903 protein-coding genes, 9 tRNA genes, 2 other RNA genes, 18 pseudogenes and 1 riboswitch (2 of these 933 cut by a window edge) are annotated in these 922,746 nt (G+C 30.9%); of the genes and pseudogenes, 424 read left to right on the top strand and 508 right to left on the bottom strand.

Annotated features, from left to right (window positions below):
- The 6 genes in view from mnmE to rpmH are tightly spaced (each overlapping or abutting the next) and all read right to left on the bottom strand, a layout consistent with a single transcriptional unit that may run on beyond the window.
- Window positions 1-317: the start of a tRNA uridine-5-carboxymethylaminomethyl(34) synthesis GTPase MnmE gene (gene mnmE, locus A0083_RS02935; protein ID WP_197554057.1), read on the bottom strand. It extends 1,012 nt beyond the left edge of the window; 317 of the gene's 1,329 nt are visible here — the first part of the coding sequence; the start codon lies at window positions 315-317; its stop codon lies off the left edge, out of view.
- Window positions 314-1,162 carry a Jag N-terminal domain-containing protein gene (locus tag A0083_RS02940; protein WP_197554060.1) on the bottom strand — a complete coding sequence of 283 codons (849 nt, stop codon included), beginning with the start codon at window positions 1,160-1,162 and terminating at the stop codon, window positions 314-316. The genes mnmE and A0083_RS02940 overlap by 4 nt, the downstream gene beginning before the upstream one ends.
- Window positions 1,146-2,726: a membrane protein insertase YidC gene (yidC, locus tag A0083_RS02945; protein ID WP_197554063.1), complete on the bottom strand. Its 1,581-nt coding sequence runs from the start codon at window positions 2,724-2,726 to the stop codon at window positions 1,146-1,148. Before yidC ends, A0083_RS02940 begins: the two co-directional genes overlap by 17 nt.
- On the bottom strand, window positions 2,690-3,073 hold the full coding sequence (yidD, locus tag A0083_RS02950; protein ID WP_120759509.1) for a membrane protein insertion efficiency factor YidD: 384 nt from the start codon (window positions 3,071-3,073) through the stop codon (window positions 2,690-2,692). The genes yidC and yidD overlap by 37 nt, the downstream gene beginning before the upstream one ends.
- Complete coding sequence (rnpA, locus tag A0083_RS02955; RefSeq protein ID WP_197554515.1) at window positions 3,061-3,387, bottom strand: ribonuclease P protein component; 327 nt, start codon at window positions 3,385-3,387, stop codon at window positions 3,061-3,063. The genes yidD and rnpA overlap by 13 nt, the downstream gene beginning before the upstream one ends.
- Entirely contained in the window at window positions 3,384-3,518 is a 135-nt protein-coding gene (gene rpmH / locus A0083_RS02960) for a 50S ribosomal protein L34 (protein ID WP_012661270.1), read from the bottom strand. Before rpmH ends, rnpA begins: the two co-directional genes overlap by 4 nt.
- 142 nt (window positions 3,519-3,660) lie before the next feature.
- Here rpmH and A0083_RS02965 point away from each other — a divergent pair, with 142 nt between their 5' ends.
- The 3 genes from A0083_RS02965 to A0083_RS02975 are packed head-to-tail and all read left to right on the top strand — an operon-like array spanning window position 3,661 to window position 5,956.
- A complete protein-coding gene (locus A0083_RS02965) occupies window positions 3,661-4,131 on the top strand; it encodes a GNAT family N-acetyltransferase (RefSeq protein WP_120759505.1) in 471 nt (156 codons plus the stop codon).
- Window positions 4,131-4,742, top strand: coding sequence for a uracil-DNA glycosylase family protein (locus tag A0083_RS02970; RefSeq protein WP_197554066.1), 612 nt, complete (start codon window positions 4,131-4,133; stop codon window positions 4,740-4,742). Before A0083_RS02965 ends, A0083_RS02970 begins: the two co-directional genes overlap by 1 nt.
- Window positions 4,739-5,956 carry a hypothetical protein gene (locus tag A0083_RS02975; protein WP_197554069.1) on the top strand — a complete coding sequence of 406 codons (1,218 nt, stop codon included), beginning with the start codon at window positions 4,739-4,741 and terminating at the stop codon, window positions 5,954-5,956. The genes A0083_RS02970 and A0083_RS02975 overlap by 4 nt, the downstream gene beginning before the upstream one ends.
- Here the strand turns inward: A0083_RS02975 and A0083_RS02980 are convergent.
- Together A0083_RS02980 and A0083_RS02985 are read right to left on the bottom strand one after the other, a co-directional pair.
- Window positions 5,934-6,314, bottom strand: coding sequence for a YbgC/FadM family acyl-CoA thioesterase (locus tag A0083_RS02980; RefSeq protein ID WP_197554072.1), 381 nt, complete (start codon window positions 6,312-6,314; stop codon window positions 5,934-5,936). The genes A0083_RS02975 and A0083_RS02980 overlap by 23 nt on opposite strands.
- 10 nt (window positions 6,315-6,324) lie before the next feature.
- Window positions 6,325-7,956, bottom strand: coding sequence for a pentapeptide repeat-containing protein (locus A0083_RS02985; RefSeq protein WP_197554075.1), 1,632 nt, complete (start codon window positions 7,954-7,956; stop codon window positions 6,325-6,327).
- Between the two features lie 134 nt (window positions 7,957-8,090).
- Between A0083_RS02985 and A0083_RS02990 the strand changes: the two genes are divergently transcribed.
- On the top strand, window positions 8,091-8,735 hold the full coding sequence (locus A0083_RS02990) for a thiol:disulfide interchange protein DsbA/DsbL (protein WP_442861589.1): 645 nt from the start codon (window positions 8,091-8,093) through the stop codon (window positions 8,733-8,735).
- A 25-nt stretch (window positions 8,736-8,760) separates the two neighbouring features.
- Entirely contained in the window at window positions 8,761-10,617 is a 1,857-nt protein-coding gene (locus A0083_RS02995) for an aryl-sulfate sulfotransferase (protein WP_197554081.1), read from the top strand.
- Window positions 10,618-10,647: 30 nt separating this feature from the next.
- Here the strand turns inward: A0083_RS02995 and A0083_RS03000 are convergent, their stop codons facing one another.
- Both A0083_RS03000 and A0083_RS03005 read right to left on the bottom strand, forming a co-directional pair.
- Window positions 10,648-12,042: an anaerobic C4-dicarboxylate transporter gene (locus tag A0083_RS03000; protein WP_120759494.1), complete on the bottom strand. Its 1,395-nt coding sequence runs from the start codon at window positions 12,040-12,042 to the stop codon at window positions 10,648-10,650.
- 125 nt (window positions 12,043-12,167) lie between these two features.
- Entirely contained in the window at window positions 12,168-13,436 is a 1,269-nt protein-coding gene (locus A0083_RS03005; RefSeq protein WP_197554084.1) for a M20/M25/M40 family metallo-hydrolase, read from the bottom strand.
- A 51-nt stretch (window positions 13,437-13,487) separates the two neighbouring features.
- Between A0083_RS03005 and A0083_RS03010 the strand changes: the two genes are divergently transcribed.
- Window positions 13,488-14,012, top strand: coding sequence for a thermonuclease family protein (locus tag A0083_RS03010; protein ID WP_232087570.1), 525 nt, complete (start codon window positions 13,488-13,490; stop codon window positions 14,010-14,012).
- 8 nt (window positions 14,013-14,020) lie between these two features.
- Window positions 14,021-14,206, top strand: a complete 186-nt coding sequence (locus tag A0083_RS03015; protein WP_120759490.1) for a hypothetical protein — start codon at window positions 14,021-14,023, stop codon at window positions 14,204-14,206.
- Here the strand turns inward: A0083_RS03015 and A0083_RS03020 are convergent.
- Genes A0083_RS03020 through abc-f form a run of 7 tightly spaced genes read right to left on the bottom strand, consistent with a single transcriptional unit; the run spans window position 14,186 to window position 20,922 of the window.
- Window positions 14,186-14,743 (bottom strand): hypothetical protein, encoded by a 558-nt coding sequence (locus A0083_RS03020; RefSeq protein WP_120759488.1) that lies wholly within the window; start codon window positions 14,741-14,743, stop codon window positions 14,186-14,188. The two genes, A0083_RS03015 and A0083_RS03020, sit on opposite strands and share 21 nt — an antisense overlap.
- A 2-nt stretch (window positions 14,744-14,745) precedes the next feature.
- Window positions 14,746-15,621: a tRNA 5-methoxyuridine(34)/uridine 5-oxyacetic acid(34) synthase CmoB gene (cmoB, locus tag A0083_RS03025; RefSeq protein ID WP_120759487.1), complete on the bottom strand. Its 876-nt coding sequence runs from the start codon at window positions 15,619-15,621 to the stop codon at window positions 14,746-14,748.
- Window positions 15,622-15,658: 37 nt separating this feature from the next.
- On the bottom strand, window positions 15,659-16,408 hold the full coding sequence (locus tag A0083_RS03030; protein ID WP_120759485.1) for a flagellin: 750 nt from the start codon (window positions 16,406-16,408) through the stop codon (window positions 15,659-15,661).
- Window positions 16,409-16,441: 33 nt separating this feature from the next.
- Window positions 16,442-16,909, bottom strand: coding sequence for a DUF4149 domain-containing protein (locus A0083_RS03035; RefSeq protein WP_120759483.1), 468 nt, complete (start codon window positions 16,907-16,909; stop codon window positions 16,442-16,444).
- Window positions 16,910-16,937: 28 nt separating this feature from the next.
- Window positions 16,938-17,738 (bottom strand): HemK/PrmC family methyltransferase, encoded by an 801-nt coding sequence (locus A0083_RS03040; RefSeq protein WP_232087579.1) that lies wholly within the window; start codon window positions 17,736-17,738, stop codon window positions 16,938-16,940.
- On the bottom strand, window positions 17,738-18,925 hold the full coding sequence (locus tag A0083_RS03045) for a M48 family metallopeptidase (RefSeq protein WP_197554090.1): 1,188 nt from the start codon (window positions 18,923-18,925) through the stop codon (window positions 17,738-17,740). Before A0083_RS03045 ends, A0083_RS03040 begins: the two co-directional genes overlap by 1 nt.
- Before the next feature lie 59 nt (window positions 18,926-18,984).
- Window positions 18,985-20,922 carry a ribosomal protection-like ABC-F family protein gene (gene abc-f, locus A0083_RS03050; protein WP_197554093.1) on the bottom strand — a complete coding sequence of 646 codons (1,938 nt, stop codon included), beginning with the start codon at window positions 20,920-20,922 and terminating at the stop codon, window positions 18,985-18,987.
- A 155-nt stretch (window positions 20,923-21,077) separates the two neighbouring features.
- On the opposite strand from abc-f, the gene A0083_RS03055 reads away from it, so the two are divergent.
- Both A0083_RS03055 and A0083_RS03060 read left to right on the top strand, forming a co-directional pair.
- A complete protein-coding gene (locus tag A0083_RS03055; protein WP_197554096.1) occupies window positions 21,078-22,124 on the top strand; it encodes a metallophosphoesterase in 1,047 nt (348 codons plus the stop codon).
- A complete protein-coding gene (locus A0083_RS03060; protein WP_197554099.1) occupies window positions 22,125-22,934 on the top strand; it encodes a phosphatidylserine decarboxylase in 810 nt (269 codons plus the stop codon).
- Here A0083_RS03060 and A0083_RS03065 read toward each other — a convergent pair.
- The 7 genes from A0083_RS03065 to A0083_RS03095 are packed head-to-tail and all read right to left on the bottom strand — an operon-like array spanning window position 22,909 to window position 28,735.
- Window positions 22,909-23,199, bottom strand: a complete 291-nt coding sequence (locus A0083_RS03065; RefSeq protein WP_197554102.1) for a FlhB-like flagellar biosynthesis protein — start codon at window positions 23,197-23,199, stop codon at window positions 22,909-22,911. The two genes, A0083_RS03060 and A0083_RS03065, sit on opposite strands and share 26 nt — an antisense overlap.
- A 2-nt stretch (window positions 23,200-23,201) precedes the next feature.
- Window positions 23,202-25,193, bottom strand: a complete 1,992-nt coding sequence (locus A0083_RS03070) for a flagellar hook-length control protein FliK (RefSeq protein ID WP_197554104.1) — start codon at window positions 25,191-25,193, stop codon at window positions 23,202-23,204.
- Complete coding sequence (locus tag A0083_RS03075) at window positions 25,183-26,379, bottom strand: MFS transporter (RefSeq protein ID WP_197554107.1); 1,197 nt, start codon at window positions 26,377-26,379, stop codon at window positions 25,183-25,185. The genes A0083_RS03070 and A0083_RS03075 overlap by 11 nt, the downstream gene beginning before the upstream one ends.
- Window positions 26,373-26,858: a hypothetical protein gene (locus tag A0083_RS03080; protein ID WP_197554110.1), complete on the bottom strand. Its 486-nt coding sequence runs from the start codon at window positions 26,856-26,858 to the stop codon at window positions 26,373-26,375. The genes A0083_RS03075 and A0083_RS03080 overlap by 7 nt, the downstream gene beginning before the upstream one ends.
- Window positions 26,842-27,120 (bottom strand): AtpZ/AtpI family protein, encoded by a 279-nt coding sequence (locus A0083_RS03085; protein WP_197554113.1) that lies wholly within the window; start codon window positions 27,118-27,120, stop codon window positions 26,842-26,844. The genes A0083_RS03080 and A0083_RS03085 overlap by 17 nt, the downstream gene beginning before the upstream one ends.
- Window positions 27,117-28,394 (bottom strand): glutamate-1-semialdehyde 2,1-aminomutase, encoded by a 1,278-nt coding sequence (gene hemL, locus A0083_RS03090; RefSeq protein ID WP_197554116.1) that lies wholly within the window; start codon window positions 28,392-28,394, stop codon window positions 27,117-27,119. The genes A0083_RS03085 and hemL overlap by 4 nt, the downstream gene beginning before the upstream one ends.
- Window positions 28,391-28,735 carry a c-type cytochrome gene (locus A0083_RS03095; RefSeq protein ID WP_120759460.1) on the bottom strand — a complete coding sequence of 115 codons (345 nt, stop codon included), beginning with the start codon at window positions 28,733-28,735 and terminating at the stop codon, window positions 28,391-28,393. Before A0083_RS03095 ends, hemL begins: the two co-directional genes overlap by 4 nt.
- Before the next feature lie 78 nt (window positions 28,736-28,813).
- On the opposite strand from A0083_RS03095, the gene folD reads away from it, so the two are divergent.
- The 5 genes from folD to A0083_RS03120 all read left to right on the top strand — a co-directional run bounded on the left by folD (window position 28,814) and on the right by A0083_RS03120 (window position 33,805).
- A complete protein-coding gene (folD, locus tag A0083_RS03100; RefSeq protein WP_197554119.1) occupies window positions 28,814-29,662 on the top strand; it encodes a bifunctional methylenetetrahydrofolate dehydrogenase/methenyltetrahydrofolate cyclohydrolase FolD in 849 nt (282 codons plus the stop codon).
- On the top strand, window positions 29,659-30,507 hold the full coding sequence (gene lepB, locus A0083_RS03105) for a signal peptidase I (RefSeq protein ID WP_197554122.1): 849 nt from the start codon (window positions 29,659-29,661) through the stop codon (window positions 30,505-30,507). The genes folD and lepB overlap by 4 nt, the downstream gene beginning before the upstream one ends.
- Before the next feature lie 161 nt (window positions 30,508-30,668).
- The gene (locus A0083_RS03110; protein WP_197554125.1) at window positions 30,669-31,835 is read left to right on the top strand and encodes a pyridoxal phosphate-dependent aminotransferase; all 1,167 of its coding nucleotides are present in this window, start codon (window positions 30,669-30,671) and stop codon (window positions 31,833-31,835) included.
- 90 nt (window positions 31,836-31,925) lie between these two features.
- A complete protein-coding gene (tgt, locus tag A0083_RS03115; RefSeq protein WP_197554128.1) occupies window positions 31,926-33,047 on the top strand; it encodes a tRNA guanosine(34) transglycosylase Tgt in 1,122 nt (373 codons plus the stop codon).
- Window positions 33,041-33,805 carry a magnesium transporter CorA family protein gene (locus tag A0083_RS03120; protein WP_197554131.1) on the top strand — a complete coding sequence of 255 codons (765 nt, stop codon included), beginning with the start codon at window positions 33,041-33,043 and terminating at the stop codon, window positions 33,803-33,805. Before tgt ends, A0083_RS03120 begins: the two co-directional genes overlap by 7 nt.
- A gap of 1 nt (window position 33,806) precedes the next feature.
- On the opposite strand, the gene A0083_RS03125 is transcribed toward A0083_RS03120, so the two are convergent.
- Window positions 33,807-33,883, bottom strand: a tRNA-Arg gene (locus A0083_RS03125).
- Between the two features lie 117 nt (window positions 33,884-34,000).
- Between A0083_RS03125 and A0083_RS03130 the strand changes: the two genes are divergently transcribed.
- From A0083_RS03130 to A0083_RS03155, 6 genes are all read left to right on the top strand, one after another.
- Window positions 34,001-35,440 (top strand): acetyl-CoA carboxylase subunit A, encoded by a 1,440-nt coding sequence (locus tag A0083_RS03130; protein ID WP_197554134.1) that lies wholly within the window; start codon window positions 34,001-34,003, stop codon window positions 35,438-35,440.
- Entirely contained in the window at window positions 35,440-35,700 is a 261-nt protein-coding gene (locus A0083_RS03135; protein ID WP_120759449.1) for a hypothetical protein, read from the top strand. Before A0083_RS03130 ends, A0083_RS03135 begins: the two co-directional genes overlap by 1 nt.
- The gene (locus A0083_RS03140; protein WP_197554137.1) at window positions 35,700-36,416 is read left to right on the top strand and encodes an arginyltransferase; all 717 of its coding nucleotides are present in this window, start codon (window positions 35,700-35,702) and stop codon (window positions 36,414-36,416) included. The genes A0083_RS03135 and A0083_RS03140 overlap by 1 nt, the downstream gene beginning before the upstream one ends.
- An 18-nt stretch (window positions 36,417-36,434) precedes the next feature.
- The gene (locus A0083_RS03145) at window positions 36,435-37,241 is read left to right on the top strand and encodes an adenylosuccinate lyase (RefSeq protein WP_197554140.1); all 807 of its coding nucleotides are present in this window, start codon (window positions 36,435-36,437) and stop codon (window positions 37,239-37,241) included.
- Between the two features lie 70 nt (window positions 37,242-37,311).
- Window positions 37,312-38,475 carry a putative lipid II flippase FtsW gene (gene ftsW / locus A0083_RS03150; RefSeq protein WP_120759445.1) on the top strand — a complete coding sequence of 388 codons (1,164 nt, stop codon included), beginning with the start codon at window positions 37,312-37,314 and terminating at the stop codon, window positions 38,473-38,475.
- 191 nt (window positions 38,476-38,666) lie between these two features.
- Entirely contained in the window at window positions 38,667-39,425 is a 759-nt protein-coding gene (locus A0083_RS03155; protein WP_197554143.1) for a basic amino acid ABC transporter substrate-binding protein, read from the top strand.
- Here A0083_RS03155 and A0083_RS03160 read toward each other — a convergent pair whose 3' ends face one another.
- The gene (locus A0083_RS03160; protein WP_197554146.1) at window positions 39,426-40,691 is read right to left on the bottom strand and encodes an aminotransferase class V-fold PLP-dependent enzyme; all 1,266 of its coding nucleotides are present in this window, start codon (window positions 40,689-40,691) and stop codon (window positions 39,426-39,428) included.
- 158 nt (window positions 40,692-40,849) lie between these two features.
- Between A0083_RS03160 and A0083_RS03165 the strand changes: the two genes are divergently transcribed.
- The 4 genes from A0083_RS03165 (at window position 40,850) to A0083_RS03180 (ending at window position 43,218) form a co-directional block, all read left to right on the top strand.
- Entirely contained in the window at window positions 40,850-41,611 is a 762-nt protein-coding gene (locus A0083_RS03165; RefSeq protein WP_232087571.1) for a DUF234 domain-containing protein, read from the top strand.
- On the top strand, window positions 41,604-42,620 hold the full coding sequence (locus A0083_RS03170) for a fla regulon two-component system sensor histidine kinase FlgS (RefSeq protein WP_197554149.1): 1,017 nt from the start codon (window positions 41,604-41,606) through the stop codon (window positions 42,618-42,620). The genes A0083_RS03165 and A0083_RS03170 overlap by 8 nt, the downstream gene beginning before the upstream one ends.
- Window positions 42,621-42,663: 43 nt before the next feature.
- Window positions 42,664-42,740 (top strand) — tRNA-Arg (locus A0083_RS03175).
- A 10-nt stretch (window positions 42,741-42,750) separates the two neighbouring features.
- Window positions 42,751-43,218 (top strand): tRNA (cytidine(34)-2'-O)-methyltransferase, encoded by a 468-nt coding sequence (locus tag A0083_RS03180; RefSeq protein WP_197554152.1) that lies wholly within the window; start codon window positions 42,751-42,753, stop codon window positions 43,216-43,218.
- Here A0083_RS03180 and A0083_RS03185 read toward each other — a convergent pair.
- Together A0083_RS03185 and A0083_RS03190 are read right to left on the bottom strand one after the other, a co-directional pair.
- On the bottom strand, window positions 43,215-43,943 hold the full coding sequence (locus tag A0083_RS03185; RefSeq protein WP_120759433.1) for an amino acid ABC transporter ATP-binding protein: 729 nt from the start codon (window positions 43,941-43,943) through the stop codon (window positions 43,215-43,217). The genes A0083_RS03180 and A0083_RS03185 overlap by 4 nt on opposite strands.
- On the bottom strand, window positions 43,936-44,688 hold the full coding sequence (locus A0083_RS03190) for an amino acid ABC transporter permease (protein ID WP_442861587.1): 753 nt from the start codon (window positions 44,686-44,688) through the stop codon (window positions 43,936-43,938). The genes A0083_RS03185 and A0083_RS03190 overlap by 8 nt, the downstream gene beginning before the upstream one ends.
- Window positions 44,689-44,909: 221 nt before the next feature.
- Between A0083_RS03190 and A0083_RS03195 the strand changes: the two genes are divergently transcribed.
- From A0083_RS03195 to A0083_RS03215, 5 genes are read left to right on the top strand one after another with little or no spacing between them, the layout of a single operon-like run.
- A complete protein-coding gene (locus A0083_RS03195; protein ID WP_120759430.1) occupies window positions 44,910-46,352 on the top strand; it encodes an alanine/glycine:cation symporter family protein in 1,443 nt (480 codons plus the stop codon).
- Entirely contained in the window at window positions 46,352-46,492 is a 141-nt protein-coding gene (locus A0083_RS03200) for a hypothetical protein (RefSeq protein WP_167333019.1), read from the top strand. The genes A0083_RS03195 and A0083_RS03200 overlap by 1 nt, the downstream gene beginning before the upstream one ends.
- A 33-nt stretch (window positions 46,493-46,525) precedes the next feature.
- Window positions 46,526-48,520 (top strand): glycine--tRNA ligase subunit beta, encoded by a 1,995-nt coding sequence (gene glyS / locus A0083_RS03205; protein WP_197554155.1) that lies wholly within the window; start codon window positions 46,526-46,528, stop codon window positions 48,518-48,520.
- Window positions 48,517-49,323, top strand: coding sequence for a M23 family metallopeptidase (locus A0083_RS03210; RefSeq protein WP_197554158.1), 807 nt, complete (start codon window positions 48,517-48,519; stop codon window positions 49,321-49,323). The genes glyS and A0083_RS03210 overlap by 4 nt, the downstream gene beginning before the upstream one ends.
- A gap of 2 nt (window positions 49,324-49,325) precedes the next feature.
- The gene (locus A0083_RS03215) at window positions 49,326-50,276 is read left to right on the top strand and encodes an SAM-dependent methyltransferase (RefSeq protein ID WP_332089105.1); all 951 of its coding nucleotides are present in this window, start codon (window positions 49,326-49,328) and stop codon (window positions 50,274-50,276) included.
- Here the strand turns inward: A0083_RS03215 and A0083_RS03220 are convergent.
- Window positions 50,266-51,288 (bottom strand): bifunctional 3,4-dihydroxy-2-butanone 4-phosphate synthase/GTP cyclohydrolase II, encoded by a 1,023-nt coding sequence (locus A0083_RS03220; RefSeq protein ID WP_120759423.1) that lies wholly within the window; start codon window positions 51,286-51,288, stop codon window positions 50,266-50,268. The genes A0083_RS03215 and A0083_RS03220 overlap by 11 nt on opposite strands.
- Window positions 51,289-51,400: 112 nt before the next feature.
- Between A0083_RS03220 and A0083_RS03225 the strand changes: the two genes are divergently transcribed.
- Window positions 51,401-51,475, top strand: a tRNA-Gln gene (locus A0083_RS03225).
- Between the two features lie 13 nt (window positions 51,476-51,488).
- A tRNA-Met gene (locus tag A0083_RS03230) sits at window positions 51,489-51,564 on the top strand.
- Between the two features lie 494 nt (window positions 51,565-52,058).
- On the opposite strand, the gene A0083_RS03235 is transcribed toward A0083_RS03230, so the two are convergent.
- The 3 genes and pseudogenes from A0083_RS03235 to A0083_RS08240 form a co-directional block, all read right to left on the bottom strand.
- Window positions 52,059-52,202, bottom strand: a complete 144-nt coding sequence (locus A0083_RS03235) for a hypothetical protein (protein WP_197554164.1) — start codon at window positions 52,200-52,202, stop codon at window positions 52,059-52,061.
- On the bottom strand, window positions 52,189-53,013 hold the full coding sequence (locus tag A0083_RS03240; RefSeq protein ID WP_197554167.1) for a hypothetical protein: 825 nt from the start codon (window positions 53,011-53,013) through the stop codon (window positions 52,189-52,191). Before A0083_RS03240 ends, A0083_RS03235 begins: the two co-directional genes overlap by 14 nt.
- 325 nt (window positions 53,014-53,338) lie before the next feature.
- Window positions 53,339-53,723: pseudogene (locus A0083_RS08240) on the bottom strand (hypothetical protein); the annotation flags it as partial.
- Between the two features lie 298 nt (window positions 53,724-54,021).
- Here A0083_RS08240 and A0083_RS08245 point away from each other — a divergent pair.
- From A0083_RS08245 to A0083_RS03300, 11 genes and pseudogenes are all read left to right on the top strand, one after another.
- Window positions 54,022-54,099, top strand: a pseudogene (locus A0083_RS08245) (tRNA 2-selenouridine synthase); the annotation flags it as partial.
- A complete protein-coding gene (locus tag A0083_RS03250) occupies window positions 54,099-54,452 on the top strand; it encodes a hypothetical protein (RefSeq protein ID WP_197554170.1) in 354 nt (117 codons plus the stop codon). The pseudogene A0083_RS08245 and the gene A0083_RS03250, both read left to right, overlap by 1 nt.
- A gap of 259 nt (window positions 54,453-54,711) precedes the next feature.
- Window positions 54,712-54,918: a hypothetical protein gene (locus tag A0083_RS03255; RefSeq protein ID WP_197554174.1), complete on the top strand. Its 207-nt coding sequence runs from the start codon at window positions 54,712-54,714 to the stop codon at window positions 54,916-54,918.
- Between the two features lie 209 nt (window positions 54,919-55,127).
- Window positions 55,128-55,553 carry a hypothetical protein gene (locus A0083_RS03260; RefSeq protein ID WP_039663824.1) on the top strand — a complete coding sequence of 142 codons (426 nt, stop codon included), beginning with the start codon at window positions 55,128-55,130 and terminating at the stop codon, window positions 55,551-55,553.
- Window positions 55,550-56,848 carry a hypothetical protein gene (locus A0083_RS08100; protein WP_232087573.1) on the top strand — a complete coding sequence of 433 codons (1,299 nt, stop codon included), beginning with the start codon at window positions 55,550-55,552 and terminating at the stop codon, window positions 56,846-56,848. The genes A0083_RS03260 and A0083_RS08100 overlap by 4 nt, the downstream gene beginning before the upstream one ends.
- Before the next feature lie 274 nt (window positions 56,849-57,122).
- On the top strand, window positions 57,123-58,769 hold the full coding sequence (locus tag A0083_RS03275) for a hypothetical protein (protein ID WP_197554527.1): 1,647 nt from the start codon (window positions 57,123-57,125) through the stop codon (window positions 58,767-58,769).
- Window positions 58,759-59,493 (top strand): hypothetical protein, encoded by a 735-nt coding sequence (locus A0083_RS03280; RefSeq protein WP_197554177.1) that lies wholly within the window; start codon window positions 58,759-58,761, stop codon window positions 59,491-59,493. Before A0083_RS03275 ends, A0083_RS03280 begins: the two co-directional genes overlap by 11 nt.
- 19 nt (window positions 59,494-59,512) lie before the next feature.
- A complete protein-coding gene (locus A0083_RS03285; protein ID WP_197554180.1) occupies window positions 59,513-63,241 on the top strand; it encodes a hypothetical protein in 3,729 nt (1,242 codons plus the stop codon).
- Between the two features lie 18 nt (window positions 63,242-63,259).
- Window positions 63,260-64,555: a hypothetical protein gene (locus A0083_RS03290; RefSeq protein ID WP_197554182.1), complete on the top strand. Its 1,296-nt coding sequence runs from the start codon at window positions 63,260-63,262 to the stop codon at window positions 64,553-64,555.
- 86 nt (window positions 64,556-64,641) lie between these two features.
- Window positions 64,642-65,454 (top strand): hypothetical protein, encoded by an 813-nt coding sequence (locus A0083_RS03295; RefSeq protein WP_197554185.1) that lies wholly within the window; start codon window positions 64,642-64,644, stop codon window positions 65,452-65,454.
- A 110-nt stretch (window positions 65,455-65,564) separates the two neighbouring features.
- Window positions 65,565-65,816 (top strand): hypothetical protein, encoded by a 252-nt coding sequence (locus A0083_RS03300; protein ID WP_197554188.1) that lies wholly within the window; start codon window positions 65,565-65,567, stop codon window positions 65,814-65,816.
- 182 nt (window positions 65,817-65,998) lie between these two features.
- Here the strand turns inward: A0083_RS03300 and A0083_RS03305 are convergent.
- Together A0083_RS03305 and A0083_RS03310 are read right to left on the bottom strand one after the other, a co-directional pair.
- A tRNA-Ile gene (locus A0083_RS03305) sits at window positions 65,999-66,075 on the bottom strand.
- Between the two features lie 52 nt (window positions 66,076-66,127).
- Entirely contained in the window at window positions 66,128-67,237 is a 1,110-nt protein-coding gene (locus A0083_RS03310; protein WP_197554191.1) for an FtsW/RodA/SpoVE family cell cycle protein, read from the bottom strand.
- Window positions 67,238-67,307: 70 nt separating this feature from the next.
- Between A0083_RS03310 and A0083_RS03315 the strand changes: the two genes are divergently transcribed.
- From A0083_RS03315 to A0083_RS03380, 14 genes are all read left to right on the top strand, one after another.
- Entirely contained in the window at window positions 67,308-68,270 is a 963-nt protein-coding gene (locus A0083_RS03315) for an RluA family pseudouridine synthase (protein ID WP_197554194.1), read from the top strand.
- Complete coding sequence (locus A0083_RS03320) at window positions 68,224-69,438, top strand: fibronectin type III domain-containing protein (RefSeq protein ID WP_197554197.1); 1,215 nt, start codon at window positions 68,224-68,226, stop codon at window positions 69,436-69,438. Before A0083_RS03315 ends, A0083_RS03320 begins: the two co-directional genes overlap by 47 nt.
- A complete protein-coding gene (trmB, locus tag A0083_RS03325) occupies window positions 69,438-70,628 on the top strand; it encodes a tRNA (guanosine(46)-N7)-methyltransferase TrmB (protein ID WP_197554200.1) in 1,191 nt (396 codons plus the stop codon). Before A0083_RS03320 ends, trmB begins: the two co-directional genes overlap by 1 nt.
- A 48-nt stretch (window positions 70,629-70,676) precedes the next feature.
- Entirely contained in the window at window positions 70,677-71,333 is a 657-nt protein-coding gene (locus A0083_RS03330; RefSeq protein ID WP_197554203.1) for a cell division ATP-binding protein FtsE, read from the top strand.
- On the top strand, window positions 71,320-72,126 hold the full coding sequence (locus tag A0083_RS03335; RefSeq protein WP_120759412.1) for an FtsX-like permease family protein: 807 nt from the start codon (window positions 71,320-71,322) through the stop codon (window positions 72,124-72,126). Before A0083_RS03330 ends, A0083_RS03335 begins: the two co-directional genes overlap by 14 nt.
- Entirely contained in the window at window positions 72,123-73,301 is a 1,179-nt protein-coding gene (locus A0083_RS03340; RefSeq protein ID WP_197554206.1) for a murein hydrolase activator EnvC family protein, read from the top strand. Before A0083_RS03335 ends, A0083_RS03340 begins: the two co-directional genes overlap by 4 nt.
- A 57-nt stretch (window positions 73,302-73,358) precedes the next feature.
- Window positions 73,359-74,084: a UMP kinase gene (gene pyrH, locus A0083_RS03345; RefSeq protein WP_197554209.1), complete on the top strand. Its 726-nt coding sequence runs from the start codon at window positions 73,359-73,361 to the stop codon at window positions 74,082-74,084.
- 9 nt (window positions 74,085-74,093) lie between these two features.
- Entirely contained in the window at window positions 74,094-74,312 is a 219-nt protein-coding gene (locus tag A0083_RS03350; RefSeq protein WP_043019661.1) for a DNA-directed RNA polymerase subunit omega, read from the top strand.
- Window positions 74,296-76,485, top strand: a complete 2,190-nt coding sequence (locus tag A0083_RS03355) for a RelA/SpoT family protein (protein WP_197554212.1) — start codon at window positions 74,296-74,298, stop codon at window positions 76,483-76,485. Before A0083_RS03350 ends, A0083_RS03355 begins: the two co-directional genes overlap by 17 nt.
- Before the next feature lie 11 nt (window positions 76,486-76,496).
- Window positions 76,497-77,699, top strand: a complete 1,203-nt coding sequence (gene tyrS, locus A0083_RS03360) for a tyrosine--tRNA ligase (protein WP_197554215.1) — start codon at window positions 76,497-76,499, stop codon at window positions 77,697-77,699.
- The gene (locus tag A0083_RS03365; protein WP_197554218.1) at window positions 77,699-78,796 is read left to right on the top strand and encodes a nitronate monooxygenase; all 1,098 of its coding nucleotides are present in this window, start codon (window positions 77,699-77,701) and stop codon (window positions 78,794-78,796) included. The genes tyrS and A0083_RS03365 overlap by 1 nt, the downstream gene beginning before the upstream one ends.
- Entirely contained in the window at window positions 78,789-80,819 is a 2,031-nt protein-coding gene (locus A0083_RS03370; protein WP_197554221.1) for an N-acetylmuramoyl-L-alanine amidase, read from the top strand. Before A0083_RS03365 ends, A0083_RS03370 begins: the two co-directional genes overlap by 8 nt.
- Entirely contained in the window at window positions 80,816-82,648 is a 1,833-nt protein-coding gene (gene mnmC / locus A0083_RS03375) for a bifunctional tRNA (5-methylaminomethyl-2-thiouridine)(34)-methyltransferase MnmD/FAD-dependent 5-carboxymethylaminomethyl-2-thiouridine(34) oxidoreductase MnmC (protein WP_197554224.1), read from the top strand. The genes A0083_RS03370 and mnmC overlap by 4 nt, the downstream gene beginning before the upstream one ends.
- 96 nt (window positions 82,649-82,744) lie before the next feature.
- Complete coding sequence (locus tag A0083_RS03380) at window positions 82,745-83,575, top strand: inverse autotransporter beta domain-containing protein (RefSeq protein ID WP_197554227.1); 831 nt, start codon at window positions 82,745-82,747, stop codon at window positions 83,573-83,575.
- Here A0083_RS03380 and rseP read toward each other — a convergent pair.
- Genes rseP through murJ form a run of 9 tightly spaced genes read right to left on the bottom strand, consistent with a single transcriptional unit; the run spans window position 83,569 to window position 93,877 of the window.
- Window positions 83,569-84,678: an RIP metalloprotease RseP gene (gene rseP, locus A0083_RS03385; RefSeq protein WP_197554230.1), complete on the bottom strand. Its 1,110-nt coding sequence runs from the start codon at window positions 84,676-84,678 to the stop codon at window positions 83,569-83,571. The genes A0083_RS03380 and rseP overlap by 7 nt on opposite strands.
- Window position 84,679: 1 nt before the next feature.
- Window positions 84,680-85,210 (bottom strand): CDP-diacylglycerol--glycerol-3-phosphate 3-phosphatidyltransferase, encoded by a 531-nt coding sequence (gene pgsA, locus A0083_RS03390; protein WP_197554233.1) that lies wholly within the window; start codon window positions 85,208-85,210, stop codon window positions 84,680-84,682.
- Window positions 85,211-85,260: 50 nt separating this feature from the next.
- Window positions 85,261-86,040, bottom strand: coding sequence for an enoyl-ACP reductase (locus A0083_RS03395; RefSeq protein ID WP_197554236.1), 780 nt, complete (start codon window positions 86,038-86,040; stop codon window positions 85,261-85,263).
- Window positions 86,040-86,936, bottom strand: coding sequence for a 4-hydroxy-tetrahydrodipicolinate synthase (gene dapA, locus A0083_RS03400; RefSeq protein ID WP_197554239.1), 897 nt, complete (start codon window positions 86,934-86,936; stop codon window positions 86,040-86,042). Before dapA ends, A0083_RS03395 begins: the two co-directional genes overlap by 1 nt.
- A complete protein-coding gene (locus A0083_RS03405) occupies window positions 86,929-88,179 on the bottom strand; it encodes a M16 family metallopeptidase (protein WP_197554242.1) in 1,251 nt (416 codons plus the stop codon). Before A0083_RS03405 ends, dapA begins: the two co-directional genes overlap by 8 nt.
- The gene (locus A0083_RS03410; RefSeq protein ID WP_120759387.1) at window positions 88,176-89,234 is read right to left on the bottom strand and encodes a quinone-dependent dihydroorotate dehydrogenase; all 1,059 of its coding nucleotides are present in this window, start codon (window positions 89,232-89,234) and stop codon (window positions 88,176-88,178) included. The genes A0083_RS03405 and A0083_RS03410 overlap by 4 nt, the downstream gene beginning before the upstream one ends.
- A 50-nt stretch (window positions 89,235-89,284) precedes the next feature.
- On the bottom strand, window positions 89,285-91,048 hold the full coding sequence (locus A0083_RS03415) for an ABC transporter ATP-binding protein (protein ID WP_197554530.1): 1,764 nt from the start codon (window positions 91,046-91,048) through the stop codon (window positions 89,285-89,287).
- Entirely contained in the window at window positions 91,041-92,423 is a 1,383-nt protein-coding gene (cysS, locus tag A0083_RS03420) for a cysteine--tRNA ligase (protein WP_039663372.1), read from the bottom strand. Before cysS ends, A0083_RS03415 begins: the two co-directional genes overlap by 8 nt.
- Window positions 92,423-93,877: a murein biosynthesis integral membrane protein MurJ gene (gene murJ / locus A0083_RS03425; protein ID WP_197554245.1), complete on the bottom strand. Its 1,455-nt coding sequence runs from the start codon at window positions 93,875-93,877 to the stop codon at window positions 92,423-92,425. The genes cysS and murJ overlap by 1 nt, the downstream gene beginning before the upstream one ends.
- A gap of 121 nt (window positions 93,878-93,998) precedes the next feature.
- On the opposite strand from murJ, the gene A0083_RS03430 reads away from it, so the two are divergent.
- From A0083_RS03430 to A0083_RS03455, 6 genes are read left to right on the top strand one after another with little or no spacing between them, the layout of a single operon-like run.
- Window positions 93,999-95,867 carry a flagellar assembly protein A gene (locus A0083_RS03430; RefSeq protein WP_197554248.1) on the top strand — a complete coding sequence of 623 codons (1,869 nt, stop codon included), beginning with the start codon at window positions 93,999-94,001 and terminating at the stop codon, window positions 95,865-95,867.
- Window positions 95,851-96,402: a Holliday junction branch migration protein RuvA gene (gene ruvA / locus A0083_RS03435; RefSeq protein ID WP_039663376.1), complete on the top strand. Its 552-nt coding sequence runs from the start codon at window positions 95,851-95,853 to the stop codon at window positions 96,400-96,402. The genes A0083_RS03430 and ruvA overlap by 17 nt, the downstream gene beginning before the upstream one ends.
- Window positions 96,403-96,417: 15 nt before the next feature.
- A complete protein-coding gene (locus A0083_RS03440) occupies window positions 96,418-97,458 on the top strand; it encodes a D-alanine--D-alanine ligase (RefSeq protein WP_197554252.1) in 1,041 nt (346 codons plus the stop codon).
- A 2-nt stretch (window positions 97,459-97,460) separates the two neighbouring features.
- Window positions 97,461-97,676: a type II toxin-antitoxin system Phd/YefM family antitoxin gene (locus A0083_RS03445; RefSeq protein WP_043019680.1), complete on the top strand. Its 216-nt coding sequence runs from the start codon at window positions 97,461-97,463 to the stop codon at window positions 97,674-97,676.
- A gap of 2 nt (window positions 97,677-97,678) precedes the next feature.
- Complete coding sequence (locus tag A0083_RS03450; protein ID WP_197554255.1) at window positions 97,679-98,419, top strand: alpha/beta fold hydrolase; 741 nt, start codon at window positions 97,679-97,681, stop codon at window positions 98,417-98,419.
- On the top strand, window positions 98,416-99,816 hold the full coding sequence (locus A0083_RS03455; RefSeq protein ID WP_197554258.1) for a Mur ligase family protein: 1,401 nt from the start codon (window positions 98,416-98,418) through the stop codon (window positions 99,814-99,816). The genes A0083_RS03450 and A0083_RS03455 overlap by 4 nt, the downstream gene beginning before the upstream one ends.
- Window positions 99,817-99,827: 11 nt before the next feature.
- On the opposite strand, the gene flgH is transcribed toward A0083_RS03455, so the two are convergent.
- Window positions 99,828-100,529 (bottom strand): flagellar basal body L-ring protein FlgH, encoded by a 702-nt coding sequence (flgH, locus tag A0083_RS03460; RefSeq protein WP_039663388.1) that lies wholly within the window; start codon window positions 100,527-100,529, stop codon window positions 99,828-99,830.
- Window positions 100,530-100,614: 85 nt separating this feature from the next.
- Here flgH and pta point away from each other — a divergent pair, with 85 nt between their 5' ends.
- Entirely contained in the window at window positions 100,615-102,084 is a 1,470-nt protein-coding gene (pta, locus tag A0083_RS03465) for a phosphate acetyltransferase (RefSeq protein ID WP_197554261.1), read from the top strand.
- A gap of 8 nt (window positions 102,085-102,092) precedes the next feature.
- Entirely contained in the window at window positions 102,093-103,277 is a 1,185-nt protein-coding gene (locus A0083_RS03470) for an acetate kinase (RefSeq protein ID WP_197554264.1), read from the top strand.
- A 28-nt stretch (window positions 103,278-103,305) separates the two neighbouring features.
- Here A0083_RS03470 and A0083_RS03475 read toward each other — a convergent pair whose 3' ends face one another.
- From A0083_RS03475 to aspS, 9 genes and pseudogenes are all read right to left on the bottom strand, one after another.
- A complete protein-coding gene (locus A0083_RS03475; RefSeq protein ID WP_197554267.1) occupies window positions 103,306-104,076 on the bottom strand; it encodes a MetQ/NlpA family ABC transporter substrate-binding protein in 771 nt (256 codons plus the stop codon).
- Between the two features lie 71 nt (window positions 104,077-104,147).
- Complete coding sequence (locus A0083_RS03480) at window positions 104,148-105,353, bottom strand: glycosyltransferase (RefSeq protein WP_197554270.1); 1,206 nt, start codon at window positions 105,351-105,353, stop codon at window positions 104,148-104,150.
- Window positions 105,354-105,362: 9 nt separating this feature from the next.
- Window positions 105,363-105,998, bottom strand: a pseudogene (locus tag A0083_RS03485) (methionine ABC transporter permease); the annotation flags it as partial.
- A 23-nt stretch (window positions 105,999-106,021) separates the two neighbouring features.
- Window positions 106,022-106,978, bottom strand: coding sequence for a methionine ABC transporter ATP-binding protein (locus A0083_RS03490; RefSeq protein ID WP_197554273.1), 957 nt, complete (start codon window positions 106,976-106,978; stop codon window positions 106,022-106,024).
- A 4-nt stretch (window positions 106,979-106,982) separates the two neighbouring features.
- Window positions 106,983-109,595, bottom strand: coding sequence for a valine--tRNA ligase (locus A0083_RS03495; protein ID WP_197554275.1), 2,613 nt, complete (start codon window positions 109,593-109,595; stop codon window positions 106,983-106,985).
- Window positions 109,596-109,669: 74 nt separating this feature from the next.
- The gene (locus A0083_RS03500; RefSeq protein ID WP_197554278.1) at window positions 109,670-110,782 is read right to left on the bottom strand and encodes a hypothetical protein; all 1,113 of its coding nucleotides are present in this window, start codon (window positions 110,780-110,782) and stop codon (window positions 109,670-109,672) included.
- Between the two features lie 38 nt (window positions 110,783-110,820).
- Entirely contained in the window at window positions 110,821-111,339 is a 519-nt protein-coding gene (gene ppa / locus A0083_RS03505) for an inorganic diphosphatase (protein WP_039618061.1), read from the bottom strand.
- A gap of 10 nt (window positions 111,340-111,349) precedes the next feature.
- Complete coding sequence (locus A0083_RS03510) at window positions 111,350-111,922, bottom strand: adenylate kinase (protein WP_039663402.1); 573 nt, start codon at window positions 111,920-111,922, stop codon at window positions 111,350-111,352.
- Entirely contained in the window at window positions 111,919-113,670 is a 1,752-nt protein-coding gene (gene aspS, locus A0083_RS03515) for an aspartate--tRNA ligase (protein WP_043019685.1), read from the bottom strand. Before aspS ends, A0083_RS03510 begins: the two co-directional genes overlap by 4 nt.
- A gap of 85 nt (window positions 113,671-113,755) precedes the next feature.
- Here aspS and A0083_RS03520 point away from each other — a divergent pair, with 85 nt between their 5' ends.
- The 12 genes from A0083_RS03520 to mrdA all read left to right on the top strand — a co-directional run bounded on the left by A0083_RS03520 (window position 113,756) and on the right by mrdA (window position 124,459).
- Window positions 113,756-114,586, top strand: coding sequence for an NAD(+)/NADH kinase (locus A0083_RS03520; protein ID WP_039663406.1), 831 nt, complete (start codon window positions 113,756-113,758; stop codon window positions 114,584-114,586).
- Window positions 114,586-116,106 (top strand): AAA family ATPase, encoded by a 1,521-nt coding sequence (locus tag A0083_RS03525; RefSeq protein ID WP_197554281.1) that lies wholly within the window; start codon window positions 114,586-114,588, stop codon window positions 116,104-116,106. Before A0083_RS03520 ends, A0083_RS03525 begins: the two co-directional genes overlap by 1 nt.
- A 60-nt stretch (window positions 116,107-116,166) precedes the next feature.
- Window positions 116,167-117,411 (top strand): bile resistance response regulator CbrR, encoded by a 1,245-nt coding sequence (gene cbrR, locus A0083_RS03530; protein ID WP_197554284.1) that lies wholly within the window; start codon window positions 116,167-116,169, stop codon window positions 117,409-117,411.
- Window positions 117,402-118,199 carry a TatD family hydrolase gene (locus tag A0083_RS03535; RefSeq protein WP_197554287.1) on the top strand — a complete coding sequence of 266 codons (798 nt, stop codon included), beginning with the start codon at window positions 117,402-117,404 and terminating at the stop codon, window positions 118,197-118,199. The genes cbrR and A0083_RS03535 overlap by 10 nt, the downstream gene beginning before the upstream one ends.
- Entirely contained in the window at window positions 118,199-119,350 is a 1,152-nt protein-coding gene (locus A0083_RS03540; protein WP_197554290.1) for a lytic transglycosylase domain-containing protein, read from the top strand. The genes A0083_RS03535 and A0083_RS03540 overlap by 1 nt, the downstream gene beginning before the upstream one ends.
- On the top strand, window positions 119,286-120,125 hold the full coding sequence (locus A0083_RS03545) for a septal ring lytic transglycosylase RlpA family protein (protein WP_120759346.1): 840 nt from the start codon (window positions 119,286-119,288) through the stop codon (window positions 120,123-120,125). Before A0083_RS03540 ends, A0083_RS03545 begins: the two co-directional genes overlap by 65 nt.
- A 4-nt stretch (window positions 120,126-120,129) precedes the next feature.
- On the top strand, window positions 120,130-120,618 hold the full coding sequence (locus tag A0083_RS03550; RefSeq protein WP_039663419.1) for a 3-deoxy-D-manno-octulosonate 8-phosphate phosphatase, YrbI family: 489 nt from the start codon (window positions 120,130-120,132) through the stop codon (window positions 120,616-120,618).
- A complete protein-coding gene (locus A0083_RS03555; protein ID WP_120759345.1) occupies window positions 120,609-121,115 on the top strand; it encodes a hypothetical protein in 507 nt (168 codons plus the stop codon). Before A0083_RS03550 ends, A0083_RS03555 begins: the two co-directional genes overlap by 10 nt.
- A complete protein-coding gene (lptA, locus tag A0083_RS03560; protein ID WP_120759344.1) occupies window positions 121,097-121,555 on the top strand; it encodes a lipopolysaccharide transport periplasmic protein LptA in 459 nt (152 codons plus the stop codon). The genes A0083_RS03555 and lptA overlap by 19 nt, the downstream gene beginning before the upstream one ends.
- Entirely contained in the window at window positions 121,552-122,151 is a 600-nt protein-coding gene (yihA, locus tag A0083_RS03565) for a ribosome biogenesis GTP-binding protein YihA/YsxC (protein ID WP_197554293.1), read from the top strand. Before lptA ends, yihA begins: the two co-directional genes overlap by 4 nt.
- 124 nt (window positions 122,152-122,275) lie before the next feature.
- Window positions 122,276-122,632, top strand: coding sequence for a hypothetical protein (locus A0083_RS03570; RefSeq protein ID WP_232087575.1), 357 nt, complete (start codon window positions 122,276-122,278; stop codon window positions 122,630-122,632).
- Entirely contained in the window at window positions 122,633-124,459 is a 1,827-nt protein-coding gene (mrdA, locus tag A0083_RS03575) for a penicillin-binding protein 2 (protein WP_197554296.1), read from the top strand.
- Here mrdA and queA read toward each other — a convergent pair.
- From queA to tatB, 3 genes are read right to left on the bottom strand one after another with little or no spacing between them, the layout of a single operon-like run.
- Window positions 124,452-125,474 carry a tRNA preQ1(34) S-adenosylmethionine ribosyltransferase-isomerase QueA gene (gene queA, locus A0083_RS03580; RefSeq protein ID WP_197554299.1) on the bottom strand — a complete coding sequence of 341 codons (1,023 nt, stop codon included), beginning with the start codon at window positions 125,472-125,474 and terminating at the stop codon, window positions 124,452-124,454. The genes mrdA and queA overlap by 8 nt on opposite strands.
- Complete coding sequence (gene tatC, locus A0083_RS03585; RefSeq protein ID WP_120759339.1) at window positions 125,467-126,207, bottom strand: twin-arginine translocase subunit TatC; 741 nt, start codon at window positions 126,205-126,207, stop codon at window positions 125,467-125,469. The genes queA and tatC overlap by 8 nt, the downstream gene beginning before the upstream one ends.
- Before the next feature lie 2 nt (window positions 126,208-126,209).
- Window positions 126,210-126,602 carry a Sec-independent protein translocase protein TatB gene (gene tatB / locus A0083_RS03590; RefSeq protein WP_120759557.1) on the bottom strand — a complete coding sequence of 131 codons (393 nt, stop codon included), beginning with the start codon at window positions 126,600-126,602 and terminating at the stop codon, window positions 126,210-126,212.
- Between the two features lie 155 nt (window positions 126,603-126,757).
- Here tatB and A0083_RS03595 point away from each other — a divergent pair, with 155 nt between their 5' ends.
- Window positions 126,758-127,768, top strand: a complete 1,011-nt coding sequence (locus A0083_RS03595; protein WP_232087576.1) for a permease — start codon at window positions 126,758-126,760, stop codon at window positions 127,766-127,768.
- 8 nt (window positions 127,769-127,776) lie between these two features.
- Window positions 127,777-128,100, top strand: a complete 324-nt coding sequence (locus tag A0083_RS03600) for an ArsR/SmtB family transcription factor (protein ID WP_197554302.1) — start codon at window positions 127,777-127,779, stop codon at window positions 128,098-128,100.
- 13 nt (window positions 128,101-128,113) lie between these two features.
- Here the strand turns inward: A0083_RS03600 and A0083_RS03605 are convergent, their stop codons facing one another.
- Window positions 128,114-128,863, bottom strand: a complete 750-nt coding sequence (locus tag A0083_RS03605; RefSeq protein ID WP_120759333.1) for a HugZ family heme oxygenase — start codon at window positions 128,861-128,863, stop codon at window positions 128,114-128,116.
- A 174-nt stretch (window positions 128,864-129,037) separates the two neighbouring features.
- Here A0083_RS03605 and A0083_RS03610 point away from each other — a divergent pair, with 174 nt between their 5' ends.
- Genes A0083_RS03610 through A0083_RS03625 form a run of 4 tightly spaced genes read left to right on the top strand, consistent with a single transcriptional unit; the run spans window position 129,038 to window position 133,710 of the window.
- Complete coding sequence (locus A0083_RS03610; protein ID WP_197554305.1) at window positions 129,038-131,170, top strand: TonB-dependent receptor; 2,133 nt, start codon at window positions 129,038-129,040, stop codon at window positions 131,168-131,170.
- Entirely contained in the window at window positions 131,130-132,134 is a 1,005-nt protein-coding gene (locus A0083_RS03615; RefSeq protein WP_197554308.1) for a FecCD family ABC transporter permease, read from the top strand. Before A0083_RS03610 ends, A0083_RS03615 begins: the two co-directional genes overlap by 41 nt.
- A gap of 3 nt (window positions 132,135-132,137) precedes the next feature.
- Window positions 132,138-132,908, top strand: coding sequence for an ABC transporter ATP-binding protein (locus A0083_RS03620; RefSeq protein ID WP_197554311.1), 771 nt, complete (start codon window positions 132,138-132,140; stop codon window positions 132,906-132,908).
- A gap of 1 nt (window position 132,909) precedes the next feature.
- Complete coding sequence (locus A0083_RS03625) at window positions 132,910-133,710, top strand: ABC transporter substrate-binding protein (protein ID WP_120759325.1); 801 nt, start codon at window positions 132,910-132,912, stop codon at window positions 133,708-133,710.
- Here the strand turns inward: A0083_RS03625 and hemW are convergent.
- Window positions 133,700-134,749, bottom strand: coding sequence for a radical SAM family heme chaperone HemW (gene hemW / locus A0083_RS03630; RefSeq protein WP_197554314.1), 1,050 nt, complete (start codon window positions 134,747-134,749; stop codon window positions 133,700-133,702). The genes A0083_RS03625 and hemW overlap by 11 nt on opposite strands.
- Before the next feature lie 79 nt (window positions 134,750-134,828).
- Here hemW and A0083_RS03635 point away from each other — a divergent pair, with 79 nt between their 5' ends.
- The 12 genes from A0083_RS03635 (at window position 134,829) to A0083_RS03690 (ending at window position 148,563) form a co-directional block, all read left to right on the top strand.
- Entirely contained in the window at window positions 134,829-135,299 is a 471-nt protein-coding gene (locus A0083_RS03635; protein WP_120759321.1) for an RNA pyrophosphohydrolase, read from the top strand.
- A complete protein-coding gene (locus A0083_RS03640) occupies window positions 135,299-136,501 on the top strand; it encodes an aspartate kinase (RefSeq protein ID WP_120759319.1) in 1,203 nt (400 codons plus the stop codon). Before A0083_RS03635 ends, A0083_RS03640 begins: the two co-directional genes overlap by 1 nt.
- On the top strand, window positions 136,502-137,038 hold the full coding sequence (locus tag A0083_RS03645; RefSeq protein ID WP_120759317.1) for a HobA family DNA replication regulator: 537 nt from the start codon (window positions 136,502-136,504) through the stop codon (window positions 137,036-137,038). It abuts the gene before it with no gap.
- A 41-nt stretch (window positions 137,039-137,079) separates the two neighbouring features.
- The gene (locus tag A0083_RS03650; protein ID WP_052243710.1) at window positions 137,080-137,682 is read left to right on the top strand and encodes a DNA polymerase III subunit delta'; all 603 of its coding nucleotides are present in this window, start codon (window positions 137,080-137,082) and stop codon (window positions 137,680-137,682) included.
- Entirely contained in the window at window positions 137,679-138,824 is a 1,146-nt protein-coding gene (gene folP / locus A0083_RS03655; protein WP_197554320.1) for a dihydropteroate synthase, read from the top strand. The genes A0083_RS03650 and folP overlap by 4 nt, the downstream gene beginning before the upstream one ends.
- Entirely contained in the window at window positions 138,824-140,779 is a 1,956-nt protein-coding gene (ligA, locus tag A0083_RS03660; RefSeq protein ID WP_197554323.1) for an NAD-dependent DNA ligase LigA, read from the top strand. Before folP ends, ligA begins: the two co-directional genes overlap by 1 nt.
- A complete protein-coding gene (gene tlyA / locus A0083_RS03665) occupies window positions 140,769-141,491 on the top strand; it encodes a 23S rRNA (cytidine-2'-O)-methyltransferase TlyA (RefSeq protein ID WP_197554326.1) in 723 nt (240 codons plus the stop codon). The genes ligA and tlyA overlap by 11 nt, the downstream gene beginning before the upstream one ends.
- On the top strand, window positions 141,457-142,308 hold the full coding sequence (locus A0083_RS03670) for a bifunctional riboflavin kinase/FAD synthetase (RefSeq protein ID WP_197554329.1): 852 nt from the start codon (window positions 141,457-141,459) through the stop codon (window positions 142,306-142,308). Before tlyA ends, A0083_RS03670 begins: the two co-directional genes overlap by 35 nt.
- Window positions 142,298-143,002, top strand: a complete 705-nt coding sequence (cmoA, locus tag A0083_RS03675) for a carboxy-S-adenosyl-L-methionine synthase CmoA (protein ID WP_197554332.1) — start codon at window positions 142,298-142,300, stop codon at window positions 143,000-143,002. The genes A0083_RS03670 and cmoA overlap by 11 nt, the downstream gene beginning before the upstream one ends.
- A 109-nt stretch (window positions 143,003-143,111) precedes the next feature.
- Window positions 143,112-144,044, top strand: a complete 933-nt coding sequence (locus tag A0083_RS03680; protein ID WP_197554335.1) for a hypothetical protein — start codon at window positions 143,112-143,114, stop codon at window positions 144,042-144,044.
- A gap of 80 nt (window positions 144,045-144,124) precedes the next feature.
- Window positions 144,125-146,518 carry an autotransporter outer membrane beta-barrel domain-containing protein gene (locus tag A0083_RS03685; RefSeq protein ID WP_197554338.1) on the top strand — a complete coding sequence of 798 codons (2,394 nt, stop codon included), beginning with the start codon at window positions 144,125-144,127 and terminating at the stop codon, window positions 146,516-146,518.
- Between the two features lie 281 nt (window positions 146,519-146,799).
- On the top strand, window positions 146,800-148,563 hold the full coding sequence (locus A0083_RS03690; RefSeq protein WP_197554341.1) for a hypothetical protein: 1,764 nt from the start codon (window positions 146,800-146,802) through the stop codon (window positions 148,561-148,563).
- Between the two features lie 5 nt (window positions 148,564-148,568).
- Here the strand turns inward: A0083_RS03690 and ychF are convergent, their stop codons facing one another.
- The 6 genes from ychF to rpiB are packed head-to-tail and all read right to left on the bottom strand — an operon-like array spanning window position 148,569 to window position 153,011.
- Window positions 148,569-149,669 (bottom strand): redox-regulated ATPase YchF, encoded by a 1,101-nt coding sequence (gene ychF, locus A0083_RS03695; RefSeq protein WP_120758911.1) that lies wholly within the window; start codon window positions 149,667-149,669, stop codon window positions 148,569-148,571.
- Window positions 149,666-151,117, bottom strand: a complete 1,452-nt coding sequence (locus A0083_RS03700) for a leucyl aminopeptidase (protein WP_197554344.1) — start codon at window positions 151,115-151,117, stop codon at window positions 149,666-149,668. Before A0083_RS03700 ends, ychF begins: the two co-directional genes overlap by 4 nt.
- Complete coding sequence (locus tag A0083_RS03705; RefSeq protein ID WP_120758914.1) at window positions 151,114-151,707, bottom strand: DedA family protein; 594 nt, start codon at window positions 151,705-151,707, stop codon at window positions 151,114-151,116. The genes A0083_RS03700 and A0083_RS03705 overlap by 4 nt, the downstream gene beginning before the upstream one ends.
- A gap of 1 nt (window position 151,708) precedes the next feature.
- Window positions 151,709-152,248: an adenine phosphoribosyltransferase gene (apt, locus tag A0083_RS03710; RefSeq protein WP_442861588.1), complete on the bottom strand. Its 540-nt coding sequence runs from the start codon at window positions 152,246-152,248 to the stop codon at window positions 151,709-151,711.
- Window positions 152,245-152,577, bottom strand: coding sequence for a hypothetical protein (locus A0083_RS03715; RefSeq protein ID WP_039618138.1), 333 nt, complete (start codon window positions 152,575-152,577; stop codon window positions 152,245-152,247). The genes apt and A0083_RS03715 overlap by 4 nt, the downstream gene beginning before the upstream one ends.
- Entirely contained in the window at window positions 152,574-153,011 is a 438-nt protein-coding gene (gene rpiB, locus A0083_RS03720; RefSeq protein WP_120758918.1) for a ribose 5-phosphate isomerase B, read from the bottom strand. Before rpiB ends, A0083_RS03715 begins: the two co-directional genes overlap by 4 nt.
- Before the next feature lie 144 nt (window positions 153,012-153,155).
- Between rpiB and A0083_RS03725 the strand changes: the two genes are divergently transcribed.
- A complete protein-coding gene (locus A0083_RS03725) occupies window positions 153,156-153,707 on the top strand; it encodes a CheB methylesterase domain-containing protein (protein ID WP_120758920.1) in 552 nt (183 codons plus the stop codon).
- Between the two features lie 9 nt (window positions 153,708-153,716).
- Window positions 153,717-154,499 (top strand): CheR family methyltransferase, encoded by a 783-nt coding sequence (locus A0083_RS03730; protein ID WP_120758921.1) that lies wholly within the window; start codon window positions 153,717-153,719, stop codon window positions 154,497-154,499.
- On the opposite strand, the gene A0083_RS03735 is transcribed toward A0083_RS03730, so the two are convergent.
- The gene (locus tag A0083_RS03735) at window positions 154,496-155,689 is read right to left on the bottom strand and encodes an MFS transporter (RefSeq protein ID WP_120758923.1); all 1,194 of its coding nucleotides are present in this window, start codon (window positions 155,687-155,689) and stop codon (window positions 154,496-154,498) included. The two genes, A0083_RS03730 and A0083_RS03735, sit on opposite strands and share 4 nt — an antisense overlap.
- 105 nt (window positions 155,690-155,794) lie before the next feature.
- On the opposite strand from A0083_RS03735, the gene A0083_RS03740 reads away from it, so the two are divergent.
- The 9 genes from A0083_RS03740 (at window position 155,795) to A0083_RS03780 (ending at window position 164,694) form a co-directional block, all read left to right on the top strand.
- On the top strand, window positions 155,795-156,841 hold the full coding sequence (locus tag A0083_RS03740) for a dehypoxanthine futalosine cyclase (RefSeq protein WP_120758925.1): 1,047 nt from the start codon (window positions 155,795-155,797) through the stop codon (window positions 156,839-156,841).
- The gene (locus tag A0083_RS03745) at window positions 156,841-158,061 is read left to right on the top strand and encodes a M16 family metallopeptidase (RefSeq protein ID WP_197554347.1); all 1,221 of its coding nucleotides are present in this window, start codon (window positions 156,841-156,843) and stop codon (window positions 158,059-158,061) included. Before A0083_RS03740 ends, A0083_RS03745 begins: the two co-directional genes overlap by 1 nt.
- The gene (gene recG / locus A0083_RS03750; protein ID WP_197554350.1) at window positions 158,051-159,874 is read left to right on the top strand and encodes an ATP-dependent DNA helicase RecG; all 1,824 of its coding nucleotides are present in this window, start codon (window positions 158,051-158,053) and stop codon (window positions 159,872-159,874) included. Before A0083_RS03745 ends, recG begins: the two co-directional genes overlap by 11 nt.
- Window positions 159,867-160,469 carry a Crp/Fnr family transcriptional regulator gene (locus A0083_RS03755; RefSeq protein ID WP_120758930.1) on the top strand — a complete coding sequence of 201 codons (603 nt, stop codon included), beginning with the start codon at window positions 159,867-159,869 and terminating at the stop codon, window positions 160,467-160,469. The genes recG and A0083_RS03755 overlap by 8 nt, the downstream gene beginning before the upstream one ends.
- Window positions 160,470-160,512: 43 nt before the next feature.
- Window positions 160,513-161,160, top strand: coding sequence for an amino acid ABC transporter permease (locus A0083_RS03760; protein WP_197554353.1), 648 nt, complete (start codon window positions 160,513-160,515; stop codon window positions 161,158-161,160).
- Entirely contained in the window at window positions 161,153-161,812 is a 660-nt protein-coding gene (locus tag A0083_RS03765; protein ID WP_197554356.1) for an amino acid ABC transporter permease, read from the top strand. Before A0083_RS03760 ends, A0083_RS03765 begins: the two co-directional genes overlap by 8 nt.
- A 1-nt stretch (window position 161,813) precedes the next feature.
- Entirely contained in the window at window positions 161,814-162,551 is a 738-nt protein-coding gene (locus tag A0083_RS03770) for an amino acid ABC transporter ATP-binding protein (RefSeq protein ID WP_120758935.1), read from the top strand.
- Window positions 162,552-162,628: 77 nt separating this feature from the next.
- On the top strand, window positions 162,629-163,456 hold the full coding sequence (locus A0083_RS03775; protein WP_197554359.1) for a cysteine ABC transporter substrate-binding protein: 828 nt from the start codon (window positions 162,629-162,631) through the stop codon (window positions 163,454-163,456).
- Between the two features lie 2 nt (window positions 163,457-163,458).
- Window positions 163,459-164,694: an MFS transporter gene (locus A0083_RS03780; RefSeq protein ID WP_197554362.1), complete on the top strand. Its 1,236-nt coding sequence runs from the start codon at window positions 163,459-163,461 to the stop codon at window positions 164,692-164,694.
- A 12-nt stretch (window positions 164,695-164,706) separates the two neighbouring features.
- Here A0083_RS03780 and A0083_RS03785 read toward each other — a convergent pair whose 3' ends face one another.
- Entirely contained in the window at window positions 164,707-168,660 is a 3,954-nt protein-coding gene (locus A0083_RS03785; protein WP_197554365.1) for a hypothetical protein, read from the bottom strand.
- 169 nt (window positions 168,661-168,829) lie between these two features.
- On the opposite strand from A0083_RS03785, the gene A0083_RS03790 reads away from it, so the two are divergent.
- The 6 genes from A0083_RS03790 to mog are packed head-to-tail and all read left to right on the top strand — an operon-like array spanning window position 168,830 to window position 176,200.
- Entirely contained in the window at window positions 168,830-170,236 is a 1,407-nt protein-coding gene (locus tag A0083_RS03790; protein ID WP_197554368.1) for a COG3400 family protein, read from the top strand.
- 7 nt (window positions 170,237-170,243) lie between these two features.
- On the top strand, window positions 170,244-171,302 hold the full coding sequence (gene aroB / locus A0083_RS03795) for a 3-dehydroquinate synthase (protein ID WP_197554371.1): 1,059 nt from the start codon (window positions 170,244-170,246) through the stop codon (window positions 171,300-171,302).
- A complete protein-coding gene (locus A0083_RS03800; protein ID WP_120758944.1) occupies window positions 171,299-172,828 on the top strand; it encodes a mechanosensitive ion channel domain-containing protein in 1,530 nt (509 codons plus the stop codon). Before aroB ends, A0083_RS03800 begins: the two co-directional genes overlap by 4 nt.
- Complete coding sequence (gene mtaB, locus A0083_RS03805) at window positions 172,825-174,081, top strand: tRNA (N(6)-L-threonylcarbamoyladenosine(37)-C(2))-methylthiotransferase MtaB (RefSeq protein WP_197554374.1); 1,257 nt, start codon at window positions 172,825-172,827, stop codon at window positions 174,079-174,081. Before A0083_RS03800 ends, mtaB begins: the two co-directional genes overlap by 4 nt.
- On the top strand, window positions 174,071-175,669 hold the full coding sequence (locus A0083_RS03810) for an AAA family ATPase (RefSeq protein WP_197554377.1): 1,599 nt from the start codon (window positions 174,071-174,073) through the stop codon (window positions 175,667-175,669). The genes mtaB and A0083_RS03810 overlap by 11 nt, the downstream gene beginning before the upstream one ends.
- A gap of 3 nt (window positions 175,670-175,672) precedes the next feature.
- Complete coding sequence (gene mog, locus A0083_RS03815) at window positions 175,673-176,200, top strand: molybdopterin adenylyltransferase (protein WP_197554380.1); 528 nt, start codon at window positions 175,673-175,675, stop codon at window positions 176,198-176,200.
- 13 nt (window positions 176,201-176,213) lie between these two features.
- Here the strand turns inward: mog and A0083_RS03820 are convergent, their stop codons facing one another.
- From A0083_RS03820 to A0083_RS03865, 10 genes are read right to left on the bottom strand one after another with little or no spacing between them, the layout of a single operon-like run.
- Window positions 176,214-176,588, bottom strand: coding sequence for a rhodanese-like domain-containing protein (locus A0083_RS03820; protein ID WP_197554383.1), 375 nt, complete (start codon window positions 176,586-176,588; stop codon window positions 176,214-176,216).
- Between the two features lies 1 nt (window position 176,589).
- Window positions 176,590-176,925, bottom strand: coding sequence for a rhodanese-like domain-containing protein (locus tag A0083_RS03825; RefSeq protein WP_120758953.1), 336 nt, complete (start codon window positions 176,923-176,925; stop codon window positions 176,590-176,592).
- Window positions 176,922-178,751, bottom strand: a complete 1,830-nt coding sequence (htpG, locus tag A0083_RS03830) for a molecular chaperone HtpG (protein WP_197554386.1) — start codon at window positions 178,749-178,751, stop codon at window positions 176,922-176,924. Before htpG ends, A0083_RS03825 begins: the two co-directional genes overlap by 4 nt.
- A gap of 10 nt (window positions 178,752-178,761) precedes the next feature.
- Entirely contained in the window at window positions 178,762-179,130 is a 369-nt protein-coding gene (crcB, locus tag A0083_RS03835) for a fluoride efflux transporter CrcB (RefSeq protein WP_197554389.1), read from the bottom strand.
- Window positions 179,127-179,816 (bottom strand): lysophospholipid acyltransferase family protein, encoded by a 690-nt coding sequence (locus tag A0083_RS03840; protein ID WP_120758959.1) that lies wholly within the window; start codon window positions 179,814-179,816, stop codon window positions 179,127-179,129. Before A0083_RS03840 ends, crcB begins: the two co-directional genes overlap by 4 nt.
- On the bottom strand, window positions 179,794-180,999 hold the full coding sequence (locus tag A0083_RS03845) for an SH3 domain-containing protein (RefSeq protein WP_197554392.1): 1,206 nt from the start codon (window positions 180,997-180,999) through the stop codon (window positions 179,794-179,796). Before A0083_RS03845 ends, A0083_RS03840 begins: the two co-directional genes overlap by 23 nt.
- Window positions 180,993-181,643 carry a phosphoribosylformylglycinamidine synthase subunit PurQ gene (gene purQ / locus A0083_RS03850; RefSeq protein WP_120758963.1) on the bottom strand — a complete coding sequence of 217 codons (651 nt, stop codon included), beginning with the start codon at window positions 181,641-181,643 and terminating at the stop codon, window positions 180,993-180,995. The genes A0083_RS03845 and purQ overlap by 7 nt, the downstream gene beginning before the upstream one ends.
- The gene (gene purS, locus A0083_RS03855; RefSeq protein ID WP_120758964.1) at window positions 181,640-181,876 is read right to left on the bottom strand and encodes a phosphoribosylformylglycinamidine synthase subunit PurS; all 237 of its coding nucleotides are present in this window, start codon (window positions 181,874-181,876) and stop codon (window positions 181,640-181,642) included. Before purS ends, purQ begins: the two co-directional genes overlap by 4 nt.
- A gap of 8 nt (window positions 181,877-181,884) precedes the next feature.
- Window positions 181,885-182,598: a phosphoribosylaminoimidazolesuccinocarboxamide synthase gene (purC, locus tag A0083_RS03860; RefSeq protein WP_120758966.1), complete on the bottom strand. Its 714-nt coding sequence runs from the start codon at window positions 182,596-182,598 to the stop codon at window positions 181,885-181,887.
- Window position 182,599: 1 nt separating this feature from the next.
- Window positions 182,600-183,916, bottom strand: a complete 1,317-nt coding sequence (locus A0083_RS03865; protein ID WP_197554395.1) for a S41 family peptidase — start codon at window positions 183,914-183,916, stop codon at window positions 182,600-182,602.
- Between the two features lie 210 nt (window positions 183,917-184,126).
- Here A0083_RS03865 and A0083_RS03870 point away from each other — a divergent pair, with 210 nt between their 5' ends.
- From A0083_RS03870 to A0083_RS03890, 5 genes are all read left to right on the top strand, one after another.
- Entirely contained in the window at window positions 184,127-186,700 is a 2,574-nt protein-coding gene (locus tag A0083_RS03870; RefSeq protein WP_197554398.1) for an ATP-dependent Clp protease ATP-binding subunit, read from the top strand.
- A 159-nt stretch (window positions 186,701-186,859) separates the two neighbouring features.
- The gene (locus A0083_RS03875) at window positions 186,860-187,999 is read left to right on the top strand and encodes a hydrogenase small subunit (RefSeq protein WP_197554401.1); all 1,140 of its coding nucleotides are present in this window, start codon (window positions 186,860-186,862) and stop codon (window positions 187,997-187,999) included.
- A 2-nt stretch (window positions 188,000-188,001) separates the two neighbouring features.
- Window positions 188,002-189,717 carry a nickel-dependent hydrogenase large subunit gene (locus A0083_RS03880; protein WP_197554404.1) on the top strand — a complete coding sequence of 572 codons (1,716 nt, stop codon included), beginning with the start codon at window positions 188,002-188,004 and terminating at the stop codon, window positions 189,715-189,717.
- Window positions 189,718-189,732: 15 nt separating this feature from the next.
- The gene (gene cybH / locus A0083_RS03885; protein WP_197554407.1) at window positions 189,733-190,425 is read left to right on the top strand and encodes a Ni/Fe-hydrogenase, b-type cytochrome subunit; all 693 of its coding nucleotides are present in this window, start codon (window positions 189,733-189,735) and stop codon (window positions 190,423-190,425) included.
- Window positions 190,422-190,955, top strand: coding sequence for a HyaD/HybD family hydrogenase maturation endopeptidase (locus A0083_RS03890; RefSeq protein ID WP_197554410.1), 534 nt, complete (start codon window positions 190,422-190,424; stop codon window positions 190,953-190,955). Before cybH ends, A0083_RS03890 begins: the two co-directional genes overlap by 4 nt.
- Before the next feature lie 28 nt (window positions 190,956-190,983).
- Here A0083_RS03890 and A0083_RS03895 read toward each other — a convergent pair whose 3' ends face one another.
- Window positions 190,984-191,406 carry a PepSY-like domain-containing protein gene (locus tag A0083_RS03895; RefSeq protein ID WP_120758979.1) on the bottom strand — a complete coding sequence of 141 codons (423 nt, stop codon included), beginning with the start codon at window positions 191,404-191,406 and terminating at the stop codon, window positions 190,984-190,986.
- A gap of 132 nt (window positions 191,407-191,538) precedes the next feature.
- Between A0083_RS03895 and gltX (A0083_RS03900) the strand changes: the two genes are divergently transcribed.
- From gltX (A0083_RS03900) to A0083_RS03910, 3 genes are read left to right on the top strand one after another with little or no spacing between them, the layout of a single operon-like run.
- Complete coding sequence (gene gltX / locus A0083_RS03900) at window positions 191,539-192,834, top strand: glutamate--tRNA ligase (RefSeq protein ID WP_197554413.1); 1,296 nt, start codon at window positions 191,539-191,541, stop codon at window positions 192,832-192,834.
- A gap of 1 nt (window position 192,835) precedes the next feature.
- On the top strand, window positions 192,836-193,123 hold the full coding sequence (locus tag A0083_RS03905) for a YggT family protein (RefSeq protein ID WP_120758983.1): 288 nt from the start codon (window positions 192,836-192,838) through the stop codon (window positions 193,121-193,123).
- Between the two features lie 57 nt (window positions 193,124-193,180).
- A complete protein-coding gene (locus tag A0083_RS03910) occupies window positions 193,181-194,761 on the top strand; it encodes a lytic transglycosylase domain-containing protein (protein WP_197554539.1) in 1,581 nt (526 codons plus the stop codon).
- Here A0083_RS03910 and A0083_RS03915 read toward each other — a convergent pair.
- Window positions 194,649-195,143, bottom strand: a complete 495-nt coding sequence (locus A0083_RS03915; RefSeq protein ID WP_143297917.1) for a hypothetical protein — start codon at window positions 195,141-195,143, stop codon at window positions 194,649-194,651. The genes A0083_RS03910 and A0083_RS03915 overlap by 113 nt on opposite strands.
- 88 nt (window positions 195,144-195,231) lie before the next feature.
- Between A0083_RS03915 and mobB the strand changes: the two genes are divergently transcribed.
- Genes mobB through A0083_RS03945 form a run of 6 tightly spaced genes read left to right on the top strand, consistent with a single transcriptional unit; the run spans window position 195,232 to window position 200,407 of the window.
- Window positions 195,232-195,711, top strand: a complete 480-nt coding sequence (gene mobB, locus A0083_RS03920; RefSeq protein WP_039663570.1) for a molybdopterin-guanine dinucleotide biosynthesis protein B — start codon at window positions 195,232-195,234, stop codon at window positions 195,709-195,711.
- 8 nt (window positions 195,712-195,719) lie between these two features.
- Complete coding sequence (locus A0083_RS03925; RefSeq protein ID WP_197554416.1) at window positions 195,720-196,568, top strand: class 1 fructose-bisphosphatase; 849 nt, start codon at window positions 195,720-195,722, stop codon at window positions 196,566-196,568.
- The gene (locus tag A0083_RS03930; protein WP_120758988.1) at window positions 196,568-196,762 is read left to right on the top strand and encodes a hypothetical protein; all 195 of its coding nucleotides are present in this window, start codon (window positions 196,568-196,570) and stop codon (window positions 196,760-196,762) included. Before A0083_RS03925 ends, A0083_RS03930 begins: the two co-directional genes overlap by 1 nt.
- 14 nt (window positions 196,763-196,776) lie before the next feature.
- On the top strand, window positions 196,777-198,663 hold the full coding sequence (metG, locus tag A0083_RS03935) for a methionine--tRNA ligase (protein ID WP_197554419.1): 1,887 nt from the start codon (window positions 196,777-196,779) through the stop codon (window positions 198,661-198,663).
- Window positions 198,664-199,605, top strand: coding sequence for a hypothetical protein (locus tag A0083_RS03940; RefSeq protein WP_197554422.1), 942 nt, complete (start codon window positions 198,664-198,666; stop codon window positions 199,603-199,605).
- Between the two features lie 58 nt (window positions 199,606-199,663).
- On the top strand, window positions 199,664-200,407 hold the full coding sequence (locus A0083_RS03945; protein WP_197554425.1) for a substrate-binding domain-containing protein: 744 nt from the start codon (window positions 199,664-199,666) through the stop codon (window positions 200,405-200,407).
- Between the two features lie 40 nt (window positions 200,408-200,447).
- On the opposite strand, the gene A0083_RS03950 is transcribed toward A0083_RS03945, so the two are convergent.
- Both A0083_RS03950 and queC read right to left on the bottom strand, forming a co-directional pair.
- A complete protein-coding gene (locus A0083_RS03950) occupies window positions 200,448-201,020 on the bottom strand; it encodes a YceI family protein (protein ID WP_197554428.1) in 573 nt (190 codons plus the stop codon).
- 62 nt (window positions 201,021-201,082) lie between these two features.
- Window positions 201,083-201,748, bottom strand: coding sequence for a 7-cyano-7-deazaguanine synthase QueC (gene queC, locus A0083_RS03955; protein WP_197554431.1), 666 nt, complete (start codon window positions 201,746-201,748; stop codon window positions 201,083-201,085).
- 52 nt (window positions 201,749-201,800) lie between these two features.
- On the opposite strand from queC, the gene ybeY reads away from it, so the two are divergent.
- Window positions 201,801-202,220, top strand: coding sequence for an rRNA maturation RNase YbeY (gene ybeY / locus A0083_RS03960; protein ID WP_120758999.1), 420 nt, complete (start codon window positions 201,801-201,803; stop codon window positions 202,218-202,220).
- On the top strand, window positions 202,213-203,181 hold the full coding sequence (locus A0083_RS03965) for a DUF3298 and DUF4163 domain-containing protein (RefSeq protein WP_197554434.1): 969 nt from the start codon (window positions 202,213-202,215) through the stop codon (window positions 203,179-203,181). The genes ybeY and A0083_RS03965 overlap by 8 nt, the downstream gene beginning before the upstream one ends.
- Window positions 203,182-203,184: 3 nt before the next feature.
- Here A0083_RS03965 and A0083_RS03970 read toward each other — a convergent pair whose 3' ends face one another.
- Window positions 203,185-203,595 (bottom strand): PepSY-like domain-containing protein, encoded by a 411-nt coding sequence (locus A0083_RS03970; protein WP_039663590.1) that lies wholly within the window; start codon window positions 203,593-203,595, stop codon window positions 203,185-203,187.
- A 116-nt stretch (window positions 203,596-203,711) separates the two neighbouring features.
- Between A0083_RS03970 and A0083_RS03975 the strand changes: the two genes are divergently transcribed.
- Together A0083_RS03975 and A0083_RS03980 are read left to right on the top strand one after the other, a co-directional pair.
- Window positions 203,712-204,242 (top strand): rhomboid family intramembrane serine protease, encoded by a 531-nt coding sequence (locus A0083_RS03975; protein ID WP_120759005.1) that lies wholly within the window; start codon window positions 203,712-203,714, stop codon window positions 204,240-204,242.
- Window positions 204,239-204,730, top strand: coding sequence for a SixA phosphatase family protein (locus tag A0083_RS03980; protein ID WP_197554437.1), 492 nt, complete (start codon window positions 204,239-204,241; stop codon window positions 204,728-204,730). The genes A0083_RS03975 and A0083_RS03980 overlap by 4 nt, the downstream gene beginning before the upstream one ends.
- Before the next feature lie 468 nt (window positions 204,731-205,198).
- On the opposite strand, the gene A0083_RS03985 is transcribed toward A0083_RS03980, so the two are convergent.
- A complete protein-coding gene (locus tag A0083_RS03985) occupies window positions 205,199-205,399 on the bottom strand; it encodes a hypothetical protein (protein WP_039663598.1) in 201 nt (66 codons plus the stop codon).
- Between the two features lie 95 nt (window positions 205,400-205,494).
- Here A0083_RS03985 and A0083_RS03990 point away from each other — a divergent pair, with 95 nt between their 5' ends.
- From A0083_RS03990 to A0083_RS04005, 4 genes are all read left to right on the top strand, one after another.
- Entirely contained in the window at window positions 205,495-206,178 is a 684-nt protein-coding gene (locus A0083_RS03990) for an aspartate/glutamate racemase family protein (RefSeq protein WP_039663601.1), read from the top strand.
- Window positions 206,178-207,245 carry a tyrosine-type recombinase/integrase gene (locus A0083_RS03995; protein ID WP_197554440.1) on the top strand — a complete coding sequence of 356 codons (1,068 nt, stop codon included), beginning with the start codon at window positions 206,178-206,180 and terminating at the stop codon, window positions 207,243-207,245. The genes A0083_RS03990 and A0083_RS03995 overlap by 1 nt, the downstream gene beginning before the upstream one ends.
- Before the next feature lie 127 nt (window positions 207,246-207,372).
- Window positions 207,373-208,629 (top strand): UDP-N-acetylglucosamine 1-carboxyvinyltransferase, encoded by a 1,257-nt coding sequence (gene murA, locus A0083_RS04000; protein WP_197554443.1) that lies wholly within the window; start codon window positions 207,373-207,375, stop codon window positions 208,627-208,629.
- The gene (locus A0083_RS04005) at window positions 208,626-209,786 is read left to right on the top strand and encodes a molybdopterin molybdotransferase MoeA (protein ID WP_197554446.1); all 1,161 of its coding nucleotides are present in this window, start codon (window positions 208,626-208,628) and stop codon (window positions 209,784-209,786) included. Before murA ends, A0083_RS04005 begins: the two co-directional genes overlap by 4 nt.
- Window positions 209,787-209,816: 30 nt before the next feature.
- Here A0083_RS04005 and A0083_RS04010 read toward each other — a convergent pair whose 3' ends face one another.
- Window positions 209,817-210,113, bottom strand: a complete 297-nt coding sequence (locus A0083_RS04010) for a hypothetical protein (protein ID WP_120759013.1) — start codon at window positions 210,111-210,113, stop codon at window positions 209,817-209,819.
- A gap of 297 nt (window positions 210,114-210,410) precedes the next feature.
- Between A0083_RS04010 and A0083_RS04015 the strand changes: the two genes are divergently transcribed.
- Window positions 210,411-210,485 (top strand) — tRNA-Gly (locus tag A0083_RS04015).
- A gap of 4 nt (window positions 210,486-210,489) precedes the next feature.
- On the opposite strand, the pseudogene A0083_RS04020 reads toward A0083_RS04015, so the two are convergent.
- A pseudogene (locus A0083_RS04020) lies at window positions 210,490-211,800 on the bottom strand (Cj0814 family flagellar-dependent secreted protein).
- A 152-nt stretch (window positions 211,801-211,952) separates the two neighbouring features.
- Here A0083_RS04020 and flgA point away from each other — a divergent pair.
- The 8 genes from flgA to A0083_RS04060 are packed head-to-tail and all read left to right on the top strand — an operon-like array spanning window position 211,953 to window position 218,928.
- The gene (gene flgA, locus A0083_RS04025; RefSeq protein ID WP_197554449.1) at window positions 211,953-212,621 is read left to right on the top strand and encodes a flagellar basal body P-ring formation chaperone FlgA; all 669 of its coding nucleotides are present in this window, start codon (window positions 211,953-211,955) and stop codon (window positions 212,619-212,621) included.
- On the top strand, window positions 212,618-213,196 hold the full coding sequence (locus tag A0083_RS04030) for a UbiX family flavin prenyltransferase (RefSeq protein WP_197554452.1): 579 nt from the start codon (window positions 212,618-212,620) through the stop codon (window positions 213,194-213,196). The genes flgA and A0083_RS04030 overlap by 4 nt, the downstream gene beginning before the upstream one ends.
- The gene (gene coaD, locus A0083_RS04035) at window positions 213,196-213,675 is read left to right on the top strand and encodes a pantetheine-phosphate adenylyltransferase (protein ID WP_120759019.1); all 480 of its coding nucleotides are present in this window, start codon (window positions 213,196-213,198) and stop codon (window positions 213,673-213,675) included. The genes A0083_RS04030 and coaD overlap by 1 nt, the downstream gene beginning before the upstream one ends.
- Window positions 213,666-214,250: a dTMP kinase gene (tmk, locus tag A0083_RS04040; RefSeq protein ID WP_197554455.1), complete on the top strand. Its 585-nt coding sequence runs from the start codon at window positions 213,666-213,668 to the stop codon at window positions 214,248-214,250. The genes coaD and tmk overlap by 10 nt, the downstream gene beginning before the upstream one ends.
- Entirely contained in the window at window positions 214,243-215,469 is a 1,227-nt protein-coding gene (gene hisS / locus A0083_RS04045) for a histidine--tRNA ligase (protein ID WP_197554458.1), read from the top strand. The genes tmk and hisS overlap by 8 nt, the downstream gene beginning before the upstream one ends.
- The gene (gene speA, locus A0083_RS04050; protein WP_120759024.1) at window positions 215,466-217,295 is read left to right on the top strand and encodes a biosynthetic arginine decarboxylase; all 1,830 of its coding nucleotides are present in this window, start codon (window positions 215,466-215,468) and stop codon (window positions 217,293-217,295) included. Before hisS ends, speA begins: the two co-directional genes overlap by 4 nt.
- A complete protein-coding gene (gene cysE, locus A0083_RS04055; protein WP_197554461.1) occupies window positions 217,292-217,900 on the top strand; it encodes a serine O-acetyltransferase in 609 nt (202 codons plus the stop codon). The genes speA and cysE overlap by 4 nt, the downstream gene beginning before the upstream one ends.
- Window positions 217,897-218,928 (top strand): UDP-N-acetylglucosamine--N-acetylmuramyl-(pentapeptide) pyrophosphoryl-undecaprenol N-acetylglucosamine transferase, encoded by a 1,032-nt coding sequence (locus A0083_RS04060; RefSeq protein WP_120759027.1) that lies wholly within the window; start codon window positions 217,897-217,899, stop codon window positions 218,926-218,928. Before cysE ends, A0083_RS04060 begins: the two co-directional genes overlap by 4 nt.
- On the opposite strand, the gene A0083_RS04065 is transcribed toward A0083_RS04060, so the two are convergent.
- Genes A0083_RS04065 through A0083_RS04085 form a run of 5 tightly spaced genes read right to left on the bottom strand, consistent with a single transcriptional unit; the run spans window position 218,921 to window position 222,166 of the window.
- The gene (locus A0083_RS04065; protein WP_197554464.1) at window positions 218,921-219,541 is read right to left on the bottom strand and encodes a YggS family pyridoxal phosphate-dependent enzyme; all 621 of its coding nucleotides are present in this window, start codon (window positions 219,539-219,541) and stop codon (window positions 218,921-218,923) included. The two genes, A0083_RS04060 and A0083_RS04065, sit on opposite strands and share 8 nt — an antisense overlap.
- Window positions 219,542-219,548: 7 nt before the next feature.
- Window positions 219,549-220,796, bottom strand: a complete 1,248-nt coding sequence (locus A0083_RS04070; protein ID WP_039663635.1) for an RNA polymerase factor sigma-54 — start codon at window positions 220,794-220,796, stop codon at window positions 219,549-219,551.
- Entirely contained in the window at window positions 220,796-221,521 is a 726-nt protein-coding gene (gene lptB / locus A0083_RS04075) for an LPS export ABC transporter ATP-binding protein (protein WP_039663638.1), read from the bottom strand. Before lptB ends, A0083_RS04070 begins: the two co-directional genes overlap by 1 nt.
- On the bottom strand, window positions 221,514-221,921 hold the full coding sequence (gene tsaE, locus A0083_RS04080) for a tRNA (adenosine(37)-N6)-threonylcarbamoyltransferase complex ATPase subunit type 1 TsaE (RefSeq protein ID WP_039663640.1): 408 nt from the start codon (window positions 221,919-221,921) through the stop codon (window positions 221,514-221,516). The genes lptB and tsaE overlap by 8 nt, the downstream gene beginning before the upstream one ends.
- Window positions 221,918-222,166, bottom strand: a complete 249-nt coding sequence (locus A0083_RS04085) for an RNA-binding S4 domain-containing protein (RefSeq protein WP_039663642.1) — start codon at window positions 222,164-222,166, stop codon at window positions 221,918-221,920. Before A0083_RS04085 ends, tsaE begins: the two co-directional genes overlap by 4 nt.
- 113 nt (window positions 222,167-222,279) lie before the next feature.
- Here A0083_RS04085 and A0083_RS04090 point away from each other — a divergent pair, with 113 nt between their 5' ends.
- The 8 genes from A0083_RS04090 to rnpB all read left to right on the top strand — a co-directional run bounded on the left by A0083_RS04090 (window position 222,280) and on the right by rnpB (window position 228,538).
- Window positions 222,280-223,500, top strand: coding sequence for an argininosuccinate synthase (locus A0083_RS04090; RefSeq protein WP_197554467.1), 1,221 nt, complete (start codon window positions 222,280-222,282; stop codon window positions 223,498-223,500).
- A 12-nt stretch (window positions 223,501-223,512) separates the two neighbouring features.
- Window positions 223,513-223,956: a 50S ribosomal protein L9 gene (gene rplI, locus A0083_RS04095; protein ID WP_197554470.1), complete on the top strand. Its 444-nt coding sequence runs from the start codon at window positions 223,513-223,515 to the stop codon at window positions 223,954-223,956.
- Window positions 223,956-224,498 carry an ATP-dependent protease subunit HslV gene (gene hslV / locus A0083_RS04100; RefSeq protein WP_120759032.1) on the top strand — a complete coding sequence of 181 codons (543 nt, stop codon included), beginning with the start codon at window positions 223,956-223,958 and terminating at the stop codon, window positions 224,496-224,498. The genes rplI and hslV overlap by 1 nt, the downstream gene beginning before the upstream one ends.
- Window positions 224,495-225,814 carry an ATP-dependent protease ATPase subunit HslU gene (gene hslU / locus A0083_RS04105; protein WP_197554473.1) on the top strand — a complete coding sequence of 440 codons (1,320 nt, stop codon included), beginning with the start codon at window positions 224,495-224,497 and terminating at the stop codon, window positions 225,812-225,814. The genes hslV and hslU overlap by 4 nt, the downstream gene beginning before the upstream one ends.
- Entirely contained in the window at window positions 225,811-226,683 is an 873-nt protein-coding gene (gene era / locus A0083_RS04110) for a GTPase Era (RefSeq protein WP_120759035.1), read from the top strand. Before hslU ends, era begins: the two co-directional genes overlap by 4 nt.
- A 22-nt stretch (window positions 226,684-226,705) precedes the next feature.
- Entirely contained in the window at window positions 226,706-227,683 is a 978-nt protein-coding gene (locus A0083_RS04115; protein ID WP_197554476.1) for a hypothetical protein, read from the top strand.
- Window positions 227,646-228,188: a hypothetical protein gene (locus A0083_RS04120; RefSeq protein ID WP_197554479.1), complete on the top strand. Its 543-nt coding sequence runs from the start codon at window positions 227,646-227,648 to the stop codon at window positions 228,186-228,188. The genes A0083_RS04115 and A0083_RS04120 overlap by 38 nt, the downstream gene beginning before the upstream one ends.
- 26 nt (window positions 228,189-228,214) lie before the next feature.
- Window positions 228,215-228,538: RNase P RNA component class A (gene rnpB / locus A0083_RS04125), an RNA gene on the top strand.
- On the opposite strand, the gene A0083_RS04130 is transcribed toward rnpB, so the two are convergent.
- The 17 genes from A0083_RS04130 to A0083_RS04210 all read right to left on the bottom strand — a co-directional run bounded on the left by A0083_RS04130 (window position 228,533) and on the right by A0083_RS04210 (window position 243,529).
- Window positions 228,533-228,748 carry a hypothetical protein gene (locus tag A0083_RS04130; protein WP_120759041.1) on the bottom strand — a complete coding sequence of 72 codons (216 nt, stop codon included), beginning with the start codon at window positions 228,746-228,748 and terminating at the stop codon, window positions 228,533-228,535. The genes rnpB and A0083_RS04130 overlap by 6 nt on opposite strands.
- The gene (fliS, locus tag A0083_RS04135; protein ID WP_120759043.1) at window positions 228,745-229,116 is read right to left on the bottom strand and encodes a flagellar export chaperone FliS; all 372 of its coding nucleotides are present in this window, start codon (window positions 229,114-229,116) and stop codon (window positions 228,745-228,747) included. Before fliS ends, A0083_RS04130 begins: the two co-directional genes overlap by 4 nt.
- A 17-nt stretch (window positions 229,117-229,133) precedes the next feature.
- A complete protein-coding gene (fliD, locus tag A0083_RS04140) occupies window positions 229,134-231,458 on the bottom strand; it encodes a flagellar filament capping protein FliD (protein WP_197554482.1) in 2,325 nt (774 codons plus the stop codon).
- 2 nt (window positions 231,459-231,460) lie between these two features.
- A complete protein-coding gene (locus A0083_RS04145; protein ID WP_197554485.1) occupies window positions 231,461-231,805 on the bottom strand; it encodes a FlaG family protein in 345 nt (114 codons plus the stop codon).
- A 119-nt stretch (window positions 231,806-231,924) separates the two neighbouring features.
- Window positions 231,925-233,718: a menaquinone biosynthesis decarboxylase gene (locus tag A0083_RS04150; protein ID WP_197554488.1), complete on the bottom strand. Its 1,794-nt coding sequence runs from the start codon at window positions 233,716-233,718 to the stop codon at window positions 231,925-231,927.
- Window positions 233,719-234,645, bottom strand: coding sequence for a hydroxymethylbilane synthase (gene hemC, locus A0083_RS04155; protein ID WP_120759049.1), 927 nt, complete (start codon window positions 234,643-234,645; stop codon window positions 233,719-233,721).
- Entirely contained in the window at window positions 234,636-235,034 is a 399-nt protein-coding gene (locus A0083_RS04160; RefSeq protein ID WP_197552335.1) for an FxsA family protein, read from the bottom strand. The genes hemC and A0083_RS04160 overlap by 10 nt, the downstream gene beginning before the upstream one ends.
- Entirely contained in the window at window positions 235,031-236,731 is a 1,701-nt protein-coding gene (locus A0083_RS04165; protein WP_197554542.1) for a proline--tRNA ligase, read from the bottom strand. The genes A0083_RS04160 and A0083_RS04165 overlap by 4 nt, the downstream gene beginning before the upstream one ends.
- On the bottom strand, window positions 236,718-238,025 hold the full coding sequence (gene hemA, locus A0083_RS04170; RefSeq protein ID WP_197552337.1) for a glutamyl-tRNA reductase: 1,308 nt from the start codon (window positions 238,023-238,025) through the stop codon (window positions 236,718-236,720). Before hemA ends, A0083_RS04165 begins: the two co-directional genes overlap by 14 nt.
- Window positions 238,025-238,918, bottom strand: coding sequence for a polyprenyl synthetase family protein (locus A0083_RS04175; protein WP_197552339.1), 894 nt, complete (start codon window positions 238,916-238,918; stop codon window positions 238,025-238,027). Before A0083_RS04175 ends, hemA begins: the two co-directional genes overlap by 1 nt.
- A gap of 46 nt (window positions 238,919-238,964) precedes the next feature.
- Entirely contained in the window at window positions 238,965-239,405 is a 441-nt protein-coding gene (locus tag A0083_RS04180) for an exporting protein (RefSeq protein WP_442861581.1), read from the bottom strand.
- The gene (locus A0083_RS04185; protein ID WP_120759058.1) at window positions 239,402-239,665 is read right to left on the bottom strand and encodes a DUF2018 family protein; all 264 of its coding nucleotides are present in this window, start codon (window positions 239,663-239,665) and stop codon (window positions 239,402-239,404) included. The genes A0083_RS04180 and A0083_RS04185 overlap by 4 nt, the downstream gene beginning before the upstream one ends.
- Window positions 239,666-239,668: 3 nt before the next feature.
- The gene (locus tag A0083_RS04190) at window positions 239,669-240,295 is read right to left on the bottom strand and encodes an HAD family hydrolase (protein ID WP_197552341.1); all 627 of its coding nucleotides are present in this window, start codon (window positions 240,293-240,295) and stop codon (window positions 239,669-239,671) included.
- Complete coding sequence (locus A0083_RS04195) at window positions 240,292-240,624, bottom strand: hypothetical protein (RefSeq protein WP_039663684.1); 333 nt, start codon at window positions 240,622-240,624, stop codon at window positions 240,292-240,294. Before A0083_RS04195 ends, A0083_RS04190 begins: the two co-directional genes overlap by 4 nt.
- Entirely contained in the window at window positions 240,621-242,246 is a 1,626-nt protein-coding gene (locus tag A0083_RS04200) for a cation:proton antiporter domain-containing protein (protein ID WP_197552343.1), read from the bottom strand. Before A0083_RS04200 ends, A0083_RS04195 begins: the two co-directional genes overlap by 4 nt.
- A gap of 26 nt (window positions 242,247-242,272) precedes the next feature.
- Window positions 242,273-242,647, bottom strand: coding sequence for a heat shock protein transcriptional repressor HspR (locus A0083_RS04205; RefSeq protein WP_039668403.1), 375 nt, complete (start codon window positions 242,645-242,647; stop codon window positions 242,273-242,275).
- A gap of 9 nt (window positions 242,648-242,656) precedes the next feature.
- Window positions 242,657-243,529, bottom strand: coding sequence for a DnaJ C-terminal domain-containing protein (locus A0083_RS04210; RefSeq protein WP_197552345.1), 873 nt, complete (start codon window positions 243,527-243,529; stop codon window positions 242,657-242,659).
- Between the two features lie 155 nt (window positions 243,530-243,684).
- Between A0083_RS04210 and A0083_RS04215 the strand changes: the two genes are divergently transcribed.
- From A0083_RS04215 to tpx (A0083_RS04235), 5 genes are read left to right on the top strand one after another with little or no spacing between them, the layout of a single operon-like run.
- Entirely contained in the window at window positions 243,685-245,100 is a 1,416-nt protein-coding gene (locus A0083_RS04215) for a DegQ family serine endoprotease (RefSeq protein WP_120759065.1), read from the top strand.
- A 12-nt stretch (window positions 245,101-245,112) separates the two neighbouring features.
- Window positions 245,113-245,787 carry a response regulator transcription factor gene (locus tag A0083_RS04220; RefSeq protein WP_120759067.1) on the top strand — a complete coding sequence of 225 codons (675 nt, stop codon included), beginning with the start codon at window positions 245,113-245,115 and terminating at the stop codon, window positions 245,785-245,787.
- Entirely contained in the window at window positions 245,784-247,025 is a 1,242-nt protein-coding gene (locus A0083_RS04225; protein WP_197552347.1) for an ArsS family sensor histidine kinase, read from the top strand. The genes A0083_RS04220 and A0083_RS04225 overlap by 4 nt, the downstream gene beginning before the upstream one ends.
- Window positions 247,026-247,032: 7 nt before the next feature.
- Window positions 247,033-249,060 (top strand): ATP-dependent helicase, encoded by a 2,028-nt coding sequence (locus tag A0083_RS04230; protein ID WP_197552349.1) that lies wholly within the window; start codon window positions 247,033-247,035, stop codon window positions 249,058-249,060.
- Between the two features lie 55 nt (window positions 249,061-249,115).
- Window positions 249,116-249,640 carry a thiol peroxidase gene (gene tpx / locus A0083_RS04235; RefSeq protein WP_120759072.1) on the top strand — a complete coding sequence of 175 codons (525 nt, stop codon included), beginning with the start codon at window positions 249,116-249,118 and terminating at the stop codon, window positions 249,638-249,640.
- Between the two features lie 53 nt (window positions 249,641-249,693).
- On the opposite strand, the gene msrA is transcribed toward tpx (A0083_RS04235), so the two are convergent.
- The 16 genes from msrA to A0083_RS04315 form a co-directional block, all read right to left on the bottom strand.
- A complete protein-coding gene (gene msrA / locus A0083_RS04240) occupies window positions 249,694-250,218 on the bottom strand; it encodes a peptide-methionine (S)-S-oxide reductase MsrA (protein WP_197552351.1) in 525 nt (174 codons plus the stop codon).
- Complete coding sequence (locus A0083_RS04245; RefSeq protein ID WP_120759084.1) at window positions 250,208-250,555, bottom strand: hydrogenase maturation nickel metallochaperone HypA/HybF; 348 nt, start codon at window positions 250,553-250,555, stop codon at window positions 250,208-250,210. Before A0083_RS04245 ends, msrA begins: the two co-directional genes overlap by 11 nt.
- Window positions 250,555-251,526: a hydrogenase expression/formation protein HypE gene (gene hypE, locus A0083_RS04250; protein WP_197552353.1), complete on the bottom strand. Its 972-nt coding sequence runs from the start codon at window positions 251,524-251,526 to the stop codon at window positions 250,555-250,557. Before hypE ends, A0083_RS04245 begins: the two co-directional genes overlap by 1 nt.
- A gap of 1 nt (window position 251,527) precedes the next feature.
- Window positions 251,528-252,619: a hydrogenase formation protein HypD gene (gene hypD / locus A0083_RS04255; protein ID WP_197552355.1), complete on the bottom strand. Its 1,092-nt coding sequence runs from the start codon at window positions 252,617-252,619 to the stop codon at window positions 251,528-251,530.
- Complete coding sequence (locus A0083_RS04260; protein WP_120759090.1) at window positions 252,606-252,887, bottom strand: HypC/HybG/HupF family hydrogenase formation chaperone; 282 nt, start codon at window positions 252,885-252,887, stop codon at window positions 252,606-252,608. The genes hypD and A0083_RS04260 overlap by 14 nt, the downstream gene beginning before the upstream one ends.
- Window positions 252,887-253,621, bottom strand: coding sequence for a hydrogenase nickel incorporation protein HypB (gene hypB / locus A0083_RS04265; RefSeq protein ID WP_197552357.1), 735 nt, complete (start codon window positions 253,619-253,621; stop codon window positions 252,887-252,889). The genes A0083_RS04260 and hypB overlap by 1 nt, the downstream gene beginning before the upstream one ends.
- A gap of 65 nt (window positions 253,622-253,686) precedes the next feature.
- The gene (gene hypF / locus A0083_RS04270) at window positions 253,687-255,885 is read right to left on the bottom strand and encodes a carbamoyltransferase HypF (RefSeq protein ID WP_197552359.1); all 2,199 of its coding nucleotides are present in this window, start codon (window positions 255,883-255,885) and stop codon (window positions 253,687-253,689) included.
- Entirely contained in the window at window positions 255,866-257,380 is a 1,515-nt protein-coding gene (locus tag A0083_RS04275) for a Kae1-like domain-containing protein (protein ID WP_197552361.1), read from the bottom strand. Before A0083_RS04275 ends, hypF begins: the two co-directional genes overlap by 20 nt.
- A gap of 100 nt (window positions 257,381-257,480) precedes the next feature.
- Window positions 257,481-258,308, bottom strand: a complete 828-nt coding sequence (gene pepE, locus A0083_RS04280) for a dipeptidase PepE (protein ID WP_197552362.1) — start codon at window positions 258,306-258,308, stop codon at window positions 257,481-257,483.
- Between the two features lie 64 nt (window positions 258,309-258,372).
- Window positions 258,373-259,038 carry a M48 family metallopeptidase gene (locus A0083_RS04285; RefSeq protein ID WP_197552364.1) on the bottom strand — a complete coding sequence of 222 codons (666 nt, stop codon included), beginning with the start codon at window positions 259,036-259,038 and terminating at the stop codon, window positions 258,373-258,375.
- The gene (locus A0083_RS04290; RefSeq protein ID WP_197552366.1) at window positions 259,014-260,330 is read right to left on the bottom strand and encodes an MATE family efflux transporter; all 1,317 of its coding nucleotides are present in this window, start codon (window positions 260,328-260,330) and stop codon (window positions 259,014-259,016) included. The genes A0083_RS04285 and A0083_RS04290 overlap by 25 nt, the downstream gene beginning before the upstream one ends.
- A 72-nt stretch (window positions 260,331-260,402) precedes the next feature.
- Entirely contained in the window at window positions 260,403-261,623 is a 1,221-nt protein-coding gene (locus A0083_RS04295; RefSeq protein WP_197552368.1) for a DUF2920 family protein, read from the bottom strand.
- Window positions 261,624-261,683: 60 nt separating this feature from the next.
- The gene (pstB, locus tag A0083_RS04300) at window positions 261,684-262,424 is read right to left on the bottom strand and encodes a phosphate ABC transporter ATP-binding protein PstB (RefSeq protein WP_197552370.1); all 741 of its coding nucleotides are present in this window, start codon (window positions 262,422-262,424) and stop codon (window positions 261,684-261,686) included.
- The gene (gene pstA / locus A0083_RS04305; protein WP_197552372.1) at window positions 262,421-263,509 is read right to left on the bottom strand and encodes a phosphate ABC transporter permease PstA; all 1,089 of its coding nucleotides are present in this window, start codon (window positions 263,507-263,509) and stop codon (window positions 262,421-262,423) included. Before pstA ends, pstB begins: the two co-directional genes overlap by 4 nt.
- Window positions 263,506-264,420: a phosphate ABC transporter permease subunit PstC gene (gene pstC, locus A0083_RS04310; RefSeq protein WP_120759106.1), complete on the bottom strand. Its 915-nt coding sequence runs from the start codon at window positions 264,418-264,420 to the stop codon at window positions 263,506-263,508. Before pstC ends, pstA begins: the two co-directional genes overlap by 4 nt.
- 14 nt (window positions 264,421-264,434) lie before the next feature.
- A complete protein-coding gene (locus tag A0083_RS04315) occupies window positions 264,435-265,418 on the bottom strand; it encodes a substrate-binding domain-containing protein (RefSeq protein ID WP_197552374.1) in 984 nt (327 codons plus the stop codon).
- An 85-nt stretch (window positions 265,419-265,503) separates the two neighbouring features.
- On the opposite strand from A0083_RS04315, the gene A0083_RS04320 reads away from it, so the two are divergent.
- The 8 genes from A0083_RS04320 to ccsA all read left to right on the top strand — a co-directional run bounded on the left by A0083_RS04320 (window position 265,504) and on the right by ccsA (window position 276,360).
- A complete protein-coding gene (locus A0083_RS04320) occupies window positions 265,504-266,163 on the top strand; it encodes a response regulator transcription factor (RefSeq protein ID WP_197552376.1) in 660 nt (219 codons plus the stop codon).
- A complete protein-coding gene (locus A0083_RS04325; protein WP_197552378.1) occupies window positions 266,157-267,446 on the top strand; it encodes a sensor histidine kinase in 1,290 nt (429 codons plus the stop codon). Before A0083_RS04320 ends, A0083_RS04325 begins: the two co-directional genes overlap by 7 nt.
- A gap of 67 nt (window positions 267,447-267,513) precedes the next feature.
- Complete coding sequence (locus A0083_RS04330) at window positions 267,514-268,008, top strand: ferritin (protein WP_120759113.1); 495 nt, start codon at window positions 267,514-267,516, stop codon at window positions 268,006-268,008.
- Between the two features lie 116 nt (window positions 268,009-268,124).
- Window positions 268,125-268,760, top strand: a complete 636-nt coding sequence (locus A0083_RS04335; protein ID WP_197552380.1) for a S24 family peptidase — start codon at window positions 268,125-268,127, stop codon at window positions 268,758-268,760.
- 181 nt (window positions 268,761-268,941) lie between these two features.
- A complete protein-coding gene (locus A0083_RS04340) occupies window positions 268,942-270,879 on the top strand; it encodes a multiheme c-type cytochrome (RefSeq protein ID WP_197552382.1) in 1,938 nt (645 codons plus the stop codon).
- A gap of 47 nt (window positions 270,880-270,926) precedes the next feature.
- Window positions 270,927-272,993 carry a rhodanese-like domain-containing protein gene (locus A0083_RS04345; protein ID WP_197552384.1) on the top strand — a complete coding sequence of 689 codons (2,067 nt, stop codon included), beginning with the start codon at window positions 270,927-270,929 and terminating at the stop codon, window positions 272,991-272,993.
- Window positions 272,994-273,050: 57 nt separating this feature from the next.
- Window positions 273,051-273,650, top strand: a complete 600-nt coding sequence (locus A0083_RS04350) for a SoxW family protein (protein ID WP_197552386.1) — start codon at window positions 273,051-273,053, stop codon at window positions 273,648-273,650.
- Between the two features lie 10 nt (window positions 273,651-273,660).
- Window positions 273,661-276,360 (top strand): cytochrome c biogenesis protein, encoded by a 2,700-nt coding sequence (gene ccsA, locus A0083_RS04355; protein WP_197552396.1) that lies wholly within the window; start codon window positions 273,661-273,663, stop codon window positions 276,358-276,360.
- 1 nt (window position 276,361) lies between these two features.
- Here ccsA and A0083_RS04360 read toward each other — a convergent pair whose 3' ends face one another.
- The 10 genes from A0083_RS04360 to A0083_RS04405 form a co-directional block, all read right to left on the bottom strand.
- Window positions 276,362-276,586, bottom strand: a complete 225-nt coding sequence (locus tag A0083_RS04360; protein WP_120759123.1) for a hypothetical protein — start codon at window positions 276,584-276,586, stop codon at window positions 276,362-276,364.
- The gene (gene lpxD, locus A0083_RS04365) at window positions 276,579-277,538 is read right to left on the bottom strand and encodes a UDP-3-O-(3-hydroxymyristoyl)glucosamine N-acyltransferase (protein ID WP_120759125.1); all 960 of its coding nucleotides are present in this window, start codon (window positions 277,536-277,538) and stop codon (window positions 276,579-276,581) included. The genes A0083_RS04360 and lpxD overlap by 8 nt, the downstream gene beginning before the upstream one ends.
- Window positions 277,535-278,002, bottom strand: coding sequence for an acetolactate synthase small subunit (gene ilvN / locus A0083_RS04370; protein WP_120759127.1), 468 nt, complete (start codon window positions 278,000-278,002; stop codon window positions 277,535-277,537). Before ilvN ends, lpxD begins: the two co-directional genes overlap by 4 nt.
- Complete coding sequence (locus tag A0083_RS04375) at window positions 277,999-279,708, bottom strand: acetolactate synthase large subunit (RefSeq protein ID WP_197552398.1); 1,710 nt, start codon at window positions 279,706-279,708, stop codon at window positions 277,999-278,001. The genes ilvN and A0083_RS04375 overlap by 4 nt, the downstream gene beginning before the upstream one ends.
- Before the next feature lie 83 nt (window positions 279,709-279,791).
- Complete coding sequence (locus A0083_RS04380; RefSeq protein ID WP_120759131.1) at window positions 279,792-280,349, bottom strand: 2-oxoacid:acceptor oxidoreductase family protein; 558 nt, start codon at window positions 280,347-280,349, stop codon at window positions 279,792-279,794.
- Entirely contained in the window at window positions 280,346-281,191 is an 846-nt protein-coding gene (locus A0083_RS04385) for a 2-oxoglutarate ferredoxin oxidoreductase subunit beta (RefSeq protein WP_120759133.1), read from the bottom strand. The genes A0083_RS04380 and A0083_RS04385 overlap by 4 nt, the downstream gene beginning before the upstream one ends.
- A gap of 1 nt (window position 281,192) precedes the next feature.
- The gene (locus A0083_RS04390) at window positions 281,193-282,317 is read right to left on the bottom strand and encodes a 2-oxoglutarate synthase subunit alpha (RefSeq protein ID WP_197552400.1); all 1,125 of its coding nucleotides are present in this window, start codon (window positions 282,315-282,317) and stop codon (window positions 281,193-281,195) included.
- 8 nt (window positions 282,318-282,325) lie between these two features.
- Window positions 282,326-282,634, bottom strand: coding sequence for a 4Fe-4S binding protein (locus A0083_RS04395; protein WP_120759136.1), 309 nt, complete (start codon window positions 282,632-282,634; stop codon window positions 282,326-282,328).
- A 176-nt stretch (window positions 282,635-282,810) separates the two neighbouring features.
- A complete protein-coding gene (locus A0083_RS04400; RefSeq protein WP_197552402.1) occupies window positions 282,811-283,707 on the bottom strand; it encodes a malate dehydrogenase in 897 nt (298 codons plus the stop codon).
- A gap of 17 nt (window positions 283,708-283,724) precedes the next feature.
- Window positions 283,725-286,295: a YhdP family protein gene (locus tag A0083_RS04405; RefSeq protein WP_197552404.1), complete on the bottom strand. Its 2,571-nt coding sequence runs from the start codon at window positions 286,293-286,295 to the stop codon at window positions 283,725-283,727.
- On the opposite strand from A0083_RS04405, the gene mltG reads away from it, so the two are divergent.
- The gene (gene mltG / locus A0083_RS04410; protein ID WP_332088003.1) at window positions 286,213-287,166 is read left to right on the top strand and encodes an endolytic transglycosylase MltG; all 954 of its coding nucleotides are present in this window, start codon (window positions 286,213-286,215) and stop codon (window positions 287,164-287,166) included. The genes A0083_RS04405 and mltG overlap by 83 nt on opposite strands.
- Here the strand turns inward: mltG and A0083_RS04415 are convergent, their stop codons facing one another.
- Together A0083_RS04415 and flgL are read right to left on the bottom strand one after the other, a co-directional pair.
- A complete protein-coding gene (locus A0083_RS04415; protein ID WP_232087583.1) occupies window positions 287,167-289,914 on the bottom strand; it encodes an FtsK/SpoIIIE family DNA translocase in 2,748 nt (915 codons plus the stop codon).
- A gap of 134 nt (window positions 289,915-290,048) precedes the next feature.
- Window positions 290,049-292,241: a flagellar hook-associated protein FlgL gene (gene flgL / locus A0083_RS04420; RefSeq protein WP_197552408.1), complete on the bottom strand. Its 2,193-nt coding sequence runs from the start codon at window positions 292,239-292,241 to the stop codon at window positions 290,049-290,051.
- 155 nt (window positions 292,242-292,396) lie between these two features.
- Between flgL and A0083_RS04425 the strand changes: the two genes are divergently transcribed.
- A tRNA-Leu gene (locus A0083_RS04425) sits at window positions 292,397-292,483 on the top strand.
- A 506-nt stretch (window positions 292,484-292,989) separates the two neighbouring features.
- On the opposite strand, the gene A0083_RS04430 is transcribed toward A0083_RS04425, so the two are convergent.
- The 16 genes from A0083_RS04430 to tssM form a co-directional block, all read right to left on the bottom strand.
- Window positions 292,990-293,802, bottom strand: coding sequence for a hypothetical protein (locus A0083_RS04430; RefSeq protein WP_197552410.1), 813 nt, complete (start codon window positions 293,800-293,802; stop codon window positions 292,990-292,992).
- Between the two features lie 86 nt (window positions 293,803-293,888).
- On the bottom strand, window positions 293,889-295,190 hold the full coding sequence (locus tag A0083_RS04435; protein ID WP_197552412.1) for a hypothetical protein: 1,302 nt from the start codon (window positions 295,188-295,190) through the stop codon (window positions 293,889-293,891).
- A gap of 70 nt (window positions 295,191-295,260) precedes the next feature.
- Window positions 295,261-296,547: a hypothetical protein gene (locus A0083_RS04440; protein ID WP_197552414.1), complete on the bottom strand. Its 1,287-nt coding sequence runs from the start codon at window positions 296,545-296,547 to the stop codon at window positions 295,261-295,263.
- Window positions 296,548-296,557: 10 nt separating this feature from the next.
- Window positions 296,558-300,040, bottom strand: a complete 3,483-nt coding sequence (locus A0083_RS04445; protein ID WP_197552416.1) for a hypothetical protein — start codon at window positions 300,038-300,040, stop codon at window positions 296,558-296,560.
- On the bottom strand, window positions 300,037-303,486 hold the full coding sequence (locus A0083_RS08105) for a hypothetical protein (protein ID WP_232087540.1): 3,450 nt from the start codon (window positions 303,484-303,486) through the stop codon (window positions 300,037-300,039). Before A0083_RS08105 ends, A0083_RS04445 begins: the two co-directional genes overlap by 4 nt.
- Window positions 303,486-303,932 carry a tRNA 2-selenouridine synthase gene (locus A0083_RS04455; protein WP_197554551.1) on the bottom strand — a complete coding sequence of 149 codons (447 nt, stop codon included), beginning with the start codon at window positions 303,930-303,932 and terminating at the stop codon, window positions 303,486-303,488. Before A0083_RS04455 ends, A0083_RS08105 begins: the two co-directional genes overlap by 1 nt.
- A gap of 501 nt (window positions 303,933-304,433) precedes the next feature.
- Window positions 304,434-305,246, bottom strand: a complete 813-nt coding sequence (locus tag A0083_RS04460; RefSeq protein WP_197552410.1) for a hypothetical protein — start codon at window positions 305,244-305,246, stop codon at window positions 304,434-304,436.
- A gap of 86 nt (window positions 305,247-305,332) precedes the next feature.
- Window positions 305,333-306,646, bottom strand: coding sequence for a hypothetical protein (locus A0083_RS04465; RefSeq protein ID WP_197552418.1), 1,314 nt, complete (start codon window positions 306,644-306,646; stop codon window positions 305,333-305,335).
- Between the two features lie 18 nt (window positions 306,647-306,664).
- Window positions 306,665-310,381, bottom strand: a complete 3,717-nt coding sequence (locus A0083_RS04470) for a hypothetical protein (protein WP_197552420.1) — start codon at window positions 310,379-310,381, stop codon at window positions 306,665-306,667.
- 19 nt (window positions 310,382-310,400) lie between these two features.
- Window positions 310,401-311,141 carry a hypothetical protein gene (locus A0083_RS04475; RefSeq protein ID WP_197552422.1) on the bottom strand — a complete coding sequence of 247 codons (741 nt, stop codon included), beginning with the start codon at window positions 311,139-311,141 and terminating at the stop codon, window positions 310,401-310,403.
- Between the two features lie 8 nt (window positions 311,142-311,149).
- The gene (locus A0083_RS08110) at window positions 311,150-315,163 is read right to left on the bottom strand and encodes a hypothetical protein (protein WP_232087542.1); all 4,014 of its coding nucleotides are present in this window, start codon (window positions 315,161-315,163) and stop codon (window positions 311,150-311,152) included.
- Window positions 315,163-315,609, bottom strand: a complete 447-nt coding sequence (locus A0083_RS04485) for a tRNA 2-selenouridine synthase (protein WP_197554551.1) — start codon at window positions 315,607-315,609, stop codon at window positions 315,163-315,165. Before A0083_RS04485 ends, A0083_RS08110 begins: the two co-directional genes overlap by 1 nt.
- A gap of 379 nt (window positions 315,610-315,988) precedes the next feature.
- Entirely contained in the window at window positions 315,989-316,411 is a 423-nt protein-coding gene (locus A0083_RS04490) for a tRNA 2-selenouridine synthase (RefSeq protein ID WP_332089112.1), read from the bottom strand.
- Between the two features lie 73 nt (window positions 316,412-316,484).
- Complete coding sequence (locus A0083_RS04495) at window positions 316,485-316,646, bottom strand: hypothetical protein (RefSeq protein ID WP_197552424.1); 162 nt, start codon at window positions 316,644-316,646, stop codon at window positions 316,485-316,487.
- Window positions 316,647-316,715: 69 nt separating this feature from the next.
- On the bottom strand, window positions 316,716-317,618 hold the full coding sequence (locus A0083_RS04500; protein WP_197552426.1) for a hypothetical protein: 903 nt from the start codon (window positions 317,616-317,618) through the stop codon (window positions 316,716-316,718).
- Window positions 317,608-321,150: a type VI secretion system membrane subunit TssM gene (gene tssM, locus A0083_RS04505; RefSeq protein ID WP_197552428.1), complete on the bottom strand. Its 3,543-nt coding sequence runs from the start codon at window positions 321,148-321,150 to the stop codon at window positions 317,608-317,610. The genes A0083_RS04500 and tssM overlap by 11 nt, the downstream gene beginning before the upstream one ends.
- 147 nt (window positions 321,151-321,297) lie before the next feature.
- Here tssM and A0083_RS04510 point away from each other — a divergent pair, with 147 nt between their 5' ends.
- The 30 genes from A0083_RS04510 (at window position 321,298) to A0083_RS04640 (ending at window position 350,157) form a co-directional block, all read left to right on the top strand.
- The gene (locus A0083_RS04510) at window positions 321,298-321,813 is read left to right on the top strand and encodes an Hcp family type VI secretion system effector (protein WP_039663843.1); all 516 of its coding nucleotides are present in this window, start codon (window positions 321,298-321,300) and stop codon (window positions 321,811-321,813) included.
- A 115-nt stretch (window positions 321,814-321,928) separates the two neighbouring features.
- The gene (locus A0083_RS08115) at window positions 321,929-324,394 is read left to right on the top strand and encodes a type VI secretion system Vgr family protein (RefSeq protein WP_232087544.1); all 2,466 of its coding nucleotides are present in this window, start codon (window positions 321,929-321,931) and stop codon (window positions 324,392-324,394) included.
- 53 nt (window positions 324,395-324,447) lie between these two features.
- Window positions 324,448-325,407: an ankyrin repeat domain-containing protein gene (locus tag A0083_RS04520; protein WP_197552430.1), complete on the top strand. Its 960-nt coding sequence runs from the start codon at window positions 324,448-324,450 to the stop codon at window positions 325,405-325,407.
- Window positions 325,400-327,103 (top strand): putative toxin, encoded by a 1,704-nt coding sequence (locus A0083_RS04525; protein ID WP_197552432.1) that lies wholly within the window; start codon window positions 325,400-325,402, stop codon window positions 327,101-327,103. Before A0083_RS04520 ends, A0083_RS04525 begins: the two co-directional genes overlap by 8 nt.
- A gap of 11 nt (window positions 327,104-327,114) precedes the next feature.
- Complete coding sequence (locus tag A0083_RS04530) at window positions 327,115-328,038, top strand: ankyrin repeat domain-containing protein (protein ID WP_197552434.1); 924 nt, start codon at window positions 327,115-327,117, stop codon at window positions 328,036-328,038.
- A 46-nt stretch (window positions 328,039-328,084) separates the two neighbouring features.
- The gene (locus A0083_RS04535; RefSeq protein WP_232087545.1) at window positions 328,085-328,546 is read left to right on the top strand and encodes a hypothetical protein; all 462 of its coding nucleotides are present in this window, start codon (window positions 328,085-328,087) and stop codon (window positions 328,544-328,546) included.
- Window positions 328,543-329,793: a hypothetical protein gene (locus A0083_RS04540; RefSeq protein WP_197552436.1), complete on the top strand. Its 1,251-nt coding sequence runs from the start codon at window positions 328,543-328,545 to the stop codon at window positions 329,791-329,793. The genes A0083_RS04535 and A0083_RS04540 overlap by 4 nt, the downstream gene beginning before the upstream one ends.
- Window positions 329,786-330,727, top strand: coding sequence for a hypothetical protein (locus A0083_RS04545; RefSeq protein ID WP_197552438.1), 942 nt, complete (start codon window positions 329,786-329,788; stop codon window positions 330,725-330,727). Before A0083_RS04540 ends, A0083_RS04545 begins: the two co-directional genes overlap by 8 nt.
- The gene (locus A0083_RS04550) at window positions 330,727-331,113 is read left to right on the top strand and encodes a hypothetical protein (RefSeq protein WP_039626251.1); all 387 of its coding nucleotides are present in this window, start codon (window positions 330,727-330,729) and stop codon (window positions 331,111-331,113) included. The genes A0083_RS04545 and A0083_RS04550 overlap by 1 nt, the downstream gene beginning before the upstream one ends.
- Before the next feature lie 56 nt (window positions 331,114-331,169).
- Window positions 331,170-331,301 carry a hypothetical protein gene (locus A0083_RS08200; protein ID WP_269474272.1) on the top strand — a complete coding sequence of 44 codons (132 nt, stop codon included), beginning with the start codon at window positions 331,170-331,172 and terminating at the stop codon, window positions 331,299-331,301.
- Between the two features lie 53 nt (window positions 331,302-331,354).
- On the top strand, window positions 331,355-331,501 hold the full coding sequence (locus tag A0083_RS08120; RefSeq protein ID WP_232087546.1) for a hypothetical protein: 147 nt from the start codon (window positions 331,355-331,357) through the stop codon (window positions 331,499-331,501).
- A 133-nt stretch (window positions 331,502-331,634) separates the two neighbouring features.
- A complete protein-coding gene (locus A0083_RS08125; RefSeq protein WP_232087547.1) occupies window positions 331,635-331,910 on the top strand; it encodes a hypothetical protein in 276 nt (91 codons plus the stop codon).
- Window position 331,911: 1 nt separating this feature from the next.
- Window positions 331,912-332,094 (top strand): AHH domain-containing protein, encoded by a 183-nt coding sequence (locus tag A0083_RS08130; protein WP_232087548.1) that lies wholly within the window; start codon window positions 331,912-331,914, stop codon window positions 332,092-332,094.
- Window positions 332,094-332,660, top strand: a complete 567-nt coding sequence (locus A0083_RS04565; RefSeq protein ID WP_197552440.1) for an imm11 family protein — start codon at window positions 332,094-332,096, stop codon at window positions 332,658-332,660. Before A0083_RS08130 ends, A0083_RS04565 begins: the two co-directional genes overlap by 1 nt.
- 121 nt (window positions 332,661-332,781) lie before the next feature.
- Window positions 332,782-332,913, top strand: a complete 132-nt coding sequence (locus A0083_RS08205; RefSeq protein WP_269474272.1) for a hypothetical protein — start codon at window positions 332,782-332,784, stop codon at window positions 332,911-332,913.
- Window positions 332,914-332,966: 53 nt separating this feature from the next.
- Window positions 332,967-333,113: a hypothetical protein gene (locus A0083_RS08135; RefSeq protein ID WP_232087546.1), complete on the top strand. Its 147-nt coding sequence runs from the start codon at window positions 332,967-332,969 to the stop codon at window positions 333,111-333,113.
- Window positions 333,114-333,246: 133 nt separating this feature from the next.
- Window positions 333,247-333,519 (top strand): hypothetical protein, encoded by a 273-nt coding sequence (locus tag A0083_RS04575; protein ID WP_197552442.1) that lies wholly within the window; start codon window positions 333,247-333,249, stop codon window positions 333,517-333,519.
- Between the two features lie 55 nt (window positions 333,520-333,574).
- Window positions 333,575-333,958 (top strand): hypothetical protein, encoded by a 384-nt coding sequence (locus tag A0083_RS04580; RefSeq protein ID WP_197552444.1) that lies wholly within the window; start codon window positions 333,575-333,577, stop codon window positions 333,956-333,958.
- 3 nt (window positions 333,959-333,961) lie between these two features.
- A complete protein-coding gene (locus A0083_RS04585) occupies window positions 333,962-334,135 on the top strand; it encodes a hypothetical protein (protein WP_197552446.1) in 174 nt (57 codons plus the stop codon).
- Complete coding sequence (locus A0083_RS04590) at window positions 334,107-334,613, top strand: PoNe immunity protein domain-containing protein (protein WP_197552448.1); 507 nt, start codon at window positions 334,107-334,109, stop codon at window positions 334,611-334,613. Before A0083_RS04585 ends, A0083_RS04590 begins: the two co-directional genes overlap by 29 nt.
- 41 nt (window positions 334,614-334,654) lie before the next feature.
- The gene (locus A0083_RS04595) at window positions 334,655-335,005 is read left to right on the top strand and encodes a hypothetical protein (protein ID WP_197552450.1); all 351 of its coding nucleotides are present in this window, start codon (window positions 334,655-334,657) and stop codon (window positions 335,003-335,005) included.
- A gap of 32 nt (window positions 335,006-335,037) precedes the next feature.
- Complete coding sequence (locus tag A0083_RS04600; RefSeq protein ID WP_232087549.1) at window positions 335,038-335,637, top strand: hypothetical protein; 600 nt, start codon at window positions 335,038-335,040, stop codon at window positions 335,635-335,637.
- 29 nt (window positions 335,638-335,666) lie between these two features.
- Window positions 335,667-338,000 (top strand): type VI secretion system Vgr family protein, encoded by a 2,334-nt coding sequence (locus tag A0083_RS04605; protein WP_197552454.1) that lies wholly within the window; start codon window positions 335,667-335,669, stop codon window positions 337,998-338,000.
- A gap of 133 nt (window positions 338,001-338,133) precedes the next feature.
- On the top strand, window positions 338,134-338,973 hold the full coding sequence (locus A0083_RS04610) for a hypothetical protein (protein WP_197552456.1): 840 nt from the start codon (window positions 338,134-338,136) through the stop codon (window positions 338,971-338,973).
- Window positions 338,960-340,480: a hypothetical protein gene (locus A0083_RS04615; RefSeq protein WP_197552458.1), complete on the top strand. Its 1,521-nt coding sequence runs from the start codon at window positions 338,960-338,962 to the stop codon at window positions 340,478-340,480. The genes A0083_RS04610 and A0083_RS04615 overlap by 14 nt, the downstream gene beginning before the upstream one ends.
- A complete protein-coding gene (locus A0083_RS04620) occupies window positions 340,473-341,357 on the top strand; it encodes a hypothetical protein (protein ID WP_197552460.1) in 885 nt (294 codons plus the stop codon). Before A0083_RS04615 ends, A0083_RS04620 begins: the two co-directional genes overlap by 8 nt.
- Window positions 341,338-343,761, top strand: a complete 2,424-nt coding sequence (locus tag A0083_RS04625) for a hypothetical protein (RefSeq protein WP_197552462.1) — start codon at window positions 341,338-341,340, stop codon at window positions 343,759-343,761. The genes A0083_RS04620 and A0083_RS04625 overlap by 20 nt, the downstream gene beginning before the upstream one ends.
- A gap of 75 nt (window positions 343,762-343,836) precedes the next feature.
- Window positions 343,837-344,667, top strand: coding sequence for a hypothetical protein (locus A0083_RS04630; protein WP_197552464.1), 831 nt, complete (start codon window positions 343,837-343,839; stop codon window positions 344,665-344,667).
- Window positions 344,654-348,919: a hypothetical protein gene (locus tag A0083_RS08140; protein ID WP_232087550.1), complete on the top strand. Its 4,266-nt coding sequence runs from the start codon at window positions 344,654-344,656 to the stop codon at window positions 348,917-348,919. Before A0083_RS04630 ends, A0083_RS08140 begins: the two co-directional genes overlap by 14 nt.
- Window positions 348,916-350,157 carry a hypothetical protein gene (locus tag A0083_RS04640; protein ID WP_197552466.1) on the top strand — a complete coding sequence of 414 codons (1,242 nt, stop codon included), beginning with the start codon at window positions 348,916-348,918 and terminating at the stop codon, window positions 350,155-350,157. Before A0083_RS08140 ends, A0083_RS04640 begins: the two co-directional genes overlap by 4 nt.
- A gap of 2 nt (window positions 350,158-350,159) precedes the next feature.
- Here A0083_RS04640 and icmH read toward each other — a convergent pair whose 3' ends face one another.
- From icmH to tssJ, 3 genes are read right to left on the bottom strand one after another with little or no spacing between them, the layout of a single operon-like run.
- Window positions 350,160-350,930, bottom strand: coding sequence for a type IVB secretion system protein IcmH/DotU (gene icmH, locus A0083_RS04645; RefSeq protein WP_197552468.1), 771 nt, complete (start codon window positions 350,928-350,930; stop codon window positions 350,160-350,162).
- Window positions 350,931-350,938: 8 nt separating this feature from the next.
- Window positions 350,939-352,339, bottom strand: coding sequence for a type VI secretion system baseplate subunit TssK (gene tssK / locus A0083_RS04650; RefSeq protein WP_197552470.1), 1,401 nt, complete (start codon window positions 352,337-352,339; stop codon window positions 350,939-350,941).
- A gap of 15 nt (window positions 352,340-352,354) precedes the next feature.
- Complete coding sequence (gene tssJ / locus A0083_RS04655) at window positions 352,355-352,795, bottom strand: type VI secretion system lipoprotein TssJ (protein WP_197552472.1); 441 nt, start codon at window positions 352,793-352,795, stop codon at window positions 352,355-352,357.
- 106 nt (window positions 352,796-352,901) lie between these two features.
- On the opposite strand from tssJ, the gene A0083_RS04660 reads away from it, so the two are divergent.
- From A0083_RS04660 to A0083_RS04685, 6 genes are all read left to right on the top strand, one after another.
- The gene (locus tag A0083_RS04660; RefSeq protein WP_197552474.1) at window positions 352,902-354,182 is read left to right on the top strand and encodes a TssA family type VI secretion system protein; all 1,281 of its coding nucleotides are present in this window, start codon (window positions 352,902-352,904) and stop codon (window positions 354,180-354,182) included.
- Between the two features lie 75 nt (window positions 354,183-354,257).
- The gene (gene tssB, locus A0083_RS04665) at window positions 354,258-354,743 is read left to right on the top strand and encodes a type VI secretion system contractile sheath small subunit (protein ID WP_197552476.1); all 486 of its coding nucleotides are present in this window, start codon (window positions 354,258-354,260) and stop codon (window positions 354,741-354,743) included.
- Between the two features lie 12 nt (window positions 354,744-354,755).
- The gene (gene tssC / locus A0083_RS04670) at window positions 354,756-356,210 is read left to right on the top strand and encodes a type VI secretion system contractile sheath large subunit (protein WP_043019882.1); all 1,455 of its coding nucleotides are present in this window, start codon (window positions 354,756-354,758) and stop codon (window positions 356,208-356,210) included.
- A gap of 2 nt (window positions 356,211-356,212) precedes the next feature.
- Window positions 356,213-356,605: a GPW/gp25 family protein gene (locus A0083_RS04675; RefSeq protein ID WP_197552478.1), complete on the top strand. Its 393-nt coding sequence runs from the start codon at window positions 356,213-356,215 to the stop codon at window positions 356,603-356,605.
- Complete coding sequence (tssF, locus tag A0083_RS04680) at window positions 356,605-358,332, top strand: type VI secretion system baseplate subunit TssF (RefSeq protein ID WP_197552480.1); 1,728 nt, start codon at window positions 356,605-356,607, stop codon at window positions 358,330-358,332. The genes A0083_RS04675 and tssF overlap by 1 nt, the downstream gene beginning before the upstream one ends.
- Window positions 358,329-359,240 (top strand): type VI secretion system baseplate subunit TssG, encoded by a 912-nt coding sequence (locus A0083_RS04685; RefSeq protein WP_197552482.1) that lies wholly within the window; start codon window positions 358,329-358,331, stop codon window positions 359,238-359,240. Before tssF ends, A0083_RS04685 begins: the two co-directional genes overlap by 4 nt.
- A gap of 1,005 nt (window positions 359,241-360,245) precedes the next feature.
- Here A0083_RS04685 and dnaE read toward each other — a convergent pair.
- On the bottom strand, window positions 360,246-363,839 hold the full coding sequence (gene dnaE / locus A0083_RS04690; protein WP_197552484.1) for a DNA polymerase III subunit alpha: 3,594 nt from the start codon (window positions 363,837-363,839) through the stop codon (window positions 360,246-360,248).
- A gap of 103 nt (window positions 363,840-363,942) precedes the next feature.
- Here dnaE and A0083_RS08210 point away from each other — a divergent pair, with 103 nt between their 5' ends.
- Window positions 363,943-364,182 carry a SelT/SelW/SelH family (seleno)protein gene (locus tag A0083_RS08210; RefSeq protein WP_257396702.1) on the top strand — a complete coding sequence of 80 codons (240 nt, stop codon included), beginning with the start codon at window positions 363,943-363,945 and terminating at the stop codon, window positions 364,180-364,182.
- 23 nt (window positions 364,183-364,205) lie between these two features.
- Here the strand turns inward: A0083_RS08210 and A0083_RS04700 are convergent, their stop codons facing one another.
- From A0083_RS04700 to A0083_RS04715, 4 genes are read right to left on the bottom strand one after another with little or no spacing between them, the layout of a single operon-like run.
- Complete coding sequence (locus A0083_RS04700; RefSeq protein WP_120759156.1) at window positions 364,206-364,772, bottom strand: DJ-1 family glyoxalase III; 567 nt, start codon at window positions 364,770-364,772, stop codon at window positions 364,206-364,208.
- A 10-nt stretch (window positions 364,773-364,782) separates the two neighbouring features.
- On the bottom strand, window positions 364,783-365,655 hold the full coding sequence (locus A0083_RS04705) for a carbon-nitrogen hydrolase (RefSeq protein WP_197552486.1): 873 nt from the start codon (window positions 365,653-365,655) through the stop codon (window positions 364,783-364,785).
- Window positions 365,624-366,538, bottom strand: coding sequence for a cation diffusion facilitator family transporter (locus tag A0083_RS04710; protein WP_197552488.1), 915 nt, complete (start codon window positions 366,536-366,538; stop codon window positions 365,624-365,626). Before A0083_RS04710 ends, A0083_RS04705 begins: the two co-directional genes overlap by 32 nt.
- Window positions 366,535-367,512: an agmatine deiminase family protein gene (locus tag A0083_RS04715; protein WP_197552490.1), complete on the bottom strand. Its 978-nt coding sequence runs from the start codon at window positions 367,510-367,512 to the stop codon at window positions 366,535-366,537. The genes A0083_RS04710 and A0083_RS04715 overlap by 4 nt, the downstream gene beginning before the upstream one ends.
- Window positions 367,513-367,706: 194 nt before the next feature.
- On the opposite strand from A0083_RS04715, the gene A0083_RS04720 reads away from it, so the two are divergent.
- Window positions 367,707-368,702, top strand: coding sequence for a c-type cytochrome (locus A0083_RS04720; RefSeq protein WP_197552492.1), 996 nt, complete (start codon window positions 367,707-367,709; stop codon window positions 368,700-368,702).
- A 16-nt stretch (window positions 368,703-368,718) separates the two neighbouring features.
- Here A0083_RS04720 and A0083_RS04725 read toward each other — a convergent pair whose 3' ends face one another.
- Window positions 368,719-369,000 carry a hypothetical protein gene (locus tag A0083_RS04725; protein ID WP_197552494.1) on the bottom strand — a complete coding sequence of 94 codons (282 nt, stop codon included), beginning with the start codon at window positions 368,998-369,000 and terminating at the stop codon, window positions 368,719-368,721.
- Entirely contained in the window at window positions 369,000-369,599 is a 600-nt protein-coding gene (locus A0083_RS04730; RefSeq protein ID WP_197552496.1) for an MBL fold metallo-hydrolase, read from the bottom strand. The genes A0083_RS04725 and A0083_RS04730 overlap by 1 nt, the downstream gene beginning before the upstream one ends.
- Window positions 369,600-369,661: 62 nt before the next feature.
- Between A0083_RS04730 and A0083_RS04735 the strand changes: the two genes are divergently transcribed.
- From A0083_RS04735 to A0083_RS04755, 5 genes are read left to right on the top strand one after another with little or no spacing between them, the layout of a single operon-like run.
- Window positions 369,662-370,393, top strand: a complete 732-nt coding sequence (locus tag A0083_RS04735; RefSeq protein ID WP_197552498.1) for an NAD+ synthase — start codon at window positions 369,662-369,664, stop codon at window positions 370,391-370,393.
- Window positions 370,390-371,328, top strand: coding sequence for a tetraacyldisaccharide 4'-kinase (locus tag A0083_RS04740; protein WP_197552500.1), 939 nt, complete (start codon window positions 370,390-370,392; stop codon window positions 371,326-371,328). The genes A0083_RS04735 and A0083_RS04740 overlap by 4 nt, the downstream gene beginning before the upstream one ends.
- Window positions 371,303-372,712 carry a threonine synthase gene (gene thrC, locus A0083_RS04745; protein WP_039664071.1) on the top strand — a complete coding sequence of 470 codons (1,410 nt, stop codon included), beginning with the start codon at window positions 371,303-371,305 and terminating at the stop codon, window positions 372,710-372,712. The genes A0083_RS04740 and thrC overlap by 26 nt, the downstream gene beginning before the upstream one ends.
- Window positions 372,709-373,434 (top strand): 3-deoxy-manno-octulosonate cytidylyltransferase, encoded by a 726-nt coding sequence (kdsB, locus tag A0083_RS04750; protein ID WP_197552502.1) that lies wholly within the window; start codon window positions 372,709-372,711, stop codon window positions 373,432-373,434. Before thrC ends, kdsB begins: the two co-directional genes overlap by 4 nt.
- Window positions 373,431-374,195 (top strand): transporter substrate-binding domain-containing protein, encoded by a 765-nt coding sequence (locus tag A0083_RS04755; protein WP_197552504.1) that lies wholly within the window; start codon window positions 373,431-373,433, stop codon window positions 374,193-374,195. Before kdsB ends, A0083_RS04755 begins: the two co-directional genes overlap by 4 nt.
- Here A0083_RS04755 and A0083_RS04760 read toward each other — a convergent pair.
- Complete coding sequence (locus A0083_RS04760) at window positions 374,192-374,974, bottom strand: amino acid ABC transporter permease (RefSeq protein WP_197552506.1); 783 nt, start codon at window positions 374,972-374,974, stop codon at window positions 374,192-374,194. The genes A0083_RS04755 and A0083_RS04760 overlap by 4 nt on opposite strands.
- 9 nt (window positions 374,975-374,983) lie before the next feature.
- Window positions 374,984-375,811, bottom strand: coding sequence for a polyphosphate kinase 2 (ppk2, locus tag A0083_RS04765; RefSeq protein ID WP_197552508.1), 828 nt, complete (start codon window positions 375,809-375,811; stop codon window positions 374,984-374,986).
- A gap of 92 nt (window positions 375,812-375,903) precedes the next feature.
- Here ppk2 and dsbD point away from each other — a divergent pair, with 92 nt between their 5' ends.
- Window positions 375,904-377,595, top strand: coding sequence for a protein-disulfide reductase DsbD (gene dsbD / locus A0083_RS04770; protein ID WP_197552510.1), 1,692 nt, complete (start codon window positions 375,904-375,906; stop codon window positions 377,593-377,595).
- Between the two features lie 20 nt (window positions 377,596-377,615).
- Here the strand turns inward: dsbD and A0083_RS04775 are convergent, their stop codons facing one another.
- Window positions 377,616-378,791, bottom strand: a complete 1,176-nt coding sequence (locus A0083_RS04775) for an NAD(P)/FAD-dependent oxidoreductase (RefSeq protein ID WP_197552512.1) — start codon at window positions 378,789-378,791, stop codon at window positions 377,616-377,618.
- A 103-nt stretch (window positions 378,792-378,894) separates the two neighbouring features.
- Between A0083_RS04775 and A0083_RS04780 the strand changes: the two genes are divergently transcribed.
- A complete protein-coding gene (locus A0083_RS04780) occupies window positions 378,895-380,259 on the top strand; it encodes a sodium-dependent transporter (RefSeq protein ID WP_197552514.1) in 1,365 nt (454 codons plus the stop codon).
- Here A0083_RS04780 and A0083_RS04785 read toward each other — a convergent pair.
- The 5 genes from A0083_RS04785 to A0083_RS04805 form a co-directional block, all read right to left on the bottom strand.
- Entirely contained in the window at window positions 380,244-381,122 is an 879-nt protein-coding gene (locus tag A0083_RS04785) for a 1-aminocyclopropane-1-carboxylate deaminase/D-cysteine desulfhydrase (RefSeq protein WP_197552516.1), read from the bottom strand. The genes A0083_RS04780 and A0083_RS04785 overlap by 16 nt on opposite strands.
- Window positions 381,109-382,059, bottom strand: coding sequence for an OmpA family protein (locus tag A0083_RS04790; RefSeq protein WP_120759169.1), 951 nt, complete (start codon window positions 382,057-382,059; stop codon window positions 381,109-381,111). Before A0083_RS04790 ends, A0083_RS04785 begins: the two co-directional genes overlap by 14 nt.
- The gene (locus A0083_RS04795; protein ID WP_120759171.1) at window positions 382,046-383,377 is read right to left on the bottom strand and encodes a MotA/TolQ/ExbB proton channel family protein; all 1,332 of its coding nucleotides are present in this window, start codon (window positions 383,375-383,377) and stop codon (window positions 382,046-382,048) included. The genes A0083_RS04790 and A0083_RS04795 overlap by 14 nt, the downstream gene beginning before the upstream one ends.
- 75 nt (window positions 383,378-383,452) lie before the next feature.
- Complete coding sequence (gene fbaA / locus A0083_RS04800; protein ID WP_120759173.1) at window positions 383,453-384,517, bottom strand: class II fructose-bisphosphate aldolase; 1,065 nt, start codon at window positions 384,515-384,517, stop codon at window positions 383,453-383,455.
- Window positions 384,517-385,332 carry a peptidylprolyl isomerase gene (locus tag A0083_RS04805; protein ID WP_197552518.1) on the bottom strand — a complete coding sequence of 272 codons (816 nt, stop codon included), beginning with the start codon at window positions 385,330-385,332 and terminating at the stop codon, window positions 384,517-384,519. Before A0083_RS04805 ends, fbaA begins: the two co-directional genes overlap by 1 nt.
- A gap of 79 nt (window positions 385,333-385,411) precedes the next feature.
- Between A0083_RS04805 and nth the strand changes: the two genes are divergently transcribed.
- The gene (gene nth, locus A0083_RS04810) at window positions 385,412-386,038 is read left to right on the top strand and encodes an endonuclease III (protein WP_197552520.1); all 627 of its coding nucleotides are present in this window, start codon (window positions 385,412-385,414) and stop codon (window positions 386,036-386,038) included.
- A gap of 23 nt (window positions 386,039-386,061) precedes the next feature.
- Here nth and gltS read toward each other — a convergent pair whose 3' ends face one another.
- From gltS to A0083_RS04830, 4 genes are all read right to left on the bottom strand, one after another.
- Complete coding sequence (gltS, locus tag A0083_RS04815) at window positions 386,062-387,270, bottom strand: sodium/glutamate symporter (RefSeq protein WP_120759178.1); 1,209 nt, start codon at window positions 387,268-387,270, stop codon at window positions 386,062-386,064.
- A gap of 115 nt (window positions 387,271-387,385) precedes the next feature.
- Window positions 387,386-388,726 carry a TolC family protein gene (locus A0083_RS04820; RefSeq protein ID WP_197552522.1) on the bottom strand — a complete coding sequence of 447 codons (1,341 nt, stop codon included), beginning with the start codon at window positions 388,724-388,726 and terminating at the stop codon, window positions 387,386-387,388.
- A gap of 1 nt (window position 388,727) precedes the next feature.
- The gene (locus tag A0083_RS04825) at window positions 388,728-390,656 is read right to left on the bottom strand and encodes an ABC transporter permease (RefSeq protein WP_197552524.1); all 1,929 of its coding nucleotides are present in this window, start codon (window positions 390,654-390,656) and stop codon (window positions 388,728-388,730) included.
- Window positions 390,653-391,786: an efflux RND transporter periplasmic adaptor subunit gene (locus A0083_RS04830; protein ID WP_197552526.1), complete on the bottom strand. Its 1,134-nt coding sequence runs from the start codon at window positions 391,784-391,786 to the stop codon at window positions 390,653-390,655. Before A0083_RS04830 ends, A0083_RS04825 begins: the two co-directional genes overlap by 4 nt.
- 129 nt (window positions 391,787-391,915) lie before the next feature.
- Between A0083_RS04830 and A0083_RS04835 the strand changes: the two genes are divergently transcribed.
- Window positions 391,916-392,524, top strand: a complete 609-nt coding sequence (locus tag A0083_RS04835; protein WP_197552528.1) for a nitroreductase family protein — start codon at window positions 391,916-391,918, stop codon at window positions 392,522-392,524.
- Window positions 392,525-392,590: 66 nt separating this feature from the next.
- Window positions 392,591-396,103: an acyl-[ACP]--phospholipid O-acyltransferase gene (locus A0083_RS04840; protein ID WP_197552530.1), complete on the top strand. Its 3,513-nt coding sequence runs from the start codon at window positions 392,591-392,593 to the stop codon at window positions 396,101-396,103.
- A gap of 28 nt (window positions 396,104-396,131) precedes the next feature.
- Here the strand turns inward: A0083_RS04840 and A0083_RS04845 are convergent, their stop codons facing one another.
- Both A0083_RS04845 and A0083_RS04850 read right to left on the bottom strand, forming a co-directional pair.
- On the bottom strand, window positions 396,132-398,141 hold the full coding sequence (locus tag A0083_RS04845; protein WP_197552532.1) for a CocE/NonD family hydrolase: 2,010 nt from the start codon (window positions 398,139-398,141) through the stop codon (window positions 396,132-396,134).
- A complete protein-coding gene (locus A0083_RS04850) occupies window positions 398,138-399,388 on the bottom strand; it encodes an MFS transporter (RefSeq protein ID WP_197552534.1) in 1,251 nt (416 codons plus the stop codon). The genes A0083_RS04845 and A0083_RS04850 overlap by 4 nt, the downstream gene beginning before the upstream one ends.
- A 251-nt stretch (window positions 399,389-399,639) precedes the next feature.
- Here A0083_RS04850 and A0083_RS04855 point away from each other — a divergent pair, with 251 nt between their 5' ends.
- From A0083_RS04855 to mnmH, 7 genes are read left to right on the top strand one after another with little or no spacing between them, the layout of a single operon-like run.
- Window positions 399,640-400,584: an NAD(P)-binding domain-containing protein gene (locus tag A0083_RS04855; RefSeq protein WP_043019912.1), complete on the top strand. Its 945-nt coding sequence runs from the start codon at window positions 399,640-399,642 to the stop codon at window positions 400,582-400,584.
- Complete coding sequence (locus tag A0083_RS04860; RefSeq protein WP_043019913.1) at window positions 400,578-401,270, top strand: tRNA1(Val) (adenine(37)-N6)-methyltransferase; 693 nt, start codon at window positions 400,578-400,580, stop codon at window positions 401,268-401,270. Before A0083_RS04855 ends, A0083_RS04860 begins: the two co-directional genes overlap by 7 nt.
- Window positions 401,260-401,631: a YkgJ family cysteine cluster protein gene (locus A0083_RS04865; RefSeq protein WP_039664126.1), complete on the top strand. Its 372-nt coding sequence runs from the start codon at window positions 401,260-401,262 to the stop codon at window positions 401,629-401,631. Before A0083_RS04860 ends, A0083_RS04865 begins: the two co-directional genes overlap by 11 nt.
- Window positions 401,607-402,842, top strand: a complete 1,236-nt coding sequence (locus A0083_RS04870; protein ID WP_197552536.1) for a tetratricopeptide repeat protein — start codon at window positions 401,607-401,609, stop codon at window positions 402,840-402,842. Before A0083_RS04865 ends, A0083_RS04870 begins: the two co-directional genes overlap by 25 nt.
- Entirely contained in the window at window positions 402,827-403,429 is a 603-nt protein-coding gene (locus tag A0083_RS04875; RefSeq protein WP_197552538.1) for an indole-3-glycerol-phosphate synthase TrpC, read from the top strand. Before A0083_RS04870 ends, A0083_RS04875 begins: the two co-directional genes overlap by 16 nt.
- The gene (locus A0083_RS04880) at window positions 403,429-403,917 is read left to right on the top strand and encodes an HIT family hydrolase, FHIT branch (protein ID WP_043019915.1); all 489 of its coding nucleotides are present in this window, start codon (window positions 403,429-403,431) and stop codon (window positions 403,915-403,917) included. The genes A0083_RS04875 and A0083_RS04880 overlap by 1 nt, the downstream gene beginning before the upstream one ends.
- Complete coding sequence (gene mnmH, locus A0083_RS04885) at window positions 403,910-404,893, top strand: tRNA 2-selenouridine(34) synthase MnmH (protein WP_197552540.1); 984 nt, start codon at window positions 403,910-403,912, stop codon at window positions 404,891-404,893. Before A0083_RS04880 ends, mnmH begins: the two co-directional genes overlap by 8 nt.
- On the opposite strand, the gene A0083_RS04890 is transcribed toward mnmH, so the two are convergent.
- Genes A0083_RS04890 through A0083_RS04900 form a run of 3 tightly spaced genes read right to left on the bottom strand, consistent with a single transcriptional unit; the run spans window position 404,888 to window position 408,318 of the window.
- The gene (locus A0083_RS04890; protein WP_197552542.1) at window positions 404,888-406,408 is read right to left on the bottom strand and encodes an inorganic phosphate transporter; all 1,521 of its coding nucleotides are present in this window, start codon (window positions 406,406-406,408) and stop codon (window positions 404,888-404,890) included. The genes mnmH and A0083_RS04890 overlap by 6 nt on opposite strands.
- Window positions 406,409-406,453: 45 nt before the next feature.
- Window positions 406,454-407,554 (bottom strand): 4-hydroxythreonine-4-phosphate dehydrogenase, encoded by a 1,101-nt coding sequence (pdxA, locus tag A0083_RS04895; protein ID WP_120759202.1) that lies wholly within the window; start codon window positions 407,552-407,554, stop codon window positions 406,454-406,456.
- Window positions 407,551-408,318 (bottom strand): pyridoxine 5'-phosphate synthase, encoded by a 768-nt coding sequence (locus tag A0083_RS04900; protein ID WP_039664134.1) that lies wholly within the window; start codon window positions 408,316-408,318, stop codon window positions 407,551-407,553. Before A0083_RS04900 ends, pdxA begins: the two co-directional genes overlap by 4 nt.
- 56 nt (window positions 408,319-408,374) lie before the next feature.
- Between A0083_RS04900 and A0083_RS04905 the strand changes: the two genes are divergently transcribed.
- The 3 genes from A0083_RS04905 to A0083_RS04915 are packed head-to-tail and all read left to right on the top strand — an operon-like array spanning window position 408,375 to window position 410,444.
- Window positions 408,375-409,340 carry a Ppx/GppA phosphatase family protein gene (locus A0083_RS04905; RefSeq protein WP_120759206.1) on the top strand — a complete coding sequence of 322 codons (966 nt, stop codon included), beginning with the start codon at window positions 408,375-408,377 and terminating at the stop codon, window positions 409,338-409,340.
- Window positions 409,341-409,350: 10 nt separating this feature from the next.
- Window positions 409,351-409,794 (top strand): GatB/YqeY domain-containing protein, encoded by a 444-nt coding sequence (locus tag A0083_RS04910; protein WP_197552544.1) that lies wholly within the window; start codon window positions 409,351-409,353, stop codon window positions 409,792-409,794.
- Entirely contained in the window at window positions 409,791-410,444 is a 654-nt protein-coding gene (locus A0083_RS04915; protein WP_039664137.1) for a DNA/RNA endonuclease G, read from the top strand. Before A0083_RS04910 ends, A0083_RS04915 begins: the two co-directional genes overlap by 4 nt.
- Before the next feature lie 34 nt (window positions 410,445-410,478).
- Here A0083_RS04915 and dnaK read toward each other — a convergent pair whose 3' ends face one another.
- The 4 genes from dnaK to A0083_RS04935 are packed head-to-tail and all read right to left on the bottom strand — an operon-like array spanning window position 410,479 to window position 413,901.
- Window positions 410,479-412,341 (bottom strand): molecular chaperone DnaK, encoded by a 1,863-nt coding sequence (gene dnaK / locus A0083_RS04920; RefSeq protein WP_120759210.1) that lies wholly within the window; start codon window positions 412,339-412,341, stop codon window positions 410,479-410,481.
- 31 nt (window positions 412,342-412,372) lie between these two features.
- Window positions 412,373-412,594 (bottom strand): hypothetical protein, encoded by a 222-nt coding sequence (locus A0083_RS04925; RefSeq protein WP_039641671.1) that lies wholly within the window; start codon window positions 412,592-412,594, stop codon window positions 412,373-412,375.
- An 18-nt stretch (window positions 412,595-412,612) separates the two neighbouring features.
- Complete coding sequence (gene grpE, locus A0083_RS04930; protein WP_232087584.1) at window positions 412,613-413,095, bottom strand: nucleotide exchange factor GrpE; 483 nt, start codon at window positions 413,093-413,095, stop codon at window positions 412,613-412,615.
- Window positions 413,096-413,118: 23 nt separating this feature from the next.
- Window positions 413,119-413,901 carry an HrcA family transcriptional regulator gene (locus A0083_RS04935; RefSeq protein WP_197552547.1) on the bottom strand — a complete coding sequence of 261 codons (783 nt, stop codon included), beginning with the start codon at window positions 413,899-413,901 and terminating at the stop codon, window positions 413,119-413,121.
- A gap of 235 nt (window positions 413,902-414,136) precedes the next feature.
- Between A0083_RS04935 and A0083_RS08215 the strand changes: the two genes are divergently transcribed.
- On the top strand, window positions 414,137-414,268 hold the full coding sequence (locus A0083_RS08215; RefSeq protein WP_256378632.1) for a hypothetical protein: 132 nt from the start codon (window positions 414,137-414,139) through the stop codon (window positions 414,266-414,268).
- On the opposite strand, the gene A0083_RS04940 is transcribed toward A0083_RS08215, so the two are convergent.
- From A0083_RS04940 to A0083_RS04960, 5 genes are read right to left on the bottom strand one after another with little or no spacing between them, the layout of a single operon-like run.
- Complete coding sequence (locus A0083_RS04940) at window positions 414,257-414,886, bottom strand: hypothetical protein (RefSeq protein WP_197552549.1); 630 nt, start codon at window positions 414,884-414,886, stop codon at window positions 414,257-414,259. The genes A0083_RS08215 and A0083_RS04940 overlap by 12 nt on opposite strands.
- On the bottom strand, window positions 414,883-415,116 hold the full coding sequence (locus tag A0083_RS04945) for a hypothetical protein (protein WP_120759218.1): 234 nt from the start codon (window positions 415,114-415,116) through the stop codon (window positions 414,883-414,885). The genes A0083_RS04940 and A0083_RS04945 overlap by 4 nt, the downstream gene beginning before the upstream one ends.
- Window positions 415,097-416,155, bottom strand: coding sequence for a DHH family phosphoesterase (locus tag A0083_RS04950; RefSeq protein ID WP_197552551.1), 1,059 nt, complete (start codon window positions 416,153-416,155; stop codon window positions 415,097-415,099). Before A0083_RS04950 ends, A0083_RS04945 begins: the two co-directional genes overlap by 20 nt.
- Before the next feature lie 9 nt (window positions 416,156-416,164).
- Window positions 416,165-418,324 carry a flagellar biosynthesis protein FlhA gene (gene flhA / locus A0083_RS04955; RefSeq protein WP_043019925.1) on the bottom strand — a complete coding sequence of 720 codons (2,160 nt, stop codon included), beginning with the start codon at window positions 418,322-418,324 and terminating at the stop codon, window positions 416,165-416,167.
- The gene (locus tag A0083_RS04960) at window positions 418,317-418,721 is read right to left on the bottom strand and encodes an Rrf2 family transcriptional regulator (RefSeq protein ID WP_043019926.1); all 405 of its coding nucleotides are present in this window, start codon (window positions 418,719-418,721) and stop codon (window positions 418,317-418,319) included. Before A0083_RS04960 ends, flhA begins: the two co-directional genes overlap by 8 nt.
- Before the next feature lie 178 nt (window positions 418,722-418,899).
- On the opposite strand from A0083_RS04960, the gene rpsO reads away from it, so the two are divergent.
- Window positions 418,900-419,172, top strand: a complete 273-nt coding sequence (rpsO, locus tag A0083_RS04965; protein WP_039618506.1) for a 30S ribosomal protein S15 — start codon at window positions 418,900-418,902, stop codon at window positions 419,170-419,172.
- Window positions 419,173-419,357: 185 nt separating this feature from the next.
- Here rpsO and A0083_RS04970 read toward each other — a convergent pair whose 3' ends face one another.
- From A0083_RS04970 to ilvC, 5 genes are read right to left on the bottom strand one after another with little or no spacing between them, the layout of a single operon-like run.
- Window positions 419,358-420,251, bottom strand: coding sequence for an RsmB/NOP family class I SAM-dependent RNA methyltransferase (locus A0083_RS04970; RefSeq protein ID WP_197552553.1), 894 nt, complete (start codon window positions 420,249-420,251; stop codon window positions 419,358-419,360).
- Complete coding sequence (gene ruvX, locus A0083_RS04975) at window positions 420,238-420,624, bottom strand: Holliday junction resolvase RuvX (protein ID WP_120759223.1); 387 nt, start codon at window positions 420,622-420,624, stop codon at window positions 420,238-420,240. Before ruvX ends, A0083_RS04970 begins: the two co-directional genes overlap by 14 nt.
- Window positions 420,621-421,388, bottom strand: a complete 768-nt coding sequence (locus A0083_RS04980; RefSeq protein ID WP_197552555.1) for a DNA-processing protein DprA — start codon at window positions 421,386-421,388, stop codon at window positions 420,621-420,623. The genes ruvX and A0083_RS04980 overlap by 4 nt, the downstream gene beginning before the upstream one ends.
- A complete protein-coding gene (locus tag A0083_RS04985; protein WP_197552557.1) occupies window positions 421,375-422,451 on the bottom strand; it encodes a divergent polysaccharide deacetylase family protein in 1,077 nt (358 codons plus the stop codon). The genes A0083_RS04980 and A0083_RS04985 overlap by 14 nt, the downstream gene beginning before the upstream one ends.
- A gap of 1 nt (window position 422,452) precedes the next feature.
- On the bottom strand, window positions 422,453-423,475 hold the full coding sequence (ilvC, locus tag A0083_RS04990; RefSeq protein WP_197552559.1) for a ketol-acid reductoisomerase: 1,023 nt from the start codon (window positions 423,473-423,475) through the stop codon (window positions 422,453-422,455).
- Window positions 423,476-423,584: 109 nt separating this feature from the next.
- Here ilvC and A0083_RS04995 point away from each other — a divergent pair, with 109 nt between their 5' ends.
- The 6 genes and pseudogenes from A0083_RS04995 (at window position 423,585) to A0083_RS05020 (ending at window position 428,434) form a co-directional block, all read left to right on the top strand.
- The gene (locus A0083_RS04995) at window positions 423,585-425,525 is read left to right on the top strand and encodes an RNB domain-containing ribonuclease (protein WP_197552561.1); all 1,941 of its coding nucleotides are present in this window, start codon (window positions 423,585-423,587) and stop codon (window positions 425,523-425,525) included.
- The gene (holA, locus tag A0083_RS05000) at window positions 425,518-426,483 is read left to right on the top strand and encodes a DNA polymerase III subunit delta (protein ID WP_120759233.1); all 966 of its coding nucleotides are present in this window, start codon (window positions 425,518-425,520) and stop codon (window positions 426,481-426,483) included. Before A0083_RS04995 ends, holA begins: the two co-directional genes overlap by 8 nt.
- 90 nt (window positions 426,484-426,573) lie before the next feature.
- Window positions 426,574-426,948: a 30S ribosomal protein S6 gene (gene rpsF, locus A0083_RS05005; RefSeq protein ID WP_120759235.1), complete on the top strand. Its 375-nt coding sequence runs from the start codon at window positions 426,574-426,576 to the stop codon at window positions 426,946-426,948.
- A gap of 3 nt (window positions 426,949-426,951) precedes the next feature.
- A complete protein-coding gene (locus A0083_RS05010; protein WP_120759237.1) occupies window positions 426,952-427,479 on the top strand; it encodes a single-stranded DNA-binding protein in 528 nt (175 codons plus the stop codon).
- Between the two features lie 11 nt (window positions 427,480-427,490).
- Window positions 427,491-427,751, top strand: coding sequence for a 30S ribosomal protein S18 (gene rpsR, locus A0083_RS05015; protein ID WP_039618521.1), 261 nt, complete (start codon window positions 427,491-427,493; stop codon window positions 427,749-427,751).
- Window positions 427,752-427,797: 46 nt separating this feature from the next.
- Window positions 427,798-428,434, top strand: a pseudogene (locus A0083_RS05020) (MarC family protein).
- Here the strand turns inward: A0083_RS05020 and A0083_RS05025 are convergent.
- The 5 genes from A0083_RS05025 to fliW are packed head-to-tail and all read right to left on the bottom strand — an operon-like array spanning window position 428,421 to window position 430,968.
- On the bottom strand, window positions 428,421-428,843 hold the full coding sequence (locus A0083_RS05025) for a hypothetical protein (RefSeq protein ID WP_120759241.1): 423 nt from the start codon (window positions 428,841-428,843) through the stop codon (window positions 428,421-428,423). The pseudogene A0083_RS05020 and the gene A0083_RS05025 sit on opposite strands and share 14 nt — an antisense overlap.
- Complete coding sequence (locus A0083_RS05030; RefSeq protein ID WP_120759243.1) at window positions 428,840-429,568, bottom strand: type II secretion system protein; 729 nt, start codon at window positions 429,566-429,568, stop codon at window positions 428,840-428,842. The genes A0083_RS05025 and A0083_RS05030 overlap by 4 nt, the downstream gene beginning before the upstream one ends.
- Window positions 429,552-429,848: a hypothetical protein gene (locus tag A0083_RS05035; protein ID WP_197552563.1), complete on the bottom strand. Its 297-nt coding sequence runs from the start codon at window positions 429,846-429,848 to the stop codon at window positions 429,552-429,554. The genes A0083_RS05030 and A0083_RS05035 overlap by 17 nt, the downstream gene beginning before the upstream one ends.
- Window positions 429,845-430,573, bottom strand: coding sequence for a pyrroline-5-carboxylate reductase (locus A0083_RS05040; RefSeq protein WP_197552565.1), 729 nt, complete (start codon window positions 430,571-430,573; stop codon window positions 429,845-429,847). Before A0083_RS05040 ends, A0083_RS05035 begins: the two co-directional genes overlap by 4 nt.
- Window positions 430,573-430,968: a flagellar assembly protein FliW gene (fliW, locus tag A0083_RS05045; RefSeq protein ID WP_120759248.1), complete on the bottom strand. Its 396-nt coding sequence runs from the start codon at window positions 430,966-430,968 to the stop codon at window positions 430,573-430,575. Before fliW ends, A0083_RS05040 begins: the two co-directional genes overlap by 1 nt.
- 178 nt (window positions 430,969-431,146) lie before the next feature.
- On the opposite strand from fliW, the gene A0083_RS05050 reads away from it, so the two are divergent.
- Entirely contained in the window at window positions 431,147-431,803 is a 657-nt protein-coding gene (locus tag A0083_RS05050; protein ID WP_197552567.1) for an outer membrane protein assembly factor BamD, read from the top strand.
- Window positions 431,803-434,178 (top strand): endopeptidase La, encoded by a 2,376-nt coding sequence (lon, locus tag A0083_RS05055; protein ID WP_197552569.1) that lies wholly within the window; start codon window positions 431,803-431,805, stop codon window positions 434,176-434,178. The genes A0083_RS05050 and lon overlap by 1 nt, the downstream gene beginning before the upstream one ends.
- 16 nt (window positions 434,179-434,194) lie before the next feature.
- Here the strand turns inward: lon and A0083_RS08295 are convergent.
- The 11 genes and pseudogenes from A0083_RS08295 to A0083_RS05110 all read right to left on the bottom strand — a co-directional run.
- Window positions 434,195-434,866: pseudogene (locus A0083_RS08295) on the bottom strand (methyl-accepting chemotaxis protein); the annotation flags it as partial.
- Between the two features lie 717 nt (window positions 434,867-435,583).
- Window positions 435,584-436,075: a PAS domain-containing protein gene (locus A0083_RS05065; protein ID WP_197552573.1), complete on the bottom strand. Its 492-nt coding sequence runs from the start codon at window positions 436,073-436,075 to the stop codon at window positions 435,584-435,586.
- Between the two features lie 83 nt (window positions 436,076-436,158).
- Window positions 436,159-436,650, bottom strand: a complete 492-nt coding sequence (locus tag A0083_RS05070; protein ID WP_197552575.1) for a PAS domain-containing protein — start codon at window positions 436,648-436,650, stop codon at window positions 436,159-436,161.
- A gap of 48 nt (window positions 436,651-436,698) precedes the next feature.
- Window positions 436,699-437,910 carry a threonine ammonia-lyase gene (gene ilvA, locus A0083_RS05075; RefSeq protein ID WP_197552577.1) on the bottom strand — a complete coding sequence of 404 codons (1,212 nt, stop codon included), beginning with the start codon at window positions 437,908-437,910 and terminating at the stop codon, window positions 436,699-436,701.
- Between the two features lie 5 nt (window positions 437,911-437,915).
- Window positions 437,916-438,275, bottom strand: coding sequence for a CoA-binding protein (locus A0083_RS05080; protein ID WP_120759303.1), 360 nt, complete (start codon window positions 438,273-438,275; stop codon window positions 437,916-437,918).
- Window positions 438,276-438,344: 69 nt separating this feature from the next.
- Window positions 438,345-439,526: an MFS transporter gene (locus A0083_RS05085; RefSeq protein ID WP_197552579.1), complete on the bottom strand. Its 1,182-nt coding sequence runs from the start codon at window positions 439,524-439,526 to the stop codon at window positions 438,345-438,347.
- A gap of 13 nt (window positions 439,527-439,539) precedes the next feature.
- Window positions 439,540-439,959, bottom strand: coding sequence for a MarR family winged helix-turn-helix transcriptional regulator (locus A0083_RS05090; RefSeq protein ID WP_332089118.1), 420 nt, complete (start codon window positions 439,957-439,959; stop codon window positions 439,540-439,542).
- 58 nt (window positions 439,960-440,017) lie between these two features.
- Complete coding sequence (trmA, locus tag A0083_RS05095) at window positions 440,018-441,058, bottom strand: tRNA (uridine(54)-C5)-methyltransferase TrmA (protein ID WP_197552583.1); 1,041 nt, start codon at window positions 441,056-441,058, stop codon at window positions 440,018-440,020.
- A complete protein-coding gene (locus tag A0083_RS05100; protein WP_120759267.1) occupies window positions 441,058-442,770 on the bottom strand; it encodes a Na+/H+ antiporter NhaC family protein in 1,713 nt (570 codons plus the stop codon). Before A0083_RS05100 ends, trmA begins: the two co-directional genes overlap by 1 nt.
- Before the next feature lie 16 nt (window positions 442,771-442,786).
- The gene (locus A0083_RS05105) at window positions 442,787-443,533 is read right to left on the bottom strand and encodes an SDR family NAD(P)-dependent oxidoreductase (RefSeq protein ID WP_197552584.1); all 747 of its coding nucleotides are present in this window, start codon (window positions 443,531-443,533) and stop codon (window positions 442,787-442,789) included.
- Entirely contained in the window at window positions 443,530-444,777 is a 1,248-nt protein-coding gene (locus tag A0083_RS05110; RefSeq protein ID WP_197552586.1) for an ankyrin repeat domain-containing protein, read from the bottom strand. Before A0083_RS05110 ends, A0083_RS05105 begins: the two co-directional genes overlap by 4 nt.
- Before the next feature lie 109 nt (window positions 444,778-444,886).
- Between A0083_RS05110 and A0083_RS05115 the strand changes: the two genes are divergently transcribed.
- Complete coding sequence (locus A0083_RS05115; RefSeq protein ID WP_197552588.1) at window positions 444,887-445,339, top strand: methylated-DNA--[protein]-cysteine S-methyltransferase; 453 nt, start codon at window positions 444,887-444,889, stop codon at window positions 445,337-445,339.
- A complete protein-coding gene (locus tag A0083_RS05120) occupies window positions 445,339-446,217 on the top strand; it encodes an EamA family transporter (protein WP_197552590.1) in 879 nt (292 codons plus the stop codon). The genes A0083_RS05115 and A0083_RS05120 overlap by 1 nt, the downstream gene beginning before the upstream one ends.
- On the opposite strand, the gene truA is transcribed toward A0083_RS05120, so the two are convergent.
- Genes truA through glmU form a run of 7 tightly spaced genes read right to left on the bottom strand, consistent with a single transcriptional unit; the run spans window position 446,171 to window position 452,412 of the window.
- Window positions 446,171-446,905, bottom strand: a complete 735-nt coding sequence (gene truA, locus A0083_RS05125; protein ID WP_197552592.1) for a tRNA pseudouridine(38-40) synthase TruA — start codon at window positions 446,903-446,905, stop codon at window positions 446,171-446,173. The genes A0083_RS05120 and truA overlap by 47 nt on opposite strands.
- The gene (locus A0083_RS05130) at window positions 446,905-447,930 is read right to left on the bottom strand and encodes an LptF/LptG family permease (RefSeq protein ID WP_120759277.1); all 1,026 of its coding nucleotides are present in this window, start codon (window positions 447,928-447,930) and stop codon (window positions 446,905-446,907) included. Before A0083_RS05130 ends, truA begins: the two co-directional genes overlap by 1 nt.
- On the bottom strand, window positions 447,927-448,676 hold the full coding sequence (locus A0083_RS05135; protein ID WP_197552594.1) for a prepilin peptidase: 750 nt from the start codon (window positions 448,674-448,676) through the stop codon (window positions 447,927-447,929). Before A0083_RS05135 ends, A0083_RS05130 begins: the two co-directional genes overlap by 4 nt.
- Window positions 448,673-449,341 (bottom strand): polyprenyl diphosphate synthase, encoded by a 669-nt coding sequence (gene uppS / locus A0083_RS05140; RefSeq protein ID WP_197552596.1) that lies wholly within the window; start codon window positions 449,339-449,341, stop codon window positions 448,673-448,675. Before uppS ends, A0083_RS05135 begins: the two co-directional genes overlap by 4 nt.
- A gap of 1 nt (window position 449,342) precedes the next feature.
- Window positions 449,343-449,963, bottom strand: a complete 621-nt coding sequence (locus A0083_RS05145; protein WP_197552598.1) for a hypothetical protein — start codon at window positions 449,961-449,963, stop codon at window positions 449,343-449,345.
- On the bottom strand, window positions 449,960-451,123 hold the full coding sequence (gene coaBC / locus A0083_RS05150; protein WP_197552600.1) for a bifunctional phosphopantothenoylcysteine decarboxylase/phosphopantothenate--cysteine ligase CoaBC: 1,164 nt from the start codon (window positions 451,121-451,123) through the stop codon (window positions 449,960-449,962). The genes A0083_RS05145 and coaBC overlap by 4 nt, the downstream gene beginning before the upstream one ends.
- Entirely contained in the window at window positions 451,120-452,412 is a 1,293-nt protein-coding gene (glmU, locus tag A0083_RS05155; protein ID WP_197552602.1) for a bifunctional UDP-N-acetylglucosamine diphosphorylase/glucosamine-1-phosphate N-acetyltransferase GlmU, read from the bottom strand. Before glmU ends, coaBC begins: the two co-directional genes overlap by 4 nt.
- 145 nt (window positions 452,413-452,557) lie before the next feature.
- Between glmU and fliP the strand changes: the two genes are divergently transcribed.
- The 4 genes from fliP (at window position 452,558) to A0083_RS05175 (ending at window position 459,221) form a co-directional block, all read left to right on the top strand.
- Window positions 452,558-453,292: a flagellar type III secretion system pore protein FliP gene (gene fliP, locus A0083_RS05160; RefSeq protein WP_120759288.1), complete on the top strand. Its 735-nt coding sequence runs from the start codon at window positions 452,558-452,560 to the stop codon at window positions 453,290-453,292.
- Window positions 453,293-453,343: 51 nt separating this feature from the next.
- On the top strand, window positions 453,344-455,092 hold the full coding sequence (locus tag A0083_RS05165) for a bifunctional anthranilate synthase component I family protein/class IV aminotransferase (protein WP_197552604.1): 1,749 nt from the start codon (window positions 453,344-453,346) through the stop codon (window positions 455,090-455,092).
- Window positions 455,089-455,652, top strand: a complete 564-nt coding sequence (locus A0083_RS05170; RefSeq protein WP_120759292.1) for an anthranilate synthase component II — start codon at window positions 455,089-455,091, stop codon at window positions 455,650-455,652. The genes A0083_RS05165 and A0083_RS05170 overlap by 4 nt, the downstream gene beginning before the upstream one ends.
- 449 nt (window positions 455,653-456,101) lie before the next feature.
- Complete coding sequence (locus A0083_RS05175; RefSeq protein WP_197552606.1) at window positions 456,102-459,221, top strand: autotransporter outer membrane beta-barrel domain-containing protein; 3,120 nt, start codon at window positions 456,102-456,104, stop codon at window positions 459,219-459,221.
- 231 nt (window positions 459,222-459,452) lie between these two features.
- Here the strand turns inward: A0083_RS05175 and A0083_RS05180 are convergent, their stop codons facing one another.
- From A0083_RS05180 to A0083_RS05265, 18 genes are all read right to left on the bottom strand, one after another.
- Window positions 459,453-459,782, bottom strand: a complete 330-nt coding sequence (locus tag A0083_RS05180; protein ID WP_197552608.1) for a Spx/MgsR family RNA polymerase-binding regulatory protein — start codon at window positions 459,780-459,782, stop codon at window positions 459,453-459,455.
- On the bottom strand, window positions 459,776-461,116 hold the full coding sequence (locus tag A0083_RS05185) for a class II 3-deoxy-7-phosphoheptulonate synthase (protein ID WP_197552610.1): 1,341 nt from the start codon (window positions 461,114-461,116) through the stop codon (window positions 459,776-459,778). The genes A0083_RS05180 and A0083_RS05185 overlap by 7 nt, the downstream gene beginning before the upstream one ends.
- Window positions 461,117-461,166: 50 nt before the next feature.
- Entirely contained in the window at window positions 461,167-461,520 is a 354-nt protein-coding gene (locus tag A0083_RS05190) for a cupin domain-containing protein (protein WP_232087551.1), read from the bottom strand.
- 2 nt (window positions 461,521-461,522) lie between these two features.
- Window positions 461,523-461,879: a 50S ribosomal protein L19 gene (gene rplS, locus A0083_RS05195; protein ID WP_012661698.1), complete on the bottom strand. Its 357-nt coding sequence runs from the start codon at window positions 461,877-461,879 to the stop codon at window positions 461,523-461,525.
- Window positions 461,880-461,890: 11 nt separating this feature from the next.
- On the bottom strand, window positions 461,891-462,595 hold the full coding sequence (gene trmD, locus A0083_RS05200; RefSeq protein ID WP_197552612.1) for a tRNA (guanosine(37)-N1)-methyltransferase TrmD: 705 nt from the start codon (window positions 462,593-462,595) through the stop codon (window positions 461,891-461,893).
- On the bottom strand, window positions 462,592-463,116 hold the full coding sequence (rimM, locus tag A0083_RS05205) for a ribosome maturation factor RimM (protein WP_120760364.1): 525 nt from the start codon (window positions 463,114-463,116) through the stop codon (window positions 462,592-462,594). Before rimM ends, trmD begins: the two co-directional genes overlap by 4 nt.
- Window positions 463,106-463,351 carry a KH domain-containing protein gene (locus A0083_RS05210; protein WP_120760365.1) on the bottom strand — a complete coding sequence of 82 codons (246 nt, stop codon included), beginning with the start codon at window positions 463,349-463,351 and terminating at the stop codon, window positions 463,106-463,108. The genes rimM and A0083_RS05210 overlap by 11 nt, the downstream gene beginning before the upstream one ends.
- 1 nt (window position 463,352) lies before the next feature.
- The gene (gene rpsP / locus A0083_RS05215; protein ID WP_012661702.1) at window positions 463,353-463,580 is read right to left on the bottom strand and encodes a 30S ribosomal protein S16; all 228 of its coding nucleotides are present in this window, start codon (window positions 463,578-463,580) and stop codon (window positions 463,353-463,355) included.
- 71 nt (window positions 463,581-463,651) lie between these two features.
- Entirely contained in the window at window positions 463,652-464,989 is a 1,338-nt protein-coding gene (gene ffh, locus A0083_RS05220) for a signal recognition particle protein (RefSeq protein WP_197552614.1), read from the bottom strand.
- A gap of 64 nt (window positions 464,990-465,053) precedes the next feature.
- On the bottom strand, window positions 465,054-465,806 hold the full coding sequence (locus tag A0083_RS05225) for a pseudouridine synthase family protein (RefSeq protein WP_120760369.1): 753 nt from the start codon (window positions 465,804-465,806) through the stop codon (window positions 465,054-465,056).
- Window positions 465,787-466,971 carry a lipid IV(A) 3-deoxy-D-manno-octulosonic acid transferase gene (gene waaA, locus A0083_RS05230; RefSeq protein ID WP_197552616.1) on the bottom strand — a complete coding sequence of 395 codons (1,185 nt, stop codon included), beginning with the start codon at window positions 466,969-466,971 and terminating at the stop codon, window positions 465,787-465,789. Before waaA ends, A0083_RS05225 begins: the two co-directional genes overlap by 20 nt.
- Window positions 466,968-467,687: a zinc ribbon domain-containing protein gene (locus A0083_RS05235; RefSeq protein WP_120760372.1), complete on the bottom strand. Its 720-nt coding sequence runs from the start codon at window positions 467,685-467,687 to the stop codon at window positions 466,968-466,970. Before A0083_RS05235 ends, waaA begins: the two co-directional genes overlap by 4 nt.
- 11 nt (window positions 467,688-467,698) lie before the next feature.
- Window positions 467,699-468,424: a Nif3-like dinuclear metal center hexameric protein gene (locus A0083_RS05240; protein ID WP_197552618.1), complete on the bottom strand. Its 726-nt coding sequence runs from the start codon at window positions 468,422-468,424 to the stop codon at window positions 467,699-467,701.
- Window positions 468,414-469,274: a glycine--tRNA ligase subunit alpha gene (gene glyQ, locus A0083_RS05245; RefSeq protein WP_197552620.1), complete on the bottom strand. Its 861-nt coding sequence runs from the start codon at window positions 469,272-469,274 to the stop codon at window positions 468,414-468,416. The genes A0083_RS05240 and glyQ overlap by 11 nt, the downstream gene beginning before the upstream one ends.
- Window positions 469,271-469,777, bottom strand: a complete 507-nt coding sequence (locus A0083_RS05250) for a DUF3972 domain-containing protein (protein ID WP_120760378.1) — start codon at window positions 469,775-469,777, stop codon at window positions 469,271-469,273. The genes glyQ and A0083_RS05250 overlap by 4 nt, the downstream gene beginning before the upstream one ends.
- 9 nt (window positions 469,778-469,786) lie before the next feature.
- The gene (gene purE, locus A0083_RS05255) at window positions 469,787-470,281 is read right to left on the bottom strand and encodes a 5-(carboxyamino)imidazole ribonucleotide mutase (RefSeq protein WP_120760379.1); all 495 of its coding nucleotides are present in this window, start codon (window positions 470,279-470,281) and stop codon (window positions 469,787-469,789) included.
- The gene (locus tag A0083_RS05260; RefSeq protein WP_197552622.1) at window positions 470,278-471,534 is read right to left on the bottom strand and encodes a peptidase U32 family protein; all 1,257 of its coding nucleotides are present in this window, start codon (window positions 471,532-471,534) and stop codon (window positions 470,278-470,280) included. Before A0083_RS05260 ends, purE begins: the two co-directional genes overlap by 4 nt.
- Window positions 471,531-472,241 carry a chemotaxis protein gene (locus tag A0083_RS05265; RefSeq protein ID WP_120760383.1) on the bottom strand — a complete coding sequence of 237 codons (711 nt, stop codon included), beginning with the start codon at window positions 472,239-472,241 and terminating at the stop codon, window positions 471,531-471,533. The genes A0083_RS05260 and A0083_RS05265 overlap by 4 nt, the downstream gene beginning before the upstream one ends.
- A gap of 215 nt (window positions 472,242-472,456) precedes the next feature.
- Between A0083_RS05265 and glnA the strand changes: the two genes are divergently transcribed.
- Window positions 472,457-473,887, top strand: a complete 1,431-nt coding sequence (gene glnA, locus A0083_RS05270) for a type I glutamate--ammonia ligase (protein ID WP_197552624.1) — start codon at window positions 472,457-472,459, stop codon at window positions 473,885-473,887.
- Between the two features lie 26 nt (window positions 473,888-473,913).
- Here glnA and purU read toward each other — a convergent pair whose 3' ends face one another.
- From purU to A0083_RS05340, 14 genes are all read right to left on the bottom strand, one after another.
- Window positions 473,914-474,741, bottom strand: a complete 828-nt coding sequence (purU, locus tag A0083_RS05275; protein ID WP_120760386.1) for a formyltetrahydrofolate deformylase — start codon at window positions 474,739-474,741, stop codon at window positions 473,914-473,916.
- The gene (locus A0083_RS05280) at window positions 474,738-475,847 is read right to left on the bottom strand and encodes a CCA tRNA nucleotidyltransferase (RefSeq protein ID WP_197552626.1); all 1,110 of its coding nucleotides are present in this window, start codon (window positions 475,845-475,847) and stop codon (window positions 474,738-474,740) included. The genes purU and A0083_RS05280 overlap by 4 nt, the downstream gene beginning before the upstream one ends.
- Window positions 475,816-476,253: an effector protein CiaD gene (gene ciaD, locus A0083_RS05285; protein ID WP_043019966.1), complete on the bottom strand. Its 438-nt coding sequence runs from the start codon at window positions 476,251-476,253 to the stop codon at window positions 475,816-475,818. Before ciaD ends, A0083_RS05280 begins: the two co-directional genes overlap by 32 nt.
- Window positions 476,250-476,498: a hypothetical protein gene (locus A0083_RS05290; protein WP_087691144.1), complete on the bottom strand. Its 249-nt coding sequence runs from the start codon at window positions 476,496-476,498 to the stop codon at window positions 476,250-476,252. Before A0083_RS05290 ends, ciaD begins: the two co-directional genes overlap by 4 nt.
- A 62-nt stretch (window positions 476,499-476,560) precedes the next feature.
- A complete protein-coding gene (locus A0083_RS05295) occupies window positions 476,561-477,733 on the bottom strand; it encodes an MFS transporter (protein ID WP_197552628.1) in 1,173 nt (390 codons plus the stop codon).
- Window positions 477,734-477,735: 2 nt separating this feature from the next.
- Entirely contained in the window at window positions 477,736-477,903 is a 168-nt protein-coding gene (locus A0083_RS05300) for a hypothetical protein (RefSeq protein ID WP_172586670.1), read from the bottom strand.
- A 2-nt stretch (window positions 477,904-477,905) separates the two neighbouring features.
- Window positions 477,906-478,241, bottom strand: coding sequence for a chaperone NapD (locus A0083_RS05305; protein WP_197552630.1), 336 nt, complete (start codon window positions 478,239-478,241; stop codon window positions 477,906-477,908).
- On the bottom strand, window positions 478,228-479,154 hold the full coding sequence (locus tag A0083_RS05310; RefSeq protein WP_197552632.1) for a WD40 repeat domain-containing protein: 927 nt from the start codon (window positions 479,152-479,154) through the stop codon (window positions 478,228-478,230). The genes A0083_RS05305 and A0083_RS05310 overlap by 14 nt, the downstream gene beginning before the upstream one ends.
- A 4-nt stretch (window positions 479,155-479,158) precedes the next feature.
- Window positions 479,159-479,677 (bottom strand): periplasmic nitrate reductase, small subunit, cytochrome c550 protein, encoded by a 519-nt coding sequence (locus A0083_RS05315; protein WP_039664208.1) that lies wholly within the window; start codon window positions 479,675-479,677, stop codon window positions 479,159-479,161.
- Window positions 479,667-480,458 carry a quinol dehydrogenase ferredoxin subunit NapH gene (gene napH / locus A0083_RS05320; protein WP_197552634.1) on the bottom strand — a complete coding sequence of 264 codons (792 nt, stop codon included), beginning with the start codon at window positions 480,456-480,458 and terminating at the stop codon, window positions 479,667-479,669. The genes A0083_RS05315 and napH overlap by 11 nt, the downstream gene beginning before the upstream one ends.
- Window positions 480,455-481,204: a ferredoxin-type protein NapG gene (gene napG / locus A0083_RS05325; RefSeq protein ID WP_197552636.1), complete on the bottom strand. Its 750-nt coding sequence runs from the start codon at window positions 481,202-481,204 to the stop codon at window positions 480,455-480,457. The genes napH and napG overlap by 4 nt, the downstream gene beginning before the upstream one ends.
- 4 nt (window positions 481,205-481,208) lie before the next feature.
- Window positions 481,209-483,983 (bottom strand): periplasmic nitrate reductase subunit alpha, encoded by a 2,775-nt coding sequence (gene napA, locus A0083_RS05330; RefSeq protein ID WP_197552638.1) that lies wholly within the window; start codon window positions 483,981-483,983, stop codon window positions 481,209-481,211.
- A 168-nt stretch (window positions 483,984-484,151) separates the two neighbouring features.
- The gene (gene flgG / locus A0083_RS05335) at window positions 484,152-484,946 is read right to left on the bottom strand and encodes a flagellar basal-body rod protein FlgG (RefSeq protein WP_120760397.1); all 795 of its coding nucleotides are present in this window, start codon (window positions 484,944-484,946) and stop codon (window positions 484,152-484,154) included.
- A 17-nt stretch (window positions 484,947-484,963) separates the two neighbouring features.
- Window positions 484,964-485,776: a flagellar hook-basal body protein gene (locus A0083_RS05340; RefSeq protein WP_039664213.1), complete on the bottom strand. Its 813-nt coding sequence runs from the start codon at window positions 485,774-485,776 to the stop codon at window positions 484,964-484,966.
- A gap of 138 nt (window positions 485,777-485,914) precedes the next feature.
- On the opposite strand from A0083_RS05340, the gene rpoD reads away from it, so the two are divergent.
- Window positions 485,915-487,792 carry an RNA polymerase sigma factor RpoD gene (gene rpoD / locus A0083_RS05345; RefSeq protein WP_120760398.1) on the top strand — a complete coding sequence of 626 codons (1,878 nt, stop codon included), beginning with the start codon at window positions 485,915-485,917 and terminating at the stop codon, window positions 487,790-487,792.
- Between the two features lie 20 nt (window positions 487,793-487,812).
- Here the strand turns inward: rpoD and A0083_RS05350 are convergent, their stop codons facing one another.
- Entirely contained in the window at window positions 487,813-489,903 is a 2,091-nt protein-coding gene (locus A0083_RS05350) for an RNA degradosome polyphosphate kinase (RefSeq protein ID WP_197554569.1), read from the bottom strand.
- A 226-nt stretch (window positions 489,904-490,129) separates the two neighbouring features.
- On the opposite strand from A0083_RS05350, the gene nrfH reads away from it, so the two are divergent.
- Together nrfH and A0083_RS05360 are read left to right on the top strand one after the other, a co-directional pair.
- Window positions 490,130-490,627, top strand: coding sequence for a cytochrome c nitrite reductase small subunit (gene nrfH, locus A0083_RS05355; protein ID WP_120760400.1), 498 nt, complete (start codon window positions 490,130-490,132; stop codon window positions 490,625-490,627).
- A 16-nt stretch (window positions 490,628-490,643) separates the two neighbouring features.
- Window positions 490,644-492,461 (top strand): ammonia-forming cytochrome c nitrite reductase subunit c552, encoded by a 1,818-nt coding sequence (locus A0083_RS05360; RefSeq protein WP_197552640.1) that lies wholly within the window; start codon window positions 490,644-490,646, stop codon window positions 492,459-492,461.
- A 25-nt stretch (window positions 492,462-492,486) separates the two neighbouring features.
- Here the strand turns inward: A0083_RS05360 and thiC are convergent, their stop codons facing one another.
- From thiC to rpe, 3 genes are all read right to left on the bottom strand, one after another.
- Window positions 492,487-493,785 carry a phosphomethylpyrimidine synthase ThiC gene (gene thiC / locus A0083_RS05365; RefSeq protein ID WP_197552642.1) on the bottom strand — a complete coding sequence of 433 codons (1,299 nt, stop codon included), beginning with the start codon at window positions 493,783-493,785 and terminating at the stop codon, window positions 492,487-492,489.
- A 45-nt stretch (window positions 493,786-493,830) separates the two neighbouring features.
- A riboswitch (TPP riboswitch) is annotated at window positions 493,831-493,934 on the bottom strand.
- 33 nt (window positions 493,935-493,967) lie between these two features.
- Window positions 493,968-494,732 carry a 3'-5' exonuclease gene (locus tag A0083_RS05370; RefSeq protein ID WP_197552644.1) on the bottom strand — a complete coding sequence of 255 codons (765 nt, stop codon included), beginning with the start codon at window positions 494,730-494,732 and terminating at the stop codon, window positions 493,968-493,970.
- Window positions 494,729-495,376 (bottom strand): ribulose-phosphate 3-epimerase, encoded by a 648-nt coding sequence (gene rpe / locus A0083_RS05375; RefSeq protein ID WP_197554572.1) that lies wholly within the window; start codon window positions 495,374-495,376, stop codon window positions 494,729-494,731. The genes A0083_RS05370 and rpe overlap by 4 nt, the downstream gene beginning before the upstream one ends.
- A 143-nt stretch (window positions 495,377-495,519) precedes the next feature.
- Between rpe and rpmB the strand changes: the two genes are divergently transcribed.
- The 5 genes and pseudogenes from rpmB to A0083_RS08305 all read left to right on the top strand — a co-directional run bounded on the left by rpmB (window position 495,520) and on the right by A0083_RS08305 (window position 498,295).
- Entirely contained in the window at window positions 495,520-495,714 is a 195-nt protein-coding gene (gene rpmB, locus A0083_RS05380; RefSeq protein ID WP_012661734.1) for a 50S ribosomal protein L28, read from the top strand.
- Between the two features lie 25 nt (window positions 495,715-495,739).
- Window positions 495,740-496,867: a potassium channel family protein gene (locus tag A0083_RS05385; RefSeq protein WP_120760408.1), complete on the top strand. Its 1,128-nt coding sequence runs from the start codon at window positions 495,740-495,742 to the stop codon at window positions 496,865-496,867.
- A gap of 48 nt (window positions 496,868-496,915) precedes the next feature.
- Entirely contained in the window at window positions 496,916-497,131 is a 216-nt protein-coding gene (locus A0083_RS05390) for a YdcH family protein (protein ID WP_120760410.1), read from the top strand.
- A gap of 426 nt (window positions 497,132-497,557) precedes the next feature.
- Window positions 497,558-497,857: pseudogene (locus A0083_RS08300) on the top strand (methyl-accepting chemotaxis protein); the annotation flags it as partial.
- Complete coding sequence (locus tag A0083_RS08305; protein ID WP_442861590.1) at window positions 497,837-498,295, top strand: CZB domain-containing protein; 459 nt, start codon at window positions 497,837-497,839, stop codon at window positions 498,293-498,295. The pseudogene A0083_RS08300 and the gene A0083_RS08305, both read left to right, overlap by 21 nt.
- Window positions 498,296-498,303: 8 nt before the next feature.
- On the opposite strand, the gene A0083_RS05400 is transcribed toward A0083_RS08305, so the two are convergent.
- From A0083_RS05400 to groES, 3 genes are all read right to left on the bottom strand, one after another.
- Complete coding sequence (locus tag A0083_RS05400) at window positions 498,304-498,873, bottom strand: NUDIX domain-containing protein (protein WP_197552646.1); 570 nt, start codon at window positions 498,871-498,873, stop codon at window positions 498,304-498,306.
- Between the two features lie 118 nt (window positions 498,874-498,991).
- Complete coding sequence (groL, locus tag A0083_RS05405) at window positions 498,992-500,629, bottom strand: chaperonin GroEL (RefSeq protein ID WP_197552648.1); 1,638 nt, start codon at window positions 500,627-500,629, stop codon at window positions 498,992-498,994.
- A gap of 14 nt (window positions 500,630-500,643) precedes the next feature.
- A complete protein-coding gene (groES, locus tag A0083_RS05410) occupies window positions 500,644-500,904 on the bottom strand; it encodes a co-chaperone GroES (RefSeq protein WP_120760416.1) in 261 nt (86 codons plus the stop codon).
- Window positions 500,905-501,067: 163 nt separating this feature from the next.
- On the opposite strand from groES, the gene A0083_RS05415 reads away from it, so the two are divergent.
- Window positions 501,068-503,611 carry a hypothetical protein gene (locus A0083_RS05415; RefSeq protein ID WP_197552650.1) on the top strand — a complete coding sequence of 848 codons (2,544 nt, stop codon included), beginning with the start codon at window positions 501,068-501,070 and terminating at the stop codon, window positions 503,609-503,611.
- A 28-nt stretch (window positions 503,612-503,639) separates the two neighbouring features.
- Here A0083_RS05415 and hpf read toward each other — a convergent pair whose 3' ends face one another.
- From hpf to yajC, 13 genes are all read right to left on the bottom strand, one after another.
- The gene (gene hpf / locus A0083_RS05420) at window positions 503,640-504,158 is read right to left on the bottom strand and encodes a ribosome hibernation-promoting factor, HPF/YfiA family (protein WP_197552652.1); all 519 of its coding nucleotides are present in this window, start codon (window positions 504,156-504,158) and stop codon (window positions 503,640-503,642) included.
- 78 nt (window positions 504,159-504,236) lie between these two features.
- Entirely contained in the window at window positions 504,237-504,917 is a 681-nt protein-coding gene (locus A0083_RS05425; protein WP_197552654.1) for an endonuclease III domain-containing protein, read from the bottom strand.
- Complete coding sequence (locus tag A0083_RS05430) at window positions 504,914-507,853, bottom strand: DEAD/DEAH box helicase (protein WP_197552656.1); 2,940 nt, start codon at window positions 507,851-507,853, stop codon at window positions 504,914-504,916. The genes A0083_RS05425 and A0083_RS05430 overlap by 4 nt, the downstream gene beginning before the upstream one ends.
- Window positions 507,843-508,247, bottom strand: a complete 405-nt coding sequence (locus A0083_RS05435) for a bactofilin family protein (protein WP_120760425.1) — start codon at window positions 508,245-508,247, stop codon at window positions 507,843-507,845. The genes A0083_RS05430 and A0083_RS05435 overlap by 11 nt, the downstream gene beginning before the upstream one ends.
- Window positions 508,175-509,086 (bottom strand): M23 family metallopeptidase, encoded by a 912-nt coding sequence (locus A0083_RS05440; protein ID WP_232087586.1) that lies wholly within the window; start codon window positions 509,084-509,086, stop codon window positions 508,175-508,177. The genes A0083_RS05435 and A0083_RS05440 overlap by 73 nt, the downstream gene beginning before the upstream one ends.
- On the bottom strand, window positions 509,073-510,242 hold the full coding sequence (locus tag A0083_RS05445) for a Mur ligase family protein (RefSeq protein ID WP_197552658.1): 1,170 nt from the start codon (window positions 510,240-510,242) through the stop codon (window positions 509,073-509,075). The genes A0083_RS05440 and A0083_RS05445 overlap by 14 nt, the downstream gene beginning before the upstream one ends.
- Before the next feature lies 1 nt (window position 510,243).
- On the bottom strand, window positions 510,244-511,611 hold the full coding sequence (locus A0083_RS05450; protein WP_043019986.1) for a hypothetical protein: 1,368 nt from the start codon (window positions 511,609-511,611) through the stop codon (window positions 510,244-510,246).
- Entirely contained in the window at window positions 511,595-512,104 is a 510-nt protein-coding gene (lptE, locus tag A0083_RS05455) for an LPS assembly lipoprotein LptE (RefSeq protein ID WP_120760432.1), read from the bottom strand. Before lptE ends, A0083_RS05450 begins: the two co-directional genes overlap by 17 nt.
- Window positions 512,101-514,530, bottom strand: a complete 2,430-nt coding sequence (gene leuS, locus A0083_RS05460; protein WP_197552660.1) for a leucine--tRNA ligase — start codon at window positions 514,528-514,530, stop codon at window positions 512,101-512,103. The genes lptE and leuS overlap by 4 nt, the downstream gene beginning before the upstream one ends.
- A gap of 8 nt (window positions 514,531-514,538) precedes the next feature.
- Window positions 514,539-514,880, bottom strand: a complete 342-nt coding sequence (locus A0083_RS05465) for a DUF6394 family protein (RefSeq protein ID WP_039618681.1) — start codon at window positions 514,878-514,880, stop codon at window positions 514,539-514,541.
- Window positions 514,881-514,882: 2 nt separating this feature from the next.
- Window positions 514,883-515,854 (bottom strand): protein translocase subunit SecF, encoded by a 972-nt coding sequence (gene secF, locus A0083_RS05470; protein WP_120760436.1) that lies wholly within the window; start codon window positions 515,852-515,854, stop codon window positions 514,883-514,885.
- Window positions 515,854-517,434: a protein translocase subunit SecD gene (secD, locus tag A0083_RS05475; protein ID WP_197552662.1), complete on the bottom strand. Its 1,581-nt coding sequence runs from the start codon at window positions 517,432-517,434 to the stop codon at window positions 515,854-515,856. The genes secF and secD overlap by 1 nt, the downstream gene beginning before the upstream one ends.
- Complete coding sequence (gene yajC / locus A0083_RS05480; RefSeq protein ID WP_039618686.1) at window positions 517,427-517,702, bottom strand: preprotein translocase subunit YajC; 276 nt, start codon at window positions 517,700-517,702, stop codon at window positions 517,427-517,429. Before yajC ends, secD begins: the two co-directional genes overlap by 8 nt.
- On the opposite strand from yajC, the gene A0083_RS05485 reads away from it, so the two are divergent.
- Window positions 517,672-518,994 (top strand): apolipoprotein N-acyltransferase, encoded by a 1,323-nt coding sequence (locus tag A0083_RS05485; protein WP_197552664.1) that lies wholly within the window; start codon window positions 517,672-517,674, stop codon window positions 518,992-518,994. The genes yajC and A0083_RS05485 overlap by 31 nt on opposite strands.
- Before the next feature lie 10 nt (window positions 518,995-519,004).
- On the opposite strand, the gene metK is transcribed toward A0083_RS05485, so the two are convergent.
- The gene (gene metK, locus A0083_RS05490; protein ID WP_120760442.1) at window positions 519,005-520,198 is read right to left on the bottom strand and encodes a methionine adenosyltransferase; all 1,194 of its coding nucleotides are present in this window, start codon (window positions 520,196-520,198) and stop codon (window positions 519,005-519,007) included.
- A 143-nt stretch (window positions 520,199-520,341) separates the two neighbouring features.
- On the opposite strand from metK, the gene sstT reads away from it, so the two are divergent.
- The 17 genes from sstT (at window position 520,342) to A0083_RS05575 (ending at window position 535,720) form a co-directional block, all read left to right on the top strand.
- Complete coding sequence (sstT, locus tag A0083_RS05495) at window positions 520,342-521,568, top strand: serine/threonine transporter SstT (RefSeq protein WP_197552666.1); 1,227 nt, start codon at window positions 520,342-520,344, stop codon at window positions 521,566-521,568.
- Between the two features lie 8 nt (window positions 521,569-521,576).
- Entirely contained in the window at window positions 521,577-522,455 is an 879-nt protein-coding gene (locus A0083_RS05500; protein WP_197552668.1) for an aspartate carbamoyltransferase catalytic subunit, read from the top strand.
- Between the two features lie 4 nt (window positions 522,456-522,459).
- Window positions 522,460-524,181, top strand: coding sequence for a M3 family oligoendopeptidase (locus A0083_RS05505; RefSeq protein ID WP_197552670.1), 1,722 nt, complete (start codon window positions 522,460-522,462; stop codon window positions 524,179-524,181).
- Window positions 524,174-524,620: a hypothetical protein gene (locus tag A0083_RS05510; protein ID WP_120760449.1), complete on the top strand. Its 447-nt coding sequence runs from the start codon at window positions 524,174-524,176 to the stop codon at window positions 524,618-524,620. The genes A0083_RS05505 and A0083_RS05510 overlap by 8 nt, the downstream gene beginning before the upstream one ends.
- Window positions 524,617-526,680, top strand: a complete 2,064-nt coding sequence (locus tag A0083_RS05515) for an ATP-dependent helicase (RefSeq protein ID WP_120760451.1) — start codon at window positions 524,617-524,619, stop codon at window positions 526,678-526,680. The genes A0083_RS05510 and A0083_RS05515 overlap by 4 nt, the downstream gene beginning before the upstream one ends.
- Window positions 526,677-527,495 (top strand): tRNA pseudouridine(55) synthase TruB, encoded by an 819-nt coding sequence (truB, locus tag A0083_RS05520; RefSeq protein WP_197552672.1) that lies wholly within the window; start codon window positions 526,677-526,679, stop codon window positions 527,493-527,495. Before A0083_RS05515 ends, truB begins: the two co-directional genes overlap by 4 nt.
- Window positions 527,489-527,716: a carbon storage regulator CsrA gene (gene csrA, locus A0083_RS05525; RefSeq protein WP_120760455.1), complete on the top strand. Its 228-nt coding sequence runs from the start codon at window positions 527,489-527,491 to the stop codon at window positions 527,714-527,716. The genes truB and csrA overlap by 7 nt, the downstream gene beginning before the upstream one ends.
- Complete coding sequence (locus A0083_RS05530; RefSeq protein WP_120760457.1) at window positions 527,713-528,468, top strand: 4-(cytidine 5'-diphospho)-2-C-methyl-D-erythritol kinase; 756 nt, start codon at window positions 527,713-527,715, stop codon at window positions 528,466-528,468. The genes csrA and A0083_RS05530 overlap by 4 nt, the downstream gene beginning before the upstream one ends.
- On the top strand, window positions 528,468-528,923 hold the full coding sequence (gene smpB / locus A0083_RS05535) for an SsrA-binding protein SmpB (protein WP_197552674.1): 456 nt from the start codon (window positions 528,468-528,470) through the stop codon (window positions 528,921-528,923). Before A0083_RS05530 ends, smpB begins: the two co-directional genes overlap by 1 nt.
- A 12-nt stretch (window positions 528,924-528,935) precedes the next feature.
- Window positions 528,936-529,553 (top strand): thioredoxin domain-containing protein, encoded by a 618-nt coding sequence (locus A0083_RS05540; RefSeq protein ID WP_197552676.1) that lies wholly within the window; start codon window positions 528,936-528,938, stop codon window positions 529,551-529,553.
- Window positions 529,537-529,830 (top strand): ATP-dependent Clp protease adaptor ClpS, encoded by a 294-nt coding sequence (locus A0083_RS05545; RefSeq protein ID WP_039664252.1) that lies wholly within the window; start codon window positions 529,537-529,539, stop codon window positions 529,828-529,830. The genes A0083_RS05540 and A0083_RS05545 overlap by 17 nt, the downstream gene beginning before the upstream one ends.
- Window positions 529,827-531,956 (top strand): AAA family ATPase, encoded by a 2,130-nt coding sequence (locus A0083_RS05550; protein WP_197552677.1) that lies wholly within the window; start codon window positions 529,827-529,829, stop codon window positions 531,954-531,956. Before A0083_RS05545 ends, A0083_RS05550 begins: the two co-directional genes overlap by 4 nt.
- Window positions 531,931-532,572 (top strand): leucyl/phenylalanyl-tRNA--protein transferase, encoded by a 642-nt coding sequence (gene aat, locus A0083_RS05555; protein WP_197552679.1) that lies wholly within the window; start codon window positions 531,931-531,933, stop codon window positions 532,570-532,572. The genes A0083_RS05550 and aat overlap by 26 nt, the downstream gene beginning before the upstream one ends.
- Window positions 532,573-532,662: 90 nt before the next feature.
- Entirely contained in the window at window positions 532,663-533,094 is a 432-nt protein-coding gene (gene flgB, locus A0083_RS05560) for a flagellar basal body rod protein FlgB (RefSeq protein ID WP_039664255.1), read from the top strand.
- Window positions 533,095-533,104: 10 nt separating this feature from the next.
- On the top strand, window positions 533,105-533,599 hold the full coding sequence (gene flgC / locus A0083_RS05565) for a flagellar basal body rod protein FlgC (RefSeq protein WP_043020000.1): 495 nt from the start codon (window positions 533,105-533,107) through the stop codon (window positions 533,597-533,599).
- Window positions 533,600-533,602: 3 nt separating this feature from the next.
- The gene (gene fliE, locus A0083_RS05570) at window positions 533,603-533,899 is read left to right on the top strand and encodes a flagellar hook-basal body complex protein FliE (RefSeq protein WP_039664257.1); all 297 of its coding nucleotides are present in this window, start codon (window positions 533,603-533,605) and stop codon (window positions 533,897-533,899) included.
- A 3-nt stretch (window positions 533,900-533,902) separates the two neighbouring features.
- The gene (locus A0083_RS05575) at window positions 533,903-535,720 is read left to right on the top strand and encodes a peptidoglycan D,D-transpeptidase FtsI family protein (RefSeq protein WP_197552681.1); all 1,818 of its coding nucleotides are present in this window, start codon (window positions 533,903-533,905) and stop codon (window positions 535,718-535,720) included.
- An 18-nt stretch (window positions 535,721-535,738) separates the two neighbouring features.
- Here A0083_RS05575 and hemH read toward each other — a convergent pair whose 3' ends face one another.
- The 3 genes from hemH to A0083_RS05590 are packed head-to-tail and all read right to left on the bottom strand — an operon-like array spanning window position 535,739 to window position 538,577.
- The gene (gene hemH / locus A0083_RS05580) at window positions 535,739-536,641 is read right to left on the bottom strand and encodes a ferrochelatase (RefSeq protein WP_197552683.1); all 903 of its coding nucleotides are present in this window, start codon (window positions 536,639-536,641) and stop codon (window positions 535,739-535,741) included.
- Window positions 536,638-537,504, bottom strand: coding sequence for a Gfo/Idh/MocA family protein (locus tag A0083_RS05585; protein WP_197552685.1), 867 nt, complete (start codon window positions 537,502-537,504; stop codon window positions 536,638-536,640). Before A0083_RS05585 ends, hemH begins: the two co-directional genes overlap by 4 nt.
- Window positions 537,501-538,577, bottom strand: coding sequence for a DegT/DnrJ/EryC1/StrS family aminotransferase (locus A0083_RS05590; protein WP_232087587.1), 1,077 nt, complete (start codon window positions 538,575-538,577; stop codon window positions 537,501-537,503). Before A0083_RS05590 ends, A0083_RS05585 begins: the two co-directional genes overlap by 4 nt.
- Window positions 538,578-538,685: 108 nt before the next feature.
- Between A0083_RS05590 and alaS the strand changes: the two genes are divergently transcribed.
- The 6 genes from alaS (at window position 538,686) to A0083_RS05620 (ending at window position 547,220) form a co-directional block, all read left to right on the top strand.
- Window positions 538,686-541,223: an alanine--tRNA ligase gene (alaS, locus tag A0083_RS05595; protein ID WP_197552689.1), complete on the top strand. Its 2,538-nt coding sequence runs from the start codon at window positions 538,686-538,688 to the stop codon at window positions 541,221-541,223.
- Window positions 541,223-541,765, top strand: coding sequence for a septum formation inhibitor Maf (maf, locus tag A0083_RS05600; RefSeq protein ID WP_197552691.1), 543 nt, complete (start codon window positions 541,223-541,225; stop codon window positions 541,763-541,765). Before alaS ends, maf begins: the two co-directional genes overlap by 1 nt.
- The gene (locus A0083_RS05605) at window positions 541,765-543,696 is read left to right on the top strand and encodes a penicillin-binding protein 1A (RefSeq protein WP_442861591.1); all 1,932 of its coding nucleotides are present in this window, start codon (window positions 541,765-541,767) and stop codon (window positions 543,694-543,696) included. The genes maf and A0083_RS05605 overlap by 1 nt, the downstream gene beginning before the upstream one ends.
- Window positions 543,697-543,779: 83 nt before the next feature.
- Entirely contained in the window at window positions 543,780-544,673 is an 894-nt protein-coding gene (gene msrP / locus A0083_RS05610) for a protein-methionine-sulfoxide reductase catalytic subunit MsrP (protein ID WP_197552695.1), read from the top strand.
- The gene (locus A0083_RS05615) at window positions 544,673-545,233 is read left to right on the top strand and encodes a sulfite oxidase heme-binding subunit YedZ (protein ID WP_197552697.1); all 561 of its coding nucleotides are present in this window, start codon (window positions 544,673-544,675) and stop codon (window positions 545,231-545,233) included. Before msrP ends, A0083_RS05615 begins: the two co-directional genes overlap by 1 nt.
- Before the next feature lie 91 nt (window positions 545,234-545,324).
- Window positions 545,325-547,220, top strand: a complete 1,896-nt coding sequence (locus tag A0083_RS05620; RefSeq protein ID WP_197552699.1) for an NAD(P)/FAD-dependent oxidoreductase — start codon at window positions 545,325-545,327, stop codon at window positions 547,218-547,220.
- A gap of 358 nt (window positions 547,221-547,578) precedes the next feature.
- Here the strand turns inward: A0083_RS05620 and A0083_RS05625 are convergent, their stop codons facing one another.
- From A0083_RS05625 to A0083_RS05635, 3 genes are read right to left on the bottom strand one after another with little or no spacing between them, the layout of a single operon-like run.
- The gene (locus tag A0083_RS05625; protein WP_197552701.1) at window positions 547,579-549,696 is read right to left on the bottom strand and encodes a heavy metal translocating P-type ATPase; all 2,118 of its coding nucleotides are present in this window, start codon (window positions 549,694-549,696) and stop codon (window positions 547,579-547,581) included.
- Window positions 549,689-549,880: a heavy-metal-associated domain-containing protein gene (locus A0083_RS05630; RefSeq protein ID WP_197552703.1), complete on the bottom strand. Its 192-nt coding sequence runs from the start codon at window positions 549,878-549,880 to the stop codon at window positions 549,689-549,691. The genes A0083_RS05625 and A0083_RS05630 overlap by 8 nt, the downstream gene beginning before the upstream one ends.
- Window positions 549,881-550,426, bottom strand: coding sequence for a GNAT family N-acetyltransferase (locus A0083_RS05635; protein WP_197552705.1), 546 nt, complete (start codon window positions 550,424-550,426; stop codon window positions 549,881-549,883).
- Between the two features lie 81 nt (window positions 550,427-550,507).
- On the opposite strand from A0083_RS05635, the gene A0083_RS05640 reads away from it, so the two are divergent.
- From A0083_RS05640 to A0083_RS05665, 6 genes are all read left to right on the top strand, one after another.
- Window positions 550,508-551,215 (top strand): YebC/PmpR family DNA-binding transcriptional regulator, encoded by a 708-nt coding sequence (locus A0083_RS05640; protein ID WP_043020010.1) that lies wholly within the window; start codon window positions 550,508-550,510, stop codon window positions 551,213-551,215.
- An 8-nt stretch (window positions 551,216-551,223) separates the two neighbouring features.
- Window positions 551,224-551,706 (top strand): peptidylprolyl isomerase, encoded by a 483-nt coding sequence (locus A0083_RS05645; RefSeq protein WP_120760489.1) that lies wholly within the window; start codon window positions 551,224-551,226, stop codon window positions 551,704-551,706.
- A gap of 48 nt (window positions 551,707-551,754) precedes the next feature.
- Entirely contained in the window at window positions 551,755-552,183 is a 429-nt protein-coding gene (locus tag A0083_RS05650) for a hypothetical protein (protein ID WP_039664272.1), read from the top strand.
- 49 nt (window positions 552,184-552,232) lie between these two features.
- A complete protein-coding gene (locus A0083_RS05655) occupies window positions 552,233-552,838 on the top strand; it encodes a DedA family protein (RefSeq protein WP_197552707.1) in 606 nt (201 codons plus the stop codon).
- A gap of 161 nt (window positions 552,839-552,999) precedes the next feature.
- On the top strand, window positions 553,000-553,776 hold the full coding sequence (locus A0083_RS05660) for a threonine/serine ThrE exporter family protein (protein WP_197552709.1): 777 nt from the start codon (window positions 553,000-553,002) through the stop codon (window positions 553,774-553,776).
- The gene (locus tag A0083_RS05665; RefSeq protein WP_197552711.1) at window positions 553,773-554,285 is read left to right on the top strand and encodes a threonine/serine exporter family protein; all 513 of its coding nucleotides are present in this window, start codon (window positions 553,773-553,775) and stop codon (window positions 554,283-554,285) included. Before A0083_RS05660 ends, A0083_RS05665 begins: the two co-directional genes overlap by 4 nt.
- Window positions 554,286-554,287: 2 nt before the next feature.
- Here the strand turns inward: A0083_RS05665 and argS are convergent, their stop codons facing one another.
- The 12 genes and pseudogenes from argS to mnmG form a co-directional block, all read right to left on the bottom strand.
- On the bottom strand, window positions 554,288-555,883 hold the full coding sequence (gene argS, locus A0083_RS05670) for an arginine--tRNA ligase (protein WP_197552712.1): 1,596 nt from the start codon (window positions 555,881-555,883) through the stop codon (window positions 554,288-554,290).
- A 9-nt stretch (window positions 555,884-555,892) separates the two neighbouring features.
- Entirely contained in the window at window positions 555,893-556,132 is a 240-nt protein-coding gene (locus A0083_RS05675) for a twin-arginine translocase TatA/TatE family subunit (RefSeq protein WP_120760500.1), read from the bottom strand.
- 1 nt (window position 556,133) lies between these two features.
- A complete protein-coding gene (gene gmk / locus A0083_RS05680; RefSeq protein WP_120760502.1) occupies window positions 556,134-556,748 on the bottom strand; it encodes a guanylate kinase in 615 nt (204 codons plus the stop codon).
- Window positions 556,745-558,241, bottom strand: coding sequence for a hypothetical protein (locus A0083_RS05685; RefSeq protein WP_197552714.1), 1,497 nt, complete (start codon window positions 558,239-558,241; stop codon window positions 556,745-556,747). Before A0083_RS05685 ends, gmk begins: the two co-directional genes overlap by 4 nt.
- 57 nt (window positions 558,242-558,298) lie before the next feature.
- Window positions 558,299-559,070: pseudogene (gene fliR, locus A0083_RS05690) on the bottom strand (flagellar biosynthetic protein FliR).
- Window positions 559,057-559,692, bottom strand: coding sequence for an ABC transporter ATP-binding protein (locus tag A0083_RS05695; RefSeq protein WP_197552716.1), 636 nt, complete (start codon window positions 559,690-559,692; stop codon window positions 559,057-559,059). Before A0083_RS05695 ends, fliR begins: the two are co-directional and overlap by 14 nt.
- Before the next feature lie 2 nt (window positions 559,693-559,694).
- The gene (tsf, locus tag A0083_RS05700) at window positions 559,695-560,771 is read right to left on the bottom strand and encodes a translation elongation factor Ts (protein WP_120760889.1); all 1,077 of its coding nucleotides are present in this window, start codon (window positions 560,769-560,771) and stop codon (window positions 559,695-559,697) included.
- Window positions 560,771-561,556, bottom strand: a complete 786-nt coding sequence (gene rpsB / locus A0083_RS05705) for a 30S ribosomal protein S2 (protein ID WP_197552718.1) — start codon at window positions 561,554-561,556, stop codon at window positions 560,771-560,773. The genes tsf and rpsB overlap by 1 nt, the downstream gene beginning before the upstream one ends.
- Window positions 561,557-561,730: 174 nt before the next feature.
- Window positions 561,731-562,858: a c-type cytochrome gene (locus A0083_RS05710; RefSeq protein WP_197552720.1), complete on the bottom strand. Its 1,128-nt coding sequence runs from the start codon at window positions 562,856-562,858 to the stop codon at window positions 561,731-561,733.
- Window positions 562,859-562,860: 2 nt separating this feature from the next.
- Entirely contained in the window at window positions 562,861-564,105 is a 1,245-nt protein-coding gene (locus A0083_RS05715) for a cytochrome b (RefSeq protein WP_197552722.1), read from the bottom strand.
- A gap of 1 nt (window position 564,106) precedes the next feature.
- Window positions 564,107-564,610: a ubiquinol-cytochrome c reductase iron-sulfur subunit gene (locus A0083_RS05720; RefSeq protein ID WP_120760893.1), complete on the bottom strand. Its 504-nt coding sequence runs from the start codon at window positions 564,608-564,610 to the stop codon at window positions 564,107-564,109.
- 225 nt (window positions 564,611-564,835) lie between these two features.
- Window positions 564,836-566,695, bottom strand: coding sequence for a tRNA uridine-5-carboxymethylaminomethyl(34) synthesis enzyme MnmG (mnmG, locus tag A0083_RS05725; RefSeq protein WP_197552724.1), 1,860 nt, complete (start codon window positions 566,693-566,695; stop codon window positions 564,836-564,838).
- Window positions 566,696-566,820: 125 nt separating this feature from the next.
- Between mnmG and ribE the strand changes: the two genes are divergently transcribed.
- Genes ribE through A0083_RS05740 form a run of 3 tightly spaced genes read left to right on the top strand, consistent with a single transcriptional unit; the run spans window position 566,821 to window position 568,269 of the window.
- A complete protein-coding gene (ribE, locus tag A0083_RS05730) occupies window positions 566,821-567,429 on the top strand; it encodes a riboflavin synthase (protein ID WP_197552726.1) in 609 nt (202 codons plus the stop codon).
- Window positions 567,393-568,070, top strand: coding sequence for a peptidoglycan editing factor PgeF (gene pgeF / locus A0083_RS05735; protein WP_120760896.1), 678 nt, complete (start codon window positions 567,393-567,395; stop codon window positions 568,068-568,070). The genes ribE and pgeF overlap by 37 nt, the downstream gene beginning before the upstream one ends.
- Window positions 568,063-568,269, top strand: a complete 207-nt coding sequence (locus tag A0083_RS05740) for a hypothetical protein (RefSeq protein WP_120760897.1) — start codon at window positions 568,063-568,065, stop codon at window positions 568,267-568,269. Before pgeF ends, A0083_RS05740 begins: the two co-directional genes overlap by 8 nt.
- Window positions 568,270-568,271: 2 nt before the next feature.
- Here A0083_RS05740 and A0083_RS05745 read toward each other — a convergent pair whose 3' ends face one another.
- Together A0083_RS05745 and dccR are read right to left on the bottom strand one after the other, a co-directional pair.
- On the bottom strand, window positions 568,272-569,495 hold the full coding sequence (locus A0083_RS05745) for a sensor histidine kinase (protein ID WP_197552728.1): 1,224 nt from the start codon (window positions 569,493-569,495) through the stop codon (window positions 568,272-568,274).
- Entirely contained in the window at window positions 569,488-570,153 is a 666-nt protein-coding gene (dccR, locus tag A0083_RS05750; protein ID WP_120760899.1) for a two-component system response regulator DccR, read from the bottom strand. The genes A0083_RS05745 and dccR overlap by 8 nt, the downstream gene beginning before the upstream one ends.
- Window positions 570,154-570,285: 132 nt before the next feature.
- Here dccR and A0083_RS08310 point away from each other — a divergent pair.
- The 4 genes and pseudogenes from A0083_RS08310 (at window position 570,286) to A0083_RS05770 (ending at window position 573,207) form a co-directional block, all read left to right on the top strand.
- Window positions 570,286-570,873 (top strand): annotated as a pseudogene (locus tag A0083_RS08310) (bacteriohemerythrin).
- An 80-nt stretch (window positions 570,874-570,953) separates the two neighbouring features.
- Complete coding sequence (locus tag A0083_RS05760) at window positions 570,954-571,517, top strand: bacteriohemerythrin (protein ID WP_197552730.1); 564 nt, start codon at window positions 570,954-570,956, stop codon at window positions 571,515-571,517.
- Between the two features lie 10 nt (window positions 571,518-571,527).
- Window positions 571,528-571,752 carry a CopG family transcriptional regulator gene (locus tag A0083_RS05765; protein ID WP_197552732.1) on the top strand — a complete coding sequence of 75 codons (225 nt, stop codon included), beginning with the start codon at window positions 571,528-571,530 and terminating at the stop codon, window positions 571,750-571,752.
- Window positions 571,753-571,980: 228 nt separating this feature from the next.
- Window positions 571,981-573,207: a major outer membrane protein gene (locus A0083_RS05770; RefSeq protein WP_197552735.1), complete on the top strand. Its 1,227-nt coding sequence runs from the start codon at window positions 571,981-571,983 to the stop codon at window positions 573,205-573,207.
- A 23-nt stretch (window positions 573,208-573,230) separates the two neighbouring features.
- On the opposite strand, the gene A0083_RS05775 is transcribed toward A0083_RS05770, so the two are convergent.
- Window positions 573,231-573,428, bottom strand: coding sequence for a hypothetical protein (locus A0083_RS05775; RefSeq protein ID WP_197552737.1), 198 nt, complete (start codon window positions 573,426-573,428; stop codon window positions 573,231-573,233).
- Window positions 573,429-573,490: 62 nt separating this feature from the next.
- Here A0083_RS05775 and A0083_RS05780 point away from each other — a divergent pair, with 62 nt between their 5' ends.
- From A0083_RS05780 to lepA, 10 genes are read left to right on the top strand one after another with little or no spacing between them, the layout of a single operon-like run.
- Complete coding sequence (locus A0083_RS05780) at window positions 573,491-573,931, top strand: c-type cytochrome (RefSeq protein ID WP_442861592.1); 441 nt, start codon at window positions 573,491-573,493, stop codon at window positions 573,929-573,931.
- Window positions 573,932-573,946: 15 nt separating this feature from the next.
- Window positions 573,947-575,059: an ABC transporter substrate-binding protein gene (locus tag A0083_RS05785; RefSeq protein WP_197552741.1), complete on the top strand. Its 1,113-nt coding sequence runs from the start codon at window positions 573,947-573,949 to the stop codon at window positions 575,057-575,059.
- Window positions 575,060-575,070: 11 nt separating this feature from the next.
- Entirely contained in the window at window positions 575,071-576,186 is a 1,116-nt protein-coding gene (locus tag A0083_RS05790) for an ABC transporter substrate-binding protein (protein WP_120760873.1), read from the top strand.
- A 21-nt stretch (window positions 576,187-576,207) separates the two neighbouring features.
- The gene (locus A0083_RS05795; protein ID WP_120760874.1) at window positions 576,208-577,104 is read left to right on the top strand and encodes a branched-chain amino acid ABC transporter permease; all 897 of its coding nucleotides are present in this window, start codon (window positions 576,208-576,210) and stop codon (window positions 577,102-577,104) included.
- A gap of 1 nt (window position 577,105) precedes the next feature.
- Window positions 577,106-578,137, top strand: coding sequence for a branched-chain amino acid ABC transporter permease (locus A0083_RS05800; protein WP_120760886.1), 1,032 nt, complete (start codon window positions 577,106-577,108; stop codon window positions 578,135-578,137).
- On the top strand, window positions 578,134-578,904 hold the full coding sequence (locus A0083_RS05805; protein WP_197552743.1) for an ABC transporter ATP-binding protein: 771 nt from the start codon (window positions 578,134-578,136) through the stop codon (window positions 578,902-578,904). Before A0083_RS05800 ends, A0083_RS05805 begins: the two co-directional genes overlap by 4 nt.
- A complete protein-coding gene (locus A0083_RS05810) occupies window positions 578,891-579,586 on the top strand; it encodes an ABC transporter ATP-binding protein (RefSeq protein ID WP_120760887.1) in 696 nt (231 codons plus the stop codon). The genes A0083_RS05805 and A0083_RS05810 overlap by 14 nt, the downstream gene beginning before the upstream one ends.
- Window positions 579,587-579,588: 2 nt before the next feature.
- Window positions 579,589-582,819, top strand: coding sequence for a c-type cytochrome biogenesis protein CcsB (gene ccsB, locus A0083_RS05815; protein WP_197552745.1), 3,231 nt, complete (start codon window positions 579,589-579,591; stop codon window positions 582,817-582,819).
- 11 nt (window positions 582,820-582,830) lie between these two features.
- Window positions 582,831-583,256, top strand: coding sequence for a hypothetical protein (locus tag A0083_RS05820; protein WP_197552747.1), 426 nt, complete (start codon window positions 582,831-582,833; stop codon window positions 583,254-583,256).
- Between the two features lie 3 nt (window positions 583,257-583,259).
- Window positions 583,260-585,056 carry a translation elongation factor 4 gene (gene lepA / locus A0083_RS05825; RefSeq protein ID WP_120760878.1) on the top strand — a complete coding sequence of 599 codons (1,797 nt, stop codon included), beginning with the start codon at window positions 583,260-583,262 and terminating at the stop codon, window positions 585,054-585,056.
- A gap of 27 nt (window positions 585,057-585,083) precedes the next feature.
- Here the strand turns inward: lepA and A0083_RS05830 are convergent, their stop codons facing one another.
- Entirely contained in the window at window positions 585,084-585,704 is a 621-nt protein-coding gene (locus A0083_RS05830) for a hypothetical protein (protein WP_120760879.1), read from the bottom strand.
- 267 nt (window positions 585,705-585,971) lie between these two features.
- On the opposite strand from A0083_RS05830, the gene A0083_RS05835 reads away from it, so the two are divergent.
- Window positions 585,972-587,306, top strand: coding sequence for an MATE family efflux transporter (locus A0083_RS05835; RefSeq protein WP_197552749.1), 1,335 nt, complete (start codon window positions 585,972-585,974; stop codon window positions 587,304-587,306).
- Here the strand turns inward: A0083_RS05835 and A0083_RS05840 are convergent.
- Genes A0083_RS05840 through thiD form a run of 4 tightly spaced genes read right to left on the bottom strand, consistent with a single transcriptional unit; the run spans window position 587,287 to window position 590,132 of the window.
- Entirely contained in the window at window positions 587,287-587,925 is a 639-nt protein-coding gene (locus A0083_RS05840; protein ID WP_120760881.1) for a uroporphyrinogen-III synthase, read from the bottom strand. The two genes, A0083_RS05835 and A0083_RS05840, sit on opposite strands and share 20 nt — an antisense overlap.
- Window positions 587,922-588,551, bottom strand: coding sequence for a thiamine phosphate synthase (thiE, locus tag A0083_RS05845; RefSeq protein WP_197552751.1), 630 nt, complete (start codon window positions 588,549-588,551; stop codon window positions 587,922-587,924). Before thiE ends, A0083_RS05840 begins: the two co-directional genes overlap by 4 nt.
- Window positions 588,538-589,320, bottom strand: coding sequence for a hydroxyethylthiazole kinase (gene thiM / locus A0083_RS05850; protein ID WP_197552753.1), 783 nt, complete (start codon window positions 589,318-589,320; stop codon window positions 588,538-588,540). The genes thiE and thiM overlap by 14 nt, the downstream gene beginning before the upstream one ends.
- 2 nt (window positions 589,321-589,322) lie before the next feature.
- A complete protein-coding gene (gene thiD, locus A0083_RS05855; protein ID WP_197554575.1) occupies window positions 589,323-590,132 on the bottom strand; it encodes a bifunctional hydroxymethylpyrimidine kinase/phosphomethylpyrimidine kinase in 810 nt (269 codons plus the stop codon).
- Between the two features lie 209 nt (window positions 590,133-590,341).
- Here thiD and A0083_RS05860 point away from each other — a divergent pair, with 209 nt between their 5' ends.
- From A0083_RS05860 to A0083_RS08320, 3 genes and pseudogenes are all read left to right on the top strand, one after another.
- A complete protein-coding gene (locus tag A0083_RS05860) occupies window positions 590,342-590,797 on the top strand; it encodes a low molecular weight protein-tyrosine-phosphatase (RefSeq protein WP_197552755.1) in 456 nt (151 codons plus the stop codon).
- Between the two features lie 349 nt (window positions 590,798-591,146).
- Window positions 591,147-592,088 (top strand): annotated as a pseudogene (locus A0083_RS08315) (cache domain-containing protein); the annotation flags it as partial.
- 192 nt (window positions 592,089-592,280) lie between these two features.
- Window positions 592,281-592,871 (top strand): methyl-accepting chemotaxis protein, encoded by a 591-nt coding sequence (locus A0083_RS08320; protein WP_442861593.1) that lies wholly within the window; start codon window positions 592,281-592,283, stop codon window positions 592,869-592,871.
- Window positions 592,872-592,909: 38 nt separating this feature from the next.
- Here the strand turns inward: A0083_RS08320 and A0083_RS05870 are convergent, their stop codons facing one another.
- Genes A0083_RS05870 through ribA form a run of 3 tightly spaced genes read right to left on the bottom strand, consistent with a single transcriptional unit; the run spans window position 592,910 to window position 594,420 of the window.
- A complete protein-coding gene (locus A0083_RS05870; RefSeq protein WP_197552759.1) occupies window positions 592,910-593,272 on the bottom strand; it encodes a hypothetical protein in 363 nt (120 codons plus the stop codon).
- 9 nt (window positions 593,273-593,281) lie between these two features.
- Window positions 593,282-593,863, bottom strand: coding sequence for a 16S rRNA (guanine(527)-N(7))-methyltransferase RsmG (gene rsmG, locus A0083_RS05875; RefSeq protein WP_120760820.1), 582 nt, complete (start codon window positions 593,861-593,863; stop codon window positions 593,282-593,284).
- A complete protein-coding gene (gene ribA / locus A0083_RS05880; protein ID WP_120760821.1) occupies window positions 593,860-594,420 on the bottom strand; it encodes a GTP cyclohydrolase II in 561 nt (186 codons plus the stop codon). The genes rsmG and ribA overlap by 4 nt, the downstream gene beginning before the upstream one ends.
- 71 nt (window positions 594,421-594,491) lie before the next feature.
- On the opposite strand from ribA, the gene hemB reads away from it, so the two are divergent.
- The 4 genes from hemB to A0083_RS05900 are packed head-to-tail and all read left to right on the top strand — an operon-like array spanning window position 594,492 to window position 598,575.
- Entirely contained in the window at window positions 594,492-595,475 is a 984-nt protein-coding gene (gene hemB / locus A0083_RS05885; protein ID WP_197552760.1) for a porphobilinogen synthase, read from the top strand.
- Window positions 595,476-595,477: 2 nt separating this feature from the next.
- On the top strand, window positions 595,478-595,963 hold the full coding sequence (locus tag A0083_RS05890; protein ID WP_120760823.1) for a DUF2603 domain-containing protein: 486 nt from the start codon (window positions 595,478-595,480) through the stop codon (window positions 595,961-595,963).
- Window positions 595,950-597,305: an oxygen-independent coproporphyrinogen III oxidase gene (hemN, locus tag A0083_RS05895; protein ID WP_197552762.1), complete on the top strand. Its 1,356-nt coding sequence runs from the start codon at window positions 595,950-595,952 to the stop codon at window positions 597,303-597,305. The genes A0083_RS05890 and hemN overlap by 14 nt, the downstream gene beginning before the upstream one ends.
- 1 nt (window position 597,306) lies before the next feature.
- A complete protein-coding gene (locus A0083_RS05900; RefSeq protein WP_197552764.1) occupies window positions 597,307-598,575 on the top strand; it encodes a (Fe-S)-binding protein in 1,269 nt (422 codons plus the stop codon).
- A 2-nt stretch (window positions 598,576-598,577) separates the two neighbouring features.
- On the opposite strand, the gene A0083_RS05905 is transcribed toward A0083_RS05900, so the two are convergent.
- The 3 genes from A0083_RS05905 to A0083_RS05915 are packed head-to-tail and all read right to left on the bottom strand — an operon-like array spanning window position 598,578 to window position 600,775.
- Complete coding sequence (locus tag A0083_RS05905; protein WP_039664317.1) at window positions 598,578-598,787, bottom strand: hypothetical protein; 210 nt, start codon at window positions 598,785-598,787, stop codon at window positions 598,578-598,580.
- Between the two features lie 39 nt (window positions 598,788-598,826).
- Window positions 598,827-599,834 carry an alanine racemase gene (locus A0083_RS05910; protein ID WP_197552766.1) on the bottom strand — a complete coding sequence of 336 codons (1,008 nt, stop codon included), beginning with the start codon at window positions 599,832-599,834 and terminating at the stop codon, window positions 598,827-598,829.
- Window positions 599,834-600,775 carry a L,D-transpeptidase family protein gene (locus A0083_RS05915; protein ID WP_172586682.1) on the bottom strand — a complete coding sequence of 314 codons (942 nt, stop codon included), beginning with the start codon at window positions 600,773-600,775 and terminating at the stop codon, window positions 599,834-599,836. Before A0083_RS05915 ends, A0083_RS05910 begins: the two co-directional genes overlap by 1 nt.
- 158 nt (window positions 600,776-600,933) lie before the next feature.
- Here A0083_RS05915 and A0083_RS05920 point away from each other — a divergent pair, with 158 nt between their 5' ends.
- The 3 genes from A0083_RS05920 to A0083_RS05930 are packed head-to-tail and all read left to right on the top strand — an operon-like array spanning window position 600,934 to window position 602,360.
- Complete coding sequence (locus A0083_RS05920) at window positions 600,934-601,353, top strand: copper chaperone PCu(A)C (protein ID WP_039664320.1); 420 nt, start codon at window positions 600,934-600,936, stop codon at window positions 601,351-601,353.
- Window positions 601,353-601,799: a hypothetical protein gene (locus A0083_RS05925; RefSeq protein WP_197552768.1), complete on the top strand. Its 447-nt coding sequence runs from the start codon at window positions 601,353-601,355 to the stop codon at window positions 601,797-601,799. The genes A0083_RS05920 and A0083_RS05925 overlap by 1 nt, the downstream gene beginning before the upstream one ends.
- A gap of 3 nt (window positions 601,800-601,802) precedes the next feature.
- On the top strand, window positions 601,803-602,360 hold the full coding sequence (locus tag A0083_RS05930; protein ID WP_197552770.1) for an SCO family protein: 558 nt from the start codon (window positions 601,803-601,805) through the stop codon (window positions 602,358-602,360).
- A gap of 9 nt (window positions 602,361-602,369) precedes the next feature.
- On the opposite strand, the gene A0083_RS05935 is transcribed toward A0083_RS05930, so the two are convergent.
- Genes A0083_RS05935 through mapA form a run of 6 tightly spaced genes read right to left on the bottom strand, consistent with a single transcriptional unit; the run spans window position 602,370 to window position 608,455 of the window.
- A complete protein-coding gene (locus tag A0083_RS05935) occupies window positions 602,370-603,572 on the bottom strand; it encodes an ABC transporter permease (RefSeq protein ID WP_197552772.1) in 1,203 nt (400 codons plus the stop codon).
- Between the two features lie 51 nt (window positions 603,573-603,623).
- Window positions 603,624-604,070: a hypothetical protein gene (locus tag A0083_RS05940; protein WP_197552774.1), complete on the bottom strand. Its 447-nt coding sequence runs from the start codon at window positions 604,068-604,070 to the stop codon at window positions 603,624-603,626.
- Window positions 604,046-604,561 carry an LPP20 family lipoprotein gene (locus A0083_RS05945; protein ID WP_197552776.1) on the bottom strand — a complete coding sequence of 172 codons (516 nt, stop codon included), beginning with the start codon at window positions 604,559-604,561 and terminating at the stop codon, window positions 604,046-604,048. The genes A0083_RS05940 and A0083_RS05945 overlap by 25 nt, the downstream gene beginning before the upstream one ends.
- Before the next feature lie 58 nt (window positions 604,562-604,619).
- Window positions 604,620-607,208, bottom strand: coding sequence for a DNA gyrase subunit A (gene gyrA, locus A0083_RS05950; protein WP_197552778.1), 2,589 nt, complete (start codon window positions 607,206-607,208; stop codon window positions 604,620-604,622).
- A gap of 21 nt (window positions 607,209-607,229) precedes the next feature.
- Window positions 607,230-607,811 (bottom strand): ComF family protein, encoded by a 582-nt coding sequence (locus A0083_RS05955; RefSeq protein WP_197552780.1) that lies wholly within the window; start codon window positions 607,809-607,811, stop codon window positions 607,230-607,232.
- A complete protein-coding gene (mapA, locus tag A0083_RS05960; protein WP_197552782.1) occupies window positions 607,808-608,455 on the bottom strand; it encodes an outer membrane lipoprotein MapA in 648 nt (215 codons plus the stop codon). The genes A0083_RS05955 and mapA overlap by 4 nt, the downstream gene beginning before the upstream one ends.
- A 196-nt stretch (window positions 608,456-608,651) precedes the next feature.
- Between mapA and A0083_RS05965 the strand changes: the two genes are divergently transcribed.
- Window positions 608,652-610,013: a DASS family sodium-coupled anion symporter gene (locus A0083_RS05965; protein ID WP_197552784.1), complete on the top strand. Its 1,362-nt coding sequence runs from the start codon at window positions 608,652-608,654 to the stop codon at window positions 610,011-610,013.
- A 4-nt stretch (window positions 610,014-610,017) separates the two neighbouring features.
- Here the strand turns inward: A0083_RS05965 and A0083_RS05970 are convergent, their stop codons facing one another.
- The 8 genes from A0083_RS05970 to A0083_RS06005 are packed head-to-tail and all read right to left on the bottom strand — an operon-like array spanning window position 610,018 to window position 615,900.
- Window positions 610,018-610,632, bottom strand: a complete 615-nt coding sequence (locus A0083_RS05970) for a thiamine phosphate synthase (protein WP_197554578.1) — start codon at window positions 610,630-610,632, stop codon at window positions 610,018-610,020.
- Entirely contained in the window at window positions 610,622-611,755 is a 1,134-nt protein-coding gene (gene thiH / locus A0083_RS05975) for a 2-iminoacetate synthase ThiH (RefSeq protein WP_120760838.1), read from the bottom strand. The genes A0083_RS05970 and thiH overlap by 11 nt, the downstream gene beginning before the upstream one ends.
- Window positions 611,756-612,514 carry a thiazole synthase gene (locus tag A0083_RS05980; protein ID WP_197552786.1) on the bottom strand — a complete coding sequence of 253 codons (759 nt, stop codon included), beginning with the start codon at window positions 612,512-612,514 and terminating at the stop codon, window positions 611,756-611,758. It lies immediately after the preceding gene.
- Window positions 612,514-613,314, bottom strand: a complete 801-nt coding sequence (thiF, locus tag A0083_RS05985; protein ID WP_197552788.1) for a thiamine biosynthesis protein ThiF — start codon at window positions 613,312-613,314, stop codon at window positions 612,514-612,516. The genes A0083_RS05980 and thiF overlap by 1 nt, the downstream gene beginning before the upstream one ends.
- Complete coding sequence (gene thiS, locus A0083_RS05990) at window positions 613,311-613,502, bottom strand: sulfur carrier protein ThiS (RefSeq protein ID WP_039664334.1); 192 nt, start codon at window positions 613,500-613,502, stop codon at window positions 613,311-613,313. The genes thiF and thiS overlap by 4 nt, the downstream gene beginning before the upstream one ends.
- Before the next feature lie 8 nt (window positions 613,503-613,510).
- On the bottom strand, window positions 613,511-614,611 hold the full coding sequence (gene dapE / locus A0083_RS05995) for a succinyl-diaminopimelate desuccinylase (RefSeq protein ID WP_197552790.1): 1,101 nt from the start codon (window positions 614,609-614,611) through the stop codon (window positions 613,511-613,513).
- A gap of 3 nt (window positions 614,612-614,614) precedes the next feature.
- The gene (locus A0083_RS06000; RefSeq protein WP_197552792.1) at window positions 614,615-615,208 is read right to left on the bottom strand and encodes a LysE family transporter; all 594 of its coding nucleotides are present in this window, start codon (window positions 615,206-615,208) and stop codon (window positions 614,615-614,617) included.
- Entirely contained in the window at window positions 615,202-615,900 is a 699-nt protein-coding gene (locus tag A0083_RS06005; protein ID WP_197552794.1) for an SIR2 family NAD-dependent protein deacylase, read from the bottom strand. Before A0083_RS06005 ends, A0083_RS06000 begins: the two co-directional genes overlap by 7 nt.
- A gap of 91 nt (window positions 615,901-615,991) precedes the next feature.
- Between A0083_RS06005 and A0083_RS08145 the strand changes: the two genes are divergently transcribed.
- The 3 genes from A0083_RS08145 to A0083_RS06015 are packed head-to-tail and all read left to right on the top strand — an operon-like array spanning window position 615,992 to window position 617,899.
- Complete coding sequence (locus A0083_RS08145; protein WP_232087552.1) at window positions 615,992-616,357, top strand: hypothetical protein; 366 nt, start codon at window positions 615,992-615,994, stop codon at window positions 616,355-616,357.
- Between the two features lie 29 nt (window positions 616,358-616,386).
- Window positions 616,387-616,920 (top strand): polysaccharide deacetylase family protein, encoded by a 534-nt coding sequence (locus A0083_RS08150; protein ID WP_232087553.1) that lies wholly within the window; start codon window positions 616,387-616,389, stop codon window positions 616,918-616,920.
- Complete coding sequence (locus A0083_RS06015; RefSeq protein ID WP_197552796.1) at window positions 616,913-617,899, top strand: hypothetical protein; 987 nt, start codon at window positions 616,913-616,915, stop codon at window positions 617,897-617,899. The genes A0083_RS08150 and A0083_RS06015 overlap by 8 nt, the downstream gene beginning before the upstream one ends.
- Here A0083_RS06015 and A0083_RS06020 read toward each other — a convergent pair.
- From A0083_RS06020 to ileS, 8 genes are all read right to left on the bottom strand, one after another.
- Window positions 617,894-620,092: an endonuclease MutS2 gene (locus A0083_RS06020; protein ID WP_197552798.1), complete on the bottom strand. Its 2,199-nt coding sequence runs from the start codon at window positions 620,090-620,092 to the stop codon at window positions 617,894-617,896. The two genes, A0083_RS06015 and A0083_RS06020, sit on opposite strands and share 6 nt — an antisense overlap.
- Window positions 620,092-620,271: a hypothetical protein gene (locus A0083_RS06025; RefSeq protein ID WP_197552800.1), complete on the bottom strand. Its 180-nt coding sequence runs from the start codon at window positions 620,269-620,271 to the stop codon at window positions 620,092-620,094. The genes A0083_RS06020 and A0083_RS06025 overlap by 1 nt, the downstream gene beginning before the upstream one ends.
- 160 nt (window positions 620,272-620,431) lie before the next feature.
- Complete coding sequence (gene murC, locus A0083_RS06030) at window positions 620,432-621,724, bottom strand: UDP-N-acetylmuramate--L-alanine ligase (protein ID WP_197552802.1); 1,293 nt, start codon at window positions 621,722-621,724, stop codon at window positions 620,432-620,434.
- A 181-nt stretch (window positions 621,725-621,905) separates the two neighbouring features.
- Window positions 621,906-622,694, bottom strand: a complete 789-nt coding sequence (locus tag A0083_RS06035; RefSeq protein WP_197552804.1) for a carbon-nitrogen hydrolase family protein — start codon at window positions 622,692-622,694, stop codon at window positions 621,906-621,908.
- Entirely contained in the window at window positions 622,687-622,860 is a 174-nt protein-coding gene (gene xseB, locus A0083_RS06040) for an exodeoxyribonuclease VII small subunit (protein ID WP_039626753.1), read from the bottom strand. Before xseB ends, A0083_RS06035 begins: the two co-directional genes overlap by 8 nt.
- The gene (gene guaB / locus A0083_RS06045) at window positions 622,860-624,311 is read right to left on the bottom strand and encodes an IMP dehydrogenase (RefSeq protein WP_120760848.1); all 1,452 of its coding nucleotides are present in this window, start codon (window positions 624,309-624,311) and stop codon (window positions 622,860-622,862) included. Before guaB ends, xseB begins: the two co-directional genes overlap by 1 nt.
- Before the next feature lie 10 nt (window positions 624,312-624,321).
- On the bottom strand, window positions 624,322-625,686 hold the full coding sequence (gatA, locus tag A0083_RS06050; RefSeq protein ID WP_197552806.1) for an Asp-tRNA(Asn)/Glu-tRNA(Gln) amidotransferase subunit GatA: 1,365 nt from the start codon (window positions 625,684-625,686) through the stop codon (window positions 624,322-624,324).
- Between the two features lie 99 nt (window positions 625,687-625,785).
- Window positions 625,786-628,551, bottom strand: a complete 2,766-nt coding sequence (gene ileS, locus A0083_RS06055) for an isoleucine--tRNA ligase (RefSeq protein ID WP_197552808.1) — start codon at window positions 628,549-628,551, stop codon at window positions 625,786-625,788.
- 101 nt (window positions 628,552-628,652) lie between these two features.
- On the opposite strand from ileS, the gene A0083_RS06060 reads away from it, so the two are divergent.
- Both A0083_RS06060 and A0083_RS06065 read left to right on the top strand, forming a co-directional pair.
- Window positions 628,653-629,744 carry a CinA family protein gene (locus A0083_RS06060; RefSeq protein ID WP_197552810.1) on the top strand — a complete coding sequence of 364 codons (1,092 nt, stop codon included), beginning with the start codon at window positions 628,653-628,655 and terminating at the stop codon, window positions 629,742-629,744.
- Window positions 629,745-630,174: 430 nt separating this feature from the next.
- Window positions 630,175-633,270 carry an autotransporter outer membrane beta-barrel domain-containing protein gene (locus A0083_RS06065; protein ID WP_197552812.1) on the top strand — a complete coding sequence of 1,032 codons (3,096 nt, stop codon included), beginning with the start codon at window positions 630,175-630,177 and terminating at the stop codon, window positions 633,268-633,270.
- 230 nt (window positions 633,271-633,500) lie between these two features.
- Here the strand turns inward: A0083_RS06065 and A0083_RS06070 are convergent, their stop codons facing one another.
- The 10 genes from A0083_RS06070 to A0083_RS06115 all read right to left on the bottom strand — a co-directional run bounded on the left by A0083_RS06070 (window position 633,501) and on the right by A0083_RS06115 (window position 643,800).
- Complete coding sequence (locus A0083_RS06070; protein ID WP_197552814.1) at window positions 633,501-633,968, bottom strand: TlpA family protein disulfide reductase; 468 nt, start codon at window positions 633,966-633,968, stop codon at window positions 633,501-633,503.
- The gene (locus tag A0083_RS06075) at window positions 633,959-634,450 is read right to left on the bottom strand and encodes a TlpA family protein disulfide reductase (protein WP_120759794.1); all 492 of its coding nucleotides are present in this window, start codon (window positions 634,448-634,450) and stop codon (window positions 633,959-633,961) included. Before A0083_RS06075 ends, A0083_RS06070 begins: the two co-directional genes overlap by 10 nt.
- Window positions 634,440-635,096 (bottom strand): ABC transporter ATP-binding protein, encoded by a 657-nt coding sequence (locus A0083_RS06080; protein WP_197552816.1) that lies wholly within the window; start codon window positions 635,094-635,096, stop codon window positions 634,440-634,442. The genes A0083_RS06075 and A0083_RS06080 overlap by 11 nt, the downstream gene beginning before the upstream one ends.
- Window positions 635,096-636,211, bottom strand: a complete 1,116-nt coding sequence (locus A0083_RS06085) for an ABC transporter permease (protein ID WP_197552818.1) — start codon at window positions 636,209-636,211, stop codon at window positions 635,096-635,098. The genes A0083_RS06080 and A0083_RS06085 overlap by 1 nt, the downstream gene beginning before the upstream one ends.
- Entirely contained in the window at window positions 636,201-637,493 is a 1,293-nt protein-coding gene (locus A0083_RS06090) for an ABC transporter permease (RefSeq protein WP_197552820.1), read from the bottom strand. Before A0083_RS06090 ends, A0083_RS06085 begins: the two co-directional genes overlap by 11 nt.
- Complete coding sequence (locus A0083_RS06095; RefSeq protein WP_197552822.1) at window positions 637,483-638,904, bottom strand: Fe-S-containing protein; 1,422 nt, start codon at window positions 638,902-638,904, stop codon at window positions 637,483-637,485. The genes A0083_RS06090 and A0083_RS06095 overlap by 11 nt, the downstream gene beginning before the upstream one ends.
- A gap of 76 nt (window positions 638,905-638,980) precedes the next feature.
- A complete protein-coding gene (locus A0083_RS06100; protein WP_039664358.1) occupies window positions 638,981-639,502 on the bottom strand; it encodes a ferrirhodotorulic acid transporter, periplasmic binding protein in 522 nt (173 codons plus the stop codon).
- Window positions 639,499-641,550, bottom strand: coding sequence for an FTR1 family iron permease (locus tag A0083_RS06105; protein WP_120759803.1), 2,052 nt, complete (start codon window positions 641,548-641,550; stop codon window positions 639,499-639,501). Before A0083_RS06105 ends, A0083_RS06100 begins: the two co-directional genes overlap by 4 nt.
- A gap of 400 nt (window positions 641,551-641,950) precedes the next feature.
- On the bottom strand, window positions 641,951-642,811 hold the full coding sequence (locus A0083_RS06110) for a D-amino acid aminotransferase (protein ID WP_120759805.1): 861 nt from the start codon (window positions 642,809-642,811) through the stop codon (window positions 641,951-641,953).
- Between the two features lie 11 nt (window positions 642,812-642,822).
- Complete coding sequence (locus tag A0083_RS06115; RefSeq protein ID WP_197552824.1) at window positions 642,823-643,800, bottom strand: glycosyl transferase family 90; 978 nt, start codon at window positions 643,798-643,800, stop codon at window positions 642,823-642,825.
- A gap of 123 nt (window positions 643,801-643,923) precedes the next feature.
- Here A0083_RS06115 and A0083_RS06120 point away from each other — a divergent pair, with 123 nt between their 5' ends.
- A complete protein-coding gene (locus tag A0083_RS06120) occupies window positions 643,924-644,415 on the top strand; it encodes a hypothetical protein (protein WP_120759808.1) in 492 nt (163 codons plus the stop codon).
- Here A0083_RS06120 and A0083_RS08155 read toward each other — a convergent pair.
- Entirely contained in the window at window positions 644,412-645,344 is a 933-nt protein-coding gene (locus tag A0083_RS08155) for a hypothetical protein (protein WP_232087554.1), read from the bottom strand. The two genes, A0083_RS06120 and A0083_RS08155, sit on opposite strands and share 4 nt — an antisense overlap.
- Before the next feature lie 3 nt (window positions 645,345-645,347).
- Window positions 645,348-646,265 (bottom strand): 16S rRNA (cytosine(1402)-N(4))-methyltransferase RsmH, encoded by a 918-nt coding sequence (gene rsmH / locus A0083_RS06130; protein ID WP_197552826.1) that lies wholly within the window; start codon window positions 646,263-646,265, stop codon window positions 645,348-645,350.
- Window positions 646,266-646,325: 60 nt separating this feature from the next.
- Between rsmH and A0083_RS06135 the strand changes: the two genes are divergently transcribed.
- The 5 genes from A0083_RS06135 (at window position 646,326) to A0083_RS06155 (ending at window position 652,339) form a co-directional block, all read left to right on the top strand.
- Complete coding sequence (locus A0083_RS06135; RefSeq protein WP_197552828.1) at window positions 646,326-646,904, top strand: class II aldolase and adducin N-terminal domain-containing protein; 579 nt, start codon at window positions 646,326-646,328, stop codon at window positions 646,902-646,904.
- A gap of 80 nt (window positions 646,905-646,984) precedes the next feature.
- A complete protein-coding gene (locus A0083_RS06140) occupies window positions 646,985-648,463 on the top strand; it encodes a peptidylprolyl isomerase (protein WP_120759814.1) in 1,479 nt (492 codons plus the stop codon).
- Window positions 648,460-649,836 carry a cell division protein FtsA gene (gene ftsA, locus A0083_RS06145; protein ID WP_120759816.1) on the top strand — a complete coding sequence of 459 codons (1,377 nt, stop codon included), beginning with the start codon at window positions 648,460-648,462 and terminating at the stop codon, window positions 649,834-649,836. The genes A0083_RS06140 and ftsA overlap by 4 nt, the downstream gene beginning before the upstream one ends.
- Window positions 649,837-649,847: 11 nt before the next feature.
- Window positions 649,848-650,954, top strand: coding sequence for a cell division protein FtsZ (gene ftsZ / locus A0083_RS06150; RefSeq protein ID WP_197552830.1), 1,107 nt, complete (start codon window positions 649,848-649,850; stop codon window positions 650,952-650,954).
- A 20-nt stretch (window positions 650,955-650,974) separates the two neighbouring features.
- The gene (locus A0083_RS06155) at window positions 650,975-652,339 is read left to right on the top strand and encodes a nicotinate phosphoribosyltransferase (RefSeq protein ID WP_197552832.1); all 1,365 of its coding nucleotides are present in this window, start codon (window positions 650,975-650,977) and stop codon (window positions 652,337-652,339) included.
- Here A0083_RS06155 and ispG read toward each other — a convergent pair.
- A complete protein-coding gene (ispG, locus tag A0083_RS06160; protein WP_197554642.1) occupies window positions 652,336-653,397 on the bottom strand; it encodes a flavodoxin-dependent (E)-4-hydroxy-3-methylbut-2-enyl-diphosphate synthase in 1,062 nt (353 codons plus the stop codon). The genes A0083_RS06155 and ispG overlap by 4 nt on opposite strands.
- Window positions 653,398-653,481: 84 nt before the next feature.
- Between ispG and A0083_RS06165 the strand changes: the two genes are divergently transcribed.
- Together A0083_RS06165 and A0083_RS06170 are read left to right on the top strand one after the other, a co-directional pair.
- Window positions 653,482-654,261, top strand: a complete 780-nt coding sequence (locus A0083_RS06165) for a hypothetical protein (protein WP_197552834.1) — start codon at window positions 653,482-653,484, stop codon at window positions 654,259-654,261.
- Window positions 654,230-654,775, top strand: a complete 546-nt coding sequence (locus tag A0083_RS06170) for a DUF2972 domain-containing protein (protein ID WP_197552836.1) — start codon at window positions 654,230-654,232, stop codon at window positions 654,773-654,775. Before A0083_RS06165 ends, A0083_RS06170 begins: the two co-directional genes overlap by 32 nt.
- Here A0083_RS06170 and A0083_RS06175 read toward each other — a convergent pair.
- The 4 genes from A0083_RS06175 to A0083_RS06190 are packed head-to-tail and all read right to left on the bottom strand — an operon-like array spanning window position 654,768 to window position 657,539.
- Window positions 654,768-656,612, bottom strand: a complete 1,845-nt coding sequence (locus A0083_RS06175; RefSeq protein WP_197552838.1) for a primosomal protein N' — start codon at window positions 656,610-656,612, stop codon at window positions 654,768-654,770. The two genes, A0083_RS06170 and A0083_RS06175, sit on opposite strands and share 8 nt — an antisense overlap.
- Window positions 656,609-657,079, bottom strand: coding sequence for a type II secretion system protein (locus A0083_RS06180; protein ID WP_197552840.1), 471 nt, complete (start codon window positions 657,077-657,079; stop codon window positions 656,609-656,611). The genes A0083_RS06175 and A0083_RS06180 overlap by 4 nt, the downstream gene beginning before the upstream one ends.
- Entirely contained in the window at window positions 657,080-657,319 is a 240-nt protein-coding gene (locus A0083_RS06185) for a hypothetical protein (RefSeq protein WP_012661889.1), read from the bottom strand.
- Window positions 657,306-657,539: a hypothetical protein gene (locus tag A0083_RS06190; RefSeq protein ID WP_012661890.1), complete on the bottom strand. Its 234-nt coding sequence runs from the start codon at window positions 657,537-657,539 to the stop codon at window positions 657,306-657,308. The genes A0083_RS06185 and A0083_RS06190 overlap by 14 nt, the downstream gene beginning before the upstream one ends.
- A gap of 155 nt (window positions 657,540-657,694) precedes the next feature.
- Here A0083_RS06190 and uvrB point away from each other — a divergent pair, with 155 nt between their 5' ends.
- Window positions 657,695-659,668, top strand: coding sequence for an excinuclease ABC subunit UvrB (gene uvrB, locus A0083_RS06195; protein ID WP_197552842.1), 1,974 nt, complete (start codon window positions 657,695-657,697; stop codon window positions 659,666-659,668).
- Between the two features lie 21 nt (window positions 659,669-659,689).
- Here uvrB and efp read toward each other — a convergent pair whose 3' ends face one another.
- Genes efp through pheS form a run of 8 tightly spaced genes read right to left on the bottom strand, consistent with a single transcriptional unit; the run spans window position 659,690 to window position 669,525 of the window.
- A complete protein-coding gene (gene efp / locus A0083_RS06200; RefSeq protein WP_120759829.1) occupies window positions 659,690-660,259 on the bottom strand; it encodes an elongation factor P in 570 nt (189 codons plus the stop codon).
- 60 nt (window positions 660,260-660,319) lie between these two features.
- Window positions 660,320-661,900, bottom strand: a complete 1,581-nt coding sequence (serA, locus tag A0083_RS06205; protein WP_197552844.1) for a phosphoglycerate dehydrogenase — start codon at window positions 661,898-661,900, stop codon at window positions 660,320-660,322.
- Window positions 661,897-662,376 carry a hypothetical protein gene (locus tag A0083_RS06210; RefSeq protein WP_120759833.1) on the bottom strand — a complete coding sequence of 160 codons (480 nt, stop codon included), beginning with the start codon at window positions 662,374-662,376 and terminating at the stop codon, window positions 661,897-661,899. The genes serA and A0083_RS06210 overlap by 4 nt, the downstream gene beginning before the upstream one ends.
- Before the next feature lie 6 nt (window positions 662,377-662,382).
- Window positions 662,383-664,050, bottom strand: a complete 1,668-nt coding sequence (locus A0083_RS06215; protein WP_197552846.1) for a 30S ribosomal protein S1 — start codon at window positions 664,048-664,050, stop codon at window positions 662,383-662,385.
- A gap of 55 nt (window positions 664,051-664,105) precedes the next feature.
- Window positions 664,106-664,942: a 4-hydroxy-3-methylbut-2-enyl diphosphate reductase gene (locus tag A0083_RS06220; RefSeq protein ID WP_120759836.1), complete on the bottom strand. Its 837-nt coding sequence runs from the start codon at window positions 664,940-664,942 to the stop codon at window positions 664,106-664,108.
- Window positions 664,932-666,218, bottom strand: a complete 1,287-nt coding sequence (gene aroA, locus A0083_RS06225) for a 3-phosphoshikimate 1-carboxyvinyltransferase (RefSeq protein WP_197552848.1) — start codon at window positions 666,216-666,218, stop codon at window positions 664,932-664,934. Before aroA ends, A0083_RS06220 begins: the two co-directional genes overlap by 11 nt.
- On the bottom strand, window positions 666,215-668,545 hold the full coding sequence (gene pheT, locus A0083_RS06230; protein ID WP_197552850.1) for a phenylalanine--tRNA ligase subunit beta: 2,331 nt from the start codon (window positions 668,543-668,545) through the stop codon (window positions 666,215-666,217). The genes aroA and pheT overlap by 4 nt, the downstream gene beginning before the upstream one ends.
- Complete coding sequence (pheS, locus tag A0083_RS06235) at window positions 668,542-669,525, bottom strand: phenylalanine--tRNA ligase subunit alpha (RefSeq protein WP_197554645.1); 984 nt, start codon at window positions 669,523-669,525, stop codon at window positions 668,542-668,544. Before pheS ends, pheT begins: the two co-directional genes overlap by 4 nt.
- A 93-nt stretch (window positions 669,526-669,618) precedes the next feature.
- Between pheS and A0083_RS06240 the strand changes: the two genes are divergently transcribed.
- Window positions 669,619-669,984, top strand: a complete 366-nt coding sequence (locus tag A0083_RS06240) for a histidine triad nucleotide-binding protein (RefSeq protein WP_120759842.1) — start codon at window positions 669,619-669,621, stop codon at window positions 669,982-669,984.
- Window positions 669,985-670,001: 17 nt separating this feature from the next.
- Here the strand turns inward: A0083_RS06240 and pckA are convergent, their stop codons facing one another.
- From pckA to A0083_RS06265, 5 genes are read right to left on the bottom strand one after another with little or no spacing between them, the layout of a single operon-like run.
- A complete protein-coding gene (pckA, locus tag A0083_RS06245) occupies window positions 670,002-671,576 on the bottom strand; it encodes a phosphoenolpyruvate carboxykinase (ATP) (protein WP_197552852.1) in 1,575 nt (524 codons plus the stop codon).
- Window positions 671,577-671,585: 9 nt separating this feature from the next.
- Window positions 671,586-673,370, bottom strand: coding sequence for a biotin/lipoyl-containing protein (locus A0083_RS06250; protein ID WP_120759846.1), 1,785 nt, complete (start codon window positions 673,368-673,370; stop codon window positions 671,586-671,588).
- A 57-nt stretch (window positions 673,371-673,427) separates the two neighbouring features.
- Window positions 673,428-674,762, bottom strand: coding sequence for a sodium-dependent transporter (locus A0083_RS06255; protein WP_120759847.1), 1,335 nt, complete (start codon window positions 674,760-674,762; stop codon window positions 673,428-673,430).
- A 9-nt stretch (window positions 674,763-674,771) separates the two neighbouring features.
- Complete coding sequence (locus tag A0083_RS06260; RefSeq protein WP_120759849.1) at window positions 674,772-676,109, bottom strand: sodium-dependent transporter; 1,338 nt, start codon at window positions 676,107-676,109, stop codon at window positions 674,772-674,774.
- 9 nt (window positions 676,110-676,118) lie between these two features.
- A complete protein-coding gene (locus tag A0083_RS06265) occupies window positions 676,119-677,471 on the bottom strand; it encodes a sodium-dependent transporter (RefSeq protein WP_120759851.1) in 1,353 nt (450 codons plus the stop codon).
- A 195-nt stretch (window positions 677,472-677,666) separates the two neighbouring features.
- Here A0083_RS06265 and A0083_RS06270 point away from each other — a divergent pair, with 195 nt between their 5' ends.
- From A0083_RS06270 to cetZ, 4 genes are all read left to right on the top strand, one after another.
- The gene (locus tag A0083_RS06270; protein ID WP_012661906.1) at window positions 677,667-677,990 is read left to right on the top strand and encodes a F0F1 ATP synthase subunit C; all 324 of its coding nucleotides are present in this window, start codon (window positions 677,667-677,669) and stop codon (window positions 677,988-677,990) included.
- 28 nt (window positions 677,991-678,018) lie between these two features.
- Window positions 678,019-678,104, top strand: a tRNA-Leu gene (locus tag A0083_RS06275).
- Window positions 678,105-678,129: 25 nt separating this feature from the next.
- Window positions 678,130-678,564 carry a hypothetical protein gene (locus tag A0083_RS06280; protein WP_197552854.1) on the top strand — a complete coding sequence of 145 codons (435 nt, stop codon included), beginning with the start codon at window positions 678,130-678,132 and terminating at the stop codon, window positions 678,562-678,564.
- A 76-nt stretch (window positions 678,565-678,640) separates the two neighbouring features.
- Window positions 678,641-679,936: an energy taxis response protein CetZ gene (gene cetZ, locus A0083_RS06285; RefSeq protein ID WP_197552856.1), complete on the top strand. Its 1,296-nt coding sequence runs from the start codon at window positions 678,641-678,643 to the stop codon at window positions 679,934-679,936.
- Window positions 679,937-679,947: 11 nt separating this feature from the next.
- Here the strand turns inward: cetZ and A0083_RS06290 are convergent, their stop codons facing one another.
- The 8 genes from A0083_RS06290 to A0083_RS06325 form a co-directional block, all read right to left on the bottom strand.
- On the bottom strand, window positions 679,948-681,111 hold the full coding sequence (locus A0083_RS06290; RefSeq protein WP_197552858.1) for a metal-dependent hydrolase: 1,164 nt from the start codon (window positions 681,109-681,111) through the stop codon (window positions 679,948-679,950).
- The gene (locus A0083_RS06295) at window positions 681,108-682,010 is read right to left on the bottom strand and encodes an NAD(P)H-dependent glycerol-3-phosphate dehydrogenase (protein ID WP_197552860.1); all 903 of its coding nucleotides are present in this window, start codon (window positions 682,008-682,010) and stop codon (window positions 681,108-681,110) included. The genes A0083_RS06290 and A0083_RS06295 overlap by 4 nt, the downstream gene beginning before the upstream one ends.
- Window position 682,011: 1 nt before the next feature.
- On the bottom strand, window positions 682,012-683,430 hold the full coding sequence (gene gatB, locus A0083_RS06300) for an Asp-tRNA(Asn)/Glu-tRNA(Gln) amidotransferase subunit GatB (RefSeq protein ID WP_197552862.1): 1,419 nt from the start codon (window positions 683,428-683,430) through the stop codon (window positions 682,012-682,014).
- A 119-nt stretch (window positions 683,431-683,549) separates the two neighbouring features.
- The gene (locus A0083_RS06305; protein ID WP_197552864.1) at window positions 683,550-684,230 is read right to left on the bottom strand and encodes a F0F1 ATP synthase subunit A; all 681 of its coding nucleotides are present in this window, start codon (window positions 684,228-684,230) and stop codon (window positions 683,550-683,552) included.
- A gap of 62 nt (window positions 684,231-684,292) precedes the next feature.
- Window positions 684,293-685,801 carry a phytoene desaturase family protein gene (locus A0083_RS06310; RefSeq protein ID WP_197552866.1) on the bottom strand — a complete coding sequence of 503 codons (1,509 nt, stop codon included), beginning with the start codon at window positions 685,799-685,801 and terminating at the stop codon, window positions 684,293-684,295.
- On the bottom strand, window positions 685,792-687,132 hold the full coding sequence (gene radA, locus A0083_RS06315; RefSeq protein ID WP_197552868.1) for a DNA repair protein RadA: 1,341 nt from the start codon (window positions 687,130-687,132) through the stop codon (window positions 685,792-685,794). Before radA ends, A0083_RS06310 begins: the two co-directional genes overlap by 10 nt.
- Window positions 687,133-687,135: 3 nt before the next feature.
- Window positions 687,136-688,002: a signal recognition particle-docking protein FtsY gene (gene ftsY, locus A0083_RS06320; protein ID WP_197552870.1), complete on the bottom strand. Its 867-nt coding sequence runs from the start codon at window positions 688,000-688,002 to the stop codon at window positions 687,136-687,138.
- Window positions 688,002-688,547: a TlpA family protein disulfide reductase gene (locus A0083_RS06325; protein ID WP_120759873.1), complete on the bottom strand. Its 546-nt coding sequence runs from the start codon at window positions 688,545-688,547 to the stop codon at window positions 688,002-688,004. The genes ftsY and A0083_RS06325 overlap by 1 nt, the downstream gene beginning before the upstream one ends.
- 67 nt (window positions 688,548-688,614) lie before the next feature.
- Here A0083_RS06325 and A0083_RS06330 point away from each other — a divergent pair, with 67 nt between their 5' ends.
- Genes A0083_RS06330 through A0083_RS06345 form a run of 4 tightly spaced genes read left to right on the top strand, consistent with a single transcriptional unit; the run spans window position 688,615 to window position 692,546 of the window.
- Complete coding sequence (locus A0083_RS06330; RefSeq protein WP_197552872.1) at window positions 688,615-689,235, top strand: 5-formyltetrahydrofolate cyclo-ligase; 621 nt, start codon at window positions 688,615-688,617, stop codon at window positions 689,233-689,235.
- Window positions 689,168-690,721, top strand: coding sequence for a ribonuclease Y (gene rny, locus A0083_RS06335; protein WP_120759877.1), 1,554 nt, complete (start codon window positions 689,168-689,170; stop codon window positions 690,719-690,721). The genes A0083_RS06330 and rny overlap by 68 nt, the downstream gene beginning before the upstream one ends.
- A gap of 8 nt (window positions 690,722-690,729) precedes the next feature.
- Window positions 690,730-691,293 carry a DedA family protein gene (locus tag A0083_RS06340; RefSeq protein WP_120759878.1) on the top strand — a complete coding sequence of 188 codons (564 nt, stop codon included), beginning with the start codon at window positions 690,730-690,732 and terminating at the stop codon, window positions 691,291-691,293.
- A complete protein-coding gene (locus tag A0083_RS06345; protein WP_197552874.1) occupies window positions 691,290-692,546 on the top strand; it encodes a ComEC/Rec2 family competence protein in 1,257 nt (418 codons plus the stop codon). The genes A0083_RS06340 and A0083_RS06345 overlap by 4 nt, the downstream gene beginning before the upstream one ends.
- Here A0083_RS06345 and A0083_RS06350 read toward each other — a convergent pair.
- The 3 genes from A0083_RS06350 to A0083_RS06360 are packed head-to-tail and all read right to left on the bottom strand — an operon-like array spanning window position 692,493 to window position 695,397.
- On the bottom strand, window positions 692,493-693,305 hold the full coding sequence (locus tag A0083_RS06350) for a YihY/virulence factor BrkB family protein (RefSeq protein ID WP_197552876.1): 813 nt from the start codon (window positions 693,303-693,305) through the stop codon (window positions 692,493-692,495). The two genes, A0083_RS06345 and A0083_RS06350, sit on opposite strands and share 54 nt — an antisense overlap.
- Entirely contained in the window at window positions 693,305-694,687 is a 1,383-nt protein-coding gene (locus A0083_RS06355; RefSeq protein ID WP_197552878.1) for an FAD-linked oxidase C-terminal domain-containing protein, read from the bottom strand. The genes A0083_RS06350 and A0083_RS06355 overlap by 1 nt, the downstream gene beginning before the upstream one ends.
- Window positions 694,687-695,397 (bottom strand): plasminogen-binding N-terminal domain-containing protein, encoded by a 711-nt coding sequence (locus A0083_RS06360; RefSeq protein ID WP_442861594.1) that lies wholly within the window; start codon window positions 695,395-695,397, stop codon window positions 694,687-694,689. The genes A0083_RS06355 and A0083_RS06360 overlap by 1 nt, the downstream gene beginning before the upstream one ends.
- A gap of 126 nt (window positions 695,398-695,523) precedes the next feature.
- On the opposite strand from A0083_RS06360, the gene A0083_RS06365 reads away from it, so the two are divergent.
- Genes A0083_RS06365 through tpx (A0083_RS06375) form a run of 3 tightly spaced genes read left to right on the top strand, consistent with a single transcriptional unit; the run spans window position 695,524 to window position 698,552 of the window.
- Window positions 695,524-696,681: a M23 family metallopeptidase gene (locus tag A0083_RS06365; protein ID WP_120759888.1), complete on the top strand. Its 1,158-nt coding sequence runs from the start codon at window positions 695,524-695,526 to the stop codon at window positions 696,679-696,681.
- A 1-nt stretch (window position 696,682) separates the two neighbouring features.
- Window positions 696,683-698,020 (top strand): magnesium transporter, encoded by a 1,338-nt coding sequence (gene mgtE / locus A0083_RS06370; RefSeq protein WP_197552880.1) that lies wholly within the window; start codon window positions 696,683-696,685, stop codon window positions 698,018-698,020.
- Between the two features lie 13 nt (window positions 698,021-698,033).
- Window positions 698,034-698,552, top strand: coding sequence for a thiol peroxidase (gene tpx / locus A0083_RS06375; protein ID WP_120759891.1), 519 nt, complete (start codon window positions 698,034-698,036; stop codon window positions 698,550-698,552).
- Here tpx (A0083_RS06375) and A0083_RS06380 read toward each other — a convergent pair.
- The 4 genes from A0083_RS06380 to A0083_RS06395 form a co-directional block, all read right to left on the bottom strand.
- Window positions 698,549-699,934, bottom strand: a complete 1,386-nt coding sequence (locus A0083_RS06380; RefSeq protein WP_120759893.1) for a replicative DNA helicase — start codon at window positions 699,932-699,934, stop codon at window positions 698,549-698,551. The genes tpx (A0083_RS06375) and A0083_RS06380 overlap by 4 nt on opposite strands.
- A gap of 12 nt (window positions 699,935-699,946) precedes the next feature.
- On the bottom strand, window positions 699,947-700,849 hold the full coding sequence (gene cysK / locus A0083_RS06385) for a cysteine synthase A (RefSeq protein ID WP_197552882.1): 903 nt from the start codon (window positions 700,847-700,849) through the stop codon (window positions 699,947-699,949).
- 96 nt (window positions 700,850-700,945) lie between these two features.
- The gene (locus A0083_RS06390) at window positions 700,946-701,248 is read right to left on the bottom strand and encodes an HU family DNA-binding protein (RefSeq protein ID WP_039619003.1); all 303 of its coding nucleotides are present in this window, start codon (window positions 701,246-701,248) and stop codon (window positions 700,946-700,948) included.
- Between the two features lie 91 nt (window positions 701,249-701,339).
- Window positions 701,340-702,254 (bottom strand): glycosyltransferase family 9 protein, encoded by a 915-nt coding sequence (locus A0083_RS06395; RefSeq protein WP_197552884.1) that lies wholly within the window; start codon window positions 702,252-702,254, stop codon window positions 701,340-701,342.
- 51 nt (window positions 702,255-702,305) lie between these two features.
- On the opposite strand from A0083_RS06395, the gene A0083_RS06400 reads away from it, so the two are divergent.
- Entirely contained in the window at window positions 702,306-703,112 is an 807-nt protein-coding gene (locus tag A0083_RS06400; protein WP_197552886.1) for a glycosyltransferase family 2 protein, read from the top strand.
- Between the two features lie 4 nt (window positions 703,113-703,116).
- On the opposite strand, the gene A0083_RS06405 is transcribed toward A0083_RS06400, so the two are convergent.
- The 10 genes and pseudogenes from A0083_RS06405 to A0083_RS06445 all read right to left on the bottom strand — a co-directional run bounded on the left by A0083_RS06405 (window position 703,117) and on the right by A0083_RS06445 (window position 713,081).
- Window positions 703,117-704,925: a motility associated factor glycosyltransferase family protein gene (locus A0083_RS06405; RefSeq protein WP_232087555.1), complete on the bottom strand. Its 1,809-nt coding sequence runs from the start codon at window positions 704,923-704,925 to the stop codon at window positions 703,117-703,119.
- Entirely contained in the window at window positions 704,909-705,049 is a 141-nt protein-coding gene (locus A0083_RS08160; protein ID WP_232087556.1) for a hypothetical protein, read from the bottom strand. Before A0083_RS08160 ends, A0083_RS06405 begins: the two co-directional genes overlap by 17 nt.
- A complete protein-coding gene (gene ptmA, locus A0083_RS06410; protein ID WP_197552888.1) occupies window positions 705,049-705,813 on the bottom strand; it encodes a flagellin modification protein PtmA in 765 nt (254 codons plus the stop codon). Before ptmA ends, A0083_RS08160 begins: the two co-directional genes overlap by 1 nt.
- Window positions 705,813-706,520, bottom strand: a complete 708-nt coding sequence (locus A0083_RS06415) for an acylneuraminate cytidylyltransferase family protein (protein WP_197552890.1) — start codon at window positions 706,518-706,520, stop codon at window positions 705,813-705,815. Before A0083_RS06415 ends, ptmA begins: the two co-directional genes overlap by 1 nt.
- Complete coding sequence (locus tag A0083_RS06420; RefSeq protein ID WP_197552892.1) at window positions 706,513-707,415, bottom strand: Gfo/Idh/MocA family protein; 903 nt, start codon at window positions 707,413-707,415, stop codon at window positions 706,513-706,515. Before A0083_RS06420 ends, A0083_RS06415 begins: the two co-directional genes overlap by 8 nt.
- Entirely contained in the window at window positions 707,412-708,440 is a 1,029-nt protein-coding gene (locus tag A0083_RS06425; RefSeq protein WP_197552894.1) for a nucleotidyltransferase family protein, read from the bottom strand. The genes A0083_RS06420 and A0083_RS06425 overlap by 4 nt, the downstream gene beginning before the upstream one ends.
- On the bottom strand, window positions 708,440-709,597 hold the full coding sequence (gene neuC, locus A0083_RS06430; RefSeq protein WP_197552896.1) for a UDP-N-acetylglucosamine 2-epimerase: 1,158 nt from the start codon (window positions 709,595-709,597) through the stop codon (window positions 708,440-708,442). Before neuC (A0083_RS06430) ends, A0083_RS06425 begins: the two co-directional genes overlap by 1 nt.
- Complete coding sequence (gene neuB, locus A0083_RS06435) at window positions 709,587-710,597, bottom strand: N-acetylneuraminate synthase (protein WP_197552898.1); 1,011 nt, start codon at window positions 710,595-710,597, stop codon at window positions 709,587-709,589. Before neuB ends, neuC (A0083_RS06430) begins: the two co-directional genes overlap by 11 nt.
- Window positions 710,584-711,704 (bottom strand): annotated as a pseudogene (locus A0083_RS06440) (N-acetyl sugar amidotransferase). Before A0083_RS06440 ends, neuB begins: the two are co-directional and overlap by 14 nt.
- A 369-nt stretch (window positions 711,705-712,073) precedes the next feature.
- Window positions 712,074-713,081: an NAD-dependent 4,6-dehydratase LegB gene (locus A0083_RS06445; RefSeq protein ID WP_197552900.1), complete on the bottom strand. Its 1,008-nt coding sequence runs from the start codon at window positions 713,079-713,081 to the stop codon at window positions 712,074-712,076.
- Window positions 713,082-713,284: 203 nt separating this feature from the next.
- Here A0083_RS06445 and A0083_RS06450 point away from each other — a divergent pair, with 203 nt between their 5' ends.
- Window positions 713,285-714,013: a glycosyltransferase family 25 protein gene (locus tag A0083_RS06450; protein WP_197554647.1), complete on the top strand. Its 729-nt coding sequence runs from the start codon at window positions 713,285-713,287 to the stop codon at window positions 714,011-714,013.
- Here A0083_RS06450 and A0083_RS06455 read toward each other — a convergent pair.
- Genes A0083_RS06455 through A0083_RS06470 form a run of 4 tightly spaced genes read right to left on the bottom strand, consistent with a single transcriptional unit; the run spans window position 714,010 to window position 717,701 of the window.
- Complete coding sequence (locus A0083_RS06455; protein ID WP_197552902.1) at window positions 714,010-714,681, bottom strand: acylneuraminate cytidylyltransferase family protein; 672 nt, start codon at window positions 714,679-714,681, stop codon at window positions 714,010-714,012. The two genes, A0083_RS06450 and A0083_RS06455, sit on opposite strands and share 4 nt — an antisense overlap.
- Window positions 714,681-715,793 carry a UDP-N-acetylglucosamine 2-epimerase gene (gene neuC / locus A0083_RS06460; protein ID WP_197552904.1) on the bottom strand — a complete coding sequence of 371 codons (1,113 nt, stop codon included), beginning with the start codon at window positions 715,791-715,793 and terminating at the stop codon, window positions 714,681-714,683. The genes A0083_RS06455 and neuC (A0083_RS06460) overlap by 1 nt, the downstream gene beginning before the upstream one ends.
- Window positions 715,790-716,821 (bottom strand): sialic acid synthase, encoded by a 1,032-nt coding sequence (gene neuB1 / locus A0083_RS06465; RefSeq protein WP_197552906.1) that lies wholly within the window; start codon window positions 716,819-716,821, stop codon window positions 715,790-715,792. Before neuB1 ends, neuC (A0083_RS06460) begins: the two co-directional genes overlap by 4 nt.
- On the bottom strand, window positions 716,802-717,701 hold the full coding sequence (locus A0083_RS06470) for an alpha-2,3-sialyltransferase (protein WP_197552908.1): 900 nt from the start codon (window positions 717,699-717,701) through the stop codon (window positions 716,802-716,804). The genes neuB1 and A0083_RS06470 overlap by 20 nt, the downstream gene beginning before the upstream one ends.
- 82 nt (window positions 717,702-717,783) lie before the next feature.
- Between A0083_RS06470 and A0083_RS08325 the strand changes: the two are divergent.
- Together A0083_RS08325 and A0083_RS06480 are read left to right on the top strand one after the other, a co-directional pair.
- Window positions 717,784-718,033 (top strand): annotated as a pseudogene (locus A0083_RS08325) (glycosyltransferase family 2 protein); the annotation flags it as partial.
- Window positions 718,034-718,487: 454 nt separating this feature from the next.
- The gene (locus A0083_RS06480) at window positions 718,488-719,387 is read left to right on the top strand and encodes a glycosyltransferase family 2 protein (protein WP_197552912.1); all 900 of its coding nucleotides are present in this window, start codon (window positions 718,488-718,490) and stop codon (window positions 719,385-719,387) included.
- On the opposite strand, the gene A0083_RS06485 is transcribed toward A0083_RS06480, so the two are convergent.
- Window positions 719,359-720,420 carry a beta-1,4-N-acetylgalactosaminyltransferase gene (locus A0083_RS06485; RefSeq protein ID WP_197554649.1) on the bottom strand — a complete coding sequence of 354 codons (1,062 nt, stop codon included), beginning with the start codon at window positions 720,418-720,420 and terminating at the stop codon, window positions 719,359-719,361. The two genes, A0083_RS06480 and A0083_RS06485, sit on opposite strands and share 29 nt — an antisense overlap.
- A gap of 58 nt (window positions 720,421-720,478) precedes the next feature.
- Between A0083_RS06485 and A0083_RS06490 the strand changes: the two genes are divergently transcribed.
- Window positions 720,479-721,672, top strand: coding sequence for a glycosyltransferase family 2 protein (locus A0083_RS06490; RefSeq protein ID WP_197552914.1), 1,194 nt, complete (start codon window positions 720,479-720,481; stop codon window positions 721,670-721,672).
- The gene (locus tag A0083_RS06495) at window positions 721,660-722,862 is read left to right on the top strand and encodes a glycosyltransferase family 8 protein (protein WP_197552916.1); all 1,203 of its coding nucleotides are present in this window, start codon (window positions 721,660-721,662) and stop codon (window positions 722,860-722,862) included. Before A0083_RS06490 ends, A0083_RS06495 begins: the two co-directional genes overlap by 13 nt.
- A gap of 688 nt (window positions 722,863-723,550) precedes the next feature.
- Here the strand turns inward: A0083_RS06495 and A0083_RS08165 are convergent.
- Entirely contained in the window at window positions 723,551-723,694 is a 144-nt protein-coding gene (locus A0083_RS08165) for a hypothetical protein (protein WP_232087557.1), read from the bottom strand.
- A complete protein-coding gene (locus tag A0083_RS06505; RefSeq protein WP_197554651.1) occupies window positions 723,691-725,238 on the bottom strand; it encodes a glycosyltransferase family 2 protein in 1,548 nt (515 codons plus the stop codon). Before A0083_RS06505 ends, A0083_RS08165 begins: the two co-directional genes overlap by 4 nt.
- Window positions 725,239-725,290: 52 nt before the next feature.
- Between A0083_RS06505 and A0083_RS06510 the strand changes: the two genes are divergently transcribed.
- Entirely contained in the window at window positions 725,291-726,532 is a 1,242-nt protein-coding gene (locus tag A0083_RS06510; protein WP_197552918.1) for a glycosyltransferase family 2 protein, read from the top strand.
- Here A0083_RS06510 and A0083_RS06515 read toward each other — a convergent pair.
- Both A0083_RS06515 and waaC read right to left on the bottom strand, forming a co-directional pair.
- The gene (locus A0083_RS06515; RefSeq protein ID WP_197552920.1) at window positions 726,510-727,373 is read right to left on the bottom strand and encodes a lipid A biosynthesis lauroyl acyltransferase; all 864 of its coding nucleotides are present in this window, start codon (window positions 727,371-727,373) and stop codon (window positions 726,510-726,512) included. The genes A0083_RS06510 and A0083_RS06515 overlap by 23 nt on opposite strands.
- Complete coding sequence (gene waaC, locus A0083_RS06520; protein ID WP_043020117.1) at window positions 727,370-728,389, bottom strand: lipopolysaccharide heptosyltransferase I; 1,020 nt, start codon at window positions 728,387-728,389, stop codon at window positions 727,370-727,372. Before waaC ends, A0083_RS06515 begins: the two co-directional genes overlap by 4 nt.
- Before the next feature lie 66 nt (window positions 728,390-728,455).
- Here waaC and A0083_RS06525 point away from each other — a divergent pair, with 66 nt between their 5' ends.
- The 20 genes from A0083_RS06525 (at window position 728,456) to A0083_RS06620 (ending at window position 748,646) form a co-directional block, all read left to right on the top strand.
- Window positions 728,456-729,241 (top strand): 3'-5' exonuclease, encoded by a 786-nt coding sequence (locus tag A0083_RS06525; protein WP_120759914.1) that lies wholly within the window; start codon window positions 728,456-728,458, stop codon window positions 729,239-729,241.
- A gap of 53 nt (window positions 729,242-729,294) precedes the next feature.
- The gene (galE, locus tag A0083_RS06530; RefSeq protein ID WP_039626879.1) at window positions 729,295-730,281 is read left to right on the top strand and encodes a UDP-glucose 4-epimerase GalE; all 987 of its coding nucleotides are present in this window, start codon (window positions 729,295-729,297) and stop codon (window positions 730,279-730,281) included.
- Window positions 730,275-731,969 (top strand): BC-type lipopolysaccharide transporter PglK, encoded by a 1,695-nt coding sequence (pglK, locus tag A0083_RS06535; RefSeq protein WP_197552922.1) that lies wholly within the window; start codon window positions 730,275-730,277, stop codon window positions 731,967-731,969. Before galE ends, pglK begins: the two co-directional genes overlap by 7 nt.
- On the top strand, window positions 731,966-733,033 hold the full coding sequence (gene pglH, locus A0083_RS06540) for a GalNAc-alpha-(1->4)-GalNAc-alpha-(1->3)-diNAcBac-PP-undecaprenol alpha-1,4-N-acetyl-D-galactosaminyltransferase (RefSeq protein ID WP_120759916.1): 1,068 nt from the start codon (window positions 731,966-731,968) through the stop codon (window positions 733,031-733,033). Before pglK ends, pglH begins: the two co-directional genes overlap by 4 nt.
- Window positions 733,033-734,133: an N-acetylgalactosamine-N,N'-diacetylbacillosaminyl-diphospho-undecaprenol 4-alpha-N-acetylgalactosaminyltransferase gene (gene pglJ / locus A0083_RS06545; RefSeq protein WP_197552924.1), complete on the top strand. Its 1,101-nt coding sequence runs from the start codon at window positions 733,033-733,035 to the stop codon at window positions 734,131-734,133. The genes pglH and pglJ overlap by 1 nt, the downstream gene beginning before the upstream one ends.
- 1 nt (window position 734,134) lies before the next feature.
- Window positions 734,135-736,273: an undecaprenyl-diphosphooligosaccharide--protein glycotransferase gene (gene pglB / locus A0083_RS06550; protein ID WP_197552926.1), complete on the top strand. Its 2,139-nt coding sequence runs from the start codon at window positions 734,135-734,137 to the stop codon at window positions 736,271-736,273.
- Window positions 736,270-737,397: a N,N'-diacetylbacillosaminyl-diphospho-undecaprenol alpha-1,3-N-acetylgalactosaminyltransferase gene (gene pglA, locus A0083_RS06555; RefSeq protein WP_197552928.1), complete on the top strand. Its 1,128-nt coding sequence runs from the start codon at window positions 736,270-736,272 to the stop codon at window positions 737,395-737,397. Before pglB ends, pglA begins: the two co-directional genes overlap by 4 nt.
- Window positions 737,390-737,992, top strand: a complete 603-nt coding sequence (gene pglC, locus A0083_RS06560) for an undecaprenyl phosphate N,N'-diacetylbacillosamine 1-phosphate transferase (protein WP_197552930.1) — start codon at window positions 737,390-737,392, stop codon at window positions 737,990-737,992. The genes pglA and pglC overlap by 8 nt, the downstream gene beginning before the upstream one ends.
- Entirely contained in the window at window positions 737,979-738,575 is a 597-nt protein-coding gene (pglD, locus tag A0083_RS06565) for a UDP-N-acetylbacillosamine N-acetyltransferase (protein ID WP_197552932.1), read from the top strand. The genes pglC and pglD overlap by 14 nt, the downstream gene beginning before the upstream one ends.
- Window positions 738,572-739,732 carry a UDP-N-acetylbacillosamine transaminase gene (gene pglE, locus A0083_RS06570; RefSeq protein ID WP_197552934.1) on the top strand — a complete coding sequence of 387 codons (1,161 nt, stop codon included), beginning with the start codon at window positions 738,572-738,574 and terminating at the stop codon, window positions 739,730-739,732. The genes pglD and pglE overlap by 4 nt, the downstream gene beginning before the upstream one ends.
- Before the next feature lies 1 nt (window position 739,733).
- Window positions 739,734-741,497: a UDP-N-acetylglucosamine 4,6-dehydratase (configuration-retaining) gene (pglF, locus tag A0083_RS06575; RefSeq protein ID WP_120759928.1), complete on the top strand. Its 1,764-nt coding sequence runs from the start codon at window positions 739,734-739,736 to the stop codon at window positions 741,495-741,497.
- A 111-nt stretch (window positions 741,498-741,608) separates the two neighbouring features.
- Window positions 741,609-741,986 carry a chemotaxis response regulator CheY gene (locus tag A0083_RS06580; protein WP_012661962.1) on the top strand — a complete coding sequence of 126 codons (378 nt, stop codon included), beginning with the start codon at window positions 741,609-741,611 and terminating at the stop codon, window positions 741,984-741,986.
- 12 nt (window positions 741,987-741,998) lie between these two features.
- The gene (locus tag A0083_RS06585; RefSeq protein WP_197552936.1) at window positions 741,999-742,835 is read left to right on the top strand and encodes a 50S ribosomal protein L11 methyltransferase; all 837 of its coding nucleotides are present in this window, start codon (window positions 741,999-742,001) and stop codon (window positions 742,833-742,835) included.
- Entirely contained in the window at window positions 742,835-744,757 is a 1,923-nt protein-coding gene (ftsH, locus tag A0083_RS06590) for an ATP-dependent zinc metalloprotease FtsH (RefSeq protein ID WP_197552938.1), read from the top strand. The genes A0083_RS06585 and ftsH overlap by 1 nt, the downstream gene beginning before the upstream one ends.
- A complete protein-coding gene (locus tag A0083_RS06595; RefSeq protein WP_197552940.1) occupies window positions 744,757-745,374 on the top strand; it encodes a phosphatidylserine decarboxylase in 618 nt (205 codons plus the stop codon). Before ftsH ends, A0083_RS06595 begins: the two co-directional genes overlap by 1 nt.
- On the top strand, window positions 745,371-746,081 hold the full coding sequence (gene pssA / locus A0083_RS06600) for a CDP-diacylglycerol--serine O-phosphatidyltransferase (protein ID WP_120759932.1): 711 nt from the start codon (window positions 745,371-745,373) through the stop codon (window positions 746,079-746,081). The genes A0083_RS06595 and pssA overlap by 4 nt, the downstream gene beginning before the upstream one ends.
- Window positions 746,082-746,146: 65 nt before the next feature.
- Window positions 746,147-746,701: a hypothetical protein gene (locus A0083_RS06605; RefSeq protein ID WP_120759933.1), complete on the top strand. Its 555-nt coding sequence runs from the start codon at window positions 746,147-746,149 to the stop codon at window positions 746,699-746,701.
- A 48-nt stretch (window positions 746,702-746,749) separates the two neighbouring features.
- Window positions 746,750-746,839: transfer RNA gene (locus A0083_RS06610), tRNA-Ser, on the top strand.
- A 156-nt stretch (window positions 746,840-746,995) separates the two neighbouring features.
- Window positions 746,996-748,459, top strand: a complete 1,464-nt coding sequence (locus A0083_RS06615; RefSeq protein WP_197552942.1) for a Y-family DNA polymerase — start codon at window positions 746,996-746,998, stop codon at window positions 748,457-748,459.
- Window positions 748,452-748,646: a hypothetical protein gene (locus A0083_RS06620; RefSeq protein WP_197552944.1), complete on the top strand. Its 195-nt coding sequence runs from the start codon at window positions 748,452-748,454 to the stop codon at window positions 748,644-748,646. The genes A0083_RS06615 and A0083_RS06620 overlap by 8 nt, the downstream gene beginning before the upstream one ends.
- A 19-nt stretch (window positions 748,647-748,665) precedes the next feature.
- Here A0083_RS06620 and ciaB read toward each other — a convergent pair whose 3' ends face one another.
- Window positions 748,666-750,501, bottom strand: a complete 1,836-nt coding sequence (ciaB, locus tag A0083_RS06625) for an invasion protein CiaB (protein ID WP_197552946.1) — start codon at window positions 750,499-750,501, stop codon at window positions 748,666-748,668.
- 64 nt (window positions 750,502-750,565) lie between these two features.
- Between ciaB and A0083_RS06630 the strand changes: the two genes are divergently transcribed.
- The 3 genes from A0083_RS06630 (at window position 750,566) to A0083_RS06640 (ending at window position 752,318) form a co-directional block, all read left to right on the top strand.
- A complete protein-coding gene (locus A0083_RS06630; RefSeq protein ID WP_039626910.1) occupies window positions 750,566-750,970 on the top strand; it encodes an acyl-CoA thioesterase in 405 nt (134 codons plus the stop codon).
- 64 nt (window positions 750,971-751,034) lie between these two features.
- A complete protein-coding gene (locus A0083_RS06635) occupies window positions 751,035-751,964 on the top strand; it encodes a ribose-phosphate pyrophosphokinase (RefSeq protein ID WP_197552948.1) in 930 nt (309 codons plus the stop codon).
- A 117-nt stretch (window positions 751,965-752,081) separates the two neighbouring features.
- Window positions 752,082-752,318, top strand: coding sequence for a hypothetical protein (locus A0083_RS06640; protein WP_197552950.1), 237 nt, complete (start codon window positions 752,082-752,084; stop codon window positions 752,316-752,318).
- Between the two features lie 202 nt (window positions 752,319-752,520).
- On the opposite strand, the gene ssrA is transcribed toward A0083_RS06640, so the two are convergent.
- Window positions 752,521-752,879: a transfer-messenger RNA gene (gene ssrA / locus A0083_RS06645) on the bottom strand.
- Between the two features lies 1 nt (window position 752,880).
- Window positions 752,881-753,291, bottom strand: coding sequence for a histidine phosphotransferase (locus A0083_RS06650; protein ID WP_120759948.1), 411 nt, complete (start codon window positions 753,289-753,291; stop codon window positions 752,881-752,883).
- Window positions 753,292-753,378: 87 nt separating this feature from the next.
- Here A0083_RS06650 and ruvB point away from each other — a divergent pair, with 87 nt between their 5' ends.
- Together ruvB and A0083_RS06660 are read left to right on the top strand one after the other, a co-directional pair.
- Complete coding sequence (gene ruvB, locus A0083_RS06655; protein ID WP_120759950.1) at window positions 753,379-754,389, top strand: Holliday junction branch migration DNA helicase RuvB; 1,011 nt, start codon at window positions 753,379-753,381, stop codon at window positions 754,387-754,389.
- Window positions 754,379-755,422: an AI-2E family transporter gene (locus tag A0083_RS06660; RefSeq protein WP_197552952.1), complete on the top strand. Its 1,044-nt coding sequence runs from the start codon at window positions 754,379-754,381 to the stop codon at window positions 755,420-755,422. Before ruvB ends, A0083_RS06660 begins: the two co-directional genes overlap by 11 nt.
- 7 nt (window positions 755,423-755,429) lie before the next feature.
- Here A0083_RS06660 and A0083_RS06665 read toward each other — a convergent pair whose 3' ends face one another.
- Window positions 755,430-756,731, bottom strand: coding sequence for an MFS transporter (locus tag A0083_RS06665; protein WP_197552954.1), 1,302 nt, complete (start codon window positions 756,729-756,731; stop codon window positions 755,430-755,432).
- A 77-nt stretch (window positions 756,732-756,808) separates the two neighbouring features.
- On the opposite strand from A0083_RS06665, the gene A0083_RS06670 reads away from it, so the two are divergent.
- Entirely contained in the window at window positions 756,809-757,426 is a 618-nt protein-coding gene (locus tag A0083_RS06670; protein ID WP_197552956.1) for a non-canonical purine NTP pyrophosphatase, read from the top strand.
- A 35-nt stretch (window positions 757,427-757,461) separates the two neighbouring features.
- Here the strand turns inward: A0083_RS06670 and A0083_RS06675 are convergent, their stop codons facing one another.
- From A0083_RS06675 to A0083_RS06685, 3 genes are read right to left on the bottom strand one after another with little or no spacing between them, the layout of a single operon-like run.
- A complete protein-coding gene (locus A0083_RS06675) occupies window positions 757,462-759,912 on the bottom strand; it encodes an efflux RND transporter permease subunit (RefSeq protein ID WP_197552958.1) in 2,451 nt (816 codons plus the stop codon).
- Window positions 759,912-760,481 carry a Tgt2/MlaC family protein gene (locus tag A0083_RS06680; RefSeq protein WP_197552960.1) on the bottom strand — a complete coding sequence of 190 codons (570 nt, stop codon included), beginning with the start codon at window positions 760,479-760,481 and terminating at the stop codon, window positions 759,912-759,914. The genes A0083_RS06675 and A0083_RS06680 overlap by 1 nt, the downstream gene beginning before the upstream one ends.
- Window positions 760,482-760,490: 9 nt before the next feature.
- Window positions 760,491-761,177 carry an MlaA family lipoprotein gene (locus tag A0083_RS06685; protein ID WP_197552962.1) on the bottom strand — a complete coding sequence of 229 codons (687 nt, stop codon included), beginning with the start codon at window positions 761,175-761,177 and terminating at the stop codon, window positions 760,491-760,493.
- Window positions 761,178-761,400: 223 nt separating this feature from the next.
- Here A0083_RS06685 and modA point away from each other — a divergent pair, with 223 nt between their 5' ends.
- The 4 genes from modA to A0083_RS06705 all read left to right on the top strand — a co-directional run bounded on the left by modA (window position 761,401) and on the right by A0083_RS06705 (window position 763,883).
- Window positions 761,401-762,156 carry a molybdate ABC transporter substrate-binding protein gene (modA, locus tag A0083_RS06690; RefSeq protein WP_120759961.1) on the top strand — a complete coding sequence of 252 codons (756 nt, stop codon included), beginning with the start codon at window positions 761,401-761,403 and terminating at the stop codon, window positions 762,154-762,156.
- Window positions 762,153-762,542: a hypothetical protein gene (locus tag A0083_RS06695; RefSeq protein WP_197552964.1), complete on the top strand. Its 390-nt coding sequence runs from the start codon at window positions 762,153-762,155 to the stop codon at window positions 762,540-762,542. Before modA ends, A0083_RS06695 begins: the two co-directional genes overlap by 4 nt.
- Entirely contained in the window at window positions 762,536-763,384 is an 849-nt protein-coding gene (locus tag A0083_RS06700; RefSeq protein WP_197552966.1) for an ABC transporter ATP-binding protein, read from the top strand. The genes A0083_RS06695 and A0083_RS06700 overlap by 7 nt, the downstream gene beginning before the upstream one ends.
- 184 nt (window positions 763,385-763,568) lie before the next feature.
- A complete protein-coding gene (locus A0083_RS06705; protein WP_197552968.1) occupies window positions 763,569-763,883 on the top strand; it encodes a DMT family transporter in 315 nt (104 codons plus the stop codon).
- Between the two features lie 10 nt (window positions 763,884-763,893).
- Here A0083_RS06705 and A0083_RS06710 read toward each other — a convergent pair whose 3' ends face one another.
- Window positions 763,894-765,546: a 4Fe-4S dicluster domain-containing protein gene (locus A0083_RS06710; RefSeq protein ID WP_197552970.1), complete on the bottom strand. Its 1,653-nt coding sequence runs from the start codon at window positions 765,544-765,546 to the stop codon at window positions 763,894-763,896.
- A gap of 89 nt (window positions 765,547-765,635) precedes the next feature.
- Between A0083_RS06710 and selA the strand changes: the two genes are divergently transcribed.
- Genes selA through A0083_RS06730 form a run of 4 tightly spaced genes read left to right on the top strand, consistent with a single transcriptional unit; the run spans window position 765,636 to window position 770,046 of the window.
- Entirely contained in the window at window positions 765,636-766,967 is a 1,332-nt protein-coding gene (gene selA / locus A0083_RS06715; RefSeq protein WP_197552972.1) for an L-seryl-tRNA(Sec) selenium transferase, read from the top strand.
- Entirely contained in the window at window positions 766,960-768,765 is a 1,806-nt protein-coding gene (selB, locus tag A0083_RS06720) for a selenocysteine-specific translation elongation factor (RefSeq protein ID WP_197552974.1), read from the top strand. The genes selA and selB overlap by 8 nt, the downstream gene beginning before the upstream one ends.
- Before the next feature lie 53 nt (window positions 768,766-768,818).
- On the top strand, window positions 768,819-769,532 hold the full coding sequence (locus tag A0083_RS06725; protein ID WP_197552976.1) for a thioredoxin fold domain-containing protein: 714 nt from the start codon (window positions 768,819-768,821) through the stop codon (window positions 769,530-769,532).
- Entirely contained in the window at window positions 769,519-770,046 is a 528-nt protein-coding gene (locus A0083_RS06730; protein ID WP_197552978.1) for a hypothetical protein, read from the top strand. The genes A0083_RS06725 and A0083_RS06730 overlap by 14 nt, the downstream gene beginning before the upstream one ends.
- Window positions 770,047-770,069: 23 nt before the next feature.
- Here the strand turns inward: A0083_RS06730 and A0083_RS06735 are convergent, their stop codons facing one another.
- The 3 genes from A0083_RS06735 to gltX (A0083_RS06745) form a co-directional block, all read right to left on the bottom strand.
- Window positions 770,070-770,735, bottom strand: a complete 666-nt coding sequence (locus tag A0083_RS06735; protein WP_120759979.1) for an MqnA/MqnD/SBP family protein — start codon at window positions 770,733-770,735, stop codon at window positions 770,070-770,072.
- Between the two features lie 248 nt (window positions 770,736-770,983).
- Complete coding sequence (locus A0083_RS06740) at window positions 770,984-772,219, bottom strand: malic enzyme-like NAD(P)-binding protein (RefSeq protein ID WP_120759981.1); 1,236 nt, start codon at window positions 772,217-772,219, stop codon at window positions 770,984-770,986.
- Window positions 772,219-773,610 (bottom strand): glutamate--tRNA ligase, encoded by a 1,392-nt coding sequence (gene gltX, locus A0083_RS06745; protein WP_197552980.1) that lies wholly within the window; start codon window positions 773,608-773,610, stop codon window positions 772,219-772,221. Before gltX (A0083_RS06745) ends, A0083_RS06740 begins: the two co-directional genes overlap by 1 nt.
- Before the next feature lie 64 nt (window positions 773,611-773,674).
- Here gltX (A0083_RS06745) and A0083_RS06750 point away from each other — a divergent pair, with 64 nt between their 5' ends.
- Window positions 773,675-774,502: a peptidyl-prolyl cis-trans isomerase gene (locus tag A0083_RS06750; protein WP_120759984.1), complete on the top strand. Its 828-nt coding sequence runs from the start codon at window positions 773,675-773,677 to the stop codon at window positions 774,500-774,502.
- 18 nt (window positions 774,503-774,520) lie between these two features.
- On the opposite strand, the gene A0083_RS06755 is transcribed toward A0083_RS06750, so the two are convergent.
- Window positions 774,521-775,852, bottom strand: a complete 1,332-nt coding sequence (locus A0083_RS06755) for an acetyl-CoA carboxylase biotin carboxylase subunit (protein WP_120759986.1) — start codon at window positions 775,850-775,852, stop codon at window positions 774,521-774,523.
- Window position 775,853: 1 nt separating this feature from the next.
- Window positions 775,854-776,303 (bottom strand): acetyl-CoA carboxylase biotin carboxyl carrier protein, encoded by a 450-nt coding sequence (accB, locus tag A0083_RS06760; protein ID WP_120759988.1) that lies wholly within the window; start codon window positions 776,301-776,303, stop codon window positions 775,854-775,856.
- A 133-nt stretch (window positions 776,304-776,436) separates the two neighbouring features.
- On the opposite strand from accB, the gene dcd reads away from it, so the two are divergent.
- Genes dcd through A0083_RS06810 form a run of 10 tightly spaced genes read left to right on the top strand, consistent with a single transcriptional unit; the run spans window position 776,437 to window position 785,139 of the window.
- On the top strand, window positions 776,437-776,997 hold the full coding sequence (gene dcd / locus A0083_RS06765) for a dCTP deaminase (RefSeq protein WP_012661997.1): 561 nt from the start codon (window positions 776,437-776,439) through the stop codon (window positions 776,995-776,997).
- A 48-nt stretch (window positions 776,998-777,045) separates the two neighbouring features.
- The gene (pseB, locus tag A0083_RS06770; RefSeq protein WP_120759990.1) at window positions 777,046-778,050 is read left to right on the top strand and encodes a UDP-N-acetylglucosamine 4,6-dehydratase (inverting); all 1,005 of its coding nucleotides are present in this window, start codon (window positions 777,046-777,048) and stop codon (window positions 778,048-778,050) included.
- Window position 778,051: 1 nt separating this feature from the next.
- Entirely contained in the window at window positions 778,052-779,182 is a 1,131-nt protein-coding gene (pseC, locus tag A0083_RS06775) for a UDP-4-amino-4,6-dideoxy-N-acetyl-beta-L-altrosamine transaminase (RefSeq protein WP_197552982.1), read from the top strand.
- Between the two features lie 4 nt (window positions 779,183-779,186).
- A complete protein-coding gene (locus A0083_RS06780) occupies window positions 779,187-780,449 on the top strand; it encodes a DUF4910 domain-containing protein (protein ID WP_197554653.1) in 1,263 nt (420 codons plus the stop codon).
- Window positions 780,446-781,228, top strand: coding sequence for an AAC(3) family N-acetyltransferase (locus A0083_RS06785; RefSeq protein ID WP_197552984.1), 783 nt, complete (start codon window positions 780,446-780,448; stop codon window positions 781,226-781,228). The genes A0083_RS06780 and A0083_RS06785 overlap by 4 nt, the downstream gene beginning before the upstream one ends.
- A 2-nt stretch (window positions 781,229-781,230) precedes the next feature.
- Window positions 781,231-781,455: an acyl carrier protein gene (locus A0083_RS06790; RefSeq protein WP_197552986.1), complete on the top strand. Its 225-nt coding sequence runs from the start codon at window positions 781,231-781,233 to the stop codon at window positions 781,453-781,455.
- Complete coding sequence (locus A0083_RS06795; RefSeq protein ID WP_197552988.1) at window positions 781,449-782,351, top strand: class I SAM-dependent methyltransferase; 903 nt, start codon at window positions 781,449-781,451, stop codon at window positions 782,349-782,351. Before A0083_RS06790 ends, A0083_RS06795 begins: the two co-directional genes overlap by 7 nt.
- A complete protein-coding gene (locus A0083_RS06800) occupies window positions 782,348-783,871 on the top strand; it encodes an HAD-IIIC family phosphatase (protein WP_197552990.1) in 1,524 nt (507 codons plus the stop codon). Before A0083_RS06795 ends, A0083_RS06800 begins: the two co-directional genes overlap by 4 nt.
- Window positions 783,861-784,928: a beta-ketoacyl-ACP synthase III gene (locus tag A0083_RS06805; RefSeq protein ID WP_197552992.1), complete on the top strand. Its 1,068-nt coding sequence runs from the start codon at window positions 783,861-783,863 to the stop codon at window positions 784,926-784,928. The genes A0083_RS06800 and A0083_RS06805 overlap by 11 nt, the downstream gene beginning before the upstream one ends.
- The gene (locus A0083_RS06810; RefSeq protein WP_197552994.1) at window positions 784,921-785,139 is read left to right on the top strand and encodes an acyl carrier protein; all 219 of its coding nucleotides are present in this window, start codon (window positions 784,921-784,923) and stop codon (window positions 785,137-785,139) included. The genes A0083_RS06805 and A0083_RS06810 overlap by 8 nt, the downstream gene beginning before the upstream one ends.
- 13 nt (window positions 785,140-785,152) lie before the next feature.
- On the opposite strand, the pseudogene A0083_RS06815 reads toward A0083_RS06810, so the two are convergent.
- Window positions 785,153-786,392: pseudogene (locus tag A0083_RS06815) on the bottom strand (DUF2920 family protein).
- Between the two features lie 66 nt (window positions 786,393-786,458).
- Here A0083_RS06815 and A0083_RS06820 point away from each other — a divergent pair.
- From A0083_RS06820 to A0083_RS06830, 3 genes and pseudogenes are all read left to right on the top strand, one after another.
- A pseudogene (locus A0083_RS06820) lies at window positions 786,459-787,240 on the top strand (AAC(3) family N-acetyltransferase).
- Between the two features lies 1 nt (window position 787,241).
- Window positions 787,242-788,753, top strand: a complete 1,512-nt coding sequence (locus A0083_RS06825; protein WP_197552996.1) for an amino acid adenylation domain-containing protein — start codon at window positions 787,242-787,244, stop codon at window positions 788,751-788,753.
- A gap of 39 nt (window positions 788,754-788,792) precedes the next feature.
- Window positions 788,793-789,017: an acyl carrier protein gene (locus tag A0083_RS06830; protein WP_039663731.1), complete on the top strand. Its 225-nt coding sequence runs from the start codon at window positions 788,793-788,795 to the stop codon at window positions 789,015-789,017.
- A 27-nt stretch (window positions 789,018-789,044) separates the two neighbouring features.
- On the opposite strand, the gene A0083_RS06835 is transcribed toward A0083_RS06830, so the two are convergent.
- Both A0083_RS06835 and A0083_RS06840 read right to left on the bottom strand, forming a co-directional pair.
- The gene (locus tag A0083_RS06835) at window positions 789,045-790,088 is read right to left on the bottom strand and encodes an acyl carrier protein (RefSeq protein WP_197552998.1); all 1,044 of its coding nucleotides are present in this window, start codon (window positions 790,086-790,088) and stop codon (window positions 789,045-789,047) included.
- 12 nt (window positions 790,089-790,100) lie between these two features.
- Window positions 790,101-791,311: pseudogene (locus tag A0083_RS06840) on the bottom strand (DUF2920 family protein).
- Window positions 791,312-791,374: 63 nt separating this feature from the next.
- Between A0083_RS06840 and pseF the strand changes: the two are divergent.
- Genes pseF through pseH (A0083_RS06885) form a run of 9 tightly spaced genes read left to right on the top strand, consistent with a single transcriptional unit; the run spans window position 791,375 to window position 797,264 of the window.
- Window positions 791,375-792,076: a pseudaminic acid cytidylyltransferase gene (gene pseF, locus A0083_RS06845; RefSeq protein WP_197553000.1), complete on the top strand. Its 702-nt coding sequence runs from the start codon at window positions 791,375-791,377 to the stop codon at window positions 792,074-792,076.
- Window positions 792,067-792,753: a class I SAM-dependent methyltransferase gene (locus A0083_RS06850; RefSeq protein WP_232087558.1), complete on the top strand. Its 687-nt coding sequence runs from the start codon at window positions 792,067-792,069 to the stop codon at window positions 792,751-792,753. The genes pseF and A0083_RS06850 overlap by 10 nt, the downstream gene beginning before the upstream one ends.
- Window position 792,754: 1 nt before the next feature.
- The gene (locus A0083_RS06855) at window positions 792,755-793,429 is read left to right on the top strand and encodes a class I SAM-dependent methyltransferase (RefSeq protein WP_197553002.1); all 675 of its coding nucleotides are present in this window, start codon (window positions 792,755-792,757) and stop codon (window positions 793,427-793,429) included.
- A complete protein-coding gene (locus tag A0083_RS06860; RefSeq protein WP_197553004.1) occupies window positions 793,426-794,151 on the top strand; it encodes a WbqC family protein in 726 nt (241 codons plus the stop codon). Before A0083_RS06855 ends, A0083_RS06860 begins: the two co-directional genes overlap by 4 nt.
- The gene (gene pseG, locus A0083_RS06865) at window positions 794,135-794,959 is read left to right on the top strand and encodes a UDP-2,4-diacetamido-2,4,6-trideoxy-beta-L-altropyranose hydrolase (protein WP_197553006.1); all 825 of its coding nucleotides are present in this window, start codon (window positions 794,135-794,137) and stop codon (window positions 794,957-794,959) included. The genes A0083_RS06860 and pseG overlap by 17 nt, the downstream gene beginning before the upstream one ends.
- Window positions 794,956-795,459, top strand: coding sequence for a UDP-4-amino-4,6-dideoxy-N-acetyl-beta-L-altrosamine N-acetyltransferase (gene pseH, locus A0083_RS06870; RefSeq protein ID WP_197553008.1), 504 nt, complete (start codon window positions 794,956-794,958; stop codon window positions 795,457-795,459). The genes pseG and pseH (A0083_RS06870) overlap by 4 nt, the downstream gene beginning before the upstream one ends.
- Window positions 795,456-796,145, top strand: coding sequence for a methionyl-tRNA formyltransferase (locus A0083_RS06875; protein ID WP_197553010.1), 690 nt, complete (start codon window positions 795,456-795,458; stop codon window positions 796,143-796,145). The genes pseH (A0083_RS06870) and A0083_RS06875 overlap by 4 nt, the downstream gene beginning before the upstream one ends.
- Entirely contained in the window at window positions 796,132-796,803 is a 672-nt protein-coding gene (locus tag A0083_RS06880) for a PIG-L deacetylase family protein (protein WP_197553012.1), read from the top strand. Before A0083_RS06875 ends, A0083_RS06880 begins: the two co-directional genes overlap by 14 nt.
- Window positions 796,800-797,264, top strand: coding sequence for a UDP-4-amino-4,6-dideoxy-N-acetyl-beta-L-altrosamine N-acetyltransferase (pseH, locus tag A0083_RS06885; protein ID WP_197553014.1), 465 nt, complete (start codon window positions 796,800-796,802; stop codon window positions 797,262-797,264). The genes A0083_RS06880 and pseH (A0083_RS06885) overlap by 4 nt, the downstream gene beginning before the upstream one ends.
- Here pseH (A0083_RS06885) and A0083_RS06890 read toward each other — a convergent pair.
- The 3 genes from A0083_RS06890 to pseA are packed head-to-tail and all read right to left on the bottom strand — an operon-like array spanning window position 797,232 to window position 799,715.
- Window positions 797,232-797,969 carry a HisA/HisF-related TIM barrel protein gene (locus tag A0083_RS06890; protein WP_197553016.1) on the bottom strand — a complete coding sequence of 246 codons (738 nt, stop codon included), beginning with the start codon at window positions 797,967-797,969 and terminating at the stop codon, window positions 797,232-797,234. The genes pseH (A0083_RS06885) and A0083_RS06890 overlap by 33 nt on opposite strands.
- Before the next feature lies 1 nt (window position 797,970).
- Window positions 797,971-798,582 (bottom strand): imidazole glycerol phosphate synthase subunit HisH, encoded by a 612-nt coding sequence (gene hisH / locus A0083_RS06895; RefSeq protein ID WP_120760917.1) that lies wholly within the window; start codon window positions 798,580-798,582, stop codon window positions 797,971-797,973.
- The gene (gene pseA, locus A0083_RS06900) at window positions 798,579-799,715 is read right to left on the bottom strand and encodes a pseudaminic acid biosynthesis protein PseA (protein WP_120760916.1); all 1,137 of its coding nucleotides are present in this window, start codon (window positions 799,713-799,715) and stop codon (window positions 798,579-798,581) included. Before pseA ends, hisH begins: the two co-directional genes overlap by 4 nt.
- 108 nt (window positions 799,716-799,823) lie before the next feature.
- Here pseA and A0083_RS06905 point away from each other — a divergent pair, with 108 nt between their 5' ends.
- Window positions 799,824-800,603: a sulfite exporter TauE/SafE family protein gene (locus A0083_RS06905; protein ID WP_197553018.1), complete on the top strand. Its 780-nt coding sequence runs from the start codon at window positions 799,824-799,826 to the stop codon at window positions 800,601-800,603.
- Here the strand turns inward: A0083_RS06905 and flhB are convergent.
- The 5 genes and pseudogenes from flhB to A0083_RS06925 form a co-directional block, all read right to left on the bottom strand.
- Complete coding sequence (gene flhB / locus A0083_RS06910) at window positions 800,595-801,671, bottom strand: flagellar biosynthesis protein FlhB (RefSeq protein ID WP_120760914.1); 1,077 nt, start codon at window positions 801,669-801,671, stop codon at window positions 800,595-800,597. The two genes, A0083_RS06905 and flhB, sit on opposite strands and share 9 nt — an antisense overlap.
- Before the next feature lie 90 nt (window positions 801,672-801,761).
- Window positions 801,762-803,852 (bottom strand): methyl-accepting chemotaxis protein, encoded by a 2,091-nt coding sequence (locus tag A0083_RS08220; protein ID WP_197553020.1) that lies wholly within the window; start codon window positions 803,850-803,852, stop codon window positions 801,762-801,764.
- Window positions 803,853-803,987: 135 nt separating this feature from the next.
- A pseudogene (locus tag A0083_RS08330) lies at window positions 803,988-804,380 on the bottom strand (methyl-accepting chemotaxis protein); the annotation flags it as partial.
- 390 nt (window positions 804,381-804,770) lie between these two features.
- Window positions 804,771-805,973, bottom strand: a pseudogene (locus A0083_RS08335) (PDC sensor domain-containing protein); the annotation flags it as partial.
- Window positions 805,974-806,217: 244 nt separating this feature from the next.
- Window positions 806,218-806,814, bottom strand: a complete 597-nt coding sequence (locus tag A0083_RS06925; RefSeq protein ID WP_039664504.1) for a peroxiredoxin — start codon at window positions 806,812-806,814, stop codon at window positions 806,218-806,220.
- 184 nt (window positions 806,815-806,998) lie between these two features.
- Between A0083_RS06925 and A0083_RS06930 the strand changes: the two genes are divergently transcribed.
- The 6 genes from A0083_RS06930 to A0083_RS06955 all read left to right on the top strand — a co-directional run bounded on the left by A0083_RS06930 (window position 806,999) and on the right by A0083_RS06955 (window position 810,316).
- Window positions 806,999-807,283, top strand: coding sequence for a ferredoxin, 4Fe-4S (locus tag A0083_RS06930; protein WP_043020167.1), 285 nt, complete (start codon window positions 806,999-807,001; stop codon window positions 807,281-807,283).
- 140 nt (window positions 807,284-807,423) lie between these two features.
- Window positions 807,424-807,837, top strand: coding sequence for a nucleoside-diphosphate kinase (gene ndk, locus A0083_RS06935; protein WP_039664506.1), 414 nt, complete (start codon window positions 807,424-807,426; stop codon window positions 807,835-807,837).
- A complete protein-coding gene (locus A0083_RS06940; protein ID WP_197553024.1) occupies window positions 807,837-808,190 on the top strand; it encodes a hypothetical protein in 354 nt (117 codons plus the stop codon). Before ndk ends, A0083_RS06940 begins: the two co-directional genes overlap by 1 nt.
- Window positions 808,191-808,204: 14 nt before the next feature.
- Window positions 808,205-808,351, top strand: coding sequence for a 50S ribosomal protein L32 (gene rpmF / locus A0083_RS06945; RefSeq protein ID WP_012662034.1), 147 nt, complete (start codon window positions 808,205-808,207; stop codon window positions 808,349-808,351).
- 5 nt (window positions 808,352-808,356) lie between these two features.
- On the top strand, window positions 808,357-809,346 hold the full coding sequence (gene plsX, locus A0083_RS06950; RefSeq protein WP_043020168.1) for a phosphate acyltransferase PlsX: 990 nt from the start codon (window positions 808,357-808,359) through the stop codon (window positions 809,344-809,346).
- On the top strand, window positions 809,333-810,316 hold the full coding sequence (locus tag A0083_RS06955; RefSeq protein ID WP_120760011.1) for a beta-ketoacyl-ACP synthase III: 984 nt from the start codon (window positions 809,333-809,335) through the stop codon (window positions 810,314-810,316). Before plsX ends, A0083_RS06955 begins: the two co-directional genes overlap by 14 nt.
- A gap of 14 nt (window positions 810,317-810,330) precedes the next feature.
- Here the strand turns inward: A0083_RS06955 and motB are convergent, their stop codons facing one another.
- From motB to polA, 3 genes are read right to left on the bottom strand one after another with little or no spacing between them, the layout of a single operon-like run.
- Window positions 810,331-811,065 (bottom strand): flagellar motor protein MotB, encoded by a 735-nt coding sequence (gene motB, locus A0083_RS06960; RefSeq protein ID WP_120760012.1) that lies wholly within the window; start codon window positions 811,063-811,065, stop codon window positions 810,331-810,333.
- A 10-nt stretch (window positions 811,066-811,075) separates the two neighbouring features.
- A complete protein-coding gene (gene motA, locus A0083_RS06965) occupies window positions 811,076-811,849 on the bottom strand; it encodes a flagellar motor stator protein MotA (protein WP_197553026.1) in 774 nt (257 codons plus the stop codon).
- A gap of 12 nt (window positions 811,850-811,861) precedes the next feature.
- Window positions 811,862-814,501 carry a DNA polymerase I gene (polA, locus tag A0083_RS06970; protein ID WP_197553028.1) on the bottom strand — a complete coding sequence of 880 codons (2,640 nt, stop codon included), beginning with the start codon at window positions 814,499-814,501 and terminating at the stop codon, window positions 811,862-811,864.
- Window positions 814,502-814,630: 129 nt separating this feature from the next.
- On the opposite strand from polA, the gene A0083_RS06975 reads away from it, so the two are divergent.
- Entirely contained in the window at window positions 814,631-815,986 is a 1,356-nt protein-coding gene (locus tag A0083_RS06975) for an MFS transporter (RefSeq protein WP_197554657.1), read from the top strand.
- A complete protein-coding gene (locus tag A0083_RS06980) occupies window positions 815,986-816,990 on the top strand; it encodes a nucleoside hydrolase (RefSeq protein WP_197554659.1) in 1,005 nt (334 codons plus the stop codon). The genes A0083_RS06975 and A0083_RS06980 overlap by 1 nt, the downstream gene beginning before the upstream one ends.
- Here A0083_RS06980 and A0083_RS06985 read toward each other — a convergent pair.
- Complete coding sequence (locus A0083_RS06985; RefSeq protein WP_197553030.1) at window positions 816,946-817,389, bottom strand: YqaA family protein; 444 nt, start codon at window positions 817,387-817,389, stop codon at window positions 816,946-816,948. The two genes, A0083_RS06980 and A0083_RS06985, sit on opposite strands and share 45 nt — an antisense overlap.
- A gap of 178 nt (window positions 817,390-817,567) precedes the next feature.
- Here A0083_RS06985 and A0083_RS06990 point away from each other — a divergent pair, with 178 nt between their 5' ends.
- Together A0083_RS06990 and A0083_RS06995 are read left to right on the top strand one after the other, a co-directional pair.
- Window positions 817,568-817,735, top strand: a complete 168-nt coding sequence (locus A0083_RS06990; protein WP_172586665.1) for a hypothetical protein — start codon at window positions 817,568-817,570, stop codon at window positions 817,733-817,735.
- Window positions 817,736-817,745: 10 nt separating this feature from the next.
- On the top strand, window positions 817,746-819,332 hold the full coding sequence (locus A0083_RS06995; RefSeq protein ID WP_197553032.1) for a disulfide bond formation protein B: 1,587 nt from the start codon (window positions 817,746-817,748) through the stop codon (window positions 819,330-819,332).
- A gap of 33 nt (window positions 819,333-819,365) precedes the next feature.
- Here A0083_RS06995 and uvrA read toward each other — a convergent pair whose 3' ends face one another.
- Entirely contained in the window at window positions 819,366-822,182 is a 2,817-nt protein-coding gene (gene uvrA, locus A0083_RS07000) for an excinuclease ABC subunit UvrA (RefSeq protein ID WP_197553034.1), read from the bottom strand.
- 154 nt (window positions 822,183-822,336) lie between these two features.
- Between uvrA and A0083_RS07005 the strand changes: the two genes are divergently transcribed.
- The 3 genes from A0083_RS07005 (at window position 822,337) to kcuS (ending at window position 825,490) form a co-directional block, all read left to right on the top strand.
- Window positions 822,337-823,050 (top strand): DUF4198 domain-containing protein, encoded by a 714-nt coding sequence (locus tag A0083_RS07005; protein ID WP_120760023.1) that lies wholly within the window; start codon window positions 822,337-822,339, stop codon window positions 823,048-823,050.
- A gap of 140 nt (window positions 823,051-823,190) precedes the next feature.
- Window positions 823,191-825,302 carry a carbon starvation CstA family protein gene (locus tag A0083_RS07010; protein WP_197553036.1) on the top strand — a complete coding sequence of 704 codons (2,112 nt, stop codon included), beginning with the start codon at window positions 823,191-823,193 and terminating at the stop codon, window positions 825,300-825,302.
- A complete protein-coding gene (kcuS, locus tag A0083_RS07015) occupies window positions 825,299-825,490 on the top strand; it encodes a KCU-star family selenoprotein (protein ID WP_143297922.1) in 192 nt (63 codons plus the stop codon). The genes A0083_RS07010 and kcuS overlap by 4 nt, the downstream gene beginning before the upstream one ends.
- 65 nt (window positions 825,491-825,555) lie before the next feature.
- Here the strand turns inward: kcuS and serC are convergent, their stop codons facing one another.
- The 28 genes from serC to A0083_RS07155 all read right to left on the bottom strand — a co-directional run bounded on the left by serC (window position 825,556) and on the right by A0083_RS07155 (window position 853,585).
- A complete protein-coding gene (serC, locus tag A0083_RS07020; protein WP_197553038.1) occupies window positions 825,556-826,632 on the bottom strand; it encodes a phosphoserine transaminase in 1,077 nt (358 codons plus the stop codon).
- Window positions 826,633-826,643: 11 nt separating this feature from the next.
- A complete protein-coding gene (gene xseA / locus A0083_RS07025) occupies window positions 826,644-827,807 on the bottom strand; it encodes an exodeoxyribonuclease VII large subunit (protein ID WP_197553040.1) in 1,164 nt (387 codons plus the stop codon).
- The gene (gene ubiE / locus A0083_RS07030; protein ID WP_197553042.1) at window positions 827,804-828,505 is read right to left on the bottom strand and encodes a bifunctional demethylmenaquinone methyltransferase/2-methoxy-6-polyprenyl-1,4-benzoquinol methylase UbiE; all 702 of its coding nucleotides are present in this window, start codon (window positions 828,503-828,505) and stop codon (window positions 827,804-827,806) included. The genes xseA and ubiE overlap by 4 nt, the downstream gene beginning before the upstream one ends.
- A 7-nt stretch (window positions 828,506-828,512) precedes the next feature.
- A complete protein-coding gene (locus A0083_RS07035; RefSeq protein WP_197553044.1) occupies window positions 828,513-829,697 on the bottom strand; it encodes a hypothetical protein in 1,185 nt (394 codons plus the stop codon).
- Window positions 829,697-830,110 carry a peroxide-responsive transcriptional repressor PerR gene (perR, locus tag A0083_RS07040; protein WP_087699633.1) on the bottom strand — a complete coding sequence of 138 codons (414 nt, stop codon included), beginning with the start codon at window positions 830,108-830,110 and terminating at the stop codon, window positions 829,697-829,699. Before perR ends, A0083_RS07035 begins: the two co-directional genes overlap by 1 nt.
- Before the next feature lie 82 nt (window positions 830,111-830,192).
- Complete coding sequence (dxs, locus tag A0083_RS07045) at window positions 830,193-832,022, bottom strand: 1-deoxy-D-xylulose-5-phosphate synthase (protein WP_197553046.1); 1,830 nt, start codon at window positions 832,020-832,022, stop codon at window positions 830,193-830,195.
- A complete protein-coding gene (gene fliH / locus A0083_RS07050) occupies window positions 832,019-832,822 on the bottom strand; it encodes a flagellar assembly protein FliH (RefSeq protein ID WP_120760038.1) in 804 nt (267 codons plus the stop codon). Before fliH ends, dxs begins: the two co-directional genes overlap by 4 nt.
- 4 nt (window positions 832,823-832,826) lie before the next feature.
- On the bottom strand, window positions 832,827-833,855 hold the full coding sequence (fliG, locus tag A0083_RS07055; protein ID WP_043020181.1) for a flagellar motor switch protein FliG: 1,029 nt from the start codon (window positions 833,853-833,855) through the stop codon (window positions 832,827-832,829).
- Window positions 833,855-835,540 carry a flagellar basal-body MS-ring/collar protein FliF gene (fliF, locus tag A0083_RS07060; RefSeq protein ID WP_197553048.1) on the bottom strand — a complete coding sequence of 562 codons (1,686 nt, stop codon included), beginning with the start codon at window positions 835,538-835,540 and terminating at the stop codon, window positions 833,855-833,857. The genes fliG and fliF overlap by 1 nt, the downstream gene beginning before the upstream one ends.
- A gap of 14 nt (window positions 835,541-835,554) precedes the next feature.
- On the bottom strand, window positions 835,555-836,646 hold the full coding sequence (gene hisC, locus A0083_RS07065) for a histidinol-phosphate transaminase (protein WP_197553050.1): 1,092 nt from the start codon (window positions 836,644-836,646) through the stop codon (window positions 835,555-835,557).
- Window positions 836,636-837,709, bottom strand: coding sequence for a prephenate dehydratase (pheA, locus tag A0083_RS07070; RefSeq protein ID WP_197553052.1), 1,074 nt, complete (start codon window positions 837,707-837,709; stop codon window positions 836,636-836,638). The genes hisC and pheA overlap by 11 nt, the downstream gene beginning before the upstream one ends.
- A complete protein-coding gene (locus A0083_RS07075) occupies window positions 837,706-838,467 on the bottom strand; it encodes an HAD-IIA family hydrolase (protein WP_197553054.1) in 762 nt (253 codons plus the stop codon). The genes pheA and A0083_RS07075 overlap by 4 nt, the downstream gene beginning before the upstream one ends.
- 1 nt (window position 838,468) lies before the next feature.
- Complete coding sequence (lysA, locus tag A0083_RS07080) at window positions 838,469-839,674, bottom strand: diaminopimelate decarboxylase (RefSeq protein WP_197553056.1); 1,206 nt, start codon at window positions 839,672-839,674, stop codon at window positions 838,469-838,471.
- 16 nt (window positions 839,675-839,690) lie between these two features.
- Window positions 839,691-840,752 carry an LptF/LptG family permease gene (locus A0083_RS07085; RefSeq protein WP_197553058.1) on the bottom strand — a complete coding sequence of 354 codons (1,062 nt, stop codon included), beginning with the start codon at window positions 840,750-840,752 and terminating at the stop codon, window positions 839,691-839,693.
- A 3-nt stretch (window positions 840,753-840,755) separates the two neighbouring features.
- Entirely contained in the window at window positions 840,756-841,295 is a 540-nt protein-coding gene (pth, locus tag A0083_RS07090; RefSeq protein WP_197553060.1) for an aminoacyl-tRNA hydrolase, read from the bottom strand.
- A gap of 1 nt (window position 841,296) precedes the next feature.
- Window positions 841,297-841,833: a 50S ribosomal protein L25/general stress protein Ctc gene (locus A0083_RS07095; protein WP_197553062.1), complete on the bottom strand. Its 537-nt coding sequence runs from the start codon at window positions 841,831-841,833 to the stop codon at window positions 841,297-841,299.
- 46 nt (window positions 841,834-841,879) lie between these two features.
- A complete protein-coding gene (locus A0083_RS07100) occupies window positions 841,880-842,851 on the bottom strand; it encodes a transaldolase (RefSeq protein ID WP_197553064.1) in 972 nt (323 codons plus the stop codon).
- On the bottom strand, window positions 842,848-843,474 hold the full coding sequence (gene serB, locus A0083_RS07105) for a phosphoserine phosphatase SerB (protein WP_120760055.1): 627 nt from the start codon (window positions 843,472-843,474) through the stop codon (window positions 842,848-842,850). The genes A0083_RS07100 and serB overlap by 4 nt, the downstream gene beginning before the upstream one ends.
- Window positions 843,474-843,992 (bottom strand): chemotaxis protein CheW, encoded by a 519-nt coding sequence (locus A0083_RS07110; RefSeq protein WP_120760057.1) that lies wholly within the window; start codon window positions 843,990-843,992, stop codon window positions 843,474-843,476. The genes serB and A0083_RS07110 overlap by 1 nt, the downstream gene beginning before the upstream one ends.
- Before the next feature lie 4 nt (window positions 843,993-843,996).
- A complete protein-coding gene (locus tag A0083_RS07115) occupies window positions 843,997-846,303 on the bottom strand; it encodes a hybrid sensor histidine kinase/response regulator (RefSeq protein WP_120760058.1) in 2,307 nt (768 codons plus the stop codon).
- A 2-nt stretch (window positions 846,304-846,305) separates the two neighbouring features.
- Window positions 846,306-847,259 carry a chemotaxis protein gene (locus A0083_RS07120; RefSeq protein WP_120760060.1) on the bottom strand — a complete coding sequence of 318 codons (954 nt, stop codon included), beginning with the start codon at window positions 847,257-847,259 and terminating at the stop codon, window positions 846,306-846,308.
- Window positions 847,259-847,981, bottom strand: a complete 723-nt coding sequence (locus A0083_RS07125; RefSeq protein ID WP_197553066.1) for a UDP-2,3-diacylglucosamine diphosphatase — start codon at window positions 847,979-847,981, stop codon at window positions 847,259-847,261. The genes A0083_RS07120 and A0083_RS07125 overlap by 1 nt, the downstream gene beginning before the upstream one ends.
- Window positions 847,978-849,720 (bottom strand): phosphoethanolamine transferase, encoded by a 1,743-nt coding sequence (locus A0083_RS07130; RefSeq protein WP_197553068.1) that lies wholly within the window; start codon window positions 849,718-849,720, stop codon window positions 847,978-847,980. The genes A0083_RS07125 and A0083_RS07130 overlap by 4 nt, the downstream gene beginning before the upstream one ends.
- The gene (gene greA, locus A0083_RS07135) at window positions 849,720-850,205 is read right to left on the bottom strand and encodes a transcription elongation factor GreA (protein ID WP_039664536.1); all 486 of its coding nucleotides are present in this window, start codon (window positions 850,203-850,205) and stop codon (window positions 849,720-849,722) included. Before greA ends, A0083_RS07130 begins: the two co-directional genes overlap by 1 nt.
- Window positions 850,206-850,208: 3 nt before the next feature.
- Complete coding sequence (lpxB, locus tag A0083_RS07140) at window positions 850,209-851,312, bottom strand: lipid-A-disaccharide synthase (RefSeq protein WP_197553070.1); 1,104 nt, start codon at window positions 851,310-851,312, stop codon at window positions 850,209-850,211.
- 78 nt (window positions 851,313-851,390) lie between these two features.
- A complete protein-coding gene (locus A0083_RS07145; RefSeq protein WP_197553072.1) occupies window positions 851,391-851,963 on the bottom strand; it encodes a cytolethal distending toxin subunit A in 573 nt (190 codons plus the stop codon).
- Between the two features lie 9 nt (window positions 851,964-851,972).
- Window positions 851,973-852,776, bottom strand: coding sequence for a cytolethal distending toxin subunit B family protein (locus tag A0083_RS07150; RefSeq protein ID WP_197553074.1), 804 nt, complete (start codon window positions 852,774-852,776; stop codon window positions 851,973-851,975).
- Window positions 852,773-853,585 carry a cytolethal distending toxin subunit A/C gene (locus A0083_RS07155; protein ID WP_197553076.1) on the bottom strand — a complete coding sequence of 271 codons (813 nt, stop codon included), beginning with the start codon at window positions 853,583-853,585 and terminating at the stop codon, window positions 852,773-852,775. The genes A0083_RS07150 and A0083_RS07155 overlap by 4 nt, the downstream gene beginning before the upstream one ends.
- 153 nt (window positions 853,586-853,738) lie before the next feature.
- Between A0083_RS07155 and pepT the strand changes: the two genes are divergently transcribed.
- Window positions 853,739-854,971, top strand: a complete 1,233-nt coding sequence (gene pepT, locus A0083_RS07160) for a peptidase T (protein WP_197553078.1) — start codon at window positions 853,739-853,741, stop codon at window positions 854,969-854,971.
- Between the two features lie 18 nt (window positions 854,972-854,989).
- Here the strand turns inward: pepT and dcuC are convergent, their stop codons facing one another.
- Together dcuC and pepE (A0083_RS07170) are read right to left on the bottom strand one after the other, a co-directional pair.
- Entirely contained in the window at window positions 854,990-856,282 is a 1,293-nt protein-coding gene (gene dcuC, locus A0083_RS07165) for a C4-dicarboxylate transporter DcuC (protein ID WP_197553080.1), read from the bottom strand.
- Between the two features lie 9 nt (window positions 856,283-856,291).
- Complete coding sequence (gene pepE / locus A0083_RS07170) at window positions 856,292-856,996, bottom strand: dipeptidase PepE (RefSeq protein ID WP_197553082.1); 705 nt, start codon at window positions 856,994-856,996, stop codon at window positions 856,292-856,294.
- A 116-nt stretch (window positions 856,997-857,112) separates the two neighbouring features.
- Here pepE (A0083_RS07170) and surE point away from each other — a divergent pair, with 116 nt between their 5' ends.
- Genes surE through A0083_RS07190 form a run of 4 tightly spaced genes read left to right on the top strand, consistent with a single transcriptional unit; the run spans window position 857,113 to window position 860,173 of the window.
- Window positions 857,113-857,886 carry a 5'/3'-nucleotidase SurE gene (surE, locus tag A0083_RS07175; protein ID WP_120760080.1) on the top strand — a complete coding sequence of 258 codons (774 nt, stop codon included), beginning with the start codon at window positions 857,113-857,115 and terminating at the stop codon, window positions 857,884-857,886.
- Window positions 857,879-858,532: a dinucleotide-utilizing enzyme, molybdopterin/thiamine biosynthesis family 1 gene (locus tag A0083_RS07180; RefSeq protein WP_039664548.1), complete on the top strand. Its 654-nt coding sequence runs from the start codon at window positions 857,879-857,881 to the stop codon at window positions 858,530-858,532. The genes surE and A0083_RS07180 overlap by 8 nt, the downstream gene beginning before the upstream one ends.
- Before the next feature lie 60 nt (window positions 858,533-858,592).
- On the top strand, window positions 858,593-859,339 hold the full coding sequence (gene blaOXA / locus A0083_RS07185) for an OXA-493 family class D beta-lactamase (protein ID WP_197553084.1): 747 nt from the start codon (window positions 858,593-858,595) through the stop codon (window positions 859,337-859,339).
- 15 nt (window positions 859,340-859,354) lie between these two features.
- Window positions 859,355-860,173, top strand: coding sequence for a CPBP family intramembrane glutamic endopeptidase (locus A0083_RS07190; RefSeq protein ID WP_197554661.1), 819 nt, complete (start codon window positions 859,355-859,357; stop codon window positions 860,171-860,173).
- Here the strand turns inward: A0083_RS07190 and A0083_RS07195 are convergent.
- The 3 genes from A0083_RS07195 to A0083_RS07205 are packed head-to-tail and all read right to left on the bottom strand — an operon-like array spanning window position 860,170 to window position 862,606.
- Window positions 860,170-860,874, bottom strand: coding sequence for a methyltransferase domain-containing protein (locus tag A0083_RS07195; protein WP_197553086.1), 705 nt, complete (start codon window positions 860,872-860,874; stop codon window positions 860,170-860,172). The two genes, A0083_RS07190 and A0083_RS07195, sit on opposite strands and share 4 nt — an antisense overlap.
- Window positions 860,859-861,485: a pimeloyl-ACP methyl esterase BioG family protein gene (locus A0083_RS07200; protein WP_197553088.1), complete on the bottom strand. Its 627-nt coding sequence runs from the start codon at window positions 861,483-861,485 to the stop codon at window positions 860,859-860,861. Before A0083_RS07200 ends, A0083_RS07195 begins: the two co-directional genes overlap by 16 nt.
- A complete protein-coding gene (locus tag A0083_RS07205) occupies window positions 861,482-862,606 on the bottom strand; it encodes an aminotransferase class I/II-fold pyridoxal phosphate-dependent enzyme (protein ID WP_197553090.1) in 1,125 nt (374 codons plus the stop codon). The genes A0083_RS07200 and A0083_RS07205 overlap by 4 nt, the downstream gene beginning before the upstream one ends.
- Before the next feature lie 127 nt (window positions 862,607-862,733).
- Between A0083_RS07205 and A0083_RS07210 the strand changes: the two genes are divergently transcribed.
- Window positions 862,734-864,002, top strand: a complete 1,269-nt coding sequence (locus tag A0083_RS07210) for an adenosylmethionine--8-amino-7-oxononanoate transaminase (RefSeq protein WP_197553092.1) — start codon at window positions 862,734-862,736, stop codon at window positions 864,000-864,002.
- Here A0083_RS07210 and bioD read toward each other — a convergent pair.
- The 5 genes and pseudogenes from bioD to A0083_RS08345 form a co-directional block, all read right to left on the bottom strand.
- The gene (gene bioD, locus A0083_RS07215; protein ID WP_197553094.1) at window positions 863,976-864,548 is read right to left on the bottom strand and encodes a dethiobiotin synthase; all 573 of its coding nucleotides are present in this window, start codon (window positions 864,546-864,548) and stop codon (window positions 863,976-863,978) included. The two genes, A0083_RS07210 and bioD, sit on opposite strands and share 27 nt — an antisense overlap.
- Window positions 864,549-864,554: 6 nt before the next feature.
- Window positions 864,555-864,869, bottom strand: a complete 315-nt coding sequence (locus A0083_RS07220; protein ID WP_120760094.1) for a DMT family transporter — start codon at window positions 864,867-864,869, stop codon at window positions 864,555-864,557.
- Window positions 864,869-865,216, bottom strand: a complete 348-nt coding sequence (locus A0083_RS07225) for a DMT family transporter (protein WP_120760096.1) — start codon at window positions 865,214-865,216, stop codon at window positions 864,869-864,871. The genes A0083_RS07220 and A0083_RS07225 overlap by 1 nt, the downstream gene beginning before the upstream one ends.
- Window positions 865,217-865,278: 62 nt before the next feature.
- Window positions 865,279-865,659 (bottom strand): annotated as a pseudogene (locus A0083_RS08340) (methyl-accepting chemotaxis protein); the annotation flags it as partial.
- Window positions 865,660-867,270 carry a cache domain-containing protein gene (locus tag A0083_RS08345; protein ID WP_442861582.1) on the bottom strand — a complete coding sequence of 537 codons (1,611 nt, stop codon included), beginning with the start codon at window positions 867,268-867,270 and terminating at the stop codon, window positions 865,660-865,662.
- Between the two features lie 190 nt (window positions 867,271-867,460).
- Between A0083_RS08345 and A0083_RS07235 the strand changes: the two genes are divergently transcribed.
- Window positions 867,461-868,495: an isoaspartyl peptidase/L-asparaginase family protein gene (locus A0083_RS07235; RefSeq protein ID WP_120760099.1), complete on the top strand. Its 1,035-nt coding sequence runs from the start codon at window positions 867,461-867,463 to the stop codon at window positions 868,493-868,495.
- Between the two features lies 1 nt (window position 868,496).
- On the opposite strand, the gene A0083_RS07240 is transcribed toward A0083_RS07235, so the two are convergent.
- From A0083_RS07240 to A0083_RS07290, 11 genes are all read right to left on the bottom strand, one after another.
- Window positions 868,497-868,919 carry a Sua5 YciO YrdC YwlC family protein gene (locus tag A0083_RS07240; RefSeq protein ID WP_197553096.1) on the bottom strand — a complete coding sequence of 141 codons (423 nt, stop codon included), beginning with the start codon at window positions 868,917-868,919 and terminating at the stop codon, window positions 868,497-868,499.
- A complete protein-coding gene (gene carB, locus A0083_RS07245) occupies window positions 868,916-872,179 on the bottom strand; it encodes a carbamoyl-phosphate synthase large subunit (protein ID WP_197553098.1) in 3,264 nt (1,087 codons plus the stop codon). The genes A0083_RS07240 and carB overlap by 4 nt, the downstream gene beginning before the upstream one ends.
- 96 nt (window positions 872,180-872,275) lie before the next feature.
- On the bottom strand, window positions 872,276-873,247 hold the full coding sequence (locus tag A0083_RS07250; RefSeq protein ID WP_197553100.1) for a catalase: 972 nt from the start codon (window positions 873,245-873,247) through the stop codon (window positions 872,276-872,278).
- 85 nt (window positions 873,248-873,332) lie between these two features.
- The gene (mreC, locus tag A0083_RS07255; RefSeq protein WP_197553102.1) at window positions 873,333-874,076 is read right to left on the bottom strand and encodes a rod shape-determining protein MreC; all 744 of its coding nucleotides are present in this window, start codon (window positions 874,074-874,076) and stop codon (window positions 873,333-873,335) included.
- Window positions 874,066-875,103 carry a rod shape-determining protein gene (locus A0083_RS07260; RefSeq protein WP_039664565.1) on the bottom strand — a complete coding sequence of 346 codons (1,038 nt, stop codon included), beginning with the start codon at window positions 875,101-875,103 and terminating at the stop codon, window positions 874,066-874,068. Before A0083_RS07260 ends, mreC begins: the two co-directional genes overlap by 11 nt.
- Before the next feature lie 2 nt (window positions 875,104-875,105).
- On the bottom strand, window positions 875,106-876,335 hold the full coding sequence (clpX, locus tag A0083_RS07265) for an ATP-dependent Clp protease ATP-binding subunit ClpX (RefSeq protein ID WP_039664566.1): 1,230 nt from the start codon (window positions 876,333-876,335) through the stop codon (window positions 875,106-875,108).
- Window positions 876,328-877,119, bottom strand: a complete 792-nt coding sequence (lpxA, locus tag A0083_RS07270; RefSeq protein WP_043020211.1) for an acyl-ACP--UDP-N-acetylglucosamine O-acyltransferase — start codon at window positions 877,117-877,119, stop codon at window positions 876,328-876,330. Before lpxA ends, clpX begins: the two co-directional genes overlap by 8 nt.
- Window positions 877,119-877,559: a 3-hydroxyacyl-ACP dehydratase FabZ gene (gene fabZ, locus A0083_RS07275; protein WP_039664568.1), complete on the bottom strand. Its 441-nt coding sequence runs from the start codon at window positions 877,557-877,559 to the stop codon at window positions 877,119-877,121. Before fabZ ends, lpxA begins: the two co-directional genes overlap by 1 nt.
- A 68-nt stretch (window positions 877,560-877,627) precedes the next feature.
- Complete coding sequence (locus tag A0083_RS07280) at window positions 877,628-878,701, bottom strand: epoxyqueuosine reductase QueH (protein ID WP_197553104.1); 1,074 nt, start codon at window positions 878,699-878,701, stop codon at window positions 877,628-877,630.
- The gene (gene bcp / locus A0083_RS07285; RefSeq protein ID WP_043020213.1) at window positions 878,695-879,156 is read right to left on the bottom strand and encodes a thioredoxin-dependent thiol peroxidase; all 462 of its coding nucleotides are present in this window, start codon (window positions 879,154-879,156) and stop codon (window positions 878,695-878,697) included. The genes A0083_RS07280 and bcp overlap by 7 nt, the downstream gene beginning before the upstream one ends.
- Entirely contained in the window at window positions 879,153-879,359 is a 207-nt protein-coding gene (locus tag A0083_RS07290; protein ID WP_197553106.1) for a tautomerase family protein, read from the bottom strand. Before A0083_RS07290 ends, bcp begins: the two co-directional genes overlap by 4 nt.
- 99 nt (window positions 879,360-879,458) lie before the next feature.
- On the opposite strand from A0083_RS07290, the gene ilvE reads away from it, so the two are divergent.
- Genes ilvE through A0083_RS07310 form a run of 4 tightly spaced genes read left to right on the top strand, consistent with a single transcriptional unit; the run spans window position 879,459 to window position 882,544 of the window.
- Complete coding sequence (gene ilvE, locus A0083_RS07295; protein ID WP_197553108.1) at window positions 879,459-880,373, top strand: branched-chain-amino-acid transaminase; 915 nt, start codon at window positions 879,459-879,461, stop codon at window positions 880,371-880,373.
- Window positions 880,374-880,385: 12 nt separating this feature from the next.
- A complete protein-coding gene (locus A0083_RS07300; protein WP_197553110.1) occupies window positions 880,386-881,456 on the top strand; it encodes a prohibitin family protein in 1,071 nt (356 codons plus the stop codon).
- A gap of 15 nt (window positions 881,457-881,471) precedes the next feature.
- The gene (locus A0083_RS07305) at window positions 881,472-882,014 is read left to right on the top strand and encodes a DUF2393 family protein (protein WP_120760114.1); all 543 of its coding nucleotides are present in this window, start codon (window positions 881,472-881,474) and stop codon (window positions 882,012-882,014) included.
- Complete coding sequence (locus tag A0083_RS07310; protein ID WP_120760115.1) at window positions 882,014-882,544, top strand: DUF2393 family protein; 531 nt, start codon at window positions 882,014-882,016, stop codon at window positions 882,542-882,544. The genes A0083_RS07305 and A0083_RS07310 overlap by 1 nt, the downstream gene beginning before the upstream one ends.
- A gap of 3 nt (window positions 882,545-882,547) precedes the next feature.
- Here A0083_RS07310 and purF read toward each other — a convergent pair whose 3' ends face one another.
- The 22 genes from purF to mqnP form a co-directional block, all read right to left on the bottom strand.
- The gene (gene purF, locus A0083_RS07315; RefSeq protein ID WP_120760117.1) at window positions 882,548-883,888 is read right to left on the bottom strand and encodes an amidophosphoribosyltransferase; all 1,341 of its coding nucleotides are present in this window, start codon (window positions 883,886-883,888) and stop codon (window positions 882,548-882,550) included.
- Window positions 883,889-884,617, bottom strand: coding sequence for a 4-hydroxy-tetrahydrodipicolinate reductase (dapB, locus tag A0083_RS07320; protein ID WP_197553112.1), 729 nt, complete (start codon window positions 884,615-884,617; stop codon window positions 883,889-883,891).
- Window positions 884,618-884,687: 70 nt separating this feature from the next.
- Complete coding sequence (locus A0083_RS07325; RefSeq protein ID WP_392389816.1) at window positions 884,688-884,927, bottom strand: PepSY-like domain-containing protein; 240 nt, start codon at window positions 884,925-884,927, stop codon at window positions 884,688-884,690.
- Between the two features lie 122 nt (window positions 884,928-885,049).
- Entirely contained in the window at window positions 885,050-885,988 is a 939-nt protein-coding gene (gene trxB, locus A0083_RS07330; RefSeq protein WP_197553114.1) for a thioredoxin-disulfide reductase, read from the bottom strand.
- 118 nt (window positions 885,989-886,106) lie between these two features.
- Window positions 886,107-886,421 carry a thioredoxin gene (gene trxA / locus A0083_RS07335; RefSeq protein WP_039664580.1) on the bottom strand — a complete coding sequence of 105 codons (315 nt, stop codon included), beginning with the start codon at window positions 886,419-886,421 and terminating at the stop codon, window positions 886,107-886,109.
- Between the two features lie 50 nt (window positions 886,422-886,471).
- Entirely contained in the window at window positions 886,472-886,810 is a 339-nt protein-coding gene (locus A0083_RS07340) for a YraN family protein (protein ID WP_120760121.1), read from the bottom strand.
- Window positions 886,811-888,064 (bottom strand): homoserine dehydrogenase, encoded by a 1,254-nt coding sequence (locus tag A0083_RS07345; protein WP_197553116.1) that lies wholly within the window; start codon window positions 888,062-888,064, stop codon window positions 886,811-886,813.
- 1 nt (window position 888,065) lies between these two features.
- The gene (locus A0083_RS07350; protein WP_120760125.1) at window positions 888,066-889,268 is read right to left on the bottom strand and encodes an LL-diaminopimelate aminotransferase; all 1,203 of its coding nucleotides are present in this window, start codon (window positions 889,266-889,268) and stop codon (window positions 888,066-888,068) included.
- Between the two features lie 12 nt (window positions 889,269-889,280).
- Window positions 889,281-890,087 (bottom strand): hypothetical protein, encoded by an 807-nt coding sequence (locus A0083_RS07355; RefSeq protein ID WP_197553118.1) that lies wholly within the window; start codon window positions 890,085-890,087, stop codon window positions 889,281-889,283.
- A complete protein-coding gene (locus tag A0083_RS07360) occupies window positions 890,081-890,974 on the bottom strand; it encodes a hypothetical protein (RefSeq protein ID WP_197553120.1) in 894 nt (297 codons plus the stop codon). The genes A0083_RS07355 and A0083_RS07360 overlap by 7 nt, the downstream gene beginning before the upstream one ends.
- Window positions 890,967-891,647, bottom strand: coding sequence for a 23S rRNA (guanosine(2251)-2'-O)-methyltransferase RlmB (gene rlmB / locus A0083_RS07365; protein ID WP_197553122.1), 681 nt, complete (start codon window positions 891,645-891,647; stop codon window positions 890,967-890,969). Before rlmB ends, A0083_RS07360 begins: the two co-directional genes overlap by 8 nt.
- A gap of 19 nt (window positions 891,648-891,666) precedes the next feature.
- The gene (gene rsmI, locus A0083_RS07370) at window positions 891,667-892,485 is read right to left on the bottom strand and encodes a 16S rRNA (cytidine(1402)-2'-O)-methyltransferase (protein ID WP_120760132.1); all 819 of its coding nucleotides are present in this window, start codon (window positions 892,483-892,485) and stop codon (window positions 891,667-891,669) included.
- Complete coding sequence (gene rpmE / locus A0083_RS07375) at window positions 892,485-892,685, bottom strand: 50S ribosomal protein L31 (RefSeq protein WP_039666086.1); 201 nt, start codon at window positions 892,683-892,685, stop codon at window positions 892,485-892,487. The genes rsmI and rpmE overlap by 1 nt, the downstream gene beginning before the upstream one ends.
- Window positions 892,686-892,762: 77 nt before the next feature.
- Window positions 892,763-893,425: a 16S rRNA (uracil(1498)-N(3))-methyltransferase gene (locus tag A0083_RS07380; protein WP_197553124.1), complete on the bottom strand. Its 663-nt coding sequence runs from the start codon at window positions 893,423-893,425 to the stop codon at window positions 892,763-892,765.
- A complete protein-coding gene (locus tag A0083_RS07385; protein ID WP_120760136.1) occupies window positions 893,426-893,836 on the bottom strand; it encodes a hypothetical protein in 411 nt (136 codons plus the stop codon).
- A 2-nt stretch (window positions 893,837-893,838) separates the two neighbouring features.
- Window positions 893,839-894,036, bottom strand: coding sequence for a cytochrome C (locus A0083_RS07390; protein WP_197553126.1), 198 nt, complete (start codon window positions 894,034-894,036; stop codon window positions 893,839-893,841).
- Window positions 894,036-894,620: a 6-pyruvoyl trahydropterin synthase family protein gene (locus A0083_RS07395; protein WP_120760139.1), complete on the bottom strand. Its 585-nt coding sequence runs from the start codon at window positions 894,618-894,620 to the stop codon at window positions 894,036-894,038. Before A0083_RS07395 ends, A0083_RS07390 begins: the two co-directional genes overlap by 1 nt.
- Window positions 894,617-895,366 (bottom strand): 7-carboxy-7-deazaguanine synthase QueE, encoded by a 750-nt coding sequence (locus tag A0083_RS07400; RefSeq protein ID WP_197553128.1) that lies wholly within the window; start codon window positions 895,364-895,366, stop codon window positions 894,617-894,619. Before A0083_RS07400 ends, A0083_RS07395 begins: the two co-directional genes overlap by 4 nt.
- Window positions 895,366-896,334, bottom strand: a complete 969-nt coding sequence (gene moaA / locus A0083_RS07405; protein ID WP_197553130.1) for a GTP 3',8-cyclase MoaA — start codon at window positions 896,332-896,334, stop codon at window positions 895,366-895,368. The genes A0083_RS07400 and moaA overlap by 1 nt, the downstream gene beginning before the upstream one ends.
- A 9-nt stretch (window positions 896,335-896,343) precedes the next feature.
- The gene (locus A0083_RS07410) at window positions 896,344-896,865 is read right to left on the bottom strand and encodes a hypothetical protein (protein ID WP_197553132.1); all 522 of its coding nucleotides are present in this window, start codon (window positions 896,863-896,865) and stop codon (window positions 896,344-896,346) included.
- Window positions 896,858-897,361, bottom strand: a complete 504-nt coding sequence (locus A0083_RS07415) for a hypothetical protein (RefSeq protein WP_120760146.1) — start codon at window positions 897,359-897,361, stop codon at window positions 896,858-896,860. The genes A0083_RS07410 and A0083_RS07415 overlap by 8 nt, the downstream gene beginning before the upstream one ends.
- Window positions 897,352-898,227: a menaquinone biosynthesis prenyltransferase MqnP gene (gene mqnP, locus A0083_RS07420; protein ID WP_197553134.1), complete on the bottom strand. Its 876-nt coding sequence runs from the start codon at window positions 898,225-898,227 to the stop codon at window positions 897,352-897,354. Before mqnP ends, A0083_RS07415 begins: the two co-directional genes overlap by 10 nt.
- 69 nt (window positions 898,228-898,296) lie before the next feature.
- On the opposite strand from mqnP, the gene miaA reads away from it, so the two are divergent.
- Window positions 898,297-899,172: a tRNA (adenosine(37)-N6)-dimethylallyltransferase MiaA gene (gene miaA / locus A0083_RS07425; RefSeq protein WP_197553136.1), complete on the top strand. Its 876-nt coding sequence runs from the start codon at window positions 898,297-898,299 to the stop codon at window positions 899,170-899,172.
- Here the strand turns inward: miaA and A0083_RS07430 are convergent.
- From A0083_RS07430 to A0083_RS07540, 23 genes are all read right to left on the bottom strand, one after another.
- Window positions 899,163-901,526, bottom strand: a complete 2,364-nt coding sequence (locus tag A0083_RS07430; protein WP_197553138.1) for a tetratricopeptide repeat protein — start codon at window positions 901,524-901,526, stop codon at window positions 899,163-899,165. The two genes, miaA and A0083_RS07430, sit on opposite strands and share 10 nt — an antisense overlap.
- 24 nt (window positions 901,527-901,550) lie before the next feature.
- Window positions 901,551-902,948: an NADH-quinone oxidoreductase subunit N gene (locus tag A0083_RS07435; protein ID WP_197553140.1), complete on the bottom strand. Its 1,398-nt coding sequence runs from the start codon at window positions 902,946-902,948 to the stop codon at window positions 901,551-901,553.
- Complete coding sequence (locus A0083_RS07440) at window positions 902,948-904,417, bottom strand: complex I subunit 4 family protein (RefSeq protein ID WP_120760156.1); 1,470 nt, start codon at window positions 904,415-904,417, stop codon at window positions 902,948-902,950. Before A0083_RS07440 ends, A0083_RS07435 begins: the two co-directional genes overlap by 1 nt.
- A 1-nt stretch (window position 904,418) precedes the next feature.
- A complete protein-coding gene (gene nuoL / locus A0083_RS07445) occupies window positions 904,419-906,221 on the bottom strand; it encodes an NADH-quinone oxidoreductase subunit L (protein ID WP_197553142.1) in 1,803 nt (600 codons plus the stop codon).
- Window positions 906,209-906,520, bottom strand: coding sequence for an NADH-quinone oxidoreductase subunit NuoK (nuoK, locus tag A0083_RS07450; protein ID WP_039664868.1), 312 nt, complete (start codon window positions 906,518-906,520; stop codon window positions 906,209-906,211). Before nuoK ends, nuoL begins: the two co-directional genes overlap by 13 nt.
- Window positions 906,520-907,026 carry an NADH-quinone oxidoreductase subunit J gene (locus tag A0083_RS07455; protein WP_120760160.1) on the bottom strand — a complete coding sequence of 169 codons (507 nt, stop codon included), beginning with the start codon at window positions 907,024-907,026 and terminating at the stop codon, window positions 906,520-906,522. The genes nuoK and A0083_RS07455 overlap by 1 nt, the downstream gene beginning before the upstream one ends.
- The gene (gene nuoI, locus A0083_RS07460) at window positions 907,019-907,651 is read right to left on the bottom strand and encodes an NADH-quinone oxidoreductase subunit NuoI (RefSeq protein WP_039664604.1); all 633 of its coding nucleotides are present in this window, start codon (window positions 907,649-907,651) and stop codon (window positions 907,019-907,021) included. The genes A0083_RS07455 and nuoI overlap by 8 nt, the downstream gene beginning before the upstream one ends.
- 9 nt (window positions 907,652-907,660) lie before the next feature.
- Complete coding sequence (nuoH, locus tag A0083_RS07465) at window positions 907,661-908,659, bottom strand: NADH-quinone oxidoreductase subunit NuoH (RefSeq protein WP_120760162.1); 999 nt, start codon at window positions 908,657-908,659, stop codon at window positions 907,661-907,663.
- On the bottom strand, window positions 908,656-911,103 hold the full coding sequence (locus A0083_RS07470) for an NADH-quinone oxidoreductase subunit G (protein WP_197553144.1): 2,448 nt from the start codon (window positions 911,101-911,103) through the stop codon (window positions 908,656-908,658). The genes nuoH and A0083_RS07470 overlap by 4 nt, the downstream gene beginning before the upstream one ends.
- On the bottom strand, window positions 911,100-911,816 hold the full coding sequence (locus A0083_RS07475) for a hypothetical protein (protein ID WP_197553146.1): 717 nt from the start codon (window positions 911,814-911,816) through the stop codon (window positions 911,100-911,102). The genes A0083_RS07470 and A0083_RS07475 overlap by 4 nt, the downstream gene beginning before the upstream one ends.
- The gene (locus A0083_RS07480) at window positions 911,813-912,040 is read right to left on the bottom strand and encodes an NADH-ubiquinone oxidoreductase subunit E family protein (protein ID WP_043020234.1); all 228 of its coding nucleotides are present in this window, start codon (window positions 912,038-912,040) and stop codon (window positions 911,813-911,815) included. The genes A0083_RS07475 and A0083_RS07480 overlap by 4 nt, the downstream gene beginning before the upstream one ends.
- Window positions 912,037-913,263 carry an NADH dehydrogenase (quinone) subunit D gene (gene nuoD, locus A0083_RS07485; protein WP_120760167.1) on the bottom strand — a complete coding sequence of 409 codons (1,227 nt, stop codon included), beginning with the start codon at window positions 913,261-913,263 and terminating at the stop codon, window positions 912,037-912,039. Before nuoD ends, A0083_RS07480 begins: the two co-directional genes overlap by 4 nt.
- A gap of 1 nt (window position 913,264) precedes the next feature.
- Window positions 913,265-914,056, bottom strand: coding sequence for an NADH-quinone oxidoreductase subunit C (locus A0083_RS07490; RefSeq protein WP_197553148.1), 792 nt, complete (start codon window positions 914,054-914,056; stop codon window positions 913,265-913,267).
- Window positions 914,056-914,553, bottom strand: coding sequence for a NuoB/complex I 20 kDa subunit family protein (locus A0083_RS07495; protein ID WP_039619352.1), 498 nt, complete (start codon window positions 914,551-914,553; stop codon window positions 914,056-914,058). Before A0083_RS07495 ends, A0083_RS07490 begins: the two co-directional genes overlap by 1 nt.
- Complete coding sequence (locus A0083_RS07500) at window positions 914,532-914,951, bottom strand: NAD(P)H-quinone oxidoreductase subunit 3 (RefSeq protein WP_120760171.1); 420 nt, start codon at window positions 914,949-914,951, stop codon at window positions 914,532-914,534. The genes A0083_RS07495 and A0083_RS07500 overlap by 22 nt, the downstream gene beginning before the upstream one ends.
- Before the next feature lie 119 nt (window positions 914,952-915,070).
- Window positions 915,071-915,739: an ATP-binding cassette domain-containing protein gene (locus A0083_RS07505; protein ID WP_197553150.1), complete on the bottom strand. Its 669-nt coding sequence runs from the start codon at window positions 915,737-915,739 to the stop codon at window positions 915,071-915,073.
- On the bottom strand, window positions 915,723-916,496 hold the full coding sequence (locus A0083_RS07510; RefSeq protein ID WP_197553152.1) for an ATP-binding cassette domain-containing protein: 774 nt from the start codon (window positions 916,494-916,496) through the stop codon (window positions 915,723-915,725). The genes A0083_RS07505 and A0083_RS07510 overlap by 17 nt, the downstream gene beginning before the upstream one ends.
- Window positions 916,493-917,269, bottom strand: a complete 777-nt coding sequence (locus A0083_RS07515; protein WP_197553154.1) for an ABC transporter permease — start codon at window positions 917,267-917,269, stop codon at window positions 916,493-916,495. Before A0083_RS07515 ends, A0083_RS07510 begins: the two co-directional genes overlap by 4 nt.
- Window positions 917,262-918,200 (bottom strand): ABC transporter permease, encoded by a 939-nt coding sequence (locus A0083_RS07520; protein ID WP_172586668.1) that lies wholly within the window; start codon window positions 918,198-918,200, stop codon window positions 917,262-917,264. The genes A0083_RS07515 and A0083_RS07520 overlap by 8 nt, the downstream gene beginning before the upstream one ends.
- Window positions 918,201-918,211: 11 nt before the next feature.
- A complete protein-coding gene (locus tag A0083_RS07525; RefSeq protein WP_197553156.1) occupies window positions 918,212-919,747 on the bottom strand; it encodes an ABC transporter substrate-binding protein in 1,536 nt (511 codons plus the stop codon).
- Between the two features lie 45 nt (window positions 919,748-919,792).
- Window positions 919,793-921,736, bottom strand: a complete 1,944-nt coding sequence (locus tag A0083_RS07530) for a BCCT family transporter (RefSeq protein WP_120760179.1) — start codon at window positions 921,734-921,736, stop codon at window positions 919,793-919,795.
- Between the two features lie 205 nt (window positions 921,737-921,941).
- A complete protein-coding gene (locus A0083_RS07535; protein WP_197553158.1) occupies window positions 921,942-922,592 on the bottom strand; it encodes a LutC/YkgG family protein in 651 nt (216 codons plus the stop codon).
- Window positions 922,585-922,746, bottom strand: the end of a protein-coding gene (locus A0083_RS07540; protein WP_039664617.1) for a LutB/LldF family L-lactate oxidation iron-sulfur protein. It continues 1,254 nt past the right edge of the window; 162 of the gene's 1,416 nt are visible here — the last part of the coding sequence; its start codon lies beyond the right edge, outside the window — the gene reads right to left on this strand; the stop codon is at window positions 922,585-922,587. The genes A0083_RS07535 and A0083_RS07540 overlap by 8 nt, the downstream gene beginning before the upstream one ends.

The following is a 922,746-nucleotide window of genomic DNA, read 5'->3' on the forward strand; positions in this document are numbered from 1 at the left end:
GGGTTGGCAAGGCGTGCACCTGCTAAAATAAGTTCATCGAGTAAAATTTCACTCAAAGAAAAGCCTCCATGGAGTTGAAATTCTACTATATCTTCTCCCGTAAAAGAAAAAGGTGCTTTGAAATAAATCACTAAAGCTTCATCTAAAAAATCGTTGTTGTTTTTGTATAATTTGCATAAGTGTGCATAGCGAGGTTTTAGTTCTTTTTTACGAGTAATTTTTAGTGCAAGCTCTAAAGCTTTAACTCCACTTACTCTAATAATACTTATAGAGCCCACTCCATGGGCTGTAGCAATAGCAGCTATAGTATCATTCATTCATTTTTCTTCAAAAAATCATTTACAACGATGTATCTTTGATCATCGTTTTGCTTGATGGCGACGTATTTATCTGGAAAGCGTTCTCTTAGTTTTTCTAAGGCAAGTTTTAGCCAAATTCCATCTAATGGTTTTGTTTGAACTCTTCCTGTGCTTTCTACTTTTTCTATAAGAATTTTTAGATAACTTTCAATAGCTTGGGTTTGATTTTCTAAAAATTGCGCGATTTCTAATCTAGGTTGAATTTTATATTTAGCATTAAGCCAATTATAAAGCAAATACGAAAAAGCCTTGTATCTATGTGCTTCTTTTCCTATAAGCAAGGCTGCATCTTCACCATCAAGTTTGATTAAAACACAATTTTCATCCCAAACACTCACTTGTATAACCTTAATATCAAAATCAAAAGTCGCAAGTAGTTTTTCTAATGAATAATGAATTTCATCAATATAAGAAGCGATATTGATCTCTTCTGAAGATTCCTTGTGGAATGAATCAAAAATTGCATCATTTTTGACTTTATAGTGTTCTCTTGATGTATTGTTTTCTAGAGGTTTTTGAAATGAATGATTTTCTTTATATTCTTTTTTTGGTTCGTATTTTTCATAGTTTTTTGTAGTGTGTTTATTTAATTTTTCATTTTGATATTTTTTTGCTTTTTCATAATGAGGTTTTTGAGGTTTTTTATGTCCTTTAATGCAAATGATAGCATTTTTTCTAAACAAACCCAAAAAGCCTGTTTTTGCATGTTGAATGACTTCGTATTCTAAGTCAACCACAGAGCACTCAAGTTGCTTTGAGGCTTCTATGAGTGCAGTTTGTAAGTCTTTAGCTTCTATGTTCATGTTTAGCTACTTCCTCTTTTTTGTGATTTTTGAAAAGTTTATTAACAATCACTTGTTGGATAAGTGAGCATATATTGTTAACACACCAATATAGGGTTAAACCTGCCGGGAAGGTCAAGAAAAAGAATGTGAAAATCAAAGGTAAGAATTTCATGATTTTTTCTTGCATAGGATCTTGTATGGCCATTGGTGTGATAAGTTGTTGGATAAACATAGTTAGGCCCATAAATATAGGTAAGATAAACCAAGGATCCATTACAGATAAGTCTGTGATCCAAAATGCCCAAGGTGCAGCTTTGAGTTCTATTGCATTGAGTAAAACTCTATAGATTGCAAAGAAGATAGGAATTTGAATGAGTATAGGCAAACAACCACTCATAGGATTTGCACCGTGTTTTTTATAAAGCTCCATCATATGAAGATTCATTTTTTGAGGATCGCCTTTATAGCGTTCTCTAATCTCTTTCATTTTAGGTGCTAAGTCTTTAAGTTTGTTCATAGAAATCATTGATTTATAAGTAAGCGGGAAAAGGATAATACGCACAATTAATGTCATAACAACAATAGCCCAACCCCAGTTGCCTAAGTATCCATGTAAGAAATTTAAAAACTCAAACATCGGTTTAGCGATAAAAGTAAACCAACCATATTCTACTACATCATCTAAGTCAGCGTGAATAGATCTTAAAATTTCATGCTCTTTTGATCCTAAATAACCACTTGCTTTGAAGATATTATTAGCGCTAGCAAAAACGATGGAATTTTCATGACTATCTTTTGTAACTACCGCATTAAGTGGATTTTCAAAGTTGTAAAAGAAAGCACTATAGTAGCGATCTGAAGCAGCCATAAGAGTGACATTTGAAAAGCTTTCATCATGTTCTACATCACCATCTTCTAGCATAGTGATTTTATCATCTTTATCTAAGATCAAAACTCCATGTACTGTGTAGCTATCAACTGCTATATTGGGACGATAACCTGGAGTGATAAAGTAAGCTGCATCTTTACTTAAACTAACTTCTAGGTCGTAATTGCCGTATGGATAGAATGTGATTTTTTTGGTCACAACAAGATCGTTTAGATTTTGCGTAAGAATTAGTGTGGTGTTATCATCATTTACCTCAAGGGTTTTTTGACTTGCAGTGTATATTGTATTAAATGCTTCTTGGTTGATTTTTGCATCGCTAAATCTTAATTCTAATGGCATAGGCGATAAAGAAGCATCTACTAAGTTGATGCTTTTGCCATTTTCATCCTTGTATTTTGCATCGCTTAAATAAAATTTAGCAATTCTACCTAAAGAGTCAATATGTGCTTCAAAATGTTCACTTTTAACAACTGCTATTTCTTCTTTTTGGTTAACACTTAGTTCAGTTTTTGGAGCCTGAGTGTTGGTATTTGCAGTGGCTTGTGGAGCTGAATTGTTTTGTTCTATTTGAGTGATGTTTTGCTCAACTTGTGGAGCTTTTGGGATAAAAAAATAATCATAAACTACAAAAAATAAGAATGATAAAACAACGGCAATTAGTATGCGTTTTTGCTGGGATAAATTTTCTGACACGGATTGTCCTTTGGAAATATAATCTTAATTAAAAAAAATTGATTATCGTTGCAAGGGATATAAAGATAGTTGAGTTGTTTTAAAGCATTAAAACTAGGTTTAAAACATATACCTGAGTTTAGATTATTCTTGCGTATTTTAGGATAATCAATACCACCTCTAAAAAACGGATTGCATTTTAAAATTCTTAAAAAAACAGCAACAAATGCTTTAAGAATATTATTTTTTTTAAATTGCCATAAAGCGTATTCGGAGCAACTTGGATAATATCTACAGCATTGTGGCTTAAAAGGGCTGATAAAGAGTTGATAAAATCTGATAAGTTTTAGACAAGCTATTTTATGCATCCTATTTTTTTCAAACCCCATTTCAAGTTTTTTTCTAATTTTAAAAAAGGAATTTCAGTAATACTTGATTTAGCTACAAGTATGTATTTTCCGTTTTCAACTTGATTTTTAACCTGAAAAAAAGCTGATCTTAAGAGCCTTTTGGCTCTATTTCTTATGACAGCTTTTCCAACTTTTTTACTAGCAACGACAGCAAATTTTTTCTCATCACTTAAGGTGTAAAAGATGATCACGCCTTCGCAGTGCCATTTTTTACCTTCTTTGTAAATTGCTGCAAATTCTCCTAAGTCTTTAATACTTAGAAAGTCTTTTATACCGCTAATCTTTTTCTACCTTTAGCACGTCTAGCGTTGATCACTTTGCGACCATTTTTGCTTTTCATACGTACACGAAAACCGTGAGTTCTTTTTTTAGGAGTTTTATGTGGTTGGTATGTTCTTTTCATATTTTTTCCTTAACTTAAAATAAAAAACAAAATAATAAGCGTGTATGTTAACAAATTCTTACTTAAATCTGCTTTTAATTAAGAGTTATTTTAAAAGTTTTTGCTAAATTTTGATTTTACTTTTGAAATCTAAAGGAAAAATATGGGGTTTGAAATTTGCGAAAGCAAAAAAGAAGACTTAGAGATTATTTTGGGTTTGATTAAAGAACTTGCTATCCATGAAGATATGCTTGATGATGTTAAATGTAGCACTAAAGAGCTTGAAGAGTCTTTTTTTACACATCAGTATGCAAAGGCATTGAGTTTAAAAGAAGATGGTGTGATTGTAGGTTATGCTATGTATTATTATACTTTTTCATCTTTTTGGGGTTTAGGTGGGTTGTATTTAGAAGATATTTACATACAGCCACAATATAGAAAAAAAGGTTATGCAAAAGCGGTTTTTAAGTACTTAGCACAAATTTGTAAAGAAAAAAATCTCAAGCGTTTAGAATGGGTTTGCTTAAATGATAATGATTTGGGTATAGAATTTTACACTAAACTTCAAGCAAGACATATGAATGAATGGAGAACTTATCGTTTAGAAGGTGAAAATTTAGAAGCGTTGGTGTGATGAATAAGCGTAGTTTGCACTATTTAAAAGCTTTTGGCTTTGAATATTTTAATGAACAAAGAAAAATTAGACATTTGAATTTAAGCTTTAGTGAGTTAAATGAGAGGGTTAAAAACTGCAGACTTTGTCATTTTTCTAAGTTAAGAAAATACACTTTAATGGAAAAAGAAGTCAAAAATGCTAAAATTTTAATTTATCAAGCATTTATAGATAAAGAAGAAAATGAAAGTGGAAAGTTTTTTGCTTCTAAAAATAAGCAAGAGCTTTTAAAGCTTTGTAAAGAGCTTTTAAATTTAACTGAAAATGAAATATATTTTTCATATATGTTTAAATGTTTTAGTAATTTTAAATTTGATGAGCAGGCTATGAGGCTTTGTTTGCCGTATTTTTACAATGAATTAGATTTTGTAAAAACAAAGATGATTTTATGTCTTGGTAAAGAAGCATTTTTTAGTTTAGGCTTTAAGGATTTTCAAAGGTATAAAGGACAGTGTTTGCATTTTAATCACTGTTTGCTTATGCCAAGTTATGATTTGAATTTTTTAAGCAAAAATCCTAGCTTTTATGCTGAATTTTTAGAAGATATTAAAAAAATAAAAGGTTATTTATGAAAAAAAGTTTAGTTTGTATGATGGTGAGTTTTGTTTTGGTTTTAAACATCTTTGCTAAAGAACAAAAACCATCGCCCATAGAACCAAGTGATGCTTTTTATCCTAACTTAGAGTTTCAAAACTGTGACAATGAGTGTTTGTTTACTTTGTTAGAAACAGGACTTTATTTTAATTTTTTAGCAAGATTTAGTAGTGATAATGCAAATGAACTTTTAGTTAACATCTATACTAAGCTTTTAAATTCCATTGTAGATTTTGAAAAAAGAATTCAAAAAAATGCGAGTATAAAACTAGCTATTATTATACCTGAGCAAACGATTAAAAGTTATTCTAACACCATCATCAATTCAAGCATAGCATATTTACTAAGACAAAGAGCACAGATAAAAGTAAAGGTGTTTTTGATAGGCACTGAAGATGAAAGTAAAATAAGCAAAGCGCTTAAACAAGCAGAAAATGAGAAATTTAACTATATCATTGCAGGTTTTACAGAAAAAGGTGTTAAAAAATTACTCAAGGAAAAACTTGAAGCTAATGTTAAAGTTTTTATTCCTACTGCGCATAAAAGAAATTTTGATACACAAAATGAAAATGTGTATTTTGGGAGTATAGATTATCAAAAACAAATTCAAAAACTTTTAGAGTACTCCAATGGTAAAAACATCATTTTTTCAGATGGAACAGCCTTGGCTAATCGCTTAGATGAAAATGTTTTAAATGTAGGTAATGGTAGTGAGAAAATTTATACCATTAATAGTTCTAAGTTTGATTTTAGAAGCATTTTAAATCAAAACCAAAGTTTTCAAGATTCTAGTATCATTTTAAATACTTCGTTGATTAAAACAGCTTTGATAAGCTCACAAATAAGAGCTTACGATATAGAACCTTTTGTGTTATTATCGACTCAGATTAATTATAATCCTATCTTGCTAAGTTTAACGCAAATTAACGATAGAAAAAAACTTTTACTAGCAAATTCTATCTCTAATGAGGATCAAACTTTAAGCTATCTTAACGAGCTTTTTTCGCAAAATATCAACTATAATTGGATAGCGTATGCAACTAGCGTGGGGCTTGATTATTTTTATACACAATACTTAGACAAAGACTCTCAAAGAATTTTCGATGAGAGTTTAAATGATAATCAATTTGACTATAAGGTTAAAATCATTCGCTCACAAGGCTTAGGTTTTACTCCTTTGCAAGATCAGTAAAAACCTTAACTATAGCCTCATCTATAGGGGCTACTTTTTCATTTTTTAAAAAAGCTAGGGTAAAATCAGCCTCAAAAAGCTTGGTGTTTTCTTTATAAATTTCTTGTTTTATGCAAACCGAAGCTTTTTTAAGCTTTGTGATACATGTTTTTACTTCTATAAGATCCCCAAGTTTAGCGGGTTTTAAAAAGTTGCAATTTGCTTTAGTAAGTAGGAAATGTCCTGTGTTTTTGTCAAAAATTTTTGCGTTTTTTTGAAAAAAAATCTCACTTCTTGCTCTTTCGCAAAATTTTAAGTAGTTGCTATGGTATACCACTCCACCCGCATCGGTATCTTCATAGTAAATTCGCATTTGCATTTAAACTCCTTTAATTTGGTATGATAGTGTTTTTTCTTGCTGTTTTTTGCAAGGAAAAGATGATTAAACCAAAAACTATGATATAAATTGATGTGGTTAAATTTTGCCACCAGTTAAAATCATTACTTAATAAATTTGGTATTGCTAAAATCATTTTGGGTTGATTGCATAATGTTATAAAAATTATTATAGATGATATTATTATAGAAGTATTTTTTGCTTTTAAAAAAACATCAATAATAAAAAAACTTATTAATGCTATGGGATATATATACCAAATTTTTCCTATAAGTAAGATATATAAAGCTATCGTAAAAACTAGCCATTTTGCATTTAAAGCTAAATCTGTATGATGATCGCAAAGCTTGCGATAAAAGAAAAGTTGCCATTGCTCGATTGTATCTTTTAAATTTTTAATTTTTTTGTGTTTTAGTTCTAATTCTCTAGCATAAAGCTCTTGTGCTCTTAATTCTGAAGCATCGATTAGATTGTGATGAGCTATGCGGTTGCTTTTTAATTTTCTAAATAAATCTCTTAAATTTGATGGCTTTTCAAAATCATCATTTTTATTTATATTTTCTAAATTTGGTAGCTTTGTTAAATCATTGCTGTCTTTGCTTATGTCTTTAAAGTCGTATTGTATATGTTCTTGTTTTATATTAAACTGATTGGAAAAAATACAATTTATAAATTTTGGTTTGCTATCCAAAGTAGTATTGTCAAAAACTACGATATTGTTAAATATTACATTTTTAAAATTTAAATCTTTTATGTGTATGTTTTCAAAATTGACAATACCTTTAAATGTAACATTTTGAAAAAGATATGTTTGCTCTACTGTATCATTGATATTAATTGTATCACGTTTTTTACCGGAAATAAATTTAACATTATTAAATTCTACCTCACTAAATATGATTGTATTTTTAAAAAAAGAAGTGTTTATAAACCTAGCTTCACTTTCAAAACGTGCTGTGTTAAAATCAACCTTGGCTTTCAATTCTGCCCTAGTAAAAGAAGTTTTGCCTTTAAAAACTGCTTCTCTAAAATTATTTTCTATGTTCTCGTGATTTGTATACTCAGCTAAGAATTTTGTGTTTATAAATCTAGCTTCGCCTTCAAAACGCGCTATATTAAAACTCACTCTAGCTTTAAATTCTGCCTTAGCAAAAGAAGTTTTATCTTTAAAAACCGCTTCTCTAAAATTATTTTCTATATTTTCTTGATTTGTATAATCAGCTAAGAATTTTGCTTTTATAAACCTAACTTCATCTTCAAATTTTGTTAAATTAAAATCAACTTGGCTATTAAAAATCGCAGTTGTAAAGTCAATTCTTTTTTCAAAAACACATTGTTCAAAACTAACTTTTCTACGAAAGTTAAATCCTCTAGCAATGATTTGATTTTTAAAAACACAGTCTGAAAAAAATAATTCTATACTATTATCATTTGCAAAATAAATATAGTCGATTTCGCAGTTTTTTATAGTGATTTTATTTATTTGTTTTTGCTCTAGAATGTTTAAATCAATTTCACTAATGTTGGAGTTGTGAATAGTTATTGTATTCTTATTTATTTTTACATTTATATCTTTGATATTTTCTTGTATCAATATACCATAAGATTCTAGAAGCTTTTGCATTTATTTTGCCTTGTTTTATGTCTAATAAATATAAATTTTATCTAAAATGCTATAAGAAAAGCATAAAACATTCTTGATTTTATATCTTATGTTAAAATTGTATTTTAAATCATTAAAAAAGGAAAATCATGCAAGTGTTGCAAAAAATGTTTAAATTGTTAGCTATTGTAGCTTTTGTTTTTAGTGTAAATGCCAATGCGTTAAGTGAGGGTAAAGAGTATATCACCTTAAAAACACCCATCCCAAATGCACAAAATTCACTGATAGAAATTTTTTCTTATCGTTGTATTCATTGTTATAACCATCATCAATTTCACACTTTAGCAAAGGTTAAAGAGGCTTTGCCAAATTTAAAATATGATCTTTTTTCGGTAAGTTCTATGTTAGAGTATGGCGGGGCTTTAAATGAAATGTTTGCGTTAGCTTCGTTTAAGCAAAAGGCATTGGGACTAGATGTAACTAGTGAAAAAAGTTTTACTTATAAGCTTGCTGATGTGTATTTTGTAAGTCATTTTGAACAAAAGTTAAATTTGAATAATCTTGATTTGTTTTACAAAATAGGTTTAAATGCTATCGGTGCCAGCAAAGAAGAGTTGCAAAAATTTTTACAAACTAAGGAAGCTAAAGAGCTTTTAGCTGCTTATGATGTAGCTAATGAAATTTCAAGAAATTACGGTACACCTGCTTTTGTAGTAAATGGAAAATATCAAATCAACCCTGAGTATATCACTTCTTTAGAAGACTTAATCCGTATAGTTAAGGAACTTTCTGCTAAATAATTTTTAGGTTTTTAAAAGGAAAATGATGAAAATAAGTAAAATCGTAAGCAGTGTTTTGCTTGCTAGTAGCGTGGTTGTGATAGCGCCTAGTGTTTCTTTGGCTATGGGCGGACCTAGTGGTGCAAAGATCGATTGGGAAATTCAGGGAAAGATAGGAGCTATTAAGATAAATCCTTATGGCTTATCTCCACTTAGTGTGGTGATCATGGATGGTGGATACAAGCTAAGTGATGTTAGTGTGATGATAGTGCCAAAGCCAAACGGGCAGATTATATCTTATAAGGTTAGTCCTAGCAAAGTAAAAACCTATGGAGGAATTCCTATTTTTGGACTTTATCCATCATATTTAAATACAGTAAAAGTTAGTTACACTAAAACGACTTTTGGTAAAAGTGAAAAAGTAGTAGATGAGGTATATAAAATAGCAACCGGTGGAGTAAATATAGAAGCTAGCGGAAGTCTTATGCAAAGAGGTGTGCCTTTTGAAAAGGTAGAAGTGCTTAAAGTAGATAAGGGTTTTGAAGATAGGCTATACTTGGTAAACAATGCACCAGGAAGACAAAGCGGAAAAGGCTCACAAGTTGTATGGAACAATCCTGCTGGAGGTGCAATGGAGTGGGATGAGAATTCAAATGCATTTATCATTGATACTAAGGGTGAAATTCGTTGGTATTTAGATAGTGATAAATTAATGGATTGGAATAACATTTATAACCGCGGGATTATGATGGGTTTTCATCAAAATGATGATGGGGCTTTAACTTGGGGTTTTGGACAAAGATATGTAAAATATGACTTAATGGGTAGAGAAATTTTTAACCGTATTTTACCTTCTTCTTATATTGACTACTCACACTCTATGGATGATATGCAAAATGGAAACTATCTTTTAAGGGTGGCTTCTGCTAATGTAAAACGCCCTGATGGTAAAAATGTACGCTCGGTGCGTGATGTGATAGTGGAGGTTGATAAAAATGGCAATGTAGTAGATGAGTGGAGATTGTTTGAAATTTTAGATCCATACAGATCAAATATTATAAAAGCTTTAGATCAAGGCGCAGTTTGTTTAAATATAGATGCGAGTAAAGCAGGGGTTACTTTGAGTGATGAGGATTTGGCTAAAATGGATGTGAGTGATTCTTTTGGCGATATAGCAGGTACTGGAGTAGGTCGCAACTGGGCGCATGTAAATAGTGTAGATTATGATCCAAGTGATGATAGTATCATCATTTCAAGTCGCCATCAAAGTGCTATTATAAAAATAGGACGTGATAAAAAAGTAAAATGGATACTAGGAGCACACAAAGGATGGATGGAAAAATATAAAAAAGCACTTTTACAACCTATTGATAAAAATGGCAAAAAAATAGTTTGTGAAGACGAGTATAGTAAATGTCCAGGCTATAAAAATGATGAAGGTGGATTTGACTTCACATGGACACAACACACTGCTTTTAGAATAGATGAAAAATCTGATAAAAGATATGTTTACATCACAGCTTTTGATAATGGCGATGCAAGGGGTATAGAACAACCTGTTTTTGCTTCGATGAAATACTCAAGAGCAGTGGTATACAAAATAGACCAAAAAAATAAAACCGTAGAGCAAATTTGGGAGTATGGAAAACAAAGAGGTAATGAATGGTTTTCACCTGTTACTTCTTTAACTGAATATCACAAAGATAAAAATTCCATTGTGGTGTATAGCGCAAATGCAGGAATGACTTTTGATCTTAATAAAGGAATTGCAATAGGCGAGCCTAAACCTGAAATTGATGAGTTTAAATGGGGAGCTAAAGAACCTTCTGTGCAAATTCGTTTTAGTGGAGCAAGTACAGGGTATCAGGCTATGCCTATTGATCTTATAAAAGCATTTTGGTGAAAAAAAGGGCTTTAAGCCCTTTTTTGTTACTTACAGATAACCTGCATTTAAGGCTAAAAAATACCCCACAATACATGAAACAATAACACCAATTAAACCTGGCAAAATAAAACTGTGGTTGATGATGAATTTACCTATTTTTGTTGTGCCTGATCTATCAAATTGTATAGTAGCAAGATCGCTTGGATAAGTTGGTAAAATATAATATCCATAGCAAGCTGCTGCAAAAGCAATGATGATACCTGGTTCAACCCCAATACCTAAAGCAAGTGGCACAAAAGCCGCGATTGCTGCTGCTTGAGAATTGACAAATTTAGAGATTAAAAGCAACATGAGTGCGTAAGTCCAAGGGTGTTCTTTTACGATGTCACCTAAAAATGTTTTCATCATAGGAGTATGTACTGCAAACATAGTATCTGCCATCCAAGAAATTCCAAAAACGGCCACCAAAGCGATCATACCCGATTTAAAAATTTCGTTTTTGGCTATTTTGCTTGTATCAAGTTTGGTAAAGATGATTAACGCAGCACCTGCTAAAAGCATAAAAATTTGTATTGTTGCTACCATATTCATAGGTTTGCTAACACCTTTGGAGGTAAATTGCGGTCTAAGTTCAGGAAAAGCTCCTAGTATAGCTACTATAGCAATAGCACCTAAGAAAATCCACATCGCCACCCATTGTATGGTTGGAAGTGTTTGTCCAAGAAGGGTTTTGCTATCACCATAGATGTATTCTTTTTGCTCTAGATCTTTGATCTTAGTTTGAAAGTCCGCATCTTTATCAAGATCTTTTCCTCTAAACCAAGAAAAAATACCTATAGCTAAAACACCTACCAAAGTAGAAGGTATAGTAATAGCAAGCAAATCAACATAACCATCAAATCCTGCTAAAGGGTGTTTGTTGATTTCTGGGTTAAGAAGTAGTGCGGTTAAGCTTACAACAGCAACTGAAACAGGGCTTGCGATAATGCCAAGTTGAGATGAAACGCTAGAAGCTGCCATAGGTCTTTCAGGGCGAATACCATTTTTGATCGCAATATCATAAATAATAGGCATCATAGTATAAACAACATGACCAGTTCCGCACAACATAGTAAGAATACAGGTGACAAAAGGCGCTAAAATGGTTAAAAATTTAGGATTTTTTCTCAGAATTTTTTCCGCAACTTGTAACATTACATCTAAGCCGCCACTTGCTTGCAAGGTTGCGCTAGCAATAACTACTGCCAAAATGGTTAGCATTACATCAATAGATGGTTTTCCAGGCGCTACGTTAAAACCAAAACTTAAAACCAATAAACCTATACCACCTAGCAAACCTAAGGCTATTCCGCCTTTTTTAGCTCCATAAAAAAGACAAACGAGAACAACAATAAGCTGAATGCTAAATTGAATGCCTTCGCTAAGGTTTGTTAATACCTCCATGATTTTCTCCTTTATAGTCAAATCATGAGAGTATAATCTAAAGCATATTAATAGTAAATAAATTATTTAGTTTTTTAAATAAATGTTTACCAATATTTTAAATAAATTAAAATATTGGTCGAAGTTTATTGGTATTTTTTTAAAATATTAAACAAGATTGTGGAAATTTTTTCAATAGAAGCTATTTCACATTTTTCATCTGTTGAATGTGGGCTATGTATATTTGGACCTATGGAGCAGCATTCTAAAGGTTGCTTTTCGCTGATGATGCCGCATTCTAAACCCGCATGTATAGTGTAAAGTTTAGCATTTGGATTTTCTTTTTTAAAATAACTTAAAATTTCTTCACCAAATTGCGTATCTTTATTCACCCACGGTGGATAAAAATTTGCACTAGAGACAGTGCAATTTTGCATTTTAAAATAGGTTAAAGTTTCAAGTTCAATATGGTGGAGTTCTTGTAAGTCATTAGATCTTGCAAAAAGTTCAAAATGAAATTTTTCATCTTTTTCATAAGCTAGCGAAAGGTTAATGCTTGTTTGAACTAAATTTAACTGATGATTAAAAGTTCTAACGCCTTGTGCAAAAGCATTGATAAGATCTAAAATTTTTTGAGAATTTTTATAGTATTTTCTTTTGATTTTACCTAAATAATTAATCTTAAAATGCTCATTTTCTTTTGGAGGAGTGTCAAAAAAAGCTATGATTTTTGCGTGTTTTGGTATAGAGTTAATCCTTTCTCCTGCTTTAAATTCACAAATAGTTGCTTTGTTTTTAGCTAGAAAATATCCTGCTTCTTTGATGGAAGTTTTGATGTTTTTGATGATGTCAATTCCTGAGTGCCCACCTTTGAAATTAATCGCTTCTAATTCGTAGCACTCTCCTTCTTTTTCATCTATTTCTAAATCAAAACTCGCAAAAATATCAACACCACCTGCACAGCCTATAACTACTTCATTATCGCTTTCATGATCTAAATTTAAAAGTTTGTTTGCGATTAAAGTATGTTTGAGGTTGTTTACACCGCAAAGCCCCACTTCTTCATCGTTGGTAAAAAGGCATTCGATATTATCAAAGTCTTTTAAGGCTTGCATCATTAAAGAAACTCCTATGCCATTATCTGCACCTAGGCTTGAATTTTTAGCTTTTAAATATCCATCATCTTCATACATTTGTATATTAGGTGCTTCTCCCATGCAAACCATATCATAATGGCTTTGTAGGCAAATTTTAGGCTTACCTTTGTATGCATGGATATTACCCGCTTCATCGATACTTACATGGCAGTTATGTTCTTTGGCAAAATCAACAAGAAAATTTTTCAGCGCTTGAGTGTTAAAACTACAATGCGGTATTTGAGTAATTTGTTTAAAATTTTGTATAATTTCTTGCATACTTTCTCCTTTTTGATATATTATGGCATATTTTTATTAGATGAGGTTTAAATGAAAATTTCTAAAAAGCAAATTGACTTACTAATAATGCTTTTAAAAGATCCAAAGAAATTTTTAATAGCACTTTTTTTGATTGCTTTTGCTTATGTTTTAAACTATGATGAGAATGCCTATATTCAAGCCAAAATTACGCGCGTGATAGATGGAGACACACTTGAAGCTACTTATAAAGATGAAAAACTTAAAATCAGACTTTTTGGCATTGATGCGCCTGAGAGCGATCAAGCTTATGGAAAAATGGCAACGCAGTTTTTAAGCGCTATTGTGCTAAAAAAGGAGGTTACTTTAAGCGTGAAAGATGAGGATAAATATGGTAGAATTTTAGCAATTGTATATTTAAACGACAAAGATATTAATCAGGTTATGGTTAAAAATGGCTTTGCTTGGGCTTATGAGTATTATAGCGATTTGTATCTAGATGAGCAAAATTATGCTAAAGAGCATAAAAAAGGTTTATGGGTGGATGAGGATCCTATAGAGCCTTATAAATGGCGAAAACAAATTAGATTAAAATAAGGTGTAAAATGCTAAAAAAAGTATTATTATTAGGTTGTGTGTTTTGGTTTTTAAATGGATGTTTTGTAAATGAAAGAGGGGTGTCTAATCGCTTTTATGATGATTGCAAAGAATACTATGACGCAAGCGGGACCTATCATAAAGAATGCCCAAAGAATTGGGTGGATTTACCCTTAACCCCCGATTCCTTTTAAAACAGCATTTAATTCCTCTTGTGATGCTTCTTGTTTAGCAGGCTCTTGTTGGTTTTGGCTATTTGCTGCTTGAGTTTGTTTGAGTTTAAATATATGATCTTCTGTAGTTACAACTTGAAAAGAAGCATCAAAGATTTTAATTTCATTAACAAAACCTGCTACTTTTACTTCTCTTTTTCTAGAGTCATCGCTAAACAAAGCACTTGCTTCAAGGTTTAAAATATCTCCAACTTTCAAGGGTGCATAAAAAAAGCTTCTTGAGCCTATTAAGACGCTAAATTCTTTATTGATTGCTGCTTGAGCTATATAGTTTGCTGCATTAAAAACAAAACCACTATGCACTAAACCTAGCTCATCTACTGCCATTTCATGTGTTGTGATCAAAATGCCTTTAGCGTAGTTTTTTTCAATGTGTGAAATACTTCCTGCTAGGGTATTGTTAATACCAGGACAAGTGATAAGTTCTGATTTAATACGGTTTAATTCTTCAGGGTCTATTAATTCTTCTATACTAACAGCACTTGCAGTTCTTGCCATTTCTACACCTTTAATTTAACATAAACTCTTTTTGGTGCTTCATAGCCTTCGCAGGTTAAATTTGAATTTTGCTGATCCAAAAATTGATCCAAAGAATAAGAGTCAATCCATTCTGTTTTTCTTTGCTCTAAAAGATCAGTTTGCTTGGTTGCTATTACTTCAAATTCGCTAAACCCGGCTCTATAACACCAATTTCTTAAACCCAATATCGACGGAATGAAAAAAATATTTGGTATTTTTGAATAAGTTTTTTCAGGAATGAGTGCAATTTCTCTCTCATCTTCTATATACATGGTATCTAAAAAAACTACACCACCTTTATTTAAAGACTGTTTGAGTTGCTTTAGCATTGCTATAGGATCGCTACGATGATAAATCACCCCAAGGCAAAAAATTACATCAAATTTTATACTATAATTTGGCACATCAGCCACCCCTAAAAGTTCATATTGTATAGGAGTTTTTGCGATAGAATTAAGTAATAAAAATTGTAAATAATATTTAATCGAAGGATCAAAACCTATTAGTTTTAAAGGGTTAAATTCAAGCATCTTAAACATATAGTAGCCGTTATTGCAGCCAATATCGGCAACAACCTTGTTTTCAATACATGGCATATGTTCTTTTAAAATATTAAATTTAACAAAACTTTGCCATTCTGTATCGATAAATAAATCATTGATTTTAAAAGGACCTTTACGCCAAGGTTTTAAATCTAAAGCGATTTCTTTGATGGTTTTAGTTAAATTTGTGTCACAATATATATCAAAACTATCATTGATTTGGTAGTTTGAAATTTGAATTTTTGTGCTAAGTTTTTGAATTTTTTCATATAAAGGGTGTTTTAAAACTTGCTTTGTCAAAGCATTATCTTGCATATTTTTCCTTGAAAAACTCCCGGTGGGAGTTTTGTTGTTATTGAAGTAAGCTTGCTAGTTTAGTTTGTAGCATGATATTTGAATGTGCATTTGCAAATAAAGCCGCATTTTCTTTAAGATAATTTGCGTTAAAGTCATTGATGTTTTGTGCTAAGTCGTTATTTTGTAAATTAGACTCGGCTTCTTTTGTATTGATACTAGTTTGCAAAGATGAATTAATATTGGCTTGTATCGCATTAATACCCGCACCAATGTCTGCGCGTAAAGAACCTACTTGATCTTGAAAATCACGAATGCTTTCTTGATTTTCAAGACTTAAGTTAGCGGTGCTTGGTTGATTTAAGTTGATATTTTCAACTCCAGCTCCTACAACAAAATCCATACTTTGGAAAACATTTTTTCCATTGTAGGTGGCATTAGAAAATGCATCATTAATTGAGCTAACTAGTCTGCTTGCTTCGGTATTTAGCATGCTTTTTTGTCTATCATTTAATGCCGCATTGTTTGAGCGTACTGAAAGCTCATTTAGTCTATCTGCGCTAGCTGAAATATTATTTAAAGTAGAATCAGCAATTTGCAAAACACCTACTGAATCATAAGCATTTAAAATACCTTGATCAATAGTGCTGTATTGACTTCTTAAGGTGTCGGCTATAGCCATATTAGACCCATCAGTTCCATCAATAGCGCGTATTGCGGCTACATTTTCTAAAGCTTTTTCTTGATTTTTTTGAGCTTGGTTGAGATAGTGATTTTGTTGAGTTGTTCCTACATCGCTTATTTTCATCTTTGACTCCTTTTAAAGACTTAATTTATTATATCACTTTTTTGTTTTAAAATTTAAGAAAAACAAAACTACTTGCGATAACATGATAATTTTCATCACAACTTCACTTGCGCTGTGAATTTTTACAAATTCTTTAGTCTTAGTTGCTTCTTCTCCTAAACTTTGTGCTTCTAAAACATAAGCAGTGAAGTAAAATATGAAAAGCAAACTTAGTGCCAAAATGATCAAAGAAAGCATAAATTTTGAAAAATTTATTTTAAAAGTCAAATTTTTATCTCTAAAAGAGAAAATTTCCATAAGTAAAGACAAAATACTAACACCTAATAAAACATAGCCAAATTGCACAAAAATGTGCGTCATTAAAATTCCGCTTTGAAAATGATTCAAAACTCCATCGCCTATAAATTTGGCAGGGTAAAATATAGTAGGAGCTAGTAAGACACCTATGCTAATTTCAATACCAACTAAACCTGCGAGTAAAAATAAATATATAGATTTCATGATATTCTCCTATGTAAGTGATTATAGTTTAATATTTTAAATTCCACGCTACAAAAGCTCTATCAAAGCCACTATAATCTTTATAAAAAGAAGCTTTAAAGCCATTTTCTTCTAAAAGTTTTTGTAGGATTGTTTTTTGATCATATCCAAATTCACATGCTAACACTTTTGCGTTTTGATTTTTTGCAAAGAGAATGATTTCATGTAGAATTTCCCAGCCATTATCTCCGCCAAATAAAGCATTATGCGGTTCATTTTGCACCCATTTATCTAAAGGATAATCATTTTTAATATAAGGAGGATTGGAAAAAATAAAGTCGAAATTTCCTTGTATATTTTTAAAATCACAAAGTTGAAAATCAATCTTATTTGAAACACCGTGAAAATCTGCATTTTTTTTTGCAAGCTCTAGTGCTTTTTTGTTGATATCACAAGCATGGATATGATTTTTTTTAAGTTTTGCTAAGCATATGCTCAAAATTCCGCTACCAAAACCTATTTCAAGTATGTTTTTAAAAGTATGATGTTCAAGTATTTCTAAACATTTTTCAAGTAATACCTCACTATCAAAACGCGGAATTAACACTCCTTTTTCTACAAAAAAATCTAAACCGTAAAATTGTGTTTTTTGAAATAAATATTCAAAGGGTTCACCATGTAAAAATTTGTCAACATAGTCAAAAAAAATTTTTTCATCAATTTGAAAATCAGGATTTAAAAAAATCCAAGCTTTATCTTTTTGCAAAAGTTCACAAAGAATAAAAAGGATATATTCTTTGTGAGTGGGATCTTTTGTATAAGCTTGTTTTAGAGCTTGATGGATAGAAATCATTGTAAAGCTTTGATCCTATCATAAATGCAAGGGTGGCTTAAGTGAAAAAAAGTATAAATTTTACTTGTTTTAACAAAGGCTTTATTTTCTTTTGCTAAAGCTATCAGTGCATTCTTCATGTCTTCTTTAGAACTTAGTTTGGCCCCGTGCAAGTCTGCATTAAATTCATTTATTTGACTCATTTTATTAAGTAATGGAGAAAAAATAAAAGCAAGGATATTTCCAAAGATTAATAAAAGAGCAAAAACTCCAGCATTTACTCCATCTAAATGACTTTCTTTATAAAAAAAGTTTGGCAAGTGCGCAAAAGCAAAAAATAAAACAAAAAGCATTAAAGCACTAGCTGCTAAGGTTTTTAATAAATCCTTATGTACAAAATGTCCTAGTTCGTGCCCTAAAACCGCGATGAGTTCTTTTTCTTTTAGGGCATTTAAAAGTGTGTCAAAAAGCACCACTCTTTTACTTTTAAATAAACCGCCAAAATAAGCATTTAATCTTTTATCTCTTTTACTCGCATCGATCACATATACACCGTTTGCGCTAAAACCGCATTTTTGCATTAAATTTGTGATTTTTTCTAATAAATTTTCATCTTCAAGTTTTTTCATTTTATTAAACATTGGCGCGATAAGAGTAGGGTAGATGAGGTTTATGATCAGTATGATGATAAAACTTAGCGCAAAAGCAACTATCCACCAATATGTACCAAAAAATTCAAAGCAAAATACTAAAGCATAAATGATTAAAAAACCAAAAATAAGCATCAGTGCAAGAGATTTAATACTGTCTTTGATAAAAAGTGTTAAAGTCATATTGGAAAAGCCATGTTTTTTGTCTTTTATGAAGCTCTCATAGTAACTAAGTGGTAAATTTAAAATGCTAATTATAAGTAAAAAAGCAAGTAAAAATAAAGTATTTTCTAAAGTCGAATTTTCTTTGATGAAAATTTCTTTTAAATATAAAAAACCAAAAGCAATCCAAGAAATATTGATTATCAGATTGTAAAGGCTGGAAAAGATTTTGTATTTTTCATTTTCTATGGCAATATTCGCAGCATTTTTATAATCATGTTCTTCTAAAATAACTGCTTGTTTTTCTCTTTCTTTTTTTAAAAATGCAATTTGCATATAAGAGATGAAAATTAAAAAAGCTGTATATAAACATAAAATAGTTATCAAAGTCATTGTTTTTCCTTAAATAAATTTGAGTAATTTTATCTTATTTAAAATATATAAGGTAAATATCAATCTACACTTTCACTTTTTTCTAAAACTTCAAAATACGCCTCTTCTAAGATACTTAATTCATTTTCTAAAGTATTTAGCTTTTCATATAGGGTGTTTATGCCTAGTTCTTGATAGATTGCAGGATTGCTTAGAGCGTTTTTGAGCTCTTTGATTTCTTCTTCTAGTTTATGAATTTTATCAGGATATGAGTTTAAAATTTCATTTTCTTTATAGCTTAGTTTTTTACTTGATTTTTCTTTTGTTTTTACGCTTGTTGTGGTGTTTGTTTCCAAGTTTTTGGAAAATTCTTCAAAGTCTTTGTATTCTTTTTCATTTTCTAAATATTCACTATAAGAAAGAACTTCTATATTGATATTGGCATTTTCTTCAAAAGCATAAAGTTTAGTTGCGATTTTATCAACAAAATATCTATCGTGTGATACAAGCAAAATCGCACCTTCGAAAGAAAGCAAATATTCTTCTAAGATATTAATCGTAGCTATATCTAAATCATTTGTTGGTTCATCTAAAACTAACACATCATATTCTTTAGTAAAAAGTAAAGCTAGAGCAACTCTGTTTTTCTCTCCCCCGCTTAAAACACTTACGCTTTGTTCTAAAAATTCTTTTGGAAATAAAAATTGTTTTAAATACCCATAAACATGCATATTTTTACCACGCACTTGAATATGATCACCACCATTGGGGCAAAAAATTTCTAAAAGTTTTTTATCGGTATTGAGTAAGCTTCTACTTTGGTCAAAATATCCTATCTTGACTTCACCTCTTTTAATCTCTCCACTATCTAGTGGAATTTGATCAAGTAAAATTTTTAAAAAAGTAGATTTCCCGCATCCGTTTTTCCCTACTATGGCTATGCGTTCGCCTTGTAAAATTCTTGCATTGAAGTCTTTAAATAATACTTTATTTGCTATGGATTTTGAGATATTTTTAAGTTCAAAAAGCATTTTTTTGCGGTTTTGGCTTTGGACTTGGTTAAAGTTTTTACTTGCTCTTTTGATTTCAAGTTGTAAACGTTTTATAGCTCCTGGATTTTTTTTAGCTTCTTCGCGCATTTTAAAAATTCGTTCTTTGCGTCCCTCGTTACGCTTTAATCTAGCTTTAACTCCTCTTCTTAGCCATTCTTCTTCGCTTTTTAATTGTTTAAGCAGGGTTTCATGGCTTTTTGCTAAAGATGCTAAAATAGCTGCTTTTTTTTCTAGATATTGTGTGTATCCGCCTTCAAAAATACTTAGTTTTCCTGCTTCTATTTCAACGCATTTTTGTGCTATTGCATCGATAAAATATCTATCGTGCGAAATAAAAATCACACACATTTTTGAAGCTTTTAGTCTTTCTTCTAAAAAGCTACTCATATAGACATCTAGGTGGTTAGTTGGCTCATCAAGCAATAATATATCAGGATTTTTAAGTAAAAGCGTACAAAGCCCCACACGTCTAATCTCGCCTCCGCTTAGAGAGCAAAGTGCTCGGTCTTTGTATTCTTCTAGTTTAAATTCTTCTAAAATTCTTTGTATTTTTTGATCTAAATTCCAAGCATCTTTTGAATCAATGAGCAGGCTTAATTCATCTACTTTTTTTAGATATTCTTTGTTGTGCGGTTCAAGAGCTAGTTTTTCATTGTAATTTTCAAATTCTTTTAAAGCTTTATAAATTTCTTCTAGTTCTTTTTTAATTGCTTCATTTACGCTTAAAGTGCTTTCAAAGCTTACTTGTTGACTTAGCATGCCTATGCTAATATTATTTTGCCTAATCACTCTGCCGCTGTCAAGTTTCAAACTTCCTATTAGGGCTTTTAAAAAACTTGATTTTCCTTCGCCATTTTTGCCGATTATGGCGATTTTCTCTCCCATGTTTGCACTAAAATTTGCGTTTTCTAAGACAATTTTTGTATTAAATTTTTTACTTGCATCGATTAAATCTATTAAAGCCAAGGTTTTTTCCTGAATGTTTTTTGCGATTTTACTTTAAAAAGTATTAATTTTGCTTAAATATAATTGCCATTATGAAAGTGTTTATATTTTTTGGTTTATTGATTACATTTTTTGCTTTGGCAAATTGGTATATTTATAAAAGATTTTTATCCAGAGTGGATTTTTTAAAACCTTATAAAAAAATGATTTTGGGTTTTATTTTTGTTGTTTTTTTATGTGAGTTGGTTTTTTTTGTAAGTATGCGCGAGGCTATTTTACATGAAAAAGTTTATTATTTTTTAGCTATTTTTCCTGCTATAACTTGCTTTTTCTTGCTTTTTGCTTTAATATATGAGTGCGGTTCTTGGGCTTTTTTTAACAAAAACAAAAAAGAGCAAATTTTTAGTGCACCAAGAAGGAAATTTTTAAAGCTGATATTTGATTCATGGCTTATTATACTTAGTGTGAGTATGGTTTTTAAAGGTTTTGTAAATGCTGTGAGTATCCCTAAGGTTAAAGAAGTGGATATAAATATCAAAAACCTAAAAGAAGACTTAAATATAGCTTTGTTAACAGATGTGCATTTGGGTAAAAATTTAGGTGAAGATTTTTTAAAAGCATTGATTGATAAGGTAAATGCCTTAAATGTTGACATGGTGGTTATTGCTGGAGATTTAATTGATGCAGATATTGCTAGTATACCTTATGTTCACTTGTTGGAAAATTTTAAATCAAAATATGGCACTTATTATGTTTATGGAAATCATGAGTATTATAACCATATTGAAGCTATAGGGCAAAAATTAAAAACACTGAAAAATTTTAAAGTTTTAGAAGATGAAAGTATTGATTTTGGTGAATTTACCTTAAGTGGGACTTTGGATTTAAGTGCTAAGCGTTTGGGTTTTAAAGAAAGTGATATAGAAAAAATCAAAACTCAAATCGATCAAGAAAAAGTTAATATTTTAATCACACATCAGCCAAAATACGTAAAAACCTATGATGTAAGTGGGTTTGATTTAATTTTATCAGGACATACGCATGCAGGGCAAATTTTTCCTTTTTCTTTGCTTGTGTATTTAGAGCAAGGCTTTGTATACGGGCTCTATCAGCTTAGTAAGGATAGTTTGCTTTATGTTAGTAGCGGTGCTGGTTTTTGGGGTCCTGCGGTAAGATTTTTAGCACCTAGTGAAATTGCTTTGATTAGATTAAAAGGAGAATAAATGGGTCTTAGTAATAGCGCTTCAAAAGTATTTGGAGTGATAGCAAAATACAAATTTCCAAAAATAATCCAAAAAAATATTAACAAAGCTTATGTGAATGCTTTTCATATTGATATGAGTGAATTTAAGCCTTTGGAAGAATATGAAAGCTTAAATGCTTTGTTTACAAGAAGCTTGCTTAATGAAAGAGAGTTAGAAGAAGCTTTTATAAGTCCAAGCGATGGTAAAATTTTAGAACTTGGAAGTAGTTTTCAAAACGACTTTAAAGAAAATTTGGCTTTTAGTATTAAGGGTTCAAGCTATAGTATAGAAGAACTTTTGAAAAATTCAGCCAAAAAAGAAGAATTAGAAAACGGCATTGATTATGCAAATATTTATTTATCTCCAAAAGATTACCACCACTACCATGCACCTTGCGATATGCAAATTTTAAGCGCTACTTATGTAAGCGGGGCTTTATTTAGTGTGAGTGAGACAAAGCTTGCAAAAATCATCAATCTTTATACAAGAAATGAAAGAGTGATTTTAAAGTGTTTAATAGAAGGAAAATTTATCCTTTGGATGGTTTTTGTAGGTGCGTTAAATGTAGGCAAAATGCACTTTACATTTGATACTAGCATACAAACTAATGCTGCTAATTTTGATTTTACGCATACTTATGAAGATCTTTTTGTGAAAAAAGGCCAAAGACTTGGAAATTTTGAACTAGGTTCTACGATAGTTTTAATTGCACAAAAGGGCCATTTAAAATGGAGTAAAAATACCTATGAACCGGTTTGGTTTGCTAAGAAGATTGCGGACTTTGTTTAGTCTCATCTTCATTAGCCACCTTGTATAAAAAGGCAAAAATTTCAGCCACAGCCTTGTACATATTAGGTGGAATTTCATCACCTAGATCAAGCTTACTTAAAACTTCCACTAAATCTTTATCTTCTTTTATAGGGATACCATTTTCTTTGGCTAGGGAAATGATTTTGGTGGCATTTTCTCCTTTAGCGTTGGCTAGAATTTTAGGTGCATTTTGGTCTTCTTTATTATAACCTAGCGCAACCGCTTTTTTTGTTTTTTTAGCCATTTTTAAGCCCTTGTGTCAAAACCCATATTAAAGTCATTATATTCTTCTTGGTTTTGGAATTTGCTTTTTGCGATATCGCTGATAAAAAAGTTTGAACTTAAAAGTCCTACTTTAACTAGAGCTTTTTTTAACTCATGCGCTCTTTCATAGAGTTTTTTTCTAAAATCGATATTTTCCACCATCATGTTTATATCAATATATTTGTCATTGCTAAGTGATAAAAAGACATTAATTTTGCCAAGCTTTTCAAATTCAAGGTTAATTTGCGCATAAAATTTGTCTTTTTTCCCACGTTTAAAAACTACATTAGATTTTTCTAAATCATCCCAAAAGAAAGGTAAGAAAGTGTGAATGCTATTATTGGCTAGTGATAAGAGTTGGTTAAACTCTAGTTGAGCTATAAGGCGATTTGTTTGATTGAGTATGGTTTCATTGTCTAGATTTTTTGCTAGATTAGAAACTTGCAAAAGAGTAGATTTGATGTCTTTTTGTAATTCAGAGCTAATTTCTGTACTATCTTTAGGAGTGATTTTTCCAAGATCTTTAATGGATAATTCTAGTTTTTTTTCTATATGTTTGATGTCATCTAGAGAATTTTTTGCTTCATGGTTTTTAGGATCTAGAGCTTTTAGCACTTCATTGAGTTTTCTACTTATTGATCCAAGTTCTTTGTTGAGGCTATTTAAAAGTGCTTCTTGGATGTTTTGAGTAAAATTAAGATTTTTACTGACACTTTGTTTGAAAATATCTTCTAGTAAAATTTTACCTGAAGTACTTTTAAAGATATCTTCTAATTTGGCATTATTATGTTGTGAGTTTTGATTTTTAGCTTCATTTTTAATTAATTCTTCGGTGTTTTTTTGAGATTCTTTTGTTTCTTCCTTTGTGTTTTCAAGAGTGTTTTTGTTGTGCGGTGTATCTTCTTTAGAGGTTTTGATGTTTTTTTCGTTATTTAAAATTTCTTCTTTATTTTTGACTTCTTTTGTTTCGTGGTTGTTTTTTTGAGGTGTTTTTGCCTCTTCTATTTCTTCTTTAGATGTTTTGTCAAGAATTTCTTGTTTAATCTCTTGTGTATTTTTTGGATTTTTAATATCTTTTAAAAGTGTGATAAAATCTTTGATGTTTTGACTGAGATCTTTTAAAATATGCGTATTTTGAATTTTTATATTTTCGGGTTTGGCTAATTCTTTGTTGATAAGGGCTAAATTTTTGTTTAAATCTTTGATGAAGTTGTTGGCGATATTTTGAAGTTTTTCTTGGCTGATCGAATTAGGGTTTTTATTGATATAATTTTTAAAATTTTCAATTTTATCAAACAACTTAAAAAGTGTTTTGTAGTGAGTAGTTTCTAGGGAAGTTTTATTTTCTTTCTTGTGTGCATGCAAAATGTGAATTAGTTCTTTTAATGTACTTGTGGTGTCAAGATTTTTAAGATCTAAATTGCTTATATCTTTTTTTAAATTTTCACTAGATGCGCTTTTGATTGTGCTTAAAAGATTAAAAAAGCTTTGGGGTAAGTTTTGCTCCTTTAAAGAATGGTTGAGTTTTGCTTCTAAAAATACGCCTGAATTTTTTACCAATGATGAAAGGTTTTTATTGTCAATATCTTTAGCAGGCTTTACAAGCTCATCTAGCATTTTTAATAATTTTTCAAATTCAGGAATTTTAGAAAGTTCTATTTGGAGTTTTTTTACTTCATTGGCAAAATTAGGGGCAAAATTGAGATCTTTTTGGTTTTTAAAAATGGCTAGATCAGGGTCTTTGTTTGCGGTTTTAATTTGCTCTAAAAGTTTATTGAGTAGTTGTTGTAATTTTTGATCAACTTGACTTACATAATCTTTAGGAAGCTTAGTCCCGCTTTCTCCTTTAGAGAAAAAAGGGTTTTTTAAAGCTTCATCTAGTGAGGTTTTTTTGTCTGTTTTTTCGCTTTTGTTGTCTTTGCTTGTTTCGTTTTTTGCGAATTGGTTTGGGTTGTTTGAGATATTAGTTATCATCTAACATTACCATATTACCAGGTCTTCTTTTGAATTTAGTAAGCTTTTTGAATTTTGGTTTATCAATAGCAAAAAGAATTAAAATAGCCAATAAGATAATGTAAAAATACATAAAGCCATTTCCTTCAAAATAATACATCAAAGTTCCAAGCACAGCAGGAGCAAATAAAGCACCAAAAGAGTAGGTAAAAAGAACTGCTCTGCCTAGCTCTACTCTTTTACTAGGATCATCAAGCATGTCGTTTGCTCTTGCCAAAGAAAGAGCATATAAGCAGCACATTCCCATGCCTAGCAAAAAGCCAAAAAGATATTTTAAGTAAATATTATAACTTAGCAATAAAATACAAAGCATAGCGCTTAAAGCCGTGAAAGCGCATAAAATAATAGCAAATTTACGACTGATTTTATCAGAAAGGGTTCCAATGAAAAGTTGAGATATAAACCCTCCTAACATAGTACAAAAAATAAAAATCGAAGCTTCTTTTGCACCAAATCCTTGTATGAGTATAAATAAAGAAGCCATAGAGAAAAATCCATTTAAAAGCATACCTGCTATAAAGCTTGTTACTAAAGCCAAAGGCACGATATCAAAAATTTTTGGAATGGAAATTTTGGTCTTTTGAGGTAAAACCGGCTCTTTGATGCGAATTAAAAATAAAGGAATTGAAGCAAACATAATAAAACTTGCACTTAAAATAAACACTGTATCGCTTGGAAAGTCAAACGACATAAGTAAAATTCCAAAACCTGAAGATGAGTAAAATACAACTTCATAAAAGGCTATCACCCTAGATCGAATAGCGTTTTTTGCTTTTTCATTAAGCCACGATTCTATAACCATTAAAAGTGCATAGTAACAAAAACCAAGTAAAAATCTCAAAAACATCCAAAAATAAAGATTGGAATTTAAACTATGGAGCATAGTAGCTATACCAAAAATGATGGCAAAAATTCCAAAAGATCTTATATGGCCAACTTTAGAAACTATTCTATGAGCGCTAATAGTGCTAATCATGGCACCAAGAAAATAGCAACTCCCTATAACTCCAATGTAAAAATTGCTAACTTGGTTGTGCTTTAGGATAATGGCTATAGAATTTACCGTTAAGGCGCTTCCTATGAAAACAAATATCATACCAAGAAATAATGCAGTTAATGATCTAATCGTTCTTTTTGAGCTTAACATTTTCTTATTAAAAAATTATATATTAATACCGCTATGGGTGTGACAAACATTGCACAAAACAAGGCAAAAATACTCATTAAGCCTTGAAACTCCAAATACAAAAATCCCGCAATTAAAAAAACATAGGCAAAAAGCTTAAATAAAGAAAAAAATGCCAGTGTGTTTTTAAAAATACTTTTAAATTTTGGTTTTAAATCGTCATCTACGTGGATAAATTTTACAATCTTTGGAAAAGAATGTGGTTTTTTTGCAAAAATTTGCAAAGGTCTTTGAGTAAAAGTGTAATTTTTAGCAGCCTTATAGATAAAATTTTTGTAATTTAAAAAAGAAAATACAATGATCAAATTTTGAGCTAAAAATCCAAATTCAAAGCTGATGAATAATTCAAAGCTTATTCCTTTATAGAAAAAAACTCCTGCTAGAAAAAGTAGATTAAGTCCTAGCAAGAGTTTGATTAAGATTTTAGGCTTTAGGATCATTTTTTAAATCTTTGTAGCGATTTTCATCTTTAAATTCTTCATAGCTTTGCACTTGTGCCTTATAAGCTTTATAAACATTTAAAATTGCTGCTGCAACCCCTATAAAAACTCCAAGCCAAAAAAGCCAGTTTATGCCGGTTAAATTTTTTAAAAAATATCCTATACCAACCCCGATTAAAACAGCTACCACCATGGATATACCAAGGCTTAGTCCATCTGCAGCTTCTATGCTTTTACGAATGATTTTTTGTCTTTTATTCATAGGGCTTTAAAACTTTCTTGTGCTGCTTGTATAGTTTTATCGATGATTTTTTTATCCATGCATTCGCAAATAAAACCTGTTTCAAATTGAGAAGGTGCTAAATATATGCCCTTGCTAAGCATTTGCGCGTGAAATTTAGCAAATAATTTTGTATCAGATTTTAAGGCATCTTGATAATTATTAACAGGATTTTCACAAAAGAAAAATCCAAACATAGAGCCAACGCAGTTTACTTGTAAAGGGATATTGCATTCATTTGCCGCTTCTTGAAAACCTTGGGTAAGTCTTTTGCCTAGTTTTTCTAATTTTTCGTATAAACCTTCATAGCTTCTTGCTTTTTTTAAGCTAGCATAGCCTGCAGCCATTGCAAGCGGATTGCCACTTAGTGTTCCTGCTTGATATACTCCGCCTAAAGGACTTAGTAAGTCCATGATCTCAGCTCTTGCAGCAAAAGCAGCCGCAGGCATGCCACCGCCTATAACTTTACCAAAAGTTACTATATCAGCTTGTATGTGGTTGATTCCAAAAGAACCTAAATAAGAAGCTCTAAAGCCACTCATAACTTCATCAAAGATTAAAAGAATTTGATGCTCATTGCATAGTTTTCTTAATTCTTGTAAAAATTCTAACTTAGCAGGCACTAGCCCCATGTTTCCTGCTATTGGTTCTATGATGATGCATGCTATGTTGTGATCTTCATTGATTAGGTTTTTAACACTATCAATATCATTATAAATTGCTACTAAGGTGTTTTTAGCCACATCGGTTAAAACACCTAAAGAACTTGGAGTATTAAAGGTAGCTGCACCACTTCCTGCACTTACTAATAAAGAATCAGAGTGTCCATGATAACACCCCTCAAATTTGATGATTTTATCTTTTTTAGTAAATCCTCTTGCTAGGCGAATGGCACTCATAGTAGCTTCAGTGCCGCTGCTTACAAAGCGAATTTTGTCTAAATGAGGCCAATCTTTTAAAATCAATTTAGCTAGTTTGGTTTCTGCTAAAGTTGGTGCACCAAAGCTTGATCCATGCTCTAATGCTTTTTTGCAAGCTTTTTCAATATCTTCATCGCAATGACCAAAAAGCAAAGGTCCCCAGCTTTGTACATAATCTATATAAGTATTTTCTTCTATATCGCTAATATAAGCACCTTTTCCTTGTTTGATAAACAAAGGATTACTGCCTACACTTGCAAAGGCACGCACAGGAGAGTCAACACCACCTGCGATGTACTCACAAGCTTCTTCAAAAGCTTTTTTGTTGTTTTTCATTGTTTACTCCTTTTGTTGTTAGTAATATATCTATAAAGTGATTTGATCTCATCATCTGTGAGAGAGTAAGTTGGCATAATACTTTTAGCCTCTTGAGGTTGGACTAAAATTTCTCTAAAACGCGCATAAGGAGTGTTTTTAATACTAGGAACAATAAAAGGAATTTTTTCTCCATTTTTAATATAATAACCTAATATTTGCTGTCCTCCATCGCCATGGCATTTTGCGCAACTTATGCCTCTTGGGTTTTTGTAAAGGGATTCTTGGTATTCTTTAGGGGAGATAAAATCTTCAGCCCAGACACCATAAACTATAAAAAATAAAAATAAAATAATTTTCATTTACTGCCTTTAACAAAAAAGAAGTTTTATTATGATACAATTTTTTAAGTTAAAGAAAGCTATAAATTAAGGAAAGAAATGACACTTTTAGATGGTAAAAAGCTAAGCGATGAAATTAAAAACAATCTTAAACAAGAAGTTATAGAGCTTAAAGCCCAAAGCATAGAGCCTTGTTTAGCGGTGATTTTGGTGGGTGAAGATCCTGCTAGTGCAACTTATGTGGGCTCAAAAGCTAAAGCTTGTGAGCAGTGTGGGATTAAGTCTTTAGTTTATAGACTTGATGTAAATACAACTCAAAATGAGCTTTTAGCTTTGATTAATACTTTAAACCATGATGATAGTGTAGATGGAATTTTAGTACAACTACCATTGCCAGCGCACATTAATAAAGATATTGTTTTAGAAAGTATTAATTTTAATAAAGATGTAGATGGATTTCATCCTTTTAATGTTGGAAATTTAAACCTTAATTTAAAAGGTGGATTTTTACCATGTACACCTTTGGGTGTTATGAAAATTTTAAAACATTATGATATAAAATTACAAGGTGCTGATGTAGTTGTCATCGGCGCTTCTAACATAGTTGGTCGTCCTATGGCTACGCTTTTGTTAAATGCAAATGCAAGTGTAAGTGTTTGTCATATTTATACAAAAGACTTAAAAGCTTATACAAAAAACGCAGATATTATCATCGTAGCTGCTGGTTGTCCAAATCTTTTAAAAGAAGATATGGTTAAAGAAGGTGTAGTTGTAGTTGATGTAGGGATTAATAGAGTTGATGGTAAAATTGTAGGTGATGTTGATTTTGAAAATGTAAGTAAAAAAGCTAGCTATATCACTCCCGTACCAGGTGGCGTAGGGCCAATGACTATAGCAATGCTTTTAGAAAACACTATTAAATCAGCTAAAAATAGGATTAAAAAATGAATTTTTTGAAAAAAATCTATAAATTCACTCAGTCTTGGACAGGGACTTTAGTAGTTGTTTTATTGATTATATTTTTCTTTATTCAAGCTTTTACTATACCAAGTGGCTCTATGAAAAATACTTTGCTGGTAGGGGATTTTTTGTTTGTTAAAAAATTCTCTTATGGTATTCCAACTCCACATATTCCTTGGGTAGAAGTGCCTGTTTTGCCTGATTTTAACAAAAATGGGCATTTAATCAGTAGCGAAGGTCCAAAAAGAGGGGATATAGTAGTGTTTAGATATCCTCATGAGCCAAAAATTCACTACGTTAAAAGGTGTGTAGCTAAAGGCGGTGATGAAATAGTTTTTGCAAATAAAACCTTGTATGTGCGTATGGTTGAGGGTGATGAATATATGAAAGATTATTACCCTAATAAAACAAAAATCATCGGTGGAAAACTTTATGTCAAAGAACCTTTTATAGAAAAAGGAATTCATTATGATGCTAGAGTGGATATAGAGAGTGTGTTTTTTCGTTATCTAAATCTAGGTCAATTTGCTATGAAGCCTGTATCATTTAACGAACTAGGAGAAAATAATATTTATGGTTTTAATGCATACTACTATAAAGTACCTGAAAATGAATATTTCATGATGGGTGATAATCGCGATCACTCTAGCGATAGTAGATTTTGGGGAAGTGTAGATTATAAATTCATAGTAGGACAACCATGGTTTATTTATTTCTCATGGGATGAAAATAAAAAAGTAAGATGGGAAAGAGTAGGTCGTTTGGTTGAAACTATAGAAAAAGATGAGCGTTTTATCCATCATAATGAAAGCGATATAGAAGCTTTAGAGTAATTACCCAAAGAAACAAAGTTAGTGTATTTTGTGTAGAAAGTGTATAGTTTCTACACAAAATTTTAAAAATATTCAGTCTTAATTTTATTCGTAGATTTTTTTAAGCTCCAAGTTGTAACAATTATCAAAAATAAAACTAGTGTAAAATAAAGGATATGAAAATGCTAAGCCAAAGATCTCAAAATTTAGGAGAATCCTTAACTTTAGTAATGACTGATATTGCAAAAACTTTAAAAGCAAATGGTGAAAAGGTGATCAGTTTTTCTGCAGGTGAGCCTGATTTTGATACCCCAAAGATTATAAAAGATGCTGCGATTGAAGCGATTGAAAATGGTTGCGGTGCTTATACGCCTGTTGTGGGCATAAAAGAAGTGATCGAAGCAATACAATTTAAATTTAAAAACGACAATAAATTAGAGTATAAGCCAAGCGAAATTATCACTAATGTAGGTGCAAAACATTCATTGTTTATGGCGATTGAGTGTTTGGTGGAAGAAGGAGATGAGGTTATTATACCAAGTCCATATTGGGTAAGCTATCCAGAAATGGTAAAATTTGCAGGTGGAACGCCGGTTTTTATCGAAGGTGAGGCTAAAAATGGTTTTAAAATTACTCCAGAGCAGTTGCAACAAGCCATCACTCCAAAAACTAAAGTTTTGATGTTTAATTCTCCTTCCAATCCTACAGGTGCTATTTATTCTAAAGAAGAAATTACTGCTTTAGCTAAGGTTTTAGAGGGCACTAAGATTGTGGTTTTAAGTGATGAGATTTATGAGAAATTAGTTTATGATGGAGAATTTTGTGCTTTTGCACAAGTAAGTGAAGATGCTTTAAACCGAACTGTAAGTATTAACGGACTTAGCAAGTGTGGTGCAATGCCAGGGTGGCGTTTTGGTTATATGGCAAGTAAAATGAGTGAATTTAATAATGCGGTGAAAAAGTTGCAAGGTCAAAGCACTTCAAATATATGTTCTATTATTCAGCATGCTGCTTTACCGGCTTTACTTGGAAAAGCAGATGATGATATTGAGATGATGAGACAAGCCTTTTTAAAACGTAGAGAATTAGCATGCGAAATTTTAAGTCGATGTGATAAATTAAAACTAGAACAAATTCCACAAGGTGCATTTTATTTGTTTATTTCGTGTAAAGAAGTAGATGGTGATTCGATGAGATTTTGCAAAAGATTATTAGAAGAACAAAAAGTAGCTTTAGTACCAGGTATAGGTTTTGGTATGGAGGGGTATTTTAGACTTTCTTATGCAACTAATGAAAAAGATATCATTGAAGGTTGTGAAAAAATCGTTGAATTTGTAAAAAACTACTAATTTCTTAAGCCTGTTAAAAACAGGCTTTCTTTCAAAAAAACTTATAAGCAAGTCTTTGGTATGATTATGCAAAAAATATTAGGAAAATCAATGGAATTTGAAGTTCAATATAAAAGTGCAAATGCTAGAGCTTGTCGTATAAAAACTACACATAGTGAAATTTTAACACCTATTTTTATGCCAGTTGGAACCTTAGCAGCGATTAAAAGTCTAGATGCTGTGGATATGAGTGAAATTTTAAATGCAAAAATTATTTTAGCAAATACCTACCATTTATATTTAAGACCAGGATCTAAAGTGGTTAAACAAATGGGCGGTTTGCACGGTTTTAGTCAATTTGACGGATCTTTTTTGACAGATAGTGGAGGGTTTCAGGCTTTTTCTTTAAGTAAAAACTCAAAGCCTGATGAAAAAGGAATTCAATTTAAAAGCCATATTGATGGAAGTTTGCATTATTTTACTCCGCAAAGTGTTTTAGATGCACAATATGATTTTAATTCAGATATTATGATGATCTTAGATGATTTAGTGGCATTGCCTGCAAGCAAAGAACGAATAGAACTTTCTTTAAAGCGCACTATAAAATGGGCAAAAGAAGCTATTGATTATCACAAGCTAAAGCAAAGTCAAGGTGTGGGAGTAGGGCAGAATATTTTTGGTATTATTCAAGGTGGTACTGATTTTGAAGCTAGAAAAATTTGTTCTCAAGCGCTTTGTGAGATGGATTTTGATGGCTTGGCTATAGGCGGTTTAAGCGTAGGAGAAGAGAATCAGGCTATGTATGATACGGTTGAAGCTATGATGCCTTATGTTGATAGCAACCGCCCTAGATACTTAATGGGAGTTGGTACACCTGAAGATTTGGTTGAAAATGTTGCAAGGGGCGTGGATATGTTTGATTGTGTGATGCCAACAAGAAATGCAAGAAATGGAACTTTATTTACAAGTTTTGGTAAATTTAATATAAAAAAAGCAGAATTTATCACCGATCATGCTCCTATAGACCATAGGTGTTCTTGTTATACATGTAGGAATTTTTCAAGAGCGTATTTAAACCATCTGTTTAAAGCTAAAGAATTAACTTTTTTTAGACTCGCGAGTATTCATAATTTACATTATTATTTGGATTTAGTAAAACAAATGCGTGAAGCCATCATTAAAGATGAATTTGAAAATTTTAGAAAAGAATTTTATAGACTAAGAACATGCTAAGTAGCACTTTAGAGCAAATAACAAACAATATTAATATTTCAAATGCTTACTATGAATTAGATGAATTTGATATATTTATGTTAGATATTGCTAAAATTTCTAGAAATATTTTTGTATTTAAAGACAATCAAATTTTTGAATATAAAAATAAAACACTCAATGATTTTTCTAGTGCTGAATTTGTAGCTATTTTAAAAGAAATCATACGAATTGAAAAAGAAAAAAATAATAGCATTGGCTTATCAATAGAAAAAAGAGAAGAGTTGATCTTAGAAGATAAAAAGGTTAAAAATTTTCTAACTAAATATTTTACTTTAAAAGTCAAGCTTGCTAAAAGCTATAAAACAGTTTCTTCGCTTTTGGAAGCATGTAAAATTTGTCACACAAAGCAGCAGTTCATAAAGAAAAATTTAAAAGCAATTATATTAAATTTATCAAATCTTGAAAGAAATATTAAAGATAATATCACAAGATTAGAGAGTATTTATACTTACATTAATACGATAAGAAGTGAAAAAATCAATCAAAATATTTATTTTTTAAGTATTATGTCTGCGATTTTTTTACCTTTGAATTTAATCGTTGGTTTTTTTGGCATGAATACTAAAAATTTATTTTTATCTGAAAGTGAAAATGGAACTTACTATGTTTTAGCTATGATATTAGCTATATTTTTCATTTTATTTTTATGGTATCAAATGAAAGATAAAAAAGAATTAGATTTAGATGAATTTTCTATTAAAAAGAAAAAGAAGTAGGTGGTACGCCCAAGAGGATTCGAACCTCTGACCTTTTGAACCGCAATCAAATGCTCTATCCAGCTGAGCTATGGGCGCAAAATAAAGAAGTAATTTTATCAAAATATCCTTAAAATTAGCAAAAATAAATAATTTTATAGAATTTTTATATTTTTATGCTAAGCTTCCTTTAATATTTTAGCTTAAGGCAAGGTAATGATACATAAGATTTTAATAGCCAATAGAGGTGAGATCGCAGTCAGAGTAATCCGTGCTTGTAGGGATTTGCACATAAAAAGTGTTGCAGTTTATACCGAACCTGATTATGAGTGTTTGCATGTAAAAGTTGCAGATGAAGCATATAGAATAGGAACGGATGCTATAAGAGGGTATCTAGATGGCAAAAGAATTGTAGAGATCGCAAAAGCTTGTGGAGCTGATGCAATACATCCTGGCTATGGATTTTTGAGCGAAAATTATGAATTTGCTAAAGAATGCGAGGATGCGGGGATCATTTTCATAGGCCCAAAATCAGATGTTATTCGCAAAATGGGAAATAAAAACATTGCAAGATATTTGATGAAAAAAAATGGGATCCCTGTGGTGCCTGGAACTGAAAAATTAAATCATTGTACATTAGAAGAAATCAAACTTCAAGCTTTGAAAATAGGCTATCCTGTGATTTTAAAAGCCAGTGGCGGCGGCGGCGGTAGAGGTATACGTGTTGTGCATAAAGAAGAGGATTTGGAAAAATCTTTTGAAGCTTGTAAGAGAGAAGCGCTTAGCTTTTTTAAAAATGATGAAGTGTTTATGGAAAAATATGTTATCAATCCAAGACATATTGAGTTTCAAATTCTAGCGGATAATTATGGAAATATCATTCACCTTTGTGAAAGAGATTGTTCTATCCAAAGAAGACATCAAAAAATTATCGAAATAGCACCTTGTCCGAGTATTTCAGAAAAACTTAGAAAAACCATAGGAGTAACCGCTGTAGCTGCTGCAAAAGCAGTGGGTTATACGAATGTTGGTACAGTTGAGTTTTTGCTTGATGATTATAATAGATTTTATTTTATGGAAATGAATACAAGAATTCAAGTAGAGCATCCTATCACAGAAGAAATCACAGGAATTGATCTTATCACAAGACAAATTCGTATTGCTAATGGAGAAATTTTAGATTTAGAACAAAGCGATATTAAACCAAGAGGTTTTGCTATAGAAGCTAGAATTACAGCAGAGAATGTGTGGAAAAATTTCATTCCAAGTCCAGGTAAAATCACCGAATATTTTCCGGCTTTAGGTCCATCTGTAAGAGTGGATAGTCATTTGTATAAAGACTATACGGTGCCGCCTTATTATGATTCTTTGCTTGCAAAATTAATCGTCAAAGGTTCAAGTTATGATAGTGCGGTTAATAGGCTTGAGAGGGCTTTGAAGGAATTTGTGATCGATGATATAAGAACTACTGTGCCATTTTTGATCGCAATTACCAAAATAAGGGAATTTAGAAGAGGTTATTTTGATACTTCTTTTATAGAAACACACATGGAGGAGCTTTTAGAAAAAACAGAAGATAGGCATCAAGAAAATAAAGAAGAGGTGATTGCTGCGATTGCTGCTGCTTTACAAAAAATAAAAGAAAGTAGAGAATAATGAGTTTTTTAGATGAATTAAAAGATATTAAAAAAGTACTTCAAAAAGAACAAGGTCAAGTTAAAAAAGAAAAAAACAAGGCAAGTAAAAGTGGAATTAGTATGAAAAATACTGATTTAGAGAATGTAAGAAAAGATTTGGCTAAACAAAATGAGCTAAAAAAACAAGAACAAGAATTTGAAGAAATGTTTGCCAAAGAAGAGCGTTTGGCAAACGAATTTATGGAATTTGTTAAAAATAGTGATATTAAAAAGATCTAATGAATATTATAGGTTTTTGTACTTTAGAAGAAGAATGTCCTTATCTTGAGGATAGGTATTGTAGAAATGAATACAACTATGTCTCTTTTATCACTAAGGCGCAAAACCAAGAATTAGTTTCAAGAGGCTGGCGACGCTTTGGTTCGTATTTTTCAAGACCTATTTGCGATGGTTGTAATGAATGTCAAAATTTACGTATCGTAGTGGATGATTTTCATTTTAGTAAAAGTTATCGTAGGGTTTTGAAAAAAAATACTGCAACTAAGATCATCTTGCAAAAACCTTCTTTGAGTGATGAGCATTTGTTATTATACGAAAAATACCATCATTATCAAAAAGATAAGAGAAATTGGAAAATTTATGATCTCAATTTTAGAAAATACTACAATCTCTACGTAGATAATGCGGGTACCTTTGGTTATGAGCTAGATTTTTATGTTGATAATAAATTAGTCTGTGTTGATTTGATTGATATTTTAGATGATGGAATTTCTAGTATATATTGTTTTTATGATCCTGATTTTTCACACTTAAGCCTCGGAAAATATTCACTTTTAACCGAAATTAAACTAGCACAATTGAAAAAATTAAAATACATTTATTTAGGATATTTTGTAAAAGGGTGTCAATCTTTATCGTATAAAGCCGATTATAGTCCAAATGAAATTTTAAAACACACTAGTGCTTTAAATGAACAAGCATTTTTGTGGAGTTAGTTTTATAGAGAGGATTTTATGCAAGTAGTGCAAACTTTAGAATCGGTTAGTGTTAATACTGATGATTTTTTAATGTTTAAATATTTTCAAGATCTTATCCGTAAAAATTTTTCCAAAGTTGTCGGAAATAAAAACAAAACTTTGTCTTTTTTTGTGGAAAATGAAATTCCTCAAAGAAGATACTTTTTAAAGCTTGTAAATCATAAATATAAAAAAAATACAGGCAATCAAATCGATAATCTTGCTTTTGCGCACTATAAAACCTTCAAATTAAATCTTGCTCAGGCGAATACCTTAAAACCGGTAATCTTTGCTAAAATAGGTTTTGCACAAAAAAATATTTTGATCACGTTAAGTTCGAATGAGAAATTATTTGCGGTGTATTTGGAGCAATACTTTAAAGACCATAAAAGCGTATATGATGAGAAAAATTGTATTTTTTCATTAGAGTATAAAGACGATAACACTTTAAATCTTTTAGAAATTTTAGCAAGTGTTAATGAGCATTTAAAATACTGTGTAGATTTTACAATCAATGAAACTCAGCTTTTGGAATTTAGAAATAAAATGAAAAATAAGGCTAGTACAAATTGGAAATTTAATGCCTTGGCTAAGTTATTTGAGAATTATTTTCAAACATTAGGGTGTAATTCTAGTGATGATTTTTCTACTATTAGGCAAAACTATCTTAATTTGGTAAAAATTTACCACCCTGATCGTCATCAAGGTAAAAGTAAAATCGAACAAGCTTATTGCCGTGAAGAATTTGAAAAAATTCAACTTGCATATGAAAGCCTGAAATCTTTATATAAAAACAATACCTGATGTTAAAATAACATCATTTTAAGTTGCAATTGATTAAAATTAACTTTTTATAAAAATTTAGGGAATAATATTGGTTGCTGATAGAAAGTTATTTTTTTTAAGTTGCATTTTAATTACCATAGGCATACTTTTTTCTTACTCATTAAGCGCTTTTACTGTGCTTTATTTGGAGTATAATGAATTTCATTTTTTTATCAGACAGCTTTTTTTTGGGCTTAGTGGTATAGCTATTATTTATTTTGTATCAAGGTTAAACCCTGATAGCAAAATGGCGCATTATCTCATGATAAGTGTTTTATTAGTCTCGTTTTTATTTATCCTTGTTTTACCTTTTTTACCAACTTTCCTTGCTACGGCAGCAGGGGGTGCTAAAAGATGGATCAGACTTGGGCCTTTGTCTATTTCTCCGGTTGAGTTTTTTAAAATAGGTTTGATTTATTTTCTTGCTTGGTCTTATACTAGAAGAATTGATGATAGTAAAAAAGCAATCAAGCATGAGGTTTTGATTTTAATTCCTTATTTTATTCTAGCAGCTTGTGTGATAGGGTATATTTATATGACACAAAATGACCTAGGGCAAAGTGTGATTTCGTTTTTCTTGGTTTTTGCTTTAGCTTTTTTTGCAGGAGCGAGTAAAAGGCTTTTTGCTTTTGGTGTGGTTATTGTTGGAATGATAGGAGTTTTGGTAATTTTAAGTAACCAAAGAAGAATTCAACGTATATCTGCTTGGTGGGGAAATATCCAAGATGCTTTTTTGCCTTTTTTTCCTGATTGGCTGGCAAGTGCTTTAAGAGTAAGTCATAATTCAGAACCATATCAAATTTCACACAGTTTAAATGCTATAGCTCACGGTGGCTTTTTTGGAGAAGGTTTAGGGCTTGGTACATTCAAGCTAGGCTTTTTAAGTGAAGTACATACAGACTTTGTTTTATCAGGTATAACGGAAGAAATAGGTTTGTTGGGTTTAAGTATTATTTGTTTGATTTATTTATTGGTAATCCTTCGAATTTTTAGAATAGCAGGGCGTTGTGAAAATAAGGTGCACTTTTTATTTTGCTCAGGAGTTGCATTGCTTTTATTATTTTCATTTTTTATGAATGCATTTGGTATTATTTCTTTGACACCGCTAAAAGGAGTTGCCGTTCCGCTTTTAAGCTATGGAGGTAGCTCCATGTGGTCTATTTGCCTTGGAATAGGATATGTACTAATGATTAGTAAAAAGGTAAAAATTTAAACTCATTAATTAAAATATATAAAAATTAACTTAAATTAAAAATATTTATAATCAACTCTTTACAAAAACCTTTTTTTTGCTTATAATTATGCTCACATTTATTATAAGGAGGTAGAGTATGAAGAAATATAGGCGTCAAAACACATTATAATCTTTTATCAATTTTAATTTAATTTTAACAAAGGAAAAAAATGAAAAAAATTTTATATGTTGTTTTAGCGTTGTTTGGTATATTAGTTTTAGGTGCTTGCTCAAGTGATAAAAACCAAACTGGTGCTTCTAGTGAAAAGGTTTACAAAGTAGGTATAGCTGCAAATTATCCTCCTTTTGATTTTATTAAAGATGCAAAAATTACCGGATTTGATGTAGATTTACTAGAAGAAATAGCAAAAAGAGAAAATCTAAAACTTGAATGGGTAAATATGAGCTTTGATGGTTTGATTCCTGCTTTAAAAGCTGGAAAAATTGATATGATCGCTTCTGCTATGAGTTCAACTCCTCAAAGACTAACAAGTATGGATTTTAGCGATACTTATTTTAATACAAAAAATTTATACTTAAAGTTAAAAACAGATGCTAGTATTAGCGACAAACAAAGTTTAGAAGGTAAAAAAATAGGTGTGCAACTTGGTACCATTCAAGAAAGTGCTGCAAAATCTATCCCAAATGCTCAAGTAGTAGCGAGTGAGGAAATGCTAGCGGCGATTTTAGCATTAAAAGCTGGTAAATTAGATGCGGTTTTAACTGATAAAGATATTGGTAAAGGTTATTTAAAAACCAATGAAGAATTAGAGGCGTTTTTGGAAGAAAATGATGGTAGTTCTGGTTTTTGTATAGCATTTGACAAAGGAAAGCAAACTGAACTTATTCAAAAAATCAATGCTGGTTTAGAAAAAGTAAAAGCTGATGGTACTTATCAAAAAATCGTAGAAAAATACGACCTACAATAATTAACTCAAAGCCTTGATACTTGCTTTCAAGGCTTTTAAAAAATACTCTATATCTTCTTTTGTGTGTGTATAGTGAAATCCCACTCTTAGCCAACCCGGTTTAAATTTTAGTTCTTGATTGTCTTTTAAATTGAGCAAGTCATGTCCATAAGGTCCTGCACAAGCACAACCCGCTCTTGTTTCTATTTTATATGTTTTACTTAGTTTGTAGGCTAAATCAAATGGAGAAATTCCTTCTATATTAAAAGCAAAAATAGGCAATCTATGTGTGATATTTTTTGCATATAAAGTCATTTTTGGGAAATTCATACATTGTTTAAAAAAATACTCACAAAGTTCCTTTTCTTTTTTTTCTATAGTATCTAAACCTATTTCATTACGTATTTTAAAAGCTAAGCTTGCTCTAATTAGCTGGATAATTCCAGGTGTGCCACCTTCTTCTAGGTTTTCAACTTCACATAAATATTGTTGAGAAGTTCTTGAGACATAACCCACTGTTCCACCTGCTGCAAAACTAGGAGTATCGCCACATAGATTTTTTTTAATAGCAAGCAAACCACACGATCCTACGCCTCCAAGTAGTTTATGAGAACTAATAAATACCGCATCATAAAATTTGGGATCTAAATTAGCATAAGGGGCTAGAGTTGAAATATCAAAAGCAACGACACCATTGTATTGTTTAATTAGAGTGTAGATTTTTTTATAATCACTTAAAATACCAGTCACATTAGAGGCAGCATTAAAACTTGCGATAATTTCTCTATCTTTGGATTTATGTAGTAAATTTTTTAAAAAATCATAATCTAATTCGCCATTTTTATCTAAAGGCACTCTAATGTATTCACATAATGCCTCTCTAAAAGAAAGCTCATTAGAATGGTGTTCATAAGGTCCTATAATGACTAAAGGTAGCGATTTTTTTTTGACTTCGCGAAAGTATTTTTGCTTAATACGCGGAGGAATGTATAAGCCTAAGATTTCTTGAAATTTCTTAATTGCCGCAGAAGATCCGCTTCCACAAGCTATAAGTGCAAAACTATCATCTAATTCAAGATATTTTTTTAAATTCGCCCTTGCGTTTTCGTAGTATTGTTGTGTGATAAAAGAATTTAAAGAGCTATCAGAATGTGTATTAGCATAGGTTGTAAGTATTTTTTTGATTTCTTTTTCTATGCTTTTTAGTGCCAAAGCGCTAGCAGTAAAGTCAAAATAATGTATTCCTTTTTTTAAAATAATATCTTGTTTTAATGTTTCAATATTCAAAAAAAATCCTCTAAAAATTTGTTAAAATTATATCATACAAAAGATTTAAAATTAAGGAACTAGCTATAAATTTTAGTGATTTTTCAAAACTTTGTAAAGGTTTTGAGCTTGAAAAGATTTTTGATTTTTATAGTGTTTTTGATGAATTTGATTTTGATTTGAAATTAAGCTTGTATGAGAATATTTCAAATGTTTTTATTAATCATGCTTTTGATATTTTAAGTCAATTAAATTTAGATGAAAATAGCTTAAAAGCTTTAAGTGTGTTGAGTAAAAATGATAGAAAACGTTTTTCTATTAATAAATCTATTCCGCATTTTCAAGCATTAGGTATCATCAATAAGCTTTTAGATAAAAATATCTTGGTTTTGGAAAAAAGTCAAGAAAAACCTGCGATAAAAAACAAAAGGCAGAAAGTAAAAAAAGAATTAAGATCATATATTGTTCAAGATAAGGTAGTTTTTAAAAATCATGGTTTGAGGTTTTTCTTTTACTTTATATATCCTAATTTAAGCTTAATCGTAAGCAATAAAACAGAAGAATTGTTGGGAATTATAAAAACAAATTTAGAAAATTATCAAAGTCTTATTTTTGAATTTTTGTGCAAAGATTTTTTAGCTAAAAAGCTTAAAGTGGAGCAGGTTTTTAGTTTTTGGAATTATTATTGTGAGATAGATTTGTATTATTGTGAAAATAATTTTTGCGTTTTAGGTGAGGTTAAATTTAAAGAAAGAAAGATTTGTAAAAATATCTTAAATATTTTAAAAAATAAAGCAAAACAGCTTCAAGTTCAGCCAAATTTATATGTGCTTTTTTCAAAAAGAGGTTTTAGTAAAGAATTGGTGGCTAATAAGGAGCGTAATTTGCTTTTATATACTTTGGAAGATTTTAAATTTTTAATCGAGGATAACAATGGATGAGAATATTTTAAAAAGTTTAGATTCTAGTGAAAAAGAAAATTTACAGCAAGGCTTAAAAGCTTTAATAGAACAAACTTATGTTATAGAAAACGAATATAAACAGCTTAATGAAAACTACACTGCGTTAAGACAAATGGTGAGTGAGATTATAGAAGTTTTACCTATGGCATTGTGGATTTTAGATGCAAACAAAAATATTATTTTACAAAATAATCTTGCCACTCAAAAGCCAAAGCTTTTAGAATGTATTGATCTTGATAAAACACATTATGAGCTTGAATTTGACCATAAATTTTATCTGATTAAAATCACCTCTCATATTGATAAACTTATAGTAAATGCAACAGATATTAGCGATGAAAAAAGAAACGAAAGACTAGCGAGTATGGGTACAGTGGCGGCTCATTTAGCACATGAAATACGCAATCCTATTGGTTCCATTTCACTTTTAAGTTCAACTTTATTTGAAAGAAGTGAGTTGAAAAACAAGCATATTGTTTTAGAAATTCAAAAAGCAATTTCAAGGGTAGAACGTATAGTAAATTCCACTTTGCTTTTTACCAAAGGTGTGCATGTTAATTTTAATGAATTTAATTTACAAGAGTTGCAAGATGAATGCGAGCAAGCTATTGGTGCGTATAATTATTTAGCGAATATTGACTTTAGTTTTGATTTTTTAGATCTAAGATTGAATGCAGATAAATCTTTGCTTGCATTGGTATTGCAAAATTTGCTTTATAACGCCATAGATGCAATCGAAGAAAGCGAAAATGACGAGGGGTGTATCAAAGTCCAATGTGAGCAAAAAGAAGATAAAATTTTTATTAGAGTTTATGATAGCGGAGTAGGTATAAAAGATAAAAAAATGGTATTTGAGGCTTTTAAGACTACTAAATTAAAAGGAAATGGCTTGGGACTTTCTTTATCCAAGCAAATCATTGATGCGCATAATGGGGTATTGGGATTTGATGAAAATCCAAAATGTTTTTTTATAGAGCTAAAAATTTAAGCTCTATAAAATAAATTTTAACTTAAAATAATAAAAGTATTTTGTCCTCATAGCTCAGCTGGATAGAGCGCAGAATTCCTAATTCTGAGGCCGCAAGTTCAAACCTTGCTGGGGACACCAAAGGAAGGTAATGTTTCATATTGTTTTAGTTGAGCCACGTATACCTCAAAACACCGGAAGTATTGGAAGAATGTGTTATAATGCAGGGTTTACTTTGCATATTGTTAACCCACTCTTTAGTATCGATGAAAAAGCAGTTAAAAGAGCGGGGCTTGATTACTGGAAGAAATTAAATCCTTTATTGTGGGATAGCTTGGAGGATTTTTTAAACGAATATGGAAAATTTCAAGATAGATTTTTCTTTGCGACAACTAAAACCAGTCAGACTTATTTTGAAGTAAATTACCAAAAAGGCGATTTTTTGTTTTTTGGTAGTGAAAGTTTTGGTTTACCTATGGATCTTATGCAGAGAAAATGGGAAAATACTATTACTATACCGATGAAAGAATGTGGCAGAAGTTTAAATTTAGCAACAAGTGTGGGTATAGTAAGCTATGAAGCTTTGAGGCAAAATTTTGCCTCGTTTGAAAAGAATTAATGGTTTAATACCTGATTTAAAAATTCTTTTAATCTTTCATTTTGTGGATTTTCAAAGGCTATTTTAGGGCATTCATCTACCGCTATAACCCCTTTATCCATAAAGAAAATTCGGTTTGCAACATTTCTAGCAAAACCCATTTCGTGTGTAACAACAAGCATTGTTAAACCCTCTTTAGCTACTTCTTTCATGATATTTAAAACCTCGCCTATCATTTCAGGATCTAGTGCTGATGTTGGTTCGTCAAATAAAATTACATCAGGATTCATCATCAAAGAACGTGCAATAGCAATGCGTTGCTTTTGTCCACCTGAAAGTTTATGCGGGTAGTAGTTTTCTTTATCGCTTAAGCCAACTTTTTGAAGAAGCTCTTTTGCTTTTTTTACCGCTTCTTCTTTAGTCATGATTTTAGTTTGTACAGGCGCTAAACATAAATTTTCTAAGACATTTTTATTGTTAAAAAGATTAAAATGCTGAAAAACCATGCTAACTTTTTGGCGAATTTTGTTTATATCAGTTTTTTTATCCAATATATTAATATTATTGATGAAAATATTACCACTATCTGGTACTTCAAGTTTGTTTAAACAGCGTAAAAAGGTACTTTTTCCACCACCACTAGGTCCGATAATAGCGATAATATCACCTTTGTTTATTTCAACACTAATGTCTTTTAAAACTTCTAAATCACCGTATTTTTTTATTAAATTTTCAATTTTAATCATGTTTGCTTAATCTCTCTTCTATTAATCTTGCAATCAAGGTTAGAATTTTTACACTCACGTAGTATACTAGCCCTGTAAAAATAATAGGCTTAGGGTTGTAATAAACAGCTTGTAAGCTTTTGCTTTGCATAGTAATATCCATAACACTAATATAACCTACAATCGAAGTTTCCTTAAATAAAGAGATAAACTCATTCATTAAAGAAGGTAAAATGTTTTTAATTGCTTGTGGAAATATGATCAATCTCATAGAAGCAGAGTAATTAAGTCCCATTGCTCTTGCAGCTTCCATTTGTCCTTTATCCACGCTTTGAATCCCACTTCTAACAATCTCTGCAACATAAGCAGAACTGTTAAGACCAAGTGCGATAATAGCCACATAAAAATTATCACTCCAAGTTGCAAAAATAACTACAGAAAAAATTAAAAGTTGTAAAAGAATTGGTGTTCCACGTATAATGTCGATGTATTCATCTATGATAAAGTTTAAGCTTTGAATTTCTAAACATCTTAAAAAAGCGATAAAAAAACCAAGCACAATGCCGATTAAAACCCCACCGACTGTTAGCCCTAAAGTCGTAAAATAGCTATGAACATAAGCTTTTGCTTCTACAGTGTATGCATATTCTCCTGTAGCTAAGCCATTTGAGTCTTTTACTTGTAAAATTTCAACCGGAAAAGAAAAGTAAGCCCAGAAAATAATAATAGTAAAAAATACAAAGATTTTCATTGTATTATGTTTCAATCTTTACACCTTTATATAAAATTTAAAACAATAAGTGTATAAAAATAAAGTTTTTTTTTTACTTAAAAGTTTTTTATATGACTAATTTGCTTGTATTGTGAGTTAAATTTTCACATAGCTTTAAAAAATAAAATAAATTTAACCTAAAATTATATTTTTTTATAGCAAATTCATTTTTTTATGATAAATTTACGCCAATAAATTAAAAAAGGAGATGAGATATGGATTTAATATCCCAGTTTGTCGATCTTATCAATAATCAATATTATTCTATTTTGGTAATTTTGCTTATTGTTACAGGGTTTTATTATAGTTATTTAACAGGTTTTGTGCAATTTCGAATGCTTCCTTATGTCTTTGACATCTTAACAGAAAAACAAGAAAATCACGAAAAACACCATATCACTCCTTTTCAGGCTTTGATGATTTCAACAGCATCAAGAGTGGGTATAGGTAATATTGCAGGTATTGCAGTAGCGGTTGTGCTAGGCGGACCAGGTGCTTTATTTTGGATGTGGGTTATGGCATTTTTTGGTGGCGCTTCAGCTTTTGCAGAAAGTACTCTAGCACAAGTTTATAAAAGTCGCGATGGTAAAAGCTTTAAAGGTGGTCCTGCTTATTATATTAGTAAAGCTTTAAATTTAAAATGGCTTGGTGCTATTTTCGCGGTGATTTTGATCATCACTTATGCTTATGGATTTAATGGTCTTCAAAGCCAAACAATGACTTCAGCATTTGAGTTTTACTACAAAGGTATGGTTGATGCTAGTGAAGTGAGTTTTGCGCAAAGTTGGTGGCCTATTGTGATTGGAGCTATTTTGGCTGTTTTTGCAGCTTATATGTTTTTTGGTGATCACACTAAAATAGGTAAAGTAAGTTCAGTTATTGTTCCTATTATGGCGATGATTTATGTAGGTTTATCAATCATAGCGATGTTTATGAATTTTGATAAAATTCCTGAAGTATTTTCTATGGTTTTTAAAAGTGCTTTTGACTTTGAAGCTATTTTTGGTGGATTTGCAGGTTCTGCTTTGGTTATAGGCATAAAAAGAGGTTTGTTTTCAAATGAAGCAGGTATGGGTTCAGCTCCAAATGCTGCAGCTTCTGCTTTGACAACTCACCCTGCAAAACAAGGGGTTATTCAAGCGTTTTCTGTACTAATTGATGTGATTATTTGTACAAGTTCAGGATTTTTAGTATTATTTTCACTTGCTTATGCCAATAATATCGGTGTTGATGGCAAGCCTATTTTAACAGCATTGCCTTTGGTGCAAGAATCCATGAGAGAATATTATGGAAACTTAGGAGTGCATTTTACTACTGTAAGTATTGTTTTATTTGCTATTACTTCTTTGATCGGAAATTATTACTACGCACAAGCAAATATTAAATACCTTACTCAAAATCCTATCATTATCAATCTTTTCAAAGTAAGTGCAGTGCTTATGATTTTTATCGGTGCTAATATGGATTTAAAATTTGCGTGGGATTTAGCTGATACCACTATGGCCTTTATGGCTACGATTAATATCATTTCTATTTTATTACTTGGTGGTATAGTGAAAAAAGTATTAAAAGATTTTAGTGAGCAAAAAAGACAAGGTAGAGATCCTGTGTTCAGTGCTTCAAAGCTTGGTATTAAAAACGCAGAGTGCTGGGACTGATGTTAGATTATATTATCGTAACTTTGTTTATCGCTTTTATGGTTTTTCTTGTATTTGGTTTTAATCGCCAAATGCAAGAAAAAGCTAAGCAAAGAGAAGAAAAACAAAAAACAAAGAAAGATTTTAAAAAAAATAGGTAAAATACACTAAAAATTTTTAAAAAAGAGTGTAAAATGAAATTGTTAATAGAAATAGGCACAGAAGAACTTCCTGCTATTCCTTTATTGAAAGAACTTCCAAATATTAGTAAAAAATGGGAAAAGATTTTACAAGAGTATCATTTAGAATCAGAATTTAAATTTTTCTATACTCCTAGAAGACTGGTTTTTATGCATGAAAATTTTAAAGAAAAACAAGATGATTCTTTTGTGGAATTTATTGGTGCACCCAAAGCAATAGCTTATAAAGACGGAAAGCTTACTCAGGCAGGACTTAGCTTTTTAGAAAAAAGCGGCTTAAAAGAAGAAGAGCTTGAGTTTAAAGAAATCAAAGGTAAAGAAGTATTATATTGTCAAAAACAAGTACAAGGCTTGCAAAGCAAAGTGGTTTTACCGCAAATGATCGAGGCTTTTTTGAAAAGCTTGAGTTTTGGTAAAACTATGAGATGGGGCGATGGTTGCTTTGAATTTATCAGGGCAATTCGTTCGCTTTGTTGTGTATTAAATGATGAATTGGTTGAATTTGAAAGCTATGGTGTTAAAAGTGCAAAAAGTACTTTTGTGCACAGAAGTGTTAGCTATGATTTGATAGCTTTTGGAAATGTTGATGAATATTTTAAAATTTTAGAACAAAATTATATTATCTTAGACCAGGCAACTAGAAAAGCGATTATTTTGGATCAGCTAAAGGCACTTGAAAATGAAAATGGTATTACAATTGCAGAAGATGATGAGCTTTTGGCTGAAGTTGTAGCTATTACAGAATACCCAAAAGCATTATTAGGACATTTTGAAAAAGAATATTTAGAAATCCCAAGTGAAGTGATTATCACTTCTATGAGAGAAAACCAGCGTTATTTTGCAGTATTTAAAGATAATGCTTTAAGCAATCATTTTGTGGTAGTTTCTAATGCAGTATGTGAGGATTATTCTAAAATCATTAATGGAAACGAAAGAGTTTTAAGAGCAAGATTAAGCGATGCGATGTTTTTTTGGAAAAATGATTTAGCGCAAGGTTTAAATAACGATAAAATAAGTCAAATGGTTTATCTTGAAGGGCTTGGCACTTTAAAAGATAAAATCACTAGGGAGCAAAAAATCGCTACTAAACTTTGCGAGGTTTTTGCTAATACTCAAAAAGATGAAATTTTAAAAGCTTTGGAATATTCCAAAGCCGATCTTAGTACTCAAATGGTGTATGAATTTACCGATCTTCAAGGTATTATGGGATCTTACTATGCTAAGGCTATGGGTATGAGTGATGAGCTTGCCTTGGCGATTAAAGAGCAATATCTTCCAAATGGCGATAATTCAGCAATGCCAAGTAATGAGTTTAGTTCTATTGTAGCTTTAGCTTGTAAACTTGATACACTTATGGGACTTTTTTCTATAGGAAAAATTCCAAGCGGCACAAAAGATCCTTATGCTTTAAGAAGAGCAGCAAATGGCGTTTTAAAAATTCTTCTAGCATTAAATAAAAGTTTTGACCTTAAAATGTTTTTAGAGGCTATATCTAGTGAGTATAAAAGTTTTGATCATAAAATACTGCTAGATTTTATTTTGGAGCGCTTGTATACTTTTTATGAAGTGAATGCTTCTTTTGTTAAAGCTGTGCTTTGTTCTAAGACTTATGATGTGATATATATTGATTCTTGCATAAAAGCTTTAATTCAAAGTGCAAGTAAGACAGATTTTAATCAAAATTTTGCAACTTTTAAGCGTTTGGCAAATATCGCTTTATTAAGCGATGTTCAAGTTGATGAAAGCTTATTTAATACCCAAGAGGAAAAAAACCTATACCAAGCATTTTTACAATGTAAAACTCAAAGACATAGCACCCAAGAGCTTTTAGAAAATCTTTTTGCGTTAAAACCGCAGATTGATGCATTTTTTGATAAAGTGATGATTAATGATAAAGATGAAAAAATCAAAAACAATCGCCAAGCTTTGGTATGTGTAATCTATCGTGAGTTTTTAAAAATAGCTGATATCAAAGAGCTTAGCTTATGAGAAAAATTCTTTACTTTTTGTGTTTTTTGGTTTTTAGCTTAGATGCTAGAGAAATTCAGCTTATTAAAGGACAAGTGGTTTTTTTAGAATTAGATAAAAGTAGTTTTTTACAAGTTAGTTCAAATTCTAAAAAACTACCTTTTTTTGAATATAAAAATAAAATCATTGTTAGTGTAGCTATGCCTTATAAAAATCCTAAAGATAGGGAATTATTAGTTCAATTTAAAGATTATTCTCAAGAAAAAATTACGATAAAATTTAGCGAAGGAGACTATCAAAAAGAATTTTTAAAGGTTAGCGCTTCTAAGGTAAATCCGCCTAAAGAAACACTTAAACGCATTAGTAAAGAGTATCAAGAAGCTATTAAAGTTTATAGTACCTATACTAATACAGCTTTATTTGATGGCGAATTTATATATCCTTTAGAAAGTAAAATTACTAGTGATTTTGGAAAAGCAAGGTTGTTTAACGATACACTTAAAAGCTATCACAGTGGGACTGATTTTAGAGCGGCAAATGGAACTAAAATTTATGCTAGCAATGATGGCATCGTAAGAATTGCTTCAAACCGTTATTACGCAGGTAATTCAGTAGTGATTGATCATGGGTATGGAATTTATTCACAGTATTATCATCTTTCAAAGCTTAATGTAAAAGTAGGGCAAAAGGTTAAAAAAGGTGAGTTTATAGGTTTAAGTGGGGCTAGTGGTAGAGTTACGGGGCCGCATTTGCATTTTGGAATTTTAGTCAATGGTGTACAAGTTGATCCACTTGATTTTATAGCTAAATTTAATGCCTTATAATGATAACATTTAGTGAGTTTTTTCAAAGTTGGATCAATAAATACTATTCACAAGCTGTAAGTGTTGGCAAAAATGGAGATTTTTACACTGTAGTTAGTGTGGGAAATCTTTTTGGTGTATTACTGGCTAATCATTTTTTAAAACTTATCAATGATAAAAAATTAACTTTACCGGTTGAAGTTGTAGAAATAGGAGCAAATGAGGGGCATTTAATGCTTGATTTTATACAAGCACTCTATACACTTAGTCCAGATGTTTTAGAGCAAATTGAATGCTACATTATTGAGCCACATGAAAAGTTAAGGACTGTTCAAAGAAAACTTTTTAATGCATATGATTTAGATGTAAAAATTTGTAATTCTTTAAGTGAATGCCATTTTAAAAATGCTTTTTTTTATGCTAATGAATTGTTTGATTGTTTTGCATGTGAACTCATAAAAGACAAAACAATGGCATATGTCGATGATGAATTTAATATTATTTTTAAGCCTATGAATGATGAGTTTTTAAAAGAGTGTGAAGCATATGCTATCACTCATAGTGAATTTTGCGTCGCTTATAAGCCTTTTTTATATCAACTAAAACAAGCCTGTGAAAAATTAACTTTTGCATGTTTTGATTATGCAAAAAAAGAAGAAAAAATTAGCATTAGAATGTATAAAAATCATCAAGTATATAATCTTTTTGAAGAGAATTTAAAAGATTTTTTTGCTAAAAGTGATATTACTTATAATGTAAATTTTAGCCATCTTATGCAAGTTTTAAAAGAAGAGGGTTTTGATATAGTAGAATACAAAAACCAAAATCAAGCTTTTATTGATTTTGGTTTAGAGGAAATTATCGAGCAAGCTAAAAATACACAGCCAAAAATTTATAAAAATTTTATCAACCAAAGTAAAAATTTGATGTTTAACTTTGGCGATAAGTTTAAATTTTTAGAATTTAAACTTTGAAATCACTACTTGTAATATCAAGCCCAAAGCCTTTTAAGCCTATAAATTCTTTATCGGTATTTTGGCTTAGAAGTTTGATTTTTGAAATTTTCAAATATCTTAAAATTTGCGCTCCTATGCCGTAGTTTTTAAATTGCGTTTTTTCTTGTTTTTCGTTTTTCATGAAAATAATCACTCCACCTTTTTGACTTAAAAATTCAATCTGTTTTAATAGCTCGTTTAGTTTATTAGAGGTTAAAAGCTCAAAGTCACTCCCGCTAAGATAAAATTTAACATTCTCACATTCTCTTAAAACTCCAAAGCTAAAAGCTATATGCTCATTTTCATTGTGATCTTTAAAAGTCATTTTTTTTGCTTTAAAACCCGCTAGAATGCTTTCTTCTTCTTTGATTAAAGAGATCAAACTTTCATTTTTTAAGCGATACTCGATTAAATCTGAAATGGTAATCATATTAATAGCGTGCTTTTTACAAAACTCAAGTAAATCGCTTCTTCTTGCCATATCTCCATTGTCTTTGACAATTTCGCATATCACGCATGCTTCTTTTAACCCTGCTAAGCGACACAAATCTACCGTGCCTTCTGTGTGACCTGTTCGTTCTAAAACCCCACCTTTTTTTGCTATTAAAGGGTTGATGTGGCCAGGACGAACAAAATCACTTGCTTTTGCATTATCATCAGCAAAAATTTGCACAGTCATATTTCTTTCATAAGCGCTTACTCCGGTTGTGGCATTTTTTGCATCGACAGTGATAGTAAAAGCTGTTTCGTGATTTGATGTGTTTTTGGGTACCATTAAAGGCAGTTCAAATTTTTTAGCTAAATTCTCACTTAATGCTACACACACTACACCTCTTGCGTGAGTGATGGTGAAATTGATTTTTTCTTGAGTGCTAAATTGCGCAGGGAAGATCAAATCCCCTTCGTTTTCTCTATCTTCTGCATCTACCATTACCAACATTTTACCATCTTGAAGTTCTTTTATAGCTTGTTCTATACTTATATATCCCATAAAATCAGTCCTTAACAATATTTTTAAAAATATTATAGCATTTTTCTTGACATTGTGTAAAAAATAATATATAATACCATTTTTAATTTAAAAAATATGTTACTTCATTTATTGGGGTATCGCCAAGCGGTAAGGCAACAGGTTTTGGTCCTGTCATTCAGGGGTTCGAATCCCTTTACCCCATCCACTTCATATGATGCCGCGAAGTAGAGCAGTGGTTAGCTCGTCGGGCTCATAACCCGAAGGTCGGGAGTTCAAATCTCCCCTTCGCAACCAATAACATTTTAGCTTTAAAAATATAAAAATGCTCTAAGAATATTTTTTCTTGCCAATCTCTAAAACCTGAAATTCTAGCTAAAAAATCTCCAAAATTATAAAGTTCCATATAATATCTACAATACTATCTTTAATATCCTTAAGATGTTCCATCAATCCTTTATTTGTCATTTTCTAGCCTTTTTAATCTACAAAGAAAAAGTAAAACAATATTTATTAGTTTTCTACTAAAAAGAATGATTATTAATAAATAACATATCATTTCAAATAATCCATATTTTGAAAAATATCTACCTAAATATATGAAATTTAAAAATACAATTGGTGGAAAGAGTAATAAATTTTCACAAAAAATACTATACACCCAATCTATAACTTTATTAGAAACACTATATTTACTTTTGCAATTTTTGCATTTTATTTCTAATTTGCCTGAGAATATATTCCAAATATTTTGTAATTTATTGATTTTTGTTTTACAAACTTCACATTCTTTATAAATAGACATTTATCGTATTCTCTATATCACTTTCTACAATTTCTTGTCTTTCTCTTAGAGCTTCTTTTATACTTTCTTTAATGTTAATAGTGGTATTGTTTTCATTATGAACACTAGTATTAATTTCATTTGCATTCATCTAAGGCCTTTTGGATTTTGTTTAAATAATTACCTATAAAGGTTATCATTGCTTTATGATTACTTTTCCACTTTTTATTTATTTCTTCATCGGAAAATTCCAGTGTATCTAATTTTTTAAGTATACTGTAACTTTCTTTCGCTTGTTTGAATATTGTCAATTTGTCTTCAAAAGAACATAATTGGGTGTTATAAAGTAAAAACATTCCTTGAATTGATACTTTTGAGTAAAGAGCCATAGCTTTATACCAAGAACCCTTATCCAAATAGCCTATACTATCTAAATAATCATAAAATTCTTCATAGTGCTTTATAAATTTAAGTTTTTCTTCAAAAATTTGTTTTTCTAAATCTTTAGTAGAGGCTCTTAAGTTTAGGTATTTTTGTTTTTCATTTGAGTTTAAATTACTTATGAAATTAAGATAATTAAAATAGGTTTGCTCTTTTCTTATCACTGAAAGAAATACTCTAGCGTAATTTTGAAGAGAAGCTTGGTAATACCTATCCTCAAATCTAAATAATTTAGCAACCTTAAAATCAAAAATAGCCTTTTGCATTTTTGCATTTAAATCTTTAAAGTCTTCTAGTTTAGGCTGATAATCATCTACAATTTTAATCATATCTTTAGGACTTGGATTTAAAGTCATTTTTTCAAAATTTCTAAATTCTTGTTCTTTTTTAGGAAAATGATACATTCCCCAATAAATCGTATATAAAGGAGAATAAAGTAATTTTGCAAGCACAGCAAGTATTATGATCAATATAATACAGAGTATATAAAATCTTTTAAGTTTATAAAAAGGTTTTTTCATTTATATTCCTTGATGTTTTAAATAGCTTATAAAAATTTCTATAAAAATCATAATGATATTTTTTATGCTATTTAGTGTATTGCTAATATCTGATATTTTAAAATCTTTAAAATATAGTATTTATTTTCAAGTAAAATTTTATCATATTGTAGTTTTACTTTTATTTCCTTAGCTTTTACAATAAGACTCTTTATAATCTTTCATTATTTTTACCCACCTATTGTATTAATATTTTCCATTCTAGGAAGAGTGATTTTTCTTTTTTTAGCTATAAAAAACCTTGTGGGTTTTTAACTCGCTAAGATTATATTAAATCATAAAACATTTATACGAAGCTAATCCTATTTTGTTTAATCATTCTGGCACGATTGATAAGAACATAAAGGACTATACTTTCATCGTTAAGCATTTCTTTAAAAGTTTCACGGCATCTATCTCCATTAAACCCAATACTTCTGTATTCTATAATTTCTGCTTTAGCATTAGTGATAAAAGAAATATATTTATCTCTTTATTTATCGTGTTTAATACCTGCTCGTATTGGTTTAAGTGCTTCATCGTGCCAAATCACTTCTAGATTTTCTTCTTTGATGATTCTTAGTGCTACTTCTTTTGTTAGATATTCTTTAATATCTTTTCCATTATATTTTTTGTTCATAATTCATCTGTAACATTTTATCAATGGCTTCTTTTTCACTATCAAAAGAATATCTATAAATTCAACATCTCTTCTTCTTTTTCAATATAGCCTGTTATATCATCCCAATTATTTCTTATCAAATCGATAAAATTAGCTTCTAATTGATTAAAATTTTTACAATATGATTTTGAATGCAGCAACTTATAATCATAAAAAATAATTTGCAAATCTTGTATATCTTTTTTCTCTGATTTAAAAAATATTTCTAAAGTTTTTTCATTCATTGTGATAGAATAAACAAAAAAGTCATTTCTTAAGTCTATATATTTAAAGTATTTTTATTTCTATAGCTCTTTGTTTGATGTTTGGGCGGAGGATCTTTTCATTATTTTACTAATAATAAATTTATAAAAAGTGATGAAAAATATACAGGACAAAGTTACTGATGAATCCTAAAGAACTTATTACCCAAATCAAAGACTATGCTGATATAGCAGATGCTAGTTATGCTATGCTTGATTTAATCGATGAGAATGATGAAAAAGGTTTTTTTGATAGTGCTTTTACTCCTCCTTTGTGGCTTTATGCAGATGGGATAAAGTTAGGGTATGAGATAAAAGAAAAAGTCAAGTTTCTAGATAAAAATGGAAAATTTCAAGTAGTTAAAGATAAGGGAGATCCTACAGCTTATGCTACCATTATAGAAGCTAGATTTTCTACTGATCTTGATAAAATAGATGAAACATTAAGACAAGAATATCTTAAAAATAAAGAATGGAATAAGATAGATCAAAAATGATATGAAACCAAAAAAGCTAATGAATTCAATGATGATTTTTGGGGTTTTGGAATTAAAATGAATTCTGCTAATGTTACAAGCAATAAGATGTTAAAAAATAATCAATATATAGTAAGGGAATATCTATGAATGACAAATTTAATTTTGCTAAATTTGTATTAGATTGTTTTATTTGTTGCGGATTGACTATAATATCTTATTTCATATTTTTTTACCAATTATTTATCTTATTAGATTTATTTATTTAATAGGAATAAATATGGATATTTTAAATGGATTTGGCGACTATGCCTTGCTTTTTACATTGTGTCATATTGCATTTTTTACTATTTGGTTTTTATTAGAAAAGAGAAACATTATAAAATATAAAATTCATAAATTAAGTTTTTGGATAGTATTTGCACTTGCAAATAGTTTTTGGTGGTATTTAGCTTATTGGTTAGCAAATAGAGGGTTTTATAAATGAAGTACTACGCAACGATTTATATCCACCCCATGGATTGGAACATTCCCCATGTCTTTTTAGGACTTACCAAAAAATAAAAGTCTTGATGAGTTAGATAAAATAGATGAAACATTAAGATAAGAATATCTTAAAAACAAAGAATTTAAATTAATTAAAAGTATCAAGTAGATTGGTTATAATAAAACAATTTATCTATATTAGGAGTAAATTTGCAAATTCCTATTTATTCTAAACTCAAAGCAAAACTAGAAAGCAAAGGAATAGACAATATATCAAGTGGACAAATTGCTTGGTTTGTATGTAGTGTAGGGATTTTTATCATTCCTATGGTATATTTTTATATCAGTAACAATTATGATCAATTCACTATTTTATTTTTTATGCTATTTATTTTTATATTGAATATGCTTTATATTAAAAATTTTTTTGCATTATTGTTGCTTGTGATATTAATATTTATATATATGAAATATCATGAGTTTATCTATAATTTTAAAATTTTATTTTTTATTTTTGCACCTATAATTTTTATCTTTTTAAGAGCTTGGAGAATTTTAATAACTTTTTTATGTGGATATATTTTTTTAGTGGCTATGGTATATATATTTGAGTTATTAGGAGGATTTTATAAATGAAATATTATGTTACGATTTATATTGATCCATTGGTGGAATGTTTTTTGGATTTTAAAAATCAGTGTTACTGGCAAAGAGAAGATTTCACTCACGCTTTCTTAGGACTTACTAAAGATAAAAGTCCTGATGAGTTAGATAAAATAGATGAAACATTAAGACAAGAATGTCTTAAAAACAAAGAATGGGATATGATAGATCAAAAATGGTATGAAGCTAAAGAACCTAATGAATTCAATGATGATTTTTGGGGTTTTGGAACTGGAATTGCTAATGTTGCAGAATCTCTTATAGGATCTCCTGGTAAAGTATTTAACAATAACCAATATGTATTAGATAACAATATTGATAAAAATTGTTATATTATTAAAAAACTAAGAAGCCCCCAAACTTTCAAACCTTCTAATCGCTGTTCTTTAGAACTTTCTAAAGAACAATATGAAAGTTTACTTGCAAATATTAAAAATGATTTTAATACTACAAAAGAAATCACACCTAATAGTGAAAAGCCAATCAATGAAGAATTTACCTATAAGCTTCTTGAAAATAATTGCGTTACTTGGGTTATTCAAAAACTTTCTGATATAGGAATAGAGCTTATTGATGATAAATATAAAGTGCCTGGAAATTTGATAGATATCTTTGGATTGATCAAATCTCTTCACTCTATCTTTTTGAAATTTCAAAATATTGATGATAATTTACAAAGTGTAAAAGGAGCAAGAGCTTTTATTACTTGGACTAGATCTATGCTAGATAATAATTATATATGCTATGTAAATCAGGAAAATTTAGAAAAGAAAACACAAACTTTTTGTAAAAAAAATATAGAAAATCAAAGATATTACGAAAGTATTAAAAAATTTTATAATGAAATTTCTCAACTTAAAAGTATATATAATAAATTAGATTTTTGTTTGGAATCTATCACTAAAAAATTTAATACAAGCATAAAAGGCGATTTTAAATTGATTTATTTCGATAGAAAAGATAGACAAATTAAACTTTTAAAAGCAGATAATGATTATGAAGCTATTGCGATACAAGATTTAGATTTGAGTCAGAAATATAATAATTTTAGTGTGAGTAAATTTTATCCTTTTATTTTTATACCTAAAGATGAAATGATTTCAAGAATGCTTTATCATAAATATGATTATGGTAATATCTCACAAGAATATCAAAAAGATAGAAATGAATTTTATTTTAATGTTTTAGCAGGAGAAAAAAGCGATAAATATTGGAGTTCTAGCTATCATAAAATAACTAGAAATTTAAGGAAAATTCATGTCTCTTGAAAAAGTAAAAGAAACAATTTTTGCTTATGATAAAGAAGTGATTGATTGCGAAATTTTAAGGGCTAAAAATGTTGATTTAACTTATTCTAAAATTTATTTCAAAGGTGTATTGCTTACAGGCTCTGCTGAACTTCCTAATAATCCCTTTTACTTTGGAGAATTAGATCAAGATAATACTATAAAACAAGATACACCTAGTTATTATTTTTCTCCTAAAGATGAAAATAGTGGCAAAGGAAAACTTAGCATCTTTTATAAAAATGATGAACTTTACTTGCTTAATTATTCTATTATAGAAAATTCTTTAAACATCAAATTAGAATGTTTAAGCAAGCAAAGCTTAGAGTATAAAGATTTAATTTCAAACACTTTAAAAGAACAAAAAACCATACAAATAAATAAAAAACAAGCTATAGCTAAGCTCCATGCCCTTTTAGAAAATCAAAACCTAGAATGTATCCATGGGGGCAAGGTAACGCTTCAATCAAACAAAGGAAAAACTTTTAAAGATGATGGTGTGCCTATTATGCTAGAAAGTGATTTGCTTAATTCTAGCATAAGTGGTTGTCCTAATACCATGGGAAAGGTAAGTTATCCTTGTACTAAGGTGGTAGATGTTAAAGGCTCTTTATCTCAAAAGAAAGTCAATGATGAATATGTAATCTTACAAGAACTCATCTCAGCTTGTGTCACAGATAAAGGATATCCTTTAAAAGTAAGCTTTGTACCTACTAAGTTTAAATTTGATCATAGTTTTAATCCTAAGGAAGGCTTAGCAAAACAAAGCAAAAACCAAACAAAGCTAAAAGAGCCTAAGTTGAGAATGTATTATAAAGAGCATAAATATCAAAAAGATAATCTTTTAATCACTAATTTATATCTAAATGATACTTTATATCAAAACGAACAAGGTTTAGATCGATTAGAACTATCTAAAAACGATTTATTTGATTTAAATGATGTCAATATACTAAATACTCTTAAACAAGACTTTAGTAAAAACTATGACTTTAAAGAGTGTAAAATTACACTTGGTGTGCATTTGTTAAAATTAATCTTTATTATTCCAAAAAACATTGCTAAAGTTTATAAAAGTGCTTATAAAGAATCTGAATGTCAAGATTTAGGAGCAGGGTATTTTAAAGAGCTTTTTGAATATCATCAAGATTATCGAGAAAAAGAAAATATTCTACATTATAGATTTTTTTTAACCCCTGCTAAAATGCAAAAGATTGAGTTTGAAATTGCCAAAGGTTTAGATGAGTGGCTTGATGATGAAGGTGTATGTTCGTTTAATATTTTAACTAAGGATTATTTTAAGGCAAATGATAAAGATATGCTCACAAGTGATAATATAAAAGATGGTATAAATACCACACAAACCCACATTAATGAAAATTATAACAATACTCAAGAACTCATCCCTGATAATGTGATAAGAATACAAACACAAGATGGTAGTGGAGAGTTTATTGAGATAATATTTCCTAGTCAATTAGAACTCAATGATAAACCTTTAGAAGATGTGAGTTATACATTTGTTCCGGCTTTAAGAGGGATAAAGCAATTTTTTAAAGATACTGAGTATTTAAAACCTAGAACATTGACTAAGGATGAAGTGTTGCAGATAGTAGATAAACTGCCAAAAAATGTTCGAGATAAACGTAGAAGAATAGTTGAAAATAAAGAGGAATTAGACAAATTATGGAAAAAGTTAACTAAAAATTCTGAAGAGTTGGAAAATAAAGTAGATAAAAAATACGGACAACCGATTTATATGAGAAAACTAGATGATCAAACTATTATACAATATAAGAAAACTTCTAAAAGCGGGGGTGAGACTATAGAGATTAATTCCAATAAACCAAGGGGAAATCTTAAAACAATACATATAGAAAATGGGATAAAAAATGAAATATAGGTATATAAAATGGGATGAAAACGAAAAGTGTGCTATTTTTTTTCCTGATATGGATTTTGATATATGGAAAAAAACCCAGCTTTTAGAGAATGATTATGCTAATCCAACTTTAATTATATCATCTCATTTAAAAGATAAGGTCGGTATTTTAGAACTATTTGAATATTATATTTTGCTTATTTGTGGAAAAAGCATAGGTGTCTCGAGGTGGGAATGTAATAATTTAATTTTGTTAGATACTTACAATATTGATAATCTTAGTAGCCCATTTTCTTTAAATACACCCAAACCTACCTATATAAGTGAATATATTAATGTTTTAGGGCAGCTTTTTCTAGCAGGATATATAGATTTTGGATCTTATTGTGATGAAGATAGAAATAAAATAGATTATCCCTCAAACTTATCTTATTATAAAGAAGATAAGTATCAAGCTTGGATATATTTTAGAGATAATTTCTTTTATAAAGAAAGATTTATTAGGGAGTTGGATGATCTCGAGATATTAGATGAGGATGGAAGTAGTCTTATTTTAGGCGATGTTTCTTGGGATACACCACAATATTGGTCACAATACAATATCTGGGTAGCAACAACCCCCAAAGGCACAAAATACTTCAAAGAAATCTTAGCTCCTAAATTTTACAACAAATACAAAGATCTAGAAGTAGAAATTGATGATAAAGGTAATATTATAAGGTGGATTGGAGAGATTAATAGATGATTTTATTTAAAGGCAGATAATGAAAAACAAAGAATTTGCTTGCCATTATATTTATCATCAAAACAATCTTAAAAACTTGATAGATAAATATTGCAAACAAGCTAAAAATATAGTTTTATATTGTAATAATTTTTCAAGAAAAAATATACTGAATTTAGCACTAACAGATTATGATATCGCTAAGGATTGTTATTATAGTTTAGATAAATACTTATATGATACTCTTAAAATATCTGCTTATGAAGGAAAAAAAGTTCAAATTTATGATTATTCTTATGAAAAATTTACTGATTCTAATAAGTTTAGTAATAATCTCCCAAATCTTACTATCACTCCTTTATCTTGCGATATGACAAGCATTTTAGATGATTTTGTAAAAGCCTTGGAAAAATCTGAAAATCAAACTATTTCAGAAGCTATGACACAAAAGCTAGAAAAAGAGAGTAAAAATATTAATTCTTTAATCATTTGCATTAATGAGAAATTAAAAATCCCTATACTTCAAAAACTAAAATCATTCGATGAATATCAAAAATTAAACGAGTATAAACTAAATGAACAAATAGAGCTTGTCTTTAATGAATTAATACAAAATATTAAAGATATTCATGCAGAAGGTTATAATCTTGTATATAAGAAAATCATTAATGCTTTTCTTGGTATTGTCAATATCTTTAGATTGAAAAGTTTTTTAACAAAAACACAGCCATTGCTAGTTATTAGTGATAGTGCTTTTGAGTTGATAAAAGCTTATAAAGAAATTTCAAAGTGGAGTGAAGATAAATACTCTTATGCTATTTATAATGCTATTGTGCAACTACTCATAAGTGATATTGGTTATATTTTTACTCTTTTTGAAAACAAAATTGATCATTATACTTTGATTATAGATAATAAAATTCTTTTTGATTTTTCAGGCTTTGGGACAATAAGGAATCAATCACCAGCATATCATAAGCAAGATCTTGCAATTTATCTTCAATCAAACGAAGAAATTTTTAAAGATTTTCACAATAAAAAATTCTTAAAGCTCATTACCCAAAACCCCAAAGAAGAATTAATATTGCATAGTAGATATTCTATTAAAGAGGCACTTAAAAAACAAATGTCCCTAGATCAAAACAGACTAAGCTATATAGAAAGTCCGTATTTTAACTCTATTACACTAGCTCAAATCATAAAAGATTTAAAGAGTGAAAAAAATGAATCTTATTATGCAAAAAATTTTCTTATCATTACAAATGCTCCACAAAAATATAATGCAGGACTTCATCAAAAGCTCACAGAAGAAATTTTTGAAAATACCATCATTTATCCAGATACCATAGAAGATGAAACACAAAATGATATTTTAATCAAAGCTCCAAAAGACTACGATGCAATGATAGATTATAGTAAATATAAAATCGATATTATTGATAATGAAAAAGATGCCTTTGTGCTTTCTTTAAGTCCTTTTATTCGTTTAAATTATCAAACTTATCAAGGCTTTAAAGATACAGTAAAAGAAAAAGAAGAGTTATTTAAAGATATTACAGATGACAATCTAGAAAATATATCTCAATATATGAATTTTATAAAAAATCCTAGCAATATCAATAAAATATATAATTATCATTATTTGCAATCTATTTTTTATCAAGCAAATAATAAAAAAACTTTCTTAGAAAAACAAAAGCAATACTTTCAAGAAGGCATAGAATGCATAAGAACTTATGTAGATAGCATCACCCATATTGCACAGCCTAAAATAGGTACTTACACAGGTGTGGTATACAAAGGAGAGAGTTTTGTAAAGAAAAATGTATTTACTATCACAGATGTGATTTTACTTGCTTTAACTTATTATACGATAAAACATTTTTATTCTTTTATTCAAACTGATTTCCAAGCTTGGTGGAAATTGTTTTCAAATTGTGAAAGTATACAAATAGAAGAGGAAGAAAGTATTGATATACTTCCTACCAATGTCTTTTTAAATATAAATGAAGAAAAAATTCCCCTATGTTTTTCAAAACAACAAAAGGTTAAACTCGCAAAAAATGAAATTTTTTGTATAGAAGAATTTGTGGATTCTTTAGAGCAATTAAAAGATCATGAAATTAGTGATGAGGAAGATAGACAGTTTTTATCTTCCCTAATAGAGCCTCAAAGTGAAAATCATCAAACCCAAGATGAAGCAGTGGAGTATAATCTAAAACAAATAAACGCATTGATTGAAAAAGAGAAAATATCAAACAAGAAAATCGATGATGAACTTGATGAATTGATAAAAGATATAGAAAAAAATAATATAAATAAAATTCCTTATAATCCGCAAAAAACTATAGTGGCTATGATGGATGTTTTTATAGATAAATTCTTTCCTTTTGCAGATTTTTTAAGAGCAGATGAATTTAAATTTGCTAAATTGCTTAGTAAAACCATTCTTAATTTTTTAACCCTTAAAGCACAAAAAGCTTTTTATGAAAGTATAGGTATAAGTTATTTGTTGTTTTTGATGATGAATTCAAGTATTCAAATGAAAAAGGTTAAAATACAAAATCAAGAACAATTTAACAAAAGACTTAAAAGACTAAATAAAATAGCTTTATTAGAACTTTGCTATATGCAAAAAAATAAAAACAAATACGAAGCTATTATGCTAGTAGATGATCCAAGCTTTAAAGAGTTAAAAAATCGTGATGGTTTTAAAGATATAACAAATATCAGCAAAAAACAAATTTTTCAATATAAATTTAATTTTACTTTAAAAAATATTCGTAGTATTGCCAAAGAATCTTTCATATCTTTACCTCAAGCAGTTATTACAGATTTGATTAATCAATTATGGATTACCGCATATGAACAAAGTAAAAAAGAACACGAAAGATTGCAATTTTTAAATTTTGCTCATAAATATAATCCTCCTTATGTTTTAGCAAAAAAACCTACAAATACACAAGAAGGATTTATCTCTTATCCTATGTTTATTAATAATACTTTTATTTCTTTTAATTTTACTTCTATGTTTACAGGGGGGAAGCTACAAACAGGAGGTTTGGGAGAGAAAGAAGCTTTATTTATTTACCATAAAGATGTAGGTGGCACAAAAAGGGTAAGAAATTATCTTTTAAACAAACTTTTTGCGTATTTATGTTTAGATGAATTAAGATCAAAAACTAGTGATTTAAAAACCATAGAAGATATAGACTTTTTTAATACCTATTCTTATTTACATGATTTAGCTATAAAACCAAGGCTTTTAAAACTAAAGCATGAAGAAGATTTTTTAATCTCTGATTGTCTTAGTAAAACTCAAAAAGAAAACATACAAAAATATAACCAAAAACTACAAGCTATTAACAACGATGAAGCAAAAAGGGCTTTGTATGAAGAGTATAAAAGAAGCTGTGATAATGGTTTGAGCGAAAATTCTTTAAATCCTATAGATGCTTATCATCAATGTATGGATTATTTAGAAGATATGGATAATGATGTATTTAACACTAAAGCAACAAACAACACCCCTAATCCTTTAAAACATAGAAATTTCTTAAGGGCTTTAGATACCATAGGGCAAAATAATATTAAGGCTTTATATGCGGGGGTAGCGGAGAATGAAGAAAAATCTAATGATAAAAATATAGAAGAAGATGAGGATGGTGTAAAAAATACAGAGAGTAAAGAAGAAAAAGAAAAACCACCAAAAATGATAGGTAGACTAGCCACTACTATCATTATGAAAAATGGTTTATGTATAGGTTAATTAAAGAAAGGAAAAACAATGAGTGATAATAATAAAGATATTTATATAATATACGCTCCTAATGGAAGAGGGGTAGAGGTGGATAAAAAGACAAATAAAATATATTTTTCAGAAAATATTAAGCCCACGGGCAAATACACCCAAGAATATTCTAAAGCTTTGTTTGAAGCACACAATATCAAACAAAACTCCCCCTACAAAGACTATCAACCCAGATATTTAGATCCTAATCTTTACACAGGACAAAGTTCTACTTTGCTTGAGTTTAAAGATTGGCAAAGTATTTATCTAAAAGATCCTATTAAAGGAAGCATAGCTCCTTGGACTAAAGCAGAAAAAGCTTATTATAAATCTTTAAAAACTAAAAGAGAAAGATATAAGTATTTAGTTATAAGAAGTGGATTAAGAAGTACTGTTATAGATATACCTTATGAAGCTTATACTAATGTAGATGAAAAAGGAAAATTAATCAATGAAGATTATAAAGAACTTTATAAAAAAGTAGAAAGCAATAGAGGCTTAGCTCATTTAAGTAATGGATATTTATTTATGAGTGAATGGGAATTAGCAGCAGGGATACTAGGAGATATAAAAGGCTTTGCAAAAGGTGGAGGAGGATTATGGAAAACAGGATTTACTACTAGAGCTTATCAAGCATTATTTCTAGCAGCACAACTAGGATATCAACCTTCTTTAGAACACCAACTTAGCACTTATTCTTCTTCTGTAGCCTTAGCAGGCGGAGGCCATACTAATGCTTTAAGAGAGAAAATGCTAAAAGATTTTTCTAAAAATCCTCCTTATGATGAATTTGGTATGCTTCCTTTCTTAGATGAACTTATAGGAGTGGATTGGATTATTGATGTGAATAAATACAGAATAACACATGATGAAACAGGTAGAATTATCAGGGCTTTAGATGATGATGTTTTAAAAGGCAAGCTAAAAGATCCAAGGGATATAGATTCTACTCCAGAGAGTAGGTGGGAATTTGATCAAAAAATGTATGCTTATAGAAATGGAATGAAAACTAATTATGATGTAGATATTAGAAATGAAAGAAGTGAAAATTCGGCAAAATTAACCATGAAATCCATGATACTAGAAGCCAAACTAGCAGCTCTAACTCCTCCACAAGGCTATCCTAATGCACCTTATTATTTTAGTCCAGAAAGATTAGAATTTATTTATAAAAGACATAAGCTTGATAAACTCCTTGATCCAAGAATTCCTGCCATATATAGATATAATTTTCCGCAAGAACTTCGAGCTAAAATACAAGCTTATGCTAAAGAACATAATATAAAAGAGTAAAAATAATGAATTTCATAACTATACTAGCTACCACTATCATTATAGAAGATGGTTTATGTATAGGTTAATTAAAGAAAGGAAAAACAATGCAAAAAATACTTCAAATTGATTTAGAAAAAAGAAAAGCTTTAGAGAATTTAAAAAATTTAAGCTTATTAGGTTTTGGTGGAGTTATGTTATTTAATCTAAATAAAGATGATTTGATTAAAGATAATGATATTTTTTCTATGTATAATATGAATCATTTTTTACAACTTAGTTTAGATCAATTTTACATACCTAATGCTTTTTTAAATATTTTAGAATTTTTACATATTAAAAAGCACACTGATATAAAAGAATCTTTTTATATCAATATCTTAATCAATAGTGATACACTTTATAAAAATCCTTTATTACAATATAACATTAATAGAACAATTTCTAAAGATAACAACACCATTTATGCTTTGGAAAATCTTTCTAGTATAAATCAAGCTTTTAAAAACTTAAAACAACTACAAGAAGCATTATTAAAAGAAAATATATTTTTAAATTTTATAGACTTAAATAGCAAAGAAAGCCTTTTAAGTTTTTATAATCAAATATTAAGTAATCATCATCTTAAAACTTATTTTTATATAAAAAATAATCAATTTTTTATTAAAGAAGATATAAAAAATAAAATTGTATTTCATAATATCAATTCTTCTTCTATTATAAGTAATTATCTTAGACTATTAAATGATTTTAATACTTTAAGCAAGATAGAACTTATAAATATATTAGAGGGTTTAAGTTTATACAATCTTTCAACTTTAATACAAACTATACAATCAAAAAATGCATATAACTCAAAAGACTTTAAACAAGATAGTATATTTTTATCTAATGTGATCATGAATGTGAGGTTGAAGTAGGGAAGGTAGAAAGTAGTAAGTGTGTGGTTTGTTAATCATAGTAAAAACTTTGTGATTACTTTGGAAAATAGTGTGTTTTATAAAGGCAATTTTTAAAGAGTTTAGGCGATGTGATTGTTTTGAGTTTGGGTAGATGTATACTTTTAAATCAAGGTTTTACAAACCCAAATTCACAAAATGAAGTTTTTATGATGATGTTAATCAACATCCTAAGAAGCTTTTTCTATAAAGAGTATGTATTTTTAAAAAGATATCTTAAAATCAAAAATTTTACTGTGGTGATAAAACCTGTCGTTTGGATAATAAAACTTAAAAATGAAAACTTAATTATAAAAGCTTTAGAAAATATTAAAGCACGGTGATGCTCATCATAATATAATCAGTTTTGTTTATAAAAAAAAGAAATTATTATAAAGTTAGATATGGAAAAATCAATCATGATTATATGTGTGTAAAAGTAAAAAAATGTTTTATGAAAATAAAAGCTTTTTACAAGACTTTAATATAGTTTGTTAAAAAATCATATCTTGAAAATAAAAACAAATGGTGGATTTAGCAGGACTCGAACCTGCGACCAACCGGTTATGAGCCGGTTGCTCTAACCAACTGAGCTATAAATCCGCCAGAAGTTAAAATAAAAATGTTATTATATCTTCATTTCCTTAATTTAAATTTAGAATTTTATTTTTACTGCTTTTTCTATGGCTAAATATCTAAAGGTAATTAAATTTTGTAAAATTCCAAAGAAAACCATAAAAGTGGCAAAAGAACTCCCTCCGTGGCTAAAAAATGGCATAGGTATACCAACAACAGGTGCAAATCCTATGGTCATTGAGATATTAACCGCAACATATATAAAAATAAACAAAGCAATACAATTAGTAACCACTCTAGTAAAATAATCATCTTTGAGTTTATAGTTTAAACTTAGCAAATGGAAAATGAGTAAGGTATAGAGCAATATAATCGCCACAGCACCTAAAAAACCAAATCTTTCGGTTAGATAAGCAAAAATAAAATCACTTGTAGAAATAGGTAAAAATTTAAAGTGTGTTTGCGTGGCTTCATCTGCTTTTTTTCCGCTTAAACCTCCACTCCCTATAGCGATAATAGATTGTTTTACGTGGTAACTTGGTTCTTCGGCTAAGAAATCATGAATTCTTTGTTTTTGATAGGGTTTGAGAAAGTCGCTGTAAATAATAGGCGAAGCAATAGCTATAGCTAAAAAAATACTAAGCCAAATTTTATAATTTACCCCGATGATGAAAAGTGCTCCAAAGCCTACTATTAAAAGCACTAAAGCTGTTCCTAGATCAGGTTCACCTGCGATGAGTAAAAAAGGTAGGATAATATAAAAACTCAGTTTAAGAAATTGTTTTAAACCGTAGCCATTAGGTGGTGGTGGATTTTGATAAATCAAATAAGCTAGCATCAAGATAAAAGATGGCTTGAAAATTTCAGAAGGCTGTATAGTAAAATGTGTAAAAGGAATTTCAAGCCATCTTCTTGCTCCAAGTTTTTCCACACCAAAAATATCAACACTTGCAAGCAAGATGATATTAATCCAATAAAGCACAGGTATGAGCCACATTAATCTTCTTAAAGGCAAAAAGAAAAAAAATGCAAAGCCCGCAAAACCCACTAAGGTATAAATAAGCTGTTTTTCAGCTAAGCGTATATTGGCTTCATATATTAAAAGAAATGATATGGCAATGATAGGCAATATAAGAAGAGGTTGTACAAAATCAAAATGTGTTAAAATTCTTCTATCAAGCTTTATCAAGGCTATCCTTTTACAAAATATTATGCAATTATATGCTAAAATTGCAAATTTTATCATAAGGAAATATAATATGTTAAAAATTTCATCGCTTTGTGAAGAAAGATTAGATATTTTTTTATCAGAAATACTCAAACAAAGTCGTTCTCAAGTTGCTAGATTGATAAAAGAAGATTGTGTTTATATCAATGAAAAACTAGAAAATAAAAACTCAAAAAAACTTAAAAAAAAAGATGAAATTGGCATAGTTTTTCCTCAGATTAAAGAAGCTAAAGAAATTTATGAACCTGATTTTGATATAGAAATTTTATACGAAGATGATGATATTTTGGTGTTAAATAAAGCGCCTAATATTGTTGTGCATGGTGCAAGCAGTGTTAAGGAAGCAACTTTGGTGGATTGGCTTTTGCGTAAGGGTTATGCTTTGTCTAATTTAAATGGAGAGCATAGAGCAGGACTTGTACATCGGCTAGATAAGGGTACAAGTGGTGCTATTGTCATAGCTAAAAACAACCAAGCACATCAACTTTTAGCTGCTCAACTTTTAGATAAAAGCATGGGAAGGTTTTATTTGGCATTAAGCGATCTTCCTTTAAAAAATGAAAAAATGAGCAATGAAAAAGCTATTATGCGTTGTCCTAGCAATAGGCTTAAAAAAATTACCACAAACCACCCTAATACTTTAGCTAAGAGCGCTAAAACTGACTTTGTAAATTTGCTAAGTGGTGAAAAATGCTCATTGCTAGCTGCTAAGTTATACACAGGAAGAACCCATCAAATCAGAGTGCATTTGGCTGATTTTAATCGTTATATTTTAGGAGATGAATTATACGGATATAAAGGAAAAATAAAGTATAATAGAGTAATGCTTCATGCGTATTTGATTTATTTTATTCATCCTAGGACTAAAGAGTTGATGTTTATAAAAGCTCCTATGTTTGATGATTTTTATCAAATTTTAAAAGAAAACTTTACACAAGGAGAGATAGATGAGAAAACTTCATTGGATTATCTTAAGTTCTGCTTTGGCTTTTAGTGCTTGTAGTACAACGATGAGTTCACCGCAAATTGCTCAAGTGAATGATACTTTGCCAAAAATTTCAAGTATTAAAAGTATAAGTGATATTACTAGTATAGCATTTGAATGGGAACCATTGTATGATCAAAATATAGCAGGATATTACATTTATAGAGCAAATGCAGCTGGTGCACCTATGGAGCTTATAGCAAAAATTAAAAATAAGTTTCAAACACATTATACCGATACAGATTTGGAGCCAAATACAAGATATTATTATTCTATGAAAACTTTTAATGAGCTTGGACAAGTTTCTCAAGATGGTGTGAGTATAGAGGCTTTTACTAATAGAGTGATTGATCCAGTGCCTTTTGTGCAGGCTATTGTAGGTTTGCCAAATCGTGTAAAATTAGTATGGAGACCACATCCTGATGTGAGAGTTAATGCGTATGTTATTGAACGTGCAAATATGAAAGATATGAAATTTAAAGAATTAGCTAAAATCAAAAATCGCTTAAGTGCTGAATATATAGATGATTCATTAAAACCTGATGAGAGTTTTCAGTATAGAATTATAGCTTTAACTTATGATGGTATTAAAAGTGCCCCAAGCAAGATAGTAGAATCTACCACTAAAGCACTTCCTCCTATGGTAAGCAATTTGCAAGCAAGTAAAGATGCTCCAAGAAAGATCATTTTAACTTGGGATAAAATTGATTATGCAGATTTTGCTTATTATAAAATTTATTCTAGTTCAAATACCTTTTTGCCATTTAGTGTAATAGCAAAAACTTCTGAAAATACTTACGAAGATATAGTTAAAGGCGTGGCTGAAAAAAGATATTATAAAGTAAGTATGGTGGATAAAGATGGCTTAGAAAGTCCTATTGCAAATGAACCTATAGAAGGTATCACCCTAGGGGCCCCACTAGCTCCAAGCATTGTTTTGTGTGCAGTCGAAGATGATGGCATTAGAGTAGAATGGGTTGATAATGATGATAGGGCTAAGGAGTATATAGTAAAAAGAAGTGGCGGTGGAAGTAATGCTATATTTAAAGAGATTAAATCTAAACAACTCAAAGATATCACTGCGGCTCCAGGTAAAGTTTATAGCTATGAAGTTATAGCTATTGATGCAAATGGTATAGAATCTAAAGCTTCTGATAAATTTACAGCGGTGAAATAATGCCAAATTTTAAGTGTAAAACTTTAAAAGAAATTCAACTTCCTTTTGAAAAAGAAGGGGTTGAATTTTTATGGATGGCCAAGGGTGAAAATGTAGACTTGCTTTTTACGCGTATTGAGCAAGAAAACTTTTTTTTGCAGATAAAAAAAGATGTGAAAAACCACACATGGCTAATTAAGGGTGAAAAACACACAAAACCATCTCAAATTGGGTATTTGCAAAAAGCTTTGTTGGTATTTAAAGAAAACTTTACTCAAGATGTAGTTTGCGAGGCTGTAGCATTAAAACATACTAGGCTGATCCAAAAAACGCCTTTGATTGCTAATGATCTTAAAGAAATTTTAGAACAGATTCAAGATAAAAAGCAAATTTATATTGAGATTGGATTTGGTAGCGGTAGGCATTTGCTTTATCAAGCTAGACAAAACCCTGGTGTTTTGATTATCGGTATAGAAATTTACACTCCTGCATTAGAGCAAGTAGCTAAGCTTGCTTTGAGTGAAAAATTAAATAATATTTTATTGATAGAAACAGATGCTAGATTGTTATTAAGTGTACTTGAGTCCAACTTGGTAGATAAAATTTTCTTGCATTTTCCTGTACCTTGGGACAAAAAGCCTCATCGTAGGGTAGTTGGGATAAATTTTGCAAATGAATGCGCTAGAGTTTTGAAAGAAAGTGGTCAATTTGAGCTTAGAACGGATAGTTTTTTGTATTTTGATTTTACCTTAGAAACTTTTTTGAATTTTTCTCATTTGAAAGCCTTGATTAAGAAAAATGAAAATTTAGAAATTTCAAGTAAATACGAAGATCGTTGGAAAAGACAAAACAAAGATATTTATGACTTGATCATTAGTGGTTTTGGTTGGAGTGAAGCTTTAAATAAAGATCAAAAATTTGCCATTGAAGAGCTATGTTTTGATTCAAAAGAATTAAAAAGTATTGAAGAGAAATTTAAAAATGAAGTCTTTAAAGGGGAGGATTTTTTCTTGCATTTTGAAAAAATGTATCTTAAAGATGAAAGTCTTCTTATCAAGATTGCTTTTGGTGCTTTTTATAAGCCTGAGCATATGTATATTAACTTAAGTTGCAATGGAGTTAATTTTGTTTTTGATAAGCCTTTTAAGACAAAAGAAAATCTAAAAGCTATAGAAAAATTAAGAGAAATATTGTATTCTTATACTAAATAATACAACATATAATGATTATAAAAATATTTTTATAAGGAAAATGCGGTGATGATAGAAGCTAAAAAGCTTTGTCTTGGTTATGATGAGCTTGTAATTGAAAATGCTAGTTTCTCATTAAAAGATAATGATTTTGTTTTTATTACAGGAAAAAGTGGTAGTGGGAAGTCAACTTTGTTAAAATCTTTTTATGGAGATTTAGAGCCAATTGGTGGAAATTTAAAAGTGTGTGGTAATGATTTAACAGAAGTATCTAATGCTGAACTTTTACAACTTCGACAAAAAATTGGTATTATTTTTCAAGATTATCGTTTGATACAAGAATTTAGCGTTGAAAAAAACGTAATGCTTCCTTTGATGATCAAAGGCTATAGTAAAAATGTATGCAAAGAGCAAGCAGCAAAGCTTTTAAAGCATGTAAATTTAACTTTTAAAGCTGACAAAAAACCAGCTCAACTTTCAGGTGGAGAGCAACAACGTGTTGCTATGGCAAGAGCTTTGGCGCATAATCCTAAGTTGCTTTTGTGTGATGAACCAACGGGAAACTTAGATGAGTACTCCTCAGATATTATTTGGACTTTACTAAAATCAGCAAGAGAGATACTAGGTACTTGTGTGGTAGTTGTTACACATAGAATTCCTACTAATTTAAGATTAGATTATCGTCGTTTTAATATTGAAAATGGGAGAATGAATGAAATCTTTTAAAAATCATCTTTCTTTGATATTTGCTTTAATGGTAATGATGTTTGCTTTTGAGTTTTTAATCATTACCAACAAAACTATAGAGCACTATGAGAAACTTTTAAACAAAGACTATAATATCATTGTGGTAGCTAAAAATCACTTGGATAAAAAAAACATAGAAGATCAAGTTAGTCATTTTCAATCTTTAGAAATTTTAAATCCAAGCGAAATGATAGATAGATTAAAAAATGATATTTCAGCTAAGAATATTGAAGTTTTAAAAGCAACTTTGCCTAAATTTTATACCTTGAAGCTTAATAAACTTTTGTCAGAAGATGAGTTGAATGTTTTAAAAGAAAAATTGTTAAAAAATTCAAACATAGTTAAAGTAGAAACCTTTGCTAAAACACATACAAAAATTTATAAGCTTTTGGTTTTGGTGAAATTTTTATTGTGGTTTGTTTTGTTTATTATTATTTTGCTTAGTTTTGTTTTATTACTTAAACAGATGAAAATATGGCTTTTTGAGCATACGCAAAGAGTTGAGATTATGTGCTTGCTTGGAGCACCATTTTGGTTTAGATCTTTCATGCTTTATAAGATCGTTTTTATTGATTGTTTGGTTGCGTTTTTGCTGCTTGTATTGTTTTTTACCCAAGTATATGATCTTGAAGCTATTAAACTAGCTTTACAAAGTGTGGATATAAGTTTACCTAAGATCAATATTTTCACGCATTTGTTTTTGATCTTTTTAGCTATTCTTTGTGTGTGTTTTGCATGTGTTAATTTTGTAATGTTTAAGGTTAGAAAATGAAAAAATGCTTATGGCTTTTTTTATTTTCTTTTTCTGTTTTATTTGCTAATGAAATCGCACAAAAACAAAAAGATATTAAGGAAAATGAACGCATAGTAAAGCAACTGTCTAAAAAACTAGAAGATTTAGCAAGTGAAATTTTAGATAATGAAAAAAATCTTAAAAAAATTGCTACTGAAATTAGTGTTTTAAATTCAAAAACATCTAAACTTGAAGGTTCTGTAAAAACCCAAATTAAAGCTTTAGAACAGTTAAATATACAAAATAAGGATCTTTTGCATAATAGAAATAAAATCGAAGGTAAGTTGATTGATTTGATAGCAAAAGATTTCGCCTATGATTTGGCGATACCTGAAAAATATATCGAAAGTGAAGATGCGATTATTGCCTTGGAGTTGGTTGGAGCTTTGGATAAAATTTTTAAAGAAAAGTTTTATCAAATTTCAAAAGATTATGAAGATATCAGTAAAAAAATAGAAGAAAAGCAAGGTCAAATTAATACAATTAATGCAAATTTAAAGAATTACAAAGATCAAATTGATGAGTTAAAAAATTTGAGAAAAAAACAAGAAAGAGAGATTGCAAAACAAAAAACTGATAAGGAAATTTATACACGAAAACTTTCTAATCTACAAGCACAGCAACAAGAATTAAGAAAAACTTTAAATAAATTGCAAATCATCAAGGAAAGAGAAGAAGAAAAGCTAGCGCAGAAAAAAGAACAAAGTAAAAAACCCAGTTCAAGTGTAAAGCAGGTTGGTTCGAGTTATCAAACAAGTAGTGTTAAACGTTATAGCGGTGTTAAAACCATCTCTCCATTAGAATCTTATACTGTAAAGCAAAAATTTGGAAATTATGTTGATCCAATTTATAATATCAAAATTTATAATGAAAATGTTGTATTAAAAAGCAATACGCCTAATGCTGCTGTAAGGAATGTGCTTGATGGAAAAGTAGTTTTTGCTAAAGCAACGCCTACTCTAAAACAAGTTGTTATTGTAGAAAATAAAGATGGCATTCATACTATTTATGCACATTTAGATAAGATTGCACCTGGAGTAAAAGTTGGTAGAAATATCAAAAAAGGTTATATTATAGGAAGAGTAGAAAGTGACTTAACATTTGAGGTTACACAAAAGAATTTTCACATCAATCCTTTAGAAATGATAAAATAAATTAGTTTTTTTTAATGCGAAATTTGATATAGTTCTTAGATTATAAGGAGAAATTTAATGAATAATAAAAGAAAAAGAGTATTGGTTAAATTTTCTGGAGAAGCTTTAGCTGGGGAAAATGGCTTTGGTATAGAAAATTCCATTTTAAAGTATATAGCTTCTGAAATTAAAAGCTTAATTAAAGAAAATGTGGAAGTGGGTATTGTGATAGGTGGTGGAAATATCATCAGAGGAGTATCTGCGGCTAGAGATGGTTTGATTAAAAGAACAAGTGGCGATCATATGGGTATGCTTGCTACTGTGATTAATTCTATAGCAATGCAAGAAGCATTAGAAAGTGCTGGGCTTGATGTAAGGGTTCAAAGTGCTATTCAAATGGAAGCATTTTGTGAAACTTACATCATGAGAAGAGCACATAGACATTTAGAAAAAGGACGCATAGTTATTTTTGCCTGTGGTACTGGTAATCCTTATTTTACTACTGATACAGCTGCAACTTTAAGAGCAGTGGAAATTCAAGCAGATATGATCATCAAGGCTACCAAAGTAGATGGCATTTATGATAAAGATCCTAATAGATTTGACGATGCTGTGATGTTAAATGAGTTAGGTTATGAAAGAGCTTTGCATGATAACATTAAAGTGATGGATGATACTGCTATTGCTTTGGCTAAAGACAATGCTTTACCTATTGTAGTTTGCAATATGTTTAAAGAAGGAAATTTATTAAAAATCATTCAAGGCGATATGAGTTTATGCTCTATTGTTAAAAATCAAGATTAAGGATAAATAATGAGAGTAGAACAAGTAGCTGCAAAAGCACTAAAAAAATTAAAAGATGATAGATATAAATTAGCACTTGTGGTGGCTAAGAGAGCCGAAGAACTTGCAAATGGTGCAGAGCCTTTAGTAAATTTAGATAAAAACAAATACAAATATACTGATATTGCTTTACATGAGATAGCAGAAGATAAAATTGTATTAGAGGGATTTATTGAAGCTGATAAATGATGAGTTGTTGTTAGACAAACTTGTTGATGATATAAAAAATTGCAAAGATTTACAAAGAGCAAAAGAAATTCTTTTTATGGTTTTTCCCCAATCTGCTGTTTTGGAAAAAGCAGTAGATTTTTGTATTCAAAAGCATGAAGGACAGTTTAGAAAAAGTGGTGAGCCATATGCTGTGCATCCTATTTTAGTAGCTTCTTTTGTGGCTTTTTTAAGTCCCGTGCAGTCTATGATTATAGCCGCATTATTGCACGATGTATTGGAAGATACTACTTGTAGCGAGGAAGAACTTAATACGGAATTTGGTGAAGAGGTGACAAAATTAGTACAAGGCTTAACTAAAATAGTCAGCATTAGAGAAGATCATCTTACGCATTCTAACTCAAATGAAAAACTCACAAAGTCTGCTTTGACTTTTAGAAATATGCTTTTAGCAGGTATTGAAGATGTGAGTGTGCTTGTGATAAAACTATGTGATAGATTGCACAATATGCTTACATTAAATTTTTTAAGAGAAGATAAGCAAAAAAGAATCAGTGAAGAAACCTTAGTGGTTTATGCGCCAATTGCACATAGGCTTGGTATATCAAGTATTAAAAATTTACTTGAGGATTTGAGTTTTAAATTTTTATTACCTGATGAATATGCGCAAATTGATAATTATATTAACGCAAAAGATCAGCAAATTCAACTTGGATTTAATGAGTTTATTTCGAAAATAGAAATGTTATTTTTACAAAATGGCTTTAGACAAGGCAGCTTTGTCATACATAAAAGAATCAAACATAATTACTCAATTTACTTAAAAATGCAGCGAAAAGGTGTAGGGCTTGATGAAGTTTTAGATCTTTTGGGCGTGAGAATTTTAGTTGAAAAAGTGTATGATTGTTACTTAGCTTTGGGGATTTTACACACACATTTTAATCCTTTGATTTCAAGATTTAAAGACTATATAGCTCTACCAAAGCAAAATGGTTATCAAACTTTACACACTACTTTATTTGATGCGAAAAATATCATAGAGGCGCAAATTCGTACTTTTGACATGCATAAAACCGCAGAATTTGGTGTCGCAGCACACTGGAAATACAAAGAAGGTAATATCGCTACTCCGAATTTAGATTGGCTTGCAGATATTTCCATGCATGGCAAGGAAGAGGGAAATAATATTCAAGATTGTGATGCTATAGAACTTTATGAGTACGCAAAAGATAGTTTATATATAGAAGATATTGCAGTGTATTCACCAAAAGGTGAAATTTTCACCTTGCCACGTGGCGCTACGGCTTTGGATTTTGCATATGAAGTACACACTAAAGTTGGTCTTCATGCAAAAACAGCTTTTGTAAACCGTATAAAAGTTCCACTCTTAACTGTGCTTAAAAACGGGGATATTGTAAGCATTGAAACTTCAGAGGAAGAATTTTTTAGATGTTCTTGGATTGATAGTGTTAAAACAGGAAAAGCTAGAGCTAGTATAAGGGATTTTTGCAAGCAAAAGAAAAAAGAGCTAAATAATAAAATTGCAGTTAATCTTTTATCTACTGTTTTTAATGAAGATTCAAAACTAATCGAAGAATGGCTTGAAAAAGAGAAATTTAACAAAAAGCTTAGACAAATCGCTTTAGATTTTAATTATTTTAAAGAAGTGATCATTAGTCTTAGAAAATACGCAGGGCAAACTCAAGTGGCCAAATTTGAACAAAATGAACAAAAATTTGAAAGTATGGTAGTGGGGTCAAACTATAAAATCACTACAATCAATTTTGATTATTGTTGTAGGCCTAAAAGAGGAGATGAGATTATCGCTTTTAGGCATTCAACTAGTGCAATTGTCCATCATAAGCTTTGTGAACAGGCTATGAAAAAGATAGCTGATAATAAAGAAATGGTTTTTGTTTTTTGGAATGAAAGTTCGATAAAAAGTTACAAAATTATTGTTTCAATAGAAAATAAAAAAGGCTCTTTAGCGGATTTTCTAACTACTTTAGCTAAAATGCAGATTAATGTTTTAAGTATTAACTCGGCTGATTCAGAACCTGTGGTGGCAAATTATTTTGAAGTGCAGGTTGAATTACCTAATAATATGGATGTTGAAAGTGCAAAAGAAAGGCTGAAGGCTAGATATAAAATTCTAGATTTTACATCTTTAAATGATGCATACAATAATCACTAAAAAGGTTTTTTATGGATATTAATGAAATTATTAAAGAAATTAAAAGAGGAATTGCAGAAATCATTGATGAGGAAAGATTAGTTTCTTTGGTAAAAAATTATTATGAAAAAGGTGAAAACTTTTTTGTAAAAGCTGGTTTTGATCCAACAGCAGCTGATTTGCATTTAGGCCATACGGTAGTTTTAAGCAAGATGGCTTTGCTTCAAAAACATGGAGCGATTGTACAGTTTTTAATAGGCGATTTTACTGCACAAATAGGCGATCCTACAGGAAAAAGCGCAACAAGAAAGAAGCTTGATAGAGAAGAAGTGCTAAAAAATGCTAAAACTTACGAAGAGCAAGTTTTTAAAATTCTAGATCCTGATAAAACTCAAATTCATTTCAACTCTAAATGGTTAAATGAATTAGGTGCAAGCGGTATAGTGGAGTTGACTTCGACATTTAGTGTAGCTAGAATGCTTGAAAGAGATGATTTTACTAAGCGTTTTAAAGAACAAAGCCCTATATCAATTTGTGAGTTTTTGTATCCACTTTTGCAAGGTTATGATAGTGTTGCCTTAAAAAGCGATATAGAAATGGGCGGAACTGATCAAAAATTTAATCTTTTGATGGGTAGACAACTTCAAAGAGTGTATGATTGTAAAAAAGAACAAGCGGTTATGATGATGCCATTGCTTGAAGGTCTTGATGGCGTAAATAAAATGAGCAAAAGCTTAGGAAATTATATCGGTGTAACTGAAGATGCAAAAGATATGTATGCTAAGGTTTTAAGTATAAGCGATGAATTGATGTTTAGGTATTATGAGCTTTTAAGTGAAAAAAGTTTAAACGAAATTTCACAAATTAAAGAAGATATTAGCAATGGTTTATTACACCCTAAAAAAGCCAAAGAAAACTTAGCTTTAGAAATCACTACACGTTTTCATTCTAGTGAATGTGCATTAAAAGCTAAGGAAGAATTTGATAAAATTCACAGTGCAAAAGAGCTTCCTAGTGATATGCCAAGTTTTACTTTAGAAGGTAGTATTTGGCTAGCAAAAGCTATAGTAGAATGTAAAATGGAAAGCTCCACTTCAGCTGCAAGAAGATTGATTAATTCAAATGCAGTAAGTGTTAATGGTGAAAAAGTTCAAGATGAACAACTCCAACTAGAAAATGGCGAATATATTTTACAAGTTGGAAAAAGAAAATTTGCAAAATTAAAGGTTGTATGATGAGTTTTAAAGCTTTAAAAATTGGAAAGCACGAGATAAAATATCCTATATTTCAAGGTGGTATGGGTCTTGGTATAAGCTGGGATAGACTTGCTTCTGCAGTTTCTTTAAATGGTGGTTTAGGGATTATTTCTTCAGTTGGTACAGGTTATTATGAAAATAGAACACACATTGATAAAGAATTCAATGCAAAGCCTTATGGTAGTGATAATTTTTACTCTAAAGCGGGCTTGAAAGCTTTGATTGATAATGCTAGAAAAGTTTGTAAAGATGCGCCTTTGGGCTGTAATATTTTATATGCAAGTAACAATTATGCTCAAATTGCCCGTAATGCTTGTGAAGTAGGCTTTAATGTGATAGTTTCGGGTGCAGGACTCCCTACTAATTTACCTGAATTTACGCAAGATTATCCCGATGTTGCTTTAGTACCTATCGTATCATCTGCTAAAGCTTTAAAAATCATTTGCAAAAGATGGCAAAGTAGATATAATCGTTTGCCTGATGCAGTTATCGTTGAGGGTCCAAAAAGTGGAGGGCATCAAGGTTTTACCTATGAGCAATGCTTGATGGAAGAGTATCAATTAGAAAATGTAGTACCACAGGTTGCACAAGAGATTAAAAACTGGGGCGACATACCTCTGATCGCTGCAGGTGGAATTTGGGATAAACAAGATATAGAAAAAATGATTTCTCTAGGTGCAAGTGGAGTTCAAATGGGAACACGCTTTATCGGTACTTTTGAATGTGATGCGAGTGATGAATTTAAACAAGTATTACTCGAATGTAAAAAAGAAGATATTGAGCTTTTAAAATCTCCTGTTGGGTATCCTGCAAGGGGGGTAAGAACAAATCTTTTAAATCTAGTTGATAAAAAAATGGGTCCTAAAATTTCTTGCGTAAGTAATTGTGTTGCTCCGTGTGGAAGGGGTAAAGAGGCTACTAAAGTGGGGTATTGTATCGCGGATAGATTATATGATGCATGGAGCGGTAAAAAAGAAACAGGTTTGTTTTTTACCGGTGCAAATGGATATAGGCTTGAAAAACTTATCAGTGTAGAAGAGCTAATAAATAAACTTGTTAATGGCGAAGATGCTTAAAATATTTTTTGTTTTTTTGATATTTTGCTGTAGTGTTTTTGCAAATGCAGAGGTGAAAAATTTTGATCAAAATTTTTTAACCTCTAATGCAGAAGAAAAACTACAACTACATCAGCAACTAAAATCTCTATATATACAAAGCGTGATTAATGACAATAATGAAGAAAAAAATGAAATTTTAAAAAGATTGATCATTAGTTCCAATTTTTTAGGCTTTGATGATAAAGCTTATGTGCAAGAGCTTAAAGAAAGTGGAGTAGGTGAGGCAGAGATTTCTCGCTTAAAAAATGCTTTGAATGTTATCCAAGATCAAAAAATTAAAAAAGATCAAAATAAAAAAGAAAATAACACTACAGTTGTCAATAAGAAAGAAGATAAGAAAGAAGATAAGAAAGAAGATAAGAAAGAAGATAAGAAAGAAGATAAGAAAGAAGATAAGAAAGAAGATAAGAAAGAAGATAAGAAAGAAGATAAGAAAGAAGATAAGAAAGAAGATAAGAAAGAAGATAAGAAAGAAGATAAGAAAGAAGATAAGAAAGAAGATAAGAAAGAAGATAAGAAAGAAGATAAGAAAGAAGATAAGAAAGACTCGGCCACAGATGAACTTTTTGTGCTTGATGTTAAAAAGCTTGATAGTGGTGTGATGTTGGATTTGAGTAAAAAAATTAGTCAGAAAGAAATTAAAAATTTCACACTAAAAGGCGAGAATAATGTTCGCTATGTGGCTGATTTTGAAGGGGTATTGAAGGGACCTAAGAAAAATTTTGATTTTAAAGAGTTTGACATCATTGTATCGCAGTTTAATCCAACTACAATGCGTTTGGTTTTAACTTCAAAAAAAGAATTGAAAGTTAAAATCGAGTTAAAAGATGAAAATCTTTATATGGGACTTGAAAAAGCTGAAAAAGCTGAAAAAGCCCAGGCACCCAAAGCTATTGTGAAAAAACAGGAAAATGTTAAAAAGACTCCAGCTGGCAAACAAGAGCCATTGTATATTTTAAAATCGAACAAAGAAAAAAATGGTGTGAGCTTAAAATTAAGCAGCGATATTGATATCGAAGATATTAAAATTAGTTCTTTTAAAGATGGTAAAATATATCGTTCAATCGTGAGTTTTGAGGCTATCTTAGAAGGAGATAGAAGAAAAATTGATGTTAGCAAAAATCAATCTATTACTATTGTACAATTTAATAAAACAACCGTTAGAGCGGTATTGAGTTCTAATGTTGATTTTAAAACAAATATTGATTTAGATGATGATTTGTTTATTGGTTTTGAGAAAAAAACTAAAACCACAGTTGCAAAATCCAATACTAAAATTCAAAAACCAAGTATTAGAAAATCAGGCAAGGTGATTGTGATTGATCCAGGTCATGGTGGAAAAGATCCTGGTACTTTAGGCGACAAAGGCGTAAGGGAAAAAGATGTGGTTTTGAGTGTATCGCTTAAACTTGGCAATGAACTAAAAAAACGAGGGTACAAGATCTTTTACACTAGAAGCACAGATAAATTTATAAATCTTAGAGATAGAACTTCCATGGCTAATGAAAAAATGGCAGATTTGTTTATCTCTGTTCATGCAAACGCAGCTCCAAATAAACAAAGAGCTAAAACTTTACAAGGGATTGAAACTTTCTTTTTATCGCCAGCAAGAAGTGAAAGAAGTAAAAAGGCAGCAGAATTGGAAAATCAATCTGACTTTGAAGAAATGAATTATTTTTCTAAGCAAACCTTTTTAAATTTTTTAAATCGTGAAAAAATAGTCGCTTCTAATAAACTTGCTATTGATGTGCAAAAAAAGATTTTAAGTAATGTAAGAAAAAAATACAAAGTTGTTGATGGTGGAGTGAGAGAAGCGCCATTTTGGGTTTTAGTGGGTGCGCAAATGCCTGCGATTTTGATTGAGATAGGTTATATTAGTCATCCTAGCGAAAGAAATCGATTGCTAAATAAAAATTTCCAAGATCTATTGGCTATTGGTATTGCAAATGGAATAGAGAGCTATTTTTATAAAAATCAATGAAAAAAGCAAAGATTATCATCAAGGACAATGCGCCATTTTCTTTAGATTTTGATGATTATTATTTTAATTCTAGCGATGGTTTAAGCGAAAGTCGGTATATTTATACCAATGCCTTTGAATTAAATAAAGAAAAAACAATTGTCGCAGAGCTTGGTTTTGGTATAGGTTTAAATTTCTTTCTTACTTTAAAGCGCTTTTTAAGAGAAAAAAAAGACAAGCAAAAACTTTTTTACGTGAGTTTTGAAAATTTTTATATAGAAAAAGAAAAATTAAGGGAAATTTACCAAACTCTTGGGTTTTATGAAGAATTTAAGGATTGGTTGGAGCCGTTTTTGCAAGCTTATCCTTATTGTAAAGATGGGGTTTATAGATTTTATTTTCAAGATAGTTTTTTGGATTTAGTTTTTGGGGAAGCTAAAGAGAAATTACAGAAATTAGATTTTAAAGCAGATGTTTGGTATTTAGATGGTTTTGCACCGGCAAAAAATCAAGATATGTTTAATGAAGATATTGTAGGCTTGGTTGCTAAAAATTCAAAAAAAGATACCAAGATTCTTACGTTTTCTGCTGCTAGTATTTTGAAAAAATCTTTGCTTGCTCATGGTTTTGAAGTTCAAAAAGTTAAGGGTTTTAAAAAAAGAGAAATGATTCAAGCTATATACAAAGGCTTAGAATTAGAAGATAAATTTGGTTATTTTAAAACCCCTTCTTTGAAAAATCCACCTAAGAAAGTTGCTATTATCGGTGCTGGGATTGCTAGCGCAAGTTTAGCTTATGAATTATCTTTGCGAAATATACAAGCAGATGTTTTTGAAAAAAAAGACAGTCTAGGTAAAGGTGCTTCGGGAAATATCAATGGAATTTTGAGTTCATTGATATTAAAGCCAAATGTTTTACTAGGTGAGTTTTCTCAGTATGCTTATATCGAAGCAAGTAGATTTTATAGACAAGTTTTAAATTTACAACCTCAAGGTGTTTATGAGTTTGCACATAATGAGTTAATGCAAGAACGTTTTGATAGTCAAAAAGATAATGTTTTATTTGATATTGTAAAACATCAAGCTTTTTTACGAGATGGAATGTGTATAAAACCTCAAGAAATAGTTAAAACCTTATTGAAAAAAAGCGGTGCCAATGTGTTTTTTGAATATGAGTTTTTAAACTATACTTATGATGAAAAATTCACCTTATATTTTGACCGCGAAAGAGTATTGAAAGATTATGATGTTTTAATTTATGCTCAAGGAGCTAGCGTTAGAGAATTTTTAAATTATAAATTTATGAGTTTAAGTAGTGTAAGAGGTCAGTGTACGCATTTAAAACCGTTTTTAAAAAACACTCATGCGCTTTCCTCGAAAGGATATGTTTGCCCTATTAACGATGAGATAAATATGCAACTAATTGGTGCAAGTTATGATAGGCTTAATCAAGATGAGCAACTTTTAGAAGAGGATGATAAAAGCAATATTGAAAATATCAAAGAGTTTTTGCATGATGAAAAATTAGAAGTTATTGGTGGTAAAGTTGGATTTAGATCGTACTCAAGTGATAGATTTGCTATAGTAGGTCAAGCGTATGATGAAAATTTTTATTTGCAAAATTATAAAGGACTTTTATGGCATAAAAATAAAGTTCAAAAAAGACCAAATGATTTTTTACCACTGTATTTTTCAATTGCGCATGGCTCTAGGGCTTTTGCGAGTGCTATAGTTTGCGCTAGAGCTATTTGTTCGATGATTTTTGATGAAGTACAAATGGAAAATGATTTTTTATATGCTTTACATCCTGCTCGCTTTTTAATTCGTCAGCTCAAAAAAGGAAAAGTTTAGATTTTTACCTTTAATTCACTTTTTCTAGGTATTTTAAATTTTCAAAAAAACTTAATATAAGTGTAAAATGAATATAAGTATTTAATAAGAGGTTGTGTGAAAAAATATATTTGTTTAACATGTTTATGCTTAAACGGTTTTGCCTTGAGTTTGGAAGAAAGTTTAGGTGAAGGTGATGTGAATATCACTAAAATGCAAAAAACAAGCACGGTTTCTAAGCAAGTATTGTTTCAAAAACCACAAGAGTTTCAACCTCAAAATACTGATCTTGGATCCTTTGCTAGTCAGTCTTTGGCAAAGGTTTTAAATTTAAGCTCCAAAGATAAAACAGAAGCTAGTTTGGATTATAATGCTTTAAATGTAAATATTAAGAATATTAATACTATTGCTGATTATGATAATGCAAGTTTGTTGCTAGAAAAACAAGCAAGAATAGGTCAAATTGAACAAGCTTATTCTTTGGGGTTGATCAATCGTTATGAAATAGATGATTTTTACCTAGGTTTTAATTATTTTAATGATTATTATAAAGAGGCTTGTTCTAAAAATAGCTTTGGCGCTGAATTGCAGTTTAGTGATTATTTTAAAGCGTATGCAAATTATTATGATGTGAAAGAAAATGATACTGATGATAGCACCGAGCTTGGAGTGATGTTTGACTTGCCTTATTTAAGTGTGATTAATATTAATTCAAACATAAAAGAAGCGCAAAATCAATACAATATCACTTATTCGCCTTTGTCAATTTTAGATTTATCGCTTAATTATCAAGATGAAAAAACTAGCGCAAAAGATCAAGCGGCAATGTGGGTAAAATTTAGACTCAATTATGAGCAAAGCTTAAGTAAGCAATTTTATAATAGCCTTTATCATAAAAATGCTATAGGCAAATTCAATCGTTATGATTTTGCCACAAGAACTTATTGATTGCTCATAAAACGAGTAAGATCATTGTAGGTTACAAAAACCATTAAAGCTAAAAGTAAAGCCATGCCAAAGTAGCTTAGGTATTCAAAACACACCTTTGGAACCTCTTTTTTAAAAATGAACTCATAGAGATTAAATAAGATATGTCCCCCATCTAAAGCAGGGACTGGAAGTAGGTTAAGCACTCCAAGATTAATGGAGATTAAAGCAGTGATTAAAAACAAAACAACTATGCTTGTATTTGCAGCTTTAGAGGTAACATCCACCATGGTAATGATACCACCCATGTTTTTAGCATCTAACTCTCCGCTGATAATTTTAGCAAGTCCTTTAAAGATTAGTAAAGAAGCTTCCATGCTTTCTTCATAGGCGTATTTTAAGCTTGTAAAACCTTGATGATAAATAGTCACAAACTCACCCTTAGGAGTAATACCAATAAGAGGCTTTTGTACCTTTTGGTAAAATTCGTTATAACCCTCATCAATTTGCGGTGTTAAAGTGACCTTGATCAAGGTACCATCGCGTTTTATATCAAGTATTGTTGTTTTTGCATGTACTAATTTACTGATTTCTTCAAAGCTTTGAATCGCAACTCCATTGATAGCCATAATCGTATCACCTACTTGTAAATTTGCTTTTTCAGCAGCTGAATTAGGTGCAATGCTTCCGATGATAGGTGCAAGTTTTTGCACTCCTAAAAAACCTATGGCTATGTAGAGTAAAAAAGCCAAAAAGAAGTTAAAGAATGGCCCTGCAAAAAGTATGTAAATTCTAGCTAAAGGGCTTAAGGTGTTATAGCTATTTGGCTCATAATTTTTTTCACCAGGATTTAAATCATCTTGTCCTTTGAGTTTAACATAACCACCTAAAGGTAGAGCAGATAAGCGGTATTCTGTGTTTTTATAAGTTTTTTTAAAAATAGCTTTTCCAAATCCTATGCTAAAAATTTCTACATCGACTTTCATATGTTTTGCAGCTAAGAAGTGTCCTAACTCGTGAAAAAAAATTAAAAAAGATATCACTAAAAGTGTAACTAAAAAACTAAAAGAATAAAATTTAAATCCTATGGCTAAAATAAGTAGTAAAAATAAATATGACTTCAATTTACGCCTTTTTTAAATGTTTTACATAAGCTAGAATGTATTCTAAAGCAGAATATAATGTTAATATTAAAGCAATAAATAACAAGGTATTTGCAAATGGCCATTGCATGGTTAAAAAAATGATGGCTATCATTTGGAAACTTGTTTTGATTTTACCTGCAAAAGAAGCACTCACATCAAATTTTTCACTTACCATCACCACTCTAAATCCAGTGATAAAAAACTCTCTAACTAAGATGATATAAACCATCCATGGATCAGCTCTATGAGTGAGTAATAAACCTAAAAAGGCAGCTAGAACAAGCATTTTATCTGCTAAAGGATCAATGATGGCGCCAAGTTTTGTAGTTTGGTTCCAAGTGCGCGCAATATAACCATCAAAAAAATCAGTCAAAGCTGCTATGCCAAAAACAACACACGCAAAATAATTTACCCAGCTAGGATGGATATTTTCAAAATCATGAATTAATAAATAAAATAAAATAGGAGCTAATAGTATCCTTATAAATGCCAAGGCGTTGGGTAAATTCATGTTTGTTTAATCCTTATGTGATAAAAATACCCCAAAAAAGGGGCAATAAATCATTTAAAAGTGGTACCACCATCAACGATTAGTGTGTGACCTGTGATCCAATTTGCTTTATCAGAGCATAGGAATAAACATGCCCCAGCTAAATCTTGAGGTTCACCGATGCGATTAAGTGGACTAAGATTAATTGTTGCGTTTTTTACTTCTTCATAGTTTGTAAATGCTTTAAGTGCATCAGTGTCAATTGGTCCACCGCTTACCACATTTACGCGGATGTTTTTTGCACCAAGCTCAGTTGCAGCGTATCTTGCCATAGCTTCAACCGCTGCTTTTGCAGTGCCATGTCCAGCATAATTTTCAATATGGACCAAATTTCCTGTAGAAGAAATAGATAATATACTACCTCCACCGATTTTTTCCATTCTTTTGGCTGCTTCTTGAGCACCCACAACAAAAGCATTTACAGTTGCAGTAAAGATATTGTTGATACCTTTTGGTTTTAGTTTCATAAATTTAGTATATCCACCTACTACCGCACGACCTGAAATGATAGCATTAGAGATGAAAAAATCTATTCTATCAAAATCTTGATCAATTTTTTCAAATAATTCTTTATAAGTTTCTGGTTCAAGTATATTAAACTCGTATGCTTTTGCTTTGATTTTATAATTTGACTCTAAATCTTTTACAATTTCTTGAGCTAAGTCAGCATTAGAATTATAAGTAAAAGCTACATTAGCTCCTGCTTTTGCAAATTCATACACAATAGCCTTGCCAATCCCTCTTGTTCCACCGCTAATTACTAAAGTTTTATTTTGAAAAAAAGTCTCCATTAAAATCCTTTTATATTATAGTTTTTCATTACTGTTTCTATTTTTGTTAAATTACAATCACTAGGTTTGCAAAGCGGCAAACGATATTCTAAAGTAGGGGTCAACCCTGCTATATACATTGCGGCTTTAATAGGTATAGGATTGCTTTCACAAAATAAAATTTTATTGATATTATACAACTCATCGTTAATTTTTTTTGCTTCGATGTATTTTTCTTCTAAAGCTAAATGAGTTAATTTTGAAATCATATCAGGAAGTAAATTTGAAGTAACTGAAATCACACCTTTACCACCATTTGAAAGTATAGGATAATTAATTGCATCTTCGCCACTTAAAAGTATCATTCTAGGTTCGTGTGCTAATAAGTCTACGCATTTATCAATACTTCCACTAGCTTCTTTAACTCCGTAAATATTTTCACAATCTCTAAATAATTTTATAATGGTTTCAGTTTGTAGTTCGCATCCTGTTCTACCTGGTACATTATACAATAATACAGGTATATCAATGCTTTTTGCTATTTCTTTATAGTGCAAATACAAACCTTCTTGCGTGGGTTTGTTATAATAAGGTGTAACACTTAAAATACCATCAGCACCATGTTCTTGGGCAAATTTAGCTAAACTTACGGCTTCGTGTGTAGCATTGCTTCCTGCACCCGCTAAAACCTTACAAGAGCTTCCTTTGCATGCATCAAGGGCAATTTCTATACAAATTCTATGCTCTTCATGAGTTAAAGTCGCACTTTCTCCGGTTGTTCCAACAGGTACTACCACATCAATACCATTTGCGATTTGTCTTTTAATAAGCTTGTGATATGTTTGCTCATCTAATTTTCCATTTTTAAATGGAGTAATTAAAGCAGTCATTGCACCTATGATTGTTTTGTTATTCATTTTCGCCCTTTCTTAAGATGATTGTGGTGGATTTATTTGCATTGAAATATTTTTTAGCACAATGAATTAAATCATCTTTGTTTAGACTCTCGATATTTTTTTCATAATCAAGTAAAGGTTTTAAATCTCCTCTTGCAAGATAAGATCCGTAAATGTTTGCCACACTACTTGCATTGCTTAATGAGAAAATAAAATCACTTTTTACAGTGTTTTTGATTTTTTCCATGATAGTATCATCAAATTTAGCATTTTTTACATCATCGAGAATTTTTAAAAGTTCTTTTTCGACATCCTCAGCTTGAACACTCTCATTGCAAACACAGATAAATACAAATAAGTTTTCATCAATATTTTCACTAGCATAAGCATAAAATTCATTGATTAGCTCTAGTTTATCGATTAAAATTTCACTTATAAGAGAGCTTTTTCCATTTCCCAAAAGTTCACTTAAAGCACAAAGTTTTGGCATATCTTCGTGATTAAACGCAGGAATCTTATATGCAAGCGCTAGTAATTGTGTATCGCTTTCTTTGTGCAAAATAATGCGTTTAGCACCATCTTGTTCAGGTTCTTTCTCATGGACTATAGGAATTGCTTTGGTGTTTTTAATATCATGAAAATGTTTTTTGGCTAGGTTAAAAACTTCTTCTTCGTTAATATCACCACTTACAAGCAAGATGGCATTTTTGGGTTGGTAGAAAGTTTGGTGAAATTCTTTTATATCTTCTATACTCCAATTTTGTATATCTTTGAAAAATCCTATTGGAGTCCAATGGTATGGATGGTGTAAAAAGGCATGGTTATATAGCCTAAAGTATAAATAACCCAAAGGGTTATTATCAGTTCTCCATCGTCTTTCTTCTAAAACTACATCTCTTTCAGGTTGAAATTCATCATCTTTGAGATTTAAATTACGCATTAATTCTGCAAAAAGCCATAAAGACTTATCTAAATTTTCACTGGAGCATTTGATGAAATAATGTGTGTAGTCAAAGCCTGTGCTTGCGTTGTCCACTCCGCCAAAACCTTTAACTATCTCATCAAATTCACCTGCTTTTAAATTTTTAGTACTTTTAAAATTTAAGTGTTCTAGCATATGTGCTATGCCACTTTTTCCCATTTTTTCATTTCTTGAGCCAACTTTATAAAAAATATCTACACTAATTACCCCGCTTTTTTTGTTAACAGGTAGGGTATAAATTTCAAGTCCGTTCTCAAGGGTAGTGTTTTTATAATGAATCATTTAAAATTTACTCCTATAGCTTGACTGATATGATTAAAGCCATCTTGTTTTAAAAGTTCGATTAAACCTTGGTTGATATTTTTGACTATACTTGGCCCTTTAAAGATCATAGCAGTATAAATTTGAACTAAACTAGCACCATTTTTGATACGCTCATAAGCGGTTTCAGCACTGTCTATTCCACCACTTGCTATTAAAACAGTATCTTGATAAATTTCTTTTGCTACTTCCTTAAAGAAGGTTGCACTTTTTTGAGTGATTAATTTACCGCTAATTCCACCAAAAGTTCTTGCATTATCAATCAAAGAATAATCAATGCTAGTATTTGCCATAATAATACCATCTGCCTTTGCACTAATAGCGCTTTTGCAAAGTGATATAGCACTATCGATATTCATATCTGGTGCGATTTTTAAAATGACTGGTTTGTTTGTGATTTCTTTTGCTTGGTTAAACAAGGTGCTTACAAATTCTTCACTTTGTAAATCTCTTAGATTTTTAGTATTTGGTGAGGAAATGTTGATTACAAATAAATCACATAAGTCCTTGAATTCTTTTAATAAAATAATATAATCATTGATCGCTTCTTCATTTGGGGTGATTTTATTTTTACCTATATTAGCAACCAAGGGTATACTAAAAGGGTAAACTTTTTTAACTGCTTTAGCAATAGCATCTTTGCCTTTGTTATTAAAGCCCATAGCATTTTGAATGCTTTCTTGTTCAACTAGCCTAAAAAGTCTAGGTTTTTCATTGCCACTTTGTGGTTTTGGAGTAAAAGTGCCATACTCTAAGAATCCAAAACCTAATGCACTTAGTGGTCTTATCATGGTTGCATTTTTGTCAAATCCACCTGCTAAACCTACTGGATTGTAAAAATGTAGATTGAAAATTTCTTGGTTTAGGGCTTCATCGTTTACTATGTAGTCTTTTGCAAAAAAACTAAGTCCTCCGGGAAAAATACAATCTAAAGTACGCATGCTAAATTCAGCTAAAGCATGGGCGTTTTCTGGATCTAGTTTGTATATTAAAGGTTTTAAGCTCTCATAAGTCATTTTTTTCCTTTTGTGCAAAATAGCATATTTTACTAAAAAAATGATAATTTTTAGTTTTCATTTGCTTGAATTTGATCAGTTTTTTGTGCTTTTTGCTTTAGTTTTTGATAAATTTCACAATGTTGCATCAAATATGTATCGTTTCCAATAGAGGCGATTTTGCCTTTGTCTAGTACAGCGATTTTGTCCGCATTTTCTATTGTGCTAAGTCTGTGTGCGATGATGAGTATCAAACGATCTTTTTTTAGATTTTCTATTGTTCTTACAATGGCTTTTTCGCTTTCATTATCAAGTGCTGAAGTGGCTTCATCAAAAATTAAAATTTGAGGATTTTTATATAAAGCTCTTGCTATAGCAATACGCTGTTTTTGTCCACCTGAGAGATTTTTACCATGCTCTTTTAATTCAGTATGTATACCTCCAAGTTCTTGAACAAAATCATACGCATTGGCTTGTTTTAAAACTTCTATCACGCGTGCTTCGTCATACTCTTTAGCATAAGCAATGTTTTGAGCAATAGTATCGTTAAATATGTAAATATTTTGAGTCACCAAAGAAATATTTTCTCTTAAACTTGTAATATCAAAAGAACTAATATCTTTTTGGTTGATTAAAATTTCACCACTATTTTTTTCAAAAAAATACATTAAAAGATTAATGATGGAGGATTTCCCGCCACCACTTGAGCCTACTAGGGCTAAAATTTCTCCTCTATTAAAAGAAAAACTTACATCATTTAAGACCATTTTATTTTCATGGTAACTCAAAGAGACATTTTTAAAGCAAATGTTTTGGATATTTTCTGTAAGTTTTTCATCGCCACCTTTAATTTGTGGTTCTAAATCAGTTAAATAAAAAGTTCTTTCGCTTGCTGCTACTGCATTTTGTAATCTTGTATAAAGTGAAGAAAGTCTTTTAATGGGAGTATAAGCCATAAACAAAGCTGTGGTAAAGCTAAAAAAAGACCCTATACTTAAACTCCCATCAATTACTTCTTTACCACCTACTATAATCACCACTGCAAATCCGATTGAACCTATAGATTCCATTAAAGGGCTACTTAAAGCTTCTATTCTGATGCCTTTTAAGGAAAGCTTGCAAACTTCACTATTGGTTTGGCTGAATTTTTGCATTTCATTTTTGCTTGCATTGGAAGCTTTAATCAGTTCTATATTAGAAAAGATTTCACTTAATCTTGAAGTGAGATCAGAATTTTTTTCTTGAGTATTGCGTCCTATTTTTTTAATCTTTTTTGCAAAAAGAACAAGAGGATAAATCGCTAAAGGTAGGATAACTAAAGCAAAAAAAGCAAGTTTTGGACTTTGGTAAATCACCACACTTAAAAGCCCAATAGCAGTTAAACCTTCTCTTAAAATTTCAGGTATTATGGTAGAAACTATATTTTGCAAAGCACCAATATCAGAAGTACATCTGCTGATTAACTCTCCGCTTCTGTATTTATGGAAAAAACCCATATCTAAACGTAAGAGATTCCCAAGAACTAATTCTCTTAATCTTCTTAAAATATCTGTTCCAACATAAGAAATATAATAAACTTGCATATAGGCACCAAGGTTTTTTAATACATAAATTAAAATCACCAATAAAGGCATATAATAAAGCAATTCCACATTTTTTTCAATAAAAATTTTATTTAAAATCGGCTCTATAATGTAAGCACTAGCAGCTGTACCACCGCTAGTTAAAAGCATGCCTATAATAGCTAAAGCAAAGTAAAACCAATAATCTTTATAGTAAGGCTTAAAGCGGTTAAAAACCTCTTTAAGTTTCATTTCTTTGTAGTTTTTATCCATTTTTCTCCCATATAACCCCATTTGGTGTATCCATTAAAAGAATATTTTCTTTAGCTAGATCATTGCGAATTTGATCTGCTAGAGCATAGTTTTTTTCTTGTTTTGCTTGGTTACGTAAAGTGATTTTTTCTTCTATTTCTTGACATTTTTCTTGACTGATGCCAAATTGAAAATATTTTATAGTATCGACAAAACCTAGACCAAAAATAAATGCAAGTTCTTTGAGAATTTTTTCTAATTGTGTTTTGTAGGTTTTGTCTTTAGGGTTTTGATCTAGATAGATATTGCTTTCATTGATAAACTCATCAAGCAAGGCTAATGCTTTAGAGATGTTTAAATCATCATTTAAAACATCTAAAATATGTTTAGCTATCTCGCTTTCTATGCTGATTATTTCATCTTTAAAAGCATTTAAATTTAAGCGTTTTTTTAAACGATAAAATTTATCTAATCTCTTTTTTGCAGCTTGTAAGTCTTCTAAGGCATAATTAAAATGTGCTCTATAATGTACGCTTAAAAGATAAAACCTCAATACTTCACCACTAAAAAGTTTCAAAGAATCTTTTAGGAAAAAGCTATTTCCTAAGCTTTTGCTCATTTTTTCACCATTAATTTGCACAAAGCCATTGTGTAGCCAAAAGTTAGCTAATTCATAATCATTTTTGCAGCGACATTGACAAGCTTCATTCTCATGATGAGGAAAGAGTAGATCAATACCTCCTGCGTGAATGTCAAGCTTGTCTTTAAAAATACTTTCTATCATTACAACACATTCAGTATGCCAGCCCGGTCTTCCTTTGCCAAAGCTTGCAGGGTAAAAATTCTCATCAAATTTCCATAAAACAAAATCACTATCGTTTTTTTTATTTACACTTTCTTCTAGGCGTGATTGGGTATCTTCTAAATTTCTTTTAGAAAGATGAAAGTATTTTTCATCTTTGCTTGTGTCAAAATAAATTCCATCATCGAGTTGATAGGCTAGGTTTAGTTTTAAAAGCTTTTCTATGTAAGCAATCATTTCTTGAATATAATTTGTTGCTTTTGGTTTAAAATCAGGCTCTAGTATATTAAGCGCTTGCATATCCTCTTCATATCTTTTAATATAAAAGCTAGTGATATCTTCTAAGCTTTGCTTGCTTTCATGCATTTTTTTTAAAATTTTATCATCAATATCAGTGTAATTTCTTGCAAACGTTACCTTGTAGTTATTAGCTAATAAAACTCTTCTTAAAAGATCAAAGCACACACTACTTCTTGCGTGTCCTAAATGCGCATCATCGTATACAGTAGGGCCACAAAGGTAAATATTTGCTTGATTTGCTACATGAGGAGTAAATTTAATTTTTTTCTTTAAAACGCTATCAAATAATACCATTAAAACAAACCTTTAACAAAATGATAAATATGAATTAAAAATTGTATTAAAATATCTTTAATTTCAAATAAGCCTAAGGCAAATAAGCTTAAAAAAACTACACTAATTAGCCAAAATTTAATTCTAATAATACTCCATAGGTTTTTAAAGCCAAATTCTTTAACATTAGCATATAATAAATAAAAAGCACTAATAGATGAAGCTAGCGCAATACCTAGGCTTTTGTAAGCTTCTTCTTCGATAAGTAAGATGATTACTATGCTAAAAAATGCTGAAATAAAAAGTGTTTTAAAAGCGATTATGGCGGCTATTTTTTGTTTAAATTTAGCATAAAGCCACAATGAAAATAATTTTTGTAGACCAAAAGGTAAAAGTCCCAAAAGATAAGCTTGTAATAAAAATGCAGTGATTTTCGTGTCTTCTTGGTTGAAATTTCCTCTTTGGAATAAAAACTCAACAATCTCCTTTGCTAAAACAATCCCTACTATACTAGCTAAAATTAAAAGCGCGCTTAAATATTCAAAGGCTTTTTGCATAAAAGCTAAGGCTTTTTGTTCTTCATTTGCTTTTAAATGTCTTAGTATTTTTGGAAAACTTACTTGACTTAGGGCGATTGCAAAAAGTGCTAGAGGAAGCTGAAAAACCCTATTAGAATAATATAAATAGGAAATACTACCAGCCATTAAAAAGCTCGCGATGGTAGTATCTAGTAAAGAGCTGATTTGATTAGCTGAAGAGCCTAAAAGTCCATGGGTAAATGTGGAGTGAAATTGATCTAATTTTGCCTTAGCTTTTTTTAGTTTGATACTTAAATACATGCTTTTTAAAATTTTAGTATTTTTTAGAGCAAAAATATGCCATATAAGCTGAGCCAAACCACTTAAAACAGTCGCATATGAAAAATAATACAAGGCTTCTAGTGGTTGATCTTGGCTAACAAAAAATCCCGCAATCACAACAAAAAGATTAAAAAAAGAAGCAGAAAAAGATGTAATGAAAAAATTTTGTTTATAATTTAGTAAAGAGCCTAAAAAGGTAACCAAAAAGATAAAAAATAAATACCAAAAATTAATAGAAACCAAAGGAGCGGCTAAAATAATTGTTTCTTTGTTAAAACCAAAAGCAAAAATCTTTGTAAAAAATTCAGCAAAAAAACTTACTAACACACAGGTTAAAAAGACAATTATGCTAAATTGCAATAATACATTTAAACAAAAGGCACCTTTTTTACTTGCTTTAATAAAGCTAGGCAAAAATGCTTGCCCAAAAGCTCCTTCGGCAAAAATTCTTCTAAAAAATGCAGGCATTTTTAAGGCCACAAAGAAAATATCGCTATAAATTCCAGCTCCTAAGTATAAAGCTAAAACAATATCTCTTAAAACTCCCATTATTCTAGAAAATAAAATTCCCAAAGCATTAATGATAAAATTTTTAAAAATAATATTTTTTTTCATGTGATTTCATTCTTTTTATATTAGTTTGAATATTATAAAATTTTTAATAATAATTTTAACGAAATTTTGATTTTATTTTTGCTAAAATCAAAATTTTATATACAATAAGGAAGCTTAGGATATGGAAGAAAAGAAAATTTTATACACTAAAGATCCCTATAAAGAGCTTTTGGTATTTGCTTCTGAAAATCAATGCGAGGTAGAAGAGTTAGATTTTAGATTATTGAGTTTTAACACTTCTTATACCTATGATAATCAAGAATGGATAAAGGCAAATGAAAAGGAATTAAAAATTTTTGAAGAAGATGAGAAGTTTTTAATTCAAAATTTAAATATCAAACAAGAATATAAAATCGAGATTTTTTTTAAAAAAATGGCTCATCTTCAAGAATTTGATATTAGCTTGCAAACAAATGAATTTTGTACTTTATTAAAAGCAAATGTTAAACCTAAAGATAGTATTGCATTTTATGATAAATTAGCTTTGGAGCTTTTAGAAGCCATATATAAAGCGATGATTAAAGAGAAATTTTTACTAGGCTTTAGAAATTTTGATTTTAAAAAACAAATTATAGATTTTAACGCTAAGGTCAAAGAAAAGCAAAAATTTGATTTTGAAGTTGAATTTGAAGTAAGCAAAGGGCTTGACCCTCAAGAACCTACTAATGAAGAGATTAAATTTCATTATTTGGATAAATTAAAAAAACACAATGACGTGATGAATAGAAATTATGTAGCGCCTATAGGAAAAGATGAGGTGGCTATTGAAAAGATAAAACCCAAAGAGGGGAGTGATGGTAAGGATTTAAGATTTAAAATTTTAAAAGCACTTCCACCTAAATCTAACAAAGACAAGGTAATTTGTTCAGACAAATTTGAAATCAAAGAAGATGATGAGAGTGTGAAATACATTGCCAAAAAAGATGGTTTTATTATACAAAGAAAGTCTATTTATGAAATAGAAAATTATTTGGAATTTAATAAGGTTGATTTTAAAAGTACAGGATCTATTTGGGCGGGTTTTGATAAACAAGTAATTATTGTGATAAAAAACACAAATACCTTAGAAGATGCTATAGGACCTAGGATCACTGTTGAAGCACAGGAATTGGAAGTTGTGGGTAATATGGCTCAAGATTCTGTTTTAAGAGGTAAAAAAGTAATCCTTAAAGGTAACATGCATCACAAAAGCACCATTATAGGACAAAAGGTTGATGTAAACATTTTAAGGGGTTATTGCCAAGCACAAGAATTAAACGTTGAAACTTTAGAAAATGGAGTAATTAGAGCTAAAAAAGTAAATATTAAAAAAGCAGTTGGTGGCGAGATTATTGCTGATGAGGTTTATATACAAGAGCTTGTGGGTAATTGTATTTGTAGTGCTAAAAGTTTGATACATATTGAAAAAATTCAAGGTAGTGGAAATAAGCTTATGATCCAAGATCTTAAAGCTTTTGGAGAAGAAAAAAGTGGCGAGGAAATTTTGGTTCATATTGATGAGTTACAAAAAGAACAAGAAAATGTAGCTAAAGAAATAGAAGATGTTAAGCATACTATTCAAGTAAGTAAAGACTCTGTGCGAATTTTGCAACAAAAAGCCAAAGAATTATTAAGTGCAAAAAGAGCTGTGCCGCAAGCTTATAAAGCCACTATTAAAGATTTTAATCAAAAAGTTGAAAGCTTAAGTATTTTAAGTAATAAAATAGAGACATTAAAAGAAGAAGAAAAAGCAAGCGTTGAAAAGTTAAAGCAAATTCAAGAAGAGCTTTTAAAATCAAAAATCATTAATAAAAGTGGAAAATGGTTGGATTTAAATGAGGTTAAATTTCACTTACTCAATCCTAGAAAAGAGTTAAGTTATCACCCAAATAACGAAGAAAGAATTCAATGCTTTACACTTGAAAAAGTTGAAACCGAAGAAGGCGTGAGTGCTTATGAAATTCAGTCTATAAGTAACTATAAGGAAAAGGTAGATGATAGTAGCAATTGAAGGTGTTGTAAGTAAAAAAGAACCTACTTTTATAGTATTAAAAACTGCTAATGGTGTAAGTTATGGTGTTTATGTATCATTATTTTGCTCAAGTGGTATTGAAGTAAATCAAAAGATAGAATTATCTATCACACAAATTATAAAAGAAGATTCGCATAAATTGTATGGTTTTTTAGATATTAATGAACAAAAAATGTTTGAATTGTTGATTAAAATCAGCGGTATAGGGGCAACGACTGCTATGGCACTTTGCTCAAGCTTAGATACCAATACCTTTTACGCAGCTTTGCAAAATGGCGATGAAAGTGTGTTTAAAAAAGTTCCTGGTATTGGTCCAAAAAGCGCAAAGAGAATTATCGCTGAGTTAAGCGATGCTAAAATTCATATAGAAAATTCTAATCAAGATCAAGCGCAAGCTTTAGCAGCGTTGCTTTCGTTAGGGTTTAAACAAGAAAACATATTAAAAGTTTTACGAACTTGTGAAAGTAAAAATACTAGCGAATTAATCAAAGAAGCTTTAAAGAAACTAGGATAATAAAAAGGAAAAATAATGACATATGGTGTGATTTTTGGTGCAAATTCTTATGAGCATGAAATTAGTATTGTAAGTGCGGTGGTGCTAAAAAAAGTACTTAAGGCTCCAAAGCAATTTATATTTTGTGATAAAAATAAGGAATTTTTTCTAATAGATGATGAAAAAATGAATGCAAAAACTTTTAGCAGTGGTGCTTATAAAAAAGAAAAAGCTTTGGTATTAAAGCAAGGTGGGTTTTTTTACAAAACAATGCTAGGTGAAAAAAAAATAGAAATAGATGTGGCGATTAATATCGTACATGGCAAAGATGGCGAAGATGGTAAAATAGCTGCCTTGCTTGATTTTTATGGTGTAAAATACATTGGACCGCGTTTAGAAGCTAGTGTTTTATCGTTTAACAAAATCTTAACTAAACTTTATGCCCAAAGTGTAGGAGTAAAAACACTAGATTATACGGTATTTAATTTGCATCAAGAGCAAGATGTCACTTTAGAATTTCCTTGTATTTTAAAACCTGCAAGATTGGGTAGTAGTATAGGTATTAGTGTTGTAAAAGATGAGGAAGATTTTAAGTATGCTAAAGATGTTGCTTTTGAATTTGATGAGGATATTGTGGTAGAAAAATTTGTGAGTAATATCAAAGAATACAATCTTGCAGGTTGTATGATAGATAATAAAATGGAATTTTCTATCATAGAAGAACCTAGAAAAAATGAAATCTTAGATTTTGAGCAAAAGTACTTAGGTTTTTCAGAAAGTTCTAAAGTAGGCGAGGCTGATATTAGTGAAGAATTAAAACAAAAGCTAAAAGATAATTTTATGAAAATTTACAATCCTTTATTTAAAGGAGCTTTGATACGTTGTGATTTTTTTGTGATAGATGATGAGGTTTATTTAAATGAGATTAATCCAAACCCAGGATCTTTAGCAAATTATTTGTTTGAAGATTTTACTAGCGTGATTAATAATTTGGCTGAAAATATAGAACTAGAAAGACAAATAAAAATTGATTATGCTTTTATTCATAGTATTAATGGGCAAAAAGGTAAGCTATAATCATGGCGACTTTTAGCAAAGATGAAATTTATACTGCTACTGAAGTGGTAAGAAATTTCAGCACTATGCTTGAAAAAACAAAAAAGAGTGAAAATGGTAGACTTGTGATCGTAAAAAACAATAAATTTGAAGCAGTGCTTTTGAGTTTTGAAGAATATGAGCGTTTAAACGAGGCTGTTGCACTTTTAGAGAAGATTTATAAGGATAAAAAAGGCTAGAAATGGCAAAAACTAGAGTATATTCAAATGGATATTTTTATAATTTAAGTTATGAATTAATCAATCCAAAATGTGAAAAAACGATTCTTATTTTACATGGTTGGGGTGCTAATAAAGAGCTTATGAAACAAGCTTTTGAAAAGCCTTTGAAAAATTTTAAGCAAATTTATTTAGACTTACCTGGATTTGGTAATTCAAACATAGAAGCACCGATGGACTCATATGCTTATGCAAAAGTTGTTGAAGATTTTTTAATCACTATTGATCACAAAGTAGATTATTTAATGGGGCATTCTTTTGGGGGTAAAATTGCGACTATTATGTGTCAAAATGTCCAGTATCAAGGTTTAATCTTGCTTTCAAGCGCAGGTGTGGTTTTACCAAAGAGTTTTAAGGTGCGTTTTAAGATAGCACTGTTTAAGATCTTAAAAAATCTTCCTTATGGGGATTTTTGGAGAAAGTTTTTTATAAGCAAAGACGCTCAAGGTATGAGTGAGGTGATGTATGAAACTTTTAAAAAAGTTGTGAATGAAAATTTAGAAAATGAATTTCAAAAAATCAAAAATCCCATTTTGATTTTTTGGGGCAATGAAGACAAAGCTACACCTTTAAAAAGTGGCGCGATTATACACTCTTTAGCACAAAAAGGAAAATTTTTTGCATTAGAGGGAGATCATTTTTTCTTTTTGCAACATGCAAATTTTATAAGTGAAAAAATACACGAGGAATTTCTAAAACAATGATTAACATGCTAGCGTTTTTGTGTTTAAATTTTTTGCTCGGTTTTTATTTGATTTTGGCATTGCAGTGGTATTCTTATAAGTTTTCACGCATTATATTGCACTATGCTAAGCCTTGGTGGCATTTGTATTTTGCGATCATTCCATATTTTGCATTTGTTTATTTTTTGTATAGTGGAAATTTTTATCCTTATTTTGTTGTTTTGGCTTTAGCTTTAGTTTATGGTGGGTTTTTATATAAAAATTTAGATAAAAAACTTGTTTTTACTGCTAGAGTGAAGCGATATTTTATTTTTTTAATATTGTTGACTTTGGCATTTATGCCCTTTTTTTATACAGGTTTAGAAGCTTTAACTGGAGCTTTTTTGCTAAGTTTGATAGTAGAGAAAATAAATCAAAAGTATTTTATAAAACAAGCTGCTAGAAAAATTCAAGATAATTCAAAATTAAAAATTATCCTGATTACTGCAAGTTTTGGGAAAACAAGCATTAAAAATTTCTTATATGATCTTTTAAAAGATGAATTTAAGTGTTATAAAACCCCAAGAAGTGTTAATACATTCATGGGCATAGTTAAAGATATCAATGAAAATTTACAAAATGATACGCAAATTTATATCGTGGAAGCTGGTGCACGTGAAAAAAACGACATCTTGGAGATTACAGAATTTTTAAATCCTCAAATTTGTATAGTGGGTGAAATAGGTTTGGCTCACTTGGAGTATTTTAAAAGCCAGGATAATATCCGAAAGGCAAAATTGCAGGCGTTAAAATCTAAGCGTCTAGAAAAATACTTTTTACATTCAAGTACTTTATATGAAAATGAATTTTATGATATGTGTTTAAGCGATGTTTGTGCAAGCTTGGAGGGTTTAGACTTTAAAGTTAGATTAGATGGCAAAATTTATCCTTTTCATGCTGATTTGTTAGGCGCTTTTAATGCTTATAATATTAGCGTGGGGATATTGCTTGCACATTATTTAAATGTAAATATTGAAAAAATTACTCAAAGCGTGTCTAAATTAAAGGCTGTGGAGCATCGATTACAAGTAATTTCTAGAGAACCAAAATTTATCATTGATGATGGGTTTAATGGGAATTTTAAAGGTATGAGTCAAAGCTATGAGCTTTGTAAAAGCTATAAGGGAAGAAGAGTTTTGGTGACTCCTGGTATTGTTGAAGTAAATGAAGAAGAAAATATAAAACTATGTAAAATCATCAACGAATGCTTTGATTTTGTTATTATTACTTCGCAGGTTAATAGTGCGATCTTGCAAAAATATATCAGTGTGGAAATTTTTGTTTTAAAAGAAAAAGCTCAACTTGTAGAAGCTTTAGCGCGATTGACTCATAATGGAGATTTGATTTTGTTTTCTAATGATGCGCCAAGTTTTATGTAGATCCATTTGGCTTAAAAAGGCCAAATGGTTTCCATGAATTTTGTCCCCCAAGGCTTACGTGTAGACTTATCAATATCGCCTTCTGTTTTATAAAGAATTTTTGCATCTGCTATATATTTACTGTCTATCATATTATCTTGGGAAATATCATAAGGTCTTATTACCCCGCTTAGTTGAATGATTTGTTTTTCACCATTGATCAAAAGTTCTCTACTTCCTTCGATGAAATAATTTCCATTAGATAAAACTTTAATTACTCTAGCAGAAATGGTGGTTTGGAAATTTTCACTTCTAGTTTGAGAACCTGTTCCTTGATACTGTGAAGTACTTGATGAAGTGTAACCTATGTTAGTATAGTCATTTACAAAATCTCTAACTTTGCTAAGTCCAGCACCAGTAGTGATTTGTCCGCCACCTAAATTGACATTATTGTTTTTACTTGTAGCTTTAGATCCTTGCGAGTTTTGTGTGGCGTTTTCTCTAATAACTACTGTCACTAAATCATTTACATTCATAGCTTTTTTATCTGAAAATAAAGGATTATCACCTTTGCCAAACAAAGATCCAGGATTGCTTTGAGTGTTGTTATTTTGTTTAGGAGCTAGTTCTTCTACATAAGTTGGGGGCTTCATATTGATATGTGGGTCAACTGTAGCACTACAACCAAACATTACAAAAGGTAACAAGTAAAAATTAACATTTTTAAATTTCATGGCTTTATAACCTTATATTATTGTGATGAATTTTAAAATTATTATATTACAAAAAAACAATTAATTTGTTAAAAAAGAGGAAAAAATGAAATCCATGTTTTTATTAGATTGTACTGATATGCATTTTTTGCAGCAGTGCTTGGAGAGAGTGCAGGGTCAAATAGTTTTTTACTTTCCTGTTTTTAGTGAAAAAAACAAAGAAAAGATTGCATTATTTAGTGCAGAGAAAAAGCTGAGGGTAGATTTTTCTTATAGCTTTGAAAAAAATGATTATCAAGCCAAAATAACTCAAAATTCTAATGATTTTTTCAAAAAAATTATTGAAGATTTTGAAGCAATAAAAAAAGAAAATGATTTTATTGTAGTGCTTGGTGTTGATGATTTTGGTTTAATGGGAGATTTAAATTTAAATATCAGTTTGGCTAAAGAGCTAAATACTCCAGTGTATGCAAAATGCCAAGATAAAAACTATACTATGTTGAATTTTTTATTAAGCCAAAAACTAAATCAATATGTTTTATTAAAAGAAAATGAGACATTTGATCAAGAATTGTTACAAGAATACAATTATAAAACCCAAGCAAGATTTTCATATGAGCTTTTTGAAAAAGCTAAGGCAGATAAAAAAATAGTGGTTTTGCCTGAAAGTTTTGATGAGAGAGTTTTAAAGGCAAGTGAGTTTTTGATACAAAATGAAATTGTTGATTTGATATTGCTAGGTGATAGCAATGAAATTTGTGCTAAAGCAAATAGTTTAAATATCAACATAGATGGTGTGCGCATTATAAATCCTAAAAATTCTCAGTATAATGAAGAATTTGAAGAACTTTTGTATGAAGCAAGAAAAAACAAGGGAATGAGCAAAGAAGAAGCTAAAAAGCTTGTGCAAGATAAAACCTACTTTGCAACTATGCTTGTACATACGCAAAAAGCACATGCTATGGTAAGTGGTGCAAGTACAACTACTGCTGAAACGATTCGTCCTGCTTTGCAAATTATCAAAACAAAGCCTGATGTGAGTTTGGTTTCTGGTATGTTTTTTATGTCTTTAGAAGATAAGGTATTGGTTTTTGCTGATTGTGCTGTTATGCCAAATCCAACTCCTGCGCAACTTGCTGAGATTGCTTATGTGAGTGCAAATAGTGCAAAGTCTTTTGGACTTGATCCTAAGGTAGCTTTGCTTTCGTATTCTAGCGGAGATAGCGGAAGCGGAGCTAGTGTAGATGCGATCAAAGAAGCTACTAAAATAGCTAGAGAAAAATACCCGCAACTTGAAGTAGAAGGACCTATACAATTTGACGCTGCTTATGATATACTCACAGCAAAAAGTAAAATGCCAAATTCTAAAGTTGCAGGAAGGGCAAATGTATATGTGTTTCCTGATTTGAATGCAGCAAATATTTGCTATAAAGCTGTTCAAAGAACTGCTAATTCTTTGGCGATTGGTCCTATTTTGCAAGGACTTAAAAAACCAATCAACGATTTAAGTAGAGGTTGTTTGGTGGAAGATATTATTAATACTGTGATTTTAAGTGCTATTCAAGCGCAAGAATAAGGAGAAAAATGAAAATATTAGTTTTAAATTCAGGTTCATCATCAATTAAATTTAAGCTTTTTGAAAAAGATGAAGCCCTAGCATCTGGTTTGGTGGAAAAAATAGGCGAGCAAAGCTCTAAAATAGAATTAAAAGATTTAAAAAATGGTCAAAAATATCAAAAAGAATTAGCAATTAAAGATCATGAGCAAGGTATTGAGCTTGTAAATGAGTTGTTTGCGCAAAGTGGAATTTTAAATGATTTAAATGAACTTGATGGGTGTGGTCATAGGATAGTGCATGGGGGGCCAAATTTAACCAAGCACTGTTTGGTAGATGATGAAATTTTAAAAGAAATTGACAGGGTTTCTCATATAGCACCTTTACATAACCCTGCACATTTAATTGGTATAAAAACTATGATCAAAGCAGCTCCAAAGGTTCCAAATGTAACTGTTTTTGACACAGCATTTCATCAAAGCATGCCTGATTATGCTTATATGTATGCTTTGCCATATGAGCTTTATGAAAAACACCAAGTGAGAAAATATGGTTTTCATGGTACTTCTCATTCTTATGTAAGTAAACAAGCAGCACACATACTTGGAAAGGATATTAATGAATTTAACGCAATAAGTGCGCATTTAGGTAATGGAGCAAGTGTTTGTGCTGTAGAAAATGGTAAGTGTGTGGATACTTCTATGGGTTTTACTCCGCTAGAAGGTTTGATTATGGGAACTAGATGTGGAGATATTGATCCTGCTGTGTTGTCGTTTTTAGCTAAAGAATTAAATTTAAATTCTACACAATTAGACACGATGATGAATAAAAAAAGTGGTGTTTATGGAATTTGTGGCTTTAATGATTTTAGAGATATTGAAGCACAAATTGAACAAAATAACGACAAAGCAAGACTTGCTCTTGATATGTTTTGCTATCGCTTGAGCAAATATATTGGTTCTTATTTTGCAATTTTACCAAGGATAGATGCGTTGATTTTTACTGCGGGTATTGGTGAGAATGATTGCATTGTGAGAGAAAAAGTTTGTCAAAGATTGGCACATTTAGGATTTGATATAGATTTAGATAAGAATGCACAACTTAGAAATGGTGAGATCAGTAAAAAAGATTCTAAGATTAAAATTTTAATTGTTCCAACCGAAGAAGAATTAGAAATTGCTAAAATCACTACTGATTTAATTCAAAGCAAATAACCTTGAGTTTTAAAACTCAAGGTTTGTTTTAAAATGCAGGAATTACCGCACCTTGGTATTTTTCATTGATAAAATCTTTTACCTTTTGACTTTGTAAAGCTTTAACCAAGGCTTTGATTTTTGGATTATCTTTATTGTCTTCAGTTGTTACTAGAATATTTGCATAAGGACTATCTTTGCTTTCAATTAAAATAGAATCCTTCACTGGGTTTAAGTTTGCAGATAAAGCATAGTTAGAGTTGATCACTGCAAAATCTACATCATTTAAAGCTCTTGGAAGTTGGGCTGCTTTTAATTCTTTAAATTTGATATTTTTTGGATTATCTTTAATATCAAGCGGGGTTTTTAATGCTACATCTTCAAAGCTTACTAGTTTGGTACTTGCGATAATATCCAAAGCTCTACTTTCATTAGTTGGATCATTTGGAACAGCTATGGTAGCATTTTGTGGAAGCTCTTGAATATTTTTGTATTTTTTTGAGTATAGAGCCATAGGTTCGATATGAATTTTTGCTACGCTTACAAGTTTGGTTCCTTTGTTGGCATTAAATTCATCTAAATAAGGTTGGTGCTGGAAGAAATTTGCATCTAGTTCTTTGCTATCTGTGCTAAGATTTGGTAAAACATAATCACTAAATTCTTTGATTTTTAAAGTATAACCTTCTTTTTTTAATAATTCTTTGGTTTGCTCTAAAATTTCAGCATGCGGAACAGGTGTTGCACCTACTGTGATGACTTCATTGGCAAATAAACTTGCTCCTAAGATGGTACTTGCTGCAAGAATTTTAAACAGCTTCATTTGAAACTCCTTTTGTATGGTTTTAAAATGCTTGATTATATTGTAAAAATATTAATAAGATAAGAAAAGTTTTATTTTATTTTATTTTTATATTCATTTGTAAGATGTTTAAGTTCTTTTATAAAATGTATATAACCACCTTTATGCCAATTTTTTTGCGCATGAATGAGTGCTTGTCCTATCTTATAAGAATAGGTATTTTTAACTTTAACCCCTTCGCTGTGATAATCATCATAGCTTTGCAAAGGTGGGAGTTTTAAATAAGGTTTTGTTTGAAGATCTTTTTGAAACCGTCTTGCTAGTTTTTTGTGTTGTATATAAATTTTTAATAAATTAAAAGGCAGTAAAGGAAGTCTCTTTTTGTTTTTAGCGCATTCTATAAAAGCATAGCCTAGTTTATATGAGAGATGGTATTTTGTGCGTTGTGTTGATTGTTTGTTATCTTTAAAGAAAGAGCCTATATAAGGACTACCACCTAGATTAATCCATTGCTCGTAGTATTCTTGCCATTTAGGCCATGTTTGATTGCAAAATTTGCTATTCCAAAATCGACTATTGGTGCCACAAGCATGGACAATAGAGGCATTTTGCATTAAATTGGTAAGATAATGAGTGCTTCCTGTGTATTTGTCTTTGAAATCTTTAACTTTGAAATGATATTTTAAAACCATAAGAGTAAAAATACCCTGATCTTGCCAGTTTTTTGTGTGTTGTGATAGTTGGTTATAAATGAATTGATAGCATTGTAGAGGATTAGATATATGATCGGTAAAGACTAAAATTCCTGTTTGATAAACTCGTTCCTTAGGGTATTCTTTTTCTAAGGGCAGGGCTGTTTGGAGTAAAGTTTTACCTAATCTTGCGCCAAAGTGGTATTTTTTATTTTGTAATTTTTTTAACTCATGAATACTTTTTAATAATAAAACATCAAAATCAAGATAAATAATGCTTTTGCATTCGTGTAAGAATTTAAAGGCTTCAAATCTAGCAAAAGCCATATGAGTCCATCTTTTTAGAAAAAATAAATTAGCAGCGTCTTTTTGGTTTTTTCCAAGCGAATGTAAAAACTCTTCTTGAGTAAAAGAGATAAAGTGTATGTTTTTGCCTTGAGTTATTTTGCGCATAATGTTTTGATCTTCTAGGCTAAAACCATCATGTAGGATGTAAAATACATCTACATGTTGTTTCATCACATCCATAATGTTAATAAGCAAAGTCCCTATGGTAAAGCTTGAATTTTTAGTCGCTGCTAACAAGATACCTAATTCGTATTTCATGTTTTATCTTTTTGTGATTTTATAAAGCATATTTCCTATAAATTGTATGATTTGCACTAAGACAATTAAAATCACAACAGTTTGAATCATAATATCAGTTCTAAAGCGCTCATAACCATAGCGGATAGCCACATCCCCTAAGCCACCACCACCAACAGTTCCTGCCATAGCAGAAAATCCTATTACGATGATTAAAATTAAAGTGATACCGTTAATAATGCTTGGCAAAGCCTCACTAAACATTACTTTAAAGATAATTTGAGTTTTGCTAGCACCATAAGATCTTGCTGCCTCTATAATACCAGGATCTATTTCTTTAAATGCACTTTCTATCATTTTGGCTAAATAAGGTGCAATTCCTATAGTAAGTGGTACTATCGTAGCAGTTGTGCCTATGCTAATGCCAATGAGGTATTTTGTAAAAGGACTTAAAACCACAATAAGGACTAAAAATGGAAAAGATCTTAAAATATTGATGATAAAATCCAAAACACTATAAATACCTTTGTTTTCACATAAACCACCTTTATCGGTAACAGTAAGCACAATTGCAGGGATTAGTGCGATTAAAAATGCTAAAAAAGTAGCTGTAAAACTCATATAAAGAGTTTCTAATAATGCTGGATATAATATATTTTCAAAATTTCTTATAATTGCCTCTATGTTCATTATGCAAGCTCCCAAATAACACCATTTTCTTGTAGGTAGTTTAAAACTTTTTCTTGATCTTTAGGTTCTATATTAATAACTAAATTTCCTAAAGCGTTATTATTTAATTTTTCTATTTTACCCCAAACGATATTAAAATCAATGTTTAAATTTCTAGCCATATGGGTAATAATGCTTTGGTTTGCCTTTTCCTTGCAAAAATATAAACGTACATTAATCCCACTTTGTGGTAAAAACTCACTTTCTCCCAAGAATTCACGCATTTTTTCACTTGGCTTTAAAAATAAATCTTCTATATTTCCTTGGCCTATGATTTGCCCATGCTCTAGTAAAACTGCTTTTTGTGCGATTTGTTTTACTACTTCCATTTCGTGGGTTACTAATACTACGCTGATGTTAAATTCTTGATTGATTTTAGCAATAAGTTCTAAAATATTATTAGTGGTGTTTGGGTCTAATGCAGAAGTAGCCTCATCACTTAGTAATATTTTAGGATTTAAAGCAAGGGCTCTAGCTATGGCAACTCTTTGTTTTTGTCCACCGCTAAGCTCATTGGGATAAGCCTTGCTTTTAGCTAAAAGCCCCACAAGATCTAAAAGTTCATTAACTCTTCTTTGGATTTTACTTTTATCGTAATTGTGAATTTCTAAAGGCATGGCAACATTTTCAAATACACTTTTTCTACTCATAAGCGCAAAGTGCTGAAAGATCATTCCGATATCTTTTCTAAAAGTTCTAAGCTCTTTTTCTTTTAGAGTAGCTATTTCTTTACCAAAAACTTGTACGCTACCACTTTGATAATTTTCTAAACCATTGATGCATCTTAATAGGGTGGATTTTCCTGCCCCGCTGTGTCCAACAAGGGCGTAAATTTCACCTTCTTTTACTTCTAGTGACACATCATTGATAACTAATTCTTTGCCATAGTATTTTTTTAGATTTTGTATTTTTATCACTGATCTAGCCTTTTAAATTAAAAATTTCATCGTTAATTTTTTCAAGTTGGGCTTTGATGTTTTCAAGTTGAGTTTTATTTTGCTCCACAACCGCAGCAGGTGCATTAGAAACAAATTTTTCATTTTTCATCATAGCATCAAGTTTGTTAAATTCTTTTTCAAGTTTTGTTTTTTGGCTATTAAGTCTATTTAAAACCCCACTTAAGTCAAGATCTTGAGTTGGTATGAATACTTCTAAATTCTCACTTACATCTCTAATGGATTTTTCTAAATTTGTAGTGATAAAATTAATATTTTCGCATTTTGCAAGCGTAGAGATGAAGTTGGTATAATGTTTTAATTCAGCTATTAAACTTTCATCATTTAATTTTATACAAGCTTTTTGAATTTTTGTATTTGCAAGCTCTACTAAGGTTTTTGCACGACGTAAACTAACTATGCTTTCTATAATGATATTGAATAGTTTTTCAATTTTTTCATCTTTGATGTCACATTGAGGATATCTTGAAACCATGATAGATTCGTGAGTATGGATGGAAGTTTTACTTAACTTATGATATAAATACTCACTAATAAATGGCATAAAAGGATTGAGAAGTTTTAAAGCTTCTTTGAAGATACTTCCTAACTCTTTTATGCTCGATTTTTCAGCCTTGCTAAGTTCAATACCCCAATCACAAAATTCATCCCAAAAGAATTTGTATAAAGTATTTGCCGCATCGTTAAAGCGATAGTTGTCTAGATTTTCTCTTGTTTCTTTTACGCATGTTTCAAAACGAGATAGCATGTATTTTGCTAAATTGGATTGAATTTTGTTTTTGTCTAAATCTTCAAATTTTTCCTCATTTAAAAGCAAAAACTTACTTGCGTTATAAAGTTTGTTGGTGAAATTTCTAACTTGTATGAGTTTGTCATTGCTTAGTTTTATATCTCTACCTTGGATAGCTAAAAGCGCAAGAGTAAAGCGCAAGATGTCAGCGCTGTATTCTTCCACGCTTTGCACTGGATCGATGACATTACCTAGAGATTTGCTCATTTTTCTACCTTGTTCATCTTTAACCAAAGCGTGTAAATATATATCTTTAAAAGGAAGTTCACCTAAGGCATTAGTGCTTTGAAACATCATTCTAGCAACCCAGAAAAATAAAATATCAAAACCGGTAATTAATAAAGAATTAGGATAAAAATCTTTTAAATCACTTTCAGACCAAAGTGTATTTTTGCCCCAGCCTTTATTGCCCCAACCTAGGGTGCTCATTGCCCAAAGACCTGAAGAAAACCAAGTATCTAAAACATCAGGATCTTGCTTGAAGTTAGTGCTTTGGCACTTTGGGCATTGACTTGGAGTTTCCTCGCTTGCCCATTCATGGTAGCACTCACAATAATACACAGGAATTTGATGACCCCACCAAAGTTGTCTTGAAATACACCAATCTTTTAAGTCTCTCATCCAAGCATTAAAGCTATTAATCCAATGTGCAGGGTAAAACTGACTTCCGCCAAGATTTACTTTTTCTATGCTTTCTTTTGCAATTTCATTTTTTACAAACCACTGTTTGGAGATGTAAGGTTCTACTACATTTTTACAACGATAGCAGTATCCTACTTGATTGGTATAATCTTCTATTTTTTCAACAAAACCTTTTTTTTGTAATTCTTTGATGATAACATCTCTTGCTTCTAATCTTTCTAAGCCTTTAAAATGCAAGCAATGTTCATTTAAAATACCTTTTTCATCAAAGATAGTGATAAATTCTAGCTGATGTCTTAAACCTACCTCATAGTCGTTGTGATCGTGTGCAGGTGTTACTTTTACAAAGCCTGTTCCAAACTCCATGTCTACATGCTCATCAGCAATAATAGGAATTGTTCTATGTATTAAAGGTAAAATAACATTTTTACCAATTAAATGTTTAAATCTTTCATCATTTGGGTTGACCATCACAGCACTATCACCAAAGTAAGTTTCAGGTCTTGTTGTGGCTACTACGATGTATTCTTGAGAATCTTCTAGAAAATACTTAAGATGATATAATTTTCCTTTATTTTCTTTATGTTCTACTTCTATATCACTTAAAGCTCCATCGTGGGTGCACCAATTTACCATATAGTTGCCGCGTACAATAAGCTTTTTATCATAAAGATCAACAAAAGCTTTTTTAACCGCATTAACCAAACCATCATCCATAGTAAAGCGTAAGCGACTCCAAGCAGGAGTAATGCCTAAAATTCGCATTTGTTTAACTATAGTACCACCGCTTTGTTCTTTCCACTCCCAAACTTTTTTTATAAATTCTTCTCTTCCAAGCTCCTCTTTTTTTATACCTTGAGCTAAAAGTTGTTTTTCTACGACATTTTGTGTAGCAATACCTGCATGATCAAGTCCTGGCTGGTAAAGTGTTTTATAACCATCCATTCTTTTATAGCGTGTGGTGATATCTTGTAGAGTACAAGTAAGCGCATGCCCTATGTGTAAAACACCTGTTACATTAGGTGGTGGCATCATGATACAAAAATTTTTGCCTTTTTCTTGAATTTTCTCATTACCGTTGATTTCAAAATATCCGCGTTCTTCGCAAATTTTATAGTATTCTTTTTCTAGTGATTTATCATACATGATTATTACCTTGAGAATGAAAATAAATTGTTATGTTAGCTTAAAATTGTTAAAGAAGTTTTTAATTTTAGAAATTAGTTATAAAAACTAATTTCTACTTTACGGTTGTTTTGTCTTTGAGAGTCAGATTTATCTTTAGTAGGATAGGTATCCTTTCCCAAAGATTCGATCTCGATTACTTCGGTAAAACTAAAGAAGTGTTTAGCTACGTTCATTGCTCTATTCAATCCTATCATGTAGTTTGCAAAAGCGCTTCCTCTATCATCTGCATAACCTTGAATTTTAACCTTTTTAATGATATCTTCTCTAGCTAGATTTTGATTGATTTTTTCTAATAAATCTTCATTGCTATATTCGCTATAGCCGTTTTTGTCAAATAAAAATTTCAGATTTGAAATTTTTACATCTACGTAGTTATATTTTTTCTTGTTTTTTTCAAATACGATATCTTTATTATATATACTTAGTTTCATATTATCATTAGAAAGCATATCAATAAAAACAGTTAGATTGTAATCTTGAGAGTTGTTTTTGATAGGGTTGATCATCTCTTTTAAAACCCCAATCCTATAATCACTTAAATTTTTACCATCTAAAACATAAACTTTGACAAAATCATTACTAAGTTGTGGTTCATAGCGACTTGTTTTGCCTTTTGCTATGTATTCTTGCATGGTATTTTTATAAGTATTGGTTTTTTTGTGAGTTTGTTTTACATCTTGTGTGTTTTTGTTTTGTATAGTTTGGGTTGTTTTTGTTTGGATTATTTGAGCATGAGATTGAGTTTTTTCTTTCTTTACTTCAGTGGTTGTGTTTTTTTCTTGTGCGCTAGTGTTGTTATCTTGTGTATTAACGCTTTCTTTTTGTGTAGTGGTATTTTCTTTTTGCATATTTACATTAGTGGTGTTTGGCTCTGATGTAATTGTGTTATTAGCTAAAGAGTTAGCCTGACTTTCATAAGGTTTTTCTTCGTTTGTTTGAGTGTGATTTTCATAAGTATTATGACTTAAGTAATTTTCTTCGTGATTATATTGGTTGGTTGATGAACTATAGCTTTGATAAGAATTATTTTTCTTATAATCATATACATAGGTATTTGAAGAATCATCAAAATACCACATATAAAATCCTATGCTAGCACCTAGTAATGCAACAAAAGCTACACTTAAAGCAATAATACTTTTCATTTTTATCCTTTTAAAAGTCCTTTTTTAAAGGACTTTGATTATTTGTAATTTTTAATAGAATTTTCTAAAATTTCACTTGCTTTTTCGATACCTGCAAATTCTTTTACTTTTACCCATTTGTTTGGTTCAAGCATTTTGTATGTTTCAAAGAAATTTTTGATCTTGTCTAAGCTTGCTTTTGGAAGATCATCTAGACTTTTAATGCTATCATACCTTGGGTCGATTTTGCTTACAGGAACAGCTAGTAATTTTTCATCCATACCACTTTCATCTTCCATTAGCAACACACCTATTAAACGACAAGGGATTACAGCACCTGCTTGAATAGGGTATTCATTTAATACTAAAACATCAATAGGATCACCATCATCTGCAAGAGTATTTGGTATAAAACCATAGTTTGCTGGATAAAACATCGCTGAGTACATCACACGATCAACCATAATAGCTCCGCTTTCTTTATCAAGTTCGTATTTGATATTGGATCCATAAGGAATTTCAATAACCGCATTTAACTTGTTTGGTACTTCTCCAACTTTAATTTTGCTAATATCCATTTTTTATCCTTTATTTTAATAAATCATTAATTAAATTTTTCATATCCGCTACGATAGCTTCGATACTTCTTTCACCATTGATTATATGGTGGATATTTTCTTTGGTATAGAAATTTGTTATTTCTTCTAAAGGTTCTAAATAAACTTTCATTCTATTGTTGAAAACTTCTTCATTATCATCAGCACCTCTAGCACGCCCCAAAACTCTTTCTCTGGCAACTTCTTCACTAACTTTTACTTCTATAACACCTTTTAAATTTACTTCATTTTGATTTTTTAATACTTTATCAAACTCGAGCATTTGTTCCACGCTTCTTGGGTAACCATCGATAAGTATCGTGTTAGTTGGAGCGTTTTTTAAAGCCGTGATAATGGTATTTACAACTACATCTAGTGGGACTAAATTCCCTTTAGAAATAAAACTATCAATGGTTTTTCCAAGTTCACTACCACTAGCAACTTCTGCTCTTAATAAATCTCCTGTAGAATAATGAGTAATGTTTGCATCATCTGCTGCAATAATGCTTGCATCAGTTGTTTTACCACTGCCTGGTGCGCCTATGATTAAAAATAATTGTTTCATTTAGTATTCTCCCTTAATCTTATACCTAATTCTCTCATTTGTTCATTGCTTACTTCGCTTGGAGCTTGAGTCATAAGACATTGTGCTCTTTGTGTTTTAGGGAAGGCAATTACTTCTCTAATGCTTGATGATTTAGTTAAAAGCATGATAAGTCTATCTAAGCCTATTGCTATACCGCCATGTGGAGGAGCTCCAAAACTTAACGCATCTAGTAAGAAACCGAATTTCTTTTTTTGCTCTTCTTCGTCGATATTAAGCAGTTTGAAAACTTTTTGCTGGATAGCGCTTTTGTGAATTCTTATACTACCGCCACCTAATTCAACACCATTTAAAACTACATCGTGTGCGATTGAGTTAATCTCTTCTAAATCTTGCTCGTCAATATTTTTTGGCATTGTGAATGGATGGTGCATTGCAGAATAACTACCATCATCGTTTTGTTCAAACATAGGAAAATCAACAACCCATAAGAATTCTAATTTATCCTCATCGATAATTTTCATTTCATCGGCAAGGAATAATCTAAATCTACCCATGTAATCTAGCACAGTTTTCTTAGCTCCTGCACCAAAAAATACCACATCGCCCACTTCTAATTCACATCTTTGGATTAAAGCATTTAAATCCTCTTCGTTAAAGAATTTGCAAAGTGGACCCTTAGGACCATCTTCTTTCATTTGAATAAATGCAAGTCCTGCTGCTCCAAATTTGCGTACAAATTCTTCAAATCTTTGCATTTGACGTTTTGAGAAAATCGTATCTCCTTTTGGAACTCTTAAGGCTTTGATACGATTTTTCTTTGTATCTTTTGCGATATTTGCAAAAATTTCATTGTTTGATTTTGCAAAAATATCGATTACATCGATCAATTTCATATCAAACCTTAAATCAGGTTTATCCGAACCATAACACTCCATCGCTTCTTTATAACTCATTTGTCTAAAAGGAATGCTAATTTCTTTTCCACAAGCTTGAAAGATATCTTTAAGTAGGTTTTCAGCCATGGTTATGATGTCTTTTTGCTCACAAAAGCTCATTTCTATGTCTATTTGAGTAAATTCAGGTTGGCGATCTGCTCTTAAATCTTCATCTCTAAAGCATTTTGCTATTTGAAAGTATCTATCAAAGCCTGAACACATTAAAAGTTGTTTGAAAAGTTGAGGACTTTGAGGTAGGGCATAAAATTCACCTTGGTGTACACGCGATGGGACTAGATAATCTCTTGCACCTTCTGGAGTAGCTTTAGTTAAAATAGGAGTTTCAACCTCTAAAAATCCCATTTTAGCTAAAGAGTTTCTTGTTGCAATACATGCTGTAGATCTGAGTGCGAAATTATCATAAAGTTTTTTACTTCTTAAGTCTAAAAATCTGTATTTTAATCTTAATTCTTCATTAACACTTTCATCGCCTATAGCAAAAGGTATCACTGCGCTTTCATTTTCAATAGTAAGTTTGTTTATAACAACTTCTATTTCTCCGGTTTTAAGTTTTGGATTTGCCAATCCCTCGCCACGTGGACGAATTTTACCTTGCGCGATTAAAACATATTCGTTTCTTACGGTTGAAGCGATATGGTGTGCTTCTTGGTTATCTGTAGGATCACATACTAGTTGTATTAATCCGCTACGATCTCTAAGATCGATGAAAATTACACCTCCATGGTCGCGGTATGAATTTACCCAACCACATAATGTTACTTCTTCGCCAACATTTTGTATGTTAAGCTCTGTATTATAATGTGTTCTCAAAATTTTTCCTTAGATTAATTTTGTTTAATTTTGTAATTATAGTATTTTATTCTTTTGCTTAGCTAAGTTTTGTTATAATTTTTCTATGAAAAAACAGATTAATATAGAAAAAATTCAAAAAGTTGGCTTATTTTGTAGATTAAATACTAACCTAAATGAGCAAATTGCTTTACTAAGAAAGATTTTTGATGTAAAAAATATTGAAGTGGTTTTGTTAAGCCAAGATAAAATTCATTTAAAAGATTTATCAGATTTAGATTTTCTTATTTCTCTTGGTGGAGATGGAACACTTCTATCTTTATGTAGGCAAGCATATCAAGCTAAAAAACCTATCTTAGGGATAAATGCTGGAAATTTAGGTTTTTTGACTGCTTTTTCGTTGAGTGAAGTGGAAGTTTTTTTTGAAGATTTTTTTAGGGGTAATTTTAAAATAGAAACAGCAAAAATGCTTCAGATTACCTTATATAAAAAAAATAAAATCATTAAAAAGTTCGCCTTTAATGACGCGGTTTTTTCTCGCGATAATGCCTTAATGGCAAATGTGGAAGTATTTTTTGAAAATAAGCTTTTTAACGCTTATTATGGAGATGGATTAATCATTGCAAGTTCAAGTGGATCTACCGCGTATAATATCAGCGCAGGCGGTCCTATCGTGCATCCTTGGAGTGAAATTTTTGTTTTAACACCGGTTTGTTCGCATTCTTTAACCCAAAGACCTATTGTTTTGCCTTATGGTTTTGAGCTTGAATTAAAAGTGGAGCAATGTTTGTTATATTTAGATGGACAAGAAGTGATCAATCCTAAAGAATATGATAAAATTCTTATAGGCCTTAGTAAAAAAGAACTTAGTTTTATACACCAAAAAGATAGAGATTATTTCCAAGTTTTAAAAGAAAAGTTAAATTGGGGTAAGTGATGATAGAAAGTATTTTAATAAAAGAAAATTTAGGTTTTAAACAAGCAAAATTAGATCTTGAAAAAGGACTGACAGTTTTTACTGGATTAAGTGGTGCTGGAAAGTCGGTTTTGTTTAAAGCTATCTTGGCTGCCTTTGCACTTAGTGAAAGTGAAGCAAAAATGGTAGAAATTTTACTGAATGATAAACTTGAACTAGATGAGTTTGGTATAGAAAATGAAGAAATAAATATATTTAAACTTTTAAAAGATAAAAGCACACGCTATTTTATTAATAATCAAATGATATCAAAGAAAAATTTAGCCTTATTATCTAAAGGTTTTGTGAAATATCTCTCTGCCAAGGAAAATAACGAATTTAGCAATGAAAGATTTTTAAATATACTTGATTTTATGCAAAGTAAAGAAGATAAAAATTTTCAAGATTTTTTAAGTGAATATAAAAACACTTATAAGGAATACTTAGAAAACAAAAGCAAACTAGAGCAAATTCAAGAAGAAGAAAAAAAAGTAGAAGAGTTAAAAGAATTTACCAGCTTTGAAATACAAAAAATTCAAAGTATTAATCCAAAAATAGGTGAATTTGATGAATTGATGAGTCTTAAAAAAAGACTTTCAAAAAAAGATAAAATTGATGCAGCATGGAATAAAGCGAGTAAAATTTTTGAACTAGAATCAGCGGTAATTGATGCATTGCAAATTAGTGATGTTGATAGTTCATTTTTTTCAGAATGCCTTAATGAGTTAAGAGTAGTTTGGGAAAATCAAAGTTTTGATGATTTTGATTTTGATATTGATATTGAAGAAGTGCTTGATAGGATAGAAAAGCTTTCTTCTTTGATTTCAAAATATGGGAGTATAGAAGAAGCTTTAGAAGCTTTAGAAAAGAAAAAAACAGAATTGGCTCATTATGAAAATTTAAGTTTTGAAAAAAAAGCATTAGAAGAAAAAGTACAAAATACTCAAGGTATTTTAGAGCAAAAATGTCAAAAACTTACTCTTATACGCCAAAAAAAGCTAAAAGAGCTTGAAAAGTTACTAAATTTTTACCTCCAAAAACTGTATATGAAAGAAGTAAAATTAGAGCTTAAAGAGTGTGCTTTAAATCTTTTGGGGAAAGATGAAGTTAGTTTAAATATCAACGAGGCTAGTTTAAAAAATTTAAGTTCAGGCGAGATCAATCGTTTAAGACTTTCATTTATTGCCACTGAATGCAATATAACAAATAAAGCTAGCGGAATAATTTTTCTAGATGAAATTGATGCAAACTTAAGCGGTAAAGAAGCAATGAGTATTGCTGAAGTACTAAAAGAACTTGCGTGTTTTTATCAAATTTTTGCCATTTCACATTTACCACAGCTTTCATCAAAAGCAAGTAATCATTTTTTAGTGGAAAAAATAGGTGATGAAAGTAGAGTGAGAAAAATTGAAAAAGAAGAAAGAGTAAGAGAGCTTGCTAGAATGGTAAGTGGAGAAAATATTACCCAGGAAGCTTTAGAATTTACTAGAACTTTACTTTAAAAACAAAAAGTAAATTTCTATATGTTATAATTATAATTTTAAGTCATAAAGAGGTTAGCTATGGAAGAAAAAATTTTAATTATTGATGATAATAAAATGCTTACAAAACTTTTAGCAAAAAAAGTAGAGAGTACCTTAGGTTTAAAAGTAGATGTTGCTTTTGATATGAATAGCGCTAAAGAATTAGTAAAGAATAATTATTTTATGGCTTTTGTGGATCTTTGTTTGCCAGATGCTCCTAATGGAGAAGTGGTGGATGTGATATTAGAAAAAAATATCCCTGCTATTGTTCTTACAGGAAGTAGCGATGGGCAAACACGTAAAAAATTTATGGAAAAAGACATCATAGGTTATATTCAAAAAGAGAGCGAAAGCTGTATCGATGAGATGTTAAGTTCTATTAGAATGTTGCAAAAAAACAATAAAACTAAAATTATTCTAGCAATTGCTAATGTGACTTTACGTGCAGAAATGAAAAAAAATCTAAATAACCAACTTTTTAACGTTTTAGCAGCAGCACATGGAGAAGAAGCTTTGAGTTATCTTAGTGACAATCCTGATACTAGATTGGTTATTTGTGATGCGACTATGCCAGTAATTAATGGAGAAGATTTGCTTGTTGAAATTCGCTCAAAGTACTCCAAAATAGAACTTGGTGTGATTATGGTTGGAGATAAAGATGATGCTTTAGAAGCAAGAGCTTTTAGAAAAGGTGTAAATGATTATGTTATTAGACCTTTTCAAAAAGAATCACTCAATTGTAGGGTAAATAACTGCTTAGACTATATGCAAAAATGTGTTTTATTAGATGAATATAGTTTGGGTAAGGATTTATTAACCGGACTTGATGATTATGCTAGCTTTGAAAAAAGATTTTTAGACTATTTAGAAGATATGCAAGAGAGTGAAGAATTAGCATTAGCTTTGATAGATATTGATAATTTGGCGACTATTAATTATGAGTTAAGTTATGATTGTGGTGATGGTGTGATTAAATATACTGCCAAAAAAATCAAGGATCAAATTCGCGGTATGGACTTGGCTACAAAAATCGAAGATGGTAAATTTTATGTACTTTTGAAAAATACGGGCAATAAAGAAGCGCTAAAAGCTTTTTCAAATATTAGAGTTAACATTGCTAAAGAAAGCGTATTGGTAGCACTAGATGAAGTAGATTATAGTGTTTCTGTGGGGGTTGCTTTTGGAGGTAAATCTAGTCAAATGCAAGAACTATTAAACAATGCCCAAAAAGCTTTAGATTTAGCAAAGGCAAATGGAAAAAATAGGGTAGAGGTATGTTTTTAGATTGTGATTTTTCTGAAAAAATCATAGACACGCATTGTCATTTAGACAGCCAAGCTTATTTTGGGTGTTTAAATGAAATGCTCAATCATGCTTTTGATAATGGAATAGATAAAATCATCATACCAGGTGCAGATATCAAAGATCTACCAAGAGCAAGAGAGATTGCACATCGTTATGAAAAGGTGTTTTTTTCTTGCGGGGTGCATCCTTATGATATTGATGATTTTGATTTAGATATTTTGAAAGAATTTATTAACGATAAAAAATGTATCGCGGTTGGTGAATGCGGGCTTGATTATTATCGTTTAAATGCTGATGATGATGCGGTAAAGGCAAAACAAAAAGAAGTTTTTATCGCTCAAATACAGCTAGCTATTGAATACAAAAAACCACTGATTGTACATGTGCGTGATGCAAATGAAGATAGTTATAAGATATTAAAAAATTATGCAAAAGATTTACAAGGTGGTGTTTTACACTGCTTTAATGCAAGTGAACTTTTGCTTTCATTGGCAGATGATGGGTTTTATTTTGGTATAGGTGGGGTTTTAACCTTTAAAAACGCCAAAAAACTTGTGGAAATTTTACCTAAGATACCAAAAGAAAAGCTTGTTTTAGAAACAGATGGTCCATATTTGACCCCAGAGCCACATCGTGGTAAAGTTAATGATCCCATTTTAACGCATTTTGTTGCGCAAAAAATAGCTGATCTTTTAAATTTTAGCAAAAGTGAAATTATTAAGTTGACTAATTTAAACGCTAACCGTTTATTTTTTCAAGGTTTGTAATGAAAAAAAAGTTTTTATTCTTTACTTTAGTTTTGTTGTGTTTAAATGCTAAAGCTTTGCAGTTTACACCAGAGCATTACACTCAGCAAGCTCAAATTTTAAGAAATTTAGATATCGAAGCAAACTATTTAAGTGATATGATTTTTCTGGAATTTAAAGAATCTTCTATGGATATGCACTCTAAAACTTTAGTGGATACGATGAGGGAATTTTACAAAATCACTCCAATTATTCGTAAAATTTTAGAAAAAGAAAATATCCCGCAAGAATTCTTATACCTTGCTGTTGTAGAGTCAGGTTTAAAAATTCATAGTGTTTCAAGAACTAAGGCAGTGGGTGTATGGCAGTTTATGAAACCAACAGCGCAAACTTTAGGTTTAAGGATTGATCCTTACGTTGATGAAAGAAGAGATTTGGTGAAATCTACTCATGCTGCGATTGCTTATTTAAAGCAGTTAAAAGAGCAGTTTGGGAAATGGTATTTAGCTATTTTGGCTTATAATTGCGGCGATGGTAAATTGCGTCAAGCTATAAAAAAGGCAAAAAGTGATGATTTAAGAGTTTTACTTGATCCTGATAAAAAATATCTGCCTTTAGAAACACGAATTTTTATTAGAAAAATTTTAACCATGGCGTTTTTGGCTAATAATAATGATTTTTTAATTTCACAAGATAGTGCCTTGCTAAATTATGCTTTATCAAGTGAAGTTAAAAAAATACCTGTACCACCTAGTGTTTCTTTAAGGCAGTTAGCTAAAGTTGCTAAAATGTCTTATGGTGAGTTTAAACGCTATAATCCACACTTTAACCATGATTTTACACCACCTGATAAAAAAGACTATTACATGTATGTGCCTTTAAGTAAAAGTGTAGCAGTAGAAAATGCAATGAAAAAAGTCAAATTAGCCAAGGTGGATACAACTATCCCACATACTAAAATTTATATAGTAAAACAAGGGGATAGTCTTTATACTATTGCTAGAAAACACAAAATCAGTGTAGAAAGCATAAAAGAGTATAATAAAATCAAAGGAAATTTGATCAATATCAATCAAAAACTTGTGTTAAAAATTAAGGAGAATAATAATGCAAAAATCAAAACTACTCAAAAATTACCAAAAGACTCTCATACAAAAGTCGTTAGTCGTTAGTTGTGTTGGTGTTTTATTTAGTGCTTGTAGTATGGTGCCTATTAGTACGCCTACGGTGTATTATCCAGAAAGAGATTTTAAAAGCGTAAAACATAATAACACGAATTTAAAAGGAACTATGAAGCCTTATACTATTAATGGTAAAACATATTATCCTACTGTAGTAGAAGTAGGTGAAACTGCAGATGGTATAGCAAGTTGGTATGGACCTGGTTTTCATGGTAAAAAAACTTCTAATGGTGAAACTTATGATCAGCATGCATACACTGCAGCACATAAAACTTTACCAATGAATACTATTGTAAAAGTAACTAACCTAAAAAATCACCGCCAAACTACAGTTAGAATTAACGATAGAGGTCCTTTTGTTGCAGGAAGGATTATTGACTTATCCAATATGGCTGCAAGAGATATTGATATGATACAAGCAGGGACAGCTCCTGTAAGACTTGAAGTAATTGGTTTTGGTACTAGTGCTAATTCAGGTTCGGTGCATACTAATTCGAATTTAGGAAACAGTGGATCTATTGTTGATAGTGGACATATTTTCCAAGGAGGATCTTTTATGGTACAAATTGGAGCATTTAGAAATAAAAGTGGTGCTGAATTAATCGCAAGTAGATATAAAAACTATAACTCATATACTTCAACTATACAAACAAGTGCAAAAGATGGTTTGCACAGAGTATTTTTAAAAGGCTTTAGAAGTGAACAAGAAGCAAGGGATTTTGCTGATAGTGGATCTTTTCCAGGTGCGTTTATAGTAAGAGAGTAAAATAATGATAGAATTGATTTTTTTAGATGTAGATGGTTGTTTGACAGATGGTAAAATCATCTACACTCAAAATTATGGCGAGATTAAAGAATTTAATGTAAAAGATGGTGCTGCGATTGAAGCTTGGCAAAAGCTTGGCAAAAAAGTTGCTATCATTACAGGTAGGACAAGTGAGTGTGTGTATTTTAGAGCTAGGGATTTAAAGATTGATTTAGTATATCAAGGTATTAGCGACAAACTTGCTTGTGCAAAAGAAATTTTAGAAAAATTAAATTTAGATTTCTCTCAATGTGCAGCTATTGGAGATTACTATAATGATATGAGTTTACTTGAAGCGGTGGAGTATAGTTTTAAACCAAAAGATGCACATAAGGCTTTAAAAACTGATAAGGTTTTAAATAGAAAAGGCGGCAATGGTGCGGTGAGTGAAATGATAGAAATTTTAGTAGAATACAACAATATGCAAGCGCAATGGGATAAGCTTTGGCGATAAAAATTTTTGCAATCTTAATGGGATTGTTTGCTTTTGTGATGGTGATTTTAAGTACGCAAGATCCTTATCTTTTTGCTATAAAACCACAAAAGGTTGATGTGGCAAATATGCAAGCTTTTGATGTGCTTGATTATGAGCTTAATACCACCACTACAAAGGCAAGTTATCAAGCTAGTCGTTGGGTTAAATACCAAGATAAAGATATTTTTGATGATTTTAAAGTGCAAGCACTTGATTATAATTTAAGTTCAAATTTATTAATCAGAAACGATGAAAAATCTATTTTAGAAGGTAATGTTAGTTATTTTGATAAAAATCAAACTTCTATTTTTACCCAAAAAGCAGTTTATAATATGAAAGATAAAATTTTATTTTCTAATGATACCTTTAAAGCTTATATAGGAGTTAATGAGGTATTTGGAAATAGCTTTTTATATAATGTAGATCAAAAAGAATTAAAAATTCAAGGAATAAAAGCATGGTTTTTAGAACAGTAATTTTTTTATGTTTGTTGAATTTATTTGCATTGGGTGCGCAAAAAATAGAAGTATATGCTAAAGATTTTTATTTAGATGAGAAAAATGAAACTAGCACCTTAACAGGTGATGTGGAAGTAAAAAAAGGCGGGGATATTTTAAATTCTCAAAAACTAGTTATTTATATGAAAAATAAACAACCTGTGAAGTATATTGCTACTCGCGATGCTAAGTTTAAAATTAATATGAAAGATAAAACTTATCATGGAAGTGGAGATGAGTTTGTTTATAATGTGGCTAAAGATACCTATGAAATCAATGGTCATGCAAAAATCATCGAAGTGCAAAGTAAAAAAGAACTAACAGGGGATAAAATCATCGTAGATAGAAAAAATATGACTTATAGGGTGCTTAGTAAAGACAAAAAACCTGCAAAATTTGTATTTGAGGTTAAGGAATGATCCTTAATGCTCAGTTTTTAACTTCGGCTTCTAAGGTTAGTGAAGCACCACAGCCTATATATACAGAGATTGCATTTTTGGGTCGTTCTAATGTAGGTAAAAGCTCTTTGATCAATACACTTTGTAAAAATAAAAATCTAGCAAAAAGCTCATCAACTCCGGGTAAAACTCAGTTGATTAATTTTTTTGAAGTAAATTGCAAAAAAAATGAGGATAAATTTAAACTGATGTTTATTGATTTGCCTGGTTTTGGTTATGCAAAGGTAAGTAAAAAAACAAAAGCTATTTGGAATAAAAATTTAGATGAATTTTTAAAAGAACGTAGTTCTATCAAACTCTTTATACATCTTGTTGATTCAAGGCATGAAAATTTAGATATTGATGCAAATTTGGAAGCATATCTAGACTCTTTTATAAGAGCAGATCAAAAAAAAATAACTGTTTTCACAAAATCAGACAAGCTTAATCAAAGTCAAAAAGCTAAAATTTTAAATCTTCACAAAAATGCTATCATGGTTTCAAATTTAAAAAAAACAGGTATTGAAAAACTAGAAGAAAAAATTATTTTAGAAAGTTTGGGTTTGAATGAGGAGTAGGAGATTAGTAAAAAATAGATTTGATTTTTCTTATTTATTTTTCTATCTATCTTTGATTTTTTATCAAGTATTAAGCTCAGTATATTACTGGATGCCACCTTTATTTGGTGTGTTTTTTTGTTATATGATTGTACTTTTAAAAGAAAAAGAAAGAACACTGAATAAGCTTGATTTTAGATGGTACTTTTCTTTGTTTTATCTCATTATTATAGATATCATACACGGTTTTTATCTTTTTAGCTCTTGGATTGCATTTTTTATTTTTTATCATTTTTTTGTGGATTGGTTTAAAAGCAAGCTGAAGTTAGGGCCTTATTTGCTCGTTATATTTACTTTTTGTGCGTATATTTTTATTTATTTTTTTGATGTGTTTTTGGCATATTTAGATAATAGTCAAATTTTAAATTTTGGTTTAGAGTATTTGTGGTTTTTTGCTATTGAAGCATTGATATCATTTGTTATTTTTAGAGGAAAAATTTAAATGCGTATGCGCTTGGTGATGGGCTTTATAGCTTGTTTTTTTATATTATTACTTGCTAGAGTGTATTATATTAGTATCAAATCTAATGTATACTATGAAGAAATAGCCAAGCAAAACGCTATAAAAACTCAGTTTTTAGCACCCGTAAGGGGGCAAATTTTAGATGTTAAAGGCCGACCTTTAGCGGTTAATAAGCTAGGATTTTCCATATCGGTTAAGCCTTATTTGTATATTAAAAAGAAAAATAGACCACTTTTAGATCAAGAATTACAAGCGATTGTAAATGCTTTTCCTGATTTGAATATTACTAGATTAAAAAGAGCTTACGTAAAAGCTGATTCTTACTATAATCAAGATTATATTGAAGTGGTGCCATTTATAGAATATGATGCAATGATTAAGCATTTTACTAAGTTAAATTTACGTGAAAATATGCAGGTAAAATCTACCACACAAAGATTTTATCCTTATAATGCCTTAGCTAGCCATGTTATAGGTTATGTAGGTAAGGCTAATTTAAATGATATGAATGAAAATGAAATTGCAAGATTAACAAGCTATGTGGGTCGTAGTGGTATTGAGCGTTCTTATAATGAAATTTTACAAGGACAAAAAGGCGAAAAGGTTAGTAAGGTAAATGCACTCAATAAAGAAATAGAAGAACTTTCTTATAAAAAACCTACTTCAAGCAATATTACCTTAAGTATTGATCTTGATTTACAAGAATACCTTACCTCGCTTTTTAAAAATTTAGCAGGAGCTGCTATTGTTATGGATGTTAAAACTGGGGCTATTTTAGCAGCAGGTAGTTTTCCTGAATACAATCTCAATCCATTTGTAACAGGTATTACTCAAGAAGAATGGGATAAGTTGTCAAATGATTTAAACCACCCTTTTACAAATAAGCTTATCAATGGACTTTATCCTCCAGGTTCAGTTATTAAAATGGGTACAGCTTTGGCTTTTTTAGATAGTGGTAAAGTACATGAAAATCATAAATATTTATGTGATTCAAATTTTGAACTTGGAGGTAGAAAATTTAGATGCTGGAAAACCATAGGCCATGGTTATGTAGATATGAATGATGCCATTAAGGAAAGTTGTGATGTGTATTTTTACAAAGGTTCTTTGGAAGTAGGTATTGATACAATTAGCTCGGTTTTTGAAAGAATAGGTTTTGGAGCAAAAACAGGAGTGGACTTGCCAAATGAATTTATAGGCACAGTGCCTAGTCGAATTTGGAAAAAAGAAAAATACAACCAACCATGGTATCAAGGTGAAACCTTAAACACAAGCATAGGGCAGGGAAATTTCCTTGCAACACCTATGCAAGTAGCTAAATTTACAGCCATGATAGCTACCTCTAAAAATATCACACCGCATTTTTTACACAGTGTTGATGATAATATAACTAAGATTAGTTTTGAAAACAATGAAAGTGTATTTACGACTTTTGAATTATCAAAACTTCCGCTTTTAAGACGTGCTATGTATGAAGTAGCTAATGTTGATGGGGGAACTACGGCAAGATTTTTAAAGCATTCTCCTATAACCATAGCAGCTAAAACAGGAACAGCGCAAGTGGTAGGAATTTCACAAAGTGAAAAAAAACGCATTAAAGAAGAAGATTTGGAGTATTTTTTAAGATCTCATGCGTGGATTACTTCATATGCACCTTATGAAAAACCACAGTATGTTGTCGTGGTATTGATTGAGCATGGTAAAAGTGGAAGTAGTGCAGGTGGACCTATACTTGCTAAAATTTATGAAAAACTGATAGAATTGGGTTATATTGATAAAAAATATATCAAGAAAAAAACTAGATGATTAGCATTCCATCGCCATAGGAATAAAAGCGATACTGATTCTTTATAGCTTCATGGTAAAGCTCTAAAGTTTTTTCTCTTCCTATAAAAGAAGCTACTAGCATGATGAGGGTTGATTTAGGTAGATGAAAATTAGTCAGCAAGTAATCTAATCTTTGCGGGGTATTTTGTGGATGTAAAAATAAATCACAATAACCTTCTTGAATTTTGTTTTGATAATAATACTCTATACAACGAGTTACAGTAGTACCTACGCCTAGTATTTTTTTAGAGGAGTCAATCAAGGCGCGTGTTGCATCACTGATGCAAAAAAATTCAGAGTGCATTTTATGTTCTCTGATGTCTTCACACTCCACGCCTTTAAAAGTTCCTGCACCAACATGTAGGGTTATGGTATGAATACTATGGCTTTTTTTAAGCTCATTGATCATTGCTTCATCAAAATGTAAGCTAGCAGTGGGTGCGGCAACTGCTCCTTGATTTTTTGCAAAAATACTTTGATAGTTAATATTATCTTGTGCTTCATCAGCTCTTTTGATATAGGGAGGCAAAGGCACATGACCGATATTTTCTAGTATTTTAAAAACTTCATGATGTGTAAGTGTTTTTTGCTTATTATAAAATTCTACTTCCCTAGTGCCATCTTGATGAAGTTTTTTAATCTTAGCTTGTAATTTATTTTCAAAGTATAAAATTTGACCTTCTTTTACCTTGCCGCGAATTTGAACTAAAAAATTGTCTTCCTTTAAAGGGTGGTTGATGAAAAGTTCTATTTTGCTGCCACTTTCTTTGTTTCCATAAATTCTTGCTTTGATGACTTTGGTGTCATTGAAAATGATCTCACAAGGTGGTAAAATTTGAGCAAGATCTTTAAAATGTAAATGTGTTATTTGATCTTTATATCTTTCATATACCAAAAGTTTTGCATTTTCCTTGGGTAAAATAGGAAAATTTGCTATGAGTTCGCTAGGTAAGTTATAGTCATAGCTAGAGAGCAAAAGATCTTTATCATTCATCTGTGTCATCTTCTTTTTTGCTTGGATTGACTTTTTTAGCGATATAAATAGAAATTCCATAAAGTCCACACAAAGGCACCGCCATTAAAAATTGTGAAATCACATCAGGGGGTGTCATCATTGCAGAAAAAACAAAGATCACTAAAACTGAAACCCTAAAATGCTTTTTTAAAAACGCATCGTCAACTAGTCCAAGTTTGGCAAAGAAAAAGGTTATAACCGGCATTTCAAAAGCTAAACCAAAAGCAATCACTAATTTAGTAAAAAATCCTACATATAAACCTATGCTGATCAAAGGCTTAAAGTCTTGTGTTTGCACCCCAAAATCAATCAAAAATTTAAAAGCCAAAGGGATAACAACGTAATAACAAAACAAAGCACCAAGCGCAAACATAATGCTCGCAAAGCTTACAAAAGGTATCACTAGTTTTTTTTCATTGTCGTAAAGTCCTGGTGCTACAAATTTCCAAAATTGCCAAAAAATAACCGGTAAAGAAATTAAAAAAGCGGTAAAAAATGAAACTTTCATCGCTGTAAATAAAGGCTCTTGTAATTCAACGAAAGTCATTTGTCTGGAAATTTCAGGTAAAGCTGCTTCAACAGGTGCTTTAAGTATATCGATAATATAGTTATTAAAACTAAAACATACAAAAAACATTACAACAACACAAGCAACACTGATAAATAATCTTTTTCTTAGTTCTACTAAATGTGGTTTTAATTCTTCAAACATGCTTAGCTTTCCATTTTTTGAGTATTTTTGTCATTTTTTTGAGTATTTTCTTCGAGATTAGAAAGTTCTTGTATATCTTTTCCTAGTTCATTGATTTCGTTTTTTACTTCATTGGTATTATTTAAAATATCTTCTTTGAGTTGATCAAATTCTTCAAAGCTGAGTTTTTTTCTAATGTTTTCATTAGTTTGTGAGAATTCATCTTTGTATTTTTGTGCTTCATCTTTTAATTCTGCTATTTTTAATTCTTTATTGATACTAGCTTTTGCTTCATCGATATTGCTTTTAATAGCTTTTAAGATTTTTGCAATTTCCACTATGGTTGAAGGTAATTTTTCAGGGCCAAGTACCAAAATAGCTACAACCAAAATAACCAAAATTTCGCCAAAACTCATTATTTTATCTTCTTTCATATAAATATAGCTTTTACATTTTACATAAAAATACTTAAAAATATTATTACTTTTATGATATTAATATATCAAGATATCTTGATATATTAATATATTTTTACTACAATCATTAAAAATAAAACTTCGAAAGGAAAGATGTGTGGGATAAAATTTTAATTATTTTGCAAGATTTCTTAGTTCTTTTGGGTGAAATTTCCATTTTATTTATCTTGGTGAGTATGTTTGTTGCTTTTGTGAATGAAAAGTATTCTAAATTTTTTGAGACTCACTTAAAAAGTGATGGATTTGGAAGCTATGTTAAGGCTATACTTTTAGGTGCTTTGACACCTTTTTGTTCGTGTTCAAGTATCCCTCTTTTAAATGCTTTTTTAAGAGCAGGTGTTCCACTTGGTGTGTGTATGGCGTATTTAATCACATCGCCTTTAATCAACCCTATCATTATCGTGATGTTTATAGTGAGTTTTGGGGTTAAGATCACCTTGCTTTATATAGGATTTTTGTTAGGGGTTATTTTATTTCTTGCTTTTGGAATATCAAAAATCAATACAAAAGTATTTTTTAATGATGATTTTTTAAATAATGAACTTCAAGAAGGACAAATCAATTCTTGTTGTTCTAGTGCTAAATCTAGTCAGTTTTTCACTCAAAGTTCATGTTGTTCAAGCTCTAAAATAACCCAATCTACCACAAAAAGTACTTGTTGCTCATCAAATAACCCATCACTTAATTTTACAAAACCTAAAACTCAATTCAAAAAATACTTCACTCAAAGCTTCCAAGAATATAAAAAAATTTTTCCTTATATTTTTGTTGGTATGGCTATAGGGGCTATTATACATGGTGTTTTTCCGCAAAATTTCTTTGAGACCTATCTTATAGATTATGGAGTTTTAGGCGTGTTTGTAGCAGCTTTTATGGGGGTTTTACTTTATATGAATTGTACTGCTATGATTCCTGTGGCGCTTGCTTTAACTACAAGTGGGGTTCCACTTGGTATAATGATGAGTTTTTTAATAGCAGGGGCGGGGTGTTCTTTACCTGAACTTATCTTGCTTAAAAGAATTTTTAAAACAAACTTTTTGGTTTTATTTGCAAGTATGATTGTTATGATCGCTATTAGCTTTGGACTTTTAATGTTTTTTATATAAGGAGTATAATGCAGGATTTTTTAAAAATAACAAGTGCGATTAATGATGAAAGTAGAATTTTAATTCTAGCTTTCTTGCAAAAACACGGAAAGCTTTGTGTGTGTGATCTACAAAGTTCGTTAAATATGAGTCAATCAAGACTTTCAAGACATCTTAAAATTTTAAAAGAAGCTAATTTTTTGGAAGTAGATAGACAAGGTGTTTGGGCGTATTATGGGGTTAGGGATAATTTGGATATTTTTTGTAAGGATATATTAAAAAATATCAACAGTCTTTCTTTGAAACTTCCTGAATTAAAAAGGTTTTCTTGTGAATGCGTTAATGCTAGGTAAATTACCTAGCAAGCTATTTTTTGTGTGAGAATTGATGAGGGTGTTTGCCTTTGATGTGAATAATTTTTCCATCTTGTATATCATAAGCTTTACCAAATCCTTTCACAAAGCGTCCATTATGGAAATCAAGCTTAATTAAATGAAAATCAAGCATAGATCTAATCATCTTCACTGCTTTATCATCTTTTGTTTGTTTTTCAAATTCATCGTATTTTTTGTCAAACTCTGCATCTCTTTCAAGAATAGATGCACTTGCTTTATAGCGCAGTCTTTTTCTTAGAGTGACTGAACTTGCTTTGCATTCATCTTCTAAAAACATTACTTCAATGTTGTTTGGATTTGTTTTGATATTGTGAAAATGCTCACTGATTTGACTAATGTAAATGTAATTTTCAGATTGAAATCTAAAAAATGGAGCATAAGAGCAAGTGGTTTCGCCATTTTCAGTGAGTGTTGCTAAAATGATGGAATTATATTGTGCGATAAATTCATCAATCTCTTGATGAATGTTTTCCAAATCATCGCTTTTTGCATTCATGCAAAGCTCGATAATGATATCTTTAATAGTGTTTACATCAGCTTTTGTTGGAAAATTAATGCGTAGTGTTTGATCATCATTATAGATTATATCTAGTCCTTCAAAGTCTACACTCTGAAGTATAGCTTTTTCGATTTTCTTGGAGTTAGAAAATTTTTTGCATAAGTCTATAAGGTTGGATTGATGATGTGAGTTCATATGCTCTATGATAGTGCTAAAATTCATTGAATAGTATCCTTTTTATAAAATTTTGAAAAACAATATCAATTATCAAATTAAATTTATCTTAAACCGCTTATTATTTTATCTTTTTTTAAATTAAATGAGAGTATATTTCTCTTTTTTTAATAATGATATGAATTATCATTATTATATAGTAATCACTAAGGAGTGTGTATAATGAATTCTACAAGTAGGATTATTTCATTTTCTTTTTATACTGTATTGTTTTTAAATCATGCATGGGCTAATGCACTCAATACAAAAGATGAAAAAGTATTTTTAGATGAACTTGTGGTTTCTGCGAGTGGATTTGAGCAAGATGCGGATAAGAATTTGAGAAATGTTATTGTTGTAGATGGTTCTTCTTTAAAGAAAAAAGGTTTTAGTTCTATAGAGCAAGTGTTAGAGAGTATACCTGAAATCAATTTTGTTAATTTTGGACTAGGTCGTAATGTTGATATGAGAGGACAAGGAAATAAATCTAATATTGCTGTTAAGGTAATGCTAGATGGTCGCCAAATTAATATGCTTGATAATTCTCATGGCGTTACGCCTTTAAATGGGATCAATATAAACAATATCGAACGTATAGAAATCATACCAGGTGGAGGGTCAATTTTATATGGAAATGGCACAAGAGGTGGTGTGATCAACATCATAAGCAAAAAGCAAAAACAAGATCATTTTTCTATTTTTAGTCAAACACAATCTTACCAAAATATTATCGATGGAGGTAATTTTGGTTTTAATTTAAACAAGGTTTTGCATGATGATGTGGTTTTGTCTTTGAGTGCGCAAAAATTTGACAAAAATGGCTTTCAAGAAGGCTACAATGAAAAAGGCTTTCATCTTAATACAGGCATAATGAGCGATCTTAATGAAAATAGTAATATTGCATTAAATTATAATCATTTTAAAAGTACAAATAAAAATAGCGGCTATTTAACTAAAGCACAAATTGAAAGTAACCCTAGGCAAAAAGGTGCTTCAGAGAATATCACACAAACTAATAGATCTGAATTAAGCTTAGATTATAATTACTACCTTGGTGATGCTTGGGAATTTCGCTTAGGTAGTTTTTGGCAAGATCAAAAAATCGTTTATGATAAAGATGTGGTTATGATGAAAGGTATTAAAGCTTATCAAGATGGAAGTGGCTTTAATGACACGACTTTGGGGTTTAATTTTAAAGCAAAATACAATTATGATGAGAATTCTTACTTGGTAAGTGGGTATGATTTTTTAAACCATGATGCTAAGCGAACAAGCTTATTAAAATATAGCGTTTTTCCTATCATACCTTATCATCATATGCAAACTATTATGGATATGAACAAGCAAAGCCATTCGGTTTTTGTTTTAAACTCTCATCAATTGAATGATATTTTTGTTTTATCTAGTGGTATTCGATATGAATGGAACCAATATACCACACATAGAAGCTATAAAAATCAAATGCAAATTAACACCCCAAACCACCCTAATAGTTCTGTAATTATAGATGAGTTAAGTCTTTTTGACACAAAAAAACACAGTGATAATATTGCTTTTGAGCTTACTCCTACTTTTGTGTATTCTGATACGGGTTTGGCGTATTTTAAATACGAAAGGGGTTTTATATCTCCAAGCCCAGCACAATTTGTAAATAAAGACAACAAAAGTAAGAAGTATTATTCTACGGATTTAAATTCTGAAATTTTTCATACCTTTGAATTGGGCATTAATGATGTATTGTGGGATTTTCACGTTTTTAGAGCAAGTGTTTTTTACACCCAAAGTAAAGATGAGATCGCTTATCTTGGCAACCCGCATGCTACATCAGGATCATGGTGGAAATACTACAATATAGATGAGACTAGACGACTTGGTGTTGAAATGAATTTAAGTCAAAAACTACTCGGAGAAACTTTGATCTTAAAACAAGGTGTAGCTTACATTGATGCAAGTATATCTAAAGGAGTTAATGATGGCTTAAGAATTCCTTATGTTTCTAAGGTTAATTTATATGCGGGATTAGATTATTACTGGAGTGCAAATTTTAATACTTTTGTTGACTTAAACTATCATTCTAGATCTAAAGACGGCGGTATGATAGATGAGAAAACGGGAAAAATGTATCAAAATGAATGGATTAAAGACTACACTTTAGTAGATATTGGAGCAAGTTATAATTATAAAAATTTGCAAATTGCTGCAGGGATAAGAAATGTATTTGATAAAAAATACTACACCTATCAAGATAGTATAAATGATCAGTACCTACCAGGAAATGGAAGAAGTTATTATACGGAGTTTAAGTATGTGTTCTAAAAACACTTTAATTTACTCCATGTTTGTTTTGGCTTATTTTGTGGTTATTGTAATGGCGTTATGCTTAGGTGAAGAAAATATCAATCCTTTGCAGTTGTATGAGTATGTTTTTATACAGAATGACACTTTAAATCAAATGATCATAGATACTCGTTTCAGTAGGGCGGTTATGGCTATTTTGATTGGAATGTTATTATCAAGTAGTGGAGTTATTACTCAAAATGTATTTTCAAACCCCATAGCAGATCCTTATATCATAGGTATTGCTTCAGCGGCTACTTTTGGGGCTATTGTTGCTTATTTATTGGGCTTTGAAGATTATTATTATGGAATTTTTGCCTTTATTTGTTCGAGTATTTTTTCTTTTTTTGTTTTTAAAATCGCTTCTAAAACTTCCATTAGTACATTGTTGATTATTGGTATTGCTACATCATCTTTTTTAGGGGCTTTTACTTCATTCTTTACTTATGTTATTGGAGAAGACTCTTTTAAGGTTGTAGCTTGGTTGATGGGAAATATTGGCTTAAGTTCTTGGTATCATGTGCAAATTCTTATCTTGCCTTTGCTTTTGAGTTTATTGTATTTTTATATCAATAAAAATGCCTTAAATATTTTGTTAAGCGGAGATGAAGAGGCTAAAAATTTAGGGGTTGATGCATATAGTTTAAGGATAAAACTTTTGATCGTTTCTTCATTAGCTGTATCTTTTGCTGTGGCTTTTACGGGGATTATAGCTTTTGTTGGTTTGATTATACCGCATGTTGTGAGATTGATTTTTAAAACCTATGATAATGCTATTGTGATCCCATACTCTGTTGTTTTTGGTGGTATTTTTTTGCTCATTAGTGATATTATAGCAAGGACTTTACTTTCTCCTGTTCAAATACCCATAGGTATTATTACTGCTTTGTTTGGTTCGCCTATATTTTTATATTTAGCTTTGAAGTCAAAAAAAGGATTTTGAAAAATGATTAAAATTCATAATTTGTATTTTTCATATGACCATAAAACATTACTTGAAAACATTAACATCAGTCTAAAACATCAAACATTCTTAGGTATTTTAGGTCCAAATGGATCTGGAAAAAGTACTTTGCTAAAGTTACTATTGAAAGATTTAGTGCCAAATCAAGGCGAAATTGTTTTATTAGGCGAAAATGTGAATCATATTAACACAAAAGACATATCACGCCTAATAGGGCTAGTACCACAAAAATCTAAACTCCAAACTCCTTTAAAGGTTGTAGATGTTTTGCTAATGGGAAAATATAATGCACTAAAGCATTCTTTTTCAAGTTATACTCATGAAGATATAAAAGAAGTGAAAAATTACGCAAAAACATTACAATGTGAGCATTTGTTGCATAGAAATATCTTATCTTTAAGTGGGGGAGAATTCCAAAAAATCCTCCTTATAAGGGCTTTATTAAAAAAGCCAAAAATACTTTTCCTAGATGAGCCTACTTCAGCTTTAGATTTAAAATACTCTATAGAAATTTTAAAATTTTGTGAGCAACTTATCCATGAAAAAAATATCTCTATTGTGGCTATTTTACATGATTTAAATTTGGCTTCGATTTTTTGCGATCAATTAGTATTTTTAAAAGATGGAAAAGTTCGGTATTTTGACAGTGCACATAAGCTTTTTACTCCTGAAATTTTATATGAAATTTATGGATTAAAATGCGAAGTGGTTTATAAAAATGCAAGACCATATGTTTTAGCTTTAAAGGAATAAAATGAAAAAAATATTATTGTTTATAAGTATTGTGATTAGCTTTGTGTATTCTAAAGAGCGTTTAGTGGTGTTAGATCCTGCTAGTGTTGAGACTATATTTATGCTTGGTGGGGCAGATGAGATTGTTGGTATTGCTAAGTTGCAATATTCTAGTATTTATCCAGAAGAAAAGACTAAAAATATCCCAAGCGTAGGGACTTTTTCTAACCCTTCAGTGGAAAAAATTGTTTCCTTGCGACCAAGTTTGGTTATTTTGAGTGAATATTCTTTTAGTCTAAAACCCATGTTAGATCAGTTTAAAATCAAAAGTATTGCATTACAATCAAAAAATTTAGAAGATATCAAAGAAAACATTCTCATCTTAGCAAAACTTATTCATAAAGAGGAGCAGGGGCAAAAACTTTTGGAGTATTTTCAAAATGAACTTCAACAACTTCAAGAGCAAACTAAAAATAAAAATGTTATATATTTGTATTCAGCTCAACCTTTGATGGCTTTTAATGATAATTCTTTGATTGCAGATATTTTAAGATTATTAGGTTTTTTTAATGTTAGTCCTAAAAGTAAGGTTTCAAGACCCATTCTTTCTCAAGAATATATCTTAAAGCAAAATCCTGACATGATCATACTTGGAATGGGTGCAAACAAACAAAGCTTATTAGATTATTCTTTATTAAAATCCACCAAGGCTTGGAAGCAAAATTGTATCATTATAAATGATCATACTCATGAATTGTTAAGATTAAGTCCAAAAATACTTGATAGAATTAAAAAATTTAAAACGATACTTTCTAAGTGCTAATATATAAGGCTAATTCATCGCTTAAGAGGTAGTTAGTATTATAAAAAACACCTTTTTTGTAAACTAACTTCCCTTTTTTACTAAGAAACATTGCTTTTTCTCTTTCTAAAGGTTCAAGTTTTGTTTCTTCTATGCCTATAAGACTTCTAAGTCCTAAGAAAATGTGCTCTAAGCGTAAATCATGTAAATTTAAATTTTCAATCTCTCTAAAACAAGGATCATTGATATAATCTTTTAAATTTTTCTTAGTATAAAATCTTTGATTTTTTAAAAATCCTACCGCGCTTAAACCACAGCCTATATAGTCTTTTCCTTGCCAGTAAGCAAGGTTGTGTTTGCAAATTTGTCCAAAATTGCTGATTTCGTATTGTTTATAGCCAAGGCTTTCAATCGCTTTGATAAAATACTTCGCAAGGCGTGGTGCATTTTTTTTATAGTGAAATTTTTTAGCAAATCTCGTTTTTTCTTCTATAGTTAAATTATAAGCACTTACATGGTTAATATCTAGCAAGGCTAATTTTGAAATTTCATAATCAAGCATTTTGGTATCATCTAATTTTGTATCATAGATTAAGTCTAAGTTGATAGTGTCAAATCCTGCTTTTTTGGCATTTTCTATACTCTTAAAGATGGTTTTTTGATCATGAATACGCCCAAGAAATTGTAATTTTTTTTCATGAAAACTTTGCGCGCCAAAAGAAATGCGATTAAAACCTAAATTTTTTATAGCACTTAGCCATGAAAAATTACTAGAATTAGGATTGGCTTCAATGGTGATTTCACATTCTTGCTTTAAATAAGCTTGCAAAAATATAAAAATTTTTTCATAAAAATGTATATTCATTAAACTAGGAGTGCCACCACCTATAAAAACAGTCTTTATGGAGTTTTTGGCAACTTTAAAAAAATCTAGTTGATATTTTATATCTTGCATTAAAGCATTTAGGTAATCTTTTTCAAAGTCCTTTTTTTTAAGCGAGGTAAAAGAACAATAAAAACATTTGCTCTCGCAAAATGGTACATGGATATATAAATGCATAAAACTTCTCTAAAATATAATATAAATTCGTATTTTTTTGTTAGAATTATATTATCTAAAAGTCAAGGATAAGAAAATCATGGAAAAAGAAAAAAAATACAGGCCAAATGTAGCTGCTATAGTGTTATCATCAGCTTATCCTTTTGAGTGTAAAATTTTACTTGCTAAACGCAATGATATGGAAGATATATGGCAGTTTCCTCAAGGTGGCATTGATGAGGGGGAAGATGTTAAAAGCGCATTGTTTAGAGAATTAAAAGAAGAAATAGGCACAGATGAGATTGAAATTTTAGCCGAACATCCTGAGTGGATTAGTTACGATTTTCCGGCTAAAGTCGCACAGAAGATGTATCCTTATGATGGACAAAGCCAAAAATATTTCTTAGTGAAGTTAAAAAACAAAGCCATAATCAATCTTAACACTAAAAATCCAGAATTTGATGCTTATAAGCTTGTTGATTTGGATCAAGTTTATGACATGATAAATCATTTTAAAAAGCCTATATACATCAAAGTATTGAAACATTTTAAAGAAAGGGGGTATATTTAATGCTGATCGTACAAAAATATGGAGGAACAAGCGTAGGAACGCTAGAACGCATTGATGAGGTCGCTAAAAGAGTAGCTAAAAGCAAAAAAACTTGCGATAAATTAGTAGTGGTTGTTTCGGCGATGAGCGGGGTGACAAATGAGCTAATTGATTTTGCACACCATTTTAGTAAAAACCCTTCTGGTCGTGAAATGGATATGCTTTTAAGTAGTGGTGAGCGTGTAACTTCATCTTTGCTTGCTATTGCTTTAAATGAAATGGGTTTAAAAGCGGTTGCATTTTCAGGTCGCAACGCAGGGATCATCACAGATGATGTATATACTAAAGCAAGAATTGAGCATATTGACACTTCAAATCTTACAAAAGCTCTAGATGAGGGTTATATCGTAGTGGTTGCTGGTTTTCAAGGTGTTGATAAAATGGGCAATGTTACTACTTTGGGTCGTGGCGGAAGCGACTTGAGTGCGGTAGCTTTAGCGGGAGCTTTAAAAGCAGATTTATGTGAGATATATACAGATGTAGATGGGGTTTATACGACAGATCCTAGGATAGAACCTAAGGCTAAAAAACTAGATAGAATTTCTTATGAAGAGATGTTAGAACTTGCAAGTTTAGGAGCTAAAGTTTTACAAAATCGTTCAGTAGAATTAGCTAAAAAATTAAATGTTAAACTAGTAACTAGAAGCAGTTTTAATGAAAATGAAGGTACGATTATCACAAAGGAGGAAAATATGGAACAAGCTTTGGTTAGCGGTATAGCATTAGATAAAAACCAAGCAAGAGTAACATTAAGGAATATCGATGATAAACCAGGAATTGCAGCTGCGATTTTTAGTACTTTGGCAGATGAAAACATCAATGTGGATATGATCATTCAAAATGTAGGAGTGGATGGAGCTACTAATCTAGGCTTTACTGTGCCAGAAAATGAATTAGATTTAGCGACCAATGCTATGAGAAAAGTTTTAGGAGCTAATGCCATTATAGAAACAGATAGCGCGGTAGTAAAAGTGTCTGTTGTAGGTGTAGGTATGAAGTCACATTCTGGTGTTGCTTCGGCTGCTTTTCAAGCTTTAGCTAATGAAAACATTAACATACAAATGATCTCTACAAGTGAAATTAAAATTTCAATGATCGTCCATGAAAAATACGGCGAATTAGCCGTAAGAGTGCTACATGAAGTTTATAAGCTAGATGTATAAATGAGCAATAGTTTTTTAAAATTTACCCTAGAACAAATCCGAGAAAACGGCACTTATACGAGTTGGCTTGAAGAAAGGCGTCTTGAGTGGTCGCCTTTAATCGCTTCTAAATTAGCATTGCTTTTGCAAGGTTATACTTTTATTGTAATTACTGATGAGCAAAGAGTATGGTTTGAAGAGTATTTTTTAAGTCAAATCAATGCTAGCAACACAAGACCTTTAGTGCCTTTTGTTTCTCTAAAAGGAATTTATAATAAAGCTTGCAATACTCAAGAAGATATTGACTTGCTTAATGACCTTTTAAGTATTTCTTTTCCTAATGGTTATGCGTTTTTTTATATAGGGACTAATACAGGTTTTAAATTTAAAATCGCTAATTCTAAAGAAGATAGCATGCTTTGGCTTTTTGATGAGCAGTTGCAAAACAGCTTTTATCTTTCCTCGCGCGATAAAGAGTTGGATTATAAACTCATTTCTTTGTATAAAGTATTTGAACAAAGCTTAGAAGCGGTACTTTTTTCTAAGGTAGAAATTTGAACCTAAGAAATAAAATCATTATTCATAATGATTTTGAGTTGATGCAAGAAAAACTCATAGAAGAATATGGACAAAAAAACCTTAGATTTTTCATACCTAAAAATCCCGACTTAGAACTAAGACTAAATGACCTAACTTATGATAAAAATGCTCAAGCAACTGCAAGAGCTATTATGAAAGAAAGCTATATGGCTGAAGCACATGCTAAAATCATTGTCATACTAGCAAAATCTTTTCGTGAAGAAGCACAAAATTTTTTACTAAAACTTTTTGAAGAGCCACCAAAAAATGTGTATTTTATCATTGTAGCGCCATCTAAGAATGTATTTTTACCTACCATACTTTCAAGGTTTATGATAGAAAAGCATAAAATTCAAAGGGAAAAAATAAGCCTAAATTTAGATCTTAAAAAAATGGATCTTGCAAATGTTTTAGCATTTTTAAAAAAATACGAAAATATAGATAAACAAGAGTGTTTAGAGCTTATTAGTGCTTTAAGTTATGAGTGTTTTAAGCAAGATATCAAGCTAAATGATGAAGAGATCGACTTTTTTTATAAAGCTTATGAATTAGCTAAGTTAAATGCCAAGCCATCAGTTTTGCTTAGCACGATAGTTTTATTTTTACATGAGAGAAAACAATGAAAATCATCAAAATCAATCCCAACACCCAATTTGATAAAATTTGTCACTATATCAAACCGCATAAGGCGGGAGAAAAGATTATGAGTGAGAAAACTCAAATTCATTTTTTTCTTATCAAAGACTTAAGAGCACCTGCTGCAAATATACTCAAGCAAGATGCATTAAGAGTGGGAGCTGAGCTTGTGACACATAAAGAGGTTATTTTGGGTAAGGAGCAAACTAGTGCCTTGCTTATGCTAACGCAAGATCAAGCTAAAAAACTCATAGAGAAAGAAAAATTACAAGATTTTAAACTCAAAAATTTAGCATTATTTTTAAAGTCTAAATTTATTAAACCCACTCAACCAAAAATCATGGGTGTGATCAATGTCAATGAAGACAGTTTTAATGCACAAAGCAGGGTTAAAGAAAATGAAGTTTTAGAAAAAATCGAACTCATGATTTCTCAAGGGGCTGATTATATAGATATAGGTGCGGTTTCTTCAAGACCTGGTAGTGTGTATTGTGGGAAGGAAGAAGAATTTAAGCGTTTAAAAAATACCTTAGATTTAATCTATAAAGAAAAACTTTATGAAAAATGTATTTTTAGTTTAGATAGCTTTGATGAGTATTGTTTAGAATATGCTTTAAACAAAGGCTTTAAGCTTATTAATGATATTACCGGTTTTAAAAATGAAAATTTGGCCCAACTAGCTTTAAGTTACAAAGCCACTTATACACTCATGCATATACAAAATACTCCGCAAAATATGCAAGATGACCCTTGTTATGAAGATGTATTAGCCGAGCTTGATGATTTTTTTGCACAAAAGTTGCAAAGACTTAGCGATCTTGGCTTAAAAGATGTGATTTTAGATGTTGGTATTGGTTTTGGTAAGAGTCCTTGGCATAATATGATGTTAATTAAACACTTAGAGCATTTTTTGCGCTTTGAAAAGGAGCTTTTAATCGGAGCTAGTAGAAAAAGCGTGATTAATGCGTATTTTCAATCAAATGTAGAACAAAGACTTGCAGGTACGCTATATTTGCATTTAGAGGCTTTCAAAAATGGTGCAAGTATTATAAGAGTGCATGATGTATACGAGCATAAACAAATGTTTGAGCTTGCAAAAGTGATGAATGAACTTTCTTTGGAGCAATGATGACTTATCAAGAGTATTTAGAAAAAGTAAAACTAGCAAAAGAATGGATGAGGGCTTACTATGAAGATGATGAGCCTTTAGCAAGCGATGAGGAGTATGATAAACTCATTAGAGAGTTAAAAGAATTTGAAGTAAAATACCCTGAAAAAATTGCTAAAGATTCTCCTACGCAAAATATCGCCCCGACAATACAAAGTGAATTCCACAAGCTTGCACATAGTGCAAAAATGTGGTCTATGGAAGATGTTTTTGATGAAGCTGAGCTTAGAGCTTGGGCAAAAAGAGCCAAATGCGAGTTTGATTTTTTCATAGAACCTAAATTTGATGGAGCAAGTTTAAATCTCACTTATGAAAATGGCATTTTAATCAGCGGTGCTACAAGAGGCGATGGAGAAGTAGGCGAAGATATTACTTTAAATGTAAAAGAGATATCTAACATACCTCAAAGCATACCTTATAAAGATAAAATAGAAATTCGTGGCGAAGTGGTGATTTTAAAAGAAGATTTTGAAAAAATCAATGAAAAAAGAGCCAAAGAGGGCTTAAGTTTATTTGCAAATCCACGCAATGCAGCAAGTGGTTCACTAAGACAGCTTGACACAAGCATTACAAAAGAAAGAAATTTAAAATTTTACCCTTGGGGAGTAGGGGAGAATTCTTTGGAGTTTAAGAAGCACTCTGAAGTGATGGAATTTGTAAGAAGTCTTGGTTTTTTAAAAGATGACTTTGTTTTTTGTGTGAAAACTTTAGATGAGGTTTTGGAAAAATATCATGAGCTTTTGGAAAAAAGAGATCAAAAACCTATGATGATGGATGGTATGGTTGTAAGGGTAGATGACTTAACCCATTGTGAATTTTTAGGCTATACTGTGAAATTTCCAAAATTTATGGCAGCATTTAAATTTCCTGCATTGGAGAAAACTACCACCTTGCTTGGAGTGAATTTGCAAGTAGGAAGAAGCGGAGTGATCACTCCTGTGGCAGTGCTAGAGCCTGTAAATTTAGATGGAGTAGTGGTGAAGTCTGCAACCTTGCATAATTTTGATGAGATAGCAAGACTAGGAGTGATGATAGGCGATAGTGTAAGTGTGATAAGAAGTGGCGATGTGATACCAAAAATCACCAAAGTTTTCACCCAAAGACGTGATGGTTTAGAAAGCAAAATCTCCAAACCAACTCTTTGTCCTGAATGTTCTAGCGAGCTTTTAGATGAGGGTGCTTTTTTAAAATGTCAAAACTTAGACTGCAAGGCAAGACTTGTAAATTCCATTATACATTTTGTATCTAAAAAGTGTTTAAATATAGATGGCCTTGGAGAAAACATCGTCGAGCTTTTATTTAAAGAAGGAAAAATCACCAACATAGAAAGTATATTTTTCTTAAAATACAGTGATTTTGAAGGTTTAGAAGGCTTTAAAGAGAAAAAAATCAACAATCTTCTAAGCGCCATAGAAAATGCAAAAAAATGCCCTTTATCAAGATTTATCACTGCATTGGGTATAGAGCATATTGGCGAAGTAGCGGCTAAAAAGCTGGCGCAATCTTTTGGCTTTGAATGGTTTATGCAAAGTTATGAAGCTTATGCGAATTTAGAAGGCTTTGGCGAACAAATGGCTAAAAGTTTAGAAGAATTTACTCATGTCAACGCAAAGCGTATTCAGCATTTTTATGAAATTTTACACTTAGAAGATGAGAAAAAAGAGCTTGTTTTAAATGAAAATATTTCCAATAAAACCTTTGTGATCACAGGTACTTTAAGCAAATCACGCGATCATTTTAAAGAGTTGATCGAAAGTTTTGGTGCAAAAGTAAGCTCAAGTGTGTCTAAAAAAACTGACTTTGTATTATACGGAAGTGAAGCAGGCTCAAAGCTTGAAAAAGCACAAAGCTTAGGGGTTAAGTGTATCAATGAAGCCGAGTTTAATGCCCTTTTAGGTGGTGCTGATGAGGTTTGATGTTTTTGTAAGTACAAAACTAAACATTTCTCGTAATAAAGCTTGTGAGCTTATAGAAAACAAGCAAATTTTACTCAATGGCGAGTTTAAAAAGACTTCTTTTAAACTCACATCTTTAAATCCTTTAGAAGATGAGAGTTTAAAACTCACACTTTTAGAAGAGCTTTTTGTAAGTAGAGCCGCTTTTAAACTCAAGCATTTTTTGCACGAGCATGCATTTACTATAAAAGATAAAATTTGTTTAGATATAGGCTCATCAACCGGAGGTTTTGTACAAATTTTACACCAAAACAAGGCTAAACATATCACTGCTTTAGATGTGGGCTCTAACCAACTTCATGAGAGTTTAAGAAATTTAGAAAATCTTCAAATTTGTGAAAATACCGATTTACGTGAGTTTAAAAGCGAAAATTTATATGATGTTATCACTTGTGATGTGAGTTTTATATCTTTAACGCATTTGATTTATCATATAGATAAATTTGCTAAAGATCTTATCATCTTACTTTTTAAACCTCAATTTGAAGTAGGTAAAAACATTAAGCGCGATAAAAATGGAGTGGTAAAAGATACAAAAGCCATTAAAAATGCCAAAGAAAGCTTTGAAAAAGCCTGTGCAAAACTTGGTTGGATCTTACAAGTAAGTCAAGAGTCGCAGTTAAAAGGAAAAGAAGGCAATGTTGAGTTTTTCTACGCCTATAGAAAAAACTAAAATCACAAACTTAGCTATAGGTCGTTTTGATGGTATGCATTTGGGGCATTTTGAGCTTTTTAAACATTTAGATGAAAATGGAGCTTTGTTTGTCATCACTAAAGAAGAAAACAAAGCCCTAACACCTGGAAATTTTAGAGCAACTTTAGTTGATTTTCCTTTGATTTTTTGTGATTTTGATCAAATCAAAGACTACAAAGGCGAGGAATTTCTAAAACTTTTAAAGCAAGAATTTCCCAAGCTAGAAAAAATCATCGTAGGGTATGATTTTAAATTTGGTAAAGAAAGAAAATGTAGTGCTAAAGATATACAAAGTCTTTGTGGGGTAAATACCATCATCGTAGATGAGTTTAAAATTCAAAACAAAAGCGTTCATGCAAGCATGGTTAAAACTTTACTCAAAGAAGCTAAAGTCAAAGAAGCTAAAAAATTTCTAGGTAGGTTTTATACCATAAAAGCAAACATCATCAAAGGCCAAGGTATAGGCGCTAAAGAGCTTGTTGCGACTTTAAATTTACATGCAAAAGACTTCATTTTGCCTAAAGATGGTGTGTATGCAACTTTTGTAACACTAAAAGATCAATGCTACCAAAGCGTGAGTTTTTTAGGGGTAAGATCTACTGATGAAAATTTTGCCATAGAAACACACATTTTAGATGAGCATTTTACACATACTAATGCAAAGCATTTGCAACTAAGTTTCATTGACTATATAAGAGCTAATGCAAAATTTAACAACCTAGCCTTGCTAAAAGCACAAATTAGTAAAGATATCAAAAAAGCAAAAGAAATTTTAGGAAGATCCCATGAAAGATGAAATTTTTAAAAAACCTTTAGAAAAACAATTCGAATTCGATAAAAGCGTAGCAAGTGTATTTGATGATATGGTTTCAAGATCTGTGCCTTTTTATACACAAAATTTAAAACTCATAGTAGAACTCATCGATCATTTTACATCGCAAAATGCTAAAATTTGTGATCTTGGTTGCTCTACGGCCACTTTGTTGCTAGCATTATATGAAAAAAGAAAAGATTTGCTTTTGAGCGGGGTTGATGATGCAAAAGCTATGCTAGAGATCGCCAAAAGCAAATGCCAAGCTTTTGGAGCTAAGGTGGAGTTTTATCAAAAAAATTTAGATGATTTTGAATTTTTTGCAAATGATGTTTTCATCGCTACTTATACTTTGCAGTTTATCCGTCCACCCAAAAGACAAGAACTAGTTGATAAAATTTACCAAAACCTCAATAAAAATGGCGTATTTATACTCAGTGAGAAAATTCTCTACGATGATGTCAAAATAGCTAAAAAAATGATCCAAATTTATGAGCAGTATAAGCTAGAACAAGGTTATAGTAAGCTAGAAATTTCCACCAAAAGAGAAGCTTTGGAAAATGTCCTCATACCTTATACCCAAAATGAAAATATAACCATGTTGAAAAAAGCTGGTTTTTCTAAAGTAGAAAGTGTATTTAAATGGGTAAATTTTGAAACATTCATTGCTTTTAAGTGAAACTATGTTTATATAAAGTTATATTTTATGGTTTATTAAACTTATTTTAAATAATACTAAACTATAATTACACATTTTATTACGTTTCATTTATATATTAGGAGTAAACATGACTTGTTTCACGGGGGGGGGAATCGATAATTCCCAAATCAAACATTCTTTAAATTCATCAAACCAACTCTCATTTTTTACGAAAAAAACCTTTCTTTCTTTAGCAACTATTTCATTTTTAGCTAGCTATGCTAATGCAAACATCATAAGTGATCATAACCATTCAAGTGGCACTATCCAAATAACTAGCAAAAACCAAAAAAATATCAGTGGTGGTAATTGCAGTGGTACAAACTGTACGATAAGTAATGAACAAAATCAACAAATCACTATTAGTGGATCCAATGGTGGTACTTTAACGGTAGAAAGTAGTGGTGTTATCAATGGTGGTAATGGTGTTTTTGTTGGTAATAAGACAAATAATGTAACTATTGAAAATCAAGGGAATATCAATGGTAATACTAGTGGTATAAAAACCGATGCAGGAAAAATTGACACTATAACCAATAGTGGCACCATACAAGGTGGAAGCCACTATGGAATGTATATTAATGTAGGAGCCACTGTTGATAACATCAATAACACCGGCATGATCACAGGACAAACAGGTATACATGTAGAAAGTAATTCGAAAGTTGGGACAATTAATAACAGTGGAACTATTAATGGGGTAACGAGATATGGTGTTGTAGCTTACAATGGTTCTTATACTGATACCTTAAATAATCAAGGAAAAATATATGGAAAAGATTTTGGTATTTTAGTCCAAAACAATAGTTCTATTAAAACAATTAAAAATCAAGGCAGTATTATAGGAGACTACGGTGTTTATCTTTATGGTAACAGCAGTATTCAAGCTATCAATAACCAAGGGCTTATATTTGGAGATAGAAGAGGAATTTATATGCATGGTGCGGGGACAGCTATAAACCACATCAAAGCAGAGGGGAAAATGCCATCATTGCAGGAGGTACAGGTATTTATAACATAGCCACCATCGGCTCAAATGAAAAATCCCCTAACACCAACGCTATTGATCTAGACAAGGGCGCAGTAATTGCCTCAGCTACTATGGCTAAAAATGGCGATTTGACACTTAACCCAAATGGTACAGCCTTACAAAATGATGGTGCTATTAAGGGCAATATCAATCTTAACAATGAATCTAAAATCATTGGTTCTGTTTTAAACAGAGGATCTATCACAGGTAATATCACTCTTAATGGTAAGTCTTATATCACTTCCATTAACAATGAAAAAACTATCCAAGGTTCTATAGACTTAAAAGGTAATTCTCAAATAGATACTATTTTAAATAAAGGCACCATTGAAAAAGGTATCCATCTAGATCAAAGCTTTATATCTTCTATAGAAAATAAAGGCACTATTAATGGTGATGGTATTACACTAGCAAATGAAAGTCAAGTAGGTTCTATCATTAACCATGAGGGTGCTAAAGCTGACTTAGACTTAAAAGGAGGCTCTTTTGTAGGTTCTATCACTAACAATGGTGATATGACAATCACTAGAGATGATACAAGCAAGATAGGTGCTTTTAATAATGAAGGTAGTATTAAAAACAAATTTGAAAACAAAGACTTTATGCAAACCTTTGAAAACAAACAAGGTGCTACCTTAGAACAAGGCTTAGAAAACACAGGTGCTATAGGAGCTATTGATAATAAAGGTCATATAGCAGGTATTAGCAATTTAGCAAATATAAAAACTAAAGACAATAAAGATAAAGCTCATATTGGAACTATCATCAACTCAGGAACCATTAGCCATGTTAAAATGCCTTTAGCAACACTAGATGATACAGCTAATATGGATCATGCTTATGCTATTTATAATAATGGCACAATAGACTTTTTATATAATCAAGCTAATGCTGTCATTAATGGAGGCATTAACAATGAAGGCTCTATGAATATCATCAATCATGGTAGCATACACAATGGTATTACAAATACAGGTACTATTACACTTAGTTCTAATTTTACTCCAAGCTTTAACAAAGCAAGTGAACATAATAATGGCTTTATTGGTAAAAATAACAATGGCCACCAATTAGAAAACAATAATAAGGGTAAAATTAGCATAGATGGTTGGTATTTTAATGCTTTAGAATATACTAAAGATAACAACCAAAGATTAGAAAATTCTATCATCATAGGTGGAGATAATCTAGGTGGTATTTATGCAGATAATATTTATGTTAATACTAAAGATTTAGTATTAAATCAAATCTATGATAGTAATACTTTCTTTGCAGATAAAAATGGAAATAGCCAAGGAAATGAAACTAACAATGGTGCAGGTGTAGATGCAAGCAATATCCATAGCATTAGTGGAATTTATAACTTTGTGAATGTAGGTAAGGGTCAATATGCAGCCGTAGTAGATACTAAAGAACTTAGTGGTAAAACCTTAGCAAAGTCTATGGTATATGCTTCAAGATTAAGAGCGATTAATATCTCTAATATGTTAAGAGACATCACCTCTCAAAACTTCCAAACAGAATTCTCTCAAGCATTAAATATGCAATTATCTAAACAAGGTGAAGCTTATGGTAATGATGCAGACTTATTAGCAGAATTAGAAGACATCTTCATTCCTAATAAAAACCCACATGCAAAAAACCATACTTTCTTATTGCCTTATTATAATCACTCTAATATCAAGATAGGAAAAACAACAGGTCATTTAAAGGTTAATACTAGTGGTTTAATAGGAGGTTCTCAAAGAGAACTACCTAAAGACTATGGTGTGATAGGTTTTTATCTAGGATATGAAGATAGTAAAAAAGAACAAGCTAGACAAAGACTAAGATTTGATGATAAAACATACTATGGTGGTTTAACTTATTATGGAGTATTAGCAAGAGATGGGATTAATCAATACTATCTTAGTGCTAGAACAATCTTAGATTATACTCAAAGTGATATAGAAAAAAGCTATCAAAGCTTACCTGTTAGTGTAGAAAGTGATACTAAGGTATATGGTTATGGAGCAGAAATTAAACTAGGTGCAAATTATTATAATACTTTAGATATTGCAAGAATTTCTCCTGAGCTTGGTCTTAGTTATTATGGTATGAGTAATAAAAACTTTTCTCTTTATCACTTAGGTGGAACAAAAGAACACTACCTAGCAGAACAGTTTAATTTTATTGATGCAAGTGCTGCTTTAAAATGGTATAAACCATGGAGTGATAAATTAAGAACCAATCTTACTATGGGAGCTATTGTAAACTTATACAATGATGCAAAAGGAAATTTAAAACTAGGTACTAATCATCTTAGTGCAAAAGTAGAAACTTCAAAGTATTATGGGTTTGGACAATTAGGTCTTTCTTATGCTATAGCACATAATGCTGACTTATCACTCAATTATGCAGGTGCATTTACCTTTGATGATACTAGTTCACATACGATGTTTTTAAAACTAGGTTTATGGTGGTAAGTTTTTTCACACTAACTATGATAGTTAGTGTGAAACTAAACTCAATTGCCCAGAGTTTGCTTGAAATAATTATAGACAACAAACAAACAACAACAAACAAAAGCACGTTAATCAAGAATACAAGTGTGTAATGGTATATAAATACCAAACTCCTTATTAGGCAAACTCTCTAATAACATTAAGCTAAAAAGCTTAATGCTTATTAGCAAACTCTGGGGAGTTGGGTGGGGTTTAGAAAAAAGTATGATTTGGGTATAATAATAAAAAAATAAGAGGTAATAATGTTGGATAAAATTTTATATTATTATCACAATGGTAGTTATGCTAAGTGTTTAGAATGCGCTCAAATGTATTTAGAGTATGATCCTAAAAATGCACTAGAATATGCGATGATATCATCGTTTAAACTAGGTGATTTTACAAATGCTTTGCATTATGCAAGGCAAATTTTTAACCTTTACCCTACAAGTTTTTATGGTTTAATGTATGTAAAAGCACTTTTGTCTAATAGATATTTTGAAGATGGTGTGAAATTATTGCAAGAGCTTTTAAAAAGAAAAGATGATTTGTTTGATGAACTTAGTTTAGAGCTTGCGTATGCATACCAAAGCATAGGTAATCTAGTCGAAGCGGAAAAATTATATCAAGTTGCTTTGGAAAAAGACTTGTATAATCTTGACTTATGGAAAAGCTATGCTGAGCTTTATTTTAAAAGTAATTTCACTAAAGCACTACAAGCACATGAGGAGCTTTGTAAATTTGCGCAAGTAATGATAGAAAAACTTCAAAATGGAGAATTAGTAGAAAAAAACCATATTCATAGTGCTAATTTGCAAGATAGACTACAGAAAAAAACACAAGAAAATCTAACGATTGTTAAGATTAATGAGTATCTTAATACACAAATTCTACCGCAAAAGGCTTATTTGCTTTTTAAACTTTTGAGATTAGAAGAATCTTTAAATTTATTTGCTTGCTTATGCGAATTTAATCAAAACAATGCACAATTTTGGCAAAATTATGCAAAGGCGCTCGAGCTTAGTTCTAACTACCAAGGTGCTTACAATGCATACCAAAAAGCCTTGAGTTTACATTCTCACGCGACTTATCAGTTTGATATGGCGTATTTGTTAATGCGTATGGGTGAGAGTGATAACTTTGAAGAAGGTAAAAGGGTGTATGAAAGTAGACTTTTTTACGCACATAATGAAACTTTTTCTCCGTATCATTACAACAAAACTATTCAAGCTTTTAATAAAGAAGGTGTGCAAGCTTTTAAAGATAAAACGATTTTGGTTTTTTGTGAGCAAGGTTTTGGTGATACCATTATGTATGCAAGATGTTTAGAAAAACTTTGTCAAATTGCCTCTAAAGTTTTATTTGCCCCTCAAAGTGCTATGTATGAAATGTTTAAAAATCAAATCAAAGAAATTAACAAAAACAGTAAAGCATTTTTAAATTTAAAAGTTTTAAAAGACTTTCCAAAAGATTTTGACTATGCAATGCCAATTTGCTCTTTGCCTTTGTTATGCGATATCAAGCTAGATGAAATTCCTAGACTAAAAACACCACTTATAAGTCTAGAAAAACCAAGCAATATAAAGAAAAAAATAGGTATTTTTTGGTTTACACCAAATGCAGCTCATTCGGATTTGTTAAGAAATGTAGAATTAGAATTTTTACTTAATGCTTTAAAAGATTTAGATTGTGAAATTGTTTCTTTTCAAGTGGAGAATGTTGGTCATTTTAACTTGCCTGATATAGTAGAAAATAGGGGAGAGGATTTAAAAAACTGGGAAGATACTTTAAATCGCTTAAAAGATATTGATTGTGTTGTGAGTATAGATAGCGCCATAGCTCATTTGGCTTTAGCCTTAGATATACCTACTACTGTGCTTTTAGCTCCTAGGTTTGATTGGCGTTGGGGTAAATTTGAAAACCCAAAGAGTTATTTTTGGCCTAAAGCAAATTTGCTTACTTTTAGCAATGAAGAAAACACTAAAGAAGAATTACAAAAATGGATTAAAAAGCAGATCAATGTTTGATGGTATCAAACATTGAATCTAAAATGCATTACATCACCATCTTGTACGATGTAGTCTTTTCCTTCAAGGCGTAGCTTTCCTGCTTCTTTAGCGCCACTTTCGCCTTTGCAGGCAATATAATCTTCATAAGAAATTACTTCAGCTTTGATAAAACCTTTTTCAAAGTCGTTATGGATCACACTTGCTGCTTTAGGTGCTTTCCAACCTCTTTGTATAGTCCATGATCTGACTTCGATTTGCCCTGCAGTGAAATAACTAATTAAATTCAGTTTAGAAAATGCAGTGCGTATTACGACTTCTAAACCACTACTTTCTATACCTAAGGATTTTAAAAATTCATAGTTTTCTTCATCACTTAGAGCTATCATTTCTTCTTCTATTTTAGAGCAAAGCTTGATCACTTCATGGCCGGATTTAGCGGCAAATTCTTTTAGATCTTTTACGAAGTCATTATCTTCTAAAAGCGAATTCTCATCAACATTAGCTCCATAGATGACTTCTTTGGCTGAAAGTAGTCTTAGTTCTTTTATGAGCGCTTGGTAAACTTCATTTTTATTTGGAAATGAACTCGCGCTATTGTTTTGGTTTAAATGCTCTAAGAGTTCATTTGCCAAGGCCAAACTTTCTTTTGCACCTTTTTCGTTTGCTTTTGCACCTTTGGTGAGTTTTTCTATTTTTTTGCTAAGTTGTTCAATATCTGCTAGTATTAATTCAGTTTCTATGATTTGCACATCACGCACAGGGTCAACACTGCCTGCAACATGAGTGATGTTTTCATCATCAAAACAACGCACAATGTGTAAAATCATTTCTGTTTCGCGGATGTTAGATAAAAATTTATTGCCTAAACCTTCGCCTTTACTTGCTCCTGCAACTAATCCTGCTATGTCTACAAATTCGATATTAGAGCGTATGATTTTTTGTGGATTTACGATCTTTGCTAATTCTTTTAAGCGATGATCAGGCACAGGAACCACAGCTTTATTAGGTTCTATAGTACAAAATGGATAATTCGCACTTTCGGCATTTTGTGCTCTTGTTAGTGCATTAAAAGTGGTTGATTTTCCTACGTTTGGAAGTCCAACTATACCAACTGATAAACTCATTTTTTATTCCTTGAAAGATAAAGTAAATATGCAAGGCACATTCTAACACCTGCACCTGTTGCGCCAAAGCTATGATAACCCCAAGCCTTTTCTAGGTAAGCTGGTCCTGCGATATCTAGATGTAGCCATTTGTCTTTGTATTCTTCTCTAATGAAAGAATTTAAAAATAACCCCGCAGTAATAGCTCCACCATAACGACTTGTAGAAGTATTGCTAACATCTGCGATATTAGATTTAATAAGTTCTTTTAAGTGAGGATTAAAATGTAAAATAGTAGCTAAATCTCCACTTTTTTTGCTTACCTTGTAAAATTCGTTTTGCAAGTCTTCATTGTTGCCCATGATGGCACTAGTATACTCCCCAAGCCCAACAACGCACGCACCTGTTAAAGTAGCTAAATCGATGAGTAAATCAGGCTTAAGATCTTGAGCAAGCGAAAGACAATCTGCTAAAACCAATCTTCCTTCAGCATCAGTATTTCTTACTTCAATACTCACACCTTCTCTAGAAATCAATACATCATCGGGTTTATAAGCATTGCCACCTATCATATTTTCAGTAGCTCCGATGATAGAATGCACTTCAATGTCAAGATCTAATTCACTTGCACCTTTTATGATAGCCATTGCGGCTGCACCACCACTTTTATCTGATTTCATTGTCAGCATATAATCAGCTGGTTTTAGACTAAGCCCGCCACTATCATAAGTTAAACCCTTACCTACAAATACCACTCTCATCTTTGCATTTTTTGGTTTATAAGAAAGATGAATGAGTTTTGGTGGGTGTGCCGAAGCGCGATTTACAGCTAAAAATGCTTGCATTTTTTCTTGCTCTAAAAAGTCACTTTCGTAGATTTTGCAAGTGATTTTATAGTCATTTTGACCTAAGTCAAGTGCATCTTCTGTCATTTTAGCAGGAGTATAAATTTGTGGAATTTCGTTAACGATATTTTTTGCAAAATCACATGCATTAGAAAAAACTTGACCATAATTAACGCCTATGCATGCTTCTTCTAGACTGTAAGATTTTTCATTGATTTCATCTTTAGAGATAATGATGTTTTGTAATTTACTTAAACTTGGTTCTTTTTTGTATTTGTTAAATTCATAAGCACCAAAGGTAAAACCCTGAATAATCGCATTAAAGCTATTAACTACGCATTTGCCAACTACACTGCGTGTTTTAACGCTTTGAATTTCAAGTTTTTTTAAAGCCTTGTAAGCATTAGCAAAGGCAAGTCTTATATCTTCATAGTCTAAACTTTTTAACTCACAATAAAGAATTTTATTTTGCATATCAATGCAAACACCTTCTCCTTTATAATTAGAAAGTTTAAAAAGTTCTTGACTTTGAGTGTATTTTTCTATTTTTTTATCTTGTATTAAAATGATTTCAAAATCAGCATGAATGGATTCGATGCTTTCTTCTTTAAAATTAAAAGTCATTTTCTAGTCCTTTTTTTAAGTATGGATTTTTCTATTTGTTTCATGCCTAAAAACAATGCAAGTAAGAAACAAGCAATAATTGGCACCGCAAAATACCAGTGATTTCCTGCCCATTCAACAGCTAGCCAAATTTCTTTACCGAAAAACCAAGCAAGTAAAATAGTTATCGCAGCCCAAGCCCAAGCGCTAATGAGATTGATAAAAGCGAATTTTCTTGCACTATAGCGTGTAAGTCCTATACTCATAGGGATGATAGTCCTAAAGCCATACATATATCTTTGTATAAAGATGATAGGCCAACCAAAACGCTGTAAAAGTAAATGCGCTATGGCAAATTTACGCCTTTGAGTTCGGAGCTTTTTTTGGATATATTTTTTATTATATCTTCCTATATAAAAGTATATTTGATCTCCCACAAAACCACCTAAACCCGCGATAAAAATGATAAGTCCTAGATTTACATGCCCTTCATGTGCAAAAATACCTGCTAAAATTAATGCAAGTTCTCCCTCAAGTATACACCATAAAAATACAATAATATAAGCCCAATTTTTATAATCATATAAAAGTTGTTTTAGAAATTCTTCCATGTCACACCTCTAAAACGCTATAAACAGAAGTAAGTTTAGCTAGTTCTTTGGCTCCATCAAGATCTTTTAATTCTAGTAAAAAACAAGCCTCTGCACATTTTGCATTGAGTTTTTCTATGAGTTTAACAGCTGCGATTGCTGTCCCACCTGTAGCAATAAGATCGTCTATAAGTAAAACTTTTGCATTTGTATTGTTAAAAGCATCAACATGGATTTCTATGGTATCGTTACCATATTCTAGACTATATGATTCTTGTATGCATTTTGATGGAAGTTTCCCTGGTTTTCTAATAGGCACAAAAGGTAGTTTTAATCTTGCGCTTAATGCAGCTCCAAAAATAAAACCTCTACTTTCTATACCGACAATATAATCAAGATTTGCGTTTTGGTATTTTTCCACCAAATGATCCATTAAAAACGCAAATGCTTCTTTATTGTTTAATAAAGTCGTGATATCTCTAAAAACAATTCCTTCTTTTGGGAAGTCTTTTATAGCTCTAATGCTATTTAATAAATACTGTTTATCTTGTTCGTTCATCATAATAATGCCTCTATCTTCGCTTCTAATTCTTTGATTCTTTGTCTTAGTTTTTCATTTTCGATACGATACTGTGAATTTCTTGTTCTAAGAGAAGTTAAGTCTGCTTTGCTTTTGTTTAACTCTTCGGTTAAGATATCGATATTTCCCAAACTTCTTTGTAATTGCACTTGTAATTTTCTAATAACGATTTCAGTATCATCTAGGTTGTTTTTTATAAATTCTTTTGCTACTTTTTCTTTATGCAGTAAGGTTTTATAATAAAGTAGCATGATTGTCATATAAATACTAACACAAATTAATACAGTTAATACAAGCCAACTGAGTATCATAGATTTTCCTCTATTTTGCTAATTCTTACGCAGTGTCTTCCGCCACTAAATGGAGTGTTAAGAAAATTTGAAATAATCTCAAAAGCCATATCTACACCGCTTAATCTTGCTCCAAGCGCTAAAACATTTGCGTCATTATGTTCTCTTGAAAGTTTAGCGCTTAGTGGCTCATTACATAAAGCACAGCGTATATTTTTATGGCGATTAGCTGCTATACTCATTCCAATCCCTGAGCCACAAACTAAAATACCAAAACTTTTTTCATCGATTTTAGAGCTTAGTAAGTGCGCATAATCAGGATAATCACAACGATCATCACAAAAAGGACCTAAGTCTTCAAAAATGATATTTTTTTCTTGTAAAAATTTTGTGATTTCTTGTTTTAGCGCAAAACCAGCATGATCACTTGCAATGTAAATTTTTTCTCTCAACATTTAACATTCACTTTATCAATTAGAATTTTTAAAGTATTTATTTTATCATATTTAATTAAAATTTTTCTTTCTTGTATATAATTATTTTTGTGACAATTTCAAATATTTATTTGATATAATAACAATAATTATTTAAGGTAGAAAATGAAGCTTATATTGATTGGTTCTTCAACGGGCGGTCCTAGTCAACTCAAGTTTTTACTCAATGATATAGAGCTAAAAGACTGTGCGGTGGTGATTGCTCAACATATGAATCCAGCTTTTATTCCTTCTTTTGTAAATCAGTTTAACAAAGAAGCAGTAAGCGAAGTCATCATACCATCGGATAAGGAAATTCTTAAAAACAAAATTTATATTTGTCAAAGAAATATGGTTTTAAGTGGCAATAATACTTTGGTTTTAAATACTACAGAGCAAATTAGTAGTTTTAATCCTGGTATAGATGTTTTATTTCATTCAGCTGTAAATCTTTGCAAATATCATAAAATTCTAGCTTTAGTGATGACAGGAATGGGTGATGATGGTGCTAAGTCCTTGTTTGAACTTTATAAGGTTGGTGTGAGATGTTTATGTGAAAATGAAGCAGATTCTATAGTGTATGGTATGCCTAAAAAAGCTAGGGATACTAACCCAAATTTAAAGCCGATGAGTTTAATCGAGCTTAAAAAAGAAATAATGAATTTTATAAAATCATAGGATAAAAACATGGTAAAAATTACAGAAAACGAATTGCATGATTTTGTGAAAATTGTAGAACAAATAAGTGGAAATAATTTAAACACTAAAAGAGATATTTTACTCATCAAGCTTCCTAAATTTTTACAAGAATTGGGCTTAAACAGTCTTAGTGAATTAAATGAAAAAGTTCAGTTTCAAAGAAATTTAAAACAAGAAACTATGGATTTTATCACAGTTTGCGAGACTTATTTTTTCAGAGAATTAGAACAGCTAAAAGATGTTATTTTTTACATTAAATCTCTTGATCGTCCAGTTAATGTGCTTTGTGCTCCGTGTTCTAGTGGTGAAGAGGTATATTCTTTGGCGATCTTAGCTAGTGAAAATTTTGTCAAGGGTATGAATATCTTTGGTATAGACATTAATAAAAAAATGATCGATAAGTGCAATGAAATGATTTATTCAGAACGTTCGGTTGCTAGATTAAACGCGGTGCAAAAAACACGCTATTTTGATGTAAAAGATAAAATGTATCATTTAAAAAAGGAAACTTTGGCTTGTAGATGTCGTTTTGAACTTTGTAATGTTTTTGATGATTCTTTGTTTAAGCTTGGAAAATTTGATGTGATTTTTTCAAGAAACATGATGATATATTTCGATCAAGATTTTAAAATAAGACTAATGGAGCGTTTTCATAGGATCTTGAATAAAGAGGGTAGAATTTACCCTGGTAAATCAGATCTTGTGCCTGAAACAGCTTATTTTAATAAAAACTTTTCAGCGGGTGGGGTTTATTACTCTAAGGTGGATTAATTATATTTTTTATTAAACCACCACCAATATCCCGCTGCTAATATAAAGCACACACCTAAGCCAAAAGTAAAATGGCTTAGTTTTACTCCATAAAATTCAAACAAATGTCCAGTTGAAAAAGCAATAATTGCGCTAAAGGTTAAATACACCATGTCATTATAAGCGATCACTCTACCATAGTATCTTTTGTCGCAGTCATTTTGTAAAAGCGTATAAGTGTAACTCCATAAAGATGAAGTACAAAAACCTGCCATAGCTAAACCAATAAATGCAAGGTAAAAATTAAACTGCAAGCAAGCCCAAAACATAATGCCAATACCTTGTGCAAGATATAAATATACCAAAGTATTTTTGTTGATAAATGAACTTAAAATATAAGGACCTATAAGTAAGGATACTGCTCTAATGGCATTTGAAATTCCTATGGCTAAAGGTATGGAGATGATTTTGGCGTATTCGTATTCGGCTAAGAGTGTGATTAAAACATCATAGGCAGTAATACCTACAATACCGTGAAGTAAGATTAAGTGAATGATTTTTTTATGAGTAAAGACATATACCAAACCTTCTTTAATAAGAATAAAAGGGTTGTTTTGTGTGGTATTTTTTTCATCAGGTAAAATTAAAGTTTTAAGTATGAAAATCGCACAACATAACATTAAAGAGTCCGCGATAAATGCGGGTTTTACACCAAAAGTATCTATAAAAAGCCCAGCTGCTCCCATACCCAAAGCATAAGATACAGCCCATATGATACTATGAAGTTCATTGCCAAGTTTTAATTCCTGTGGAGTTAGAATTTTAGGCAAGACTGACATCTCAGTTTGAAAATACATGCTTGCTACTGCCATACGTATAAAGGTAAGTAGATATAAAAGCCAAAGCATTGCTAAAGAATTAACAAAAATCAGCATAAAAATTGAAAGCATTTCGATACTAATCATCGTTAGTAATAGATTTTTAGGTTTAAATCTATCTACGATGATTCCATTAATTGGTGCAAGAATAATTGAGGGTAAAAATACAAAAATCGCCGAAAAACTAATAATGCTTGCAGGTGCTTGTAATTCTTTGGTTAAAAGCGTAAAAACACCAACTTGAGAAAACCACGCACCAAAATAACTTATAAATTGCACCATGGCTAAATATCGAAATGTTTTATTGTTTTTAAATAAGGCTCTATAAGTCATGATAATCCTGTGAATATATGAAATTTAAAGGGTTTGATTATATCGTTTTTAAGATTATTTTACATTTAAATGATATAATAGTTTTTTTATAAAAAAGGTTTGAAAATGAGTAGATTAAGCAAAGAAGAAGCTTTAGATTTGCTTCAAAATGCACCTTTGTATGAACTAGGTGCTATGGCATATGAGAAAAAATTACAATTACACCCTGATAAGATCACTACTTTTGTAGTGGATAGAAATATAAATTATACAAATATTTGTTGTATCGACTGTGATTTTTGTGCTTTTTGTAGAAAAGAAAAAGATGATGATTCTTATATTTTAAAATACGAAGAAATAGGGCAAAAAATCGAAGAACTACAAGCCATAGGCGGTACGCAAATTTTATTTCAAGGTGGAGTACACCCAAAACTTAAAATAGAATGGTATGAAGACTTGCTTTCTTATATAAAAAGTCATTATCCTACAATTACAGTACATGGTTTTTCTGCGGTTGAGATAGCTTATATAGCAAAAGTGTCTAAAATTTCTATCGAAGAAGTATTGAAAAGACTGCAAGCCAAAGGACTTTTTTCTATACCTGGAGCGGGTGCTGAAGTCTTAAGCGATAGAGTAAGGGATATCATCGCACCACATAAATGCGATACTGCAACTTGGCTTAAAGTGCATGAGAGTGCACATAATATAGGCATGAAAAGCACCGCAACGATGATGTTTGGTACGGTGGAAACTGATGAGGAGATTATCGAACATTTTGATCATTTAAGAACCTTGCAAGATAAAACAAATGGATTTAGGGCATTTATTTTATGGTCGTTTCAAAGTGAAAACACCCCTTTAATTAAAAAGCACCCTGAAATCATTAAGCAAAGTTCCAATAGGTATTTGAGGTTGCTAGCTTTAGCAAGACTTTACTTGGATAATTTTAAAAATTTACAAAGTTCTTGGGTGACACAAGGTTCTTTGATAGGTCAACTCGCTTTGCAGTTTGGTGCAAATGATTTAGGTTCTACTATGATGGAGGAAAATGTCGTAGCTGCAGCTGGTGCTAAATACAGAATGAACCAAGAACAAATGATAGAACTTATCAAAGATATAGGAGAAATTCCTGCCAAACGCGACACAGCTTATAATGTTTTAGAAAGGTTTTAATGTTAAAATTAGACTTCAATGATACTAAAATAGACATAATATATGAGTATGAAAACGAACTTCCTGTAGTATTTTTTAAACTTATTTTTAAAAACAGTGGAAAAATAGCAGAAAAGCACCATAGAGGTTGTGCGAGCATGCTTGCTAGACTTTTTAACGAAGGTAGTAATGATGGGTTTTTTAAAAGTTTAGAATACCGTGCCATAGAACTTTACGCTAAGGCTAGTTTTGAGCATTTTCAAATCAGTATTAAATGTTTAAAAGAGCATTTTGAATTTGCAGTAGAGAAATTGCAAGAATTGCTTTTAAATGTACGTTTTGAAGAAAAAATTTTACAAAGACTAAAAACGCTTGCTTTAGGAGAACTTGCGAGTTTAAATACTGATTATGATTATCAAGCCAAAAGGCTTTTGAATAAAAATGTCTTCAAAGATGAGATTTTTGAAAGTGGACTTGATGGAACAAAAGAAAGTATAGAAAAAATCACTTTAGAAGAACTACAAGAATTTATGAGTGAAAATTTAGTACTTGATAATGTTTTATTTGTTTTTGGTGGAGATATCAAAGAAGATGAAGTAAAATCCAAGACTGAAAAGATAGGTCAAATTTTAGCAAGAAACACCCCTAACACCAATAAACAATTTATGCTTAATGAAAATATTATCGAAGTAAGCGAGCAAAAAAGCACAGAACAAGCTTATATATATTTTTGTTCCCCATTTAATATGCAAATTAGCGATGAGAAAATGTATCTAGCAAAACTTGCTTTGTTTATTTTAGGTCAAGGTGGGTTTGGCTCGCGTTTGATGGAGGAAGTGCGGGTAAAGCGAGGTTTGGCGTATTCTGCTTATGCAATGCTTGATGTGAATTTAAACTATAGTAGAATTTTTGGATATTTACAAACTAAAAATGAAAGCGCTGAAGAAGCTAAAGCTTTAGTAAAGGAAATCTTTAAAACCTTTGTGCAAAATGGTGTAGAAGAAAAAGAATTTCAACTAGCAAAGCAGTTTTTAGTAGGTTCTATGCCTTTAAGATATGAAAGTTTGGCAAAAAGATTGGACATCATGCTAAATGAATATCTACATGGTTTAAAGCTTGGAAATTTAAAAGAAGAAGTACAAAAAATCAAAAATACAAGTTTGGAAGAGCTAAATAATTTTATCCAATCACATAGTGAAATTACAAAAGTGAGCTTTGCAAGTATAGAAAATGAAAGTTGAAGAAAAGGACTTAAAACTACTTCATCTTTTGGGTGTTAAAAACTGTATTGACTTGGCTTTGATTTTGCCGAAAAAATTTGATGATTTTAGAATTTCGCAACACCCAAAAGAAAGCTTTTGTACTCAAAATGTTAAAATTATCAGCACGCAAAATCATCACTCTCAACTTTTTATGCTTTGTGAATGTCTAGAATGGGGTATTAAAGCAAATATCGTGATCTTTCATCCTAATCAATGGCATTTTAAAATTTTTAAGCATAATGCTTTGGTTTGTATTCATGCAAAGATGAATTTTTTTAATGGAATTTGGCAGTTCATCAACCCAAAAATAGTAAAAAAAACAGGTCAAATAGTCCCTAAATATCAAATTAGTAATGTAAAAGATGAAAGTGTCAAAAAGCTTATTTTAAAATACGTCAATGAAGCAAATTTAAAAGCATTAAATTTGGAGCAAAAATACATTAATTTGCTTTTAAATTTGCATCATTATGAAGACTTAAAGTGTTATGAAAATTTTGATCTTATTGTTAAAGACTTAAAATATATTGAAATTTTTAACCATTTAAGGCGCTTAAAGGGTAAGAAAATTGATCAAAAAGCATATAAGATAAAACTTTTTGATATTAATTCTTGGCTTGATAGTTTGGAATTTACACCCACCAATGATCAGCTTTTGGCAATAGAAGATATTAAAAAAGACTTACAAAGTGAATTGGCTAAAAGACGTGTGGTGATGGGTGATGTGGGTTGTGGTAAGACTTTGGTTATACTTGCAGCAAGTTTACTAGTGTATCCCAAAAAAGCTATTTTAATGGCTCCAACTAGTATATTAGCTGAGCAAATTTATCATGAGGCAAAAAGACTTTTGCCTGATTTTGTCAATATTTTGCTTTTAAAAGGGGGTAAAAAAGACAAAGATCTTCTAAGACAAAAAGAACAAGCTCATTTTATCATAGGCACACATGCATTAATTCATCAAGAAGAATTAGAAGCGGTGTTGATCATGATAGATGAACAACATCGCTTTGGATCAAATCAAAGACAAAAAATAAGCGAATTGAGTAAAAATTCTTATCATACTCCGCATATTGTACAGTTTTCGGCCACGCCGATACCAAGAACCTTGTCGATGATACAAAGTGAACTTGTTAATTTTAGTTTTATTAAACAGATGCCCTTTAAAAAGGATATTAAAACCTTTTGTATCCAAGATAAGGACTTTAAATATTTATTGAAAAAAATTGATAATGAGTTAGCAAAAAATCATCAAGTGATTATTATTTATCCTTTAGTAAGCGAAAGTGAAAATATTGACTATCTCTCATTAGAACAAGCACAGGGGTACTGGATAAACAAATATAAAAATGTTTATGTTACGCATGGAAAAGATAAAAATAAAGATCAAATTTTGCAAGAATTTAGAGAAAAAGGTACGATTTTACTTTCTACAACTGTCGTGGAGGTGGGAATTTCTTTACCAAGACTAAGTGTGATTGTGATCGTTGGAGCTGAAAGACTAGGGCTTGCAACTTTACATCAACTTAGAGGAAGAGTTGGTAGAGTAGGGCTTGAGAGTTTTTGTTATTTGTATACTAAACAAAAACAAATCCCATCTCGTTTGCTTGAATTTGCTAAAACTTTAGATGGATTTAAAATAGCCGAACTTGACTTACATAATCGTTTAAGCGGGGATTTGCTAGATGGTAGAGTACAACATGGTAATCATTTTAAATTTTTTGATTTTGCAGATGATGAGGAGCTTGTTGTTAAAGCAAAAGAAAGCATAAAAAATATGGAAGTGGAAAATGGATAAGCATTTTGAAATTTTGATTTCAAAAGGAAAGAAAGAGTTTTTAAAAAAAGGAAATATTTTATTTTTTCAAGGTGAAAAAGCAAATAAAATTTATATTTTATTGAGTGGTAAAGTTCGTATATATAAAGTCAATACAAAAGGCTTTGAATTAACCTTGCATACTTTAACCCCGGTAAATTTTATAGCAGAAATGCCTGTATTTGAAGGGATTGACTACCCAGCGAATGCTATTTGTGAGCAAGATTGTGAACTTTGTGTGTTTGATTTTAATGAATTTAAAAAAATGTGTTTAGAAAATGGTGAATTTAGTTTTTTGCTTTTAACTTCATTGATTGGAAAAATTCGCATTCTAGAAAATTTTATCCGACAAAAATCTTTGGATTTGAAAACAAGATTGATTAGTTTTTTACTAGAAAATGAAGAAAAGCTGCAATATCTAAAGCAAAAAGAAATTGCCGTGATGTTAAATTTACCCCCAGAATCTTTATCGAGATTTTTAAAAGAATTAAAACAAAATGAGTTAATTTGTACAAATAAAGGTAAAATATCAATTTTGAATAAAGAAAAAATGCAAAAATTAATTAAGTCTTTTTAAGTCTTATTTGTTATAATAATATATTTAAAATATGGAAGGTTTTATGGATTTTGATTTTTTAATCAAGTTTAGCCCTATGTTTATACAAGCTTCTTGGCTAACTTTAAAACTTGCTATTTATGGGGTGTTTTTCTCATTTTTGGTGGGTTTGTTTTGCGTGGGAGTGAATTATTTTAAATTTTCTTTTTTAAATTATATTTGTAAATTTTATATCGAGTTTTCAAGAAATACGCCTTTATTGATCCAACTTTTCTTTTTATATTATGCCTTGCCTGAATTGGGAATTCAACTTAGTTCTTTTGCGTGTGCTGTTATAGGACTTAGCTTTTTGGGTGGTTCTTATATGGCTGAAAGTTTAAGAGCGGGTATGGAAGCAGTAAAAAAACAACAGTATGAATCAGGACTTTCTTTGGGTTTAAGCCAATGGCAAAATTTTCGCTATGTGATCATGCCACAAGCTTTAGGGGTAGCCATGCCAAGCATTAGTGCAAATATCATTTTTTTACTGAAAGAAACATCGGTTGTAAGTATTATCGCTTTAGCAGATTTGGTGTATGTGGCTAAGGATCTTATAGGGCTTTATTATAAAAGTAATGAGGCTTTGTTTGCTTTAGTGCTTTGTTATTTGATTTTGATTTTGCCTATATCGTTAGTGTTAAACCGCATAGAAAAAAGGTTGAGTTATGTTTGAAATTTTAAACCAAGATACCTTTTTTAGATTAGCACAGGGTTTAAGGGTTACGCTTGAGCTTTCTATTGTAAGTGTTTTGATCTCTTTGTTAGGTGGTTTATTTTTTGGAATTTTAATGCATTTAAAAAATAAATTTCTTTATGCATTTTGTCGCTTTATGCTTGAGTTTGTACGTATTATGCCTTTGATTGTTTGGCTTTTTATCGTACATTTTGGTTTAGCTAAATGGTTTGGTTGGCATTTGAGTGCGGTGGGTTCGAGTATTATTGTTTTTAGTATTTGGGGTGTGTTTGAGATGATGGACTTAGTGAGATCATCATTAGCAAGTATACCAAAACATCAGTATGAATCAGGACTTTCATTGGGTTTTAATAAATTTGAAGTTTATCTTTTTATTGTTATACCTTTGTCACTAAGAAGATTGTTGCCAATGAGTATTAATCTTTTTACAAGAATTATTAAAAGTACTTCAGTGATTTATTTAATCGGTGGTATAGAGCTTATTAAGGTTGGTCAACAAGTAATAGAATTAAATTTATTTCAAAATTCTTATGCAGCTTTTGTGATTTATGGTTTGATTTTATTGATTTATTTTATATTATGTTACCCTTTGTCGGTTTATTCGAAGTATTTAGAGAAAAAATGGAGTTAATATGAGTTTTTTAAAAATACAAAATTTGCAAAAATATTATGAAGATCATCATGTTTTAAAAGATATTAACTTAGAAGTAAAACAAAAAGAAGTAGTAGTGATACTTGGCCCAAGTGGTTGTGGAAAATCCACACTTTTAAGATGTATTAATGGTTTAGAAGAAATGGCAGATGGAGCTATTTTTGTAGATAATGAAAAGATTGATAAAAACTATAAAAAGTGGACGCAAATTCGCCAAAAAATAGGCATGGTATTTCAGTCATATGAACTTTTTGACCATTTAAATGTAGAGCAAAATATACTCTTGGGTCCTTTAAAGGTGCAAAAACGAAAAAAAGAAGAGGTGTTGGAAGAGGCAAAGTATTGGCTTGAAAGAGTAGGGCTTTTGCATAAACTAAAGGCTTATCCTAAAGAGTTGAGTGGTGGACAAAAACAACGTATAGCCATCGTTAGAAGCCTTTGTATGAATCCTGAAATCATGCTTTTTGATGAAGTAACAGCAGCACTTGACCCTGAGATTGTACGTGAAGTCTTAGATGTGATCTTAAATTTAGCAAAAGAAGGTATGACTATGTTGATAGTAACACATGAAATGGGTTTTGCAAAAGCTGTTGCTGATAAGATAGTTTTTATGGATGAGGGAAAGATAGTCGAAATTTCAGATCCGAAGGAATTTTTTGAAAATCCTAAAACAGATCGTGCGAAGAAATTTCTCAATTTGTTTGATTTTCATCGTTGATTTTATTTTTTTAAAAAAAATATTTAGAAAAATAATATAAGGTTTCAAAAATCAAATTTAAATATAAGGATAAAAATATGAAGAAAATTTTTCTCTTATCGTTTTTTATGGCGCTTATATTAAGTGCATGTTCAAAATCTAATTCTAATGAAAACACGATAGAAAAAATCAAAGAACAAGGTGTGATCCGCATAGGTGTATTTGGGGATAAACCTCCTTTTGGTTACTTAGATGCACAAGGTAAAAATCAAGGTTATGATGTGTATTTTGCAAAGCGTATTGCTAAGGAACTTTTAGGAGATGAGTCTAAAGTTCAATTTGTTTTGGTCGAAGCGGCTAATAGAGTAGAGTTTTTAGAGTCTAATAAGGTTGATGTGATTTTAGCAAATTTCACTAAAACCCCAGAAAGAGAAGCGGTGGTGGATTTTGCTTTACCTTATATGAAAGTAGCACTTGGAGTTGTAGCTCCTAAAAATTCAGATATTAAAACCGTAGATGATTTAAAAAACAAAACTTTAATCATCAACAAAGGTACTACAGCAGATGCGTATTTTACAAAAAATATGCCAGAAATTAAAACCATTAAATTTGATCAAAATACAGAAACTTTTGCAGCTTTGATTGGAAAAAGAGGTGATGCATTAAGCCATGATAACGCATTGCTTTTTGCGTGGGCAAAAGAAAATCCAAACTTTGAAGTAGTGATTAAAGAACTTGGAAATCATGATGTAATAGCTCCTGCTGTAAAAAAAGGCGATATGCAAATGCTTAATTTTATTAATGATTTGATTATTAAATTAGAAAGTGAACAATTTTTCCACAAAGCATATGATGAGACTTTAAAACCTTTCTTTGGTGATGATGTTAAAGCTGATGATGTTGTGATCGAAGGTGGCAAAATTTAAGAATGCAAAAATCTTTTAAAAATACCATCTATGCATCTTTAGGTGGTATTTTAGAATTTTATGACTTCGTGCTTTTTGTTTTTTTTGCAAATATTTTTGCAAAAATCTTCTTTCCTCAAAATGATGATTTTTGGCCTTTGGTGAATACTTATATTGCTTTTGGAGCAGGATACTTAGCTAGACCTTTTGGAGCTGTTATAATGGCACATTTTGCAGACACTAAAGGTCGTAAAAATGTTTTTTACATCAGTATGCTTTTGATGGTGATACCTAGTTTTATTTTAGCGTTTTTGCCAACATATGAAAGCATAGGTTTGTTTGCTACTTTTTGTCTTTTTGCGATACGAATTTCTCAGGGATTAGCCATTGGTGCTGAAGTAAGTGGAGCATGGATTTTTGTGAGCGAGTTTGTAAGTAAAAAAAGAATAGGCTTAGCTCTTGGGTTTATTTCAGCGACTTTAACTTTAGGTTTGTTGCTTGGAAATTTAGCCACTTTGATGGTGTATGAATTTTTTACTCAAGAAGAGGTAGAAGCTTATGCTTGGAGAATTCCTTTTATTATTGGAGGATTTTTTGGAATTTTGAGTTTATTTTTAAGAAATAAATTAAGCGAAACTCCAGAATTTCAAAAAATCAAACAGTCTAAAACACTTTTGAAATTCCCACTTAAAAATGCGATAAAAACTCACAAGTTGAGTATGTTAGTTTGTATGCTTGAAACTATTGTATTGACAAGTGGGGTGGCAACTTTAATGATATTGCCTCAGTATTTTGAAGGTTTATTAAATATAAGTAAAAATACTGCATTGTATTATCAAAATTTTGCCATTCTTGCGGTGATTTTTGGTGCTTTGGTGCAAGGTTTTTTAAGTGATATTTTTGGTGCTTTTAAAACTTGTATAGTTTTTAGTATTGCCTTGGGATTGTTTGGATTTTTATTTAGTTTTTACAATGATGATTTTATATATTTTTACTTATTGGCTTGTTTTGCGCAAGGTATTATAAGTTTTGCTCCTATTTTTATGACCCAAATTTTTAATGTAGAAGTAAGATCAAGTGGACTTTCTTTTGCGTATAATATCTCATATGCATTTTTTGGGTTTGTTACACCTTTATTGATCAATGCTATTTATAAAGAATATATGTTTGTTTATATGATTTTTGTGATGCTAGTAAGTTTTGTGAGTATGGTATTGGTTTTTAAAATTTTAAAGAGTAGATCTTATAGTGCTTTGTAGCACTATAAGATTTTACCACCATAAACCTGCTTTTAAATAAACAGCATGTGATCTTGTTCGGGTATTGAAAACGCCACCATAGTTTAGTGATAAGTCGATATTGTTTGCTATTGCATAAGAAAGTCCAACTTGAGTGTAGGCAAACCATTTTGCTGTGGAAATGTCTTCTTCGTTTTTGTAATCTGCTAGTTGTATAGTAGTGCTATCAGCATCATTGTAAAGGTTGATCAATCCACCTACTGAAATGGTTGAGCGTACTTTATCACTCCATGGCTTTTGCCATTTTACTGCCATTGTGGTATCTAAAAAATTAACTTGCGATGCGTAATAATGCTCTTTTAATCCGTTGATATGTCTTATAGAGAAATTTTTAAAACTCATACCTTGATAATTTAAACCAATCTCAGGTGAAAGCATTGAAATGTTTGCTGTATCATAAAGGTTAACACCTATTTTGATATCACCACCATAGCTAAATGATTTAGAGTTTGATTTTGCTGATTCGGGTAGTAGTTTGTATTTTTTATCGATATCAATTTGAGTGTAGTCAAATTTAGTTCCAGCGCTTATAAAAAATTCTTTAATACCATCTCGAGCAAAAATATTATAATAGCTTAAACCACCATAATAAGTTGTATCATCAAAACTAAGTCTTTGCTTGCTTTGAACTCTATCTGCGCCCTCATATCCAAGATATACACCTAGTATACCATCATCGCTTGATAATTTTTTTTGAACCCCTGCTAAAATACCACTAGTGTGGTTTTTGATTTTACCTAGACTTGGGCTTATGTTGATGGTTGAGTAGCTATGATAAGGAATGGCAAAGGTAAAATACTCGCTATCGTAGTTTTTGTGTGTTAGAAAAGTTTGATCAAGTTCGTTGATCAAATCAGCATTATTACCATAACTTTCGTTGTGTTTTGAGTTATTCATATTATCTACTTGGCTAAAATCTGTTCCAAATGTTTTACCATTGATATCTTTTAGCATATTTGAGATATTAATCGCTCTTAATCTTGCAGAGTAGATAGATGATTTTATTAAGGTTTTACCTGATGTTTCATTATTGTTTACCTTGACTTTGTATTGTCCTTTTTCTCCAGTGCGAACAAAATCAAAAAGCCCTGTAATATCTTCGAGGTTATTAATGGTAATACCTTGTCCGTTGTTAACCTGATCGCCTATGGCTTCACCATTTTTGTTAGCAACAAAGGTGTTAGAATTATACACCACATTAACTTTGGTTGTGGAGACAACAACTTTTTCTACATGAATTCCATTAATATCCCCATCAACGATAATGGAGTTTTCTTTTCTTTCTTCGTCTGTAGTATACTCTGTGTTATCAAAAAACCAACCTTTGATATTGGTAGTTGCACCTTCTTTGTTTTGGATATGATAACCGTTAGTTTTACCTAAATTTCCATTAAAACCTTTATGGTTATTTGTTGGGGTCGGGGTAAAGTTGTTGATATTTACTGTGCCTTTGTTATTGATAATACCACCTTCAATATTACCATGGTTGGTAATATTGATACTTCCGCCCTCATTGTTAATGCTTGTTAAAATCGTACCTGTATTTACAAATTCTTGGATGTCCCCTTTGCTTGTGATAGATTTAATACTTCCACTATTTACAAGAGTATTCATATCTCCATTAATACTAAAATCATTTTTAATCGTACCGGTGTTGGTAAAATCTTTAATATTTCCTTTGCTTGTAACAGAGTTTATATTTCCTGCATTTGCAAAAGAAACCATGTTTCCATCAATACTAAAATCACTTTCAATCGTACCTGTATTTACAAATTCTTGGATGTCCCCTTCACTTTTGATATTTTTGATATATCCTGTGTTTGCTAAGTAATCAACCTTGCCTTGTTCTTGTATAGAAATACCTTCTTTAATAGTTCCATTGTTGATAATATTTTGCGTGTGAGAGTTTTTACCTAGATTGATATCTTTTTCGATTATACCATCATTGATGATATTGGTAATTTTTGCATTATTTTGAATGTTTTCTTTGATAGAGCCTATATTATGAATCGTATCTATAAAACCATCGTTTTTGATATGCCCTTTGATGGTTCCTTTATTGTATGCTAGATAGATTGTGCCTTGATTTTCTATAGATTCTAAGGAGGCTTTTTCGTTGTTGTGTATTGCAGAGATCATTGCTTCTTGATTTGAGTTGAAAATACTTCCATTGATAGTAGAGTTGTTATAAATTCCAGATTGCTCTCCTGATATTACACCTTGGTTGGAGATGTTACCATCAATTAGGTTGTTGTTAAAAATACCATATTTTTTACCTAGGATAGATGCATTAGCACCTAAGGAGATGTTGCCATATATTTGACCGTTATTTAATATACCAGAGTGCTTTATGCCTTGTATAGAACCACTTTGTAGATCAATGCTAGTTGTTTTGTTGTTTTTATCACCTATGATTGATTCGTTATTGATACCATTTTGACCACCTTGGATGAGTGAATCACCCTTAAGCATGATACCTTTGATCGCTGTTGGTTTGCTTTCATCTTTACTTTTTTGAAGATAGATACCATTGGCATTTTCGCCTATGATATTTCCACTATTAATGATATTTTCGATATTAAATTGATCAGATCCGTTGCCATTGCTTGCAATGTTGATCCCGTTGTTTTTTCCATAGATAAGATTTTCATTTTGGATAGATTTTATACTAGTTTTAAGATTGTTTGTAGAGTCCTTATTAAACTTTAATTCTATACCATCTTTAGCACCGTGAATATTTCCTTTGTTGTGGATATTATCTATGCTAGCGCCAGTGTTTACGACAATAGCACTGTTTCGTATAGAGCTAATTTCACCTGTATTATCAATGGTATTGATACTTGAATTAGTGTAGTAAAAATCACTATATAAGCCTATACCTGCTTCTGTTGTTCCTTGTATGATTCCATTATTACTAATTTGACTAATACTTCCACCATGGATGTATACGCCTTTAGTTCCTTTTATAATCCCATTTGCTTGATTGATTATGCTATCTATTTTTGCAGAGTGTCCAGAGACTTCAATGCCAGAGTGAGCAAGCCATGGACCTTGATATATGCCTGTTCCTATAATCTGCCCTGAATTAACCAAGCTTCCAAGGTGAGACTCATCAGAAACCTTGATACCATTCGCACCTTGTATTTTTCCTTGATTATGAATGCTATCAACCTTAGCACCTCTTTGTATGCCAATGCCTACATCATTTGCAATAATATTGGAATTTTTATGATTAGTGATAGTGCCTATTTTAGAACCTTTTCCGTCTAGATTGATTCCTTTGATAGCTTGAATATTGCCATAATTATGTATATTATCAATCGTGCCTTTATCATGTACTTCTATACCTGCGTGTTTGCCTTTTATATTGCCATGGTTATAAATAGAACCTACGCTAGAATTGTTAGTAACATCTATACCGTATTTACCACCATGAATTAATCCATGATTATTAATGGTGTCAACTTTTGAATTATGGGTGATATCAATGGCCACTTCTTTATCGCCTTTAATGGTGCCATTGTTGTTGATGTTGTTTACTGTTGAACCATTAGAAATTTCTATACCATCTTCTCTTCCATTGATGAAACCATTGTGTTTGTTGTTGATATTTGCAACATTAGAATTGTTGTTGATACTGATACCATTTTTGTTACTTGAGAGTATTTTAGAGTTATTTTCTATACTAACACCAGTTTTTTTGTCAATGGTAATAGCATCACTGTTGCGTTTATCAACCTCTATGCTTCCATTGATCCCGATGATGATTTTTTGATGATCGTTGGGTTTTATGGTAGAGGTGCATTTTTGATTAATATCAATAATGCCGTTTGCAAAGCAAAGATCAATTGCATAAATATTATTTACCAATACCATACTTAAAACTAGAGCCGATTTACGCTTTGATAAAATGTTGTAATTTTTCATGTAAATATTCCTTAGTTTTTTTGAAAATTGCTAAATTAAACTTTAATGATTCTACAATAAAATTTGTTAAAAGAATATTAGTATTTTTTTGTAGTAAAAACATTTTAATATAAATTTTTATGAGCTTTTTAAATTTGCTATAATTATATTTTAAAAATTAGAGGGTTATATGAATAAGATTTTATTGTTAGCTGATGGACTTTTTGCGAAAGATTTTTTAAGAAAAATTCATAGCAATAAGACCTTTAAAGAGAATTTGTGTGTTGTGTATTATAATGATGAAACAGTAGATTTAGACTTAGAAAATGAACAAATATCTTTTTTTAAGTTTGATCCTACGAGTTTAATTAAGTTGGAGAATTTATTCAAAGAAGATTTTCATCAAGCTATTATTTGTATGCAAGAAGAAGCAGATATGTTGGCTTGTTATAAAAATTTAAGAAAACTACAACCAAGATTAAATATTGTGATTATGGATTTGTGGAATACACAAATTGATGATAATTTTTGCGAAGTGATTAATGTTTATGATACTTTAAGCATAAGACTTGCAGGTTGTTTAGATAACATGCCTTCCATGGCGCAGTTTATAGGACTTGGACAAGGTGAGATTATGGAGGTGAGAATTCCTGCAGGGTCAAGTTTTGCTTATAGACATATTAGTTCGATTAGTCAAAAACGCTTTAAAATTGTAATGGTGTATAGAAATAACGAATTTATACTAGCAAGACCGGGGTTGATTTTGATGCCAAATGATAGCATTTTAATCGTAGGCGATCCTAAGGTTTTGCAAAGTGTTTTTACAAATGTTAAAACAAGTCTTGGGCGTTTTCCATCTCCATTTGGTGATAATATACTTTGTTTTATTGATATGAAAAAAATGAGCGAATTTGCCATAGAGAAGCTTATTTTTACTAGTTTGCTTTTGCATACTAGAATTAATAGTAAAAAACTTTATTTTAAAATCATCAATCCTACTTTAACTCCTATGTATTATAAGCTTAAAGCTTTACATAAAAATAGTATTGAAGTGATATTTGATCATGAAAATACTAATATTAAAAATATTAAAACATTTGTAGAAAATACCAACATAGGTTTACTTGTGATAGAAGATTATCTCTTTGAGAAAGAAAAAAGCTTTCTTTTTGGTTTAAAAATTCCTGTGTTAAAAGCAGGAAAAGGAGATTTTGCAGATCTTAAATCTTCAGTGGTTTTGAGTTCTAATTTTGAAGATGTGGAAGGGATTGTTTCGATTATGCTTGATTTTAATAAGCAAATTCAACTTGGACTTTCTTTATATTATTATGCGTTAAAATTAAACAAAGCAGAAATTTTTGAATATCATCAGTATTTTGAAAGTCTTTCAAAGCTACATGATGAAAAATTGCTTTTAGTGGAAGAAAAAGAACACAACCCTATTAATAAATTTTCCTACAAGCAGAATGTATTGCATTTTGTACCGTTTAATGAAAAAATTTTAGGAAATAATTTTAATAAAATTTTAAAAACAGATTTAAATACGATATATTATAAGATGAATAAAAATTATCAATTATTTATACCATCATTGTGAGAATAGCATGCAAGTTAGAGTAAATTTAGGTGAAAAGATAAGTTATAATGTATATATTAATGAGCTTAAGCAGCTAAAATTTGATACTAAAGTAGTGGTTTTAACCAATGATTTAGTGGCAAAACTTCACCTTGATGTACTTTTAGAGAAAATTCAAGCTAAAGAGCTTTTTGTAATTAAAATTCAAGATGGAGAAGAGTACAAAAACTTACAAACTATCGAGTATATTATAGATCAAATGTGCCATTATCAACTAGATAGAAAAAGCATATTGATAAGTTTTGGTGGCGGTGTAGTTTCTGATATGGGTGGTTTTGTAGCAAGTATTTATCAAAGAGGGATAGAATTTATCAATATCCCTACAACTTTACTAGCATGTGTAGATGCGAGTGTGGGTGGTAAAACAGGTGTGAATAATCTCTTTGGAAAAAATCTTATAGGAAGTTTTTATCAACCAAAAGCGGTTTATTGCGAAAGTGAATTTTTAAAAACTTTACCTTCAAGAGAACTAGCTGCGGGTATGGCTGAATTTATTAAAATGGCGGCGGTATTTGATGATAAGATGTTAGATTTTTTAGAAAATTTAGATAAAAAAAGATTTTTAAACGGAAGCTTAGAAGATGATATTTTAGCTCAGATTATTCAAAAAAGCATCGAATTAAAAGCCAATGTAGTTTCGCAAGATGAGAAAGAAAGTGGGCTAAGAATGCTTTTAAATTATGGTCACACTTTTGCACATGTAATTGAAAACCAAACAGGTTATAAAAAGTATCTACACGGAGAAGCTGTTGCTATGGGAATGCATATGGCAAATATTTTAGCGCTTCGTTTGGGCTTGTTAGATTTACAAGAATGCGAAAGGATTAAAAAGCTGTTGCTTGAGTTTAATTTGCCTGTTGATTATTTAGTGCTTGATGTTGATGAGTTTTATAATGCTTTTTTTATGGATAAAAAAACACATTTTAAAAAAATTAACTTTATCTTGCTTGATGGTCTTGGAAAAGCTTGTATTAAAAATGATATATCTAAAGAAGATGTTTTAGAAACTTTAAAGGTTTTTGCATGAAAAAAATTATTTTGATTTTATTTTTACCCTTTGTGTTGCTTTTGGCACAAGAAGATTTGGATCATTTAAAGCAAAAATTAAATGAAATACACAATAATCTTGCTTATAATACCTGGGTGATTAAATATAATAATTTTAATATTTATAAAAAAACACAAGCAGAAATTTTGGCTTTAGAAAAGGAAAGTTTTAAAGCAAATGAACGCAATAAAAGCATTATTGAAAGACAAATTTTAACTTTAAAAGAAAGACTAGAGCTTTTAAGTGAGTATAAAAGCACTAATTTTTCAAAGATGATACTAGCTCCCGAAGAGATTGAAAAAATGGATAAAATCACCAATCCATTGGCGATTATTTCGGCGTATTCGCATATTAAAAAACTTAAACGTGATAAAGAAGAGTATATTAATCTTTTAAACAGCTTTAAGCAAACCTTAGATGATCTTATCAAGGAAAATGTTTTGGTTGCAGAGGTGGCAAAACTAGAGCCTAATAAAGAAAATAACGAGTATTTAAGAATTTCAAATCAAATGGTTAGAGATTTTTCGCAGACTTTGCGTTTTGGTGAAATTTCTTACTCAGTATATGAAAAGAAAATTCAAGAAGAAATCGAAAAAACAACTGCTTCAATTAAAATTCAAGGTGTGAGAGCTTTTAATATTGTCTTAGCTATCGTGATTGTGGTTGCTATAGCTTTTTTACTTAAATTTATAGCAAGAAAATACATTGGCGATAATGATCGTTTCTACACAGCAAATAAAATTATCAATTTTATTAATATTAATTTGATTATTTTGATTTTGCTTTTTGGTTATATAGAAAACATTAGTTATTTAGTCACTGTGCTTGGTTTTGCTTCTGCTGGTTTGGCTATTGCGATGAAGGATATGTTTATGTCTATGCTTGGTTGGTGTGTGATAGTCTTTGGTGGAAGTTTTAGAGTAGGCGATAGGGTGAGAGTTTTTCAAAACAATACGCATTATATTGGCGATATCATTGATATATCTTTTTTAAGGATTACATTATATGAAGATATCTCTTTGCTTACATATACTGATAACCGAAGAAGTGGAAGGATTATTTTTATCCCAAATAATTTCATTTTTACTAATTTAATATCCAATTACACTCACCATGGAATGAAAACCATATGGGATGGACTAGATATCACTTTAACATTTGATTCAAATCATCAAAAAGCTTTAGAGATTATAGAAGAAATTGTAGTAAAAGCTTCTAAAGGTTATACCAAAATTGCAAAAGAATCTATGAGCAAGCTTAGAAATGAATATAGCATTCGAAACCCTAAAGTTGAACCTAGATTTTTTACATTTTTAGAAGGTTATGGTATGAGAATTTCTGCATGGTATATGACTAATTCTTATGCGGCTTTAGTTTTAAGGAGTAATATAAGTAAAGAAATTATCAATGAATTTAACAAACATGATGATATTAAAATAGCTTATCCATCGCAAAATTTATACATGGCAAAACATGAATTTATAGAAAATAAGGAAAATATTTGAAAAAAAAAGTATATTTTAAAACTTTTGGTTGTAGGACAAATATCTATGATACGCAGTTATTAAAAACCTATATCAAAGATCATGAAATCACACAAAATGAGCAAGAAGCGGATGTGATAGTGGTAAATTCTTGTACAGTTACTAATGGTGCTGATAGTGGGCTTAGAAGTTATATTAATGGTGTAAGAAAAAATGGAGTTAAAGTTATACTTACTGGATGTGGTGCGGTAAGTAAAGGGAAAGATTTTTTCGACAAAAAAGAAATTTTTGGAGTTTTAGGAGCTTCCAATAAAAATAAAATTAATGAGTTGATTTCACAGGATAAGGCCTTTTATGAGCTTGGTAATTTACAATTTATTGATACAAAAATTGTAAGTAATTATGAAAATCATACTAAGGCATTTGTGAAAATTCAAGAAGGTTGCGATTTTGCTTGTAGTTATTGTATTATCCCAAGTGTTAGGGGAAAGTCAAGAAGCGTACCAAGTGAGGAAATCGTAAAACAAATCAAGCTTTTAGCGCAAAATGGATACAGTGAAGTAGTTTTAACAGGTACTAATATAGGAAGTTATGGTTTAAAAGACAAAACAACACTTGGGAAACTACTACAAGATATAGGAAAAATCAACGGCATAAAAAGAGTAAGACTTGGGAGTTTAGAGCCTGCACAAATTGATGCGAGTTTTAAAGAAATTTTAGATGAACCGTGGCTTGAGAAGCATTTGCATATTGCTTTGCAACACACTCACGAAAAAATGCTACGCATTATGCGAAGAAGATCACACACACACAATGATTTAGCATTGTTTAATGAATTAAGTCAAAAAGGCTTTGCTTTAGGAACAGACTTTATTGTAGGACACCCTGGCGAAAGTGAGTTGATATGGCAAGAAGCCTTGAAAAATTTTAAAGAATTTAAATTGACACATATTCATGCTTTTGTTTTTTCACCGCGTGATGGAACGCATTCTGCTTCAATGAATGAGAGAATTAATGGCGATATAGCTAAAGAAAGACTCAATACTTTAAAAGATATTGTTGCAAAAAATAATTATGAGTTTAGAAAACAGCAAAAAAATAGCTTAGAGGTTTTAGTCGAAAGCAAGAAAGATGAATTTTATGAAGGTTATGATCAGTTTTTTAATAAAATCAAAATTGTAAGCAAAGAAGATATTGCTAAACAGTGGGTAAGTGTTGAAAATTACGAATGTAAAGAAGATTGTAATTATACAAGGTTAGGGGATGAAAAATAAAAAAATTATCTTAGCTTCGTTTTTATTACTTTGTGTTTTTGTGGTGGTTGCGTTGATAAAAAATCAACCTGATTACATTAGCAAGGCAGCTTATGAGGAGCTTTTGGGGCAAAATTTAATTGAAAATGTCATCATAGAAAATAACGAAGTACTATTAAAAACCAAAGAAGGGAATTTTTTAATCGCCAAAGAACTTGTAGACTTAAATACTTTGTGGCAAAAAACTCCTATTGAGCATGCTAAAGATTATAATACCAGTGAAATAGTTTTAATTGTTATTTTACTTGTTTTTTTAGTAAGTTATGTATTGTTTTTAAATAAGAGAAATAAAGACAGACAAAATTTACTTTCTTTGGAAAAAAATATTTTAGAAAAAACTGAACAAAATACCACTATACAAGATGTAGTTAGCGAAGTGAAATTTAAAGATGTAGCCGGAGTGGATGAAGCCAAAGTAGAGCTTTTGGAAATTGTTGATTTTTTAAAAAATCCTCAAAAATATAAAGATTTTGGTGTAAAAATGCCAAAAGGCGTTTTGTTGGTAGGGCCTCCTGGTGTGGGCAAAACTCTAATCGCTAAAGCAGTAGCCGGTGAAGCAGGGGTACCGTTTTTTTATCAAAGTGGGGCTAGTTTTGTAGAAATTTATGTAGGTATGGGTGCAAAAAGAGTAAGAGAGCTTTTTTTAAAAGCTAAATCAAAAGCACCTAGTATTATTTTTATAGATGAAATTGATGCAGTTGGTAAAAGTAGGGGAGATTTTTCAAATGTAGAAAGAGATAATACTCTAAATCAGCTTTTGACACAAATGGATGGTTTTGAAGATAATAGTGGCGTGATAGTGATGGCTGCAACTAATAAAATCGACCTTATGGATAGTGCTTTGTTAAGATCAGGACGCTTTGATAGGAGAATTTTCATATCTTTGCCAGATTTTAAAGACAGAATGCATATTTTGCAAAATTATATGAAAGCAAAAAAATCAAGTGTAGAATTAGAAAAAATTGCAAAAGCAAGCGTGGGTTTTAGTGGAGCGGCTTTAGAAACTTTGGTAAATGAAGCAGCGATTAATGCTATAAGGCGAAAATCTGATATGATTGAAGAAAATGATTTTTTTGCAGTACTTAATAAAGTTTTAATGGGTAAAAAAAAGATTTTTTCTTTAAGTGATAAAGAAAGAAAAATTCAAGCTACATATCAAGCAGCTAAAGCCTTGAGTGCTTTTTATTTTGATGTGAAATTTGAAAAGATTACTTTGATTGAAGATAGATTTAAAGAATATGAAAATACGATTAAGTCAAAATCAGAATTGCTAAATAAAATCAAAGTTTTTTTAGCAGGATCTGTTGCGATGGAACTTATTTTTAATGAAAGCTATACTAATGCTCAAAGTGATCTTTTAAAAGCTAAAGAGTTGTTTGGTTATATGGAAAGTTTTGCAATGGCAAATGAAGGTTTATTGCAAGAGCAAAAACAAGAAGTAAAAGAGTTTTTGGAGTTAATGAAAGAAAAAGTAGTGAAATTAGCCAATATGCTTTTAGAAAATGAAAAGATAGAAAAACAAGATATAGAAAAAATTATAATGGAGTAAACAATGGTAAAAATAGGAATTTTAGTACTTTCAGATAGGGCAAGTAGTGGAGTTTATGAAGATAAATCCGGTATAGAGATAGAAAAAATTTTAAACTCATATATTAAGAATGAAAAAGAATTTTTTTATGAATTAATTCCAGATGAATATGAACTTATTATAGAAAAATTAAACTATTTAGCAGACGATGTAAAATGTGATTTGGTATTTACCACCGGGGGCACGGGTCCTGCTTTGCGTGATGTGACACCAGAGGCAACTGAGATAGTGTGCGATAAAATGCTTCCAGGTTTTGGTGAATTAATGCGTGCTAAAAGCTTAGAGTATGTTCCAACAGCTATACTTTCAAGACAAAGTGCAGGGGTTAAAGGAAAAACACTGATAGTAAATTTACCAGGAAATCCAAAAGCTATAAGAGAGTGCTTGGAGCCAGTTTTTCCTGCGATACCTTATTGTGTTGATTTAATAGGTGGGGCTTATATTGAAAATAACGAAGAGGTTATTTCGGTTTTTAGACCAAAGAAAAAGTAAGTCTTTTTGAGACTTACTTTGTAGTTTGATAGCCTTGTGATAAAAGGGCATTCATGCCACCTTGTAGGTTTATCACTTCTATACCGTTTTGACTTAATAACGCTGAGGCTTTAGCGCTTCTTGCTCCACTTTTGCATACCAAAGCAATAGGCTTTGTGCTTTTTAATTTTTTAATTTCTTGTAAGAAATTTTCATTTAAGGTGCCATCTTCTTTATAAAAGCTGATTTTAGCTGCATTTTTAATTATACCTGTATAATCCCATTCTTTTGGTGTTCTAATGTCAACTACTTGGTAATTTTTTAAAATATCAGCATTGATGTTTATGTTTTTAACTTCTGCAAAAGCAATGCTAATACATGCTATGAGAGTAAAAAATATTTTTTTCACTTTAAATATCCTTTTTTACTGCTTCATAGCCTTGCGCTAAAAGCGACACCATGCCACCATCAAGATTGACACATTCTATACCTAAAGCATCTTCAATCATAATAGCGGTGTGTCTACTTCTTGATCCTGTAGCACATACAAAAGCGATGTTTTTATTTTGATAATCTATTCTTGATTGAAATTCTTGTATGAAATTTTCATTCATAAAGCCATTGTCATCACAAAGTGCGATTAATTCTGCTTCTTCTATTACACCGCTTCTCCACTCACTCGGAGTTCTTACATCTATAATGCAATACTCTTTTAAAATATCTTTAGAAATTGCAATATTTTTCATTTTTCTAAAGCCTTAGAAATGATAGTGTTTAACGCATTATTAAATTCGCTAGGATTATCTATACCCATACCTTCGCTTAATTTAGCCATATTTAAAAGAATGTGTGCCATTTCGCTAGCAAGTGAGTCATTGTCTTTTAAGGCTTTTAAAATTGCATGATTAGGATTGATTTCAAGTATAGGTTTTACTTGTTGTTCTTGACCCATTTGTTTAAGAATTTGTTGCATAGCAAAATCTGGTTTATTTTGATCATAAACAATATAACTTGGACTATTAGAAAGTCTTTGACTTAATTTAACTTCTTCCACTTCATCTTTTAAAACTTCTTTAATTTTAATGAGTAAAGGTGCAAATTCAGCCTTTTGCTCCTCGCTTGTTTCTTCACTTGCTAAGTGATTAATAGCACTAAATTTTAAACCTTCAAATTCATTCATCATAGGCATAACTATGGTGTCGATTTCTTCATCAAGCAATAAAACATTGATATTTTTTTGTTTATAGCTTTCAAGTAATGGAGAGTTTCTTAATAATTTTTCATTTTTACCGCTAATGTAAAAAATTTCATTTTGACCTTCAGCTAAATTTTGTTTGTACTCTTCAAGATCGATTAATTCTTCTTTGTTTGAGTTTTTAAAATATAAAAGTTTAGCAATTGCGTCTTTGTTTTCACCAAAACCATATAAACCTTCTTTTAAAACTTTTCCAAAATTTTCATGGAATTTAAGATAATTTTCTTTGTCTTTGTCTTTAAATTTCTTAAGTTCTGCTAGGATTTTTTTAACACTTGCTTCTTGGACGCTTTTCAAAATTCTATTTTCTTGTAAAATTTCACGACTAACATTAAGCGGTAAATCCTCTACATCAATAATACCACGTACAAATCTTAGGTAAGTTGGTAGCAATTCCTTATCATCATCGCTGATAAATACGCGTTTTACATATAGTTTTAAACCGCTTTTATAATCCACTCTATAGAGGTCAAATGGAGCTTGTGCAGGTATAAAAAATAAAGAATTATACTCTATAGAACCTTCAGCTTTTGTATGAATATAAAGCATAGGTTTATTTGAATCATGGAAATTTTGCTCATAAAATCTTTCATAATCTTGTGCTTTTAAATTTGCTTTGTTTTGTCTCCATAAAGCACTTGCGGTATTGATTTGAGTATTTTTTAATTCTTTTTTAGGTTCTTTTTCGCCTTCTTCTAATGGTAAATACTCTTCTTTCTCCATAAAAATAGGAAATTGAATATGGTTAGAGTATTTTTCTACTATACTTTCAATGCGATAAGAATTTAAAAATTCCTCATCTTTTAGATGTAAAGTAATACAAGTACCTTGTTCATCTTTTTTTGCTTCTTCGATTTCATAGCCACTTGCATCAGAAGTCCAAAGATAAGCTTGCTCTTCTAAAGCTTTTTTGCTCAAAACTTCTATTTTAGAAGCTACCATAAAAGCAGAGTAAAAACCTACGCCAAATTGACCTATTAGTTGTGAATCTTTTTTTGCATCACCGCTTAAATTTTCTAAAAAGCTTTTTGTACCACTTTTAGCAATAGTTCCAAGATGATTGATTAAATCTTCCTTGTTCATACCTATACCATTATCACTAATGGTTAGAGTTTTTGCTTCTTGGTTGAAATTGATTTGAATTTTTGGTTCAAATTTTAAATTTTTATATGCATCATCACTGACGCTTAAATAGCTTAGTTTATCAAGCGCATCACTTGCATTTGAAATCAGTTCTCTTAAAAAAATTTCTTTGTTTGAATACAAAGAATGTATCATTAATTGTAAAAGTTGATTAACTTCGGTTTGAAATTGCATTATATCTCCTTTATTTAAAAATTAAAAAGCCAAGCCATACAGCTAAAAGGCAAAGACCTATGTTTAACACAACATTTAATACAAAATGTAAATAATCCCCACTTTGTAAAAAAAGTAAATTTTCATAAGAAAAAGTAGAAAAAGTTGTAAAAGCACCCATAAAACCTGTACTTAAAAAACTTTTAGTGTGGATGTTAATGCCTTTTGAATTAGCATAAGAAAAAAACAATCCTATTAAAAATGAACCTATGATATTAACCATTAAAGTGCCATAGGGAAAGTTGTGTGGAATGATTTTATTGAAGAAATTACTAGTTAGCATTCTTGCAATTGCTCCTAAAAATCCTCCTAAGCCCACTGCTAAGATTGTCGTGATCAATTTTGCAACCTTTCTTTATCTAATACAGCCTGCATGTCTTTTCTAGTTTGTTCAAGCCAATTTTCTTTGCTAGTATCTACAAGGTCAAGAAAAACAACTTTTAAAACCCCACTATTGGCACTAAAACTTTGGGTATCTAGAATTTTAGCTGAATCAACAATCACTACGGGTTGAACTTTTAAATTCAGTTTTTCACTTAAAATTTTAGCTCCAACTTTAAATTTTAAAAGTTGTGGTGTTTTTGATCTTGTACCTTCTGGGAATATAGCTAAAATTCTATCTTCATTAAGTCTTTCTTTAGCTTCTTTTAAAAGCTTTACTAAACCTTTAGGACTTCTATCAATACAAATGATTTTGGGTTTTTTAATTAAAGTTTTAAAGATAGGAAGCTCTCCTAATTCTTTTTTAGCTATCCAAGAAATATTTCTAGGACTTAAATCTTCCAAAGCAACGATATCTAGCATACTTTGGTGGTTAATAAGAAGCAAATTAGCCTGCGGGTGCATTGATCCTTGAGTTTGAATTTGATAGTTTATAATGTATTTTTGTAGCTTCGCCCAAGTTTTTCTAAGTTTCCAAATTTTTTCTTGAGAATGCATTAACAAAAATGCTATACATAAAAAAATGATAGAAAAAATAAATTCTATCCAAAAAATTAAAGCCTTAAATCTTTGATAAATTTTCACTTTTAACCCAGCCTATTTTTCCATTTTTAAATAAAATTTTTCGGTATTCATTTCTTGAGTCGAGTACTTCTACTTCTTGATTGTATTTGCCTGAATAAAAATGCGTTGAATTAAGCGTTGGTAATAGCTGCACCTTGCTTTCTGCTTGTAATACTGCTTTGTAAATGTTATTTTGTGCTAAAAAACTTGCAATTAAAGCTAGTATAGTTAAGCCTAAAGCCACATAGCTTTTTTTGAAAACAAACCATAAAGCAAAAATACCACTTAAACTCCATAAAATTACTTGTTTATAAAAGTTAAAATCATTAGTTTTTGGATTTAAATCACTTTGTGTGCTAATGCTATCTTCTTTTAGTTCTATTTTTAAAGAAAAATCTTTTAGTTCTTTAGAATTTAAATTAAAATAAGAAAAATCAAAACGAGTTTTACTTTTATCTAAGATGGCATAGTAAAAACCACTTTGCTTTTCAAAATCTCCTTTGATAGCTTCTACACCTTGTTTTTGTATGTCTTTGATATTAAAACTTGCTAGATTGGTATTTTCCCCCACAAGCTCTATAAATAAAATCATATTATCATTGTCAAAATTACTTGCTTTAATCTGTTTTACTTCAAGATTGCTTGCAACAATATGAGAATATTTATTTGAAGGAGCATCAATTTTAATAAATTTAATAGGTTTGATAATCAAAGAAGAACTTTGGAAAATATAATCATTCCTACTCAAAGAAACAATGATTTTGTTTAAATTAGCATTGAGGCTTTTAGCTTCAAACCATAATTTTGTATGGTATGAATTTGCTTTTTGCTCCCAAATAGGATTAGGATTAATCCAAAGCATATCTTCATTTTTTTCAAAGCTTACATTCAAATCAAAGCTTGCATTGGTTGTGGTAATTACCTCAAGGTCTATTGCAAAAGCTTGATCAATATAAGCTTCTTCAACATAATCTTTTGCGTTTAATACTAGTGATCCTTGAGGGATAAACTTTTCCTCGCTAACTTTATTTTCATAGTTATTCTCATCACTAGGTGCAATAGTATTATAAATTTGCTTAGCTTGATCATCAAGCATATTATAGTTTTTTTCTAAGGTTTCATAATCTTGAAAAACACTATTTTCTTGAGCATAAAGATGAAGAGTAAGTAAAAATATACAAAAAACTTTGAAGGTTTTTAGCAATTTAAAAATCCTTCAAACATTTTAAGTCCTACTTTTGATCCTAGTATTTCATCGCACATTCTTTCAGGGTGTGGCATTAATCCAAATACTTTTTTATTTTCATCACAAATTCCAGCTATATCGTTCAAAGAGCCATTTGGGTTGTTTACATATCGTAGTAAAATCATATCTTTATCTTCTAGCATTTTGATACCATCTTCGCTATTAAAGTAGTTTCCTTCACCATGTGCAATAGGAAGTTCTATGATATCATTTTTTTGAAAATTCTTTAAAAAAACATTTTGGTTTGAGACTACTTGTAATTTTTGCATTTTAGAAACAAAACTTAAGCTATTGTTGTGCTTCATAGCTCCTTTTAAAAGCCCAAGTTCAAGTAAAATTTGAAAACCATTGCATATCCCTAAGACATATCCGCCTTTTTGCACATGTTCTTTTAGTGTTTTCATAGCAGGAGCAAGTTTTGCAATAGCTGCGCATCTTAAGTAATCTCCGTAAGAAAATCCACCTGGTAAGACAATTAAATCTGCGTTAAAATCCTGTCTTTCATGCCAAATGATTTCAGTTTGAGCACCTAGCTTTTCAAAAGCATAAGCTGTATCAAATTCACAGTTGGTTCCAGGAAAACGAATGATAGCTACTTTCATAGTATTATCTCATAATCTTCTATCACAGTATTTGCAAGTAATTCTTTGCACATTAAGTCTACTTGTTTTAAAACCTCTTCTTTATCTTCGCAAGCAATATCAAAACTAATTTGTTTTGAGGTTTTTACATTTGCAATATTATTAAAATCTAAAGAGTGTAAAGCTTTTTCTATAGCTTTACCTTGAGGATCTAAAACCCCATTTTTCAGTGTAATGTTTACAGTTACTTTCATTATATTTCCTAACTTAAAATTCTTTTTAATACTTCTTCATATGCCATTTTAACATTGCCCAAATCCTGTCTAAAACGGTCTTTATCTAATTTTTCATTGGTTTTGCTATCCCAAAATCTACAACTATCAGGACTGATTTCATCTGCTAAAATCATATTCCCTTCGCTATCGATGCCAAATTCTAATTTAAAATCAATCAGTCTCAATCCTTTTGCTTCAAAGAATTTAACTAAAATAGAATTAATATGTCTTGCGGTGTTTTTGATTAATTCTAGGTCTTTTTCGCTTTTGACTAAATTTAAAATCAAGCAGTGTTCATCATTGATAATAGGATCACCTAAAGCATCATCTTTATAGCAAAACTCAACTAAAGCAAAAGGCAAAACTGTTCCTTCTTTGATACCTAGTCTTTTGGTTAAAGATCCTGTTGCTACATTTCTAGTGATTACTTCAATAGGTATAATATCGCATTTTTTAACGATTTGTTCTTTTTCGCCAATTGTTTCTATTAGATGGGTTTTAATGCCTTCTTTTTCTAAAAGATGAAAAATTTCAGTGCTAATTTTGCAGTTTAATGCACCTTTTCCTGCTTCATTACCTTTTTTTTCTGCATTAAAAGCAGTTAGATCATCTTTAAATTCAGTAATGAGAATATTCTCATTATCTGTTTTAAACATTTTTTTACCTTTACCTTCGTATAAAAGTTCTAGTTTTGTTGCCATATTAGTCTCCTTTTGTGATGTTTAGAATTTTGATCGCATCAATTGCTGTTTTTAATTGTATGTCATTTTGAATTTGCTCTTTGGTAATGATATTTTTATCTTCTTTAGTATTTTTTTTCTTTTCTTGGTGTCCTATTTTATCTAGTTCAGCTTGCAGGTGTTTTTTAAGGTCGCTTTCTTTGATTTCAAAACCTTGATTTTCTTCTTTGCTTACTTTACCTGGAAATACTTCTATATCAGGACTAACCCCAACCGCTTGTATGGTTCTGCCGCTTGGTAAGTAGTATTTTGCAATGGTTAATCTTAATCCTTCTTTGCCTTTTTCATCCATAGGTAAAATAAGTTGAACACTACCTTTACCAAAAGTTTTTTCTCCTATGATGATCGCACGTTTAAAGTCTTGAAGCGCACCGCTTACAATCTCACTAGCGCTAGCACTACCGCCATTTACAAGCACTACTAAAGGTGCGTTGGTGATTTTTTTGCTAGGATTTGCTTTAAATTCTACATTTTCGCTTTCTATTTTGCCTTTTTGAGAAACAATCACGCCCTTATCAACAAAAAGATTAACCAAGCCAACTGCTTGATTTAAAATTCCACCTGGATTAGTTCTAAGATCAAGTATAATTCCTTTTGCATTAGAGTGTTTTTTTATGGCCTTACCTGCTTCATCTACGACATTTTTGTCAAAATTGGTTACTCTTAAATAGAGTAGATTTTCATCTTCGATTAATTTAGCATAAACACTATCAACCTTGATGATATCTCTTTTTAAATTAACATCAAACGGCTTAAGGTCGCCTTTTCTATAAATAGTTAAAGTAACTTTGGTTTTAGGCTCTCCACGCATTTTTGATACAGCTTCATTTAAAGTCATACCTAAAGTAGATTCATGGTTGATTCGCAAGATGATATCATCGGTTTTTATACCCGCTTTATCCGCTGGACTTCCTTCAATAGGAGCTACTACGGTGATTGCACCATCTTTTTGGGTGATAGTAAAACCAAGTCCACCAAATTCCCCGTTAGTTTGTTCTTTAAGTTCTTTATAGCCTTTTTCATCTAAAAAAGATGAGTGAGCATCCAAGTTGGTTAATAGGCCTGCTATAGACTTATCAACCAAATCTGTATAATTTACATCATCAACATAATATTGCTCGATAATAGACATAGTTCTTGTGAGTTTTGATAAAGCTTCTATTTTCTTTTCTGCTTCACTTGGTGCAGGGTTTTTAGCCTGTAGATTGGTAAAAATAAAAGAAGCGGTTAATAGACTACAAAGACTTGCTGCAATAATAAGATTTCTTTTTGTCTTCAAAGGAAAACTCCAAAATTAAATATATGAATTCATAAAAATAAATTATCTAATTTTATTGATTTTTGCTTAAAAAATCGTAAATATACCAAATATTTTTATGATATTAGTGTAATAATATAAAATAATATTTATAAAAATAACTAAATAAACTTGACAATATAAGACTAAAGTTATATAATATTTTTCATATAAAGTAATAAAGGAGTAACAATGGCAAATATACAAGATTTTTTAACAGACTCTATGCTTACTAATGTAGAAAGTGCGATTTCTTTGGCCATTCATTCTAAAAATAGCGAAATTAAACCCTTACATTTGCTATGGGCTTTAAGTGTTGATAGTTCAAGTTTGCTAAATCAAGTTTTTAATAAATTAAATATTTCAAAAGAAGCTTTTGAATTAGAGGTAAAAAGCAAAATCGCTTCTCTTCCTACAAGCTCAAATGTTAATAAAGATAATATTAAATTTTCAAATGATTTTATTAATTCTTTAGAAAAAGCAAAGGGTTTGGCTTTAGAAAACAAAGATAGTTATTTAGCCGTAGATATGTGGCTTATTTCGGAAAGTTTTAATGAACCTATAAAGAGTATTTTGTCTAAGTTTGTGGACTTGAATGAATTTAAAAAAGAATTAGAGTTGATACGATCGGGTGCTAAGATAGATACTAAAACAAGTGATGAGACTTTAGACTCTTTATCTAAATTTGGTATTGATTTAACTTTAAAAGCTTTAGATGGAGAGCTTGATCCAGTAATAGGTCGAGAAGAAGAAATTCAAAGATTAATGCAAATTTTAATAAGAAAAACAAAAAACAATCCCATCTTGCTTGGTGAACCTGGTGTGGGAAAAACTGCGGTGGTAGAGGCTTTAGCACAAAGAATAGTAAAAAAAGATGTTCCGACTTCTTTACAAAATAAAAAAGTTGTTGCACTAGACATGAGTGCTTTAATAGCCGGAGCAAAATATCGTGGCGAATTTGAAGATAGATTAAAGGCTGTGGTTAATGAAGTAACAAAGCATAAAAATATTATTTTATTTATTGATGAAATTCATACTATAGTAGGTGCTGGTGCAAATGAAGGCAGTATGGATGCGGCAAATATTTTAAAGCCTGCATTAGCAAGAGGTGAGCTTCATACCATAGGAGCTACTACCTTAAAAGAATATAGAAAATATTTTGAAAAAGATGCAGCTTTGCAAAGGAGATTTCAGCCTGTAAATGTAGCCGAACCAAATGTAAATGAAGCTTTGGCTATGCTTAGAGGGATAAAAGAAAAACTAGAAATTCATCACAATGTAACCATCAATGATAGTGCTTTAGTGGCTGCTGCAAAATTATCTAAACGCTATATCGCTAATAGATTTTTACCTGATAAAGCGATTGATTTGATCGATGAAGCTGCGGCTGAACTTAAAATGCAAATAGAAAGCGAGCCAAATTCATTAAGAAAAGTTAGAAAGCAAATTGAAAGTTTAGAAGTAGAAAATGAAGCTTTAAAAATGGAAAACAATGAAGCTAATACAAAAAGACTAGAAGAAATTAAAAAAGAATTAGCAAATTTAAAAGAAGAGCAGATTAAGCTAAATACTCAGTTTGAGAATGAAAAGGCTGTTTTTAATGGCATTAGCTTAAAGAAAAAAGAAATTGACAGTTTGAAAAATGAAGCAAATTTTGCAAAAAACAAAGGTGATTTTCAAAAAGCAGCTGAGATAGAGTATGGTAAGATTTTAGAGTGTGAAAAGGAAGTTTTAAATTTAGAAGAAAAATGGAAGCAAATGACACAAGAAGGGGTTTTGCTTAAAAATCAAGTTGATGAGGATTTAGTAGCTGGAATTTTAAGCAAGTGGACAGGTATAAGTGTGCAAAAAATGCTTACTTCTGAAAAACAAAAGTATTTAAATATTCAAGAATATTTGCAAAAAAGTGTTATAGGTCAAGATGAGGCTTTAAGTGCCTTGGCTAGAGCTATTAAGCGCAATAAAGCAGGGTTGAATCAAGCTGGAAAACCTATAGGAAGTTTTTTATTTTTAGGGCCAACTGGAGTGGGTAAGACAGAAAGTGCTAAAGCCTTGGCTCAATTTTTATTTGATGATGAAAAGGCTATGGTGCGTTTTGATATGAGTGAATTTATGGAAAAACATAGCGTATCAAGACTTTTAGGAGCACCTCCTGGATATATAGGACATGAAGAGGGTGGGGAATTAACCGAAGCAGTAAGAAGAAAACCTTATAGTGTGATTTTGTTTGATGAAGTGGAAAAAGCACATAAAGATGTATTTAATATACTTTTGGGAATTTTAGATGATGGTAGAGCTACAGATAGCAAAGGTGTTACGGTTGATTTTACTAATACTATTATTATTTTAACTTCTAATATTGGTGCTAATTTTATTATGGAGCTTAAAGGAGACGAAAGAGATAAGGCGATCAAAGAAGCACTTAGAGGATTTTTTAAGCCTGAATTTTTAAATCGTTTAGATGATATTATTACGTTTAATCCTTTAGGAGAGAGCGAGGCGGTTAAAATAGTTAAACTATTATTTAATACCCTGCAAAAAACTCTTGCAAACAGAGGTATTCAGTCGAATTTGAGTGATGAGGCAGCTAGTTTGATTGCAAAGATTGGTTTTGATGTAGATTTTGGTGCAAGGCCATTAAAAAGAGCTTTATATGATATGGTTGAGGATAAACTAAGCGATATGATTTTATCTGATGAATTAAATGAAAATGAAACCATTTTTATAGACTCAAAAGATGATTCTATTGTAATTACAAAAAAATAAGCAAGTTTATACTTGCTTATTTAGAGTAAATTTCTCCTATTAACATTAAATTGTAAACATTTTGTATTTTTGTTTAATAAATTATTATTTTTTTATCTATTCTTAACAATAAATATTTTAAAATCTTTAATGATATTTTTAAAAATTAAGGAACAACAAATGAGTGATTTGGATATTTTTAATCGCCGTTTAGATGCATTAGAAAAACTTCCTCTTTTGAAAAATGAGATTTCTATCTCTAAAGCCTTAGAACAATCAGGCTTTTCAAGAAGAGATTTTATGAAATGGGCTAGTGCGATGACTGCATTTTTAGCATTGCCTGCTAGCTTTACACCTGTAGTTGCAAGAGCTGCTGAGCTTAGCGATAGACTTCCGGTGATTTGGCTTCATATGGCTGAATGTACAGGCTGTTCTGAGAGTTTGTTAAGAAGTGATGCGCCTACAATCGATAGTTTGATTTTTGATCATATTTCTTTAGAATATCATGAAACTATAATGGGTGCAGCAGGTTGGCAAGCAGAGCATAACCTTGAATCTGCCATGGAAAAATACAAAGGTAGATATATCTTAATGGTAGAAGGTGGTATACCAACAGGTAATACAGAGCACTTTTTAACTATAGGACCGCATGGTAAAACAGGAAAGCAAATAGCACAACAAGCCTGTGATAATGCTTTGGCTATTTTTGCTATAGGAACTTGTTCGGCTTTTGGTGGTATTCAAGCTGCAAGACCTAACCCGAGTAATGCAGTTAGTTTAAGTAAAGTTACAAACAAAACAGTGATCAATGTTCCAGGTTGTCCTCCAAGCGAGAAAAACATCATTGGTAATGTGATTCATTATATACTTTATCAAACATTACCAGCACTTGATGCTTATAATAGACCAAAATGGGCTTACGCTTTAAGAATTCATGATCTTTGTGAAAGAAGAGGGCGTTTTGATGCGGGTGAGTTTGTGCAACAATTTGGTGATGAGGGTGCAAAAAAAGGATATTGTTTATATAAGGTAGGTTGTAAAGGACCTTATACATTTAACAATTGCTCTAAAGAAAGATTTAATCAGCACACTTCTTGGCCGGTGCAAGCTGGGCATGGCTGTATAGGTTGTTCTGAACCTGATTTTTGGGATACTATGGGGCCTTTTGAAGAGGTAATGGCAGGAAGATTATTTGATACTGTTTATGGTTTGGGTGCAGATAGTATTTCAGATAAAATCGGTATAGGTGTGCTTTGTGTAACAGGCGTTGCTGTTGCTGCGCATGCTGTGATTGCTTCATTAGAAAAGAATAAGGATTAAGAATGTCAAAAAGAATTATTATAGATCCACTTACTAGAATAGAAGGACACTTAAGAGTTGAAGTAGTGGTTGATGAAAACAATGTCATCAAGGAAGCATATTCAGGATCAACTCTATGGAGAGGTTTGGAAACAATTGTTAAGGGGCGTGATCCAAGAGATGCGGGCTTTTTAACTCAAAGAATTTGTGGGGTTTGTACTTTTTCACATTATAGAGCAGGGATTATAGCGGTAGAAAATGCTTTAGGTATTACTCCGCCATTAAATGCAGTTTTAACTAGAACTTTAATGAATGCAGCTTTGTATATGCATGATCACCCTGTACATTTTTATCAACTGCATGGGCTTGATTTTGTTGATGTTGTAAGTGCTTTAAGCGCTGATGTAAAAAAAGCAAGTGATGAAGCGTTCAAATACACTGATGTGCCTTATGCAGCAGGTGCAGATAAGCTTTTAGAAGTACAGCAAAGATTAAAAGCTTTTGTAGATAAAGGTAACCTTGGGCCATTTGCAAATGCTTATTATGGACACGCAACTTACCGCTTTACTCCTGAGCAAAATCTTATCGCACTTTCGCATTATTTAGAATGTTTAAGAATTCAAAGAACAATTGCCCAAGCAATGGCAATTTTTGGTGCAAAAAATCCTCACCCTCAAAGCTTAACAGTCGGTGGTGTGACTTGTGTTATGGATCTTTTAAACCCTTCAAGAATGGCTGAGTATATGACTAAATTCCAAGAAGTGGCTGATTTTATTAATCGTGCTTATTATCCGGATTTAATCATGGCAGCAAAAGCTTATTCTAAAGAAGCGAGTGTTTTAAATGATGTGGGCGTTAATAACTTTTACACCGAAAGAGAATTCCAAGTTTCAAGTGATGAATGGTTGTTTGAAGGCGGTATTATTAGAAATGGTGATTTGAGTAAGGTGGAAGAAGTAGATGAAGCTAAAATCACTGAAGAAGCTACAAGAGCTTGGTATGCAGACAATGAAGCCTTACATCCTTATGATGGTAAAACAAATCCAAATTATACTGGCTTAGTTGATGGCGAAAGTATTGATGATAAAGGCAATATGGTTCATAGTAAAGTGTTTGATACTAAGGGCAAATACAGCTGGATTAAAGCTCCAAGATATGAAAACTTGCCTATGCAAGTTGGACCATTGGCTAACATTTTAGTGAATTATGCTAAGGGTAATCAAATTGTTGTAGAAGCAGTTGATTCATTCTTAAAAGCAACTAACTTACCAGTTCAAGCACTCATGAGTACTTTAGGAAGAACGGGTGCTAGAGCGATTGAAGCAAAAATCATTGCAGATCACGGTTTAAAAGCATTTAATTCTTTGGTTGAAAATTTAAAAACAGATGAAAGCACTTGTGCTACTTATGTGATCGATAAAAACAAAGAGTATAAAGGTAGATTTATGGGAAGTGCGCCTCGTGGTGCATTAAGCCATTGGTGTAGAATTAAAAATGGTGTAATTGAAAATTGGCAAGCAGTGGTGCCTTCTACTTGGAATGCAAGTCCAAAAGATGCAAATGGAGTAGGTGGGAGCTATGAGCAATGTCTTATTGGTATGAAACTAGCTGATGTTAAACAACCTTTAGAAGTTATAAGAGCAATCCACTCTTATGATCCTTGTATTGCATGTGCTGTGCATGTGATGGATACTAAAGGTAATAATCTTAGCGAGTATAAAGTAAATGTAAATTTATAAGGAAAGGACTTTAGTATGGATTCTAAACATTCCTTAAAATCAAATAGAAAGGCCGAGTATGAATTTAGCATCGGTCTTCGTTTTACGCATTGGTTAAGAGCGATTGCGATCGTGATTTTAGTGGGAACTGGATATTACATTTCTTATGTGTTTCAAGCTCCTTCTATTTCATCTGAGCCAACTTTATTCATGCAAGCAAAATACCGTATGGTGCACCAAATTTTTGGTTTTATTATGATAGCTTGTGTGCTTTTTAAGACGTATTTGTTCTTTTTTGATCCAAAAAGTGCAAATGAAAGAAGAAGTATTAAAGATATTTTTAATGTAAAATTATGGATAGAGCAAATTAAATTTTATATTTTCTTAGGAAAACATCCTCATTTACAAGGCGTGTATAATCCTTTGCAATTTGCGACTTACTTTTTCTTTTATCTTGTAATGTTTGGGCTGATTTTAACCGGTTTGATTCTTTATATGCATGTGTATCATGAGGGTTTGGGTGGATTTTTATATGACATTTTAAGACCTGTTGAAGTAATGTTGGGTGGTTTAGCTGATGTTAGAACCTATCATAGAATTTTAATGTGGGTTGTGTTGATTTTTGTGCCAGTGCATATTTATATGGCTGTATTTAACTCGGTTAAAGGTAAAGATGGTGCTTTAGATGCTATCTTTAGTGGTTATAAATTTGTAAGAGAAAATCATTGAAACTTTTAGTTTTAGGCATTGGTAATATCATGTTTGCAGATGAGGGCTTAGGCGTTCATCTTTGCAAACTTTTAGAAAAAAACTACAGATTTTATCATGAAAAGGATTCGGTAAGTTTTGTAGATGGTGGAACATTGGCTTTACAACTTAGTTATATCATCGCTGATTATGATGAAATGGTTGTGATTGATTGTATAGCAGCAGATGATGCTAAAATCGGAGATATATTTTTCTTTCCTTATGATGCAATGCCAAAAAAAGTAAATTGGAGTGGTAGTGCGCATGAAGTTGAAATGCTACAAACTTTACAGTATATGGAGCTTATGGGGGACTTGCCTAAAACTCAAATTTTAGCTTGTGTGCCAAAACGTATAGAACCCTTAAGTTTTGAGCTTTCCAAAGAAGTCTTGGCTGCTTTAGAAAAAATGGAGAAAATTTTACTTGATTTTTTAGAGAAAAAAGGCTTCACTTATGAGAGAATTGCAAACCATGATATACAAGAGCTTGCTTTAAGCTCTTATAAAAACTAGACTAAGTTTTGCTTAGTCTTTAGTTTTATTAATCATCAAATTTTTGTCCTAAGAAATTTCCATTCATATCAGTATAAATTTCCATCATATTGTTGAGTTTAAATTTATAACCTTGAATTTCTTTCTCAACTTTGATTACGCTTGCGTTTGGGTGCATTTTTTTAATTGTTGCTAAAACATTTGGACTTAAAAATGATGTGTCAATTGGTCTATATTTTGCATCAATTTCTTTCCAATCACCATTTGTGAAAAACTCAAGTTCTGTGCCATTATCAAGGTATACATCAAAACTATCAATATCTTGTTTTACTAAAGCGATATTAGAGCCTGTAAAGTGTTTTTGTATGAAGTTTTTAGAGTTTGCTGGTAGAGCGTTAACACCTACAACAATATCTTTAGCAAAAACACAACTTGCTAGGGCTAATGTTGTTAAAGCTATTTTTAATTTCATTTTTTATCCTTTAAATTGAATTGTTTGTGAAATCATAATAATATTAAGTGAATTTTGTGTGAACTTTGTTTTTTTAAAAAAAATAGCAAGTATTTAATTGTATAATGATAAAAAAGTTTTAAAGGATAGATAATGTATAGGTTTGCACCATCGCCTACTGGAGATATGCATATTGGAAATTTAAGAGCTGCTTTGTTTAATTACATTAAAGCACGACAAGAAAATACAGATTTTATTTTACGTATTGAAGATACAGATAATGCTAGAAATATTGCCGGAAAAGAAGAAGAAATAAAAGCAATTTTAAAAGAATTTGGCATAGCTTGGCAGCATTATTATGTGCAAAGTGAGAATTTAAAATTTCATCGTCAAATGGCTTTAAAATTAGTGAGTGAAAAAAAAGCGTTCGCGTGTTTTTGTACAGAAGATGAGTTAGCCCATAAAAAAGAACTAGCTAAAAATAAAAATCAAGCTTACAGATACGATGGCACATGCGAAAAACTTGCAGATATTGATGTATTAAATTGTGAAAAACCTTTTGTAATTCGCCTTAAAAAACCACAATCACAAATGCGATTTACTGATTATATTAAAGGTGAGATTAGCTTTAATCCTGAAGATATTGATAGTTTTGTGATTATGAGAGCAGATAAAACCCCAACTTATAATTTTGCTTGTGCGGTTGATGATATGCTTGAAGATGTAAGTTGTATTATAAGAGGGGAAGATCATGTTTCAAATACTCCTAAACAAGAGCATATTAGAGCTAGTTTGGGTTATGATAAAAGCATGACATATGCACATTTGCCTATCATTTTAAATGAAGAGGGCGTTAAAATGAGCAAAAGAGAAGCGCATTCTAGTGTTAAGTGGATGCTTGATCATGGTTATCTTGCAAGTGCTATTGCAAATTATTTGATCCTTTTGGGTAATAAAACTCCAAAAGAAATTTTTACTTTGGAAGAGGCTATAGAATGGTTTGATTTGAAAAAAGTTTCAAAATCTCCAGCAAGATTTGACACAAAGCGTTTAATGCAAATTAACCGTGAGCATATTAAAATGTTAGATAATACACAGTTAAATACTATGCTTAATTTAGACAAAGATGTAGCAGAGCTTGCGAAATTTTATACTCAAGAAGCTAGCACACTAAATGAAATCAAAGAAAAAATTCAAGCTATTTTCGCAAGTAAAAATTACCATGAATTTGAAAACGAATGTGGTTTAATCAAGGAGGTTTTAAAAGATTTGGATTTGCCACAAAGCTATGAAGAGTTTAAAAAGATTTTAATGGAAAAAACAAAACTAAAAGGTAAAAATTTCTTTATGCCCTTGCGTTTAGTGCTAACAGGGGTTACCCATGGGCCTGAAATGAGCGAAATTTATACCTTAATTAAGCCATTTGTTAAAGAAATCATAAAGGAGTAAAATGGGAATTGGAACAAGTTTGATTGTATCTTTGGTGCAAATTTTTTCTTTGGTAATTGAAATTTATGTGTGGGTTATAGTTATTGCAGCATTGATTTCTTGGGTAAGACCTGACCCATATAATCCTATTGTACAAATTTTATATCGTTTGACAGAACCTGCTTATACTTTTGTAAGAAGGTTTATCCCAACTAGAATAGGAAGTATTGATTTAGCACCCTTGATTATTATTTTGGGGTTAAAATTTATTCAAATATTTTTATCAAATTTAATTTTAGGAAGTTTATAAGTGTTTAAAAAAAGTGTGATTTTATTACTAGCTGGAGCGGTTTATGCTAATTGTGCGATGTATTCATATGAAGAATTAGAGCAAAAACCCAACTCTTTGGCTAAGGATTATTATTTATATCGTTTGTTGGAAAAAAATGAATTTAAAAAAGATGAAGTTGAAGGCTTAAAGGAGCATATTTATCGTTATGCTGGGCGTATTAAAAATGCTATTGAAGCTATTGTGCCACCTTTGGGGTATAATAAAGAATACGAAGCTTGTTATAAATTTAACACTCAAAATATCTTAGATGCTAATACAACATGTCAGCTTGTAAGATTAAATAGTCTAACCTTTATACAAGATCTAAATAGCACAATACGCAATGCAATGAAAAAAAATATTCCACAAGATAATCCTAATTTAGCAAAACTTTTAGAGGCTTTTGATGCAAAAGATCCTTTAAACTATGCGATTTTAAACTATGATAGTGCTAATTTTTACAAAATTTATGACTTTACAAAAGATAAAAAAGACTTTTTCTTGGAAAAAGATTTTGTCAATGAATTGGCCAAAGAGAAAGAATTTACAAATTTTGTAAAAGAAATTATCATTAAGAAAAAAAGCCCTTTGATTAGAAAATCTTTAGTTAATGTGGATGCGAATTTAAGTTTTCAGGATAATGCATTTTATCTAGGTGTGAATGCTATTTTAGAAAATGATGATCAAAAAGCATTAGAATTTTTTCAAGTTGCAAGAGATACTTTTAAAAGCAGACCATTGATAGATAATGCGGTTTTTTGGTTGTATTTGATTACTCAAGATAAAAAATACCTTGATGAGCTTGTAAAAAGTGATTCGCTAAATATTTATACTCTTTATGCAAGAGAACTCAAAGGAATGCCTTTACCTAAAATAGAAAAATTAAATCCTAAAAAGCAAAAAAATGACTTTGATATGAAAGATCCTTTTGTTTGGCAAAAACTAGCAAAAGAAGTCGCAAAAGGCACTCCAGAAGAATTAAATAAGCTTGCTAAAGACTTTTATACTAAAGACAATATCGCTATTTATGCGTATATTAAAGAAAGAGCGGAAAATTTTTCAAAGCATTATTTTATCATGCCTTATTTTGAATACTTAAAAGCGTATTCAACCCAAAGACAAGCGATGATTTTGGCTTTAGCTAGACAAGAAAGTCGTTTTATACCAACAGCAATTTCTACTTCTTATGCTTTGGGTATAATGCAGTTTATCCCATTTTTAGCTAACCATATAGGTAATAAAGAATTGCAAATTCCAAATTTTGATCAAGATATGCTTTTTGAACCAAAAACAGCTTATACTTTTGCAAACCATCATTTAGATTATTTAGAATCCAAACTTAATTCTCCGGTTTTTGTAGCATATGCGTATAATGGAGGTATAGGTTTTACCACGAGAATGTTAAAAAGAGATGATATGTTTAGAGCAGGAAAGTACGAGCCATTTTTATCTATGGAACTCGTTCCTTATGCTGAAAGTAGGGCGTATGCTAAAAAAGTTTTAGCTAATTATATTGTGTATTTACATCTTCTGAACGATAATACACCGATTTCGAAATTTTTTGAAACTTTGATTCAAAACACTGATTCTCAAAACACGAATAAACCTGCAAAATAGGTTTTTGAATTAATTCATCAAGGGTGATTTTGTAATAACTTGCATAATCACTTTTGATGATATACTTAAATAATTCATCATTAGGTTTTAAAGCGCTTATTGTGGTTTTTTCTCCATTAATTAAAATAGAAATTTGATCTTGATTGATATGAATGCTTGGTAAAAAGCTTAACACAAAAACTTCTTTTTGACTTTTTTCATCAAGAACAGGGTTTAAATAACTAAGCAAAGCCACTGTTCTGTTGTTTTTATAGTTAAAGTTGATTTTTTGCGCATACATGAGTGTTTGGCTTTTTAAATTCACCGTGCTTTGTTCTTGAGTTTTATTTGCGCATGCATTAAAAACAAAAGCAAGCAATATAATTGTAAAAAGTTTTTTCATAATTTTTCCTAATTTTTTCATAATTATAAGCTTTTAACTTTTAAAAAGATATAATTATACTTATTTTCTTTATATTAAGGAAAACATAGTGAAAAGATTAGCAATGGCCTTTAGTGGTCCTTCCAATTCGGGTAAAACTACTTTGATTACTCAAGTAGCTAAGCATTTGATGGGTCAAAATTATAAAGTTTGTATTATTAAGCATGATCCAAAAGACAAGGCAAGTTTTGATATCGCTAAAAAAGATAGTTTTAAATTTTTTCAAAGTGGCGCAGATGTGATGGTTTTAAGTCCTACAAGAACAACTTTATTTACACATTCTCCAAGCACTTTAGAAGAGGCGATTTCAAAATTAGATGATTTTGATTTTTTGTTAATAGAGGGTTTGAAGACTTTAGATATGCCAAGAATTAGTGTATTTTGTAAAGAGGTTGATGAGTCTTATTTTGCTTATTCTAATGCTATAGCAAGTTATGAAAAGATAGAAAATGAAAATTTAACTTGGCTTTGTTTAGATGATTTAGAAGGTATTTGTGATTTTATATTAAATAATTCAAAAAAAGTATAGGAGTGAAAATGCAAGAGATTATCAATGATATACAAAAGGCTGTGATTGAAATTTCTCATGAGCTTAGATATTTAAAAGATTTTGATTATACAAGTTCTCAAAATGCCACAGGAGATAACCAGCTTAAGCTTGATGTTAAAAGTGATGAGATTATTACTCGTGTTTTAAAACAAAGTAAAGGTATTAAAAGCTTAATTAGTGAAGAAAAACAAGATCAATTACTCATCAATGAAAATGAAAAATACATCATAGCTTATGATCCGTTAGATGGTTCGTCTTTGGTTGATGTAAATTTTGCTATAGGATCAATTTTTGCCATTTATGAGCATGAAGCGAGCGCTAAGAATTTAAAAGCGGCTGTTTATGCGATTTATGGCGTGCGTTTAGAGTTGATAGTTTGCATAGATACTCCTAAACTTTATAGACTTAATGAAAATAATGAATTTGTGTATGTGAAAGAGTTAAAACTCAGCGAAAAGGGCAAGCTAAATGCAAGTGGTGGAACACAAAAAAACTGGTCTAGTACACATAGAGACTTCATCAAAGCTTTGTTTGATGAGGGTTATCGTTTAAGATATTCAGGTGCAATGGTGAGTGATTTACATCAAATTTTACTCAAAGGTGGAGGTTTGTTTTCATATCCTGCAACTACCGATGCACCCAATGGAAAACTAAGAGCTTATTTTGAAGTGTTTCCTTTTGCGTTTATATTTGAAAAAGCAGGGGGATTTTCTACCAATGGTGTAAATGATTCTTTGCTGGAATTAGAATTTGATAAAATTCATGCAAGCACACCATGCTTTTTGGGTTCAAAATATGAAATTGAAAAATTAAAACAAGCTTACAAAGGATTTTGATGTCTGAAGTAAAAGATGAATTTGAACTAGCTTTAGAAGTCAAAAAAAATGAACTTGTAACTTGTCAAAATGCAAAAAATTTAAAATCTTGTTTGCCTTGTTCTATGATTTTTGAATGTGCTTTAAGAAAAGAGTATATTGATGCTGTTTATAAAAGCATGTCTAAAGGCAAAGAAGGTGGATTTGATTTTTAATTTAAAGGTAAAAAATGCGTTATATTACTACTCCTATATATTATGTAAATGATGTAGCACACATAGGCCATGCTTATACTACAATCATAGCTGACACTTTGGCGAGATTTTATCGCTTGCAAGGTCAGAAAACTTTTTTTCTTACAGGAACTGATGAGCATGGCCAAAAGATAGAACAAGCTGCTAGTGCTAGAAATTTCACTCCTAAAGAATATGCAGATGAGATTAGTACTAAATTTAAAAAATTATGGGATGAGTTTGAAATTTCTTATGATTATTTCATTAGAACTACAGATGAAAACCACAAATTAAGTGTGCAAAAAGCATTTAAAAAAATGTTTGATAAAGGTGATATTTATAAAGGTACGTATGAGGGTTTTTATTGCGTTTCTTGTGAGAGTTATTTTACTCAAACTCAGCTTGTAAATGAGTGTCATTGTCCAGATTGTGGCAAAAAAACACAACTACTGAAAGAAGAAAGTTACTTTTTCAAGCTTTCTAAATATCAAGATCAAATTCTTAAATGGTATAAAGAAAAAGAGCCGATTTTACCTAAAAATAAAGCCAATGAATTAATTCACTTTGTTGAAGGAGGATTAAAAGATCTTTCCATCACAAGAACAAGTTTTGAATGGGGGGTAAAACTTCCAAAAGAACTAAATGATGAAAAACATGTGGTGTATGTTTGGCTTGATGCTTTGATGAATTATGTGAGTGCTTTGGGCTATGGACTTGATGAAAAAAATATGGATCTTTGGCCTGCTCATATTCATTTTGTAGGTAAGGATATTTTGCGTTTTCATGCGGTGTATTGGCCAGCATTTTTGATGAGTTTGGAGCTTCCTTTACCTCAATTTATTGCAGCACATGGTTGGTGGACTAAAGATGGTGAAAAAATGAGTAAATCTAAAGGCAATGTGGTAGCACCTAAAGAAGTGGCAGATACTTTTGGTTTAGAAGCTTTTAGGTATTTTTTACTTAGAGAAGTTCCTTTTGGCAATGATGGGGATTTTTCACAAAAAGCATTGATTACTAGAATTAATGCGGAGCTAAGTAATGAACTTGGAAATTTATTAAATAGAATTATCGGTATGAGTGCTAAATATTCTCAAAATGTGATTGATTCTAAAGATGTGGGTTTGTATTTTACTCAGGAGTTACATGAGTGTAAAAAGTATTTAGATCATGCAATTAATGCTTTAGAGGGTATTCAACCAAATCGCTATCTAGAAGAGCTTTTTAAAGCCTTGTCATTAGCAAATTTATGTATTAGCAAGTATGAGCCTTGGAATTTAATTAAAAACAATCAAACGCAAAAAGCTAATGCTTTGGTAGCTCTATGTGCTAATATTTTAGCAAAGGTAGCTATTTTACTTTATGCGGCTATGCCAAAAACAGCGTTAAAAATCGCAAAAGCTTTAAATTTTGAAATTTCAAATGAAAATTATCAAAAATTAATTTTAAACTATCAATTATGCGATCTAAAATCTAGTACATGTGAAGCTTTATTTCCAAAAGTAGAATATACGCAAGAAGAAAAAAAAGAAGAAAAAAAAGAAGCTACACCAAGTTTAGCTCAGATTAAAATTGATGATTTTAAAAAAATCGAAATCAAGGTAGCCTTGGTAAAAGATTGTCAAAATATCGAAGGAAGTGAAAAACTTTTAAAATTTCAACTTGAGCTTGAAAATGGCGAACTAAGACAAGTGCTTTCAGGTATTGCTAAATTTTATAAGGCAAGTGAGTTGATTGGTAAGCAAGTTTGCGTGATCACTAATTTAAAAAAGGCTAAAATTTTTGGACACGAGAGCCAAGGTATGATTTTAAGTGCAGAAAAAGATGGAAAATTGGTTTTAATTAGTCCGCAAAGTTTTATTGAAAATGGAGCTTTAATAGGCTAGATGAATATATCTAATTTTTGCGAGCTTATTAATGCACAGGTTGTCAACTATGGTGCAACCTCTAGTGTGTATGATTTTAGTATAGATTTAAATAAAGTAAAACAAGCAAGTGCTTTTTTTGCTAAAAATCAAGAACAAGCAAGTTATGCTATAAAGCTTGGTGCTTATGTGATAGTAAGTGAAGAAAGATTAAAGCTTGAAGATGAGGATGTGTTTTATCTTCAAGTTGATGATCTTGAAGAAGCTATCTTAAGACTGTTTAGATTTTTATGCGAAGAAAAATCTTGTGAGTTTGTATATTGTGATGATGTGGAGTTGAAATTTGCTAAAGCATTTAATTTTAAAGTCTTAAGCTCTAATGTTTTAGTAGATTTTGAAAATTTAAAAAATGCTAAAGAAAGAACATTTTTTTGCTCTAGCAATGAGCAATTTATCTTAAAACTCAAATCAAATTTTCATGCTCTTAAGACTTGTGATTATGAAATTTTAGGTGCTAAGTCTTTATTTCAAACAAGTATACTTTGTAAAAAATTATATTTTAAAGATTTGAAATTTGCATTTTTTTACGCGGATATTTTTGCTAGTTTCATTGATTTGATAGAAAATCAAAAACTATCTTTTCATTTTAATGAAAAAAAACTAGAGCTTTTTGATGCGTATTTTTTAAATTCTCAAAATCAAATTTGTTCTTTTGGTGGTAGCTCTAGAGTAATTTTACTTGTAGAAAATGAAAAAGACTTTGAGTTTATCGCACAGAAACTCCAAGGTTTTAAGGGGTTTAAAACCGCGCTAAAAAATTCCTTGCTTTGCGATTTTTCTTATACTAATTTAGAAGAATTAAAAAAATTCTTTGATTTTAAATACTGCTTGATTAAGGAAAATAAAGAAGACTTTTTAGAATATTTTCTTTATAAAGAAAAAAATATAAGTCTTTTTGATTAAAAACTATCAAACATTATATGGTATATTTTTGATTTTATTTTATTAATAAGGTCAAAAAATGAAAAAAATTTTATTTGTTAGTTTAGTTGCAGCAGCTGCGTTAAATGCTGAAATTTTAGTTTATGGTCCAGGTGGTCCTGCTCCTGTTTTAAAAGAACTTGCTAAGGAATTTGAAGCAAAAAATGGAGAAAAAGTAATTATTAATGCAGGGCCAACTCCTAAATGGATCAAGCAAGCTAAAAAAGATGCGGATATTATTTACTCAGGTAATACTTCTATGATGGATGGCTTTATTAAAGCAATGCCAAAACAAATTAAAATCGAAGATGTGCAGGTTTTAAATGCTAGAGGTTCTGGTATGATTGTAAGAGCAAATAATCCTAAAAAAATTAAAAAATTTGAAGATCTTTTAAAAGATGGCGTGAATGTTATGGTGGTTGATGGAGCAGGGCAGGTTGGTTTGTATGAAGATATGGCTTTAAAAACAGGAAAAATTGAAAATTTAGAAAAACTAAGAAAAAATATAAAAGTTTATGCAAAAAATTCTAAAGTGGCTGTTGATGAGTGGAAAAATAATAAAAACATCGATGTCTTGATCATTTGGACGCATTGGATTAAAGCAGTGGGAGAAAAAGAAAATCGCTTTATTAAAGCAGATAAAAACTCAATCATATATAGAGCAGCTGAAATAGTTCCAACTCAAAAAGGACTTAAAAATCCAAAAGTAGCTGAATTTATTCAATTTACACAAAGTGAAGAAGCTCAAAAAGTTTGGGAAAAAGAAGGTTGGATAGCAAAATAATCCAAAAAGCATTTTACTTTAGTAAAATGCTTTTTTAGTGTTATTTTTCGTTAATCTCTGCCTCAATATTAATTTGCACTTCATCACCTAACGTTAGACTAGTGGTATCTGGAGCAAAATTAAAATCACTTCTTTTGATTTGACCTTGTAGAGTAAAACCTGCTTTTTCTTTGCCGCTATCTGTTTTTATAACTCCACCAATTTCGGTTTCTAAAACGATATCTTTACTTACACCTGCAATGTTTAATGCACCATACATTTTGCCTTTTTCATTGGAAATTTTTTCATACTTACTCATAGTGAAAGTGATATTTGGGTGAGCTTTTGCTTTGAAAAAATCATCTTGTTGTAAATGTGCATCTCTAGCTTTGTTTTCAGTGTTAATAGAGGCAACTTTTATATTTGCTTGTAATTTTTTAAATTCAAAATTTGCACTGTCAAAATCAATCGTTGCATCGTAATCTTTAAAATTTCCATTTACATTGCTAATTTGTAGATGTTTGATTTTAAAAGCTACACTCGTGTGCGCTTTGTCTAAACTAAAATCTTTTGCAAAAGTAGCGCTTGTTAAAATAGAAACAGCAACTAGTGAACTAAAAAATAATTTTTTCATTTTTTCTCCTTGAATATTTGAAATATTTATTATACTTATGAAAATAAAATGAAAATAAATTCTTATTCATATACGATAGGGTCTTTGGCGTTTGCTTCTTTGAAACCTCTAAGTCTTAATAAACAACTATCGCATTTTCCGCAAGCTTTATCTTCTTTTTCATAACAAGACCAAGTGTGCTCTAAGGCTACATTTTCTTTTAATGCTAATGCAACAATTTGACTTTTATTAAGATGAACTAAAGGGGTTTTAATTTGTACCTTGCAAGAATTTGTAGTACCCTCGTTAATGAATTCGCTTGCTTTTTGTATGAATTTTTCACTACAATCAGGGTAGCCACTGCTATCTTCTTGTACCACGCCTATAAAAATACTCTCACATTTTTCTTTTTCAGCTATTGCGCCTGCAATTGATAAAAAGATACCGTTTCTAAAAGGCACATAAGTATTTGGTACTTCTACTTCGTGTAATTTTTCTTTGGGGATTTCTAAAGCATAATCAGTTAAAGAATTTCCGCCAATACTAGCTATAAAAGAAACATCTAAAATATATTTTGTTTGAATATTTAATTCTTTACAAATTTTATTAAAACATTCTCTTTCTTTATTCATAGTGCGTTGGTTGTAGTCTAAGTGCAAGGCGATGATCTCATACCCTTCTTTTTTAGCTAAATACGCACATAAGGTGCTATCCATACCTCCACTAATAACGCAAAGAGCTTTTTTCATACTTTTCCTTAAATTTGATATAATTTGAAATTATAAAACCAAAAGGATAATAATGATTTTTTGTGAAGAGGAAATGGATATTTCTTTTCTTGAAAAAATTGCACAAAAAATGAGTGATCAAAATATAGAACTTGTTTTGGTAAATGAAAATGCAATGCGTGAGATTAATCTTAGTCAAAGAGGGATTGATAAAAGTACAGATGTGTTGTCTTTTCCGTTGGTGCAAAATTGTGAAAATTTGCTAGGTAGTATAGTGATAAATTTAGACGAAGTTGATAAAAAAGCTCAAGAATATAAACATACTAGCGAAGAAGAAATGGCATTGTTGTTTATCCATGCAATGTTGCATTTGCAAGGCTATGATCATGAGGTGGATCAAGGTCAAATGAGAGAAAAAGAGCAAGAGTGGATTGAGTATTTTAAACTTCCAAAAAGCTTAATTGTAAGAGTGCAAGAGGTTGAAAATGAATAAGATAATCATCACAGCATTAAGTTTATGTGCGAGTTTATATGCATACGATGAAAATATTTTTAAATTAGACATTTTAAAAGGAAAAGAATTTGATATTTATTTATATAGCTCTAAAAAAACTCACACTAGCTATGGTTTAGTACAAAATAAGCAAAAGCAGTATAGTTTTTGGGGTAGTGCTAGAAATGGTGAGTATTATATTGATATAGCAGATTTTGGGACTTGTGCATTAAAAAATACTTTCCAAAATAAATTTAAAGCTTTATGTAAAATAAACGAAGAGAAAAAAGAATTAGATTTTTTATCTTTACAGTCTAAAGCAAAAATTTATCAAGTTTCAGTTAAAAAAGAAAAGAAGCTTCAAAACGATAAAAGCATAGAATTTGATTTTAGTGAAGATATACTGAAATTTTCAAGTGCAGATAAGAAATTAATGCAAATTATAGATGATTTTAATGAAAACTTAGACCAAAACTCACTCAAGCAAAAAGCAAAAGAAAATTTAGAAAAATGGCAAAAAGAAGAAAATATTAGTAATGAATTTTTTTCACAAGCTTTTGTTTTTTACCAAGATGCGCATGTGATTTCTTTGGGGAAAAATATTTATGAGTATAAAGGCGGAGCTCATGGTATGACCCATATTATAAGAAAAACATATAATATCGATGATATGAAACTTCTTAGATTGAAAAAAGAATTAAAACTAGACAATGAAGACTTTCAAGAAATGATGAAACAAAAAATCACAAGCTTATATGATGTAAAAGAATTATTTGATCTTAAAGAATTTAAAATGAGTGAAATTTTTGAATTAAGAGAAGATGGTATTAATTTTATATGGGAACCTTATGAAATAGCTCCTTATTCAACTGGAGTTGTTGAAGTATTTGTGAGTTTTGAAGAGTTAAAGCCATTTTGGAAAAGTAATTCAAAATTAGCTTATTTGAGTCTAATCAAATAAGCTTTAATCATCAAATTTTTGTCTTAAAATAGTTCCGTTGTGATCTATATAAAGTTTCATTTGATTGTTGAGTTTGATTTTATAATAAGAAATTTTTCTTTCTATTTCTATGATTGCGGTATTAGGGTAGATGTTTTTAATGGTATTTTGTATAGCTAAAGGCAAAATCGCATAATTGAGTGACCTAAAATTTTCTGCTTCTTTAAATTCTCCATTTAAAGAAAACTCGATTTCGCTACCATCGCTAAGATAAATTTCATACGAATGACCATCTTGCTCTACTAAGCCTATATCTGCATTAAAATAATCTTTGATGAATTTTTTGATATTAACCGGTAGTGAATCGGGTGCTATAACAATACCAGCATTAAGAGTATTTAAACTAATAAAAAAAGCTAAAGCTAATTTTTTCATTTTTAACCTTATTTTTTGTTTTTTTGCCGATATTGTATCTTATTAGTGTGAATTTTATGTGTAAGCTAGAATTTAAATAGCTTTTTGTTATAATTAATAAAAAACAAAGTAGGGTGATGGTAGCTTCTTTTTTAATCGCTTTAAATGTTGTTGTATTTATTTTTGTAAATTATCTTTATTTTGGATCATTGAAATTAGATCTTATTTTGGGTTTAAATTTATTTTTCTATCAAGGGTTTTATTGGCAAATTTTAAGCACAATGTTTATGCACGGAAACTGGACACATTTGATTTTAAATATGATAGTGCTTTTTCAGTTTGGAATGATGTTGGAGAAATATTTAGGAAGTTTTAAATTTATCTTACTTTATCTAATAGGTGGAGTGTTTTGCTCTCTACTTAGTGTTTTTTATGTGTATTTAAGCTTTGATGGAAGTTTTGTGAATGTAGTGGGCGCAAGTGGTGCGATATGTGTTTTGATGGGTTATTATGCTTATTTGGATAAAACTGCCACTAAAGGATTAATCGTAGCGATATTATTAATGAGTTTTGTGCCTATTTTTATGGGGGTAAATGTGGCTTGGTATGCACATATTTTTGGATTTATATGCGGATATATTTTAGGTAGATTAAGAGTAATAAAATGAAATATATCTATTTTATCCGCCATGCAAAAGCTCAAAAAGAAAACTACGAACAAGATCTACAAAGAGAACTTAGCTCTAATGGAAAAGATGATTTAAAAACGATGATTTATAGAATTAAGGATTTGAATTTTAATGCACAAAGTATTATATCAAGTCCAGCAAAACGCAGTATAAAAACAGCGCAAAAGTTTTGCAAATGTTTCTCACTGAAAGAAAAAGATGTCACCATAGAAAAAAGCTTTTATGAAGGTGATGTGGATTGTATTTTAAATTTTATTAAAGAGCTTAAAGAGAGTAGGGTAGTGCTAATTATGCATAATCCTTTCTTGCAAGAATTATGTGAGTATTTAGCCCATATAGAATTAGAAAGCTTTCCAACTTCTGCTATTTTATGTATGCGTTTTGATATACAAGATTTTAAAGAGTTAAAAGAACATAGTGGGGAAGTAGTATTTTTTGACTATCCTAAAAGTTCAGATCATATTTAATTCAATTATGACTTTTAATTTACTTCGTTTTTATTTCAATTTATTTTAAGTGTAAAAATAAACTAAAATTTACCTGAAATATATTTCATGTTTTATCCTACAAACTTCTTGTGTAAAATTACTTATATTATTTTTCAAAAAATTATACTTATTTTTTTGTGGATAAGTTTTTATCACGCAAAAGTTAAAATACTTTAAAATACTATATTATAGGTATTTTGTAAGATGATATGTGGATAGAAGTGTAGATAAATATAAAAGTTTGAAAATTATAGTTTTCAATACAAAATATATATTATTTCACGATTTTACTATTTATCATATAATTTTACATATATATTAAGTTTAAATTAAAATATTTTTATTTAGATAAAAGTCAAAAAAAGGTTTAGTGTTTAGGTTAAGCTAATAGGCGCGAATGATTAAAATAAAAATGCAATCTAGAATGAGCGGTGAAAAAAATTGTATTTATTTTGATTTTTGAATAAGCCTTGATAATTGCTTTGCTAAAATCATAGCACTATTTTCATTTTGTGAAAGTTTTTTCATATTCTCTTTAAATTCATACAATCTTTTTTCTTGACTAAAGTCATTCTTGTAAATACTTTCTTGCTTAGTTGTCTTGTTTGGTTTGGTAGGTTTTTGTGGAGTTTTTTTCTTAAAAAACATGTCTTGCTCCTAGTTTTGTTTTTTTATAATTATAGCTTGATATTTTTTAAGTTAGATTTTTTTATAATGCTTATATTTATATTAAAGGAAAAAGTTTGAAAACCATAGGTTTAATAGGCGGAATGAGCTATGAAAGCACATTAAGTTATTATGAGGTTATTAATAAAATTACAAACCATCAATTAGGTAAATTACATAGTGCTAAGATTGTTTTAACTAGTGTTGATTTTGAAGAGATTAAAGAGTGCCAAAACCAAAATGATTGGCAAAAAGCAAGTGAAATTTTAACCCATCATGCCCTACTTTTGGAAAAATGTGGCGTTGATTTTATCCTTATTTGTACCAATACAATGCATTGGTGTTATGAAGATATCCAAAGCCGTATTCAAACCCCTATTTTGCATATTACTAAAGCTATGCTTTTAGAACTTCAAGAGCAAAATGTGAGTAAGGTTTTATTGCTTGGTACTAAATACACAATGAAAGAGCGATTTTATAAAGAAATGCTAATCCAATCAGGCATTGAGGTGTTTACCCCTAAAGAAGATGATATGGTTAAAATCAATGATATTATCTTTGATGAGCTTTGCAAGGGTGTGATAAAAGAAAATTCAAAAAAATATTTTCATGATTTAATCGAGCAATTTCCACAAGTACAAGGGGTTATTTTAGGTTGTACTGAACTTGGCTTAATTATAAAAGAAAGCTCTAAGAGCTTGTTTGATAGTGCATATATCCACGCAAAAATTGCCACCTTGAAGGCTTTGGAGAATGAGTGATGAAATATCCGCTAGATTGTGAAGATAGTTTTGAAAAGTCGTTTTTATTTTGGTTGAGTCGCTATGTAAAATTTAAGCTTAATTCTTTGTCAAATAAAGAATTAAAAGATCCGCAGGCTCTAGCTATGGTTAATCTAGCGCTTAGTAAAGGCGTAAAAAACATACAAGAGCTTGATGCTTATGTGAAAAAAGCTAGAAATGCAGGACTTAGCGGGGTAAATACTTATTTTAATCCCTTGAAAAAACTTTATGAATATTTGATGTTTTATAAGCTTTATTCTTTAAAGCAAATTGATGAGGAATTGCTAGTCGAGGTTTTAGCAAGCATTAGTGCTTCTTTATCTGATGCGAGTAAAAAAAATTACCGTATCGCGGTGATTAATTTTTTTGCATTTTTAGATAAACAAAATGAAGAAGATGATAAAGCGCATATTTTTGACATCAATCTTAAAAACTGGGCAGGTATAAGCGGATCTAAAGGAGTGAAGCTACCTGAATATATGAGTGAAGATGAAGTTGGTAAATTTTTAGATGCTATTGATAATACAGATTTTAAAAACAACACCATACGCAATCGCTTGATTATTAAGATTATTATTTTCACAGGAATTCGTGTAAGTGAGGCTATTTATATTAAATTAAAAGATATTAGCGAGGAAAATGATCTTTATATTATACGTATTAGAGGAAAAGGCAATAAATACCGTGTTGTGATGATAAAAAAAGAGTTGATAGAGCATCTTTTAAAAGATGTGAGGGTAAACTACCTTTCTCAAGATGGGCTTTTGTTTGTTAACCGCAACGGCAAAGCCCTTACGCAAGCTTATATTTCACGCATAGTGGAGCAAATTTTATTTAAAGCTGGCATTCGCAAGCAAAAAAATGGCGCACATATGCTAAGACATACTTTTGCCACCCTACTTTATAAAAAGCAAAAAGATCTAGTTTTAGTACAAGAAGCATTAGGACATGCGAGTTTAAATACTTCAAGGATTTACACCCATTTTGATAACGAAAAGCTTAAACTAGCTGCAGAAGTAGCTAAAAAACTTCACGATAGAAACTAAGATCAAAGCATATTCTTTTTATAAGAATATGCCATAAAACTCTATCATAAATTTTCAATTAAAAACTAATATTTATTATGTTTATTGTAAAATAATATCTTTATATGTATATATTTTAAGGAAAAAGATGACTTATTTAGAGATTGATGGTGTTGAAAAACTTAATGGAGAAGTGATAATTAGTGGTGCTAAAAATGCTGCACTTCCTTTGATAGCTTCAAGTATTTTAGCAAAAAATGAAGTACAAATTTCCAATTTACCTAATGTGGCAGATATTTGCACCCTACTTTCTTTGCTTGAAAATTTAGGAGCAAATTATACCTTTAAAGATAATTTTGCAACAATCAATACAAATCATTTAAACAAAACCATAGCAAAATACGACATCGTACGCAAAATGCGTGCTTCTATACTTACTTTAGGGCCTTTGTTAGCTAGATTTGGAAATTGTGAAGTTTCCTTGCCCGGAGGTTGTGCTATAGGTCAACGCCCTATTGATTTACATCTTTTAGCTTTAGAAAAAATGGGAGCAAATATCGAGATCAAACAAGGCTATGTTGTAGCTAATGGTAAATTAAGTGGTGCAGATGTGATGTTTGATAAAATCACCGTTACAGGCAGTGAAAACATCATCATGGCAGCAGCCCTAGCTCATGGTAAAACTAGAATTTTAAATGTAGCTAAAGAACCTGAAGTGGTGCAACTTTGCGAAGTTTTAGCTAGAGCTGGACTTGATATACAAGGCATAGGTTCTTCTGAGCTTGAAATTTATGGTACAAGTGGAGAGCTTTTGGAATTTAAACCTTTTGAAATTATACCAGATCGTATTGAAGCAGGAACTTATCTGTGTGCAGGAGCTATCACTAACTCAAAAATCACTCTTAAAAAAGTCAACGCAGGTCATCTTAGTGCAGTTTTGGCAAAATTAGAGCAAATGGGTTTTAGTTTTGATATTAATGAAGATAGTATTAGCATTAACCCTGCAAAAGAAATCAAACCGGTGGAAATTTTAACAAGCGAATACCCGGGATTTCCAACAGATATGCAAGCACAATTCATGGCATTAGCTTTAAAAGCAAATGGTACAAGTATCATCGATGAAAGGCTTTTTGAAAACCGTTTCATGCATGTAAGTGAGCTTTTAAGAATGGGAGCTGATATAAGATTAAATGGGCATATTGCAACTATTAATGTCACCAAAGAACTTTTAGGGGCTGATGTAATGGCTACTGATTTGCGTGCGTCTTCGGCTTTGATTTTAGCAGCTTTAGCAGCTAAAGGAACTAGTAAAATTCATAGAATTTATCATCTTGATAGAGGGTATGAAAATTTAGAAGATAAATTTAAAAAGCTAGGGGCGAGTATAAGAAGGCTTGAAGAATGAGAGATATTTTTGCAACTTTAGAATTTTTAAAAACACACATTAAAACAAGAAATGAATTTGAAAAAGTAAATTTAACACAAGCTTTAGGGTGTATTTTATATGAAGATATTTTTGTTCAAAAAAATCTACCTGCGTTTGATAACTCTGCTTTAGATGGGTATGCATTAAATTATGCTTTTAAAAACGAAATGTTAAAAATCAAAGGAAGTATTTTAGCGGGTGATAAAAATACTTATATTTTAGGTGAAAATGAATGTTATAAAATCATGACAGGAGCTAAAATTCCTCAAAATGCAAATACTGTTTTGATGTTTGAAGAAGCTTTACTTGAAAATGAAAAACTCAATGCCAAAAATGCTAAAGAAAACAACGCTATCCGTTTTAAAGGTGAAGAAGCAAAGCTTGGGGAGCTTTTGTTTCAAAAAGGAGAAAAAATCACTTCGGGTATGATAGCTATGCTCGCTGCTCAAGGAATTTATGAGTTAAAAGTGGTTAAAAAAATGCGTGTTGGAATTTTTTCAAGTGGAGATGAACTTGTAGAGCCTTGGGAAAAAGCTGATGAATATAGTATATATAATGCAAACGCTTTTGGAATTTATGCTATTTTGCAAGATTATGCTGATGTGGAGTACCTAGGACTTGTAAAAGATGATCTTAATGCTTATAAAAATCTTTTAGATGGTAAACATTTTGATATACTCATAAGTAGTGGTGGGGCTAGTATGGGCGAGGCTGATTTTATCAAGCAGGCTTTATCTGAATGTGACTTTAGTCCTATTTTTGAAAAAGTAAATGCTAAGCTTTGTAAACATGTAAAACTTTATAGTAAAAAAGACATGCTTTTTTTAGCTTTACCAGGAAATCCTTTGGCTTCTTTGGTTTCAACGCATATTTTTGCAAAAAATATACTTCATCTGCTTTATGTGGGTAATCTTTTGGAATTTGATAGAGCAAAATTAACCAAGGAGTTAAATTTTAAAGGTCAAAGAAATGATTTTGCATTTGGTGAGTTAAATCATGGTTATTTTAAGCCAAGTGAAGCTAAATTTGGATCAGGTATGCTAAAACCTTTATGTGAAAATACGCATATTTTAATTACCCAAATTGATGATACAAAACTAACAAAAGATCAAGAAGTTAAAGTTTTAAAAATTTAAACAGGGTATTACCCTACCCTATTTAAATTCTTAAGCTCTTGCTTTATCTAAAGTTTTAAAAAGATTGTTTAAGATATTTTCTTCATTTTTTTGGTATTTGCTTTGGCGAAGTTTTTCCCAAGCATATATACTGTAATCTTTAGAAATCGAACCTATATTTAAATCTGTATTACTAAAAGTATCGGTGTTATCTTTTTTATACTCTTTTTCTTCTTTATCTTTAAGTGCGTTGAGTGTTGCTTGAAATTCATCTGAAGAGGCATTTTTTTCTTTGATTTTTGTCATATTATTTAGGGCTAGTGGACTATTTTTATCATTTATTTGCATGAAAACTCCTTTTGTGATTTATCATCTATAAGCAAAAAATATTCCTATTTGTAAACTTTAGCAAGTATGTAAAAATGTAGTTTATCAATTGAATAAAAACTTATTTTTTGAAAGTAAAGCATTTTTTATCTTTAGGAGCTAAAGTGGGTAAATAGCACCTACTATGATAAATGCATTATGTTTTTATAAGACTTGTGAGCAATACAAGTAAAACAGATAGTGAAAGTCAACTTTTTAGATGTGATCACTTGACTATAAGGTATTTTTTTGATAAAATCACACTTTCTTTTGTATAATGCGGGAATAGCTCAGGGGTAGAGCACAACCTTGCCAAGGTTGGGGTCGCGAGTTCGAATCTCGTTTCCCGCTCCACTTTTTACACCCTAGTTTGATTTAAAATATTATTTAATTTATCCATTACAGAATTTACATAAGAATTAATTGTGTTGCTTTGTGGTTTCCAACCATTAGCAAAATATTTTTTCATGTCGAAGTCTAATTGAGAATTTCCCATTGCTTCATTTTTTGAAATTCCATGTTCATAAAGATAAAGATGTATGTTTTGAAAACTTTCTTCAGCATAATACTTAAACAAAGACTGAAAATCGATTTTTTTTGTCATTATATCATCCAAGTACATACTTGGGCTTCCAAATCTTTCTTTTGCTCTAACTGCATTATGCATTTGTGCTTTTGAAGTTTAAAGTGGTGTTTGGGCTATATAAAATACGCCCTTCTTGAGATTTTAAAAAACTCATAAATAAAGCTTCTTTAGGATAACCCCCATCTTCATTTTTTGGATAAACAGGCATATCAGGTTTGGATTCATGCTCATCGCCTTTATTGATGTTGTTTAAGTCTTTCATAGATAGTCCTAGAGTTTCAGGCTTGATACCTGTTATTAACCCCCAAGAATCATCATAAATATTATTCGCCTCATTAAATTGCTCTGATGTTTTATATACATTTGAAATTTTTACATCAGAATAATCTGCCAAGAATTTAATGCGTATATCGTTATTTCTTACTGTGTCTGAATGTTGAAAGCCTATGCCATATCCATTATAAAATCCATCAATAGCATAACCTTTTGGCATAGAATTAATATCTGCTTCACTAAAGCTTATTTTATCATTTGGAAAACTTTAATCTAAAGCACTAGAAAAAATATTATAATATTGTCTTATAGTATCAGCCATATCTATGTTTATATAGTAATTTGAAACGCCTAGATATTCTTTTTCGCCCGCAATAATAGGATTGTTTTCAGCTACTCTATACAACTCATCTAAAGTAGATTTATGTATCTTAAAATCTTCAGGTAATCCCGCTGCTTTGTTAAAATCACTACCCATATAGCCACACTAGAATCAACACTATAACCATAAGCCATAGAAGCAGGATTATTAGCTTGTCTATATTTTAAAGCATAAATAGAATTTTTAAAATCGCTTGATATATGATAATTAGGAGAATCGCTTTTAATACTATTTTGATTTAATATTGCTTCATTGAGTGCTAATGTTTGAATATTATTACTTTGAATTTCAATTAATTTACTGGTATTTTGTTTAACAAAAGTATTTGCAAAATTTGTTTTTGAACTTGTTTTATTTTCTTTATTTGCTTTTGTTTGTGAAATGATAGAACCATAAGAGGAATTATCATTTATGCTAAATATACTCATTATGCAATTCCTTAGATTTAGATTTTGCCCTCAATCTTCAATCTTGCATTTTTACAAGCAAATTTTATTTTATTTATTTTGGTAATTTTCAACCAAATTCAAACTTTTTTTATGTATGATATGTTAGTTTTTAAAATTATTGCAAAGGTTGTATGTTTGTGAGAAATATTGTATTGTTTTTATTTTTCTATACTTTAAGTTTTGCTTCGAATTTTGATGAAGTAAAACTAGCATTGGTTAAAGAATTTAAAACAAATTATCCACAACTAGAAATCATTTCTTTAGATCTTAACACTCAATCAAGCCTGCCTACTGATTTTAATCAATACATTTTTTTAAAACTAGGTAATCATAATTTTGATAGAGCTGATGGTTTTATAAAAGCTGAATTTAAAACTCCAGAGCAATACAAAAAAAATATATTTTTTAAGTATTTTTTAAAGGCAAAGTTAGAGGTTTTGCAAACCACACGCCCTATTTCGCGTAATGAAAATTTAAGTCCTGCCAGTTTTAAAATTTTAAAAATTCCTTTTGATAAAGCTCCACAAGGCGTGCTAAAAAAAGATGAAATTGCAAATTTAATTGCCAAAAGCAATATAAGGGAAAATGTGATTTTAAAATACAATATGTTTAAAACTAAAACTCTTATACAAAGAAATGATTCTGTTTATGGTATTATCAAAGATGGGGATTTAAGCATGATGATAGAGTTAAAAGCTTTGCAAAGTGGAAACTTAAATCAAAGAATTCGTCTTAAAAATAAAGATGGAAAAGTGGTATATGGTAAAGTTATTAGTAAAAATTACGTGGAGCTAAAATGAGAAAAATTTTAGTAGGTATTAGCGGAGCTAGTTCTTGTGAGCTTGGCTTTTTATTGCTAAAGCACTTAAGGCAAAAGGGGCAAATTTTTGCCATTGTAACCCAAAATGCCAAAATTAGTTTCATAAAAGAAAATTTACTTTTAGAAAACATAAACTTCATGCAATACATAAAAGACAAATTTGAACTTGATCATGTGAATTTTTTAGACAATGAAGATATTAGTCAAAATGTTGCAAGTGGATCTTTTGGTATAGAAACGACTTTTATTGCACCTTGTTCGATTAATACTTTAGCAAAAATTACTTGTGGTATAGGCGATACTTTACTCACAAGAGCTGCGGGGGTAGCTTTGAAGGAGCGAAGAAAGCTTATACTTGGGGTAAGAGAGATGCCCTATTCTACTTTAAATTTAGAACAAATGACAAAGCTTTCTAGTTATGGAGTTATCATCGCTCCTCCTGTAATGGCAAGTTATGCTAAGGTTGATAGTATAGAAAAATTAAATGAATTTATCATAGGAAAATGGCTTGATCTTGCAAATATTGAGCATAATTTATATCAAAGGTGGCAATAATGGCAAGTTGTGTGTATCCTGGTACTTTTGATCCTATTACCAATGGGCATTTAGATGTGATCATCCGTGCTAGTAAAATGTTTGAGGAAGTAGTTGTTGCTGTCGCTAAAAGCGAAAGCAAAAAGCCTATGTTTAGTTTAGAGCATAGAGAAAAAATGGTAAAAATTGCTACAAAAGACTTAAAAAATGTTAAAATTGTGACTTTTGATAACTTACTAGTAGATCTAGCTAAAAATTTGCAAATAAATATTATCATAAGAGGCTTAAGAGCGGTAAGTGATTTTGAGTATGAATTGCAACTTGGCTATGCAAATCACATGCTTTGGGAAGATTTTGAAACCATATATCTTATGCCAAATTTAAAAAATTCTTTTATTTCAAGTTCCATAGTAAGATCTATTTGTATGCATAATGGTGATGTGAGTAAACTTGTGCCAAAAGATGTTATACCTCTATTAAAGGAGAAAGATTGTATATAGCTTTTGAAGGAGTGGATTGTGTGGGTAAAAGCACACAAATAGAACTTTTAAAAAAACATTTTCCTGATGCATTTTTCACTAAAGAACCTGGTGGAAGTGAACTTGGGGTGTATTTGAGAAAAATTTTATTAGAAAGCAAAATACAATTTTCAAAAAAAGCCGAACTTTTGCTTTTTTTAGCCGATAGAGCCAATTTGTGTGATTTGCATTTAACCCAAGAACAAAATAAACTCATTATCTCTGATCGTAGTTTTATTTCCAATATGGCTTATGCAAGATGTGATTTTGATCAAAATATTTTATTTGAGCTGAATGCCTTTGCTACAAGTGGGGTTTTTCCACAAAAGGTTGTATTTTTATACGGTTCAAAAGAACTCATCACTCAAAGGCTTTCTAAAAAAGATTTAGACAGTATTGAGCAAAGAGGGATTGAGTTTTTCTTAAATACACAAAAAGCTTTAGAAGAAACTTTAAATTTTTTGCAAACTAAAATAGATATGAAAATTTTAAAACTAGATGCATCTTTGAGTGTTGAAGATTTGCATGAAAAGATTAAGGAATTTATCGATGATTAATGCTTTAAAAGGAATGAAAGATTTGCACGATGAGCAAGCTAGGCTTTATGAAAAAGTAGTAAAAACTTGCGAGGAAGTAGCTAAAAACTATGGTTTTACTTTTGTTAATTGTCCACATTTAGAGCTTACCAAGCTTTTTAAAAGAAGTGTAGGAGAAAGTTCTGATATAGTCGGCAAGGAAATGTATGAATTTGTTGATAAAGCGGGTAATGAAGTATGTTTGAGGCCTGAAGGTACAGCTGGAGTGGTAAGATCATACATTGAAGCTAAAATGGATAAAGCCCAAAGTATTAAAAGGTGGTTTTATCATGGTTCTATGTTTCGCTATGAAAGGCCGCAAAAAGGAAGATTACGTGAATTTCATCAGTTTGGAGTAGAAAGCTTTGGTGTGGCAAGTGTGTATGAAGATGCGAGTATTATTTTAATGTTAAATGAAATTTTTAGACGCTTAGAAATTCACACAAGTTTGAAAATTAATTCTTTGGGTTGTAAAGAATGCATGGGCATATATAAAGAAAAACTCATAGCTTTTTTAAATTCCAAAGATGGTTTTTGCGAAGACTGTTTAAGAAGAAAAGAATTAAATCCTATCAGAGTGCTTGATTGTAAAAATGATCACTGTCAAAGCTTGATTGAAAATGTGCCAAAACTAAGTGAAAATTTGTGCGAGTGTTGTAAAAAAGACTATGAAAAATTACAAAAACTTTTAAATGAAAACGATGTTGAGTTTGAGTGCGATGAGAAGTTGGTGCGCGGGCTTGATTATTATTCTAAAAGTGCGTTTGAGTTTATCAGCGATGAAATCGGAGCAAAGGCTGCTGTGGCAGGTGGTGGAAGATATGACAGGTTGATTGAGTATTTAGATGGTAAAAGTGGCTATGGTGTAGGTTTTGCTATGGGTATAGAAAGGATCATGGCTATTTTAGAGCAAAAACAAAGCATAAAAACTAGAGAAGGAATTTATCTTTGTGCTATGGATGAAGCTTATATAGATACCATTTTTAAACTAGCAAATACTTTAAGAAAAAAACATAAAGTATATATAAGTTATGAAGCAAAAAAACTTGCAAAACACTTAAATCAAGCAGATACTGCCAATGCTAAAATCTTTTTGTGTATAGGTGAAGATGAAATACAAAAAGAAGAGATTTTTTATAAAAATTTAGATAGTAAAGAAAATAAAAATATAAAATTAGTAAATTTGGAGAATGAATTATGATTGATTATGGTATTAGTATTTGGGGAGCAAATAATTTTATCATTGAAAATGGCAAAGTATGTGTAAATCATGGTAAAAAACCTGCCATTATAGATATAGTCAATACTTTACGTGATGATGGTTATAAGGGGCCATTGTTGCTTCGCTTTCCTCATTTAATCCATAAGCAAATTGAACAAATATATGAAAAATTTGCCAAAGCAAAAAAAGAATTTAACTACAAAGGAACATTCAATGCGGTTTACCCTTTGAAAGTAAACCAATACCCAGGCTTTGTAAAAAATTTAGTCAATCTAGGCAAGGAGTACAACTATGGCCTAGAAGCAGGAAGTAAAGCTGAGCTTTTACTAGCCATGGCTTATAATAATGAAGGCGCGCCTATAACGGTTAATGGCTTTAAAGATAAAGAGTTGATCAATATGGGCTTTATAGCTTGTGAAATGGGACATAATATCACTTTAACTATGGAAGGGTTAAACGAGCTTGAAGCAATGATAGAAATTGCTAAAAATCGTTTCAAACCTAAACCAAATATAGGCTTAAGGGTGCGTTTGCATTCAGCTGGAGTTGGAATTTGGGCAAAAAGTGGTGGTATTAATTCTAAATTTGGTTTAACTTCTACCGAGCTTATTGAAGCGGTAAATCTTTTAAAAGCCAATAAGCTTTTAGATCAATTCACTATGATACATTTTCATTTGGGTTCGCAAATCACTGAAATTCATCCTTTAAAAAAAGCTTTAAATGAAGCAGGAAATATCTACACCGAGCTTAGAAAGATGGGTGCAAAAAATTTAAAAGCCATTAATCTTGGTGGAGGTTTAGCGGTGGAATATTCTCAGTTTAAAAATGAAATGAGTAGAAATTACACCCTAAGTGAGTATGCAAATGATGTGGTGTTTATTTTAAAAAGTATTGCAGAGCAAAAAAAAGATCTTGAACCAGATATTTTTATAGAAAGTGGACGTTTTGTAGCAGCTAATCATGCTGTTTTAGTGGCACCTGTTTTGGAGCTTTTTTCTCAAGAATACACAGAAAGCAAGCTTTTGCTAAAAGATAAAAATCCAAAACTCATTGATGAATTGTATGATTTATATAAAAACATCAAGGCTTCTAATGCGTTAGAGTATTTACATGATAGTATTGACCATATGGAGAGCATTTTAACCTTGTTTGATTTGGGTTATGTGGACTTGCAAGATCGCTCTAATAGTGAAATTTTATTGCATTTGATTATGAGAAAAGCCATTTCTTTGGTTGGCGATCAAGCTGATTTATCGAGTTTGCAAAATGAAGTGCAAGAAAAATACTTAGTAAATTTTTCGGTATTTCAGTCTTTACCTGATTTTTGGGGTTTAGAGCAAAACTTTCCTATTATGCCACTTGATAGGCTTAATAAAAAACCTACAAGAAGCGCAAGTATATGGGATATAACTTGTGATAGCGATGGAGAGATTTCTTACTCTAAAGATAATCCTTTGTTTTTGCATGATATTGATGTAGAAGCTGAAGATTATTTTTTAGGATTTTTCCTAGTAGGAGCTTATCAAGAAGTGCTTGGTATGAAGCATAATCTTTTTACACATCCAACCGAAGCTTGTATTAGTATTAGTGAAAAGGGTTTTGAAGTAGAAAGCGTACTAGAGGCTCAATCTATTTTAGATACCTTAGAAGATCTTGACTATGATATTCATGCAATTATGGATAATATTAATGAAAAAATTTATGCTTCAAAACTTGTAAATGAAAATCAAAAAAAGCATATTTTGGGTGAAATTTATTTATTTTTAAATGATAATGGATATTTAAAAAGTATAGGTTCAAAATGAGTATTTTTAAACTAATTAAAGAAGATTTTTCTATGCCAAAACAAAAAGATCCTGCATATCGGTCTTCTTTTGAATTAGTTTTTAATTACCCTGGTGTTTGGGCTGTGGTGAATTATCGCTTTGCGCATTTTTTTTATCAAAAAGGTTATAAAAAAATTGCGCGGATTATTAGTGGAATTTCGCATTTTTTTACAGGGGTTGATTTGCACCCGGGTGCGAGTTTGGGTAGAAGGATATTTATTGATCATGCAAGTGGAGTTGTGATCGGTGAGACTTCTATCATAGGTGATGATGTTTTGATTTATCAAGGTGTTACTTTAGGTGGAACGAGTTTAGATAAAAATACTAAAAGACACCCTACTATAGAAGATGGCGTAGTAATAGGATCTGGTGCTAAAATTTTAGGTAATATTACCATAGGTAAAAATGCCAAAATAGGCTCTAATGCGGTTGTTTTGAAAGATGTTGGACCTAATTTAACTGCTGTGGGCATACCCGCTTATATCAAAGAACATGGCAAGATTGATTATGAAGAAAAAATCACTAAATTAGAAGCAAGACTTGCTATTTTAGAAGAAAAACTAAACAAAGAGGTTTATAAATGATAGCAATTACAGGTGGAGGTACAGGAGGACATTTAGCGATAGCAAGATGTCTATTACAAAGTGCAAAAAAACAAGGCTTAGATTGTATTTATATAGGGAGTGAAAATGGACAAGATAGGCTTTGGTTTGAAAATGAAAATGGTTTTTATAAAAAGTATTTTTTAAGTTCTCAAGGCGTGGTAAATAAAAAAGGTTTGGCTAAATTTAAGTCTTTTTTACATATTTTAAAACTTGCCAAAACAACAAAAGAAATTATAAAAGAGCATAAAATCAAGGCAGTTTTTAGCGTAGGAGGATACAGTAGCGCTCCGGGTGCCTTTGGTGCTTTAATGTCAAATACACCTCTTTTGATCCATGAGCAAAATTCTAAAATGGGAAGTTTAAATTCACTCTTAAAACCGCTTTCTAAAGCTTTTTTTACTGCTTTTGAAGATCAAATTAACAAGGCAAATACTTTCTTTTGTCCTTACCCTATTAATGAGGTTTTTTCGCAAAAAGCAAGAGTGAGAAAGGAATTAAAAAATATTATTTTTCTTGGTGGTTCACAAGGGGCTAAATTTATTAACGATCTTGCTTTAGAAAATGCTTGGTATTTTAAAGAAAAAGGTATTAATATTATTCACCAGTGTGGTAAAAATGATTATGAAAGATGTAAAAAAGCTTATGAGGATTTAAGTATCAATGTAGAGCTTTTTGACTTTGATAAAAACATTATAGAAAAAATCACTAAGGCAGATTTAGCTATATCAAGATCAGGTGCAAGTAGTCTTTTTGAACTTAGCGCAAATTGGCTTCCTTGTATTTTTATACCTTATCCCTATGCAGCTAAAAATCATCAGTATTTTAATGCTTTGTATTTAAAAGAGCGTAATTTGTGTGAGATTTTAACTCAAGATGAAAAAAGTGATTTTTTAACTTTGGTGGAAAATTTTTCACTAGAAACAAAATCCTTAGCATTGCAAAATTTAAAAAGCGAAAATGGTGCTGATTTTATGATAGAAAAAGCAAAACAAATGGGGTTTATTTAAATAAAATACTCCCCAAACGCACCATGTTGGATCCGCATTTTATAGCAAGCTCAAAATCCCCACTCATACCCATGGAGCAAATTTTTGCTCCGTATTTTTGTAGTTTTTCATAGATTTTAAAAGTTTGTTCAAAACTTTCTTGGACTTTTGCTTCATTCATAGAGCCTATGCACATAACCCCTACTAGATTTAAATTTTTACATTCTTCTTTTATTTGTAAAAACTCTTCTACGGCTTTATTTTGTTCTATACCGCTTTTGGAACTTTCATTGGCAGTATTAATTTCCAATAAAGTATCTAATTTATAATCAAGTCTTTTATCTACTGCTTTGGCTATTTTTAAACCATTGCATGATTGCCAAAGTATAGGGTTTTGTTTGATCAAAAGATTGATTTTATTGCTTTGAAGATTACCTATAAAATGCCATTTGATTTCTTGCAAATCTTGCAGTTTTTCTTTTTTTAAAGCTAAAGCCTGGACTTGATTTTCTCCAAACTCTATAACACCTTGTTTAAAAAGCTCCCGAATTTGTCTATCTTGAACATATTTGCTAGCCGCTATTAAACGTACATTTTGTTTGATAGTTTTTTCAAAAATACTTTCTAAATTCATTTTTTTCCTACATTAATTCATATAATTTTTTACGCTCACTTGAGCTTCCTATACCAAGTTGCATACGGTATTTTGTGATGGTTCTACGCCCTAGCTGTACGCTTGGAAATTCTTTTTGAGTAAGTTCAAGAATTTTCAAATCACTTAAAGGTTTTTTAGGATTTTCTTTTTTTATTAGATTGCTAAGAAAATCTTTAATGGTCGCATTGGAGGTTTCTCCATCATCGACAGCGGTGGTAAAGAAAGACTTTAAAGGTATTAAGCCTCTATCGCAACTTAGGTATTTATTTGCAATGGCTCTTGAGATAGTAGAAGCATTTCTTTCAAGGTCTTGCGCTAAGTCTTTAAGTTGCATAGGCTTGATATCCCCGCCCATGAAAAAATCATATTGATATTCTATGATCATAAGTCCTAATTTATAAAGAGTGGCTTTGCGCATAGCTAATGCATCAATTAAATTTTTAGCATCTTTTAGATAAGCACTTAAAAACTCATGATCTAAGCCATCTGCTTCAAAAGCAATTTCTGGGTAATAATCATCGTTGATTTTGATTTTAATTTCGCCATTTTCTTGATAGATAAATATATCAGGAATGATTTCCATACTTTCTTCAAAGTACTCTAAAAAAGGCGGAAAAGAAATTTTTTTAATTACAGCTATGGCTTGTTTATATAAAGGATCTTTGATGAAGTCTTTAGCGTTTTCTAAATTTAAAATTAGCATTTTGCAAAATTCATAAAGTTCATCATCTAAGTCAAAATGCTCCAACGCAAAAATAAGGGCTTCTTGCTGGTCCTTTGCCCCTACTCCAATAGGATCAAGATATTTAAACCTTTGTCTGATTTTTTCTACTTCCGTAGGATCAAATTCGCCTAAAATTTCCTCATCATACTCAAAATAACCCTCATGATTTAAACACTCTATGATTTTTTCTGCAATGGTTTGGGATTTTTGTGTAGGAAAAAATGGAGGTATGATTTGCTCGTTTAAAAGTTCATATACATTTTTTACTTCTAAACTTTTTGCATCAATCATTTGAGTGGTTGTATTTTTACTGAAGTATTCTTGAAAGTATTTGTTTTGGTTGTTTGTAATGCTTGAGTTTTCTTTTACTTCTATAAAGGGATTTTCTTTTGCAAATTCATCTAGGCTTTCTTTTAAATCTTCAATATTAGCTTGTAGTATAGGAAGCCAAGATCTTAAAGTTTGCGATAGTTTTGCTTTTTGCGTTATAGAGGTTTTTTGTTTAAGCATTATTCAAGTCTAAACTCACTTCCAAGATAATATTTTTTAACATCTTCATTATGTGCGATTTCATTTGCATTGCCACTAGCAAGTAATTTTCCGCTTTTGATTACATAAGCTCTATCGCAAATTGCTAACGTTTCTCTTACGTTGTGATCAGTGATCAAAACACCTATATTCATAGCTTTTAAGTCATTAATCAAGCTTTGAATTTCACTCACTGCGATAGGATCAACTCCTGCAAAAGGCTCATCTAAAAGTAAAAACTTAGGGTCACACATCAGTGATCTTGCTATCTCACAACGCCTTCTTTCGCCCCCACTTAAACTCATGCCTTTTCTGTGTCTAATTGGCTCTATGCTAAGCAATTCTAGCATTTGCTCCACTTTTTGTTCTAATAAATTTTTATCCTTATAGATAATTTGTGCAGCTAAGAGTAAATTTTCTTCAACGCTTAAATCCTTAAATACGCTACTTTCTTGAGGTAAATACCCAATGCCAAGTTTTGCTCTTTTATTAAGCGGTTCTTTTGTGATATCTTGAGAGTCTAAAAACACTTGTCCGCTAGTTGGTAAGATAAGTCCGCATATCATATAAAAACTAGTGGTTTTTCCTGCTCCATTAGGCCCTAAAAGCCCTACGACTTCTCCGCTTTGTACTTCTAGTGAGACATCGTGAATGATTTTTGTTTTTTTGATGATTTTTTCTAAATTTCTAGCTTCTAGCTTACTCATGTATTATGTACTTTCTTTTATTTTCATAAGGAATGATTTGTAAAATTATATTAAAAATTTGGTATTTATCTAAATATTTTTTTAATTTTTCATCGCCCCACTCCACCAAATGCAAACCTTCTTCAAAAAAATTTTCAATTAAACCATTTTTTAAAAGTCCATCAAAACCTTCTTGATAGATATCATAGTGGTACATTTTACCTTGATGGAAATCATACTCTTGCATAATAGAAAATGTAGGAGAATGAAGCGTTTTTTCCACTCCAAGCAACTTTGCATAAGCTTGTACTAGAGTAGTTTTACCACTTGCTAAGTCTCCTTGAAGTAAAACAACCCCGTTTTTAGGCAAAACCATACATAATTGATCTAGTTCATTTTGACTTAAAATCATTTCTTTCATTGAATTTTCACCACATATTTTTCTTGCATAGCTTTTGGTATGCTTTTGGTTGTTGGTATATCTAAGACTTTATAGATATTGGTGTATTCTATAAATTTAATACTGATTTCATCGCCGACTTTTACTGTTTTACTTGCTTTTGCAACTTGATTATTAATGCTTACTACACCGCTTTTGCACATATCTTCTGAAATAGCACGACGTTTGGTGATATTGACTACATTTAAAAACTTATCTATTCTCATAAAAATATTTTATCAAAAAATACAAGAAAATGTTGCAAAATGTTTTAATATTTTACATTATATTAAGCTAAATTCGTTAAATTTTAAAATTATTTTTACAAAGAGGAAAGATAATGAAAAAAGATATCAAAAAAGTGGTTTTAGCGTATTCTGGTGGACTAGATACAAGTATAATTTTAAAATGGCTACAAGATGAATACAACTGCGAAGTTGTCACTTTTACAGCAGATGTAGGACAAGGTGAAGAGCTAGAACCTGCTAGAAAAAAAGCCCTTTCTTTAGGTGTGAAAGAAGAAAATATTTTTATTCAGGATCTAAAAGATGAATTTGTAAAAGACTATGTATTTCCTATGTTTAGAGCAAATGCTATTTATGAGGGAGAGTATTTACTAGGTACAAGTATAGCAAGACCTTTGATAGCAAAAGCTTTAGTAGAAATTGCAAATAAAACCAACGCAGATGCGATCAGCCATGGGGCAACTGGTAAGGGTAATGATCAGGTGCGTTTTGAGCTAGGTGCATTAGCGTTAAATCCCAACTTGGCTATTATTGCTCCATGGAGAGAATGGGATTTAAATAGCCGTGAAAAACTTTTAGCTTATGCGCAAAAGCATGGAATTGATATCGCTAAAAAACCGGGCAAGTCGCCTTATTCTATGGATGCGAATTTACTGCATATTTCTTATGAGGGTTTGGTGCTTGAAGACCCTGCGGTTAAACCTGAGGTAGATATGTGGCGTTGGGTGAAAGACTTAAAAGACACCCCAAATGAAAGCGAGATGGTGGAACTAGAGTTTAACAAAGGTGATTTGTGTGCCATAAATGGAGAAAAAATGTCTCCTGCGCAACTTTTAGCTAAACTAAATGAACTTGGTGCAAAACACGGCATAGGTCGTCTTGATATTGTTGAAAATCGCTATGTAGGAATGAAAAGTAGAGGTTGCTATGAAACCCCAGGGGGGACTATATTATTAAAAGCACACCGTGCTATAGAAAGCATTACTTTAGATAGAGAAGCAGCACATTTAAAAGATGAGTTAATGCCAAAATATGCAAGTTTAATTTATAATGGCTATTGGTTTTCACCTGAAAGATTAATGCTGCAAGCATTGATCGATGAATCACAAAAGTATGTAAATGGTAAAGTTAAACTTGAATTATATAAAGGCAATGTAATAGTAATAGGTAGAGAAAGTGCAAATGATAGCTTGTTTAATGAAGCTTATTGTACTTTTGAAGAAGATGTAGTGTATGATCAAAAAGATGCACAAGGTTTTATACGATTGAATGCGTTGAGATTTATCATCGCAGGTAAAAATGGAAGAAAATTCTAATAAAGGACAAAAATGAAAGTATTGTTAATCAAAGATGTAAAAAGCTTAGGAAAAGCAGGAGAAGTTAAAGAAGTTAAAGATGGTTATGGGCAAAATTTTTTAATTGCGAAAGGTTTTGCTAAAGCTGCTACACATGAGGTTTTAAAGCAATATGAGGCTGAGCAAAAGAAAAAGGCTGAAAATTTAAGATTTGAGCTTGCAAATTTGGAAAAACTAAAAGAAGAGTTATCTAAAATCACGATTTGTATAGCTAAACCTGTGGGGGCTAATGGAAGTTTGTTTGGTGGGGTTACCAAAGATGAAATTGCTCATGCATTAAAAGATCAAAAAGGCATAGAGCTTGATAAAAAAAGCTTAGAATGTGACACGATAAAAGAGCTTGGCTTGCATGCAATTTCAGTAAAGTTAGGACATGCGATCCATGCTTTATTTAAGCTAGAGGTTAAAGGAGAGTAATGTTTCACGCGACTACAATTTTAGCTTATAAAGGCAAAAATAAGTCTGTTATAGGTGGAGATGGACAAGTAAGTTTTGGAAATACTGTTTTAAAAAACAATGCGGTGAAAATTAGAAAATTAAATAATGGTAAAGTATTGGCAGGCTTTGCAGGAAGTACTGCTGATGCTTTTAATCTTTTTGATATGTTTGAAAAATTACTTTCTAGTTCTAAGGGTGACTTGCTAAAAGCTGCCATAGACTTTTCTAAAGAATGGCGCAAAGATAAATACTTAAGAAAGCTTGAAGCTATGATGCTTGTGCTTGATAGAGATCATATATTTTTACTTTCAGGAACTGGAGATGTAGTAGAACCTGAAGATGGTGCTATAGCTGCTATTGGAAGTGGTGGCAACTACGCGCTTTCTGCTGCAAGAGCCTTGGCTAAGCATTCTAGTTTAGATGAGGAAGAATTAGTAAAAGAAAGTTTGCAAATAGCTGGTGAAATTTGCATTTACACTAATACAAATATTAAAACTTATGTAATTGAGGATGATAAATGAATTTAACTCCAAAAGAGATTGTAAAATTTTTAGATGATTATGTGATTGGACAAAAAAACGCTAAAAAAATCATAGCAATAGCTTTAAGAAATCGTTATAGAAGAATGCAACTTAGTCCTGAACTGCAAGATGATATCATGCCAAAAAACATCTTGATGATAGGATCAACTGGGGTTGGTAAAACAGAGATTGCAAGACGCCTTGCTAAGATGATGGGGCTTCCTTTTGTTAAAGTCGAGGCAAGCAAGTACACTGAAGTTGGTTTTGTTGGGCGTGATGTAGAAAGTATGGTTAGAGATTTAGCAAATGCTGCTTTAAATTTAGTAAAAAATGAAGAAAAAGAAAAAAACAAAGAAAAAATTAATGAGTTTATAGAAAATAAAATTTTAGAAAAACTCTTACCGCCTCTACCAAAAGGCATTAGCGAAGAAAAGCAAGAAGAGTATCAAAATTCTTTAGAAAAAATGCGCGCAAAATTACAAGCGGGTGATTTAGATGATAGCGTGATAGAAGTTGAAATTTCACAAAGTGTGTTTGACACCAACCCAAACTTACCACCTGAAATGGGTGCTATGCAAGACATTGTTAAAGTGATTGGTGTGGGTAATAAAAAAGTTAAAAAAGAAATGAAAGTTAAAGACGCAAGAATAGCCCTAGCTCAAGAAGCGAGTGAGAAAATTCTTGATATGGAAAGCATTAAAGGCGAGGCTTTAAGAAGAGCGGAAAATGAAGGGATTATTTTTATCGATGAGATAGATAAGGTAGCGGTTTCAAGCTCTAATTCTAATCGTCAAGATCCAAGTAAAGAAGGTGTGCAAAGAGACTTACTTCCTATAGTTGAAGGTAGCACTATACAAACTAAATTCGGGCCTTTAAAAACTGATCATATTTTATTTATCGCAGCAGGTGCGTTTCACTTAAGCAAGCCAAGTGATTTGATCCCTGAACTTCAAGGGCGTTTTCCTTTGAGAGTGGAGCTTGATTCATTAGATGAGGAAGCATTGTATGCGATTTTAACAAGACCTAAAAACTCATTGCTAACACAATATATTGAGCTTTTAAAAACTGAAAAAGTGGAATTAGTTTTTGAAGATGATGCGATTAGAGAAATAGCAAAAATAGCAAGCAAAGCAAATGAAGAAATGCAAGATATCGGCGCAAGACGCTTACATACGGTAGTAGAAAAACTTTTGGAAGATATAAGCTTTGAAGCAGATGAATATGCTGGTAAAGTTTATAAAATAGATGATTTTAAAGTGCAAGTTAAACTTGGAGATATCATAGAAAACAAAGATCTAGCTAGGTATATCTTGTGAGAAGTGGCTTTGTTAGTATAGTGGGTAGAACTAATGCAGGAAAAAGTTCTATCCTTAATTCTTTATTAGAAGAAAAAGTGGCGATGGTTTCTCACAAACAAAATGCTACAAGAAGAAAAATCAACGCCATTGTCATGCATGAAGATCATCAGCTTATCTTTATAGATACGCCTGGTTTGCATGCAAGTTCTAAGGCTATGAATCAACTTATGATAGATTTGGCGATTAAAAGCATTGCTGATTGTGATGTGATTTTATTTGTAGCTAGTATTTATGATGATATTAAAGATTATGAAAATTTTTTAAGTTTAAATCCCAAAGTGCCACATATTGTATTAATCAATAAAGTTGATTTGGTAAAAAAGGAAATTTTACTGAAAAAACTAAGCGAATATGCTCGATTTAGTTCCCATTTTAGTGCTATTATCCCCTATTCTGCAAAGCAAAAGTTTTATAAGAAAATTCTTCTAGATGAGATGGTTAAGTATTTGCCTGAACATCCGTATTATTTTGATCCTGAATTTATCACTACAACAAATGAAAAAGATATCTACAGAGATTTTATTTTAGAAGCGATATATGAGAATTTAAGTGATGAAATTCCATACACTACTGAAGTCAAAATAGAAAAAATCAAAGAACTAGATCAAATTTATCACATCAATGCCACAATCATCACAGATAGCAATTCGCATAAAGGAATGATACTAGGCAAAGATGGCGCAACGATTAAACGCATAGGAAAAGAAGCTAGGATAAAAATAGAAAAATTAGCACAAAAAAAGGTAATGCTAAAATTGTTCGTCCAACTTGAAAAAAATTGGCATAAAAACGAGCAAAATCTTAAAAAAATCCTTTATGATGAGTAAAAGGTCTATTTTAAAGGATTTTTTGGCTTATGAAAAACTTCTTTATATTAGATTTACAAAACTAACAAGCGAAGATGAGATTTTAAGCAAAAGCTTCGATGAGTTAGGAGTTAAAGATGATTTTTCTTATAAAATAGAATATTTTCTAGATGATGATTTTACACATGTTTTTTTAACCCAACGTGAGAATGTTTCAAGTAAAGACTTTTTGATCCCAGAGCCTTTGCTTTTTGGGGTGTATTTTAATAAAGCTGAAAGCTTAAATAATTTGGTTTTATTGTTTAAAAAACAATACATAGTCTTAATAGACTATGTAGGTAGTGACTTTAAAAACTGCAAAATACTGCCTTTAAATGCTTATAATGAGACCTATCAAGCTAAATTGCAAAATATTTATGAAAATATTATCAGCATAGATGATACGAAAAATATCAGTATATTTAAAAAATTAGAAAGTAAGCTTTTATATCCAAAACTACTTGAAGAAATCAGCTTTACAAAGATTAACTTTGCTAAAAAAGAATCATTGGTTTATTTTAAATCCTATAGCTTTAAAGCTTTGCTTTTGTTTTTTTGTGGAGTTTTTTTGGCTATGATGTATCCTAGTTATTTGTATATACAAGCCTTATTAAATACGAAAGAAAATTTTCAGTTAAAAAGTCTTATCCAAAATGAAAGTGAAAAATTAAAACACCTCCAGCTACAGCAAAAAACAAATGAGGTGATTTTAAAGACACAAAATGAAAATCAGAAAAAAATAAAATCATTGCAAAAAATTTATTCTCATACGCTTTGCTATAGAGATTTTTATAATTTCTTATTGGTGTTAAATTTTTATCAAATCCCTATAGAAGCTTTATCTATAAAAGATAATATTTTTACTATAGAGCTAATAAAAGATGATGACTTTTATGATGAATTTAAAAAATACTCATTTATTTTAAAAAACAAAGAAGTCAAACATGGAAAAACCATTCTTGTATTTGAAAAAAATCTTTGATGATTTAGAAAATATCCTTTTTGCTTTATCTAAACGTGAATTGATATTAGCATTTATCATGGTTTTTTTGCTTGGATTTTTTTTAGTTTATATTAGTGTATATAGCACTTTTGAAGTTAGGTTGCAATCATCGCAAAATGAACTTTTTGAGTTAAAAAGTCAGTATCAACAAATACAAGATTTAATCGCTATACATGATGAAAAAATCGAATTTTTAGATGAGAATTTGAGTTTAGAAGAAAGCAAGGATTATCAAAGTGTTTTAAAGCACATTGAGCAAAGTCTTAGTCAAATTCAAGCAAAAGAATTACAAATTCAAAGTCATAAAGTACAAGATAAATATTTTGCATATTATGAAGTGAGATTAAATTTCAAAAGTGATTTTTATAGCTTAATGCAATTTTTACAAAATTTAGATCCTTATGTGAAAGTTAGACAAATGGAGCTTGTAAAAGATAAAAATGACTTAAAAATTATACTAAATCTTGTTTTTACTCTAGTATAAAAATGATTTTTTTGATAAAATTTGACTAAACATGGCAAGCGATCGCTTCTTTAGAAGAGGAAAGTCCGAGCTGCAATAAGACAAAGATTCCATCTAATGGATGGCTAGGGCAACCTAAGGGAAAGTGCAACAGAAAGAAAACTACCATATTTTATATGGAAAAGGTGAAACGGTAGGGTAAGAGCCTACCAGTAACTTTGGTAACAAAGTTAGCTATGTAAACCCAATCTGCAGCAAGAAGGGGTGGTTTTAGTCTTATAATATAACCCTTCGCTTGAACTTGTTTGCAAAAACAAGTCTAGATAAATGATCGCTCTTGACAGAACTCGGCTTATCGCCATGTTTTACTTCATGTAAGCAGAAGCTTTTTTGAGTTTTTTTAAGTTAAGAGCCACTTCATCTTGCTTTTTCTTCATAAAAGCTATGGCTTCATTGGTCAATGCCAAAGCTTCATTAGGACAGTCATTAAAATCAGGTTTTTCTATGAGTTTGACTATTTTTTCTACATCTTCAGTATAAACAGCTAATTTAAACTCATCTATCCATTTTTTTTCACTCATTTTTGATGTACTTCCCTCCAAGCTTCTAATAAGCCTTTTACAACATTAATCACTTCATCTACCCTAGCTTCATTATTTTCTATATTTGCTAAAGAAAGAAGTTGTAATTCTCTAGTATATAAGCCACTAAGGTAGTGTGCTACTTCTCCACCTTTTTCATAATCAAGACAGTTAAGTAGCTCAATAAAAATAGCACTAGCTCTTTTTACATAATATACTCTTTCTTCTATATTGTCATTTTGTATGGCTATTTTTATTCTACTAGAAAAACGTAAAATCCCGCTATATAACATCTCGATTAATTTTTCTTGAGATTCTACTCCGGTTTGATTTTGCGAATATGCGTTATAAACTGCACTATTTAGCATTAATTTCCTTTCTTAAATTATGAACCTTGGTTGTTTGCTGCGTTGATCATGTTTGAAATAACGCTTGCTTGATTGTTTAATTTTGCGATGATACCATCATAAGCAGCCCATCTAGACCACATCGTATCGTATCTATCTTCTATGGTTTTTTTAGTTGATTCGATGGTTTCGTTTAGGTTTTTAGATTCTTTTGTTAGGGATTCTTTATAACCACCAAATGAGCCATCAGAACTCATGATTTCTCCCATGGTGTTTTTTAACACCCCAAAAGTTCCTGTTTCTTCTTTGTAAACTGAGTAAATGGTTCTAGAGCTTAAGCCAAATTTTTTCAAAAATTCACTATCGCCCTTGATTTCAAGGTTGCTACCTGAAGTTCCTTTGATTTTAAACTGGATTTGTTGTTGTCCTTCTTTACCTTGATTGATGATTTCAAAACTAGCTTCTAAGCCTTCTAAGCCAAAACTATTAATATGATCTACTAGGTTTTTAGCTTTTTCTATGTCATCTTTACCAGTAAGTGTAAAAGGATCTCCATTTGCTGTTTTGCTTAAATCAATCGTTTCATCGTTATAAGTGATGGTAAATTTACCTTCTTCAAATTTTATATCACCATCACCAAGATTACTCACCCTATCGCCCACTAGGTCAATATCTTCAAAGCCATTGCTTCCTACGAAAAATTTCTCAGCCATTTGCGGATCTTCATTAAATTTAGAGTTAAACTTACCTGAATCAAAAGTCAAAACCCCATCATTTAAAGTCAAACCATAATCTGCCAAAGACAAACTTACTTTTGAAGAAACTTTTACCCCTTCTGAACTGTCGCTATCACCAACGATAACTGTTCCATCAACGGTGATGGTTTGAAGTAGGATGTTGTTGATTTGAGATTTGATGTTGTAAATTTCACTTACACCAACAAAGTTTCCTTTTGTCCCTGCATCAGGGTCAAATTTGGTCGCTGCGTTGAGATTGATCATCAAGTCATTGTAAGCTGTAGCTAGGCTTTCTAAAGACTGCGCGATAGATTCTGTATCTTGAGTGACATTGAAACTAATCTCACCTTTTTGTTTTAACTCCAAAGTGATGTCAGGACCTATGTCAGTGATAGTGTTGGTTGGTCTTGTCATCTTCACACCATCTACGCTAAAGATAGCGTCCATACCTTTTTGAATGTGGTTTTCATTGTCTGCTTTTACATTGTAACCTTGTGGTGTACTTGTATCTAAAGTGATTCCAAACTTATCGCTGAGTAATCTTGTAGCCAAAGGATCTCTTTGATAGTTGCTTGTGTCGATATTACCATCTTTATCAACCGCATAACCCCCATCAAATATACTCAAATCACCACCATTGGTAGCTCTAAAGGACAGTTTGCCACCATCTTCTATTTTAAGTTCAACTTTTCCATTGGTTTGTTTTCTTAAATCCTCCGCAAGGCTTTCATAGGTGGTATTTTCATCAATATTAATCGTAAATCTATCATATCTTTCACCATTTTTTATAACAAAAGTAAAAGAAGTTTTTTCTCCTTCGCCTAAAAGTTTTTGCTTTTTAAGATCTTCAACATTAAGAGGCGATAATTCTGAAATACTTCCTGTTATGGTGTCTTTTGTGTCATTTTGCCCATTGGGTCTAAACCCATACAAACCACCCGCGCTAATGCTATTTTTATCAAGTTCCCAGCCCATAGCTTTTAAAAGCTCATCATCACCTGAAAAAGAGATGTTGTTTTTTGTTCCTGTTTCGGTGCTTTGTACGACTAAGCGGTATGGATTATCTCTGTCTCCGGTGTTAACAAGCTTAGCTTCTATTTTGCCACCGGTGGCTGCGTTGATCTTTTCAGCAAGCTGAGCCACAGTTGTACTTTTGTCTATGTCGATCTTATAGTCTTTTCCATCTTGAGTGATAGTAAAAGAAGTTTTACCATCTTCACCACCTTTTATACCCAGACTACCCATAACAGTAGCAGATTTATCCCTAAAGCCATTACTTTGATACACATCTTTTTGGGCTAATTGATCTACGATCACTTTCATATTAGTAAGGTTAGATAAGGATCCTACTACTAAGCTCGCAGCAGCACTATCTCCACTTACGCTAGGAGATACTTTCTTTTTGTTAAACTGAGAGGTATCCCCTAGGCTATTAACAGCAGTTTGGAAAGCAAGTAACTTCGCTTCAAGCTCTGCTAAGTCTTTTTGTCTTGAAGTGTTGGTTTCAAGTTGTGTATTATAAAGACTCAAGTGAGCATTCATCTCTGCTTCTTTGAGTTTATTTAAAGTGTCACTTGTTAAAACACCTGAACCTATCCCTAAACTTCCTAAACTACCTACTGCCATTATTAACTCTCCTTATCAAAAATAGTGCCAATAACACCTTTAAAATGCTCTATCAGCTTCATAACCTCTTCACTAGGAATTTTGCGTATGAGCCTGCCAGTATCTTTTTCGGTCACATTCACATACATTTCGTTGATTTTATCATTGTACGCAAAACGCACATTTGTTTCTAAAGTTTCCATTTGCTGGTTTAACTTTTCTGTTGCATTTTTCAACTTATCGTTTAAATTCTCATCTTGATCTTTTAAATCAATTTGTTGCTTGCTTTCTTGTTGAGATGTTTTTTCTGCACCCTTTGTATTAAAATGAGTGATATTTGCATCTCTTTGAATGTTACCAATGTCCATTTTAAACTCCTTTTTAAAAGACTTCAAAATACACTATCGACACAATTTTAAAAAACTTAATATTTAGATTAAAAATCTATATTTTTTACAAGCAAAAAGTGTTCTCAAAAAGCCCGAAATTAAAAAATTTCAAACTTTTTGAAGAATTTTTCATCATTAGGAAGTAATTTTTTTGCAATGAGCTTATCGATAACTTCTTTAGAACAATTAGTCATTAAAGGCCATGCTTTATGATAATCTTCTAGCAAACCTTTGTTTGTCGCATCAATCCCAACACAATCTTTTTTTATAAAAATGTCTCTTTTTGCATCGATATTGTTTACGATACGCCATACTAGCATGTAAGGGTTTTCTAAAATAGCATCTTGATCTAAAAAGGCTAAAATTCTAAAGTGTTTTTTATAAATTTGTAGTTTTTCAAATACTTGAGCAATTTTTTCTTTTTTATCAATCAAAACTACGCTAATTGGTGCGAAAGTTTGAGTGTAGAATTGTTTTAAATTTAAAATACTTGAATCTTTCTCTTTAAATAATTGAAGTAAAGTTTCATCTTTTAAAATTTCTAGTTCTACTTTTTTTTCATCACCGCATGCATCAAGCCCTGCTTTCCCACCATAACAGTAGGTATTTGAAGCATGATCGAGTTGATCGCAAATTCCTTCACTAATAAGTAATTTTTCTTCATCAAAACGATCGAGTATATAAGGTATGAGTTTGTCATAGTCTTTTAATGAAGGTGCGTTTTCATCTACGAAAATAGTATGTTTAACAAAACTCATTTGCCCTACACCCCAAAATGTATGCATGATTTGTTTTGCGTGCGCAGGGTATTTTGCTTCTATTTTGGCTAAGATTAAGTTGTGAAATACCCCATTTTCTGGCATGTTATAATCGATCAAATCAGGTGCGTTAGTTTGAAGTAAAGGTAAAAAAACTCTTTCGGTGCCAAGCCCCATGTACTTGTCTTCTAATGGAGGTTTTCCTACGACAGTAGCTTGATAGATTGCATTTTTTTTAGCAAAAATTTTCTCTACTTTTAATACAGGACAAAGTTCAACCGGAGTGTAAAATCCCGTGTGATCTCCAAAAGGCCCCTCAGGTGCAAATTCATTAGGATCAACAAAGCCTTCTATCACAAAATCACTATCATAAGGCACATAAAGTGGGTTGCTCTTGCACTTTGCTAAAATGGCAGGTTTTTTCTTGATGAAACCATAAAGCAAAAGCTCAAAAATTCCTTTTGGTAAAGGTGCTTGTCCACACCAAATATACAAAGGATCGCCACCTATGGCTATACTAACTGGCATTTTTTGATTTGCTTTTTTGTACTCATGAAAAAAATGACTCGCATCTTTATGAATTTGCCAATGCATAAGCAAAGTTTTATCATCAACAACTTGCAAGCGATACATCCCAAGGTTGTTTTGTTTACCATCTAAACTTTGAGTGTAAACTTGCCCCATAGTGATAAAAGGTGCAGCATCTTTTTCCCAGGTTTTTAAAATAGGAATATCACTTAAAGAATTTAAACTTTTATAGGTGAATTCTCCTTCTTTTTTAATGCGTTTAGGTGGGATATTTTTTAGATCTAATAAAGTCTTGAAAAAATTTAATTTTGCACCAAAACTTTGCGGAATATGCATTTTCAATAAAGAGCTAATTTCTTTAGCTACTTCTTCATGATCTCTTCCAAAAGCTAAATTTAAAGCTTTTTCATTACAAAAAGTATTTAAAAGCACCGGATAGTCATACTTTTTGCCATTTTTTACCGCATGAGTAAAAAGTAAAGCTTTAGAATCTTCCTTTTTGACTTCTATATAAGCTAAATGCGCCATTTCAAGATCAACATCAACAGGATCGTTGATGATTTTTAATAGATGATTTTTTTCTAAAAGTTCTATAAATTTTTGCATTTATATCATACTCTCTGCTTCTTTTAAAATTTCTCTTGCCCCTTTTGCTATCATTTCTTTAGCCAAAAGTTCACCTGCGTTAACATAGTCTTGTTTTTTAATAACTCTTTTTTCTTTTAGTAATTTACTTGCATCAGGCAAACCTACTATGGCACGAATTTCTATATTATCTTGAAGAATTTTTGCATTGATGCCTATAGGTACTTGACAGCCACCTTCTAAGGTTTTGATAAAGTCTCTTTCTATGTGAGTTTCTATAAAGGCATTTTCATCATTTAAGCACTCTAGGTATTTTAAAATTTTCTCATCATCAATACTTTCTATACCTAAAGCACCCTGAGAGGCTGCAGGTATCATCTCATCAAGCTCAAAAGCTTTGACATATTTAATTGTTTTGTCTAAACCTAAACGTTTAATACCAGCCAATGCTAAGATAATTGCGTCAAATTCTTTTGCTTTAAGTTTTTCTAAGCGCGAGTTGATATTGCCTCTTAAAGAAATGATATTTAAATCAGGTCTTAATGCTAAAAGTTGCATTCTTCTTCTAAGGCTTGTGGTGCCAACTTTTGCACCTTTTGGAAGTGCAGTTAGGTTTTCATAATGTTCACTTAAAAAAGCATCGTTTACAACTTCTCTTTTTGAAATAGCAGCTAAAACTAGACCATCAGGGAAAAAACTTGGCACATCTTTTAAGCTATGTACAGCCAAATGCGAATCGCCTCTTAACATGCTTTCTTCAAGTTCTTTTGTGAAAAGTCCTTTTCCACCTATTTTTGCTAAAGGTGAGTCAAGTAAAACATCACCTTTGGTTTTAAATCCTTCTAGTGTAATTTTTAAATTTGCATGCGTTTGCAGTAATTGTTCTTTTACGTGTTCACTTTGCCATAATGCAAGTTGACTTTTTCTTGTTGCGATGATTAATTGCATTTTTTATGCTCCTGTATGATTTCTACATCAATGATTTCTTCTTCGTTGTTTGGTGTTTGGTGTTTTTGGGATTTTTTATGAGTGAAAAATTTTAAAACTGCCATGAAAAACAACAACAATATGCCTAAAAATGAACTCAAAATTCCCGGTATTAACAGTAAAATTCCTACTATGGTTAAAGAAAATAATTTAATCATACCAAATAAATTAGTATGGGTATTTTGCATGGTGATGAGATTGGTCCAAGTTTTTGCTAAAAACATTGCCCCTAAAAACATGCTTGCAAAAACTATCATAAAAAAATTTAAAAAACCAAAAAAAACAATAAACAAAACACTTGCAATTAATTCTAAAACCAAAAAAGCACTAAGGTTGACTTTTGCTATCATAAAATTTTCTCTAAGTGTGGAATGATTTCTTGTGTTTTTAACACCTGTTTTTCTAAGGTATTTCTGTGGATTAGCTCAACTTCATCTTTTTCTAAGCCCTTGCCAATAACTAAAGCATAAGGAAATCCCATTAATTCAAAGTCGTTGATTTTTACTCCAAAGCGCTCATTTCTATCATCAAACAACACTTCTTTATCTTTAAAATGGTTATAAATTTGTTCAGCTAATTCCATAGCTTTTGTATCTTTTACATTAGAAACAATGATATCTAAAATAAAAGGTGCTAAGGTTTTATTCCAGATACAACCTTTTTCATCATGACTTGCTTCTATAGCAACAGCTACCAAGCGACTTACCCCCATGCCATAGCAACCCATAGTAAAAAACTGTGCTTTGCCATTTTCATCTAGATAACTTGCATTCATTGCTTTAGAATACTTGCTACCAAGTTTAAAAATATGCCCTACTTCAATACCTTTGCTTTGTTTGAGTTTGTGTTGGCATTTTGGACAAAGATCGTGTTCTTTGACTGCTGCAAGATCTTTAAAGCGTTCTTTGTTTAGATTGACTACGTTAATACCTACTAAATGATAATCTTTTTTATTAGCCCCGATAATCATATTTGTTTCGTTTTCAAGTTCATGATCGATATAAAAATCAACACCATTTAACCCTACAAAGCCGATAAATCCAGGCACTAAACCTGCTTTTACTAATTCTTCCTCGCTTGCATCGGTTAATTCTAGCGCATTGGCTGCATTAAGTGCTTTAACCTCTTGTAACTCATCATCACCACGCACAAAAAATACCACGATTTTTTCTTCATTTTCATAAATAGCTTTTTTTGCAATAGCCTTAATGGTATAGTAAGGGTTAATCTTGAAAAATTCTGCTAACTCTTCTATGGTTTTTATATTAGGAGTGTGAAATTGTGTTGCAAAATCTGCTTCTGGTCTTTCATCTTGGCAGGTTTTTTTAGCTCTTTTTGCTGCTTCGATATTAGCTGCATAGTCACAGTGTTCGCATAATAATATATCATCTTCGCCATTTTTAGCCAAAACCATAAATTCTTTCGAACCGCTACCACCAATGGCTCCACTATCAGCCTCAACAGCTCTAAATTCAAGTCCTAATCGTGTGAGAATTTTGCTATAAGTCTCGTGCATGAGGTTAAATTCTTTATCTAGATCTGCTTCACTAGCATGAAAACTATAGCCATCTTTCATTAAAAATTCTCTACATCTTAAAAGTCCAAATCTAGGTCTAGCTTCATCTCTGAATTTCAAGCCAATTTGATATAAGTGTAAAGGAAGTTGTTTGTATGAAGTAACTTTATTTCTAACTAAAGCCACCATAGCTTCTTCGTGGGTTGGTCCTAAAACAAAATCGTTTTCTTTTCTATCTTTAAAGCGTAAAAGTTCTTTGCCAAATACATTAAACCTTCCACTTTCTTTCCAAAGATCAGCTGGGGTGTTAAAGCTTAAGTTTACTTCTAGAGCTCCTGCTTTATCCATTTCTTCTTTGATGATGTTTTTGATTTTATCTAAAACTTTTTTTCCTAAAGGTAAAAAATTATACAAGCCACTTCCAATTTGCTCTACAAAAGCACCCTTAACTAAAAATATATGACTTGGTAGCGTGGCATCTTTTGGATTTTCTTTTGTACTTACGGCATAAAATTTACTAAATTTCATGATTATTCTCCAAATTAAATTCACATTTATAAAGGTTTAAACCTTCCATATTTTCATTTTTTAAATCAAATACATAACGCATCGCATTAATCACTGAATCATTTTGCATGGTTCCGCTTAGTTTTTTAAGATTTACACTAGGATGGTGCAAAAAGGCATTCATTACTTGTCTTATAAGCTTTCTTGCTTCTTCGTGGTTTGAATGTTTTAAATATCCTTTTTTTATAGCTTTTTGTAATTCTATGCTAGCAATTTCATCAGCTTGCAATCGAAGCTGTTTTACTAAAGGTAAGGTTGCTAGCTTGCTTAAATGCTGAAAAAACTCATTAGTCATCACACCTACTATAGAGTAAGCAATTTGCGCTTGATGTTCTCTTAGGGTTAAATTTTTCTTTACTACCTCTTCTAAATCATCAACCGCATAGACGTGGTTTTTTTCATCAGATTTTATATCAATATCTCTAGGTACGGCTATATCAAAAAAATACCTTTCATAGTCTTTTTCTTCTAGCAAATCATGAGTTATAACAGCATGAGGAGCATTAGTAGCGCTAAAAAAAACTTCATATTGATTTAAGGCATTTTTTAAATTCGCAATACTTTCACAACTCGCATTTTCACCTAAACATTCACAAAGTTTCCCTGCTTTTTCTATGTCTCTATTAAGTATAAGCACTTTAGCTTTTGCATTTAAAAGGTGCTTACAAGCTAATTCGCTCATTTCGCCTGCTCCGATAACCACAGCCGTTTTATTTTCTAAGTTCAATAATTCTTTGGCTTTGGCTACTGCAACAGAAGCAACTGAAATAGGATTTTTTGAAATATCGGTTTGATTTCTTACATTGGCTGCACATTTAAAAGCATAATGAATCGCTCTTGTTAAATGCACTCCACATCTTTGCTCTTGTAGGGCAAACTTATATGCTTCTTTTAATTGGCCAGCAATTTGTGTTTCGCCAATAACCAAGCTATCGAGTGAACTAGCTACGGAAAAAAGATGATGGATGGCACCACTATCCTCATAAAAATCTGCCTTGGATCCAAGATTTTCTTTATCAACATTGCAAAGCAAACTTAAAGTTTTTAAAACATGCTCGCCAACACCTTCTAATTCACCTGCAAAAAGTAAAATTTCAACTCTATTGCAAGTGCTAAGTGCTAGACTTTCTAAAATCTTGTTGTTGGCATGAATGAGTTTTAAAAGTTCTCTTTTTTTGTTTTCGTTGGAGAAGGAAAGCTTTTCTCGAGTAGCAATATCTGTATTTTTATGTGTAAAGCTGATGCAATAATAATGCATTAAAAATCCCTCTCAATCATACTTTTGATAATATCTTCTAAATCTTTTATGTTATATTTTTCTATAGCTTTTAAGGCATTGTTTGCATAGACATTTAGTTCTTGATGGACTTGCTCGAAAATTTGACATTCATGCATTTTATTTTTTATCCAAGCAACTTCACTCTCATTTAAATCTTTTTTATAATAACCTTGTAAGATTGCTTGATCTTGAGGGTTTAATTTTTCATATAAATACATATAAGCAAGAGTGGTTTTGCCCTCTTTAAAGTCATTCATAGCAGGTTTTCCTAAGGTTTGTTCATCGCCTTGAATATCCAAAAGATCATCCACAATTTGAAAGGCTAAGCCTAAATTTTTTCCATATTCTGCAAAATCATCTTCATCTAAGCCAGCAAGTATTGCACCGCTTCTTGCACTAGCTTCGATTAAAACTGCAGTTTTATTGTATATCATTTGCAAGTAAGCATTTTTGTTAGTGTTGAAAGTTTCACTTAAATTTACATCCATTAACTCTCCAATAGAAAGCTTTACTACTGCATTAGAGATAACTTTTGCAAGTTTTAAATCTAAAAGCGAGAGTTCATAAAAAGCTTTTGAATATAAAATATCACCTAACATAATGGCATTTTTTGCGCCAAATTCTGCATTGATCGACTTTACACCTCTTCTAAGTTTTGCCTCATCAATAACATCATCATGTAGCAAACTTGCAGCGTGAATTAATTCTATAATGGCACAAATTTTATAGCTAGTTTCATTTTCATTGGCGATTTTTAAAAGTAATTTTGAGCGTAATTTTTTTCCGCCTTGAAGTTTTGAACTCATCGTTAAAATAGGTTCGTAATTTAACTCTGATAAAAATTCATGCATGTATTGATCGATCTTTTGCACTATGCTTTCCTTAGTTTTCTTATATTGTATTTTATTAAATTTTACTTTAGTTTTGATTAAGAGTGGCTTTTCTAGGGTCTAAAAATTCCACTTCTAGTTTTTTATTTCTATCTTCTATATACACAGTAAAAATAGCTTCACCTTTTTTAAAATCACTAAATTCTAGTATTAATCTTGCTCTGTCAATATGAGGATTATTATAATCAGGCACTAAAGTTTGAACCACCCAGTTTAAATTTCTTCTTAAAGACATGACAAATTGTCTGGGGTATTTTTTGTATTTTGAATGTACGATAATATTAGTTTGATCAAACAAAGTCCATGAGAAGTCAAAATGATAGATTTCATCAGGGTAATCAATCTCTTTAATTCTTACACTCGCTTTTTCATCTTTACTTAAGGTAAATTGATAGGTATAGTCAAAAAAAACTTCAGCTTTAAGTAAACTAGAAAATAAAAATATCCACCAAAACCAACGCAAAATCAACCCTCATGACCTAAAATTTCAGCGCTTAAGCCTATATAAAAGTCATTTTTTCTTTCATCTATCAAAAGAGAATTTTCCATTTGAAATTGAGCAACATCTGTTTCGTTAAGGTTATTTTTTTCTAAAAGTTCTATCATAGCAATGTGATCTGCTAGTAATTTTTCCATTACATTTTCTAAAGCACCTAGGTTTGCGTATTTTATTGTTTCTATAAATTTTTCTTTAGGAGTTTTAGCAAACATTTCATCAAAAATATCCATATTTTAACCTTTCATGTGAGTTTGAATTTTTTCTATTAAAGTGTTTTTATCATTAGCCTCATCTGGTTCTTTAACTTCTTTATGCCAAGCAATATGTATATAATCTACATTTGCATTTTTTGCACAAAGTCTGTCTTTTAAGCTATCGCCTATAAAAAGACTTTTATTGTATTTTGCCTCATCTGCAATCAATCTTAACATCATAGGATCAGGCTTAGCTTCTATACCATAACTAACGCCTAAAATTTTATCAAAATACGAAAGAATGTTTTGTTTTTTTAAAATAGGCACTAAGCTTTCTTGTGGCGCATTGGTAGCAATGGCCAAATAGCACCCATTTTTTTTACAAAAATCCAAAACTTCAACTACCCCATCAAAAAGCACCACGCTTTGGTCATAATGCTTGATAAAATACTTCTCATAACCTTCTTTGAAGCTTGTGTGAGAGTAAGTATCAACGCCATAAAAAATCTTAGCATAGTTTTGCCCTGGAGTGTTGATTGTATCAAGGATAAAATCTCTTTTTAAAGGTTCAAGATTTAAATCAGCTCTTATTTCATTTACTGCACATACAATAGCCTTAGCGCTATCTATTAAAGTTCCGTCCATATCAAAAATTACATTAATCAATATTCATCCTTAAATTTAGTTTTATGTTTGTCTTTTTTATAGCTTTGATTTTTCTTTAATTTGTACAAAGCATTTGCTTTTGAAACAAGCGTTTTTTGATCTAAGCCATCATCTAAGCACTCATTGACAAAAATTTCCAAAGCCTTAGTATAGGTAGAATCTAAAAAAACCGCTTGAATTTTTTCAAAAATCTTAGCATTTTTTTGCATTCTTTCTCTAAAAAGTATCATATCAAAATCTTCTCTTTTTAAAGCACTGATTGCAGAATTGGTAAATTTTTCCAAAGCTCTTACGTATTTTACCCTTAAGGCTTTTTCTTCATTTTTCATTCTGCTGCACTTGTGTTGATTCTACATTGTAATGCCTCTTGGACTAAATTTCTTGCTATGGAAGCTTCTGCATCTACAATGTGTAAGTATTTATCCGTATGAGGGAAGATGATCTTTGCTCCCATACCACTTGTTTTTAACACTGTTTTGATAGGTTTGTTTAGATTGGAAAGCACTTGATAAAGCATATCAAGTTTTGCTTCATTACTTATGGTTATAATTGCGACTGAGCATTCTTCGATATTGGCTATTTTTAAAGTTTCTACTTGTGCAACATTTGCAAAAAATACATTTTCATTTCTACTTCGACCAAGTTCGACTAAATTCAAGTCATTTTCTAAAACCAAATAAGGAATACCTGTTTTTTTGATTTTTTGCACGACTTCTTGACCTAATCTTTCATAACCAAAAATAATAAAATGATCTTTCATTTTTTGATCACAAAGATAAAATTTAGCCATATCATTTTGCTCACCCTCAGCCGCATTGGCTATTTTTCTAAGATTATTTAAAATAAATGGTGTTGCAACCATTGTTACAATAGAAACTATGATAAAAATTTGCGCAGTTTTTTCATCTAAAAGTGAATTAACTTGCATGAGTGAAAATACTGCGAGTGCAAATTCTCCAATTTGAGAAATACTTAAAGCTGTTTTTAACGCTACTCTTTTTCTAGTGTATAAAACCAAAAGACCATAAATAACTACAAACTTTACAACCAAAACTAAACTTACAAATACAAAAATCAAAAACCAATTTTCAAAAACAAGATGAAAATCTATCTGCAAGCCAACACTAATAAAGAAAAATCCCAAAAGTAAATCTCTAAAAGGTACTAAATCTGCTTCAATTTTGTGCTTGTATTGTGTTTCTGCTATTAAAGCTCCGGCTATAAAAGCACCTAAAGAGTATGAAAAACCAAATGAATGTGCCAAAAAGCTTGCGCCAATCACAGTAAAAAGAATGGTCGCGATAAAAATTTCATTCGCATTTGTTTTGATGATAAATTTTAAAACATAAGTAAAAAGATATTTACCTATAAAATAAAGCAAAACTAGTAAAATAATAGCACTAACTAAAGTGGTGATTAAAAGTCTAGAAATATCTGCATTTTGAGAGCTAAAAATATCAATCATAAGTAGTAGTGGTATTACTGCGATGTCTTGAAAAAGTAAAATCCCCAAAGCTTTTCTGCCGTATTCTTCATTGATATCGCCACTATCATTGAGTATTTTTAAAACAATAGCTGTAGATGATAATGCCAAGGCAAAACCTGCAATCATCGCAATATGACTTGCAATACCCAAAATATAAGTCACAAGTAAAGTGCATACTAAACCACAAGTTAGCATTTGCAAACTTCCGTTTAAAAACACTTCTTTTTTCATCGCTAAAAGATGCTTAAAAGAAAATTCAAGTCCAATAGTAAACATCAAAAATACTATACCAAATTCTGCCACATGTATGATGATTTCATTGGTGCTAAAGCCATAAAATTCACGCACAAATAAACCTGTAGCGATATAGCCTATTATGGTTGGAATACCAAATTTTTTTAATATGACATTCAAAACAACTGCTACTGCTACTGCGGTCAAAAATAAAGTTATAAATGCATCCACTAACCAGCCTTTTTGCAATTATGAAGTTATTTGATTTTTTCTAAAAAAATTAAATCAAAATTACTTCTATGTTTGACAACCGCTCTTGATTTTGAAGGATTATCTCTTCTATCAAGCTCCAATCTTAACTCTTCTATGGTATTTTCAAACTCATCAATTTTTGTTTTGAGTTTTAATATTACATCTACTCCTGCTAAATTTACTCCAAGATCTCTAGTTAAACGCAAGATCATTTTTATACGGTCAATGTCTTTTTGTGAATAAAGCCTCATTTTACCATCAGTTCTACTTGGCTCGACTAAACCTTCTTTTTCGTATTGTCTTAGAGTTTGTGGGTGTATACTTAAAACCTTTGCCACAACACTAATAAGATATACCGGTTCATCGTAACTGTGTTCCATATCCACTCCTTAAGGTAGTTTTTCTTCTAAAATTTTTACAAAATCTGGATCAAGTGTATTAATATCAGGTATTTTTACATTTAAAATCAAATACATATCCCCATATAAATCAGTTTTTCTATTTTGCACTCCATAGCCTTTGATTCGGATTTTTTGATTGTTTTTGGAATTTGGTGGTATGGTGATTTTAACTTCTTTTCGTGGAGTATGAACGCTAATTTTATCACCAAAAAGGGCTGTTTTTAAACTGATTTCAACTTTTTTATACAAGTCATCATCTTCTCTTTCGTATTCATCACTTTGTTCTAATTCAACTTTTAAAATCAAATCTCCACTGTGTCCTTGAAAGCTTTTACCTTTGCCTCTTATGCGTAGTTTTTCTCCATCTTTAATACCATGAGGAATTTTGATTTTCACTTGCTCGTTGTTGATATTTACTATATGTTCGCCACCTAAAATTCCTTTTTCAAAAGGAATTTTTATACTAGCTTGCAAGTCTAAATCTTCTTCAAAACCTCCAAAGCCCCCAAAACCACTTTTAAAATTATTGTTAGAGCTAAAGCCTCTGCCAAATCCTCCAAAACCTCCACCAAAGATACTATTTAAAATATCATTAATATCAGCTCCGCCTGCACTTCTTGAAAAATCATGAAAACTTTGTCCGCCAAACATTGAATCACCATATCTATCATACTGAGCTCTTTTTTGCTCATCGCTTAAAATTTCATATGCGGCATTGATTTCTTTAAATTTCTCTTCTGCGCCATTTTCTTTATTGATATCAGGGTGGTATTGTCTTGCTAATTTTCTATAAGCTTTTTTTATTTCATCTGCACTAGCATTTTTAGCAACACCTAAAGTATCGTATAAACTATTACTCATATTATTTTTCCTTCAATTTTATAATGTTTTGATTATATCAAAAACTTTAGTCTTAGTCAATCAACTTTTATAAGTTTTAAAACTAAAGGTTTTATTTACAATTGTGTAAAAATAAAATTTTATACTTGTAGGAAATGATTTTATAAAGGATGAATATGAAAAAAATAACCATACTTTCTTTAGCAGTAGCAACTAGTCTTTTTAGTGCTAGTATTGATTTTAAACAAGCAGATGATAATATACAAAGAACTTTACCAGCTAGTAATCCAAATTCTATACTTTCTTACCATGATTCTATACAAAAGGTAAAAAATTCTGTGGTGAATATCTCAACTTCAAAAACCGTTCAAAGTAATTCTTTTGGTATTGATGATTTTTTTAACGATCCTTATTTCAAACAATTTTTTGGTTTTGATTTTCCACAAGCTCCAAAAAGCAAGAAAAATAAAGAAGTGGTAAGCTCGCTTGGCTCGGGCGTGATTATCTCAAATGATGGATATATTATAACCAACAACCATGTTATCGAAGGTGCTGAAAAAATCACTGTGAATTTACCTGATTCAAGCACCGAATACAAAGCAAAATTAATCGGAGCTGATCCTAAAACAGATCTAGCTGTAATAAAGATTGAAGCTAAGAATTTACCCGCTGTTACTTTTGCTGATTCAGATAGATTGTTAGAAGGTGATGTGGTGTTTGCTTTAGGTAATCCTTTTGGCGTAGGAAGTAGTGTTACAAGTGGAATTATCTCAGCTTTGAATAAAAACAATATAGGTTTAAATCAATACGAAAATTTCATTCAAACTGATGCTTCTATCAACCCTGGAAATTCAGGTGGAGCTTTAGTAGATAGTAGAGGAGCTTTGGTTGGGATCAACTCGGCCATACTTTCAAGAAGCGGAGGAAATAATGGTATTGGTTTTGCTATCCCTTCAAATATGGCAAAATCTATCGCACAAAAACTAATCGAACATGGAAAAATTGAAAGAGGATATTTGGGTGTAGTCATAGGAGCTTTAACTCAAGATATCAAAAAAGCCTATACTAATCAAGAGGGAGCTTTAATCACTGAAGTACAAAAAGATTCAGCAGCTTATAATGCAGGTTTAAAAAGAGGCGATTTGATCATAAAAGTAGATAAAACCACGATTAAAAGCCCTATGGATTTAAAAAACTATATAGGAAGTATCGATCCAAAACAAGCGATAGAGTTAACTTATGAAAGAGATAATAAGATCAAAACTGCGAAATTTATGTTAAAAACCGATGAAAAGTCGCTACAATATGAAAAAGGTTATATTGATGGCTTAAAATTAGTTGAATTAAATGCTAAAAACAAAGCCCAATACCGTATACCTGAAAACATTAGTGGTATTTTAATCACCGAAGTTACGCCAAAATCAAAAGCAGAAAAAATAGGCTTTGAGCAAGGTGATATTATCATAGGTATCGATCAATATGAGGTTTCAAATTTTAAAGAATTATCAAAAGCTTTAGAGTTAAATAAAGGCAAAGAATATGTTAAAATTTGGATCAATAGAGGCGGTTTAGTTAGAGCTTTACTTTTTTAAGAAAGGAAAAAAATGACAAATATTTTAATGATTGAAGATGATTTAGAATTGGCCGAGATTATAGCAGAGTACTTAGAGCAATTTGACATGAAAGTAGATATCGCGCATGAACCATACATCGGTCTTTCAAGACTTGCTTTAAATCCTTATGATTTAATCATTTTAGATTTAAGTTTGCCTGGTCTTGATGGACTTGAAGTGTGTGAGGAAATTCGTAAAAAATACGATACGCCTATTATTATTTCAAGTGCAAGACACGATATCAGCGACAAGGTTACTGCTCTTGATTTGGGTGCTGATGATTATTTGCCAAAACCATATAATCCTCAAGAACTTCAAGCAAGGATAAAAAGTCATCTAAGAAGAATTTCAAACACCAAAACCGCCCAAGCTCAAGTTAAAAAAGATCTTGTTTATGATAAATATAAACACACTATCACTATGAAAGATCAAGAGATTAGTTTTACTAATGCTGAATTTGACATTTTGAGTTATTTGATTAAAAAAGAAGGTGGAGTGGTAAGTCGTGAAGAACTTGTGTATAATTGTAGTTCTATTAGTGAAGATTCTAGTAATAAAAGTATAGATGTAATTATTAGTAGAATTAGACAAAAAATCGGCGATGATCCTAAAACTCCAAAATACATTCATTCAATCAGAGGCATAGGATATAAACTAACTCAATGAATAAATCATCGATTTTTTATACCATAACCTTTGTTTTTTTACTTGCAAGTGTTAGTGTGATTTTGGCATTTTTATGGCTTATTAAATATGATCAGCAAAATTACACTAACGAACTTAATGCAAAATACTCCTTTATAGCCAACGCAAGATTATTGTATTTTAATCATGTGATTAGTGAGAAGGAATTTTATGAGCAAACTAAAAATTACAAGATGATTGAATTAACCGCACCCTCTTCTATAAGAAAAATCATCTACAAGGCTGAAACCATAGCACGTGCTCAAACTAGCACAGGTGTGGTTGAAATCATTACTTTAGAAGATAATGTGTATTTAAAAATCATCTTTGATGGCAAGCTTTATTTGTATAAAGATTTAGAATATCAAGGTTACCGTTACTTTGTAATCAAGCTTATTGCATGTATTGTGGTGATGGTTTTATTGGTATTATATATTTTTATCATTAGAAAATTAAAACCATTAAGAGCTTTAAAAAGACAAATTGATAAATTTGGAGAAAATAAACTAGATGAAATTCAAAATGTCAGCAAAGGCAACGATGAAATTTCACAGGTTGCAACAGCCTTTTATGAGTCTATTTTGCGAATTCAAAAGCTTAATACTTCAAGACAATTTTTTCTAAGAAATATCATGCATGAGTTAAAAACTCCTATTACCAAAGGATTGATCACTTTAGAAATGCTTGAAAATAGCAAATATAAAGAAAGACTCATAGGTGCTTTTAATCGTTTAGAAATTTTAATCAACGAATTTGCTGCTATTGAACAAATTACTTCGGGTGCGGGTTTGATTAATTTAAAAAAATACAATATCTTAGATCTTTTAGATGAAGCAAAAGATATTGCCATGAGTGATGATGAAAAAGTAAAAATTAGCATCAAAGAAAGTTTTAGTGTTAATGTGGATTTTAAATTATTCACCACTGCGATGAAAAATATGATCGATAATGCGACAAAATACTCTGATGAAAATTGTGTTACCATAGAAATAACCAAAGAATACCTTTGCTTTAAAAACAAAGGAAAAGCCTTGGATAAAGACTTAAAACACTATACTCAAGCCTTTACTCAAGGAAAGAAAAATAAAGATAGTTTTGGACTTGGACTATACATCGTTAAAACTATTTTAGATTCTCATAAACTTACGCTTCATTATGAATACAAAGATGGCGTAAATTATTTTTATTTTAATCATATAGAAAATATAATTTTAAACTAGGATTTCCATGCCCTTATCACGTTTAAATGAAGAACAATACAAAGCTGCTAGTGCCCCTTTTGGACATAATCTAATCATAGCAAGTGCAGGCACAGGCAAAACTTCTACTATTGTTGCAAGAATAGCATTCTTGCTTCAAAATGACATAAAGCCTGAAAAAATCATGCTATTAACCTTTACTAACAAAGCAAGCAAAGAAATGATTGAAAGACTTGGGAGGTATTTTGACAAAAGCATTACTTCAAAAATTACCGCAGGAACTTTTCATAGCACCGCCTATACTTTGCTTAAAGAATTAAACCATGATATCATTTTAAAACCAGCAAGTGAGCTTAAAATTCTTTTGCGTTCTATTTTTGAAAAACGCACTTTTCATCATTTAAGCGACACTAAGCCTTATATGCCAAGTTATTTATATGATGTGTATTCTTTATTTCAAAATACCAATGCAAATTTAGATGAATTTTACAACTGGTTTTGTCAAAACTATGATGAACAAGCTGTTTATGCTGAAATTTATGAAGATATTTTAAAAGAATATGAAGAAGAAAAAGCACGTTTTAACTATGTGGATTTTAATGATTTATTGATTAAACTAAAACACGTTTTATCTTCACATCATTTCGAATTTGATGAAATTTTAGTAGATGAATATCAAGACACTAATACCTTGCAAGGTTCACTTATTGACGCGTTTAATAGTAAAAGTTTATTTTGTGTGGGGGATTATGATCAAAGCATTTATGCTTTTAATGGAGCAGATATTTCCATTATAGGAAGTTTTAAAGATAGATTTGTGGATGCAAATATTTTTACTTTAAATAAAAACTATCGCTCTAGTAAAAATATTCTTGCACTAGCTAATAAAGTCATCTTAAATAATGAAAGACTATATCCTAAAGAATTAATCGTAACAAGAGAAGGAGACTTTAAAGCACCAAGTTTACTAACATTTAACGAATTATTTGATCAATACTCCACCATCGCAAAGCTAATTCTACAAAGTGGAGTTAATTTAGATGAAATCGCTGTTATTTTTAGAAATAACTCAAGTGCTGATGGTATAGAAGTAGCCTTAAGAGAACTTGGCATAGCTAGTAAAAGAAAAGGCGGTGGGAGTTTTTTTGAAAGTTTAGAAGTGAAGAATTTTTGCTCCATGCTTGCGATCGTGCTTAATCCAAAAGACATCATGGCTTTTATCCATTTACTTGAATATACCAAAGGAGTTGGAGGGGTTTTAGCTAAAGATATTTTTGATGCTTTGTTAAAACTAGGACATTCTAGTTTAATTAAAGGATTTTTAAATCCTGACACTAGTGTAAGTTTAAAAAAATACAAAAAACAAAGTTATCAATTGGGTTTATTCGATGATATTGAAGAGTTAGCTTCTCCATCAAGATTTAATTTAGAAAGTGAGTTTAACACCCACCCTATTTTAAGCCTGCCTAAGATCAATGAATTTTGCGCAAAAAATCTTGAAAAAATTTATCTTTTTATAAAAAAAGCTAGTGAATGTAAGGTTTCAAGCCAGCTTGTAAATTTGATTTTAGAAAATGATTATTTTAAAGAAATTTGTGATATTTTAGCAACCAAGAGAGCGACTAATAAAAATTCTAATGTTGATTTAAATAAAAAAAGTGAAATTTTAGAAAAAATCAATGCAAAAATGTTTGTATTAAAAGAATTGGCTAAAAATTATAGTGATAATTACAAATACTATAACTTTCTCACCCTTGGTGCTAGTGAAATGAGTAGTGGAAGCGGGGTTAATCTTTTAAGTATTCATGCTAGCAAGGGGCTTGAATTTGAGCTTGTGTTTGTTATAGATCTTGCGCAAGGAAGATTTCCTAACCAAAAACTCATGAGCATGGGTGGAAGCTTAGAAGAAGAACGAAGACTTTTTTATGTTGCGGTTACTAGAGCTAAAGATACTTTATACTTAAGCTATGCAAAATACGATAAGATAAAAAAAAGCAATTATCAGCCTTCATGTTTTCTAATCGAAGCAGGTATGTGTAAAGAAGAAAAAAAATAAGACTTTATTAATCTTTTTATATTATGATTAATATAAATCATTTAAGGAGAAAAAAATGAATAGCGTATTATTCAAAGGAAATAAAGTAAGTTTAAAAGGAAATAATGTTCAAGTTGGAGATATGGCACCAAACATTACTCTAAAAGCCAAAGATCTTTCAGGTGTTGAAATCGCTCCAAAAGGTAAAACTCAAATTATTATCAGCGTACCAAGCCTTGATACTCCAGTATGTGCTACTGAAGCTAGAGAATTTAATAAAAAAGCAGCAGCAAGTGGCGCTGAAGTAATCGTAGTAAGTATGGATTTGCCATTTGCTATGGGTCGTTTTTGTTCAACCGAAGGTATTGATAATCTAACCGTTGCAAGTGATTTTGTTTCTAAAGAATTTGGTGAAAAATACGGTGTTTTAATGGCAGATGGTCCGCTTGAGGGAATTCTAGCTAGAGCTGTATTTGTGGTAAAAGATGGTGTGGTTGTATATAAAGAACTTGTAAATGAAGTTACTGAATTACCAAATATGCAAGCTTTAGAAAACTTTTTTAACCAAAGTTGTGGATGCGGCGGTTGTGGTTGCCACTAAAATTTAAAAGCCTGTAAAAAGGCTTTTAAAACTACTTATAAAATCATTTATTTTTATATGCAAGTTTTTATTTTTTTAATTTTAGGTTCAATGACAAATCGACAATAAGCCTGATCAGGATTGTTTTTAAAATATTTTTGATGATAATCTTCACCTTTGTAGTATTTTTTTGCTTTCAAAACCTGTGTCGCTAAGGTTTTTTCATAATTTTGTTGTGCTTTTTGCAAAAAATCACTAATGATTTTTAACTGTGTTTCATCTTGGTAAAAGATGACTGAACGATACTGAATTCCCTCATCCGCTCCTTGTTTATCAATACTTGTAGGATCATGCATTTTTAGAAAAACTTCTAAAATTTTTTCTAGTGTAATTTCTTTTTGATCATATACTATTTTAGTGATTTCTATATTTCCATCGCCATTTACTACACTTTCATAGCTTGGGTTTGGCTTGCCACCCATATAACCTACTTCTGTATACACTACACCCTTAATCTCATCAAATACAGCTTGCGTACACCAAAAACAACCCGCACCTAAAATGATTTCACTATGCAAAATACCACCTTTATTTCTCATCTTCTTTTAACACAAGTTGCATAAGATAAAGCTCCTCCCCATCGATAATTTTTAAATTCTTATCTTCGCATTTTGGACACCAAAAGATATTATTTTCAAGCACCCCGCTAAAATGACACTTTTGACACTCCACTACCACCTCTTGAAGATGCATGATAAATTTGGCATTTTTGCACAAGGGGCTATTTTCCCTAAATGTCTCAAAGCTTCTTTGTAAAAGCGCAGCCTCAACACCGCTTAAGCGCCCTATTTTTACATGTACTTCTTCGACTATTTTGCCCTGGGCATATTCTTCACAAAGTTCTAGTAAAGATTCTGTAATACTTAACTCATGCATTAGCAAATTCTTGGTAAAAGTTCACCTTTTGGAGCTTCTAAAACACGCTTTGCTCCATAGGCATTTTCTAAAATCACCCTTGCCTTTTCATTGGCTGTGATTTTACCTATAATAGCTGCATTAGCATTAAACTTTTTTAAGATTTCTAATGCTTTTTGTTCATCTTTTTGCTCTACACATAATATAAAGGTTCCTTCATTAGCAAGTTCATAAGGCTCATATCCAAAAAGCTCGCAAACTCCTAAAACTTCATTGCAAACTGGAATTTTTTCTTCATATGCCATAAGTTCTAAATTGCTCAACTTAGCCCATTCATTTAACACCGCACTAAGTCCACCACGCGTTGCATCACGCATTGCTTTGATTTTTATATCAGCTTCTAAAAGCGCTAAAACTTCTTCTTTTAAGCATTTACAATCACTGTCAATATTTGCTTCTAGATTATTTCTTTCAACTAAAACCGCACATCCATGTGCTCCTATATCTCTAGAAACTAATATACTACAACCACTTTTTATGTCTTTGGTGTTGATTTTTTGTATGTTTTTTCCTATGCAAGAAGTGTTGATGTATATCGCATCACCTTTATTTTTAGGAACGACTTTAGTATCTCCGCAAACTAATTTCACCCCTGCTTTATCACATTCTTCTTTTATGGATTTGAGTATGATTTTTAACTTTTCTATCTCAAAACCCTCTTCTAAAATCAAAGCTAATGATAAATACAAAGGTTTTGCTCCCACCATCAATACATCATTTACACTACCACAAACTGCAAGTTTTCCTATGTTTACATTTTTTAAAAAAATAGGATTTAACACAAAAGAATCTGTGCTAAAAGCCAAATCATCTAAAATAGCCGCATCGTTTGCTTCATTTAAAACATCATTTTTAAAAATAGAAAAAATTTCGCCGATTAAGGCATTCATTTCTTCACCACCACCACCATGGGCTAAAGTAATTTGCTTCATTTTAAACCTTATCTTGATAGTATTTATAATAAGCCGCACAAGCTCCTTCGCTAGATACCATGCAACTTCCTATGGGATTTTTAGGGGTGCAAGCTTTTGCAAATACTTTGCAATCATAAGGCTTGGCTAAACCTCTTAAAATTTGACCACAAATACATGCTTTGCTTTCATCTTTGCTATTTACCTCACAATCAAATACCTTACTAGCATCTAAATGCGCAAATTCATCTTTTAAACAAAGCCCACCATTTGCAATCACTCCAAGACCTCTAAATTCAAAATCACAAGCTTGAAAGTATTTCTCTACTAAAGTTTTGGCTTTTATATTACCCTCTTTGCTAACTACTCTATAGTATTCATTGTAAACTTCAAAAGTATTAGCATTCATTTGTTCTACTATATTCAATACGCTAAGCATAATATCAACTGGTTCAAATCCACTTACAGCTATAGGTGTTTGGTATTTTTTAGCAATAGGCTCATAAATATTTGTTCCTGTGATAACGCTAACATGAGAAGGTCCTAAAAATGCATCGATTTTTACATTTTCATCTTGCATGATAGCTTCTACTGCGGGTGGAACTAGCACATGGTTGATATGAAAAAATAAATTTTTTAAATTTAAAGCTATGCTTTTTTTTAAGATTACTCCGCTCATAGGTGTGGTTGTCTCAAAACCTATGGCAAAAAATATCACATTTTTTTCAGGATTTTTTAAAGCAATATCTACAACATCTAAAGGGGTGTAAAGTGCTCTAATATCTGCTCCTTTGGCTCTAAGATCGATTAAACTCTCATGGCTTCCTGGTACTTTTAACATATCACCTAAGACGCAAAAAATAGTACTAGGCATACTTGCAAGCTTTAAAGCTACATCTATGCGTTCTCTTGGCATGACACACACAGGGCAACCTGGTCCATGTATAAAATTGATTGCTTTAGGTAGCAAATCAATCAAACCAAATTTCATAATACTATGTGTATGCCCTCCACAAATCTCCATAATATTAATAGGCTTGGTAATCTTAGAAGCGATAAGCTCTTTTAGGGCTAAAATCCTTTCTTTATCTCTAAAATCATTAATTAAATCCATGTTTTAATCCCATATCGCCTTCATTTTCATCGATTTGTCCATTTTGCATTTTTTCTGCTATATCTGTATAAATTTTTAAACTTTCTTGTGCAGCTTGCGTATCAATTTTTTCCATAGCAAAACCTACATGTATTAGCACATAATCACCTACTTTTAAAGGTTCGCTTATCAAATCCAAACTTACTCTTCTTTTAACTCCTAAGGTCTCGACTATAGCTGAATTTAATTCATCGATTTCTAAAATTTTAGAAGGTATTGAAAGGCACATTAATGAAGCTCCTTTTTCATTTTCAAGTAATTCAACCAAAGATCAAAACCTGTTTTTGTTTTGCTATCTAAGATCATGATGTCGATTTTAGGATTTAATCTTTTAGCTGCCATGGAAGCAGCTTTAAAATCAAAGTCAAAGTGTTGAGCTAAATCTGCTTTGGTTATAACTAGCAAATCTGCTTTTCTAAACATCACTGGATATTTTTCTACCTTATCGCTACCTTCTGTAACTGAAAGCAAAACTACATTTAAATGCTCACCCAAATCATAGCTTGCAGGGCATACCAAATTTCCTACATTTTCGATAAAAACTATATCAAGTTTACTAAGTTTAAAATGATGTAAAGCATCATGTACCATAAAAGCATCTAAATGACAAGTTTGTCCTGTGGTAATTTGATGAGCTAAGCCCCCTGCTTTGATAATGCGGTTTGCATCGTTATTGGTTTCTAAATCTCCTTCAACTACAGCTATTTTTAAGCTATCTTTTAAATTTTTTATCGTTTCTTCTAAAAGTGTTGTCTTTCCACTACCTGGAGAACTCATCAAGTTAATACAAAGTGTGCCATGTTCGTTAAAATGTTCTCTATTATGCGAGGCTTGATGGTCGTTTTTTGATAAAATTTTACTAATAATATGAATAGTTTTTTCTTCTTTTAAAGCTGGATTTTCATGATGGTGATCATGGTTATGATCATGTCCATTGATAGAACAGCCACAGTCTTTACACATAAGATATCCTTTTTATATTTTTTGTTTATTTTATATAAAAAAGTATTAAAAAAATATGAGTTTGATTAAGTTTTTAATGATAAATAATGCACAAGCTGCCCAAGCGCAATGGAGCTATCATTGCAAGGATATTGTGAAGAAGTTTTATAAGAGAAATTTTTTTGAGATAATACCATATGAAGTGTTTTATTTTGAAATACCCCGCCACATAAAATCACTTCTTCTTTGAAATTTTTTGAGTATTCTATGATCAAATTTACAATAGCATTGATCAATCCTGTGCTAATTTTAACCTTGTCTTGATCTTTTAAAGCTTGCAAAAAAGCATTTTTAAAACATATTTCATTATCTTTGATGTCAAATTTATAGCTATAATCAAGGTTTTGATTGTAGTATTTTTCCATCAAAAGCCCAATTTGTGCTTCATAGTCTAGTTTTTCTTGATTAAAGGCAATCGCTCCAAAAGCATCGATAATTCTGCCAAGAGAACTAGTATACAAAGAACTTTGAGTATGAATTTTTTTAAGATTGTTTAATTTTACTTGAGAAAATTGACCCAAAAACCAACTTGCTTCGCTTTCTAAATTAAAATCAAAAATCAAAGATAAAGCTAAATTTGCGATATTTTTAATATCAGCATTAATTAATTTGAAATTTTTAAAATGGCTTAGTCTGGTATAATTTCTTAGATTTGCCCTAAAAATCTCTCCGCCCCAAATTTTACCATCATCTCCATAGCCTGTACCATCAAATACAAAAGCTAAAACGTCATTTTTGTAAATTTTATGTTCAAATAAACATGCACACAAGTGTGCATAATGATGTTGTATCATAAATTTTTCATCATGATTTATTTGTTTTACATAAGCAAAATGCGGGTGTTTATCGCACAAAACTTGATCAAAGCTTACCCCATATGCCTTTTGAAAAAAGTGTAAAATTTTCAAAAATCTTTCTTGGATATCTAAATTTTTCATATCACCTATATAGGGAGAAATGAAAATTTGATCCTTAAAAAAGCACGCAAATTCGTTTTTTAATTCACTTCCCAAAGCAAGGATATTTTCTTTAGAATTAAAAATATTTTTAGTATTAATATAAAGTGGATTTAAACCTCTTGAAGTTCTTAAAAACATTACCTTATCGTTAATAACTTGGGCAATACTATCATCACTTGAGTTTTGTATTTGCCTATCATAATCAAGATAAAAATCAAACACATCGCTAAGCTGTTCTAAAAGTTTTGTTTCTTTATAGATGATACTTTGCGAGCTTAAATTGGCACTCGTTGCGATGATAGGTTTTTTAAAATGTTCAAAAAGCATTAAATGCGTCCCCATGTAAGCTAACATAATGCCTATTTTATCGGTATCAGGTGCCAAGACTTGATGGATATTTTTACTATTTAAAATCACAATAGGTTTTAAATTTGAAGTGAGAAGCTTTGCTTCAAATTTATTAATAAAAGCTAACTTTTGAGCCATATCAAGATCTTTCACCATAATAGCAAAAGGCTTCTTAGGGCGGTTTTTGCGTTTTCTAAGTTCTATGATGGTGTTTTCGTTTGTACTATCACAAATTAAGTGAAATCCTCCCATACCTTTAAAAGCTATGATTTTACCTTGCTCTAAAAACTTTGCAAGCAGGATAAAAGCTTCTTCATCTTGAGCTAAAATATTTTGGTTTTTATCTTTTAAAAAGATTGTAATTTTACATTTTGGACACGAAAGAGGCTGGGCATGAAAGCGACGATTAGCTGGGTCTTTGTATTCGCTTTGACAAAAAGCACACATGCTAAATTGTTCCATAGTAGTATTAGCTCTATCATAAGGAAGTTGTTTAATGATTGAAAACCTCGGCCCGCAATTTGTACAAGTGATGAAAGGGTATTTAAAACGTGGATTTTTCTCATCATAAAATTCTTCATAGCAGTCTTTACAAAGAGCAAAATCACTTAAAATAGGACTAAATTTTTCACCATCTTGTGAATGATTTATAATAAAACTATCGTAATTTTTATCAATTTTTTTATCAAAAAAAACAAACTCATCAATTCGCGCTAAAGGTGGCAAATGCAAAAAAAGCTTTTCTTTGAAAGTTAAAACTTCACTTTGATTACATACAAGGATCACTACAACACCCAAGCCATCATTATACACCTCACCTTTTAAGTGTAACTCTTGAGCTATATTAAAAACCAAAGGACGAAAGCCAACTCCTTGCACTAGTCCTTTGATGTGAATTTCATATCCAAAGTGGGACATCACTTAACTTAAAAAAAGGAATATGTTTAAATACATTCTTACTAAGGCTTTTATGCTCAAACAAACTTCCACTAAGCACTACACAATCTACTTGATTTTTAGCTTTTAAATCATCAAATAAATCTCTTAAAAAATATGCCAAACTCTCAACCACACCTAGTGCTATGATTTGATTTTCCACCCCTGCAAGCTTAAAGCTCATCACGCTTCTTAAGGTTTTAGTATAATCAAACTCTTTTTGCTCATTAAGCTTAAAGTCTATCCTAACACCTTTTGCCATTTTGCTTTCATCTGCTAAAGCCAAAAGCGCCAATGCTGCTTTTTGCACATCTTTATCAAGTTCTAAAATCATACCTATCATACCAAAAAGATTAAAAAAACTATTAGTAACATTAAACTCTTTTTGCACTAGAGTAAATTCTTTTTCATAATTAGCTAGCAATCTCTTAGCAACATCATCTTGACTTATAGTTTTATAAAACTCATCAAAGCTCTTTGGCAGGGAAAGTTTTAAAAGGTTTAATTCTTTATCAAGTAAAATAACATCATCATAAGCCTTGCTAAGCTCTAAAAGCAAAGTTTTTTTATCTTTAAAATCAGTCAATATACAAGAAATTCTTGCAAAATTTTTATCTTCTTTTTGAAAAATCAAATTTCTAAATTCAGGTAAAATATAATCATATCCTTTGCACACAAGCAATTCATTTTCTATGAAAGCAACTTCAAAATCATCTTCAAAATGCTCTATTTTTTTGAAATTTAAAAATTTCACTCCTTCTTTTTCTAACTCATAGCATATTGCAAATAAAAAAAGATTATCATAAAGTTTGATTTTAAAATACTCTTGTGTTGGTGAGTGGTTTTGTCTAAAAATAGCATTAAACTTAAGTTTCATTAGAGGTTTTTCAACCCCTGCTAAAATTTTAAATTGCTCATTATTGCATGAAAAAAATGCATTGATATGTTTTGGATCGCTTGGGATTAAAAAATCATCTAAGTTATCATTAAAAATTTCAAAAACATACACTCCTTTTGAATTTTTAAAATATATTTTTTCTTGTTTTTTTAATCTCTCTAAAGCTTTTTTTAAATTATCATGGAAATTTTCTTTAGTGATTTTTATAAACTCATTTTCTATTTTAAATTCCTCATCTACAAAAACGCCCCATTCATTGCTTAAAAGTTCACCTTGGGTGTATGCATTTGCATTCAGTCTAGTTAAAAAACTTCTTTTAGTGAAATTTTTTTCTTTTTTTATAGGTGTGAAATCTTCTTCTATAAGCTTTAAATCAAATTTATTCAAAAACACGCTATGGCTGATTTTTTCTAAAGTAGTGCAAAATGCTTGAATTTCATCTTTCTCGCCTTTTACCTTAATGGTGATTTTTTCATCTTTTTGTTCATAGTGATATGTGTAATCTTTAGCATAATAACCAAGTAAATATTCAAAAATGTCATTTTTGGATTTATAATTAAAAGTAATTTCTAAAAGCAAATCAAAAACCTTAAAAATAAAATTTTTTAAAAACATAAATATAACAATTTTAATTCTAAGGAAAGCTTAAAAAGCTATCTAATTCTAGATAGCTTTATTTTTAGTAATTAAATTCAGAATCAATGGCGATTTTTTGAATTGCTTTTTTGTTTTCAAATTTCAAAAGCGGTGCATTTTTATCCATACCTAATACTTTTGCTTTTTTACCATCAAGTAGCAAGGCAACTCCTTCAGGTAAAGCATAGATACTTACACTAGGATTTACGATCAAAAACTCTTCTAATCTTTCTTCACGACTTTCGCCATTATGTCCTGCTGGCTTACCGGAGATAAAATGTGGGTTGATTTGATGTGGGAAGATATTAAAAGTATTAAAAGATTTTGGCTCAACAATAGGCATATCATTAGTTGTTTTCATAGTCGCACCTGCTACATTTGAACCTGCTGACCAACCCACATAAGGCACACCCTCACTTACTCTTTTTGCAATGAGTTCTACTAGGTTGTTATTATAGAGTTGATTAACTAATTCAAAAGTATTTCCACCACCTACAAATATTGCATCAGCATTCTTAATAATCTCAGCAGCATTACCCCTATGCACGCTAATTATTTGAAGTCCCAAGCTTTCTAAGGCTTTAGAAACTTGTGCTTCATATTGATCGTAAGTTTTTCGTACACCTGCATAAGGAATGAAGGCTACTTTTTTACCTTTTAAGTTATTTCTTTCAACAAATTCTTTAAGCCAAGGCAAGGCATGATTTAAATATCCTGTATTTTTATAACCTGAACTTGAAAGCAATAAAGCCTTTTGTTTGTCTTTTGAAAAATTAATCATTTCGTTTGACTTTGCGTTTAATGCTACCGCACTAAAGAGCATAGTAGCTAAACCAAGAGCGCCTATTTTTAACAAACTTCTTCTTTTCATTGTCTTTCCTTTAAAAATATATTTAAAAACTATTTATTTTAATCAATATATTTTTAAAATACAATTAAAAAATAAGAGTTTTTAAAAACACTTCCCTTTCTTTATAATCTGGCATCAAACGATACAAAAAGTCGTAAAATTCTTTTTGGTGATGTGGGTAGATCAAGTGAGTTAACTCATGAACAATGACATATTCTATTGCTTTTATGGGTTTTTGCATGAGTTTTAAATTTAAGTTTATATATGCTTTTTGATGATTGCATGAACCCCATCTTGAGACCATTTCTTTAATGCAAATTCTTTGCACTTTTCTATCAAAAGCAAATTGCCACTTGTGGATAAAAAATTCAAAAACAATCCTTGCACTTTGTCTTATAAAAGTTTGCAAGTGTTTTTGGTCTTTTGCGTATATTTTATCTTTTTGAATTCGTACTTTTTTGTATTTTTCACCCCAAACCAAATGAAATTTCTTTCCCAAAAAATACACTTCATCTTCGGACAAAACCACTCTTTTTGAAGCTAATTCTTTTTCCTTGGCTCTTATCCAAGCTTCATTTTTTTCTAAAAAGTGCAAAACATCTCTTTGTTCATAGTATAGTGGTATGCTAAGTTTAAAATTTAAGTTTCTATCTACTCGAAGCCTAAGGTATTTTAGCTTTTTCTTTTCATATGTAAAACGAAATTCTTTAAATTCTAAAATTCCTTTTATACTAATGCTTTGTTTTGCCATTTTTTACTTTTCCATCTATAAGAATTTACAATACCACGTAAAAACTCATCTGCGCAAAATCCTATCCAAATTCCTAGCATTCCAAGTCCTGCATAAAAACAAAGCACATAACCTACCGGCAAAGACACCCCAAGCATAAATACCACTCCACTTAAAAACGGAAATCTAGCATCTCCTGTAGCTCTTAGTGAATTTACCATGACTATATTGAAAGTTCTTGAAATTTCTAAAAAAATCGAAAGAGTAAAAAGTGGTATCATTAGTTCTTTTAAATTTTCTTCAAGTTTCACCACACCCATGGTAAAGTCTTGCAAAACATAATTTAACAAAGCCACAAAAGCACTTGCGATCACACTAAAATAAAGCGCTATCCAAGTATGCTTATAAGCTACATTTAAATACCTTGCACCCACTAGTTTACCTATGATGATTTCATTAGCTACGCTTATAGCTTGTCCTACTAGCATAATGAGTAAAGAAATTTGAAAATAAATCGTTTGGACACTTAAGCTTTCTTTACCCAAACTTGCCACAAAGGCAAAAGCAATGGTGTATTGGATAAACCATATCAAATGCTCCCCTGCTGCAAACCCACCGATGTTGAGTATCTTTTTTAAAACCATTTTTTCAAGACTTATCATTTCTTTAAATTTTAAATGAATTTTAAGCTTAAAGCTAAGTATACCCACAAGCATACAAAAAGATATCGCACGCCCTGTTATATTGCTAAGCCCTACTCCAAAAAGCTCTAACTTAGTAAAATGCAACACGTAAAAATTTCCTATGAATATCACAACATTCATTAACAAAGTAGTAAACATAACCCAATAAGCCATATTGTATACTCTTACAATAGCAGCTAATACTATACCCATAGCATCAAAAAACAAGCAAATTCCAAGCATATGCAAGTAAATTTCACTATCTTTTAAAAGTTCATTTGGAATTTGTAAAAGATGAAGCAAAAACTCTCCATGCCATAAAATCAAACTTCCACACACTAGTCCAATCAGTGCGTTTAAAAATAAACTTTGATGAATGGCCTTTCTAGCTAGAGTATAGTCTTTAGCTCCTAAAGCTTGAGCGATTACCACACTACAACCTACACTTAAAAAGCTAAAAATAATGATAAACAAATCAGCCACCTGATTACCCGCGCCCATAGCTCCAACTAAAAAGTTAGAATACTGCGAAACCATCACAGTATTGATAATCAAAGAAAAATATCTTAAAAACATTTCAAGTAGTATAGGCATACTAAGATGCTTAAGCGAAAGTTGTTTGCTTGCCATGAATACTCTTTATGATAGTAAATTTTGAAAGTATAAAAAGTAATTTTACTTAAAAATTACTTTTTGTAAGCTTTATAATATCTCTAAAATAAATTTATCACCTTTATCTTTAAAAGTAAAGACTTTATTTTTACAAGGATAAGATATGCTATCTTCTTTCATACTAAATGTCTTATCTTTTAATTTTTCAAGCAAAATAGGCAATTCTTTATTAAATAAAGCCTTATCAGGAATTCCACAACCATGAGTTAAATTTTTTACAAATTTACCATCTATATTTTCCTCATCAATCAAATGAAAATCCACCTCATAACCCAATGCTTTTAAAATTTCCATCATTGAATTTTTATGATCAGATGGGGTTAAGTCATCTTTTGCACTATGATAACTTGTATAGATGATGTTTTTGTTCTTTTGTGCTTGCAAAATCAAGTGATCCTTGTTCAACAAAGCTCTTATTAGGTAGTTTTCATCAGCAAAATAATAAGGTGAGCTTGGATCTTTGCGTGTCCAGTAGGTTTCTACATAACAATAAACCTTACTATTAAGTTCATCTTCATTTAAAACTGCATCTCCTTGATTTAAATCTCTTCCTACAATATACCTCAAAGGCGGTAAAGCAGCCCCAGAATTATCTATCACTCCATCTACGTACCAAGGAGCTATTTTCGCACACATTAGCGCTACTAAGCCACCATATGAGCCCCCTCCATAAATTTTTGGTAAAGATTTAAATTGAGGATAATTTTTCACAATATCTTTTAAAGCATTGATATGATCAATGGCAGGCATAATGGCAAAATTTTGATACTCATTATTTGGCGGAACAAAAGTTACAGATAAATCAACTTTATAATCCCTATCCAACAAACCTTTGTCTTTTAGTGCAGTCATTTTTTGATCAAGAACATGGTAATATTTTTCTATACTAGTTGTATTATTCAATATTTCAAAATCAACTTTAAATTCCTCAAAGGCTTTTTCAAATTTCCTTATATCATCTAGCAAAAAAGTCATTTCAGCGCTATACTTCTCCACATCAGATCTTCTTTGGCAAAAACAATGATAAAAAACATTTACAGCTACTACATCAAATTTTTTAGCAATAAATTTTCGGTAACTTTCTAAAAAATGTATATTTGCATTAGCTCCATAACCACCTATGATAAAAACTATCGCTTTCATTTCTTTACTGTCATCATAAGTGATTCTATATTCTAGCTTACTTTCTCTTTTTATATTTAATTCTACATCATCACAAGAATCTATGAAATAAGTTTCATTTTTAAGCATGTTAAGCCTTTTGGAAAATTTGATTAATTATATCATCAAAATTTTCCAAACAAACAAAAATCACCCAAAAGATCCACTTAAATAAGCTTTTGTTTTTTCTTCTTTAGGATTTTCAAAAAATTCCTTACTCTCTCCAAATTCTATCAGCTCCCCTAAATGAAAAAATGCAGTATAATCAGCCACACGTTTACCTTGTTGCATGTTGTGTGTTACCATAACCATAGAAAGATTATGACTTAATTCTTTAATAAGTTCTTCTATTACACTTGAAGATATAGGATCAAGTGCAGAAGTTGGTTCATCTAAAAGCAATAATTTTGGCTTTATAGCCAAAGCTCTTGCGATACAAAGACGTTGTTGTTGGCCGCCTGAAAGTGCTAGAGCGTTTTGTTTTAATTTGTCCTTTACTTCTTCAAAAAGCCCCACTTTTTTAAGGCATTTTTCTACTAAAGCATCTTCTTCATCTTTATTTTTAATCATTCCATGGAGTTTTGGAGCATAAGAAATATTATCATAAATGCTTTTTACAAAAACATTAGGTTGTTGAAATACCATGCCAACTTTTTTTCTAAGCATAACCAAGTCTTGGTTTTTAACATCTTTTCCTTCGATCTCTACAAGGCCATCGGTTTTAGCTATTTTGTCATTCATCCTATTAAAACAACGCAAAAATGTGGATTTTCCACAACCTGAAGCACCTATTAAAGCTGTGATTTTATTTTTTTTAATTTCCATATTAATATCAAATAAAGCTTGTTTTTTACCATAAAATAAATTAAGATTTGTTGTTTTTGCTATCATTTTAATTTTCCTTGAAAATATCTTCTTAAAAGTATTGCAGCTAAGTTTAATATTACCAATAAAAGTAAAAGCATGATAATTCCCGCTGCTGTTCTTTCTAAAAATGCACGCTCTGGCATAGCCGACCATGAAAAAATTTGAGCAGGCAAAACACTTGTTGGTGCAAAAATACTATTTGCCACATCAGGTATAAAAGCTATCATACCTATAATCATCAAAGGTGCGGTTTCACCAATAGCCCCTGCTAGAGTTAAAATAGAACCTGTTAAAATCATAGGCATTGCTAAAGGCAACATAATACCTCTAATCATTTGAACTTTAGTCATACCTAAAGCATATGCAGCGTTTTTCATATTAATATCTACGCTTTTTAAAGCCGCTTTGGTAGATACTATAACAATAGGCAAACTCATGATCGCCAAAGTAAGTCCTCCAGCCAAAGCACTTGAGCGAGGTATCCCAAAAAGATTGATAAACACTCCAAGTCCTAAAAGTCCAAATAAAATACTAGGAATGCTAGCCAAATTATTTATACACACCTCGATAAAATGGGTAAATGCATTTTGTGGAGCAAATTCTTCTAGGTAAATAGCTGCTCCAACTCCAATTGGCACACTAACTACCATGCATACTACCATCACAAGCAAGGTTCCAACCACAGAAGCAAAAATTCCTGAATTTTCAGGCGACTTAGAATCTCCATTAAAAAAGAAATTTGTATTAAAGCTTAGCTTAATTTCTTGCTTTTGAACTAATTCATCAACTAGATTTTTTTGCTTATCATTTAATTTATTATAATTTTTTTTCATATACTGATCTACTTCTGAATTTGCCAAAAGCCAAGATTTTTCTTTGACTTGACCTGTTCTTATTTTTCTTTGTTCAGCGCGCGATAAAAGCTCATAAGAAGGATTATTTCTATCAGCTTCTACATAAATATAAGTTTGCTTAAAAGCCCCTATACCTAGATATCCTACACTTGATAAAAAAACAAAAAGAAAGATAAGATTGATATAAAATCCCATCTTGCAAAATCTTTTAAAATTTTTCGAAGCTTTTTTTCTTTGCTTAAAAAGTTTTCTCATAAATTTTTCCTTTTATGAAAGCGATTTATCAAATAAACGCTAAAAATATTAATGATTAAAGTAATGATAAAAAGCACAAGCCCTAAAGAAAATGCACTTAAAGCTAAAGAACTATCAAAAGCTTGATCACCGCTTAATGCTTCTACTATTTTGACGGTTACTGTTGTCATATCTTCTAAAAAATTCATTGTTAAATTTGGACGCAATGAAGCCGCCATAACAACTATCATCGTTTCTCCTAAAGCTCTTGAAAGCCCCAAAAGACAAGCTGCGACTATACCTGGCATTGCTTCTGGTAAAATCACCGCAAAGATAACTTCTTTTTTGGTCATACCTAAAGCATATGCACCATTGATCCTTTTTAAACTTACCGCTTCAATGCAATCTTGCGAGAGCGAAGCTACTATAGGAATTATCATAACACCCATGATAAAACCTGCACCTAAAGCACTTTGAAAACTTGCTTTAATACCCAAAAAAGAAAAAAACCATACTATAAAAGGTGCCACCACTATAGCTGCGAAAAACCCAAAGACAACTGTAGGAATTCCTGCTATGGTTTCTAAAATAGGCTTGAAGTAATTTTTAGATTTTTTACCTGCAAATACTCCAAGATATATCGCACACATTACACCCAAAGGCAAGGCTGTTAGCATCGCTATAAAAGAAATATAAAAAGTTCCCCAAAACAAACTCAAAGCACCAAAAACTCCGTGCTTACTACTTCCATCAGCACCTACAAATGCAGCATCTGCTGCCCACTGACTTGAAAATAAAAAAGTCAACACGCTTTCTTTTTGAAAAAACTTCAATGCCTCGATTAAAATTGTTAGCATAATAGCAAAACTCACGATCACGCTAACAAAAGCACAAAGAAAAAGCGTTAGTTTTATTATTTTTTCTTTTATCAATTTTACATCCTAAATCAAAAAACTCTTCCAGCTTTAACAAGCTCATCAGTTAATAAAGTTTTTTCTTTTATATGTTTTTGGGTTGCTTTTAAAGTTTCTTCATCCAAAGGAACCAATCCTATTTTTTCTAATTCCGCTCCACTTTTAGCTAGATCATCACTCATATAAATTTTTGCAAATTCAAATACTTCGGGATTTTTCTTAGCGTTTATATATATAAACAAAGAACGCGCTAACTTATACTTTCCTTTAGAAATATTTTTTTCATCAGCCTTTACATTGTCAATATATACAGCATTAACCTTATCATCATTACTAGCTAAAAATCCGTATCCAAAAAGCCCAAAAGCTTCTTTATCAACAGAAAGTTTTGAAATAATTAAATTATCATTTTCTCCGCTTGGTATAAAAACTCCATCTTGGCGTATAGTTTTATATGCACCTTTATATTCAGGAATTTTTTTAGAAATATCTACCATTACAAGTTCTTCTATACTATCTCTTGTTCCTGAACTTGATGGAGGACCATAAATGGTGATTTTTCTATTTGGTAGGTTTTTATTGATTTGTTGCCAATTTGTATAAGGATTTGGGATTAATTTTCCATCTTGTGGAATTTCTTTAGCCAAAGCTAAAAATAACTCATGTAAGCTTATATTTAATGGAGTGTTGATTTTATTTTGTGCTAAAACTATGCCATCATAACCTATCATAACGCCGACTATATCGCTTACACCTGATTTTTTACAAGTTTCAAATTCACTCAGTTTAATAGCTCTTGAAGCATTAGAAATATCAATAATTCCTTCGCAAAACACTTTAAAACCGCCACCCGTGCCAATACTTTCAACTATAGGTGTTTTTGTATTTTTTATAACAGCATATTCTTCAGCAACAAAAGAAGTAAAAGGATACACAGTAGATGAACCTGCTATTTTTAATTCTGCTGCATTTAAGCTAACAAAACAAGCCATACTTAAAGCTAAAAGTTTTTTCATTTTTTCTCCTTAGTTAAAAAGTAATGCAAATTTAAAAAAACTTGGAAACATTTTGGATACATGTATTTTTTGATATAATTTTTATATGTTAAATATTATTTTGATAGAAGATGATAAAGACTTAAACGAATTAATCACACTAAGACTTAGTCAAGAAAGTATGAGAATTTATAGTTATTTTGATTTTTTTGACTTAGAGACCTTTTTAGATACCAATGAAATAGACTTGATTATCATGGATAGAAACCTGCCAAGTGGCGATAGTGTAGAATTAATCAAACAATTAAGAAAAAAAGGCTATATAGAGCCTGTAATTTTTCTTAGCGCAAAGACTTTACAAAAAGACATTTTAGAGGGTTTTGAACAAGGTTGTGATGATTATATATGCAAACCTTTTGATTTTAATGAGCTTTTATTTAGAATCAAAGCCGTAACTAAAAGAAATAAAACTCCAAAAGAACAAATTTCTTATCAAGATTTTACTTTATACATCGATGAAAGAAGATTAATCTATCAAACAAATACATTTGAAAACTTATCAACCTTAGATGTGGAATTACTCAAGTGTTTTTTTAATCACAAAAATCAACTTCTAAGCCGTCAGTTTTTAAGCGAGCAAGTGTGGAAAAATGACACAACAAGTGATAAAACGATCAATACAGCTATTTTAAGATTAAAACAAAAAATTCCACAGATTAAAAAAAATATCATTTCAGTGCGTTCGGTAGGTTATAAATTGTGCTAAAAATAAAAACATTTTTCTTTTTTATACTTGGATCTTTTTGTATCGCTTTTTTTGTATTGTTTTATTTTTTTAATGAAAGCTACATTAACACTACAGTAAAAAATACCTATGAGCAAAAACTAAAAACACTCAATGATGTTTTACAATTTCAGTTATTAGATACATTAAATTCTAACAATATAAACCAATTTGCCCTAGAAACTAGAGCAGATTTTATCATCAAGCAAGATGATACTATTTTTTCATCATTAAAAGATTATTCTTATTTTTTAAATCACTTCAAAGCTGATTTTACTCATAATTTTTACAAGCAAAAAGAAATTTATTTTAAAGCTTATACTTATAAAAATTACCAATATATCATCATCGTTTATCCTAAAATACACTCTTTGGTGCAAAATTTTTGGATCAAAAACATTATAATTTTTTCTTTCTTTTTACTTGTGCTTGTTGTGTTTTATTTAATTGTTTTTAAGTATTTTAAAGTTTATTTTCAAGAATTATTATTGTTTGTTAAAAACATCAAATCAAATTCTAGTTTTACCACAAGTTATAATTTTTTCTATGAATTAAAAAAATTAAATTTACGCTTATTGAAAATCAAAAAAATACTCATCAAACAAGAATTAAAAAACAAAAAACAAGCTAAAAAAATTCAAACCAAAAACACCCAACTAAGCAATGTAATCAGCGCTATATCGCACGAACTTAAAAACCCCATAAGTGTCATAGATTTGAGCCTGCAATCTTTAAAAGAAACTAATGATGAAAATATGAAATTATTTTTACTTGAAAAAATTCACAAACAAAGCGCAAAAATTAACCAACTAACACACAAGCTCAATTTTGTTTTTAATCTTAATTTTGATTCTTTAAATTTGGAAAAATTTGACCTATATGCTTTAAGTAAAAATTTACTAGAAAGTTTCAAAGATGATAGATTAAAAATTCAAGGCCAAATAAGCTTTATCAAAGCAGATCGATTTCTCATAGAACAAGTCATCATTAATCTAATCGACAATGCCTTAAAATACAGCAAAAAAGAGGTGTTAATCATCATAAAAAATCAAAATTTTACTATCATAGATCAAGGCATAGGCATAGAAGAAAAACATCTTAAATTGATAACAAAAAAATTCTACAAAGTAAGTTCAACACAAAATAACTCTTTTGGACTAGGATTGTTTTTAGTTAAAAAAATACTCGCTTTACACAAAAGTTCTTTAAAAATTCAATCTAATCCACAAAAAGGTAGCATTTTTTCTTTTAATATTGATCTATAATCTTTATTAATGTATTTTTAATCTAGTTCTGATTAATATAATGAAATAATTTACACAAGGAGAAAAAATGCTTTCAAAAGAAGTAGTGGCTTTATTAAACGAGCAAATCAACAAAGAAATGTATGCAGCAAATTTGTATTTAAGCATGAGCTCATGGTGCTATGAGCATAGTTTTGATGGTGCGGGCGCGTTTTTGTTTGAGCATGCAAGAGAAGAAAGCGATCATGCAAGAAAACTCATCACTTATTTAAACGAAACTGATTCTAAAGTAGAATTAAAAGAAGTAAAAAAACCTGATAGTGAATTTAAATCACTACTTGATGTATTTGAAAAAACTTTCGAGCATGAGCAAAGCATTACTGCTTCTATCAATAATCTCGTTGATTTTATGCTTTCAAGCAAAGATTATTCTACTTTTAACTTCTTACAATGGTACGTAAGCGAACAGCACGAAGAAGAAGCACTTTTTAGAGGCATTGTAGATAAAATCAAACTCATAAGCGACAATGGCAATGGCCTATACATGGCAGATCAATACATCAAAAGCTTGATCAACCATTAACTTTTATCTAGCTTCCTTTATTTTAAAATTCTGGAAGCTAAAATCTTTTGTTTTAAAAGATATCTTGTAAAATAAAAGAAATTTTGCTAAAATACCTTTTATTTAAAAGGATTTTTATGCAAATGAATGAAATTACCGATAAACTAAAATTTATACTCCAAAAAGAAGGCATAAAAAACGCCAAAGATTCTGATGTAGCTAAAATGCTAAATATCAACCCCGATACTTTCTATAGTATGAAATTTAGAAATTCCATACCTTATAAACAAATACTTCATTTTCTCAATGAAAGAAATATCAATATCAATGCATTTTTTTATGAAGACTCTCTTGAGAGCAATACTCCTTCACTTGATCTAAACTATAATGTTTTAAAATATTATGATGTTAATGCCTCTATGGGAGGTGGGGCTTTAAATGATAATGTAAGTTTTTCTGAAGTGATTATAGATGAAAAGCTTAGTGATTTTTTTGGCTCTAAAGATTGTGATATCATTCCATGTATAGGAGATAGCATGGAACCTGAAATCAAAGATGATTCTTTGTGTTTAATAGATAAAAGCAAAAGCTTTAAAGAAGGTGGAGTTTTTGCGGTAAATACCCGAGATGGTTTATTTATCAAACAAATTTTTAAAAGTAATAAAGGAGGAGTTTATCTACACTCTTTTAATCTAAGCTATGCAGATGTACATTACCAAAATGGTGATTTTTTAATCGTTGGTAAGGTGGTTGGTACCATTAGTAGAATTTAATAAAAACTATCATTTCTCTTTCTATTTGATAATTATTATTAATTATATTAATAATTTGTTAATAAATTACGCTTTTTAAGTTAACTTTTATTAAAAAATAGTCAAAATTATGTTTTAAAGTTAATGGATAATAAATAATACCATTTTTATCTTTTAACAAAAACTACATGAAAGGGAAGTTATGAAACACAATCTAGCTAAAGTCGCTACTTTTGCTTGTTTGGCTTTGGGCATTGGTTTGGGTACGCAAACTTTTGCTTCTTCAGAGCCTAGAACCCTTGATGGTTACGTGGCTCAAGAAGATGCATTTTTTGACTATCTTTACAAAAACCACCCTATTTTCAAGTATGAAAAAGAAGGTCGTTTAGTGGGTAAATTTACCCATAGCGATAGAACGGAAAATTGGGTTGTTAATCAAAACGGTGCTAAATTTGCAAAAGAACATGATTTAAAACAAGCTTCTATTACGTATCGTTTGCCTTATGAGTCTTTTTTGGATTTTCCAAATAAATTCGTAGGCCCAAAAAAATGTGGTGAATGCCACCCTGCACAGTATGCTTCTTGGGAAAGATCTCGCCATGCTAAAACCGTGCGTTTTCCACACGAAATGGAAGAAGTTGGCGGAGCTGATGGTTTAAAAAAACCTATGTATAATTCTCAAGCTACTATCTTACCTGATGGAATTTACCCTAATGATGTTTATGCACTCATTGGAACTCCAAGAACAAAATACGGCTTTATAGATAGATGGCTTGTGCGTGGAACTTACCATGTTGAAGATGGAAATTTGAGTGATTTAAGTGGTAAATTAACTGCTGGTGGTAATCAATTTTCAAGACTTTGGAGTGAGTTTTTAACACCTGAAATGGCACAAAAAATAGCAGCATTTGCCCCGGGTTTCCCTACCAAAATGGAAGACTTTGGTGGAAATGGTTCTCAAGTTTGGGGGACAAATTCCTATGCTGCAACTTATAAAGAAAAAGCGGTATTTCAACCTGCAACTGCATATTGTGAAACTTGTCACACATTCAAATTTGACTTTAAAAGCAAAGAAGAATTTTACAAAGCCTTAGGCAATCCAAAAGAACTTCAAAAACACACCATTTCAAAAGGTATTACTTGTGAAGAATGCCATGGAGCTGGAGCTCACCTTTATGGTGCAAGAGGTGCGGGTATGCCATCAAACTGTGAAAGATGCCATCAAAGATTTTCTTACAATGAAACTGATGCTAAAATCAATCCTAGAAAACCATTTAATGCATACTTTAAGTCAAGCTGTCCTGCATGTGGAACCGAAGGTGCACAGATGTATTCTTCAGCACACTATGATAAAGGCATGAGATGTAATACTTGCCATGATCCACATGAAGTAACCTTTAATGATTGGAAAAGTGGATATACTAAAACAAAACTTAAAAAAACTTGTAAAGACTGCCATGAAACACAAGCTAGCTTTTTCAAAAAAGGTGGAATTCACGCAAAAGACAATTGTACAGCTTGCCATATGCCAAATATGATGAGTTGCGAAAACTTTGGTGCGGTTCAAAACCCTGACAAAGGCGGTTTTGATAATGTAAGAGCTTCACATATTTGGAATATCAAAGTAGATAAAACCGCAAAAACACTAAATCCACCAGAAGGCAAAGAAAGATCTCCTAAAGTAAGTGGTTGGACTATAGCTAGAGATGATGAGGGTAGATTTTTCCTTGATTTGATGTGGAGTTGTGGTAGAACAAGCTTTAGCGATATCAATCTAATGGGACCTGGTGCAAGTGGTTGCCATAGTCCAGTCCAATCAACTCTGCCTGAAAAACTTCATTTTAGCAATCAAGAAATGATTTATGATAAAGTTATGCAGTGGCAAAACCCTGTTAAAGAAGGCTATGAAAAAATCAGACAAGGCATAGCAAACATTGATAAAACTTTTGCTGAAAAAACTAAACTTTCAGTAGAACAAAAATCAAAAGTCTTAAGCCTAACTAATCAAGCTCAAGCCATAGCTGATAGACTAGAAAAAGATGGATCTTGGGGTGTTCATGGACCTGCTTATTCTAAAAAGATCATAGAAGAAGCGTTGATTTATATCCAAGAAGCACAAAATATCCTAAATAGTAAATAAAATAAAGGAAGAATATAACATTCTTCCTTGTAAATAAGGAGCTAGTCTTGAAAAATTTAATTACACGATTTTTTATTGTTTTTTTTGCTCTTTTTACGCCATCAGGATTTGTTTTTGCTGAGGCAAATGGAGAAATAGGAACAATAGAAGGTGTCAAAAGCATTAGTTTAGCTCAAGCTCAAGCAATGCTAGATCAAAATAATACTTATTTTTTTGATGTCAATTCAGAGCAAGATAGACAAACTAATGGTTATATACCTAATTCTATATCAACTTATGTTGAAAATTGGCAAAATTTATTACCACAAGATAAAAATGCAAATTTAGTATTTTATGGTTTAAATCGTTTTAGATTTGAAGCTTCTCAAGCTGCTGCTGTTGCTATAGAACTTGGCTATAAAAACTCTGTTGTAATGCTTGATGGTATTGAATCATGGGTAACATCAGGTAGAAAAGTCGAGAAAATCGACACTGTAAAATGGGAAAAAGCTAAAGAGATTATTGAATTTAAAGATACGATTCATTCAAGATTTAAATTTAGCAACACTCCTTCTTGTCGTGATTGTCACGCGCAAAAAGACAAGGGTATTAGAGCTGATATTGCAGCAAGTAAAAATCTAATTAACCAAAAATGTGCTACTTGCCACGAAAAAGCAAGCAATGCTTTAGCAAAAAGCGCTCATGGGGTGCAAGAATTTCTACCAAATCAAAGCACAGAAAAGAAAAAAGAAAAACCTTCTTGTGCGACTTGCCATTCCATCCATGTTAGTCCAAAGCATTCAGGTGTTTATTCACAAAAGCAATTAGTGGATCAAAAATGCGCACAATGTCATAAACAAAAAACCAAAACATTCCATATGACTTTTCATGGTAAAGGCATGGTATTAAGCACACCAGGGGAAACTCCAAGTGTTGCTACATGTTCTGACTGTCATGGTAAGCACAATATCTTAAAATCTACAGAGAGAAGTTCAACTTTATCTCCTATTAACCGTGTTCAAACTTGTCAATCTTGCCACCCTAATTCAAATGAAAATTTTGTAAATTGGATGGCGCATGCTGATCATGGAGATGGAGAAAACTATCCTGGTTTACATGGTGCTTATATTTTTATGACTATTTTAGTTATCTCTGTGTTTGTTTTCTTTGGTGCTCATACTATACTTTGGTGTTTACGTTTAATTGCTATGCGTATTAAATACCCTAAAGAATGGAAAGAAGCAAGAAAAGCAGCTCATGAAGATAGGGTAAAAGTAAGAAGATTTACCACCTTACATAGAATTCAACATTTCTTTATGGCGGCTAGCTTTTTAGGACTTGCTTTTTCAGGTTTGCCACAAAAATTTTATGACTCACCATGGGCTAAACCTATGATCGATTTAATGGGTGGAGATATCGTTCATGCGGCTACTATACACCATATATCCGCGATTGTAATGTTTGCGGTGTTTTTCTCACACATTGGAGAAATCATCATTGTCAATTGGAAGCGTCGCGATGTAGCAAGAGATCCAATAACCGGAAAAATAAGTTTTATAAAAGTCTTAAAAGCGACCTTTGGTCCTGATTCTTTAATGCCAAATTTACAAGATCTAAAAGATATGAAAGATCATTTTAAATGGTTTTTTGGCTTTGGTCCAAGACCGCAATTTGACCGCTGGACTTATTGGGAGAAATTTGACTATCTAGCAGTATTTTGGGGTATGTTTATCATCGGTATTTCAGGGCTTGTTTTATGGTTTCCTACTTTCTTTGGTAAATTTTTGCCAGGTGAGGCGATCAACCTAGCAACCTTACTTCACTCTGATGAAGCATTGCTTGCTACAGGATTTATTTTTGCAATTCACTTCTTTAATACACATTTTAGAGCAGATCGCTTCCCTATGGATATGGTGATTTTCTCAGGAAGTATAAGCGAAGAAGAAATCAAGCAAGAAAGAAGTGTATGGTATAAACGCTTAAAAGAAAGTGGTAAACTAAGCACTTTATATGAAAACAAAAACACCTCTAAAGCATATCAATGGTTGGCTAAATTTGTCGGTTTTGCGATGTTATTTACTGGCTTAGTGTTTTTGTTTTTAATGCTTTATACTTTCTTTAACACTATCTTATAACCTTATTCGCTATAATAGCGAATAAGGACTTTTTCCAACTTCTTTAAGGATGTAAAAATGTTTAAAACAATACTCTTACTTAGCCTAACTTGTGTTTTTTTTATAGCATGCTCTAAGGAAGAAAAGCTTGATTCTAATTTAATCTCAAGTGGTACGCAATTTTCCAAAGAAAATTCACAAAAAGCAAAAGATTTAGATAAAAAATCTTACAAAGAAATCGCGCATTTATTTAAAGACAATACCAATATCAAAAGCGATGAAAAAAACATCTTAATCATCTTTAGTGCTAATCACTGCATATACTGTGATAAACTAAAAGAAGAAATAGAAAATGACAAAAAATTACAAAAAATGATACAAGATCAATATAGTTCTTATTATATCAATATAAGTTATAAAAAAATTCATACATTTTATAAAAACCACAAAAGCGATCTAAGCACCGCTGAACTTTCTAGTATTTATAATATCGTAGCAACTCCAACGGTTGTAATTTTAAACCAAAACTATCAAACCTTGCTTAATTACCCTGGTTTTATAAGTGCAAAAAGATTATACGCTACTATGGATTTTTTAAATAAAAGTGAAAATCAAAAATTAGATGAAGCAAGCATAGCGCAAAAGCTTATTCATTATTATAAAGACAACAATATTTAAAGGTTGCACAATGCGGTATTTTTTTTCTTTTGCAATGAGTTTTTTACTTATGAGTGTTTATGCTATAGCATGTGCTGTGGCAACTTTCATAGAAAATGACTATGGCATTAGTGCAGCTAAAGCTTTAGTTTATGATAATGCTTGGTTTGACATGCTACATTTATTGCTAGGACTTAATTTAGCCGGAGTAATAATCTATAAAAAACTACTACAAAAGAAAAAATACGCGAGTTTACTTTTACATTTTTCTTTTATCATGATACTTATAGGAGCAGGACTTACGCGGTATTTAGGCTTAGAAGGTGGAATGCATATAAGAGAAAACCAAAGTTCTAACATCATAGCCACAAGAGAAGAATTGATAAAAATAACCGATCTTGATACCAATACAAGCGTAGAATTTCCCATCAGTTTTACACCGCTTAGTCAGAAACATTTTCAAAAAACTTTTAGTTTTGACCATCAAAAGCTAACCGTAAGCTCCATTAACTACACTGCGCAAAAAGACTCTGTAACACCTGCGAGCTTAACACTAAATATTCATTATCAAAATCAAGATAAAAATATCACTTTAAATCCAAATTTCACAGACAAGGTGGTAACTTCATTTTATTTTCAAAACAAAGCTTTTGAGATTAACTGGGGTCCAAGAAAAATCGAACTTCCTTTTGCATTGTATTTGGAAGATTTTATACTAGAACGCTACTTAGGCTCTATGAGTCCTTCTTCTTATACTTCAAAAATCAAAATCATAGATGAAAAAAACCACATCTATCAAAACTATGATATTTTTATGAATAATGTTCTTGATTATGGTGGATATAGATTTTTTCAAAACTCATACGATCAAGATGAGCAAGGAACAATACTTTCAGTCAATAAAGATCCTGGAAAAATTCCAACCTATATAGGATATACTTTATTGATCTTAGGATTTTTATGGGTTTTATTTGATAAAAATTCAAGATTTCACCGCCTCAATGCTTATCTTAAAAAAGGACAAAATTTAACATTGCTAACTTTACTCTTTATAGGCTTACATACTCCACTTTTTGCCCAAGAAAATAAAAATGATATTTTAAATTTAATCTCCCATATCCAAAAAAACTCATACACACATTCTTTAAATTTTGCCAAATTACTTATACAAGATCACAATGGAAGGATAAAACCTTTAGATACCTTAGCAATGGAATTTATCCATAAAATCACCCAAGAAGATGATTTTTTAAATTTACACTATGATCAAATCTTTTTAGCCATGATGATTTATCCTAATGAATTTAGAAAAATCAAAATGATCTCTACTAAAACTAAAGACTTAAGAAAACTAATAGGCACAAATATCAATGAAAAACATATTGCATTTGATGATGTTTTTGACAATGGAGTATACAAGCTTAGTAATTATGTCGAAGAAGCTAATCGAAAAACCCCTTCACAACGCACAAAATTAGACAAAGACTTACTCGCCTTGGACGAAAAAATCAACCACGCTTATTATATTTATAGTGGACAAGCTTTAACTATACTACCTGATGTTAACGAGCAAAGTCTAAAATGGTTTTCTCCTGTGCATGCTTTACCTTTTACTAAAGAAGATATTGAGCGCTTACAAATGCTTTTAGTGAATTATTTTTTACAAACTCGCAATGGCATTGAAAACAATCAATGGCAAGATGCAAATGAAATTCTACAATCTCTAAAAGATTTTCAGCTTCACTATGGCAGTAAGGTTTTACCACCAAAAGAAAGAATAGAACTTGAAATACTGCTAAATCACTATAATATTTTCGATAACCTCACCTTTATTTATATCAGTTTTTCACTTGTATTTTTTGTTTTGAGTTTTTATGTTATATTAAAAAACACTACTTTATCTTCTTGGGTATATGGATTTTTTTATATTATTTTGAGTATTTGTGTGTTAATACATGCACTAGCTTTAATCATTCGTTGGTATGTAGGCGATCACGCTCCTTGGAGTAATGCTTATGAAAGCATGGTTTACATAGCTTTTGCATGTGCGATAAGTGCTGTGGTGTTTTTTAGAAAATCACTCTTAGCCTTATGTGGAGCAAGTTTTTTAGCAGGGATTGCACTTTTTGTTGCACATCTTGGTTTTATGGATCCACAAATTGGAAATTTAGTTCCTGTTTTAAAATCATATTGGCTTAATATTCATGTGTCTATTATAACAGCAAGTTATGGATTTTTAGCGCTTTGTTTTATACTTGGAATTTTAAGCCTAATCCTTTTTGTCTTAAGAAATCAAAACAATCATATCGATAAAAATATCTTAAAACTGCATTGTATTAATGAAATGTCTATGATTATAGGACTTGCGATGCTTACTATAGGAAATTTCTTAGGTGGAGTATGGGCTAATGAAAGCTGGGGGAGATACTGGGGTTGGGATCCAAAAGAAACTTGGGCTTTAATTTCTATTGTAGTTTATACCATGGTATTACACTTAAGGTTTATTGTTAAAACTAGTTTTATTTTTGCTTTTGCAAGTGCTAGTATTTTGGCATTTTATAGCATATTAATGACTTATTTTGGAGTAAATTTTTTCCTTTCTGGCTTACATTCTTATGCCAATGGAGATAGTTTTAATATACCTATTTATGTTTATATCTTAACAATGCTCATTTTGATTTTAATACTACTAGCAGGAAGAAAAAGAAATATCAAAACGCCTAGTTTTTAAACTAGGCTCTACTTTTTTCAATTTCTTGAAGTGCTTGAATAAGCTCTTTTAAATTTTCATAAGGAATGTGAATTTTCCAATCCACTCCACTTTCTTTTTTTAAAGCCACACCAATACTTAACACATCTTCACTCCCTACTCCATAAGGATTTGCAAGATGACAAAGGCTAATTTCGCCATTTTTGCTGCCATGTAGCTCTATGCTTTTGTATATTTTTTTACTCATGTTTATCCCTATAAGCTGAAATAATTTTTGCCTGAAGTTTCAACCAATCTTTTTGAAGCATAATAGGAAAACCACCATACACTCTAGCACCCTCAAGGCTTTTAGTTACCCCACCTCTTGCTGCTATGGTAGCAAAATCTCCTATTTCTAAATGACCACTTGTAGCACTTTGTCCACCCATGATGACATTTTTACCCAAAATACTCGAACCTGAAATTCCACTTTGTGCTACAATAAGACAATTTTCTCCAATCTCACAATTATGCCCTACTTGAACAAGATTGTCTATCTTAGTACCTTGCTTGATGATAGTGCTTTCAAAAACTGCTCTATCAATTGTCGTACAAGCACCGATTTCCACAAAATCTTCCAAAATAACATTGCCATTGTGGTAAATTTTATAATGTTCACCATTTTTTGTATGAGCATAACCAAAACCATCACTACCTATAACACAATTTGCTAACAAATGACATTTTTTACCAATTTTAGTATCATTATAAATCACAACATTAGGATGAATGACAGTATGCTCGCCTATACTTACATTATCCCCTATATAAGCCCCTGCCATTATCACCACATGATCAGCTATTTGGACATTTTCACCTATATAAACATTTGGCATGATTTTGGCACTTTTAGCAATGTGAGATTGTTTTTTTTCACTAGCAATCAAAGGCTTAGCAAAAAGTTTGCTTAAAAGTGCAAAGGATAAATGTGGGTTATCAACGACTAATTTAATGCAATCTTTTGAAACCAAATTTTCAAATTCTTTAGATACCAATATAGCCCCTGCTCCACTACTAGCTATTTTTTTAGAATTTTTTTCTCCATCACAATAGCTAAGCTCGGTAAAACTTGCATTATTCAAAGAATTCAAAGCTGTAATCTCTATATCATCTCCGCAATACTCTATGCCTAAAAATTTAGCAATTTCACTAATTTTCATTTTACCTCCATTAAAATAGAACCACTTCTTACTACACTTATGGGATTATACTTTTTCATGGTTTTTAAAAAGTTATCAATATTACAAGCATCATCACACGCCATCACAATAATACATTCATCATCACTATAAGTTACACTACCATTGTAAGCTTTTAATATAGCATCCAATCCTGCAAAATTTTCACTTAATGCGATTTTAACCAATGCTGTTTCTTTTTCTATAAAATCACTTGAATCAATCACCTTATAAGTAGGTATGAGCTTATGCAACTGCTTGATAATTTGCTCGAAAACTTTTTCATCGCCTAAAGTAACGATGTTTATCCTCGAAAAATCCTTATCATCAAGTGGAGCCACGGTGAGAGATTCTATATTATAACCTCTTCCTGAAAAAAGACCAACTACACGCGATAACACCCCGTGTTCATTTAGCACGATAACTGAAATCACCCTTCTTTTCATTTTTTATCCTTGTTTTTAAAACTAGGTAAAATCATATTATAAATCGCTCCACCCGCTGGCACCATCGGCAATACATCTTCATAGCGATCTATCGCTACGTTTAACACATAGGTTTTATCAGATTCTAAAGCTTTTTGAAAAGCTTTTTGAAATTCTTCCTTACTAAAAACATTGCAACCCTCGCAGTGAAATCCTCTTGCAATCCCTACAAAATCAGGTTGAATACTTAAGTCTGTATTAGAAAATCTTTCTTTGTAAAACATACTTTGCCACTGTCTTACCATACCTAAAAAGGAATTATTTAAGATAATATTAATCACTTTTATACCATAAGCACTTGCTGTCATTAGCTCTTGTACATTCATCAAAAAAGATCCATCACCAACAAAATTTACCACCACTTCTTCATCCACAGCTAATTTAGCTCCAAGTGCTGCTGGTAGAGAATAACCCATAGTTCCTTGCCCACCACTTGTTGCAAGTTGTCTTGCATAATTAAACGGATAAAATTGTGCTACCCACATTTGATGTTGCCCTACATCTGTGATAATTCTCGCATCAGGAGCCAACCTAGCACACTCTTCTATCACCCACTGGGGCTTTAACACTTCATCACTATCTTCATAACCTAATGGATATAGCTGCTGATATCTTTGTAGAGTTTTAAACCATTCTTGATACTGAGTCTGATCCAAACTTTCTTTTTTTAACTCTTCTAAGGTATCCATAATCACACTTTTAATATCCCCAACTATAGGATAATGTGCTTCGATGATTTTAGAAATAGAACTTGGGTCTATATCAATATGGACAATTTTTGCACTCTTTGCAAATTCACTTGTTTTTCCCGTAATCCTATCGTCAAATCTAGCCCCTACAGCAATTAACAAATCACATTCGCTTAAAGCGATATTCGCACAGTAACTCCCATGCATACCTGCCATTTTTAAATTAAGCTCATCATCACTTCTTAAAGTTCCCAATGCCATTAAAGTTTCAACCGCAGGAATTTGACAAAAATGAATTAATTCTCTTAATGCATCACTAGCATTAGATGCTATACATCCACCACCCAAGTAAAATAAAGGTTTTTGGGAATTTTTTATCAAGCTAACTAGTTTTTTAATTTGCTTAATATTTCCCTTGTAAGTAGGCTTATAAGTCTTCATGGAAATTTCTTTAGGATAATCCCAAATACCCATAGCTGCAGTAACATCTTTAGGTATATCAATATGCACAGGCCCTTTTCTACCTGTTGTGGCAATATAAAAAGCTTCTTTTAAAATTCTAGGTAATTCTTCAATATTTTTCACTAAATAATTATGCTTCACACAAGGTCTTGAAATACCTATAGCATCAATTTCTTGAAAAGCATCTGTTCCTATCAAAGAAGTTGCAACTTGAGCTGAAATTAAAACCAAAGGGATAGAATCGCTATAAGCAGTAGCTAAACCTGTAACTGTATTGGTAAAACCAGGTCCACTTGTCACCACTGCTACGCCTACTTCCCCACTCATTCTCGCATATGCATCAGCACTATGCAAAGCTGCTTGTTCATGTCTTACTAAAATATGTTTGAAATATGTTTGCTTGTAAATTTCATCATAAATATTTAAAGCTGCTCCACCAGGATAACCAAAAACAACCTTTACATTCTCTTCTTTTAGTGCTTCACAAATCATTTGCGAGCCATTTAGCTCTTTCATTATTTTACCTTTTTGTTGAAAAATGGAAAATATTATAACGATAATTTGATAAATATATTTTTACAAGAGGAGTTTCTTGAAAATCAAGAAACTACTTGGGCTTTTTTAGCGTATTCTATGCCTAAATCAAAGGCCTTAGCATTTGCTTCTTTAGTTTTTGCAGGTACCATATCAAGCATGGTTTGTTTTAAAGCTTCAATATCAATACACTCACTCATATAAGCAGCGATAGCTAAGGCAACAACTGATTGAGTAGCTACATTACCTACTTCTTCCTTAGCTATAGTAATAATAGGAATTTCAAAAATTTTCCATTTGGCATAATCTTCTTTGCTTGGGTGAACCAAATTTGGTTCTATCACTATAATACCACCTGCAGCTACTCCATCTTTAAAACTTTGATATCCCTTGTGTGCAGTTGAAAGCATAAAACTTACCTCGCCTTCTACTGCATACGGAAAGAAGATCTCGTTTTCATCGATAATAATATCAACTTTGGTTGGCCCACCTCTTACTTGAGATGTATAAGTAGAAGCTTTAAAAGCATTGCGCCCTTCTTTGATCGCAGCTTTAGCTAGAATTTCACCAGCGGTGATTACCCCTTGACCACCTTCTCCGCAAAATCTTAATTGAAATTTCATTTTAGCGCTCCTAAATCAACCATTCTTTTTTCTTTTAAGGCTCTTCTAACTTCTTCATATGCTTCGCAGTATTCTGCTTTGCTTTCATCTTGATGTAAAATCCCTGTAGGAAATTTATCCGCTTTTTGCTCTAAATCAAGTTGTTCAAATTTAGACTTATCTACACAGCGGTTTTTAATCCAATCAAGCATACTAACTGCTTCACCCATTTTATTTTTTCTACCTAAATTGATATGGCAGTTTGAGAATACATCAACAAAACTATAACCCTTATGTGATAAAGCTTTAAAAATAATATTTTCAAGCTTATTTGCTTCAATCACGTTTGTTCTTGCTACAAAAGAAGCTCCTGCGGCTTTAGTTAACTCACAAGCATCAAAATTAGGATCAATATTACCTGCTTGTGCTGTTACAGTGTAAAAACCTTGTGGAGTAGTTGGCGAGGTTTGTGAATTAGTAAGACCATAGATGAAGTTATTGATCAAAATATGTGTTATATCTATATTTCTTCTACAACCATGGATAGTATGGTTTCCACCAATTGCCAAAGTATCACCATCTCCACTTACTACGATTACATGTTTTTTAGGATTTGCAAGTTTAATCCCAGTAGCATAGGCGATAGCTCTACCATGAGTAGTATGTACTGTGTTACAATTGACATAAGAACTCATCCTGCCACTACAACCTATACCTGAAACCAAACATACATCGTCCATATTCCAACCAAGTTTTTGGATTGCTCTGATAATAGCTTTTAAAACAACACCATCTCCACAACCCCAGCACCATTGAGTAGGAAGCTTATCTACTCTTAAATACTCATCATAATTAAAAGCCATTTTACATATTCTCCTTTACTTTAGCAATAATTTCACTTGGGGTTATAGGACGTCCATTTGCACGGTGTAAGCTAATAAAATCATTTCTTTTGCTCACTCTTTGAATTTCTTCTAAATATTGCCCCATATTTAACTCACTTACCATTACTTTGTTAAATCGCGACACCACTTCAGCGATTTTTTTCTCAGCAACCGGATAAAGCGTGATTGGTCTAAAAAGACCTACTTTCAAGCCCTCTTCTCTAAGTCTTAAAATAACCTCTTTAGCTGCTCTTGCAACGCTACCATAAGCAATAACTAAAAACTCCGCATCCTCGCACATAAATTCTTCATAAGTACAAATTTCATCTGTATTGTTTTTAATCTTACCAAACAATCTTTTCATATTTTTATCTACAATCACCCCATCTTCAGTTGGAAAACCAATATCTCCATGATGAAGCCCTGTGATATGATAGCGATAACCTTCAAAGAAAGGATTAAGTGTCGCAGCTTCATTTTCCCCTGCTGCATAAGGTTTATAGTCTTTTTTATCGCCAGTAAATTTTTTACGATTGATGATTTTTAATTCTTCCAAATCAGGTAATTTTGCCTTACCATTCATATGTCCTATTGTTTCATCTAAAAGTAAAAATACCGGTGTCATGTATTTTTCTGCCAAATTAAAAGCTCTAATGGTTTCAGTATAAGCCTCTTCTAATGAAGCAGGAGCTAAAGCTATACTCGCATAATCACCGTGTGTTGGAGCTTTTGCTTGAAATAAATCTCCTTGTGCAACTCTTGTTGGAAGTCCTGTTGATGGTCCACCTCTCATAACATTTACAATTACTAGTGGAATTTCTGCTATAAAACCTAAACCAATTTGTTCAGCTTTTAAAGAAATTCCAGGGCCACTACTTGCTGTCATGGACTTAACTCCACTCATTGAAGCACCCAAAGCCACGCTAATACCTGAAATTTCATCTTCCATCTGAATAAAAGTACCATCATTTTTTGGCAACATATGGCTTAGCTCATGCGCTATTTCAGAACTTGGGGTAATCGGATAACCACCAAAAAATTTACAGCCACAATCAATTGCAGCTTTTGCTACTAAAACATTTCCTGTTGATATAATCTCTCTCATTGTTTTTCCTAAGCATTTAGTTTTTTGTATTTATTTTCTTTGACTGCTAAAGCTCTCTCTTTGGCTTCAGGTGTAAGCTTTGCGAATTTAAACTCATCTCTCTTAGCAACAAAAATTGCAAAATCAGGACAGTGGCTTTCACACTCGCTACAGCCTATACAAGAATCAGGATGAACCACCTCTATCATTTGTCCTAAAACCGCACTAGCCTCATCTCTCATTGCTAAAACTCCAGCCGGACAATAACTAACACAAATGTTACAAGCTTTACACCTTGCTTCATCAACCCAAACTGGCGTATTTTCTGGAGCAATCATTAATAATCCTTTCTCTTTTTGTCATTTTTAATGATTTTTTATCAAAAAATTATTTTTAAAACAAACTTTTTATTATAGCGAATTTATAGCATGAATAAGTATTATTTGAAAGATAAAATAAAACAATTGAAGTTTTATCACACAAAGTAACATTAGGAGTAGTAACTCCTAAAATATCATTTGTAATTGTATTGAATGAAAGATTTTTCTAAAGCTAGTTGCTCATGCTCACTTAATTTCAATTCTAAAGTTTCAAGCACACCCTCAAGACTAATTCTTGCCATAACCCCAAAAGCTTTTCCGTATAAGCCATATTCACCATTTAAAATCACACTCATAGGTAAAAATTCTCCACTTTTTAAAGCTTCTATCATTCTCACACAAGCACTTGCTGGAGCTAAATATGCTGAAGTTTTTAAGTGTTTAATCACCTTAGCACCGCCTATTTTGACTTCATGCTCTATTTGAGTGATAACTTGTGCATTTAACACTTCATCTAAGGCTTTGTTTTTAACTTTACTTTGTGATTGGATCAAAACCATACTGTCATTATGAAAACCTATTAATTTAGTATCTACTTCTGATGTTTTTAAATTTAATCTTTTGCTTAGCTCGTATTTAAATCTTGCATTATCTAATACCCCTGCCATAGCGATAATTTTATTTGATCTAAAAAGCTTACTTTCATAAAGAGTATTAAGTAAAAAATCCACCGGATTACTAACTATAATAAATAATGGATCTTGATTATATTGTTTAATACATTGTGCGCATTCGAGCATTATTTTAGAATTTATCATAAACAATTCATCTCTACTTTGCCCTTCTTTTCTAGCCACACCCGCACTAAAGATAACCACTTGAGAATTTTTGGTATATTTATAATCACTCGTACAAGTAATTTTTATATCAAAATTAAATGCTGCAATGCTTTGACTTAGTTCCAATTCTCTTGCAAGAAGTAGATCTTTATTAATATCAACCAAAACAAGCTCGCTGATTAACTCTCTTAAAATCAATGTATAAGCTACACTTGCACCAACATTTCCAGCACCTATGATAGTAATTTTCATTGTCACTCCTTTTGTAGTTATTTTACTAAATTTGCCGGTAGCTCGAAAATATTTTTTATCAAATGATATGGAAGCTGTAAGCTTTGTGCAATCAGCTGAGTTTTAAACTCAGGGTTATCTAGCGTTCCACCTAATTTAATTTGTGTACTAATTTGTCTATCTTTTCCTAAGATAATCTGGTTAATAATTGGCACTTTAGAGATCACAGAACTAGCTGATTTTAATGTTCTTAGCTCTAATAAACCATCAACTTGACCACTTCTTAAATTCACCTTAGCTTGACCTAAAATATCTGCACTATCTCCATTGAAATTAAGCGCATCGATTTCAAAAAGATCTTTTTTTCTACTAAAACTCACACCTGCATTTTCAATACTAAAACCTTTTTCATTGAAAGTTGGGGCTTTAAATAAAAGCAAACTTGGTATAGTATCTATAAAACTTAAAAGCTGTTGATGGAATTTAAGATCTTTTAAATATGTATCTTTAAATAAAAACTTTCCTTTAAAAAAATCCGTACTATTGCCATCTATATAAAGGTTAAATTCGCCTTTTTCAAAAGCATTTTGTCGCATAAAGGTATTTAAAAAATCATCATCCATTTTCAAAGCTCTAATTTGCATTTGATTTTCTTTTAATAAAAAGTTAAATTTAGATTCACCGCGATTTGCCTGCGCTTTTACAAAATCTTTTTTTACATTTGCACTAAATTGATCAAAATCTAAAGTTTTGTTAAAATCTTTTAAAATAAGATCAATATTTTTTGCATTGATATAGTAATTCAACCCCTCAAGATCACTCAAGGTATTTTCGGTATCATTTTGTGAGATTAACAAATTTACATTATTTAAAGTTATGTTTACATCATCGCTTTCTTTTTGTGCTAAAACACTACCGCTTGCACTAGTAAGATTAAAATCATCACCTTTGATATTTACACTAAAGCTATCATACTCATAAGGATTGTTGTCCTTATAAAGTAAAAAAGATTCAAAAGTTGTATTATTAATATCTACATCAAAATCATCAAAATTAACCGTTTTTAAAGATAATTCTCCATCGTGGACATTGTTTTTTTGCATGAGACTAGAGTATTCTTTATATTTTGCAAGTTTAGCAACATATACCGAAAAACCTTGATCAAAAAACAAAGTAGTTGTTAGTTCTTTATTATACAAACTGATATTATGATCAAAATCAAGATCTAAATTTAAAAATTTATCTTCTATTTTTAAACTATCTTGTGGAAGTTTTAAGCTTATTATATAAGTTTTAAATTCTCCCTTTTTTTGTTTTAAATTTACACTAGCATTAAAATCCCCATTGATGAGTTTGCTTTGCACACGGGCATTGTTGATTTTTACTTTGTCTTTTTCTAAATTTACATTAGCCTGAATGATTTTAAAATCGCTAATGTTAATATTAGAATTTACAATATCAAAATTTCCTCTATATGTAAGTTTTTCAGGATGTTCAAAAGGTATTTTTAAGGTTAAATCAGTTTTCGTGATACCATTGTTTTGCAAGAAAGGTAACTTTATATCATAAAGGCGTAGAATTTGATTAACCCTATAATCAGCCCTTGTGTTGTTGCTTTTAAGATGGATATCAATCCCTGCTTTATCATTAAGCATATTAGTGATATAAACTTTACTTTGAGCTAGATTGTAACTATTAAAATACAATTTATCATAACTAAAATCAAGTCTTTGTTTAGCAAAATCAAGTCTTACAAAAGGACTAACAATAGGATCAATTCCTTTATCCAATACTACTCTTAGATTATTCACATAACCCTTAGCTTTTATATCATCTAAATAATACCTATGCTTTCCAAAATCCGCAAAACCATTTAATTCTTCGATAAAATAAAAATCTGCTTTAACCTTGCCTCCCACCCAAAGATCCAAGTTAGTCGGGAGCTTCACTCCATTTTCTGTAAGAATATGAAAGATTTTAGAAATATTATTTGTGCTGATATTTTTTAACTCATATGCAATTTCTTCTCTTTTGAGCGAAAATTTAACATCACTTTTTAAAAAATCGCTTTCAAGTTTACCCCTAAATGTATAAAATTTGGTTTTGGGATTTACCATTAAAGTGCCCATAACATTAAGACCATAATCTTTTAGAAGAAAATTGCTTACATCAACTTGAATTTTTTTATCATCAACTTTTAAATTAAGCTTAATCAACAAATCCTCACCATTGACAAAAAACAAATCATTTTTGTATACAAACTCTACTGGATAATTATTGACTAAAATTTCTCCAATGCTTACTTCTTGAAAAAACCAATACAAATACTTCACATCTTTTATAATCTTAATAGCTTTACTTGCACTAGTATCATTTTGCCCCTTTTGATTGTGTGAATTAATAGTAACTTTTTTTGCATTTAAAATAAGTTTTTTATCTAATTTAATATATAATTTCTCCAAATTTATAGAAGCAATCTCGATTTTTTCTATATAAATTCCATTTTTGAGGTAAATAAACAAAGCTATGAAAAAAATAATAGGCAATGCTAAAAATTTAAGAATTTTTTTAATATGTTGTGATTTTGTTTTAATTTTTCTTTTATCCATTTTTTACTATCTACTCTTACCTATAAAAACAAACTCCGTGGTTTTTATATCACAAGGTTCTGTAAGTAAGATTATAACGCAATTAGATAAAAATAACTATAAAATGAGCAGTATTGATAAATACGCTTTGTATTTTTTAGGCCATCCTCAATCTGGTTGGATCAATATAGGCACAAATGCACTCAACCGAGCTGAATTTTTACACAAACTTACCATCGCTAAAGCAGCACTTGAAACCATTACGCTCATTCCTGGAGAAACCACAGAAATATTCTTTCACGAATTAGCCCCTAAGCTTAACTTAAACGCTAAAACTTTAATGCAAGAATTTCACAAGCAAAGTCCTTTTAAAGAAGGTATGCTTTTTCCTGAAACTTATAAGATTCCAAAAGGCATTACAGAAGAGCTTTTGGTAAAATATCTTTTAGCTTATTCTACTAATGAATTTAAAAAACTTTCTTTTAAAATTTTTAGAGAATATAATGAAAAAAAATGGCATGAATACATCATTATAGCTTCCATTATTCAAAAAGAGGCAGCAGATAATGAAGAAATGCCTATCATCTCATCAGTGATTAGAAATCGCTTAAAAAAAGGCATGAAGCTTCAAATGGATGGAACACTCAACTACGGAAAGTACTCTCATGAAAAAGTTACCCCACAAAGAATAAGATCAGACAATAGCTCTTATAATACTTACAAATTCAGTGGTATACCAAAAGAAGCAGTGTGTAATGTATCTTTTGAAGCGATTAAAGCGGCAATTTTTCCTGCCAAAACAGAGTATTTATATTTTGTAAGAGATAAAAAAACCAATAAACATATTTTTACCTCTACTTTAAAAGAACATAATAAGGCAATAAGAAATTAATTATAAAATTTCTCTTTGCCCTTTTGCATCAGGTTCACTTAAAACACCCATTTGAGAAAGTTGTTCTATGATGTTTGCTGCGCGGTTATAGCCTATTTTTAAGCGTCTTTGCAGATATGAAATACTTGTTTTTCTATCTTCTAAAATCACTGCTTTTGCTTCTTCATAAAGCTCATCTAACTCCCCATCATCTATTTCACTTCTTTTATAAACCCCATCTTGACTATCATCTTTCAAAAAGCTTTCATCGTATTCAACTACTTGTTGAGCTTTTAAAAATTCTACGATATTTTCGATTTCATTTTCACTTGCAAAAGGAGCATGTAAACGCACCAAACCACTCATACCAGGGGGAGTAAATAAACAATCCCCACGTCCTAACAAACTCTCAGCACCCATAGAATCCAAAATAACCTTAGAGTCTATTTTTTGCCCTACTTTATAAGAAATTCTACTTGGTAAATTTGCTTTTACAACCCCAGTGACTACATCTACTGAAGGGCGTTGAGTAGCTACGATTAAGTGAATTCCACTAGCTCTTGCCATTTGCGCTAAACGACCTATATAAAACTCCACATCTTTACCTGCTGTCATCATCAAGTCAGCTAACTCATCGATAATCACCACGATAAATGGCAAGATCTCCCCGCCTTGTTCTTTGATTTTTTCATTATAATTTTCGATGTTTTTAGTTTTTGCATCAGCCATCAAGCGGTATCTTCGCTCCATTTCAGCTACCATATTTGATAATGCATTAACCGCCTTTTTAGGATCAGTGATAACCGGAGTAAGTAAATGTGGTATATCATTATAAATGCTAAATTCAAGCATCTTAGGATCTATCATCATCAGTCTTAAAGTTTTTGGTGAATTTCTATAAAGCAAAGACAAAAGCATGGAGTTAATCCCTACACTTTTACCACTTCCTGTTGTTCCTGCTATTAAAAGATGAGGAAGTTTTTTAAGATCCGTCACAAAAGGATCACCTACTATATCTTTACCCAAAGCTATAGTTAAAGGCGAGCTAGAGTTTTTAAACACATCGCTTTCTAGAATTTCTCTTAAATAAATCGTGTCGATTTGCTCATTTGGTACCTCTATACCAACCACATCTTTACCTGGTATTGGGGCTTGAATTCTTATAGTTTGCGCTTTTAAAGCCATAGCTAAATCATCTTGCAAAGATAAAATTTTACTTACCTTTACATCAGCTGCAGGGCGGAATTCAAAAGTAGTAACAACAGGTCCTGTATAGGTTCTAACTACATCGCCACCTATCTTAAAGCGTCTTAATTTTTCCAATAAATCATAAATTTTTCTATCGATTTCTTCTTCATTGATTTCACTTTTACCTTCTTTTGGCATAGTTAAAAAATCCAAAGGTGGTAAAGTAAAATCCTTTGGTTTTTCAAAATTTCCAAAGTCAAGATCTTTTAATAATGCTTTATTTTCGCTAACTTCGTTGGTGATTGAATGATGTGTTTTATTTTCAACAACTTCTATAGTAGGTTCTTGATAAACTTCAGGCGTATTTTTTTCCTCATAAATATCATTTTTTACTTCTTCTACTACAAAAGGAGTTTCATAGTTTTTTTTACTTCTTAACTCCTCTATGCTAGTAGGCTTAACAAAATCATCTTCGCTAAAGTCTAATTCTTTAACTTCATTTTGCGGGATAAAATCCTCATCTTTAAATTCTTTAACACCTAGGAAGTTATTTTTAGTTTGTATTTTTTTAAATTCAGCTTCTTTTTGCGCCTCTATGGCGTTTAATTCTTCGATTTTTTTAAAATCCTCATTCAATTCTTCGAGTATTTTTTCTTTTTGCAATGCCTTGTATTCTTCAAGCAATTTAGCCTTTTGCAACATTTGCTCGCGCTCTTTTAGTTCTTTAGCAAACAAAGTATTATCTTCGTTTAATTCTTCTTTGTTTTCATTTAAATCTATATTGCGTCTTTTATAACTTGGTTCATCTAGGTTTTTACTTTTTAAAGTTTGAGTATAAATATCTTCACTTTTATTTTTATATTTTGACAAATACTCTTCAGGCGTCATTTCATCTTCCTTTATATTTATTTTACTTGCTTTTTGTGCAAAATTTGCGATAGGCTCTGAAAGCTCATGGATGTAACTTGAACCTAGCTTTTTATCTTCTTCACTAACGACAACTTCTTCTAGTTCTTGATTTTTTAGATCATCAAGATTAAATTTCTTATTTTGCTGAACTACTTGTGCTGGCTCCACTTGCGTTGTCTTTACTACTTCTTCTTTATCTTTGATCAAAAGCTCTTGCTTGAGTTTTTCTTGCTCTTCTTTGGTTTCATTTTCGTATTTATCGCCACCAAAAAAGCCGAAAATTTTATTTTTAATTAAAGTTTCAAGCTTCAGATAAAAATCAAAGTCAAGCTCTATTTTAAACACATCTTTTATGATTTGCGGAAAAGAAATACTAAAAGCAAAAGCAAGTAATAAAATCACTAGCACTAAGCTACCTATTTTTCCAAAAAGACCATTTAAAATCACAAACATAGCTGAAGCTATATAGCCTTTATCTTGTAAAAAAACCGAAGCAAAAATTAGCGAAGCAAGTATGCAAGCAAATACCGCCACACTAAACCTACGCTCTATTAAGTCGAAATTATAGTCATTTTTATACAAAAGATAATTAAACCAAAAAAAGACAAAAGGATAAAATTTGGTTAACGAACCAAATAAAAAATAACTAAGCTTTGCTAAAGAGTACCCTATAATGCTTACCAAAGCTTGATCAGGTATCAAAGCACTTAAACAAAAATAAAAAATACATATATTAGAAATGAGAAAAATAGCTTCTTTTTTTATAACACATCCTTTATAAAGAAAAAAAGCTATTATATCAAAAATTATAAGTAGTTTAACAAACTCATTTGAGAAATTTTAGAAGTTGCTGAAAGCATTGCTTGGTATGAAACCATAGTTTGCATAAATTGCATATAGGTTTGCCCATAATCAGCATCAGTAATCCCTGTTTTAATCGAAGCCACATTAATATTTAAAAAGGTCATTCTTTTGTTAGTTTCTTCTATATTGTTTGTGTATGCACCAATGGTAGTTTGCATTTTTCTAACATGCTCTTGCAAATGATCAATTCTCTCTAATGCTCCTTGCAAACCTGTGTTTCTAGGATCACTCCCTTCTGAATCAGCCCTCATGGTACCATTTAAAACCGCATCAATCATCTCATCTAAGTCTTTAATTAGATCAATATTTGGATCATCAATTGTCAAAGAATTGTTTGCACTAAAGACAAAACCCGAACCATTTACCGTAGTTCCTGCTGGAGGAAAGCCACTGTTTGAGTTAGAATCTTTTATAGTTACTCCGATGTTGGTGTTACTTGAGAATTTATCAGTAATACTGATACGACCTTTATAATCCATACCAACTTCAACACTATCTCTAGAATTTAAAACTAACTTTTGATACTCTTTAAAATGATCAGCATTTGCAGGAGCAAGTGTAGTTTCTGGAATATTATCAGAAGCTATCATACCTATGATATCATTTAATTGTCCATAAGTAATATCTTCAGGATTAGTTGAGCTTATATTGCTAGGATTATTTGGATCAGCGCTCATAAAAGGAATTTGGATTAAAGTTCCATCAGGTTTATTAAAACTCACCATAGAAGCTTCTAAATTTACAGTTACTTCATAAGTTTGACCACTTTTAGAAGTAATCTCCATTTGGAGTTGCTGACCATCCATGCTACCATTGGCATTTGCAACTACTTCGCTAAGCTTTGTACTATCTGTTGCGTATTCGCTTGTTCCTTTCACTACTTGAGAAACATTACCAAAAACAGTGTTACCATCTTTTTCAAAAGGCACATCAAAATCAGCTCCATTGGTTTTATTGCCATTGATATTGCTTTTTATAAAGTCTGTTTTGTGTATATCTACGGTAAATCTTTCTCCACCAACCTCGATAGTAACCGGACTTCTTGTGTTATTTAAATTCCCTCCATGTGCGGCTTGCATGATACGATCGGTCACATCTTTCATGCTGATATTTTCTCTTTCTGCAGCGGCTTTTAAAGCTTTAATTTGCTCTGCATCTTGAAGCTGCGGGGTCATAGCAACTGCATGAAAGTCTAAAGAACTACTTCCCTCTTTTAAGCTTTTGATTTCAATTTGACCACTATCGTTAATCGTTACATCTACTACTTTGTTGCCTTCTGTGTTACCATATAGTTTACCTATGTTATTTAACACATCATCTATTTTCGCATCAGGGTCTATATCTAAAGTGGCCTTAAAGCTTGTTCCATCGGGTCTTACCCCTTGAACATACATTGATGAGTGCGGAAAAGGAAGTTTATCATCGTAGCTACTGTCAAAATTTTCATCCGGTTTTAGCTCACCATTTTGGACATAATTTTGTCCTATCACATGAGAAAATAAAGACTCGCCGGTAATGTGTTTTTTTTCATTTGGATAGCGTGCATCTGTAAATGAAACATTGGTTGAGATGATTTTATTAATATTTGAATCAGGTTTAAAAAATAAATCCCAACCAGGGATATTATAAGGAATTTGAGTTCCTGCGCCACTTACTACAAAAATATTATCTTTGTTGCCAGAATAATTTCCATATTTATCAAAAGGCTTATTTGCGCTATTTGATCCACCAAATAAATACTGCCCATTAATGCTAGTATTTGCAATATTTACAATAGAATCTCTCACGAGTTGTAATTCTTTTGCGATAGCCTCCCTAGACTCTTGAGAATTACCATCACTTGCAGCTTTAGTTAAAAGTGTTTTAAATTTTTCCAAAAGCTCTGTGATGTTTTTCAAAGCTGTATCAGTGTTTTTTGTCATCTCCATGGCCGCTTGAGTACCTTGAATCACTTGATTGATATTAGCCATTTCATATTCTAATCTTGAGCCATTGATATAAATGTTTGCATTTTCCCAAGAATGCTGAATAAGCTGACCGGTTTGAAGTTGCAAATTGTATTTATTTAACAAAGACTGTCCATCGGTGTAGTTTTGTATAGATGTGTAGAAATTATACTGGTTACTAATTCTCATAATTTTGCTCCGCAAATAATTTTTAAGGATTTATAAGCAAAAAAAGTTCCAAAATTTAAAGCTAATTTAATTTTTCATACGAAATATTTTATTTTTTTTTAATATTTTTTTAGTATAATCTCAACTCTTAAATAAAATTAAATTCTTACACAAAAGCCCGAGTGGTGAAACTGGTAGACGCGCCAGACTCAAAATCTGGTAAGGGCAACCTTGTGTCGGTTCGAGTCCGACCTCGGGCACCATATTTCATAAAACAATTTTTGATTTTTCCACATCTAACTTTATAATAATCATTTCTTTTTTTATAAACAAAACTGATTATATTATGATGAGCATCACCATGCTTTATATTTTCTAAAGCTTTTATAATTAAGTTTTCATTTTTAAGTTTTATTATCCAAATGACAGGTTTTATCGCCACAGTAAAATTTTTGATTTTAAAATATCTTTTTAAAATTACATACTCTTTATAGAAAAACCTCTTGATGAATTTTATTTAATTTTACATCCAGATTAACATAAGCCTTTATATTACCCAAGGATGTTGATTTGACATCATCATAAAAACTTCATTTTGTGAATTTGGGTTTGTAAAGCCTTGATTTAAAAGTATACATCTACCCAAACTCAAAACAATCACATCGCCTAAACTCTTTAAAAATTGCCTTTATAAAACACACTATTTTCCAAAGTAATTACAAAGTTTTTACTATGATTAACAAACCACACCTACTACTTACTACCTTCCCTACTTCAACCTCACATTCATGATCACATTAGATAAAAATATACTATCTTGTTTAAAGTCTTTTGAGTTATATGCATTTTTTGATTGTATAGTTTGTATTAAAGTTGAAAGATTGTATAAACTTAAACCCTCTAATATATTTATAAGTTCTATCTTGCTTAAAGTATTAAAATCATTTAATAGTCTAAGATAATTACTTATAATAGAAGAAGAATTGATATTATGAAATACAATTTTATTTTTTATATCTTCTTTAATAAAAAATTGATTATTTTTTATATAAAAATAAGTTTTAAGATGATGATTACTTAATATTTGATTATAAAAACTTAAAAGGCTTTCTTTGTTATTTAAGTCTATAAAATTTAAAAATATATTTTCTTTTAATAATGCTTCTTGTAGTTGTTTTAAGTTTTTAAAAGCTTGATTTATACTAGAAAGATTTTCCAAAGCATAAATGGTGTTATCATCTTTAGAAATTGTTCTATTAATGTTATATTGTAATAAAGGATTTTTATAAAGTGTATCACTATTGATTAAGATATTGATATAAAAAGATTCTTTTATATCAGTGTGCTTTTTAATATGTAAAAATTCTAAAATATTTAAAAAAGCATTAGGTATGTAAAATTGATCTAAACTAAGTTGTAAAAAATGATTCATATTATACATAGAAAAAATATCATTATCTTTAATCAAATCATCTTTATTTAGATTAAATAACATAACTCCACCAAAACCTAATAAGCTTAAATTTTTTAAATTCTCTAAAGCTTTTCTTTTTTCTAAATCAATTTGAAGTATTTTTTGCATTGTTTTTCCTTTCTTTAATTAACCTATACATAAACCATCTTCTATAATGATAGTGGTAGCTAGTATAGTTATGAAATTCATTATTTTTACTCTTTTATATTATGTTCTTTAGCATAAGCTTGTATTTTAGCTCGAAGTTCTTGCGGAAAATTATATCTATATATGGCAGGAATTCTTGGATTAAGTTTAGCGTCTAATTTGTGTTTTTTATAAATAAATTCTAAATATTCTGGTATATAATAATAAGGTGCATTAGGATAGCCTTGTGGTGGAGTTAGGGCTGCTAGTTTGGCATGTAGTATTAAAGTATCATTAAAAAGTTGCGCTCTTTCTTCACTCCAATCATTAGGTGTATCGGTTCCATAGCCCTGCAACATACCATTTTTATACCCTCCCCTATAACGATCAAATTCTCTTCTACTTTCATAAGTAGAATCTACATCCCTTGGATCTTTTATCTTACCCTCAACCACATCACTTCTTAAGGCTTTGTATATATCTCCAAATTCATCTTCAGAAATTTGATATTCGTTATAATCAATTATCCAATCTATTCCCATAATCTCATCTATAAAAGGAAGCATACCAAATTCATCAGGTTTTAAAGTCTTAGCTAAGGTTTTAATCTCTTGTTCTCTTAAAGGATTTTTATGCACTCCTACTAAACCACTTCCTACAGCAATATCAGCATAACCATAAATAGCACCTAATAAATTAGGTTTATCTAATATACTACTTCCTCCACTTAATTGTATATAAAGTATAGTAGCTTGGATAAATCTTGCATTAAAACCATTTTGAAACATATCATTAGCTAGATATTTATAATCACCTAATATTCCTGCTGCCATACCCCATTCATTATGAAATAAACTTGATCTTAGATTATGTTTATTATCATCTACTATTTTATATAATTTTTCATATTTAGGATCTACATTTCCTTTTTCGTCTACAGCTCCTATAGCTTCATAAGGTATATCTATAACAACACTTCTTATACCACTTCTTATAACTAAATACTTATATCTTTCTTTTTTAGTTTTTAAAGATTTATAATAAGCTTTTTCTGCTTTAGTCCAAGGAGCTATGCTTCCTTTAATAGGATCTTTTAGATAAATACTTTGCCAATCTTTAAACTCAAGCAAAGTAGAACTTTGTCCTGTATAAAGATTAGGATCTAAATATCTGGGTTGATAGTCTTTGTAGGGAGAGTTTCTTAATATACGATCAGCTTCAAACAAAGCTTTAGAATATTCTTGGGTGTATTTGCCTACTTCACGTCCATCTTTTCTTTTATCAAATATAATTTGATTTGTATTTTTATCAACTTCTAATATAAGTCCATTAGAAGTATAAATCTCGTAAATATCTTTATTACCACTCATTTTTATCCTTTCATCCTATATATAAACCATCTTCCATGATTATAGTAGTGGCTAATGAAATTCATTATTTTTACTCTTTTATATTATGTTCTTTAGCATAAGCTTGTATTTTAGCTCGAAGTTCTTGCGGAAAATTATATCTATATATAGCAGGAATTCTTGGATCAAGGAGTTTATCAAGTTTATGTCTTTTATAATACCATTCTAGTTTTTCAGGGGTAAAATAATAAGGTGCATTAGGATAGCCTTGTGGTGGAGTTAGGGCTGCTAGTTTGGCATGTAGTATTAAAGTATCATTAAAAAGTTGCGCTCTTTCTTCACTCCAATCATTAGGTGTATCGGTTCCATAGCCTTGCGCCATACCCTTTCTATATCCAACCATATAACGATCAAATTCTCTTCTACTTTCATAAGTAGAATCTACATCCCTTGGATCTTTTATCTTACCCTCAACTATATCACTTCTTAAGGCTTTGTATATACTTCCAAATTGATCATTAGCCAATCTATATTTATTCAAATCAATTATCCAATCTACCCCCATAATCTCATCTATAAAAGGAAGCATACCAAATTCATCAGGTTTTAAAGTCTTAGCTAAGGTTTTAATCTCTTGTTCTCTTAAAGGATTTTTATGCACTCCTACTAAACCACTTCCTACAGCAATATCAGCATAACCATAAATAGCACCTAATAAATTAGGTTTATCTAATATACTACTTCCTCCACTTAATTGTATATAAAGTATAGTAGCTTGGATAAATCTTGCATTAAAACCATTTTGAAACATATCATTAGCTAGATATTTATAATCACCTAATATTCCTGCTGCCATACCCCATTCATTATGAAATAAACTTGATCTTAGATTATGTTTATTATCATCTACTATTTTATATAATTTTTCATATTTAGGATCTACATTTCCTTTTTCGTCTACAGCTCCTATAGCTTCATAAGGTATATCTATAACAACACTTCTTATACCACTTCTTATAACTAAATACTTATATCTTTCTTTTTTAGTTTTTAAAGATTTATAATAAGCTTTTTCTGCTTTAGTCCAAGGAGCTATGCTTCCTTTAATAGGATCTTTTAGATAAATACTTTGCCAATCTTTAAACTCAAGCAAAGTAGAACTTTGTCCTGTGTAAAGATTAGGATCTAAATATCTAGGTTGATAGTCTTTGTAGGGGGAGTTTTGTTTGATATTGTGTGCTTCAAACAAAGCTTTAGAATATTCTTGGGTGTATTTGCCTACCTTAGCTCCCCCATCATCTAATAAAATTTTATTCGTTTTTTTTTCTACATCTAAAATAATACCATTAGGCATATAAATTTCATAAGTTTCACTCATTTTTATCCTTTCATCCTATATACAAACCATCTTCCATAATTATAGTAGTGGCTAGTCTGCCTATAAATTCATTAGAATAATCCTGTATTTTACTAATATCATCACTTTCATCATCATCGTTTTCATTTTTTATTTTCCCATTTACCTTTTCATCCCCTATCCCCCTATACATCACTTCTAAATTATGTTGTCCTATGGCTTCTAAATTTTCCATTAATCTTCTTGCTTTTTGTCTATCTTCTATGAACTTACCCTTTTCATCTTGGATAGTATTATAAATACCATTTACATATTCATATAAAATTTGTATAGCATCATTATAAGCTAAGATAGGGTGTTGTTTTATCACTGGGTGTTGTGTTTTATACTCTTCTTTTCTTTGAAAATGCTCTAGCTTATATATATTACAATTTCTAAGTTCTATATTGTTTTTTTCAAAAAATTCTTTATCATTTAAGATGTATTTGCCCTCATTGATTTTATCTTCCTTAAAAGCACTTCTTTTCTCATCTAAAATAATATAAGATAAAAGTCTTTTTAAGGCAAATTCCCTAGCTTTGCTTGAAGTCGTAGCACAAGCAATACTAGGATAATAACTAAGCCCACCTGTGCACAATAAAGAACCAAAAATAAACTCAGATAAATCAAAACTCATAAATCTAGAATTTATCAATAAAGGATAGGTTAAGTATTCTTCTTTTTTTACAGCTAAAGGAAAATCATAATTGTAAGTAAATTTTTCATACATTAGTTTTTCATATAAAATTTTTAACCTTTCATAATTTGTAGGCAAAAGTGTATCGATAAAAGATCCTGCTAAATTTTTTAACACATCTACACTTAAATTTTTACTTACTTTAATAGAAAAATCAATAGCTAATTGTTTTTTTACTTTTGATATCAAATGAATTTGCTTAGCTTTATCCAATCTTGAAAAACTCTTTGACTTTTTCAACTCGCTTGCATATTCTAATTGATTAAAATAATAATAATTTGTTCCTATTTGATATAAAAAAAGCTTATTGAGTGGCTTTTTACTTTTTGGATTAATTTTTATAAAATGCCCTTTAGGATTAAGTGCATAAAATATCCCTAGTTCTTTAAAAAAATGTGCTTTAAAACTAGAAAATAATTTATTGCCATAATGCTTTTTATCAAAGCTTGAATTTATAAAAAATAAAATCATTTTTTTAAAAAAATCAGGCTGGCTCATAAAAAATTCTGCAAAAGGAAAAAGTTGCTTAATGATGTTAAAAAAAGTAATATCTATGGATAATTTTGCAAGTTCATTATCAAGCATAATTTCTTGAATGCTTTTATCTAAATCTTTTTTCAAAGGAAGAGTTTTGTCTGTTTGTGTATTTTCTTTAAATTCAATTTCCTCATCAAAGCTTTCATTTAAGGTTTTTAAAAAATTCACATAAGTTCGATCCTCTTCTTCAAAATCATTTTCAAATATAGCTTTAGCTAATTCATCTAAATAGATAACTTCATCTTCTTTTTTATTTTTATTTAATTCTTTGGATAAAAAGATGTAAATTTTTTTATCATTATCATAAAAATAAATGTCATCAGGGATAAATGAAATATACTCATTAAAATAATTTGGTATTTTAATCTTTTGGTAATTAAGTGAAATTTCTTTATCACCATAATCTAAATTTGGAATTACAATATTTTTAACACCAAGAGAATATTCTTGTGTAAAAGCTAAGTCTTTTTGTAAAACATACAAAGTCAAAGTCAATAAAACAACCGTTAAAGGTGAGTATTTCTTAAAATCTACATTTTCATATGTTTTGGATATTGATGGATCTAACTCAAGAAAAAATTGCATTTGATCATAATCAGAATTGATATTATCTAAATAATTATTAAAAAGCCCGATATATTCTTTTACTTTTTCTTTTTCTTTTTCGCTAATTTCTTCCAGTTCTTTGGGTAATTTAAAAAAGCTATCAATATAAGCAAAATCTTGCTCAACTGATTGTTTTGTACTCTCTAATAAATCAAACAATAACCGAGAATATGGTTGATTATAAAAATTAAAATACCTTTTATATTTTTGATAAATCTGTCCATCAAGTTTCACAAAAGGACAAAGCTGCAATACAAAATCATCTTCCTTTTTAACATCTCTTTCTATAAAATAAGAACCATAATCTCTTTTACTAGGAAATTGCTCTTTTAATCCAAGTTTTTCATTTTTTGTAAGAGCTTTAGGACGATTTTTTATTATTGCTCCTAATTTTTTTTGATACAAATCTTCACAAAGTGCTGCATTGTTAAGCTGTGGCGGATTGGTAATAAACAAATAATTTTTACCCATTTTGGTTGTATTGATTTGATCAGTATTTTGTTTATCTAGTATCATTTCTACTAGTATGGAAGAATTTAAATCAGGATATTCTGCATAAAAGAAATGATTAAGTTCAGAGATATTTGAATTGATTGCTTTTTTTAATGTTGTATCAAAATTTTTTAAACTAGAATTCATTAAAAGCGTATTATTTAATTTTTCGTTTTCAATTTTTGGATTATTTTCTAAAAAATGATCAAAAATACCTTGAAATTCTTCATCTAAAATAACTTTATAAAAACTATTTTTATAAAGACTAATAGAAGGCACATTAGAATAAGACGAAAAATCTAATAATACTTTATCATCTATAATCAATACATCAGATAAAATTTCTTCATTGCACAAAGCGATAATAGGATAAAGCTTACTAGTAATAAGCTCTAAAAGTGGATAAGCAAAATCATAATAATATTTTTGTTCCTTATACTCTTGATACTCAGCAGAAGAATTATAAGCTTCAAATAATGTATTTACAACAAAAACATAAGGATTTTTCTTAACTAAAGAGATAGGTTTTTTAAGATTGGTTACAGAATCTAATATATTGATAAAAAATTTTGCTATAGCTCTAATAATTTGCTTATATTCATCATCATTAGATTGAGTAATATTTTTTAAAAGTGTATTAAAAAGTGTATCTAGGGTAAGTTGTATCTTTGGTTTAATCTCTTGCTCAAAATAATCAGATTCTTTGATATTTTTTAATAATGTATTTAATTCTTTTTGAACTTCTTTTAAAAAATTTTCAATATTTTCTTCATTACTCTCATCAATAATTTTATTGAGCGTTTTGTTTTCGTTTTGATTGATTGCATTATTTAAAAAATTTAAATTATTAAAGATAATTTTTTTAATACTAGATAAATTTTTATCAGAGCTAAATTTTTGTTCTTTTGTGATTTCATCTTTATTAGCTTGATTTAAATGTATGATTTTAAAAGTTTTTTTCTTGTTAATTTTAAATTTATATTCAATAGTATGTAGTGTCTTATACAAAGAATTCTTAGCTTCTTTATATCCATCAAAATCACCACATATAAAAATAATTTTATTAGCATTTTCGGTAAGATTTTTTAACTCAATTTCCAAATTATGATTTGATGTAATTAAAGTAAAACCTTTTATTTTCATATTTTAATCCCATTCACTACTACAAATTTACAAACATAAAGCCCTTGTTTTCTATCTTCATCTTCTAAGATCTCATCTAGTCCATTTGCGATTTGAAATTTTAAATTTTGCATTTTAGCAGGAGCTAAAAAAGTTAAATGATATTCGTTTAATTCTTTATTATCTTCTAGGGAATTTTTGATGATTTTATCATACTCATGTAGCTGTGTAAAATACCCTGCTCCTAAATCTTGACATTCAGATTCTTTATAAGCACTTTTATAAACTTTAGCAATATTTTTTGGGATAATAAAATAAAGTTTGATTAAATTAGTATCAAAACTAAAATTTAATTCTTTAAAATCATAATTTTTACTAAAGTCTTGTTTGAATTGATTAAGAATATTAACATCCTCTATATCTTTTAAATCTTTTTGATCTATATTTAATTCACTTAAAGCTTTATTTTGTTCTTTTTTTTCATTATTGATTAAAAGGTTATAGATAGGTAGGTTATCTTTTTGAAATCTATCGCTTTTATAATGTAGTCTTATTATAGGCTCTTTTAGCTTTGTTTGGTTTTTGCTTTGTTTTGCTAAGCCTTCCTTAGGATTAAAACTATGATCAAATTTAAACTTAGTAGGTACAAAGCTTACTTTTAAAGGATATCCTTTATCTGTGACACAAGCTGAGATGAGTTCTTGTAAGATTACATATTCATCATTGACTTTCTTTTGAGATAAAGAGCCTTTAACATCTACCACCTTAGTACAAGGATAACTTACCTTTCCCATGGTATTAGGACAACCACTTATGCTAGAATTAAGCAAATCACTTTCTAGCATAATAGGCACACCATCATCTTTAAAAGTTTTTCCTTTGTTTGATTGAAGCGTTACCTTGCCCCCATGGATACATTCTAGGTTTTGATTTTCTAAAAGGGCATGGAGCTTAGCTATAGCTTGTTTTTTATTTATTTGTATGGTTTTTTGTTCTTTTAAAGTGTTTGAAATTAAATCTTTATACTCTAAGCTTTGCTTGCTTAAACATTCTAATTTGATGTTTAAAGAATTTTCTATAATAGAATAATTAAGCAAGTAAAGTTCATCATTTTTATAAAAGATGCTAAGTTTTCCTTTGCCACTATTTTCATCTTTAGGAGAAAAATAATAACTAGGTGTATCTTGTTTTATAGTATTATCTTGATCTAATTCTCCAAAGTAAAAGGGATTATTAGGAAGTTCAGCAGAGCCTGTAAGAAGAGTGGAGTTTAAAAAGATATAAGCTTGGTAGTTTTGGAGTTCTTCGACTGCAACACCTACTTTAGTAGCCACTCTTTTATAAATCTCATCACAGTCGATCAAATCCCTACAATTAGCAAAAATAAAAACTTCTTCTTTTGGTAAATTAACAAATATAGTCGAACTTGAGGAATTAAATTTTACTTTTGTTTTAATGGGTTGGTTTTTATTAAGATAATAGCTTGTGCAATTATTTTCATAAATCAAATTAATCATTTGCTTTTTTCTAGCTTGAAAAAAATCTAAATCATTTTTCAAGCTAAGACATTTAAAGCACTCAGAGTTATAATTTAAGATTTTCCCTATATTATCTTCTGTAAGTATTTTTTGATTATTTTTATCTTTAACAATAAAAGGCAACCACTTATAAACTGCTTCAGCATGATCTAAATCTTGCTTTAAATCCTTATTAGATAATTTTTCCAATATAGATTTATCCAGCATTTTTATATAAATTTGCATAGCTTCTAAAACCAAAAAAGAATCAGGAATAACAAATTTATTTATATTTTTATATTCACTTACATAAAACAATTCTTGTGTATCTTTATAGATAAGATTAAATTCTTTCTTGTTATATACGCTATTTTTACACAAGTTATCAAAAATTTTATCCAATACCACACTAATATAATTTTGATTTTCATCTTGGATATCTACATGATCTTCCAATAAAAGCTTATTTTTTTCACTTAAGTCGATTAAATTTTGCGCATAAGAATTTAAATAATCCATAGCACAAGCAATATCCTCTTTAAATTCATTGATATTTTCATTATTTTTTACTAAATGTTCATAAAAATAACTCGCCCAAACTATATTATACATAAAATGGCTAGTTAGTAAATAGTTTTTTTCAAGCTCTCCTATATGAATTAAATGCAACTTGTCTGTATTTTTATAATCAAACTTATCTTTAATGCTTAAGCCATATTTATAACCCAAATCAGCTATCACAGATCGTGAGGACTCTAATGCTTGTCTATATTCTCGTGAAAAATCTTCTTTATCAGGGATAGGTTTAGCTATAGTTTCTATATGATGTATTTCTATACTTGTTTTACCTCTACTTGCTTGTTTTATATTTAAGGCACATTCATCAAGTCTTTTTTGATCTATCTGCCCTTGCGAATTTTTACATTCTTTGATCAAACCATCGGTTCCATTTTCCACATTTAAAACTTTAGAGCAATTATCTAAAGTCTTTCTAGTCATACCAAAACCAAAAAGCTTTTTAATCCCTTTAATGAGTAATTTAAAAACAACCCTAATAACTCTAATAAAAATATTTACAAAACTTGCTATAACACCTTCTATACCAGCTCCATTATAAGTATAAAGTTTTTGAATATATTTTTTTTGTCCAAAGATACAAAAACATTGAGCTAAATGTCCTCCTAAAGAATGTCCTACAACATCTATTTTAAAATCATCACTCCCATGCTTTTCTCTAATGACTTTTAAAACTTTATCACTATAATTCATCAAAGACACCACTTGTGGAATTCCAAGCCTCAAAGCAATAAAACCATCTGTAAAAAATGCATCTTTTAATAGCTGTGTTCCACCTGTTTCAGTGCCACGAAAAGCCAAGATATAAGTATTATCATTTTTACTTGTGTCTTTAAAAACAGTATGAGAATAACCACTGATGTTGGTGTTTTTTACATGATCTATAACTTCATAACGAGATACAAAATTTTTAGTGCGTGGACTAAGATGATGTCTGAAATTATCAGGATATTCTTTTTGTTCTTTAAAATTTAAAGCTAATAGATTTTTTTGATCTTTTGCTTCTTTGTCTTCTTTGTTTCTATAAATAAAGCTTTGAGCTTTATTTCCAATAACTTGATCCTCATCTAAAGCTTCATTGTCTTTTCTAGGTTTTTTAAAGACAAGATCAGCAGAAAATCTAGCTTCTATAATGGTAGCATAAGCTGTAGGATCTCCTATTTTCTTATTACCTCTAGACAGCTTTGTTTCATTCTCTTTGCTTATCTCATACCCTAACTTTATCCCATCTGCATAAAGCCACAAAGGAGGAGTAAAAGCACTATCAAAAAAACCTTTTTCATCATTCTCATCGATTAAATCAAGCATAGCATAACTAGCATCTGCTATATCAGCATAGTCTTTGATTTGAGAGATAAGTTCTTTAGGATTCATCAGTAACTTTGTCCTGTATATTTTTCATCACTTTTTATAAATTTATTATTAGTAAAATAATGAAAAGATCCTCCTCCTGCACTTTTACGACTAATGCTAGAAAAGCTAAATCCTCTTCCTTCATCTCCAAACAATCCATAGCTTTTTACTTTATAATCTATCATAGTAGCAAAAACAACAGGATATTTTTTACCCTTACATACATAATAAGTTGTCATACCCAAATAAGGTCTTAATTTTTTATAGTTTTCTTCACCCATATATGCTTTAAATTGATCTTCATAGTATGCAAATTCGGGTTTATCTTTGAAACCAAAATTAGCTTTACCTTTATATCTATAATCACTACGATAATATTTACAACCATTAGAAAGGACTTGAGGGAATTTTTTTTCTACATCATACTTTTTAATATTAGCTCTTAACTCTTCATCAGAAGCAGATATATTATTAATCCATTGATTATATTCTTTTATCTTTCTTTCATTTTCCAATATCTCTTCTCTTATTTTTTTATCAAAGATATAAATTCCACCATAATTACTTGCAAGAGTTTCTAGTTCACTTGCTTTATTTTCTTTAAAAGCACATGCACTTAAAGATACTAAAGAAAACAAGCTTAGAATTATCATTGTGATTTTCATTTAATACTCCTTTTTAAAGTATATTATTTCAAATACCTTAGTATAAGTAAAATTTAGTTTTTATATTAACATATCATGAAAAACCTTTTTCATCATTCTCATCGATTAAATCAAGCATAGCATAACTAGCATCTTATATTAGCATAGTCTTTGATTTGAGAGATAAGTTCTTTAGGATTCATCAGTAACTTTGTCCTGTATATTTTTCATCACTTTTTATAAATTATAACAATAAAATATAACACATAAGCAAAAAACACTTTACTATGATTAACAAACCACACCTACTACTTACTACCTTCCCTACTTCAACCTCACATTCATGATCACATTAGATAAAAATATACTATCTTGTTTAAAGTCTTTTGAGTTATATGCATTTTTTGATTGTATAGTTTGTATTAAAGTTGAAAGATTGTATAAACTTAAACCCTCTAATATATTTATAAGTTCTATCTTGCTTAAAGTATTAAAATCATTTAATAGTCTAAGATAATTACTTATAATAGAAGAAGAATTGATATTATGAAATACAATTTTATTTTTTATATCTTCTTTAATAAAAAATTGATTATTTTTTATATAAAAATAAGTTTTAAGATGATGATTACTTAATATTTGATTATAAAAACTTAAAAGGCTTTCTTTGTTATTTAAGTCTATAAAATTTAAAAATATATTTTCTTTTAATAATGCTTCTTGTAGTTGTTTTAAGTTTTTAAAAGCTTGATTTATACTAGAAAGATTTTCCAAAGCATAAATGGTGTTATCATCTTTAGAAATTGTTCTATTAATGTTATATTGTAATAAAGGATTTTTATAAAGTGTATCACTATTGATTAAGATATTGATATAAAAAGATTCTTTTATATCAGTGTGCTTTTTAATATGTAAAAATTCTAAAATATTTAAAAAAGCATTAGGTATGTAAAATTGATCTAAACTAAGTTGTAAAAAATGATTCATATTATACATAGAAAAAATATCATTATCTTTAATCAAATCATCTTTATTTAGATTAAATAACATAACTCCACCAAAACCTAATAAGCTTAAATTTTTTAAATTCTCTAAAGCTTTTCTTTTTTCTAAATCAATTTGAAGTATTTTTTGCATTGTTTTTCCTTTCTTTAATTAACCTATACATAAACCATCTTCTATAATGATAGTGGTAGCTAGTATAGTTATGAAATTCATTATTTTTACTCTTTTATATTATGTTCTTTAGCATAAGCTTGTATTTTAGCTCGAAGTTCTTGCGGAAAATTATATCTATATATGGCAGGAATTCTTGGATTAAGTTTAGCGTCTAATTTGTGTTTTTTATAAATAAATTCTAAATATTCTGGTATATAATAATAAGGTGCATTAGGATAGCCTTGTGGAGGAGTTAGGGCTGCAAGTTTGGCTTCTAAAATAAGAGAATTCATATATAGTTTTGCTTCTTCTTTAGTCCAATCATTGGGAATATCTAACTCATATCTATCCCTATAGCTTCCTATAGCACCTCTAGTGGAAGTATGAAATTCCCACCTACTCTCTGGAGTAGAATCTATATCCCTTGGATCTTTTATTTTACCTTTTTTAACCCTATCCCCTAAAGCACGAATAATGTAACCTTGACTATCAATAACTATATTATTTTCATTTGTGGCTATAGTTTTATTCACATCAATAATCCAGTCCACTCCTATAAGTTCATCTAAGAAAGGAAGCATACCAAATTCATCATAAGGAGGATTTTTAGAAAAATCTTTTAGCATTTTCTCTCTTAAAGCATTAGTATGGCCTCCACCTGCTAAGGCTACAGAAGAAGAATAAGTGCTAAGTTGGTGTTCTAAAGAAGGTTGATATCCTAGTTGTGCTGCTAGAAATAATGCTTGATAAGCTCTAGTAGTAAATCCTGTTTTCCATAATCCTCCTCCACCTTTTGCAAAGCCTTTTATATCTCCTAGTATCCCTGCTGCTAATTCCCATTCACTCATAAATAAATATCCATTACTTAAATGAGCTAAGCCTCTATTGCTTTCTACTTTTTTATAAAGTTCTTTATAATCTTCATTGATTAATTTTCCTTTTTCATCTACATTAGTATAAGCTTCATAAGGTATATCTATAACAGTACTTCTTAATCCACTTCTTATAACTAAATACTTATATCTTTCTCTTTTAGTTTTTAAAGATTTATAATAAGCTTTTTCTGCTTTAGTCCAAGGAGCTATGCTTCCTTTAATAGGATCTTTTAGATAAATACTTTGCCAATCTTTAAACTCAAGCAAAGTAGAACTTTGTCCTGTGTAAAGATTAGGATCTAAATATCTGGGTTGATAGTCTTTATAGGGGGAGTTTTTTAATATACGATCAGCTTTGAAAACCGCTTTAGAATATTCTTGGGTGTATTTGCCTGTGGGCTTGGAGCTCTTATTGAAATATATTTTATTTGTAAGTTTATTTACCTCTAATTCTGCTGTATTGGGAACTAGCACCTTATAAATATCTTTATTATTATCACTCATTGTTTTTCCTTTCTTTAATTAACCTATACATAAACCATTTTTCATAATGATAGTAGTGGCTAGTCTACCTATCATTTTTGGTGGTTGCTCTGTAATATTAGTTTCCAATTCTTCCAATTCATCTAGTTTGTCTAATTTATTTTTACCTTCTTTATCTTTTTTTATCCCCACATATAAAGCCTTAATATTATTTTGCCCTATGGTATCTAAAGCCCTTAAGAAATTTCTATGTTTTAAAGGATCAGGGGTGTTGTTTGTTGCTTTAGTGTTAAATACATCATTATCCATATCTTCTAAATAATCCATACATTGATGATAAGCATCTATAGGATTTAAAGAATTTTCGCTCAAACCATTATCACAGCTTCTTTTATACTCTTCATACAAAGCCCTTTTTGCTTCATCGTTGTTAATAGCTTGTAGTTTTTGGTTATATTTTTGTATGTTTTCTTTTTGAGTTTTACTAAGACAATCAGAGATTAAAAAATCTTCTTCATGCTTTAGTTTTAAAAGCCTTGGTTTTATAGCTAAATCATGTAAATAAGAATAGGTATTAAAAAAGTCTATATCTTCTATGGTTTTTAAATCACTAGTTTTTGATCTTAATTCATCTAAACATAAATACGCAAAAAGTTTGTTTAAAAGATAATTTCTTACCCTTTTTGTGCCACCTACATCTTTATGGTAAATAAATAAAGCTTCTTTCTCTCCCAAACCTCCTGTTTGTAGCTTCCCCCCTGTAAACATAGAAGTAAAATTAAAAGAAATAAAAGTATTATTAATAAACATAGGATAAGAGATAAATCCTTCTTGTGTATTTGTAGGTTTTTTTGCTAAAACATAAGGAGGATTATATTTATGAGCAAAATTTAAAAATTGCAATCTTTCGTGTTCTTTTTTACTTTGTTCATATGCGGTAATCCATAATTGATTAATCAAATCTGTAATAACTGCTTGAGGTAAAGATATGAAAGATTCTTTGGCAATACTACGAATATTTTTTAAAGTAAAATTAAATTTATATTGAAAAATTTGTTTTTTGCTGATATTTGTTATATCTTTAAAACCATCACGATTTTTTAACTCTTTAAAGCTTGGATCATCTACTAGCATAATAGCTTCGTATTTGTTTTTATTTTTTTGCATATAGCAAAGTTCTAATAAAGCTATTTTATTTAGTCTTTTAAGTCTTTTGTTAAATTGTTCTTGATTTTGTATTTTAACCTTTTTCATTTGAATACTTGAATTCATCATCAAAAACAACAAATAACTTATACCTATACTTTCATAAAAAGCTTTTTGTGCTTTAAGGGTTAAAAAATTAAGAATGGTTTTACTAAGCAATTTAGCAAATTTAAATTCATCTGCTCTTAAAAAATCTGCAAAAGGAAAGAATTTATCTATAAAAACATCCATCATAGCCACTATAGTTTTTTGCGGATTATAAGGAATTTTATTTATATTATTTTTTTCTATATCTTTTATCAATTCATCAAGTTCATCATCGATTTTCTTGTTTGATATTTTCTCTTTTTCAATCAATGCGTTTATTTGTTTTAGATTATACTCCACTGCTTCATCTTGGGTTTGATGATTTTCACTTTGAGGCTCTATTAGGGAAGATAAAAACTGTCTATCTTCCTCATCACTAATTTCATGATCTTTTAATTGCTCTAAAGAATCCACAAATTCTTCTATACAAAAAATTTCATTTTTTGCGAGTTTAACCTTTTGTTGTTTTGAAAAACATAGGGGAATTTTTTCTTCATTTATATTTAAAAAGACATTGGTAGGAAGTATATCAATACTTTCTTCCTCTTCTATTTGTATACTTTCACAATTTGAAAACAATTTCCACCAAGCTTGGAAATCAGTTTGAATAAAAGAATAAAAATGTTTTATCGTATAATAAGTTAAAGCAAGTAAAATCACATCTGTGATAGTAAATACATTTTTCTTTACAAAACTCTCTCCTTTGTATACCACACCTGTGTAAGTACCTATTTTAGGCTGTGCAATATGGGTGATGCTATCTACATAAGTTCTTATGCATTCTATGCCTTCTTGAAAGTATTGCTTTTGTTTTTCTAAGAAAGTTTTTTTATTATTTGCTTGATAAAAAATAGATTGCAAATAATGATAATTATATATTTTATTGATATTGCTAGGATTTTTTATAAAATTCATATATTGAGATATATTTTCTAGATTGTCATCTGTAATATCTTTAAATAACTCTTCTTTTTCTTTTACTGTATCTTTAAAGCCTTGATAAGTTTGATAATTTAAACGAATAAAAGGACTTAAAGAAAGCACAAAGGCATCTTTTTCATTATCAATAATATCGATTTTATATTTACTATAATCTATCATTGCATCGTAGTCTTTTGGAGCTTTGATTAAAATATCATTTTGTGTTTCATCTTCTATGGTATCTGGATAAATGATGGTATTTTCAAAAATTTCTTCTGTGAGCTTTTGATGAAGTCCTGCATTATATTTTTGTGGAGCATTTGTAATGATAAGAAAATTTTTTGCATAATAAGATTCATTTTTTTCACTCTTTAAATCTTTTATGATTTGAGCTAGTGTAATAGAGTTAAAATACGGACTTTCTATATAGCTTAGTCTGTTTTGATCTAGGGACATTTGTTTTTTAAGTGCCTCTTTAATAGAATATCTACTATGCAATATTAATTCTTCTTTGGGGTTTTGGGTAATGAGCTTTAAGAATTTTTTATTGTGAAAATCTTTAAAAATTTCTTCGTTTGATTGAAGATAAATTGCAAGATCTTGCTTATGATATGCTGGTGATTGATTCCTTATTGTCCCAAAGCCTGAAAAATCAAAAAGAATTTTATTATCTATAATCAAAGTATAATGATCAATTTTGTTTTCAAAAAGAGTAAAAATATAACCAATATCACTTATGAGTAGTTGCACAATAGCATTATAAATAGCATAAGAGTATTTATCTTCACTCCACTTTGAAATTTCTTTATAAGCTTTTATCAACTCAAAAGCACTATCACTAATAACTAGCAATGGCTGTGTTTTTGTTAAAAAACTTTTCAATCTAAAGATATTGACAATACCAAGAAAAGCATTAATGATTTTCTTATATACAAGATTATAACCTTCTGCATGAATATCTTTAATATTTTGTATTAATTCATTAAAGACAAGCTCTATTTGTTCATTTAGTTTATACTCGTTTAATTTTTGATATTCATCGAATGATTTTAGTTTTTGAAGTATAGGGATTTTTAATTTCTCATTAATGCAAATGATTAAAGAATTAATATTTTTACTCTCTTTTTCTAGCTTTTGTGTCATAGCTTCTGAAATAGTTTGATTTTCAGATTTTTCCAAGGCTTTTACAAAATCATCTAAAATGCTTGTCATATCGCAAGATAAAGGAGTGATAGTAAGATTTGGGAGATTATTACTAAACTTATTAGAATCAGTAAATTTTTCATAAGAATAATCATAAATTTGAACTTTTTTTCCTTCATAAGCAGATATTTTAAGAGTATCATATAAGTATTTATCTAAACTATAATAACAATCCTTAGCGATATCATAATCTGTTAGTGCTAAATTCAGTATATTTTTTCTTGAAAAATTATTACAATATAAAACTATATTTTTAGCTTGTTTGCAATATTTATCTATCAAGTTTTTAAGATTGTTTTGATGATAAATATAATGGCAAGCAAATTCTTTGTTTTTCATTATCTGCCTTTAAATAAAATCATCTATTAATCTCTCCAATCCACCTTATAATATTACCTTTATCATCAATTTCTACTTCTAGATCTTTGTATTTGTTGTAAAATTTAGGAGCTAAGATTTCTTTGAAGTATTTTGTGCCTTTGGGGGTTGTTGCTACCCAGATATTGTATTGTGACCAATATTGTGGTGTATCCCAAGAAGTAGGAGAAAACATTGTGCTGCATCCATCTACAATAACATCATCATTCAAATTTCTTTCAAATCTTTCTTTATAAAAGAAATTATCTCTAAAATATATCCAAGCTTGATACTTATCTTCTTTATAATAAGATAAGTTTGAGGGATAATCTATTTTATTTCTATCTTCATCACAATAAGATCCAAAATCTATATATCCTGCTAGAAAAAGCTGCCCTAAAACATTAATATATTCACTTATATAGGTAGGTTTGGGTGTATTTAAAGAAGGAGTGTTGTTAAGACTACCAATATTATAAAATTGAATGATATTTGCATCTATTTCATGTCTTGCAAAAAATTCATCATCAATAAGTTTTAATAATAAATATTCAAATGCTAAGAGAATATCTGTTTTTGTTGTGTATCTTAAATATTCTAAAAGTAAATCCATTTCAGAAAAATATGATTTATTATTTAATACTTTACTTAAATTTTCATAACTTTTATATCCTATATCATCTTTTTCTTTATAAGAAAAAATAGGATTACCCATTGCATATATTACTTTTATTCTTTTCACTTTTATTCCTATGGTTTAATATGAATAGTTTTATTGAGCTTTGGATTTTTACCATAAATATTTATTGCTTCTCCCCCGCTTCCAGAACCCGTTCTGTATATAATATCAATTCCATCGTTCAATTTATATCTTATCAATTTTTCTTGCGTAATTTGTCCTGTTTTATGATTTTTTATAGGAATATATTTTTCTTCTAACTTTGTAGCATTTTTTATTAATTTTTGCCACAGCTCATCTAATTCTTTTTTATTTTTTAAAAGGCGAATATTCCCACTACTACCTTTTTGTAGTTTTTCAATAATTTTCACTACTTCTTGTCGTGTTAAACCACTATTAAGTCTACTTGTAATTTTAAACATTGAATGTAAACCTCTTAAAGCCGGAACAAATGTATAACTCACATCTTCTAAAGGTTTATCATTGAGTTCTAATTGACTAGGAAATATTATCTCAATAAACTCTCCACTACCATCTTGTGTTTGTATTCTTATCACATTATCAGGGATGAGTTCTTGAGTATTGTTATAATTTTCATTAATGTGGGTTTGTGTGGTATTTATACCATCTTTTATATTATCACTTGTGAGCATATCTTTATCATTTGCCTTAAAATAATCCTTAGTTAAAATATTAAACGAACATACACCTTCATCATCAAGCCACTCATCTAAACCTTTGGCAATTTCAAACTCAATCTTTTGCATTTTAGCAGGGGTTAAAAAAAATCTATAATGTAGAATATTTTCTTTTTCTCGATAATCTTGATGATATTCAAAAAGCTCTTTAAAATACCCTGCTCCTAAATCTTGACATTCAGATTCTTTATAAGCACTTTTATAAACTTTAGCAATGTTTTTTGGAATAATAAAGATTAATTTTAACAAATGCACACCAAGTGTAATTTTACACTCTTTAAAGTCATAGTTTTTACTAAAGTCTTGTTTAAGAGTATTTAGTATATTGACATCATTTAAATCAAATAAATCGTTTTTAGATAGTTCTAATCGATCTAAACCTTGTTCGTTTTGATATAAAGTATCATTTAGATATAAATTAGTGATTAAAAGATTATCTTTTTGATATTTATGCTCTTTATAATACATTCTCAACTTAGGCTCTTTTAGCTTTGTTTGGTTTTTGCTTTGTTTTGCTAAGCCTTCCTTAGGATTAAAACTATGATCAAATTTAAACTTAGTAGGTACAAAGCTTACTTTTAAAGGATATCCTTTATCTGTGACACAAGCTGAGATGAGTTCTTGTAAGATTACATATTCATCATTGACTTTCTTTTGAGATAAAGAGCCTTTAACATCTACCACCTTAGTACAAGGATAACTTACCTTTCCCATGGTATTAGGACAACCACTTATGCTAGAATTAAGCAAATCACTTTCTAGCATAATAGGCACACCATCATCTTTAAAAGTTTTTCCTTTGTTTGATTGAAGCGTTACCTTGCCCCCATGGATACATTCTAGGTTTTGATTTTCTAAAAGGGCATGGAGCTTAGCTATAGCTTGTTTTTTATTTATTTGTATGGTTTTTTGTTCTTTTAAAGTGTTTGAAATTAAATCTTTATACTCTAAGCTTTGCTTGCTTAAACATTCTAATTTGATGTTTAAAGAATTTTCTATAATAGAATAATTAAGCAAGTAAAGTTCATCATTTTTATAAAAGATGCTAAGTTTTCCTTTGCCACTATTTTCATCTTTAGGAGAAAAATAATAACTAGGTGTATCTTGTTTTATAGTATTATCTTGATCTAATTCTCCAAAGTAAAAGGGATTATTAGGAAGTTCAGCAGAGCCTGTAAGAAGAGTGGAGTTTAAAAAGATATAAGCTTGGTAGTTTTGGAGTTCTTCGACTGCAACACCTACTTTAGTAGCCACTCTTTTATAAATCTCATCACAGTCGATCAAATCCCTACAATTAGCAAAAATAAAAACTTCTTCTTTTGGTAAATTAACAAATATAGTCGAACTTGAGGAATTAAATTTTACTTTTGTTTTAATGGGTTGGTTTTTATTAAGATAATAGCTTGTGCAATTATTTTCATAAATCAAATTAATCATTTGCTTTTTTCTAGCTTGAAAAAAATCTAAATCATTTTTCAAGCTAAGACATTTAAAGCACTCAGAGTTATAATTTAAGATTTTCCCTATATTATCTTCTGTAAGTATTTTTTGATTATTTTTATCTTTAACAATAAAAGGCAACCACTTATAAACTGCTTCAGCATGATCTAAATCTTGCTTTAAATCCTTATTAGATAATTTTTCCAATATAGATTTATCCAGCATTTTTATATAAATTTGCATAGCTTCTAAAACCAAAAAAGAATCAGGAATAACAAATTTATTTATATTTTTATATTCACTTACATAAAACAATTCTTGTGTATCTTTATAGATAAGATTAAATTCTTTCTTGTTATATACGCTATTTTTACACAAGTTATCAAAAATTTTATCCAATACCACACTAATATAATTTTGATTTTCATCTTGGATATCTACATGATCTTCCAATAAAAGCTTATTTTTTTCACTTAAGTCGATTAAATTTTGCGCATAAGAATTTAAATAATCCATAGCACAAGCAATATCCTCTTTAAATTCATTGATATTTTCATTATTTTTTACTAAATGTTCATAAAAATAACTCGCCCAAACTATATTATACATAAAATGGCTAGTTAGTAAATAGTTTTTTTCAAGCTCTCCTATATGAATTAAATGCAACTTGTCTGTATTTTTATAATCAAACTTATCTTTAATGCTTAAGCCATATTTATAACCCAAATCAGCTATCACAGATCGTGAGGACTCTAATGCTTGTCTATATTCTCGTGAAAAATCTTCTTTATCAGGGATAGGTTTAGCTATAGTTTCTATATGATGTATTTCTATACTTGTTTTACCTCTACTTGCTTGTTTTATATTTAAGGCACATTCATCAAGTCTTTTTTGATCTATCTGCCCTTGCGAATTTTTACATTCTTTGATCAAACCATCGGTTCCATTTTCCACATTTAAAACTTTAGAGCAATTATCTAAAGTCTTTCTAGTCATACCAAAACCAAAAAGCTTTTTAATCCCTTTAATGAGTAATTTAAAAACAACCCTAATAACTCTAATAAAAATATTTACAAAACTTGCTATAACACCTTCTATACCAGCTCCATTATAAGTATAAAGTTTTTGAATATATTTTTTTTGTCCAAAGATACAAAAACATTGAGCTAAATGTCCTCCTAAAGAATGTCCTACAACATCTATTTTAAAATCATCACTCCCATGCTTTTCTCTAATGACTTTTAAAACTTTATCACTATAATTCATCAAAGACACCACTTGTGGAATTCCAAGCCTCAAAGCAATAAAACCATCTGTAAAAAATGCATCTTTTAATAGCTGTGTTCCACCTGTTTCAGTGCCACGAAAAGCCAAGATATAAGTATTATCATTTTTACTTGTGTCTTTAAAAACAGTATGAGAATAACCACTGATGTTGGTGTTTTTTACATGATCTATAACTTCATAACGAGATACAAAATTTTTAGTGCGTGGACTAAGATGATGTCTGAAATTATCAGGATATTCTTTTTGTTCTTTAAAATTTAAAGCTAATAGATTTTTTTGATCTTTTGCTTCTTTGTCTTCTTTGTTTCTATAAATAAAGCTTTGAGCTTTATTTCCAATAACTTGATCCTCATCTAAAGCTTCATTGTCTTTTCTAGGTTTTTTAAAGACAAGATCAGCAGAAAATCTAGCTTCTATAATGGTAGCATAAGCTGTAGGATCTCCTATTTTCTTATTACCTCTAGACAGCTTTGTTTCATTCTCTTTGCTTATCTCATACCCTAACTTTATCCCATCTGCATAAAGCCACAAAGGAGGAGTAAAAGCACTATCAAAAAAACCTTTTTCATCATTCTCATCGATTAAATCAAGCATAGCATAACTAGCATCTGCTATATCAGCATAGTCTTTGATTTGAGAGATAAGTTCTTTAGGATTCATCAGTAACTTTGTCCTGTATATTTTTCATCACTTTTTATAAATTTATTATTAGTAAAATAATGAAAAGATCCTCCTCCTGCACTTTTACGACTAATGCTAGAAAAGCTAAATCCTCTTCCTTCATCTCCAAACAATCCATAGCTTTTTACTTTATAATCTATCATAGTAGCAAAAACAACAGGATATTTTTTACCCTTACATACATAATAAGTTGTCATACCCAAATAAGGTCTTAATTTTTTATAGTTTTCTTCACCCATATATGCTTTAAATTGATCTTCATAGTATGCAAATTCGGGTTTATCTTTGAAACCAAAATTAGCTTTACCTTTATATCTATAATCACTACGATAATATTTACAACCATTAGAAAGGACTTGAGGGAATTTTTTTTCTACATCATACTTTTTAATATTAGCTCTTAACTCTTCATCAGAAGCAGATATATTATTAATCCATTGATTATATTCTTTTATCTTTCTTTCATTTTCCAATATCTCTTCTCTTATTTTTTTATCAAAGATATAAATTCCACCATAATTACTTGCAAGAGTTTCTAGTTCACTTGCTTTATTTTCTTTAAAAGCACATGCACTTAAAGATACTAAAGAAAACAAGCTTAGAATTATCATTGTGATTTTCATTTAATACTCCTTTTTAAAGTATATTATTTCAAATACCTTAGTATAAGTAAAATTTAGTTTTTATATTAACATATCATGAAAAACCTTTTTCATCATTCTCATCGATTAAATCAAGCATAGCATAACTAGCATCTTATATTAGCATAGTCTTTGATTTGAGAGATAAGTTCTTTAGGATTCATCAGTAACTTTGTCCTGTATATTTTTCATCACTTTTTATAAATTTATTATTAGTAAAATAATGAAAAGATCCTCCTCCTGCACTTTTACGACTAATGCTAGAAAAGCTAAATCCTCTTCCTTCATCTCCAAACAATCCATAGCTTTTTACTTTATAATCTATCATAGTAGCAAAAACAACAGGATATTTTTTACCCTTACATACATAATAAGTTGTCATACCCAAATAAGGTCTTAATTTTTTATAGTTTTCTTCACCCATATATGCTTTAAATTGATCTTCATAGTATGCAAATTCGGGTTTATCTTTGAAACCAAAATTAGCTTTACCTTTATATCTATAATCACTACGATAATATTTACAACCATTAGAAAGGACTTGAGGAAGCAATTTATCAATAGCTTCAGAATCTATCGTATAAATTAACTCTCCTGATTTTAATTGACCCGCTTTAGTTCTAAATTTATCAGTATCTTCCAACTCTCTTCTTTTTCTTTCATTTTCCAATATCTCTTCTCTTATTTTTTTTATCAAAGATATAAATTCCACCATAATTACTTGCAAGAGTTTCTAGTTCACTTGCTTTATTTTCTTTAAAAGCACATGCACTTAAAGATACTAAAGAAAATAAGCTTAGAATTATCATTGTGATTTTCATTTGATACTCCTTTTTAAAATTTACCTTTAAAAAATCATCTTTGCTTATTTAAATACATCTTTAAAAAAGCTATTTGTCTTTGTATTTATCCAAAGACAGTAAAGTCAAATTTTCGAATATATTTTGATCATTCTTGATGATATTTTGCAAGGCATTTTGCAAATAATTCATGAAAATATCCTCATCCATCTCTTTAAATACAGGTGAATACAATTCTTTAGTGATTAAACTTAATACAACAAGATTAATTAACTTGGTATCTTTAACAAGTGGGATTTTTGAAATAACTGTTTGAAAATCATCTATATTTAATTTTTGAAAACTATCGCCTAATATTGTTTTTTTGCGATTTTGTGATAACTCATTTTGTAATTTATCTAACATTTTTCCTATATTTTCATAAGTAAAGTCTAAATTTACAGAAGAACTAGATTCTGCAATAACTTTAGAATTTTTAATATTATTATCCTCTATAAAACTATAATCTATTTTTGTTTCAATAAGCTCTTTAATATCTTCTTTTGCTTTAAAATCCAAACCATCTATTTTTCCTCGAGGTTTTAACTCTATTTCATCCATCTGAGTATGTTTTTCTATTTCTTTTATTTCTTTAGTTTGTTTTAGAGACTCTTGTTTAATTTCTTTTGAATCAACAAAACGCAACTCAATGAAACCTAGCTTTAAAACATCTCCTTTGTTAACAATGATCTCATAGCCATCATCTAGTCTAGAAAAAGAATTATTATAAAAAATATCGCTGCCTTCCACAGGTGAAATAGTAAAAAAGCCTTCTTCAAAAGCAACTTTCATATGTCTTTCTTCGATGGAGTTATGTTTATCTTGCACCCAAAACAAGCACTCAGGACTTGATCCAACAAGCCCACCAGCTTCATCAAATACACACGCTACTGTTTTTGTTGTGTTTTCTTCGACATTTTCAATTATCAATCCTATAGTTTCTTTATCTATCATTTTGAGCCCTTGTTATATTTTCTACGATTTTAAAATCACTTAGTATTTTAATTATATTATTAATATCTGAATTATTATTGTTAAGCTTAAAATCAAAATACATTTTTTTATTACCATCAAATAAAACACTGTAAGATGAATTTAAATTTTTACTTTCTTGTAGTAGTCTATACCAAGCCCATTCACCCTTGTAAGATTTTGTATAGTTTGCATTAGCATCTAAATAAGAATACGCAGTAAAATCAAAGCTAGTCCCGTTATTAAATTCATCAGTAATGACATCTAATTTTGTATGTAATGTATGATCATATATAATAGACTTATCATTGTATTTAACCTTTACAAATGAAAAATCAGCGCTCAAATCAAGGCTTTGTAAAGTAAAGCGCACTCTCATTACATCATTTGCATTTAACATCAACTCTGATAAATTACCAGCCTTGGTAATAAAATCTAAAAAATCTTTAGAAAAAGTTAATCTTGAGCTAAATTTAGAATTAATAGAATAAACATTTTTTCTTTTCGTTAAAACACTTGTTAGGTATTTTTCGTAAAATTTATTTAAAATTCCGTTCTTACCAAAGAAATTTTTAAAAGAATCCATGCTCAAATCTTGCGAACTTAATAAATTAAAAGGGTAAAAAGGCGCTATTTCGTTAACAAATGGAGCATAGACCTCATTCAGCCAAACAGTATTAAATAAAGAAATTCCGTGGTTTTCTACTATATTCCATGCATATAAAGAAAGAGTTGAATAATATTTTTCCAATTCACTTGGTAAATTTTTGATGTTTTGCCCAAGAGAACTAAAAGGATCACTAGAATCCTTACTATCACTTAAAGCATATTTTATTTTCTCTTCAATAGTTTGAGAATTATTTGTACTAAAATCAGTTATTTTTTTGTGAATATTTAACAAATCTGCATTTATCAACTCCATAGTTTTTTGATGACTTCCAACATCCAAACCTACCGCAGTGGCACCTGTGTTTAAAATAGAATTTTGTTCTATAATTTTATGATACGCATCAAATGCACTTGTAATACCCATAAAACTTGTTTTTATCTCAGCAGCATTGATACCAAGATTATACGCCTGAGTTAACAAAGTGGCATCATTAAGATTGGTATTTACACTGACAATTTTTATAAAATTCATTAAAGGGTTTTCTTTTTTAGATAATATACTAAGCTCATTTAACATAGAACTTTTAGAAATAAATTTTTTAGGCGCAAGTGAATTTAAAATTTCTTGCCATTTGTTTTGATACTGACTTAAATAAATTTTTATAATCCCCATAGCCATATTACTTCTATTTTCAGTATTTGACATATCATTCAAAATCCACGAATCAATTTCCATGGCTTTGTCTATTTTTGCATTTAATGTCTGCAAGAAATCAACCATACCTCTTTTAGTGTAAATCTCATCGATATTATCGATCCTAATAGATTCTGAAAATACATTATTAGCTGCAAAGCCTAGTTCATTTTTAAAACTGTATGTTGTATTTTTCTTATCTAGATTAATAAAATTTAACAAAGTATATATTCTTTGAATTTTTGCCATATTGTATAATTTTTCAATAGATAAATTAATCGAAGTCTCATCTTCTTGAGAAGAACTTAGGTCAATTTTTTGAAGTTCATCGATGCCAGATAAAAAATTCTCTTTAGAAATTTTATATTTTTCCAAAAAATTCCAATTTTCATTAATCCATGTTTTCAACAAATTTTTATCAAGATATTTTTGTTCGAACAATGACTTATAAACATATAAAGTTTTAATTAAATTTTCATAATTATCATCTGTTTGTAATATTATTTCCATTTCTTTTAATAGAGTATTTTTTAACACATCTTCACTGATTCTATAATATAAATTTTGCGCTTTTTCAAAACCTTTATAAGCTATATTCAAACCAAGATATTCGGTTATACTTGACTTTTCAACCAATTGCGGATACACGCTTAATATATTTCTCAAATCAACTAGTAATTTTGCTTTTTCCTCTATGCCCATCATAGAATAATCTTGTATATTTTCCAATAAAAGCGAAAGGTTATTATAGACACTTTGGGATATCTTTTTCTCTTGCTCGCTTTTAAGAATAACATATGATGATATAGAATAAGTCACACAAACCAAAAGCAGTATTAACCCCACAAGCGACATCTTCTTATAAAAGCTTTTAATTTTACTTAGCGATGAATCCTTAAAAACGATATCTTCAAGCAAAGATTGAACAAAGTAACTTTGCTTATTAAAAGATGGTTTTGCCTGAGCTAATGGTTTTTTTATATTATACTTTTCACAGATTGTATCAAGTACAAAATTTCTTGGAACATTTTCTTGATAAGCACTCACATAATACATGCCTCTTAAAATTGAACTGTTTTTCAATATATTTTCATTTTGTAATTGCACAATAAATTCTTTACTTAGTGCAAATAAATTATCTAATTGCTTTAAAAACAAATAAATTTTATTTTTTTCTTCTATGGTGTATATAGAAGAATTTTTATCAACAAAATGCAAAAATAACGATTGGCTTATTTCTTCCAAAGATCGTTGAACATCCTCATCTTTAAAACCCTCTATAAAGCTTATACCAAAAGCTTTTCTAGGAATTTTCTCACTAAAAGTATCAAAAAATTCTTTCATGCCTTCTATTAAATCCAACTTCGAAAAAACCACGTAAATAGGCAATTGAACACCTAAGATCTTTTCACACTCATGCACTCTTTTTGTTAAATAGCGAATTAGATTGTTAGCATACTCTTTTGGATTTTCCAAAAACATTTTGGTATCAACTACCAAAACAACACCATTTAACTTACTATGAAAATAATTCTTATTTAAAAATCTTAAAAAATTTTGCCAAATACTTTTTTTGATTAAAAAATCTTTATTTTTTTCTATATCATCCTCAGGCAATTCATCACTACTGTTTGGATGAAAAAAATCTTCCTGGGAAAAATAATTCCCTTCGGTATCAAGCAAAGCACCTCTTTTAGAAACGTATAAACTAAAATTACTAGTAGACTTATGCATTTTTTTATATGATTCCAAACTATCACTTAAAGGATATTCTATGTCAGAGTAATTTATAAAAGTGCTTTTACCCGCCCCTTCTTTACCTATAATAATGACAAGTGGTAGATTTTTAGTATTGATATCTTTCTTCCATGTTTGCTGTGCATCTTTTAATGCAATAAAAAAATTCCTTTTCGCTTTATACAAAAATTCATTTGCTTCTTTTTTGATTTCTTTAAGCTTTATCCTTTTATCATCTTTAAGAGATTTTATAAAATTACTTAAAGGCTTCAAAAGAAAAAATAAAAAAATACAACACCAAAATACAAAAATTATCCCAAATCTTAGATAAGGATTACTAAAAACATAAATTTCATTAAATGCAAACAAAGATCCATAAGACCAAAAAAATAAACTCAAAACACCCAAGACAACAAGTATCAATGTAGTTATAAAAATTCTTGATTTTAAAATTTGTATAATTTTTTGAAACATGGTTTTTCCTAAATAAATAATTGTAACTTTAAATTTAAATAAATTTACTCTGCTTATTAATTTTATATTATTTTTACTTATTTTGTATTAAAATATAAAAAACTTTTGATACAAACACAAAGTTAATCTTATTTAAAAAGGAAAAACATGGCACAACCAGCATACATCAAGATCGAAGGATCAACTCAAGGACTTATTTCAAGTGGCGCTTCTACAGAAGCAAGTATAGGAAATCGTTATCAGGCTGGACACGAAGATGAGATTATGGCTCAAGAAATTTCTCATATCGTAACAGTTCCGGTTGATCAACAAAGCGGACAACCATCAGGACAAAGAGTTCACAAACCTTTTACTTTCACTTGTTCTTTAAACAAAGCCGTTCCATTGCTTTATAATGCACTAACAAAAGGCGAAAGACTTCCAAGTGTTGAAGTACATTGGTTTAGAACATCAACAAGTGGAGGACAAGAGCATTTCTTCACAACTAAACTAGAAGATGCCATTATTACAGATATTACTTTAATAATGCCAAACGCACAAGAAGCAAGTAACCATGACAAAACAGAGCTTTTTAAAGTATCTTTAAATTACAGAAAAGTTATTTGGGAGCATACAGCAGCTGGGACAAGCGGAAGTGATGATTGGAGAGAAGCAAACTCTTAATTTCTTCAAAAGCCCGTTGTTTAAACAATGGGCTTTTTTAGATAATTTATAAACTTTTATCACTTTCATTAAAAACACCCCAATAAACTCCTACACCAAAAACAAAGGTTTTTTAATGAATACAAACAACTCTTATCTTAACTTAAAAATTAACAAACTTGATTTTAAAATCACAAAAGCCATTATAAAAGAAAGCTTAGATCAGATCTTCTTATGTGAATGCGAAGGTTTTTATGAAAATATCCATGATGATATTTTTAGTGGTAATGATGAATTTGATCCTAGCATGCTTATTGATAAAGAAGCTTCACTTATAATCAACAATCCTTATGAAAACAAAAAATTAGATTTTTCAACCGATACTGACATGATATATAATGGCGTAATATCTTATGTTGAATACTTAGGCATTAATCAAAACAGTGCAAATAATATCGCAAAAGAAAACTTTAAACAATTAAATCATAAGCACTTTTTTAAGTTTAACCTACACTCTCCTTTAATTAGACTTGATTTTAATAAAGCAAATCGTATCTACACACATACAAATATAATAGAAGCGATCAAGCAAACTTTGGCTTATTATAACACCAAACTAAACAAAAACATTGATTTTTCTAATATTCATCATACATATGAAACTAAAGAATTGATTTCTCAATACAATGAAAGTGATTTAGAATTTATCACAAGATTAGCGCATAATCATGGTATTTATTTTTATGAGGATAAAGACAGTATCTATTTTTATGATTTTTATACTCATAAAGGTAAAATTAAAAATGTAACTTTTAACCCTAACATCAACAACCATCTTAATGAGGCTTGTATTTATGCACTCAATAAAGAAAAACAAATACAAACCAATGCTTTTACTCACTCTAGTAATAACTCCAAACAACCTTTAAGCTTATATTCCTTAAGCGCCAAAGAACAAAATGCTAATATACACTATAACGAGCATTCTTATGAAAGTGAATATTCTTTTACACAAGATATCAATCTAAAACAATCCCCTACTCTTAAAGAAAAAAGAAGCACTATGCTTAATAATATACTAAAAGCAAAAAGCAATATTTATCATCTTAGCTTAAATGAAAGTATTAAAATTAACATTCAAAAAGAAAACACTCAAGAGTATGCCATCATAGCCAAAGAACAAATTTTAATTGATGATGCTATTTTAGCCAATACTATCAATACTAATGATAATTTAAACATCAAAGACTTAAACCTAAGCAAATCTTACACAAATAACCTAACCCTACTTCCATCTTTTTTAACCTTTACACCTAGTTTTAAATTTAAACCAAAACCTCCAATTAATACCATAGGTATGGTGATAGGAGAAGATTCTAATATAGAAAACCAAAGAAACACCATATATACAGATGAATATGGAAGAGTAAAAGTAAGGATTAATCTTTATGCTAATCAAGAAGAATTAGACAATAAAGCAAATATCTATCATCATAGCCCATTCTTAAGAGTAGCTAGCCCTATAGCAAGCAATCATTCAGGTTTTTACCATACACCTAGAATTGGAGATGAAGTTATTATTTCATTTTTAGATGATGATATAGATAAACCTTTTATCAGTGGGAGTTTGTATAATGGGGTGAACTCTATGCCACAATACAACTACCCAAGATACAAAAGAGAGATCGCTGAACAAACACTAAATTATCTAAGTGCTATACCTATGTACAACAAAGGCTTAGATGAGCTTAAATTACAAGAAAATACAGATTATAACCTAAATTATAAAAATGAGCATTATTTAACTATATCTAATTCCACTATAGGAAAAAATAACGCCGATGCAAAAGCAAGAAATGAAATCACTTTAAAAAATGATATAGACAAGGAAGAATTTTACATTCTAGCACAAAAAGATTATAAAGAAGAAATAGGCAACAACTATGAGCAAACCATAAAAAATAACAAAACCTCAGAAGTGGGAGCTTTATATACTGAATTTATTACCTTAGGGCATATGCAAAATATCATAGGTTTTAAAAATGTCAATGTAGGTGCGCAGTATCTAGAAAACACCTTGCTTTCTAAAGACACCAATGTGGGTTTAAATAATACTTTGAATGTAGGAATTAGCAATGAAGTCAATATCGGACAAAATCATGAAGAAAAAATAGGAAATGATAAAAGAGTAATCATCGACAATAATCTAGAGCAAGATATCAAAAATGATTTTATCCAAAGAATAGGACATAATAAAAATGAAACCATAAAAGGTTCTTACGTGCTTCAAACCAATCAAAGTATAAAATTTCACTCCAAAAAAGATCTAAGCATAGAAACAAATGAGTATTTCAAAGCTGAAGCTGATGATTCCATAAGCTTTAAAGCTAAAAACGATTGCTCCTTTACAGCTGATAATGTAAATACTTTGGCAAATCAAGAAAGTACTTTAGTAGCACAAGAACAAATCATCTCTCAAGTAGGTGAAAATACCACCATTACGCAAACAAAAGATAAAATCATACTTCAAGTAGGAAAAATGCAAGTAATTATAGATGATAAAGGTTTAAGGGTAAAAGGAGGTGATTTAAGAGCGGATTAAAAGCAATTTTCTTGAATTAAAACTAAAATTACAAAAAAACTAAAGGAAAAACAATGAAAACATTAGAAGATATCAAAGCTATGAGTTTTGAAAAAAAAATGCAAATTCAAAAACAATTATTTGATTTTATTAGTAATAATGACTTAGAAAATGTTAAAAATCTTTTAAAAGATTATCCTATAAAAGAAAGCTTTTATGAGGCGCATTTTACATACCATCATAATAATGAAGATTATGAGTTATCTTTATTTGATCCGGCAGCAAGCTTATTAAGAGCTGCATATGCTTGCGAAGAAAATAATAATGATTTTTCTATTTTAGATTATTTATTTGATGAGTATGGTTTAAGTTTAAAAGATCCTAAATATAATTTTGCTTTTCCCGACATGAAATATATCAAAGAAGCTAATGAAAAATACATCTTAATGAAAGAAGTAGAAGGCGAGCCTAATATTTACAAAAAAGCTCTAATCTACGCATATATACTAGGTACTAAAAACCCAAATTCTCAAATCATACAATATCTAGTCAATCGTGGAGCTAAATTTGAAGTGCATGATGAAGGATTTTCCGGTAGGACTCCTATGCATTTTTGGGTTATGCAAAATAATTATGAATTATTAGAGCTAGCTATTAAAGGAGGAGCTAATGTAGATACACAAACCCGACTTATTCAAGAGAGTGAATACAATGAAACCCTTTTATTTGAAGCTGTAAAAGAACCTGAAACTTATAGGGTTACAAAGCTTTTAATCGAACTAGGAGCTAATGTAAATTTTGCTACCCCAAGAACTCCTTTAGATGATGCAAGAGGATCTAGAAATAAAAAGCTTTTAAAAGATGCAGGAGCAATGACTTCAAATGAAATTAGAAAAAAATATAATTTACCAGCATATGATGATTCTCATTGTGAAATTGATGGAAAAACTGACTTTGACTTATTAGGTAAATATCGTGATGAATGCTCTAAGCTTTTAAACGATGCCATAAAAAAGGCTAAAGAAAGTGAATAAAGGAATAGAAATTAACTTTACTGATGTCAATTTTCATATCAAAGAATTTCAAAAGGTTTATATACTAGAAAATTGCAAATTGTATTTTTACAGTCCTTTTCATTTGCAAACACAAAATGGAAAAGAAGTGAAAAAAAAGGGTGAGTCCGAAGTTTATCTTATAGACGAGGATGAAAAAACTATAGGCATTGATAAAACTTCAGAGCAAAACCAAATAAAAACAAGAGAAGAAGCAAGAGATAAAATAATAAAGGATAAAAAAGCATTATTTAGCAACGATGAATATGGAAATAATACAATCAATGCTTATTTTGATAAGAAGAATATTAACACGCTAAATGATGCCTATAAAGAAAGAAAAGATAAACCTTTATCAAGAAATACTGAAAATTTTAAAGACTATGATGTATTTTACGATGTTTATACAAGTAAAGATAATGATATCAAAAGCTTAAATGAAGAGTTAAAATATAACGATGGCTTTGAAGTAAAAGATGGTATAGCTAAAGTTGAAGCAGATTTTTTTGATAAATGTCTAAAAGAAAAAAAATATATTTTAATACCAAGATTAGTATCTTTAGATAAAAATGAAACATTACACTTTGATCCTGTGCCTTTAGAAGATAAGGGCTTTGTAGTGACTGATTTTAGAATGGGAAAAAAGGGAAAGAAAAATATAGATTTAAGCTTTCAAAGAAGCATAGCTAAAATAAAAAATCCTAATTTAACTTTGCAAAGTCCTAAAGAATTCCTACAAGCTTTGAATGAAAATAGAGATTTAACAGAAGATGATAAAAAAGAGCAAGCACAAGCTATTCAAGAAGCTTGCGAAAAAAAAGCAGATGAGATGACTAAAATCTTGCTTAAAGAGGATAAAAGTTTAAAAGATATTATTACAAATAAGCAAGAATTAAAGAAAAAAATTAGCAGATTGCAAGATAATCAAAACAAATCACCTAAAGAACTAAGCCTACTAGGTAGACTTGAATTTTTACAAAGAAATCAAGATAAAGCTAAAAAACATAAAAGCATTATAAAAGATCTTCAAAACCCTCAACAAGCTAGCAATGGCAAGCAAAATGGTGTTAAAAATGCAGATCCTTTAGATATGATGGCAACAAACAACACCACCCCAAACCAAGAAGAACAAAAAAATGAAAATATCAATTCTAAAGACATAGGAGATGCAGGAGAATATGCTGCTTCTATGCTTTTTACTAAAAGATCAACTAGGTATTTATCTAATAGAAGAAAACTAGATGCTAATTTTAACACTCATAGTTTTAATCACGCCATACCTGATTTTTTAGTAACGCTAAATGATTACCCTACTTTAATAGAGGTCAAAAATGTCAAAGATCAAGCTTTAACAGAACAAATAAGCTTTGAACTAAAACTTGCTAGAGAATATGAACTTGATTATTTATTTTTATGTAATCATTACACAAAATTAATAGATAATATAACTAATCTAGAGATATTTAATAAAGACAATAAAAACCATAAAGGATCAAGAAGTGGTTTTATCTACCATAGGCATTTCCACAGGAGTATAAAAACAGTTTTTAAAGAAATGTATCTACATCACATAAAAGGAGCAACACCTAATAAAATCATGATAAAAAGATTAAATTTAAATGACCCTGTTCATATAGAAGAGGAATTAAACAAAAACAAACAAATACAAAAAAACTAAAGGAAAAACAAATGAAAACATTAGAAGATATCAAAGCTATGAGTTTTGAAAAAAAAATGCAAATTCAAAAACAATTATTTGATTTTATTAGTAATAATGACTTAGAAAATGTTAAAAATCTTTTAAAAGATTATCCCATAAAAGAAAGCTTTTATGAGACGCATTTTAAAAAACAAAACAGCAAGGATGAATTATCTTTGTTTGATCCTTGCACAACTATAGTAAGAGCTGCATTTACTTGTGGAAATTATGATAATGATTTTTCTATTTTAGATTATTTATTTGATGAGTATGGTTTAAGTTTAAAAGATCCTAAATATAATCTTCGCTTTGTAGATATGAAATATATCAAAGAAGCTAATGAAAAATACATCTTAATGAAAGAAGTAGAAGGTGAGCCTAATATTTACAAAAATGCTCTAATCTACGCATATATACTCAATGCTAAAAACCCAAATTCTCAAATCATACAATATCTAGTCAATCGTGGAGCTAAATTTGAAGTGCATGAAGATGACTTTGGTAGGACTCCTATGCATTTTTGGGCTAGACGCAATAATTATGAATTATTAGAGCTAGCTATTAAAGGAGGAGCTAATGTAGATACACAAACCCGACTTATTCAAGAGAGTGAATACAATGAAACCCTTTTATTTGAAGCTGTAAAAGAACCTGAAACTTATAGGGTTACAAAGCTTTTAATCGAACTAGGAGCTAATGTAAATTTTGCTACCCCAACCACCCCTTTAGATATCGCAAGAGGATCTAGAAATAAAAAGCTTTTAAAAGATGCAGGAGCAATGACTTCAGCTCAACTTGATAAAAAATACAATATATATTGGGATAGTAAAGAGTGTGAAAAAGATAAAAGCTATATGGAGAAATATTGTAAACTTTTAAACGATGCCATAAAAAAGGCTAAAGAAAGTGAATAAAGGAATAGAAATTAACTTTAGCTAAAATAAATCATAAGGAGAGATTATGGAAAATAAAATTTTATTAGATGAAGATACACAAGAAGTGTTTGATTACTATCTTAAAAATGATAGTTATTTAAAAGGTGCTTTAGATGGTCTAAAAAAATACGAACAAAGAGCTTTTATAAGTTACATCTTAAGTTATGAATATAAAAATTTAGTAGAAAATAACAACTTAAAATTTGATAAAAAAGACAAGGTCATTTTACCGTCTAATCTAACCACTATTTTAAACTATGATAAAAAAAATTTTAATGGGATGATTCTTCGAAATTTTATAAATGATTTGGAATTTGAATTAGAACATATAGAAATGGAACTTTATGATGATCCTGCTGACTTTGAAGGAGGAGATTATTACAGTGAAGATAGCGAATGTGATGAGGATTATACAGTGGAGGATTGGGTAGAAGATCAAGTAGAAGATATAAAAGATTTTATTGATGCTTTGAGAGCTTTTAGATGAAACAAACATTAAGTGCCAATCAGGTTAGCTTTCATCTTTTATCTAAAAAAACTTTTAGTGATGAAAAATACCTTGACGCTTGGAGTTTAAAAGGCAATCGCCTTAATTTACAAGAATGGCTTAGCTTTAAAAAGGCTAATGAAAATAATTTCTATAATAAACATTTAGAAAACACCTTAAAAGCTATGCAAGAACTTAAAGCTTATTTTAGTGTTGATCAATTTGAAGGTATAAATCTACACAGTGATGATGAATGGTTAAATTTTTTACCTTCAAATTATGCTCAAATCTATAATAGATTATGTAGAGATAAAAGCAAGTATATTTTACACCGATACTATCAAAAAGATGATTTAAGTGAAATAGGAACTCTTAAAAACCACTCTCCTAATTTTCCTTTTTGGGATGAAAAAGGAGAAAATTTTTCTCAAAGCCAAATCAATACTTTTATAGAAAAAGATAATCTAGCGCCCTATTTTAACAAATACGATGTTTATTTTAACTCATCACTATGCCTTACTTTTAATCTTAATGATGAAAATTTAAATTATCTAGTAAAAAATTATGAAGATAGGCTTAATTATAGTTTTATCCCAAAAACCCAAGAACAACTTCAAAAAGAGTTAAATTTAAGCAAAGATGAAAAAATCATCTTAGAACTTGAAAATATTTTTTTAAGTCTTTGTAAAGGCATAAGTGCTGATTATGCCTTTGTGGATTTTTCTTATTTTTTTACAGGGTATGATTATATATTAAATTCTAAAAATAATACTTTAAAATCTTACCCTATTAGTTATGATGAGTTAATTTACAAAAGAAGCTTTAAAGAGCACATTGAAGAATATGCAAATAATTATTTTTTAAATTATTATTCTAAAGAACTTTTAAATGAACTTGAAAATCAAGACTTAAATGATAATAGAATAAATCATTATCTTAAAAACTATAATAAAATTCCAAAAAGTGCAGAAGAAGAAAACATACAAGGTGTGCTTTCTAAGCAAAAAAATGTAAATATCAACTTTGTAAATTTTATAGACTATAAAGACTATGTTTACAACAACAAAGAAGATTTTTGGAATTTCTCACTAGAAGAAAACTCTATACTTTGGCAAAAATTTCTAAGCAAGGATACTCTAAAACCTTTTCCTTTAAATTTTGATTGTTCTTTGGAAGAAAAACTTCTTTATGCTAAAGATGAACAATTAGAAAGCATACTTCAAACCCACAAGGCTTTTTATGGCTAAAAAAAGAAAAATAACTCTTCCTAGAATAGAAGCTATGAATATAAGTCCTGATACTTCTTGTATGCATCCTATATTAGAAGATAATACTTTATTATGCATACATGGAGGTAAGGTTAATTTAAAAGCAAAGAACGCTAAAAGAATAAAATCAGATAATGTTCCCATTATGCTTCATAATGAAATACAAGGAGCTAGTATAAGTGGATGTGTAAATCCACCTATAGCAGGAGGGCCTTGCACTAAAGTAGCTTTAGTATTTGCTCATACTTATTCAAATCATAAAGCAAATCATAAACATTCTGTTTTACAAATGGGTTTAATAGGAGTAAGCAACAAAGGTTATCCTATACTAGCTATACCTAAGAAAAATAAGATTAAATTTGCTCTAACTAAAATACAAGCTAATTCTCTTGCTAAGATTAAATGGGACAAGATAAAATGGAAAGGGATAGGAGGTAAATTAAAAGCAGCACAAAGAAGGAGAGGAGAAAAAAGTAAAGAGAAAGCAAAAATGCTTTTATATTTAGAAAATAAAAAAGGTGAGATAAGTGATAAAGAAGTTCATCTTTATAAGTATAATGGAATATGGCCTAAAGATACTCTAAAACCTAGAAGCTCTGATTATATTTGTGAAAATGGTAAGATTACTCTAAATATCAAACAAAGAGCCATAGAAATAAAAAATACTTTAAACAGGGGATATAATAGTGTTTCTATAGAAACAAAAGATAAATTTATCAGATATGATTTAGATGGTAAACCACATTATGAGAAGACATTAAAGAAACTAATTAATACACCTCATAAAGTAGAATATACTAAACATATAAACCCTCAAGATCCAACAAAATATAGAATGTCAAAGGGTATAGTAGAACCAATATCTCATAAAGATTTAGATATTGTAGAAAATTATTTAAAAAGGCAAAAATAATGAAATTTGAAAATTTAAAACATGGAAGTTTATTTAAAAGAGAATTTTATCTTAAAGATGTAAAAATAGATTTAAGAAATGACTTTTTTGTTTATTCTATCACAATGAATGAAAAAACTTTAGAAATATTTTTTAAATCAGAGAAAAAAGATATACAAGATTTGCAAATTATTTTTTATGATTATAAGTTGCTGCATTCAAAATCATATTGTAAAAATTTTAATCAATTAGAAGCTAATTTTATCGATTTGATAAGAAATAATTGGGATGATATAACAGGCTATATTGAAAAAGAAGAAGAGATGTTGATAAGTATATATTTTGAGAATGATTTAGAATATATTACTTTAACTTGTAAGTATTTTAATATAGATTTTATAGACTAAACAAAGGATAAACAATAACAAGAGAACAAGCAGAACTAATTATAGAAGAAGAAAAGTTGATTTATGTAACTTGGCATGATTATGATAATACAGCAGGAGAATATCATTTTACAACTTGGTTTAATCCTAACAATAACAAATACAAGGCTGCTTATATATTAGAAAAAGAAGAGATGTTGAATTTATAGATATTCTTTTGATAGTGAAAAAGAAGCCATTGATAAAATGTTACAGATGAATTATGAACAAAAAATATAATGGAAAAGATATTAAAGAATATCTAACAAAAGAAGTAGCACTAAGAATCATCAAAGAAGAAAATCTAGAAGTGATTTGGTATGATGAAGCACTTAAACCAATACAAGAATATTCCCATTATGCTTCATAATGAAATATAAAGAGCTAGTATAAGTGGATGTGTAAATCCACCTATAGCAGGAGGACCTTGCACTAAAGTAGCTTTAGTATTTGCTCATACTTATTCAAATCATAAAGTAAATTATAAACATTCTGTTTTACAAATGGGTTTAATAGGAGTAAGCAACAAAGGTTATCCTATACTAGCTATACCTAAGAAAAATAAGATTAAATTTGCTCTAACTAAAATACAAGCTAATTCTCTTGCTAAGATTAAATGGGACAAGATAAAATGGAAAGGGATAGGAGGTAAAAACAATCAATCAGTAATTCAAACCCATCATATTGCTACTGATAAGAATAAAAGATTTACTAAAGAATTTCAAAAAATAACAAAAAAAATATGGTTTGAAATTAGATGGAGATTGGAACAAAGTTAAAATGCCACATCGCGGAAGACATCCTAATGAATATCATGAATACATTCTTGAAAAAATGAGTAAAATTGATAAAATAGCAAGAGGAGATAAGAATAAATTCTTAAAAGAATTTGAAAAACTCAAAGAAGAAATAAAAAACAACCCTGCTTTACTTCATAAAGATTACTATAAGGAGAGAAAATAATGAGATATTATAAAATGATGTATAACTACAATCATAACGATGTGGATAATTGGCACTCTTGTGATCTTGTAGATATAAAAAATAACGATGAATATGCACTTTTAGAATCCAAACCTATTACAAATTGGCAAACACCTAGTTTTGAAATAGACAAAGATGGAGGAAACATACTAACTGATCTTATACACAATGACTGTGGTTGGCGTATAGTCTCTCCTAAATTTATAAATTTAATGCAAGATTTAATCAAAGATTGTGTTCAATATTTAGATGTAGAAATTAAAAATCAAGGAATAAATTATCGCGATTGTAAAATTTTACATGTAATAAAATCACTTGAAGCTTTGGATTATGAACATTCTGTATATACTTATATGGGTGATAATAATGAATATCTAAGTATCACCAAAGCTGTTTTAAAAAAATCAAAACTTGATGGAAGTCATATATTTAGAATTAAAGATGATGAAGTGCCTGTTTTTGTATCAGGTGAATTTAGAAAAATAATAAGAGAAAATAATTTGTTAGGTTTTAGTTTTAGTGAAGTTATGGTATATGAAAATTAACCATAAGAAAATATTGCAATTATAAACTATATAATTTATTAGGTTTTATCAAACAAATACCACAGCAAAGAACAAAAAAACGACAAGAGAACAAGCAGAACTAATTATAGAAGAAGAAAAGTTGATTTATGTAACTTGGCATGATTATGATAATACAGCAGGAGAATATCATTTTACAACTTGGTTTAATCCTAACAATAACAAATACAAGGCTGCTTATATATTAGAAAAAGAAGAGATGTTGAATTTATAGATATTCTTTTGATAGTGAAAAAGAAGCCATTGATAAAATGTTACAGATGAATTATGAACAAAAAATATAATGGAAAAGATATTAAAGAATATCTAACAAAAGAAGTAGCACTAAGAATCATCAAAGAAGAAAATCTAGAAGTGATTTGGTATGATGAAGCACTTAAACCAATACAAGAATATTCCCATTATGCTTCATAATGAAATATAAAGAGCTAGTATAAGTGGATGTGTAAATCCACCTATAGCAGGAGGACCTTGCACTAAAGTAGCTTTAGTATTTGCTCATACTTATTCAAATCATAAAGTAAATTATAAACATTCTGTTTTACAAATGGGTTTAATAGGAGTAAGCAACAAAGGTTATCCTATACTAGCTATACCTAAGAAAAATAAGATTAAATTTGCTCTAACTAAAATACAAGCTAATTCTCTTGCTAAGATTAAATGGGACAAGATAAAATGGAAAGGGATAGGAGGTAAATTAAAAGCAGCACAAAGAAGAAAACAAGTAAATAAACAACAAGCATTTTTAAAAGAAGTTCAAGCACAACAAAAAGAAGCTAAAAAAGTTTTAGCAAATATGGAAAAAAGATACAAAAATTAAATGGCGTTGATAAATTAAGCAATAAACAAAAAAAGGAAATTATGGCGAAGCTAAAATGCATTTGCATTATTTAAATCGAGGCTATAAAAGAATTAGCTTAAACAAAGCTCAAGGACTTGATGATAAAATTCATCAAGGAATTGATGGAATTTATTATAACCCCAATAAAAATCCAAAATATATCATCGCAGAAGCTAAGTTTGGAACAAGCAAGTTAAACAAAAAAACCAAACAGATGAGTGATAGTTGGATAACAGAAAAGGATAAAAATAGACTTGGTATTGTAGGGGAAAAACAAGCAAAGGAAATAAAAAAACTTCTTAAGGAAAATAGCAATGATGAAATCAGAAAAGATTTATTTCATGTTGATGAAAGAGGCAAAGAAACGATTCATTATTTAGATAAAGATGCAAATAAAATTAAAAAACCTAAAGGATAGAAAATGGTAAGAGATACTAAGAAAGATGAAGCGTATTTTACTGAACGTATATTAGAATGGGAAGAAGAAGTTAAAGAAGATGAAAAAAGACTCTTAGAACTTCCACTAGGAGATGAAAGAAGGGAAAATTATTTTTTTTCTATAACAGATGGAAAAAAAATGTATTGCTTTAGATAAATACTCTCGTGGTGATGATATAAACATAGTTAAAAAAGATTTAGAAGCATACATACTAGAAAAAGAAAAAAATCGTTTAGAAACGGGATTGGATATTGGCTATTACAGGGGAAATGCTATTGAACTTTGCGTTAGAGTATTATTGGATATGGATACTACTTGTTTGCTAGAATTAATAGAAGAAGATGAGAGAAAAAGAAGGGACATACTCAATAGAGATTGGTTTTTGCATTTTATAGGTTCTAAGGGTAAGAATTTAAATTTAGAACGCAAATGTGTTTGCAAAGAACATGAACTAATTAAAGAATTTATAGCCACACAAGATATTGAGTTTTTACATAAATATATGAAAAAACACACAAGGTTAAGATATCCTTTAGATACCTGGGATCTTGAAGGTGCTACAATTGTAAAACTAATGAATTTGGATAAAGAAGAATTTAAACAGTATAAATACTTTCCTTATGAATTAATATAAAAATTTTTGGTTATAATGCTATTTTAACACAAGGATATTTTATGGAAGACTTAGACTTTTTACAAAAACGTTGGGAAGAAGCTTATGAAGCTATGCCTAAACTTTATGAAATACCAAATGGAGCAATAATAAATTTTACCCTTAGTGAAGATACAGACACTATTTTATTTAAAGAACCTTGGGAAAATTTCAAACTAGACAATGAAGATGAGGAAGTAGAATGGAGGCTAAGTTTTTTCAGCATTAGCGAAGATAGACCTTTAGGATATTTAGGGTATAAAGAAGCTTTAGAAAAATTACAAGAATTTTCTTTGATACAATCAGAAGAAAGGGTTTTGATTAGAGCCATGAGTTTGGAAGAGCTTAAAAAATTAGGATTACACGAGCTATGACACTTCCTCAACCCATATTTTTAAATAAACTTATGCAATTTTTATCTAGTGAAAATTTAAATCTAAATAATTTTAAAAAAGACATAGAAAACATAATCCCTAAAAAAGACTTACAATTTTTACTAGATTTAAACACAAAAATCATGGGTATTGCTAAAATAATTATTCAAGATAAAAAAGAAATTAATATACTACTACCACAATCTGATAAAGAACATAAATTACAATATACACCTATAAAATTAGAAATCAAAAAAGATTTTAAAATTAAACTTGATAGCTTAGAAAATTGCGATAACAAGCAATTATTGGATATCATTAAACAAGAATATCCAAACAACACAGTCAAAGAGTTAACCATTAACCTATCAAAGGAAAAAATAAAAATACTTTTCATTATCAGCGAGGTGCCAAAATTTTTAAAATCCACATATAAAGAATGCGATTTTAAAGATTATGGCTTAATGAGTTATATTGAATTTGATAAAATTTTTAATCTCAAAGTCGATGATTTTAGATATTTTACGCTTATTACACCCTTTGGGGCAAAAAAAATACAATTGTATTGGATAAATGAATATGAAAATCTTCAAGAAACACTCAATTATGTTTCATTCCCAACACCCCAATAAACTCCTACACCAAAAACAAAGGTTTTTTAATGAATACAAACAACTCTTATCTTAACTTAAAAATTAACAAACTTGATTTTAAAATCACAAAAGCCATTATAAAAGAAAGCTTAGATCAGATCTTCTTATGTGAATGCGAAGGTTTTTATGAAAATATCCATGATGATATTTTTAGTGGTAATGATGAATTTGATCCTAGCATGCTTATTGATAAAGAAGCTTCACTTATAATCAACAATCCTTATGAAAACAAAAAATTAGATTTTTCAACCGATACTGACATGATATATAATGGCGTAATATCTTATGTTGAATACTTAGGCATTAATCAAAACAGTGCAAATAATATCGCAAAAGAAAACTTTAAACAATTAAATCATAAGCACTTTTTTAAGTTTAACCTACACTCTCCTTTAATTAGACTTGATTTTAATAAAGCAAATCGTATCTACACACATACAAATATAATAGAAGCGATCAAGCAAACTTTGGCTTATTATAACACCAAACTAAACAAAAACATTGATTTTTCTAATATTCATCATACATATGAAACTAAAGAATTGATTTCTCAATACAATGAAAGTGATTTAGAATTTATCACAAGATTAGCGCATAATCATGGTATTTATTTTTATGAGGATAAAGACAGTATCTATTTTTATGATTTTTATACTCATAAAGGTAAAATTAAAAATGTAACTTTTAACCCTAACATCAACAACCATCTTAATGAGGCTTGTATTTATGCACTCAATAAAGAAAAACAAATACAAACCAATGCTTTTACTCACTCTAGTAATAACTCCAAACAACCTTTAAGCTTATATTCCTTAAGCGCCAAAGAACAAAATGCTAATATACACTATAACGAGCATTCTTATGAAAGTGAATATTCTTTTACACAAGATATCAATCTAAAACAATCCCCTACTCTTAAAGAAAAAAGAAGCACTATGCTTAATAATATACTAAAAGCAAAAAGCAATATTTATCATCTTAGCTTAAATGAAAGTATTAAAATTAACATTCAAAAAGAAAACACTCAAGAGTATGCCATCATAGCCAAAGAACAAATTTTAATTGATGATGCTATTTTAGCCAATACTATCAATACTAATGATAATTTAAACATCAAAGACTTAAACCTAAGCAAATCTTACACAAATAACCTAACCCTACTTCCATCTTTTTTAACCTTTACACCTAGTTTTAAATTTAAACCAAAACCTCCAATTAATACCATAGGTATGGTGATAGGAGAAGATTCTAATATAGAAAACCAAAGAAACACCATATATACAGATGAATATGGAAGAGTAAAAGTAAGGATTAATCTTTATGCTAATCAAGAAGAATTAGACAATAAAGCAAATATCTATCATCATAGCCCATTCTTAAGAGTAGCTAGCCCTATAGCAAGCAATCATTCAGGTTTTTACCATACACCTAGAATTGGAGATGAAGTTATTATTTCATTTTTAGATGATGATATAGATAAACCTTTTATCAGTGGGAGTTTGTATAATGGGGTGAACGATCCTCTTGTTGCATTACCACATCATGATCACAAAACCTCCATTAGCTCTAAAACTATAGGAGTGTATGAACAAGGATACAACGAACTAACTTTGTCTAATATAAAAAATAAAGAGCAAATCTACTTAAAAGCAGAAAGAGACTACGATGAATTAGTTCAACATAACTTTACTCAAAAAATTCTAAACGACAAAGATTCTACAGTAGATGGCATTTATAACGAAAGAATTAAAAAAGTTCATACACAAACCATAGATTTAGCTAAAAATGTCAATATCGGAGCTGAATATCTAATCAATGTAGGTCTATCTAAAGATACCATAGTAGGTCTATCTAATACTTTAAATATAGGGGTAGATAACAAGCTAAGGATAGGTAAAAATTCGAGTGAATACATAGGAGAAAACAAAGACACTGAAATAGGCGCAAATAAAAACACCACTATACACAAAGATGAAACTAAAAATGTCAAAGGTAATAAAAAAGAGATTATTGAAGGTCATTATAATATAAGTACAAGCAACAAAATGCAAGTCTTAAGTGAAAAAGAAATGGATTATAAAAGTAAAGATAATATACTTTTTACAAGCAACGAATCCATAGGATTTGAAAGTGATAAAAACACGAGCATGGTAGCTGATAATATAACCACCTATGCACAAACAACCCACTATCTAAAAGCTGATAGTGAGGCAACTATACAAGTAGGAGAAACATTTATCAATGCCAAACCTAATTGCGTTGTCATTAAAGCAGGTGGAGTAGAAGTAGTGATAGATTCCAAGGGTCTTGTCGTTAAAGGTGGAGAAATTAAAGCAGAATAACAAATATGGTAGATTTTATATCTTGATTATGCTTAGGATATATCTTTACCATGCAAAATTAACACGCGAAATAAAACTTTAAATAAAATAGAAAAAGACATAAAAACTATTTTTAAAACATCAAGGAATATAAATGAAAAAACCTTTTTATAAACTTAAAAGATTTTATATACCCTGTATTATATTGATCATAATACTTGCTGTGCTTGCAAAATTACTTTATTCTCCTTTATATACGATTTATTGGGAGTCAAATCATCGCTTTGAAAAAGTACAAGAATTTAGAAATTTTGAAAAAATGACTTTAAATCCAAGTCCTAAAGATATGATTAAAATTATAGATGATTATCAGCCCAAACTAGAAGACTTTAAAGATTTAAATGCAAAAATGCAAAAGGCTATTTTTGATTTTAAGGTTGCTAAATTCTTTGGATTTGAGGATAGGTACTTTGAAGTTTCTCTTAAAAGCTACATTGGTCTTTTCATTTTTCTACATGGCAAAGAACATACTTATTTTAATTATCTTAATTTCATAAGTAATTTAAACTCAAATGAAAAACAAAAATACCTAAACTTAAGAGCCTCTACTAAAGATTTAGAAAAACAAATTTTTGAAGAAAAACTTAAATTTATAAAGCACTATGAAGAATTTTATGATTATTTAGATAGTATAGGCTATTTGGATAAGGGAGCTTGGTACAAGGGAATGGCAAATATATATAAAATTATAATATATTACTTTACCTACGATGTGCCAAAAAATCTTAAAAAATTTTACTCCCTAGAGGATAAAAAATTAGCGCTTGAAAAAATGAAGAAAAGCCATGAGGTGTTTAATAATTTAGATTTAAATTCAACTTCTGAGATTCCTAGCATAGCTAATGATGATTGGAAAAATGCTTTTAAAGATTTTTCTAATGCAAGTTATAATTGGATAAACAAAATCCAAAAGGCCTTAGATGAATGCAAATGAAATTAATACTAGTGTTCATAATGAAAACAATACCGCTATTAACATTAAAGAAAGTATAAAAGAAGCCCTAAGAGAAGGACAAGAGGTTATAGAAAGTGGTAGAGAAGGAATAGGAAAAGTAAATATCTCATTACAAATCAGTGATGGTGCTACCAACCTTTCCCCCAACTCTCCCACTAAAGAAACCCTACAACCTTATATTCAAAAAGTTCAAGTTATTACAGAGAAAGTGGATAACAAACTAAAAATTACTGAATATACCTTAGAGTATATTAACAATGGTGATATAACTAAAGTTTTAGTAAAACTAGGAGAAGAAGTTATACAAGATTTTGTTTTAAAAAAAGGCTTAGATATTTCTAAAGAAATAGCACTTATCTTGTCTAGAGGAAAAATTATTTTTGGTATAATTATTTTTGCTGGAGGAAGTGTTATATCTTACTATTTTTCTGAAAACATTAAAGAATTAACAAAAAAACTGCTAATAAACACTCAAGATTTGCTTAATAAAATCGGAGATAAAATTAAACCTCCTGTTGTATGCCCTAATAATTCTATAACACCTAATGGTCAATGTATTGATCATCCAAATGATTTTTTTCAAAAACTAATCAATCCTTTCTCCCTCTTCACTCCACGCCCCTACCCTAGCTATTCAAAACAATACAAACTTGCCCTAGCAAAGAAAAAAGAACTTATAACTAAAACAAGTATAGCTTCTACAACTTACAATTTTATAGATGAAGAATATTTAAAAAACATACAAGATTTAAAAGAACAAGAAAAAATCATTGAACAAGAAGAACAAAAATATCAATTTGATTTAAAACTTTATAAAGAAGATAATAAAATAAAAAATGAAATTTTTAATTCTTTATTTAAATCTTTAAATGAAAAGCTAAGCTTTCAATTAAAACAAGAAAGAAATACTTTTTTAAATTCCAATCAAGGCTTAAGTATTATTGCTAATAAACAATACCTACTAAAGACTTTAAACTTGCAAGATATCAACAACATCAACATCGATTCAAAACCCTATTTATTAAAAGCTTTATATTTTTGTGAAGATTGTGTTTTATATGATAAAGATAAGCAAGCTTTATTTGATGAAAACACAATAAAAGAATTAGAATTTAACTCTAGCTTTTATACTATCTTTATCTCTCATAAAAACAAACTAAATGATACTTATTTAAATGCAAGAAAAGAACTTTATAAAAGTATTGATGAATTTAAAAGACTTGGTTTTAAAGATTTAGAACATGCTTATCAAACTTATATGAGTTCTTTTACTATCAATGAAGAATTAAATAGCAAAGATAAAACAATCAATAAAAACGAAAATAAAGAAATAAATAAAAACTTAAATAAAGATAAAAATTCAAATCAAGAAAACAATACAAAACAAAGCAATACCATTATAGATGATATAAAAGAAGATTTTAAGATTGTATCTAATAATGCTATAATAAATAATACTAACTTTAAAGGTAAAAAAATTGCTTAAAACATCAAAAAGAATTTCTATTATAGTTTTTATTGTATTAGTTTTTATCATAATTGCTAGCAATGCTTATAACTTTATCCAAGAAGCTTTACAATTTAAAGAAGCTAATGAAAATAAAGCAAGAGAAAATCTTAGTGCTTTAATCAAATGGAGTGAAAACGAAGGTAAGGAAGAATTAGAATATGCTAAGAATTTAAGCAAAGAAAACTATAATCAAGAAAAAGTTACACAAATAATTATTAAAAATCTTAAGATGATACAAGCTAGTATTGAAGATGTAAGAATTTTAACCTCTTACTATCCTACAGAAGAAGATGTTGAGCTTATGAGACAAGCTGGGCATGTTACAACAAATTCAAATACCTATATTATATCCTATCTTTTATACAATGAAAGAAATATCACAAATCAAAAAACTTATTTTTTATTTGACAAGGAAAGATTTAAAGTTTTTGAAGATTTTTTATTTTTTCTAAATACTCGTTTAGAAGAGGATTTTTTACAAAAAGATATTCATAAGTTTGATAGCTTTGATGTAGTTAGAATTGGAATGTATATTAACACCCTAATTGGCTATAATAGTGGATTTACTAGTATGTATTTGAGTGAATTTTTACAAGATTATATTTGTGATTTAAATACCCCTAAAACTATGACAATTTTAAATGGTATGAGTCAAATTAACATTACTACTGACAAAGTTTTATTGTTTTTAAATAAAGAATTAAAAATACACACTGATAGTCATTTAAAAATACAATTAGAAAAAGCGATCTATAATTTTAAGAAACTCAAACTCGGTCAAAAACAAACTAATAAACTTAAATCCATACAAACCAAACTAAAAGAATGCACAAATGAACGAGATAGAACTTAACACTCAAAATAAAACCTTAAACGAAACAGAAAAAGAATTGCAAATTCTTTTAAAAGATGCAGGTGTGGATGAAATAGGAGAAAAACTACTTAAAGAGGTAGAAGATGTAAATAAAACGGAAAATTTTATGCATCAAAATGAAGTTCAAGCCATCACAGGTGCTACTGGATTTGCAGATAATACAATGGATACAATATCTAGCTTTTTCAAAGACCTCGAACCCTACCTACTCCCTTTTAAAATCATCATAAAAAGAGCAGATAATACCCTTAGTGGAATTGATGCTTTGATAGAATATCAAAAAACAAAAGATGGTTTAAAAGTTTCTGTAAAAATTGGTTCTGAAATTATTGCTTCACAAATTTTTACAATAGGAATACCGATAATAAGAACAGCAGCCATTACAACTTATAGTGCGATAGCAATTGCAAGCGGCACCTTGTTAGGTGTTTTAGCAGCCATTAGTATTGTTGGCACTGGTATGATAATTCTTTGGTGGATTAATTCTAAAATAGAAGATTGGTTAAAAGATAATGGTATTTCTTTTATTGATTTTATAAGAGAATATGAAACTCATTTAAGTTCTGAAGAAAAATATTATCATAACTTAGCACATTGTCATCAAACACAAATTAAGAATATGCAAAGAATTCAATTATATTATAATGGTAAGATTTCAAAAGATTTAAAAAATTATTACTATCCTTTTTATGATGTTAAAAAAACTCCATCTTTACTTAATGAAAAAAGTTTACTCAAAAGCATATCAAAAGATTATAAAGCATTAAGATTAAAAGATACAATAGATAATATCCACATTAACTCAGAATTTTATCTATTAAAAGCTTTATATTTTTGTGAAAGTTTTACAAGTTTTAATCAAAACAATCAAGCCTTATTTAACGAAGAAAAATTTCCTTATCGTTCTAGCTTTTATACTATATTCTTATTGCACAAAGATAAAATCACAAATACTTACTTAAATGCAAGAAAAGAACTTTATAAAAGCGTTATAGAATTTAATTATTCTCAAAATAAAACCTTACTTGAGAATTTAGAGAAAAACGACACCAAAGAAGATTCTAAGCTATTACGCTTTTATAATCTTTCTTTTAGCCACTTCATCTTAGAAAATAAAGATAAAAATAAAAAGCTTATATTTTTTGACAATGCTTCATCTATGTCAAATCTTTTACATCTTTATGAGAACAATTGTGATATATTTGTTAAAGATGAGTCATTAATCGATATAGCTTTATTAGAACAAAACTATAATCTAGATTTTAATAAACTAAAAACAAGAGTATTTTTTTATGAAAAACTTCTTTTAGGCGCAAAGGAAGATGAAATTTTTTCTTTCAATGATGAAAAAATAAATTATTATCTTAAATATGATGAGAATAATTTATATGCTTTAAAAGATTTAAACATTACTTATGATTATTATCATTGTAAGATTAAAAACTATGTTTTAGCTAAAAATAGTTTAAATATAAAATTAGAACCTAAAAAGATAAGCAAGCACTATGCTTATGATGATTTAAACCATCAAGATCTAAATTTAACCCACAATAACACTAGCATTACAAACAACACTGCTACTTCAAATTACATCAGCCTCATTATACAAGATGAACATGGCAAGGCTATTGATAATGCTAGTATTAGTATAAAAGGGTATGATCATGAAAAACTAATCAAGCAAAGCGTATTGAGATTAAAAACTAATAAAGAAGGTAAGATAAGATTTGATAGAGAAAAAGACTTTAGTAATTGTTATAGTTTTAAAGTTAGACTAGAAGATAACAAAGCTTATTTAGCCAAACCCTTACAAGATAGCAAAAGAATATTTAATAATTATATCAATCATAAAATAGGACTTATACTTAGGTTTAAAAATAAAGATTATTTTAAATATGATGGTTTTTATTTATATCATTTTAAAGGAAAAGATTTAATAGCTTCTTATATGGCAAGAAGTGGAGTAGCTAAAGCTGATAATTTAAAACCATCAAATAAACAAATTGCTTTTAGTTTTTATCAAGATATAAAAGATAAAACTACCAAGAAAAAAGCATATTTTTATTATGATGATGAAAGTATTAAAGATAAATTTGGAAGCTTACCTGAAGGAAAGTATTATTTTAAAATCAATGAGATTCATTACAACAAACAACCTGATTTTTTAAAAGATTATCCTTTTAGCATAGGTAAGACTTGGGGAAAGTATTGTGTTAGATTATACACAGATAAAGAATGCTCTAAAAGTTTTAAAGAAATAGAAATTTCAAATCCAAATGATGAAAAAGGAAAAAGCAAGAATAAAGAAAGTATGAGTAAGGGGGATTTGTACAACAATGCTATAATAAACAATACTAACCTTAAAGGTAAAAAAAATGCTTAAAATATTAAAAAACTTTCATTGTAATTTTTACAAAAAATATATAAAAAACTATTTTTAAAACACCAAGGAATATAAATGAAAAAACCTTTTTATAAACTTAAAAGATTTTATATACTCTGTATTATATTGATCATAATACTTGCTGTGCTTGCAAAATTACTTTATTCTCCTTTATATACGATTTATTGGGGAATGTATCATTTTCCTAAAAAAGAACAAGAATTTAGAATTTTTGAAAAAATGACTTTAAATCCAAGTCCTAAAGATATGATTAAAATTGTAGATGATTATCAGCCTAAACTAGAAGACTTTAAAGATTTAAATGCAAAAATGCAAAAGGCTATTTTTGATTTTAAGGTTGCTAAATTTTTTGGATTTGAGGATAGGTACTTTGAAGTTTCTCTTAAAAGCTACATTGGTCTTTTCATTTTTCTACATGGCAAAGAACATACTTATTTTAATTATCTTAATTTCATAAGTAATTTAAACTCAAATGAAAAACAAAAATACCTAAACTTAAGAGCCTCTACTAAAGATTTAGAAAAACAAATTTTTGAAGAAAAACTTAAATTTATAAAGCACTATGAAGAATTTTATGATTATTTAGATAGTATAGGCTATTTGGATAAGGGTTCTTGGTATAAAGCTATGGCAATCTATCCAAAAATAACAATTCGAGGTCTTCTTTTATTTCATAACAATCAATTGTGTTCTTCTAAGGATACAAATTTTATATTTCAAAACATGAAAGAAAACTATAATATATTTAATAATTTAGATCCGAATAGCTCAAAACTTCTCGATAGGACACTCGGAAAAGAATGGAAAGATTACCGCAAAAATGTATCAATCTTTATAGAAGATACAATAAACAAAATCCAAAAGGCCTTAGATGAATGCAAATGAAATTAATACTAGTGTTCATAATGAAAACAATACCACTATTAACATTAAAGAAAGTATAAAAGAAGCTCTAAGAGAAGGACAAGAGGTTATAGAAAGTGGTAGAGAAGGAATAGGAAAAGCAAGTAATACTTTCGATTTTTTTAGTGGTGGCTTCAACCTTTCCCCCAACTCTCCCACTAAAGAAACCCTACAACCTTATATTCAAAAAGTTCAAGTTATTACAGAGAAAGTGGATAACAAACTAAAAATTACTGAATATACCTTAGAGTATATTAACAATGGTGATATAACTAAAGTTTTAGTAAAACTAGGAGAAGAAGTTATACAAGATTTTGTTTTAAAAAAAGGCTTAGATATTTCTAAAGAAATAGCACTTATCTTGTCTAGAGGAAAAATTATTTTTGGTATAATTATTTTTGCTGGAGGAAGTGTTATATCTTACTATTTTTCTGAAAACATTAAAGAATTAACAAAAAAACTGCTAATAAACACTCAAGATTTGCTTAATAAAATCGGAGATAAAATTAAACCTCCTGTTGTATGCCCTAATAATTCTATAACACCTAATGGTCAATGTATTGATCATCCAAATGATTTTTTTCAAAAACTAATCAATCCTTTCTCCCTCTTCACTCCACGCCCCTACCCTAGCTATTCAAAACAATACAAACTTGCCCTAGCAAAGAAAAAAGAACTTATAACTAAAACAAGTATAGCTTCTACAACTTACAATTTTATAGATGAAGAATATTTAAAAAACATACAAGATTTAAAAGAACAAGAAAAAATCATTGAACAAGAAGAACAAAAATATCAATTTGATTTAAAACTTTATAAAGAAGATAATAAAATAAAAAATGAAATTTTTAATTCTTTATTTAAATCTTTAAATGAAAAGCTAAGCTTTCAATTAAAACAAGAAAGAAATACTTTTTTAAATTCCAATCAAGGCTTAAGTATTATTGCTAATAAACAATACCTACTAAAGACTTTAAACTTGCAAGATATCAACAACATCAACATCGATTCAAAACCCTATTTATTAAAAGCTTTATATTTTTGTGAAGATTGTGTTTTATATGATAAAGATAAGCAAGCTTTATTTGATGAAAACACAATAAAAGAATTAGAATTTAACTCTAGCTTTTATACTATCTTTATCTCTCATAAAAACAAACTAAATGATACTTATTTAAATGCAAGAAAAGAACTTTATAAAAGTATTGATGAATTTAAAAGACTTGGTTTTAAAGATTTAGAACATGCTTATCAAACTTATATGAGTTCTTTTACTATCAATGAAGAATTAAATAGCAAAGATAAAACAATCAATAAAAACGAAAATAAAGAAATAAATAAAAACTTAAATAAAGATAAAAATTCAAATCAAGAAAACAATACAAAAGAAAATACAGACACTATAATAAAAAATACAAATTTTAACAATGAAACTTCTTTAAAAACAAAACAAAGCAATACCATTATAGATGATACAAAAGAAGATTTTAAGATTGTATCTTATCACCTTAAAAACCTAAGCCACTTCATCTTAGAAAATAAAGATAAAAATAAAAAGCTTATATTTTTTGACAATGCTTCATCTATGTCAAATCTTTTACATCTTTATGAGAACAATTGTGATATATTTGTTAAAGATGAGTCATTAATCGATATAGCTTTATTAGAACAAAACTATAATCTAGATTTTAATAAACTAAAAACAAGAGTATTTTTTTATGAAAAACTTCTTTTAGGCGCAAAGGAAGATGAAATTTTTTCTTTCAATGATGAAAAAATAAATTATTATCTTAAATATGATGAGAATAATTTATATGCTTTAAAAGATTTAAACATTACTTATGATTATTATCATTGTAAGATTAAAAACTATGTTTTAGCTAAAAATAGTTTAAATATAAAATTAGAACCTAAAAAGATAAGCAAGCACTATGCTTATGATGATTTAAACCATCAAGATCTAAATTTAACCCACAATAACACTAGCATTACAAACAACACTGCTACTTCAAATTACATCAGCCTCATTATACAAGATGAACATGGCAAGGCTATTGATAATGCTAGTATTAGTATAAAAGGGTATGATCATGAAAAACTAATCAAGCAAAGCGTATTGAGATTAAAAACTAATAAAGAAGGTAAGATAAGATTTGATAGAGAAAAAGACTTTAGTAATTGTTATAGTTTTAAAGTTAGACTAGAAGATAACAAAGCTTATTTAGCCAAACCCTTACAAGATAGCAAAAGAATATTTAATAATTATATCAATCATAAAATAGGACTTATACTTAGGTTTAAAAATAAAGATTATTTTAAATATGATGGTTTTTATTTATATCATTTTAAAGGAAAAGATTTAATAGCTTCTTATATGGCAAGAAGTGGAGTAGCTAAAGCTGATAATTTAAAACCATCAAATAAACAAATTGCTTTTAGTTTTTATCAAGATATAAAAGATAAAACTACCAAGAAAAAAGCATATTTTTATTATGATGATGAAAGTATTAAAGATAAATTTGGAAGCTTACCTGAAGGAAAGTATTATTTTAAAATCAATGAGATTCATTACAACAAACAACCTGATTTTTTAAAAGATTATCCTTTTAGCATAGGTAAGACTTGGGGAAAGTATTGTGTTAGATTATACACAGATAAAGAATGCTCTAAAAGTTTTAAAGAAATAGAAATTTCAAATCCAAATGATGAAAAAGGAAAAAGCAAGAATAAAGAAAGTATGAGTAAGGGGGATTTGTATCTTTATAACATTAATGAAAAGGGAGAATTTGGTAGCAATGGCAGTATAGGAATACTTAATGGGGTATTGTTTGAAAACTTACTAAAGCATTTAGGTTATGTTGTAAATGAAGAGGAGTTGCTTTGCGAATTAGAAGTTAAATACCCCCCAAAACCAAATAATAAAATTGTATTTGCAAGTGATAATATAAATCCAAATACTCCATTCGCACCAGGGACTTATATAAGCTTACAACTAGAAAAAGAAAGCGATGAAAAGCTAAAATGGGCTTTTGTGGAATGCGAAAGCAAAGAAAAATTAAATTTATTATTGCATGATTGCAACGGCTATGTTGATGAAAAAAACCTTAAAGTGTTATTTGAAAACGATGATTTAATTTATAATGAAAACTACGAAGATAATGTTTTATCTTTTTGCTTACCTATAAATAGAAGCAATGAACCTAAAGAAGATATGCAAGATTATAAATACTATATAGTTGTATTTGCTTATAGTAGTGAAAAAACTATACCTAATTTAGAAGATCATTATATCATTATAGATATGAGCTTTAGAGTAGGAGTTGGAGATGATGATAGTGTAAGAGAGGGGGTATTGAGAGAAAGTATTAAGAATGCAAACGAAAACAATTCAACAAAAGACATTATTTATACAAACTGCATTTTTAGCGTATCAAAAGCTATAGAGTTTTTAATAGCCTGCAATAGATTAAAAAAAAATAATAAAATAGATAACAATATTTTTTTTAAAACTTACCCTCAACTTGCCGGAAAAATCGCTTATATTTATTATAGGTTTGATTTGGCAAATGAAAAATTTATAAAAAGCGTAAAAGATGGAGATGAATACTTAAAAGAAAGAGAGAAATTTTATATAACTGCTTCAGAAATTTACAATCAAAATCCTATTTATAGACTTACCTTTGAAAAAAACATCCAAAATGAAGATGTTGATATAGAAATTATAAAAGATTTTTTAAAAAACTTTGCCAAAAGATTAAATATAAACGAAAAAGATCTACCTATAATTACAAATAATCCTAATAAAGGAAATTCTGGAGATTATGATTTTACAACTAATATTTTGAGTTTAAACACAAGAGCACATTATATTGATTTCATTGATACTATCATACATGAATTTAGACATTTTTATATTTGTCGCATAAACATCAACCCCAATAATAGCTTAGAAAGGTTGCTTTTTTTAAATACAATGGAATTATATATACAATGGAATCATTATAATATTTTTAATGCTTATAATAAAAAATGTTTGCCTTTTGATAGTGCTGAACATGGAACACATAAATGTTTTATAAATAAAACTTACTATGAAAGCAGAAAAAAAATTGTAATTGCAAAAGGCAAAAAAAAGGATCTAACAGCTTCTCCTTTGTATTTTATACAACCGTGTGAAAGGGATACTAAGATCATTGCTGGAAAATTTAGAGAAAAAATAGGGATAATACAATGAATAACAACATAGGGCCATTACCAAATAAAAAAAAATATAAACATTTTTTACAAACCAAAAAAAATTCACAAGCACTTTATCTAGGTATAAATACCAATATAAAATGTTTTAACAATATATGTCCTAGTGAAAAACAAGATTGGGTTATTGAATACTTGTTGGATAATAAACTTGATGAATTTTACAATCCCAAATTTGGTATTTATTTAGGTAAAATCATTTTTAACAAAAAAGGCAACAAACTTATCCCAGAATACATACCTACAAGTATTGAAAATTTAGAAGAAGAAATTATAAAAATCAAAAATCCTCTATGGATAGCTGAAAAAAATGGTGACTATGTCGAACCCAAAATCACCTCTACAACAGAAGGACAAAGCTACCGCATAACAAGCCCAAAAAACCTAGAATATCAATGTAAAATAGAAAAAGATACAACTGTACTAAATCAAGAACAAATCTTATCTTATGTAAGTGAAATTCATAGCGAAAATGTAAAAATAATTCAAGATTATATAGAACAAATTTATAAAGATAATGGTATAAAACCTTACGCATTTGATGATGAACTTTATGAAGAATTAGGTAACCTAGGAATAATTACCCAAAGACAAGTAGAAGGTTTTAAAAACGATCGCTTAATTAAGAAAAATTCCTTATTGCTTGTTATGTTGGATTATTTAGCTAGACAAGATAGAAAAAGCAAAGATTATTTGATTACTTTTGATGATGAGTATTTTTATGATTATTTTGTTTTTAGCTTAGGCGGGTTTATATTGAAACTTTCACAGGGTATGCTTCAAAATGAAATCAATTCTCTTTTTAATCCTGCGGCTTATATAGATGATACAAAAATACATTACAATAAATTAAATGATGAATTAAGCAAAAAATACGAAAAAGAAATATTTGACATGGGATTTGAAAAACGAGGTAATTATTTTGTGGATTATTTTGATTATAGTTTTAATTACAATGGGTTTTTTGAGATTAATAAATACAACGGATCATATTATGATGAGCTAAATTTGGCTTCTAGTTTGGATTCACCCAATATTATTTGCTATGATAAAAGCTCCATAAAAAAATGCATACTAAGCCCCTCTACCCTAGGCAAATACTATTTTCAAATAAGTAGATACCACGAAGAAGTTTTCTTTGAACTTTTAAGACCATATTATCCTAATATGAAAAACCTTCCCAAAGGATGGAATAAAGAAATGATCGAAAAAATATAATCTTATAACTTTTTTATATTTTCAATCAAACTACTAACATTAGAGTCTATTTTGGTATTGTGAGTTTGCAAATCAAAAATAGCAAAAATAAAAAAAATCAAAATACACCCTATAGGTATAACAACTAACGCAAATTTCATAAATCTGCGTTGAAAATATTGCCAAAAATTCTCCTTATTTGCGCCGCTATAAGCTTTTTCAAAAGCTGTTTTATCTGTTAAATTTATAAGCGGAGTTAACGCTGATGCTATATTATTACAAAGATAAATAATTTTTTCTTCGACATCCTTTTCATGAGAATACTTTCCCTTATATCCCAAAATCAAACACACGTATATAAATTCTAGAAAATCTTTGTTTTTAGATGGATTAGATAACCAAGAAAGCGCTATATCGTAAAAATTATCACCACCTAAAGTCTCATCAAACAATCTAACCGTTAAAGTATGATTTGCCCACGAGCTATTAATAAATAAATCATTTTTCATTAAGCTTTCATCTATAAATACACATAAACAATATCTTAATTTTATAATATCTTTTTCATTATATTCTTTAAAAGTACTTAACTTTGAACTCCAAACCAAAATTTCATTTACAAGCTTTTCTTTAAGATTTTCTATATAAACAGCATCTAAAGAATGAACCTTAGATAATCTATAAACAAGCAAAAGAATTTCCAAGCAATTATCAACAACCTTGTTAATCTCTAAACCTTTCAAATCACTTTCTAATAGTAAAGATTTTTCTTTAAATTGCACTTCTTTTTGCATAATACTCCTTAAAATACAGCCCACATTTTTATATCAGGATTTTTAATATTTGTTGTCAAGTATAAGCTAACAACACTCTCATTTTTAAAGTGTTGAAATATTTCATCTTTTTTGTCTATCTTATAATAAATATAGCCATTTAAATATGGTATAGAAGAAGGAATGTTAGAAATTTGCTCTATGTTAATTCCTCGTAATTGTGTTGCTACTATGTTTTTTATTCTACTTTGCGTGTAAATTTTACTTTGGGTTTTAAAATTATACAATAAATACTCATGGTTTACATCTGCATTAACAGCTAAAAATAATTCAGCCTCTTCGATAATCGTAGGGTTATCAAACAACAAATCATAAAACCCATTGCCATTGTCAATCACCTGGGCCATAGTATATTTTGGAGAAGTTATTTTTGCAAACAAAATTCTAAGCTGATTAGTAAGCGGTAAAAACGTATTTGTTAAATTATCATGATTATATGCTATAAAATCAGTAAAAGAATTTTCAGTACAAAAAGCATTTAGATCACCTTGAAAATCAATTAGTTTTTCATATAAAATTTCAGGATGTATTTTATCCTTATTGATTATATATGAGAAAATCAAATGCCACTTTTTCAAAAGATTAAGTGACAAATAAGTACTAAAATCTAATGTATTTTTAGTTTGATCTATACCTTTAAAAACTTCAGAAAGCACCTCTTTATGCTGTTTGATAGAATGAGAGATCTCCTCTAAAAACGACCTAATATATGAAGATTTGCTTAGATCTAAACAAGTGGGTATAAAATTTTCATCTAAGTCTATTTTTTTATTTAAATCAATACTTTTTATTTTTGCTATTGGAATTTCAAGCTCATCTGGAGTTTTACTACCTAAAAACCCTAACTTCAATCTTAAACTTGCCAAGGTAATATTCATTTTTTCTTGTGAAAAGGTAACATTATCATCTTCAAATTCATCTTCTAAATCAATATGTTTTAAAGCATCATTAGTGCTATCATCATATATCCTTGAAGCCACAACACTTCTTAAGCTAATATATTTTGAATTAGGTATGTTATTGTGTAAAGAAATATCTGCTATAGAAGACAAACCCATAGGAATTTTCACAACAATGATAGAATTTGCTAAAGAATCATAATTTATTTCTAAAGGCTCTGGGAGATCATCTTGCTCTGGAGCATTAAAAATGCTACCATCTTTAGCAATTCCTGAAATTCTCTTGAGTGCTATTTTTCCTTGCATTAGCATTTCATTGGAAAATTCTAAATCAATTATCCCATGCAAGTTATTAAAGATTGAAATTGTTTTAAGATTAATATTTCGTTCAAAATATCGCTCCTGCTGCTCAAAGTGAATTTTATCAATATTAAGCCCATTAAACCAGGCTACTTTTAGCTTATCCGCCATTGCAACTTCCTTAGATTAAATATTCCTAATACCATTTTTTGTTATTTCAAATTTTAGTGTTTTTTTGGTTCCAAACCCATCAGCATCGTCTGTTTTTGCCCAAATTTTTGTTATTTTTTTGGTTTTATTTGCAAACAAAACCAAAATACCAATATATGGCACCTCTTCATCTACAACTTTAAATGCTATCACATTATCTCTAGGCGCAATCTGCAATCTAATTGAATCAATTTTATCTTTTCCAAGTACAGCATCTTCTCTAGTGATTAACTCCAAATCACTAGCCTTGGTAAATTTATTTACATTTTTTAACTGATATACAATAACAGTCAAAGGAACATCATCATTTCTGTTGTTTAAATTAGAATTTTTTACATTATCAATTTTTACACTAACGACACTAGAACAAGCACTTAAAAACATTCCAATAAACAATATAATTAATTTTTGTCTCATTTTTATCCTTTTTTAAAAGTATCAATAATACTTAATTAAATAACTATTATAATTTTTCTTTTTTTATTATAATTAAAAAAACTTTCAATAGTGCTTAGGAGATAAAATGATTTTTTGCGATCATTATGAAGAAAATTTAGACAACTTAGAAATCTTCCATTTACTTGAAGAGGAAATGTCAAAATATAAAACACTAAATCATGAAAAAATACAATGGGATAAAGTATATGAATATTCATTAGATATCCTACAAAACAACTCAATGGATATGAAAATTTTTGCCTATTTTTCTTTATCATGTTTTGCATTAAACAATGAAGAATGTTTTAAAATATTTTTAGAAATAATAATTTTTACAGAAAAACTATTCCGAGAAAAACCTGAAAATATTAGCAAATTATCCGCGACATTATTAAATCAAAAAAGAAAATATAAACAAATTATCGAAAATTTCATTGGTGATTTCAACAAAACTTCGCCAAAATGTTCACATGTCACAGCTAAAAGCTTAAATGAATATTTTAAAAAGTTACACGAAACTTTAAATTGTAGTTTCGCTAATCTTAACTTCAAAGAAGAAACAACTCAAGCCAAGCAACCACCTCTTAAATCTCCAGTAACACAAGTAAATATCGATATAAAAAATACAAAGATATCCAACCTTAACGATAGAGAATATAGAAGCTTACTAAACAATCTAGCAGTCGAATTACTAGAAAACGACATTGAAAATACTAATGCTTATTCATTATTTGCAGAGGCAACCTGGGGAAGATTAAAAACTCTTCCACCACACTCAGATTTTATTACAAAAGTAAGATATCCTGATAAAAATTTAATAAAAATGTTACTTGATAAAACTACAAATGAATTAGAACAAATAAAATGCTTTATCAACAATCTTTCACTTAATCCTTTTTGGATAGAAGGATTTAAAATATTTTGTGATTTTTTACAACATCACGAAAAAGAACAACCATTGAAAATTTTAGTTCTATTAACTAGTAATTTTATTCTCAAATTTAATGATATAACTAAATTAAGATTTGATAACGGTGAATTGATGTGCAAAGAAGATACCTTTAACTATTTTGTAAAACAAAATCAAGATGTCAACAAAAAAAACATCACTACACCCAACAAAAATAAAAAACAAAAAATAGAACAAATGCTCATTGACATCAACAATGAAAATTACAATAATTCTTTATTTTGCAATATAAATTCCCTAATGGCTATGGCGGAAGTTTTTGAAGCCAACAATATGAAAAACAATGCAAAAATTATACACTCGCAACTAATCGAATTAATGGAAAAAACTTTATTAAAAGACTATCTAAGTGATGAATATAATCACGCAAAAAACAAAATCAACAAAAAAACATAAACTTAGTTGTTCTTTATTTAATTTTATGTATAATTTAAAAAAAATAAATTTTTAATTCAGAAAAAAGGAAATAAAATGTCTGATGGATCAAGTGCACCAAAAGAACGCATAAATATAACCTACAAAGCTAAAACAAATGGACAAAACGCGGAAATAGAACTACCATTGAAACTCATGGTAATGGCCAATCTTACAGGAAAAAATGAACAGAATTTAGAAGATAGAGAAATTGTCTCTATCAATAAAATAAATTTTAATCAAGTTATGCAAAAACTAAATATCAAAACTCAATTTAATGTCAAAAATACTCTAGGAGGAGGAGCTGAAGAGTTAGATGTTAACCTTAAAATATCTAGCATGAAAGATTTTTCACCCGACAGCATAGCACAACAAGTTCCGGAATTAAACAAGCTAATGCGTCTTAGAGAAGCCTTAATGGCATTAAAGGGACCTATGGGAAATATCCCGAATTTCAGAAAAGCTGTCTTGGAAGCTCTAAAAAATGAAAAAACCAAAGAACAGTTACTTTTGGAAATCAAAAAAGAAAATAACGAAGAATAAAAGGAACATAATATGTCAAAAGATAAAGTAATTGATACTCCGATTATTGAAAGTATTATGGAAAAAAGTAAATATGCTAGAAATGATGAAAGTTATAGTATAGCAAAAAGAGGGGTGGCTGAATTTATTTCCGCGATAGTTGAAAGTGATAATGTAGAAGATAAAATCAATAAATTTGCACTTGATGAAATGATCGCTCATATTGATGATTTATTATCAAAGCAAATGGATGAAATTTTACATAATGAAGATTTTCAAAAACTAGAATCAACTTGGAGAGGACTTTTCTTTTTAGTTGAAAGAACTGATTTTAATGAAAATATAAAAATCAATCTTTTCGATATTACAAAAGAAGAAGTTTTAGAGGATTTTGAAAATAACCCAGATATTACTCAAAGCGTAGTTTATAAAAATATTTATTCTTCAGAATATGGTCAATTTGGAGGAGAGCCTGTAGGTGCAATAATTGGCGACTATCAACTAAGCACTGCGAGTCCGGATATGACATTTTTAAATAAAATGTCAAGTATAGCAGCCATGAGTCACTCGCCATTTTTAACTTCTTTAGGACCTAAATTCTTTGGTTTAGAAAATTACTCAGAACTAGCTAATATTCAAGATCTGCAAAGTCTTCTTGAAGGTCCACAATACACAAGATGGAGAACTTTTAGAGAAAACGAAGACTCAAAATATACTGGATTGATGGTTACAAGATTTTTAACAAGATCTCCTTACGATAGCGAAGAAAATCCTATCAAAAGCTTTAATTATAAAGAAAACGTACATGCTTCTCATAACCACCTTTTATGGGGAAATTCAGCATATGCCTTTGCAACAAGACTTACAGAAAGTTTTGCGAAGTATAGATGGTGTGGTAGTATCATTGGGCCAAAAAGTGGCGGCAGCGTTAAAGATCTCCCTACGTATTTTTATGAAAATTTTGGAAACTTAAAAGCAAAAATTCCTACTGAGGTACTCATTACAGATAGGAGAGAGTATGAGCTTGCAGAGAACGGATTTATAACCTTAACCTTAAGAAGAGATACCAATAATGCTGCATTTTTCTCAGCGAATTCCGCTCTAAAACCTAAAATTTTTCCAAATACACCTGAAGGAAAAGAAGCTGAAACAAACTATCGCTTAGGTACTCAATTGCCTTATGTCTTTTTGATTTCAAGATTAGCGCATTATTTAAAAGTATTGCAAAGAGAAGAAATAGGAAGTTGGAAAGAAAGAAGCGATATAGAAAATGGCTTAAATGAATGGGTTAGACAATACATTTCAGACCAAGAAAACCCGCCTGCAGAAGTTAGAAGTAGAAGACCTTTTAGAGGAGCACAGGTAAAAGTAGATAGTATACCAGGTGAACCTGGTTGGTATAAAATTGGACTAAGCGTTCGCCCGCATTTTAAATATATGGGTGGAAATTTTGAATTATCTTTAGTAGGTAAGCTAGATAAAGAATAACAATGTCTTTATTAGATAAAATTATTCATTCATTAGATGATCAATATAAAAATGTACCTTTTTATCAAAATGAATTTCAAGAAATAAAAAATAATATCCAAGTTTTGCTTAATGCAAAACTTGATGATTGTTTAAGTGTTAAAGACTTTGGACTATCCAATATAGAAAATTTAAATTTAAGCTCTACAGAACTTTGCCTAAGCATGGCAAAAGAAATACATAAACTGATAAATAAATATGAAAAAAGGATTGTGGTTAATTCTATCACATACAACGACTCTTTAAAACCGTGGCAACTTTCATTTTTACTAAGATGCGTTTTTTGCGATGATAGTTTTAAGGAATTTGCAATTGAAATTATATTTAAAAACAATCGCTACTGTGAGGTTGTCTAATGACACAAGATGATGTGTTTTATTATCAAAAAGAGATCGCTTACCTCAACCATACTCGAAAAATTTTTATTGATAAATTTCCTAAGTTAGCTCCATTCTTATCCTACGATAGTAAAGATCCAGACATCGAAAGGATTATTGAAAATTTAGCTATATTAACTTCTAAAATTCATCAAGAATTAGATCAAAATATACCTTACATCGCAGAATCACTAATCAATATTCTTTCTCCAAACTATACTAACATCTTGCCATCTATGTGTATGCAAGAATTTAAATTTAATGAAAATAGCAAACTCAATAAATTAATTATTCCTAAAAACAGTATAGTAAAATCCACACCTATAGAAAAATGCGAGTGTGAATTTAAAACAGTATATGATGTATATTTATACCCATTAAACATAGAAAATGTATTTTTTGGAAGTGAAAAGCAATACCACACGATGAATATACAACTTAGAGTTAACAAAGAAGATTTAAATATCGCTGATTTGGATTTGGATAAACTGTGTATATATCTTGGAGATGATGTTTACACATCTTCCACACTGCTTTTTTATATACACCAACACCTAGAAGAATTAAAAATCATATCTCATGATACAAATGAAGAATTTAAAATAAGCACATACAATATCAAAACCGTGGGTTTAACACCAAATGAAAGTTGCCTATTCTATAATGACCTAGGATTTGAATCTTTTTCTTTGTTAAGAGAATACTTTTTTTTACCTGAAAAATTTAATTTTATTTCGATACAAGGCTTAGATGTTTTGCATGAATGCAAAGGTAAGCTAATTAGTATTTTTTTTAAATTTAACAAAACACTTCCTAAAAATTGTATTGTAAAAAATGAATTATTCTCACTATCAACAACACCAATTATTAATATTTTTGAAAAAACAGCAGAACCTATTATCAATAATCATTCAAAAAATGGATACAGAATTTTTATTGATAGAACAAACTTAAATGCATATGATATAGTTCAAATAAAACAAGTCAAAGCGCATAATAGCGACAGCGGAAGTAGAATTTTAAAAAATTATAAAAATTTTGAGCGTTTTGAATTTATGCAAAATAAAACTCAAGATTTTTACTACATTACAAACAAATCAAATTCCAAGCAAGATAGCTTCAAAGAAATATCATTTTTTTCATCAAATAACACAAATGAAACAATCACAATAGATGTATTATGCTGCAATAAAAATTTGCCAACTCAATTAAAAATAGGTGATATTAATCTTATACCTTTTTACAAGGATGCTATTACAAAAAACATTACCATTCCAACACCAATTAAACAAATCAAGACCAATGGTGATCTTTTATGGAAATTAGTTTCTATTTTATCATTTAGCTATCAAACTCTTTTAACAAAAACATCTTTTTTTCAAGTTTTAGAAAGCTACAGCTTTCCTGATGATAAAACCTCTGAAGTAGTATGCCAACTACTCACTTCTTCAATAATTGACATTCAATCAAAACCAAGCTATTTGATTGATGAGTATATTACAAAAAAAGGAACTATGAGTATCATAAGTATAGATGATTCTAAATTTTATTCTCTAGGTGAAGTTTATAAACTAGGATTGATAATTTCAGAATTTTTATCATCTTTTGTAAGCATTAATTCTTTTTGTGAATTAAAAATTAAATGCATAAATTCAAAAATTACCATACATTATCCTTTTAAAAAAGGAATTAAGCCTACATTATGAACAACGCAAACTCTTATACTTTTTATAAGCTTCTTAAAAAATTATTAAAAGAGCATTCCAAAGAAGATATTTTTTTAAGAGTAAATAATGCCCTAACACATCCTAATAAAGAAATCGAATATGTAAAATTCAGTAAAAATACTAACGATTTTCCTATTGAGATTATGGTTAATTTTATGGGTTTACAAGGTAACACTTCACAACTCCCCTCTTATATACTAGACAAACTCTCTAGAAATGAAGATGGTGGAGATGGGTGGAGTTTGTTTTTTGATTTCTTCAATCATTATCTTCTTTGGATTTTTTTTGAAATTATTACCCTTAACAATTATCCAAAAAATTTTGATATTAATTTCAGTGATAGGATTTCCAAAATATTGTTTTCCATACTAGGCATCAACGATACAAAAATCGCAAAAAGATACCTACCTTTTGCCCCATTATTGCTAAGCTCAAGAAGACCAAAAAGCTATATAGAAAAAATTTTACAAATCACTTTTAACCTACAAAATCAACTCAGCATTATAGAGAACATACCTCATCAAATTCATATAAGACATACACAATTAAATAAGTTAGGACAAAAAAATCATATTTTAGGAAAAAATTTAATTTTAGGAAAAAAATTTTTATCCTATCAAAATAAAATAGCTATTTACATACAAGATATACATTATGATGAAGCTTTGAAGTATTTCCCAAATGCAGAAAAACACAAAGAGCTTAAAGAAAGCATTTTGTTCTTAACTAATAATGAATTTTGCGTTGATTTATATCTTAAAATTATTTTCAACGAAAGAATGCTATTTAATTTAGGAAATCACTCTCATTCCAAACTAGGCTGGGGTAAAATTTTAGGAAAAAAAATAAAAAATTACGAGATAATACATATAAAACTTCATGAGTAATCACTGCTTTTGTGTATTTTATGATTAGCACTCTTTATACTAATAACTCTCATATCACACAAAACAATCATAATTTAAATTTTATCATACCTGTCTATAATACCATACACCCCAGCCATTTTTTATTTCAACCTCACATTCATGATCACATTAGATAAAAATATACTATCTTGTTTAAAGTCTTTTGAGTTATATGCATTTTTTGATTGTATAGTTTGTATTAAAGTTGAAAGATTGTATAAACTTAAACCCTCTAATATATTTATAAGTTCTATCTTGCTTAAAGTATTAAAATCATTTAATAGTCTAAGATAATTACTTATAATAGAAGAAGAATTGATATTATGAAATACAATTTTATTTTTTATATCTTCTTTAATAAAAAATTGATTATTTTTTATATAAAAATAAGTTTTAAGATATATTTTTTATTAAATACAACTTATAAATTTAATTTTTTACGATATTCACCAACCACCATACATCGTTTTATTGTTCTTTACAAAGTATATTTTTAACCACCTCAAAAAAACAACTGTTTTAATTATTATTATTATTATTTTATTGTCAATACCAACTTAAATATCTTTATCTTTAATACCACTGATCTTCTAAAAACTCTATCCTAAAAAAACCTACTATGGTTATTTTTAAACATCATAGCTTTTACTCATTCCACACACATAATCAAAACTTCACCTATACACCATTATCTCTCTGCATTCGTGTTTTATTTTATCAGTATAAACAGAGTATAAAAGCAAATATTTAAGATAGCATAATGTAGAATTATAAATACCAAGCTAAAGATAAAAGAAAAGCGCTCCGTCAAGCCTTACTAGAATACTGCAAACTTGATACTTTAGCCATGGTAAAAATTTTAAAACATTTAGAAGAGCTTATTAGCTAATCCATAGCTTAAAGCTATGGATTAAAATTAGATTTTAAAACCTCATATATATATTCAATATTATAATAAAAACCAAAATACACTAGCTGTTTATTTTAACCTTTACATTTTTGAGCTATCACGTCCATAGCTTCTTGTGAAAGGACAAAATTTGTATGATAAAGCAAGCAACTACCCATATCAAGTACTTTTAACACAAGCTTTTTGTTGTTGGCATCTTTTGGGTTGTGTCTTGTATTAGCTAGATCATAAATTTCATACACCATATCTTTACTAAGTTTGTTAATATCAAGCTCTATAATATTTTCTTCAAATTTCATAGGCTCTTGCGTGAATTCTTCTTTGTTTTCTTTTTTTGCAAAGCTTTTTCTTTTACTAAAAGATTTTAGCTCATTTTCTTTTGCTTCTTCTAAAGTATAAATTTCATTTAGACTAAAGCTTAAATCATTGTCATTGTTTTTATATCTTAGTAAAAAAGCAAAGGCTTCATCTTTGCTTTCTTTGAAAATCGTTTCTACTTTTTCTACCTGAGCTTCAAAAACTATCATATCAAAAGAAGAGTAAAAGTCTAAAATCACAGCCTTAGCATATCTTTTACCGCTTTTACTCATCATCGATTTAAAATCTTCAATCTTCCCTACCACCAAAAGCTCGCCCTCGCCTTTAAGTGTTTCAAAATCCATACTTTTAAAATACTCTATGCCTTCTATTTGACTTGCAAATTTATCCAAAGGATGACCTGATACATAAATTCCCAAAATTTCTTTTTCATAGCCTAGTTTTTCCATTAGTTCAAATTCTATCTTGCTATCATGAAGCCCTACTTTGATATCTGCGGCTATTTCTTCTTCTCCAAAAAGCGAAGCAGTAGAGTTTCTTTTAACTTCAGCAATTTTCCTACTTGTTTCTGAAATAAGCTCAAGATTATCCACTAAACATTTTCTAGTATAGCCAAACTCATCAAAAGCACCTGATTTAGCTAAATTTTCTATGGTTTTTTTATTGATCTTAGTTGGATCAATCGAGCTTATAAAATCATCAAAATCACTAAAGCCCTCTTCTTTGCGAATAGCCATGATATTTTCTATCGCAGGAATTCCCACACTCTTAATCGCTCCAAGCCCATAAATAATAGCTTCAGAACCATCTTCAAGCTTAGCTGCACTAAATTCTCTTTGGGCTTTGTTAATACTTGGTGGCAAAAGTTTGATGTTCATTCTTTTCATCTCTTCAATGTATTTTGCAACCTTATCTACATTGCTTTCTTCACTTGTTAAAAGTGCAGCCATAAACTCACTTGGGTAATAAGTCTTTAAATACGCTGTTTGAAAGGTTATAAGTGCATAGGCAGCTGAGTGAGATTTGTTAAAACCATACTCCGCAAATTTCAAAATAAGCTCAAACAAATCATCAGCCTTTTTCTCATCATAACCTTGCTTTTTAGCTCCTTCTAGATATTCTGCTTTAAGATTATCCAAAATTTCTCTTTTTTTCTTACCCATAGCACGACGTACATTATCAGCCCCGCCTAAAGAAAAACCACCGATTTTTTGCACTATTTGCATAACTTGCTCTTGATAAACTATAACCCCATAAGTATTTTCAAGTATAGGTTTTAAGTCTTCAAAGGCATAAGTTGCGGATTTTCTGCCATGCTTAATATCGATAAAATCATCCACCATTCCACTATCAAGTGGTCCTGGTCTATATAAAGCTAAAACCGCGATTAAATCCTCAAATCTTTCGGGTTTTAACCTAGCATTCAAACTTTGCATACCACCTGATTCTATTTGGAAAATGCCCAAGGTGTTACCACTTTGTATGGTTTTATAAACCTTAGGATCATTCATATCAATCTTTTCCCAAATTACATCTTTACCATAACGCTTTTTCACTAGCTTAATCGCATTATCAATTACTGTAAGAGTTTTTAAACCCAAGAAGTCAAATTTGATTAAATCCACATCTTCAAGATATTCTTTAGAATACTGCGTTACCAAATGACGCTCATCGTTTTTGCTTTGCCTAAAAAGAGGAGCTTTATTCCACAAAGCTTCATTAGATATCACAACTCCGGCTGCGTGCATACCTGCATTTCTATTTAAACCCTCTAATGCCTTAGCAAAATCCCAAACTTGACGCCCTTTTGGATGAGAATTTACAAATTCAGCGATTTTTGGTTCTTGCTCATAAGCTTTTTCTAAAGTGATTTTAAGCTCTTCAGGAACTAATTTTGCCAAAGCATCTGCATCAGGTATGCTCATATCACAAACCCTAGCTACATCACGGATTACTCCCTTTGCTAAAAGCTTACCAAAGGTAATAACTTGCGCAACCTTTTCAGCTCCATACTTATCGATCACATAATCAATCACTTCCCCTCTTCTATCTTGACAAAAATCCACGTCAATATCGGGCATTGATACACGCTCAGGATTTAAAAATCTCTCAAAAAGAAGATTGTAAGGTATAGGATCTAAATCTGTAATTTTCAAACAATACGAAACCAAACTTCCCGCAGCACTCCCACGCCCTGGGCCAACTGGTATATCTTTTTCCTTAGCTGCGGCGATAAAATCATGAACGATTAGCATATAACCTGAAAATTTCATATTTTTAATAATACTAATTTCTAAATCAAGCCTATCTTTATACTCTTGGTGTTTACTCTCATCGATAAATTGAAGTCTTTCCTCTAAGCCTTTTTTACAAAGATATTCAAAAACTATATCATCATTATCAAAACTAAATTCTTGATCTTCTTGACTTAAGCTTAAGCCATATTTTTTTGCATATTCACGGGTGAATTTAAAATTTGGTGGTGTTGGATCACCTAGTTTTAATTCTAGATTGCATTTATTAGCTATTTCTTGAGTGTTTTCAATAGCTTCTGGAATATCAGCAAAAAGTTCACTCATTTGCTCTGGTGTTTTTACATAAAACTCATGCACTTCATGTCTTAAACGACCTGGATCATCAAGTTTAACCCCCATAGCTATACACATAAACACTTCATGTGCAGCCGCTCTTTCTTTAAAAGTATAGTGCGTATCATTCGTTGCGATGATTTTTATATCAAGCTCTTTAGCAAGTTTAATGATAGAATCATCGATAAATTTTTGATCATCAATACCATGACGCATAATCTCAAGGTAAAAATCATCTCCAAAAACTTTTTTATACCAAAGCGCAGCTTCTTTTGCACCTTCATAGCCTTTTGCGCCAAATTTTAAATTTCTTTCGTTTTTGGTGTTTAAATGCCAATTAACCTCACCTTGCAAACACGCCGAAGAACAAATCAAACCCTCGCTATGTGCTTCTAAAAGCTTTTTGTTAATCCTTGGGTAATAATACAAACCATGTATATAGCTTTGCGAACTTAAAAACATTAAGTTTTTATAGCCAATTTCATTTTTAGCAAATAAACAAATATGAAAACGCTGTCTTGAGCTTTTATCACTTAAATCATCGTGATTGTGTAAATATGCTTCAAGCCCTATGATAGGTTTAATCCCTTCAGCTCTCATTGTTTTGTAAAAATCAATAGCCCCAAACATATTTCCATGATCAGTCATAGCAACACTAGTTGCACCTTGTGCTTTTAGTGTTTTAGCAAGCTCTTTGAGTTTGTTTGCCCCATCAAGTAAAGAGTATTCAGTATGTAAATGCAAATGTGTAAATTGGCTCATCTTTTCCCTTAAGTTTTTTTATTATTATAAAAAAAAACCTTAAATTTAAAACTTACAAGGAGAAAAAATGTATAATAGCTTACTTTCAAAAAAGGAGTAAAAAATGGAAGTGAAAATTTATTATTGTAATCTTTGAAATTACAAACCACAAGCTGCAAGGGTTGCAGAAGAAATACAAAACGAATTCAAAGATGCGCAAATTTCTACCATAGAAAAAGGTGGTGGGCATTTTATAGTAGAAGTAGATGGTAAAATCATTTACTCAAAAAAAGACTTATTTAACTGTGAAGTAGATAGATTTCCTCATGAGGGTGAAATCACTAAGCTTATGAAACAAATGTAAGCTAAACCCTCATTAGTGAGGGTTTATTTTGTTAAAGGGACAAGCATACCTTCATAAAGTTTTTGATAAATTTCTTCTGAGCACAAATGTTTAGCAAGCTCTAAACCAAACAAAATAGCCGTAGCAGGCCCAGCTGCTGTGATGACATTTTTATTAACTACAACCGCCTTATTTACTCTAACACCTTCAATGCCCACTTCACAACCAGGGTAACAAGAAAACTCACCATCAATCACCCCTGCCTTAGCTAGCACTATAGGCGAAGCACAAATAGCCGCTACAATTTTTTGCTTTGCATGTAAATCTTGTATGATTTTTATGATAGCTTGATTGTTTTTTAAATTCATCATACCTTCAAAGCCACCTGCAAGAGCGATTGCATCTAAATTTTCCTGATCAACACTAGCCAAACTCACATCAGCCCTTATGCAAATTCCATTAGCTCCTTGCACCAAAAGTTCATCATCAAGCGAAGCAATAATTACTTCTAAATTTCCACTAGCTTCTCCTGCTCTTTTTAAAACATCAGCTATACCTATAAACTCAGCTTCTTCAAAACCTTTTGCCAAAGGTATTAAAACCTTTTTCATTTTTCCTCCTTTAGTCAATAAATCTTTTGTTTAATTCGTGAAAATACTCTATGCGTCTATCGCGTAAAAACGGCCACCACCTGCGTACATTTTCACATCTTTGCATGTCAATTTCAACAATTTTATACAACTCTTGCTGATCATCAGCTCTAAAAAGCTCTTCGCCTTGTGGACCAAAAACAAAAGAATTTCCCCAAAATCTTATACCATCTTCCACACCGCTTTCATCTTTTTCAAAACCTACTCTATTTACAGCCACCACAGGCAAGCCATTAGCTATAGCATGACCTCTTTGTACGCCTACCCAAGCTTCAAGTTGTCTTTGTTTTTCTTCTTTTGCATCTTTATCAAACCAACCAATAGCAGTAGGATAAATCAAAATTTGTGCTCCTTTTAAAGCCATCAATCTAGCCGCTTCAGGGTACCATTGATCCCAACACACCAAAACTCCAAGCTTTCCAACGCTTGTTTGTATAGGTTCAAAACCCAAATCACCTGGAGTAAAATAGAATTTTTCATAAAAACAAGGATCATCAGGAATGTGCATTTTGCGGTATTTTCCTGCTAATGTTCCATCTTTTTCAAACACTACGCTTGTATTATGATAAAGCCCTGCACTTCTTTTTTCAAATAAAGAAGTCACTAAAACAACCTTATTGTCTTTTGCTACATTAGACCAAAACTTAACATCTTCTTCCCAGTCATTGGCCAAATCAAAAAAGTTTGTATTTTCACTTTGACAAAAATACTGCGTTTGGTGTAATTCTTGCAAAACTACTAGTTGTGCCCCATCTTGCGCAGCAAGCTTGATTAGCTCACAAGTTTTTTCTATAGTTTTTTCTTTATTTCCTTTAAATTCGTGCTGAATGAGTGCTAATTTCATTTTTATTCCTTTCTTCTTCTGAATCATCATATGGATCTAAATGTATATGGATATTCCAAAATTCATCTTTAAAATGTTCTCTTATAGCATCTTCGATTTCATCTCCTATTTCATGTGCTTTCAAAAGCGATATTGTAGGCTCAAAAACTAAATGCACACTAACATAAAGCATATCAGGGCTTTTTCTAGTTTTTAAATGATGAAAACTTTTGACTTCTTTATTTTCTTGAATGATTTCTTTGATTTTCTCCACTTGTTCTTTTGCAATTGCAACATCTAATAAAATTTGAGAACTCTCTTTGATAATCTTCAAAGCTGAAAAAATCGTATATAAACTAATAGCTATACCAAATAAACCATCAATAAAATGATAATTTGTAAAAGCTATGATAATTAATGCCAAAAGTGTTAGCGCATTGGTTAAAAAGTCTATTTTATAATGCAAACTGTCAGCTTTTATGATTAAACTTTTGGTTTTTTTAGCCACATAATTTAAAAAAATAACCAAACACAGAGTAACTACCATAGCAAATGCCATGACAAAAATTCCAAGATCAAGCTTTTCAACACTTTCTTGGTTGTGAATTTTTAAAACACTTTCGTAAAATATATAAACCCCAATAGCACTAATCACAAGTCCTTCAAAAAGCCCCATCAATGCTTCAATTTTACTAAAACCAAAGTTATATTCTTTACTTGATCCTTGTGAACTTTTCTTCAAAGCCAAATAATTTAAACCTGAAATCACACAATCAAGCAAAGAATCAATCGCACTAGAAAGCACCGCAACAGAACCAGATGCTAAACCTACTGCAAATTTAACAATAGCTAAAAAGATAGCGCAAACACTCGCGATAATAGTTGCGCTTTTTTGCAAATTCATCTTTGCCCTTCATAGCGGTTTTGACAAGAACAGTGCAAAGAGCCATTTTGTCTTAAAAACACTCTTGCATCTACTCCTACTACTTTTCTATCTTTACATTTTTCTTGCAATCTCTCAAGCACCAAAGCATCATTTTCATCATGATATATTGGTACAATCAAACCACCGTTAACAAAAACAAAATTAGCATAAGTTGCCCCAAGTCTTTTTCCTTCAAAATACAAAGCCTTAGGTAAAGGTAATTCTAAAAGATCAAATCCTGTTTTTTTCAGCTCATCTTCCATAGCCTTTAAAGGTACATAATGCTCATCATTTTCATCTTTACACACACAATAAGCAATGGTATTTTCATCTACAAATCTTGCCAAAGTATCAATATGATGATCGGTATCATCGCCTTTAATATAGCCATGATTTAACCAAATCATTTGCTTTAAACCAAAAATTTCTTTTAATTTAGCTTCAATTTGCGCTTGATCAAAAGTAGAATTTCGGTTTTCATTTAGCAAACAAGCACTAGTTGTAAGCATTACTCCTTTGCCATTAAAATCAATACTTCCACCTTCTAAAATAAAATCAATTTTTTCCAATTTTCCTGATAATTTTTGCGCAAAAAGTTTTGAGTTGACTGCATTATCTAAAGCACTTTGGAATTTATCTCCCCAAGCATTAAACGTAAAATCAAGCGCTAAAAGCTTCTCTCCTTCTCGCACATCAATCGCACCAAAATCTCTAATCCAAGTATCATTAGTATCGCACTTGAAAAAATCAACATTATCAATATGCTGAAATCTTTGAAAATCTTCATCACTAGGCGCTATAAGTAAAACTTTTTGAAAATTAGCCACTGTTTTAACGAATTCTTCATAACTTTGTAAAATTTCTTCCAAATAAGGCGCCCAATCGCTATTTTTATGAGGCAAGGAAATTAAAAGTAATTCTTGCTTTTCCCATTCTGCTACACTTTTTCTCATTTTGACTCCCTTTTTAGATTTGAATGTATAAAAAAGTAACATAATTTGCATATTTAAAAAAACACAAATCATATCATTTTTATCTTTAAAAACTAAATAGCATTACCTAGGGATATTTTTACAATAAAAACATTTAATATTTTTTTAAATTTAAAGTTATAAGATAAAAACAAGACAAGCTAAAGGAGGAAAAAATGAATAAAGTCTTATGTTCAGCTTTATCGTTATCTTTTTTACTCAGCTCTAGCTTTGCATTTGATCATGCAAAACTTCAAGCAAAAAAAGAAACCGGTATCCAACTACAAAGTGCGCAGTGGAAAGTTCCAGACACTATAGAAAATGGTGTAATTGTTGAAGAAAAATTACCTCACTCACCCTACACTCAAGCAGTTATCTTGGGTAATAAAATTTTAAATTACACTACCAATTACATAGGACCACAAGCAAAAGATCCTAAAAACCGTTATGCAGGTAATAATCTTTCTTGCTCAAGTTGCCATGCAAACGCAGGCACCATTAAAAACCAATCTGGCTTTGTAGGAATTTACGCACGCTTTCCACAGTATAATGCAAGAGCAGATAAAATCATCACTCTAGAAGATAGAATCAATGGCTGTATGGAAAGATCCATGAATGGTAAAAAACTTCCGACTAACTCTCCTCAAATGAAAGCCATGCTTGCATATATGCACTATCTTTCTCAAGGGGTAGCAGTAGGGGCAAAAACTCAAGGACAAGGTTTACCTAAAATAGCTCTTTTGAAGCGGGCTGCAGATCCTGCCAAGGGTAAAGAAGTCTACCAAGAAAGATGCATTGCCTGTCATGGTGAAAATGGCGAAGGTTTAAAAAGTGATGATCCTAGCATGAGTTATTATATCTACCCTGCCTTATGGGGTGATGATAGCTATAACACAGGTGCAGGTATGTATAGACTCATCAAAGCTGCAAGTTACATCAAGGCAAATATGCCTAAAGATGATGCGACTTTAAATTTAGAACAAGCTTACGATGTAGCAGCTTATATTAATTCTCAAGCAAGACCTATTAAAAAACACAGAGACAAAGATTTTCCAGATCGTGATATCAAGCCTGTAGATATGGATGTTAAACCTTATGCTAAAAACGATAAATTCAGCATAGAACAACACCGTTATGGTCCTTTTGAACCTTTGTATATTCACACAAAATAAAATAGCCTTTAACAGGCTATTCTTTTTTTAAAACCCAAGCAAAATACCATATAGCAAAAGATAAAAGTAATATGATAAAAAGCTTTTTATCATATACACCAAAACCCATATAAAGCACCGAGTACATAAAACCGAAGCTTCCTGTATAAATGCAAATTCTGCTCATTAAGCCATTTTCTACTGCTTTAAAACACGGGCATTTATGAAAAAATTTCTTTTTTGTTTCTTTGGGTTTAAAAAAACTCAAAATTGCACTTAAAGCCAACAAAAAGCTTAAAAAATATAAAACCTTATCCATTAGTGAAAATACCTTAACCAAGCAGGAATTGCTTTTTGCTCTTCTTTTAAAGTAGTTTCCTCCCCATGCCCAGGAAGCAATCTAAAGTCTTTATCATAAGCTAAAACTTTAAGCAAACTTTCTTTCATCTTAGTCGCATCCGAATAAGGAAAGTCCCATCTACCGATACTACGATAAAACAAAAAATCTCCACTAAAAAGCACATCTTCTCCTACCAACTCTATCATACAGCACCCTGGAGTATGTCCTGGAAAATGATGAAATTTAAATTTAAACTCATCTATATTTAATTCATTTTCATTTTCTACCAATACATCAGCGTTTGAGTGTTCAAAACCATAATTAAAAGGATCACTTAACATAAAAGCATCATCTTGGTGAATGTGAAGCGGGATCGCATAAGCATTTTTAACCCTAGCATTATCATATACATGATCATAGTGACCATGCGTATTTAAAATAGCTAAAGGTTTGCTTGTATTTTCTTTGATAAACTCATAAGCATTCTCGCCCGGATCGATGATGATTTGCTTGTTATTGTGATCTATGATATAACAATTAGTCTCATACATTCCACATGGTTGTTTTAAAATACGCATATAAACTTCCTTTTAACTAAATCAAATATAATTTTAAAAAATTAACTTTGTAAAGATTTTATATGAATTATACTAAAATAGAAGAATTATTGATCCATTTTATAAAAAAACAAGCAGGAGATAAAAATCTTATCTTGGGTTTAAGTGGCGGGATAGACTCAGCCTTAGTCGCTCATCTTTGCAAAAAAGCAGTGGGCGAAAAACTTTTTGCCCTTTTAATGCCTACAAAACATTCTAAAAAAGAAAATCTAAATGATGCTTTGATGCTTTGTGAAGATTTACAAATTCATCACAAAATTATTTATATTGATGAAGTTCTTGGTGCTTATGAAAAAATTTGTCAAGATCTAAACCCTTTACGTTTTGGTAACTTAGCCGCAAGAGTACGCATGAGTTTGCTTTATGATTATTCAGCTTTACACCAAGCTTTAGTAGTAGGCACTTCCAACAAAAGCGAACTAATGCTTGGCTATGGGACTATTTATGGAGATTTAGCTTGTGCTTTTAATCCTTTGGCAACACTTTATAAAAGTGAAGTGTTTGAACTTGCAAAATTAATGGGCGTGCATGAAAATTTCATACAAAAAGCTCCAAGTGCTGATCTTTGGCCAAATCAAAGCGATGAAAGTGAGTTAGGTTATAAATATGAAGTTTTAGACGAAGTTTTAAAAGCTTTAGAAAACAATCAAAGTTTAGAAAAATTCGATGAAAAATTAAAAAATTTAGTCCTAAAACGTGTACAAGATAACGCCTTTAAACGCAAACTCCCAACAACACCAAAAGACACTATATGACTTGGCTTGATCGGTATTTTTTTAAACCTAGTTTTTTGCAAAAAACTCTAGCTTTTTTGCTTTTACCTTTTAGCTTTTTATATATGGTTATAGCGATTTTAAACACTAAATTTAAAAAAGAAATAACCTTTAACCTACCGATTATAAGCATAGGCAATCTCACTCTAGGAGGCAATGGCAAAACACCCATTTGTAAAGCTATAGCTACTGAATTTGAGGGTTGTTTTATCATTTTAAGAGGCTATAAAAGACAAAGCAAGGGTTTAATCATAGTCAAACATAAAGATGAAATTTTATGCGATATTAAAAAAAGCGGCGATGAAGCTATGGAGTATGCACTCACAAAGCATATTAGCGGTGTGATAGTTAGCGAAGATAGGGTTAAAGGGATACAAAAAGCTATCGAACTTGGAGCAAAAATCATACTTTTAGATGATGCTTTTTCTAAATTTCATATTAAAAAATTCAATGTTTTATTACAAAGTAAAGAAAAACCTTTTTTTGATTTTACCTTGCCCAGTGGGGCATATCGTTTGCCAAAATCATTTACTAAAAAGGCTGATTTCATAGCTAAAGAAAATGAAGACTTTGTGCGTTACTCTCATGTAAAAGAAAATCAAAAAGCCATTTTGATAAGCTCTATTGCAAAGCCTTTTAGACTATATGAACATTTTATCAAAGCTAGGGCTTGTTATTTTTTTACTGATCATTATACTTTTAAAAAAGAAGAATTAGAAAAACTTTTAAAAAAGCATAACTGCGACACCTTAATGCTAACCTTTAAAGACTATGTAAAAGTGAAGGATTTTGGCTTTAAAACCGAGCTGATTCATCTTGATATTGTTTTAAAAGATAGCTTTAAACAAGTTTTACAAGATTATATTGATCAATTTAACAAAAAGGAAGAAAATGCAACTACACTCAACCCAAGATAAAAACCATCAAACAAGCTTTTCAAAAGCTTTGCTTAGCCCTAGTGCGCCTAATAATGCTCTATATGCACCACTTAATCTACCCAAACTAGACAATGAAGCTTTGAAAAATTTAAATTACAAAGAGCTAGCTTTAAAAATCATTATGGCGTTTGACTTTGATTTAGAGCTTGAGGTTTTTGAAAAAGCTTTAAAAACTTATGAGAGTTTTGATGATAAAACCTGCCCTATTGATATAAAAAAAATCAACGATAAACTTTACATTAATGAATTATTTCATGGACCAACAAGGGCTTTTAAAGATATGGCCTTGCAACCTTTTGGCGTACTTTTAGAACACTTAAAAAAAGATGATGATTTTCTAATCATGTGTGCCACAAGTGGCGATACAGGACCTGCTACACTAAAAAGTTTTGAAAATAAAAAAGGTATAAAAGTAGTTTGTATTTATCCAAATGAAGGCACAAGTAAAACTCAAGCTTTGCAAATGACGCATTCAAATGCAAGCAATTTAAAATCTATAGCTATTGAGGGTAATTTTGATGATGCACAAAATGCTCTAAAATCACTTTTAAATGATGAGGATTTTAAAAAGACCTTAAAAGAAGAAAAGTTAAGTTTAAGTGCAGCCAATTCAGTTAATTTTGGAAGAATACTTTTTCAAATCATCTACCACTACTATGCTAGTTTAAAAATCAACAAGACAATTGATATTATTGTTCCAAGTGGAAATTTTGGTGATGCTTTGGGAGCTTATTATGCTAAAAAAATGGGAGCAAAAATAGGAAAAATCAAAATTGCCTCAAATTCTAATAACATCTTAAGTGAGTTTTTCAATACAGGCAAATATGACTTAAGAAATAAAAGCTTACAAAAGACCATTTCTCCTGCGATGGATATACTCATATCATCAAATATTGAAAGATTACTTTTTGATAAATTTAAAGATGAACGCACCAAAGAGCTTATGCAAGCTTTAAAAAATGAAAAATACTACAAACTTAACCAAACAGAACTAGAGCTTTTACAGGAAGATTTTGAAGCTGATTTTTGCAGCGATGATGAATGCATGCAATATATCAAACAATACAGTCATTTGGGACTACTAGACCCTCACACTTGCACTTGTTTTAAAATGCTTGATCCTAACACCACCACCCTCATTACCTCCACAGCACAATGGAGTAAATTTACACCAAGCATGTATCAAGCAATATATAATAAAGAATGCCAAGATGAACAAGCTTGCATGCAAGAACTTGCAAAAGAATTTAACCAAAAAATTCACCCTAATATCGCAAGCTTATTTACAAATATGCCAAAGCAAAACCCAGTTTGCAAACTTGAAAATTTAAAACAAACTATTATAGAATGGATAAAACAATGATAATCATACCTGCAAGATTAAAATCAAGTCGTTTTGAAAATAAAATTTTATGTGAAATTGGCAATTTGCCTATGTTTATTTACACAGCTAAAAAAATGCAAGAAGTTGATGAAGTATGCGTAGCACTTGATGATGAAGAAGTTTTAAAGATAGCACAAAAACATAACATAAAAGCAGTTTTAACAAGCAAAAACCACGAAAGCGGTACTGATAGAATCAACGAAGCTTGTCAAATTTTACAACTAAGCGAAGATGAACTTATCATCAACGTACAAGCTGATGAGCCCTTCATAGAAACACAAAATATCAAAAATTTTAAAGCATTTAGTCAAAAAGCTTTTGAAGATAAGCTTTGTTTTATGAGTAGTTGTTATAAAGAAGTGGATGCAAAAGCTTGTGAAGATCCAAATTTAGTTAAAGTAGTTACTGATATTAATAATTATGCTTTATATTTTTCAAGATCTAAAATTCCTTATGAAAGAGCAAATTATAAACAAAATTTCAAAGCACACATTGGAATTTACGCATATAAGGTTAAAAATTTACAAGAATTTTGTACTTTGAAAAATTCAGCTTTGGAAGAGTGTGAAAAACTAGAACAGCTAAGAGCTTTAGAAAATGGCAAAAAAATCAAAATGTTAAAAATACAAAGTCAAAGCATAGGTATAGATACAAAAGAAGATTATGAAAGAGCTTTAGCTCAATTTGGAGTGAAAATATGAAAAAAATACTTTTTCTACTCAGTTTGTTTTTTACACTCCATGCAAAAGAATTAATCGTAGGCATGGAGTTAGCCTACCCTCCTTTTGAAATGAGTGACACCAAAGGCAATCCAAGTGGCATTAGCGTAGAGTTTTTACAAGCTTTTGCTAAAGAAAAAAACTATGATTTAAAAATTCAAAACATAGCATGGGATGGTTTAATCCCTGCTTTAAGAACCCAAAAGATTGATTTAATCATGTCTTCTATGAGTATAAGCGAACAAAGAAAAAAAGTCGTTGACTTTAGCATTCCTTATGCAAGAGCCCATTTAGCAATACTAAGTGCTAAAAAATCCAACATCAACTCTATAGAAGATATAAATCAAAAAGGGAAAATTCTTGCTTTAAAAAGAGGGTCTAGTGCGCATTTATATGCACAAAAAAATCTTAAAAATGCAACAATTTTAGTTTTTGATAAAGAAAATGCGGCCATCTTAGAGGTTATTCAAGCCAAAGCTGATGCGTTTATTTATGATCAAATGAGCATTTATAAAGCATGGGAAAAACACCCTGAACAAACTAAAGCCATTTTCACTCCTTTTGAAAAAACACCAGAACAATGGGCCATAGCTTTAAATAAAAACAATACCAATTTAAAAGAAGAGTTGAATGAATTTATTTTAAAATCTAAAGAAAATGGTTTTTTTGATAAACTAGGTCAAAAATACCTTCAAGACATGCAAACAATTTTTAAAAAACAAAAGCTAGAGTTTTTCTTTTAAGAAAAACTCTTTTCAAGCCTTCTTGAAAGCATAGAAATAGGCAAAGTCAGCACCAAATAACAAAGTGCCAAAGGAATGTAAATTTCCAAAGTAGAAAAGGTAAAAGCATTGATCTCCTGGGCATTTTGAGTTAATTCTGAAACAGCTATCACACTTAAAAGCGAACTATCTTTGATTAAATTGCTAAGTTGTCCACTTAGCGGTGCTAGGATATTTTTTAATGCTTGAGGAAAAATCACACTTTTGTAAATTTCAAACTCACTCAAACCCAAAGCTTTAGCGCTTTGATATTGCATATTTTCAACACTTAAAATCCCTGCTCTAAATATCTCACAAATATAAGCACTTGCAAATAACGCCAAAATCAAAACTCCACAAACATAACGGTTGTTTAATCCAAAATTATCCGCAAAAATATAATAAATCAATAAAATTTGCACCAGCAAAGGCGTGCCTCTAACAAGCTCTATAAAAACCCTTGCAAACATATTAAAAAGCACTATTCTACAAAGACTCATATAACATAAAATTAAAGCAAAAAACACACCCACAATCAAAGATAAGATACTAACAAAAAAACTTGTAAAAAATCCTTTTATCATTTTATCTTTGTATTCATAAATCGCCCCAAAATCAAAATTATAACTAGCACTTAAAAAAGATAAATAAAAAAACAAAAACAATAAAAAAGACAATAAAAAAGCATTAAATGCATAGACTTTTAAAGTGATTTTTTTGTGCTCGTTAAATTTATTATATACTATAAAAAGATTACTCAATTTTACCCTTTATTTTTTATCAAATTTTTTAAGTTTTTCATCATTCAAACTCAGCTCCATTTTTCGAATTTCTTCCTCGCCACTACGCACTAATTTTTTATCATATTGAAAGTATTTATTTTTAATTTTATTAGGATATTCTAAAGCATGTAGCAAATACTTAAACAAATTAATCCTTGCTTTCTTTTTATTATCTGAGTTGATAATCACCCAAGGACATTTTGGTGTATTAGAAGCTAAAAGCATAGAATATTTTGCTAAAGTATATTTGTCCCATAATTCTTGGGATTTTTCATCCACTGGGGAAAGTTTGTATTGTTTTAATGGATCTATCCTTCTTTGTTCAAAGCGCTTTTTTTGCTCTTGTTTAGAGACTGAAAAATAAAATTTAAAAAATAAAATTCCACTATCAAGCAACATTTCCTCAAAAGAAGCTACTTCACGCAAGAATTTTTTATGTTCATTTGGGGTGCAAAACCCCATAACAGGCTCCACCCCTGCTCTATTGTACCAAGATCTATCAAAAATCACTATCTCACCAGCAGCGGGCAAATGCGTCACATAGCGCTGAAAATACCATTGTGTTTTTTCTACATCGCTTGGTTTTTCAAGTGCAACCACACGACAACCCCTAGGATTTAAATGCTCAATAAGCCTTTTAATAGCCCCACCCTTTCCTGCAGCATCACGTCCTTCGATCAAAATCAAGACCTTCAAACCCTTTTCTTTTACATGGTTTTGAAATTTCAAAAGCTCAATTTGCAATCTTTTAAGTTCATTTTCATATTCAAGAGTAGATTTTTTAACCTTAATGAGAGTAAATTTATCCTTACCCATAATTTGCTCCTTGATTGAGGATGATTATTAACTTAAATTTACCACAAATAAGTAAAATAAAACAAATTTAAAATTTAATTTCAAGGATAAAAATGCGTTTTTTTGCGGTATTTTTTATTTTTTTAAATTTAGCCTTTGCTAACAATGGAGTATTGTCTCTTAGCGAAGCATTTAAGCTCAATACCCACAGCGATAGCCAAGGAATTTTTCTAAAAATCAACCTTGCTGATCGAATTTATCTTTACAAAGATCAAATCAAAGTTGAATTAAACTCCAACAACATTACTTCTTTACTCAATTTTCCACCAACACAAACAAGAGAAAATAAAGAAGTAATCTTTAAACAACTAGAACTCTTCATTCCTCAACTCCTACTTGATGATTTCATAAAAAACAAGCAAGCAAAATTAAATTTAGTATATCAAGGATGTTCAGAAGAAGGCTTATGTTATCGTCCTGTATATGTAGACTACACGCTTTATAAGCAAAATGGAATTTATGTTATCAATTCAGCTAAAGATCAGTTTAAAAAACAAAGCGAAGATGAGCAAATTGCAAGTGATCTTAGCACGCAAAATATATTCATCACACTCGTGACATTTTTTGGTTATGGTTTATTGCTAGCACTTACCCCTTGTATTTTACCGATGATCCCTATTTTATCATCATTAATTGCAATGAAGCTTAAAGATAAACCTTCCAAAAAACATAGCTTTTATTTATCGTTTGTATATGTATTTTTTATGTCTTTAGCTTATGCTATAGCAGGTGCTTTGGTGGGATTTGCTGGAGCAAATGTACAAGGTTTATTGCAACAACCTTGGATCATCATCACATTTGCAAGTATTTTTGTTTTGCTTTCTTTCTCTATGTTTGGGCTTTATGACTTACAACTTCCACTTAAATTTCAAAATTACATCAATAAAAAAATTGAAGGTAAAAATGGGGTTTTTGGCATAGCTGTTATGGGTTTTTTATCAGCACTCATTGTAGGACCTTGTGTAGCAGCACCTTTAGCAGGTGCTTTACTTTACATCACTAATAGCGGAGATGTCTTTTTAGGAGGACTTTCTTTATTTGTGATGAGTTTTGGTATGGGTATGCCTTTACTTTTAATCGGTCTTGGTGGAAGCTTTTTAAAAAGTGGCGCATGGGTGCTCAAGATAAAAACTTTCTTTGGTTTTATCATGTTAATTATGGCAGTTTGGATGCTTGAAAGAATACTTAGCGCAAACATTATTTTAATGCTTTATGGGGTTATTGGGGTATTTTTTGTAAGCTTTATGGGCTTATTTGATGAAGTAAAAAATAACTTTGATAAATTTAAAAAAGCAAGTATGATTTTAATTTTAGTTTATAGCTTAAGTATACTTTTAGGTGGTTTTATGGGATCTAAAAGCCTATTAAAACCTCTTGAGTTTAACCTTGCTTCTAAAGAAATTGATACTAGTTTGAATTTTAAAACCATTAAAAATTTAAAAGAACTTGAACAAGAACTACAAAATTCAACCCAACCCATTATGCTTGATTTTACAGCCGCATGGTGTGAAAATTGCAAACTCTTAGAAGAGTATACCTTTAAAGATACTAGAGTGCAAAATTTACTTGCCAAATACACTCTACTAAAAGCAGATGTAACACATAATACTCAAGAAGATTTAGAGCTTATGAAAGAGCTAAATGTTTTTGGTCCACCTGTAATGATATTTTTTAACAAAAGTGAAGAAAAAGGTCGTATTATCGGCTATGTGGATGCAGATGAATTTTTAAATAGAGTTCCTTAAAAACTCTATTTAAATTAATTTTATTTGAAAAAACCTTTTATTCCTTCAAGTTGGTATTGCCACAATTTCTCTATAAAAATTTTAAGCTTGATCGCTAAATAACCGCTAATTGGTTTATGTAAAACCGTACCAACAGCATAATCATTACCAATAGAACAAACCGTATTTCCACTTACAAAAGAAAATTCTTGCTTAAATTCCTCCTCATCTACCAAAGCCTTTAAAGCTTTAGCCACATAAGCACCTTCTCTTAATGCAAGTTGTGCAGTTGGTGGATAAGGAGCATTGGTTTTAGGATCTTTAAATAAGCTATTATCCCCGATAAAAAAATACTTTGATGCATTTTCTACATTTAATGGATGCATAAAAGCATCTACTTCTACACGAGATCTTGCACTTGGAAAATCTGTGCTATTTTCGATTACGCTATTGCCTCTAACCCCAGCGGTCCAAATGATAGTGTTTGCCTTAATAAACATACCTCCATCAAGCTTGATACCATTTTTCTCACACTCTATAATTTTTGATTTTTCATAAACTTTAACACCAAGTTGCTCCAATCTTTGCTTTGCTTTTAAGGCTAGTTTCTTTTCAAACATCGGTAGGATTTGATCCATAGCTTCAATAAGGGAAAGTTCTATTTTATTATGATCGATCTGTTCTTTTTGACAAAAAGTCTTAAGCTCTTTAGCTAAAGAAGCTACAAATTCCACTCCGCTTAACCCCCCACCGCAGACTGTGATTTTTAAATCATCTTCATTGTGAGTGTTTTTGTAGTCTTGGATTTTATTATAAATGACTTCATTAATTTTTAAAGCATTTTCATAATTATCTATACTCAAAGCATATTCTTGCATACCTTTGATACCGAAAGTTTCCTTAGCAAAACCAAGCCCACACACTAAAATATCAAAATCAAATTCGCCATTTTGAGTAAAAACTTTGTCTTTAGAAATTTTTAAAACTTTATCTTGAATAAAATTGATTTTTGGATTCAGCAAAGGCAAAAGATCGTATTTTGAGCTATAAATATCTTCATTAGAAGCTACTTTATGTAATAAAATAGTGTGATAATGATATGAATAATTACTAATCAAACTTACCTGTACTTTTTCAAACAATTCATCTGGTAGAGCTTTTATCGCTGATAAGGTAGCATATCCTGCGCCTAAAAACAAAATTTTCTTTTTTTGCATGGATTTTCCTTTAATTTGATAAAAAAATAAATAAAAATTTGGCATAATGGTATTATTTTTTATCTTAAAATATTTTTTATTTAATTTTAGTAAGGAAAAAAGCATGCAAAGACAAACTTGGAGCAACACGCTAACTTACATACTCACTGTCGCAGGAGCAACGATAGGTTTTGGAGCTACCTGGCGTTTTCCGTATTTAGTAGGTGAAAATGGTGGTGGTGCTTATGTTTTAGCCTTTTGTATCGCAATGATTTTTATAGGAATTCCCGTAATTTTAGTGGAAAATGTCATAGGAAGACGCAGAATGCTAAATTCAGTTGACGCTTTTGGTGGAAAAACCAATAATGGTGTCAAAATAGCACGCCCATGGCAAGGCGTTGGCTATATGGGGCTTTTGGGTAGTTTTGGAATTATGGCTTATTATATGGTTATAGGTGGTTGGGTCTTGGCTTATATTTTTAAGATCATCATAGGTGATTTCAATCTTTCAACACCAATTGATGCTCAATATACTAGTGAATTTTACAATACAACTATCGAAAACAACCCTTTATTAATAGGTGTTTTTACCACAATTTTTGTGGCGATTAATTGGATTATTTTAAAAAAAGGTATCATTGATGGCATAGAAAAATCCGTAAAATATCTTATGCCATTTTTATTTATCTGTCTTTTGATCGTTGTTGCACGCAATTTAACTCTTGATGGTGCAAGTGAAGGTGTGAAATTTTACCTTACCCCTAATCTTTCTAAGATCACTCCTAAGTTATTTATAGATGTTTTAGGACAAGTATTTTTTGCACTTTCTTTAGGTTTTGGTGTAATGATTACCCTATCTTCTCATCTTAAAAAAAATGAAAATTTGATCAAAACTTCTATCTATACTGGGATCTTAAACACTCTTATAGCAGTGCTTGCTGGATTTATGATTTTCCCTGCTTTATTTAGTGTAGGTCTAACCCCTGATAGCGGTCCATCTTTGGTTTTTAAAACCCTGCCTGTAGCATTTTCACATATACCTTTTGGCGGTTTAATTTGTGTATTTTTCTTTTTACTTTTGATCATTGCTGCGCTTACTACTAGTTTACCAATTTATCAAGTGATCATTAGTGTTTTAGAGGAAAAATTTAAACTGGCTAAAAATACTGCGATTAACCTCACACTTGGAACCATTTTTATATTAGGAAATTTACCTTGTATACTTACCTATGGTCCTTTAAGAGATATCACCATCATTAAGGGAAAGAATATCTTTGATAGTTTTGATTTTATCAGTGGAAATATCTTTTTTGTTTTAACTGCATTTTTTTGCTGCATTTATGTAGGTTGGGTGCTAAAAAAAGATGCTATTTATGAGCTTTCCAACCAAAATACCTTAAAAGGCAATATTTTTACACTGTGGTATTACTATGTTAAATTCATTATACCTTTGATTATCTTAGTGATTTTTTATTATGGTATTTTTTGATTTTTAAATTTATACTCATAGCGTTTTAACATACTTATATTTCCCTCAAGGCCTCCTTGATGGATATATAAGATTTTTTCACCGAGTTGTTCTTTATGGGCTAATAAAGTTTTAAAGCCTACCATATCATAAAGCAAATCAAACTCTACTTTACACTCTCTTTTTAAATCATCATAAAGCTCATATAATTCCAAATATGGTTTAGCAAAATGATATTTTTTAAGTGGATTTAATATAGTTAAATTATTAAAATCATAATTTGGTTCCAAAGCTAAGATTTGTTCTTTTAAATACGCACTATCGCCTACACAAGCACATGTAAACACTTTAAATTGACTATGTTTAGCCAAAAAAGCCGCAGAAGTTCCTGTGCCTGAGGGTAAAAAAATACTTACATTTTCGTTTAATTGTTCACTAAGCTCTAAAGCAAGTTGTTTATAGCCAAACTCAGCTTCTTTTATAGCCACACCCTCTTCTATGAAAATATCATCATCTTTTTTTAAAGCCAAGGCTTGTAATCTTCTTGTGGGATAGCTCTCATTTTCCACTAAGATAACATTATGTTTTAAAGCAAACTCTAAATTACCATGGGGGTTTTCTTTTAAAAAAGTACTAATTTTTTCACAAACAAAAATAAGCAAAAAATCATTCTCATAGCAAAATTTAGCCAAAGCAACCAAGGCATTGCTTTGAGAAGAACCAAAAGAAATAAATCTTTGTCCTTTTTTGAATAAATGTTTATTTTTTTCAAACAAGGCTAGCTTCCTAGCCTTGTTTCCGTTGATATAACCTAGTAAATCATCTCTTTTGAGTAAAAATTCAAAATCTTTGTATTTTACAACATCAATTCTACTTGCTATCAAGGTATTTTTCAACCTTTTCTAAAGCATTATTTGTATTGATATTAAATTTTATCTCTATCCTACGGCTTGCTTCTTTATCTTCTTTACCATCTTTCATAATCACATCAGAGTAAGACCTACCACTTGCCATTAAAAGCTTTTGCAATCTTGGATCTTTATAAAATGAATGGATAAAACTCATCACCGCATAAGCTCTCTTTTGCGATAAATCAAGGTTGTATATATAAGAACCCGCACTATCTGTGTGACCTTCTATCACTATATTTTCTATACTGTTTAAGATATTTTCATCTTTTAAGATATTATCAAAATACTGTGTTAAGATCACCTTTAAATTTTCTTTTGCTTGTGCTTTTAAAGTAAAAGAATTGGTATCAAAAAGTACTTCAGAAGGTAAAACTATCGCACCTGAATTAGAATCCAAAGTGATATTTGTATCAAATTTGGCTTGAAGATTTTTAATGGTATTTTCTTTGATTAGGCCTAATTCTTTGATTTTGGACTTAGCTTCTTCAAAGTTGTGTTCTAGTTCTTTAATTTCTTCATCTTTTTTATTTAACCTCTCAAGCAAGGCAAAAATTTGTTGATCTTTTTCATCTAAACTTGAATTTAAATCTTGATTAAGCTTTGTGATATTTGCTTCTAAAGCTTGCTTTTGTTTACTAACATCATCAAGTGTACTTGAAGTAGTATTGAGCTTTTGACTAAGGCTTTTTAAAATATCCTCTTTTTGATTTAATTCTTCTTTGTTTTCTCTTAGACGCTCTTCTTGTTTTTGTAAATTTTCCTTAATGGTTTGTAAGTCACTTTGAGTTAAAACATACTTAACTACTATAGCACCAATAAGCAAGATAAATATAAAAAGCAAACCTGCCATTAAATCAGCATAAGCAATCCAAAAATTATTTTCTTCGCTATTAGAATTATTTTTTATCATCTACTTTTTCATCTTCTTTTTGATTTTCAAGTTTGGCTATCACTTGCGAGGTTTGCTCATCTAATTCTTTGCTTTCTTCTTTAAATTCTTGCATTAAAGAAATTTTTTCATCGATATTTTTCTCATCTTCATAGGCTTCTTTAAAAGTATGCATTCCTTCTATAATACTTGCTTTAAAACCTTCAAAAAGCTTGGTTTGATTATCAAGCATAAGATTTTGATATTTTTCTATATTATTTGAAAAATTATTCACTTTATCATCTAAAGCACTCACGCTTTTATCTAGATGAACAATTTTATCCGAACTCACATCTAAAAGTCTATTGTATTGCTCTGAAATTCTCAAAGTTAATTCTTTAATATTTGAATTTAACATATTAACCGCATTTGCGATTTCACTATAAGTTTTCACGATGTCCTTTTGTTCTCTTTGGGTTTTAGATAAATCACTCATAGTTTGTTTCACATGCTCACTGCTTAATCTTACAGCCTTTTCTTCAGCATTTACAAGTTCTTGAAAAACCTTAAATTTTCTATCTATTGTATGATCTAATTCTTTGAAAAACTCTTCATTGCTAACATGCTCAAAAATCGTGCCAATTTTTTCAAAGTGTTGCAAACTTTCCTGAAGGTATTTTCTGTCGATTTCTTCTTTAGACCAGAAAAAATCACTTGTTGCATTTTTTTGACGATTTAAGAGTTTTTGAAATTTACTACTGCCATATTTTTCGAAAAATATCCACCAAAGTGCTAAAAAAATTCCATAGATTGAAACATAAAAGGCAGTTCCTACTCCATTGAGTAAAACTGAAATTTCTTGCTCTAAGCCTGCTGTATCACTTGAATTAAAATTAGGCATAGACATTGCTATACTTATAAAAGTCCCCAAAATACCGAGCATAGGAAAAATAGCTGCGCCTACAGAAGCAAAATTTTCATTTCTTAGATCTTTCACATAAGCATAAGCAAAATCATCAAAACTCGCGTTAGATTTTGTCTCTTTACCTATAACTAAAAAATGCTTCATAATGTAGCGTTTTAAAATAAGCTTAAATTCATCTTTTTGCTGCTCGAAAATACTCGAAGCATAATCAGCACTATGTCTTGCAAAAATCAAAGCCACTAAAAAGATAATCCCTATCATTACAACACTATGTAATTCTACTTTAAAATCAATCTTACCAAAATACCCCAAAAGAACCAAAATATACAACATAGCAGGGATAAATATAATCTTTAAATACGCAACAATCCCTGTACTACCTTTTCCTTCAGGCAATACAAGATCAGAAAAATCATCAGTTGTTTTAACTTCCATTTTATAAACCTTTGTTAATTTTACTCTAAAAATTGAAAATCTTCACAGGAAAATCAACTAAGAGTTATAAAACTCTTAGTTTCTATCGATACAATTTAAATCGCTAAAAGCACACTCTAAGCGTTTGATCATACTTTCTTCGCCCGCTCTAAGCCATACTCTTGGATCGTAGTATTTTTTATTTGGCTTATCATCGCCCTCAGGATTGCCAATTTGCCCTTGCAAATAAGCTTTATTTTTAAACTCATACTCTCTCACGCCATCCCAAAAAGCCCATTGAGTATCTGTGTCTATATTCATCTTAATCACGCCATAGCTAAGTGCTGCTTTGATATCTTCTATATCACTTCCACTACCGCCATGAAAGACAAAATTGATCGGTTTTTCTTCACTTAAGCCAAATTTTTCTTTTACATAATTTTGAGAATTTTTAAGAATTTCAGGTCTTAAAATTACATTGCCTGGTTTATACACTCCATGCACATTACCAAAACTTGCCGCGATCGAAAACCTATCACTAATCTTAGAAAGTCTTTCATAAGCTAAAGCTACATCTTCAGGCTGAGTGTATAATTTTGCATTATCGATGTTGGTATTATCCACTCCATCTTCTTCTCCACCTGTACACCCTAACTCAAGCTCCAAAGAAATCCCAAGTTCAGACATTTGTTTTAAGTAATTTTCACACGTGCTTAAATTACTCTCTAAATCCTCTTCACTTAAATCAATCATATGAGAGCTAAATAAAGGTTTACCTGTTTCCTTTTTAAACTCAATATTTGCCTCAATTAAAGCATCAATCCAAGGAAGTAATTTTCTAGCAGCATGATCTGTATGTAAAATCACAGGCACGCCATAAGCTTTTGCCATTAAATGCACATGTCTTGCACCACTTATTGCACCAAGTACATCAGCTTTTGGGCAAGCTTTTCCCGCTACAAATTTAGCTCCACCATTTGAAAATTGAATAATCACAGGCGAATTAACTTTTTTAGCGCTTTCTAAAACCGCATTGATAGAATTTGTCCCTACGACATTCACCGCAGGGATAGCAAAACCTTCTTTTTTTGCATAATTATATACGATATTTAGATCATCACCACTTAACACACCTGGCTTAACAAGATCTAATACGCCCATTATTTGTATTCCACTTTTACTTTTTGAAGAAGATCTTGAGCTTTTTTATTCATAAGCTCTTTAAATTCTTCCATTTTAATTGTATTTTCTATACCTGCTTTTACTTCATTAAATCCTACAGTGCTTTTTGCTCTTGCATCTTCTTTTAAGATAACATGATACCCAAAATCACTTTTCACAGGAGTTTTAGAAATAGTACCTTTTTTCATAGAAAAAGCCGCATCAGCAAATGGTTTTACCATAGTTGATTCAGCAAACCAACCAAGATCACCACCTTGAGCTGAAGAACCTTTATCTATTGATTTTTCTTTTGCAAGTTGAGCAAATTTATCATTTAGAGCTTTTCCGCTTAGTTTACTAAGCTGAGCAATGATATCTTTAGCTTCTTTTTCATTAGTTACTAAAATATGTTTAGCTTTTACTTGAGCTGGTTTAGTAAATTTATCTTTATTTGCTTCGTAGTATTTTTTAGCTTTCGCATCGTTATTTTTAATAGAATCGAAAATTTTCTTTTGGTAGATATTTACCAAAATAGCTTCTTTAGCACGCTCTAATTCTTCTTTATAAGAAGGGTCGTTTTCAATTTTTTGAGCCTTAGCATCTTTTAATACAAGTTGTTGAATGATGTATTGATCAATGATTGCTTTTTTTTGCTCAGCTGGCAAATCGTTGATTTTAGCACCTCTTAACATAGGAGCAAAAAATTCATTAACTTCCGTATCGCTAATGTTGTTTCCATCAAGGGTTGCAACCACCGCAGCATTCAAACTCAAACCTGTCAACAAAGCCGCAGCAACTAAAGAAATTTTTTTCATTGTTTTTCCTTTTGAAATAGTTTTGTTAATTTTATTATATCTAAACTTTATTTAAAGCCGATTAACATACAATAAGTTTATGAAAAGAAATTTAGAAATTAAAGAATTATTTTTACAGCATTTTGGACAAGCAAAAACAGAATTAGTTTTCACCAATGCCTATGAACTCTTAGTTTGTGTTATGCTTTCAGCACAATGTACTGATAAAAGGGTTAATCTCATCACACCTGCTTTATTTAAAGCTTATCCTAGCGTACAAGATTTGGCTAAGGCAAACTTATCATCTTTGAAGCTTTTGATTAATTCTTGCTCATTTTATAACAACAAAGCGCAAAATTTAATCAAAATGGCTCAAGCAGTTTGCGGACAGTTTAATGGCGAAATTCCTCTAAATGAGCAAGATTTAAAAAGTCTGGCAGGAGTAGGACAAAAAACCGCACATGTAGTGATGATAGAATGGTGTGGGGCTAATTGCATGGCTGTTGACACCCATGTTTTTAGAGTTTCACATAGACTTCATCTTAGCAAGGCTAAAACTCCTGAAGAAACTGAAAAAGACTTAACTAAAATTTTTAAAGACAATCTCAACTATCTCCATCAAGCTATGGTGCTTTTTGGACGCTATACATGCAAGGCTAAAAATCCTTTGTGCAAAGAGTGCTTTTTAAATCATTTATGTAAGAGTAAAGATAAAAAATTAATCTAGCACTAATTTAGTGCTAGATGATTTTAATGGAAAAATGGTAGATATAAGAAAGCATTAATCACTAAAGCATTCACAATATCTATAAAGAATGCGCCCACCAAAGGCACGATAATAAACGCCATGTGGCTCATACCATAGTGATTTGTTACAGTTTGCATATTTACCATAGCTGTTGGAGTAGCCCCTAAACCAAAACCACAATGTCCTGCTGCTAAAACCGCTGCATCATAGTCTTTTCCACACACTCTAAAAGTAATAAATATAGCAAAAGCCGCCATCATTGCAACTTGTACTACTAAGATAACTAGCATTGGTAAAGCTAGGGTAACTAAATCCCAAAGATTAATTGTCATCAATGCTAAAGCTAAAAATAAAGACAAGCTCACATTACCTAAAACTGACACTTCTCTATCAAACACATGATGAATTTTTGTAGCTGATAAAACATTTCTTAAAACCACACCCACAAAAAGACAATAAACAAAAGTTGGCAAAGTAAACCCTGTATTGGTTTTAATATAAGCAGATAAAGCACTACCTATTAACAAACACAAAGCAATCAATGCTAAAGACTCTATAAAAGAAGATGGAGTGATTAATCTTTCTTTTTCTGGAGATTGGAAATTTAAAATCGCATCTTTATCATCGTTTTGTTTTGGAACCACTAGTTTATGCTTATTGACTAGGTATCTTGCAACCGGTCCACCAATGATACCACCCGAAATAAGACCAAATGTTGCACACGCAATAGCAACTGTAGTTGCACTTGAATAAAGGTAAGGTTCTTTGATAAATTCAGCCGCCCAAGCTGCACCCGTACCGTGTCCACCGCTCATTGTAACAGAACCTGCAATAAGCCCCATAAGTGGATTTTGTCCCATAGCAGTTGCTACACCTATACCAACAATATTTTGTGCAAATAATAAACCAACTACTACTACCAAGAAAATCGCTAATTTTCTTCCACCTTTTTTTAGTGAAGCAAAATCAGCTAGCAAACCAATACTTGAAAAGAATGCAAGCATTAAAGGATCTTTCATAGATTCATCAAATTTGATATTCAATGAAAAAGAACTATGTAAGATTAAAAGAACAATCGCAGCAATTCCACCGCCAACAACAGGCTCAGGGATGTTATAATCACGAAGGAATTTTACCCTTTTAATGACAAAAACGCCTAAAAGTAATACTATAACCATAGTAACTAGCGTTGCATAAAAATCAAATTTCATATCTCTCCTTTGTTTGATTTATTTATCAATTGTATTCTAAATGACTTTAAAACAACGCAAATTAATATTGTACTTTAACTACAATATTACAAAATGAAACATTTTTAAGTCTATTTTACTCTGAAATCAAAACAATATTATGATATAAATTAATATTTTTAAGCAAGGAAAGCTTTGCTCTACTAAGTTCTTGAAGTGAATTAATAAGCAAGGCATCTGCATCAAGGTAATCTTTTAATTCACTACGCCCTAATTCATACTTTTCATAATAAAGCTGTGTAATTTTTGCTTGATTTGCATTGATATCTTTTACCAAATTTAACAAATCATTATAATATCTATCATTTTCATAACAAAGTTTAAATTCATGAATGGCTTTTTGCAATACATCTTTATATTCAAATAAACGAGCTTGATAGGCTAATTCTGAAATTTTGACATTTTGTTTTACTCTATAAAAGTCCAAAAATGGAAGTTCAATGGCTACATTTCCACCTAAAAATAAGAATTTAAAACTCTCATCTATATCTGTATGGTTTCCATTTAAAGCACCTAATACTTTTATGCTAGGCAAAATACCTTTTTGAATGCTTGAATAATCCTTATAAGAAGCTTTAAGTTGATTTAACTTTGCTTGCACCTGTGGTTTATAAGCAAGCATATTTAATTCTATATCAAAATTAAGCTTGTGCATAGAAAAATCATCTAAACTATAAGCTAGTATTGCATTGATCAAATTTTCATCTTCTCTACCAAGCAGATCTTTAATATTTTTAAGCGTTAAGTCTTTATTTTGCAAATTTGCAATGATGTTTTGTCTTGTATTTAGTAAAGATTTTTTAATATTTAAAAGATCAATATATTCAACCTTACCATAATTTAATTTTGTAGTGTAAATTTCTAGCATTTTTTCAAGATTTTTTAAGTGATTATTTAACAAATGATCCACATCATTAAAGTAAATCAATTCAAAAATTGCATTTATTGCTAAATTTATTGTATCAAGCTCTAAAGCACGCAACTCATACTCACTTGCTTTTGCCAAAAACTCAGAACTTGCAACTTGATCTGAAATTTTGCCATATATATCAAGCTCATAATTTAACATAATCCCATTGGAAAAATCATGTGTTTGCAAACCATTACTTAAATTTTTTCTTACACTTGCACCCAAATTACCACTTAAGCTAGGATATAAATCTAACTTCAAAAGCTTGTATCGTGCTAAGGTACTTAAAAAATTTACTCTTGCAATATTTAAATCTTTATTATTATCAATCACAGCATCTAAAATACGATTTAAGTCTTGATTGTTATATTTTTTCCACCATGCTTTACTTGCGTTAAACTCTTCAAAATAATCTTTTTTTATCTGCTCTTGAGATACTTGTTCTAACTTCACTCCTACGCAAGCACTTAAGAAAAAAGCCATAAAAAACAATAAAAATATTTTCATTTTATTCCTTTGATAAAGCACTGATAGGATTTAAATTTGCAGCATTTTTAGCTGGAAAAAAACCAAAAACAATGCCGATTACAACTGAACTTAAAAGTCCCAAAAACACCGAATCAAGTGAAAGTATCATGGTAAAACCAATTTTTAAAGAATTAAATACTTCTATAACCACAAAAGAAAGCATTACACCTAAAATAGCCCCCAAGGAGCAAATTAACACAGCTTCGATTAAAAACTGCATTAAAATATCCTCCTTTCTTGCGCCAATTGCCATTCTTACTCCAATCTCTCTTGTACGCTCACTCACCGAAACAAGCATGATATTCATCACCCCAATACCACCTACTATCAACGATACCACTGCGATAGAAGAAATCAGTAAAGTCAATGTAGCAGTATTTTCTTCGATTTTTTGTTTAATTTTGTCTAGATTGACTGTAAAAAAATCTTTTTTTCCGCGTTTAATTTCTAAAATTTTAACAATAGCCTCTTCAGCCAATGAAGGCTCAACCTCATCTTTTACCTTAGTGACAATAACTCTTATTCTTTTATCACCTGTGATTTTATTCATCAAAGTAGAATAAGGTGTGAAAATTTTTACAGTATTTTCATCTGCACCAAAATCATCTTTATCTACCTCTTTAGAAACCCCTACAACAATCAAAGGTTGCTTATTAAAAATAATGCTTTTACCTAAAACATCTTTTGCGCTAATATTATCAAACAAAATTCTTAAAGTATTTTCATCTACAATACAAATATTTGCATTATCTTTAATATCCTCATCATTAATAAACCTACCATCAACCATCACAGATCCGCTTAGTTTTAGATGATTTGGCCCTACTCCACGAATTCTTGCTTGCAAAGAATTGTTTTTATAAGTTACCACCCCAACTCTACCGATTTCAGCTTCAACTGCTTCTAAATATGGCAAAGAATCTAAAGTTTTTAAATCACTTAGATTAAGTGTTGTTCTACCAGATCTTATATCTCCTAAATCTCTACCTGATACAATTTCTATGGTATTTGTACCTATTGAATTAATCGAAGCTAGAATTCTTTCTTGTGCACCAAGACCTAAAGCCACTACACAAACAACAGAGGCTATCCCTATGATAATACCAAGCATAGTAAGCAAAGAACGTAACTTATGTGCGATAATTGATGTAATAGACATCTTTAAACTTTCAAAGAGTTGATTTTTAAGCAAAGCTAAACTTTTTTTCTCTTTTGGCATAACCCTAGCTTGAAAATTCTCTACTTTTTTTACACCACTATCACTAATAATCTTACCATCTTTAATTTCTATAACCCTCTTTGCTTTTGCTGCAATCTCTCTATCATGAGTAACTAAAACAACAGTATGTCCTTGCTCGTTGAGTTTATTTAAAATTTCTAAAACAATCTTTCCACTTTTAGAATCAAGCGCTCCAGTTGGTTCATCAGCAAGTATCAATTCTCCTCCATTCATCAAGGCTCTTGCTATGGAAACCCTTTGTTGCTGTCCTCCGCTTAATTCATTTGGTTTAGATAATTCTTTGTGATCAAGTTCCAAAAAAGAAAGTAGTTTTTTTGCTTTTTCAAGACGTTCTTGCTTGTTTTTTCCCGCATAAACAGCAGGCAAGGCTACATTATCTTTAGCGTTTAAAAGACTAAGTAAATTATATCTTTGAAAAATAAAACCGATCTTTTCTCGCCTTATTCTTGCTTTTTCATCTTTATCAAGCTTAGTTACCTCATATTGATCTAAAAAATACTTTCCACTACTTGGTTCATCAAGCGTACCTATGATATTTAAAAGAGAAGTTTTTCCGCTACCTGATTGCCCAATGATAGCTACAAATTCTCCTTTTTGAATATAAAGATTAATATTTTCTAAAATCGTAGTATGGTTGATCTTTTTTTGAATATTTTCTAAGCATATCATTTTTTATTTTTACCCACAATTACCAAATCACCTTCACTTATACCTTCTAAAATTTGAGTATTAAGGCTGTCTTTTATACCCAATTTTACAGGCATTTTAACGCTACTTTCATCTGCTTTTAAAATTTCTACATAATAACCATTCGCATCACTTTTTATCCCTAAAGTAGGTATCACCAAAGTCTGATTTTGTGTGTTTATAGCTATTTCATTTTCAGTACTCATACCTATACGTAAAAAATTATTATCATTTTTTACAAAAACCCTAGCATAATAATACACCGCACTAGTACTAGTGCTTGAGCTTGAGTTTAAGTTAGTATTACTTGTTGCATCGCTTATAGTGGTATTAGCTGGATCTATACTAGAAATCACTGCTTCATATTTTTTATCCGGTTCATTTAAAATGCTAAATTTAACTTTTTTACCCACACTAATTTTATTAATATCAGCTTCTGCTATTTGCATGCGAATTTCCATTTCACTTAAATCAGCCAAACGCACTATACTTGGTGTATTTTGATTTGCATTTACAGTTTGACCCTCTTCAACTGCCACATTGATAATCTCACCTTTACTAGGAGCAGTTATTGTAGTGTAAGCCAAATCTTTTTGAGCATTTTTTAAAGAAATTTCAAGTTGAGTAGTTTGAGCTTTTAAATCAGCTACGTTTGCTTTTAAAGCATAAAAGGTATTTTTAAGATTTTCAAGATTTTCCAAAGAAGTAGCTTTTTTAGCATAAAGCTTTTGTTCTCTTTCATATTGTTTTGTGGCTATTTCAAGAGCAATTTTTTTACTTTCTAAATTTGCCCTTGCACTTTCAAGCTGAGCTTTTGTGATATCTAAATCATTTTGTTGTTTATCTTTGTCAATTTGAGCGATTAAATCTCCTTCATTAACATGATCACCCAACTTCACATAAAGCTTTGTAATTTGTCCACTCACCTGCGCACCAACATCTACTTGAGTTTTTGCATATACCTCACCAATTGCTTCTATACTCTGAGTTATATCCTGTCTTTTAACTTCATAAGTTAAGTAATTATACTCTTGCTTTTTTGCAAAAAAGAAAAAATACACCCCCAAAGCAAGCGTGATTAATAATATACTTAAATAAATTATCTTTTTCATTTTTCACCTTTAAAAATAAATATATTAAATCATTTGTGTGAAGTAAAAATAAAATTGTAGCAATAAAATATAATTTTAACAATTTTAAAAGCTAATAAGATATAAGATAAAACAAAAAAAGGAATCATCATGCAAAATTATTTAAATTTAATGCAAAATCGCGCTTCGATTAGATCTTACACTAAAGATAACATTTCTAGGCAAAACCTAGAATACATCTTAGAATGTGCTAGATTATCCCCTAGTTCTTTGGGACTTGAACCATGGAAATTTTTTGTCTTTCAGCAAGAAAAACATAAAAAAGAAATCGCTACCATTGCAAACAATCAAACCCATGTTGCAGATTGTGCTGCGATCATTGTTGTGATATCAAGAGCAGATTTTAAAGATTATTTTATAGAGAAACTTAAAAAACGCAATATAAGTCAAGAAGAGCTTGATAAACGCATTCAAACCTATCAACCATTTATAGATTCTATGAATTTAGAACAGCGTTTTATTTATGCAAAAGAACAAAGTTATCTTGCTATTGCAAATATCATCAATGCAGCTCATAGTTTAAATTTAGGCTCATGTGTGATTGGAGGCTTTAATCAAGAAAAAATGAACCAATATCTCCAACTAGATACTCACAAAGAAAGAGTTTCAATGCTAATCACCCTAGGCCATACAAATACCAACCCAAACACACAAAAAGCCCGTTTTGCTTTTGATGAAGTGGTAGAATTTAAAGACTGAAAATCATAAAACTTCATTTAATGTTGATATAGTAAAATAAGATTTTCAAGTTAAATGGAGTATTCAATGCAAGGAAATTTTTTAAAAATCTTTGGCGTGCTGCCATTTTTGGCAGTAGCTTTTATCAATGCTTTTGTAGACTTAGGTCACAAAATCATCATACAAAACACTATCTATAAAGTATATGAAGATAGCACTCAACTTTTTTTAACCGCTATTGTTAATGCCTTAATGCTTCTACCCTTTGTCCTTATGCTTTCACCTTCAGGTTTTTTAGCTGATAAATTCCCTAAAAATAAAATCATGAAGATGTCTGCATATTTTTCTGTGGTTTTAACCTGCATTATTTGCTTGTGTTATTATCTTGGTGCATTTTGGTTTGCTTTTGCTATGACTTTTATTATGGGGGTGCAATCTGCCTTGTATTCTCCTGCTAAATACGGCTTTATTAAAGAATTGGTAGGTAAAGAACTCTTAGCCATGGGAAATGGAGCTGTTAATGCTGTTAGTATAGTAGCTATATTAGCAGGCATGGCAGTATTTTCTCTAAGTTTTGAAATGCTCTTTGACTCAAATTTTAACGATAGTTCAGATGTTTTACAGCAAATAGCGCCTTTAGGTTTTGTTTTAATAGCCTTTTCACTATTGGAACTTTTTTTGGCACATAAACTCCCTAGTTTAAAAGAAGAAGATAAAAATTTAAGTTTTAATAAAAAACAATACTTTCAAGGAAAACTTTTAGCTTCTAATTTAAAAACTATATTTTCCCATAAGGTCATTTGGCTTTGTATTATAGGAATTTCACTTTTTTGGGCTATATCACAACTATATCTAGTAAGCTTTCCTGTATATGCAAAAAATGACCTTTTTATCGAAAATACCTTTTATGTACAGTGTTCTTTAGCTTTTTCTGGCATAGGAGTGATCATAGGATCGCTTATTAGTGGTAAATTTTCGAAAAACTATATCGAATTAGGTCTTATACCTCTTGGTGCTTTGGGTATTTTTCTTATGAGTCTTTTAATGCCGTTTTTAGAAACCTTATTAAGCTATAGTGCAGTATTTTTTGTATTTGGCTTGTGTGGTGCATTTTTCATCATACCTTTAAATTCTCTCATACAATTTCATGCTAAAGAAAATGAACTAGGAAAGGTACTAGCTGGAAACAACTTCATTCAAAATGTCTTTATGCTAGGCTTTTTAATGTTAGCTACCTTGGGTGCTTATTTAGAATTACAAGCAAGTACTTTGTTTTATTTTATTATGGTTGTAGCACTACTAGGAAGTATTTATGTACTTGGTAAATTACCTTTTTCTTTGGTGCGTTTGCTAATGAGCCTAGCCTTTTTTCAACGCTATCGCTTACTAGTAGAAGGCTTTGAGAATATCCCTGAAAAAGGCGGTGCTTTACTTTTAGGAAATCATATCTCATTTATTGATTGGGCTATAGTACAAATGGCCATACCGAGAAAAATTTATTTTGTTATGGAAAGAAGCATTTATTCAAAATGGTATATTAAAGTATTTTTAGACAAATTTGGTGTTATACCTGTTTCTAGCACTTCAAGCAAATCAAGCTTAGAATTAATCGCTATGCATATTAAAAATGGTAATCTAGTTTGTCTTTTCCCAGAAGGAGTACTTTCACGCCATGGACAGCTTAATGAATTTAAAGGTGGTTTTGAATTGGTTTGTTCCAAGCTAGAAGAACGCGATGGAGTGATTTTACCTTTTTACGTCAAAGGGCTTTGGGGAAGTGCTTTTTCAAGAAGCGATGAAGAATTTTCAGCAAGAAATCGCAAAATAAGCAAAAGAAAAATCGCTATTGCATTTGGAAAAAGTTTGCCAATACATTCTAAAAAAGAAGTAGTAAAAGCAAAAGTTTTTGAACTTTCTTTTGTTGCTTGGAAATCTCAATGTGAAAGCATGCATACCATTGCTAGAGCTTGGATTGATAGCGCTAAAAGAAATTTAAATCAAATTGCCATTGTTGACCCACTCATAGGAGGCATTACTTATAGAAAAATGCTTGCTCTAAGCTTAGTTTTTAGTTCTTTTATCAAAAACCGATCATATGATTTAAATATACAACCTACCCAAGGAAGCTATGCGCCAAAAGAAGAATGTATAGGAATTTTACTCCCTGCTTCTATGGCTAGCTCACTTTGTAATTTAAGCGTATTACTTGCAAATAAAATCGTAGTAAACTTAAATTTTACCGCTGGAACAAAAGCGATCAACCAAGCTATACAAAGTTCTCAAATTCAACAAATTTACACTTCTAGAAAATTTATAGAGAAGCTAGAAAGCAAAGGTGCGAAATTAGAATTTGAAACCCATGTTAGACTTATTTTCATGGAAGATGTAATCGCAAGTTTTAAAACTCAAAAGTTTAAAATCTTTTCTATGCTTACTTTAGTAAGTATTTTGCCTACTTGCTTGTTAAAAACATTATTTGCACCTAATAAACAAAATCTTGCCGTAGCTGCTATTTTATTTAGTAGCGGTAGTGAAGGAATGCCAAAAGGGGTAATGCTAAACAATCGCAACATATTAAGCAATATAGCACAAATTTCAGATGTATTATGTGCGAAGAATGAAGATGTAGTTTTATCCTCTTTACCACCTTTTCATGCTTTTGGGCTAACCGTAACGACATTTTTGCCTTTATTAGAAGGGATAAAAAGCGTAACTCACGCAGATCCAACCGATGCTCTAGGCGTTGCTAAGGCTGTAGCAAAAAATAATGTAAGCATTATGTGTGGTACTTCAACTTTCTTGGGTATTTATGCAAGAAATAAAAAACTTGATGCGATTATGTTTGAAAGCTTAAGAATCATTGTTTCAGGTGCTGAAAAGCTTAAAAACGAAGTAAGAACCGCTTTTGAAATGAAATTTAAAAAACCTATTTTCGAAGGCTATGGTGCCACTGAAACCACTCCGGTTGCAAGTGTAAATTTACCAAATAAATTTGACCCTGATTATTGGATTTTACACCGTGCAAACAAAGAAGGCAGCGTAGGAATGCCTTTACCAGGAAGTGCAATACGCATAGTAGATCCTTCAAGTTATAAAAGCTTAAATCATGGAGAAGATGGCTTGATACTCATTGGCGGTCATCAAGTCATGGTGGGCTACTTAAACAACAAAGAAAAAACTGATGAAGTGATCAAAGAAATCGATGGCATACGTTGGTATAACACTGGCGATAAAGGGCATGTGGATGAAGATGGCTTTTTATATATCATAGATCGCTATTCTCGTTTTGCAAAAGTTGGTGGTGAAATGGTATCTTTAGGAGCCTTAGAAGAAGAAATTGCTAAATTTATAAACACCGAAGTGGTAAAATTTTGCGCTGTTGCGCTAGAAGATGATAAAAAAGGTGAGGCGGTGTGTTTACTAATTGAGTGTCAAGAACAAGACTTCAAAGGAATTTGCGAAGCGATTAAAAACTCCACCATGCCTGCGATTTTTAAGCCAAGTAAATATTTTAAAGTAGAACAAATTCCTCTTTTAGGTTCAGGTAAGGTAGATTTAAAAGGTGCTAAAGATTTAGCTAAAAATTTACAAGAAAACTAAAAGTCCAAAGTGAATACTTTGGACTTTTTTACAAACTATTTCTTTTAGTTTTATAATTATATTTTTTATCAAAAACAAGCTTACCATTTTCTTTCACTCTTATATCCCCTTTAATGTAAAAATACTCCAAGTCACTTGTTTGTGTTAAGACCATATCCGCTTCCATCATACAACCTTCACGTCCTATTTGCATGGTTTGAGTAATCGTATATTGCGCGCTTAAAGGATTTTCGTTTTGGAGTTTTAATTCTCTTTTTAAATTATGTTTTACTAAAACATCAACCTCATCAAACCTATAAACACCCTCTCCAAATACACCACCTACACCATCTGTAATGCAAGTCCAAGTATCATTTAAAATATCATAAGAAATACTTCTATCAACCCTGCCTTCTTCTAAAAGTGTTGTTGGTGTTAAAGGTGCGCTTTGAGCTTGCATATTGATTTTATCACAGTCTTTACCACTAAAACATGGCAAATTAAATTCACACTCACTTAAATCCAAAGTTAAGGTTGAAATTTTTGGCATAGGCCAAAACATAGGCCAAAAAGAATTCGCTAATGATAATCTTACTCTAGAACCTTTGGCAAATCTATATCCACAAGCATCAAGCTTGATTTGTTTTTGAACAAATTCATCTTTTTTTAAAGGCACAAATTGTTCATTATCATCACTCAACGCAAGATTTATAACACCATAACTTACTCTTTTAACATACCCATCTTCCCTTACTTCGCTAAGTTGAGCAAAAAGCATAGCTTTTTCTTGATCGCTTGTAAGTTTTACTTTTAAGATAGGAAAACCCAAAACATCTAAATCTTGCTCTAGACATTCACTTTCAAAAACCACAGCCATTCCATCATCTAGCCTTTGATCACAAGGGCTTTCACCTAAAACACCTGCTCCCATCCACTCACCAGATAAAAGACCATGGTTTAATGGAGTATTGATTTTTACAAAGTCATAAGATTTTTGACAAGATAATTGACGCAAATTTAAATAATATTTTTTATAACTTACTTGCTGCTTAAAATCCTCCACGCCAATAAAACGACCTTGGACTTTTTCTATTTTTGAGTAAGGTTTGTAGCTATTTTCAATATAAGCTTGTATCATCGGTGTTTCAAGCACATCATTAGGCTCATTTTTAAGCCATTTATCCCACCATTTTAGTGCCTCTTGTAAAAAACCTATAGCAGGCAAAGGCGTACCATCATGAGGATAAACATGAGCCCAAGGACCTATAATAGCTTTTTTAGGCACCTTTAACCCCCTCATTAAACTAAACACTGTGTTCGTATAAGAATCAGCCCAACCATCTAGCGCAAACACAGGAACTTGTATATCATCATAGTTTTCTCCCACAGAACCATGTTTCCAGTATTCATCTTTTAAAGTGTGTTCAAGCCATAGCGCAGGCCATAAAGGCATGTTTTTAAGCCTATTTAACCATTTTTCCCTGCCATTTGGATCAATTTTTGGATCGACAAAACGTGATTGATATGCAAGCATAATATTGCCCCACCAAAAATTATCATTAAGCAAACATCCGCCTTTATAGTGAATATCTTCATTGTATCTATCATCAGTAAAACCTACTACTATAATAGCTTTTAAATTTTTAGGTCTTCTTGCTGCAACTTGCAAAGAATTAAATCCACCCCATGATTTACCCATCATACCAACATTACCATTGCACCATTCTTGCTTTGCTATCCATTCAATAACTTCCAAAGCATCATCTTGTTCTTGCTTTAAATACTCATCTTTTAACAAGCCATCAGACTCCCCACTCCCTCTAATGTCAACCCGAACAACCGCATAGCCATTTCCACTAAAATACCCATGCATAGGTTCATCTCTACCTCTTGTACCATCATTTTTTCTATAAGGAATATATTCTAAAATAGCAGGTACTTTTTCTTTAACCTGGGGAAGCCAAATTCTAGATGAAAGTTTAGTTCCATCTTTTAACTCAATCCATACATTTTCTATAACTTTAACTTTGTTTTTAAAATCCAAAACAATCTCTTTCATACTCTCTCCTTTTTGTTGTATTTTTTAATCCAAATCAAGCAAAACATCACACCCAAAAAAGCCATTGCAATCATAATGCTAAAGTAAATATAAAAACCTTTCACCCCAGGATATCTATCTAACAAATCTCCTGCTAAAAGCGGCGCAAAGACCTCAGGCAAATATCCAAATGTAGAAACAATACCAATGGCCATACCAGCCAAATGAATAGGAATTTTTCCCTCACTCAACAAAGAATAATAGATTCCAAAATTAGAATACATAGCCACATAAATCACAACACAGGCAGAGGTTAAAATACTCATTTGCAAAAAACCACTTGTATAAGAACTTAAGATCAAAAATACCACTCCAATACCCATTAAAATAAAGCCTATCATCATCACCTTTGCTTTACCATAACCATCTGCTATAAACCCACCTATCACAGACGAAACAGGACGGATATATTGTGCTAAAACTGTTAAAATAGCTGCAAAAACAGCAGATGTACCTATAACATTGCTTGCATAAGGGGTAAAATAATAAAAACTCATATTGAAAAAATACGTACAAAAAGTAATGGCTACCACAAGCCATAAGGCTGAATTTTTAAGAAGAAAGATCAAATCCTGAAGTCGTAATTTTTCACTAGCTTCTTCTATTTTATCTTCTAAAAGAAAAAACAAAACAACAGCACTTACAATAGGAGCTAAAGAGTAAAAAATAATAATCACCTCTATTCCTTTATTGGCAAGAGCCTGAGTTTGAAAATACCCAAAAATACTTGTAGCTATAGCCAAATGTGCCGCACCAACAACCCCTCTTCCACCTTCAAAAATTCCATAAGCACGGGCTTGTTCTTTGGAACTTGCCAAGCTTCTTACTATTTTCATTAAAGAAGGCCAAAAAGTCAACAAAGAAGTAATCCCCCATAAACCATAAATAACCAACAAGGCATTTAAAGAAGTAAAATACAAATGCAACAAACCCCCTAATCCTGTAGCAACTAAAGAAAATATCAATAATTTTTTAGGTGCAAAACGATCCGCTAAATAACCTCCCAAAGCATAAGAAAACAAACCAAGTAAACCATAAGCACTGCCCAAAAGCCCCATTTCAAAATTGTTAAGATGATAAAGATTCATATAATCATCGTAATAGTATTTTCTAAAATAAGGTAAACCATAAATAATAGATCCGCAAAAAGACAGCAATAAAAGCGTAAAAAAATTATTTTTTAAACCATGATTTTCACTTTGTCCCATCAAAAAACCTCCTTTTATATACTATATATAAATTTCTAGTTTTTTAAATATAAATACTTAAATTTATACAAAAAAAGATAAAACTAGTATTTTTTTACACAATTGTTGTATTTTTTTATAAGATATTATTATTTTAATAATTTATAATCATAAAAAATAATTTCAAAGATAGGAAATATTTTTAAATTTTTATTTTTTATTATTGTTTTTTTGATACATTTACATATATAAAATACTAAAAAAGGGAAAGAATGAAAGTTTTTGATATGGTAGTTATCGGAGCTGGACCTGCAGGTATTGCAGCAGGAATAGAAGCCAAAATAAAAAATAAAGAAGTAATTGTTTTAGAAAAAACTGACTCAATCTGCCAAACTTTGGTTAAATTTTACAAAGAAGGCAAAAGAGTTGACAAGGCTTATAAAGGTTGCGATAGTACAAATTACGGACATATAAATTTTGAAGATGGAACAAGAGAAAGTACAATAGAAACTTTCCAAAAAGCGATCGAAGAACATCACCTTGAGGTGAAACTTTCAAGTGAAGTTGAAAGTGTTAAAAAAGATGGGGAAAATTTCATTGTTAGCACTGCAAATGAAAATTATATCTGCAAAAATGCAGTTATAGCTATAGGTAGAATGGGTAAACCAAATAAACCAAGTTATCCATTACCTATCACTTTAACTAAAATCATTAATTTCAATGCAAATTCAGCAAGTCAAAATGAAAAAATATTGGTTGTTGGTGGTGGAAATTCAGCTGCTGAATACGCTATAGATTTAGCTAAAAATAATGACGTAACGCTTTGCTACAGAAGAGAAACTTTCTCAAGATTAAACGATATTAATCTTGAAGATATTCAAAAAGCTTTCGAGCAAGGTAGTGTCAAAGCAAAGCTAGGTATTGATATAAATAGCATAGAAGATGAAAATGGCAAAGCAAAGGTAAATTTCACTAATGATACATGTGAAACCTACGATCGCATTATTTATGCTATTGGTGGTTCAACTCCGCTTGATTTCTTGCAAAAATGTTCAATTGAAGTTGATGAAAAAGGTGTACCTAGTTTTGATGAGAACAAAGAAAGTAATGTAAAAGGATTGTTTGTAGCAGGAGATATTGCTAGTAAAAATGGAGCTTCTATTGTAGTGGGTTTAAATGATTCATTTAAAATCTGCGATTATCTTTATAAATGCTAAAACTTTTTCAACTTCCAAAAGGCTATCGCTACAACAATGATAGTCTTTTGCTTTTTGATTTTTTATCCCAACACCACCTCAAAGGAAATATCCTAGATATAGGTTGTGGATGTGGTATCTTGGGACTTTTAACTAAACAAAAATTTCCCAACTCCAAAGTATATATGCTAGACATTCAAGAGCAAAATATCAAACTAACACGCAAAAATGCCAAAGAAAACAATCTCGAAATCCAAAGCTTTTGCGAAGATTTTTTAAATTACAATAGCGATATTAAATTTGACTTTTTAATCTCCAATCCTCCTTTTTATAAAAAAAACACCCAAAAAAGTGAAGATACCCATTTGTGTATATCTAGATATCAAGAATTTATGCCACTTGAAAAAATGTTAGCCAAAATCAATAGCCTCATTCAGCCAAATGGTAGTTTTTTTATGTGCTATGATGCAAATTTTTTAGATGAAATATGCGCTTATTTAAAGGAGTTTAAACTAAAATTGGTAGCGTTACAATGTGTACACTCCAACCCTCAAACCAATGCAAGAATCATCTTAATGCATATCAAAAAAAACAGCAAAAGTCCTTGTGTGATTATGCCTACACTTTTTATGTATAATAACAATACACTTAATCCAAAAATACAAGAAATTTACAACACTACAGGAACTATAAGCTATGATATATGAAAAAGGTTTTGATTATTCTTTTGATGAAAATGCTTGTCAAAAATGCGGTGGTAAATGTTGCATAGGCGATAGTGGGTATATTTATGCTAGCAAGGAAGAGTTAGAAGCAATTGCTAGTTTTTTAAATCTTGATTTTGAAGCTTTTAAAGAACAATACCTCATCAAAGTTGGTTTTAAATACAGCCTTAAAGAGGCAAAGTACGAAAATGGCTATCGTTGTATTTTTTTTGATACAATGCATAAAAAATGTTTAATTTATCAATGTCGGCCAAAACAATGTCGAACTTTTCCATTTTGGGATTATTTTAAAACACACAAAGAGGAGTTGAAAAAAGAATGCATAGGGGTTTGTTTTCATTAATCATTGCTTTATTTTTAACAAGTTTTGTCTTCGCAAAAGATGAGAATAAAATCATACAAGCACTTGTTTATGAAGAAGAAGGACAACTGCAAGATGCGTGTAATGTTTATGCGGATTTATTCAAAGAAAACAATGAAAGTATTTATCTAAAAAAAGCATTATTTCTTGCTCTTGGGGCTAATTTAAAAGAAAAAGAAGCGCTTATAAAAGCTTCTAAGGATTTTTTAGATCACCCTGCTATTGCTAGATTAAATGCATTGTATTTTTTTGAAATAGGAGATTATAAACAAGCAGAGGCAATTCTTCATCAGCTTATTGAAAAAGAACAAGACTTTAAAAATCATGAAATACTAGGAGATATCTTTGCTAAAAAAACCTTATACACCAAAGCCTTAGAACAATATAGCCTTGCTTATAAACTTTTTGCACATGAGAATTTATTGTTGAAAATGGTAGAAATCAATATAAAAAATAAAAACATTCATCAAGCAAAAAAACTACTAGAAGACTTTGTAAAAACATCAAGCTGTACACTTAAAACATGCACTCTACTTTTAAAAATCTATCAAGATCAAAAAAACTACAAAGCAAGTATCCAAACTCTTGAAAAGCTATACAAACTCAACCATGATATTAAATACATCTATGCTATTATAGAACTACTAGTGCAAGAAAAAAACTACACTCAAGCTTTAAATTTAAGCCAAACATACAACATTGATCCTGATACTAAAATCTTCTTATATACTCAAATAAAAGATTATAAGAAAGCTTATGCGATAGCACTCCAGCATTATAAACTTAGCCAAGATAAAAAATACCTCTCCATGGCAGGAGTTTTAGAGTTTGAAATTTACATGGATCCTAAAAGTAAAAAAATCAACGATCCTAAAATTCTAGCTTCTATTTTGAAAAAATTTGAAAAAAGCGTAGATGTGCGTAGCGATGCTTTGTATCAAAACTACTATGGATATGCCTTAATCGAATATGATATCGATATAGCCAAAGGTATGGAGTTAGTAGGTTGGGCACTTGAACAAGAGCCGCAAAACCTTTACTATCTTGATTCGCTTGCCTGGGGATATTATAAACTCAAAGACTGCAAAAAAGCTTATGAAATTTTACAAAAAACACTTCACGATAAAGAATTTTCAAGCTCAGATGAAAGCAAAGAGCACTTAAAGGCGATCAAAAAATGTTTACAAAAATAAATCTTGAAGACTGTTTTTCAAAAACACAAAAAATTCTAGAAACAAAAAAAGAAATTTTTCCTTATGATATGCTAGGACGTAGTTTAGCCTCCAATGCTTTTTACCCTAAAGATATCTATACGCTTTTGATTGAAGGAAGACTTTCAAATTTTTTATACTCCAAAGATTTAAATTTTGATCAAGCAAGCTTTGATGCTGTTATCTTGCCAACAAGTTCTTTACAAAACCATGATATACAAAATTTAAGTCTTTTTAGACGTTACCATGAAAAACCTGTGATTCAGTTTGATTTTATTTTTGATGAATATCAAATTTTAGAAAGCTTAGTTTATGGTGCAGATGCATTTATCATTTTCCCTAAAATGCTTAAAACTATGCAACTTAAAAAGCTCTATAATTTTGCCATTCATCTTGGTCTAGAAGCCATTTTTTACCTAGAAAACAAAACAGATCTTAACCATGCTATTTTAGCTGGAGCTAGAATTTTTCTCCTTGAAGATGAAAACCTTTTACCTTTAATACCAAAAAATAAAGCACTAATAAGCAAAAACATCACAAATTTACATGCAAACATAAAGGAAATATAATGGAGTATTTATACGCACCTTGGAGAGATGTTTATTTTAACACTAAAGATAAAGATTTTTGTCCTTTTTGCCACTGTAGACAAAATTTACATGAAGATGAAAAACTTGGTGTGATTTTTAGAGCCAAACACTGCTTTGGAGTTATGAATAAATACCCTTATAGCCCAGGACATTTTATGATCATACCTTATGTACACTTAGAAAACATAGAAGATTTAAATGATGAAACATGGCTTGAAATCAGCCATTTTGTGCGAATTGGCGTAAAAATCTTAAAACAAGAATTTCATGCCAAAGGAGTTAATATAGGTATGAACCTAGGCACTGCAGCAGGTGCTGGTATAGCACCACATTGTCATTATCATTTAATCCCAAGATGGCAAGGAGATACAAACTTTATCACCACCATAGGACAAACTAGAGTTTGTGGTAGCGATTTGGAAAAAGTATATATGAGTTTATGCAAAGCATTTAAAGACTATGTATAAAGAAGTTAATTTTGAAGATTTTTTAACTTACAATTTTGATCTTTTAATTGATGTTAGAAGTCCTAAAGAATACCACTATGCCCATATTAAAAATGCGCAAAATTACTATGCGTTAAACGATGTTGAATTTCAAGAAATTGGTACACTTTATAAGAAAAACAAAGGCTTAGCCAAAGCAAAAGGCGCAAGCTATATATGCAAAAACATGAGCGAACATATTCTCAAGCTTTATCAAATATGTAAAATCGGATCTTTGGTTGGAATTTATTGTGCAAGAGGTGGAAAAAGATCCAAAGCTGCAGCTTTAATCTTAGCCGAACTAGGATATAGGGTTGTAAGATTAGAAGGTGGATATAAAGCCTATAGAAGTTATGTAAGTGCTTTTTTTACCAAAAACTTAAACATTGAGTTCTTATGCCTTTGTGGTAATACAGCAAGCGGAAAAAGTGATCTAATACAAAGCTTAGATAATGCTTTGAATTTAGAAAAACTAGCCAACCACCAAGGATCAAGTTTTGGTAAAATTTATGGAGAACAACCTAGCCAAAAAGCCTTTGAAGATGAGTTATTTTTCTTTTTAAAAGACTACCCTTTTCAAACTTGCTTTATAGAAGCTGAAAGTAGACAAATTGGAAATTTAACCTTACCATTAAATCTTTACAATAGCATGCAAAATGCTAAGAAAATTTGGTGTGAATGTGATATGAATTTGCGCATTCAAAGAGTGTTAAAGCATTATACTCCTATGGAAAAAGATGTGTTTTATAAAAATGTAGAAAAAATTTCTCCCTATATTAGTAAAAAATTTAAATCAAAACTTTGCGAGAACTTTGAAAACAACCTTTTAGAACAATGCGTCAAAATGCTTTTTGAATATTATGATAAAGTGTATAAAAAACCTACAAAGATTGATTATTTTATCAATAGTTCAAATTTAGAAGAAGCTAAGAAAAATCTTATGAGTTTAAACTCATAAGATAATATTAACAAAAATTATAAAAATAACACTAGAAAGAATTCCAGCAACTGGCAAAGTGATCACCCATGCTAGACCTATCGGTTTCATCATGCCCCATTTTGCATCTTTATTAAACACCCCTATACCCAAAATAGCACCAATTAAAATATGAGTTGAGCTTACAGGAATTCCTAATTGAGTTGCCAAAAGTATAACTATACTTGCACCTAATTCAGCACTAAAACCTGTTGTTGGTTTGATTTCAGCAAGTTTTGATCCCACTGTTTGGATTACTTCTTTACCTAAAAACCAAAGCCCTATAACCAAAGCTATACCAAACATCAACATTACTGCAAATGGCACTGGTGAACTAGGATTGATAGTGTTGTTTTTAAGTACATCTAAAATTGCAGCAAATGGCCCAAGTGCATTAGCTATATCATTTGCCCCATGAGAAAATGCAAAACTTGAAGCGGTAAAAATTTGAAACCATGAAAAAATCTTTTCAATGGTTTTATTAGCTTGAGTTTTTTTCATCAATCTTACAACCGCTAAAGTAACAATATAAGCAAAAATAGAAATAATCGAAACTATCCATAAATTTTGCATCACATCTAAAGTCGAAACCTTGCTTAAACCCTTAAATAAAAACATAGAAGAAATAATCAAAGCTCCCACACATGCGATCAATGGTACATGGAATTTCATTTTTGAAAAAACATCAATATTTTTTTCTTTTTCTTTCAACTCTTTGATTTTTAATTTATATTCACTTCTTTTTTCATCATCATCTAAAACAATCGCACTTAACTCTTTAATTTGCTCTTCTTGGCTTTTGTTTTTTAAATTAGCAAAATATTCTTCTTTAAAAGCTTTTCTTTCTTTTTTTATTTCTTTTATCACTAGTGAAATATCTTCAGATGGCTTTAGGATTTTTTTATAAATATAAGCATAAATTAAATACGCTACAAGCCCACCAAGCAATGGAGAGATAATCCAACTCATAGCAATTCTATAAATACCATTCCAATTCACCATAGAAAATGCTTGATCTTGATCAAAAAACACAAATCCCATAGCAATACTAGAACCAACGATTCCACCTATGATACTATGTGTAGTAGATACAGGAAGTCCTTTTTTTGTTGCTATAAACAACCAGATTCCTGAACTTAACAAAGCTGAAAGCATAACACATACAAAAACCATAGGATCAACCCCATCAGGCAAAACCACAATGCCGCTTCTTATGGTATTTGTTACTTCTCCCCCTGCAAACACAGCCCCGCTTAATTCAAACACAGCTGCAATAATCAAAGCTTGTTTAATCGTAACTGTTTTAGCACCTACACTTGTACCAAATGAATTTGCAACATCGTTACCTCCAACGTTAAAGGCCATGAAAATTCCAAAGACACTTGCCAAAACAAACAATACCATGGAATTATTAGGGATATAATTATAACCCCAAACAAAAAAGCATAACACACTCACAATAAAAATAAAAAATGCAATCGCGTTATCTTTACTCAAGCATTCTCCTTAGAATTAATTTTGAGACTATCATTTTATTGATTTTTACTTAGTTTTTTCTTTGATTTTTAAAAAATACAACGCTGATTTTACCGCTTGCATGTAACTTTGTAAATTTATATCTATATTTTTATATGCTTTATCATAAGCTGTACCATGATCAACACTAGTACGAACAATAGGCAAATTTAAACTAACATTAACACTTTTATCAAAATACAAGGCTTTCAAAGGCGCCAAAGCTAGATCATGATACATACTCACCAACCGCTTGCATTGACTTAAAGCAAAAGGTGTAAAAGCAGTATCTGCTACCAACGGCTCGTTTATAAAAATATTTTTTTGATGTAAATTTTCTTTTTCTTTTTGACTTAGAAAGTCCTCATTTTCTAGCTTTTGTAAGCTTATAGTATGATCTTTTAAAAACACATTTGCCATTCTTATGGCTTTTTTTATCTCCCGCTCTTCCTCTCCACCTATAACACCATTATCACTTGCATGAGGATTAAAACTCAAAACGCCGATTTTTTCAAAAGAAGTACATTGATAAAAATTGATTAAAAATTTCGCAAGCTTTAAAGCTTTAATTTCTTTATAAACCTCTCTTAAAGCCATATGTTCAGTGTATAAAGCCACATAAAGCTCATCACAGCCTAACATCATGATAGCATCTTGCTTAAAAAACGCTCTTAAAGCCTCTGTGTGTCCTTTATACTCTACTCCTGCCATTTGCCAAGTTTTTTTATTAATCGGTAAAGTCACCAAAGCATCTAAAAAACATTGCGTACAATAACTTGCCCCTTCAAAACTCAAAAAAGAATACGCTCCACTTTTTACATCTAAAGTAGCAGGATTTAGCTCGAAATTTGGATCAATTTCCCCACTAGCTTGGTAAGAAAAGCTATAAATCATACAGTTTTCTTTTTCTTCTTTAAAAGCAAAATAATTTTTGTTTTCGTTGCAAATTTCAACTAAATTGATTTTAGATTTAGGAGTGATTTTTAAAAGCTTGCTTGCTTTTTGAAACAAAGAATGATGTATAAAATAATAAGGTTCGCAAATTTTTACTAGCTCATCATGACAAGCTAATAAAATTTGCATACCTATACCATTTAAATCCCCTACGCTAATGGCAATTTTTTTCATCTTTTCATCAATGCTTTCATTTCTAATATCGCTTCTTTTAAGCCCACAAAAACTGATCTTGCTACTATGCTTTGACCTATATTTAGTTCTTCTATCTCTAAAATATCCACAATATTTTTTACATTTTTATAATTTAATCCATGTCCAGCAGCTACCCTTAAACCCAAAGTTTTTGCTAAACTTGCACTTTGCTTTAATCGTTGAAGCTCATCTTCTAAACGTTTTTGAAGTTCACTTTTACTTAAAATTAGCTCGGCTATAGCATAAGAAGTTTGATTGATATTGGTAAATAATGCATTATAGATATTAGCATATAAACCTGTATGAAGTTCTATAAAATCAGCATTTAAAGAAGATGATTTTTCAATATCTTCTAAATTTGGATCAATAAATAAAGAAACTTCAATCTCTTCTTGTTTTAAAACATCAATTGCTTTTTGTAATTTTTCATTATGAAGGTTTAACCCTCCTTCTGTTGTAAGCTCTTGTCTTTTTTCAGGCACCAAAGTAACACGTGAAGGTTTGTATTTTAAAGCATACTCTATCATATCTATAGAACATTCAAGATTTACAACGCACTTGCAATATTTTAAGATATGCTCCAAGTCAAACTCATTAGCATGGCGACGGTCTTCTCTTACATGAATGGTAATTTGATCAGCCCAATTTGCACTCAAAAATGCAGCCTCAAGCAAATCAGGATCATTTACTTTCCTAGCCTCTCTCAAAACCGCTATATGATCGATATTAACCCCTAAAAGCATAAGTTTTCCTTATAAGTTTTTTAGCTATTATACTTTAAATTTTTTAAGGAGAGCTAGTGTTAGGTATTGATATGGGATCAAATACATTAAGAGCTGTTTTAATGGATAAAAATTTCAACAAATTACAAAGCGAAGAATTTATCATAGCAGCGGCTAAAAATATGCAAAATGACACTATTAGCGATGAAGCTATTGAAAGAATTTTTAACGCTTTGAAATCTTTAAAAGAAAAAAATTACGATCTAAGTCAAGCAAAAGCAGTTGCCACAGCTGCTTTTAGAAAAGCAAAAAATGCTACAACTATTATGGAGCAAATTGAAAAAAAATTTCAACTCAAAGTGCAAATCATAGATGCAAAAACCGAAGCAAGATTAAGCATTTTAGGTATACAAGAAAGACTTAAAAGTCTAAAATTATTCAAAAAACAACTAAGTTATTGTGATTTAGGTGGTGCATCTTGTGAAATCTCTAGTGAGCAATCTTGTAAAAGTTATGATTTTGGTATCATTAGTTTTTATGAAAGAATGCGATTTAAAACCGCAAAACCTAGTGCTTATATGCGTTTTTTTAAGAAAAATCCACAAAACCTTAAATACATCAAAGACAAAACCTTAAAATTTCATCTTAGTTCTTATCCTATGCATTTTAAACAGATTTTATTTCAAGCGCTAACCATAAGCAAGCACATCAAAAAAGAAATCAAGGGAAACTATTTTGTTTTAAATTCAGGTGTACCAACCACACTTTGTGCTTACAAACAAAATATAAAATACAAAGATTACCTAGAAGAAAGTGTTAATGGTAAAATACTTCAAAAAAGGGATTTTTTTAATTTTGCATTGAAAATTTGGAATTTAGAACAAGAAAAAGCTAGAATTTATCTTGGAGAAAACAGAAAAAAATACCTTATAGCAGGTTCTTTAATCCTTTTTGCTTTATTTGAAAAGCAAAAACTCATTGTCATTGATGATGGTGTTAGAGAAGGTGTGTGTATAGCACATTTTAAAAATATTAAAATTTAAAGGAGAAAAAATGAATTTAAAAGATCAAATTTTAGAAGATATCAAAGAAGCTATGCGTAGCAAAGATGACTTCAAAAGAAACACTCTAAGAACGCTTAATGCTAGTTTTAAACAAATAGAAGTTGATGAAAGAATCACACTCGATGATGAAAGAATTTACAAAACCATTGCAAGTGAAATCAAAAAAAGAAACGAAGCTGCACTAGCTTTCAATAAAGGCGCTAGAGAAGATTTAGCACAAAAAGAACTTCAAGAAGTCGCTATTTTAAGTGCTTATTTACCTAAACAGCTAAGCGATGAGGAATTAGAAAGCGAATTAAAAAAACTGATAGAAAAATTACAAATTAATTCTTTAAAAGAACAAGGTGTTTTAATGAAAGAAGCTAAAGCAGTTTTTGGTGTGAGTGTTGATGGCAAAAGACTCAATGAAATGGTTAGAAAGCTTTTAGCATGAAAAAAGTTTTAACGCTTTGTGCTTTAGCTTTAAGCTCTTTTGCTTATACTCAATATGAATTACACCCTAGTTTTAAGCCGTATTTTAAAGAATGCTCTTTATTGATGGATAAGTATTATTACATCAACTGTTATGATTATAATTATAAGGGTACCAAGGCCATTGCTTATAAACTAGAAGCTAAAATTTTAAATCAAGGGCACATCAAAAAACGCCCACGCTTTGAAGATGATACCAATATCCCTAAAAAATACAGAACTTACTGGGAGGATTACCTAAGAAGCGGCTATACAAGAGGACATGTCGTGCCTAATCAATCTATGAATGCAACTCCACAAGCCCAACTTAGCACTTTTTTAATGAGTAATATCACACCACAAAAAAAAGATATCAATGCTGAAATTTGGAATGAAATCGAACAAAGAGAGCGGTATTTAGCAAAGAAAAATAAAGAATTAGAAGTCTTAAATTTAGTGCTTTATGATGACAAACCAAAACGCATTAAAAACAATATAGCTATTCCTAGTTTTTATGTCAAAATTCTTAAGGCTAAAAATTTTAGTGAATGTTATAAAGTGCCAAATAACGATAATTTTGCAAGATTTGACAGAAATTATTTCAAAGAAGACTGTAAGAAATATATTGATTAATTAAACTAGAAGCTTTATGCTTCTAGTTTAATTTTTACTCAACTTCAGCATCAATTACATCATCATCTTTTTTCTTTTGAGCATTTGGCTCTTCTTTTTTATACATATTTTCTGCTAATTTATGAGAAACTTCACTTAAAGCTTTCATTTTGCTTTCGATTTCTTCTTTAGAAGCATTAGCATTTTTCAATGTTTCTTTTAACTCATCTAAAGCTTTTTGGATATTTGCTTTGTCATCTTCGCCTACTTTATCGCCAAGCTCATTTAAAGATTTTTCTACTTGATGTACTAAGCTATCAGCAGCATTTCTAGCCTCTACTGCTTCTTTGCGTTTTCTATCTTCTTCCTTATGAAGCTCTGCATCTTTTACCATGTTATTGATCTCTTCTTCACTTAGCCCACTTGAACCTGTGATTTTGATCTCTTGTGCTTTTCCTGTAGCTTTGTCTTTTGCGCTAACTGTTAAAATACCATTTGCATCAATATCAAAAGTTACTTCAATTTGTGGCATACCACGAGGCGCTGGTGGAATTCCTTCAAGATTGAAATTTCCTAAAGATTTATTATCACGGCTAAATTCTCTCTCGCCTTGTAAAACATTGATAGTAACTGCACTTTGATTATCTTCAGCAGTTGAGAAAACTTGTTCTTTTTTAGTTGGAATCGTTGTACCTTTTTCGATGATTTTAGTCATCACCCCACCCAAAGTTTCAATACCCAAAGAAAGTGGAGTTACATCAAGCAATAATACATCTTTAACATCACCTTTAATAACCGCACCTTGAATTGCCGCACCAATTGCTACAACTTCATCAGGATTTACCGACTTATTAAGCTCTTTACCAAAAGCTTTTTTAACTTCTTCTTGCACAAGAGGAACACGAGTAGAACCACCCACCATAACAATTTCTTTTACTTCACTCTTATCAAGTCCTGCATCTTTTACTACTTCATTAATTTTACTAATAGTTTCAGCTACTAGACCATCAATCATGCTTTCAAATTTAGCTCTTGTTAAAGTTTTAGTTAAGTGTTTTGGACCACTTGCATCAGCTGTGATGAATGGTAAGTTAATATTAGTTTCATTAGCTGAGCTTAATTCTTTTTTAGCATTTTCAGCTGCTTCTTTTAATCTTTGCAAAGCCATTACATCGTTTTTAAGATCTATACCTGTTTCATCTTTAAACTCATTTGCTAAAAAGTCGATTAATTTATTATCAAAGTCATCACCACCTAAAAATGCATTACCACCTGTTGCTAAAACTTCTACAACATTATCGCCTGTTTCAAGCACAGTAACATCAAATGTACCACCACCTAAATCATAAACTACGATTTTTTCACTTTCTTTTTTATCAAGACCATAGGCTAAAGCTGCTGCAGTTGGTTCGTTAATAATTCTTAGCACATTTAATCCTGCAACTTGTCCTGCTTCTTTCGTAGCTTTTCTTTGCGCATCATTAAAATATGCTGGAACAGTGATCACCGCATCTTCTACTTTTTCACCCAAGAAAGCTTCTGCATCTTCTTTTAATTTCATTAGAACTTTTGCTGAAATTTCTTGCGGAGTATAAATTTTTCCTGCTATTTCAATCGCACAAGCCCCATTTCTTTCTGTGATATGATAAGGTAAACGATTTTTAGCTTCTTTTGCTGCTTCTTCATTGATCATTAAACCCATAATTCTTTTAATAGAATAAATTGTTTTTTCAGGGTTAGTAACCGCTTGACGTTTAGCACTATCACCTACTAAAACCTCGCCTTTATCAGTAAAAGCAACTACCGAAGGAGTGGTATTTTTACCTTCTTTATTTGGGATAACCTTACTTTCACCCCTTTCATATACACTCACACAAGAATTTGTTGTACCTAAATCTATCCCTATAACTTTTCCCATTTTATATCCTTTTTATTTAAATGTATTTTTTTTAATTAATAATATGATTATATTTTCCATTTTCAATTCTCCATGCACACATATATAAAGCATGTCCGGATCTTTCTTTTCCGGTATTATTAAAATGGATTATAGAATACTGATTTCCATCTTCATATGTTCTAAAACTTCCATTTGCATCTATGTAATTTTTAATAGATAGAATTTCCTCTTTTGTATATTTTTTTCCACTATCTTTTTTTTGCTTTGCCATCAAAAATCCTTTTTAATTTTATTTTGCAACACTAACTTTTGCTGATCTAATCACTCTATCATTCATCACATAACCTTTTTGTAAAAGCTGGACAATATGACCGCTTTCATGATCAGCGCTTTCTACATGAAACATAGCTTCATGTAAATTTGGATCAAACTCACCATTTGCTTCTATAGCTTTAACCATATGTTTTTCTAGTTTTTTCAAAAGCAAATCCAAAGTGTTTTGCACCCCTTCTTTAATCTTTAAACTTAATTCATCATTAGCTTCTACATTAATAGCCGCTTCTAATGCATCAACTACATCAAGCAAATCTTTAGCAAAACTCTCATTTGCATAAATCGTTGCTGAAATTTTCTCTTTTTCCATTCTTTTTTTGATATTTTCAAATTCAGCATTTGCTCTTAAATAAGTATCTTTTAACTCATTATACTCTGCTTGAAGCTTTTCTAATTCATTGTTTTGGTTTTCTGAATTTTCCACTGCTTCTTCTGGCATGGTTTCATTTTGCTTTTCTTCGCTCACGCAGCCTCCTTTATAACATTTAACATTGTTTTAAAATCAGAGTAAACACTTCCAGCAAAAATCACATGAGATTCTTTTCCTAAAAATGTACTCTTAAGCTTTAACCCCATAAAACCTTCTTCAAACAAAGGATCAAATTGTAATTTTTCATTAAAATAAAATCCAATTTGTGGAGATAAAAGCTTAGCAAATTTATCATTTTGATAAATTTGATAAGCTTTGCTCTCGTTATATCTATAGTAAATTTTTGTATGTTTTAACATAGCTATTTTTTCTAACAACTCCTTAAATTCCACCCTAAAAGCTAAATTTTCGATGCTTTTTACATCAAGCCCGATAAGTCTTTGCAAAAAAATCAAACTATCATGATCAAATTTCAATACTAGTTCGTTTTGCCCAAAATCTAGCACAATGAATTTGTTATTTACCGTGGTAAGTTCTTGTAAAATCAACTCATCGCCACCATAAACTAAACTGTATATTTCAAACTTATCAAGCAAAAATTCCAACAAAGCAAGATCATTAATCACAATCTCATCTTCGCAAAGTTGCTCGCACCAATAAGCTTTCATGGCATTTGCAGTTGGTATACGACCACTGCTAATATGAAGCTGCGTTAAAACACCCTCATCGCTTAGTTTTTTAAAATAAACTCTTATAGTTGAAGCAGGTATGCTTACTTTATGATTTAACTCATTTGAACCCACAGGATTATTGCCTTCTAAGTAGGTTTCAATGATAGTTTTTAAAATTAAATCCTTTTTACTATAAGACTTCATTATAAAACCTTATTTCAATTTTAGCACTCAATGTTTTTAAGTGACAAAATAATTATACAACTTTAGTATAACAATGTCAAGTTATTTCTAAATAAAAATATTTAATATTATTTAGTCAATATGACTAAACTTTTTTTAGCTATAAGTTTACAATTTTAAATTATTTATTTTCAGTTTTTTTAAAAGAAAAGATAATATAATTTCGCCTAGCAATATTTTTAAAAGGTTTACAATAATGAAAAATCTCACTTTAAGAGAAAAGCAAGATCTTGAAGCTTATGTATTTTCAAATATAGAAAGAAAAAAAATGGCTTTAAGTAGAATTTTTAAGCTTTATTGTTTAAGACTTTTTAGGTTAGTTTTTTAATTTATATTTTTTCATCTCATCTTTAGTATAAGAAAGATCCTTAAATTCTGGAGATGAGATTAATTCCATACAAGTTTTATCTAAATTTTCCATTCCGCTTACTTGCATATTTGCTTGTAAATTTTCATCTAAATAAAGATCAAAAACTACGCATGCTTGATTATTGACTTTGTAAAAAATTTTCCCACCATTTTTCTTATCAAGTTGATATACTTGTAATTTATCACTTTTGCTCATTTTTTTTATATCATTTGCAAAAGATTGATGTAAAGTATAATAAATCATAAAATCACGCATAACATTTTTAATACTAGCTATTTCTCTTCTAAGTTTGGTAAGGTCTTTAGAATACAAGCTTAAAAATTGCGAATTTAAATAATCATTTATTTTTTCTTTATTTAGATTATTACACGCAGGATGAATTTGTACAACATAAGCTTTATGCTTTGCAAGCACAATATCTACACAAGCTTGCTTATTTTGCTTATACTCTAAAAACCAAGCCTGACTTGAATTTAAGTTGAGTGTATTTTGTTTATTATAAGCAAAATCATTCAAATCTTCATAAATATTTGCACAAGCAAACACACCCATTAAAAGCAGGTATAAAATTTTCATTGAAATAAATCTTTGTGATGATTTTTCAAATACTCCACTACTTCCAAAACTTCCTCAGCTCCCTCTTTTTGAGTTTTTTGACAAACCTCATCAATACAATCAATATACGCCTCTACAGCTTTTTCTAATTTATTTTTCTCAACCCCAGCAAGCAAAAGCATTGCCTCTAAAACAATACTTAATTCATATTGTAAGTTTTCTACTTCTTCTTTAAGATTGTTTGTTTTCATGATTGTTTTCCTTTAATTCTTTACTTTTGATCAAATCTACAAATTGCGCTTTGATGAAATCATAATTAGAGCTATCTTTATACGCAGCAAATAAACCTCCACTAGCGTTTTTATGCCCTCCTCCATTAACTAAGCTTTTAGCCATTAAGCTTACATCGATTTTATTATTTGCCCTAAAACTTAAGGTTTTTCTTGGGCTAAGATCTACAAAAAAATCAAATTCAGGATTTTGCATCAAAAAATCATTTCCAATCACAGAAGTATTGCCTATATTAGAAGTAAGCAAACCCTTGTGTCCTTTATAAAATATGCTAAATTTTTCTTTTTCAGCACTTAATTTTTCTACAACAAAATGAGAAATTAAATTACTTAAAGTGTCATTTTTTTCTTTTTTGAAGAATGATTTTTTTAAACTATGCAAATCATCATCTAAACGAATATGCGCATTAGTTTCTTGAATATATTTTCTTGAAGCATCAAAAAGATGGAAAAGATATTTTATATTCTCTTGTGCAAACATCACTCTATTTATCTCTTTTGCTCCAGAAACCATGCCAAGTAAAACTTTTCCCAATTCAAAACCATCATCTTCACTTAGCCAAATATCCACTGCATTTACCACATCTACAAACTGAGATAATGACTTATTTTCACCATAACATCTACTAAAAAAATCATAAACAATTTTTGTTGCACATCTTTTATCATCTAGAAAATACCAAGGATACTTTTGCATACACTCTAAGCCACTTTGATGATGATCTAAGAGCATAAGTTTGATTTTTTTGCCTTCTATGGCCTTTTGAAAATCTTCACATTGACTTAAGGTTAAATTTAAATCAGTGATTAAAATCACAAATTCTTCTTTAGGATTTTCTTTTAAATCCTCTTCGATATTTTTAAAAATAACATTAAAATTTTCATTAATCTCTTTACCATAATTAGAATTATAAAAACAACAATTCTTAAAATAAAAATCTAGCACATACTGACAAGCATAACCATCTAAATCAGTATGCGAAAGATGATAAATTTTCATATTTTTCCTTTATAGATTATCAACTTTGATAATGCCTTCTGTTTCAAATTTAGTATTTTCTGCAATTTCTGCAAAACTTAAAACAGTAATATTAATACCAAAATTCGAACAAATATCGGCGATAAATTTTCTAAGCTGTGGTTCAACACAAAGCAAGAAAGGCTTGATTCTTGTATTTGCTACACTTGCAAGCTCTGCTTTTAAAGCTTCAACCAAAGCTCCAGTTTGTGCTACATTGATCATCAAATGATATGTCCCATCTTTAAACTGCACATGTTCCATTAGCTTCGCAGCAGCAGCAGCATCAAAGATATAAAAACTAATTTGACCTTTTTCATCTACATATAAATTAGTAATCGCTCTTGCCAAAGAAGCTCTTACATGCTCTATGATCATATCCAAACTCTTGCTAACTTCTGCTATATCACTAATTGATTCTAAAATCGTAAGCATATCTTTTATTGGGATATGCTCTTTAAGCAAGGCTTTTAATACCTTTTGAATTAAACCAATACTTGCCACTCTTAAACAATCATCTACTACAATAGGATAGTCATTTTTAATCTTATCTAGTAAATTTTGCACCTCTTGTTTAGTTAAAAGCTCTGAAGCATTTGCTTTTATAAGCTCGCTCATATGAGTTGAAATCACACTTGCTGGATCAATCACAATATAACCATTCAATGTTGCCTCATCTTTTAAAGATGAATCAATCCACAAAGCGTCTGAATTAAAAGCTGGTTCTTTAGTAGCTATACCCTCAATAGGTTCGGTAATAAAACCACTATCCATAGCCAAGTATTTATCAGGATAAATTTCTGCACTAGCTATCCCTACGCCCTTAAGTTTAAAAGTATATTCATTAGGTTTTAACTGTAAATTATCCCTAATTCTAATTTTAGGCATTAAAAATCCTAAACTTTGGGCTATATTACGTCTTGTAGATCTAATACGTTCTGTCAACTCACTTTCTGCTAGCTTAATTAGCCCATAACCCAATTCTAACTCTAAAATTTCTAATTTTAATATATCTGTAATTTTATTTTCTTCTTCTCTTAAAATCTCCTCTTCGCTACGTTTTTGAGGTTTAGCCTGCTCTTGCTCGTTATCTTCTTGAGATTTTTTACTCGAGACGGTATTGATTTGAATTTTACCTTCTTGTACTTGTTTTATCATATAACCAAGCCCCAAAAACATCAAAGCCATAAACCCTAAAGAAAAATGTGGCAAGCCAGGCACCAAAGCAAAAATAAACAAAATAAATCCCACAATAAGTAAGGTCTTATACTCACCTAAAAGCTGATTAATAGAACCCTCGGCGAAATTATCCTCATCTTTACTAGCACGCGTAATAATAATAGCAGTCGCAGTCGATGTGATCAATCCAGGAATTTGTGAAACAAGTCCATCACCTATCGTTAAAATCGTATAAGTAGAAGCGCATTCGCTAAGTTCCATATCATGCTGAAAATATCCTATCATAAACCCACCAATTAAATTTACAATAGTTATAATAATCCCCGCAACAGCGTCTCCTTTAATAAATTTAGAAGAACCATCCATTGCTCCATAGAAATTTGCCTCGGCTATAATTTCTTGACGTCTTTGGCGTGCAGTTTTTTCATCAATTAAGCCTGCATTCAAATCCGCATCAATCGCCATTTGCTTACCAGGCATTGCATCAAGAGTAAATCTTGCTTGCACTTCAGAAACCCTTGTACTACCTTTGGTTACAACCATAAAGTTAATCAAAACCAAAATACAAAAAATAACCATACCTATAACATAATTTCCACCAACAACAAACTCCCCAAAACTCGCCACTATATCACTTACAGCCGCTGGACCTTGATGGCCCTCACTTAAAATCATACGCGTTGTGGCGATGTTAAGTGAAAGTCTAAAAAGCGTGATGATCAAAATCAACGTTGGAAAAGTTGTTAAATCTGTAGGTTTAGGTATATACAAAGAAATTAAAATAATCAAAACCGAAATGGCTATACTCAAAGCAAGAAAAAAATCCAAAACTATACTTGGTAAAGGTACAATGATAATTGCTAAAATAGCAATTATCACAGCTACTATAGTTAAGCTTTTTGCCTTTAATACCGGTGCAACAAGCGGAGCAACCCAAGGCAATACCAAGCTAAAAATATCTCTTTTAGCCATTATTTTGAATAATATCCTCTAAAGTAATAGAAATCAAAAAATCATCAATTTTATTTTGTAACTTCACAAGTACAGGCATAATTTTACAATTTTCTTCTTTTTGTGAAGGGCAAACTCCATTACTGCATTCAAAAACATTGATGGATTTTTTTTCCACACTATTTATGATTTCTTTTAAAGTATATTCGCTTGGATTTTTAACAAGCATAAACCCACCTTTAGCCCCTTTGTAGGATTTTAAAAGCGAATCTTTAGCAAGCGCTTGCAAGATTTTAGCCAAAAAACTTTTTGGTATATCTAAAACATTTGACATTGTATCCACATCTTGTGGTTCTTGAGAATTGGCTATATGTATCAAAGACAACAAAGCGTATTCGCTAGCTTTTGTAAATAACACTTTTTTCCTTTCTAAATATATAAAGTATAATTATTATGACTATGATAAAAATTTTTATTATATCAAAAATAAGTCTTCTTCGGTATTAAATTTCTTATATTTTAAAATTCAGCATTTTTTTTGTTTTTTTCGTTATAATTACATCTTTTAATTTTAAATACCGCTCAGGAGGTCTATTATGGCTTTAGATTCGGCTAAAAAAGCAGAAATTGTTGCAAAATTTGCTAGAAAAGAAGGAGATACAGGTTCTCCAGAAGTTCAAATCGCTCTTTTAAGTGCGAGAATTTCAGATTTAACAGAACATTTAAAAATCTATAAAAAAGATTTTTCTTCTCGTTTAGGACTTTTAAAGCTTGTTGGTCAAAGAAAAAGACTTTTATCTTATCTAAAAAGAAAAGATTATCAAGCTTACACTAAATTAATTAGCGAATTAAACCTAAGAGATAAATAAGCCTAGTGCTTATTTATCCTGCAAAACACCTTCCATTATTTTTACTTTTTTCTTAATTTAAGTTTTCTTTTTTTGGTATTTTATTCACAAGAGTTTCACAGTGTGAATTTAAGCTCAAACTACCTAAAAATAGCACTTTAAGTTTTAAATTAAAAAATATTTTTCACATTTAAATTTATTGATTTTTAATGTTTTTTCACTTTTGCGATAAAAAAGCCATCAGCATAATCATCAGGTAAAACCCTTTTAGCAAAAGATAAATCAAATTCTTCGCTTTTTGCTTGGATAAATTGCACATTTGGCAATTCAAAATCAAGCAATTCAAGATGAAAATTAGAATTTCTCAAGGCATTCTCCAAAACAGCCTCATTTTCTTCTCTTAAAAAAGTGCAAGTACTATAAACAAGCTCTCCGCCATGTTTTAAAGCTAACAATGCTGAATGCAGTAATTTTTTTTGTAAATTTGCAATTTGCTTGATTTCTTTAGTATTTTTTTGGATGCCAAAACCCATCTTTGCAAAAGTAGAACAAGGTGCATCAAGTAAAATTTTATCAAATTTAAGCGGACATGCCTTTCCTATCGTGCGTCCATCTTTTAAAAAACACTTTGCCATCTTCACTTGGTAAGTTTCTAAGGTATTTTTCAAAGTAAAAAAACGAGTCTTAGATAATTCACAACTTGCTAAATATCCTTGGTTTTGCATAAAATTAGCCAAATTCAAACTCTTTCCACCAGGAGCAGCACACATATCTAAAACACTTTCTCCTGTTTTTACACCTAAGGTTTTTGCACATAAATATGAAGCATAATTTTGTATATAAAACTTTCCCTCGCTAAATGCACTCATCGCACTTAATTTGCTTTTAAAATGAAATGGAATTTTATAGCAATATGTATCAATTTTTTTAAATTCTATCGTTTCATTTTTTAAAATGCTTTCGAGCTCATCATTTCCAATAAGTAAAGAATTTCTAAAAATATTCACATTTTTTTCTTGGTCAAAGCTTTGAAGAATTTGCTCTTTTTGTGACTGTGTATAAATACTTTCTAAAGCTATACTTAAATCAAGCAAGGCCATAAAAATCCTTTAAAAATAAATATGCAGCTAAAGAATCAAGCTTACCATCTTTTTTTCTTAAATTTGCCACACCAAGCTCTTGTGCTCCTTTGGAACTAAAGCTTTCATCTACATAAAACACTTCTTTATCAAACTCCAACAAGGCAACAAAATGCTCCACTCTTTTACGCATTTCATCTTCACTTGCTCCACCCAAAGGAATTCCAACGACTAAAGTATCTATCTCGTATTCTTTGATATACTCTTGAACTTCTCTAGCTGCTTGGTTGCGATTTTTTCTTATAATAGCCTCAAGTGGCATAACAATACTCTTATTAACACACAATGCCACACCTATACGCTTTAAACCTATATCTAATGCTAAAGTTTTCATATACAAACTCTTATTTTTACTCCAGAAATTTCCACTAAACCTTCAAGCTCATATTCATAAACTTTATCGCCAAATTTTTGCAAAACTTTCTCTAAATCATCTTCGTTTTTTATAAAATTTAACAAGTCATCTTGTTGCTGTTTACACTCAAGCTCTCCAAACATCGCTGCAAATTGCTGATAATCATAAAGCAATTTAGCTTTATTTTGAGCCAAAAGCAAATTAGTCCCTTCGCTTTCATTTTTTCTATGAGGAAGCACATAAATGGGTTTATTCATACTTAAAGCAAGTCTTGCACTTTGCATAGAACCACTTTTTAAATCAGCCTGTGCGATCACTACCACTTCGCTTAAAGCAATGATTAGTCTATTTCGCAGTAAAAAATCATAAGGCTTAGCTTTATAATCTGGTGCATTTTCACTCAATGCTAAAGCATTGTTATAAATATCCAAAATATCACTTGCATTAGCTTTGGGATAAATTTCATCTAAACCATTTGCAAAGATCGCTATAGTATGCGGATAAGCCAATCTTGCAGCGTGAATATCTACACCCAAAGCTCCACCACTTACCACACAAACTTTAGCTTTTTTTAAAAACGACACAAGCTCCACAAGAGAGTTTTTAGTATAAACACTCATTCTTCTAGAACCAATAATTGCAACTTTCCTAGATTCTAAAAGCTTCAAATTCCCCTTATAATACACCCTAGCAGGAGGATTTAAAAGCTCATCAAAAGCTTCAAGATGGTCAATAAATTTCATTTAAATACACAAGTTCAACCAAATCGAGCAATTCCTTGCTTTGCACTAAGGCCTGAAAAGTCTTCTCACGTGGATGACCAATAGCTATAGCAAACCCTTTTTTTACCGCCTCATCAACTGCTTGCTTGAGTTGATTTTTAATATAAGCTATATTGTCTTCATTATCTAAAAATACATCTCTAGCAATATATGGTTGATTATATTTGTTTGCTAAAATTTTAGCTTTAGAATTACCTATAGTTCTTGAATCTACAAAAACAAACTCATTTTCACCAAAAGCTTTAAAAAGTTTCTCCATAGCTTTTTTATCTGATGTAAATAAACTGCCAGTGTGATTATTGATAAATTTTACATTTGGGAAATGCTCTTTGATGTATTCAACGCGTTGTTGTATTTTTTGCGCATCATCACTAGGATGTAAAGTGTTTAATTCTGCTTTATCATACTTAATAGCTGCTAACGGTAAATGCACCATAAAAAATTCAAAATCTTTTGCAAATTCAGCTGTATATGGATGACGTTTATCGGGCGGAAAAAACGAAGGTATTAATTTAAGATGAGTTTTTCTAAGCATATCAACATGAGTATGGCTAGCCATATCATCAATAATAATAGCCAAACGCGGTTTTGTATTTTTAGGTTTTTTGGTAATTTTTATCGCTTGTGTTTGATTTGCTTCTTTTGGAGTTATTGTGATGTTTTGCTCTATTTTGGTTTGATTAAGATCTTCTTGGGTAGTATTTAAATCATAACTTAAATTTTGATCATTTTGACTAAGGTTTACATCATTGTTTTTATTGTGTAGATTTAAAATTTCACTGATATTTTTATCTAAAAATTCCAAATTTTCATTTTTTAACCCTAAATCAACTTCTTCTAAGCTTAAATTATTTTCTACAGGTGCTATGTTTATAGGTGTTTCGTGAGGTGTAGTTACGTTTTGTTCTTGAATTTGGTATTTTGGTTTTGATAAAAACAAAGATCCAAAAGCAAAAAGAAAAATGCCTAGCACAATTAAGCAAAGTGCTAAAAGCACTTTGTATTTTTTATCTATCGTTTTCAAATTAGTTTTTATCTTTATCAACTAATTTTTTTGCACTAATCCAAGGCATCATAGCACGAAGTTCACGCCCTGTTTTTTCTATTAAAGAATCATTCATTATTTTACGCTCTGCATGCATTCTTGCAAAATTTGCTCTTCTTTCTAAAATGAAATCTTTTGCAAAGCTTCCATTTTGTATCTCTTTTAAAACACCTTTCATTGCCTCTTTAGTTTCTTTGGTAATAATCTTAGGTCCTGTGATATAATCCCCATATTCAGCAGTATTAGAAACAGAATATCTCATATCAGCAATACCGCCTTGATAGATCAAATCCACAATCAACTTCATTTCATGTAAACACTCAAAATATGCCATTTCAGGCTCATAACCTGCTTCAACTAAAGTTTCAAATCCTGCTTGAATTAACGCACTAAGCCCACCGCAAAGCACTGCTTGCTCGCCAAACAAATCCGTTTCGGTTTCAGCTTTAAAAGTCGTTTCTATGATGCCGGTTCTACCTCCACCTATAGCACTAGCATAACTCAAAGCCAAAGCTTTTGCCGTTTTACTTTCATCTTGATGGATAGCAATCAAACAAGGGGTTCCACCACCTATACTAAATTCATGTCTTACAGTATGACCTGGAGCCTTAGGAGCAATCATAATCACATCTATACCCTTTGGAGCTACAATTTGTCCATAGTGGATATTAAAACCATGTGCAAATGCCAAAGTTTTACCTGTTTTTAATTCAGGTTTAATTTCTTCGTTAAAAATCTCGCTTTGAATTTCATCAGGAGCCAAAATCATAATCAAATCTGCCTCTTTAGTAGCTTCTTTTACACTTTTAACAATAAAATTTGCATTTTGAGCTTTTGCCCAGCTTTGTCCGCCCTCTTTCAAACCTATAATAACATCTACTCCGCTATCTCTTAAATTCATAGCATGAGCATGACCTTGAGAACCAAAACCTATAATAGCTACTTTTTTTGACTTGATTAAGTTAATATCACAATCTTTATCATAATAAATTGACACAGCCATGATGTACTCCTAAAATTTTAGAATAAAAATAAAGATTATAACTAAAAAATATAAATTTAATCCTTTTATGATAAAATTTAGACTTTATAAAAATATTTTAAAGAGTGTTATGAAAGAATTATTTAATCAATTAAGCTATGGTCTAAACGCAAGCGAAATTACCAATAAAAACAAACAACTTATCAGAGAATTATTAACCTGTGATATTATTAAATTTTATAAAAATAAATACTATCTCAAAGATGGTTTTACTTTTGGTAAAATCGATATCTCATCTAATGGAACAGGTTTTTTAGAAAGCTATGATCATGCTTTTAAGCGTGACTTACTGATAGAAAATAAAAATCTCAAAGGCGCAAACTACGCTGATATTGTTGTAGCAAAGTTGCTTCCTATCAAAAAAAAGCGTCCTAGCGCCAAAGTGGTTTTGATACTCAAAAGAGCGCACGAAACCTCTTTGGTTATTACCAAAAAATATGGTGAAGCCATACTTGGAGTAAACATTCAAACGGGACTTACATGTGCTTTAAAAGCCTCTCAAAAATCGTTAAAAGCTCTACCTTTGGGAACTATTTTAAAAATAGAAAATCATGATAACAATATCACTGAAGTGATAGGACATATTGATGATGATTTTGTAGATGAAAAAATTTCCTTAGCGCTTTTTAATAAAAATGCAATTTTTGATCATTTATGCGAAAACGAAGCAAGAGCTTATGGAAATGAAGTAGATGCAAGCATGTATCCTTCAAGAAAAGATCTTAGAAATTTAAATTTTTGCACCATCGACCCTATAGATGCAAAAGATTTTGATGATGCGATTTATTATGATAAAAGTGAACACGCTATTTATGTAGCTATAGCCGATGTAAGTGCTTATGTGCATGCTTATAGCGCCATTGATAAAGAAGCAAGATCAAGGGGTTTTTCGATTTATTTTCCTCATATTGCCATACCTATGTTACCAAGGGCTTTAAGCGAAAATATTTGTTCATTAAAACCTAATGAAGATAGATTAGCATTTTGTTTTAAAATATGCTTAGATCAAAACAATGAGGTCATCAAAGAAGAGCTTTTTGAAGCCATTATTAACTCAAAACGCCGTTTTAATTATGATGAAGTTGATGAGTACTTAAAAAACCGTGATGATTTGGGGGAGATTAATTGGCTTTATGATGCTTTTGCAATCACTCAAAATTTACGCAAAAAACGCCTAAAAAATGCTTGTGAGTTTAAAACCCAAGAACTTAGAATGACTCTAAATGAAAACAATCAACTCCTAAAAACACGTCTTGAAAGCGACACAGCCTCACATAATCTAATCGAAGATTGTATGCTTTTAGCCAACAAAGCTGCAGCAAAACTCATCGATATAGGAGTTTTTAGAAACCACTTAAGTCCTGATTATAAAAAAATCAATCAGCTACTTGCGGATTTATCTACGCTTAGTATAGATATTAATGCCAAAAATAATATTTTAGAATTATTCAAAGATATTCAAGCTTTAGCCAATGAACTCAACATAAGAGAAGAAGTAGATAAGCTTATCATCAAAGCTCAAAAAAAGGCTGAATATGCCAGTGAAAATGCAGGTCATTTTGGTCTAGGATTTGACAAATATACCCATTTCACAAGTCCTATTAGAAGATATTCTGATCTTATTTTACATAGACTTTTAAAAGCAAAAATCAATCAAGATGAAAAAATGTTTAATTATCTACTTTTAAATATAGAAAGCACTTGTGAAGAATTAAGCACACTAGAAAGAGAAGCAGATAAAGTTGCATGGCACTTCATGGATAGAAAATTCGCAAGATGGGCAAAATACAACATAGGAAAAAAATTCAAAGCCTTAGTGATAGAAAATCAAAGCTCACTACAAGTGAAACTCAACGATGATATAAAAGGAGCTTTGATCACCGTTATAGGTTCAAGAGCAAATTTATTAGAACATGTTGAAGTAGAAATCACTGAAGTAGATATTATCAGTGCTAAAATTTTTGGAAAAATTACCAAACATTTTAGTTTAGAGAGAAATCAAAATGTATAAAAATCAACTCCAAACCTTACTAAATAGCGGAAATATTCCTAACTTTTTTTTACTCTATGGAGCTGATAATTTCCAAATTGAACTCTATGCTAAACTCATCAAAGACAAATACTCTTTTGATGAGAGTTTGAGATTTTATTTTGAAGAATATGATTTTAAACAAGCACACGATTATTTATCAAGCGCTTCGTTATTTAGCGAAAAAAAATTACTAGAAATCAAAACTCAAAAAAAAATTCCAACCAAAGAATTAAAACAACTAGTAGAACTTTGCCACAATTCACAAGATAATTATTTTCTACTTGAAATTTACGATGAAACCTCCAAACAAAGCGAGGCAGAAAAAATTTTCGGTAATCATTTTTGTAGATTTTATAAAGTCAATTCAGCCAAAGAAGGTATGGAGCTTCTAGCTCTAAAAGCCAAAGAGTTAAACATCAATATCACACAAAATGCACTTTTTGCACTTTTTTACAATTTTAATGAAAATCTATACTTAGCAGCAAATGAATTAAATAAATTTAGTGGCTTAAGTATTGATGAAAAAATCATACAAGAACATTGTTTTAGTTTAAGTACTATTAGCTTTGAAAGCTTTTTTGACAACCTCATGCAAAAAAAGGATCTAAGAGCTGATCTTGAAAATATTTTAGATCATTACAATGAAATCGCTTTAATCAATGCTTTATATGCTAGTTTTTCAAGACTTTTTAAAATAACCTTACACATTAAAGTTTATGGTAATTTAGATCTAAAAGAAATTTTAGGCTATACACCACCCATGACCATAGCGCAAAACCTACAAAAACAAGCTTTAATGTTAAAAATACCTCAATATAAAAGCATTTTCACTACACTGTGTAATTGTGAATACGAACTTAAAAAAAACTCAAAAATAGAAAAAAAAGAATTTCTAATCGCCACACTCTTACACATTAGCTCTATACTAAAAAGTTAAATTAAGAAAACTTGTGGTAAAATAAAATTTGCATTTTATGCAAAATCCTTGCCTAATTTTTAGGCTTTATATCCACAAGGAGAAATTCAAATGAGACATTATGAAGTTTTATTCATATTAAAACCAACACTTACAGAAGAAGAAGTAAGTGCTAAGTTGGAATTCGTAAAAGAAGTCCTTACAAAAAATGGCGCAGAAATTGAAAGCGTAGTTCCAATGGGAACAAGAAAGCTTGCGTACAAAATCAAAAAATACGAAAGAGGAACTTATTTTGTAATTTACTTCAAAGCTCCTACTAATTTAATCGCTGAGCTTGAAAGGGTATTAAGAATTACTGAAGAAGTGATAAGATTTTTAGTTGTAAAATATGAAAACAAAAAAGAAATCGCTGCTTGGGAAAAACTAAGCAAAGGTATCAAACAAGGTAAAAAAGAAATCAAAGCTAATGAAAGCACAGAAGGCTAATTAATGTTTAACAAAGTCGTTTTAGTAGGTAATCTCACAAGGGACATAGAAATGCGTTATGCTCCATCAGGTAGCGCAATAGGTTCTTCTGCTATAGCTGTGACAAGAAGATTTAGCACCAATACAGGAGAAAAAAGAGAAGAGACCTGCTTTATCGACATTAGCTTTTTTGGAAGAACAGCAGAAATTGCAAATCAATACCTTAACAAAGGTAGTAAAGTTTTAATCGAAGGTCGTTTAAGATTTGAGCAATGGAGCGATCAAAATGGACAAAATCGTTCTAAGCATAGTATTCAAGTTGAAAATTTAGAAATGCTAGGTTCAACCGTACAAAATACTCAACAAAATAACTTTGATAATCAAAGCTATGGTTATAATCAAAATTTTAACCAACAACAAAGTTTTGATCCTTATGCTCAAGTCCAAACTAGAACAAATTCATCTAATGCATATCAAGCTCCACAAAAAGAAACACCTATGAAGGAAATTGATATCGACAAATACGATGATGATACAGAATTACCATTTTAAAGGAAAATATCATGGCAGAAAAAAGAAAATATTCACGTAAATATTGCAAATACACAGAAGCTAAAGTTGATTTTATTGATTATAAAGATACAGCTTTGTTAAAACATGCTTTATCAGAAAGATTTAAAATCATGCCACGCCGCTTAACAGGTACTAGTAAAAAACACCAAGAAATGGTAGAAGTTGCTATCAAACGTGCAAGACACGTAGCGCTTATTCCTTATATTGTAGATAGAAAAGAAGTTGTTACTAATCCTTTTGAAGGATTATAATTGCATTCTCCCAAGCTTTATAAGCTTGGGGATATAAAGGTGAAATATGTTTTCAGATATAGAATCTGAAATTTATGCTATCTTACTTGCTTCTATTGCTATCATAGCTGTTTTAAACCCTTTTGGCAATCTCCCGCAGTTTATCGCAATGACTGAAGGTTTAGATGCAGATAAAAGAAAAAAACTATTTCGAAATATTATCTATACAGCTTTTTGTATTGTTTTGGTTTTTCTACTTTCAGGTCCATTTATTATGAAATTTTTATTTAAGATTGATATTAACGACTTAAGAGTTGCGGGCGGATTGATCCTGATCATCATGAGTACCAAAAACTTACTTTTTACTCCATCTAGTAGTCAATTTCAGCATTATCAAGACCTAAGCCACAAAGAATTACTTAAAAAAAGTATAGTGCCAATGGCATTTCCTATGCTTGTAGGACCTGGAACCTTGTCTACTATAGTAGTGATTTCAGAAGATCAAAATTTAGGTATAGCTGTAGCTTCTGTATTACTTACTTTTATTTTTATATTTGTATTATTTCATTTTTCAGCTACTATTGAAAAAGTTATTGGCAAACTAGTTCTTTATGTTTTTTCTCGTATTGCACTAGTCTTTATTATGGCAATGGGTGTAAAAATGATAGCCGTTGGAATTGAAACATATATTCAATCTAATTTAGGGTAGATAAAAAAACTTCTTTGCAAAAAAACTTCTTCATTTACGCTTTTATTTTCATTTAAAAGCACACTTACATTAACAGCTACTATAGCTTTTGTTACTTCATAGTCTAACAGCAACTGCCCATTTTCACATCTCCCTAGCGGATAAGCATAGTCTATTTGCACTGTAGCATTGTTGTATTTAAAGTTAATTTGCTCAATACACTCCTTGCCTTCTAAATATGCTTGATACAAAAAATATTTTGACATTTCTTTAGAATTTAATACTAAAATTTTTCCTTGTGTATAAAGAATTAGATCTTGCATAATCCTTGGAGTATACGAGCTTATTTTTACAACAAAAACTAACACAAAAGCAACAAACATAATAAAAAAAATAGTATAAACCATAGCAAATGCTTGTTTCATAAAAACATCCATTTACTCAAGCATTCATTTTGTTTTTTACTACAAATTGTAGCTTTCAATGCTTTGGATTCTTGCGTAAATTCAAGTTGAAAAACATCCTGCATTAGTAAAAATCTTTTTTGTTTATGATTTAAATCTCCAACTTGAATGTAAATTTTTTCATCTTCAAAATACACTTTCACATAAGCATAAACCACACTATAAAACCCACTCCATTTTTCACCAATAAAATGAATTTTTTCCTTATCATCTGCTAAAATCATTCTTAATTTTTGATGTTGTAAATCATATAAATAAATATAATCATCAGGGTATATTTTTAATTTTTTATTTGCCACTATATCTTTATAGTGGCTTAACACGCCTTTTGAAATACCATTTTCTATAAAGTGAAAATGACTCTTGGGGCTAATAAAGCTTTGATTATCATCTAAAATAACACCGCTAAAATTAAACTTTTTCAAAGATAAATCATAGAAAATATCATCATTTGCACCCATATAGCATTCTAGAGAATGCTTTGTGTGTTTTACATCTATGCATGTTTGATATATTTTTTCTATACTCAGCAAAGCTTGATTAATATCTGAAAAAATTTCATTTGTCTTTTTTACCTTAAAAGCATATTCATAAAGCACTACGCCAGGTCTAGCTAAAACCACAATTAAAACGCCCAAAATAATCAAACTTAATACAAGTTCTAACAAACTAAAAGCTTTTTTCATCTAAAAAGGCTTTTTTGTATGATTCATCTTTAGCTTTTAAAGATTTCAGATGAAATTTCTCACTAGAATACTCTAAAAAAAGATGATGATTGATATTAATCTCACCTCTTTGATACAAGGGATTATATTCTAACAATGCCTTTTCTTCATTAAAAAGAAGTTGATTTAAATGTATTAAATTGAAAGATTTACCCAAAAAAATCAGATAATAAAAACCAAAAATAGAAGATAAAATAACAATACAAAAAGCAAGCTCTAGGAGACTAAAAGCTTGCTTCATTGACCTAAACTTGCTTCAAAAGCTTCAAAAAAAGCTCCACGCAAAGCTTTTTTTTCCAAAGCTTCAACTCCTTTAATTGTAACTCCTGCAGGAGAGCAAATTTTTTCTTTTACAATTACTGGATGAGAGTGGTTAAACAAAGCACTGAAACTTTCAAAACAAGCACGCGTAAGCTCATAACTAAGCTCATTTTTTAAACCATTTTTAACACCTGCATTAGCTAGACTTTCTGCCACTAAAGCTAAAAAAGCTGGAGCACATCCACTTAAAACCATTGCTGTGTCAAATTCTTTTTCATTTTGCAATGCTATAGCTTTTCCAAAAGTACCCAATAACGCCAAAACCTCATCTTTAAACAAATCATTTTTCATCAAATACGCAGTTGTAGATGCCTTAAATTCTGCTGCGGTATTTGGCATGACTTTAATATAATTTTGCGCTTTAATACTACTAAGTTGCTCAAAAGTAGTCTTTGCTAAAACCGAAACAAGCCACCTTGCTTTGCCTTTTAATTGAGTAGCTACTGATTCTAAAGCATAAGGTTTAAAAGCCAAAATAACATTTTTATTTTCCATATCAAACTCATCATATGATATGACTTTAAAATTTAAACTACTTGCCTTTTTTAAATCTCTTGCAACTATTATCACTTCATAAGCATCGCTTATACCTTTTACTATAGCACTAGCCATAGCGCCATTTCCTAAAATATAAATTTCGGACATTATTTTGACTGTTTGATAAAAGCCGAAATCTTTTCAGATTGAAAATAATTAGGGTATTTACTTGTGTCTAAAATTACTTGCACTAATGAGTTATTATCATAATTCATCACAACAGGCGCTAGAAAGTTAACGGTAGATTCCTCTAATGGTTCATTAATAGCCACGATAACAAATACACCAAAATTAGTCTGTTCATTTAAAGCTAACAACTCTTGATAATAATCAGGAACTTCAAAATCATAATCAGGGCGAATCATATAAGGATCGATCATCACGAAAGAAAAATCTTTGCCATCAAGGCTCTTTAATCTATAAAAAACCTCATCTATCTTGTAAAAATTCATATTTTTGGTATCTTCAAAACCCAAAATAGGACATTTAACTTCTAAGTTCATTTTGCCTCCTAAAATCTATTGACTAAGAAATTACAAATCTTTAAGCAATTTTAGTTCCAAATTTTAAATTTTTATCAAATTTATATTTTGAATGTAAAATTGAATTTTTTAAAATTAACATTTTCATAAACATAAAAACATTATAATTATAAATTATTAAATTTACAAGGTGATATATATGAAAAAAAATTTTATTTTTTCGCTTATAATAATAGGATTATTCTTAGGGGCATGCAGTTCTAAAAAAGCAGAAGATTTATATAATCTTAGTTCTATGGAGTGGTATCAACAAATCATTAAAGATTTACAAGAAAAAAATCTTGAAGCAGCTGATAAGCACTATACTTCCATGGCAGCTGAACATATTGCTGATCCTTTACTAGAACAAACTTTGCTTATCTTAGCACAAGCTCATATTAATGAAGAAGAATATGAAATGGCAAATTTTTATCTTGATGAATATTTAAATAAATTTGGTGATTCTAAAAATATCGCATACATAAGATATTTAAAAATCAAAGCTAAATTTGACTCTTTTGCGGTTCCAAATCGCAATCAAGCATTAATGCTTAAAACCATAGAAGAAATCAAAGAGTACAACCAAAACTATCCTAATGTACAATATAATGATCTCATTGACACCATGTTAACCAAATTTAATCTTGCGGTTTTTTATCTTGATACAAGCATTGCAAAATTGTATGAAAAAAAAGATAGAGAACAAAGTTATGAAATTTATAAGCAAAAAATAGAAAATTCCGATTTTAACACAATCGAAATGATCAAACCAGAACTTCCATGGTATAGAAAAATATTTGAAGAAGGTATAATGTAATGAAACTAGAAAATACTCAAAATTATCCAGCAAAACTTCCCGTACTTGTAGAAGATGAGCTTTTTTTATACCCTTTTATGATTACACCAATTTTTTTAAATGATATGCAAAACATCAAAGCTTTAGATACTGCTTTGCAAAATGAAAGCATGATCTTTGTTGCACCTTCAAAGATTGAAGGTGGACGTGGCTTTGATGATATTTATGACTGTGGGGTGATTGGAACAATCATGAGAAAAGTTCCACTACCCGATGGTAGGATTAAAATTTTATTTCAAGGTTATGCTAAAGCTAAAATCGTAGATAAAATTTCAGATGATCCTTTATTTGCCTTAGTAGATTTAATCCATCAAGAGCCTATTTGCAATACAAAAAAAGAAGCTATTATTGAAGTGGTCAGAGAAAAAGCTAAAGCTTTATCTACGGTTAGCCATTATTTTCCACCTGATCTTTTACGAACTATAGAAGAAGATGTTGAACCTAGTAGAATTTGTGATTTGATACTCAATTCTATCAAAATCAAAAAACAACAAGCTTATGAGTTTTTCATTGAAACTAATTTAGAAACCAAACTATTAAATTTGATCGATTATTTAGCTAAAGAAATTGAAGCAAATAAAATTCAAAAAGAAATCAAAAATAAAGTTCATTCTAAAATAGATAAAGTCAATAAAGAATACTTCCTAAAAGAACAGCTCAAGCAAATTCAAAGAGAGCTTGGAAGTGATATACAAAAAGAAAGCGAAGTGGAAGAATACAACAAAAAGCTAGAAAAGAAAAAAGCTTTTATGTATGAAGATGCTTACAAAGAGATCAAAAAACAAATTCAAAAATACGAAAGAATTCATCAAGACAATTCAGAAGCATCTATGGTGCAAACTTACATTGAAACCGTTTTAGATATACCTTTTGAACACTCTTCAAAGAAAAAACTTAACTTAAAAGATGTATCCTTACAACTCAATAGCGACCACTATGCTCTAGAAAAACCAAAAGATCGCATTGAGGAGTATTTTGCAGTAAAAGAGCTTTTGGAAAAACGTAAAATCAAAGACAGAGATGGTGCAAAGGTTATTTTATGTTTAGTAGGTCCTCCGGGCGTTGGTAAAACCTCTTTGGCTAATTCAGTTGCCAAGGCATTAAAAAGGGAATTAGTCCGCATAGCCTTAGGTGGCTTAGAAGATGTAAATGAACTAAGAGGACACAGAAGAACCTATATAGGAGCAATGCCAGGGCGTATTATACAAGGGCTAATAGAAGCAAAACAAAGCAATCCTGTGGTTGTACTTGATGAGATTGATAAACTAAGTCGTAATCACAGAGGAGATCCAAGTGCGGTTTTACTTGAAATTTTAGATCCTGAACAAAATACAAAATTTAGGGATTATTACTTAAATTTCAACATTGACCTAAGTAAAATCATCTTTATTGCTACTGCAAATGATGCAAGTTTAATTCCACCTGCACTAAAAGATAGAATGGAATTTATTGAGCTTAGTTCTTATACTCCACAAGAAAAATTCCAAATAGCAAAAAACTATCTCATACCTGATGAAATAAAAAAACACGGATTAAAAGAAAATGAAATTAGCTTTGATGATGAAGCTATAGAATTAATAGTCACTGAATACACAAGAGAATCAGGTGTAAGAAATTTAAGAAGAAAAGTTGCAGAAGTATGCAGAAAATGTGTCAAAAAACTTTTACTAGAAGATGACACTAGTATTCAAATCACTACCCAAAATCTCAAAGATTTTTTAAATAAAAAAGTTTTTGAGATCGAAAAACATGAAAAAGAAAATAAAATAGGACAAGTCAACGGTCTAGCATGGACCGCAGTAGGTGGTGATGTACTAAAAATCGAAGCGATTAAAATTAAAGGTAAAGGCGAATTAACCCTTACAGGAAGCTTGGGTGATGTGATGAAAGAATCAGCAAAAATTGCCCAAAGTCTTATTAAAAATTTAATCGATGAGGGGCAAATTAAAGCACCAAAAAATCTTTCCTATAAAGAAGATGAAAGCATTTACAATCAATACAATCTTCACATTCATGTACCAGATGGCGCCACACCAAAAGATGGACCAAGCGCGGGTATTACTATCACCACTGCCATTGCATCAATTTTTAGCGATAAAAAAGTTCGATCAGATGTAGCAATGACTGGAGAAATCGACCTAATGGGAAATGTCTTACCAATAGGAGGCTTAAAAGAAAAATTAATCGCCGCATACAAAGCAGATATTAAAACAGCTATCATTCCACACAAAAATTACGAGAGAGATTTAAAAGATATTCCTGAAGAAGTAGTTAAAAATATGAAAATTATAGGTGTGAAGACTTTAAGTGAAGTTTTAAAAATAGCTCTTGTATAAGTAAAACTAGAAGCTCTTAAGCTTCTAGTTTATCCATGATAATCTTACTTTCTTTTTCTAATTCTTGTATGTCGCCTATAATGCAATCATAATCATTTTTACTTATATTATCTTTCTTAGAAAGCTCAACTGCTTTATTTGCAACATTTTGTATCAACTGACTTTTAGCTTCTAACTCTCTAGGTGGAATCAAAGGACAGAAAATGCTTTTTGCATCTTCATCTTTACATAAAGTAGAAATAGGATCTAAATTTTGAAGTCTATCTTGAGAACCATTAAGTGTTAAATATACATCAGATTTATATAAAATATGATCTATCTTCATAGCAGAAAGAGTTAAATCTGAAGCAAAGCTAACAAAATCTTCCCCTAAACGCAAGCTTTTATCTTCAAGATCTTTAAATGCTTGACTAAAGTCCAAAATTTTCGCATCAGAAGAGCTTGCAATACCATAAACCTTTTCACTATTTTCTTGTATTGATCCAATTTCTTGATTCATAACTTGAATCGCTAGAGTAATCTCACCTGTTGCTTTTTGAGTTTTTTCAGCAAGTTGTCTCACCTCATCAGCAACCACCGCAAAACCACGTCCATGCTCTCCTGCTCTAGCAGCTTCTATAGCAGCATTTAAAGCAAGTAAATTAGTTTGATCTGCAATATCTCTAATAACTTCAACAATTGCATTGATATTTTGTGAGTTAGAAGCAAAAGTATCTACAGCATTTTTACTTTCATTTGCAACTTGCATCATAAATCCTATAGACTCTTGCAAACCACCAATCTCAATACCATTTTTTTGCGCAGTATCAGAAATAAGCTTCACATCTTGAAAAACTCTTCTCATAAGTTTAATGATTGCATTAAGATTAGTAGATAATTTTAGCAAGTTTTGATTTTGACTGTTTAGGCTTAAATCCATAAGCTCTCTAGATAGTGCATTTTTAAACACCATTTTACCAGTCTTTTCTATTTCATCTAAAGCTTTATTAATAAAGTTGATATTATGCACAAAAATACCTTTTAAGCCCTCAGGAATAGCTCTTCTAAAATACTCACCTTTTTGTGAACAAGCAATTGAAGTATTAATTTCTCTTAAATAAGCTTCTAGGCCATCTATGGTATTATTAAGATTGTCTGCAATTTCTTTAAATTTTTTATTGTAACATTTGATATAAACAATTCTAGAATCAAAATTTCCATTTTTAAGCTCTCTACTAAGATCTAAAATTTTATCACTGAATTGTTCTTCTTTTCTTAAAATAACTAAGGCACATCCAAGCAAAACAAATAAAATCAAAAAAAATCCAAATGAAACATGCTCTGCAAAATACAAAGAGCTCCCACAAGCCAATATGCTTAAACCAGCACCAATAAGTAAAATATTTTTCATTAAAAATCCTTTTAATTATTTTTGGATACTCATCATTAATTCATTATAAGTCATTCCGTAAGATTTCACCACTGCATTTAGTTCCTCAAGCCCTGCTTTTATACCATTATCCTTTTCTTTTCTCAAAAGAACTTTATAAATTTCCTCAATTGTTTTTACGGCTTCTATTTTCGGTTTTCTTCTCACCGAATAATAATTTAAAATATTTCCACTTGCATCACACGAAGCAGTAACATTTGCAAATACCCAGTAATAATCATTGAATTTTGTTTTATTTTTAACAAAAGCAAAAACTTCTTTTTTCTGCTGGATATTATCCCATAAATATTTAAAAACCGTCCTAGGCATGTCTGCATGACGCATAATGCTGTGGGGTTTATATAAAATCTCATCGATTTTATAATCAGAGTAATTTAAAAAATCCTCATTAGCATAGATAATCTCACCTCTTAAGTTTGTCTTTGATGTAATCAAAACATCTGAAGTTAAAACTTTTTCCGAAGACATATACAGCCCCTTAGTTCAAAATTAAAAGTGTGTGATTATATCTCAAACGAAAAAAATATTTTTTAAATAATTTTTTATCAAATTCATTTTTGTAGCTCTAAAATGAGCTGATTATAACTCATACCATAAGAATTTACTATTTTTACGAGCTCATCAACCCCTGCTTTAATACCACCATTTTGCTCAGCCTCTAAAAGAATTTTATACACTTGCTCTATAGTGGGTATAGCTTCTCTTTTAGGTTTTCTTCTAACCGAATAATAATTAATAATATTCCCTTGCGAATCAAAAGAAGCTGTAACATTTGTAAAAACCCAGTAATAATCATTTTGCTTGGTTTTATTTTTTACAAAAGCAAATATTTCCTTGCCATCTTGTATATAATCCCATAAGCACTTAAAAACTGTTTTTGGCATATCAGGATGACGAACGATATTATGTGGTTTATATAAAATTTCCTGCATTTTATAACCCGCATATTTTAAAAAATCATCATTAGCATATATAATATCGCCCTTTAAATCTGTTTTAGAGGTTATGAGTGTATCTGGCTCTAGAATTTTTTCTCGCGACATTGACATCCTTAATTGTGATTTTATTTATAATGCATTATATTTCATTTATTATAAAATTTCGTTAAAATTAAATCCCTTTTCAAAAAGAATTTTTCGAACCAATTCTTGATGTTCTTTACCCTTTGTCTCTAAAGTGATAGAAATCATTGCATCGCCGTAGTCTAATTTAGTAGAAAATCTATCATAATCAATTTTGACTATATTTGCTTTAGCTTCTTTTATAGCATCACTTAAGGCACTCAATGCCCCTGGTTTATCGATTAAGGTTACATTAATGTGCATTTTTCTAAAGGCTTTAAATAAACCTTTTTCTATGATGATATTTAGCATTTGCACATCGATATTACCACCACTTAAAATCACACCAATTTTCTTATGCTCTTTTAAATTTATCTTTTTATGCAATAATGCAGCTACCGCTGAAGCTCCTGCGCCCTCAACGGTTAGTTTATGTTTTTCAAGCAAATACAACACCGCATTTGCAATTTCCTCATCATCTACTTGGATAAAATCATCCACACACTCAAGAATAATATCAAAGTTGATTTTATTCACATCACGCACCGCAATACCATCAGCTATAGTTCTAACTGATTTTGAATTAATAATTTGTTTATTTTTATAACTTTCATACATTGCAGGAGCACCCTTAGCGCTCACTCCTATGACTTTTATATTGGGATTAATTTGCTTTGCAGCACTTGCTACACCACTAATTAAACCCCCACCTCCAACTGGTGCTAGTATCATATCTAAATCGCTAATCTCATCAAGCATTTCAAGCATCAAAGTACCCTGTCCTGCCATAATGCTTTCGTTTTCAAAAGGATGGATAAAATTTAAATTATACTCTTTGGCATAATTTAATGCATAAGCATAAGCCTCATCAAAGTTATCACCCTTTAAAATCACCTTTGCACCTAAATTTTTAGTCGCACTTACTTTTAACAAAGGGGTTGCCTCAGGCATTACAATCACTGCCTCTATACCAAATTTTCTTGCACTAATAGCTACGCCTTGTGCGTGATTTCCTGCACTAGCAGCAATCACACCTGCTTGTTTTTGCTCATTAGATAAATTAGCTATTGTATTATATGCACCTCGAATTTTATAAGCGCCTGTTTTTTGCAAATTCTCGCACTTTAAAAATATATCTGCATTTAAATATTCACTTAAAAATGAAGAATGCACAAAAGGAGTTTTTAATACAAAATCTGCGATCTTTTGCTTAGCTTGATAAATTTTATTTAATTCAATCATGGATTTTACCTTTTTTGTAGTTCGATTTTTATACAACGATCTTGAACGCAATTTATACCATATTTTTGACATTTTTGCATGATTTCATCATTCATAATACCAAGTTGCATCCAAAAATTCTTAATATTTTTCGCCAAAAGATCTTCAAAAAGTTCATTAGCATAACTTGCCTTTCGAAACATTACAACTGTATCAATTTCATCAGGAATTTCTTTTAAACTTCGGTAAACCTTTTCGTTTAAAATAAAATCTTCTTTAGGGTAAATAGGATAAATCTTATAGTTTAAATTTTGTAAATACTGGCTTACAAAATGCGAAGCCTTTGTTTTGTTAGGACTAAGCCCTACTACTGCGATATTTTGCATAGAGCTTAGTATTTTTTCTATCTCATACAATGCTTTTCCTTTTTTTAAAGCATTGTATCTAAAATTATATTAACAAGTAGATTTTTTAACAATTAATAAATAATATAAAGCCATAGCAATGGCAACTAAAACTATACAAAGTGCATAAACATTAGCAAAACCTATACTTGGCTCGATAATACCAAGCAAATAAGGGCTTACCCCTATTCCAAAATCTAAAGCAATAAAAAAAGTAGAATTAGCCAAACCCATTTTTTCCTTAGGGGCAAGTTTTATAGCCAGAGCTTGAGCGCTTGAAGCTGCATTTGCATAACCCAAGGCACAAAAAATTCCAGCAAGAATAATCATCAAAAAGTTTTGCGCAAAAGCAAGTAAAAGCAAACATACTATAAAACTACAAAAAGAAAAAAACATGATAATGTTAGGTCCATACTGATCAAAAACTTTGCCAGCAATAGGTCTAAACACCATAGAAAAACTCGCATAAACAACAAAAAACATCGAACCAGCAAAGCTTAAATTCAAACTTTGAGTATAAGCACTCATATAAGCGATTATTGCTCCAAAAGGACATGCAAAAATAAAAGTCACCAAAGCTAGTCCTAATACTGACTTTTCAAAATAATGATAAATGCTAAATTTTCTTTTACCATGATGATGGTGGTGATGTTTTTTAAATCTTCTTACTTTTAAAAAGATCGATAAAATTAAAGCCAAAACTATACTTGCACAGGCAATCAAAAAGCTTAATTGAAATTCATTGATAGAGTCAAGTTTTATAGCCAAAAAAGGTCCCAAAGCCGAAGTTAAAACTACACTTGTAGCGTAATAACCTATACCAATTCCCCTTTTATTACTAGGGATAATCCTCGCAATAGCCGCGCCACACGCACAAGAACAAACCCCATAACATGCCCCTGCCAAAAAACGAATTAAAATCAAAAAATAAATATTATAAAATTTCAAATACATCAAATTCACACACAAATAAACCAAAAGTGAGATAACGATCACTTTTTTAATGTTGATATTGTCAATAATTGAGCCAAAATAAAGCCTTGAAAGTAAAGCTCCTATAACAAATGCACCCATAATAAGACCTGCTGTGCTAGTTTGAAGATTTAAAACACCTAAAACATAATCTGTACAAGATATGGTACTCATATAAAATACAAGACAAATCGCAAAATTAATACCAAAAATACAGAAAAAATTTACATTAAATAAATTATACTTTTTACTAAGACCCATGAAAAAACCTTTCTTAAATTTTTTCATTGATATAATCAAGTAATTTTAAAAGCTTTTCTTGATCTTGAATATTCAATATACTTAAAATCTCTTTTTCGTATTCTCTTATACAAATGTTAGCATCATGATATACTTGCATGCCATTAGTGCTAAGTGTGATGATTTTCTCTCTTTTATCATCAGATTTTAGAAAATCAATATACCCAAGTTTTGCTAATTTAGACACCGCTCTTGAAAGCAAAGCTTTATCCATTTGATAATACTCACAAATTGGAGCTAAAGCACTATTTTGATGATAATTCAAATAAACAAAAACCCTCCAATCACTCGACTTTAAACCAAAAGGCTCTAAAATTTCATTAATCCTATGGAGTATTTTTCTATTAGTATAAGTAATTTTTTGAAAAAAAATGAGAAATCCTTTGTAAAAAATTAATTGATTAAATCAACTATTTATATAGTAGCAAAGCTTATATAAATTCTAACTTATATTAAGCTTTTTTTCTTAAATAAACTCCACATTCAAGATGAGGAGTGTTGGCAAATTGATCAAAAAACGCAAAATGCACAATTTCATGACTTTGACATAAAATTTCAAGATTTTCTTTTAAACTCACAGGATTACAAGATATATAAATAATATACTCATAATGTTTAATAAGCTCCATTACGCTTAGATCAAGCCCTACTCTTGGAGGATCAACCAAAACATGAGAAAACCCAAAAGCGTCTAGATCAATCCCTTTTAAGCGATTAAATTCTCTTTCTTTTTTTAAAGCTTGGCTTAGTTCTTCACTAGAAAGTCTTGTAAAGTTTATATTTTCAATAGCATTTAAAGTGCAATTTCTCAATGCAAATTCAATGTTTTTCTTAGAAATTTCAGTTGCCAAGACTTGATTAAAATACTGCGCCAAAGCAATGGTAAAATTTCCATATCCACAATAAAGCTCTAACAAATCTTGTTTAAAATCATCTTGAATACAAGCTATCACCCATTCTATCATTTTTTCATTGATGAAAGTATTAGGCTGAATAAAACAGTCATTGTTAAACTCATACTTTACTTCTTTGGAGTTAATACTCAATACCTGTTCTAATCGCTCTTCTTTAAAAACAAGTTTCTTTCCCCTGCTTCTTGCTATAAGCTTGAGGTTTAATCTTGTAGATAATTCTTGCAAATCATGTATAATGGTTTCGATATTTTTATGATAAAGCAAGGTTACACTTAAATCCAACTTAGTCGCTAAAAATTCCACTCCAAAAAGCTTATGTTTTAAATTCTCATTTAAATTTTGCAACAAAATAGGCATAAATTTTTGAATTTTTTCATCAGCTATATCAAAATTTGTAATAGGAACTTTCTTTTTATCCTCATGCATTGCATAGGTAATTTCTCCATTTTCATGATGATATATAGAAAATTCAGCTCTAGTTCTATAAGCTTTTAATGGAGAACTAAAGCATTGAATTTCTTGATCAAAAAATGAAGAAAACAATGCTTGATTTAAAGCAACCTTTTCTTCAAAATGCATTAAGCATCTACCTTTTTACCAACTACATAAAGCAAGGCTACCATTGCTACAATACCAAATGCAAGTCCAAGCCATACATTCAACCCTAATGCCACTGGTAAATAACCACAAAGTATACTAATAGCACAAACACTCAAAGCATAAGGCATTTGCGTACTAACATGCGCCAAAAGATCGCACTTGCTTCCCATAGAAGAAAGAATGGTCGTATCAGAAATTGGCGAACAATGATCTCCAAAAATCGCTCCTGTTAGCACACCTGAAATGTTAATAATCATATACTGGTGTAATTCTAAGCCACTTAAGTCATTATGCACCCCAACAGCCATCGCCAAAGGAATAGCCAAAGGCATTAAAATACCCATGGTACCATAACTAGTTCCTGTTGAAAAAGAAATGATAGAAGCAAAAATAAAAATTGCAGTTGGCAATAAATAAATAGGTGTTTTATCCGAAAAAAGATCGATTAAATACTTAGAAGTCCCAAGATCTTTAATCACAGAAGCAAGCGACCACGCACAAAGTAAAATAATTACCGTCATAATCATCGTTCTCCAACCATGTGTCCAAACCGCAATTGCCTCTTTTAGAGTAAAGATTTTTCTATACATTCCTAAAATAATCGCCACTATAGTTGCTAAAAGTGCTGCTTGAAACAATACCACAGAAGCATCTGCTGCACCAAAAGTTTCTCTAAAAGCAAACAAACTAAGCGGGGCAGCATCAATTTGCGCTTTAATGCTTGCATCATCTAAAGCATTATAACCACTAAAATAAAAACCTATAAAAGAAAATACAATTAACACAGCCAAAGGAATGATCGCATTTGAAGCTTGTAATTTTACATGTTCTTTTGGTTCCAATACTTTATCTTCTATATTATCAATTTGCTCATGTCCATGAGAAAATTTACCCGCTCTAGCTCGAAGTTCTGCTTTTAGCATAGGCCCAAATTCTCTACCTGTATAAATTGTCAAAACAACAAAAATCAACATAAAAAGATTATAAAATCTATAAGGCAAGGTTTGTACAAAAATTTCAAAAGCGTTGATTTCTTCTTTAGCTATGCCAAGGTGAGCAAAAGTTGCATTATCAATCAAATCATAACCACTACGAATAAGTGAAATTTCAAGCCCAATCCAAGTAGAAATAATAGCAAGACCAGTAATTGGTGCTGCAGTAGCATCCATAATAAAGGCGAGTTTTTCACGACTTACTCTAAATTTATCAGTAACTGGACGCATGATAGGTCCTACGATCAAAGAGTTAGCATAATCATCAAAGAAAATAAAAATTCCCATACACCAAGTAGCAAATTGTGAACTTTTTGCCTGTTTAGCCTTAGTAGAAAGCCAAACTGCAACCGCTTTTGTACCACCTGTTTTGGTAATGAGTGCTACAACTCCACCTATCGTTAAAACTTGAAGTAAAATACCTGCATTACCTGGACTAGCCATAGCGTTTACCACTTTAGAAATAAACCCTGTAAAAGAAGCGATAATAGCATGATAAATACTATTTTCAACAAGTCCTAACATAAAAGTACCACTTAATGCACCAATAAACAGTGAAAGCACCACATCTTTAGTGATAAAAGCTAAAATAATAGCTATCACAGGTGGCAAAAGTGTCCAAGCTCCAAAAAGATGTGCATTTGCTTGTGCATCAGCAAACAAAAACAAAGGAGCTAGTAATAAATAAAAAATTTTCATATTTTTCCTTAAATTTTTATATTTTTTCGCTAAAAGTACCTGCCCAAGTTTGGGTCACAGGCATTAGTTCTATTTCATTGATATTGATGTGTTCTGGCAAAGAAATGACGAAAGTTATTATCTTTGCGATATCTTTTGCTTGAATGTATTTGGTGTTTTCATACACACCATCAGCTTTTTTTACATCACCTTTAAATCTCACCTCGCTAAACTCAGTTTTACAAAGTCCTGGCGCGATATTGGTTACTTTAATATTACTTCCACGTAAATCCGTTCTTAGAGCTTTAGAAAATTGCGCCACAAAAGCCTTAGTTCCACAATAAACATTACCTCCATAATAAGGCACATTTGCAGCAATAGAACCAAGGTTGATCACATGAGCATTTTGCATTTTTCTCATCAAAGGTAAAACTGCTCTTGCAATATACAAAAAGCCTTTGATATTAGTATCAATCATAGTTTCAATATCTTCTATGTCCAAAGAATCAAATTCATCCAATCCTAAAGCAAGGCCCGCATTATTAACTAACAATGAAATGTTTGTAAGTTCTTGAGGTAGCTTATCGATTGCATTAAAAACAGCTTGTTTATCTCTTACATCAAGTACGATAGGATGCACTTTATCCCCATAAAGCTCTTGCAACTTATGTAGTCTTTCTTCACGCCTTGCAATAGCTATAACTTTATAGTCAAGCTCGACTAAAGCCTTTAAAGTTTCTAAACCAAACCCAGAACTCACCCCTGTTATCAAAGCAATTTTCATGGCTGCGCCTCTTCATATAACATTAAATTTTCATTCTCTTTTAAACCAATTTTTCTTAAATACTTAGCATTTTGTTCTTTTTTTGCTATCAGCGCAAAATCAAGTGCATTAAAACCTAGATCATCTATTTCTTTATAGTTTGCTTTATAATCAATCAATAATTTAAGCATTTTTACATCTGCATAATTTGCCGCATGCATAAAGATATTTTTAGAAGTATGCTCCAATGCACACAAAGTAATGAAATATGGGGTATTATTTCCCATATTAGCAATAGATAGTTTCTCATTATCATTGATGTATTTTTGATTTACATTAGCTCCATTTTCAAGCAAAAGCTTTGCTACCTTGTAGTTATTATATTCTACCGCATAAAATAACGGAGTTTTTCCAAAAGAGTTTTTATAATCAATCTCGGCTTTATTATCTAATAAAACTTTTACATTGTTTGCATTATCTAAAGCAAAAAACAAAGCTGACTCATAGCCCTCATTAATCTTTGCACCAAGCTTGATAAATTCCGCAATAATCTCACTTTCTCTATTATTTAACAGTGCAGATTTAAAGCCATTGTTTAATTCTAGATTGCTAATTTTCTTACTATAAATATACTCTTTAATCTGATCTAAAGAATTATTTTTATTTGCAACAAATTTTTCAAAATCTGAAATATCTTTAAAAATTTTAGTCTCACCCACAGCCCAATTTAAAAATTCGTTCAATGCATTACTTGCATAATATATCGCACTTGCCTTATCCAAGTGAAATTCATCTTGAAAGTATTTAGTCAACGGATTGATAGCGCTATTGTATTCTTTCCAAAATTCTTTAAAGAGCTTAAAATTTCCTATGCTTTGGTAAGCCCAAAATCTAAAATAAGCTTTGAGCTTTGAAAATTTTTCTTCCGACAAAACAGGATCTTGTAGATCTTTTTGATAAGCATTTGGATCAAGTGCAATTTTTAATAATTTAAAATCAAATTTTCTTAAATCACTAAAATACTCCCCGCCCATACAAGCACTATTGCTTCCTCTAATTTCATTAGCAAGCGCATAAAGTTTTTTTGTGATAGAATTATTTTTTAAAGAAATCTTACAGTTTAAATCTACCTGTGTAAAATCTTGCGTATTTTCAGGTTTAAATTCCTTAAAAAAATCATTTTTGTTTTCTTTTACGTATTCACAGCTATACTCCAAAGCTAAAACATGAAAACTAAATACTAAACATAACAGTAAAATTCTCAAACAGAATCCTTGAATATAAATTAAATTACTATTTTAACTAAATTTTTGCTTTAATAACAATTAATTAATTTAAAATTCATACAATGATCTGTTTAAAATAAGGAAAAAAATGTATCAAAGTTTTTACAAGGCTGATTTTGCTTATATTATCCTACAATGCACTGAAAATGCATTGTTTAGCGTTGATTTTAGTACAAAAAAACCTAACCTTAGCAAGCAAAAACACCTTATTTTAGACCAAGCTTTAGAAGAATTAGATCTTTATTTTAAGAAAAAAATTTTTCATTTTAATACCCCACTAACTTCACATGGTAGTGCTTTTGAGCAAAAAGTTTACCAAAGTTTAGTTCAAATTCCTTATGGCAAGACTAGAACCTACCAAGAAATAGCTTGTCAAATCAACCATCCAAAAGCCTTTAGGGCTGTAGCAAATGCAAATGCAAAAAACCAACTTGCTATTTTCATTCCATGCCATAGAGTAGTCGCAAAACACCACCTTAGTGGTTACAATGGCGGGGTATTCATCAAAGAATTTTTATTAAAATTAGAAGGTGCTTTATAATGCCAAGTTTATTACTAGCAAGCTTTATATGGGCTTTTTCATTTCCTTTAATAGGACATTTTATTACTTTAGAAATGGATAGTTTTTTTGCTGCTTTTGCAAAAGTATTTTTATCATTGTTGGTTTTCATTCCCTTTTTAAATTTCAAAATCGATACAAATTTAAAACTCAAACTCATCGCCATTGGTGCCTTGCAACTTGGCGTGATGAATTTGTTTTATTATCATTCTTTTTTATATCTTAGTGTAAGCGAAGTGGCTCTTTTTACTATTTTCACTCCTTTTTATGTCGTTTTATTTTATGGATTATTTTCAAAGAATATTAGATATTGGTATTTTATCAGTATTTTTGTCTGTGTTTTAGGCGCCTTTATAGTAAAATTTGACAATATCAATTCAAACTTTTTATATGGATTTTTACTCATACAAGGAGCAAATTTAGTATTTGGTGCAGGACAAAGTTTCTATAAAATTTTACTTGAAAATCATACACACTTAAGCCAAAAAGAAGCATTTGCATATTTTTATCTAGGTGCGATCTGTATCACCTTACCTGCCTTTTTAATCTTTGGAGACTATAACAACTTACCATCTAATCTTGGTTCTTGGGTAGCTCTGATCTATCTTGGCACCATTGCTTCAGGACTAGGTTATTTTTTATGGAACAAAGGTTCTACTGAAGTAGACAGTGGGGTTTTAGCTTTAATGAATAATGCAATTATACCTATTAGTATTTTTATCAACATGAGTATTTTTGGGGTAGATGTAGAAATTTTACCTTTTTGTATAGGTTCTTTGATTATTCTTTTATCTTTTTTTGTGCATAAAAAAATCATGCATTATTATGATAAGAAATCTTACTCAAATACAAACCACTAGCAGGAGCCAAAAACCTACAATGAGCTTTTTTAGTACTAATTTGCTCTAAAAGCTCACTTTGGCTCATTTTACCTTCAAGCACCCTTAAAATACTAGCAACCATCATTCGAATTTGCGATCTTAAAAAACCATTTGCTTCAAAATACAAAATCGTATGGTTTTTATATGTATAAATTCTCGTTTTATACATTTTTCTTATACTTGTTTTGGTGTCAGAACCTTCTTTTTGAAAAAGTTTAAAATCAAGCTCTCCTTCAAACATAGATATAATTTTTTGAGCTAATTGCAAGTCAATCTTAGGGTAAAAATGCACATAAGAAGCTAAAAAAGGGTTATATTTTTCATGGCTTAAAATATATCGATAAGCCCTTTTTTTCACATCAAAACGAACTTGAAAATCATCTTGAACCTTTTGAATATGCTTTATATGTATGTATGGATGTGCAAAATGATTGATTTTATTTTTTAGATACGATAAATCCTTAAAATACTCCCCTGCTTTCACACAAGCAACTGCGTTAAAAGCATGAACGCCTTTATCGGTTCTAGAAGCAAACAAAGGCTTATCATAAATTCCCAAATGCGACAAAGCCTGTGCTAAAGTATCTTGCACGCTATGTTTATGCGGCTGTGTAGCAGAGCCTTGAAATTTCGATCCATCATATGAAAAGGTAAGTTTTAAAAGCATTAGTATTTGCTTACGATTTTCTTTTTAAAATAAAACAAAGAACTTACCAAAAAACTTAAAAAAATCACCGCAATAGCTACAAATGGAGGATTATAAAAACTAATCAAAAGTGTAAAATACGCAAAAATAATCACAAAAATACCCAAATAAGCAAAACCTTTTTCATAACGATAAGTTACAATGCCAAAAGACAAGGCAAAAAACACACTCGCCAAAGGAAATAATGCGATTAAAGTATAAATCACAAATTCTTTTGCCTTTTCTTTATTGCTTGTCACATCAGACCAATACCCATAAAAACTTTGCGTACTTAAGTCTTTAGAAGAAATTTTGCTTTTAATCAAAAGATTTTTAAAACTAGAAATATGCCAATTATCCTCTTTAATCTCATAAGCCTTTCCCTCATCAAGCCTAAAAGTAATCACCCCCTCATCTGTTTGAAGTTTACCCTCTTTAGCAATGATAATTTGCTCTTTATCTTGTGGACTTTTCTTTGGATGATACATAATGATATTTTTATAAATATCATCTAGATTTTTAGCATCGATAAAAACAAGCCATTCGCCATATCTTTGACCAAATTCTCCAGTTTTTATACTCACCTTGGCACTGATTTTTTTATAATCAACAAAATTATCAAAAAGTTCAAAAGAAATTGGTATAAAAACCAAAACTACCGTAAGCATAAAGGCACTAATTAAAGCGGCAATTTTAGCAAAAAAACTCGCTATCATACTAGGTGCTATACTTAAAGCAAACAACACAGTACTTTCATTTTCTCTTGAAAGTCTATAAAATGCCAAAGTCAAAGCAATAAAAAATGATATAGGTAAGGTGAAAATCAAAATCTTTGGCAGTAAAAGCACATAAAGTTTAATTAGTTCAAAAAAAGTTATCTCGATATAAGCTGTGATTTTTGCAAGTTGTATAAAAAATATAATAGAAACAATAATAAATAAAGTAAAAAACAAAGATAACATCGTACTTAAAAATTGATTGAGTAAATACTTATAAACTAGTTTCATACTATACTTTCTATGCTAAGATTGATCAAAATTCCAAAAAACAAAAAAGGAATCATAGGCATTTGATAATCTTTTTTGGCTACTTTAATAAAAGCTAAAAGGCTTAAACAACAAGCTATAAATAAAATCAAAAATCCTTTTTCATAGCCAAAAATTCCAAAAATCAAAGCTATAATTATAACATCACCTTCCCCTAAACTTTCTAAAATTTCATCTCTTTTTTTAAAATTTTTAACAAAATTAATCACACTTTTAAGTAAAAATACCAAGCCTGCGCCAAAACACACCCTAAATAAAAAACCTTCTTGAAAATACATAAAATCAAAGTCATTATTTTGCAAAAAATCAAAGTAAAAAGCTAATATAAACAAAAGCCAAAGCCAAATTTCACTCACTGCTTTGATCAAATAATCCATCCATGAAAGCACTAAAAACACAGCTAAAATGCAGGCAAAAATAATACTTTTCAAAAAATCATCAAAAAGATAAAATGCATACATAAATAAACATGCGCAAATTAACTCATTGAAAGGATACATATAAGAAATTTTTCTCTCACAAAAAGCACATTTTCCTTTTAAAAATACAAAAGAAACAATAGGGATTAAATGATAAAATTTCAAAGGGTGTTTACACTTGGGGCATTTTGACCGCGAACTTACGATGCTTTCCTTGCTAATGCTCCTCAAAATTACAACATTGGCAAAAGACCCCACACAAAGACCAAGCAAAAAGAAAAAAATCATTTACCAAAGGTTCTTTTGCGCTTTTTAAATTCACCAATAATATTTGCGATTTCTTTTTTAGTTAGTGCTGGAAATAAAGTCTGACTAAAGTAAATTTCTGCATAGCTTGACTGCCATAATAAAAAATTAGAAATACGCTTTGCACTTCCAACTCTTAAAAACAAATCCACATCTTCACTTAAATCCAAATGGGCTTGTATATTTGCTTCATTGATTTCAAGATTTTTTTCAAGCACCCTTTTAACCGCTCTTACTATTTCATCTTTACCCCCATAAGAAATAGCCAAATTCACGCACAATTTCTCATGAGCTTGGGTTTGTTCTTGAAAATGATGTATTTTTTGCAAAGTCAATTCATCTAAAAGGCTTAAATTTCCTATAGCCTTAAAACGCACTTCATTGGCAATAAATTTTGGCAAAGACTCATCTAAATATTTATTTAGTAATTTAAAAAGAAATTCCACTTCTTCTTTAGGTCTTTGCCAATTTTCTGTACTAAAAGCATAAAGGGTTAAATTTTGAATTTTCTCATCAATGCAAACTTCTATTATCTTTTCTACAACCTTTGCACCATGACTATATCCTATTTTTTCCAAAAGTCCATTTTTTCTTGCCCATCTTCTATTGCCATCCATTACCACAGCAAGATGTTTTAGTTCATTCATTTTAGCCCTTTATATCCATCAATCTCTTAAAAACAAACATCGGTTGAAGTGAACTAACCACTTCAAATTTAAAATGCTCATTCAAAAACTGTGCTACCTTAGAAAATGGTGTTTGTATACGCTCTACCTTGCCATCATTAACAATGATCTTCAAAGCTCCAAAAATTTCAAAATACAAATATACCTCTAAAATATTTCCATTTTTTCTTGCTTCAAACAAAGCTCGATTTCCTTCATATACAAAAGGTATATGATAAACCCCTTCAAAAAACGCAAAAAACATTTCTTTATACACTTCAAATTCATAAGTATGACTACTATTAAGCAAACCTTGAATAACAGCTTTTTTATACCAACCATCTTCGTCTGCGTGCTCTAAAAGTCTTTCTATAAACTCCCCACCTTGTTCAAAAAGCCGAATTTTAGGTTTTTTCAAAAGATTTTTAAAAGAAATCACCCCTCTATCTTCATACACTTCAGCTAAGTATTCTTCCCCTACTTCAAGCTCTATCATGCTTTTTGTTTCAAGTTTTTTGGTATTTAAAAGCAACACATAACGATTATATGCACGTTTTTCAAGAATTTGCATTCTTACTGGCAAAGTAGAATTAATGATGTTCACCAAAGCTTCCTTAATTCATCAGCCAAAATAAAAGCAAGTTTTTCTTTTTTTTCTTTTGCACTTTGAAAAGTATGTTTATGAGTGATAAAACAAATGCTATTTTCATCACTTCCAAAGCCCATATGCTCATCTAAAACATTCAAACACACCATATCTAGCTTTTTATCTATTAAAGATTTTTTAGCATTTTCTAAAGCATTTTGCGGATCAAATTCCATTTTAAAGCCTATTTTTTTGCCTTTAAAATCCAAATTTTTCAATATATCTTCATTGAGTTTTAAACTTAGATCAAGTCCATTTGGATGTTCATTTTTCTTAATCTTCCCCTTATAAGCTTCAAGAGTAAAATCACTCACAGCAGCCGCCATAATCAACACATCAAAGTCTTTGTATTTTTCTAACTTCTCTTTTAATTCTAAAGAAGATTCAAATTTTTCCAATGCATAAGGTGTTTTAAAATCCACCGAACTCACCAACACCACTCTTGCACCTAAAAAATACAAAGCATCGGCAATAGCCTTTGCCATTTTACCACTTGAAAAATTACTAATACATCTTACATCATCGATCTTTTCTTTAGTACCGCCACCACTGATAACAAAGCTTTTATTTTTGAAAAAATCCTCCTGCATTAGACTTCTTTTTAAAGCACTTATAATGCTATCTAGCTCAGCCAAAGCACCCAAGCCCTCATCTTTGCAAGCTAAAGTCTTTACTACAGGATCTATAATGATACAACCTTGATCTTTTAAATTTTTTAAAGATGTTTGAGTGCTAAAGTGCAAATACATTTTTGTATTTGCAGCAGGAGCAATCAAAAACGGTTTGCTTTTATCCACCGCCATTAAAGTTTGGATAAACAAATTATCTGCTATCCCGTAGTTTAATTTATTAATAGAATTAACACTAGCAGGCGCAAAAAGCACCCCATCACAGTCTTTACTAAAAGCGATGTGATTATTTGTATTTTGCCAACTCTCATTTTCTTGACACAAAAGCTCATCTGCTAAAGCTTCAAAACTAAGCTTGGTTGCAAAATTCATCACACCCAAACTAAGCAAAACCTTAACTCTAAAGCCCTCTTTTTTTAATAAAGAAATAAGCTCATAAGCTTTATAAAAGGCGATACTTCCGCTTACTGCTAGCAAGATGGTTTTCATTTTTTTCCTAATTTTTTATAGAAAAACTCTTCTATGGTTTGCGCTTTAGCTCTATTGATATACAAAGACCCTTTGGCTACATTTTTATACACCGTGCTTCCTGCTGCAATGATCACTTCATTTTCTATTTCAACCGGAGCAATAAACTGCGTGTCAGAACCTACAAAAACATTTTTACCTATCTTAGTTTTATGCTTTTTAACCCCATCATAATTACAAGTAATCGTGCCACAACCTATATTAGTTCCCTCATCAATCTCACAATCACCTAGATAACTCAAATGCCCCGCCTTAACTCCATTAAGTAAAGCATTTTTACACTCAACAAAATTTCCTATATGAGTGTTTTTAATCTGACATTTTGGACGCAAATGCGCCAAAGGCCCTACATCGCTATTTTCCACCACACTATCTTCAATCACACTAGAACTTTTGATGATAGAGTTAATAATTTTTGATTTTCCTTCTATGCGCACATTCTCATACACCTCGCACTCACCTACAAACTCTACATCATCTGAAATAAAAGTCGTCGCAGGCATATGAAAAATCACCCCTTGCCTCATCCATTCTTTTTTAATCGCTTCTTGCATAAGATCTTGTGCCAAAGAAAGCTCAACCTTATCATTTACCCCCATGAAATCTTGCTCATTCACAAACACCGCATCGATTTCATAGCCTTTTTCTCTTGCTAAATACACCGCATCAGTGAGATAATACTCTTTGGCTTTGTTTTCATTTTTTATCAAAGGCAACACTTCTTTTAAAATCGAAGCTTTGATGGCATAAACTCCGCTATTGCAAACGCTTATAGCAAGTTCTTCCTTGCTTGCGTCTTTTGTTTCTACGATTTTTTGAATTTTATTTTCTTTTAGCACTATTCTTCCATAGCTTTTTGGATCCTTAGCATCAAAAACAGCTACATTAAAATCACTCTCATTTAAGGCTATTTTCTCTAGATCCTCTGCCTTTACCAAAGGCATATCTCCACATAAAATCAAAACTTTTTCATGCTTACTCTCATAGCCCCTTAAAGCTCCTGCAGTACCTGGAAAATTTTGCAAGTCTTGCTCTAGGAAACGCGTGCTAGGAAAATGCTCCAAAACCACCTGCTCCACTTTCTCTTTCTGATGTGAAAGCACCACGCATACATCATCGCTGATTTTATATGCTTGTTTTAAAATATGCAAAATCATCGCTTTTGATCCGATTTTTTGAAGCACTTTTGGGTTTTGTGATTTCATACGCGTGCCAAGTCCAGCAGCCAAAATAAGCACAGAAATTTTCATACATAACCTTTTTAAAAATTTATTGCTTATTTTATCAAGCTAAAGTAAAAAATTATCTACATTTATTTTATAAATTAATCTTGCATTCTTTTAAGAGTAAAATTGCTAAAATACTTTCTTTATTTTTATATTATGAGGAAAAAAATTGAGGGTTTTATTTATTTTGTTTTTATCAAGCTTAGCTCTTTTAGGTGCTGAAGCAACCATACCAACTGTAAATTTAAGTCTTAGTGCACCAAGTAGCCCTCAACAACTTGTAACCACTTTAAACATTGTCATAGTTTTAACCATACTCGCACTTGCACCGACAATCATTTTTGTAATGACTTCATTTTTAAGACTTGTAGTGGTGTTTTCTTTCTTAAGAACGGCCCTTGGTACTCAAACCATGCCACCTAACACCATTTTAGTAACCCTAGCTTTAATCTTAACTTTTTTCATCATGGAACCTGTGGCTACAAAATCATACAACGAAGGTATAAAACCTTACATCGCAGAACAAATCGGCTATGAAGAAGCTTTTGCAAAAAGTGTAAAGCCTTTTAAAGATTTTATGCTTAAAAACACAAGAGAAAAAGATTTGGCTCTTTTTTATCGGATTAGAAATTTAGAAAACCCAAAAACCATCGATGATGTACCTTTGACAGTTTTAGTTCCTGCTTTTATGATCAGCGAGTTAAAGACGGCTTTTGAAATAGGCTTTTTACTTTTCTTGCCTTTTTTGGTAATTGACATGGTAGTAAGCTCGGTACTAATGGCCATGGGTATGATGATGTTACCTCCTGTGATGATTTCCATGCCTTTTAAGCTACTCATATTTGTACTTGTAGATGGGTGGAATTTGCTCATACAAAATTTAGTCAAAAGCTTTTTAACCTAGCTTAGAATAAATTTAAGCATTTTTATTTGCACTTTTAAATGAAAGGCTTTTATGGAATTTGCTATCTTTGGAAAACATCTCTTCACCGATCTTGCTTTTAAACTCAAAGCACACAATCAAAAAGAAAGTAAAAAAGCCTTTAAAATCATAGAAAAAAATCAAAACAAATACTACTTTGTAGGCTATATCCAATATGAATTTCACAAATACCTAGAAGACAAAAACTATCAAAGCAAAGAACCTTTTTTGTATTTTTTTGCTTACAAAACACGTAAAAAATTCTCAAACAAAACACAAGCTTTAGATTTTTATCCGCAATTTACCCGCGAACTTGACCAAGAGCAGTATTTTCAAAATTTTGAAAAAGTCAAACAAGCCATCGCAAAAGGACAAAGCTACCAAGTCAATCTCACTCAAGAATTACATTTACAATCCAATCTTAACATGTATGAGAGTTTTTTAAGTCTTTATTCTAAACAAGACACTCCTTATAAAGCCTATATGAAAAATGAATTCTTAGAACTTGCTTCTTTTTCACCTGAGCTTTTTTTTAAAATCAAAAACAACAAAATCACCACAAAACCTATGAAAGGCACCATTAAACGCTCAGGCGACCCTGAAGAGGATGAAAATTTCAAAGCTTTTTTAAAACAAGATGAAAAAACCATCAGTGAAAATGTCATGATCGTGGACTTACTACGCAATGACATATCTAAACTAATCAAGAAAAATTCCCTAAAATGTAAACTTTTTGAAGTCAAAACCTACCCCACTTTACACCAACTCATCTCAAAAATCAGCGGCACACTCAAGCCAAAAAGCACTTATTTTAAAATTTTTAAAGCCTTGTTTCCTTGTGGTTCTATCACCGGTGCGCCCAAACTAGAAACAATCAAACTCATACAAAGCCTAGAGCAAAGAGAACGTGGTATATACTGTGGAGCTATAGGCTTCATCCATAAAAATAAAGCCAAATTTAGCGTAGCCATACGCACCTTAGAACAAAAAAATCACGAAAACCATCTAAAATACGGCGTAGGCAGTGGGCTTGTATGGGACTCACAAAAGCAAGATGAGCTAGAAGAACTCAAACTCAAAAGCAAAATTCTAAAGCCTGATTTTTATTTATTTGAAACGATGTATTATAAAGATCATTTTGTCTTATTTTTTAAAGAACACTTGACAAGACTACTAAATTCGGCTAAATTTTTTGACTTTAACACACAAAAAATCATGCATGATTTTAAAAACATACTTACCCAAAAAGATAAAAAAACGCACTTTAAATCTCTACAAAGCTTCAACGAAGCAGTTTTCAATAAAGCATTTTTTCTCACCAAAAGTCACTTTAACCCAAAAGGCCAAAAAGCTCTCAAACTAAAGCTTTTTAAAAACGGCTCTTATGAGTTAGAATTTAGTGACTTGCATAACAACCCTAGCACCAAAATACTCCTAAGCAAAGACAAGCTAAAGCCAACTCTTCTTACTCATCACAAAACATCTTTGCGTAGCTTATACCAAGCCCATGCACCTTTATGGCAAAAGCACCACTGTTATGATGTTGTTTTTTTCAATGACCAAAACTTACTTTGCGAAGGATCAAGAACCAATATCATCGTTAAAATCCACAATGAGTATTTTACTCCTTATGCAAAACACTGCCTAAATGGCATATACCGACAAGCACTTTTAAAACACAAACTCATCAAAGAAAAAAACATCACTCAAGATGAACTTTTAAATGCTGAAGAAATTTACGCCATCAACTCTTTAAGAGGTTTAAAAAGGGTGTTTATATGAAAGTTTTAATCATAGACAATTACGACTCATTTACCTATACCATTGCTTTTTATCTCAAAGAACTAAACATTCCTTATCAGATCATACAAAATGATCAATTCAAAAATCCCAAAAAACTTGAAAAATACAACTTCACTCATCTTTTAATCTCCCCAGGTCCCAACTCTCCAAAAGAGTCTAAGCTAAGCTTAAAAGCCATTAAACACTTTAAAAAAACTAAAAAAATTCTTGGTATCTGTCTAGGACATCAGTGTATAGCCCATGCTTTTGGTGGCAAAATTTCAAAACTCCCCAACCCAACCCACGGTAAAGTAAAAACTATAAAATTTAAACCAAATCCACTTTTTAAAAATCTTGAACAAAATTTTAAAATTTGTTTATATCACTCTCTTTATGTTAGCCATATAGGCAAAAAATGCGAAATTTTAGCCCACAACGAAGACAATATCATCATGGCTTTAAAACATAAAAAATACGACATCTATGGAGTACAATTCCACCCCGAAGCCATACTAAGCCAAAATGGAAAAAAGCTGCTTAAAAATTTCTTTGTTATATAAAGATTAGTTTTTATTTATGAAATTTTTATTATTAAACTTATTTTAAACATTAGCAAATTATAATTACGCCTTTTGTTACATTTCATTTATATTAGGAGTAAACATGACTTGTTTCACGGGGGGGGGGAATCGATAATTCCCAAATCAAACATTCTTTAAATTCATCAAACCAACTCTCATTTTTTACGAAAAAAACCTTTCTTTCTTTAGCAACTATTTCATTTTTAGCTAGCTATGCTAATGCAAACATCATAAGTGATCATAACCATTCAAGTGGTACTATCCAAATAACTAGTAAAAACCAAAGAGATATCAGTGGTGGAGGTTGCAGTAATACAAACTGTACGATAAGTGATACTAAAAATCAACAAATCACTATTAGCGGACCCAATGGTGGTACTTTAACCATAACTCAAGATGGTAAGATTGATGCTAATGGACAAGGTGTTTTGGTAAATAGTAGTGCTAATAATGTAACCATTGATAATCAAGGAGTGATTAAAGGTAGTGTTAGTGGTATCAAAGTAGAAGGAAGCACGGCAAATAAAGTAACCAATAGTGGCACTATACAAGGTGGAAGCCACTATGGGGTATTTGCTAGCGGTGGAGCCACTATTCATAGTATTGAAAATAGCGGTTTAATAAATGGACAATCAGGTATATTTATACATGCTTCAAAAACTGGAACAATTAACAACAGCGGAGCTATTAATGGAACAAAAGATTACGGTGTTATGGCTTATAATTCCAACATTGATTCTTTAAATAACCAAGGAGAAATATACGGAAGATACGGTATTTTAGCTCAAGAAAATGCTTCTATTAAAACAATTAAAAATCAAGGCAGTATTATAGGAAACCATGGTATTTATTTTCATTATAGCAATATTCAAACCATTGACAATCAAGGACTTATATTTGGAAATACAGGAGGGGTTTATATAGAAGGTGTAAATAACTCTATAAACCATATCAAAGCAGAAGGTGAAAACGCTATCATTGCAGGAGGCACTACAGGGATTAAAATCTTCAACAAAAGCACCATCGGCTCAAATGATAAATCCCCTAACACCAACGCTATTGATCTAGACAATGGCGCAGTAATTGCCTCAGCTACAGTTAAAGATGATAAATTAACATACAACCCAAATGGCACAGCCTTGCAAAATGATGGCACTATTAAGGGCAATATCAATCTTAACAATGAATCTAAAATCATTGGTTCTGTTTTAAATAAAAACACTATCACAGGCAATATCACTCTTAATGGTAAGTCTTATATCACTTCCATTAACAATGAAAAAACCATCCAAGGTTCTATAGACTTAAAAGGTAATTCTCAAATAGGCACTATCTTTAACGAAGGCACCATTGAAAAAGGTATCCATCTAGATCAAAGCTTTATATCTTCTATAGAAAATAAAGGCACTATTAATGGTGATGGTATCACACTAGCAAATAAAAGTCAAGTAGGTTCTATCATTAACCATGAGGGTGCTAAAGCTGATTTAGACTTAAAAGGAGGCTCTTTTGTAGGTTCTATCACTAACAATGGTGATATGACAATCACTAGAGATGATACAAGTAAGATAGGTATATTTAATAATCATGGTAATATAAACAATGAATTTGAAAACAAAGATAATTTAGATGTCTTGATGAATGATGAGGGTGCTATCTTAGAAAAAGGTTTAGATAATAGTGGAAAAATCAATTCAGGTATTGATAATAAAGGTACTATCCAACAAACTCTAGCCAATAGCGGCTCTATTACCATTATAGACAACAAAGGCAATATAGAAAGCATTAGCAATCTAGCAAATACAAAAACTAAAGACAATAAAGACAAAGCCCATATTGGAACTATCATCAACTCAGGAACCATTAGCCATGTTAAAATGCCTTTAGCAACACTAGATGATACAGCTAATATGGATCATGCTTATGCTATTTATAATAATGGCACAATAGACTTTTTATATAATCAAGCTAATGCTGTCATTAATGGAGGCATTAACAATGAAGGCTCTATGAATATCATCAATCATGGTAGCATACACAATGGTATTACAAATACAGGTACTATTACACTTAGTTCTAATTTTACTCCAAGCTTTAACAAAGCAAGTGAACATAATAATGGCTTTATTGGTAAAAATAACAATGGCCACCAATTAGAAAACAATAATAAGGGTAAAATTAGCATAGATGGTTGGTATTTTAATGCTTTAGAATATACTAAAGATAACAACCAAAGATTAGAAAATTCTATCATCATAGGTGGAGATAATCTAGGTGGTATTTATGCAGATAATATTTATGTTAATACTAAAGATTTAGTATTAAATCAAATCTATGATAGTAATACTTTCTTTGCAGATAAAAATGGAAATAGCCAAGGAAATGAAACTAACAATGGTGCAGGTGTAGATGCAAGCAATATCCATAGCATTAGTGGAATTTATAACTTTGTGAATGTAGGTAAGGGTCAATATGCAGCCGTAGTAGATACTAAAGAACTTAGTGGTAAAACCTTAGCAAAGTCTATGGTATATGCTTCAAGATTAAGAGCGATTAATATCTCTAATATGTTAAGAGACATCACCTCTCAAAACTTCCAAACAGAATTCTCTCAAGCATTAAATATGCAATTATCTAAACAAGGTGAAGCTTATGGTAATGATGCAGACTTATTAGCAGAATTAGAAGACATCTTCATTCCTAATAAAAACCCACATGCAAAAAACCATACTTTCTTATTGCCTTATTATAATCACTCTAATATCAAGATAGGAAAAACAACAGGTCATTTAAAGGTTAATACTAGTGGTTTAATAGGAGGTTCTCAAAGAGAACTACCTAAAGACTATGGTGTGATAGGTTTTTATCTAGGATATGAAGATAGTAAAAAAGAACAAGCTAGACAAAGACTAAGATTTGATGATAAAACATACTATGGTGGTTTAACTTATTATGGAGTATTAGCAAGAGATGGGATTAATCAATACTATCTTAGTGCTAGAACAATCTTAGATTATACTCAAAGTGATATAGAAAAAAGCTATCAAAGCTTACCTGTTAGTGTAGAAAGTGATACTAAGGTATATGGTTATGGAGCAGAAATTAAACTAGGTGCAAATTATTATAATACTTTAGATATTGCAAGAATTTCTCCTGAGCTTGGTCTTAGTTATTATGGTATGAGTAATAAAAACTTTTCTCTTTATCACTTAGGTGGAACAAAAGAACACTACCTAGCAGAACAGTTTAATTTTATTGATGCAAGTGCTGCTTTAAAATGGTATAAACCATGGAGTGATAAATTAAGAACCAATCTTACTATGGGAGCTATTGTAAACTTATACAATGATGCAAAAGGAAATTTAAAACTAGGCACTAATCATCTTAGTGCAAAAGTAGAAACTTCAAAGTATTATGGGTTTGGACAATTAGGTCTTTCTTATGCTATAGCACATAATGCTGACTTATCACTCAATTATGCAGGTGCATTTACCTTTGATGATACTAGTTCACATACGATGTTTTTAAAACTAGGTTTATGGTGGTAAGTTTTTTCACACTAACTATGATAGTTAGTGTGAAACTAAACTCAATTGCCCAGAGTTTGCTTGAAATAATTATAGACAACAAACAAACAACAACAAACAAAAGCACGTTAATCAAGAATACAAGTGTGTAATGGTATATAAATACCAAACTCCTTATTAGGCAAACTCTCTAATAACATTAAGCTAAAAAGCTTAATGCTTATTAGCAAACTCTGGGGAGTTGGGTGGGGTTTAGAAGCTCTCATACTCTTTAGCGATGAAAACCTCACCATCTTTCACAATCAATGGACGTTTTATAAGTGTAGGACTTTGCAAAATCATCGCTTTAATCTCATCTTGACTTAGGCTTTGAAGTTTTTCTTTGTTTAGCCCTATTTTTCTAGCACTCGTACCTGCTGTGTTGACAAGCTCTAAAACACTTCTTTTGCTAAGCCAAAATTCCAAAGTTTCCTCATCTAGCTTTTTAATATCCAAAAACTCTAATTCAATTTGCTTGGAATTTAAATAATCCATAGCTTTTTTAACACTACCACAATTTTTAATACCATAAAATTTTAACATTTTCTTGCCTTTTTAACTAAATCTGCGATAATAAACGCTAACTCTAAAGCTTGATCAGCATTTAACCTTGGGTCACATTGTGTTTCATAGCGTTTAGAAAGTTCTTCTTGGGTGACATTCAAAGAACCACCTACACATTCGGTTACATTTTGCCCTGTCATCTCTAGGTGCACCCCTCCAGGATAAACCCCTTCGCTTATAGCGATTTCAAAAAACGCACGTACTTCTTGAATAATTTTGTCAAATTCTCTTGTTTTAAAATTCCCTGATTTGACTGTATTAGCATGCATAGGATCAACACTATAAAGGATGTTAAATCCTTCTTTTTTCAACTCTTTAAATAATCTTGGCAAGGCATTTTCTATCTTTTCACAACCCATACGAATGATGAAATTTAACCTACCCGCTTCATTGTTTGGATTTAAAACATTTGCTAGCTTTTTGATCTCATCTAAATCATAATTAGCACTAAGTTTAACACCAAGTGGATTTTTCACTCCACTTAAAAAATGCACATGCGCTTCATCAACCTTTCTTGTGCGTTCACCTATCCAAAGCATATGCGCTGAACAATCATAAATTTCCCCGCTTAAACTATCTACTCTAGTCAAAGCTTCCTCATAAGGTAAAAGCAAGGCTTCATGAGAGGTGTAAAAGGCGGTTTGAGAAAGATTTGGCGTATCAGTGATACCACATGCTTGCATAAACGCCAAAGCTTGAGTGATTTTTTCACTAAGCTCATCGTATTTTTGTCCAAGCTCTGCTTTTTTTAAAAAACCTAAATTCCACTTATGCACCACCCTTAAATCTGCCAAACCACCTTTTGAAAAAGCTCTAAGCAAATTTAAAGTCGTAGCGCTTTGATAATACGCCTCTAGCATTCTTTTAGGATCTGCCATTCTTGATGTTTCATTAAATTCAAAACCATTGATAATATCACCGCGATAGCTTGGAAGCTTAACCCCATCAAGCTCTTCAAAGTCACTGCTTCTTGGCTTTGCAAACTGCCCCGCAACACGCCCTACTTTTACGATAGGACATGAACCAGCGAAAGTAAGCACTATGGCCATTTGTAGCATGATTTTAAACATATCTCGTATATTATCAGCACCAAAATTCACAAAACTTTCAGCACAATCTCCCCCTTGAAGCAAAAACGCTTGAGAATTTACAACCTTTGCAAGAGATTTTTTAAGCCTATCCACTTCACCTGCAAAAACCAATGGAGGTAGTTTTTCTAACTTTGCGATAACTTCTTGTAGTTGGTTTTGATCAGGATAATGTGGTTGTTGTTGAATTTGGAAATTTCTCCAAGAATTTTTTGTCCATTTCATAACTTAACCCTAAATTTAGTAAGCTTAAATTATACAAAACAAGTCTTAAATTAAGATTTTAAAACCGCTTCGACACGTTTTAGACTATCTTGTTTATATAAAGTTAAACGGACGATAGAATCTTCCAATGCCAAAAGATTATGAACTTCATTAGCCTTTAAACTTATACTGTCTAACGTTTTTAGTAAGATTTGCTGATTTAAAACTCCAAAGTCAATAGAGCCTTTTAAAACATGTATAGTGATATCAAAAGGTGCTTTATGATCTTTCATAAAGCTGTCTTTTGACATATTAATGCAGATTTCTTTAGCATAATCATTCTCTATTTTCTTAGATATATTTATGCCATTTTGTATTTCTTGTTCCCAAGAAATAACTTCGTATTTTTGTGTTCTAAATTTCACAATTATTTTTTAAGTTCTTTAATACGCGCTGCTTTACCTCTTCTATCTCTTAAGTAGAATAATCTAGCACGGCGTACACGACCTCTTCTTAGTACTGTAATACTTTCTAAACTTTCACTATAAATAGGGAAAATTCTTTCAACGCCTACATTGTTAGCACCTATTTTGCGAACGATGAAAGTTTCATCTACGCCATTTCCTCTACGTGCTATACAAATACCTTCAAAATTTTGAATTCTTGTTTTATCGCCTTCTTTAATGCGAATAGCAAGTCTTAAAGTATCTCCAGCACGAAATTCTGGAACATTTTTACCTTCAATTTGTTTTTGCTCAAATTGCTCAATGTATTTATTTTTCATAACGATATTCCTTAAAATTTGCGTTCATGCTTTTGATACAAATCAGGACGAAAATATTTCGTTTTGCAAGACGCCAAAGTAGTTTTTAAAGCTGTGATTTTAGCGTGATTTCCCTTTAAAAACTCTGAAGGCACGCAAAATTTTTTATTTTCTTTTTCAAAAACAAAAGGCTTAGAAAAAGATGGTGCCTCTAATAAATCATTTTCAAAACTTTCCTCACTCAAACTCTCACTATTCCCCAGCACACCTTTAATATTTCTACTAATAGCATCACTCATCACTAAAGAAGCTAATTCTCCTCCTGTAAGGATAAAATCACCTATAGAAAACACCTCATTTGCAAATGTTTCAACAATACGCTCATCTAAACCTTCATAACGACTACTTACAAAGCAAATATGCTCTTTTTTACTTAATCTTTTGGCATCATTTTGTTTAAAAGTTTTAGCGCAAGGTAAGAGAAAGACAAAATGCACGTTTTGATCTTGTTTTTTTATATGCGTTAAACAATCATATAAAGGCTGAGCTTGCAGCAACAATCCCGCACCACCGCCTATTTTATAATCATCAACTTTCAAATGCTTATTAGTAGTAAATTCTCTAGGATTAACAAAAGCTAACTTTAAAATACCCTTTTCTTTTGCTCTTGCTAAAATCGAAGTTTGAAAATAAGGTTCTATTAACTCTGGGAATAAACTTACAAAAGTATATTTCATGAATTTTCTAAAATATCCATGGCAAATTGTGTGATAATTTGTTTATTTTCTATATCAACTTTTTGAATGTATTTATCCACATAAGGAATATAAAAATTTTTGACATTAGTTTTTAAATTTTCATCACATTTAATGCAAAATAAAAACCCTGCACCATTTTCCAAAATATCTTCAACTACACCTAGTTTTTGATCATTTTCAAAAATTTCACAACCTATAATGTCAAAATAAAAATACTCATCTTTTTTTAATTTGCAAGTTTCTTTAGTAGTTTCTATGCTTTGATAAAGCACAACATTAGTTAAAGTTTTAGCAGCTTCAACACTTTCAAAACCATCAAATAAAACCAAAGATCTTGTTTTATCAAAGGCTTTTATGGTGTAAATTTTTTGATGAATATCAAAAAATTTAGCACCTGCTTTAAACTGCTCATAAAAATCACTTAAATTATGTAATTTTACATAACCTTTCAAACCAACACTTTTTCCAAGTTTAGCAACTTGGACTAGATCATTCTTCAATAGCTTTTACCGTTATACGATATGAAGTTGCATCTTTAACTTTATAAGCCATGATGACTGTTTTTATAGCGTTGATTAATTTTCCATTTTTTCCGATCAACTTACCAGTATCAACCGGATCTACATAAATGATAATTTCGGCAAAATTATTTTCTAAATTTTGTCTTTTTATAACAACTTTTTCAGGAAAATCAACAATTAACTTTGCGTATTCTCTTAAAAAATTTTCAACCATTTTATTTGCTTGTAATAGCTGCTACTCTATCGCTTAATTTAGCACCTACACTTTTCCAGTAAGCTAAACGCTCAGCATCAAATTTTACTACTTCAGGTTCTACCATAGGATTATAATATCCGATGCTTTCTATCCAGCTACCATCACGTCTTTTTCTGCTATCAGTTACAACTATACGATAAAATGGTCTTTTTTTACGTCCCATTTTTGTAAGTCTGATTACTGTCATTTTAGTACTCCTAAATAAATTAAAATTTTGTTATAGATATTTTAACTTATATATCCATAAAAAAGCTTTAATTATTGTGGTCTTTTAGCTTGTTGTAACATATTCATAAAATTTTCCATACCTTTTTTATTTGAAAATTTCTTGGCAAGTTTAGCTGCATTGCTAAATTGTTTTAAAAAGCGATTTACCTCCATCTGTGATAACCCCGCACCCTCTGCTATACGGCGTTTTCTTGCATTATTCAACAAAGAAGGATTTTCTCTTTCTTTTGGCGTCATAGAAGAGATCATTGCTTTAATATGAATGATTTCTTTAGAATTATCCAAATCAATATCTTTGATATTTGCTGCCATAGAAGACAAACCAGGGATCATACCAATGATTGATTTCATACTACCAAGTTTTTTAACGCTTTCCATTTGATTTAAAAAGTCATTAAAGTTAAACTCACCTTTTTTGATTTTTTTATTGAGTTTTTTTGCTTCTTTTTCATCAATAATCGCTGCAGTTTTTTCAGCTAAAGTCGCTAAATCACCTTCGCCCATGATACGATTAACAATTCTATCAGGGATAAACACTTCCAAATCGGCTACTTTTTCACCCACACCGATAAATCTCAAAGGCACTCCAATTTGCTTTGCAATACCTAAAGCAACTCCACCTTTAGTATCTGCATCAAATTTGCTTAGTATAACCCCTGTGATCTCCAAAGCTTCATTGAAACTGCTAGCTGTTTTAACCCCATCTTGACCACTCATAGCATCCGCTACATAAAAAACTTCATCAGGATTTAAAATCGTTTTAACTTCTTTAAGCTCTTCCATCAATGCTGTATCGATAGCCAAACGACCTGCAGTATCCACAAGCAACACATCATACATAGAATTTTTTGCTTTTTCCAATGCTTGTTTAGCTACATTTAGAGGGTTGCTTTCATTTTCAATAAAAAATAAATCAAGCTCATTAGCTTGAGTAAGTTGTCTTAACTGTTCTACTGCTGCAAGTCTTTGTAAATCACATGCAGCGATTAATACTTTTTTATTTCTTAGTTTTAAATAATTTGCAATTTTAACTGTAGTAGTTGTTTTACCACCACCTTGCAAACCACACATTAAAACAACTGTAGGTGGTTTGCTTGCAAAAACAAATCCTTGATTTTTACCTTTTACGCTAAGGATTTCTTCTAAATTTTTCTTGATCGAATCTAAAAACTGCTTTTGTCCTATACCATTTGTTTTTACATCATTTTCCACTAAAGTAAGTAATTCTTTAGTAACTTTATGGTGTACATCAGCTTTTAAAAGGGCTTTTTTTAAAGTGTCAAGAGCGTTTTTTAAAGCTTTTTCATCATCAACAAAACGAAGTTTATTTACTGCGGATTTAAATGACTCACTTACTATTTCAAACACTTTATTTTCCCTTTATTAAAATTTTAAAAAGCTAAATTATAAACCTTTTTAGCTTTAAACGCCTTTAAAAATTTAAATTTTTTATTTCAAAACCATAAGCATTAAAACTTTCATCTAATAATGCCTTAAACTGATAATCAAAAAGATGAGTTTCATAAGAATGCAAATACATTCTTGAAGAGCTAATTTTGGCGTATTTTTCATCACCTATGATACCATGTTTGATATGGTTTAGATGTACTCTAATTTGGTGTGTTCTGCCTGTTTTAATCATCGCTTTAATGAGAGTTTTTTTAGCATTCACCATTAAAGGAATGACTTGCGTATGTGCTTCTAGGCCAAATTTATCCACTTTACTAAAAGCACCACCTTTGTTTTTAACCGTAGAAATCTTTTCACAAATTTCAAGTTCTTCGGCAATAACGCCATCAACAATAGCCAAATAACTTTTATATACATTTTGCTTTTTATACTCTTGAATACATTTAAGCCTAAACTCTTCATCTTTACTCAAAAGCAAAACTCCACTTGTTTCTTTATCAAGTCGGTTAATAAGTTTTGCGCCAAAAACATTCTCTAAGTTTTCGCTAATTTCTCCATAAGGTTTATTTAATGCAATGATTTTATCATCTTCAAACAATACTTTTGCTTTTTTGATCTTTTGAACGACAAATCTTGTTCTTGAACTCATCAAAGCTCTAGCTATAACTACTTTTCTACCCATAGCAAACACACAACCTTTGTCGATTAACTCCTTCGCAGCGTTGTTGGAAATTTTTTCTTGCATTGCAAGTAATTTATATGCTTTTTCTTGCATCGAGACCTTCTTTTATACTTAATATAACTTCATTTAAATCGCCTTGTTTTTTTAGCGATGATATTTTAAGTTGTTGTTGTAAAAAACCATTTATTTGATCTATATCTTCACAAATATACAAATCATCTACTTCTTGGTATAAACTTTCTTGATTAAAATAATATTTTCCTGAAATAATCACATTATTCCACCTAGCAGCTTCTATGGGATTATGTCCGCCTATATTATCCACAAAAGAACCACATAAAAAAACTATATCGCTAACTTGATATAAATTTTCAAGTTCTCCTAAAACATCAAGCAACAAGCATTTTGCATTAAAAGCTTGCGCAAAATCACCTTGTTTTAAATCTAAATCTGAAAATCTTTGCATATTATAGTCATTTTTTTGACAAAAACTCTTTAAAATACTTTCAACTTCTCCAAAACGCTCAGGGTGTCTTGGTGCAACAATCAACTGATCATTATCAGCAAGCTTAATCTTTTCAAGCAATAAACTTTCTTCGTTTTCATGTGTACTTGCCAAAATAATCACTCTAGTTTTAGTTTTAGTGTAATTTTTTAGTTTTTTTTGAGCTATGTTTGCTTTAATATTTCTATAAGCTATCACATTACTAGCTCCTAATTGTCCTAGTCTTTCTTTATCTTTTTGACTTTGTGCAAAAACCACATCAATATACTTAAAAACCAAACGATAAAAAAATGCGAAACGTTTGTAATTTCGAAAAGATTTATCACTAATTCTAGCATTGAGTAAAATAACCTTGGCATTATAAAATTTAGCCATAAATACAAGCATAAACCAAAGTTCTGCTTCAAAAATCACCAAAACCTTACAAGGCCTCATCCAAAAAGGTACAAAAATTTCAAATGGAAAAAAATTAACCTTTTTGGTATGTTTTAATGCTTCTTCAAATCCTGTTTGTGTAATCGTTGAGATACTATAGTCTTGAAAATTTTGAGCCAAAGGCATAATGCTTTTGATCTCACCAAAAGAACATGCATGAAAGTATAAATCACTTTGAGATTGTCTTAAGTTTTTATAAAGAAAAAATCTTGACTTTAAAGACTTTTTGTATTTTTCCTTATAAAAACTTAAAATCAACAAAAAAGGTGCCGCGAGTAAATACACCAACGCGGCAAAAATATAATAAAAAAAAATCAATTTTGATTTTCTTCTTTTTCTTTATATAAAATTCTTCCACAATGTGGACATGTAACAATTTCATCGCCTTTTAATACTGCTAAGTATGTTTTATCATAAATTCTCATAAAACAACCATAACATGCATGTTTTTTCACAGGAACTACTGCAGTATTTCCAGCCCATTTTCTAATTTTTTCATAAAAAGTTAAAACTTTTTGATTGATTTCGCCTACAAGTTTTGTTTTTTTATCATAAATTTCTAGTCTTTCTTTTTCAATATCCACTAAAACAGCTTTAGTTTGTGCGTCAATTTGATCCACTTCATTTTCAAGTTCAGTTCTTTTAACTTGTAATTCTTCTTTAAATTTCTCTTTATTTTCTAAAATTTTATCTAATCTTTCAATTTCTTCATTGGCCGCATCTAATTGTTCTTTTGCAATATCCTCTTCGATTTTTAAAGCATTTGCTTCTTTTTCGGTTTTAACTGCAGCACTTTTTTTTGCTATTTCTTTAATCTTTACACCAAATTCAGCAATATGGTTATTGTTTTGAACTTTTTGAGCTTCTATATCTTTAATATCTCTTTCGTAAGTAGCGATTTCTTCTTCTGTTTTATCCAGCAAAGCACGCTTTTCTTTAAGTTCTTTTGTTGCATCTTCTACTTTATCTACAAAGCTGTCTAGTTCTTTATCAATTTGCGATAAAACTGTAAGTTGTTCTAGATATTTATTCATTGAAATTGTCCTTAAAAATATTGAAATGGATTTTTTGAAACTGATATTATAACTTCTAAATGAAATTTTTGCAAATCTTTTGCCAAAATTTCACTAAAACACAATTCGCTTTCATAGTGTCCTATATCGATCAAACTTAGCTTGTTATGATAGCTTTCTAAGGCTTGATGGTATTTAAAATCACCACTTAAAAAACAATCAGCTTTAACACTAGAGATCAAATCTCCCCCACTACCTGTACAAATAGCCAAGCTTTTGATTTGTTTTTGATGGGCATTTACAACTCTAATATGATCTAACTTCAAGCATTTTTTAATATGCTGAATTAATTCTTCAAACTGAAAATCCACATCACAGTAAATCAAAAATTCATTTTGTTCTTTAATCTTAAAGCCTAAAATTTCACTTGTAAAATAAGCATTTAAATGACTCAAATCAAAATTTGTATGCATTGCGATCAAAGCAATGTTTTTTTGTATCATTTTTGTAAGGAGTTTTTGTGGATATAGTACTCCACTTAAATGCTTTAAACCCTTAAAAATCAAAGGGTGATGTACTATAAATAAAGAATTCTCACTAGCATTTTCCACTAAATCAATATCCACATCAAGTGCGAGATAAACCTTGCTCACCTCTTGCTCAAAATCTCCAAGCAATAAGCCACTATTATCCCATACACTTTGCGTATAAAACGGACTAATCGTATCTAAATACTCATAAATTTCTTTAATTTTCATCTAAACTTTCTTTATATATCAAGGCACAATTTTTAGATAATTCTCTAATTTTTAACATAAAATCTTGTCTTTGAGTAACAGAAATAGCCCCTCTTGCATCAAGTAGATTAAAAGTGTGAGCTGCGAGCATACAATAATCATACGCAGGTAAAGCAAGTTTTGCCTCTAAAGCATTTTTACACTCATTGTAAGCATTTTCAAACTGAATGTTTAAAGTTTTTACATCACTTATTTCAAAATTGTATTTACTAAACTCAAACTCACCTTGCTTATGAACATCTTTATAGGTGATTTTTTCACCATTAAATTCATTCCAAATGATATCATATACATTATCCACATCTTGCAAATACATTGCAAGTCTTTCTAAGCCATAGGTAATTTCAGCACTAACTAAATCAACACTAATACCCCCAACTTGTTGAAAATATGTAAATTGTGTCACTTCCATGCCATCAAGCCAAACTTCCCAGCCTAAACCCCAAGCACCTAAACTTGGACTCTCCCAATTATCTTCTACAAAACGAATATCGTGAGATTTTAAGTCAAAACCTAAATTTTCCAAGCTTTTTAAATATAATTCTTGGATATTATCAGGACTTGGCTTCATTAACACTTGAAATTGATAATAAGCGCCCAAACGATTAGGATTTTCTCCATATCTTCCATCTGTTGGTCTTCTACTTGGCGCAACATAAGCTGCAGCCCACGGTTTTTTACCTAAGCTTCTTAAAAAAGTTGCAGGGTGAAAAGTCCCTGCTCCCGCGGGAAAATCATACGGTTGCATAATAGCACAACCTTGCTTTTGCCAAAATTCTTGTAAATTTAATATCATTTGAGAAAAAGTCATTTTTCTTCCTTTAATTCCTCTGGCTTTTCAGATGAGTTTGCATATAGCTCTACTGTTTTATTCCACATCATTTTATATTTTCTTTTTAGAAATTCTACTTCATTACGAGCATACTTAAGTTGCTCGTTGAGATTTTCTATAGTTTTTCTATCTTCATCATAAAGTTCTTGCATAGAATAAAGCGCGTCTTTTAAAAATTTATTTTCACCCTTTAAGGCTTCTAAGGTTTCATCTTTAGCATCAAGTACTTTTTCATGTAGATTTAAAATAGTTCCTATGGTTTTTTCAACAAAACTTTCCCCTGCTAAAGTCATAGAATTTACCATAGCTGGTTGCTTTGAACTCATCGGCACAACACTAAAAGTACCTTGATTTGCTTCAATGTAAATTTTGCCCTCTTCTTCTTTGAAATTTAAAGCTCCATTTGCCATCATTCCTTTTACTACATCTTCAGATAAATGCACCAATTGACAAAATTCTTTTAATTCCAAGTAAGTTTGCATACGCTCTCCTTAAAGAAAAACTTCAATCGCATTTGAATCTTGAATAAGTTTTTCTTGTTGTTTTTTTCTATCTTCTAATAGTTTTTGAGCTAAACTCTCATCTTCAATAGCTAAAATTTGAACCGCCAAATAAGCTGCATTCATCGCACCTGCTTTACCTATAGCTAAAGTTGCAACTGGAATCCCACTTGGCATTTGAACTGTAGAAAACAAAGAATCCATGCTTGCTAGGTTGCTTCCTGGCATAGGTATACCTAAAACAGGTTTTGTTGTATGAGCTGCCACAGCTCCAGCCAAATGCGCCGCCATACCCGCTGCTGCGATAAAGACTTTCGCACCTTTTTCTTCAGCATTTTTGATATATTCTTGTGTTCTTTGAGGGCTTCTATGAGCAGAAGTAATTAAAACTTCATATTTCACGCCAAATTTTTCTAAGACACCCAAAGCTTCTTTTACGATATCATAATCGCTTTTACTTCCCATTAATATAGAAACAAATTTCATTCAACACCCCTTCTTAAAAAACTAAATTCTGGAAGTTTAAACGGCAAAGCAATTTCATTTTCATTACCACTGTGAATTACATCAAATTCTTTATTATTTTTAGCTAGCAATTGTTTAAATACGATAAATTTCTTTCCTTCGTTTTCATAAATCACCCCTAGCTTATTTTCTCCTAATTCTATATGAGAGTGGATTGGTGCTAAAATTTCGTATTCTTTTCCTAGCTCTATTTTACCTTTGCACTTGAAAAATTCCCCATCCTCGCTAATAGCATGCACTTGATGCGTACCTTCTTCTATGCTTGTATTATGGTTAATTGAATCAGTTTTTTCATAAGCTCTTGAAACCAAATATCCATCTGTAAAGCCTCTATGTTTTAAAGTATGAATTTCTTTTTCATATTTGCTTGCATCGAAAGTGTTTTGCAATACATCCTCTACTGCCATTTTATAAGTTCTTGTGGTTAAAGCAGCATAGTACTCGCTTTTTGTCCTTCCTTCAATCTTAAAAGCATGAATACAGTTTTCTTGCATAATTTTTTGAATATATGAACTTAAATTTAGATCTTTGGAATTAAACACATGTGTACCATTTTCATCTTCTTCTAATCTAAAAAGCGTATTGGTTTCTGGATTTTTTGCATACAATTCATAGTTAAAACGACAGTCATTTGCACAAGATCCACGGTTACTCATACGTCCGCTTTGCACTGAGCTTATTAAACATCTACCCGAATAAGCAAAACACATCGAACCATGCACAAAACTTTCAAGCTCAATATCGCAATTATTTCTAAGATCTTTTGCATCTTTTAAGCCCAATTCCCTTGCGATAACAACACGCTTTGCACCCATGTCTTTATAAACTTGCGCATCAAGATAATTCAAAATATTTGCTTGAGTTGACACATGTAGATTGATTTCAGGTGCAAGCTCCTTAACCAAACGCATCGCACCTACTGAAGCTACTATAAAAGCATCAGGTTTCATTTCTTTTAGTTTTAATATATGTCTTTTTAGACCTTCAATTTGCGAACTAAAATGAAAACCATTAATCGTAACATAGATTTTTTTTCCTTTAGAATGCGTATAATCAATGGCTTCTTTGAAAGTTTCGTAGTTAAAATCTCTTGCGGTTCTTGCTCGAAGTGAAAAATTACTCACACCCGCATAAACAGCATCAGCTCCATAAGCCAATGCTATTTTTAATTTTGCAAAATTACCTGCTGGAGAAACTATTTCAGGAACAATCATTTTTTTCCTAAACTAGCAATCAAGGCCTCGATATCATCATTACTTACAACATCGCTTGTTGTATCCCCTTCAATGTGAACAGCAGAACCAACACGTTTTTCATCATCAATTTTACCTTCAAATAGACTGCTCATATATCTACTTAAAGCTCTCATTACATTGATAACACGCTCAATTTTTTGACGATGAATATCTTGATATTGCATTGCATCCATTGCCATCATAACCTCATCTTGTCCAGTTTGTAAACAACCTGTTATCTCATCGATAATATTTTTAGCGTCATTATTAGTGTCAATAGCTTCTTTAAAGCTAGCTACATTAGGAAATTTTGTATTTAATTTTTCAAAAATTTCTATATTTTTATTTAAAGCATCACTAATCACACAAAGTTGATTTTCTGAATTTGCAAAAAAATCATTGATAGCTTCTAGTTTTTCCATCATTTCAGTTGCTTTGATTTCGCTATCTCTTGTCACATCATCAAGCTGATGTACAACTTTATGTTCTTTGCTTGGTGGTGGTGGTGGCCATGCCATATCCGCTCTTGCTTTATAATCACCATTAATCATATCACTAACTATTTGTTTGTTTTTTTCTTCATCTTCATAGTCTGTTTCAGGTTTTGCTTCTGCGCTTTCTTCGACAGAATCAAGATCTAAATCTTCAGCGCTATTCATTAAAGCATCTAATTCTTCTTGAGTCATTTCTACACCTTTTTAATAATAAAAACTAATGTAGGATTATATTATAAAAAAATATAAATCAACATTAAATTTTTAGAATAAATCTGTTTTTTTGTTTAATTTATTATTTTTTTTACAATTGACTAAAAAAAATATATTAATTTAAACTTAATTTAAAAAAAAGATACTACAATCTTAAAAAATAAATTCAAAAAACCTATTAAAAAGGAGAAAAAATGGGTAAGTTTGTAAATAATATCGATGAGTTTTTTAGTTATTGCCAAGAACATGAAGTAATGTTTGTTGATTTTAGGTTTACCGATATGATAGGAACTTGGCATCATATTACTTATAATATAAAAGCGATTGATGATAAAACATTTGAAAACGGAATACCTTTTGACGCAAGTTCTTTACACGGCTGGCAACCTATAGAAAAATCTGATATGATCTTAAAACCTGATGTTGAAAGCGCTTTTTTAGATCCTTTCACAGCTGATCCTACTATTATAGTTATTTGTGATGTTTATGATATCTATAAAGAACAAATGTATGAAAAATGCCCAAGAAGTATAGCCAAAAAAGCCATGCAACATTTAAGTTCTAGCAATATCGCTGATGCGGCATTTTTTGGCCCTGAAAATGAATTTTTTATTTTTGACAATGTTAAAATCGTCGATTCTTCTCATTGTGCAAAATACGAAGTTGACACCGAAGAAGGCGAATGGAACGACAATAAAGACTTTACTGATAGCTACAACAGTGGACACCGCCCAAGAAATAAAGGTGGGTATTTTCCAGTTAGCCCTATTGACTCAAGTGTGGATATTAGATCTGAGATGGTGCAAGTTTTAGAAAGAGTGGGTTTAAAAACCTTTGTTCACCACCATGAAGTAGCACAAGGACAAGCTGAAATCGGCGTAGAATTTGGAAATTTAGTTGAAGCAGCTGATAATGTACAAATTTATAAATATGTAGTAAAAATGGTAGCACATTTAAACGGAAAAACAGCAACCTTCATGCCAAAACCACTTTATGGGGATAATGGAAGCGGTATGCACGTGCATATGAGTTTATGGAAAGATGGAGTGAATTTATTTTACGATAAAGATGGCTATGGAAAACTAAGCGAATGTGCGATTAACTACATCGGAGGAATTTTAGCTAATGCTAGAAGCGTGGCAGCCTTTACTAATCCTAGTTCAAATTCTTACAAAAGAATAGTTCCGGGTTTTGAAGCACCTTGTATATTAACTTACTCTTGCCAAAACCGTTCTGCAAGTTGTCGCGTGCCTTATGGCATCAATGAAAAAAGTGCAAGGGTTGAAATAAGATTTCCTGATAGCACTTCTAATCCTTACCTAGCTTTTACAAGCTTATTGATGGCAGGGCTTGATGGTATCAAAAACAAAACCATACCAGTGGGCCCAATGGATGAGAATTTATTCGCACTTACTTTAGATGAAATTAGAGAAAAAGGGATCGAGCAACTACCTCATACTTTAAGAGGCTCTTTAGAGGCACTCATTAGAAAAAATGCCTTCTTAAAACCTGTGATGAGTGATATTTTTATTGATGATTATCAACATATGAAATTTGAAACTCAAGTTTGGCCTGTAGAAGCTAGACCAACTGCTTATGAGTTTAAAACCTGCTATTCTTGCTAAATTTTGATGCCAAATGGCATCAAAATTTAAAAGACAATAGTTTTATTTTCATAAATGAAAATTCTATCATCAAACACCAAATCCAACGCTTTAGAAAATACATTTTTCTCTACATTGCGACCAGCTTGCTGCATAGCTTGCCAAGAATACTCATGTGTTACAGGTATAACATCTTGGGTAATAATTGGCCCCTCATCAAGGTTGTTATTAACAAAATGTGCAGTTGCACCAATGATTTTAACCCCTCTCTCATAAGCTTGCTTATAAGGATTTGCACCAATAAAAGCAGGTAAAAAAGAATGATGTATATTAATAATCCTTCCTTCAAAACGTTCCACAAAAGATGGAGATAATATCCTCATGTACTTTGCTAAAACAATATAATCAAACTCATATTGACTTAAACATTCTAACATCTTCTCTTCATGCTCTTGCCTACTTAAATCTTGTGCTAAAACCGCATGAAAAGGAAGGTTAAATTTATCCACCAAAGGCTTTAACACATCATAATTTGCAATCACTGCTTTGATATTTGCATTAAATTCACCACTAAATTGACGGATCAACAACTCACCTAGACAATGCGTTTCTTTAGTAGCTAAAACAACAATATCTTTTTTTCTTTTTAAGGTTATTTCTATATGTGCATCATCAGGAAGCATCGCTTCAAGTGTTCCTTTGAATGCTTTTACATCAAGCTCTCCTTCTAAATGCGCTCTAAAGAAAAAACGATTTTCCCCAACAAATTCATCATTTTTTACGATATTAATTCGATATTTGAAAATGACATCTGAAATTCTATAAATCAAACCTTTTTCATCACTACTTGAAATTTTTAAAATATATTCATTCATTCTTGCTCCTTGATATAGTTTTTTAACTCTTGCAATCTTCTTTTTTCAAGCTCACTCCCAAGCTCTTTTCCGCTAAAGCCTTCCCTTAACAAATCTTCTGACTTTACCTTGCTTATAAAAGCTTGTTCATATAGTTTTAATTTTTTAGCTTGCAAGATACGCTCTTTACTCCAAAGTCCAAGCCACTTGCAAAGGGGTATTTTTAAAGCAACTTTAGCCAGATCAAAATCATCAATTTTTCCTAGCATAAAATCTTGCTCACATTTTTTCAAAAGATCTTTTTTTAGCTTGGTTTTTTTAAAAAAATCATTTTTATCTATATGAAAAAAATTTAAATACAAATACAAATACAAAGCCTCATCTTGAATCAATTTTTGACTTTGTTCTAAAAGCTTTTGAAATTCCATATCAAAGCTTTGATAAAAAAAGATTTTTTCTTCTAAATTTAGAATTTTAAAATATTCATAGGCCTTATTCAACCGTGTGGTTTTAAAAATTTTATACAATTCATTGTTAATGCGTTCTCTTGAAAGATCATTAATGTCCATAGTTTGCATTAAACTCAAACTTTCACTTGCAATCTTTAAATCAAACCTACACGCAAAAGCAATTCCACGAAGTACTCTTAAGCTATCTTCTATAAAACTTTGATCATGAATATGTCTGATTGTTTTTGCTTGCAAATCTTTTAAACCATTAAAGAAATCTAAAAATTCAAAGCTAAAGATATTTACCATCATAGCGTTAATGGTAAAATCTCTCCTCTTAGCTCCTTCTTGTTCATCATTGCAAACTTTAACTTCAAAACCCTTATGTCCTTGTGAAATTTTATTTTCATAACGTGCCAAAGCTAGGTCAAATTTTTTATACTTATATACAAAAAAACTCTTCCCTACTCCATTTGCTCCAAGTTTTTGCATAAGTGTATCAAAAAGTTCAGGCTGAATGTCATAAATTTCTATATCATAATCATCACTTGATAAATCTAAAAAAGAATTCCTTACACAACCACCTACTAAATAAGCTCTTTGTGTGTAAGGTTTGAGTATATTTTTAATCCTTAAAAAATCTTGATCATTTTTTAAGTCTATCTTCAATCTTTGCAAGTAAAAACTCTAAAAAAGTAATCGTAATATCTAGTCTTTTTTCTACATGCTCATCTTTGGTATTTTTTAAACCTTCAAACAAAACCAAAATACGCTCTCTAAGATTTTTCAAAAAAAATTCTTCATTATTAATAATACTTTCTTCTTTTTCTTCTAAAACCTCGATCTTAATCGCCGCAGCTTGCTTTTCTTCTTTAACTTTTACTTCTAAATCATCTAATTCTTGAATTAATTCTTGTGTTACCTTGCTAATTTCTTCTTTGATCTTTTTTTCTTGTGGGTTTATACTTTTTTCTTGTGTAAGTTCTTCAACCATAGGAGCAAATTCATTACTTTGTTTTTTCGAATTATCAAGTTCTGAATTAACCTCACTTATAGCCATTTTTGCTAAATCTTCAATATTCATAGCTTTATCAACCACCTTTTAAATTCATTAATTTCTTCTTCACTTTTCATATTAACAAAAAAATCAAGCATATCATAATTTAAATCTTCATGATTTGAACGCAAACCACTTAAACGCCTTATTGCATCTATGGCATTTTTATTTTGCGGATCTTGCTTTAAAATATTTTTATAAATTTCCAAGGCCTCATCTTTTAAGCCTTGTGCTTCATAAATAGAAGCCTCTGTAACTGTATATCGCATTATAAACTCACAAAAATAAAATCTTAAAAATTCTAACAAAAAAGGCTTTAATTTATTTTTAATCTTTATTTGATCACAGGGGCCTTATATGCTAAAAACACAAAAATATTTAAAATTATCGCTACAACTATCAACATTAAAAAACCAAAGGTAAAATTTTTAAAATGATCATGCAATATCCCAACCACCCAAGGTGATTGAGCAGCGATTAAATACCCTACTCCTTGCGACATAGCTGAAAGCTTAGCTGCGATAGCAGAATTGGAACTTTTAATAGCAATAAACAATAAAGAAATCGTAAAAACCCCACTAGAGGCAAAACCTAAAAAAATTGCTGCTAAAAACAACATTGCCTTGGTATGGCATACAAAAATCATCATAAAACTTAAAACATATAAAAAACCCAGTGTCACAATCACAATGCTTTTAGCGCGATTTCTAAGTCTACCCAAAACAAGAGGTAACAAAAAAGCCACAGGCATACCGATGATTTGCGATAGCAATAAAACATTCGAACCAAAATCAATCCCAAACCCCTTTTCACTAATCATCACACTAAGCCAAGCAAACAAGCTATAAGATAAAAAGCTTTGTAGGCCCATTACTACAGTTACTTTCCATGCTGTTTTGTTTAAAAAGATATTAAAGCGATTTATATTTTTTCTTTTAGCTCGCAATAATCTTTTGTTTTTTAAATGCGGAAGATAAAAAAACAAAGCCATCAACGCCAAAATCACCCAAATAAACATAGCTTGTGGCACATCAAAAATTTTAAGTAAGGGTAGCGACAATGCCACACCTGCAATAGAAGATAACCCAATAATTGAACCATATAGGCCCATTATTTTATAAGTATTTTTAGGAAATTTTTCTTTCACAAAAGAAGGTAACAATACATTTGCAATCGCTATCCCGCCTCCTATAAAAAACACACCCAAAAACAAACCTATATTAGCACCATAACTTCTAAGCGCTTCACCAAAAACAATCAAAAGCAAGGCAAAAAATAAAGCTTTAATCTGTGAAAAATATGCCACAAAAAAAGAAATAAGACCAAAAGCTATTAAAGGTAAAGTAGTAAGCATACCCGCTAAAGTAGAATTGATCTGATAATATTCTTGAATATGCCCTATCATAGGTCCTATGGAAGTTATAGGAGCTCTTAAATTTAAAGCCAAGGCAACTACTACTAAAATATTAATCCAAAAGAATTTTTTATATATGATTTGATGATGCATTGTTATTTTTGTTTTAAAATATTTTCAAGATATTTTTGCTTATCTTGTTCTGTGTCTTTTTGTTCTACTTGTTTTTGAGTTTTTATCGCCTCATTTTCTTCAGAAAAATACAAATAATCTACGACAAAAATAGATGAAATTATAAAAATCAAAGGAATTAAAAAAACCATAATTAATACTTTCTAAAAATGTTGCCATAGTATTCTATATCATCTTTTTTTAAATTCTCATCAAAAGCATCAGATTTAAAATTTGACTTTAAAATTTTTTCTCTTTCTTCATCTAAATCTTGGTACGAAAAAACCATATTGATACTCACCACACCATCAAGCTGCTCTAATTGCTTATAAGCTTTCAACTCATCTTCTAAATTTTCACTCTCAATCACCACGATGATTTTTTCTTCTTCAATTAATTCCACACTACAACAAGGTATATTTTGAATTTGTTCTTTTAACTTGCTGATTTTTTCTTCTTTGCTTAAAATCAAAACACTAGAAAGATTCATCTATACTCCAAAAAATAATTTTATTTTCATAACCCGCACTGATAAATTCATGCTTATTTAAAAATATCAGATATTCTAGCAGAAAATCTTGATTTTGAAATTGTTTTATAGTTTTTAAATTATGAACATCTATAAGCTCTATGATGTTTTTTTCATTATCACCAAAAGCTGCGACAGCACCATCTTTACTTAGGGCACAAGTGTAAATCAAAAAGTCTCTTTCTATGCTTTTTTCTTGATTATTTTTGATGATTGCTAATTTTCTATCAGTGCTACAACTTGTAATAATTTGATTTTTATAATCTAATTGGTAGATATTATCCTTGTGAGCATTTTTATAGCTTTTTATTTTCTGCCAATTTTTTACATCAAAAAGAATGATTTCACCGCTTTCAAAACCCGCCACTAGCTGTGTTTTTGTTTCATTTAAAACCACATCACTCAAACTTGAATTAGAAAAAACAAAATTCTTTGCTATTTTTTTTGTTTTTAGATCAAAAAGCTCTATGTTAGAACCTAACAAGGCTAACAAAATAGTATCATCATCTAAAAACAAAGCTTTTTTAACCCCATCGCTATGTAAGTCATAGCTTACAAGTTGCTTGTCTTTGTAAATATAAAGTCTTTTACCCCCAAAACTTCCTTCACATAAAATCAAAACAGCCCCATTTAAGTAATCAACACTGTAAATTCTAGGGCTGAGATTTTCTTCATAAAAATTTTTAATCTTGTCTAGTTGGGTGATTTTTTGCAATTTTTTATTTTGCGTAAAATACCAATACAGCTCTGCATTATCAAGCCCTATAAGCAAATCACTGCCAACTAGTTTTAAAGCATTTACATTAGCAGGGAGTTTAAGCTCATAGCCAAACACCCAAATACTTATCAACAAGATTAAAAATATTTTTTTCATTGTGTTATTTCACGCCTTCGTTTAAGACTTCTAAGAAATTTGACTTTCTTTTAAGTTCTTCGTTTTTAAATTTCGCCTCAAAATTATTTCCAACCAAAGGTTTTGCATCACTTTGTGGAACATGACACTGAGTACAATTAAATCTTGCCTCACTAACCATATCCTTAGTTGACTTATTTTTTCTCAAGTCAAAATAATGACTACTTGGAAGCGCTGTAGCACCCACATCTTTAGCAATAGCCTTATCATGGCAGCTTAGACAAATATTATTATCTTTTACAATCGGAAGCATATCTTCTAAAGTGTGCGGAATCAATGGCGGAGCATTTTCAAATGATCTTTCGATCAAAACAGATTCTCCTGCTAAAGCTTGAGAATACTTTACATCTAACAATTCTACATTTTCACTTTCTAAACTTGTTTTTCTTAAACCTATATCCTTTGAATCCACACTTTTAACAGCAAATCCACAAGCGCTTATTAAAACAGCTGCTGCTAAGGATAAAAAGATCTTATTTTTCATTTTCTCTCCTTAAATTTATAATACTAAAACCTAAAGCATCATCCTCACAAACATCAACACATTTTCCACATCTAATGCATTCTCCTGATTTTACATTTTGATTTTCTTTACCTATCATCCAAAGTACTTGTTTTTCAGGGCATACCCCAAGACATTTGTAGCATTGAGTGCATTTTTGGAGGTTATATTTGATTTTTAACAGTGAAAAACGCGAACTTAAAGCCCAAAAAGCCCCTAAAGGGCAAAAATGTGAACAAATAAATCTTGGACTAAAAAACGCATCAATACAAAAGATTATCAAAGCTATAAAAAGCCAAGAAATGCCGCCAAAAATCAACCCTCTTTGAATGACTCCTATGTAAGAAAATTCCTCAAAAACAGGATAGGAAAAAAGAAAAGAAAAAATCAAAACAAAACCCATCACATAATAACGTAAATTTTTATGAACATTAAAGATCTTAGTTTGATTAAATCTTAACTTCACCCTTATATAATAAGCAAAATCTGTGATGATATTAACTGGACACACCCAAGCACAAAAAGCTCTTCCTGCAAAAATAGCATAAAATAAAAACACTATCAAAGCTCCACTTAAAGCTATCAAATCCACTTGTAAACTTGCCAAAACAAGTTGAATATAAGCAAAAGGATCACTTAGCGGCACAGAAGAAAACAGCACCGAAGAGCTTAAATTTCCTTTTAATACAAAATCAAACATACTAAAAGAAAACAATACTAAAATAGAAAACTGCACCATTCTCCTTAAAATAAGATACTTCATAGCAATTCTCCATCATTAAGATAATCTCTAGCCTTATTTTGGTTGAATTTTTTTTCAGTATTTACATCTTGTAAACGCTTTTCATCTTTTTCATCCCAACCTTTAATATAATTATCCCCAGCTTTTCCTAAAACAAATTCCCTAGGCAAAACTCTAATGGCTGGCTTTTGAGTAATACAAGCTTTTTCACAAATTCCACAACCCACACACACTTCATGATCTACCACAGGTAGTAAAAATGCATGCTTTGCGGTTCTTTCATTACGCTTTGTTTCAAGCTTAATTGCCTTATCAATCAAAGGACAAGCTCTATAACAAGCATCACATTGTATCCCCCAATACGCCACGCAGCTTGCGCTATCAATAATAGCTATACCTATTTTTGTTTTATAAATTCCATCTTTTTGCTCTAAATACTTATGATCTAAAGCATTTGTTGGACAATCTTTTATACAAGGGATATCTTCACACAACCTGCAAGGATTTTCTCTAGCTACAAAAAAAGGTGTTCCTTTTTTTGCACTATCTTGCATTGTAGCTAATTTTAAAACATCATAAGGACAAACCCTCACACAAAGTCCACATCGTATGCATTTTGACAAAAATTCTTTTTCATCATCAGCACCAGGTGGTCTTAAAAAATACTCCTGATTGGAACTCAGTGCTAAACTTACTAAAAAAGCACTACCGCTTCCTATGCACAAAAGCTTCAATGTAAAGGCTAAAAATTCTCTTCTTTTATTCATTATTTTATGCTTTGGTAATTTTTACGGCACACTTTTTAAAATCTGTTTGATTAGACAATGGACAAGTTGCATCTAGTGTAACTTTATTAATATACACATTCTCATCAAACCAAGGTACATAAACAAGACCTTTAGAAGGCTTATTTCTACCACGAAAATCTACTCTTGCTTTTACTTTGCCACGGCGAGATTCTACCCATACAATATCACCTTGGTTAATATGCATTGCTTTAGCATCATCTTCATTCATATAACAAAGCGCTTCAGGAACTGCACGGAAAAGCTCAGGAACTCTCATAGTCATTGTTCCACTATGCCAGTGCTCTAAAACCCTACCAGTAGACAACCAGAATGGATACTCTTTGCTTGGTCTTTCAGGTGCTTTCATGAATGGTCTAAAGAAAATTTTTACTTTATTTTTTAAGCTGTATTTTTCTTTAGTTTGCGGAGCTAGCAAGTCTCCTTTTGGTAGTTCTTTTGCAAAATCTCCATAAAATGCAAAATCTGAATTTGGAGCAGCTTTTTTAGCGTAATAGTCAAATTTAGTATTAAATCTCCATTGAGTTTCTTTACCATTAACCACAGGCCATCTTAAGCCTCTTACTTTATGATAAGTGTCAAAATCAGCTAAATCATGTCCATGACCTAAACCAAATTTGCGATATTCTTCCCATAAATACTTTTGCACAAAAAACCCATAGCCGTTAAATTCTTTACCATCGCTACCTATGACTTTTCTCTCATCACCTAAAACTTCAGAATTATCAAAACCTTTAGCGATATTATCCTTAGCTTTAAAAGTTTTTGCTTCTTTATTTGCAAATAACACATCAAATAAAGTATCATCTTCGCTATAACCCATAGCTTTTGCTTCTTCCAAAACGCTTGGTAAAGTAAGCTTATCATTTACCTTAGTTTCACCCCAAACTTCTTTTAGTTTAAAGCGTTTTGCAAATTCCATAATTTGCCAAGTATCACTCATAGCCTCACCTACAGGTAATACTTGTTGCTTCCAATGCTGGGTTCTTCTTTCAGCATTACCATAAGCTCCCCATTTTTCATAAATCATTGCACTTGGTAAAATCAAATCAGCCACTTTAGCACTAATTCCTGGGTAACAATCACTCACAACAATAAAATTATCCATTTCTCTTGCTGCTGCTATCCAGTGGTTTGCATTAGCTGTATTTTGCCAAGGATTGTTTACTTGCACCCAAGCAAATTTGATATTTCCATCTTCTAAATCTCTCATGATCTTCAAATACGGTGCACCTGGTTTTGGATTGATCGTTTTTGCAGGTACTTTCCAAATTTTTTCACTAATAGCTCTATGTTTAGGGTTTGCCACCACCATATCAGCAGGTAAACGGTGTGAAAAAGTCCCAACTTCTCTTGCTGTTCCACAAGCACTTGGCTGTCCTGTCAGCGAAAATGCTCCATTACCTGGCTTAGCTTGTTTACCAAGTAAAAAATGCACCATATAAGCTTGCTCATTCACCCAAGTACCTCTTGTGTGTTGGTTAAAGCCCATAGTCCAAAAACTTACAACTTTTCTATTTTTTTCTATATAAAGATTAGCTAATTCTTGAAGTTTTTTCTTGAAATCTTCTATGCTTTCATCTTCATTTCCCTTAGCAACTTTTGCAACATAATCAAGCGTATAAGGCTCCAAAGCTTTCTTAAAATCTTCAAAAGAAATTTCCCAATGCGCATCAGGAGCACCTTGGTGTTTCATTTCAAATTTATCACCTGCTTTTACTCCCAAATAAGCCAAAGAAATTGCTTCTTCTTCATCTAAAACAATTGCGTTTTGCTTTGCAACTGTATCTTTTTCACTTGCTTTAAATTTAGGATGGTTTGGATTATTTCTCATTCCATAACCAATATCAGCATAACCTGTGGTAAAAATACAATGTTTTTCGATAAATTCTTTATCCATTGCCTCAGGGTGGTTATAAACAATTTCTCTAGCAATATAATTCCAAATAGCCAAATCCGTATTTGGTTTAAAAATAATCTCTGTATCAGCAATATGAGAAGTTCTATTAGAGAAAGTAGATAAATTTACAATTTTAACTTGATCTAAATTGCTTAATTTTCTATCACTTACCCTTGACCACAAAATCGGATGCATTTCTGCCATATTTGCACCCCAAGTAATGATAGTATCAGTAAGTTCTATATCATCATAACATCCAGAAGGTTCATCTACTCCAAAAGTTTGCATAAAACCAACAACAGCACTAGCCATACAGTGACGTGCATTTGGGTCTATATTATTTGATCTAAAACCAGCTTTTACAAGTTTAGCTGCAGCATATCCTTCTTGTATGGTATATTGGCCGCTTGCAAAAATTCCAATACCCTCAGTTCCTTTTTCTTTATAGGCATTTTTGAATTGTTTTTCCATTTCATCAAAGGCCCTTTGCCAAGAAACTTGTTGGAATTTTCCTTTTTTGTCGAATTCACCCTTAGCATTAACACGAAGTAAAGGTGTAACTAAACGGTCTTCTCCATACATGATTTTTGCATTAAAATAACCTTTAATACAATTTAATCCACGATTTACCGGAGCTGCTGGATCGCCTTTTACGGCAACGATTTTACCATCTAAACTTGCAACTAAAATTCCACAGCCTGTACCACAAAATCTACAAACGGCTTTATCCCAACGCCATTTATTCTCAGTATTTGCAAGTACACTACTTGGAACACTAAGACCCGCAACACCACAAGCACTAGCAATAGCGGTATTTTTAATGAAGTCCCTTCTGTTCATTGTAACCCTCGTTATTGTTTATTTGACGTGTTTAAACACATCTTCACAATATTACTATATTTACGGTAAATTTAAAATATGGAAGAGAATATTTTATAATTATTTAAAATTAGGAGTTTTTTAGTATTTTTATAAGATTATTTGCATATTATAAAACGCTAGTTAATCCTAGCGTTTTAATTGATTTACTATACCAAGCATATCATCACTTGTTGTGATTGCTTTAGAACCTGCTTCATAGGCTCTTTGACCTGTAATAAGATCAGTCATTTCCTCTACAAGCTGTACGTTACTAAGTTCAACAAATCCATGCTTAATCATAGAAAAACCATTTTCACCTGCGATCCCCGCTATAGGTGCACCACTTGCATCAGTTTCTACTAAAAGGTTATCTCCTAATGCGTGCAAGCCTGCTGGATTGATAAAATTCACAAGTTCAATTTGTCCTATTTGAGTTTCAGCGGTATTACCTGGTTGCATTACAGAAACCGTCCCATCGCTTGCAACATTGATTGCGATAGCATCTTCAGGTATAGTCATTTCTGGTAAAAGTCTATAACCATCTGAATTTACAATATTTCCTTCAGCATCTTTGGTAAATTGTCCATTTCTTGTATAAGCGATTGTCCCATCTGGCATTTGAATTTGAAAAAAGCCATTATTACCCGCAATCGCCATATCAAGTCCTGAAGTTGAAGTTTGTTTTAAACTACCTTCGCTAAAAATTTTACTTATCGCCGTTACTCTTGATCCAAGACCTACTTCAATACCACTTGGATGTTTAGTGGTGCTTGAAGTTGAAGTACCTGCGTATTTCATTGTTTGATACATCAAATCTGCAAATTCTGCACGAGATTTTTTATAACCCACTGTGTTAACATTTGAAATATTGTTTGATGTAACATCAATTTGTGTTTGTTGCGATACCATCCCTGACGCTGCTGTATATAATGATCTTAACATTTTATCTATCCTTAGTTTTATTTAGTACTTGCTAGCTTATTAATAGCTTCTTGGTTTAAATCATCCATATGAGATGTCATAACTTTTTGATACATCTCAACCATTCTATTTGCCTCTATTAATCCTACCATTTCTGTAACAGGATTAACATTTGAACCTTGGGTAAAACCTTGCTTTACAGCACTAGAATTAGGCAAATCTCTAATTTTATTTAAATTATCAATTTTATACATATTATCGCCATCTTTTTGCAAATCTCTTAAATCATCAACCTGCGCTATAAATAATCTTGCGATGTTTTGATTAGAAGCACTTATCATTCCATTTTTATCTACATTAATAAAAGAAGTAGAATCACCCACGCGTATACCATCATTTTCAGGATTATTAAAATAATCGCTACTTAAGACTCTATAACCTTGACGATTTACCAAATATCCTTCATCATCTAGTTGAAAATTACCATCTTGGCTTAATCTTACCTCGCCATTATTGGTTTTGATTAAATAAAAAGTGTCTTCACGAGTAAGAGCCAAATCTAAAGGATTGTGTGTCATTTTCATAGAACCCACACTAAAATTAGTGTAAACATGATTAATTTGCGGCACTCTATCTATAGTTGTATTAACAAACCTTGCAGCATCTCTTGTGTGATTTTCTATAGGCAACTCATCTTGAGTTTCTTTAAAAATCCTTTTAAAATCTGCAATAACAACATTATCTCTTTTATAACCACTTGTGTTAACATTTGCTAAGTTATTAGTTACCACATCTAAGCGATTAAATTGCGTAACCATAGCACCAGTAGCTTGATAATAACCATTTTGCATTGTTTTTCCTATCTAAAATCTTTATTTTTGTACCAAAACAAAGCAAAAGGTGTTCCAAAATGTTTTTATTTGTTTTTAATTAATTTTTAGGCATAATATTTAGTTTTATACTCATTATCTAAAATACAAGGAGTACTCATGGCTACTGAAACTAATGTTTTAGAAGAACTTTTTAAAGAAAATTCAAAAGATTATATCACATATGAAAAACTTGTCAAGTATTTTGCCAAACTTCCTAATGCAACAAGTGCTAAAAAAATCCGTGATTTAATGGAAAAATACAAAGTAGAACTAATTTCCTCAGCAGAAATTGCCAAAAAAAGAAATTTAGAAGAAGCAAAAAAACTACAAGAAGAAAAACAAAAACTACAAGATACAAGCTTAGAAAACGAATTTGATTTAGCCAATGAGAATGATTTGTTAGAATGGAGCAGATCAGACTCTCCTGTAAGAATGTATTTAAGAGAAATGGGACAAATTGCTCTTTTAAATAAAGACGAAGAAATTGAAATTTCTAAAAAAATTGAACTAGGTGAAGATATTATCATTGATGCATTTTGCTCAGTGCCTTATTTGATTGATTTTATTTTAGATTACAAAGAACCTTTAATCAATAGAGAAAGAAGAGTTAAAGAACTTTTTAAAAGTTTTGAAGATGATGATAAAAGCGATGATGATAAAAGCGATGATGAAGTAGATCATGAAGATGATGGCGAACACGAAGAAGGTGAAAATTCAAACGAAAAAAAACCCAAAAAAACTAGCAAAAAAGAAGATGAGAGAACTTTAAAAGTTATAGAAAGTTTTAAAGCTCTAGAAAAAGCAAAAAAAGAGTGGCTCAAAACTATTTCTACCATTAATGCAGAAAAAAACAACGATGAGTTGCTAGATAAACTAATCATCGCCTTTAAGAAAAATATACTAAAAGAAAAATTAATGGATCTAGGTCCTACTTCAAAACTCATTTCTGAGATCGTAAAATCCATGGAAACTGCATTAAAAAGCGATGAAGAATTTGACAAAGAATTAAAACGTCTAGAGTATCGTTTACCGATGTTTTCAGATGAACTTAAACAAAGACACCAAGATATTTTAAAAGATATTACTAAGCTTAGCAAAGAAGAAATCGCTGAACGTGCCTTAGAAACAACCATGGTTAGCACTTATATGGAAATCAAAAAATTAATCCAAACCAAAGAAGCTAGTCAAAATTCTTTTGATTTGGAAAAAGATCAACTAAAAGAAATTCTAGAACAAATCAAACGTGGTAAAAAAATCTCAGATGAAGCTAAAACAAGAATGGCTAAATCAAATTTACGTTTGGTTGTAAGTATTGCCAAAAGATATACTAACCGCGGTTTACCGTTTTTAGATCTAATCCAAGAAGGCAATATAGGCCTAATGAAAGCGGTGGATAAATTTGAATACAAACGTGGATATAAGTTTTCAACTTATGCAACTTGGTGGATTAGACAAGCCATTTCAAGAGCCATTGCTGATCAAGCAAGAACAATTAGAATTCCTATTCATATGATAGAAACTATCAACCAAATCAATAAAATCATTCGCGAATATTTACAAAAAGAAGGTAAAGAGCCTGATGTAAGTATCATCGCTAAAGAAGTAGGTCTTAGCGTGGATAAGGTAAAACAAGTGATTAAAATCACCAAAGAGCCAATTTCACTTGAAGCACCTATTAGCAATGAAGATGATGGCAAATTTGGAGATTTTGTAGAAGATAGAACTTCAATTTCTCCTATGGATCATATCTTAAAAGATGATTTAAAAGAACAAATTGATGAAGTTTTAGACCAACTTAACGATAGAGAAAAAGCTGTTATTAGAATGCGCTTTGGCTTGATGGATGATGAGAGCGATAGAACCTTAGAAGAAATTGGCAAAGAGTTGAATGTTACAAGAGAAAGAGTAAGACAAATAGAAAGCTCAGCGATCAAAAAACTTAAACATCCAAAAGTTGGTAGAAAACTGAAAAATTATATAGAAGGTTGGAAATAATCCTTGCTAAAAAGCAAGGATTAGTTATCCCTAAAAAGCTTTGTCGCTAAATGTGCTGCCCTACTGTGATCGGTATCTTTTTTCAGCGTATTAAAAATTCTACCGATATATTCTTCTAGTGTTTGTTGTGAATTATTAACCTTTTCTTCATTTAAAATAATTTTACGATATCTTCCTTCGCTATCTAACTCATATGCAAGATCATTATCGCTTAATTGTAATTTCAAAATTTGAGCCAATTTTGCACGAGAATATTCATCAAAAATAGGAGTCATTAGCTCCAATCTTCTTTCTAAATTTCTCGGCATCCAATCAGCACTTGAAATGAAATAATTAGGCGCTGTGTGTTTAAAGTATAAAATTCTAGCATGCTCTAAGTATTTTCCTACTATACTTCTAACTTTTATATTTTCACTATAACCTTTAACTCCAGGTCTTAAGCAACAAATTCCACGCACAATTAGTTCTATTTTTACACCTTTATTAGAGGCATTATATAAAGCTTCAATCACTTCCCCATCTACCAAAGCATTCATTTTTGCTATAATCATTCCATTTTCACCATAGCTTGCTTCTGTAGCTATCATATCTAAAATTCTTTCTTTAATTTGCTTTGGACTCATCGATAAAGTTTTTAAACGGCGACTTTTGCTATACCCTGAAAGGATATGAAAAAAAGTTGTCGTATCTTGTGAGTATTCTTCCTTAGAAGTAAAATAACTCACATCTGTATAAATTTTTGCCGAACTTGCGTTATAATTTCCTGTGCTAAGATGGTTATAAATTTTTAACTTATCCCCTTCTTTTCTAATCACTTGCGCTACTTTTGCATGAACTTTAAAACCTGTAATCCCATATATCACATGCGCACCAGCATTTTCTAGTGATTTTGCCCAGTGCAAGTTATTTTCTTCATCAAAGCGCGCCTTTAATTCCACCATCACAGTAACTTGCTTACCTTCACTTGCAGCATCAATCAAAGCTTGAACAATGCTAGAGTTTTTTTCCACTCTATAAAGTGTCATTCTTATAGAAACTACCTTAGGATCTTTACTTGCTTCTTTGATAAACTGATACACAGGCTCAAAACTCTCATAAGGCTGTATAGCTAAAATATCTTGTTTATCTATCGCACTAAAAATAGACACATTGTCTCCAAAAGGTGGTAAGATTTTTGGCGTATAAACTGGACTTAACAAATGAGTAAACTCTTTATTGGAGATGATTTGCCATAGTGATGGCAAATTTAAAAGTATGCTGTATTCATAAATATCCTTATGAAAAATATTCATATGAGAACTTAAAAAATCTATAAGTTGCTCATCTGCGCCTTTTTCTATCTGCAAACGTATAAAAGCACCTTTTCTACGAAGCTTCAACCCCTGCTCCAAAATCAACATAAAATCATCAGCCTCTTCTTCTTCTATCTCCATATCTGCATTTCTAGTAACCCTAAAAGCAGCAGATGATAAAAGCTTATAACCGGGAAAAATATGCTCTGTGTGATGACGCACTATACTTTCTATAGGCACATAAATATTAGAACTCACTTGATAAAATCTTGGCAAAACCCTAGGTATACGGATCATGCCAAATTTCAAAAGTTCAGGATGCATCGGATCACAAAGTTTCACCGCCAAAGAAAAAGAAAGATTATTCAAATGCGGAAAAGGATGAGTTGCATCAACTGCAATAGGCACAATAACCGGAAAAATATTAGAAAAAAAATGCTCTTTGCATTGTTGCTTTAAATCCTCATCAAGTTCCTCATAAGAACGAATAAATAAATTTTCTCTTTCTAGCTCTTGGGTGATTTTGGTAAAATACTGCTCTACTACGTATTTTTCTTCATGCAAATAATTTCTAATCGCCTTAAGTTGTGCAAGCGGAGTCATCTCATCGTTGCTTGTAATACTAATACCTGCAACAAAAAGCTGTTTTAAACCCGCAATTCTTATCATATAAAATTCATCTAAATTAGTACAATATATAGCAATAAATTTTAACTTTTCAAGTAAAGGAAGATCTTTGGAGCATTGATCTAAAACACGAGAGTTAAAGGCCAACCAAGAAAGCTCTCTATTAATATACATCGATGGTTGAATTTGCATCATAACACCTACCTTATTTTATATTCTTTAATATTTTAGTATTTCTTTTATTAAATTTATTTGATATCTAAAATAGTAAATAAAATATACAAAATAATAATACTTATTTTATCTTAATTAAAGAAAAACAAATAAAAAATAAATTTTTATTTACCTTTTTGGCTCTATTGTGTTATATAATTACCCTTAAGTTCTTGTAACTTAAACTTCATTCAAAGGAGAGACTTTGAAAAAAGCAAACTCAAAACTTTTTGCTGTTTTCCTCTTCTTACTTGTAATTTTAGCGGGTGTGGGAATGTATACTTTCCATAATGCTAAAGGAACTTCTTATTTTAGTGATGCTAGTGAAAGCTGCAACAACTGTCATATTATGAACGAAGTTTATAATGACTATTTAAAAGCTTCACACTCCAAAGAAGTTGATGGTAAACCAAGAGCAACCTGTAATGATTGCCATTTGCCACATAGTTTCTTTGAAAAATGGATTGCTAAAGCTCAAAGTGGTTTAGGACATGCTTATGCATTTACTTTCAAACTAGATTCTCTACCAACACATTTAAGTGCAAATGCAAAAAGTAAAGAAATAGTGCAAAATAACTGTATAGAGTGTCACAAAGAGATTGCGAGTAACACCATCAACCCTACTCTAGATCCACACAAGCAAGACAATGCTTTAAACTGTGTATCTTGTCACCAAGGCGTTGGACACAAAAGAGGATTTTAAATGAAAGGAGTATTCAATGAATAACAAAGGCATTTTATATAGTGCTATTGGTGCTACTATAGTAGCAATTGCAGGCGTGCTGTGGTTAAACCAAGACATCACAGCTAAAACAAATGATTCAGTAGGCGGAATCATCTCTCAAGAGATTGTAAAACTTGGTGATGAAAATCCTACTTTTGACTATTGGGGAAAGAATTTTCCTGATTATTTAGATATGCATACAGCAGTAGAAAAACAAACACCTAACGCAACAGAATTTGGTGGAAACTTAGCTTACTCAAAATTAATCCGCTATCCACAACTTACTATTCTTTGGGCTGGATATCCATTTAGTATTGACGCAAATGAAGAAAGAGGTCATTTTTGGGTTCAAGTTGATCAAATGGATACTGCTAGAAACAACAAAGATTTCTTAAACGCACACGGTTTTGCGGGATTTGGCGGTCAGCCAACAGCATGTATAAATTGCCATAGCGGATGGACTCCTTGGCTTTTAAAAAATACAGCAAAAGAAGATTGGGTTGCATTTAACTCTGCAAAATATTGGACTATGATTAAAACCATTCCTGCGGTAAATGGCGCTAAAGAAAATTCACCTGAACATAGTGGGCCACATGGTGGGAAAAGAATGGGTGTTACTTGCGCAGACTGTCACAATCCTACAGATATGAGTTTAAGACTTACAAGACCAGCTTTAATCAATGCGCTCATTTCAAGAGGTTATGAAGCAGATGAAAAACAAGGTGTGAAAGCTTCAAGAAGCGAGATGAGAACTCTTGTATGCTCTCAATGTCACGTTGAATACTACTTTAAACCAACCGGTACTAAAGTAAAAACTATCGGCGAAAGTATAGCCAATGATAGTTCTAAAAAATGGTGGAATGGCACTCAAAAAACCTATGATGAGTTTGATTCTTGGAGAGATGGAAACCAAGCAACTCAAATCGAAGTAGATGGAATAGAACTAGCATTTCCTTGGAGTGAGTGGAAAAAAGGTGAACCATTTAGAATAGAAATGTTTGATGATTATTATGAAAAAAATAGAGAAAATTTCCCAAGTGATTGGATTCATAAAATCACTAAAGCACCTATGCTAAAAATTCAGCACCCAGAAAGCGAACTTTATAGCGGTGGCGTACATGCTGCAAATGGTGTAAGTTGTGCAGATTGTCACATGCCTTATATCAGAAAAGGCGCAAAAAAAGTGACTAATCACAATATCACATCGCCACTAGTTGACATTAACTCAGCTTGTAAAACTTGCCATACACAAAGTGAGGGTTATTTAGCTAAACAAGTTAAAGATATCCAAAATTCAGTAGCACACGATTTAAGAACAGCTGAATACTCTTTAGTAAGTTTAATCAAAGATGTAGAAGTCATTCGTACAGAACTTGGCAAAATGCCTAAATTCCAAACCGATGGTAAGGCAGATGATGCTAAAATTTCAGCCGAATTAAAAGAAGTATTAGAGCTTCACAGAAAATCTCAAATAAGAGCAGACTTTGTTGGTGCAGAAAATTCAACAGGTTTCCATAATCCTAGAGAAGCTTCAAGAATGCTTTTACAGTCAGTTGATATGTCAAGACAAGGACAAGTAAAACTAGTAGAAATTGCAGCTAAGAACGGTATTAAAGATTTCAAAACTTCAAATTTAGGTTTTGAAGATATCCAAAAATTTAACCCAGGTGAAATTCGCTATAAAATAGACTTAAATGGCAATAAAGCTGGAGATCGCTACTATAAACACCAAGAAGTAAATGGCAACCCACCTGCAAAACTTCTTGAAGATGATAAAAATCTAAAACCTTATAACTATAAAGCAATAGATTAATCACCTAAGCCCTCTTTTAGAGGGCTTAAGATTTTACCAAACTTACATCTTCGCCTTTTAAAATTTGATTCATAGTATTCATCGCACACATTTTTCCACACATTGAGCAAGAATTAAGCTCTTCAGGCCTTCTTTCATTAAACATTCTTTTTGCTTTTTCTCCATCGATTGCTAATTTAAACATTTTCTCCCAATCAATATCTTGTCTAGCTTTACTCATTGCATCATCTATTTTTCTTTCTTTTGGCAACTTTGCAATATCTCCTGCGTGGGCTGCAATTTTAGTAGCAACTATACCATCTCTTACATCTTCTAAATTTGGGAGTCTTAAATGCTCAGCAGGTGTAACATAGCAAAGTATATCCGCACCAGCTGCAGCAGCCACAGCCCCGCCAATAGCCCCGCTGATGTGATCATACCCAGCGCCTATATCTGTTACTAAAGGCCCTAAAACATAAAATGGCGCGCCATGGCATATTCTTTTTTCTAATTGCATATTTGCTTCTATTTCATTAATAGCCATATGACCAGGCCCTTCTATCATCACTTGGACATCTTGCTCCCATGCTCTTTTGGTAAGCAATGAAAGCTCTATTAATTCAGCAATTTGTGCTCCATCACTTGCATCATGTGTACAGCCAGGTCTTAAAGCATCACCTAAAGAAAGCGTCACATCAAATTCTTTACAAATAGCAAGCAAATCATCAAAATACTCATAAAATGGATTTTCAGCATTGTTCATTTGCATCCAAGCATAAAGAACTGAACCTCCTCTTGAAACTATATTGGTAATCCTATGGCATTCTTTAAACACCCTAGCTGCTTGAGAGTTAATCCCTGCGTGAATAGTCATAAAATCAACCCCGCTCTTAGCGTGATGATATACCACATCTAAAAAATCCTTTGCTTTAATATCTTTTAAATCTTTCTCTAAAAAACCTACCGCATCATACACTGGCACAGTTCCTATCATGGCTTTTGAAGTAGCAATCAACTCATCTCTAAAACGACTAGTTTTACCATAATTACTCAAATCCATAATAGCTTCAATATTAAACTTATGAGCCAACTCTACCTTTTTCATTTCTTCACTATAATCTACACAGTCATTTGAAACACCTAGATTAACATTTACTTTAGTTTTAAGCCCAAAACCAATACCATTTGGATCTAATGCTTTGTGATTAATATTAGCAGGAATGATAATCTTTCCGCATGCAATATTTTCAAGCAAAAAAACTTCACTTACTTGTTCTTTTTGCGCCACAATCTGCATTTGTTTTGTGAAAATTCCTTCTTTTGCATAAGACATTTGAGTTTTCATTGAAATTTATCCTTAAAATAAAATTTGGATAAATGAAGGGTATGTGAGTAGTTGATAAATTATCCCAACGCTAGCATTACCTAGTTCTGGTGCGGTCTAAGCTTTTAGCTTACTCTCAGCCTGTATCACAAGCTCCCGTCATTTATGCAAAAAGCAGTATAACAACAAATCCAAAATAAATTTTATTTTTTACATTGATTTTTTGCTTGCTTGCTAAAATGTAACAATTCTTCAGAGCTTTTAATATAAAAAGGAATTTTTTTAAGACAGTATTTTAAAATTTCACTCGCGGCCAAAGCATCACTTAAGGCTCTATGATGTTTACTTTCAATGCACAATAATTCTTTTAGCGCATCAAGGCCATATTTAGGACTTTCAATACATTTTTTAGCTAAATCAATTGTACATAATCTTCTATTTAAAAGCACACCAAGGTCGTTTTCACACATAGCCTTAGATATAAAATGATAATCAAAACGTACATTATGTGCAACAAAAATACTATCTTTTAAAAACAACTTAAAATCATTCAACACAGATTTTAAACTAGGAGCATTTTCAACCATATCCAAACTAATCCCGGTTAACTCGGTAATGTTTTCAGGTATAAATTCAACCTTAATAAAACTTTCAAATCTATCAATTTCTTTAAAATTTTGAATTTTTACCGCTCCAATTTCTAAAATTTGACCGCTTTTTATCCCACCTGTACTTTCAATATCTACCACGCAAAATATTTCATTTTTGATTTTTGTATTTTTTGTTTTCAAACACAGACAATTTTGCGCATTAAGTTCCACCCCTAATCCTAAAAGCTCAAAAAGATATAAATCAAAATCATAGTGTTTTAATTCTTCTATTTTCTCAAGTTCTTTTAAAACCCAAGGAAAAGGTTTGTTTTCTTTGCTTAACTTGATGATTAAATCATCGATTTGCTGTTGACTCAAAATTCAAGCTTTAAAGAGTTGATTGCTGTTTTTTTATCTTGTGAAGAAAAAATATAACTACCAGCGACTAAAATATCCGCTCCTGCTTCATCTAAATCAGGCGCATTTAAACCATTTACCCCACCATCAACTTCTATAAAAACTTTTAAATTTTTTCTATCTATCATTTCTCTTAATTGGCGAATTTTATCATACACTAACGGCAAAAAGCTTTGCCCGCCAAAACCTGGATTAACACTCATTAAAAGCACCATGTCAACAAATTCTAAAATATGCTCTATACTTGAAACAGGAGTGTGTGGATTCAAAACAATTGCAGGATGAATACCGTTTTTTCTTATAAACTCACAAACTCTAATAGGATGATTTTCAGCCTCTGCATGAAAGCTAATAAATTTTGGCTTTATTGGGATAAACAAGTCCACAAAGCTACTTACATTATGCACCATTAAATGCACATCTAAAGGAACAGAAGTGATTTTTGATATATTTTCAACCACACAAGGTCCAAAAGTCAAATTTGGCACAAAATGGCCATCCATTACATCAATATGTAATAAATCAGCCCCTGCTTCACACACTTCCTTAATATCTTTTTCTAAATTTAAAAAATTTGCAGACAATAAACTCGGCGCTACATACATTTTAATATCTCCAATAAAATTAAAAAATAATTTTATCATACTTAATATCAAATTTTCTTTAGGTATTTTTAACAATATTTGAATTTTTTAAGCTTGTTTTAGATATAATGCAAAAAATTATTTTTATTTCATAAGGAAAGTGTATGTCAAGAATTTGCCAAATTACAGGAAAAGGACCTATGGTAGGTAATAATGTTAGCCATGCTAACAATAAAACAAAAAGACGCTTTTTGCCAAATTTAAGAACAGTTCGCATTACTTTAGAAGATGGAACAACTAGAAAAGTTAGAGTTGCTGCTTCAACTTTAAGAACACTTAAAAAACAAAGTAGCAAGTAATCCTTAATGTAAACGAGGAATTCTAATGTCTTTTTTAAAAAAGCTACAAAAATTCCTCAATTGGTCTCCTTCTCCCAAACCCTCTATTAATCTCAACGACGAGCTTTACGAGCAACTTAAATTTTTAAGAATCCCGCTTATTGCTGTTGTAATGATGACTTTAATCGGGGCTTTTGGGTATATGCTCACAAGTAATTTCAACCTTAACGATGCTATTTATCAAGCTGGTATGACTTTCACCACTCTTGGTTACACCGAAGTCAATCCCATACCAACCGCAGGTAGAATTTTTACCGTTATATATGTATTACTTACCTTTACAATCTTTACTTTTTGCATGGGCTTGGTAATAGAAATAGTAAAAAAAGGCGTCTTATCTAAAATCATCAAGGAAAGAAGAATGCTTCATAAAGTTGCAAGATTAAAAAATCATTTTGTAATATGCTACCATAATGATTTTACTATAGAACTAGCTCAGCAATTTAGAGAAAACCACATTCCTTTTGTTGTGGTAGATGATGTTGAAAATTTTAGCGAAATCGCTGAAAAATACAACTATCCTTACTATATAGAAAGTGCGCCTCATACAAACTTGGCCTTTTTAAAAAGTAATCTCTCTAGCGCAAAAGGCGTTATAACACTTAGTAGTAATATAGCAGATAATATTGCCATCATTGCTTCTGTAAGATTATTTGAAAAAGAACTACAAAGAATTAATCCTTATTTTATACTAGCTAGTTCAAGCAACGAAGATGAAACCGAAAAACTCAAAAAACTAGGAGCAAATTCCATCGTTTCTGCGACAAAACTAGTCGCACAAAGACTTAGCGCCATGTCAGCAAGACCGGATATGGAAAATTTATTAGAAAACTATCTTTATAAAAAAAATAGTCCCATTGATCTAGAAGAAATTAAAATACCTGATGAATCTTGGGTAAGATTTAAAAGATTAAAAGAAATTCACCTAAGAGATATGGCAAATGTGAGTATTGTTGGAATTATAGAAAATAAAAAATTCACTCCAATGCCAAGAGGTGAAACACTAATCAGCACGGGCGCGACATTGCTTATTGTAGGTACAGCAGATAGTATCAAAATAGCTAAGAAGATCATTAAGAACAAACAAAAACCCGATGAGTTAAAATATATTTAACTTTTTTTAAGTTATAATGAATTGATAATTTAAAAAAAGGAGGCTTATATGCTACACGAATTTAGGGATTTAATTACTGAATTAAAAGGCAAAGATATGCATTTTGACAAACTTTTTGAAGAGCATAATGCATTAGACCACAAAATCAAAGATGCCGAAGAAGGTAGGATTCACCTAGATAGCTTAGAAGTTGCAAACCTAAAAAAAGAAAAATTAAGACTGAAAGATGAATTAAATACTTATTTGTCAAATTACAAAAAATAGTCTTTCTGTTAAATTTTTACTTTTTAAGGATAATATATGTTTGGGAAAAAAAATCAATCACAAAAAGATCTTGAAGCTTTAGAACATGAAATCAAAAAACTAAAAGAAGAAAATGAAAAACTCCTTTTAGAAAAACAAGAATTAATCGAAAAATATGAGAAAAAAATCGAAGTAGACACCGGAAAAACTGAACTCGAAACTCATCTTTTAGAAATACTTTTAGCTGGAGTTTTAAAAGGCATTGCCAATGTTCAAGGTGACATGCAAGAAAATGTAAATAAAGCTGAAATGATTTCTCAGTATTCAGATTCTTCTTTAGAGGATATGCAAGAGTTAAATTCCATCACTCAATCAATCATATCTTCACTACAAAGCATTATCGAATCAGCTAATCGCTCAAGAGATACTGCCGGAAATTTACATCGTAGCGTTGATGAGATTACCAATGTAATCAATCTCATTAAAGATGTATCAGACCAAACCAATCTTTTAGCATTAAATGCTGCTATTGAAGCTGCACGTGCAGGTGAACATGGTAGAGGGTTTGCTGTAGTTGCTGATGAAGTTAGAAAACTTGCAGAAAAAACTCAAAAAGCAACTTCTGAAGTTGAACTAAACATCAACTTACTCAAACAAAATGCTGATGAAATGTATGGACAAAGTGAGCAAGTAGAAAAAGTTTCACTTGAGTCAAATGAACACATCGTGCAATTTTCGAGTAAATTTACACAACTCATCTCTAATGCAAACTCAACTAGCTCTCATGCTACGCGTATTGCTTCAGAAATTTTCGTTTCACTTGCAAAATTAGACCATGTTGCATTTAAACTAAACGGTTATAATGAAATCATTCATGCATCAGGAAAAACGCTTTCTGATCACTTAAGTTGTAGACTTGCTAAATGGATTGCGGGTGTTGGCAAAGAAAGATTTTCAGATGGAAGAGCTTTTGGAAAGCTAAATTTACCGCACCAAAAAGTGCATGAAAACATCAACCAAGCAATCAAACTAGCACATGATGAAGACACTGGCAATCATTTGGTGCAAAATCAAATTTTAGACAAATGTAATAACGCTGAAAGAGCTTCTGAAGATTTATTTGTAATCTTTAAAGAAATGCTTGATGAGAAAGATCCAAACATCGAAAACAAGGAAGATAAATAAAGGTAAGATTACTTCTTACCTTTAAACCACAAATACGCATATTCAAGCAATGGAGTTCTTATAGGATTTTTCTCACAAAATTGTTCAAATTTATTTCTTTTAATCCATACCGCTTGGATTTCTTCTCCATCGATACCACCACCACTATTTATTTTGTCATTTTCATCTATACTTGCATAAAATAAAAATTGCCTACTCACTCCAGAGCCAAACCCAGTGTAAAACTCCCCTATTTTTTCAAGTGTTTTAGGTGCATATCCTAACTCTTCTATACACTCTTCCTTTGCAATATCCTCAATACTCAAGTGCTTATCTACAAGTCCTGAACAAAGCTCTATACTAAAGCCCATTTCATCTACTTGCAAATGATTGCGTTTTTGATAATCCCACAAAGGAATTCTAAACTGCTTAACAAAAACAAAGGCATCTTTTTGATGATGATATAAAAAAATAGAAACACTATCCATTGCCTCTATAAAATCCCAAGTATATTGTTTATCATCTTTACCTATATAAGTATATCTTTTGGGTTTAATGTATTTTGAACTACCAAATTGCTTTTCTTGTAAGTTTTTCATGCAAAATCCTTATTTGTTTTACATTGTATTATAACAAAACCGAAAAGATAATGAGAAGAAAAAGAAGATGAGTTGCAATTTGCAACTCAAAAAAGAAGTTTAAAGCATAGGGTCGGTATTACATCATACCGCCCATGCCTCCCATTCCGCCCATACCACTCATATCAGGCATAGCAGGTTTATCTTCTTTAATTTCACTGATTGTAGCTTCAGTTGTCAAAAGCATACTAGCTACTGAAACAGCATTCAATAACGCCACTCTTTCTACTTTAACCGGATCAATAATACCACTTTCAAGCATATTTACATATTCGCCTTTTGCAGCATCAAAGCCCACGTTTTCTTCTTTGCTATTTTCTACAGTGTTTACTACCACACCAGCATCAAAACCTGCATTTTCTGCAATTTGTCTTAAAGGTGCTCTTAAAGCTCTTTCTACGATAGCTGCACCAATAGCCTCATCACCTTGTAGATTTAAACTGATTTTTGATTTTGCTTTGATTAATGCAGCACCACCGCCTATTACTATACCTTCTTCAACTGCAGCTTTTGTAGCACTTAATGCATCATCAACTCTGTCTTTTTTCTCTTTCATTTCAGTTTCAGTGGCAGCACCAACTTTAATCACTGCAACCCCACCACTTAATTTAGCTAGTCTTTCTTGTAATTTTTCTCTATCATAATCTGAACTTGTTTCAGCAATTTGTGCTTTAATTTGGTTGATTCTTGCATCAATATTTGCTTTCTCACCTGCACCATTTACAATAGTTGTATTATCTTTATCAATGATCACGCTTGAAGCTTGACCTAGATCTTGAATACTAGCACTTTCTAAAGTTCTTCCAAGCTCTTCAGAAATCACTTCACCACCTGTTAAGATAGCAATATCTTCAAGCATAGCTTTTCTTCTATCGCCAAAGCCAGGAGCCTTAACCGCTGAAATATTTAAAACACCTCTTAATTTATTTACCACTAAAGTTGCTAAAGCTTCACCTTCAATATCTTCAGCAATAATTAAAAGTGGTTTTCCTGTTTTTTGAATTTGCTCTAAAATTGGTAGCAAATCTTTTAAGTTAGCAATTTTTTTATCAAACAATAAAATAAATGGACTTTGTAATTCAACTGTCATTTTTTCAGTGTTCGTGATGAAATACGGGCTTAAATAACCTCTATCAAATTGCATACCTTCTACTACATTTAATTCATCATTAATTGATTTTGCTTCTTCAACGGTAATTACACCATCTTTTCCCACTTTTTCCATAGCATCAGCAATTAAATTTCCGATTTTTTCATCTGAATTTGCAGAAATTGTTGCAACTTGAGCGATTTCTTTTTTATCTTTAACCTCACGAGAAAGTTTTTTTAACTCCGCAACAATTGCTTCGCAAGCTTTATCCATACCTCTTTTAACTTCGATTGGATTAGCACCAGCTGTGATATTTCTTAAACCTTCTTTGAAAATCGCATGTGCTAAAACTGTTGCAGTTGTTGTTCCATCGCCCGCTTGATCAGCAGTTTTGCTAGCTACCTCTCTTACCAAAGAAGCACCCATGTTCTCTAAAGAATCTTTCAATTCTACTTCTTTAGCTACACTTACACCGTCTTTTGTGATAGTTGGAGCACCAAAACTTTTTTGGATCAATACATTGCGACCACGTGGCCCCATAGTCACTTTTACTGCATCATTTAGTTTTTTAACGCCTTCATAAAGTTTGTTTCTTGCTTCATCTGAAAAAAATATTTCTTTTGCCATTTTCTATCCTTTTTTTATTTAATAATCCCTAAAACATCTTCAATATTAAGAACTAAATACTCTTCATTATCAAGCTTAATCTCTGTTCCACCATATTTTGCAAACATTACTTTATCGCTTACTTTGATATCTTCTACTTCTTTGCTCACTGCAACAACTTCACCATTTAATGGTTTTTCTTTAGCATTATCTGGTATAATAATCCCAGAAGCAGTAGTTTTCATTTCTTCTAAGCGTTTTACTAAAATACGCTTTCCTAGAGGTTGAAAATTCATTTTGTATCCTTTCTAAAATGTGCCATTTTTAGCACTCTTTATTTTTGAGTGATAGAATTATACAAAAAAGAAAGTTAATTGTCAATAAATTAAGTGATTTATATCATATAAGTTTAGTCAACTAAACTAAACTTATATGATATATTATCAATAAAGGTTTATCATGAAAAAAATTCTCTATATTATTTTAGGTATCTTATCTATCATAATCCTTAGTGCTTATGTGCTACTTTTTACAAGCACAGGAAATGCTTTCTTAAAACCTAAAATAGAAGCGATTATCGCACAAAAAAGCGGCATGAATGTAAAGTTTGAAACTTTCAGCATTGGCTTTTCCCAGCTCAACATTAAAGCTAACATCGACAATCATTTTTTTGCCAATGTTGATGGAAAAATCGCTCCTTTAAGTTTGGGTTTTGATTTAAATTATCTTTTGGGTTTAAAACAAAACTACATCCAAAAACTAGGCTTGAAGAATAATGGTGATTTTACTTTTAAAGGCAATATCCTTGGTAAAAGTAGCGATTTTACCATCAACGGAAATGGATTTTTATTTGATTCTAATCTTAGCTTGGATGCAAAAATCGTAAACTACTCTCCATTAAACCTTGAATTTACAGGTAAAGATATTGATCTTGGGCAAATTTTAGATTTTGCTAATCTTCCAAGATACGCTCAGGGAAAAATCAGCATCATAAGCGATATACAAGCTAAAGACTTCAAACCAAATGGCAATGCTTTGATTTATTTTTATACCAACTCTATCAACCACAGTCTAATTGAAAAAGATTTTAATCTAACTTTACCAAAACACAGCTACATCAAAGGTGAAATTAGATCTTTAATCCAAGAAAATGAATTAATTGCAAAAAGTGAAATTTTGAGTAATTTTTTCCAATTTCACACACAAAAAAGTATTTATGATATTCAAAAACAAAGCCTAAACAGTGATTTTGATATCAAATTAGATGACTTAAATCAATTTTCAACTCTAGCCAAAATGAAATTACAAGGTAAAAGTCATATTCAAGGGAATTTACTTTTTGCTAATAACCAATTGCAAAAACTTGATGCAAAAATGCTTGGCTTTGGCGGTAGTTTAAAAGCTAATTTAAATAACAATGCACTCCATATCAGCACCAATGATTTACAAATAGCAGAAATTTTAAAAACTATCTCCCTACCTGCTTTCGTTGATTCGAAATTAATTTTCGATCTAAAAGCTCAAGGGCTTGATTTTAAAAATTTCACCATAAATACTCATTTAAATAAGGCAAATATCAATACTTTGGAATTTAAAAAATTAAGCAATTTAGATTTTCCAAAAGCAAGCTTTACTTTACAAGCTAAAGCTATTTCAAAAAATTCTCTTATAGATTATGAAGCTTTATTGGATTCAAATATTGTTAAAATTTCTCAACTTAAAGGCTCTTACAATCTTACCAATCAAGATCTTAAAGCTCAAGTAAGTGCCTTTATAGACAATCTAAACAAACTAAAAACTCTCACAAAGCAAGATCTTAATGGCCCCTTTAACTTAGATGCTAAAATAGATCTCAAGGCAAATCAAATTCAAAATCTTGATGCAAATATAAAAATCATGCAAGGCATCATTCATGCTAAGTCTAATGGTAAAAGTTTACAAGCAAAAATCAACAACATAAAACTAGAACAACTTTTTCCTTTAATTGGACAAAAAATTCTAGCCTATGGCGATGTTCACGCAAATGTTGATCTAAATTCGCTAGATTTAAACAACATTAATGGTAATTTTAATGCAAATATCAATGCTGCATTTAACGAAGTGGAATTATCTAAACTTTTAGAGAAAAAATTTCCAAAAAATACTTCAGCAAAAATCAACCTTGATGGAAAAATTACTCAATCAATTATTGACTTTAATGCTAATGCATTAAGTTCTTTTGCAAACATCAATTCTTTTAAAGGAAAGTTTGATCTCAACCAAATGATCCTAACAAGTACTTATAATATTTCACTACAAGATTTTTCTAAACTTGGATTTTTAGTAGATAGAAAGCTTAAAGGTAAGGCTGATTTTGATGGAAAATTGAACTTTAAAAACGCCTTAATTGATGCAAGCATTAACAGTAAAAATATTTTTAATGGCTTACTAGAAGCTACTTTGAAAAATAACATCTTTAAAGCTAAAATGCAAAATACCGATTTATCAAATCTTGCTCAAAGTTTGGATTTGCCTGATTTTTATCAAGCAAAATCTAATTTAGATATTGATTATAATCTTATAAAAGAAAGTGGTGTAGTGCTAATGAATTTAGCAGATGGTCAATTAAAGAAAAATCTCATCACAAATGCTTTAATGCTACTTTTGCAAAAAGACATCACCCAAGATGTTTACCGCAACGGCGAAGCTAAGATCAATATCAATAAAAATTTGATAGATTTAAATTTAAATTTGTTAGCAGATCGTAGCAATATTAACATCAATAATGGCAAAATCGATACAAAAAGTACTAAGTTAAACATACCTTTTAAAATCCATATCGATAGAGCAAATTTTAAAGGTACTATCAAAGGAACTACACAAAATCCAAAAGTAGACCTTGATGCTGGTAGCGTGATAAAGTCCATAGCAAACACTATAAGTGGAAACACTGCTGATGGTGCTAAAAATACAGGTAAAAAAGTAGATCAAGCCATTGATAAAATATTCAATAAATTCTTTTAATCCATCTAGCCTTTAAAAGGCTAGATTTTTAAAACAAACCGAATTTGCCATCTTTTTTCTTAAATAATACTCTCATTTTTGCATCCATATCATTAAAAACTAAAAATATATCCTTGCTTGCTTTAAGCTTCTCAAGCGCCTCATCAATTTCCAATGGCTTATATAACTCAAGCTCCATAGGCACAATCTCATCTTCTTCGATCATACTTGGTAATACTAAATTTTCTTTGATCTCATCTTGGTGCTTATGGGTAATATTTTTATCATGCAATCTTCTTAAAACTTTAGCAATTCTATCGATTGCTAAATCTACTGCAGCGTATAAATCTTTGTCTTTTTGCTTAACCACTACCGTATTAATACCGGCTAAATTAATACTAAATTCAGCCCAAAATCCTTTTTTACCATGTCTTTCATCAGCGCTAATCACACAACGTGCAGAAATCACATCTAAACCATACTTACTTAAAGTATCGAAGCTTTTTTCCACATACTCTTTGATTGATTCAGTTAATTCAAACTGCTTTCCAACTATACTTGTATTCATTACTTCTCCTTTTTTTGAAGTCGAATACATTATAACACTATAATTGTAAAGAAATAACTTTTATAAATAAAAAATAAATTAAAATTTTAAAGGATTTAATATTTCTGCACCTTCTAGTGATAGCTTCTTGCCTTGAAAATGTGTTTTACAAAAAGAAACAATTAAAGCATGAAAAATTTGATACAACTCATAAAGTTTGCATTCTTTTCCTATTAAAGTATTTAATTCTTGCTGATGCTTAGCTATATCTTGTTTTAAAAATTCCGCCAAATCTTCATAACTTTGATACTCACACCCTAAATACTGTGTGATTTTGGCGCTGTATGCATCTACAACTAAAAATTCTTTTTTACAAATATAATTTAAAATGCCATCAGCACTTTCTTGACCAAAACCCTTAATACTTAAAATCCACTCTCTGTCTACTTGCACTTTAAAATCTTCAAAAGAATCAAAATCTTGAAAAAACTTTTGGATAAAATTTTTTATATACTTTGCCTTAGTATTATAAAACCCACTAGGTTTGATCAAAAGTGCTATTTCTTGCGTATTTAATCTATGTAAATCCTCTAGCGTGGTAATGTTTGCTTGTTTTAAATTTACCAAAGCTTTTAATACATTTTTCCAGTTTGTATTTTGAGTTAATACCGCAGATACTAAAATTTCAAATTCACTTAGACCATTATTTTCAAGCCATTCAAAATCCTTGTATTTTATATTTGCATTAATTAAGGCTTTAAAAATTTCATACCCACTCATACGTTTTCATTCTTTCTTAGATACATCAATACTGCTTCAATCACATCATCATCATCTTTACTTTTTGCTTTAATCACCTCTTTGCTCTCATCATCTTTAACAAAACAAATATTTTGTTCATAATTACTTACTAGCTTATAATGCTTACTCGCTAAAATTTTTATGATGATTAGATCTAAAAACTGTTTTGTGAAAATATCGGGCTTGCCAAAACGATCATTCATTTCGCTTTCTATTTCATATACCTCATTCACATTCGTACATTTACTTAACCTTCTATAAAGCTCCAATCTTAAACGATCTTCGCTGATATATTCACTATTTAAAAATGCATTGATATTTAATTTTAGGTCAATTTTCTTTTCTTTGAGTTCTTCTTTTTTACTTAGCTTATTAATCTCATCTTCTAACATTTTAAGATACAAACTATAACCAATTTGTTCTATATGTCCACTTTGATCCACACCTAATAAATTTCCACCACCACGAATTTCTAAATCATGATAAGCAAGCACACTTCCTGAACCTAGATAAGAATTACTTTCTAAACTTGTAAGTCGTTTTAAAGAATCTTTTGTGATCTTTTCTTTATCTTCAATGAGAAAGTAACAATATCCCTGCTTAGCGCTACGTCCTACCCTTCCTCTAAGCTGGTGCAAATCAGCCATGCCAAAACGATCTGAATTTTCTACGATAATAGTGTTAGCATTAGCTAAATCGATACCGCTTTCAACTATAGAAGTACAAAGCAATAAGTCATATTCTTTATTTTCAAATTTAATCATCTCTTCTTCGGTTGTTTTTGCATCGATTTTAGAATGCAAGATTAGAATTTTTAAACTTGGAAATAAATCCAAAAGATATCTTTTACAATTTTCAATACTGGCTATATGATTACGTATATAAAAAATCTGCCCCGCTCTTCTTAATTCTCTAGAAACAGCTTCTTTAATCAAAGCATCATTGCTTTCTCTAACAAAGGTGCGCACATCTAAACGATCTTCAGGAGGAGTTTGTAAAACACTGTATGATTTTAAAGAGCTAAGTGCTTGATTTAAACTTCTTGGTATAGGCGTAGCTGACATAGATAAGATATGCGAGTTTTTACTTAACTCTTTAAGTTTTTCTTTTTGTTTTACACCGAATTTATGTTCCTCATCTATCACCACTAAACCCAAATTTTCACACTCAACCCCTAAAAGCGAGTGTGTACCAACTACTACACAAGGTTTATTTTCTTTTAAAAATGCCAAAACTTGTTTTTTTTCTTTTGTGCTAGTAAAACGGTCTAATTTAAAAACCTCTATATCAAAAGGATCAAACCTTCGCTTTAAAGTTTTAAAATGCTGCGCTGAAAGCAAGGTTGTTGGCACAAAAAACAAAGCTGTATAACCACTTTTTACACATGTAAAAATAGCATTCATAGCGATTTCTGTTTTTCCAAAACCCACATCGCCACTTAAAAGTCTATCCATTACTTGCATACTTTTCAGATCTTGACTAATCTCTTGGCACACTTGAAGCTGATCTTTGGTATAGAAAAACCCTGCTTTATTTATAAACTCATCTTGTAATTCTTGAGTGATTTTTAATTCTTTTGCTTTTATCAATGCTCTAGCTGCTGCTAAAGATACAATATTAGAAGCAATAGCAAAAAGTTTTTCTTTTAATCTTTCCTTGATCTTTAAAAAGCTTCCCTTGCCAAGCTTATCCAACAAAGGTATACCACCACTTGCGCCGATATATTTGTCAATCATGTATAAATTTTCCACAGGCAATAAAAGCTTATCGTTATTTAAATACCCAAGCGCCACAAATTCTTTTCTAGCTCCTGCTATTGCAATGATTTCAAGTCCTAGAAATTTAGCTACACCATAATCCTCATGAACAACAAAGTCTCCTACCCTAAGTTCATCTATAACTAAGCTTGCTTTTCTAATTCTTTTACTTTTTTCTTTTTTATTCAAAGAAATGATCAACTTATCTTGAGTGATAAGATTAACCCTTTCTTGTGCAATTTTTAACTCCACATTAGAAGTATCTTGTAAATTTAAAGCTTTAAACAAAGCTTCGTTTTTTGCCAAAACTATAATATGCTTGTCTTTGTGAAAAGTAAAAAAATCCTGATTATACGCACTAACTAAGTCTTTATGTAATCTTGCTTCAGGTAAGATATTTTGGTTTATCCTACTAATATCTTCTTCATAATCACTTACATCAAATTTTTTAATGCTTACAAATTTTAAATTTAAATAATCACAAAAATCATCAATACACCAAAAACCCAAAGAATTTATATCATTCACAATACTTTGGCTTTGGAAATTTTGAATTTTTTCTTGTAAATTATCATACTGTTCTTGATTAAAAGCACCTAAAAAAGGGCAAATTTCGATCATAGAAAGCTCATTGGGGATTGACTTTTGCGTATTGATATCAAAATACCTAATACTTTCCACCTCATCAGAAAAAAGTAAAATTCTAAAAGGTTGCTCTTCGTTAATCGCAAAAATATCAATAATATCTCCACGTATAGAAATTTCACCTTTATCTTGAACAATATCAACAAATTCATAACCACTATGTAAAATTTCCTCTTTAAACTTTTCCAAAGCAAGCAATGAATTTCTTTTTAAAGTGATATTTTTTAAATGTTTTTGACCTGGTAATTTTTGTAAAACTGTCTTAATAGGAGAAATTAAAATCTTTTTTTCATCTTCTTTATAATAAGCATTTAAAACCTTACAAATTTCAAAAAGCTCTTTAGAAAAAGATCGTAAATCGCTACCAAATTCAGCCCTAAAATCAGGTAAAACAAAGGTTTTAAATTGCAAAAATAAACTAACTTGAGCTAGTTCATCTGCTTCTTTATCATCTTCACAAACAATAAGCTCAGGCTGGTTGTTTAATAAGTATTCGTATAATTTAGCTTGCATTATCTGAATTTTCTACACTAACATCAATGGTAGCGAGTTCTTCATCTTTTTCTACAATCTTACTACTTCCATTAAATTTACCACCATTTTCTATACTTAGTTGCTTGACTATGATATTACCATTTAACACACCGCCAGATAAAATTTCTAGTGAATCAACTTGCATTTCCCCTTCAAAAACACCATTGATAACAATTTTACTCGCTTTTACTTGTCCTTTTAACACACCACTTTTACCTATAACTATAACATTGGAAGAATTCACCACTCCAGTGATTTCTCCATCTAAATGTAACATAGAATCAAAGTAAAATTTTCCTTCTATTTTTGCTCCGTTTGAAATGACTGTAGTTTCGGATACTGTAGCAATAGAGCCTTTATTAAAGATTGCCATGGAACTCTCCTTTCTTTTTCAAAAATTTGTTCATAATTCTTTCGGTTTAAATCTATAAAAATTTTAGGATCTAAAAGTTTATTAATAAATCTAACCTCATAATGCAAATGCGGACCTGTTGAAAGTCCGGTATTTCCCGTATAACCTAGTAAATCACCTTTTTTTACAAATTGACCCGCTTTAACCACATCTTGACGTGTCATATGCGCAAAAACTGTTTTAAAACCAAAATTATGGATCAAAATCACTGAATATCCATAGCCATTATTACTATAAGCAGCATATTCTACTACCCCATTTGCAGGAGCATAAATAGGAGTTTTTAACGCGGCTCTTAAATCAATTCCTGGGTGAAATTCTTTTTTATTTAAAATAGGATGATGTCTCCAACCAAAATTACCCGTAACGCCTTTATCCTCTATCACATGACCATTTGGAATTTGCGTTAAAAACAAATAAGCTTGATCGTTTGTAAGCTTAACCTTTTCTAATCTTTCTGGTATATCCAAACTTTCATCTTGCTTTAAACCTAAATTATCTTCAATATCTGCAAGCTGGGTTTGAAGCTCATCGTATAAAGCAGTTTTTTCCTCTAAACTTTTTTGCATACTTTCATTTTGAGAGAATAACTTCGTGTTTGTAGCTGATAATGCTTCTTGCTCTTTTAAGAGCTCTGAACGCTTATCTGCTAGATAATTAATATACAAGGCACCCAACACAATAACGATAAAAACAAAAGAAGTAAAATAAAGCACTACTTTTTTAATAATTTGACTTAATAAAAAATGCCTAGAACCATTGACATCTGTTATAGTCAAAGTAAACTTATCTTTCATTATTTCCTCTTAAAAAATTTTCTACCAATACAAAAGATCCAAACACCAAATACAACTCATCTTTTTTTATAGCCTTAAATTTTTGATAAGCAATATTTAATTTTTCCAAATTTTCAAGCAAAACAGAACCTGCCAAAGGTCTATCTCTACTCTCATATTCATAAATCTCAACTATTTTTATAATAGGCTTTAAAACCTTTAAAATTTTATAAGAATCTTTATCTAAGAAACAATTATAAACTAAGTGAACTTTTTTTTCCTTGAAAATTTCAACCAAAGCCAAAGCAGCCATCTCATTATGCCCCACATCAACAAATACATTTTGGCTAACTTGCTCACATCTTCCTCTTAAATCAAGTCTTGGTAAAGAGATGATGCTTTGGATTATTTTTGTCTCATCATAAGCACAAATTAAAGCTAAAGCTTCCAAAGCCATCAATAAATTCTCTTTTAAAAAAGGCGCTAATTGATTTTTATTTATGTATTCTTGCACATATTGGTTGATTATTTCATTTTTATTCCAAGAACTTACATATAAATGGGCTTGTTTTAGCTTGGAAATTTTTTGAGCTAGACTTAATACCTTTGGCTCTTGATTACAACAAATCAAAGCATTGGCGCTCATGGCTTTTAGTTTTGTTCTTGCTATTTCTTCTAAATTTTTACCTAGTAAATCTTGGTGATCAAACCCTATTTTAGTATAGATGCTAAAATCCCTTTCAAACACACTAGTAGCATCATACTCCCCACCTACTCCGGCCTCTAGTATAATATAATCACAATTTTCAAAAACAAAAAAAGCTAAAAAAGTTGCATATTCAAAATAACTTAATCTTTTTACATCTTCTAAAAAAATGCTTTCTAGTTTCTCATGAGCTTTGTCCAAAAGCTCATCACTTACAACCTCTCCATTGAGCCAAAATCTTTCATTAAATTCAAAAATATGTGGACTAGTATAATGTCCTACCTTATAACCTTGTTTTAAAAGTAAAAGAGCTAAAAATCTACCTGTGCTACCTTTGCCATTGGTTCCAATGATTTGAATGTTTTTAGTTTTTACAAAATGCTCTTTGTATTTTTCATACATACTCATCATGAAAAATCTACTAATTTTTCGCACATGCATTGTTTTTTGTGAAAGAACTTGTTGTAATTTCATTTTAGGCTTTATGGATTAACTCTTTTAAAATATCGCCATCTGGAAATTCTTTTTTTTCTATACAAGATGATGTAATGACTAACTTTACCACTTCTTCTTTATATATAAACTTATAATCATCAATCATTTTCAAGGCTTTTTCGGTAAAAATTTGCGCCTCTTCTAAATTTTTCCCTGGTAAAATAATCAAATAAGAACTTTCATCTAAAATCCAAATTTCACCTATGTTTTTACATAAATCTTTAAGCGTTTTTTTAAACTTTACACTGATAGTTTTAAAACTATCAATACCATAAGTATTAATCACATGTTCAATATTATCAACCTTGAAAAAACACAACGCATAATTAACTGCGTACAATCTATAGTTTTCATCAAGTTTTTTAAGTTCTTGAGCAAGATTCCATTGTTCTCTTTGCTCATCATCGCTAGTGGCTTGAATTTGGGTTTTAATTTGAGCTATTTGCTCATTAGCATACAAAAGTTTATCTTTCAAAGTATCAAAATTAACCTGTACGTTACCATTTTCATCTTTAGCTAAAGCATTAATGAATTTCACATCTTCTTGACTGTTGTTATAAAGCTTTGAAACCATCTCATTTAAGCTTTCTAAGTGCTGATTAAAAAAAGAAAGATTTTTTTGTATATAGTATTTATCTATGGCTTCTTTTTTTTGCAACATCAAGCAATACTCGTGTGCAAATTCTTTTCTAGCTATTAATTTAGGATTATCTTTCAAACTCTGCCTAAATTGCTCCAACTCTTTGCTTTCTCCAAACAAAGGCTCCAAAGAAAGCAGTAAAAGTTCTGCTTGTTTTTCATAAGATCGCTCTTTAAGCATAGCAATAAGTCTTTCAACTAAGGAGTAAAAATCCAAAAAAGCTCGAATATTAAATTCCTCTAATTTTTTTAAAAGCTCTCCATCTTCATAAGACTTTTCAAGCTCTTTCCATTTTGCCCTTAAAAGATAAATTGTTTCTATATCCATCGCTTGAGATAGCCTATGTTGGGTAATTTGTGCTAGTTCTTTAATCTTTTTGTCTTTACTAATACCTAATTGCTGAATAATCAAATCTAACAAAGCATAAACATCTTCATATTTTCTACTTACTTGTCTATTAAGTCTAGAAACCAAAAACATCAAAAACTCATCAATCGTACGAATACTTTTTCTTTTTAACTCTTGTTTGTATGTATCATCTAAGAGATTAGTGTATTTTTCTATTCTCGCTTTATTAAAACTTATCACCCCTGCTTTTCTAGCGCACTCTTCAAATACTTCGCTATAATTTTCAGGAGTGGGGTGTAGTTTACGTTCTTTTAATTTAATTAATGTTTCTTTGGCAATTTCATTAATATGACTTGGCATTATAACCCTTAATAGCTATAATAGAAACAAACTCATCAAAGGCTTCACTTGAGGCATTTTTAATCGCTTCAAATCTAGCTTGATCACTGATGATAGAATTAGGATTGATATCAAAGTTATAACTTCCTTTGGTATTAACAAGTTCTTCTTTTCCATTTTTATAACGCATTAAAAATTCCAAATAAAGCTCCGCTTTGTAGTTTACAACATAACCATTTTTATCATACACCATAGGGTGAAATTCAAGTTTTTTCATTGTCACTATGATGGAACTATCAGCATTATACTCATCTGTAATTTTCCTGCCTAACTTATTTAGCATCGCTTCTCTTAGAATATCTGTGATATATACGCTATTTCCAGGATCTTGCTTGCTGATATTGATTTTTAAAAAAACATTTTCACCTAAAACCCTACTTGCCATTTGAGATGATGGAATATATCCACAAGCTACGATCAAAAATGCAAAACAAAATACAAAGTATTTTTTCATTTAACCACCAAATTGACTAATTTTTTATCAATATAAATTTCTTTAATTATCTCTTTACCTTCTAGCCATTTTGCTACACTTTCTTTAGCTTGGGTTAAAACCTGCTCATTATTAGCCTCTGAAGCAATCTCAATCTGCGCTCTTTTTTTACCATTTACACTAATGGCGATATTAAAACTATCTTTTACAAAAACTTCATTTTTAAGCTCTAATACTTTGAAATTTTCACAAGTAAACAAATGCTCACTCAACTCAAAGCAAACATGTGGGATAATAGGTTCTAAAATATTTAAGATAATATAAAAAGCTTCTTTTAAGATCTCTTTGTGATTGATTGCATTTAATGCATTTAGCGCTTCCATACAAGCAGCTATTAAGGTATTAAAAGCAAAGCTTTCCTCATAAACTTCAAAAGATTTTTTCAAAGCTTCATACACTTTCATTCTAGCGTATTTTTCATCCTTACTTAAACTTTGATGATCAATCTCTCCTAGTTTTCCACCTTCCAAACTCATAGCTTTTTCATATAGTCTATTAATAAATTTAAATGCACCTTCTAAGGCACTATCGTTCCATTCAAGTTCCTTAGCAGGTGGTGCAGCAAATAATATAAACAATCTTGCACTATCTGCACCATATTTTTCTATAATATAATCTGGATCAACCACATTGCCCTTAGACTTACTCATTTTGGCGCCATCTTTTGTCACCATACCTTGAGTTAGTAATCTATTAAAAGGCTCATCATCTTTTAAATATCCTAGATCTCTAAGTGCTTTTTGGAAAAATCTAGCATAAAGCAAATGCAATATTGCGTGTTCAATCCCGCCAATATATTCATCAACATTCATCCAATAATCAACACTTTTTTCATCAACTGCTTTTTCTTGCCATGTTTTATCATCGCTTGCAAAACGCGCAAAATACCAAGAGCTTTCAAAAAATGTATCCAAGGTATCACTTTCTTTTTGTGCCTCTTTACCACATTTTGGACAAGCACACTTTTTCCATGTCTCATGTTTATCTAGTGGATTGCCCTCACCATTAATCACCACATCTTCTGGTAAGGTAATAGGTAAATTTTCTAACTTTTGAGGAACCAATCCACAGCTATTACACTTAATCATAGGGATAGGAGCACCCCAGTATCTTTGTCTAGAAACCCCCCAATCACGAATTTTAAAATTAGTAACCTTTTTACCTATACCCAAAGCTTCAATTTTCAAACTAATTTTTTCTCTTGCTTCATTACACTCAATATGGTTAAATTCTCCACTATTAACCAAAATGCCATCTTTTAAAGTATAACATTGTGCATCATTTTCGTCTTTGTAGATAACTTTTTTTATAGCTAAGTTATAAGTTTTTGCAAACTCATAATCTCTCTCATCATGAGCAGGCACACTCATAACCGCTCCACTACCATAATCACTTAAAACAAAGTTAGCTACCCACAAAGGAATTTTCTCTTTGCTTAGCGGATGAATAACATGGAGATTTAAAAAATATCCTTCTTTTACCGCAGCCTGTCTTTGACGTGGGGTTTGGTTTTGTATATTTTGAATTTTAGCAATCACATCTTGATCTAATAGCTTTTTTTCGATTAATTCATTTACTATTGCATGATCAGGTGCCAAAGCGATATAAGACACACCATAAATTGTTTCAGCTCTTGTAGTAAATACATTGATTTTTACCGCATCAACTTTATCATTTTCTTCTAGATCAAAATCAAAACTAAGTCCTGTGCTTTTACCTATCCAGTTTTCTTGCATGGTTAAAACTTGATTGGGCCATTTTCCTTCAAGTTTTTTTAAATCCTGCAGCAACTCATCTGCATAGGCAGTGATTTTTACATAATATCCTGGCATTTTCTTACGAACAACTTCATGCCCACAGCGCCAACATTTACCATCTTCAACCTGCTCATTAGCTAACACTGTTTTATCATTTTCACACCAATTTACTTCAGCTTCTTTGGTATAAATTAATCCTTTTTCATACATTTTAATGAAAAATTCTTGCTCAAATTTAGTGTATAAAGGATCAGAAGTTGCAAGCATTCTTTTTTTAGAAAAAGAAAATCCTAAAGAAGCGAGCTCATTTTGCATGTAGTCAATATTTTCATAAGTCCATTTTTTAGGGTGAATGCCATGTTTTATCGCAGCATTTTCAGCAGGCATACCAAAGCTATCAAAACCAATGGGATGTAAGACATTAAAGCCTTTTTTTCTATAATATCTAGCCATAGCATCACCAATGCTATAATTTCTCACATGTCCCATATGAATTCTACCACTTGGATATGGAAACATAGATAAAATGTATTTTTTAGGCAAAGAAAAATCATCTTTTGGTTCAAAATACTCTTTTTCTTGCCAAATTTTTTGCCATTTTTTTTCTATTTTACCTGCTTCATATGCCATTTTCACTCCTAGTTTTCTTCTTGATTTTTCACTGAATCTACTATAACTAAAATCATCGAAAAGATATTAGCTATCAAAGCTCCTATCGCCAAAGTATAAACCATCACATTGGCTTCTGGGTTGATTTGAATTAAAGCAAAAGCTGGAATTAAATGCAAATCCGCCACTAAAGAACTTGCAAATAACTCAGCTGCTAAGAAATTTCTAACTCCAATTTTCAATAAAGTAGAAATCAAATTCACACAAGCTGCAATAAATAATGCAACCTCGTTTTGATCATATAAAAATCCTGCGGTTGTAGTTAAACTCATTAAAGCAAAAAAGATATAAATAACCTTACCCCAATTCATTTTTACACTGTTCCTTTTTCATACATCGATCTTAATTTTTCTTTTTCTTGTTTCTTTTTGATTTTTTCTAATTCTTTTTGGCGATATTGTGCAACACTAAATTTAAACCATAAAAGTGCTGGACTTGCCACAAAGATAGAACTTGCAGTACCTGCTACAATCCCCACTATCATGGTTAAAGCAAAGCCCTCTATCATCGATCCACCAAAGAAATAAAGCACCACTACAGTAATTAAAGTTAAACCTGTAGTCAAAGTTGTTCTTGATAGAGTTGCTGAAACTGATTCATTGATAATGAGATCAAGTTTTGAATTTTTACTAGTTTTAACACCTTCTCTAATCCTGTCAAAAATAATGATTGTATCATTTAAAGAATAGCCAAGCACTGTTAAAACAGCCGCTAAAATATCTAAATTTACATCAATTTCAAATAAAGCAATAGCGCCCAAAGTAATAACAATATCATGAATTTCACAAACTATAGAAGCCATAGCAAAACGCCATTCAAATCTTATTGCTAAATAAATCAAAATCGCAATCAGTGAAATTCCTACTGCCATAAGACCTTTATTGCGTAATTCATCACCTACTTTTGGACCTACCACATCCACACGGCGCACCTCAAAACTACCAGTTCCTTGCAATAAATTAGCAATACTCACACCAATATCACTTCCCAAGCTATCGCTACTTCCTGAAAAACGAATGATTACTTCATTATCACTACCAAACTCAGTTACACTTGCACCTTTTAAATTTTCATTAGCAGCTAAAGCATTACGAATTTCAGCTAGTGGCGCTTTTTGCTCATACTGCAACTGCACTAAAGTACCGCCAGTAAAATCAATTCCAAAATTTAAGCCCTTAGTAAAAAGAACTACAATAGAACCAAAAAATAAAATAAAAGATAAAGAGATTGCTGCAAATCTCATTTTCATAAAATCATAAACATGTTTTTGACTAAAAAATTGCATCAAGGTCTCCTATATCCAAACCATAATCTCGTATTATTGCTTTTTTCCATACGATTCATAAACATTTCAAACATACCATGAGTTCCTATAATAGAAGTGATCATAGAAACCAAAATACCAATACTCAAAGTTACCGCAAAACCTTTCACAGCACCTGTACCATAAGCATAAAGCGCTATTGAGGTAATAAGCGAGGTAATATTAGCGTCTAAAATCGCACTCATAGCATGCTTGTAGCCATTTTCCACACTTTGTCTTATACTAGCACCCTCACGCAGTAATTCTCTGATTCTTTCATTAATAATAACATTAGAGTCTACTGCCATACCCACAGTAAGAACAAGTCCTGCCATACCAGGTAGGGTTAAAGTTGCTCCAAACATCGCCATTACAGCAATGATAACCAAAATATTTGCAACCAAAGCAATATTTGCAAAAACTCCCGCTATGCCATAATACATCACCATAAAAGCAATAACCAAAATAGAAGCACCCGCTAAGGCTATCATACTCATTTTAATACTATCAGCACCCAAAGATGGTCCAACACTTCTTTTTTCAAGCATTTTAACCGGTGCTAAAAGCGCCCCACTTCTTAAAGCAATCGCCACATCATGAGCTTCTTCGACAGTAAAACTACCACTAATTTGCCCACTACCCCCGCCTATTCTTTCATTAATTCTTGGTGCTGAATAAACCTTATCATCTAAAACTATAGCTAAGCGTTTACCTACATTATTTCCAGTATAATCTCCAAATTTCTTCGCACCTTCTGAATTTAAAGTAAAATTAATCACGGGAAGATTATTGCTTTGTGCAAAACCTACCTTTGCATCTGTTAGCATAGAACCATCAAGAATTGGTATAGATTTTACAAGATATTTAATTTGTGGATTTTTCGCATCTTCAAAAATCAAATCTCCATATTCAGCTGCTTGGCTTGGTGTGAGATTGTTTACTTGATCTATTCTAACATCATCTACTTCCATTAATTGCAAATGTGCCGCTTTTGCAATAAGCTCTCTAGCTCTAGCTTCATCTGCAGCAGTTTTTATACCTGGAAGTTCTACTAAAATTTTATCCTCACCCGATCTTGCTACATTTGGTTCTGCAAGACCAAATTGATCTAGTCTGTTTCTGATTGTTTCAACAGCTTGTAAAATAGCTTGTTCGTGAGTTAATTTGATTTCTTCTTGGGTTAAAGAAAGTGTGTAGTGTAAATTATCAGTTGTAATGGCCAAACCTTTAATATCTTTTAACAATAAATCCACCTTGGCCACATCATTATCATCTAATAAGGTAAATTCAATACTAGCATTATTAACTTTGATTTTATCAACAATAATATCTTCTTTATTGATAGAATAACTCAAAGAAGAGGCTATGGATTTAACCTTTGATTTAACTGCCTCTTCCACTTCCACGCCTAATAACATATGCAAGCCACCTTGCAAGTCAAGTCCTAGATTGATCTTTGCTCCGCTTTGGGTCTGCATAAAAGAAGGTATAGAAAATACAAGTCCTATAAGAAAAACTACAAAGAAAATAATACTTCTATAAGTAATCTTTCCACTACGCATCAATTTTCTTTGCTATAAAATCTCTAGAAATTTTTACAACTACATTTTCATCATTAAGCTTAACTTTGATAAAATCCTCTTCTGGTTTTACCACCTCGCAAATTATTCCACCATTGGTGATGATTTTATCTCCTTTTTCTAAAGATGAAACCATCAATTTGTGGTCTTTTGCTTGTTTTTGTTGTGGTCTAATAACCAAAAAATAAAAAATCGCAAAAAGCACAATGAGAGGCAACAATGAAGTCCAAATATTTCCGTTTTCTGCCATTTCTTCCCCTTTTTTTAAAATTCATAAATTCTAATTCTACCACTTTTAAAATAATAAAAGCCTTTTTTTCTGCACTTTTATTGTCAAATTTTATTTATTTTTCTTTTTTTGAAAATTTACTTTTTGAATTTATCTCTCCTTTTTTAAGTATCTATGGTTTGATATTGTTATTAAAAAGTAGAGATAAACTAGCGTATTTTTATACGGGATTTTTTATAGGAATTTTATGGTTTTGGTGGATTAGTTTATCTTCTATTTATTTTGATTTAGCCTATTTAATCCCTTTGGAGCTTATGATAATTGGCTTGATTTATGGTTTTTTGTTTTGGGTTTGTTATTTTTTCAAATATGATTTTTTAAGACTTTGCGGGATTTTTGCACTTAGTTTTATCCACCCTTTTGGTTTTGATTGGCTAAATTGGGGTGTTTTAAGCGTATATGGCATTTTCGATGCAAGCTATCAAGGTATTATAGCTATGTTTTTAATTGCTTATTTTTATTATGAAAAATATATTTCAAGATATTATAAAATAGCGATTATATTTATCTTAGTTTTAATCGGCGCACAATATGAACAAAAACCATCACAAACTCTTGGATTAGACTATAAATTAATCCAAACCAATATCCCACAAGATCAAAAATTCATACAAGAAAACCTACAAACACATTCTAAAGATATTTTTCTTCAAATCAACCAAGCTATAAAAGAAGGTAAAGAAGTAATTATCTTTCCTGAAACAGCTTTTGCTTTTGCCTTAAACAAAGCACCTAATTATCTACAAGCCTTAAAAGAACTTTCTAAACATATTATCATTATAACAGGGGCTATCAGCACCACGCCTAACCATCTATACAATAGCACTTATGTATTTGATAATGGGCAAATACAAGTTTTTAACAAACATTATCTTGTACCTTTTGGAGAAGAAATTCCACTATTTAAAAACTTTTTTAAGAAATATCTTTTAAATATAGATGAATTTTCAAGAGGTAAAGAGTTAAACCAATATACCCTCAACAATCAACTCATTACCAATGCAATATGTTTTGAGGCTACCAAAGAAAGTCTTTATAAAGACACACAAATCATGATTGCAATTTCAAATAATGCATGGTTTAGCCATTCAAGTGAATATAAACTACAAAATTTCCTAATGCGTTTTTATGCTAATAACTATCAAGTAAGTATATATCATGCGGTTAATGGAAAAGAAAATGCGGTAATTCAACCCAAAGAAATGCTAATTTTAAAGATAAAAGATAGATTTTTAAAGCAAAACGAAGCCTAAAGGCTTCATTTTACAATGCTTTAAATTCCTCAACTGCGTCTAATTTCTCCCAAGGGTAATCAGCCTGCCCTACTTGACCACGAGCAGCAACATCAGCGTACATAAAAGTATCTTTACTTGGCTTATCAAGATTAAATTTATTTTTAATCCAATTCGGAGTTAATGGAAAAGTTTTCATTACAAAATCGCTTAAAATATCATCATTTAATCTTGTATTTGTTCCCATACAGTCTACGCTTACAGAAGTTGGCTTAGCAACACCTATCGCATAAGAAAGTTGCACTATACATTTTTTAGCAAGACCTGCTGCTACAATATTTTTAGCAAGCCATCTTGCAGCATAAAGCCCGCTTCTATCAACTTTGGTATAATCTTTAGAAGATTGTGCGCCACCTCCTATTGGAGCATAGCCACCAAAACTATCCACTATAAGTTTTCTTCCTGTTAAACCACTATCATGCAATGAACTATGGTTGACATATTTGCCAGTTGGATTGATTAAAATTCTTGTTTTTTCTGGACAAAAAAGTTCTTTTGGTAAATTAGAATCCAAAATCAACTCCATCACCAAAGCTCTTAAGTCTTCTATTTTCATACTTTCAACACAAGGTGCTGAAACTACAATAGTATGAATGCTTTGCGGTTTGCAATTTTCAAAATTTTCTTTGCTAACATAATCAATAGTAACTTGAGTTTTAATATCTACACCAAGTTTATCAGGATTATTTTTTGCAAACTCATATACTTTATCACAAAGCATTCTAGCGTAAGAAATAGCCGCTGGCATATATTCTTTAGCCTCATTACTTGCAAAACCAAACATAATCCCTTGATCACCCGCGCCAATTTCTCCATCTTCTTGATCAACACCTTGGTTGATATCAGGACTTTGCTCATTTAAAAATACCATTACATCTAAATCATCAGGATGTAAACATTGCTTTTTACTAAAATGCGGATGTCCATTATAACCAATATCCGCTAAAGCTTTTTTTACAATATTTTCATAATCGTTTTTTTCAAGCTTATGTTTTGACTTAATCTCGCCACCAATGACAACTTTATTTCCTGCTACAAAAACTTCACTAGCAACCCTTGAATCTTTATCATGAGTTAAAAAAGCATCCACTATAGAATCTGCGATAATATCTGCACATTTATCAGGATGTCCTGCGCTCACAACTTCAGAAGTAAATAAATACATTTTTTTTCCTTTTTAATGTCATTACTAAAATATTAAAATTTACAAAATAATATCATATAGTAGCTTAAAAAACCAAAAAGCTTATTTAAGCTTTACTTTGCTAGAATAAATTAAAATTTATCTTAAAAAAATAAAGGCATTGAATGAATGTATTTTCATGCGTAATTTGGCACTATAAAAATGGCAATCTTATTTTACAAATTTGCATTGGAATTTTTTTGGGGATTTTAGTTGGTATTTTCTCTAAAGATTTGGCTATTTTTGCAAATATTTTTGGCGCTTTATTTACAGGAGCACTCAAGGCTATTGCACCTATTTTAGTTTTTATTTTAATCTTAACCACAATTTGCACCAAAGAATTTAATCATGGAAGTAAAAAAATTAAACATATCATTTTTCTATATATCTTTGGTACCTTTCTTGCATCTTTAAGTGCAGTAAGTGTTAGTTTTATTTTTCCCGTAGAGTTAGTATTAACCGATATTGACAAAGCATCTACAAGCGCTCCTGCGCATATAGGTGAGGTTTTTAAAAATTTATTATTTCAAGTAGTAGATAACCCTATCCATGCGCTATCATCTGGGAATTATTTAAGCATTTTAGCTTGGGCTATAGGCGGTGGTTTTGCGCTAAGACACTGCTCAAATGATGCTAAGCAACTTTTTACCGACATTAACGAAGGGGTTTTAAAAATTGTTAAATTTATTGTCAAACTTGCACCTTTTGGGATTTTTGGACTTGTAGCAAATTCAGTAGCACAAACAGGCGCAGAAGGTCTTTTAAGCTATGCTAAATTATTATTAGTTTTAGTTTTAACTATGTTTTTTGTCGCTTTTGTAATTAATGCTTTAATTGTATTTGTATACACTAAAAAAAATCCCTATCCACTTATTTTTATTTGCTTAAAACATAGTGCTGTTTTTGCATTCTTCACAAGAAGTTCTGCTGCTAACATTCCTGTAAACATGGCTCTTTGCTCTAAATTAAACATCAATAATAGTCTTTATAGTATTTCCATTCCTTTAGGTGCTACGATTAATATGGCAGGAGCTGCAGTAACCATTGCTATATTAAGTCTTGCTGCAGCACATACAGTGGGTATTGAAATCAATTTTTTACAAGCTATGCTTTTAAGCATCTTGGCTGCTTTTGCAGCTTGTGGGGCCAGCGGAGTTGCAGGAGGATCGCTTTTACTTATTCCTCTTGCTTGCTCGTTATTTAGTATTGATTATGATATAGCTATGCAAGTTGTGGCGGTTGGTTTTATTATTGGAGTGATACAAGATAGCGTAGAAACAGCTTTAAATAGCTCTACAGATGTTTTATTTAGTGCGATTTGTTCAGAGAATGAATTAAACTTAAAAATTTAGGAGGACTCATGAGGCATTTAATTACTACAAAAGATTTTAGCAATGAAGAAATTCTAGCTCTTTTTAAAGAAGCTAAAGATTTCTTAGATGAAAAACCACGCACTTATCTAAAAGGCAAAAGCGTTACAACCATTTTTTTTGAAAATTCCACTCGAACTCAATCAAGTTTTGAAACAGCAGCAACAAGATTAGGTGCTAAGGTTTTAAAACTAGATGTCTCAAAAAGCAGTTCTAGCAAAGGCGAAACACTTTTTGACACAGCAGCTAACTTAGATGCAATGTCTCCTAATGCCATTGTAGTCAGACATAAACATTCAGGTGTGCCACATATCTTAGCAAATTACACTCACTGTCCTATTGTCAATGGTGGCGATGGCAAGCATGCTCATCCTACTCAAGCCTTACTTGATCTTTTTACTATAATGGAGCATTTTAACTATGATATAAAAGGTAAAAAAATAGCCATTGTAGGAGATATCAAAAACTCACGCGTAGCTGCTTCAAATTTGGAATTATTGCCTCGTTTTGGTATAGATATCACGCTAGTGGCCCCACCTCATTTTATGCCTAATTATCCTCTTAAAAAAACAAATAAAATAAAAGAAGTTATTGATGAAGTAGATATCATCATGAGTCTTAGAACACAAACAGAAAGACACAATGTTCCAACCTATGCATCACTTAAAGATTATGCAAATGATTTTTGCATCAACAAAGAGCTAATCAAAGACAAAAATATCATCATTTTACACCCGGGCCCTGTGCATAGAAATATTGACATTAGCGATGAAATTATGGCAGATAAAAGATCTAAAGTTTTAACTCAGGTTAAAAATGGAGTTGCCATTAGAATGGCTGTATTAAAAAAACTCATTTTAGAAAGTTAAAATCATGCAAAATTGGAATTTAAGTGTATTATTTAAAGATGAGCAAGAATTAAATGTGTTTTTGCAAAACACCCAAGAAGAAGCTTATAATTTTAAAAAACAATATGAAAACCAACTACATCATCTAAGCGTTGAAGTTTTTTTACAAGCTTTAAAAGATTACGAAACGCTAATTTTAAAGCTTTCTCATATATTAACTTATGTATATTTAAATTTTGCTCAAGATACTACCCAAGGTGCTTTTTATGCAAAATACGAAAATCTAAGCAAAAAAATAGAAGAAAATCTTTTATTTTTTGAACTTGAATTTTGCGAACTTAAAGATGAACAAAGTCAAGCTTTTATTGCTTTTTGCAAGGGTTATGAATTTTATCTAAACAATCTCATCTTACACAAAAAACACAATCTTTCTAAAAAAGAAGAAAGAGTTATCCTTGCTTTATCAAGCACGGGATCTAACGCTTTTGCAAGATTGTTTGATGAAACTTTTAGTGCTTTAAAATTTAACTTTGAAGGACAAAAACTAAGCGAAGAAGAAATTTTAAGCAAACTTTACCACCCTGATAGAAGCATTAGAAAAAAAGCTTCAAAGTGTTTTAGTAAAACCTTAAAAAAACAAAACAAGCTTTTAGTATATATTTTCAATATGATCAAAACTGAACTTGCTAGTATTTGCGAGCTAAGGTCCTATGAGAGTCCAGAAAGCTCAAGACATATGAGAAATCAAATTTCTAAAAAAAGCGTTGATGCGCTTATTTGCGCAAGTGAAAATAGTTTTGACATTGTCTCTAAATTTTACAATGCAAAGAAAAAAATCTTAGGTTATAAAAAATTAAAAGACTATGATCGTTATGCGCCTATTGGCAAGGAAATGCAAATTGATTTTAATCAAGCAAAAGACATTGTTTTAGAAGCTTTTAAAAACTTTTCTTGTGATTTTTATAAGATCGCTAAAGATGCTTTTGATAATCATTGGATTGATGTATATCCTAAAGAATTTAAACAAAGTGGAGCATTTTCTCACTCAAGCACTCCTCTAAGCCACCCTTTTATACTTTTAAACTATACCAACCAAAGACGCGATCTTTTTACTTTGGCTCACGAGCTTGGCCACACCATACACCAAAAACTTTCCTATAAAGTAAGTTTTTTAAATCAAGACACGCCTTTAACCACAGCAGAAACCGCTTCTGTTTTTGCTGAGATGTTGATTTTTGATCACATTAAAGAAAATTTAAACAAAGAAGAACTTTTATCTTTATATGCAGCAAAAATCGAAGACATTTTCGCCACACTTTATAGGCAAATTAACTTTACCACCTTTGAACGTAGGTTTCATGCCAAAAAAGAAGAACTTAGCGCCGATGAATTAAGTCAAATCTGGCTTGAAGAATCAAGAAAAATGTTTCAAGATAGCGTGATTTTAACCAAAAACTATGGTCTTTGGTATTCTTATATACCACATTTTATTCATTCTCCATTTTACTGCTATGCATATGCATATGCACAACTTTTGGTTTTAGCGCTTTATGGACTATATAAAAGTGGAAAATGCACCGATTTTACTTCGATTTATATTGATTTTTTAAGTAGCGGCGGAAGCAAAAGTCCAAAAGAGCTTGTGGCTATGTTTGGTTTTGATATTGAAAGTGATGAATTTTGGAATATAGGCCTAGAGCAAGTTAGAAAACTAGTAGATGAATTTTTAAGGTTGAGCAATGATTGATAAAATACTAAACAACAAAACTTTTATAGACTTAATGCAAAAAAGCATTTATGAGTGTTTGCAAATTTTAATTCAAGAAGATATTGAATTTAACATTATTGTCAATACCAAGTTTGTCACTCTAGAGCCTCCTTTACCGCAAGATTTAGATGTAGTGAGTAAAAATCCTTATTGTGTTTTTGCGCTTGGTGGCTATACTTTTAAATCCATAGTTTTAAACAAAGAACATATTGAATTTCATGCAGGCTTTGGACCAGATGATTTTGCAACCTTTGTAAAAGTAGATTTGGGCGCAATTACCCAAATTCAAGTTGAAGATAATATCATCTTTGTTAATTTTTCTAATTATTTTAAAAAACAAAGCGAGCAAAAACTTAAAGAAAAGTCCATGAATGCTTTTTTAAACAATCCCAACAATAAAGACTTATTAAAAAGATGAATTTTTTCGAAGGATTAAACGATAGTCAAAAAGAAGCCATCATGCACATTGATGGAGCTATGCTTATTTTAGCAGGTGCGGGTAGTGGTAAGACTAAAACTATAACCACTAGACTTGCTTATTTAATTGACCATGTGGGCATTCCTGCACAAAATACCCTTACACTAACTTTCACCAATAAAGCTGCTAATGTGATGAAAACTAGAGCATTAGCACTTTTACAAGATCAAAATTTACACAATCCTCTTTTGTGTACTTTTCATAAATTTGGCTTATTATTTTTAAGGCTTTATAGTGAAAGAATTGCTAGAGCAAATAATTTTGTCATCATCGACACAGATGATAAAAAGAAAATTTTAAAAGACCTAGCAAATGAAAATCTTAAAAATTCCCTAGCAAGCATTGGGGCTTATATTTCTAACTTTAAAAACCAAAGCAAAAGCGCTCAAGAAATTCGCAAGGAATTAGAATTTTTAAAAGATGAAAAAAATAAAAATCACGAAGAGATCATTTATCTTTACGAGCAATATGAAAATTTTTTAATCCAAAATAATTTTATGGATTTTGATGATTTACTCATGTTGACCAACAAAATTTTAGAAGATGAACAATTTGCAAAAGAACAAAGCCAAAAGTACAACTACATCACAGTCGATGAGTATCAAGATACCAACACTTTACAATATCAAATTCTAAAAAAACTTTGCACATCTCATGAAAACATCTGTGTAGTAGGTGATGATGATCAAAGTATTTATGGTTGGCGCGGAGCCAAAATAGAAAATATTTTAAATTTTAAAGAACAGTTTAATAATGTAAAATTAGTCAAACTAGAACAAAATTACCGCTCAACTAGTGCTATTTTACAAGCCGCAAATGAACTAATAGAACACAATAGAAAAAGACTAGGAAAAACTTTAATCTGCACCAAAGATGAAGGCGAAGAAATTACAATTTTACAAAACGATGATGAAAAGATTGAAAGTTTTAAAGTCGCAAGAGAAGTTTCAAAACTCTTAAGCTCAGGCGTTAATCCAAGTGAAATCGCCATACTTTATAGAGTAAATGCATTATCTCGCGCCCTTGAAGAAGCTTTTAGTAAAGAAAAAATTCCTTTTAAATTACTAAGCGGAATTCGTTTTTATGAAAGAGCTGAAATTAAAGACATTATTTCTTATTTAAGATTACTTTCAAATTTAAATGATGATTATTCTTTTAAGCGCATTATCAATCGCCCAAAAAGAAATTTTGGTAATGCAAGCTTAGAAAAACTAGAAAATTATGCTAAAGAAAATCATTTATCTTTGTTTGAAAGCTTATGCGCTTTACAAGGAAGTGGCTTTTTTAGTAAAAAAACCGATAATGAATTAGAAAAGTTCATACTAAGCATACATAAAATCAAAGAAAAAGATGATATGCTTGGAATGATTTTAGCTTTAGAAGATGAATTTAAGATTAAAGAATTTTATAAAGATAATCCAGAAGGGGAAGACAAGCTTTTAAATATAGATGAGCTTTATGCAAATTTAAAAGACAAAATCACTCATGGTAACTACAATGGCTTAGATGATATTTTAAATGAAATTTCTTTATTAAACGAGCAAGATGGATTAGATAAAGAAAGCATTTGTATCATGAGTATCCATGCAAGCAAGGGGTTGGAATTTGATCATGTTTTTATCATAGGATTAGAAGAAGGTTTTTTCCCGCTTACTAGCGAATCAAGCAATATAGAAGAAGAAAGAAGGCTAGCCTATGTGGCAATCACTAGAGCTAAGAAAAAACTTTATTTAAGTTATGCTAATTCTAGATTTTACAAAGGAAGTCGTACAAGATTAGAAAAAAGTAGATTTTTTGGCGAAAGCAATGTGATCAAAAAAGAACTAACCTTAGATCATCAAAAAAATTGTTATAAAAAAGGAGATTTAATTAAACATAAAATTTTTGGCATAGGTAGGGTTACAGGAGTAAGTAAAATAGGAGCCGAAGAAAAACTTACAATCAATTTTGGAGGCATAGAAAGAATGATAATGTCAAGTTTTGTGGAAAAAGTGATATGAATAAACTTTTTGTAGCATATAAACCAAGCGGCGTGAGCTCTAATGCTTTTTTAAGCAAACTCAAAAAAAAATATAAAAACAAAAAAGCAGGTTTTTCAGGAACACTTGATCCTTTTGCAAAAGGTGTTTTACTTATAGCTTTTGATCAATATACAAAACTATTTCGTTTTTTTGATAAAAATCCAAAAGTTTACAAAGCTACACTTTGGCTAGGTGTACATTCGCTAAGTCTTGATAATCAAAACATCAAAGAAATCAACCTTATTAGTGCTTTTGATGAGAAGGTTTTAGAACAAATTAAAAACGAATTATTGGGAAAAGTGAGCTATACCCCACCTGCATATTGTGCAAAAAAAATCAACGGCGTACGCTCATATGAACTTGCAAAAAAAGGCTTTGAGGTTAATCTAAAACCATGCGTTATGGAAATTTTTTACACTAAAATTTTACATTACAACCACCCTTTTTTAACTATAGAAATAGCAGTTAGCGAGGGTTCTTATATACGCTCTTATTGTGAGTTATTTGCTAGAAAACTTGGCATCAAGGCTACGCTTAGCTCGCTTGAACGTCTAAGCGAAGGAAGATTTTTTTACAAAAACGAAAAAGAATTAAATCCTTTAGCTTATTTAAATCTTAGAAAAAATACGATAAAATATCCCCAAAAATTACACAATGGACAAAAAATATTTTTGGACGATTTAGAGATTCAAGAAGAAGGTAGCTATATTTTAGAAGAAAAAGATTTTTTTTCTATCATTTCTATCCAAGATAATCAAGTGCAATATTATTTAAATAAGGTATTAAAATGTTAATTTTATCAAGAAAAGAAAATGAAAGTATAAAAATCGGAGATGATATAGAAATCAAAGTAGTTCAAACAGGTAAAGGTTATGCCAAAATAGGCATAGAAGCACCAAAATCTTTAATGATACTACGCAAAGAACTTATTGAGCAAGTAAAGAGTGAAAACTTACATGCAATCAGCGATGAATCTATAAAGCTTGATGACCTAAGCAAAAAGCTTAAAAAATGAAAGCTTACGCTAAAGCAAATATTTTTTTAAAAATCATAGGGTTTGATTCAAGATCTTATCATTTACTACAGTCACGCTTTGTTTTATTAAAAGATATCTTTGATGAGCTAAGCTTTAGCGATGAAAAATCCAAAGAAGGTTTTGAGATTATTGGAAATTTTACCCAAGATACCATCCTTCACAAAACTTATAAAGCATTAGCAGATCTGGGTTTTTCAAACGAACTCAATGAGTTTTTCAAAAATAAAAGTTTAAAACTTATCAAAAATATACCTATAGGTGGTGGTCTTGGTGGAAGTAGCACTGATGCAGTTGCTTTTTTATTAATGATCAATGAGGCTTTAAATTTAAAACTCAACCAATCACAACTTGAACAAATCTGCCAAAAACTTGGATCTGATTTGGTCTTTTTCTTAAGTGGTTATGAAAGCGCGAATGTCAGTGGATGCGGAGAAATTGTAGAGTATTTTGAAGATGATTTAAACCAACTTGAGTTTACCTTTCCAGCTATTGAGTGTTCAAGTGCAAAAGTATATCGTGCTTTTGACGAAGGCCATTATGATTTAAATTTAAATGCAAAATTAGCTCGTGATTTTAAAACACTAAAAACAAGCGAACTTTTAAGCTATAAAAATACTGATTTAAATGATTTGTTTGCTCCTTGTGTAAAAATTTATCCTAAAATGCAAAGGTTTCTTGATGAGGCTTATTTTTTAAGTGGAAGTGGAAGTGGAGTTTTTAAGGCTAAATGATGAAAAAAACTATAGTAAAAAACAAAAAAGCTTTTTTTGATTATGAAATTTTAGAAAAATTTGAAGCAGGCTTGGTACTAAAAGGTTCTGAAGTTGTTGCTTTAAGAGCTTCAAGAGCTAATTTAAAAGATTCTTTTGTACGTATTATTAAGGGTGAAATTTTTTTACTCAATGCACACATTTCTCATCTTAGCACCACTCATTCTTTTTATAAGCATGATGAAAAAGGCGCAAGAAAACTTCTAATGCATAAAAAGCAAATCGATAGACTTTTTGGGAAAATTAGCACCCAAGGCTTCACTATAGTACCCCTAGAGCTTTATTTTAATGAAAAAAACAAAGCAAAAGCCTTAATCGCTCTAGCAAAAGGTAAAAATTTACATGATAAAAGAGAAAGCCTAAAGAAAAAACAAGCAGATCTTGAAGCAAGAGCTGCAATGAAAAATCATTACTAACAAAGGACACAAATGAAAAAAATTACTTATTTAATTTTGACCTTCGCCTTTGCATTATTTATAAACGCTTGCTCAAGCGAAGAAAAAATCGAAAATGATTTTGCTTTCACCGAATACAAAAAAGGTGATGAAATTCTTTTAAAAAGCGTTAATGGCGGTGAGAAAACTTTAGTAAGAACCCAAAATGGCTTTATAGTAAAAGGAGAAGAACACAAAATTTTAATGTTTGATTTTTTTGGAACCTTTTGCACTCCATGTCAAGAAGAAGCACCTCATCTTACAAGCTTGTGGCAAAAAAATACAGATCATTTTATCATCATAGGGCTAAGTCATTTTGAAAATGTAAGCGATCAAACTGTAAAAGATTTTGCTATCAAATATGGAGCTTATTATTTTTTATGCAACTCAAAAGAAAATAACAGAATTGTTGCGCAAGCCTTAAAAGATATCAATTACCAAAGCATGGAACAACTTCCCTTTAAAGTGGTTTTAAAAGATGGGGTTTATCAGGATTTGACAGACTTTTGGAATAAAGACTCAAAAAACTTTGTAAAATATTATCTTGGCAAGGTTTCAACTCAAACTATGCAAGAAGACATCACTAGGATATTAAATGAGTCTAAAAAGTGAAATTTTAGAACAGCAAAAACTAGCAGAACCTAAAATGTTTAAGGTTTTGCTTTTAAATGATGATGTAACAACCATGGATTTTGTGATTGAAATTTTAATGAATGTTTTTCATCATGACTTTGAAAAAGCTAGTGCAATTATGCTTGAAATTCACCATCAAGGTAGTGGGGTTTGTGGTGTATATACAGAAGAAATCGCATTAAGCAAAAAACAACAAGTTGACATAGCAGCAAAGAATAATAACTTTCCACTCCAAACAAGGATAGAAGAACAATGAAATATAAAGAATTAATTGATTCATTTATACCCAATGCAAGACATTTAAGCTTTATCAATCACCATGAATTTATCACTTGCGAACACTTACTTTTTGCTTTGGTTAAACTTAGCAATGATTTTAAGAATTTACTAGAAGAAATTGGAGATGGTGATTTACAAGGCTTTGAAAATGAATTAAAAAACTACTTAGCCAAAAACAATGAAATTTTGAAAAAAGAAATAGAACCTACTTTCTCTGTAATCTTAGAAAGTATCTTACACAAACTTAACGCAAAAAATCAAAATACAGTAATTGACTTCATCATTGCGCTTTGCAAAGAAGAAAAAGCTTATTCATATAATATTCTCAAAAAACACTTCATCGAGGAAGAAAAAATACACGAATTATTACAAAGTGCAGAATTTGAAAATTTAAAAGCCCATACCATAGAACTAGTTGAACTTGCAAAAAATGGTAAAATAGACCCGGTTATAGGTAGAAAATTTGAGCTAGAAAGAATGATGCAAATTCTAAGTCGACGTAAAAAAAACAATCCTATTTTAGTAGGTGAACCAGGGGTTGGCAAAAGTGCTGTTATTGATGGTTTAGCACTAGCCATAGCAGAAGAAAAAGTACCTAAACACTTAAAAAATTCAAAAATTTATAGTCTTGATATGGCAAGTTTACTTTCAGGAACAAAATACAGGGGAGATTTTGAAAAAAGGTTAAAAGATATCATAAAAGAATTAGAAAATATCCCTAATGCGATTTTGTTTATAGATGAAATTCACACCATAGTAGGAACAGGAGCAAGCAACGAAAGCCATGCTGATATGTCAAATTTACTAAAACCTGCATTAAGCAATGGTAATATCAAATGTATCGGTGCAACTACCTTTATAGAGTACAAAAACACCTTTGACAAAAACAAAGCTCTAAGTCGAAGATTTGCAAAAATTGATATAGATGAACCAAGCGAAGCAGAGTGTTTTCTAATCTTACAAGGTTTAAGAACTAAATATGAAAATTTTCATAAAATCAAAATCAGTGATGAAATTTTACAAACGAGCATAAAATTAGCAAAGCAATTTTTACACGATAAGTTTTTGCCAGATAGTGCTATTGATTTAATCGATGAGCTTGGGGCAAGTTTTGCTTTAGAAGATAAAAAAAGTAAAAAAATAGTAAAAACAAAGGACTTGGAAAACACCTTAGCAAGAATGACGCATTCGCACAAAATTTACGAAAGTGATCAAGGAAAAATTCTAAAAAATCTAGAATCTAATTTAAAGCAAAATATCTTTGGACAAGATGAGGCTATTAAAGCTTTATGTTCTATTTTAAAACAAAGCTATGCAGGATTAAAAGGCAAAAACACCCCAAAAGGCGTATTTTTATTTACCGGTTCAAGCGGAGTGGGTAAGACTAAATTAGCTAAAAATTTAGCACAAATTTTAAATCTTAATCTTGAAAGATTTGATATGAGCGAATACTCGCAAAAACACGATGTAAGCAAGCTCATAGGAACTTCTGCAGGTTATGTGGGTTATGAAGATGGGGGGTTGCTTAGCAATAGCATTAGAAAAAACCCTTTTAGTGTAGTTTTGTTTGATGAGATAGAAAAAGCCCACCCTGATCTAACTAACACCTTTTTGCAAATTTTTGACAATGCAAGCTTAACTGATAATAGTGGCTTAAAAGCTGATTTTAAAAACGCCATTATCATTATGACTTCTAATTTAGGTCTAAAAGAAAACAATGAATTAGGATTTTTAAGTAGCGATAAAGAAAAAAGCAATAAAGCTATAAAAGATTTCTTTGCGCCTGAATTTATCAACCGTATAGATAAAATCATTCATTTTAATGATCTAAATCAAACAATTTTAGAACAAATAGTCCAAAAAGAACTTGATTTAATGGCGCAAAATTTAAATAACACCACAATACAAGCTGATAAAAATGTCAAAGAATTTCTTGCTAAAAAAACCAACAATAAAGAATTTGGAGTAAGGTTGTTAAAACGTATTATCGCGGAAGAATTGGGCGAGAGATTAAGTGATGAAATTTTATTTGGAAGATTAAAAAATGGCGGTGTTTTAAAACTCAAACTTACGAAAAATGAAAAAATCGATTTTGTATTCTGAGCTTTTAAAAAGCCCTGATGATGCGCCTGTTTTTATTAGCAAAAAACTAGAGCCCAATTTCCTACCCTATGCCTATAGCCTAGGGCTTTTTCCTTGGACTAGCAACCCTGTAACTTGGTGGTGTCCTTCACCTAGAATGGTGCTTTACCCTGATGAAGTTCGCATACAAAAAAGCATCAAAAAAGCTCTAAAAAGTTATGAAATAAAACTTGATTTTAATTTTAACTCACTCATAAAGCACTGTGCTTTGAGAAAAAAAACATGGATAAGTCAAGAATTTATAGAAGTTTACACTCAGCTTTTTGAACAAAACTTAGCCCATAGTGTTGAAGTGTATGAAGATGATGTTTTAATTGGTGGTTTATACGGGCTTATCATAGGTAAAATGTTTTTTGGTGAAAGCATGATTAGCTTAAAAAAAGATACCTCAAAAGTAGCTTTAATAAAGCTTTGTGAAATTTTAAAACCTTATGATTTTTTAATAGACTGCCAGGTACCCAATGAACATTTAAAATTTATGGGTGCAAAAGAAATGATAAAAAAAGATTTTTTAAAAATACTAGAAAACAAAGTTTCACTTGAAAGTGGCTTTAAAAATTTTAAAAATTTACTATAAAAAGATATACTTATAAATATGCAAAAAAGCTAAATATTTTGGAATGATTTTTGCTTTTAGTCTATAAAAGCTTTATTTAAAGGAAAAAACATGATAAGCCCTTTTAAATCAAAAGAACTTATTGTTGATGCTTTAGCAGGAAGAAACCTAAGAAGTCAAATGATTAGTTCTAACCTTGCAAATGTTGACACTCCTTTTTATAAAGCAAGAGATATAGAATTTGAAACTGCTTTGGTTAATAGAGCAAATGAAATTTTCAAAAAGAAAGATAAAAACGAGCTTGAACTAGCAAGTACAAATGCAAATCATCAAAAACCTTGGAAATTTCCAGATCCTAACAAATCAACTATTTATTTAAGAGATGGACATTTAGCAAGAAATGATGCAAATACAGTAGATCTTGATGTAGAAACTACTGAAATGAGTAAAAATACTATGATGATCACTGCTTTAGATGGTGTTTTAAGAAGACAAAGTAATATTTTTTCAACCATCATAGATACAAGCTCTAAATTAGGCTAGGAGAAAAATAATGGCTTATTTAAGTGATTTTGATATTAGCGGATACGGACTTAGTGCACAACGTTTTAGAATGAATGTGATTAGCTCAAACATAGCTAATGCCAATACCACTAGAACAGCTGAGGGCGGTCCATATAGAAGAAGAGAAGTGATTTTTAAAGCAACTGATTTTAATGAATTACTAAACAAGCAAATCGCTAAAGACAATAATTTTTTAGAATATGAAAATCCTTTAAATGATCCAGCTTCTCCAAAAGATGCAAAACCTGCTATAATGAGCGTAGTAGTGGATAAAGTTGTAAGAGATGATAAAGATTTCCGTATGAAATTTGACCCATCTCACCCAGATGCAAATGAACAAGGATATGTTGCTTTTCCAAATATAAACCCAGTGATTGAAATGGCCGATTTAATAGAAGCAACAAGAGCCTATCAAGCAAATGTAAGTGCTTTTACTAGCACAAAAACCATAGCACAAAGTGCGATAGATTTATTAAGAGGTTAATGAATGAACACTATTAATGGTATAAATCAATTTAACAATATTGGAAACAAAACCAACAACAATAATAACACAAATATAGGCGATGAGTTTTCAAGCTTATTGAAAAATTCAATCAACGACCTTAATAAAACCCAAGAAACAGCCGAAGCAGCTATGGTAGATATTGCAACAGGTGAAGTCAAAGACCTACACCAAGCCGCAATAGCTATTAGTAAAGCTGAATCGAGCATGAAATTTATGCTTGAAGTTAGAAATAAGGCTATAAACGCATATAAAGAAATTTCAAGAACTCAAATATAATATATGCTTTCAAACACCATTAGAAATAGAGTTTCAAAGGTAGCTTTTGCTTTTTGTATGGCTCTGTTTTTTATGGCCTTGTTTTTACTTTCTACTTTTTTTCTTACATCAAAACGCCATATACCAAACACTCAAAAAGAACAATACTTTTCCGCTCTTAGAGGTAATATCATCACAAGTGACAATTTCACTGTCACATCAAGTAGACAAATTTATAGAGCCGAAATTGATCTAAGAAGTTTAAATCCCAACAAAAAAGAATTATTTTTAACTCTTTTTCAAATTTATAGCGGTGCAAGCGATGAGCAAATGCAAGACATAAAAAAAAGAATGCTGTCTAAGAAAAAAAGAGGTTATAATTTTATATTATTACAAAATATCAACTCTAAAGATGCAAGTTATTTAAAAGAACTTTCTAAAAAACTTTACACTCAAGGTTTTTTCAAATCCTTTACCAATAGCAATGGCAGGGTTGAAACTAGAGGTCTTGACATCATCGAACACAAAGAAGATCGCGTATATATGCCCAAAGACTCACTAACACCCGTTATTGGTTATACAAGAACTTATATAGATGAACAAAGTGAAATTTTTAAAAATGTAGGCATTAAAGGCTTAGAAAAATCTTACGATGAATGCTTAAGTCCTTTGCAAAATGCAAAAATTCAAGGTTTAAGAGATATAGGTGGCAATATTATCTTAAATTTACATTCTTATGAACAACGCAAAATAGATGGATGTGATTTATATCTTAACATCTCTTTAAAATTACAAAAAGGTTTGGAAAAAGCAATTGATAAGAGAAATGAGGACCTAAAAGCCAATGAAATCATTGTGGCTATCATGGAAAGTAATAGCGGAAAAATTCTAGCACTAGCTAGCTCAAGAAGATATGATCCTCAAAACCGCGGAAAAGATCTTTCTGTACTTAATGCAAGTGCAATAGAATATGGCTACGAAGCTGGATCTGTAATTAAACCTTTTATATTTACCACCGCATTAATGCTAGATAAAATTAAAGTCGATGAAATCATTGACACACAGGGTGGTCAATACAAACTTGGTCGTTTTACCATACGCGATGACCACAAGAAAAATAAAATGAGCATGGAAGAGGTTATCACCTATTCTTCAAACGTTGGTATGATTAAAATCGCACAAAGACTTAGTAATCTTGAAATCGTTTCAGGCCTTAGAATTTTCCGCTTTGGGGAAAAAAGCGGTATTGATCTTCCTTATGAACAAAAAGGAGAAATTCCTAACCCTAAAAGACTAAGAGAGGTTGAAAAGTCTGTTTTAAGCTATGGATATGGACTAAAAACTACTTTTATACAACTTTTAGCTGCTTACAATGTATTTAATAACAACGGTGTTTATATCACCCCGCAAATTGCTAACAAAATTTATCAAGATGGACGCTGGATTAAACTTGATGAAGAAGCTAAAAAAGAAAAAATTCTCTCAAGTAAAGCAGCTAAAGCAATGCAACAAATTTTAATCAACGTAATAGAAAAAGGAACAGGTCAAAAAGCGCAAACTAAAGGTATCATTATAGGTGGTAAAACAGGTACTGCAAGGATTGCTGAAAGAAAAGGTTATACTTCAAATCGCTACAATGCTTCATTCTTTGGTTTTGCAAATGATGAAACGCATAATTACACCATAGGGGTTTTAGTTAGACATCCAACCAAAGCTTATAGTTATTATGCTGCACAAAGCGCATTGCCTATGTTTAAAGATACAGTAAATCTTATGATCAAAGAAAGTTATTTAAAGCCCATAGAAAATAAAACAACAAACAAAGCTAGTTCAAGCAACTAGCTTTGTATTTCATTTATATCAAGATAAACAATTTATAATAAACTCTATAAATTCCTTGCTATCGTTTGGACAAGCAACTAATTCATAATCAGATTTTGCTAGATGCCTATACTCCACACCAAGCTCAAAAATCGTTTCAGAACAATCAATACAAAAAGAGATAGGATAAATCAAAGCCTTTTGATCTAAATTTGCTAAAATATCGCTAGTATTTGGCTCAAGCCATTTTACAGGACCTAGTTTTGATTGGTATGATAAAACAACTTCATCAAATTCATTTTTAAGCTTTTCTCTTAAAATACTCACATGTTCTTGCATGTGTTTTTCATACAAGTCGCCTTTTTTTATCACAGAAACTGGCAAAGAGTGTGCAGAAAAAATCAAAACATTACAATCATACGCTTTCTTTTTCTCTAAAATATGCTTAATGATCATCGCATTGTATTTTTCATCACTATAAAAAACATCAATAATCTTGATTTTAGCTTGGTTTTGTACAGATTTTAATTCATTTTGCACCACCTCTAAAGAACTAGTTACTGTCGTTTTGGAATGATGTGGATACAAAGGAAATAAAATAATTTCATCATTGCTTTTAAAGTCATATTTTGCAAAAACATCTTTTACAAAAGGTGGCACATATAAACTAATAAAATCAAACTTATATGCTTGGTTTTTAGCATTTAACTTATCACACAGACTTTGTGTAATTTCAGTAAGAGGAGATTTTCCACCCATTTTTTCATAATTTTGTTGCATTGCTTTTAATCTTGATTTTCTTATCATATAAGCTACAAATTTTCTTAAAAATACATTTTTAATCCCTAAGATATAAGGATCATTGAACATATTTTTTAAAAAAATTTCACATTCATCTAGTTGATTCACTCCACCCATATTTAAAAAAAATACATATTTCATTTTACAACGCCTTCTAAAATTTCTTGTACTTTTAAAGCATCTTCAATGCTAGCTAAATTTTTACCATCTCCATTTAATGCTAGGTCAAAAAAAGCTTCATGCTCAGCATACAAAGGAGAATTTTCATATAAGTTAGAAATTTTTTGCATATCAATCAACACTTCAAAATTTTTCAAATCTAGCTCATAAGTGTGTTTTTTTCCTAAGACATTAATCTTTCTAGTAATATATTTAGCATTCCAGCTATCATGAATACTAGCTAAAATATCATTCAACTTCAAGCTAATCATCACCTCATCTTCTAATTTATCATGATGATGATAAGCTTTGTGAATATTTGCCTTTGAAATTGTTTCTTGACATAAAAATCTCACCAAATCAATATCATGCACACCAAGATCACTTAAAACCCCAACATCATTAATCCTATGCGGATATAAAGACAATCTCTGGATATTAATACTCACAATTTCATCATCTAAAAGCTTTTCTTTTAAAGTTAACACAGCTGGATTAAATCTTTCACAAAATCCCACCCCTACTTTGACTTTATGCTCCTTAGCTTTTTGCTGTAAAATTAAAATTTCATCAAGATTTAAAGCCAAAGGTTTTTCGATTAAAACATTTTTCACTCTAGAAAAAACTTTGATAGCGATATCCAAATGTGTATGAGTAGGTGTAGCGATCACAACCCCATCAAGCTTTTGTTCTAAAAATTCGTCAAAATTTTTATACACAGGGTGTATAAATTGTTCTTCATTAAAAGGATCATAAAGATAAATTTCTTTTACTCTTAAATTACGCTCAAGCTCTCTTAAGTGGTTTTTGCCCATTTTTCCAAGGCCTATTAGACCTATTTTCATTGAAAAGCCTCGATCACTCTAGCTTGGTGTTCTTCTTTTAAAAATGCACTCATAGGTAAAGACAAAATTTCATTACTTAAAAGTTCTGTTTTTGGCAAATCGCCTTTTTTATATGCAAGATATTCAAAGGCCTCTTGCAAATGAAGTCCTAAAGGATAATGCACTGCAGTCGGTATACCTTGATCTTGTAGTTTTTGCATCCAATCCTCTCTATTTGAAACACGCACGCTATATTGCGCCCAAGCATTCACAAAACCATCTTTTCTTGGTGGTAAAATACAATTTTTCAAATTATCATCATAAATTTGAGCTATCGCTTCTCTTTTTTTAATCTCTTCATCTAAATATTTTAATTTCACATTTAAAATAGCCGCTTGAATTGTATCAAGCCTTGCGTTTACACCAATGTACTTGTGTTTATATCTTTGCACTTGTCCATGGTTTAAATAAATTTTTATTCTTTGTGCTAATTCATCATCTTGGGTAAAAATCGCCCCACCATCTCCATAAGCTCCTAAAGGTTTTGATGGAAAAAAGCTCGTACAAGATATGTCGGCTATAGCGCATGATTTTATATCTTTTTGACTAGCTCCAAAACTTTGTGCACCATCTTCTATCAAAGCAATATTATGATTTTTACAAAGTTCTTTTAAAGCAAACATATCAGGCATAAGTCCAAAAATACTCACTGCAACTAATGCTTTAGTTTTGGGTGTAACTGCCTTTTGTATTTCTTCTAAACTCAAATTGTAATCTTTATAGTCAATATCTACAAAAACGGGTTTTGCGCCAATTAAAGCAACCATTTCAGCAGTAGCTATAAAAGTGAAACTTGGCACAATTACCTCATCATCCTTACCTACACCCAAAGCCATTAAAGCTAAAAATAGCGCACTTGTACCACTTGAGCAACCTATTGCGTGTTTAATGCCTACATATTGGGCTAAATTACTTTCAAATTCTTCTAATTTTGCACCCCCAATAAAAGAGGCATTTTGCAAAACATCATTAATTGCATTATCAATTTCATTTTTATAAGCATTATATTGAGCATTTAAATCAATAAAAGGGATTTTCATTGTTATAACCTTGTAAATTTAAAATAACGATTATAAGATAGTTTTACTTAATTTAAAGTATTTTTGGTATCATTTTAAGTAAAAAACTAGCTAGGAAAATCCATGGATATAAGAAAAGAATATTTAGAATTTTTTAAATCAAAAGGTCATGAAATCACCCCTTCAAGCCCTTTGGTACCTGATGATGCAACCTTACTTTTTACAAATGCAGGTATGGTACCTTTTAAAAGTATATTTACAGGCGAAATACCACGCCCAAACCCTCCACGCAAAACAAGCTGCCAAACATGCATAAGAGCGGGTGGAAAACACAATGATTTAGATAATGTAGGCTACACAGCTCGCCATCATACTTTTTTTGAAATGCTAGGAAACTTTAGCTTTGGAGATTATTTCAAAGAACAAGCCATTGCATATGCTTGGGAATTTGTAACTGAAGTTTTAAAACTTCCAAAAGAAAGATTATATGTCACGGTACACGAAAATGATGATGAAGCATATGCACTTTGGCAAAAACATATTGAAAAAGAAAGAATTTATAAATTTGGTGATAAAGATAATTTTTGGCAAATGGGCGATACTGGACCTTGTGGGCCTTGTAGTGAGATCTTTTATGATCAAGGTGCTGAGCATTTTAATTCTGATGAGGATTATATGGGTGGCGATGGAGACAGATTCTTAGAAATTTGGAATCTAGTTTTCATGCAGTATGAAAGAAGCGCAGATGGTACGCTAACCCCTTTACCAAAACCTAGTATTGATACAGGCATGGGGTTAGAAAGAGTTTATGCTATAAAAGAAGGAAAATTTAGTAATTTTGATAGTTCTTTATTTATGCCAATAATCGAAAAAATCGCGCAACTTTGCGGAAAAACTTATACTTATGAAAACGGCGCAAGCTACAGAGTGATCGCTGATCATATTCGCTCAAGCGTATTTTTACTTGCTCAAGGAGTGGGTTTTGATAAAGAAGGTCGGGGTTATGTTCTAAGAAGAATTATGCGTCGTGCTTTAAGACATGGGTATTTACTAGGACTAAAAAAACCTTTTATGTTTGAACTTGTTGATGTAGTTTGTGCATTGATGGGTGAACATTATACTTACTTAAATGAAAAAAAAGAATTTATTAAAGAGCAAATCAAACTAGAAGAAGAGAGATTTTTAAGTACCATAGAAAACGGTATTGAAATTTTCAACGAGGAACTTAAAAAAACCAAAGATATCTTTAGTGGTGAAATAGCTTTTAAACTTTATGATACTTATGGTTTTCCACTAGATCTAACTCAAGATATGCTAAGAGAAAAAAATATTAGCATAGATGAAGCTCGATTTAATGCTCTAATGCAAGAACAAAAAGATAGAGCAAAAGCTTCATGGAAAGGAAGCGGAGATAAAGCAATTAGTGGGGATTTTAAAATTTTATTAGAAAAATTTGGAAAAAACACCTTTAGTGGCTATGAAAATTATGAAGAAAAAACCAAAATCGTAGCTATTTTAGATGAAAATTTTAAAATCATAACTGAAGCTAAAGCAGAAAGCACCGTATGGCTAATGCTTGAAAAAACACCATTTTATGCAACAAGCGGAGGACAAAGCGCTGATATAGGTTTTATTAACGAAAATGAGGTGTTAGATACACAAAAATTCTTTGATATTAATCTAAGTCAGGTGAAACTAAAAAACGATCTTAAAACTAATGATGAAGTATTAGCTTGTATTGACACCAAAAAAAGAGAGCAAATCGCAAGACACCACAGCGCAACACATTTACTACACCATGCCTTAAGAGAAATTCTTGGTTCACACATTAGTCAAGCAGGTTCTTTAGTGGAGCATAATAAACTAAGATTTGACTTTACTCATCCAAAAGCTCTAAATAAAGAAGAATTAAATAAAATAGAATCATTAGTTAATGCCTATATCATACAAGCAGATGAAGCTAAAATCGAAATTTTAGATCTAGAAGAAGCAAAAAAAAGTGGTGCTATAGCTTTATTTAGTGAGAAATATCAAGACAAAGTAAGAGTTTTAACACTAGGTGCTAGCAAAGAACTTTGTGGTGGTACCCACGTAAAAAATAGTGCTCAAATAGGAAGTTTTTATATCATCAAAGAAAGCGGAGTGAGTGCTGGAGTAAGAAGAATAGAAGCTGTGGTTAGCAAAGCTGCACTTGATTATATTCATGAAAATTTAAAAGAACTTAACCAAATTAAAGAAGAGTTAAAAACCCATGATATTTTAAACTATGTTGCAAAATTAAAAAATGAAATCACGTGTTTAAAAAACGAATTAAAAAATTCCAACAAAGCAAAATTAAGCTCTAAAGAAATCAATGGTGTTCAATATTGTGTGCAAAAAATCGATAGCGGTGATATCAAAGCTATGATTGATACGTTTAAAAACAAATTTAACAAAGCTGCAATTTTGCTTTTACAAGAAAAAGAAGGTAAAATCATCATCGCAGCAGGCATTAAAGAAGCACCATTAAAAGCAGGTGTTTTAGTCAAAGAAATCGCACAAATTTTAGGCGGAAATGGTGGCGGTAGAGATGACTTTGCAACAGCTGGGGGCAAAGATACAAGTAAAATAACTCAAGCACTTGATCATGCTAAAAAAATCATCGAAGAAAGTCTTTCTTAATGCTTTATTTAGCTTCAAGTTCACCTTCACGCGTAGCTTTGTTAAAAGAGGCTAATATAGCCTTTGAACAAATTATTGTTGATTATGATGAGAGTTTGGCTATAAAAGATAATCCAAACTCCTATGTACAAAAAACTGTCTTAGAAAAAGAAAGGCAGTTTTTTGTAAAACACCCTGATTTAAAAAATGTTTTGTTTGCTGATAGTATAGTTTGCGCTCAAAATACAATCTTAACCAAAGCCAAAAATGACAATGAAGCTTTTAATATGCTTAATTTGCAAAGTGGCAAAAGCATTAGTATTTTAAGTGCAATGATTTTAATTTTAGACAATAAAAAAATTTTTAACCTTAGCAAGTGCGATTTGATTTTAGATAAATTTGATCCTCAAGATATGCAAGAATATATTGATTCAAAATCATACGAAGGAAAAGCCGGAGCGGTGATGTGTGAAGGTTTTCATAAAAAGTATATTAAAAAAATCATAGGTTGTCAAAGCACAGCTTTAGGACTTAATATAGAACTTTTGAAAGCATTTTTATGATAAAAATACTAAAAATTTTTCTTTCTTTATGTGTAGTTTGTATAGTAGGCGTTTTTATTTTTATTGCTTATTTGTTTTCAGATTCTGATTTAAATCAATACACCTTTAAAGACTATAAACCACCTCTTACTACGCAAATTTTTGATAAAAATGGAAAATTAGTTGCAAATGTTTTTGAACAACACCGCTTTTATGCTCCTTATGAAGAACTTCCACCAAGACTCATAGAAGCTTTAGTGGCTATAGAAGATACTAGCTTTTTTGAACACGATGGTGTGAATATCGATGCAATCTTTAGAGCAGCTATTAAGATTATAAGAAGTGGTGGTAAAACCATGGAGGGTGCTTCCACACTCACACAGCAATTCATCAAAAATACCGAGCTAACTCCTGAACGCACCCTAAATAGAAAACTAAAAGAAGCTTTACTTGCTTATAAAATAGAAAACACCTTAACCAAAGAACAGATTTTAGAAAGATATTTAAATTTTATTTTCTTTGGCCATGGGTATTATGGGGTAAAGACTGCTGCACTTGGATATTTTAGAAAAAATTTAGATGAACTCACTCTAAAAGAAATTGCTATATTAGTAGGTATGCCAAAAGCACCAAGTACTTATGATCCTACTAGACACTTAGACCTTTCTTTGGCTAGAGCAAATAGTGTAGTTCAAAGAATGTATAATCTTGGTTGGATTTCCAATGAAGAATATAAAAAAGCCTTAGAAGAAATTCCAAAAGTGTATGATGACACTCTCACGCAAAATGCAGCTCCTTATGTTACTCAAGAAGTTTTAAAACAACTAAGCGGGATCAAGGATCTAAAAAGCGGTGGTTACAAAATAGAACTTACTCTTGATCTTGATGTGCAAAATATCGCAAAAGAGGCATTAAAATTTGGCTATGATGAGATCGTAAAAAGAGATAAAGATGCTAACTTAAGTACTCTTAATGGCGCCATGATAGTAGCTAATCATCAAAATGGCGATATTTTAGCCTTAGTTGGTGGAGTAAACTACACCAAAAGCAACTTCAACCGCGCCACTCAAAGCTTAAGGCAACCTGGTAGTTCCTTTAAGCCTTTCTTATATCAAATCGCAATTGACATGGGCTACTCCCCTATGAGTAAGATTGCTGATATATCAAGAATTTTTGAAAGCAATAAAGAAGATGAAAAAGACTGGAAGCCTAAAAACTACGGCGGTAAATTTTTAGGACTAATAAGCTTAAAGGAAGCATTAACTGGCTCAAGAAACTTAGCAACTATCAATCTTGCATTAGCATTAGGACTTGATGTAATCCATGAAAAACTTAGCTTTATGGGTTTTAAAAACATTCCCGTTGATTTGTCTATCGTGCTAGGTAGTTTTGGAATTTCAATTTATGATTATGCTAAGCTTTATACGGTTTTTGGAAATTATGGGATACAAAAAGATTTAATACTCATTAAAAGAGTGATAGATAAAAATGGTAAGGTTATTGTGGAATTTAACTCCGGAGAAAGAAAAATCAGCGAACCCGAACAAGCCTTTTTGGTTAATGATATGATGCAAAATGTTGTAAAAAAAGGTACCGGACGCAATGCAAGAGTTGAAGGTATTGAAATAGCAGGTAAAACCGGCACATCAAACAAAAGTGTTGATGCGTGGTTTTGTGGTTTAACACCTGAAATAGAAGCTATCATTTGGTATGGCAATGATGATAACAAACCTATGAAGCAAACCGAAGGTGGTGCAAGAACAGCTGCACCTGTTTTTAAAGAATTTCTAACTAAATACCTAGAACTTTACCCTGATAGTGCAAGAAAATTTAGCATACCAAAAGGAGTATATCAGGGATTTTTTGAAAAACAAAGAGAATATTACACTCACACCTCTCCTTTTCCAAAAAACAATCCTAGTCTTTCTGAAAACAGCGAGATAATTTTTTAAAAATATTTTTTATAAAATAATAAAAATTATCTCTTTATTATCCTTTATATGTTTTAATACCACAAAACCTATAAAGGACTTTTATGAAAATCACAAGCGAACAGTTATATAACAAAAGACGCCATTTTTTAAAACTAGGTGCGGGTGCTTTAGTTAGCTCAACACTTATACAATCCAAGCTAATGGCACTTAATTTCTTTCCTGATCCAAACAATAAAAAGCTAAAATTAAGCGATGAAAAAATCGCAACTAATTATGTTAATTTTTATGAATTTTCCACAGACAAAAAAAGAGCCGTTGAGCTTGCAAAAAATTTCAATACTCAAGGCTGGAAAATAGAAGTAAGCGGGGAAGTAGAAGAACCATTAAGTTTAACTATGGAAGATTTACTAGCTTTTCCTTTAGAAGAAAGAATTTATAGATTTCGCTGTGTTGAAACCTGGTCTATGGTTGTGCCATGGGTAGGATTTGAACTGCGCGCATTGATAGAAAAGTGCAAGGTTAAAAGTGATGCAAAATTTATCAAATTTACCACTCTTTTTGATAAAAATCAATTTGCCGATCAAGCTTCGTTTTTTCCAACTTTAGATTATCCTTATGTAGAAGGCTTAAGAATGGATGAGGCTATGCACCCCTTAACGATTATAGCAGTAGGTATGTATAAAAAACCTTTATTGGGCCAAAATGGTGCACCAATCCGTCTTGTTGTGCCATGGAAATACGGTTTTAAAAGTATTAAATCTATTGCCAAAATAGAATTTACCAAAGAACAGCCAAAATCAACATGGGAGCTAGCCAACCCTAGAGAATATGGTTTTTATGCCAATGTCAACCCTAACGTTTCACATCCAAGATGGTCTCAAGCTAATGAGCGTCCTTTGGGAGATTTTTTCACCAAACCAACTGTATTGTTTAATGGTTATGAAAAAGAAGTAGCACATTTGTATAAAGATATGGATTTAAAGGTTCATTTTTGATGTATAAAAAAATTTACAATAGCATCGGATTTTTAGCTTTTATACTTAGCATAATTTATAGTTGTTATCAAATAACACAAGAATTTGATATTGTTAAATCTGTGTATTTTTATAGTGGAATATTTGCTTTAATCTTTTTTGGTTGTAGTTTATTTTTCTCACTTTTAAAATACAAACACTCTAAAGATTATCCTAAATTTTTGGGCTTTTATGCTTTTTTTTGGACTTTAATTCATTTTTTAAATTATTTTGTCTTTGGAAAAAATCTAAATGTATTTATTTTTATCAAGGATACTTTTAGTAAAATTTTAGAACTAAGTGGCTTTATAGGCTTTTTCATCATTACCTTAATGTTTATAAGCTCTTTTAAGCCTTTTAAAAAATTCAGCAAAGTAAGAAAGTTAGGCTATCTTTGTTTTTTAATAAGCACTTGGCATTATTTTTTATCTGCCAAAGTACCACAAGCGCCACATATTTTAACCCTCACTCTTGCGGTGGTTTTTTTACTGTTTAAGTTATGGAAAAATTACAAAAAGAGAAAAAAAGTAACTTTTCTATAAAAAACTATCATAAAATAAATTACTTTTAAGTATAAACATACAAATCAACCCTTAAAATAAGAGATATATTATCTTATTTTAAGGAACACTAATGCAAAGAAGAGATTTTTTAAATGGAATGGCTTTGGCTATACTCGCAGGAATGACTCCTTTGCAAGTACTTTATGGAAAAGAAGCCAAAATAGAAGATTTTACCAAAGAATACTACCCTCCAAAGTGGCTTGGACTAAGAGGTAGCAACAATGCAAGTTATGAATTTGCGCATATGTTAAGAGATGGTGAAAAATTTGATTTCAGTGCGATCAAGCCAAAACAAGAGTATGATTTGGTTGTAGTTGGAGCTGGAATTAGCGGATTAGCAGCAGCTTGTTTTTATCAAAATAAATTTGGAAAAAATAAAAAAATTCTAATTCTTGATAATCACGATGATTTTGGTGGACATGCTAGAAGAAATGAAATAGAACTAGAAAATGGCACTATTTTAAGTTACGGTGGTAGTGAAACCTTTCAATCCCCAAAAGCACTGTACTCTAAAGAAGTGGTAGATTTACTAGCTTCATTAGGAGTGGATATTGATGAATTAGCCAAACGCTTTGATGTGAATTTTTATCCTGATTTAAATCTTAGTCGTGGTGTGTATTTTTCTAAAGCTGAATTTGGTGTAGATAAAGTCGTTAGCGGCAACCCTAGAAAGGTGATTTGTGATGATATTCCTGAAGGCAGACACAATGGTAGAAGCATCGAAGCCTTTATAGGTGATTTTCCATTAAATGAAAAAGATAAAAAAGATCTTATTGCTTTGTTTAAAAGTGAAAAAGATTATTTAAAAGGCATGAATAAAACACAAAGAGACACTTATGTTGCAAAAACAAGTTATAAAAAATTCTTAGAAGAAAAGGTTAAGCTATCACCACAAGCTATAAAATTCTTCGAAGGTATGACAGATGACTTTTTAGCTTTAGGTATTGATGCTATCTCTTGTGAAGATGCTAGAGTTTCTTTTTTACCTGGTTTTGACAAACTAGGACTAGATCCAATCGAGGGTGATGCTTTAGCTGAAATGGAAGAGCCATACATTCATCACTGTGCTGATGGTAATGCAACAGTCGCTAGATTAATGGTTAGAAGACTCATTCCTGATGTTTCTAAAAAAGGCAAAGATATGGATGATGTAACTCTTGCACATTTTGATTATTCCAAACTTGATTTAGCTAAGAATAAAGTGAGATTAAGACTAAATAGCACTGTTATCAATGTAGAAAACACTAAAGATGGTGCTTTGGTGACTTATGTCAACAAAGGCAAAAATTACAGAGTTAAAGCAAAAAAAGTAGTAATGGCAAATTACAACAGTATGATTCCTTATATCATCCCAACCTTACCACAAGAACAAAAAGACGCTTTAAGCAAAAATGTTAAAACATCACTATTACATACTAATGTAATTATTAGCAATTGGGAGCCTTTTATCAAACTTGGGGTTCATGAAATTTACTCTCCTAAAATGCCTTATGCTAGAACAAAGCTTGATTATCCTGTAGACATGGGAGGCTATCACCACCCAAGAGACCCTAAAAAACCAATCTGTGTTCATATGGTTTGCTCTCCTTTGGTTTTTGCAGATATACAAGGAATTGATCTTGAAGGAATGGATGCAAGAGATAGAGCAAGAGTAGGTAGAAATTTACTATTTACCATGAGCTTTGAAGAGCATGAAAAAATCATTCGCGATCAACTCCAAGGTATGCTTGGATCAGCCGGTTTTGACCATGAAAGAGATATTCAAGCTATTGTTGTCAATCGTTGGGGACATTGTTATTCTTATACCGAAAACAGTCTTTATGATGATAGCGATGAAGCGCAAAAAACCATCGAACTTGCAAGAAGACCTTTTGGCAACATTACTATTGCCAATTCTGATGCTGCTTGGGATGCTTACATGCATGCGGCAATCGATCAAGCTTATCGTGCTGTTAATGAACTTTAACAATCAAACTCCTTTTTAGGAGTTTGATAAATCAATCATTGTTTTTGATGCTAATATAAATTAAAACTAAAAGCATAAAATTCAAACAGTAAACTAAGGCAATAATTCTAATTTTTAACTTCATGAAAAGTTTTGATATCTTTTTATCTCAATCTTGTTTGCCTCAAGCATTTTTTCACAACAACACTTCAAAATAATTAGCAAAACAAAAAGATAACTCTACAATCTAACCAACACCACTAGCTACTAAAATTAGTACAAACAAGGCGCTTGTTTTAAAATATTTGTACTATATCCATCAAAAAAACAACAACTATCTATTCTAGTGCTTCTTTTTATTTATCTTCAATATAAAATACTAACGCAATCTTAAAGAATTCAATACAACTGTTACTGAACTAAAACACATTGCCAAGGCTGCTAAATGTGGACTAAGCGTTATAAATGGCACAAATCCTGCCGCAATAGGAATACACAAAGCATTGTAAATAAAAGCCCAAAAAAGATTAAGTTTGATGATATTTTTAGTTCTTTGAGACAGCTCAAAACAATAAGCTATCAACGATAAATCATCTTTTATTAAAATCAAATCCCCGCTTTTTTTAGCAAGTTCACTTGCTTTGGAAAAGCTTATACTTGCACTAGCTAAATTTAAAGCAGGCGCATCATTAATACCATCGCCTATAAAAAGTACTTTTTCTTCTTTGATTTTTTCTTTTATAAAATCAAGCTTTTGACTAGGTTTTAAATCAAAATAATATGTATCGATATTAAGCTCATTTGCTATTTTTGCAACGCTATTTTTATTATCGCCACTTAAAATTATACTTTTTATACCCTTTTGTTTTAAATTGGCTATCAATTTTTTAGCTTCTTTTTTTAATTCATTTTTTAAACACACCCCACCTAGGCAATTTCTATTTTTTGCAAAGTACAAACACACAGGCGCTTGATCTTCAAATTTTTGTAAAAATTGTTTGCTTTTTTGTATATCAACACCATTTTCAAGCATTAATTTTTCATTGCCTATTAAATATTCATCTTCATTTTCTTGATAAAGCAAACCACTACCCACTAAAACACTTAATTTTCCTTGCGAATTTAAATTTACATTCATTTTTTTAGTAAAAGCTTTTGCGATTGGGTGCGAGCTTAAATTTTCAATTTGCATAAGTTTTTGAAAATCTTCTTGAGTAAGATTATGTTTATAAACACTTAAATCATCTTGGCTTAATGTGCCTGTTTTATCAAAAATAGCAAGTTTTATGCCAGTTAAACTCTCTAATACCGCTGGATTTTTCACTAAGATAAAATTTCTTGCACCATTTGCTAAAGCACTGACTATAGCTATAGGAGTTGCTAAACCTAAAGCACAAGGACAAGAAATTAAAAGCGTGGCACAAGCATGTAAAAATGCAGCATTTATTCCTTCTTTAAAATACCAAAAAGCAAACACAAAAAATGAAAAAATAATTATACATGCTACAAAATAAGCTGAAATTTTATTCGCTAAATTAGCCAAAGGAGTTTTGATATTACCTGCTTTAAAAACAAGATCCTTGATTTGCTCTAATGAACTTTCAATCGCCTTTTTACTAGCTTTAATCTTTAAACTTCCATTAATTAATACACTTCCTGCTAAAATTTCATCATTTTGCTTTTTCAAAAGCGGCAAAAACTCCCCTGTTAAAAAACTCACATCAACTTCAGCCTCACCTGCGATAATCACCCCATCAGCAACAACATTTTCTCCCTCTTTTACCAAGATCACATCGTTTTCTTTCACAAAAGCACTAGGTATGCTTTTTATGCTTCCATCTTCTAAGATTATATTAGCTTTTTTAATATCTATGTTTTTTAATTTGTTTTGATATTCTAAGGATTTAAATTTGGCCTTTTCTTCTAGATATTTACCCAGTAAAACAAAGCTTATAATCATCGCTCCACCACTAAAATACAAATACCCATCTTTACTAAATACCCCAAAATACACAAAAAAAGAATATACAAAAGAAGTAAAAGCTCCCAAGGATATCAAGGTATTCATGTCTAAATTTTTATGTTTTAATCCTTTAAAAGCATGGATAAAAAAATCTTTTCCACAACCAAAAATCACTACCACAGATAAAAACATTTGAATCAAAGCAGAAGTATTGCTTTGAATAAACATTTCAAAATACATCACAATAGCACTTAAGATTATGCTTGTAATAAGCTTTATTTTCATATTTTTAAGTTCTTGCACTTTAAATTCATATAAATTTTGCTCTTCATGCAATACTTCAAAACCAAGTGCTTTAATTTTTTCTTTTATTTTTTTCTCCAAAGATAAATCTTTAAGCAAAAACACTCCACTAGAATTCACATAAGAAACACTTACATCTTTCACCCCATCAATTTTTGCACAGACTTTTTCTATGGCATTAGAGCAATTAACACAGGTCATATTGCCTATTTTTAATTTTATCTCATGCATTATCTATTTCAAAACCCAAATCTTGTAATTGTTTTTTAAATTCTTCAACCTGCTCTGCTTTTAAATCAATCTCAATACTTTGTGTTTCAACATTAATTTGCATAGCACCAAATTCATCTTCCAAAGAAGCTTTGATCAAATTTACACAACTTTGACAGTTGATATTTTTAGTCTTAATAATCATTCATTCTCCTTTTTCTCTATATTCATATAAATGTGAATGAAAAATTTTATTTTTTATCAATTTAAAACCCATTTTTTCATAAAGTATTTTTGCATTGATATTTTCATCTTCAACAATCAATGAAAGTTTTTTACCATTCCTCAAAGCTTCATTAAAGGCATATTCAATCAATTTCTTAGCAATGCCCTTTCCCCTAGCTTTCTCATCTACACAAATGCTATCTAAATAAAACTCATCTTCACATTCTTTTAACACCTTTTCGTTAATGCCTAAACTTTTTAAATGATCATTTAAAGGCATATCTAGCTCATCTGCCATAATCCCATCATAAAAACAAATCGCACCCAAAATTTCACCATTTTCCTCATATACGCATACATTTTCATAACTTAAACGATTATTCTCTTGGATAAAAAAGCCCTCTAAAACTTCTATGGCTTTTTGATACTCATCACATCCGCTAAGCTTATAAATAAAATGATCCATCGCCAAAGCAAGCAATTGAATGCATTTTTTCACATCAGTTTTTCTAGCTTTTCTTACCACTCTTTTACTCCTTTTAAAATCAAATTTAGAGTTCTTAGTTTATACTTTTAACTTTAAAACAATATAAGAAAGAGAGAATTTATGGGAAGAGCGTTTGAATACCGCAGAGCCTCTAAAGAAGCAAGATGGGATAAAATGAGCAAACTTTTTCCAAAACTTGCAAAAGCAATACAAGTAGCAGCAAAAGAAGGTGGAGCCGATCCTGACATGAATCCAAAGCTTCGTAGTGCTATTGCTACTGCAAAAGCCAATAATATGCCAAAAGATAATATCGATGCGGCTATTAAAAGAGCTAGCGGTAAAGATAGTGCTGATATTAAAAATATCCACTACGAAGGAAAAGCTGCGCATGGTGCATTGATCATTGTTGAATGTATGAGCGATAATCCTACTCGTACTGTAGCAAATGTAAAAGCAATTTTTAGCAAAAATGGTGGAGAAATTTTACAAAATGGCTCTTTGACTTTTATGTTTTCACATAAGGCTGTTTTTCATCTTGAAAAATACGATGGAGATCTTGAAGAACTCGAGCTTGAGCTAATCGATGCAGGACTTGAAGAGCTTGAGCAAAATGATGAAGAATTATTGGTTATTGGCGATTATACTGCTTTTGGTGAGCTTAGTAATGCCATAGAAAAAAAAGGATTGGTGCTTAAAAAAGCAGGACTTGAATACCTTGCTAACAATCCTGTAAGTTTCAACGAAGAACAACTTCTTGACATTGAAAAATTGCTTGATAAATTAGAAGATGATGATGATGTACAAGCAGTTTACACTAACATAGAATAGGAATAAAAATGCTTAAAAAAATCGATACAAAAGATGCTAAAAAATACAACTTTGCCATCATTAGCACTGAAAAAGGTGATATGAAATTAGAATTATTTCCTGATGAAGCACCACAAACAGTATGCAACTTCGCTAATTTAGCTAACGAAGGTTTTTATGATGAACTTGTTTTTCACCGTGTGATTCCAAATTTTGTTATCCAAGGTGGTTGTCCTTATGGCATAGGCTCAGGTGGTCCTGGCTATGAGATAGAGTGCGAGTGTGATGATCAAAAACACCAACACTTAAGAGGTAGTTTATCTATGGCTCATGCTGGTAGAGATACAGGCGGATCGCAATTTTTCATCTGCCACAGCCCACAACCTCATTTAGATGGCGTGCATACCATATTCGGACAAATCAACCCAGAAGACAAAGAAAGTCTAGAAGTTTTAGATAGCATTAGAGCTGGAGATAAAATCAAAACAATCCAAATTCTAGAAAAACTTTAAACTTTTTCTCCTTAAAATGTGTTATGATACATTTTAAGGAGGTTAAAAATGCATTTTATTTTTATTTGTATTCATCTTATTTGTGCTATATGCTTTATCGCTTATGTGTTTTTTGATATATGTGTTTATCGTTTTGCCTATAAACATGAAAGCAAAGAAGATTGCGATAAAATCAAAAAAGCTTATACAAAATCAAGTATTATTATCTTTGCTAGTATTTTTATCTTGCTTTTATTGAGTGGATTTTATCTTTTAAGTTTTTATGAATTAAATTCTTTTTGGGATTTTTTTCAAACCAATTTTGGTGTATTTTTATTGATTAAGCTTCTATTGCTAGCTACAATGTTGATTTTAACGTGCTATTCTTTATTTGTTATCAAAATTTTAAAAAGAAAAGATCCTTTAAATTCACATCTAATTGCTTTAATTTTGTGTATTTTTATTGTTATTTGCGCAAAAGCAATGGTGTATTTTTAATACATTAAAACTAAATTTATATCATTAGCTTAAAAAACAAAGGTTGCTTATGCTTAGTGATATGATTGATTTTTTACTTACCCTTGCAAAAGATTGGGGTTATTGGGGGATCATCTTTCTTATGTTCATCGAAAGCTCATTTTTTCCTTTCCCTAGTGAAGTAGTGATGATACCTGCTGGATATTTAGCTCATCAAAATGAACTTAATTTTTGGCTATGTTTACTTTGTGGAACTTTTGGAGCACTTTTGGGAGCTTTGCTTAATTATTATTTATGCTATTTTTTAGGACGTAATTTTACTTTAAAAATATGCAAATATTTTGGGGTCAATGAAGCAAAATTTGCACAATTTGAAGCATTTTTTAATAAACACGGTGAGATATCAACCTTTAGCGGAAGATTAATCCCTGGTTTACGCCAATATATCTCTTTGCCTGCAGGATTAGCAAGAATGAATTTGAAAAAGTTTATATTTTATACTAGTTTGGGGGCTGGAATTTGGTGTCTAATTTTGCTTATATTAGGCTATGTTTTAGGACAAAATGAAGATTTAATCAAAGAGTATTTACATTTGGTTATTATCGCGTGTATTGTATTTATAGCAGTAATCATCGCTATTTACATCTACTTTCAAAAAAAGAAAAGCCATATTTAGCTAAGTACATCTTAAGTGATAGCTTAAGATGTTTATTGATCTTAAAAATAATGTCAAGTGGATCAACTTATAAAAATTGAGTTTAAAATATTTTAGAATTTATTCAATTTTATGGCTTAATTTTGATAAAATCTTTAAAAATTATTTTATAAAGATTATTTATGGAAAAACCATCAATTCAAAATCTAACCAATTTTTTGATTGAATACATCAGTATATTTTTAAGCGCGGGAACTTATACTGCTAGAGTTTCAAAATGTGTTAGCAGGATAGCTAATGCCTATGGTTATGAAATTAACATGAATTTTTTCTTTCACCACACCACACTTAATATTTTCGATAAGGATGATAACTCCATACAAAGAACCTATATCATACCTAATAAATACGGTCATATTAATTTCAAACTAATTTTAGAACTTAGCGCATTAAGCTGGCAAATTCACGATCATCAATACAATCTAGAAGAAGCTAAGCTTTCTTTGTTAAAATTAAATCAACACCAAAACACTTCTTTTTTAGCCAACTTGTTTTTTGTTTCTATAGCTAATGCTGCATTTTGTAAACTTTTTGGTGGTGATTTATATGGGTGCTTGTTTGTATTTTTAGCTACCATAGTCGGTTTTAGCCTGAGAATTTCACTCACAAAAATCAAAATAGATTTAAGAATTCAATACATTCTTTGTTCGTTTTTGTCCTCTTCTATTGTCTTTTTAGGAGTTGACTTAAAGCTCATACAAGAAGCTAATATTGCCTTGGGCTCTAGTATTTTATATTTAATTCCTGGGGTTTATTTTATAAACTCCATTATTGATATTTTAAAAGACCACATACTCATGGGCTTTAGTCGCATTATTAGCGTGGCTATACTTGTTTGCTGTATAGCGATTGGAATTTATACTACTTTGAGTATTAATGATTTTGGGATTTTAAGATGATTGATTATGGTTCTATTTTTTGGGATATGTTTTTTGCAGCTTTGACAGGATTTGGTTTTGCTTTTGTATGCAACCCTCCTTTTAAAACTCTCATACTTTCAGCTTTTTTAGCTGCTATTGCACATGGGCTACGCTTTACCCTGATGGCTTATTTTGGTTTTCAAACTTTAGCTATTGCTACTTTTATAGCTTCATTTAGCATTGGATGTCTTGGCTTATTTTTAGCAAAAATTTTCAAAACACCCGCTGAAATCATAGCTTTCCCTGCACTTATACCCATGATACCTGGAATTTATGCTTATAAAGCAATTTTATATCTAATTTCATTTATACGTTCAGAAGATATCAACGAAAAAACTAATTTCTTGATTCAATTTTTTGATTATTTTTTAACAACCCTATCAGTAACACTAGCGCTAGCAGTAGGTGTAAGCGTGACTTTATTATTATTTTTTGAGCAAAGCTTTATGATGACAAGAAATGCAAAAAAAGGTAAAAATCACGACTAAAATCAGTCGTGATTCATTTTATTCTTTGCTTCTATACCCATAAGCGCAAAAGCGGTTTTTATGCTTAAAGCACACACAGCAAAAAGTTTCAAAAGCTCATCTTCGTTGCTTGATCCCACAACTTTATTTTCATTGTAAAATTTATGAAATAAAGCAGCTAAGTTTTTTAAATAATCAGGAATTTTTTGCAACGCTCTTGACTCAAATGCATCATTAAGCACTGCTTTTAAATTTAAACTTTCAAACAAAAGATTCATACCATCTTCGTTAAGATTTTCAAATTTAGCATGCATTACATCATCAACACTTTTACCAGCCTTTGCAAATACTTGATGAATTCTTGCATGAGCATAATTAATATAATACACAGGGTTGGAACTGTCTTCTTTTTTAAACTCATCAACATCAAATTCTAGATGCGTATCGCATTTTTTACTAATAAAAATATACCTTAATACATCACTTCCTAGCTCTTCTAAAACATCACCCATTAAGATGAAATTTCCCGCTCTTTTACTCATCTTATAAGGCTCACCATTTTTCAATAATGAAACCATTTGTGCCAAAATAATCTCAAGTTTTTGACTATCGTGTCCTAAAAACTCCATAGCAGCTTTCATTCTAGCTATATAGCCATGATGATCAGCTCCCCAGATATTGATACATTTATCATAAGAACGACTCATTTTATCTTTATGATAAACTATATCAGCTGCTAAATAAGTTCCCTTTCCATCATCTTTAATAATCACACGATCTTTTTCATCACCTTTAGCACTCGAAGCAAGCCAAATTTTGCCATCTTGCTCATAGGTACCGCCGTGTTCTTTTAAAGCTTTTAAGGTGTTTTCTAACTCACTATAATAACTTGTCTCACTCACATAAGTATCGATTGTTATTTTCGCATCTGCTAAATTTTGCTTAATGATTTTTAGCATTTTATCTTTAGCCCAAAGAGCTAGTGATGCGATATTATCTTCGGTGAAAAAATCTTTTTCAAATTCAGCAAAAGCTTCTTTTGCAGTATCTATGATATATTCACCTTTGTAATATTCTTCTGGGTATATCACCTGCTCATTTAAACAATGCTCTTTCACCGCAAGCAATATAGAAAGCCCTAAAAGATAAATTTGATTTCCCGCATCATTAACATAATACTCTGTATCAAATTTATATCCTAAATGTCTAGCAACTCTAGTTAAGGTATCACCAAAAATAGCACCTCTAGCATGTCCTATGTGCAAAGGTCCTGTTGGATTAGCGCTAACATACTCTAGTAAAAAACTTTCGTTTTTTGTCTCATCTTTGGCAAAATTTTCTCCATCGCTCAAAGCTTGTGTTGCTAAAGAATTTAAAAAAGACTTAGAAAGTTTAAAATTAACATAACCATTTAAAGCTTCTACACTCTCAAAACACTCACAGTCTTTTAGTTTAGCAACAATATCATTAGCAATCATCATAGGATTTTGCTTCAACTCTTTAGCTAAAGAAAAAGCTAAAGGTGTTGCAAAATGGGCTAAATTTTTATTTTTAGGATTCTCTAGGATAAAATCTCTTCCTAGTTTTTCTTTGATTTCCTTATAAACTAAAGTTTTCAATTTTATACCTTAAGCTTTTTTTACTTCTTCATTATTTTCTTTTACAAGCACATCTTTTTCGTTGATTTTTTCAATTTTTTGTGCATCATCTTGAACGATTTTTTTATCATCATCGGTATTCATCTCATCTTTAAAGGTTTTAATACCTTTTCCCAAACCCTTAGCAAGTTCTGGAATTTTTTTAGCACCAAAAAGTAACACTACTATCAGTAAGATAATCAACCATTGGGTTCCACTTGGCATATGCATTTTATTCTCCTTTATTCCATTGAATTTGAATTTGTTTTAAATCATGTTTTTTACTTTTTAACTTTGAAGCTTCAAAAATTGCTTCTAGTTGCTTATAGCTTTTTTCAAGATCATCATTAATAATTAAAAAATCATACTGATCTAAATAAGCCATTTCATCACTAGCATTTTCTAATCTTTTGCTAATATCTTCTATTTTATCAGTATTTCGCTTAAGCAATCTTTTTTCAAGCTCTTTTTTATTTTTTGTGGTAATAAACACTGAAGTGATGCAATCTGCCATTTTTTCTCTAGCAATGCAATACCCTTGCACATCGATATCAAAAACAACACTTTTGCCTTCTTTTAAAGCCTGTTTTACAGGTATCAATGAGGTGCCATAGTAGTTTTTATGCACTAAAGCCCACTCTAAAAACTCGCCTTTTTCAATACCCTGTTTAAATTCTTCTTGGGTGATAAAATAATAATCCACTCCGTGTTTTTCGTTTTCTCTAGGAGCTCTTGTTGTACTTGAAATAGAAAAATAAATATTATCTTTTTCTTTAAAAAGCCTTTGAAGCAAGGTGCTTTTACCCGCTCCGCTTGGCCCTGAAATGATCAAAATCTGCCCGCTCAATGTTTATCCTCATCAAAGCTTATATTGATATTTATATTCATCTTCATACCTTTTAAAGCTGCTTTTAAGGTATCATCAGTGATACTTGAAGTGATAGTTTGCGCTATGCTTTTGCTTAACTCATTTACCATTTCATCATCTTGTGGCTCTTGTGATTTTTCTACATTGCTTGTCTTTTCTTCTTTAGCAGCTAAGCTAGCTACAGCTAACTCTTCGCCCAAAGCAAGCATAATATCACTTTCGCTTAAATTCGCAAATTCATCTTGCTCTTCTATATTTTCTTCTATATTTTCTTCTATATTTTCTTCTATATTTTCTTCTATATTTTCTTCTATATTTTCTTCTATATTTTCTTCTATATTTTCTTCTATATTTTCTTCTATATTTTCTTCTATATTTTCTTCTATATTTTCTTCTATATTTTCTTCTATATTTTCTTCTATATTTTCTTCTATATTTTCTTCTACAATGTCACCTAACTGCTCATCATTATTGCTAAGTTCTTGGTTATCAAAATCTTGCATTAATTCCTCATCAAGACCGTTAAGCTCCTCATCAAGCTCATCAATGGCTGCAAGTTCTTCTTTAATTTTATCTTGAGTACTTAACTCCTCTTCAGGCTCAAAATCCATAGCCTCATCTTCTAAAAGCTCTTCCACTAAAGGTTCTTTTTCATCGGCTGGAATTTCTTCATCTTTTTCCTCTCCGATAAATTGAGCATCACCTGGCAAGTCATCAAAATTCATTTCTTTTTCAACCACTTCTTCAACTACAGGTAAGTCTTCTAAGGAATCAAAAGACGCCGGGGCTTCATCTACATTTTCATCTACATTTTCATCTACATTTTCATCTACATTTTCATCTACATTTTCATCTACATTTTCATCTACATTTTCATCTACATTTTCATCTTGGAAATCAGCTAAAAGCAAATCATCTTCTAGTTGCTTATCTTCCAATCCACTTGCAGCTAAAGAACCATCCTCTGATTTTAACTCACTGTCTAAACTATCTTCAAAAAACTCTTCTTGCAAGCTTAAATCTTCTTCGCTTAAATTCTCTTCATGCTCAGACAAATCAATACCTTCAAGCAATTCATTACCATCTAAAGGTGTATCTTTATCTATTAACACATCATCTCCATCGTCAAAACTTAACTCATCTTCACTCAAATCTTCTTTTTTATCATCAACCACCAAAGCACTACCCTCACCTAAAAGCTCAATAAAATCAGTAGGTAAAAATGGTTTATACAAGCATTCAACACCATCTATTTTTTCCTGATTTCTAGGTAATAAATATATCAATCTAGTACATTTATCTTTTAACTCATCTAAATTAGCTTCTATATCATGATCTAATATAATTACATCATAAAATTCCTCGAGTTCATCAGTTGTTAAAACTTCTTCAAAATCATAGCCTAGCTTTTGAACTCCTAAACTAACTAGCTTTGAAACAGCTGTATTAGAATTTATGAGTAAAACCTTCATTATCATCTCCCGTATAAAGAAATATCTTATTTTAAAACATTTTTAATTATTTATTGCTTATATATTAAAAAATAATAACTCCATATGTTCAAAACTTTTAATCATAAGACTTTTAAAATACTGCATCATAATCATCAAAATGGCAATCAATACCGCAAAAGATAAAAATATCTTAATAGGATAACCTACCACCAAAAGATTAAATTGAGGCATAGTTTTCATAAGCATACCAAAAATCACATCTGAAAGCAAAGATATTGCTAAGATTGGAAATGCCATCGAAAAACCCAATACAAAGATATTAACCATAGCTTTATTTAAATAAAGCATTAAATTTTCATGTGGGTAAAATCCACCCAAGCTAATATACTCTAACGAATTAGAGATAAAAAGCAAAATCAAATGGTGTCCATCAAAAGCCAAAAAAACAAGCAAAGCAAGCAAATTTAAAATTTGTGATATCACGGGTGTATTAGCACCGGTTGTTGGATCCATAACACTAGCCATAGAAAAACCCATAGTAAAAGAAACTTGCTCACCTGCCATTTGTAAAATAGCAAATGTCATTTGCAAAATAAGTCCAGCAATCATACCAAAAAGCACTTCTGCTAAAAGATATAAAATAAAAAAAGAATCAGGACTAGTTCCCTCTAGTCTTGCTAATGGATATAAAAACATTGTAAAAAATAATACCAAGGTTGTTTTTACCACCAAAGGAATGTTATTATGTGAAAAAAATGGAAAAAAAAACAATCAAACCACTCATTCTAGCAAATAAAAGCATGAAAATGACTACATTTTCATCACCTAAATATTTAACAAATTCCATGATTGCTTAAGTGAAATACCTTGTCGCATTTTTTTGCAAGCTCATGATCATGTGTAACAAAAACCAAAGCTGCATTGTTTTCTTTAACATAATCAATCAAAATATCCATAACGTTTAAGGCATTTTTATAATCTAAATTTCCCGTAGCTTCATCAGCAAAAATAATCTTAGGTTTTTTAGTCAACACCCTAGCTATACTTACTCTTTGCTGTTGACCACCACTTAGTTTTGTGATTTTTTGATGCATTAAATTTGCAATATCAAGTTTATCTAGTAGTTTATAATCAATACTTTGCTCACTTAAAATACTAGCAAGCTCTATATTTTCTAAAGCCAAAAAACCTTTAAATAAATAATGCATTTGAAAAATGATACCAAAATCTTTTCTGCGAATTTGCAACAAAGCATCATCATTTAATGTGTAAAGATCTTGATTGTGATAAAAAATTTTCCCCGACTGTGGTTTTAATAGAGTGGATAAAATATGCAAAAGAGTGGATTTACCACATCCACTACTTCCTTGTATCGCAATACAATCTTTTGCATTTATAGTAAAATTTAGGTTTTCAAAAAGCGGAATATCAAAACTGTGGCTTAAATTTTCCGCTTTTAAAAGTTCCATTGTTAACCAATTTGAGCAGCAACTTCAGCAGCAAAATCTTCGGTTTTCTTTTCTAAACCCTCGCCTACTTCGAAACGGATGAATTCAACTATTTTAATAGTTCCACCGAGTTCCTTTTCCTTCTCAGCGATTACTTGTTCTATAGTTTTTTTATCATCCATTACATAAAACTGACCCATTAAAGTAAGTCTACTATCAAGTTGAGAGTTGTCTGCGATAAAACTGTTTAATTTACCAGGAATGATATTAGGCCAAATTTTTTCAGGTTTACCTTGAGCTTGAAGTTCAGCCTTAATAGCTTCTTCAGCTGCTTGAATTACTTCTTGAGTTAGCTGTTTTCTACTTGCATATTTTGGAATTTTATGCTCTGGTTTGTTAGGATCTTTTAATCTTCTTCTCTCTTCGTTTTCTTTTTCTAACTCAGCAACTAAAGCTTTATATTCATTCTCTACAAAGTCCATATCAAGTTCTTCATAAGATAAATAACTTGGCTTCATTGCAGCAATATGCATACAAAGATGTTTTAAAAAGTCTCCACATTTACTAGCCGTAGCCTCGCTATCACAAGCAGCAGCGATAACTACACCCACACGACCATTAGTATGAATATAGCCATTTACTATACCATTAGCTTCAGCCTTTAAAGTAGCAAATCTTCTTACAACTAAATTTTCACCAATAGTTGCAATTTGACTTTTCAAATACTCTTCAAATTTAACACCATTAATTTCACTTGAGTGTAATTCTTCTACGCTTTGAAGATTTTTACTCTGAATGTGTGCTGTTGCATCTTTTGTTAAAGCAATAAACTGCTCATTTTTAGCAACAAAGTCTGTCTCTGAATTAATTTCGCTTACTGTAGCACATTTAAAATCATCACTTACTTTTACGCTAACTAAGCCTTCAGCAGCCAAACGATCAGCTTTTTTATCAGCTTTACCAAGACCTTTTTCTCTTAAAAGTTGCACTGCCTTTTCAAAATCACCATCAGTGTCTTTTAAAGCATTTTTACAATCCATCATACCTGCGCCAGTACTTTCGCGCAGTTCTTTTACCATTTGTGCAGTGATTTCAGCCATTACTCTTTATCTCCTTCAAAATCTTCTTCACTCATAGCTTCTTCTAAAACTTCTTTTTTTTCTTCTTCAGAGATTGGTTGCTCTTCACTTGCTTCACCATCTTGCTCTCTTAAAGCTTTACCCTCATTGATAGCTTCAGCCATTTCTTGACAGAAAAGTTGAACTGAACGAATTGCATCATCATTTCCTGGTATTGGATAATCAACTAAATCAGGATCGCAGTTTGTATCTAGTGGAGCAACCACAGGAATTTTTAATCTATTCGCTTCTTGTACTGCAATTTTTTCTTTCACAGTATCGATTACAAAAATCATATCCGGTTGAGTTTTCATGTATCTAATACCACCAAGATATGCTAGTAATTTTTCTTTTTTTCTTGTAAGCATTAAAGCTTCTTTTTTAGTTAAAAGTTTAATACTTCCATCTTCTTCCATTTTTTCTATTACTTCTAATTTTCTAATAGATTGGCGGATTGTTCCAAAATTTGTCATCATACCACCAAGCCATCTATGATTTACATAAGGCATACCACATTTTTCAGCATACTCTTTAATCGCTCCACCCGCTTGCTTTTTAGTGCCAACAAATAAAATTGTTTTACCTTCTGCAGCAGCATCGCGAACGATATTATATGTATATCTAAAATATCTAAGTGTTTTTTGTAAATCGATTACATAGATACCTTTTCTTTCACCAAAAATAAATTTTTTCATTTTTGGATTCCATCTTCTTGTTTGGTGTCCAAAGTGTACACCACACTCTAATAAATCTCTCATGCTTACCATGAAATTCTCCTTGAAATAAAATAATTTAGGTTTATTCCTCCGCATTCTTTAACCCATAAGCAACCTAATAAGGAAATTAATGCGTGTGAAATGAAAGAATATTATATCAAATTTTATTTTATATTTAGCTTATTATTGAAGAAAAAGAACGCCTTAAGGCGTTCTTTGAGTAAATTAGTGTAATTTAGACCAAACTGATCTTTTCCAGCCTATAGCAAAGATACTTAAGATAGCAAAGAATATCATAATGTAAATTCCTGTTTGCTCTCTTTCTTCTTTTTTGCTGTCACCAACTTTTTCAAGATAATTTATAACTTGAGTTTGCGCTTTTTCATTTAAACCAACTCTTGGCATAGCAGTACCGTGAATTTTCTTTTGTGGTTCATTGATGAAAATCTCAAGATAATGTGCACCTTTAGAACGAATCATCATAGATAAATCCGGAGGAGTCATACCAAGATAGTTTTTCAAATCACTCATATTTGAACTTGAAACAAAACCATCATATTTCACATCATGGCATCTTCCACAAGCATTTTCAAAGGTATGCTTGCTTTTTATAAAATCAAATTCTTTAGTTATCAAAGCCGCTTTTTCTTGTTCTGAAAGCTCTTGATTTTTTGCATATTTTTCATCTAATTCAGTTTTTAATTTTGCATCAAAATCTTTTTCATATGCATTAGCTGTATCTTTGAAGAACGCGATTAAATCTGCTAAATCCTGACTATCTTGTGCTTCATCACCGCTTAAAGGATAAGCAGGCATTAAGAAAGGATTTTCATCGTTAAATTTGTGTGAAATTTGCAAAGCTTTAACCGGATCAACAATCAATGCTGCTAAAAATTTCTCATCATAAATAGCACCTGCATCACTTAAATCAGGTGGTGTCACACCCAAAGAAGAATCTGTGATAGTCGCAGGAATTTCTGCTGCTTTAACACCATGACACGCGATACAATTTCCCTCAAAAAGCTCTTTACCTTTTTGAGCATTACCTTTAGTAAAATCAATTTTTGCTATTTTTTCCCACAACTGCTTAGTTGCTTCTTCTTGGCTTTGAGCAAGCTCTAATGCTTTTTGTGTATTAGCAATAGCTTTTTCATTACCCGAAGCATTTGCATCAATAGCCGCTTTTTGCTTTAAAGCCAATTCATTTTTAGTAAATTCTGCATCAGCTTTTGCAAAATCAAAATTTACTGGTGTTGAAGGAGGGTTCATCACCGAATGCGCATAAGGCTCAACTCCCCAATATACTAAACCTGTGAAAAAGACAACTATAAAAAATATCTTTAACTCTCTCATTATTAGCCCCTTTTTCTTTCCATGATAGTAATAATTGGCAATACCACTAATAATAGTAATAAAAATACCATAGAAGCATAAAATCCTATCCAAGCATTGATACCTGTTGGAGGAAGTTTACCATAAACTGTCAACACGATTAAATCTATCAATAACACCCAAAACCATATAAAGAACATCGGTCTTTCATGTGCAGGTTTTACCACATCACTTCTATCAAGCCAAGGCAATAAGAAGAAGATAATTTGCGCTATACCAAATGCCGCAAGTCCTATATCAAACGCTTTAATACTTCCAATATCAAAGAAAAATCCTCTTAATACTTCATAACTCCACAAGAAATACCACTCAGGATAAATATGAGGAGGGGTTTTTAAAGAGTTCGCAGGATCAAAGTTGATCGGATCCATTGCAAAATTAAATTTAAAACATACCAAATAAAAGAAGAAAATCATAAATAAAGCAATATACATGAAGTCTTTAGCTAAAAATCCTGGCCAAAAAGGAATTACTTTAGAACCTTTTGTGTCACCTGCTAAATATTTTTCAGCTTCTAAGTCAAAATCAATTTCTTCTGCGATTTCATTATTAACATGAGGAATTCTCAAAGAATAAAAGTGAAATGCAATAATCGCCAAAATCACAATCGGTAGTAAACACACATGCAGCATGAAAAATCTTGTTAAGGTTGGATCAGATACTGCAAAATCCCCTCTTATCCAAATAACCAAAGCATCACCTATAAAAGGAATTCCACCAAAAAGTTGCGTAATAACTTGTGCAGCCCAAAAGCTCATTTGTCCCCAAGGTAGCATATAACCGCTAAATGCTTCTGCTGAAAAGACAACAAATAAAAGCATACCACTAACCCAAATCATCTCACGGCCTTTTTTATAAGAACCATAATAAATTCCAGTTAGCATATGAATATAGATAATCAAAAACACAACCGAAGCTGCAACACCATGCATATGACGCCAAAGCCAGCCATATTCAACTTCTTGCATGATAGTTTTATTTACGCTATCAAAAGCCAAAGCCACATCCGGCTTATAATACATTACTAAAAATAAACCCGAGATAAATAAAATAGCAAAAAGAGTGGTTAAAATAACACCCATTGCCCATAAGAAATTTATTTGTTTTGGTATCCAATATTGAGCCATTAATACATTAAAAAGCTTATTTACAGCTAATCTTTGATCAAGCCAATCTACAATACCATTAGCTTTTTTTATTTGTGCCATATCAAGCCTCCGCGATCATTTTTTTATATTCAGGACCTTCTTCGCCTAATACCAATTTCGTTCCATCGATTCTAAAAGGAGGAATATCTAAAGGTCTTGGAGGAGGACCAAATACATTTTTACCGCTAGTGTCAAACTCGCCACCATGGCACGCACATTTAAATAATTTCTCACTTGGAGCATAGGCTGGAATACAGCCCAAATGCGTGCAAAGACCAATAACCACAGTATAAGCAACATCACCAACAACAACATCTCTGCTGCTATCTTTTGCCATATCTGCATCTTTTTTTAAGATAAATATTGGTTTTTTACGCCATTCGATTGTTCTTAATTCGCCCTCTTTCATGCCAGAAAGATCTACAGTAGTAATACCTGCTGCTTTTACACTTGGGAGCGGATCCCATGTTTTTTTCATTGCAACTAATGAAAAAGCACCACCCACAGCAGCTACTGTTCCAAAGGCAAAGCCCATAAAGCTTCGTCTACTTTCAGATGTAGCCATTTTACTTCCTTTGTTTTGATTTGTATGTAAAACATAACAGTTTATCTAAAAAATAATAAATTTTTTCTTTTGAAAAACGTTTATATTAAATTTAATTTTCTAAAATAAACATCACTTGCGATTGATTAAAACACAATATAAGTCTGATTATCACGGAGAAAAATATAATAAATATCAAAATTATTTCAAAGACTTAATAATCATCTTTGAAATAATACAACTATATCATTTTTTATCGTTTTTCATTTTAATATAAATATGCAAGATATCTAAAGCAGCAGGAGTAATGCCACTAATTTGTGAAGCTGCAAAAATAGTAGGTGGATTAAATTTTTGTAGTTTTTCTACCACCTCATTGCTTAAACCACTTACACTTTTAAAGTCAAAATTTTCAGGAATTTTTAGCTCATTTAAATTTTTCATTTTTTCAATTTGTGCTTTTTGCATTGCAATATAATGATAGTACTTCGCTTCATTTAAAATTTCATTTAAAGAATACTCGTCCATATTTTTAAACATCTCATCTAAAGTTTTTAGCTTTTCTATATTAAAACTGGCCCTTGCAACAATTTTTTGCAAAGCAACAATGGAAGTGATTTTTTCTTCTCCTATGCTTTGTAAAAAATCATTGTTTTGATTACTTGGAGTCCATGTAGTGCAAAGTAAAAATTTAAGCCCCTGATCAACATTTTGTTTTATATTTTTTATATAAACATAGTCTTCTTGGCTTAAAAGTTTAAAATTATAACCATACTCTCCTAGTCTTAAAATAGCGTTTTCTTCTCTTAAGAGTAGTCTATACTCAGCTCTTGAAGTAAACATTCTGTAAGGCTCTTTAGTGCCTTTCATAACCAAATCATCGATCAAAACTCCTATATAAGCCTCATCACGCCCTAGCACAAAAGGCTCTTTTTCATCGATTGCTAAAACTGCATTTATCCCTGCCATAAATCCCTGTGCAGCCGCTTCTTCATAACCGGTTGTCCCGTTAATTTGCCCAGCACAGTATAAATTTTTAATTTTTTTGGTTTCTAAAGTATGTTTTAGCTCTGTTGGATCAATATAATCATATTCTATAGCATAACCAAAACGCGTGATTTTAGCATTTTCAAAACCTTTTATACTTCTTAACATTGCAATTTGCACTTCATAAGGAAGAGAGGTAGAAAAACCATTGATATAATATTCTGTTGCATCTTTAGTTTGAGGTTCTATAAATAAATGATGACTTTCTTTATCACCAAAGCGATTAATCTTATCTTCAATAGAAGGGCAATATCTTGGCCCTATTCCTTCAATTTGTCCTGTGAAAAGCGGTGCACGATAAAAATTATTCTTAATAATCTCATGCGTAGTGAGATTGGTTCTTGCAATATAACATGGAAGCTGATTAGGTTTGAAATTTTTGGTTTTAAAGCTAAATGCTTTAGGGTTTTCATCTCCGGGCTGAATTTCTAAAACACTAAAGTCAATACTTTTTGCATCTACTCTTGGACAAGTTCCTGTTTTTAACCTTCCCACTTTTAAACCACTTTGCTTTAAATAATCTCCCAAATTTACAGAAGCAAGCTCACCAACCCTGCCAGCTTGAAGTTTAGTTTCGCCTATATGGATAAGTCCATTTAAAAAAGTTCCTGTTGTTAGTATGATTTTTTTAGCAAAATATGTATTTTCTAAATTAGTTTTAACTCCTCTTAACTCATCATTTTCTACAATCAAAGACAATACCTGCTCTTGAGAAATTTCTAAATTCTCAAGCTTTAAAAGCATATTTCTAGCACAAATTCTATAAGCATCCATGTCAATTTGTGCTCTACTCCCACGCACTGCAACACCTTTGCTTTCATTTAAAATTCTAAATTGAATTCCAGCCTCATCAGTAATTTGCCCCATAAGTCCACCCATAGCATCAAGCTCTTTTACTAAGTGTCCCTTTGCTAAACCACCTATGGCAGGATTACAACTTGCAGCACCAATTTGTTCGATTAAAGTAGTTAAAAGTAAAGTTTTTTTACCCATTTTAGCAGCCGCAGCACTTGCCTCAACCCCAGCATGCCCGCCACCAATTACGATTATATCATACATATTTTGACCTCATTTTTACTAAAAAAGGCAAAAATTATATAATAATTTTTAAAATAAAACACTAAAAATATTTTTTGAAATTTAAAAGTTTTAGATAAAATCTCATAAAAAATACAAGGTTTTGAATGTTTAATGGATTAATCCGGGAATTAGCCTTTGTTAAATCTTATGAAAACAATACCTTAAGACTAAAGGCTACTTACCAACCAAAACTCGGCGATAGCATTGCTGTTAATGGTGCATGCTTAAGTGTAACCCAGCTATTTGATGATGGTTTTAATCTCGAGCTTTCTTATGAAACAAGAACTCGCATAGTAGTTGAAAATCTAAAAGACTATGTACATATTGAACCTGCTTTACGCTATGGCGATAGAATAGATGGACACTTAATGCAAGGACATATTGATGGTATCGGTAAAATTAATAATATTATCAAAAAAGAAAATGGAGTAGATTTTTATATCAAATGTCCTAATGATATACAAATATATATGGCAAATAAAGCTAGCGTTGCTATAGATGGGGTAAGCTTAACCATTAATGAAGTTTTAAATGATGGCATTCGCTTGACTATCATCCCTATAACTTTTGAAGAAACCTTGTTTAAAACTTACAACATAGGAAGAAAAGTCAACATAGAAAGTGATCTTTTAGCAAGGTATATTCATAGACAACTACACTATAAAAAAGAACCTTCATGGCAAGAAATAGACAAAATCACATCACTTTATTAGAAAATGATCATTGTAAAGCTTTCATAGCCTTTGATCAAGACTATAATATTTTTAGAGCCAACATTCACACTAATATTTTTCCTTGGGAAAAAACCATACAAAAATGCGTATTTTTAAACCAAATTCATTCAAACATCATCACTTGCTATGATAAAAACTTTCACTTTGATGCTGATGGAGTAATTAGCGAGAAAAAAAACATTGCCTTGTGTGTTTTAAGTGCTGATTGCTTGCCTGTGCTTTTATATGATTGTAAAAACCAAAGCATAGCTGCATTACATGCTGGAAGAAAAGGATGTTTTGAAAATATCTTAAAAGAAGCTGTCTTAAAAATGCAAAAAAATTTTAATACTCAGGTAAAAAATTTAAAACTCATACTTTCAGCAGGAATTTGTGCTAAAAACTATGAAATCAATGGAGAACTTTTAGAATTGAGTAGGCAAAGGTTTACATCTTTTTTATATGGAAATAAACTTGATTTAAAAGCATTAATCAAATTTCAAGCAAAAGAATTGGGGATTGAAGATATTTTTGATATCAATCTTTGCACTTTTGATGATGAGAGATTTTTCTCATATAGAAAAAACAAAACCCCAAAGCGCATTGTTAGCGTGATTTATTTAAAGGATCAAAATGTATGAAATAAAAAATTTACTAGCACTAAAAATTTTACAAAAAGCAAGAGAGCTAGGCGATAATGATTTAAGCAATGAGCTTTTAATCACACAAATGCTAAAACACGACTTACAAAAATTAAAACAAAATGATACTAAAAATTTAGGCGAAGTATTTACCACACTCATTAACGCTAAAGAAAAAGCCAAGATGAGTAATAAATAATCTTAAAACTTCCAACTTAAGATAAATTTTGTTCCTTTGTTTAATTCACTTTCTACTTTAATATCAATAAGATGATCTTTGCAAATTTTATCCACCAAAGAAAGTCCTATCCCAAAACCTCCTTGATTTTCATTAAATCTTGAATAGCGTTCGAATATATTGGCTAAATTTTCTTTTGCAATACCACATCCACTATCTTCTATCTCAAGGCTTTGTTTTAAAAGAGTTATTTTTATATGACCATTTTTGATATTGTATTTAATTGCATTATTCACAAGATTATCAAACATTTTAAAAAACTGCTCTTTATTGGCATAAATTTTCCCATCATCTTCCAAAAAAAGCTCCAAAGTAATGTTTTTTTGCTCTAAAAAAATCTTAAAATACTCCATTCTTTCTTTAATCAAGTCTTTTAAATATATCCAATCTTTTTTAGCTTCATAAGCTTGATAAAAATTTAAAAAAGTCAAATCAGAATACAAATGACTTAAGGTTAAAGCAGCTATCTTTACACGCTTTAAGGCTTTTATTTCTTCAAAATTTTTCTTTCTTTCCAAACTCTCCACACTCATCAATATGGCACTAATTGGAGTGTTAATTTCATGTGTGGTATCTTTAATAAAATTATTTAAAAATCGTATCCTCATCTCCAAAGGTTTAAGTGCAAATTTTAAAATAAAATACCCTACTATGCTTACAAAAACCAAAGAAAACACCATAGCCAAAGCAACCTTAAACCTAATCAAACCAAGCTCTTTAGATATATCATCACCTTGTATTAAAATCCTCAAGCGATTGACATCACCTAGTATTTCCAAAGCACTTTGACCTTGATGATCATCTAGCAAGAGATTGTTTAAATTAACATCGGCTATATAAATCACAGTATTATTATTATAAATACTTGCATTATTAAGTTTAAAAAATGTTGTTTGAGCAGGTATATCAAGACTAGAAAAATACACTCTAGTTCTATCAAAAACCGCAAATTTGATATTAGAAATTTGTGCAATTTTTTTCGCGCTTTTTTCTATAGGCTCAAAGCGTGATTTTTCCATTTGTAAACTTATAAATCGATGTTCTTGTCGTAAATTTATACTATGATCACTTACTAATTCTTCGATTAATTTTGCATACCATACCCCAAAAAGTACAGCTAGTACACTTCCTATGCTCACTAAGTACAAGGTTAAAATTTGCCATGCTACACGCTTGGCTTCATACATAACAATACCCTCTTCCTCTTTGATTTACAATACTATCTTTACCCAGAATTTTTCTTAAATTTTTTACATAAGCTCTTAAACTAAGCTCACTTGGTTCTTGATCATACTCCCATATTTCTTCAAAAATATATGCAGTGTCTATAAATTTCCCTTTGTTTTTAAGCAATAAAGATAAAAGCTTTAGTTCTTTTAAAGGCAAAGATAAAGGTTTATCATTTTGATACAAAGTCTGCGACACAAAAGCAAATTTAAAACCATTACCCAAATCTTCATAGTCTTCATTTTTATGCGCAAAAGAGCGCTTTAAAATAGCATTGATTCTTATTTTCAATTCTTCTAATTCAAATGGTTTTTTAATATAATCATCACATCCACTTTCAAAGCCTTTTTGTAAATCCATTGTGGTATTTAAAGAAGTCATGAAAATTGCAGGAGTATACTTACCCGACTGTCTTAAATTTTTAAGCACACTAAAGCCATCTCCCAAAGGAACTTTCACATCTAAAATCCACAAGTCAAAATTTTTCTCATATGCCTTATCTTGAGCATCTTGCGCATTATCTACTAGGGTTACTCCAAAACCTTCTTCTTCTAAAAATTCACTCACAATTTCACCTAGATTAATGTCATCTTCTAGTAAAAGAATTTGGGTTGGCATTTTTATCCTTCTTGTTGGTTTTACTTTATATATTATAAAATTTTTACGTAAATTTAGCGTGAATTTAGCGGAGTTAAAGCGAAATATTTATAGAATATTAAATGTCTATAATTTACACACTAGGATTTTATCATGCTACCTGAATGGGACCGGAAATACAGTATTAACAACGAAAAACTTGATTCTCAACATCAAAAGCTGTTTGAACTTGCAGCAAAAGTTGAGGAAATTTCTGACAGACCTATTTATCAAGTAGAGTTAAAAAAGCTAGTTGCAGAATTTTTTAGCTATATCAAAGTTCATTTTCAAGATGAAGAAGCCTATATGACAGAGATCAAACACCCCTATCTTGAAGAACATAGACTAATGCACAAGCAAATCACAAAATCCATGATCAAGCTCATACAAAGTATAAAAAGCACCAATGATCTTAAAGAAAAATTATATCTTGTTGTTAACTCATGGCTTATAGAACACATCATTCAACATGATATGATGATAGAACATTAGCGCCAAAACACCCAAGTTAAAAACACCTCAGATACTTTTGAAGAAGAACCTCAAAAGCCAAAAAAATTTTCATACCAGTGTCAATGTGAAGGAAAAATTCACAAAGTGCCTTACGATATCCATCTTAAGATGCAATACTCCAAAGTCCAATTTAAATGCAAAGAATGCTCTGGCAACCTCATTCAATGCAAAGAAAAAACAGAAATTTAATAAAAAATTAATTATTTTTTAAAAAAAATTAAAATATAATCCTCGCATCATCTTGCACAAACACAAAACAAGGAGCGTTTATGCTACCAAAATGGTGTGATAAATACAGTATTCATAACGAAGAAATCGATAAACAACATAAAAAGCTATTTGAACTCGCAGCTAATGTTGAATTAATCTCAGACAAACCAGTCCACAAAGGACAAATCAAATTTTTACTTGCAGATTTTTTTAATTATATGAAAGAGCATTTTGCAGAAGAAGAAAAATATATGGCAAAAATCGCCTACCCTGAACTAGCACATCATCAAAAAATTCATAAAAGCATCATCCAATCTATGATAGATTTAATTCAAAACATCAAAAGCACTAACGACTTAAAAGAAAAACTTAATATCATCGCATCAAAATGGCTACTAGAGCACATTTTAAGAGAAGATATGAAAATAGAAAAATGGCATCAAGAACAATTAAATAAAAACAACTCTACACCAAGCGCTGAAAAAACACAAGAAATTTATGAATACATTTGCTCATGTACAGACAAAATCCACAAAGTTCCTTTTGAAATACATCAAAAAATTCAAACAACTAACGCAAGTTATAAATGCAAAACTTGCCAAGAATCAATTAGACTAAAATAAAGGCCATATAATGAATAAACGACGCTACACTTTAACCCTCTCACAAGAACTTTATGAACGCTTAGAAGCAACTGCAAAATTTTCCAAAAAGAAAAAAGCTACGATTTTACGCAATGCTTTAGAAAATTATCTTGATGAAATGGAAGACTTCGCACCTGCTATAGAAGCTCTAGAAGATTTAAAAGATGGAGACAGCCAAAAACTTGACAATATAATCAAAAAATTAAAATGCTAGTTTCCAAACATTAACTATCAAGGAGCATAATTACACTTGTAAAAGCAAACATTCATAGATAACTCCTTAGTTTTTAAAGATCTAGTTTTAAGCTAGATCTTTAAAGATATATTATCATCTTACAAACTCTTAAATACTTTATGCATTTTTTTATTTACTTTAAGAATTCTTATATAAAACTATGTTATAATACAAGTCATAGTTTTAATTTTAATAAGGAGAATTCTCATGAAACTAGTTAAACTTAGTTTAGTAGCAGCTTTAGCTGCAGGCGCTTTTTCAGCAGCTAACGCTGTTTCACTTGAAGAAGCTATAAAAGATGTTGATGTATCAGGAATGATGAGATACAGATTCCAATCTGACAGAAGAGATGTTGGAAACAGAACAGTAATGGTTGATAATAAAGAGGCTAGTGGTACTGTTAACGGTTACAATAGCTCTAAAAACAATGAACACAAATTCAAATCACAATTAAATTTTAAAGCAGCTTTAGATGATAACTTCAAAGCTTTCGTTCAATTTGAATACAACTCAACTGATCTTGGTTTTGGTGGAGCTAACACTCAAACAAACAAAACTTTCAATGTTAAACAAGCAAATTTAGAATACACTAACGAAGCTTATGCTACAAGCGTAACTTTTGGTAAATTAACTGTTGGTTCTATTTGGACTGATGATGCTGTAGGTACAGGAGCTAAAGTAGTAAACAACTCTATCGAAGGTTTAACTTTTGCTGGTTATTGGTTTGATGCACTAAATTGGCAAGATGATGGTGACTTCACAGATTTAAGTATCGCTAAATCTTCACTATATGGTGCTGCTGTATTAGGTGACTTTGATCCATTTGCATTCCAAGTATGGGCTGCTTATTCAGCTAACTGGGCATTCTTATATGCAGTAGATGCTAGCTATAAATTTGCATTCAATGACATGAATTTCAAAATCCAAGGTCAATACCTAGGAAACAGCTTAGACAGCGACAAAGAAAAACTAGGTCTTGCTGACAACAATTTCTACGCTGCTAAATTCAGCGGACAAATCTCTGCTTTTGATTTCCAAGCAGGTATCGTTGGTTATGGTGATAAAGAAAAATCAACTATCGTTACTTTAGAAGACACAGGTAGAGTAATCGCTCCAGGTCAACAAATTTTCTACTCTAACGAAGGAAGTAAATTAGTTGGTAGCCATGGTGAAAACTTCTTCTACTTTGCAGGTTTAGGCTATACTTTTGCTGAAACTTTAAGAGTAGGATTTGACTATATCGGTGGTAAAACTGAAAGAGCAAATGAAAAAGACATTGATAAAAACGAATTTGTAGCAAGTGTGTCTTATGCTTATAGTCCAAAACTTACATTTAGTGGATTCTATTCTTACCTAAATGAAGACTTCAACACAGCTGGTCAAGACGATACTAAAGATCAATTCATCAGACTTGAAGCTCTATACAAATTCTAATTATAAAAGCTAAGCCAAATGGCTTAGCTTACCATATCCAAAATAACCTCTTCTTTTAATCCTTGTATTTTTATATCTTTAACCTTTAATTCACTTGGCAATTTTTCCAATAAACTTACTTTATCTTGTATATTTTCTCTTGCAAGTAATCTTAAAATCTTACCTCTATAAGCCTTTACAAAATGACTTAATGCTTTGGAATTTTTTAAAAAAGCATGCATAAATCAAAACTGTTTATTTTTTTTAGATATAATCGAGCTTTATTTATAACTAAAAAAGGCATATAATGTTACGCTTGTTGATAATTGGCATTTTGTTTATAAATTCTGCAATGGCTTTTAATGTAAAGTCTTTATTTACATATACTTTTAATGACAATATTAGCTATGACTTAGACAAAGCTAAAGAAATATATTTTAAAAACAAATGCAATACCTGTCATGGAGAAAATGGTGAAAAAAATTCCTATGGAATGAAGGCGATCAAAGATTTAAGCCCTGAGGAAATCAAAGGAGCTTTAAAAGATTATGCCAATGGCTATTTCAAAAACCAATCAAGCGATAATATTCAAATGAGCATATATGCTAAAAAATTAAGCGACAGTGATATGAATTATATTATTGCATATTTAAAAGGGCAAAATTTTTCAATAGAGTTAAATCAAAAAGAACTCTTAGAAGAAGAACCTGCTCCCAAAACAAAAAATAATATATTTTTAAAATAACAAAAAGGAGTTTTTATGAAAAAAAATCTACTACTAGCTAGCTTACTTTGTGCTAGCACAATCTATGCTGCAGAAGTAAAAATAGGCGTGGTTTTACCACTTACTGGGGCTTTAGCAGCTTATGGTAATGATGTATATGAAGGTATCAAACTTGCAAATACCTTAAATCCAAATTTAAAAAATGGTGATAGCGTAAAAATTATTGCTATTGATACTAAAGGTGATAAAATTGAAGCAGCAAGTGCTACCACAAGACTTATATCCCAAGATAAGGTTTTAGGATTAATAGGCGAAGCTGTTACACCAAATACTATGCAAGTTTTATCTATAGCAGAAGAAAGAAAAATACCTGTTATCGCCCCTGTTGCTTCAGGCGATAAACTTTTAGATAAAAAAAGTTATGCTAGTAGAGTATGCTTTATGGATAGTTTCCAAGGAGATAAATTTGCCAACTATGCTTATAAAGATTTAAATTTAAAAAGCGTAGTGGTAATTGTTGATCAAAGTAATGTTTATTCTTTAGGGCTTGCAAGAGCTTTTGAAAAAGAATTCAAAAAAAATGGCGGGAAAATACTTAAAAAATTGACCATTTCTTCGGGTGATAAAGATTTTAAAGCGATTGTATCGCAATTAAAAAGCATCAATCCAGACTTCGTATATATGCCAATTTACCATCCTGAAGCAGCTTTAATCGCAAGACAAGCAAAAACAGTTGGCTTTAACAAGCTACTTAGTGCAGGCGATGGTGTTAACAACAAAACTTTTATCGAACTTGGTGGAGATGCAGTAAATGGGGTTATATTTACAGATAGTTTTGATTACAACAACCCACCAACTGATTTATCTAAACAATTCATTGCAGCTTACGAAAAAGATCATGGCACAAAAGAATTACCAGCATTTTCTGCGATGGGCGCAGATGCTTACTATGTAATGATAAATGCGATGAATGAATGCGCTAACAATCTTAACTCTCAGTGCATCAACGAAAAAATTCACTCAACTTCAAATTTTGAAGGTGTTGGTGGGGTTATTAGCATTGATGCTAGTGGCAATGCAAGTCGTTCTGTAGTCATAAAAGAAATACAAGAACAAAAACAAGTTTATAAAACTATTATCAATCCTTGAAAGGTTAAACTATGAAAAAAATTAGTTTTGCTATATGTTCTATTATAGCTGCCAACATCATACAAGCAAAAGAAATTAATATCGGCGTAGTTTTACCACTAACGGGAGCGACTGCAGCTTATGGACAAAGCGCTTTAGATGGGGTAAAAATCGCTAATTCAATGAAAAACACTTTAAGCAATGGCGATACGGTAAATCTTGTTGTGGTTGATACCAAAGGTGATAAAATAGAAAGTGCGAATGCTAGCACAAGATTAGTTTCACAAAACAAAGCCTATGCCTTAATCGGAGAAATGCTCACAGCAAACACTCTACAAGTAATTAGAATTGGTGAAGAAAAAAAGATCCCTGTTGTAGCTCCTGCGGCCACAGCAGATAAAATTTTAAATAAAAAATTATACGCAAGTAGAGTTTGCTTTATGGATAGCTTTCAAGGCTCATCTTTGGCAGCATATATTAAAAATAAGCTAAACTACACCAAAGCTGTAATCATTAGTGATCAAAGCGCTGATTATTCTTTAGGTTTAACAAGGGCTTTTGAAAAAGAATTCAACAAGCAAGGTGGAAAAATTTTAGATAAATTTAGAATTACCGCTGGCGATAAAGATTTTAAAGCTATACTTTCACAAATTAAAAATTTAAAACCTGACTTTATTTATCTACCTGTATATTATACCGAAGCATCTTTATTTGCTCGTCAAGCAAAAGCCATGGGTATTAATATCCCAATGGGTTCAGCAGATGGTGTAGCAGATGAAACCTTTATCAATCTTGCGCAAGATGCAGCAGAAGGGTATTTATTTACTGATAGTTTTGACTATAACAACCCACCAACCAATCTTTCAAAAGATTTTATCTTGGCGTATGAGAAAGAAAAACAAAGTAAAGAAGTACCAAATTTCACAGCTATGGGCGCAGATGCTTACTTTGTTATTTTTGAAGCAATGCAAAAATGTGTCAATAATTTCACAAGCGAATGTATTAATAATAATATTCATGCTACTTCTAAATTTGAAGGAGTTAGTGGGGTTATTAGTATCGATAAAAGCGGCAATGCCACACGTTCGATCGTAATAAAATCAATAGAAAATCAAAAACAAGTATATAAAGATACGATTTTACCGTAAATAAATTTTTTAAGAGGTTCAATGGATAGTTCTTTAATTTTACAGCAAATAATCAACGGTTTTAGCTTAGGTAGTATGTATGCGCTAATCGCTATAGGCTATACAATGGTCTATGGCGTTTTAAGACTCATCAATTTCGCACACGGTGATATCATGATGGTAGGTGCATACACAGCTTTATTTTGTGTAACAAGTATGAATGTACCATTTTTAGGTGCTTTATCCCTTGCTATGCTTTTTGCAGCAGCTTTAGGTATTGCTATTGACAGAGTGGCTTATAAACCTTTACGAAAAGCGCCTAGAATTTCATTACTTATCACAGCTATAGGTATAAGCTTTTTAGTACAAAATGTCTTCAATGTTTTATTTGGTTCTACACCAAAATACTTTCCTGTACCAAGTTATCTTGAAACAGTTATTCATTTTAACAATATCAGCGTTAGCATCAATACTATCTTGGTACCAATTTTGACATTTTTCATACTACTAGCAGTTTTATTTATACTTTATAAAAGCAAATACGGTATTGCAATTAGGGCTTTAGCCTTTGATATTCACACTGTAAATTTAATGGGTATTGATGCAAACCGTATTATAGCCATTGTATTTGCATTAGGTTCGGCTTTAGCTGCCGTTGGCGGAATTTTTTGGGCAGTGAGCTATCCTTCGGTTGAACCTAGTATGGGAACTCTTATTGGGCTTAAAGCTTTTGGTGCTGCCGTATTAGGAGGGATCGGTTCTGTAGCAGGAGCGGTTTTAGGGGGCTTGATTATAGGTTTTACAGAAGTAGTTGTGGTTGCTATTTTTCCTGATCTTTCTGGTTTTAAAGATGCCTTTGCTTTTATCTTTTTGGTGTTAATTTTATTATTTAAACCAACAGGAATTTTAGGTATTAATTTTGAAAAAAGTAGGTTTTAATATGGTTGCAAGAAAAATCACACATTTAAGTTTTTTTATTATAGCGCTTGCTTTTCTTTTTATTTCTCCTTATTTTTTCAATGATTATAAAATAGGAATTTTAAGCAATATTGCTATTTTTGTTATTTTAGCTGTAAGCTATAATCTTATCAATGGCGTTACAGGACAGTTTTCATTAGAACCAAATGGTTTTGTAGCTATAGGAGCATATGTTGCTGCTTTGGTTTTACTCACAAGCGAAAGTAAAATTGATCAATTTTCCTTAGAAGATCCAAGTAGCTTTATCTTAATGATACATTCACCAAGCTTCATTGTAGCTTTACTTGCAGCCGGTTTTTGCGCAATGCTTTTATCATTGATTCTAGCCTTTGCGGTTTTTAGAGTTAGAGGGGATTATCTTGCTATTGTAACTCTAGGCTTTGGTATTATTATTAAGCTAATGGCAATTAATTTTGCATCTGTTACCAATGGATCTTTAGGTTTAAATGATATTCCTAAGCATACTACTTTGTATTGGAGTGGCGGTATTGCTATATTCTCTGTAATTATTATTTTAAATATCGTTAGTTCTAAATTTGGTAGAGCTATGAAAGCAGTCAGAGATGATGAAGATGCAGCTTTAGCAATGGGTATTAATACTTTTAATATCAAAACCTTAGCTTTTAGCACTTCAGCTTTTTTAGAAGGCGTTGGAGGAGGCTTGTTAGCTTGTGCTTTAGCTTCAGTTTCACCAGAGCAATTTGACTTTTTATTTACTTTCCAGCTTTTAATCATTATTGTATTGGGTGGTTTAGGTTCAACTACCGGAGCTATAATAGGTGCTATTATCGTAATAGGTGGAAGTGAATATTTAAGATTCTTAGATGAAAGTATGAATATCTTTGGCTATGAAACACCACCTATGCCAGGTCTTAGAATGGTTGTTTTTTCTATTATATTGATTTTAGTCATGCTTTTTGCAAGAAGAGGGATTATGGGGGATAAAGAATTGACAGATATTTTATTTAAGTTTTCTAAAAGGAAGAAAAAATGATTTTAGAACTTAAAGCAATTCATAAAAACTTTGGTGGCGTTACTGCGATCACCAACACTTCTTTTTCTATAAGAGAAAAAGAAATATTTGGACTCATTGGCCCAAATGGTGCAGGTAAAACCACTCTTTTTAATATCATCACAGGAAACTACAAACCAAGTAGCGGAGAAGTGTTTTTTTTAGGTAAAAAAATTGATCAATTAAAGCCCCATAAAATCGTACACTTAGGTATCGCAAGAACCTTTCAAAATATTAGGCTTTTTTCGAGCATGAGTGTTTTAGACAATGTCTTAATTGGTTTTGATCAAAGCATCAAATATAGCATTTTTGAAGCTTTCTTACACCTAGGAAGATATTCCAAAGCAGAAAAAAATGCTAAAAAAGCAGCTTATGAAATTTTAGAGCAACTCAATATCGCGCATTTAGCAGAAGAAAAAGCTACAAGTTTAAGTTATGGTCAACAAAGAAAAGTTGAGATCGCAAGAGCGTTGGCAACAAATCCCAAGCTTTTATTGCTTGATGAGCCTGCAGCAGGAATGAACTCAACCGAAAGCGATGATTTAGCTGAATTGATTTTTAACATTAGAGATCATAGAGGTATTAGTGTTTTATTAATCGAACATGATATGAAATTTGTTAACAAGCTTTGTGATAGGGTTATGGTACTTGATTATGGTAAAACCATTTTTGATGGAAAGCCTCATGATGCAGTACAAAACCCTGAGGTAATTAGTGCTTATTTGGGAGATTTTAATGCTAGTAGTTAAAGATTTACACGTATATTATGGCTTGATAGAGGCAATTAAGGGTATTGATTTTACCATAAAAACAGGAAGTATAGTTAGTCTAATAGGTTCTAATGGCGCGGGTAAAACTTCTACGCTTAATGCCATGCTTAATTGTGTTAAAAAAACCGGAGAAGTAAGTTTTTTAGGCTATGACACCCAAAGACACTTACCGCACACTTTAGTTCAAAAAGGTATTGCTTTAGTGCCTGAAGGAAGAAGAGTTTTTATCAATCTTACCATAGAAGAAAATTTAAAAATCGGTGCCTTCAATAATGCGGAAAATTATGAACACCTTAAAAATCAAATGTATAGACTTTTCCCAAGGTTAAAAGACAAAAGAAATGCACTCGCTGGTACACTTAGTGGCGGAGAGGCGCAAATGCTAGCTATCTCAAGAGCACTTATGAGCGAACCTAAGCTCTTAATGCTAGATGAGCCTTCCTTGGGTTTAGCACCTAAAATTGTAGGTGAAGTTTTTGATATTATCGTTAAATTAAAAGAAGAAGGTATTACGATTTTACTAGTAGAGCAAAATGCATTCTCTGCCCTAAAAATAAGCGATTATGCTTATGTTTTAGAAAATGGCAAAATAGCTATGCATGCTCCTGCGAAAGATCTCATAGGAAATGATGAGATTAGAAAAAAATATCTAGGAGCATAATCATGAAAAGACAACTTTTGGCTTTTGGAGATATTAAAATTTCTATTTTTTTATTTTTAATTTTTGCCCTATTTTGTGCTTTAGCTACTTTTATTGAAAGTGCTTATAATACACCAACAGCTTGGGCAATGATCTATGGTACTTCTTGGTTTGGTTTTATACAACTCATACTTGGAATTAACCTTTTAGCGGCTCTTTTTAAATACAAAATGTTCAACAAGAAAAAAATACCGCTGTTAATTTTTCATATCTCATTTTTATTTATCTTGTTAGGTTCTGCTATGACTAGATACACAGGATTTGAAGGAAATTTACACATTAGAGAAAATGAAAAAAACAACATCATAGAAACTTCAAAAAGCTATATCTACATAGCAGCTTTAAAAGATGATAAAGTATATAGCGCCTCAAAATCTGAATATATCGCAACCTTGCCTTTTGTAAACGATTTTTCATTTGATTTGATTTTACCAGATGAAAAAGCTCAAATTGCATATGAAAATTTAATTCTAGATGCAAAAGAAATTTTCATAGATGATAATCACTCTGCACCGCTGTTGTCTTTAATGCTTTCAAAAAATAACGAATCAAAAGAACTTCTTTTTCAAGCAGGTGATGTAGAAAATATTGATGGGGTTAATATTGCTTTTTTAAATGATACTGTACCAAGTCCTTATATCAAAATCGATAAAGATTTAAAAATCAGTGCTGATTTTGACTTAAAATACATGTCAATGAGCGATGGAAAAGAAAATGTTTTAAAGGCAAAGCAAAAAGCACAAGCTAAAGATTTAAGACTGTACTCTTTCAATGACATTAATCTTGTTGTTAAATTTGCTTCACTGCATGGTAAAAAAACTTTAGAAGGTGTTAACCAAGCTCAAGATGAAAGCTTTTTAACTTGGTTTAAAAATAGCTGGATAGAACTCAGTCGCAATGCTTTAATATCTTTATTTGGCGAGCCAAAATATTGGAATAATGCACTATTAAACCACGTTAAAGATTTTGCACAAAGCACTCAATACATGCCAACCCAACTTTCAGACAATGCTATCAATGCATTAAAATTAAAACTAAGTTACAAAGGTGAGTCTAAGGAAGTCTTTTTAGTAGAATACAACTCGCCTATTCGTATTGATGTAGCAGGTCAGCCTTTCTTTTTAAGATGGGGTCCTAAAGGAATAGAAATGCCATTTGAAATGTATCTAAAAGATTTTGAATTAGAACGCTATCCTGGTTCTATGTCTCCTATGTCTTATGCAAGTTATGTAGAAATTGACAATGCGGATAAAAAATTAGAATACAAAATATTCATGAATAATGTCTTAGACTATCAAGGCTATAGATTTTATCAAAGCTCTTATGATCAAGATGAGCTTGGTACCATACTTTCAGTTAACAAAGATCCAGGGAAAATTCCAACCTATATTGGGTATTTTTTACTTACACTAGGAATGTTTTTAAATATTTTAAATCCTCACTCAAGGTTTAGAACCCTAGCTAGATTAATCAACCAAGACACACTAAAAAAGACTAGTGTTGTTTTAGCTTTCGCTTTCATGCTATTTAGCACATCTAATTTACATGCGATTGAGCCTATTAAGGTTGATGAAAACCACGCCAAAGAACTTGCTTCTTTAGTAGTACAAAAGCCTGATGGTAGAATGGTGCCTTTTAATACTCTAGCTATGGAAGTATTAGAAAAAATTCACAAAAGCACAACTTTCCAAGGTCAAAGCGCAGAAGCAACCATTATATCAATGATTTTTGATGGAAGTGCATGGTATGATAAAGACATCATTTTCATGCCAACTAGTCGCTTAGTAAATGATGAAATTTCTAAAATTTTAGGCATTGAGCCTAGGTCTTATACTAGCTTTAAAGATTTTTTCACAACCGATTCTTATAAACTACAAAAATACGTAGAAAATGCCAACAGAAAAAATCCAAACCGCAGAAGTGTTTTTGATAAAGAAATCATCAAGCTTGATGAAAGAGTTAATATTGTAAATTTGATTTTTTCAGGTGATATTTTTAGATTTATTCCTTTACAAAATAGCACCAACAATCAGTGGATTGCGCCGCGCGAAGCTTATATTGGTTTAAAAGGCGAAGAAGGTGCGGAAGTAAGACTTATCTTAGAAAATTACTTCAAGGCAGTGAGCAACTCCCTTGCTCATAATAACTGGGAAGAAGCAACTAAAAATCTAAATATCATCAAAGATTATCAGGCAAAATACGGCCATGAAGTTATGCCAAGTGCTAAAAAAATTAGCACCGAAATCTTTTTCAATAAAAGTCAAATTTTTGTAAACCTAGCACCTCTTTACTTGTGTGCAGGATTTTTGCTTTTGATTATTGTTTTTATCAAAATGCTTATGCCAAAAATTCGTATTGATTTTATTTTTAAATGTGTTTATGTGTTTAACATCGTAGCATTTTCCATCCATACACTAGGCTTGGCTTTGCGTTGGTATATAGCAGGCCGCGCACCATGGAGCAATGCTTATGAGAGTATGGTTTACATCGCTTGGGCTTTATCTTTATCTGGTATTTTCTTCTCAAGAAAAAGCCCTATTGCGCTATCGCTAACTTCAATTTTAGCTGGGGTTACCTTAGGAGTAGCTCATCTTAGTCAAATGGATCCGCAAATTACTAATTTAGTTCCTGTATTACAGTCTTATTGGTTAACCATACATGTTTCAGTTATTACTGCTAGTTATGGATTCTTGGGATTATGTGCGTTGTTAGGTATCTTTGTACTTATTTTGTTGTGTATGTTAAAAGTTAATGGAAAACACAATGAAAACATCTTAAGAAACATCACAGAAGCAACAAGAATTAACGAAATGGCAATGATTTTAGGACTTTGCTTACTCACTGTGGGAAATTTCTTGGGTGCTATATGGGCAAATGAAAGTTGGGGAAGATACTGGAGCTGGGATTCTAAGGAAACTTGGGCATTAATTAGTATTTTAGTTTATGCAGCTATTTTACACATTAGAATGGTTCCAAAATGGGCAAATCAATACACTTTTGCTGTATGCTCTATGTTTGCTTATTGGGTAATCATTATGACTTATTTTGGTGTAAATTACTTTTTAACCGGTATGCACTCTTACGCAGCGGGTGATTCTGTAAAAATTCCTGATTATGTGTATTGGGGCTTTTTATTCATGGTATTGTTAAGCTTAATAAGTCGATCTAAAAAATCTTATGCAAGAAAATTATAAGAAAGGAATAAATGAATAATACTCTTTTTGTTTTTTTAATTATTGCTTTAGTGGTGGTTATTGCACTTGGAGTTATTTTGATTTTATTTTTTACACACAAAGACAAACAACCCAACAAAACCAACATAAACAAAACTCCAAAAATAAGCGGCATAGAAGATTTTATCTCCAAAGCCAATGCCGCAAAAAATTCGCAAGAAATTCAAGCATTAATCTTGCAATTTCTCAATTCACAAAAACTCGGATCTAATCCAAAAGATAGTGCAACCAAAAGAAAGCTTGATTTCATAAGCGCTATCTCAGCTAATGCCAATGCTACCCCTAAAAACATCTCTTTTTTAAACAATGAACTAAAAAAAAGATATAGCACCTTAAAAAAAGAAATCGATGCATATGAACAAATAGGTTTAGCAAAAAGAAAAATGAGACAATCTTAAGGTTTGCAAATGAAAAATATTAGAAATTTCTCCATTATAGCCCATATTGACCATGGTAAAAGCACTCTAGCTGATAGAATTATTAGTGAATGTGGAGCCATTAGCGATAGACAAATGAGTGCACAGGTGATGGATACCATGGATATAGAAAAAGAACGTGGTATAACCATTAAAGCTCAATCAGTACGCTTAAACTATAGGTTAAACAACGAGGAATATATACTCAATCTAATCGATACTCCAGGCCATGTTGACTTTTCATATGAAGTAAGTCGCTCTTTGGCAAGTTGTGAAGGTGCATTGCTTGTCGTAGATGCTTCTCAAGGTGTTGAAGCACAAACTATCGCAAATGTATATATAGCTTTAGAAAATAATCTTGAGATCATTCCAGTTATCAACAAAATCGATCTTCCATCAGCTGATATTGAAAAAGTCAAACACGAAATCGAACATATCATAGGAATTGACTGCTCTAATGCTATTTGCGTTAGTGCAAAAACAGGTGTGGGTATACAAGAACTGATAGAAACCATCATTACCAAAGTTCCTGCTCCAAAAACAGATGATGAAGCTCCTACAAAAGCTTTGATTTATGATTCATGGTTTGATAACTACTTGGGTGCTTTAGCACTTGTGAGAATTTATGAAGGAAATATCGCCAAAAATGATGAAGTTTTGGTTATGAGCACCGATAAAAAACATCTCGTGCAAGATCTTTTCTACCCTCACCCACTAAGCCCTATTAAAACAAAAAAATTAGAATCTGGTGAAGTGGGCGTGATCGTACTTGGGTTAAAAAATGTGGCCGATGTTCAAGTGGGCGACACCATCACTTTAACTAAAAATAAAGCAAAAGAAGCCATAGGTGGATTTGAAAAAGCAAAAGCTTTTGTCTTTGCGGGATTATATCCCATAGAAACAGATAAATTTGAAGATCTTAGAGATGCTTTGGATAAATTAAAACTTAATGATAGCTCTATCACATACGAACCCGAAACCTCTCTAGCTTTAGGTTTTGGCTTTAGAGTTGGCTTTTTAGGTCTTTTACATATGGAAGTCATTAAAGAAAGACTTGAACGCGAATTTAATCTTGATCTAATCGCTACTGCACCAACCGTTACTTACGAAATTTACCAAACCGATGGAGAGATTTTAAAAATTCAAAACCCAAGCGAACTACCTCCTGTTAATAAGATTGATCATATTAAAGAACCTTATGTAAAAGCTACCATTATCACACCAAGTGAATATCTAGGCAATCTCATCACATTATTAAACCGCAAACGTGGTATGCAAGTAAAAATGGACTATATCACTCCTGAACGCGTGCTACTAGAATACGATATACCTTTAAATGAAATTGTTATGGATTTTTACGACAAACTTAAATCACTCACTAAAGGTTATGCGAGTTTTGATTATGAGCCGATTGAATTTAGAGTAGGAGATCTTGTCAAGCTTGATATTAAAGTCGCTGGAGAAAATGTTGATGCACTTAGTATTATAGTGCCTAATGAAAAAGCATTAAGCAAAGGCAGAGAGCTAGTAAAAGCAATGAAAGAAATTGTTCCAAGACAACTTTTTGAAGTTGCTATTCAAGCAAGCATAGGCAACAAAATCATCGCAAGAGAAAATGTCAAATCTATGGGTAAAAATGTAACCGCAAAATGCTATGGAGGAGATATCACTAGAAAAAGAAAACTTCTTGAAAAACAAAAAGAAGGTAAAAAAAGAATGAAAGCCATTGGCAAAGTACACTTGCCACAAGAGGCATTTTTAAGTGTTTTAAAAATAGACTAATCCCTAGTATTACACTAGGGATATAAATCAAGCATTGATATCTAAAGAATTTCCACCCAATTCATTAATTTTTTGAGTGACTTTTTCAATAGCCTTATCAATTGTCTCATAGCTTATATCAGGAAGTTTACCACCCCACATTTTTTCCGCTTGCGCAAATCCTGCTTTTAAGCCTTCTAGACCTTTTTGAAGTTTTTCCATATCTTCACCAGCCCCATTAATAACAAAATCAGCCAATCTTTGAGATGTTTTTGCTACACCAAAATACCCATCTTCACCAACAAGTTCTTTTGCTTCATCAGCGCTTAAACCAAGTATATCCTTACCCTCATAACCCGTAGCACTAAAATCTACATTAGACAAAATCGCTGTTAAAGAATCCTGAGAATAAGCACCTTGAAAAATACCTGCTTGTGCTAGGTTATTTGACGAGCCTACATTAAATGCTTGCTGCATAAAACTTATAGTGTAAAGTTCAGTAATTCCTTTACCACCTATACTAGCAAGCTTACTTAGCTTTTTCTCATCAATATCTTTTGTGCTATTAGCACTTTTAGTATTGGCATCTTCAAGCTTTGTATTCAAATCAGCCTTCCTATTGCTAACTTGCGACTCTGCTGCCACACGCGAATACGAATTTATTTGCATCCTTGCTCCTTTTTTTGTGGGTTTTAGAAAATCGGATATTTACTATTAAAATTTACATTAAGGTAAAAATAAAGCCTTTTATCATATAATATTTGCATTATATTAACTATAATAGGATTTTTAAAATCAGGTGAATTATGTTTTTCAAAGATTATTTTATTGAAATTTCAGATCCATATTTTAAAGATACTATAGAAGGCATTGAATCTCTTTATTAGCTTATTTTATTCAAAACCTCATGAATAATAAAATTAATAAGGAAAATTTATGTCATTACATCATTTTTATACTAATTTAAACCCTACCATATTGTTTTACAAATGCGCTTTACCTAATATGGCAAGTGCAGCTTTTATATATTTTTATGTTATCGTAGATGGAATTTTTGTTGGTAGATATCTTGGCACAGATGCTTTAGCTGCTATGAATTTAGTTCTGCCTTTTATTATGATTAGTTTTGCCTTAGCTGACATGATTGCCATTGGATCATCTGTACAAATTGCAATCAATCTAGGCAAAGGCAAAATCGAAAAAGCAAGGCGTATTTTTTCTTTTTGTATAGTGTTGATTTTTGGAATTTCTTGTCTTATGGGTCTTCTTGGCTTTTTTCTAGCAAAACCTTTAAGCGCTTTCATGGGTGCTGATGAAAATGTACAAGAATTATCAGCTGAATATATGCAAATTTTTGCTTTGTTTGCTCCTTTTACCATGTTAGCTTTTGCGATGGACAACTATCTTCGGATTTGTGGAAAAACTTTTTATAGTATGTTTGTTAACATCGTTATCGCATTAAGTAATATCATCTTAGATTGGCTTTTTATCGTTGTCTTTGGCTGGGGACTTTTTTCAGCCGCTTTAGCAACATGCATAGGAATGCTCTTAGGAACAGTTTTAAGTTTTATACCTTTCATAATAAAAGATCTTGTTTTGAAATTTAAAAAACCTATGATTAGCTTTAAAATTCTAAAGAATATCATCTATAATGGCTCTTCTGAATTTTTTTCCAATATCTCAAGCTCTCTTTATACGATCATAGCCAATGCTATTTTACTCAAAATATCAGGAAATGAAGCTTTAGCGGCATTTTCTATCATTCTTTATCTAAGTTCTTTTGCCTTTGCATTAATACTATCAATGTGCGATGCAATGCAACCTGCTATTAGCTACAACTATGGTTACAAAAACACTCCAAGAATTAAAATGATATTCAAAAGAATGCTTTTTGCTTCGTGTGCCTTAGGATTGTTTTTATTTATTAGTGTGTATTTTTACAATGCATATATCGTTTCATTTTTTAATAAAGATGATAATACCGAATTTGCTCTTTTGGCCCAAAATGCATTAATGCTATTTTCTTTTTCATTTTTACTTAACTGGCTTAGCAAGTTAAGTGCATCATTTTTCACATCACTAGATAAACCTATGCTTTCTCTTGCTATTTCGATCACACAAAGTTTAATCTTGCCTTTTATATTTATTCAAATTCTATCACATTATTTTGGACTTAATGGAGTATGGATTGCTTCATTTGCAAGTGAAATTTGTATGGTTTTTATCGCTTGTGCATTATTATATAAAACCTTTAAAGATCTAAACTCTTAGCTAATTTTATGCAAGAGTTGAGATCTTGCTCCTTGCATAAATACAAATTTGGAAAATTTTGAAGTTTTAATGCTGTACTTTTCCCTATAACTACAACCTTGTCATTTTTCTCTAAATGAAAAAAATTCAAAAATCTTTCAACACTTGAAGGAGCGCTAAAAATAAACACACTAGGATGATGAATTTGCTCCTGATTTATCTTAGGCTTTAAGCTAATGTTTTCATATACAACAACCTGCTCTAATGCGACACCTTCTTTCAACAAATACTCATCTAAACCTGAGCAAATTTCTCTAGCTCTTAAGTAAAGACATTTTTTATTTTTAAACTCATGTAAATATTCACTTGCCAAATTTTTACCATAAGCTTTGGTGGGAAATTTTACATTTTTAAAACCAAATTCTTTTGCATAATTAGCGCTTTTTTCACCCACAGCATATACCATCGTGTCAAAATTAATTTTACTTTTACTAAGCTTCAATGCTTTTAAAGCATTTTTAGAACTGATAATCAAGCAATCAAATTTTGAAAAGTCAACTTCAAAATCAAGATAGTTAATTTGACTTAATTGGATAGTCTCCACACCTTCAAATTTTTTATCACCGATAAAATAAATCATGTATTACCTAAAAATATATCATTATAAATATTTCTTAAATTTACACTAGCCATATAAGGATCTTTTGCTTGCATGATAGCTCTAACTACCGCAACTCCTTGAATATCACATCCTTGAAGCATATTTAAATTACTCTCACTAATCCCACCAATCGCTACCACGGGCAAGGTGCTAAGATTTGCTATTTCTCTTAAGCCTTCCACCCCAAGCACAGTACAATCTTGCTTACTCGGTGTAGCAAAAACAGCCCCTACTCCAAGATAAGTCGCACCTTGAATATTATCAAGTTCGCTTTTATGATTGATCGTAAGCCCAATGATCTTATCCTCTCCTAAAAGCTCTCTAGCTCTTTTTAATGGCATATCTTTTTGACCTATATGCACTCCTTGTGCATTTACCCCCATAGCAATATCAATCCTATCATTTATCACCAAAAGAGTGTTGTATTTTTCACACAACACCTTAACCTTTAAAGCAAGATTATAAAATTCTAAAGTACTAAGATCTTTTTCTCTAAGTTGTAAAATATCAATTCTTGCTTTTAAAGAAGCTTCTAGAATATTCAAAAATTCCGCTTCGCTTTTGGCACCCTTGCTTGCAACTAGATAAATTTTAAATGAATTCATATTGTGCCTTATTTTTGATTTTTTCATCGTTTAAATTACTCAACGCATCGATTAAATTTACTCTAAAACTACCGCTTCCATTTGAATTTTCTTGTGCTAGTTCACTAGCTATACCAAAACTCAACAAAGCATACAAACTCGCTTCAAATTTATCTTCCAAAATTCCAGCAAAAGCACCACATAAAGAACCACACATACAACCCGCACCTGTTATTTTTGCAGCCATAGGCGATCCATTATAAATTTTAGCTATTTTATCTTCACTGATAATATAGTCCACCTTGCCAGTTACGGCTAAAATCCTTTTGGTTTTTTTAGCATATTCTCTTGCTTTTTCCAAAAACTCATCATGAATAATAAAAGTATTATCCACACCTCTAGCTTTTCCATCTAAACCAATTACACTTGCTATTTCAGATGCGTTTGCTTTTATAATGCAAACACCTTTTAAACCAAGCAATTCATAATTAATTTGATCTCTTGCTTTGCTTACGCCCAAAGCAACTGGATCAAGCACTATGCTTTTGTTTAAAGCAGCGTATTCCTTAATCGCCTTTAACATGGAATTTGCAATAAGCTGATTAATAGTACCTGTATTTAAAACCAAAGCTGAACTTATCTTAGCAAAATCGGCTTGCTCTTCATAAAAATCCGCCATCGCAGCACTTGCGCCAATGGCAATTGTTGCATTAGCACAATCATTAACGCTAACATAGTTTGTGATATGATGAATTAAAGGTTGTTTTTCTCTTAATGTTTGAATGATCATTTTTATTCCTTTTCTAACATAAAAAAATGATTCGTTGGGCCACAACCCTTACCAAGTGATAATGAATGCAAAATTGCCCCATATACATATTCTTTAGCAAGTTTCACAGCTTCATGCTTTGTCTTACCTAAAGCAAGATTGCTAGCTATTGCTGAACTTAATGTACACCCAGTGCCATGTGTATTTTTTGTATCAATCTTTTCAGCTTTAAAAATATTAAACACCTCTCCATCATAAAAAACATCATTAGTGTTTTCTTTGCTATGCCCTCCTTTTACCAAAACACTTTTTGCACCTTCTTGGTGTAATTTTATAGCTGCTTTTTTCATATCATCTTCATTGTGAATTTTAAAACCACATAAAAACTCAGCTTCAGGAATATTTGGAGTAAGCACATCCGCTAAAGGTAAAATCTCTTCTTTAAAGAATTGACAATTTTCCAAAGGCATTAACGCATAGCCATTTTTAGCAAACATAACAGGATCAATCACTACATTTTTAGCTTGAAAATGCAATAAATTTTCTTTCACGCAAGTGATGATTTCTTTGGAGCCGAGCATACCGACTTTCACAGCCATTGGTTCTATATCTTCATATACAGCTAGCATTTGTTCATTGATAATTGAAATGGGTATATCAAAAGATGAAATAACTCTTGCGGTATTTTCAGCTACCACACTTAAAATCACACTCATACCAAACAAATGGTGTGCACTAAAAGTTTTTAGATCAGCTTGCACCCCTGCTCCACCGCTACAATCACTTCCGGCTATCGTCAAAATAGGAATTTTAGTTTTAGTTTTTGCTTGTATCATTATTTATCCTTTTTTATTAAAAAGGAAAGTTTTTGCAAGAATTCAAAGTTTGCATTACCAAACTTCTCAAGGGTCGAAGTTAAACTTCCTCTCAGCAAAAGCTCCCCACTTGTTAAAAATTATATCTTAGTTTTTATTAACCTTAAAAAATATTTTTAATTGCTGCTATAATTTTAATAAAACTACACATTTTTTGAGGAAAAATTATGACTAAAATTATTTTTGTATGTTTAGGAAATATTTGTCGCTCCCCTATGGCCGAGTTTATTATGAAAGATCTTGTCAATAAAACTAATTTAAATGATCGTTTTAGCATATGCAGCGCAGGAACTTCAGGTTATCACGATGGAGAAGATATGCACTATCAAACCAAAGCATTACTACATAGAAAAAATATTAATACTAAAGGATTTTATAGTCGAAAATTAAATGCTTTAATGTGCGAAGAAAACGACCTTATCGTTGTAATGGATAATGCAAATTACAATGATGTTGTTAAAAATTTTCCAAATTATAAACATAAAATTCAAAAAATTACATCATATGCAAAAGATTTAGGATACAATGAAGTTCCTGATCCTTGGTATAGTGGAGATTTTAACGAAACTTATATGATACTTTCTAAAGCTTGTGATGGTTTACTTCGCTTTTTAAATAATTAAAATTATTTAAATTAAATTTATAATAGTTTTTTATTTTTAGTGATATAATAACAATTTTAAATCTTAGAATAATGCAAAAGGAGCTTATTTAATGAAAAGTATTAAACTAAAAATTTCATTAATTGCGAACATTATTGCTATAGTATGTCTAATTATTTTGGGCATAGTTAGCTTTATTTTTACCAAAAAAGCTTTAAACTATGAAGTAGTTAAAGCAGAAACAAACTATGTAAGAGTTGCTGAAAAATCTATGAGAGATTTCAAAAGCATCAATTCCCATACACTTGAAAAACTTGCACAATCTATCACCAAGCTTCCTTATAGTGATCTTGATACCCAAGAAAAACTAATGGAAAATACCGGTAATCTACTAAAAGCTGTTAGAGATATGAACAGCTATTTGGCAGTTTACATAGCTCAACCAAACGGGGAGTTAATCGTAAGTGATCCTGATAGCGATAGCAAAGGCTTAGATTATGGAACTTATGGAAAAGCTGATAATTACGATGCAACAACAAGGGAATTTTATATAGAAGCTAGAAGAAAAAATGGCTTATATATTACCGCAGCATATATTGATGCAACAACAGGCTTACCATGCTTTACTTATGCAATGCCATTAGTTAAAGATGGTAAATTTATAGGTGTTTTAGCCATCGATGTTTTAGTTAAAGACTTACAGACTGAATTTAGCGAACTTCCTGGAAGAACTTTTGTGTACGACCAAGCTTACACAGTATTTGCTTCAACTGATAAATCACTAATTGGTGGAGAAAAAACAAATCCAGATATTCTTACAGTAGCTAAAGCATATGAAAAGGCTGGAGATTATAATATATTTAACTATGCTACTCAAAATGGACAAAACCGCTTCGGAATTTGTGTAAAAATCGATGATTACACCACTTGTGCGGGTGAAAACATTGAAGTTATCGAAGCACCTGCTTTAAAAATAGCATACATCCAAACTTCCATTGTTGTTTTTACAAGTATTGCTAGTATTATTCTACTTTACTTTATCATTTCTTATTATTTATCACCACTTCAAGCCATTCAAAGAGGTCTTAACTCTTTCTTTGATTTTATCAATCATAAAACTAAAGATTCAGCTATGATTGATGTAAAAAGCAATGATGAACTTGGTGCTATAGCTAAAGCCATTAATGAAAACATCACTAAAACTAAAAATGCATTAGAACAAGATGCTAAAGCAGTAGAACAATCAGTAGAAGCAGTAAGAGAAGTTGAAAGTGGTAATCTAACAGCAAGAATTACTGCAATTCCTAGCAACCCACAATTACTTGAACTTAAAAACTACATCAATGAAATGCTTAATGTATTAGAACAAAAAGTAGGTTCTAATATGAATGAAATTAATAGAGTATTTGATAGCTATAAAGCATTAGACTTTACTACTGAAGTTAAAAATGCTAAAGGTGGAGTTGAAGTAACTACAAATGTATTAGGTCAAGAAATTGTAGCTATGTTAAGACAATCATCTGAATTTGCTTCTTTATTAGCAGATGAAAGTGGTAAATTACAAAGTGCGGTTAAAAACCTAACTGATTCTTCATCTTCTCAAGCTTCTTCTTTAGAAGAAACAGCAGCAGCACTAGAAGAGATTACTTCTTCTATGCAAAATGTTTCGCATAAAACTAGTGAAGTAATTGCTCAAAGTGAAGAGATTAAAAATGTTACTTCTATTATTGGAGATATTGCAGATCAAATTAACCTACTTGCATTAAATGCTGCTATTGAAGCTGCACGTGCTGGTGAACATGGTAGAGGATTTGCTGTTGTTGCAGATGAAGTTAGAAATCTAGCTGAAAGAACTCAAAAGTCTTTGGGTGAAATTGAAGCTAACACAAATATCTTAGTTCAATCTATCAATGAAATGGGTGAAAGTATTAAAGAACAAACTACAGGTATTACTCAAATTAATGATGCCGTAACTCAAATTGATAGCGTAACACAAGAAAATCTAAAAATAGCTAAAGATAGTGCGGCTATATCTGATAATGTTAATAAGATAGCTAATGATATCTTAGAAGATGCTAGAAAGAAAAAGTTTTAATTGATTGTTAGCAAGCCAACCCTTTAAGGGTTTGGCTTTTATTTTATATAAGTACTTAAACAAACCCCATCTACACTTAAGTCATAAGCACTTTTAAGGTTGTTTTCTAATTTATCCAATATTAATAAAATTTTAGAATCAAACATATAAAACTCAGCCATTTTTGAAGCTATTTTTGCAAGTGCTTGATCATTGATTAAAATATATTTTGCACCCAAAGCATTAGAAAGCAAAACTTCTTCTTCATTTTTTACAAAAACAGCAAAATCGCATTTTTTTTCTTGCGCCAATTGGATTATTTTTTCATCATAATCAAAACAATTCACAACCGTTTGATTTATCTCACCTTTAAAGCGTTTCATTTTTTCCATACTAATTAATGGGTGACCAAAAATTAACATTTTTTTCCTTTAAGTATTTTTCAAAAGACAATAATTTCTAAAACCTTGATTAAAAATCTGATATGTTTTTAAACCTTGCAATTCATCATAAATTTCACTACCTTTATAAAGCAAAAACAATGTCTTATCGTCATAAAAACCACTTGCGATATTGATCAAAGGTTTCACATCCATCAAAGCTCTTGATGTGATCAAATCCACTCTAAAAGAAGAATGATTTTGTAATTTATCTTTGATGATATTCACATGATTTAAACCTAGTTCTGTTTTCACTACTCTTAAAAATGATGCTTTTTTAGGATTAGGCTCAAAAAGAAAAAATTCACTCTCTAAAAATATACAAGCTAAAAAAATAGCAGGAAACCCGGCTCCACTTCCCACATCAATTATTTGCTTTCTATCACTCAAATCGTAAAAATCTAAAATTTTCACACTATCGATGATATTTTCATCAATATTTTCAAAATGCGTCAAATTATGTACTGCATTGAATTTTTTCAACAAATCCTTATAAAGAATAATTTTTTTTAAAAAATCATCTTTATGGGGAAAATTTTGCAAAAAATTTAATTGTTCTTCGTATTGTTTCAATTTAAATGCCCCATTTGTGTATGTTTGATTTCTAAATAATCTTTATTAAAACGATTTGCCTCTATTAAAATAGGCACTCTTAAGTGTATCTTGTCTTTTAGTGATTCAAGTTTTTGAGGATTGTTTGTTAAAAGATTAATCTTGCTAATACCATAGTGCTTTAAAATAAACTCTACTATCTCATAACTGCGTTCATCTGCCTTAAAACCTAGCTGATGATTTGCTTCTATCGTATTAAAACCTTTATCTTGCAAAGCATAAGCATTGATTTTATTAAAAAGACCTATACCTCTTCCTTCTTGTCTTAGATATATCACCATTCCGCCATGCTCTTGGATATAATTTAGCGAAAATTCAAGCTGCTCCCCACAATCACATTTTAAACTACTTAAAACATCTCCTGTAAGGCACTCTGAGTGAATTCTAACATTCACTTCCTTTTGAAATTCTCCTTTAAAAATACACAAATGCTCTTTTTCTTCTTCTTTAAAACTTTGTATATAAAACTCCCCAAAACGCGTAGGAAGTTTTGCTATTTCAGAAATTTGAATCGTCATTATTTTACTTTACCTTTTTTATAAAAAATATGCTAGAATTTATGGAATTTTAACAAACAAAAAGGAAATTTATGTTTAAACGCTTCAGAAGATTAAGGTTAAATGAGAATATAAGAAGCTTGGTAAAAGAAAATACTTTAAATTTAGATGATTTAATCTATCCTCTTTTTGTCGTTGATGGAGTGAACATCAAAAACGAAATTTCATCTATGCCTGGTGTATTTCAAATGAGTTTAGATGAGATTTTAAAAGAATGTTCAGAAATAACTAAATTAGGCATTAAAGCTATTATTTTATTTGGAGTTTTAGAAAGCACTAAAAAAGACAGTTGTGGTAGCGATGCTTTGAGTGATGATGGCTTGATTGCTAGAAGCTTAAGAGCTATCAAAGAGCAATTTCCCAACTTAGTTGTCATCACAGATCTTTGTTTTTGCGAATACACTGATCATGGGCATTGTGGCATTATTGATCCAAAAACAAAAAGTGTAGATAATGATCTAACTTTAGAAATTTCAGCCAAACAAGCTCTAATTCATGCAAAAAACGGAGCGGACATGATCGCACCAAGTGGCATGATGGATGGGATTATTCAAACCTTAAGAAAAACTCTAGATGAAAATGGTTTTGAAAATCTTCCTATCATGGCTTATTCAACCAAATTTGCTTCAGCTTATTACGGTCCTTTTAGAGATGTGGCAGATTCTGCTCCAAGTTATGGAGATAGAAAAACTTATCAAATGGATTTTGCTAATGGCAAAGAAGCCTTGTGTGAAAGCTTAGAAGATGAAAAACAAGGTGCTGATATTTTGATGGTAAAACCTGCACTGGCTTATTTAGATGTGGTCAAAGACATTGCAAATCACTCTAAACTTCCACTTTGCGTATACAATGTAAGCGGTGAATATGCCTTGTTAAAAGCGGGTCAAAAAGCTGGTGTGATTGATTATGAAAAAATAGTCCTTGAAACCATGCTTGCTTTTAAAAGAGCTGGAGCCAAACTTATCATAACTTACCATGCAAAAGAGATCGCGCAATTATTAAATCACAAGGAGTAAGATTGAATAGTTTAGATAAAAAAAGCTCCGAAGATATCATCAACGAGCTTTCTAATTACCTAGGTATAGAAAAACATAATCAAACTATATTTCATCTCACCCATATTAATGAAAAAGAAAAAAAACTCAGTTTAAAAAACGGTCATGAACTAGCACCTGAACCATGGTTTATTGTAGATGAAAACGACGAAGTAAAAACGATGTTTTCTGTAAAAACTTTAATCGAATTTTTGCAAAATGCAAAAGAAATACAAAAAGATAACTTTGAACTGAAATTAGAGAAAGCCATTTATCAACAAATTCCAATTGATTTTAACGATGTATGGACAGTTGCAATGGATGAAATAAAACATCAAGTCGCCAAGGGCGTAAAAGAAGTAAATATTGACTTAGATCAGCTTGTTAGCAACATCCACATTCAACATCCAAATTTATTTATTGACATGAAAAAAATGATAGAAAAGGTAAAACCCAATGAAAGATTATAAAAGCTTTGTCAAATACTCCAAAGCAGGACCAAGATATACTTCTTATCCTACTGCGGTAGAATTTAATACTCAGTTTAAATATGAAGATTATATTGAAATTTTAAAACAACAAAAAGCACAATTGTCTTTATATTTTCATTTGCCTTTTTGTAGAAGCGCATGTTATTTTTGCGGTTGTAATGTAATCTATACTGCCAAAGAAGAAAGCAAAGAAAGATATTTAGGTTATCTCTTTAAAGAACTCGATCTCTTAGCTAACATCATCAATACTCAAAGAGAAGTTGCACAAATGCATTTTGGTGGCGGTACCCCTACATTTTTTTCTGCTAAGCAACTTGAAAGTTTGATTTTAAAAATCAAAAGTGTTTTTCCAAATTTCACTCAAGATAGCGAAATAAGCTGTGAAATTGATCCAAGGTTTTTAAATGAAGAGCAAGCCGATGTTTTAATCCAAAATGGATTTAATCGCATTAGCTTTGGTGTGCAAGATTTCGATGAAAAAGTGCAAAAAGAAATTCATAGAATTCAGCCTTTTGAGCTTACCAAAAACGCAGTAGATATGGTTAGAAAAAAAGGCATTAGCTCGGTAAATATGGATTTGATCTATGGTTTGCCATATCAAAGCTTAGAAAGCTTTAAGCAAACTTTGGAAAAAGCATTGCTAATTAATCCTGATCGCTTTGCTATTTTTAACTATGCACATGTGCCATGGCTTAAAAAAAATATGAGAAAATTTGATGAAAATACCCTGCCTAGTCCTGATATAAAACTTCAAATTTTAGAATACTGTGAAAATTTTTTAACCCACAATGGTTATAAAATGATAGGAATGGATCATTTTGCAAAACCAGAAGATGAACTTTTTAAAGCATTAGAAAATGGTAGTCTGCATAGAAATTTTCAAGGCTATACTACTAAAGGTGGAACAGATTTAATTGGCATTGGTTTGACAAGTATTGGCGAGGGAAAAAGACACTATATGCAAAATTTCAAAGATATGCCAAGCTATGAAAAGGCTATCGATGAGGGCAAATTGCCTTGCGAAAAAGGCATTATGCTAGATGATGATGATGAATTAAGAAAAGCTGTGATTATGGAGCTTATGAGTAATTTCTCGCTTAACATTGAAAAAGTAGAACAAAGATTTAAGATTAACTTTTTTGAATACTTTCAACAAGATCTAGAAGAATTAAGCAAATTAAATGAATTTGTGACTATTGATAAAAACCATATCAAAGTCAATGAAACAGGAGTGCTTTTGATCCGTAATATTGCAATGTGTTTTGATAAATATCTCAAACGCATTAGTGAAGATAAAAAAGTATTTTCTAAAACGGTTTAACATGTTAAATATTGATGAAATCACAAATGCATGTGTAAAATGTGGCAAATGCATACCAACATGCACCATACATGAGATAAATCGCGATGAGAGTACTTCCCCTCGTGGCTTTTTAGATCTCATAAGTGCTTATAAAAATCAAGAATTAGAACTTGATCGTGATCTTAAAACAATTTTTGAATCATGTTTTTTATGCACCAATTGCGTTGAAGCTTGCCCAAGCCACTTAAGAATTGATAGCGCTATTGAAAAAACTCGCTATGATATAGCACAAAAATTTGGTATTGCATGGTATAAAAAACTTGCCTTTTTCTTTTTAAGACATAGACAAGTGTTAAATATTTTAGCAAGATTGGGCTATGTTTTTCAAAGTTGCGCATTTAGCACTAAAAATAACAACCAAGGCATGAAAGCAAAATTAAACCTACCTTTAATCAAAAAAGGACGCTTGCTTCCATCTTTGAGTAAAAAAAGTTTTTTAAGCTCCAATCCTGATTTTATCAATAATCAAGGGGAAAAATCTATAGGGATTTTTATAGGGTGCTTGTCTAATTACTCTTATACAAGTACTGGATTTGCTTTGCTTGAAATTTGCAAGCATCTTAAGATCAATGTAGATTTATTAAAAGAACAATCATGTTGTGGAGCTCCTCACTACTTTACAGGAGATTTTAAAAGCGTAGAACATCTAGCTAAAAAAAATATTGTATATTTTGAAGAAAAACTCAAAACGCTTGATTATATCATCATCCCTGAAGCAACCTGCTCTGCAATGATCAACATAGACTATGAGCATTTTTTTCATATGCAAGGTGATCAAGAATGGGCAATAAGAGCAAAAAACATCTCCCATAAAATACTTCTTGCGACTAAGTATTTATACGAGCATACTAATTTAGAACAGCTTTTAAAAACTAAAAACAAAGTCAATATTAATATCAGCTATCATGATCCTTGTCATGCAAAAAAAATGCAAGGAGTTTACCAAGAACCGAGAAATCTATTAAAGCAAAACTATCATTTCAAAGAACTTATTGCTTCAAATGAATGCTGTGGTTTTGGCGGGGTAAGCATGCAGACAGATCACTATGAAAAAGCCTTAAAAGTTGGTATGAAAAAAGCACATAATATTCAAAAAACAGATGTGCAAATCATCAGCGCAGAATGTTCAGCTTGTAGAATGCAAATTTCAAATGCTTTAGAACATGAAAAAGTTTCTACTAAATTTTCACACCCATTAGAACTTATAGCTAAAATACTTCAAGATTAATGCTAATCTTGATTTTTTATATTTTCGATATTTGATCTATTTTTTTCTATTAAAATTCTATTTTTTTCGATGTTTTCATTGTTTTTCTTACACTCATTTTTTAAAATCTCTATATTTTTATATAGGATTTTCATTTTTCTTTCATAACGATTAATGAGCAAAAATACAATAAACAAAAATAAAATCAAAATAGCCCAATTTAAAAATGCCATTTTTATCCTTTCGAAAGCATTATATTAATATATTTTATCTTAAATTACAATTCTTTTTAAATTTGGAGAAAGCTTTACTAAAATCTCGTAGTTGATTGTATTAAAAAAACTCGCCATTGCATTTGCATCATCAATCACACAAATTACATCATCATTACCTTCGCATGAAAAGCTGTCCATTGACATTTTTCCTAGCATTTTTTTACCATTTGGTAAAACCAACTCTTTTTTACCATCATAGCGTAAAAGTCCGTCTGCATAACCTAAATCATAAGTTGCGATCTCTAAATTTTCTTTTGCACAAAATACACCACCATAACCTACCGTCTGTCCTTTTTTAAGCGTTCTTTGGCTGATTTTTTCAGCCCACAAACTCAATACTTTATGTAATTCATCGCTAAAATAAGCATACCCAAACTGCACAAGCCCTACTCTACAATACTCTTTTGGCTCTAAAGTGTTTGTTCTAAACAAAGCTTCTGAGTTGTGCGAATGAAATATTAATTTTTCAGCCTCATCTTGCAACAAAGTTTGGATCTTTTTTTTGACTTCTTTAAAATTTTGCTTTTGCACGAAATAGCTTGCATCCATCTCATCGCTTCCTGCAAAATGCATCATCACACCATGAAGTTGCAAACCATAACTTTTAAGTTCACACAAGACTTCCTCAAGATCTTTTGGCACAATTCCGTTTCTATGCATATTTGTATCTATAACTAAATGAATTTTTGTATTTTTTTTAAATTTCTTAATGTCATTTCTATCATTTAAAGCATAAATAAAATTTTCATTTTCATTTGCATGTGGATGGTGAGATAAAATCAAAATATGTTCAAAAATACCCTGAAGCTCTTTTGCTTCAGTTTCATTTTTTACTGCTATAAAATTAACACCCTTTGCCTTGGCAATAGGAGCCAAAATCTTAGCTCCATGTCCATAAGCATTGTCTTTAAAGACACATATAACTTTTTCATAGCCTCCTGCTTTAGAAGCTATGAGATCAAGATTGTGCTCATAAGCTGCACGGTTGATTTTTATATAAGCCATTATTGCTCAGCTAAAATTTGCATTTTATCGCCTACAAGCTTCACATAAAGGACTTTTTCTCCTTTAAATTTATAGTTTGTACTACGATAGTCCTCATAAAAACCTATTCTGAAAATTTTTTCGTTTCTATCATTTGGATAAGGACTGATGCTAAGATCTGAAAATTTAATGCTTTTTTCTTCATTTTTAGCAAAAATTCTTTCTTTATTTCTTGCAAATTGTTCATAGTTGAATTTGTTTTTATGTTTAAAGATTTTTTGATCATAAAAAGACAAATATTTTTTAATATCACTTTTTTGCCAACTATCTTTCCAAGCAAATAAATTTGCCAGCAAAATAGCTATTTCATCGTGGTTGGTTCTTACTTTAGCTTTTTCTTCTGTCATAGCATAAGATTTTCTATCAGCAACAAGCTTGTTAAAATCATCTAGCAAATCATTTTGCACAGCGATACAGCCTCTAGTTTTATAAGTATCCAACCGTGTTCCATCTAGTGGATACCCATGAATCCAAATTCCCCCACCTGTTTTACCTAAAGTTTTATCAAGTACATTTGGATAGGTTGTAGCAAAAGCAAATGGACCATAATAAGGATCGCCAGGATAAAATTTCTTGCCTAATTCATAAAAACCTATAGGGGTTTTTAGATCCCCTTCGATTTCTTTATCTCCTGCCAAACCGGTTAAAACATCTTTTTGGATAAATTTCTTCTCAACTTTACCATCATCATAGTGATAAACACGAATAATTTTATCACTTTTATTAGTTAAAACTATCGCAACATCTTCATCATAATACCCAAGAGTAACATTTTTGTCTTTGATTTCATCAAGCCAAAAATCCTTTTTGCTTAATTCTTGCTCTAGCACCTGTTCAACTGCTTTAATACCTTCATTTAAATAAATCTTTGCAAGATTATTTGCATTTGCAAATACAACCATGCTAAATATTATAGATGCAACTTTAAACAATTTCAACCTTTCTTTGTAAAATTTAAAACAACAAGGTGCTAATTATATTATTTTTACAATAAATATATTTTTAATTTTTTCCGTGTATAATGTTTTATATTTTATCAAACACAAAAAAAGGAAATACAATGAAAAAATTACTAGGTTTGGCTATTTTAAGCACTTTTGTTTTTGCAAATGAAATTACTGTAAATGATCCTTATGTAAGACAAACTCCACCTCACTCTAAAACTACGGCATTTTTCTTAGAGCTTAAAAACAATTCTGATAAAGATATTAAGCTAATAAAAGCTCAAAGCTCTTTAAGTGATACCACAGAAATTCATAATCATATTATGGAAAATGGTAAAAAAATGATGGTGCAAATTCCACAAATCACCATTAAAGCTAAATCAAGTGCTGAGCTCAAACCAGGTGGTATGCACATCATGGTATTAAACCTTAAAGAAAACATCACCCCACAAACCAAAGCTAACTTAACACTTTATTTTGATGATAATAGTACTATTGAACTTAAAAATATTCAATCACGAAGCATTCAAAAATAATGAAAAATTTACTCATTTTTGCTCTAGCTATAGCTTTTGCTATAAGCGGGGCTTATTTTTATACCCATATGCCAAGCACAGGTAAAAAAAGAGAATTAATCACCACTTTAACTCCTTTAGATTGTGATTTAAATCAACAAAGCTGTGAGTATAATTTTAAAAACCAAAAAGTTTTAATCAGTCTAACCCCAAAACCCATTATGGCGTTAAACGAGCTTGATTTAAATATCACTAATTTAGGTAATTACCCTCAACTTAATGCCAGAGTTTATGGACTAAATATGTATATGGGGGATATCGTTCCGCGGTTTAAAAAAATCAACAATACCTATCACGCCAAATTAGTTTTAAGCTCTTGCACGCTTGATATAATGCGTTTTAGAATAGAACTTTTTGACAATGAAGATCCACTAGATTTTTATTTTGATTTTGATGTAAAAAGGTAATTTATGAAAAAAATCAATATTCTTTTGCTTATTATAGTGATTTTTGGTGTTTTCTTTCTTTCAATACAATATTTTGAAAACAATAAATACAATTTTCACTTAAATTCTGAAAAAGGTATGCTTAGCCTAAAAGATTTTGCCGGAAAAAAATTGATTGTATATTTTGGATACACCTATTGTCCTGATGTTTGTCCTAGTGAACTTGCACTAATTGCAAGTGTTTTAAACCAAATGCCAAACAAAGAAAAAGCTCATGTGGTGTTTATTTCTTTAGATCCAAAAAGAGATAGCAATCTAACACAAACAAGCCAATGGGTAAAATACTTCTACCCTAATTCTACTGCGCTAGTAGCAAAGAATGAAAAAGAATTAGAAAAAATAACCAAAAACTATGGTGTAGTTTATGAAAAAATTGATCTTAAAAATTCTGCCATGGGGTATTCTATAGCTCATAGCGGGGAGTTTTATTTGATTGATGAAAATGGTAAGTTTGTAAAAACGATCAAAGATGTTAGCTATGAAAATTTCTTCAATGAAATCAAAAAATTTCTAAACGAATAAATATTAAATTTATTCGTTTCTTAAAGTATCTAAAATATCTACTTGGGTTGCTTTTTTTGCAGGATAATAAGAAGACAAACTTACAATCACAATTGCACCCAAAAGCGTAGCACAAAAATCAACAAAAGAAAGTTCCAAGGGCAATTTACTCATGCCATAAACATCAGTAGGCAAAGAAATGATATCAAAGTTACCAAGTACCCATAAGGCTATGGTTGCAAGCATTACACCTGCTATAATCCCACTTCCACCTATAAAAAAACCCAAAGAAAAAAAGGTTTTTTTAATCTCTAATTTACTAGCTCCCAAAGAAAGCAATAAAGCTATCTCACTGCGTCTATTCATCACGATCATCAATAAAGAGCTTACGATATTTAAACTAGCAACTAAAATAATCAACATCAAAACAATAAACAACGCCCTTTTTTCCAAAGCAAGTGCCGCAAAGAAATTTCCATTTTGCTCCCACCAACCTATACTAGCATATTTTGCACCTAAAAAAGCTTCAATGTGTTTTATATCATCAAAAGGCTTTAACGAATATACATGAATTCCATCATAAACCCCTTGAGGATAAGATAAAATCTTAGCCAAAGCTTTTGCGTCTATATACATATATGCTTTATCATAAGCTAATAAACCAGAAGAAAATTCAGCTTTAACATCAAAACGCTTTACCTTAGGGATAAGCGAAAGACCACTTGCGCTAAGATTAGAAAAAATCAATGCGATCTTATCATCATAATCTAGCCCAAATTCGCTTTTTAATCCCTTGCCTATTAAAATGTCAAAATTTTGCAAATTTTTCCCATCTAAAGCATGCGCTACTACTTCATTGATTTTTTTTTCATCTTCAAAGTTTACGCCAAATAACATTCCACCTTCTAACCTTACATCATTTCTTGCTATAACTTGAGTACTAATATAAGGACTAAATAACAAATTTGGAAACTGAACTCTTAGTTCTTGTAGTAATTTTTCATCTACACTAGCTCCAAAACGTGGCAATATCGTAATGGGGTAATTCATCGTAAAAAGTTTTCTTTCAAATTCCTTATCAAAACCATTCATAATAGCCATTGCAACCAAGAGTACACATAATCCTATACTCACACCCAAAAAAGCTAAAATCTTTGAAAGCATAATAAAGGGTTGATCTTTGTCAAAACGAAGATATTTAAACAACAAATATCGCGGGATACTTTTTTGCATTTCAAACTCTTAATATTTTTTTAAGTATTTTAATAAAAACAAGCTTTGCATTTATTTAAGATAATATATAAAGGCACTATTATCATGAAATTCAACTGTAAATCTTAAAGGTAAAATTCTCACATATGTTTCACTTTGAGCGCCTGCTTGCTCACTTTTAACAAAATCTTTTACATCTATTTTTGAATTAAAAAAACAATCAATTAATTCATTTTTATGTGTATTCAAAAAATTAAATTTGTCTAATTTAGTCATTCTTTCTTCATCGATCATACCAAAATCATCACGTAAAAAAGTTTTTAAATCTTTTGGAGTGTAAATTAACTCACAAGCGTATTCTAAGTTTTTATTTTTGCTTTGAGTCATAGCTATGGATATAGTTTCTTTTTGATGATAAAGAATGAAATTTTTATTTGAAAGTTCTGCCCAAAATATAAACTCATCTTGGGCAGTAGTGTTAAATACTATAAAGATTAATAAGCAAACAATTCTTTCCACTTGTCAGCATCAATTTTAAGTTCTACATTTACTCTATAAAGACCATCTTTGAAATCTTGATCAACCACACTTGCATTTTTAATTAAACCATTTACCTGTGCTGTAATGGTTGAGCTTTTAAGCATTGCATCTTTTACTGTATCTTTACCATTTACTCTTACACCATATAACTTACTAGCTAATTGTCTATAAGCATCAGTAATCGCTGCTCTTTTTGCCAAAGCTAAAGCTTGACCAACTGAAACAGTATTTAAAGGAGCGATACCCTCACCCACTGCTGTAAATGTTAGATCATTATCTGTGCTTGTATCATTTGCAAGCATTTTTTCTTCTCTGATGATACTACGCACATCATCTTTATCTACTTTTTGAACCACCACATCAGAATTTGCCTGAGTAGTCTGAGCTTGATTTGGGTTCACGCCTCTTTGATCTAGCGCACAAGCACTAAAACCTAAAGCCAAACAAAACATAAAAATAACTTTTTTCATTTTTACACCTTCAATTTATTTGATTTTATTAAAATAGCAAAAAGCATTCCAAATTTTACTATTCAAAATTTAAATCCATATTATTTTCAGCATCTAAATCCTCATCCTCTTCCTTAGGACACTTAGCAATGCTTACAACCTCATCGTTTTCTACATTTACTACGATTACACCGCTTGTATTTCTACCTGCTTTTCTAATGCTTTGCATGTCCACACGTATCATTTTACCGCTACTTGTTAAAGCCATTAAGTCCATGCTTTCATCAACTATAACTATACCGATTAAATCTTTTGTTTTAGCAGTAAGCTTCATACAAATTACACCCTTACCACCCCTACTTTGAAGTCTGTATTCTCCTGCATTAGTGCGCTTACCTATACCTTTAGCACTCACACTTAAAATCTCTTGTGTATCATTTTCGATCACAACAGCACCTACAACCTCATCATCTTTTTCTTTAAATTTAATCGCAGTTACCCCTCTACTTACACGACCAATCTCTCTAACTTTAGCAAGAGGGAATTTGATACACATGCCTTTTTTAGTTACTGCAAAAAGCATTTTACCGCTAATGGTATTTTCTAATTCTTCACTATTTTCACTGCTTTCATTTTCTAGATTTTCATCTATTTCTAAATTTTCGTCTGCATTGACATTGACAACTTCGTTTTCATCTCTTGCTACGATAATTGCAGTAACAAGCTCATCGTTTTCATCTAGATTAATCGCTTTTACACCCACACTTCTAATATTTTGATATTCACTTAAATTTGTGCGTTTTACGATACCATTTTTAGTAAAGAAACACAATGATTTACTTTCATCAAAATCAGTTGTCGGGATAATCGCCATAATTTTTTCATCTGCTTGTAGATTAATAAGATTAACCACAGCTTTACCTTTAGCGGTTCTACTTCCTTCAGGAATTTTATAAACCTTAAGCCAGTAAAGTTGCCCGCGATCAGTAACAAACATTAAAGTATCATGTGTGTTTGCCGTAAAGAAGCTTTCAATAAAATCATCATCATAAGTCGTAACAGCAACCTTGCCCTTACCACCGCGTTTTTGTTTTTCATACTGCTTACTTGGAACACGCTTAATATAACCACGATGAGTGATAGTAACTACCATGTTTTCATTTGGTATTAAATCTTCTATATCAATATCATCATAATCATCCTCAATTTGAGTGATTCTTGGTACATCAAATTTTGTTCTAATTTCTTTTAACTCATCTTTAATTAAATTTTCAAGCAAAGTTTCGCTTTTTAAAATTTGATCAAGTCTTTCGATTTCTGCTAACAATTCTCTTAGCTCATTGTCAATTTTTTCTCTTTCAAGTCCTGTCAAACGACCTAACTTCATATCTAAAATAGCATTAGATTGAAGCTCGCTTAGACCAAATTTTTCCATCAATAAATTTTTAGCCGTTGGATTATCTGGGGAGTTTTTAATCAACGCTATCACTTCATCGATATTATCTAGTGCTATTTTTAAACCCTCTAAAATATGCGCTCTAGCTCTAGCTTTTTGCAATTCATAAATCGTTCTTCTAATAATTACAGTTTTTCTGTGATTTAAGAATAAATTTAAAAGCTCAATCAAAGAAAAAACTTTTGGCTCCTTGTTATGTATAGCAAGCATAATCACACCAAAAGTACTCTCCATAGTGGTAGATTTAAAAAGATTGTTTAACACGATCTCACTCATAGCATCGCGTTTTAGCTCAATCACCACGCGAATTCCTTCTCTATCGCTCTCATCTCTAACTTCAGCAATGCCTTCAATTTGCTTTTCTTTAGCAAGTTCAGCAATTTGCTCTATCAATCTTGCTTTGTTAGTTTGATAAGGAAGCTCATCTATTACAATAATATCCTTATTAGCTCTTTTTTCAATATGTGTTTTTGCTCTTACTTTTACCCTGCCACGACCTGTGCGATAAGCTTCTATAATACCTTTTTTACCAAATATAATACCACCGGTTGGAAAATCAGGCCCTTTGATAAATTGCATTATTTCTTCCAAGCTTGCATTTTTATTATCAATTAAATAAAGCAAACCATCGATAAGTTCATTCAAACTATGTGGAGGAATATTAGTAGCCATACCCACTGCAATACCACTTGAACCATTAAGTAATAAATTTGGCACTCTAGCAGGTAAAACATCAGGCTCACTCATAGAATCATCGTAATTTGGTACAAAATCAACCGTATCTTTATCTATATCACGCAGCAACTCTTCAGCTAAAATCGTCATTCTAGCTTCGGTATAACGCATCGCAGCAGCGCCATCACCATCAATAGAACCAAAGTTTCCTTGACCATCTACGCTTGGATAACGCATTGAAAAATCTTGCGCCATTCTTACTAAAGCATCATATACAGCCACATCACCATGCGGGTGGTATTTACCGATTACATCACCCACTATACGCGCTGACTTTTTGTATGCACTACGACTTCCAACGCCTAAATCATTCATAGCATATAAAATTCTTCTATGAACAGGTTTAAGTCCATCTCTAGCATCAGGTAATGCACGGCCTATAATAACGCTCATAGAATAATCTAAATAGCTACTTTTTATAGAACTTTCTATATCTATATTTTCAATATCTGAATCTTTAGTAAAAATATTTTCCATAAAAATCCTTAAAATTAATGCTTATATTGTATCAAATTTTGCATTAGCCAAAACTAAAGCAAATAACACTTTAATATTATTTTTTTCCAAAAGCTTTTTTGCCTCTAACAGACTTAATCCTGTAGTCACTACATCATCTACTAAAATTACAGGGTGTTTTGGAAGCTTTAATAACTGATATAATCTTTTATTGTCTTTACGAAATTTCAAACTTTTTCCACTATATTTATGCCGCGAACTAGCCTGTAAAGTATGATACATAGGCTTTATAAATCGAGTTTTTAAATGGCGTGTTAAAATTGCTGTGTGTGAGTAATTTTTTTCAGTTTTATCATCTAAGGCTATAGCATTAATTTCGCATGCAGGTTGAAAAAAATCTTTAAATTTAGCAAAACTTAATCTTGCTAAAGCATTTAAGACAAAATAACCTTGAAACCGATGTTTAAAATAAATCAAATGCTTGATTTGATCATATTGATAAAAATAATAAACCTTAAACCCCTCTTCAAGCTCTCTTATACCCAAAGAGTATTCCAAAAGCTCTTCCTTGCAAGCTGGACAAAAACTTGCAAGGGAAAATCCATGACAGTTAAAACATCTCACAAAGAACTAATAATATCTGCAGCTTTATTAGCTACTTGTTTGATAAGTAATTGGGTAAAAAAAGGCAAATCATTAATTTTATAAAAGCCTTTTACTTCTTGCTTTGTTTTGATATTGATGGTTTTGTTTGTATTGATATCTTTAAGCGTCAATTGACTTGCAATTACTGAAAATAAAGAATTAGAATCAAATTGAGAGTAAAAATCATTAAAGCTCAAATCAACTCTTAAAACATAAGGAGAATTTTGAGTATCCTCTACCACCACTATACCTCTATTTTCTAACTCTTCTTTTAAGAATACATAAAAATAATAATTAAAATTTTCATCAATATAGTAGTTTTTACCATTGGAAAAAGAATATTTTAAATTCTCATTCAAATCATACACTCTATGAATATAAACTTTTTTTAAAGAAACACTTTTATCAATCGTTCTTTTATTTGCACAGTATTTAAGACCCACATCGCTAATATACAAAAGCCCTTTGATTTTTGCTTCATATGCTTTAGAACTAGAAGGATTATAACACTCTGCTTGAATTTTTACAACCTCATTAACCTTGGCAACCCCTTGGTTTTTAGAATTCACCGCACATGCACTAAAAAACAAAGCTAGAGCAAATACAAGTATCTTTTTAACCATTATTATTCCTTAATAAATTTCATTTTCAATACCTTAACTAGCAAAAATTATACCAAAAAGATACAAATTTAATCAAACTTCACATTTTTGCACATAGAAAAATTTTTCTATACAATTTAAGATAAAAAAATTGACATTTAAAATAAAATTCACTTAGAATATGTTACAAAACTACAATATTTTTAAGGAGTTGTAAATGAGTTCTAATGTTAAATCACTCATAGTCGTTGCAGACTTAGTGTTATTTATCGCATTGCTTTATTTTTCCCCTTTCGGTGAAACTAAGGTAAACCAAGGCTTATCTTTGTTGATTTTTATCGCTATATTATGGCTTAGTGAAGCTTTACATGTTACAATCACAGCCATTTTAGTGCCTATTTTAGCGGCAGGATTAGGGCTAATGCCCACTTCTAAAGCCTTAACAGGTTTTGCTGATTCTAACATCTTTTTATTTTTTGGTGGTTTTGCTCTAGCTGCTGCAATGCACCATCAAAAACTAGATAAACTTATCGCACATAAGATACTCACTCTAGCAAAAGGACATCTAGGGCTTTCTAGTTTGTATATTTTTATCACTACGGCTTTTTTATCTATGTGGATGAGTAACACTGCAACCGCAGCTATGATGCTCCCGCTTGCTATAGGTATGTTAGCTTCACTTGACCCACAAAAAGATAGAAATACTTATGTTTTCATCCTTTTAGGTATAGCTTTTAGCGCAAGTATTGGCGGTATAGGTACTATAGTAGGAACACCTCCAAATGCCATAGTTGCTACTCAATTACACATTAGCTTTGCACAATGGCTAAAATATGGCATTCCTATTGTCTTGGTATTTTTACCAGTAATGATCTTGATTTTATATATGATGTTTAAGCCTAAATTTAATCTTCAAGTCGATCTACACACCGAGCATATTGAACTTACAAGAGAAAGAATTATAACTTTACTTATCTTCTTAGTGGTTGCATTATCTTGGATTTTTAGTGGCAATATTAGTCCTATCATACAAAGCACTTTTGGCTATAAAATCGCAAATCTAGACGCAGTGATTGCCTTGCTTGCTGCTGTTTTAGTTTGTGCATTTAGAGTGATTGATTGGAAAAATATACAAAAAAATACCGACTGGGGCGTTTTAATGCTCTTTGGTGGAGGTATCACTTTAAGTGTTGTCTTAAAAGATTCAGGTGCTAGCAAGGTCATGGCTGATACAATCATTTCATTTATTGAAAATGGACATTTATTTATCATAGGTTTGATCGTAGCATTTTTTATAGTATTTTTAACTGAATTTACTTCAAATACTGCTTCGGCAGCTTTATTGGTGCCTTTATTTATCTCTATCGCAGATACCTTAGGTGTTCCTGCTTTAGGACTTGCTTTAATCATTGCTATTGGGGCTTCTTGCGCATTTATGCTACCTGTTGCTACCCCGCCAAATGCTATAGTTTTTGGTACAGGTCACATTAAACAACAAGAAATGATAAGAGTGGGAATTGTACTAAATATCTTCTGCTCAATCAGCCTTGCAGTGATTGCATACTTTTTCTGGCTATAGTCTTTTAGTCCTTTTGGGCTAAAAGATTTTTACATTCTAAAACATAATCTTTTACACTTTCACTCTTATATAAGGCTTCTCTTATACACACACCAACTATGTTTATGTTTTTTAAATACGGTATAGTTTTCGCATTCACTCCACCTATTGCATAAATGGGTATTTTTGAAACTTCTGATAAAGCCTTTAGACTTTCAATACCTTTTGGAGCTAAATCAATCTTACAAGAGCTTTCAAATACATGTCCAAAAAACACATGGTTTACTTTAAATTTACAAGCTAAATCTAGTTCTTCTTTAGAATGAACAGAACCTCCTAAAAGCTTAAATTTCTTATAACACTGTGGATATTTTTGCAAAACAAACAAGGGTGCATGGAAAAACTGATGATTTAATTTCAAACAAGCTTCATAATGATAATGCAAAAAACATATTTTTTGGGTTTTGTTAAAAATTTTTAACACCTCTTTAGCTAGCTTAAGATATTCTAACTCATCTAGAGATTTTTCTCTAAGTACTAATGCATCAATACTGCTTTGACTTAACTTTTCAACAAAATGAAAAAAATCCTCTTGAGTATTTTGACTATCGCTAATAGCAATGATTTTTTTATCCCACATAAATATTATCACTCATAATAGCTTGTAAATTAACACTTTTTAACATAGCTAGCACCTCATCTACAGTTCGTTTATCGCTGATTTGAAACTGATCATCGCCTTTTTTATCGCCTTGATGCTCGCCTACCCCCACACTCACTCCAGCACTCATTTTAGTGGCACCTAGTTTAACAACCCCGTCTCTAAATCCTGCTCTTTCTCGTGTAGAAATCGTAATACTCGCAAAAGGCAAAAACAACCTATAAGCACACAAAACCTGCAAAAGTCTTGTCTCGCTTACATCTTTTGGGTGAATTTTTTTATTATTGATGATAGGTCTTAATCTAGGAATAGACAAAGCTATCTCAGCATGAGGATATTGTTGCTGTAAAAAATACGCATGTAAAGCCGTTGCAAAAGCATCTTTTCTAAAATCATCTACACCAAGCAAAGCCCCAAAAGCCACTCCCCTCATACCCGCTTTTAAAGCTCTTTCTTGCGCATGAAAACGGTATTCAAATACACTTTTTTCGCCTTCAACGTGAATTTTAGAATAAGTTTTTAGATTATAAGTTTCTTGGTATACACTTACATACTCACAACCTTTGTCATGAAGTAGTGCATATTCATCTATATTCATGGGATAAACTTCAATCCCCACAACTTTAAAATACTCTTTTGCTATTGCACAAGCCTTGGCAAGATAATCTACACTTGCATACTCCCTGCCTTCGCCCGTTAGAAGCAAAATTTCTTCCAAACCACTTTTTTTAATCTCTTGCATTTCTTGATGAATTTCAGCCTCATTTAGCTTAGCTCTTTTAATTTTATTACCTTTTTGAAACCCACAGTAAGTACATTTACTATTGCAAAAATTAGAAAGATATAAAGGTGTAAAAAGAGAGATGGAATTTCCAAAGTGTCTTTGAGTAACATAGCTTGATTTTTGTGCTAAATCCTCTATAAAATCTTCTGCTGCACTTGAAAGCAAAGCTTTTAAATCTTCTATATTAAGATAATCTTTAGCTAAAGCCTTTTTTACATCAAAAGCATTAAATTTACTTTCATCAAAATTTTCAACTTCTTTTAAAACCTTAGCCAAAAGTTCACTTTCAATGCTTTGCATATGAGGATATTTTCGCATTTAATCCCTTAAAAAACCACTTAAAGGAGAACTTGCACTCGGTTTATTTTCACTTGCTATACCTGCTAAATATGCACTATGTCCTGCCTCTATAGCCAAAGCAAATGCTCTTGCCATTTTTGCTACATCTTTAGCCTGAGCTATGGCAGTATTTGCCATAACTGCACTCACGCCCATTTGCATCGCTTCACAAGCTTGCGCAGGATTTCCTATGCCTGCATCTACGATAATAGGCAAACTAATTTCATTAAGTAAAATTTGTATAAATTCTTTGGTTTTTAAGCCTTTATTGCTTCCTATGGGAGCTCCAAGAGGCATTATAGCCCCAGCTCCTGCACTAACCATAGCACGCGCAGCATATAAATCAGGATACATATAAACTAAAGGTGTAAAACCCTCATCTGCTAAAAGTTCGACTGCTTTTATGCTTTCATAATTATCCGGTAATAAATATTTACTGTCGCTAATTATCTCAACCTTGATCATATCTCCACAGCCAAGCTCTCTTGCAAGTTTTGCTATACGCAAAGCTTCTTTGGCATTTCTTGCACCCGAAGTATTAGGCAAAAGTTTAATATGTTTTGGGATAAAATCAAGTATATTTTCTATGCCTTTATCGTTAACTCTACGCAAAGCTAAGGTGATAAGCTCCACTTTTGCTTCTTCAATGGCTGATTGTATCAACTCAAAAGAAAATTTTCCAGAACCTAGAATAAACCGGGAATTAAACTCATATTTTCCTATTTTTAATTTTTCCATTATTCACTCGCTAAAAGCTCTAAAACTAAATTTGCTTGATGTCCTGCGCAAATATTTACACGCGGAGCCATAAGCCCATTACCTACTTTTGCTTCATTTTGCAAATCACCACAAACATAAAAGTTTTTTGCAATTTTTCTTGTTTGTATGCTGTTGCTATCGCCATATCCTGCTAAACCAGAAGCACACACTAAGGCTTTTTCAGGGTAAAACTGATGAAAATTTTGTGCTAAGATGGCTTTGTATTTTGCACTATCAAAGGCTTCACAGACAATATCATCGTTAGTAAAAAACTCTGCAATGTTTTCTTTTTCTATTTTTAAAACTTGTGCAAAAACTTCGATAAAAGGATTGATTTTAGCGATTTGATCTTTTAAAGCTTCAGCCTTAAATTTACCTAAATCTTCTACCATATAAGCTTGGCGGTTAAGATTGCTTGGCTCAACTACATCAAAATCAATCAAATGAAGTCTACCGACCCCACTTCTTGCCAAATTTATCCCAATATGTGATCCAAGTCCACCAAGCCCGCAAATAGCCACACTTGCTTTTTTAAGCTTATCATGAAGCTTTGGAGTATGTCTTGCTCTCATCATCGCATCAAGAGCTTCATAAGGAGGTAAAGTATTTTTCTCTATACAAAAAAGCTCATCTTCTTCTTTTAAGTTCATATTCTCTTTTGTCGCAAAACCATTGACTATCCATACATCGTTTTCATTTTTACTCACACTTTGGAAAAATTCTAAAGTATTTTTAAAATGCGTGTCTACTATACTGCCATTAAATTTAATTTTCATCAACCACCACCTACAAAAGTAACAATTTCTGCTTTATCATTTTCTTTCAAAATTAAATTTTCAAATTGATCCCTTGGGATAATTTCTCCGTTTAATTCCAAGGCAATCAATTCTATCTTTAATCGCTTTTCTTGAACATAGTCCATAAATTTAAGCTCTTTTAATTCAAGCTTTTGTCCATTGATAATCATACTTTTTCCTAGTTGAAATTCTCTAATAAATCTTTAAAAACTAAATACAATTTTTCAAGCTCTTCTACACTCACTCTCTCATCAATGGCATGAATTCTATCATTACACACACCAAATTCCACTACCTTCACACCAAACTCAGCAAAATATCTAGCATCGCTTGTGCCACCTTTGGTGTTAAGTTCTGGCACAACTTGAGTGATTTTTTGTACACTTTCATTTAGTTTTTGTACGATTTTAGAATCACTTTGAGTTAAGAAAGGTTTTGAGCTTTGATCCAAACATAACTCATAATCAAGTCCTTCACAAGTCTTTTCTACATAGGCTTTTACATCTTCCAAGCTAGTTTGTGGAGAATTTCTTACATTAAACATCAATTTTAAATCATTTGGGGTGACATTGCACACTTCCATACCACCGCGTATATCAGTGATAACAATTTTAGATGGTGTAAATACCTCATCACCTGGATCAAGGTCAAATCCTGCTAAGAATTTCAAAGCAGAAGCAAAATTATGCACCGGATTGATACATTTTTGCGGGTATGCTACGTGACCTTGCTTGCCCTTGATAAGCAATTTTCCATTGATAGAACCACGACGCCCTATTTTAATACTATCTCCCATTTTTTTATCACAAGTTGGTTCAGCAACCACAGCAAAATCAGGTAGCATATCTTTTTCTTGCATAAATTTAAGCACTTCAAGCGTACCAAATTTAGCCTCGCCTTCCTCATCACTTGTCAAAATTAATGAAATTCTTCCTTTGAAATTTTCTACTTCCTTAACTGCGCACATAAAAGCAGCCACACCACTTTTCATATCTTGCGCACCTCTTGCATAAATAAACCCATCTTTTTCTAAAGGTACAAAAGGATCACTACTCCAACCTTCACCTGCAGGTACCACATCTACATGCCCACCAAAAGCCAAATGCTCGCCATCTTCGCTAAATTTTTTAGTCAATAAAAGATTTTTCACACCTTCTTTTTCTATAAAAAAAGCTTCAAAATCACTCAACTCCACTGCGATATAGTTTAATGCACCATCATCATCTGGAGTGATGGATTTAAATTTACTAAGTTCTTTAAAAATTTCAACTACTTGCATGTTTTATCCTATAAAAGCTTTATACAGCATAGAAAGAGCAAAATACTCTAAAATAAATGCTGAAAAAAGATTAATGTAAAATATATGTTTGTTTTTCACAAGGGTTTTAAATTTAGACACAAAAAATGATAAAGTAAAAATCCAAAACACAATAAAACCCACCAAGCCAAAAAGCAAGGCAAAAGAGTTCTTACTCTGCATGCTAAGTCCTGCCACACTCACCCAAAAGCCTATCACATAAGGATTGGTGATGTTTAGCAAAAATCCCTTGCTAAAACCTTTTAAAGGATGGGTTTTATTTACCTTGTTAAGATCGACTTTTCTTGTTTTTCTTAGCATTAAAAATACCATAAAACTCAAAAAGAAAAAGCCAAAAACAGCTAGTATTTTATTAAAAATTTCATTATTTGCAAAGCCTAAAAGTCCAAATTGGATCAAAATCAAAAAAAATACATCAGCACTTAAAGCACCAAGCCCCACACAAAAGGCATTTTTAAAAGAAGATAAAGCAGTATTTAAGATCAAAATATTCACGGGCCCAAAAGGCACAGATACACCCATGCCTAAAATAATACCATGCAAAATCGCCTCTAACATTTTACTTCCAAGAAATTTTCTATCTCGATTTTAATTTTATCAATGGCCGTGCAAACATCTTCTATATAAACTTTAGTAAAATTATTTTCTAGATGTTTATCCTCATCAAGATTGTTTAATATACTTTGTTTGCACACTCTTGCATACTCTCCCACAGGTAAAACCTGTCCGCTTGTACCTATACATACAAATAAATCACAATTTTGCAATTTTTCATATAAAATTTTATAATTTGGTGCCATTTCTTCAAACATCACGATATTATGTCTTATATTTTTACTTTGACATTTAGGACAAATTTTATCATCGCTACTTTCATAACCTATGTTAAAAATGCTTTCACACTCTAAACATCTAAGTTCGGGTAAAAAACCATGCAAATGCACTACATCTTCGCACCCTGCACGCTCTAATAAATCATCTACATTTTGCGTTAAAATGCTAATTTGTTTTGGAAATTTTTGTTTTAACAAAGCGATGATGTTATGTGCGTGATTTGGCTTAACATTAGCTAGTTCTTTTCTTCTTTTGTTATAAAATTCCAAAACTTTTTTAGGATTTTTTCTAAACCCAGTTGCAGAGCAAACCTCCATTACATCATGCTCTTCCCATAATCCACCACTAGCTCTAAAAGTTTTTATACCACTTGGAGCAGATAAACCTGCTCCACTTAAAATCATCACTTGTTTCATTGTCAAACCTTATTTGAAATAGTAACAAAAAATATTAAATTTAAATTTATTTTTAAATAACTTTGATACAATATTCTGAACAAGGATAATTATGAAAATAATAATGTATCATTATGTAAGAGAGAGTATCAAAAAGCTTCCCAATTTCAGATATTTACATATTAAAAATTTTAAGAAACAATTAGATTTTTTCGAAAAACAATATGGGTTTGTAAGCTATAAAGAATTTTTACTTTTAAAAGACAATCCGCTGTTTTGCAATAAATTGCACAATAAAGTTCTACTAACTTTTGATGATGGACTCAAAGATCATTACACTTATGTTTTTGATGAATTAACAAAAAGAAAACTTTTTGGTATATTTTTCATCCCTACACGCATATTTAAACAAAAAAAAGCATTAGATGTTCATAGAATACACTATTTACTTGGAAAAATGGGGGGGGTATTTTACTAAATACTGCTTATAATATTATTAAACCAAATATGCTGAAGAAATCCTCCTTAAAACTCTTTAAAAATTATTATCAGGAACTAGACGATGACAAAAATATTAAAGAATTTAAACTTTTATTTAACTATTTCATAAAACCTAATTTTAAAGAAAATATTTTAGATCAAATTACTGCAAACTATTGGAATGATGATGAAATTTTTGATAACTTGTATCTAAATAAAAATGAACTAAAAACAATGAGTGACAACGGTATGCTAATAGCTAGTCATAGCTCCACTCATTTAAGTTTTAAAACACTAGATCTGTATAATCAAAAATACGAATTACAAACCTCCGTAAATTTTTTAAACTCCTTTATAAAACCACCAATACAAATATTTTCCTATCCTTACGGAGAAAACACCTCCTATGCAAAGAGATGGCTTAAGAAGCATAATTTTGACTTTGCTTTTAGCTCCATACCGTCAAAAGATATTGATTATAAAGACTTAATTAACAATCCCTTTGCACTCCGTAGATATGACTGCAATGAATTTATACACGGAAAAGCTAGTTATGGTTGAAATTCGTTTTGCAAGATTAGATGAAGCATATAAAATAATGAGTTTCATTAAAAAGCATTGGAATAAGAATCATGTATTTGCTCACAGCAAAAAAGCGCTAGATTTTCAATATTTAGATAAACACAACCAAAGATACAATATAGTTTTAGGAATAGAAAATAACACAATTCAATCTATATTAGGTTTTACTCTACTTAGTCAATATGACAACAATATCGAATCTAATAAAGATTTATGGTTTGGAATTTGGAGAAGTGTCAAACCTGCTTTCGGAATAGTATTAATAAAATTTCTACTAGAAACCTTAAATCCAAAATCAATTGGAAATGCTGGATTATCCAAACACGGTATAAAATACTATAAACTCTTTTCATATGATAAAGTAGAACCTCTTAAACATTTCTATATCAAAAATAATAGTAAAAATATTTTTTACATAGCAAATTTTCACAATTCTCCAATTACACACAATATGAAAAACAACAACTTCACATATAAACTTTTAAAAATAGATGAGTTTGAGAGATCAAATATAAAATTTATTTTCATCCCATACAAATCAAAACAATATTTTATCAATAGATATTACAAAAATCCTTTTTACAAATATCAATTTTTAGGCATATTTGAAAAATCTGTATTAAAATGTATCTTTGTTATAAGAGAAATTTCAATTTGTAATAGCAAATGTGTTAGAATTGTTGATTTTATAGGAAATTTTACAGAAAATATTTATAGTCTTTTCCAGGAATTTTTAATACAAAATGATTATGAGTATATAGATTTTTTATGCTATGTAAATGATTTTTCAAAAATTACAAATATGGGTTTTATAGAAAAAAATGAAGAAATAATTACAAACTATTTTGAACCATTCATAAAAGAAAATCAAGATATTTATTTTGCCTATAAATGCAAAAACAAAAACTATGCCTTTTTTAAAGGAGATAGTGACCAAGATAGAATCAATCAACTATAGTTTTACCACCTTAGCACCAAAGCCACCTTGATTAATCGGTGCGTCATTAAAGCTTTTAACACTTTTGTGAGCTTTTAAAAACTCTTTTACTGCAAAAGCTAATTTCCCTGTACCTATACCATGATAAACCACCACCTCATCAAAACCCACTATCAAAGCATCAGAGATAAATTTATCTAATCTTTCAAGCGCTTCATCGCTTCTTAAACCATGTAAATCTAAAGTCATATTTAAAGCACTTGGGCGGCTTATATTGACACTTGATTTTACCTTTTGCGTTGGAGTTTGATTGCTTTTTTTAAGCAGTTTTAATGGCACACGCAAACTTAAACCATCGCTTTGAATCATCGCATCATTTTTTGAAATAGCTGTGATTTTACCTTTGATTTTTTCATATTTTACAAAATCCCCTACTCTAAGCTCTTCATTTTGCTCCATACTTGGTAAAACAATGCTTTTTTTAAGTTCATTGGCTTTATTTAAACTTCTTTGTTTTTCTTTGGTATCTTTTAAATTTATTGTCTTTTTAGCCTCTTCTATGGCTTTGTGGTATTTAAACTCTAAACTAGAAATAAGCTTTTTAAATTCATGCTCATTTTTTTCTTTTTGATCTTTGAGTGAAAGCAAGATTTCATCTACTTTGGCTTCTTTTTTTTCAAGTTCTTCATTTTTCTTGCGTAAAGAAAGTTCAAGATTGATGTTTTTGCTCACCATTTCTTCTAAATTTTCTTTATCTTCTCCATAAAGTTTTTTGGCATTTTGCACTAAATTCGCACTTATGCCATATCTTAAAGCTGTTTCAAATGCATAAGATTTACCTATGGTACCTTTTAAAAACTCATATTTTGGGCGTGATAATTCCTCATCATATAAAGCAGCGATGAGTTCAACTTGCTCATTTTTCGCCAAAAGCATAGCAAGACGTTTATGGTGAGTTGTAATGATGATTTTATTATCTTGTTCTAAAAGCTTTGAAATAAGCTCAGTATACAAACACGCTGCTTCTTCAAAATCTGTCCCAAGTTCTATCTCATCAACCCCTAGTAAAACATTTTTTTTACCCAAAAGCTTAGAAAAATGCAACATTCTTCCTGCAAAAGTAGAAATATCATTTTTTACATTTTGTGGATCTTCTAAAATCGCATCAAATTCTTTGAAATTTCCTATTTGGCTTTTTTGCGCATTAATTTTCATAGGAAGCAAATGTTTTGCAAGCAAAGCTGCGCTTAAAATTCCTTTTAAAAGCATAGACTTACCACCCGCATTTACACCTGTGATAATTAAAACTTTTTTATTAAACTCTATATTAACACTTTTTGCATTTTTTAAAGCCGGATGTGCAAAGTTATATAAATTTAGATTACTAGAATGATCAGCTAAAACAAATTCATAATCATGCTTTTTAGCCATCAAAACTCTAGCACTATAATGATCAAACAAATCAAAAGCATTGTTGATAAATTTCAAAAACATCAAATTTTTATAAAAAATCAAGCTAATTTTTTTAGCATACTCATAAAAAATCTCTTCTTTAGCATCTTTGATCTCATCTATTTGACTTTGAATTTTTTCCACACTCAAAGGCACTACATAAAAGCCGCCACCACTACTTCTACCTATGATTTTTGCTTTTAAGACATGATTAAACCCACCGCGCAAAAGCAAAGCTTCCATACCGTTTATGAGATGAATTTGCGTATCAATTAAATACGCACTAAGATTTTTAGTATATGTAAGCTTTTTAAACTCAGCTATCAAGCTTTCTTTTTTCATTTTTAAAGCTAAATTTAAATTAACAAGCCTTTCATCGATACTTTCTTTAATCTCACCCTTTTCATCAAAATACTCAAAAAGCTCTAAGATAGCCTGTGGAATTTCTATTTTCAAAAGCCATTCTTTCAAACTTTCTTCAAATTTTAAACCCTTTAAGTATTCAAAATACATACAAATTTTAATAAATTCAAAACTTTGACTTAAATGTAAAATTCCTTGCTTACTTAAATGAGTCAAAGCACTATTTAATTCTTCTATCATAGGAGGGGGATTAAAATCAATCAGCGAAAGCTCATTGATCCTTTTATAATGAAGTTTGCTATCACCTTGTAAAAATATTTCTTTATCTCTTGCAAAAAGTCCTTTAAAATCTTCTATATAGCCATCTAAATCTAGTTTTTTAAAAAATTGCTCTTGCATTATTTCTCCACCTTGCAATCTCTTATATCAAAAACATATGCTTTAAATTGCTTATTTTTGCCATTAGAAATAAAACTTTGTGTTCCATGTTCGAAGTTGAAGTATTCTTTGCTTACATTGACATCTTTACAAATTAGGCTTTCTCCTTGCAAAAACGCATTAAGTGTTTCCTTTTTCAAAACACCACTCCTTGTGGCACTTAACTCAAATTTAACCGCAAAAGCAATCATTAAAATCAACACTAATATTAAAAGATAATTACTAATCTTGCCGATTTTTTTACGTAAAAAAATGAAAAAAAGTAAAATTGCAAAAAAAGCTAAGAGATATAAAAAAACCTTAAACATAATTTCCCCTAAGTTTTGCGCTGATATCTCCCGCACCAAAACCAATCACTAAGCCACTTTCAATCAATTCATCATCAAGATAAATCGCATTTTCTTCTCTTTTAATTGCTTTAATAAATTTAGCTTTTGGGAAGTATCTTTGCATATTGATTTCGATCTTAGCCTCCCCTGCAGCATACACAGGTAAAATATAAAGCTCATCAACACTTGCCAAAACTTCACTAAAATACTCTATATTAGCGCTTAAACGCGTATAACGGTGAGGTTCAAAAATCGCTATAGTTTTTTTATATCCGGCTAATCTTGCATATTCGCTCGCAGCCTTAAGTGTGGTTTTGATCTCTGTTGGATGATGTCCATAATCATCAATCAAGGTCATGTTTTCATTTGCAAATAAAATATCAAATCTCTTTTTAATCCCTTGGTATTTTAAAAGTTGAATTTTGATCTCTTCTATGCTTACAAATTCACTCGCAGCCAAAATAGCCAAAGCAGCATCCATCGCCACATGCTCTCCCATACCAAAAACACTAAATTCGCCTAAATCTTTAAGCGTAAAATACGTTCTAGGTTTAAAATCTTCCACTTTCATATAAATGTTTGTGATATCTTTACTTGGGTAAAGCTTTTTTGCATGGCTTAAATTTAAACTCGCCAAAAACTCATCTTCGGCATTGATCACTTGAATTTGAGACAAATGCAAAAAATCCTCATATGCTTTGTGTAATCTTGCAAGATCATTTTCATAATGATCTAAATGCTCTGCTTCAACATTGGTTACTATGGCTAGGTATGGATTTGAATTTAAAAAAGAACTATCACTCTCATCAGCTTCAAAAATGAGATTTTCACTTTCTTTATAAAGCATATTAGTGCCACTTTCTTTTAATACCGCACCAATAATTACAGAAGCTTCTATTAAGCTTGCTAAAATACTCGAAGTCGTACTTTTGCCATGAGCTCCCGCAACCGCAAATACTCTTTTGTCTTTTAAAATCATAGGTAAGGCTTCTTTTCTTGAAAGCGTTGTGATGTTTTGTTTTTTTGCACTAACCAACTCTTCGTTATTTTCTTTAATAGCAGCTGAATACACCACTAAATCCACATCTTGGACATTATCTTGATGATGAGGAATTTTTATATCTATGCCTTCTTTTTCTAGTTCTTTTGTGATTTTACTTTCTTTGATATCAGAACCACTGATCTTAAAGCCTTGTTCTTTTAGAAATCTCGCTAAAGCTGAAATTCCAATACCACCTATACCTATAAAATGAATTTTTTGCATTTTTGCCTCAAAAATTGTGAAAATTTAATGCAAAATTCTATCATTTATTTACTAAAAATAAAATATAAAAAGCCCTTCAATGCAAAATATAGTCGTTGTTTTTGGCCAAACATGTAGTAAAAATAATCCATTTACAACCATAATCTACTTTTACTATGGTTGTAAATATTTCAGTGAGATTTTATTCTTCGTAGTTTTTTATAAGTTTATCAAAGCCCCATAAATTTCTAGCTTCATTTGCCTTATTTACCTCGACCACAAGCATTTCTTCTTGATCGCCAAGTTGTTCTTGCACTTCCCCAAAAGCATTGATAAAAAAGCTATCTCCATAAAATTTCCATTCATTTTCTTGCTTTAAATTACCTATGCGATTAACTCTTAAAATATTCGTTGAGTTTAAAAAAGCTCTAGTTTTTAAAAGCTCTAACCATCTTTGATTACTTTCAAAAGTGCTAGCTGTAGGAACGATAACCAAATCTATCTTTTTTTTCATAATCATCTGCCAAAAGCTATCAAAATGCGCTTCAAATCCAAAAAGCAAGGCGCATTTTAAGCCCTCGTGAGTAAAAGTAAAAAGTTTAAGTTTATCGGTTTTTTTATTATTAAAAAATTTTTCTTCATTCCAATGTGCATAAGGCATTAGAATTTGCTGCTCATATACTTTTACATTTTGCGGACTTACCTTTAAGCATAGTTTTTTCAAACCATCATTTTCCACACTGATAAATGGCGCAATAATGTTTAGATCATATTTTTTAGCAAGTTTTATCAAGCTTGCTTTTTTACTTTGGCTTTGTTCTTTGATCATACTTTTTGGCATGGTTTTAAGCTCACTAAAAAAGCTATTTAAAACATACTCGCCCATAACCACCAAATTCGCACCACTTTCTTTAGCAGCTTTTAAATAATAATCAAGCCTTGATTCACTCAAAGCCAAAGTCGGAAACTGCAAAGCTACAACGCTACTCATCTACTTGCTCGATTTCTAATTTAGCATTTTCAAGCATAATTCTTGCTTGTTTGATACTTTTTAAACCTTCTTTGTAAATTTCCACACAAGTTTTAAGGTCTAAATCTTTATCATTGAGTTTTTCCAAAGAAAGTTCAGCTTGCTTGATATGATCTTCAAATTCCATTAATTACTTACCTTATAATTTGGTGCTTCAGCGGTGATAGTTACATCATGTACATGACTTTCTTTTAATCCTGCTGCAGTGATTTCTACAAATTCAGCTCTTTCTTGAAAAGCTTTAATATCTGCTGCGCCCACATAACCCATAGAAGATCTAAGTCCGCCTAAGAGTTGATGTACTACACTTTTTATACTTCCTACATAAGGCACCCTACCTTCAATACCTTCAGGTACAAGTTTATCTTGAGCAGTACCTTCTTGGAAATATCTATCCGAACTACCTTTTTGCATAGCTCCCAAGCTTCCCATACCACGGTAACTCTTATATTGTCTTCCTTGATAAGTAAACAACTCACCTGGACTCTCATCAGTTCCTGCTAAAAGTGAACCTATCATCACACTACTTGCACCCGCTGCAATAGCTTTTGCAATATCGCCTGAGTATTTTATACCCCCATCGGCGATCACTGGCACACCAAATTTATTTGCTTCTATTGCGCATTCATCTATAGCTGAAATTTGAGGTACGCCCACACCCGAAACAATACGCGTTGTACAAATACTACCAGGTCCTATACCGATCTTAATCGCATCTGCACCCGCCTCACAAAGATCTTTTACAGCTTTTGCACTAGCAACATTTCCTACTATCACATCTACATTAAATTCAGCTTTAATTGCTTTTAATGTATCAATAATCCCTTTAGAATGTCCATGTGCGCTATCCATCACGATCACATCAACTTCTGCTTCAACCAAAGCTTTCACACGGTCAAGTTGTCCCACGCCAACTGCTGCAGCCACTCTTAATCTTCCATAAGCATCTTTGTTAGAATTTGGGTATTCTTTACGCTTTTTTAAATCTTTAATGGTAATCAAACCTTCTAGGCGGTTGTTTTCATCTACAATCGGGAGTTTTTCTACTTTATTGGTAGAAAAAATTCTTTCTGCATCATCTAAAGTAGAGCCTTTTTTAGCAGTAATCAAAGGCATTTTTGTCATTACATTTTCTACTAGGTTATCAAAATTAGTTTCAAATCTCAAATCACGATTCGTTAAAATTCCAATTAAAATTTTATTTTCATCTACTACAGGAACACCTGAAATTCTATATTCAGCCATAAGCTCTAGTGCTTCTTTTACACTTGCTTTAGCTCCTATATAGATAGGATCCATAATCACGCCACTTTCGCTTTTTTTAACTCTTTTGATCTCTCTAACTTGCGAAGCAATGTCCATATTTTTATGGATCACCCCTATACCACCAAGTCTTGCCATCATAATAGCCGCTCTATGTTCAGTTACAGTATCCATAGCAGCTGAAATCAAAGGCATATTTAAAGTGATATTTTTTGTTAGTCTTGTTTTAATATCAACTTGTTTAGGTAAAACCTCTGAGTATTGAGGTACCAACAAAACATCTTCAAAAGTTAAAGCGCGTTTGATTATTTTCATTATTTTTCCTTTATTTGTTTTTAATCATTTCTTCTAAGCTTAAAGCCCCATCTAGCAGAGTTTGTTCATCATAAGCTTTACAAATCAACTGAGCTGAAATATTTAATCCATCTGGATTTTTTGCTACTGGCACACTTATACCACCAAGTCCTGCTAAATTTACTGAAATGGTAAAAATATCTTCTAAATACATTTGCACAGGAGTTTTAACATCATTCAAACCAAAAGCAACACTTGGAGCAACTGGCATAAAAATCAAATCACAATCGCTTAAAATTTCTTCGTATTTTTGCTTGATAAATCTTCTAGCCTTTTGTGCTTTAATATAATATGCATCATAATACCCACTACTTAAAACAAAAGTTCCAAGTAAAATTCTTCTTTTTACTTCCTCGCCAAAACCTTCACTTCTGCTATTGACATAGAGTTGATTTAGATTATCGCAATTTTCACTTCTTCTACCATATCTCACCCCATCATAACGACTTAAATTAGCACTTGCTTCAGCCGCTGCGATGATGTAATAAGCCGCAACATCAAATTTAGAATCCATCAAATCCTTATAAACAATCTCATGTCCATTTGCTTTCAACATATCTATAGTTTTTAATAAAGCTTGTTTTACATCATCATTAGTTTGTTCAATGTAGTTTTGAATCACTGCTATTTTTAATTTTTTATTTGGGTTGAGTTTTGGCGCAGTTGCTTCAAAAGCGATTTTAGCACTTGTGCTATCTTTTTCATCATATCCAGCAATCGCATCATATAAAATCGCAGCATCTTCAACATTTTGCGTAAGTACACCGATTTGATCTAAGCTTGAAGAATACGCAGCCAAACCATACCTACTAACTCTTCCATAACTTGGCTTAAATCCCACGCAACCACAAAATGCAGCAGGTTGTCTTACCGAGCCACCTGTATCTGAACCCAAGCTCGCCAAAGCTATCCCCGCAGCTACGGCCGCAGCACTTCCGCCACTACTTCCACCTGGAACCTTAGTATGATCAAGTGGGTTTAAAGTCTTACCATAAAAAGAAGTCGCGCTCGTACTTCCCATGGCAAATTCATCCATGTTGCATCTTCCAAATGGTGCAAAATTCTTTTTACGCAAATTTACAATAGCACTTGCATCATAAGGAGCTACATAGCCTTGTAAAATTTTAGAAGCACAAGTCAACTCCCAGTCTTTTACGCTGATATTATCTTTTATAGCTATTGGCACACCTGCGCCTGAAACACTTAAGTCTTTATTTAAAAACTGCTCCACATAAGCACCTAGCTCTTTTTGTTGGCGTGCTTTTTCATTTAATTCTTTTTTTAAATTTTCTAATTCTTCGTTTGAAAATTTCAAAGCCTCTTTTAAAGTTACCATTATTTATCCTTAAATTTTTTAACCAAATAAAACAAAAAAAGCGTGGCAAATAAAAAACCAACCAAAGTTACCACCACCACGCTAAAAGGTAAAGCTTGCTCAAACATTTTTCGCTTTTTCCACACTATTACATCTTGGACACAGGCAGTCTTCTTCTTTAGCTAAAAATTTCCAACATCTTGGACATTTATGCAATGAAGAACGAATAATCTTAAAGCTATGATCGCCTATTTTAAATTCAGCCAAAGCTTCTTTATCATCTAAGCTTTCTACTGAACTCACCATAAACCAGTCTGCTACCTCTTCAATATCTTCACTTAAAAGCTCATTTGCACTCGTTTGTAAGCTTAATTCTAGGGTTGACTTAATGGTTTTATCTTTTTTTAACACATCAACCATTTCAAAAAATTTCTCTCTTGATTGTATAAACAATTCATCTTCTATTTTATACTCATAATCAAACCCATTTTTCAACACCAAATCAAATACATCTTTTGCGCTTTCTTTAATGGCTACATTTGCATGCTCTAGTGCTTCATCTATCGTGTAAGTAAGACTTGGAGCTAAAAGCGCAAAAAGCTTTCTAGCTATTAGTACCATAGCACTTTGGGCGCTTACTCTTTTTGTATCATCTTTTGCATTACAATACAATCTATCTTTACAAATATCTAAGTATATACCACTTAAATCCGCGCTTAAGAAATTTAAAAGCACATTAAAGCCTTTTGCAAATTCGTATTTTTCAAAAGCACTTTCACACGCTTCAAAAGCAACTTTTGCGCGCATTAAAATCCACTTATCTAAAAGTGTGAAATTTTTAGTTTCTAAAAACTCTACATCATTGGTATTAGCAAGCAAAAATCTTATAGTGTTTCTTATCTTTCTGTATTGTTCGCTTACTTGCTTTAAGATATTATCTGAAATTTTTAAATCCGTTGAGTAATCACTAAGCATAATCCAAAGTCTTAAGATCTCCACTCCGTAGTTTTTAGCTACATTTTGAGGTAAGATCACATTGCCCTTAGATTTACTCATTTTTTGACCTTTTTCATCTACGGTAAAACCATGAGTGAGTATGTTTTTATATGGGGTTTTATGATTAATCGCAGTAGAGATTAAAAGTGAACTTTGAAACCACCCGCGGTGCTGATCACTTCCTTCAAGATACATCGAAGCTTGATATTCCCCTGCATCATATCTAGCTGAGTTTAACACTGCTTCCCAAGTACTACCACTATCAAACCAAACATCTAAAATATCATAAACTTTTTCTAAGTTATTTGGGTCGTATTTGCTATTAGGCGGTAGCAAGTCTTTGATTTCTAGCTCCCACCAAGCATCAGCCCCATTTGCTTCAAAAACACTTACTAAATGATCTAAAACATCATCATCAAAGATCACTTCTTTGGTTGCTTTATCTCTAAAAAACGCGATAGGCACACCCCAATCTCTTTGTCTTGATATACACCAATCAGGACGATTTTCTATCATCGAGCTAAGTCTTTTTACTCCACTTTCTGGATAAAACTTCACCGTACTTAGTTGCTCTAGTGCAAGTTCTCTTAAAGATTTCCCATCTAGCTTTTTTTCATCCATCAAGATAAACCATTGCTTTGTAGCTCTATAAATAACCGGCTTGTGTGTTCTCCAACAAAACGGATAAGAATGCACAAATTTAGAACTTTCAAGCAAAGCACTACCTAATAACTCTAAAATACGCTCATTTGCTTTAAAAATATGAAGCCCTATAAATTCATTTAATAAATGCTCCGGCAAAAGCTCTTTTGCTCTAAGCGTCTCATCATAGCACCCGCCATCATCTACCGGCATAATCACTTCAATGCCATATTTTAAACACACATAGTAATCATCCTCGCCATGTCCTGGTGCAGTATGTACAAGCCCTGTACCGCCTTCCATTAAAACATGATCGCCCAAAATAAGAGTTGATTTTCTTTGATTAAGCGGATTAATAGCGCTTAAATTTTCAAATTCAGCACCCAAAAGTTCTTTTTGAATCACACCTTGAGTGAAATTTTTACTAATCATATTTTCAAGTAAGGCTTTAGCGAAAATATAACCTTCTTCTGTGATAACATATTTTTCATTTGGATTTAAAGATATTGCTTGATTTGCAGGTAAAGTCCAAGGAGTAGTTGTCCAAATCACTGCTTTTGCTTTTTCAACTCCTAATTTTTCAACCGAAGCTTTATCAAGTTCAAATGCTACAAAGATAGAATAATCTTCTTTATCTTCATACTCTACTTCAGCTTCTGCCAAAGCACTCTTAGCAGCCCAACTCCAAAAAACAGGTTTGCTTCTTTCTAGCAAAAGTCCTTTTTTAGCGATCTTACATAAAGCCTTATAAATATCTGCTTCAAAAGCATTTTTCATAGTCAAGTATGGTTCATCCCAATCAGCAATCACCCCTAAAGACTTAAACTCATCTCTTTGGATATTAACAAATTCTCTCGCATGTTCTCTACAAAACTCACGAATTTCTTTTTTACTTAAACTTTGTTTTTTTTCTTTGAGTTTGACTTCAACTTGCTGTTCTATCGGCAAACCATGACAATCCCAGCCCGGAGTAAAACGCACTTTTTTGCCTTGAAAATAATGCATTTTTATAATGATATCTTTTAAAATTTTATTTAAAGCATGCCCAATATGCAAGTGTCCATTCGCATAAGGAGGTCCATCATGTAGAGTAAAACTCTCACTCACACCTTGTCTTTTTTGCTTCATTTTCTCATAAGCATAGTTATTTTTAAACCACTTACTAAAACGCTTGGGTTCAAACTCTGCTAAATTTGCACGCATTGCAAAAGTCGTATTTGGAAGCAATAGCGTATCTTTATAATCCATATAATCCACCTTGAAAAATTTAAAAATAGTAAATTCTACTTAAAATACTTTTAATTTGCACTTATTTTTTTGTTATAATCGCAAGAAAAAAAGGAAAAATTATGAAGCATTTGATCATTATCGTAGGTAATGAACTCATTGTCAATGAAAACTATATGCGATACATCCAAGAAGAATACAAAAAACAATTTCTAGAACTACATGAATTAAAATTTATCAGCAAACCCGACAAAGAACTTCCTTTTTTACTTGAAAAACTTTCTAAAGATTATGCTTATATAACGGTTTTTAGCATTAGCGAATACTATACAACCATAGCCAAAATCATAGCAACATTAAATGATGATGTATTAATCTTAGAAAATGACACCTTAGTGCCTTCTAAAGCAACACGTGAAAAAAACTCTTTTTTAAGCACTTTTGAAGCATGCCACATCAATTTACTCAATGTCAACATCGAAGAAAAACTACCTTTGATCTTACAAAATCCCGAGCTTGACTATGCATATTTTTGTCTTTTAGATATCGATGAGATGAGTGCAAATATCTTGCTTGGTACACTTACAACTTCTTTTGAAATTCAAACAAGCTCAAGTGCTTTATTGGAAAATCTTATTTGCATTCGAGCAAGTGCTAGTCAGTATGGAAAACTAGAAGGATTTTTAAAAGGAGTGTTTAAGCTTTTTGCAGGAAAAGTATTTTTAGGTAATAATCCTACTCAATTTGTAGCTAAAAGACTTCTAGAGAAAAATTTAAAAATTTCCTTTGCTGAAAGCTGCACCGCTGGACTTTGTGCCTCCAAACTAGCTGAAAATTCAGGAATTTCTAGCGTGTTTGAAGGCTCTTTGATCACTTACTCCAACCGCTTAAAAAACACTTGGCTTGGCGTAAGCAATGACACCTTAGAAAGCGTTAGCGAATACTCTGATCGTTGTATTTATTTTATGCTTAAAGGAGTTTTTAAAACAACAAGCTGTGATTTTGCACTAGCAATTAGCGGAGTAGCTGGGGAAGAAGATGATAAAAATACTAAATCAGGCACCATCTATATAGGAGCTATGTATAAAGATGGAACCTTTTTACAAGAATGCATACACATTCAAGGCAATAGAAACTACACTAGAGAACAAGCATGCCTAGCGGCTTATTGTCTAATGCTTAGACTAAAACCTGAGATTTTCTTCGCTCCTTAAATCTTGGGTTTATTAAACTTATTTTAAACATCAGCAAATTATAATTACGCCTTTTGTTACATTTCATTTATATTAGGAGTAAACATGACTTGTTTCACGGGGGGGGGGAATCGATAATTCCCAAATCAAACATTCTTTAAATTCATCAAACCAACTCTCATTTTTTACGAAAAAAACCTTTCTTTCTTTAGCAACTATATCTTTTCTAGCTAGCTATGCTAATGCAAACATCATAAGTGATCATAACCATTCAAGTGGCACTATCCAAATAACTAGTAAAAACCAAAGAGATATCAGCGGTGGCGGTTGTAGTAATACAAGCTGTACGATAAGTGATACTAAAAATGAAACAGTTACCATTAACAATGGTGGTGGTACTTTAACCATAGATAAAGGCGGTAAAATTGAAGTTAGTGATAAAAAAGGTGTTGTGGTAAATAGTGGTGTTAGCAATGCAACTATCATAAATCATGGCTCTATCATCGCAAATGGAAATAGCACCCCTTTTGGTATCCACAACAATGGTGGTACGATCGATAGTATTACTAACTCAGGTTTAATCGTAGGTAAAATTGGAATTCGTATAGATAATAAAAGTGTTATAGGTTCAATCAACAATAGTGGCACTATTATGACAACCAAAGATACTAATGGCTATGGGGCTCTTGTTGTATGGGAGCAAGGTTCATCAAATCACACTATTAACAACATCAACAATTCTGGTTTGATATACAATCAAAGCACAGCCAATGGTAGCGCTGCGATATATATTATGGATGGTAATTTTGGTTCAATCACAAACAGCGGAGTAATTCATAGTGATACAGGTTTTGGGGCTATAGTTTTAGAAGATATATCTACCGTAGGAACAACAGGCAATGCTATAATCAATAACAACGGAACTATTATAGCAAAAAGTGGATCTGGGATTTATTTAAAATACGGATATTACATTACTTCAGAAGGAGGTAAAGTTTCTTTAGGATCTATACAGCTAAATGGTGGGCTTGTCGCAGGGGTAGACGCAGGGATTAGAATTGATCATAATGGTGTAGTAGGCACTACCAAAGATGATAAATCCCCTAACACCAACGCTATTGATCTAGACAAGGGCGCAGTAATTGCCTCAGCTACAGTTAAAGATGATAAATTAACATACAACCCAAATGGTACAGCCTTACAAAATGAAGGCACTATTAAGGGCAATATCAATCTTAACAATGAATCTAAAATCATTGGTTCTGTTTTAAACAGAGGATCTATCACAGGTAATATCACTCTTAATGGTAAGTCTTATATCACTTCCATTAACAATGAAAAAACTATCCAAGGTTCTATAGACTTAAAAGGTAATTCTCAAATAGATACTATTTTAAATAAAGGCACCATTGAAAAAGGTATCCATCTAGATCAAAGCTTTATATCTTCTATAGAAAATAAAGGCACTATTAATGGTGATGGTATTACACTAGCAAATGAAAGTCAAGTAGGTTCTATCATTAACCATGAGGGTGCTAAAGCTGACTTAGACTTAAAAGGAGGCTCTTTTGTAGGTTCTATCACTAACAATGGTGATATGACAATCACTAGAGATGATACAAGCAAGATAGGTGCTTTTAATAATGAAGGTAGTATTAAAAACAAATTTGAAAACAAAGACTTTATGCAAACCTTTGAAAACAAACAAGGTGCTACCTTAGAACAAGGCTTAGAAAACACAGGTGCTATAGGAGCTATTGATAATAAAGGTCATATAGCAGGTATTAGCAATTTAGCAAATATAAAAACTAAAGACAATAAAGATAAAGCTCATATTGGAACTATCATCAACTCAGGAACCATTAGCCATGTTAAAATGCCTTTAGCAACACTAGATGATACAGCTAATATGGATCATGCTTATGCTATTTATAATAATGGCACAATAGACTTTTTATATAATCAAGCTAATGCTGTCATTAATGGAGGCATTAACAATGAAGGCTCTATGAATATCATCAATCATGGTAGCATACACAATGGTATTACAAATACAGGTACTATTACACTTAGTTCTAATTTTACTCCAAGCTTTAAAAAAGCAAGTGAACATAACAATGGCTTTATTGGTAAAAATAACAATGGCCACCAATTAGAAAACAATGATAAGGGTAAAATTAGCATAGATGGTTGGTATTTTAATGCTTTAGAATATACTAAAGATAATAACCAAAGATTAGAAAATTCTATCATCATAGGTGGAGATAATCTAGGTGGTATTTATGCAGATAATATTTATGTTAATACTAAAGATTTAGTATTAAATCAAATCTATGATAGTAATACTTTCTTTGCAGATAAAAATGGAAATAGCCAAGGAAATGAAACTAACAATGGTGCAGGTGTAGATGCAAGCAATATCCATAGCATTAGTGGAATTTATAACTTTGTGAATGTAGGTAAGGGTCAATATGCAGCCGTAGTAGATACTAAAGAACTTAGTGGTAAAACCTTAGCAAAGTCTATGGTATATGCTTCAAGATTAAGAGCGATTAATATCTCTAATATGTTAAGAGACATCACCTCTCAAAACTTCCAAACAGAATTCTCTCAAGCATTAAATATGCAATTATCTAAACAAGGTGAAGCTTATGGTAATGATGCAGACTTATTAGCAGAATTAGAAGACATCTTCATTCCTAATAAAAACCCACATGCAAAAAACCATACTTTCTTATTGCCTTATTATAATCACTCTAATATCAAGATAGGAAAAACAACAGGTCATTTAAAGGTTAATACTAGTGGTTTAATAGGAGGTTCTCAAAGAGAACTACCTAAAGACTATGGTGTGATAGGTTTTTATCTAGGATATGAAGATAGTAAAAAAGAACAAGCTAGACAAAGACTAAGATTTGATGATAAAACATACTATGGTGGTTTAACTTATTATGGAGTATTAGCAAGAGATGGGATTAATCAATACTATCTTAGTGCTAGAACAATCTTAGATTATACTCAAAGTGATATAGAAAAAAGCTATCAAAGCTTACCTGTTAGTGTAGAAAGTGATACTAAGGTATATGGTTATGGAGCAGAAATTAAACTAGGTGCAAATTATTATAATACTTTAGATATTGCAAGAATTTCTCCTGAGCTTGGTCTTAGTTATTATGGTATGAGTAATAAAAACTTTTCTCTTTATCACTTAGGTGGAACAAAAGAACACTACCTAGCAGAACAGTTTAATTTTATTGATGCAAGTGCTGCTTTAAAATGGTATAAACCATGGAGTGATAAATTAAGAACCAATCTTACTATGGGAGCTATTGTAAACTTATACAATGATGCAAAAGGAAATTTAAAACTAGGCACTAATCATCTTAGTGCAAAAGTAGAAACTTCAAAGTATTATGGGTTTGGACAATTAGGTCTTTCTTATGCTATAGCACATAATGCTGACTTATCACTCAATTATGCAGGTGCATTTACCTTTGATGATACTAGTTCACATACGATGTTTTTAAAACTAGGTTTATGGTGGTAAGTTTTTTCACACTAACTATGATAGTTAGTGTGAAACTAAACTCAATTGCCCAGAGTTTGCTTGAAATAATTATAGACAACAAACAAACAACAACAAACAAAAGCACGTTAATCAAGAATACAAGTGTGTAATGGTATATAAATACCAAACTCCTTATTAGGCAAACTCTCTAATAACATTAAGCTAAAAAGCTTAATGCTTATTAGCAAACTCTGGGGAGTTGGGTGGGATTAGTTTAAAATTTTGATCTTATTTTCTAAAACACTTTTAGGGGTAAGTCCGATGAATTTTTCATTCATATTGCCTTTTTCATCAAAAAAAACCATCACAGGTACACCATAGATCCCACCCACTGCTTTAGACAAAAACGAACTAGCTTTTGCTTCATAAACAAGAGGCAAGTCAAGTTTTTTTAGCTCAATAACATTTTGTGCTTGTGTTTTAGACCTAACTCCACTTAAAACCGCCAAAATAGGAAATTTTTTTTCTTTATAAAGCTCATTAAGCATAGGAATTTGCGCATTGCATGCACCACAATCTTGCGTGAAAAAAAATAAAGCATAAGCATGGTTAGAATTTTGAATTTTTAAGGTTTTTTCAAAACCATCATAGTCAAAAATATAATTTTGTTTTGAATTTAAAGTTTGAAATTCGTTATTTGAACATGCGCTAAGAAAAAAAACGCTTATTAAAGCCAAGAAGCAATAGAAGCTTTTAACTGCGACCATGGCTTTTCTCCTATGATTTTATCTTGCACAACACCATCTTTAATGACAAAAGTTGTTGGCACGGCAAAAACGCTAAATCTTTGCCATGATATATCTAAATCATCTTGCAAAAATGTGATATTTTTATATTCATATTTTGTAGCAAATTCTTCAAAATCTTTACCCTTGTCTATAGAATCTAGTGCTAAAATAGTCATTTTTTTAGGATATTCATTGGCTAATTTTTCCAAAAGTGGCAAATCTTTCAGACAAGATGCACAACCTTGCTCCACAAAAGTTAAAACAATAAGATTATCAAAATCAGCTAATTTAACTTTTTCTCCAGCTAAATTTTTAGCTGCGATTTCTGGTGCTTTTAGACCTATTTTACCACCATTTTTATTATTGTTTTCAAAACAAGCACTTAAAAATATACTGCATAAACAAGCTAAGATTAAAATTTTAATTTTCACTTTTCATTACCCCATGGCTTAAAATGATCGTTCTATCAGCAAAAGTAGCTAAGTCGGGATTATGAGTGATTAAAACTATAGTTTTACCATCTTGCTTTAATTTGCAAAAAAGATCTAAGATATTTTTTTCATTTGCTTCATCTAAATTTCCCGTAGGTTCATCTGCGAGTAGAATTTCAGGATCATTCACTAAAGCTCTTGCTATACATAACCTTTGCTGCTCCCCGCCACTTAACTGACTAGGCAAATGCGTAAGTCTATGTGAAAGCCCTACTTTTTCTAGCGCCATTATGGCGTCTTTTTGCTCTATACTTGAATGGTAAAATTGTGCTAGCATGACATTTTCTAAGGCATTTAAATAAGGTATTAAATGAAACTGTTGAAAAATCAAACCTATCTTCTCTCTTCTAATTACACTTTTTTCTTCTTCGCTTAAATTTCCGACTTCTTTATCATCTAAAAAATATTCCCCACTACTTTGAGTATCCATCAAAGAAAGTATATTCAAAAGCGTAGATTTACCAGAACCTGATGGACCCATGATAGCTAGCCACTCGCCTTGCTTTACTTCTAAGTTGATATCTTGCAAAGCTTTAACTTCATTGAAATTACGATTTAAATTTGAAATTTTTATAATATTTTTCATCACTCACCCTTTAAATTTTCACAAACATTGATTTTTAAAGCTTTTTTTAACGGTAAAAAACTCGCAAAAAATGCAAATATCAAAGAAACAAGCACTGCAAAAAACACCGAAAGAAGTCTAAAATCTATACTTGCATTAAAAATCAAATACCCAAAAATATTAGCTAAAAAATACCCACAAAAAGCACCAAGTAAACTTGCGCTTAAACTCAAAATAAACACCTCAGCCCCAAAAAGCTTGATAATCTCTTTATGTTTAGCTCCTAATGCAAGGTGCAAAGCTATTTCTTTTTTTCTTGAAAAAATTACCGCACTAAGAGTGGTGTTTACACTCAAAGAACTAATCAGTAAAATCGTTAAGCTAATCAAAGCCATCAAAGCTTTAATCTTTTCCAAAATAACACCCTCGCTAATAGACACCGAAGCAATCACTTTTGCTTCTATATTGCCCTTGCTAAGTTCTTTTGCTTTTTGATCTAAACTTTCATAATCACCTAGTAAAATAGCCTGAGCATAATTAACTACTTCTTTATCAGCTAACTCTTGGGCTTTTTTCAAAGAGATGATCAAAACACCATCTTGCTCATCGTTACTTCTTAAAATAGCTTTGATTTTAACTTTGGCTATTTTAGAAATGCTTGGATTGTAAATTTGCAATTCTTGTCCTATTTTAAGTTCAAGTTGCTTTGCTAAATCTGCTCCCACAAAAGCACTATCTTCGCTAAAATCACTTAAAGAAAAGCTACCCTGCAAAACCTCCATAAAAGGCTTGGTAAGCTTTAAATTGGCAAAATCAACTCCAACTACTACCGCACTAGAGCTTTCAAGATTGTAAAAACCGTATAAAAATGGGGTTAAAGCTTTTGCTTTTAAATTTTCTTTAGCTTGATTAAAATCTTGCATACTTAAAAACTCATCATCTTTGGGTGTGATAATAAAATTCGCACCATAGGCTTTTAATTCTTTAGATAATTTAGTATCGATATCAAAATAAATATTAAAAAACGAAGCACTTACCATGGCACCCATAAACACTGCTATAAAAATAACACAAACTCTTTTGTAAGAAAAAATAAGAGATTTAAAAACCTCTTGTATAAAAAAATTACTTCCCATATAAAACCTCTGAAGTAGAAAGTTTAGAAATGCCCTTAATCGAGAACAAGCACCCTAAAAATACTATAAGCACTGCAAAAAATAAACAAATCGGCAAGATGATCCAAGAAAGCGCAATGGTATGATCAAATATACTCAAAGCGATAATCTCTGACATAGCTATACCAAAAGCAAAACCCAAAACGGCTCCAACCAAAGCCACTACAACCCCTTCTAATGCAAAAATCATATAAATTTGTAAAGTACTTGCACCCAAAGCTTTTAAAAGCCCTATTTCGCTTCTTCTTCTAAAAATATCCGCACTCATTAAAGAAGAAATAGCTATAGAAGCCACAACTAGACATATAATACTAACCACAGCCATTAGAGATTGAATTTTTGATACTATTAAGCTTTCTGCATCCGAAATCGCACTTACAACTTTTGTGCTAGCGCCTTTGAAATCTTCTGCAATTTGATAAGCGATTGAACTTACATAAGCAGTGCAATACCACTGATCATATTCAAGTTGATCAAGACTATCTACATCACGTCTTGCTTTTTGTGCTAAATCATTTTCAGGTATAGTTAGCGCTGAAACTTCTGCTTTAGCAAACAAACCTTCTTTTTTGGAAAGTTTTTGTGCCAAAAGCAAAGAAGTGATAAGCTTATTCGAAAAAGCCTGAGTTAAGTCCACTATACCGACAATTTTTACTTTAAAATTTTGGTCATTTTGTATGATTTGAATTTCATCATTAATTTTTAAATGATATTTTTGTGCCAAGTCTTTTCCCAGCATTGCTTCATCTAAGCTATCATCTTTTGGGTAGTTTCCTTCTATCTTGCTATATTTATAAAGCTCTTTAATCCCTGCATAAAAATCATCGTCATCTTGGACTTTTATGGCTTTATCAAAATACGTCCCTACTAAGGCTATATTTTCATAACTTGCGCTTGGAGTTTGAATTTTTACCTGTGTATCTAAAAATGGTGCAAAGGCGTTGATATTGTTTCTCCAAAAAATTTCTTTAATAGTATGAAGCTTGTTTTCTTCTAAAAAATTTTGATTTTTTAAAGGTTCGTAGATTTTATTACCTACTTCCACGCTCAAACTCGCACCTTTAGGTAAAACCAAGATGTTTGATCCATAACTTCTTAGTTCTTTTGTAATCTCATTGCCTATACCTAAAGTAAGATTTAACATTGTAGCCATAAGCAAAGTAGCTAAAAAAATCGTTAGCAAGGCCAAGGATTTTTGAATTTTATTTTGAAAAATGGAATTTTTTACGATCTTAACTTGCATAGTTGTTTCCTAATAAATTATGAATTCTATATTTTGAAGTTTTATTGGTATCAATGTATTTTAAAGGATCGTTTTTAAATTCTTCGTAGTTTTTTTCATTTGCAAAGAAATATGTTCTTCCTTTATATACATAAGACCTTGGTGCTTTAAGGTTGATAAGTTCTGTATGATCGATAGGATCATAAACTTTCTTTTCTACCACTTGAGTAAAGAAATTTACACCATCTAAAATTTCTGAAAAAGGTATGATGACTTTACCATTTTCAAATTTATATTTCATTGGGATAGGATTACATCCGCCTGCTTTACCCACACTTGGCAGGAAAATTCTCACATTACACGAAATACAAATTAACTCTCCACCTCTTTTAACATAACCCATATCACCACATATACTGCAAGCATCAAAAACCGCTACCGGAGAATCTTTGTCCTCTCTTTTATTAATCAAGAAAAATCTTACCACTTTCCCCTCATCGCTAATATAAGCAAAACGGTGCAAGTTGTTGTCCCTTAAGATCGCTACATCAAAAACAAATTCATCATTTTCATTTGGTTCTACATAGGTTGGCTCATCTATGGTGATTGGCTTGGAAGCATGCAAGTCATAAAAAAGACAAATACAAAGGCTTAAAACCATGGCACTAAAAACACTTGCACTAAAGCTAGTTATGGTTGAATTTTTAGCGTAATTTTTTCTAAATTCTATATCAAAATCTTTTCTTTTAATATTCTCACTTACTCTTTGTTTAAGCGCTAAAATAATACTCCATCCTAAAAAGAAAAACCACACATAAGGATAAAATTTAACATAATACACGCTTTTTGCCACATAGCTTAAGTACAAGCTTTCGGTTTCTATCACACCTTCTCTCATAAGATGTAATACAATTTGTGCCAAAGCTTCATTTAGATAAAAAATCACAATAACACATAAAAGTATATTTAAAAATTTAAATTTAAATTCTCTTAGCCATCTTATATAAAGGTAAACTCCAAGACATATCACAAAAGCAAGCAAAATAAATCCAAAAGAACTAATCGCTAAAGAATCTAAAAAATTAGTGCTTAATATAGGAAAATCCACCGAAACATGCAAATACTTCACACCAAAAGCAAAGGATAGTAAAAACACCAATACGCTTTGAATTTTTTCTTTTATGATGTTATTTTGCATATAAACTAAAACAAGTAACACTAAAAATACGAAAACAAACAAGATGTTATTGAAAAAAAACAATAGATCGTATTGAAGTGTCTTAGAACTAATAAAAAAAGCAAAATAAGAAAAAACAAAACCCACAAAAGCAAGTTTAAACACAAAAGAATTTTTTAGATTGTAAAAAAATAAAGCACTCAAAAGTGCATAGGAGAAGAAAACTCCAAAAAAATGTACAAAATAAATCGACATAGGCTCTTCTTTTGATAGAATTTATTTATAAAATCAATAATTTCATAAATAAACCCTAGCAAAAGCTAGGGAAAAATCACTTTGGTTTACCTGTGTATTTGAAGTTATATTTAACTGAAAATGGCTCAAACCATTTACCAACACCTGTTTCTTTATCAACATGGCGTCCAAAACCTTGTTTTTCTGGATTTTCAATCAAAAATACCAACTCATAATTTCCTATACCTGTATCCATTTTAATGTTAGCACCATAGTGAGGGCCATCATCTGCTACCATAGGCATAAGCGTTCCTGTTTTTACTTTACCATTGTCAAGGTTAGTAAGTTTGTATGCAACAGATAAATAAGGGATCCAAAATCCTTCCGGAAAACCGTTTTTATTGCCTTTTAATGCATGGATGTCTGCTTCAAGGTGGATATCTGCCAAACTTGCTGCAAGATCAATTCCTCTTGGTTCCATTTCGATTGGTTGTAAATAAACCGCTGCAATCTCCATGCCATTTAACTCATATGGATCACCAATTGGCACCTCTGCTGCGAAAACAGAGCTAGCTAAAATGCTCGCTGCTGCACCTAAACTTAATAAAGTTTTTTTCATATTTTCCCCTTTTTATTTGAAATTTGCTTTGTTATAAAAATACCCATAACGAGTAAGATTAAAACCATAAACTGTGGTATGATGCTCTCATAGTAAGGATAAATTCCAAGCCATAAAATTCCTTCAAAATCAAAAGGAAGTAAGCTTGGGGTGATAACCTTAGCTTCTATAAGTTCACCGATGCCTTTGCCCGTAAAGACAAAAACCATATAAAATATAATATATGAAGTAATATAGAAAAATTGTTTTACTGGTATTTTTAACGCACCAGCTTTTAATAAATAATAAAGTATGACAAGTATAACTAAACCGCTACCTAAACCTATAAATATAAAACTATAATCTATGCTTGTTTTTGCATCAAACAACAATGCTTGATAAAAAAGAATAGTTTCAGCACCTTCTCTGTATACAGCTAAAAACACACTAAACCATAGTGTTTTTGCTGAATTATTCGAGATGGCTTCCACTGCTTGGGTTTTAACATAGTTTGCCCATTTTTTATTTTGTGCATTTGATAAAAGCCAAAAACCAACATAAAAAAGCAACGCCACTGCAACAAGCATGGTGATACCTTCTAGCAATTCTCTACTTTGTCCAGCTTGTTCTTTGAAAATCCATGATATAAAAAATGCTGTCACAAAACTTAAAAACACTCCGCTCCAAAGTGCTGAATACACTATACTTAAACGCTTTTTATTGCCACTTTGAACTAGATAAGAAACAATGGCCACGATGATAATTAAAGCTTCCAAGCCTTCTCTTAAGATAATACCCAAAGCCCATATAAACAACGACATAGGCGATGATTCTTGAATTTTATCTAATGATCCTTCTATCAACGCACTTAATTCATCAAAATTTTGTTTTAATTCTTCCTTAGAAGCACTCGCTTTAATCAAAGCAACGCCTTTTGAAAAATAACTTTCTATTTTTAATTTTAAAGCGCTATCGATCGCACCAATTTTGCTTTCCATACCACTTGCTTCAAAAATATCCAAATACACATTTTGTAAAGCATCTATGCTATTTAAGCTAAATCCTTCATAATTTTGCAAGATATTATTGAGTGCTATTTTGATATCATCATGCACTTTGGTATAATTTTTCGTACTAACACTACTATCATCAAAACCTTTTACTTGAAGTAAAGCTAATTCTTCTTTAGGAAGATCCAAAAAGGCTTCATAAAGTAAATCTGATATAGTTGAAATTTCATCTCTTATGGTTTTTTCGTTTAAGGTATTAGCATTGATTTGTCTAATGATCGTTCGAAGTTTGGTTTGAATTTTTTTATCAATACCTGCTTTGGTGTATCTTGCGACCAAAACCTCAACTTTAGAATTTCTATAATCATCAAACAAAGCAGATTGGATCAAGTCTTTAGCTTTTTGATTATCTTTGTTGATAAAAGCTAATGCAGCCTGATCCAATTTAGAAATCATCGAATCCATCAAAAATTGCAATCTTGCATCCATAGCAGAAGCTTCTTGCAATGCTAATAAAGTATCATCATTAGCATTTTGTTCTTGAGAATTTGTACTACTTGCTTGCGAACTTTGTGTAGCTTGACCTTCAACCTTCTCTCCAAGCAATGCAGCAAACATCGCTTCTGCTTGCGCTTGGCGTGCTTTTTCTGCTTTTAAAGATGAATCCTCAGCTGCTTTTTTGTCATAATTTACATCGCTTGCTTCGGCTTTAAGTTGAAAACCCTTCTCTAAAATAGGCACAACTTCATCTAAGTCAAAATACAAACTACTAATTAATGCTTCAATCTTAGAAAAATCTTCTTTATCTTTATACATTTTTCTTAAGTTGACAAATTTACGCTCCATTACAATAACTTTTCTTCCAACATTACGTCCTATAGAACCCTCCATAGTTTCAAAATGCTGAAAGTAAGCATCTTCAGCTTTCTTTTTTGCTTCTAAATTTTTATTTTCTTTGTATAAAAGCACACTTTCATCTAAAATTTGCTTAATCGCCTGAGCTTCTTTTTGATAGTCAATTTCTCTAGCATATACAATAGAACAAAATAAAAAAATCATCAATATACTTATTTTTTTAAACACTATTTTACTCCGAATTGATATTCATTTTTAAAATCATAGTTAGAAGTATAGTACCCCCTTTCTTAATTTTAGATAAACATTATCATTATTTATTTCCTAGAGAAAAGATTAAATTTACTGCAAAAAAATGTTTTTATGTACAAAATAAAATAAAAAATTATCATTTTAATCTTATTTATTTATTTTTTATTTATTTTTATCATAAAAACAACTTTTATACCTTAGTTTTTATTATTTTTATTTTCAAAAATGATTTTAGAAATTTCTTATGGGAGTTTAGATGAGTTTGTGTGTGCAAAACTGCTTAGGGCTTATTTTGAAATAAAATACTATCTAAAATAAGCCCAGTCTAACAAAAAAAGAACTGATATAAATTTTATAACATTACTTCATTTTGAATTTTTTCAATATATTTTTCCCTTAGTTTTTGAGTATAAAATCCTACTTTACCATCTTTTATGACTTTGCTATCTGCTTTCACAACACCTAAAATCAAAAAAGTAGCCGCAGAGATAAACACTTCATCTGCTTCATATACTTCTTTCATATTAAAAGCTCTTTGTTCTATTTTAAGACCCAATTCTTTTGCAAATTTTAAAATATTTTTACGACGAATCCCTGGTAAGATTTCATTCGAAAAAGGCTTGGTGATCAAAGTGTCATTTTTAATAATAAAAGCTGAACTACTCGAAGCTTCAGTAACGAAAGAATTTTCCACCATAAACGCTTCAAAAGCTTTGGCTTTTACCGCTTCTTCTTTTGCAAGACACTGTGCTAATAAAGATATAGACTTAATATCTCTTCTTTTCCATCTTAAATCAACCGTAGAGATAATATTTACTCCATTTTTAGCTAATTCATGATCTAGCACTTTACTTTCAAAAGCAAAAGCCATGATAGTAGGCTCTAAACCTTTTAAAAGTGCAAAATTTCTACTACCAACCCCTCTAGTAACTTGCATATAAACTCCACCTTCTTGAAGCAAATTGCTTGTTATTAGTTGTGTTAAAATGGCTTCAAATTCTTCTTTTGTATAAGGTATTTTAAGATCAATTTGCGCCAAACTACGTTCAAAACGCTCCCAAAATTCTTCCTTATCTGCTATTTTTGCATTTACTACAGGAACCACCTCATAAATTCCATCTCCAAAGATAAAACCCCGATCAAAAATGCTGACCTTGGCTTCATTAGCCTTTAAAAACTCGCCATTTAAAAAAACAATCTCTTTTTCTTGCATCAGTTCTCCTTTTAGTCAAATAAATCCACAATAGCCTGTGGCAAAGTGATTTGATTTGAGTAATAAAAATATTTCGCCAAAACCAAAATGCCTATATAAAATTCTAATTTCTCATCTAAAAATTGCTCTACGTAAGCATGGGCATTTTGTATGATTTCTTTTGCTTGATTTGGATAACTTAGATAATAATCCATCAAAGCCTCTACATTTTCATAATCATCATCAATTAAGGCAAAATGTTCATTTGGAACCAATCTACCTTCCATAAACCATGTTTCATAGCGCATTTTTGGTGCTAAGACCAAGGAATTAGTTTTCATAGCCCATTTTAGATTACTAGCTACATCATTACCCTCCAAAGAAAGTAAAAATTTAAATTGGGTTTGATAAGACCTGCTGATTTTAAAGTTTAAATTTTTTATCCACTTTTCTGCATGAATTTTTCTATCCCCAACGTGAGCAATATCACAACGATCGTGATTGAAGTACTTTTCAAAAAAACGAATACGATGTGGTTGATAGATCGCACCTCTGAAAAAAAGAAGATCTTTTTTATCTTCAAAAACATACTGATCTTGTATAAAATCAAAATGTCTATTTTTATCTAATTTTAAGATGATATTATTACAACCTTCTTTAATAGGTCTTGATTTAGCTATGCTTGGATATTTAAGGTTATAACTAATATCACCAAAACCTTTAATCCACAACAAATCATCATCATAATACTTACTAATCGCATAAGCATCATAAGCATAAGAAGTTTTTTTAAAAGGTAATTTGCCTATTTTTTCATAGCAATCTAAACTTTTTATATCAAAAAAATCATTTTGTAAATTATAATAATTCACACGGCTGATAATATGATCTAAATGTTTTGATTTTAATATTTCATTGAAAACATTGCTAAGCTGATTTTGATAAATTCTTCTAGGTATAAAACTTTTAGCAATACCCTTAACATTCATCATCAATCTAGAATCTGCCATTTTACTCTTTCATTACAAAATAAGATAAATTTTAACACAAGATTTCATTTACAAGACTTAAAATTTAGTTTATTTAAAAACAAAAATGTTAAAATCACAAAAATATCAAAAATAGGTAAAACAATGAAAATTCAAGAATTTATTTTAAAATTTATTTTTAAAGTTTCAAACCAACCAGTCAATCTAAAAGACCTGCTTGAAGCTAATGCTTTATTAAATGAAGGTATGATGGTCGATCCAGCAAAGTTAAATTTTAAATTTAGGGTTTTTAATTCTTACCTTATTTATACTCTTTTTTGTATTGCGATTTTAGTACCTATGTTGATCATTACACATTATTTTTTAACTATTATTGATTTTCATATTAGTATTTTAAGTGCTGTTTTAGTGACTGCATGTATTTTTATAGGTTATGATATTTTTAAAATTTATACAAGAAAAATCATCAGTAAAAGATTATTAAAAAAAGCATGGGCTTTGCATTTTCCGTATTTTGCATATGAAAAATATTCCAAAATAGCGGAAAATATTTACAATCAAGCCATCAAGGAAGAAATTCCAAAAAATCAACTCGAACAATACGTTTTAGAAAAAATCATTCAAACGCAAAACTAATCAAGAAAATCCAAAACCTGATTTTGGAAATAAAGTGCTTCAAGCTGTCTTTGGAGTTCTTTATTTTCCTCATCTAAAACAAGCTCTTGTGATCTTAAGTCAGCAATATCTCTACTAATATAATAAATTTGATTTCTAATATAAATTTGCGGAAAAAACACAAGCAAGGCAAAAGCTATCATTAATCCAACATAGAGTAAATTTTTAGGGGTTAAATTTCTGTTTTCTTCACTAACTATACTATCTAAAAGCTCGTATTTGTCTTCTTGGTTGTATTCTTGATTTTCCTCAAGTCTTACTTTTTCCTCTAAAATTCTTTGCTCTTCTTTGGCAAGTCTTTCTTTTTCTCTTAATTCTTCTTGTGCTTTTTTGATTCTTTCATATTCTATTTTTTTTTGCTCTTTTGCTTCTTGTTTGAGTTTATTTTTTTCTTTTCTTTTTTCTTTTAAATCTTGAAATTTTAAACTAACATAAGTGTTGCCTTTGGCAATAATTTGAGATATTTGTATAGATTCTTTTTTTTTCGTTTGTTCTTTTTGGCTTTTTTCTGCCTTCTTGATTTCTTGAGTAGTTTTAGGATTTTTTACTGTTTTGGGAGTTTTTTCATTTTTTTTATCAAATTTTTCTTTTTGTTTTTTAAAAAAATTAAGTTGTATTTTAAAAGGTTTTCTTTCTTCTAGTTTTACATTGATCAAATCTTCTTTCAAATAAATACTAGATTGTTTTTTAGGTTTTTCTATATATTCCTCATCAAAATCCGTAAATTTAGGGCGTTTTTTACGATGAATTCGGTTTTTAAGTATACGATCGCTTTCATTAAAATTTTGCTCGTATTCTTCATAAGGTCTACCTTCTTTAATAGCCCTTGAATACTTTAGCATTTTTTCACGTATGTTTTGTTTTTCTTTTAAAAAATCCTCATCAATCATTGTCTACCTAAAATAAAAAATTCTCATTTTTGCACAACTTGACCTACTATTATAGCTTATTTCTTCTTTAGACGCACTTATGGCTTTTTTGCTTAAAATTTTCCCAAGACTATGCCCTTTACCACATTCACATCTTATGGCTTTTTCATCGCAAATACAGTCTTTCTCCCATCTTTTGAATGCATTTTTTACCAATCTATCTTCTAGAGAGTGAAAACTTATAATGGCAAGCTTACAATTTTTCAATCTTGCCTTTTCAATGTTTTCAAGTAAAGTTCTTAGCTCTCCTAGCTCATCATTTACCTCTATACGTAAAGCTTGAAAAACAAGTAAAGCTAAAGTAACATTACGCCCTTTTAGCTTAGCTTTTCCTATGATCTGACTTAGCTCTTTTGCACTTGTAATTTCTTTTTGACTTCTTGCTTGAATGATTTTTTGAGCAAGCATTGATGCAACGGGTGCCAAATCGCCATAATCTTTAAAAATACGCTCTAGCTCTTCCTTACTATAAGAATTTACCACTTCCTTGGCACTTAAAGCTCTATTTTGATCCATTCGCATATCTAAAAAATCAGATTGAAGAGAAAAGCCACGGTCGTTTTTATCAAGCTGCAAAGAAGAAACGCCAATATCTGCTAAAATTCCTCTTAGATTATGTGTAGGTATTGAGTTTAAAACTTCCCTAAAACCCATATGTTTAAAACAAACCCTATCTTGAAAATCTTTTAAAAACTCTTGAGAAAAACTTAAAGCCTCCATATCTTTGTCGCAAGCATAAAGCTTTAAATTCTTATGTGCTTGCAATAACGCTCTAGAATGCCCTGCATAACCTAAAGTGCAGTCTAGAAAATCTCCACTTTCAAAATCACTAAAAATATCTAAAACTTCTTGTAATAAAACGGGAATATGTGGACTTTGCAAAATAAACCTTTTAAAATTTTTTAGTATAATACCTTAGCTAAGTTTAAAACAAGGTTTTTAATGAATAAAGAAAATATCATTACACAAATTCAAGTACTTTCCTCATCAATGTTTAAGAAAAATTTTTTTGGGATTTGCCATGGCTCTGTTTCTGCAAAACTCTCACAAAGCTCTTTCATCATCAATAAAAACGATGCTTTTTTAAACCAACTTAGCGATAAAAATTTAAGTGTTTTAAAATTTGCAAAAGATTATAGTTGGAGTGAAGCAAGTAGTGACTGCGAAATACATAAAAGCATTTATGAAAACATACCTGAGGCTAAATTTGTTTGCTTTGCTTGTCCTGCTTATACTTTATCAATGAGTTTAAATCACGATTTTATATCACCGCAAGATTATTTTGGTGAAATCTTTTTAGAAGAAATTCGAGTTTACAACCCTAAAAATTATGAAGACTGGGAAGATAGATCTCAAACTGAAATTTATCGATATATGCTTGAACAAAAACAAAATTTTGTTGTGATAAAGGGTTATGGGATATTTGCCTATGGAAGAACGAGCTATGAACTTGGTAAAATTGTAGATGTGATAGAAAATTCTTGCAAAATTATCCACCTTGCTGAAACAAATTTATCATAAAAATTTATAAAATTAATTTTTTATTAATCACAAATTTTCTATAATTTGTGATTTAATTTATTAAATGGATTGGGGTAAAAATGCTCACTTGGATGCAGCATCATAAAAAATATTTAGTTGTTACAATTTGGATTAGTGTTATTGCTTTTGTTGGAGCAGGTTTTGTTGGCTGGGGAAGTTATGATTTTAACACCGATAGATCAAACTCTGTGGCAAAAGTAGGCGATGAAAAGATAAGCTATGATGAGTTTAATCTTAAATATTCTCAATTGTTTAATTATTATTCTCAACTAAATAATGGAAACTATACACAAGAACAAGCAAAAAAAGATGGTTTAGACACTCAAGCTATCAACGAGCTAATACAAGAAAAACTCTTGCTTTCTTATGCAAAAACTCTAGGTTTAAGCGTAAGTGATGAAGAAATTGCTTATGATCTAGCACATCAAAAAATCTTTCACAATGCCTCAGGTGCTTTTGACAAAAATCTTTATTATAGTCTATTATCAAGCAATAACTACACGCCAAAGGCTTATGAGAAAATCATCCACGATGAGTTACTACTTAAAAAAATCAATGCGATTTTAAATTTACAGATCAAAAATAATGAACTTGAAATGTTCGCTGCAAGCTTTTTAATGCAAGATAGCTTAAAAATTCAAGCTATAACACTTGATCAAAAAAATATCGCTATAGATGAAAAAGAATTAAAGCAAACATGGGAGAAAAATAAAGAACTTTACAAAACACAAAAAAGTTATGAACTTGCAACTTATTTTTTAAAACCTGACTTAATAACAGTAGATGATAAAGAAATTCAAGCATATTACGAAGAAAACAAAAACAATTACAAAGACTTTGCGGGAAAAATCTTAAGCTATGATCAAAGTAAAGCACAGGTGATTAAAGATCTAAAGCTTTCTAAGCTAAAATTAAAAGCCAATGAAAGCTATGTAGCTTTGAGAAAAAATGAACTTAGTTTTGATAAAAATATTACCATTAGTGATGTAGATGTTTACTATCCTTTAGAAAATATAGAAAAAAGTAAAGAGAATGATTTTATCAAACCATTTCAATTTGAAAATGGCTATATGATTGCAAAACTTATCAAAATCAATCCTATTCAAACTATGACCTTTGAGCAGGCAAAAGATGAAGTAACTAAACTTTACATCAAAGAAAAAACCAAAGCTTTACTAGAAGAAAAAGCTAAATTAGCCTTAGAAAATTTCAAAGGCATAGACATAGGCACTTATAGTCGCGATTCAAGCAAGGGTGCTAAAGTTGGCAATATGATGAATGATACAGAATTTAGCGAATTTTTAATGCATGTGTTTGATTCAAATAAAGCAAAATCTTATGTTTTATTTGACAATAAAGCAATAGTTTATGAGATAACCAAACAAAGCTTAGAAAACAAAAACAAAGAGGAAATCTATCGCTTTATCATAGAGCAAAGTGCAAGACAAACAAAACAAGCCTTGCTTAAGGAAGAATTATTAAAAAAACTTATAGAATTATATCCAATTCAACGCTATTATAAAGGAAATATAAATTGAATATTTTAGGAATTGACTTAGGATCGATACAAACTTGTGCAATACTAGCACAAAAAAGCGAAGAAGGCCTTAAGATTATTGGTTTTGGAAAATCAAAATCTAACGGTATAAAAAAAGGTGCTATTACCAATATAGAACTTGCTTCAAAATCCATAGAAGAAGCTGTGGCTGATGCACAAATGATGTCAGGTGTGCATTATGATAAAGTAATCGTATCTATTTCAGGAGCATATGCTAAGAGTGTTGACAGCATCGGTGTAGTTAATATACCCAATCATGAAATAGGGATCAAAGAAATTCACAGAGCTGTAAGCACAGCAAAACACACGGCAAATATACCTAGTGGGTATGAGATCATTCATGTATTGCCTTATAATTTCAAAGTAAATGATCTTGAACATGTTGAAGATCCTTTAGGTATGAGCGGAAATCGCCTTGAAGTTTCTACCCATATTGTAATCTCTCAGGAAGTACATATAAAAAACCTAAAAAAAGCTGTTGAGCTTGCAGATCTTAGAGTTGACAATATCGTCCTTTCAGGTTATGCATCATCGATTGCGTGTTTTGATGATAGTGAAAAAGAATTAGGTGCTATTTTAATTGACATGGGTGGAGCAGTTTGTGATATGGTAATTCACGCAGGCAATTCAATACGCTACAATGAATGCTTACAGATTGGATCAGTAAATATCACCAACGACTTATCAATCGCCTTGCATACCCCACCAAAAGAAGCAGAAAAATTAAAACTAGATTATGCTTCATTAGCACAAAATGAAAATTCCATCATACAAATTCCGTATATGGGCGATGAAAAAAGAAAAAATGAAGTTTCTGTTGAAGTTATATCTAATGTTATTTACGCAAGAATTGAAGAAACTATCATTATTTTAGCAAAAATGCTAAGCGATAATGCATGTGCCAATTTAGCTGGTGCTGGCATAGTATTAACAGGTGGTATGACAAAATTTGCAGGACTTGACAAGCTTGCTTCAGCTTATTTTGATAATAAAGCTGTTAGAATAGCGACCGCAAAAAAAGATACTATGGATGGCTTCAAAGAAATTTTTGAAGATGCTGAAAACAGTTGTGCTATAGGTCTTTGTTTGTATGGTGGTGGACATTTTACTCCTTATGAGTTAGATTCTAATGAAAAACTAAGATATAAAGGAGAACCTGAATTTATCAACAAACAGATTAAACAAAATCTCACCATAGATGATCATGAAGAAGAAAGAGACTTTGAAGAAATTTTTCAAGATCAAAAAGAATTTGAAGATGAAAAAACAGAATTAGTCAAAGTTGAAACCAAAAAAGATAAAAAATCAGGTTTCATGCATAAATTTTGGAATAAATTAATAAACCAGTTCTAATAGGAGATACAATGAGCGAATATCTAGTAGAAGAAATGCAACACGCAAAAGGCGCAAAGATAAAAGTAATCGGCTGCGGTGGCGGTGGCGGCAACATGATAGATCATATGGTAAATATGGGTCTACATGACCTTGATCTTATCTCAGCAAACACCGATGCACAAGCTATAGCAAAATCTTTAGCAAAAACTAGAATTCAACTAGGCGAAAAGAAAACAAAAGGTCTAGGTGCAGGAATGCAACCAGAAATTGGAGCAGAAAGCGCTAGAGAAAGTTTTGAAGAAGTAAAAGCGGCTTTAAGTCAAAGCGATATTGTTTTTATTTCAGCAGGACTTGGCGGTGGAACTGGTACAGGTGCTGCGCCTGTTGTAGCACAAGCTGCAAAAGAAGTAGGTGCATTAACCGTTTCAGTTGTAACTATGCCTTTTGCTTTTGAAGGGAAACAAAGAAAAAAATTAGCTGAAGCTGGCTTGGCTGAATTAAAAAAAGAAAGCGATTCTATCATTGTAATCCAAAATGAAAAACTTCTTAGCATACTTCCAAAAAAAGCAGGTATAAAAGAAGCTTTCAAACTAGTTGATGATATTTTAGCTAGAGCTGTTAGAGGTATGGTATCTATCCTTTTAGAAGATGGCGATATTAACGTTGACTTTGCCGATGTTAGAACAGTTATGAGTCACAGAGGTTTAGCTTTAATGGGTGTAGGCCATGGTGAAGGTGAAAATGCTATCATGGATGCTTTATCAAGCGCTATAGAATCTCCTTTACTAGATGGTATGACTATGAAAGGTGTTAAAGGCGTCATTATCCACTATAAAATTGGCCCTGAATGCTCATTGATTGAAATTTCACAAGCTACCCAAAGCATTAGTGATATAGCAGATGAAAACGCAAAAGTAATCTTTGGCGCAACCACCGATGAAACCATGGGTGATCGTGTTGAAGTAACTATCATTGCAACCGGTTTTGAAGACAAGACAGAATTAGAAAGTGCTAAAGAACAAGAAGAAAGTAAAAAAAATAGCTATATGAACTTACGTAAAGCTAGCGGTGGTTTTGATGAGGAAGTTATTTCGCAACTAGATGTACCTGCTTTCTTACGTCGCCAAATGGATTAATTTTTAGTAAAAATCCTTTTATGAATTCTTCATTATTATGTGATTTTTACGAATTAAGTATGGCTTATGCTTATTTTAAACAAAATAAGCATAAGCAAATTGTATATTTTGAAGTTTTCTTTCGAAAAGCTCCCGATAATGCCTCTTATGCTGTATTTTGTGGACTAGAACAAATCATAAAACACATCAAACATTTTTCCTTCTCCAAAGACGACTTAGCTTTTTTAAAAAATACTCAAAAATTTGATGATGAATTTTTAAATTATCTTTCTACATTATGCTTTAGTGGAGATATATTAAGCGTAAAAGAAGGCGAATGCGTATTTGCCAATACACCTTTAATGATCATTAAAGCACCTATAATAGAAGCTTTATTATTAGAAACATATATACTTTTAACATTAAACCACCAGTGTCTTATTGCAACAAAAGCAAGTAGAATCTCTCAAGTAGCAAATAACAAACTACTTTTAGAATTTGGATCTCGCAGGGCTCATGGAGAAAGCGCGGCTTTAAATGGTGCTAGAGCTGCTTTTATAGGTGGTTTTCATGCAAGTGCTTGTACTTTAGCTGGAAAAAAATTCAACATTCCTATCAGTGGGACCATGTCTCATGCATGGGTGCAGATGTTTGATGATGAGCTGAGTGCTTTTAGGGCATATTGCCAAACCTATAAAGACAATATTAGTCTTTTGATTGATACTTATGACTATCAAAAAGGTATTGAAAATGCCATTTTAGTTTTTAGTGGATTAAATGCTGAAAATACCATGCAAAATTATTCCATACGCATTGATTCAGGAGATGTGTTTAAAATCTCTCAATACCTTAGAAAAAAACTAGATCATGCAGGTTTAAAAAAATGCAAAATCATAGCGAGTAGCGCTTTAGATGAATTCATTATTGAAAAATTGCTAAAAAATAAAGCCCCAATTGATGCATTTGGTATAGGAGAAAAACTAATCACTTCGGCAAGTTCACCTATTTTTGGTGCAGTTTATAAACTCGTTGCAATTGAAAAAGATGGTCAAATCATCCCTAAAATTAAAATTAGCGCTAGCTCAAGTAAAACAACCTTGCCTCATTTTAAAAAACTTATAAGATACTATAAAAATAACAAAGCCTCTTTTGATGCTTTGTATGCACACGATGAAAACATTAAACATTACCAGGGCTTTACTTATGTAAGTTTGCATGAAATAATTTTCAAAAACGGAAAGTTAGTTTATGAAAGTCCTAATTTAAAATCTATACAAGAAGCACATCAAATAAGCATTCAAAACTTGGATCTTAAATTTAAAAAACTTCAAAATCCAAGCGTATATAAAGTAAAAATCTCTAAAACTTTACAAAATTTACAAAAAAACTATCTAAAGAAAAATTAATTTTTCTCTCTTAATTTTACCTCATCTTCCACTTCGAGTAAAAACCTTTCCACAAGCTCATCTTCTTTAAGCTTGGCAACAACTTCACCATGTCTTATAATCAAGCCTTGGTTTTTACCAAAAGCGATTGCCACATCAGCACCCTTAGCCTCGCCTAAAGCATTTACCACACAACCCATAACACTTATATTCAGCGGCTCTTTAATGTGCTTAGTTTTCTCTTCTACAATCTTGATTGCCTTAACCAAATCACTTTGAATTCTCCCGCAAGTTGGACATGAGATGATATTTACCCCACTCTTTTGCACTCCACTATCTTGCAAGATCGCTCGTGCGACTTTAATTTCTTCTTCAAGCTCTCCAGTCATAGAAACTCTCATTGTGTCACCTATGCCTTTTAAAAGTAAATTTCCCAAGGCGATCGAACTTTTTACTGTACTATGGAATTTAGTTCCCGCCTCAGTAACACCCAAATGAAACGGATAATCACAAAGTGGTCTTAAGGCTTCATATGCTTTTATAGTATTTTGCACATCTGAAGTTTTCATAGAAATTTTAATATCAAAAAAATCCAAATCTTCTAGCAATTTTATATTATACAAAGCACTTTCTATCATTGCTTGTACATTATAGCCATATTTATCACTAAATTGCTTTTCTATTGAACCGTGGTTTACCCCTATTCTAATAGGAATTTGTCTTTGTTTACAAGCCTGTACTACTTCTTTGATATTTTCTTTTGAACCAATATTTCCCGGGTTAATTCTAACTCCATCGATAAATTCAGCACAAAAAACCGCTAGTTTATGATTAAAATGTATATCTACGATTAAAGGCAATGGGCTTTTTGCTTTGATTTCTTTTAAAGCTCTTGCATCTGCCATATCCAAGCATGCCAAACGCACGATATTTGCACCCGCAAAATAAAGCCTATTAAGCTGTTCTAAACAACCTTCAATATCTCTTGTTTTAGTAAAAAGCATAGATTGCACCGAAATAGGTGCATCTCCACCTATTAAAACATCTCCTACTTTAATTTGTCTTGTTTTGTATCTCATTAAAACACACCAATCATAGTTAGTAAATACAATATAATAATAAAAAATAGGTATAATACCGCTTAAACAATCAGAAGGATTATAATGAATCACTTCACAAGTCATATAAAAAACATCGCGCCAATTCAAGCAAAAAAACTATTAAATGCTTTACAAAAAAGTAACAATGATGATTTTCATCAATTAATTTTAAATAATATTACAAGTGTTATACAATGGTTCAATAGTGATGAATTTAAAAAATTTGAAACAAATGTATATCCACCATTATTCAACCCTAAAAATTTGGATTTAGATAGTAGTGAATACTGTGCTAGTCTAGCTTGGGATTGTAATATTCCCTTGTATAACCCTAACATTAAATTTATTTATATTTCGCCACATGGAGTAGGAGCGGCAGCTTTTTTAACTCTTTTAAATCAAACCTGCAATATACTTTGCCCCGCATCTTGGATTTTACAAGATAACTCCAAATATCGATATATGTTTAATTTTATCAACTCATTTGATCAAAACATTGCAATTAATATTTCGGAAATCAATATACATGATATTGAAAAATACCTATGTCTGTTAAATCCAGATACTCCTATACTTTACCAGGTTAGAGATCCAATATCTTTATTGAAACACTCATATGGTAGAGATTGGAGTAAAGTTGAACGAAAATATAAAAAAAATTTTGATATAAATTGTGACTATACTCCTTATATCAAGTATTTGACACCAAATAAAACATGCATGAAAGATAATTTTGAAAATTTGCTAGATAATACATTTATAAATCATTATCTATTAAATAAAATTAACACAAACAATATATTATCTAGATATGGGCGAACTATCACCTTCGAAAGCATTTAAAACACTAACAAAACTTGCCAATAAGTATAATTTCGCTTCACCAAACATCAATACAAAAGATTTGTTTAATAGAAAAGAATTTAGAGGCTATATAAGATATCTTTTACCACTGACCTTTCATGTTGATCATAATGTAAAATTAACAATCGACCGATTTTATCCTAATAACGAGCAATATAACATCATCGAACATTTTTGCAATAACGATTTGGTATACGATATAGGAATTTATCTTGACAAGAAACAACATAATTATTTTTTTAATCACAAAAACTACAATAAAATTAAAAAATACCTTTCGAATTTTTTAGATGATATAAAGACAGTTATCGATTTAACAGAAGATACAATGATGAAAGAAGAAGATGTTATATATTATCTAAAGAAAAATACCCATGCGAGAATAAAATTAAAAAACATCTTAGATGTTGAACTATCACATATAAAGCAACATCGACCCGATATAGTAGAATCGTGGTTTCATTATCAAGAATTTAGAAAATTGATCAACTAAAATCCACTGGATCAATATCGCAAGTGATATTTTTAAAATTTAAAGCAAAATGCTCAAATTTCACAAGTTCTTGATGAGTATCAGCACGCAATAAAACATAAAAACGCCACTTTTTATGAAGCATTTCAATTGCACAAGATCCATGCCCTACCAACTGAACAAATTCTAACTCTTGAGCTTTTTTAGCCATAAACTCACACAAACTTAATGCTTTATTTTTATCCTCATCTTCAATGATTAATCTTAAAAGCCTTTTAAATGGAGGGTAAAGTCCATTTCTAGCACTTAATTCATCATTTAAAAAACAATCATAATCTTGTATATATTTTTCAAAAAAAGCTTTGTTTTTAGTTTGCAACAAAACTCTTCCTTTACCTTTTCTACCTGCCCTACCTGCAACCTGCATTGCAAGTGCTAAAGTTTCTTCTAAAGCTTTAAAATTAGGTCTAAATAAATACTCATCTAACCCCAAAATTACACTTAAATCTACATTGTGATAATCATGTCCTTTAGCAAGCATAGAAGTACCCACTAAGATATCAATTTTACCTTGATTAAAATCCTTTAAAATCATATCAAGCTTTTTAACACTGCTAATCTCATCACTATCAAATCTTTTAATACTAGGATTTAATTCAGCCAACTCTTTTTCCAGAAGCTCACAAAGCTCCGCTGTGCCCATTTTTTTAGCTTCAAGCATAGCTCCATTGCACGTTGGACAAGTTTGATCAATTTCTTTGGTAAAATTACAGTAGTGGCACTTTAATGCATTTTTACTTTTATGCAAACTCAAAGCAATAGAACAAAAAGGACATTGAATTGTATTAGCACATTCTTTGCATAAAATTTGTCTAAAGTTAGCCCTTGTGGGTAAAAACACCACAGCTTGTTTTTTCTCTCTTAAACTCACTTTTAATTCCAAAAGAAGTTTAGAAGAAACACTTAATTCACTCTCATCATATAAGAACTCTTTCTTACTTTCAAAAAAAGTTCCCTTAAGTCGAAAACAATCATGCTTGTAAAAACTTACAACACTTGGAGTAGCTGAACCCAAAAGTATTTTTATATCCATTTTTTTCGCTACAAACAAGGCTAAATCCCTTGCATTAATTCTTGGATTATTAGAGGCTTTATAAGAATTATCATGTTCTTCATCTATAATCACTAAGCCTAAATTTTTAAAAGGCAAAAACAAAGCCGATCTTGCTCCTGCTACCAACAAAGCCTTAGAAGAAGCTAAATCTTGCAAATATGTTTGCTTTTTTTTCTTAGTGACTTTTGAATGCCATAAGAAAAAATGCTCTTTAAAGTACACTTTAAGTCTTTTTTGCATTTGCGGAGTTAAGGCGATTTCTGGCATTAAAAGCAAAACTTGTTTTCCTTGCTCTAAGCATTCTTTTATCAAACTTATATAAATTTCTGTTTTACCCGAGCCTGTATCCCCAAACAACAAACTTGTTTGTCTTGCTTTAATAAATTCCAAAGCTTCTTGTTGATTTTGACTTAAAATCGGTGTTTTTTCTATTTGAATTTTATCATGTTTATAAACGTTAATTCCTTCAAACATTCCCAAAACAAAGGCAATTTTACTAGCATAATAATACGCAATAAATTGAGCAAGTTCATACTGATATGGCGTAAGCTTATAGCCTGTTTTTTCCTTTATGGCCTGGGTTTTAAAATCAGGTTTTGGACATTTTTGCAAAACAATCGCTTTAAGATTTTTCTTTTTAGCAAGATCTACCACCACCTCATCTAAAATTTCAAATTCTTCTTCGCTTTCATAGGTTAAAGCATCTAAATAATACCCTTTAATAGCAAGTTGATAAAAATTCAAAACCCATAATCCTTACAATTTGAACTCACACACTCTAAAAAAATTTTATCGCTATTATAAGCAAAATCTATATAAATTTGACTATTTATAAAAAATCGATATCGAATGTTTGCTGTTTTCATCCATGATTTTTTACTTGAAACAATAGGCCTTTCTAAAACATTATAAGTGCATTGTTTTGTGTTTTTATAATTTTGAGCATTAGAACAAACAAATAATTTTTGATTTTCAGTATTAATTAAAGCATCATCTAAAACCACTGGAAAATCTTTACTTTCTTTAAACAAAAACTGATGTCTAAGTAAAGACAAAGAAGCATTTATAAGCTCTACTTCACTTTTTACTTGAATAACTTTAGCATCATTTTTACCAAAAGAAAAATACGGATAAGCAACCATACTAAGAATGGCGATAATCATAATGCAAAAAACAAGCTCTATGAGAGTAAAAGCTTTTTGCAAGCGCATTTATTTTATTTCTTCATCGATAGTGTTTATAAGTTTATTGAGTTCTTTTTTTAGAATATAGTTTTCATAACTAAGTTTTACAAAAGCATTAATGAAATTTGCAAGTTCTATCTTACCCGTGCCTCCTGAAATCAAAGCGATCTCATCTTCAAGATGATTTGCAAATTCATTACTACAAGTTACAACAAAGTCTTTTGCATAGACATTGATTGTAACTTTTCTTTGATTATTGTTTGCCAAGAACAGCCTCTATTTTCTTGATCACATCTTCACTTTCAATATTTTTATTTTTAAGTTCTTCCTCTAAACGTGCGATTTGGTTGTTTTTGGCTTCATTTTGTGCTTTTACACTTACCAATTCATTTCTTAAATTTTCATTGATTTCGCATACTTCATTGTATTTTGCCAAAAGCTCGTTTACTTTATCTGTCATTGTGTTAATTATTCTTTCATCGTACATATTTTTTTGCCTTTTTTGATTTATATTTTTAGAGTATTTTAAATATATAATTGTAACAAAAAAAAATTTAATTTTGCATAGCTTTTTATTTGAAAATTTAAATTTTTACAAAAAATTTTGTGTAAAATTCACAAAAATACAAGTTAGGAAAATTTATGTTTGAACTTACTAGCGACTTTAGTCCAAGTCCTGATCAAAAACAAGCCATTGACGGTTTGGTAAAAAGTATAAAAGCAGGTAATAAATACCAAACCTTACTAGGCGTTACAGGTAGTGGAAAAACCTTCACCATGGCAAACATCATCAAAAATTTAAATATGCCCACACTCATCATGTCACACAATAAAAGCTTGTGCGCGCAACTTTATAGCGAATTTAAAGGTTTTTTTGCAAACAATCATGTGGAGTATTTTATAAGTTATTATGATTATTATCAGCCTGAAGCTTATATACCAAGAACTGATGTTTTTATAGAAAAAGATAGCTCCACTAATGAAGACTTAGAAAGATTAAGGTTAAGCGCAAGTGCTTCACTTTTGAGTTATGATGATGTTATTTGCATAGCTAGTGTTTCAGCAAACTATGGTTTAGGAAATCCAAGCGAATATGTAGGTATGGTTTTAATTTTAGAATTAAATATGCAAATAAACCAAAAAGAACTTTTAAAAAAACTTGTAGACATGGGATATAAACGCAATGATAATTTCTTTGACAGAGCTGATTTTAGGGTTAATGGTGACATTGTAGATATATATCCAGCTTATTATGAAGATGAAGCCGTTAGACTTGAATTTTTTGGCGATGAACTTGAGGCAATGTATCATTATAATGTTTTAGAAAACAAAAAAGGTAAAGATTTAAAAAAATTCATACTCTACCCTACTAGCCAATTTAGCGTAGGTGAAACAAGACTTAAAGAAGCTATCGAGGGGATCAAAACTGAACTTAACGAACGGCTTGCTTATTTTGAAAATGAAAACAAACTTGTAGAAGCACAAAGACTAAAGCAAAGAGTAGAATTTGATCTTGAAATGCTTCAAAGTACAGGAATGTGCAAAGGAGTAGAAAACTACGCACTGCATTTAACAGGTTTAAAAAGTGGTGATACTCCTTATACCTTATTTGACTATTTTGCAATCAAAAATCAAGACTTCTTAGTTATCATTGATGAATCTCACGTATCCTTGCCACAATTTCGTGGAATGTTTGCTGGAGATAGAAGCAGGAAGCAAACCCTAGTTGATTATGGTTTTCGTCTGCCAAGTGCTTTAGACAATAGACCTTTGATGTTTGATGAATTTATCAATAAAAACTGTAAATTTTTATTTGTTTCAGCTACACCTGCACCTTTAGAACTTGAATTAAGCAAAGAAAATATTTTTTACCAAATCATGCGTCCAACAGGACTTTTAGATCCTAAAATAGAAATCAAAGATAGTGAAAATCAAGTAGAAATTTTATATGATGAGGCTAAAAAAGTTATAGAACGCGGAGAAAGAGTTTTAATCACTGTTTTAACTAAAAAAATGGCTGAAGAACTTAGCAAATACTACCTAGAACTTGGCTTAAAAGTAAAATACATGCATTCAGAAATAGATGCGATTGAACGTAATGAAATCATTCGCGGCTTAAGAAGTGGTGCTTTTGATATTTTAATCGGAATCAATCTTTTAAGAGAAGGACTTGACTTACCTGAAGTGTCTCTTATTGCAATTATGGATGCGGACAAGGAAGGTTTTTTAAGAAGTACAACCGCACTCATTCAAACAATGGGGCGGGCAGCTAGAAATGTCAATGGAAAAGTGTTACTTTTTGCCAAAAAAATCACAAAATCCATGCAAGAAGCCATCGATACTACTAATGAAAGAAGAGCTTTACAAGAAGCTTATAATCAAAAACACAATATCACCCCTACTTCAGTCAAAAGAAACATAGAAGAAAGTTTAAAACAAGAGCTTGAACAAGGAGAAATTTATCGTAAAGGCAAAGAACTTGAAAAAATGCCAGCTAAAGAACGCGCAAAAATAGTAAAAGAATTAAGAAAACAAATGCTTGAAGCAGCAAAAAATCTTGAATTTGAAAAAGCTGCAATGTTTAGAGATGAGATTAATAAGCTAAGAACTTTATAATCCCTTGCATTCAAGGGATTATTATTTATTTGCTCTTTCTATATACTCTCCGCGCACAGTGTCAACACGAATCACTTCACCTTCTAATACGTGGAAAGGAATTTGAACTACTGCACCTGTTTCTAAAGTAGCTGGTTTTTTATTTGAACCTTGAGTATCGCCTTTAAAATTTGGTGCTGTCTCAACGATTTTAAGTTCCATTACTTGAGGTACTTCAACACCAATTGCTTTTCCATTGTGAAATAAAACATCGACCATGGTTCCATCGAGCATCCATTTTTTAGCTTCACCCACATCCTCATCGCTAATTGCTACTTGCTCATAAGTTTGTGTATCCATGAATTGACAATTTTCACCATCATCGTAAAGATATTGCATTTGCTTTTCTTCTAAATTTGGAGATTCACATTTATCCCCTGCATGAAAAGTTTTTTCTAAAACTTTACCATCAATAAAAGATTTAATTTTAATACGAACAAAAGCAGGACCTTTTCCTGGTTTTACATGTTGATATTCAACGATTTTAAAAGGAATACCGTCAATTTCTATTTTTAAACCTTTTTTTAAATCTCCCATTCCATAAGAAGCCATGTATTTTCCTTAATTTTAAAATTAAAAACAAATTGTAACAATTAAGCCTTATAAAAAGCCTTAAATTTCTGCATATTCTGCAAAAATACAAGCATCAACCGCTCTTAATTCCTCTAATAATGCTTTTGAAATTTTCGTATCAAGTAAAATAACTGATAAAGCTTTTCCAAAACCATTTCTACCAAGTCTAAAGTCGGCTATATTTACATTATTTTTAGCCAAAATTCCACTCACATTAGCAATAACACCTGGAATATCATTATTATTTAAGATGATCATTTTTCCTTTAGGCTTAAAGTCTATATCAAAGCCATTTAACTCCACAATTCTTTGCTCATTCTCTCCAAAAATCGTTCCCGAGATCGATAAAGTCGAATTATCTGTAAGCACTTTTATGGTAATTTTATTACTATATCCACTACTTGGTAAAATATAAGAAGAAAGTTCCACTCCTTTATCTTTAGCTACAAAATGCGCATTAATATAGTTGATATTTTCTCCTAAAATTCCTCTTAAAACACTCACTGCTGCAAAAGTTAATAAAGATCCATTGTATTCGCTAATCTGCCCTTCACTTTCAAGTTTAATAGCTTTAATAGGAGTTTTATCAAGCTGAGCGGCCAAAAAACCCATTTTCGAAATAAGTTCTATATAAGGTGCGACAAATTTTGGCAAATCTTCTGTTTTGATTGGTAAATTTAAGGCATTAGGATAAGAAATTCCCCTTGCAGCATTTAAGGCTTGCTCACATGCTTGAATAGCGATATTTTCTTGACTTTCTAAAGTATTTGCTCCAAGATGAGAAGTAACTGAAACATTCTCAAAATCTAAAAATGGATGGTTTGTTGCAGGCTCTTTATCAAACACATCAATACCAAGCCAAGCGATTTTACCACTTTTTAATCCTTCGCACAATGCCTCTTCATTATAAAGACCACCTCTAGCACAGTTAATTAATCGAACTCCATCTTTCATTTTATTAATCTCATCATAAGAGATCATATCTGTAGTTTCTTTTGTTTTTGGTGTATGGATTGTAATAAAATCACTTTGAGTTAAAATCACATCTAAAGAATTTACACACTCAATACCCAAATCAGTCATTTTAGATGCTACTACATAAGGATCATATGCAATAACTTTCATACCAAAAGCTTTTGCGCGTACAGCAACTCTTGAGCCTATATTACCAAAACCTATCACACCTAAGGTTTTATTCATAAGCTCTACGCCATACCACTTTTCTCTTTCCCATTTTCTTTCTATTTTCAAAAAATTATGAGCATTTACAAAAGATCTAGCAGAACAGAGTAAGTGATTCATAGTCAGCTCTACTGCTGCTATGGTATTTGCAGTTGGGACATTCATTACAATGATTCCTTTTTTAGAACACTCATCAATATCTACATTATCAACCCCAACGCCTGCTCTAACTAATGCTTTTAAATTATTACACGCATCAATAAATTTCAAATCCACATCTGTAGAACTTCTAGTGATAGCCACATCCACATCGCTTAATTTTGTCAAAAGCTCATCTTTAGCCAAATGCGCTGCTTCGATTAACTCTACATCTTCTGCTTTTCTTAAAAGCTCCACACCTTTATCTAGTATCGCATCACACACAATAATCTTTTTCATAACCAAACCTCCTTTAATTTTGCATTTATATTGTAAATTTTTAATTTTTCAATCAGAGCATTTAAAACTTTTTCATTGTTAGTATCAAGGTAAATTGCTACTTCATCTTTACTTTGAGTTAAAGTGTATTTGATAAAAAAAGAATGCAAAGTTTGCTTTAAACAAAACATCGAATATACATCATTTTTATTCACATCGAGCATATAAAATTTTTGCTTTGGTTTTACTATAGAATCGTCCATATTAAAACTCATATAAAATTCATTTGCTGCGGGGGAAAAATCATTGATTTTAAGATTTGAAAGTTTATCTTGCCAAGTTTGTGGCAATTCTTTTTTTATTTCATCAAAAGAGTATTTAACATTTTGTGAGATAGGCAAGCTCCCAATGCTTACATATCTCACCATAAAAATAAAAGCAATAACCAAAGTTAGACTTAAAAAGCCTAAAATACCATATAGGGTATATTTTTTCATTTTTTATTATGAAAGTTGATCTTTAATAATATCACCTAAAGTTACTTTGTCGTTATCATTGATTTCATTCAGTGCTTCTCTTTCTTTCATTCTTGCAAGACTTTTAACACTTAAGCGAATTCTATTTTTCTTTTCATCAATAAAAACAATCAAAGCCTCTATTGCATCTCCAACTTTTAAAGTTGAAAAATCAACATTCCCTAAGTCTTCTTTATGGATAAGCGCATCCACGCCTTCTTCTAGCTCAACAAAAACTCCAAAATCTTTAATATCTCTAATTTTACCAGAGATAATATCATTTACTTGATGTTTTTGTGCATAAACTTGCGCAGGACTTTTTTGCAGCTCTTTAACACTTAAAGAAATTTTTTGATTTTCTTTATCAAGTTTGATGATTTTTACTTCAATATTATCGCCAACTTTATAAATATCCTTACACTTATCATTTCTATTCCATGAAGCATCTTCATTGTGCAATAAACCTTCTAAGTTTGCGATTTTTACAAAAGCACCAAAATTAGTCACTGATGTAACGCAGCCTTTTACCACATCACCTACTTTATGTGTTTTCAAAAATTCATCAAAAGGTTTTGTAAGTAAATTTTTCAAAGAAACTCTTAATCTTCTTTCTTTTGCGTTGATTTCAATTACCTCTACATCAAGTTCTTGTCCTTCGCTGATGTAATCTTTTGGATTTTTAGCATTTTTATCCCAAGAAATTTCACTGATGTGTAAAAATCCTTCAATATCATTTCCTAAATCTACAAAAGCACCATAAGGCTCAATATTTGAAACTGTAACCTTGATAGTATCACCAACCTCTAAACCATCTTTGATTTCATCCCAAGGATCAGGCATAGCAAGTTTAATTGATAGTGATAAATGCTTTTTGTCTTTATCGTATTTGATTACTTTTACAGGCACTTTATCGCCTTCGTTATACAATGAGCTAGGATTTACCGGTCCTTTATAAGAAATTTCACTATAATGCACCAAACCATCAACACCACCTACATCAACAAACATACCATAAGTGGTAATCTTTTTCACTACACCTTCAATAACCTCATCTTGATTTAATACATTTGAAATGATTTCTTTACGTTTTTTTCTTTCCTCATCAACTATTTTTTTTCTAGAAACAACTATGCTTTGTGCCTCTTTGTCTATTTTTATGATTTTAACTTTAAATGTTTTATTGATGATATTGTTTGAATCTTTAAAGCTACTTTGTGATTTTGGCAAGAAAAACTCCACACCACTATCATCTACAGCTACAAAACCGCCTCTGTTTTTACCGATGATTTTTACATCAAATATTCTTTCATCATCTTGATAATTTTCGATAAATTCTTTTACTTTTTGTTTTCTCAAAGCTTTTTTATGAGAAAGTAAAGATCTGCCACCGCGAGAACCCACTATAGCAACTTCTAATGTATCACCTTCTTTAAAAATAAGTTCGCCATTTTCATTTTGAATTTCTTCTGTTGCCAAAATACCTTCTGATTTTTGCCCTACATTTATAAATACTTCATCACCTTTGATAGCAACGATTATGCCTTGTGTAGTTGCCTCCTCATCAGACTTAAAAGATTCTTCAAGCATTTGCTCAAAATCTTCTTCTATGATAATATCCTCTAGTCTGTTTTGAACTTTTTTGTTCACCTCGCTCATCGTGGTCCTTTGTTTTAAATTTTGATTCTTCATTATAGTATTGTTTTCTTTAAACTTAGTTAATTTTGGCGTATTCTTTGATTTTTTCTAAAACCAAATTAATCACCCACTCAGGTGTAGAAGCCCCTGCGCTAATGCCACACTTTTTCTTACCACTAAACCACTCTTCTTGGATTTCTTTTTCGTTTTCTATCAAATAACTATCTTCGCAGTAATTTTTAGCTATTAAAAAAAGTTGTTTGGTGTTAGCTGAATTTTTACCTCCAACTATTATCATCACATCGCTTTTTTTTGCAAGCTCATTAATCGCCTCTTGATTTTTAAAAGTTGCATCACATATGGTATTAAAAACACGCACCTCTTTAACCCTAAGCATTAAAAAATTTACAATCTCCATAAATTTTTCTATCTTCTTTGTTGTTTGAGATACCACAGCAACTTTTGAAGGTAGTTTTACATCAAGCAATTCTTTCTCATCAAGTACCACATAAGCTTTTGTACTTACATAACTTCTAACGCCTTTTACTTCAGGATGATTTTCATCGCCAAAAATCACCACTTCATAGCCTTCATTGCTCATTTGCTCACAAATTTTTTGCGGCTTAGTTACAAAAGGACATGTTGCATCAAAAATTTCTATATCTTTTTGCTTTAACTTTTCTAAATCTTGCTTTGTAATACCATGAGTTCTAATGATCGCCTTTTTTTCAGCACTTAATTCATTAATATCATTCAATGTTTTAACATTATAATTTTTCCATAATCTTGTGATTTCTTCATTATTATGAATCAAGGGTCCTATAGTAGCTGCATCTTTAATCTGTTCTGCTTTTTTTATCGCTCGTTTTACACCAAAACAAAAACCATAACTTTTTGCTAATTCAATCTCCAACTTTAGCTCCTATTTGTTTTAAAATTTCAATAAAATTTGGAAAAGAGGTTTTAATACACTCACAATCATCTACTTCCATGTTGCATTTTAATCCCAAAATCAAAAAACTCATTGCGATTCTATGATCTCCATAGCTTTTGATCTTAGCACATTTGGCTTCCCCGCCTTCTACCTCAAAACCATCTTCAAATTCTTTGGCATTTATGCCACATTTTTGTAAATTTAATACGATTGATTTGATTCTATCACTTTCTTTTACGCGCAATTCTTTAGCATTTTTTATAACACTTTTACCACTAGCACAAGCAAAAGCTATAGCTAAAGCTGGAATTTCATCAATCAACCACGCAATATTTTCATTTACACTTACTGCTTTTAAAGGTGCACTTTCAACACAAATTTCTCCGATACTTTCAAACTCATCATTATCAAGATAGTATGTGATTTTTGCACCCATTTTTTCTAAAATTTTAAAAGCTTCAATGCGCGTTTTATTCAATAAAACATTTTTCAAAACAACCCTTGAATGAGGTAAAATACAAGCTGCTAGTGCAAAATAAAATGCCGATGATGGATCATTTGGCACACATATTTCGAATGCTTTGAGTTTTGTTTTTAATGGTTGTATTTTTATAGAAGTTTTTTCTTGATTTAAATACTCAATACATGCACCCATTTTATTTAATATAATTTCACTGTGATTTCTTGAAAGTTCAATTTCTTTAAAATAGCTTTCTTTTTTTGCAAATAAAGCCGCTAAAATTAAAGCCGATTTTACCTGAGCTGAAGCAATATTGCTAGTAAAGTTAAATCCTTCTAACTTTGCTCCTTGAATCGCAATAGGTGCTAAATTTGCCTCATCTCTTCCAAAAATTTTAGCTCCTATATGTTTTAAAGGCTCACTTACTCTTTTCATTGGTCTTGCGTTTAGATACTCATCTCCACTTAAAATAAAAAATTCGCCCTCTATGGCACTTAAAATACCAATCAAAAGTCTCATAGCTGTACCTGAATTTCCACAATCTAAAATACAATTTGGAGACTTTATATACTGTGGCGCCCTAATGTAAACAAATTCCTCATCCATGCTAACTTCAGCACCCAAAGCTTGAATAATCGCCAAAGTATGCAAAGTATCTTGCGCTTTTAAGTAGTTTTTGATTTTACAAGTTCCTTGTGTAAGCAAAGAAAAGATAGCAAGGCGATGAGATATAGACTTATCAGAAGCTATATCTTCAAGCTTTGCTTCAAAAGAAGAAATGGAGTTTATTTTCATCGAAGTTTTAAACCATGCTCATCATCTAGAGCTTTGATAATTTTGTCAATATACTCAAGAACAATATTATCTTCTAAGGTTTTTTCAAAATCTCTAAACACCAAATTAATGGTTAAACTATAAAACTCACCTAAATTTTCATCTGTATACAAATCCACCACTCTAAAGCTTTCTAATCTTTCGATGTTTAATTTAACAATGGTTTGTTTGATTTTTTCATATTCAAAACCTTTAGGAATAACCACGCTTAAATCTCTACTCATAGATGGAAATTTGGAGTAAGCTTTGGCAATCTTAAAGTCTTGTTTTAAACTTTCTAAATCAAGTTCACATATATAAGTTTTTGCTAGATCTCTTTCATTTTCTACGCTTAAATGCACTCTACCTACAAAACCTATGCGTTTGCCATTTTTATAAACATTTGCTTGCTCATATGGACTTAAAAATACATATTCTGATTTTTGCAAACTATATTCGCCGATAATACTTTTTAATTCAGCTAAAAAAGTATAAAAATCCACCAAAACAGGTTTGGCTTTGTTTGCTATTTTAGCTTCTTCTTTGTAACCACTAAAAATCATCGCAAATTTAGTATGCTCATTTGAAAACTCATCAAAAACACTACCACATTCAAAAAGCTTAATTTTCTTTTTAGAATTTCTCAAATTAAAACTTGCAGCATTTAAAAGATGATTAATCAAAGTACTTCTTAGTGTATTTAATTCATTAGTAATTGGGTTGATTAATTTATTTTTTATACATTTAAAACCTAAGCGTGCCAATTCTTCTTCATTATCTAAAACATAATGAATACTTTCAAAATAACCATTATGACTAGCTTTTAATCTTAAATTTTTTATTTCTTGATAGTCAAAATACACTTGATTTAAACGATTTTTTTCTCTAAATTCTAAAGCTCTTGAAGGAATATTATCAATGCCAATAATCCTTACCACTTCTTCACTAATATCCGCAATATTCACGATATCACTGCGATGAAGTGGAATTTTGATATTAAATTGCTCATCATTAATCACACTAATTTCAAAGCCTAATTTTTTAAGAATTTTAACTAAAATATTTTTGTCTATAGGCATACCGATGATCTTATCAATCTCTGTACCAAAAATACCAATAACCTTTGCTTCGCACTCTTTAAAGATTTGCTGACTTCCTGAAAAAACACTCATAGCATTAATCTTCAAGCATTCATTAAATAAATACTCCATTCCCAATGAAAGCTTAGGTTCGCTGCCTCTTGAAGTGCGGTATATGGTATCGTTTTTCTTTTTATGAAAAGCTACTGCATTAGCTATGATTTGAGGTTGAGTGTAACTTGCTTCTATGATGATAATTTTACTCTCATTATTAATTTTATACTTATCTTCTTGTTCTATCCCTGCTAAAGCAATCAGCTCATCTTTATAATAAATTCCGTATTCACCATGCTCTTGAGTTTTTACTTCTAGTGTAATTTTCTCATCAACATGACAATCTTGACAAAGCTTATGAAAATCATAAGCACAAAAAACCACACCGCTTGCATGTGTTGCATATGCTAAAAGATTTTCAATATGGTTGTTTTTATAAGCCTCGATCAATGCAAGACGAATTCCTATTGTAATGTTTAGTTTAAATTCTCCCTTGATTTCTAATGCTCTATATGCGAAAAAACCTTCCACATCGCTTTGGTTTTTAACACTAAGTATTCTTCCTATACCTACGCTATTTTCGCCTTCTTTCAAAGGACTTAATTCTTTTAAATTTAGATCTAATGCCGCACTTAGATCCCTAGCAACACCATACAAACTCAAGCAATCTCCACGATTTGGCGTAAGTTCTATTTCAATTATTTCATCATTGAAAAGTTCATAGGTATTTAAAGCTTTTCCTAAAACTAACTCTCCCATGCTTTCATCTAAAACCATAATACCATCATTGCTTTTACCAAAACCAAGTTCACTAGAAGAGCAAATCATACCCATTGATTCAACTCCTCTAAGTTTTGCGGGTTTGATTTCGAGTCCACCAGGAAGTACCGCACCTACCAAAGATACAGCAACAAACTGATCTTTATCAACATTCTTAGCTCCGCAAACAATTTGCAAAACTTCACTTCCAACATCCACTTTACAGATATTTAATTTATCGGAATTTTCATGTTTAACTTTTTCTAAAACCTTACCCACTACAACTTTTTCAGGAGCTTTCACACTTTTAAAGCTATCAACTTCTAATCCTATAGAATTTAAAGTATTTATTATAGTTTGTGTTGATATCTCACTTAAATCAATCCATTCACTTAACCAATTTCTACTAATAATCATCTAAATTGCTCCAATAATCTTAAATCACCTTCAAACATAGAACGCAAATCAGGAATTTTATGTAAAAGCATAGCAAATCGCTCTACCCCTAAACCAAAAGCATAACCGCTTACATTTTTATAACCTACAAATTTATAAACATTAGGATCTACTACACCGCATCCTAGGACTTCAAGCCACCCTGTGTGTTTACAAACTCTACATCCACAACCCTTGCAAAACACACAAGAAATATCTACTTCAGCAGATGGTTCTGTAAAAGGAAAAAAGCTCGGTCTAAAACGCACCTTTACATCGCCAAACATATGTTTTAAAAAATGCTCAAGCATATCTTTTAAATTTGCAAAATTAACTTTATCTCCCTCTTCTACAACAAGTCCTTCAACCTGATGAAACATTGGTGTATGAGTGATATCAAAATCTCTTCTAAAAACCGCTCCTGGTGCTATCATTCTAATAGGTGGTTGTTGTGCTAGCATCGTTCTAATTTGCACTGGAGAAGTTTGCGATCTAAGCAAAGTTTTGTTTTCAAAATAAAAAGTATCTTGCATATCTCTTGCAGGGTGATTTTGAGGTAAATTCAATGCTTCAAAATTATGAAAATCATCTTCAATCAAAGGCCCTTTTTCTATGCTGAAATTTAAAGCCGTAAAATATTCTATGATTTTATCCATGGTTTGCATGATTGGGTGTAAAGCACCTGCATTTGAAGTCTCATCAAAAAAACTAAAATCCTGTACATCTTGTTTCATTTTTTCATTTAAAGCTTTTTCTTCTAATTCTTTTAATTTTACTTGGTAAGCTTCGTTAAATTCATCTCTTGCTTTATTTAAGCCATTAGCAAATTCTTTCTTTTCTTCACCTTGCAAATCCTTTAACTTTACAAATTCCAAAGTCAAGATACCTTTTTTACCTAAAACACTTACTTTTATATTTTCAAGTTCTGCTAAAGTATTTGCAGAAGCAATTTTACTTATCATATCTTGCAATTTTAGCTCCAACTAAATTTTTTTTAAACATTCTAATGTAAAATTATTTAAAATTAGCAAAAATGATAAAAAAAGGATCGTTAAATGAGAGAAAAAACTGTATTTGAACTTATCGTAGAAGGAAAAATTCCTGCCAATAAAGTTTTAGAAAGTGAAAAGTTTTTGGCTTTTCATGATATCAACCCCAAAGCACCTATTCATATTTTAATCATTCCAAAGGAGCATTTTGAAAATTTTCAAGCATTAAGACCTGAATTAATGGGAGAAATGACACAATTTATCCAAGAATTAGCTACCCTCTTAGGACTAGACAAAAGCGGATATAGATTAATCACTAATTGTGGTAAAAATAGCGGGCAAGAAGTATTCCATTTGCATTTTCACATGCTAGGCGGATTTGAGCTTCCAAAAAACAAAGAAGCTCAAATCAACCCTGAATCTTTATTCTAAAAAGAGTCAAACTCTTTTTAGATCATAGGACCAGCTAGCTTAAACTCTGCTCCTTCTTTGACATCTTCATAGCGTTTGAAATTTTCTATAAACATTTTTGCAAGCTTTAATTTTGTCTCTTCATAAGCTTTTTTATCTTCCCAAGTATTAACAGGATTAAGTAGCTTGCTTTCTACACCTGCTAATTCTTTTGGAACTGCAAGATTAAATAAATCATAATTTTCAAATTCACATTGTTGAATACTACCATCTAAAATCGCATTAATACAAGCTCTTGTTGCTTTAATACTCATTCTCTTACCTATGCCATAAGCTCCACCGCTCCAACCAGTATTTACTAAATAAACATTAACATTATACTTGCTGATTTTTTCACCTAAAAGTTTTGCATAAACAGTTGGGTGTAATGGCAAAAATACCTCGCCAAAACAAGCTGAAAAAGTCGCAACTGGTTCAGTGATACCTCTTTCAGTTCCTGCAACTTTGGCAGTATAACCGCTTAAGAAATAATACATCGCTTGTTCTTTGTTTAATTTACTAACTGGAGGTAAAACACCAAAAGCATCAGCTGAAAGAAAAATGATATTGTTTGGATGTCCTGCGCTAAGGCTTGGTTCATGATTTAAAATGTGCTCTATCGGATAAGAAACTCTAGTATTTTCAGTCTTTGATCCATCATTAAAATCAACACTTAAATCATCTCTTAAAACTACATTTTCCAAAAGTGCATTTTGTTTGATTGCTCCATAAATTTCTGGCTCACTTTGAGGATCAAGGTTAATACATTTTGCATAACAACCTCCTTCAAAATTAAACACACCCTCATCATCCCAACCATGCTCATCATCTCCGATTAGTTTTCTTTTTGGATCAGTTGAAAGTGTAGTTTTGCCTGTACCACTAAGTCCAAAGAAAAGCGCTACATCGCCTTTTTCCCCAACATTAGCACTACAATGCATAGGAAGCTTGTTTTCTAGTGGCAACCAGTAATTCATCATAGAAAAAATTCCTTTTTTCATTTCTCCACCATACCAAGTTCCACCAATTACTGCGATATTTTTTTCTATATTAAATATCACAAAAACCTCTGAATTTAAACCATCTTTTTCATAGTCTTCATTCACGCATTTACATGCATTATATACTACAAAATCAGGTTCAAATTCTGCAAGTTCTTCTTCTTTTGGACGAATAAACATATTTTTTACAAAATGTGCTTGCCAAGCGATCTGTGTTACAAAACGCACAGCTTTACGGCTTTTCAAAGAAGCACCGCAAAATGCATCTTGAATATAGATATCGCTGTTGCTAAGTTGTTTTTTTGCTTTTGCTAAAAGCTTTTCAAATAACTCTTCGCTAATAGGTTGATTAATCTTACCCCAAGCAATATATTTTTGTGAAGGATCTTGCTTTACAAAATATTTATCCTTAGGACTTCTTCCGGTAAAAATTCCAGTATCCACACTAAAGGTACCATTTTTAGTACAAACACCTTCTTGGTTGTTTTTTTCATGCTTTAAAAGCTCATCGTAGCTGATGTTATGAAAAATTTGCCCAATATTTTCTAAACCTAATTTTTCTAAACCTTTCATTTTGCCTCCTTATTTATAAGTCATCAAAGCTTGACCTTCGCTCACACTTTCACCTGCATTTACTAAAATTTCTGCGATCTCCCCATCTTTTCCTGCAGTAATTTCAATTTCCATCTTCATTGCTTCAAGGACTGCTACTACTTGACCAACCTTAACAGTATCATTTTCTTTTGCTAGTATTTTAAAAACATTTGCATTCATACTTGCAACGATTGCATTAGCATTGTCATTTACTTGTGTTTTTTTCACTTCTGCCTTATCTGTATTTACTTTTACAGCACTTTTAACATTTACATCTCTATCAAAACCTGGACTTACCTCAACATGGTATTTGTTGCCATTAACAGAAACAGTGAATTGATTTTCATTAATAACACTTGGTTTTAGTTTGTTATTTTTTCTAACATTTACTTTCGCCTCACCTTTTAAGAAGGCAATTCCCTTTTCTTTGCAAGCTGCAACAATAAAAATATTTTCCTCGCTTGTTTCTAAATTTTCTTTTTCTAAAATATTTTTAATATATGCTATGCTTTTACTCTCATCAGCATCAGCGATATCTGTAGCCAATTTTGTTGTAGGCTCTAATTTTAACTGCTCGCTTGCAAGTTTAATCACTTCAGCATCTGGAGCAACAGGAGTTTTACCAAAATAACCTAAAACCATTTTTCCATATCCTTCTGCGATTTTCTTCCAAGGACCAAACATAACATTATTAAAAGCTTGCTGAAAATAAAACTGCGACACAGGAGTAACCGAAGTACCATATCCACCTTTTTCCACTACTTCTTGCATTGCCTTGATCACTTGCGGGAATTTGTCTAAGATATTATTATCTCTCATCATTTGAGTATTGGCAGTTAATGCTCCACCTGGCATAGGAGAAAAAGGTATTAAAGGATTAACTGCTGTTGCTTCTGGTGGTAAAAAATAATCTTTCAAGCAATCTTTTAACACATCTTCATATTTTAAAATTTTCTCCTCATCTAAACCAAGATCAAAATTACTACCTTTTAATGCATGTAGCATGGTTAAGATATCTGGCTGAGAAGTACCACCACTCACTGGCGCAGCTGCTAAATCTATCCCATCAGCACCTGCTTCTAAGGCTGCTAAATAACATGCCACGCTTACCCCTGCTGTTTCGTGAGTATGTAATCTTATATGTGTATTTTCAGGCAAGTTTTTTCTAGCCATTTTTATAACTTCATAAATTTTATTTGGATTAGAGGTGCCACTTGCATCTTTAAAACATATACTATCAAAAGGAATTTGAGCTTGTAAAATTTCTTTTAAGATTTTCTCATAAAAAGGTACATCATGTGCGCCTTTGCATTTAGGAGGAAGATCCATCAGTGTGATAGTAATTTCATGTTTTAAACCATGTTTAACTATACATTCTCCGCTAAATTTTAGATTATTTACATCATTTAATGCATCAAAATTTCTTATAGTAGTTGTGCCATGTTTTGCAAACATCTTTGCATGCAAGTCAATAATTTCCTTGCTACCTGTATCTAGCGCTACGGTATTTACACCCCTTGCAAGAGTTTGTAAATTTGCATCTTTTCCAACAATGGCTCTAAATTTATCCATCATTTCAAAAGCATTTTCATTTAAATAAAAAAATAAACTCTGAAATCTAGCTCCACCACCAAATTCAAAATGCGTAATTCCTGCTTCTTTGGCCGCTTCTAAAGCAGGAAAAAAGTCATTCATTAAAACTCTAGCGCCATAAACAGATTGAAAACCATCTCTAAAAGTGGTATCCATCACATCGATTAATTTTTTAGCCATAACATTTCCTTTTTTTTACTCCATACAATTATAACTTTACTTTCTTAAAAAACAAATTTATAAAATTTGGTTTAACATAATGATAATAATTGATAAAGGAGCAATAAATCTTAACAAGAAATACCACACTTCAAAAACCCTTCGACTCATAAATTTAGAAAATAAGTGATATATTTTTTCTTTATCCATAAAAAAGCCAACAAAGATAGCACTTGCAATCACGCCCAAAGGTAGCATAAAATTAGATGTTAACTTATCTAAAATATCAAAAAAGCTCAATCCAAAAAAGCTAAAACTAGCTCCATAGCTTGCACTAAAAGATAAAATACAACTCATTCCTAAAACAAAAACCACCAAACCTATAAAAATCAAGGCTTTCTTTCTTGAAATTTGATACTCATTTACAAGATAAAAAGTAAAAGGTTCTATCATGGAAACAGCCGAGGTAATTCCTGCAAAAAATAAAGCCAAGAAAAAATAAAAAGCCAAAAAATGTCCCAAAACACTGTCTAAATTGGAAAACAGTGTTGTTAGAGAAATAAAAACTAAGCCCGCACCTTCTGCTGGATTGGCATTAAATTTAAATATAAAAGTAAACACAATAAGCCCCATCATCAAGCCAATGAGAATATTTAAAAGCACAATCACCATTGAACTTGTGATCAAATTAGTATCATCTTTTAATGACGCCGCATAAGTTGTAATGCAACCTATACCCAAACACAAGGTAAAAAATGCAAGTCCTAATGCTGTCAATACTGAATTTAAACTTAATTTACTAAAATCAGGATAAAACAAATACACAAATGCTTCTTTAAAACCATCTTGAAAAAAACAATATACTAGCATCAAAATAAGCATGATAAATAAACTTGGCATAATCCAAATATTTAATTTTTCTATACCACTTTTTACCCCTCTTGAAACCACAAATAAAGTAAGAAAAAACGCAATAAGAAAATACACACTACTTTCTAAGATGCTATTTTGTATCAAATTACCAAACAAAGCACTCGCTTCTTGAGTATTACTAGGTAAATAATAAACTGAAGTAACCATATACTTTAAAACCCAACCCATGATCACTAAATAAAACGAAAGTACAAAAATTCCGCCAAGCATAAAAAATCCCGCGAATTTCCACTTATGAGCGTATTTGGTTGCTAGGCTTTTATAGGCATTTACAGGATCACTTTGACTTAATCTTCCCATGGCAATTTCAGCCAAAAACACGCAAAATCCCACACTAATTGTTAAAAGCAAATACAAAAGCACAAATGCAAAACCACCATTTTGCCCTACTAAGGTTGGAAATTTCCAAGCATTTCCAAGTCCTATAGCTCCACCTGCTACGGCTAAAATAAAGCCGATTTTAGAAAATTTATCATTCATTTTAACGCCTTAGAATAAAAGCTGTCTAGCCATGATTAAAATCACTGCTAAAGGAGAAATATATCTTAAAAAGATATACCACACTTCAAAACACACACCGCGCATAAAAGGCTGAAATAATTTTTGCAAAGCTTCTTTTTTAATCACAAATCCCACAAAAAATGCAGTAATCAATGCAGAAATTGGCATGAGTAAATTTTGTATGAAAAAGTCTAAAATATCAAAAAAACTTTTTCCAAAGAAATTTAAACTTGGTGCACTTACATGATAAAAAGAAAGTATAGACAAACTTCCAAGAAAATACACTATCACACCTACAAAAACCAAAGCTTTCTTTCTTGAAATTTGATAACGGTTTATTAGATAAAAAGTGAAAGGCTCTATCATAGAAATAGCCGAGGTGATTCCTGCAAAAAATAACGCAATAAAAAAGGCTATGGCTAAAATATTTCCTAAAAATCCCAACTTTGCAAAAAGCGTAGTTAATGATATGAAAATAAGCCCTGGTCCCTGTTGAGTTGGATCAGCACCAAATTCAAAAATAAAAGTAAACACAATAAGCCCCATCATCAAACCAATGATGGTGTTGATAATAATGATATTAAAAGCACTACTAATAAAATTTGTCTTATCAGGCAAGCTTGCCGCATAAGTTAAAATCACACATACCCCTAAAGACATGCTAAAAAATGCAAGACCTAGCGCATCTAATATGGAATCAACACTTAATTTAGAAAAATCAGGCACAAATAAAAATTCACTTGCCTTAGAAAAACCATCCATACTAAAAGAGTAACCAAGCATTAAAATTAACAAAATAAATAAACTTGGCATCATCCAAACATTCAGTTTTTCTATACCACTCTTAACACCTTTTGAAACTACATAAAAAATCACTGCAAAAACAAAAGTAAAACATACAAATTGCGATACCACATCTTGATTTAGTAAGTTTTCAAAAGCCACACCTGCTTCACTAGTATTTTTTGGAAGTTCAAAAAAACCAAGATAAGCATACTTGGCTATCCAACCTATCACCACGCTATAAAAAGACACTAAAATGATTGCACCTAACATAAAAAAACCCGCATAAGACCATGCCTTTTTATGCTTTGGCGCTAAAGTATGATAAGCATTAACCGGATCTTTTTCACTTAGTTTACCAATGCTTAGCTCTGCTAAAAAAATCACAAAAGCTACTAATAAGGTTAAAAGCAAATACACAAAAACAAAAGCCGATCCACCATTATTACCAACTAAAGTTGGAAATTTCCAAGCATTTCCTAGCCCCACAGCAGATCCTGCTACGGCTAAAATAAAGCCTATTTTAGAAAATTTTTCATTCATCTTTTAACCTTAAAAAAATAATTGTTTTACCATGATTAAAATCACAGCTAAAGGAGAAATGTATCTCACAAAAAAATACCAACATTCAAAAAATATACCTTTCATATATGGGTAAAACAGTGTTTGTAAGACTTCTTTTTTAAGTACAAATCCTACAAATATAGCACCAAACAATCCACCTAAAGGCATCATTAAATTAGAAGCGATAAAATCTAAGATATCAAAGAAAGTTTTTCCAAAAATTTCTAATGAGTCTTTACTCCATTCAATATTCGATAATATACACAAACTACCCAAAATGTAAACAACAAAAGCAATAAAAATCAAAGCTTTTTTTCTTGTAAAATTATAAGAATTAATCAAATAAAAAGCCAAAGGCTCTATCATAGAAACCGCCGAAGTAACACCTGCAAAAAACAATGCAACAAAAAATGCTATGGCTAAAATATTTCCTAAAGGTAAAAAACTTATAGGATCTATATTAGAAAATAAACTCATCAAGGACACAAAGATCAAACCAGGGCCTTGCTGTGATGGATTGCCATTAAATTCAAATATGAAAGTAAATACGATAAGCCCCATCATTAAACCAATGATGATATTAATGATAATAATATTAATCGTGCTACTAATAAAATTTGTCTTATCAGGTAAGCTTGCTGAATAAGTTATAATCGAACCCACACCTATAGATAAAGAAAAACAAGCAAGTCCTAAAGCACTTAAAAAAGCACCAACCCCAAGTTTAGAAAAATCAGGCACAAATAAAAATTCACTTGCCTTAGAAAAACCATCCATACTAAAAGAATAACCGAGCATTAAAATTAACAAAATAAATAAACTTGGCATCATCCAAACATTCAGCTTTTCTATACCACTCTTAACACCTTTTGAAACTACATAAAAAATCACCGCAAAAACAAAAGTAAAACATACAAATTGCGATACCACATCTTGATTTAGTAAGTTTTCAAAAACAGCTCCACTTTCTTCTATAGTTTTAGGCAAAGAAAAAAATCCAAAATAAGCATATTTAACAATCCAACCTATAATTACACTATAAAAAGAAACAATCAAAATAGCACCAATTAAAGAAAAACCAACTATCGACCACGCTCTTTTATGTTTTGGTGCTAGAGTATAATAAGCATTAACCGGGTCTTTTTCACTTAGTTTACCAATGCTTAGCTCTGCTAAAAAAATCACAAAACCAACAGCCAAAGTTAAAACTAAATATAAAAGCACAAATGCTGAACCACCATTTTGTCCTACTAAGGTTGGAAATTTCCAAGCATTTCCTAATCCCACAGCAGATCCTGCCACAGCTAAAATAAAGCCTATTTTAGAAAATTTTTCATTCATAAAGATAACCTTAAATTTTATAAAACTATAAAAGTGCTTAATGTAGCCAAAAAAAACTTTAATTTGTTTTAAAATAGATACAATAATATAAATTTCAATAATTTTAAAGCTAAAATGGAGTATAATCACGCTTTTAAAATCTCGAGTAGGGATACGCAAGCCGAAAGGATTTAAAATTATTTTTAAGGAAAAATCATGAAAAAAATCGTTTTTTTAATGTTAGCTTTAAGCGGTTTTGCATTTGCAGCTGAAGGTTCTATGAACCAATGGTTGGCTTCATTTTCTATCTTAGCAGCAGGTCTAGGACTTGGTGTTGCAGCACTAGGTGGAGCGATCGGTATGGGTAACACTGCAGCAGCAACTATCGCAGGTACTGCTAGAAACCCAGGTCTTGGCGGAAAATTAATGACAACTATGTTTATTGCTTTAGCGATGATCGAAGCTCAAGTTATTTATGCACTTGTTATCGCGCTTATCGCTCTTTATGCTAACCCATTCCAAGCATTGGTAGCAGCTTAATACTTTCAAAGCCCTATTTGGGCTTTTTGCGGTTATGGTGGAACTGGTAGACACGCCATCTTGAGGGGGTGGTGCGCTCAGCGTGTGCGAGTTCAAATCTCGCTAACCGCACCATATTTTAAGGAACACTCAAAACAAAATGACTTTTTATCTTTTAATCAGCGCATTAGCTTTTTTAGTTCTTTTCTTTGCTATAAAAAACTACACACTAAAACTTGATGAGAAAAAATTACTTGAACCTATTAAAAGCGATATTTATCCTGAATTTTGCGATCAAATCAATGAAGAGATCAGAAAGATCAAAAATAACCTACTATACAATCATTTTCAACTTATTGATGAGAATACCAAAGATCAATTTTTGGAAAATCTAAGTGATATGAGCAGAAAACTTAACCATATTCAGACTATGAATTTAAGCAAAAAAGATAGCATCTTATGGGAGGAAACACTTTTTGATTTTTTAAAAGAACTAGAAAGCATCAATGAAAAATATCTTCAAAACGCTGAACAAATCAACGAAACTACAAGAATAACACTTCAAGATAAATTTTCTAATTTAACAAAAAGCTAATATATACCAATAATTTATTGTAAATTACGTTATATAATGGTATTAGATAATACTATGTAAGAAAGGACTTGCAATTATGTTTACAAACAAGAAAAAATTTAATGAGCAAATTGCACAACTAGAGCATTCAAATCAAGCTTTTCAAGATATACTTAATGCAATAAGCAAAACAATGGCAATGATAGAATTCCAAACAGATGGAACCATCATCAAAGCAAATGAAAATTTTTTAAAGACAATGAATTACTCTTTAGATGAAATCAAAGGAAAACATCATAGTATGTTTTGCTTACCTGAAGTTGTAAAATCTCAACGCTATAGTGATTTTTGGAAAGATTTAAAAAACGGAAAATCAAGAAATGGTCTTTTTAGACGTATTGCAAAAGGCGGTAAAGATATTTACCTTGAAGCAAACTATCTGCCTATTTTAAATCAAAACAACGAAGTTTACAAAGTAATTAAATTTGCTAACGATATCACACAAAGACATTATGAAATGTTAGATTTAAAAAATACCATTGATGCTGCTAACCGCTCTATGGCTATTATTGAATTTAATCCTTATGGTGAAATTTTAAACGCAAATGACAATTTTACTCAAACCATGGGTTATTCACTAAGTGAAATCAAAGGAAAACACCATAGTATGTTCTGTGAAGAAAAATTTAGAAATTCAAAAGAATATACCATCTTCTGGGAGGAACTAAGAAGTGGAAAATTCCAGTCTGGAAAATTTATACGCTATGGTAAAAATAATAAACTTATCCACCTAGAAGCAAGTTATAATCCTATCAAAAACGATGATGGGGAAATCTATAAAGTCATCAAATTTGCAACAGATATCACCGAGCAAGTAGTAAGAGATGAAGAAAAACTCAAACTTATCAGTGAACTTGCTGATCAAAATGACAACCTAACTCAAGAAGGCGATAGTGTAATAGAAAACACTGTTCAAAATATTCAAAATATTGCTGACATGATGAATAATAGTAGTAATTTGGTTTCATCTTTAAATGAGCAATCAGAAGAAATTAAAAATATCATTCAAACTATTAGTGATATTGCAGATCAAACCAATTTACTTGCATTAAATGCTGCTATAGAAGCTGCTAGAGCAGGAGAACATGGCAGGGGCTTTGCTGTGGTTGCAGATGAAGTTAGAAATCTAGCTGAAAGAACTGGACATTCAGTTAGTGAAATCACCACTACAATTAATTCAATCAGAAATGTAACCGCTGAAGTAGTACAAAGCATTAAAGATGGATTAAGCGGAGTAAATCAAAGCGTAGATTTAGCTAAAGAAGCTAGAGAATGCATGGAAAAAATTAGAAATAGCTCTGCTCAAGTAGCCCAAGCTATGCAAAATAAATAAAAGTTTTTAGCTTAAACGCTAAAAACTTTTCCGCCGATAAAACTTTTTTCTACTCTACCTTGCAAAATATCATTTTGATACAAACCTTCACCCTTAAAGGAAACACTTTCATCAAATACAACTAAATCTGCATCATATCCTACTGCTATCTTACCTTTATTTAAACCTAAAAATTGTGCTTGATGATAGCTTGCTAGATCACAAAGCTCTTTCCATGATAAAATATTTGTCCTTACCAAATAACTATAACACAAACTCATATATACAGCTATAGCGTCCACTCCAAAATCTGCTTCATCAAACGCCAAATCTTTTTTAGTTCTAGGAGTATGCAATGAAGTTAAAAAGGTAATTTTTCCATCTTGAAGCATTTTTATAAGACATGAAAGTTCATTTTTCGATCTTAAAGGTGGTAAAATTTTTGCTTGTGTATTAAAACACTCGCTTGCGTTTTCATCTTTAGCTAAATGATGAATGGAAATTTCACTTTGATGATCTTTCAAAAGCTCAAAAGATTTCACAACACCTAATGCACTAAAACAAGCATTGTTTTGATAAAAATCTACCAATTCTTTCATTTTTGCAACTTCACTTGTTTCGGCTATATCACTAATCCCTATTAATCCAAGCTCAAAACTCATTTGGCTATCATTCATTACACCATGATCATCAAAATTTTCGTCAAAGCATTTTAAAAAAACCGGCACTTCTTTCATATGCGCATACTGCATGCTTTGTCTTAAAAAATTTGCTCCTAATGTACTTGAAACCTCCAAAGCCTTTGCGCCCATATCAACCAAGGTAGCAATATTTTTCATTTTAGCTTCTTTATCTAACACATTAACACTAGGTAAGATATTTACATCGAGTGATTGCAATTTGTCAAAATAAAGTGCATATCCTTGAAGATTTGCTTCCATACTATCTTTTAAAACAATAGTCCCAACTCCGCCTTTTAAACATGCTTTTTCTAATTCATATAGTTTTGTAATACTGAATTCATTATCAAGCAAGGCAACATTTAAATCAATCAAAGAAGGCAAAAGTGTTTTACCTTCAGCATCGATCATTTGCTCATCGCCATTCAAATTTTGTTCAATTTGAGTGATTTTGCCATTTTCTATTTTAAGATCCAATTCTTGTTCGCCGTATATTTTTGCATTTTTGATAATCATTGTGCTTCCTCCTTAGATGCCATTAGGTCTTTTAAAGACTCCCAAGCATTTTTACCTTCTAGCATTAAAACCACCTCATTGACAATTGGAGTATAAATTTGGTGTTGCTTAGCTAAAGAATGAATTGCATAAGCAGTTTGTACTCCTTCAGCTACCTCACCAAGTTCTTTTAAAATCAAATCAATTGTTTTGTTTTTAGCTAAATTAAACCCTACTCTGTAATTTCTTGATAAATTACTTGAAGCAGTTAAAAACAAATCTCCTGCACCACTAAGCCCTAAAAATGTTTCTTCTTTAGCATTAAAAAACTGTCCAAAACGGTGCATTTCTACCAAACCTCTTGACACCAAAGAAGCTCTTGCGTTATTGCCCAAATTTAAGCCATCACAAACTCCGCTTGCAATTGCTAAAACATTTTTATAAGCTCCACAAATTTCAGCACCTTTGACATCAAAACTTGTATAGGTTTTAATATAAGCTGGAAAAAAGCTTGCAAACTGATTACAAAGCTCTTGATTTTTACCACTAAGCACTAAAGCACAAGGTTTTTTTTCTAAAACTTCACTCGCAAATGATGGCCCACTTAAAAAACAAAGCCTATCACTACCCACAAATTCAGAAAAAACCTCATCCATAAATTTTAAGCTTTTACAGTCAATACCCTTAGAAGCAACTAGAATTTTTTGACCTAAATCCTGAAAGTGATTTTTTAGCCACTCATGTATTCCTTGTGCATATAAAGCAAAAACCAAACACTCACTCTCCATGGCCTTTTGCGTGTTGACAAAATAAGGAAGATTCTTCTCATGAAATGAAGTAATCACACATTCATTTTTAACACTCAATGCATCATATAAAGCACTTCCCCATTTTCCTGCGCCAACAACTGCTATTTTCATTTTAACCAAGTTTTACTTTTAAGATTTCATTCACTTTAGCAGGGTTAAATGCACCCTTACCTGCTTTCATCGCCTGACCAACAAAGAAGCCAAAAAGTTTATCTTTACCACTTTTATACTCAGCGACCTTATCTTCATTACTTGCTAAAATTTCATCAATGATCTTTTCAATCGCACCATCATCACTCACTTGTTTTAAACCAAGCTTGTCAATAGCTTCATCGATTTCAACTTCTGTATTTTCAAACACATAAGCTAAGATATCTTTACCCGCTTTAGCACTGATTACACCCTCTTCTATACGCTTGATCAAAATAGCTAATTTTTCTTGTTTTATAGGCGAGTTTTCTATAGTCAATTCGCCTTTTAAAAGCCCCATTAGTTCAGTTGTAAGCCAAGTAACACATAATTTTGGATTTAATTTTTGATCAATTAAATACTCAAAATATCTACAAAGCTCCAACGAAGATACAATCACTTCACTATCACTTTCTTTAATACCTAATTCACTTGTAAATCTAGCTTTTTTTTCATCAGGAAGTTCTGGTATATCTTGATTTAACATGTCATCTTCTAAGATAACTGGCAAAAGATCAGGATCAGGGAAATATCTATACTCTGCTGAATCTTCTTTACCTCTCATGCTTCTAGTTACTAAATTAACCGTATCAAATAATCTTGTTTCCTGTACAACCTCTTGTTCATATTTTCCATCCTCCCACGCTTCACTTTGGCGTTTTACTTCATATTCAATTGCTTTTTGGATAAAACGGAAGGAATTTAAATTTTTAATTTCAACTCTAGTGTAAAGTTTATCATCTCCTTTTGGACGAATACTTACATTTGCATCACATCGAAAACTACCCTCTTGCATATTTGCATCTGAAATATCTAAAAATCTTATAATAGAATGTAGTTTTTTTAAGTAAGCCACCGCCTCATCAGAACTTCTAAGTTCAGGCTCACTAACAATTTCAAGCAAAGGTGTTCCCGCTCTATTTAAATCAACTTTTGAAAAATTATTCTCGTGTATATTTTTTCCCGCATCTTCTTCTAAATGCGCTCTTGTGATACCTATGCGCTTATTTTCTCCATTTACATTGATCAATAACTCACCATTTTCCACTATAGGTATGTCAAATTGTGAAATTTGATAAGCTTTTGGCAAGTCAGGATAAAAATAATTTTTTCTATTAAAAATACTTTTTTTGTTGATTGTTGCATTAACTGCTTTGCCAAATGCAATAGCCTTTTTTACTGCTTCTTGATTTAACACAGGCAAAGCACCTGGTAAAGCTAAACATGTCGGACATACATTTGTATTTGATTTTTCTCCAAAAGAAGTTGCACATGAGCAAAAGATTTTTGTTTTTGTATTTAATTGTGCATGAACTTCAAGTCCTATAACAACTTCAAACATTAAATTTTTCCTTAATTTTTTTATTTATTTTAGCGTTTTTTATTTCAAAAAGAGTTTAAAAAAGAATAAAAGAAGTATACAAAAAATGAAAAAGCAAAATTATTTTGCTTTTTCATATATTAATGATGTTCATCAACTACAGTGGCGCCCGCAAGATAAACGTAAGTTAAAATCATAAAAATAAATGATTGCAAAAATGCCATAAAAGTAAGCAACATGTAAGCTGGCAATGGCGCAACCCAAGGTACAAGAGCTAAAATAACTGCTAAGAATAAATCATCTCCTTTGATATTACCAAACAAACGGAATGATAATGAAATAACTCTTGAAAAGTGGGAAACAACCTCAATAGGAAACATTAAAGGTGCTAAAATTTTTACAGGCCCCATAAAGTGAGCAAAATATTTAAAAAATCCTTGCGCTCTAATTCCTTCAAAGTGATAATACACAAATACAATAATCGCCAAAGAAGCACTAAAATTCAAACTAGCACTTGGAGCTTCAAAACCTGGTATAATCCCGATGATATTGCTAAAAAATACGATAAAACCTATGGTTGCAACTAATGGCAAATACTTTCTCGCAGCTTCATCGCTACCCATGGTGTCTCTACCCATACTTAAAATACCTTCCATATAGGCTTCAGCTAAATTTTGACTTCCTCTTGGAACAATTTGCATAGATCTTGTAGCAAGTTTTGCTAAAACCAAAGAAATCACAACTACTATAGCCAAATGAAAAAAGTAAGCAAAAGTGTGACTAGAATCTATAAAAGAACTAAATAAAAATAAATCCTTCATTAAAAATCCTTAGCAGAATAATTATTTCAAAGCTAATATTATAAAAAAAAATTGCTTATATTTTAATGAAAATTCATTTTATTCGCACAAAAATATCCACCCAAAATCGCACCCGTAAAACCGCCTCCAGGAAAAATAAAAGAATTTGCAAAATACAAATTTTCTATGCTTTTACTTTTATAATGCAGTCTATTTTTAGCACCTTCTTGATCTTGCGAAAAACCATAAATCGTGCCTTTATAAGCTTTAGTATATCTTTGTATAGTTTTTGGAGTAGCTAATTCTTTGTGGATTAGATGCGAACTTAAATTTGGAAAAATTTCATCTAATCTTTGAATAATAGAATTCAACACCTCTTCTTTTTTATTTTTATAAGTTTCTTTATCAAGATCCCATTCATCATAATTTGAACTAAAAGCCACAACACCTATATAGTATTTTTCTGATAAACCACTATCTATTTTAGAATAATTAATAAATGCCATTGGTCTTTGCTTAAAGTGAAGTGCTAGGATGTTGGTATTTTCATAAGAGCTATTTAAAAATTCCTCATCAAAAATAAAATTACAATAATCCATGTTTTTATAAATTTCAGAAATATTCTTATCATAAATAAAATAAGCGCTTACCAAAGAGCTAGCGCGTTTTTTAGATTCAATTGCTTTGATTTCATGGTCTAAGTTTAAATCTTTCAATAAATCTTTATAAACAATCAAAGGATCGCAATTTGCAATAATTTTTTGCGCATAAACCGTGTGAGTTTCATTTTTATGAGTATATTCTACTCCACATGCCTTATGATCTTGCGTGAGTATTTTTACCACTTCAGCCTTGGCTAAAACCTGCCCTTGATTTTCTTTGATAACTTCAGCTAAAGCATCACTTAAAGCCTGAGAACCGCCTTTAATATAAACCCCACCATCATAATAGTGCTTTTGCGCAATAGCATGATAAGAAAAGATAAATTCTTTACTATCATGATGATAATAACTCAAATTTGCATTCAGGATCTTTTTTAACTTGTCATTTTTAATATATGCATTTAAAACATCATATACTTTTTTATTTAAAATTTGGTTTTTTAAAAATATCCAAGAAGTTGTAAAAAGAAATAATAACAACTCATTTAGCTTTAAATCCCAAGGAAATCTTCGAATGGCATAAGCTTGCATCTTTATAGCTTTAAAATACTTATCAATACCTTTGTGTTCTTGTGGAAATTCTTGTTTTAAAGTCTCTTTTACCTTTTCTATGCCATGTGGTAAGGTTAGATTATAGTTTTTACTTTTGATACTCCATGCATTTGGCAAAGGCAAAATTTCAATTTTATCCTTTATACCAAGCTTCTCAAAAACCAAATGCTTCATATCGGTTGCAGCTTCACCTAGATCCATTTCATGTAATCCCGCATCTATCAAAGCACCTTTTCTTTTAAAGCAAGTAGCACAACCACCGATTAAAGAATGCTGCTCTAAAACCAAAACTTTTTTGCCATTTTTAGCCAAAAAAGCACCCGCACTTAAACCACCAAGCCCTGAGCCTATAACAATCACATCAAATTTTACATCCATTCTAAAACCTCACGTAATTCTTTGGCTATAAAACATTTTAAACCTGGTTCCTCCATAGGCTTAACTGGTACTATGGCGTTTTTAAATTTTTGCATTTTTGCTTCTTTTAAACGCACATCAAGTGAAAATACTTCTTTGATTTCACCATTTAAGCTAAGCTCTCCTATAAAAACACTATCTTTACTTAAAGGACGGTTTTTAAAACTAGAAATAATCGCTGCAACTACCGCTAGATCAGCTGCGGTTTCGCTGATTTTTACCCCACCACTTACATTAATAAAAACATCATAATGTCCTAAAGGAATTTCAAGCTTTCTCTCAAGCAAAGCTATAAGCATATCCAAACGATTTTTTTCATAGCCTGTTGCACTACGTTTTGGGTAAGCACTTTCACAAACTAAGGCTTGAATTTCTAACACCAAAGCTCTACTGCCCTCCATTACCACACTTAAAGCACTACCACTTACTGCCTTGCCACGAGTAAAAAATCGATTAGCTATATCTTTGGCGCTAATTAAACCCTTTGAGGTCATTTCAAAAATACCAACTTCAGCAATATTCCCAAAACGATTTTTAAAACCTCTTAAAATTCTTATTTCTTTATTAGCATCACCTTCAAAATAAAGCACTACATCTACCATGTGTTCTAAAATTCTAGGTCCTGCTATCGCCCCATCTTTGGTAATATGCCCTATGATAAAAGTACTAATATTATTTGCCTTAGAATAACGCATTAATTCAAAAGTAATCTCTCTCACCTGGGTAATGCTACCCGCAGCTGAAGTGATTTTGTTAGAATATAAAGTTTGTATAGAATCAATAATCAAAATTTCATAGTCTTTTTTAGAAAGCTCACTCAAAATATCTTCCAAACAAAGCTCTGTGAGCAAAAATAAATTTTCACAATTTGCATTCAAGCGATCTGCACGTAATTTAATTTGCGACTTACTCTCTTCACCACTTACATAAAGTACTTTTTTGCTACCTTTGGCTAGATTTGAAGCAATCTTTAGCAAAAGCGTAGATTTTCCAACTCCTGGGGAACCTCCTATCAATACTAAAGAGCCCACAACAAGCCCACCGCCTAAAACTAAATCAAGCTCATTATCATCAGTACTTATACGCGTAAAATTTTCTGCCACAACATCGTTAATACATACAGCAGAACTTGGAGTGTTTGAAGGTGAGTTTAGTTCTTTTAAAACTTTAATTTGTTCTTGCTTTAACTCAACAAAACTATCCCATGACCCACATTCAGGACATTTTCCAAGCCATTTACTCTGTTGATTTCCACAAGCTTGACATTCAAATAAAATATGTTTTTTAGCCATAAATTACGCAAAAATCTCTTCTACTAAAGTCTTAACATATTCTCTAGGATTAAACTCATGAATTTGTCCCAACTGCTCCCCTACTCCTACATACAAAATAGGAAGTTCAAGCTCTCTTGCTATACTAAACAAAGCTCCACCTTTAGCCGTTCCATCAAGCTTGGTAATCACCACTCCATCAAGCTTAACTAAATCATTAAAAGCTTTTGCTTGCAAAATTCCAGCTACACCTTGAGTACCATCAAGCACAAGAATTTTTCTATGAGGCGCCCCTTGCATAGCTTTGTCGCTAATTCGAACAATTTTTTCAAGTTCATTAGCAAGATTTTTTTGATTTTGCAAGCGTCCTGCAGTATCTAAAATAACTCTATCATAATTTTTAGATAAGCCTTTAGAAATAGCATCATATGCAACTGCTGAAGGATCATGTCCTTGCGAAGTAGCTATGATATCCATATCTAACTTTTGCGCCCATAATTTCAGCTGTTCGATTGCCCCTGCTCTAAAAGTATCGCAAGCTCCTAATATAACTTTTTCGCCATTTTCCTTATGCAAATGTGCCATTTTGGCAATACTTGTAGTTTTACCTACACCATTTACGCCTAAAATTAAATCCACAAAAGGCTTAGCATTAGCAAGTTCTGGCTTATCATAGATAAAATAAGTCCCCATAACGCGTTCTAAGTCAGCTTTTTTAACCTCATCACTTGGAGGAAGGTAGTAAATAATTTCTTCAACTATCTCATATGCCACATCAGCTTCTAAAAGCATTTCTTCTAACAAGTCTTTAGTAACAAGCTTATTAGAGGCCTTAACTAAATGAATACTTTCTAAAGTTTTTTTTAAACCGTTTTTTAAAAATCCCAACATTACATTATCGCTTTTTGTATATCTATATCTAACATTTCTTCAGGAATTAACCCTAAATACTCTTTAATCTTCTCGCCTTTTGCATTAAACAAAACCATTGTTGGCACAGCACTAACACTTAGTATCTTAGAAAAAGCAAAATTGCTCTCTCCTATGGCTACAGGAAAAATCATTTTCTCTGCTTGTATAAATTCTAACAATTCTTTTTCTTTATTTTCTTCCAAAGAAAGCGCTATAACTTCGAAGCGATCTTGGTATTTTTGATGCAACTTGTTTAAATGTGGAATTTCTGCCTTACAAGGTGCACACCATGTTGTAAAAAACAAAAACAACTTAGCTTTGGCAGTATCATCAAATTTAAAGTCTTGTTCGTGGTATTTAATATACATTTTTCTACCATCTAAAAATTTTAAAGTAAAGTCCGTATTTTCGCTTTGATTCAAACTTGCTATTTCAGTGTTTTCACTACTTGAGTTTTCATTCTCTTTAGAGCATGATGTAAAAAAAATCATAGCAAAAATTGCTAGTAAAATTTTAATCTTCAAGTCCTATCCTTATGATTTTTTAAGCTTAAAAGTATAACATAAAAAGTTAAAAAACTTAAGGATAGCCTTGATAAAAAATAATTTTAGAATAAAACAAAAATCTAGAATGAAATTAAGATTAAAATACCAATACAAAAGAGATTTTTCTGTATTTTTAGAAGTGAAAAAAATTCTACAAAAGCATAAAACCTGCAAAAATATACTTCTTTACATCCCTTTAAAATACGAAATCAATCTTTATAAATTCAGACATCTTTTAGCAAAAAAATATCAAATTTTCGTTCCATTTATGCAAGATAAAAGTTTAAAGGTAGTAAAATTAAGATTAACTCTTGATAAAAAGAGTTTTGGGGTATATGAGCCAAAAGATTCTTTTTTGCAAACTCGCATTGATGTTGCGATTATTCCTGTTATAGGAGTAGATGCAAATTTAGGAAGAATTGGTCATGGTCAAGGCTTTTACGATAGATTTTTTGAATCTATTTCTTATCAAAAACCCTTGGTGATTTTTACACAAATGTTAAACGCAAAGGGCGAAAAAGCTTTTAGCCAAGAACACGATGTAAAAGGAAATTTTTATATAAACCCTTATAAAAAATATTTTAGGAAAGTTAAAAACCATGATAGAAATACTAGTAGCATTAATAGCCGTTTTTATAGGCGGAGGGATTGGGTATGTAGTCGCTAAAAAGATTAACGATGCAAATTTCAACATCTTTTTAGAACAAGCAAAAGCAAAAGCAAAAGCCATAGAATACGAAGCCGAGCTTACGCTTAAAGATGCTAAAAATTCAGTAGCTGAAGCTGAATTTGCCGCTAAGAAAAAATTCGATGAAAAAATTCAAAAACTGCAAAAAGAACATTCGTTAAAGTTAGAAGAGTTGCACAAAAAAGAACAAAGTTTACACTATCAAGAAAAACTTCACGAAGAAAATAAAAACAAACTCATCAAAGAACAACAAGTCATCAAAGCATTGCATGAAGAAAACGATAATTTAAAACGTAACTACGAAGCAAAACTCAATGAGGTGTTAAAAATTCTTGAACACTCAGCAGGTCTTACACAAGAAGAAGCAAGAGCTATAGTCTTACAAAAGGTTGAAGAAAACTCAAGAGCTGAAATCGCACATATTGTAAGAAAACACGAAGAAGAAGCAAGAAATGAATCTAAAAGAAGAGCTAATTTCATTCTAGCACAAGCTACTTCAAGATTTGCAGGAGAATTTGCCGCTGAAAGACTGATCAATGTGGTTAATATTAAAAACGATGAACTAAAAGGGCGTATTATAGGCAAAGAAGGCCGTAATGTCAAAACATTAGAAATGGTTTTAGGAGTTGATATCATCATTGATGATACACCAGGAGCGATTATTGTAAGCTGTTTTAATCTCTATAGACGCGCCATAGCTACAAAGGTGATTGAACTTTTAGTAGAAGATGGAAGAATACAACCTGCAAAAATAGAAGAAATTCATGAAAAAGTTTGTAAAGAATTTGATGATAGTATTTTAGAAGAAGGTCAAACTATCGTAATGGATCTAGGTTTAAATCAAATTCACCCTGAAATTGTAAAACTAATAGGAAAACTAAGATATAGAGCAAGTTATGGACAAAATGCGCTAGCACATTCTTTAGAAGTAGCACACTTAGCAGGAATCATAGCTGCAGAATGCGGTGGAGATGAAAAACTAGCAAGAAGAGCGGGAATTTTACATGATATTGGCAAAGCATTAACCCATGAATTTGAAGGCTCGCATGTGGATTTAGGAGCTGAACTTTGCAAAAGATATAAAGAGCACCCTGTAGTCATCAATGCTATTTATGCCCACCATGGACACGAAGAAGCAACGAGTATAGAATCTGCCGCAGTTTGCACAGCTGACACATTAAGCGCTGCGCGTCCTGGTGCAAGACGTGAAGTACTTGAAGCATTCTTAAAAAGAGTAAGCGAACTTGAAGATATAGCAAAAAGCAAAGAAGGTGTTAAAAAAGCTTATGCAATCAATGCCGGTAGAGAAATTAGAGTTATCGTAAATGCCAAATTAGTCAATGATGATGAGTCTGTACTTTTAGCAAAAGAAATCGCCCAAGAAATCGAAGAAAAAGTACAATATCCTGGTGAAATTAAAGTCAATGTCATCAGAGAACTTAGAGCTATTGATTTTGCAAAATAAGGCCACTCATGCAAGAAATGATAAATAATCTTAGCACTTATGGCTATTTGATTTTATTTTTTTATTCATTTGGCGGCGGTATGGTGGCCATACTTGCTGCGGGTGTACTTTGTGCAAGCTCTACTAAGCTTGATTTGCACTGGTGTATTTTTTTAGCTTTCTTAGCTAATACCATAGGCTCGACCTTGCTTTTTATTTTAGGTAAATATTATAAAAAAGATATTATGCCTTATTTTAAAAATCACCGAAGAAAAATAGCCCTAGCCATGATGAAAATAAAAAAATACGGTGATATACTCTTAGTGGTGCAAAAATTTATCTATGGGGTAAAAACCATCATTCCTATCGCGGCGGGACTTTGTAAATTTAGCTTTATAAGATTTTTCATCATCAATACTTTAGCAAGTTTAATTTGGGCTATCGCCTTAGGATATGCTGGTTTTATTTTTGGTAACACTTTAAAAGAAGCTTTTGAAGTATTTTCAAACTATCCTTATATCGCACCTGCTTTTATAATCACTTTAATTTTTATTATATGGTTATATTTATCACGTTTTTCTAAGAAAAAATGATTTTTCAATTCTCTATAAAACACCCTTATAGAGAATTTTTGATTTTATTATCGTGTTTTTTGATCATTTTTAGTCTAAATCTTATTTATGAGTATAAAAAATATCAAAATTTTAAACTTAGTAAGCATTTGCTATTAAAAGACAACACTGTTTTATCTTACTACCCAAAAAGCAACAAAAAAGGTAAAAAATACCATGTAATAAAACTTAAAAATTCGGAATTTATTTTTTACACCACAAGTTTTAAGGATCTTAACCTAAGTCAAAACGACACGATTCATCTTAGAATTATTACCAAAAATATCAGCTTCAAAGAGTATCTAAGTAAAAGTTTTTTTGCGCCAAGTTATGGTTGGATTAAAAGTCAAAACAAAAAAGAAAAAGCTATTGTGGAGTATTTTCTCCATCAACATACAAATGAAAAAATTAAAGAATTCTATGGGGCTTTATTTTTTGCCAAAGGCATATCAAATGAACTTAGAAATGATGTGAATTTTTACAATATTGCTCATTTAATTGCAATTAGTGGATACCATTTAGGGTTGTTATTTGGATTTTGTTTTTTCATTCTTGCTCCGCTGTATGCTTTTTTTCACAAGCGGTATTTTCCTTACAGAAGCTTAAAACTTGATCTTAGCATTATTGCTTTTTCACTTTTATTTTTATATGCTTTTTTAATCGACTTTAGCCCTTCTTATATAAGAGCTTTGCTTATGAGTCTTTTTGCCTTTTATCTTTATAGCAAACATATCAAAATACTAAGCTTTAAATTTTTGTTTTTAAGTGTGGCGTTTTGTGTGAGTATCTTTCCAAAACTACTTTTTAGTATAGGATTTTTATTTTCTATTTTAGGTGTTTTTTATATTTATTTATATTTTCATCATTTTAAAAGTTATTTTTCAAACTTTACTCATGCTGTTTTAATTAATATTTGGACCTTTCTTGCTATGATTATCCCTGTATTACATTTCTTTCCTTTGTTGAGTTTTCAGCAGTTTTTAGCCATACCACTTAGCTTGGCTTTTATTGTTTTTTATCCACTTAGTTTACTTTTACATGTTTTCTCTTATGGGAATTTGCTAGATATATTGTTGTTGTATTTTTTTGAATTTAAAATGCCTAGTGTCAATTTTCCTATTTCATCGACTTATTATATAGTCTATTTGGTTTTATCCTTAATGAGTATTTTTTCTAGATACCTAGCTCTTTTTGTAGTTTCTCTTGGGTTTATTCCCTTTGTTTTCTTGATTTAAAAACAAATACGTTTTCAAGCCTAAAAGATAAATAATCCAAGAAATATAAATCCACAAAAAGAAAAATAAAATCACCGAGAAAGAACCATACACATTTAAATAAGTCTTATTATACACCGCATAATAAACAAATACCATTTTAGAAATATACCAAATCACAGAAGCACCAAAAGAGCTAACAAGCAAAGCTTTTAAATCCCCTTTCTTGCTAACCGAACTTGAATAAGATACAAAAAATAAAGCCCAAATAATCACATAAGGCAATACCTCAAAAAAATTCAAAGTAATATTAAATTCATCTAAAGTTTGTTGTATAAAACCTGAGATATAAAAACTCACTCCAAGCCCAAGTGGAGTTAAAGTTGCCAAAGTCCAATAAGAACTAATACTATGCCAAAGACTTTTTGAATCTTCTTGCAAAAGCTTGTTGATCACATAATCATAACCTGAAAAAAACGCCAACGAAGTCAATGCCATAGCCAAAAGCCCGATCAGCCCTAAATTGACACTGTTTTTTAAAAAAGTGTTGATGTATTGTGTAATCAAATCTTGCTGTGTTGGAATCAAAAAAGTGAAAATTAAATTTTTAATTTTTTCTTGATAAATTTCAAAACTCGGAATTTGCGTAAAAACCCAAAAACATAAAAATAAAAGTGGTATTAACGACAAAATCGTATAAAAACTTAAAGCTGCTGCATAATTTAAAATTTCTTTATCTCTTAGCGCAAAAAGAATTTTGATTATGTTTTTAAAAGTCATCAAAGTCCCATTTTGAAAGGATTAAGTATATTATTTGGATCAAATGCCTTTTTGATATTTCTCATTAGCTCCATTTCAGCTTCATTAAAGGCTAGTTTCATAAAAGGAGCTTTTGAAATTCCTATGCCATGCTCTCCACTTAAAGTCCCACCCAAAGAAACCGTAAGCTTAAAAACTTCCTCCACAGCTTCATAGCCTTTTTTAACTAATTCAGGATTGTTTTTATCACTTACCATAACATTTGTATGCACATTTCCATCACCAGTATGCCCAAAACAAGGAATTTTAAAACCATATTTTTTAGAAATTTCGCTTATACCTTTTAAAAGCTCTGGTAGTTTTGAACGCGGCACTGTAATATCTTCATTAAGCTTTAAATTGCCATACATTGCTATACTTTGAGAACAGTTTCTTCTAGCAAACCAAATATCAGCTGCTTCTTGCTCATTTTTCGCTATTTTAAATTCTCTTACACCTGATTCATAAAAACTTTCTTGTAGGATTTTAAGATCTGCTTCTATGGCTTCTTCCACATTACCATCTACATCAGCAATCAAAATCGCACCCGCATCCATTGGCAAGCCTTTTTGAAATTTTTGCTCTAATGCTTGTATACTAAGTTGATCTAAAAATTCCATAGAAACAGGTGTAACGCCTTTAGCTAAGGTTTTATAAACCGCATTCATAGCTTCATCAATGCTATTAAAAATTCCCATTGCGGTTTTTTTAAATTTTGGCAAAGCGACTAACTTTAAAGTAATCTCACTAAGTACAGCTAAAGAACCTTCACTTGCGATTAAAATTCCAGCAAGATTATATCCTGCCACATCTTTTATGGTTTTTTTGCCCGCTCTAATAATTTCTCCATTAGGTAAAACCGCCCTTAAAGCCATTACATAATCTTTGGTGATACCATACTTAGCAGCCCTCATACCGCCCGCATTTTCACTTACATTTCCCCCTAAAGAAGAATATTCCATGCTCGCAGGATCAGGTGGATAAAATAAACCGTATTCTTTTGCTTTTTCCTGCAAAGCCATATTAATCACACCAGGTTGCACTACTGCGACTAAATTTTCAAGATCAATTTCTAAAATTTTGTTCATATGCTTTTCAAAACTTAGCACTACTCCACCATTAATAGCCAAGCTTCCACCGGTAAAACCACTACCTGAACCCCTAGGGATCACTATGATTTTATTTTCATTACAATATTTTAAAATTTGACTGATATCATTTTCATCTCTTGGAAAAAGCACCCCATCAGGCAAATAATGTTTTTTGGTAGCATCATAACTATACGCTCTTTTATGAATAGGGTCAAAGTATGCGTTTTCAACTCCTAAAAGATCTTGAAAAAATTTTTGGTGAATTTCTTGCATTATTTTTCTCTAGTTAAGCTAATCAATTTTTCATAATATATATAATAATTTCCAATTGCCTCATCATTTAAACTAAAAATATCGCTTTTGTAGCCTGTGATTCTTGAGTAAAATGGTATCTGCAAACTTTTTGCCGGCGGAATGCTAAATTCTTCAATCTTGCCAAAATCTTGACAATCAACTACTTCAGCTCTTTTTTCCAAAGCCACCACCAAAAGCCCAACTGCATTTTTAGAACAAAAAGATCTAAAGTCTGATCTTCTTGGTGTTTGGCGGTATTCTTGTATCATATGCGCGCCAAACAAATCAGGATGAACAAAATAAATTCCATTCATTTTATGTGCTACAAAATCATATACACTTTTATCAGGAGCAATAATCAAAGCTCTATCGTATAAATAATTTAAAACAATCTTATCACCAACTTGCGGTAACACATTTGGCAAAGGCATAGCATCTTGAGCTAGCATGTCAAAAACTTTAAACTGTAATTTAACATAACCATTTTCACGCCCGATCACACTAACTCTTGCAATGATAGATTTTTGCGTATCAATCTCATGCACTACAATACCACTTGAATATAATAAAATTCTAGGATCATCTTTGACATAGCCGTAAATATCATCAACTTTTTCAAGTTTTGTTTGTATCAAATCAAAATTTTTAGCTTGTAAAAATGCTAAAAAACAACAAAGCAATAAAATAATTCTTGACAATTTATACTCCTTAAAAATGTCTAAAAATTAAATTATATTGTTTTTTCCTTACAAAATTGTAAGAAAAATTAAGTAAAATACAAATTTATGTTTAAATTTTAGAAGGCTTAAAATATCATGAAAAAAATTTTTATAACTTTACTTATTTCAATGAAACTTTTTGCTATTTCAAGTATCGAAGAACTTTCTTGGGAAAATGGCAAAACTTTACTTGATTTTTTACAAGATCATTCTATACCACTTAATTTATATTATAATCTTGATGCTGAAGACAAAGAGCTAAGTGCAGAAATTGCAAGTGGTATTAAATACCAAATGCTAAAAGACGAGCAAGGTCAACTTGAGCAAGTTTTAATCCCCATTAGCGATGATTTGCAAATTCACATTTATAAAAATACAGATAATAAATTCGTATTAAGCTTCACACCTATTTCTTACACTAAAGAAAAAAGAACCTTACGTGTTGCTATTAATAATTCAGCATATCAAGATGTATATGATGAAAGCGGTAGTGTAACTTTGGCTAGAGCTATGGTGCGTGCATTTAAAAATACCGTTAATTTTAAAAATGTTAGAAAAGGCGATAGTGTTGTTTTGATTTATGAACAAAAAAGAAGACTAGGAAAGCTTTTTGGTGATATCAACATCCATGCGGCTTTAGCTAACATCAGAGGCAAAGAGTATTCGGTATTTTTATACAAAGACTCTTATTATAATGCACAGGGAAAAGAGCTTGAAAATTTCTTCTTAACCAAACCTGTGAAATATACAAGAATTTCAGATCGTTTTACAAGAGCAAGATACCATCCTATCTTAAAACGATATAGAGCGCACTTGGGTATTGACTATGCTGCACCAACAGGCACTCCGGTTAAAAGCGCGGGAGATGGGGTTGTAAGTTTTGTTGGAACCAAAGGTGGCTATGGCAAGGTAGTGCAAGTTAAACATATGTCAGGTTATATGACTTTATATGCTCATCTTAGTCGCTTTGCTAAAATCAAGCGGGGTCAAAAAGTCAAACAAGGACAAGTGATCGCCTATGTAGGTTCTACAGGTTTAAGCACGGGTCCACATTTGCATTTTGGACTTTATCTTAATAATAAAGCAATCAATCCTGAAACTATTGTAAAAATTCCAAAATCAAGCCTAAGCGGAAAAAATAAAGAAGAATTCCTAAAAATGGCAAGAGCTTATGAAAAACGTTTACAAAGTGTAGATGAAAACTATCAAAATCCACCTAAAGAACAAAATATAGAAAATTCCATGGAGCTTTGAGATGAATGAATTTTTAGAAGCACAAGAACTTATAAACACTTCTAAAGATCAAAGCACCTATGAAATCAATGAAGCACTAAAAACTATCAAAAGATATGATGAAGAACTTTATCTTCAAACCCTCAAATCTTTTGATACACTCACTTTAGCAAATGTAGCAACCATCACACCTGATCACATCTTAGAGGATATTTTAGAATATTTAAGCATTATTAAAATAGCTAAAGCAGTTGAAGAACTTGAAAGTGATGATGCAACTGACTTGATCAAACGCTTTGAAGAACTTAATCTTGAAAAAACTCTTGCTATCTTAAACCGCTTAAGTTCTGAAGATAAGGAAGAAATTCTACGTCTTAAGAATTATGATGAAAATACTGCGGGCGCTTACATGCAAACAGAAATTTTTACCGCTTCTATTGATGAGAGTATAGAAAAAGCGATAAAAAGATATAGAATTTTAAAACATACAGGTCAAGTAGATCAAATTTTTCAAGTTTACATCATCGATGGCCACGGAAAACTTTGCAATGCGATCAACCTAAGCGATCTTTTACTTTGGGATTTTAAACTTAGTTTTGCCGATATCATTAAGAACAATAGCGAAAAGTATAAAAGCTACAGTATTAAAGATCACGAAGATATACAAAAAGCTATTGATTTAGTAGAAGATTATGACTTAAGTGTTTTAGCGGTTGTAAATGATGATGGAGTACTTTTAGGTAGAATTACCTATGATGATATCCATGATTTGATCCAAGAAAATGCAACAGAGCAAATTTATAACTTAGCCGGAGTTGATGAGGATGCTGAAGAAGAAAGCGCCTTTAAAGCAGCCAAGGCAAGAGCATTTTGGTTGATGATTAATCTTACCACTTCTTTAATATCTGCCAATATCATTAGTCTTTTTTCGGGAGAGATCGAGCAACTTGTAGCCTTGGCGGTGCTAATGCCAATCGTAGCTTCCATGGGAGGCAATACCGGCTCACAAGCTTTAGCTGTAACCGTTAGAAAGCTTTCACTTAATGAAGTCGAATTTAAAGATGCAAAAAAGGTTATCTTAAGAGAAAGTGGAATTTCTTTGCTAAATGGTTTGGTATTTGCAAGTATTATGAGTATCATAGCTTTTATATGGTTTAAAACCGCTCTTTTGGGGCTTGTGATAGCCCTATCAATGCTAATTAACCTAGCCTTGGCAGGTTTTGTAGGGTCCTTTGTGCCATTGACATTGAAAAAATTTAAAATTGATCCTGCAGTAGGTTCAAGTGTAGTGATCACAGCTATCACAGATGGATTAGGATTTTTTAGCTTTTTACTTTTAGCTAAAATGATACTACTATAAAAAAAGGAGGAGCATGCCATACATTAGCTACAAAGGACAAGAAATCAAACTCATAGGAGATGATTTAGAAGTTGGCGATCGCGCTCCAAGGCTTACATTAAGAACTAAAAATCTCGCTCCTGTAGAAATAGCACCCCCTGGAAAAACTCAAATTTTACTAAGTTTTCCTAGTTTGGATACTCAAGTATGTTCAAGACAAGCCAAAGAAACCAACAAAAGACTAGCTTCTATGAAAAATGTTGAAGTGATTATTATTAGCATGGACTTACCCTTTGCTATGGATCGTTTTTGTGCAACTGAAGGGATTGATGGCATTATCGTTGCAAGTGATTTTGCCTTTAAAGATTTTGGTAAAAACTATGGGGTGTTAATAGACAATAGTATATTTGCAGGTCTTCTAGCAAGATCTGCTTTTGTGATTAAAGATGGCGAGGTTGTTTATAAACAACTAGTTGAAGAATTGATGGGAAAAATTGACTTTAATGACTTGGAGCTTTTTATGCATAAAAGTTATGGTTACTCTTTGAATTAACCTTCAAAGTTTGTAACCACAAAATCTTCTTTTGGTGCTTCAATAAAACACGACTTTTCTTTTAAGAAAAGCAAATCCACATGTCCTACTGGTCCATTTCTATTTTTTCCTATAATAAGCTCAGCCTTTTCTTGCACAGGATTTGGCATAAATTTCCTCTCATAGGTCTTGCCTTCATTTTTGGCTTTATTTTCTCTTTCTTTTTCTTCTTGTTCTCTATAAACCTCATCTCTATAAACAAACAAAATCGTATCCGCATCTTGCTCGATAGCACCACTTTCTCTTAAATCACTAAGCATAGGACGCTTGTTAGCCCTACTTTCCAATGAACGATTTAATTGCGAAAGCGCAACCACTGGCATATTTAGTTCTCTTGCTAAAAGCTTCAAACCTCTTGAAATTTCACTCACTTGTAAATGCCTATCATTAAAAGCTGAATTACTCATCATAAGACCGATATAATCAACTACGCAAAGTTCAATGCTTTCATCTTGAGCTTTAATCTTGCGTAAAATCGAACGGATATCTGCTATGCTAGCATAGCCACTATCGTAAATATAAAGATTTTTTTGCGCATATTCATTGCACGCATCTCCTAATCTACTCCATTCATCATCATTTAAATCTGCAATGAGAATTTTTTGCAAAGGAATGGAAGTTTTTGCACTGATTAATCTTTGCATGATTTGCGTAGCAGGCATTTCTAGCGAAAACATTACAACGCCTTTATTTTGCCTAAGCGTTTTTTCTATAAAATTAAGACAAATAGTTGTCTTACCCATACCCGGGCGCGCTGCGATGATGACAAGATCACCAGGCTTAAAACCTTTAGTCATTTTATTCAGTTCACTAAAACCCGTATCAAGTCCTAAAATATCTTTATTTTCAGCTTCTTTTTGTTTTTTAAATTCTTCCATCAACTCTGACATAACAACAGTCATATCTTTGATACTATTGCTATTTACACGATTGGTAAGATTAAAAATTTCTTTGCCTATTTCATCTGAAATTTGAGAAATACTTTTATCTTCATTTACCCTTGAAGGTATAGTGTAGGCAAAATTTAAAAGCTGACGTCTAATGGATTTTTCTCTAAGCTCATAAGCATATTTACTTACATCTGCGATAGAAGTCGTGGCTAAAACTTCACTTAAAATTTGCTCATCAACTTTTTTATGTTTTCTAATAAAACTTGCGCTTATAGGCTCACCCGCATTCACACAAGCTAAAATCGCTTTATAAATATCCTGATGAGCTTTAAGCGAGAAATCATTGATTTCAATATCTGAAGAAATACTAAAAAAAGAATCTTCGCTATAAATACAAGAGCTTAAAATCGCTCTTTCAAGATCCAAATCAAAATGCTCATTATTTTGACTCATACATACTCCAAATTATAAATTTGCAAATAAATCAGTTGATAAATATCGCTCAGCTGTATCATTTAGCATAGTCAAGACTTTTTTATCAGAGTTTTCTAGGGCAATTTTTCTAGCCATAAAAACATTTGCTCCGCTTGAAATTCCTGCCATGATGCCATTTTTACCTAACTCTAAAGCTGTATTTATAGCATCTTCATTGCTTACACAAACTATCTCATCTATGATTTTTTGATTTAAAATTTTAGGGATAAAATTTGCACCTATACCTTGAATTTTATGACTTGCAGCTTTGTTTTGACTCAAAAGTGGAGAAGCAGCTGGCTCCAAAGCGATGATTTTGATATTAGAATTGTGTTCTTTTAAAATTTCTCCTACACCGCTGATAGTCCCACCTGTACCAAAACCTGCCACGAAAATATCAAGATCAGGTAGAACTTTTAAAATTTCCAAAGCCGTGTTTTTTCTGTGTGCATTTTTGTTATTAATATTTTCAAATTGACTTATCATAAATGAATTTGGAATTTCACCCAAAAGCTCATTAGCCCTATCAAGTGCCCCTTGCATACCTTTGCTTGCTTGGGTAAGCTCTAATTTTGCGCCAAAAAAACTCATCATTTTTCTACGCTCTATACTCATAGACTCAGGCATTGCAATGACTAATTTTAACTTCAAACTCGCACAAATCATCGCTAAAGCTATACCAGTGTTTCCACTTGTGGCTTCTACAATCGTTGTTTCTTGATTGATTTTACCTTCTTCTAAAGCTTGCTTTATCATCTCTAAAGCCGCTCTATCTTTTATAGAATGACTTGGGTTAAAATACTCACATTTACCATAAAGATTAGGTGCAAATTCTTTTAAAGAGATAATCGGGGTATTGCCTACGCAGTCTAAGATACTATGATAGATTGACATTTTTTTCCTTTAATATTTTTAAAAACAATATCAAAAGAAAATTAATACATAATCTATGAAGAAAAACGCAAAAGTTAAAAAACTTTTGCGTAAGAATTATTTTTTAGCTTTTTTAGCAGTTTTAGCAGCGGCAACTGCATCTTTAAGGTTTTTACCTACTTTAAATTTAGCAACTTTTGTCGCAGGTACTTTAATAGTAGCGCCAGTGCTTGGAACTCTAGCTTCTCTAGCTGCTCTTTCAGCTACAGAAAATGTACCAAAACCGATAAAGCTAATGCTATCACCTTTAGCTAAAACATCAGTAATAGTAGCGATTACTGCATCAGTAGCCGCAGTTGCATCTTTTTTAGTTAGCCCAGCAGTTTGAGCAACTTGAGAAATAAAATCTGCTTTAGTCATAAAAAGCTCCTTGATTAAAAATGTTTCTTAAGTTTAACACATTTATCAAGCTTTTGCAAGAGTTTAAGCCCAAATCATAGGGAAAAATGCGCTAAAAAAATGCTTTTGCTAAATTTATTACCACCTCAGGTTTTAAGTCTTTCATGCATTTGTGATGTTTTAAAGGACAAACTTTTTGCATACAAGGCATACAAGCTAGATCAAGATGAGCTATTTTAGCGTTTTCTTGCCAAGGCGAGGTTTGGCTAAATTTAGTTGAGCCAAAAACAGCCACCGTTTTCACCCCATAAACTGCGCCTATATGCATAGGACCACTATCATTTGTGATGAGCAAATCAAGCATAGAAATGTTTTTACATAAAGTATAAATGCTAGTTTTGCCACAAAGATTTTTTGCCTTTATACCTGCTTTTGAAAGCAAATGTTCAATTTCATTGCAAATTTCTCTCTCACTTTCTACTCCAAAGATTAAAATTTGATGTGTGGGGCTAAATTCTTTTGCCACCCTTGCAAAATAGCTTGCCTCCCATCTTTTAGCACTTCCAAAATGTGCACCTGCATTTATACCTAAAATTTTTTGAGTTGACTTTGCTTTGATAGGAAGTTTTAAAACACTTGAAGTGGCTTTAAAATTTAAAGCTTTTTCTATGAAATTTAAGTACTTTAAAACTTGGTGTTCTTCTTTTAGGATATTTTTATCAAAATAAAATCTTTTTTTTGCTTTGATTAGATTTAAAATAATCTTGCTTGAAAATGCTGAGCGAAATGAAAAAGCTAGATCAAATTTACCAAGGTTTTTTCTAGCTTTTAAAATTTGTCTATATCTTTGCTTTTTATTTTCTACTAAAATTTGAGCATTTTCAAAACGCTTAAAAAGCTCTGTGCTGACAAAAGAACCATAAAAAGTAAATTTAGCTTGAGGATACTTTTCCTTGATAGCATAAATAGCTGCACTAGCCATTACCGCATCACCAAGCCAAGTAGGAAGGTTGATAAAAATATTCATGATTTTCCTTAAAATAAAAGCTATAATTATATCAAAAAATAAAGAGCTAAAATGAGTCAAATTTCTATCATACTACCAACTTATAATGTAGAAAAATATATAGCTAGAGCATTAGAAAGTTGTATCAACCAAACTTTTAAAGATATAGAAATCATTGTGGTAGATGACCTTGGTAATGATAGAAGTATAGATATAGCTAAAGAATATGCTAGTAAAGATGATAGGATAAAAATTATACATAATGAAGAGAATTTAGGAACTTTTGCTAGTAGAAATATAGGTGTGTTAAATTCAAGCTCACCCTATATAATGTTTTTAGATCCTGATGATTATCTAGAGCTTAATGCTTGTGAGCTTGGGTTTGAAAAAATACAAAATGTCGGTATGGTAGTGTTTGATGCATATGTACATAGGGTGAAATTTAAAAAATTTTATAGATTTAAGCAAGATGAGTTTTTTAATAAAGATGATTTTTTAAATTTCTTACTCAATCAAAAGCATTTTTGCTGGAGTGTTTGGGCAAAAGTATATAGAAAAGATTTGATTTTAAAAAGTTTTGAATATGTTGATTCTAAAAAAAGACTTTGTTATGGAGAAGATGTGCTTTTTAACTATATCAATTTTATGCTAAGTGAGAGTTTTTTTGTATCAAAAGAATGTATATACCGCTATGAATTTAATGAAAATGGTAGATATGAAAACAAAAATAAAGCAATTTTATGGCAAAATTATACACATAAAGTAAAAACCACCGAGGTTATAAAAAAGCTATCGAGCATCTTTTCTTATCAAAAATTTAACGAAAAACTACTCGATAGCTTAGAAATAGAAAATAAAAATTTAAAAAACAGAATGTAAAACATTAAAAGCTGGCATTTTTTAAAGCTCTTTTTTCAATTTTTTCTACCAAATTTGCAAATCCTCTTTTTTTAAGCTCATCTTTAGTTGAAACTATACTTCTTCCTAAAACTTCTTTTTGAGCATCTATATGTGCTATGATTAAACGCATCCAATCTAAATGCTCTTTTATCCAAAGCATTGATTTATTATAACTATCTTCTTTTGTTTTTGGATTTAATACATAAATTCTTGCCAAATTTAATTCAAATTGTTTAATTAAGGGTCCATTCAATAATCCAAAGGAATACACCTTCATTTTAATTTCATCAATTTGCTTTAATATTAGTCCAAAAAAATCTATAGATTCTTGTGTATCTAAGCTATGAATGCGCAATAATTTTTCATTAATAGATACATTTTTTTGATATAATTCTTTTTTCATTTTTTCATATCTTTCGGTACTAATTGTAATTTTATAATACACCTTTAACAATAATTCATTTTGTTTTTGCATATTCAAACTTAAGAGTTTAACAAACGGTTTATTTAGATCTTTACTTAGTAGCTTTTCACACACCCGCTCAAAAGGCTCCTCGATCGCTCCATTTATCCTAGCCCCACCCTCGGTGCAGTTATAAGTTTTTATATTCATACTATTAAAAATAGCGATATCATTTTCTAGTATTTTTTTGAAAAATACCCATATAGAAGAAGTTTCAACATATTGCACTCCACCATAAGCTCGAATTTTTATTTTTTCCTTATATAAACCCTCCTCATCCATATCATGCTCTCCATATATATGTCCAATAGCGTGAGAAACCTTATCTTTTCCATAAGCCAAATCCTGTCCAATAAATATTATATTGCTATGATTTAAATGAACCGCCAAATAACAAGCCATATGAGCAACACTCCAACCCATATTAAAATATCCAAAATCATTTAAAGAGCAATATTTAAAAAAATATTCCGGTGTTGAAATCATCATATATTTTCTTTTATTTTTCTCTAAATACCCAATCGTATTAGGATGTACTACGGATTTTACGATAAATAAAATATCTTTATCAAAACTACCAAAGTCATTATTAAAAAATTCACTTGCAAAATCAGTTCTTTCAAGCGAAAAAACATAATCAGGTTTTATGTTTGCCTTTGCAAGTATAGGGTAAGCACTATCCGCACAAAATACACTTGCTTTATCTTGGTATTTTTTTAAAGTTGATAGTTGTTTTGTTAAACTAGGTCCAGTTGAAACTATTATAGCAGTATCACTCAAATTTTTTCTTTTAGCTAATAATTCTTTATAGCTTGGATTGCATACCATTTTTGGTATATTATAAATAAAATGCCTTATACCTTTTAAAGTATCCAATGGATCATCTCCATTAGAAATAATATTCTCTTTAATAGTCTCTTGAATCAAGGAATTTAATTTTAAAATATCTTTTTGATATTTTCTATCATAATAATCACAATGTATTTCCAAAAAATAAACCCTTGAGAAGTTAAATATCAAATTATTTGAAAATATTTTTTTTATATCGTTAATGTTTATCGTATTTGGATTTATCAGCAGCAATCTACCTTCTTTTAATTCCCTAGAAAAATCCATCATACCAAATACAGTATAAACTACACTTATATCAGGTTCAAACACTACTACAATTTTATGATTTGGATTTTGCAAAAGAGCTTTGTATAAAATTCCATTTCCAAAACCATAAAAGAATAATACAGGATACAAAAGATATTTATCATTGTATAAATTTAATGTTGTGTTTAACTCCTCTAGTGGTTTATCATAGAGCCTATTCCCCCCCCCCATCAATAATATTTATATCTAGATTATCACTACCCTGTGTTACTTGATAAATTTGATTTTGTCTTTTCAACTCTTCTTTTAAACAATTATCAAACAATGCGTTGATATTATTTTCTAAAATATTCATCATAACCCCCATCCATCATCCACTACTATCGTTTGACCAGTTATAAAACGAGAGTAATCTGACATTAAAAACAACAAAGTTCCGCACACATCATTAGCATCTAGCATTCCTTTAGAAGCGCAACACTTTCTATAAGCCTCCAAAAAAACTTGCGGTTGATTGTCTCTTATGCCACCAAAAGCTATAGAATTTACTCTGATGTTGGTATTAAAAAGTTCTTTTGCAAGCCATACGCTAAGATGATTAATTCCTGCTTTAATCACGCTATATTCCAATGAACTTTGCATGGAAGTACCCTCATAGTTTTCAAATTTAGGCGCATATACACCCATAATAGAGCTAAGATTGATGATATTTCCAAAGCCTTGTTTTTTAAAAAACTTAACCATGATATTTGCTACAAAAATAAAACTAGCTAGGTGCAAATTTAAACTTTCGCAAATTTGCTCATAGCTTGCTTGATAATATTCAACCTTACCCCAATCTTTGCTTACTGGGTAAGCACAATTAACAAAAACATCAATTTTGCCAAATTTCTTTACTCCTTCTTGTAAACACTTACTTATTGTTTGCTCACTGCTAATATTAACTTCACAGTCTAAAACAGCTTCATTGTCACCCAAATTCTTTTTTAATTTTTCCAACCTAATCTTATCGATATCGCCTATAATGATTTTGGCATTATGCTCCAAACACGCTTTACTTAATGCACTACCTATCCTGCCACATGCACCTACTATAAAAACTACTTTTCCATCAAGCATCAAAAATCCTCTGGTTTTAAATTTGCTTTTTGAATTAAAAACTCAACTATCTCAAAATCTAACTCACTATCTATATCAAAAGCTGTTGACTCATCCATTATATATAAACTAGTATCACTTCCAAACACATTCTCACTTTCTAAAAGTTTATTTCTTCTAAATATATAAATACTAGCATTCATATCATAACATTTTGGACTACTCTGTCTTGTGGTAAAATTTCCTTTTTTGCTTGTATTAACTCCGTTTTCATTAATCTCAATAAGATTAAAATAAGGATTACGTCTTGCCTTTACCGCTGTAATCAAATTACCTTTATTCTCACTTTTAAAAATTTCATAAGCTTTTACAATATCGTAACTTCTACGAAGTGGTGCAGAAGCATCAAGATCTATGATAGTCTCAAACCGTTGGTTAAAATACACCTCGCTTTTTAATAAACAATCTCTTATTGCGGGTATTTTTGCTGCACCATCATGCGACAAACTTTCATCTCTTTTAAAAAAAACTTCTCCACCATACCTTAAGGCAACTTCAGCTATATCATCACTATCTGTGCTGATTACAATATGATTAAATAAATTAGAATTTTTAGCCTGGATAATACTATATGCTATTAACTCTAAATTATTAATTTTTTTGATATTTTTATTTTTTACTCCTTTACTTCCACCTCTTGCACATATGGTACACAAAACATCACCCATTTACTCTCCTTTTAACCTCATCACTCAACCTTAAAACTTCTAAAGCTTCATTAAATTTGCAAACACTATTATCTCTTTTTAAAACTTTTTTATGAAGATTGGTCAACACTTTATTTGTATCACTTTGATATTCTTTTGTTTCTAACAAAGCATTTTTATCATATATATGTAATTTATTGTTAATCAAATCTGCATGATAGGTTTTTGTATGCGAATGCAATATAATCTCTCTTTTGGTTAATTTGGAAAAATAATCAAGTTTAATATGTATCAAACTATCTTTTGATTTTAAGGACATAAACGCAAAATCATCACTATTGATCTCAAGTTCTGAAATTTTTAAATTTTGCGCATAAAGAAGTTGTGGTTTATCAAACATAAAAAATGCCAAATCTATCTCGTGTGATAAATCCAACAATACACCTCCACCTAACTCTTTTTTAGCGCTATAATTAAACCGATAATCACAATCTCTCCAATTTGGCAAATAAGAAGAGCAGTTTAATTCTGCGAAATAGATATGAGGTTCTTGTGATATAATTTTTTTTAAATCCAAAATCAAAGGATGAAAACGCAATAAATAAGCTACGAAAATATCATTTTTACCACTTAAATGACAAGTTTTAAAAGTTTCAAAAAGAGGTTTTTCTACCAAAATAGTTTTATTTTCTACTTTACTATCAATCGCTTTTAAAGTGCGATAATGATCAACTGTGATATTTGCAATCACAAATAAATCAAAAGTTTCCAAATTTGCCTCATATAGTTCTTTAAAACACTCAATTTTATTTTTATCATAACTTTTTGAGACAATACTTACCTTAAACCCCAAACACTCTAAAGCCAAATGATGTTTTCTTCCTATACTACCATACCCAATAATTAATGCTTTCATTGAAAATCCACTATTGCTTTTTCATACTCTTCAAGCCTACCTATATCAATCCAATAATCTTCTAACAAATAAGAATTAATTTTTAACTTTTGCCCTAGCAAAGACTTTATTAAATTTGGCATATCAAAATATGTGTTTTTATCAATATACTTTAAAACCTCTGGTTCTAATACATAAATTCCAGCACTCACTAAAAATTTTTGTACAGGCTTTTCTTCGATATCTTCTATGTATTGATTAAAAACTTTCACAACACCGTAAGGAATTTGGTGCTCAAATTCTCTAAGTACTACACTCATCACCGCTTTACTTTTTTTATGCTCTTTAATAAGCTTTTCAAAATCAAGTTTAGTTAAAATATCTCCATTCATCACAATGAAAGTGTTTTTTATATCTTGCACCAAAGACAAAGCTCCGGCAGTTCCAAGCTTTTGTTTTTCTTTAATATAAGTGATTTCAACTCCCAAATTCTTACCATCTTGAAAATAATCACAAATAACTTCTTTTTTATAATTTACGCAAAATATAAATTTTTTAAAACCCTGCTCTTTAAAATTTAAAACAATATTTTCAAGTATAGGTTTTTTTCCTACTTTTAACATGGGTTTTGGAGTATCTTTGGTAAGCTCACCCAATCTACTTCCAAGACCACCCACCATTAACACCACTTCATTTTCAAAGCTTTTCTCTTTAAGCACTGAAGCAATTGACTTTATAGCTATGACTTCATTATTATCATTTAAAACTGGAAAATCATAAATATCTGTTTGACTAGCTAATTTTAAAAGATACTCTTTGCTTGTATTTTCTTTTATAGTTAAAGAATTTTTAGTATAAATTGTCTCTATGCTGTCTTCAAGCTTTTGACCATTGAGCAAAGCTCTTCTAATGTTTGAATCACTAATTACACCTAAAAATTTATTATTTTCTACCACCAAAGCTATTCTGACACGTTCATTGCCTATGATTTTTAAAGCCTCTTGTATACTTGCATTCTTAGCAAGTTTTAATTTATCAATACTCATTATATATCCACGAATTTTTTATATAAAATTTTTTCCAAAGATATGTTTTTTATGACATCTTTTATCATCACACTTGTATTATCTTCTTTGCATTCAAAAGGATTGGTAAAATTTTTTAGTTTTTCTTGATACTCTTTGGTGTTAGCATACAAAAATGCTTGTTTTAAATGATAAATATCACAATTTATGATATTATCTGCAAAGATTCTCCCTTCTTGTCTATTGCCTATATTAATACAAGGAATTTTAAAAAAAGGACTTTCGCAAATTCCACTAGAACTATTCCCTATTAACATGCTTGATATTTTCATCAAACTCAAGTATCTTTTAGAGCCTAAATTGTCAAACAACCGTGCCTTGTGAGATTGTTTTGTGCAGTATTTTTCTAAAAGCTTATTAATAAACAAACCATTTTCATCAGCATTTGCTTTAGTGAAAATCAAAGTAGAATTCTCCAAACTATCTAAAAAACCAAGCAGTAATCTCACTTCTTCTTCTACACTTGTTGTTTGTATTGTTTGAGGATGATAGGTTATTAAATATATATTTTTATTAAAGGTTAAATTTAATTCTTTTTGTAATTCATTTTTACTTAAAAAAATCATATTTTTAATGTTTTCTCCTCCTAAAGACCCCACATTAAAAACCTTCTCCTTACTTTCTCCAAGCTGTAAAATCCTATTTGCATAATTTTGTGTGCTTACAAAATGCAAATGTGCCATTTTACTAATAGCATGTCTTATACTATCATCAATGGCCCCCAAAGTAAGCTCACCTCCACAAAGATGCGCTAAAGGGATTTGCATAAGCAAGCAGGTGCTAGCACAAGAGAGCATTTCATATCGATCACCTAATATTACTACCATATCAGGTTTTAACTCTTCAAAAGCTTCACAAAGTGAAATTTGCAAAAGCCCCATGCTTTTACAAATACTTATTTTATCATCATTAGATAGCAATATTGGGATTTTTTTATCAATTTTAAATTCTTTTTCAATTTCTTGGTAAGTAAAGCCAAAATCTTTACTCAAGTGAGCTGCTGTAACAACAAGTTGCAGTGTTAATTCATCATCTTGATCTATACATTCACACAGTCTTTTTAGTAAATACCACTCGGCTCTAGTACCACTAACAACACAAATTTTTCTACTCATCAATCAACTCATCTTCACTATAGTTTCTTTGTGCAATTTTACCTAAATATCTATCATAATTCATGGCACAAATTCCATTTCCTGGTCGCTTTGTGGTTAAATTTTCTTCACTAAAATATTCGCCCTTTTTTATAGCTTTTTTAGCCACTAGTGATTTTCTCGCTATATTTTTATTTTTATCTTCACTCTTGCTAGGTTTTTTAATTCCATCTCCAAAGGCTTGCTCCAAATCTCTTATAGCCTTTACCATAGTCTTTAACTCATCAGGCTCCAAAGATGCTTTATGATCAGGTCCCAACATGCTCTTATCTAAAGTAAAATGCTTTTCTATCACACAAGCTCCCATAGCTACAGCTGCTATAGGTATAGTCACCCCCAAAGTATGATCAGAATATCCTACGGGCAAGCAAAAGGCTTTTTTTAAAGTTTGCATAGCATTTAAATTTACATCTTCAAAAGGAGTGGGATATTCAGTATTACAATGTAAAATAGTGATTTTATCTCTTTGGGTGCCATTTTGCTCTAAAATCTTTATAGCGCTTTTAATTTCATCTAGTGTAGACATGCCAGTAGATAAAATAATCTTTTTATTAAAACTAGCAATCTTTTTTAAATAAGGAAGATTAGTTATTTCTCCGCTTGGTATTTTGAAAATTTCCACTCCAAGTTCCACAAGCAAATCTATACTTTCTAAATCAAAAGCAGTAGAAAGAAATTTGATATTGCATTTATTGCAATGATCTATTAGTTCTTGATGATCCTTTCTAGAAAGCTCTAGCTTTTTAATCATGTCAAGTTGTGATTGATCTTTATCTGTATTTTGAAGCTGATAATGTGCTTTTTTTGCACTTTTGCTTACACAATTTTCAGCAACAAAAGTTTGAAATTTTACAAAATCAGCTCCAGCTTCACTAGCTACCTCAATAAGTTTTTTAGCTAAATTGATATCACCATTATGATTCACTCCAGCTTCTGCTATAATTAAGGTTTTATGTAATCTCATTTCTTAGTTTATATTCTCCAAGATCATTTTTATAAAATATTTCCTTATTATAGTGTTTTTCTACAATTTCCCAAAATTTAGATTTAGAAATATTTAAAATACTACAAAAATCTTCAATGCATTTGTTATCTAGTAAATGATCTTTTTGTTTAACTAATTTTACTGCCTCATTTCTATTTAAAAGTCCATATCTTACAAACCTAGCAGCATAATCACTCGCCATAGCATGGCCAAATTTTGGATATTTCATCCACGCATGCACCAAATACGCAATGCTATCAACTTGATCAAAATTTTCTACTGTCATAGCTCTATCCCACTCTCCATTTAAATCACTAAAACCCCTGCTCTTTGCAAAAACATAATTACTGTAAGAATTCCATTTAATATAATAACTTAAATATATAGGATGAAGTTTAGAGATATCATCTTTACTAGGGTGAAAAACAATTGTAAATTTTCTTCCTTTATATCTTCATCTATAAACTCACTAATATCCAAATCACTCGCTACTCCATTTAAAAATATACCACTTGCATCAGGTGTTTCCACACTATCACTTCCACCATATTCATAAGAAACATTTTCACCATATACAAGTAAAGGGGTGTTAAATTTCAAAGCCATCGCAAACGGGTAAGAATAAATCAATCTATCTATAAACCAAGTAGGTTTTCCATATCTTTCAAAAGTTTTTAACATAACTTTTTTTTGGGTTTTTACATCAGGTTTTAAAGTCACAAGATGACATCCAAATTCTTCTGAAATATTTTTTAGGTTTTTCTTACCAGCTTCAGTCATAGTAAAGTTATCTTCCACACTAAATAAAATAGGATTCATACCTAATTTTTCTTTCATAATATGCACCTGAAAGTGAGAATCTTTACCTCCACTTACCGCAATAGCACAATCATACTCATATTTACCGTTCATTCTTCTATACTTATCGCAAAGTTCTTCCAACTCTTTAAATCTAATCTTATAGTCTACATTTTCTTTATTTTTGTGGTTAATACAAGCCGAACAAATATTTTTACCATTTTCATCTAATTCAAATTTAATACCAGGTCTAGTATTTGGCATAACACAATAATCGCAATATTTCATTCAATAGCCCTTAAAAATATTCTTAAATTCAGTATAAAAATACCTTAACATGGAAGTTTTTATTACACTGAATGCATAAAAAATCGGGCTAAATATATCCAAAAAAATTCTACAATAAAACCAATATAAATTAATATCTTTTAAAGGTGGTTAAAAGCATCATTTTTTTAAATTTATTTTTTCATTAAAAAGCAATAAACTAGACGTTAATTTTCATATATGCAAATAAGCAGATAAAATCGTAAACAACATCATATATTTAATTTATTATAAATTTAATCTCTTGCAATGGATACAAGAAGATACTAACCTACATTACCATGTGTTTATATTTTGATAAACACATTTCATTTTTTTCATTTTATATTATTAAACATTATAAATGTCGCTTTTATATTTTCTTAAATTTAAAGGATTTTTAAACCACTCTATAGTTTGAACTAAGCCTTTTTCTATATCATATTGTGGAGTAAAATCGGTAAGACTTTTGAGCTTGCTATTATCACACCATAGTCTAAATACTTCGCTATTTTCAGGTCTAATGCGTTCGTTTTCTGTGACAAATTCCACATTTGATTTCATCAATTTTTTAACAAGCTCTAAGGTGTCTTTTATGCTTATTTCATAATTTGATCCTATATTTACCACTTCACCTATAGCCTGTTGGCATTTAGCTAGCTCTAAAAAACCTAAACAAGTGTCTTTTACATAATTAAAATCTCTAGTAGGACTTACATCTCCGAGTTTGATTTGCTTAGCGCCATTTGCAATTTGTGTGATAATAGTCGGGATTACCGCCCTTGCACTTTGTCTTGGACCATAAGTATTAAAAGGTCTTGCTATAGTAAGTGGGAGGTTAAATGCATTATAAAAACTCATCGCCATAGAATCAGCACCTATCTTACTTGCTGAGTATGGGCTTTGAGCTTGCAAAGGATGTTTTTCATCAATAGGCACATACAAAGCCGTACCATAAACCTCACTTGTACTTGTGTGAATAATACGCCTTACATTATTTTCTAATGCACTTTGGCAGATATTTAAAGTGCCTTTTATGTTAACATCTACATAGCTATCTGGAGCAACATACGAAAAAGGTATAGCTATCAAAGCTGCCAAATGGAAGATGATTTCCACATCTTTGGTAATGTTTTTACAAAAATGCGGGTCTCTAATGTCCCCACAGACCACTTCAATATCTTTCAAACACTCAATATCTTCAAGCCAACCCCAATAATTAAAAGAATTATACTGACTTAAGGCTTTGATAGTGTAACCATAAAATGGAGAATTATCATCTTTACTTTGTACATAAAGCATTTCCACTAAATGCGAACCTATAAAACCATCTGCACCGGTAACTAATATCTTTTTCATATAACTTCTCATAAATTTTTATATAATAATACCATTTATATAAAAAATAAAGCAATTTTATGGCAAAATTATGAGCATAAAAAACGGAGTTTAAAATACATTAAAAAATTAGCTAATATTTTTCCACATAAGCATTTTAATGAAAAAATATTAGAAGTTTTAGAGAAAGAAATTTTAGGATTAGAGAGTAGAGTTTGGAAAAAATAAAAGTTTTTATCATCAATCTAGAACGCTCAAAAGATAGAAAAAAATTTATGCAAGAACAAATTCAAAAACTTTTTACATACAATCCGGATTTAAAAAATCAACTAGAATTTGAATTTTTTAAAGCCATCGATGGTTCTAAAAATGAGCATTTGCAGTTTAAAAACCACTTCCCATGGTGGTGTCAATTTATACTTGGGCGTGAACTTAGCGATAGTGAAAAATCATGCTTTGCATCTCATTATAGTTTATGGAAAAAATGCCAAGAACTCAATAACCCTATTATCATTTTAGAAGATGATGTTGTTTTTAGTGATGAATTTTTAAACAATTCAAACATCATTGAAAAACTACTAAATAGCAACTATGAATACATAAGATTTTATTATCTTTTTGATAAAAAAACACATCATTTAAACAACAATTTTTGCATAAGTTATGAGAATATCGGCGGCACACAAGGATATTTTTTGCGCCCAAATGCCGCAAAAAAGTTTATCAAAAAGGCAAAAAGTTGGTTTAAACCTGTAGATGATTATATGGATATGTATTATTACAATAAAGCACAAAACATCATCTATAAACCATTTTTACTTGATTTAAATCATGTAGAAACTACCATAACACAAAGAAAAAAGAAACTTAACATACCCTCTAAAATTATAAGAGAGATTATAAGATTTTATTTTTTGATTTTAAAATTGACATATAACAAAAAAATAACTTAAGCAATAAAACCTTTTATAATTCTTTCAGCTTTATTTAAATCTTCAAGATTATCTATATCCAAACTAGCTTTTTCATCCATTATGTAGTAAGTTGTTTTATCTTGCAAAAAAGTTGAATTATTCAAAAATAAATTTGACTTTACTATATAAATTGCACCATTGCTCATATAAGTTTTTGGTAATTTTTGTCTAGGCATAAATGGATATTTATTGTCGCAGATTCCTTTTAAATTACCATTGTCATCTACAAAAGCTTTTAAAATTTTATTATCACACTCTATAACACTTATTAATGCATTTGAGTTTTCATTTTCAAATTTTAAAAAAGCTTCATCTATATGCATACTCATTCTTAAAGGTGAAGTAGGTTGTAACAAAATAATATTTTCATAATCTTTATAAAAATTCAAGGCATGCAATACAACCTTATCACTAGTTGTATCATCTAACGCTAATTCTTTAGGTCTTTTCAACACATCTATATTTTGAGTTTGTCCATACGCCAATATATCATCACTATCACTACTTAAGACAATTTTATCTATATATTTTGATTTTTTTGCCGCATTGATAGTATAATACAATAAAGGCCTATCATGCAAAAGAACCAAATTTTTATTTTTTATACCTTTTGAACCACCTCGAGCAGGTATTATGCCTAAAGTCATTATATATCCCTAAATATTTTTTGCTTGTTTATGGTAAATAAAATATTATTTTTTAATAGTTTATAAAATTGCTCAGAACTATTTAAAAATTCTAGTCTTTTATTTTCAATACTGGCGCATTTATTGGTATTTAAAATTGCTTCTAATATATCTTTTTCTTCTGCTTTTACTCTTATTATTTTATTAACATCAGTTCTGCCATCTTGTCTTGAGCCAACTAAAATTCCATTTACATTAAGATATAAAGCTTCTTTTATTATACAACTTGAATTTCCTATGATAAAATCAGCATTTTTTAGCAAACTTATAAAATACTCAAATCTTAAGGAAGGAAAAATTTTAAATCTTTTATTATTTTTAAGTCTTTCGTAGTTTTGCAAAATTAACTCAAAGCCTAAATCGTTATTTGGGTAAACAACTATATAATTTTTATTACTCTTTATAAGAGCATTTACAAACTCTTCACTTTGTTTATATAAAGAGTTTATTTCGGTTGTAACCGGGTGAAATATAACTATGGCATAATTTTTAAATTCTATATCATAATATTTTTTTGCCTCATCTAAAGATATAGTATTGTTTAGCAATTCTAAATCAGGAGAACCTATAATAAAAATAGATTTCTCATCTTCACCCATTTGTATTAATCTTTTTTTTGCTATTTCATCATTTACTAAATGAATATGTGCTAATTTGCTAATAGCGTGTCTCAAACTCTCATCTATAGTTCCCGAAAGCTCTCCACCTTCTATATGTGCCACCAAGATGTTATTTAAACTTCCTACTATAGCAGCAGCCAAAGGCTCTACTCTATCACCATGCACTACTATCAAATCAGGTTCTATCTCATGTATAAATTTAGAAAAACCATCTATTGTTGATGATAAAGCTTTATCCATCTGATAATACTTATCGTGATTTATATATTTATATATATTTTTAAAACCACATTTTTCTATTTCCGTATACGTAGAGCCAAACTTTTTACTCATATGCATACCGGTTGCAAATATAAACAATTCAAATTCATTTGAATTTTCAACTTTCATCATTAGTGATTTTATTTTAGAAAAATCAGCTCTAGTTCCACTAACAAAAACTATTTTTTTCATTCAAAATCATCCCAAGTTAGTTGTATATTATTTTTTATATCTTTTTTTGCTCTTTTTCCAAGTATGGCTTCAAAATCCTTTGCACTTATGCCACCTTTTGAAGGTCTTTTTACCCAAATATTATCCATAGATAAAATTTCACCCTTTTTTATATCTTTAATACTTACTACGCTAGCAAATGCAAAATCAATAGTTACTTGCTCTTCTTTTAAAGGGTTTTTATTATTATCACCTCTTAAAAGTACCATTTCTTGCGTTTGATTTATAAGATCTTTTAAAGCATTTTCATCCATAGAGCAAACTATATCAGGGCCTTTTCTATCCATGGTATCTGTAAAGTGTCTTTCTAGTACACTTGCTCCTAGCGCAACAGCGCCTAAACAAGCAAGATTGTTTGTAGTGTGATCACTGAGTCCATAAAGACAATTAAATTCTTTATGTAATTCTAACATAGCTTGTAATCTTACTAAATGCGATGGAGTGGGGTATAAATTTGTAGTATGAAGCAAAACAAAAGGTATTTCATAATCTCTAAGTATCTTAACTGTGGGTTTTATACTTTCTATGCTATTCATTCCGGTGCTTATAATCATAGGTTTTTTAAATTGTGCTATATGTTTTATTAAAGGATAATTGTTGCATTCACCTGAGCCTATCTTATAAGCACTTACACCCATATCTTCCAAACGATTTGCTGCAGCTCTACTAAATGGGGTACTAAGATACACCAAACCTTGCTTTTCTACATACTCTTTTAAAGCTAATTCATCTTTATAGTTCAATGCACATTGTTCCATAATCTCATAAATGCTAATATTTGCATTACCCGGTATAACACTTTTAGCTTCTTGACTCATTTCATCTTCAACTATATGAGTTTGGTGTTTTATTATCTTAGCTCCTGCTCTTTTGGCTGCATCTACCATAAGTTTTGCTATCTCTAAACTACCATTATGGTTTATACCTATTTCTGGGATTACCAAAGGATTTTTTTGAGAAATAGTTAATTTATCTATTTTTATTTGCATATTTTTCCTTTAAGTAGTGTTTTAAGTCACTTGGAAGATGGAACAAGTCTTTAAATAGCTTATAATATATATTTTGTTTAAGTTTTAAATCTTGATTTTGCACCTTATATATGGTATTTTTATATTCGGAATTTGGTATCAAAATATCATTTATATAATCACTCGGTTTATCTTTTAATATAAAATTACTATTCTTTATAGGTGCCAAATCTATATATTTACTAATTGATCTATTTTCATTTAAGGTATAGAAATTGATACTATATTTTTCTTTTAAAAAAATTAAAGCATCTAGATCGAAATTTTTAGAATGACCTTCATAAACACTATCTTTATCATTAAAATTTGGTAGTAGACTTAATATATTACACTGTTTACTTTCAAATGCATACATGTTATTTTTATCATCATAAAAATCAATACCTGTCAAATATATATTTTTATATCCTAAAGCAACAGCAGCAGCACACATATAAATTCCAGAAGTTATTCTTTTGTTTTCATAAATTTCATTGTATTTCACAAATACAAGAAAATCATTTATTTTAGATAATACTTCATGCCCTAATAATGCATCACAAAAATAACTAGGAAATAATTTTATAAAATTCTCATCATCTATTAATGGTAAATTAAAAGTAGAGCAAACTATATTTTCTATAATATATTCTCCATTTTGTATGAGTTTTTTACTAGTATAGTATTGCTCAAAAAACACAAAAGGATTAAAAAAGGCATATTTAATATTATTACCCACAAAATATTTATCTTCAAAATAAAACTGATTACATCTAAATACATCAAATTCTTTTGGCAACCTTTTATAATCTATATTTTTTAAACTAGGACCGTTACCGCAAACCAAAGCATTATTTACCAAGAAAGCTTCCTTTGATTAACAAATTTAATTATAATATATTTTATTTACGCTGATTTAAAATAAACATAAAACTAAAGTATACATGAATAATCCTTTAGTCTCTATTATTATACCAATATACAATGTAGCACCGTACCTAAAAGAATGCCTAGATAGTGTTATTAATCAAACTTATAGAAATTTAGATATTATTTTGGTTAATGATGGGAGTGATGATGAAAGCTTAGATATAGCTTTAGAATATCTCAATAAAGATGAAAGAATATTTCTAATCTCTAAGGAAAATGGGGGTCAATCTTCTGCAAGAAATATGGGCTTAGAATTTATAAAAGGGACTAAACTTAGAAGTTTTTTTGAAGATAACATCGAACAAGACATAATCTCTTTTACTTCAACTCACACTTTTGATAAAAATACAAAAATAATTAATAAAGAAACTATAAAATCGAATTTTATACAAATTCAAAAAAGATACATAAAAACAAGTATCGAAAATATAAATGATTTCTTAGTCCAGGAACTACCAAATTCTATAATTCACTTTCTGGATTCTGATGATTATTTTTTAAACAATTGTATAGAACTTTGCGTAAAAGAAATGGTTGAAAAAGATTTAGATATTTGCACACATAACTTTGAAGAATATCGTGAAGAGAAATCTTTTTAAAGATCCAACAATAAATCTAACACAAAAAATTAAAAACTTATTCTTTTTTTTAAATAAGCTTTTATTTATTTTTATGTTATAACATTATATTTAGTTTTAAATTACCAAAAAGATAAATCATGAGTCAAATTTCTATCATACTACCAACTTATAATGTAGAAAAATATATAGCTAGAGCATTAGAAAGTTGTATCAATCAAACTTTTAAAGACATAGAAATCATTATAGTAGATGACCTTGGTAATGATAAAAGCATAGATATAGCTAAAGAATATGCTAGTAAAGATGATAGGATAAAAATCATACACAATGAAGAGAATTTAAAACTTTTAAGAGCAAGATATGAAGGTGTCAAAGTGGCAACTTCACCTTATATAATGTTTTTAGATCCGGATGATTATTTAGAGCTTAATGCTTGTGAAGAATGTGCTAAAATTTTAAACACAAACAAAAAATTAGATTTAGTATTTTTTGATGTATTTGTGTTAAATAACAGTAGTAAAACAGAAAGAAAATTGAATTTTCAAGAAAAATATTATACAAAAAAAGACTTTTTAAAGAAGCTATTAAAAACTAAAAATCTCTTTTGGACAATATGGGGAAAAGTCATAAAAAAAGAGTTATATCTAGATGCCTTTGATCTAATACCACTAGAAAAAAATATTAAAATCAATATGGCCGAAGATGTTTTGCTATATTATCCTTTAATAAATATCTCAAATACTATATTTTGTTTGAATAAAAATCTATATAATTATCAAATAAATAACTCCTCTATAACAGGAGTATCAACATTACAAAATATAAACACAAACATACAACAACAAGATAATGTTGTCAATCTACTAAAAAAAATACAACATAATTACAATTTTAATTTGGCTTTATTGTTTTTAATTAAATATTTTTTATTGATTGAAAAATATTCATTGTCAGGTAAGAAAAATTCCCTTTATTGCAAATTCAATATTTTTTTTAAAAAAATTCAATTTAAATTTTATCGCTTTCTAAAGATGTAAGCTTTTTGTATATTTGCTTTAGCACTCTATATTCTAGCATTTCAAAGTCTATTTGATTTTTTAATTTTTCTTTATTATCCTTAATAAATTCATCCAAGTCAATCCAAGTTAATTGATTACAATCGTTTTTTCTGCAACTTTTTATAAATGGGAAATGATAATTATTAAGTTCTGTATAAAAGAAAACTTTCTTTTTAAAAGATAAAACTTCATAAGATTTTGTAAATTTTGATTTAATATCAACTATATTCCAATTAAAACTATTTCTTTCAATCAGCACTTCTCTCCAAAATAAATTAGTATTTTGTATCAATAAGCAGTCTCCAGGAGCCCTTAAAACCATTCCATCTCTATCCTGATAAACATAAAATTTCCCATCGTTAAATACAAAATCTATTCTAGAATAACTAACCACATGATAATCTTTTTTAGGTATATAAAAACTCTTGTATAGCCTTTTAGCATCATAGTAATGATCTACATCTATTTTTATAAGCCATTCTCCTTGAGGAATAAAACTTGCAATATAATTATAATAGCTATAAAGTTTATTTTCTTCACCTTGTGGATTTTCAATTTGCACTTCATAAGGATATTTTACTGGTATAAAAGAAGGATACTGCTTACAAAATTCTAAAATAATTTCCTCACTTCCATCGGTACAGTCATTATATCCTATAACACCTCTTTGTATGGCGGGCAATATGCTCTCTAGCGAAGCTCTTAAGGTTGTAGCCTCATTCTTTACCCTTATAAAAGCCCAAGGATTTAAAGGAGTTTTTGGGTCTTTTGATTTTGGATCAAAATCAAAAAATCCTTTATGTTTTTTTGTATTACAAATAGTTTTATTAACTTCAAGAAAGTAATCATTGGAAAACAAGTTCATTTTATATGCTAAATTTCCATTTAATACAGAATCTATTTTTTGTAATGTAATAATCTTGTTATCCAAAAAAAATCTTATTTTTTTTCTTATATGACTTATAGGTATAAAAAATAAAAATATTTTTATAATTATCTCTCTTGTTTTCATGCTCTCTTGTTTTTCTTTTTTGGATATAATATAAAAAATCAATCTAATGAAAGTATACATGAATAATCCTTTAGTCTCTATTATTATACCAATATACAATGTAGCACCGTACCTAAAAGAATGCCTAGATAGTGTTATTAATCAAACTTATAGAAATTTAGATATTATTTTGGTTAACGATGGGGGTGATGATGAAAGCTTAGATATAGCTTTAGAATATCTCAATAAAGATGAAAGAATATTTCTAATCTCTAAGGAAAATGGGGGACTAAGCTCCGCAAGAAATATGGGCTTAGAATTTATAAAAGGGACTAAACTTAGAAGTTTTTTTGAAGATAACATCGAACAAGACATAATCTCTTTTACTTCAACTCACACTTTTGATAAAAATACAAAAATAATTAATAAAGAAACTATAAAATCGAATTTTATACAAATTCAAAAAAGATACATAAAAACAAGTATCGAAAATATAAATGATTTCTTAGTCCAGGAACTACCAAATTCTATAATTCACTTTCTGGATTCTGATGATTATTTTTTAAACAATTGTATAGAACTTTGCGTAAAAGAAATGGTTGAAAAAGATTTAGATATTTGCACACATAATCATCAAGAAGACAATGAAACTACTGGAAAAACTACAAAAAAATTTTTTGAAAAGCTACCCGGCAACAGTAAATATAACCCATCATACCTAATAAAGCTAAATAAAAAATACAATTTCTATTTTACATGGCAAGGTGCTTTTCAAGCTAATATATTAAATCAATATAATCTTCGTTTCACTCATGGAATTTACCACGAAGACCATGATTTTGGAACCATACTATTTTACTTAGCAAACAAAATGTTCCATACCGAAAAAACATTATTAACCTATAGAATCCGACAAGGCAGCATTACTAATTTTGATAATTCAACAAAAAAAATACCAAAATCTTTACACCATTTAAAAAATTATTTTAAAAACTACTTAGAACTTAGAATATATTTTAAAATATATTGTGATATTGTAATCGCACAAAACATATATCTTTTTAATCAATATATAAATGATGACTTTTTGAAAAAAAGTATTAAAAGATATTATATTCATTATTTTGATATAAAAATCACAAATGATCCTTTAAATTTAAAAAATGAAATTCGAACATTTGTAAAAAATATAACATTATATAACATATACCTAAAACTAAGAAATTACATAAGACACCCAAAAAAAATAATAGGCTTCAAATGTATCATATAGTTTTTAGCGCCGATGAATCATATATAAAATATACCGCGGTTTTAATTACAAGTATAGTATTTAACACAAACAAACACCAAAAGATGAGAAATGAAAAATATTATTTTCACATACTAAGCAATTTTGTCAGTAATAAAAATCGAAATAAACTTTTAAAATTACAAAATACATTAGATAAACTATTTCCATGTGAAATTATCATTCATATTCAAAACGATAATGATTTTATTAATTTTCCAAATTCAGGAGCTGCCCATAGTTTAAAAATTCCCTACTATAGGTTAAAATTAAGCCTAATTTTTAACAAAAATATCGAAAAGTGTTTGTATTTAGATTCTGACATGCTCTGTATGTGCGACATAAGAAAAATATTTACCATAGATCTTCATAATAAAATAGCAGGGGTTGTTGGTGATCTTGGATCTAAAAAAAATAAAATAAAATACATAGAAAACAATAAAAAAATAATTCATCGCTTCGATGAAAATTATTTCAACTCAGGTTTTTTACTTATCAACTTAAAAGAATGGAATAAACACAATATAGAGCAAAAATGCGAGGATTTAGCTAGTAAATGCTACTATATAAAAGCCGCGGATCAGGATTTGCTAAATGCGGTCATAAAACCACAACATCAATTAAAATTTGACTTTTCTTATAACTTCAGCACTGTTGCATTTTGTTATGTAATCTGCAAAGATGAGAGTAAAAATAGACTAAACTACACTCGTTCTGAGTTTAATATTGCTAGTAAAAATCCAAAAATTCTTCATTATGGAGAGAAGCCTTGGAGATTTTTAAAATCTTATTTTGATTATAATAACAAAAATATAAATGACCATTGGTGGCAAATAGCAGAAAATACCCCTATCTTCAACCGTGAACTACTTAAAAACAAACTCAAAACTAATACTCATTTATTGTGTGCTGGATTAGGACAAGAACTCTTAAAAGCTACTTTAAAATTCAACTTATTTAAGATTTACTTTTTAATCAAACGAACAAATGATGATTCACGGTATATATATCAAGCAAAGAAAATTCAAGATAATATCTTTGGGGTTTGCTGCATATTAGGCACTGCTATTTTATATGCTAGAAACTCCAATAAAAATTTCTTTAGCGTATATTTTAAATCCTTAAAAATTATTTATCATTTTAAAAAATATGCAAATAAATCGAGAGCTTAATAACCTTTGTTATTTTTACATAATTTTTCTTAAAAAATTGCAAAAAGATATTTTCTTTTACCCTTTGATTTATTTGCAAACCCTTATAAGTTGCTATCCTCTCAATTAAATACCCATTTTTATCATCTTCTATAATACCACCAGAGTCTAATATCAGTATTAAAGGTGATACTTAAAAGTATAATTTACACTCTCAACCAAAACCTTTCCAATAGCCACACATTATATAAATACCAGATTACAAATATTCCTTTTTTATATCTTTTGCAAAAGATTTTAATATGACTAAATTTTCAATCTTATAATCTTTTATTTTGCTTTTTATAGTATTTTTTAATTCACTCTCTTCAACTATATTTAAACCCACTCTTTGTATTTTATATCTTCTTGCACATGTTTACAAATTTTAACTTGACCAACAATACGTATCAAAATAATTATTTTTTTCTTCTATATTTTTTAAACTCATATGAACAAAATTGATATATTTTGTATTTTTATTTTTAAAGAAAGGAAAATGAGGGCAATTATTAAAAATCATCACATCAATATTTTTATATCTTTGTTTTAGTAAAAAACTCTCATAATGCTTATAAATATAGCTTATAAAATAATTTTTCTTTTTTTACATCAGCTCTTGATTTATTATGCAAATAATCTATTTTAATATTGTCATTTAATTTATAAACTACATCAATTCCTTGTTTATAAAAACTAAAAATTTTATATCATGCCCAAGCTCAAAAAGTGCATTTGCCAAATTTGCAACAACCCTTTCGGCACCACCTCCTATGGTAATACCCCGTCCCCAATTAAGTAATAAAATTTTCATTTCCAAGTCACTTTTTCATTTTTTACAGTATCAAGATAAATTTGATGATTGATTTCAAGCATATTTTTGCTATTTTCTTCATGGTAAATATGATAAGCTAGGGCATTAAATTTAAGCCTTTTAAATGCTCCGTCATTAAATAAAAATCTAGCTACAAACTCGCTATCTTCCCTACCCCAGCCTATAAATTTTTCATTAAATCCCCCAATAACTTCAAAATCACTTTTATAAAAACTCATATTACAAGTTTTACTACCTTTGACAAGTTGTGATTTTTTAAAAAATTTCTTAGTTAATTTTGAAAATTTATATACACATTTAGCTAAAAAAATATTTCTTTGATTTTTCAAACCCTTTTTGTTAAAAGCCAAACTAAAATCATTTTTACTTAAAAGTTCTTTACTTTCTTCTTCACCTAAAATAATTCTTGATCCTTGCAAAATAGTCTTTAAACTGGCAAATTTTAAATGATCTCTGATAAAATTTTTTTCTAAAATCATATCACCATCGATTAAAACAATATATTCACTATTTGAAGCCCTAATCGCTTTGTTGCGGCTTGCCGCAGCACGAAATCCCTCATCTTCTTGCCAAATATGCTCTAACTTGCAAGGAAAATCTTTTTGATAAGCTTGTATAAGCTTAGCCGTATCTTCCTTGCTTCCATCATCAGCTATTAAAACCTCATCTGGTAAAGGTTCTAAGTTTTTAACACTATCAAGCACCAAAGCAAGTCTTTCTTTTTGATTATAGGTTGTGATGATTAAAGCACAAGTTTTTGGCTTTTGCTTTTTTAACTCATATAATTTCATATATTTAAAAAAAGCCCCAAGACCATTGCAAGTACTTATGATAAAGCCTTTATAACCATAAAAAATTCCCTTTTTTAAAGCATAATTTCTAAAAAAAGTCCAAATTCCTCTTAGCAAAGCTTTACAAACACTACTTTCTTTATGTAAATTTTGCAAAGCCCAAAGTTTGGAGTATTTTTGAAGTTTATCTAACAATCCATCGATATCATCAAAAGCAAAATGCCTCAAACCATTTTGCAGTTTAATCTTTTTACTGTCTTCGTGCAAAATCAAACTCTCATGCACCAAATTTTCATTAAAACTAGTATGAGTTTTATTAAACACACGCATTACATGATCAGGCCACCACCCACAAGCTTTAATCCACTCTCCATTGTATAAATTTTCTCTTGGTAAGGCTATGATATCTTCTTTATTGGGCTCAATTTGCTTTAGTTCTTGTAAAAATTCTTTCTTAGCAAGCTCATCTGCATCAATATTAAAAATCCAATCATTACTAGCATAACTTATAGCTAAATTTTTCAAAGGTCCAAAACCTATAAATTCATGCTGATAAATCTTGATATTTTTATAACCTTTACTAAATTCATAAGCAATTTTCAAAGTATCATCATTGCTACCATTTTCTATCAAAACGATCTCACCAAATTCTTGCAAAGACTCCAAGCAAGCTTTTAAAGTTTTTTGGGCATTTTTAACCATCATTATCACACTAATTTGCTTTAAATCCATATTAAGCTTCTTTTTAATAAAATTTATATTATATTTTATAAAAGAAGTATACATGAATAATCCTTTAGTCTCTATTATTATACCAATATACAATGTAGCACCGTACCTAAAAGAATGCCTAGATAGTGTTATTAATCAAACTTATAGAAATTTAGATATTATTTTGGTTAATGATGGGAGTGATGATGAAAGCTTAGATATAGCTTTAGAATATCTCAATAAAGATGAAAGAATATTTCTAATCTCTAAGGAAAATGGGGGTCAATCTTCTGCAAGAAATATGGGCTTAGAATTTATAAAAGGGACTAAACTTAGAAGTTTTTTTGAAGATAACATCGAACAAGACATAATCTCTTTTACTTCAACTCACACTTTTGATAAAAATACAAAAATAATTAATAAAGAAACTATAAAATCGAATTTTATACAAATTCAAAAAAGATACATAAAAACAAGTATCGAAAATATAAATGATTTCTTAGTCCAGGAACTACCAAATTCTATAATTCACTTTCTGGATTCTGATGATTATTTTTTAAACAATTGTATAGAACTTTGCGTAAAAGAAATGGTTGAAAAAGATTTAGATATTTGCACACATAACTTGTGTAGATTTCTAGAAAATCAAAATAAATTTACCAATAAGCACCACTTTGACATACCAAATCACATCAAAACTCATTTTTGTGATTTAGCCTCAAATATTATAATTAATAGCAAAAGATACTCTTTTGTTTTTACATGGCAAGGTGCTTTTCAAGCTAATATATTAAATCAATATAATCTTCGTTTCACTCATGGAATTTATAACGAGGATAATGATTTTGGAATTATATTATTTATGCTTTCAAAAAAATTTTTTTTCATCAATACTATTTTAATGGTTTATAGGGTAAGAGACAATTCTTCTAGCTCAAAAAAAATAAGACATTCGCAAATTCCAAAATATTTACATGAAATTAATTTATATTTTAATGATATTGACAAAGCAAAAGCGTATTTTTACCATTTTTGCTTGGTAAAATCCGGCATTGCAATTCACAACTTTTATACAGCTTTTACAAATAAAAACAAGCAAAGTGATATTTTTTTTCACAACTCCCTGTCTTGGCATTGTAATATTATAAAAACAAACCTAAGCATCGATCCGCTAAATATAAAGAAATTATCAAATTTCTTTAAACAAAATAAAATATTAATGGTTAAACATATTTTTATTTATCTTATACGCCATCCCAAAAAAATTAAAAATTTAAAAAATTTATTTTTATCTAATACTTCTCTGTTTTTTTAAACCTCTTATGAAAGAAAAAATACTCATCAGGTTTAAATTTAATCATCTCTTCGCAACATTTTGCTTGGTATTTGGTAAGCTCTTCTACACTTGCCTTACTTGCTTCTAAGGCCTTAAAAGTTTTTACAAAAAATTTTTCATCTTTTTGATACACAAAACAAGGCAAAATCATAGCATTTGTTTTTTTTGCAAGCACGCTTGCACCTGCTATGAAATTTACCTCTTGATCAAAATACTGTATTTTTATACTTTCACTATCTACTGCATTTTGATCAGTTAAAATTCCAAGAGACTTGCCTTCTTTTAAGGCTTTTAGCATTTTTTTAAGTCCACCTTTTTTTTCTATAAGCTCTATGTTAAACTGCGTGCGATTTTTGCTTAAAATTTTATCCATTACCATACTATCAAGCGCTCTTCCAACTATGGAAATTCCTTGAAACTTAGCCCCAAAAGATAAAGCCAAAAGCTCCCAGTTGCCATAATGGGCCGTAGTTACGATCAAAGGTTTTTTGCTTTGCATTATATTTAAAATTTGTTCCTCATCATCAAAGCAAATTTTATTGATGATTTCTTCTTTACTTGCATTTTGATTTTTGATAAAATCAATCCCAAATTTAGCAAAATTTTTATAGATATTAAGGCTAGTTTCATCACGCCATTTTTGATCTTTTTCAGGAAAGCAAATTTTTAAATTAACATCGATGATTTTACGGTGCTTACGATTTAACTTATAAGTGATTAAAGCAACCAAATTTGCAAAAGAATTTAAAAGTTTTGCAGGTAAAATTCCCACAAGCACCTTTAATGCATAAAAAAGACTTAAATATACATAATTTATCATTTTTCTAAAAGCTCACAAGCAAGTTTAAAAATATCTTTTTCATCGATATTTTGTATACAAAAATCACTCTTATCTATATGCTTTGATTGCGATATTTTTTTACCTGCATTGATTGTTTTATTGATATTGGTTTCATAGGTATTTCTTTGACTAGGAGTAGCACCAAAGATCGTTATAGAAGGTTTGTTTAATGCAAAAGCTAAATGAGTAGGCCCACTATCATTTCCGATGATTAGATCACTTACCTTGGTTAAAGCACAAAGCTCACTTAAGCTTAATTTTGGCGCAAGTTCTATTTTTAGATGTTTTAAATTTAAAACCATATCTTTAGCAAAATTAAATTCCCCTACATTGCCCCAGCCAAGTATGATTTTTGCACTAGCAAAATGCTCCAAAAGCATTCTACAAAGTAGTATCAAACGCTCTTTTGGGTAAATTTTATTTGGCATAGATGATCCTACATGTATGAGTATGTTAGGCGCACTTTCATTCAAAGATAATCTTTGCTCTAAGCTTTCCTTTAACTCATCATCTATACTAAAGCAACTTTGTTTTAATTCTATATCACTATGATCAAAATGCTCATTTAACACATAAGCCACCAAAGAAAGATTACGCACGACAATATTTTCTTCATAATTACACGCAAATTTATGCGCATAAAAATTACTCGCGAAGCTTTCTTTTATGCTTTCTTGATCAAAACCAAAAGTATTAGCGCATAAAAATTTACTCACCAATGCAGACTTGATTAAACCTTGTAAATCAATCACAACATCATATTTGTTTTGTCTTGCTTCAAAAAGCATAGCAAAGACTTCTTTGAATTTTCTATCTTTTAAAGGTAGGGCATATACTTCATTGATCATTGGATGATCTTGCAATAATCCTGCAAATCTTGCATCTACAAACCAATCAATACTCGCCTTAGGATAATGCTTTTTAATAAATTGCAAAACAATCACCGCATGGATGATATCACCAAGTGCAGATAATTTAACCAAACCTATTTTCATGTGCTACTTTATTTTTAAATTTTCTGTTATGATTTTAACAAAGATTTTTTTAAAAAAAGGTTTATTATGCAAGAATATATTTGCGTTTTTGATTGTGAGAGCATTCCTGATGTAGAATTAATAAAACATCTTTATGGTTTTAATGGTGATGATTTAAGCATTAGCAAGCAAGCTTTAGAAAAACAAAAAGAAGAAAGCGGAAGTGAGTTTTTACCCCTGCCTTTTCATAAAGTTGTAAGTATTTGCGCAGTGATTGCAGATAAATTTGGAAATTTCATCAAAGTTAATAAAATCAAAGGCGAAAGCGAAAAACAAATGCTAGAAGAATTTTTTAACTTCATAGATAAACACCAACCTCGCCTTGTAAGTTTTAATGGCAAAAGCTATGATATGCCTTTACTTGTTATAAGAGCGTTAAAATACAACATCAACGCAAGTGCTTATTTAGATGCAAGTGATAAATGGAATAACTACAAAAGCAAATTTATAGAAAATAAACACTGTGATTTATTAGAATCTTTAGGGAGTTTTGGTCAAAAAGGCTTAAGACTTGACACACTTTGTGCTATGGCAGGACTTCCTGGAAAGTATGATGTGCATGGAAATGAGGTATTAGAACTCTTTTATCAAAACAAATTAGAAAAAATTCACGAATACTGTGAAAGTGATGTGTTAAACACTTATATGCTATTTTTAAAATACGAACTCATCAAGGGCAACTTAACCCAAGAAGATTATCTTAATATTTTAGAAAATTTCAAAGAAGAACTTTTGCAAAAACACAGCGATAAAAGCTATCAAAAGCCATTTTTAGAGGCCATAGAAAAAGAAAAGAGTAAAGTTTTAAATTAATTAAGAAAAGTATATTAAAATAACTAATATTAAATAACACAAAAAGGATAAAAATGAAAATTTTAATCACCGGTGGCGCAGGATACATAGGCTCTCATACTTTAAAACAGTTTTTAGAAACAAATCATGAAATTTGTGTATTAGATAATCTTTCAAAAGGTAGTAAAAAAAGCTTAGATGAACTTTCTAAAATCAGACCTTTTAAATTTTTTGAGCAAGATTTAAGTGATTATGCTGGGATTAAAAAACTTTTCAAAGAAGAAAAATTTGATGCAATTGTGCATTTTGCAGCAAGCATTGAAGTTCCTGAAAGCATGGAAAATCCTTTAAAATACTATATGAACAACACTGCAAACACAAGTAATCTAATCCAAACTTGTCTAGAAACAGGTGTGAAAAAATTCATTTTTTCTTCAACCGCAGCGACTTATGGAGAGCCACAAACTCCTATCGTAGACGAACAAAGCCCATTAGCACCGATCAATCCTTATGGACAAAGCAAACTTATGAGCGAAAAAGTCCTACAAGATGCTAATATGGCAAATCCTGAATTTAAATACTGCATTTTAAGATACTTCAACGTAGCGGGTGCTTGCATGAGCTATCCTATAGGTCAACGCTATCCAAAAGCTACTTTGCTTATCAAGGTTGCTGCTGAAGTAGCCACAGGAAAAAGAGAAAAACTTTATATTTTTGGCGATGATTATAATACCAAAGATGGTACTTGTATTAGAGATTTTATCCATGTTGATGATATTTCAAGCGCACATTTAGCTGCTTTAGAATACTTAGAAAACAACGAAAGCAACATCTTCAACGTAGGTTATGGACACGGTTTTAGCGTAAAAGAAGTGATCGAAACCATGAAAAAAGTAAGCGGGGTAGATTTTACAGTAGAACTTGCACCAAAAAGAGCCGGAGATCCTTCTGTGCTTATTTCAAATGCGGATAAAATCAAAACTCTAACTAACTGGAAACCAAAATATGATGATTTAGAACTAATCTGCAAAAGTGCTTATGAGTGGGAAAAACAGTGTTAAAAAAACTTTTTTTTATACTCGATGCTCACGATAAAAGATTTTTATTTGCTTTGCTAATTTTTTCTATTTTTATAGGATTTATAGAAAGCTTTGCTATTTCTTTGATCATGCCTTTTGTATCAGTAGCAAGTAATTTTGAGCTTTTAGAAAAAAGCTCTTATTTTCAACCTATATATGAGTATTTTAATTTACCAAGTTACAAGATCGTTGCTTATTTTGGCTGTATATTAATTGCCTTTTATATTTTTAGAGCCTTTTTAAATGCCTTTTATTTTCATTTACTAGCACGCTTTTCTAAAGGGCGTTACCACAGCCTTGCTTGTCGTATTTTTGACAAATATCTACATCTTGAATATGAAAATTTCACCAATAAAAACCAATCAGAACTTTTAAAAACCATTACTCAAGAAGTTTTTCACTTAAGTACTTTAATTAGTGCTTTTTTGCTTATGTTAAGCGAAAGTTTTGTGGTGTTTTTGCTTTATGCTTTATTGTTAATTATCAACTATAAAATCACCCTAGCTTTAAGTGCTTTTTTACTTTTAAATGCTTTTATTTTGATCAAAATCCTCTCGCCCTTAGTAAAAAAAGCTTCCATAGCTAGAGAAGAAGCGATGAAAAATTATTTTGAAATTTTAAATGCAAATTTAAACAATCTTAAAATCATCAAACTCAAAACCAAAGAACAAAGCACACAAAAACTTTATGAAATTCAAAGTGGACTCTTTGCCAAAGCAAACATTAGCAACGAAAGCATGGCAAGTATACCTAGAATTTACCTTGAAAGTATAGGTTTTTGTATGCTTTGTTTTATTGTGGTATATTTGGTTTTAAGATATGAAAGTGACATTTCCTCTATCTTAGCAACCATTACTATTTTTGTAGTGGCTCTTTATAGACTTATGCCAAGTGCTAATCGCATCATCACAAGTTACAATGAAATCACATATTATAAAAACTCTTTAGATATTATTTATAATATGCTTAATGAAAAAGAAGAAAAGTTAGGCGATGAAAGTATCGAATTTAAAGAAAAAATCGTTTTAAAAAACCTTTTCTTTGCCTACAAGGGTAAGAAAAATTTATTTAAAAATTTAAATTTTGAACTAAAGAAAAATGAAAAAATCGCTTTTATAGGCAAAAGCGGTAGTGGTAAAAGTACTTTAGTTGATCTTATCATAGGACTTTTAAAACCAAGTGATGGAGCTATTTTGGTAGATGGGGTCAAACTCGATGAAAATAACATCAAAAGTTTTAGAAGTAAAATCGGCTACATACCTCAACAAATTTATCTTTTTAATGATTCTATTGCAAAAAACATTAGCTTTGGAGAAGAAATCAATGAAGCGCTTTTACACAAGGTGATCAAACAAGCTAATCTTGAAAGCTTTGTGAATTCGCTTGAAGAGGGAATACATACAAAAGTGGGTGATTCGGGTTCTTTTTTAAGCGGGGGTCAAAGACAAAGAATAGCCATAGCAAGAGCACTTTACCAACAACCTGAAATTTTAGTTCTGGATGAAGCAACTAGCGCACTTGATCAAGAAAGTGAAGCAAAAATCATGGAAGAAATTTATAAAATTTCAAAAGACAAAACCCTTATCATCATAGCTCATAGACTTTCAACTATACAAGGTTGTGATAGAGTATTTGAAGTAAATCATGGGTATTTAAAGGAAAAAATATGAAAATCACTTTCATTATAGCCACTTTAAATTCAGGTGGCGCTGAAAGGGTTTTGGTTACTTTGGCTAATGAACTTTGTAAAAACCATGAAATAAATATTATCAAATTTCATAAAGAAGACTCATTTTATAAGCTTGATCCAAAAATCAAACTTTTTACTCTAGAACAGTTTGATTTTTCTACGCTTTATAACAAAATAGTTTCACGTATTAAAAAATTCAATGCCTTAAAACAAGCACTCAAAGAGCATAAGAGTGATGTTTTTATCTCATTTTTAGACACTACCAATATCGCTTGTATTTGGGCAAATAAAGGCTCAAACACACCTTTAATCATCAGCGAACATAGCTCTCATACTTATTTAAAATCCAAAATTTGGAAATTTTTACGTCGTATTAGCTTTCCATATGCAAATGCTTTAACCGTGCTAAGTAATGATGATAAAAGCTATTATGAAAACTTTGTCAAAAAAGTTGTCAATATGCCAAATCCTTGCCATTTTAACCTCACAGAAGAAAAGCTAGAAAAAGAAAACAATGTCATCTTTGTAGGCAGGCTTGATCATAATAAAAATGCTTCTATGTTTTTAAAAGCCATAGCAAGGCTAGACATCAATCTACAAAATCAATATCGTTTTTTTATAGCAGGCGATGGGGAATTAAGACAAGAACTAGAGCAAGAAGCTGAAAAATTAAAAATCAAAGTTCATTTTTTAGGTAAAATCGAAAACATACAAGAACTTTATAAAAAAGCAAAAATACTTTGCCTCTGTTCTTTCATAGAAGGCTTACCAACGGTTTTACTTGAAAGTTTATACTATCAAGTAGCACGTATTAGCACAAAATACGTAAGCGGCCATAAAGATTTAATCGATGATAAAAAAGATGGGTTTTTAGTAGATTTAAATGATGAAAAGGCTTTAAGTGAAAAACTCGCGCTTTTAATGCAAGATGAAAATTTAAGAAAAACTTTAGCACTTAATGCACAACAACGATGTAAAGACTATGAAGTAACAAATGTAGTGCAAAAATGGCTTGATTTAATCAATGAAACAAGGCTTAAATAATGAAAAAACTAGCAATTTTTATTTATTCTTTAGGAAGTGGTGGCGCTGAAAGGGTTGTTTCAACCTTATTACCTGTGTTAAATTTAAAATACGAAGTGCATTTGATTTTAATGAATGATAAAATTTCATATGATATTCCTGAGGTAAATATTCACTATCTTGAAAAATCAAGCCCAAGCGAAAGCAATCTAGCTAAATTTTTAAAGCTTCCTTTACTTGCTATAAAATACAAAAAACTTTGTGAAGATTTAAAAATAGATTTGCAATTTGTGCTATTAAATAGACCTAATTATATTGCATTAATGGCAAAATCTCTAGGTCTTAAATCAACCCTTATTATCAATGAGTGCACAACGCCAAGTGTGATTTATAAGCATAATAACCTAAACTCTATAATCAATAAATTTCTTATCAAAAAACTTTACAACAAAGCTGATTTGATCTTAGCAAATTCCTTAGGAAATAAAGAAGATTTATTGCACAATTTCAACATAGAAGCCAAGAAATGTGACATTTTATATAATGCTATAGATTTAGAAAGTATTATAGAAAAATCTAAAGAAGCAATCGACTTTAAAGAACCTTTTATACTTAGTGTTGGTAGACTTGATCATGGTAAAAATCACGCCATGCTTATAAAAGCTTATGCGAAAGTTAAGACTGATTTAAAACTAGTCATTTTAGGTGAAGGAATTTTAAAAGATAAACTTTTGGCTTTAATTGAGGAGTTAAATTTAAAAGACAAAGTTTTTTTACTCGGTTTTGACAAAAATCCTTATAAATATATGAGCAAATGTGACTTTTTTGCTTTTGCCTCAAGCTTTGAAGGTTTTTCAAATGTCCTAATCGAATGTCTAGCTTGCAATAGCGCTGTGCTTTGCACTGACCATAAAAGTGGTGCAAGAGAATTGTTTTTAGATGATGAATTTGGACTTTTAGTTCAAGTAGATGATGAAAAAGCTATGCAAGAAGGCTTAGAGAAAATGTGCAACGATGAGGCATTAAAAGCCACTTATAGAGAAAAGGCTTTCTTACGTGCAAAAGAATTTGACAAAATAAACATAGCAAAACAGTTATTTGAATTTTTTAATAAGGCATAAAATGAAACTGCAACAAAATTTCACGGATAATAATTCTATCAAATACACCTGTATATTGATTTTTATCGCTTTTGCTTTTAGCGTATTATGCAGACTTTATTGGGTAAGCTGGGCAAGCGAATTTTATGAGTTTTTCTTCAATGATCAACTCATGATCACTACTAACGATGGTTATGCTTTTGCAGAAGGCGCAAGAGATATGATAGCGGGGTTTCACCAACCTAATGATTTATCATATTTTGGAAGTTCACTTTCTACTTTAACTTATTGGATTTATAGTATATTGCCTTTTAGCTTTGAAAGTATTATTTTATATATGAGTACTTTCTTTGCTTCTTTGATTGTTGTGCCTATTATATTAATCGCAAGAGAATACAAACTCACCACTTATGGGTTCATAGCAGCTTTGCTTGCTAGTATTGCAAATAGCTATTACAATCGTACAATGAGTGGGTATTATGATACTGATATGCTTGTTTTGGTTTTACCAATGCTCATTTTATTAAGCTTTATACGATTAACCATCAATAAAGATATCTTTACTTTACTTTTAAGCCCTATTTTTATCATGATTTATTTATGGTGGTATCCTTCAAGCTATTCTTTGAATTTTGCTATGATAGGACTTTTTGGATTATACACACTTATACTACACCGAAAAGAAAAGATTTTTTACCTTGCCATTGCTTTAATGATCATAGCTTTAAGTATGTTAGCATGGCAATATAAACTTGCATTGATTGTATTATTATTTGCTATTTTTGCCTTTAAAGAAGAAAAAATCAATTTTTATATGATTTGGGCTTTGATTTTTGCAAGTATTTTGATTTTATTTATAAGCGGTGGCTTAGATCCTGTTTTATACCAACTCAAATTTTATGTCTTTAAAGCCGCTGATGTGCAAAATTTAAAAGATGCGGCTTTTATATATTTTAATGTTAATGAAACCATCATGGAGATCAATACTATCGATCCTGAAGTATTTATGCAAAGAATTAGCTCTAGTGTTTTAGTGTTTCTTCTTTCTTTTGTAGGTTTTATTTTATTTTGTAAAGATCATAAAAGCATGCTTTTAGCTTTACCTATACTTGCATTAGGATTTATGGCTTTAAGAGCGGGACTTCGATTTACCATTTATGCGGTTCCTGTTATGGCTTTAGGTTTTGGTTATTTTTTGTATGTATTTTTTCATTTTTTAGAAAAAAAACAAATCAAACCAAGCTTGAAAAACAAAAATATCTTACTAATACTAATCACATTTTTTAGTATTAGCCCTGCTTTAATGCATATATATTCTTATAAGTCTTCCACTGTTTTCACTTCTTATGAAGCTCAAATTTTAAATAATTTAAAAAGCAAAGCACAAAGAGAAGACTATGTTATTGCATGGTGGGACTATGGATATCCTATCCGTTATTATAGTGATGTCAAAACCTTAATCGATGGCGGTAAACACCTAGGAAAAGATAACTTCTTTTCTTCTTTTGTTTTAAGTAAAGAGCAAGCACCAGCTGCTAATATGGCAAGGCTTAGCGTAGAATATACAGAAAAATCCTTTAGTGAGCATTATCCTGATGTTTTAAAAGCTATGGTTAAAGATTACAACCAAACAAATGCCACAAGCTTTTTAGAGAGTTTAAATGACAAAAACTTTCAATTTGATACTAATAAAACAAGAGATGTTTACATCTATATGCCTTATAGAATGTTGCGTATTATGCCTGTGGTAGCTCAATTTGCCAATACAAATCCAGACAGTGGCGAACAAGAAAAAAGCTTGTTTTTCTCTCAAGCTAATGCCATAGCACAAGACAAAACTACAGGATCAGTTATGCTTGATAATGGCGTAGAAATCATCAATGATTTTAGAGCTTTAAATCTAGAAGGTACAACCATACCTTTAAAAGCCTTTGTAGATATAGAATCAATCACCAATGGCAAGTTCTACTATAGTGAGATTGATCCAAAAGCACAAATTTACTTACTGTTTTTAAGAGAATATAAAAGCTTTGTTATTTTAGATGAAAGTCTTTATAATAGTGCTTATATACAAATGTTTTTACTTAATCAATATGATCAAGATTTATTTGAACAAATCACCAATGATGCAAGAGCAAAAATTTATAGGTTAAAAAGATGAGAATAGGAATTTTAACTCATAGTGCAATGAGTGTGTATTATTTTCGCCTTGCACTCACTAAAGCCCTAGAAAAAAACCACCATGAAGTGATAATCATTACTCCCAAAGATGATTTTGCCATAAAATTGCAAGAATTAGGCTACAAGGTTTGCTTTTATGATTTGGCAAGATCAAGCGTAAATCCTTTGGTGGTATTTAAAAACCTACTAAGTTTAAAAAACATACTCAAAGATTTAAATTTAGATCTTTTACAAGCAAGTGCACACAAAAGCAATACAACAGGTATCATAGCAGCTAAAATGGCAGGCATTCGATACACTTTTGGCTTAGTTGAAGGCCTAGGGAGTTTTTATATCGATAATGATTTTAAAAGCAAACTAGTAAGAACAAGCATTAACCTACTCTATAAAATTTCTTTTAAACTTGCTAATGGCTTTATCTTTGTCAATGATAGCAATGCTTTATTTATGAAAAATCTAGGATTAAAAGAAGAAAAAATCAAGATCATCAAGTCCGTCGGTGTTAATTTAAAACAATTCTTACCTTTAAAAATTAGTACTGAAGAAAAACAAGCTTTTTTAAAAGAACACCATATGCCTGATAAACCCATTGTGCTAATGATATCAAGAGCGCTTTGGCATAAGGGTATTAAAGAATTTTACGAAGCGAGTAAAATTTTAAAAGATAAGGCAAATTTTATCTTAGTAGGTGGGGCTGATGATAATAAATCTTGCGCACCAATGGATTTTTTAAACTCGGCTAATGTTTTTTACTTAGGAGCAAGAAGTGATATTGCGCATTTATTAAACCTGTGTGATATTTTTGTTTTACCAAGCTATAAAGAGGGTTATCCACGAACCGTTTTAGAAGCACAAGCATGTAAAAAAGCGTGCGTAGTTAGCGATGCAGAAGGTTGCATAGAAGCGGTAAGCAATGCCATAGATGGACTAGTTTGTAAAAGCCAAGACAGTGATGATTTAGCAGAAAAAATTCAAATTTTATTAGAAGATGAAAAACTAAGAAATACTTTAGCGCAAAATGCCTTTCTTAGGGCGCAAAATTATGATGAAAATATCATAGCTTTGAAATATCTTGATTTTTATAGAGGTTTTGCAAATGTATAAAAATGGTTTGAAACGAGTATTTGACTTTATGTTGGCTTTGATTTTATTAGTTATTTTTTTACCTTTTATAGTGCTTATTGGTATTGTTTTAAAAATCGTTCAAGGTAGCGTACTTTTTAAACAAGCAAGACCTGGCTTAAACGAAAAAATATTTTATATCTATAAATTTAAAACTATGAGTGATGAAAAAGATGAAAACGGGGAATTACTTCCTGATGCATTACGCCTAAAACCTTTTGGAAAACTAGTTAGAAGCTTGAGTTTAGATGAATTGCCACAACTTTTTAATGTGTTAAAAGGCGATATGAGCTTTATAGGTCCAAGACCTTTACTTGTAGAGTACCTACCCTTATACAACCAAGAACAAAAAAAACGCCATGATGTAAGACCGGGTATTACAGGTTGGGCGCAAATTAATGGGCGAAACGCTATCTCTTGGGAGCAAAAATTTAAATACGATGTTGAATATGTACATAATTGCTCTTTTTTATTTGATCTTAAAATCTTTTTTATGACTATTGTTAAAGTGCTTAAAAGAAGTGGAGTCAACAAAGAAGGTGTTGCCACAACGGATAAATTCAATGGACACAACTAAAAGTATTTATATATATGGTACAGGAGGGCACAGTTTAGTCTGTGTTGATGTAGCTAAAAATCTAGGATATGAAAAAATCATTTTTCTAGATGATAATAAAGGATTAAAATACCATTCAAACTTAGAAAAACATGATATGTTTATTGCTATTGGAGCTAATCATATCCGAGAAAAACTTTTCAAAAAAGCAAAAGAAGATGGATTTAGATTAGTAAATTTGATACATAAAAGTGCTATTATTAGTCCTAGTGCTTTTTTAGATGATGAGGGTATATTAATCATGCCAAATGTAGTAGTTAATGCTAAAGCTAGCATTACAAAAGGTGTGATCTTAAATACTGCTTGCGTGGTTGAGCATGAGTGTTTTGTAGGTGAGTTTAGCCATATTAGTGTTGGAGCTAAACTCGCTGGAGCAGTTAACATAGGTAAGCGTTGTTTTTTAGGAATTAACTCAAGTGTTATTCCTTGTGTAACTTTATGTGATGATATAACTTTAGGTGCAGGTGGAGTGGTCGTTAAAGACTTAAAATCTAAAGGCATTTATGCTGGAGTTCCTGCTAAAAAAATAAAGGAGGCAAAATGAGATTTTTTTTATCAGCACCACATATGAGTGGTAAAGAATTAGAATACATACACAAAGCTTTTGAAAGCAACTATATAGCACCTTTAGGTGAGTTTGTAAATGCCTTAGAACAAAGTATTAAAGACTACACAAAAAGCTCTAATGCTCTTGCTCTAAATGCAGCCACAGCAGCTATTCACTTAGCTTTAAGAGTTTTAGGCATTAAAGAAGGCGATGTGGTTTTAGCCTCAAGTTTTACCTTTATCGCTTCAGTAGCTCCAATCTCATACATGAATGCTACGCCAGTGTTTATTGATTGTGATGAAACTTATAATTTAGATGTAAATTTATTAAAAAAAGCTATCAAAGAAAGTCCTAAAAAACCAAAAGCACTCATTTTAACTCATCTTTATGGCAATGCCTCTAAAATGGATGAGATTGTCCAAATTTGCAAAGAAAATGAAATTTTCTTGATCGAAGATGCTGCAGAAGCTTTAGGAAGCTTTTATAAAAATAAAGCTTTAGGGACTTTTGGAGATTTTGGAGTATATTCATTTAATGGCAATAAAATCATCACAACAGGTGGTGGTGGTATGCTTGTAAGTGAAAATCATGCTAATCTTGAAAAAGCAAGATTTTACAGTACCCAAGCTAGAGAAAACTGTCTTCACTATGAACATAAAGAATACGGTTATAACTATAGAATGAGTAACATCCTAGGCGCAATCGGAACTGCTCAAATGGAGGTTTTAGAAGAAAGAGTAAATAAAAAGCGTGAAATTTACAGCTGGTATAAAGAATTTTTAAATGGTACTTTTACTTTTTTAGATGAACTTGAAAACACCAAATCTAACCGTTGGTTAAGTACTGCTTTGCTTGATTTTGATTCAAATAAATTAAATACTTGTGAAAAACACTATATTTGTGATCATAAAGCAGTCAAAATTCAAGATAACATTTTAAAAATCATACAAGTTCTAAAAGATAATCAAATCGAAAGTCGTCCACTTTGGAAGCCAATGCATTTGCAAGAACTCTATAAAGGTTGCAGTGCTTATTTAAATGGAAATAGTGAGTTTTTCTTTAGTAATGGAATTTGCCTTCCAAGTGCAACCACTATGAGTAAAGCTGATGTAGAAGAAGTTTCTACTTTAATCTTAAATACCCTAAAGGACTAAGATGGATTATAAAAGCAAACGCCTAGGTTTTTTTCTAGGTGCAGATATCTTACTTTTTGTTATAAGTATTTATTTATCTTTTTCTTTACGCTTTAGTGCAGATATCCCAAGTGAGTTTTATGAGGGAATGTTTAAAAGTGCTGTGATTTTAATTTTGCTTAAAATTCTTTTTCTAGCTTTTTTTAGAATTTATCAAGTTGCATGGAGATTTTTTTCTCTAAATGAAGCACGTAAATTAGTTATCGCTTTGGCTTTAGCTGAACTTGTATTTTTAGCGATTTATTATTTTTATGATGATTTTTTTAATCCCTTCCCAAGAAGTGTTATAGGAATAGACTTTGTTTTATCATGTATGCTAATTGGAAGTTTACGCATTAGTAAAAGAATGATTGTAGATTTTAGAAAACCAAAATACAACGAAGAACATCCTTGTATTGTAGTAGGTGCCACCTCAAAAGCTTTGCATTTGCTAAAAGGTGCTAAAGAGGGAAGCTTAGGACTTTTTCCTGTAGCCGTAGTAGATGAACGCACTAATTTAATAGGTACTTATTGTGATAAATTTATAGTTGAAGAAAAAGAAGCGATTAGAAAATATACTGCTGAAGGTATTCATACTGCCATTATTGCTTTAAAACTCGAACAAGAAGAATTAAAAAAGCTTTTTGATGAGCTTATCGCTTATGGAATTAACGATATAAAGCTTTTTTCTTTTACGCAAAATGAAGCAAGAGATATAAGCATCGAAGATTTACTAGCACGTAAACCAAAAGACTTAGACAATGCTTGCGTGATTGATTTTATTAAAGATAAAGTGGTTTTAGTTAGCGGCGCTGGTGGAACTATAGGTAGTGAGCTTTGCAAGCAGTGTATTAAATTTGGTGCCAAACACTTAATTATGCTAGATCATAGTGAGTATAATTTATACAAAATCAACGATGAATTAAGCTTGCATAAAGAAAAAATTGAACCTATTATGATGAGTATTTTAGATAAAGAAGCTTTAGAAAAACTCATTAAAGAAAAAAACATAGATTTGATTTTACATGCAGCAGCTTATAAACATGTGCCTTTGTGTGAGCAAAATCCACACTCGGCTATTTTAAATAACATCATAGGCACTAAAAATTTAATCGATCTTGCTAAAACTTACAAAGTGGCTAAATTTGTTATGATAAGCACAGATAAAGCCGTAAGACCAACCAATATCATGGGTTGTACGAAAAGAATTTGTGAGCTTTATGCACTAAGCTCAAGTTGTGAAAATTTTGAGGTAGCATGTGTGCGTTTTGGTAACGTTTTGGGTTCAAGTGGAAGTGTGATACCTAAATTTAAAGCTCAAATTGCGGCTAATGAGCCACTTACGCTTACCCATCCTGATATAGTACGTTATTTTATGTTAGTAGATGAAGCTGTACAACTTGTTTTGCAAGCTGCGGCCATTGCAAAAGGTGGGGAGTTGTTTGTACTTGATATGGGCGAACCTGTAAAAATTATGGATTTGGCTAAAAAAATGCTTTTACTTTCTAATAAAAAACTAGAAATCAAGATCACAGGGCTTAGAAAAGGCGAGAAACTTTATGAAGAACTTCTAATTCATGAAGATGATTTAAAAACCCAATATGAAAGTATTTTTGTAACAACAAGTGAGATAAAAGATTTAAATATTTTAAATCAAGAAATAGAAAAATTACTCCAAAGTGCAGATCCTGCTAAAGTTTTGAAAGAGATCGTACCTGAATTTAATCATAATAAAAATGGAGAGTGATTAAATTCTAATTTTATTTTAAAATGTTATAATATAATCTTTAATTGATTAATAAAAATAAAAACGATACAATTACATCTTATGTAATTAGATCGAAATAAAGGAAAAAAAGTGAAATTATTAGTAGTTGATGATAGTTCTACCATGAGAAGAATAATCAAAAACACTCTTGTAAGACTAGGTCATAAAGATGTTTTAGAAGCTGAGCATGGTGTAGAAGCTTGGGATTTACTTTCACAAAATGATGACATTAAGGTTTTAATTACTGATTGGAATATGCCTGAAATGAATGGACTAGAACTAGTTAAAAAAGTAAGAGCGGAAGAAAAATACGCCGATATGCCTATTATCATGGTAACAACAGAAGGTGGTAAGGCAGAGGTTATCACAGCCTTAAAAGCAGGTGTAAATAACTACATTGTAAAACCTTTCACACCTCAAGTATTAAAAGAAAAACTTGAAGATGTTTTAGGGACAAACGAAGGCTAATTATAAGTTTTTATGCAAACACATTATCACGAACTTTTTTTTCAAACAGATGAGGAATATCTAGAATTATTCCTTGATCTTATTTTTTCTTTAGATATAGATGCCATAGAAGAAAAAAACAATGGTATCTATATACGCTCCGAAGAAGATTTAGAACTCATTCAGATAGCTTTAAAAAATTTTCATCAAAAATTATGTGAAAAGTTAAACACTAACATTTTCTTTAGCTCAAGCTTAGAAAAAAAAGAAAACAAAAACTGGATAGAAGAATACAAAAAAGGCATTCAAGCTCTAACTATAGATAATATTCATATCCATACCACTTGGCAAGAAGCTAAAGAAGATAAGATTAATATTGTCATAGATCCTGCACTCGCCTTTGGTTCTGGACATCATGAAAGTACTTACACTTGCATAGAATTTTTACAAAAATACACAGATAATTCTAAATTTTGTTTAGATGTGGGTTGTGGAAGTGGGATTTTAAGCATCATCATGGCAAAACTTGGTGCAAAAGTACAAGCATGCGATACAGATGAACTAGCTATAGTTGCCAGTAAAGAAAACGCACAGTTAAACCACGTAAACTTTGATGATATTTGGGTAGGTTCTGTTAATAAAAGCTTACATAAATATGATATAGTAGTAGCAAATATCATCGCTGATATTTTAATCATACTAGAAAAAGATTTAAAAGAAAAAACCAAAGAAGGCGGAATTTTAATCTTATCTGGTATTTTAAATAAATACGAAGAAAGAATTAAAGATAAATTCAAAGATTTAACTTTGTTAGAATGTAAACACAAAGGAGAATGGTTGAGTTTAGCTTACAAAAAGGAAATAAAATAATGAATAAAAAGTCAAACGATCCAAAAGATAATCAAAATAATAATAGCTTTTTCAATAGAAATCCTATTTTTATTTTTGCTATTTTTGCTATTGTGATGATTCTTTTATTTAAAGGATTTTCAGATGATGGTAGCATGGGCATTATGGGCGGAGAAAATACCAAAAAGGTTACTTATTCTGAATTAAAAACCTTAATCGAAAACAATCAAATCGCCCAAGTTAACATAGGTCAAACTACCGTCAAAGCAGTTTCCAAAGCAGGAAATATGGTATATATCACTAAAAAAGTTGCAAATGATGCCACTTTTGTACCTTTGCTTGATTCAAAAGGTGTTTCATATGGTGCTTTCAATGAAAGCAATTGGTTTATAGATATCTTGCTTTCTTGGGTTTTACCAGTGTTTATTTTCTTTGGTATATGGATGTTTTTAGCTTCTCGTATGCAAAAAAATATGGGCGGATCTATACTTGGTATAGGAAGTTCTAAAAAACTTGTAAATTCAGAAAAGCCAAAAGTTAAATTTAATGATGTAGCTGGTGTAGAAGAAGCAAAAGAAGAAGTTAAAGAGATTGTAGATTTTTTAAAATATCCTGAAAGATACATCAATCTTGGTGCAAAAATTCCAAAAGGTCTTTTACTTGTAGGTCCTCCAGGTACAGGTAAAACTCTACTTGCAAAAGCTGTTGCAGGTGAGGCTGATGTGCCATTTTTTAGTGTATCAGGCTCATCTTTTATAGAAATGTTTGTAGGGGTTGGCGCTTCAAGAGTAAGGGACTTATTTGAAAATGCAAAAAAAGAAGCTCCTGCTATTGTTTTTATCGATGAAATCGATGCTATAGGAAAATCGCGTGCAGCAAGTGGCATGATGGGTGGAAATGATGAGAGAGAACAAACTTTAAATCAACTTCTAGCAGAAATGGATGGCTTTGGAACCGAAAGTTCTCCGGTAATTGTATTAGCCGCTACTAATCGTCCTGAAGTACTTGATGCGGCTTTACTTAGACCTGGCCGTTTTGATAGACAAGTTTTAGTAGATAAGCCTGATTTTAAAGGTAGATGCGATATTTTAAAAGTACACATGAAAGATGTTAAAATTTCACCTGAAGTAAAAGTAGAAGATATTGCAAGATTAACCGCAGGACTTGCTGGTGCTGATTTGGCAAACATCATCAATGAAGCAGCTCTACTTGCAGGTAGAGATTCTAAGAAACATGTAGAACAAAAAGATTTAGTTGAAGCAGTGGAAAGAGCCATAGCAGGACTTGAGAAAAAATCACGCAGAATTAATGATAAAGAGAAAAAAATAGTAACTTATCACGAATGTGGTCATGCCTTAATCGCTGAAACCACAAAAGGTGCTAAAAAAGTAAGTAAAGTTTCTGTTATACCTCGTGGCTTAGCAGCTTTGGGTTATACACTCAATACTCCCGAAGAAAATAAATTCCTAATGCAAAAACATGAACTTTTGGCTGAAGTTGATGTGCTTTTAGGTGGTCGAGCAGCCGAAGAGATTTTCATTAAAGAAATTTCAACCGGTGCGAGTAATGACCTTGAGCGTGCTACTGATATCATCAAAGCTATGATTTCTATGTATGGTATGAGTGAAATAGCAGGTTTAATGGTGCTTGAAAAACAAAGAAATACTTTCTTAAGTGGTGGTCAAACCATTAAAGATTACTCAGACAAAATGGCACAAGATCTAGATGAGTATGTAAAGAAAACTCTAGATGAACGCTATATAGGAGTAAAAGAGACTTTAAAAACTTATAGTGGCGCCATAGAGGTAATGGTACAAGCGCTTTATGAAGAAGAAACCATTGATGGTGCAAAAGTAAGAGAGATTATTAAAAATTATGAAGAAGAAAACAATCTTCCAACGCGCTTAGAAGAAAAAGAACAAGAAGTGGCTAAGGAAAACTAATGAAAATAGATTTTATTGCAAAGGCGGGTTGGGGTTTACTCATAGTTCTAGCTATAGTCTTTGTAATAGCTCAACTTATATGGGGATTTTCTTGGCTATTATGGTGTATTTTTATACTTTTTGCTTGTCTTTTTAGATCAAGCACAATTAATCACATCGCTGATTCAAATACCATCATAGCACCCATAGAAGGAAAGATCAAATGCATTAAAACAAGCTCTTATAAAGAACTTGGTGAATGCATTGAAGTGCAAATTATAAATAACATTACTCATCAAGGTGCTATTGTAGCACCACTTCCTATGGATATAGAAGAAACAAGAATTAGACATGGAATTTTTTTATGTCCATTTATGAAAAACACTCATTTAATGGGTGAGAGAATGTTATTTTTATCTCGTTCTAAAGGTAAGCAGTGGGCTTTGAGAATTATATTTGGTGCACTCAATCGAAAAACTCATTTAAATGAGTTTGGTCATCATTTAAACCATGGTCAAAACATCGGCTTTATGTTTGATGGTAGCGTAAGCTTACTACTTCCAAAAGACACTAGAATATGTATTAATGAAAATGATAAAGTCCGCGTAGGCGCATTGATAGGGTATTTAAATCCATGAATTTTAAGTTAATTTACATTTTACCAAATCTTTTTACCGCAGCTTCAATATTTTTAGGTATCATTTCTGTGATTGCCTCAATCAATCAAAATTTTGATAAAGCTTTGATTTATATCATTTTATCATTAATTTGCGATGGTTTAGATGGGCGTGTGGCAAGAGCTACCAATTCAACTTCTAAATTCGGAGTTGAGTTTGATTCATTGGCAGATTTGATTGCTTTTGGTGTTGCGCCTGCTATGCTTTTTTACATGAGTATAGGTTATGAGTATGGTCGTTTTGGCTCTTTAATAGCGGGTTTATTTGTGGTATTTGGCGCTATACGTTTAGCAAGATTTAATGTAACCACAGGAACTTATGAGCCTTCAGTTTTCATAGGACTTCCTATACCAACGGCCGCAGTTGTAAGCGCATTATGGGTTGGCGCTTATTTGTATTATGATTTTTTACATAACTTTTCTTTAATGATAGTATGTATTCAAATCCTTTTAGCTTTTTTAATGGTCAGCAACATAAGATACCCAAGTTTCAAAAAGATTGATCTAAAAAGAGCAAATGTATTAAAAGTGTTAATTCTTTTAGTGATCTTATTTTCTATGCTTTATTTGTACTTCTTAGAAAGTGCCTTAATTGTAGCAAGTTTATACGTGTGCTATGGACTTGTGCGTAGCTTTTTTACTTTAATGCGTAAATTTAAAAAAGATTAGATTTTATTTTCACTTCATTTTTTAACAATATACTTTTTATTAATTTTACTAAAAAGGGGTTAAAGATGAATAAAAACAAATTATTCAGACAAATTCACATTTATATTAGTTTATTTTTCCTACCTTTGGCTTTTTTATATGCACTTACAGGTTTTGCATATATAGCAGGTTTTAATGGAGAAAGTGGTGCTAAGGTTCAAAATTATAAAGTTCAAGCGATTATCCAAGAAGGTGCTGAAGCAGAATTTTTAATTGATTTTTTGCAGAAAAATAACTTAAAACTTCCATCATCTCTAGAGCCTAAACTCAACAAAAAAAATGGAGCCATAGAGCTTGGTATTATCAACTATACTGCTAGTATTCTTAAAATTTCAGAGAATAACTATGAGATTACCACTAAGACAAGAAGCTTGCTTGGCAATATGGTTTTACTACATAAAGACAAAGGTATGTGGTATTTTTCCGTACTTGGTTTAGCCTTTGCTTTAGCTATGGTAGTGCTTTATATTTCGGGTATTTTAATCACGCTTATTGCTATACGTAAAGATAGAGCAAAGCAAATTGCTGTTTTAGGAGCTGGTTTTATCATAACTTTGCTCATAGCTTATCTTAGTGTATAAATTTAAGGTATATCTTATAAAAAATAAGATATACTTTCCCTTTTAAAAGGACAGATGGGTGAGTGGCTGAAACCACACCCCTGCTAAGGGTGCAGATCTTAACGGGTCTCGAGGGTTCAAATCCCTCTCTGTCCGCCACACTGCTAATTCAACTTTTATAAAATCTTTAAATTTACCCTAATTCAACTCGATAAGGTTGTTATAAAATGCTCTATTTTGCTAAGAAGTTATCATATATTAAAGTCATTTTTATAACTCTGCTTTTAAAAAATTAACTCATGGTTTTAAAATCCAATGTATGCTTCTATTGATTTAAAATCTTTTTACGCTTCTGCTGAATGTATTTTAAGAAACCTAAACCCCCTAACAACCAATCTCATTGTAGCAGATGAGTCAAGAACAGATAAAACTATTATTTTGGCGGTTTCACCTGCTTTAAAAGCATATCATATACCCGGTAGATTAAGACTGTTTGAGTTTAAACAAACCATTCACTCACTCAATCAAGCACGCTTAAAACAAAGCCAATACCATTCTTTTAAAGCTAAAAGTTTTGATGCAATTCAACTCGATCAAAACTTAGATTTAGAAATAGATTATATTATCGCTAAACCTAGAATGGCAACTTATATTGAATTTAGTGCTAAAATATATAGCATTTATTTAAAATATTTTGATGCTAAAGACATACATGTTTATTCTATCGATGAAGTTTTTATCGATCTTAGTTCTTACCTTGAAAAATACAAACTTTCAGCTTATGAACTACTTACCAAAGTTTTACTTGATATTTTACACACTAGTAAAATCACGGCAACAGCAGGCATAGGGACCAATCTATATCTAGCAAAAATCGCCATGGATATACTAGCCAAAAGACAAAAGGTAGATGAAAATGGCTTACTTATAGCCTTCTTAGATGAGAAGCTATATCGTTATAAAATGTGGCATCACAAGCCTTTGAAAGATTTTTGGCGTATAGGTAAAGGGATAGCTTTAAAACTTGCTAATTTCAACATTTACACCATGGGAGATCTTGCGAGATTTTCTTTAAAACACGAAGCTTTGCTTTATAAGCATTTTGGTGTTAATGCTGAACTTTTAATCGACCATGCATGGGGCATTGAAGCATGCACGATGAAAGATATCAAAAACTACAAATCACAAAATCATTCCAAAGTCATGGCTAAAGTTCTACCTTTTGCCTATGAAAACAAACAAGCAATGAAAGTTCTAAAAGAACTTGTAGATCACTTAGTACTTGAGCTTATCCAGTGTGATCTTAAAACCAATCATATCACACTAGATATACAATATGACAAAAGCAATCTAGAAAGCTCCAGCTTTTCAAACTCTTATAAAGGAACAATTATCAAAGATAGCTATGGAAGAGCTATACCTAAAAATGCCCATGGAAGTATACCCTTAGAAAATTTTACTCATTCTTTAAAAATCATCAACAAAAAAGCCTTAGAACTTTTTCACAAAATCAGTGATAAAAACTTAAGTATTCGAAAAATCAGCTTAAGTTTAAATAACATCACAGATAAAGCACAAGAAAACTACCAAGAACTAAATTTATTTAGTGATTTGAATACAATTTTACAAGAGCAAAATCAACTTGCAAAAGAAGAAAAACTCCAAAAAACTAGACTTCAAATCATGCAAAAATTTGGTAAAAATGCCATTGTTAAAGCTTCAAGTTTAGATGATGAAACCAAAGAAATCACTTCTTTGATAGGAGGTCATCATGCATGATGATTATCAAGATATAATAGACATAAAGTATCAAAAATCAAAACAATTCCCACCAATGCCAAGAGAAAAAAGAGCAGCACAATTTGCTCCATTTTCAGTCTTAAATGGTTTTAGCAAAGCTATTTTAAAAACACAAAAAGATATGGAAAAAACATTAGAAAAAAGTAAATATCAAGAAGAAAGTTGATTTTCTTCTTGAAGTTGTATTATCTTGCGTTAGAGTACTTCTCAAACTCTCCGCTTTCATCGATTTCATTACCATAAAGTTTGTGTAATTCATAGTAATATTTTACAAATTCTTTACACTCATCATTAAGTGGTAAAAATACCCCATCTTCTAAAACACAAAATTCGTCTAGATAGTTTTTTGCATCTTCTTTCAACATATAATGTTTTGCTAACTTATAATAATTTTGCATAAACACAGCCTTAAAACTCTCATATGCTTCCTCATCAAATTTAATGTTTAATTTCTCATTTGCAAAAGATAGCACCCCTGATTTAAACAACAATGATAAATGAATTAAACCTTCAGTATAATAAGGCTTAACCTCTTCTACTCTTTGCCAAGCAATCAAACCTATAGCCCTTTTAATAAGTTCATAAAATACAGGAAGTTTTAAATCATCTTCTTCATGTAAAAAGAAATTCACAAGCCCACCTGCAGTAGCTTTAAACTCTTCTATATTTTTAAACACACCACTTTCATTCATTTTCTTTTCACTATCATTTGCCACAAAGAAAATATGCCCAAACTCATGACCTATAGTGGAAACTTCATAAATTCTTTTCCATAATTTTTCATTATAAAATAAAATTTCTCTCCCATAATCTAAAAATTCTTTTTCAAATACCATAGAAGAAAGCTTCATGAAAGGTTTGGTTTTAGCATTTTCATAAACATAATTCAAAAAAGCAAAGATCTTTTTACCTGCTATATTGCTTACATATTCATCATTTGGCACTACTTGAGCAGAAAAAAGCCCCTTAAACTCTGCTCCATAAAAAATCATAGGCATACAAATATAAAGCTGGGTTTTATCAAGATTAAAATTCACCTCATCAAACAAAGCTTCATCTTCTTCATCTAAATTTGCATACACCATTGCAAAGCTTTCTTTGATTTTATCTTTAAACTCACCCCCATTAAAATCACTCACATCTTCTAAACGTATATCCCACTCAAGTGCCACTGCATGAGTATAAGAGTCTTCATAGTATTCCAAAGGATGACCAATTTGCAATGGGCATTTTACTTCCATCCATGCAAGCTCTGCTTCTTGCCATTTTTTAACCACCTCGTTATTATCTTTTTCACAAAAAGCAAATTTTAATTTTTCTATATAATCAATATAAGCATTTTTTTCATCATCTAATGCGCAATTTCTTAGTTTTTCTAAAAGTTTATCAAACTCATATTCAAGTTTTAAGACTTCATTTTCAAAAGCTTTTGCATAAGGTAAAAACCTCCAAAGAGTTCCTATTTTGACTAAAGCTCCATAGCTTCTTTCACAAATTTCGCCATCTTGATTAAGCTGATAAAGCTCATTTTGTTTTAAAAACTCCAAAGCATCACTTAAATTTGGAAATTGTTCTTTTAAAATTTTATTATTTGTATCTAAAATTTGCTTACTCCAAACAAGCTCAAAGGAATTCATCACCACGCCTATATTATGCACACCTTGAACTAAAGCCAAATAAAACTCATCAAGTAAATTTTTACTCTTAATCTCATCGATTAAATCTTGATGTTCTACCTCATAAAAGGCTCTTACTAAAGAAAAAACTTTATATTTTATTTGAGAAATTTCTTCTTCATTTAAACCTTTTTTCTCAAGCTCTTGAACTAAATTTTCTTCTTTTAAATCCACTAAACGGCGTAACATTGCCAAAACATTATTTTTTTCATTTTCAAGATTAGCTAATTCTAATGCCCTATCTATCAAAGGATGACTTTGGTTGGTTTGAAGTATATTATAAAGACTATTAATATTTTGCTTCCTATTTTTCACAATTTTTGCTATTTGCTTAAAATCATTCATATTTTACCTTTCTTTATTTTTAAAACTTAATTATAATATTTTTTTTAAAACACAAGGAGAATGTATGAAAGATATGGGAGAACCTAAGCTAAGAGTTATAGCTATGCCAAGCAACACAAACCCTGCTGGCAATATCTTTGGTGGTTGGATCATGTCGCAAATTGATCTAGCCGGGGCTATTGCTGCAAGAGAACTTTCCCCTCAAAGAGTTGTTACAGTAGCAGTGGATAAGATCATTTTTAAAGAACCAATTTTCGTAGGCGATTTAGTTTCTTGCTATGCGAAAATCATCAAAGCAGGCAATACATCCATCACCGTAGAAGTAGAAGTGGTCACTCAAAGAGCAAATGACTACGGACGTGTATACTGCATGCATGTAACTTCAGCTGTGGTAACTTATGTAAGCGTAGATAAAGATGGAAATAAATTCCCTATTGATGCGGATTTAAAAAGATTACATGGCTTTTGATAAGTTTTATTGTATTTTTAAAAAAAATTTTATATCATCACAAAAAACTTTCTAAGGCTTATATATGCGTGGATATAAAATATTTTCTGGTTCAGCAAATGAGGAATTTGCTAAAAAAATCTCAAAATACCTTTCACTGCCTCTAAGCAATGCAGGCGTGAAGCGTTTTAGTGATGGTGAAATTAGCATTCAAATCGATGAGAGCGTGCGTGGTAAAGATGTGTTTATCATACAAAGCACTTATGCTCCAACAAATGATAACCTAATGGAGCTTTTAATCATGACAGATGCATTGCGTCGCTCAAGTGCAAGCTCTATCACAGCTATCATCCCTTATTTTGGCTATGCTAGACAAGATAGAAAAGCAAGTCCTAGAGTGCCTATTACTGCAAAATTAGTAGCAAATCTTATAGAATCAGCAGGAGTAGATAGAGTAGCTACTATAGACTTACATGCTGGACAAATTCAAGGCTTTTTTGATATACCGGTGGATAATCTTTATGGAAGTATTATTTTTAATGATTATATTAAAAATAAAAACTATAAAAACCCTATCATCGCAAGTCCTGATATAGGTGGTATAGCAAGAGCTAGAAGCGTAGCAAAAGCTTTAGGGCTTGATATAGTTATAGTAGATAAAAGACGCGAAAAAGCTAATGAAAGCGAAGTAATGAACATCATCGGTGATGTAAAAGATAAAGAAGTGATTTTAGTAGATGATATCATCGATACAGCAGGAACCATAGTAAAAGCTGCTGAAGTGTTTAAAAGCAAAGGTGCAAAGTCAGTTATAGCTTGCTGTACTCACCCTGTTCTTAGTGGTGTAGCTTATGAAAGAATAGCCAAAGATGCGCTTGATGAGCTAGTAGTAACTGACACTATACCTTTAAAACAACAAATGGATAAAATCAAAGTCCTAAGCGTAGCACCTATTTTTGGTGAGGTAATACGCAGAGTTTATCACAACGAAAGTGTGAATTCTTTATTTGTATAAATTCTTTGCAAGGATTATCTTGCAAAGAAAACCTAAATCTCAAATAATTTTACAATCTCTCATTAATTAAAATTATATTTTTGCTATAATTGGTAATTTTTCAATCAAGGAGTAATCATGATTAAAAATTTAATCATAAAAATTGGCAGAACTTTGCTAGATATAATAACCATATTAAGTTTTATTTCGGCGATTGGTTATTCTATTGCGATAATGTTAACGCAAGATTTTGCAGTAGGTTTGGCATCGCTTATTGGGTTTTTTACAGTAATATTTTTAAGCTTTTTTCTAATTTATCTTATCATCGACATAAGAGATGCGTTAGTCAAGAATAATCAGCACAAGGATAATTAAACATCTAAAAAATTACAAAATAATACTCTAGTTTTTAAGAGTATTATTTTATTTCCTCATTTAAGAATTATATTATCTCCTATAAATCTATCATTTTATAAACAAAATCTACACTTTTTTATTCATAATTTTTTTATATTAAAAACAACTTAACTAGTAAAAATACAAAAAAACAATATAATTTTTATAAAAAAATTAAATTTGGTGGAGACGAGGGGAATTGAACCCCTGTCCAAAAATAAAACAACCACGGCATCTACATGTTTAGTAAAGGTGAAAACTTCATCTAGCCAAACTCACCTTCCAAAATTTCAAGCTAGACTAAGACTTTAACTTCAATCAAAACTTGTCAAATTTCAATCTACACTATCAAAAATGACCAAATTCTAAGCTAGATAGTATCACTTAAAATTCAGGCTCAACTGAACTTACGCAGCTTTAGCGTAAGCAGGAGCAAATTTAACGTTGTTTGCGTTTAATTTTAATTTGAGCTTTATACGCTTTGCTCAAAGCGACATGCCACCAAGGCCACTCTACTCCTGTCGAAGCCAAGTCGTCCCCATTATTGAGAAATTTTATCCGGAACATTTGCAATCTGAGGATTAAACACACTTAAAAAAGAAGCATTTTTTTCATAATCACTGCAATACTTATCTAGCTGTTCACCCACTAAAAACATCCAATCCACAAATTCATCACTAGCAGGGCCATCCAATTTAGCTGCTTCTTGCATAATCTCTTCACAAAATGTGCAAAAATTTGCAATCTCATCTAAATTTAGTCTTTTAGCAGCCCAAACTACATTGTGAATGTTTTGCTCTAAGTCTTTTAAGGCTTCTTTGTATTTTAAGCTATCACTGCTTAACTTTACAATCAAAGGCTCTAAAACATCGCAAAGACTTCTAAAAAAATACAAAAAACGCTCGATTTCTTCAAGCTCGTATTCTATCTCTAATTGCTCTAAAATTCCCATGAAAACTTCTATAATTTAAGTTTAAATGTTTATTTTAACAAATTTTAGATAAAATTCAAATTTTTGACAAAACAAAATTGGAAAAAGATGGATAGAATTGTAGAGATTGAAAAATTTTCCCCCGATGAAACATATGAAACTAGCTTAAGACCTTCAAATTTTGATGGTTATATAGGACAAGAAAATATTAAGAAAAATTTAGAAATTTTCATCAAAGCCGCTAAAAAAAGAAATGAATGCTTAGATCATATCCTTTTTAGTGGACCTGCAGGACTTGGCAAAACAACTTTGGCTAATATCATCTCATATGAAATGAATGCCAACATCAAAACCACCGCTGCACCTATGATAGAAAAAAGCGGGGATTTAGCTGCGATTTTAACCAATCTTAGCGAAGGGGATATTTTATTTATCGATGAAATTCATCGTTTAAGTCCTGCTATAGAAGAAGTACTTTACCCTGCCATGGAAGATTTTCGTCTTGATATTATCATTGGTAGCGGACCTGCTGCACAAACGATAAAAATCGATCTACCTAAATTTACACTCATTGGCGCTACTACAAGAGCTGGTATGCTAAGCAATCCTTTACGCGATCGCTTTGGTATGCAATTTCGTTTAGAATTTTATAAAAATGAAGAACTTGCCATCATCTTAGAAAAAGCAGCCTTAAAACTCAACAAAACTTGTGAAAAAAAAGCTTCTTTAGAGATAGCCAAACGCAGCCGTTCTACCCCAAGGATCGCATTAAGGTTGCTTAAGCGTGTTAGAGATTTTGCTGATGTTAATGATGAAGATATCATTAGCGAAAAAAGAGCTAAAGAAGCACTGGATTCTTTAGGAGTAAATGAGCTAGGTTTTGATGCAATGGACTTAAGATACCTAGAACTTTTAACCGATGCTAAAAGAAAACCTATAGGGCTTTCTAGCATAGCTGCTGCATTAAGCGAAGATGAAAACACTATCGAAGATGTGATAGAACCTTACTTGCTAGCAAATGGCTATATAGAAAGAACCGCTAAAGGTCGCATTGCGAGTTTAAAAAGCTTTGATGTGTTAAAACTAAAATATAACAAAGGTTTGTTTGATGAAAAGTAGTAACTTTTTCTTGATTAGCTTTATCTTGATCATTTTATTTTGGGTGCTTTATTTATTTAAACCCTTTTTGATGAATATCGCCATAGCGAGCTTAATGGCTGTATCTACTTCTAATGTAAATATTAAATTTCTCAACATCTTTAAAGGCAAAAAAGTTATGGCAGCCACTGCTACTACTGCATTTATGTTAGCGATGTTTTTTATACCTTTTGTTTATGCCATTATCGAATTAGCAAAAGCGGCAAAGGGTTTTGATATGAGTTATTTCCACAATACCATAGAATATTTTAAAAACTACTCTTTGCATTTACCAGAATCTTTAAGCTTTATAGAACCAAAAATCAAAGAAACCCTAGCAAGTATTGATTTAAATTCTATCTCTAAAAATATCTTAACTTATCTTTCAAGTGCAACTAAGTTAGGTACGAAATTTTTAACTGATATGGTGTTAATTTGTGTGTTTTATTTCTTTGCTAATCTCTATGGAGCCCAACTCATTGGCTATATCAAAACCATCGTCCCTATGAAAAAAGAAGAAACTCAAGGTATTTTAAGTGAGGTAAGCAATGTCATGTCTGTAGTGTTTTACTCTATGGTGCTTAATGCTATCTTACAAGGAGTGCTTTTTGCTATCATTACTAAATTTTATGGTTATGATGCGATTTTAATGGGGATATTATTTTGCTTTAGTTCTTTAATCCCTGTAGTGGGAGGGGCTTTGGTTTATGTACCTGTTTCTTTATATGAATTTGCAAACAACAATCTAAGCGGTGCTTTGTTGATTTTTATCTATAGCGTAGTGATGATATCTTTCATCGCAGATACCCTAGTAAAACCCTACATCATCAAATGGATCAATACAAAACTAGTTCAAATTCCAACACAAATCAATGAACTTTTGATTTTCTTTGCAATGATAGCAGGAATCTCAAGCTTTGGTTTTTGGGGTATTATCCTTGGACCTGCCATTTTAACTTTCTTTATCTCTACCTTAAAATTATACGTAATTTTAAAAGAAAAGCACTTTGTATAAAAAGCGATTATTTTTCAATAATCGCTAAAATTTCTTCTTCGCTTGTAAGTTTTTTATTGTATTTAATCACTAAAAATTTAGAGTTTTTATATACATCTAAAACACCATTTATATTTTTAAATACATTTAAATCATGTTTTGTTTCTAAAGACAAATAGACATTTTTAAAATCCGCTGGACTTTGCAAAAATAAAAGCAACACAAACCAAACCAAAGACAAGGCAACTAAAATAAAAGCAAGAGTAACTAAGCTAAAATGATGTAAAAAATACCCTCCTATAACACCACCCAAAAAGCTTCCAAAATAACCAAAAGCATTAAACACACCTAAAGCCGCGCCTTTTTCATTTACCTTAGCAAATTTACTCGCACAGCTTTGCATGATAGGTTCATGTAGATTAAATCCTATAAAAAATACCACAACACCCACCATAAACACTAAAGCATTGTGTGAAAAAGCAAATATAATATAAGCAATAATAAAAAATGCCACACCTAAGAGCAATATCTCTTTACTTAATCCTCTTTTTTCTCCCAAAGATCCTGATAACCCCATAGCCAAAAAGCCAAGTACCATAGAGCTAACATATACATGCCACAAATTTTCACTTGGGTAGTTAAACTCATGTACCAAAACCAAAGGTATACTCAAAAATGCGATGCTCATAAGCATTTTTTGCATACAATTAGTAAGGTTCATTAAAGCTAGATTTTTTTCTTTTAGAAGTTTTTTTAATGGAGTTTTGGTATTTTCATGTACGATTGTATGTTCTTTTGGCACAACACTAAATAAAAGCACGATACAAATTAAACTCAAAATAGCACTTAAATCAAATAAACTTGAAAGTCCAAACTTAGCACTCATTAAAGGAGAAAGCACTAAAGAGGCTGCAAAAGAAAGCCCTATAAATGACCCCATGATAGCCATCGCCTTACCACGATTTTCTTCATTGATAAAATCACTTATCATGGCAGTAGCTACTGCACCTATAGCCCCTGCTCCTTGTAGTAATCTTCCAAACATCATCGTATAAATATCATCTGCATATGAACACACCAAAGAACCTATGATAAACACGATAAGCCCTATTAGCATAGTTTTCTTACGCCCTATTTTATCCGAAATGATTCCAAAAGGAACTTGCAAAGCCATTTGAGTGAGAGCATATACTCCTACCAAAAGTCCCACTAAAAACTCATTAGCTCCTTTTAAATTTAAAGCATATAAACTTAAAACCGGCAAAACTATAAATAATCCAAAAAATCTAGTCCCTACAATAAAGGACAAAGGCAAAACTGTTTTAAGCATTTTTTTCTCCTTATAAAGGATAATTTTACTATGATTTTGATAAACTTTTTTTAAAGTCTAAACAAAAAGAGTAATTTATGAAAAAAAAATTAAAAATAGTTTTAGCTACTTCCAATACACATAAAATAGAAGAAATTAAGAAATTTTTAACTACTTATGAAATTTATGCATTGAATGAAGTCATCACTCCTTTTGAAATCATCGAAGATGGCGCAAGCTTTAAAGAAAACGCTTTGATAAAATCTAAGGCTATTTTTAATGCTCTAGGTAACAAACAAGATGAATTTATCACCTTAAGCGATGATAGTGGCATTAGCGTAGAAGCTTTAGACAATGCACCAGGGATTTTTTCTGCAAGATACTCTCAAGAAGGCACTGATGAGGCCAATAGAAACAAACTCATTCAAGCCTTGCATGAAAAAAATTTACATCAAAGTAAAGCATTTTACACCGCAGCTATAGCTATAAGCTCAAAATACGGACATTTTACTACCCATGGATATATGCATGGACTTGTCATTGACACATTAAGAGGAAGTAATGGTTTTGGTTATGATCCTTTATTTATCCCAAAAGGTTTTGATAAAACCTTAGGAGAATTAAAAGAACAAGTTAAACTAGCCATATCACATCGTTCTCAAGCTTTAATGTTTTCTACTTACATTTTAAGAGTACTTGAAAAAATAGCATTTTAAAAAGCAATTCATCAAGTACTTTTTATATTTTAGCATTAATGTGCTTTGGTTTTTGATTTATTGTAATTTTGCTTAAAATAATGATAAGTCAAAATAAAACTTGGCAACAAAAAGAGCGATCCAAGCAAAAGTAAACTCATCGCCAAAACCGTAAGTAAGCCAAAATATATCGTTGGGATAAAATTACTACTTACCATTACCAAAAAGCCTAGAATAATCGTAACACTCGTGTAATAAATCGCACTTCCTATGCCAAGATGAGAAGCCTTTATAGCCTCTTCTAAACTCTTATGCTTTAACTCTTCTTTAAAACGGTAAATATAATGAATCATATCATCAACTCCTATCCCTATACAAATAGCAGCGATGGTAATACTCATAATATCAAGCGGTATATTTAAAATTCCCATTAAGCCAAACACCAAAGCCAAAGGTATGAGATTAGCTAAAATTGCAACAAAAGCATAAACAAAACTTCTAAAAATCACCACAAATAAAGCAAAAATCACAAGCACTACAAAAGCTAGAGTATCAAACTGCGAAGAAAAAAGACTTTGAAGCATGTTGTTATACAAAGGCATTATGCCACTAATTTGCACTTGCACATTGTCATTTTGTAAAAGCTCGTTTAGGTCTTTTTCAAGCTGCTTTAAAAAGACATCGCGTCTTAAATTTGGATCGCTATCTAACATACGCACACTAAATCTTAACTCATTATTTTCCACACTAACAAAAGGAGTTAAAACCTGCTTTTTAAAACTCTCATCTAAATTTTCATACAAAAAAGCCAAAGCAAAATCATCTAAAGGCTTGCCATTATTAATGCTTTTGCCAAGTTCTAGTAAACTTTCTAAACTTAACACAGAACCTACGTATTTTTGTTTACTCAAAAACCCATGTACTTTAGCAGCTATTCTTGTTTTTTCACTACTAAAAAAATACCTATCATCTTTAGCTAGATCATCAAATTCTTGCTCAAACTCATCAGTACTTTGTTGGTGTTGCTTTTCTTGTTTAAAGCGAACAATCACATCTAAAGGCATAGTCCCACCCAAGTCTTTATCGATAACTAGCAAACCTTGTTTAATTCTAGAACTATCTTTAAAATAACTCACAAAGCTATTTTCTACTTTAATTTGAGCAATACCCCATAAAGCAAACACTACACATAAAACACTAATACCGTAAATGATTTTTCTATGTTTTAAGCTTGCATTTGCACAAAAATTTAAAAAACAAAGCGAGCTTTGATTAAGCTTTTTAAATTCTAAACGCGGCATTAACACCAAAATACTAGCAAAATACACATAAGCTAAAATCAAACTCACACTTATACCAAGACTCATCATTATACCAAGTTTGATGATAGGCTCAATATCTGAAAAAACAAAACTTAAAAATCCAACAACCGTGGTTAAAATAGCAAAAAAACTCGGCTTTGCTTTGTCTAGTAAAGTTGAAAGAAGTATTTTATAGACACTAGACTTTGGATGTTTTTGTAAATTTTCTATAAAATGTACGATTAAATGAATCACAATAGAAACAGTTATGATCAATACCAAAGCTACATAATTTGAAGAAACCACAGTGATATCAAAACCCAAAAGCGCAAAAATTCCACTAGAACTAAAAAGAGAAAGCAGACAAATCCCCAAAGCCAAAAATACTAAACGCAAAGAGCCAAAAAACCACCAAAGTGCAACAAATAAAAGTCCAATTAAACTAAGTCCATAAATTTTCAAATCGCTTTTAACATAATTAATCATATCATTAGCGATCATTTCAACGCCACCAAGATGTAGAAAATCACCATTTTGACTATATTGTGCCACTAGTGCATTGATTTCATGTAGTCTTTGAGCGCTGAATTTTCTTGAATACTCTTGATGTTCTTTTATCAAAACTCTAAGCTGGTGCTTTTCTTTTTCATCTTTTAACTCATCTCTTGTGTGAACTAAGGCATTATATGCAAGATCAGGTGCAAGATAGATCAAAATTCCTGTCGTTTTTCCATCTTTTGAAATGATATTGTTTCTATAAAAAGGATGATTTAAAATTTCTTTTTTAGCTAGTGCAATATCCACGTCTTGGCTAAAAATATTAGGAATATCTTGAATAATTTCTTTTAATTCTTTCCCCTTAGAACTTGTAAGCAAAGGAGCATTAGCGATAGAAAAAACTTTCTCCACTCCGTTGATTTTTGACAAAGCTTGAGTTAAATTTTTGATTTTATCTAAATTAACTTGGTCAAATATATCCCCTTGTTTGGGGCTAAAAGCAAGCATTAAAAAGTTATCATTACCATAACGTGTTGAAACTTCTCTATATAATTTCAAACCCTCATCATGCTCTAAAAGCAAGCTTTCAGCACTAGCATCTACACTTAAATTTTTTGCGAAAAATCCAAAAAAAACACAAAAAATCAAAGCAAAGCCCAAAGTTAATTTTGGGAAATTTAAAAAAACTTTTAAAATTCTACTTAGCATTATTTAGAAAAATCAACACTAGAAAGCTTTTCAAGTAAGGTCTTAAAGTCACCATTTTGTAAGACATCTTTAAACTGCGAACGATAAGTTTGAACGATACTTATGCCAAAAATATCCACATCATAAATTTGCCAATCATTGTTTTTGTCATAAAATTTAAAAGTCACAAAATTTTCTTTACCATCTACTAACATTGATGTTTTTAAAAAAGCTCTTTTATTTTTTTCTTCTAAAGCAACAACTTTTAATTTTTGCGAATCATACAAAGCAAGCTTGTCTGTGAAGCTTTTTTTAAGATTTTTTTCAAAAGCTTGATTAAATTGTGTTTTTTCTGCTGAATTTAATTTTTCATATCTAGTAGAAAGACTAAGTTTGGCCATTAATTCATAATCAAAAACACCATCAAAAAGAGCAAAGATTTCATCTGCTGCTTTGTTTTTATTGTTTTTATTTTGATCTAAAATTTTTAAACTTTCATCAATTTTTTCTTGCATAGTTTTAGAGATATCTTGCAAATTTAAAGCAAAAGCAAATGCCACACTACAAAGTAAAACTATGATTTTTTTCATTTTTTCTCCTTATTTGATCAACTCTTGGCGTCTTTGCTCATACGCATCACGTATAAAAGTGTAATAATCCACACTATTTTGATAAACATCATCGATTTTTTCATGTTCAAAGCTTAATTCATTTAATCTTAATGCAGCATTCACACTAGCACCTAGCCAAAAATTCTTAATATACCCCTCAGGTACCATAAACCAATTAACCGGCAAGGCTAAACTATCTCGCAAATTAGAAGGACCAATCAATGGCAATACCAAATGCGGCCCACTTCCCATACCCCATTTGCCCAAAGTAGTTCCAAAATCTGCCTCATAACTTCTCAAAGATGTCTTACTTGCACTATCTAACAAGCCAAGACCAAAAATGACATTAACACAAAATCTCCCAAATTCTTCTCCTGCTTTTTTAAATTCTAAAGTCAAAAGATGATTGATCATTCTAAAAGGCGATCTTGTTGTATCAAATGCATTTTTTACCCCTGTTCTTACAAAAGTAGGCGTTACACTCTTATAAGAAAGTACAACTGGTCTTAAAAGATACATATAAAGGTCATAATTAAACTTGCTCATAGCTTTATTGTAAGTATAAAAACCATCTTTGACTTCTTTTTTTTGATACTCTTGCTCAAAATCTTCAAAGTCGCTAGCAAAAACCAAGGTATTTAAAAACAAAAATACAGACAATAAGTATTTTAACAAAACCCATTCCTTTGTGAAAATCTCTTAGTTTAGATTACATCAATTATACAAAAATTCATATAAATTTTTATATTAAAATAAATTTTTAAATATTCTTTATAAAAATAAAAAATTTTTATTTATTGATAAAATAAGTCTTGAAAAATATGCAAAAAATAAAAATTTATTTTTGCATTCAAAAATAAGCTATAATTTTTTTAAATTTACAACCAAAAGGATTAAAATGAAAAAAATTTTCGCCTTACTTTTTTTATGTATTTTTGGCTATGGAGCCGATGTAAACATCGCAGCAGCTGCAAATGTAGCCTATGCATTTAAAGCCTTGCAAAAAGAATTTCAAAAAGAAAATCCAGATATTAGCGTCAATGTAAGTTTAGGTGCTAGTGGAAATTTGGTTGCACAGATTAAAAATGGAGCTCCATTTGATATTTTTATGGCTGCAAATATGAAATTTGCTCAAAGCTTATATGATGATCATTTTGCTAGCACCAAACCTGTTATCTACGCACAAGGTGCTTTAGCGCTACTTACTTTAAGAGTGCAAAATGTGGATTTAAGTAAAGGATTAAACGCACTCAATGATGAAAAAGTTAAAATTATCTCCATTGCCAATCCCAAAGCAGCACCCTATGGCCAAGCTAGTATAGAAGCTTTACAAAATGCTAAAATTTATAAACAAACAAGAGCTAAAATCATCGAAGCTAAGTCTATCGGGGAGGCTCTTACTCAAACACTTAAAGCAGCTGATGTGGGTTTTATAGCAGCAAGCGCTTTACATGAAAATGCAATGAAATCTTACAAACTTCAAGAAGGTAAAAATTATATTTTAATCGATCCAAAACTCTATGATCCAATCAATCAAGGCATTGTTATCACTTCTTATGGTAAAGACAATGCTAAGGCAAAGAAATTTTATGATTTTATCCTAAGCGATAAAGCTAAGCAAATTTTCAAAGCTTATGGCTATAATATCCCATGATTAAAGCCAAAATTCATTCTATTCAAAATCATGACAATATAAACTGGGTGGAATTTTTTGCCCAAAAACACAAATTATACATGCTTGCTTTAGAACTTGATGAAAAAGCAAGCATTGATCAAGAAGTTGTGTTAGCTTTTAAAAGTAGTGAATGTTTACTAAGCAAAATAAACCTAGCTAATACATTTTTAAACACTCTTCATGCAAAAATCATAGATATTTTTCAAGGACAAATCATCACTGTTATAAGATTAGAAAGTGAAATTTGCACCTTTGAAACCCAAATAAGCACTTTTGAATTTTTAGAACAAGTATATCAAAAAAATGATTTTGTATTTGCTTATATTCATCCTAGTGCTTTATTTATCAAAGAGTATGTATGTTAAAAATCCATTGTGAAAAAAAATTCAAAAACAAAGAATTTCATCTTAAAATTAATTTTGAAGTCAAAGAAGGTGAGTTTTGCGCTATCTTTGGAAAAAGTGGGAGTGGAAAAACTACGCTTTTGAGAATTTTAGCTGGTTTTGAAAAAGCACAAGGAAGTTGTATTTTTCGTGATAAGATATTTTTTGATGAAAAAAATTTCTTAAGCCCACAAAAAAGACAACTTGGTTTTGTTTTTCAAGACTATGCTTTGTTTGAAAATATGAATGTAGAACAAAATCTACTATATGCTAAAAAAGATCTTGAATTTGCAAATGAGCTTTTAGATCTTTTGGATTTAAATCAGCACAGAAAAAGTCACATTCAAGAACTAAGCGGGGGACAAAAACAACGCGTGGCTTTAGCAAGAGCCATTATGCAAAGACCAAAGCTTTTACTTTTAGATGAGCCATTTAGTGCTTTAGATAATGAAATCAAACAACGCTTACAAGATTATCTTTTAAACATTCACAAAACTTACAAAATCACCACCATTTTAATCAGCCATGATGTAAGTGAAGTTTATAAACTAGCCAATAAAGTCATCATTTTAGAAAATGGAGCCATCATAAAAGAAGGCACTCCTAATGAAGTTTTTTTAAAAACGCAAGGTTCTCAGAAATTTGCTATCAAAGCCCGTATCTTAAAACTGCAAAAACAAGATAGTATTTTTGTTGCTATTCTTGCCATAGGAAACCAAATCACTCAAGTTGTCTTAAGTCCTTTAGAAGCAAAAAATTTCAAAGAAAACGATGAGGTACTTCTAAGCCAAAAAGCTTTTACACTTAACCTAGCCAAAATATGATAAAATACGCTAATTATAACATTCTAGGGCGATAAATGACTTATGGATTTTTTATCTTAAAATTCTATACAAGCTTATGGACTCCATGGAAAGTAAGACTATCTTGTGGTTATTTTATAGCTCCTACTGCACCGCCTTTTATTCTTTTATAATTTAATTTATTTTAACTGATAAAGGAATAAAAATGCATTGGTTTGTTTTAGCGATGAGTATAATTTTTGAGGTAATTGCAACTAGTTCTATGAAATACGCAAGTATAAGTAAAAATAATCTTTATTTGATTGTTTTTGCAATATTTTTTTCTTTTTCATTAGTAGGTTTATTTTACGCTTTAAAGAAAATTGATCTTAGTGTTGCGTATGCAACTTGGGCTGGATGTGGTTTAGCACTTGTTAGTGTGGTTGGATTTTTAGTTTTTAAAGAAGCCATAACGCTTAATAAGATTATTTTTATTATTTTAATCATCACTGGAGTTGTGGGGTTAAAACTTAGTGCTTAAGCCTTTTGGCTTAAAGCACATTCATACTTTGTATCATTACCTTTGCTTTACATTCAGCACAACAATATAGCGTTTTTATTTTCGCTTCATCGCCCATAAATCTTGGCTTCATTATACTAGCGATTTTTTCAATGGCTTTTTTAGTAGCAAATTCCTTCCCGCATTCAACACAAGCAAAAAGCTCATCTTGAGCTAAAATCATAAAAGAAAAATACTCTTTTTCTAAATCTATACCACTTCTTTGAAGTACTAGCGTATCTTTTTCAGCACAACTTGCTTCGCAATACCCACAGGTAGTACACAAACTCGCATTAAATTTCAAAGAATTATCTTTAGCATCAGCCACCAAAGCTCCTACATTACAAGCTCCAACACAAGAAAGACACAAAGTACAGGTATCGGTATTAATAGTGATTTTTCCATAGCGTATCCACTCTTTACTTGGAATATTGCCTAAATTTTGATCCCCTATAAATTCTCTTAGTCTTATTGCAAAATCTTCTCTTTTTAAAAGCGCAGGATTATAAGAAATAAATTTAAGATCATCAATAAAACAAGCTTGCTCCATAGCTTCTAAAAGTTCTTTTTCATTTTGAGCTACAAAAATTGCATTTTGTTTGTATTTTCTTTGAAAAATTTCATTCATTAAATCTACCACTTCTAAAGCACCTTGTGATAAACCATTGCTATAAAAAACCACACTCGCACCACTTGTTTGAAGCATAGCTAGAAAATGTGCTTGATCTAGATAATTTTCTCCTTTAATCATAAAAGGCATCACATCTTTTTTTAAAGTGATATTTAAATTTTCAATCGACATTTTTTCAGGAATGATTAAGATGATTTTATCTTCATAGAATTTTAAAATTTCATAAAAACTATTGCGTGGCATAGGCGCATAATCAAGCGCGCCACTAGGGCAAATTCCTACACAATCGCCACAACTTAAACAATCTACATGAGAAAATTCTAATTTCTTTTGCTCATCGTCTTTTAAAATAGCCACACTAGGACAGATTTCGGCACATTTTCCACAATGAACACTTCTTCTTTCATGGTATTGACAAATGCTATCATCATAACTAATGTAATTTCTAAATTTATATTTTGGAGAATTAGAGTTTAAAAGTTTTATAAGTGCTTCTTGACTCAAGCTAGAAAAATCATAACAGCCACTTTGCTGATCAAAGCTTTCTTTTTTTGTATCATAGAGAAAAAAATCACAATCAATCTCCACTTGCTCGCCATTTTTCAACGCTATCACACAAAGCTCACCTACACAACCTAAAACACCCAAACACTGCTCATTGCTTAGTTTTAAAACCTTGTATTCTTCTTGTTTTAAACTTTCAATTAACTCGCTTTGCTCCTCATCGCTTACAAGGATTACATTTTTACCCACTTCTTTAGTATATTCTAAATCAAGACCCAAATCATAGACTTTAGATCTAACTTGATATAAAAAATCAATAGTTTTTGATTTTGCTAGCACATCATCTTGAGAATTTTTAAGATAAAAATTAATCTCAGGTGCGTAAACTTCAGGATTTAAAAGCTTTGAATTTCCTATAAAAACTTCTTCTTCACAGGCTTTTTGAACTATGCTAATATTATCACTTAAAGGGATTAAGTCTTCATTTTCTAAAAATACAAAATCTTTCATTACACTCTCTTTTTAATTTTTTGGCTTTAATTATATAAATTTCATTATAAAAAAGTTATAATTTTACTAATTTATTCTTAAGGTTTAAGATGAACAAATTTAGAAATTTTCCACCCATAAACACTTTAATCAACGATGAAAGCTTAGCTGATTACCCTTTATACCTAAGATCTTACTTTGCTAAGCAAGTTGTTTCAAATTGTAAAAAAGAACTCACTAAAAATGAGAATTTAAATTTTAGTTTACAAGATTTACTCACAAAAATCACACAAAATATACAAGATTTTTTAAATACACAAAGTCAAAGCTTAGTCAATGCCACTGGTGTGATCATACACACCAACCTTGGTCGTAGTATCATTGATGAACATATTTTTGAAAAAACTAAGCCAATTATTTGCTCTTACTCTAACTTAGAATTTAACATGCAAACTGGCAAAAGAGGATCAAGATATGATGCGCTAAATGCGAATTTAAAAATTTTGTTTGATTGTGAAGATTGTTTAGTAGTTAACAATAACGCTTCAGCTGTATTTTTAATCTTAAATACTTTAGCAAAAAATAATGAGGTTATCACTTCAAGGAGTGAGCTAGTTGAAATTGGTGGAAATTTTAGAATTCCTGAAGTTATGCTAGCAGCCGGTGTTAGGCTAAAAGAAATAGGCACAACCAATAAAACTCATCTGTATGATTATGAAAATGCCATCAATGAAAATACTAAGATGATTTTAAAAACCCACCGCTCTAACTTTGCTTTTAAAGGTTTTTTTGAAGAAGTAAGTTTAAGTGAAATTCACACTTTAACAAAAAAGAAAAAACTCATTTCATATTATGATTTAGGTGCTGGTTGGTGTGAAAAAATCAACAAACAACTCAGTAAAAATGAGCCAAACGTAAAAGAACTTTTAAAACACTGCGATATCTTAAGTTTTAGCGGTGATAAGCTTTTTGGCTCTACGCAAGCAGGCATTATACTTGGAAAGAAAAAATACATTCAACAGCTAAAGAAAAATCAACTCTTAAGAATGTTAAGAGTTGATAAAATCACACTTGCTTTTTTAAATGAAACCACCAAGGCTTATTTGGAAAAAGAATATGAAAAAATTCCTACTTTAAAACTTTTAAATGATGATTTAAAAACTATAGAAAAAAAGGCGCTTTTTGTCCAAGAAAAGATTCCTGTAAAATGCGAGTTAAAAACTTCTAAAAGTTTAGTAGGCGGTGGATCTATGCCCGATAAAAGCCTAGACACTCTTGTGTTAAGTTTTAATGAGAAGGCTTTGCCTTTGCAAGAAAAATTTAGAAAAAAAGGTATCATTGGTCGTATTGAAAATGGGTGTTTTGTGCTAGATTTTAGAAGTATTTTAGAAAAAGATTTAAGCCGTTTAATCCACGCTATCAAAGAGGTATTTCATGCATAGTATTATCATAGGCACAGCTGGGCATATTGATCATGGCAAAACTTCACTGATTAAAGCTATTAATGGATTTGAAGGAGATGATTTAAAAGAAGAACAAGAAAAAGGCATTACAATTAATTTGAGTTTTTCAAACTTAAAAAGTGAAAATTTAAACATTGCTTTTATCGATGTACCAGGACATGAAAGTTTGATCAAAACCATGATAAGCGGTGCTTTTGGTTTTAGAGTGTGTATGTTTGTCATAGATATCAACGAGGGTTTAAAAGCTCAGAGTATAGAGCATTTAAAGGTCTTAGAATTTTTAGGTGTAAAAGATGTAGTGCTTGTTTTAAGCAAAGTTGATTTATGTAAAGACTTTAAATATAAACAAAAAGAACTTTTAAATGAGATCAGCACTTTTAAAGTCAACATCTTAAAAGTATTTGCAACTAGTATTTATGATGAGCAAAGTATCTTGAGTTTAAAAAACTATCTTCTAAGCCTAAAACCCAAAGAAAATGATGAAAATTTTATTTTTAGATACTACATTGATAGGGTTTTTTCTCTAAAAGGTATAGGTACAGTAGTAACAGGAAGCTTAAATGAGGGAAAAATCCATAAAAACGAAAAAATCTTTTGCCTTGAAACCCAAAAAGATATCATGATAAAAAATATACAAATTCATGAAGAAAATATTTTAGAAGCAAAAGCTTACAACAGAGTTGCTTTGAGTTTAAACTGTGATTATCATGAATTAAAAAAAGGCTATGTGCTTAGCAAAAAAGGTGTTTTTAAAAGCTTTAAAAGCATCGATGGAGTAGTTTTTACCACAGGGATTAAACATGGAAGTATTTTGGAATTTTGTAGTGGGTCAAAAAAACTAAATGCCAAAATAAGCATCATCAAAGAGTTAGAAGATAAAACTTATGTGAGTTTAGATTTTGATAAAAACTTGGCTCTATGTTTTGATGATAAATTTATCCTACTTGAAAATGGACGCATTAAAAGTGGTGGTGTAGTGCTTAATGCAGTAAGCGAGCCTTTAAAAAAAGATATCAAAACCAAATATCTCATGCTTTTAGAACAAAGAGATTTTAAAAGAGTGTTTGAATTTTTAAAACAAACCCACAAACTTGGTTTTGGTTTGCTCTCATGCTACCAACGCTTCAAACTCTCCCATGAACAAGCTTTGAATTTAGCAAAAAGCTTAGATCATGTTTTTGTCGATGAGCAAGCTTTAAATGTATACGATCTTAATGCTATGCAAAACTTGAAAGATTTTATTAATTTTATCTTTTCTAAAAATCCTTACGCATTAATATCACCTCATTCTATTGCCCTAAGACTTTCTTGGGCGAGTGAAAATTTTTGCGCTTATACACTTATGCAAATGCAAGAAAAGCTAGATTTTAAAGATGGGATATGGTTTTTAAAAGGACAAAATTATGAAAGATTGCAAGAAAAAGCCCATTGTGAACTTTATGAAATTTTAAAAAAAGAAGGTATTAAACCTACTGCGCCTTATAATCTTTATGAGTATCTAGAACTTGATAGAAAAAATGGAGATTTCATTTTAAAAAAACTCACCAAAGAAAATAAAGTCATCAGACTTGCACATAATCTTTTCATAGAAAAAAATTCTCTTGAAAACCTTATGCAAGAGTTTTTAAAACTTTTACAAACACATCATCTAGATGTAGCTTTTGTTAAAAACCATTTTCAAATTTCAAGAAAGTATGCCATAGCTTACTTAGAGTATCTTGACAAAAACTACCCTCAAGTAGTAAAAATAGATGAAAAAAGGTTTTTAAGAACCTAAGTGTTAAAGTTTACATTTTATAATGTGTGAAAAATTTAAAATAAAGGAAAAGAATGAAAAAATCTTTAGCTCTTTTAACTCTCGCTAGTTCATTATTTGCTGCGAGTAATGAAGAAATTATTAATTTTTTCAAAAAAAATCCCAACCTATCTAACGCTAACATTAGTGTGTCTAGCAGAGAAAAAGTTCCTGAAACTGATTTTGAAGCAGTTACAGTTAATTTTGAAATCAGTGGAAAAAGCTTTCAAGAAATTGTTTTCACTCAAGCAAACATCATTACAACTGAAGTGATTGATGTAAAAAATGGTCAATTTTATTCTCAAGTTTATCAAGCAAAACTCATGGAAAAACAACAAGCTGAATTTTCAAAAAAAGCTTTAGTAGAACTTAAAAAAGAAAAAATGTTTGTATCTTTAGGTGATAAAAACAAACCTTTGCTTTATGTATTTAGTGACCCTGAATGCCCTTACTGTAGAATGCATTTAGATAAAATCGAAGAAGTATTAAAAACTCACCAAGTAAAATTTATCCTTACTCCAATCCATGATACAAGTGCATTTGAAAAATCTGCATTAATTTACAAAGAAAGTAAAAGTGCAAAAAATGATGCACAAAAAATTGCTATCATGAAAAAATACTATGATAAAAATTTAAAAGACTATAAAAAACCAAGCGAGTCAGAGGTTCAGGCTGTAAGAGATACTTTTGCAAAATACTCTAAACTTGGCCTTCGTGCTGTACCAACCATCATCGATGCTCAAAAATAGTTTTTTCTTGCTTGTGTTTGCATTATTTTTTAATGCATGCACAGGCTCTATGCAATCTTTCGTTCAAACTAGCAATGAAGGTATTTTCTTGCAAGCAAGAAAAAATCAAAGTTTTTCTTTGCACATCAACAATCCTTCAAAATTAAACACAAAGCTAGAAACCAAACTCAAACAAAAGCTACAAAATTTAGGACTGGTTTTCAACAATAATCAAAGCGATTACCAAATTTACGTTAATATAGTGGATTTTAAAAAATTTTCCTATGCACAAAGACTACGCGCATCTAGTGCAAGATTTTTCTTTAACAGCTTTGATAAAATCGATGATGTATTTGAAATGGAAGTGGAAAATTACTATCTAATGCAAGTTAATTTGCAAATCATAAGCCCAAATTCAACCCAAAGTACTTCTCTTTTGGCAAGAACAGCATATCTTGGCAATATAAATAGAGCTAAAGAATCCTTAGAAGAAAAAATCATCAGCCAAATCGCAAGCTTTTTTTATCTGCAGTAACGCCTTGATTGGGTTAACATCGCTTAAAGTATTTTACTACTTGTTTTAGATAAAAATCTTTTAAGTGCCATTTTTTCTTTGGTTTCTATTTTATAATAAATCAGCTTTAAATATGCAATAATTTCTTTTTGAGAAAGCCCTCTACTTTTAGCATAATCTAACAATATATATTGGGGAATAAAAATTTTACTATTTGCAAACTGCTTCATCATTTTTTTATAGATTGAAAAGTTTCTTACGCATGCAAAGCGTGCAAAAACAAAAGGCAAATTGGTTTTTTCATACCACAACTGACATAAGTCAATGTAGTCATTTGGGTTTTGTAAGTAAAGTTTTAAAGCTTTATCACCGATGATAACCTCCCCTTTTTGCTTTAAAACTTTTGCAAGAGCATTTGAAGTTGCAGAACTTGCATCTTCTTTGCTTTGAGAATTTTTTTTCACTAAAACGCTTTCCACCTTTTTGCTTGCGCAAATCCCCACATTTAAGGTTTTGTATTTTTTTCTACGACTTTCAATGCTTGATATAATCGCCGCATCAATACGCCTAAAATACAAATGGCGATTTAGCTTACTAGGAACCCCTTTTTTATACTCTGTAGTTTTCTTAACATAGCTAGGAAAAGCAGTTTTTTTAAGATAGATATGTAAAGGGAGTAAATTAAGAAAATCTATCTTTCCAAAAACCATATACACCTTTCTATGATTAAGTATTATCATACTATAAAAAAATATCTTAAATATAAATTAATTTAATTAAAAACATTATCAATATTAAAATTTATATCAAAATTTAACATTTATTTTTAAAATAAAGAAGATATTTTTACCCTAAAAAGAAAATATACCAAAACTAAAAAAAGATTTTTTGGGAATTTAAAAAAGAAGATTAAGTTTTATTCAAAAAATAATTTTAAATAAAACTTAATATTGAAAAATTATTGTAAACTTGCTAGGTATTTTTGATAATCAAACTCTTTAATCAATGCCACACCATCTTCTACCGCAGCCTTAGCAACTGCAGCACTCACAAGAGCTTTTACTCTCACGTCAAATGGTTTTGGTATCACATAGTCTCTTCCAAAGCTAAGTTCTTCCACCCCGTAAGCTTGCTTAACCTCATCAGTTACTTCAAGTTTAGCTAAATCAGCCAAAGCTTTAGCTGCTGCTATTTTCATATTTTCAGTAATTTTGGTTGCTTTAACGTCCAAAGCACCTCTAAAAATAAAAGGAAATCCTAAAACATTATTAATTTGATTAGGATAATCACTTCTTCCTGTACCCACTATAGCATCATCTCTAACCCTTTTTACATCTTCTGGCATTACTTCAGGCACAGGATTAGCCAAAGCAAAAATAACAGGATCTTTAGCCATGCTTAAAATCATTTCATCATCTAAAATTTTAGGAGCGCTTAAACCTAAAAATACATCAGCGCCTTTTAAAGCTTCTCTTAAAGTATTGTCTTTGGTATCGCTTACAAATTCTAATTTATATTGATTTAAATCATTTCTTTGGGTATTGATCACACCTTTACTATCCACTAAAATGATGTTTTTTACACCTAAACTTCTATACATTCTAGCACTTGCAATACCCGCTGCGCCAGCACCACTTACAACCACTTTAATATCTTCAAATTTCTTACCGCTAATTTCCATAGCATTCATCAATCCTGCAGTAGAAATGATCGCGGTGCCATGTTGATCATCATGCATTACAGGAATTCCAAGATCTTGTAGAGCAGCTTCAATTTCAAAGCATTTTGGTGCTGAAATATCTTCTAAGTTAATCCCTCCAAATGTAGGTGCTACAGCTTTACAAAAAGTAACAATTTCATCCACACTATGCGCATTAATCTCTAAGTCATAAGCATTCACATTCGCAAATTTTTTAAACAAACACGCTTTACCCTCCATAACAGGCTTACTTGCACTAGCTCCTATATTACCAAGCCCCAAAACCGCACTTCCATCACTTATAATAGCAACTAAATTAGCTTTATTGGTGTATTTGTATGCTAAAGTCTCATCTTTTGCTATTTCAATACAAGGCTCAGCAACACCCGGAGAATACGCCAAAGATAAGTCATGGGCGCTATCCATAGGTTTTCTAGTGACAATATCTACTTTGCCGCCCAAGTGGTATTCTAAAGCCTCTTCTTTTAAATTCATTATTTCTCCTTCATGTATTTGAGTAAATTCTCTATCCTAAGCTTAGCTTTTTGCACTCCTAAAAATTCTAATACTTCAAATATACTAGGGCTCACCGAGCTGCCCGTAAGTGCAATACGTATAGCTTGAGCTAGATCTTTTAACTTCAAGTTATTTTCTTCTAAGAATTGATTAGTTAATTCTTCAAATTCACAAGCTTTTTTTTGTGTATTTAAAACCATAGCGTATTTTTCCAAATAAGCTAAATTCGTTGTATTAAGAAATTTATCCACAGCCTTTTGATCATATTCTTTTGGGTCATTTAGTAACACTTTAGCACTTTGAATGATATCATGTAGGGTTTTTGCTCTCTCTCTTAATAGATCTAATAAAAACGGTGCTTTATCAAACTGACTCAAATCAAAACCAAGATCTTTTAGCTGCCTATTAATTTCTTCAAATGGTAAAGTTTTAATATAGTGAGCATTGAGCCATTCTAATTTTTTAAAGTTATAGCAAGATGCGCTTTTGTTGATATGATTTGGATCAAAAAGTTCTTGCATAGTTTCTAAAGAAAAAATTTCATCATCTCCATGGCTCCAACCAAGACGCACTAAAAAATTAAGCAAAGCCTGAGGTAAAATTCCCATATTTTTGTATTCCATTACATCGGTCGCACCATGACGCTTAGAAAGTTTTTTACCATCTTCTCCATGGATCATGGCCACATGATAAAATTGAGGAATTTTAAAACCTAATGCTTCATAAAGCACAATTTGCTTTGGTGTATTTGACAAATGATCATCTCCCCTTATAACATCACTCACACCCATTAACGCATCATCAATTACAACAGTTAAATTATAAATTGGACTACCATCACTTCTCGCGATTACAAAATCATCTAAAATATCTTCAGCCTTAAAACTTACCTCGCCTTTAATACCATCTATAAATTTAATTTCTCCACTTTGTGGCGCTTTAATACGCACCACCGGTTCAATGCCACTTGGTGGAGTGCCTTTAAAATCCCTATATCTTCCATCATATCTTGGGCGTTCTTTAGCTGCTTCTTGCTTAGCTCTTAATTCATCAAGCTCTTCTTTACTCATATAACAATAATATGCCTTACCCTCATCTAGTAGTTTTTGAATATATTGTTTATAAATATCAAATCTTTGAGATTGATACTCGATTATCCCATCATGATTTAGCCCACACCACTCAAATGCTTCTATAATTGCTTGTGTTGCTTCTTGTGAATTTCTTTTTAAATCCGTATCTTCAATACGCAATAAAAACTTACCCTTATTCTTTCTTGCATAAAGATAGTTATATAAAGCTGTTCTAAGTCCACCTATATGTAAATATCCTGTTGGAGAAGGAGCAAAACGTGTTGTGATTTCTTGCATGTTTTTACCTTTTTTAAATTTTTATTGTTATAATGCTATATTTACACTTAAATAAAGGTTTTATATGAAAAAATTTTTATTATCTTGCTGTTTTACAGCAAATATCCTATACGCACAAACCCTAGGTGGTGTAGCAATGGTAGTAGAAAATCAACCCATTACTCTATATGATATTAAACAAACAATGAAACAGCTACAAACTAATGATAAGCAAAAAGCTATTGCTTTTTTAGTAGATGATAAAATCCAGCAAAGCGAAGCACAAAAACTAGGGATCAATGTCAGCACTTTTGAGCTCAATGAAAAACTAGCCCAAATTGCTAAAGGCAATAAAACCGATATTAACGGCTTGCAAGCAAAAATAGAAAAAGATGGTCTTAATTTTGATGTTTTTAAAAATCAAGTAAGAAAAGACATTGAAAGAGAAAAGCTATATAGAAGTATCATGCAAAATGCAAAAATCAATATCGATGATGAGGCGATTAAGCATTTTTACGAAAACAACCTTGATAAATTTAGCACTTTTTCCAACATCGACCTAGTAGTTTACAACTCTACCAATCCTGAACTTTTGCAACAACTTGCGCAAAATCCTATGTATAAAAATGCCCAAATCAAATCAAAAGCCATTAGCTTAAACGCAGCTAACATAGATCCAAGATTACTCGCATTATTAAACAACACCAAAATAGGAGAATTTACACCAGTATTAAACGGAGAAAATGCTTATATTGTATACTTTATAAAAGAAAAATATGGAAAAAATCCTATTGATTTTGATTTGATCAAAGATCAAGTAAGCAACGCATATATTCTTAGCCAAAAAGAACAAGCTTTAAAAAATCATCTAGATAAAATAAGAGCAAATGCTCACATAGAAGAATTAAGATAGGTTAAAACCTATCTTAAATTAATGTCTTGAAAGATAATTTGTATCATAATTATTGTTAATAAAATCCGCATTATCCATCATAGCTAAGTGAAAATCTTTTGTTGTTTTAATTCCACCTACGATAAGTTCGTGTAATGCTATTTTCATTTTTGCGATCGCAGTGTTTCTATCTTCGCCCCAAACTACTAGCTTACCAATCATTGAATCATAATAAGGAGGCACACTATAATCTTGATAGCAGTGGCTTTCCATTCTTACATTGCGACCTGCAGGGGCTACGTATTTTGTGATTTTGCCTGGGCATGGTAAAAAGGTTTTAGAATCTTCAGCAGTGATTCTACACTCTATAGAATGACCCTTAAGTTTGATTTCTTCTTGTTTTGGTAAAGGATATCCTTCAGCTACTTTAATCATTAGCTCAATAATATCCACACCACTTACCATTTCACTCACACAATGCTCAACCTGCAAACGTGTATTCATCTCGATAAAATAAAAATCTAAATTTTTATCTACTAAAAATTCAAAAGTTCCCGCACCTTCATAATCAATCGCTTTAGCAGCTTTAACTGCTGTTTCATGAAGTCTTGCTCTTGTTTTTTCATCAAGTAAAATTGCAGGAGATTCTTCTATAAGTTTTTGGTGGCGTCTTTGCATCGAACAATCTCTCTCACCCAAATGAATCACATTACCAAAGCTATCTCCTATGATTTGCACTTCGATATGACGTGGGTTTTGAATATATTTTTCCATATACATAGTGCCATCACCAAAAGCACTCATGGCTTCGCTTTCTGCTGACCAATACGCTTTTTCTAAGTCTTTTTCATCTTCAACTACACGCATACCGCGGCCACCACCACCTGCTGCTGCTTTTAAGATCACAGGATAACCTATCTCTTTAGCAAGTTTTTTTGCTGCTTCTACCCCACCTAAAGCCCCATCACTTCCTGGGATCACAGGCACACCTGCTCTTTGCATTACTTGCTTTGCTTTACTTTTATCACTCATTAGTGCCATAGCAGCCACTGAAGGTCCTATGAATTTGATATTATGTTTTGCACAAATTTCAACAAAATTTTGATTTTCACTTAAAAATCCATATCCTGGAAAAATCGCATCTGCTTCACTAATCTCTGCTGCACTAATGATAGCAGGGATATTTAAGTAGCTTTCTGAACTTCTAGCATTTCCTATGCAAATACTCGCATCAGCATATTTTAAATACAAAGCGTCTTTGTCTGCAGTAGAATACACACAAATTGCTTTCTTACCCATTTCTTTTACGGTTCTTAAAGCTCTTAAAGCAATTTCTCCACGATTTGCTATTAAAACTTTTTTAATTTCCATTTTATAATTTCTCCACCACAAATAAAGGCATACCAAATTCTACAGGTTGGCCGTCTGCTACTAAAACTTCTACTATCCTACAATCATACTCTGCTTCGATTTCATTCATAATTTTCATTGCTTCAATGATTGCGATCGTGCTTCCTTTTTTAATAGTTTGGCCTACTTTAGCAAAAGGTGCCGCACCTGGGCTTGGAGCTTGATAAAAAGTACCTACCATAGGGCTGTTGATAGTTGGTTTATTGGAAGAATTTGAGTTTGATTTAGTTTCATTTACTACATTTACATTGATTGGTTGTGGTGCTGGAGCAACAGGAGTTGGAGCTGGTAACTCACAACACATATCTCTTTCAAGTTCTATTTCAAATCCATCTTGTTCTTTTATTTTTATCTTGCTTATATTTGCTTCTGCAAAAAGTTGCATTAGTTCTTTGATTTCTTCTTTTGTCATATACTCTCTCCTTAATTTATAAGACTTAATTTATAATTATATATAAAAATACTAAAAATAACTTCAATTATTTATTTTTTACTTTTATTTTAAGATATAATTTAAAAATTCACTTTAATAATAAAGGATAAAAATGGGCTTAAAAGCAGATAATTGGATCAAAAAAATGGCATTAGAACACAATATGATCGAGCCATTTTGCGAAGCAAATATAGGCAAAGGCATAGTAAGTTATGGGCTTTCAAGCTATGGGTATGATATAAGAGTTGGGAGAGAATTTAAGATTTTTACTAATGTAAATTCCACAGTTGTGGATCCAAAAAATTTCGTAGAAGAGAATGTGGTAGATTTTGTAGGCGATGTATGTATAGTGCCTGCTAATTCTTTCGCACTCGCAAGAACAGTTGAATACTTTAAAATGCCAAATGATGTTTTAGCTATTTGCCTTGGTAAAAGTACCTATGCAAGATGTGGGATTATAGTCAATGTAACCCCTTTTGAACCAGGTTTTGAAGGGCATATTACTATAGAAATTTCAAATACCACTCCATTGCCTGCTAAAATTTATGCTAATGAGGGTATAGCACAGGTTTTATTTTTACAAGGCGATGAACCTTGCGATGTAACCTATGCAGATAAAAAAGGCAAATATCAAGCTCAAACAGGCATAACTTTACCAAGAATTTTAAAATAATTCAATTTTTAGACGATATAAAAAGTTATTGAATACTAGGAAATAAAGATGTTTAATGGAAAAAGTATTTTAATCACCGGTGGCACAGGAAGTTTTGGAAAGACTTACACCAAAACTTTGCTTCAAAAATACCAACCTAAAAAAATCATCATCTACTCACGCGATGAACTCAAGCAATTTGAAATGGCAAGAGAATTTAATAATGAGTGCATGCGTTATTTTATAGGAGATATAAGAGATAAAGAAAGACTAAGCATAGCTATGAAAGATGTGGACTTTGTCATTCATGCAGCCGCTATGAAACATGTACCAATTGCTGAGTACAATCCAATGGAATGCATAAAAACCAATATCAATGGTGCACAAAATGTAATCGATGCATGTTTGGAAAACAATGTAGAAAAATGCATCGCACTTTCCACTGATAAAGCTTGTAATCCTATTAATTTATATGGTGCTACAAAGCTTGCAAGCGATAAGCTTTTTGTAGCAGCAAATAATATCGCAGGAAGCTCACATACTAAATTTAGCGTTACAAGATATGGCAATGTCGTAGGATCAAGAGGCTCTGTTATACCTTTTTTTAAAAAACTAATCAATGAAGGCGCTAAAGAACTTCCTATTACCGATGAGAGAATGACAAGATTTTGGATATCTTTAGAAGATGGAGTTAATTTTGTACTAAATAACTTTGAGTGTATGCATGGAGGGGAAATTTTCGTGCCAAAAATTCCTTCGATGAAAATCACTGATTTAGCTAAAACTATGGCGCCTAAGTTAGCCCATAAAATCATAGGTATAAGAGCGGGTGAAAAACTGCATGAGATTATGATTTCAAGTGATGATAGTCACTTAACTTATGAATTTAAAAATTATTATGCCATTAGTCCAAGCATTCAATTTAATAATATAAACATTGACTTTAGCGTTAATGCCAAAGGCGAAAAAGGTAAAAAAGTAGCCGATGGATTTTCTTATAGTTCTGATAATAACCCTTCATGGATTAGCCAAGAAGAACTTTTAAATATTATTGATCAAACAAAGGTAGATTAACATGCTTACTTATTCTCATCAAAACATCGATGATCAAGACATACAAGTAGTTTGTGAAGCTTTAAAAGATGATTTTTTAACCGGTGGAAAAAAGGTTGAAGAATTTGAACAAGCTCTTTGTGAATATGTAGGTGTAAAATATGCCTGTGTGCTAAATTCAGCCACTTCTGCTTTACACCTTGCGTATTTATCTTTAGATGTAAAAGACAAAATCGTTTTAACCACCCCAATAACCTTTGCTGCAACTGCAAATGCAGCTTTAATGGCAGGTGCTAGAGTAGAGTTTGTTGATGTAAAAAGCGATGGGAATATTGATGAGAAAAAACTTGCTGCAAGATTAAAACAAGATAGCTCTGATATAGGAGCAATTTGCGTGGTTGATTTTGCAGGAAATAGCGTAGAAATGGATGAAATCTTAACTCTAGCTAAACAATACCATATCCCACTCATTGATGATGCAAGCCATGCTTTAGGTGCTACTTATAAAGATCAAAAAGTAGGCTCTATGGCTGATTTAAGCATATTTTCCTTTCATCCAGTCAAGCCAATCACTACTTTTGAAGGCGGTGCAGTCGTTAGCAATGATGAGGAATTAATCTCAAAAATCAAGCTTTTAAGAAGTCATGGCATAGTCAAAAAAAGACTTTGGGATAGCGATATGCTTGAACTAGGCTATAATTATCGTTTAAGCGATGTAGCTTGTGCCTTGGGTATAAATCAACTTAAAAAGCTTGATAATATGCTAGAAAAAAGAGAAGTTATCACAAGTTTTTACGATAAAGAATTTGAAAAAAATCCTTATTTTAGTACGATCAAAATCAAAGATTATAAAAAAAGCTCAAGACATTTATATCCTATTTTGCTTTATCCTGAGTTTTACTGTCAAAAAGAAATCATTTTTGAAAAATTATTAAATTTAGGCATAGGTGTGCAAGTGCATTACAAACCTACCTATGAGTTTAGTTACTATAAAAACTTATATGGAAAGTTGTTTTTAGAAAATGCAGATAATTTTTACAAAGCCCAACTTAGCATACCTGCCCATCAAGAAATGAGCTTAAAAGATGCGCAATTTGTTAAAGATAGTTTGCTTAAGGTTTTAGAAGAAACTAAAAAGGGTTGTTGTGGATAAAAATATGCATGAGCTAGCTTGTGAGCTTTTTCCTATATGTAGAAGTATCACGGGTGAGGGTTTTAGACAAAGTTTAAAAATACTTGATGAAGCTATGGGGGGGGGTATATTAAAAATTCACTCCATAGCAAGCGGAAGTAAGGTATTTGACTGGGAAGTACCTGCTGAATGGGAGATAAACGATGCTTATATCATCACTCCAGATGGAGAGAAAATTTGTGATTTTAAGCAAAATAATCTTCATGTATTAAACTATAGCATAGGTATAGATACAGAACTTGATCTAACAAGCCTGCAAGAACATCTTTACTCTATAGAGGATATGCCTGATGCCATACCTTATGTGACAAGCTATTATAAAAGGCGCTGGGGCTTTTGTATCAAACATGAAGATAGAATTAAACTAAAAGAAGGAAAATATAAAATTTTCATCGATGCAAAACACCATGAAAATGGGGTTTTAAACTATGCTGATTTACTCATACCTAGCACACAAGAGACAAAAGATGAAATTTTAATTTCTACCTATCTTTGCCATCCTTCCATGGCAAATAATGAGCTAAGTGGTCCTGTGGTAGCTACGTTTTTAGCTAAATGGCTTTTAGAACTCAAAGAAAGAAAATATAACTACCGTTTTGTTTTTGCTCCTGAAACTATAGGAAGTATAGTTTATCTTAGTAAACATTTAGAGCATCTACAAAAGTATACCAAAGCAGGCTTTGCACTTTCATGTATGGGTGATGATAATGCCCACTCACTCATTCACACTCCAAGTGAGACTACACTAGCTGATAAAGTAGCTTTGCACACCTTAAAAGATAAAAATAATTTTAAAGAATTTAGTTTTTTATATAGAGGAGGAAATGAAAGACAATACTGTTCTCCTTTAATAAATTTACCTGTAGTTGGAATTTGTAGAACACGTTTTAGTGACTACAAAGAATATCACACTAGCAAAGATGATTTAAATTTTATCAGTGAAGAGGGATTGCAAGGTGGCTTAAAAGCTATGCAAGAAATCATCATGAATTTAGAAGTGAATGCGATTTATCAAAATACTATCTTTTGCGAACCCAATTTAGGTAAAAGAGGCTTATACCATACTATCAATACTTCTTCAACCAATGATATACCAATATCATGTAATTTTTTAGCCTATTGCGATGGTAAAAATGATGTCTTAGATATAGCTTCCAAGCTTAATATGCAAGCTTATGAATTAAAAGATTTAATCAAAAAATTAAAATTTCACGGACTAATCAAATGAAATACTTTTTAGAACACAATGATAAAAAATACTCCAACATCGATCTAATAGAAGCTTTTAAAAAACTTGGCATTAAAAAAGGCGATATTTTATGTGCTCATACAGAACTTTTTAATTTTGGTACACCCCTACTTTCTAGAAATGATTTTTTACAAACCATTTTGGATTGTTTTTTTGAAGCTATAGGCAAAGAAGGTACTTTAATCATGCCTACCTTTACTTATAGTTTTTGTAAAAATGAAATATACGATAAGCTAAATTCTCCTACAAAAATGGGCGCTTTAAATGAATACTTCCGTAAACAAACAGGAGTTAAACGCACTAACGATCCTATATTTTCTTTTGCTGTAAAAGGGGCTAAAGAAGAACTATTTTTAAAAGATACCACAAGTTGTTTTGGGAAAAATTGTGTATATGAAATTTTAACACAACAAGATGGAAAATATATGCTTTTTGGAAGTACTACAGGACATACTCTAACCCACTATATAGAAGAAGAGTATCAAGTAGATTATAGATATTTTAAAAATTTTTACGGAAAATTAATCGATGAGAAAAATAAAATACATGATAAAAAAATACAATTTTATGTTAGACATTTAGATAAAAATTCTTTGCCAAATGTCGATAATATAAACCGTATTACAAAAAAAACAAAAAATTTTAAATACGAGAATTTTGGTGGTGCAGTTATATGCTTGTTTAATTCAAAAGAATACAAAGAAGCAATAAAAAAAGCTCTAGATGATGATAAAAATATTTTTATATTGCAGGACTAACTATGGAAAATCAATTTTATGAAATTTTAGAAAATATACTAGAAGTAAAAGTTGATGAAAATTCGAATTTAAATATGCAAAATTGCAAAAATTGGACTTCTTTAAATCACATTGATATAATCATGAGCTTAGAAGAAGAATTTGAAATCAAATTTGGCAAAGATGAATTAAGTCAACTAAAATCACAAAATGAACTTTTGCAAGCTATTAAGGAGAAATTATGCTAGAAAATACAAAAAAATTATTTAAACTTATAGAAGAAAAAAACCCACTACATAAAAAATGTTTAGATGGATTGCAACTTTGCAAAGAAGAGTATGAAGATTTAGAAAAACTTATTGTTTACTACAAAGATACACTAAATATTACTTTAGAAGAGCAAGCTCAAAGCTATATTGTTGTATTAAATGATACTTTAGAAGAAACTAGATATTTTATAGAATTTGGAAAGTACAGATATAGTACCCTAGCAGAAGTAGAAAATATGGTATATTTTAACGAAAATTATATGAAGCAATACATGGTAGGTCTTGCCATATCCTCTTTTATATGGAATGCACATATTGAAGTTAGAAGATACTTTGCTAAGTATATCGATGAAAAACAAATTCAAAAAAACACCTATCTTGAAATAGGTCCAGGACATGGTGAGTTTTTTGTTAAAGCCCTAAGAAGTCAAAAATTCAAAGAGTACTTTGGTATTGATATATCGCCTATAAGTTGTCAAATGAGCAAAGATATGGTAGAAAATCAGTTTGGTCAAATAAATACTAAATGTGAATTTATATGTAAAGACTTTACCAAATGTGAGTTTAACAACAAGGCTGATTTAGTAGTAATGGGAGAGGTTTTAGAGCATGTTGAACAGCCTTTACAATTTATGAAAGATGTAAAAGCTTTGTTAAGTGATAACGGAGAAATCTTTGCTACTATACCTATCAATGCTCCTGCAATTGATCATATTTATTTATTTTCTCACCCTGATGAAGTTAAAGAGTTACTCAATAAAGCAGGGTTAAAAATCAAAAAATGTGAATATTTTATGGCAAATAATTATTCTTTAGAAAAAGCATTAAAAACAAAAAATGCCATAGTAATGGCAGTAGTTTTGGTGAAAGAATGAATCTTTTTTCACCAAATTTAAAAAGAAATGATCTTATAAAACTTAGCAAAGAAAATCATCATAAAAAAATTACCATCAATGTTTTTAGAAATCATTCTTTTGAAGTAATTTCAAGTATACTAAATGCATTTTTAGGCTTTAGTGAATTAAAAGCCGAATTTAACATTAGCTCCTATGATGATAGTCTAAATTATGAAAACTTTCAAAAAGCAAATTTAAACATCATATTTATAGACTTAAATAACTATAAGAAAAATGTAGATGATTTTATCAAAGAAAAGATACAAGAACTATCAAGTATTAGCAACACTCCCATCATCACACTTTTGCTTGGAGATACTAGTTTAAAAGAATACGACATTTGCAATCTTCTAAAACCATTTTTAGATGAAAGTCTCATCATAGATGATAGTAATTTTGAAATCAACGCAAGTAGACTTAGCAACAAAGCTTGTATAAAATTGGCTCAAATTTTAGGACTAAAAATCATACCTAGCTTTTTGCAACCAACATTAAAAGCGGTCATTGTAGATCTTGATAACACCTTATATCAAGGAATTTTAGGTGAAGATGGTATTGAAAATCTTGCACTATCTAGCAACCACAAAGCCCTTCAAAATGAACTTTTAAATTTAAAAAATCAAGGATTTTTGCTTGCCATCGCTTCAAAAAATGAAGAAGAGGATGTAAGAAAGCTTTTTAATCAAAGAAAAGATTTTTTATTACAACTTGATGATTTTAGCATGATTAAAGCCAATTGGAAAAGCAAGGATGAAAATATTAAAGAAATTATAAATTTTTTCAACATAGCTTTTGATAGTGTGCTATTCATCGATGATAATATAGCTGAAATTGAAAACGTATCACATCTTTGCATTAACACCTTGCTAGCTGATGAAAATAGTGCTTATAGCTTAAAGCTCTACCCTAGACTTTTAAAAACAAACTTTAGCAAAGAAGATGAGTTAAGAAGTGCTGATATTAAAGCAAATTTACAAAGACAAGTGCTTAGCGACCTTAGTCCTAAAGAATATTTTGAAAAATTACAATTTTGTTTGAAATTTCACATCAACCACTCGAATGAACTTGAAAGAATTTCGCAACTACTTAATAAAACCAACCAATTTATATCAAATTACTCAAGATTAAGCTTAAAAGAGTGTGAAGAATTTATGCAAAAAGGCGCCATTTTAACCATAAGCATGAATGATAAATTAAGCGATAGCGGTATTATAGCAATTTTTGTAGCTTACAAAGATGAAGCAAATTTGATCATAAAAGATCTTTGCATAAGCTGCAGAGCCTTAGGAAGAAAACTTGAAAAAGTTATGCTATATAAGGCCATAGAGCTATTTCATCTGCATTTTAACACAAACAAATGTATTTTGTATTTTCAAAAAGGAGAAAGAAATAAACCTTTTTTAGATTTTCTATACAATCTAAATGCTAATATAAAAGAAAATTTTGCCCTAATCAACCATGAGATAATAAACTACGAAGGACTTACAATTGAAAGCTAGTTTTAATAATGCTAAAATATCAGGGATAAGCGTTTGTGTGCCTAATCAATGCATCAACATAGATGATTGTCTAGAAAATATCTTTCAAGGCGACAATAAAATGCTAAAAAGAATGAAAAAAATTACAGGCATACAAGAAAGATTTGTCGCCGATGAAAATATTAGCACAACAGATTTAGCCTATGAAGCAAGCATGAATTTATTTAAAATGCTTGATTTTGATAAAAATAATCTTGATATGGTGATTTTTGTAACCCAAACACCTGATTTTTTTATGCCATCTTGTGCAAACTATCTTCACAAAAGATTAAATTTAAATCCTTGTACCATAGCTTTTGATATAAATCAAGCATGTTCGGGGTATTTATATGGCTTATTTGTAGCTTTTTCTTTTTTAGAAAATCAAAGTGCAAAAAATATTTTATTAATTTGTGGTGATACTTTAAGCAAAACCATAAACCCTTTAAATGCAAATTTAGCACCAATTTTTGGCGATGGGGTAAGCGCAACACTCATAAACTGTGCAAATGAAAAATCTTTCTTTAAACTTTACTCTAGCGGAAAGGGTTTTGATAAACTCATCATACCCAATAGAGCTTTTGCTAAATTTGATGAAAACAAAAGCTCCAATAAAGAAATATTCCAAACCAACGAATACAGAAACTTAGATGAACTTTACATGGATGGGGCTGAAATTTTCAACCAAGCGCTTCATCTTGAAAGTCAATGTATAAAAGAAATGCTTCAATTGTGTGAAAAAAGCAAAGACGAAATTGACTACTTCTTATTGCACCAGTCTAACCAATTTTTAATAGACTCTATTATTAATGACTTAAACCTTGATAGTATGAAAACACCGAATTTTTTAATGTCAAAATATGCTAATTTAAGCGCATGCTCTTTGCCCGCTTTACTTTGCGAAATGCAAAAAAATGATTTTAATGCGATTTTGAGTGCTTTTGGGGCTGGCTATGCCTGGGGGAGTGCTTATATCAATTTTGATAAAGATTTTAAAACTGATACAATTTCAATTTATAAAGGAGATAAAAATGACTAAAGAACAATTGTTAGAAGCTATTAGTGAGGCTATGCATATGGATGAAACACTAAAAGAAGATATGATCTTAGATGATATCGATGAATGGGATAGCTTAGCTTTTGTATCTATCATGGTGCTTTTCAAAAATTCACTTGGCAAACAAATCAACGGAGATGATCTTAAAAAATGTGAGAAAGTAAGCGATCTTTTAGCTTTAGCTGGTGTTTAAACAAAATGTTTGTTTAAACACCTCCCACGCTTAAAATAATCTGATTGTCTTTCTCTTTAAAAGAATATATCAAGTCATCACACTCATACGAGATTTCTTTTTTACAAGTTTTATCTTTTAGAGGCTCTTGTAAAATTTGCGGTAAATGTTTTTTAATAAGCAATTTCATGGGTATACCCATGCCATGAGTTAAATTTTTAATAAATTTACCATCTACTTGTTTTTCATCTGTAACTTTTATAAATTCAACATCAAATCCATATTTTTTTTAAAGTATCAACATACTCCTCTTTTTCTTCTAAAGGCACCCATTCATCAAATTTAGAATGATAAGTGATGTATTTTGGGTTTGGATATTTTGCTTGTATATTTAGATGATCTTTGTTTAATGTCTCTCTAATTAATTTTCTAGCAAGTGAAAAATAATAAGGCGATTGTTTATTTGTAGTCCAAAATGTTTTATCGCAACAGCATAATCTTATGTTTTGAAAGAAATTAAAAGTCGCAACTGAATAATGCTCAGTAAAATCAACCTCCTTTCCAAAACCTATAACCCTCCACAAATCAGTAAGGCTAACATGGGAAGAATTATCTACCACAACATCAACAAGCCAAGGAGCTAATTTTGCACATAAATTTGCCAAATATCCACCATGAGATGATCCAATTAAAATATGCTTTATATCTCCTTTCATAGCCCAAAAAGCGAAATTTTTTCTAATATATAAAAGAGTATTTAATATATCTATTGCTTGCATGATACCAAAATTTTGATATTCTTTTTTGGTAGGCTGAAGAGTTGCACTTAAATCCAAATAATAATTTTTATTAAGCTCCCAATTATTTTTCATATCCCCGATTTTCTTATTAAGATACTCCATGGCAGGGTGAAATTCTTCAAAAGTAGTTAGCTTTTCTATATCATAAGGAATTTCTATATTTAAAGCTTTTAAACTAGTTTTAAATATAAGTTTATCTATATCATCTAAGTAAAATTTAGCCCCAGTTTGAGGGCGATTACCTATACAATGATAATTTACATTTAAAACCGCTACATTATAATTTCTAGCACAATAATCACTTATATACAAATCATCCTTAATATCCCCGCCAATACCACTTATAATACAGACAATTGCCTCTATTTTCTTTTCATCATCATATGTAAGTTTAAATTCCAACCTACTTTCTCTTTTTATATTTAACTCTACATCATCGCAAGAATCTATAAAATAAGTTTCATTTTTAAGCATATTTATCTTCTCAAATTAGAAATTAATATGATATTATAACTATTAAATTTTAACTTAAAGAAAAACATGAAATACTTTTTAGAACACCATGGTAAAAAATACTCCAATATCGATCTAGTAGAAGCTTTTAAAAAACTTGGCATTAAAAATGGCGATATTTTATGTGTACATAGCGAATTAATGAAATTTGGCCAACCTTTACTCAATAGAAATGATTTTTTACAAACCATTTTGGATTGTTTTTTTGAAGCTATAGGCAAAGAAGGTACTTTAATCATGCCTACCTTTACTTATAGTTTTTGTAAAAATGAAATTTATGATAATTTGAATTCAAAAAGCACTGTTGGCGTTTTAACAGAATATTTTCGTAAATGGGGGGGGGTAAACGCACCAATGATCCTATATTTTCATTTGCCATTAAAGGAGCTAAAGAAGAATTGTTTTTAAAGGATACTACAAGTTGTTTTGGAGAAAATTGCGTGTATGATATTTTAGCCAAAGAGAATGGAAAACTTATTTTATTTGGATCCAAAGTAGCTGGATATACCTTTAGTCATTTTATAGAAGAAAAAGCTTATGTGCCGTATAGGTATTTTAAGGACTTTAGTGGTAATATTATCACAGAAAATGGCAAGAAAATCAAAAAGAATATTCAATATTATGTTAGAAAATTAGATCAAAATTCAGATTTAGATGTCGATAAGCAAGTGGCTATTTTAAAAAATGATGATAATTTTAATATTTTAAATTTTTCCAATGCTCATATAATAAATATCAACACGAAAAACTATTTAGAAAAAACATTAAAAGCTTTAAGTGATAATCCTTATTGTTTATTAAAGGAATAAAATGACAACCCACATCAATGATTTTTTACAAGAAAACGTTACTAAATTTGGAAGTAAAAATGCCTTTGTTGAGTTTAATGGCAAAAGTATAAGTTATAAAGACTTTGATGATTTAAGTAAAAAAATAGCAAGTAAAATTCTTTCTAAACTTCCTACAAAAAGCATACAAGAGCCTATACTAATCATACTTCCTAAAGGGATTGATTGTTTGCTTTCTTTTTTTGGTGTGGCAAAAAGTGGGAATTTTTATACGCTTTTAGATGAAAAAAGCCCCAAAGAGCGTGTAGAAAAAGTCATAGAAGTTTTAAAACCAAAACTTTTAATCACTTCTAAAAAATTAAATTTGGATTTTAATCTTGATACCATTTTCACAGAAGATTTTGAAAGCTTTGATATAAATGAAAATGCTTTAGAAAAAGCTCTAAATGCCCATATAGATACAAACTTACTTTATGTATTTTTTACAAGTGGAAGCACAGGAGTGCCAAAAGGAGTAAGTATAAGCCATAAAAGTGTGATTGATTATACTTTTTGGGTGTGTGGGACCTTTAAACTAAGCCATGATGATATACTTGCTAATCAAGCACCATTTTACTTTGATAATAGTATATTAGACATATTTAGCTCTGTTAAAATGGGCGCTACGCTTCACATCATTCCTAATCATCTTTTTGCTTTTCCAAATAAAATTTTAGAGTATTTAGAGCAAGAAAAAATTACCATGATTTTTTGGGTGCCTTCCGTGCTAATTTATTTTGCCAATACCAACGCTCTTGATACCTTCAAGCTAAAATGTTTAAATAAAGTTCTCTTTTGTGGTGAAATCATGCCAAATAAACAACTCAACATTTGGCGCAAGCACCTTCCTAAAACTTTATTTGCCAATCTTTATGGACCTACTGAAATCACCGATGTATGCTCTTTTTACATAGTGGATAGGCAATTTAGTGATGATGAACTTTTACCTATAGGTAAAGCTTGTAAAAACACCCAGCTTCTAGTCTTTGATGAGGATTTAAATTTGATTACTCCAAGTCAAGTAGGCATCAAAGGGGAGCTTTATGTAAGAGGAACTTGTCTTTCTTTAGGGTATTACAATGATAAAGAAAAAACAAAGCAAGCTTTTGTGCAAAATCCTTTGCATGATAACTACTTAGACTTGCTTTATAAAACAGGCGATGTGGTAGCTTATAATGAATTTGGCGAGCTTTTATGCTATGGAAGAATAGATCATCAAATCAAATACATGGGACACCGTATAGAACTTGGAGAGATAGAAAGCATTATAAATTCTCATGAGAATGTAAGAAATTGCGCTTGTATATTTAAAGAAGATATTATTTGTTTTTATGAAAGCAAGGAAGAATTAGATCTTAAAAACTTTTTAAAAGATAAACTTCCTGCTTATATGATACCTAAGAAATTTATTAAAGTAGAACAATTTGCTTTAAATGCAAATGGAAAGATTGATAGGAAGGTTTTGAAAAATAATCTTCAAAGCAATAATAATTAAGTTATAATAAGTACTTTATTTTAGTAACAAAGGAGTATTATGCAAAATATTAAAAAGTTTTTTATGAATATTGAAAGAACTGATATTGATGAAACAATGCAAAATTTAGTAAGTGAAGATATCATAGATAGTATCGATATCATGGCTTTAATAGCCGAAATCGAAAAACACTACGGAAAAAGCCTTAATGCTGAATTTATAAGTCCTGAAAATTTTGAAGATTTTCAAAGTATCAAAAATATGCTAGAAAAAGCTTATAATTAATAATACAATGCCAAAAATGGCATTGTATTATTCTTCCCTTAAAGACTGAATAATTTTATTTTTAGATACAATAATTTCTGCTATAAAATCAGCTATTTTATCCCAATCACTTTCTTTGGTTTGGATTAAGGTTGGATTTTCTTTATACTCATCCCAATTAATCGGCTCAAATAGATATTTTCTATGAGGAAAATATCTAGCCCTAACCCATTCTAACGAAGGAGCGTAATAATCAACATAAGCTTTTGCTATTTCTTTTTGTACTCTAAATTTCAGTCTATCCTCATTAGCTCCTTCAAAAATTTTCCTAGCTATATAAAGTAAAGAATTTATATTTTGTCCGTGCAAATCTTTTTTTATCAGTCTTCCTTGAAGCTCCATACCCAAAAGATTAAAACTTTCATTCTTATTTTGTTTTAAGGAAAATTCATCATCCCACTTTAAACCCAAATGATATGCAAAATCTTTAAGCAATGATCCGCCAACATATTCTTCTTTTAAAAGTCTTACTATTAAGTTTTTTTCTCCAAATACTTCTATATGACTCTCACAAATCCACTTGTAATCAAATATATATTTTCTAGGATGCTCATCGGGCTTAAAATCAGCACTATAAAAACCCATATTGTTTTTAATATCTTGAGAACAATGAGAATTTAAATATCCAAGAGTATCTCTAAAATAAATAATTTCATAAATTTCATCAAAACCTAAAGCATTTAAAATACTTTTAAGAATTTCTATATGTCTTTTAGTAGAAAAATCCCAAACAATTCCTTCTGCTGAAAAGATAAATTTTTTATCTTTATGCATTTCAGCTTCAACTTTAAAATTTTTAACAGCCTTAATCAAACGTTCATCTTCTAAGTCATCTAGTGGATTTTGACTTAACTTATCTTTTTTAACAAGCTCTAAAACCATATCCACTAAAACCCAATGTCTATTTGCCATTCTAAGAGATTTTGGATAAATATATCCTTGCTGCAAAAACTTATCTTCATTTTGCATTAAAAATCCCTGTCTTTCTTGATTACCGCTGTTGGTTGTTCCTATACTAATATATGCTGTCATTTTTTTCCTTTTTTAAATAATTTCCAATACAAACTTTTTTCCTTTATCTTTAAAAGTAAAAACTTTATCTTTGCAAGGATAAGATATGCTATCTTTTTTCATTATGCTTTTTCTGTTTTTCACATAATCTAAAATTTTAGGAAGCTCTTGGTTAAACATTGATTTATCGGAAATACCACCGCCATGCGTTGTCTCTTTTATATATTTACCATCTACACTTCCTTCATCTATCACATGAAAATCAACCTGATATCCCAAAAACCGATAAATTTGCATTAACTGATTTTTATGTTCAAAAGAAACCATAAGATCTTTAGAGCTATGATAGCTAATATAAACAATATCTTTGTTCTTTTGCGTTTGCAAAATCAAATGATCTTTATTCAACAAAGCCCTTATTAAATAATTTTCATCGGCAAAATAATAAGGTGAATTTGGATCTTTACGTGTCCAATGAGTTTTGACCTGTCCATGCACTGCAATATTGGGATCGTAAAATATAGAATCACCTTTGTCAAATTCTTTACCTAAAAAATATTCAAAAGGTGGCAAAGCTCCACCTGAATTATCTATGACCCCATCTACATACCACGGTGCTATTTTAGCACACATCAATGCTAAATAACCACCATATGATCCCCCTCCATAAATTTTTGGCAAGGACTTAAATTGAGGATATTTTATTGCTATATCTTTCAAGGCGTTGATATGATCAATTGCTGCCATAATGCCATAGTTTTGATATTCATTATTAGGAGGAATTAAACTACCATGGAGATGAGCCCTATAAGACTCTGGCAACATCTTTTTTTCTTTTAAAGCACCAATAGTTTGATTTAATAAATCCCAATACTTCCAAGTAGTATATTCATTTAGGAAGTCCGCGTTAATATTAAATTCTTTTAACACAGATTCTAATTTTGGCAAATCATCTTTCATGAAAGCGGTTTTGGCGCTATATTTTCAATATCAGATCTTCTTTGGCAAAAACAATGGTATAAAACACTTACCGCAACCACACCATGCTTTTGCGCTATCAATTTTCTATTGAAATCAACAAAAGCCATATGAGCATTAGCTCCATAACCACCTATAATAAAAACTATCGCTTTCATTTCTTTGCTATCATCATAAGTGATTCTGTATTCTAACTTACTTTCTCTTTTTATATTTAACTCTACATCATCACAAGAATCTATAAAATAAGTTTCATTTTTAAGCATGTTAAGCCTTTTAAAATTATATTTCAATTATACTTATTTTTATAAAAATTTTAAAGAGAGTTCATGAAAAATATTTGTATTATCCCTGCACGTGGTGGCTCAAAAAGAATTCCTAGAAAAAATATCATTGATTTTTTAGGAAAACCTTTGATTGCTTATAGTATAGAAAGTGCTTTAAATTCAGGTATTTTTGATGATGTGATTATCTCAAGCGATGATGATGAAATCATCGAAGTAGCTTTAAAATATGGCGCAAAAGCTCCTTTTGTGCGCAAAAAAGAATTAAGCGATGATTATGCAAGCTCAACCGCTGTAATCCAAAATGCCATTACCACCCTAGAAGAGCAAGGTAAAAACTATAAAAATGTGTGCTGTTTATACGCTACTGCGCCACTTATAGATGAGTTTATCTTGCAAAAAGCTTTTGAGCAATTTAGTCAAGAAGAATGTAAATTTTTATTTTCAGCTTGTGAGTTTGAATACCCTATACAAAGAAGTTTTTATCTTGATAAGCAAAATAAAGTTTATATGTTTGATGAATCAAACTACCATAAACGCTCACAAGATCTTACTAAAGCTTATCATGATGGCGGTGCATTTTACTTTGGTAAAAAAGAAGCGTGGTTAGAAGAAGATTTTATGTTTAAACCTCATTCTAAAGCCTTTTTACTCCCTAGAAATAAAATTTGCGATATCGATACTTTTGAAGACTTAGAATTTGCTAAAATACTATATCAATTTCATAAGGGCAATAAATGTTTATAAATAAAATTAAAGGCTTTAAATATCCTGATATGGAACTTGTAAGATGGTTTTTTAAAAACAAGCTCGATACCTTAAAAAACGCAAAAGTCTTAGAATTTGCCTCCCATAATGGCAACAATCTTTCTTTATTTGCAAATTATGATTATGAGTGTATTGGCGTAGAACTTGGCAAACAAAATCATGAAAACGCTATTTATAATTTTAAAGAAATTATGCGTTATCAAAAGGCAAGTTTTTTTAATGAAAATATGCTTGATTTTGCTAAAAAGCATCAAGATATAAATGCAGATGTATTTTTAATACCTAATGTTATTAATTACATCACTAAAGATGAATTTAAAGCTTTACTACAAAATTCAAAACACAACAACCTATACCGCGTAAACAAATCAGGATATGCTCATTTTTTCTTAAGAGCAAGAAGTGTTAAAGATCATCGTTATGGACTTGGAGAAAAGTTAGAAAATGGTAGCTTCATCTTAAGCGGCGATGAATTTAGTGGCGAGAAAAATTGTCTTTGCACAGCTTATCAAGAACATGAACTTGTAGAAATTTTAAAAGAGAATTTAAATTTATATGATTTTGAAGTTATCACAAGTGAAAATATTAATATAAAAAATAAAGTTTATATCAAAGATAGCGATATAATCATCTATGGAAAAATCACTAAGGAGTAAAATGTATTTAAGAGATTTAAAAGGTTTAAAATTTCCAGATTTAGCTGTAATTAAATTTTTTTTCAAACAGGGACTACATCAACAAAATAATCAAAAAGTTTTAGAATTTGCTTGTTCTAATGGCAATAATCTTTCTTTATTTGCAAATTATGATTATGAATGTATTGGGATTGATTTAAACAAAGAAAATATCAACAATGCCAATTATAACTTCAAAGAAATAATCCAATGCAAAAACTATCAATTTTTTCATGATAATATCTTAGAATTTCCTTTTAAAAATCCCAATATCAATGCAGATATTTTTATGATTCCTAATGTGATTAACTATCTCTTACGGGAAGATTTTTTAAAATTATTAAAAATTTCTAAAGAAAATTCTATGTATAAAGAAAACGCATTGTTTTTTTTAAGAACAAGAAGCATAAAAGATTATAGATATGGTTATGGAGAAAAAATAGCTCATAATTGTTTTAAAATCACAAACGATAACACCACAGGAGAACTTGGGTGTATCAACACTCTATATCAAGAACATGAACTTGTAGAAATTTTAAAAGAACATTTAAATTTATATGATTTTAAAGTGCTCACCTATGAAAATACCAACATCATGGGAGAAGATGAAAGATTGGTTAATGATAGTGATATTGTAATTTATGGGAAAATTAAGTGAAAATAGCCATTATGCAACCAACCTTTAATCCATGGCTTGGTTATATATATATGATACAAAGCGTTGATACTTTTGTCTTTTTGGATAACGTGCAATTTGAACGCAGATCATGGCAAAATAGAAACAAAATCAAACTACAAGATAAAACTTTTTTACTAGGTCTAAACCTGCAAAAAGCACCGCAAAAAACACCGCTTCAAAATATTTTATTTGAAAAAGATGACAAATGGAAATTTAAATTTCTAAAAACAATCCACCACGCATACTCTAAGAGTATCAACTTTAATAAATACTATGATATTTTGGAAAAAAATTTATTTAAACACACACATTTAGTGCAATTTAATATGGAATTAATCAAAATATACTGCGAACATTTAAACATCAAAACTCCTATTTTGCAGGCTTCTTCTTTGAGATTAAAAAACGAGAAAAAAGAAAAATTGTTGCTTGAAATCTGCCAGTCATTAAATGCCAACCACTACCTTTCACCCGAGGGTTCAAAAAACTATCTCGAAAAAGAAACAGCAAAAGAAATTTTTGAAAATGCAAATATAACAATTGAATATTTTGATTTTATCCATCCAACCTATACACAATTAGGTGTAAATTTTATAGCTTATTTGGGAATTTTAGATTTCTTGTTTAACGAAAAAAATCCCTATACAAAATTTCAAGAATGTATTAAAATGAACGAGTATAATTATGAAAGTTCTTTTTAGAAGCGATAGTTCTAGCACCATAGGACATGGACATATTAAAAGAGATCTTTTACTAGCCAAACAATACCAAGATGTTGCTTTTGCATGTTTATCACTAAAAGGCTCTTTGATAGATGAAATTCCTTACCCTGTGTATGAGCTAGCTAGTGCTAGCATATACGAACTCATCAATCTCATCAAAAAGGAAAAATTTGATCTTTTAATCATCGATCATTATGAGATCACCGCCGATGATGAAAAACTTATCAAGTTAGAAACAGGGGTAAAAATTCTAAGCTTTGATGATGAAATCAAAAAGCATTTTTGCGATATCTTGTTAAACGTCAATGCCTATGCTAAAGAAAGTGACTATGAAAATTTAGTACCAAAATACTGTGAGTTAAGGTGTGGTTTTTCTTATGCTCTAATACGCGATGAGTTTTATGAGGAAAGTAAAATAAAAAGAGAGAAAATTTATGATTACTTTATTTGCATTGGCGGGAGTGATCCAAAAAACATCTCCTTAAATGTTGCAAATAAACTCAACCAAAACAAAACCATCATCATAGCAACCACAAGGGCAAATTCACATATAAAGTCTTTGCAAAAATTAAGCCAAAAAAACCCTAATATACAAATTCTCATAGACTGTCCCAATCTTGCAAGATTAATGAACGAAAGCAAAAAGCTTATCATTAGTGCAAGTTCATTAGTCAATGAAGCTTTAATTTTAAAAGCAAATTTTAAAGCTATAGCTTATGCTAAAAACCAAGAAAAACTTGCAATATGGCTTGCGAAAAAAGGCTATGAAGTGGAGAATCTGATATGATAATTTTAAAAGATTTCATTCATCTGAATCAAGAAGAAATAAAACTTGTTTTAAAATGGCGTAATGAAGAGAACATAGCCCGATTTATGAAAACCCAAAATATTACTTTAGAAGAACATTTGAAATTTTTATCACAACTCAAGCTAGACAATACTAAAAAATATTTTTTAGTTTATGATGATGAAAATATCATAGGCGTAATTGATTTTATCAATATAACCAACCATTCATGTGAATTTGGGCTTTATGGTATACAAAAAGGAGTAGGTGAACTTTTAATGCAAGAAGTTAAAAACTATGCTTTTAATATTTTAAAAGTTCAAACTCTAAACGCTTGTGTTTTTAAAGAAAACACAAAAGCTCTAAAATTATATTTAAAACATGGTTTTAAGATTATTAAAAAAGACAATAATTTCTATTTCACATCTTTACTTCCTGTATATATGGGGGGGGGTAACAACTTAAATACGTTTAATCAAATATATGGAGTTGCAGTTTGAATATAATTATAGCAACTCTTAGAGAACATAATATTAATAATTTTCATCAACTAAAAGAATTACACAAAGCACATAAGTTTTATCTTATAACCAACAAAAGCGATCTTACCTTAAAAAATATAGCAAAAATCAATCCTGATTATATATTTTTTCCACATTGGTCTTTCTACATACCTCAAGAAATTTATGACAACTACCAATGTATCATTTTCCATCTTGGAAATTTACCATTTGGACGCGGTGGCTCTCCATTACAAAATTTGATCATAAGAGGAATATATAAAAGTAAAATTTGCGCCTTAAAAGCCTCTGCTACACTAGATGGTGGAGAGATATACCTAAAACACGATATCAGTTTTAAAAATTCAAATGCGCAAAAAATTTACGAAAGAATTTCAAAAATTATATTTTTTAAACTCATACCAAAAATTTTACACACAAAAATTACTCCCCAAAAACAAAAAGGAAAAGTGGTGGTTTTCAAAAGAAGAACCAAAGACCAAAGCAATATAAGCATGATAAAAAATCCAAATTTGATAAAAATATATGATTTTATACGTATGCTTGATGCGGTCGATTACCCGAAAGCATTTTTAGAAATCAATAATATAAAAATATATTTCCAAAATGCAAAAAAAAGCCACGATCAAGTAAAAGCAGAGGTAGTTTTTTATGAAAAAGAATAAAATTTTGATTATAGCAGCCCATCCAGATGATGAGGTTTTAGGATGCTTTGGCACCATGGCAAGGTATATACAACAAGGTCATGATGTTTTCACTTTAATACTCGGAGAAGGTAAAACAAGTAGAGAAAATGAAAATCACTCAAAAGACCAAGAAATTTTAGAGGAAGAACTTTCAAAAGCAAATAATTTTTTAGGCGTCAAAAAAGTTTTTAGAAGATTTTTTCCTGATAATGCTTTTGATAAAGTTCCTTTATTGGATATTGTTAAAAGCATTGAAGAAGTAAAAAAAGAAATTCAGCCAAATATTATTTTCACGCATTATGAAAAAGATTTAAATATTGATCATCAAATTACATACAAAGCAACTATTACAGCTACAAGATCCATGCCAAAGGAAAGTGTAAAGGAAATTTATAGCTTTGAAATTTTATCTAGCACAGAGTGGAACTATCCTTTGAGTTTTCAACCCGATGTTTTTTTTGATATTAGCTCGACATTGAACCTAAAACTACAAGCTATGTCTTTTTACCAATCAGAACTAAAACAATATCCCCACCCAAGAAGTCTAGAAGGAATTAAAATCAACGCTCAATATCAAGGAATGAGAGTCGGTCTTCAATATGCTGAAGCATTTAAAAGCATCAAGGCAATAAAATGATTACTTATAAAAATTTTACAGAACTTGACGAAGAAGAAGCAAAAGAAATTTTCCACATAAGAAATTCTTCACATGTTTCTAAATTTATGAAAACACAACATATTAGCCTAGAAGAACATCAGTTATTTTTACAAAAACTCAAAGAAATTAACAAACAACAATATTTTTTATTATTAAAAGACGATACAAAAATAGGAGTAATATATTTTATCAATATAACCAATCATTCATGTGAATTTGGGCTTTATGGCATACAAAAAGGAGTAGGTGAACTTTTAATGCAAGAAGTTAAAAACTATGCTTTTAATATTTTAAAAGTTCAAACTCTAAACGCTTGTGTTTTTAAAGAAAACACAAAAGCTCTAAATTTATATCTAAGACATAGCTTTGAAATCACCAAAGAAGACTGTGATTTTTATTTTGTAGTTTTAAACAATCCTCACAGGAATTTCATGTTTTAAAAGTTCTTTTTTGATGTCATTTGGCGTATATTGACTAAAATGAAAGATAAAAGCACCAGCAAGTGCGTTTGCACCTAGTTTTATAGCTTCTACTCCATCTTGAGGTTTAGAAAGCCCACCATTAATAATAAGTGGAATTTTTAACTTATCTTGAAAATACTTCAGTAATTCCAAGTCATACCCCAAAGCACTTCCCTCTTTATCAACACTTGTTAAAAGTATCTCCCCTGCTCCTAAAGCTTCATACCTAAGTGCAAGCTCTAGTGGATCTATATCTAAGATTTCATCATTGAAAACTTTAAAATAACCCTTATCTTTTTTAACATCAATAGAACACACCACACAAGAACTTCCAAAAGTATTTGCTGCCTCTTTGATAAAATTTGGATCATGTAAAGCTATGGAGTTTATACTAACTTTATCCGCACCTATATCTAAAACCTTTCTAATATCTTCTAAAGTTCTAATCCCACCTCCAATTGTCAAAGGCATAAAGCATTCATTAGCTATATCTTCCAAGCTCTCAAAATCTATCTTGCCGTTTTTGTTTATATCCAAAACGATCAACTCATCTACATTTCTAGCATTATATATCCTAGCAGTACTAACCATATGCCCTATAGTCCTAAATGAAGCAAAGCCGATACTTTTAACTAATTGATGATCTTTTAGCAACACACAAGGAATAATTCTAGTTTTAAGCATACTAAGCCTTTAAATTTGCAAAATTTTCCAAAAGTTTTAGACCAACACTTTGGCTTTTTTCAGGATGAAACTGCACAGCAAAAATATTCTCTTTTTCAAAACTCGCACAAAATGGCTTTTCGTACTCACAAAAAGAAGTTTCTATATTCTCCAAACACTCTACATAATAAGAATGCACAAAATAAAAATCGCTTTTTTCTAAAATTCCATCAAAAAGCCTACTTTTGTTGCTACCAAATCGCAAATCATCCCAACCACTGTGCAATAATTTTTCTTTACTTAAATCAAATTTCAAAACATTTGCATGAACAAAGCCAAGTCCATTGCATTCTCCGCCCTCATATCCCTTGCTAGCAAAAAGCTGCATACCTAGGCAAATTCCCAAAATGGGTTTTTTTTCTTGCAAAACGCATTCTTTTAAAACTTCATCTAAAGCAAGTTTTTTTAGATTTTTCATGCCTTGTTTAAAAGATCCAACACCTGGTAATACAAGCTTAGAAGCATTTTTTATATCTTCTTTTTTAGAACTTACAATCACTTTATGGCCGATTTTTTCAAAAGCTTTCAAGACAGACTTGAAATTACCAAGATGATAATCCACAATGCAAATCATTTTAAAACAAACTCATCTTTTTTTATCAAAGACCCATCGCTATCTCTTAAAAACTTACCATTTTCATCACGTTTAAAAATTTTTTTATTAGTGTAAGAATCTACAATTTTTTCAAATTCTTGCTCACTAAATCCGCTAAATTCTAAGTATTTTTTGATAGCTTTTTTAGGTGGCTTTCCATCGTATTTATTCACAAGCCTTACGCCTTCTTCACGGCTAATATACCCAAGCCTTATGTCCAAACATGCATTATCAGTTGCTCTTCCAAAGCCATATTTGCAGTATTTTAAATAATCATGTACATGATTGGAATAACAATCTAAATTTTCGAAATTCTCATAAGTAGTTTCAACTGGTTTTGTGCTAGTTTTAAAACCATTTTCTTGAGATACCTTTAAGTTATACTTATAATCCCATTTAAAATAATACCCCAAAAACAACCCTGTAACTCCTACCCTTTGAAGCTCTTCATCGCTCGGATAAGTGTAAAAATACAAATCCTTCTCACTAATACCATCAACACCGATCATATCAGAAATTCTATTACCCAAAAGCCCACCAAATTCTTCAAGCCATTCCCTACCTAAAGTATTTTTTTCTTTAGAACTAGCCGGACCACCATACTCAATCTGAGGGCTTTCACCCCAAATGATCAAAGGGATACCAAAGGCAACTGCCACTTTTGGCACACAAGTAAAAATTCCTAAGTGATTTTGCCATTCATTATCCCCTGTTCTTATAAAAGCTTCTTTAGCTAATTTTTTATACACCAAAGGATTTCTTTTGATATGGATTAAATCTACTCCAAGTTGATTTAAATTTTTTAAATTTTTTTTACCTATTTTAGTAGGGATAGTTGGCTCAAAACACACACAAAGAGGATTTAGCCCAAGCTCAAGACATTTTAACACTTGAAAAGTAGAGTCCTTACCGCCACTAACCCCTATCACGCAGTCATATACTGGGTGCGTTTTGTATTTTTTAACAAGATTTAAAAATTCTTCTTCTCTTTTTTTCCAATCTATTTCTTGATTTTTCGCTTCTTGAGAACGGCAAGCATCGCAAACACCCTCATCATCAAAATGCAAATCAGGTTTAGTATCTGGCATTACACATTTTTTACAAAATTTCATTTTTACTCCAAAAATATCATAAACTTTATTAAATCGACTATGATTATATTTTCTAAAGCTAAATAAATTTTATTTTGTTACAATGTTTTTATTTGCAAAAGGCTAATCATGGATTTAACTTTACTTCCTTATATGATTATAGGAATTTTTTCAGGTATAGCTTCAGGGGTTTTTGGTATAGGCGGTGGAATGATCATTGTCCCTTTTATGCTTACTTTAGGACTAAGCTCCCACCATGCTGTGGCAATTTCAGTTGCACAGATGATCTTTGCTTCTGTTTTTGGGTCTTATATAAACTATAAAAAGAAAAATTTAATCTTAAAAGATGGACTTATCATAGGCTTTGGAGGCTTTTTAGGTGCGATGTTTAGCGGGGTATTGCTTTCGTATTTTTCAGATATTACACTCACAAGTGTATTTTTATGTGTGAGTATTGTTTTCTTTTTAAAATTTGCTTTTAATCAAAAAAGCACCGTAAGCAACATTCAACACACAAATATTTTAAAAAATTTTATTTTATTAGTATGCGGTATGTTTACAGGTATTTTTGCTATTTCTTTGGGTATTGGCGGCGGTCTTTTGATCACCCCAATTTTGGCATATTTTTTAGGATATGACACCAAAAAAGTAGTTCCTCTTAGCTTATTTTTTGTTATATTTGCTTCCATTTCAGGCATTAGTTCTTTTGTATACAATGATATTATTGATGAGGAGGTTTTGCACAATGGAACCTTAGTGGGTGTTAGCTCTATGCTAGGAGTTTATCTTGGTATTAAAATCATGGAAAAACTCAACCTCAATTCTCACCGCATAGCACTTTTAGGTATTTATACGCTTTCGATTAGCATGACTATTTTTAGTTTACTTAAAAAACTAAATTTATTTTAGTCTATCGGCAAATTTTTGCCTATTAGAAGTATAAACAAAACTTAGCACTTCCGCCACTGCTTTAAAAAGCTCTGGCGGGATAAGATCATTAACTTCACAAGCCTTATAAAGCTCTCTTGCTAAAGGAGGATTTTCATAAATCATTACATTATACTCATATGCCATATCTTTAATACGCAAAGCCAAAAAGTCCACCCCTTTTGCCAAAACCTTTGGCGCAGCCTCCTTAGAATTATCATAACGCAAGGCAACCGCATAGTGCGTAGGATTGGTGATCACTACATCAGCACTAGCAACATCTTGCACCATTCTACGTCTTGCTGCTTCCATTTGCAAGCGACGAATTCTACTTTTTACTAAAGGATCCCCTTCGCTTTGTTTAAATTCATCCTTGATTTCTTGCTTACTCATACGTAAATTTTTAAAGTATTGATACCTTACTAAAAGCACATCTAAAAGACCTATAATCAAAAAAGCTATAATAACAACCGCAGCAAGTATGATAGCCTTATCCCTTAACCATAAAAGTTGCGGATAAATCGTATAAAGCTCTACTCTTGGCAACTCTTGCATAAATTGCAATAAAAACACAAACGCTATACCAAAAACAACCCCAACCTTGAGTATGATTTTTAAAGCATCGATAATTTTCTTTAAAGAAAAAAGATTTTTAAGACCATTAATGGGATTAATTTTATTAAAATTTGGTGTAATAGGTTTAGTTGTAAAAATAAACCCAAATTGCATTAAGTTTCCAAGCACACCCGCCACCATAATCGTTAAAGTGATAGGTAAAACCATAATAAACATTTCAATAACTGTTTTTATAATGATTTTTTGTAAGATTTTTATATCTAGCTCAATACCTATAAAACTTTGATAAAACCTGTACAAACCACTAATTCTTTCGCCCATAAAAGGCAACATAAACAACACCACAAAAACCGCTATAACGAGTACAGCCACAGCGGATGCATCTTGACTTTTTGGGACATTACCCTCATTACGCGCATCTTCTATTTTCTTGGACGTGGGCTCTTCTGTTTTTTCTTGATCATCAGCAGCCATAAAAAAACCTTATAAGAATTTAAAGCAAGATTATATCATTTAATCCAAGTATCTACAAATTTCACACTTGGATTAAAATTATTTTAACGATTAAAATCTTTTCTTTCTAGCATCTTCTAAGATATCATTAGCTATCTTATTAACATTATCAGATATAGCTGCACTATCTTTAGCTATTTTTAGATTTTCTTGTGTTACGCTATCAATTTGAGCCACAGCATCATTAATTTGAGTAATACCTGTAGTTTGTTCTTTAATACTTTCACCCATTTCATTGATAGATTGAACTAAGATATTTGTGTTAGCTTCAATTTCACCCAAAGACTTTTGAGTTCTTTCAGCTAGATTTCTAACTTCATCTGCAACAACAGCAAATCCTCTACCATGTTCACCAGCACGTGCAGCTTCAATAGCAGCATTTAATGCAAGTAGGTTAATTTGATCTGCAATATCTCCAATAATAGAAGTAACATTTTTAATCTCTTCACTTTGAGCAATTACTTCACTAGTTTTATGCGAAACATTTTGCATAGAAGAAGTAATCTCTTCTAGTGCTGCTGCTGTTTCTTCTAAAGAAGAAGCTTGAGAAGATGAAGAATCAGTTAGGTTTTTAACCGCACTTTGTAATTTACCACTTTCATCTGCTAATAAAGAAGCAAATTCAGATGATTGTCTTAACATAGCTACAATTTCTTGACCTAATACATTTGTGGTTACTTCAACTCCACCTTTAGCATTTTTAACTTCAGTAGTAAAGTCTAATGCTTTATAGCTATCAAATACTCTATTAATTTCATTCATATTAGAACCTACTTTTTGTTCTAATACATTAAGCATTTCATTTAAAACATTTTTTAATTCTATAAGCTGAGGATTAGCAGGAATTGCAGTAATTCTTGCTGTTAGATTACCACTTTCTATTTCTTTGGCTGTATCTACTGATTGTTCTACTGCTTTAGCATCTTGTTCTAATGCATTTTTAGTTTTAGTGATGTTTTCATTAATGGCTTTAGCCATAATGCTTAATTCATCATTAGTTTTAGTGTCTTTACTTAAAATGGTATCTTTAGTTTCGTGATTGATAAATTTAAAGAAATGTAAAAGATTGTTTTGTAGATTTACAATTCTTGAGCTAACTGCTTTATTGATGTAAATGAATACTACTATAATTATAATCAATGTAATTAAAAAAGATATAGCTATGACTATTCCTATTAGATTTACAATTGGCTTTTCAATTGAATTAATTGGTGCCATAGTTACGATAGACCATGCATCTTTTGAATTATCCCAAAGATTAAAAGTAGTTATCGCTGCCCTATTTTTCTTCCCATCTCTTGCACGGGTAAAATCAAAAACAGTGTTGGTTCTATTTTGCTGTAATTGAATTAGCGTTTTTGCGCTAGGATGAGGATTAACTACTGAAATATTTTTTCCGGTAAATTTAGATATAGGGCTAACTGCGATAAGTCCATTTTCTCCAAGTAATAATCTTTGATCATCTTTAAAAATACTTCTTTGAGGATCTGTAAGCTCATCTCTAAAATGCGCCAAACTTCCTAAAGCTCCAATAACTCCCACAACCCTATTATTTTTAATAATCGGAATAGCAATATTATATGCAAAATTTTCTTTTCCATTAATATTAAAAATTTGTGGTTTACCTATAGCTTCTTGTTTTGTTGCTATGGCATCTTTAATACTTGGATCATTTAAAAATTCATCATATGCTTGTATAAGCTCTACACCACCTTTATTTTTTAAAGATGTATCATGAAGCAATATAAAATTTTTATTTTGCTTTGTAACTAATTTTGGATTAATGTTTTCAAGCCCTAAGCCATCAACAAAATACACATACATATATGCTATTTTATCATTTGAATCAAGCACTCCTCTTAAAATTCTCTCAATTTTATTTTCATCTATGTTATATGTATTATAGAAATTATCTTTTACAATACCCTCAATACCTGATAATGTAGAATACACACTTTCTGTTGTTCCTCGAACTATATTTGCATATCTATAGGAATTAATTTGAAGAATTTTATCAGCCTCTTTGTGTAAAATATTTGAAGCTTGAATAGAAAAAAATCCCGCTAAAATTACAATACCCAATACCACTATGGAAATCACAACTGCGATTATTTTTGTTCTTATTTTTAAATTTTTAAGCATAACGCCTCCTTGATTTATATTATTATTAAAATAATTTTTTATTTTTATAAAAATATCTTACCCGACTTATTAAATCATAACTTTAATACAATTTCTATATAAAAATAGGGCTATGATAAACCCTATTCTTAATAATTAAAACTTTTTCTTTCTAGCATCTTCTAAGATATCATTAGCTATCTTATTAACATTATCAGATATAGCTGCACTATCTTTAGCTATTTTTAGATTTTCTTGTGTTACGCTATCAATTTGAGTTACGGCATCATTAATTTGAGTAATACCTGTAGTTTGTTCTTTAATACTTTCACCCATTTCATTGATAGATTGAACTAAGATATTTGTGTTAGCTTCAATTTCACCCAAAGACTTTTGAGTTCTTTCAGCTAGATTTCTAACTTCATCTGCAACAACAGCAAATCCTCTACCATGTTCACCAGCACGTGCAGCTTCAATAGCAGCATTTAATGCAAGTAGGTTAATTTGATCTGCAATATCTCCAATAATAGAAGTAACATTTTTAATCTCTTCACTTTGAGCAATTACTTCACTAGTTTTATGCGAAACATTTTGCATAGAAGAAGTAATCTCTTCTAGTGCTGCTGCTGTTTCTTCTAAAGAAGAAGCTTGAGAAGATGAAGAATCAGTTAGGTTTTTAACCGCACTTTGTAATTTACCACTTTCATCTGCTAATAAAGAAGCAAATTCAGATGATTGTCTTAACATAGCTACAATTTCTTGACCTAATACATTTGTGGTTACTTCAACTCCACCTTTAGCATTTTTAACTTCAGTAGTAAAGTCTAATGCTTTATAGCTATCAAATACTCTATTAATTTCATTCATATTAGAACCTACTTTTTGTTCTAATACATTAAGCATTTCATTGATGTAGTTTTTAAGTTCAAGTAATTGTGGGTTGCTAGGAATTGCAGTAATTCTTGCTGTTAGATTACCACTTTCAACTTCTCTTACTGCTTCTACTGATTGTTCTACTGCTTTAGCATCTTGTTCTAATGCATTTTTAGTTTTAGTGATGTTTTCATTAATGGCTTTAGCCATAGCACCAAGTTCATCATTGCTTTTTACATCAATCATAGCTGAATCTTTAGTTTTATGATTGATAAAATCAAAGAAAGAGTTAAGGCCGGCAGTAATTACCGCAATAGGTTTTAAATTTCTAGTGATTACAATTCTCACTAAAATCAATGAAAATACAATCGCAATAATAGCAATAACCACTTGCTGAAATAAAACCTTATTGACCATATCAGTATAAACTAACTCATCAGTAATAGAACACACCATATATTTAGGATTTAAGGCTTGATTACATGTTACTACTTGAGTTTTACCATTACCATCTTTAGCATAAAACAAAGTTTTTTCTTTGGTTAGATCAATTAAACTTGGATTTGATTTAACTGCATTTGCAATATTTGTGCTTAGATCATTTTTAGTAAGCATTCTTCCTTCATCTTCATGAAAAATTATCATTCCCTCTTTATCATAAACCGCAGCATAAGAACTTTGAGAGTCTCCTATAGCTAAAACATCTTTGGAAAATGTTTTAAGGTTATAATCTCCACCAACTACACCTATAAACTTTCCATTTGCATACACAGGAATTGCATAAGTAATACCCATCTCTCCCGTTGTAATCGATTTATATGGATCAGTTGTGATAAATCCACCAGCTGCTTTAGCTTCTTTATACCAACCTCTATTTTTAGTATCATAACCTTTTGATAAATCAAGTATTTCACCATCAGACTGATAATTCTTTCCACTATCTTCAAATCCTATATAAACAAGCTCAAATCCTGATGTTTTTGCTGCCAATTTAAGAATATGCATTATTTCTTCAGTTGGCATATTTAAATTTGTAGAAAATTGTTCTGCTAAAGACTCTATTGCCATTCTTTTAGTATTTCCATAAAAATCATACAATGCGTTTGCATCTGTCATATTTTTTACTTGAATTTCATTTAACAGATCAAAAGTATCATTTTTGGAATTAAAATAACTAACCGTATTAATCACGACAACGATTAAAACCATACACACACACATCACCCAAATAAGCTTTGAGGATAAACTCTTTGAAATTGAAAAATTCATAATAAATTCCTTTAAGTAGTTTTTGATATACAGTCAATTATAGTGCCACTAATACAACAAAGATAACAAGTTAATTAATAGAACACAATGAAAAATAAACAAATAAGATATTAAATATCCTATTTATAGGATGTACAATAAATTATTAAAAAATAAAAATTATTAATAGAAATAAAAAATTATTGTAGTTTTGTAACAAGATATTGCAGAAAAAGCTGAAAGAGATATTCTTTCAGCTAGTAAATTATAGTTTGCCTTCGTTTTTGCTTAGATAATCTGCAACACCTTTAGGGTCTGCTTTCATACCTTCATCGCCTTTATTCCAACCCGCAGGACAAACTTCACCATGTTCATTAGTAAATAACATAGTATCAACCATTCTGATCATTTCATCAATATTTCTTCCAAGTGGCAAATCATTAATCACTGCATGGCGGATTGTTCCATCAGCATCAAGCAAGAAAGATCCTCTTAAAGCTACTGCTTCTTCAAATAATACATCAAAATTTCTAGCAATTTGTTTTGTTAAATCAGCTACTAAAGGGAATTTAACTTGACCTATACCACCTTGATTTACTGGCATATTTTTCCATGCAAAGTGAGAGAATTCATTATCGCAAGATACGCCGATCACTTCAATACCTCTATCTTTAAAATCTTGATATCTTTTATCAAAAGCAATAATCTCAGATGGGCAAACAAAAGTAAAATCTTTTGGATAGAAAAAGACCACTGCACCTTTTGGACCTATATTTTTATAAAGATTAAAATCTCCAACTATTTCATTATTTCCTAGTACAGCTGGTGCTGTAAAATCAATAGCTTTTTTAGTAACTATCATATTCTTTCTCCTAATTAATAAATTTTATTTGTAAGAAAATAATATCATTTATAAATTTAAAAACATATTAATTGTGTAAAATTATCCAGAAACTATTTTTATTATCAAAATTAAGCGATTTTAAGAATAAAATTAACACAATTTTGATAATCTTACATTAAATATTAAAATTAAGGAGTAAAAAATGGCAGTTAAAATTACTGATATTTGTATAGCATGTGGTTCTTGTATAGATGAATGCCCAGTAAGTGCGATCGTTGATGATGCAAACAATCCAGAGGGTGAAGATAGATATTATGTTTATGCTGATAAATGTGTAGAATGTGTAGGTCACAATGATCAACCAGCCTGTGCAAGCGCATGTCCAACTGATGGTTGTATTGTGTGGAGTGAAGTTGCTAGCGGACAACCAAGCCGTGACAGTATCGGAAGCGACTTAAGAGATGGATCAACTCCAGTATTTGCTTAATCTATATTTTATGTAAGTATCTTTTTTAAGATACTTACAACTTCTTTTATAAACACTAAATTTTATATAATTTTAAAGCATTTTTTGATATAATTAGCTCTTTTATAAACATAAAACTTATTAAAATTAAGGGGACGATTTTGGAAAAAACACTTTCTATTATTAAACCTGATGCGGTAAAAAAAGGCGTTATTGGTCAAATTTTATCACGCTTTGAAAACAATGGTCTAAGAATAGCAGCAACAAAAAAAGTGCAACTTTCAGAAAAAGAAGCACAAGAATTTTATGCAGTTCATAAAGAAAGACCATTTTTTAAAGATTTAGTAGAATTTATGATCAGTGGTCCGGTTGTGGTTTCTGTTTTAGAAGGCGAAAATGCTGTATTAAAAAACAGAGAATTAATGGGTGCTACAAATCCAAAAGAAGCGGCTCCTGGTACTATTAGAGCAGACTTTGCAGATAGTATTGATGCAAACGCGGTTCATGGAAGCGATAGCTTAGAAAATGCTAAAATTGAAATAGAATTTTTCTTTTCAAAAACTGAAATTTTATAATGAAAATCGCATTTGCAAAACTCAGCTCTGTGGCTTATCCTTTTAAACTAGATCTTGATAATATAGTTTTTGAAGGAACCATCAAAAAAGCCAATCCAAAACTAGCAAAAATAGAAGCTAATTTTAAAGGATTTGCTTATAGAAATTGCGATCGATGTGGCGATGAAATGGAGCTTGAAATCGATCAAAACATTGAGCTTTTTGCAAGTGATGGAATTTTTAAAGATGAAAATAACACTTTAAGCGACACGATGGAATTTTTTGATTCGCATATTGATTTAATAGAACTTGCTACTAGCGAGTTACAATCTTATTTGAGTGATTATTTTTATTGTAATAAATGTTCAAATTAATAAAGGAGTAAAAAATGGCAGTACCTAAGAGAAGAGTGAGCAAAACTCGTGCAGCAAAACGCAGAACTCATTACAAAGTTACCTTACCTATGCCTATTAAAGACAAAGATGGTAGCTACAAAATGCCTCATCGTGTAAATCCAGTAACTAAGGAATACTAAAAACGATGACAAGCATTGCTATTGATGCAATGGGTGGAGATTTTGGGGAAAAACCTATCATAGAAGGCGTAATTCAAGCTCTAAGAGAAAGAGAATTTAAAGCCATCTTAGTGGGAGATCCTCAAAAACTTGAAACCTTAATCCCTCAAGATTTAAAATCATACATAGAATACGAAGAAGCTTTTGATGTATTTGCCATGGAAGAAAATTCCACAGATGCATTAAAAAGAAAAGATAGTACTATTTATAAAGCCATAGATTTAGTAAAAAATCAAAAGGCAAAAGCTGTAGTTTCTGCTGGACATAGTGGCGCTACGATGAGTTTAGCTACATTAAGACTAGGTAGATTGGCAAACATTGCTAGACCAGCAATTGCAACTTTAATGCCAAATATTCATTCAAGAACACTTGTCTTAGATGTGGGTGCAAATGTAGATTGCAAAAGTGAGCATTTATTCCAATTTGCCATTATGGGTGAGGCTTATGCGAAAGAAATTCTAAATATAGCTAAACCTAGAGTTGCATTACTTTCAAATGGTGAAGAAGAATGCAAAGGCAATGAACTTACTAAAGAAACTCACCAACTTTTAAAACAACTTCCAAATTTTGTAGGAAATGCTGAAGGTAGAGATATCTTTAATGGTACTATTGATGTATTAGTATGTGATGGTTTTAACGGAAATATTTTGCTAAAAACAGGCGAGGGAGTTGCAAGTGTTATTACCAAACTTTTAAAGCAGGAAATTCAAAAATCATTTTTAGCTAAACTTGGCTACCTTTTAGCAAAGCCAGCTTTTAACGAGCTAAAAACACATATTGATTATGAAGAGTATGGCGGAGCACCGCTTTTGGGCGTTAAAGAATGTGTTATCATTAGCCATGGTAAAAGTGGACCAAAAGCTATTAAAAATGCAATTTTTCAAGCATTAAATTTCACACAATCAAATATAAATCAAACCATAGAAAAAGAACTTTCTAATTATGAAATCAACTAAAGCTTCCTTAAAAAGTATAGCTTCTTATATCCCAGAAAGAATTCTTAGCAACCATGATTTAGAATCTATGGTGCAAACTAGTGATGAATGGATATTAAGAAGAACAGGTATCAAAGAAAGACGTATCGCAAGTGAAAATGAAAACACAAGTGATCTTGGCACCAAAGCAGCTATTAAAGCTATTCAAAGGGCAAATTTAAACCCTGAAGATATCGATGCAATTATTGTTGCTACTTTAAGTCCAGATTATTTTACCATGCCATCAACTGCATGTAAAATTGCCCATAATCTTGGTCTAAAGAATATCACTGCTTTTGATATTTCAGCAGCTTGCTCGGGTTTTATCTACTTACTTGAACTTGCAAAATCCATGGTTGAAAGCGGTGCTAAAAAAAATGTACTAATCATAGGAGCTGAAAAAATTAGCTCTATTATGGATTATACCGATAGAAGTATATGTGTTTTATTTGGAGATGGTGCAGGTGCAGGGGTAGTATCTTTAGATGATACTTATCCTATTATAGACACTCACACTGCTAGCGATGGGGAATTTGGCGATTTATTAATGACCCAAAGATCACAACAAAGCAGTATTTGCGTTCCGCTTTCAATGCAAATGAAAGGCAATGAGGTATTTAAAATCGCGGTCAATACCTTAAGTAATGATGTGATCGATATTCTTGCTAAAAACAACATCAAAAGCGAAGAAATCGATCTTTTCATACCACACCAAGCTAATCTAAGAATCATTAAAGCTGTACAAGAAAAGCTTAATTTTAAAGATGAACAGTGTGTAGTTACCGTGCAAAACTACGGCAATACTTCAGCTGCTTCAATCCCTATGGCTATGAATGACGCTTATGAACAAGGGCGTTTAAAACAAGGCTCGCTGATACTACTTGATGCTTTCGGCGGTGGATTTACTTGGGGATCTGCACTACTTCGCTTTGGTGGAGAAAATAACAAATAAGTTTTTCTTATTTGTTATTTAAAAGCACCAATTTGATCTAATACTGATTTTCTGGTTTGATTATCTGATGATTCTACTCGGATATAAAACTCTACCCTATTATTCATTTCATCTTCGCTATTATTTGTGAGAGGATAGTTATCGCCAAAACTTACCATAATCAACTGAGCTGGGTTAATATCTTTAGCGATTAAATAATCAGCCACAACCTGAGATCTTTTGCTTGCTAATTCAAAATTTCTTTTTGGATCCTTATCGCTTGCATCAGTATAACCTCTAAGCTCTATTTGTGCTTGCGCGGGCATTCTTTTTAAAACTTCACTAATACGCTTTAAAAAATCTTGCACATCAGCTGAATCAATATCCGTACTACCTCTAGCAAATTCAACTCTTGCAGGTAAATTTAAAACAATATTATTTTCTCTTTGATCTAATGCTGCTTTGAGCTTTTCGATGTTTTCTTGCTGAGTAATACTCAACTTTTTAAGCTTTTCAAGCTCTTCAACATTTGCATTGGAAGGCGCACTGTATTTATTGTGCACTTCGCTTTCTTTTTCCAAAGGACTTGAAGCGGTAAATTCAAAGATTTTTACAAATTCCGTTTTTAAAGCTTCAGTTTTTGCAGGGTTGCTTTCAGAAATCGCCCAAAGGGCAATAAAAAGCGCCAAAAGCAAACTCAAAAAGTCTGCATAAGGCACTGCCCATTTTTCTCCTGCTGGACACTCTGGACACTTGTGTTTTTTACCCATTTTTTAACTCTTATTTGTCAAATTGAGAAATTCTAGGCTCACCTTGTCCAAGGTAGTTAAACAATTTAGCCTCTAAATCTCTAGGATTTGCTCCCTCTGCGATACTTACAATAGCATGAGAGATAACAATTCTTTCTTTAATTAAATCATGCGCATTTGCTTTGATCTTATGTCCCCAAGGACCAAATAAAGCATAAGCACCAAAGATCCCCGTTACCGTTGCGGTAAATGCACCCGCAATACCCGCAGCCATAGCTTGTGGATCATCTAAAAGCTTCAACGCAAGCATAAGCCCCATAACCGCACCAACAAGACCCATTGTAGGACATGTTTCACCAAAACGGATCCAATACTCAGCACACTCTTTGTAGTACTCTTCCATCTCTTCGATTTGAATTTCCATGCTTTCTTTGATTTCTTCTACGCTTTTGCCATCAACCATCATCATCATTGTTTCTTTTAAGAATTCATTGTCAATTTCGTTGGTTTTTGACTCCAAAGCTAAAAGCCCATCTCTTCTTGCTATAATAGAGTATTCTACAAGTTCAGCTATCCTTTGGCTTAAATTAACACCAGTTCCTTTAAATGCAAGTTTTAATTCTTTATAAGCTGCTTTAACAAATTTCTTATGGGTAGCTGTCATCGCACAAAAAGCCGCCGTTGGTATCACGATCAAAAATGAACTTAAGTGCAAAACATGCAAAAGGTTACCACCCTCTAATATATCCCCTACAGAAATACTAACAACAGCTAATACCATCCCAAGTATGGTTGAAAGATCCATTAGTTATTCTCCTTATTTTAATGCGCCCCAATTTTTGGCAATACTTGATGAAGTTTTTAATTTAACTTTTAATTTTACAATATTTTCCATAATATCACTAGCCTTTTTCGCAAATTCCTCGCAAAGTTCATCTTTGACTTCAAAAACAAGTTCATCATGAATTTGTAAAATCAAACGCTTATTTTCATCTAAATCTTTTGCAATTTCTATCATTGCTAGTTTTATTATATCGGCAGCAGAACCTTGAAGTGTAGAGTTAATACTCTCTCTTTCATACATTGCAACATACATCGGCTTTGCATTTTCAAAGTCAAAATAACGCTTACGCCCAAGCAAAGTCTTTATGAAGCCGTTTTGCTTGGCTTCGTTTTTTACTTTTTCAAAATACATCTTAATGCTAGTAAAATTTTCAAAATATTTTTCAATATATTCTTTGGCTAATTTTGCTTCTATTTTTAAATTTTGACTCAAAGTCTTATAACCCATGCCATAAATTAAACCAAAATTAATACTCTTAGCAATACTTCTTGTCTCATAATCACTATGTCCAAAAATCATAATCGCAGTTTTTGCATGGATATCTTCATCATTTAAAAACGCTTCAAGTAATTTCTCATCTTCACTAAAATGTGCCAACATTCTCAGTTCAATTTGAGAATAATCTAGTGAAATAAAGCTAAAACCCTCTTTTGCTACAAAACATGATTTATAATCTTTTGCATACTGACCATGCGCAGGAATATTTTGCAAATTTGGATCTTTAGATGAAAGACGTCCTGTAGCTGTACCTGTTTGCAAAAAGCTTGAGTATATCCTTGAATTTTCATCTTTTTTAGCTAATTTCAACAAAGGTTCACAGTAAGTAGAAACAAGCTTTGCAAGCTCTCTATATGCCAAAATTTCTTTCACGATCGGATGCTCATCTAAGATAGTATTTAAAACTTTCTCATCAGTAGAATACCCTGTTTTGCTTTTTTTACCACTTGGCAATTTTAATTTTTCAAATAAAATATCTCCTACTTGTTTAGGAGAGTTAATATTAAATTTTTCACCTGCTAAGTCATATATTTTTTCGCTTAACATTTTAATATCTTGATTAAAACTTTGCATCAAGCTTTCAAGCTTTTGAATATCAAGTTTGATGCCGTTATTTTCCATCATAATAAGCACCTTGATAAATTCAAACTCACTTTTTTGTGCAAGTTCAAACAAAGATTGCTCTAAATTATGTAAAAAGTATAAATAAAATCTTAAAGTAATATAAGCATCTTCAGCAGCGTATTTGCAAGCTTTTTCTACATCAACCCCTGCAAAGCTTTCTCCTTTTTTTACTAAATCTTCAAAATGCAAAGTCTCATAGTCAAACAATCTTTTTGCCAAATCATCCATATTTACCCGCAAACTTGGTTCTTTAAGCCATGCAAGTATCATGGTATCAGCGTATTTTTTTGGAGGAAGCAAGTTGAAATTGTTTTTTATGATTTCAAAGTCATATTTAAGATTATGGCCTATAACCGTGCTTTGATATATTTTTTCTATACCCTTTTTAGCTACTTGCATAGAAATTTGCTTACAAACTCCTAAATAATCATGTGCAAGTGGCACATAAAAGGCTTCACTTTCATGAAAACAAAAACTAAACCCTACTATCTTAGCTTCTTTGGTATTTAAACCTGTTGTTTCTGTATCAAAAGCGATTATGCTTTGTTCATCAATTTTTTCTAAAATTTCAAATAATTCTTTCTCATCTAAAATTAATCTTGCATTAAATCCTAAATTTTTATCTTTATGCTCTGGATTGGTGCGTAATTTTTTCAATAAAGCATTTAACTCATAATGCTCTAAAATATCCATGATCTTAAGCAAAGGTTCATCTTTTGGATACTCACATTTTAAAAGCATATTTTTCACATCTAAGTCTTCATACAATGAAGCAAGTTTTTTACTCAAAAAAGCATTTTCTTTGCCTTCAAGCAATAAATTACGACTTCTTTCATTGCGCACCAATGTTAAATTTTCATAAATTCCTTCAATGCTTTCAAACTCATCAAGTAAATTTTTAGCCCCCTTAGCACCAATTCCTTTAACCCCTGGGATATTATCTGAGCTATCGCCGCAAAGTGCGAGAAAATCTCTTATCTGACTAGGCTTTACTCCGTATTTTTCCAAACATCCTGCTTCGTTATAATCGTTTTTTGAAATAGGACTATAAATGCTAACTTTGCCATCTTTTATAAGCTGATACAAATCTTTATCTTGGGTGATAATTCTGATAAAGATATCCTTGTCTTTGCACTCTTTAACCAAAGAAGCAATAATATCATCAGCTTCATAGCCTTCACAAGAAAAACTTGAAAAGCCCATTTTTTCTATCATCTGAATACAAATTGGAATTTGAGCAAGCAAGTCAGGCGGAGGGGGTGTGCGGTTGATTTTATAATTTGGATCAATTTCACTTCTAAAAGTTTTTCCTTTGCTATCAAGAGCAAAGATGATCATATCGCTTGGATGCTCACTTTTTAAGCTGTAAACAAAATTCGCAAAACCACTAATCATGTTACTAGGCTCGCCTTTTGAATTTTTTAAACCCTTTAAAGCGTAAAAAAGTCTAAAGAAAAAGCCAAAAGTATCAATTATTGTTAATGTTTTCATTTTTTTCCTATAATTAAAATTAATAATAATTATCGCCCAAATTTATTTAAAAGTCGGTAAAAAATATTAAATTTCCATTTTAGGCATTTTAGATAAAATTATCACTTTTAAAATCAAAACAAAGGTTTAATCTTGCAAACAAAATCAATCGCAGATGAAAATTTTCAAACTCCACAAGGAAAAAAAGCTTTTAAAAAAGCTGTGTTTTCATGTTGGCTAGGAACTGCCATGGAGTATGCAGATTTCGCACTTTATGGTTTAGCTGCAGCTACTATTTTTTCAGAAGTTTTCTTTCCTGAACAAACCCCTGTTATAGCATTATTGCTTAGTTTTGTTACTTATGGTATAGGTTTTATTGCTAGACCTATTGGGGCTTTGTTTTTTGGATACTTAGGTGATAAGTATGGAAGAAAAAATGTATTAATGAGTACTGTTGCATTAATGGGTATTTCAACTACTTTAATTGGCTTTATACCAAGCTATGCAGTAATTGGAATTTGGGCTCCTATATGTTTGGTTATTTTGCGTTTTATGCAAGGCTTTGGTGCAGGTGCTGAGCTTTCAGGTGGAACTGTCATGCTTGGAGAGTATGCTCCTAGTAAACATAGAGGTTTAATCTCTTCTATTATCGCTCTTGGATCAAATAGCGGAACCTTGCTTGCAGCTTTTGTGTGGCTTTTAGTTACAAGTATAGATGATGCTAGTTTTAAAGAATGGGGATGGAGAATTCCTTTTATAGGAAGTATTTTCATAGCACTTTTTGCTGTTTATATGCGTTTAAATGTAAAAGAAACTCCTGTTTTTGAAAAACAAAAAGAATTAATGTTAAAAATTCGTCATGAAAATGAAGCACATATGAAAAAAGATGAAAGAAGTTTTTGGCAAAAAAGTCGTGCATTTTGGACTATGGTGGGTATAAGGATAGGAGAAAATGGACCATCTTATCTTGCACAAGGCTTTATAGTAGGCTATGTAACTAAAATTTTACTTCTTGATAAATCAGTAGCCACAACTGCTGTTGTTATCGCTTCTTTAGTGGGATTTTTAGTTATACCTTTAGCAGGATATTTAAGTGATAAATATGGAAGACGTATTACTTATAGAACATTTTGCTTACTTTTAATGCTTTATGCTTTCCCTGCTTTTATGCTACTTGACAGTAAAAATGAAATTATTGTGATTTTAACTATTATCGTAGGTATGTCTTTGGCATCTTTAGGGATTTTTGGTGTGCAAGCTGCGTGGGGTGTGGAGCTTTTTGGAGCAAAAAATCGCTATACTAAAATGGCACTAGCAAAAGAATTTGGCTCTATACTTTCGGGAGGAACTGCTCCTATGATAGCATCAGCTTTGCTTGCTTATTATGGTACTTGGTGGCCAATAGCCTTGTATTTTGTTATCACCGCAGGAATTGGTTTTATCACAACTTTCTTTGCACCAGAAACTAGAGGCAGGGATTTAAATTTAATAGAAGATGCGATATGATACGCCTTATTTTAGACACTGATATAGGCAATGGCATAGCAGGAGCTAATACCGATGATGGTTTAGCCCTTGGACTTATTTTAGCCTCCAAAGAAATCAAACTTGAAATGATTAGCACTTTAAGCGGTAATGTGCAGGCTTTAACCGCTTATAGTGTTGCTAAAGATTTATTAGACAAGCTTAATCTAGACATACCCTTGTATTTGGGTGTCCATGAGGCCTTGTGCGAAGATAGTCATTTTTGGAGACAAAGACTAGATAAAAGCGTAGAAGAGTTTAAACTTACTCATCTTTGGGATCATATAAAACCTATAAACATCTTAGAAAACATAAATCCAAATGCTTGCATGAAAATGGGTGAGCTTATTATGCAAAATCCAGGTGAAATTTCAATTTGCGCTATAGGACCTTTAACAAATATAGCCATAGCGATGAAACTTTTTAAAGATTTTGATAAAAATGTGAAAGAAATTTTTATCATGGGTGGAAGTTTTGATATGCCTTATCATATCAAAGATACAAATTTTGGCTTTGATCCCGAAGCTGCTAGTATAGTTTTAAACTCAAGAGCTAAGATCACACTTGTTCCTTATAATGCAACAATGCAAACTATGCTCACACATGAAGATTTAAATGCTTTAGAAAACCAAAATCCTCTTTGTGATTTTTTAGTACAGACTTTAAGAATTTGGATTGACTATGCAAGCAAAACAAGAGGTACAAATGGCACATGGATACATGATGCACTGACTATTGCTTATATGCTTGATCCCGATTTAGCAAATTTTGATGAGTATTTAGTAGATGTCATTTGTGATAGTACTTTTGCTAGAGGAAGCACGATAAGATGTTTAAAAGATGCTAAAATGCCAATAAAAAATCATGAATTAAAAAACACCATAAAAGTTTTAAAAGATATTGATAATACTAGACTTTTAAATCTTTTAAAATCAAGGCTTTCAAATGGAATTTGCTATGAAAATTACAAAAGCATAACGACTTAATTTACCCAAGGCTATAAAAATACTTGCTTTAAAAAAAGAATACTTAGCAAATCCAAGCCCTAGCGCGAAAAGATCCCCTACTATAGGTAAAAAAGTAAAAAAAGCATACAAAGAGCCAAATTTTTTAAAGTTTGCATTGATTTTTTCTAATTTCTGCAAAGAACTTTTAAAATATTTTTCTAAAATTTGGCTCTTTCCAAAATAAGCTAACGCATAAGTACTCAAGCTACCCAAAGTATTTCCCAAACTTGCAACAAATAAAATCATACAAATGTTAAAATCTAATTTCACAAGGGCAAGCACAAAAGCCTCACTTGCCATAGGCAAAAGTGTACTAGAGAGAAAACATACTATAAAAAGCCCTATATAGCTTATGTCATTATATAAAAAATCAAACACTACAAACTTTCCACTATGATAAATTTTTGCATATTGTAGTATTTAAATATTATCAAAGTGTTACATAGTATTTTATACAAATGAAAATTATAAATAAAATAATAATATAAATTTAAGAATATATAAATTATGATATTAAATTATAAAAATTTTAAACTTAATACAAAAGGAGTTGGTTTTGGAATTTACTATACTAGTTTTATTAGCAATTTCAATCTTGCTAATACTCATCAAACCAGAAAAAGAAAAACTCATTTTTGGTGTATTTTTGTGCGGTGCTTTGTTAAATTACTTCATGTATTTGGTGGCAAGTTTTGATTCTATTATCCCAAGTGGAAATTGGTAAAGGATAGATCATGGATAGTTTAAACAAAAACGATCAGTATTTTTATTTTTTTATGGCAAGTGCTGTTTTACTTATTTTAGCTATACCTGTAGGCTTTGCAAATATTTATTTGGGTTATATTCACAACGAATCTCCTTGCACACTTTGTTGGTTTGAACGCATTGGAATGATAGTTATTGGTGTTCTTGGAATGCTTATGTTACGCTATGGTCCGCAAATGAAGTATATTGTTTGTGTATTTTTATTTGCTAGTTATGGAATTTACATGGGAATTCGCCACACAGCTAGCTGGTGGCAAAGAGATATTGGCATAGGCTTAGGAGATAAATTAGTCGGAGCGCATACTTATACTTGGGCTGTAGTTGTATACTGGTGTGTTATAGTGGTAATGGGATTTGCTTTACTTTTTATAAGAAAAAATAGCTCTATGATGAGAGATCTTGCAGATAAAGAAATCAAAATTAAGCCATTAAACACTTATGCAAAAGTTGTTATTGTTATATCATTTCTTGTTGTTTGCTCTAATGCCTTCCAAGCTTTGATCATCAATGGTTTACCACCCTATACAGGAAAATCCAACCCCGATCGTTTAACATTTGATATGAATATCATGACTAAAACTTGGACTACAGATGTTTGGAGTAGACTTACCAAATTTAGTCTTTTGGGGAAAAATATCCCTGAAGAAGTTTTCATCAAAGATTTAAGCGAACCAAAAAAGCTAGAATTTGAAAGAAATGCTTCTTTGGGTGCTTTTGAAATTTCAAAAAGTATTGATTTGATCAAGGTTCAAGAAATTTTAATACCGGAATTAAATCGCTTTAAACATATCAATGCCATAGCTTATAATAAAAATAACGATGAATTTGCGCTTGTAAGCAATGAAATGGCAGTATCCTACACTAAAGATTTTAACACCTCAACGGGTTTTGTTTTATTTGATAAAACCAATGGTAATGATATGAGATATATCGTTGATGCTACTTTCATAGGCAATAAATTTATCATTGGTGCAGCAAATAAAACTTTCACAGGCACGGAAAAAACAAATGCTCCTATTGATGAGATGTTAGAGTGGCAAGCCTTTAAAGAAACTAGCAAAGGTATTTCTCCAGCATTTTTCACCAAAAAGAAAGGAGAATGGTATGAGCCTTCTAGAAAATACATATTAACCATTCGATCCAAACAAAACTATGTGCATTCTTATGCTAGCGATGGTGACTTTATGTATCTTATCACTGTTCCTAATCAATTTAGCAAAAAACTTATTTTATCTTATACAAGCACAAAAGATTACTTACTCAGTGGAGAAAAGATACTTGGCGTTGGAGAAAATTTAAAACTCAAAAAAGGACGCGATATCCATGATTATTATATAGTAGGTGCAGACATCAGTCAAGACAAAATGCTGGCACTTAGCTTACGCTATAGCACGCTGCTTGTTATTGATTATCATAATGCAAAAATCATCGATGCTTATGAAATTAAAAATCTTGACAATCCAAAATCTCTAGCCGTTAAAAATGATACTATATATATTTTAGATCGCACCAACGATCAAAAAGATGTGATTAAAATTTACAAAAATCCTCTATAAATTTCCTGTCTTTTGACAGGAAATTAAAATCTTTCAATTCTTAGTAAGCTCTAAGTCTAAATAATACCCCGTATAAGATCCACTTTTTTTATGATTTTTAGCAAGCTCTTCTACACTACCTTTAGCTATAACCTTACCGCCTTTAACTCCACCTTCAGGCCCCATATCGATGATATAATCAGCATTTTTAATCACATCTAAATTATGTTCTATCACAAACACACTATTTCCAAGATCAACTAAATGTTGCAAAACCACAATGAGCTTATTAACATCTTCAAAATGAAGCCCCGTTGTAGGCTCATCTAAAATATAAAGAGTTTTTCCTGTATCACTTCTGCTTAACTCTTTGGCTAGCTTAATACGCTGAGCCTCCCCACCACTTAAAGTAGTCGCATTTTGCCCCAAAGTTAGATAATCAAGTCCAACTTTTACCAAAGTATCAAGCTTTTGTTTTATCTTTGGTACTGAAGTAAAAAATTCACTTGCTTCAATAATACTCATATTTAAAACATCAGCTATGCTTTTGCCTTTGTATTTGATCTCTAATGTTGCATCATTATATCTTTTGCCATTACACACATCACAAGTTACCATTACATCAGGTAAAAAGTGCATTTCTATTTTAATCTCTCCATCACCACTACACTTTTCACATCTCCCGCCTTTAACATTAAAAGAAAAACGCCCTGCTTTATAACCTCGCATTTTAGCTTCTTTGGTAGCTGCAAAAAGATTACGAATTTCATCCATAGCGCCTGTATAAGTAGCAGGATTTGAACGTGGGGTTCTTCCTATAGGACTTTGATCAAGATAAATTACCTTATCAAGTTTTTCTAGTCCTTCTATTTTAGCTCCACTTAGTTTTTTAACTTTTTTAGCACGGTTTAATTCTTCTTTTGCAAATGGAAGCAAGGTTTGTAAAATCAGCGAACTTTTACCACTTCCTGAAACCCCTGTAATTGCCACAAGATTATGTAGTGGAAAATCTACGCTTAAATTTTGAATATTATTAATACTCACATCTTTTAAACTAATAAAGTCTTTTTGCTCTCTGTTTTTTTGATGAGCAATTTGTTTTTTACCACTCATATAAAGTGCGGTTTGACTTTTACTTTTGAGCAATTCTTTATAAGTTCCACTAAATACAACCTCACCACCAAATTTACCAGCATTTGGACCAATATCTACGATAAAATCTGCCTCTTCTATGGTCATTTTGTCATGTTCAACCACGATTAGAGTATTACCCTTTTGTTGAAGATTTCTTAGGGTTTTTATAAGTTTTGCAGTATCTCGCTCATGTAAACCTATGCTTGGTTCATCTAAAACATACATCACCCCACTCAAGCCACTACCAATTTGAGATGCTATACGAATTCTTTGCGCCTCGCCTCCGCTAATGGTTCTTGCATCACGCCCTAAAGATAAGTACCCAAGTCCCACATCATAAAGAAAAAATAACCTTTCATTAATCTCTTTAAAAATAGGCTTAGCTATCAATCTTTCTTGTTCGCTTAAATACGCAAAGTTAGCTTCTTTTGAAAAAAAAGTAGTGGTATTTTCTATACTCATATCTAAAATTTCACCTAAATTTTTATCCGCTACTTTCACAGCCAAACTTTCAGCTCTTAAACGATGACCATTGCAATCTTTACAGATTTTTTCACTCATATACTCACTAAGATCTTTTTCATCTTTTAACATTTCATAAGCATATTTAACCGCACCTTCAAATTTACGGCTTAAACGATGTCTTTTCCATAAAAAGTTAATTTCTTTTGCATTACCATAAAGTACTAAACGCTTTTCCTCTTCACTTAACTCATTATATGGAATTTTTACCCTGATATCATTTTGCTCACAAAAAGCCATTAAAAACTTATAATAATAACTTTTATTAAACCCGTATAATAGCTTTACAGCCCCTGCTTCTAAGCTTAATTCTTCATTGATAAGCTTTTTCATATCCAATGTATATCTTATACCAAGACCATCACAACTTGGACACGCACCTTTGGGAGAATTAAAAGAAAAACTCAAAGGCTCAAGCAAAGGAAAGGAAATTTTGCAATCAAAACAAGCATTATGTTCACTATAATGAAAATGTTTAGGTATGCTTAATTCTTCATTATTTAAAACTTCAATTTCTACTTCACCAAAACTCTCGCTAAGTCCTTTTTCTATATCACTTGCAAGTCTTGCTAGCATATCATCTTGTACTTCAAGCCTATCTATCACAAGCTTTATCGTATGTTTTTTAGTTTTAGCAAGCTCAATATCTTCATCAAGGCGTGTCAAAACTCCATCAATTTGCGCTCTAACATAGCCTTTTGCGACTAAATTTTCTAAAAGATCTGCAAAAGTCCCTTTTTTTTCTTTAATCAATGGTGCATAAATGATGATCTTTGCTCCCTTTGGAAGTTTTAAAATTTCTCCCACAATATCTGCTGCACTCATAGATGAAATTTTTTGTCCACATTGGTGACAATGTTGCACCCCTACTCTTGCATATAAAAGTCTTAAATAGTCATAAATTTCAGTAATAGTCCCAACAGTAGAACGAGGATTTTTAGAAGTTGTTTTTTGATCAATGGCAATAGCAGGAGTTAGGCCTTCTATTTTATCAACATTTGGCTTGCCTACTTTATCTAAAAACTGTCTTGCATAAGCACTTAAACTCTCAATATAACGGCGTTGACCTTCTGCATATAGCGTACCAAAAGCCAAAGTCGATTTACCACTACCGCTTAATCCTGTAAATACAATAAGTTTATTTTTAGGAATTTCTAAGTTGATATTTTTAAGATTATTTTCTTTTGCTCCAATTATATTAATAGTATCATTCATCACTTTTCCTAAATATTCAAAAATAAATTTAAGATTTTAACATAAGAACCGTTAAAATATTTTCTTTTTCTTCAAGCAAAAATAAAACTCACTTAAGTTAAATATAAAAAATTATATATATAATGATTATCAAAATTATTTTAAAGGATACATAATGAAATTTTCAAAAATTGCACTCTTAGGCTTTTTTGTAGCAAGTTCTGCCCTAGCGCACCAATTTTTTCCCATGCAAACTGACAATGGATACAAAGTAGGATTTTGGGCTGATGATCATTGGGGACAATATCAAGTTGATAGAGTATTTGGGATTAGCGCAAAAGACTCTCATGGCAAAGCCTTAAAAGCAGGTTATGACTATACAAACAATACCATATTCATAGATGGAAAAGCTTCTGTAGCAAGCATGAATTATGATTTTGGATATTACACATTTACAAAAGATGGAAAACACTATGCACAAAAAAGATCTGAACTAACTGATGTTGCAGGTGCAAATGAAATCACACAAACAAGAAAAATTTACAAAATGGGCAAAAGTATTTTTGCTTGGGATGATGGCTCCAAAAAACCTTTAGGTTTAAAACTTGAAATCATTCCTTTGCAAAATCCTTTAGTGCTACACCAAGGAGATAAACTAAAAGTACAAGTATTACTAGATGGAAAACCTATTCAAGGGGTTGAATTTGAAGATCAAAATGACGATATTGATCATATCACTACCAACGCTAAAGGCATAGCCACCCTTACGCTAACTCAGCCCAAAGATGGCCTACAAATCATCGCAGCAAATGTTAAACTGCCTTATCATTTAGATCGATATGGAGATACTTTACAACTCACAACAACGCTTAGTTTCCATTCTAAATAACTTTCTTAGTCAATGTCATATTTTGATATTGACTAAAACCATGTTACATTTTGTAATATATTAAATTTTTATTTATTTTACATCATAATTAAACCTCATTCTACGATACACTAAAAAAACCAAAAACACAAAGGATACAAATGAATTTTACCAACAAAATATTATGGTTTTTTGTTGCTATTATTGGTGCTGTATGTTTTGGCATACTAGCACTGCAAAATGGCGAGAGCATTTCGGCTATTTATCTTGTAATTGCTGCTTTGTGTATTTATATCATAGGATATAGATTTTATGGCAGATATATTGCATATAAAGTGTTACAACTAGATCAAAACAGGGCAACACCTGCGGTTGTAAAAAACGATGGATGTGATTTTGTCCCGACTAACAAAATTGTTCTTTTTGGACATCATTTTGCTGCTATTGCTGGAGCTGGACCTTTGGTAGGACCTATACTAGCTACACAAATGGGCTATTTACCTTCCATGCTTTGGATCTTAATAGGCGGGGTTTTAGCTGGTGCGGTTCATGATTTTGTAGTTTTATTTATATCCACACGACGCAATGGAAAATCTTTAGGAGAAATGATCAAAGATGAATTAGGAAATTTCATCGGCGCAGTGGCTATGATCGCTATTTTTGGAATCATGCTGATTATCATTGCGATTTTAGCTATGGTAGTTGTCAAAGCCTTAGCCGAATCTCCTTGGGGTTTATTTACCATTGCAATGACTATTCCTATTGCTATATTTATGGGAATTTACATGAGATTTTTAAGACCTGGTAGAGTTGGCGAGGCTTCTATTATAGGTTTTATACTACTTATACTTGCTATTCATTATGGTAGTGAAATTGCTGCTGATCCTTATTGGGCGAAAATTTTTACTTTTGATGCGCCAACTCTAGCACTTATCATGATGGCTTATGGTTTTATTGCTGCGATTTTACCTGTTTGGTTTTTGCTTGCTCCCAGAGATTATTTATCCACTTTTTTAAAAATTGGTGTTATTGTGGTAATGGCTTTAGCCATAGTATTTGTCGCGCCTGATTTGCAAATGCCAAAAATCAACCACCAATACCTAGATGGCAGTGGGCCTGTATTTGCTGGAGCGATATTTCCATTTTTATTTATCACTATTGCATGTGGAGCAATTAGCGGTTTTCATGCTTTAATATCTAGCGGAACAACTCCTAAAATGCTTGAAAATGAAACTCATGCACTAGCTGTTGGCTATGGCTCTATGCTTATGGAAAGTGCCGTGGCAATCATGGCATTAATTTGTGCTTGTATTTTACACCCTGGACTTTATTTTGCTATAAATGCGCCTGCTGCTACCATAGGTGTAGATGTTGTAAATGCCGCTGCTACCATTTCTAGCTGGGGTTTTACAATAAATCCTGAAGAAATCAGCACTCTTACTGCCAATATAGGCGAACAAAGCATACTCTCAAGAACCGGTGGGGCACCAACTTTTGCCGTAGGAGTTGCACTAATTTTACATGAGCTTTTTGGCGGGGTAAACTTAATGGGATTTTGGTATCACTTTGCCATTTTATTTGAAGCTTTGTTTATCTTGACTGCTGTTGATGCTGGTACAAGAGCATGTAGATTTATGGCACAAGATATCTTAGGCAATGTTTATAAACCTCTAGGAAACCTCAATAGTACTTTTGCAGGGATTTTCGCAACGGCTTTAAGTGTTGGTGGATGGGGTTATTTTCTTTACCAAGGAGCGATAGATCCAAAAGGTGGAATTTACTCTCTATGGCCGCTTTTTGGGGTAAGCAACCAAATGCTTGCAGGCATGGCTTTACTTTTAGCAAGTGTGATTTTATTTAAAATGAACAAAGCTAAATATACTTGGATCACTCTTATACCTGCAACTTTTGTTTTAATCGCCACTCTTTATGGAGGTATTCAAAAAATTCTACCTTATAAAGAAGGTGACTCTATTCATAATGCTATAAGCCATGTAGCAGCTGTACAAATAAATAATCAAAAAATACAAGATTTAAATTTAAATTTAAAACTAACTCAAACCAAAGATGAAGCAACCATAGAACAAATCAAGAAAGATATCAAATCAGCCTCTCAAGCTAAAAATTCAAATCTAATCAACGCGATATTATGCGTATTTTTCATGATCACTACTTTGCTTGTGATACTCTCTTGTATTGGAATTTTCTTAAAAATCATCAATATTCCTTTAAAAGAAAGTCCTTATATCGCACTAAAAAAGGAGAAAATGTGATCAAAAAACTCAAAACCTGGTATGAAAAATCTGAAAGATTTTTTCATCCTTTGGTTGGGGTGGCAAGCTATGATAAATATCTTGAACACATGAAAGAAAATCACCCCAACATGCCTTGTAAAACAAGAAAAGAATTTTTCAAAGATTTTCTTGAAAAAAAATACAATAACGCACTAGGAAAATGCTGATAAATACAAAAAGAGTAAAGTTTTACTAATACAAACAATGATTTTTGGTGAAAACCACCAAAAATCTAAGCATATTTTTTTGCAAAAGCTTTCATAAATTCACTTAATCTTTCAACTTTTTCAAGACTAATTGAATTATAAATACTCGCACGAATTCCACCTAAAATTTTATGTCCTTTAAGACCAATCATACCATTTTCTTCAGCCTCTTTTACAAAAACTGGCTCTAAATTTCTATCACGAATAATATTAAAGCTAACATTCATCAAAGATCTATCTTCTTTTTTAGCATGTCCTTGGTAAAAACCCTCGCTACTATCAATCACATCATACAAAAGTTTAGCTTTTTGTATATTTTGCTCATTAATTTTGTCTAAACCACCTTGACTTAAAAGCCATTTCATTTCAAGATTAAACATATATATAGCAAAAGTTGCAGGTGTATTAAATAAAGAATCATTTTCAGCATAAACACTGTATTTTAACATACTAGGTATGTTTTTACTTTTGCTACGCTCTATCATATCTTTGCGGATAAATGCACAAGCAAGACCTGAAATACCCGCATTTTTTTGCACCCCACCAAAAAGCATAGCAATATTGGAAAAGTCTATCTTTTTAGAGAAAAAATCACTAGAAGCATCAATAATCAAAGGGCTTTGGGTTTTTGGATAGCTTTTGTATTGGGTTCCATAGATAGTATTATTTGAGCAAATATAAGCATAGTCTGCATTATCGCTAAATTGAAACTGAGGAATATGATCAAATTCACTTTCTTGACTATTTGCAACAATTTTAACATTCACTCCTAAAATTTCAGCTTCCTTGATAGCTTTTTTAGTCCACACTCCCGTATTAGCAAATTCACATACTCCACCCATATATAAATTCATAGGAATCATAGCAAACTGTAAACTAGCTCCACCTTGCATCAAAAGCACTTCATAATCATCACTTACACCATAAAGCTCTTTAGCCATTTTAATCGCATCAAAATGCACTTGCTCAAAAACCTTACCACGGTGAGAGACCTCCATAATAGAAAATCCTTTGCCATGGTAATCATACAAATGTTCCCTAGCCTCTTTTAACACCTCATCGGGTAGATTAGAAGGGCCTGCGCTAAAATTCATCACTCTCATTTTTTCTCCTTTTATAGTATTTGCGCTTCTTTGCTCTCATTTATAGAACAAAGCTTTACAATATCTCCTTTTTTTAACTTTTTAAGTGAAATATTTTTACCATCTTTTTGGATATTGATCAAATTTTGACTTTTATCAAAGAAATTTTTGTGCTGATTTAAAAGCTCTTCAAAATTATCTAGCCTATTCTCATAATTTAGTAATTTCAATTTTAAAACACCTTTTAATTGACTTCGTAAAAAATCAAGTTTTTGCTTTCTAAGAAAAAAAGCATTTTCTAAAGATTTTGCCTTGGCTAAATTTTGCAAATAATCGATTTTATTTTGATACAATTTAAGATGATTAAGCATTTGATCTTTTAAACGCGCATTAAGCTCATCAAGCCCCTGTTCTAGACTTAGCTTGTTTGGAAAAATCATATCAACAGCTGCGCTAGGAGTTGGTGCTCTTAAATCTGCCACAAAATCACTAATAACATAATCAATCTCATGCCCAATCGCAGAAACAATAGGTGTTTTTAAAGTAAAAATACACCTTGCAAGCTCTTCATCATTAAAACAAAACAAATCCTCTCTACTTCCACCACCTCTTGCTAAAATGATCGCATCTAGATTGTATCCATCTGCTTTTTTTAAAGCATTGATTAAAGAAATTGGGGCGCTAAGTCCTTGAGTGAGAGCATTAAAAACTGTAATCTTACAAAGATTGTATTCTTTTTGTGAAATTAGCTTTAACATATCTTGCAAAGCTGCTGAAGTAAAAGAAGTAATGATGCCTATTTTTTTGGGAAATTTTACAATGCTTTTTTTGGCATTTACATCAAACAACCCTTCTTTTTCAAGTTTTTCTTTTAGTGCCAAAAATTTAGCTTCTAAATCTCCAAGGCTTGTTTTTTGCATACTTTTAGCAATAAACTGATACCTACCGCTTGCCTCATACAAACTTACATAGCCTCTAAGATCAAGCATATCACCTACTTTGGGTTTAGCTTGTACAAACTGATTAAAACCTTTAAACATCACACAAGCAATGCTTGATTTTTCATCTTTTAAATCAAAATACCAATGCCCTGAACTGTGAATGGTGATTTTAGAAATTTCCCCACTAAGCTCTATATCATCAAGATGAAACTCTAGTAAACTCTTAGCTTTTAGGTTAAGTTCTGAAACTTTCATTTTTTTCTTGCAACAAACATAGAACAAACACCAAAACCAAAGCTTTTATACTCTAGCATTTCAAAATGTTCGCTCAATTCTTCGATAAAATCTTCTTTGCTTAAAAAATCTTCTATGGAATTTGGTAAATATTCATAAGCACTATAATTTTTACTGATAAAACCACCTATCTTTGGCAAAATATTTTTCAAGTAAAAATCTCTACAAGCTGCTATAAAACCACCTTGTTCTCTTTTGGTAAATTCAAGTACTAGCAAAATTCCATGCTTCTTCAACACTCTTGCAAATTCTTTTATAGCTTCTTTTCTATCCACCACATTTCGGATACCATAACTTATGCTTATAATATCTGCACTTTCATTTTCAAGAGGAAGTTCTTGTGCTTTTGCTTGTATAAAAGCCGCTTCAGGAATTTTCTTTCTAGCAACCTCAAGCATACCCGCACTTGGATCTACTCCTTTTATGCTAGTAATGTTTTTTTGCGCTTTAAAGGCTTGATTTTTCCACTCTATAATCATATCGCCTGTACCACAAGCCACATCAATAATATCTAGCTCATTCTTAGAATACTTAAAAACACTCAAACATGCTTTTTTTCTCCAGCTTACATCGCTTCCAAAACTTAAAATTCTATTAGCTTTATCGTAAGTTGGTGCTATATCATCAAACATTTTAACTATTTTTTCTTGTTTTTGCATGTTTTTCCTAACTGTATATTTTTAATTTTTTTGTGATTTTATTAATTTTTTTCATTATTTTTTTATCATGAAAAATCAAACCCACATCGCTACAAACAAAATAAGATTTCAACTTGTTTATATTTTTTTCTTCAAACATAGTTGCAAAATAACATAATAAAAATTTTATTCTCTCTATTTCCTCATCAAGATTGCTGTGAGATTTTACAATTTTTTTCTTTAAAAAAACTAATTCTTTTCTCAATTTAAATGCTATAAGACGCTTTAAAATTTGCTCCTTAGCACCTTGGTAAAAATCGTGTTCATTTTTTAAAATAAATTCCAAATCCAACATCACACTGTGTATTTTTAAATCACTTAAAATAAAAACATATCGCTCTAAATCCAATGCATGTATTTGAGTTATATCAATTTGTTGTTTTAAATTTACAAAATAATGCTTAAGCTTACTTTGTATACTTGCTTCAAAAAGTGTAGTAAAAAGATCAAAAAAGATATTAATTTGACTCAAACTTGTATAAAATTGTTTTAAATTTTCAACATTCGCTTTTTGTAGAAATTGAATTTTTTCTTTTTTAAATCTTTTAAACAACACAAAAAGCAAAATTTTTCCCGCTTTGAAGCTTTGAATTTGACTAGGAAAATGTAAACTAATCTCTTCTTGTTTATCCAAAATTTTAATACATCTTGCGCTATCAAAAATCTTAGAAAAGTCTCCATATAAAGCCAGATTTTTGCTATAAAAATTTTCATCTTCACTAATTTCTTTATAAGTTTTTAAAAACAAAGGAGGATTAAATTGTTTTGCTTTTTCAAAAGTAGGAAAAACTGCTTTTAGTATCGTTAAATCTTGCAAATTACCTTTAAATCGATAAAGATAAAAGGAATTTCCTGATAATTGAAAGCTAATTCTTGTTTTATTAATTACCTTTGTTAAAGATCTTTTGTATTGTTTTTTAAATTCCTTTTTTGAAAGCTTACGTGTTTTTTTGTCTAAAATATCATGTAGCTTATAAAGTGAAAATTGAAAGTAGTTTTGATTTATCTTTTTATATTTAACATCACAAAAAGGACTTATACGCGTAAAAAACACACGTATTTTGTCCTTAGAATAAGAAATTTTTTCTTCTTGTAAAATTTTTATAAAGTCATTATTTTCAACTAAAAAACGTCTTTGGACTTCACAAACCATTATTTTTTACAAGCTTTACAACCATTAACATAAGCAAATACACCTAAATAATCAATAATATTTCCGATTTTTTTCTCAAGGTCTTCTTGGTATTTATTAATCCCGCTATCCTCATAACATACATCTTCAATATGATTGCATTTGCTACAAATAACATGAATATGTGGATACTCATAAATATCATAACAAGTTTTTTGATTTGGTGTATTGATTTCTACTACTAAGCCTTGCTCTTTTAAAGTGTTTAAATTTTTATACACTGTGGCCAATGAAATAGAAGGATATTCTTCTTTGATACTTTCGTATAATGATTCAATATTTGGGTGTTCATGGCGTTTTAAAATTTTTAAAATACAAAGTCTTTGCGGAGTAGCTTTTAAATCGCAATTTTTTAACATCTGAATAAGTTCCATAGTCATTTTCTCCAATATTTTTTACATAGTATAACGATTTTTATATAAAAAAATAATTATATTAAAAGATATTTTTTATCTTTTAATAAAGTTTTACTTTCTGGCACAAGGAAGCAACATCAAGCTCTAGAGATTTTTCTACCTCATTAGTTTTACCATGAGTGATAAAACAATCTTCAAATTCAAAGCTTACTAGCTTAATATGATGAAGTTTTTCTTTTTGCAAGAAATCTGCGATCAAGCTTCCTACCCCACCTATTCTAGCAGTATCTGAAAACACATACCAAGTTTGTGTGCTATTTGCTAATTCTTTTAAAAGCTCCTCATCTAAAGGTTTGGCAAAGATCAAGTCTACTAAAGTAGCATACTCAAAGCCTAATTCATCTAAAACCATTTTTGCTTTTGCAACTCCTTGTCCAAAACCTAAAAATACTTTATCGCTTTGCGCTTTAGACAAAATTTGTGCTTTAGCAAGCTTTATCTCACATGGGCTAAAATCATTATCTAATAAAAAATTACCCCTAGGATAACGAAAAGCAAAAACCCCTTGATGAAAATAAGCATATTCCATGATTTTTTCCATCATCATTTCATCTCTTGGTGCAGCCAAAGTGATATTAGGTATAGCACTTAAGAAACTAACATCAAAAACCCCTTGATGTGTTTCTCCATCTTCTCCTACAATCCCTGCTCTATCCATAGCAATCACAACATTTAAATTCATAATCGCACAATCATGAATCACCTGATCATATGCTCTTTGCATAAAAGTACTGTAAATTGCTATAAAGGGTTTAAACCCTTCTTTTGCCATAGCTGCCATAGAAGTAACCGCATGTTGTTCTGCTATAGCTACATCCCAAAAACGTTCGGGGTATTTTTCTATCAGTTTATCAAGTCCAGTGCCACTTGGCATAGCAGCAGTTACTCCAACAATATTTTCATATTTTTGAGCCAACTGCAACAATGTATTGGAGAAAATTTCTGTTGCACTTTTTTTATTTATACTACCTTTTAAGCTTTCTCCACTACTTTTATCAAAAGCACTTACTCCATGCCATTTTGCATTTTTTCCCTCAGCTAGTGCATAACCCTTGCCTTTGATAGTTTGTGCATGTACCACACAAGGTTTATTCATAGCTTTTGCTTGATTGAGCGCATTAATCACTTCATTAAGATTATGTCCATCGATAGGCCCAATGTATTCAAGCCCTAATTCTTCAAACAAAAGTCCAGGTGTGATAAGCCTTAAACCCTCTTCAAAACGCTTTGCCATATAAGAAGCACCTTGAGGAAAATACTCTAAAAGATTTTCAATGCGCTTTTTAAATTTTTGATAAAACTGCGTTGCCATTGCTTGAGATAAATACTTAGAGATAGCTCCAATTGGCTTGGAAATACTCATTTCATTATCATTTAAGATAATTACACATGGGTACTCTCTATCACCAAGCTCATTTAAGGCTTCATAAGCCATACCTGCACTTAATGCACCATCGCCTATTAACACCACTGGCACACGATCTTCATTTTTTAATCTTATAGCTTTACAAGCTCCAACCGCTAAAGATATAGAAGTACTTGAATGACCCGCTACAAAATAATCCCCTTCATCAGGCTTGGTATAACCGCTTATACCATTAAACTGCCTTAATGTGTGAAAGTTATCAATTTTACCGCTTAAAAGCTTGTGTGGGTAAGACTGATGTGAGACATCAAAAATAAAAGGATCTTTTTGAACATGAAAAACATAATGCATACCTATGCTAAGCTCTACAACTCCTAAATTAGAGCTTAAATGCCCACCATTTTTACTCACTGTATCAATGATAACTTCACGCAAATGAGAAGCTAGGTTTTCTAACTCTTTAATTTGCATATTTTTAAGGTCTAAATTGTTAAAATCTATCATTCATTAACCATATTTTTGATTTTTTGCAAACGATTATTAAGGTTTGACTCTATATTTCCTGCATCACTTAATATCAAAATACTCCCTTTATTAATCGCATCATCAAGACTAAATTTAATATTACTTGGTTCTTGCAGGTGTGCTTTAACATAATCAAAATCATCAGGGTTTAATTTTAACTCTATTTTGGTTGCATTTTTAAGTTCACCCATAAGTTCTTTTGCCAAATTTAAAGCTATAAGAGAAGAATTTTCTTCTAATTCTTTGGCTATTACTTCTTTGGCTATTACCACCGCAGTGTCTGCTAATTCTTTTTCGTTTTTAGATAAAAACTCATTTAAAGTTTGCACTGTATTTTCGAGTTTTTCCACGCTTTTTAAGTATTTTTCCTTCAAAGCTTCTAATTCATTTTCAAAATTCTTTTGCGCTTCTTCATAACCTTCTTTGATAAATTTTTCTTTTGCATGTTCTAATTCTGTGTTTAAGCGGTTATTAAATTCAGCTTCTTGGCTTTCTATTTGCATTTGAAGTTTGATGATATTTCCTGACATTTCATCAGTTTTTTTAAGTAAATCTTCTACAAAATCGGGTTGAATTTGTGGTTGTGATACAACCTCTACATTTTGAATTTCTTCTGTTTGCGGGGTATTTGTAGAAGATGTTATTTGTGTTTGAACCTGGGCTTCTTCTGCTTTTGGCTCTTCATTAGAGTTTACTTCACTTATAACTTTAAAATGATAACCCTCAACTACATGAGATGAGATGTTATCAGGTGAGATCACATTGGTTAATTTAGCCATGCTTTTACTCTATCATCTCATCAGCCTCACCCACTTGGATAAGACCTTGTTCTGCAAGTTTTTGCACCACTTCCACCACTTTTCTTTGTGCTTCTTCTACATCTTTAACACGTACTGCACCTAAAAATCCCATTTCTTCTACAAAAGCTTCAGCTGCACGCGTAGACATATTTGCCATAAATTTTTGCTTTAGATCCTCGCTTGCACCTTTTAAACCTATCATCAAATCACGCTTATCAGCAGCCTTTAAAACCTCTCTAATTGCATTGGTACTAAGTTGAGAAATATCATCAAATGTAAACATTAAATCTTTAATGGTTGTAGCAAGTTTTTCATCGCTTTGTTCAATATAAGAAAGTGTTGTTTTAGAAGCTTTTTGCCCCAAACGATTAAGTACTTCAGCAACAGCTCTTGGACCACCCACTTCAACCTTATAAGAAGTAAGACTTTCGAGTTTGCTTTCAAGTACAGCAGATACTCTTTTGATGATTGAAGGTGAAATATCTCCAAGATTTGCCATTCTAATCACAACCTCAGCTCTTAATTCATCGCTAAAATACTCTAAAGTTTCTGCCGCTTGAGTAGTTTCCATATGCGCCAAAATCAATGCAATGGTTTGTGGATGCTCTTTAATGATAAAGTCTGCAAGTTGTTGTGGTTTGATTTGTGAAAGATAAGCAAAGTTTTGGTTGTTTTCCATACTTTTGGTAAGTTTTTCCAAAATTTTATTGGCAATTTCAGGACCAAAAGTTCTAAATAAAATTTCTTTTGCATATTCCAAACCACCGCTTTTTAAATACTGGTTTGACTGCAATAAAGTATAAAATTCTTCTAATACTGCCGTAGCTACAGGTTTATCAACATTTTTCGCCAAAGCAATATAACGTGAGATTTCTGTAATGACATTAATATCCATATGAGAAAACAAAACTGTCGTTACATCTTCTCCTAATTGAATTAAAAATATCGCAACCTTTTCTGGCATAGAAAGGTCATCATAGACCATTTTTTGTTCTTCGCTAAGCTTTATCATTAGATATCCTTCTCACCAAATTCAGCTTCATTTTCTACAAGCTTTTGTAACAATAGCGCAACTTCTTCACCTTTTTCATTCGCCACAGCCCTTAATTTTTCAAGTAAAACATCATACTGAAGCGCATCTTCATCAAAATTATCTCCAAAGCCAAGTTGTTCTTCAACTTTCTTACGTGCAGCATTGAATTTTTCAATGGCATCTTCAGCCTCATCGATAATTTGCCCATCTTTACCTTCCATTTCTTCTTCAAGTTTGATATCTGCAAGCATTTTTTGAGAAAATGGCACAATAACTTTTTTGTAAAAAATAAAAAGCAATATCGCTGCAAATACATACTTAACAGGCGGGATAAATGGTTCCACAAATTTAGAATAAAAAGTTTGAACCTTGTTTTCAACCTTGACTGTTCTATGAAACTCTAAGTTATTAACTTCAACTGCATCACCCCTAGCAAGATTAAATCCAATCGCACCTTTGGTAAGATTTTCAATAGCTTGAATTTCTTTATCACTCAAAGGAATGTATTCATTTGTTACATTTCCTTGATCATCGGTAATCACTTTATATTTTCCATCAACAACAACAGCTGCTGAAATTCTTTTCACAGTTGCAAATTGCTTAGTAGTGTTGGTAATTTTTTTAGAAATTTCATTATTAGTAGTGGTTTGGTTTTTTGTATAAACCTCGCGTGCACCGTTATTATCTAAACCCTCTACAGGGCCGATGTTTGAAACAGCACCTGGCACTCCTTGGACTTCTTTATCCTTATAACCTTCTCTATGTTCTTCTAAGGTCTGTTCGCTACGTACAACGGTATTTGGATCATATATTTCACTTTGTGATTCTTCTTTAGAAAAATCATAATCAATGCTAACTTTTGCAACAACCCTATCATAACCACCTGCAAAAGGAGCAATAGAAGCAACGATTTTTTGCTCTAGTTCGTACTCTTGGTCTCTTTTGTATTTGATTTGCGCAGCGATTAAGTCGCTTTCAAAAGCACCCTCATCATCTAAAGGAATTCCTTTTTGATCCATGATTTTTACATTTTCAGGGCTAAGCTTTGTAACAGAAGATGCAATTAGGTTTTTAATTCCCATAATTTGCTTTTTATTAAGCTTTAAGCCCTCTTTTATTGTCAAAGCCACTGAAGCAGTTGGCGGGACTTGTTGTTGGGTAAAAAGTGTATCTTTAGCAAAAGCAATATGCACTGTGGCACTATGAATAGGCTCTAAACTTTCAATCGTTCTAGCAAGTTCCCCTTCTAATGCTCTTTGATATTTTACTTTTTGTTCAGCTTCGGTTGCGCCGAATTCTTGTTTATCAAAAAGCTCAAAGCCTACTTTATTATCCTTTGGTAATAACCCAGCAGAAGCAATAGCTAAACGTTGTTTATATACTTGCTCATTAGGCACTAAAATTGTTCCTTCATTACGCAAAATATAAGGAACGCCGCTTTTTTCAAGTTGAGTTACGATCATCGCCGAATCACTAGTATTGGCATTTTCAAATAGTACCGAATATCCAGCTTCACTAGCTACCGTCGAACCACTTCTAAAAAGGGTTAAAAATACTAAAAATCCAACTACAACAACAATAGAAGCAGCAATAATAATACGCTGTCTTAAACTTAAATTTTGATAAAGCTGACCTACTTGGTGCAGTATAGTTTTATAATCCATTTATTTCCTACAAACTAAAAATTTTTAGAAAACTCTTCAAAAAACCTTGAATTTTCATACGCTGTACCTATGCTTATACGCACAGCATTTAGACCATAACTTTGTAAATTTCTTATTATTATACCGTTTTTAAGCAATTTTTCAGATAAATCTGTACTATTTTTTTTATCAAAAAAATATGTGATAAAATTTGTATAACTTGGTATATATTTGATTTGATATTTTTGAGCAAAATCTTCATATAATCGCATTTGTGAAAAATTATTCTCTAAGGTTTTTTGTACAAACTCATCATCATTAAGCGCAGCAACAGCGGCCTTTAAACTTAAATTCGTTACATTAAAAGGTGCTCTTAGTTTACAAAATACATCAATAATCTCTTTGCAAGCTATACCATAACCCACTCTCATACCGCCTAAACCATAAAGCTTTGAAAAAGTTCCTAGGTATATAGTATTTTGAAATTTATTAATTAATTCTTTAGGATCAATACGCTTTTTATCATCTTTAAATGCAGCAAATTCATTATATGCCCCATCAATTGCTACCAAACAATCATCATCAATATTTTCTAAAAATTCAAAAACTGCATTTGCATCTAGACATTCTCCTAAAGGATTATTTGGTAAACATAAAAAAATCACTTTTATTTCATTTTTATGTTTTTGGTATAGCTCACCAAGCTCGTTTAAATCATGGGTTAAACTTGGAGTTTTATACACTTTAACCCCTAATTGTTTCGCATAAATTTCATACATAGCAAAACTAACCCCACATTGCAAATATGCTTTAGAATGATCTAATTTTGCATGCACAATGTATTCTATGATTTGATCGCTTCCACTGCCTATAATGATGTTTTCATTTAAGATGTTGTAACGTTTTGCCAAGGCTTGTTTTAACTCACTCATAGTATCATCAGGATATAAATAAGCCAAGTGCGCATGATCTATAATAGCCCTTTTAGCCTTAGGACTAACCCCATAGGGATTTTCATTACTAGCTAGCTTAATCACCTCATTTAAGCCATATTCTTTAGCGATTAAATCTATATCCTTGCCACTTTCATAGGTTTTAATTGCTTTTAAAAAAGGATTAAATTGCATTGCTTTCTCCTGACAAATAAGACCCAAGCCATTTTATATGATCTGCTTTTTTCAAAACCCTTTGAACACGCTCATCATCAATATGACCTTCAAAATCAATATAAAAACTATGCACAAATTCTCTTGCTTTTACTGGACGTGATTCTAATTTAGTTAAATTAATCCCTTCTTTTTTAAACTCATACAATAAATCACTAAGTCCACCAGGTTTATGTGCAGCAAGCGCTAAAATAGAAGTTTTGCAACCTGACATTTGCGGGATCTTAATATCACTTAAAATCAAAAATCTAGTACGATTAGCCAAATTATCTTCAATAGTTTCAAATAAAACAGGCACATTATAAAGCTTTGCAGCAATTTTAGAACAAATCGCAGCCGAAGTAAAATCTTGTGAAGCTAGATAAGCCGCGTGGGCTGTAGATTTACTCGCGACAAACTCCACTTCGCTTAAATCATGGCTTTCTAAAAAATTTCTACACTGATTATAACCTTGTGGGTGAGAATATATACGCTTAATATCTTTTAAATTTTCACTCATACTTACAAAAGAATGATGAATATCCATGTAAATTTCAGCAAAAATTTTTACCTCTTCATATTTACCAAGACAATCCAGTGTCACACCAACCGCACCTGCAGTATTGTTTTCAATTGGTACTACTCCGTATTTTGCTTCTTTGTGGGCTAATTCTTTAAAAACATCTTCAATATTTGCAAGGGCAATATAATGACTCATCGCACCAAAACGTGTTCTTGCTACTTGGTGTGTATAACTTCCTTCAGGTCCTAAATAAGCTATATTTTGAGGTTTTTCTAAATTTCTAGAGACAGCAAAAATTTCTTGATAAATTGCTTCAATGGCATTTTGATCTAACAAACCATTGTTGTTATTTTTCAACCTATTAATAATAGCTCTTTCGCGCTCAGGCCTATAAATACTCCCACCCAAATTTTGCTTAATTACACCTATGTCTTTAACATAAAGCATTCTTTCGTTTAATAAGGTCAAGATTTTATCATCAATAGAATCGATCTTAGTTCGTAATTTTTCTATCTCTTTCATTTAAACCTCGATACGTAGTAATCCTTAATACTATCATATACAAAATTAAGTTTAGTTGTATCTAAACCTTGAGTGTTAGAAATTTTACCACTTAAAACCAAAGCTGTTTGCATACCAAGTGTATACGCACCAAGCAAATCTCCTTTAAAATCATCACTGATGATCAAAGTATTTTCAAAACTTGCATTTTCATTTTGTAGTTTTAATAACTTTAAAGCACTCTGATAAAAAGCTTTACTTGGTTTGCCAATAACACTATATTCAAACTCTTGTGTATTTTTAAGCATCGCCATAACACTACCTACGCCAGGGTATAATCTTGAGTTTTTCTTATATATACTGCCCTCATGCATTGCAATAGCTTTAATACCATTTTTTACATATTCAATCATATTAGCAAAATCTTGAAATTTAAAATCATCAAAACTTGCCACCAAAAAAGCTTGCGGATTTTTAAAATCAAGTTCATAACCTAAATTTTGAAGTGAATCCAAAAATTCTTTCGCCCCAAAAGCTGCTATTTTACAAGGTTTAAGATGATCTTTTAAAACACTAAAAGGATCAATATATGCTTTTTCATCGATTTCAAAACCCAAATTTTGCAAGTAATTTAAAAAATCTAATTTTTTAGTATTATTGGTGATTACCACATAAGGAATTTTTGCTTTATTCAAAGAACTAATGAGTTCTAAAGCACCATCTATAGGACTTTTATCATGATCTGATATCAAAGTCCCTTGTACATCTAAAAATAACATTTCATTCCTTTAAATACTCAAGTTCTAAAGCAACCTGCTCCTCATAACTTTCTCTTTTTCTAATCATTCTAACCACACCATTTTCTTGCGCAAGCTCACAAACTCTGTTGCGTGAATTATAATTACTACTCATGCTAAAACCATACGCTCCAGCACTTTTTACTACAATCAAATCTCCTGCTTGAGTCTTAGCCAAACTTCGATCTTTGGCTAGAAAATCCCCGCTTTCACATACCCCACCAACAATATCACAAAGACTTTCCTCGCTATTTGCGCCCAAAAGTTCGATTTCATGATAAGCATCATATAAACTTGGTCTTAACAAATCATTCATCGCACCATCAACAATAACAAAACGTTTTTTCTCATTAAATTTTTCATATAAAACTTTAGTCACAAACTCACCTGCATTCGCAACCAAAAATCTTCCAGGCTCCATACCTATACACACATCAAGTCCATGCAAACTTGATAAAATTCCTTGAGCATAATCATATAAACTAGGCTCTTGCTCATCTTTATAACAAACTCCTAAGCCACCGCCAATATCAAAAAATTTGATATTAATTTTAAGAGCCAAAAGCTCTCTTACTAATTTTGCAACAATAATCGAAGCTTCATGAATACTACTAATATCAAGAATTTGAGATCCTATATGAAAATGCACACCAACAGGTTCTAAATAGGCTGAATTTTTCGCATAAATATACATTTTTTTAGCATTTTCTATATCTACACCAAATTTATTTTCATGCAAACCTGTAGAAATATAAGGATGAGTTTTTGCATCTACATTGGGATTTACCCTTATACTTATACGCGCAACTTTTTGATTTTCTTTTGCAATTTGCTCTAGAAGCAGCATTTCTTCTTGGCTTTCTAGATTAATATATAATATATTTTGCTCTAATGCGTATTTTAATTCATCTGCACCTTTACCTACACCGCTAAAAATAATTTTATAATTTTTCGCTCCTGCTTTTAACGCTCTATAAATTTCCCCTGCACTAACACAATCAAACCCACTATCTAAAGAAGCCAAAAACTTTAAAACACTTAAATTAGAATTTGCTTTTACAGCATAAAAAATTTGAGATTTTCTTGCCTTAAAAGCATCTTTTAGCATTGTAAAACGCTCTTTGATTTTATCAAAATCATAAATATAAAAAGGAGTGTTGTATTCTTTTGCTAATTTAAAATAATCCATAAAAAACCTTTTTTAGTTATTTGTGTTTAATATAATAAAAACTTCCTATACTCATCAAAATAAACACCGGTAACATTATACCAAGCTCTGGAAGTAAAATTTCATTTTCGCTTAATCTTGTGAATAAAAACAACATTCCCCAAACCAAAAGAATGCATACAAAAAATACAAAAGCTAAAAGCGCAAGGTTGAAAAATCTTGCGGTTAAAGGAAAGTAATAATACACAATAAGCATTAAAAAAGGCGCAAAAAAAGGTGTAAGTATCAAAGAATACAAGCTACTTCTAAGTGTATTGGTTGAGATATTTTGTTTTGCAAAAATCAACATGCTTTCTAAAGCATCTAAAATAGAATATGAAGGCTTAGTATCTATAAGAGAAATTCGCTCTAGTATCTTTGGAGAAAAATTCTCCAAGCCTTTGATATTTTGAAATTCTTCAATGCTTAAGCCTTCTTTTGAAACAACCAAATCCTTTGGAATATTTGTTGCCTTAGCATTATTTAAATTCCAAGAGTTTCCATCAAATTTAGCACTTTTTGCTTGGGTTATGCTTTGTATGTTTAAATTATCTACATCAAAAATTTTTACATTGTATAGAGTTTGAGAGCTTGTTTTTTCTATATAAATAAATTTATTATTGTATTTGATTAAAATCTCCCCTCCTTCTCTATCTACAACACCTCGTTTTAAAATATTACTTTTATATTCATCTGCATAAGCAAAAGGAGTGAAATTTAGGCCTACATAAACACAACAAAAAAACATCGCCCAAATAAAAGGGTACAAAATCACTTGGTTTTTACTTAAACCCAAAGCATACAAACTCACAAATTCATTTGAGCGTATCATGTTAAATACACATAAAACCAAAGCAAGAACTATAGCTAAAGGTAGTATATAAGAAGCTGCTGAACATGTTAAAAAAAAGATATATAATAATTCCAAATTTGCACTTTTTGGCAATCTATTAAAATTAAGTAAAAAATCAATAGCTACAAAGAAAAAAGTTAAAGAAAAAAATAAGATAAAAAATGATTTAAGATATAAAGATGAAATATAACGAAAAAAAATACTCATTATCTAACTTTTTAAAGAATATTTCGAAGCAATTTTTTCTACATTAGAATCTAAAAGTTCAAATAAAGCTTTTTTACTATGTTCTAAAACCTTAGCTAAACTTTCTTTTTCATCTTGCTCAAATTTACCCAAAACATGAGAAACCACATCTTGACCTTTTCCCACACCTATACGTACTCTCTCATAAGCATTCCCACAAAGACTATCAATACTTTTAAGCCCATTATGACCACCGCTTGATCCGCCCATTTTAAATTTCAGTGCACCTAAATTTAAGTCAATATCATCATGGATTACGATAATCCTATCGCATTTGTAGTATTCACTAACTGCTTTAACGCTTTCTCCGGATAGATTCATATAAGTGGAAGGTTTTAAAAAAAGAGTAGAAGAACTTTTAAAAAGTTCTCCTTTAAATTTAGCATTTGAAAGTTTTGTTACTTCCAAATCTTCTATAAGCAAGTCAATCAGCATAAACCCGACATTATGTCTAGTTTGCTCGTATTGTTCTCCTATATTACCAAGTCCTACGACTAAGGTCATTTTATCTTGCTTTTTCTACGCCAACTACAGCTACTCTATCAGCATCAACCATAGTTACACCTTCAGGTACAACTACATCACGAATTAAAAGTGCATCACCTACATCAAGCTTAGTAACATCTAATTCAAAATAATTTGGTAAGTTTTCAGCTGCACATTTTACTTTTAATCTTCTTTTTGATTGGATTAAAACACCTTTGTTTTTGAGACCCATTGCAGTTCCTACGATTTTTACAGGAACCATATATTTAGAAACAACACCTTTTTGTGCTACTTTTAAATCCACATGCTTTAATTCTGCTGTTACAGGATCTTTTTGGTAATCTACCACTACAACGTTTAATACTTTATCTCCAACTTTTACATCAAAAGCTAAAGTGGTTTTTTTGCGTACTTCTTTAATAAATTCATTTACTTTAAAAGCAGCATTGATGTTTTCTAATCCTTTTCCGTAGATGTTTGCGATTAGATAACCATCTCTTTTTAAAGCTTTAGCAGCTTTTCTACCGATACTCTCTCTAACGATACCTTCTAACATCTGTTTCCTTTCTAAAAAAATAAACGCTAATTATATCTAAATAAGTTTATAAAGATTTTAAAATATCTTCATATGCGATACAAAATTGTTCTAAACCATCATCAAGCAAATCTTTACAAGCTTTACTTAAAGCATCTTTTGAAATATTTGCATTGAGCTTTTTCTCTATACACTCATCTTTCAAAGGCTCTTTAAATACAAGCGTTTTACCTTTAAAAGCCATAATAGCATCTAAAGGTGCAGTGTTGATAGCTTTATCGTATAACAACTCTTTAATATAATAATCTTTTTCTAAATCATCACCCTTTACCCCAGTACTAGCAAACAATGCTCTAATGTTAGCTTCTTCTTGCTTGATGATATAATTATAAGCCTTAGTTGCTGTAAGAATTCCTATATAGTTTTTATCTAGAACTTGATGATTTAAAAGCCTATCAAAACGGCTTACAAAAATACTAATCACAGCCTGTGGTTCTTTTCTTGCTGCAATGTTATTTTTTCTAAACTCTTTTAATCCTAAACTCAAAGCTTCAAAACACTTTTTAGTTTGCTCAAAATCAAAAATCAAAGTTGCATTTACACTAATACCATTTTTCATCAATTCTTGCATCACCTCATAAGAAGCTTCAGTAGCAGGAATTTTCATCATCACATTTTCTTTGGCAATTTGCGTGTATAGTCTTTTTGCTTCAGCCAAAGATAAGCTTGTATTATCTTTTAGTCTTGGATCAATTTCAATACTAATAAAACCATCGTTATTTTCATAATAATTCACAGCGAGTTTGTCTGCAGCTTTAGCGATATCTTCTATCGCTAGGTGTTCATACAAAGATTTTTTATCCTGCATATTTAGTTTTTTGATTTTTTCTTTGTAAACATTTGAATTAAGAATTGCGTTTTTAAAAATTGCAGGATTTGATGTGGCGCCATTAATTGTTTTTGACTGGATTAAATCCAAAAACCCATGATCTAAAAATTCATTTTCTATAAAATCACACCATAAAGAAAATTGTTTCATTGAATTACCTTTATTATCTCTTTTAAATCTTTTTTGTCTATACAAATATCTGCATGAGATTTTAAAATTGCTTTGGCACAAAAGGCTATTTTTAAACCACATTCTTTAAACATAGAAATATCATTAGCCCCATCGCCAACACACATTATTTCTTCTGTTTTTAAATTTAAAAACCTTTTTACTCTTTGTAGGATAATGCCTTTTGAGTCGCTAAACATAATTTCTCCACCTACTTTTCCAGTTAAAAAACCATTTTTTTGATGTAAAAAATTAGCATAGCCAAAATCAAATTGAAGTTCATCTTGTAGTAAATCGATTCCTTCATGAAAACCGCCACTAAAAACAATGATTTTTATATCTTTGCTTTTTAAATACTCACATAATTCTTTAGCGCCTTTCATCAAGGGTAAGTTTTCGCAGCATTTTTTTACTTGCTCGATTGGCATACCTTCTAGCAAGGCCACTCTCGCACTTAAGCTTTCAAAAAAATCAAGTTCACCATTCATTGCTTTGTTGGTGATCGCTTTTACAGCATCACCAACATTATATTCATCTGCTAAAATATCAATGGTCTCTCCATCCATTAGCGTAGAATCAAAATCAAAGGCACAAAGCTTTATCATCAAAACTCACGCTTTAACAAAGCTTCAGCTTTTAATATAGTTAAGATATTTTCTTCTCTTTTTCCTATACCAAAAATCATACCTTTTTCTTTCAATAAAGTTTCAGGCGGCGGATCAATTCTGCTTCTGTGAATTTTGATAGCCTCTGTTAGTCTATCTATCACAAATCCCGCATTACCTGCAGGAGTTTGATTGCCATTTGCTATACCCTTTAAAACAATATATCTTGTTTGAGGTGTCATTTTTGAACCACCTTGATTAAATCTTTTTGCAAGATCAATCAAAGGCATTACATTACCCCTCATATTAAACACACCCAATACATAATCAGGTACGCTTGGAACCCTAGTATACTCTATAGGTTTAATAATCTCTTGGATATTAAGAATTGGAATAGCATATTCCTCATCTCCTACCACAAAACCAACAAGCTGAATAATATCCTCTTCTTTATCCACATCTGGTTCTGCAATTTGCGCTTGTTGTTTTTGCAAAACCTGGCTTAATTTATCATTCATCTTCTTATCCTAGTTTTAAATTTTTTCTAACTACATTTTCTAAGTACTCTGGAGAGTAAGGCTTAGTAATATACTCAGTCATTCCTACTTCCACACCTCTTAAACGGTCTGATTTACTAGTTCTTGAAGTTACTGCAACAAGCGGAAGGTTTTTGTATTTAGAATATTTTCTAATCTCACCTGCTAAAGTGTAACCATCCATTCTTGGCATTTCGATATCAATAAGCACTGCATCAATATCATGCTCGCCTGATTTGATCGTGTTTAAAGCTTCTACACCGTTAGTTGCTTCTATAATGCTTACTCCTAGTGGTTCTAATGATTTTTGCATGATATTTCTATCCATCTTAGAATCATCTACTATAAGCACGGTATAATCGCTTGGTTTTTCTTTAACCGTTTTTTTAGATTGTGATTCAATTTGAGCTTTAATATCTACTTTAATTTCTTTTGCAATATCCATCATAGCTGCAACATCGATGATTAATGTAACTCTACCATCTCCACGAATAGTTGCTCCTGCTATACCTTGAATGTTTTGCAAGTATTCACCCATAGATTTAATAACAATCTCTTCTTGACCCACTAAAGTATCAACTATGATACCCAATTTGCTTTCTGCCACACCAATAACAACCACATAAGTTTGATCAGTATTTTCAAGCACTTGTTTTACACCAAAAACATCTGAAAGTCTTACTAAAGATAAAACTTCATCTCTTAAGCGCAATACATTTTTGCCTTCAATGGTGTATATATCATCAATTGGCACTCTAACTGTTTCAAGAACGCTTGCAAGTGGAATTGCATAAAATTCTTCTTGCGTACCCACAAGTAGTGATTGAATAATCGCTAAAGTAAGTGGAATTTTAAGCTTCATCACAGTGCCTTTTCCAAGCTCACTATCAATCTCGATTACACCATTTAATTTTTCAATATTTGTCTTAACAACGTCCATTCCAACGCCACGACCCGATACATTAGTAATCTTAGCAGCGGTTGAGAAACCTGGTTTGAAAATCAGCGCAAATGCTTCTTTGTCGCTCATTTGATCTGCTTCACGCTCTGTGATTAAGTTTTTCTCTATTGCTTTTGCTTTTAACGCATCTGCATCTAAACCTTTACCATCATCTGCAATTTCAACAACAATGTGGTTTCCTTCATTGTAAGCTTTAAGATTAACCGTTCCTTTTTCTGGCTTACCATTTGCTGCACGTGTTGCTGGATCTTCGATACCATGGTCACATGAATTTCTAATCATATGCATAATCGGATCGCCGATTTCTTCTACAATTGACTTGTCAAGTTCGGTTTCTTCCCCTGAAATTTCAAGCTCCATTTGTTTACCAAGCTCACGACCCAAGTCACGTACAACTCTTGGGAATTTGTTGAAAACTTTTGCAATAGGCTGCATTCTTGTTTTCATTACCGCAAGTTGAATATCTGTTGTAACGATACTAAGCTGTGATACAACTTGATTTAATTCTTCTAAGAATTTTTCACCATCATATCTTTCTTCAACATCATCATAAATTTTTAACAAGCGGTTTTTACCCAATACTAGCTCACCAATTAAATTCATCAAGTGATCAAGTCTTTTTACTTCAACCCTAATGGTCTGATCCATATTTGCACCGCTGCTTCCACCACCTGCTGCAGGAACTTTTTTCTCAGCAGTTGCACCTTGTGCTTGCGGAGCTGCTTTAGCAGGAGCTGCTTTGGTTTCTTGTGTTTTTTTCTTTTCTGCGCGTCTTGCTTGATCTTCTGCTTTTCTTACTTTTAAAAGTCTTTCGATCTCTGCTTCCACTTCATCATCGCTTAGTTTATTCACATCTACTTCAGGCTCTTCAGCTTTTGGCTCTTCTTTAACTTCTTCTTTTACCTCTTCGGTTTTAACCGGTGCAACAGATTCTAAACTTTCACCTTCTGAAATAGCTGTCAATCTTGCGCAAATTGGAGCAATATCAAGCCCAATAGCTGTATCATTTCCATTATCTCTAATAGAATTTAATAAAGTCTTCATCATATCAATAGACTCTAAAACCACATCCATTACTTCAGGAGTAATTTTAAGTTCATTATGTCTTGCTTTATTTAAAACATCTTCCATGTGATGAGTAAGTTTTGTTAGAACATCAAAATTTAAAAAGCTTGATGAACCTTTAACAGTATGTGCAACACGGAAAATTCTATTTAATAGTTCTAAGTCTTCAGGATTTGCTTCTAATTCAACCAAATCATGGTCAATTTGCTCGACTAATTCAAAGGCTTCAACTAAAAAATCCTCAAGTATTTCTTGAATATCTTCCATTTTTACTCCTCACCTTTTTCATGTTTTTTAATAACACGAGAAATTTCAGCAAAGAAATCACTTGCGTTAAATTTAACCAAATACCCTTCACCACCTGCTTCTTTAACACCTTTATCACTCATAAATTCATTAGATAAAGAAGAGTTAAATACGATAGGGATATTTTTAAATCTCTCATCTTCTCTTACTTTAGCTGCAAAGTGGAAACCATCCATTTGTGGCATCTCTACATCGCTTACGATAATTCTTAGCTGTTTTTTCAAATCATCGCCATAGGTATTATGCAATTCTTCTAGTTTTTGCAGACCCTCTGCGCCATCTTTAGCCTCTACAACTTTTAAGCCGATTTTATTTAACAAGTCTTTTACGAGCTTTCTTGCAGTAGAGCTATCATCAAGCGCTAGTGCCATACCTTCAATTTTTTGGATTTTATCATCTTCAATATCAGTTTGCGGGGTATAAATTCCAAGTTCTTGCACAATGCTTTCTAAGTCTAAAATCAACAATACCTCATCGCCCTCGATTTTAGTTACACCTGTAATTTTACCCTTATCTAAACTACCTGCGCTTGTTGCAAAAGTAGCTGGCTCGATATTTTTCCAATTAATTCTACGAATTCTTTTTGCCTCATGTACGATAAAACCGATTAACACATTACTAAACTCAGTAATGATTACCCTAGGTTTTATATTTGTCATTTCTGGTTCTTGAATTTGCATCCACTTAGCTAAGTTAATCACAGGAATTACCACGCCACGAAGGTCAAAGATACCTTCAACATACTCAGGCACTCCTGGAATTTCAGTCAAGAAAGGAATTTTAATAATCTCTCTAACTTTAGAAACATTCACACCATAAATTCCCTCATAGACTTTATCTTGGCCTTGCTTAAAGATGCGAAAATCAACAAGTTCCATTTCATTTGAACCTGTTTTAACGACATTCTCATCAAACATTATGCCTCCTTAAGTTCTATTTTGTGAAATCTGATTTCTGAGTTATATTCTACTATAAAAAAACTTTCCTTGTATGCAAAAGTGGGTAAATTTAGATATTTTACATCTTCTTCTTGCAAAAAAAGATCTTGATGATAATGTCCTTCGATCACAAATGTAGCACCATAATGCTTTAGGCGCTCTTTCACCATAGAAGAAAAATGAGGAATTTTTCTAGCAAGCTGTTTTTTGTATTGTTTTTTTAAAATTGTTTGGGTGATTTTTTCTTTGCTAATGATGTTTAAAAAATTTAAAATGCGTAGTAAAAAAGAATTCCTTAAACTCTTCAAACAAAACTGTAAAAAAGGTTTTAAGAAGATATCCCCGTGAGCTAATTTTACCGGTGTATGATCTTGAAATTCACAAAGCACAGGTTGCTGGTTTATGTTAAAAACTTTCACTTTTTTAAAAAATTTAGCCAAATTAAAATCATGATTGCCTTCTAAATAAATGATTTCAATCTCATCGGCAAGTTCTTCAAGTAAATCTATATAAGCTTTTGCAAATTCATGCGTGGCTTTTACTTCATACACTAAAAGATCAAAAATATCACCCATTAAAAAAAGTTGAGGAGTTTGAAGTTTTTTTTGTTTTAAGGCTTGTAAAAACTCCCAAAAACCACGCCTATTCTCATTTTCATGCGCATCAGCAATAAAAATAGCCTTGTTTTTAATATAGATCAATATTTTGCTTTCTCATATTTTAATATTTTATCATAATCTGCTTCACCATTAAAAAATCTAATGCGATTAAGATTAAACTTTTCGCTTAATACATCTCTACTTTCTTCATAATCCTTAACTTGAATACCCCCAACGGTTGCCATTGTATGAATCAAATCATCTGTCATAAACGGTCTATCTTTGGCTTTGACTATTTTATTTAATAATTCTGGATTATTTTGTTTAAATTTATCACTAACTATAAAAAAGAACGGAATTTCAGCGGTAAATCTTGAAGTTACAAAATGTTCTGCTTTATCCCTGTACTCATAGACACTTTCACCATGATCACTAATATAAACAATAATCGCTTCCCTATCTTTAAACAAGTTAAAAACTTCATTAATAAAATAATCATTATAAAGAACTGCGTTTGCGTAGTTGGCTACCACTTTTTTTTCTTCGAGTCCAAGATTTCTATTGTTAATATTATCTGCATCAAATTTAGCATAGCTTTTATCATATCTTCTATCATACTTAAAATGCGTACCCATTAGCTGAATTACAAAAAAATCTTTTATGCCAACTCTATCTTTAATAAGGGGCAACATATCTCCATCAAGAGCTTTGGTAAAAATTTTATCATCAGTTGCAAATTGATTTAAGAAAAAAGTTTCTTTCGCACGATTTGCAACAGCAGTGGTAATACTCGTGTGTCCGCTCATTGGCTCATGATTTGATAAAAAAAGACTATCATATCCGGCTAATTCAAACAAATCAACGATATTCAATCTATCATACCAATTTTCCTCATTTTCTATATTTGAGAAATTCATAACCCTTCTTAGTGATGCTTGAGTGCTAGCAAAAGGGGATATTGTATCGCTAAATTTTATTAAATTTCCTTTTTTCTCTAATGCAACCAAATTCGGAGTAGTATTTAAATCATACCCATATAAACTCATATAATTTCTTTGGGTACTTTCTCCTACAATAAAAACAATATCAAAATCATTTTGTTTAGTCAGAATATATTTATTGCTTTTATATTCATCTGCTATTTTTTTATAGTTTTTTAAGTAAAAATTATAATTTGCCCACACTCCTGTGTCTGCATAATAGTTATAAATTTGTAAAGGTATATCAACCACAAAAATAGAATTAACCTTATCTAATGAATTTACACCATGTTTTTTGATAAAATAGCGATTAGCTGTATCTAAAAGCAAAGCTACAATCACAAAAATATAAACACCGCATAAAAAATAATACTTCTTTTTATCAAATCGAAAAAAATTATTTTTTATGGCCTTAAAAAAAGCAATGCATGCTAAAATAAAAACCAAAAAAACAATGCATGCTAAAATAGATTCTATATTTATATAAAACTCCATAAATTCATAAATTTCTCCTAAATTTGTTTGAAGAAAAAAATCCATAAACATAGGATTAAATTTAGCAGAATAATTTACCAACAAATAAGCTTGTAATATAAAAACAACAACTGCATATATCGTTAAAAAATAAACAACATACTTAGTTCTTTCCTTTAAAAAAATAAAAAACAGATGAATAATAAAAACATTTACCACAAACATTATGAAGATATTTTTTATAGCCTTAAATATTACCCATTCATAAATTTCTCTTTCAAAGGTCAAATAACTCCACCATAGCGAAATACTTGTATCTAAAATAAAAATTAAAAAAATATACGGAAAATACTCAACGACAAAATCGAAATATCTTTTTTTTTGCATTAAAATTCCAAAGCTTTATATTCTATAGAGATGATTTCAAATTCACTTTCACCTTTTGGCAAGCGTACTTTAAAATCATCGCCTTCTTTTTTACCAAGCATTGCTTTAGCAATAGGCGAACTAATAGAAATATAACCTTTTTCTAAATTTCCTTCATTAACTCCTACTAAAGTATAGGTGCTTTGTTTTTCACTGTCTAAATCTTCTACTACCACAGTTGAGCCAAATTTCACGCTATCGTGCTCATAAGAAGATGGGTCGATGATTTGCGCTCTTGAGATCAAATCTCCAAGTTCTGCTATCTTGCCTTCTATGAAAGCTTGTTTTTCTCTAGCTGCGTGATATTCTGCGTTTTCTTTTAAGTCGCCATGGCTTCTTGCTATGTCTATTTCTTCTACCACTTTTGGACGTTCAACTTTTTTTAAATGCTCTAATTCTTTTTCTAATTTCTCATAGCCATATTTACTCATAGGTTCTTTTTGCATAATTTATCCTTGTTTGATTTCATAAAGTATTTTAGCCAAATTTTTTGCACTTGCAAATTGCAAATATTCTTTTAAAAAATCTACTTTATCAAAAAATGCCTTATAATCGTATTTAAGATAAGCTTGATGTAAATTTTTCACACTCACTTGCTCTTGTAAAAATTCAGGATTGAGCTCGCTTTTTCCTGCAAAATCTAAAAAAATATTTGCAAGGCCTATATGCTTAAGCTTCACAAAACATCTTGCGATAAATACATCAATAGCTTTAGCTTTATAAGCAAGCACAAAAGGCGTGCCAACCAAAGCCGCTTCAAGCGTAGCTGTACCACTACAAATAAAAGCAAAATCAGCATTTTTAAGCACTTTTGGGGTATTAGTTTGAATTTCAAAATTACTCACATTCCCGTAAATTTCTAGTCTTTTTAAATTAAACTCTGGCACACAAAGGATTTTTTTGCCTTTAAATTTAGTGCTTAACTCTCTAAAAATAGGCATCAAACGCTTTATTTCGCTTTTTCTCGAGCCCGGTAAGAAAGCGATGACTTTTTCATCATCATTTTTTGAAAGTATAGAATTTACATCTTCTTGGCTTTTAAACTCTTTTATCTCATCTAAAAGTGGATGTCCTACATAAGTGCTTTTGCTAAAAAACTCACTATCAAAAGGCAAGATAGAAGCTAGCACATCAAAATGACTTTCTATGATAGGTATACGACCTTTTTTCCACGCCCAAACTTGAGGTAAGATATAATAAATTCTTTTTACTTTAGAATTTGCTTTTTTTAAAGCTTTTGCAAAAGGTATGTTAAAAGCGGGAGAATCTATACATAAAATCGCATCTATTTTTTGAGTAAGACTTAAATTTACTAGCTCTTTTATGGCTCTTTTAGCTTTTAAAATGAGAGGCAAAACCTCTATAAAACCCATAGCACTAAACTCATGTGAACTATAAAGTGGCTTGGAATTTAAACCAAATTCTTTACACAAACTCTCATCATAAATTCCCACTAGATCAAATTCTTTATACTCATTTTCATAAGCTTTTAAAACTTCTTTTAAATGCAAATTTGCTGAAGGCTCTAAGGCACAAACTAAAAAGGTTTTCATTAACTTACCTTACAATACAATTTAAAATATTCTAACAAATTTTAACTTAGAGTTTAAACCCGCAAAAGCGGGTTTAATTTAATAAAGCGGAGTTGCTTCAACGATAGCAGGAGCAAAGAAAAATAATTCTTTTAATTCTATAGGCACAGAAGGATTTACAGTACAATCATCTAAGCCAAAGCGATTTTCTATAGGTACACGTGCCTCATAAAAAGTGCTCATGCATTTTACCCCACCATGCGTTAAAGATCTAATTTGCACTGCAGAACTTGTTGTGGGCATAATAGAAAAAACCGTTTGCATTTGTCCATCTTGCAAATCTTGCTTGCAAGATTTTGTCCCAAAAGTTTTTTCATCTAAAACAGCCAAACACACATCATCGCCTCTAGGATTTACAAACTGCACATAACCAAAAGGACGTTGCACTGCGTATCTGTCTTTTTCTTTTAATTTATCGCTAAGTATGATTTCTTTTAAGAACCAATTTTGCTCTTCTAGTATTTCAGAACTGTATCGAAAAGGACTTAATGAAATTCCTGTTTCTAAAGATCTTATGGCAAACATAGGTGTAAAATCTTCTAATTCGTCTAAACTAACTTCAGCTCTCAAAAAACCCAAAACCACAAAAAATAAAATACAAATTTTTTTCATTTTTATCTCCTAAGGTCTTCTAAAATTCACAGGAAAATGATCAGAAGCTAAAAAAGTCCTAAGTCCTGCTACAGCTAAAAGAGCAATGATTGGTGGTGGATTGTACAAAGAAGCTGTATTGGAATTTCCTGTGATAGCATAGTCAATGATCCTTCCACTAGTTTGAGTATTGGTATTTGGAGGAATCACACGTGTACGCGCTCTTAAATCAGGATCAAGTAAAGAAACCAAAGCTCCTGATTCTCTATTAAAATCACCTAAAATCATCCAATTAATCTCTGGTCTATTTCTAAAAAATTGATCTACAGCACTTACAATAGCTCCGCCATCATTACCTCCACTTGCTAAAGCATGTATGCTAAAAAACGCATCATTTCCTATACGAATTCCTATAATAGGTCTTGAAGCAACAGTTGGAGGTGGCAAAACAAAAACCTCATCAGCTTGCACTCTACTTACTATAGCCATATTCACACGATTTGCGCCAACATCTACTCTTGAGTAATATATAAAAACAGAATTTGGACGACTTGATGAACCCAAATTCCATTCATACTCATGAATTGGAATTCCTACTCCTACAGGTTGCACTTGTCTTGGAGTCATCACAGCAGTTGCAGGTAAAACCCCTGCTTCTTGCACAGCTAAAATATCCATAGGATTGGCACCTGTTACAAGCTGTCTTATACTAATATTCCATTTGCTTTCGGTAGAAGCTGATGAACCTTGTAAATTCCAAGTTCCACTATTGTAATTTTCCAAAGCTCCAAATAATAAATTAAAACCTAAAACCAAAAATACTATCTTTTTCAAAATACCCCTCCTTCAGCATAAGGTGATCTTGTTTGAAAAGCAGGTGCACTTATGCTCCATTGTCTGTCTAAATTTTTTTCTTTTGATTTTAAACACGGTGTTAAATATATACTATAATAGTTAAAATTGAACTCCTCCATTACATTTGCGACTGTTGTTTGTATGCATTGTTGAGTAGCATAATTTTGAATTTGATAAGCACCATTACTCATAGGAAAAAGACTCCAAAATTGTGCAAAATTACTTTGATCGCAAGGGTAATGTACTATGCCGTTTCCGTATGCATTTAGGCAAGTTAAAGTTTTTGCATTTTTAATCATAACTTTGTTGTTTGGAAATTCAATAAGCTGCCAAACTCTTGCATCACCAAAAGACTTACTGTCAAATAAATTATAACCCCATATCCAATTACCAGGATTTAACGCCCAAACAGTTAAAGCAGCACCGTTAGGATTCATAATGGTCACAAAATCACTTGCGATACCTAAATTTTCATACAAGGCATTTGAAGCAAATTGATTATCAGAAGTCAATCTTGGCAAAGGTCCTTTTATAGGATTATCCCCTTTAAAGGTGTTTGTTTTTATTAGTGGTGGCTCAAGCGGTATGGCAGGAAAACGCTTGCCTTCTATCAAAGTTGGCGTTTTTTGTTTAACTGGCAAAGTAGGATTTTTACCTATACTCAAAGGATCACTATCACTCACAGCACCTAAAGAACGCCCTAAAGGATTAAGTTGTTCTTTAGAAGAACATCCGATAAAAAATGCCATCATTACACTCAATATCATTGCAAATTTTATTTTTTGCATATTCTCTCCTTTTATAAAAAAGTATAAATATATTAGCATATTTTTACTACTTTAGTAGTAAAAGCACCATCTTTAAAATCTTTTTTTAACTTTATAAAATATTTAAAAAATGAATTGTTATAATTTTCTAAATTTCAATCATAAGGAAATATTATGGATATTGTTCAAAGATTTATAAACTATACCAAGATTAACACCACAACAAGCAGAGAAAATGGAGCTAAAGGCATCATGCCATCAAGTCCCAACCAAATGGAACTTGCAAAATTACTTGAAAAAGAACTACAAGAACTAGGTTTAAACCACATCAAAAGAAGAGAAAACACTATCACAACAGCTCTTTTACCAGCCAACACTCCAAATGCTCCCAAAATAGCCTTTTTTGCACACTTAGACACAAGTATGGAGCAAAGCAATGACACCAAAGCGCAAATCACCAAATATGAAGGCGGAGATATATGCTTAAACAAAGATTTAGATCTTTATTTAAAAGAAAGTGAATTTAAAGAGCTTAAAAACTACATAGGAGATGACATCATTCATACTGATGGTACAAGCTTGCTTGGAGCAGATGACAAAGCAGCCATTGCAGCCATCATGGATATGCTTGAGTTTTTTGTTAAAAATCCTGATATAAAACATGGTGATATTTATGCTTGCTTTCTACCTGATGAGGAGCAAGGCTTAAGAGGAGCTAAAGCCTTTGATATCAAAGAAATTGACGCTGACTTTGGTTACTGTTTAGATTGCTGCGGAATTGGTGAGTTTATTTATGAAAACTGGAATGCAGGAGATTGCGAAGTGGAATTTATAGGCAAATCCGCCCACCCTATGAGTGCTAAAGGAAAACTAGTCAATTCTTTGCTTTTAGCACATCAATTCATCTCTATGCTTCCAAAAGGGGAAGCCCCTGAATATACAGAAAATAAAGAAGGTTATTTTTGGGTTAAAGAACTCAAAGGAAATAGTGCTAAAACTACCTTAAAAATTGACGTTAGAGAGTTTGACGATGAAAAATACAAACAAAGAATGCAATTTTTGCAAGATCTAAATGATAGCTTCAAAAAACTATATGGAGAAGAAAGAATAAACATTAAATTAAATGATCGTTATAAAAATGTCTTTAATAGTCTAAAAACAACCGAGTCTTTACCTATCAAACTCGCTCTACAAGCTTATGAAAATTTAAACATCAAAACCAAAATCATTCCTATGCGAGGAGGATATGATGGGGCTGTACTTTCAGAAAAAGGCCTGCCTTGCCCAAACATCTTTACCGGAGCACATAATTTTCACTCTATTTATGAGTATTTGCCTGTTAAATCTTTAAAAGCAGCAAGTAAAGTTATACAAGAAATCATCATTCTAGCTGCTAAATCAATTTAAGCCTTAAAAGGCTTAAATTTATAATAGCACAAAAGCGATCACAACAACCGAGACAACACAACCTAAAGCAGTTCTTTTTACAATCTCTAAAGGACTTACACCTGCTATAGCTGAAACAATAATACAAGCTCCTAAAATAGGCGAAAGATATCTTCCAAGTACTGCGGACATCGCCACTGCAGTGCCAAGTTTTACTTGATCAAAACCAAGATCTTGCGCATGGATAGTCACAGCTTTGTTAAACGCCATAGCAGCAGCATCACCACTACCTGTTACCATAGCCATTAAAAACGGTATAAAAGTACCACCAAAACGCACATAATGCTGCTCATTTTTAAGCCATTCTATAATAACATCAATCACCCCACAAGCTTTCAAACCAGCAACAAAAACACTTGCAGCTATAATAATCCCTATAATCTCCGCATAAGATTTTCCCATACCGTTAAAAAATTCTTTAAAAATATTATCAGGCTTACTCATTGTTACCACCAAAGCCACGATCGCCCCCAAAAGCATAGCTTCAGCAACTCCAACTTGTTTTGTCCATGCTAAAAATTCATATTCATGCAAAGGACTTGCGCCTATGATCAATACAACCAAAGGCACCAAAGGCATTAGTGCATAAAATACATTTACTTTTTCAATATCTTCTTGATTTTTGTTGTGATTAGCTACTTCAAAAACTTGCCCTTTTTGATAATCCTTAAAAAATACCGCCATAACCATTAAAGAAACCATCACAATCACTCCTGCTGTTAACGCATTAGGGGTTTGAGTTAAAACAATCTCTTGGATATTTTTCCCTGAAATTTCTGAAATCAAAGCCGTATGTGATACACCTGGACTTAAAATTCCTCCTATAGTTCCACAAAGCACAGTTGCTGCTGCCATAGCAGGTTTTATACCCGAAGCCATTAAAAGCGGTATTAAAGTTGCACCAACCGCAGCTGCGCATCCTGCGGCTGAAGGTATAGCAATAGCAATAAAAAAAGTCACCATAAAAGCGAGTGGGATTAAGAAAAATCCTACATTTTTTAAAGGTGCTGTGAGTAGTTTCACCAAATGCTTATCACATTGAGTTACTTTCATCACGAAAGCAAAACCCATACTTGCACAAATTGCTTTAATCAAAGCAGGTTGCACCATAGCATGCGTAAAAGCACTTAATGCTTCAATAGGTTTAAAAGAAATCAAACACAAAATAAAACCAACGCTAATTAAAGCTGTTTTTGTTTCTACCTTTTTTATTAGCAAATACACAACCGCCACAACCCCAAAAACTGCAGCTAAAAGATAAAAAGTTTGCATTTTTCTCCTTTATACTTTAACGATTTGATTGGTTTTTAGATATTCCACATTAAAAGGATGGCTTAGTTTCAATACATCATGATAACCTACAATTTCTAAGCTATCATCTTGTATTTTTAAAGCAGAACCTTCTGGTATAGCATAAACAATGTCTTTTGGATTAGTCAGCAAAAACTCCTCCAAACGCTCTTCTCTACTTTCGCCATTGTGTCCGGGAATTTTTCCACTAATAAAATGCGGATTGATTTGATAAGGAAAAACTCCTAAACTATCAAAGCTTTTTGGCATGATTATAGGCATATCATTGGTTGTTTTTATGCTAAGTCCTGCGATGTTAGATCCTGCACTCCAACCTATATAACAAGCTCCATTTTGAATACGCTCTTTTAAAATTCCAAGCAAATCATTTTCATACAGTTTATGCAAAAGCATAAAACTATTGCCCCCGCCTACCAAAAAAACTTTTGCATTTAAAATCGCTTCTTTTAAATTTTCAAAATGATGTAAAGATTTGATATTGTCTTTTTTCAAACCCTCTTTTACCCTAGCTTCATAAGCATCATAAGTTCTTCTAACTCCTGCATAAGGGATAAAAAGAATTTCCTCATCAATCATAGAATTTTCTTTTAAAAAATCATCTATAAATTCTCTAGTATGGCTTAAATACGTGCTATCTTTGTAACCTGAAGCACTAAATAGTAAAAGTTTTGACATCACTATTCCTTTGATTTTATTTAAACAGTAATTTTAATATTTAAAAAATGAAAAAACAATATAGAGATAAAAATTATTGTATTACTTGTGTTAAAATTGAAACAAAAGGAAGAAAAATGAAAGAAATTTTAATAACAAACGATGATGGCTATGAAAGTGAAGGTCTAAAAAAGCTTATAAAAATGCTAAAAAAGCATTTTAAAGCTAAAATCACCATTGTAGCTCCTGCTAGCGAAAAATCAGCATGCTCGCATGCCATAACACTGACTAAACCATTAAGGTTTCATAAAGTGGGCAAGAGATTTTACAAACTCGATGATGGCACACCTGCTGATTGTATTTACCTTGCTTTGCATGCTTTATATAAAAAACGCTTGCCTGATCTTGTCATTAGTGGGATCAATAAAGGTGCCAATGTAGGCGAAGATATAACCTATTCAGGTACTTGCGCAGGAGCAATGGAAGCTGTACTTCATGGAATTCCTGCCATTGCTTTGTCTCAATTTTATCAGGATAACCAAAAAGAACTTGATTTTAAATTAGCATTAAAACTTACCAAAAAAATTGTTAAAAACATTTTCGATCATGGTTTTCCTTTAGACAAAAAAGAATTTCTAAATATCAATTTTCCTTCTAGCAAGACAGCTTTTCAAGGCATAAAAGTATGTAAAGCAGGGAAAAGAATTTATAGCTATGAAGCACACTCTAACACCAACCCAAGAGGAGTGGAGTACTACTGGCTAGCTGCTGCTAATCTTGACCATGAAAATGAAAAAAATTCAGATATAGCACTTTTAAAACAAGGTTATGCTACAATCACGCCTATAATGCTTGATCTCACAGCTTATAAGCAAATAAAAAATCTCAAAAAATGGATAAAGAATGGATAGATACACGCGTATAAAATGGCTTATTAATGAAGAAAATTTTGCTCAAATTCAAAACACTAAGGTTTTAGTTTGTGGCTTAGGTGGAGTTGGTGGAATTTGCACAGATGCACTTTTTAGAAGCGGTTTTAGTGATTTAACTTTAATCGATGCAGATAGATTTGAAACAACTAATCAAAACCGCCAACTTCATAGTGAAAACATAGGCGAAGAAAAAGCTAAGGTTTTTGAACGTATTTACAACGCCAAAGGTATAGTGAGTAAAATCGACAATGAATTTTTGCAAAGTTTTAATCTAAGCGAGTTTGATCTTATCATCGATGCAATCGATGATATACCCGCTAAAGTTGCCTTAGCTAACTTGGTTGATTTAAAAAAGCAAATTTTTATCTCATCAACTGGTGGAGCTAGAAAACTTGATCCAACACGCATTAAAACCACAAGTATCTTTAAAACACACGGTGACGCTCTAGCTAAAAAATTCCGCTATGAGCTTAGAAAGTCAGGCTTTAAAGGGGATTTTGATGTGGTATTTTCAGATGAAGAAGCTCATTGTAAAGAACTTGGTTCATTTATGGGCGTAACAGCTTCTTTTGGACTTGCTCTAGCTTCTTTAGCCTTAAGAAAAGTACTCAACAAAAAAGCTTGATTGCAAGATTTGAATTTTAAAATCAAGCTTTAATTATAAATAACACAATGGGGTTTAACAATGAAAAAAATATTTTTACTTTTTAGTCTTTTTTGCTCTTTTGTTTTGGCAAATGAAAATTTAAAAGATCTTTTTAAAGATTACAATGAAAGTGGAGTTTTTATAGCTTATGATGGTAAGAATTACTATAGCAATGATTTTAAAAAAGCAAGCAAACGCATTTTACCTGCCTCTACTTTTAAAATTTTTAACACCCTAATTGCACTAAATGAAGGCGTTGTAAAAGATACTAGTATAATTTTTTATCATTACAAGGGAGAAGAAGTTTTTCTCCCTTCTTGGAAAAATGATGCAAATTTAGCCCTAGCCATGCAAAGATCTCAAGTTCCTGCTTATAAAGAACTAGCTAGAAAAATAGGCTTAGAAAAAATGCAAAAAAACTTAAACAAACTCAATTATGGCAATCAAAAAATAAGCAAAATAGATGAATTTTGGCTTGATAATTCTTTGCAAATTAGCCCCAAAGAACAAGCTAGTTTGCTTTTTAAACTTGCCAATTTAACACTAGATTACCCTAAACATATACAAGAAGAAGTGATTAATATCATCAAGTTAAAAGAAAATGATCACTATGAACTTTTTGCAAAAACAGGTTGGGGTCTTAGACAATATGGACAAATCGTAGGTTTTATAAAAAGTAAAAAAAGTAACAAAATTTACGCTTTTGCTTTAAGTATGAATATAAGTGATTTTAACAAGCTTTATCTAAGAGAAGAAATAGTACAACTGTATCTAGATCAATTATAAAAAGGATTTTATATGATGGCTTTAAGCACTCATCTTTTTTTGGCTATTTCTTTGGTGTTGCTTTCACTTGATAAAGCTAAAATATCGTATTTATTTTTACTCTTTTCACTTTTACTAGGATATATGTTTAACATTATAAACGCAACCTTTATAATGATTAATGTATTAGTTTTTATCATAGCTATATTGTATCAGTATAAAAAATTTTTCATACTTGAATTAGCTTTATTTATTTATGCTTTGGCTTTATTTCTTCATTTTATCCCAGGCGTAAATAACATCAAAGTCTTAGATCAAGTCTATGCAAGCGCAAATAGTGCACCTTTTAATCTTTACTTTAGTATTGATAAACCCCTAGGTGTTTTTATACTTTTTTTACTTTTTCCAGTTTTATTTAAAAACACAAACTACACCAAAGCTTCAGTGTTAAAATGGGGTTTGTTATTTTTATCTCCTATTCTTTTACTATGTGTGCCTTGGTATTTGGGCGTAATCAAGCTAGAAATCAGCTTACCATCATGGATTTTGTATTTTTTATTTTCAAACCTTTTATTGGTGGCTTTAGTAGAAGAAGCTTTTTTTAGAGGTTATCTCCAACAAAGACTTACGCAGTTTATCCACCCCAACCTTGCCTTACTAATCGCAAGCATAGCTTTTGGACTAGTGCATTATAAAAGCGGTGTTTTGATGATTGTATTTGCTAGTATAGCAGGTTTGATTTATGGTTTAGCTTATAAGTATTCAAAAAGCTTATGGAGTAGTGTATTGTTTCACTATGGTTTAAATTTAATCCATTTGGTGTTTTTTACCTATCCTTTTTACCTAAAACACTAATGGTTATGTTTTTCAAGTAAAAAAAACATAGGGTGATAAGTCAAGGTATTTTGAAATTCTTTTTCATAGTTTTTTAAAAATGCCTTGCTTATGAAAAATTTATCACTCAAAGCATTTACCCCGCTTAATTTCAAATGTCTAAAAAGTTCTAAAGTATGATCAAATTTTAACTCTTTTAATTCTTCTTTTGCTTTTATGATCTTAAATTTTTTAGAAAGCTTTTGTGCAATTTGCTCTAAAGTTAAATATTCAAGTGATAATTTGGCGCTTTGTTTTATTTGAGTGAAATTTTTTTCTCCAAAAGTAGAAAAAAGCAAAATCCCATTTTGATTTAACATACTTGCAAGGTTTTCTAAAAGCTCATCTAGCTTTAACCATTGCACGCAGGCATTGGAAGCTATAAGATCAAATTTTTTCGTATAAAAATGATGATTTTTAAGTTCATTCATATCAAAAACACCAAATTCATCAAACTTACAAGGATTTTCAAAAGGATAAATATCATTTAAAAAATAATGCTTAAATTTAATACACTCTTGCAAGATCTTACTAAAATCCCCTACCCCACAGCCAAACTCAAACACCGCTTCAAAATCGCTCAAATCATTCTCAACAAGCATTTTACAAAGCTCTTTAGCCATGTCTTTTTGCACAGGTGTATTTGCGCTATAAGTGTCTTTTGCTCTTATGAAAGTTTGCAAAGTGCTTCCCAAGTGCGGTATTTAAAAAATGCAAAATGTGGTTCATCAACAAACATTGCCTTTTCTTTGAAAAAATGAAAAGCATGCTTTGGCGGAAAGATTTTATCATCTTTACTGATTATGGCTTTATCCCAAGTGAAATTTTCATTTAAGTCTTTAGTGCAAAACTCATATAAACTTAAAAGCTCCGCTTTTAAATACTCATTTTTTTCAAAGTAAAATTCATCACTTAAACTCATTCTTTTTTCAAGCAAATTTGATTTAAAATCCTCTAAAACAAACCTTTTCATCGTAAGTTTAAAAATGGCTTTTTTGATCCCAAATTCATCATCTATAGGTAAATTGGTGCCATTTATGGCTATTTTTTTATCAAATTTTATATCTTTTAAAAGTTTACTCGCCACGCAAACTCCCATAGAAAAGCCAACAAGGGTGATTTTTTCAAATTTATGAAGATCAAATTCCCAATCAAAACTCGTATAATCATACACCATTAAAACATTTACATCGCTTTTTAAATGTGCAAAATGGCTAAAATGCGAGCAAAATCCTGAAAAAAATAAAATCAACTCAGATGAATTGGCATTTTCATGTAAAAAATGAGTTTTCAAAGTACCTCCAAAACCTTTTCTAAGTCTTTTTTCACTAGTCCAGCATGCAAAGAAAAGCGAATTCTAGCTGTATTTTTAGCCACGGTTGGCTCTTTAATAGCAGGTGCGAAAATACCATTTTCTAAAAGCTTTTGCGAAATTTCACTAGCTAGTGCATTTTGCCCTAAAATAAAAGAGATGACATAAGCATCACCTAAAACTAAACCTTTACTTGCTAAAGCATTTTTAAACCAAGTGCTTAACTCTAAAAGCTCTTTTCTTTGAGTGTTAAATTCATGCAAATGCTTAAAAACATGCAAAGTCCAAGCTACATTGATAGGTGCAATGGCAGTTGAGTATATAAAAGCTCTTGCTTTGTTGATAAAAAAATCTTTTTCATCACTTATCATGCAAGCTCCCATAGAAGCTATAGCCTTGCCAAAGGTAAAAACTAAAAAATCCACTTCCTTTTCTAAGCCCAAAAATTTCACATAACCCAAACCATCATCTCCAAAACACCCTATGCTATGAGCTTCATCAATGTAAATTTTGATATTTTTAAACTCTTTTTTTAAGCTTACAAATTCTTTTATAGGTGCAAAATCCCCATCCATACTAAATAGCGCTTCACTTATGATGATGATATTTTCAAATTCTTTATAATGCTTTTGCACTAAGCTTTGTAAATGCTTTGTATCATTGTGCTTAAATCTTATAAATTTAGCCCCACCAAGCCTTAAACCATCGATGATACTTGCGTGCACTTGTTTATCTGCTAAAAATAAAGTATTTTTAATGCTTGCTAAAGCTTGCAAGCAGCTTACATTTAAAGCATAGCCATTGTTAAAATGCAAGATTTTTTTGCCTAACTTAGCTTCTAAAAAACTTTCAAATTCATCAAAAATCGCATAATTTCCACTCAAGCTTCTTGAACTTGAACTAGAAAATTCAAATTCTTTTAAATGCATTAAAAAATCTTGCTTCAATGCTTTTTCATTACTTAAATTTAAATAATCATTGCTCGCTAAATTTAGCAATTTCTGCCCATTATAAACGACATATTTTCCCTCATGTTTTAATGAGCGTAGAATTCTAAAATTATCTTGTTGTTTTAACTCATCTAAAATTTGTGCAATTTGCATACTCAACCTATTGTTACTATTTAAATATTCAATTATACAAAAAATGTTAAAAGAAGTGATTGCTATTTTTAGATAACACATAAACTTAAATGTAGTATCATTAGCAATAAAAATCAAAGAAGTAAAAATGAATTTAAAAGAACTAGACTTAAAACACATTTGGCACCCTTGCACGCAAATGAGCGATCATGAGTTTTTACCTTTAATACCTATAAAAAAAGCCAAGGGAGTGTATTTGTATGATTTTGATGAAAAATCCTACATAGACTGCATTAGCTCTTGGTGGGTAAATATCTTTGGCCATTGTAATGAATACATCAATGAAAAAATCAAAGATCAACTTCAAAGTTTAGAACATGTCTTGTTGGCTGGCTTTTCACATGAGCCTATCATAAAGCTTTCACAAAGACTTTGCAAGCTTTTACCTTTTGATAAATGCTTTTTTGCAGACAATGGTAGTTCAGCCATAGAAGTGGCTTTAAAAATGAGTTTTCAATACCACTTAAACAATGGCTCTAAAAAGGATAAATTCTTATCACTTAGCAATTCTTACCATGGAGAAACCTTAGGTGCATTAAGCGTTGGCGATGTAGCACTTTATAAAAAAACCTATGAGCCTTTACTTTTAAAAAGTATCACAACGCCTGTGCCAACAAGCAAGGACTATACAAAAGAACTTGAAATTTTAGAAAACATTTTAAAAAATCATCATCATGAAATTTGTGCTTTTATACTTGAACCTTTACTTCAATGTGCGGGCAATATGCATATGTATGAGCTTGGGTATTTAGATAAGGCAGTTAAACTTGCTAAAAGTTATGATGTGCAAGTGATATTTGATGAGATAGCCACAGGTTTTGGACGTACAGGGGAGATGTTTGCGCTTGATTATTGTTCACAAAGTATTGATTATATATGTCTTTCTAAAGCTATCACGGGTGGGTATTTACCCCTTTCAGTGGTGCTTACTAAAGATGAAATTTATGAGAAATTTTATGATAGCTATGAGAGCCAAAAGGCCTTTTTGCACTCTCACTCTTACACGGGTAATGCCCTAGCTTGTGCAGCGGCTAATGCGACTTTGGACATTTTTGAAAAAGAAAATATCATCGCAAAAAATAAAATCAAAAGTGCTTTTATAAAAACTCAATGGGAAAGTTTAAAAGAATTTGAATTTTTAGGAAATTTTAGAAATTTAGGCATGGTAAGTGCATTTGATATACAAAAAAGCAAATACCAAAGAGCAGGACTTGAAGTCTTTCAAAGAGCCTTAGAAAAAGGCTTGCTTTTAAGACCACTTGGAAATACAATCTACTTCATGCCACCATATGTTATCAATGAAGATGAGATTGCTTATGTCGTGCAGTCTTTAAGAGAGATTTTCAAGGATTTTTAAAAGCTTTTCGCACACTTTATCATCAAATTCTATGATAGGAATTTTAGCATAGTTGCTTATAAAATCCTTGCTAAAATTATCTTGGCTTTTTAAGATTAAAGCAAGGATTTTAATATCTCTTTGTTTGAGTGCTTCTATGCTTAAAAGCGTGTGATTGATACTTCCTAGATAGTCTTTTGCGACTAAAATCGTAGGGTGTTTAAACGCACTCATATAATCAATCATCGTTTTTTCATCATCAAGGGGCGAAAAAAGTCCACCAGCTAACTCGATGATGAGTTTGTCACTTTGTGGAATTTGTATATCAAAGGCTTTGTAGTTTAAATTCTCTAAAATCCTACCTTTGTGCGGGGAAGCAGGGGTTTGCAAAAACACACCTTCTTTGAAAATCTTAGTTTTTGGGCTAAATTGAGCTATTGCCTCGCTATCTTTTGGCACACCTGCTTGAATAAGCTTAAAATAATTAAAGCCTAATTCCTTACAAAGTCTAGCACTTAGATAAGTTTTGCCAACATCTGTGTCTATACCACTAATGTATATTTTCATTTTAAACTATGAGAGTATTTTTAAACCCACAGTGCAAGCAATGATGAGAGCGATCAAAAAAAGCTTTAAAAAGCTTTTACTTTCTTTGTAAAAAAGTACTCCTATGATGACCCCACCTGCTGTTCCTGCACCCGTCCATATAGAATAAGCCACGCTCATAGCAATGTTTTGCATACTAAGGCTTAAAAAACCAAATGAAAAACCAAAACACACTATCAAAGCTAAAAGATAAAGCTTGTTTTTAGTGCTTACAAGCTGTTTCATGATAATCACACCAAAAATTTCAAAAGCAGTCGCTAAGAATAAAAAAAACCATTCCATTACTTAGTTTCCTTGCTGATGATCTTAAGGCCTATAATGCTTAAAAGCAAAATGGCTATTAAAGCAAGCTTGGTAATGGAAGTTGGTTCATTAAAAATAAACATCTCATTAAGCACCACTCCAACTGTACCAATACCCACAAAAACACTATAAGCAATACTCACTTCAAGTCTCTCGCAAGCTTTTAAAAAACATGTAAAAGATATACACACCCCAATGGCTGTTAAAGCATAATGCCAAATTTCAGTTGAGTATTTTAGCCCACTTACCCAAAAACACTCAACCAAGCCACCCAAAATCACCATAAACCAACCAAAATTAGAGCTTATTTTTGTTCGTTCTATCATAATCTACCTTTTTTCAAAACTGCAAATTATAACTAAAATTACAAAACATAAGCTCTTTGGAGTTAAATTTTTTTACTTTCAACCTCTTTGAGTATAGATTGAGAGATGTTTCCAACTGCTTTGGTAGCTTCATTTGTGAAATTTGCAATTTCTACATTTTCTTTTGTCACACTTTCTAAATTGACAATTGCATCATTAATCTGTGTAATACTTTGAGTTTGTTCTTGCATTGAACTAGATACATCATTCACACTTTGCACCAAAATATTTACATTAGCTTCAATCTCTCCTAAACTTTTTTCAGTTTTTTCAGCTAAATGACGTACCTCATCAGCTACTACCGCAAAACCTCGTCCATGTTCACCCGCACGCGCAGCTTCAATAGCAGCATTTAAAGCAAGCAAATTAGTTTGATCTGCTATATCTTTAATCACATTAACAATTTATTTGATATTATCTGCTTGTGTTGCAACCTCTTTGGTTTTATCGCCTACATTTTGCATAGAGATGTTGATCTGATCTACCGCGTGAATGGATTTTTCAAGCGACTGTGACTGAGAGTGTGTCCCATCTACTAGTTTTTGCATTGATTCTTCTAATTTTACACTTTGCAAAGTTAGTTCTTTTGCAAACGTAGAAGATGAAACAAGCATTTTTTTAATCTCTTCGCCCAGCACGTTAGTAGTAACCTCTACATTACCTTTTGCGTTTTGAACCTGTGTAGAAAAATCTAACGCCTTATAGCTATCAAGCACTCGATCAAGCTCATTGATATTTGATCCTATTTTCTCTTCTAAAACATCAAGCATATCATTTAAAATATTTTTTAACTCTACAAGTTGAGGATTGATAGGATTTTTATCAATCCTTGCAGATAAATTGCCACGTTCTATTTCTTTTACTTTTTGCACACTTTCAGCAACTGCCTCTTGATCTTTGTGTAAGTTGTTTTGAGTGTTTACAATGCTTTGACTGATTTCACGCGCTATAACTGAAAATTCATCATTGCCTTTGAGACTAATTTCCATCAAATCCATTTTCTTTTTATAATTTAGACTATCAAAAAAGCTTTTTAATGTATTTTGTATAATGATGATCTTTTTTAGAAAATGATCTATCATACCACCCAAAATAGCAATAATAACGATCACAAATATCACTCCAAAAATAATCTGCGTAACAAGCAATTTATCAAAAACATCATCATAATCTTTTAAAGAATTCGCAGAACACAACATCATTTCATTGGCTGTATTTAAACACACCGCAACGCGTTGATCACCTTTTAAGGTGTATTTTATTAAATCAGTTGGTGTGTTAGGTGCTGCTTTAACTTCTTTTACAAAAGATTTAATCGCATCTGCCATTTCTGTTTCTTTATTTAAATCAATATCCCCCGAAGAATGAGCGATCAAATTTCCATTATTATTGATTAAAAAAACACTATTGCTTGGAGTTATTTTTAACCCCTCAAAAGCTTTACGCATATCATCAAGAAAAACCTCTCCTGCCAACACTCCTACAAATTTTCCATCTATTTCAAGAGGTGCAGTGATCGAAACGACCATCTTTTTTGTAACTACATCTAAAAAAGGATCAGAGATGTTTATCATTTTGGTATCTTTTGTAAGTTTATACCACGCTCTTGTTCTAGCATCAAAACCATCTTTTTCTTGATTTAAAATAAAATATTTACCTTTAGAATTCATATCTACATCAATCAAACTTCCATCTTTTTCATAACCTACATAAATAGCCGTAAAAGAATACAAGGTAAAAACATGCTCTAAAAATTTGGCAAGACCTTCCTCTCCAACATCTTTACTAGCAACAATAGCTTTTGCTATTTTATCTATGTTTTCTTTTCTTGAATTAAAATAAAGCTCGATGAAACTTTTACCATTTTTCACACTTTCTTGTTTTCCGTGAGTAATGCTTTGTAAAATATCTATTTTAGAAGAATGATAATTTATTCCTACAAAAATCCCAAATCCTATACACAAGATCAAAGCTGTAAGCATAGAAATTCTTCTTGCGATAATCGTTTTAAACATTAAAAAAACCTCCATAAAATGTAATAATTGATAAACATTGTAATGTAATTATTAAAAATTTCTTGATTTATATTAATAAAATAGAAAAAATATAAATATTTTGTTTTAAATTTTCACATTTTATTATATAAATTAATTTATATTTAATTTATATTTAATATAATAGACAGTTTTAATATAAGGAGATAATATGATTTTTTTTACATATGACAAAAAAGTACTATTAATGCTAATTAGCTTGGTGTTTTTTTCATGTGTTAATATTTATGCAAAAGATTTTAAACCTATTATAGTAATTCATGGTGGAACTAGTGGCCTAGGACTCACAAAAGAAGAATTTAACAAAAGAGAAAAAGTAATGAAAGAGTCTTTAAAGGCTGGTCAAACTATACTAGAACAAGGTGGGAGTTCGGTTGATGCGGTTATAGCCGCCATTAAAGTAATGGAAGATAGCCCTGAATTTAATGCTGGCAAAGGTGCAGTTTTTACTGCTGATGGATTTAATGAGCTTGATGCATCTTTAATGGATGGAAAAAATTTAAAAGCCGGTGCTATCGCAATGGCTAGAACCATTAAAAATCCTATCGAGGCAGCAAAACTTGTCATGGAAAAAACACCCCATACTTTAATAGCCGGAGAAGGAGCTGATAAGTTAGCCAAAAAGCATGGTTTAGAAATAGTAGGACAAAAATACTTCTTTACAGAGCACAGATACAAACAACTCCAAGAAGCAAAAAAAAGCAAAGAAGTGTTGCTTGATAGCGACAAAGCTAAAGCGCACCTTGGCATAAACACTGAACCGTATTTAGGTACAGTTGGCGCGATAGCTTTAGATAAAAACGGCAACCTAGCAGCAGGCACAAGCACAGGTGGAACTACAAATAAAATGACAGGACGCATTGGAGATTCCCCTATTATAGGAGCTGGCAACTATGCAAATAACGATTCGGTTGCGATTTCTTGCACAGGAACGGGTGATATTTATATAAGAGTAGCTGCAGCCCATGAAGTTGCGGCTTTATACAAATACAAAAAACTTTCCATACAAGAAGCAGTTGAGGAAACCATCAAGCAAATAGCAAAACTTGGTGGAACAGGTGGGATCATCTCCATAGATAAAAATGGAAAAGTCGGCTATGCTTGGACTAAAGATAAACTTGGAATGTACCACGGAGAAGCAAAAATCGGTGAAGAACCAAAAGTTTTTTGGCCTTTAAAAAATTAAACTAACGCAATTTAATCTTTTTGGTGCCTCTAATTTTAAAAATTTTTGAGGCACTACTTTCAAAAAAAAACTCATCTACTTTTACATCTGCATTGCTGATAGCCCATTGATAATTAAAGCTTTTTCCATGTTCGTTTGCAGAAGTAGAATAAAGCCAGTCAAAATTTTTTAAAAAATTTGCATGGCTACAATCTTTCACAACACGTATTGCTTTAGAATTAGGATACAAAAAAGTAGTTTTTTTGGATTTTCTTACAGTATTTTTAAAGTGATTTGGCACTCTAGTGAGTTTTGCTAACTCACTCAATTTAGCCGTAGCAACCAAACAAGCTTGGTCTAGAGGCCTTTTTTTTAAAGCATTAAGGGCTTTTAAGTCTTTACTTAAAAACCCTGCTGTTGTATCAGTTTGAGCAAGATAAATCATGCTTTTAAGTATTCTTGTAAGCTCTTTACTTCAAGACATGATTTATTTTGTATAGCTTTAATCGCTTTTGCACCTGCATAAGCCGCTCTTAAATTTGTAAAATATGGGGTTTTAAAACGCAATATATTTGCTCTAATTTTTTTAGTATCACCCTTAAAACTATGCTCATCGCTAGTATTAATAGCAAGTTGAATTTGAGAATTTTTAAATTTATCCTCTACATTTGGACGCCCTTCTGAAATTTTATGCACAAACTCACATTCCAAACCTGCTTCTTGTAAAATCTTAAAAGTTCCACTTGTAGCAATGATTTTAAATCCTAGTTTAATGTATTCACTTGCTAAATCAACTGCGTATTTTTTATCTTGTTCTCTTAAAGACAAAAAGACGTTTCCATTTTCTGGTAAGAAGTTAGATGATGCAAGCTGACTTTTTGCATAAGAATTTTCAAAATCTTTACTAATACCCATAACTTCACCGGTTGAACGCATTTCAGGCCCAAGCTCAAGATCACTTCCATTAAGCTTTGCAAAAGGAAATACCACTGATTTTACGCTAATGTGTTTTGGTTTTTTAGCTCTTAAAATTCCATTTTTTTCTTCTACTACTTTAAAGGTATCATAAAATTTCAAACTTTCTCTTAAATTTCCTTGCCACATCACGCGTGTTGCTACCTTAGCTAAAGGAATTCCCGTAGCCTTGCTTACAAAAGGCACAGTTCTACTAGCTCTTGGATTGACTTCTATCATATATAGCTTATTGTTATGGATGGCAAATTGTATATTTAAAAGCCCTACTACACCTAAATTTAAAGCAATATCTTTTGTTTTTTGCTCAATCATCTCAAGCATAGCTTCATCGATATTTACAGCAGGTAAAGAACAAGCACTATCACCCGAGTGAATTCCCGCTTCTTCAATGTGCTCCATAATACCTGCCACATACACTTCTTTTCCATCGCTTATTGCATCCACATCAAGTTCGGTAGCATTGTCTAAAAACTGATCAATCAAAACCGGAGATTTATCACTCACATCTACTGCTTCTTGCATATATAATCTAAGCTCATTCTCATCATGCACTACACGCATTGCACGACCACCCAAAACATAGCTTGGTCTAACAAGCACAGGATAACCTATTTCTTTTGCTTTTAAAATCGCCTCTTCTACACTTACTGCTGTGCCATTTTTAGGCTGATCTATGCCTAAATCTTCAATAAATTTAGCAAATTTCTTTCTATCTTCAGCTAGATCTATCACTCTTGCACTTGTTCCTATGATCTTTGCTCCAAAAGCACTCAAGCGTTTTGCAAATTTAAGCGGAGTTTGCCCACCAAAATGCACTATCACCCCATCTGGCCTTTCTTTATCAATCACTGCTCTTAAATGCTCAAAATCAATCGGTTCAAAATACAAAATATCACTGGTATCATAATCTGTTGAAACTGTCTCTGGATTACAATTATACATTATCGTTTTTACACCCATATCTTTTAAAGCAAAAGATGCATGCACGCACGCATAATCAAATTCAATACCTTGTCCTATACGATTTGGCCCACCACCTATAATCATTACTTTTTTGTCTTTTTTATCTTTACTTTCTTTTACTTGTGTAGCTTCACTTGCATTAATACTTGAGTATAAATACGGAGTTAGTGCTTCAAATTCTCCTGCACATGTATCTACTTCGCTATATTGAGCAATGATTTTATGTTTAATTCTTGCGTAATAAATATCATTTTGGCTTAATTCAAGATTATCTTTTTGATTTATCAAACTAGCAATTTTTTTGTCCGAAAAACCTAAAGTTTTAGCCTTTCTTAATAATTGCTTGTTGCTTAAGATGTCCATATCTATTTGATCTTCAAAATCCACTATTGCTTTAATTTGATTTAAAAACCAAGGATCTATTTTGCAAAGCTCATAAAGCTCTTGAGTGCTAAAACCTTCTCTGAATGCTTGTGCTATATAAAGTAAACGTTTTTCGTTCGCATGGCGAATTTTTGCCACAAGTTCGTTTTTGTCACACTCTATCACATCAAAACCACTTAAATTTCTCTCAAGCGAGCAAAGTGCTTTTTGAATACTTTCTTTAAAGGTTCTTCCTATAGCCATAACCTCGCCTACGCTCTTCATCGCAGTGCCAAGCTCGGTGCTTGCGTTTGGAAATTTTTCAAAAGTAAAACGAGGAATTTTGGTTACAATATAATCAATCACCGGCTCAAAAGAAGCAGGAGTGCCTGTGATGTCGTTTTTGATTTCATCTAAACTAAATCCAACCGCTAAAAGTGTAGCAACTTTAGCGATAGGGTATCCTGTTGCTTTACTAGCTAAAGCCGAAGATCTTGAAACACGAGGATTCATTTCAATAACTATCATTCTTCCATTGACCGGATTGATAGCAAATTGGACATTTGATCCGCCTGTATCCACTCCGATTTCTCTTAAAATCGCAAAAGAAGCATTACGCATTGCTTGATATTCTTTATCAGTAAGTGTTAATGCCGGAGCTATGGTAATAGAATCTCCCGTATGAACCCCCATAGGATCAACATTTTCAATAGAACAAACGATAATGCAATTATCGTTTTTATCTCTAATAACCTCCATTTCATATTCTTTCCAACCAAGCAAACTTTCTTCGATCAAAATTTCATGGATTGGACTAAGCGCTAAAGCAGTATTTGCTAGTTCTCTAAACTCATCCATATTATACACTACACCGCTTCCTGCACCACCAAGGGTAAAAGAAGCTCTTATCATTAAAGGAAAGCCGATTTCTTCTACCGCTTTTAAAGCCTCATCATAATTGTATGCATACATAGATTTTGGCAAATCCATGCCGATTTTTTTCATACTTTCTTTAAAAATCTGTCTATCTTCACCTTTTTTTATCGCTTCAGGATTTGCACCTAAAAATTTAACCTCTCCAAGCTCACCACTTTCATAAACTTCCATAGCTACATTTAACGCCACTTGTCCACCCATAGTAGGTAAGATCGCATCGATTTTTTCTTTTTTGATTATGCTTAAAATACTTTCTTTGGTAATTGGCTCTATATAAGTTGCATCAGCAAATTCTGGATCTGTCATAATGGTAGCTGGATTGGAATTGATTAAAACCACTCTATAACCCAACTCTTTTAAGGTTTTTGCTGCTTGAGTTCCTGAGTAATCAAACTCACAAGCTTGACCTATAACGATAGGCCCACTGCCTATTAATAGTATATTTTTGATATCTGTTCTTTTTGGCATATGATTTCCTAAGCTGAATTTTTAGCCAAATTATAACAAATATAAGTTTTTTAAAAGTTGAAATTCGTAAAGAATTTAGCCCTTTAAGGGCTAAAATTACTGACGATTGCCAAAAGTTATAGCATAAGCTTCATTTCTCACATCAAACAAAGGATCTTTTGGTGGATTAACTCCTTGAGGTATATCTGAAGGAAAAAACACATCAAAATTACAATCTTCATCGCTTAATGCATCTACCTTAAAAGTTCCAACTAAACTTTCTTTATGCTTACCACTCCACAATGCTGTTGTTTCATCAGTAATATCATCTTGGTTTGCATATACCAAGTACATTTTGTATTCTACCGGTTGGTTTAATTTTACACGATTTTGAAAATCTTCTTTTAAAAAATCACTACTTGCATTTTTTATCTGCATTTCGTTTAAGTATTTTACACCCTCACTTGGAACTAATTTCCATCTTGCTGGCAAATAATCTTCACTCCCTGCTTGTTTAAAATAAAAAGTATGTATGCTAAAAAACGGAGTATTTGCAACACTCTTGCTAATGCCTATTTTATCAGTATATGCAACAAAATTTCTATATGAATCGACTTCTTGTATCATTTTACTTATTTTTTCTTGATCAACTCTACCATTAACTGGAAGTCTCATTTCAAAAAACTGACCAAATTCTTTAGGATTTTTTGCAAAATTTATTTCTGTATTTAACATTACCATAGTCCAAGAGGCAGAGTCTTTGGGACTAGTAATTCTAATAGCCATACCTCTTGTTTTGCTTTTATCATCTTTAAAAGCTCCGCCCAAAGAATACCTTACTTGAATTGGTAATTTTTTCTGCATCAACAAAGGCACGTCAATTTCTCTATTGATTGATTGAGCTGGTTCAAAAGACCCCATAGCACAAAAACCCTTTGCGTGGTTAACTTTTGCTTTTGGATTTTTAGGATCTGCATTGAGTTGGTAAAAAATGTCTGCTATTTTTTGCGCATCATACTCTACATCATTTGCATAAACAATGCCACTTAAGCAACAAGCCACCAAACAAGTGTTAATATATTTTTTCATTAAAGCTCCTAATTTTAACTTAGGAGATATTGTAATACCTAATTATAAATAATAATTTATATCAATTAAAATAAATAATGCTTTGCTATAAATTTTCCACCATATAAAAATAACTCGGCACTTTCATTTTTACATATGGCTTAACATAAGCATTTTGGTAAGCACCCTCTTCCTCTACTTTATAAATTTCCCCCACGGGTATTCCTGAAAAGAAAATCTCATCTAAGCCACTTGTATAGACTTTATCTCCGATTTTAAGCTCAAGCCATTTAGGGATATACTTAACCAAAACATAATCATTTCTACCATGAGCTATACCTGGTGCTTGCTCTTTGCCTATATATACAGAAAAAATACATTCCTCATCACCTTGTAAAAGCCCCAAAGCTCTGCCATTTTTTTCTATCACGATACCCGCTGTATAGCCATTATAAATCAAACCTTTGATTTTTCCCTTATAGTCAATATCAAGCCAAACCTTATGATAATCACTAATTTGCGCATAAGAAGTTGCCTTAACTAAACTCACATTAGGATAATAAAAACTTGAGTTTTTATCACTTAAAATATTATTTAATTCATTGGCAAAATTTTTCATATAAATGTTGTTTTTTTCAAGCTCAGCATTTCTTTCTCTTAAATGTCTAATCTCTTGAGCTTGATTGAAATGTTCATTAAATTTATTTTTTAGAAGTTCAAGACTTTGAGAGAATTGATTAACAATAGCAATATTTAAATCTAAAACATTTCGCTTTATTACATCACCATAATAAAACGAAATGAATACCAAAAAAGATAAGATTAATACGCTAAGAATTTTACTCTTCATTCGTTAGTTGATGCAATAATGAAATTTCTTCTAAAGCCTTACCCGTTCCTTTTGCAACTGCTAAAAGTGGTTCATCAGCTACATAAACTGGAAGTTTTACAATTTCTGATAGATACTTATCAAGTCCGCGTATCAAAGCTCCACCGCCAGTTAAAACAACACCATTTTCAACAATATCTGCCGCAAGATCAGGTGGCATCATTTCAAGAACAATTTTTAACGCATCAGCAATTTCTTTTAAGTGCTCACGCATTGCCTCTCTTACATCTTCACTTGTTAATTCAATCCTATTTAATAAACCTGTTACTTGATCGCGTCCTTTAACTACCATAGAAAGTTCTTTTGGAAGTTGCACTGCTGAACCTATGGCGATTTTAATCTCTTCGCCTGTTCTTTCACCTATAACAAGGTTATATTTTTCTTTTACATAATTTACTATACTAGTATCAAGTTTATCTCCTGCTGTGCGGATTGATTTTGATATTACAAGTCCGCCCAAAGAAGTTACTCCAATCTCTGTTGTACCCCCACCAATATCAACCACCAAGCTTCCTTGAGGCTCTCTAACTGGTAAATTTGCACCAATAGCTGCAGCCATAGGTTCTTCGATCAAAAACACCTCTCTAGCGCCCGCACTTAAAGCACTTTCTCTTACAGCTTTTCTCTCAACCTGAGTTAGACCATAAGGCACTGAAATGATAATTCTAGGTCTTAAAAAAGATTTTCTTCTATGAGTTTTTTCTATAAAATAACGGATCATTTTTTCAGTCATATCAAAATCAGCAATCACACCATCTTTCATAGGACGGATCGCTTCGATATTACCCGGTGTTTTACCCACCATTTCTTTAGCTTCTTTTCCCACTGCTAAAATTTTTACTCTACCATATCTTTCACGCTCTACCGCAACCACCGATGGCTCATCAATAACTATACCTTTGTCTTTTACCAAAACCAAAGTATTTGCAGTACCTAAGTCAATACCCATATCACTTGAAAAAAATCCAATTATTTGATCTAAAATCATTCTCAGCCTTTAATTTTTTTATTTTTTATAAATAAAGGTTTAGCACCCTCTTTGATCACTTCTTTTGTAATGACTATGCTATATCCATGATATTCTGGCAAGTCAAACATCAAATCCACCATCATTTCTTCAATAATACTTCTTAAGCCTCTAGCACCTGTTTTACGCTCTAGCGATAGCTTAGCAATTTCTCTTAAAGCATCATCTTCAAATTTTAATTCCACATTATCAATAGCAAAAAGCTTTTGATACTGTTTAATAATGGCATTTTTTGGCTCTGTTAAAATACGCACCATACTCTCTTCATCAAGCTCTTCCAAAGAAGCCAATACATGCAGTCTTCCTATAAGTTCAGGAATAAGTCCAAAATGTACCAAATCATCAGGTTCTAGTCTTTGCAGTAAGGCTTCTTTTGTGTCTTTTTTATCATCAGTAAAAAAGCCCATGACATTATCACCTAGTTTTCTTTTAATGATATCACCAATACCATCAAAAGCACCCCCGCAAACAAATAAAATATTGGTCGTATCAATTTGTATAAAATCTTGATTAGGATGTTTTCTACCACCCTTTGGCGGGATATTCACCAAAGAACCTTCAATGATTTTAAGTAAAGCTTGTTGCACACCTTCTCCGCTTACATCTCTTGTAATAGATCGGTTTTCTCCCATTCTTGCAATTTTATCAATTTCATCGATAAATATAATTCCTTTTTGAGCTCTTTGCACATCACCATCTGCGGCCTGCAAAAGACGCGTTAAGATATTTTCAACATCTTCCCCTACATAACCTGCTTCTGTTAAAGAAGTTGCATCACAAATTGCAATAGGCACATCTAAAAATCTTGCCAAAGTTTGTGCTAGTAAAGTTTTCCCACTTCCAGTTGGACCCACTAGCAAGATATTAGACTTGGCTAATTCTGTATCATCATCTTCCAAATCCGATTTAAAAAGTCTTTTATAGTGATTATACACCCCTACACTAAAGATTTTTTTAGCTCTATCTTGTCCGATGACATATTTATCTAAATACGCTTTCAACTCCTTAGGAGTTATATCTTTAAAATTCTCTTTATCTACTTCTTTGTTTTTTAGTTCTTTTTCTTCTCCAAAGAAAATATTACAAGCACTTTCAGCACAGTATTCACAAATGAAAGCATTATTATAATCATTGACCAAAATTCTTCTTTCACTTGTTTCTATTTCGTTGCAAAAACTACATCTTTTAACCATGGTTTTTTTCCTTATATATAGGAATTCCTCTTTTTGTTTCTAAAATAAAATTGCACATTTTTTTAACATTTTCACTCGAGGTATTTTCCAATAAATTTAAAGCATTGTCTTTTAAATTTCCTTGTCTGAATAAAAATTTAAAGGCCCTACTTAATACATCCACTTCATCTTTATCAAAACGTCTTCTTATACCCACCAAATTCAAGCTTCTAATACTTGCACGGTTGCCCTCAGCTAGACAAAATGGCACCACATCTTGAGAAAGCGCACTAGCGCCTGCTATCATACAACCCTCGCCCACTTTAACAAACTGATGAATAGGGGTAAGTCCACCCACTACAGTATAATCACCAAGTTCTACATGTCCTGCTAAAGTGGCATTATTTGCTAAAATAATATGATCTCCCAAAATACAATCATGTGCAATATGCGAATAAGCCATGATAAAAGCATTATCGCCTATTCTTGTAAAACCATCGCCTTTAGCTGTACCCGAATTAATAGTCACAAATTCTCTAATAACCGCATTTTTTCCTATAATAACACCTGAATTAATTTCATCTTTATAGGAAATATCTTGCGGAATATCTCCCACTATAGCATAAGAAAAAACTTTTGAATTCTCACCTATAGTCACATTAGGCAAAATTCTCGCACCTTGCTTAATAACACTGTTTGCACCTATATTAGCATTTTTTCCAACATAAGCATAGGCTTCTACCACCACATCATCTGCTATGATAGCCCCATCTTCTATAACTGCACTTGGATGTATTTTGCTCATTATTTATCTACTATCATGGCTTTAAGTTCAGCTTCTGCAACTAATTGTCCATCTACAAAAGCTTTTCCTTGAAAAATCCACATATTTCCACGATTTTTAACAACACTCATTTCATAATCAAGTCTATCACCAGGACGCACAGGATTTCTGAATTTAGCATTATCAATTCCTGTAAAATAAACCACTTTTTCGCTTGGATCCACTTTATCGTCCATACTTTCAAAAGCCAATACTCCACCAGTTTGCGCCATACCTTCTAAAATCAGTACTCCTGGATAAATTGGATGGCCTGGAAAATGTCCCATAAAAACATGATCACTGATACTAATATTTTTATAACCTCTAACAACTTCTTTGTTTTTTAATTCCACGATTTTATCAACAAGTAAAAATGGATACCTATGTGGTAAAATTTTTTGAATTTGCATTACATCTATCATAAATTTAGCCTTAAAATATATTCAAAATTCAGATTTTACAAAAAAAATATTAATAAACTAATTAAGTTTTATAACTTCACTATCTTTTCTCTACTGTCAAAATAAATTTCACTTTTAGCTATAAATTCATATGACCCTTTGTTGATTTTTTCCACAATCACAAGCGGAGAAAGATCATAAGCTCCAAAGTGCTTTTGTCTTATTTTAATTTCTTGTTCCACTTTTAAGGGGTTTTGCAAAAAGTCTTCAAAATCCCTAAAACGCATTTTACACAAACTATTTAGGTAATCAAAACTCCATAGATTAATCTCATCTTTTACACTTTTATAATGCTTCAATCCTTCTTCTAAAATACTGAATTTAGTATATGAATTTTTAAAGTGTGAATAAAATAAAACATGGGCTTTTATAGCTTGTTTGTTTTGTTTTATCAAAGCTCTTAACAAACGATAATTTAAAAATTTCTCTCTTTGGATTGCAAACTGAATGCCTTTTTTTTCTAAATTTTTAACTTGATTGTATAATTTGATTTTTTCTTCTATACTTGAGGGCAATACTTGTTTGTTAATAGGACTCATAAGCTCATCAATAAAAGCTTTTTGACTTTTTTGCTTCGCAAGCGCATAAATACAACCACAATAATTTTGATGATAAAGCATATCTTGCTTAGCTAAGGCAAATTGTCTTTGCGTGCCTCCATTTTTTCTAAAATCAGGAGCTAAAAACTCTATGCCAAATTTATCACATTCTTTTTGTAGCGCTAGCTTTAATTGCTCCAAATCTTTTTTTGGAGAAGTTAAAAGGGTTGTAGTAAGCCTTTTTTCTCCTATTTTTTGAGCAAATTCAACGCTTTTTTGCATTCTAAAATCAAAACAAATTTGACATCTAGCGCCTTTTTCAGGCTCATCTTCATAACCTTTTACACTCTCAAGCCATTTTTCATATTCATACTCGCCTTTATATAGCTTAATACCTAATTTATCACAACTACGCTTAACATCTAAAAATCTAAGCTCATGCTCGCTATAAGGATGAATATTTGGATCATAAAAATATCCGATGATCTTCTCATCAGGATAAGCTTTGCTTAATTCTTGTATAAAATAATGACTATCAACACTACAACAAATATGAACTAGCATAATTCTTGTAACACCTTAAAAGCATGATCTTTAGCTCTTACGTTTTTATATATTTTTGCAATATTTCCATCTACATCGATCACAAAAGTAGATCTTATAAGTCCTTCATATTCTTTGCCATAATTTTTCTTTAAACCCCACGCTCCATAAAGTTTACAGATTTCTTTTTCACTATCGCTTAATAAAATATGCTTTAAATCATATTTTTTTATAAAATTTTCATGCGACTTCACACTATCAGGACTAACACCTATAATCACAGCATTTTGTTCCAAAAAAACTTCATAATGTTGACTAAACTCGCAAGCTTGTGTAGTGCAACCTGGGGTGTTATCTTTTGGATAAAAATACAAAACAACCTTTTTTCCTAAAAAATCACTTAATGAAATTTTCACACCATCTTGATTTAAAAGCTCAAAAACCGGTGCCTTATCTCCTACTTGCAACTCTTTCATTTGTTACCTTTTGATCTTAATTTTTCTACGCTTTCTCCTCCAAAAGCAATATCATAAGGCTCAATGCTTTCAAGCATAATCACTATATTTTGTTTTGGCTTATTGTATTTTGTATGCAAAAGCTCTGTGATATCTGCTATTAATTCTTCCTTTTGCTCTTTACTAAAATCTGGCTTAGCTAACTTGATATTAATAATTGGCATACTTTTTCCTTTTTTATAAAATAAAGAATTTTACTATATTCTAGCAATTATTAGTATATTTTTGATAAAATTGATTTTATTTTCAAGAAGGACCAACTTATGATTAGGGCAAAAAAAATTTGGATGGATGGAAAAATCATTGATTTTGAAGATGCAAAAATTCATGTTTTAACACATTCATTACATTATGGAAACGCGGTTTTTGAAGGAACAAGAGCTTATAAAACGCAAAATGGATTGGCGATTTTTAGACTAAAAGAACATACCAAAAGACTTTTAGAATCCGCAAAAATCACTTTAATCAACTCTCCTTATTCGCAAGAAGAACTTGAAAATGCTCAAATTGAACTTTTAAAAGCAAATAACTTTCAAAGCAATGTATATTTGCGTCCTTTGATTTTTTTAGGAGATGGCACTATGGGAGTCTACCATGCCAATGCACCTGTTAGGGTGGCTATTGCTGCATGGGAATGGGGTGCATATTTGGGCGAGGAAGGTTTAGAAAAAGGTATTAAAGTAAAAATTTCATCTTTTGCAAGAAATAGTGTAAAATCTAGCCTAGGTAAAGCAAAAGCAAGCGCAAATTACTTAAATTCCCAAATGGCTAAATTTGAAGCTATTGAAGCAGGATATGAAGAAGCTTTAATGCTAGATGAGGAAGGTTTTATAGCAGAAGGAACAGGTGAGTGTTTCTTTATGATAAAAGATGGAAAACTAATCACTCCTCCAAATGATTTTTCTTTAAAAAGCATTACGCAAGATACGGTTTTAAAAATTGCGCATGATTTAGGTATAAGCATAGTGCGTCAAAGAATTTCAAGAGATGAAGTTTATGTTGCTGATGAAGCATTTTTTACAGGAACTGCAGCAGAAATCACTCCAATTAATAATATAGACGCAAGAATTATAGGAAATGGAAAAAGAGGTGAGCTAACAACAAAGCTCCAAAATGCGTATTTTGATGTAGTTTATGGACGCAATGAAAAATACGCTTCAATGCTAACTTACATTTAATAAAGGAACTTAATGCCAGCTGATTTGAATGATTATTTTAACAAAAAAAACAATCAAAACAATAATAAGCAAAACTTGAATTTCAAAGCACCTGAATTTAACTTCAAAGGCTTTGGAAAATTTTCTCCACTTATTTATAGTGCAATTGCTATAATTTTAATTTTTGCGCTTTTTAAACCTTTTGCCATTGTTAATTCAGGTGAAATGGGGATCAAATCTACCACCGGTAAATACAGCCCTACTCCTTTAGAACCAGGACTTCACTTTTTTATGCCTGTATTGCAAAAAATTACCATCGTAGACACTAGAGTTCGACAAATCAATTACGCTTCAATTGAAGGTGTAAACGAAAATTTACATATAGGCTCAGGTGTGGTTAATAAAAACAGTATTTCTGTGCTTGATTCAAGAGGTTTACCTGTATCTATTGATGTAACTGTACAATATAGACTAAACCCTTTACAAGTGCCTCAAACTATTGCAACTTGGGGATTAAACTGGGAAAATAAAATCATCGATCCAGTAGTTAGGGATGTAGTAAGAAATGTTGTAGGACAATACACCGCTGAAGAACTACCAACTAATCGTAACACCATAGCAGTACAAATTGATCAAGGTATTAGAAAAACCATAGAAAGTCAACCAAACGAACCAGCAGAACTCCAAGCAGTACAACTTAGAGAGATTATTTTACCTATCAAAGTAAAAGAACAAATTGAAAGAGTTCAAATTGCCAAACAAGAGGCTGAAAGAACCAAATATGAAGTTGAAAGAGCCAACCAAGAAGCACTCAAAAAAGCCGCTTTAGCCGAAGGGGAAGCAAATGCTACTATTATTAGCGCTAAAGGTAGAGCAAGTGCTGTAAAAATAGAAGCCGATGCACAAGCATATTCTAATAGAGAAATCGCAAAAAGCTTAAATGCTCCTTTGCTTAGCTTAAAACAAATCGAAACTCAAAAACAATTCAACGAAGCACTTAAAGTTAACCAAGATGCTAAAATCTTCTTAACACCTGGTGGAGCAGTGCCAAATATTTGGGTTGATAGCAAAGATAGCAAAAAAACAAGCTCAATGGCAAACTAAATTAAAAGAGTGATAATGAACGTTCAACACATTCGAGAGCAAATGATTTTCTATACCACTCATTTGCACTTGATTGATTTTTTACTAATGGTTTTAGTTATATTTTTTTTCATTATCACTCTATTTATTGCTTTAATCATTAGAAATAAACCTGCTTTTGCTTTTACGGTAATTTTTTTAGGTTTTTTGTGCTCTAGCGCTATTGCATATTTAGGATATTTTTTAATCGACACCAAAGTAAGATCTAGAATCACTCATTTAGACAATGCACAATTTTTTGTGTATGATAATTCTTTAAGTGTAGATTATAGTTTAACCAACACTTCTAAAAATAATTTTAATTATTGTAAGTTAAAAGTAGAGGTATTTAAAAAAATTGATGATAATCATTCAAATTCTATAGAAAAAATTATACACACCATCAAACCACTAAGAAGTAAATCTAGCATCATAGAAAAAACAATAAAACCAGAACAAACTATTAACTTAAAAACTAAATTTTCCGATTTTAATGAAGGTCAAGATTTTGACATTCAACTTCATTCAAAGTGCTTTTAATGGGATATTTTACTATTTTTCATATTCTGGTTATTTTCATGATGTTAGCTTCCACTGCTTTAGTTTGGATCTTACTTTACATTAAAGTGCAAAACAAAAAACATATGATTATTTTTTGTGTAATTAGTTTTGTTTTGGCTTTGATTTTAACAATTTCTTTATCATTAACTATAGACCAATACACCAAAAAAGCGAGCTTAAGCAACTTTTCAACCTATAGACGCTTAGCATCTGAAAGTATTATTGTCAAAGGTAGGGTAACCAACGACACCAACTTTAAAATTTCAGAATGCTTTTTAGAGCTTAGAATTATTGATGATTATAGAAAAAAAGAGGTTGGCGGAGAAATTTTTAATCAGCAAAATTTTGACAGTATCAAAAAAGCCAACCAAGAACAAAGAGATGTATCTTACAATATAAACATTGTTAAGTATCTTCCAGGCAATACATACAAAGACTTTTCATTTGAAGTGGCATTGCCACCCCAATTTCAAAGCTATAAAGTATTTAAACAGCTAAAATGTCGATAAGGATTATTGAATAAAATAATCCCCATCAAAACTAATCAATGAATACTTTCTTTCATTACCTATACTTGAAACCAACTCATTGATATCTAAGAAAGTTAAACTATCTGCACCTGTATACTCTCTAACTTCTTCAACATTTTTATTAGCAGAGATTAACTCTTCAAATGTTGGAGTGTCAATACCATAAATATCAGGAAATTTGATTTCTGGACATGCTATGGCTAGATGAATTTTTCTTGCCCCTGCCTGCCTTAAAAGAGCAATAATTTTTTTAGAAGTTGTACCTCTTACAACACTATCATCAATCACTACTATATCTTTACCTTCTAAAACTTTTTTCATAGGATTGAGTTTTAATTTAACTTTTAAATTTCTCATTTCTTGAGTTGGCTCTATAAAGGTTCTTCCTACATAGTGATTTCTAACTATCGCCATTTCAAGCGGGATCTTTAAATACTGTGCAAATCCTATCGCAGCACTCACGCCACTATCTGGTACAGGCACTACAAAATCCACTTTCTCTTTAAACTTTTTAGCCAAGGCTTCACCCATTTTTTTACGTACTTCATATACGCTTTTACCTTCTATAATACTATCAGGTCTAGCAAAATAAATATACTCAAACGCACAAATTCTCGGATCAACTTGATCAAAAACCTGAATGCTTTCAATCTCATCACTACCTTGAGTAAAAATCAACATTTCGCCTGGTTTTACATCACGAATAAATTCAGCTTCTATTAAATCAAAAGCACATGTTTCACTTGCTACGATATACCCTCCATCTTTTAATCTACCTAAAGACAAAGGTCTAACCCCATAAGGATCTCTTACTACAAAAAGTTGATTTTTACTAGCCAACATAAAGCAATATGCACCTTTGCTTTGCGCTAAACTTTCTATAAATCTATCTTTTAGAGTTTCTTTTTTACTTTTGGCGATCAAATGTACTACATTTTCTGTATCCATATTAGAATGAAAAATCGCACCATTATCAATAAGCTCTTTTCTTACCGCTTCTTTATTGATTAAATTTCCATTATGCACCAAAGAAATATCACCCAAAGAACAAGTAGCAGCAACAGGTTGTGCATCATGCAAAGAAGAATTTCCAGCCGTAGAATAACGATTATGCCCAATAGCAATGCTACCTTTGAGCTCTGCTAAAATTTGCGTGTTAAAAATTTGCCCAACCTCGCCTTTAGCTTTATGTGTTTGAATATTTAAACCATCACTTACACTAATCCCGCTTGCCTCTTGCCCACGATGTTGCATCGCAAATAAAGCATAGTAAGCCACCGTACTTGCGTTTTTTGAATTAATTACTCCAACTACTGCACACATTTAAATTCCTAAACAATCATCTATATCATACAAGCCATTTTCTTGAGAAACTAGCCATTTTGCACATTTTATTGCACCTTTTGCGAAAGTAGCTCGTGATGTTGCGGTATGATTTAATTCTATAAATTCGCCTTCATTATAAAAACCAACCCTATGCGAGCCAACTATATCACCACCTCTTAAACTCATTACTGCTATCTCATCTTTACTTCTTTGTCCGATGATTCCATCTCTCCCACTCACTCTGACCTTTTCTAAGTCTAAATTTCTAGCCTTTGCAACACTTTGTGCTAAAGTCATAGCAGTACCACTAGGAGCGTCTTTTTTCTTATTATGATGCATTTCTAGTATTTCTATATCAAAATCCCTTAAGGCTTCGCTTGCCAAATAAGAAAGTTTTTTTAAAATTGCAACACCTAAAGACATGTTGGTAGCATAAAGAATAGGCATGGTAATGCTCGCACTTTGCATCAATTCATTTTGTTTAGCATCTAATCCTGTTGTGCCTATTACCAAAGGCTTGGGATTGCTTCTTGCATATAAAAGCAAATCCTCACAACCTTTTGGGGTAGAAAAGTCAATTATCACATCACATTTTGCGAAAAAATCCTCATAACTTGAGCCTTGATCAAACAAGGCACTTGACTTTGCAAACTCATCGCCTTCTAAACAAAACCTTATTTGTGTACCCATACGCCCACTACTTCCATGAATTCCGATATTTATCATTTAAAATCTACCTTTTTAGAATTTGGAAAATTGTAGCGTTTATTTATTTAAAAGCAAATAACACTTTTGATTAATCATCCCATTTTTGACCTAGAAAATTTCCATTCCTATCAAAAAACATTTCCATATTATTACTAAGTTTGATTTCATATCCAAAATCTTCCCAATCTACATCAACGATAAACGCACCTGGAAAAGAACTTTGAATTTTATCCATGATAGGTTTAGATAGACCATAATAATTTTGCGCATAAGGATATGCTTGTTGCATAGGCTCTTGATAATATTGCGCGTTAGGTTGATTTTGCATTGTATTTGCACTTAAGAAAGTAGCCAAAGTAGCACTTATGATTAATATTTTTTTCATTTTAGATTCTCCTTATATTTTTTGTAGGAGAATCTTAGTTAGTTTATGTGAAATTTATGTGAAGACTAATGTAAACTTTCAATATAAGCTAAAGCACTGAGTGCTGCAACTGCACCATCACCTGCGGCGCATATTACTTGCTTAGGAGCATCTTTTCTCAAATCTCCTGCTGCGAACAATCCTGCAATATTAGTTTGCATTTTAAGATCCACATTTACTTGTCCACCTTCTTCCATTGTACATAAAAATTCACCATTATCTTGCTTTAAAATTTCATTTCTTACATTTAAACCCACAAAGGTGAAAATTCCAGGCACATCAAGTTCTCTTTTGCTGCCATCTTTCATTCCTATTTTGATCTTATTAACACCCATATTATCACCACAAACTTCATCTACTACTGCATTAGTGATTAATTCGATCTTATCGTTGTTTTTAACTTTTTCCACGGTAGAAGGAGCAGCTCTAAATTCATCTCTTCTGTGTATTAAATACACTTTTGAGCATATATTTGCTAAATACAACGCCTCTTCTAAAGCAGTATCTCCACCACCTAAAACAGCAACTTCTTTATTTTTATAAAAAAAGCCATCGCATGTTGCACAAGTACTTACACCTTTTCCAAAAAATTCATCTTCGCCTTTAAAACCCGCACGACGCGGTGTAGAACCTGTACACACAATCACAGCTTTTGCCTGCTCGCTTTTTCCACCTTCTAACTTTATAGTAAAACTGCCATCATCATTTCTACTAACTTGCTCAACTCCCACCATTTCATGTTTCAAGCCAAAACGCATACATTGTTCATTCCATGGAGCCATAAAAGAAATTCCATCTAAAACCTGTGCAACACCGGGATAATTTTCGATTTCAGAGCTAGAAGTAATTTGCCCCCCGGGCATACCTTTTTCAAACATAACAACGTTTTTTAATCCACCTCTAGTAGCGTACAAACCAGCACTTAAGCCCGCAGGACCACCACCTATAATAGCTAAGTCTAACATATTATCTTCCTTATAATTTGTATTTATAAGTATTATACAAATTTTTCTTTAATTATAAATAATAAAAATTATTAAATAGTAAAAAATGTGAGAAAAAGCCACAAAAAGTGGCTTGAGATTATAAAAGTGAGTTTAGTTTATCTGCTAATGCTTGTTTTGATTGAGCGCCCACTAGCTGATCTACCACTTCGCCATCTTTAAAGAAAATAATAGTCGGGATAGATCTTACACCAAATTGAGCAGCCAAATCACCTTGCTCATCTGTATTAACTTTACAAATTTTAGCTTTACCATCAAAATCATTTGCAAGTTCATCAATAACTGGAGCTAGCATTCTACAAGGTCCACACCATGGAGCCCAAAAGTCTACTAACGCAACACCTTCTTTTGCTTGTGCAAAATTTTCTGCTGTTAAATCAATATATTTTCCCATTTTTTCTCCTTTATTTTTTTAAATTCTATTGAATTAGAATAAATATTCTCTTAATAGCTAATGTTCTCTAGTAGTTTTATATCATCTTTGTATACACAAAGTAAATCTAATTGAAAATTTTCTTCTCCTTTGTGTTTCATAAAGTAATATTGTATTGTTTTTACAAGTTTATGATATTTTTTCACATCTAGTCGATATGCCACTTCATAATTACCTTGTGTGCTTTTTACTTCGATAAAATGTAAAATTTCATCTTTTTTAGCAATGATATCAACTTCTCCAAATTTAGAATGAAAATTTCTTTGAAGAATTTCAAAACCATGTTTTTTTAAATATTCACAAGCTAAATCTTCACCTTTTTTCCCAAAAAGATAGTGCAATAAAGCCATCTAATCTTCAATTCTCATCATAAAAACATCGCCTTGGACAAATTCTTGCTCTTGCAATTTTTGAATAAGTACTTGTATATTTTTCTCATAAGTTTGATGAGTGATGAAAAACAAAGTGCTGTAATCTTGTCTTTCTTTTTTTGGTTTTTGCAAAAAAGTATCGATGGAAATTTGATGCTCACTCATTAATTGTGTGATTTTTGACAAAACCCCTATTTTATCCAACACTTTTAATCTTAAATAATATCTTGTATAAATTGAATCTTTTTCTAAAAGTTCATAAGAAGTATCGTTTAAATATCCAAAAATGGCACTATTTTTTTCTTTTCTTGCAATGTCAATTAAATCTGCTATAACCGCACTTGCAGTTGCTTTGCCACCAGCACCTGGGCCATAATACAAACTTTCACCTAAAATATCCCCATAAACGCTAATAGCATTCATCACACCATCAACTTTAGCTAACATTCTATCTTTGCTTAACATAGCAGGATGAGCTCTTAGCTCTATTTTTCCCTCTTTAATTTTAGCAATACCCAAATGTTTTATGGTATATTCAAATTCTTTTGCAAAATAAATATCCTCATCACCAACCTTGCTAATACCTTCGATCAAAATATCTTCAGGTTTTACTCTTAAGCCATAAGCGATATTAGCCAAAATCAAAAGTTTATGCGCTGCATCAAAACCTTCGATATCAAAAGTTGGATCCGCTTCAGCATATCCTAATTCTTGAGCTTTTTTCAAAACCTCATCAAATTGGGCATCATTTTCAGCCATTTTACTTAAAATGTAATTGCTAGTCCCATTTAAAATACCCTGAATTGAAACGATATTATTAGCGCTTAAACCCTCTTTTAAAATTTTAATGATAGGAATTCCGCCTGCCACACTAGCTTCATAACCAAAAGCTGTGTTTTGTGCTAATTTCTCAAGCTCATAGCGATGATAAGCAAGCAAAGCTTTATTGGCAGTCACAACCGCTTTTTTTCTCTGTAAAATCTTTGAAATTAATTCAAAAGGTAGCTCTATACCACCCATTAATTCTACAAAAACATCAATATCATCACGATTTAAAATTTCATCAATATCATTTACCACAGGAATTAAGGCATTTGGTTTTGCACTTCTTGCTAAAGCGACCACCGGAATAATTTTCTCATCACATCTTGCTTTGATTAATTCTTGATTTTTTAATAATGTTTCAACAACAGCACTTCCAACTGTCCCATAGCCTAAAATTGCGATTTTCATTTTATTCTCTTAAATATTTTTTGATATTTCTAGCAGCCTGACGAATGCGATTTTCATTTTCTATTAAAGCGATTCTAACATACTCATTACCTGCCTCACCAAAACCTACTCCCGGACTTACTGCAACATTTGCCTTTTGTAAAAGTTGTTTAGAAAATTCCATACTACCAAGATGAGCTTTGCTTTGCGGAAGTTTTGCCCATACAAACATACTTGCATTTGGTCTTTTTAATTCCCAACCTGCTTGATAAAATGATTCTAGCAATACTTCCAACCTTTTTGCATAAGTTGCTTTGATCTCTTCAACACAAGTTTGATCTCCATCTAAAGCAATAGTTGCGGCAACTTGTATTGGAGTATACATACCATAATCAAACCATGATTTAATTTTCTTCAAAGCACTGATTAAGCGTTTGTTTCCCACAACAAAACCTACGCGCCAACCCGCCATATTATAAGATTTTGAAAGTGTATAAGTCTCTACTGCTACATCTTTAGCACCTTCAACTTCAAAAATAGAAGGGGTCTTATAAGAACCAAAAGTCAAGTCCGCATAAGCAATATCAGAAATAATATAAAATCTTTCTTTTTTTGCCATAGCTACTAATCTTTCATAAAAGCTCTTTTCCACAGTAACAGTTGTAGGATTGTGTGGAAAATTTACCACCACATATTTTGGACGTGGAATACTCTCATGCAGAGTTTTTTGCAAATTTTCAAAAAAAGTATTTTCATTTAACTCATAATTCTCATTAAAATCAAAATTCATTGTCGCTACATTGCCACCTGCAATGATAAAAGCCTGGGTATGAATAGGATAAGCAGGTGTAGGCACAATAGCCACATCGCCCGGATTAATCACTGCTCTTGCTAAATTTACAAAGCCTTCTTTAGAACCCATCGTTGCAACCACTTCACTTTCAGGATCTAAATCAACATTGTATTTTCTTTTATACCAGTTGCAAATCGCGAGTCTTAGTTTATAAATTCCACTCGAAGCAGAATAACCTGAAGTTTTGTCTTTATTTGCACTTTCACAAAGCTTATCTATGATATGCTGCGGGGTTTTTCCATCAGGATTTCCCATAGAAAAATCTATTATATCCTCCCCTGCTCTTCTTGCCGCCATTTTAATTGCATTAACTTCAGCAAAAACATAATTTGGAAGTCTTTCTATGGTATTAAAATGAATTTCATCAAACATTGTCCGTCCTTTTTAGCGTCTTAAGTAAATTTTTAAACCCCTTTTAATATTATCAAGGCTAAACATATCCCCTATAATAGCATATTTTGCTCCTAATGGGATATTAACATTAATTTCGTTTTGTTTATGTGTATTTTCTACGCCTTGAATAAAATTTAAGTTTTTATCTAAAAATTGAATTTTACAAAACCAAGAATCAAGATTATGCGCACTTAATTCCATGCTTTTTGCACCTTGTAAATCAACAATATATTCTCTCAAAGGTTTACTAAGCTGAATGATGGTATTAAGAGGAATTTGGGTATTGATTTTAGGCTTTGCTTTTGAAAAATCTAGCTCGTATTCATAGTTTAATTCAGAAATTTTAAAAATATCCTTAATAAAAACAGAACTTGATAATAAAGCTTTATAAAAAACCCCTGGATCAAGCATATATTGAGAATCTACTGCTAGTTTATAAGTGATATAATTTTCTCTTAAAGTCAACTCTGTAGGTATAAAATATACATAACCTAGCTCATTTAAAGTGTCGTTGATAGTTTTAAAAAATAAAACCGAATCAGCCTGTGCCTTAAAACTAAAGGTGAGAGTTTTTGGCTCATTTAAAATAAAATTAGCCAAAGAATTGGTTTTTAAAATTTGCGATATGGTGTAAATATCAACATTGCCATACTCATCTTTATAATCATTTCTTGCAAACAAAAGCTCCAACTGTGCGTTTTTAGAGTCATCATTAACAATATGTCGCGCTACTTCTAAGGCGCTTAACGCAAAAGCATTAAGCGTTAAAACTATAGAAAATATGAAAATTTTTACCATAATTTTCCTCTATTTTCTTTAATAAATTCAGCTTTAGTGATTTGTTTGATTTTTCCATCTTTAATCATTAAAAACTTAGATACTCCATTTTTAAATTCTAAAGTTTTATTGTTTTCATCATTCAAGCTAAATGCAGCGTGCCCTGTAGTAATAAGCATATCCTTATCTAAAGACAATACATAATCATTTTTTATCGTCAATGAAGTTTTTCTATAGTTTTTTAAATCTATCATTCCAAGCCAAAGTTCTGCGCTAGGCTTTATCACACTTTCATTCAACAAAACTACTTCTTTATTTATCAAAGTTGAATTATCTTCAGTGCTTTTGGTACTTTCAATTAATTTTGTATGATTTTGATCAATATCCAAATTAATAGCATTAGTTTCATTGCTTTCGTTGTTTTCTTTTGGAATAGAAATTTCATCTAAAAAGAAATTAGGCATATGGCTTTCATTTTCATCTATTTTTTCTTCTAATATAATTTGTTCTTGGTTTAAAACATTAGTAGTATTTTCATCAAGAATGGAACTTTGAAAAAATCTCGAAACACCCCAAGCCAAAGCTACTATCAAAAGCACCACCACAATGATAACAACATACCAAACACTTGAACTTTCTTTGGTGTATGAGTTCATTCTCGGTGAAATATGTACTTGGTTTTTTCTTTCTATGCCATTTTCTTCTAAATAAGCATGATATTCTTCTAAAAAAGTGGAAAAATCAAGCTCATATTCTCTTTGTAAAATTTTTATAAAACCGTTTACATTAAAACGAGATAAAGATTTAAAATCTTTATTGATGATGTACTCAAGACAAGTTAATTCTATCTGGGTTCTTTTTTGAACTTCTAATAAATTTAAATCTTCTAATTTTTTCCAACTATCCATTTTTCATCCTATCGCAAAGTATTGCAAATGCTGCACTTACATTTAAACTATCAAAATCATTGTGCATTTTTATACCCACACACTCATCACACTTTTTAAGCACCTTAAGAGCTATACCAAAACCCTCGCTCCCCATAATTAAAACCTTTTTTTCTTTTGCTTTGATGGTATGTATATCACTGCCCCCACTTGCACTAGCATAAATATAAAAGCCTTTTTGTTTTAATTCATTGATCATACTTAAAACATCATCATTTAAAACTATCTTCATATCCAACGCTGCACCGCTGCTTGCGCGAATAACCCCATCAATGGCCACACTTTTTGCCACTAAAATTACACCATCAGCACCAAGCGCATAAGCACTACGGACAATAGCACCGATATTTCCCACATCGCTAATATTGTATAAAATAACTATAAAGTCTTTGTCTTTTAAACTTTCAAAAGAACTAAACTCATACTCGCTAATATCCATTAAAAAACCCTGATGATTTCCACCTCTTGCTAAACTTTGAGCGGTTTTAAAATCAAGTTTTTTGATTTTTTTAGATACTTTAGCTATTTTGGAAAACTCAGCTTTTTCACATTCTTTTGCTAAATAGATTTCGTTAATTTTTTCCTTGTGTTTTTCTAAAATATAAAAAAACACTTGCTTACCATAAACTATCATTCTTCAATGATAGCTAATTTCAACTTAAAAGCAGTTTTTGATAATTTTCTTTAGGTGATTTTGCATTGATTTTTGAAAGCAATTTTGCTTTTGCTTTTAAAGGCAAATCAAGCTCATAAATATCTTGCTCACACAAGGTGTTTTCATGAAATTGTTTTTCTTTAGCATTTACAACCACACACCATTCACCACGCAAATCCATTGTTTTTAAGCATTTTAAAACATCTAAAGCGCTAGATCTTAACTTGGTTTCAAATTTTTTTGTTGCTTCTTTTATGATAAAAATTTCTCGTAAAGAGTCAATTTTACTAATTTCTTCTACCAAATTTAATATTCTTGTAGGCGCTTCATATACTATACTAGGATAAGGATTAAGCATTAATCTTTCGATATCTTTTTGTCTTTGTGGATTCTTGTTGGCCAAAAAACCCATAAAAATAAATTCTTTTTGACAAAGTGCACTTGAAACCAAAGCAAGCAAGGCAGCATTAGAGCCTGGTAAAACCTCATACTGAATATGGTGTTTTATCGCATAATCAACAAGAAACTGTCCCGGGTCACTAATACCTGGCATACCCGCATCACTTAAATACGCGATATCTTGATCAAAAAAATTCTCATCTATCTTTGCTAAAAAGTCTTTCTCATTATGAGTATGCAAGGCGATATATTTATCGGGTTTAATTTCTAAACTAAATTTTTCGTTAAGAAGATGGATTAAAGATTTGCAAACTCTTGTATCTTCGCACAAAAAGAGTTTGCATTTTTGTAAAATTTCTAAAGAATGAAAAGAAATATCGTTTAAATTTCCTATGGGCGTAGGAATAAAATATAACATTATTGCATTGCGTATTTTTTCTTAAATTTCTCTACACGACCCGCAGCATCAACGATTTTTTCACTACCTGTAAAGAATGGATGGCAGTTTGAACAAATATCAACTTTAATTTCTGATTTATTTGACTTAGTAGTAAAAGAATTTCCACAAGCACAACTAACTTTGCATTCTACATATTCTGGATGAATTTCTTTTTTCATTGTTTATCCTTTTTCAAAACATTAAGGCGTAATTATATAAATATTTATATAAAAAATAGCTAAATTTAAGCGTGTTTTTAAATTATAAACTTAGAAGCAACCCCGATTAATGCTGTTTGTGCTTTAAGGATAAAATTTGCTTGCAATTTTGCCTTTTTGACTTTTTCCTCTCTTTCTTGCTGCGAAAATCCTCCTTCAGCACCCACTAAAAAAACCCATTCTTTAGGATCAAAACTCATCAAATCTTCACCATCAAAATCAATCAAAACGATATTATCATAAGCTTGCTTGAATGTTTTAAAATCATCAAAGCATTCAAGCTGCATCAAAGAAGCACGTCCACACTGCTGAGAGGATTCTATTAAAATTTTTTCCATTCTTTTAAAATCTAACTTGAAATTTTTTTGCGAGAAGTCCATATAAACCAAAGAAAGTTTCGCAACTCCAAGTTCATTTAAAAAAGGTAAGGTTTTTTCTATGGTTTTTGGATCAATCACTGCTAAAGCTAGATGAAGATAAGACTTTAGCTCCTGCTTATCTTCTTTTTTATCTTGCAAACTTAATACACAAGATCGTCTAGAAAGCTCGATACACTGATAAGTATAAGCAAACCCATCTTTTAAATTTTTTAATGTGATACACTCATTAAGCTTTATTCTTCTAGCTTTTAAATGTAAAAAAGCTTCGTTATTTAATTCTATTTTGTCAGCACCGCTTTGTGAGTGAAATAAAAACTGCATTTAAAGATAAAACCTTTGAAGCAAATAAGGCACAAAAAGTAAGCATATGCCCAAACACAAGATAAAAAAACTTAAAAATCTAAATTTGGCATAACGCTTAAACAACCTTGCTTTTTTAAATAGCACAAACTGATAAATAGCTAAAGCAAAAACTAAAATCCAACAAAGCCACATGGAAAGTATATATAAACTCAATTCAAAATGTTTTAAAGCCCAAAGCAAACTTCCAGTAAAAAGCGTGATTGCTAAAAATAAATAATAAATTGGTAAAAACAAACGAATTCTTTTTATAAATATAAACTCTTGTGAAAAGCTACTTTGAGTTAAATACAAATAAAACAACATCAAAAAGCCGTTTGCATATAAACTATACACATGCAATGCTAGAAAAAATTCATAACTTTGATCCATCACTATCCTTGTGTGTTATTTTCATCTTGAATGTCATCATCAACAGGTATAGGCAGCGTATCATCATTGATTATCACATTAGAATCACTTTGCTCTATTTGCACCTGCTCAGTTTGCACTGGTCTTTTTATATTTGCACTCTCTTCGTTTGAACATGCCATAAAAAATAATACCGGAATCATCCATAATAATTTTTTCATCACACCTCCTTTTGATTGACAAAAATAAAATTCGCGTCTTGAAGCTTTTTAAAGAAATCTTTATCTTTCCATTCGTTACATATCGCCTGTGAAAACTCAATATCAGCTAAATTAATTTTTGGCAAAAACTCACTATAAGCATCTTCTCGAAAACCTTGGGCATAACCCGTTCTTGTTTCATGCACAATAATACTTTTTAAGCTTACACCTTGTTCACCATTCATCATTTTGGTTTTTAAAAGCAAGGTGTCAATCAGCACAAAAAACACGCGTACAAAATTTTCTGCGCTGACATTCACAGGTAAACTTACCCATCTTTGAGAGTGTTTTTTCATATCTTCTAAATAAGCTTTGTCATCATCTTGATATAAAGTAATAGCATGATCAAAACTATCGATAATTTGCTTAATTTCATCTTTTAGCAAACCAAAATCATACACCATTCCAGCATTATCAAGATATTGGCTTTCAAGTAAAATTTCTACCTTATAAGAATGTCCATGTATACTCGTTTTACATCGTTTGGAGCTACAAAATCTAACAATATGAGCATTTTCAAATTCAAACATTTTTCTAATAATCATACGCCTTCTTTATCTCCCCAAATTCTAATATGCATTCTATCAGAGTAATTATATCCATTTTTTATACAAAATTCAGCAACACTTAAGGCATTTTTAGAAATTTCTAATCCATTTGCACCCATAGGCATGCAAAAAACTTCATTTTTGCAAATTTGTAAGATTTCTTTGATTTCTTCTAGGGCTTTATTCTCCTCTAAAAAATCCCTATCTAAAACAAATTTATAAAAGCTATCTCTAGGATATTTTTTAAAAGCCTTTAAAGCTTTTTCATTAATTCTTTTTTCCTTTTTTACTCCGCTATTGCTTAACTTTACCCCTAAAGCAAAATAACACTTTTTATACAGTGGGTATTTTTCAAAATCAATTTCAATACTTGCATTGGTTTCAAAATGTACTTTAAAATCGTTTTCTAAAAGCAAATTAACAAAACACAAAAATTCTGGTTTTTGATAATTCAACAAAGGTTCTCCACCTGTAATGACAACTATAGCTTGGTGTGAATTTGCGAGTTTTACAACCTCATCAAAAAGTTCTTTTGCTTTATATGATTGATAACAAGCTTTAAATTCTTGAGTAAAAACCGCTCTAATGGTATCACACCCTAAAAGTATTTTAGAGTTTTGTTCTTTTTTCACCCCAAAGCCAATACAATTAAAATTGCACCCGGCAAATCTAACAAAAACAGCCAAATTTCCGCTATATTTTCCCTCACCTTGCAAGCTTAAAAAAGTTTCGACAACTTTCATTATCCACCTGTTTGATAAAAAGCTCTTGTTGAACTTTGATTGTTTTCATTTTCAGCCCATCTGTTTTTTTCTGATTTGTTTTTTATCACCGTTTTTAAAACCTCACATGCTCCTGCTATGTCTTTATTGCGTATAGCTTTTTTAATGCTTAAAGCCTCATCATAGTACAAACAAGGTATCAAAAGACCTTCAGCAGAAAGTCTTATGCGATTGCAACTATCACAAAAATCATGGCTATGTGGATCAATAATACCAAATCGATACCCATCTTCAAGCTCATAAATAGTCGCAGGCGCGTTAGGGGTTTTTTGTCCTTCTTTAAAAGAATATTTTTGAGCAATAATATTTAAAATATCTGCAGATTTTAATCCTTTTAAATCTCCATAAGCATGATAGTTTTCCATAAATTCTATAAAACGAATTTGGCTTTTGCGTGCTTTGGCAAATTCCAAAAGATCAATAAATTCACCATCGTTAATCCCTTTAAGCGCCACGGTATTAAATTTAACATTAAAGCCCAAATTTAAAGCCTCATCGATCCCATTTAACACATCTTTGAGTATGTTTTTTTGAGCTAACTTAAAAGCTACCTCTTCTTTTAAAGTATCTAATGAAATATTGATTCTTTTCAAACCTGCTTGTCTTAAATCTTTTGCTTGCTGTTTTAACAAAGAAGCATTGGTGGTAAGTGCTAAGTCTAAATCATGCTTATACTCACTAATCATTGCGATAAATTTATGCAAATCTTTTCTTACTAAAGGCTCTCCACCTGTAATTCGAATTTTTTTAACCCCCTCATCAATACAAACTTTAACAAACATGAAAAGTTCTTCAAAAGATAAAAGGTTTTCCTTAGCACTCCATTCAAATGGAGTTTTTGGCATACAGTAAAGACAGCGAAAATTACACCTTTGCGTTACTGAAATTCTTAAATAATCAATCACTCTTCCATAACTATCTACTAACATCAAAGGCCTTTATATTAATTTATTAAATTTTAAAATCAACTCTACTCTTCCCATACCTATACGCAAATCCTTTGCGATTTGTTCTATAGATTTTTTTTGATTAAAAAGTTCGATAACCTTTTGCTCTTCATTGTCATAACTTGGACTTAATTTAGTAAAGCTTTGAGTTTTTTGTTCTAAATTCAGCAAGCGATTTTTTTGCTCACTTTGAAATTCTTCTATCACTTCTTCTACTTCTTTTAAAGCACTTAAAATAGGAATAACATTTTGATTGATTTTTTGCTCTAAAACCTGCAAAAGTTCCTCTTTTAACTCTTCTTTAATCATTTCTGTGTCAATTTCTTCTTTTTCTTGTTCTTGCTCATCTACACTTTCTTTTTTTAAGTAATGATATTGTTTATTTAAATCTTCAATCATCTTGCCAAGTTCGTTAATCTTAGCGATATTTTCTTTTTCTTTAATCATCATATAAGCAAACATAGCAAAAATCAATAAAGCCACTATTAGCCATAACAATAAATCACTATCCATTTTCTTGCTCCTTTAAAATCTTAATCATCGCTCTTTGCATATTTGCAACAAAATTATCATACGCTAGTTCATCTTCAGCTTTTATTTGGGTAATTTTTGCTTCATTTTCACTTAATGCTTTAAAAAAAACGCTTACTTTTTGACCATTTAATTCAAACCTAGCATAGTATTCCTCATCTTGCACTAAACATTTGTCCTTAAACTGAAAATGTGCAAAATTTACCCCAACAACAAAGGCTTTATATTTTAAATCTGTAAATAATTTTGTTTTGTTAATATCGTTTTTGATCCAATACAATTCTTGCTTGATATCCATAAGCAAATCAAAAATAATCTGCTCGCCTTCACTAAATTCAACCCTTGCAGCAAGTTTTTTCCATTTACTTAAATTGACATAATTATTACTAGAAAGATACTCTTGCAAAAACTCATCATATCTTGTTTTACATTCTTCAAACTCCAACTCCAAAGAGCTTTTAAAAAAATTTATCTCCATAAAAGATCAACCCAAATAAAAATAAAAAATACTATACTCAAATAACCATTTAAAGTAAAAAACGCCTTATCGATTTTTGCGAAATTCTTTCTTACAATACGGTGTTCAAAAAATAAAATCACTGCGCTAATTATCACTCCCAAAAATGCAATATTACCTGTTGGAGCTACCCAAACAAACAACAACCAAAAAAGCACAGCTAGCACATGGCAAAATGCTGAAATAAACAAAGTCGCTTCTAGTCCAAATTTGGCAGGTATAGAATGTAGTCCTGTTTTTTTATCATACTCCATATCTTGCAAAGCATACAGCAAGTCAAATCCGGCCGTCCAAAAAGTAACACCCAAACACAAGATCACACTATAGATTTCGATTTTTCCTAAAACAACTATACTACCAGCAATAGGTGCAAGACCCAAACAAAAACCAAGTATCAAATGTGCCAAAGATGAAAATCGTTTAAAAGCTGAGTAAATAGCTAAGATAAAAAGCACCGGTAAAGATAATGCAAAAGCAAGTTTATTGATAAAATAACTCGCCAAAACAAACACAATAGCATTTAAGATAATAAACAACAAAATACTCGTTTTGCCAATACGCCCATCAATATTAGGCCTATTTGCACATCTTGGATTATTTCTATCAATATCCTCATCCATTAAACGGTTAATCGCCATTGCAAAATTTCTTGCACTTACTGCACAAATAACACCCAAAAATAAAGCTTGCAAACCAAACCATGTGCTATTTTTTGCAATAACAGAGGCCACAATCATCGATGTAAATAAAAATGGCAAAGCAAAAATCGAATGTTTAAAGACTATTAAATCCAATATATCTTTTAATTTTTCTTTTAATAAAGGCATTTTTTCTCTTTATAATATATTTTTGTTATGATTTTACTAAAATAATTTTAAATTTAGGATATTTTTACAATGTTTTTTGAATTTGCTCTCATTGGGACTACCGCAAGTGGCAAAACCGAACTTGCAAATAAACTAGCATATGAATTTAATGCGTGTGTTTTAAGCCTTGATAGTCTTTGTGTATACAAACAAATCAACATTGCTTCGGCAAAAACCGACCAAAAAACCTTAAACGAGCTTGATTATTTCGGTATTAATTTGCTTGATGTGGATATGCATTTTAATATTGCCTTGTTTTATAAAGAGTACGAAAAAGCAAAAAAATTTGCACAAGATAACCAACGAATTCTTATCATAACAGGTGGGACTAGTTTTTATTTAAAAGCTTTAATGGATGGCTTGAGTGAAAATTTCAAAGAAAGCCAAAGCACTCTAAGCAATCAAGCAATTTATGAACTAATGGTGCAAATTGATCCAAATGCAAAAATAGAAAAAAACGACACCTATCGCTTAAAAAAATGGCTAGGAATTTATGAACAAACCCAAAAAATTCCTAGTGAAGTTTTAAAAGAAACACGCAAAAAGGCTCCGATTGATAAGATTGATATTTTTGAAATCAGCTGGCACAAAGATCTTTTAGAAAAACGTATTGCCAAGCGTACGCAAAATATGCTTGATGAGGGTTTGATTGATGAGGCAAAAATGCTTTTTGATCATTATGATCATGACTTAAAACCACTCAATTCCATAGGTTTAAAAGAATGTAAAGATTTTCTAGATCAAAAAATCACCCAAAAAGAGCTACTAGAACTTATCATCATCCATACAAGACAACTTGCCAAAAGACAAAGAACCTTCAATAAAAAATTTACAAAAGAAATTTTGGATTATGAAAAAGCTTATATTGGTTTAAAAAATTATATTTTAGCAAAGACTCATGGCTGAGTGTTCAAAACACCCATTTTGTCTTTGCATAAATTTTGCCAATTACTTGTTGCATTAATGTCTAAACATTTTTGCAAACTTTGTCTTTGTTGATTTGTTTGATTTAAATCTTCATATACATTACTTTGCATATAAAACGCACGTGCACGCTCATCATCTTTTAAAGGATTTGCCAACAAATCTTTAAACAAAGTCAATGCTTTTTGTGCTTGATTGCTTTGTCTTAATGCTTTGATATAAATAAATTCCAAATCTGGGCTAAAAAGATTTACCCCTATTAAATTTTGATAATCAATTGCCTTTGGAGCATATGTTAAAATGCTTGTGATGAAATTATTTCTCTCACAATAACGCAAAAACTCATAATACAACTCTACCATACGATAATTCATCGGAAATTGCTCTAGTTTTTGCAAAGTTCTTATCATAGCATTATAATCTTGCAATTTAAGCTCAGCAAAAAACTTAATATAATTTGCTTCAAATTTTTCATTATCGCTGATAATGGTTCTTGTGTTTAAAATATCATTAATCATCTTTATAGCATTTTGGTAGTTCTTGTCCTTTAAAGCCAAATCTGCACTTTGAAGTTTATAAAAAATGATATCATCATTTTCATTTTCAATGATATATTTTTTTGCTTCTTCCATACGCGTTGTGCGCTTAAAGCACTCAAGCATTCGTTTTTTATTTTGAATTTTACTTCCTACATTATAAGCTTTAAAATCTTCATAAATTTTGACCGCATCTAAACACTCATCATTTTTTAATTTTTGATCTAAAACCAAAATCGCAGCCTGCTCTAATAATTTTTTAATTTCTTTGTTAGAATATTTTTCTATATCTTTTTGATATGCCACTACTTTTTCATAATTTTTTTCTTGAAAATACAATTCAACATTATCAAATAAAGCTTTACTAGCAATTTCACCGGCATACTTTTGCATAATCTCTTCATATCTTTGATGTAAAAAGCTTGCATTGGTATCTTTTAGATATAAGAAATTTTTATCTTGTGCTTCTTTAATTAAACTTAAAAATTCTCCTAAAGGAAATTCCTCTGCATATAAGTCAAGATATTTTTGTGCTTTTGTGTGTTCATTTGCATTAAGCAAAGACAAAGCAAGATCCTTAAGCACTCTTTCATATTCATTTTCAACCTTGCTTAAATGTGTGAAAATATACTCATAAATTTTAGAACTAATATCATACGCTCTATTATTGCTAAATGCCCTTGCTACTAGCAAAGAATTACCCAAATCACTCATAAAAAATTCAGGATTAGAGTCTAAAATTTTACTAACAAGCTCCTTAGCCTCTTTGACATTTTGCGTTTCTAGATAATTTCTTGCCAAAAACAATGCAGCTCTACTTGCCAAATCAGCATCTGGTGTAGAGTAATACACATCTTGATAAATATTATTTGCAGTATTTTTTTTACCCAAATGATACAGGTAGTCTGCATAATCAAGTAAAGCCATAATGGTGTATTTATCACCTTTATGCTCTGTATTTAAAGTATCGATGATGTATTCGACATTTGATCTTTGCGATAAGCCCATATAAATTCTCATCATAATATACATAACTTCCGTATAATCTTTGTCGTTAATATAAGTCCTTAGCCATTTTTTTGCATCTTCTAGCATTTGCTCTAAGACCTGCTGATCTTTATCAAGCTCGTATGTAAAAAGTTTATTTTGCACTCTTAACTTGTACAACTCAAACTCATTCATAAATACACTACCTTGATAACGCTTGATAGCATTGGTTGCATCTCTTAAAACTTGATCATATTTTTTTGCTTCATATTCTTGCTTGATGTTAAAATAAGTATTAAAATCAGCACTTTTTGAAGTTTCCATAGGGTTAGAATTTAAATCTAAAGCACCAATATAAGGCATAAGTGCGTTGTCAAAGTATATGTCAAAATTAAGTCCATCACTAGGTTTGAAATAACGCAAATCCTTAGTAAAAATAAATACAAAATGTTTGGATTGATCACCATTTTGGCTTTCAATTTCTTTAGCATTAAAGATATCTTGAGAATAGCTAAACATTTTAGATAGTATTTTAGGATAAATTTTGATTGTTAAAAAAGTTTGGTGCTTTTCAAAAAAAATCGAAAAGTCATCAAATTCCTTGTTTTGAAACTGCATGCTGCTTACGCCTAAAACATTGCATTCAAAGTGAATTTTTTCAAATTCAAAAACACTTTTACATGTAAATTCTTTATTATCTTTTAAATGTAAAAGCGTAAAGGGTCGGTTATGCTCCTCCCCTTGATTAACAATAATTTCAAATGAAAACACATAGCTTATACTGAGTAAAAATAAAAATAAAAACCTTATCATAAGCGTGATTATAGCAATATTATTTTACAAAAGCAAAAACACACATGAAAGACTTCCTACAAGACATAGACTTAAAATCACTTTTTGTTTTACATCTAAATTTCCTGCTTCTATTTCTTGTCCTTTTTTAAAGAAAATATAAATTAAAATCTTCAAATACGCATAAAGCATAATCATAGAACTTAAAGCTATGGCAAACACAAGCACATAATATCCTGAATTTAAGATAGAAGCTAAAATTAAAATTTTACCCCAAAAGATACCAAAAGGTGGTATGCCCGCTATACATAAAATAAAAATAGCTAAAACGACTGATAAAACAGGTCTTTGATCAAATAAACCCGAAAAACTCTCAAACGAACTTTTTTGAAATAAACTTAAAATCAAGAAAATTCCATAATTTGCAAATGCAAAAGAAATCCAATACACAAACAAAGCAAAAATTGAAAGCAAGTAAGAAGTGCCATCTCCTTGAGAACTCACACTCATACTCGAAACAATAACAGCTAATATAAAAGAAGAATGTGTAATCGAACTATATGCGAGCATTTTCTTTGCATCTTTTTGAATTAAAGCTACGATACTAACTGCCAACATAGAAAAAATAGCTAATAATGCCACTATATATTCAAATTTCACTCCACCTCCTAAGGCAGAAAAAATTCTCAAAACCACTATGATCATGGCAATTTTTGGCACAATAGAAATAAAAGCTATAAAATTAGTATGCACTCCACAATATACATCTTTTAGCCAAAAGTGAAAAGGCGCAATAGAAAGCTTTACGCCAACTATCACCAAAAACATCACTCCTGCACAAAGCAAAATAGGATCTGAAATATATTCAGAATGCAATAAATTATCCAAATCTAAAGACTTAGTTTTTAAATACACAAAAGCGCACGCAAACACAAAAAATCCAGCCCCAACCGCAGCCAAAGTAAAATACTTAATGCTAGAACTCACAGCATTATGAGTGCCTCTTAAAGCAATGAGTGTATAAAGTGCTAAAGATGAACCTTCTAATGCCAAGAAAATAACAATTAAATTAGTGCTAGAAACCATTAAAATCAACGATGCAACCATAAATAAAAACAAAGAGAAAAATTCAGGTTTTTGCTCATCTTTATCAATCAGTAAATAAAGCATCGAGAAAGCCAAAATTACAATTTGAGCAAAAATGGCATAATTATCACTAACAAACAACCCAAAGAAAGCATGAGAATCTTTTAGCCCAAAGCCATTACAAACCAGCAAAAAGCACAAAGTACTAAGCAAAGCTATAACACTTGCTCCGATATAAAAATTTCTTGAAAGATTTTTAAACGCTCCTAGCAAAAGCAACACAATAGCCCAAAAAAGCAAAGACAACACAGGAAATAATAATACAAAATTTAATTTGTCTAAACTAAAATCACTCATTAAAAACCTCTTATACTATCTATGATCTTTTGATTTTCTATTGCAATATTTCTTGTTTGCATAATCTCAAGAACAGTATTAACATTAGAAGCAATTTGATCAAGCATTGTACTTGGTGCCACACCTAAGTAAATCACCAAGGCACTCAACACACTTAAAACAAAAATTTCACCTTTTTTTAGTACCAATTTTTCTAATTTTTCCTCACTAGCGTTAAAAAACATATTTCTATAAATATTTAACATGTAAATCGCACCTAAGATAATGACCCCGCCTGCAAACAAAGCGTACCATAAATTCACACTCGCAACACCTTGTAAGATCAAAAACTCTCCAACAAAAGAAATCGTTAAAGGTAGCGAGATAGATGAAAACAGCAATACCGCGAAAAAGAAGCTAAACAAAGGAGTATTTTTAGCCAAATTTTTATAAAAATCCAAATCAAAAGTATGGTATCTTTTATAAAGTATATAAGCTGCTAAAAACAAACCTCCTGTCACAATACCATGAGCAAACATATAAAATACAGAACCACTTACTCCATTATAAGTAAAAGTAATAATCCCTAAAATCACTACACCCAAATGCGAAATAGAACTATAAGCAATTAGCTCTTTTAAATCCTTAGTTCTAAAAGCAATCAAAGCTGCATATAAAATCCCAACTATACATAAAACAGCAAGTAAAGAATAATAATGATTTAAAGTATCAGGCGTTAAAGGCAAAATAAATCTTAAAAAGCCAAAAGGAGCCATTTTAAAACTAACAAGCATCACAGACACTAGCGTTGGACTTTTAGCATAAACTTTAGGTGCCCAAGTATGAAAAGGAAACAAAGGACTTTTGATCGCAAAAGCGATAAAAAATCCTAAAAAAACAAGGTTTTGTGCATTTTCAGGTATAAAAAATTCACTTTTATACCAAGCCAACAAATCAAAACTCCAATAACCAAAATTTTGATAATACAAAAATCCTACATAGATAATAGCCAAAAGCATTAGCATGGAACCACAAAATGCATAAATAAAAAATTTAATCCCTGCTTTATAGTTGTTAGAATATCTTCCTATTAAATAAATAAGAGGAATAAGAGAAAATTCCCAAAACACATAAAATAACAATGCATCTAATGAAGCAAATAACCCTATAATACAAAATTGCAATAAAAATATACTTACAACAACACTTTTATCTTGTATATCCAAACATACAAATGATAAAAAGATCATAATAGAACAAAGTAACATCAAATAAAGCGCTATAGCATCAACACCAATATGAAAATTAACAATTAAAGAATTTAAACTAAATTCATAAGCTATACCACCATGATAATTTAACAACAAAAACACATTTAAAGCTAAAATCAAAAAACTTACTAAAATAGCAAAAGACTTACTGTCTTCTTTTTGCAAAAACAAAGCCACAAAAGCTGAAAAAAATGGAAATAACATTAACAAACTAAGCATTTTACACCGCCAAAGCCAAACAAAATAAACACACAAAAGCTAAAATCGAAATTCTCAACACCAAAGAATAATCCTTACCCACGCTAAGAAATCTAGCAAAACTTCTAAGGAAAAACGCTATGCTATTAACCAAGGTGTCCAAAATTTCCTTATCGCTTTTTCTTAGAAATTCGCAAAACAATGCATATTTATCCACAACAAATTGATGATAAAATTTTGGTATATAATATTCATTCGACAAAAGCTTATATATACTTGTTTTAGAAAGTGAAGGTTTAAACCAATCCTTCCAATAAGCTATGATAGCTAAAAGCACACCTAGTATAGCCGCAGCACTTGCAAGCACCATAACCAATGGATTTTGCCCATCAATAAAAGCTAAATTTCTACCAACAAATTCCATAAAACTATGCTCAAACAATCCTGCGATAATTGCAAGTAAAGCCAAAGGACTCATTGCAAGTAAAGCAATCTTACTAGCTTCATGAGGGTGCTCTTCGTGTCTTTTTGGAGTAAAAAACACTAACATCAAAAGTCTAAAACTATAAAAAGCTGTCATAAAAGCAGCGATTAAAAGCGCTAAGAAAATTCCGTGATGATGACTAATAAAAGCAAAACCTAATATCAAATCTTTAGAGAAAAAACCTGCAAATGGATAAATTCCTGCCAAAGCTAAAGAGCCTATCAGCATTAAAATCGCACTAGCACGCATGCTTTTATAAAGACCGCCCATTTTGCTAATATCAAGCTTATCATTCATCGCATGCATTACATTTCCTGCACCTAAGAATAACAAAGATTTAAAAAACGCGTGCGTTGCCAAGTGAAACAAAGCTATTGCGTACGCTCCAAGACCTGCCGCTACAAACATATAGCCAAGTTGCGAAAGTGTTGAATAAGCAATAATTCTTTTTAAATCTTTAGCTACCATAGCCATTGAAGCAGCAAAAAGTGCCACAAAAGCTCCTAATATAGCAACAAAATACCCCACCTCAGGAACTTGCAAGTAAAGCTCTCCTGCACGAATTACCAAATAAACCCCAGCAGTAACCATGGTTGCAGCATGAATTAGCGCAGATACTGGAGTAGGTCCCGCCATTGCATCAGCAAGCCAGGTGTGAAAAGGAAATTGTGCGGATTTACCCATAGCACCAACAAACAATAAAATCGCAATCAAAATTAAAATCGTATTGTCTTCATGTCCTAGCGATAAAAGCGCAAAAAACTCATCATACTTTAAAGAATTAAATTCGATATAAATTAAGAAAATTCCCAAAAGCAAAGCTAAATCAGCTATACGGTTCATGATAAAGGCTTCATTTGCGGCAAAAGTGTATTTTTCATTGTGATACCAAAACCCTATCAAAAGCCACGAACAAAGTCCAACACCTTCCCATCCTATAAAAAGACCTAAGAAATTATCGCTCATGATCAAAAACATCATTGAAAATACAAAAAGCCCTAGGTAACTAAAATAACGATTATATCCCTCATCATGCTCCATGTAAAAGATGCTATATAAATGCACAAAAGTTGCAACTATACTAACCACACACATCATGATCAAGGTAATAGAGTCTATTTTAAATCCAAAATTCACATCTACTAAAGATATCCATGTACCAAGCTCGAAGTTAAAATGTATTCCTTTGCTTAATAAAACGAGTGAGGAGATAGCTGAAAAAGCGATCAATAATGAAGCTATATAACCTAAAATAATCCTTTTGCCACTAAAAGCAAAAATACCTAAAATAACCGCTGAAACCAAAGGTGAAAACAGCGCCACCAAAGCTAGATTTTGCATTTTGTTTCTCCTTTTTCAGCTAAAGAGCTAAGCTCTAATGTTCCTGTTTTTCTATACCATAAAACACAAAGCGCTATCCCAACTGCAACCTCACAAGCTGCAACCCCCATAACAAATAAAGCAAAAATCTGCCCCTCGATATCATTATGCGAAGCACCTGCTGTAACTAAAGCTAAATTAGCAGCATTTAATAAAATTTCACTTGAAATAAAAAGCATAATTAAATTTTGGCGTTTGATAATGCCTATTAGACCAATGATAAACATCAAAATAGCCACAATGTAGTATTTTTCTAACATCATTGCTCATCCTTTTTTATATTTTTTTGAGTTAGTGCTATAGCGCACACCAAAGCTATCAAAAGTAAAATAGCCATAAATTCAAAAGCAAGCATATATTTTGTAAACAAAGCAAAGCCAATTTGCTCGGTAGAACTAAGATCATAAGTTTGAGTGTTTTCATTTAAGCCAAAATTATACCCCATGATGATACTAATCAACAAAACTGCACTAAAAATTACAGCAAAAATAAACACTCTTTTGCCTTTTAGACTTTCTTTTACTTTAATCGAAGCATCAAAAAACATCATCGCAAAACTATAAAGCCCTAAAATAGCTCCACTATAAACGATAATCTGAATCGCTCCAATAAATTCGGCATTCAGTAAAAAATAAAATCCGCTTAAAAAAACCATCGCAGCCGCTAAAGAACTAATAGCATAAAGCACGCTTGTGCTTAAAACACTAATCAAGAAAAATCCCAACACCAAAACACTTAATATACAAAAAGCTATGATTTCAAACATTTTCTTCCTTTGGAGCATCTTGTTGTCTTTGCAAATCTATCTCATAATAATTTGGGGTTTTCTTTACTAAAGTATCAGCATCTTTTCTAAGACTACCACTACCTTCAAAAACAACTTGATTTTTAAGCTCATCAATAGGGGTTAAAAAGTCTTGTTTTTGACCAAAATAAGATCTTTGCTCGGCTGCATTTTCATACTCTTTACCATGTACAATAGCCAATTCAGGACAAACATCAGCACAAAAACCACAATAAATACAACGTCCTAGGTTGATACTATAATTTTCAACCTTTTTACGACCATCTTCACTTAAGCTTGTTTCCATTCTAATACAATTACTAATGCAAATTTTTTCACACAAGCCACAACCAATACAACATTCATTTTCACTTTCAATAAAACGCATTAAACGATGTACAGCGCGGTAACGATTATCTAATGAAACTTTTTCCATAGGATATTTAATTGTCGCGCTATTATTTTTCTTCAACATTTCTCTTAAAACTACAAATAACCCCACAAAAAGTTCTGTATTTAGCGAACGCTTAATTACTTGCATCAGCTTTTCATAAGCAGTTTGTGGATTTTTACGTTCAAAATCTACTTTAAAATAACCCTTTTTCATTGTTTTTCCTTATATCACAAGCACTAAAGCGCTAATTAATAAATTTAAAACCGCCAAAGGTATTAAAATCAAATAGCACATTCTCATCACTTGGTCAGGGCGTAGTTGAGGAAATGCCCCTCTAGCCCAAAAATACCAAAAGAACACAAAAGAAACCTTCAAAAGCATCATGATAGCTCCTGGTATAATCCAAAAGTCATTAAATCCACCTAAAAATAAAAGCGATATCATGATTGCGCCCGTAATCATAGCAGTATATTCACCAATAAAAAACATACCCCATCTAAGACCGCTATATTCAGTACCATATCCTGAAACAAGCTCGGTTTCATTTTCACTTAAACATAGCGGGGTTCTATTGGTTTCTATGAAAATAGCTATAACAAATAAAACAAAAGCAAGAGGCTGTTTAAAAATAAGCCAAGAAAGTATACCATCGCTTTGATAGTTATTAATATCCACCAAAGATAAGGATCCAACAAGCATTACCACGCACACCAAAGAAAGCCCCGCAACACTCTCATAAGAAATGATGGACACAAGTCCTCTAGCACCACCTAGCAACGACCATTTATTATTACTTGCCAAACCGCCTAAAAAAATCGCATAAAAGCTAACTCCCCCCATGCCTATAACAAAAAGCAAAGCAACATTAATATCAGCAATAATAGGGCGAATAACTCTACCAAATAAAGTAAATTCAGGAAAAATAGGGATAGCTGCGATTGCTACAAAAGCACAAATTGCTGCAATCAATGGAGCGATCAAAAATACCACTTTTTGGGCATAAGTTGGAACAATATCTTCTTTGGTAAAAAGCTTAATCATATCAGCAACCACTTGAAGCAAACCAAAAGGACCTACCATATCAGGCCCTAAACGACGATGAAACAAAGCCAAAGCTTTTCTTTCAAGATAAGTTGCCAAACCCGCCAAAGTAGCAAAAATAGCTATAACAAGCACACATTTAACAATCGTTTCTATAATAAAAAAAGTAATATCACTCATATTTTAGCTCCTGCTTTTTCAAGCCAAACTTTCACATATCGCGCATGCTTAAATAAAGATTTATAATCAATCTTACTATCATAGTCTCCTAAGTATGCAGCATTTTCTAGCAATTCATCACACTTGACACTAATAGCAACTTGAGTTTTTTCATTTTTCAAAATCACACTATCATTTTGACTTAGTTCAAATTTTTGCATTAAATCAGGAGATAAAAATAAAACCCCAACCTCGTTAAAGGCTCTATTGCTAAGCTTTGAAAACTGATGAATGCTGTTTGCATGATATAAGGTTAAATTTCCCTCATTTTGCATTTGCGCTTCTTGTGCTACTAAGACTTTTTCAAACTCAAAATGAGAAAAATCAAGCTCATAGCCTCTATGATTTATGCCTCCATTATCATAGTAATTTTCCAAATCATCAAATTTGATTGCTCTAAAGCCTTTATTTTGCGGTAAAAGCTGGGTATAGTTGATCGTAAATTCTTCATCAAAACCTAGAGCATTTGCTAAATCATTTAAAAAATATCCTTTAAATTCTAAAGCTGCATTCGTAGGCACCAATCTTTTATCATAATTAACAAAACTACCTTCTTGTTGATTTAAACTAGAACTCGCAAGATCTCCTTCATAAGAAAAACTAAAATCACCTTTTTCATTATAACCTAGCGTCTTTCCTGCTTGAAGATCTTGTTTTAAATCACAAATCAAACTCACACCCAAAGTATTGGTGCAGGTTGGATTTAAAAAGACTTTAAAATCAGTATATTTTTGCACCATAGCGCAAAGCTTTGCCAACTTAGCACTTTGTTCATCATAGTAAAAATCACTTCCAACAACAAGCGTAAATTTTTGTTTTTTTGCAAGCAAATTCTCGAAAATATCCTCATCAATACCAAGAAGTTTTGCATAGCTTGATCTTTGCACTTCAATGCTTTTTTTCACCTTTTTAGGTACAAGTTTTTTCACTTCTTCTATAATGGTTTGACCATCTTCATTTTGCTTTTCTATTTTCTCTATTACTTCTTCATTGACTGTTTCTTCTATTTCTTTTGTATCTTGATAGTACGCTTTTTCTAACTCATTTTGAAGTTCAGTCGGAAGCTCTTTTGCAAATTTTTGCAAAATAAACATTAAAATACTTTCATTGTCTTTAACATCATGATTGACTTGTAAGAAATTTTTGGAGTATTTGTCTATGCCTTTATCTCTTATAGGGTGAAAATAAAGCCCTGCTCCTTTATTCATCACCAAAGCATTGTTGACTTTGTATCCTAAAGTTGGAGCATCATAACGCAAAAATGAACCTGCGATGATTAAAAAGTCACTTTGCGTGATATCGTTTGAATTTGCGTTGTACATTGCGTTTGCGTTTTGATAAAAACAAGCTAGAAAATCTTGAAATTTTTTAGCCTCATGGTTTATAAGATGAAGATTAAATTTCTTGCTTAAATTTTGCAAAATCAAAGCTTCTTCATTAGTGATAAAGCTATTAAAAACAATATTTTTTATTTCATCATTTTTTATCATATTAACAAGTTTTTCAAAAGCTTTTTCATCTTTGGTTTGAATTTCATTTTGAGTATTAAAACCATATCTTGCGGCTTTGTTTAAAGTAGCAAAGGCAAAGTCGTTACTTACTCTATAAATTTTCTCTTTTTGATTATTAATGCTAGTTTGTTTGATATCATAATACATCAACTCACAATCACTCGAATGTGGATTGCTAGCTGGAATTCTTTTTAACTCCCAAATATTAGATGTATACTGAAAAGCCGACCCCACCAAAGCCCCGGTAGGACACACACTTGTACACTCTCCACAAAAAGAACAATCAAGCACATCGCCATTACTTGGTGCAATTAAACTTTTTTGAAATTTAGTCCAAATTGCAAGCGCATCTTTACTCATACTCTCTTTAAAACTTGCATCAGGTGCGCTTGCTCCTCTTGGAGTAGTTTTTAAAGCACTTTCGCCTATTTTATCTTTACATACCGTAATACATCTTTCACACACAATACATAAAGCCGGATCGTAATTAATCTCACCCCATTTTTTATGCTCTTTATGAGTATCTTTGATCCAGTAATTTTGCACATTTACTCTTGCTTTATGCGTAAAATTTTGAAGTTCACATTCGCCGGATTTATCACATACTCCACATTGCAAAGGGTGGTTAATGCAATAAGCTTGCATGATAGCATTACGCTCATCCCATAAATTAGGTAAATCACTTTCTACAACCATACCTTCTTTTACTTTGGTATTACACGAATAAACCTTTTTACCATCAGCTTCTACCATACACATACGACACGCAAGTGTCGGGGAACAACCATTTAAATAACAAATAGCAGGAATGAAAATATCATTTTTTCTTGCGACATTTAAAATATACTCACCTTCGTTTGCTTCGCATTCTATACCATTGATGATGACTTTCATTTTATAACCTTAATTTGAGCTTTTGAAAAAGCAAAAGTAGTACTTTCATAATCTAGCAAAGCTACCGTACCTTTTAACTCTTGATCGATTTTTATTGTTGTTGTAATTTCTTGTTGGTTTAGTCTTATTGCTATTGTGTCTTGATCTTTAATTTTAGCAATCAAGGCAAAAGATGAAGAACAATGAAGCTCTTTGTCTTTTAAAGGTGTTTGCATAATGATAGTTCCATCAAAATTATCCAACTCTAAAAGCTCAGTAAAAGAATTTTGTACTTGCAAGTTTTCTTCATTTTCATTAGAACAAATCAGCAAAAGATTAAATTTACAGCAAAGCTTTTCTAAAAAATATTTGATATTTTCAAAATCTTTATGTTGATATAAGTTTTCATCAAAAATAATGCATTTTGCTTCTTTTAAAAAATCCAAAATTTCCAAAGCTTCTTCTTCGCCAAAACAAGATTCAGCACTCAAATATCCCTCATCAAGCTCATTAAATTCATTTTCTATACTCATCTTGCAAAGCAAAGCAAGCACAAAAGACACACTTGCGATTTCACATTTATAAAAATTTGCTTTTAAGTTTTTATCTTCTATACAAGAGATATTGTAGTTTTTACTTTGACTTAATTTAGCACAAAGCGAAGGATTTTTTAAAGAAAGCAAATCCACAAAGCACAAAGCATTTAAACCTTCTTGGTATTTTGCTAATTTCATTGTCCTACCTTTTTCAATACTATAGTCCAATCCACCTGATTGAATTTTAAAGAATTCAAAAGTTCACAATTTTGCTCTTTTACAAAGGCAAAACTTTTTTCCACATTAGAAAAGTCTCCTATCTCAAACAAAACCACCAAAACTTCACCTATATAAGCATTTTGAATGATTTGTTTTAAATCTTCAAATAAATTTTGACTTTTTCTTAAATCTACACGTCTCATCGGTCTATCTCACCTAAAACTATATTAATACTTCCTAAAATAGCCACCGCATCAGCCAAATAAGACCCTACAAGCATTTCTTCCAAAAACGCACAGTGAAAAAAGCTAGGAGTTCTAGCTCTTAGTCTATATGGCCTACCGCTACCATCTGAATGAATGAAAAACCCAAGCTCACCTTTAGGACTTTCAGTTGGCACGTACACCTCTCCCTTGGGTGGTTTTAAACCTTGAGTTACCAAAACAAAATGTTGCATTAGTGAGTAATTTTGTGTCATGATTTGCTCTTTAGAAGCACTTACATACTCAGGGTGATTGCATAAAATTTCAGGCGGGGTATCTTGATAAAGCTTAGCACATTGGGTTAAAATTTTCAAGCTTTCTCTAAATTCTTGCATATAAACCTTATATCTTGCGTAAGAATCACCCATTTTGGCCACAGGCACACCAAAATCTACCTCATCATAAAGCAAATACGGCTCTTCTTTTCTAATATCATAAGCAATGCCACTTCCTCTTAGCATAACCCCACTACAACCCCAACTTAAAGCTTGTTCTTTACTTACAACACCAACATTTTCAGTTCTTGCACGCCATATTCTATTATCATCAAGCAAGGCTTCATAATCTTTTATATCATTTGGAAATTTATTGCAAAATGCTAAAAGCTCATCTAAAAAACCTTCAGGCAAATCAAGCATTACCCCACCTATTCTCATAGAAGAATGTGTCAATCTTGCACCACAATACTTTTCTATCAAATCAAGTACATACTCACGCTCTCTAAAGCAGTATAAAAATACCGTCATCGCGCCAATATCAAGCGCATGTGTAGCAAGCCATAACAAATGCGAAGCAATGCGGTTTAATTCAAGCAAAATCATTCTTATCACGCTTGCTCTACGTGGGATCTCCAAACCACACAGTTTTTCTACAGCAGCCACATAAGCATAGTTGTTTGCGCTTGCTGCGATATAGTCCATTCTATCTGTTGTTGGGATAAACTCTTGATAGATCATATTTTCAGCCATTTTTTCCATACCACGGTGCATATAACCTATACAAGGAGCAGCTTTGGTGATTTCTTCTCCATCAAGCTCTAAAATAAGGCGTAAATTTCCGTGTGCACTAGGGTGTTGAGGCCCAAGGTTAACGATCATCGTGCCATCTTCACGCTCGAAGCTTATATTTTCATAATAAGGTTTTAATTTAGTAGAAATTTGCATTTTATCTTCTCTTGTCTAAAAATTTTGCTTGCGCTCTTTTAGCTTTTTTTACAAAAGGCACGCCACCTTCTTCTTGATACTCTTGCAAGTACTTCTCTTCTCTTGGGGCTTCACCCTTGCCAACCTCATGATAAATTCTGCTAAAGTTTAGCGTGTCTTTTTCATCCACAAAACCTGGATCCCTATTTTCTTCGCCCACTATCTCGCGGTATTCTTTTCCAAAAATTTTATCTATCTCATACCATTTAGCAAATTCATCACCATGCAAAGGATAGCTTTTTAAAAAAGGATGTCCATACCAATCATCAGGCATTAAAAGTCTTTTTAAATTAGGATGGTCGATAATGAAAATTCCAAACATATCATATATTTCTCTCTCACACCAATTAGCCCCTTTAAAAACACTCATAACGCTTTGAAGTCTTTCTTTTAAACCAACAAAGGTTTTCACTCTCACTCTTAAATTCTTCTCCATATTTAAAAGCTGATAATACACTTCAAACCCTTGTTTTTGTGCGACAAAATCAAGCGCACTTGCATCATTAAAAGCTTCATAGCCTAGTTTTTTCAAGCAACTTAAAATAGCAACATTATCGTCTTTGTTTATTTCAATCACCCAAAAATCAAGCTCGATAAAAGAATTTTTTAGTTCAAATTTTTGGCTTAAAATTTGATGGTCACTTTCAAAAACACTACCTTCTATACTTAGTTTTTTAGTCACAGGTGCATGGTAAAATCTATCTTCATAATAATTTTTTAATTGGGCATTTTTTTTATCGCTGTATTTTCTCATTATATAAGCCTTTTTGGAGCGATTTTTCTACTCGCTTTTTCTTTGCGAATTCTTTTTTGTAAAATCATCAAAGCAAATTGAAAAGTTTCAGGCCGTGGAGCACAACCTGGCACGTAAATGTCCACCGGAATGATTCTATCAACCCCTTGGACAGTAGAATAGGTATTAAACATACCACCGGTATTTGCACAAGAACCCATAGAAATAACCCATTTAGGATCAGGCATTTGATCGTAAAGTCTTCTTGTAAATTCGGCGTGTTTTTTACTTAAAGTGCCTGCTATAATCATCACTTCAGACTGTCTTGGACTTGCTCTAAAAATCGTTCCAAATCTATCAAAATCATATCTTGCGCCACCTGCTGCCATCATCTCAATAGCACAACAGGCAAGCCCATAAGATAACGCCCATAAAGAATTACTTCTTCCCCATTGGACTAGTTTATCAACCGTAGTTAAAACAACTGGCGCATTGCTCATTTTTTGATACTCTGCCATGCGAATGCTCCTTTTTTATAAGCGTATAAAAAGCCTATTGCAAGTAATAAAATAAAAACAAACACTTCCACTAAAGCAAATAAAGACAAACCGTATTTTGAAAGCTCTGCGGTTAAATCTTTAAAAATCACCGCCCAAGGAAATAAAAACACCACTTCAATATCAAGTAAAATAAAAATCAAAGCAAAAACAAAAAATTGAGAATTGATTTTATTTGCTTGTTTTGAAGCCATAGGTCCGCACTCATAAATTCCTAATCCTAGTTTTTTTCTATTATGAGAGGCAAGCTTGGAGCCTATTTTTGAAGAAATATATACCAAAGTAAAGAATATCACACTTGCGATAATAAGCATCGCAAAGATACCAAAATACTGATGCTCTATGGTTGCGTGCGTCATAGTAAAACCTTTTATTCATACATAGTTAAATTTTATTTTACTTTAACTTAGCTATATAAAAACTTATTATCAAAAAAATAAATTTTTGAGTATTTCAAAAAGAAACAATTTTTATCTTTTTACAAAAGCACCTTCTTATGATACAAGCCTTGCAAGGTTTTTTCCTGATGAGAAATAAATATATAAGTAATATCATGTGTATTTTGAAAATAACGCAAATAATTTAATATTTTGTGTGCAGTTGGGATATCTAGCGCCGTTGTGATTTCATCTAAAATTAGCAATTGTGGTTTTAAAAGTAAAGCCCTTATTAGACCTAATCTTTGGCTTTGTCCGCCACTTAACTTAGAAGAGTTTAAATTTAAAATATCTTTTTCAAGTTCAAAAATATCAAAAAGCTCAAAAAGCGCTTCAAAATCAGGCGAAATCTTGAAGTTATCATATACATCAAGTAAAAGTTTTTTAACACTTTTATAAGGATTTAAAGCGAGTTTTTGATCTTGAAAGATGTATTGAATTTTTTGGCGTAATTTTCTTTGCTTATCAAAGTCTAAACTAAGTATATTTTTGCCATTAAACAAAACCTCTCCAGAATTTGCACTCTCAAGCATACAAAGAATTTTAGCTAGTGTGCTTTTACCACTACCACTTTCGCCACAAAGTAATAAATTTTCGTTTTTATGTAAAGAAAAACCAACATCTTTAAAAACGAAAATTTCTTCCTCTTTTAAATACCAATGTTTTTTAAAACGATAAGATTTACTTAAATTTTTAACTTCTAAAAGCATTTTCATTCTCAAAAAAACTAAATAATTCTTTAGCAAAAGCACCCTGTGGATTACTTAAAAAATCTTTCACAGGCATTTGGTAAAGCAAAGTTTTATCTTCCATAATGGCCACCTCATCGCAAAGTTCTTTAGCTAAATGTATATCATGGGTTATAAAAATGAGATTTTTAAATTGTGATTTTAAGTCTTTTAAAATTGCGATGATTTTTTCTTCATTTGCCTTATCTAGTGAACTTGTGATCTCATCACACAACAAATACTGCGCCCCGCTAAGCAAAGCTAACGCTATTTGAACACGCCTTGCCATGCCACCGCTTAGCTGATATATAAAAGAATGCCACAAAAGATCATGATTTTTAAGCCCTAAGCATTCAAAATAAAAAAAAGCTTTTTCTTTGATTTCTTTTGTGCTTAAACTCGTATGAGTTTTTAAAACTATATTAAAATAACTCCCTATATCTACAAGCGGATAAAAATTCCCATAAACATCTTGAAAAAGCAAACTAGCCTTTGATCTTAATACATTCAGTTCTTTTTCTTTTAAATTTAATACATCTTGATCATCAAGATAAAGTTTTTCAGCGTGCAATAAATAACGTTTATCAAAAAGTCTAATCATACTTTTTAAAAATAAACTTTTTCCCGATCCACTTTTGCCCATAATAGCTAAAGCTTTGCCATCTTCTAGTTCTAACTTTACATCTTTTAATAAAACTTGATCTTTAAAGCTAAGGTTTAGACAAGATACTTCTATCATGCTTTATTCTCTTCTTGCAAATCATTGCCCAAAGCAAGCAAAGGCAAAATAAGTATCAGTATAAAAGCCACAGGGAAAAATATCATCCACCAAAAACCCAAAAAAACCGCTTTGCTTGCTTCATTAAGCATATTTCCCAAGCTTGGAGTCCAAAGCTCTACCCCTAAACCAAAAAAACTCAAAGTAGCCTCGCTTGTAATCGCATGAGCGATATTTAAAACAAAAAGCACAAAAAGCAAATTCCAACAAGCAGGCAAAAGCTCACTAAATAAAGCCTTCATCTTACTAGAACCTAGTACGATAGCATTTTGATAAAATTCAAGTTTTTGAAATTTATTCAGTTGGGTATCAAGCACTTTTGCTACAAAGGCAAAATGCCCCAAAGCAATGATAAAAATCATACTCCACAAAGATCCTGCCAAAAAGCTTTGAAAAAACATAATCACAAGCAAAGAAGGTAAAGCTAAAAGCATATCAAGCACCCTTGCAAAAAACGCATATGCAAAAAATCTTGTTAAAAACACATAAACACAAGCAAAAAACACACTAAAAAATGCCGCCATTATCCCTACAAACAAAGAAACACGCAAAGCATATAAAATACGCGTAAAAATATCTCTACCAAGTAAATCTGTACCAAAGATATACGCTAAATTCGGCGCCATTTTAGCCTTGCTTAAATCCACATAATTAGGATCATAAGGGCTTAACAAAGGTGCAAAAAGTGCCAAAGCCACACTTAGCAATATCGCTACTACACACAACCTACGCATTTGCAAACCTTGGATTGATCATTTTGCAAACTATCTCTACAAGCAAATTTACAAACACCACAATAATAATACTAAAAACCACCACAGCCAAAACCACTGGATAATCTTTAAACAATATACTTTTAATCACTAAATTTCCTATGCCCTCATAGGAAAAAACACTCTCGATAATATAAGTCCCCATTAAAAAACTTACAAAAGAAGCTCCAAAATACGCGAGTATAGGCACCATCGCATCTTTTAACACAAAATGCAAATAAATTCTTCTTTTACTTAACCCTCTTGCAAAAGCACTCTCTATGAAGCTTTGATTGAAACTATCAATCAAACTTGTTCTTATAAAACGCACAAAAACCGCTAAATGAGAAAGCACCAAAGCACATACAGGCAAAAACAAATGCCACAAGCGATTAAACACATCATCTTCAAAACCAATATCTGCAATCGCAGAGCTTGGAAAAAGTTTAAAAAATACCGCAAACACTAAAATCAGTATCAAAGATAAAGAAAAGGCAGGTAAAGCAAAAAAACTCATCGTTAAAAAAGTAATGCCCTTATCTAAAAAACTATCTTTATAAATCACACACAAAAGCGCCAAAAACAAAGACAAAATAAAAAGCACACTAAAAGCTAAGCCTCCAAGTATGAGTGTATAAGGGAGTTTTTCTTTTAAAATTTCGCTTACTTTTTCTCCGCTGATCAAAGAGTAGGAAAAGTCGCCTTTTAAAGCCTTAAAAGCCCAATTTTCATACTGCTCTAACAAAGGTTTGTCTAAATTTAAATTACGCTCGATTTCTTCTTTTATCTTTAAGCTAGTACCTTGTGGCACACTAGCAAATACCACACTTCCTTTGGCATGATAAACCATCACAAAACAAAGAAAGCTTGCAAAAACTATCAAAAAAAACGCCCATAAAAGGCGTTTTAAAATGAGTTTTAGCACTAATTTTTGCTCCACTCATAAGCATTCCACGTAAAGCCCACTCCATGATGACCTAAAATATGTGGTTTTATACCGTGGATATTTTTGGCAAAAACTAAAGGATAATCAATATAAGCGATAAACAAAAACGCAGGATCTTCATATAAAGCGTGGATAAATTCTTGATAATATTTTTTTCTTTCATTTATATCAAGTGAGTTTCTAGCTTTTTTTAAAGCCTCATCAACTTTAGCATTGTGATAATGTCCAAAATTCCACCCACTTGAATTCAAAGCACTATCTTGAGAACTCTCAAAAACCCTAAAGGTGTGAAAATCAGGATCATAAGGACTACCCCAACCCACCAAAAAGCTATCAATTTTCGTATAGTCAAAACTTCCACTTGGCTTAGCTACTGCTTTTGCTTTTATACCAAGCTTTAAAAACTCACTTTGTAAGATATTCACCAAAGCTACTCTTAAAGGATCTTCACTCATAGCATACATTTCAAAACTTAGCTCTTTGCCGTCTTTTTCTAAAATGCCATTTTTGTTTTTTACAAAACCTGCTCTAGCTAAAAGTTCATTTGCTTTCTTTACATCATAAGTATAACTTGCAAATTTTTTAGGGCCCGCCCATGACTTCTCTAAAGGGTGGCTAGCTACCTTTCCAAAAGAATGCAAAAGAGAATTTATAATAGCTTGTTTATCAATAGCATAATTCAACGCCAAACGCACATTTTGATCTTTTAAAAATTCATGATCAAAGTTAAACATTAAAGCACGGTAATCAGCCGAAGGCTCTACAAGCATTTTAAAATTTGGATCGTTTTTAAAATTAGAAGCCAAAGCAAAATCCACCAAAGCCACATCAATAGAACCATTTTTAAGTTCAATCGCGCTAATACTTGGATCTTTAATATGTTTTAATATAAGCTTTGGTGTTTTTACCTTTGCTAAATGGTAGTTTTCATTTGCTTCTAAGATCATGTACTGACCTTGCTTCCATTGTTTTAACTTATAAGCACCCGTTCCTATAGGCATTTGATTAAATTTAGTGGTGTTTAAATTTTCTTTTTCAAGCAAGTGTTTTGGTAAAATACCCACACTTAAAGCATCTAAAAAAGCAGGGAAAGGCTTTGAAAGAGTGATGATTAGATGATAATCATCGATGATTTTTACTGCTTTAACTGCGTCAAAATTTACCTTTGAAGGAGAATTGAGTTTTTCATCTTTTAAGGCATTTATGCTAAATTCTACATCTTTGGCACTAAATTTCACCCCATCATGCCACGATACATCTTTTCTTAACTCAAACTCATATGTCAAGCCATCTTTGCTAACCTTCCAAGCACTAGCAAGATCAGGCGCTAACTTCATATTTTCATCAAAACGTGTCAATCCTGAAAACACAAGTGCAATCGCCACATCATGATCCTCACTAAAAAGCGGGTTGATACGCTCTGGTTCATTTTCTACCGCGATGATGATCGTATCATTTGGCGTAGCGGCAAAAAGATTGAATGTACAAAAAAACATAAACAAAAAACGTAACATTCTTAACCTTTCTCATACAAAGATAAAATGTAATTATAACGCTTTTTAATCATAAGCTTTAGTAAAAATTTCATTTTTATCATCAAATAAAAGCTGCAAATATCGTTCGTATTGTTTTAGTATATCCACGATGATTTCTTGTTCGTTTAAATACTCTATATTGTAGCCATTACGCGAATCTGCAAAAAAAGTTTGCGGCTCGAAAATAAACTCTTTAGAGTAAGTTGGCATAAATTTATCATCAATTATACTTTGGCTTGCTTGTTTTTTTACCACTTGCACCCCATAAATAAAGTCTTTAGCAAATTCTTTTTTGATGGTCAAACTAATGCTTGATTTTTCTTGAATGATTTGCGTTTTTAAACCATAATCTTTTAAGCTTTGGCTTAATTCTTCCATGGCATTTTTAACTTGAATGCTTAAAAATCTTTGTATGTCTTGTTCTTTGCTTTGTTTTAAAATTCTTGCAAGTCTTTCTTGCCAAAAGTCTCCTGAAAAATACACGCTACTTTGGCTTAACTTCGTTAAAGAGTAGTTTACATCTACGATTAAACCTTTTAGTAGCGAAAAACACATCAAGCACAGTAAAAACGCAAAAGGCAACGCTACGATCATTGTGATATTTAAGATCGCACCCAAGCCACCTGAATAAAGCAAAGAAGTAGCCAATAACGCAAGCACAAAACCCCAAAGAATGTTTTGCCATTTATAAGGCTCACTTGCCCCGCCACTACTTAAAGAATTTAACACAAATATCCCGCTATCTGCTGAAGTGATAAAAAATAAAGCTAAAACCAAAAGCGCAAGCAAAGAACTAAGATAAGAAAAAGAAAAATTATGCAAAAAATAAAACAACAAACTTTCAGGAGTGGAAGTATATGGGCTTAAAACATCGTTAAGATTTAATGCGCTATTGCCAAAAATACTAAACCAAAGTATATTCAAGCTCGTTGGTACCACAAGTACACCAAAGATAAATTCCCGTATCGTTCTACCGCGAGAAATTTTAGCGATGAAAAATCCTACAAAAGGCGCCCAACTAAGCCACCAAGCCCAGTAATAAATAGTCCAGTTATTAAACCATTCAATATGCTCTTTTTCATAATAATAAGTCTTAAAACTCAAAGCGATTAAATTTTGCAAATAATTGCCAATATTAGAAGTAAACTGCGAAAGAATTTCTACTGTCTCGGTTGAAAAAAGTACAAAGAGCATTAAACATACTGCCAAAACCAAATTTGCTTCACTTAAAATTTTCAAACCCTTTGTCAAACCACTAATCGAAGAAAGTGTCGCCAAAGAAATGATAATGATAATAATCACACTTTGTTCTAAAAAGCTTTGTTCGCTCAAAATTCCTAAATTTAAAAAACCCGCATTCAATTGTGAAGCACTATAACCAAGCGTAGTGCTAATACCAAAAACCGTTACGATCAAAGCCAAAACATCGACCAAATTTCCCCAAAAACCATAAATTTTTTCTTTCAATAACGGATAAAACGCACTACGCAAACTTAATGGCATTTTATATCTAAAACCAAAATACGCCATAGCTAAAGCACACACTCCATAAACTGCCCACGGGTGAATACCCCAGTGAAAAATCGTATGCAACATCGCATCTTCATCACTTGTTTGCAATGCTTTTTTATGTATGAGAGGTTCAGCCACACCAAAGTACATAAGCCCCACACCCATACCCGTAGCAAAAAGCATAGCAAGCCATGATGTAAATTTAAAACGAGGTTTTTCATCATCATCGCCCAGCTTAATATCGCCAAATTTTGAAAGTGCAAGCGCTAGCATAAAACACACGAAAAAACTTACACTCAAGATGTAAAACCATGAAAAATTTGCAAAAATACCACTTTTAATGTGATTGATAAAATCATTTGTCACCTTAGGCAAAAAAATACAGCTAAGACTTAAAATGATAATCACGCTAATACTTGGTATAAACACTGCTTTTTTAAAACTTGTTTTTATCATGAAACTCCTTTTTTGTTGTTTTGATTTATTAGCGTCTTTTTTTACTATGTCAAAAAACATCTTAAATACTACTAAATTTAAAAATAGCCACCATTACGCTAAAATTGTTATTTGCTTACATATCTTGCAGTTTGTGTTGATTTTGCAGTTAAAATGATTTTTGTTCCAATCAATCAAGAATTTACACTAAGTGTAAATTCTATGATCAATAAAGCACGATATGGACTTTTTGAGAGCCATGCACCCCAAAAACCGTTATAAGTTCAATATCTGCGGTTCTTGAAGGACCTGCGATAAATAAAATGTTACTCGGCAAAATCGCATTTTCTTTTTTGACTAAATTTAAAGCCTCGCTGATACTTTTAACTATATTTTCCTTTTTTAACAAAACAATACAAAGCATAGGAGCTAAAGAAAGCATTCTTGGTTGATCTTTACTTGATAGCACCAAAGCCACTCCGTGTGAACTCACCCCTGCCCTTGCTTCGATGATAGAAAAATCACTGTGAAAAACCTCAGTTCTTAAATTTTCGATTTCTTGATTAAAACAAGTTTTTTGCTCTGCGTTGATTTTTTGAATATCTATATTCAAACTACGTGGATAAATCAAACTTTTATATCCATAACTTGCTGCGATTTGGTTGATTTTTTCTTCTAGTTTATCTGCAGTACTTTCTTCTACGATGTACTTGTTTGCAGTCATTTTTTCTTTTAACTCACCCAGCATATCTTCACTTGTTTTGATATGCTCGATAGGATCTATAGTTGGAATTTTTTCAAGCGACAATGGTGCATTTTTGATTTTATCTAAAATCAATCTTTTGCTTTGTGAAGAAATTTCGTTTATTCTACTCACACTCAACTCCTTGCATTTTTTCAAGCTCTTTATAAAGATCAAGCTTAGCTTGCGGAAATTCTTTATAAGCGCTCCATTTTTTGATCACAGGTAAGGAATTTTTTCCTTTTTGTAAAAACCAATTAAACTTATGCAAATTTGCTAAAGTATTTTT

Source organism: Campylobacter sp. 2014D-0216 (assembly GCF_014931215.1).
Classification (GTDB): Bacteria; Campylobacterota; Campylobacteria; order Campylobacterales; family Campylobacteraceae; genus Campylobacter_D.

Coding starts and splice junctions, on each gene's coding strand:
- A0083_RS02965 (WP_120759505.1), top strand. CDS start 3,661: ATGGGGTTTGAAATTTGCGAAAGCAAAAAAGAAGACTTAGAGATTATT.
- lepB (WP_197554122.1), top strand. CDS start 29,659: ATGAATTTTTTGAAAAAAATCTATAAATTCACTCAGTCTTGGACAGGG.
- A0083_RS08140 (WP_232087550.1), top strand. CDS start 344,654: ATGAATGCAAATGAAATTAATACTAGTGTTCATAATGAAAACAATACC.
- A0083_RS03280 (WP_197554177.1), top strand. CDS start 58,759: ATGAAATATAGGTATATAAAATGGGATGAAAACGAAAAGTGTGCTATT.
- purQ (WP_120758963.1), bottom strand. CDS start 181,643: ATGAAAGTAGCTATCATTCGTTTTCCTGGAACCAACTGTGAATTTGAT.
- A0083_RS03945 (WP_197554425.1), top strand. CDS start 199,664: ATGAAAAAAATTTTATTTGTTAGTTTAGTTGCAGCAGCTGCGTTAAAT.
- A0083_RS04320 (WP_197552376.1), top strand. CDS start 265,504: ATGTTAAATATTATTTTGATAGAAGATGATAAAGACTTAAACGAATTA.
- A0083_RS06095 (WP_197552822.1), bottom strand. CDS start 638,904: ATGTCGATTTATTTTGTACATTTTTTTGGAGTTTTCTTCTCCTATGCA.
- dccR (WP_120760899.1), bottom strand. CDS start 570,153: ATGCCAACCCAAATTCTTTTACTAGAAGATGACATTAATCTAGGTGAA.
- A0083_RS06140 (WP_120759814.1), top strand. CDS start 646,985: ATGCTCACTTGGATGCAGCATCATAAAAAATATTTAGTTGTTACAATT.
- A0083_RS02975 (WP_197554069.1), top strand. CDS start 4,739: ATGAAAAAAAGTTTAGTTTGTATGATGGTGAGTTTTGTTTTGGTTTTA.
- hypE (WP_197552353.1), bottom strand. CDS start 251,526: ATGAAGCAAATTACTTTAGCCCATGGTGGTGGTGGTGAAGAAATGAAT.
- A0083_RS06340 (WP_120759878.1), top strand. CDS start 690,730: ATGCAAGAAATGATAAATAATCTTAGCACTTATGGCTATTTGATTTTA.
- A0083_RS07455 (WP_120760160.1), bottom strand. CDS start 907,026: ATGTTTGAAATCATAGCTTTTTGTATATTAAGTGTTTTGGTGTTGGGA.
- A0083_RS06735 (WP_120759979.1), bottom strand. CDS start 770,735: ATGGTTTTTGGAAAGATAGATTTTCTTAATTTACTCCCTTTACATATC.
- lon (WP_197552569.1), top strand. CDS start 431,803: ATGAAACTAGAAAATACTCAAAATTATCCAGCAAAACTTCCCGTACTT.
- A0083_RS04090 (WP_197554467.1), top strand. CDS start 222,280: ATGAAAAAAGATATCAAAAAAGTGGTTTTAGCGTATTCTGGTGGACTA.
- plsX (WP_043020168.1), top strand. CDS start 808,357: ATGACAAGCATTGCTATTGATGCAATGGGTGGAGATTTTGGGGAAAAA.
- A0083_RS03500 (WP_197554278.1), bottom strand. CDS start 110,782: ATGAAAAGTATTATTGCTTTAAGTGTAGCTTTTGTTGCATTACTAGGT.
- ubiE (WP_197553042.1), bottom strand. CDS start 828,505: ATGCAAAAACAAGAAAAAATAGTTAAAATGTTTGATGATATAGCACCA.
- A0083_RS05415 (WP_197552650.1), top strand. CDS start 501,068: ATGAAAAAAATTCTCTATATTATTTTAGGTATCTTATCTATCATAATC.
- A0083_RS07085 (WP_197553058.1), bottom strand. CDS start 840,752: ATGAGTATTTTTTTTCGTTATATTTCATCTTTATATCTTAAATCATTT.
- A0083_RS04390 (WP_197552400.1), bottom strand. CDS start 282,317: ATGAGAGAGATTATATCAACAGGAAATGTTTTAGTAGCAAAAGCTGCA.
- A0083_RS07155 (WP_197553076.1), bottom strand. CDS start 853,585: ATGCAAAAAATAAAATTTGCAATGATATTGAGTGTAATGATGGCATTT.
- A0083_RS03030 (WP_120759485.1), bottom strand. CDS start 16,408: ATGAAAATAAGCGATGTAGGAACAACTCAACAAAATCACTATCTCAAC.
- A0083_RS04715 (WP_197552490.1), bottom strand. CDS start 367,512: ATGAGAAAAAGTGTAGCAGAATGGGAAAAGCAAGAATTACTTTTAATT.
- A0083_RS06855 (WP_197553002.1), top strand. CDS start 792,755: ATGTATTTAAGAGATTTAAAAGGTTTAAAATTTCCAGATTTAGCTGTA.
- A0083_RS03755 (WP_120758930.1), top strand. CDS start 159,867: ATGGATAAGCATTTTGAAATTTTGATTTCAAAAGGAAAGAAAGAGTTT.
- dsbD (WP_197552510.1), top strand. CDS start 375,904: ATGCGTTTTTTTGCGGTATTTTTTATTTTTTTAAATTTAGCCTTTGCT.
- A0083_RS05675 (WP_120760500.1), bottom strand. CDS start 556,132: ATGCATATGCCAAGTGGAACCCAATGGTTGATTATCTTACTGATAGTA.
- ispG (WP_197554642.1), bottom strand. CDS start 653,397: ATGAGATACAAAACAAGACAAATTAAAGTAGGAGATGTTTTAATAGGT.
- A0083_RS05035 (WP_197552563.1), bottom strand. CDS start 429,848: ATGAAGCAAGCTTTTAGTCTCCTAGAGCTTGCTTTTTGTATTGTTATT.
- ribA (WP_120760821.1), bottom strand. CDS start 594,420: ATGACGATTCAAATTTCTGAAATAGCAAAACTTCCTACGCGTTTTGGG.
- A0083_RS05935 (WP_197552772.1), bottom strand. CDS start 603,572: ATGCAAAAAAGTATCCCGCGATATTTGTTGTTTAAATATCTTCGTTTT.
- A0083_RS06165 (WP_197552834.1), top strand. CDS start 653,482: ATGAATCACTTCACAAGTCATATAAAAAACATCGCGCCAATTCAAGCA.
- ruvX (WP_120759223.1), bottom strand. CDS start 420,624: ATGAAAACTTTAGCATTAGATATAGGTTTAAAGCGTATAGGTGTGGCA.
- mltG (WP_332088003.1), top strand. CDS start 286,213: ATGAAAAAAATAATAGGCAATGCTAAAAATTTAAGAATTTTTTTAATA.
- A0083_RS04205 (WP_039668403.1), bottom strand. CDS start 242,647: ATGGAACACAGTTACGATGAACCGGTATATCTTATTAGTGTTGTGGCA.
- cysE (WP_197554461.1), top strand. CDS start 217,292: ATGAGTATTTTTAAACTAATTAAAGAAGATTTTTCTATGCCAAAACAA.
- A0083_RS06850 (WP_232087558.1), top strand. CDS start 792,067: ATGTTTATAAATAAAATTAAAGGCTTTAAATATCCTGATATGGAACTT.
- A0083_RS06255 (WP_120759847.1), bottom strand. CDS start 674,762: ATGAATGATAAATTTTCTAAAATCGGCTTTATTTTAGCCGTAGCAGGT.
- A0083_RS06730 (WP_197552978.1), top strand. CDS start 769,519: ATGCTCAAAAATAGTTTTTTCTTGCTTGTGTTTGCATTATTTTTTAAT.
- A0083_RS03605 (WP_120759333.1), bottom strand. CDS start 128,863: ATGAATTTTAGCACTATCATAGAGCATATGAACTCACATCATCAATCC.
- A0083_RS06155 (WP_197552832.1), top strand. CDS start 650,975: ATGAATTCTTCATTATTATGTGATTTTTACGAATTAAGTATGGCTTAT.
- A0083_RS03405 (WP_197554242.1), bottom strand. CDS start 88,179: ATGATTCATTATAAAAACACTACCCTTGAGAACGGACTTGAAATTTAT.
- A0083_RS05385 (WP_120760408.1), top strand. CDS start 495,740: ATGTCTTTTTTAAAAAAGCTACAAAAATTCCTCAATTGGTCTCCTTCT.
- A0083_RS05615 (WP_197552697.1), top strand. CDS start 544,673: ATGTATAAAAAAATTTACAATAGCATCGGATTTTTAGCTTTTATACTT.
- A0083_RS07075 (WP_197553054.1), bottom strand. CDS start 838,467: ATGTTATTTTTAGATGTACAAGGGACTTTGATATCAGATCATGATAAA.
- A0083_RS06270 (WP_012661906.1), top strand. CDS start 677,667: ATGAAAAAAATCGTTTTTTTAATGTTAGCTTTAAGCGGTTTTGCATTT.
- A0083_RS03095 (WP_120759460.1), bottom strand. CDS start 28,735: ATGAAAATTATTTTATTTTTATTTTTTATAGTTTATGGTGTCTGGGCT.
- A0083_RS07345 (WP_197553116.1), bottom strand. CDS start 888,064: ATGAAAATCGCAATTTTAGGCTATGGGACAGTTGGAAGTGCTGTTGTT.
- A0083_RS05920 (WP_039664320.1), top strand. CDS start 600,934: ATGAAAAAATTACTAGGTTTGGCTATTTTAAGCACTTTTGTTTTTGCA.
- hslV (WP_120759032.1), top strand. CDS start 223,956: ATGTTTCACGCGACTACAATTTTAGCTTATAAAGGCAAAAATAAGTCT.
- rpsR (WP_039618521.1), top strand. CDS start 427,491: ATGGCAGAAAAAAGAAAATATTCACGTAAATATTGCAAATACACAGAA.
- A0083_RS03610 (WP_197554305.1), top strand. CDS start 129,038: ATGAATTCTACAAGTAGGATTATTTCATTTTCTTTTTATACTGTATTG.
- A0083_RS03545 (WP_120759346.1), top strand. CDS start 119,286: ATGCAAAAATCAAAACTACTCAAAAATTACCAAAAGACTCTCATACAA.
- tatB (WP_120759557.1), bottom strand. CDS start 126,602: ATGAGTTTTGGCGAAATTTTGGTTATTTTGGTTGTAGCTATTTTGGTA.
- A0083_RS06365 (WP_120759888.1), top strand. CDS start 695,524: ATGAAAAAAATTTTTATAACTTTACTTATTTCAATGAAACTTTTTGCT.
- trxA (WP_039664580.1), bottom strand. CDS start 886,421: ATGGGAAAATATATTGATTTAACAGCAGAAAATTTTGCACAAGCAAAA.
- A0083_RS03800 (WP_120758944.1), top strand. CDS start 171,299: ATGAAAAAAATTATTTTGATTTTATTTTTACCCTTTGTGTTGCTTTTG.
- A0083_RS05510 (WP_120760449.1), top strand. CDS start 524,174: ATGATTGATAAAATACTAAACAACAAAACTTTTATAGACTTAATGCAA.
- A0083_RS04830 (WP_197552526.1), bottom strand. CDS start 391,786: ATGAAAAAGATAATTTATTTAAGTATATTATTAATCACGCTTGCTTTG.
- A0083_RS03985 (WP_039663598.1), bottom strand. CDS start 205,399: ATGTTTTTTAAGAAAAAAACTCCACAAAAACCTACCAAACCAAACAAG.
- A0083_RS04835 (WP_197552528.1), top strand. CDS start 391,916: ATGCAAAATTATTTAAATTTAATGCAAAATCGCGCTTCGATTAGATCT.
- grpE (WP_232087584.1), bottom strand. CDS start 413,095: ATGCCAGAAGAAGCAGTGGAAAATTCAGAAAACCAAAACAATGAATTA.
- A0083_RS03635 (WP_120759321.1), top strand. CDS start 134,829: ATGGAAAAAGAAAAAAAATACAGGCCAAATGTAGCTGCTATAGTGTTA.
- maf (WP_197552691.1), top strand. CDS start 541,223: ATGCTTTATTTAGCTTCAAGTTCACCTTCACGCGTAGCTTTGTTAAAA.
- A0083_RS05805 (WP_197552743.1), top strand. CDS start 578,134: ATGATTTTAGAACTTAAAGCAATTCATAAAAACTTTGGTGGCGTTACT.
- A0083_RS07360 (WP_197553120.1), bottom strand. CDS start 890,974: ATGGATAGTTGGAAAAAATTAGAAGATTTAAATTTATTAGAAGTTCAA.
- glmU (WP_197552602.1), bottom strand. CDS start 452,412: ATGAAAATTTCTGTGCTTATTTTGGCTGCTGGACTTGGCACGCGTATG.
- A0083_RS04160 (WP_197552335.1), bottom strand. CDS start 235,034: ATGATAGCAAAAGTCAACCTTAGTGCTTTTTTGGTTTTAGAATTAATT.
- A0083_RS05655 (WP_197552707.1), top strand. CDS start 552,233: ATGCTTAGTGATATGATTGATTTTTTACTTACCCTTGCAAAAGATTGG.
- A0083_RS03140 (WP_197554137.1), top strand. CDS start 35,700: ATGAATATTATAGGTTTTTGTACTTTAGAAGAAGAATGTCCTTATCTT.
- A0083_RS03075 (WP_197554107.1), bottom strand. CDS start 26,379: ATGTTAAGCTCAAAAAGAACGATTAGATCATTAACTGCATTATTTCTT.
- A0083_RS04790 (WP_120759169.1), bottom strand. CDS start 382,059: ATGATAAAAAATAATTCTAATAGCGAAGAAAATAATTTTTGGATTGCT.
- A0083_RS05040 (WP_197552565.1), bottom strand. CDS start 430,573: ATGTCCGAAATTTATATTTTAGGAAATGGCGCTATGGCTAGTGCTATA.
- tssM (WP_197552428.1), bottom strand. CDS start 321,150: ATGTTTCAAAAAATTATACAAATTTTAAAATCAAGAATTTTTATAACT.
- cbrR (WP_197554284.1), top strand. CDS start 116,167: ATGGAAGAAAAAATTTTAATTATTGATGATAATAAAATGCTTACAAAA.
- purS (WP_120758964.1), bottom strand. CDS start 181,876: ATGAAAGTAACTGTAAACATTACACTGAAAAATGGGGTTTTAGATCCT.
- A0083_RS06425 (WP_197552894.1), bottom strand. CDS start 708,440: ATGAGTATTGATAAATTAAAACTTGCTAAGAATGCAAGTATACAAGAG.
- A0083_RS07495 (WP_039619352.1), bottom strand. CDS start 914,553: ATGGCAGAGTATCAAAAAATGAGCAATGCGCCAGTTGTTTTAACTACG.
- A0083_RS06100 (WP_039664358.1), bottom strand. CDS start 639,502: ATGAAAAAAACTTTATTAAGTTTAGGTGCAGCAGCGAGCATTTTAGCT.
- A0083_RS07340 (WP_120760121.1), bottom strand. CDS start 886,810: ATGGCTTTATTGCACTATCTTTTTGGGAAAAAAGGTGAAGATTTAGCT.
- hemH (WP_197552683.1), bottom strand. CDS start 536,641: ATGAAATATGTATTTTTTTTAAATATGGGTGGAGTGAATCAACTAGAT.
- A0083_RS03740 (WP_120758925.1), top strand. CDS start 155,795: ATGAGTAGATTAAGCAAAGAAGAAGCTTTAGATTTGCTTCAAAATGCA.
- A0083_RS05435 (WP_120760425.1), bottom strand. CDS start 508,247: ATGGCAATCTTTAATAAAGGCTCTATTGCTACAGTATCCGAAACTACA.
- hypB (WP_197552357.1), bottom strand. CDS start 253,621: ATGTGTAAAGACTGTGGCTGTTCTATCAATGGACATGATCATAACCAT.
- A0083_RS04870 (WP_197552536.1), top strand. CDS start 401,607: ATGCATAGGGGTTTGTTTTCATTAATCATTGCTTTATTTTTAACAAGT.
- A0083_RS07260 (WP_039664565.1), bottom strand. CDS start 875,103: ATGATTTTAGATCAAATAATTGGATTTTTTTCAAGTGATATGGGTATT.
- A0083_RS05585 (WP_197552685.1), bottom strand. CDS start 537,504: ATGAAAATAGGTCTAATAGGCCTTGGAAAAATGGGCAAAAACCACTTA.
- A0083_RS06830 (WP_039663731.1), top strand. CDS start 788,793: ATGCAAAATATTAAAAAGTTTTTTATGAATATTGAAAGAACTGATATT.
- truB (WP_197552672.1), top strand. CDS start 526,677: ATGAATAAACTTTTTGTAGCATATAAACCAAGCGGCGTGAGCTCTAAT.
- A0083_RS05425 (WP_197552654.1), bottom strand. CDS start 504,917: ATGAGTGGGTATGAAATTTTTAAAGCCTTAATTAATGCAAATATAAAA.
- A0083_RS08145 (WP_232087552.1), top strand. CDS start 615,992: ATGAAAATAATAATGTATCATTATGTAAGAGAGAGTATCAAAAAGCTT.
- A0083_RS07430 (WP_197553138.1), bottom strand. CDS start 901,526: ATGATAAGGTTTTTATTTTTATTTTTACTCAGTATAAGCTATGTGTTT.
- neuB (WP_197552898.1), bottom strand. CDS start 710,597: ATGAGATTACATAAAACCTTAATTATAGCAGAAGCTGGAGTGAATCAT.
- pssA (WP_120759932.1), top strand. CDS start 745,371: ATGAATTTTAAGTTAATTTACATTTTACCAAATCTTTTTACCGCAGCT.
- A0083_RS05775 (WP_197552737.1), bottom strand. CDS start 573,428: ATGCATGCTTTTTTAAAAAATTCCAAAGCATTAAGTCATTTTGTAAAG.
- pglH (WP_120759916.1), top strand. CDS start 731,966: ATGAAAATCACTTTCATTATAGCCACTTTAAATTCAGGTGGCGCTGAA.
- A0083_RS05360 (WP_197552640.1), top strand. CDS start 490,644: ATGAATAACAAAGGCATTTTATATAGTGCTATTGGTGCTACTATAGTA.
- A0083_RS04700 (WP_120759156.1), bottom strand. CDS start 364,772: ATGAAAAAGGTTTTAATACCTTTGGCAAAAGGTTTTGAAGAAGCTGAG.
- A0083_RS05800 (WP_120760886.1), top strand. CDS start 577,106: ATGGTTGCAAGAAAAATCACACATTTAAGTTTTTTTATTATAGCGCTT.
- uppS (WP_197552596.1), bottom strand. CDS start 449,341: ATGAATGAACTAAAACATCTTGCTGTGGTAATGGATGGCAATAGAAGA.
- A0083_RS03475 (WP_197554267.1), bottom strand. CDS start 104,076: ATGAAGCTGTTTAAAATTCTTGCAGCAAGTACCATCTTAGGAGCAAGT.
- hypF (WP_197552359.1), bottom strand. CDS start 255,885: ATGTCCCACTTTGGATATGAAATTCACATCAAAGGACTAGTGCAAGGA.
- A0083_RS04395 (WP_120759136.1), bottom strand. CDS start 282,634: ATGATTGCTCCAGAAAATACGCCAGTTTGGGTTGATGAAGCAAGGTGT.
- A0083_RS04550 (WP_039626251.1), top strand. CDS start 330,727: ATGAAATTTGAAAATTTAAAACATGGAAGTTTATTTAAAAGAGAATTT.
- A0083_RS05315 (WP_039664208.1), bottom strand. CDS start 479,677: ATGAAAAATAAGATCTTTTTATCCTTAGCAGCAGCTGTTTTAATAAGC.
- trmB (WP_197554200.1), top strand. CDS start 69,438: ATGCCAAATTTTAAGTGTAAAACTTTAAAAGAAATTCAACTTCCTTTT.
- selB (WP_197552974.1), top strand. CDS start 766,960: ATGCATAGTATTATCATAGGCACAGCTGGGCATATTGATCATGGCAAA.
- A0083_RS02995 (WP_197554081.1), top strand. CDS start 8,761: ATGAAAATAAGTAAAATCGTAAGCAGTGTTTTGCTTGCTAGTAGCGTG.
- tlyA (WP_197554326.1), top strand. CDS start 140,769: ATGAGGTTTGATGTTTTTGTAAGTACAAAACTAAACATTTCTCGTAAT.
- xseA (WP_197553040.1), bottom strand. CDS start 827,807: ATGAAAGTTTCAGAACTTAACCTAAAAGCTAAGAGTTTACTAGAGTTT.
- A0083_RS04590 (WP_197552448.1), top strand. CDS start 334,107: ATGGAAAAAAAATGTATTGCTTTAGATAAATACTCTCGTGGTGATGAT.
- hpf (WP_197552652.1), bottom strand. CDS start 504,158: ATGAATACAAGTATAGTTGGAAAGCAGTTTGAATTAACTGAATCAATC.
- A0083_RS05235 (WP_120760372.1), bottom strand. CDS start 467,687: ATGAATAAATATCTAGAACAACTTACAGTTTTATCGCAAATTGATAAA.
- A0083_RS04950 (WP_197552551.1), bottom strand. CDS start 416,155: ATGAAAATTTATCATCTTTCGCATACTGATTTAGATGGTTATGCTTGT.
- rpe (WP_197554572.1), bottom strand. CDS start 495,376: ATGTATGTAGCGCCGAGTTTATTGTCTGCAAATTTTTTAAATTTAGAA.
- A0083_RS04385 (WP_120759133.1), bottom strand. CDS start 281,191: ATGGCTTTTAATTATGATGAGTATTTAAGAGTAGATAAGCTTCCTACT.
- A0083_RS03765 (WP_197554356.1), top strand. CDS start 161,153: ATGTTTGAAATTTTAAACCAAGATACCTTTTTTAGATTAGCACAGGGT.
- A0083_RS03180 (WP_197554152.1), top strand. CDS start 42,751: ATGTTTCATATTGTTTTAGTTGAGCCACGTATACCTCAAAACACCGGA.
- A0083_RS06345 (WP_197552874.1), top strand. CDS start 691,290: ATGATTTTTCAATTCTCTATAAAACACCCTTATAGAGAATTTTTGATT.
- A0083_RS07035 (WP_197553044.1), bottom strand. CDS start 829,697: ATGGTTTGTGAAGTCCAAAGACGTTTTTTAGTTGAAAATAATGACTTT.
- A0083_RS04605 (WP_197552454.1), top strand. CDS start 335,667: ATGAATACAAACAACTCTTATCTTAACTTAAAAATTAACAAACTTGAT.
- lpxD (WP_120759125.1), bottom strand. CDS start 277,538: ATGAAAATTAGTGAAATTGCTAAATTTTTAGGCATAGAGTATTGCGGA.
- A0083_RS03450 (WP_197554255.1), top strand. CDS start 97,679: ATGGCAAAAACTAGAGTATATTCAAATGGATATTTTTATAATTTAAGT.
- A0083_RS03735 (WP_120758923.1), bottom strand. CDS start 155,689: ATGACTTATAGAGCCTTATTTAAAAACAATAAAACATTTCGATATTTA.
- A0083_RS03785 (WP_197554365.1), bottom strand. CDS start 168,660: ATGAAAAATTACAACATTTTATCAAAGCGTAAATCGGCTCTAGTTTTA.
- A0083_RS05430 (WP_197552656.1), bottom strand. CDS start 507,853: ATGCAAGCTAAATTATACGAATACTTATTAAACAACCAGCCTGAGCTT.
- A0083_RS05710 (WP_197552720.1), bottom strand. CDS start 562,858: ATGAGAGAGTTAAAGATATTTTTTATAGTTGTCTTTTTCACAGGTTTA.
- A0083_RS06395 (WP_197552884.1), bottom strand. CDS start 702,254: ATGAATATTTTTATCAACCTTCCTACTTGGCTTGGTGATGCGGTAATG.
- A0083_RS04935 (WP_197552547.1), bottom strand. CDS start 413,901: ATGAAGTCTTATAGTAAAAAGGATTTAATTTTAAAAACTATCATTGAA.
- A0083_RS02985 (WP_197554075.1), bottom strand. CDS start 7,956: ATGCAAAAGCTTCTAGAATCTTATGGTATATTGATACAAGAAAATATC.
- cetZ (WP_197552856.1), top strand. CDS start 678,641: ATGTTTACAAACAAGAAAAAATTTAATGAGCAAATTGCACAACTAGAG.
- A0083_RS05545 (WP_039664252.1), top strand. CDS start 529,537: ATGAGTCTAAAAAGTGAAATTTTAGAACAGCAAAAACTAGCAGAACCT.
- A0083_RS04195 (WP_039663684.1), bottom strand. CDS start 240,624: ATGAAAAATGAAGAAAAAGCCTTAAGGGTAAAATACGTAAGAGCTTTG.
- A0083_RS05970 (WP_197554578.1), bottom strand. CDS start 610,632: ATGTGGGATAAAAAAATCATTGCTATTAGCGATAGTCAAAATACTCAA.
- pgeF (WP_120760896.1), top strand. CDS start 567,393: ATGGCAAGAAATAGACAAAATCACATCACTTTATTAGAAAATGATCAT.
- A0083_RS05500 (WP_197552668.1), top strand. CDS start 521,577: ATGAGGCATTTAATTACTACAAAAGATTTTAGCAATGAAGAAATTCTA.
- ribE (WP_197552726.1), top strand. CDS start 566,821: ATGTTTAATGGATTAATCCGGGAATTAGCCTTTGTTAAATCTTATGAA.
- A0083_RS04510 (WP_039663843.1), top strand. CDS start 321,298: ATGGCACAACCAGCATACATCAAGATCGAAGGATCAACTCAAGGACTT.
- A0083_RS07280 (WP_197553104.1), bottom strand. CDS start 878,701: ATGCTAGTTCATATTTGTTGTAGTGTTGATAGTCATTATTTTATACAA.
- flhB (WP_120760914.1), bottom strand. CDS start 801,671: ATGGCTGCTGATGATCAAGAAAAAACAGAAGAGCCCACGTCCAAGAAA.
- A0083_RS06515 (WP_197552920.1), bottom strand. CDS start 727,373: ATGATAAATTATGTATATTTAAGTCTTTTTTATGCATTAAAGGTGCTT.
- pseG (WP_197553006.1), top strand. CDS start 794,135: ATGAAAGTTCTTTTTAGAAGCGATAGTTCTAGCACCATAGGACATGGA.
- A0083_RS06035 (WP_197552804.1), bottom strand. CDS start 622,694: ATGAGTAGCGTTGTAGCTTTGCAGTTTCCGACTTTGGCTTTGAGTGAA.
- napA (WP_197552638.1), bottom strand. CDS start 483,983: ATGAACAGAAGGGACTTCATTAAAAATACCGCTATTGCTAGTGCTTGT.
- A0083_RS06605 (WP_120759933.1), top strand. CDS start 746,147: ATGAATAAAAACAAATTATTCAGACAAATTCACATTTATATTAGTTTA.
- A0083_RS05105 (WP_197552584.1), bottom strand. CDS start 443,533: ATGAAAATTGCTTTGATAACAGGGGTGAGTTCTGGGTTTGGTTTAGAA.
- A0083_RS07190 (WP_197554661.1), top strand. CDS start 859,355: ATGGCTTTAAGCACTCATCTTTTTTTGGCTATTTCTTTGGTGTTGCTT.
- A0083_RS04565 (WP_197552440.1), top strand. CDS start 332,094: ATGAGATATTATAAAATGATGTATAACTACAATCATAACGATGTGGAT.
- thiM (WP_197552753.1), bottom strand. CDS start 589,320: ATGATCATTCAAACATTAAGAGAAAAACAACCTTTAATTCATCATATC.
- A0083_RS04585 (WP_197552446.1), top strand. CDS start 333,962: ATGGTAAGAGATACTAAGAAAGATGAAGCGTATTTTACTGAACGTATA.
- A0083_RS03285 (WP_197554180.1), top strand. CDS start 59,513: ATGAAAAACAAAGAATTTGCTTGCCATTATATTTATCATCAAAACAAT.
- A0083_RS04860 (WP_043019913.1), top strand. CDS start 400,578: ATGCTAAAACTTTTTCAACTTCCAAAAGGCTATCGCTACAACAATGAT.
- A0083_RS03775 (WP_197554359.1), top strand. CDS start 162,629: ATGAAGAAAATTTTTCTCTTATCGTTTTTTATGGCGCTTATATTAAGT.
- A0083_RS06020 (WP_197552798.1), bottom strand. CDS start 620,092: ATGCAAGAGCAATTTTTTAAAAAACTAGATTTAGATGGCTATATAGAA.
- A0083_RS06785 (WP_197552984.1), top strand. CDS start 780,446: ATGAAATACTTTTTAGAACACAATGATAAAAAATACTCCAACATCGAT.
- trmD (WP_197552612.1), bottom strand. CDS start 462,595: ATGAAATATACTTTTGTAAGTTTATTCCCAGAGTTAATAGAACCTTAT.
- A0083_RS04575 (WP_197552442.1), top strand. CDS start 333,247: ATGGGTTTAATAGGAGTAAGCAACAAAGGTTATCCTATACTAGCTATA.
- surE (WP_120760080.1), top strand. CDS start 857,113: ATGAAAGAAATTTTAATAACAAACGATGATGGCTATGAAAGTGAAGGT.
- purC (WP_120758966.1), bottom strand. CDS start 182,598: ATGGCAACAAAACTAGAACTTTTATACGAAGGTAAAGGTAAAAAAATG.
- A0083_RS07510 (WP_197553152.1), bottom strand. CDS start 916,496: ATGATAGAAGTATCTTGTCTAAACCTTAGCTTTAAAGATCAAGTTTTA.
- carB (WP_197553098.1), bottom strand. CDS start 872,179: ATGCCAAAAAGAACAGATATCAAAAATATACTATTAATAGGCAGTGGG.
- folD (WP_197554119.1), top strand. CDS start 28,814: ATGACACTTTTAGATGGTAAAAAGCTAAGCGATGAAATTAAAAACAAT.
- A0083_RS03335 (WP_120759412.1), top strand. CDS start 71,320: ATGAAATCTTTTAAAAATCATCTTTCTTTGATATTTGCTTTAATGGTA.
- A0083_RS03980 (WP_197554437.1), top strand. CDS start 204,239: ATGAAATATATCTATTTTATCCGCCATGCAAAAGCTCAAAAAGAAAAC.
- A0083_RS05065 (WP_197552573.1), bottom strand. CDS start 436,075: ATGTCTTCGGAAAAAGTTTTAACTTCAGATGTTTTGATTACATCAAAG.
- A0083_RS06240 (WP_120759842.1), top strand. CDS start 669,619: ATGAGAGAAAAAACTGTATTTGAACTTATCGTAGAAGGAAAAATTCCT.
- flgC (WP_043020000.1), top strand. CDS start 533,105: ATGGCTTATTTAAGTGATTTTGATATTAGCGGATACGGACTTAGTGCA.
- murC (WP_197552802.1), bottom strand. CDS start 621,724: ATGCAAAAAATTCATTTTATAGGTATAGGTGGTATTGGAATTTCAGCT.
- A0083_RS07325 (WP_392389816.1), bottom strand. CDS start 884,927: ATGCAAAATCAACCTAACGCGCAATATTATCAAGAGCCTATGCAACAA.
- A0083_RS06585 (WP_197552936.1), top strand. CDS start 741,999: ATGCAAACACATTATCACGAACTTTTTTTTCAAACAGATGAGGAATAT.
- A0083_RS04595 (WP_197552450.1), top strand. CDS start 334,655: ATGGAAGACTTAGACTTTTTACAAAAACGTTGGGAAGAAGCTTATGAA.
- pyrH (WP_197554209.1), top strand. CDS start 73,359: ATGAATAATAAAAGAAAAAGAGTATTGGTTAAATTTTCTGGAGAAGCT.
- napH (WP_197552634.1), bottom strand. CDS start 480,458: ATGAAGTATCTTATTTTAAGGAGAATGGTGCAGTTTTCTATTTTAGTA.
- A0083_RS05010 (WP_120759237.1), top strand. CDS start 426,952: ATGTTTAACAAAGTCGTTTTAGTAGGTAATCTCACAAGGGACATAGAA.
- perR (WP_087699633.1), bottom strand. CDS start 830,110: ATGGAACTTATTCAGATGTTAAAAAATTGCGATTTAAAAGCTACTCCG.
- A0083_RS04070 (WP_039663635.1), bottom strand. CDS start 220,796: ATGCTTAAACAAAAAACCTCTATAACGCAAAAAGCAAAACTATCGCAA.
- rpsO (WP_039618506.1), top strand. CDS start 418,900: ATGGCTTTAGATTCGGCTAAAAAAGCAGAAATTGTTGCAAAATTTGCT.
- A0083_RS06705 (WP_197552968.1), top strand. CDS start 763,569: ATGCATTGGTTTGTTTTAGCGATGAGTATAATTTTTGAGGTAATTGCA.
- hemL (WP_197554116.1), bottom strand. CDS start 28,394: ATGAAAAACAACAAAAAAGCTTTTGAAGAAGCTTGTGAGTACATCGCA.
- A0083_RS04315 (WP_197552374.1), bottom strand. CDS start 265,418: ATGAAAAAACTTTTAGCTTTAAGTATGGCTTGTTTTGTTAGCTTAAAT.
- dapE (WP_197552790.1), bottom strand. CDS start 614,611: ATGCAAGTAGTTGAAATTTTTAAAGAACTTAGTAAATTTAAATCCATC.
- A0083_RS03645 (WP_120759317.1), top strand. CDS start 136,502: ATGAGCAATAGTTTTTTAAAATTTACCCTAGAACAAATCCGAGAAAAC.
- A0083_RS06680 (WP_197552960.1), bottom strand. CDS start 760,481: ATGAAAAAAATCATAGTTTTACTTTGTAGTGTGGCATTTGCTTTTGCT.
- pta (WP_197554261.1), top strand. CDS start 100,615: ATGAAATCCATGTTTTTATTAGATTGTACTGATATGCATTTTTTGCAG.
- hisC (WP_197553050.1), bottom strand. CDS start 836,646: ATGCAATTTAATCCTTTTTTAAAAGCAATTAAAACCTATGAAAGTGGC.
- uvrB (WP_197552842.1), top strand. CDS start 657,695: ATGTTTGAACTTACTAGCGACTTTAGTCCAAGTCCTGATCAAAAACAA.
- A0083_RS03235 (WP_197554164.1), bottom strand. CDS start 52,202: ATGAATGCAAATGAAATTAATACTAGTGTTCATAATGAAAACAATACC.
- A0083_RS07115 (WP_120760058.1), bottom strand. CDS start 846,303: ATGGAAGATATTCAAGAAATACTTGAGGATTTTTTAGTTGAAGCCTTT.
- A0083_RS06115 (WP_197552824.1), bottom strand. CDS start 643,800: ATGGCAGATTCTAGATTGATGATGAATGTTAAGGGTATTGCTAAAAGT.
- A0083_RS05925 (WP_197552768.1), top strand. CDS start 601,353: ATGAAAAATTTACTCATTTTTGCTCTAGCTATAGCTTTTGCTATAAGC.
- A0083_RS05025 (WP_120759241.1), bottom strand. CDS start 428,843: ATGAAACAAGCATTTGCTATGGTTTATACTATTTTTTTTATTATGTTT.
- A0083_RS05070 (WP_197552575.1), bottom strand. CDS start 436,650: ATGTCGCGAGAAAAAATTCTAGAGCCAGATACACTCATAACCTCTAAA.
- A0083_RS03340 (WP_197554206.1), top strand. CDS start 72,123: ATGAAAAAATGCTTATGGCTTTTTTTATTTTCTTTTTCTGTTTTATTT.
- A0083_RS07470 (WP_197553144.1), bottom strand. CDS start 911,103: ATGAAAGTCATCATCAATGGTATAGAATGCGAAGCAAACGAAGGTGAG.
- A0083_RS05575 (WP_197552681.1), top strand. CDS start 533,903: ATGCTTTCAAACACCATTAGAAATAGAGTTTCAAAGGTAGCTTTTGCT.
- A0083_RS05305 (WP_197552630.1), bottom strand. CDS start 478,241: ATGAATCTTTCTAGTGTTTTGATTTTAAGCAAAGAAGAAAAAATCAGC.
- A0083_RS07130 (WP_197553068.1), bottom strand. CDS start 849,720: ATGCAAAAAAAAAGATATTTCGATTTTGTCGTTGAGTATTTTCCGTAT.
- A0083_RS06665 (WP_197552954.1), bottom strand. CDS start 756,731: ATGCTTAAAACAGTTTTGCCTTTGTCCTTTATTGTAGGGACTAGATTT.
- A0083_RS03625 (WP_120759325.1), top strand. CDS start 132,910: ATGAAAAAAATATTATTGTTTATAAGTATTGTGATTAGCTTTGTGTAT.
- A0083_RS05540 (WP_197552676.1), top strand. CDS start 528,936: ATGAAAAAAATTACTTATTTAATTTTGACCTTCGCCTTTGCATTATTT.
- pheA (WP_197553052.1), bottom strand. CDS start 837,709: ATGAAAGAGATAGAAAAATTACGAACTAAGATCGATTCTATTGATGAT.
- nuoL (WP_197553142.1), bottom strand. CDS start 906,221: ATGCAAAATCTAGCTTTGGTGGCGCTGTTTTCACCTTTGGTTTCAGCG.
- A0083_RS04360 (WP_120759123.1), bottom strand. CDS start 276,586: ATGAGTAAAAAAATATACAAAAGCATAGAGCTACATGGCAGCAAAAAT.
- A0083_RS04260 (WP_120759090.1), bottom strand. CDS start 252,887: ATGTGCCTTTCAATACCTTCTAAAATTTTAGAAATCGATGAATTAAAT.
- coaD (WP_120759019.1), top strand. CDS start 213,196: ATGGCAAGTTGTGTGTATCCTGGTACTTTTGATCCTATTACCAATGGG.
- A0083_RS06085 (WP_197552818.1), bottom strand. CDS start 636,211: ATGGGAAGTAATTTTTTTATACAAGAGGTTTTTAAATCTCTTATTTTT.
- nuoI (WP_039664604.1), bottom strand. CDS start 907,651: ATGAAAAAGGGTTATTTTAAAGTAGATTTTGAACGTAAAAATCCACAA.
- pepE (WP_197553082.1), bottom strand. CDS start 856,996: ATGTCAAAACTTTTACTATTTAGTGCTTCAGGTTACAAAGATAGCACG.
- pgsA (WP_197554233.1), bottom strand. CDS start 85,210: ATGAATTTACCCAACGCCTTGGCATTTATAAGGATACTATTAGCTCCT.
- A0083_RS08220 (WP_197553020.1), bottom strand. CDS start 803,852: ATGCTTAAAAATTTAAAAATAAGAACAAAAATAATCGCAGTTGTGATT.
- A0083_RS05760 (WP_197552730.1), top strand. CDS start 570,954: ATGCTACCAAAATGGTGTGATAAATACAGTATTCATAACGAAGAAATC.
- gltS (WP_120759178.1), bottom strand. CDS start 387,270: ATGAAATTTGATTTTTATGCAACGCTAGTTACTATGGTTATAGTATTA.
- ilvE (WP_197553108.1), top strand. CDS start 879,459: ATGATTAGGGCAAAAAAAATTTGGATGGATGGAAAAATCATTGATTTT.
- thiC (WP_197552642.1), bottom strand. CDS start 493,785: ATGAAAACTCAAATGTCTTATGCAAAAGAAGGAATTTTCACAAAACAA.
- A0083_RS03155 (WP_197554143.1), top strand. CDS start 38,667: ATGAAAAAAATTTTATATGTTGTTTTAGCGTTGTTTGGTATATTAGTT.
- tssC (WP_043019882.1), top strand. CDS start 354,756: ATGTCAAAAGATAAAGTAATTGATACTCCGATTATTGAAAGTATTATG.
- A0083_RS03185 (WP_120759433.1), bottom strand. CDS start 43,943: ATGATTAAAATTGAAAATTTAATAAAAAAATACGGTGATTTAGAAGTT.
- A0083_RS02940 (WP_197554060.1), bottom strand. CDS start 1,162: ATGAACATAGAAGCTAAAGACTTACAAACTGCACTCATAGAAGCCTCA.
- hisS (WP_197554458.1), top strand. CDS start 214,243: ATGATTAATGCTTTAAAAGGAATGAAAGATTTGCACGATGAGCAAGCT.
- A0083_RS03910 (WP_197554539.1), top strand. CDS start 193,181: ATGTATTCATATGAAGAATTAGAGCAAAAACCCAACTCTTTGGCTAAG.
- A0083_RS05515 (WP_120760451.1), top strand. CDS start 524,617: ATGAATTTTTTCGAAGGATTAAACGATAGTCAAAAAGAAGCCATCATG.
- A0083_RS05130 (WP_120759277.1), bottom strand. CDS start 447,930: ATGAAACTAGTTTATAAGTATTTACTCAATCAATTTTTAAGTACGATG.
- A0083_RS04470 (WP_197552420.1), bottom strand. CDS start 310,381: ATGAAAAACAAAGAATTTGCTTGCCATTATATTTATCATCAAAACAAT.
- A0083_RS04290 (WP_197552366.1), bottom strand. CDS start 260,330: ATGGCAAGCAAACAACTTTCGCTTAAGCATCTTAGTATGCCTATACTA.
- A0083_RS07220 (WP_120760094.1), bottom strand. CDS start 864,869: ATGGAATGGTTTTTTTTATTCTTAGCGACTGCTTTTGAAATTTTTGGT.
- A0083_RS08150 (WP_232087553.1), top strand. CDS start 616,387: ATGCTGAAGAAATCCTCCTTAAAACTCTTTAAAAATTATTATCAGGAA.
- A0083_RS07005 (WP_120760023.1), top strand. CDS start 822,337: ATGAAATTTTCAAAAATTGCACTCTTAGGCTTTTTTGTAGCAAGTTCT.
- neuC (WP_197552904.1), bottom strand. CDS start 715,793: ATGAAAAAAATAGTTTTTGTTAGTGGAACTAGAGCTGATTTTTCTAAA.
- holA (WP_120759233.1), top strand. CDS start 425,518: ATGTATAAAAATCAACTCCAAACCTTACTAAATAGCGGAAATATTCCT.
- A0083_RS03810 (WP_197554377.1), top strand. CDS start 174,071: ATGAAAAATAAAAAAATTATCTTAGCTTCGTTTTTATTACTTTGTGTT.
- clpX (WP_039664566.1), bottom strand. CDS start 876,335: ATGGTTAAAAGATGTAGTTTTTGCAACGAAATAGAAACAAGTGAAAGA.
- flgB (WP_039664255.1), top strand. CDS start 532,663: ATGATAAGCCCTTTTAAATCAAAAGAACTTATTGTTGATGCTTTAGCA.
- glyS (WP_197554155.1), top strand. CDS start 46,526: ATGAAATTGTTAATAGAAATAGGCACAGAAGAACTTCCTGCTATTCCT.
- A0083_RS05030 (WP_120759243.1), bottom strand. CDS start 429,568: ATGAAAAAAGCTTTTAGTTTGTTAGAACTTGTATTAAGTTTGATTATT.
- A0083_RS06525 (WP_120759914.1), top strand. CDS start 728,456: ATGCAAGAATATATTTGCGTTTTTGATTGTGAGAGCATTCCTGATGTA.
- A0083_RS06090 (WP_197552820.1), bottom strand. CDS start 637,493: ATGCAAGTTAAGATCGTAAAAAATTCCATTTTTCAAAATAAAATTCAA.
- A0083_RS07235 (WP_120760099.1), top strand. CDS start 867,461: ATGATTTTTTTTACATATGACAAAAAAGTACTATTAATGCTAATTAGC.
- metG (WP_197554419.1), top strand. CDS start 196,777: ATGCGTTATATTACTACTCCTATATATTATGTAAATGATGTAGCACAC.
- A0083_RS06790 (WP_197552986.1), top strand. CDS start 781,231: ATGGAAAATCAATTTTATGAAATTTTAGAAAATATACTAGAAGTAAAA.
- A0083_RS03970 (WP_039663590.1), bottom strand. CDS start 203,595: ATGAAAAAATTAGCTTTAGCTTTTTTTATTAGTTTAAATACTCTTAAT.
- pglF (WP_120759928.1), top strand. CDS start 739,734: ATGGATTATAAAAGCAAACGCCTAGGTTTTTTTCTAGGTGCAGATATC.
- pglB (WP_197552926.1), top strand. CDS start 734,135: ATGAAACTGCAACAAAATTTCACGGATAATAATTCTATCAAATACACC.
- A0083_RS04805 (WP_197552518.1), bottom strand. CDS start 385,332: ATGAAAAAAATTTCTTTAGTTGCTGCGGCTTTGTTGACAGGTTTGAGT.
- A0083_RS06905 (WP_197553018.1), top strand. CDS start 799,824: ATGGATTTAACTTTACTTCCTTATATGATTATAGGAATTTTTTCAGGT.
- mnmH (WP_197552540.1), top strand. CDS start 403,910: ATGTATAAAGAAGTTAATTTTGAAGATTTTTTAACTTACAATTTTGAT.
- tssF (WP_197552480.1), top strand. CDS start 356,605: ATGACACAAGATGATGTGTTTTATTATCAAAAAGAGATCGCTTACCTC.
- ppk2 (WP_197552508.1), bottom strand. CDS start 375,811: ATGGGTAAGGATAAATTTACTCTCATTAAGGTTAAAAAATCTACTCTT.
- rsmI (WP_120760132.1), bottom strand. CDS start 892,485: ATGTTATATTTTATTCCTACGCCCATAGGAAATTTAAACGATATTTCT.
- A0083_RS04085 (WP_039663642.1), bottom strand. CDS start 222,166: ATGAGAATAGATAAGTTTTTAAATGTAGTCAATATCACCAAACGTCGT.
- A0083_RS08320 (WP_442861593.1), top strand. CDS start 592,281: ATGTTAAGACAATCATCTGAATTTGCTTCTTTATTAGCAGATGAAAGT.
- A0083_RS05810 (WP_120760887.1), top strand. CDS start 578,891: ATGCTAGTAGTTAAAGATTTACACGTATATTATGGCTTGATAGAGGCA.
- A0083_RS03600 (WP_197554302.1), top strand. CDS start 127,777: ATGCAGGATTTTTTAAAAATAACAAGTGCGATTAATGATGAAAGTAGA.
- A0083_RS05505 (WP_197552670.1), top strand. CDS start 522,460: ATGCAAAATTGGAATTTAAGTGTATTATTTAAAGATGAGCAAGAATTA.
- queC (WP_197554431.1), bottom strand. CDS start 201,748: ATGAAAAAAGCTCTTTGCGTTATTAGTGGAGGTATGGATAGCACCTTA.
- A0083_RS06510 (WP_197552918.1), top strand. CDS start 725,291: ATGAATAATCCTTTAGTCTCTATTATTATACCAATATACAATGTAGCA.
- tpx (WP_120759072.1), top strand. CDS start 249,116: ATGAATAGCGTATTATTCAAAGGAAATAAAGTAAGTTTAAAAGGAAAT.
- A0083_RS04600 (WP_232087549.1), top strand. CDS start 335,038: ATGCAATTTTTATCTAGTGAAAATTTAAATCTAAATAATTTTAAAAAA.
- nth (WP_197552520.1), top strand. CDS start 385,412: ATGAAAAGAAATTTAGAAATTAAAGAATTATTTTTACAGCATTTTGGA.
- hemA (WP_197552337.1), bottom strand. CDS start 238,025: ATGCATTATTATTGCATCAGCTTTACACATAAAAATACAGATATTGCT.
- A0083_RS07145 (WP_197553072.1), bottom strand. CDS start 851,963: ATGAAAAAAATTTGTATTTTATTTTTTGTGGTTTTGGGTTTTTTGAGA.
- A0083_RS03680 (WP_197554335.1), top strand. CDS start 143,112: ATGACTTGTTTCACGGGGGGGGGAATCGATAATTCCCAAATCAAACAT.
- A0083_RS06740 (WP_120759981.1), bottom strand. CDS start 772,219: ATGAATTTAAAAGAAGAGGCTTTAGAATACCACTTGGGCGGCAAAGTA.
- fbaA (WP_120759173.1), bottom strand. CDS start 384,517: ATGGGCGTATTAGATCTTGTTAAGCCAGGTGTGTTAAGTGGTGATGAT.
- A0083_RS03060 (WP_197554099.1), top strand. CDS start 22,125: ATGGGTCTTAGTAATAGCGCTTCAAAAGTATTTGGAGTGATAGCAAAA.
- tpx (WP_120759891.1), top strand. CDS start 698,034: ATGCCATACATTAGCTACAAAGGACAAGAAATCAAACTCATAGGAGAT.
- A0083_RS05640 (WP_043020010.1), top strand. CDS start 550,508: ATGGGAAGAGCGTTTGAATACCGCAGAGCCTCTAAAGAAGCAAGATGG.
- A0083_RS06930 (WP_043020167.1), top strand. CDS start 806,999: ATGGCAGTTAAAATTACTGATATTTGTATAGCATGTGGTTCTTGTATA.
- moaA (WP_197553130.1), bottom strand. CDS start 896,334: ATGTTAGTAGATAGTTATGGAAGAGTGATTGATTATTTAAGAATTTCA.
- neuB1 (WP_197552906.1), bottom strand. CDS start 716,821: ATGCAAATAAAAATAGATAAATTAACTATTTCTCAAAAAAATCCTTTG.
- A0083_RS05945 (WP_197552776.1), bottom strand. CDS start 604,561: ATGAAAAAAGTTATTTTTATGTTTTGTTTGGCTTTAGGTTTTAGTGCT.
- fliH (WP_120760038.1), bottom strand. CDS start 832,822: ATGGCTAAATTAACCAATGTGATCTCACCTGATAACATCTCATCTCAT.
- A0083_RS06415 (WP_197552890.1), bottom strand. CDS start 706,520: ATGGGTGATGTTTTGTGTACCATATGTGCAAGAGGTGGAAGTAAAGGA.
- A0083_RS06615 (WP_197552942.1), top strand. CDS start 746,996: ATGTATGCTTCTATTGATTTAAAATCTTTTTACGCTTCTGCTGAATGT.
- A0083_RS03780 (WP_197554362.1), top strand. CDS start 163,459: ATGCAAAAATCTTTTAAAAATACCATCTATGCATCTTTAGGTGGTATT.
- A0083_RS06795 (WP_197552988.1), top strand. CDS start 781,449: ATGCTAGAAAATACAAAAAAATTATTTAAACTTATAGAAGAAAAAAAC.
- ftsZ (WP_197552830.1), top strand. CDS start 649,848: ATGAGCGAATATCTAGTAGAAGAAATGCAACACGCAAAAGGCGCAAAG.
- cybH (WP_197554407.1), top strand. CDS start 189,733: ATGGATTCTAAACATTCCTTAAAATCAAATAGAAAGGCCGAGTATGAA.
- dnaE (WP_197552484.1), bottom strand. CDS start 363,839: ATGAGCCAATTTACACATTTGCATTTACATACTGAATACTCTTTACTT.
- rpmE (WP_039666086.1), bottom strand. CDS start 892,685: ATGAAAAAAGAAATTCATCCAGAATATGTAGAATGCAAAGTTAGTTGT.
- A0083_RS05115 (WP_197552588.1), top strand. CDS start 444,887: ATGTATCAAAGTTTTTACAAGGCTGATTTTGCTTATATTATCCTACAA.
- A0083_RS05135 (WP_197552594.1), bottom strand. CDS start 448,676: ATGATTTTTTTCTTTTTGCTTGGTCTTTGTGTGGGGTCTTTTGCCAAT.
- A0083_RS06495 (WP_197552916.1), top strand. CDS start 721,660: ATGTATCATATAGTTTTTAGCGCCGATGAATCATATATAAAATATACC.
- A0083_RS05740 (WP_120760897.1), top strand. CDS start 568,063: ATGTATGAAATAAAAAATTTACTAGCACTAAAAATTTTACAAAAAGCA.
- pseH (WP_197553008.1), top strand. CDS start 794,956: ATGATAATTTTAAAAGATTTCATTCATCTGAATCAAGAAGAAATAAAA.
- A0083_RS03745 (WP_197554347.1), top strand. CDS start 156,841: ATGTTAAAATTAGACTTCAATGATACTAAAATAGACATAATATATGAG.
- A0083_RS07095 (WP_197553062.1), bottom strand. CDS start 841,833: ATGTTAGAAGGTATCGTTAGAGAGAGTATCGGTAGAAAAGCTGCTAAA.
- A0083_RS03640 (WP_120759319.1), top strand. CDS start 135,299: ATGCTGATCGTACAAAAATATGGAGGAACAAGCGTAGGAACGCTAGAA.
- rpmF (WP_012662034.1), top strand. CDS start 808,205: ATGGCAGTACCTAAGAGAAGAGTGAGCAAAACTCGTGCAGCAAAACGC.
- gatA (WP_197552806.1), bottom strand. CDS start 625,686: ATGGTAACTTTAAAAGAGGCTTTGAAATTTTCAAACGAAGAATTAGAA.
- thrC (WP_039664071.1), top strand. CDS start 371,303: ATGCAACTACACTCAACCCAAGATAAAAACCATCAAACAAGCTTTTCA.
- A0083_RS05300 (WP_172586670.1), bottom strand. CDS start 477,903: ATGGTTTTTTTAATTCCTTTGATTTTTATAATTTCATCTATTTTTGTC.
- tatC (WP_120759339.1), bottom strand. CDS start 126,207: ATGTTTGAAGAATTAAAACCACATTTAGTAGAACTAAGAAAAAGATTA.
- A0083_RS03730 (WP_120758921.1), top strand. CDS start 153,717: ATGGTAAAAATTACAGAAAACGAATTGCATGATTTTGTGAAAATTGTA.
- trmA (WP_197552583.1), bottom strand. CDS start 441,058: ATGCATTTTGAAGAAAAGGTTGCTTTAAATCAAGCATTGTTTTCTTCA.
- htpG (WP_197554386.1), bottom strand. CDS start 178,751: ATGCAATTTCAAACCGAAGTTAATCAACTTTTACAATTAATGATACAT.
- hypD (WP_197552355.1), bottom strand. CDS start 252,619: ATGGATTTAATTAATGATTTTAGAGATAAAGAAAGGATTTTAGCCCTA.
- A0083_RS05965 (WP_197552784.1), top strand. CDS start 608,652: ATGAGTTCTAATGTTAAATCACTCATAGTCGTTGCAGACTTAGTGTTA.
- A0083_RS03620 (WP_197554311.1), top strand. CDS start 132,138: ATGATTAAAATTCATAATTTGTATTTTTCATATGACCATAAAACATTA.
- greA (WP_039664536.1), bottom strand. CDS start 850,205: ATGCAAAAAGAACCTATGAGTAAATATGGCTATGAGAAATTAGAAAAA.
- A0083_RS05835 (WP_197552749.1), top strand. CDS start 585,972: ATGTCATTACATCATTTTTATACTAATTTAAACCCTACCATATTGTTT.
- ilvA (WP_197552577.1), bottom strand. CDS start 437,910: ATGATTGAATTAAATAAAATTTATCAAGCTAAGCAAAAGATCGCAGAT.
- A0083_RS05720 (WP_120760893.1), bottom strand. CDS start 564,610: ATGGCTACATCTGAAAGTAGACGAAGCTTTATGGGCTTTGCCTTTGGA.
- A0083_RS03010 (WP_232087570.1), top strand. CDS start 13,488: ATGAAAATTTCTAAAAAGCAAATTGACTTACTAATAATGCTTTTAAAA.
- A0083_RS06310 (WP_197552866.1), bottom strand. CDS start 685,801: ATGGATGTAAAATTTGATGTGATTGTTATAGGCTCAGGGCTTGGTGGT.
- A0083_RS03880 (WP_197554404.1), top strand. CDS start 188,002: ATGTCAAAAAGAATTATTATAGATCCACTTACTAGAATAGAAGGACAC.
- A0083_RS07415 (WP_120760146.1), bottom strand. CDS start 897,361: ATGGAGATAAATTTTTTTAAAAGCTCTTTGGAGTTGGAGTTTGAAGAA.
- A0083_RS04820 (WP_197552522.1), bottom strand. CDS start 388,726: ATGAAAATATTTTTATTGTTTTTTATGGCTTTTTTCTTAAGTGCTTGC.
- A0083_RS06445 (WP_197552900.1), bottom strand. CDS start 713,081: ATGAAAAAGATATTAGTTACCGGTGCAGATGGTTTTATAGGTTCGCAT.
- A0083_RS06640 (WP_197552950.1), top strand. CDS start 752,082: ATGATTAAAAATTTAATCATAAAAATTGGCAGAACTTTGCTAGATATA.
- A0083_RS08115 (WP_232087544.1), top strand. CDS start 321,929: ATGAATACAAACAACTCTTATCTTAACTTAAAAATTAACAAACTTGAT.
- ccsA (WP_197552396.1), top strand. CDS start 273,661: ATGCGGTATTTTTTTTCTTTTGCAATGAGTTTTTTACTTATGAGTGTT.
- A0083_RS03930 (WP_120758988.1), top strand. CDS start 196,568: ATGTCTGAAGTAAAAGATGAATTTGAACTAGCTTTAGAAGTCAAAAAA.
- A0083_RS07010 (WP_197553036.1), top strand. CDS start 823,191: ATGAATTTTACCAACAAAATATTATGGTTTTTTGTTGCTATTATTGGT.
- A0083_RS04910 (WP_197552544.1), top strand. CDS start 409,351: ATGAATTTAAAAGATCAAATTTTAGAAGATATCAAAGAAGCTATGCGT.
- A0083_RS08155 (WP_232087554.1), bottom strand. CDS start 645,344: ATGATTGATGAGGATTTTTTAAAAGAAAAACAAAACATACGTGAAAAA.
- A0083_RS05910 (WP_197552766.1), bottom strand. CDS start 599,834: ATGGCTTATATAAAAATCAACCGTGCAGCTTATGAGCACAATCTTGAT.
- rpoD (WP_120760398.1), top strand. CDS start 485,915: ATGGCTACTGAAACTAATGTTTTAGAAGAACTTTTTAAAGAAAATTCA.
- A0083_RS05745 (WP_197552728.1), bottom strand. CDS start 569,495: ATGTATGAAGCCAAGCGTGTAGCATGGCAAATTTTAACCTTGTACTTA.
- A0083_RS07400 (WP_197553128.1), bottom strand. CDS start 895,366: ATGAAAGTTGTCGAAACTTTTTTAAGCTTGCAAGGTGAGGGAAAATAT.
- ilvN (WP_120759127.1), bottom strand. CDS start 278,002: ATGAAAAGAAGGGTGATTTCAGTTATCGTGCTAAATGAACACGGGGTG.
- A0083_RS03510 (WP_039663402.1), bottom strand. CDS start 111,922: ATGAAACAATTATTTTTAATCATAGGCGCACCAGGCAGTGGTAAAACA.
- A0083_RS08125 (WP_232087547.1), top strand. CDS start 331,635: ATGGGTTTAATAGGAGTAAGCAACAAAGGTTATCCTATACTAGCTATA.
- A0083_RS03005 (WP_197554084.1), bottom strand. CDS start 13,436: ATGCAAGAAATTATACAAAATTTTAAACAAATTACTCAAATACCGCAT.
- A0083_RS04030 (WP_197554452.1), top strand. CDS start 212,618: ATGAGAAAAATTTTAGTAGGTATTAGCGGAGCTAGTTCTTGTGAGCTT.
- A0083_RS08215 (WP_256378632.1), top strand. CDS start 414,137: ATGAAAAATCTCACTTTAAGAGAAAAGCAAGATCTTGAAGCTTATGTA.
- glnA (WP_197552624.1), top strand. CDS start 472,457: ATGGGTAAGTTTGTAAATAATATCGATGAGTTTTTTAGTTATTGCCAA.
- A0083_RS06305 (WP_197552864.1), bottom strand. CDS start 684,230: ATGAAGGATTTATTTTTATTTAGTTCTTTTATAGATTCTAGTCACACT.
- dnaK (WP_120759210.1), bottom strand. CDS start 412,341: ATGGGAAAAGTTATAGGGATAGATTTAGGTACAACAAATTCTTGTGTG.
- A0083_RS06135 (WP_197552828.1), top strand. CDS start 646,326: ATGAATAAAGAAAATATCATTACACAAATTCAAGTACTTTCCTCATCA.
- nuoH (WP_120760162.1), bottom strand. CDS start 908,659: ATGAGTGATATTACTTTTTTTATTATAGAAACGATTGTTAAATGTGTG.
- A0083_RS03950 (WP_197554428.1), bottom strand. CDS start 201,020: ATGAAAAAATTATTTTTTAGTTCACTAGTTGCTGTTTCTATTTTAACA.
- A0083_RS06170 (WP_197552836.1), top strand. CDS start 654,230: ATGGGCGAACTATCACCTTCGAAAGCATTTAAAACACTAACAAAACTT.
- A0083_RS04615 (WP_197552458.1), top strand. CDS start 338,960: ATGAATGCAAATGAAATTAATACTAGTGTTCATAATGAAAACAATACC.
- A0083_RS05485 (WP_197552664.1), top strand. CDS start 517,672: ATGAAGTCCAAATATTTCCGTTTTCTGCCATTTCTTCCCCTTTTTTTA.
- mapA (WP_197552782.1), bottom strand. CDS start 608,455: ATGGTTAAAAAGATACTTGTATTTGCTCTAGCTTTGTTTTTTAGTGCA.
- accB (WP_120759988.1), bottom strand. CDS start 776,303: ATGACAAAAGAAGAAATCAAAGAACTAATGCAACTTTTTGCAGAAGCA.
- A0083_RS03000 (WP_120759494.1), bottom strand. CDS start 12,042: ATGGAGGTATTAACAAACCTTAGCGAAGGCATTCAATTTAGCATTCAG.
- A0083_RS03520 (WP_039663406.1), top strand. CDS start 113,756: ATGAAAAAACAGATTAATATAGAAAAAATTCAAAAAGTTGGCTTATTT.
- A0083_RS06710 (WP_197552970.1), bottom strand. CDS start 765,546: ATGAAAGATTTTGTATTTTTAGAAAATGAAGACTTAATCCCTTTAAGT.
- A0083_RS04900 (WP_039664134.1), bottom strand. CDS start 408,318: ATGCTTTTAGGGGTTAATATCGATCATATAGCGGTTTTGAGAGAGGCT.
- A0083_RS07350 (WP_120760125.1), bottom strand. CDS start 889,268: ATGTTTGATGAAATTCATTTTAATACCATAGAAAGACTTCCAAATTAT.
- A0083_RS03670 (WP_197554329.1), top strand. CDS start 141,457: ATGTTGAGTTTTTCTACGCCTATAGAAAAAACTAAAATCACAAACTTA.
- A0083_RS08105 (WP_232087540.1), bottom strand. CDS start 303,486: ATGAATCCTAAAGAACTTATCTCTCAAATCAAAGACTATGCTGATATA.
- selA (WP_197552972.1), top strand. CDS start 765,636: ATGAACAAATTTAGAAATTTTCCACCCATAAACACTTTAATCAACGAT.
- xseB (WP_039626753.1), bottom strand. CDS start 622,860: ATGGAATTTGAAGATCATATCAAGCAAGCTGAACTTTCTTTGGAAAAA.
- A0083_RS06490 (WP_197552914.1), top strand. CDS start 720,479: ATGAATAATCCTTTAGTCTCTATTATTATACCAATATACAATGTAGCA.
- A0083_RS03650 (WP_052243710.1), top strand. CDS start 137,080: ATGCAAGAAAAACTCATAGAAGAATATGGACAAAAAAACCTTAGATTT.
- queA (WP_197554299.1), bottom strand. CDS start 125,474: ATGAATGATAAAGATCTTTTGCTCTCTAGCTATGACTATAACTTACCT.
- A0083_RS03120 (WP_197554131.1), top strand. CDS start 33,041: ATGCTAAGTAGCACTTTAGAGCAAATAACAAACAATATTAATATTTCA.
- A0083_RS06635 (WP_197552948.1), top strand. CDS start 751,035: ATGCGTGGATATAAAATATTTTCTGGTTCAGCAAATGAGGAATTTGCT.
- flgG (WP_120760397.1), bottom strand. CDS start 484,946: ATGTTAAGATCATTATATACAGCAGCGTCAGGGATGGTATCGCAACAA.
- dcuC (WP_197553080.1), bottom strand. CDS start 856,282: ATGCAAACTTTTTATCTTTTAGCTGCAGTTTTTGGGGTTGTGGCGGTT.
- A0083_RS03525 (WP_197554281.1), top strand. CDS start 114,586: ATGATAGAAAGTATTTTAATAAAAGAAAATTTAGGTTTTAAACAAGCA.
- A0083_RS03995 (WP_197554440.1), top strand. CDS start 206,178: ATGAAATATCCGCTAGATTGTGAAGATAGTTTTGAAAAGTCGTTTTTA.
- alaS (WP_197552689.1), top strand. CDS start 538,686: ATGGATATAAGAAAAGAATATTTAGAATTTTTTAAATCAAAAGGTCAT.
- ppa (WP_039618061.1), bottom strand. CDS start 111,339: ATGGATATTAGCAAAATTAAAGTTGGAGAAGTACCAAACAAGTTAAAT.
- yajC (WP_039618686.1), bottom strand. CDS start 517,702: ATGGCAGAAAACGGAAATATTTGGACTTCATTGTTGCCTCTCATTGTG.
- A0083_RS04340 (WP_197552382.1), top strand. CDS start 268,942: ATGAAACACAATCTAGCTAAAGTCGCTACTTTTGCTTGTTTGGCTTTG.
- A0083_RS04675 (WP_197552478.1), top strand. CDS start 356,213: ATGTCTTTATTAGATAAAATTATTCATTCATTAGATGATCAATATAAA.
- A0083_RS03070 (WP_197554104.1), bottom strand. CDS start 25,193: ATGATAACTAATATCTCAAACAACCCAAACCAATTCGCAAAAAACGAA.
- flgA (WP_197554449.1), top strand. CDS start 211,953: ATGTTTGTGAGAAATATTGTATTGTTTTTATTTTTCTATACTTTAAGT.
- A0083_RS03455 (WP_197554258.1), top strand. CDS start 98,416: ATGATTAACATGCTAGCGTTTTTGTGTTTAAATTTTTTGCTCGGTTTT.
- A0083_RS03250 (WP_197554170.1), top strand. CDS start 54,099: ATGAATCCTAAAGAACTTATTACCCAAATCAAAGACTATGCTGATATA.
- A0083_RS04845 (WP_197552532.1), bottom strand. CDS start 398,141: ATGAAAGAGATTGTTTTGGATTTTAAAAACAAAGTTAAAGTTATAGAA.
- A0083_RS05785 (WP_197552741.1), top strand. CDS start 573,947: ATGAAAAAAAATCTACTACTAGCTAGCTTACTTTGTGCTAGCACAATC.
- A0083_RS06260 (WP_120759849.1), bottom strand. CDS start 676,109: ATGAATGAAAAATTTTCTAAAATAGGCTTTATTTTAGCCGTAGCAGGA.
- A0083_RS08165 (WP_232087557.1), bottom strand. CDS start 723,694: ATGAAAATTTTATTACTTAATTGGGGACGGGGTATTACCATAGGAGGT.
- A0083_RS07120 (WP_120760060.1), bottom strand. CDS start 847,259: ATGTTTGATGAGAATGTCGTTAAAACAGGTTCAAATGAAATGGAACTT.
- A0083_RS04230 (WP_197552349.1), top strand. CDS start 247,033: ATGCCCTTATCACGTTTAAATGAAGAACAATACAAAGCTGCTAGTGCC.
- folP (WP_197554320.1), top strand. CDS start 137,679: ATGAAAATCATCAAAATCAATCCCAACACCCAATTTGATAAAATTTGT.
- A0083_RS04185 (WP_120759058.1), bottom strand. CDS start 239,665: ATGGATATTTTTGATGAAATGTTTGCTAAAACTCCTAAAGAAAAATTT.
- A0083_RS06810 (WP_197552994.1), top strand. CDS start 784,921: ATGACTAAAGAACAATTGTTAGAAGCTATTAGTGAGGCTATGCATATG.
- A0083_RS07395 (WP_120760139.1), bottom strand. CDS start 894,620: ATGATTATTAGAAAAATGTTTGAATTTGAAAATGCTCATATTGTTAGA.
- purE (WP_120760379.1), bottom strand. CDS start 470,281: ATGAAATTTGTTTCTATATTAATGGGAAGTAAAAGCGATTATGATATC.
- A0083_RS03085 (WP_197554113.1), bottom strand. CDS start 27,120: ATGAATAAAAGACAAAAAATCATTCGTAAAAGCATAGAAGCTGCAGAT.
- dapB (WP_197553112.1), bottom strand. CDS start 884,617: ATGATAAATATCGGAATTCATGGAAGTAGTGGGCGTATGGGTACACAA.
- A0083_RS06695 (WP_197552964.1), top strand. CDS start 762,153: ATGATTAAAGCCAAAATTCATTCTATTCAAAATCATGACAATATAAAC.
- coaBC (WP_197552600.1), bottom strand. CDS start 451,123: ATGAAAACCATCTTGCTAGCAGTAAGCGGAAGTATCGCCTTTTATAAA.
- A0083_RS04060 (WP_120759027.1), top strand. CDS start 217,897: ATGATAGCAATTACAGGTGGAGGTACAGGAGGACATTTAGCGATAGCA.
- A0083_RS06835 (WP_197552998.1), bottom strand. CDS start 790,088: ATGACAGCATATATTAGTATAGGAACAACCAACAGCGGTAATCAAGAA.
- A0083_RS05625 (WP_197552701.1), bottom strand. CDS start 549,696: ATGCATGAGATAAAATTAAAAATAGGCAATATGACCTGTGTTAATTGC.
- A0083_RS04775 (WP_197552512.1), bottom strand. CDS start 378,791: ATGCAAAAAAAGAAAATTTTGTTTTTAGGCGCAGGATATGCTACCTTA.
- A0083_RS03210 (WP_197554158.1), top strand. CDS start 48,517: ATGAGAAAAATTCTTTACTTTTTGTGTTTTTTGGTTTTTAGCTTAGAT.
- mrdA (WP_197554296.1), top strand. CDS start 122,633: ATGCGTATGCGCTTGGTGATGGGCTTTATAGCTTGTTTTTTTATATTA.
- A0083_RS08160 (WP_232087556.1), bottom strand. CDS start 705,049: ATGAATATTTTAGAAAATAATATCAACGCATTGTTTGATAATTGTTTA.
- A0083_RS07290 (WP_197553106.1), bottom strand. CDS start 879,359: ATGCCAATTATTAATATCAAGTTAGCTAAGCCAGATTTTAGTAAAGAG.
- apt (WP_442861588.1), bottom strand. CDS start 152,248: ATGATGAACGAACAAGATAAACAGTATTTATTAAATAGCATTAGAGCT.
- A0083_RS06620 (WP_197552944.1), top strand. CDS start 748,452: ATGCATGATGATTATCAAGATATAATAGACATAAAGTATCAAAAATCA.
- A0083_RS03445 (WP_043019680.1), top strand. CDS start 97,461: ATGGCGACTTTTAGCAAAGATGAAATTTATACTGCTACTGAAGTGGTA.
- A0083_RS03430 (WP_197554248.1), top strand. CDS start 93,999: ATGGAAGAAAAGAAAATTTTATACACTAAAGATCCCTATAAAGAGCTT.
- rpmB (WP_012661734.1), top strand. CDS start 495,520: ATGTCAAGAATTTGCCAAATTACAGGAAAAGGACCTATGGTAGGTAAT.
- mqnP (WP_197553134.1), bottom strand. CDS start 898,227: ATGCCTTTATTAAAAGAAAAATTAAAAGATATATTGGATTTAATAGTC.
- A0083_RS06250 (WP_120759846.1), bottom strand. CDS start 673,370: ATGGCTAAAAAATTAATCGATGTGATGGATACCACTTTTAGAGATGGT.
- A0083_RS03825 (WP_120758953.1), bottom strand. CDS start 176,925: ATGAAAAATATTGCAATTTCTAAAGATATTTTAAAAGAGTATTGCATT.
- A0083_RS04840 (WP_197552530.1), top strand. CDS start 392,591: ATGCAAGGAAATTTTTTAAAAATCTTTGGCGTGCTGCCATTTTTGGCA.
- tssB (WP_197552476.1), top strand. CDS start 354,258: ATGTCTGATGGATCAAGTGCACCAAAAGAACGCATAAATATAACCTAC.
- A0083_RS07440 (WP_120760156.1), bottom strand. CDS start 904,417: ATGCTTAGTTTGTTAATGTTATTTCCATTTTTTTCAGCTTTTGTGGCT.
- A0083_RS05050 (WP_197552567.1), top strand. CDS start 431,147: ATGAAAAAAAATTTTATTTTTTCGCTTATAATAATAGGATTATTCTTA.
- thiH (WP_120760838.1), bottom strand. CDS start 611,755: ATGCGAAAATATCCTCATATGCAAAGCATTGAAAGTGAACTTTTGGCT.
- A0083_RS04350 (WP_197552386.1), top strand. CDS start 273,051: ATGTTTAAAACAATACTCTTACTTAGCCTAACTTGTGTTTTTTTTATA.
- A0083_RS03080 (WP_197554110.1), bottom strand. CDS start 26,858: ATGATCCTAAAGCCTAAAATCTTAATCAAACTCTTGCTAGGACTTAAT.
- murA (WP_197554443.1), top strand. CDS start 207,373: ATGACTTATTTAGAGATTGATGGTGTTGAAAAACTTAATGGAGAAGTG.
- A0083_RS07530 (WP_120760179.1), bottom strand. CDS start 921,736: ATGATAAAAACAAGTTTTAAAAAAGCAGTGTTTATACCAAGTATTAGC.
- A0083_RS03350 (WP_043019661.1), top strand. CDS start 74,094: ATGAGAGTAGAACAAGTAGCTGCAAAAGCACTAAAAAAATTAAAAGAT.
- truA (WP_197552592.1), bottom strand. CDS start 446,905: ATGCTTTTAAAACTTACCTTTTCATATGATGGATCGAAATTTCAAGGC.
- A0083_RS06725 (WP_197552976.1), top strand. CDS start 768,819: ATGAAAAAATCTTTAGCTCTTTTAACTCTCGCTAGTTCATTATTTGCT.
- A0083_RS03295 (WP_197554185.1), top strand. CDS start 64,642: ATGCAAAAAATACTTCAAATTGATTTAGAAAAAAGAAAAGCTTTAGAG.
- thiS (WP_039664334.1), bottom strand. CDS start 613,502: ATGATTATCAATGGACAAAAGCTTGAATTAAAAGAGCTTAAATTTATG.
- A0083_RS03940 (WP_197554422.1), top strand. CDS start 198,664: ATGAATATATCTAATTTTTGCGAGCTTATTAATGCACAGGTTGTCAAC.
- tssK (WP_197552470.1), bottom strand. CDS start 352,339: ATGGCGGATAAGCTAAAAGTAGCCTGGTTTAATGGGCTTAATATTGAT.
- A0083_RS05445 (WP_197552658.1), bottom strand. CDS start 510,242: ATGAAATTACAACAAGTTCTTTCACAAAAAACAATGCATGTGCGAAAA.
- A0083_RS03045 (WP_197554090.1), bottom strand. CDS start 18,925: ATGACTTTGATAACTATTTTATGTTTATATACAGCTTTTTTAATTTTC.
- A0083_RS07390 (WP_197553126.1), bottom strand. CDS start 894,036: ATGAAAAAATTATTATGGATGATTCCGGTATTATTTTTTATGGCATGT.
- A0083_RS03690 (WP_197554341.1), top strand. CDS start 146,800: ATGTTGGATAAAATTTTATATTATTATCACAATGGTAGTTATGCTAAG.
- A0083_RS05530 (WP_120760457.1), top strand. CDS start 527,713: ATGAAAGCTTACGCTAAAGCAAATATTTTTTTAAAAATCATAGGGTTT.
- A0083_RS06350 (WP_197552876.1), bottom strand. CDS start 693,305: ATGACTTTTAAAAACATAATCAAAATTCTTTTTGCGCTAAGAGATAAA.
- pckA (WP_197552852.1), bottom strand. CDS start 671,576: ATGAAAGGTTTAGAAAAATTAGGTTTAGAAAATATTGGGCAAATTTTT.
- hemN (WP_197552762.1), top strand. CDS start 595,950: ATGAAAGATTATAAAAGCTTTGTCAAATACTCCAAAGCAGGACCAAGA.
- tsf (WP_120760889.1), bottom strand. CDS start 560,771: ATGGCTGAAATCACTGCACAAATGGTAAAAGAACTGCGCGAAAGTACT.
- lpxA (WP_043020211.1), bottom strand. CDS start 877,119: ATGAGCAAAATACATCCAAGTGCAGTTATAGAAGATGGGGCTATCATA.
- pth (WP_197553060.1), bottom strand. CDS start 841,295: ATGACCTTAGTCGTAGGACTTGGTAATATAGGAGAACAATACGAGCAA.
- pdxA (WP_120759202.1), bottom strand. CDS start 407,554: ATGAAAAAAATTGCCATTAGCGTAGGGGATTTAAATGGTATAGGTATG.
- uvrA (WP_197553034.1), bottom strand. CDS start 822,182: ATGAATGATACTATTAATATAATTGGAGCAAAAGAAAATAATCTTAAA.
- A0083_RS05390 (WP_120760410.1), top strand. CDS start 496,916: ATGCTACACGAATTTAGGGATTTAATTACTGAATTAAAAGGCAAAGAT.
- ciaB (WP_197552946.1), bottom strand. CDS start 750,501: ATGAATGATTTTAAGCAAATAGCAAAAATTGTGAAAAATAGGAAGCAA.
- A0083_RS07410 (WP_197553132.1), bottom strand. CDS start 896,865: ATGGATAGTGATTTATTGTTATGGCTAATAGTGGCTTTATTGATTTTT.
- A0083_RS05350 (WP_197554569.1), bottom strand. CDS start 489,903: ATGCAAATTCAACCATCGATGTATATTAATAGAGAGCTTTCTTGGTTG.
- A0083_RS05715 (WP_197552722.1), bottom strand. CDS start 564,105: ATGGCACAAATAAAAAAAGCTAATGGTATTGTAGATTGGCTTGATCAA.
- gltX (WP_197554413.1), top strand. CDS start 191,539: ATGTATAGGTTTGCACCATCGCCTACTGGAGATATGCATATTGGAAAT.
- A0083_RS03975 (WP_120759005.1), top strand. CDS start 203,712: ATGGTAGCTTCTTTTTTAATCGCTTTAAATGTTGTTGTATTTATTTTT.
- A0083_RS04465 (WP_197552418.1), bottom strand. CDS start 306,646: ATGAGTGATAATAATAAAGATATTTATAAGGTGCTAGTTCCCAATACA.
- A0083_RS03895 (WP_120758979.1), bottom strand. CDS start 191,406: ATGAAATTAAAAATAGCTTTAACAACATTAGCCCTAGCAAGTTGTGTT.
- trxB (WP_197553114.1), bottom strand. CDS start 885,988: ATGTTAGACTTAGCTATTATAGGTGGTGGTCCTGCGGGCTTAAGTGCT.
- A0083_RS08110 (WP_232087542.1), bottom strand. CDS start 315,163: ATGAATCCTAAAGAACTTATCTCTCAAATCAAAGACTATGCTGATATA.
- A0083_RS03370 (WP_197554221.1), top strand. CDS start 78,789: ATGCTTAAAATATTTTTTGTTTTTTTGATATTTTGCTGTAGTGTTTTT.
- A0083_RS04530 (WP_197552434.1), top strand. CDS start 327,115: ATGAAAACATTAGAAGATATCAAAGCTATGAGTTTTGAAAAAAAAATG.
- A0083_RS04610 (WP_197552456.1), top strand. CDS start 338,134: ATGAAAAAACCTTTTTATAAACTTAAAAGATTTTATATACCCTGTATT.
- A0083_RS03725 (WP_120758920.1), top strand. CDS start 153,156: ATGAAGCTTATATTGATTGGTTCTTCAACGGGCGGTCCTAGTCAACTC.
- A0083_RS04405 (WP_197552404.1), bottom strand. CDS start 286,295: ATGGATAAAAGAAAAATTAAAACAAAATCACAACATATTAAAAAAATT.
- A0083_RS04220 (WP_120759067.1), top strand. CDS start 245,113: ATGACAAATATTTTAATGATTGAAGATGATTTAGAATTGGCCGAGATT.
- A0083_RS04725 (WP_197552494.1), bottom strand. CDS start 369,000: ATGGATAAGGTTTTATATTTTTTAAGCTTTTTGTTGGCTTTAAGTGCA.
- groL (WP_197552648.1), bottom strand. CDS start 500,629: ATGGCAAAAGAAATATTTTTTTCAGATGAAGCAAGAAACAAACTTTAT.
- cysS (WP_039663372.1), bottom strand. CDS start 92,423: ATGGTATTATTTGATAGCGTTTTAAAGAAAAAAATTAAATTTACTCCT.
- A0083_RS06405 (WP_232087555.1), bottom strand. CDS start 704,925: ATGGGGGGGGGGAATAGGCTCTATGATAAACCACTAGAGGAGTTAAAC.
- ilvC (WP_197552559.1), bottom strand. CDS start 423,475: ATGGCTGTGTCAATTTATTATGATAAAGATTGTGATATTAACTTAATC.
- lptA (WP_120759344.1), top strand. CDS start 121,097: ATGGTTTTTAGAACAGTAATTTTTTTATGTTTGTTGAATTTATTTGCA.
- A0083_RS06670 (WP_197552956.1), top strand. CDS start 756,809: ATGAAAAAAAAATTAAAAATAGTTTTAGCTACTTCCAATACACATAAA.
- A0083_RS06455 (WP_197552902.1), bottom strand. CDS start 714,681: ATGACTTTAGGCATAATACCTGCTCGAGGTGGTTCAAAAGGTATAAAA.
- smpB (WP_197552674.1), top strand. CDS start 528,468: ATGAAAAAAACTATAGTAAAAAACAAAAAAGCTTTTTTTGATTATGAA.
- aroB (WP_197554371.1), top strand. CDS start 170,244: ATGCAAGTTAGAGTAAATTTAGGTGAAAAGATAAGTTATAATGTATAT.
- A0083_RS06400 (WP_197552886.1), top strand. CDS start 702,306: ATGAGTCAAATTTCTATCATACTACCAACTTATAATGTAGAAAAATAT.
- dxs (WP_197553046.1), bottom strand. CDS start 832,022: ATGATAGATTTTAACAATTTAGACCTTAAAAATATGCAAATTAAAGAG.
- hslU (WP_197554473.1), top strand. CDS start 224,495: ATGAATTTAACTCCAAAAGAGATTGTAAAATTTTTAGATGATTATGTG.
- thiE (WP_197552751.1), bottom strand. CDS start 588,551: ATGAATTCATTTAAAATTTATCTAGTTGCAAGCAAGGGTGCCAAAAGC.
- A0083_RS05980 (WP_197552786.1), bottom strand. CDS start 612,514: ATGGAAAAATTAAAAATAGGAAAATATGAGTTTAATTCCCGGTTTATT.
- A0083_RS06390 (WP_039619003.1), bottom strand. CDS start 701,248: ATGACTAAAGCAGATTTTATTTCTCAAGTTGCTCAAACTGCTGGGCTA.
- A0083_RS05085 (WP_197552579.1), bottom strand. CDS start 439,526: ATGGGTCTTAGTAAAAAGTATAATTTATTTAATGTAAATTTTTTCTGT.
- A0083_RS04430 (WP_197552410.1), bottom strand. CDS start 293,802: ATGCAAAAAATACTTCAAATTGATTTAGAAAAAAGAAAAGCTTTAGAG.
- A0083_RS07250 (WP_197553100.1), bottom strand. CDS start 873,247: ATGAAAAAATATATTAACACTTGTTTGGTGGCTTGTTGCTTAAGTGGC.
- rny (WP_120759877.1), top strand. CDS start 689,168: ATGATAGAAATACTAGTAGCATTAATAGCCGTTTTTATAGGCGGAGGG.
- fliW (WP_120759248.1), bottom strand. CDS start 430,968: ATGAACTTAGAAGTTAAATGTCCTATTTTGGGTTTTGAAGATACCAAA.
- ligA (WP_197554323.1), top strand. CDS start 138,824: ATGACTTATCAAGAGTATTTAGAAAAAGTAAAACTAGCAAAAGAATGG.
- A0083_RS05900 (WP_197552764.1), top strand. CDS start 597,307: ATGTTAAATATTGATGAAATCACAAATGCATGTGTAAAATGTGGCAAA.
- lysA (WP_197553056.1), bottom strand. CDS start 839,674: ATGGATTATTTTAAATTAGCAAAAGAATACAACACTCCTTTTTATATT.
- A0083_RS03290 (WP_197554182.1), top strand. CDS start 63,260: ATGAGTGATAATAATAAAGATATTTATATAATATACGCTCCTAATGGA.
- bcp (WP_043020213.1), bottom strand. CDS start 879,156: ATGAAAGAGTTGCAAGTAGGAGATAAGGCACCGGTTTTTGAGCTTTTA.
- pglD (WP_197552932.1), top strand. CDS start 737,979: ATGGACACAACTAAAAGTATTTATATATATGGTACAGGAGGGCACAGT.
- A0083_RS04740 (WP_197552500.1), top strand. CDS start 370,390: ATGACTTGGCTTGATCGGTATTTTTTTAAACCTAGTTTTTTGCAAAAA.
- A0083_RS05265 (WP_120760383.1), bottom strand. CDS start 472,241: ATGACTCAAGAAGAATTAGATGCTTTAATGAATAGCGCTGAAGATTTA.
- A0083_RS04755 (WP_197552504.1), top strand. CDS start 373,431: ATGAAAAAAATACTTTTTCTACTCAGTTTGTTTTTTACACTCCATGCA.
- A0083_RS04880 (WP_043019915.1), top strand. CDS start 403,429: ATGGAGTATTTATACGCACCTTGGAGAGATGTTTATTTTAACACTAAA.
- pheT (WP_197552850.1), bottom strand. CDS start 668,545: ATGATTATTAGTAGAAATTGGTTAAGTGAATGGATTGATTTAAGTGAG.
- A0083_RS05765 (WP_197552732.1), top strand. CDS start 571,528: ATGAATAAACGACGCTACACTTTAACCCTCTCACAAGAACTTTATGAA.
- A0083_RS06005 (WP_197552794.1), bottom strand. CDS start 615,900: ATGAAACAAGTGATGATTTTAAGTGGAGCAGGTTTATCTGCTCCAAGT.
- A0083_RS06825 (WP_197552996.1), top strand. CDS start 787,242: ATGACAACCCACATCAATGATTTTTTACAAGAAAACGTTACTAAATTT.
- rplS (WP_012661698.1), bottom strand. CDS start 461,879: ATGAAAAATAAATACATTGAGCAATTTGAGCAAAAACAAATTGAAGGT.
- A0083_RS06995 (WP_197553032.1), top strand. CDS start 817,746: ATGGATAGTTTAAACAAAAACGATCAGTATTTTTATTTTTTTATGGCA.
- A0083_RS04535 (WP_232087545.1), top strand. CDS start 328,085: ATGGAAAATAAAATTTTATTAGATGAAGATACACAAGAAGTGTTTGAT.
- A0083_RS03330 (WP_197554203.1), top strand. CDS start 70,677: ATGATAGAAGCTAAAAAGCTTTGTCTTGGTTATGATGAGCTTGTAATT.
- A0083_RS03365 (WP_197554218.1), top strand. CDS start 77,699: ATGAGTTTTAAAGCTTTAAAAATTGGAAAGCACGAGATAAAATATCCT.
- A0083_RS03925 (WP_197554416.1), top strand. CDS start 195,720: ATGCAAGAGATTATCAATGATATACAAAAGGCTGTGATTGAAATTTCT.
- gyrA (WP_197552778.1), bottom strand. CDS start 607,208: ATGGAAAATATTTTTACTAAAGATTCAGATATTGAAAATATAGATATA.
- motA (WP_197553026.1), bottom strand. CDS start 811,849: ATGGATCTTTCAACCATACTTGGGATGGTATTAGCTGTTGTTAGTATT.
- A0083_RS04400 (WP_197552402.1), bottom strand. CDS start 283,707: ATGAAAATTACTATCATAGGTGCTGGAAATGTTGGTGCAAGTGTAGCT.
- serC (WP_197553038.1), bottom strand. CDS start 826,632: ATGAGAGTGATGAATTTTAGCGCAGGCCCTTCTAATCTACCCGATGAG.
- gatB (WP_197552862.1), bottom strand. CDS start 683,430: ATGTTTGAAGTTGTTATAGGACTTGAAGTTCATGCACAATTAAATACA.
- A0083_RS04780 (WP_197552514.1), top strand. CDS start 378,895: ATGCAAAGACAAACTTGGAGCAACACGCTAACTTACATACTCACTGTC.
- A0083_RS06355 (WP_197552878.1), bottom strand. CDS start 694,687: ATGCAAGAAATTCACCAAAAATTTTTTCAAGATCTTTTAGGAGTTGAA.
- A0083_RS03440 (WP_197554252.1), top strand. CDS start 96,418: ATGACATATGGTGTGATTTTTGGTGCAAATTCTTATGAGCATGAAATT.
- A0083_RS03965 (WP_197554434.1), top strand. CDS start 202,213: ATGAATAAGATAATCATCACAGCATTAAGTTTATGTGCGAGTTTATAT.
- speA (WP_120759024.1), top strand. CDS start 215,466: ATGATTGATTATGGTATTAGTATTTGGGGAGCAAATAATTTTATCATT.
- A0083_RS04995 (WP_197552561.1), top strand. CDS start 423,585: ATGAAAGAATTATTTAATCAATTAAGCTATGGTCTAAACGCAAGCGAA.
- A0083_RS08120 (WP_232087546.1), top strand. CDS start 331,355: ATGAACAAAAAATATAATGGAAAAGATATTAAAGAATATCTAACAAAA.
- A0083_RS04855 (WP_043019912.1), top strand. CDS start 399,640: ATGAAAGTTTTTGATATGGTAGTTATCGGAGCTGGACCTGCAGGTATT.
- A0083_RS07180 (WP_039664548.1), top strand. CDS start 857,879: ATGGATAGATACACGCGTATAAAATGGCTTATTAATGAAGAAAATTTT.
- A0083_RS03570 (WP_232087575.1), top strand. CDS start 122,276: ATGATTGTACTTTTAAAAGAAAAAGAAAGAACACTGAATAAGCTTGAT.
- A0083_RS05165 (WP_197552604.1), top strand. CDS start 453,344: ATGGAATTTGCTATCTTTGGAAAACATCTCTTCACCGATCTTGCTTTT.
- A0083_RS05400 (WP_197552646.1), bottom strand. CDS start 498,873: ATGAAAAACTTACAAGAAAAGCAATTTGGTAGTTCAAAATACATTAAA.
- ciaD (WP_043019966.1), bottom strand. CDS start 476,253: ATGAATATTGAAGATTTAGCAAAAATGGCTATAAGTGAGGTTAATTCA.
- cmoB (WP_120759487.1), bottom strand. CDS start 15,621: ATGCAAGATAATGCTTTGACAAAGCAAGTTTTAAAACACCCTTTATAT.
- murJ (WP_197554245.1), bottom strand. CDS start 93,877: ATGAAAAAAAATATTATTTTTAAAAATTTTATCATTAATGCTTTGGGA.
- purF (WP_120760117.1), bottom strand. CDS start 883,888: ATGTGTGCAGTAGTTGGAGTAATTAATTCAAAAAACGCAAGTACGGTG.
- recG (WP_197554350.1), top strand. CDS start 158,051: ATGAAAGTTGAAGAAAAGGACTTAAAACTACTTCATCTTTTGGGTGTT.
- A0083_RS08130 (WP_232087548.1), top strand. CDS start 331,912: ATGCCACATCGCGGAAGACATCCTAATGAATATCATGAATACATTCTT.
- A0083_RS06660 (WP_197552952.1), top strand. CDS start 754,379: ATGAAAAGTAGTAACTTTTTCTTGATTAGCTTTATCTTGATCATTTTA.
- A0083_RS06940 (WP_197553024.1), top strand. CDS start 807,837: ATGAAAATCGCATTTGCAAAACTCAGCTCTGTGGCTTATCCTTTTAAA.
- A0083_RS06890 (WP_197553016.1), bottom strand. CDS start 797,969: ATGCTTAAAACTAGAATTATTCCTTGTGTGTTGCTAAAAGATCATCAA.
- A0083_RS05645 (WP_120760489.1), top strand. CDS start 551,224: ATGCTTAAAAAAATCGATACAAAAGATGCTAAAAAATACAACTTTGCC.
- A0083_RS04445 (WP_197552416.1), bottom strand. CDS start 300,040: ATGAAAATAAAAGGTTTTACTTTAATTACATCAAATCATAATTTGGAA.
- A0083_RS07525 (WP_197553156.1), bottom strand. CDS start 919,747: ATGTTACGTTTTTTGTTTATGTTTTTTTGTACATTCAATCTTTTTGCC.
- A0083_RS03410 (WP_120759387.1), bottom strand. CDS start 89,234: ATGACTTATGAGAGCTTAAAACCTTTAATATACAAACTAGATCCAGAA.
- fliG (WP_043020181.1), bottom strand. CDS start 833,855: ATGATAAAGCTTAGCGAAGAACAAAAAATGGTCTATGATGACCTTTCT.
- rpsB (WP_197552718.1), bottom strand. CDS start 561,556: ATGGTAAGCATGAGAGATTTATTAGAGTGTGGTGTACACTTTGGACAC.
- A0083_RS04120 (WP_197554479.1), top strand. CDS start 227,646: ATGGAAAAACCATTCTTGTATTTGAAAAAAATCTTTGATGATTTAGAA.
- A0083_RS04520 (WP_197552430.1), top strand. CDS start 324,448: ATGAAAACATTAGAAGATATCAAAGCTATGAGTTTTGAAAAAAAAATG.
- A0083_RS02980 (WP_197554072.1), bottom strand. CDS start 6,314: ATGCAAATGCGAATTTACTATGAAGATACCGATGCGGGTGGAGTGGTA.
- ccsB (WP_197552745.1), top strand. CDS start 579,589: ATGAAAAGACAACTTTTGGCTTTTGGAGATATTAAAATTTCTATTTTT.
- cmoA (WP_197554332.1), top strand. CDS start 142,298: ATGAAAGATGAAATTTTTAAAAAACCTTTAGAAAAACAATTCGAATTC.
- A0083_RS03875 (WP_197554401.1), top strand. CDS start 186,860: ATGAGTGATTTGGATATTTTTAATCGCCGTTTAGATGCATTAGAAAAA.
- A0083_RS02970 (WP_197554066.1), top strand. CDS start 4,131: ATGAATAAGCGTAGTTTGCACTATTTAAAAGCTTTTGGCTTTGAATAT.
- pseF (WP_197553000.1), top strand. CDS start 791,375: ATGAAAAATATTTGTATTATCCCTGCACGTGGTGGCTCAAAAAGAATT.
- A0083_RS03915 (WP_143297917.1), bottom strand. CDS start 195,143: ATGAAAAAACTTTTTACAATTATATTGCTTGCTTTTGTTTTTAATGCA.
- guaB (WP_120760848.1), bottom strand. CDS start 624,311: ATGAAAATAATCAAACGCGCTTTAACTTTTGAAGATGTTTTGTTGGTA.
- A0083_RS04065 (WP_197554464.1), bottom strand. CDS start 219,541: ATGAATTTAGAAAGTATTTTTGAAAAAACTATCAAACAAAATGTACGT.
- A0083_RS03870 (WP_197554398.1), top strand. CDS start 184,127: ATGGCAAATATACAAGATTTTTTAACAGACTCTATGCTTACTAATGTA.
- A0083_RS03700 (WP_197554344.1), bottom strand. CDS start 151,117: ATGACTTTTAATTTTAAAGAAGAAAGCATCGAATCCATTCATGCTGAT.
- A0083_RS07305 (WP_120760114.1), top strand. CDS start 881,472: ATGAACGTTCAACACATTCGAGAGCAAATGATTTTCTATACCACTCAT.
- A0083_RS03320 (WP_197554197.1), top strand. CDS start 68,224: ATGAGAAAACTTCATTGGATTATCTTAAGTTCTGCTTTGGCTTTTAGT.
- hemW (WP_197554314.1), bottom strand. CDS start 134,749: ATGCATTTATATATCCATGTACCATTTTGCGAGAGCAAATGTTTTTAT.
- A0083_RS07515 (WP_197553154.1), bottom strand. CDS start 917,269: ATGCGTAGGTTGTGTGTAGTAGCGATATTGCTAAGTGTGGCTTTGGCA.
- A0083_RS06060 (WP_197552810.1), top strand. CDS start 628,653: ATGAAGCATTTGATCATTATCGTAGGTAATGAACTCATTGTCAATGAA.
- rpmH (WP_012661270.1), bottom strand. CDS start 3,518: ATGAAAAGAACATACCAACCACATAAAACTCCTAAAAAAAGAACTCAC.
- pepE (WP_197552362.1), bottom strand. CDS start 258,308: ATGAAAAGAAGAAGTTTGTTAAAAATAGGCGCTCTTGGTTTAGCTACT.
- A0083_RS05225 (WP_120760369.1), bottom strand. CDS start 465,806: ATGCAAGAAAAAGCATATAAATTACTTGCAATGCAAGAAAAAATTTCC.
- ruvB (WP_120759950.1), top strand. CDS start 753,379: ATGGATAGAATTGTAGAGATTGAAAAATTTTCCCCCGATGAAACATAT.
- A0083_RS07435 (WP_197553140.1), bottom strand. CDS start 902,948: ATGAGTGATTTTAGTTTAGACAAATTAAATTTTGTATTATTATTTCCT.
- A0083_RS06480 (WP_197552912.1), top strand. CDS start 718,488: ATGAGTCAAATTTCTATCATACTACCAACTTATAATGTAGAAAAATAT.
- ychF (WP_120758911.1), bottom strand. CDS start 149,669: ATGAGTTTATCAGTTGGTATAGTTGGACTTCCAAACGTAGGAAAATCA.
- hemC (WP_120759049.1), bottom strand. CDS start 234,645: ATGCAATTAATCATCGCAACAAGAAAAAGTCAACTTGCATTATGGCAA.
- secF (WP_120760436.1), bottom strand. CDS start 515,854: ATGCAATTTTTTAGTCAAAAACATGTTTATGATTTTATGAAAATGAGA.
- A0083_RS06485 (WP_197554649.1), bottom strand. CDS start 720,420: ATGAAAACAAGAGAGATAATTATAAAAATATTTTTATTTTTTATACCT.
- A0083_RS07490 (WP_197553148.1), bottom strand. CDS start 914,056: ATGAGAAAATACAGCGATAAAAAAAATGCCCAATTAAAAAATTATTAT.
- A0083_RS03170 (WP_197554149.1), top strand. CDS start 41,604: ATGGATGAGAATATTTTAAAAAGTTTAGATTCTAGTGAAAAAGAAAAT.
- A0083_RS06780 (WP_197554653.1), top strand. CDS start 779,187: ATGCATGAGCTAGCTTGTGAGCTTTTTCCTATATGTAGAAGTATCACG.
- ruvA (WP_039663376.1), top strand. CDS start 95,851: ATGATAGTAGCAATTGAAGGTGTTGTAAGTAAAAAAGAACCTACTTTT.
- pheS (WP_197554645.1), bottom strand. CDS start 669,525: ATGATAAGTAAAATTGCTTCTGCAAATACTTTAGCAGAACTTGAAAAT.
- A0083_RS05185 (WP_197552610.1), bottom strand. CDS start 461,116: ATGAAATGGACAAAAAATTCTTGGAGAAATTTCCAAATTCAACAACAA.
- A0083_RS05260 (WP_197552622.1), bottom strand. CDS start 471,534: ATGATTGTTCCTGAAATAGTTTCTCCAGCAGGTAATTTTGCAAAATTA.
- A0083_RS06700 (WP_197552966.1), top strand. CDS start 762,536: ATGTTAAAAATCCATTGTGAAAAAAAATTCAAAAACAAAGAATTTCAT.
- A0083_RS04865 (WP_039664126.1), top strand. CDS start 401,260: ATGATATATGAAAAAGGTTTTGATTATTCTTTTGATGAAAATGCTTGT.
- tssJ (WP_197552472.1), bottom strand. CDS start 352,795: ATGAGACAAAAATTAATTATATTGTTTATTGGAATGTTTTTAAGTGCT.
- A0083_RS05840 (WP_120760881.1), bottom strand. CDS start 587,925: ATGATTTATTTTATCGGTGATAAAAAATTTGAAGGTGTGGAGACTATC.
- A0083_RS05915 (WP_172586682.1), bottom strand. CDS start 600,775: ATGGTTGTATTTGCAAATGCAAATAATCTTGCAAAGATTTATTTAAAT.
- A0083_RS03715 (WP_039618138.1), bottom strand. CDS start 152,577: ATGATACTCAGTTGGCTTGTATTAACTGTATTAATTTGTGTTAGTATT.
- A0083_RS06120 (WP_120759808.1), top strand. CDS start 643,924: ATGAAAATTCAAGAATTTATTTTAAAATTTATTTTTAAAGTTTCAAAC.
- A0083_RS08345 (WP_442861582.1), bottom strand. CDS start 867,270: ATGTTTAAAACGATTATCGCAAGAAGAATTTCTATGCTTACAGCTTTG.
- A0083_RS06210 (WP_120759833.1), bottom strand. CDS start 662,376: ATGAAAAAATATACCCTATATGGTATTTTAGGCTTTTTAAGTCTAACT.
- A0083_RS03145 (WP_197554140.1), top strand. CDS start 36,435: ATGCAAGTAGTGCAAACTTTAGAATCGGTTAGTGTTAATACTGATGAT.
- A0083_RS05905 (WP_039664317.1), bottom strand. CDS start 598,787: ATGGCATTTTTAAATTGGGCTATTTTGATTTTATTTTTGTTTATTGTA.
- A0083_RS04245 (WP_120759084.1), bottom strand. CDS start 250,555: ATGCATGAGTTAAGTATTACAGAATCTTTACTAGAACTTTGTGAAGAA.
- ftsH (WP_197552938.1), top strand. CDS start 742,835: ATGAATAAAAAGTCAAACGATCCAAAAGATAATCAAAATAATAATAGC.
- A0083_RS03135 (WP_120759449.1), top strand. CDS start 35,440: ATGAGTTTTTTAGATGAATTAAAAGATATTAAAAAAGTACTTCAAAAA.
- A0083_RS06630 (WP_039626910.1), top strand. CDS start 750,566: ATGAAAGATATGGGAGAACCTAAGCTAAGAGTTATAGCTATGCCAAGC.
- A0083_RS05180 (WP_197552608.1), bottom strand. CDS start 459,782: ATGTTAAAATTTTATGGTATTAAAAATTGTGGTAGTGTTAAAAAAGCT.
- A0083_RS04980 (WP_197552555.1), bottom strand. CDS start 421,388: ATGAAATTTATTGACCATCTTGAAGCTTTTGATGAGCTTTTAAATCCT.
- A0083_RS05830 (WP_120760879.1), bottom strand. CDS start 585,704: ATGCAAATAAATTCGTATTCGCGTGTGGCAGCAGAGTCGCAAGTTAGC.
- A0083_RS07205 (WP_197553090.1), bottom strand. CDS start 862,606: ATGCAAATTGCACAAATTTTAGATGAGTTAAAACAACAAGATAATTTT.
- nuoK (WP_039664868.1), bottom strand. CDS start 906,520: ATGTTAGAAAAATACTACATTGTGGCTATTTTGATGTTTATCATTGGT.
- mog (WP_197554380.1), top strand. CDS start 175,673: ATGGTAAAAATAGGAATTTTAGTACTTTCAGATAGGGCAAGTAGTGGA.
- A0083_RS05465 (WP_039618681.1), bottom strand. CDS start 514,880: ATGAATTGGGGTAAGGTTATTTATATCTTTTTTGCTTTAATGAGTTTA.
- lptB (WP_039663638.1), bottom strand. CDS start 221,521: ATGAGTAAGCTAGAAGCTAGAAATTTAGAAAAAATCATCAAAAAAACA.
- modA (WP_120759961.1), top strand. CDS start 761,401: ATGAAAAAAATTTTCGCCTTACTTTTTTTATGTATTTTTGGCTATGGA.
- fliF (WP_197553048.1), bottom strand. CDS start 835,540: ATGGATTATAAAACTATACTGCACCAAGTAGGTCAGCTTTATCAAAAT.
- polA (WP_197553028.1), bottom strand. CDS start 814,501: ATGAAAACATTAACAATAATTGATACTTTTGGCTTTTTCTTTAGACTT.
- A0083_RS05620 (WP_197552699.1), top strand. CDS start 545,325: ATGCAAAGAAGAGATTTTTTAAATGGAATGGCTTTGGCTATACTCGCA.
- pglE (WP_197552934.1), top strand. CDS start 738,572: ATGAGATTTTTTTTATCAGCACCACATATGAGTGGTAAAGAATTAGAA.
- A0083_RS04150 (WP_197554488.1), bottom strand. CDS start 233,718: ATGCAAAAATTTATAGAACTTTTAGAAAAAAATCATCTATTAAAAATC.
- secD (WP_197552662.1), bottom strand. CDS start 517,434: ATGCGTAGTGGAAAGATTACTTATAGAAGTATTATTTTCTTTGTAGTT.
- A0083_RS04380 (WP_120759131.1), bottom strand. CDS start 280,349: ATGAAATTTCAATTAAGATTTTGCGGAGAAGGTGGTCAAGGGGTAATC.
- napG (WP_197552636.1), bottom strand. CDS start 481,204: ATGAATAAAAGAAGAGAATTTTTAGCCTTTACATTGAAGCTTTTGTGC.
- kdsB (WP_197552502.1), top strand. CDS start 372,709: ATGATAATCATACCTGCAAGATTAAAATCAAGTCGTTTTGAAAATAAA.
- yihA (WP_197554293.1), top strand. CDS start 121,552: ATGATCCTTAATGCTCAGTTTTTAACTTCGGCTTCTAAGGTTAGTGAA.
- A0083_RS04685 (WP_197552482.1), top strand. CDS start 358,329: ATGAACAACGCAAACTCTTATACTTTTTATAAGCTTCTTAAAAAATTA.
- flhA (WP_043019925.1), bottom strand. CDS start 418,324: ATGGCTAAAAGAGATATTTTTAGCTTGGTATTGCCTTGGGTTGCTCCG.
- A0083_RS05100 (WP_120759267.1), bottom strand. CDS start 442,770: ATGAAAATTTTTTATTTATTACTAGCTCCTTTGTTTTTGTTTGCTGAT.
- mnmG (WP_197552724.1), bottom strand. CDS start 566,695: ATGTATGATATAATCGTAATTGGTGGCGGGCATGCTGGGGTTGAGGCA.
- lpxB (WP_197553070.1), bottom strand. CDS start 851,312: ATGAAAACCTTTTTAGTTTGTGCCTTAGAGCCTTCAGCAAATTTGCAT.
- A0083_RS07100 (WP_197553064.1), bottom strand. CDS start 842,851: ATGAAACAATTTTCTTTATGGTGTGATTTTATAGAAAATGAATTTTTA.
- A0083_RS03550 (WP_039663419.1), top strand. CDS start 120,130: ATGATAGAATTGATTTTTTTAGATGTAGATGGTTGTTTGACAGATGGT.
- A0083_RS06215 (WP_197552846.1), bottom strand. CDS start 664,050: ATGAGCGAGGTGAACAAAAAAGTTCAAAACAGACTAGAGGATATTATC.
- csrA (WP_120760455.1), top strand. CDS start 527,489: ATGTTAATTTTATCAAGAAAAGAAAATGAAAGTATAAAAATCGGAGAT.
- A0083_RS06380 (WP_120759893.1), bottom strand. CDS start 699,934: ATGAGTCAAAATAATGAGCATTTTGATTTGGATCTTGAAAGAGCGATT.
- A0083_RS04945 (WP_120759218.1), bottom strand. CDS start 415,116: ATGAAAACAAACAATCTTAAAGAAGAAGTAGAAAACTTACAATATGAA.
- A0083_RS06080 (WP_197552816.1), bottom strand. CDS start 635,096: ATGAAAAATATTATAAAAATTTCAAATTTAAATCGTAATTTCAATGAA.
- sstT (WP_197552666.1), top strand. CDS start 520,342: ATGAATGTATTTTCATGCGTAATTTGGCACTATAAAAATGGCAATCTT.
- fliD (WP_197554482.1), bottom strand. CDS start 231,458: ATGGCAGTAGGTAGTTTAGGAAGTTTAGGGATAGGTTCAGGTGTTTTA.
- A0083_RS05820 (WP_197552747.1), top strand. CDS start 582,831: ATGAATAATACTCTTTTTGTTTTTTTAATTATTGCTTTAGTGGTGGTT.
- A0083_RS05450 (WP_043019986.1), bottom strand. CDS start 511,611: ATGCCAAGTCATATTAATGAAATTGCCAAAGAAACATTAATTAAATTA.
- hisH (WP_120760917.1), bottom strand. CDS start 798,582: ATGATTTGCATTGTGGATTATCATCTTGGTAATTTCAAGTCTGTCTTG.
- A0083_RS03535 (WP_197554287.1), top strand. CDS start 117,402: ATGTTTTTAGATTGTGATTTTTCTGAAAAAATCATAGACACGCATTGT.
- A0083_RS05310 (WP_197552632.1), bottom strand. CDS start 479,154: ATGAAAAAAATATTTTTAATCTTGTTGATAAGTATTTGGGTGTTTGGC.
- A0083_RS03065 (WP_197554102.1), bottom strand. CDS start 23,199: ATGGCTAAAAAAACAAAAAAAGCGGTTGCGCTAGGTTATAATAAAGAA.
- A0083_RS04850 (WP_197552534.1), bottom strand. CDS start 399,388: ATGGGACAAAGTGAAAATCATGGTTTAAAAAATAATTTTTTTACGCTT.
- A0083_RS06595 (WP_197552940.1), top strand. CDS start 744,757: ATGAAAATAGATTTTATTGCAAAGGCGGGTTGGGGTTTACTCATAGTT.
- A0083_RS06955 (WP_120760011.1), top strand. CDS start 809,333: ATGAAATCAACTAAAGCTTCCTTAAAAAGTATAGCTTCTTATATCCCA.
- tyrS (WP_197554215.1), top strand. CDS start 76,497: ATGGATATTAATGAAATTATTAAAGAAATTAAAAGAGGAATTGCAGAA.
- mnmC (WP_197554224.1), top strand. CDS start 80,816: ATGAAAAAAGCAAAGATTATCATCAAGGACAATGCGCCATTTTCTTTA.
- serA (WP_197552844.1), bottom strand. CDS start 661,900: ATGAAAAAGATTATTGTGTGTGATGCGATACTAGATAAAGGTGTGGAG.
- A0083_RS04375 (WP_197552398.1), bottom strand. CDS start 279,708: ATGAAAGAGCTAAATGGCTCGCAAATGATTTGTGAAGCACTAAAAGAA.
- A0083_RS04460 (WP_197552410.1), bottom strand. CDS start 305,246: ATGCAAAAAATACTTCAAATTGATTTAGAAAAAAGAAAAGCTTTAGAG.
- A0083_RS04940 (WP_197552549.1), bottom strand. CDS start 414,886: ATGAAAATTTTATACCTGCTTTTAATGGGTGTGTTTGCTTGTGCAAAT.
- A0083_RS03195 (WP_120759430.1), top strand. CDS start 44,910: ATGGATTTAATATCCCAGTTTGTCGATCTTATCAATAATCAATATTAT.
- A0083_RS05120 (WP_197552590.1), top strand. CDS start 445,339: ATGCCAAGTTTATTACTAGCAAGCTTTATATGGGCTTTTTCATTTCCT.
- msrA (WP_197552351.1), bottom strand. CDS start 250,218: ATGAGAAATAAAGGTGGTATTTTGCATAGTGAAATCATTTTAGGTGCG.
- A0083_RS04010 (WP_120759013.1), bottom strand. CDS start 210,113: ATGCAAATAAATGATAAAAATAGTCCACTAGCCCTAAATAATATGACA.
- yidD (WP_120759509.1), bottom strand. CDS start 3,073: ATGCATAAAATAGCTTGTCTAAAACTTATCAGATTTTATCAACTCTTT.
- A0083_RS07110 (WP_120760057.1), bottom strand. CDS start 843,992: ATGAATGATAAATTAAGCCAGGTTTTGCAAAAACAACAAGCGCAAATT.
- A0083_RS04145 (WP_197554485.1), bottom strand. CDS start 231,805: ATGGACATTGGTAACATTCAAAGAGATGCAAATATCACTCATTTTAAT.
- A0083_RS06110 (WP_120759805.1), bottom strand. CDS start 642,811: ATGCAAGAAAAAGAGATTGTTTTTTTAAATGGCGAGTTTTTAAAGGCT.
- dcd (WP_012661997.1), top strand. CDS start 776,437: ATGGGCTTAAAAGCAGATAATTGGATCAAAAAAATGGCATTAGAACAC.
- A0083_RS07385 (WP_120760136.1), bottom strand. CDS start 893,836: ATGGATCAAAGTTATGAATTTTTTCTAGCATTGCATGTGTATAGTTTA.
- pglJ (WP_197552924.1), top strand. CDS start 733,033: ATGAAAAAACTAGCAATTTTTATTTATTCTTTAGGAAGTGGTGGCGCT.
- A0083_RS03240 (WP_197554167.1), bottom strand. CDS start 53,013: ATGAAAAAACCTTTTTATAAACTTAAAAGATTTTATATACTCTGTATT.
- A0083_RS04500 (WP_197552426.1), bottom strand. CDS start 317,618: ATGATAGATAAAGAAACTATAGGATTGATAATTGAAAATGTCGAAGAA.
- A0083_RS05340 (WP_039664213.1), bottom strand. CDS start 485,776: ATGCAAAATGGTTATTATCAAGCTACTGGTGCTATGGTTACGCAATTT.
- A0083_RS06015 (WP_197552796.1), top strand. CDS start 616,913: ATGGTTGAAATTCGTTTTGCAAGATTAGATGAAGCATATAAAATAATG.
- A0083_RS03015 (WP_120759490.1), top strand. CDS start 14,021: ATGCTAAAAAAAGTATTATTATTAGGTTGTGTGTTTTGGTTTTTAAAT.
- A0083_RS05795 (WP_120760874.1), top strand. CDS start 576,208: ATGGATAGTTCTTTAATTTTACAGCAAATAATCAACGGTTTTAGCTTA.
- mgtE (WP_197552880.1), top strand. CDS start 696,683: ATGAATGAATTTTTAGAAGCACAAGAACTTATAAACACTTCTAAAGAT.
- A0083_RS05650 (WP_039664272.1), top strand. CDS start 551,755: ATGCATTTTATTTTTATTTGTATTCATCTTATTTGTGCTATATGCTTT.
- tgt (WP_197554128.1), top strand. CDS start 31,926: ATGGAATTTGAAGTTCAATATAAAAGTGCAAATGCTAGAGCTTGTCGT.
- ileS (WP_197552808.1), bottom strand. CDS start 628,551: ATGGATTATAAAGATACGCTATTGCTTCCAAATACGACTTTTGCAATG.
- A0083_RS03110 (WP_197554125.1), top strand. CDS start 30,669: ATGCTAAGCCAAAGATCTCAAAATTTAGGAGAATCCTTAACTTTAGTA.
- A0083_RS05250 (WP_120760378.1), bottom strand. CDS start 469,777: ATGCAAACTTACTTGGAATTAAAAGAATTTTGTCAATTGGTGCATTTA.
- A0083_RS04540 (WP_197552436.1), top strand. CDS start 328,543: ATGAAACAAACATTAAGTGCCAATCAGGTTAGCTTTCATCTTTTATCT.
- A0083_RS05930 (WP_197552770.1), top strand. CDS start 601,803: ATGAAAAAAATCAATATTCTTTTGCTTATTATAGTGATTTTTGGTGTT.
- A0083_RS07210 (WP_197553092.1), top strand. CDS start 862,734: ATGAATTTAAAAGAACTAGACTTAAAACACATTTGGCACCCTTGCACG.
- fliE (WP_039664257.1), top strand. CDS start 533,603: ATGAACACTATTAATGGTATAAATCAATTTAACAATATTGGAAACAAA.
- pglA (WP_197552928.1), top strand. CDS start 736,270: ATGAGAATAGGAATTTTAACTCATAGTGCAATGAGTGTGTATTATTTT.
- A0083_RS06505 (WP_197554651.1), bottom strand. CDS start 725,238: ATGGATTTAAAGCAAATTAGTGTGATAATGATGGTTAAAAATGCCCAA.
- A0083_RS04295 (WP_197552368.1), bottom strand. CDS start 261,623: ATGCTTAAAAATGAAACTTATTTCATAGATTCTTGTGATGATGTAGAA.
- A0083_RS05665 (WP_197552711.1), top strand. CDS start 553,773: ATGATTGATTATGGTTCTATTTTTTGGGATATGTTTTTTGCAGCTTTG.
- A0083_RS04970 (WP_197552553.1), bottom strand. CDS start 420,251: ATGGCCTTGCTTGATTTAAGTATAGCTTTAGAAAGTATTTATACACAG.
- A0083_RS03470 (WP_197554264.1), top strand. CDS start 102,093: ATGAAAATATTAGTTTTAAATTCAGGTTCATCATCAATTAAATTTAAG.
- lptE (WP_120760432.1), bottom strand. CDS start 512,104: ATGAAAAAATACTTTGTATTTTGTTTTGCATTTTTGATCGTAGCTTGT.
- A0083_RS03255 (WP_197554174.1), top strand. CDS start 54,712: ATGGATATTTTAAATGGATTTGGCGACTATGCCTTGCTTTTTACATTG.
- A0083_RS04545 (WP_197552438.1), top strand. CDS start 329,786: ATGGCTAAAAAAAGAAAAATAACTCTTCCTAGAATAGAAGCTATGAAT.
- A0083_RS06000 (WP_197552792.1), bottom strand. CDS start 615,208: ATGTTAGAGGCGATTTTGCATGGTATTATTTTAGGCATGGGTGTATCT.
- A0083_RS04435 (WP_197552412.1), bottom strand. CDS start 295,190: ATGAGTGGTAATAAAGATATTTACGAGATTTATACTTCTAATGGACTT.
- A0083_RS07500 (WP_120760171.1), bottom strand. CDS start 914,951: ATGACGCACGCAACCATAGAGCATCAGTATTTTGGTATCTTTGCGATG.
- aat (WP_197552679.1), top strand. CDS start 531,931: ATGAAAAAATCGATTTTGTATTCTGAGCTTTTAAAAAGCCCTGATGAT.
- galE (WP_039626879.1), top strand. CDS start 729,295: ATGAAAATTTTAATCACCGGTGGCGCAGGATACATAGGCTCTCATACT.
- A0083_RS06755 (WP_120759986.1), bottom strand. CDS start 775,852: ATGGAAATTAAAAAAGTTTTAATAGCAAATCGTGGAGAAATTGCTTTA.
- leuS (WP_197552660.1), bottom strand. CDS start 514,530: ATGGCATATGAAGCAGGTAAAATAGAAAAAAAATGGCAAAAAATTTGG.
- A0083_RS03495 (WP_197554275.1), bottom strand. CDS start 109,595: ATGTATGATAAATCACTAGAAAAAGAATACTATAAAATTTGCGAAGAA.
- A0083_RS04705 (WP_197552486.1), bottom strand. CDS start 365,655: ATGAAATTAGCACTCATTCAGCACGAATTTAAAGGAAATAAAGAAAAA.
- motB (WP_120760012.1), bottom strand. CDS start 811,065: ATGGGTAAAAAACACAAGTGTCCAGAGTGTCCAGCAGGAGAAAAATGG.
- A0083_RS06800 (WP_197552990.1), top strand. CDS start 782,348: ATGAATCTTTTTTCACCAAATTTAAAAAGAAATGATCTTATAAAACTT.
- ftsY (WP_197552870.1), bottom strand. CDS start 688,002: ATGTTGGGATTTTTAAAAAACGGTTTAAAAAAAACTTTAGAAAGTATT.
- A0083_RS03395 (WP_197554236.1), bottom strand. CDS start 86,040: ATGGAGACTTTTTTTCAAAATAAAACTTTAGTAATTAGCGGTGGAACA.
- pseA (WP_120760916.1), bottom strand. CDS start 799,715: ATGAAATTTTGTAAAAAATGTGTAATGCCAGATACTAAACCTGATTTG.
- A0083_RS05630 (WP_197552703.1), bottom strand. CDS start 549,880: ATGATTATTAAGACTAAAAATATCAACTGTCAAAGTTGTGTAAATTTG.
- pglC (WP_197552930.1), top strand. CDS start 737,390: ATGTATAAAAATGGTTTGAAACGAGTATTTGACTTTATGTTGGCTTTG.
- A0083_RS05240 (WP_197552618.1), bottom strand. CDS start 468,424: ATGAAAATTAAAGAAATTTATGAGTATTTAGATACGATTAGTCCGTTT.
- A0083_RS06925 (WP_039664504.1), bottom strand. CDS start 806,814: ATGATAGTTACTAAAAAAGCTATTGATTTTACAGCACCAGCTGTACTA.
- A0083_RS06265 (WP_120759851.1), bottom strand. CDS start 677,471: ATGAATGAAAAATTTTCTAAAATAGGCTTTATTTTAGCTGTGGCAGGA.
- A0083_RS04495 (WP_197552424.1), bottom strand. CDS start 316,646: ATGAAAATCACAATGATAATTCTAAGCTTATTTTCTTTAGTATCTTTA.
- rpiB (WP_120758918.1), bottom strand. CDS start 153,011: ATGTTGAGAGAAAAAATTTACATTGCAAGTGATCATGCTGGTTTTGCG.
- A0083_RS03130 (WP_197554134.1), top strand. CDS start 34,001: ATGATACATAAGATTTTAATAGCCAATAGAGGTGAGATCGCAGTCAGA.
- serB (WP_120760055.1), bottom strand. CDS start 843,474: ATGATAAAGCTTTGTGCCTTTGATTTTGATTCTACGCTAATGGATGGA.
- ybeY (WP_120758999.1), top strand. CDS start 201,801: ATGATTTTTTGTGAAGAGGAAATGGATATTTCTTTTCTTGAAAAAATT.
- A0083_RS06650 (WP_120759948.1), bottom strand. CDS start 753,291: ATGGGAATTTTAGAGCAATTAGAGATAGAATACGAGCTTGAAGAAATC.
- A0083_RS07240 (WP_197553096.1), bottom strand. CDS start 868,919: ATGATTTATCTTGCTCAAACTGATACAACAGCAGGGTTTTTAAGTAAA.
- A0083_RS04875 (WP_197552538.1), top strand. CDS start 402,827: ATGTTTACAAAAATAAATCTTGAAGACTGTTTTTCAAAAACACAAAAA.
- A0083_RS04130 (WP_120759041.1), bottom strand. CDS start 228,748: ATGAGTGAAAAAAAATGGATAGATGAGTTTAAATTAGCTGTTTATACT.
- pseH (WP_197553014.1), top strand. CDS start 796,800: ATGATTACTTATAAAAATTTTACAGAACTTGACGAAGAAGAAGCAAAA.
- A0083_RS04825 (WP_197552524.1), bottom strand. CDS start 390,656: ATGATATGCTTAGAAAATATTCAAAAAAAGATCAACCATACTACGATT.
- A0083_RS05295 (WP_197552628.1), bottom strand. CDS start 477,733: ATGCATCATCAAATCATATATAAAAAATTCTTTTGGATTAATATTTTA.
- A0083_RS05660 (WP_197552709.1), top strand. CDS start 553,000: ATGGAAAAACCATCAATTCAAAATCTAACCAATTTTTTGATTGAATAC.
- cysK (WP_197552882.1), bottom strand. CDS start 700,849: ATGTCAATCTATCATAGTATCTTAGACTGCGTAGGCAATACCCCGATT.
- A0083_RS04795 (WP_120759171.1), bottom strand. CDS start 383,377: ATGGAAGTTAAAACAACTGATGATTTTTCTGATCTTGTATTGCCTGAA.
- pstA (WP_197552372.1), bottom strand. CDS start 263,509: ATGAGAAAACTTTTTAAGCAAAGAAAAAAAGCTTCGAAAAATTTTAAA.
- hemB (WP_197552760.1), top strand. CDS start 594,492: ATGTTTAAACGCTTCAGAAGATTAAGGTTAAATGAGAATATAAGAAGC.
- A0083_RS06675 (WP_197552958.1), bottom strand. CDS start 759,912: ATGCTAAGTAGAATTTTAAAAGTTTTTTTAAATTTCCCAAAATTAACT.
- icmH (WP_197552468.1), bottom strand. CDS start 350,930: ATGCAAAAAGAAGTGCAATTTAAAGAAAAATCTTTACTATTAGAAAGT.
- A0083_RS03315 (WP_197554194.1), top strand. CDS start 67,308: ATGTTAAAAATTTCATCGCTTTGTGAAGAAAGATTAGATATTTTTTTA.
- A0083_RS04440 (WP_197552414.1), bottom strand. CDS start 296,547: ATGAGTGAAACTTATGAAATTTATATGCCTAATGGTATTATTTTAGAT.
- glyQ (WP_197552620.1), bottom strand. CDS start 469,274: ATGACTTTTTCTCAAATGATATTAAATTTACAAGAATTTTGGCAAAAG.
- A0083_RS07480 (WP_043020234.1), bottom strand. CDS start 912,040: ATGAGACGTGTAGATTTAAGAAAAAGTCAAAATTTATTTGAAGATTTA.
- pseB (WP_120759990.1), top strand. CDS start 777,046: ATGTTTAATGGAAAAAGTATTTTAATCACCGGTGGCACAGGAAGTTTT.
- A0083_RS04210 (WP_197552345.1), bottom strand. CDS start 243,529: ATGAGTAATAGTTTATACGATACTTTAGGTGTTGCTAAAAATGCTAGT.
- fliS (WP_120759043.1), bottom strand. CDS start 229,116: ATGCTAAATAGTGCAGTTTATAACGCATATTCGCAAAATCAAACCGGA.
- A0083_RS06295 (WP_197552860.1), bottom strand. CDS start 682,010: ATGAAAATAGCAGTTGTTGGCGCAGGAAAATGGGGAAGTGCTTTATAT.
- A0083_RS05080 (WP_120759303.1), bottom strand. CDS start 438,275: ATGCAAAATATCGCAGTAGTAGGGCTTAGTCCTAACAAAACAAAGGCT.
- A0083_RS08100 (WP_232087573.1), top strand. CDS start 55,550: ATGAAATATTATGTTACGATTTATATTGATCCATTGGTGGAATGTTTT.
- A0083_RS07310 (WP_120760115.1), top strand. CDS start 882,014: ATGGGATATTTTACTATTTTTCATATTCTGGTTATTTTCATGATGTTA.
- A0083_RS05550 (WP_197552677.1), top strand. CDS start 529,827: ATGAAATATAAAGAATTAATTGATTCATTTATACCCAATGCAAGACAT.
- nuoD (WP_120760167.1), bottom strand. CDS start 913,263: ATGCAAATTTCTACTAAATTAAAACCTTATTATGAAAATATAAGCTTC.
- A0083_RS06105 (WP_120759803.1), bottom strand. CDS start 641,550: ATGATTTTTTTATTTTGTTCTATTGTATATGCTAGAGAAATTGACTAT.
- A0083_RS05210 (WP_120760365.1), bottom strand. CDS start 463,351: ATGGTTGAAAATTTTTTAAGAGAATACGCAAAGTTAATTGTTGATTTT.
- pstB (WP_197552370.1), bottom strand. CDS start 262,424: ATGATAGCAAAAACAACAAATCTTAATTTATTTTATGGTAAAAAACAA.
- A0083_RS05770 (WP_197552735.1), top strand. CDS start 571,981: ATGAAACTAGTTAAACTTAGTTTAGTAGCAGCTTTAGCTGCAGGCGCT.
- rpsP (WP_012661702.1), bottom strand. CDS start 463,580: ATGACAGTAATCAGACTTACAAAAATGGGACGTAAAAAAAGACCATTT.
- A0083_RS05685 (WP_197552714.1), bottom strand. CDS start 558,241: ATGAAGGTTTTACTCATAAATTCTAATACAGCTGTTTCAAAGCTAGTT.
- A0083_RS08135 (WP_232087546.1), top strand. CDS start 332,967: ATGAACAAAAAATATAATGGAAAAGATATTAAAGAATATCTAACAAAA.
- A0083_RS05695 (WP_197552716.1), bottom strand. CDS start 559,692: ATGGAACTTTTAAAAGCGGAAAATTTAAGCCACAGTTTTGATATTCCG.
- radA (WP_197552868.1), bottom strand. CDS start 687,132: ATGGCTAAAAAACATATTTTATTTGAATGTCAAGCTTGTGGAAATCAA.
- A0083_RS04730 (WP_197552496.1), bottom strand. CDS start 369,599: ATGCGTATTTTAAAACAACCATGTGGAATGTATGAGACTAATTGTTAT.
- A0083_RS03035 (WP_120759483.1), bottom strand. CDS start 16,909: ATGAAATCTATATATTTATTTTTACTCGCAGGTTTAGTTGGTATTGAA.
- A0083_RS04225 (WP_197552347.1), top strand. CDS start 245,784: ATGAATAAATCATCGATTTTTTATACCATAACCTTTGTTTTTTTACTT.
- A0083_RS04330 (WP_120759113.1), top strand. CDS start 267,514: ATGCTTTCAAAAGAAGTAGTGGCTTTATTAAACGAGCAAATCAACAAA.
- A0083_RS06190 (WP_012661890.1), bottom strand. CDS start 657,539: ATGTACGATGAAAGAATAATTAACACAATGACAGATAAAGTAAACGAG.
- A0083_RS07380 (WP_197553124.1), bottom strand. CDS start 893,425: ATGCAGTTTTTATTTCACTCACAAAGCGGTGCTGACAAAATAGAATTA.
- A0083_RS03415 (WP_197554530.1), bottom strand. CDS start 91,048: ATGGATAAAAACTACAAAGAAATGAAACTTAAAGAGGTTTTTAACCGC.
- A0083_RS03770 (WP_120758935.1), top strand. CDS start 161,814: ATGAGTTTTTTAAAAATACAAAATTTGCAAAAATATTATGAAGATCAT.
- A0083_RS05790 (WP_120760873.1), top strand. CDS start 575,071: ATGAAAAAAATTAGTTTTGCTATATGTTCTATTATAGCTGCCAACATC.
- tsaE (WP_039663640.1), bottom strand. CDS start 221,921: ATGAAAGAAATGATTTTAAGTCAAAATGAACTAGATCAATTATGTATG.
- efp (WP_120759829.1), bottom strand. CDS start 660,259: ATGGCTTCTTATGGAATGGGAGATTTAAAAAAAGGTTTAAAAATAGAA.
- A0083_RS03685 (WP_197554338.1), top strand. CDS start 144,125: ATGGCTAAAAATGGCGATTTGACACTTAACCCAAATGGTACAGCCTTA.
- A0083_RS03790 (WP_197554368.1), top strand. CDS start 168,830: ATGAATAAGATTTTATTGTTAGCTGATGGACTTTTTGCGAAAGATTTT.
- miaA (WP_197553136.1), top strand. CDS start 898,297: ATGTTTTTTGAATTTGCTCTCATTGGGACTACCGCAAGTGGCAAAACC.
- A0083_RS06280 (WP_197552854.1), top strand. CDS start 678,130: ATGACTTTTTATCTTTTAATCAGCGCATTAGCTTTTTTAGTTCTTTTC.
- blaOXA (WP_197553084.1), top strand. CDS start 858,593: ATGAAAAAAATATTTTTACTTTTTAGTCTTTTTTGCTCTTTTGTTTTG.
- dapA (WP_197554239.1), bottom strand. CDS start 86,936: ATGAATAACAAAACAATCATAGGTGCAATGACTGCTTTAATTACTCCA.
- rlmB (WP_197553122.1), bottom strand. CDS start 891,647: ATGATAGTTTATGGTAAGCAAGTGTTTTTTTATATTTTAGAAAAACAC.
- A0083_RS04335 (WP_197552380.1), top strand. CDS start 268,125: ATGCAAATGAATGAAATTACCGATAAACTAAAATTTATACTCCAAAAA.
- A0083_RS03705 (WP_120758914.1), bottom strand. CDS start 151,707: ATGGAAGAATTTCTAAAACAACTTTTATATGATTATAAAAATTGGGCT.
- pseC (WP_197552982.1), top strand. CDS start 778,052: ATGCTTACTTATTCTCATCAAAACATCGATGATCAAGACATACAAGTA.
- waaC (WP_043020117.1), bottom strand. CDS start 728,389: ATGAAAATAGGTTTGGTTAAATTATCTGCACTTGGTGATATCATCCAT.
- A0083_RS06750 (WP_120759984.1), top strand. CDS start 773,675: ATGAAAAAATTTTTATTATCTTGCTGTTTTACAGCAAATATCCTATAC.
- A0083_RS04580 (WP_197552444.1), top strand. CDS start 333,575: ATGCATTTGCATTATTTAAATCGAGGCTATAAAAGAATTAGCTTAAAC.
- A0083_RS06880 (WP_197553012.1), top strand. CDS start 796,132: ATGAAAAAGAATAAAATTTTGATTATAGCAGCCCATCCAGATGATGAG.
- flgH (WP_039663388.1), bottom strand. CDS start 100,529: ATGAAATTTAAAAATGTTAATTTTTACTTGTTACCTTTTGTAATGTTT.
- A0083_RS04735 (WP_197552498.1), top strand. CDS start 369,662: ATGAATTATACTAAAATAGAAGAATTATTGATCCATTTTATAAAAAAA.
- aroA (WP_197552848.1), bottom strand. CDS start 666,218: ATGAAAATAAACTCCATTTCTTCTTTTGAAGCAAAGCTTGAAGATATA.
- mreC (WP_197553102.1), bottom strand. CDS start 874,076: ATGAAGAGTAAAATTCTTAGCGTATTAATCTTATCTTTTTTGGTATTC.
- fabZ (WP_039664568.1), bottom strand. CDS start 877,559: ATGATAGATGTAATGCAAATTCAAAAAATTTTACCACATAGGTATCCA.
- A0083_RS04710 (WP_197552488.1), bottom strand. CDS start 366,538: ATGAATTTGCAAAAAAGCGCAACTATTATCGCGAGTGTTTGCGCTATC.
- bioD (WP_197553094.1), bottom strand. CDS start 864,548: ATGAAAATATACATTAGTGGTATAGACACAGATGTTGGCAAAACTTAT.
- A0083_RS03200 (WP_167333019.1), top strand. CDS start 46,352: ATGTTAGATTATATTATCGTAACTTTGTTTATCGCTTTTATGGTTTTT.
- pepT (WP_197553078.1), top strand. CDS start 853,739: ATGGATATTGTTCAAAGATTTATAAACTATACCAAGATTAACACCACA.
- A0083_RS04720 (WP_197552492.1), top strand. CDS start 367,707: ATGAATAAAGTCTTATGTTCAGCTTTATCGTTATCTTTTTTACTCAGC.
- gltX (WP_197552980.1), bottom strand. CDS start 773,610: ATGCAAGAAATCACAACACGTTTTGCTCCTTCTCCAACAGGATATTTA.
- msrP (WP_197552695.1), top strand. CDS start 543,780: ATGAAAATCACAAGCGAACAGTTATATAACAAAAGACGCCATTTTTTA.
- A0083_RS03220 (WP_120759423.1), bottom strand. CDS start 51,288: ATGGGATATATAAGTATAGAACAAGCTATAAAAGAACTTCAAGATGGT.
- purU (WP_120760386.1), bottom strand. CDS start 474,741: ATGAATGAATATATTTTAAAAATTTCAAGTAGTGATGAAAAAGGTTTG.
- A0083_RS04625 (WP_197552462.1), top strand. CDS start 341,338: ATGAACGAGATAGAACTTAACACTCAAAATAAAACCTTAAACGAAACA.
- A0083_RS03540 (WP_197554290.1), top strand. CDS start 118,199: ATGAAAAAAAAGTTTTTATTCTTTACTTTAGTTTTGTTGTGTTTAAAT.
- A0083_RS03615 (WP_197554308.1), top strand. CDS start 131,130: ATGGAAGAAGTTATTATACGGAGTTTAAGTATGTGTTCTAAAAACACT.
- A0083_RS07475 (WP_197553146.1), bottom strand. CDS start 911,816: ATGAAATTAGCAAAATACCAAGAAGGTTTAAATGCTTTGTGCTTTGTG.
- A0083_RS04915 (WP_039664137.1), top strand. CDS start 409,791: ATGAAAAAAGTTTTAACGCTTTGTGCTTTAGCTTTAAGCTCTTTTGCT.
- A0083_RS05870 (WP_197552759.1), bottom strand. CDS start 593,272: ATGTTAATTTTTGGTCACCCATTAATTAGTATGGAAAAAATGAAACGC.
- rplI (WP_197554470.1), top strand. CDS start 223,513: ATGAAAGTATTGTTAATCAAAGATGTAAAAAGCTTAGGAAAAGCAGGA.
- A0083_RS04285 (WP_197552364.1), bottom strand. CDS start 259,038: ATGGCAAAACAAAGCATTAGTATAAAAGGAATTTTAGAATTTAAAGAA.
- rpsF (WP_120759235.1), top strand. CDS start 426,574: ATGAGACATTATGAAGTTTTATTCATATTAAAACCAACACTTACAGAA.
- A0083_RS07300 (WP_197553110.1), top strand. CDS start 880,386: ATGCCAGCTGATTTGAATGATTATTTTAACAAAAAAAACAATCAAAAC.
- A0083_RS06420 (WP_197552892.1), bottom strand. CDS start 707,415: ATGAAAGCATTAATTATTGGGTATGGTAGTATAGGAAGAAAACATCAT.
- A0083_RS04215 (WP_120759065.1), top strand. CDS start 243,685: ATGAAAAAAATAACCATACTTTCTTTAGCAGTAGCAACTAGTCTTTTT.
- A0083_RS04925 (WP_039641671.1), bottom strand. CDS start 412,594: ATGGCAAAGCAAAAAAAAGATAGTGGAAAAAAATATACAAAAGAGGAA.
- A0083_RS04005 (WP_197554446.1), top strand. CDS start 208,626: ATGAGAGATATTTTTGCAACTTTAGAATTTTTAAAAACACACATTAAA.
- A0083_RS05170 (WP_120759292.1), top strand. CDS start 455,089: ATGAAAGTTTTAATCATAGACAATTACGACTCATTTACCTATACCATT.
- A0083_RS04630 (WP_197552464.1), top strand. CDS start 343,837: ATGAAAAAACCTTTTTATAAACTTAAAAGATTTTATATACTCTGTATT.
- A0083_RS06180 (WP_197552840.1), bottom strand. CDS start 657,079: ATGCGCTTGCAAAAAGCTTTTACTCTCATAGAGCTTGTTTTTTGCATT.
- A0083_RS07505 (WP_197553150.1), bottom strand. CDS start 915,739: ATGCTTTTAGAAGTTAAAAATTTAAGTAAATCTTATCGTTTTAAAAAA.
- A0083_RS07355 (WP_197553118.1), bottom strand. CDS start 890,087: ATGGTAAAAATTTTCATATTTTCTATAGTTTTAACGCTTAATGCTTTT.
- A0083_RS07225 (WP_120760096.1), bottom strand. CDS start 865,216: ATGATAGAACGAACAAAAATAAGCTCTAATTTTGGTTGGTTTATGGTG.
- A0083_RS04640 (WP_197552466.1), top strand. CDS start 348,916: ATGAATAACAACATAGGGCCATTACCAAATAAAAAAAAATATAAACAT.
- A0083_RS03905 (WP_120758983.1), top strand. CDS start 192,836: ATGGGAATTGGAACAAGTTTGATTGTATCTTTGGTGCAAATTTTTTCT.
- A0083_RS03480 (WP_197554270.1), bottom strand. CDS start 105,353: ATGAAATACGAATTAGGTATCTTGTTAGCAGCGACTAAAAATTCAAGC.
- groES (WP_120760416.1), bottom strand. CDS start 500,904: ATGAATTTTCAACCTCTAGGAAAGCGTATTTTAGTAAAACGCTTAGAA.
- A0083_RS05860 (WP_197552755.1), top strand. CDS start 590,342: ATGACTAAAATTATTTTTGTATGTTTAGGAAATATTTGTCGCTCCCCT.
- A0083_RS03760 (WP_197554353.1), top strand. CDS start 160,513: ATGGATTTTGATTTTTTAATCAAGTTTAGCCCTATGTTTATACAAGCT.
- A0083_RS06290 (WP_197552858.1), bottom strand. CDS start 681,111: ATGATTATCAAAAATGCAAAAATATACGGCGAACAAGAATTGGATCTT.
- flgL (WP_197552408.1), bottom strand. CDS start 292,241: ATGAGAATTAGTAACCAGTATAATTTCTACACATCTATACAAAACTAC.
- A0083_RS03020 (WP_120759488.1), bottom strand. CDS start 14,743: ATGGCAAGAACTGCAAGTGCTGTTAGTATAGAAGAATTAATAGACCCT.
- A0083_RS04660 (WP_197552474.1), top strand. CDS start 352,902: ATGATTTTTTGCGATCATTATGAAGAAAATTTAGACAACTTAGAAATC.
- ptmA (WP_197552888.1), bottom strand. CDS start 705,813: ATGCTTGATGGAAAAGTAGTTTTTATAGTAGGTGCATGTGGCAGGATA.
- metK (WP_120760442.1), bottom strand. CDS start 520,198: ATGTATTTATTTACTTCTGAAGTTGTGAGCGCAGGACATCCTGATAAA.